Raw genomic sequence first — 922746 nt, forward strand, 5'->3', positions numbered from 1 at the left:
GGTGATGTCCTCGCCGCTGCTGCCGTTGCGGGTGGACAGCGCGTAGGTGAAGCCGTTCTCCACGGAGAAGTAGTCGTAGATCGCCCGGACCTTGTCGTAGTCGTTCGACTTGCCCTTGACCAGCTGCGCGACCAGTTCCTCGACGGCCGGGACGGACGGCCGCTCGGTCTGCTGCCGCATCACCGGGCTGTCCGAGGGCAGCGACGGGGCCGCGCGCAGCGCCGCCGGGCTGAATGTGGACCGTACGTAGTCGAACGAGTAGCTCTTGCCGCGGGCGTTGTCCCGGTTGGAGAAGACGACCTGCTGGTTCGGGTCGTACAGCCAGTTACCGTTGAGGTCGTCGGTCTTGACCGGCTCGGCGTAGACCGGCATCAACGGCATGTTCAGGTTCTTCGTCACCTCGACCGTGGCGCGGTAGCGCTGCTGGTCGACGCCGCGCGGGGCGCGTTCCCCGGGGTCGGGCAGCGGGCGGGTGATCGGCCGCCCGGTCGGCACGCGTGCCTGGAAGCCACTGGGGCGCAGGTCGTCGACGACACCCAGGCGCAGGTAGAACGGCGTCGTCTCGTTGGTGCTGACCTTGACCAGATCGAGTTCCTCGCTCTGGTTGAGCTGGCCGCTGAGCGCCGCGAACAGGTCGACCCGGCCGGAGCTGCCGCCCTGGCCCGGCCGCCCGCTGCCGTCGCCGGGCCCGGCGCCGACGTTGTTCAGCAGCCCGCCGGTCATCCCGGGCACTGCGAGCGGCAGCGCCACCGCCACGATCACGCCGACCACTGCGAGCCGCCGTCCGGCCGCGGCCAGCGGGGACGCCTCCCAGACGTCCACGTCGCGGCCCTCGCCGGTGAACCGGCGGCCGAACCGGCGTACCCGGTCGACGTTGTCGGTGACCAGCAGCCAGAGGTAACCGGCGGCGCCCACCACGAACGGGGTGGCCGGGACGCTGTCCACGTAGACCGCGACCGGCACCGAGTAGATGGCGAGCATCGGCAGGCCGGCCAGCGCCGGACGGCGCAACCCGACCGCGAGCACGTCCACCACCACAGCGACCGCGCCGATGCCGAGCACCGCGAGGAACAGCAGCGAGTCGACGTCCGGCACCTTCACGCCGTACGAGCGCATGTCCTGCAACGACGTCTGGAGCAGGTCGCCGAAGTGGGCGAACGTGGCCGGGGTCGGTACGAACGCGAGCAGTTCGGTGCCGCCGGGGAAGACCCACGTCAGGCCCAGGGTGAGCCCGGCCAGCATGGCCAGCACCTGCCCCCACAGCGGCATCCGGCCCAGCCGGCTCAACGCGGCCGAGCCGGCCACCACGGCGACCACGACGGCGGCCTGGATCAGCCAGGTCCAGCGTTCGAAGATCGCCGACAGTGGGGCCGCCGCCAGCAGCGTCGCCGCCGCGGCGACGAACCCGATGTTGCGGTGCGGGGTCACAGGACCATCCCTCCGGTCATCGTCGTCCGCCGGCCACCGTCTCGGCCATGGCCGCCCGCAGCGCGAAGCCCTGCGAGCCCCGCCCGGCCTGCGGCCACAGCATCGGCAGGCGGGTGCCGTGCTCCACCCCGATGACCCGCCAGCCGCTCTGCAGCAGCGCGAGCGCGGCGGCGCCGTGCGCCCGCTCCGCCTCGGTCCGGGCGTTCGGGGGCAGGTTGAGCCAGGTGTTGCTGTCGAGCAGGAACGCCACGCAGGTGGCCCCGTTGCCGCGCAGCCCGGCCAGCAGTTCCGCCTCGGCGGTGCCGAGCGTGCCGAGCAGCGCGATGATCAGACCGCCGTCGGCCCGCTGCCGGACCTGCTGCACCAGCGTGGTGATCTCGCCGCGCCGGTCCAGGTGCACGTCGGCGAGGTGGTCGAGCAGCAGTCCCTCGCCGCCTGCCTCGGCGGCGCCGACGTCGGCGCCGTTGCCGGTGACCAGCCGGAGCTTGTAGCCGGCCTCGCGCAGGTGCACGGCGATGCTGGCGGCGGCCGAGACCGCCCACTCGAAGCTGGCCGTCGGGCCCTCGCCCCGGTGCCCGGCGGCGCGGGTGTCCAGCACCACCGTCGCCCGGCTCTCCCACGGCTGCTCCTCGCGGCGCACCATCAGCTCACCGGTGCGGGCGGTGGACTTCCAGTGCACCCGGCGCAGGTCGTCGCCCATCCGGTACTCCCGGGTGGCGGCGTCGTCCTCGCCGTGCACCGCCACCGAGCGGGCCCGGCTGTCGCCGCTGCCGGCGTACTCACCGGGCAGCCGGACCGACGGCAGCGGGGTGACCTGCGGGATCACCGTGAGGTGGTCCGTGCTGGGGAACGACCGGGTCAGCTCGCACAGGCCGAACGGGTCGGTCAGCCGGATCACCAGCGGCCCCACCTCGTAGCGGCCGCGCACGTCCGCGCGGACCGTGTACGCCACCGAGCTGGCCTGGTGCGCGCCGAGCCGCTCCAGCACCACCCGGGGCCGGCTGCCCAGCGCGTACGGCAGGCGGTCCTCCAGCAGCAGCGTGCCGGTGGGCAGCCGGGACAGGTTCTGCAGCCGCAGCACCACCCGGGAGCTGGCGCCGACCGGCACCCGGTGCGGCTCCAGCGACCTGTTGCAGGCCAGCTTGTACCGGCTGCGCCCGACGTACGCGGCCGCCAGCAGCGGCAGCACGGCGAGCAGGACCGCCACCCGGAGCAGGTCCTTCTCGCCGAGGATGCCGGCGGAGATCGCGGCGGCCACCGCGGCCGCCAGGAAGGAGCGGCCGCGGGTGGTCAGCCCACGCAGGCCGTCGCGCACGTCACGGCCTCCGCGGCTCGTACGGCCCGCGGCCGTTGTTGCCGCCGCCGGGGCGGGTGTCGTACGGCGACCGCTGCCGGTCGTGCGGCAGCGGCAGGCGGTGCACCAGCTCGGAGACGATCGCGTCGGTGGTACGCCGGGCCAGCTGCGCGTCGGCGGTCGGGATGATCCGGTGCGCCAGCACCGGCACCGCGAGGACCTGGAGGTCGTCCGGCAGGACGTAGTCGCGGCCCTCCAGGGCGGCCACCGCGCGGGCGGTGCGCAGCAACTGGAGCGTGGCCCGGGGGGACGCGCCGAGGCGCAGGTCGGGCGCCTCCCGGGTGGCGGTGACCAGGTCGATCGCGTACTGCTTGACGGCGTCGGCGACGTGCACCTGCCGGACGTGGCCGATCAGCCGGCGGACGGTGGCCGCGTCGGAGACCGGCCGCAGCCCCGGCAGCGGGTCGGTGGCGCCGTGCCCGTCGAGCATGGCCAGCTCGGCGCGCGGGTCCGGGTAGCCCATGGCGATGCGGGCGGTGAACCGGTCGCGCTGCGCCTCGGGCAGCGGGTAGGTGCCCTCCATCTCGATCGGGTTCTGCGTCGCGATCACCATGAACGGCGTCTGCAACTGGTAGGTGACCCCGTCGACCGTGACCTGCCGCTCCTCCATGCACTCCAGCAGCGCCGACTGGGTCTTCGGCGAGGCCCGGTTGATCTCGTCGCCGACCACCAGGTTGGCGAAGACCGCGCCGGGGCGGAACTCGAAGTCGTGCGTCTCCTGGTTGTAGACGCTGACGCCGGTGACGTCGCTGGGAAGCAGGTCGGGGGTGAACTGGATCCGCCGGACCGAGCAGTCGATGGACCGGGCCATCGCCTTGGCGAGCTTGGTCTTGCCGACGCCGGGCACGTCCTCGATGAGCAGGTGACCCTCGGCCAGCAGCACCGCCAGGGCGAGCCGGACGGTGGCGGTCTTGCCCTCGATGACCTGCTCGATGTTGGCCACGATGGCCTCGCTGGCGGCGCGGAACTCGTCGTGCGGCAGCAGACCGCCCACCTCGTCCCAGGTCTGTTGTGTCACGGGCCTCCTCCTCGTCGCCTGGACGGCAGCTCTTTATAGAGCACCTGGACCCGCCGTTGGGTTCGCGACGCCGAGCCTCGTCTGCCGCAGAAATCTCATTGGTATCTCAGGCTAACCATGTTTGTCGTTACTGCCGACTCCCGCAGGTGGTCGGTCGGTTACGCCCGGAATATTCGCCGGACCGGGGGACCGGCCGCCGCGGGTGGAACGGGCGCGCCGCCGCCGAGGGGTGCGAGGTACACTGCCTGCATGGCCGGGTTCTTCCTGCTTCTTACCGAGCCGTGTTGATGCGCTGAACGCGCGACAGCACGGCCGCCCCTCCTGCGCGAGGGGCTTTTTTGTGCCCGCAGCAGACCGCCCACAATTTTTTCGAATCGATCCGCGCCGAGGAGACGCCATGAGTGAGGCAGCCGCACCGGCGACCGACATCCCCCCGTTCCGGTACACCGCCGCCCTGGCCGACGAGATCGAGCACCGCTGGCAGGACACCTGGGAGCGGGAGGGCACCTTCCATGCGCCGAACCCGGTCGGTCCGCTGGCCGACCCGGGCCACCCGCGGGCGGGCGCCGAGAAGCTGTACGTGCTGGACATGTTCCCGTACCCGTCCGGCGCCGGCCTGCACGTCGGGCACCCGCTGGGCTACATCGGCACCGACTGCTACGCCCGCTACCAGCGGATGGCCGGGCGCAACGTGCTGCACGCGATGGGCTTCGACGCGTTCGGCCTGCCCGCCGAGCAGTACGCGGTGCAGACCGGCACCCACCCCCGGACCACCACCGAGGCCAACATCGAGCGGTACCGGGAGCAGCTGCGCCGGCTGGGGCTGGGCCACGACGAGCGGCGGTCGGTGGCGACCATCGACACCGAGTTCTACCGCTGGACGCAGTGGATCTTCCTGCAGGTCTTCAACTCCTGGTACGACGCGGACGCGTGCAAGGCCCGGCCGATCGCCGAGCTGATCGCCGAGTTCGAGGGCGGCACCCGCGCCACCCCGGACGGGCGTCCGTGGGCCGAGCTGTCAGTGGGGGAGCGGCGGCGCGTCGTCGACGACCACCGCCTGGCGTACGTCTCGGAGGCGCCGGTGAACTGGTGCCCGGGGCTGGGCACCGTGCTGGCGAACGAGGAGGTCACCGCCGACGGCCGTTCCGAGCGCGGCAACTTCCCGGTCTTCAAGCGCAACCTGAAGCAGTGGATGATGCGGATCACCGCGTACGGGGACCGGCTGCTGGAGGACCTGGACACACTGGACTGGCCGGAGCCGATCAAGCTGCAGCAGCGCAACTGGATCGGCCGGTCGACCGGCGCGCACATCGACTTCCCGACCGACGCCGCCCCGGTGCGGGTGTTCACGACCCGGCCGGACACCGTCTTCGGCGCCACCTACATGGTGCTGGCGCCCGAGCACGAGCTGGTCGACGTGCTGACGCCGGCCGCCTGGCCGGAGGGCACCCGGGACGCCTGGACCGGTGGGCACGCCGGCCCGCGTGAGGCCGTCGAGGCGTACCGGAAGGCCGCCGCGGCCAAGACGGACGTGGAGCGGCAGGCGGACAGCAAGGAGAAGACCGGCGTCTTCGTCGGCGCCTACGCCACCAACCCGGTGACCGGCGGGCAGATCCCGATCTTCATCGCCGACTACGTGCTGGCCGGGTACGGCACCGGCGCGATCATGGCGGTGCCCGCCCAGGACGAGCGGGACTGGGACTTCGCCGAGGTCTTCGAGCTGCCGATCGTGCGGACCGTGCAGCCGCCGGAGGGCTTCGACGGCAAGGCGTACACCGGTGACGGCCCGGCGATCAACAGCGCCGCGCCGGAGCGCGGCATCGACCTGGACGGCCTGGGCGTCACCGACGCCAAGGCGCGGATCATCGAGTGGCTGGAGGCCAACGGGCACGGCGCCGGCGCGGTCACCTGGCGGCTGCGCGACTGGCTGTTCTCCCGGCAGCGCTACTGGGGCGAGCCGTTCCCGATCGTGTACGACGAGTCCGGTGCGCCGATCGCGCTGCCCGAGTCGATGCTGCCGGTCGAGCTGCCCGAGGTGGAGGACTTCTCGCCGAAGACGTTCGACGCCGACGACGCCGACAGCAACCCGGAGACCCCGCTGTCGAGGCGGCGCGACTGGGTGGAGGTGGAGCTGGACCTGGGTGACGGGCCCAAGCGCTACACCCGCGAGACCAACGTGATGCCGCAGTGGGCCGGTTCCTGCTGGTACGAGCTGCGCTACCTGGACCCGACCGACTCGCAGCGTTTCGCCGATCCGGAGAACGAGGCGTACTGGATGGGTCCGCGCCGCGACGGCGACTGCGGTGGCACGGACCTGTACGTCGGCGGCGCCGAGCACGCGGTACTGCACCTGCTGTACGCGCGCTTCTGGCACAAGGTGCTGTACGACCTGGGCCACGTCTCGTCGTTCGAGCCGTTCCGCCGCCTGTTCAACCAGGGCATGATCCAGGCGTACGCGTTCGTCGACGCGCGCGGCGCGTACGTGCCCGCCGAGGAGGTCGTCGAGGTCGACGGCCGCTGGTTCCACGGCGAGACCGAGGTCCGGCGCGAGTACGGCAAGATGGGCAAGTCGCTGAAGAACGTGGTCACCCCGGACGACATGTGCGCGGCGTACGGCGCCGACACGTTCCGGGTGTACGAGATGTCGATGGGCCCGCTGGAGGTGTCCCGCCCGTGGGAGACCCGGGCGGTGGTCGGCTCGTACCGGTTCCTGCAGCGGGTCTGGCGCACCGTCGTCGACGAGCAGACCGGTGAGCTGCGGGTCACCGACGAGCCGGCCGACGAGGCGACCCGGCGGCTGCTGCACAAGGCGATCGACGGGGTCCGCGCCGACATGGACGGGATCCGGTTCAACACCGCCATCGCCAAGCTGATCGAGCTGACCAACGGCCTGACCCGGCTGGCGCGTACGCCGCGCGAGGTGGCCGAGCCGCTGGTGCTGATGGTCGCCCCGTTCGCCCCGCACATGGCCGAGGAGCTGTGGCGCAAGCTGGGCCACGACACGTCGCTGGCGTACGCGGACTTCCCGGTCGCCGACCCGGCCCTGCTGGTGGCCGAGTCGGTCACCTACCCGGTGCAGGTGAACGGCAAGGTCCGGGGCCGGGTCGAGGTGCCCGCCGACGCGTCCGAGGAGACCGTCCGCGCGGCGGCGCTGGAGGCGGTCGCCGGCACGCTGGGCGGCAAGGAGCCGCGCAAGGTGATCGTGGTGAAGGGCCGGATGGTCTCGGTCGTCGCCTGACGCCCGCAGGTGGGCGTGTCCACTTCGGGGACACGCCCACCGACGGTCAGGGCGCGCGACGCCGTCGTTCGGCCCGCCACCAGCGGTGGATGATCAGCACGCTGGCGATCAGGCCGAGGCTCGCAGGCGCGGCCGCGTACCAGTTGATCGAACCGGGTGTGGTCACGGCCGCGCCGATCGCCGCGTAGCCGATGGCGGTGGGCGCGGAGGCGATCACGCTGCCGGCCAGGAACGGCATGACCCGGGCCGCGGTGGTGCCGTAGCCGTAGCTGACCAGCCCGAACCCGGCGATCGGCAGCAGCCGTACGGTGACCACGCCGAAGACGCTCTGCCGGGCGAACCAGCCGTCGAGGCGGGCCAGCCGGCCGCGTACCCGCTCGGCGACGAAGTCGCGGCCGAGCACCCGGCCGACCGTGAAGCCGATGGCCGCAGCGAGCAGCGCCGCACCGAGCGCGTACGCGGCGCCCTGCACCGGCCCGAAGATCGCGCCCGCGGCCAGCGTGACGAACGTGCGGGGCACCAGCGCCACCAGCAGCAGCGCGCCGCCGACCACAGCCGCGGGCGGCCCGTAGCCACCCAGCGAGTCGGCGAGCCGGGGCAGGTCGGCCGGGTCCGGCCGGGGCACCAGCAGCAGCGTCACGCCGAACCCGGCGAGCAGCAGCAGGAGCAGCCCGAACCGGCGCGCCGAGGGCTGCCGCAGCAACCCGGCGAGCCGGCGGGCCACCGGTCGCCGCCCCGGCCGGGCGGCGTCGGTCACGGCCTCGGTGCGGCGGCCACCGCGGCGCGGCGCTCGGAGCGGAGGCGGTCGGCCCAGGTGTCGTCGAGCGGGGGGAGCTGGTGGATGCCGGTCGCCCAGCGCAGCAGCAGGTCGGCCAGGTCGGGGTTGCGCGCCAGCGCCGGGCCGTGCGAGTAGGTGCCGAGCAGCTTGCCCCGCCACGCGCCCTCGGTGGCCCCGTCGTTGCCGACCCCGGTGGTGACCCGGGCCAGCGGGGACACGCCCGGACCGAGGTGGGTGCGGCCGCCGTGGTTCTCGAACCCGGACAGGTGCGGGATGCCGAGCCGCGGGTCGACCTCGCCGGCCAGCTCGCCCACCGCCCGGGTGGGTCCGCGGTCGGAGGAGAGGTCGAGCAGCTCCAGCCCGGCGCACCGGGTGCCCTTGGCGAAGAACGAGGTGCCGAGAAGCTGGTAGCCGGCGCAGACGCCGAACACCACCGAACCCTGGGCCACCGCCCGGTGCAGGCCGCCGTCGGCGATCAGACGCTGGGCGCCGAGCGCCTGCGGGCCGTCCTCGCCGCCGCCGAGCAGGTAGATGTCGGCGGTGGCGGGCAGCCGCTGGTCGGAGCGGACCTCGAGCACCTCGACCGGCATGCCGCGCAGCTGGGCCCGGCGGGCCAGGATCAGCGCGTTGCCCCGGTCGCCGTATGTGGACAGCAGGTCGGGATAGATCCAGACGATGCGCAGGCTCTCAGTTGACACGGTCCAGCTCCGCTCGGATGTCCTGGAAGGCGGTGTAGTTGGCGATGACCTCCAGCCGGCCCGGCGGCACGGCGCGGACGGCCTCGTCGAAGCTGCGGACGTGCTGGAACGGCACGCCGTTGACCTCCAGTCGCACCGCCAGGTCGTACGCCCGGTCGCCGGTGATCAGCACCTGCCGGCCGGTCAGCGGGGAGAAGTCCACGTCGAACAGCCACGAGGTGTCCAGCCCGTCGGGGTCGCGGGCGTTGATGGACAGCAGTGTCGGCGCGACGTCGGCCATGTCGAACGCCTCCAGCCAGCTCGCCGGGTTCTTCGCCAGCAGCAGCCGGATGTTGCGCCCGTCGCGGTCCACCTGGGCGTAGCGGCCGGCCACCGAGGTGACGGTGCCGAGCCGGGACACCGCGTCCACCGGGCGTACGCCGAACTCGGCGGCGACGGCCAGCGCGGTGGCCGCGTTGCCGAGGTTGACCTTGCCGGGGAGCTGGAGCTGGATCTTGTGCCAGGCGCCGGTGGGGTCGAGCACGCCGTCGTCCTCGACCGTCCAGTGCGGCTCGGGGCGACGCAGCGGGCAGCCGGTGCACCACCACTGCTCGCCGGAACGCTGGATGGTGGAGCCGCACTCGGGGCAGACCCAGGAGTCGTCGTGCCAGCGCTGCCCGGCGCTGAACCAGGTGACGTGCGGCGGCACGTGGCCCTGGGCCGGGTCGGCCGGCGGGCAGGCGGCCCACACCACCATCGGGTCGTCGGCGTTGGCGACCACCCGTACCCGCGGGTGCCGGACCAGGGCGGCGCGCCAGAGCTGCGCCATCATGGCGACCTCCTTGGCGCGGTCGAGCTGGTCGCGGGAGAGGTTGAGCAGCGCCACCACGTGCGGCTCGGTCGCCTCCAGCACCTGGGCGAGGTAGTGCTCGTCCACCTCCAGCACCGCGTACGGCGTGCTGCCGGCCTTTGCGAGCGCCGAGGTGTGGCCGGTGGGCATGTTCGCGCCGAAGGAGTTGGTGGCGACCCGGCCCAGCACGCCGACCGCGGCGGTGGTGAGCCGGGTGGTGGTGGTCTTGCCGTTGGTGCCGGACACCAGGGCGATGGCGCGCCCGGCCGAGAGATGGGCGAGCAGGTCCGGGTCGATCTTGAGGCCGATCCAGCCGCCGATCACCGAGCCGTCGCCACGGCCCGCGGCCCGCGACAGCGCCGCGGCGGTGCGCGACACGGAGCTGGCCACCTTTGCCCGCAAGGGCATCTTCGCGTCCGTCACCCGAGCGAGGTTACCGGACCGCCACCTCCACCAGATCGCCGCCGACGGCGAACCGTTCGGCCGGGGACGGCCCGGCGGACGGGCGGAGCGCGCGGGGCCGGACGGCGGCGGTCGATGTCGGGTAGCGGACGGTGTGGGGCGCGCCCCACCCCCTCCACTCCGCCCCACCCGCGTTGACGTGCGGTTTTGCGCGCGGAAACGCCACGCCGCGCGGGCGATTCTGGTTGCAGGTGGAGGGAAGTGGAGTAGAGTGGGGCGCGATGGTGAGGCCGGGAGGGCCACACCGGCCCGGGGGGTCAGCGGCGCCGCGAACGCCGCTCAGGGCGAGGGGGTTGGGCCGATGTTCCTCGGCACCCACACTCCGCGCCTGGACGACAAAGGCCGGTTGATCCTGCCGGCGAAGTTCCGGGACGAACTGGCGGGGGGTGTCGTGATCACCAAAGGGCAGGAGCGCTGCCTCTACGTCTTCCCGATGCCCGAGTTCCAGCGGATCGCGGACCAGTTGCGCGCGCAGCCGATGACGAGTAAGGCGGCCCGGGCCTACAGCCGGGTCTTCTTCGCCAGCGCGCACGACGAGGTGCCGGACAAGCAGGGGCGGGTCACCATTCCCGGCCACCTGCGGTCGTACGCGGCACTGGACCGGGATCTGGTCGTGATCGGAGCGAGCACCCGGGTGGAGATCTGGGACAAGGCGGCCTGGGAGGCCTACCTCGCGGAGAGCGAAGACGACTTCGCCGACATCGAGGAGGGGGTGCTGCCCGGCGGTCTGTAGGGCGTGACGGCGCCCGACGTACTGCGAGATCTCCAGCCGCTTTCGAGTTCCTGGCACCCCTTCCCCGGTGCCAGGCGCACGATCCGACACGGAGGGCCGCGGCCTCCGGCGGGCGGGAGCGGATGGGGATCTGGCGGTATGGCGAGGCGTCGTGGCGACGACGGACACATGACGGAACGGTTGGCGAACGGGGTGGGGGTCGAGATGGGGGAGCTACGCGGCACGCACGTGCCGGTGCTGCTCGAGCGGTGTCTCGAGCTGCTGGCCCCCGCACTGGGCCGGCCCGGTCGCACCGTGCACGTCGACGCCACGCTCGGCCTGGCCGGGCACGCCGAGGCGGTGCTCTCGGCGCATCCGGACACGGTGCTGATCGGCCTGGACCGGGACACCGAGGCGCTCGCCCACGCGCGGGTCCGCCTGGCCCGGTTCGCCGACCGGATCCACCTGGAGCACGCCGTCTACGACGAGCTGCCCGAGGTGCTCGACCGGCTCGGTTACCCGGCGATCGACGGGGTGCTGTTCGACCTCGGCGTCTCGTCCCTGCAACTGGACGCGCCCGACCGCGGGTTCGCGTACGCGCAGGACGCGCCGCTGGACATGCGGATGGACCAGACCCGGGGGGTGACCGCCGAAGAGGTGGTCAACACGTACTCCCACCCGGACCTGGCCCGCCTGCTGCGGGTGTACGGCGAGGAGAAGTTCGCCGGGAAGATCGCCTCGGCGATCATCCGGGAACGGGAGCGCAACCGGATCACGTCCTCGGCCCGGCTGGCCGAGCTGGTCCGGGACGCCATTCCGGCACCGGCCCGACGAACCGGTGGACACCCGGCAAAGAGAACGTTTCAGGCTTTGCGGATCGAGGTAAACAGAGAACTGGCAGCGCTGGAGACGGCGCTGCCGGCTGCTCTGGACAAGCTCACAGTGGGCGGCCGCATGGTGGTCCTGTCCTACCACTCGCTGGAGGACCGGCTCACCAAGCAGGCGCTCGCCGACCGGGTCCGAAGTAAGGGCCCGGTCGACCTCCCGGTCGAACTGCCCGGGTCGGGCCCGACGTTCCGGCTGTTGAGCCGGGGCGCCGAGCTGCCCGGGGAGGCGGAGGTGGCCGCGAACCCGCGTGCCGCCTCGGTGCGGCTGCGGGCCGCGGAACGGCTCGACCCGGAGGCGGCCCGGCAGGGGCGTACCGACCGCGAACGGTACCGCCGCCGGGTGAAGGCGATGCACCAACCGGGGACGGGGTCACCGGGGTCCGGCAAGGATCCCGCGTCGGCCCCGGGGGACGCGAACGGGACGGACGAGGAGGGGGAGGGGACATGAACGTCGAGAAGCGCGACGGCCGGGGAGCCGTCGGGCAGCGCGCACCGCGGTCGGGGGGCCGGACCGCGGCGCAGCGCACCACGCGGGACACGACAGCGACCGACCGCCGGGAGGCGACTCGCGCCCGGGGGACGCGCGAGTTCCCGACGCAGGGCAGCGCCGCCCTGCGGCCGGCCGAGCGCACCCGGGTCACCGGTGCGCCGGCGCCGCGCCTGCGGGTCGCCCCGCCGGCGCCGATCCGGGTGCCCCGGGCTCCGTTCGTCGCGCTGATCCTGGTGCTGGTGGTCGGTGGGGTCCTGGGCATCCTGGCGGTCAACACCAAGATCAACGAGAACGCGTTCAAGCTGGAGAAGCTCCACCAGCAGCAGGCCAAGCTGGACGTGGACGAGCAGGAGCTGAAGAAGGAGATCGCCGAGCAGAAGGCGCCCGGCAACCTGACCGCCAACGCCCGGCGGCTCGGCCTGGTCGAGTCCGAGGACCCGGCCTACATCCGGCTGCCGGACGGGCAGACCATCGGGGTGCCGCACCCCGCGCAGGGCGCCCCGTCGGTCACCAGCCAGCAGGGCAACGGAGGCTGAGTCATGCCGCCGAGATCGGATGATCCGCGCCGGGACGCCACGGGCTCCCGGCGCGGATCGTCGCGGGGGTCGGAGCCGCGCGAGGCGGGCCTCGGCGGGATCTCCGACGCCCGCGCGTACACCCCGCGCGGGCGGACCGTGCGCGAGGGCGGCGGCGCCGAGCAACGGCGTACCCCCCGCAGCAACCGGTCCGGCGACCCGTTCCGGCCCGCGTTGCAGGTGCTCGACGGCGGCCGGGCCGGGCGGACCGGCACGCGCGAGCCCGCGACCGACGGCGCCCGGTCCGGCCGCCGGTCCACCGCCGCGGGCGGCCGGGCCGGCGTGGTGCGGACCGTCTCGTCCCGGCCGGTGCGGGAACCGTTCGACGACGACGAGGACGCGCCGCCGCCGCGCCGCCGGTCCCAGCCGCGCCGCCCCGCCGCCCAGCCCCGCCGCCCGGTACGTAAGCCGCGCCGGCCGCCGCGACTCGGCGACCCGCGCCGGCGGCTGCGGCTCGGCACCGTGCTGGCGCTGGCGTTGTTCGCCAGCATCGGCGTGCGGCTGGTCTACCTCCAGACCGTGGACACCCCGGCGTACGCCGACGGCGGCCTGCCCAACCGGCTCGCCGTGGTCGAGCTGCCCGCCCCGCGCGGGGCGATCCTCGACCGCAGCGGCGAGCCGCTGGCGCACAGCGTCGAGGCCCGGTACGTGTTCGCCGACCCGACACGGGTCAAGGACCGGTTCGCCACCGCGCGTCTGCTCTCCCCGCTGCTCGGCGTGCCCGTGTCCGACCTGGCCGAGAAGATGCGCAAGCGCACCCTGCCCGGCACCGACACCCCGTTGCAGTTCGTCTACCTGGCCCGCGGTGTGGAGATCGCGACCGCCAAGCGGATCATGGAGCTCGACCTGGCCGGCATCAACGTGCACCGCGACGAGCGGCGCGAGGTGCCCGGCGGTGACCTGGCCGCCAACCTGATCGGCTTCGTCAGCCAGGACATGAACGGCCTGGAAGGGCTGGAGGCCAAGTACGACGACGTGCTGCGCGGGCAGGCCGGCAAACGGACCTACGAGGTGGGCCTCGGTGACCTGGCCGCGCCCATCCCGGGCGGCTACAGCCGCACCACCCAGCCGCAGCCGGGCAGCTCGCTGAAGCTCACCGTCGACCGGGACCTCCAGTTCATGACGCAGCGGATCCTGGCGAAGCAGACGGCCAAGGTGAAGGGCAGCGTCGGCGCCGCGGTGATCATCGAGGTGCCGAGCGGTGAGGTGCTGGCGCAGGCCAGCCAGCCGACGTACGACGCGGCCAACCCCACCAAGGTCGGTTCCCCGGCCGACCGGGACGACGCGGCCACCACGTTCGTGGTCGACCCCGGCTCGATCCACAAGGCGATCACGTACGGCGCGGCTCTCCAGGAGGGCGTGATCACGCCGGACACCGCGTTCCCGGTCGCCGACACGATCGTCCGGGGCGGCGTCACCTTCCGCGACACCCACCCGGTCGGTGGCCGCACCATGAGCATCCCCGGCATGCTCGCCTTCTCGTCGAACGTCGGCACCATCGAGATCGCCGAGAAGCTGGGCAAGGACCGGCTGTTCGACTACCAGAAGCGGTTCGGGCTGGGCCAGGCCACCGGTGAGGGCATGCCCGGCGAGGCGGCCGGCCGGCTGCTGCCGCCGGACCAGTGGAGCGGCTCGGCGTACGGGTCGGTGCCGATCGGGCACAGCGTGGACGCCACGCCGCTGCAGATGGCCGCCGCGTACGCCACCATCGCCAACAACGGCACGTACGTGCAGCCGCACCTGGTCAAGGAGACCATCGGCGCGGACGGCGAGCGCAGCCCCGCCGCGGCGCCCACCACCCGCTCGGTGCTCAGCCCGGCCAACGCGGCGGCGCTGCGCCGGATGATGGAGGCGGTCACCACGGTCGACGGCCCGGACGGCCGGGCGACCGGTCTGGCCGCCGCCGTACCCGGATACCGGGTGGCCGGCAAGACCGGCACCGGTCTGCGCTACGACGGCGGCAAGCAGCAGCCCGGCGAGGTCGGCTCGTTCATCGGCATGGCCCCGGCGGAGAACCCCCGGTACGTGGTCGCGGTGTTCGTGTGGAGCCCCGGCGGCGGGGGCGGCGCGGTCGCCGCGCCGGCTTTCCGGGAGATGATGGGCTTCACTCTCCGCCACTACCGGGTGCCGCCGTCGCTCACCAACAAGTCCCCGAAGTTCGAGGTCTTTCCGCGCTGAGCGGGGACGGCGGGACATCATCGGTGAGTGGCGACGAACCACCGGGGCGGCTGTGCGGTCGGAACCGGACGACCGGGTAGGGTCTGACGCCGTGCCCGGCAATCCACGTCCCACAACCGTGCGCCCCGTACGGCTCGGCGACCTCGCCGCCCGCGTGGCGGCGACCCCGCCGGAGGAGGCCGCCGAACTGGCCGTCACCGGCGTGACCCACGCCTCCCAGGAGGTACGCCCCGGCGACCTGTACGCCGCCCTGCCCGGCGCCCGGCGCCACGGCGCGGAGTTCGCCGCGGCCGCCGCCGAGGCGGGCGCGGTGGCCCTGCTGACCGACCCGGCCGGCGCGGCGCTGGCTGCCGGGACCGGCCTGCCCGTGCTCGTCGTCGACGACCCGCGCGACGCGCTCGGCGAGGTGGCCGCGACCGTGTACGGCGACCCGACCGCCGGCCTGACCGTGATCGGGGTGACCGGCACCGCCGGCAAGACCTCCACCAGCTACCTGGTCGAGTCGGGGCTGCGCGCCGCCGGGCACGTCACCGGGCTGATCGGCACCGTGGAGACCCGCCTCGGCGACCTGGTGATCGACAGCGTCCGGACCACCCCGGAGGCCACCGACCTGCACGCCATGCTCGCGGTGGCCCGCGAGCACGGGGTGGACACCGTGGTCATGGAGGTGTCCAGCCACGCCCTCGCCATGGGCCGGGTCGGCGGCGTCCGGTTCGACGTCGGCGGCTACACCAACTTCGGCTCCGACCACCTGGACTTCCACGCCGACGAGGCGGACTACTTCGCGGCCAAGGCCAAGCTGTTCGACGGCCGCTGCCGGGTCGAGGTGCTCAACCACGACGACCCGGCGCTGCGTCCGCTGCACAAGCCGGGCACCGTCACCTACTCGGCGGCCGGCGACCCGGACGCGACCTGGTGGGCCGACGGGATCGACGGCGAGGGCTACGCGCAGCGCTTCACACTGCACGGGCCGGACGGCCTGGCGCTGCCCACCGGCGTGGCGCTGCCCGGCCGGCACAACGTCGCGAACGCGCTGCTGGCGGTGGCGCTGCTGGTCGCCGTCGGAGTGGACGCGGAGACCGCGGCGCGCGGCGTGGCCGCCTGCGGCGGCGTGCCCGGCCGGCTGGAACTGGTCAGCGGCGACGCGCCGGTACGCGGGGTGGTCGACTACGCGCACAAGGCCAACGCGATCGAGGCGGTGCTCATCGCGCTGCGCGACCTGACCGAAGGCCGGCTGATCTGCGTGCTGGGCGCCGGCGGCGACCGGGACCGGGGCAAGCGGCCGGTGATGGGCGGCGTGGCCGCGCGCGGCGCCGACGTGGTGCTGGTGACCGACGACAACCCGCGGACCGAGGACCCGGCCGCGATCCGGGCCGAGGTGCTGGCCGGCGCGTACGCCGCCGCGACCCCGGCCCGCGTCATCGAGGTGCCCGGGCGGCGGGCGGCGATCGAGGAGGCGGTCCGGGTGGCCGAACCGGGTGACGTGGTGGCGGTGCTGGGCAAGGGCCAGGAACGCGGCCAGGAGATCGGCGGCGAGGTGCTGCCGTTCGACGACCGGGTGGAGCTGGCGGCGGCGCTGCGCGCCCGCTTCGGCGACCTGGTGGGTCAGCGGTGATCCCGCTGACGCTGGCCGAGGTGGCCGCCGCCGTCGACGGCCGGCTCGTCGGCGCCGACCCGGACGCCCGGGTCACCGGCACCGTGGAGTTCGACTCCCGCAAGGTCAACCGGGGCGGGCTGTTCGTCGCCTTCCCCGGCGAACGGGTGGACGGCCACGACTACGCGGCCGGTGCGATCTCGGCCGGCGCGGTGGCGGTGCTCGGCACCCGGGAGGTGCCGGGCGTGCCGATGGTGCTCGTCGGCGACGCGCTCGACGCGATGGGCCGGCTGGCCCGCGCGGTGGTGGACCGGCTGCCCGGGCTGACCGTGATCGGGCTGACCGGCTCGTCCGGCAAGACCACCACCAAGGACCTGATCGCCCAGCTCGCGGTGCGGCTCGGCCCGACGGTGGCGCCGCCCGGCTCGTTCAACAACGAGCTGGGGCACCCGTACACCGCGTTGCAGGCCACGCCGGAGACCCGCTACCTGGTGATGGAGAAGGGCGCCCGCGGGGTCGGGCACGTCCGCTACCTGTGCGACGTGGTGCCGCCGCGGATCTCCGTGGTCCTCAACGTGGGCGTGGCGCACCTGGGCGAGTTCGGCTCGGTGGAGACCATCGCGCTCGCCAAGGGCGAACTGGTCGAGGCGCTGCCCGACGACGGGCTGGCGGTGCTCAACGCAGACGACCCGCGGGTGGACGCGATGGCGTCGCGTACCGGTGCCCGGGTGGTGCGCTACGGCGAGTCGGAGCGCGCCGACGTGCGCGCCGTGGACGTGACGCTCGACGGCCGGGGACGGCCCTCGTACACCCTGGTCACGCCGGAGGGCAGCGCGCCGGTGCGGCTCGGGCTGACCGGCCGGCACCAGGTCTCCAACTCGCTCGCCGCCGCGGCTGTCGGCCGGGAGCTGGGCCTGCCGCTGCCCGACCTGGCGGCGGCGCTGAACGAGCTGGGCCTGGTCTCGACCCGCCGGATGGACGTCTTCGAGCGTCCCGACGGGGTGACCGTGATCGACGACTCGTACAACGCCAACCCGGCGTCCACCGGCGTGGCGCTGCGGGCGCTGGCCAGCATGCGTGGCGACGGGCGTACCGTCGCGGTGCTCGGCTACATGGCCGAGCTGGGTGACTTCGAACTTCAGGGGCATCAGCAGGTCGGCCGGCTCGCGGCCGAACTGGGAGTGGACCGGCTGCTCGTGGTGGGCGAGCCGGCGGCGCCGATCCACGAGGGCGCGACAGCGGTAGGTAATTGGGGAGGAGAGTCGGTGCTGCTCACCGATCAGGCGGCGGCCGTCGAGGTGCTGCGGAGCGAGCTGCGTCCAGGGGACGTGGTGCTGGTGAAGGGCTCCCGGTACCGGACCTGGGAGGTGGCCGACGCGTTGCGCGCGGACGCCCGTGCGGGTGCGACGGAGGGCGGCGCCGCATGAGGGCGGTCATCGTCGCCATCGGGGTCGCGTTCCTGATCTCGCTGTTCTGTACCCCGATCGCGATCAAGGTGTTCGCCCGGCTCAAGGCCGGCCAGCCGATCCGATCGAACCTCGGGCTCGCCAGCAACGAGGGCAAGAAGGGCACGCCGACCATGGGCGGCGTGGTCTTCATCCTGGCCACAGTCATCGCGTACGTCGCCGGGCACCTGGCTCTGACCACGCTGCCGGACGCGCAGATCGCCCAGGTCGAGCCGACCATCACGGCGCTGGTGCTGCTGGGGCTGATGGTGTTCTCCGGCGCGGTCGGCTTCATCGACGACTTCCTGAAGGTGCGCAAGCGGCACAGCGGCGGTCTCAACAAGCGGGGCAAACTGGCCGGGCAGATCCTGGTCGGCGCGGTCTTCGGCGCGGTGGCGGTCTACTTCCCGTCCAGCATGACCGACGCCGGCGGCAACGCGACGAACACCGAGACCGTGGGCAGCACCACGCTGAGCTTCATCCGGGACATCCCGGCGCTGGAGATCGGCAAGATCGGCGCGGTGATCGTCATCATCATGGTGGTCATGGCGGCCACCAACGGCGTCAACCTCACCGACGGCCTGGACGGCCTGGCCACCGGCGCCTCGGTGATGGTGCTGGCGGCGTACGCGCTGATCGCGTTCTGGCAGTACCGGCACTGGTGCGCCGACCCGAACTACACCGAGTCGTACTGCTACACCGTGCGCGACCCGCTGGAGATCGCGTTGATCGCCGGCGCGGCGGCCGGCGCCTGCGTGGGCTTCCTGTGGTGGAACACGTCACCGGCGCGGATCTTCATGGGCGACACCGGCGCGCTCGGGCTGGGCGGCCTGATCGCCGGCATGGCGATGTCCACCCGCACCATCCTGCTGCTGCCGATCCTGGGCGGCCTCTTCGTGATCATCACGATGTCCGTGGTCATCCAGATCATCTCCTTCCGTACCACCGGCAAGCGCGTGTTCCGGATGTCGCCGTTGCAGCATCACTTCGAGCTGGCGGGCTGGAGCGAGGTCAACATCGTGGTCCGGTTCTGGATCATCGCCGGTATCGGCGTGGCCATCGCGCTGGGCCTGTTCTACAGCGAGTTCCTCGCCGCGGTCAGCTGACGCCTCGGGTGTAAGGAAGGGCCCCTTATTAACAGACGTCTGTTAATAAGGGGCCCTTCCTTCAGATCCGACACGCCGACCGGGCGGTTGCGCCACGGGCGGGCGGGTCGAGCGGCCATGATGGGCCTGTGGGGGAGGGACGAGACATCCAGGTGACCAGCGACCCGCCGGCCCGCCGTGCCCCGGCGGCGACGCCACCGGCCGACCCGCCCGCGGCGCGCTGGGATCCGGCCGGTGGCCTGGCCGCGCTGCGCGGCCTGCTGGCCCGGCCGCTGGCCTCCTACTACCTGCTGCTGTCCAGCGCCGGCCTGCTGCTGCTGATCGGCCTCACCATGGTCTTCTCCGCCACGAGCGTGAAGGACTTCGCCGAGGGCGGTGACGCGTCCGCGTCGCTGACCAAGCAGGCCGTGTTCGCGGTGATCGGCATCGGCGCGTTCTGGGCCTGCCAGCGGCTGCCCGCGCGCACGTTCCGGGCGGTGAGCCGCCCGGCGCTCGGCGTGGCGGTGGCGCTGCTGCTCACGCTCAACCTGTTCGTCGCGCTGAACTCGCTGTTCGGGGTGACGTCGATCGGGCCGCTGCGGGCCGAACTCCTCTCGCTCTCCCTGGGCCCGATCTCGCTGCAACCGGTCGAGGTGGCGAAGTTCGCGCTGGTGCTGTGGGCGGCGCACGTGCTGGCCCGCAAGGGCGCCTCGCTGGGCTGGTGGAAGGAACTGGCGACACCGCTGTTCCCGGTGGTGGGCCTGCTGTTCGTGCTGGTCGGCTTCAACGACCTGGGCAGCATGCTCTGCCTGCTGGCGCTCGTGGTCGGGCTGCTCTGGGCGGCCGGCGTGCGGGGCCGGGTCTTCGCCGCGCTCTCCGCGATCGGCCTGGCCGGCATCGGCCTGCTGGTGGCCGCCGCCTCGCTCGGCGCCGGCTCCGGCTCCCGGGACGCGGACAACTACCGGCTCGGCCGTCTCACCATGTGGCTCGACCCGCCGGATCCGAAGACCTGCTTCGAGCAGAAGCTGGACTACTGCTACCAGCTCGTGCAGGCCCGCTACGCGATCGGCAACGGCGGCTGGTTCGGCGTCGGCCTGGGCCAGAGCTCGCTGAAGTGGAACTACCTGCCCGAGGCGCACAACGACTTCATCTTCGCCATCGTCGCCGAGGAACTGGGCGTGGTCGGCTGCACAGTGGTCCTGACGCTGTTCGCCGTGCTCGCGTACACCGGGATGCGGATCGCCCGCCGGGTCGAGGACCCGTTCCGCCGGCTCGCCGCCGCCGGCGTGACCGCCTGGCTGGTCGGCCAGGCCGTCATCAACATCGGTGGCGTCACCGGGCTGCTGCCGCTGACCGGCGTACCGCTGCCGTTCATCTCCGACGGCGGCAGCGCCCTGGTGGTGACGCTCGCCGCGATCGGCATGCTCGCCTCGTTCGCCCGCGCCGAGCCGGACGCGGCGCGAGCGCTGCATGCCCGTCCGCCCGCCCGATGGGTCCGACTAGTGTGGGCCCCGTTGCCGCCGCTTCCCGGCCGGCGCCGCAGGCCGGCGCCGCCCCCGGCCGACCGAGGGTCCGTGCCCCGGTCCCGGCAGCGGCGGCAGGACGATCAGGCCGCGCCCCGCGGCGCCCGGTCCGACCGGGCGCGCACCGGCGCGGCGAGCGAGAGGAGACGCTGATGGGTCCGCTGCGTTCGGTGGTGCTCTGCGGAGGGGGTACGGGCGGGCACATCTACCCGCTGCTCGCCTTCGCCGACTGCCTGCGCCGACACGACCCGAGCGTCCGGATCACCTGTCTGGGCACACCCAAGGGGCTGGAGAACGAGCTGATCCCGCCGGCCGGCTACGACCTGCGGCAGATCCCGGCCTACCAGCTTCCCCGGTCGGTCAACATGAGCCTGGTGCGTACCCCGGACCGGATGTGGAAGGCGGCGCGCGCCGCGGGCAAGGTGATCGACGAGGTCCAGGCCGACGCCGTGGTCGGCTTCGGCGGGTACGTCTCGGTGCCCGGTTACCTGGCCGCGTGGCGGCGGGAGCTGCCCATCGTCATCCACGAGGTGAACGTGCCGCCGGGCGTGGCGAACCGGCTCGGGATGAAGTTCACCAAGAACGTCGCTGTGGGCTTCCCGCACCAGCCGGCCCAGGCCGAGGCGCTGCGCGACGCCCGCGTGGTCGGTGTGCCGCTGCGCCGGGGCATCGCCGGGCTGGACCGGGCCGCGCTGCGCGACGCCGCCCGCGCCCACTTCGGACTCCGTCCCGACCTGCCGGTGCTGTTCGTCGCCGGCGGTTCGCAGGGCGCCCGCTCGATCAACCTCGCCGTCTCCGGCGCGGCGAAGGAACTGGCCCGCAACGGTGTGCAGGTGCTGCACGTCATCGGCGCCCGCAACGAGCCGGTCTCCGTGCCGACCGACCTGCCGGTGCCGTACGTCACGCTGCCGTACCTGTCCGAGATGGAGCTGGGTTACGCCGCCGCCGATCTGATGCTGGCCCGGGGCGGCGCGATGACCTGCGCCGAGGTGGCCGCGATCGGCCTGCCCACCATCTACGTGCCCTACCCGCACAGCAACCAGGAGCAGAAGCGCAACGCGCTGCCGGTGGTGGAGGCGGGCGGCGGTCTGCTGGTCGACGACGCCGAGATGACCCCGGCCTGGGTGGAGCGGACGGTGATCCCGCTGATCCGGGACCCGCAGCGCCTGTACGCGATGAGCCACGCCGCAGCCGGCTACGGCCGCCGCGACGGCGACGTGGCGTTGCTGAACTTCGTCTACGAGGCGGTTTCCCGCTGATGAGGGCAACCGCGACGGGAAGGTACGTCTGATGAACACCGCGCAGTTCACGCCCGCCGGCACCATGACGGCGGAGGACCTGGGCCGGATCCACCTGATCGGGGTGGGCGGCGTCGGGATGGCCGGCCTGGCCCGGCTCTTCCTGACCCGGGGCCTGCCGGTCTCCGGCAGCGAGCTGCGGGAGTGGCCGTCGCTGGCCGGCCTGCGGGCGCTCGGCGGCACCATCCACTCCAGCCACGAGGCGTCGAACCTCGACGGGGTGGACACGGTGGTCTACTCCTCGGCCATCCCGCAGGACCACCTGGAGATGGTCGAGGCGCGTCGCCGGGGCCTGCGGGTGCTGCACCGCTCCGAGGCGCTCGCCGCCGCGATGACCGGGCGCCGCACGGTGGCGGTGGCCGGCACCCACGGCAAGACGTCCACCACGTCGATGGTCACCATGGTGCTCCAGCAGGCCGGCACCGACCCGTCGTTCGTGATCGGCGGCGAGATCTCCGAGGTGGGTTCCGGCGCGCACCACGGCACCGGCGAGCACTTCGTGGTCGAGGCGGACGAGAGCGACCGCTCGTTCCTCATCTACCGGCCGTTCGTGTCGATCATCACGAACGTCGAGGCGGACCACCTCAACACCTACGGCGACCTGGCCACGCTGGAGGCGGCGTTCGCCGAGTTCGCCCGGCTCACCGACCCGGCCGGCTTCGTGATCACCTGCGCTGACGACGCGGGCGGGCGCCGGCTGGCCGAGACGCTGCGCGCCGAGGGCCGCCGGGTCTGGACGTACGGCGAGTCCGCCGACGCGGACCTGCGGATGAGCGAGGTCGTCTCGTCCGCGCACGGGGTGCGCTACCAGGCCGAGGTCGAGGGCCGGCCGCTGGGTGAGATCCGGCTGCCCGTACCGGGCCGGCACATGGCGCTCAACAGCGCCGCCGCGGTGCTCGCCGCGTACCTGCTGGACCTGCCGGTGGCCGCGGCGGAGGCCGCGCTCGGCGCGTTCCCCGGCGTGCGGCGCCGCTTCGAGCGCAAGGGCGCGGCGGACGGTGTGCTGGTCTACGACGAGTACGCCTACCACCCGACCTCGATGACGCTCGCGTTGCAGACGCTGCGCGAGGTGGCCGGCGACGGCCGGCTGATCGTGGTGTTCCAGCCGTACCGGCTCTACCGCACCCGCGACAACCAGGCGGAGATCGCCGCCGCGCTCGGCATCGCCGACGAGGTGGTGCTGCTGGAGGTCTTCGGCCCCGGCGAGACGCGCCGTCCCGGCGAGGGTTCGGCCGCGCTGATCCAGGAGGTGCCGCTGCCGGCCGAGCGCAAGGTGTTCGTCGAGGCGTGGGACGACGTGCCGGGCGAGGTGGCCCGGCGGGCGCGGACCGGCGACGTGGTGGTGACCATGGGCGCGCCGCCGATCTCGCTGATGGGTGACCAGTTGCTCGACGCCCTGCTCGCCCGCTCCGCCGGGGGCACGGGGCTCGGCGCCGGCGTCGACCCGGACGGCGCGGCGACCCCCGCCGGATGAGTCCCGGTCCGGCCCGCGGCCGTACCCCCGGACCGGACGGCGGGGCGGGGCGGCGCAGCCCGGCCCGGCGCTGGCAGCTCGTGCGGGCGAACGCGGACGCCGTGCCGCCGTCGACCCGCCGGTTCATGGCCCGGGCCCGGCAACGGCGGATGCGGGCCGCGCTGCCCTGGGCGGTCGCCGCGGCGGTGCTCGCCGTCGCGGGCCTGGTCGCGTGGACGGTGCTGGGCACCGGCCTGTTCGGCGTACGCGAGGTGCGGGTGGTCGGCGCGCAACTGGTCACCCCGGTGCAGATCCGCGACGCCGCGGCGGTGCCGGACAACGAGCCGCTGGCCCGGGTGGACCTGGACGCGACCGCGCGCAAGGTCGGCACGCTGCCGCCGGTGGCCCGCGCCACTGTGGAGCGCCAGTGGCCGGACACGCTGGTGATCCGGGTGCAGGAGCGCACCGCGGTGGCGGCTGTGCCGCAGGGCGACGGCTTCGTGGTCGTCGACGGCTCGGGTGTGGTCTTCCAGCGCCTGGACCGGGCGCCGGACGGGTTGCCGCAGGTCCGGGTCGCCCGGCCCGGCCCCGACGACCCGGGTACGCGGGCCGGGCTGGCGGTGCTCGCCGCGCTGGGGGAGAAGCTGCGCGCGGAGCTGGTCGCAGTGGACGTGGCTGGCCTGGCCCGGATCACGCTGCTGCTGCGCGGCGAGCGTCAGGTCTTCTGGGGCGACGCCTCCCGCGGCACCGACAAGTCGACGGTGGCCACCTCGTTGCTGAGCCGCAAGGCGGACCGGATCGACGTCAGCGCGCCGGACGTGGTCACGTTCGAGTGACCCGTGGCTCAGCGAGCCCGCGCTGTGTCCCCTGTCGCTCGGTCGGCGACACGCCGGAACAGGTCCTTGGCTCCTGGCGCGGCGGCGCATACGTTGCCCCGAAGAGATCAGTGGTTGACATAACTCTAAGCCTCTAGTAGAGGGTGAGAGTTCAGCCGTCGGAGGCCACGGGGGAGTGCTCGACCGCTGATCCGGCCAAGCCGTGTGGGGTCGGCCCATGCCAATCTCGAAGGGAAAGGACCGGAGATGACACCTCCGCACAACTACCTGGCGGTCATCAAGGTCGTCGGCATCGGGGGCGGCGGCGTCAACGCCGTCAACCGGATGATCGAGGTTGGGCTCAAGGGCGTCGAGTTCATCGCGATCAACACCGACGCGCAGGCGTTGCTGATGAGCGACGCCGACGTCAAGCTCGACGTGGGCCGGGAGCTGACCCGGGGACTGGGCGCGGGCGCCAACCCGGACGTCGGCAAGAACGCCGCCGAGGACCACCGCGACGAGATCGAGGAGGTCCTCAAGGGCGCCGACATGGTGTTCGTGACCTGCGGCGAGGGCGGCGGCACCGGCACCGGCGGCGCGCCGGTCGTGGCGAACATCGCCCGCAAGCTCGGTGCGCTCACCATCGGTGTGGTCACCCGGCCGTTCTCGTTCGAGGGCAAGCGCCGGCAGGTCCAGGCCGAGGCGGGCATCGAGGAACTGCGCAACCAGTGCGACACGCTCATCGTGATCCCGAACGACCGGCTGCTTGCGCTCGGCGACCGCAACATCTCCATGATGGACGCGTTCCGCACCGCCGACCAGGTGCTCCTCTCCGGTGTCCAGGGCATCACCGACCTGATCACGACGCCGGGTCTGATCAACCTGGACTTCGCCGACGTGAAGAGCGTGATGAGCGGTGCCGGAAGCGCGCTCATGGGCATCGGCAGCGCGCGGGGCGAGAACCGCGCCGTCGAGGCGGCCGAGGCGGCGATCTCCAGCCCGCTGCTCGAGCAGAGCATGGACGGCGCGCGCGGCGTGCTGCTCTCCATCGCCGGCGGATCGGACCTCGGCCTGTTCGAGATCAACGATGCGGCGCAGCTGGTCACCGACGCGGCCCACCCGGACGCGAACATCATCTTCGGTGCGGTCATCGACGACGCGCTCGGCGACGAGGTGCGGGTCACCGTGATCGCGGCGGGCTTCGACGGGGGCACGCCGGCGTACAAGGCGGTGGAAGCGCCGCGCAAGAGCAACCAGAACCCGCCGGCCCAGCCGAACGCGCCGGTGAGCCCGCCGGCCACCATGCCGGCGCCGCAGCAGCCGTCGCGCCGGGTGCTCTTCGACGACGTCGACGTGCCCGACTTCCTGAAGAACGGGTCCTGAGCCGCGCCGATGACGGAGTCACAGACGGCGGTGCGGCCCGAGCGGCGTGCCGAACTCGCGGTCGGCCTGGCCCGGGTCCGGGCCCGCATCGCCGACGCCTGCGCGGCGGCCGGGCGGCAGCGCGACGAGGTCACACTGGTCGCGGTGACCAAGACGTACCCGGCGGCGGACGTGGTCGCGCTGGCCGGGCTCGGCGTGAGCGACGTCGGGGAGAACCGCGACCAGGAGGCGGCGCCGAAGGCGGAGGCGGTCGCCGCCGCCGGGGCCGCGCCGCGCTGGCACTTCATCGGCCAGTTGCAGCGCAACAAGGCCCGCTCGGTGGTCCGGTACGCCGACGTGGTCCAGTCGGTGGACAGCGTCCGGCTGGCCGCCGCGCTGGACGCCGCCGCCGGCGCGGTCCGGGACCGGCCGCTGGACGTGCTGGTGCAGGTGAGCATCGACGGCGACCCGGCCCGGGGCGGGGCGCTGCCGGGCGCGGCCGATCCGCAGCGAGGGCTCGACCCGGTGGCCGCGGCGGTGGCCGGCGCCGACGGTCTGCGGCTGGCGGGCCTGATGGCGGTGGCGCCGCTGGGCTGGGAGCCGGACCGGGCGTTCGCCCGGCTGGCCGAGGTGGCAGCGGCACTGCGGGCCGATCATCCGGACGCGACGGTGCTGTCGGCGGGCATGAGCGGAGACCTGGAGAGCGCGATCGGGCACGGCGCGACACATGTCCGTGTCGGCAGCGCGTTGCTCGGAATGCGCCCTGCGCTGCGGTAGCCTCACCACGACGGAAGCAAATTACATCAGTGTTGTTCAGGACGGCGTTCCCGTAGCCGGGGGCCGTGACGGGCGGACCGCGAACCGCGCGTCAGGGGATTGCCGATCCGGTCCGGTGGGCATGATCGTCCACTCGTGATCAAGCGACACGGCACGGGGGCGCGTGCCGCACGGCGGACGGAAGGGCGCGGGGATGGGTGCACTGCGCAAGGCGGGGGTCTGGCTCGGTCTCGTCGAGGAGGACGACGAGCGGGCGTACGAGGACGGTGGCTACGACAAGGGTGGCTACCGGGAATCGTCGCGCTACCGGTCGAGCCGGTACGCCGAGGAGTTCGCCGACGAGGACGACGACGAGGCCGAGGAGCCGCCGACGACGCGGAGCCGGCTCGGCGACCGGGGCCGGCTGTCCGAGCGCGCCTCCAGCCGCGCGGTCGACACCGACCGGGCCGAGGCCGAGCGCCCGGAGCGGGCCGAGCGGTCCAGCGTCCGGTCGATCACCCGGTCCTCCGCCGGTGACACCTCGGGCGCGCTGACCTACCACACCCGGGACAACCTCGCGCTCGCGCCGCAGGCCCAGCCGCGGGAGCGGGAGCGCGTGGCGCCGGAGGACGAGCAGCGCTACCAGATCACCACGCTGCACCCGACCACGTACCGCGAGGCGCGGACGATCGGCGAGCACTTCCGCGACGGCGTACCGGTGATCATCAATCTCACCGAGATGGACGAGGCGGACGCCCGCCGGCTCGTCGACTTCGCCGCCGGGCTCGCGTTCGGTCTGCGCGGTACGATCGAGCGCGTGACCAACCGGGTGTTCCTGCTCTCACCGGCCAACGTCCAGGTCACCGCGGAGGACAAGGCCAAGATCGCTGAGGGCGGCTTCTTCAGCCTGAGCTGAGCCGCACGACCGAGGGACGTCGCCTGCCGTGTTGTCGATCCTGTTCCAGGTGCTCTACCTGCTGCTGTACATCTTCCTAATTGTCCTCTTGGCGCGATTTGTTCTCGGGGCGGTGCTGGCCTATGGTCGCCGCTGGCAACCGGGGCGGGGAGCGTCGGCGGGACTGGAAGTCGTGTGGAGCGTCACTGATCCGCCCCTGCGAGCGTTGAGGCGTGTGATCCCGCCACTGCGAATTGGTACCGTGAGCATCGACCTGGCCTCCCTTGTGCTCCTGGTTATCCTGTTCGTGCTGATGGAGTTCGTGTTTAGGCGCCTGATCTTCGCGTTTGCCTGACCAGAGCGCTTTCGCGGCCGCAACTGACCCGAGGAGTTTCGATGCCGCTGACCCCGGCCGACGTTCACAACGTCGCCTTCAAAAAGCCGCCGATCGGCAAGCGGGGGTATGACGAGGAGGAGGTCGACGCCTTCCTGGACGAGGTCGAGCGCGAGCTGGCCCGTCTGATCGAGGAGAACAACGAGCTGCGCGCCCAGGTGGAGCGCGGCGGTCGGGGTGGCGCTCCCGCCGGCCCCGGCGGTGACGCCCGCCTCGCGGCGGAGCTCAACGACGTCAAGGCCCAGCTCGACCGGGTGCAGCGCGACAAGGCGGCCGCCGAGCAGGCGGCCCGCGCGATGCAGGCCGAGCTGGAGCAGGTGCGCACGCAGGGCGGCCCGGCCGGCGTGACCGGTGACGGCGAGCAGCAGGCGCTGCGGGTGCTCATGATGGCCCAGCGCACCGCCGACGACCACGTCTCCGACGCCCGTCGCGAGGCCGACCAGCTGCTCTCCGAGGCCCGTTCGAAGGCCGAGGAGGTCACCCGGGAGGCGCGCGCCAAGGCCGACGCCCTGGAGCGGGACGCCCGCCAGCGGCACCAGGAGGCCATGGGCGGCCTGGACGCCAAGCGCACCGCGCTGCAGAAGCACATCGAGGAGCTCAAGCAGTTCGAGCGCGAGTACCGCACCCGCCTCAAGGCGTACCTGGAGAGCCAGCTGCGTGACCTCGACGGTCGCGGCCAGGGCCTCGAGGTGGAGATGAACCGCGCCGAGGGCACCCGTGCCGCCGGCAGCAACGGTCTCGCCGCGGCCGGTCTCGCCGGCTCCTACGGCGGTGGCCGCGCGGGCTCGCTCGAGTCCGGCCGCTGATCCCGCGTCGGTGGCCGTCCCCGTGACGGCCACCGACCGCCCAGACCGACACGACGCGGCCGGGGGTGAGCCGTGGTAGCCGCCAGCATCCTGCTCATCCTCGTCGCGGTCGTGCTGCTGATCGCCGGCCTCGCCGGCGGATCCAGCCTCCTGCTCATCGTCTCGATCGCGGCCAGCCTGCTGTCCGCCGTCGCCTTCGTCGCGTTCGCCCGCCAGGCCGCCGCGGCGCGGGCCACGGCCGGCCGGGAGACCGGGCCGCGACTGCGAACCGCGCACACCGTCCCGTCCCCGGACGAGCCGGTGAGCCCGGTCCCGCACCACACGTCCACGTTCGGCGCCGGCGGATCCGGGTGGCGGCAACCGCCCGGGTCGCCGGTGACCGAGCCGGACGACGCCCCGCCGCCGGCCGCGTACTCGCCGCCGGCCGAGCCGTTCGACGCCGGGCCGCACACGCCGGCGTCCGGCACCGAGCCCGCCGCCGAGCCGTACACGACGGCGTCCGGCACCGAGCCCGCTGCCGGGCCGTACGCGACGGCGTTCGACGGCGAGCCCGCCGCCGGGCCGTACGCGGCGCCGGATCCGGTGGTCGCGGACGCGGCGCCCTACTCGCCGCCCGGCCCGCGCGTGCCGGAGACCGCACGGCCCACCTCCCCCGCACCGGGCGAGGCGTTCGACGGCGACCCGCCGGCCGAGTTCCTCTCCACGGGTGAGGTCGCCCGGCTGGTCCGGCTGCCCGACGAGGTCCTGGTGGTCGACGGCCATCCCCGCTTCCACCTGCCCGGCTGCCCGCACCTGGTGGGCCGGGAGGACGAACCGCTGCCGGTCGCCGAGGCGGTCGCGCTGGGCTTCACCCCGTGCGCGCACTGCGCCGCCGCCACCACCCTGCTCACCGAGGCCCGGCCGCGCTGACCATGACGATCGCGGACACACTCACCGTCGCGGTGCGGGTGAAGCCCGGGGCGGCCCGCGCCCGGGTAGGCGGGCGGTTCGACGGGCCGTACGGTCCGGCGCTCGTCGTCGCGGTGCACGCGCCCGCGGTGGACGGCCGCGCCACCGAGGCGGCCCGGCGCGCGCTCGCCGACGCGCTCGGCATCCGGCCGGCGACCGTGTCGCTGCGGTCCGGCGCGGCCAGCCGGGACAAGCTGTTCCTCGTCGAGCGCCCGCACGACGGGCTGCCCGAGGTGCTGCGCCGGCTGCGCGACGGCAGCACGGCGTGAGGTCCGGTCCGGCCGGCCGGCGATGACCCCGGGGCTCGACGTCGCGCTGCTAGTGGGCGCTGCCGTGCTGCTGGTCGCGGTGGGCGCGGTGCGGTTCTCCACCCGGCTCGGCGTACCGAGCCTGCTGGTCTACCTGGCGCTGGGCGTGCTGCTCGGCGAGGCCGGCCTGGGCATCCGGTTCGACGACGTCGAACTGACCCGGGTGCTCGGCTTCTGCGCGCTCATCGTGATCATCGCGGAGGGCGGGCTGACCGCGCGGTGGAGCACGCTGCGGCCGGTGCTGGGCCTGGCCGCGGCGCTGTCCACGGTCGGCGTCGTGGTCAGCATCGTGGTCGTCGGCGTGGTGGTGCACCTGCTGCTCGGCCTGGACTGGCGGCTGTCGCTGCTCTACGGCGCGGTGCTCTCCTCCACCGACGCGGCGGCCGTGTTCGCCACGCTGCGCCGGTTGCGCCTGCCGCCCCGGCTGGTGGCCGCGCTGGAGGCCGAGTCCGGGGTGAACGACGCCCCGGTCGTGCTGCTGGTGCTGCTGCTGTCCCGCGCCGGGGTCGAGGCCGCCCACCCCTGGTGGTACGAGGTGCTGCTGCTCGGCTACGAGCTGAGCGCCGGCGCGGCGGTCGGTGTCGGCGCGGGCCTGGCCGGCCGGTACGCGCTGCGCCGGGCCGCGCTGCCGTCGGCCGGCCTGTACCCGATCGCGGTGGTCGGCTTCACCGTGCTGGCGTACGCGGCCGGCTCGGTGCTGCACGCCTCGGGCTTCCTCGCCGTGTACGTCGCGGGCGTGCTGCTCGGCAACTCGCGGCTGCCGCACCGCCAGGCCATCCTCGGTTTCGCCGACGGGCTGGCCTGGCTGGCCCAGATCGGCCTGTTCGTGCTGCTCGGCCTGCTGGTCTCGCCGAGCCGGCTGGACGCGGCGGTGCTGCCGGCCGTGATCACCGGGCTGGCCCTGCTGCTGCTCGCCCGTCCGCTGTCGGTGGCGGTCTCCGCGCTGCCGTTCCGGGTGAACCTGCGCGAGCAGCTGTTCCTGTCCTGGGCCGGGCTGCGCGGCGCGGTGCCGGTCGTGCTGGCGACCATCCCGCTGTCGCTGCACGTGCCGGGCGCGGCCCGCCTGTTCGACGCCGTCTTCGTCCTGGTGGTGATCTTCACGTTGCTCCAGGCCGGGACACTGGCGCCGGCGGCCCGCCGGCTGGGGGTGACCGCGCCGGCCGAGGCGAGCGAGATCCTGCTGGAGACCGCCCCGCTGGAACGGATGCGCGCCGACCTGCTCCAGATGGAGGTGCCGGCCGGGTCGCGGCTGGCCGGGGTGCACGTGGACGAGCTGCGGCTGCCGGTCGGCGCGGCGGTGACGCTCGTGCTGCGCGACGGTGCCGGTTTCGTGCCGGGCGCCGACACCCGGCTCAAGGTCGGGGATAGCCTGCTCATCGTCGCCACCGCGGGCGTACGGGACGAGACCGAGCGGCGGCTGCGGGCGGTGAGCCGCCGGGGCCGGCTGGCGAGGTGGTTCGGGGAGTACGGCGAGGAGCCGGCCCGCTGATCTGCTACCGTTCCTTTTGCCCCGATTGAAGGTAGTCCGGGGCGGATACGTGGGACGACGGTGCGGCACGTTGTCGGACGCCTGTACGTTCCGTATTCTTGCCAACCTCCGGAGTGCACGGCGGGCCCGCTCGCCGTGCACCCTTCCGTACGCGGACGACGCCGACGACGGCGTCCCGCCCACGCACCGCTGACCGCCGCGCCACGCGGCTGAGGGAGCTGACGATGGCGAAGCCAGCCGACACCAGGACCGCCGGTCGCAAGCCGGTGGCGAAGGCCACCCGCAGCGCGGCGGAGACCGAGAAGATCCGGGCCGCCCTGGCGGCACGGCGGGACGAGCTCAACGCCGAGTACGATCAGACGCTGAGCGAGATCACCGAGCTGCAGCGCGACCGGCTGACCGACTCGGCCGGGGACGACCAGGCCGACACCGGCACCAAGACGTTCGAGCGGGAGCAGGAGATCTCTCTCGCCAACAGCATCAAGGAACGGATCACGCAGGTCGAGCGCGCGCTGGAGCGCCTCGACGAGGGTGGCTACGGCTGGTGCGAGCGGTGCGGCAACCCGATCCCGGTGGAGCGGCTCGCCGCGTTCCCGTCGGCCACCCTCTGCGTGACGTGCAAGCAGCTGGCGGAGCGGCGCTGATCACCGCTCCCCGGCGGCCGTACGGCAGACGGTGACCACGCCGTCGCAAGCGTCGATGGGGAGCAGATGACCGCAGCACCGCCCGCCGGGTCCGGCACCACCGAGACGGGCGCCGGCGCGCCCCGCCGTAAGGCCGTCGGCCTGCTGCTCGGCGTGTCCCTGTTCTCGCTGCTGGCGGACCTCGGCACGAAGCAGCTCGCGCTGGCCGAGCTGACCGGCCGGGAGCCGGTGTCGCTGCTCGGCGGCGCGGTCTACCTCAGCCTGACCCGCAACAGCGGCGCGGCCTGGAGCATCGGCTCCGACCACACCTGGATCTTCCCGATCATCACGTTCGTGGTGATCGGGTGGATCGCCTGGATGGCGCTGCGGCTGCGCTCGCTGCCGTGGGCGGTGTCGCTGGGCCTGGTGCTGGGCGGCGCGCTCGGCAACCTGATCGACCGGATCTTCCGCGCTCCAGGGCACTTCGTCGGCCACGTGGTCGACATGATCAGCCTCTTCGACCCGTACGGCCAGGTCTGGCCGGTGTTCAACCTGGCCGACAGCTCACTGGTGTGCGGCGTGGTGCTCGCGGTCTTCCTGGAGCTGACCGGCCGGCAGCGCGACGGCTCCCGGCTGCGCGACGAGAAGCGCGACGACGCCGCCCCGGCCGAGCAGCGGGAGAGCGCGTGACCTCCGCGTTCGCCGCCGACGGCGACACCCGTTCCCTGCCCGTGCCGGACGGCCTCGACGGCATGCGCCTGGACCAGGCCGTGTCCCGCCTGCTCGGGCTCTCCCGTACCGCCGCCGCCGGCCTGATCGACGCGGGCGACGCGCTCGTCGACGGCGTGGCCCGGCCCAACTCGTACAAGGTCAAGGCGGGTTCGTGGCTGGAGGTCACGCTGCCCGCGCCGGCCGCGCCGCCCGCCGTGGTGCCGCAGGCCGTGCCCGGCCTGACAGTGGTGTACGCCGACGACGACATCGTGGTGGTCGACAAGCCGGTCGGGGTGGCGGCGCACCCGAGCCCGGGCTGGACCGGCCCCACAGTGATCGGCGGGCTGGCCGGCATCGGCCACCGGATCTCCACGAGCGGCGCCGCGGAGCGGCAGGGTGTGGTGCACCGGCTCGACGTGGGCACCACCGGGATCATGGCGGTGGCCAAGAGCGAGCGCGCGTACACCGCGCTGAAGCGGGCGTTCAAGTACCGCGAGGTGGAGAAGCGCTACCACGCCGTGGTGCAGGGTCACCCGGATCCGCTGCGCGGCACCATCGACGCGCCGATCGACAGGCACCCGCACCACGACTACCGCTGGGCCGTGGTCTCCGGCGGCAAGCCGAGCATCACGCACTACGACACGCTCGAGGCGTTCCCCGCCGCCAGCCTGCTCGACGTGCGGCTGGAGACCGGGCGTACGCACCAGATCAGGGTGCACTTCTCCAGCATGCGGCACCCCTGCGTGGGCGACCTGACCTACGGCGCGGACCCGACGCTGTCGGCCCGGCTCGGGCTGTCCCGGCAGTGGCTGCACGCCCGCTCGCTGAGCTTCGCGCACCCGGGCACCGGCGACGAGGTGACGTTCGTCAGCGAGTACCCGGACGACCTGGCCCGGGCGCTGGAGATCCTGCGCGACTGACGTGAGTGACGACGCCGCGCGGCCCCGCCGGTCCCGGTCCGCCGCGCTGACCTGGCTCGCGCTGGCCTGCGCGCTGGTGGTGCTCGTGGTGGCGGTGGCACAGCGGCGGGACCGCCCGGTGAGCGACCGTACTATGGGCGAGGTGACCCGGGTCGGTGTGACCGACGGCGCGAGCATCCCGGCGTACCTGCGCGCCGCCGGGGACGAACTGGCCCGCCTCGACGCGCCCGACGGCTACGCGCTCGTCTCGTTCGACGGCTACCTGACCCCGGCGCGGGCGGCCGCCACGCTGGACGGCACGCGGGTCTCGGCGGTGGTGGCACGGGTGCCGCTGCCCGGCCGGCAGACCGAGATCGTCCGGATCGCGGCGCTGACCCTGCCCCGGGACGTGGTGGCCGGGATGGCCGGCGTCGCGACACGCAAGGACCGGGAGACCGCGGGCTACCGGTCCCGCGCCGCCGCCACCGCCGATCCGGAACTGCGCCGGGTGTACGACAGCGGCGCCGAGGTCGCCGCCCGCGAGGCGGAGGCGTACCGGACGGGCTGCGCCTGCGTCTACGCCGCGGTCGTCAGTGCCCCGCCGGACGCCCTGCGCGGGCTGGCCGGTCGTCCGGGCGTGCGGGTGGTGGACCCGGCGCCGGAGGTGACACGTCTGGACCGGACCGTGTTCACCCCGCCGCTTCCCGAGCAGCGTGACGTGGTCCGGCCGCCGGCCGACACCGGGCCGGCCGAGGCAGGCGGAATGGGCGATTCGTCGGAAGCCGCACGGACGGTGAGCGGACCTTCACCCACCGCCCCCGGGTCCGTCACCGGCTCCGGGGCGCCCAATCCCGCTCCCACCTCCTGAGACATCGGGGCACACGGCGACCGGGCCGATCCCATGGTGCGGCGGGCCACCGGGCGATGTGCGGCGCGGGGAGTGGTCCGAATAGGGTTTCGTTCGTAGCCTGTCAGGCGGAGATCGATGGGCTGGGGGAGGGCGAATCCTTGGACGGCAGCGAGACCGGCTGGGGTCGGCAGGGCGAGCCGGCACCGCGGTGGCGGGCGCTGCTCGACCGGGCCCGGCTCGGCGGTCGCGGCGCGGAGCACGCCGACGCCGACCGGCACGTCGAGGAGCAACCGGCGCCGCCGCCCGACCCGCTGCCCCGCCGTGGCGCGGGCACCGGGTGGACCGGCCGCGCCACCGCCGTCGGCCGCGCCCCCGACGGGTCGTACGGCGCGGAGCCCGCTTACCGGGCCGAGGCCACGTTCCGGGTCGACCCGGCCTTCCGCGCCGATCCCCGGCACGACGGCGAGCCGGCCTACCAGGCCGAACCGGCCTACCGCAGCGACCCCGAGCCGTCCTGGCGCGCCGGGCAGCCCTATCCGCCCGACCCGTCCTGGCGCGCCGACCCGTCGTTCGCGCCCGACCCGCGCCCCGAGCAGCCGTTCACCGCCGAGCCGCGCCCGGAACCGTCCTGGCGGCCCGACCCGGCCCGTCCGGAGCCGCGCGGCCGGGCCGAGGCGCCGGCCGAGTCCCGGTACTCCCTTCTCGACGGCGGCTACCGGCCCGCGCCGCCCCCGCCCGAGTCCCGCTACGCGCTGCTCGACCGGGGCCGCTACCGGCCGGACACGCCGCCCGCCCCGGAGCCGGTGGTGCCCGCGCCCCGCCGCCCGCTGGAGGGCCGCTCCGGCCGGGTCGACGCGGCCCAGGTGCAGTGGCGCGCCCCGGAGCCGGACCCGGAACTGGAACGGGCCACCAGCGTGCTGCGCCGCGAGCTGGGCACCCCGCGGGTGCTCGCCTTCGCCAACCCCAAGGGCGGGGTGCACAAGACCACAGCCACCGTGCTCGCCGCCGCGACGGTGGGCAGCGTCCGCGGGCGCGGCGTGCTCGCCTGGGACGACAACGAGCTGCGCGGCACGCTCGGTCTGCGGGCCGGCAGCGCCCGGCACGCCCGCACCATCCGCCACCTGATCCACGACCTGGCGCAGATCGAGATCCTCGAAGGCAACACGTTGCTGTCGCACCTCGACGACTACCTGCGGCACGCCTCCGACGGCTCGTACGACGTGCTGGCCGGCGAGGAGAGCCCACGCTTCGCCCAGCGGCTCGACCAGTTCACCGTCAAGCGGGTGCTGGAGCTGCTGCGCCGCACCCACGAGGTGGTCTGCGTGGACACCGGCAACAACGTGGAGAGCCCGAACTGGCGCACCGTCATGCAGGCCGCCGACCAGCTCGTGGTGACCACCGTGCCGCGCGAGGACGCGGCGTTCAGCGCGGACTGGATGCTCGACCTGCTGCACGAGGTGGGCATGGGCGAGCTGGCCGACAACGCGGTCACGCTGATCTCCTGCCCCACGCCGGGGCGTACCTCGTTGCAGGACGACCTGGAACGGCACTTCGCCACCCGGACCCGGGCGGTCGCCGTGGTGCCCTACGACCCGGCGCTGGAGACCGGCTCCTCGATCGAGTACCACCAGCTCCAGGCCGAGACCCGCAACGCCTGGCTCAAGGCGGCAGCGGTGATGCTGGAACCGTTCGCGCGCTGAGCGCCGACCACCGCCCCGAGCCGTGCCCGGGCCTGAGAGGATCAACGGGTGAGTCCGGACACCCCTGAGCCCGAGCGGGCGCGCGAGCGCACCGACGGCACCGACGCGCGTCCCGGCGGCGCGTGGCCCGAGCGCGAGCAGCCGCCCGGCTGGCCCGGCGGCCTGCCGGTACCCGCCGGCACGCCGGTCACCGCGCCCGGCGCCGACCCGCTCGCCGGATACCCGGGCGTGGTGGCGGAGCTACCCGGCGCCGACGCCACCCGATCCGGCCGCCCGTTGCTCACCACGCTCGGCGTGGTCGCGCTGCTCACCGCGCTCGGCGCGCCGCTGGGCCTGCTGTGGGCATGGGCGGCGCCCGCCACCCCGGTCCGGCAGACCCCCGCCGGCACGGTCTACGCGACCACGCAGCCGGAGCAGCCGATCGCCGCGGACGGCTGGTTCAGCCTCCTGACGCTCGGCTTCGGCGTGCTCGCCGCGATCGCCCTGTGGGTGCTGCTGCGCCGCCGGCGCGGCCCGGCCGGCCTGCTCGCGGTGACGCTCGGTGGTCTCGGCGCGGCGGTGGTGGCCTGGCAGGTCGGCCGCCGGATCGGGCTGTCGACGTTCCAGCGGCTGGTGGAGACCGCGCCGCCGGGCACCGCCTTCACCAAGCCCGTCGACCTGCGCGCCGGGGGCGTCGACTGGTACGGCCCGCTGCCGGTGCCGCACGGGAACCTGCTGCTCGCCGCGTTCGGCGCCGCCGTCACGTACACGCTGCTGGCGGGCTGGTCGCGGTGGCCGTCGCTGCGGCCGGAGCCGGAGCCCGACGCGGCCTGGCCGCCGCCCCCGCCCGGGTTCAGTTCGGCGCCGGGGGACCAGCCAGCTCGCTGAGCGGCACCGGCACCGCGCGCACCTGCCGCAGCAACGCCGTCTCCCGGTTGAGCAGGCGCAGCTCGGCGCGCAGCCGCCCGGCGGTGTCGTCGACGGCGAGCAGCCGCTGCCGGTCGGCGACGGTCAGCGCGGCGGTCGCGGCGACCAGGTGCGACAGGACCGTCGGATCCTCCGGCAGCTGCTCGGTGATCTCCTGCTGGTCCGGCCGGATCAGGCCCAGGTATTGCCGGAACACCGAGATCACCCGGGCCGCCAGCAGGTCGGAGACCTCGTCCGGGCCGTCCGGCTCCGGCAGCCACTCCACCTCGGCGGTCAGGTACGGCTCGGCGGAGGCGTCCACCTCGGCGACCCGGAACCGCCGCCGCCCGACGGTGACGATGTCGAAGCCGCCGTCGGCCAGCTCGGTGACCTGCCGCAGCTCGGCGGTGCAGCCGACCTCGTGCAGCGTGACGTCGCCGCCGGGCGGCCCGGAACGCCCCGGCGGCCCGGCCGGCGCGACCTCCCAGCCGGCCTGGATCGCCACCACGCCGAACTCGCGCGGCGCGCCCTCGGGCAGGCCCACGAGGTGGCGCACCAGCGCCTTGTAGCGCTCCTCGAAGATGTGCAGCGGAAGGACCAGCCCGGGGAAGAGGACGGTCCCGAGCGGGAACACCGGCAGCCGTGCGCTCACGTGATCGAGCGTATCGCCAACCCGCCCGCCCGCGCGTGTCCCGGCTCACCGTCCCGGCGTGCGGGCGGCCCCGGCCGGTGACACCGGCGGCGGCCTAGACTCGCAGGCGTGCTGAATCGGATCGACCTGCGCGGCGGGGCCCGTGACCCGCGCCGCCTGCTGCCCCGTGCCCAGCTCGACGTCTCCGTGGCGGTCGAGCGGATCCGCCCGCTCGTGGAGGCGGTCCGGGACCATGGGTACCCGGCGATCCGGGAGGCGAGCGAACGGTTCGACGGCGTCTCTCCGGAGCGGCTGCGGGTGCCGGTCGAGACGATCCGCGCCGCCGAGGACGAGCTGGACCCGCAGGTACGCGCCGCGCTGCTGGAGTCGATCACCCGGGCCCGCAAGGTCCACGCCGACCAGCGCCGCACCGACCACACCACGACTGTGGTGCCAGGCGGCACTGTGACCGAGCGGTGGGTGCCGGTCGACCGGGTCGGTCTCTACGTGCCCGGCGGCCTGGCCATGTACCCGTCGACGGTGGTGATGAACGTGGTCCCGGCCCAGGCGGCCGGGGTGCGCTCCCTGGTGGTGGTGAGCCCGCCGCAGAAGGACAACGACGGGCTGCCGGACCGCCGGGTCCTCGCGGCGTGCGCGCTGCTCGGCGTGGACGAGGTGTACGCAGTCGGCGGCGCCCAGGCGGTCGCCATGCTCGCGTACGGCGCGGGCGTCGACCCGGCCGGCGACGAGCGCTGCGAGCCGGTCGACATGATCACCGGTCCGGGCAACATCTGGGTCACCGCCGCGAAGCGGCTGCTGCGCGGCGTGGTCGGCATCGACGCCGAGGCCGGCCCGACCGAGATCGCGATCCTGGCCGACGACACCGCCGACCCGGCGCACGTCGCGGCCGACCTGATCAGCCAGGCCGAGCACGACCCCCTCGCCGCGAGCGTGCTGGTCACCCCGTCCACGGCGCTGGCCGACGCGGTCGACGCGGAGCTGGCCCGGCAGGCGCCGGCGGCCAAGCACGCCGAGCGGATCGGCACCGCGCTGCGCGGCGAGCAGAGCGGCGTGGTCCTGGTCGACGACCTGGAGGCAGGGCTGCGGGTGGTCGACGCGTACGCGGCCGAGCACCTGGAGATCCAGACCGAGAACGCCCGCGACTGGGCGCTGCGTGTCCGCAACGCCGGGGCGGTGTTCGTCGGCGCCTGGTCGCCGGTGTCGCTCGGCGACTACTGCGCGGGCTCCAACCACGTGCTGCCCACCGGCGGCTGCGCCCGGCACTCCTCCGGGCTGTCCGTGCAGTCGTTCCTGCGCGGCGTGCACCTGGTCGAATACACCCGGGACGCGCTGCGCGACGTGGCGCCGCACGTGGTCACGCTGGCGACCGTGGAGGACCTGCCCGCGCACGGCCAGGCGGTCAGCGTACGGTTCCCCGGGGGCGGCCCGTCGTGACCACGCTCGACGACCTGCCGATCCGCGACGACCTGCGCGGACGGACGCCGTACGGGGCACCGCAGCTCGACGTGCCGGTGCGGCTGAACACCAACGAGAACTCCTACCCGGTGCCCGAGCCGGTGGTGGAGGCGATCGGCAAGGCGGTCGCCGCCGAGCTGCGCGACCTTAACCGCTACCCGGACCGGGACGCGGTGGCGCTGCGCGCCGACCTGGCCGCCTACCTCGGCCACGGGCTCACCGCCGACCACGTGTGGGCGGCGAACGGCTCCAACGAGATCCAGCAGCAGCTGCTCCAGGCGTTCGGCGGTCCGGGGCGCACCGCGCTCGGGTTCACCCCGGCGTACTCGATGCACCCGCTGCTGACGCTCGGCACCGGCACCCGGTGGGTGCCCGCCCGGCGCGGCGAGGACTTCGGGCTCACCGCCGGCGAGGCGGTGGCCCAGGTCCGCGAGCACCGGCCGGACGTGGTGTTCCTCTGCTCGCCGAACAACCCGACCGGCACCGCGCTCGACCCGGCGGTGGTCGCCGCCGTGCTGGACGAGGCACCGGGCATGGTGATCGTGGACGAGGCGTACGCCGAGTTCGCCCGTCCCGGCACGGTGAGCGCGCTCGCCGTGCTGCCCGGTCACCCGCGGCTGGTGGTGACCCGCACCATGAGCAAGGCGTTCGGGTTCGCCGGCGGCCGGCTCGGCTACCTGGCCGCCGACCCGGCGGTGGTGGACGCGGTGCAGCTGGTCCGGCTGCCGTACCACCTGTCCGCACTCACCCAGGCCGCCGCCCGCGCGGCGCTGGCGCACCGGGACGCTCTGCTCGGCACCGTGGCCGCGATCAAGGAGCAGCGGGACCGGATCGTCGCCGAGCTGCGCGCCCGGGGCCACCGGGTGGCCGACAGCGACGCCAACTTCGTGCTGTTCGCCGTCGAGGGGGACCAGGCGGTGGCCTGGCGTACCCTGCTCGATGCCGGCGTGCTGGTGCGCGACGTCGGCCTGCCCGGCTGGCTGCGCGTCACCGCCGGAACCCCGACCGAGACCGACGCCTTCCTCACCGCGATGGAGACAGTTTCATGAGCCGGATCGCCCGGATCGAGCGGGTCACAAACGAGACGAAGGTGCTCGTCGAGATCGACCTCGACGGCACCGGCAAGGCCGACATCGAGACCGGCGTCGGCTTCTACGACCACATGCTCAACCAGATCGCCCGGCACGGCGGCTTCGACCTGACCGTGCACACCGTCGGTGATCTGGAGATCGACGCGCACCACACGATGGAGGACACCGCGCTCGCGCTGGGCGCGGCGTTCGACCGGGCGCTGGGCGACAAGGCCGGCATCCGGCGGTACGGCTCGGCGACCGTCCCGATGGACGAGGTGCTGGTCCGGGCCGCGGTGGACCTGTCCGGCCGCCCGTACGTGGTGCACGACGAGCCGGCGCTGGCCCCGTACATCGGGCCGGTCTACCCGACGAGCATGACCCGGCACATCTGGGAGTCGTTCGGCCAGTCGGCCCGGATCACGCTGCACGTGGACGTGCTGCGCGCGGCTCGTCCCGGCGGCCACCCGGACGCGCACCACGTGGTCGAGGCGCAGTTCAAGGCCGTCTCCCGCGCGCTGCGCGAGGCCACCGCTATCGACCCGCGTAACGCCGGTGTGGTGCCGTCGACGAAGGGCGCTCTGTAATGAAGGTGCTGCCCACGCTTCTGTTGATCCTGGCCGGCCTGCTGGTCGGCGGGACGTGGTCGCTGCTCAAGCAGGGCGCCCCCCGCGCCGCCGTGGTGATCACCGGCCTGCTGGCCCTGCTGGCGACCGCTGCCGGGGTGCTCTGGCTGCTGCCGGGGGAGAGCTGATGGCACGGGTGGTGGTGCTCGACTACGGCTCGGGCAACCTGCGGTCGGCCGAGCGCGCGGTGGCGCGCGCCGGCGCCGAGGTGACTGTCACCGACGACCTGGACGCCGCCGCGTCGGCCGACGGTCTGGTGGTGCCGGGCGTGGGCGCGTTCGCCGCGTGCATGGCCGGGATCGAGGCGCTGGGCGCCGGGCCGGTCATCGCCGACCGGGTCGCCGCCGGGCGGCCGGTGCTGGGCATCTGCGTCGGCATGCAGATCCTGTTCGGGCACGGCGAGGAGCACGGCGTGGTCACCAAGGGGCTCGGGCTGCTGCCGGGCGGCGTGACCCGGCTGCCCGCGCGGCGGCTGCCGCACATGGGCTGGAACACCGTGCGGCCACCGGCCGGCTCGACGCTGTTCGCCGGGCTGCCGGACGACACCCGGTTCTACTTCGTCCACTCCTACGGCGTGACCGACCCGGCGGCGCTGGCCGAGGCGGGTGCCGCGGTGACCACCTCGCACCACGGCGCGGACTTCGTCGCGGCGGTGGAGCGGGGGCCGCTGTCGGCCGCGCAGTTCCACCCGGAGAAGTCGGCCGACGCCGGTGCCGCGCTGCTGCGCAACTGGCTCGGCACGCTGTGACCGGCCCGCTGGCGGGCACGCGGGCGTCCGCGTGAGCAAGGAGCGGGCCCGCCGCCGCGCGGCGCGCGAGGCCGAGCAGGAGCGGGCGCGCGCCGTCCGCGCCCGCCGGGTGGCGCGCCGGGAGCGGCGTCGTTCCCTGGTACGCCGGCTGACGCCGTCGCTGCGGCGCGGCCGTACCGGCCGGCTGCGCCGGCACACCCGCCGCGAGCGGGCGACGATCCTGGTGCTCACCGTGGTGGCGGTGGTCGCCATCTGGAATCTGGTGGACGACCTCGCGCTGCGGCTGGTGCTGGTCGTGTTGTTGTTGCTGGTCCTGCCCGCGGTCGTGGTGATCGCGCTGGACCGTCGTTGAGGATCCGAGGAGAGAAGCGTTGAGCCTCACCCTGTTGCCCGCCGTGGACGTCGCCGACGGCCAGGCCGTCCGGCTCGTGCAGGGCGCCGCCGGTAGCGAGACCGCGTACGGCGACCCGCTGGACGCGGCTCTGGCCTGGCAGTCCGACGGCGCGGAGTGGATCCACCTGGTCGACCTGGACGCCGCGTTCGGGCGGGGCTCCAACGCCGCGCTGCTCGCCGAGGTGGTCGGCAAGCTGGACGTGAAGGTGGAGCTGTCCGGCGGCATCCGCGACGACGAGTCGCTGCGGGCGGCGCTCGGCACCGGGGCGGCCCGGGTCAACATCGGCACCGCCGCGCTGGAGGACCCGCAGTGGTGCGACCGGATCTGCGGCGAGTACGGCGACCGGGTGGCGATCGGGCTGGACGTGCGCGGCCGTACCCTGTCGGCGCGCGGCTGGACCCGCGACGGCGGTGACCTCTACGAGGTGCTGGCCCGGCTCGACGCCGCCGGGGCGGCGCGGTACGTGGTCACCGACATCACCAAGGACGGCACCATGCGCGGGCCCAACCTGGACCTGCTGCGCGAGGTGTGCGCCCGCACCGACGCCCCGGTGATCGCCTCCGGCGGCGTGTCCACGCTGGACGACCTGCGGGCGCTGGCCACGCTGGAGCCGGTGGGTGTGGAGGGTGTGATCGCCGGCAAGGCGCTCTACGCGGGCGCGTTCACAGTCGCCGAGGCGCTGGCGACGCTGCGGGCCGGCGCGTGACGGCCGAGCCGGTCCGGACGCCCGTGGACGCCGGGGTGGTGACCCGGCTCGGCTCGGGCGGCCCGTGGGAGGCGCTGTACGGCTACTCCCGGGTGGTCCGGGCCGGCTCGCTGGCGATCACCGCCGGCTGCACATCCACTGTGGACGGCCGGGTGGCGCACGCGGGCGACGCGGCGGCGCAGACCGCGCAGGCGATCCGGATCGGCCTGGATGCGCTGGCCGAGGTCGGCGCCGGGCCGGGTGACGTGGTGCGGACGCGGATGTACGTGACGGACCGGATCTACGCCGACGAGGTGGGCCGGGCGCACAACGCGGTGTTCGGCCCGGTGCGCCCGGTCGCCACGATGGTGGTGGTGGCCGGGCTGATCGATCCGGATCTCCTGGTCGAGGTCGAGCTGGAGGCGTACCTGCCGGAGCGCTGACCGGTCCCCGGAGCGGTCGGCGCCGGCCGTCTTGCGGCCCGATAAGTTGTGCACAACTTGATTGCACGCTACGGTTCAGGGTGTGACCGATGATCTGGTGCTGCGCCGGCAGGTGTGCTTCGCGCTCTACGCGGCGTCGCGCGCCCTGACCGACGTCTACCGGCCCATCCTCGACGAGCACGGACTGACCTACCCGCAGTACCTGGTGCTGCTGGTGCTCTGGGAGCACGACGACGACGCCCCCACGGTCTCCGAGCTCGGCGGTCAGCTCCGGCTCGACTCCGGCACGCTCTCCCCGCTGCTCAAGCGGCTGGAGGCGGCCGGTCTGGTGGTGCGTACCCGCTCGGCTGCCGACGAGCGCCGGGTCGAGGTGGGCCTCACCGACCGGGGCCGGGCGCTGCGGGAGCGGATGGGTGACGTGCCGCGCCGGGTGGCCACCGCGACCGGGCTCACCGAGACCGAACTGGTCTTCCTCCACGGCATCCTCACCCGGGTCACCGAGACGATCCACCGACAGAAGGAGCAGTGACATGCAGGTGCTCTACACCGCCTCCGCCCGCGCCACCGGCGACGGCCGCGACGGTCACGTCCGGACCTCCGACGGCACGGTCGAGCTGGACCTCGCCGTACCGAAGGAGATGGGTGGCGCCGGCGGCGCGGCCAACCCGGAGCAGCTCTTCGCGGCCGGCTACGCGGCCTGCTTCCACTCCGCGCTGCGCGTGGTGGCCCGGCAGGCCAAGGCGGACGTCTCCGGCTCGGTCGTCGAGGCGGAGGTCGGCATCGGCCCGAACGGCAGCGGCGGCTACGGCCTGGCCGTGACGCTCGTGGTGGACCTGCCCGCCGTCGAGCGCGCCGCCGCCGAGCAGCTCGTGGACGCGGCCCACCAGGTCTGCCCCTACTCCAACGCGACCCGGGGCAACGTCGAGGTGACCCACACGGTCCGCGAGGCCCTGTGAGCACGAGGAGTGCAGCGCAGCGGAGCCCCGCAGTGCGAACCGAGGAGGCCCGATGAGTGAGGCGAGCGTCAACCGGGAGATCCACCTGGCGTCCCGGCCGGAGGGCTGGCCGACGCCGGAGAACTTCCGGCTGGTCACCACCGAGGTGCCGACGCCGGGCCCGGGACAGGTAGTGGTCCGCAACCGGTTCATGTCCGTCGACCCGTACATGCGCGGACGGATGAACGACGTCAAGTCGTACGTGCCGCCGTTCGCGCTCGACGCCCCGCTGGACGGCGGCGCGATCGGTGAGGTGGTGGCCGGCGAGGCCGGTGGCGTCAAGCCCGGCGACACGGTGCTGCACGGGCTCGGCTGGCGCGAGTACGCGCTGGTGGACGCCAAGGGCGTCCGCAAGGTCGATCCCGGCCTGGCGCCGGTCACCGCGTACCTGGGCGTGCTCGGCATGACCGGGCTGACCGCGTACGCCGGGCTGCTCGACGTGGCGGCGATGAAGCCGGGGGAGACCGTGTTCGTCTCCGGCGCGGCCGGCGCGGTGGGCAGCATGGTGGGCCAGATCGCGAAGCTGCGCGGCGCCGGCCGGGTGATCGGCAGCGCTGGTTCCGCGGCGAAGGTGGAACGACTCACCGCGCTCGGCTTCGACGCCGCCTTCGACTACCACGACGGCCCGGTGTACAAGCAGCTCAAAGCGGCCGCCCCGGACGGCGTCGACGTGTACTTCGACAACGTCGGCGGCGATCACCTGGAGGCCGCGATCGGGGCGATGAACCTGCACGGCCGGGCCGCCATCTGCGGCATGATCGCGCAGTACAACGCCACCGAGCCGCCCGCCGCGCCACGCAACCTGGCGCTGGTGATCGGCAAGCGGCTGACGCTGCGTGGCTTTCTCGTCGGTGACCACGGTCACCTGCGGGAGCAGTTCGTGCAGGAGGTGGCGGGCTGGCTGCGGGAGGGCCGGCTGTCGTACGACGAGACGATCGTCGACGGCATCGAGCAGGCCCCCGAGGCGTTCCTCGGCCTGCTGCGCGGCGAGAACCTCGGCAAGATGCTGGTCCGTCTCTGACCGGTGCGAACGCACTCCACCGCGGGCGGCGGTGACCGGCCTCACCGGCGGGTCACCACCGCCCGCGCGTTCGTTAGGCTCGGGGCATGACGGTGGCGGTACGGGTCATCCCGTGTCTGGACGTGGACGCCGGGCGCGTGGTCAAGGGGGTCAACTTCCTCGACCTGCGTGACGCCGGCGACCCGGTGGAGCTGGCGGCGGCGTACGACCGGGCCGGCGCGGACGAGCTGACCTTCCTCGACGTCACCGCCTCGTCCAGCGACCGGGGCACCATGCTCGACGTGGTGCGGCGCACCGCCGAGTCGGTCTTCATCCCGCTGACAGTGGGCGGCGGTGTCCGCCGGGTCGCCGACGTCGACACGTTGCTGCGCGCCGGTGCGGACAAGGTCGGCGTGAACACCGCGGCCATCGCCCGGCCGGAGCTGATCGCCGAGATCGCCGACCGGTTCGGCCGGCAGGTCCTGGTGCTCTCGCTGGACGTGCGCCGCGCACCGGACGGCACGACGCCGAGCGGTTTCGAGGTGACCACGCACGGCGGCCGGCGGGGCACCGGGCTGGACGCGGTCGAGTGGGCGGCGCGCGGCGCCGAGCTGGGCGCGGGCGAGATCCTGCTCAACTCGATGGACGCCGACGGCACCAAGGCCGGGTTCGACCTGCCGCTGATCCAGGCGGTCCGCGAGGTGGTCGACGTGCCGGTGATCGCCAGCGGCGGCGCGGGCGAGGTGGCCCACTTCCCACCGGCCGTCGGCGCCGGGGCGGACGCGGTGCTCGCGGCGAGCGTCTTCCACTTCGGCGAACTCACAGTCGGCGAGGTCAAGGACGCGCTGCGCGGCGCGGGCCACCCGGTGCGCTGAGGCGGCGGTCACTGCCGGCCGGAGTGCCCCTCGGGGGAGCGGCGCGGCATCGGGATCGACCGGACCACGTACTCCTGCACGGCGGCGGCGTGGTCGTCCTCGTCGAGGTGCCACTCGGACTCGGCGGGCGGGTGCCGCCGGGTCAGCACGCCCTGCACCGTGTCCACTGTGGTGCCGAGACCGGCGCTGGGCCGGGTGCGCCAGAGCCGCTCACCGTCCGGGGTGACCCGGAACCAGCCGTCGGCCACGCTGACCAGGCCCGCGCCGACGAGCCGCCGGACCGCGCCCTCCACCTCGTGCCGCTCCGGGATGGCCTGGTTGAGGTGGTCGGCTGTGGAGAGGACGTCGGCCAGCCGTACGCCTTCGGGGCGGCGTGTCGCGGCGGCCCGCCGGTGCCGGCCGGCGCCACTGGCGATGACAAGCGCGACGAAGATCCAGGCGTCGCTCCAACGCCATCCGTTCTCCCCCATGCAGGAATGATGCCCGGCCGCGACGGCGGAGGAAACACCTGGTTTCCCGGTTGTGCGTCGTCGCAGCTCAGCGCGTTGCGGTCGGTACCGGGCCGTGGCGGTCGGCCCGGCTGCGGTCACGTAGCGTACGCACCGGCCGCCGGCCGTGCGGGCAGCGCGAAGACCGGGATGAAGAACTGGGCCAGCGGGCCGATGGTGAGCGCGTACGCCACCGTGCCGAGGCCGACGGTGCCGCCGAGCAGCCAGCCGAGCGCCAGCACGGTGATCTCGATGACGGTGCGGACCAGCCGGACCGAGAAGCGGGGGTGGCGGGCGACGAAGCCGGTCATCAGCCCGTCGCGCGGGCCGGGGCCGAGCCCGGCGCCGAGGTAGAGGCCGGTGGCGGCGCCGTTGGCGACGATCCCGGCGACGAGCAGCGCGACGCGTGCCGGCATGCCCTCTCCGGGCGGCAGCACGGTCAGGGTGGCGTCGACGACCAGTCCGATCACCACGACGTTGCTGACCGTGCCGAGGCCGGGCCGCTGCCGCAGCGGGATCCAGAGCAGCAGCACGAGGGCTCCGACGGCGATGGTGACGGTGCCGAAGGACAGGCCGGTCTGCCGGGCGAGCCCCTGGTGGAACACGTCCCACGGGTCCAGCCCCAGCTCCGACCGGATCATCAGCGCCATGCTCACGCCGTAGAGGACCAGCCCGGCGTAGAGCTGGGTGAGCCGTCGCACCGGTCGGTGCCGGAGATTGCCAAGCTGTGCCATGCATGCCACCCTAGGGGCCAATCGCGGCTATCAAGGGTGCCAATTGCGGAGGTGTGGCCATGACCAGCCAGGTGCGCGGCGTCCAATTGGCGCGACTCCTCGGCCAGTGGCATGCCCTGCCGGGCCGCCGGCGCAGCCCCGACTACGCCGCGCTCGCCGGCGCCGTCCGCGGGTTGCTCGCCGACGGGCGGCTGCCTCTCGGGGTACGCCTGCCGGCCGAGCGGGAGCTGGCCGAGGCGCTGCGGATCAGCCGGACCACTGTCACCGCCGCGTACCGGGAACTGCGGGAGAGCGGCCACCTGGCCAGCCGCCGTGGCGCGGGGAGCTGGACCATGCTGCCCGGCGGGCACCGGGTGGCCAGCACCGGCCTGTGGACGCCGCTCGACGACCGCGACATGATCGACCTCGGCGTGGCCGCGCTGTCCGCGCCCCCGCAGCTCGTCCCCGCCGCCCGGGCCGCGGCCGAGGACCTGCCCCGCTACCTCGGCGGCGCCGGCTACCACCCGACCGGCATCATCGAGCTGCGCGAGGCGGTGGCCCGCGCCTACACCGAACGCGGTCTGCCCACCAGCCCGGAGCAGATCATGGTCACCAGCGGCACCCAGCACGCGCTGGACCTGGTGCTGCGGCTGGCCCTGTCGCCCGGCGGCGCCGTGCTCGTCGAGTCGCCCACCTACCCCAACGCGCTGGCCGCGCTGTCCGGCCGGCGGGCCCGGATCGCCACGCACGGCCTGTCCGACGAGGGCTGGGACGCCGAACTTCTGCTCGGCAGCCTCCGGCAGACCCGGCCGAAGCTGGCGTACGTGATCCCCGAGTTCCAGAACCCGACGGGCCACCTCATGGCCGCCGACCTGCGCGAGCGGCTGGTCGGCACGGCCCACGCGGCCGGCACCGACCTGGTGGTCGACGAGTCCTTCGTCGACCTGCCGCTGGACGACACCACGCTGCCGCCGCCGGTGGCCGTCTTCGACAGGCACTCCCGGGTGATCAGCATCGGCGGCATGAGCAAGCCCTACTGGGGCGGGCTGCGGATCGGCTGGGTCCGCGCCTCCGCGCCCCAGGTGCAGCGGCTGGCCGCGGCCCGGGTCGGGGTGGACATGGCCAGCCCGGTGCTCGACCAGCTCGTCGCCGTGCACCTGCTCACCGAGGCGCCGGCCATCGTGGCGGCCCGCCGGGCCCAGCTCGTCGCCCAGCGGGACGCCCTGGTCGCGGCGCTCGCCGACCGGCTGCCCGACTGGCGCGTACGCGTGCCGAGCGGCGGTGTCACGCTCTGGGCCGAGCTGGACGGCCCGATCTCCAGCGCGCTGGCCCGCGCGGCCGAGGAGGTCGGCGTACGGCTGGCGCCCGGACCGCGGTTCGGCCTGGACGGGACGCTGGAGCGCTTCCTGCGGCTGCCCTTCACCCTGCCCGCCGACGAGCTGGTGGAGGCGGTCGGGCGCCTCGCGGCGGTCCGCTACGACCTGGACCGCACCAGCCGTCCGCAGTGGCGGGAGCCGAGCGTCATCGCCTGAGCGGGCGGTGCCCGTTCCGGTGGTGAATGCGCCGAACGGCGGCTGCGGTACGGGCGGTGCCCGCACACTGCCCCAGTGGGGAACGGGAGCGGTGTCCGGCGGTCGTGGACCGTGCGGTCCGCCGCCCCGGGTTCCCGCACCACCCGGCTGGAACTCTTCTACGACCTGGTCTTCGTCTTCGCGTTCCTGAACGTCACCACGCTCACCGCCTCGGAACTCACGCCGGCCAACCTCTACCGCTTCCTGCTGGTGCTGGCGCTGCTCTGGTGGTCGTGGACCGGCTTCGCCCGGATGGGCAACTTCTTCCGCGCCGACCAGGGCGTGCTGCCGCTGGTCGGCTTCGTCACAGTGGCGGCGACGTTCCTGCTGGTGCTCAGCGAGCCCAGCGCGTTCGAGGACCTCCCCGGCGGGCTGCCCGGCCCGCTGGTCTTCGCCGGCTGCTACTTCGTGATCCGGATGGCCCAGCTCACCGTCTTCGGCTGGGTGGACCGCGCCGACCCGGTCCGGCGCCGCCGGCTTCTGCTGCGCGCCGCGTTCCCGGCCGCCGCCACGGTGCTGCTGGTCATCGCCGGAACCGTGCCGACGCGGCTGCCGCAGGAGCGGTTCGCGATCCCGCTGCAACTGGCGCTCTGGACGCTGGCGCTGCTCGTCGAGTACGTCGGCGGGGTGACGCTCGCCCGTCAGTGGTGGGTGGTGGTCTCGGCCGGGCACTGGGCCGAACGGCACGCGCTGATCGTGCTGGTCGCGCTCGGTGAGTCGATCATCGCCCTCGGCTTCGGCCCGAAGCACGGGCTGCCGCTGACCGGGCCGGTGGCGGTGTCGGCGCTGCTCGGCATCGTGGTCGTCGCGGCGCTGTGGTGGGCGTACTTCGACACGCTCGCGTTCGCGCTGGAACAGGCGCTGCACCACGCCCGGGACGAGGCCACCCGGCTCCGGTTGGCCAGGGACGTCTACACGTTCATGCACCTGCCGATGGTCGCCGGGATCATCCTCTACGCGCTCGGCCTCAAGGATCTGCTGGCCGAGGCCGCCGACCCGGCCACGCCCACCTGGGGGCTGCCGCTGGGCGACTTCTGGGGCGCGATCCTGTTCGGCGGGGTGGCGTTGCACCTGCTCAGCCTCGCCGGGTGCTGGTGGATCGCGCTGCGCGAGGTGCACCGGCCGCTGCTGCTCGCGGTGGTGGCGCTGGCCGTGGTCGGCCCGTTCGTCTTCCGTATCCCGGAGCTGATCGCGCTCGGCGTGCTCGCGGTGATCACCGGCGCCGGTGTCGCCTGGGAGACGCGCCGCGAGGACGGCCTCCGGCGCCGGGTACGCCGGCTCGCGCTGGAGGAGCAGATCGCCGCCGAGGCCGAACAGAGCCGGTGGCGGCGGGGGCACCTGTGAACGGCGTGCGGCCGTGCCCCGGGACGGTGGGGCACGGCCGGCGCGACCGTGTGGCGGTACGGGCTACAGCTCGGCGAGCGTGCCCTCGTACATCTTGTCGATCTCGGAGGCGAAGTTCGTCTCCACGCTGCGGCGCTTGATCTTCAGCGACGGCGTGACCTCACCGTCCTCGATGGTCAGGTCGCGGGGGAGGATCGTCACCTTCTTGATCGTCTCCCAGCGGTTGAGCTTGGCGTTCAGCTCGGCCACGTACCCCTCGACCATCTCCCGTGCCTGCGGCGAGGTGACGATCGTGGTGTAGTCGCTGCCCTCCAGCGGGGTGCCGGCGGCCCAGCCCTTGATCGCGTCCGGGTCGAGCGTGACGAGCATGGTGCAGTAGTTGCGCGCCTGCCCGATCACCACGGCCTGTGAGGTGTACGGGCACACCGCCTTGAACATGCCCTCGATGTGCGACGGCGCGACGTACTTGCCGCCGGACGTCTTGACCAGGTCCTTCTTCCGGTCGGTGATGCGCAGGTAGCCGTCGGCGTCGAGCGTGCCGATGTCACCGGTGCGGAAGAAGCCGTCCTCGGTGAACGCGGCGGCGGTCTCCTCGGGCAGGTTGTGGTAGCCGCGCATGACCGGCTTGCCGCGCAGCAGGACCTCGCCGTCGGTGTCGATCCGGCACTCCAGGTCGCCCATGGCCCGGCCCACGCTGCCGATCTTCAGCCCGTCGGGCGGGTTCACGAACGCGCCCGCGCTGGTCTCGGTCAGGCCGTAGCCCTCGGAGATGGGCAGGTTGGCGGCGGCGAAGAAGGTGGCGATCTCCTTGCTCAGCGGCGCCGCGCCGGAGACCAGCACCCGCATCCGGCCGCCGAGCCGGGCCTGGAGCTTGCTGAACACGAGCTTCTCGGCCAGCGCGTACTTCATCCGCAGCCCGGCCGGGACCGGCTTGCCGGCCTGCTCCAGCGCGACCTTCTCCTTGCCGACCCCGACGCCCCAGGCGAAGATCTTGGCCTTGGCGCCGCCGGCGCCCTGGGCGGTGGTGACAGCCTTGTTGTAGACCTTCTCGAAGACCCGGGGCGCGCCGCACATGAGCGTCGGCTGCACCACGCCGAGCAGTTCGACGAGCTTGTCCACCCGGCCGTCGACGTACGTGGGCAGGCCGACGTGGGTGGCGCCGCAGAGCAGCGTCTTGCCGAACGAGTGCGACAGCGGCAGCCACAGGTATTGCAGGTCGTCGACGCGCAGCAGGCCCAGCTCGGCCTGCGCCACGCCCTCCCAGCACCAGCCGCCGTGCAGCAGCTCCACGCCCTTCGGGCGGCCGGTGGTGCCCGAGGTGTAGATCAGCGTTGCGAGGTGGTCCGGGCCGATGCCGGCGACGAGCATGTCGATCAGGTCCGGCTCCGCGCTCAGCGCGGCGGCGCCCCGCTCCTCCAGCTCGGCCAGGGTGAGCTGCGGGACGGCCGCCGCCGGGTCGGGCGTGCCGTCGAAGAGCACCACGTGGGTCAGCGCGGGCAGGTCCGCCCCGGCGATCTTCGCCGCCTGGGCCTGGTTCTCCGCGAACAGCACCTTCGAGCCGGAGTCGGCGATGATGTAGACCGCGTCCTCGGGCTCGGTGGTGGGGTAGACGGTGGTGGTGGCACCACCGGCGCACATGATGCCGAAGTCGGCGAGCACCCAGTCCAGGCGCGTGTTGGCCAGGATCGCGACCGGGTTCTCCAGGCCGACACCGAGCCCGTGCAACCCGGCGGCGATCGCCTTGGCGCGCTGCCCGACCTGCTCCCACGTCAGCCAGACCGGGCCCGAGTCGTCGGGGGCGGGGTGGGCGAAGGCGTGCCGGTCGGGGGAGTCCGCCACACGCTTGAGGAACATGTCCGGTACGGAACGGTACGGTACATCGAGAGCCATCGCTGTAGCCGCCTTCAGGGGTGGAGGGACGTGACGGGGGTCACGCCGGTCTGCGGTTACCGAAGGGTATTGCGTGCACCCGGCCAGCGGCTAGCCCCGATCGGCCGAGTCGTCAGCGGTCCCGCCTGCTGGAACCGGTCAGGCGTACCGGCTGGCCGCGCGGGACCAGTCGTAGGTGGCCCGGATCCAGTCCCGGCGGGTGTCCAGGAACGCCCGCATCCCCTTATCGGCCACGGCGCTCAGCGCCGCGTCCCGCTCCGCGTACGTGGCGAGGGTCTTGTTGAACCGGTCCGCCGCCGCGTACAGCGCCGCCGACTCGTCCTGCCCGGTCTCGCCCGCGATCGTGGTGACCAGGTTGTGCGCCTCCGGGGTGGCGCCCCGCTCCTTGCCGTAGGAGAACAGGTCGTTGCACCAGCAGATCAGGTCGGTGGCGAGGGCGTCCAGCACGGTGAGCGCCGGCGCGACCCGCTGGTCGGCGCGGGGCGCGGACGGGCGGGCCAGGTCGGTCACAGTGAAACTGGGGCGCACCCCGCCGGTATGGCGGCGCATCTGCGTGTACTCGGCCACCCCCGGCACCCGCCGGCGTTCCCGGTTGGCGGCCTCCCAGAGCAGCGCCAGCAGGTACTCCCGCAACTGGCTGACCAGGCGCAGCAGGTGGGCCGGCCGGCCCCGGTCGCGGGCCCGCCGGCACAGGTCGTGCAGCGCCAGGGCGATCGGCCCGCCGTCGGCCGGTGCGGGCGCCTCCGGGTCGCCGTGCCGGTCGAGCACCGCCAGCAGCGCGGCCAGCGTGGGCGCCAGCAGCGTGGGCGTCGCGCCGAGCCCGTCGTCGTCGCAGGCGTCGTCCACCACGAACAGCCAGTTGACCAGGTCGGTGAGCAGGCGCAGCCCGGACGGCGACGCCTCGGGGCAGGCGCGAGCGGCCAGCTCCGCGGCGTGCGCCCCGGCCAGCCGCCGGCGCCCGGCCTGGTCCTCCACCAGGCCGAAGTCGCGTACCCAGGCCGCGCTCTCCGCGGCCGTCTGGTCGACGGCGGGGTGGCGCCGGGAGGGAAAGGGTGGCTCGTGCAGTGCCGAGAGGGCGAAGTCGCGCATCGTCGTCGTCCCCTGTCCGCCGCCCCGCGGGGTCGGGCCGGTGCGCAGGAGCGTACGGGAGGACGTAACCGTTATCGAAGCCGGTCCGTCCACTTTCCACAGTGAGCGAGCGACCGGCTACACACCCTCGGTCAGAGTCCCAGCTCGGCGGTGCGCAGGCGCTCGGCGCGGTCGGCCGGACCGTCCACCTGGACCCGGGCCACCCGCTGCCGTCCGGTGAGGAACAGGACGAGCTCGCCCGGCGCACCGACCAGGCGCAGCCGTTCGCCGCCGCCGCCGGCCCGCAGCTCGCCGTAGCCCGGCGCCTGCACCAGCACCTCGGCCGGGAACCGCCGCAGTGCCATCCGGGCCAGCAGCGCGACCCGCTTCCACAGCACCGCCTGCTGCCCGGCCGGCAGGTCGCGCGGGTGCCAGCCCGGACGGGCGCGCCGCACGTCCTCGTGGTGGATGAAGAACTCCATCCCGTTCGCCAGCTCGTCGGTGAGCGGGTTGCTCACCGGGCTCCACACCGGGGGACGGCGTACCCGGGCGATCAGGTCGGCGTACGGCCCGGCGGCGATCCGCCGACGGACCGACTCGCCGTAGCCGCGCAGCGGCGGCAGCAGGATCCCGCCCGCCGCGTCCGGCCGGCGCTCCCGCACCAGCAGGTGCGCCGCCAGGTCACGAGTGGTCCACCCCTCGTTCACAGTCGGTGCGTCCGGTCCCACTTCCAGCATCAGGTCGGCGAGCGCCTCGCGCTCCGCTCGGGCGTACCGCGGCATGGCCCGATCGTAGGCCGGTCCCGGCCGATCGGCGCGCCACGCCCGGCGCGACCACGCCGCCGGACCGCCTCCGGTCACCGTCGGCCCAGCTCCGGCGGGAACGTGACGGCGGACATATCCCGGCCGGGTCGGCGGGACGGGCGGCGAGCGGTAAGGATGGGGGAGAAAACTGCGGCTTACGGCGGGGGAGAGCGTGGCGAGCGGGACAAGTCGGGACGTGCTCGGCAGAGGGCTACGGGTGCTCGGCCGGGCCATCCGGGAACAGCCACGGATCTTCGCGGTCGCGGTCAGCGGCAGCGTGCTGTTCGGCCTCCTGGTGATCGCCAGCGCGTACGTGGTCGGCGGGGTGGTCGGCGACGTCGTCGTGCCGGCCGTGGAGCGCGGCGAGGTGGCCCGCGGGGCGCTGGCGCTCGCCGCGACGGCGCTGTTCGGCATCAGCGTGCTGCGTGTCGTCGGCATCTTCGGCCGCCGGCTCGGCGCCGGTTACATGCAGTACCGGCTCCAGGCCGCCTACCGCCGCCGGGTCACCCGCCGCTACCTGGAACTGCCGCTGGCCTGGCACCACCGCAACTCCACCGGCACGCTGCTGTCGAACGCCAACTCCGACGTGGAGGCGGCCTGGTACCCGATCGCGCCGCTGCCGTTCGCGGTCGGCACGCTGGTGATGCTCGTCGGCGCGGTGGCCTCGCTGTTCTTCACCGACTGGGCGCTGGCCCTGGTCGGCCTCGCCGTGTTCCCGGCGCTGTTCGCGCTCAACGTGGTCTACTCCCGCCGGATGGCGCCCCGGCAGGCCCGGGCGCAGCGGCTGCGGGCCGAGGTCAGCGGCATCGCGCACGAGAGCTTCGACGGCGCGCTCGTGGTCAAGACGATGGGCCGCGAGGCCCAGGAGACGGCCCGCTTCGCCTCCCGCGCCGGTGAGCTGCGCGACGCGCTGATCTCGGTCGGCCGGCTGCGTGGCGTGTTCGACCCGATGCTGGAGACGTTGCCCAGCCTCGGCACGCTCGCCGTGCTGGTGGTCGGCGCGCTGCGGCTGCGCGAGGGCGCGATCACCGTGACCGAGCTGGTCAGCGTCGCGTTCCTGTTCACCGTGCTGGCCTTCCCGGTACGCGCCATCGGCTGGGTGCTGGCCGAGCTGCCGCGCAGCGTCGCCGGGTGGGACCGGGTCCGCCGGGTGCTCGACGCGACCGGCGAGATGCCGTACGGCACGACGACGCTCGACCCGGCCACCCGCGAGCCGGCCACGCTCGCCTTCGACGACGTGCACTTCGCGTACGAGCCGGCCGAGGCGCACCTGCCCGGCGCACAGGTGCTCGGCGAGGTGACGTTCACAGTCCCGGCCGGGAAGACGGTCGCCCTGGTCGGCCCCACCGGCGCGGGCAAGTCGACGATCGCGTCGCTCGCCGTGCGCCTGGTGGACCCGGGCGCCGGCCGGATCACGCTGGACGGCGTGGACGTGCGGGAGCTGACCGCCGCCTCGCTGGCGGCCACGGCGGCGCTCGTGGCGCAGGTGCCGTTCGTCTTCGACGACACGGTCCGCGCCAACATCGCTCTCGACCGGGCCGGCATCGGCGACGACGAGGTCTGGGCGGCGCTGCGGCTGGCCGAGGCGGACGGCTTCGTGGCCGCGCTGCCGGACGGGCTGGACACCATGGTCGGCGAGCGGGGCACGTCGCTGTCCGGCGGCCAGCGCCAGCGGCTGACGCTGGCCCGGGCGCTCGCCGGGCGACCCCGGCTGCTGGTGCTCGACGACGCCACGAGCGCTGTCGACCCGCGGGTCGAGGCGGCCATCCTGGCCGGGCTGCGCGCGCCCGCCGACGGCGCCCCGGCGTCGATCCTGGTGGTGGCGTACCGCCGGGCCACCATCGCGCTCGCCGACGAGGTGATCTACGTGGAGCAGGGCCGGGTGGTCGCCCGCGGCACCCACACCGAGCTGCTGTCCACCGTGCCCGGCTACGCCGACCTCGTCACCGCGTACGAGCAGGCCGAGCAGGAACGCGAGCAGAATCGGACGTACGACGAGGTCACGCCGTTGACCTCGGGCCTGGAGGTGGACCGGTGAGCGCGAGGAGTGCAGCGGAGCGGAGCCCCGCAGTCGCGAACGAACGGCGGGCCCGGTGAGTACGACCACGGCCGAGACCACCGAGACCACCGAGACCACCGAGGCCACCGAGTCGACCTGGCGGACGCTGCGGCGCGGGCTGGCGCTCTCCCCGGAGCTGCGCACCGGCCTCGCCGGCACGCTGGCGCTGGCGCTGGTCTACATGGTCGGCCGGGTGGCCGTGCCGGTGGCGGTGCAGCGCGGCATCGACCACGGCATCGTCGGCGGCCTCGACCTGAACGTCATCTCGCTGACCGTGGCGATCACCGCCGGCGTGCTGGTGGTCACCACCGCCTGCGGGTACCTGATGATGCGCCGGTTGTTCACGGTGAGCGAGACCGCGCTGGCCGGGGTGCGCACCCGGGCGTTCCGGCACGTGCACGACCTGTCCATGCTGCACCAGCAGTCCGAGCGGCGCGGGTCGCTCGTCTCCCGGGTCACCAGCGACGTCGACCAGATCACCCAGTTCCTCCAGTGGGGCGGCGTGATCCTCATCGTCAACCTGGGCCAGTTGCTGGTGACCACCGCCGTGATGCTCGCGTACTCCTGGCAGCTGACGCTCGTGGTGCTCGTCGCGTTCGCGCCCGCGGTGCTGGTGATCCGGCAGTTGCAGCGCCGCCTCGCCGGTGCGTACGGGCTGGTGCGGCAGCGCACCGGCACGCTGCTCGGCGCGATCGGCGAGAGCGTGGTGGGCGCGCCGGTGATCCGGGCGTACGGCATCGCCGGGCGCACCGCGCGGCGGCTGGACACGGCCATCGACGGGCAGCGGGTGGCCCAGCAGCGGGCGATCCGGATCAGCATCATGGGCAGCTCGGTGGGGGAGCTGGCCGCCGGCCTGGCGCTGGCGGGCGTGGTGGTGGTCGGGGTCAGCCTGGGCGTCGACGGCACGCTGACGGTCGGCCAGCTCACCGCGTTCCTGTTCCTGGTCACGCTGTTCATCCAGCCGGTGCAGATCGCCACCGAGGTGCTCAACGAGGCGCAGAACGCGATCGCCGGCTGGCGCCGGGTGCTGGACGTGCTGGACGTCTCCCCGGACGTCGCCGACCCGGGCGAGCAGGGGCGGGAGCTGCCACCCGGGCCGCTGGACGCCCGCTTCGCCGGTGTCACGTTCGCCTATCCGGGCGGGCCCCCGGTGCTGCACGACGTGACGCTGGACATCCCGGCCAAGAGCCGGGTGGCGGTGGTGGGCGAGACCGGAAGCGGCAAGACCACCTTCGCCAAGCTGCTCACCCGGCTGATGGACCCCACCGAGGGGCAGGTCCTGCTCTCCGGGGTCGACCTGCGGCAGGTGCGCTTCGACTCGCTGCGCTCCCGGGTGGTGATGGTGCCGCAGGACGGCTTCCTGTTCGACGCCACGGTCGGGGAGAACGTCCGCTTCGCCCGCCCCGACCTGACCGACGAGCGACTCACCGCCGCCTTCGCCGAGCTGGGCCTCTCCGACTGGCTGGACGGCCTGCCGTCCGGGCTGGACACACCGGTCGGTGAGCGCGGGGAGGCGCTGAGCGTCGGCGAGCGGCAGCTCGTGGCGCTGGCCCGGGCGTACGTCGCGGACCCGGACCTGCTGGTGCTGGACGAGGCGACGAGCGCTGTCGACCCGGCCACCGAGGTCCGCCTGCAACGGACGCTCGACGCGGTGACCCGGGGCCGGACCACGCTCGCCATCGCGCACCGGCTGTCCACCGCGCAGGCGGCGGACGAGGTGATCGTGGTGGACCGGGGCCGGATCGTGCAGCGCGGCCCGCACGAGGAACTGGTCCGCGACGCCGACTCGGTGTACGCCCTGCTGTACGCCTCCTGGCTGGAGCAGACCCGCTGACCTTGGCGGGTCTGCTCGGAAGCGGCGGTCAGCGGGAGTAGAACTCCACCACCAGCTGCTCGTCGCACACCACCGGCACCTCGTGCCGGGCCGGTTCGCGCACCAGCGTGGCGCGCAGCTCGGCCGGCTGCGCCGACAGGTACGGCCGGGGCTGCGCGTCGGCGTGCGCGCCGGCGGCGGCGAGCTGGAACGGCGGCAGCGCGCGGCTGCGCTCGCGTACGCCGACCACCTGGCCGGGCCGCAGCCGGTGCGACGGCCGGTCGACCTTGCGCCCGTCGACGGTGATGTGGCCGTGTGCGACGAGCTGGCGGGCCTGGTAGATGCTGCGTGCCAGCCCGGCCCGCAGCACGACCGCGTCGAGGCGTCGCTCCAGCAGCGCGACGAGCGTCTCGCCGGTCTTGCCGGCGCCCCGGGCGGCCTCGTCGAACAGGCGGCGCAGCTGGGCCTCGCTGACGTTGTACTGGTGGCGCAGCCGCTGCTTCTCCAGCAGCCGCACCTGGTAGTCGGAGGTGGTGCGGCGGGACCGGCCGTGCACACCCGGGGGATAGGGGCGCCGCTCGAAGTACCGCACGCACTTGCAGGTCAGCGGGATACCGAGGGCGCGGGAGAGCCGGGCCTTGGGCCGGGGGTGGTTCACGTCGACGTCTCCGATCGTCTAGCCTGCTTCTTAGGTAAGCCTAACCTATGTTGAGGAGATCGGGATCATGCGGCCCAGCCCGGCGGAGATCGTGCGAACCCTTGTCGCGGGCCGGTTGCCCGCCCTCGTCCACCTGGCCCGGCACCCCGGCCCGCACCAGGTCCGGCACGCCGTCGACCCCGACGGGCGGGTGCTGCTGCTCGTACCCGTGGTCAGTGACCTCGCCGCGGCGCTCGTACCGCCGGCGGGCGACACCGACGTGGCCACCGTGCTCGACGTGCTCGACCTGCCGCCGGCGGCCGGGGCGCCCTCGCTCGGCCGGGCCTGGGTGTCCGGCTGGGCCGAGCGGCTGGACGGGGACGAGGAGCGCGACGCGGCAGTCGACTTCGCCGCCACCGACCCTGTCGGCGACCTGCTCGACGTGGGCAGCCGCTTCCACCTGCACCGCTTCGAGGTGGCCGAGGCCCGCTGGGAACGCGCCGGGCGCGTGCGCCGGGTCGACCCGGAGGCGTACGCGGAGGCCGAGCCGGACCCGCTGCACCCGGTCGAGGCCGACCTCCTCGCCGACCTGGCCGACCACCACGCCGAGCAGGTCGGCGACTACCTGCGGCGGCGGCTGGACCTGCCCGGCGACCAGACGCCGCAGGTGGTCCGGATCGACAGGTACGGGCTGCTGGTCGCGCACGGGCGGCCCGGCGCGACCCGGCGGGCCCGGCTGGCCTTCCCCCGGCCCGTCGCCGACGTGGCGGAGCTGTCCCGCCTGCTGCACCCGATGCTCTGCCCCCGGGCCGCCGCCTGAGCAGCGCCGGCCCGGCTGCCCGAGCAGTTCGGTCCCGGCCGTCGGAGCCGTCGGCCGGGCCGGCTCAGGTGATGTCGCCGGTGAGGTACCGCTGGACCGTCGGGCCGATGGCTGCCACCAGCGTCGCCGGCTCGGCGGTGGCGACCGCGTCGAGGCGGAGCACGTACCGCATCATGGCCAGCCCGGCGAGCTGCGTGGCGACCAGCCCGCCGCGCAGCGCGCGCTGCGCCGGGTCGACGTCGAGCTGGTCGAGCACCCGGCGCAGCACCTGCGTGACCAGGAACTCGCGCAGCAGGCGCGCGGTCCAGTCGTTGCTCACCGCCGACCGCAGCAGCGCCACCGCCGCCGTGCCGGTGGGGGAGTCCCAGACCTCCAGGAACACCCGGACCATCCGCTCGCCGAGCGCGTCCGGGCCGCCGGCGAGCACCGCCGGCAGCAGCCGTCCCGGGTCGGCCGGGAACGCCGTCGCGGCCCGGAACAGCTCCTCCTTGCCGCCGAAGTAGTGGTGCACGAGCGCCGGGTCCACGCCGGCCGCGGCGGCGATGGCCCGGATCGACGCGGCGTCGAAGCCGCGTTCGGCGAACGCCTCCCGCGCCGCGGCGAGGATGGCCTCGCGGGTGTCCGGAGTGCCGGGCCGCCGCCCGGTGCGCCGCGCGTTCACCCGCTGCGCCGGCGCAGCGTCGCGGCGGCCAGCACCAGCGCCGCCACCGCCGCCCCGGCCACGATCGCCAGGTCCCGCCACATCGTCCCGGTCGGTTCGGCGTGCGCGCCGACCTCCTGCAACGCCTCGACCGCGTACGACAGCGGCAGCACGTCGCTGACCGCCTGGAGCCAGCCGGCCATCTCGCCGCGCGGCACGAACAGGCCGCACAGCAGCAGTTGCGGCGCCACCACCACCGGCATGAACTGGACCGCCTGGAACTCGGTGCGGGCGAACGCCGAGCAGAACAGCCCGAGCGCCACCGCGAGCACCGCGTTCACCCCGGCGATCAGCACGACCAGCCACGCGCTGCCCGCGGTCTCCAGCCCGAACACCCGGTACGCGACGACCGAGGCGACTGTGGACTGGAGCACCCCGGCCAGGCCGAACGCGATGCCGTAGCCGAACAGCAGGTCGAGCTTGCCCAGCGGCGTGGTGAGCAGGCGCTCCAGCGTGCCCGTGGTGCGCTCGCGGAGCATGGCGATGCTGGTCACCAGGAACATGATGATGAACGGGAAGAAGCCCAGCATGATCAGGGCCACCCGGTCGAACGTGCTGGGCCCGCCGGGCGGGGCGGGCTGGTCGACGTACATGAAGTAGACGAGCGTGAGCAGCACCGACGGCACCACCACGAGCAGCGCCACGGTCCGCCGGTCGTGCCGGAGCTGGCGCAGGATGCGCCCGGTGGTGGCGGCCAGGATCCGTCCGTTCATCGCGCCTCTCCCTCGGCGTCGCGGATCAGGCGCAGGAACGCCTCCTCCAGGTCGTCGGTCCCGGTGGCGGCGCGGACCGCGGCCGGGGTGTCGTCGGCGACCAGCCGTCCCTCGCGGATCAGCAGCAGCCGGTCGCAGCGGGCGGCCTCGTCCATCACGTGGCTGGAGACCAGCAGCGTGGTGCCGTTCGCGGCCATGGCGTGGAACCGGGCCCACAGGTCGGCCCGCAGCACCGGGTCCTGGCCGACTGTCGGTTCGTCGAGGATCACCAGCTCGGGTTCGCCGACGAGCGCGCAGGCGAGCGAGGCGCGGCTGCGCTGGCCGCCGGAGAGCGTGCCGACGAGCTGGTCGGCCGCCTCGGCGAGGCCTACGTCGGCCACCGCGCGGTCGGCCTCGGCGCGGCCCCGGCCCTGGAGCACCGCGAAGTAGCGGGCGTTCTCCCGCACCGTCAGGTCGGCGTAGACGCTCGGGGCCTGGGTCAGGTAGCCCACCCGGCGGCGCAGGTCGGCCGAGCCGGCCGGGCGGCCGAGCACGTCGACGGTGCCGGAGCCGACCGTCTGCACGCCGACCACCGCGCGCATCAGCGTGGTCTTGCCGCTGCCGCTGGGCCCGAGCAGCCCGGTCACCGTGCCCCGGGGCACCTCGCAGCTGATGCCGTGCAGCACCCGCCGCCCGCCCCGGTCGACCACCAGCTCGCGGACCGACACCGCGTCGTCCATGCTCGCCTCCATCAATTCATCACCCGTTGAACTCAACGGTAGGTGAATTGCGTGCGCCTGGCAATGAGGGACTTGACTTCGAGTGCGCTCGAACTGGAAGCCTGGAGGGCGTGGACATCAGCACGCGGGAGATGAGCCTCACCGTGGGTGAGGCGGCGGAACGGGTCGGCCTGACCACCTACACGCTGCGCTGGTACGAGCAGGAGGGCCTGGTGGGCCGCGTCGGGCGGGACTCGTCGGGCCGCCGGCGCTACACCGAGTCCGACGTCAACTGGCTGTTCCTGCTCACCCGGCTGCGGCGCACCGGGATGCCGGTTCGCGACATGCGCCGCTACGCCGAACTGGCCCGGCACGGCGACAGCACGCTCGGCGCGCGGCGGGCGCTGTTCGAGGCGCACCGGGCCCGCGTGCTGGCCCGGATGGCCGAGCTGGAGGAGGACCTGAAGGTCCTCGAACACAAGATCGACGCGTACCGCCGGGCCGAGGAGGAATCAGGCTGAACGCCCCAGTGGCGGACAGTGGGTCCGGCAACGGTCATTGCGGTGAAGATCGGATTTCGGCACCATGGCGCCGTGGGTCCAGCGCAGTTGCCCGACACCGCGTTCCTCGACGACTGGGCCGCCCGCCTGCGGCAGGCCGCCGACCGGCCGGTCGTCGGGATCATGCTGCGCGGCAGCCATGCCCGGCGGGCCGCCACCGAGCACAGCGACGTCGACGTGGACGTGCTCGTGGTCGCCGACGACGGACGGACCGCCGGCACGGGCGCCCGGCAGACCGCGTCCCGCCGCGGCACGCCGTACGCGGCCCGGCGGGCGTACCTGACCGAGTTCGCCGGTCGCCTCGTGCACGTGTCGGTGGCCGCCCGTGACGTCCGCTCGTGGGTGCGCCGGCTGGGCCAGCCCGCCGACTGGGCGTTCGGCCTCCCGGTCACCGCGCCCGCCCGGCTGCTGTGGGCCGTACCGGAATGGCGCCGCCGGATCGACCTGCCGGTGCTCTGCCAGCCCGCCGACGAGCCGCGCCTGGAGGAACTGATCGCGACGCTGGGCAAGGTCGCCGCGGCCCGTGTGGCCGACGACCCGGTCGGGGTCCGGCTCGCCGCGGCCGACCTGGCCCGGCTCTGCCCCTCGGTGCTGCGGCCCGCAAACCCGAGCGTGCGCGTGGTGTCCCGCCGGGCCGCCCTGACCGCCGCGCTGGACCTGCCGGTCGCCCCGCCCGGCTACCGCCACGACATGCTGCTCTGCCTCGGGCTGCGCGCCGGTGACCCGGCCGAGGTCGGCGCCGCCGCCGGACGGCTGGTCACCGGCATCCTGCCGCTGATCCGCCCGTACGCCGACGAGATCGCCGCCACCCACGGGGCGGACCTGGCCGAGGCGCTGGTAGACGGCCGGGTGGACCGCTACCTCGGCCGGTTGGGCCGGGCGCTGGGGACGGTGACGCCCGCCTCCCGGGACACGTCGGCGGTGCCCGGGCCGCGTGCGGGAGAATGGTCAACCGTGCCCGCCCCTGACGCGCCGCTGACCGGCGCCCCCGCTCCCGGACCGGCCCGTCCGTCCCGGCTCGACCCGGCCGTCGCGGCCAAGCTCCGCCGCACCCCGGACGGCCTGGTCGCCGCCGTGGTCCGCGCCCACGACTCGGGCGAGGTGCTGATGGTCGCCTGGATGGACGACGAGGCGCTGCACCGCACGCTCACCACCGGCCGGGCCACCTACTGGTCGCGCAGCCGCGGCGAGTACTGGGTCAAGGGCGCCACCTCGGGCAACCACCAGTACGTCCGCTCGGTGGCGCTCGACTGCGACGGCGACGCGCTGCTGGTCAGCGTGGAGCAGGTCGGGGCGGCCTGCCACACCGGGCAGCGCACCTGCTTCTTCACCGAACTGCCGGTCAGCTCCCCGGAGGCGACCCCGTGACCGACGGCACGGTCAGCCCGGACCGGACCACCTTCGCCGACCTGGCCGCCCGCTGGCGGGTCGTGCCGGTGACCCGGCGGCTGCTCGCCGACGCGGAGACGCCGGTCGGGGTCTACCGCAAGCTGGCCGGCGGCCCCGGCACGTTCCTGCTGGAGTCCGCCGAGCAGGGCGTCGGCTCGGCCGGCACGGCCTGGTCGCGCTACTCGTTCATCGGCGTCCGCAGCAGCGCCACGCTCACCGAGCGCGACGGCGCGGCGAGCTGGACCGGCACGCCACCGGCGGGCGTGCCCACCGGCGGCGACCCGGTCACCGTGCTGCGCGAGACAGTCGCCGCGCTCGCCGGGCCGGGCTGGGATCCGGCCGGTGACATGCCGCCGCTGACCGGCGGCCTGGTCGGCTACCTCGGGTACGACCTGGTCCGCCGCTTCGAGCGCCTGCCCGAGCTGACCGAGGACGAGCTGGACGTGCCCGAGCTGGGCATGATGCTCGCGACCGACCTGGTGGTCCTCGACCACTACGAGGGCTCCGCGATCCTGGTCGCCAACGCGGTGCTGCCGCCGCTGGACGACCCCGGCCGGGCGGAGCGGGTCGAGGCCGCGTACCACCACGCCGTCGGCCGCCTCGACGCGATGACCACAGCGTTGTCCCGACCGATTCCGCCCATGGTCTCGACAGTCGGCCGGCCCGGCGTCGGCGAGGTGGTCAGCCGCACCCCGGAGGGCGGCTACCCGGAGGCGGTGGAGACGGCCAAGGAGGCGATCCGGGCCGGCGAGTGCTTCCAGATCGTGCTCAGCCAGCGCTTCGAGCGCCCCACCGACGCCGACCCGCTCGACGTCTACCGGGTGCTGCGCACCACGAACCCCAGCCCGTACATGTACCTGCTGCGCTTCGACGGCTTCGACATCGTCGGGTCGTCCCCCGAGGCGCACCTCAAGGTCAGCGCCGGACCGGACGGGCGGCGGCGGGCGCTGCTGCACCCCATCGCCGGCACCCGGCCGCGCGGCGGCTCCCCGGACGGCGACGCGAAGCTCGCCGCCGAGCTGCTCGCCGACCCCAAGGAACGCGCCGAGCACGTGATGCTCGTCGACCTGGGCCGCAACGACCTGGGCCGGGTGTGCCGGCCGGGCACCGTCGAGGTGCCCGAGTTCGCCACCATCGAGCGGTACAGCCACGTCATGCACATCGTCTCCACTGTCGTCGGCGAGCTGCGCGACGACCGCACCGCGTTCGACGCGCTGGCCGCGACGTTCCCGGCCGGGACGCTCAGCGGCGCGCCCAAGGTGCGCGCCATGGAGATCATCGAGGAGCTGGAGCCGGTGCGGCGCGGCGTCTACGGCGGCACCGTCGGCTACTTCGCCTTCGGCGGCGACCTGGACATGGCCATCGCGATCCGGACCGCGCTGATCCGCGACGGCCGCGCGTACGTGCAGGCCGGCGCCGGGATCGTGGCCGATTCCGACCCCGCCGCCGAGGACCAGGAGACGCGGAGCAAGGCCGCCGCCGTCCTCGCCGCCATCGCGGCCGCCGAGACGCTGCGGGCGGCCCGGTGAGCGCGCCCGGCACCACCGCGCCGGCGGCCCGCGGCCGGCGCGAACTCGCGTACGCGGTGCTGCTCTGCCTGGCCGGCGCGGGCCTGGCCTGCTGGGCGGTGACCCGGACCTGGGCGGTGGAGGTGACCGCCCGGGGGTCGCTGCCGTCCGGGCGGGCCGAGCGCACCGGCACGGACCTGCTGCCCTGGGTGCTGGCGCTGACCTACGTGGGACTCGCCGGCGGTGGCGCGGTGCTCGCCACCCGGGGCCGGCTGCGCCGGCTGCTGGGTGTGCTGCTGGCCGGTGTCGGCGTGGCCGTGACGGTCGGCGGCGGGATCGGCCTGACCGAGGCCGGGGTGAGCCGGCAGTGGCCGGCGCTGGTGCTGGCCGGCGGCCTGGCGCTGGCGGCCGGCGGCGCGTTCACCGCGCTGCGCGGCGACGGCTGGCCGGCGATGGGCGCCCGGTACGAGCGGCGGTCCGCCCCGGCGGACGAGCCCGGCCGGCCGGCCGTCGAGCGTGGCACCCGGGACGCGTGGGACGCGCTGGACCGGGGCGAGGACCCGACGGTCAGCTGACCGGCTGCGCCTCGCGGGCGTCGCGCCGCTGCCGGGCCGCGGCCCGCGCGGCGGCCAGCTCGGCCACCAGCCGCTCCAGCTCGCGGCGCTGGGCGGCGCGGGCCCGGTCGGCGCAGACCGCCTCCCAGGCGTTGCCGCGGGCGGTACGCGTCCGGCCGTCGCCGGCGACCGCGCGTTCGAGCGTGTCCACCACGCCGACGGCGAGGGAGGCGACGGTACGGGAGATGGTGGTCAAGCCGATGGTCTGGGTCGGCCCGTTGGCGCTCATGGTCACCCCATACGAGATCGTTGGCGACGGTCGGCAGCCGCCGCCGTCGAGTGTGCCCGACGACGATGCTTCCGGGCGGACGTTTCGCCGCCGTGAAGCACAGGTCAACGCTGTCGCACCGGGGACGACCTGGGCAGGGCCGGAGGTCCTTGAGCTTGGTCACAGCCCACGGCCGGAACCCGTCCTGCGGGGCCGGAACGATCGTGGTGAGATAGGGGATGGGTGACGGTCGATGCCAGCGGTGGCGCTGCGTGACATGGCGTTCACCGGAAGTCGGCCATCATGCCACAGCCCATGTCGTGAGGTGCGCCATACCCCCCGGCACTCGTCGCCAGGTGGCGCCCCCTAGCATCGGCCCATGACGCCCGGAGAGGGGAGTCCGTTGGTGACTGCTGAGCATGCGCACGCGGAGGGGGACGACGCCGGAGCGGCGCCGTCCGCAGGGGTGCTCGACGAGATCCTGGCCGGCGTGCGCGAGGACGTGGCCCGGCGCCAGGAGCAGGTTCCGCTGGAGCGGATCCGTGAACTGGCCGCCGCCGCGCCGCCACCGCTCGACGCGTACGCGGCCCTGCGCCGCCCCGGCGTGGCCGTGATCGCCGAGGTGAAGCGCTCGTCGCCGTCCAAGGGGCGGCTGGCCGAGATCGCCGACCCGGCCGACCTGGCCGGTGACTACGCGGCCGGTGGCGCGCGGGCGATCAGCGTGCTGACCGAGGGCCGCTGGTTCGGCGGGTCGCTCGACGACCTCGCCGCGGTGCGGGCCGCGGTGAACGTGCCGGTGCTGCGCAAGGACTTCGTGGTCTCCAGCTACCAGGTGCACGAGGCCCGCGCGCACGGCGCCGACCTGGTGCTGCTGATCGTGGCCGCGCTGCAGCAGAACGTGCTGGTCGGGCTGCTGGAGCGGATCGAGTCGCTCGGCATGACCGCGCTGGTCGAGGTGCACACCGAGGAGGAGGCGGACCGCGCTCTGGAGGCCGGCGCGCAGGTGATCGGCGTGAACGCCCGCGACCTGCGTACCCTGGAGGTCGACCGCTCCGTGTTCGAGCGGATCGCGCCCGGCCTGCCCAGCAGCGTCGTCAAGATCGCCGAGTCCGGGGTGCGCGGTCCGCACGACCTGATCCGGTACGCCTCCGCCGGCGCCGACGCCGTGCTGGTGGGCGAGGGCCTGGTCACCCAGAAGAGCCCGCGCGAAGCCGTCGCCGAGCTGGTCAACGCCGGTAACCACCCGGCCACGCCCCGCCCGGTGCGCTGAGCCGCCGGGCACCCGATCCGAGAGGACGCCCGCGATGAGCGCCGCACCCGCAACCGGCCAGGTCCCCGACGCCGCCGGTCACTTCGGCCGGTTCGGCGGCCGGTTCGTCCCCGAGGCGCTCGTCGCCGCGCTCGACGAGCTGGACGCGGCGTACCGGAAGGCGATGGGCGACGAGGACTTCCTCGCCGAGTTCGACGCGCTGCTGCGCGACTACGCCGGCACGCCCTCGCTGCTCTACGAGGCCCGGCGGTTCTCCGCGCAGATCGGCGCGCGGGTCCTGCTCAAGCGGGAGGACCTCAACCACACCGGCGCGCACAAGGTCCGCAACGTGCTGGGCCAGGCGCTGCTCACCAGGCGGATGGGCAAGCGGCGGGTCATCGCGGAGACCGGCGCCGGCCAGCACGGCGTCGCCACCGCCACCGCCGCCGCGCTGTTCGACCTGGAATGCGTCGTCTACATGGGCCAGGTGGACACCGAGCGGCAGGCGCTGAACGTGGCGCGGATGCGGATGCTCGGCGCCACCGTCGTCCCGGTGACCACCGGCTCGCGCACGCTCAAGGACGCGATGAACGAGGCGATGCGGGACTGGGTCGCCAACGTCGACAGCACCCACTACCTGATCGGCACCGCCGCCGGGCCGCACCCGTTCCCGGAGATGGTCCGCGACTTCGTGCGCGGCATCGGCGAGGAGGCGCGCCGGCAGTGCCTGGACCTGACCGGCGCGCTGCCGGACGCGGTGGCGGCCTGCGTCGGCGGCGGCTCCAACGCGCTGGGCATCTTCCACGCGTTCGTGCCGGACGCCGGGGTCCGGCTCTACGGCTTCGAGGCCGGCGGCGAGGGCGTCGACACCGGCCGGCACGCCGCCAGCATCACCGGCGGCTCGTCCGGCGTGCTGCACGGCACCCGCACGTACGTCCTCCAGGACGCCGACGGCCAGACCATCGAGTCGCACTCGATCTCGGCCGGCCTGGACTACCCGGGCGTCGGGCCGGAGCACGCCTGGCTGCACGACACCGGCCGGGCCACCTACCTGCCGGTCGACGACGCCGACGCGATGGCCGCGTTCGAGCTGCTCTGCCGCACCGAGGGCGTGATCCCGGCGATCGAGAGCGCGCACGCGCTCGCCGGCGCCCGCGCGATCGCCCCCCGGCTCGCCGAGGAGCTGGGCCGGGAGCCGGTGATCGTGGTCAACCTGTCCGGGCGGGGCGACAAGGACGTGCACACCGCCGGCGCGTACTTCGGCATCCTCGACAAGGAGTGACAGCGTGAGCCGCATCGGGGTCGCCTTCGACAAGGCGCGGGCGGACGGGCGGGCGGTGCTGGTCGGCTGCATGCCGGCGGGCTTCCCGACCGTCGAGGGCAGCATCGCCGCCATGAAGGCCATGGTCGAGGCGGGCGTGGACGTCATCGAGGTGGAGATCCCGTACTCCGACCCGGTGATGGACGGCCCGGTCATCCAGAAGGCGAGCGACATCGCGCTCGCCGGCGGTGTCCGCGTCGCCGACGCGCTGCGCGTCGTCGAGGCGGTCGCGGCGACCGGGGCGAGCGTGGTCACCATGACCTACTGGAACCCGATCGAGCAGTACGGCGTGGACGCGTTCGCCCGCGACATGGCCGCCGCCGGCGGCACCGGCCTGATCACGCCGGACCTGATCCCGGACGAGGCCGCCGAGTGGCTGGCCGCCTCCGACGCGCACGGCCTGGACCGCACGTTCCTGGTCTCGCCGTCCTCGACCGACGCGCGGCTGCGGATGACTGTCGAGCACTGCCGCGGCTTCGTCTACGCCACCGCGATCATGGGCGTCACCGGCGCCCGCGCGCAGACCTCCGAGGCGGCGCCGATCCTGGTCTCCCGGCTGCGCGAGGTCACCGACATCCCGGTCGGCGTCGGGCTGGGCGTCGGCACCGGCGCGCAGGCCGCCACAGTCGCCGGGTACGCCGACGCGGTGATCGTGGGCAGCGCGCTGGTCCGCTGCGTGCTGGACGCTCCGGACCAGGCAGCCGGCCTGACCGCGCTGCGCAAGCTCAGCGCCGAACTCGCCGAGGGCGTCCGCAACCCCGCTCGCTGACCGCCGGCTCGCCATGCCCTTGATCGACTCCATTACGCCGAGCTGGCGTGGTCATGGACGCCAGGACCCCGCCACTTCGCCGAACTGGTGTCGATCATGCGCGAGCGCGACTGTCCGTCGCCGGGTGGCGTGAGCGCGTCGGCGGCGGTCGTGTGCCGCAGCACGCCGGCGCGGCCGGCGAGCGCGTCCGCGATCGCCGCGCGCGTGGCGGGGGTCAGCACGCCGGGCAGTTCCTGCGGCGGCCACCACCGCGGCAGGCACCCGGCCACCGGATCGCCCGCGGGCCCGGCATCAACCGGCGCGGCTCGGAACACGTGCACCAGCACGTCCGGCCACCCGCCGCAGCGCCCGGCCGGCGGCGGAGGCGCCTGCGGGCCGATCACCCGGTAGAGGCCGACCAGGTCGACCGGCGTCACCGCCCAGCCGGTCTCCGCACGGACCGCCCGGACGACGGCGTCCGCCGGGCTCTCGTCGTGACGCAGCCGCCCGCCCGGCAACGCCCAGCGGCGGGCCCCCTCGGACCGGCGGCAGAGCAGCAGCCGGCCGGACCCGTCGGTGACGACAGCGGCGACCGCCCAGGTGAGCGGGCTCATGGACAAACAGCCTACGACCGTGCAAAACAGAAGTCATCCGACCCGCGCGGCGGGCGGCCCGGGGTGCCGCACACACAGTCCGCACCGGTACCGTGTGCACCCGTGACCCTCGCCCCGATGACCCCACTGGCGGCCATGCCCAGCCCCAGCACCGCCGTCTGGCAGCTCGGTCCGGTTCCGATCCGGGCGTACGCGCTCTGCATCATCCTCGGCATCGTGGTGGCCTGCGTGGTCACCGAGTACCGGCTGCGCCGCCGCGGTGTGGCGCCGGGCGCGGTGCTCGACATCGCCGTCTGGGCCGTGCCCGCGGGCATCATCGGCGCGCGGATCTACCACGTGATCACCTCGCCGGAGAAATACTTCGGCGCCGGCGGTGAGCCGATCAAGGCGCTCTACATCTGGGAGGGCGGTCTCGGCATCTGGGGTGCGGTGGCCGGCGGCGCGGTCGGCGCGTGGCTCGCCGCGCGGCAGCTCGGCATCCCGTTCACCGTCATCGCCGACGCGCTGGCGCCGGGGCTGCCTTTGGCGCAGGCTGTCGGCCGCCTGGGCAACTGGTTCAACAACGAGCTGTACGGCGGGCGGACCACGCTGCCGTGGGGCCTGGAAGTGCACGTGATGGACCCGGACAACCCGGGTCACGCGTTGCGTGACGACGCCGGCAACCCGGTGCTCCAGCCCGGGCTCTACCACCCGACGTTCCTCTACGAGGCGCTCTGGAACGTCGGCGTCGCCGCGTTGGTCCTGTTCCTCGACCGTCGCCTGCGGCTCGGCCGCGGCCGAGCGTTCGCGCTCTACGTGATGGGCTACACGGCGGGCCGGTTCTGGATCGAGCTGATGCGCACCGACGAGGCGAACCTGATCCTCGGCGTACGCCTCAACGTCTGGACCGCCGCGCTGGTCTTCCTCGGCGCGCTCGCCTACTTCATCCGGGTCCGCGGTCCCCGCGAATACCTGGTGCCGGTGGGCGAGCCGGCCCCTGCGACCGGCCCGGCCGGCGACGTGTCCCAGGTCGACCTCTCCGCCCGGGCGGCCGCCGAACGGCCGGCCGCGCCCGAGGGCTACCGGGTGGTGACCGAGGAACAGTTCGACGCGTACCGGCAGACCGGCGTGCTGCCCCCGGTCGACGACGAACGGCCGGAGGCCGCCACCGGGGCCGACGCCGCCACGGACGACGCGGACGAGGCCGGAGGCGCGAGCACCGGCTCCGCCGCCACCGAGGGTGCGGACGCCACCGGCCGCGCGGACGCGGACGGCGACGACACGGACCCGGAGCGGGCCGACGCGGAGCGCACGAACGCCGGCCGGGCCGACAGCGGCGGGCGCCCGGCGGACCGGGACAGCTGAGCGGGGGAGTCATGCGCAGCGCGGTGGTGGTCGGCGCCGGCCTCGGCGGAATGGCGGCGGCCGGTGTGCTGGCCCGGTCGGGCTGGCAGGTCACGCTGCTGGAACGCGCCGACCGGGTCCGCCCGGAGGCGACCGCCGTGGTGCTCTGGCCCAACGGGGTACGCGCGCTGCGCGCCCTCGGTCTGGGCGACGGGCTCGACGCGATCGCCACCCCGCTGCCCGACGGTGGCGTGCGCCGCCCGGACGGGCACTGGCTGGTGCAGGCCCGGTCCACGCCGGCCGAGCGGATGCCGGTGGTGGTGCACCGGGAGGACCTGCACGACGCGCTGATCGCCGGCCTGGGTGACCGGGTCGAGCTGCGTACCGGGGTGACAGTGCGGACCGTACGCGCGGCGTCGGGCGAGCGCCCGGCGGTGGGCGACGGCCGGCACACCTACGAGGCGGACCTGGTGGTGGCCGCCGACGGCACCGACAGCGAGATCCGGCGGCACCTCGCCCCGGAGACCGCCGTGGTCAGCTCCGGGTGCGCGGCCTGGCGGGCGGTCATCCCCTGGTACCGGGCCCCGCAGTTGCCCGACGACCAGCCGGTGCACGGCGAGACGCTCGGCGCCGGATACCGCTTCCTGGCCGCCTCGCTCGGCGAGCGGGGCACCGCGGGCGCGTCCCGCCGGGGCGGCGTCTACTGGGTCGCCACCGCCGCGGGCGCGCCCCGCCCCGAGCCGCCGGAGATCCAGCTCGCGCTGCTGAAGCGCTGGTTCGCGGGCTGGCCCGCCCCGATCGGCACGCTGCTGGAGGCGACCGACCCGGAGGACGTCGTCCAGCAGGAGATCCGCGAGCTGCGCCCGCTACCGAAGGCGTACGGCTTCCCGGCCGGTCCGGGCGGCGTGGTGCTGCTGGGCGACGCCGCGCACGCCATGCCGCCACACCTCGGCCAGGGCGCCTGCCTGGCGTTCGAGGACGCCGCGACGCTGGCCGGGCTGCTACGGGAGTCGCGGCTGCCTGATGCGGTGACCGCGTACGACAGGTTGCGTCGCCCCCGCGCGGCCACGATGGTCCGGCAGACCCGGCGGATGTCGGCGGTCCTGCAGGCCCGGGGCCGGCTGGCGCTGCGCGCGCGGGACGCGGCTCTGGGCACGATCAGCCCGCGCCTGCGCAACACCGCCGCCGCGGCGGCCGCCGCCTGGCAGCCGCCGTCCTGACCGTCCGCGCGGCCTGTCCGCGTGCGAACGTCCCTCGGGCGGCCCGGCTCCCCGGCGGCCCGGCCCGCAGTCGGCGCGGTCCCCGGGCGATCGGCCCGGCCCGACAGCCGCGTAAGTAGTCAGATGACGGCGGCGGGCTCGGCGATGCAGGCGGTGCCGATCCGGCGGAATCCGACCCGCAGGTAGACGCGGGCGATGTCCTCGCTGCCGGCGCTCAGGAAGATCAGGTCGGTGCCGGCGGCGCGCAGTTCCCGCGCGAGCGTGGCGGTCACCGCCGCGCCCAGTCCGCGCTGCCGGGCGGACGGCAGCGTGGCCACCCCGGCGATCTCCGCCACGTCGTCGACCCGCATCGCCATCCCGCTGGCGAGCGCGCCCTCGTCGAGCGTCTCGGCGAGCACCGAGATGCGCCGCCCGTCGGCGACCCGGGTCGCCTCCTCCTCCAGCGCCGCCACGTCCAGCTGGGCGAGGGCGGCGTCCCGCTCGGCCGGTCCGGCGTCGCCGCGCGCGGTGCCGCCGTTGGCGAAGCCGACCGCCGCGACGGCCCGTCGCAGCGCGATGTCCGCCGCGAAGCCGGGGTCGCCGGGGTCCAGCACCCGCACCGGTACGTCGCTGAACGTCCCCGGATCGGGCAGCCGCTCCGGCTCCAGCAGCATCAGCGGCGCCTCCAGCACGCTGAGCCCGGCCGAGCGGGCCACCGCCAGCAGGTCGGGCTGGTGCTCGTGCACCCACTCGAACGCCTCCGGCAGGCCCAGCTCCCGCTGCCGGGCGCGGACCGCTGTCACGTCGGCGAGCGTGGGATGCTCGGTGGCGTCGATCCGGGGCCGGGCGTAGAACGGCCAGCCGTCCCCGTCGCGGACGAACAGCACCAGGGCGCCGTAATCCTCGGTCCGGGCCCCGTCGCGGGGCACCGCGTCGTAGAACCGCTCCAACCGGTCGAGTACGTCAGCGCGTGCGAGATCCACCGCGCGAGACTACACGTCCCAGCATCTGGAAGTGTGATCAATCTGAACTGGCCTTGCGCCGGAAGCCCTAACGTAGACTCAATAAACCGCAGAGGGCCGACGTCGTCCCCATCATGATCCATCCTGAGTGACGACAGGAGGCCCGGTGGCCTTTCCGTACCCTCACAGCCCGCAGTCGGCCCCACAGACGACCGGGCTCTACGACCCCGCGTACGAGCACGACGCCTGCGGTGTGGCCTTCGTGGCCGACCTGCACGGGCGGCGCTCGCACCAGGTCGTCGCGAACGGCCTCGGGGCGCTGTGCCGGCTGGACCACCGGGGCGCCCGGGGCGCGGAGCACAACACCGGGGACGGCGCCGGCATCATGATCCAGGTGCCGGACGCGTTCCTGCGCGGCATCGTCGACTTCCCGCTGCCCCCGGCCGGCCAGTACGCCACCGGCCTGGTGTTCCTGCCCGACGACGACGCGGCCGAGGCCCGCGCCCGCCAGGTGGTCGACAAGTACGCGCTGGTCGAGGGCGCCGACGTGCTCGGCTGGCGCGAGGTGCCGACGGACCCGTCCGGCCTGGGCGCGACCGCGCTCGCGGCGATGCCCCGGGTCCGGCAGCTGTTCGTGGCCGCGCACCGGCTGACCGGCTCGCCGGACGGCCCGGCCGGCTCCCCGCTGACCGGGCTCGACCTGGACCGGGTGGCGTTCTGCCTGCGCAAGCAGGTCGAGCGGGAGACCGCCGAGCGGGGCGTGCCGGCGTACTTCCCGTCGCTGTCCGGCCGCACCATGGTGTGGAAGGGCATGCTCACCCCGGACCAGCTCCCGGCGTTCTACCCGGAGCTGACCGACGAGCGGGTGGTCAGCGCCATCGCGCTGGTGCACTCGCGCTTCTCCACGAACACGTTCCCGTCCTGGCCGCTGGCGCACCCGTACCGCTTCATCGCGCACAACGGCGAGATCAACACGATCCGCGGCAACCGGAACTGGATGCAGGCCCGCGAGGCGCTGCTGCGCAGCCCGAGCATTCCGGGCAACATCCGCCGGGTCTTCCCGGTGTGCACACCCGCGGCGTCCGACTCGGCCAACTTCGACGAGGTGCTCGAACTGCTGCACCTGGCCGGGCGGAGCCTCCCGCACGCGGTGCTCATGATGATCCCCGAGGCGTGGGAGAACGACCCGGACATGCGCGCCGACAAGCGCGCGTTCTACCGCTTCCACGCCAGCCTGATGGAGCCGTGGGACGGCCCGGCGTCGGTCGCGTTCACCGACGGCGAGATCGTCGGCGCGGTGCTGGACCGCAACGGCCTGCGGCCGGGCCGCTGGTGGCACACCGCCGACGGCCTGGTGGTGCTCGGTAGCGAGGCGGGCGTGCTCGACCTCGACCCGGCCACCGTGGTCGCCAAGGGCCGCCTCCAGCCGGGCAAGATGTTCCTGGTCGACACCGTCAACGGCCGGATCGTCTCCGACGACGAGATCAAGACCGAGCTGGCCGCCGAGCAGCCGTACCAGGAGTGGCTGCACGCCGGCCTGATCGAGCTGGACGACCTGCCGCCGCGCGAGCACACCGTCTACACCCACGACTCGGTACGCCGCCGCCAGCAGACGTTCGGCTACACCGAGGAGGAGCTGAAGATCCTGCTCGGCCCGATGGCCCGCAGCGGCGCCGAGCCGATCGGCTCGATGGGCACGGACACGCCGATCGCCCCGCTGTCCACCCGGCCGCGTCTGCTCTACGACTACTTCCATCAGCTCTTCGCGCAGGTCACCAACCCGCCGCTGGACGCCATCCGGGAGGAGCTGGTGACCAGCCTGGCGTCCACCATCGGGCCGGAGGGCAACCTGCTCGACCCGGGCCCGGCGAGCTGCCGGCAGATCGTGCTGCCGTACCCGGTGATCGACAACGACGAGCTGGCCAAGATCCTGTCCATCGACGAGGACGGCGACCTGCCCGGCTTCAAGGCGGTCCGGGTCTCCGGGCTCTACCGCCTGCGCGACGGCGGCGCCGGCATCAAGGCGCGGCTGACCGAGATCTGCCGGCACGTGTCCGAGGCGATCGAGGACGGCGTCCGCATCCTGGTGCTCTCCGACCGGGACTCCAACGCCGACCTGGCGCCGATCCCGTCGCTGCTGCTCACCGCCGCGGTGCACCAGCACCTGGTCCGCGAGCAGACCCGTACCCAGGTGGCGCTGATCGTCGAGTCCGGCGACTGCCGCGAGGTGCACCACGCGGCGGTGCTGATCGGGTACGGCGCGGCGGCGGTCAACCCGTACCTGGCCTTCGAGTCGGTGGAGGACATGATCTCCACCGGCGTGCTGGCCGGCGTGGACCGGGTCAAGGCCGTCCGCAACTACGTCAAGGCGCTCGGCAAGGGCGTCCTGAAGATCATGTCCAAGATGGGCATCTCGACCGTGTCGTCGTACTGCGGCGCGCAGGTCTTCGAGGCGGTCGGCCTGGACACCCGCCTGGTCCACAGGTACTTCCGGGGCACCCCGAGCACCATCGGCGGCATCGGCCTGAACGAGATCCACGCCGAGGTGGCGGCCCGGCACGCGCGGGCCTGGCCGGCGCCGGGCGCGCAGGCCACCGACCGGCTGGAGGTCGGCGGCGAGTACCAGTGGCGCCGCGAGGGCGAACTGCACCTGTTCAACCCGGAGACGGTCTTCCTGCTCCAGCACGCCACCCGCAGCCGCCAGTACGACGTGTTCCGGCAGTACACCGCCAAGGTCGACGAGCTGGCCGCGCAGGCGGGCTCGCTGCGTGGGCTGTTCACGCTGCGCACCGGCGTACGCCCGGCGGTGCCGCTGGACGAGGTCGAGCCGGCCTCCGAGATCGTCAAGCGCTTCGCCACCGGCGCCATGTCGTACGGGTCGATCTCGGCGGAGGCGCACGAGACGCTCGCCATCGCGATGAACCGGCTCGGCGGCAAGTCCAACACCGGCGAGGGCGGCGAGGACGTCGAGCGGCTGCACGACCCGGCGCGGCGCTCCGCGGTCAAGCAGATCGCCAGCGGCCGGTTCGGCGTGACAAGCGAATACCTCGTCAACGCCGACGACCTCCAGATCAAGATGGCGCAGGGCGCGAAGCCCGGCGAGGGCGGGCAGCTACCAGGCAACAAGGTCTGGCCGTGGATCGCCCGCACCCGGCACGCCACCCCCGGCGTCGGCCTGATCTCCCCGCCGCCGCACCACGACATCTACTCCATCGAGGACCTGGCCCAGCTCGTCCACGACCTGAAGTGCGTCAACCCGGCCGCCCGGGTGCACGTCAAGCTGGTCAGCGAGGTGGGCGTGGGCACCGTCGCGGCGGGCGTGGCCAAGCTCAAGGCCGACGTCATCCTGATCTCCGGGCACGACGGCGGCACCGGCGCGTCCCCGCTCAACTCGCTCAAGCACGCCGGCACCCCGTGGGAGCTGGGCCTGGCCGAGGCGCAGCAGACGCTGCTGCTCAACAAGCTGCGCGACCGGGTGACGGTGCAGGTCGACGGCCAGCTCAAGACCGGCCGGGACGTGCTGATCGCGGCGCTGCTCGGCGCCGAGGAGTTCGGCTTCGCCACCGCGCCGCTGATCGTCGAGGGCTGCGTGATGATGCGGGTGTGCCACCTGGACACCTGCCCGGTCGGCATCGCCACCCAGAACCCGGTGCTGCGTGAGCGCTTCACCGGCAAGCCCGAGTTCGTGGAGAACTTCTTCCTGTTCCTCGCCGAGGAGGTCCGCGGCTACCTGGCCGAGCTGGGCTTCCGCAGCATCGACGAGGCGATCGGCCACACCGAGCTGCTCGACGTGGCCGGTGCGATCGACCACTGGAAGGGCCACGGGCTCGACCTGAGCCGTGTGCTGCACCTGCCGGAGCTGCCCGAGGGCGCGGCCCGCCGGGGCGTACGCGCCCAGGACCACGGCCTCGACGCGGCGCTGGACAACCGGCTCATCGAGCTGGCCGGGCCGGCGCTGCGTGACAGTATCCCGGTCCGGGTCGAGGTCGAGGTCCGCAACGAGCACCGCAGCGTCGGCGCGATGCTCGGCGGCGAGGTGACCCGCCGCTTCGGCGGCGACGGGCTGCCCGACGACACGATCGAGTTCCGGCTGCGCGGCACCGCCGGCCAGTCGTTCGGCGCGTTCCTGCCGCGCGGCGTCACGCTACGTCTGTACGGCGACGCCAACGACTACGTCGGCAAGGGACTGTCCGGCGGCCGGATCGTGGTCCGGCCGGACGCCGACGCGCCGTTCGTCGGCGTGGACGCCACGCCGGGCCGCCGCGCCGAGGACCAGATCATCGCCGGCAACACCATCCTGTACGGCGCCACCGGCGGCGAGGTGTTCCTGCGCGGCCGGGTGGGGGAGCGGTTCGCGGTGCGCAACTCCGGCGCGGTCGCGGTGGTCGAGGGCCTCGGCGACCACGGCTGCGAGTACATGACCGGCGGCACCGTCGTGGTGCTCGGGCCGACCGGGCGCAACTTCGCCGCCGGCATGTCCGGTGGCACCGCGTTCGTGCACCGGCTCGACCGGCGGCTGGTGAACGCCGAGCTGGTCGACCTGTCGCCGCTGCGCGACGAGGAACGCGACCGGCTGCACGAGCTGGTCCAGCGGCACTTCGCCGAGACGGACTCGGCCGTCGCCGAGGACCTGCTCAAGCGCTGGCCGCAGGCGGTGGAGGAGTTCACCGCAGTGGTGCCCCGGGACTACCGCCGGGTCATGGAGATCATGCGGGCCGCCGAAGCCGCCGGCCGAGACGTCGACGACGCGGTGATGAGTGCGCTCAGCGTGCCGTCGGCCGCGCCGGTACCGCCCGCGCCCCGGGCGGTCGCCCAGGAGGTGGCTCGTGCCTGACCCGAACGGTTTCCTGCGCTACGACCGGCGGCTGCCGGCCCGCCGTCCGGTGCCGGTGCGCATCTCCGACTGGCGGGAGGTGTACCCGCCGGCCGGTGAGGAGCTGATCCGCGAGCAGGCCACCCGGTGCATGGACTGCGGCATCCCGTTCTGCCACGACGGCTGCCCGTTGGGCAACCGCATCCCGGACTGGAACGACCTGGTCCGCACCGGCAACTGGGACGCCGCGGTGGACTCGCTGCACGCCACGAACAACTTCCCCGAGTTCACCGGCCGGCTCTGCCCGGCGCCGTGCGAGGCGGCCTGCGTGCTCGGCCTCGGCGGCCAGCAGCCGGTCACCATCAAGCAGGTCGAGGTGGAGATCGCCGACGCGGCAGTGGCCCGCGACGGCCTGCGGCCCCGGCCCGCCTCCACCCCGACCGGCCGGTCGGTGGCGGTGGTCGGCTCCGGCCCGGCCGGGCTGGCCGCCGCGCAGCAGCTCGCCCGCGCCGGTCACACGGTCACCGTGTACGAGCGCGACGACGCGATCGGCGGCCTGCTCCGCTACGGCATCCCCGACTTCAAGCTGGAGAAGCAGCACATCGACAAGCGGCTGGCCCAGCTCACCGCCGAGGGTGTGCGCTTCCGGACCGGCGTCGAGGTCGGCGTCGACGTGACCGCCGAGCAGTTGCGCGCCGAGCACGACGCGGTGCTGCTGGCCTGCGGTGCGTTGCAGGGCCGGGACACCCCGGAGACGCCCGGCCGGGAGCTGCGCGGCGTGCACCAGGCGATGGCGCACCTGGTCGCCGCGAACCGGGTGGTGGCCGCCGCCGGGGACGGGCGGCCCGCGCTCGCGACGTTGCCCGACGGTACGCCGATCGACGCCGCCGGCAAGCACGTGGTGATCATCGGTGGTGGCGACACCGCCGCGGACTGCCTCGGTGTGGCGCACCGGCAGGGCGCGGCCGGCGTCCACCAGCTCGACCTCTACCCGGAGCCGCCGTCGGAGCGGGACGCGGAGCGCGACCCGTGGCCGACCTGGCCGTGGGTGCTGCGCAACTACCCGGCGCACGAGGAGGGCGGCGAGCGGGTCTTCGCCGTCGCGGTGCAGGAGTTCGTGGACGACGGCACCGGCCGGGTCCGCGCGGTCCGGATCGCCGAGGTGACCGTGGAGAAGGTGGACGGTCGCCGCATCGTCACCCCGCTGCCCGGCTCCGAGCGGGAGATCCCGGCCGACCTGGTGCTGCTCGCCATCGGCTTCGAGGGCACCGAGGAACAGCCGCTGCTGGCCCAGTTCGGGGTGACCCGCAACCGCCGGGGCGCGATCGACTCCGGCCCTGACTGGCAGGCCGCCGACGGTGTCTTCGTCGCCGGTGACATGCACCGGGGCGCGTCGCTGATCGTCTGGGCGATCGCCGAGGGACGCGCCGCCGCGGCGGCGATCCACGCGTACCTGGGCGGGGTGGGTGAGCTGCCCGCCCCTGTCGACCCGGCCCGCCAGCCGCTCGCCGCCAGGTGAAAGGAAGGGCCCCCTCTTAACGCCTCAGGTAGAGGAGGGGGCCCTTCTTAACATCCGCCGCCGCGCGGCGCGCTGTCCGCGGACGACGCGCAGCGCGGCGGCGGATGTCAGCGGCCGAGCAGGTCGTGCGCGGCCCGGATCTTCGCCCACGAGGCCGGCTGCGCCGGTGCGGCTGTCGTCCGCGCGGCGGTCGCCACGTCGGGCCGGCCGGGCGTGAACAGCCAGGTGGTGAACACCGCGTCGAGATCCCGTCCGGAGATCCGCTCGGCGAGCGCCTGGAACTGCGCGACGGTGCCGTTGCCGTACTGCCGCTTGGCGGTCCAGGTGCGCAGGATGCGGAAGAACGCGGCGTCGCCCACGGCGAGCCGGATCTGGTGCAGCGCCATCGCGCCGCGGTCGTAGACGGCGGCGTCGAAGATCCCGCTCGGCCCCGGGTCGCCGGGGCGCACCTGCCAGAACTCGGAGTCGGCCGGGTAGCTGTCGTAGGTGAAGTCGAACAGCTCCTGCGCGGTGCCCTCGCCCTCCTCCTCCGACCAGAGCCACTCGGCGTACGAGGCGAAGCCCTCGTTGAGCCAGATGTGCCGCCAGTCCGCCACCGACACCGAGTCGCCGAACCACTGGTGGGCGTTCTCGTGCACCACCACGTACGTGTTGGCGCCGCGCCGCCAGAAGCCGGGGCCGTAGACCGGGCGGGTCTGCGTCTCCAGCGCGAACCCGATGCCGTCGACCGGCCCGGCCACGCCGCCCTGCGCCTCGAACGGGTACGGGCCGAACAGCCCGCTCTCCCAGTCGACGATCTCGGCGGTGCGTTCGATGCTGGCCCGGGCGGCGGGCAGGCGCTCGCCCAGCGTGGTGCTGTACGCGTTGACCACCGGCTGCCCGTTCGGCGCGGTGCCGGTGACGATGTCGTACTGCCCGATGGCCAGGAACGCCTGGTACGTGGCGCCGGGCTTGACGCTGCGCCAGCTCCACCGGGTGCGGTTGCCGGCCTCGGGCAGCGGGTCGCGCGGCTGCACGCCGTTGCTGATCGCCTCGACGCCGGTCGGCACCGACACCGAGACGTCCCAGGTGGCCTTGTCCTTCGGGTGGTCGTTGCTCGGGTACCACCACCAGGCCGACTCGGGCTCGTTGACGGCGAGCGCCCCGTCGGCGGTACGCGTCCACGCCGTGTAGCCGTAGACGGTGGTCTGCGACGGCACGCCGGCGTACCTCACCACGACGGTGAGCTGCTGGCCCTTCGTCAGCGGCCGGGCCGGAGTGATCACCAGCTCGTGGTCGCCGGCCCGGGCGAACCCGGCGACCCACCCGTTCACCCGCACCGACTCGACGTCGAGGGCGAAGTCCAGGTTGAACCGGGACAGGTCCTTCGTGGCGGTGGCGAGGATCGTGGTGGTGCCGCTGAGCCGGTCGGTGGCCGGCTCGTAGCGCAGCCGTATGTCGTAGTGGCCGACGTCGTAGCCGCCGTTGCCGTAGTCGGGGAAGTAGCTGTCGCCCAGCCCGGGGCTGCCCGGCGTCGGGGTGGCCGCCGCGGGTTGCGGCCGGCCCCATCCGGTGGGGGCGGCCTGGCCGGGGGCACCGGTCACTGTGGTGCCGGCTGCGGTGAGGGTCAGGGCGGCGATGGCCGCCGTGAGTGCGCGTCGCACGGTGGGACTCCCTCCGTCGGGTGTCGTCACCGTCAAACTAATCGACACATGTGAACGTATCTGTCCTGTCCGGCCGATCGGGGCTATTCAATTTCGACGAATGTTTCGATAGCATTACCGACCAGTAACAGCACCGATCCCTCGGCCACGCGCGCGGTCAACGGGCTCCACCACCCCTGCCCCGTGGAGGCTCTGCCATGCCCCGTCGCGTCCGTACCGTGTTCGCCGCCCTCCTGGCGGCCGTACTCGGCGCCGTGCTCCTGCCCGGCGCCGCCCGGGCGGCCACCGTCAACTACGTCGCCCTCGGCGACTCCTACTCCTCCGGGGTCGGCGCCGGCCCGTACGACCTGTCGACCTGCCTGCGCAGCCAGAAGTCGTACGCCCCGCTCTGGGCGGCCGCCCATTCGGTCACCAGCTTCAAGTTCCCGGCCTGCGGCGGCGCGGTCACCGCCGACGTGCTGGCCAACCAGGTCGGCCAGCTCAGCAGCAGCACCACGCTGGTCACCATCACCATCGGCGGCAACGACGCCGGCTTCGCCGACGTGATGACCAGTTGCCGCTTCGGCAGCACGTCCAGCTGCGAGAGCGCGGTGAACGAGTCGAAGGCGTTCGCCACCGCCACGCTGCCCGCCCGGCTCGACGCCACGTACACCGCGATCCGCAACCGGGCCCCGAACGCCCGGCTGGTGGTGCTCGGCTACCCGCGGCTGTTCGAGACCGGCTCCTGTGGACTGCTCGCCATGAGCAGCTACAAGCGCACAATCCTCAACCAGGCCGCCGACACGCTCAACGGCGTCATCTCCGGCCGGGCCGCCGCCGCCGGGGGAACCTTCGTCGACGCGCGGCCGTTCTTCGCCGGGCACGGCGTGTGCGCCGCCGAGCCGTGGATCCGCGACGTCAGCGGCGTCATCGAGGCGTACCACCCGAACGCGAACGGCTACCGCTACGGCTACCTGGCCGCGCTGACCGCCGCCATCGGCTGATCCGCACGCGAGGAGGGCCCCGCTCGACACCCGTCCGTCGAGCGGGGCCCCGCCGTGCCGGGTTGCATCGAACGTCGACAATGGTGCGACACCGCATGCGACCCGGAGGTGACCATGCGTGAACCGGCGACCCGGCCGCGGCCGGTCCGCGAGCAACTCCCGGCCGGTGGCCCGGAACTGCTCACCCTGCTGGCCCGGCTGCTGCGGCGTCCACGCCGCGGCGACCGCCGGCTCCCGCTGCTCTGGCTGGTCCGGCCCACCGGGGACGGCGCGGTCGCGGCCCTGCTACGGCGTTTCGCGGCGCGCCGGGCCGGGCGCCGGGTGCCGCACGTAGTGCTGGACCTGACCGGCCGCCCGGCCGGCGACGACGTCGCAGCCGTGCTGCGCGAACTGCACCGGCAACTCTCAGTGGAGGCGTTCGGCGCGCCCCGGCTGCGGTTCCGGCACTACCCGCTGGCCGACTGGCTGATGCACCAGACGCTCGCCGTGGACCTGGACGCCGCCGACAGCGGCCGGGCCGCGCTGGTCCGCCGGCTGCGGGACTGGCGGGGACGGCGGACCGGTGACGACCCCCAGGTCGGCGGCGACTCCGGCCTCGGCGCCGCGCTGCATCTGCTGCTCTGGCTGCTGTGGCGGGCCGTGCCCGGCGTCGTGTTCCGGATCGCCGTCTCCGGCCGGGTGCCGCTCGTCGGACGGCAGTACCGCTGGTTCATGCGCCAGCAGTACCTGGCGCCCCGGCAGTCGGTGACGTTCCTCGGCTTCGCCGAGCGGCTCACCGCCGGCTGGCGCGACGGCGAACACCCGGCCCAGGTGGAGAAGCTGCTGCTGCACGCGTTCCTGGAGGACCTGCGCCTGGCGTACCGGCGGCGGTTCTGGCGGCCCGGGGACTGGCGCCGCACCGCCTATCCGGTGCTGGTGCTCGACGGCGCGCGGCCGGACAACGTCGGGCACACGCTGGTCCGGCTCGTCGACGAGGTGCGCAACGAGACCGGCCGCAACGACCCGCTGCTCGTCGTCGCGGTCGCCGCCGACCCGCCGCCGGAACCGGCCGCTTCCCGGCCGCTGGCCGAGGCCGAGGAGGCGTACGAGGAGTGGGCCGAGGCGCTGCCGGAGAACCGCCGGCTGCGTCGCTCCGGCGCCTGGCTGATGCTGCTGGAGGCGGACGACCGGGACGTCGACGCCCCGGTGGGAGGCGTCCCGCCGGCCCTTGTCGCACCCGACCCGCCCTGGTGGGCGCGGCGGTTCCTGCCCGCCGCGGTGGCCCTGGCGCTCGTCGCCGGGCTGGGCGTGTGGGCGCACGGGCGGTGGGCGCCTGACTGCCGCCCCTGGCCCACCGACCGGGTCACTGTCCGGCTCGTCGGCGGCGAGTGCGTCGGCTACAGCGACACCGCCGGGCAGGTCTTCAACAGCGAACCCGGGCAGGACCGGCTGCGCGCCGTGCAGCGGCGCATCTTCGCCCAGAACCGGGCCGCCGAGGAGGTGTGGCGGCGCAGCGAGCACCGCCGCCCCTACCTGACGCTTGTCTACCTGGGCAGCCTCACCGGCAACCGGACCCGCGCGGACGAGGAGTCCTACGTCTCCGAGCGGGAGGAGCTGGAGGGCATGGCCACCGCCCAGTACGCCCTGCTCCAGGAGTCGGCGGCAGCGGACGACGCGGCGCTGCTGCACATCGTGGTGGCGAACGCCGGGCGGCAGATGCGGCACGCCGACGACGCGGTGCGGATGCTGGAAGGGCTGGCCCGCGACGACCCCACAGTGCTCGGCGTGGTCGGGCTGGTGGACAGCCGCACCAGCACGGCGGCGGCGCTGCGCGAACTCAACCGGGCCGGCCTGCCGGTGCTCGCCCCCACGCTGTCGGCCGACCGGATGGACGCCAACTCCAGCCTCTACCTGGCCATGTCGGCGCCGAACCGGGACCAGGCCCGGATGGTCGAGGCGTACGCCCGGCAGGTGCTGCGGGTGGGGGAGGCGCACGTCTACTGGACCACCGGCGAGGGCAGCTCGCTCACCGACGACCTGTACGTCGCCACCCTCGTCGACGGCCTGCGGGAACGCTTCGGCGACCGGATCACCCGGCTCGACGAGTGGCGCAGCGGGCGGCGGCTCACCCAGGAGTGCGGCTACCCGGGGATGCTCTTCTTCGCCGGCCGCTGGTCGGAGTTCGACGGGTTCATGCGCGCGCTCAAGGAGTGCGGCGCGAATCCGCCCCGGCACCTGGTCGCCGACGACTCGGTGAACCGCTACATGGCCAACCCGGGGCTGCGCGCCAGCGCGCCGGGCAACCTGCCGGTCACGTACGTGTCGAAGGCCGCGCTGGCCACCTGCGCGTCGCTGCGGTCCGCGCAGGCCGGGCGCGACGACGCCCGGGGCAGTTTCCTCACCTGGATCGGCGCGGACGGCCTGCTCGACCCGCCCCGATGCCGCGCCGGGACCGGCCCGCCGGTCGGCGAGCGGGTCAGCCTGGCCTACGACGCCACCATGATGACGGTACGCGCGCTGGAGAGCCTTGCCGCCCGCCTGCGCCACGCCGACACCGGCCGCCGCTGGGAGCCCCGCTCGGTCAACCCGGTCGGGGTGCACGCCGAGGTGCTGCGGCAGAACGCCGCCGGCGGCTACCCGGGGGTCAGCGGCCTCATCCGGTACGCCCCGGACTCAGGCGAACCGGTGGCGAAGCGGCTGGCGCTGCTCACCGTGGCGAAGGTGCCCGAGGTGGACGCCGCCCCGGTCGAGGTGTTCCACTGCGGCGTGGCCGACACCGGCCCCGACCCCGGCTGCCGCGTCGCCCCACGCTAGTGCGCAGCCGCCATTCGTGATCATGGTTGGGGTTCGAGGTCGCCGTGCTGGGCAGCCAGGCAGGCAAGGATCATTTCTCGCGCCGCTCGGACCGTAGCCGCGAAGGCGGCCGGCACCGCGGAGCCCCGCCCGGCACGCGCCGGGCGGGGCTCTCGTCTGCTCGTACCCCTTGAGGTCAGCGGGCCGGGACCAGCTCCGCGGCCGGCACCGGCGCCAGGTCCGGCACCGCCGGCCCGATCCGCCGCCGGGGCCACCGGCGGCGACCGGAGGGTACGGCGAGCGCGGCCAGCGCCGCGGCCACCGAGATGCCGGTGAGCAGCAGGAAGCCCGCCGTGAAACCGGCCTCCCGGGGCAGCCCGCTCGGCTGCGGATTCGCGGTGATCACGGCACTGGCGAGCGCCGCGCCGATCGCGCCGCCGATGGTACGGATGTTGGCGTTCATGCCGGTCGCCGCGCCGGTCTGCCCGGCCGGCACGTTCGCCACGATCAGGTTGGCCATCGAGGCGAACGCCAGCCCGATGCCGACGCCCACCAGACCGCCGGCGATCCCGACCTGCCAGCGGGTGTCGTGCGCGACGGTCAGCATGGCGGCGGCCGCCACGTTGAACACCGCGCCGGTGCTCAGCTGCGCCTTGGCGCTGAACCGGGACTGCAGCCGTCCGGCCAGCAGGCCGGCCACGAACATGCCGACGAGCATCGGCAGCATCAGCAGCCCGGCCTGGGTGACGCTGGCGCCGAAGCCGTAGCCGGCGCTGGTCGGGATCTGCGCGAACTGCGGCAGGAACGCGTAGACGGCGAACATCGAGGCGCCGTAGAGCAGCCCGACGAGGTTCGTGGTCCAGACCGCGGGCAGGCGCATCATCCGCAGGTCGATCAGCGGGTTCGCGGCCCGGGCCTCGGTCGCCAGCCAGGCGGCCGCGAGCGCCGCGGCCAGCGCCAGCAGCGCGACCACCCGGCCGGAGCCCCAACCCCACGCGGCGCCCTTGCTGACCGGCAGCAGCAGCGCCACCAGCCAGCCGGACAGGAGTACGGCGCTGAGCCAGTTGATCCGGCCCGGGGTGCGTACCGGCGAGCGCGGCACGAACCGGTGCGCGGCGAGCGCGGTCAGCCCGACCACCACCAGCGGGATCCAGAACAGCCACCGGTAGCCCAGGGTGGCCACGATCGGCCCGGCCAGCACCACGCCCAGCCCGCCGCCGACTGCCACGACCGCGGAGATCGAGGCCACCGCCGAGCTGACCCGGGCGGCCGGGAACTCGTCGCGGATGATGCCGAACGAGAGCGGGAAGACGGCGCCGCCGATGCCCTGCACCACGCGGGCGGCGATCAGCACGCCGATGCTGGGGGCGACGGCTGCCAGCAGGCAGCCCAGCGCGAGCGCGGCGAGCGAGAAGACGAGCGTCTTCTCCTTGCCGACCATGTCGCCGATGCGGCCGACGATCGGCGTGAAGACGGACGCGGAGAGCAGGTACGCGGTGAGCACCCAGGTTACCGTGTTGGGCGAGGTGTGCAGGTCGTGCTGGATGGTGGGCAGCACCGGCGTGATCAGCGACTGGAGCATCGCGAAGAATCCGGTGCCGGCGGCCAGCACGAGGAAGGTGAGTCGGCGCGAGCCGCGCCCTGATGAGTGGATCATGTGGGAGAACTCCCCGTTGTCGGTACGAGACTGGTGGCCGCTCGCGCAGTCGTGCGGCGGTGGCGGCCGGGTCGTGCGGGCGCTCAGCGGTCGGCGGGCATGGTGGGACCTCCCGGGTCCGTGTCGTGGCGCGAGGATCGCGTGGCCGGAGGGCGGCCGGAAGTCCGGAGTAAGCTATCCGGAGGGGTGGCTCCGGTCAGTAACCGGAGGCTTGCCTCCATTAACCTAGCGGAGGGGTGCCTCCGGTTGCAAGGCGGAAGGGGTGACGCGCCTCATGGCTGACGCCGACGTGTCCGGCGAGGTCTTCGCGCGCCGCCCCAAGCGGGCCGACGCCCGCCGCAACTACGACGCGCTGATCGCCGCCGCCCGCGAGGTCTTCGGCGAGCACGGCGCGGGCGCGTCGCTGGAGGAGATCGCCCGCCGGGCGGGCGTGGGCATCGGCACGCTCTACCGCAACTTCCCGCAGCGGCGGGACCTCTTCGAGGCGGTCTACGTCGAGGAGGTGCGCGCGCTCAGCGCCTCCGCCGCCGACCTGGCCGACGAGCCCCCGTGGGACGCCCTGGTCGGCTGGCTGCACCGGTTCGTCGCCTACGTGGCCACCAAGCGGGCGCTGGCCGAGGAGCTGGTGCACGACTCCGAGGTGTTCCGCAGCTGCCGCACCGAGATCTACGCGACCGGCGAGCCGCTGCTGCGCCGCGCCCAGGCCGCCGGGGAAGCTCGGCCGGACGCCGGCTTCGACGACGTGATCCGGCTGATCAGCGGCCTCGCCGCGTACCAGTTCCCGGACCCGGCCCAGCGGGACCGCGTCCTGGCCATCGCGCTGGACGGCCTGCGCCCGCCGGCGGGCATGAATTGATACGTCCGGCCGTTTGTTGACGTGACGCATCAAGGGCTGCTCTGTGCGGGAGGAAGGGGCGGGTGCGGCCGGGTCCAGCCGACCCCGCCGTACTCCGCGATCGCCGAGAGCGTCGCGCGGACAACCGTCGGCGCGGTCCAGTGCGCCGATCTTGCACTTTCGGGCGGCGAAATGCGGCTTATGCACCCATTCTTCAGGGCTGCAGGTGCAAGATCGCCGAGGAGAGGCGGATCGGCCGGCGGCTCCCGCCCGGGAACCGCCGGCCACCCGCTCAGCGGTGACCGTTACCAGGCCGCCCCCACGGTCCGGTGATCGCGAACACGTACCCCGGTGACTGGATGTTGGCGAACAGAGTCTTCCCGTCCGCGCTGAACGTCGGCCCGGTGAACTCGCTGTCGTTCAGTTCGTTGCGGGCCAGCGGATACGCCTTGCCCTGCTCGGTGACGCCGACCAGATGCGACACGCCCTCGCCGTCCTCGGCCAGGATCACCCCGCCGTACGGCGACACGGTGATGTTGTCCGGCCCGTCGTAGTTGCCGGTGTCGGCCTCCGGGTCGGTGTTCACCCCGAAGATGGTCTTCAGCGTCACGGTCTGGCGGCGCGGGTCGTAGAACCACACCTGCCCGTCGTGCTCGTTGGCGCTGCCGTCGTCGTGTCGGGCGTAGCTGGCCACGAAGTACGCGCCGCCGTCGCCCCACCAGGCGCCCTCCAGCTTGCGGCTGCGGGTCACCTCGGCGTCGGTGAACTGCTTGCGTACCGACACGGTCCGGGCGTCGCGGTCCGGCACCTCGACCCACTCCACCCGGTAGCGGGTGCCGGGCGTGGTGGCCTCGGACAGGTCGGCCACGTGGTCGTCGCCGCGCAGGCAGCGCATCGCCGCGAGGCTGCCGGCGGTGCCGCCGTCGGGTCGCTGGGCCAGCGCCCGCAGCGCGCCCTTGCCGGCCCGGAAGCCGGGCGGCGGCGTCCACCGGAAGTACAGGCCGTTGGGCCCGCTCGCGTCCTCGGTCAGGTAGATCGAATGGGTGTACGGGTCGACGGCCACCGCCTCGTGGGAGTACCGCCCGAGGAACGTCAGCGGCACCGGGTCGGTGTTGGCGGACCGGTCGTGCGGGTCGACCTCGAAGACGTACCCGTGGTCCTTCAGGAACCGCCCACCGGCCCGCTGCTCGGTCTCCTCGCAGGTCAGCCACGTGCCCCACGGGGTGATGCCACCGGCGCAGTTGTTGTGAGTGCCGGCCACGCTCACGTACTCGCGCAGCCGCCGCCCGTGCCGGTCCACCTCGATGGTGGTGGTGCCGCCGCGGGCGCCCGGGTCGTAGGTGAGGCCGGGCAGTGCCGGCACCGGGTACGGCTCGTCGCCGCCGATCTCGTGGTTGTTCACCAGCACCGAGCCGTGCGGGCCGCGGAAGCAGCCGGTGCCGTCCGCGTCGCTCGGGGTGGGCTGCCCGGACTCCAGCAGCGTCGCGCCCGCCTGCGCGACGACCGTGTACGAGAAGCCCGGCGGCAGCGCCAGCAGGCCGGCCGGGTCCGGCACCAGGTCGCCGTAGCCGACGGCGGGGCGGCACGCGGGCCGGGCCGCTGCCGGTCCGGCGATCGCCTCCAGGCTGCCGGCCACCATGATGCCGAGTCCGCCGGCCACGCCGCCGCGCAGCAGGGACCGCCGGGAGAGAGGTGAGGTGGTCACGTCGTCGCCTTCCTGTGCGCACGATTGCCTGGGGGAAGGCAAACCGGGCCGGGGGAACGGCGTGCGGCGCGCCCGTCCGTAGCCGGGTGAACAGTGGACGAATCCCCGGTGCGGAGCGCCCCGTGCCGGTGCGGCGCGCGTCCGTTAGGGTTCCCTTCGATCGCAAACGTCGGAGGGCGGACGGTGGGCAGACTCGCGGCGGCGTACCGGCAGGCGGTCGATCGGCATCGGCAGGCGGTGCGGCACTGGGAGGCGGCCCGGCGGCTGCTGGGCGCCGCGGGCCCGGCGCCGGTGGGCAGCCCGGAGCTGGTGGCGCGGCTGGCCCGCCTCGGCGGTGAGCTGGCCGCCGCGGTGCCCGGCACCGCCCGCGTCGCGACCCACCCCGTTCCGGTACGCCTCGGCGCCGCGACCACTGTCGACGGCGCGTTCCCGGTGCTCGTGCCGGTGGGCGCGGGCGCGCACCTGGCCGTCGACGCGGACGCCCGTGACCCGCGCGTCGGCGAGCTGCTGCGGGCGGTGGTGGTGCGGCTGCTGACCGCCGCTCCGGCCGGCGCGATCCGGGTGGCCGGCATCGACCAGGCCGCCTTCGGCGCGGCGTTCCTGCCGTTGCGCCCGCTCCAGGACGCCGGGGTGCTCGCCGCGGCGGCGACCACCGAGGCGGAGACGACGGCCCTGCTCGACCTGGCCGAGCGGCACGCCCGTACCGCCCAGCGGTCCGCGCCGGAGGACCGCGAGCTGCTGGTGGTGGTCGCCGCGTCCGCGCCACCGCCCCGGGAACTGGCCCGGCTGGCCGCGCTCACCCACGCCGGCCCGGCCGCGGCCGTCTGCGTGCTGCTGGCCGGCCACCCACCGGCCGGGCCGAGCGCGGCTCCGCCGCTGGGCGCCACCACCCAGCTGCGCGTCACCGAGCGGTACACGCTCGTCGGTGATCCGCCGGGGCGTCCGTTCAGCACCGACGGCAGCGGGCTGGCCGCTCCGGTGGTGCTCGACGGCGACCCGTCGCACGCCACTGTCACCGCGCTGGCCCGCCGGTACGCCGAGGCCGCCGATCAGGACGGCGTCACGTTCACCGACCTGCTGCCCGCGCAGCGCTGGGCCGGGTCCGCCGCCTCCGGGCTGCGTACCGTGCTCGGCCGGGCCGGCCGCCGTCCGCTGAGCGTGGCGTTCGACGACGCCACCCCGCACTGGCTGATCGGCGGGCGGACCGGCGCCGGCAAGACGGTGCTGCTGCTCGACGTGCTGTACGGACTGGCCGCCCGCTACTCCCCGGCCGAGCTGCGGCTGATGCTGCTCGACTTCAAGGAGGGCGTCAGCTTCACCGAGTTCGTGCCCACCGACCGTGACCCGTCCTGGCTGCCGCACGCCGACGCGGTCGGCATCGAGTCCGACCGCGAGTACGGCGTGGCCGTGCTGCGCGAGCTGCGCGCCGAACTGGGCCGCCGCGCCGACCTGCTGAAGCGGCACGGCGTCAGCCGCCTGGCCGACCTGCCGCCCAACGCCCGGCCGCCCCGGATCGTCACAGTCGTCGACGAGTTCCACGTGCTGTTCGCCGGCAACGACGCGCTGGCCCGGCAGGCCGTCGACCTGATCGAGGAACTGGCCCGCAAGGGCCGCTCGTACGGCCTGCACCTGGTGCTGGCGAGCCAGAGCACCACCGGCATCGAGGCGCTCTACGGCCGGGCCGAGGCGATCTTCGGGCAGTTCCCGCTGCGGATCGCGCTGCCCGGCGGCGACGCCGTGCTGGATCCGCGCAACGACGCCGCACGCGGGCTCACCGTCGGCACCGCAGTGGTGAACACCGGCGCGGGCGCGCCCGGCTCGGACGCCGAGGTGCGGTTCCCGGACGCGCACGCCGCCTCGGCCGACCTCGCGGCGCTGCGCCACGAGCTGCACGCGGCCCGCCCGGCCGGGTCACGCCCGCCTGCCGTCTTCCGGGGACACGAGACGCCCCGGCTCACCGACGACCCCGCCTGGGCGGCGCTGACGCCGGGCGCCGACCCGCCGTACGCGCTCGTCGGCCGCGTGGTCGACGTCCCCGGCAGCCCGGCCGGGTTCGCGCTCGACGCCAGCCCCGGCCGGCACCTGGCGGTGGTCGGCACCGCCGCGGCCGGCGCGGACGTGCTCCGGTCGGCGACCCTGTCCCTGGCCCGCCAGCACGCCCCCGGCACCGCCCGGTTCCTGTTCGCGCCGCTGGCGCCGGGCACCACCGACGCCGCCGACGACCTGGCCATGACACTGGCCGCCGCCGGGCATCCGGTCCGGCGCCTCGACGCCGGCGCGCTGCGCGCCCAGCTCGCCGAGGCCGCAGCCGGGGACGCCTCGGCGGCCGGGCGCACCTACCTGGTGGTGTTCGGGATGGACGCCGCCGCCACGACGCTCGCCGCCTCCGACCCGGCGACGTTCCGCTCCGGGTACGACGACCTGCGCGCCGTGCTGCGCCAGGGCCCGTCGCGCGGTGTGCACGTGCTCGGCTGGTGGCGCGGGCTGCGCCGGCTCGCCGACGACCTGGGCGGCAGTGGGCACCGCGACGACGTGACCGGCCTGGTCGCGCTGAACGTCCCCGCCGCCGACCTGGGCCTGCACCTCGGCGTGCACGACCTCGCGTACGTCCCGCGCGAGGGACGCGCCCTGCTCGTCGACCGGCACGAGCACCGCACCGCGCTGATCGTGCCGTTCGCCGCCGGGAGTGATGTTCCATGAGTGGATTCGACGAGTACGCGGCGCTGCTGCGGGAGCTGTCCACCCGGCAGCGGGGCGGTGAGCGGGAGATCGCCGCCGAGGCGGAGCGCCGCCGCGGCCTCCAGGCCGCCGTCGACTCGGTCGGGCAGCGGCTCGCCGCCCAGGGGCAGCACCTCGACCGGCTCGGGCAGGCGATCGGCGTGCCGATGACCTCGGTCCCGGCGGAGGAGCCGGCACCGGCGATGGTGGCCGGTGGGGGAGCACCAGGTCCCGTGCCCGGACCGGGGGACGGGGTGACCGGCGGCGTAGCCGACGCGCCGGGGCGGCCGGAGGTCGGGGCGTACCCATCGGGTGGTGTTCCGGCGCCGCGGGCCGGCGACCCGGCGGGGGAGCTGGCGGCGGCGGGGCGGCTCGCCGAGGAGGCCGACGTGTTCGGGCAGCAGGCCGACGCGCTGGCCCGCACGCCGGTGCTGCTGCCCACCTGGTCCGCGCCGGCGCGGGCGGTGGTGGTGTACGCGGGCTGCGCGCTCGCCGGTTCGCTGCTGATGCTGATCGCGATAGTGGGTTCGTCGCTGCCGGCGAGCGGGCTGGACCTGGTGGCGGCGCTGAGCTGCGCGGGCGTGCCGTTGATGTCCTTCGTGGCCGGTCAGGTGGTGCTCGCCCGCTGGGGCCGCCCGGCGGTGGAGGGCGACGCGCCCCCGGCCGGACGGTACGTGCCACTCGGCTTCGTGATCTGCGCGCTGGTCTCCCCGTCCTTCTTCTGCCTCTACCTCCTCCTGTTCCGCCTCCTCCGCTGACCCCGCCCCTACCGCTCCGTCGATCATGGAGTTGTGGCCCCCTGGGTGCGGCATTGGTGGCTTTTGGACGGGCGGAAACTGCAAGATCGCGAAGGTGGGAGGGCGGGGTGGGGAGGTAGGCTCGCGGGGTCGGTGAGCTGGGGGAGGGCGTGTGAGCGCGGCGGACATCATCGCCAGGCTGGCGGCGGCGGCACAGAAGCTGGACGAGGCCAAGGCGCGCACCGCCGCTGCCGCGCAGGACGCGGCCGAGGCGCGGGCGCTGGTGGCGGGCGCGCTGGAGGGGGCCACGGCGGGCCCGCTGATCGGGGTCATCGACTCCTACCGGCAGGCGCTGGCGCAGGCCGCGCAGGGCGGGGAACCGGCCCGGCAGCACGTGCAGGAGACCATCGCGAAGGTGCAGGCGCTGGGCAACTGAGCCCGGTCCGGCATGCCGGTTTGCGCTGAGGGCGCGACAAGGGTTACCGCCGCGTAACTTTTCATTGACGTGTGTGAAATCGGACACGCATCATCGTGACCACGATCGATCGGATCCCACCCGTCCCCCCGGGTCCGCCCGGGTGCCTCCCCCCGGAGGTGCAGCCCATGCTGCTCCGAACGATCCTGGCCGCCACCACCGCCGCCACCGTCCTGCTCGTCCCGGCCGCCGCCCAGGCCGCCGCCCCGGAACCCGCCACCCCGTCGAACACGGCCGCCGTCGCCACCGCCGCGCAACGGGCCGCCGCCGCGGCCGCCGACCCGGTGATCGTGGTCGGTGGCCTGAGTGGAATCTCCATCGCGTACGAGCCGATCGCCGCCCGGCTGCGCGCCGACGGCTACCGGGTCTCTATCTTCCAGTTGCCGAACCTCGGTCTCGGCGACATCCGCGAGTCCGCCCGGGCGTTGTCGTCCTACGTGGATCGGGTCCGCGCCACCACCGGCGCGGCCCGCGTCGACCTGGTCGGCCACTCCGAGGGCGGGCTGGTCAGCCGCTGGTACGTCAAGTACCTCGGCGGCGCGGCCACCGTCGACCAGTACGTCAGCCTGGGCAGCCCGCAGTACGGCACCTACGTCGCGAATCTGGTCGCCGTCCTCGGGCTGGGCAGCTGCGCCGGGGTGATCGCCTGCCAGCAGATGACCATCGGGTCGAGCTTCCTCGCCGACCTCAACGCGGGGGACGACACGCCCGGCCCGGTCCGCTGGGCCACCGTGCGCACCTGGCAGGACGAGCTGGTCCGGCCGGTCGACAACGCCGTGCTCGCCGACGGTGCGACGAACATCCTGGTGCAGGCCTGGTGCCCGCTGCGGGTCGTCGGCCACCTCGGGCTGGTGCTGGACGGCACCACGTACACGGCGGTGCGCCAGGTGCTCGCCGGCGCCCCGGTCCAGCCGAACTGCTTCGCGGTCTGAGCCGCGTGCCCGGACCCGCCGTCGCGCGGGTCCGGGCACGTCCGGCCGGGCCCCGGTGCGGGCGCCGGCCGGGTCCGGGCGGTCAGTCCGCGTCCCGTCCCCTGATCACGTCGGCGGCCCGCCAGGCCAGCGCGGTCACCGGGGCGCTGGTCCAGCCCGCCACCATCACCGGCAGCACCGACGCGTCGACCACCCGCAGCCCGTCCACGCCGCGTACCCGCAACCGCTGGTCGACCACGTGCTCGTCGCCGGTGCCCATCGCGCAGGTGCCGATCGCGTGGTAGCCGCAGTAGCCGCGCGCCACAGCCGCCTCGACGATCTCCGCGTCGGTGGTGGTCGCCGTTCCGGGCACCGTCTCGGCCTGGATGCGCTTCGCGATCGGGCCGGTGCCGAAGAACTCCCGCATCCGGCGGAACAGGTCCACCGCCACCCGCCGGTCGTGCCCGGTGGTGAGGTAGTTCGCCACGATGGCCGGCGGCGTACGCGGGTCCGCGTCCGTGATCGTCAGGCTGCCCTCGCTGTCCGGCCGGGTCACCGTGCCCAGGCACATCACGCCCGGCTCCCGCTCCAGCTCCAGCGCCTTGCCGGGGCGCGGCGGGGCGGCCGAGAACGGCGCCATCAGCAGGTGCGCGTCCGGGCGATCCAGCTCCGGCCGGGACTTGAGGTGGGCCGCCACGTCCAGCACCGGCAGGGCGAGCGGTCCGCCCCGGGTGAGCAGCCAGCGCAGCGTCGCCCGGGCCTGCCCGAGCGGGCTGCCGATGGTCATGTTGTGGCCGCCGGGTTCGGCGAGGCGGTACTGGAGCACGATCGACCGGTGCTCGCGCAGCCCTGCGCCGACCCGGGGCCGGTCGAGCAGCACCGGCACCCCGGCCGCGCGCAGCGTGTCCGCCGGGCCGATGCCGGAGACCTGCAACAGGTGCGGGGTGGCGAGGGCGCCCGCGGCGAGGATCACCTCACCCGCCGCCCGGTACGTGGTCTCCCCGCCGCCGCGCGCCACCCGTACACCTGTGGCGCGGCCACCCTCGACGAGCACCCGCAGGACGACGGCGCCGACCTCGACGGTCAGGTTGGGCCGGCGCCGCACCGGGTGCAGGAACGCGTCCGCGGCACTGACCCGGCGTCCGGCGCGGATCGTGGCGGTGGGGTAGCCGATCCGTTCGTCGTCGTGGGCGTCCAGGTCGTCGGCGCGGCGCCAGCCCAGCTCGGCGCCGGTGGCCACCATCTCCTCGGCGAGCGGGTCGGTGCCGGTGGCGACGGACAGCCGCACCGGACCGCCGGTGCCCCGGTGCGGCGCGGGCCCGAGCGGGTGGTCCTCCAACTGCGGGAACACCCGCCGCATCGCCGACCAGCCCCAGCCCAGCGGTTCGAGGGCGTCCCAGTCCCGGGCCGCGCCGCGGCTCCAGATCATGCCGTTCACCGACGTGGAGCCGCCGATCATCCGTCCGCGCTGCCAGATCTCCTGGCGGCCCGGCCCGGTGGTGGCCGGGTAGTGCCAGGCGGTGCGCCGGTCGTCCATCAGCCGGGAGAACGCCTTCGGCACCCGCACGTACGGGCTGCGGTCCCAGCCGCCCGCCTCCAGCAGCAGCACCCGCGTCCCCGGATCCTCGGTGAGGCGGTTCGCCAGCACGCACCCCGCCGCGCCGGCCCCCACGATGACGTAGTCGAACTCCTCCACAGCGGACCCCCACTCGCGAGAATCCCTCTGACAGTAGTTGCTCGATCACAGTCCGCGAAAGGGGCGGGTGGCGGAGGTGCGGCGGCCGGCTCAGGTTGCCTTGGCCAGCGCCTCGAACTCGTCGTCGGTCAGCTCCACCCCGGCCGCCGCCACGTTCTCCTCCAGGTGCGCCACCGACGACGTACCGGGGATCGGCAGCATCACCGGCGACCGGCGCAGCAGCCAGGCCAGCGCGAGCTGCGCCGGGGTGGCGCCGTGCGAGGTCGAGATCGCGTCGAGCGGGCCGCCGGGCCGGGCCAGGTTGCCGGTGGCGATCGGGAACCACGGGATGAACGCCAGGTCGTGGCGCTCGCAGTGCTCCAGCACGTCCTCCGCGCTGCGGTCGGCCAGGTTGTAGAGGTTCTGCACGGACACGATCGGCGCGATCGCCCGGGCCGCCTCGATCTCCTCGACGCTGACCTGGGACAGCCCGATGTGCCGGATCTTGCCCTCCTGGCGCAGCAGAGCCAGCTCGCCGAGCTGGTCGGCCAGTGGCACCTTCGCGTCGATGCGGTGCAGCTGGTAGAGCGGGATGCAGTCCAGGCCCAGGTGGCGCAGGCTCAGCTCGCACTGCTGGCGCAGGTACTCCGGGCGGCCCACCGGCCGCCAGTCGTCCGGGCCGGAGCGGGTCAGCCCGGCCTTCGTCGCGATGACCAGGTCGTCGGCGTACGGGTGCAGCGCCTCGCGGATCAGCAGCTCGCTGACGAACGGCCCGTACGAGTCGGCGGTGTCGATGAACGTGACGCCCAGCTCGTACGCGCGGCGCAGCACCCGCACCGCCTCGGCCGGGTCCTTCGGGTCGCCCCACACGCCGGGGCCGGTGAGCTGCATCGCCCCGTAGCCGAGGCGGTCGACCGGCAGGTCGCCACCGATCCGGTAGCTGCCCGACGCCTTGGCGGGCTGGGTGCTGGTGGCCATTCGCGGTCCTCCTGTGCTCGTACGTACCTCGCGGGGCGGTGCTGCGCCCCGACCCCTGGACATTCCCCGAATCGTGGCGGCGAAGCACCGGCAGTTGCGGCGAGCGGCCCCGGCACACCGGGCCGCCGTGGGAGGCTGGGCGGGACGGTGGTCAGGAGGTGCGCATGGCCGCGACGCCACGGCTCGACTTCGCGCTGGACACGTACGAGTGCATCGTGCTCTACCCGGGGCCTTCGGGGCGGGCCCTGCCGGACGAGACAGTGCAGCGGTTGCAGGCCGAGCACCTCCAGCACATGCGGGCGCTGCAACGGCGCGGCATCGTGCTCGTGGACGGGTCGGTCGACGGCCCGGCCCGGGAACCCGACCCGCCGATCGGTTTCGGCCTGGCCCGGACCGGCTCGGTGGACGACGTCCGCAGCGTCATGGAGGCCGACCCGGCGGTACAGGCCGGGCTCTACCGGGTCGAGGTGCTCACCTTCCTCTGCCCGGCCGGCTCACTGGAGTTCCCGCTGGTCAAGACGGAGAGCTGAGGCTCCGCGCGAGCCCCTCCGACGGCACCGCCCACTGCCGCGTACCCAGTGCCCGCCCACGGCCGGACGGCCGGGCGCGGCGGCCCCACAGTGCCCCCGGCCGGCCCGTGACGGGGAGCGGTACGATTTCTCACCGCGCGGTCGCCGATGCCCGCCACACGACGTTCCGGTGCGGTACGCCTACCGCCCGCCCACGCGGTTGACGCGCGTCGTTGGACAAATGTTCCGCAGTCCGCAAGGGGTCGGCCGGGAGGCCGATCCGGAGGAGAGACTAGCCTGATGGGCGTGACACGCCGCGCGAAGATCGTCTGCACTCTCGGCCCCGCAACCGCCTCCCCGGAGCGTATCCGCGGGCTCGTAGAAGCCGGCATGAACGTGGCGAGGCTCAACTTCAGCCACGGCAGTCACGCCGACCACGAATCGGTCTACCGGTTGGTCCGGGAGGCCGCCGAGGCGTCCGGGCGCCCGGTCGCGGTGCTCGCCGACCTCCAGGGGCCCAAGATCCGTCTCGGCCGGTTCGCCGACGGCCCGCACGAGTGGCGCACCGGCGACTCCGTCGTGATCACCGGCGACGAGGTGGTGGGCACCAAGGAGCGGGTCTCCTGCACCTACCGCAAGCTGCCGCAGGAGGTGAAGCCGGGCGACCGGCTGCTGATCGACGACGGCCGGGTCGCGGTCGAGGTCAGCGACGTCACCGGCAACGACATCCGGTGCCTGGTCACCGAGGGCGGCCCGGTCTCCAACAACAAGGGCGTCTCGCTGCCGAACGTCGCGGTGAGCGTCCCGGCCCTGTCCGACAAGGACGCCGAGGACCTGCGCTTCGCCCTCGGCCTCGGCGTCGACCTGGTCGCGCTCTCCTTCGTCCGCTCGCCGGAGGACATCAAGCTCGTCCACTCGATCATGGACGAGGAGGGCGTGCGCCGCCCGGTCCTGGCCAAGGTCGAGAAGCCGGAGGCGGTCGACCACCTGGAGGCGATCGTGCTCTCCTTCGACGGGGTCATGGTCGCCCGCGGCGACCTCGGCGTCGAACTGCCGCTGGACCAGGTGCCGCTGGTGCAGAAGCGTGCCGTGCAGCTGTGCCGGGAGAACGCCAAGCCGGTCATCGTGGCCACCCAGATGCTCGACTCGATGATCGAGAACTCCCGCCCGACCCGCGCCGAGGCCTCCGACGTGGCCAACGCGGTGCTCGACGGCGCGGACGCGGTGATGCTCTCCGGCGAGACGAGTGTCGGCAAGTACCCGGTGCTCACCGTCAGCACCATGGCGAAGATCATCACCACCACCGAGGCCGGCTCGATCGCCGTCCCCCGGTTGCAGCACGACCCGCGTACGCACGGCGGCGCGCTCACAGTCGCCGCCTCGTCGATCGCCCGGGCCATCGGCGCCAAGGCCATGGTCGCGTTCTCGCAGACCGGTGACACCGTCAAGCGGCTGGCCCGGCTGCACTGCGACCTGCCGCTGCTGGCGTTCACGCCGGTGCCGGAGGTGCGCAACCAGCTCGCGCTCTCCTGGGGCGTGGAGACGTTCCTGATGCCGTTCGTCGAGCACACCGACGACATGTTCCGCCAGGTCGACCAGGCGCTGCTCGGCCTCAACCGGGCCAACCCGGGCGACTACGTGGTGATCGTGGCGGGCAGCCCGCCCGGCACCCCCGGCTCCACCAACACGCTGCGCGTGCACCAGCTCGGTTCGCTGGTCGACGCTGCCTCGGCCCGGGCGCTCCAGTGAGTGGTGGCGCAGTGGCGACCGGGCAGGCGGCGGTCGACCAGCTGCTGGAGGTGCTCGACCTCGCCCGTACCGGGGAGATGACCTTCCGGGGGATGAGCCCGCAGGTGGGTCCGCAGCGGGTCTACGGCGGGCAGGTCGCCGGCCAGGCCCTGGTCGCAGCAGGCCGCACAGTCGACGCGGAGCGGGCCGTGCACTCCCTGCACGGCTACTTCGTGCGCCCCGGCGACCCGGCCGAGCCGATCGAGTACCAGGTGGAGAACGTCCGTGACGGCCGCTCCTTCTCGGTGCGTCGCTCGGTGGCGTTGCAGCACGACAAGCCGATCTTCTTCATGTCGGCGTCGTTCCAGCGGCAGGAGGAAGGGCTGGACCACCACGCCCCGCTCCCGCCGGACGTACCCGGCCCGGACGACGTGCCGACCATGACCGACCGGCTCTCCCGCTACCCGGAGCGCCTCGGCATCTGGGGGATGATCCCGCGCCCGATCGACGTGCGCTACGTCGGCGAGCCCGGCTGGGTCCGCCCCGGCGACCGCCCGGCCGAACCGCACCAGCGGGTGTGGATGCGCCTGGACGGCAAGCTGCCGGACGATCCGCTGCTGCACGCGTGCGCCCTCACGTACGCCTCCGACCTGACCCTGCTGGACTCGGTGCTGTCGGTGCACGGCGAGGTGTGGGGCCCGGGCGGTGTGGTCGGCGCGAGCCTCGACCACGCGCTGTGGTTCCACAGGTCGTTCCGCGCCGACGAGTGGTTCCTGTACGACTGCTGGAGCCCGTCCGCATCGGGCGCCCGCGGCCTGGCCACGGGCCGGATGTTCACCACCGACGGCCGGCACATCGCCAGCGCCGTCCAGGAGGGGCTGCTGCGGCGCGTCGGCGGCTGAGAGCCCGATCGGTGATCGTCCGGGTGCGGGTCGGGGGGCCGGCCCGCACCGCAGCGGACTAACCTGGCCGTATGCGTCTCTCCGCCCGGGTCGACTATGCCCTCCGCGCGGCCGCTGAGCTGGCCTCGGTCGCGGTCGGGGGGACCACTGGGCGGAGCCGGCCGGTGACCGCCGAGCAGATCGCCCGCGCGCAGGACATCCCGCCGAAGTTCCTGGAGAGCATCCTGCTGCAACTGCGCCGGGGCGGCATCGTGCACGCCCAGCGTGGCCCCGAGGGCGGCTACTGGCTGGCCCGGCCGGCCGGGGAGATCTCCCTGGCCGAGGTGATCCGCGTCATCGACGGTCCGCTCGCGCACGTACGCGGGCAGCGCCCGGAACAGCTCGGCTACCAGGGTGCGGCCCGCGCGTTGCAGGACGTCTGGATCGCGTTGCGGGCCAGCGAGCGGGAGATCCTCGAGCTGGTCACCATCGCCGACGTGGCCGCCGGCGCGCTGCCCGGCCGGGTCAACGAGCTGGCCGCCGACCCGCGCGCCTGGAGCTGACGCCGGCTTCCGCACACCCCGGCACACCGTCCGGCGTCTCCTACCAACCGGATGGGGGACTTGACCCGGGGCGCCTCCGTGCCGCATTGTCGACCAAGTTGATAGGAGATACCGAAAAGTCAGGGGGCGCTCGTGCGCAAGCTGCTGGTCCTCGCCCTCGTCGGGCTCGCCGCGCAACTCGTCGACGGCGCGCTCGGCATGGCGTACGGGCTGACCTCCTCGACGCTTCTCCTGTTCGCCGGTGTGGCACCGGCCGCGGCGTCCGCCTCGGTGCACCTGGCCGAGATCGGCACCACGCTCGCCGCGGGCGTCTCGCACTGGCGTTTCGGTAACGTCGATTGGCGGGTGGTCGGCCGCATCGCGCTGCCCGGCGCGATCGGCGCGTTCGCCGGGGCGACGTTCCTCAGCTCCATCTCCACCGAGGCCGCGGCACCGTGGATGGCCGCCATCCTGTTCACGCTCGGCGCGTACCTGCTGGTGCGGTTCTCCCGGCCGCTGCGCGCCAACCGCGCGGCCGGCCGGCTGCGCAGCCGCTTCCTCGCCCCGCTCGGCCTGGTCGCCGGCTTCGTCGACGCCACCGGCGGCGGTGGCTGGGGGCCGGTCGCCACCCCGGCGCTGCTCGTCTCCGGCCGGATGGAACCCCGCAAGGTCATCGGCTCGGTGGACACCTCCGAGTTCGTGGTGGCCGGCGCGGCCAGCATCGGCTTCCTCATCGGCCTGGGCTCCGAGGGTTTCCTGCTGCCCACTGTGGCCGCTCTCCTGGTCGGCGGCCTGATCGCCGCGCCGATCGCGGCCTGGCTGGTCCGCATCGTCCCCGCCCAGCTGCTCGGCGCCGTGATCGGCGGCGTGATCGTGCTGACGAACGCCCGCACGCTGTTGAGCGCCGGCGGCGTGGGCGGCTCGGTGCCGGTGGTGGTGTACGTGCTGCTCGGCGTCGCGTGGCTGGTCGCCGTCGGGCTGGCGGTGCGCGCCCTGCGCCGTACCCGCCGGGCACGCGCCACAGTCGAGGCGGCCCTCGCCGAGGGCCCTGCTCCGGCAGGAGAGTCTGCCGCGTCGGCGGAGCCGGCGGAGTTCGCCAAGCCGGGTGAGTCCGCCGCGCCGGCGGAGCCCGCGGCGTCGGGGGAGTCCGCCGAGGCCGCGGAGTCGCGGAAGCTCGCCGCCGCCGTCGAAGGCTGAGCCTCTGGGCCTTCCCGGGGCGCGCCCGCACCCGCGAGGGGTGTTCCTCGGCGTGTCGCCCTCCGGAGACACAAGCACTCCAACCGATATGCCTCTCGGTCATAAATATGACCGAGAGGCATATCGGTTGTCGGCTGTCCCTTCTCGCCGCCCGCCGCGACTCTGCCGTGCCGCCGACCCGCCGTGCCGCCGACCTGCCGTGCCGCCGCGCCGGCCGCCACCGCGACGGGACGGGGTGAAGGGCGCGTGCGGCGTGCCCGGTGAGGCCGGCGCTTGTGGGCGTGTCCAGCGGTGACCTAGGCTGACGGAGCGCGGAGCCGAATCATGGACGTCGATGTGTTGACGTCGCTCGTCGCGTCAGGGCACGAATTCGCCGGTCCGGGCAGGCCGGCGCTCGCCCCGTGCCTGACCTCCGCGAAAGGCATTCCCCGTGCACCTCACCACCCCACGCCGCCGGATCGCGCTGCTCGCCGCGGCTTCGGCGGTCACCCTGTCGGCCGGCGCGCTCACCACGATGACCGCCGCGGCGGCTGCCGCCGCCTGCCGGGTCGACTACCGGATCACCAACCAGTGGAGCGGCGGCTTCGGCGCCGACGTGACAGTGACGAACCTCGGCGACCCGGTCAACGGCTGGACCCTCGGCTGGAGTTTCGCCGCCGGCCAGCAGGTCGTCCAGGCGTGGAACGCGACTGTCAGCCAGTCCGGCGCCCAGGTCAGCGCCCGCGACGCCGGCTACAACGCGGCCATCGGCACCGGCGGCACCGCGAACTTCGGCTTCAACGGTTCGTGGAACAACGCGTCGAACCCGGTTCCGGCCGCGTTCACGCTCAACGGCACCGCCTGCACCGGCGCGCCGTCCACCAGCGCGCCACCGTCGACGCCACCACCGAGCACGCCCGCGCCCACCACGCCTCCGCCGTCCACACCCCCGCCCACCACCCCGCCACCGACCACCCCGCCGGCCGGCGCGAAGCAGATGGAGGACCTCGACCGGGGCCTGATCAGCGTCCGCTCCGGCAGCGGGAACCTGGTCTCCTGGCGGCTGCTCGGCACCGAGACGACGGGGGTCTCGTTCAACCTCTACCGGGGTGGCACCAAGGTCAACGGCAGTCCGATCACCGGCGCCACCACGTACCTGGACAGCGGCGCGGCGGCCGGATCGGCGTACACCGTGCGGGCCGTGGTGAACGGCGCCGAGCAGGCGGCGTCCGCCCCGGCGCTCCAGTTCGCCAACGGTTACCTGGACGTGCCGATCCAGCCGCCGCCCGGCGGCACCACCCCGTCCGGGGAGGGGTACAGCTACGCGGCGAACGACGCGAGCGTCGGTGACCTCGACGGCGACGGCCGCTACGAGTTCGTGCTCAAGTGGGATCCGTCGAACGCCAAGGACAACTCGCAGTCCGGCTACACCGGCAACGTCTACGTCGACGCGTACACGCTCACCGGCACCCGGCTGTGGCGCATCGACCTCGGCCGCAACATCCGCGCCGGCGCCCACTACACCCAGTTCCAGGTGTACGACTACGACGGCGACGGGGACGCCGAGGTGGCCGTGAAGACCGCCGACGGCACCCGCTCCGGCACCGGCCAGGTGATCGGCAACGGCTCGGCCGACCACCGCAACTCCAGCGGCTACGTGCTCGCCGGACCGGAGTACCTGACCATGTTCGACGGCCGCACCGGCGCGGCGCTGTCCACCGTCGACTACGACCCGCCGCGCGGCACCGTCTCGTCCTGGGGCGACTCGTACGGCAACCGGGTCGACCGGTTCCTCGCCGGCACCGCGTACCTGGACGGGCAGCGCCCCTCGCTGATCATGGCGCGCGGCTACTACACCAGGGCCGTCGTCGCGGCCTGGGACTTCCGCGACGGCACGCTGCGCAAGCGCTGGACGTTCGACTCGAACGCCTCCGGCAACGGCGCCGCCGCCGGCCAGGGCAACCACCAGCTCTCCGTGGCCGACGTGGACAACGACGGCCGCCAGGAGATCGTGTACGGCGCCGCCACCATCGACGACAACGGCCGGCTGCTGTACTCCACCGGCAACGGCCACGGCGACGCCCTGCACGTCGGCGACCTCGACCCCTCCCGCGCGGGCCTGGAGGTGTTCAAGGTCGACGAGGACGGCAGCAAGCCCAGCTCCTGGATGGCCGACGCGCGTACCGGGCAGATCATCTGGCAGACGGCGCCGAGCGGCGACAACGGCCGCGGCGTCTCCGGCGACGTCTGGGCGGGCAGCCCGGGTGCCGAGTCCTGGTCGTCGGCTGTCGACGGGCTGCTGAACACCCGGGGCCAGAACGTCGGGCGCAAACCGTCGTCGGCGAACTTCCTGATCTGGTGGGACGGCGACCCGGTCCGGGAGCTGCTCGACGCCACGAAGATCGACAAGTACGGCACCGGCGGCGACACCCGGCTGCTCACCGGCAGCGGCGTCGCCTCGAACAACGGCACCAAGTCCACCCCGGCGCTCTCGGCGGACCTGCTCGGCGACTGGCGCGAGGAGGTCGTCTGGCGCACCTCCGACAGCACCGCGCTACGGATCTACAGCACGCCTGTGACCACCGGGCTGCGCCTGCCGACGCTGATGCACGACCCGCAGTACCGGGTGGCGGTGGCCTGGCAGAACACCGCCTACAACCAGCCGCCGCACCCCGGCTACTTCCTGGGCGACGGCATGAGCACCCCGCCCGCGCCGAACATCTACCTGCGCTGAAACGGCAGGCACCGGGTCGCCGGCCGCGGAATCCGCTCCGCCGGCGACCCGGTGCACCACACCGCAGCATTCCCGACCCGTCCCGACCGGGAATGCCGTACCACCACCGGGGACAAAGTTATGCGTCCCACGCGACGGTGCGGTGACGTCGCTATGAAGAGCGTGTTTCAGCCCTCCCGGCGCAGCCCGCCCGCCACCTTCTCGGCGATCAGCTCGAACGAGCGGACCCGGTCCGCCACGTCGTACACCATCGTGGTGAGCATCAGCTCGTCCGCGCCGGTGCGCTCCAGCAACTCACCGAGCTGCCGGGCCACCGTCTCCGGCGAACCGGTCGCCTGGCCGTCGCGGCGCTGGGCGACGAACTCCCGCTCGAACTCCGAGTACGGGTACGCCGCCGCCTCCTCCGGCGTGACGAGCGGCTCCGGCCGCCCCGACCGCAGCTTCAGGAACGACAGCCCGGACGGCCCGGCCAGCCACTCGGCCCGCTCGTCGGTCTCCGCGCAGACCGCGTTGACAGCCACCATCGCGTACGGCCGGTCCAGCCACTGCGACGGCCGGAAGTTCTGCCGGTAGAGCTGCAACGCCGGGATCGTGTTCTGCGAGCTGAAGTGGTGCGCGAACGAGAACGGCAGCCCGAGCAGACCGGCCAGCTGCGCGCTGAACCCGCTGGACCCGAGCAGCCACACCTGCGGCGACTGGCCGCGGCCCGGCGTCGCGGTGATCGGACCCGGCTCGGCGCCGGAGAAGTAGTTCATCAGGTCGGCCAGCTCGCGCGGGAAGTGCTCCGCGGACAGGCCCTCCATGGTGCGGCGCAGCGCCAGCGCGGTCACCTGGTCGGTGCCCGGCGCCCGGCCGATGCCCAGGTCGATCCGGCCCGGGTGCAGCGCCTCCAGCGTGCCGAACTGCTCGGCCACCACCAGCGGCGCGTGGTTGGGCAGCATCACCCCGCCCGAGCCGAGCCGGATCGTGCTGGTGTTCGCCGCCAGGTGCGCGAGCAGCACCGCCGGGGCGGAACTCGCGATGGCGGGCATGTTGTGGTGCTCGGCCACCCAGAACCGGCGGTAGCCCAGCTCCTCGGTGCGGCGGGCCAGCTCCGTGGTGTACCGCAGCGCCTCACCGGCGTTGCCGGTCGCCGCCACCGGGGCAAGATCAAGAACAGACATGGGTACGTCGATCACAGGCAGGTGCAACCCGCGACGTGCCGGAATTGTTCCGCCGGGTGCGCTACCCCATACCGCGGGCCTGCTCGAAGATCAGGCTGGTCTGCGTGTGCTGCACCGCCGGATCGACAGCCAGATGATCCAGGACGAAGTCCCGCAGCGCGTCGCCGGAGGCGGCGCGCACGTGCAGCACGTAGTCCTCCGCGCCCGCCACGTGGAACACCGACACCACGCCGGGCAGCCGTACCGACCGGGCGCGGAACGCGTCAACAGCGGCCCGCTCGTGCGCGGTCAGCCGCACCGACACCAGCGCCTGCAACGGCAGGCCCACCGCCGCCGGGTCCACCTCGGCGTGGAACCCGCGGATCGCCCCGCACTCCCGCAGCGCCCGGGTACGCGTCAGGCACGTCGACGGCGCCACCCCGACCCGCTCGGCCAGCGCGTTGTTCGGCAGCCGGCCGTCGGCCGCCAGCTCGGTGAGGATCGCGCGGTCGGTGTCGTCCAGGCCGGCGAACGGCCGTACATCATTCGGTGCGGCAGGCATGCGACCATCTTTCACCGAATCACAGCCGGGCGAAAGCGTGATCGTCAGAATCTTGTTCGCTGCTATTGCCTCTAGCCGTCGTCATGTTCGACGCTTCCGGCATGACTTCCGTGGACACCGCAGCCGTACACGCCGGGCGCGCCGACCTCGCCGGGCTCGGCGTCCACGTCCCGCCGATCGACCTGTCCACCACCAACCCGCTGCCCTCGGTGGCCGGCGGCGGTGACGACTACGAGACACTCGCCACCGGCGGCACCCTCCCGGCCGGCGGCAGCGCCGTCTACCAGCGCCTCTGGAACCCCACTGTGGCCCGGTTCGAGACCGCCCTCGCTGAGCTCGAAGGCACCGCCGAGGCCGTCGCGTTCGCCAGCGGCATGGCCGCGCTCACCGCCACCCTGCTCGCCGCCACCCGCGACGGCAAGCGTCACGTCGTCGCCGTCCGCCCCCTCTACGGCGGCACCGACCACGTCCTCGCCACCGGCCTGCTCGGCACCGCTGTCACCTGGGCCACCACCGCCGACGTGGCCGCCGCGATCCGCCCCGACACCGCCCTGGTCGTGGTCGAGACGCCTGCCAACCCCAGCCTCGACCTGGTCGACATCGCCGCGCTCGCCGACGCCGCCGGTGACGTCCCGCTGCTCGTCGACAACACCGTCGCCACCCCGGTGCTCCAGCAGCCCGCCCGCCACGGCGCCGCGCTCGTGCTGCACAGCGCCACCAAGAGCATCGGCGGCCACGGCGACGTCCTCGCCGGCGTCGTCGCCTGCGGACCCGAGTGGGCCGCCCGGCTGCGCCAGGTCCGCGCCGTCACCGGCGCCGTCCTGCACCCGCTCGGCGCCTATCTGCTGCACCGCGGCATCCAGACCCTCCCGCTGCGCGTCCGCGCCCAGCAGGCCGGCGCGGAGAAGCTCGCCGCCTGGCTCGCCGGGCACCCCGCCGTCGAGCGCGTCCACCACCCGTCGCTGCACGACCCGGCCGGACTGGTCGGCCGCCAGATGTCCGGCACCGGCAGCCTGCTCGCCTTCGAGGTACGCGGCGGCGCGCCCGCCGCGGCCGAGGTCGCCGGCGCCTGCGAGCTGATCACGCACGCCGTGTCGCTCGGCGGCGTCGACACGCTGATCCAGCACCCGGCCTCGCTCACCCACCGGCCGGTCGAGGGCGACGCCAAGCCGTGCGGCGGGCTGCTGCGGGTCTCGGTCGGCCTGGAGGACCCGGAGGACCTGCGGGCGGATCTCGCGCGGGCGTTGGCGCGGATCTGACGCCCGTCGGCAGGCCGCGTGCGCGGCGTCGCCGGGTCACGACTTCGGGCCGACGTGCCGGTCGAGGGCGGCGACGGCTTCCCGGCGGGCCACCGACAGGGAGTTGCGGCGGTTCATCCGCCAGGCGATGCCGAGCCGGTCGAGGGCCTGCTGGCACAGACCCATGATGTCGCCCGACTCGTTGTGGAACATGTAACGGGGATAGACGTACTCCTTGCCCCGGACGACGACCCGGTTGGCGAAGCGGCAGCCGTCGGAATGGAAGAGGCCGCGGAGGAAGTCGCCCGCGTGGGCCTCGACGATGGGGCGCTGCCAGTCGGCCAGGACGATCGGGCGTTGGTGCTTCTTGCCAGGGCCGTGCTGGGGGAACAGGCACGGCCAGTGCTTGCCGTAGCTCTGCACGCTGACGCACCCCGGATGCCGGACGCGCTGCACCTTCTCCGCCAGCACCGCGCGCATGGCGTCGTCGCACGCCTCGATCAGTCCGGGCCAGCTGTTGCTGCAGGAGATCCGGAGCACCGGCACCCGCGCCCTGGTCACGAGATGCCCGTCGCCAAGGTAGAGCCCGAGAAGATAGGCGTAGGCCGCCGGATCTGTCGGAACGCTGACATCGTCGCGGCAACGGAAACACCGCAGTGCGGTGCCTAGAACCGCGGCGGTCGGGCGGTCTCTGCACCAGTGCCAGACGGTGCGGTAGTTGAGGCCGACGGCGCGGGCCGCCTCCGCGACGGTCGCCCCGGACAGAAAGGCCTGACGTGCTCGGGCGCGGATCTCGGGTGGGTGCACGAGAGCATCTTCGAACGCCCGTACGACAACTTCGGTGTCCCCGGTGGGACTCGAACCCACACTGTCGGAGGTTTGAGCTCCGTTTCTCTGCCGATTGGAATACGGGGACAGGCTCGCGCGACGCTCTCGCGTCGTGCCATAGGTTACCTACTACGCTAGGGGCGGCGACACCCGGCACGGCGGGTGTCGGGCTCGAACCGGTGGGAGTGGCTCGTGGGCGAGATGCAGGCGGACGCCGAGCGCAAGCGCGTTCTGATCGCCGAGGACGAGGCGCTCATCCGGCTGGACCTGGCCGAAATGCTTGTCGAAGAGGGCTACGAGGTGGTCGGCGAGGCCGGTGACGGCGAGACCGCCGTCAAGCTCGCCGAGGAGCTCAAGCCGGATCTGGTCATCCTCGACATCAAGATGCCGATCATGGACGGGCTGGCCGCCGCCGAGCGGATCGCCGGCGCGCGCATCGCCCCGGTGATCATCCTGACCGCGTTCAGCCAGCGTGACCTGGTGGAGCGGGCGCGGGCGGCCGGCGCGATGGCGTATCTGGTCAAGCCGTTCCAGAAGAGCGACCTGGTGCCGGCGGTGGAGATCGCGCTGTCCCGCTACTCCGAGATCGCCGCGCTGGAGTCGGAGGTCGCCGGTCTCACCGACCGGCTGGAGATCCGCAAGACCGTCGAGCGCGCCAAGGGTGCGCTGATGACCACGTACGGGATGACCGAGCCGCAGGCGTTCAAGTGGATCCAGCGCACCGCGATGGACCACCGGATGACCATGAAGGAGGTCGCCGAGCGGATCCTCGCGGAGACCGCCGGCGGCGAGGTGGAGCAGCCCGCGTCCTGACCTCCCGCGGAGGCGTCCGATCGATAGGATCGGATCCATGCCTTCCGCGCGCGCCCGGCCGGTCCTCGTCGCCGTCGTCGCCGCGCTGCTCCTGGTGGCCTGCCACGCGACTCCGCGACCGCTGCCCGAGCCCGCCCCCGTACGACCGCAGTGGCAGTCCGTCGATCTGGCCCTTCCCGCCGGCGCCGCCGGACGTCCGGTGCTGCGCGACGTCGCGCGGTGCGCCGGCCGGTGGTACGTGGTGGGCGGGCTGGTCGATCCGGCGGGGGAGACCCGCCCGGCTGCCTGGTCCTCATCGGACGGCGTGACCTGGTCGCCGATTCCGGTGCGCGCGCAGACGTTCTACGGCCGCCAGCACGTGCTCTTCGCGGTGGCGTGCCGCGACGACGGGATGGCGGCGCTGGGCGCGAAGACCGGTGGCGTGCACGGCAATCCGCGTACCGGAACGTGGGTGTGGCGTCCGGGTGGGCCGTTGCGGGAGATTCCGGCGGCGTTCGAGTTGTTCGGCGGCCCGCGCGCGGTGAGCGCGTCGCGGCTGGCGGCGGGTCCGGCCGGCTGGCTGGTCGCCGGGGCGCGCGCGGACGGTGCGGCGGTGTGGTCGTCGCCGGACGCGGAGGGGTTCGTCCTGCGCGAGGGGGTCGCGGAGCTGGCCGGCGACGGCCGGGGCCGGACGGCGGCGTATGACGTGGCGGCTGTGGGGCCGGGCTGGCTGGTGGTGGGGTCGTTGCTGCCGCCCGGCGGTACGTCCCGGACGCCGCTTTCGTGGTTCTCGGCCGACGGCCGGGTGTGGCGGCGGGTGGCTCTGCCAATGCCGGCGGGTACCTCCGGGGCGGCGGAGCGGGTGGTGCCGGCCGACGGCGGGCCGGTGGCGGTCGGCCCGGTGGGTGACCGCTTCGCCGTGTGGCGCGGGTGCGACGACTGCGGCTCGCCGTCCGCCGGTTCGGCGGGTGCGGCGCAGGGGTGGCGGCGGGTCGGCGGGTTCGGCTCGGCGGGCCCCGGGGTGTCGTCGGTGGACGCGCTCGCGGCGTCCGGTGGGCGGCTCGTCGCGGTGACCGGGGACGGGGCTCAGCGACGGCTCTGGATGTCGCGTGACGGCGGTGCGCCGTGGCTTCCGGTGATCACGCCGGTGCCGGTGCCGGACGGGGGCGACGCGGCGCTGACGGTGGCCGTCCGCGACGACGGGCTGCTCGTGGTCGCCGACGACGGAAAAACATCCCGTGCCTGGTGGGGGGCGTTGTCCGCCGTCGATCGGTAGCGGGTGGGGAGGGTCTGGCCCGTTACCGAGGAATAGTCGGTGAAAGCCTTTGCCCGCCTTCGCTTCTTACGCCGATGGGCTTGAATCCGCCACGGCGTGTAACGGTTCGGTCAACCCCGCTTTCCAGGTCTTACGCCACCGCTCGCGGTGGGATAACGTCCCGGCCCAGACCGGCGACGACGGTCTTGGTTCGTCCACCCCGCAAGGGCCAATCAGCGGCGGGTGGTTCGGATCATGGACGGAGGAGGGTTCGGGCCTTGAGGCAGAAGCTCGCACGCGTGATCGGCGGGGTCGCCATGCTGGCGCTCGTCGCCGGTGGCACCGCTTGTTCCAGCGGCAGCGACGATGAGGGTTCCGGGGGCAGCGCCTGCGGGAGCAAGATCGCTTTCTTCGGCGCGCTGACCGGTAGCTCGGCCGCGCTGGGCATCAACGAGAAGAACGGCGTCAAGCTGGCCGTCGACAAGTACAACAAGGAGAACGCGGACTGCAAGGTCGAGCTCGCCGAGCTCGACTCGCAGGGCAGCCCGGACCAGGCGCCGGGTCTGGCCCAGAAGGCGATCGACGACACCAAGATCCTGGGTGTCGTGGGTCCGGCCTACTCGGGCGAGTCCGAGGCCGCCGGCCCGCTGTTCAGCGAGGCCGGTCTGGTCACCATCACCCCCTCCGCGACCCGTCCCAGCCTCGCCGAGCAGGGCTGGAAGACCTTCTTCCGGGCGGTCGGCAACGACCTGAGCCAGGGCCCCGCCGCCGGTAACTACATCAAGAACGTGATGAAGGCCGACCGGGTCTACGTCATCGACGACCAGTCCGCGTACGGCGCCGGCCTGGCCGACGAGGTCAAGAAGGTTCTCGGCGCCTCGGTCGTGGGCAGCGACAAGGTCCAGGGCGAGGGCAAGCAGGTCGAGTTCTCCGGTGTGGTCACCAAGGTCAAGGCCGCCAACGTCAAGGCGGTCTTCTACGGCGGCTACTACCAGGAGGCCGGCCTGATCCGCAAGCAGCTCACCGCTGCCGGGGTCACCGCTCCGCTGGTCGCCGGTGACGGCGTGAACGACGGCGCGTACATCACCTCCGCCGGTGCGGCCGCCGCCGAGGGCACCATCCTCACCTGCCCCTGCGCTCCGTCCACCGAGGCCCGCGGCACCTTCGCCGCCGACTTCAAGGCGCTCAACGGCACCGAGCCGGGTACCTACAGCGACACCGCCTACGACGCGGCGAACATCCTGCTGGCGGGCATCAAGGCCGGCAAGAGCACCCGTGCCGACCTGCTGGAGTTCGTGAAGGGCTACAGCGGCGAGGGCGTTGCCGCCAGCTACAAGTTCGTCGAGGGCGGCGAGCTGGACCCGGCGCAGGTCAAGGTCTGGGCGTTCAAGGTGCAGGGCGGCAAGGTCGTCCCGGACCAGGAGATCCCCAAGTCCTGATCGTTCGATCGCTGGACTGGCGATTGAGTAGTGATCGCGGGTGCGGCCGGGAGCTGGCTCCCGGCCGCACCCTCTTTTTCTCTTGAGCGACGGAGCGTCCCTCCCTTGGACTTCGACGGATTGTTCTCCAACTTCGGGGAACTCACCACGACCGGCTTGACGCAGGGCGCCATCTACGCCCTGGTCGCGCTCGGCTACACGCTTGTGTACGGCGTGCTCAGGCTCATCAACTTCGCCCACTCCGAGGTCTTCATCGCCGGCGCGTTCGCCGCGATCTGGACCTGGAACGGCTTCGGACTCGACCAGAACTCGCAGGTCAGCGGCATCGGCTCGATCATGTTCTACCTGCTGGTGGCGATGATCGTGGCTGCGATCGCCTCGGCGGGCACCGCCACTGTGATCGAACGGGTCGCGTACCGGCCGCTGCGGAAGCGCAACGCGCCGCCGCTGGCGTTCCTCATCACCGCCATCGGTGCCTCGATCGCCATCTCGGAGGCGTTCGGCGTCTACACCCGGCGGCGGCCGGAGGGTGCGCCGATCCTGGTCAGCTCGGAGCCGCTGTTCCACGTCGCCGGGGTGCCGATCGACGCGGTGCAGTTGCTCACGATCGGTTCCGCGCTGGTGATGATGTTCGCGCTGGACCAGTTCATCAACCGCAGCCGTACCGGCCGCGGCATCCGGGCGGTGGCTCAGGACGCCAACACGGCGGCGCTGATGGGCGTCAACAAGGACCGCATCATCCTGATGGTCTTCATCGCCGGTGGCACCATGGCCGGCGTCGCGGGCCTGCTCTACGACGTGCGGATCCAGACGCTCACCTACAGCGTCGGCTTCCTGCTGGGCCTCAAGGCGTTCACCGCGGCGGTGCTCGGCGGTATCGGCAACCTGCGCGGCGCGCTCGTCGGCGGGTTGCTGCTCGGCGTCGTGGAGAACTACGCCGCGGGCCTGTTCGGCAGTCAGTGGAAGGACTTCGCCGCGTTCGCGGTGCTGGTCGTCCTGCTGATGTTCCGGCCGACCGGTCTGCTCGGCGAATCACTGGGGAGGGCACGCGCATGACGACCACCATCGACCCGCCGGAGCGGCGGGAGACGGCGGCGGACAAGCTGCGGCAGGGCCGGCACGCGATCTCGGAGCGCTGGCACCACGCGCCGCGCTGGGTGCGCTGGGTGCTGCTGGTCGCGGTCATCGCGTTCTTCTACGCGCTGCCGAACAAGGAGTTCTACCAGTACCTCGGGCCGATCCCGACCCCGGGAGCGAACTTCACCCAGGTGATGTTCACGGTCTCGATCTACGTGCTGCTGGCGGTCGGGCTCAACATCGTGGTCGGCTTCGCCGGCCTGCTAGACCTCGGCTACTTCGGCTTCTTCGCCGTCGGCGCGTACACGGTAGCGGTGCTGACCTCGCCGAGCAGCGACATCAAGACGCTGTGGCCGTGGCTGCTGGTGGTGCCGATCGCGATCGCCCTGACCATGGTCTCCGGCGTCATGCTCGGCACGCCGACGCTGCGCCTGCGCGGCGACTACCTGGCGCTGGTGACGCTCGGCTTCGCCGAGATGATCCGGATCGCGGCGGTCAGCTCCGAGTTCCTCAAGGGACAGCGCGGCTTCAACCAGATCCCGCACCCGCCCGGCCAGTACGCCGACGGCCGGCCGTGGTTCGGCGTGCTCGACGCCCGCCCGTACTACTGGCTGGTGCTCACGCTGATCATCCTGGTGGTGATCGGGGTGCGGAACCTGACCCACAGCCGGGTCGGCCGGGCCTGGATCTCGATCCGCGAGGACGAGGACGCCGCCCAGCTGATGGGCGTGCCGACGTTCAAGTTCAAGCTGTGGGCGTTCGCCTCCGGCGCGGCCATCGCCGGCCTGGCCGGCGCGTTGTTCGCCGGTAAGCAGAACTTCGTCAACTCGCAGAACTTCGAGCTGCTCAACTCGATCATCATCCTGGCCGCTGTCATCTTCGGCGGCTCGGGCAACATCGTCGGCGCGATCGTCGGCGGCGGCCTGGTGGCGTACATGATCGAGCGGTTCCGCGGCATCGAGCTGTTCGGCGTGGAGCTGTACGAGTACCGGTTCCTCTTCTTCGGCCTGGTGCTCGTGGTGATGATGATCTTCCGGCCGCAGGGCCTGATCCCGAACCGGCGACGAGCGGCGGAGTTCAAGGACCGCCGCAAGGAGGTGATCGTCGGTGAGTGACACCGAGCAGACCCCGGCCGTTCCGGCCCAGGCGGCGGCCCCCGCCGTCGAGACGGTCAACGAGCGGGAGCCGTTGCTGGAGGTCGACCACGTCACGCTGCGCTTCGGCGGTGTGGTGGCCCTCAACGACGTGGACTTCACCCTCTACAAGGGTGAGATCCTCGGTCTCATCGGCCCGAACGGCGCCGGCAAGACCACCTGCTTCAACGCGATGACCGGCATCTACCAGCCCACCGAGGGGCAGATCCGGTTCCTGGGCCAGAAGATCAGTGGCAAGAAGCGCCACCAGATCACCCGCATGGGCATGGCCCGTACGTTCCAGAACATCCGTCTCTTCCCGGAGATGACCGCGCTGGAGAACGTCCAGGTCGGCGCGGACGCGCACCACAAGACCAGCGTGATCTCCGCCCTGCTGCGCCTGCCGCGGCACTGGAAGGAGGAGCGCGAGGGCCGGGAGAAGGCCGAGCGCCTGCTGGAGTTCGTCGGCATCCGCAACCGGATGCACGAGTTCGCCCGCAACCTGTCCTACGGCGAGCAGCGCCGGCTGGAGATCGCCCGCGCGCTGGCCACCGACCCGAAGCTGCTCTGCCTGGACGAGCCGGCCGCCGGCTTCAACCCGGCGGAGAAGGAAGAGCTGCTCCAGCTCATCCGGCAGATCCGGGACCAGGGCGTGACGGTGCTGCTGATCGAGCACGACATGCGCCTGGTGATGGGCGTGACCGACCGGATCGTGGTCCTGGAGTTCGGAAAGAAGATCGCCGAAGGGTTGCCCGCCGAGGTGCGGGACAACCCGAAGGTGGTCGCGGCGTACCTGGGGGTGCCGGACGATGCTGCTTGAGATCGAGGACGTGAGCCTGCTCTACGGGCGGATCCAGGCGCTGCACGGCATCAGCCTGACCGTGGACGAAGGGGAGATCGTCGCGCTGATCGGCGCGAACGGCGCCGGCAAGTCCACCACCATGCGGGCGATCTCCGGCATCCGGCCGGTCGCCTCCGGCCGGATCAAGTTCGCCGGTGAGGACATCACCAAGCTCCGGGCCGACCTGCGGGTGCGGCGCGGGCTGTGCCAGGCGCCCGAGGGCCGGGGCATCTTCCCCGGCATGTCGGTGCTGGAGAACCTGGACATGGGCGCGTACACCCGGCGCGACAAGGCCGGCATCGCGCAGGACCTGGCCCGGGTGCTGGAGTTGTTCCCGCGGCTGGCCGAGCGGCGCAAGCAGCCCGGCGGCACGCTCTCCGGCGGTGAGCAGCAGATGCTCGCGGTCGGCCGGGCGCTGATGAGCCGGCCGAAGCTGCTGCTGCTCGACGAGCCGTCGATGGGTCTCGCGCCGATGCTGATCCAGCAGATCTTCACGATCATCACGGAGATCAACCAGCAGGGCACCACAATCCTGCTGGTGGAGCAGAACGCCCAGCAGGCGCTGGCGCGGGCCCACCGGGCGTACGTGCTGGAGACCGGCCGGATCGTCAAGAGCGGTTCCGGCGCGGACCTGCTGCACGACCCCTCGGTCAAAGAGGCCTACCTCGGCGTGGCCTGACCGACCCCTCGCAAAAGGAGTACAGCCATGTTCCACCCCAACCCCGGACGGCGGGCGGCGCTCGGCGTCGCCGGTGCGGCCGTCCTGCTGCTCTCCCTCGCCGCGTGCGGCGAGGAGGAGAGCACCGGCCAGCCCGGTGGCGGGCCCAGCGTCTCGTCGTCGGTCGACGCCGCGCTGGCCGCGAAGGTCCCGGACGCGATCAAGTCGGACGGCAAGATCGTGGTGGGCACCGACTCCACCTACGCCCCGGCGGAGTTCCTGGACACCGACGGCAAGACCGTGATCGGCTTCGACGTCGAGCTGTTCACCGCCGTGGCGGCCAAGCTGGGCCTCAAGGCGGAGTTCGTCTCGGCGCCGTTCGGCGACATCATCAACGGCGTCAACTCGGGCAAGTACGAGGCCGGCGTCTCGTCGTTCACCATCAACGACGACCGCAAGGCCCAGGCCAACATGGTCAGCTACTTCCAGGTCGGCACCCAGTGGGTGACCAAGAGGGGCAACCCGGCCGGGGTCGCACTGGACAACGCCTGCGGCAAGAAGATCGCGGTCCAGAAGGACACGGTCCAGGTCGAGGACATCCAGAAGCGGTCCAAGGCGTGCACCGACGCGGGCAAGCCGGCGATCACCATCGACCAGTTCCCGGGTCAGGACGCCGCCACCGCCGCCGTCGTGTCCGGCAAGGACGACGCCATGCTCGCCGACTACCCGGTCGGCGTGTACGCGGTGACGCAGTCCAACGACGCCCTGGAGCTGCTGGACAAGCAGTACGAGGCGGCACCGTACGGCTACGTGCTGGCCAAGGAGCAGACGCAGCTGGCCGAGGCGGTGCGCGACGCGACCAAGGCCGTGATCGCCGACGGCTCGTACAAGCAGGTGCTCGACAAGTGGAAGGTGGGAGACGGCGCGATCACGGACCCCGCGATCAACCCGTGACGACATGACCACCGAGGAAGCGACAACCGCACGGGCACGGCCGGAACCGATCAAGGCCGTGCCCGTGCGGCACCCCGGACGATGGGTCGCGGTGGCGGTGCTCTCCGTCCTGGCCGCGATGTTCGTCCACCTGCTGGTCACGAACGAGGCCTTCAACTGGTCCTTCATGGTCGGCAGAATGTTCCGGCCGCCGATCATCGAGGGGCTGCTGCGCGGCACCGTGTTGATGACCGTCAGCGCAATGCTGATCGGCGTCACGCTCGGCGTGGTGATCGCGGTGATGCGGCTGTCGGACAACCCGATCCTGCGCGGCGTGGCCTGGCTCTACACCTGGTTCTTCCGAGCCGTGCCCCGGCTGGTCCTGCTGGCCGTCTTCGGCAACATCGGCATCCTGTGGAGCCGGGTCGAGTTCGGGGTGCCGTTCGACACCCAGATCGGCCAGCTGTTCGGCATCGACAACCTGCAACTGCGGCTGTTCGGGTTCTCCTCCCGTGACATCCTCACCGGCTTCATGGCCGGTCTGCTCGGCCTCGCGCTCTCCGAGGCCGCGTACATGGCGGAGATCGTCCGGGCCGGCATCCAGTCGGTGGACCCCGGCCAGACCGAGGCCGCCCAGGCGCTCGGCCTGAGCCGCGCCCAGCTGCTGCGCCGGGTGGTGCTGCCGCAGGCGATGCGGGTGATCATCCCGCCGACCGGCAACGAGACCATCGCCATGCTCAAGGACACGTCCCTGCTGCTCTACGTACCGGTGAGCGTGGAGCTGTTCTTCCAGCTCGACGCCGTCGGTAAACGGACGTTCCAGATCTTCCCGATGTACGTCGCGGCCTGTCTGTGGTACCTGTTCCTGACCAGCATCCTGCTCGTCGGGCAGTACTACCTGGAACGCCACTTCGGCAAGGGCTACGGCGTGACCGGACGGGCCCGGCTGAAGCTGCGGGGGATGACGGCTGAGGCCGGCGGCGGCGCGGGGGTGGTGAAGTGACCGAGCTGACCGTACCCGCGCAGGGCACCGCGCCGAGCGCCGAGTCCGGGCTGATGGTGCGGGCCGAGCAGGTGCACAAGTCGTTCGGGCCGCTGGAGGTGCTCAAGGGCATCGACCTGGAGGTCCGCTCCGGCGAGGTGTGCTGCCTGCTCGGGCCCTCCGGCTCCGGCAAGTCGACGTTCCTGCGCTGCATCAACCACCTGGAGAAGATCGACGCCGGCCGGATCTGGGTGGACGGCGATCTGATCGGCTACCGGGAGCGCGGCGGCAAGCTGTACGAGATGCGGGACAAGGAGGTCGCCGCGCAGCGCCGTGCCATCGGCATGGTGTTCCAGCGGTTCAACCTGTTCCCGCACATGACGGTGCTGCAGAACGTCATGGAGGCGCCGGTGCTGCTGCGCCAGGCGAAGAAGGCGCAGGCCCGGGAACACGCCGCGCAGCTGCTGGACCGGGTGGGGCTGGGCGACAAGCTCGGCGCGTACCCCGGTCAGCTCTCCGGCGGCCAGCAGCAGCGGGTGGCGATCGCCCGGGCGCTGGCCATGCGGCCGAAGCTGATGCTGTTCGACGAGCCGACCAGCGCGCTCGACCCCGAGCTGGTGGGCGAGGTGCTGGACACGATGAAGGACCTGGCCCGCGACGGCATGACGATGATCGTGGTGACCCACGAGATCGGCTTCGCCCGGGAGGTGGGCGACCATCTCGTGTTCATGGACGGCGGCGTGGTGGTCGAGCAGGGCGACCCGCGCGAGGTGATCTCGGCGCCGCAGCACGAGCGGACCAAGGCGTTCCTGGCCAAGGTGCTCTAGTCATCTCAGGGCGGACTGGTGAAATTCCTCCCAGTCCGCCCTGAGGTCAACTCTATCCGAACACTAAACTAGTTGATGGTGCAGACAGCCCCAACTCGCTGTTCCACGCAAGTTGCTGATTGGGCGTCTGTTATTTTCGTCCAGACATTGGCGCTTCGCTTTGTCCCGCCCGTGTAGTACCATCCGCTACTGTTTGTGTAGCCGTCGGCGTCCGCGATTCCAATATCCTTGCTCGATTTGTTGCTAGGCAGGCTGTATATGGTGCACTTCTGGGTGCCGGCGTTCCAGGTGGCACAACTGGATGTGCCGACGCCGAAACGCGCAACCTTGATGGAGTAGTAGCTGGGAAGGAAGTTCCAGACCGTCCCGCAAACGACGATCAGGGTGCATTCGCCGTACGGCCTGACGGATGAGTCCGGCGTCGGCATCACCGACGAGATCTCCGCCCTTCCTTGAAGCTGCTGTTCAGCCGCAGTTGCTGGAGTGCTCTGCAGTGACACTGCAAGTAAGCCTGCAATACTTGCGATGGCCAACTTTCCCCGCATGTTTCCTCCACTTCCTGGTGGTTGCTGATGAAGGTAGGGCGAGGTATTGGCCGGAGTCAACCTTGGGGCAGGGTTGTTGTTGAGGCGGAGATGCGGTATCCGCATTGCTATGGGCGCGAGTGGAGGGCAGCTCCGGTGGTCGTGCGGCCCAGAAAGCTGGGTGACGGAGTGTCACGTGTCGGGCCTTGTTGTTGTCAGCTCTGTCGGGCGTACGGACTAGAGTCGCAGCCGTGACAGCTACGACGCCGCGCCTGCTCCTCGTCGACGGACACTCCCTGGCATACCGGGCGTTCTTCGCCCTGCCTGTGGAGAACTTCTCCACCACCACGGGGCAGCCGACCAACGCCGTCTACGGCTTCACCTCGATGCTGATCAACGTGTTGCGCGACGAGCAGCCGACGCACATCGTCGTGGCGTTCGACGTCTCCCGCCGCTCCTTCCGCACCGACAGGTACGCGGAGTACAAGGCCGGCCGCAGTGAGACCCCGACCGACTTCAAGGGCCAGGTCAGCCTGGTCAAGGAGGTCCTCGCCGCGCTGCGCGTGCCGGTGGTCGAGAAGGAGGGCTACGAGGCCGACGACGTCATCGCCACGCTCGCCTGCCAGGCCCGCGACCAGGGCATGGACGTGCTGATCACCACCGGCGACCGGGACGCGTTCCAGCTCGTCGGCGAGCGGGTGACGGTGCTCTACCCGCGCAAGGGCGTCTCCGACCTGGCCCGGATGGACCCGGCCGCGGTCGAGGCGAAGTACGGCGTCACCCCGGACCGCTACCGCGACCTGGCCGCGCTGGTCGGCGAGACCAGCGACAACCTGCCGGGCGTACCGGGTGTCGGCCCGAAGACCGCCGCTAAGTGGATCAACCTGTACGGCGGCGTCGAGGGCGTGGTGGCCCGCGCCGACGAGATCAAGGGCAAGGCCGGCGACAGCCTGCGCGAGCGGCTGGCCGACGTGATCCGCAACTACGAGATCAACTGCCTGGTCTCCGACCTGGAGCTGCCGGTGCGCCCCGAGGACGCCCGCTGGCAGGGCTGGGACCGCGAAGCGGTGCACCAGGTCTTCGACACGCTCCAGTTCCGCATCCTGCGCGACCGCCTCTACCAATACCTGGAGGCGGTCGAGCCGGAGGCCGAGGCGGGCTTCGATCTGGCGGGCGAGGTGCTCACCGAGCCGGGCGCGCTCGCGGGCTGGCTCGGCACGCACGCCCCGGCGGGCGCACCGGTCGGCCTGGCGGTCACGCTCGACACCGGCCCCAACCGCCGGCACACCGCCACCGTGACCGCGATGGCGCTGGCCACCGCCGCCGGGGCGGGCGCCTGGTTCGACCCGAGCCGGCTGGACGCCGGCGACGAGGCCGCGCTGGCCGGGTGGCTGGCCGACGCGGAGCGCCCGAAGGTGCTGCACGACAGCAAGCCGGCGGTGCTGGCGTTCGCCGCGCACGGCTGGGAGCTGCACGGCATCGCCCGCGACACGCAGATCGCCGCCTACCTGGCCCGCCCCGACCAGCGCTCCTACGACCTGACCGACCTGGCGCTGCGCTACCTGCACCGGGAGCTGCGCGTCGACGCGCCGGAGACCGGTCAGCTCACTCTCGACGGGCTCGGCGACGAGGGCGTGGCCGAGCAGAACCTCATGCTCCAGGCCCGCGCCACGCTCGACCTGGCCGACGCGATCGACGCCGAGCTGTCCCGCGACGGCGAGCAGTCGGCCCGGCTGATGGCCGGCGTGGAGCTGCCGCTGATGCGGGTGCTCGCCACCATGGAGCGCACCGGCATCGCCGCCGACACCGACTACCTCTCCGAGCTGGAGGCGCACTTCGCCGCCGAGGTGAAGGCCGCCGCCCAGGGCGCGTACGAGGTGGTCGGCCGGGAGTTCAACCTCGGGTCGCCGAAGCAGTTGCAGGAGATCCTCTTCACCGAGCTGGGCCTGCCCAAGACCAAGCGGATCAAGACCGGCTACACCACCGACGCCGACGCGCTCCAGTGGCTGTTCGCGCAGACCGAGCACCCGCTTCTGCACCACCTGCTGCGGCACCGTGACGTCGCGAAGCTCAAGTCGACTGTCGACGGGCTGCTCAAGTCCGTCTCCGACGACGGCCGCATCCACACCACGTTCAACCAGACCGTGGCGGCGACCGGGCGGCTGTCCTCCACCGAGCCGAACCTGCAGAACATCCCGATCCGCACCGAGGAGGGGCGGCGGATCCGGCGCGCGTTCGTGGTCGGCGAGGGCTACGAGTGCCTGCTCACCGCCGACTACAGCCAGATCGAGATGCGGATCATGGCGCATCTGTCCTCGGACGACGCGCTGATCGAGGCGTTCAACTCCGGGCACGACTTCCACGCCGCCACCGCGTCATCGGTCTTCACCGTCGAGGTCGGCGACGTGACCGCCGACCAGCGCCGCAAGATCAAGGCCATGAACTACGGCCTGGCGTACGGGCTCAGCGCGTTCGGCCTGTCCCAGCAGCTCGGCATCAGCGCCGAGGAGGCGCGCGGGCTGATGGAGAACTACTTCGCCGGGTTCGGCGGGGTCCGCGACTACCTCCAGGAGGTGGTGGCCCGCGCCCGCCAGGACGGCTACACCTCCACCATCCTGGGCCGCCGCCGCTACCTGCCAGACCTGGTCAGCGACAACCGGCAGCGCCGCGAGATGGCCGAGCGGATGGCGCTCAACGCCCCGATCCAGGGTTCGGCGGCCGACATCATCAAGGTCGCGATGCTGCACGTCGACAGCGCGCTGCGCGACGCCGGGCTGCGGTCGCGGATGCTGCTGCAGGTGCACGACGAGCTGGTCTTCGAGGTCGCCCCGGGCGAGCGGGAGACGCTGGAGGCGCTGGTGCGCAAGCAGATGGGCGAGGCGTACCCGCTGTCGGTGCCGCTGGAGGTCTCGGTGGGCGACGGCCGCGACTGGAACAGCGCCGACCACTGACCCCACCGCCGCCCCACCCGCGCCGGCCACCACCCGCCCGCTCACCCGTCCCGCACACGAGGAGGCGGCGGCGAGAGGAGGGGCGGGGGCGCAGGGGCGGCAGCCTGGAGGGCGGCGGCCAGGCGGTCGCGGACGGCCACCTGGGCGGCGATCCGGGCGTCCAGCACGGCCAGCCGCTCCCGGCCGACCCGCAGCCCGGCCGGAGACGGCGGCGCGGACGCCACGTCCCCGTCCAGGCAGGGCAGGAAGACCCGCACGTCGTCGAGCGTCAGCCCGGCGTCGAGCAGGTGACGGATGTTGCGGACCCGGGTGACCACCGCGTCGTCGTACTCGCGGTAGCCGTTCGCCGCCCGGGCCGAGGCGATGAGACCGTGTTCCTCGTAGTGCCGCAGGGCACGCGGCGTGCAGCCCGTCGCCTTCGCCACCGCGCCGATCCGCACCGCCGTCACCGTCCTCTCACGCGACCACCGCGCCCCCGTCCACCGGCAGCACCACGCCGGTGACGAAGCCCGCCTCCGGCTCGCAGAGCCGCCGGATCGCCCAGGCTACGTCCTCCGGGCGGCCGATCCGGCCCGCCGGGGTGTGCGCGAGTTGCCAGTCCCGCACCGCCGCCCGCCGTTCGGGGGACAGGCCACTGTGCACGCCGATCGGGGTGTCGATCGCGCCGGGCGCCACGGCCACCACCCGGACGCCGCGCGGCGCGAGTTCCACCGCCCAGCTGCGGGTCAGCGAGTCCAGCGCGGCCTTGCCGGCCGCGTACACCGAACTGCCCGGCCAGGCGCGCAGGCCGACGGACGTGGTGACGTTGACCAGCACGCCGCGTGTCGCGGCGAGCGCCTCGACGGCGGCGTGCGCCAGCCGAACGGGTGCGAGGAGGTTCGTCTCCAGTTGCCGCCGGGCGGCGTCCTCGTCCAGGTCCGCCAGCGGCCCGCCGCCGGCCACTCCGGCGTTGTTGACCAGGACGTCCAGGCGGCCGTACCGGTCGAGCGCGGCGCCGACGATCCGGCCGGGACCGTCGGGCGCGGAGACGTCGGCGGTCAGCGGGGTGATGTCCGGCCAGCCGGCGGCGGTGTCCGACAGCGGCGCGGCGCGCCGTCCGACCGCGACGACGGCGTACCCGGCGGTGGCGAAGGCATGTGCGGTGGCCCGGCCGATGCCGGTGCCCGCACCGATGACCACGGCGACGCGTGGCGTGCGGCGTTCCATGCCGGCATCGTCCGACAGTGCCGCCGGCGGCAGGGTCAAGTCAGAGGCCGAGCAGGACGGGCATCGCGTTGACCGCGCCGTGCACCACGAGCAGCGGCCACATCCGGCGGTACCGCGACCACAGGTAGCCGAGGAACAGCCCGGCGACCCCCTGGTTCACGATCACCGACGCCAGGTCGACGGCGGGCCGGCCGCTGCCCTGGATGGCCACGTGCCAGGCCGCCCACACCAGCGACGCGAGCACGATCGCCGGCCAGCGTCCCAGCAGCGACTCCCATCGGGTCTGCAGCCACCGCCGGTAGAAGACCTCCTCCAGCAGCGCGTTCACCGCGAAGGCCACCAGCAGCGTGACGGCCAGCTCGACCGGCGTGACGGTCCGCCCCCAGTCGCTCGCCGGCACGGCCAGCGGCGTCGCGTAGCTGAGCACCAGCCACACCGCCACCGGCAGCGCCGGACCCCACCGGTGGGCGGCGTCCGCCGGGGCCGGGCCCGGCCGCCACCGCGGCGGCCACCGGCGCGCGGCCAGGAACACCATTGTGGGCACGCCGAGCAGCAGCGCCAGCTTCAACACGGTGTACGCGGGTTCGCCGCCCAGCAGTGGCATGACGGCGGCGAGCGCGATCCCGGCCAGCAGCAGCGGCGCCGCCTCGCGGTACGGCGCGACCGGGTCCGGCCATGTCGGGTCGGGCGCGGGCGGGATCAGGCGGATCAGCGCGATCCCGGCCAGCGCCGGGATCCATCGGCTCCACATCGGTACGGTGCCGTCGTGGTCGGCGCTGTACCTGATGCCGGTGTTCCCGGTCAGCACCAGCAGGAGGGCCGCGACGGCGATCAGGCCGAGGCCCACCAGGAGGACGACCCGTCCGGCGCGGGGATGACGGCCGGCGGTCGAGACGTCTGTCGTCATCGCCGGCACGGTACCAACGCGCGGCGAACGGACCGGGTGGCTCAGCCCTTGAGCGGGTCGTGCCCCCAGTTCATCAGCGACCAGCGCCACCTGGTGTCCCGCACGTCACCGGACGGGCGCTGGGCCAGGTGGCGGTGGACGTACCCGATCACCTTGCGCATGTGCTTGTAGTCGGCGGCGGTGAGGTCGGCGCGCTTGCGGCGCAGCAGGTCGACGATGCGCCGGCCGGAGTCGTGCCCGACCGACTCGCCGCCCTTGGTGCCCTTCTTGTGCCAGCCGACGTGCTTGGACTCCTCGGTCTCCAGCCAGCGGGTCAGCTCGCCCGGCTTCATGTTCACCGCGTCGGTGAACTCCCGGTACGTCTGCTGCGGATCGTCAGCGCGACTCATGGCGCAGCACCTCCGGGCGGTGGGCGACGTCGCGGCCCGAGTCGTCGTTGGTGATCCGGTACTGCGGCTGCTCCGGAGAGGCGTTCACCGCGTGCCCGCGTACGTGGGTGCGCTCGGTCAGCTTCTCCTTGACGACGCCGTACGCCCGGCCGCTGTGGCTGGCCCAGGAGACGTGGTCGCCGGTGCGGAACTCCTTCTCGGCCATGCCGCCCGGTTACCCGGAGTGGATACCGAGTAACGGCGTCGTCAGGGCCGGATCTCCGCGATCGGCAGCTTGATCGCGAAGGGCTCGGACAGCTCGATCACCTCGCTGCTGTCGTCCACCAGTTCGTACTGCCGTTCGCCGCCCGGGCCGATCCGGTCACCGAGGCGGTACGCGTACAGGTGCACCGGATCCTGCTCGATCCGCCAGTAGAACGGGATCCCCGCGGCGGCGTACTCGCCTGGCTTGGCGAACCGGTCGACCCGCCGGGTGCCGGGGGAGACGATCTCGACGGCCAGGACGACGTCCGCCGGTCGCAGGAGGGACCGGTCGCTCGGCAGCCCGGCGCGGTGGAGCAGGACGTCTGGTCGGCGGCTGGCGTCGACGTCCAACCCGATGCTCACTGCCTGGGTCGCACGCAGATACGCCGGCGCGTGGGATCGCAGCCACCAGGTCAGCAGGCCGGCGATGTCCTGGTGGTGGAGAGTAGGCAAGGGCGTCACGTGGATGATGCCGTCGACCAGTTCGACGCGGGGGGCGTCGGGCGGCAGCGTCAGCAGTTCCTCCACCATGTGGTCGGCACGCTGTTGCCGAAGCGGGTCCGGACGCCATGGAGAGGATGGTGTCACGATCGGCTCGGCGCTCACCAGGGCAACGTAGGGGCGCTACCGCCGGCCCGATCGCACCGCGCGTCCGTCCGGCGTCAGCCCGCCGGCTTCTCGGCGACGAAGATGGCCGTGCCGGGGAACAGCCGTCCGCGCAGCGGGCTCCACTGGCCCCAGATCCCCTCGTGCCCGGCCGGCCACTCCGGCTCCACCAGGTCCAGCAGGCGGAACCCGGCGCCGACCAGCTCCCGGATCCGGTCGCCGAGGGTGCGGTGCTGCTCGACGTACGTGGCCACCCCGTGCTCGTCCTGCTCGACGTAGGGGGAGCGGTCGAAGTACGAGTGCACGGCGGTCAGCCCGCCCTCGCCCGGGTCGTCCAGGAAGATCCAGCGCATCGGGTGGGTGACCGAGAAGACCCACCGGCCGCCGGGGCGCAGCACCCGGGCCACCTCGCGCATCGCCGCCGCCGAGTCGTCCACGAACGGGATCGCGCCGAACGCGGTGCAGACGGTGTCGAACGCGGCGTCGGCGAACGGCAGGGCGAGCGCGTCGGCCTGCACCAGCGGCACGCGTACCCCGGTGCGCCCGGCGGCCTCGGCGGCGTGCCGCAACATGCCGGCGGACAGGTCCAGCGCGACCGGCCGGGCGCCCTGGGCGGCGAGCCAGCGGGCGGCGGCGGCCGCCCCGGCGCCGAGTTCGAGGATCCGCCGCCCGGCGACCTCGCCGAGCAGCCGGGCGTCGGCCTCGCGCAGCCCTTCCGGGCACCAGACGAAGTCGGCGTCGCCGAGGAACGCGCCGTGCTCGGCCTGGTACGCGTCGGCGTCGGTGTCCCACCATCCGCGGTTCGCGCGGCGGATCTCCCCGGCGTCGACCCGTCGGCGGGTCACCCTGTCGTCGTCCACGGGTTCACGCTAGGTCCGGCGGCCCGGACCCGGTGCGGTGGGGTGGTGGCTGGGGCGGATGTGACGGACGAGACAGCTGTGGCACCTTACCGCGCAAAATCTCCGCTTTCGCAGCGGATGAGTTCGCGCGGACCCGGGAGGGCTTGCACGCTGTGGTAATGCAGCGGGTAGGCTAGACGATGCGCTCGCGGATCGTGTGCCTCGGCAGGGAGCAGGTGCGCGGTCACCGGAGCCACTAATGATCTTCTCGCGTCGATCGTTCGGTGTGCCCGGCGACGGATCCGTTGGCGCGGCAGAGTCACCGCGACACCCATGCCCGCTGTGACAACCCATCCGACCGGAGCAACCGCCCACATGACGAGCAGCATCGAGGCCACCTCGAGCGCCAACAAGGTCACCCACGACGACCTCGGCTCTGAGGAAGCTTTCCTCGCCGCGATCGACGAGACCATCAAGTACTTCAACGACGGCGACATTGTCGAAGGCACCGTCGTCAAGGTCGATCGGGACGAGGTCCTGCTCGACATCGGCTACAAGACCGAGGGTGTCATCCCCTCTCGGGAGTTGTCGATCAAGCACGACGTGGACCCGGCCGAGGTCGTTTCGGTGGGTGACCACATCGAGGCCCTCGTCCTCCAGAAGGAGGACAAGGAGGGTCGGCTGATCCTCTCCAAGAAGCGGGCGCAGTACGAGCGGGCCTGGGGCACGATCGAGAAGATCAAGGACGAGGACGGCGTCGTCCGCGGTTCGGTCATCGAGGTCGTCAAGGGTGGTCTCATCCTCGACATCGGCCTGCGTGGCTTCCTGCCCGCGTCGCTCGTCGAGATGCGGCGTGTGCGTGACCTGCAGCCGTACGTCGGCCGCGAGCTCGAAGCCAAGATCATCGAGCTGGACAAGAACCGCAACAACGTGGTCCTGTCCCGCCGTGCCTGGCTGGAGCAGACGCAGTCCGAGGTGCGCACCGAGTTCCTCAACAAGCTCCAGAAGGGGCAGGTCCGCAAGGGCGTCGTCTCCTCGATCGTCAACTTCGGCGCGTTCGTCGACCTGGGCGGCGTGGACGGCCTCGTGCACGTCTCCGAGCTGTCCTGGAAGCACATCGACCACCCGTCCGAGGTCGTCGAGGTGGGCCAGGAGGTCGAGGTCGAGGTCCTGGACGTCGACCTGGACCGCGAGCGGGTTTCGCTGTCGCTGAAGGCGACGCAGGAGGACCCGTGGCGTCAGTTCGCCCGCACCCACGCGATCCAGCAGATCGTGCCGGGTAAGGTCACCAAGCTGGTGCCGTTCGGTGCGTTCGTCCGCGTGGACGACGGCATCGAGGGCCTGGTCCACATCTCCGAGCTGGCCGAGCGCCACGTGGAGATCCCGGAGCAGGTCGTGCAGGTCGGCTCCGAGGTCATGGTCAAGGTCATCGACATCGACCTGGAGCGCCGCCGGATCTCGCTGTCGCTCAAGCAGGCCAACGAGGGCTTCGTCGAGGGCGAGGAGCACTTCGACCCGACCCTCTACGGCATGGCCGCGACGTACGACGACCAGGGCAACTACATCTACCCGGAGGGCTTCGACCCGGAGACGGGCGAGTGGCTCGAGGGCTACGACAAGCAGCGCGAGACCTGGGAGCAGCAGTACGCCGAGGCGCGTCAGCGCTGGGAGGCCCACACCAAGCAGGTGCAGACCTCCCGCGCCGCCGACGCCGAGGCCGCCGCCAACCCGGCTCCGGCCACCACCGGCACCACCACCTCGACCTCGGCCCCGAGCCGTCAGGCCGAGGAGCCGGCCGGCACGCTCGCGACCGACGAGGCGCTCGCCGCGCTGCGGGAGAAGCTCGCCGGCGGCAAGTGACCGGACGCTGACGCCTGTTCGTCCCACCGGACGAGCCGGCGACTGCCTCTGACGACGGGCCCCGTCCCCGCGTTCCGCACCAGCGGAGCGCCGGGGGCGGGGCCCGCGTCGTACGCCGGGAGGGTTTGGCATGCGGACGGCAGATCCGGTTGACTGTCCGGGTGCTGAAGGTGGGGCTGACCGGCGGAATCGGATCGGGCAAGAGCGCGGTGGCGAGCCGGCTCGCCACGCTGGGCGCGGTGATCGTCGACTCGGACCGCATCGCCCGCGAGATCGTCGCGCCCGGCACCGACGGGCTGGCCGAGGTCGTCGCCGCCTTCTCCGAGAAGGTCCTGGACGCCGACGGGGCGCTGGACCGGGCCGCCCTCGGCGCGCTGGTCTTCGGCGACGAGGCGGCCCGCCGCACGCTCGAAGGGATCACCCACCCCCGGGTACGCGCGCGCAGCGCCGAGCTGGCCGCCGCCGCCCCCGCCGACGCGATCGTGGTGAACGACGTACCGCTGCTGGCCGAGGTGGGACTCGCGCCGACGTACCACCTGGTGGTCGTGGTGCAGACGGCCGTGCCGACCCGGATGGCCCGGCTGACCCGCGACCGGGGCATGGCCCCGGCGGAGGCCGAGCGGCGCATCGCCGCGCAGGCCGACGACGCCACCCGCCGTGCGATCGCCGACGTGCTCCTGACCAACGACGGCACGCTCACCGACCTGCACGCCGCCGTGGACGCCCTCTGGCGGGACCGCCTGTCGCCCTACGAGCGCAACGTCCGCGAACGCCGCGCCGTCCCGCCCGACCCGGCGGCGCTCGCCGGACCGGACCCGACCTGGCCCGAGCAGTACGCCCGGCTGGCCGCCCGGATCCGCCACGCGGCCGGCGGTGAGATCCGGGTCGACCACGTCGGCTCCACCGCCGTGCCGGGACTCGCCGCGCCGGACGTGATCGACATCCAGGTGACTGTGTCCTCGCTGAACGAGGCGGACGGGCCGCTCGCGCAGCGGCTGGCCGAGGCGGGTTTCCCGCGGCTGCCGGGCGAGTGGTGGGACGCCCCGCGACAGCCGGAGCCGGTGCGCTGGGCCAAGCGGCTGCACGGCGGCGCGGACCCGGCGCGCCCGGTGCGCCTGCACCTGCGGGAGGCCGGTTCGCCCGGCTGGCGGTACGCGCTGCTGATGCGCGACCACCTGCGCGCCGACCCGGCGCGGCGGGCCGACTACCTCCAGGTGAAGCGGGAGCTGGCGGCCGCCGCGCCGGAGCACGCCGCCTGGGGCACGGTGACCGATCCCTGGTTCGACGAGGAGCACCTGCGCGCCGAGGAGTGGGCCGCGCAGACCGGCTGGCGGCCCTGACCGGGCCGTCCCGGCGGCGCCGGTTCGGCGGACCGCGGAGGCCGCGCCGGTTCAGCGCGACGTCGAGGCCGACGATCCGCCGCTGCCCGCCGCACGACCCGGCGTGAGGTCCAGCCGGATCCACACGCCCGGCCCGGTCCGCAGCTCCATCCGGTGCGGCACACCGCCCCGGTCCAGCCACAGGCGTCTGCCGCCCGGCACCTCGAACACGTCGACCGTCCGGTCGCCCAGCCGGTCCTCCCGGACCCGGACGGTGTCACCGGCGGGCGCGCGCCGGGCCGCCCGCAGCGCCGCGTCGAACAGCCGGTCCAGGTCGTCGCCGGGCGGGCGCGCGGGGGCCGCGAGCAGCGCGGCCGGCACCGGTGCCGGGGGAGTGGCGGGCCCGTCGGGGGACCGCTGCACCTCGGCCACCCGTCCCGGCCGGACCCACCGGAGGGTACGCCTGCCGCTGCCCTCCTCGGTCACCGCGAGGTACGCCGACGGGCTCGTCCAGTCCACCGTGCCGGTGGCCCGCAGGTTCGCCGACGGGGCGAGCGGAGCGGCCACCGTCACCGCCGCGCCGCGCAGTGCCCGGAGCCGGGCGGGCAGCGCGGCCAGCCGGGCGACTTCGTCATCGGTGAGCGCCCGGGGCTGCCCGGGCCGGCCGCCGAGGGCGTCCACCGGATGCAGTGTGGGCCGGTCGGCGCGGGTCAGGTCGACGGTGACGGGTGTGCCGTCGGCCAGCCGGCCGGTGAGCCGGTGCAGCCGGGCGTCGGCGTCCACCCACAGCGTCGGCCGCGGGTCACCAGGCGGTGCGAGGGATGCCTGGAGCACGTCCACCGGGATGCCGCCGACCCGGTCGGCGCGTAGCCACCGGCCGTCCGCGGCGGGCCTGTCGACCCGGTCGGCGCCGAGCCCGATCAGCAGGTCGCGTACCGCGCCGAGGCCGTGCCCGCCGGCCGGGGACCGCATCCGCCACCGGTCCGCCGGCGGCACCAGCGGGGGCCGGGCCGGGGTGGGCAGCGCGCCGGGGTCGGGCCGCACCAGCAGTGCGGACGCGGTGGCCTGGACCAGGCCCCTGTCGTCGCCCGCGCCCGGGCCGCCGACGTCCAGATAGACCAGAGGGCGGGCCCAGTCGACCCAGCCGACCAGTTCGGTACGGGCGCCGCCGGCGCCGACCGTGACCCGGACGCCGGCGCGTACGTCGCGCAGGTTGGTGACCCGCAGCGCGGCCACCCGGTCGGCCTCGGCGGCGGTGAGCGGGCGTGCCGTCCCGGTGTCGTCGCCGCGGCCGGGTACCCAGGTCAGCAGCCCGGCGACGAGCGTCGCGGCGGAGAGCGCGGCGGCTGCCACGAGCGCGGCGAGCGCGATCCGGCGCCGGTCCGGCCCGTCCGGCGGGTCGTCGGCGCCGTCCAGTTCCGGGTCGCCGCCCGGCCGGGTGGTGAGTGTGGGACGGCGGCCGGCGAGCGGGTCGGCGCGGCGGCGCCGGCCAGCCACGGTGGCGGGCCGGGTCGGCGCGCCGGTGCGGCCGCGGCGGTGGCCGCGACCCGGTTCCCGGGGTACGGCCTGGTCGCCGTCGCCACGTGCGGAGAGCCGGTGCGGGCGGCTCACGCCGCGCTGGCGGCCCGGCTCGTCGGCGGGCGGGGGCGTGCCGGGCTCGCGTCGCGGCCGGCGGTCGGGAGAGGTCCCCACGAGTGGAGAACGCGAGAGCGGGGTTTCGGTGACGAGCAGGGGCGCTCGCGGCGGCCGGTCAGCGCTGCGCGCGACCACCGTCGGCGCGCACGCCGGTCGTCCCGGGTGCTGCGGCCCTGGCGCCGGGGGCGACCGGCCCGCGAGGGGCGATCACCGGCCCGGTCGGCCGCCGCGAGCGGCCTACGGTACGAGGGTAGACCGGTGAGATGAGCCACACAATGGGAATATCGAAGCCGATCAGGGACGGTCGGTGGTCGTGGCCGGAAGTGTCGGACCGCGGGCGTACGGTTGGTGTCATGGCGCTCGACATTCCCCGGCTCGACGGCCGCTTCCAGGTCGTCAGTGAGTTCCAGCCGGCCGGTGACCAGCCGGCTGCCATCGACGAGCTTGAGCGTCGCGTGCGGCGCGGCGACCGCAACACGGTGCTGCTCGGCGCGACCGGCACGGGCAAGAGCGCCACCACGGCGTGGCTGGTCGAGCGGCTCCAGCGGCCGACCCTGGTGCTCGCCCCCAACAAGACCCTCGCCGCCCAGCTCGCGAAGGAGTTCGGCGAGCTGATGCCGCACAACGCGGTCGAATACTTCGTCTCCTACTACGACTACTACCAGCCCGAGGCCTACATCCCGCAGACCGACACCTACATCGAGAAGGACTCCTCGATCAACGAGGAGGTGGAGCGGCTGCGGCACTCGGCCACGATGTCGCTGCTCACCCGGCGGGACGTCATCGTGGTCGCCACCGTCTCGGCGATCTACGGCCTGGGCACGCCGGAGGAATACCTCGACCGGGCCGTGCGGGTCAAGGTCGGGCAGGAGCTGGACCGTGACCAGCTGCTGCGCCGGCTGGTCGACATTCAATACGCGCGCAACGACATGGCCTTCCAGCGCGGCACCTTCCGGGTCCGCGGCGACACGCTGGAGATCATCCCGGCGTACGAGGAGCTGGCGGTCCGGATCGAGCTGTTCGGTGACGAGATCGAGAAGCTCTACTACCTCAACCCGCTGACCGGTGACGTGGTCCGCGAGGTCGACAGCCTGATGATCTTCCCGGCCACGCACTACGCCGCCGGTCCCGAGCGGATGGAACGGGCGATCCGCGACATCGAGGCCGAGCTGGGCGAGCGGCTGGCCGAGTTGGAACGGCAGGGCAAGCTGCTGGAGGCCCAGCGGCTGCGCATGCGCACCACCTACGACATCGAGATGATGCGCCAGGTGGGCTTCTGCTCCGGCATCGAGAACTACTCCATGCACATCGACGGCCGGCTGCCGGGCAGCCCGCCGCACTGCCTGCTCGACTACTTCCCCGACGACTTCCTCACGGTGGTCGACGAGTCGCACGTGACCATCCCGCAGATCGGCGGCATGTACGAGGGCGACGCCTCCCGCAAGCGGATGCTCATCGACCACGGCTTCCGGCTCCCCAGCGCCGCCGACAACCGGCCGCTGCGCTTCGACGAGTTCCTGGAGCGGGTGGGCCAGATGGTCTTCCTTTCCGCCACCCCCGGCCCGTGGGAGCTGGAGCAGGCGCAGGGCGAGTTCGTCGAGCAGGTGATCCGGCCCACCGGCCTGATCGACCCCGAGGTGGTGGTCAAGCCGACCAAGGGGCAGATCGACGACCTCATGCACGAGATCAAGCTGCGTACCGAGCGGGACGAGCGGGTGCTCGTCACCACGCTCACCAAGAAGATGGCCGAGGACCTCTCCGACTACCTGCTGGAGAACGGCATCCGGGTGCGCTACCTGCACTCCGAGGTCGACACCCTGCGCCGTGTCGAGCTGCTGCGCGAGCTGCGCAAGGGCGACTACGACGTGCTGGTCGGCATCAACCTGCTCCGGGAGGGTCTCGACCTGCCCGAGGTCTCGCTCGTGGCGATCCTCGACGCCGACAAGGAGGGCTTCCTGCGCAGCGGCCGGTCGCTGATCCAGACCATCGGTCGCGCGGCCCGTAACGTCTCCGGCCAGGTCCACATGTACGCCGACAAGATCACGCCGTCGATGGCGGACGCGATCGACGAGACCAACCGGCGCCGGGCCAAGCAGATCGCGCACAACGAGGCGAACGGCATCAAGCCGGAGCCGCTGCGCAAGAAGATCCACGACATCCTCGACGACATCTACCGCGAGGCGGAGGACACCGAGAACAGCAACGTCGGCGGGGCGGTGCGGCAGTTGTCGCGGGGCAAGGCGCCGGTCAAGGAGACCCGCAGCCGCCGGGGCGCCGCGGCCACCCCGTCGCGGGAGGGGATGGCCCGGGCCGACCTGGCCAACCTCATCCAGGAGCTCAACGACCAGATGCTCGCCGCCGCGCGCGAGCTGCAGTTCGAGCTGGCCGCGCGGATCCGCGACGAGGTGGCCGACCTCAAGAAGGAGCTGCGCGGGATGGACGCCGCAGGGGTCCGGTGACCGGCGTGACGGCCGAGGCGGCGCGATGCTGACCGAGGCCGTCATCGGGCGGCCCGACCCGCGGCTGCGCCAGTGGGTGGACCGCTACCTCGGCTACCGCGAGGACGCGCCCGTCCCGCTCGTACGCCGGGAGGTGGCGGGCGCGTTCGTGGTGCTGATCCTCGGCTGGGGCGACCCCCTCGACGTGACCGACCCGCGTGCCCCCGGTGAGGGCGCGTACGCCGCCAACGCCTTCCTGGCCGGCCCGTTCGACGGCTGGTGCGCCACCCGGACGGCCGGAACCGGCACCGGGGTGCAGGTGCTGCTCACCGCCCCGGCGGCACGCCGCCTGCTCGGGCTGCCCCTGGCCGAGCTGACCAACCGGGCGGTGCCTCTCGACGCGGTGGCGGGCTGGCTGGCCCGGCTGCGCGACGAGCTGGCCGGCGAGCCGGGCTGGCCGGAGCGCTTCGCCCGGCTCGACGCCGCCCTGGCCGCACGGCTGGCGGCGACCGCGCCGCTGGACCCGCACCTGGCGGCGGCCTGGCGGCGTCTGGACGGCAGCGGGGGAGCGGTCGGCGTGACCACGCTCGCCGGGGAACTGGGCTGGTCCCGCCGCCACCTGTCGGTCCGGTTCCGGCGGGAGTTCGGCCTGCCGCCGAAGACCGTCGCCCGCCTGCTGCGCTTCGAGCGGGCGTACGCGAGCCTGGGCCGGACGCTGCTCACCGCGGACGCCGCCGTGCCGGACGACTCCGGGTGGGCGGAGCGGGCCGCCCGGTGGGGCTACTACGACCAGTCGCACCTGATCCGGGAGTTCCGCGAGTTCGCCGGCGCCACTCCGGCCGCGCTGACCGCGCCCGGATCGCATTCGTCCAATCCGGCCTGACCGCCCCGGCGGCAGACTGACGTTCATGCGAAGCATCTATCCGGTCCTGCGGTATCCCGACGTGCGAGCCGCCGCCGACTTCCTCTGTTCCGCGTTCGGCTTCACGGTGCGCGAGGCCCACGAACTCCCCGACGGCACGATCGGCCACGCCGAGCTGGCGTACGGCGACGACCTGGTGATGCTCGGCCCAGGCCCGGCGCCGCAGTCCCGGCCCGCCGACGACGACTACCGCGTCTACGTGGCGCTCGACGACGTTGACGCGCATCACGAGCGGGCCCGGGCGGCCGGGGCGGAGATCGTCCGGGCGCCGTTCGACACCGACTACGGCTCCCGTGACTACGCCGCCCGCGACCTGGCCGGGCTGGTGTGGTCGTTCGGCACCTACCGCCCCTGAGCGCTCAGCCCGCACGGTTGCGCTGTGTGGGCGAGGTATTGCCGAGCGTGACGGTGATGCGTACGCTCCCTCCCGGGAGGCGTGCATGCCGTTGTCAGCAAGTCCTGTGGTCCGGAGGGCGAGGCTCGGCGTGGAGCTGCGCCGGCTGCGTCGTCGCGAGTCGCTCACGCTCGAACAGGTCTGCGCCCGGCTGGGCTGGGCGTCCACGTCGAAGCTGTCCCGCATCGAGCTGGGGCAGAGCCGGCCCGACCTGGCCGACGTGCTCGACCTGCTCGACGTCTACGAGGTGCCGTCACCGCAGCGCGACGAGCTGATCGTCATCGCCCGCGACGCCGCCACCGGCCGGGGCTGGTCGAAGGCGCTCGGCGAGATGGGGGAGCGCCAGCGGGCGTACGCCGAGCTGGAGGCGGGCGCGGAGCGCATCGTGGAGTACCAGTGCGTGCTGGTGCCCGGCCTGCTCCAGACCCCGGCGTACGCCCGCCTGCGCGTGTCGGCCGGTGCGGCACTTGGCGGGGAGGTGGACGTGGAGGCCGACGTGCGCGCCCGGGTGGCACGCCAGGAACTGCTGATCCGGCCGGACCCGCCGCACTACACCGCACTGTTGGACGAGCGTGTCTGCGACCCGGACGGCCTGCCCGCGGACGTGTGGCGCGACCAGATGCGGCATCTGCTCGCGCTCGCCGAACGGCCACGCGTCACCGTCCGGGTGCTGCGTTCCGCGGCGTCGAGCGGCGGCGGGCCGCACCCGCTGGCGCCGTTCTCGTACTACGCCTACCCGGATCCGGAGGACCCGCGCACGGTGCTGGTGGAGACGCTCACCACCGACCTGCGGCTGGTCGCCGAGGCGGATGTGGCCCACTACGAGCGGGTCATCGAGCGGCTGCTGGCGGCGGCGCTGCCGGCGGACGCCTCCGCGGAGCTGGTGGCCCGGCGGCTCGGTGCGGCGCCGGTGCCCCGGCCGCGCGATCCGCACGAGCTGGAGTGAGCCGCACGGCCCGCCGCCGGTGAGGCGCGACCACCGGGCCCGGCGCCCCCGATGCCCGTCGGGACCGGTGGCCGCGCAGCGCGCAGGCTACGGCAGGGGTACGACAGTTCAGGCCGGAACGTCGATGAAGTGCTCGACCAGCGGCGGGCCGGCGAAGTGCGGGCCGATCAGCCCGCGCCACTGCGCGAACCGCTCGGTCTGGCGGAAGTTCACGTCGTGCGCCTCGACCGAGTCCCACTCGACGAGCAGCACGAACCGGGTGGGCGACTCCACGCCCCGGGTCATCCGAACGGAGCGGCAGCCTTCGGCGCTGGCGAGGATCGGCCGCGCCTGCGCGTAGGCGGCGGCGAACTCGTCCTCGTGTCCGGGCGTGACATCGATCAGCGCGACCTCAAGAACCATGCAGGCAGCCTGCCATGCCGGCCCGCCGCCGGTACGTCCCGGGTGACGTCCCGGCGCGCCGCCCACAAGGGATGGCTAGCCTCCTAGGACGCGCCGCGCGACGTGAGCCGCAGCACGTCGAGAGATCGACGGGTGGCCCGGAGATGCGCCACCTGGGTGCGATGGTGAACAATGGCGGCCGAGGAGGGGAGTATTCCCCCGCGACGGAGTCGTCAGCACGGAAGAGCGCCGGCACCCCCGGTGGCCCGACCCGGCTCCGCCGGTCGGAACCCGGCACCCGGGTTCCGGCGGAAGAGACCTCCGACAGTCACCCCTGTCAGCGTCGACGCACCCCGGCACCAACACCCGGCGTACGGTGTGCCCGACGCAGCGTGTCTGCCGGAGGATGGATTTGAACGTGTCCGCATTGGTGTGGGCGGTAACGCTGATCGCGATGATCGCGGTCCTGCTCGCCGACCTGTTCATCATCGGCCGGCGGCCGCACGAGCCGAGTGTCCGCGAGTCCAGCCTGTGGGTGGGCTTCTACGTCGGCCTGGCGCTGCTCTTCGGCGTGGTGCTCTGGCTGACCGCGGGGGGCCGCGTCGCAGGCGAGTTCTACACGGGCTGGCTCACCGAGTACAGCCTCTCGGTGGACAACCTCTTCGTCTTCGTGATCATCATGGCCCGGTTCGGGGTGCCCCGGCAGTACCAGCAGAAGGTGCTGCTCGTCGGCATCATCCTGGCGCTGATCATGCGTGGTGGTTTCATCGCGGCCGGCGCGGCGCTGATCTCCCAGTTCTCCTGGGTGTTCTACATCTTCGGCGCGTTCCTCATCTACACCGCGGTGAACCTGGCCCGGCAGGGCGAGCCGGACGAGGACGAGTTCAGCGAGAACCTGCTGATCCGGTGGAGCCGCAAGGCGCTCCCGCTGTCCCGGGACTACGACGGGGCGCGGATGACCACCCACGAGCACGGGCGGCGCCTGTTCACCCCGATGCTGATTGTGATGATCGCGATCGGCACCACCGACCTGATCTTCGCGCTGGACTCGATCCCGGCGATCTTCGGCATCACCCAGGAGCCGTACCTGGTCTTCACCGCCAACGTGTTCGCGCTGATGGGACTGCGGCAGCTCTACTTCCTGCTCGGCGGCCTGCTGGACCGGCTCATCTACCTCAGCTACGGCCTGGCGGTGGTGCTCGGCTTCATCGGCGTGAAGCTGGTGCTGGAGGCGCTGGCCGAGAACAACCTGCCGTTCATCAACGGCGGCGAGCACGTGGCGTGGGCCCCGCACATCCCGATCTGGCTCTCGCTCACTGTCATCCTCGGCACCCTGGCCGTGGCCACCGCTGCCAGCCTGGCGAAGTCGTCCCGGGACCGGCGCCGGGAACTGGCCCAGGCCCGCCGCTGACCCACCCGTACCGTAGGGGCGCTCCCATCCCCGGGGGCGCCCCGCGGCGTGTCAGGGGTCAGACGCGGTAGGCGCCGACGAGGGTGGCGGTCCGGTCGGCCGGCAGCTCCTCCTCGACCACCCGGCGGGTCAGATAGCAGGCGTGCAGCATCCGGCGCCGGCCGCCGCGCGGCTCGGCCGACACGATCCCGACGTGGTGGATGCGCCGGCCGGGCCGGGCGAAGAAGTAGAGGTCGCCGGGGCGTTCGGCGTCCAGCGGCACCCGCGAGGTCGCCGCCGCCTGGTCGTCGGCGTCGCGCGGCAGCGTGATCCCGTACCGCCGCCAGGCCAGGTGCACCAGCCCGGAGCAGTCGATGCCGTCGGTGGACATGCCGCCCCAGACGTAGACCAGGTCGCGCAGCCGTTCGGCGACCGCGAGCACCTTCTCGGCCTCGGGACGCTCGGCGGGCAGCGGCACCAGGTCGTCCTCCGTGGCCCAGAGCGGGTCGGCCCGCCCGGGTACGCGGACCGGGCGTCTGCCGTCCACCGGCGGGCCGGCCGGGGTGAGCCGGGTGCCGAGGACCACGCCGGTGAGCGCCGCGTCGCCGTCCGGCTCGGCGCGCAACGCGGTGTGGGCGACGTCGACAGTCAGCGGAGCGTCGGCGGCCGAGCCGGAGCCGGCCGGACCAGGACCGGCCGGGCCGGTACCGGCCGGTGCCGGTGCGGCCGGTCCTGGTCCGGACAGAGCGGGGCCGGCCGGGCCGACGTCGGTCGGATCAGGGGAGGACGGGTCGGCGTCGGCCGGATCGGCCAGGTGGGCGGCCCGCAGCCACCCCGGGTAGCCGTCGGCGCCGAGCTTCGCCGCGGGCTGGCCCAGCGCCACCACCCGCACCCAGCCGTCCGGCCGGGTCTCGGTGACGCGCACCGGCTCGCCGAGCAGCAGCTGGGTCAGGACGCAGTCGCCGACGAGCTGGTCGCGGTCCATGCCCGCGATCCAGGCGGCCACGTCGGGGGAGCCGGCGAGGGCGGGGCAGTCGATCGGACGTACCGCCTCGGGCGCGGTCCAGAGGGTCGCCACCGGTACCCGTACGACGGCCCGGCGGCCGGGCTGAGGCGCCACGCGTACCCCTCTCTGCGGTGGTCGTCGGGGCGACCATATGAAAAATTCTGACGTTGCTCAAGCATGTGTCTGAATTTTAGCTTCACGCAGTCCGGTGACTCCCAGGCCCGGCGCGTCCGGCAGCAGCACGCTCGCGCCCTCGTACCGGATGCCGCCGCTGACCGGCGACCAGGCCAGCCACCAGGCGGCGTCGAGGTCCGACACGGCAGTGGTGCCGTAGGCGGCGACCAGGCTGGCCGCGGCGCCGACCCCCACCGGGCCCTCCATCATCGAGCCGACGATGGTGCCCATGCCGTGCACGGCGGCCAGGTCGAGCAGCGTGCGGGCCGGTTGCAGGCCGCCGCACTTGGCCAGCTTCACGTTGACCATGTCGGCGGCCCGCCGCCGGATCACCTCGACCAGGTCGCGCACGTCGAAGACCGACTCGTCGGCCAGGATCGGCAGGTCCACCCGGTCGCTGACCCAGGCCAGCCCGTCCAGGTCGCGGCGGTGCACCGGCTGCTCGACCAGCTCCACGTCGAGCCCCGCGTCCTCGATCGCGCGGATCACCCGCACCGCCTCCCGGGGCGTCCAGCCCTGGTTGGCGTCCAGCCGGATCCGTACGTCCGGGCCGACCGCGGCGCGCACCGCGCGGACCCGGTCCAGGTCGCCGCGGGCGTCCGTGCCGACCTTGAGCTTGAGCACCGTGAACCCCTCGGCGCCGCGCCGCGCCGCCGTCGCGGCCAGGTCGACCGCGTCACCGGCGGCCAGCGTGACGTCGGTCGGCACGCGCAGCGCCGTGCCACCGAGCAGACGCACCAGGGGTACGCCGAGCCGCCGCGCGGCCAGGTCGTGCAGCGCCACGTCGAGCGCCGCCTTCGCCGACTCGTTGCCCACCACGGCGCGGTGCACCAGGGCACAGGCGGCCTGGAGGTCGTCGGCGTCGCGGCCGATCAGCAGCGGCGCGAGCAGTTCGCGTACGCACGCCTCGGCGCCCGCCACCGACGCGCCGGTGACCTGCCAGACCTGCGGCGCCTCCCCGAAGCCGGACCGGCCGTCGCCGTCGACCACCTCCACGACCAGGGTGTCCACGCTGGTGGTGCGGCGCAGCGCGGTGACGAACGGGGTGTGTAAGGGGGCCGACAGACGGTGGGTGCGTACCGCGGCGATCGTCATGTGGGGCACCCTATAGCCAACTGGCGGCGAGCAGGGGAGGGCCGATGGCCGGGCGGGAATGGGAGCTGGTGGGCGCGCCGAACGCGCGTGACCTGGGTGGACTGCCGACGACCGACGGGCGGCGGGTACGGGCGGGGCGGCTCATCCGCACGCCCGCGCTGGGCCGGCTCACCGACGAGGACCTGCCGGTGCTGGGCAAGCTGGGACCGGCGTGCGTGGTGGACCTGCGTGACGTCCACGAGCAGGCGGTGGCCCCGCCGGACCGGCTGGTCGGGGAGCCCCGCACCGTGCACCTGCCGGTCTACGACGCGGCGCACCCGGTGTTCACGTACGTCTCGGCGGTGTTGCAGGGCCACGACCTGGACGCGTACGCGGCGCTGGCCCGCGAGGGCATGCCGGGGGCGATGACGGCGATCTACCGCTGGTTCGTCACCGGGGAGTCGGCGCGGGCCGGGTTCGGTGCGGCGGTGCGGCTGGCCGCCGAAGGCGCGAACCTGCCGCTGCTGTTCCACTGCTCGGCCGGCAAGGACCGCACCGGCTGGCTGTCGGTGGTGCTGCTGACCGCGCTGGGCGTGGAGGATGAGGCGATCCGCGCCGACTACCTGGTGCACAACGAGCTGACCGAGAGCCTGCGCGAGGTGCTGCTGTCAGCGATGATCCAGCGCCGGCCGGACCTGGACCCGGCGGTGGCCCGGCCGCTGCTGGAGGTGCGCCCGGAATACCTGGACGCCGCCTACGACGAGGTGCGCCGCGCGCACGGCTCGTTCGACGCGTACCTGCGGGACGGTCTGGGGGTGACCGACGCGGACCGCGCCGCGCTGCGCGAGCGGCTGCTGGAGTAGCCGGGTCAGCCGGCCAGGTCGTGCCGGGCGGCCCAGACCCGCTCGGAGACGTGCGCGATCAGCCGGCACGCGTCGTCGGAGACCTCGTCGCCGTCCGCGCCGCCGTCGGCCAGGTCGGTGGTGGTGCAGACGACGATCGTGTACGGCGGCGCGTCGTCCGGGAACACCACTCCCGCGCCGTGGCGTACGCCGCGTACCCAGCCGTTCTTGTGCGCGATCCGGGTGCCGTCGGGCAGCCCGGCGGCCAGGTCCTCACGGTGTTCCTGCGCGACGAGCACGTCGAGCATGGCGGCGCAGCCGGCCGGCGAGGCGAGCGGGCCGGGCCGGGTCGCGCCGAGCGCCAGCTCACCGAGCACGGCGGCCAGGTCGGCGGCGGTGACCAGGTTGTCGATGCCGGAGTCGCGGGCGGCGAAGTCCTCGATGCCGCGGCCGGTGACGCTGTGCCGCGCCCCGGCGAGCGCCCACGCCTGCGCCACCGCGGGCAGCCCCACCTGGCCGATGCAGATGTTCGTGGCGAGGTTGCTGGACCGGATGATCATCCGTTCGGCGAGCCAGCGCAGCGGCGCCTCGCCGCCGACGCGGTCCCAGACCGCCTCGTCGTTGTCGTAGTCGCGGTCGTTGGCGAACCGGGGCACGCCCGGCAGCGCGGAGTCGAACGAGTTGCGCACCGGCACCGGCGCGTCCAGGTCGAGCCGGCCGGCCTCGGCGGCGCGGAACAGTGCCACCAGCACGGCGAGCTTCATCGTGCTCGCCGCGTAGTGGGTGGCGTCGGCCCGCCGCGTCCACGTGGGCCGCGCGCCGGGACGGCCCACGTACGCGGAGACGGTGCCGGGCACCCGGTCCAGGTGCGCGTCGAGGTCCTCCCAGATCATGTGCGCACCGTAGCCGATCTTCGGGGCGTACGCGGGGCAGCGGCGACCACGGGGGCGGGGCTAGCGTGCGGAGATGACGACCCCGCTGTACGACGACATCGCCGACTGGTACGAGGAGTACGCCAGCGAGACCTCGTCGGTCTACATGGACCGGGTCCGGTCGGTGCTGGCCGACCTGCTCGGTGACGGCCCGGGCCGGTGCGTGGACCTGTGCTGCGGCACCGGGGCGCACGCGGCCGAGCTGCGGCGTCTCGGGTGGACACCGGTGGGAGTGGACCTGTCCGGCGGGCAGCTACGCCACGCCCGCGCCCGGCTGCCGGTGGCCCGCGCCGACGCGACCGCGTTGCCGCTCGCCACCGGCGCCGTACCGGCGGTGGTCTGCGTGCTCGCGCACACCGACATGCCGGACTATCCGGCGGCGGTCGCCGAGGCGGCGCGGGTGCTGGCGCCCGGCGGCCGGCTGCTGCACGTCGGGGTGCACCCGTGCTTCGTGGGCGCGTTCGCCGACCGGTCCGAGCCGGAGCGGATCGTGATCGACGGCGGGTACGCCTCGCGGGACCGCACGGTCCGCTCGTGGAACGCGACCGGCGTCCGGGCGCGGGTGGGCGCGTGGCATCTGCCCCTGGCCGCCCTGCTGGACGCCGTGGCGGCCGCCGGCCTGCGGCTGACCCGGGTGGTCGAGTCCGGCTCCGGCCCGATCCCCGACGTCCTGGCCCTGGAGGCCACCAAACCCCACTGACCCCACCCCCACCCCCGCCGCACCGCCGCCTCGCGCCCACCCCGTCGATGGGGACGGTGGGGACGGGGGAAGGGGGGAGCCCGGTCCGCCTAGGGCGGGCCGGGCTCCGGGTGGGGCTGGTGAGCTGGTGGGTCAGCCGGCGTGCTTGCGGCGGGCGGCCATCCGGCCGCGCTGGGTCTGGTCCAGCACCACCTTGCGGATGCGCACCGCGGCCGGGGTGACCTCGACGCACTCGTCCTCGCGGCAGAACTCCAGCGCCTGCTCCAGGGACAGCTTGCGCGGCGGGATCAGCTTCTCGGTCTCGTCGGCCGTCGACGAGCGCATGTTGGTGAGCTTCTTCTCCTTGGTGATGTTGACGTCCATGTCGTCGGAGCGGGAGTTCTCGCCGACGATCATGCCCTCGTACACCTCGGTGCCCGGCTCGACGAAGAGCTGGCCGCGCTCCTGGAGGTTGGTCATCGCGAACGCGGTGACCGCCCCGGCCCGGTCGGCGACCAGCGACCCGTTGTTGCGGGTGCGCAGCTCGCCGAACCACGGTTCGTACGACTCGAAGACGTGGTGCAGGATGCCGGTGCCGCGGGTCTCGGTGAGGAACTCGGTCCGGAAGCCGATCAGGCCGCGCGCCGGGACCAGCCACTCCATCCGGATCCAGCCGGTGCCGTGGTTGACCAGCTGCTCCATCCGGCCCTTGCGGGTGGCCAGGAGCTGGGTGATCGCACCCAGGTACTCCTCCGGGGAGTCGATGGTCAGCCGCTCGACCGGCTCGCAGGTCTTGCCGTCGATCTCCTTGGTGACGACCTGCGGCTTGCCGACGGTCAGCTCGAAGGACTCGCGGCGCATCTGCTCGACCAGGATCGCCAGGGCCAGCTCGCCGCGGCCCTGCACCTCCCAGGCGTCCGGCCGCTCGGTGGGCAGCACCCGCAGCGACACGTTGCCGATCAGCTCCTTGTCGAGCCGGTCCTTGACCATCCGGGCGGTGACCTTGGCGCCCTTGACCCGGCCGACGAGCGGCGAGGTGTTGGTGCCGATGGTCATCGAGATGGCCGGCTCGTCCACGGTGATCAGCGGCAGCGGCACCGGGTTCTCGGCGTCGGCGAGCGTCTCCCCGATCATGATCTCCGGGATGCCGGCGACGGCGATGATGTCGCCCGGCCCGGCGGACTCGGCCGGCTTGCGCTCCAGGCCCTCGGTCATCAGCAGCTCGGAGATGCGTACCCGCTGGGTGCTGCCGTCGGTGCGGCACCAGGCCACGGTCTGGCCCTTGCTGATCGTGCCCTGGCGGACCCGGCACAGCGCGAGCCGGCCCAGGAACGGCGAGGCGTCGAGGTTGGTGACGTGCGCCTGCAGCGGCGCGCCCTCGTCGTACGCGGGCGCGGGGATGGTGTCCAGCAGGGTGCGGAACAGCGGCTCCAGGCTGCTGCTGTCGTCCGGGACCGCGCCGTCGGCGGGCTGGGTCAGCGAGGCGATGCCGTCGCGGGCGCAGGCGTAGACGATCGGGAAGTCGATCTGCTCCTCGTCGGCGTCCAGGTCGAGGAACAGCTCGTAGGTGTCGTCCACGACCTCCTTGATCCGGGCGTCCGGACGGTCCACCTTGTTGATCACCAGGATGATCGGCAGCCGGGCGCGCAGCGCCTTGCGGAGCACGAACCGGGTCTGCGGGAGCGGACCCTCGCTGGCGTCGACGAGCAGCACGACACCGTCGACCATGGTCAGGCCGCGCTCGACCTCGCCGCCGAAGTCGGCGTGACCGGGGGTGTCGATGATGTTGATGGTGACGGCCTCCGAGCCGTCCGCCGGCAGGTACCGCACGCCGGTGTTCTTGGCGAGGATGGTGATGCCCTTCTCGCGCTCGAGGTCCATCGAGTCCATGACCCGCTCGGTGGTCTCACCACGGGCGCCGTAGGCGCCGGCCTGCCGCAACATGGCGTCGACCAGGGTCGTCTTGCCGTGGTCGACGTGGGCGATGATGGCGACGTTGCGGAGGTCGGTGCGTAGCTGCATACCCTCCATACTCCTGTCTGCGGTTGCCGGGGCACGCCTCGGGGTCACCCCGAGACAACCCGGATCTGCGTCGAAAGTGCTGTGCCGACCGTTCCAGCGACTGGCATGCTGACACCCGTGCGGGGTGTCCGATGCCTGACCTGCTGAGCTGGCTGCAGGAGCTGCCGCCCCTGCTGATCTACGTGGCCGCCGCGGCGATCGTCGCGGCGGAGACCGCGGTGATCGTCGGGCTGCTGATGCCCGGCGAGGCGACCCTGCTTCTGGTCGGCTTCCTAGCGTACGCGGGGACGCTGCGCCTCGCGCCCGTGCTGGTGGCCATGACCGCCGCCGCCGTGATCGGAGACACACTCGCGTGGCGGGCGGGCCGCCGGTACGGCCCCCGTCTGCGCGCCTCGGGCGTGGGTGCCCGGATCGGCGCGCACCGGTGGCGGCGCGCCGACTCGCTGCTGGAGCGCCTCGGCGGCCGGGGCGTCCTCGCGGCCCGCTGGATCGCGTTCGCCCGCACCCTGGCGCCCCGGCTGGCCGGGTCGGCGGGGATGCCGTACCGGCGGTTCGCGCCGTGGAACCTCGCCGGGGTCGCGAGCTGGGTCGGCGCCTCGGTGCTGGCCGGCTACCTGGCCGGTGAGTCGTACGAGCGGGTGTCGAAGCTGCTCGGCCGGGCCACCGGCGCGGTGCTGGCCCTGCTGCTGTGCCTGCTCGCCGTGGTCCTCGCGGGCCGCTGGCTGGGGCGCAACCCGGACCCGGTACGCGCGCTCACGGCGCGGGCCGCCGCGTTGCCGCCGCTGCGCTGGGTGCGGGCCCGGTACGGGGTGCTGTTCTTCCTGGTCGCCATGCGGGTCGGCCCGGCCTGGACCCTGCTGATCAACCTGGCGCTGGGGCTGGCGCTGCTGTTCGTCGCCGGGCTGGCCGTGGCGGTCCTGCTGGAGGCGGTCGTCGCGCACAGCGGGCTGGGTGTCCTCGACGGGCTGGTCGCCGACTGGTTCGCCGCCCGGCGTACCCCCGGGGTGGTCGACACGGCGCTGCTGGCGGTGTCGGTGCTGCGCGGCTGGGTGCTGATCGCCGCGGTCGCCCTGGTCGCCGCGGTGGTGGCGCGGCGGGGCCGGTCGTGGCGGGCCGACCCGCTCGGGGTGCTGGGTACTGTCGGCGCCGCCGTGCCGCTGGTGCTGCTCGTCGTCGTCGCGGACCTGACCGGCCCGGGTGGTCCGGACCGCCCCGGTGACCTGTTCCCGACCCAGAACGCGGTGGTGACCGCGAGCTTCGGCACGCTCGCCTGGCTGCTGTCGCGGGGGGCCCGCTGGCCGGTGGGCGCGGCGGTGTGGACGGCCGCGTCGGCGGGGGTGGTCACCGTCACCGGCGCGCGGCTCTACCTGGGCTTCAGTACGGCGAGCGGCACCGTCACGGCGGTGCTGCTGGGCCTCGCGTGGACGACCGTCTTCGTGGTGGCGTGGGCGACCCGGGACCGGCTGGCCGACCGGGACGAGCGACCGGCCGGCGCGGACCGCGGCGAACGGCCGGCCGACGCGGTGGCGGGGGAGTCGCCGCCCCGGCCCCGGCGCCGCCGGTCCGCGTCGCGGGTACCCCCCGGACCCGTCGATCCTTGCTAGGGTGCGCCGACGGGGGACTACGGGGAGGTCCGATGCGGCGAGGACTCGGCCGGTGGGCCGTGACAGTGGTGGCGCTGCTCGCGGCGGCCACGCTGACGGCGTGCGGCGAGGAGGAACGGCCGGTCCGGGAGGTCGCTGCGGACCTGCCCACGGCGGCCCCGGCGGAGCAACCGCAGGAGGCGCCCGCCGACGCGCCGAGCGAGGAGCCACCGGCGGTCGCGGCGATGGGCGGCCGGCCCAGCCCGAGCGCGTCGGCGAAACCGAAGCCGCGGGCCAAGCCGTCGCGCACGACCACGGCGCCGCTGGCCCGGCCGAAGCCGCCGACCGAGACCCAGGTGCCACCGGCGCCGCCGAAGCCGGTGGACGACGGCTGCAAGCCGAGCTACCGGGGCACCAAGGCCAGCCAGAGTCAGGTCAAGGCGGCGCTCGCCGACGCGGCGGCGCGGACGTACTGGCCGACGTCGGCGCCGGACATCCGCATCCCGTCGGCGCTGCTGAAGGCCACCGCCTGGCAGGAGAGCGGGTGGCAGTCCAACATCATCGCCTGTGACGGCGGGGTCGGGCTGATGCAGGTCATGCCGGCCACGGCGGAGTGGATGAACCAGCGCTTCGGCCAGTCGTACGACATCGACGCCTACCGGGACAACGCCTATCTGGGCGGCACCTACCTGGCCTGGCTGACCAAGTACATCGGCGACATGTACTTCGAGTCCGACTACCGGCTCGACGCCTCGCTGTGCACCGCCGAGCTGAACTCCTGCCTGCTCAACGCCGTGATCGCGGCCTACAACTACGGGCACGGCGCGGTCGCGCGGGAGGATCAGCCGCTGACCATCCCCAACCCGCAGTACGTGCGCAACGTGCGGGCGCTGATGACCGAGTGCGAGTGCCTGAGCTTCTGAGCGACCGGACGAACGGGCGGGGGCCGGCGTACGCGCCGGCCCCCGCCCGTGTCGTCAGTCCCGTGCGGTGACCGGCTCGGCCGGCGTCGCGGCGGGCGCGTCGGCGTCCCGGGTGATCCGCCCGGGCCACCAGAACCGGTCGCCGAGCAGGAACGCCAGCGCCGGCACCAGGACGGTACGGACCAGCAGCGTGTCCAGCAGCACGCCGATGCAGACGATGATGCCGATCTGGGTGAGCGTGATCAGCGGCAGCACGCCGAGCACCGCGAACACCGCGGCCAGCAGGATGCCGGCGCTGGTGATCACGCCGCCGGTGACCCGCAGCGCCGACAGCATGCCGTCGCGGGTGCCGGTGCGGCGCGCGTCCTCCCGGGCCCGGGTGACCAGGAAGATGTTGTAGTCGACGCCGAGCGCCACCAGGAACACGAACGCGAGCAGCAGTACCCCGCTGTCCAGCGCCGGGAAGTCCAGCACGTGGTCGAAGAGCAACCAGGCCGCGCCGAGGCTGGCGAAGAACGAGCCGATGACTGTGAGCACCAGCAGCAGCGGCGCCAGGAGCCCGCGCAGCAGCAGCACCAGCACCGCGCCGACCAGCAGCAGGATGAGCGGCAGGATCAGCTGGAGGTCCTTGGTGTTGGCCTCGTTCGAGTCGTAGGTGGCGGCGACCGAGCCACCGACCAGGGCACCGTCGGGGGCGTCCGCGCCCTCCACGGCGGGCGGTGCCGAGTCCGGTACGGCGGACACGGCGTCGCGCAGCGCCACCACGGCCCGGTCGGAGGCGGCGCTGCCCGGCTCGGCGGTGAGCACCACGTCGATCTGGGCGACCCGGTCCCCGGCGGCGCCGGGCCGCGCCGAGGCGACCCCGTCGACGCCGCTCGCCGCGGCGAGGACCGCCTGGGCGGCCTGCGGGGTGGTGAGCACCGCGACCGGCTGGGTGCTGCCGGCCGGGAACGCCCGGGCGAGCGTCTCGGCTCCGGCGACCGCCTCGGGCTTCTCGCTGAACTGCTCGGTCTCGGACAGCCCGGTGCGGATGCCCAGGCCGCCGAGGGCGAGGCCGGCGAGCAGCAGGACTGCGAGCGCGGCGACCGGCAGCGGCCGGCGGACCACCAGCTCGCCGAGGCGGCCCCAGATCCGGCCCTCGCGGGCGGCGCTGCCGACGCGGGGGACGAACGGCCAGAACAGGCCCCGGCCGAACAGCAGCAGCGCGGCGGGGAGCACGAACAGGGCGGAGAGCATGGCGAGGATCACACCGGTGGCGCAGGCCAGGGCGAGCGCCCGGTTGGTCTCCTGCTCGGACAGCAGCAGCGTGAGCACGCCGAGGACGACGGTGCTGCCGCTGGCCAGGATCGGCTCGGCGGTGCGGCGCAGCGCCGACCGCATGGCGGCGAACCGGTCCTCCTCGCGGCGCAGTTCCTCCCGGTAGCGGGCGATGAGCAGCAGCGCGTAGTTGGTGGCGGTGCCGAACACCAGCACGCTGGCGATGCCCGTCACCTGCCCGCTGGGCAGGTAGATGCCGAAGGCGGGGACGAGGGACTCCACGACGCGCAGCGTGATCTGCTCGGTGGCGCCCACCACCAGCAGCGGCACCAGCCACAGGAACGGGCTGCGGTAGGTGACGAGCAGCAGCACCGCCACCACGGCGGCGGTGACCAGCAGCAGGGTGGTGTCCGCGCCCTGGAACACCTTGCCCAGGTCGGCGGTGAACGCGGGCCCGCCGGTGACCTCGACGGTCAGCTCGCCGGGCAGGTCACCGACGGCCTCGCGGAGCTTCTCCACCTCGTCGACCACCGCCGACGGGCCGCCCTCGGTGGACAGCGGCACCGCGACCAGCGCCACAGTGCCGTCCGGGGAGACCTGGGCGGGGGAGACCCGCCCGCTGGCGGCGAGCGAGCTCAACTCGCCGCCGAGGCCGTCGAGCACGCTGCGGTCGGCCCCGCTCAACGGGGCCCGGTCGGCGCGGCTGACCACCACCAGGGCGGTCTGGGCGTCCTTGGAGGGCAACTGCTCCTGGAGCCGCTCGACCTGCGTCGACTGCCACTCCACGGACAGGCCGGTGTCGGAGACGGGCGCCGGATTGTCCGGCTTCGGTAGCCCGAAGGCGACCACGCCGACGACGAGTGCGGCGGCCAGCGTGAGCCAGGCGGCCAGCCGGCCCCGGACGACGCGGGTGAACAGAGACATCTGATGCCCTCACATATTGGTCGCGGGGGATTCTCTCTTAACGAGTATCTTGATGAGCGAGATTATCCGCGGTGGTTCTATGCTGCAACCGGAACTGTTCGACAGGGGGTGGCGGCAAGCGGTGGCGGCGCACAGGATGTACCGGCGACGTGACGACCCACGCGGGCGCATGGTGGCCGACATCACCAACGACCTGCGTCGTTACTCGGTCGACGCGCAGCACATCGGGCACGCGTTCGCCGGGCTGCACGGGCTCAACGCCACCGACCTGTACGCCCTGATCGCGGTCATGGAGGCCGAGCTGGTGGGCGACCCGATCACCCCCGGCCGGCTCGGCGAGGCGCTCAACCTCTCCTCCGGCTCGGTGACCGCGCTGGTCGACCGGCTGGAACGCGGCGGCCACATCCGGCGCGACCGGGACACCGCCGACCGTCGCAAGATCCTCCTGCACTACGCCGACCGCGGCGCGACGCTGGCGCAGAGCTTCTTCGGGCCGCTGGGTCGCCGTACCGACGAGGTGATGGACCGCTTCAGCGACGACGAGCTGGCCGTGGTGCACCGGTTCATGGCCGAGATGGTGCACTCCATGCGCACCCACCGGGACGAGATCCGCGCCGCTCCCCGTCGCGGCGACGCCTCCGGCCCGGCCGACTGATCATGCGGCTGGTCACCCGGGCCGCCACCGCGGCGCTGCGACTGCCCGCCGCCCGCACCGGGCGGGTCGCCGTCACCCGGGACATCCCGGTCCGGGTACGCGACGGGGTGACGCTGCGCACCGACCACTACGCGCCCGGTCTGCCCGCCGCGCCGTGCGTGCTGATCCGCACCCCGTACGGGCGGGGCGGGCCGATCCGGCTGCTGGGTCGCCTGATCGCCGAGCGGGGTTTCCACGTGGTGATCCAGTCGTGCCGCGGCACGTTCGGCTCCGGCGGCGAGTTCGCGCCGCTCGTGCACGAGCGCGACGACGGCCTGGACACGCTGGACTGGCTGCGCCGCCAGCGGTGGTGGACCGGCGCGTTCGGCATGTTCGGCGCCAGCTACCAGGGCTTCGTGCAGTGGGCGCTCGCCGCCGAGGCGGGCGACGAACTGCGCGCGATGGTCGCCGTGGTGACCGCGTCGGCCACCCGCGACTCCACGTACGCGGGGGAGTCGTTCGCGCTGGACACGGTGCTCACCTGGGCCGAGCTGCTCCAGGCGCAGACGGTGCCCTGGCTGGCCCGGCAGTGGGAGCTCAAACGCGGCCAGCCCCGGCTCGCCCGCGCCCTGGCGCACCTGCCGCTGGCCGAGGCGGACCGGGTCGCCACCGGCGTGACGGTGCCGTTCTTCCAGGAGTGGCTGCGTCACCACACGCCCGACACCGACTACTGGCGTACCCGGGTCTTCGGCGACCGGATCACCGAGGTCCGGGCCCCGGTGGCGATGGTCAGCGGCTGGCAGGACATCTTCCTGCCGGCCCAGCTCGACGACTACGCCCGTCTGCGGGCCGCCGGGACGCGGACCCGCCTGGTCGTCGGGCCGTGGACGCACGGCAGCCCGGGGCTGCTCCTGGCGTCGCTGCGGGAGGGCCTGGACTGGCTCGACACCCACCTGGCCGGGCGACCCGGGCCGGAACGCGCGCCGGTACGGGTGCACGTCGGCGGCGACGGCAGCGGCTGGCGCGACCTGCCGGACTGGCCGCCACCGGCCACACCCGCGCGATGGCACCTGCGATCCGCCGGCGGGCTGGCCCCGGAACCGCAGGAGCACGGCGCACCGGACCGGATCTGGTACGACCCGGCCGACCCCACCCCGTCGCTCGGTGGCCCGCTGCTGGTGGCCCAGCGGGCCGGCGCGGTGGACAACCGGCCGGTCGAGGCGCGCCCGGACGTGCTCACCTACACCAGCGAGCCGCTGCGCGACCCGGTCGAGGTGGCCGGGCCGGTACGCGCCGAGATCCACCTGCGCAGCGAACTGTCGTACCTGGACGTGTTCGTGCGTCTGTGCGACGTGGACCGGCGCGGGCGCTCCTGGAACGTCTGCGACGGCCTGGTCCGCGTCGAGCCCGGGCGGTTCCCGCGTGATCCGTCCGGAGTGGTCACCGTGCCGGTGACGCTCTGGCCGACGGCGTACCGCTTCGCGTCCGGGCACCGGCTGCGGGTGCAGGTCTCCGGTGGCGCCCACCCCCGCTACGCGCGCAACCCCGGCACCGGTGAGCCGCTCGGCACCGCTGTGACCCTCCGTGCTGGCTGGCGGGAGATCCTCCACGATCGTGAGCATCCCTCGGCGTTGGTGCTGCCGCTCGTGCCGGCACTGTCCACAGCGGGCTGATAGTTCAAAAAAAGCGCCCCTGAGCTGGGCACTTCTGCCTAACCGTGGTTAAGCTCGGAGCAAGTGCCCGGTGCCGTGCAGTTATCCGGCGGGGCGCGTCCGCGGATCGCATGTCATCACGCGGTGTGATTGTCGTGCCCTCGCCGGTCATCGATCGGAAGGGGAGCTGCCATGACGTCGGCCCCGGCGAACCTGCTGGCCGTCCGGAACCTGTTACTCACCTACCTCAACGTCGACAAGAACGCCGTACGCGCCGACGACCTGGAGCCGGCGGAGGTCGGCATCGTCGGCGACGTGAACCACCGCGGCGGCTACCACTGCGGCTCCGACCGGGTCGTCACGAACGACTACTCGGTGGTGGAGTCCAGCCGGGACCGGTCCGGGCTCACGTTGTACGCATCAGCGCTGGACGTCGGCACGTTCTCGGTCCGCTCCGGCGGCGGCACGCACAACCTGCGGACCTTCTCCGCCTGGATGGTGGCGCAGTGCGCCGCGAACGCGGCCGACACCCGGGACATCCGGGAGATCATCTACTCCCCGGACGGGCGGACGGTGCGCCGCTGGGACCGGCTGGGACGGCGGACCGGCGGCGACAGCAGCCACCTGTTCCACACCCACTTCAGCTTCTTCCGCGACTCCACAAAGGCGGGGCGGGACCAGACCCCGCTGTTCCGCCGCTACCTCACCGCGATCGGGATGATCGCCGTCGTGAAACCGGAGGACGACATGGAACAGACCGACAAGCTCATCGGGAACACCGGCTCGAAGAGCCGTACGGTCGGCGACGTCCTGGCCGACCTGCAGAACCTGCGCAACTGGCTCATCTCGCCGGCGAACACCACCGGGCTGGTCAACCCGCCCATGGCGAACTCGCCGTTGCAGCAGATGCTGGCGATGCTGCGCGCCTGGCCGGCCCTCGTGGCGCAGGTGAACGAGTTGTCCGGCAAGGACTTCACCGACGAGCAGCAGATCGTCTCCGGGGTGCTGGCCGGGCTGCCGCCGGAGAAGATCGCCGAGGCCATCCCGCCGCAGATCGCCCGGGACGTGGCCGACGAACTGTCCCGCCGGCTGACCGCCTGACCATCCGGCGCCGCGACCCTCGTGTCGCGGCGCCCCGGTCCGGCCCATTCGGCAAGAGATATTGCGCAACAGATCTTGCGAATGCCAGACTCGCCGGATGGAACAGCCCACCGTCCGGCAGGTCACCGACTCGCGGGTGCTCGCCGCGCTCGCCCACCCACTGCGCCGCCGGCTCATGGACGTGCTCAAGGTGTACGGCCCGTGCACAGTCGGCATGCTCGCCGAGCACACCGGCCAGGCGCCGGCGAACGTGAGCCACCACCTCAAGGTGCTCGCCGCCGCGGACCTGCTGGTCGAGGCGCCCGAGCTGGCCCGCGACCGCCGGGAACGCTGGTGGCGGCTGCGCGACCGGGGGGTGCGCTGGTCCAACAGCGACTTCGACGACGACCCGGCGGCCCGGGTGGTGGCCGACGCGGCCAGCTCACTCAACCTGGAGCGGCACGCCGAGCTGGTCCGCGCCTGGCAGGCGGCGCCCGACGAGGCGCACGCCGCGTGGGGCGAAGGGCCGTTCAGCACCGACAAGTGGCTGCACCTGACCCCGGACGAGCTGGCCGAACTCAGCCGCGAGGTGATCGAGCTGCTGGCCCGGTGGGCCGACCGGACGGTGCCCGACGACGGGCAGCGCCGCGAACCGGTCTTCGTGTTCGCCCACGGCGTCCCGGGCCGGCCGTGACCGCCACCGCGCGGACGTCCGGCCCGGTCGACGCGCCGCCCGGCGGCTTGTTCCGGCACCGCGACTTCCGGCTGCTCTGGACCGCCCACACGGTCAGCGCCGTGGGCAACAACATGACCGTCGTGGCGCTGCCGCTGGTCGCGGTCGCGGTGCTCGACGCGACCACGTTCCAGGTGGCGGTGCTCACCGCGGCGGCGTGGCTGCCGTGGCTGCTCGCCGGGCTGCCGGTCGGGGCGTGGGTCGACCGCGTCCGCCGCCGGCCCGTGATGATCGCCGCCGACCTGGTCGCCGCCGCGCTGTTCGCGAGCGTGCCGGTGGCCGCCCTGCTCGGCCTGCTCACCGTCGGCCACCTGCTGGTCGTGGCTCTGGGCGCCGGACTGGCCCGGGTCTTCTTCGAGACCGCCGACCAGGTCTACCTGCCCACGCTGCTGCGTCCCGGGCAGGTGCCCGAGGCCAACGCCCGCCTGCACGCCACCCAGACCGCGAGCTACCTGGTCGGGCCCGGGCTGGCCGGCCTGGTCGCCCAGCTCGTCGGCGCGGTGGCCGCGGTGGCGCTGGACGCGCTGAGCTTCCTGCTCTCCGCGCTGTGCCTGCGCCGCATCCGCGCGGCCGAACCCCGGCCGCACCGTCCCGCCGGTACGGCGTCGCTGCGCCGCGAGGTCGCCGCCGGGCTGCGGTTCGTCGTCCGCGACCCGTACCTGCGGGTGCTGACGGTCTTCGGGGCGGCCAGCAACATCGGGCTCACCGGCTACCAGGCCGTGCTCGTGGTGTTCCTGGTCCGCTCGGCCGAGCTGCCCGCCGGGCTGGTCGGCCTCCTGATCGGACTCGCCAGCCTCGGCGGCGTGATCGGCGCCGCGCTGGCCGCGCGCCTGTCCCGGCGGCTCGGCAGCGCCCGTACGCTGCTGGTCGCCGGTGCCCTCACCGGCCCGCCCGCGCTGTTGATCCCGCTCGCCGGGCCCGGCGAGCGCACCGGCTGGCTGGTGCTCGGCGGGATCCTGGTGAGCCTCGGCGTCGCCGTCGGCAACGTGGTCAAGGGCAGCTTCCGGCAGACGTACACGCCGCACCGGCTGCTCGGCCGCGTCACGGTGAGCATGCAGCTGCTCAACTACGGGACGATTCCGCTGGCCGCCCTGCTCGCCGGGGCGCTGGGCGCGGCGTGGGGGCCGGGCGGCGCGATCCGGGTGATGACCGCCTGGCTGGCGCTGACCCCGCTGATCCTGCTGGCCGGGCCATTACGGAAACGGCGCGACCTGCCGGCCGCGCCGTTTTGAGGATGCACTGCGGCGGCGGTCGGAGCCCGACCGCCGCCACCGGCACGCGTTACATCGGACGAACGTTGTCCGCCTGCGGGCCCTTCTGCCCCTGGGTCACCTCGAACTCGACCTTCTGGCCCTCGTTCAGCTCGCGGTAGCCACTGCTCTGGATGGCCGAGTAGTGGACGAACACGTCCGGGCCTCCGCCGTCCTGCTCGATGAAGCCGAAGCCCTTTTCCGAGTTGAACCACTTGACCGTGCCGGTTGCCATGCGTCTCTCCCTGTTCAATGCGAGCGAGCACCGGCTCCGCGGCCGGTGATCGCCCTGTACCACCCTGACAGTAACCGTCTGGACCGGAATCCGCTGCCGGAAGCGCGCGGCGCGCCCGTGAATACGTGCGCGACCGGAAAAAGACCCCGCCGTCGGGCCGGGCACGGCATGCTTGCCCCGATGAGCAGGCAGACGGCTCTGGCCGACCTGGAGCAGGAGATCGCGGCGCCCGGCGGGGGCCCGGACCGCCTGCGCCTGGTCGGTACGCCGTTCGTGCCGGAGGTGCGCCTGTACCTGGCCGAGGACGCCATCCTGTGGTGGGCCCGGATGGAGGCCGCCGCCGGGCGGTCGCTGCCGCCGCCGTACTGGGCGTCGGTCTGGGCCGGTGGCCAGGCGCTCGCCCGGCACCTGCTGGACCGCCCGGAGCTGGCCGCCGGGCGGCGGGTGCTCGACCTGGGCGCCGGCTCGGGGCTGGTCGCCATCGCCGCCGCGCTCGCCGGGGCCGACCAGGTCATCGCCAACGACATCGACCCGTACGCGCTGGCGGCGGTCACCGTCAACGCCCGGGCCAACCGGGTCCGGGTGACAGCCGACGGCGCCGACCTGCTCGACGGGGTGACCGGCGCCGACCTGCTGGTGGCAGGGGACGCGCTCTACGACGCGGGCCTGGCCGCCCGGGTCCTGCCCTACCTGCGGCGCTGCGCCGCACACGGCGTGCAGGTGCTGGTCGGTGACCCGGACCGGGGCCACCTGCCGCCGGACGGGCTGGAACTGGTGGCGAGCTACCCGGTGCCGACCACCGAACCCTCGGTCGACTCCCCGGTACGCCGGGTGCAGGTGCTCCGGCCCCGATGAGCCCGGCTGACCCTAGGGGTCTCCCCGGCCGGGTGTCGGGGACCACTGGGGGATCATGCCCGATGCGCCGGCGTGCCGCCGCCGCATAGCGTGCAGCTCATGAACGAACTCGTGGCCGCCGCCGGTGAGCTGCCCACCACCCTGTTGATGGGGCTGCTCGGCGTGGTCATGCTCGCCGACGCCGTACCCCTGATCGGGGTGCTGGTGCCCGGCGACGCCGCGGTCCTGGCCGCGGTCGGCGCGGGTCGTCCGGCCGGTGGGGCGCTCACCGTCGCGGCGGTGGTCGCGGGCTGCCTGGCCGGCTGGTCGCTGAGTTTCTTCGCCGGCCGGCGCTGGGGCGGGCGGCTGCGGGACAGCCGGGTGGGCGGCTGGATCGGCGAGTCCCGCTGGGCCGCAGCCGAGACGCTGCTGCACCGCGGCGGAGGACGGATCGTGCTGGTGGCGCCGTTCCTGCCGGTGTTCAACGCGTTGCTGCCGCTGGCCGCGGGCGGGCTGCGGATGTCGTACCGGCGGTTCCTGGTCTGCGCGGCGGCCGGGGCGACCGCGTGGGCCGGGCTCTACGTGGCGCTGGGGCTCGCCGCGCGGGCGCTGACCGGCCTGCTCCCCGGGGCGCTCAACCCCACGGTGCTGACCATGGCGGTCGGGCTGCTGCTGGCCGGCCCGGTGCTGCTCGCCACCCGGCGCCGGCTGCGGGCGGTCACCGCCTGACCGCGCCCGGCCCGGCCGTCACGGGGGAGGCCGGGCCGGGCGTCCTCACCAGCCGCGGGCGCGCCACTGCGGCAACGCGGGCCGCTCGGCGCCGATGGTGCTGTCCTTGCCGTGGCCCGGGTAGAACCAGGTGTCGTCCGGCAGCCGGTCGAACAGCTTGGCCTCGACGTCGTCGATGAGCCGGCCGAAGCGCTCCGGATCCTGGTCCGTGTTCCCCACGCCACCCGGGAAGAGGGAGTCCCCGGTGAAGAGATGCGGGGTGCCGGCCGGGTCGCGGTAGAGCAGCGCGATCGAGCCCGGTGTGTGCCCGCGCAGGTGGATGACCTCCAGCCCGCAGTCACCGACCGGCACCGTGTCGCCGTCGGCGAGCCGCTCGGCCTCGATGGGCAGGCCCTCGGCGTCGTCGGCGTGCACCAGCGCGCGCGCCCCGGTCTTGGCCACCACCTCCTCCAGCGCGACCCAGTGGTCCATGTGCTGGTGGGTGGTCACCACGGCGGCCAGCCCGCCGTCGCCGACCAGCTCCAGCAGGCGCGGCGCCTCGTTCGCGGCGTCGATCAGCACCTGCTCGCCGGTGGCGTTGCAGCGCAGCAGATAGGCGTTGTTGTCCATCGGGCCCACCGACAGCTTGGTGACGGTGAGCCGGTCGAGCTCGCGCACGGCCGGCGGGCCGCCGGGCGTGACGTCTCCGGTGTAGGTCATGACGATGTTCAGATCCATTCCGGTGGGTTCGGCAGGGGGCCGTCGGGTTCGACGGTGAGCAGCTCGCCCGCGCCCCGGCCGGTCAGCCAGGCGGCGAGTTCCGGCGCGGGGCCGGTGACCGTGGGCGCCCCCTCCGGGTCACCCACGACGAGTTCGGACGCCGCGCCGTCGAAACGCAGCACCATGGCCGGTGCGGCCGGGTTGCCGGCCAGCCCGGTCACCACCTCGTGCAGCAGCCGCTGGGCGAACGCCTCCGGCCAGTCCGCGGGCCGGTAACCGGCCGCCAGGTCGACGTGGTGCACCTCGACCTCGCGCAGCCGCCCCCAGACCAGCATCGCCGCCGGCCACGGGCCGCGCCGGGTCTGCACCGTGGCGCCCCAGGCGTCCACGGGCATCGCCGCGACCGCCGCGTCGAAGCGCTGGCCGCTGCGGCGTACGTCGTCCAGCAGGTCGGCCGGGCCGCGGTCGGCGCCGGCGTCGATGTCGTCGGCGCGGGCCTGCGCCGAGGCGTACATCGGGATCTCCTCGCCGGTGCGCGCCGAGGTGAGCAGGTTGACGAACCCGTCGGCGTTGCGGGCCAGGTGGGTGAGCACGTGCGCGCGGGTCCAGCCCGGCAGCAGCGAGGGCGCCGCGACGTCCGCGGCGGTCAGACCGGACACGGTACGCAGCAGCCGGTCGTTCGCCTCGGCCAGCGCGCCGGTCAGCAGCAGGGGGTCGGCGGTCATCGCGTTCTCACCCGTCCGACCCTAGCGGGCCGGACCGGGCCGTGCCCGGCGGGAAATCGCTTTCGGCGCGTCGGCGTGCCACCTACCGTCGGGGCCGACGACATAGGCCGGCGCCGGACGCGCCGGGCTCCACGTCGTCGAGTACGCGGCACCGGGAGTCGGAGGGGAGGTGGTGCGCATGCCGGTCGCAGCGCGTGTGTTCCGCCGTACCTCCCCTCGACACCGATGAGGACACCATGACTCTCGATCTGACCGCCCTCGGCTGGGACGCCGGCTGGGCGGCCCGTCTCGACCGGCGCGCCGGCCACCGTCCCGGGCGGGTCGCCCGGGTGGACCGGGGCGTCTGCACCGTGCTGTGCCCGCAGGGGCCGGTGCGGGCCAGCCTCGGCGGCGGCGTGCTGTCCGCCGCCGCCCGCGACCTGACCGCGCTGCCCTGCGCGGGTGACTGGGTGCTGCTGTCCACCTGGCCGGACGGCCCGGTCACGGTGGAGGCGGTGCTGCCGCGGCGTACCGCGCTGGTGCGGCGTACCGCGGGCAAGGACGCCAGCGGCCAGGTACTGGCCGCCAACCTCGACGCCGCCGCGGTGGTCGAGCCGGTGCACCCGGAACCGGACGCCGCGCGGATCGAACGGCTGCTCTCCCTGGTGCACGAATCCGGGGCGGAGCCGCTCGTCGTGCTCACCAAGGCCGACCTGGCCGCCGACCCGGCGGCGGTGGCCCGGCAACTGGCCGACCTCGCGCCGGGGGTACCGGTGCTGCCGGTCAGCGCCGAGCGGGGCACCGGCCTGGCGCCGCTGCGCCGGCACGTCGCCCCGGGGCGCACGCTCGGCCTGCTCGGCCCTTCCGGCGCCGGCAAGTCGAGCCTGGTCAACGCGCTGGCCGGGGCGGACGTGATGCGCACCCAGGCGATCCGCCGGGTCGACGGCAAGGGCCGGCACACCACCACCTGGCGGTCGCTGGTGCCGCTGCCGGGTGGGGGAGCGGTGCTGGACACCCCGGGCGTACGGGCGGTCGGCCTGCTCGACGGCGCGGCCGGCCTGGACCGGGCGTTCGCCGACATCACCGAGCTGGCGGCCGGCTGCCGGTACGCCGACTGCGCCCACGACGCCGAGCCGGGCTGCGCGGTGCGGGCCGCGATGGACGACGGCGAGCTGCCGGTGCGCCGCTGGGAGAGCTGGCGCCGGTTGCAGCGGGAGATCGAGCACGAGGGCGGTCGCCGCGCGGCCCGGCTGGCGGCCGAACGGCGGGGCGGATGGCGGGCCGGGCGGCGACGCACCGGACGTCCGGCGACCCCGCCCGCACCAGGGGCATTCTGAGCCGGCCCGGGCCGGTCGGGTGGACCTGCGTGGTTCCCGCCCGACCGGCCTGAGCTGGGGGAATGTTCGCGCGACGGAAGTTGTCATACGTCGGGGCTAGAGTTGCCGAGGCGTCTTTTCTGCGCCCGACAACCTGTGAAAACCACCCAGACCCGGCGTCTGGTGCACAGATCCGCCTCATATTCTTCTTCCGGGAGCACACGCACCGTGGCCGACCGACTGATCATCCGTGGCGCGCGCGAGCACAACCTGCGTGACGTCAGTCTCGACCTGCCCCGGGACGCCCTGATCGTCTTCACCGGGCTCTCCGGTTCGGGCAAGTCGAGCCTGGCGTTCGACACCATCTTCGCCGAGGGCCAGCGCCGCTACGTCGAGTCGCTGTCGTCGTACGCCCGGCAGTTCCTCGGCCAGATGGACAAGCCCGACGTCGACTTCATCGAGGGCCTCAGTCCCGCCGTCTCCATCGACCAGAAGTCCACCTCGCGCAACCCGCGCTCCACCGTCGGCACGATCACCGAGGTCTACGACTACCTCCGCCTGCTGTTCGCCCGCATCGGCGAGCCGCACTGCCCGATCTGCGGCGAGCGGATCTCCAAGCAGAGCCCGCAGCAGATCGTCGACCGCGTCCTGGCCATGGCCGAGGGCACCCGGTTCATGGTGCTCGCGCCGGTGGTGCGCGGCCGCAAGGGCGAGTACGTCGACCTGTTCGCCGAACTCCAGGCCAAGGGCTACGCCCGCGCCCGGGTCGACGGCGTGGTGCACCCGCTGACCGAGCCGCCGAAGCTCAAGAAGCAGGAGAAGCACACCATCGAGGTGGTGATCGACCGGCTCAGCGTCAAGCCGAGTGCCAAGCAGCGGCTCACCGACTCGGTCGAGGCCGCGCTCGGCCTGTCCGGCGGCCTGGTGCTGCTCGACTTCGTCGACCTGCCGGAGGACGACCCGGCCCGGGAGCGCCGCTACTCCGAGCACCTGGCCTGCCCGAACGACCACCCCCTCGCGATCGAGGATCTGGAACCCCGCGTCTTCTCCTTCAACGCCCCGTACGGCGCCTGCCCGGAGTGCACCGGACTCGGCACGAAGAAGGAGGTGGACCCCGAGCTGGTCATCCCCGACCCGGAGCGCACGCTGCGCGAGGGCGCGATCCAGCCCTGGGCCACCGGCCACAACCTCGAATACTTCCTGCGGCTGCTGGAGGCGCTCGGCGAGGCCGAGCACTTCGACATCGACACGCCGTGGCGGGCGCTGCCGTCGCGGGCGCAGAAGACGATCCTGCACGGCTCCGACGACCAGGTGCACGTGCGCTATCGCAACAAGTACGGCCGTGAGCGCTCCTACTACACCGGCTTCGAGGGCGTGGTGCAGTGGATCGAGCGCCGGCACACCGACACCGAGTCGGAGTGGTCCCGGGACAAGTACGAGGGCTACATGCGGGACGTGCCCTGCGCGGCCTGCGGCGGCACCCGGCTCAAGCCGGAGGTGCTCGCGGTCACCCTGGCGGGCAAGAGCATCGCCGAGGTCTGCAACCTCTCCGTCGGCGAGGCGGCCGACCTGCTCGCCGGCATCGAGCTGACCGACCGGCAGAAGATGATCGCCGAGCGGGTCCTCAAGGAGATCAACGCCCGGCTGAAGTTCCTGCTCGACGTCGGTCTGGACTACCTCTCGCTGGACCGCCCGGCCGGCACGCTCTCCGGCGGTGAGGCCCAGCGCATCCGGCTGGCCACCCAGATCGGCTCCGGCCTGGTCGGCGTGCTCTACGTGCTCGACGAGCCGTCGATCGGCCTGCACCAGCGCGACAACCACCGGCTCATCGAGACGCTGCTGCGGCTGCGCGGCCTGGGCAACACGCTGATCGTGGTCGAGCACGACGAGGACACCATCCGGGTGGCGGACTGGATCGTCGACATCGGCCCGGGCGCGGGCGAGCACGGCGGCAAGATCGTGCACAGCGGGTCGGTGCCGGCGCTGCTGGACAACACCGAGTCGGTCACCGGGGCGTACCTGGCCGGGCGGAAGTCCATCCCGACGCCGGCCGCCCGCCGGCCGCAGACGCCGGGGCGCGAGCTGGTGGTGCACGGCGCGCGCGAGCACAACCTGCGCAACCTCACCGTGAGCTTCCCGCTCGGCCAGCTCATCGCGGTCACCGGCGTGAGCGGCTCGGGCAAGTCGACGCTGGTGAACGACATCCTCTACACAGTGCTCGCCAACCAGATCAACGGCGCCCGGCTGGTGCCCGGCCGGCACACGCGGATCACCGGCCTGGAGAACGTGGACAAGGTCGTCGGCGTGGACCAGTCGCCGATCGGGCGGACGCCGCGCTCCAACCCCGCCACGTACACCGGTGTCTGGGACCACATCCGCAAGCTCTTCGCCGAGACCACCGAGGCCAAGGTCCGGGGGTACGGCCCGGGCCGGTTCTCGTTCAACGTCAAGGGCGGGCGCTGCGAGGCGTGCTCCGGTGACGGCACGATCAAGATCGAGATGAACTTCCTGCCGGACGTCTACGTCCCCTGCGAGGTGTGCAAGGGCGCGCGCTACAACCGCGAGACGCTCGAGGTGCACTACAAGGGCAAGACGGTCGCCGAGGTGCTGGACATGCCGATCGAGGAGGCGGCCGAGTTCTTCTCCGCCATCCCGGCCATCCACCGGCACCTCAGGACGCTCGTCGACGTCGGCCTCGGCTACGTCCGCCTCGGCCAGCCCGCTCCGACGCTGTCCGGCGGCGAGGCGCAGCGCGTCAAGCTCGCCTCCGAACTCCAGAAGCGCTCCACCGGCCGCACCGTCTACGTGCTCGACGAGCCCACCACCGGCCTGCACTTCGAGGACATCCGCAAGCTGCTGATGGTGCTGGAGGGCCTGGTCGACAAGGGCAACACGGTCATCACCATCGAGCACAACCTCGACGTGATCAAGACGGCCGACTGGCTCATCGACATGGGCCCCGAGGGCGGCCACCGGGGCGGCACCGTGCTCGCCACCGGCACGCCGGAGGAGGTCGCCGAGGTGCCGGAGAGCCACACCGGGCAGTTCCTGCGGCCGATCCTCAAGCTCGACGGCGAGGCCAAGGGCGCCAAGGCGGCCACCACCCGGGCGGCCAAGGCCAACGGCAGCGCCAAGTCGCGGACCCGCAAGGTCCCCGCCGGGGCGCGCTGACCCATCCGGTACGCGTTTTCGCAGGCCGGGCCGTCGGTGCCCGGTCTGTGACGCGCCAGTATGAACCGTGCCCCACGCTGGTGCGTGTTTCCGCAGTAAGCCGAGAGAAAGGCCGGATATGAGTGATGATCAGGCGCTGACCCGACCGGTCACCCAGAGCCGCCGTACCCTGCTCACCGGAGCCGGAGCGATCGGCGCGGCCGTGGTGCTCGCGGGCTGCGGCAGCGACGACGACGCGTCCCCCGGGCTCGCCCCGACCAGCGGCGGCCCGCCCGGCGCGACCGCGACCGGCGACGCCGGCGGCGGCGACCGTGACGGCGGCGGCGACCGTGACGGCGGCAGCGCGCTGGCGCGCACCTCGGACATCCCGGTGGGCGGCGGCGCCGTCTTCGCCAGCCAGGGCGTGGTGATCACCCAGCCCGAGGCCGGCCAGTTCAAGGCGTTCGACCCGATCTGCACGCACCAGCGCTGCCCGGTGTCGAACGTCGACGGCGGCACGATCAACTGCACTTGCCACAACAGCCGGTTCTCGATCGTCGACGGCTCGGTGAAGGGCGGCCCGGCCACCAAGCCGCTCGCGGCGAAGGAGATCAAGGTCGACGGCGACCAGATCACGCTGGCCTGACCCGTTCCGCGCCCCCGCCGGCCGGTCGTCGGCGGGGGCGCGGTGACGGTCGCGTGTCAGGGGTGCGGACTAGGCTTGACGCCGTGGCTGACCCCTCGACCTACCGTCCCGCGCCCGGCACCATCCCGGAGTCGCCAGGGGTCTACCGCTTCCGCGACGGCACCGGCCGGGTGATCTACGTCGGCAAGGCGCGCAACCTGCGCAGCCGGCTCAACTCCTACTTCGCCGACCCGGTCGGCCTGCACCAGCGCACCCGGCAGATGGTGTTCACCGCCGAGTCGGTCGACTGGATCACCGTCGCCACCGAGGTCGAGGCGCTCCAGCAGGAATACACCTGGATCAAGCAGTACGACCCCCGGTTCAACGTCCGCTACCGCGACGACAAGTCGTACCCCTATCTCGCGGTCACGCTCGACGAGGAATACCCCCGGTTGCAGGTGATGCGCGGCGTGAAGCGCAAGGGTGTGCGCTACTTCGGGCCGTACTCCCACGCCTGGGCCATCCGCGAGACGCTCGACCTGCTGCTGCGGGTCTTCCCGGCGCGGACCTGCTCGTCCGGGGTGTTCAAGCGGGCCGGCCAGGTCGGCCGGCCCTGCCTGCTCGGCTACATCGGCAAGTGCTCGGCGCCGTGCGTCGGCAGCGTCACCGCAGAACAGCACCGGGAGATCGTCGACGGCTTCTGCGACTTCATGGCCGGCCGCACCGACACCATGGTCCGGCGGCTGGAGAAGGAGATGCTCGACGCCAGCGAGCAGCTGGAGTTCGAGCGGGCCGCCCGGCTGCGCGACGACGTCGCGGCGCTGCGCCGGGCGATGGAGAAGCAGACGGTGGTGCTCGGCGACGGCACCGACGCCGACGTGGTCGCGTTCGCCGACGACCCGCTCGAAGCGGCCGTGCAGGTCTTCCACGTCCGCGGCGGCCGGGTGCGCGGCCAGCGCGGCTGGGTGGTGGAGAAGACCGAGGAGCTGACCACCGGCGACCTCGTGCACCACTTCTGCACCCAGGTGTACGGCGGCGAGCAGGGCGAGGCCGACGTGCCCCGCGAGCTGCTCGTCCCCGAGCTACCAGGCGACGCCGACGCGCTCGCCGACTGGCTCACCGCCCGCCGGGGCAGCCGGGTGTCGCTGCGGGTGCCGCAGCGCGGCGACAAACGGTCGCTGCTGGAGACCGTCGAGCGCAACGCCAGGGACGCGCTGGCCGGGCACAAGCTCAAGCGGGCCGGTGACCTGACCACCCGCAGCCGGGCGCTCGACGAGATCGCCGACGCGCTCGCCATGAACACCTCACCGCTGCGCATCGAGTGCTTCGACGTGTCCCAGATCCAGGGCACCGACGTGGTCGCCAGCATGGTCGTGTTCGAGGACGGGCTGCCCCGCAAGAGCGAATACCGCCGGTTCATCGTGCGCGGCGCCACCGACGACCTGTCGGCCATGTCCGAGGTGCTGCGGCGGCGCTTCGCCCGCTACCTCGACGCCCGCGCCGAGACCGGTGAGCTGGGCGAGGAGACCGCCTCCGACCCCGACCGGCCCGGCATCGACCCGACCACCGGGCGACCGCGCAAGTTCGCGTACCCACCGCAGCTCGTCGTGGTCGACGGTGGTCCGCCCCAGGTCGCCGCCGCCGCGAAGGCGCTCGCCGAGCTGGGCATCGACGACGTGGCGCTGTGCGGGCTGGCGAAGCGGCTGGAGGAGGTCTGGCTGCCCGACGACGAGTTCCCGGTGATCCTGCCGCGCACCTCCGAGGCGCTCTACCTGCTGCAACGGGTACGCGACGAGGCGCACCGCTTCGCCATCACGTTCCACAGGCAGCGGCGCTCCAAGCGGATGACCGAGTCGGCGCTGGACAACGTCCCCGGCCTCGGCGAGGTACGCCGCAAGGCGCTGCTGCGGCACTTCGGCTCACTGAAGCGGCTGTCGTCCGCGACGGTGGAGGAGATCACCGAGGTGCCCGGGGTGGGCCGGCGTACGGCCGAGGCGATCCTGGCCGCGCTGGACGGCTCCACCACCACCACCGAAGCCGCCCCGCGCCCCTGACCCGTTCCCCGCTCCTGCCCGTTCCTGCTCGCGCCCGTTGTCCGGCCCGCCGGCAACGCCCGAGTGGAACGCCACGGGTGTCTCCGCCCGCATTTGACACCCATGACGTTCCACCGACGGCGCTGGTCCCGATGGGCGGAAGCGTTATCCCGCCCCCTGGGAGGGTTCCGCGGGTGGTTCGGTGGGGGTTGTGTCGCCACGCGAGGGCGGGTGACCCGTCGTCCCCGCCCCCCGCCCCCCGCCCCCCGCCCCCGCCACCCGTCCCCGTCCCGGCCCCGGCCCCGGCCCCGGCCTCCTCCGCGATCTTGCACTTTGGGCCCGTGGGATGCCCGTTTCGCGAGGCGTGTCCGGCACCAAAGTGCAAGATCGCGCGCGGCAGGGGTGGATCTTGGTGCTGGGGCCCGTGATCTCGCGGATCCCCTCCCCGGCTGGTGGGTTTGGTAGGCGGTGTCCGGTTCGCTGAGATGGTCGGGGCTGTGGTCGGTGCCATCGTCAGCGCGGAATCGGTGGCGGGCGCGGGGCGTTGTACATGGCTGACCGCCGAGGAACCGGGTCGAGCGCCGGACACCGGCCCGCCCGGCACCCGGGAGCGGATCGCCAGGTCAGGGAATCGGCCCGGCCCGGTCGTCGTTACATCCCCGAGCCGCGGAGCAGACCCCCAGGGCCGCCCGCGCGCCAGCCCGGTTTCGACGGGCACCCCCAAGACTTTCCCCCCTTCGCGGCATCCCCCGCCGCGTCATCCCCCACTTCAGGGAGGCAACCATCATGGCTACCACTCTGCTGCGTAAGACCGTTCTGACCGCTGCCGGTATCACCGCCACCGCCGGAGGCATCGCCGGCCCCGCGATCGCCGCCCACGCCGCCCCCACCACCACCAGCGTGGTGGCGGACCGCAAGGGCCACGGCGAGCGGGAACTCGACGTCCGCTACGAAGCCCAGCCCAACTTCTACTTCTGCGGCCCCGCCGCCGCCCGCAACGCCCTGAGCGTGCAGGGCAAGAACATCGACGTACACACCATGGCCAAGGAGATGGGCACCACCGAGGCCGGCACCAACAGCATCAACGACATCACCCCCGTACTGAACAAGGAGACCGGCACCAAGGACGCCTACAAGTCGGTCGAGATCAGCACCCCCAAGGCCGACGACAAGCAGACCGACACCCTGCGCGCCGACGTCGTCAAGACCGTCGACGCCGGCCGGGCCGTGGTCGCCAACATCGCCGGCACCGCCACCGACACCGACGGCACCACCCACTCCTTCGAAGGCGGCCACTACATCAGCGTCATCGGCTACCGCGACAACGGCAACACCGTCACCATCGCCGACAGCGCCGACCCCACCACCGCCACCTACCGCATGAACATCGACAACCTCGCCGACTGGATCGCCACCCGCGGCTACAGCACCAGCTAAGACCAACACCGCCGCCCCGATGGCTGCAGAGCAAGAAACGCAGCCAATGCGGCGAGCACGACCTCGCGGATCAGAGCACCACCGCGTGAACTCCAGCGAGGCCACAGCACACCGGAAGGGCCCGACCCCACCACGGGGTCGGGCCCTTCCGCGTGCGTCAGGACTCGGCGAGGACGGCCAGGATCGCCTCGCCGTACTTGGCGAGCTTGTTCTCGCCGACCCCGTTGAACCGGGACAACTCGGCGAGGGAGGTGGGCGGCTCGGCGGCGATCTGCCGCAGGGTCGCGTCGTGGAAGATGACGTACGCCGGGACGCCCTGCTCCTTGGCGGTGGCCGCGCGCCACGCGCGGAGCCGCTCGAAGACGGGCGCGGCGGCGGGGGAGAGGTCGGCGACCACAGTGGCCGCGCCCCGCGGCTTGGCGGACCGGCCGGCGGCCGGGCGCTCGGGCTCCTTGCGCAGCGTGACGGTACGGCGGCGGCCGAGCACGTCAGCGCTCGCCTCGGTCAGCGCCAGCGTGCCGTAGTCGCCCTCGACTGCGAGCAGACCCTCGGCCAGCAGTTGCCGCACCACCCCACGCCACTCGGCCTCGCGCAGCTCGGTGCCGATGCCGAACGTGCTGAGCGCGTCGTGGCCGTACTGGTCGATCTTGTCGGTGTGCTTGCCGAGCAGGATGTCGATGCTGTGCCCGGCGCCGAACCGCTGGTTGCGCTCGCGGTCGAGCCGGAAGACGGTGGACAGCAGCTTCTGCGCGGCGACGGTGCCGTCCCAGGACTCCGGTGGTTCGAGGCAGGTGTCGCAGTTGCCGCAGTCGGCCACCCCGGTCTCGCCGAAGTATTCGAGCAGTTGGGAGCGGCGGCAGCGGACCGTCTCGCAGAGCGCCAGCATGGCGTCCAGGTGGGCGGCGAGGTTGCGCCGGTGCGCCAGGTCGCCCTCCGACGTCTCGATCATCTTGCGCTGCTGCACGACGTCCTGGAGCCCGTACGCCAGCCAGGCCGTGGACGGCAGCCCGTCGCGCCCGGCGCGGCCGGTCTCCTGGTAGTAGCCCTCCACCGACTTCGGCAGGTCCAGGTGGGCGACGAAGCGGACGTCGGGCTTGTCGATGCCCATGCCGAAGGCGATGGTGGCGACCATGACCAGACCGTCCTCGCGCAGGAAACGCTGCTGGTTGGCGGCGCGGGTCGAGGCGTCCAGCCCGGCGTGGTACAGCAGCGCGGGGATGCCGTTGGCGACCAGGAACTCGGCGGTCTTCTCCACCGAGGCGCGGGACAGGCAGTAGACGATGCCGGCGTCGCCGGAGTGCTCGTCGCGCAGCAGGCTGAGCAGCTGGCGGCGCGGCTCCCGCTTGGGCACGATGCGGTACTGGATGTTGGGCCGGTCGAAGCTGGCCACGAAGTGCCGGGCCTCGGTGAGCCGCAGCCGGGTGGCGATCTCGGTGCGGGTCGCCTGCGTCGCGGTGGCGGTCAGCGCGATCCGCGGCACGTCCGGCCAGCGTTCGTGCAGCATCGACAGGTTGAGGTAGTCGGGGCGGAAGTCGTGCCCCCACTGCGAGACGCAGTGCGCCTCGTCGATCGCGAACAACGCGACCCGGCCGCGTTCCAGCAGGCCGAGCGTGGACCGCACCGCGAGCCCTTCCGGGGCGAGGTAGAGCAGGTCCAGCTCGCCGGCGAGGTAGGCCGCCTCGACCCGGCGCCGCTGCGCGGGATCCTGGGTCGAGTTGAGGAACCCGGCCCGGACACCGACCGCCGTCAGGGCGTCGACCTGGTCCTGCATGAGCGCGATCAGCGGCGAGACGACCACCGCCACACCGTCGCGGACCAGCGCGGGGATCTGGTAGCACAGCGACTTGCCGCCACCGGTGGGCATGAGCACCAGCGCGTCGCCGCCTGTCACCACGTGCTCGACGACCTCCTGCTGGAAGCCGCGGAAGGCGTCGTACCCGAAGACCCGGCGCAACACGTCGAGCGCGTCGCCGGCCGGTGGGGAGGTGGTCCGCTCGTCGGTGGGGGAGACCATCCGCGCAGTCTACGAGCGTCCCCCGACACCGACCGTCCCGGCGAGCCGTCACGAGCGCGGCGACTTGTTCCGGTCGTCACCCCGTGGAATCCCGGGCCGGGTCGCAGCCGTTAGAGTCGCTGATTGACCATGCGCGGCCGACCGGGCCGCGGCGCCACGGCTGGGGGTAGCGGGTGAGCGAGGCGCGTACAGCGGGTGACCTGGGGCCGACCGAGGCGGAGACGACGCCGGTGCGACCGGCGCCGGCCGAGTCGGACACCTCCCTGGTGGTGGTGACCGGCCTGTCCGGCGGCGGGCGCAGCACCGTGGCGCGGGCGCTGGAGAACGTCGGCTACTACGTGGTCGACAACCTGCCGCAGGCGCTGCTGCTGGACATGGCCGAGCTGGCGTTCAAGGCCGGTGGCGCGGCCCGGCGTACGGCGATGGTGCTGGACGTGCGCTCGCGCGCGTTCTCCACCGACCTGGCCGGGGCGATCCGCGAGCTGCGTGAGCGCGGCTTCCAGCCCCGGGTGGTCTTCGTCGACGCCGACGACGAGGTGCTGATCCGGCGGTTCGAGAGCGTGCGCCGCTCGCACCCGTTGCAGGGCGACGGGCGGCTGGCCGACGGCATCGCTGTCGAGCGGGCGCTGCTGGAGGAGGCCCGCGAGCAGGCCGACGTGATCATCGACACCAGCCACCTGAACGTGAACCAGTTGCGCCGCCGGGTCGAGGAGCTGTTCGGCGGCGAGGACGCCCGCCGGCTGCGGATCACCGTGATCTCGTTCGGCTTCAAGTACGGCCTGCCGCCGGACGCCGACTTCGTGATGGACGCCCGGTTCCTGCCGAACCCGTACTGGGTGCCGGAGCTGCGCGAGCACACCGGCCGCGAGGAGGCGGTCAGCGCGTACGTGCTGGGCCAGGAGGGCGCCGACGCGTTCGTGGCCGGCTACGCCGACCTGGTCAACGCCACCACCGCCGGGTTCGAGCGGGAGGGCAAGCGCTACCTGACCGTGGCGGTCGGCTGCACCGGCGGCAAGCACCGCAGCGTGGCCATCGCCGAGGAGCTGGCCTCCCGGCTGCGCCACTCCGGCATCGCCGCCAACGCCCAGCACCGGGACCTGGGGCGGGAGTGACCCCGACCAGGGTGGTCGCCTTCGGCGGCGGGCACGGGCTCTCGGCGTCGCTGCGGGCGCTGCGTCACTGCGTACCCGAACTGGACCTGGACATCACCGCGGTGGTCACCGTCGGTGACGACGGCGGCTCCAGCGGCCGGTTGCGCGCCGAGCGCGGCGGCCTGCCGCCGGGCGACCTGCGGCAGGCGCTCGTCGCGCTGGCCGGTGACCATCCGGCCACCCGGCGCAGCGCGGCGTTGTTCCAGCACCGCTTCGCCGCCGCCGTGCCGCAGGCGCCGACGCCGGCCGCGCCGGTGCCGGTCGCGGTCGGCGACTCGCTCGCCGGCCACGCGGTCGGCAACCTGCTGCTGCACGGGCTCACCGAGCTGCTCGGCGACCCGGTGGCCGCGCTCGACCACGCCGGGGCGATGCTCGGCGCGGTGGGGCGGGTGCTGCCGATGTCCCGCCAGCCGGTGGGCATCGAGGCCCGGGTTCGCGGCGCCGACCCGGAGCATCCGGACGAGGTGTCCACGGTGCGCGGCCAGCACCAGGTCGCGGTCACCCCGGGCACCGTCGAGTCGCTGCGGCTCAACCCGTCGGCGCCGGCCGCGTGCGCCGAGGCGGTGACAGCGGTACGCGCCGCGGACTGGCTGATCTTCGGGCCGGGCAGCTGGTACACGAGTGTGCTGCCGCACCTGCTGGTGCCGGGGCTGGCCGACGCGATCGTGTCCAGCCCGGCGCGGCGGCTGGTGACGCTCAACCTGGTGGCCGAGAAGGAGACCTCGGGGCTCTCCCTGCCCGACCATCTGGACACACTGCGGCGCTATCTGCCCGAGCTGAAGGTGGACCGGGTGCTCGCCGACTCCACGGCGGTGGGTGATCCCGCGGCGGTCGAACGTGCGGCAGAATCGCTGGGTGCCCGGCTGGTCCTCGCTCCCGTCGCCGTCCTGGACGGCACGCCCCGTCATGATCCAGCCGCCCTGGGCGCCGCGCTGGTGCCTGTCCTGCGCGCCGATCGTTAGACACGTACGTAATCACCGGCGACACGCCGGAACCGGTCCGTGAGGGGGCGCACTATGGCGATGACGGCTGCGGTCAAGGACGAGCTGAGTCGGGTCGACGTGCCCAAGCCCTGCTGTCGGCGGGCGGAGATGGCCGCCCTGCTGCGTTTCGCCGGCGGCCTGCACATCGTGTCGGGCCGCGTGGTGGTCGAGGCGGAGCTGGACACCGGCGCGGTCGCGCGCCGGCTGCGGCGGGAGATCGCCGAGGTGTACGGCTACTCCAGCGAGATCCACGTGCTCGCCTCCGGCGGGCTGCGCAAGGGCAGTCACTTCATCGTGCGGGTGGTCAAGGACGGCGAGGCGCTCGCCCGGCAGACCGGCCTGCTCGACGTGCGGGGCCGCCCGGTGCGCGGCCTGCCGCCGCACGTGGTGGCCGCGAACGTCTGCTGTGCCGTGTCGGCGTGGCGGGGCGCGTTCATGGCGCACGGCTCGCTCACCGAGCCGGGCCGCTCCAGCGCGCTGGAGATCACCTGCCCCGGCCCGGAGTCGGCGCTGGCGCTCGTCGGCGCCGCCCGCCGGATCGGCATCACCGCCAAGAACCGCGAGGTGCGCGGCGTGGACCGGGTGGTGGTCAAGGACGGTGACGCGATCGCCGCGCTGCTCACCCGCATAGGTGCGCACTCCAGCGTGCTGGCCTGGGAGGAGCGGAGGGTACGCCGGGAGGTGCGCGCCACAGCGAACCGGCTGGCCAACTTCGACGACGCCAACCTGCGCCGCTCCGCGCGCGCCGCGGTGGCCGCCGCCGCCCGGGTGACCCGCGCGCTGGAGATCCTCGCCGACGACGCGCCGAACCACCTGACCTCGGCCGGGCGGCTGCGCCTGGAGCACCGTCAGGCCTCGCTGGAGGAACTGGGCGCGCTCGCCGAGCCGCCGCTGACCAAGGACGCCATCGCCGGCCGGATCCGCCGGCTGCTCGCGCTGGCCGACAAGCGTGCCCGTGACCTGGGCATCCCGGATACGGAAGCGGCAGTCACGCCGGACATGCTCGTGGTCTGATAGGACTCGGGCGGCAGTGCACCGCGAGCGGGATCACCACCCGCCGCAGCGCGACGCCGCGCGCTCGGATATGGTCGCTGCGTACGGCAAGGGGGCCGGAACAGGCGCTCCTCGCCGTGCTCACCGCCTCGGGCGGTCAGGTCTCCGTGACCGCGGCGGGGTGGCCGAGATGACATGTCGACGGCCGGCTCCAACGGTCGGCGCACACACCTCCGCCGGCCGCGGTCTGGCGCCGGCGGACCAGAACGCGAGGAGATGGGACCTGTGACCATCCGGGTTGGCATCAACGGCTTCGGCCGGATCGGCCGCAACTTCTTCCGGGCAGTGCTGGCGTCCGGCGCTGACATCGAGGTCGTGGCGGTCAACGACCTGACCGACAACGCGACGCTCGCCCACCTTGTCAAGTACGACAGCATCCTGGGCCGCCTCCCGCACGAGGTGAAGGCCACCGCCGACGAGATCACCGTGGGCGGCAAGACCATCAAGGCGTACGCCGAGAAGGACCCGGCGAAGCTGCCGTGGGGCGAGGTCGGCGCCGACGTGGTCATCGAGTCCACCGGCTTCTTCACCGACGGCACCAAGGCGAAGGCGCACCTCGACGGCGGGGCCAAGAAGGTCATCATCTCCGCTCCGGCGAAGAACGAGGACGTCACAGTGGTCATGGGTGTCAACCAGGACCAGTACGACCCGGCCAAGCACAACATCATCTCGAACGCCTCCTGCACCACCAACTGCCTCGCGCCGATGGCGAAGGTCCTGCAGGACACGTTCGGCATCAAGCAGGGTCTGATGACCACCATCCACGCGTACACGCAGGACCAGAACCTGCAGGACGCGCCGCACAAGGACCTGCGCCGGGCCCGGGCCGCCGCGCTCAACATCGTGCCGACCTCGACCGGTGCCGCGAAGGCCATCGGCCTGGTGCTGCCGGAGCTCAAGGGCAAGCTGGACGGCTACGCGCTGCGCGTGCCGATCCCGACCGGCTCGGCCACCGACCTGACCGTCGAGGTCGGCCGGGAGACCACTGTGGACGAGGTGAACGCCGCGCTCAAGGCCGCCGCCGAGGGCCCGCTGCGGGGCATCCTCACCTACAACGAGGACCCGATCGTCTCCGCCGACATCGTGACCGACCCGGCGTCGTGCATCTTCGACGCGCCGCTGACCAAGGTGATCGGCAACCAGGTCAAGGTCGTCGGCTGGTACGACAACGAGTGGGGCTACTCGAACCGCCTGGTCGACCTGGTCAAGCTGGTCGGTCAGTCCCTGTGAGTGCGAGGAGCGAGCTTGCGAGCCCCGCAGTCACGAACGGAGGGCTAGCTCTGTGACGATCCGCAACCTCGACGACCTGCTCGCCGAGGGGGTGTCGGGTCGGCGCGTGCTGGTGCGCGCCGACCTGAACGTCCCGCTCGACAAGCAGACCGGGGACATCACTGACGACGGCCGGATCCGGGCCGTCCTGCCGACGCTGAGCGCGCTGGTGCAGGCCGGCGCGAAGGTGGTCGTCTGCTCGCACCTGGGCCGCCCGAAGGGCGCGCCGGACCCGCAGTTCAGCCTCCGCCCGGTCGCCGGGCGGCTCGGTGAGCTGCTCGGTGCCCCGGTGCACTTCGCCGAGGACACCGTCGGTGACTCGGCGCGGTCCACCGTGGCCGACCTGGCCGACGGCCAGGTGGCGCTGCTGGAGAACCTGCGTTTCAACAAGGGCGAGACCAGCAAGGACGACGCCGAGCGGGGCGCGTTCGCCGACCAGCTCGCCGCGCTCGGCGACGCCTACGTCGACGACGCGTTCGGCGCGGTGCACCGCAAGCACGCCAGCGTGCACGACGTACCGGCCCGGCTGCCGCACTACGCGGGCCGGCTGGTGCTGCGCGAGGTCGAGGTGCTCAGCCGCCTCACCGGCGAGCCGGAGCGGCCGTACGTGGTGGTGCTGGGCGGCTCGAAGGTCTCGGACAAGCTCGCAGTGATCGAGGCGCTGCTGCCGACCGTGGACCGGCTGCTCATCGGCGGCGGAATGTGCTTCACCTTCCTCAAGGCCCAGGGCCACGAGGTGGGCACGTCGCTGCTGGAGAAGGACATGGTCGAGACCTGCCGCAACCTGATGGAGCGCGCGCCGGGCAAGATCATGCTCCCGGTCGACGTGGTGGTCGCCGACGCGTTCGCGCCGGACGCCGCGCACGACACCGTGCCCGCCGACGGCATCCCGAGTCACCGGCTGGGCCTGGACATCGGCCCGGAGACGGTGGCCGGTTTCGCCGCCGCGCTGTCGCAGGCGAAGACCGTCTTCTGGAACGGCCCGATGGGCGTGTTCGAGATGGCGGCGTTCGCCAACGGCACCCGCGGCGTGGCCGAGGCGATCACCAAGGCCGACGCGTTCAGCGTGGTCGGCGGCGGCGACTCGGCCGCGGCGGTGCGCGCGCTGGGCCTGGACGAGTCCTCGTTCGGGCACATCTCCACCGGTGGTGGCGCCTCCCTGGAATACCTGGAGGGCAAGACCCTCCCCGGCATCGCGGCCCTGGAGAACTGAATGGCGAGCACGACCCGCCGGCCGCTGATGGCCGGCAACTGGAAGATGAACCTGAACCACCTCGAGGCCAACCTGCTGGTGCAGAAGCTGGCCGCGAGCCTGAACGAGAAGCAGCTCACCGACGTCGAGTGCGTGGTGCTGCCGCCCTTCACCGACCTGCGTACCGTGCAGACCGCCGTGGACGGCGACAAGCTGCTGATCGGCTACGGCGCGCAGGACCTGTCGCCGCACCCGTCCGGCGCGTACACCGGTGACATCGCCGGGCCGATGCTCGCCAAGCTGGGCTGCGGCTACGTGGTGGTCGGGCACTCCGAGCGGCGGCAGTACCACAACGAGGACGACGCGCTCGTCAACGCGAAGGTGTCGGCGGCGCTGGCGAACGGGCTCACCCCGATCCTCTGCATCGGTGAGGGCCTGGAGGTCCGGGAGCAGTCGGGTCAGGTGCGGCACTGCTGCGACCAGCTCGACGGCGCGCTGAAGGGGCTCACCGCCGAGCAGGTCACCAAGGTCGTCGTGGCGTACGAGCCGGTCTGGGCGATCGGCACCGGCAAGACGGCGACCCCGGACGACGCCCAGGAGGTCTGCGGCGCGGTGCGCAAGCGCATCGCCGAGACCTACGACGAGGGCACCGCCGAGCAGGTCCGGATCCTGTACGGCGGGTCGGTCAAGGCGTCGAACGTCGCCGCGATCATGGCGCAGCCGGACGTGGACGGGGCTCTGGTCGGGGGCGCCAGCCTGGACGCGGAGGAGTTCGCGCAGATCTGCCGGTTCCCGGAGCACATCACCCGCTGATCGCTCGCTATCCTTGACGCTGCCCGTCCACCGGTCGGTGCCGCCGTGCCCGACAGGTCCGGGCAGTGATCGCAACGAGAGGACTGACCCCCGCCATGCCGATCTGGTTCGCCTACACGATGATCGTGTTGCTGGTCATCACGAGCGTCCTGCTCACCCTGCTGATCCTCCTGCACCGCGGCAAGGGCGGCGGGTTGTCGAGCATGTTCGGCGGCGGCGTCAGCTCCAGCCTGGCCGGTTCGTCGGTGGCCGAGAAGAACCTCGACCGCTACACCGTTCTGGTAGGAATCGTCTGGTTCGCGTGCATCGTCGGGCTTGGGCTCTGGCTGCGGCTGCAGATGGCCAGCGGCACCTGAGCCGACGCTGAGAAGCGTACAATCTGCGCGCGGTCCGTCACGGACCGCGCGCAGTTTTGTTTCTCCGCACGTCGCCCGTCGCCCACCCCCTCCGGCGGCGGTCCCCTCCGACGACAGGGAGCGAGCAACCGTGCCCAGCAACAACGTCATCCGCGGCACCCGGATCGGGTCCGCCCCCGAGCGGTTCGACCAGCGGGTCGAGCCCGCGCCGCGCCGCCCGGTCGTCTACTGGTGCCGCCACGGGCACCGCGTCGAGTTCCTGATCGCCGCCGAGGCGGAGACGCCCGCCGCCTGGGAGTGCCCCCGCTGCGGCGAGCCGGCCGGCCCCGACCCGGGCGACCCGCCGGGCCGCCAGCGCGCCGAGCCGTACAAGACCCACCTGGCGTACGTGCAGGAGCGGCGTACGCCGGAGGAGGGGGAGGCGCTGCTCGCCGAGGCCCTCGACGCGCTGCGGCGTCGCCGCGGCCGCGCCTGACCCGAGGTGTTAAGGAGGGGCCCCTTCTCTACCGGAGACGTTAAGAAGGGGCCCTTCCTTACATGCTCAGCGCAGGCTGCGCAGCCGCGGCGGCACGCTGGCCGCAGCGGCCCGGTCGAGGAGCCAGAGGGTACGGGAGACGCCCCGCACCCCGGCGGCAGGCAGCTGCACCGGCCCGGCCCCGGCCAGCGCCATGCCCACCGCCCGGGCCTTGTCCGCCCCGGCGGCGATCAGCCAGACCTCCTCGGCCGTGTTGATGGTCGGGAGCGTCAGCGTGGTCCGCACCGGCGGCGGCTTCGGGCTGCCCCGCACGGCGCTGACCGGCCGGTTGTCGTGGTGCACCGGGTGCTCCGGGAACACCGACGCGACGTGCCCGTCCTCGCCGACGCCGAGCATCAGCACGTCGAAGTGCGGCACCACCGCGTTCCCGGGCCGGGCCGCGGCGGCCAGCTCCCGCGCGTACCCGGCGGCAGCCGCCTCCGGGTCGTCACCGGCCGGGCCGTCCGACGCCGGCATCGGGTGCACCCGGGCCGGGTCGAGCGGCACCGAGTCCAGCAGCGCCGCCCGTGCCTGCGTCTCGTTACGCTCCGGGTCGCCGCCGGGCAGGAACCGCTCGTCGCCCCACCACACGTCGACCCGGGACCAGTCGACGGCGTCCCGGGCGGGCAGCTGCCCGACCGCCCGGTACACCGCCGCGGCGATCCGCCCGCCGGTCAGCACCACCGACGCCTGGCCGCGCTCGGCCTGCGCGTCGAGCAGCTTCACCACCAACCGGGCCGCCACCGCCTGCGCCAGCAGGTCGGGGTCGGCGTGTACGGCGACACTCGCCTCAGTCATCCGTCGAGCCCTCGTGTTCCGACCGCCCACCGGCGGTCACCTGTGCCTCCGACCACCCGGTCCGGGCGGTCACTCGTTCGCGGTCGCGCCCGCGTGCGCGGTCACGCCGGCCTCGGCCCGCTGGGCGGTCGCCGGATCCTTCCACACGTGCACCCGCTGGGCCGGACGCTGGTCGAGGCCGGTGATCCCGGCCGCAGCGCCTAGCGCCTCCGCGTACACCTGGTCGGCGTCGAGGCGGCGCAGCTCCTCGGCCAGCTCGTCGCCGAGCGGCCGGCGCACCAGCGGCAGCGTGCGGTCCTCCTGCCCGGTACGCCGGAACACCGCGACGCTGTCGTCCCGGGTGAGCGTCAGCTCGTCGCCGTTGGCGCAGCGCAGCTGCACCTGGCGCATCCGCGGGAACTCCTCGGTGGCGGTCAGGACCGGGTCGATGCCGAGCCGGGCCTTGAGCCAGCCGCGCATCAGCGCCGCCGTCGGGTCCGACGGGGGCGCCACCACGCTCGCCTCGGTGACCCGGGCCTGGGTGGTGTCGAACGCGCCCGCCACGAGCGTGCGCCACGGGGTGATCCGGGTCCACGCCAGGTCGGTGTCGCCCGGGGCGTAGTCGTGGGCCCGCTGCCGCAGCTCGGCGATCGGGTCAGCCGCCTGCGCCGCGTCGGTGATCCGCCGGTCCGCGACCACGCCGAGGAAGTCGGTGGAGATCTCCTCCGGCGGCTCGCCGTGCCACCACGTCACCACCGGTACGTCCGGCACCAGCAGCGGCATCACCACCGACTCGGCGTGCAGCGCGAGCCGCCCGTACATCCGGGTCACCACCGCCTCGCACGGCCCGAGCCGGCCACCCACGACGATCTCCGCGTCCAGCCGGTTGCGGTCGCGCTCCACGTCGGAGCGGACCACCACGAGCAGCCGGCACGGGTGCGCCGCCGCGGCGATGGTCGCCGCCGCCTCGGCCTCGCGTACCCGCTTCTCGTCCACCACCACGATCAGCGTGAGCGCCATGCCACTGGCCACCCCGCCCGCGCTGCGCCGTTCCGCGGCCAGCGCCTTGACCACCTCGTTGCCGGTGGTGTCCCACAGCCCGATCATGCTCTTCTCCAAGCCCGGCCCTCGCGGGCCAGCATCTCGTCGGCGGCCCGGGGCCCCCACTCACCGGCCCGGTACGGCTCCGGGGTCGTGCCCTCCCAGGCGTGCTCCAGCGGGTCGACGACCTGCCAGCTCTGCTCCACCTCGGCGGCGTCCGGGAACAGCGTCCGGTCGCCGATCAGCACGTCCAGCACCAGCCGCTCGTACGCCTCGGGGCTGGACTCGGTGAACGCCTCGCCGTACTGGAAGTCCATCGCGATGTCGCGGACCTCCATCGTGGTGCCCGGCACCTTGGAGCCGAACTTCAGCACCACGCCCTCGTCCGGCTGTACCCGGATGACGAGCTGGTTGGGGCCGAGGGACTCCATGTCGGCGGCGTTGAACGGCAGGTGCGGCGCCTTCTTGAACATGATGGCCACCTCGGTGACCCGCCGGGGCAGCCGCTTGCCGGCCCGGATGTAGAACGGCACCCCGGCCCAGCGGCGGTTCTGGATGCCCAGCTTCACCGCCACGTACGTCTCGGTGGTGGAGCCCTCCGGGACGCCCTCCTCCTCCAGGTAGCCCTTGGCGCGCTCGCCGCCCACCCAGCCGGGCAGGTACTGGCCGCGCACGGTGTCCTCGGAGACGTCCCGCGGCACGGTGATCGCCTTGAGCACCTTGAGCTTCTCGGCCCGGATCTCGTCGGCGTCGAAGCTCGTCGGTTCCTCCATCGCGACCAGGGCGAGCAACTGGAGCAGGTGGTTCTGGAGCACGTCGCGGGCGGTGCCGACCGAGTCGTAGAAGGCCGCGCGGGTGCCGATGCCGACGTCCTCGGCCATGGTGATCTGCACCGAGTCGACGTACTTGGAGTTCCACAGCGGCTCGAACAGGTTGTTCGCGAAGCGCAGCGCCAGGATGTTCTGGACCGTCTCCTTGCCCAGGTAGTGGTCGATCCGGAACACGTCCTGGCGGGTGAAGACGTCGTCGACCAGGTCGTTGAGCGCCTTGGCCGAGGGCAGGTCGTTGCCGAACGGCTTCTCCACCACGACCCGCCGCCAGCCGCCGGACTTGGCGTTGTCCGCCATGCCGGTGCGGGCGAGCTGCTTGAGCACCACCGGGAAGGCCGCCGGGGGGATGGAGAAGTAGAAGGCCGCGTTGCCGGGGATGCCGTGCGAGCCGCGCAGCTCGTCGAGCGTGGCGGCGAGATGGTCGAACGCCGCGTCGTCGTCGAACGAGCCGCCGACGAACTTGATGTTGCCGGCGAGCCGGGCCCACACCTCCTCCCGCCACGGTGTGCGGGCGTGCTTCTTGGCCGCGTCGTGCGCCACCGACTCGAAGTCGCCGTCGCCCCAGTCGCGGCGGGCGAAGCCCAGGACCACGAAGCCGGGCGGCAGGAGCCCTCGGTTGGCCAGGTCGTAGACCGCCGGCAGCAGCTTCTTGCGGGCCAGGTCACCCGTCACCCCGAAGATCACCAGGGCACACGGCTCGGGGATCCGGGGCAGCCGCCGGTCCTGCGGATCGCGCAGCGGGTTCACCGGGCCACCTCCTCCTGCGTCTCGGTCCGCTGATTCCAGGTCGTTGATCGTCACGTGCGTGTCCGTCCGGCCGTTTCCAGGAGCTGGGCGACGCCCGTCGCCCGCTCGGTCAGGTGCAGTCGCAGCACCGGTCGCTCCCGGCCGGCCAGGGCCCGCCGGTCGCCGGCGGCCTGGGCCGCCTGGAGCTGCGCGAAGGTGTACGGACGACCGGGCACCTCCAGATCATCGGTGACCGCACCGGTGATCTGGAGGTGCCGGCCGTGGATGTCGGTGTGTTGTGGCCGGCGCGGTCCCCAGCCGAAGGTGACCGGCCGTCCGGCGGCCCGCGCCAGCAGCGGGCGCAGCCCGGCGACCGCCGCGTCGGCGTGCCGGTCGAGGTACGCGGTCACCACGAGGTGCTCCCGTTCACCCAGCCCGTCGAGCAGCCAGCGCAGCGCGCCGGTCAGGTCGGCCGGGGCGCCGCTCGGGGCGTACACCTCGATCGCGCCCTCGACCGACGACGGCGGCCCGTTCTCCGGCGCGTCGCCGGCCACTGCGGCGGCGGGCGCCGCGAACGGGTCGGTCCGCAGCGTCACCGCGGCGGTCGCCGCCGCGTAGGCCCAGGTGAGCAGGTGCGCGCCGAGTGGTCCGTTGACCGCGACGTCGGCGGACACGCCCGGTCCGACACCGGCGCCGAGGGCGCCGCCGAGACCGACCGTCAGCACGCCCGGCCCGGTGGCGCCGGGGGAGTCGGGGGACTCCGCGACCACGGGCAGCAGCCGTCCACCTGTCGCGTCGGCGAGCAGCGCGCCGGCCCAGCGGCCCAGACCGTCGAGGCCGGTGCCGTCCGGAACCAGCGCGATCGTGTCCCGGCCGGAGCCGGGCGCCGCGCCCAGTGCCGCGCCGAGCGCCAGGGCCGGATTGTCCCGGTCCCGGTCGAGCGCGCCGGTGAGCGCCTCGGCCTCGTCCAGCACCTCGGCCACCGGGGCGCCGGCCAGCGCCGCCGGGACCAGGCCGGACGCGGTGAGCGCGGCCCACGGCCCGGACACGCCGGGCTCGGCCGGGATCACCATCGCGCCCAGCTCGTCGGCGCGCGCCGCGAGTTCCGAGCCGGGTTCGGTGACCACCACGACGTGCCGGGCGGCGTCGGGGCCCTCATCCGCCCACGCCTGCCGGTAGGCGCGCAGGTGGGCGTCGGTGGCCGGGTCGAGGCCGTGCCGGGCGGCGAGCACCAGGAGGGTACGCGCCGGACGATCGGCGAGCGCGGCCCGGATCGGTCCCGGGTCGGCGGTGTCGAGCACCGTCAGCGGCCGGCCCAGGCACTCGGCCAGCACCTGCGCGGCGAGCGTGTCGTCGTGTGCGCCGGCCAGCACCACGTGGTCCAGGTCGCCCAGCTCGGCGGCCAGTTCGGCGAGTTGGGGGAGCAGGTCCCGGCTGCGCCGGTGAGCGTGCAGCCAGCCCAGCCGGTCGAGGGCCGCCGGCTCGGCGGCGGGCCCCCAGAGGGCCGGGTCCGCGGCGGCGAGCCGGGCCGGGACGTCGTGGGAGACGAGCGTGGCGCGCGTGGACGCGCCGAGAGCGTCCGCGCCGCGCACGGCCAGGCCGGCGGCCATGTCCGCCCGCCCGGCCAGCAGGTCACTCACCGCGCCACCTCGGCTCGCTCAAGGCAGACCACCTCACCCGGTCCACGGTACGGCGCGACGCGTCCCGGGGCCGGGCCCCGGGACGCGTCGGACGCCGTCGGTCACGCGTTGCCGCCGGCCTGCTGCGCCGCCTGCGCGTTCTTCCCGGCGGCCCGGTGCGGGCTGCCCGAGCCCTTGGCCGCCTCGGCGAGGGACTTCTTGACCCCCTCCAGCAGCTCCACCCAGCTCGCCTCGAACTTCTCCACGCCCTCGCGCTCCAGCGTGGCGATCACGTCGGACAGGTCCACGCCCACCGCCAGCAGGTCGTCGAAGACCTTGCGGGCGTCGTCGTAGGCGACGGTGACGGTGTCCGCCTTCGTCTCGCCGTGCTCGGCGTAGGCGTGGACGACCGGCTCCGGCATGGTGTTGACGGTGCCGGGCGCGATCAGCTCCTCGACGTAGATGACGTCCCGGTAGTCCGGGTTCTTCGTCGAGGTGGAGGCCCACAGCGGACGCTGCGGGTGGGCGCCCGCGTCGGCCAGCTTCTGCCAGCGCGCCGAGGAGAACACCTCGCCGTAGCGCTCGTACGCCAGCCGGGCGTTGGCGACCGCGGCCTTGCCGCGCAGCGCCTTGGCCTGGTCCGAGCCGATCTTCTCCAGCCGCTTGTCCACCTCGGTGTCGACCCGGGAGACGAAGAACGAGGCGACCGAGCCGATCTTCGACAGGTCGTGCCCGTTGGCCTGCGCCTGCTCCAGGCCGGCCAGGAAGGCGTCCATCACCTGCGAGTACCGGTCCAGACCGAAGATCAGCGTGACGTTGACGCTGATCCCCTCGGCCAGGGTCGCGGTGATCGCGGGCAGGCCCTCCTCGGTGGCCGGGATCTTGATGAACAGGTTCGGCCGGTCCACCAGCCACCACAGCGCCTTGGCCTCGGCGACGGTCTTCGCCGCGTCGTGCGCCGAGCGCGGGTCCACCTCGATCGACACCCGGCCGTCCACGCCGCCGCTGACGTCGTACGACGGTCGCATCACGTCGCAGGCCCACCGCACGTCGTACGTGGTGAGCATGCGGACCGCCTCCTCGACGTCCACGCCGCGTACGGCGAGGTCACGAAGCTGCCAGTCGTACTCGTCGGCGTCGCTCAGCGCCTTCGCGAAGATCGTCGGGTTGGTGGTCACCCCGGCTACGTGGCTCTCCCGGCGCAGCTTGTCCAGCCCGCCGGAGGTCAGCCGTACCCGGGAGAGATCGTCGAGCCAGATCGCCACACCGGCGCCCTGGAGCTCCTTCAGCCTGTCCGTCATGCCGTCCACGCTCCCCTCAGTTGCCGGTCGTGAAACCGGTGATGTCGCCCACCCGGGTCAGCGCCGCGTGCGCGGCGGCCACGATCCGGTCGGGGGTGAACCCGAACTGCTCGAAGAGCACGGTGTGCGGCGCGCTGGCGCCGTAGTGCTCGATGCTCACGCACTCGCCGCTGTCGCCGACGATCGCGCGCCACGACATGGCGATACCCGCCTCCACGCTCACCCGTGCCTTTACCCCGCGAGGCAGCACCGACTCCCGGTACGCCTCGTCCTGGGCGAAGAACCACTCCTGGCAGGGCATGGAGACGACCCGGGTGGGGGTGCCGTCGGCCTCCAGCCGCTCCCGCGCGGTGAGGCAGAGCTGCACCTCGGAGCCGGTGCCGACGAGGATCACCTGCGGCTTGCCGTTCGACGCCTCGGCCAGCACGTACCCGCCCTTGGCGACGCCCTCGGCGCCGGCCAGGTCGGTGCGGTCGAACGTCGGCAGCGCCTGGCGGCTGAGCGCCAGCGCGGTCGGCCGGTCGATGTGCTCCAGCGCCTGCCGCCACGCCCAGACCGTCTCGTTGGCGTCGGCCGGGCGGACCACGTCCAGCCCGGGGATGGCCCGCAGCGCGGTCAGGTGCTCGATCGGCTGGTGCGTCGGGCCGTCCTCGCCGAGGCCGATCGAGTCGTGCGTCCAGACGTACGTCACCGGCAGCTTCATCAGTGCGGCCAGCCGCACCGCCGGGCGCATGTAGTCGCTGAACACCAGGAACGTGCCGCCGTACGGGCGGGTGCCGCCGTGCAGGGCGATGCCGTTGAGGATCGCGCCCATGGCGTGCTCGCGGATGCCGAAGTGCAGCGTGCGGCCGTACTCGTCACCCGGGAAGTCCTTGGTGGCGTGCGCGGCCGGGACGAACGACGGCTCGCCCTTCATCGTGGTGTTGTTGCTCTCGGCCAGGTCGGCCGAGCCGCCCCACAGTTCGGGCAGCACCGGCGCCAGGGCCTCCAGGATCTTGCCGGAGGCGGCCCGGGTGGCGACGCCCTTGGCGTCCGCCGGGAAGGTCGGCAGCGCGTCGGTCCAGCCGGTCGGCAGCGTACGGGTGGCCATCCGGTCCCACAGCGCCTTGCGCTCCGGGTTGGCCTGCGCCCAGGCGTCGAACCCGGTGGTCCACTCGGCCTGCTCCTGCGCGCCGCGCTCCAGCACCTGACGGGCGTGCTTGAGCACCTCCTCGTCGACCTCGAAGGTGCGCTGCGGGTCGAAGCCGAGGATCTCCTTGGTGGCCTTCACCTCGTCCGCGCCGAGCGCCGAGCCGTGGATCTTGCCGGTGTTCTTCTTGTTCGGCGCGGGCCAGCCGATGATCGTGCGCAGCGCGATGAACGACGGCCGGCCGGTCTCCGCCTTGGCGGCCAGCAGCGCCTCGTACAGCGCCTCCACGTCCTCGTGGTAGTCACCCTGGTCGGCGTCGCCGCGGCGCCAGTCGACGGTCTGGACGTGCCAGCCGTACGCCTCGTAGCGGGCCGCCACGTCCTCGCTCTTGGCGATGCGGGTGTCGTCCTCGATCGAGATCTCGTTGTCGTCGTAGATCACGCAGAGGTTGCCGAGCTGCTGGTGACCGGCGAGCGCGCTGGCCTCGTGGGTGATGCCCTCCTCGATGTCACCGTCGGAGGCGATGCACCAGATGTCGTGCCGGAACGGCGAGTCGGCGCGGTCCGGCTCGGGGTCGAACAGGCCGCGCTCGCGGCGGGCCGCCATCGCCATGCCGACCGCGTTGCCGAGGCCCTGACCGAGCGGACCGGTGGTGGTCTCCACGCCCGGGGTGTGGCCGTGCTCCGGGTGGCCCGGGGTGAGCGAGCCCCACTGGCGCAGCGCCTTGAGGTCGTCCAGCGCCAGCGGGTAGCCGGAGAGGAAGAGCTGGATGTAGAGAGTCAGGCTGGAGTGCCCGGCCGACAGCACGAACCGGTCGCGTCCGGCCCAGTTCGGGTCGGCGGGGTTGTGCCGCATGACCCGGTTGAAGAGCAGGTACGCCACCGGGGCGAGGCTCATCGCCGTCCCCGGGTGGCCGTTGCCGGATTTCTCCACGGCGTCCATGGCCAGCACGCGGACCGTGTCGACGGCCCTGCGGTCGAGGTCGGACCAGTTGAGAGCGGGAAGCTCGGGTCGGTTGGCAGCCACGATGGTTGTGCTCCTCGGCAGATGGGCGGAACCCTCACTGATGACCCTATCGAGCGGTGCTAAACGTCCGCCCGGGGATCTCAGCATGCTGTTCTGTACGGATCGCGGACGTTCGGTCGTTCAACCCCAGGTGTGACGGCTCGCACCGTTGCCGGGTCCACGGGGCAGCGAAAACGACGCCGCGTAGTGTGTGGGGCGGTGTGTGGACCCGCAGCGGTCCGGGCCGAACGACCTCCCCCGCCGATGCCGGAAGGTGGCAATCCGTGAGCATGATCACCGAGCGCCCCGTCAGCAACCCTGCCGGGCAGTCGCCGGTGGGCGCGGTGGCGGAGGCGCCGGCGAGCGGCCGGCGGGACGTACGCGCCGTGGTGGCGGCGTACGTGACGCTGACCAAGCCGCGGATCGTCGAGCTGCTTCTGGTCACCACAGTGCCGGCGATGATGCTGGCCCACGGCGGGATGCCGTCGCTGTGGCTGGTCGCAGTGGTGCTGGTCGGCGGGTCGCTCGCGGCCGGTGCGGCGAGCGTCATCAACTGCTACATCGACCGCGACATCGACCAGCTCATGCGGCGCACCAAGCGCCGCCCGCTGCCCGCGCACACCGTGTCGCCGCGCAGCGCGCTGGTCTTCGGCCTGGTGCTGGCGGCCGTGTCGGTGGCGCTGATGGCGGTGGCGACGAACTGGCTGGCGACGGTGCTGACGGTCGCCGCGATCGCCTACTACGACTTGGTCTACACGCTGTGGCTGAAGCGGACCACGGCCGCCAACACGTTCTGGGGCGGCATCTGCGGCGCCGCTCCGGTGCTGATCGGCTGGGCCGCTGTCACCGGCACGCTGGCACCGGCCGCGTGGGGCCTGTTCGCTGTGGTCTTCTTCTGGCAGATGCCGCACTTCTACGCGCTGGCCATCAAGTACAAGGCCGACTACGCCCGCGCCGGTGTGCCGATGCTGCCGGTGGTGGCCTCGGTCCGGCGGGTGAACGCGGAGATCATCGGCTTCTCCTGGCTGACGGTGCTCTCCTCGCTGGCGGTGTGGCCGCTCGGGATGAGCCCGATCTACGGCGTCACCGCGCTCGTGGTCGGCGGGATCTTCCTCGTCGAGGCGCACAAGCTGTGCCGGCGCGCGACGCGCGGCGAGGCGGTCAAGCCGATGCGGCTGTTCCACTGGTCCACCACGTACCTGACGATCCTCTTCGCGGCCGTCGCGCTCGACGCGCTGCTCTGACCCGCCCGTCCGGCGGTTCATCAGAAATTTTTTTCGGGCTTCCCCGGACGTGTTCAACCCGGACAGATTGTGACGATCCCGCCCGTCCGCTTCGCCCAGATATAAGCGACATGTGCGGGCAAATTACCTGTGGTTCTTCTTAAACCGATGGGTAATTGGCATCACATTCAGTTCATGGTTCTCGCACATCCGGGTGGAACTCTGCTTAGGCTTCGCGTCATGGCAGATGGTTCCGATACGACGCTGACGGCTGACAAGACCGCCGAGCAGGCCCCCAACGGCCTGGTCGCGGGCATCAAGTCGTTCGCCGCCGGACACGGCGGCGCGAAGGCGGTCATCGAGTACGTCGGCAAGCGCGGCGCACGGATCGTCCTCGTGGGTTCCGACGGGGTATGGGCGGACCAGTTCGCCGACGGCACGGACGTCGCACGGCAGGCCTGCGCCAAGGCCGGGGTCGACGTCGAGAACGCCTGGGAGCGTGAACTGATGGACCAGATGCGTCCGAGCAACGACCTGTGGCGGTCGATGGCCCGGCGCACGATGGCCCGTTGACATATACCGAATGACCGACCACCACCAGTCGACCCGGGGGAGACCCCGGGTCGCTTTCGTCACCTGCGCCGAGCTGCCCGACCTCGACCCGGACGACCGGCTCGCGCTCGGCCCGCTCGCCGCCCGCGGCGTCACCGCCGAGATCGCCGTCTGGGACGACCCGGCAGTCGACTGGTCCGGGTACGACCTGGTCGTGCTCCGCTCCCCGTGGGACTACGCCCTGCGGCGGGACGAGTTCGTGGCCTGGGCGCGTACCGTGCCGGCCCTGGTCAACCCGGCCGACGTGGTCGCCTGGAACACCGACAAGCGCTACCTGTCCGAGCTGGCCGCCGCCGGGGTGCCCACCGTGCCGACGGAGTGGGTCGAGCCGGGACAGGCGTGGACGCCGCCGCCCGGGGGCGAGTACGTGATCAAGCCGGCCGTCAGCGCGGGCAGCCAGGACACCGGCCGCTACGACCTGACCGACAGGGAGCACCGTGAGCTTGCGGTGGCCCACGTCCGGCGGCTCTCCGACGCCGCGCGGGCCACCATGGTCCAGCCGTACCTGGACGCGGTGGACATCGCCGGGGAGACCGCGCTGCTGTTCCTGGCCGGGCCCGGCGGCCTGGCGTTCAGCCACGCGATCCGCAAGGGCCCGATGCTGACCGGGCCGGACCTGGGCGAGGCCGCGCTCTACAAGGAGGAGCGGATCGACGCCCGCGTCGCCACGGCGGAGCAGCGCGCGGTGGCCGACAAGGTGCTCGCGGTGGTGCCCGGCGGCCCGGACCGCCTGCTCTACGCCCGCGTCGACCTGATCCCCGGCCCGGACGGCGAGCCCGTGCTGGTCGAGCTGGAGCTGACCGAGCCGAGCCTGTTCGTCGGGTACGCCGACGGCGCCCCGGACCGGCTCGCCGACGCGGTGCTCACCCACCTGGCCCGCCGCCGCTGACCTCCGGGGCCCGGCCGAGCCGGGTCGCGGATGCCGGCCGGTTCAGGCGGCGGCCGCCGTGAGCCGGGCCAGGTGGGCGTCGATCTCCGCGCGTGCGTCCGCGGGATCCAGGCCGGTGGTCAGGATCCGTACCGTGACGCCGTCCAGCAGCGTCGCCAGCGCGGCGGCCTCGGCCCGCGCGTCCACGTGCCCGGCGATGCCACCCGCGGCCCGGCCGAGCGTGAGCAGCCGCTCGACGTTGGCCCGCATCTGCGCCTCGCTCTCCGCCAGGATCGCCGCGACCTGCTCGTCGACGAGCGCCTCGGCGGTGAGGACCAGCCAGACGCGGGCCTCGAAGGCGCGTTCGGCGTCCAGCGGGACGAGTTGGCGCACCGCCTGCCGGATCACCTCCGGCGTGACCGGGTCGGCGGGGATCGTCCGGGCCCGCGCCACCACACGTCCGGCCAGGTGGTCCATTGCCGCCCGGACCATCAGTTCCCGAGCCGGCAGGTAGTGCTGCGCGGTCGCCAGCGGCATGCCGGCCTCGGCGGCGACGGCCCGCACCGTCATCCCGGCCGACCCCGCCCGCGCCAGTACGACGCAGGCCGCCGCGCCGAGATGACGCCGCCGCTCCTCGTGGTCCACAACCTTGGGCACGAGCTGATCATAGATGGTCGGTCATTTGACCGATATAGGTCGGCCGCCTAACGTTGCCCGGCATGACCGCACCCCTCACCGACACCGCACGCGACACCCGCCGGTTCAGCTACCTCGACATGGCGCTCGTGCTCGCCGTCGGCGTCGGCCTGGCCAACTCGGCGGTCGCGGACCTGCTGGCCCGGGGACCGGCGCGGCTGGGCATGCCGGAGACGGCGGCGTCCACCATCGCCTGGGCCCTGATCAACGGCACCCAGCTCGCTGTCGGCCTCGCGGTGGTGCGCCACCGCTTCGGCGAGATCGCCCGGCCGCTGCGGCTCGTCCGCCCGGCGGGCCGCCAGGTGGGCGCCGCGGTGGGCTGGGGCCTGGCCAAGGCCGCGCTCACCCTCGTGCTCGTGGTGGCGCTGCCCGCGGCGCTCGTCGAGGGCGGCGGTGGTGAGGGCGGCTACCCCGCCGGAAGCCTGCTCGCGCAGTTCGCCTTCGCGTTCGCCTTCGGCGCCGTCGTCTCCCCGCTCTACGAGGAGATCCTCTACCGGGGTGTCTTCTACCAGGGACTGGCCGCGCGGCTGCCCGCCGTGGCCGCCGTGGTGCTGTCGGCGGCCTTCTTCGCCGTCGTACACCTGCCCCGGGTCTTCAACACCGTGAGCGCGCTCTTCGCCGGGCTGCTGTTCGCCTGGCTGCTGCACCGCCACCGCAACCTCTGGGTGCCGATCCTCGCCCATGCCGTCAGCAACGGAACGCTCGTCGCCCTGGCGTTCGCCGCCGAGGCGTCCGCCTGACCGCCCGGAGGCGGTGACAGCCCGCTCAGTCGCGGTCGCTGTGGTTACGTGCCCAGCGACCACCGATCGGCGGGGTGTCCAGCCGCAGCGCGGCCTCGGTGCCGGCCAGGTCGTTGTCCTCGAACGCGCAGGACACGCAGCTGCCCGCCTCGGTGACCCAGATCCCGTACGCCTGGGTGTCGGCGTCCCGGTGCCAGATCCGGTTGCCGCGCACGGTGGCCGAGTCGAACGGCGCGGCGATCGTGATGCCGCCGCACGCCGGTGGCGAGTCGGGCAGCTCGTACGCCGTGCCGGGCCCCGGTGTGTCCGCGCTCCAGCCGGTGGAGCCGTCCGGGCGTACCTCGGCCAGGGAGAGCCCGGTGGCGCTGTTGTCGGACACCACCGCGTCCCGCGAGCCGACCCGGACCACCTTGCCCCGGTGCCCGCCGGCCGGCCAGTCGGCGTTGCCGTCGGCGACCTCGCGCGGGCCGTACCGCACCGCCTCGCCGGAGCCGGAGCAGGCCGGGGCGGAGCGGCGGCCGTTGTCCCGGATCCGGTTCCCGACGATCGACGTGTCGAGCATCGGCCGGTCGATCCGGATGCCGTCCAGCGCGTTCTCCCGGATGTCGTTGTCCTGGATCACCACGTCGGCGGCCGCGCCCCGGTAGCCGTGGCCCAGGTCGTGCTCGTGGTAGCCGAAGCCGCCGTTGCGGCTGATCCGGTTGGCCTGCACCGCGTACGGGCCGGGGGTGTTGCCCATGCTGATGCCGTCGCCGACGTTGTAGTCGATCACGCAGCCGGTGACCAGGCCGCCGCGCCCGGCGACCCCGGCGGTGCCGTTGCCCGACACGTCGAAGCCGGCCTCCAGGTTGTTGGTCATGGTGCAGGCGGAGACGATCAGCCCGTCCGCTCCCCAGTCGGAGATGCCGAACCGGTTGGCCTGGCTGTGGCAGCCGACGATCCGGATGCCGCGCGGCGGGGTCCAGTAGTCCTTCTGCAGCTCCAGGAAGATGCCGTTGGTGCCGTTGCCGATGGTGGTGCAGTTGGCGATGGTGAGGCGCTCCACGTCGCCCCAGCCGCCGATGCCGACGCCGATCCCCGCGCCGCCCATCTGGTCGCCGTTGTCCAGCCGGCCGCATCCCACCACGACCACGCCGTCGATCAGGCTGTCCTGGAGGAAGTCACAGCCCAGGCCGGTCGCCCCGGTGTGGTGGATGTAGAGGTTGCGGAACACGCCGCGCACCACGTACTGCAGGCCCAGCCCTTTGGCCAGGTAGTCGTAGGACGTCTGGGCCACGCCGGAGCCGTCGATCTCGAAGTCGGCGAACGAGCAGTCGGCGATGTGCCGGTCCCGGTCCGCGCCGTGCTGCACGGTGGTCCAGAAGGCGAGCGGGACCGGTGCGCTGCGGTTGCCCTCGTTGCTGAGCAGGAAGCGGGTCGCTGCCGGTCCGGCGCCGATCAGCGAGACGCCGCTGCGCCAGACGGTGCCGGCGTCGCGGATCGAGTACAGGCCGGGCGGGCAGTAGATCACCCGGGCCCGGCCGTCGGCGTCGTACCCGGCGCCGAGGCGGTCCACCAGCGCCGCCAGGGCGGGCTGGTCGTTGGTGACCCCGTCGCCGGTGAGGCCGTGCTCGCGGGCGTCGCACCACAGCGGCGCGCCGGCGACCGGGGTCAGCCGTTGCGGGGTGGTGGTGGAGAGGCTCTTGCGCGACACGGGGAGCTCCCCTCGGGCGACTGTCGGTGGCCCGTGCCGCTTTCCCGCTCCCGCCGCGCGGTAACGCCCGCGCTCAGGCGGCGGCGCCCACCCGTTGCGCGGAGGGCGCGGCCGGGGCCTCCGGGGCGGCCGGCAGCCGCTCCCGGGTGGCCCAGAGCACGCCGAGGGTGGCCAGCAGCACCAGGCAGGAGCCGAGCATGTGCGCGCCGACCAGCACGGCGGGCAGGTGGGTGAAGTACTGGACGAAGCCGATCACGCCCTGGCCCAGCTCGACCGCGATCAGCACCGCGGCGGCCCGGGCCGCCCGCGCCGCGCCGACCGCCCGGAACGCGAAGTACAGCGCCACCGACAGGCCGATCAGCAGGAAGACGCCGTCGGCGTGCACCTGGGAGATCGCCGCCGGGTCCAGGCCGTTGCGGGCCGCGCCGTGGTCTCCGGCGTGCGGTCCGCTGCCGGTCACCCAGGTGCCCACGACCAGCACCGACGCGCTCACCGCCGTGGTGATCCAGGCGAGCGTACGCAGCGGCGCCGGCACGGTCGGCGCCACCGGCCCGTCCGGGTCCTTGATGCGCCGCCAGAGCGCGTACGCGACCGCGATCACCGCCATCGAGGCGAGGAAGTGCAGCCCGACCACCCACGGGTTGAGGTTGGTGAGCACTGTGATGCCACCGATGATCGCCTGGGCCGGGATGCCGAACAGCACGCCCACGGCCAGCGGCAGCGTCCCGCGGCGGCGGGGGCGGTACGCCAGCACGGCCAGCACCACGGCGAGCGCGATGATCCCGACCGCGAAGGTGAGCAGCCGGTTGCCGAACTCGATCACCCCGTACACGCCCATCTCGGGTGTCGTGGTGTAGGAGTCCTCGGTGCACCGGGGCCAGGTGGGGCAGCCGAGGCCGGAGGCGGTGAGCCGGACGGCCCCGCCGGTGACCACGATCGCGACGTTCGCGATGATCGAGGCGAGCGCGAGGCGGCGCAGCAGCGTGGCGGAGACCGGAAACCGGACGGATCGCTTCACGAAGCGAATCCTACGCACCGTAGTTGATCCCGATCGGGTGACTCCGGCACCCCGGTGGTCGGAATCACCGGACCCCGGGTTTGCAGGCCCTCGGCGAATTACGTAACGTTGCCGTTGTGAAAAACGCGGCGGCGCTCTCCCGAACGCCGGTGACCGGTCCGGTCGCCGGTGGCTCGCGCGCACGTCGCGGCGTACGGCCCGGCGAGCGGGAGACCGCTCCGGCCGACCTGTCGACCCGCGACCGGGTCACCCAGCTGCTGCTGGAGCGTGGCCCCACCACCGCCGCGCAGCTCGGCTCGGCGCTCGGCCTGAGCCCGGCCGCGATCCGCCGCCACCTCGACGCGATGCTCGCCGACGGTGACGTGGTCGCCCGCGACCAGACCGTCCGCGGCAGCCGCGGGCGCGGCCGCCCGGCCAAGGTCTTCGCGCTCACCGAGGCGGGCCGCGGTCGCTGCGGCACCCACCACTACGACAACATGGCCACCGCCGCGCTGCGGTGGATCGCCCGCACCGGCGGCACCGAGGCGGTCGCGGCGTTCGCGGCCGAGCAGGTCTCCGCGCTGGAGGCCCGCTGCCGGTCGGCCATGGAGGACGCCGGAGACGCCCCGCTCGCGCGGGCGGAGGCGCTCGCCGGCGCGCTGACCGCCGAGGGTTACGCTGCCAACGCGTCCACGATCGCCTCCGGCGGCCAGCTCTGCCAGCACCACTGCCCGGTGGCGCACGTGGCCGCCGAGTTCCCTCAGCTGTGCGAGGCCGAGACCGAAGTGATCTCCCGTCTGGTCGGCACTCACGTACAGCGCCTGGCCACCATCGCGCACGGCGACGGCGTGTGCACCACGCACATTCCCGCCCAGTCCGGTTCCACCGTCACCACTGTGAGGACAGATAGATGACCGAGCAGATCGTCCAGCCCCTGACCCAGGAGGAGCAGCTCGCGGCCCTCGGCCGTTACGAGTACGGCTGGGCCGACCCCGACGTCGCCGGGGCGTCCGCCCAGCGCGGCCTCAGCGAGGCGGTGGTGCGGGACATCTCGGCCAAGAAGAACGAGCCGGCCTGGATGCTCGACCTGCGGCTCAAGGGCCTGCGGCTGTTCGGCCGCAAGCCGATGCCGAACTGGGGCGCCGACCTCACCGGGATCGACTTCGACAACATCAAGTACTTCGTGCGGTCCACCGAGAAGCAGGCCACCTCCTGGGAGGACCTGCCCGAGGACATCAAGAACACCTACGACAAGCTCGGCATCCCGGAGGCGGAGAAGCAGCGCCTGGTCGCCGGTGTCGCGGCGCAGTACGAGTCCGAGGTGGTCTACCACCAGATCCGTGAGGACCTGGAGGAGCAGGGTGTCGTCTTCCTGGACACGGACACCGCGCTCAAGGAGCACGAGGACCTGTTCAAGGAGTACTTCGGCACGGTGATCCCGGTCGGCGACAACAAGTTCGCCGCGCTGAACACCTCCGTCTGGTCCGGTGGCTCGTTCATCTACGTGCCGAAGGGCGTGCACGTGGACATCCCGCTGCAGGCCTACTTCCGGATCAACACGGAGAACATGGGCCAGTTCGAGCGGACGCTGATCATCGTCGACGAGGGCGCGTACGTGCACTACGTCGAGGGCTGCACCGCGCCCATCTACTCCTCCGACTCGCTGCACAGCGCCGTCGTGGAGATCATCGTCAAGAAGAACGCCCGGTGCCGGTACACGACCATCCAGAACTGGTCGAACAACGTCTACAACCTGGTCACCAAGCGCGCCGTGTGCCACGAGGGCGCGACCATGGAGTGGGTCGACGGCAACATCGGCTCCAAGGTCACCATGAAGTACCCGGCGGTCTACATGACCGGCGAGCACGCCAAGGGCGAGGTGCTCTCGGTGGCCATGGCCGGCGAGGGCCAGCACCAGGACGCCGGCGCCAAGATGGTGCACGCCGCGCCGCACACCTCCTCGACCATCGTGTCGAAGTCGATCGCCCGGGGCGGCGGCCGCACCTCGTACCGCGGTCTGGTGCAGGTGCTGGAGGGCTCGACCAGCAGCAAGAGCACCGTCAAGTGCGACGCGCTCCTGGTCGACACGATCTCCCGCTCCGACACCTACCCGTACGTCGACATCCGCGAGGACGACGTGTCGATGGGGCACGAGGCGACCGTCTCCAAGGTCAGCGAGGACCAGCTCTTCTACCTGATGAGCCGGGGCCTGAGCGAGGACGAGGCGATGGCGATGATCGTGCGCGGCTTCATCGAGCCGATCGCCAAGGAGCTTCCGATGGAGTACGCGCTGGAGCTCAACCGCCTGATCGAGCTGCAGATGGAGGGCGCGGTCGGCTGACGCCGGCCGCCCGCCCTCCGACTCACTGACACCTCGTCGCAGAACAGACCAAGGAAGAGATGACTACCCAGGCTTCCGCGCCGCCCACGACCAAGTCGCAGGCGCTCCGCTCGTACGACGTCGCCGACTTCCCGGCCCTGACCGGCCTGGAGGAGGAGTGGCGCTTCACCCCGCTCAAGCGCCTGCGCGGCCTGACCGCGTCGGCGCAGGGCGCGACCGGCGCGGTCAGGCACGAGTACGGTGACCTGCCCGAGGGCGTCACCGTCGACCGGATCGGCCGGGACGACCCCCGGGTGGGCAGCGTGCTCACCCCGTTCGACCGGGTCAGCGCGCTCGCGTACGGCGGGGCCGACGGCGCGCTGCTGGTGCGCGTCGACCGCGACGCGGTGGTGGAGCAGCCGGTGCGCCTGCGGGTGGTCGGCGAGAACGCCGAGGCGCTCGCCTTCGGTCACACGTTCGTCGAGGTGGACCGGTTCGCCGAGGCCACAGTGGTGATCGAGCACGTCGGCTCGGCCACGCTGGCCGACAACGTCGAGGTGACTGTGGGCGACGGGGCGAAGCTGACCCTGGTCACCGTCGCCGACTGGGCCGACGACGCGGTGCAGGCGCAGCACCTCAAGGTGCGGCTGGGCCGCGACGCCCGGATCCTGCACGTGCAGGTCAGCCTCGGCGGCGACCTGGTCCGTCAGTACACGTCGGTGGAGTACACCCAGCGCGGCGGCGAGGCCGAGCTGTACGGCGTCTACTTCGCCGACTCCGGCCAGCACCTGGAGCACCGGCAGCTGGTCGACCACACCGTGCCGGACTGCCGCAGCAACGTCGGCTACCGGGGCGCGCTGCAGGGCGACGACGCGCACACGGTCTGGGTCGGCGACGTGCTGATCCGCGCCGAGGCGACTGGCACCGACACGTACGAGATCAACCGGAACCTGCTGCTCACCGACGGCGCGCGGGCCGACTCCGTACCCAACCTGGAGATCGAGACCGGCGAGATCGCCGGCGCCGGGCACGCCAGCGCGACCGGCCGGTTCGACGACGAGCAGCTGTTCTACCTGATGGCCCGGGGCATCCCGGAGGCCGAGGCGCGGCGCCTGGTGGTGCGCGGCTTCTTCGCCGAGCTGATCAACAAGATCCCGGTCGAGGACCTGCGCGAGCGCCTCGGCGACGCCATCGAGGCGCGGCTGGCGAAGGCCGGCGCCTGATGCTCAAGATCTGCTCTACCGAGGACGTGCCGAAGGGCACCGTGATCAGCGCCGACGTGGACGGCGTGCAGGTCGCGATCGTGCACGGCGAGGACGACGTGTTCTACGCGGTGCACGACGAGTGCTCGCACGCCGCCGTGGCGCTGTCCGAGGGCGAGGTCGAGGGCTGCACGCTGGAATGCTGGCTGCACGGATCCCGTTTCGACCTGCGTACCGGTGAGCCCACCGGGCTGCCCGCGACCGAACCCGTACCCGTCTATCCCGTCGAAGTCCGCGACGGCGACATCTACCTTTCCGTGGACGGCGACGGCCGTCCGCTGCCGAGCAATGGAGTGACCCGCTGATGAGCACCCTGGAGATCCGCGACCTGAAGGTGTCGGTCAAGCTGCCCGAGGGTGAGCTCAAGCCGATCCTGCACGGGGTCGACCTGACCGTGCGCTCCGGCGAGACGCACGCCATCATGGGCCCGAACGGCTCCGGCAAGTCCACGCTGGCGTACTCGATCGCCGGTCACCCGAAGTACGAGATCACCGGCGGCGAGGTGACCCTCGACGGCGAGGACGTGCTGTCCATGTCCGTCGACGAGCGGGCCCGCGCCGGCCTCTTCCTGGCCATGCAGTACCCGGTCGAGGTCCCCGGCGTGTCGGTGGCCAACTTCCTGCGTACCGCCAAGACCGCCATCGACGGCGAGGCGCCGAAGCTGCGCACCTGGGCTGGCGAGCTGCGCGGCGCCATGGAGAAGCTCCAGATGGACCCGGCGTTCGCCCAGCGCAACGTCAACGAGGGCTTCTCCGGCGGCGAGAAGAAGCGGCACGAGATCGTGCAGCTGGAGCTGCTCAAGCCGAAGATGGCGATCCTCGACGAGACCGACTCCGGCCTGGACGTGGACGCGCTGCGCGTGGTCAGCGAGGGCGTGAACCGGGTGCGCGACACCGGCGACACCGGCCTGCTGCTGATCACTCACTACACGCGCATCCTGCGCTACATCAAGCCGGACTTCGTGCACGTCTTCGTGGCCGGCCGGATCGTCGAGCAGGGCGGCCGGGAGCTGGCTGACAAGCTCGAGGAAGAGGGCTACGAGCGGTACGTCGCCGGGGCCGGCGCGGCGCGGGCCTGAGACTCGACATGACCTCGATGGCCATCCCGGCGGGCATGCCGCAGTACGACGACGTGCCGCGCTTCGACGTGGCGAAGGTGCGGGCCGACTTCCCGATCCTCGACCGGGAGGTCAACGGTCACCCGCTCGTCTACCTGGACAGCGCGAACACCTCGCACAAGCCGCGGCAGGTGCTCGACGTGCTCGCCGAGCACTACGCGCTGCACAACGCCAACGTGTCGCGCTCGGTGCACACGCTGGGCACCGAGGCGACCGAGGCGTACGAGGGCGCGCGGGCGAAGATCGCCGCGTTCATCAACGCGCCGAGCGTGGACGAGGTGGTGTTCACCAAGAACTCCACCGAGGCGATCAACCTCGTGGCGTACGCGTTCTCCAACGCCTCGCTGCGCGCGGACGGTGACCCGCGGTTCCGGCTCGGCCCCGGCGACGAGATCGTGATCTCCGAGATGGAGCACCACTCGAACATCGTCCCGTGGCAGTTGCTGGCGGAGCGTACCGGCGCGACGCTGCGCTGGTTCCCCGTCACCGACCAGGGCCGGCTCGACGAGTCCGGCCTGGACGACCTGGTCACCGAGCGGACGAAGATCGTCTCGCTGGTGCACATGTCGAACATCCTGGGCACCGTCAACGCCACCTCGCGGATCACCGCGCGGGTCCGCGAGGTCGGCGCGCTGCTGCTGCTCGACTGCTCGCAGTCGGTGCCGCACCTGCCGATGGACGTGGTCGGCTACGACGCCGACTTCATCGTCTTCACGGGGCACAAGATGTGCGGGCCGACCGGCATCGGCGTGCTCTGGGGCCGGGGCGAGCTGCTCGCCGCGATGCCCCCGGTGATGGGTGGCGGCTCGATGATCGAGACGGTGACGATGGCGGGCTCGACGTTCGCCGCGCCGCCGGCCCGGTTCGAGGCGGGCACCCCGCCGATCGCCGAGGCGGTGGCGCTCGGCGCGGCCGTGGACTACCTCACCGCGATCGGCATGCCGGCTGTTCAGTGGCACGAGAAGGAACTGACGGCGTACGCGCTCGACGCCCTCGCCACAGTGCCGGACCTGCGGATCTTCGGCCCGACGGTGCCTGTCGGCCGGGGCGGGACGATCTCGTTCGCGCTCGGTGACGTGCACCCGCACGACGTCGGGCAGGTGCTCGACTCGCTCGGCGTGCAGGTGCGGGTGGGCCACCACTGCGCCAAGCCGGTGTGCACCCGCTTCGGGGTGCCGGCCACGACTCGGGCGTCGTTCTACCTCTACACCACCACCGCGGAGATCGACGCCCTGGTGGCGGGTCTGGAGCGGGTGCGGAAGGTGTTCCAGTGATGCAGCTCGAATCCCTCTACCAGGAGATCATCCTGGACCACTACAAGCACCCGCACGGCCGTGGCCTGCGGGAGGCGGCGGATCCGGCCGCCCGGGTCGGCGAGGCGCACCACGTCAACCCGACCTGCGGCGACGAGATCACCGTACGGGTGGCGACAGACGGCAGCGTGTTCACCGACATCTCGTACGACGGGATGGGCTGCTCGATCAGCCAGGCGTCGGCGAGCATCCTGCACGAGCTGCTGCGCGGCAAGGCCGCGAGCGACGCCGCTGTGGTGCACGAGGCGTTCGTGGAGTTGATGTCCGGGCGGGGCCAGGTCACGCCGGACGAGGACGTGCTCGGAGACGGGGTGGCGTTCGCGGGTGTCGCGCGCTACCCGGCCCGGGTGAAGTGCGCGCTGTTGTCGTGGATGGCGTTCAAGGACGCCGCGGCACGCGCCGGGGTGGGCGTGAGCCCGGAGGTGAAGGCATGAGCGACGAGAACATGACCTCGGAGACCGGCGCGGTGGCGACCGACGGCACGGTTGCCGGTGGCGCGGCCGTCAACGGAGCTGTCGCTGACGGTGCGGCCGCGGGTGCGGCGGCGCCGGCCGGCGGCAAGGCCGCGATCGGTGACATCGAGGAGGCGATGAAGGACGTCGTCGACCCCGAGCTGGGCATCAACGTGGTCGACCTCGGCCTGGTGTACGGCGTCCACGTCGACGACGAGAACGTCGCCACCCTGGACATGACGCTGACCTCGGCGGCCTGCCCGCTGACCGACGTGATCGAGGACCAGGCGCGGCAGGCGCTGACCACCGGTCCCGGCGGCGGCCTGGTCAACGACATCCGGATCAACTGGGTCTGGCTGCCGCCGTGGGGCCCCGACAAGATCACCGACGAGGGGCGCGACCAGCTCCGCTCGCTCGGCTTCAACGTCTGACCATTCTCCCGGTCACCGCAACGGGCGCGGCACCCCTGCCAAGGGGTTGCCGCGCCCGTAGTGTCTGCGGGCTTGATCGACACCGTTTCGCCGAAGTGGTGTGGTCGGAGTCGCTTTGATGCCGCCACCTCGGCGTAACGGTGTCGATCAAGATGGGCTGACGGCACTGCCGCCGGCGGCGAGCCGGGAACGGCGAGATCTTGGTACGAAATCGCCCCTTGGGTGGCCGTTTCCTTCCGAGACCTCCTTGCCTCCCTCATGCCGGGATCCGGCTCCCTCGTTGTGGGAAACGGTCCGCCTTTTCGGCTTGATCGACACCGTTACGCCGAAGTGGTGTGGTCGGAGTCGCTCTGATGCGGCCACATCGGCGTAGTGGTGTCGATCAAGGTGGGCTGACGACACTGCCGCCGGCGTCGGGCCGGGAACGGCGAGATCTTGGTACGAAATCGCCCCTTGGGTGGCCGTTTCCTTCCGAGACCTCCTCGCCTCCCTCATGCCGGGATCCGGCTCCCTCGTTGTGGGAAACTGTCCGCCTTTTCGGCTTGATCGACACCGTTACGCCGAAGTGGTGTGGTCGAAGTGGCTCTGATACCGCCACCTCGGCGTAGTGGTGTCGATCAAGGTGGGCTGACGACACTGCCGCCGGCGTCGGGCCGGGAACGGCGAGATCTTGGTATGAGATCGCCCCCGAGGAGGCAGATTCGTACCAAGATCTCCAGCCCAGCCCAGCCCAGCCCAGCCAGCCCAGCCCAGCCCAGCCCAGGCGCGGGGTGCGCGTGCGGGCGCGCGGGAAAAGCGGTCGCGGAGTGAGGGAGCCGGGTGCAGGATGAGCGGGTGATCGAGGCGTACCCGAAGCAGGCTCCTGTCCGTGCGGCCACCGCCGCGCGTCGACAGCGCACCCTGCCCTCGGCCGCCTCGACCCATCACCCGTCGTCGTGACCGGGGCGTTCCTGGCCGGCCTGGTCGCCGGCTACGGCGTCGCCATTCCGGTCGGCGCGATCGCGATCCTCATTCTCGGACTCAGCGCGCGTACCTCGTTCAGGGTCGGTGCGGCGGCGGCACTCGGCGTGGCCAGCGCCGACGGTCTCTACGCGGCGCTGGCGGCGCTCGGCGGGGCCGCGGTGGCGAGCGGGCTCGCGCCGTTCGCGGGTCCGCTGCGGCTGGTCGCCGCGGGGGTGCTGCTGGCTCTCGCCGGCCTCACCGCCCGGCGCGCGCTGCGTCCACCGGCCACAACGCACCCGCCGAGCCCGTCGGCCACCACGCATCCGTCGGGCACGACGCAGGAGCCGGGCGCGCGGGGTGGGCTGGACACGCCGGTGCGCGCGTTCGCCGCGGTTCTCGCGCTGACCCTGCTCAACCCGGCCACTGTGGTCTACTTCGTGGCGCTCGTCCTCGGCCGGGGTGACGTGCTCGGCTCCGGTCCGGCGGGCGCTGCCGCCTTCACCGCCGGGGTCTTCCTCGCGTCGGCGAGCTGGCAGTTGCTGATCGCCGGGGGCGGCACGCTGATCGGCCGGGCCCTCACCGGTCCCCGTGGGCGGCGGGTCACCGCGCTGCTGTCCAGCGTCATCATCGCGGCTCTCGCGGTCGCCACTGTGCTCGGCGTCTGACCGACGGGGACGGCCCGACATGCCGGGCCGATGACGGGGCCGTTCGCGATCCGTTACCGGGGGATCGGCCGAACCGGCAGTCCCGGGCGGCGGAAAGATCGATTCCCGGCCCGGCGTACGACCGCAGGTGTTCTCGGCCGTCAGGCCGGCCGGCTCGCCCTTGCGAAGCGCGGATCCCGCAGGCCGGGACGGCGCGGATCACCGTCCAGGTAGAACCGCATCGTCTTTCCGGTTGATGTTCGAGGTCGCGAGTGGTCCTAGGGTCACGGAACGATCCGTGGACCGTTCACGTACGCCCGGTCATCCCCGCCGGTCGTGCATCAGTCCACACCCGACCGCAGGGAGAAGACTTGAGGATCACCCTGGGGCGTCCGCCGCGCGACCGGCAACCCGCCGGCCGGCCCCGGCGCGGACGGACCGCTGCCCTCCTCGTCGCCGCGCTGGCCGCGGTGACACTTCCCGTTCTCGCCGCGCCCGCGCCCGTCTCCGCCGCACCCGCTGTCCACGGACCGTGGCAGAAGGTGGACGGCAAGCCGGCCGCCACCAAGGCGGGCCGCAAGGCCGCCGTCAAGGCCAAGCGGCTGACCGCGTACAAGCTGGACCGCGGCAGCATGAAGAGCCTGCTGGACAAGGCGCCGGCCGAGAAGCGCGTCGCGGTGGCCCACGTGGCGAAGCAGGTGGTGTCGCTGCCCGCTCCGGACGGCACGTTCCAACGGTTCGAGCTGGTCGACTCGCCGGTCATGGAGGCGGGCCTGGCCGCGAAGCACCCGGAGATCACCACGTACGCCGGCAAGGGCCTGGACGACCCGACCGCGACCATCCGGGCGGACCTCACCCCGCTCGGGTTCCACGCCTCGGTCCGCTCGGCCGAGGGCAACTGGTACATCGACCCGTACTACCAGCGCGACCAGAGCCTGTACGCGAGCTACTTCGCCCGCGACCTGGAGCACCCGGAGGGCGAGTTCGTCGAGCGTGAGGACGTCACGCAGAAGGCGCACGCGCTGGCCGAGGAGATCGCCGAGGCGGAGGTGCCGGCCGGGCCGCTGGTGAAGCTGCGCACCTACCGGGTGGCGCTGGTGACCGACCCGTCGTACGCCACCTACTTCGGCGCGGAGAACGTCACCGCCGCGAAGGTGACGCTGATGAACCGGGTCACCCAGATCTACGAGGACGAGACCGCGATCCGGCTCGTCCTGATCAACGACACCGACAAGACCAACCTGAACACGCCGGCGCTGGCCACCGAGCCGAACGGCCCGTGCGGTGCGGCGGCCTGCTTCACGCCGGCGCAGCTCACCTCCTGCGGCGGCGGCACGCTCAGCCGTAACCGGGTCGTGCTCGGCCAGCTCGTCGGCGCGAGCAACTACGACGTGGGCCACGTCGGCCTGGGCGTCAACGGCGGCGGTGTGGCCAGCCTCGGCGTGATCGGCGGCAACGGCAAGGCGCAGGGCTGCACCGGCCTGCCGACGCCGGTCGGCGACTTCTACGCGGTCGACTACGTCTCGCACGAGATGGGTCACCAGTTCGCCGGCAACCACACCTTCAACGGCACGCAGTACAACTGCTCGGGCGGCAACCGCAGCGCGGCCAACTCGTACGAGCCGGGCAGCGGTTCGTCGATCATGGCGTACGCGGGCATCTGCCAGCAGGACAACCTCCAGCCGCACAGCGACCCGTACTGGTCGCACCGCAGCTACACCGAGATCACCAACTACGTCACGTCGAACCGCCCGGCGATCAACGAGGTGCAGAACGTCTCGCTGTACGGGTTCGACGCCGACGGTGACTCGTTCACCGTCCGCTACGCGGGCGCCGACTCGGCGCCGATCGTGCGGGGCGTCAACTACACCACCGCCGGCATCAAGGCCGCCGTCGAGGGCATCGCCGGCTGGCCGGCCGGCGCGACGGTCACGGTGGCCGCGTTCGGTGGCAGCGGCACGCTCAACGACAACGGCTTCCAGGTGACCTTCGGGGGCACGCTGGCGACCACGAACGTGGCGTCGCTGGAGCTGACGAACGCCTCCGGCGCCTCCGGGTTCGTCGGCGAGACGGCCAAGGGCGGCGCCGTCGACAACGGCGGCTGGCTGGTCGAGGAGACCTCCAACCACGCCCCGGTGGTCACCGTCTCGGACACCGTCACCATCCCGGTGCGGACGCCGTTCGCGCTGACCGGCAGCGCCACCGACGCCGACGGGGACACTGTCACGTACCTGTGGGAGCAGAACGACAGGGGCGCCACGACCGGCACCGCGCTGACGAACAACACGAAGGTGAACGGTCCGCTGTTCCGGGTGTTCGGCGAGGCGGCGATCGTGTCGCCGACCGACACGCTGAAGTACTACTCGCCGGGTCTGAACTCGGTCACCACCGACTCGACCCGGGTCTTCCCGGACATGAGGCAGATCCTGGCCGGCAACACCAACGCCGCCACCGGCACCTGCCCGGCGGCCCCGGCACCGCCGGCCACCGGTGGCGCCTCGAACGTGCCGGCCGAGCTGGTCGACTGCTACTCGGAGTTCCTGCCCACCCGCGACTGGGTCGGCATCGCCGGTGACCGGACCCTGCACTTCAAGCTCACCGCCCGGGACGGGCGGCTGGGTGGCGGCGGCATCGGCAGCGCCGACGTCGCCGTGGTGCTGGCACCGGACGCGGGTCCGTTCCTGGTGACCTCCCAGGACACCGCCGCGGTCCTGGACGGCGGCTCGACCCGGACCGTGACGTGGGACGTCGCCGGCACCGACGTGGCGCCGGTGAACGCCGCGCAGGTGAAGATCTCGCTGTCCGCCGACGGCGGGCTGACCTTCCCGTACGTGCTGGCCGAGCAGACCGCCAACACCGGCACCGCGACTGTGACGCTGCCGAACGTGGCGACCGAGAAGGCCCGGATCAAGATCGAGGCCGTCGGAAACGTCTTCTTCGACGTCAACGACGCCGACTTCACCATCCGGTCCGCCCCGGTCGTCACCAGCACCGCCCCCGGCGGTGGCGTGAGCGTGCAGTACAGCGACGCGCTCTCGCCGGCCGTCACCGTCACCGCGACCGACGGCGACACCACCGGCGCGGACCTGACCGCCGCCGCCACCGGGCTGCCCGCCGGCCTGTCCCTGGCCGTCACGAGCACCTCGGCGACCGACGCCCGTCCGGGTACGCGTACCTGGACGGTCGCCGGCACGACCACGGCGGCCCCGGGTGACTACCCGGTCACCGTGACCGTGTCCGACGGCTCCGGGCTGACCGGCAGCACCTCGTTCACCGTCACCGTCGCCGCCGAGGACGCGGCGGTCAGCTGGGCCGGTGACACGCTCGTGAACACCGCGACCGGCGGCGCGTCCGGCCAGGCGCTGCTGCGGGCCGTGCTCCGGGACGGCTCGGTGCTGCCCGGCGCCACGGACACCACAGCCGGTGACATCCGTACCGCCACAGTCACCTTCACCAGGGACGGCGTGACGCTGTGCACCGCCGTGCCGGCCCTGCTCGGCACGGCCACCACCACCGCGTCCGCGGCGTGCACGGCCACCCTGCCGAAGGGCACGCACACCGTCACCGCGACGGTGGGCGGCAACTACACGGGCGGCACCATCGCCCAGGTCACGGTCGCCGTCTCCGACGGCGGGTTCCTCACCGGCGGCGGCGAGTTCACCGCCACCCGCTCGGCGGGGACCTACCCGGCCGACGTGAACTCCACAGTCGAGGTGGAGCTGAATGCGAAGCCGGGCAAGGCGAACAAGCCCGCCACGGGCAGGGCCGAGGTCGAGTTCCGCTCCGGCGGGAAGTCGTACACGATCAAGGCCGGCCCCGTCGACGCACTCGGCGTCACCTCGGCGGGCCGGACCGCCCAGGTGCGCTACCAGGCCGCCCTGTACGACAACAAGGGCAAGCCGGTGGCCTCCGGCCTGACCCTGGCCGTGACGGTGACCGACCGGGGCGCCCCCGGTAGGAACGACACCGTCGGGGTCACGCTGTGGAAGGGCGGCTCCCTGCTCCTGTCGTCCGACTGGACGGGCGGCGCGACCGCCGAGGTCAAGCTGAAGGGCGGCAACCTCACCGTCCACTGATCCACGCGGTTGACGCGGGAGGGCACCGGCAGCGGTGTCCTCCCGCGTTGCGTCTCGGGTTCCGTCGATGGCGTACCGTCGGGCCATGAGCAGCCGACCCGCCGCCGGGGGTGGCCGGTGGGTCGAGGTCGACCCCGGCCGCGTCGCCCGCTGGGTCGAGGGTTTCACCGGCCGGCACGGCCCGCCGACGACGACCGCGCAGGAGTACGGTCTCCTGCTCACCGCCCCGGACGGCGCCACCGCCGAGCTGCACACCCCGCCCGGCGCGAGCGCGTCGCCGGACGTACCCGGATTCGTCGCTTCCGCCACGGCGGCCCGCCGGCTCGGCCTGTTGCTGGCCCGCAAGGGCGCTGTGGCGGTCGGTGTCGCCGACGGCACCGACCTGGTGGTCTCCAAGGTTGACACCCGGTACGTGCAGGGGCGTACCGCGGCGGGCGGCTGGTCCCAGCAGCGGTTCGCCCGGCGGCGCGACAACCAGGCGAAGGCCGCGCTGGGCGACGCGGCCGAGCTGGCCGTACGCCTGCTGCTGCCGGAGGCGGGCACGCTGGCGGCGCTGGTGTGCGGCGGCGACCGGCGTGCGGTGGACACGGTGCTGGCCGACCGGCGGCTGGCCCCGCTCGCGGCACTGCGCGCGCCGCGCCTGCTCGACGTGCCGGAGCCCCGGCACGCGGTGCTGGTGGCGGCAGTCGCCGCCGCCCGGGCGGTCCACATCCTGGTCCGCTGAACAGGAAAGATCACCTCAAGACGGCGCAATCCCGCTCGTCGATGATGCATCGAATCGACTCGATGCATAAGGTCGGTGGCATGAAGCGGCGGGTCTCCGGGCGACCCGCAGGGCCAGCTTCGCCTCCGCCATCACGCCGACATCGTTGGGAGAGAACAACTTCATGAGCGGATATCAGGACGGCCGGCTGCGGACCCGGTGGCGCCGTGCGACGAGGCTCCTCGTCGCGGCGGCGGCGATGAGCGCCGGAAGCCTCGTGCTCACCGCGACACTGACGGCCGGCACGGCGAACGCGGCCGCCGGCCCGGTCGAGCGCGCCGCGCTCGCCGCGCCCGCAGTCACCAGCGTCACCGCGGGCGGGGCGCACACGTGCGCGATCAGCGCCGACGGGGGGCTGTGGTGCTGGGGCTCGAACTACGGCGGCCAGCTCGGCGACGGGACCACCACGAACCGCAGCGCCCCGGCGCGGGTCGGCACCGCCACCTGGACGAATGTCGACGCCGGCTCCGGGCACACCTGCGCGGTCCGCACGGACGGGACGCTGTGGTGCTGGGGCTCGAACTTCCGGGGCCAGCTCGGCGACGGCACCACCACCAGCCGCAGCGCCCCGGTGCAGGTCGGCACCGCGACCACCTGGGCCAGAGTCGACGCCGGCCCCTCGCACACCTGCGGGATCCGCACCGACGGCACGCTCTGGTGCTGGGGATTCAACCGGACCACGCAGCTGGGCGTCGGCGCCTCGCCGTACGTCGCCAACACCCCGTTGCGGGTCGGCACGGCGACCGACTGGGTGAGCGTCTCGACCGGCTTCGGGCACACCTGCGGTATCCGGACCGGCGGCACGCTCTGGTGCTGGGGGTCCAGCTCGGACGGCCAGCTCGGCCTGGGCAACCTGGCGCCCCAGACGGCGCCCGCGCAGGTCGGCACCACGACCGGGTGGACCGGCGTCGCGGCCGGGTACGCGCACACCTGCGGGGTCCGTTCCGGCGCGCTGTGGTGCTGGGGTGAGAACGGATACGGGCAGCTCGGCGTGAGCGGCACGTACCGTACCGCGCCGGTGCAGATCGGCACCGTCACCACGTGGAGCCGGATCGCCGCCAGCAGCGACACGTCCTGCGCGTCGCGTACGGACGGCAGCGTGTGGTGCTGGGGCAAGAACTCGGCCGGACAGGTGGGCGACGGCAGCACCACCCACCGGTCCGCGCCCGCCCAGGTCGGCACGGCCACCACCTGGACCGGCGGCCTCGCGGTCACCGACCACGGCTGCGGGATCCGCACCGACGGCGGCCTGTGGTGCTGGGGTGACAACAGCGGTGGCCAGCTGGGCGACGGGACGACTGTCAACCGGTCCACCCCGGGTCAGGTGACCCTGCCCGCCTGACCGGCCCGGTCAACGGCACCGGCCCGCACCGCTGACCTGGGTCAGCGGTGCGGGCCGGTGCGCGGAGCGGCTCAGGCCCCCGAACCGAAGGTGTCGCAGGACTTCGGGTCGCCGGTGGTGAAGCCCTTGGTGAACCACTGCTTGCGCTGCTCCGAGCTGCCGTGGGTGAACTCGTCCGGGTTCACCGGCCGGCCGGACCGCTGCTGGATCGCGTCGTCGCCGATCTTCTCGGCGGTGTCGATGGCCTGCGAGATGTCCTGCTCGGTGATGCTGGTGAAGATCTTCTGCCCCTTGTCGTCGGCGGTGCCGGTGGCGTTCTTCGCCCAGGCCCCGGCGTAGCAGTCGGCCTGGAGTTCCAGCTTGACCGAGAGCGCGTTCGCGCTCTGCGGGTCGCGCTGCTGCTGGCGGCGCATCTGCGCCTCGGTGCCGAGCAGGTCCTGCACGTGGTGGCCGTACTCGTGGGCCAGCACGTACGGCTGGGCGAACTCGCCCTCCGCGCCGAGCTGGTCGGCGAGCAGCTTGTAGAAGCTGAGGTCGATGTAGACCAGGTCGTCGGCCGGGCAGTAGAACGGGCCCACGCCCGAGTCGGCCGCGCCGCAGGCGGTGCTCACGTTCTGGCTGAAGAACACGGTCTTCGACGGCCGGTACTGCTCGCCGAACGCCTCCGGCATGGCGGTACGCCAGTACGCCTGGATCGAGTTGACGTAGAGCGCGTTGCGGCAGTCGAGCTGCTTCAGCGCGTCCTGCGCCGAGCACTTCTGCTCCAGCGAGGTGTTGTCGCCCTGCTCGGAACCGCCGCCGTTGGTGGCGGCGTTGAGGCCGAACCCGCCGCCCACCAGGGCGACGAGCACGGCGATGATGATGCCCACGATCCCGCCCCGGCCGCCGCCGATCGGGATCGGAATGCCCATCCCGCCGCCTCCGCCGGACCCTCGCCGGTCGTCCACCTGGCTGGTGTCGACCCGCGCGTTCTCGTTCAGCTCCATGTTGACCCCGATCACCGATGTGTCCGTATGTGGTGGTTGCGGTACCGGACCGGGTCCGGACGGCGGTTTCCGTACCCGATGATCTTGCACGGTAATCCGGGGGAGTGGCCCCGCGGAGCCCGGTACACTTGCCCCCGTGCTGCGCTGCGAAGGCTGAACGGCCCCGCGCCGACGGGAAATCACCACCCGCCGGCGCTTTCGCGTGCCCTGAGTCAGCCCTTCCGGACCCGAGAGCGAGTACTCCGAGATGATCACTGCCACCGGCCTGGAACTGCGCGCCGGTTCCCGGATCCTGCTGTCCGACACCACCCTGCGGGTGCAGCCGGGGGACCGGATCGGCCTGGTCGGCCGCAACGGCGCCGGCAAGACCACCACGCTCAAGGTGCTCGCCGGGGAGGGACAGCCGTACGGCGGCCAGATCGACCGGCGCAGCGCCATCGGCTATCTGCCGCAGGACCCGCGTACCGGTGACCTGGACGTCACCGGCCGGGACCGGGTGCTCTCCGCCCGTGGCCTGGACGTGCTCATGGCGCAGATGAAGGAGCTGGAGGACAAGCTCGCCGAGGGCGCCGACGACGAGCGGCTGGTCCGCCGCTACGGCGCGCTGGAGGACCAGTTCGCCTCGCTCGGCGGCTACGCGGCCGAGGCCGAGGCGGCCCGGATCTGCGCCAACCTCGGCCTGCCCGACCGCGCCCTGGCGCAGACCATCGGCACGCTCTCCGGCGGTCAGCGCCGCCGCATCGAGCTGGCCCGGATCCTGTTCCGCGACGCCGGCGAGAACGGCGGCGGCATCCTGCTGCTCGACGAGCCCACGAACCACCTCGACGCCGACTCGATCACCTGGCTGCGCGGCTTCCTCGCCAACCACAAGGGCGGCCTGATCGTGATCTCCCACGACGCCTCGCTGCTGGAGGCGGTGGTCAACAAGGTCTGGTTCCTGGACGCCACCCGGTCCGTGGTCGACACGTACAACCTGGGCTGGAAGGCGTACCTGGAGGCGCGGGAGACCGACGAGCGGCGCCGCCGCCGGGAGCGGGCCAACGCCGAGAAGAAGGCCGGCGCGCTGATGGCGCAGGCGGACAAGATGCGGGCCAAGGCCACCAAGACCGTCGCCGCGCAGAACATGGCCCGGCGCGCCGAGCGCCTGCTCTCCGGCCTGGACGAGGTCCGCGTCGCGGACAAGGTCGCGAAGGTACGGTTCCCGAGCCCCGCGCCGTGCGGCAAGACGCCGCTGACCGCGACCGGCCTGTCGAAGTCGTACGGGTCGCTGGAGATCTTCACCGACGTGAACGTGGCTGTGGACCGGGGTTCCCGGGTGGCGATCCTCGGCCTCAACGGCGCCGGCAAGACCACGCTGCTGCGGATGCTCGGCGGGCTGCTGGAGCCGGACACCGGCGAGGTGCGCCCCGGGCACGGGCTGCGGTTGGGCTACTACGCCCAGGAGCACGAGACGCTCGACGTGGACCGGACGATCCTGGAGCACATGCGCAGTGCCGCGTCCGACCAGACCGACACCGACCTGCGCAAGATCCTCGGCGCGTTCCTGTTCTCCGGCGAGGACGTGGACAAGCCGGCCGGTGTGCTGTCCGGCGGCGAGAAGACCCGGTTGGCGCTGGCCACGCTGGTCTGCTCCGGCGCCAACGTGCTGCTGCTGGACGAGCCGACGAACAACCTCGACCCGGTCAGCCGCGAGCAGGTGCTCGACGCCATCGCCCGCTACCCGGGCGCGATCGTGCTGGTCACGCACGACCCGGGCGCGGTCACCGCGCTCAAGCCGGACCGCGCCATCCTGCTGCCCGACGGCGACGAGGACGCCTGGTCCGACGACCTGCTGGAGCTGGTGGAGCTGGCCTGACCCCCCCACCCCCCTTTTTTTGTCGGTCGATCATGAAGTTGACGGCACTTCTGGAGATCCAGATCGCCGTCAACTTCATGATCGACGGGTGGGCGACGGGGTGGGTGGGCGGGTGGGGCGGGCGGTCAGGGCAGGAGGGCGGCCAGGTGGGGGAGGACGCCGGAGGTGAGCAGGATGGTCGCGCCGATGGCGATGAAGATCGCCGGGACCAGCCAGTGGCCGGCGCGGCCGACCAGCGCCACCACCCGGGGGTGCCCGCCGAGCGCGGCGGCGACCGCGCACCACACGGCCACCAGCACGGCGAACACCAGCAGCCAGATCAGCCCGGTGACCGGGTCGAGGGCGCGGAACACCGGCACGTAGACGGCGATGTTGTCGGCGCCGTTCGCGATCGTCACCCCGGCGACGCCGAGCAGGCTGCCGACCACCGCCGGCGGTTCGTCGTCGTCGCGCCGGGTCAGCAGCGCGCGGACGCCGAGCGCGACCGGCAGCAACCCGAGCAGGCCGGGCCACGGATCCGGCACCACGAGCAGCCCGGCGGCGGCCACCACCGCGACCGCGACGAGCGCGCCGATGCCCGCGTACTGCCCGGCGACGATCTGCCAGGGCCGGGGCCGGCCGTTGTGCCGGGCCGCCACGAACAGCACGGTGAGCACGACGATGTCGTCGAGGTTGGTGGCGGCGAACACGCCGGCCGCACCCGCCGCGGCCGTGATCACGTCGAACACCCCGGGCACGATACGGCCCCCGCGCACCCGTCATCCGCATGATCCACACCAGCTCGCCGAAGTGGAGGTGTCCGGAGCGCGGCGATGCCGCCACTTCGCCGAGGTGGCGCCGACGGGTTCGTCCGGCGGGTTCGTCCGGCGGGCCGGTACGGATCAGCCGGCCGGAAGGATCACTCTATCGGGAAGCTGACATTGCGTAGCGTGTCGGTTGGCGAATAGTTGATATCTGGCGCATGATCGTCCGAGGCGGTCTAATAGGTGGGACCGTATCCGAACCGCACAGTCTGGGACGTGAGGAATCAGCATGGCAGCCACCGGCACAGCCACCAGCACTGAGAAGGGTCGCCGGATCGTCGGGGCCGAGCGTCAGACGCTCGCCAAAGACCTGGTAAAGCGGTACACCGGCGGAGAGAGCATCCGTGCTCTGGCGGCCTCGACCGGCCGTTCCTACGGGTTCATCCACCGGGTGCTCACCGAGTCCGGGGTGCAGCTGCGGCAGCGCGGCGGCGCCCGGCGCCGGAAGAAGGCGTGACCCGCCCCCCAGCGTCGTCCATCAGCGCGTTCCGGGGCGTCCGGTGACCGCCGAGACGACCGGAGTGCGCTTCGACTGCGACGGGCCGGTCGCGACGGTGACGTTGTGCCGGCCCGACGTGCTCAACGCCCAGACCCCGGCGATGTGGCGCGCGATGAGCGACTTCTCCCGCGACCTGCCCGGCGACGTGCGCGTCGTCGTCGTACGCGGAGAGGGGCGCGCTTTCTCCGCGGGCCTGGACCTGGCGGTCGCCGGTGCGACCGGGCCGGGCTCCTTCGCCGAGCTGGCCGCGATGCCGGAGGCGGAGTGCGCCGACCGGATCGCCGGCTATCAGGACGGTTTCACCTGGCTGCACCGGCCGGACGTGGTGTCGATCGCCGCGGTTCAGGGCCACGCCATCGGCGCCGGCTTCCAGCTGGCGCTGGCCTGCGACATGCGGGTGCTCGCCGCCGACGCGAAGCTCTCGATGGCCGAGGTGACCCTCGGCCTGGTTCCCGACCTGGCCGGCACGCGCCGCCTGGTCGAGCTGGTCGGCTACTCCCGGGCGCTGGAGATCTGCGCCACCGGCCGGCGGATGGACGCCGCCGAGGCGGACCGGATCGGCCTGGCCACGCTCGTGGTGCCGAACGACGAGCTGGACGGCGCCGTGCGTGATCTCTCCGCCGGGCTGCTCGCCAACAACCGGGACGCGATCATCGAGATCAAGGCGCTGCTCGCGGGCGCGGCCGTGCGCTCGCACGCCGAGCAGCAGCGCGCCGAGCGCGAGGCGCAGACCCGGCGGATCCGGGACCTGGCCGGGCGGGGCGAATAGCCGGTACGGCGATTTCGTAAGGACCGTTCGGGAAGATCCGGGTTACTCGCGAGGTTGTCACAGGCGTCGGGAGAATGGACTCCGACGGTTCATGCTGCCCCGACGACCCGGAGGTGACGAGTGTCCCACCCGATGGCCGGCGGCGGCATGGGCGGCTGGAGCATGCTCCGGTCGCTGCGTAACCGTGACGAGGTCTCCGCCCACGAGCTCAAGCGCGGCACCGCCCGGCGGATCGTCGCGTTCGCCCGGCCCTACCGGCGCGACATCGTCGTCTTCCTGATCACCGTGATCGTCGCCGCGGTGATCGGCGTGGCCACGCCGCTGCTCGCCGGCGACGTCATCGACGCGATCGCCGGGGGCGGCCCGGACGCCCGCTCGACAGTGGTCCGGCTCGCCCTGATCATCGCCGCGCTCGCCGTGGCCGACGCGCTGTTCTCCCTGGTCCAGCGGTGGTATTCGGCCCGCATCGGCGAGGGCATCATCCTCGACCTGCGCACCCGGGTGTACGACCACGTCCAGCGGATGCCGTTGCAGTTCTTCACCCGCACCCAGACCGGCGCCCTGGTCAGCCGGCTCAACAACGACGTGCTCGGCGCCCAGCGCGCGTTCACCTCGACGCTGTCCGGCGTGGTCAGCAACGTCATCCAGCTCGTGCTCACCGCCGGGGCGATGCTCGTGCTGTCCTGGCAGATCACCGTGATGGCGCTGGTGCTGCTGCCGATCTTCATCATCCCGGCCCGCCGGGTCGGCCGGCGGCTGGCCGAGATCACCCGCGAGTCGTACAACCTCGACGCCAAGATGAACGCCACGATGACCGAGCGGTTCGGCGTCGCGGGCGCGCTCCTGGTCAAGCTGTTCGGCGCGCCGGAGGTGGAGGCCGACCGGTTCGCCCGCCGGGCCGAGCGGGTACGCGACATCGGCATCCAGTCCGCGATGTACTCGCGGACGTTCTTCGTCGCGATGCTGCTCGTCGCGTCGCTGGCCCAGGCGCTGACGTACGGCGTGGGCGGCTGGCTGGCGGTCACCGGGGCGGTCAGCGCCGGCACCGTCGTCAAGCTCGCACTGCTGCTGACCCGCCTCTACGGCCCGCTGACCGCGCTGTCCAACGTCCGGGTCGACGTGATGAGCGCGCTCGTCTCCTTCGACCGGGTCTTCGAGGTGCTCGACCTGCGCCCGTCCATCGCCGAGAAGCCCGACGCGGTGCCGGTGCCGCGCGGCAACGGCCGGGTCGAGTTCCGCGACGTGCGCTTCCGCTACCCGAGCGCCGCCGAGGTGTCGCTCGCCTCCCTGGAGGAGGTCTCGACCCTCGACCGCACGGTGAACGAGCCGGTGCTCAGGGGCGTCTCGTTCGCCGTCGAGCCGGGGCAGATGGTGGCCCTGGTCGGCCCCTCGGGGGCGGGCAAGTCGACGCTGTCCATGCTGATCTCCCGGATCTACGACGTCAGCGACGGCCAGGTGCTGGTCGGTGGCGTCGACGTGCGGGACGCGACGCTCGCCTCGCTGCGCGACGAGATCGGCGTGGTCACCCAGGACTCGCACCTGTTCCACGAGACGATCCGGGAGAACCTGCGCTACGCCAAGCCCGACGCCACCGACGACGAGATCTGGGCGGCGCTGGCCGGCGCGCAGGTCGCCGACCTGGTCCGGGCACTGCCGGACGGGCTCGACACGACGGTCGGCGAGCGGGGCTACCGCTTCTCCGGCGGCGAGAAGCAGCGCATCGCCATCGCCCGGCTGCTGCTCAAGGCCCCGTCGATCGTGATCCTCGACGAGGCCACCGCCCACCTGGACTCGGAGAGCGAGGCCGCGGTGCAGCGGGCGTTGTCCGTGGCGCTGACCGGGCGTACCGCGCTGGTGATCGCGCACCGGCTCTCCACAGTGCGCGACGCCGACCAGATCCTCGTGCTCGACGAGGGCCGGATCGTGGAGCGCGGCCGGCACGACGAGCTGGTGGCGGTCGGCGGCCTGTACGCCGAGCTGTACCGCACCCAGTTCGCGGTCACCGACTCGCCGGCGCCCCACACCGAGGCCGAGCAGCCCGAGCCGGTGGTGACCACGGTGCCGATGGGCACCTACGTCGCCCACGAGGCCATGCCCCCGGCGGCCGCCAACTAGCCCGCGGCGACCGCGGCGCGCAGCTCGGCGAATGCGGCGCCGAGCGTCTCCGGCGTGAAGTGGGCGTTCAGGCCGCTCGGGTTGGGCAGCACCCAGAGCCGGGCCGCCGCGAGCGTCTCCGGCTGCGGCCCGAAACCGGCCTTCGGCCGGGCGAACCCGATCCGGTACGCGGTCACACCGACCACAGCCACCCAGCGCGGCCGGTAGCGCTCGACCTTCGCGGTGAGCGTGGCGGCGCCGTCGACGAGTTCGCTGGCGGTCAGTTCGTCGGCGCGGGCGCTGGCCCGGGCCACCATGTTGGTGATCCCGAGGCCCAGCGCCGGGAGCGTGTCCTGTTCGCTGGGGTGCAGCAGGCGTGGTGTGAAGCCGCCCCGGTGCAGGGCGGGCCAGAACCGGTTGCCCGGGCGGGCGAAGTGCCAGCCGGTGGCCGCCGACCACAGGCCCGGGTTGATGCCGACGAACAGCACGTCGAGGCCGGGCGCGATCACGTCGGGCAGCAGCCGGTCGGCCGCCGCGGCGAGCTGCTCGCGGCTGGGCCGGGGGTGGCGGCGGGCGGGCGTGCCCGGTCCGGGCGCGGCCTCGGGCCGCCCACCGGCCGGCCGCCGTCGATCGCTCACCGGCCCACCGTCCCGGGTGACCGGCCCGCCGAGGGAAGCCCGACCACCGCAGCCACCGTCACAGCCCGCGCAGCGCGCCGCCGTCGACCGGAACGGTGATCCCGGTGACGTACCCGGCGGCGGGGGAGAGCAGGAACGCGGCCACCCTGCCGAACTCCGCCGGGTCGCCGATGCGCCCGAGCGGGATCGCCGCCTCGGCCTGCGCGCGGGCCCGCTCGGGATCGCCGGAACCGGCCAGCAGCTCCCGGTTGCGGTCGGTCATGATCCGTCCCGGCAGCAGGCTGACCACGCGGACGCCGCGCGGGCCGAACTCGTCGGCCATGTCCTTGGCCACGCCTGCCAGACCCGGCCGCAGGCCGTTGGAGATGCCGAGCCCTGGTAGCGGTCCGCGTACCGAGGTGGACAGCACCAGCCCGATCGCGCCGCCGTCGGTGAGCGCTCCGGCCACCGTGCGGGCGAGCCGGACGCTGCCCAGGAAGACCGTCTCGAACGACTCCCGCCACTGCTCGTCGGTGACGGTGGCGGCGGTGCCGGGCGGCGGGCCGCCGACCGAGATCAGCGCGCCGTCGAGGCGGCCGAAGTGTTCGCGGGCGGCGGCGACGAGCCGTTCCGGGGTGGCGGGGTCGGCGAGGTCGGCGGTCAGCCCGATCGCCCGCTGCGGGTCGCCGAGCGCCTCGACGGCGGCGGCCACCCGTTCCGGGGTACGCGCGGAGACGACCACCCGGGCGCCGTCGGCGACGAGGTGTTCGGCGGTGGCGAAGCCGAGGCCGCCGGAGGCGCCGGTGAGCACGTACACCCGGTCGGCGAGTCCGAGATCCATGCACCGATCCTGCCGTACCGGCGGGTGCCTGTCAGCGCGGGGCGGGCCGCACCAGGCGTACCCGGCCGGCGACCTGGACCGCGACGGCGCCGCCGACGCGGGCGAGGGCCGGCAGCCGGCGTGGCCGGGGCGGGCGGCGGCCGTCGTAGCGGCTTGCGGCCTCGCGCACGGCCAGCTCCTCCGTGCCCAGTGGCGGCAGCGCGTCCCGGTCGCGCAGGTCGCGGGCCAGGTCCCAGCCGTCGCGCAGCGATCCGTTCGTGGGACGGCCGTCGGCCCACGTGGTGAACGTGGCCGGCCAGGCGGACCCGAAGCCGGCGGCGACCAGCGGCCAGTGCCGGGCGACGTCGCCGGCCCGCTTGCGCAGCAGCGCCCGGCGGGCCGCCTCGACCGGGGCCGGGGCGAAGCCGGGCGGCAGCGGTCCACCGGCGACGAGCGCGGCGACCAGCTCGGCCTGCCGGGCCGCCAGGTCGCCGCTCACGTGACCACCGGGTGGCCGGAGGCGGCGGCGAGCGCGTCCAGCTCGCCGCGCAGCTCGGCGGCGGGCGGGTAGTGCCCGTCGCGTTCCAGCAGCAGCGCGGGCGGCCGGCGCCGGGCGCACAGCTCGCGGACCAGGTCCAGCACGGCCTCGGGCACCGGATCGGTGTGCGTGTCGTGGTAGAAGCCGCCGTGCTCGGCGCCGCCCGCGACGTGCACGTAGGCGATGCGTTCCAGCGGCAGCCGGTCCAGCAGCGTGGCCGGGTCGCCGCCCCGGTTGCGGGCGTTGGCGTGCACGTTCGCGATGTCGAGCAGCAGCAGCGCGTCGGTGGCGTCGAGGATCTCGGTGAGGAAGTCCGCCTCGTCCAGTTCGTCGTCCGGCCAGTCGAACAGCGCCGCGATCGGTTCCAGGGCCAGCGGCACCGGCAGCTCCGCCTGCGTCCGCCGGACGTTCGCCACCACCGCTGCCACAGCCTCGCGGCTGCGCGGCAGCGGCAGCAGGTGACCGGCCTCCAGGCCGCCGGCCCGCACGAACGCGATGTGCTCGCTCACCAGCGGCGCGTCCAGGGCCGCGGCCACCCCGGCCAGGTGCGCCACCCGCGCCGGGTCGACCGGCTCGGCGCCGCCGAGGGACAGCCGCACCCCGTGGGGTACGACGTCGACGCCGCGTCCGCGCAGCTCGGCGAGCCCGTCCGGGAGCGGCCCGGCCGGGGCGACCGCCTCCGCGACCACCTCGACGAAGCGCAGCCCCGGCAGCCCGGCGACGAAACCGGCGATCTCGGGGCGCCAGCCGATGCCGACGCCGGACGGGCCGCTCATCCGCCGCACCCGCCGCCCCCGCCGCAGCCACCACCCCCGCCGCACGAGCTGCCGCCCCCGCAGGAGCCGCCGCCGGCGGTCGCTCCGCCGCCGCACGAGGTGCCGGAGCTGGCGCCACCCGCGTTGCCCATCGCCTGCCGCTGGATCTCGGCCTGCTCCGCGAAGCCCGGGTCCATCGTCCAGAGCGTGGCGGTGCCGAACAGCGCCACGCCCAGCGCCACGTCGGTCGCGCCGTACGTGGAGTACGCGGGCCCGGCGGCCGGCCGCAGCCAGGCGTGCCGGCGGCGCATGTCGTTCAGCGCGGCGGTGGCCGCCCGGGTACGCCAGGGCACGCGGTTGAGCAGCACGAACGCCAGGCCGAGCGGGAACAGGCTGAGCAGCAGCCAGCCGGTGGGCCGGTCGTTGAGCAGCCCGGAGACCGCGCGCACGATGCCGATCGCCAGCAGGAATCCGACCAGCAGCGCGCCGCGCCGCAGCGTCCGGCGCCGCTCCTGGTCCAGGGCCAGGCCCCGGCGTACCAGGCCGTCGCGCAGGTCGTCGAGCGCGCGCCGGACCCACTCGTCGGCGGCCAGTTCCCGGGTACGCAGACCCCGGCTCGCCGCGTGGTGGACCGCCTGGTCCAGCGGGGTGGCCCCGGCCGGCAGCGGGCCGCCCGTGGTGAGCCGCCGGTCCGGTCGTACGCCGACCGCGCCGGAGTGGCGCAGCCCGCCGAGCGCGGCCCAGACGGCGAGCTGGTCACCACCGTTGAGGTACGCGACCTGCTGCGGACCCAGGTCGCCGTACGCGGTCACCGCCGTGCCCGCCAGCATCCGCCGCCGGTAGACGATCGCGCCGACCACCAGGACGACGGCGAGCAGCAGGTACCAGCGCAGGAAGACGGGGCCGGGGATGCCCCAGGTGTCGGAAGGGGTCATCGTCTGCTCCTGTCGCGCGGAGGGGTCGCGGCTCATTGTGGAGCAGGCGCGCCAGAGTCGATCTCCTGGAGCGGGGTAGTTACCGGACCGAGACCGGCGCCGGTTCAGTGCCGGCGGACGGCCTCCTCGACCAGGTCGAGCACCCGGGCCAGGTCGCCGGCCGGACGGCCCATCGCCAGGTGCAGCACCAGCCCGTCGTAGGCCAGCTCCAGGAACTGGGCCAGCACGTCGATCGGCACGTCGTCGCGGAGCACGCCGGCTTCGCGCTGGCGCAGCAGGCGCTCCCGGGTGGCCCCGGCGATGGCCTCGGAACGCTCCGCCCAGCGCTTGGCGAAGGCGGGGTCGGTGCGCAGCCGGCGGGAGACCTCCAGCTGGCTGCCGAGCCAGCCGGTGGTGTCCGGCGAGACGGCCCGGGCCAGCAGGTCGCGCATGACCTGCACGAGGCCGTTGCGGGCCACCGTCTCCACCATCGCGGCGGCGTCGTCCTCGGCCACGGCGAGGAACAGGGAGTCCTTGTCCCGGAAGTGGTGGAAGATCGCGCCCCGGGACAGGCCGGTGGCCTCCTCCAGCCGCCGCACGGTGGCGCCCTCGTAGCCGTGCCGGGCGAAACACGCCCGCGCCGCCGCGAGGATCTCCTGTCGGCGCGCGTCGAGCTGGTCCTGACTTACTCTGGGCACGAACGGATCGTCGCAGGTGGAACCGGCCGATGCAAACCGTACGTACGGCTTGAGATGCTCCGACGCTTGATCATCTGTCGCCGTCCGGTGGTTACGATCGGCGGGTGACCGCCCCTCCCGCGCGCCCGCTCACCGTCGCCGCCGTCCAGGCCCAGCCGGTCCCCGGCGACGTCGCCGGCAACGCCGGTGCCGCCGCCCGCCTCGTCGCCCGGGCCGAGGGCGCCCGCGTCGTGGTGCTGCCCGAGCTGTTCCTGCCGGCGTACCACCCGCCGACCCTCGGCGCCGATCCGGACGCCACGGACGTGGCTGCCGACGCCGACGGCCGGGTGACCGACGCCCGGCTGGACCCGCTGCGCTCCGCCGCCGCCGACGCGGGCGCGGCAGTGGTGATCGGCGCTGCCGTCCGCCACCCCGACCGGCGGCGCACCATCTCCTCGCTCGTCGTGGACCCGGCCGGCACTGTCACCGCCGCGTACGACAAGCAGCAGCTCTGGAGCGGCGAGCGGGAGCTGTTCGACGCCGGACGCCGGGGCGCCACGATCGAGGTCGACACGTGGCGGCTGGGTCTGGGCGTCTGCTACGACGGCTGTTTCCCGGAGCACGCGCGGGCCGCCGCCGGCGACGGCGCACACGGCTACCTCTGCCCGAGTGGCTACCTGGCCGGCTCGGCGCACCGCCGCGACCTCTACTACGCCGCCCGGGCGCTGGACAACACGATGTACGTGGTGTTCGCCAACTCGGTCGGTGGCACCGATCCGTGGCGGTTCAACGGCGGCGCGGCGGTGTACGACCCGGAGGGCCGGCCGCTGGCCCGGGGCGCCGACACCGGCGAGGACGTGCTGGTGGCCACGCTCGACCCGGACGCGCTGGCCGCCACCCGCGCGGCGCACACGATGCTGCTGGACCGCCCGCTCGACGCCGGGGCGGATCGCGCCGTCCTCGTCGCCTGATCGCCGTGGCGGGCCCTCGGCCCTGTCGGTGCTCCAGCCGTTCCCGTAGGGTGCCCAGGTGCCGTTGCTCCTGCTCGATCTGGACAACACCCTGCTGGACCGCGACGGGCCGTTCCGCGCCTGGGGAGAACGCTTCCTGGACGGCATCGGCGCGCCCCGGGCCGACCTCGACTGGCTGGTGTCCGTGGACGCGGACGGGCTGACCAACAGGTGGGACGTGGCGGATGCGATCCGCGACCGGTACGCGCTGCGCATCCCCTCGATCGACCTGGTCGACGAGCTGCACGACGGCGTGGTGGCCCACATGCGGCTCGATCCGCTGGTGGCCTGCGCGCTGCGGATCGCGGCCGACGCCGGCTGGGTGCCGGTGGTGGTCACCAACGGCGCGTCCCGTCAACAGGACGCCAAGATCCGCAAGACCGGCCTGGACCGGTACGTCGCCGACTGGGTGATCTCCGAGGAGGCGGGCGTCAGCAAGCCGAACCCGAGGATCTTCGCGCTCGCCGCCCAGCGGGCCCGGATGCCGCTGCGCGGCGCGTGGGTGGTCGGCGACAGTCCGGAGGCGGACATCGGCGGCGCGACCGCCGTGGGCCTGCCCAGCGTCTGGCTGCACCGGGGACGCCGCTGGTCCGACCCGAGGTTCGCGCCCACCCGGATCGAGGACGGTCTGATCGCGGCCGTCGCGGCCGTACTGGCCGGCTGACGGCGGCAGCGGCGCGGCCGGCAGGCAGCGCGGCGGCACAGCGGCGCACCACGCGGAAAATCCGTTGACCCGCCGCGGGCGGGGCACGAGCATGGTGCCGCGCGAGTGCGCAGCCGGGTGTGCCCGGTCGAGGAGAGGGGGTCGGTCATGGCCGTTTTCGCAGGGTCGTACCACCTGCCTCCACCAGCCTCGATCGAAGGACAGATCCACCCGTGCGCGATCACGACATCCCGGCGCCGCAGCGCCGTGGCCGCGGCAAGAGCCGCTTCGACGACGACGAACCCGACTTCCTGAAGCGGGGGCGGCACACCCCGCCGACCCTCACCGACCCGGACGCCGAGCCCGAGGCGGAGGACGCCTGGTCCTCCTGGGACCAGGCCGTCCACGGCCCCGAGCCGCACCCGGAGTGGCTGGTCACCGAACTGGCCGCCCGGGACACCGAGCTCGGGGTGCTCAAGACCGGCAAGGAGGCGGACGTCCACCTGGTCCGCCGCGCCGTGCCGGGCACCGACCGCGCGTGCCTGCTGGCGGTCAAGCGGTACCGCGACGCCCAGCACCGGCTGTTCCACCGGGACGCCGGTTACCTGGAGGGCCGCCGGGTACGCCGGTCCCGTGAGATGCGGGCGATGACCGGGCGCACCGCGTTCGGCCGGCAGATGATCGCCGGGCAGTGGGCGGCGGCCGAGTTCGCCGCGTTGTCCCAGCTCTGGGAGATCGGGGCCGCCTCCGGGCGGATCGCCGTGCCCTACCCGGTGCAGCTGCTCGGCACCGAGCTGATGCTGGAGTTCGTCGGCGACGCCGAGGCGGGGGAGGCCGCGCCGCGGCTGGCCCAGGCCCGGCCCGACGACGACGAGCTGCGCGACCTGTGGGACCAGCTCGTGGAGGCGCTGACTGTGCTCGCCCGTGCCGGGTACGCACACGGCGACCTGTCGCCGTACAACCTGCTGGTGCACGCGGGCCGGCTGGTGATGATCGACCTGCCGCAGGTGGTCGACGTGGTGGCCAACCCGCAGGGGGCCGACTTCCTGGCCCGCGACGTGCGGGTGGTGGCCGCCTGGTTCACCGCCCGCGGGATGCCCGCGACGGTGACCGATCCGATGGCGCTGACCGAGGCGCTGCTGCGGGAGGCGGGCATCCGCTGACCCGGCGGGCGTCCCGGGCGGGAGACCGCCCGGGACGCCCGCCGGTCCGGGTCACTGGAGGTAGCGCTCGACCTCCGGCACCGGGCGCTCGCCCTGGGCGTCCGGGTCGCCGTGCGCCTGGCGGGCGGCCCGGCGGCGGCGCAGCAGGTCCCAGCACTGGTCCAGGGACTCCTCCAGCGCGCGCAGCCGCTCCCGCGCCTCGTCGTCGGTGCCGGCCTCGTGCTGCTGCGCGTCGGCACGCAGCCGGTGTTCCTCGTCGACGAGTTCCGAGATCCGGCTGAGGATGGTCTTGTCGTCCATGCCCGAAGCTTGGCACAGCGGACGGGTCCGCGCCCGCGTTCTGCCGCCGTCCGCCGGAGGTGAGCGTTGCTCGCTCTCCGCAACGGCCACTGTGTACGCGAGTGACGCATATCCCACCGGCTCCATTCTCGACAAAGAGATTGTTGCTACGTGAAATATCCTCCGACCTGCCTTTTGATCTGCGGCTCAGGATGGCATGCTCGCGAGCAACGTCACGGGTCGATACGGAGTCGCGACCCTGAGTCAACCGAGGGAGCGTTCAGGTGCCCGAACCGACGGACACACCGAGGCCCACCGGCCGACCCCGAACCGTGCCGCTGCGGCAGATCCTGCCGGCGGTGCTCCGCGACCCCGCCCGGGCCCTCATCGACATCGGTAACCGTACCGAAGGCGACCTGGTCCGGCTCAACCTCGGCTCGTTCCGCCCCTACCTGGTCACCCACCCCAAGCACGTGCAGCACGTCCTGCGCGACCGGGCGGACAACTACGAACGGGCCGGTGACGGACTGTTCTGGCGCCCGGTCAAGCGACTGTTCGGCGAGGGGATCCTCGGCGAGGGGCAGATCTGGTCGGCCAGCCGCCGGATGCTCCAGCCGATGTTCACCGCCAAGCGGGTCGAGGCGCTGGTCGACGGGATGGCCGACGCGATCCGCGACGCGGTGGAGGAGCTGGACGAGCCGGCCCGCGCCGGGCAGCCGGTCGACATCGGCGTGGAGCAGGCGCGGATCGTCAGCCGCGCGATCATGAAGGTGCTCTTCGCCGACCGGATCTCGGTGCCGGACGCGATGCGCGTGATCGAGGCGCAGGACCGGATCGCCACCGCCGTCATCCCCCGGATCATCGTGCCGTTCGCGCCTCTGTCCCTGCCGATGCCGGGGGACCGCACGTTTGCCCGCGCCGTCCGCATCGTCGACGACGTGCTGGTGCCGATCGTCCGCGAGACGCGCGAGTCCGCCGACCAGGGCGACGACGTCATCTCGACGCTCTGGCAGGCCCGTACCGACGACGGGCGGCAGCTCGACGAGCGGCAGGTCCGCAACGACACAGTGGCGATGTTCGCCGCCACCACGGAGACCACCATCAACGTGCTGACCTGGGCCTGGCCGCACCTGGACCAGCACCCCGAGGTGGCCGAGCGGCTCTACGCCGAGATCGACGAGGTGGTCGGCGGCGAGCCGGTACGCCGCGAGCACCTGAGCCGCCTCACGTACACCCGGATGGTGCTCGACGAGTTGCTGCGGCTCTACCCGATCGGGTGGATCATCCCGCGCCGCGCGGTCGCCGAGGACGTCATCGACGGCGTGCCGATCGAGCCCGGCGCCACGATGGCGGTCAGCCCGCTGATCACCCAGCGGATGCGGCAGTTCTGGGACCGTCCGGACGAGTTCGACCCGGAACGGTTCCGCCCCGAGCGGGTCCGGGCCCGGCACCGGTACGCCCACTTCCCGTTCGGCGGCGGCCCGCACCAGTGCCTCGGCATGTACCTGTTCTACCTGGAGGCCCAGCTCATCCTCGCCACCATGCTCAGCCGCTACCGGTTCCGGCTGCACCGCCCCGGCGTACCCGGACTGCGGCTGGCCGCGGCCCTGCGGCCGCGCGAACGCGTCGAGCTGACGCTCGTCGCCGCCGGGCGGACGGAGCCGGCATGACCGACGGGCCGACACCCGATCCGCTTGCGGTCGCCGCGGAGCAGGGCCGGGTCTGCGCGCTCGCCGCGCAGGGCCAGCGCGGCCTGCGCAGGGCCGCCGCCGCGCACCCCGAGCTGTTCCCCGGCGACCCGTTCGACGCGACGCTGTTCAGCAGCATCGCGCAGGCGATGGCGTTCAGCGCCCCCTGGCACACCGCCGCCGAACTCGCGGTGACCAACCGCGCGGTCCTCTGGGGCTTCGCCGTCGACTGGCTGGTCGACCACCAGGCCACCAGCCGGGCCGAGGTCGACCGGATCACCGGCGTCTGCCTGGACGTGCTCGACGGCGGCGAGTCCGCCGACCCGCTGGGCCGGTTCCTCGCCGAGTTGCGGGACGACGTCGCCGCCGCGCCCGCCTATCCGGCGCTGCGCGGCCACTGGCGGGACACGATGGCACGCACGCTCGACGCGATGGCCCGCGAGTGGGACTGGCGGCGCACCGGCCGCCCCACCCTCGACGACTATCTGGCCAACGCTGACAACCTCGCCGCCACAGTGGTGAACGTGGCGCACTGGATCCACACCGGATCGGTGTCCGACGCCGGCACGCTGGAGCGGCTGATCCAGGTCGGCGACGAGGTCCAGCGGGCCCTGCGGCTGGTCAACGACCTCGGCACCCACCGCCGCGACGCCGAGTCCGGCGACCTCAACGCGCTGCTGCTGGTCGACGACCCGGCCGAGGTCGAGCGGCGCTTCGCCGAGCAGGTCGACCACTGCCGCGTCCTGCTGGCGAAGCTGGCCGGCGAGGTGCCGCGGGAGGCCGACTTCCTGTCCCGGCAGCTCGGCTTCACCACCGGCTTCTACCGGAACACCGACTTCTGGGGCGTGCGGTGACGCTCACCGCCGGATCGGTGCCCGCCACCCGGTCCGGGACCACGCACGACCTGATCACGGCGCTCGGCGGTGAACCGGAGGGGCAGACGTCGCCGTCGGTCTACGAGACCGGACGGCTGGTCGCGCTCGCGCCCTGGCTCGACGGCCACGACCGGCGCGTGGCCTGGCTGCTGGACCGGCAGCGTCCGGACGGCGGCTGGGGCGGTGCCGGCGGGTACGCGCTGGTGCCGACGCTGAGCGCGATCGAGGCGCTGCTGACCGTGCTGCACCGCGACGGCCCGGCCGCCGCGCCCGCCGCCGCCGCGCACCGAGGGCTGGCGTACCTGACCGGCGCGCTGCGCGCCGGCGCCCCGCCGGACCTGCCGGCCACCGACCTGATCGTGCCGGCGCTGCTGACCGCTGTGGACCGGCATCTCGACGGGCCGGCCGGTCCGCCACCCGGGCTGGCCGAGTGGGCCGGCCGGCCCCGTCTGCCGCTGCCGGCGGGTCTCGACGCGTCCCGGCTGACCCGGGTACGCGGACTGCTCGCCACCGGGAGGCCGGTACCGGAGAAGCTGGCGCACGCGTTGGAGGTGGCGGGCGAGCTGGCGTACCGCGCGCCCGGGGTGCGTCCCTCGGCCAGCGGCGCGGTCGGCGCCTCACCCGCCGCGACCGCCGCCTGGCTGGGCGGTCCGGAGCCCGGGCCGGCACTGGACTACCTGAACGCTGTCGCCCGGCCCGGTCCGGTGCCCTGCGCGAGCCCGATCACCGTCTTCGAACGGGCCTGGGTGCTCGGCATCCTGGTCCGGGCCGGCGTGCCGGTCGGCGCGCCCGACCCGGTGCTGACCGAGCTGCGCGCCGCTGTCGGACCGGCCGGTGCGGCCACCGCGCCCGGCCTGCCCGCCGACGCCGACACCACGGCGGTCACGCTCTACGCGCTGGCCCGGCTGGGCCGCGCGCCCGGCGTCGCGCCGCTGGCCGGGTTCGACACCGGACGGCACTTCTGCACCTGGCCGGGGGAGGACGGGGCGTCGCTGACCACGAACGCGCACGTGCTCGACGCGCTCGGCGAGCAACCGAGCGCGCCCGGCGTCACCGGCGCCCGGCGCCGGGTCACCGAGTGGCTGCTGGGCCGGCAGGAGCCGGACGGGCGGTGGGAGGACCGCTGGCACGCCTCGCCGTACTACGCCACCTACGCGGTGCTGCTGGCGCTCGCCGACCACGCGCCGGACGGCGCGGCGCGTACCGCGGTCGAGCGGGGGGTGGCCTGGCTGCTGGACACGCAGCGCCCGGACGGCTCCTGGGGACGGTGGGACGGCACCGCCGAGGAGACCGCGTACGCGGTGCTCGCCCTGGCCGACGCGGGCCGGTCCGGCTACTCCCCGATCACGTCGGCGCTGGCGCGGGGGCGCCGTCGACTGTCCGAGCTGGACGGATGCGACGGTGAACCGGCACTATGGCACGACAAGGACCTCTACCGCCCGACGCGGATCGTGCGCGCCGCGGTGCTGGCGGCCTCCGGCCGTGCCGGGGCGGCCCGGCACGGGGCCGCACCTACCATGATCAGGATCGCTTGAATGAGGTTCCCGACGGCTGCTAGCGTGCGCCGGAGTCGATCGGATTTCGGACCGACCGAAGACCGGGCCAGGACGGTGTGATGGGTTCCCGCAGTACGAATCTCCGTACGAAGATCATCGCGCTGCTGGCGTCGCTGACCGCGCTCTGGGCGTTCGCCGCATGGGTGACCGTACGGGACGGATTCAACCTGCTCGGCGTGCAGACGCTCAACGCGCGCGTCTTCGAACCGAGCGACCCGCTGCTTCTGGAGCTGCAGGCCGAGCGGCGGCTGTCGCTGCGCTACCTCGGCGAGTCCGACCCGAGCCGGTTGCAGGAGCTGGAGGCCCAGCGCGCGCGTACCGACGAGACCGCCGGCGCGCTGTGGCGCTCGGTGCGGGACTGGCGCACCGAGATCCCGGCCAGCGAGGAGCTGATGCAGCGGCTCGACGAGCTGAAGGCCGAGCTGGACCAGCTCGGCCAGGTACGCGCCGACGTCAGCCGCAAGACCATCGACCGGACCACCACGCTCATCGCGTACGACGACGCGGTCGACGGGATCTTCGCGGTCTTCGACGCCCTCGGCGGCCTCGACGACGACGAGATCGCCGAGGACACCGCCGCGCTGATCGACCTCAACCGGTCCCGGGAGCTGCTGTCCCAACAGGACGCGCTGCTCACCGGCGCGATCGCGGCCAACCGGATCACCGTCGGCGAGCAGACCGCGTTCGCCCGCCTGGTCGGCGCGCAGTGGTTCCTCGCCGACCGCACCGCCCGCGAACTCGCCCCCGGCGACCGTGCCCGCTTCGAGCGGATGGTCGAGGGCGACGCGTTCCAGCAGCTCCGCACGCTCCAGGACCAGGTGCTCGCGGCCAAGGGCGCCGAGGTGCGCCCGCCGGTGACCGCCGCGGCCTGGCAGGCCGCCGCCGAGAAGGCGATGGCCGACCTGCGCGAGGTGATCCTCGCCGGCGGTGAGGACATCGTCTCCCGGGCCACGCCGGTCGCGGTGGGCGTCATCGTGCGGCTGGTGCTCGCTGCCGGTCTCGGCCTGATCGCCGTCATCGCCTCCGTGGTCGTGTCGATCACCACGGCGCGGGCGCTCGTCCGCCAGCTCGAACGGCTCCGCGAGGCCGCCTTCAAGCTGGCGCACGAACGGCTGCCGAGCGTCGTGGAGCGACTGGGCCGCGGCGAGGAGGTGGACGTCGCCCGCGAGGCGCCACCCCTGCAGTTCGGCGACGACGAGATCGGCCAGGTGGGCAAGGCGTTCAACGTCGTGCAGGAGACCGCCGTCCGGACCGCCGTCGAGCAGGCCGAACTGCGCCGCAGCGTCCGCGACGTGTTCCTCAGCCTGGCCCGGCGTACCCAGGCGCTCGTGCACCGGCAGCTGACGCTGCTGGACGCGATGGAACGCCGGGAACACGACGCCGAGGAGCTGGAGGACCTGTTCCGGGTCGACCACCTGGCCACCCGGATGCGGCGCAACGCGGAGAACCTGATCGTGCTCTCCGGCTCGACGCCGGGCCGGGCCTGGCGGCGTAACGTCCCCATGGTCGACGTGGTCCGCGGCGCGGTCGCCGAGGTCGAGGACTACACCCGGGTCACCGTGTTCCCGCTCGGCGAGGTGTCGCTTACCGGCCGCGCCGTCGGTGACGTGATCCACCTGCTGGCCGAGCTGATCGAGAACGGACTCTCCTTCTCGCCGCCGCAGACCACTGTGGAGGTCCGCGGTCAGCTCGTGGTCAACGGCTTCGCCATCGAGATCGAGGACCGCGGCCTCGGCATGAGCGCCGACGAGCTGGCCGCCGCCAACGCGCGCATCGTCGACCGGTCCGAGCTGAACCTCGCCGACGCCGCCCGGCTCGGCCTGTTCGTGGTCAGCCGGCTCACCGAGCGGCACGGCGTCAAGGTGCAGCTCAAGGAGTCCGCGTACGGCGGCACCACCGCAGTGGTGCTGATCCCGCGTGAACTGATCACCGCCGAGGGCGCCGACGAGGCCGACGCCCTTCCCGCCCCCGGGACGGCCCTGCCCGCGGCGCCCGCGCCGGATCCGGCACGGAGCACGCCGGCCGGCGACGGCGACGGGCCGGCGATCCCGTCCGGCCCGGACGGCGGCGCCGAACCGGACCAGCCGGCCGAGCCCGCCCCGCAGGCGCCGGAGCCGGTGACCCAGGCACCTCGGCTGACCCCCTCCGGGCTGCCCGCCCGTACCCGTAAGCGGCAGCCCGCGGTGGCGGGGCCCACCACGGAGCTCGCGGTGGTGGAGCGTCGGCCCGCCGCCACGACCGACGCGGCAGAGGCGTCGCCTGCGACGGAGCCGGACACCGAGCCGGAGACCGCGCCGGTCACCGACGCGGGGCTGCCGGTCCGGGTACGCCAGGCCAGCCTCGTGCCGGAGCTGCGGCACGACCAGACCGGGGCGGACGACGACGCCGCCGACGACGACACGGCGCGTGCACCGGAGCAGGTGCGCCGGATGATGAGCTCCTACCAGAGCGGCACCCGACGCGGCCGTACCGATGCCGCGCGCCTGCTCGGCGGAGCGCAGGGGGCCGGCGGTGGGCCGGCCGACGCGGACGAGCAGGTTACCTGACCGGGACGTCGACGCGACGGAAACCGGAAGCTGACGGCACACCAGCCGGGAAGATGAGGACGACGAGTGGCGCAGAAGACGGCTTCGAGCGCGGATCTGACGTGGCTGCTGGATGACCTGGTCGGCCGGGTCAAGCAGGCGGAGCACGCCGTGGCGCTCTCCACCGACGGACTGTTGATGGCCTCGTCCCGCGGATTGAGCCGGGACGACGGCGAGCACCTGGCCGCGATGGCGGCGGGCATCCAGAGCCTGGCCCGTGGCGCGGGCAAGCGGTTCGGTGGCGGGCACGTACAGCAGACCATCATCGAGATGCAGTCCTCCTTCCTGTTCGTCACGGCGGCCGGGCGCAACGCCTGCCTGGCGGTGCTGGCCTCGGAGGACGCGGACGTCGGCCTGATCGCGTACGAGATGGCCATGCTCGTCACCCGGGTCGGCCGGTTCGTCGCGTCACCGACCCGGGAACAGCCCCTCGGCGAGAACGCGGCACGATGACCGGCCGGGGGGACTCCGCGGAGCAGGAGTGGGTGGACGACCACGCCGGCCCGGTGGTGCGCCCGTACGCGGTGACCGGAGGCCGGGCCCGCCCGGTCACCGGCACGTTCGACCTGATCTCGCTGGTCACCTCGACCCGCACCGATGTCGGGTCGGAGTCCGGGCTGGGCCCGGAGCACGTGGCGATCGTCGGCCTCTGCCAGCGGATCCTCTCCGTGGCCGAGATCGCCGCCCATCTCGACCTGCCGGTGGGCACGGTCCGGGTCCTCCTCGGAGACCTGGCCGCCCGCAGCCTGGTACAGGTACGCGAGCCGCGCGCGACCACCGCCGGCCTTCCCGACGAGCACGTTTTCGAGGCGGTTATCAATGGACTACGGGCGCTCTGAGCGGCCGGCGGGCGCCGCGCCGCTGCCCACCGCGATCAAGATCCTGATCGCGGGCGGGTTCGGCGTCGGCAAGACCACAATGGTCGGCGCGGTCAGCGAGACCCGCCCGCTGCGGACCGAGGAGGTGCTGACCGAGACCGGGATCGGCATCGACGACCTGTCCGGTATCGAGGAGAAGTCGACCACCACCGTGGCGATGGACTTCGGCCGCATCACCATCAGCGACGACCTGGTGCTCTACCTGTTCGGCACGCCCGGGCAGGACCGGTTCTGGTTCGTCTGGGACGAGCTGGCGCTCGGCGCGCTCGGCGCGGTGGTGCTCGCCGACACCCGCCGGCTGGCCGACTGCTTCCCGTCGATCGACTACTTCGAGGGGCGCGGTACGCCCTTCGTGGTGGCGGTGAACTGCTTCGAGGGCGCCAAGACGTTCCGTCTGGACGAGGTGCAGGCCGCGCTCGACCTGGACCCGGGTGTGCCGGTTGTGCTGTGCGACGCGCGCAAGCGGGAGTCGGCCAAGGAGGTGCTGATCACGCTGCTGGAGCACGCCATGAAGCTGCGGGAGGCGCGCCGCCGCGCCGCCGAGGACTGAGCGGTCACAACATCGACGGGGGAGTGGCGATGACCGAGGTGACGGTCCGGGCGATGAACCCGGACGAGTTCGACAGATGGCAGGACGAGCTGGCCGCCGGGTACGCGCGGGAGCACGTCACGGCCGGCAACTGGACGCCCGAGGAGGCGCTCGACCGGGCCCGGGAGGCCACCGCCGGTTTTCTGCCGCAGGGCATGGCCACGCCCGGCATGCTGTTCCTGGTCGGCGAGCTGGCAGACGGCTCACCGGTCGGCCGGCTGTGGATCGGCCTGACCCACCCGCGCGGTCTCGCCGACTGCGCGTTCCTCTACGACATCGAGGTGGCCGCCGGGCACCGGGGCCGGGGCCTCGGGCGGGCGCTGCTCGCGGCCGGGGAGCGGGCGGCCCGGGAGCACGGCGCCCAGGCGCTGGAGCTGAACGTCTTCGGCGCCAACGAGACGGCCCGCAAGCTGTACGAGACGTCCGGCTACCGGGTGGTCACCCAGCAGATGCGCAAGGACCTGTCCTAACGCCGGTCCTCACAGGCGGGTGGCGGTGCGGACCAGCCCGGCCAGGGCCCGGGACCGGCTGTGCGGCGGCCAGGCGATCACGGTGGTCACCGTCGGCGCGTCCGGCACCGGCACGGCGGCCATGTCCGGCCACAGCAGCGACCGGCACGACTCCGGCAGCAGCACCGCGGTACGCCCGAGCGCGACCAGCTGGAGCAACTGGGAGTGGTCCCGCACCTCGGGGCCCGGCCCGTCCGGGTAGGTGCCGTCGCGCAGCGGCCAGCGCGGCAGCGGCAGGCCGGGCAGCGTCTCGACGTCGGCCATCCGCAGCTGCGCCCGCCCGGCCAGCGGATGCCCCGCCGGCAGGACCACCACCTGCTGTTCCGTCACCAGTTCCTCGGTGTCCAGTCCGGTCGTCGAGTCGAACGGCAGGTGCAGCAGCGCCACGTCGGCCCGACCGTCGCGCAGCAGCCGTTCCTGCTCACCGATGCCGGACAGCAGCACCTCCACCCGGACCGCGTCCGGCTCGGCGGCGTACGCGTCGAGCAGTTTCGGCAGCAGCTCGCTCGACGCACCCGCCTTCGTCGCCAGCACCAACCCGGCGCCGCCGTTCGCGGCCTCACCGGCACGGCGGGTACGGCGGTCCGCGGCGTCCACCGCGTCCAGGGCCGCCCGGCCCTCACGGAGCAGCACCGACCCGGCCCCGGTGAGCGCGACGCGGCGGCTGTCCCGTTCCAGCAGCGTCACGCCGAGGCGCCGTTCGAGTTGGCGGATCGCCCGCGACAGCGGCGGCTGGGCGATGCCGAGGCGGCGCGCGGCGCGGCCGAAGTGCAGTTCCTCGGCGACCGCGACGAAGTAGCGAAGCTCCCGCGTCTCCATCCCGCCACCGTACCGCCGGATCGATACCCGTCGGGTATCGCCCGCTACTGAGGTGGTGTTGGAGGCCCGCCCGCCGCGCGGACAGGATCGACACCATGAGTGAACGGACGATCGCGCTGGTGACCGGCGCGAACAAGGGAATCGGGTACGAGATCGCGGCCGGCCTGGGCGCGCTCGGCTGGCGGGTGGGCGTCGGCGCCCGGGACGGGCAGCGGCTCGCCGAGGCGGTGGCGAAGCTGCGCGCGGGCGGAGTGGACGCGTTCGGCGTACCGCTGGACGTGACCGACGACGCGAGCGTGAACGCCGCCGCCCGGCTGCTGGAGACGGAGGCCGGTGGCCTGGACGTGCTCGTCAACAACGCCGGCGTGACAGGTGGCGTGCCCCAGCACCCCGGTGACGTGGACGTCGCGACCATCAGGGCCGCCGTCGAGGTGAACGTGATCGGGGTGGTCCGGGTGACCGAGGCGATGCTGCCGCTGCTGCGGCGCTCGGCCTCGCCGCGGATCGTCAACATGTCCAGCGGCGTCGGCTCGCTGACCAGGCAGAGCGCCTCCACCGGCGAGGACCAGACCGGTCCGCTGTCGGTCGCGTACGCGCCGTCCAAGAGCATGCTCAACGCGGTGACGATCCAGTACGCGCGGGCGCTCGCCGGCACGGGCATCCTGGTCAACGCCGGCTGCCCCGGCTTCACCGCGACCGACCTGAACGGCTTCCGGGGCGTGCGGACCCCACAGCAGGGCGCGGCGGTCGCGATCAAGCTGGCGACGCTGCCCGACGACGGGCCGACCGGCGGCTACGTCGAGGACGCGGGCACGATCCCGTGGTGAGCGCCGCCCGTCAGCACCACATGACCGGGTTGCCGGTGGCCACCGACGCCGCGCACAGCCGGCGCAGCGGCTCCACGATGTAGGCGAAGTCGTCGCCCGACCGGCTTCGGGTCCGCACCGCGAGCCGTTCGGGCGGCGGCTCGCCGTGCTCGCCCACCGGCCGCATCGCCACCACCGTCCGCGTCCCGCCGGCGGTGAACTCCACCCGGTCGCCGGGCAGCGGCCGCTGGCCGAACCGGACGGCCCGGAACAGCGTCACCGGCGGGTCGGCGCGGTCGAGGACGAAGAAGCCGTCCGGGTCGACGCCCGCCTGAAAGCCCGGGCCGAACATGAACAACCCGCGGTAGGCCTCGACGTACTGCATCACGACCGCGCCGGTCGCCTCGTCGATCAGCTCGACCTCGTCGGTGATCCGGTCGGTGCCTGCGATCGCGTCCAGCTCGGCGAGCGCGACCGCTGCCCGGTCGGCGGGCAGCGAGCCGCCGTTGGCGTCCGGCAGCGCGGCGGCGAGCGTCGGGAAACGGTGCTCGCCGGCCGCGCGCAACCCCTGCTGGAACAGGCGTACGCCGGCCCAGTTGGACACGCGCTCGCTGACCAGCTCCATGTGCCGGTGCGGGCAGGCGTCTCCGGTCATCCACGCGTAGAAGGCGTTGTCGGCGGCCCCGTCGTACTCGCCGGCCTGCACCAGCGCGAGCCACCCGTCCTCGTCGTAGCCGACCGGCCCGATCGGGCACGGCGTGGCGAGGCCGTCCTGCCAGCACCGGCAGTACACGAACGCGTCGAGTCCCACGCCGGCACGCTACCGGCGCCCGCCCCGGCGCCGCGCGCCGGTTTCGGCGGCTCAAGTGGTGCGCACCGGCTCGCGACCGCTCGGGTGCCGCGCGCCGATTCGCGGCGGCTCAGGTGACGGCGAGCAGCACGGCGTCGCCGCTCGCCGCCGCGTCGCGGTAGAAGTCGCGCAGCGCGGTGAAGTACGGCAGCAGGTAGCCGTCGAACTCGTCGTCGCCGTCGTCCCAGATGTGCGGGTAGATCTCGGCCTCCGACATGGCCTCCGGGTCGAAGCGGGCCCGCAGCGTCGCGTCGTCCACCGCGTCGAGCCCGGCGGCCACGGTGCGGACCGCATCCGGCATGAGCAGCCGGGCCGGGCCCATGCCGAGATCCGGCCCGATCGGGTCGCCGCCGACGATCGCCGGCCCGGCGTCGCCCCGGATCTCGTACGTGGTGCCGGTCAGCAGGTAGTGCAGCCCGTGCCACGCCTTGTCGAGGTCGAGTTCGTCCGGACCGCCCTGGAACAGCGTGCCGACCGCGTCCGGGTCGGCCAGCACCGTCGCCAGTTCCGCGCCGGACAGCCGGCGTGCGGTGAACACCATGCCCATGTGGTCGTCTCCCCGGGGGGTGTCTGTGGAAATCGGCGGCAGCGTAACGCAGGCGTCCGACAGCCGTGTGATCATCGGCGTATGGCCACTGACACCCGGCACCTCAGCGTCCACATCGATCGTCCGGTGGCGGAGGTCTACGCCTTCGCCGCCGACCCGGCGAACCTGGCCCGCTGGGCGCCGGGCCTCGGCGGTTCGGTCGTGTCCGTCGACGGCCACTGGTTCGTGGACACACCCGAAGGGCGGGCGCGGCTCACGTTCGCCCCTGCCAACGAGTACGGCGTGCTCGACCACGAGGTGCGGACGCCGTCGGGCGAGACGGTGTACGTGCCGTTGCGCGCCATCGCCGACGGCGACGCCACCGAGGTGGTGTTCAGCCTGCGGCGGATGCCCGGCATGAGCGACGCGGACTTCGACCGGGACACCGCGCTCGTGGAGGCGGACCTGGCCCGGCTCAAGGCCGTACTGGAGAGCGCCGCCGGCTGACCGGCGCCCGTGGTCATTCCGGCGTGCCCGTCCGTGCCGCCGTCCGGAGGATGCCGTCGAGGCCCTCGTCGAACAGCAGGTCGTCGTCCCATCGGGTGTCGTCGAGATGGCCGGAGGCGTCGAGGGTCGGATAGGCGTCGGCGTTCGCGGCGATGTGGTCGCGGGCTGCGGCTCTCGCGTCCGGGTCCGCGCTCCGGTGCCACGTGGCTTCCGTGAGCGAGGCGCCGATGACGTAGTTGGCGAGCAGTCGCGTGGCCACCGCGAGCCGAAGTCCGTGACAGCCACCCCGCACGAGCGCCGACTGCAGGAACTCGGTACGGGCCAGGACGTTGGGCCCGAGCATCGGACGTCCGACCAGCTCCGGTGCCCAGGGATGGCGCAGCATGACGCCGCGCCAGGCCCGGACCAGGACGCGGATGTCCTCCATCCAGTCGTCGCCGGCATCCGGAACCGGCACGTCGCCGAAGACACGGTCGACGGCCAGGTCGAGGACGTCGTCCTTCGTCTTCACGTGCCAGTACAGGGCGGTGGCGGTCACGTCGAGCCGCTGGGCGAGCAGGCGCATCGTCAGGCCCTCGACGCCGTGCTCGTCCAGCACCGTCACCGCGAGTTCCACGATGCGTTCGAGGGTCAGTGGCGGCTTGCGCCGCGCCCGCGGCGGCCCTGCCCGCAGCCACACCGGTGTCGTCGGCGCACCGGGATCTGTCGCGGTCATGGAGCCACTCTAGTTCGCTGGACAGGCAGCTTAACAACGGTAAGCTCATTGAACAGACGAAAGTCCGGCCTCGACAGTGGGCAAGGAGGGCACGCCATGCCTCTGCTGCGAGTCCACCTCGACAGCGACCCGGCCACGGCCCGCCGAGTCCTGCACCTGCATCGCGAGGGCGGCGTCCATCACGAGTCGCGGGAAGCGGCCCGGGAACAGGTGTGGCGCCAGGGCCGCACCCCGGCCGGTGACCCGGTCTTCGTCGGCATCACCAACGGGCGCCGCAACGTGCAACTGCTCTACGACGTCGAGGTCTACTCCGACACCGGTCCGTGAACGGCTCGCCGGCACGCATGTTCGCTGAAATGGGAATTGCGGCCGGGCTCGGCCGGAGATCGTGAGCGGGAGGGAATTCGGCGCACCGGGTGCGCCGGCGTTCGAATCCGGCTCACGCAGTCCGGCTCACGCAATCCGGCTCACGCAGTCCGGCTCACGCAGTCCGGCGAATGCAATTCGGTGATTCAGTCGCCGATGGCGTCCCGCATTCGTTCCCTCGTCCAGTATTCGGACGGGTCGGTGGCGCCGGGGCTCGGATTGTGCGTCGCGACCACCGGGCCGGGCGGCGCCGGTCGCCCCGCGTCGCCCTCGCGCGCCGCGAGGACCACGACGGCCGCGGCGACGGCGAGTGCCGCGACGGCGGCCGCGCCGAGCAGCACACGATGTGACATGTCGCCTCCTCCGGGCCGGGTGCCGGTCCGCCTGGTGCCGGCCCGCCTGGTGCGCCGGGTGGCACACCAGGCGGACCGTCGTTCACCAGGTGTCGTTCGCGTACGTGTTGTAGAGCGTCCCCACCACCGCGGCGGAGAAGTACGGCGAGCCGTTCGTGTTCGAGCCGCTCGAGTAGCTCATCACCCCGTGCACGTCACCACGCCTGGTGGTGTTGTCGTAGCTGTAGTACCACGGGCCGCCGCTCGAACCGCCCCCGAAGCCGCAGTTCATCTCGATCCGGTTGCTGCCCGCGTCCCTCGACGTGCCCGAGCAGACCCACTGGATCTCGCCGCTGTCCTTGTTGCTCGGGTAGCCGAAGATGTCGTAGTGGTATGCCCGGCCACCGCCGGTGAGCAGCCCGTTGGCGCCGACCGCGTCCACGATCGACCGGCTGCCGTAGACGAGCGCGACGGCCACGTCGTACTGCCGCTCACGGGTGCTGATCCAGCCGCTGGGCACCGCGAGCGTGGACCAGTCCCAGGTGCCGTACGGCTGCGCGCCGTTGCGGTACGACGGCACGAACATCCAGTTCGCGGTGTGCCAGTCCCGGCCCGGCCCGTCGTGTACGCAGTGCGCGGCGGTGAAGACCATGTTGCGCGCCGGGCTGTTCACCACGCTCGCCGAGCAGTAGTGGCCGAGACCGTCGGTGGAACTGGTGTAGAAGATCTTCCCCACCGTGATCGACTCGTTCAGTTGGGTGCCGAAGCCGCTGCCGTCCTTCGGTGCCACCGCCTCCGCGAAGCGCCGCACCCGCTCCGCGGTGGGGCTCTGGGTGACCGGGCCGGCGGCCTTCTCCACCTCGTCGGCGGGAGTGGCCGCCGCCATGCGCTCGGCCGTCCAGTAGGCCCTGGCCTGCGAGGACGACCCCGCCTTGCGCTCGATCGACGTGACAGCAGCCGGAGCGGCCGTGCCTGCGCCGGTGCCGGCCAGTGCCGGAGTGCCGGCGAGGATCGCCGGCAAGATCAGGGCCGGCAGGGCCAGAAGTCTGATCGTCGTCTTCATGAAATCCTTCCCAGTGTTCGATTCCCGGATCGAAACTGGAGCGCCCCCGTTGTGCATCGCGATATCGGCAACGTATCGACGGGCTTCGGAGCGTGTCAACGAATCATGGACGTCGATTGTTTGCGGTGTCGGATGTGCGATCGGGGGGCGAGGGGCATCACCGAATTGCAATTTCGCGATGAGTGGGATGCCGGCTTCAGCGGTCGTTCGTTGCCGCCGGTCCGTGAGCGGCGCTCGGCCTCGGTAGCCTCGAAGCCGTGACGAAGGGGCCGGGCCACGATGACTGCTGATCCGCCGCCCGCCACCGGACGACTGACCTTCGCCGAGATGACCGTCGACGACCTCGACGACATGGCCGCCCTTCTCGGCGACCCGATTGTGATGCGCTACTACCGGCGACCGAAGATCCGGGCGGAGGCACTGGACTGGATCCGCTGGAACGAGGGCCTCTACCGCGGCCACGGCTTCGGACTGTGGGTGCTCAGGTCACGGGCGACAGGCGAGTTCGTCGGCGACTGCGGTCTCACTCCGCAGCCGGTGGACGGGGTGATGGAGGTCGAAGTCGGTTACCACCTGCGGACCGGGATGCAGGGTCGCGGATTCGCCACGGAGGCGGCGGCCGCGTGTCGCGACCACGCGCGCGACCGGCTGGGCGTCGACCGTCTCGTCGCGATCATCCACCCGGACAACACGCCCTCACATCGGGTCGCGGAGCGGATCGGGCTGAGCTTCGAGCGTGCGACGACGTCCGAATCGGGGAATCCGGTGCACGTGTACGCCGCGCGCCTGGCCTGACCGGGCTCAGCGGCGGGCCGACGTCACGAACCGGGTCCACGCGGCCGGGGTGAAGGTGAGCACCGGCCCGGCCGGGTCCTTCGAGTCGCGGACGCCGACCACACCGGGCAGGTTGCCGGCGACCTCGACGCAGTCGCCGCCGTTGCCGCCGCTGCGGGTGCTCTTGCGCCACCGGGCGCCGCTCAGGTCCATGCCGCCGCCACTTCCCTCAGCAGTTCCAGGGTCCGCGCGCGGGGCAGCGCCTCGCCCCGGATGCGTTCCCACCGACGCTCCAGGGTAGCAATCTCCGAGGGCTGCTCGATGATCTGCGCGCGGGCCTGGCTGTCCACATGCGCCACCCGGTTGCCGTCGCGCAGCTCCGCGATGACGAACGGCCCGTCCAGCCCGGGATAGGTCGGCGTGTCGGCCGGCACCACGTGGAGCTGCACGTTCGGCAGCTCGGCGCAGGCGAGCAGGTGGGCCACCTGTGCGGCCATCAGCGCCCGGTCGCCGGCGGCGGCGCGGCGCAGCACCTGCTCGTCGAGCACCACGACGTACAGCGGTCCGCGCGGCCGGGTGAGGATGCCCTGCCGGTCCAGCCGGGCGGTGACCAGGTCGGTGATCTCGTCGGCGGTCAGCGGCTGGCCGATGAACGTGGCCCGGGCGTACGCCTCGGTCTGCAACAGGCCCGGCACCCACGCCAGTTGGAAGGCTCGCAGCGCGACCGCCTCGCGTTCGATGTCCACCCACGGGCGGAACCAGACGGGCTCGCGGCGGCGGACCGCGTCGGGCCAGAGCGCCTCGATCGGCTGGCCCAGCAGGTTCGCCACAGTCGCGCGGTGCCGGCTCTGCGGGATGTGCCCGGGGTTCGCCCACCGGGCCACCGTCTTCGGGTGCAGGCCGAGCCGCTCCGCCAGGCTCTCGGCGGTGTGGCCGGCGCCGGCCAGCGCGGTGACGAAGGCATGGTTCATGCCCATTCCTCCCCGGAGCAAAAGAACCGTCCGAAGGAGATTACACAACGCTGTGTGATTGTTCGGGCACCCTCGGCACGGTGGAGGCATGACCGAACCGACACCCACATCGGCGTACCCCCGGGTGGTGCTGCCGCTGACCGGCCACCGCGCGTGCGGTCCGGCCTGGCGCTGCGACCGCTGCGGCGAGCCCTGGCCGTGCCCGACCCTGCGGGCCGCGCCCACCGACGCGGCCCGCCGCGCCACGATGATCCCCGAGTTCTCCCGGCTCACCCGGCAGGCCATCCGCGACCTGCGCGGCCGCCCCGACGGCCCGGACCCGATCGCGATCGTGCGGCGCTTCCTGTGGTTCCTGCCGCTCACCGACGCCGAGGCACGCGCCGTCGCGCTCCGCCTCCGCTGAGATGTAAGGAAGGGCCCCTTCTTAACAGACGTCTGTTAAGAAGGGGCCCTTCCTTACATGAAGAACTCAGCTGGCGATCATGCGGCGCAGCACGTACTGCAGGATGCCGCCGTGCCGGTAGTAGTCCGCCTCACCCGGGGTGTCGATGCGGACCACGGCGTCGAACTCCACGCCGGTGTCGGTGGTGACCTTCACCGTGCGCGGGGTCTCGCCGTCGTTCAGCGCGGTGACGCCGCTGATCGAGAACGTCTCCGTGCCGGTCAGGCCCAGCGACTCGGCGGTCTCGCCGCCCGGGAACTGCAGCGGCAGCACGCCCATGCCGATCAGGTTCGAGCGGTGGATCCGCTCGTACGACTCGGCGATGACCGCCTTCACGCCCAGCAGCATGGTGCCCTTGGCGGCCCAGTCACGCGACGAGCCCGAGCCGTACTCCTTGCCGGCCAGGATGACCAGCGGGACGCCCGCCTCCTGGTACGCCATCGAGGCGTCGTAGATCGAGGTCTGCTCGCCGGTCAGGTGGTTGACCGTGAAGCCGCCCTCGACGCCCGGGACGAGCTGGTTGCGCAGCCGGATGTTGGCGAACGTGCCCCGGATCATCACCTCGTGGTTGCCGCGGCGGGAGCCGTACGAGTTGAACTCGTGCCGGGCCACGCCGTGCTCGGCCAGGTACTTGCCAGCGGGGGAGTCCGCCTTGATCGAACCGGCCGGGGAGATGTGGTCGGTGGTCACCGAGTCGCCCAGCTTCGCCAGCACGCGCGCGTCGGCGATGTCCTGGACCGGGGCCGGCTCCTGCTGCATGCCCTCGAAGTACGGGGGCTTGCGCACGTAGGTCGACTCGCCGTCCCAGGAGAACGTGTCACCGGTCGGGGTCGGCAGCGACTGCCAGCGCTCGTCACCGGCGAACACGTCGGCGTACGCGGCGCTGAAGCCGGTCGCGCCGATCGCGGAGGCGATGACGTCCTGGATCTCGGCGCTGTTCGGCCAGATCTCCCGCAGGAACACCGGGTTGCCCTGGGCGTCCTCGCCGATCGGCTCGTTCGCCAGGTCGATGTCCATGGTGCCGGCGAGCGCGTACGCGACCACCAGCGGCGGGGACGCCAGGTAGTTCATCTTGACGTCCGGGTTGATCCGGCCCTCGAAGTTGCGGTTGCCGGACAGCACCGACACGACTGCGAGGTCACCGTCGTTGACGGCGGCGGAGACCTCCTCCGGCAGCGGGCCGGAGTTGCCGATGCAGGTGGTGCAGCCGTAGCCGACCAGGTTGAAGCCGAGCTTCTCCAGGTACGGCGTGAGGCCGGCTCGGTCGTAGTAGTCCATGACGACCTTCGAACCCGGCGCCAGGGTGGTCTTCACCCACGGCTTGCGGGCCAGGCCCTTCTCCACCGCGTTTCGGGCCAGCAGCGCGGCGCCGATCATCACCTGCGGGTTCGAGGTGTTGGTGCAGGAGGTGATCGCGGCGATCACCACGGCGCCGTGGTCCAGCTCGTACTCGACGCCGTCGGCGCCGGTCACGCGTACCGGATTGCTCGCCCGGCCGCCCGCGCCCACCGCGGCGGTCTCCAGGTCGCGCGGCGCGTCCGCCGGGTCGTTCACGCCGTTGGCGGGGGAGTCGCTGGCCGGGAACGACTCGGCCGACGCCTCGTCGGCCGGGCCGTCGGCGCCGAACGGCTTCTCCTGCTGCGGCACGCCCGGCTTGCGGCCCGGGTCGCCACCGGTCTCGTCGGCTGCCACGTAGTCGCTGAGCGCGGCGCGGAACAGCGTCTTGGCGCTGCCGAGCGGCACCCGGTCCTGCGGGCGCTTCGGGCCGGCCAGCGACGGCTCGATGGTGCCGAGGTCCAGCTCCAGGCGCTCGGAGTACTCCGGCTCGCGCTCCGGGTCGTGCCAGAGGCCCTGCTCCTTGGCGTACGCCTCGACCAGCGCGACCTGAGACGCGTCGCGGCCGGTCAGCTCCAGGTAGCGGACGGTCTCGGCGTCGATCGGGAAGATCGCCACGGTCGAGCCGTACTCCGGCGACATGTTGCCGATGGTGGCGCGGTTCGCCAGCGGCACCGCGCTCACGCCGGGGCCGTAGAACTCGACGAACTTGCCGACCACACCGTGCTTGCGCAGCATCTCGGTGATGGTCAGCACCAGGTCGGTGGCGGTGGTGCCGGCCGGCATCTCACCGGAGAGCTTGAAGCCGACGACACGGGGGATCAGCATGCTGACCGGCTGGCCGAGCATCGCGGCCTCGGCCTCGATGCCGCCGACGCCCCAGCCCAGCACGCCCAGGCCGTTGACCATGGTGGTGTGCGAGTCGGTGCCGACGACCGTGTCCGGGTACGCCTGGCCGTTGCGCTCCATGATCGTACGGGCCAGGTACTCGATGTTGACCTGGTGCACGATGCCGGTGCCCGGCGGGACGACCTTGAACTCGTTGAAGGCGGTCTGACCCCAGCGCAGGAACTGGTAGCGCTCCTTGTTGCGCTCGTACTCCAGCTCGACGTTGCGCTCGAAGGCGTCCTCGCGGCCGAACAGGTCGGCGATGACCGAGTGGTCGATGACCAGCTCGGCCGGAGCGAGGGGGTTGACCTTGGTGGCGTCGCCGCCCAGGTCACGGACCGCCTCGCGCATGGTGGCCAGGTCGACCACGCAGGGCACGCCGGTGAAGTCCTGCATCAGCACCCGGGCCGGGGTGAACTGGATCTCCACGCTCGGGTCGGCGGTGGCGTCCCACGCGCCGAGCTGCTGGATGTGGTCGGCGGTGATGTTCGCGCCGTCCTCGGTCCGCAGCAGGTTCTCCAGCAGGATCTTCAAGCTGTAGGGCAGTCGCTCGTGGCCCTCCACCTTGTCGATCCTGAAAATCTCGTAGCTCGCGTCTCCGACGCGTAGCTGGGTCTTCGCACCGAAGGTGTCGAGGCTCGCCACGTCGTACTCCTTCACACCAGCGACCGTGAGTAGTCCTGAGCAGTTTGTCGCACCGGCCGGGGCGCTGCCGTGCTTAGGCAACACTTACCTGCGTCGGTCTCTACAAAACCGTACGTCCGTCTTGCTATTCGTGCAACCTCGTGCCACGCTGCGGGACGAGGAGGTGCCACCATGATCCATCACGTCCTGCTCGCCTGCCCTCGCGGCTCCGAGGACGCGTCCCGCTCCTTCTACGCGGGCCTGCTCGGCCTCACCGAGAAGCCCAAACCCCCGGCCCTCGCCGCCCGCGGTGGCTGCTGGTTCACCGGGTACGACGCCGAACTGCACCTGGGCGTCGAGGACGACTTCCGCCCGGCCCGCAAGGCGCACCCCGCGCTGCTGCGCACCGACCTGGACGAGCTGGCCGCCCGCCTCGACGCCGCCGGACACACAGTGACCTGGGGCGACGACGAGATTCCCGGCATGCGTCGGTTCCACACGTACGACCCGCACGGCAACCGGCTGGAGTTTCTGGCCCCCGCAGGCTGACCCGGCGCGGGTAGGGTCGGGCGGGTGGTCGACGTACAGCACTGGCTCGCCGCGCTCCCACCGGCCCTGATCTGCCTGCTCGTGGGCGGGGTGATCGGCGTGGAGAGCATGGGCATCCCGCTGCCCGGCGAGATCGTGCTGGTCAGCGCCGCCCTGCTCGCCGCCACAGGCGCCGTCGGGCCCGAGTGGGTGGCCGCCGCCGCGGCGACAGGCGCCATCATCGGCGACTCCGTCGGGTACGCCGTCGGCCGCCGTGGTGGCCGCCCCCTGCTGGAACGGCTCGGCCGGCGCTTCCCGAAACACCTCGGCCCGGCACACCTGGCCCGTGCCGAGCTGAGCTTCGCCCGGCACGGCGTCTGGGCCGTGTTCTTCGGGCGGTTCGTCGCGCTGCTGCGCATCCTCGCCGGGCCGCTCGCCGGGGCGCTGCGCGTGCCGTACCGTCGGTTCCTGGTCGCGAACGCCGCGGGCGGGCTGGTGTGGGCGTTCGGCACCACCTACCTGCTGTTCTACCTCGGGCAGGCCGCCGAGCACTGGCTCAAGGACATCTCCTGGGCCGGCCTGGTGCTGGCCGTGCTGGCCGGCGTGGTCAGCACCGCGTGGCTGCGCCGCCGAGCCAGGCGCCTGCACGTGTCCGAGCCTTCCGACCAGCCCACCCCGGTCCCCGCCGCCGACCGCTGACCCCCGCCCCAGCGCCTTCCCTCGCCTCTGCCTCTGCCCCGGCGTGCCCTCGCCTCTGCGCCGCCGCCCTCGCCTGGTCCCGCTCTCGCCCGGCCCGGCACTCGCCCTTGCGCTGCCTGCCCTCGCCAGGCCCCGCCTCACCCTTGCGCTGCCCGCCCCCACCCGGTTGATCAAGGAGTTTGTGTCCTGCAGCAGCTCTCGCAGTGACACAAACTCCTTGATCACCGATGTGGGTGGGTGGAGCGGCGAGCAGTGCGGGGTCACGGTGGACCGGCCGCACCCGACCCGACCACTCCAGAGCGTCGATCATGAAGTTGGCGGCGACAGAACGGACAGGAAACGCCGTCAACTTCATGATCGACGGGGCGGGGCGCGTGCCGGTGGTCAGGGGGCGGTGAGCAGGGTGAGCAGGGTGTCGCGGGCGGTGCGGACGGCAGCGCGGGACTCCTCGGTGTGGTCCAGCGCGTCGAATCCGTGCTGTCCGTTGGGCACGTCCACCACGCACAGCGGGATCCCTCGCCGCTGCGCGACAGCCGTGAACGCCTCGATCGTCGGGGCGACCTCGGGCCGCTCCCGCCCGGCCCGGGTCAGCACGAGCGTCGGCCGTGCCGCGTCCTCCGTCTGCGCGGCTCCGACACCTGCGCCGGCGGGCAGGTCGAGGGCGTCGATCGGGCGGAAGCGCGGGTCCACCGGCGGCCATCCGGGCAGCGGCGCCAGCAGGGGATAGGTGGCGGCCACGCCCCGCAGCCAGGCGGGCGGGTCGCGGAGCCAGTCGCCGAGCAGCAGGCCGGCGCCGGAGAAGAACCACAGCCCGAGCCGGTCGGCGTCGACGCGCGGGTCGGCGCGGAGCATTTCGGCGGCGGCGGCGACCCGCGCGGCGACCGTGTACAGGTCGTCGGGGCTCGCGACGGTGAGCCGGGGGATCGCGGTCAGCACGCCTGCCTCGGCGAGCAGCGCGCCGTAGCCGCGGTAGAGCGGCCAGTCCCGCGCGTCGGGTGCTTCGGGCGGCCCCGGTACGCCGTGCACGACGACGACAGCGGGATGCCGGCCGTCGCCGGCGGGCACGTGCAGGTCGACGTCGCCGTGCCGTTCCACGGCGGCGGGCGGGGGATCGAGGACGAACGGGCTCTCCCAGAAAACGGTTCCCATCATGGCGATGGTAGGAGAATCCGCCGCCCGCGACTGTCCGGTCAGGACGACGAGGACGCCTTGGCGTGCCGTTCGCGCAGCCGGTCCCGGATCTCCTCCGGGGTGTACGCCCGGCGCCGCCGCTCGGCCCGCGCCACGACCACTCCGGTCGCCGCGACGCCGGCGAGACCCGCGAGCCCGAGTACCTTCCACCACCGCATCCGTTGCCGCATCCGCATAGGGTAGTCCTCCATGAGCATCAGCCTGGACGAGGCCGTGGAGCTGACCCGCACCGGCGATCTGTGGGTGTTCCGCGGACGCAGCGTGCCCGACCGGGCCATCCAGCTCACCACGAACAGCCCGGTGAACCACGTGGGCATGGCCGTGGTGCTCGACGACATGCCGCCGCTGATGTGGCACGCCGAGCTGGGCCGTTCGCTGCCGGACATGTGGACCGGCACCCACCAGCGCGGCGTGCAGCTGCACGACCTCCGGGACGCGGTCTGCGTCTGGGGCAACCGGTACGGCCAGCGGGGCTGGCTGCGCCAGCTCGAACCGCCGACCGACACAGCGATGGAGGAGGCGGTGCTGCGTACCGTGGCTCGTCTGGACGGGACACCGTTCCCGTCCACCGCGCAGCTCGCCTGGCGGTGGGCCCGGGGGCGGCTGCCGCACCCGCCCCGCCTGAGCCTCGGCGGCCTCCGGGGCAGGACCGCCGACACCAGCAGGGCCGCCGACACCAGCAGGGCCGCCGACACCAGCAGGGAGAACGCCGCAGCACTGGAGACGGCGTACTGCGCCGAGGTGGTCGCTGTTACCTACGAGGCGATGGGCCTGCTGCCCGCCGGGCGACGGCCCAACTGGTACGACCCGGGGCGGTTCTGGAGCGGCGACGACCTGGCCCTCAACGGCGGCGCGCACCTCGGTGCCGAGATCGAGGTGCGGATCCCGCCGCGCTGACCAGGTTTGCCGCCGGGGCGTGCCGGTAATGAGGAGCGTCGTGACGGCTTCCACCGACCTCGACACGCTCACCGACTTCTTCGACCGGTACGGCGTGGCGCTGACCACCGCCGACGTGCCGGCCATCGCCGGCTGCTACGCCCTGCCCGGGCTGGTGGTCGCCGACACCTACAGCTTCTCGTTCACCTCGCCAGCGGCGGTGGCGCTCAGCTTCGTCGGCGCCGCCCCGGACTACCAGGAGCGGGAACTCGTCGCCGCGAACGCGCAGATCGAGGACGTGCAGCAGATCTCGGCGCTGCTCACCGAGGTGGCGGTGCGCTGGGAGTTCCTGGACAGCCAGGGCGGCACGGTGCCCGGCGAGCGCTACCGCTATCTGCTGCGAACCACCGAGGACGGCCCGGTGATCTGCACCGTCATCCGTACCGCCTGATCGTGGTGGTGCGGCGGCCGGCCACGCGGGCCGGCCGCCGCACCGACTGACGTCAGCGGTGGTGGGCGCCGGCCCAGCGGTCGGCCTCGGGGGCCGGGTGCAGGCCGGGCTCGTGCAGGCCCTCCTCGGTGACCTGGCCGATCCGGCGGTACGTGTCCGGCCGGCTGGTGCGCAGGATCGCGCCCCAGATCAGGCCGACCACGCCCGCCGCCACCGGGATCGCCGGCAGCAGCCACTTCAGGTAGCTCGCCGTGTCGGGGGCGAGCAGCGCGTCGAAGTTGAACAGCAGCACCAGTAGCACGGCGGTGAGCAGGACCGTGCCGAGCGCCGGGGCGATCGCCCGCTGCCAGGCGCTCTCCGGGCCGGGGCGGCCCCGGAAGAAGCCCACCACGGAGGCCGAGGTGAGCGTCATCAGCAGCACGACGCCGACCGCCGCGGCGCCGGACAGCCAGGTGAACAGGTCGATGACCGGGTCACGGCCGGTCATCGCGAACGCCAGGAACACCACCACTGCGAGGACGCTCTGCACGAGCGAGCCCGCGACGGGCGCGCCGCTGCGGCTGGAGGTGGCGCCGAGGAAGCCCGGCAGCACCCGCTCCCGGCCCAGGGCGAACAGGTAACGCGCCACGCCGTTGTGGAACGACAGCAGGGCGGCCAGCACGCTGGTGATGAACAGGACGTTGGCGATGTCCGCGACGACCGCGCCGGTGTACTGGTCGAGTGCGCCGAAGATGATGCCCGGCCCCGCCTCGGCACTGGCCGCCGGGGCGTTCTCCGGACCGGTGAGCACGGTCAGCGCCCAGGCGGAGAAGGCGTAGAACAGGCCGGTGAACGCGACCGCGATGTAGGTGGCCCGGGCGACCGTGCGCCGCGGGTCCTTGACCTCCTCGCTGTAGATGGCGCCGCTCTCGAAGCCGGTGAAGGAGGCGATGGTGAACGCGAGCACCGCGCCGAAGCCGGCGCCGAACAAATGGCCGGGGCTGATGCCGGCGGTGGTGACGGTGCCGCCGTCGGGGTTGGCGAAGGCGACCAGGTCGAAGATCAGCACGGCCACGCACTCGAGGATGAGCAGCACCGCGAGGACCGTGGCGTTGAGGTCGATGCGCAGGACGCCGAGCGCGCCGATGAACACCCAGGCCAGCAGCGCCCAGACCCACCAGTCGAGACTGATGCCGGTCTTGGCGTCCATGAAGTCGCCCAGGATCGCGCCGAGCAGGCCGTAGAGACCGATCTGGATCGCGTTGTAGGCCGCCAGTGCGACAGCCGAGCCGGCCACCCCGCCGGCCCGGCCGAGACCGTTGGCGATGTACGCGTAGAACGCGCCGGCGTTGGCGACGTACCGGCTCATCGCGGCGTAGCCGGTGGCGAAGACGGCCAGCACGGCGGCGAGGAGCACGTATCCGAGCGCGGCGCCGATGTTGCCGCTGACCGCGTACATGGTGGTGACACCACCGCCGAGAACGGTCAGCGGGGCGGACGCGGCGACGGTGAAAAAAACGAGGTGGGCGGTGCCGAGACGACCGCGGCGCAGCCCACCGTCGGAGAAGAACGGATCGGAGGACAAGGCTTCTCCAGAGGAGGGGGTGAGGGGATTGAGGTGTCTACTTCGGAACAACCTGAAGCAGGGTATTGGTGATCACTGATCGTGACAACCCCGCTTCGATATCGATTGGGGTGCGCGTGATCGGCCGGAATTGAGCTGTGCGTGGTCATGCCGTACCGTCCCGTGTCGACGATCACGGCCACCGTTCGAGGATGGACCATGACCTACCCCGGGGCGCAGGCCACTTACCGGCTTGCGGATGCGCTGTTCCTTATCGGACACGACGAGTTCACCGGCAAGCCACATGTCGCCGTCGACCGGCTGGAGTGCGGGCTGGCCGGCGCCGCGCTCGCCGAGCTGATGTTCGAGGGCCGGATCGCCCTCGACGGAGGGGGGATCGCCGCTGTCGATCCGCGGTTGTGGCAGGAGCCGCTCACCGACCTGCTGATCACCGAGATCCTGCGCCGCGAGGGTGCGCATCCGGCCCGGCTGTGGATCCGCTACCTGCGGACCCAGCTCAACATCAACGAGCGCGTCGGCACCCGGCTGGTCACCGCCGGCGTGCTCCGGCGCGAGCAGGGCAAGCTGATCGGCCGGATGGTGCGCTGGCCGGCCATCGACCCGAACCAGGCGGCCTCACCGCGGGTGCGGCTGACCGCGATGCTGATGCACTCGTCCCCGGCCGAACTGGACCCGGGCACGCTGCTGCTGGCGACCCTCGCCGAGGCGGTCGGGCTGGCCACGCACATCTTCGACCCGCAGGTGGCCACGCGGATGCGCGACTGCCGCCGGTTCCTGCCGGCTCAGCTCGAAGGGCTGCTCGCCGCCGTCGTGGGCGCGCTCGACGTCACCACCACGACGGTACGGCGATGACGTCCCGCCCCGGGCCGAGCCGGGGCGGGACGGTACCGGTCAGGCCGGGTCGCGCCACATCGGGTAGAGGCTGGGGCCCTCCGGCAGGTCCAGCGTGAGCGGGCGGCGCCGGAATCCGAGCCGCTCGTAGAGCGCGGCGTTGCGCGGTGAACTGGCCTCCAGGTACGCCGCGGTGCCGGCCTGATCCAGCTCGGCCAGCTTGTTACGCAGCAGCGCCGAGCCGACGCCCTTGCCGTGATGGTCGGGGTGTACCGCGATGAAGGGCAGGTACCAGTGCGGCTCAGCCGGGTGCCGGGCGCTCATCATCTCGTCCAGCACACCGAACCGCTTCATGGCCTCCGCGCCGATCGCGGCCTCCATCTCGTCGAACTCGTCGCCCTCGTCGGCGTCGTGTCCTTCGCCGGTGGGCAGCCAGAGCGTGGCGCCCAGGCCGTCGCCGGCGACGTGCACCTCACCGGTGCGCAGCGCCAGCGCGACGAACGGTCCGAAGAAGGCGGGATGGACCCGGGCGCGGTGGTCGTCGGCCGGGAAGACCCAGCCGCTCACCGGATCCCGCATGAACGCCTCGGCGAGGATCGCGGTCACGACGGCTGCGTCCGCCGTGGACGCCCGCCGGATGTTGCCCTGCCACTCACTCACTGGCCAACCGTCCTACCGGCTCGACGAGCCATTGTGGTCATTGATCGGCGTGCAAGGTATCAGGTGTCCACGCCGTGCGGCAGGCCCCGATCGGAGTGCTCGCCGCGACCCGGTCCGTGTGGCTACGCTGGCCCGGACCCCGACAGGAGGACCATGTCCCGCACGCGTCGTCCCGGCCCGCAGCCCGGGACCGCCATGACCTCGTCCCCCTGGATCCTCGTCGCCGCGGGCGTGGTCGTGATGGTGGTCCTGCTGGTGGTGGCGCTCGGTTCGGTGCGGGGCCGGCGTACGTTCCCGGCGGCCGGTCCGGCGGATCCGGTGATGTCGCTGCCGCACGTCCCGCTGACGCCCACGGCGGTCAGCGCCACCGGCCCGTCGCCGGTGGCCGCCACCGCTCCGGTGGTGCCGGGCCTGTCTCCCCGGTCCACGGTGCTGCCCGCCCGGCCGACGCCGGCCGCGCCGACCCCCAGCCCTCGGGGCGTGGCCCGGCCGGTGCTGCCCCCGCCGCCGCCTCCCGCGCCGCCGCCGTCCGCGGTGACCGGCCGGTACAGCGTGATGAGCGCCTTCGACGGCGGCTTCATCGGCGAGGTGCTGCTGGTCAACACCGCGCCTATGCCGCAGGGCTGGACGGTGCGCGCGGTGTTCCCCGGTGGCCGGCTGGTCACCGCCTGGGTCGAGGGCGCCGAGCAGGGCGTGTTCCGCTTCGACGACGGCGTGTTCACCTACCGCAGCGGGTTCGACCTGGCCCCCGGGCAGTCCGTGCCGGTGCGGTTCCACATCGAGCGGGCCGGCACCCGGCCGGTGAGCTGCACTGTCGACGGCACGCCCTGCACCGACCGTTAGATCCGGCGGCCCGGTCGGGGCCGGTGCGAGTGTCTCCTCTTGCAAGGTGACTGCTTTGTTGCGGCATGGTTTGCAAGGTATTGCAGAATGTTTCGGCAAGGGCTAGCGTGCGGGCGAATCAGCGACCAGAGAAAGGCCGTCGATGAAACCGCCGCCGATATCCCCCAAGGCGCTGCTCGCCCTGGTCACCTCCCTCGTACTCACTCTCGTCGGCGTGCCGGTGGCCCTCCACCAGCTCGGCGCCGACGCCACCGCCCCGGCCGCCACCCCCGACGTCCTGGCCGCCGGCAATGCTCCGCAGTGGAACCGCGAGCCGTCCCCCGACGCGCTCCTCAAGGCCGGCACCGGCACCGCCAAGGCCGAGCAGTTCTACTTCGTCCTGCCCGACCGGTTCGCCAACGGCGACAAGCGCAACGACACCGGCGGTCTGACCGGCGGCCGGCTCACCACCGGCCTCGACCCGGCCGACAAGGGCTTCTACCACGGTGGCGACCTCAAGGGCCTGATCGACCGGATGGACTACATCCAGGGGCTCGGCACCACCGCCATCTGGCTTGCGCCGATCTTCAAGAACCGGCCGGTGCAGGGCACCGGCGCGGATGTCTCGGCCGGCTACCACGGATACTGGATCACCGACTTCACCCAGGTCGACCCGCACTTCGGCACCAACGCGGAGCTGAAGAAGCTGGTCGACCTGGCCCACCGGCGGGGCATCAAGGTCTACCTCGACATCATCGTCAACCACACCGCCGACGTCATCCGGTACGCCGAGGACAAGTACGGCTACGTGGACAAGAAGACCGCGCCGTACCGCGACGCGCAGGGGCGTCCCTTCGAGGACCGCAACTACGCCGACGGCACCCGGAAGTTCCCGGCGGTGAACTCGACGTCGTTCCCGTACACCCCGGTGTTCGCCACCCCGGCCGACGCGAAGGTCAAGGTACCGGCGTGGCTGAACGACCCGACCATGTACCACAACCGCGGTGACTCCACCTTCGCCGGGGAGAACAGCGAGTACGGCGACTTCTTCGGCCTCGACGACCTGTGGACCGAGCGTCCCGAGGTGGTCCGCGGCATGACCGACATCTACGCCCAGTGGATCGGCAAGGCCGGCGTGGACGGGTTCCGCCTCGACACGGTCAAGCACGCCAACCTCGACTTCTGGCCGCAGTTCGCCCGCGGCATCGACGCCGCCGCCGCGAAGGCCGGCAAGAAGGACTTCTTCATGTTCGGCGAGGTCTACAGCGCCGAGCAGGAGATCCAGTCCACCTACGTGCGGCAGGGCGGACTGCCCGCCACGCTCGACTTCTCGTTCCAGGAGGCGGCACGCGGGTACGCCGCCGCCGACGGCTCGGCCAAGTCGCTCGCCGACGTCTACGCCAAGGACGACCTGTACTCCGCGCGGGACACGAACGCCAACCGGCTCACCACGTTCCTGGGCAACCACGACATGGGCCGGATCGGCTCGTTCGTCGCCGCCGCCGGCGGTGACGACGCCACCCAGCTGAACCGCAGCCGGCTCGCCCACCAGCTCATGTTCCTCACCCGCGGCCAGCCGGTCGTCTACTCCGGCGACGAGCAGGGCTTCACCGGACCGGGCGGCGACAAGGACGCCCGGCAGGACATGTTCGCCTCGCGGACCGCCGACTACCTCGACGACGACCTGATCGGCACCACCCGCACCCACGCCGCTGACCAGTACGACACCCGCCACCCGCTCTACCGGACCATCGCCGAGCTGGGCGAGCTGCGGACGGCGCACCCGGCGCTGCGCGACGGCGTGCAGGTGACCCGGTACGCGGCCGACGGGCCGGGCGTCTTCGCGTTCTCCCGCGTCCTGCCCGCCGACCGGATCGAGTACGTGGCGGCGGTGAACAACGCCGCGACGCCGCAGACTGTCACAGTGGACACCTGGTCGGCCGGCGCCCGCTTCACCGGCGTGTACGGCGGCGCCACCGGCGCGACCGCCGGCGCGGACGGCAAGCTGAGCGTCACCGTGCCGGCCATGTCGGCGCTGGTGCTCAAGGCCGACCGGGCGATCCCGCAGGCCGGGGCACCGACGATCACGATCACCGAGCCGGGCGACACCCCGGTCCCCGGCAAGGCCGCCGTCACCGCCCAGGTGACCGGCGACCCGCTCGCCACCGTCACGTTCGCCGCCCGGGTCGCGGGCGGCAAGTGGACGCTGCTGGGCACCGCGCACCGCGCGCCGTACACCGTGCACCACGACCTGACCGGCCTGCCCGGCGGCACCCGCGTGGAGTACAAGGCGGTGGTCCGCGACGGCAAGGGCCGCACCGCCACCGCCCGGGCCACCGGCACCGTCGGCACCCCCGCCCAGGGCGCGTCGCGGGACTGGGCGATCGTGCACTACCAGCGTCCGGCCGGCGGGTACGACGACTGGCGGCTCTACGCCTGGGGCGACATCGACCCGGCGTACGTGACGCAGTGGCCCGCCGGGCAGCCGTTCGCCGGTGAGGACTCGTACGGCCGGTTCGCCTGGGTCAAGCTCAAGCCCGGTGCGAAGACGGTCGGGTTCCTCGTGATCGACGGCGACGGCAACAAGGACGTCGCGAACGACCGCACCATCGACGTGACTGCGACCGGCGAGATCTGGGTCAAGCAGGGCGACCCGGCGGTCTACCCGACGCGGCAGGCCGCCACCGGCGAACCCGACCCGCCCGTCGCCCAGGACACCGCGCTGATCCACTGGCGCAAGGCCGACGGGAACTACGACGGCTGGGGCCTGCACCTGTGGGACGGCGCGGCCAACCCGACCGACTGGGCCGCCCCGCTCAAGCCGGAGAAGACCGACGCGTACGGCGCGGTGTTCCGGGTGCCCCTCGCCGCCGGGGCGACCGGGCTGAGCTACATCATCCACCGAGGCGACGAGAAGGATCAGCCCGAGGACCAGCGGCTCGACTTCGCCACCGCCGGGCGCGAGGTGTGGCTGCTCGCCGGCGTGAAGGGACGGCTGCTGCCGACCACCACGTCCGGCGCCGCCAAGGATCTCGACCTGACCAAGCAGAAGGCGCAGTGGATCGACAGGTCCACGGTGGCGTGGGCGACCGGGCCGACCGACGGCAGGCGGTACGCGCTGGCAGTCGCCCCGGCCGGTGGGATCGGCCTCGCCGACGGTGAGCTGACCGGCACGTACACCACCATCGCGCTGCGGGCGCAGCGCAACGGGCTGACCGAGGCGCAACGGCAGGCGTACCCCCATCTCTGGGCCTCGCGCGCCTTCTCGCTGGACCGCGCCGACCTGGCCCGGGTGCCGGCGGCGCTGCGCGGCCAGATCGTGGTGACCGAGCGGGACGCCGAGGGCGCGCTGCTCGCCGCCACCGGCGTGCAGATCCCCGGCGTGCTCGACGACGTCTACGCGGCGGCGACCGGCGCGAAGCTCGGGCCGACGTTCGCCGGCCGGGTGCCCACCCTGGCGGTGTGGGCGCCGACCGCGCGGACCGTGTCGCTGGAACTGTTCGACTCGCCCACGGCCCAGCCGGCCACCGTGGCGATGCGCCGCGACGACCGCACCGGCGTCTGGTCGGTACGCGGCTCCAAGGCGTGGAACGGCCGCTACTACCGCTACCGGGTGCAGGCGTGGCAGCCGGCCACGCAGAAGATGGTCACCGCGTCGGTGACCGACCCGTACTCGGTGGCGCTCGCGCCGAACTCCACGCACAGCCAGATCGTCGACCTGACCGACCCGGCGCTCGCGCCGGCCGGCTGGGCGAACCTGCGCAAGCCGGCCGCGCCGCCGGCGTCCAAGGTCCAGATCTCCGAGCTGTCGGTACGGGACTTCTCCATCGCCGACACCACGGTTCCCGCCGACCGGCGGGGCACGTACCTGGCGTTCACCGACCCGAACAGCGCCGGCATGAAGCACCTGCGCAAGCTCGGCGACGCCGGGGTCAACCACCTGCACCTGCTGCCGGCCTTCGACTTCGCCACCATCCCGGAGAAGCGGGCCGACCAGACCCGGCCGAACTGCGACCTGGCCGCGCTGCCGCCGGACTCCGACGAGCAGCAGAAGTGCGTCGCGGCGGTCGCCGGCACCGACGGCTACAACTGGGGGTACGACCCGCTGCACTACACGGTGCCCGAGGGTGGGTACGCCACCGACCCGAACGGCGCGAAGCGCACCACCGAGTTCCGCCAGATGGTCGCCGGAGTCAACAAGGCCGGGCTGCGGGTGGTCATGGACGTGGTCTACAACCACACCTCGGCCGCCGGCGCCGACCCGAAGTCGGTGCTCGACCAGGTGGTGCCGGGCTACTACCACCGGCTCCTGGAGGACGGGACGGTCGCCAACTCCACCTGCTGCGCCAACACCGCGCCGGAGCACGCCATGATGGGCAAGCTCGTGGTGGACTCGCTGGTGACCTGGGCCAAGGCGTACAAGGTCGACGGCTTCCGGTTCGACCTGATGGGCCACCACCCGAAGGCGAACATCCTCGCCGTACGGGCCGCGCTGGACAAGCTCACGCTCGCCCGCGACGGCGTGGACGGCCGCAAGATCCTGCTGTACGGCGAGGGCTGGAACTTCGGCGAGGTCGCCGACGACGCCCGGTTCACGCAGGCCACCCAGGCCAACATGGCCGGCACCGGCGTCGGCACGTTCAACGACCGGCTCCGCGACGCGGTGCGCGGCGGCGGCCCGTTCGACGCCAACCCGCGGGCGCAGGGCTTCGCCTCCGGCCTCTACACCGACCCCAACGGCGACGACGTCAACGGTTCGGCGGCCGAGCAGCGGGCCCGGCTGCTGCACCAGCACGACCTGATCAAGGTGGGGCTGACCGGGAACCTGCGCGGCTACCGGTTCACCGACTCCACCGGCAAGCGGGTCACCGGGGCGCAGGTCGACTACAACGGCGCCCCGGCCGGGTACACCGCCGCGCCGGGCGAGGCGGTCACCTACGTCGACGCGCACGACAACGAGATCCTGTACGACGCGCTGGCGTACAAGCTGCCGCAGGGGACCTCGGCGCAGGACCGGGCCCGGATGCAGGTGCTCGCGCTGGCGACCACCGCGCTCGGGCAGGGTGCCGGGTTCGTGACCACCGGCTCGGAGCGGCTGCGCTCGAAGTCGCTGGACCGCAACTCGTACAACTCCGGTGACTGGTTCAACCAGATCCGGTGGGACTGCGCCCAGGGCAACGGGTTCGGCGCCGGCCTGCCGCCGGAGGCCGACAACAAGGACAAGTGGTCGTACGCGAAGCCGCTGCTGGCCGATCCGTCGCTGGTGCCGGACTGCGCGGCGATCGACCTGGCCGACGCCCGGTACGCGGAGCTGCTGCGCGTCCGCCGGTCCTCGCCGGTGTTCGGGCTCGACACCGCCGCCCAGGTGCAGAAGCGGGTGGCGTTCCCGCTGTCCGGGACGAAGGAGACCCCGGGCGTGCTCACCATGACCCTCGACGCGCGAGGGCTGGACGGGAGGTGGAAGTCGGTGACAGTCGTCTTCAACGCCACGCCGGAGACGGCGAAGCAGACAGTCACCGGGCTGCGCGGGGCGAACGTGGCACTGCACCCGGTGCTGCGGAACTCGGCCGACCCGGCGCTGCGTACCGCGTCGTTCGACCGGGCCGCCGGCACGTTCACCGTGCCCGCGCGCAGCGTGGCGGTGTTCGTCCAGAGCTGACCGCACGGCCGACCGGCCCCCTGCCACGTTTCGTGGCAGGGGGCCGGTCGCGTACCCCGGGCCGTCAGGTCAGTTGAAGCAGTCCTCGACGGTGTTGGCGCAGTTGGTGGGGTCGTTGTTGCTGATGAGGGACTTGTCGTCGAGCTTGACGCGTCCTTCGTTGTTGAGGACGCCGCCGGCGACCCGGTGGAGCTTGCTGGAGTCGGTGGCGGTGTTCTTGGTGACGTGGGTCTTGGTCAGGGTGATCTTCGCCTTGTTGTTGAAGATGCCGCCGCCGTTGAGGGCGGTGTTGCCCTTGATCTCGGTGTCGCGGATGGTGAGGGTGGCGTTGTCGTCCTTGTCGTGGTCGCGGACGATGAAGCCGTCCTCGATCTTGACGAGCCACTCACCGTTGAAGATGCCGCCGCCGAAGCGGTTGGCGGTGTTGTCGACGATCTTGCTGTCGGCGATCGTGGCGCTGGCGTGCTCCTTGTTGTCCGGGTAGCCCCAGTGCTTGCCACCGGTGACCACCACACCGCCACCGTCGCCGTCGGCGTGGTTCTTGGCGACGTGGACCTTCTCCAGGAGCAGGTCGGTGTTCTCGGCGTACACGCCGCCACCGTTCTCGCAGGCGGTGTTGCCCGTGATGGCGGTGAAGGAGACCGTGACGGTGCCGCCGCTGCTGAACAGACCGCCGCCGTTCTTGCCGGCGCGGTTGTCCGACAGGGTGGACTTGACGCCGTCCTTGCCGTGGTCGGAGCCGAAGATCTCGACGATGCCGGCCTCGTGGTGCTTGCCCTTCGGGTCGTAGCCCTTCGGCGCGGCGGAGGCCGCCGGGCCGTGCCCACCGGACAGGCCGCTGCCGTTGGCGATGCCGCCGCCGTTGCCGCCTGCGGTGTTGTCGTCGACGTGGGTCTCCTCGACCTTGAGGATGCCCTCGTTGTAGACGCCGCCGCCGTCGCCCTGGGCGTGGTTGCCGACGACCTTGCTCTCCTTGAGCCAGGTGCGGCCGTAGTTGGCGATGGCGCCGCCGTCGCCCTCGGCGTTGTTGTCGACGAGCTTCACGTTCGACAGGTGCGCGCTGCCGCCACGCTCCACCAGGAGCGCGCCGCCGTCGCCCTCGAACCGCTTGTCGTCGTCCTTGCCGCCGTTCATGCCGTCCGCGACGGGCGTGACAGCGGCGGCCGTGGTCGCCGCGGCCGGAGCCGCGACAGCCGGGGCCGCGACAGCCGGGGCCGCGACAGCCGGGGCGGCGGCCGGCGGCTGGCCGCCGCCGGGGTACTTGAACTCGTTGGCGTTGCCGCCCTTGACGGTGAGGTCCTTGAGGGTGAGGTCGCCGCCGTCGACGACGCGGAAGATGCGGAAGGTGTCTTCGGCGTCGCGCTTGATGGTGGAGTTGTTGCCCTTGATGGTGACGTCCTGCTTGATCTCGGGCAGGGCGGAGCCGAACTTGCGGTCCTTGACGCCGAGTTCGTAGGTGCAGTTCTCGGCGAGCTTGATGGTGCCGCCGTGGTCGCGGTTGGCCAGTTCGAGGGCGTCGATCAGGGCGTCGTCCTTGCAGGGGACCTCGCGGGTCTTGCCGTGGTCGTCCTTGCCGTCCTTGCCCCACTCGCCCTTGTCCGGGCCCCACTCGCCACGGTCGCGGCCTTCCTTGCCGCGGTCCTTGCCGTCCTTGCCGTACCCGTCCTTGTCGTACTCGCCCTCGGCGCCCTTGTCGCCGTAGTCGCCGTCGCTGAGCTGCTGCGTGGTCGACCACTTGACGTCGGCGAGCCGGTGCGGGCCGGTGGCCCCGGTGGTCGCGTAGGCCACGCCGGCGAGGCTGACCGCTCCGGTCAGGCCCACAACGCCGGTGGCGAGCCACATCCGGCGACGCCGGAGCGGGGAGATGGTCTTGCTGGTGGCGTCATCGTTATTGCGAAGGTAGTTGGACATCGGAGCTCTCTGCCCTCTCCTTGTACCTGACAAGGTCGCTTCGCCCTGGCGAGGCGGCCTTCGCTACAAATCGGTTGTAGCTGCTGAAGACGACCGTATGAGAACCTTCTTCGCCTCGTGGTCATACACGAAAAAAACCCGCATACGGGTGCGGGTGGGATGGGCGGGCGCAGTGCGGCCCGGATGCCCCGGCGGGGGACACCACGGCCAGCCGGGCTGTCCGGGGTGGGAGCCCTCCTCGCGACACGGCGCGAGGAGGGCTTCCCGGTTATGTGGTGGTTCCGTCAGTTGAAGCAGTCCTCGACGGTGTTGGCGCAGTTGGTGGGGTCGTTGTTGCTGATGAGGGACTTGTCGTCGAGCTTGACGCGTCCTTCGTTGTTGAGGACGCCGCCGGCGACCCGGTGGAGCTTGCTGGAGTCGGTGGCGGTGTTCTTGGTGACGTGGGTCTTGGTCAGGGTGATCTTCGCCTTGTTGTTGAAGATGCCGCCGCCGTTGAGGGCGGTGTTGCCCTTGATCTCGGTGTCGCGGATGGTGAGGGTGGCGTTGTCGTCCTTGTCGTGGTCGCGGACGATGAAGCCGTCCTCGATCTTGACGAGCCACTCACCGTTGAAGATGCCGCCACCGAACCGGCCGGCCGTGTTGTCCACGACGGCGCTGTCGGCGATCGTGGCGCTACCCGCGAGGCCGTCCTTCTCGGCGCCGTTACCGGCCCAGTCCCGACCACCGGTCGTCACCACGCCGCCGCCGTCGCCGTCGGCGTGGTTGCCCGCCACGTGGACCTTCTCCAGGAGCAGGTCGGTGTTCTCGGCGTACACGCCGCCACCGTTCTCGCAGGCGACGTTGCCGCCGATCGCGGTGAACGAGACGGTGACCCAGCCGCCGCTGCTGAACAGACCGCCACCGTTGTGGCCGGCCCGGTTGTGGCTCAGCGTGCTCAGCGAGGCGTCCTTGCCCTCGTGCGCCCCGATGATCTCGACCGTGCCCGCGTGGTGCTTGCCGTGCTCGCCCTTGTCGCCCTTGCCGGGCTTCGCGGCCGACGCCAGGTCGACCGGCCCGTCGTGGTGCTCACCGCCGCCGTTGGCGATGCCGCCGCCGTTGCCGCCTGCGGTGTTGTCGTCGACGTGGGTCTCCTCGACCTTGAGGATGCCCTCGTTGTAGACGCCGCCGCCGTCGCCCTGGGCGTGGTTGCCGACGACCTTGCTCTCCTTGAGCCAGGTGCGGCCGTAGTTGGCGATGGCGCCGCCGTCGCCCTCGGCGTTGTTGTCGACGAGCTTCACGTTCGACAGGTGCGCGCTGCCGCCACGTTCCACCAGGAGCGCGCCGCCGTCACCCTCGAATCGCTTGTCGTCGTCCTTGCCGTCCGGGACGAGCGCCGTCGGCGCGGGGCCACCGCCGCCGGGGTACTTGAACTCGTTGGCGTTGCCGCCCTTGACGGTGAGGTCCTTGAGGGTGAGGTCGCCGCCGTCGACGACGCGGAAGATGCGGAAGGTGTCTTCGGCGTCGCGCTTGATGGTGGAGTTGTTGCCCTTGATGGTGACGTCCTGCTTGATCTCGGGCAGGGCGGAGCCGAACTTGCGGTCCTTGACGCCGAGTTCGTAGGTGCAGTTCTCGGCGAGCTTGATGGTGCCGCCGTGGTCGCGGTTGGCCAGTTCGAGGGCGTCGATCAGGGCGTCGTCCTTGCAGGGGACCTCGCGGGTCTTGCCGTGGTCGTCCTTGCCGTCCTTGCCCCACTCGCCCTTGTCCGGGCCCCACTCGCCACGGTCGCGGCCGTCCTTGCCGTACCCGTCCTCGCCCTTCTCGCCGCCCTTCCCGCCCTCGGCGCGGGAGTCGTCAGCGGCGTTCTGCGGCGCGGCGGCGTGGTTCTCCGCCACCGGTTCGGTGCCGGACTTGTCGTCGCGGGCGGCGAGACCGCCGAGTGCCGCCAGCCCGACGACGCCGGTCAGCCCGGCCACGCCGGTGGCGACCCAGAGCGCCCGCCGCTTGCTCGTCCGCGGCGGGGGCGCCATCGGCGCGCCGCCGTCGGGTGTCGTTACGTCGTTCGACATGAGAGCCCTTTCGGTTCTTCCCAAACGGGTCGCACCGCCCCAGGCCGGGCGACCAGCTACAAACCGGTTGTAGCCTCTGATCAGCACCGTATGAGAAGGTTCCTCGCGAGGAAGACTTATCCGAAAAAAGCCCGCATTCCTCCCACGAACGGCGGTCGGTGACCAACCACGTGAGCGGTACGGGAACGGCCCGGAGCGGCGGCGGGCCCCACCACCTGCCGGAAAGGCGCGGTGGTGGGGCCCGAGGGAGTTCGCGGCCGCGGGGGATCAGCCAGGCAGGCGGGGGCCCGCCTCACGCTGCTCGGCCAGCCAGGTCTCCACCTCGGCGGAGGCGCGCGGCAGCCCGGCCGACATGTTCACCGGGCCGTCGGCGGTGACCAGGATGTCGTCCTCGATCCGCACGCCGACGCCCCGCAGCTCCTCCGGGACCAGCTCGTCCTCCGGCTGGAAGTAGAGCCCCGGCTCGACGGTGAGCACGTACCCCTCGCCGAGCGGCCCCTCGCGGTAGGTCTCCTTGCGGGCGTTGGCGCAGTCGTGCACGTCGATGCCGAGCATGTGACTGGTGCCGTGCAGCGTCCACCGCCGGTAGACCGTGGAGGCCGGGTCCATCGCCTCGTCCACGCTGACCGGCAGCAGCCCGAGATCCTTCAACGCCTCGGCCAGCACCCGCATGGAGGCGAGGTGCACGTCCCGGAACGCCACGCCGGGCCGGCACATCTCGATGCCGGCCTGCTGCGCGGCGTACACCGCGTCGTAGACCTGACGCTGCAACGGCGTGAACCGGCCGTCGACCGGGAGCACCCGGGTCACGTCGGCGGTGTAGAGGTTGCGGTTCTCCACGCCCATGTCCATCAGCAGCAGCTCACCCGGACGGGTGGCGCCGTGGTTGTGCACCCAGTGCAGGATCGTGGCGTGCTCGCCGGCCCCGACGATCGAACCGTAGCCGACGTCGTTGCCGTCGTGCCGGGCACGCAGCGCGAAGACGCCCTCCAGCAGCCGCTCGGAGACCCCGCGGTCGGCGGGCAGTGCCCGTGCCACGTCCTCGAAGCCGCGCACCGTCGCGTCGCACGCCTCCTGGAGCTGCGCGATCTCCCACTCGTCCTTGACCAGCTTCAGCTCGGCGATCGCGATCGCCAGCTCCCGGTCGCGGCCGGGCTGCCCCTCGGCGCGCGCGCCGTCGTACTGACGCACCGCCGCGTCCACCCGGGCGTCGAAACCGCGGAGCACACGGGTACGCCCCGGCGCCAGCTCGGCCAGCGCGGCGTCCAGCTCGCTCAGGTCGGCCGTCGGCAGCCCCAGCTCGGTCGACTTCTCCCGCAGCGTCGGCCGGCGGCCCACCCACAGCTCGCCGTGGCGGCTGCGGAAGAACTCGTCGGTCGCCCGGGACGACCGGGGCCGCATGAACAGCGTGGCCTCGCCGCCCGGCCGCAGCACGAGGACGCTGTCCGGCTCCAGGTCGCCGGTCAGGTACGCGAAGTCGCTGCCCGGCCGGAACCGGTGGTCGGTGTCGTTGGCGCGTACCTTCTCGTTGCCGGTGGGGATGACCAGCGTCTCGCCCGGGAATGCCTCGGCCAGCGCGGCCCGGCGCTTGGCGTGGTTGGGCACCTCGGCGCGCGGTGTGACCGGCAGTTCGGTGTCCCGCCAGCCCTGCCGCATGAACGACAGGAACGCCTCCGGGAAATCCGGGTCGTGCGACTCCGTGCCGTCCGGCGCCTTGCCCTGCCCGGTCCGCTCCTCGGCCATGATCCGCCCCTCCCTGAGCCTCGTCGCTGGTCCCGACGGTACCGCGCGCACGACAGCGGGAGGTGCCTGCGGTGCCGCGACGGTGGCTTCCGGCGCGTGGAAAGATGGCGGCCATGTGCGGACTCCTGGCCTTCTTCAGCGCGCGCGGCGACGCCGCCGCCCACCGCGACAACATCGCCGGCGCACTGGAGTGCCTGCACCACCGCGGCCCGGACGAGACAGGGGTCGAGGTGGTCGGCGACGCCTCCGGCCGGTACGCGGACGGCGTGTTCGCGCACAAGCGCCTGGCGATCATCGACGTGGCGCTGAGCCACGAGCCCCTGCCGTACGCGGGCGGGCGGTACCTGCTCACCTTCAACGGCGAGATCTACAACTACATCGAGCTGCGCGAGGAGCTGATCCGCGACTACGGCGCCCAGTTCGCCACCAACGGCGACGGCGAGGTGATCGTCGCCGGCTACCACTACTGGGGTGAGCAGGTGCTCACCAAGCTGCGCGGCATGTTCGCGTTCGTGATCTGGGACCGGCAGGAGCGGCGGGCCTTCGGCGCGCGGGACTACTTCGGCATCAAGCCGCTGCACTACCTCCAGACCCAGGACGGCCTCTACCTCGCCTCGGAGAAGAAGGCGCTGTTGCCGTTCGCGCACTCGGCGTACCAGGGCGACGCGGGTATCGACACCGCGAACCTGAGCCACTACCTGACGCTGCAGTACGTGCCCGAGCCGGGCACCCTGCACAAGGGGATCAGCCGGATCGGCTCGGGGGAGTACCTGACCTGGACCCCTGGTGGCCGGATCGAGGTGCGCCGCTGGTACCGCCCGGTGTTCCGGCCGGCCCCGGTCTCCGACGAGCAGCGGCTCTACCACGACATCCGGAAGACGCTGCGCGAGAGCGTACGGATGCACATGCGCTCGGACGTGCCGGTCGGCTCGTTCCTGTCCAGCGGCATCGACTCCACAGCCGTGGTGGCGCTGGCCCGCGAGTTCAACCCGAACATCCTCACCTTCACGGTCGGCTACGACGTGCCCGGCTACTCCGAGATCGACGTGGCCCAGGACTCGGCCCGGCACCTCGACGTGACCACGATCCCGACCAAGATCGGGCCGCAGGACATGATCGACGCGCTGCCGAAGATCGTCTGGCACCTGGACGACCCGGTCGCCGACCCGGCCCTGGTGCCGCTCTACTTCGTGGCGAAGAAGGCCGCCGAGCACGTCACAGTGGTGCTCTCCGGCGAGGGCGCGGACGAGTTCTTCGGCGGTTACACGATCTACCGGGAGCCGCTGTCGCTCAACGCGGTCAACAGCCTGCCCGACGGCGTGCAGAAGGGCCTGCGCGCCGTGTCCAAGGCGATCCCGCAGGGCGTCAAGGGCAAGAGCTTCCTGGAGCGCGGCACCACCCCGATCGAGGAGCGCTACTACGGCAACGCCCGGATGTTCACCGAGGAGGAGAAGCAGCACCTGCTGCGCCGCTACGACCCCTCGGTGCGCTACACCGACGTGACCGCGCCGATCTACGCCGAGTGCACCGAGCTGGACGACGTCACCAAGATGCAGTACGTCGACCTCTACACCTGGCTGCGCGGCGACATCCTGGTCAAGGCCGACCGGATCTCGATGGCGCACTCGCTGGAGGTGCGGGTGCCGTTCCTGGACCGGGAGGTGTTCAACGTCGCCGCCGGCATCCCGGTCGACCTGAAGCTGCCGCCCCGCTCCGAGGCCACCAAGTACGCGATGCGTCAGGCGCTCCAGGGCGTCGTGCCGCCGGCCATCGTCAACCGCAAGAAGCTGGGCTTCCCGACCCCGACCCGGGTCTGGCTGCGCGGCGAGATGTACGAGTGGGCGCGGCACGTGCTGTCCACCTCGGGCGCGGGCGACCTGATCGACCTGTCGTACGCGATGCGCCTGCTCGACGAGCACAAGCGGGAGGAGGCCGACCACTCCCGCAAGGTGTGGACCGTGCTGATCTTCTGCATCTGGCACGCCATCTTCGTGGCCAAGACGCTCGACCCGGGCATCCAGCGCAACCAGTCCGCGCTGCTCACCAAGCCGGTCGTCGGCAGCATGGTCCGCTGACCCGCCAGACGTGACAGGGCCCCCGGGGTACGCCCCCGGGGGCCCTTCTCACTGCGGGATCACCTGCCGGTGCAGGTGACCGTCGGCAGGGAGTTGGTGCCGGAGAAGTTCGCGGTGAAGCCGAACGTCGTGGTGCCCTCCGGCGGGACGCTGCCGTTGTAGGCGGCGTTGGAGACGCTCACCGACGCCCCGCTGCCGCTCAACGTGCCGTTCCACACCTGGTTGATGGTCTGACCGCTGGGCCAGGTCCAGTTGGCCGTCCACCCGGAGTACGTCCGGGTGCTGTGGTTCATGATCATCACTTCGCCCTGGAAGCCGCCGTTCCAGGCGCTGACCACCTTGTACACCGCCATGCAGGTGCCGGACGGCATGGTCGGGCTCGTCGTCGGCGCGGGCGTGGTCGGGGCCGGGGTGGTCGGCGCGGGCGTCGTCGGGGCGGGCGTGGTCGGCGCCGGGGTGGTCGGGCCGGGGCTGCCGCCCGAACCGATCCCGGTCACCTCGCCGTTGCCCCCGTCGAACGTCACGTCGGAGCAGCCGAAGAAGTTCTCCTGGCTGTCCGAGCGGACCCAGCGCGAGTAGATGATGTGCCGGCCGCTCTTGTTCGACGGCAGGTTACCGGTGAAGTAGTAGTGACCGTCGTTGGTGCCGACCGCGCCGCGCTGCGGCGGGTTGGTCACCTGCAGGAACGGCTGCTCCTCCAGGTCGCTCCAGGCCAGCGGCCGGTTCGGGCTCCAGCTGTCCTTGGTCACGTAGAAGTAGAACGTGCCCGGGTGGTGGGCCCAGTTGCTGTACCGGAACTCCATCGACCGGCCCGCCGTCAGGTGGGTGATCGGCCAGTCGTTGCGCGCCGCGTCGTACCCGCTGAAGCCGGGGTTACCGCCGCTGCACAGCTTGCCGTCGGGGATGAACCCGACGGTCCGCCCGCCGGCGTCGGAGCGCAGCACGCTGAACCAGTTGTACAGCGAGTTCGCCCCGCTCGTGGCCACCGCCGACGAGCAGGCGGGGTTGTTCGGCCGGATCTCACCGGTTCCGGTGAGGCCGTCCTTCCAGCACAGGTAGGTGCGGGCGCCCGGCGTCATGGCCGCGCCGTGTGCGGCCGCCGGTCCGGAGTTGGTGGCCAGGGCGAACGCGCCCAGGGCCAGGGTGGCGGCCGCGGTGAGCAACGCGGCCGTACGGGATCGGTGCACGGGGATCTCCTGACTCGCGGAGCGTGGCCCGGTTCGGCCCGCCCCGCTGCGACGAGCGGATGCGACGATCGCGGTGCCCGCGCCCGGTCGGCGTGCGGCCGGGGCCGTCGGCGGGCGCGCACCGCCTGCGGTCCGTTGCCACGGACCGTGGATGCCCTCGCGTCGGCTCGACCCGGCGGCCGGTGACGCGGCAGCCCCCCGCGTCGTTACCCGGCATCGCCATCCCACCACGTCCGGACGCCGCCCGCAATAGGTGCTGCTCGATGTCCGGGTCGCGGCGCGCCGCGACCCCGCCATGCGCCAGGATCGGGGGAGGACGACGAGGGGAGCCAGGATGGGGTACGCGGTGGTGCTCGGCGAGGCGCTGGTGGACCTGCTCGACGCCGAGCACGACGGAGAACCCGTCTACCGGCAGGCGATCGGCGGCGGCCCGCTCAACGTGGCGGTGGCGATCGCCCGGCTCGGCGGAGACGCGCGGTTCGTCGGATCGCTCGGCGACGACGCGCTGGCCGGGCGGATCCGTGCGTTCCTCACCGACGCGGGTGTGGACGTGAGCGGGACTGTCACGGTGCCGGCGCCCACAGCGCTCGCCGTGGCGACGTTCGCCGGCGCGGAGCCGGACTTCCGCTTCTACGGCGAACCCCGCTCGTACGCGCTGCTCGGCCCGGACGACCTGGACGTGGCGCTGGTCGAGGGCGCGGACGTGCTCTACTGCGGCTCGATCGTGCTTCTCGACCCGCCGGTGCTGGCCGCCGCCCGGCGCGCCTGGTCGATCGCGGGCGCGCTGCGGGTGTTCGACCCGAACGTGCGGCCCCGCCTGCTCACCACGCCGGGCGCGCTGGACGGGCTGCGGGCGGTGGTCGCCGAGTTCGCGGCCGCCGCGCACCTGGTGAAGCTCAGCAGCGCCGACGCGCGGCTGCTCTACCCGGACGAGCCGGTCGAGGGCGTCGCCGCGTACCTGCGGGAACTGGGGGCGAGCACCGTCGTGGTCACGCTCGGCGCGGACGGCGCCCTGGTCGCCGCCGCCGACGACGTGGTACGCGTGCCCGCGCCGAAGGTGGACGCGGTGGACGCCACCGGCGCGGGCGACTCGGTGATGGGCGCGCTGGTGGCCGACCTGCTGGCCGCCGGTGAGCCGGCCGACCCGGCCGGGTGGCGGGAGCGGGTCGCGTTCGCGCTGCGGGTGGCGGCGGTGGTGTGCGAGTCACCGGGCGGCGCCACAGCCATGCCCACCCGCACCGCTGTCGAAGCCCGCTTCGCGTGAAAGGAAGGGCCCCTTCTTAACGCCTCCGGTAGAGGAGGGGCCCCTTCTTAACACCCGCCCCCCCCGCGCGGAGGCCGGCGTCACGCGCGGGGGCCGGCGTCACGCGCGGGGGCCGGCGTCCCGCGCGGAGGGCGAGCTCAGGCGCGCGGACGGGTCATCGTCAGGACGGCGGTCAGGGACAGGAACGCGGCGCCGGCCAGGACCACAGCCATCGGCAGCGCGCTGCCCTCGCCGCCGAGCCCGACCAGCGGCGCGGCGAGCGCGCCGACCACCGACTGGATGCCGCCCATCAGCGCCGCAGCGGTGCCCGCGTGCCGGGCGTGCGCGTCCAGCGCCAGCGCGGTGCTGTTCGGCATCACCATGCCGAGCGAGCCGACGAAGGCGAACAGCGCCACCGCCGTCACGGCCAGGCTGCCGGCCAGCGCGCCGCTCAGCACGCCGACCGCGGTGACCAGGCCGACCACGAGCGTGGTGACCAGCAGCCGGCGCGGCGTGAACCGGTCGAGCAGCCGGGCGTTGGCCTGCCCGACCGCGACCAGGGCGAGCGCGTTGACGCCGAAGATCACGCTGAACACGGCCGCGGAGACGCCGAAGACGTCCTGGAACACGAACGACGACCCGGAGATGTACGCGAACAGCCCGGCGAACGCGAAGCCCTGCGTCAGCGCGTACCCGAGATAGACCCGGTCGGCGAGCAGCGACCGCATGGTCCGGACGGTGGCCCCCAGGCCACCGGTGCTGCGGCGCTCGGCCGGCAGCGTCTCCGGCAGGCGCAGCGCGACGGCCACGGCGAGCACCGCCCCGATGACGGCGAGCGCCACGAAGACCGCCCGCCACGAGCCGAACCGCAGCACCAGGCTGCCCACGCCCGGCGCCGCCACCGGTGCCACGCCGAAGACCAGGGTGAGCCGGGAGAAGTACTTCGCGGCGTCCCGTCCCGAGTAGAGGTCGCGGACCACCGCGCGGGCGACCACCACGCCCATGCCGCCGGCGACGCCCTGGGCGAACCGCGCGGCGGCCAGCAGCGGGGCGTTCGGCGCCGCGGCGCACGCCAGCGCCAGCACCGTGTACGCGACCACGCCGACCAGCACCGGACGGCGGCGCCCCCAGCGGTCACTGAGCGGACCGGTGACGAGCTGACCCAGGGCGAGGCCGATCAGGCAGGTGGTCAGCGAGAGCTGGATGCCGGCCTGGTCGGCGCCGAGGTCGCGGGTCATGGCCGGGAACGCCGGCAGGTACATGTCCAGCGACAGCGGACCGATCGCGGTGAGCGTGCCGAGCAGCACCAGCAGCGTCACGCCGCCGGTGGACGCGGTGGTGCGGTCGGCGGCCGGGCGCGCGGCGGTCGGCGCGGCGTTGCTCACGAGTGGGTACCCCCTGGATCCGGTGCGTCCGGGTACCTTACATCTGTAGTCAGAACTATTGCGATGTGAGGCGGGTGACCCCGTGGCGACGAACGAGCAGGTCGCGCGCGTCGGAGCGGTCGTGGGGGAGCTGCACCGCCTCCTGCGCCGCCGGACCGGGGCGCGCGTCGGACGAGACCCGCTGCCCGAGGCGCAGGTGGAGTTGCTGCTGCTGGTCCGGGAGACGCCGGGGATCAGCGGCAAGGAGGTGGCCCGGCGCCTCTGCACCGCGCCCAACACGGTGAGCACGCTGGTCCGCGACCTCACCGACGCCGGGCTGCTGGCCCGTGACCGCGACCCCGGCGACCGCCGGGTGCTGCGGCTGCGCGTGACCGAGGCCGCCCGGGCCCGGATGGCCGACTACGAGACCAACCGCGCCGCGCTGCTCGACGAGGCACTGGCCGAGCTGGACCCGGCGGCGCGGGAGGCGATCCTGGCCGCCGCCCCGCACCTCGACGCGCTGCTCGGCGCACTGCGGGGCCATGCCCGGCCGGAACCGCCCGGACGGGCCTCCGGAAACCCGGTGGCCGTCGCGCCGGCCCGCCCTGCATGATCACCGGATGGCCCTGCACCAGGACGAGATACCCGTGGACGAGCAGGTCGTCCGGGCGCTGCTGGCCGGCCAGCGCCCCGAGTGGGCCGCGCTGCCGCTGACCCCGGCCGGGGCCGGGACCGACAACACGATGTACCGGCTCGGCGCCGACCTGCTCGTCCGGCTGCCGCGCACCGCCGAGAAGGCCGGTGCCCTGCGCAAGGAACAGCAGTGGCTGCCCCGGCTCGCGCCGCTGCTGCCGTACCGGGTGCCGGAACCGGTGTACGCCGGCGTCCCGGCCGACGCCTTCCCGCTGCCGTGGTCGGTGCAGCGGTGGATACCGGGCGACGAGGTCCGGTCCGGCACAGTCGAGGACTGGGCCGCCCTCGGCGCCGACCTGGCCGCGTTCGTCAGGCACCTGCACGCGGCCGACCTGCTCGGCGCGACCCGCGCGGGCCCGCTCAGCGGATACCGCGGCGGCAGCCTCCGTCCCTGCGACGCCTGGATCTCCGCGGCGCTCGACGACTGCCGGACCCGGATCGGCGACGAGACGGACGTCGACACCCTGGTCCGGCTCTGGCGGGACGCCCTCACCCTGCCCGAACCCGCCGGGCCGCACGTCTGGCTGCACGGCGACCTCAAGCCCACCAACCTGCTGGTGCACGACGGCCGGCTGCGGGCGGTCATCGACTTCGGCGGCCTGACCGTCGGGCACCCCGACGCGGAACACGCGCCGATCTGGGACCTCCCGCCGCAGGCCCGGCACGCCTACCGGGAGGTGCTCGGCGTGGACGACGTGACCTGGGCGCGGGCCCGCGCCTGGGCACTCGGGGTGGCGGCCAGCGGCGTCTCCTACTACTGGGACACGTTCCCGGCGTTCGTCGCCGAGTGCCGCAACCGCCTCCGGGAGATCCTCGCCGACGCCGGCTGAGCCCGGCCGCCGGTCAGGCCGTGCCGTCCAGCTCCGCGTAGCCGCGGCGGGCAGCGATCAGGCCCGGCCGGGCGCCGAACGGCGACTCGGCCGCCACCCGCTCCGGCGGGGCGCTGCCGGTGTGCCCGGCGCGGATCAGCCACGCCTGCCGCGCGAGCTGCGCGTGCTGCTCGCGGACGAAGTCCACGCCGACCGGCTCGCCGTGGCCGGGCACCACCACCGTCGCGGGCGTGGTCAGCCGCAGCAGGTCGGCCAGCGCGTCCGGCCACTTCAGGGGGTACGACTCCTCGAACGCCGGTGGCCCGCTCTGCTCCACCAGGTCGCCGGCGACCAGCACGTCCGCGTCGGGCACGTGCACCACCAGATCGGCGTCGGTGTGCCCGTGCCCGGGATGGCGCAGCACCACCCGCCGGCCGCCGACGTCGAGCACCGTCTCCTCGTGCACCTCGTGCGTCGGCGCCCGCAGCTCGGTACGCGCCAGCTCCTCGGCCAGCGCCGGGTGCCCGGCACGCATCTCCTCGTACGCGGCGCGGCGCACCGCGTCGGACCGGTCCCGCAGCGCCGCCGCGGCCTGGGCCTGCGCGTAGATCGCCGTGTCCGGCCCGGCCAGCGTGGCGTTGCCGAAGCAGTGGTCGAAGTGGTGGTGCGTGTTCACGATCGTCCACGGGTACGGCGTCACCGCCCGCGCCGCCTCCGCCAGCTCCCGGGCCTGCCCGGCGGTCGAGAGCGTGTCGACGAGCAGCGCCGCGCCGTCACCGGCCACCAGCACGACGTTCACCGCGAGCGTCGGCTCGCGCAGCACGTGCACCCCGGCGGCGACCTCGGAGAACCCGGCCGTCATGACTGGCGCACGGCCCGCTCGACGAAGCGCTGCCGGTCGACGAGCACCCGCTCGACCCGGCCCTGCGCCGCCACGGTGGGCCCGTCGGTGACTGTCACGTCGAAGACGAGCCGCTTCCCGTCGACCTTCACCAGCTCGGCGTGGGCGGCCACGGTACGACCGACCGGCGTGGCCGCGCGGTGCTCCAGCTCCACCCGCACGCCGACAGTGGTCGACCCGGACGGCATCCGGGTCGCGGTGGCGGCCACCGTCGCGGCCTCGGCCAGCGCCAGCACCCGGGGTGTGCCGAGCACCGGCACGTCCCCCGAGCCGACCGCCTGCGCGGTGTCGGCGTCGGTCACTGTGAGCTCGACCCGGGCGGTCAGGCCCGGCGTGAAGGGCGACTCCGGCTGCTCCTGCATGCGGCCGAGCCTAGTGCAGCCGACCCGCGGCCGTCCGGCGTCCGGGCCGCCGCCGGTCCGGTCGCCACCGCCCGCCCGCATGCCCGCCCGTCGCCCGCCGTTAACCTTGTCCGCGATGGCCGAGCTGACACAATCTCCGACCCCCGCCCCCGACGCGACCACCGAATCGCCCGACGGTGGGCGCCGCCGTGTGATCGCGATGACCATCTGGGGCGTCGCCTTCGTCGTCGCCTGGCTCGCCATCGGCCTGCCCACCGACCCGGCGTACGCGTTCCTGTGGATCTGGGCCGGCACCGTCGCGTGGAACTCGGCCCGCCCGTGGCGCAGCCACCTGCGCTTCGCCCGGGACTGGATCCCGGTGGTGCTGCTGCTCGCCGCGTACAACCTGTCCCGCGGGTTCGCCGACAACGGCGCCACCCCGCACGCGATGGAGCTGATCGTCGCCGACCGCTTCCTCACCGGGTGGCTCACCGGCGGCGAGGTGCCGACGATCTGGCTCCAGGAGCGCCTGTACGACGCGTCCGAGGTGCGCTGGTGGGACGTGCTGGTGAGCTGGATCTACTTCTCGCACTTCGTGGCGACGTTCGCCGCCGCCGCGGTGCTGTGGATGCGCAACCGGCGGCGCTGGATCGCGTACATGTCGCGCTGGGGCTTCCTGTGCGCGGCCGGCCTGGTCACCTACTTCGCCTACCCGGCCGCGCCGCCGTGGTGGGCGGCGCAGAACGGCCTGCTCACCGAGGTCGCGCGGATCTCCACCAGGGGGTGGAAGGAGATCGGCATGCACGGCGCGGGCAACCTGCTCAACGCCGGGCAGATCGCCTCCAACCCGGTGGCCGCGATGCCGTCGCTGCACACCGCGTTCGCGCTGTTCGTGGTGCTGTTCTTCATGCGGTCGGTGCGCAAGCGCTGGTGGCCGCTGATGCTGGCGTATCCGCTGGCCATGACGTTCACGCTGATGTACAGCGGCGAGCACTACCTGATCGACGTGCTGGTCGGCTGGGCGTACGTGGGCATGACGTTCCTGGTGGTCGGCCTGGCCGAGCGCTGGTGGGCGGCGCGGCAGGCCCGGCGTGCCGGTGAGCCCGCCGTCGCCGCAGGCGCCCCGTCCGCCGACGGCGACACCGCCGCCGACACCCCGGACCGCGCCGCCGACGACCGGGACGCGGTGCCCGCCGAGCGCCGGTAGGCCCCCCGCCGCCGTCACGGGCGGCCGGGTCGTCTGCGCGCCGCCGTGGTTCGCCGCGCCGCCGCCGTGGCGTCGCGGCCGCCGGGGTCAGCGGCCGCTGTCGGTACGGCGGGCGGCGCGCGACCGCTCGGTCAGCTCCGCGGCCAGCTCCCACGCGTCGGCCAGATCCCGGTCGACAGCCGCAGCCCCGGCCCCACCGGCGGTGTCCGCGTGCACGGTGGCCAGCCGCAGCAGCCGCTGCACCGGACCCCGCGTGACCCGCACGCTCTGGATCCGGGCGTACGGCACCAGCGTCAACTGCCTGGTCAGCAGCCCGGAGCGGGCCACGAAGACCCGCTCGTCGAGACCGGCGCCGACCACCTTGCGGCTCAGCGGGCGCAGCCACCGGGCCCGCGACGGGGGCGGTGTGGCGGGCAGCGCGTCCAGCCGTACGCCGGGCAGCACCTCCGCCACGACCATCGCGCCGGTGCCCGCGTCGCCGACCGGCAGCAGCCGGTCCGGGCGGTTGCGGTCGTCCGGCTCACCGGCCGAGTAGCCGGCCACCTCCAGCCGCAGCCGCAACCACCCCTTCATCCGCCAGAGCAGCGGCCAGGTCGCCCGTACGGTCTGCACCCGGTGCAGCGGCACGGTCTGCATCCGCGTCTCCAGCAGCCCGTTGTGCACGCGCAGCGTGCCGTCGTCCCGGTCGAGCCGGAAGCTCCAGTCGTCGAGCACCCGGCGGATCGGTTGCAGCACCACGCCCGCCATCGCGGTGAGCGTGCTCGCCACCGCGATGAACGACCACGAGCCCTCGGAGAGGAACTGGGCGCCGACGAACACCAGGCCCAACGGCAGCAGGAACGCCTGCGGCGTGAGCAACTGGCTGATCAGCAGGTCCTGGTTGCGTACCGCGTGCAGCCGGCGCCCTTCCGGCACGGGCGCGACCGGCGCGCCGGGCTCGGCCGCCGGAACCGGCGCCGGGGCGGAGCGACCGGCCACCGCGAGCAGACGCTGCCGCAGCGCGGTGGCCTCGGCGACGCTGAGGTAGGCCAGGGGCGCCTCGGTCTTGCCCCCGCCGACCACCTCCAGCCGCAGCTCGGCCAGGCCGGTGAGCTGGGCCAGCAGCGGCCGGACCACCTCCACCGCCTGCAACCGCTCCAGCGGGATGGCCCGGGTACGCCGCCACAGCAGGCCCTCGTAGACCCGCAGCTCGCGGCCCACCAGGTGGTAGCCGGTGTTCCACCAGCTCACCACCGACAGCACCGTGGCGCCGAGCACGAAGACCGTGACGAGCACCGCGAACCAGCCGAACCCGACCCGCGACAGCGTCGACCAGGAGAGCCCGGCGATCACCACGACCAGCGACTTCGCGCCGTGCAGCGCCGGGCTGAGCGGATGCAGCCGCTGCCGGGGCTCCTCACCACCGGCCGGTCCGGCCGCCGGACCCCACGGTCCCGGGTACGGCGGCAGCGGCGCGGGCCACGGCCCGGGCGCCGCGTCGGGTCCGGGCGGCGGCCCGTACCCGGGTGCCGCCGAGCCGGGCGGCCCGTAGCCGGGTGGCGGTGCGTACCCGGGCGGTGGCCCGTACCCGGTCGGAGGTCCGTAGCCGGATGGTGGTCCGGGGACGGGCGGCGGTCCGTATCCCGGCGCGGGCGGCCACGGATACCCGTTGGGCTGCTGACCCGGAGCCGGTGGGTGCGCCGCGTCGGCCGGCGTGGGCGGGCCGGGCGTCGGCTCGGGCCGGTCGTCGTGGGGCGGCGGGGCGCCGGAGTCGCTCCGTTCGCTCACAGGCCCTCCGCCCGGTCCTCACCCAGAGCGGTCAGCCGGTCGCGCAGCCGGGACGCCTCGGCCGGGCGCAGGCCGGGCACCCGCGCGTCGCTCGCGGCCGCGGCCGTATGCAATTGCACGGTGGCGAGGTCGAAGGCGCGCTCCAGCGGACCCGCGCTCACATCGACGAACTGCATCCGCGAGTACGGCACGATGGACAACCGCCGCACCAGCAGGCCGTGCCGCACGAGCAGATCGTCGTCGCGCTCGGCGTACCCCCAGGCGCGGACCGCCCGCACGATGGTGACCGACCGCCAGACGCCCATCAGCACCGCCACGCCGACGGCGGCGCCGAGCAGCCAGTGCCCGGACAGCGCCCAGGCCACGCCGAGCACCACGAGCGCCACGGCCAGCCCGATGCCGAGCCGGATCAGCTCCACCCAGATCAGGTCGCGGGAGATCGGCTGCCAGCGGACCGTGTCCGGCCAGGGCTCCAACGCGCTGCGCGAGGCGGGCGGGAGGCCGGCCGGGCCGTCACCGCTCACCGGGAGGACCTGCCGTGCTCGCCGCCGGTACGGGCTCGGGTCATCTGCTCGCTCACGCTTCGAGCGTAGGCGATCAGGGCAGCGGGACCACCTCGCGGAGGAAGCCGCGTGCGTCGAGGAAGTCACCGAGGGAGCCCCGGTGGTCCGGGCAGGCCAGCCAGGTCTTGCGCCGGTCGGGCGCGTGCAGGCGGGGATTGTGCCAGCGGAGCTGGAAGGCGGCGGGCGCGCGACACCCCCGCGCCGAGCAGATCAGCGTCTCGTCCGGGGTGGTGGGAGTCGTCACCGGGGCGAGTCTAGAGGCCGCACGCCGGGAGTTTTAGCGCCGGGCGGCCACGGGGGGAGCCGCCCGGCGACGGGGTGAATCGTACACACTGCGGACCCCTTGTTGTCCACCCGTGTTCAGCGTTTCCCGCGCGGCGGGACGGCGTGGCCGGACGGCGCGGCGAAAATCGTGCCTCTCCCACCCTCGGCTCTCAGCGAGGCATGACAGTCTTGATACGCACCACGCCGCGACGACGAACCTGCTGTGGAGGACCGGTGGCCCAGCCGACCACACCCGACGTGCCGAACCCGACCGAGGTGGCGCCGGACGCGCCGCCCCCGGCGGGCACCACCCCGGCACAGGACGCCACGCTGCTGGAGCGGGCGCTGTTCGAGACCAAGCGGGTGATCGTCGGCCAGGACCGGATGGTCGAGCGGATGTTCGTCGCGCTGCTGGCGCGCGGTCACTGCCTGCTGGAGGGCGTGCCGGGGGTGGCCAAGACGCTCGCCGTGGAGACCCTGGCCCGGGTCGTCGGCGGCTCGTTCGCCCGGGTCCAGTTCACCCCCGACCTGGTGCCCGCCGACATCATGGGCACCCGGATCTACCGGCAGTCCAGCGAGAAGTTCGACGTCGAGCTGGGCCCGGTCTTCGTCAACTTCCTGCTCGCCGACGAGATCAACCGCGCGCCGGCCAAGGTGCAGTCGGCGCTGCTGGAGGTGATGAGCGAGCGGCAGGTCTCCATCGGCGGCGAGAGCCACCGGGTGCCCGACCCGTTCCTGGTCATGGCCACCCAGAACCCGATCGAGCAGGAGGGCGTCTACCCGCTGCCGGAGGCGCAGCGGGACCGGTTCCTCATGAAGATCGTCGTGGGCTACCCGACGGACGCCGAGGAGCGCGAGATCGTCTACCGGATGGGCGTGGCACCGCCCGAGCCGGCCCGGGTGTTCGACACCCCGGACCTGGTCGCCCTCCAGCACAAGGCCGACCAGGTCTTCGTGCACAACGCGCTGGTCGACTACGCGGTCCGGCTGGTGCTCGCCACCCGGGCGCCGGCCGAGCACGGCATGCCCGACGTGGCCCAGCTCATCCAGTACGGCGCCAGCCCGCGCGCCTCGCTCGGCCTGGTCCGGGCCACCCGCGCGCTGGCGCTGCTGCGCGGGCGGGACTACGCGCTGCCGCAGGACGTGCAGGACATCGCGCCGGACATCCTGCGCCACCGGCTGGTGCTCAGCTACGACGCGCTCGCCGACGACGTACCGGCCGACCACATCGTGCACCGGGTGATGTCGACCATCCCGCTGCCCGCCGTCGCGCCCCGTCAGCAGGCCACACCGCCGCCACCGGCCGTCCCGCACAACGGATGGCCCGGGCAGCGGCCGTGACCTCGCCCACCCCGCTGAGCGCCGCCGGCGACCGCTCGGGGGCCGTGCTGGCCCGGCTCCAGCTCATGGTGACCCGCAAGCTGGACGGGCTGCTCCAGGGCGACTACGCCGGGCTGCTGCCCGGACCGGGCAGCGAGGCGGGGGAGTCCCGGGAGTACCGGCCCGGCGACGACGTGCGCCGGATGGACTGGCCCGTCACCGCCCGCACCACCATGCCGCACGTCCGGCGTACGGTGGCCGACCGCGAACTGGAGACCTGGCTGGCCGTCGACATGTCGGCCAGCCTGGACTTCGGCACCGGCCGGTGGCTCAAGCGGGACGTGGCGGTCGCCGCGGTCGCCGCGCTGGCCCACCTCACCGTGCGGGGCGGCAACCGGATCGGCGCGGTGGTCGGCACCGGCGGGCCGGGGACGATGCTGCGGCTGCCCGCCCGCTCCGGCCGCAAGGAGGCCCAGGGGCTGCTGCGGGCGGTCGCCGGCGCCGAGATCCGGCCCGGCCGCAGCGACCTCGGCGCGCTCGTCGACATGCTCAACCGCCCGCCCCGGCGGCGCGGCGTGGCGGTGGTGATCTCCGACTTCCTCGCGCCGCCGCAGCAGTGGGGCCGGCCGCTGCGTAAGCTGCGGGTCCGCCACGACGTGCTGGCCGTCGAGGTGGTCGATCCGCGGGAACTGGAACTGCCCGACGTGGGGGTGCTGCCGGTGGTCGACCCGGAGAGCGGTGAACTGCACGAGGTGCAGACCGCCGACCCGGGCCTGCGCCGCCGGTACGCCGAGGCGGCGGCCGCCCAGCGCGGGGCGATCGCCGCCGAGCTGCGCGCCGCGGGCGCGGCCCACCTGCGCCTGCGTACCGACCGAGACTGGCTGCTGGACATGGTGCGTTTCGTCGCCGCGCAGCGGCACGCCCGCACCAGAGGGACGACGCGATGATCCGTTTTCTGCAACCGTGGTGGCTGCTCGCCGTGCTGCCGGTGCTCGCCCTCGCCGCCGCGTACGTCTGGCGGCAACTGCACCGCCGGCAGTACGCGCTGCGGTTCACCAACGTCGACCTGCTGCGTACCGTCGCGCCCAAGGGACTGGGCTGGCGGCGGCACGTCGCGGCCACCGCGTTCCTGCTCTGCCTGCTGGTGCTGGCGACCGGGCTGGCCCGGCCGGCGATCGACACCCGGGAGCCGCTGGAGCGGGCCACGGTGATGCTCGCCATCGACGTGTCGTTGTCGATGCAGGCCGACGACGTGTCGCCGAACCGCCTGGAGGCGGCCCAGGAGGCTGCGAAGCAGTTCGTCGGCGAGCTGCCGGAGAGCTACAACCTGGGACTCGTCTCGTTCGCCAAGTCGGCGAACGTCCTGGTGCCGCCGACCAAGGACCGGGCCGCCGTCACCACCGCCATCGACGGGCTGGTGCTGGCCGAGGCGACCGCCACCGGCGAGGCGGTCTTCACCTGCCTGGAGGCGATCCGCTCGGTGCCGGCCGACGGCGCCGCCGGCATCCCGCCGGCCCGGATCGTGCTGCTGTCCGACGGCTACCGCACGTCGGGCCGCTCGGTCGAGGAGGCCGCCGCGGCGGCGCAGGCGGCGAACGTGCCGGTGTCCACAATCGCGTTCGGCACCGACTCCGGGCAGGTCGACATCGGCGGGCAGCTCCAGCGGGTGCCGGTGGACCGCACCGCGCTGTCCCAGCTCGCGGAGACCACGCAGGGCTTCTTCTACGAGGCCGCGTCGGCCAGCGAACTGAAGCAGGTCTACCAGGACATGGGCAGCTCGATCGGCTACCGGACCGAGCCGCGCGAGATCACCCAGTGGTACGCGGGGATCGCGTTGCTGCTGGCGCTGTGCGCGGGCGGGTTGAGTCTGCTCTGGACGTCCCGGCTGGTCTGAGCCGGAACCGGCCGGCGGCGGTCAGTGACCGCCGCCGGCCAGCACGAACAGGACGGCCACCCAGACGGCGGCGAGGGTGAAGCCCAGCGGGGCGACGTAACGGCTCATGAGTGTGCTCCGTGGCGACGGTCGGCCGGTGAGGGCCGTGGGGGGTCGGGGCGTACGCGCACGAAGTCGTGACCGGGTGCTCCGCCGCGCGGCAGGCCACACCCCGGCGTGGTCGCCGGGAAGCGGATGCGGTGCGGAGGGCGGGAAGCGGGTCAGCCGGGTGGACCGAGCCGTGGCTCAGCGGGGCTGACGGTGGGCCCGGCCACGACTGGGAGGATCGCTATCTCGCACAGCGATCACCTCCTGCGGTCGGCGGGGCCCGGAGCGGGCACGGAGCGGCCCGTAGACGCGATCATCGTACACCGGGGGTGTGGGTGTCGCGCGCGCGGCCGGCAGCCTCCGCGGACCCCCGCCGACGTCGGCCGGGGTGGGCCCTGTGACCTGCGCGGGTTAGCGCTTACCTGTCGGTAACCCCTAGGCTCCGACCGACCGAGAGATCACTGGAGCAGAGGGGGATCCGTGGCCCGAACCGTGCTGGTGACCGGCGGGAACCGGGGGATCGGCCTGGCCATCGCGCAGGCGTTCGCCAAGCAGGGCGACCGGGTGGCGGTGACGTACCGGAGCGGCGAGGCTCCCGACGGCCTGTTCGGGGTGCGGTGCGACGTGACCGACGCCGAGTCGGTCGACGCCGCGTTCACCGCGATCGAGGCCGAACTCGGCCCGGTGGAGGTGCTGGTCGCCAACGCCGGCATCACCGACGACACGCTGATCATGCGGATGTCCGAGGAGCAGTTCGCGCGCGTCCTCGACACCAACCTGACCGGCTCGTTCCGGGTCGCCAAGCGGGCCTCGACGAAGATGCTCCGCGGCCGCTGGGGCCGGATGATCTTCATTTCCTCGGTGGTCGGCCTCTCCGGCGGCGCGGGCCAGGTCAACTATGCGGCCAGCAAGGCCGGCCTGGTCGGCGTGGCCCGCTCGATCACCCGCGAGCTGGGCACCCGCAACATCACCGCGAACGTGGTGGCGCCCGGCTTCATCGACACCGACATGACAGCGGGCCTGCCCGAGGAGCGCAAGGCGGAGATCCGCAAGTCGATCCCGGCCGGCCGGATGGCCACCCCGGACGAGGTCGCGGGCGTCGTCACCTGGCTCGCCTCGGACGCGGCCGGATACGTCACCGGCGCCGTCATCCCGGTCGACGGCGGCCTCGGCATGGGCCACTGAGCAGAGCACGGAGGAGACACGCAATGTCCGGACTTCTCGCCGGTAAGCGGCTGCTGGTCACCGGCGTCATCACCGACGCGTCGATCGCCTTCTCGGTGGCGAAGCTCGCCCAGGAGAACGGCGCCCAGGTCGTGCTCACCGGCTACGGCCGGCTCTCCCTGGTGGAGCGGATCGCCAAGCGGTTGCCCGAGCCGGCGCCCGTGATCGAGCTGGACGTCAGCAACGAGGAGCACCTGGCCGGGCTGGCCGACAAGGTGCGCGAGCACGTCGACGGCCTGGACGGCGTCGTGCACTCGATCGGGTTCGCCCCGCAGAGCTGCCTCGGCGGCGGTTTCCTCGACGCCCCCTGGGCGGACGTGGCGACAGCGCTCCAGGTCTCCACCTACTCGTACAAGTCCCTCGCCATGGCCGCGCTGCCGCTGATGTCCGCCGGGGGCGCCGTGGTGGGTCTCACGTTCGACGCCACCAAGGCGTGGCCGGTCTACGACTGGATGGGCGTGGCCAAGGCCGGGCTGGAGTCCGCCTCCCGCTATCTGGCGCTGCACCTGGGCAAGCAGGGCATCCGCAGCAACCTGGTCGCGGCCGGCCCGCTGCGGACCATCGCGGCCAAGTCCATCCCCGGCTTCGACCGGTTCGAGGACGCCTGGACCGAGCGCGCCCCGCTGGGCTGGAGCCTCACCGACCAGGAGCCCGCCGCGCGGGCCTGCCTGGCGCTGCTGTCCGACTGGTTCCCGGCCACCACCGGCGAGATCGTCCACGTCGACGGCGGCTACCACGCCATCGGCGCCTGAGATGTAAGGAAGGGCCCCTTCTTAACGCCTCGTGCAGCGGAAGGGGCCCTTCTTAACACGTCGCGGCCCGGGTGGTCACCACACCGACCAGGGGGCGTCGCCACGCCGTGACGGCGGGCGAGGAAGAATGGCCTCATGGCGTACGACGCGTTGGTGCTGGTCTCCTTCGGTGGCCCGGAGCGGCCCGAGGACGTTCTCCCGTTCCTGCAGAACGTGACCCGGGGGCGGGGGGTGCCCCCGGAGCGACTCGCCGAGGTCGCCGAGCACTACCTGCACTTCGGCGGGGTGTCGCCGATCAACCAGCAGTGCCGCGACCTGCTCGCCGCGATCCGCGAGGACTTCGCCGCCAACGGCGTCGACCTGCCGGTCTACTGGGGCAACCGCAACTGGGATCCGATGCTCGCCGACACCGTCGCGCGGATGCGCGACGACGGGATCACCCGGGCGCTGGCGTTCGTGACGAGCGCGTACGGCGGCTACTCGTCCTGCCGGCAGTACCAGGAGGACATCGCCTCGGCCCGCGCCGCGGTCGGCCCGGACGCCCCGCTGATCGAGAAGCTGCGCCAGTTCTGGGATCACCCCGGCTTCATCGAGCCGCACGCCGACGCGGTCCGCGCCGCGCTGGCCCAGCTCGACCCGGCGAAGCGGGACAGCACCCGGCTGGTCTTCACCGCGCACTCCGTACCGATGTCGGCGGCGGCCACCGCCGGCCCGCACGGCGGCCGCTACACCGCCCAGCTCGAGGAGGTCGCCCGGCTGGTGCACGCCGCAGCCGCGCCCGACCTGGAGTACGACCTGGTCTGGCAGAGCCGGTCCGGGCCGCCGCAGGTGCCGTGGCTGGAGCCGGACGTCAACGACCACCTGGCCACACTGCCCGAGCAGGGCGTGACGAGCGTGGTGGTCAGCCCGATCGGGTTCGTCTCCGACCACCTGGAGGTGGTGTGGGACCTGGACACCGAGGCGCTGGAGACGGCCAAGCAGCTCGGCCTGGACTTCGTCCGCGCCGGCACCCCGGGGGTCGACCCGCGGTTCGTGGCGATGGTCCGCGAGCTGGTCGGAGAGCGCACCGCCCCGGACGGGGAGCGGCTGCGCCGCCGACTCGGCGAGCTGCCCGCCTGGGACACCTGCCCGGCGTTGTGCTGCGTGCCCCCGGCCCGCCGGCCCTGAGCCCGACCCGACGACACCCCTGGGGACGACACGATGCTTGACCGCAAGCCGGTGCAGAGCTGGCTCACCGACATGGACGGCGTGCTGGTGCACGAGGGGCAGCCGGTGCCCGGCGCCCCGGAGTTCGTCAAGAAGCTGCGCGCCTCCGGCAAGCCGTTCCTGGTGCTGACGAACAACTCCATCTACACCCCGCGCGACCTCCAGGCCCGGCTGGCCCGGATGGGGCTGGACGTGCCGGAGGAGGCGATCTGGTCCTCGGCGCTGGCCACCGCCCAGTTCCTGGCCGACCAGCGGCCGGGCGGCACCGCGTACGTGATCGGTGAGGCCGGCCTGACCACGGCGCTGCACGCGGTGGGGTACATCCTGAGCGACTTCGCCCCGGACTACGTGGTGCTGGGGGAGACGCGCACCTACAGCTTCGAGGCGATAACCAAGGCGATCCGGCTGATCAACGACGGCGCCCGGTTCATCTGCACCAACCCCGACGCCACCGGCCCGTCGGTGGAGGGCGCGTTGCCGGCTGCCGGTTCGGTGGCGGCGATGATCTCGAAGGCGACAGGCGTCGACCCGTACTTCGTGGGCAAGCCCAACCCGATGATGATGCGCTCGGCGCTGAACACCATCGACGCGCACTCCGAGTCGACCGCGATGATCGGCGACCGGATGGACACCGACATCCTGTGCGGCCTGGAGGCCGGACTGGAGACGATCCTGGTGCTCACCGGCATCAGCAGCCGGACCGAGGCGGAGCGGTACCCGTACCGTCCGTCGCGGATCGTCGACTCGGTGGCCGACCTGATCGACGAGGTCTGAGCCGGGGTCTGCGGCGCTAGCTGTAATGCCCAGCAGCGTTGTTGACGCGGCTGATGGGTGGTTTGCCGCGGAGCGAGGTGTGGTTGCGGTGGTGGTTGTAGGTGTGCAGCCAGGCGGGTAGAGCGTCAGCGCGTTGCTGGTTGTTGGTGAAGGGTTGGGCGTAGGCCCATTCGTCGCACAGGGTGCGGTTGAAGCGTTCGGCTTTGCCGTTGGTCTGTGGTCGGTAGCGGCGGGTGAAGCGGGCGGTGGCACCGAGGTCGGTCAGGGTCTGGTGCCAGGCTCGGCCGCGGTGGTAGGCCAATGCGTTGTCGGTCATGACGCGTTCGACGCGGGTGATTCCGTGGGTGGCGAAGTGCTCGGCGGCGCGGCGGAGGAAGCCGGCACAGGTGTCGGTCTTCTCGTCGGGGTGGATCTCGGCGTAGGCGAGACGGGTGTGGTCGTCGATGGCGCAGTGCACGTAGTCGAAGCCGACACGGCCGGCGGTGCGGGCACGGCGGTGTTCCAGGCTGTCGCGGCCCAAGATGCGCCAGCCGCCGCCGTCGCGAACCCGGCCGAGTTTCTTGACGTCGACGTGGATCAGCTCGCCGGGCCGGTCGCGCTCGTAGCGGCGGATGAGCTGACCGGTGGGCCGGTCGAGCCAGGCCAGGTGGTGTAGACCGTGCCGCGTCAGAACGGCGTGCACCGTCGAGGCCGGCATCCCGAGCAACGGTCCGAGCCGGCGAGCCCCGAGTTTGCGTTCCTGGCGCAGTTGGCAGACCCGCGCCTCCAGCTGGGCGGGCGTCTTGTGTGGCTGGTGGTGAGCCCGGCTGGATCGATCCCGCAGACCAGCGTCGCCCTCGGCCCGCCACCGCTGTAGCCACTTGTAGCCGGTGGCCCGAGAACAGCCCAGTTCCTTCACGACGTGGGCCACCGGCCGACCCTGGTCAACGACACGCGTGATGAGCAGCCGCCGGCCGTGGATGGTCAGCCGGGCATTACGGTGGGCCATGGAGACCTCCGGTTCCGTGTGGGCGTCAGCACCTCACACCTCGCCGGAGGTCTCGCCTCGTCTCAAGCCGCCACGCCGTCAACAACCCTCATGGGCATTACAGCTAGAGCCGCAGCGGCGCGTTGCAGGCGGCCACCAGGGCCTGCCGGCACGCGGTGGTGAGCGGACGCAGCGCCGCGTCCCGCTGCTGCGCCTCGTAGGTGTTGACCGCGCCGCCCGGTGCGCTCTCGCCGGCCAGCGCGAGCACCCGGTCCAGGACCGCGGCGCGGGCGAACAGGCGGCGGGCCCGCGGATCGAAGCCGGGCGGCAGGTCGGTGGCGCCGTCCGGGCGGCGCAGCGCGGCGAGCGCACCGGCCAGCTCCGGCCGCCACTGCGCGACGTCCAGCCGGGTCAGCGTCGCGGTGGTCTCGGCCAGCACGGCGGCGAGTTCGGCCTCGGCCTCCGCCGCACCCGGGGTGGCGAGCGACGCCTTCGGTGCGTCCGCCGGCAGCGGATGGACCCGCCAGAGCACCGTCTCCCAGGTCATCCCCGAGCCGGACGTGTGCGTGCGGACCTCGGGCACCAGCCCCATCCCGCTCGCTACCACCGCCTCGCCCGCCACCAGCGCCGCCCCGGCGAACGCCCCCGGGCCGGGCAGGCCGCGCGGGTCGCCGGGCGCGGGCAGCACCAGGCGGATGTCGTCGGGTGAATGCTTGGCGAGGCTGGGCAGGGCCTCCCGCAGCGACACGTCGGTCCAGGTGCCGGGGGCGTCGGCGACGAGGTGCTCCTCGTCGCCGGCGACGGCGTCGGCCACCTCGTCGAACGGCACCAGACCGGCTCGCCAGGCACGCACCCAGGCGACGAACCGGCTCGACCGGCGCGCAGCCAGCGTGGCCGCGCCCGTTGCGGGGGAGGACATGCGGAAAGGGTACGTGCTCCGCGCCGCTGCTGTCTCGGCTGCCGCACCGGCGGCGCGACCTGGCCCCAACTACCCCCTTCGCACCGTTTCGTGCCGACGGATGACGGCCCGGTCGGCGCGTCGCCGGGCGACACGCCGGAGCACTGGTTAGCGTCAGCGGCATGGCGGGGCGATACGACGGGGACGTGCTGGCCGGCGACTGGCGACGACGGAAGGTGACCCCCGAGGTCGACGCCGAACCCGACCTGGTGGTCGAGGACGCCGACTCCGGATTCTGCGGCGCCGTCGTCGGCTTCGACTCCGGCGCGGTGGTGCTGGAGGACCGGCACGGCCGGCGGCGCAACTTCCCGCTGCTGCCCGCCGCGTTCCTGCTCGACGGCAAGCCGGTCACGCTACGACGGCCGGTCCGCGTCCCGGTGCCCGCCGCGCGCCGGCGTACCGCGTCCGGGTCGATCGCTGTGGACGGCGTACGAGCGCAGGTCGCCAAGGCCAGCCGGATCTGGGTGGAGGGCGTGCACGACGCCGCGCTGGTCGAGCGGATCTGGGGTGACGACCTGCGCATCGAGGGCGTGGTGGTGGAACCGCTGGACGGCATCGACGCGCTCGCCGACGAGGTGCGCGCGTTCGGCCCCGGCCCGGGGCACCGGCTCGGCGTGCTCGTCGACCACCTCGTGCCCGGCTCGAAGGAGAGCCGCATCGTGGCCCGCGTCAACTCGCCGCACGTGCTGGTCACCGGGCACCCGTACGTCGACGTGTGGCAGGCGGTACGCCCGGCGGCGCTGGGTATCGCGGCGTGGCCAGTGGTGCCTCCGGGGCGGCCCTGGAAGGAGGGCGTCTGCGCGGCGCTCGGGGTGGGCGAGCCGGCCGACATGTGGCGGCACATCCTGTCCCGGGTGGACAGTTTCGCCGACGTGGAGACGCCGCTGATCAACGCGATGGAGCGCCTGATCGATTTCGTCACCGAGCCCGGGTGATCCGTCGCTGCCCGGTCGTGGTTGCTGTCAGGGCTGTGGTTGCGGTTGCGGTTGCGGTCGGGGTCCGGGGGCGACCGTGCCCGGCTCCGGGCGGTCAGGCTTGATCCCTGCGCCGGTCACGGTCGCCCCCGGACCCGCCGTGCACCAACGCCGCCCGCCCCGAACCCCTCGTCCCCGGTCCCGGGCGCTCTCGCCTGGTTGATCAAGGAGTTTGTGGGCGTATCGGAGATCAACGCCGACACAAACTCCTTGATCACCGGGGTGAGGTGGCCGGAGTGTGCGTCGATCTTGCAGTTGTGGTCCGTGTGGATCGGGCATATGGGGCGAAGTGCGGGCCGCAAGTGCAAGATCGACGGGGGCGAGGCGAGGCGGGGTGGGGCGTGGTGGGGGCGGGCGCGGGTGGGGCGGGTGGGGCTGTCAGGGGAGTTCGTCGGGGGTGCGGGTCAGGACGAAGGTGGCTATGTCCAGGGCTGTCGGGGTGCCGGAACCGTCTCGGATGACGGTGAGGATCTCGCCGTCCTGGGAGCCGGAGCGGCCCCGCCACCGGTCCGGGCCCTCCGGGGTGAACCGGAGCACCGGCCTGCCCACCTGACCGCCGACCAGGTCACCGGCGGCGTCGACGCGGAACTCGTACTCGCCGCCCATCCACCACCAGCGGCCGGTCAGCGCGGCCACGTCGGCGGCGGGCGGGCCGGCCGGGCGCCAGGGGGCGGGTGCGGCCGGTTCGGCGTCCAGCACCAGCGTGAGCGCCTCCCGGCCGAGCGCGCCGATGTGGTGGCCGCGCAGCCCGTACGCGTTGGCGAAGTTGACCACGGCGGTGCGGGTGGGCCGGTGCACGGCCAGGCCGGCGACGTACCCGGGCATGGAGCCGCCGTGCCCGACGTACACCCGGTCGCCGACCCGGTAGAGCTCCACGCCGAGGCCGTGGCCGCCGGTCCACGAGTCCAGGTCGTTGATCACCACTGGGGCGCACATCTCGGTGAGCGTGGCGGGGGAGAGCATCGCCGGGTCCGGGTCGGCCAGGAACGCCGCCCAGCGGCCCAGGTCCTCGACCGTCGACCAGAGCTGCCCGGCCGGGGCCATCGCCCCGGTGTCGGTACGCGGCTCCTCCCGCAGCGTCTCGTGCCAGGGGTGGACGACGTAACCGGGGGCGTACGGCTCGGTGGGGTGGTACGTGGTGCGGCGCATGCCCAGCGGTGTCAGCAGCCGCTCGGTCAGCAGGTCCGCCCACGGGGTGCCGGTGATCCGTTCCAGCACGGCGCCGAGCAGCCCGTACGCCAGGTTCGAGTAGTGGTAGACGAAGTGCGGCGGATGGGCGATCTTGTCCGGCGTCAGCCCGGCCAGCAGCGTGTCCAGGTCCGTGCCCTCGGCGCGCTCCCACCAGTCGCCGTCCGGCTCGCGTTGCAGGCCGCTGACGTGCCCGAGCAGGTGGCGCACCGTCACCGCGCCGACCGGGGTGCCGGGCAGGTGGGCGTCGAGCGGGTCGTCGAGCGCCAGCCGGCCGGCGTCGCGCTGCTGCATCACCAGCACCGCGGTCATGGTCTTGGTGATCGAGCCGACCCGGTACTGGAGGTCGCCGTCCGGGCGGGGCGTCTCACCGACGACCGCCAGGTGCGCCAGCCGGCCGTCGCGGACCACGCCGAGGGCGAGCGAGGGACCGCGCCCCTCGGCCTGGGCCCGGGCGACCAGCAGGTCCACCTGACGCGCGGTCTCGGGCAGCAGGGGCATGTCGTCCTCCTCGTCGGCGGGTGCCGCGGTACGCCGTGCCGAGCCTAGCGATCATGACAGTTCGATGACACGTGCGTTGACGTGTCAGGATTGTTCTCGTGGACGCCGTGTTCTGGATCGTTCTGGGTGTGGTATTAGCGGTCGCCGAGATCTTCACGACGACGCTCTTCCTGATCATGTTCGGGGTCGGGGCGTTCGCCGCCGCCGGCGCCGCGGCGCTCGGTGCGCCGGTGGCGCTCCAGGCGGTGGTCTTCGCGGCGGTGTCGGCGCTGTCGGTGGCGGTGGTCCGTCCGGTGGTCCGGCGGCACGCCCGGCCGACGCTGGAGACCGGGGAACAGCCGTTCGGGGTCGAGGCGCTGGAGGGGGCCACCGCTGTGGTCCTGGAGCCGGTCGACGCCGACCGGGGCATGGTCAAGATCGATGGTGAGCTGTGGACGGCCCGCTCGTACGACGCGACGCGCACGTACGCCGAGGGTGAGCGGGTGCAGGTGATCAAGGTCCGGGGCGCTACCGCCCTGGTATGGCAGGACGACATTTCCACCCCGGGTGAGCTGCCCGAAGCGAAAAGGTGAACGGTATGGAGTTTCTGGCGATCCTGATGATCGCGGTGGCGTTGATCGGTGTGGTGACGCTGTTCAAGGCGGTGCGGATCGTGCCGCAGCAGCGTCAGGACGTGGTGGAGCGGCTGGGCCGGTACAAGCGCACGCTGAACCCGGGCCTCAACCTGCTGGTGCCGTTCGTCGACGCGGTGCGCACCAAGGTCGACATGCGCGAGCAGGTGGTCAGCTTCCCGCCCCAGCCGGTGATCACCTCCGACAACCTGGTCGTCTCGATCGACACGGTCCTCTACTTCAAGGTGGTCGACTCGGTTCGCGCCACCTACGAGATCTCCAACTTCCTCCAGGCCATCGAGCAGCTCACCGTCACCACGCTGCGTAACGTGATCGGCTCGCTCGACCTGGAGCGCGCGCTGACCAGCCGCGAGGAGATCAACCGGCACCTGTCCGGCGTGCTGGACGAGACCACCGGCCGCTGGGGCATCAAGGTGACCCGGGTCGAGATCAAGGCGATCGAGCCGCCGCCGAGCATCCGCGACTCGATGGAGAAGCAGATGCGCGCCGAGCGGGACCGCCGTGCCGCGATCCTCAACGCCGAGGGGCACAAGCAGTCGCAGATCCTCACCGCCGAGGGTGAGAAGCAGGCCGCGGTGCTGCGTGCCGACGGTGACCGGCAGGCCCGGATCCTCCAGGCGGAGGGCCAGGCCAAGGCGATCCGTACCGTCTTCGACGCGATCCACACCGCCAACCCGAGTCAGAAGGTGCTCGCCTACCAGTACCTCCAGGCGCTGCCGCAGATCGCCAACGGCACCGCCAACAAGGTCTGGATCGTCCCGACCGAGCTGACCAAGGCCCTGGAGGGCATGGGCGGCGCGCTGGGCGGGCTCGCGAACATGGCCGGCGACGTGCCGTCGCCGGAGGCCGCCAAGAGCGCCGGCGAGGTCGAGCGGGAGGCCGCCGAGGCCGCCCAGGCCGCGGCCGTCGCGGCCCAGGAGATCCACGACGAGGTACGCGTGGCGGAGGCGCAGGCCACCGGCGGCAACAACCCGAAGGGTCTGCCCGCGCCGGAGCCGGTGTCCCCGGCCAGCCTGGTGAACGACCCGGCGGACCAGCGCGAGCGGGGCTGACCGGCAAATCCGAGAATCCCTCATACGGCGCTCCGGCGACTGCCACCATCGGTTCCAGGACGGGTGGTGAGCAGGGCCGGAGCGCCGTTTGCGCGTCCCGGGCCGCCCGTGGCGCGAACGAGGTGAGGCATGAAGGACCCGGCGAACCGGCTGTTCTCCCGTACCCCGGTCCCCGGCGCGCACGACCCCGCCGGTCCGATCGGCTCCCGGCGTACCGGAGGGGGTTTCGGGGTCCTGCCGTTCGTCTCCGAACCCGGTCCGGGAGCGCCGGCGACCGACGCGACCTGGGCCTGGTCGATCCGCCGGTTCGCCCGCGCGGCGGTTTGGCTGCTCCCGGCGTACGCGGTCCTCTACGGCCTGGTGGCGATGGCCAGCGACGGCGGTGTGGGCAACGACCCGTATCCGGCCGATGGCCGGCCGCTCTACCTGGTCGGCTGGGTCGCCTCGGTGTGGCTGGGGCTGCTCGCCCTGCTCGCGCTCACCGGCCTGCTCGCCGCCACCCGCTGCCGCCGCGTCGCGCTGGCCGGGCTGCTGGCGAGCATCGGCGGGATGGTGCTGATGCTGCCGTTCGCCGGGCTGGCCGAGCAGACGCCGGTGTTCGGCGTGACCGCACGCGGCATCGTGCTGTTCGGCGCCACCCTCTACAGCGTGGGCTGGTTCCTGACCGGCTGGTCGGTCGCCCGGTCCGGGATGTTCTCCTACGGCGACGGGACCATGCTGATGATCGCCGCCCCGCTGCTCGGCCTGGGCGGCGCGCTGATCGGCTCGCTCCAGACGTTCGGCGCGATCTTCGTGCTGGTCGCCGGCATCGGCATCGGCTACCGCAGCGGCCGCCTGGTGCCCGAGACCATCGCCCGGGACGCCGCAGCCGCCAGCGTCGCCGCCGCACCGGTGCCGCCGACGTCACCGAAGGGCCCGCTCGGCGCCGGATGACCGGTTCGTCCGGCCGCCGGGAGCTGAACGGTTGCCGTGAGGTAACTGACAGTTGCCTGGCGAGGTGGCCGGTAGGCGGCTTTCGTGGCAATCCTTGCGTCCATGCCGTCTCCCAGGTCGCCGCTCTCGCGGCTGTTCACCGTGCTGCTGGCCGGCCTGCTCGCCGGGCTCGTCCTCGCGCTCGCCGCGCTTCCCGGCGGCCTGCTCGGCGGGTTCGCCGCGCGGGCCGCGCTCGGCGCGTACGCGGACCTGCCCGACGCGCTGCGCACCCCCGTGCAGCCGCAGCGCTCCTACCTCTACGCCAACGACGGCACCACCCTGATCACCACGTTCTACGACGTGAACCGCACCGACGTGTCGCTGGACGAGATCGCCCCGGTGATGCGGCAGGCGATCATCGCGGCCGAGGACCGGCGGTTCTACTCGCACGGCGGCGCTGACCTGCGCGGCATCGCCCGCGCGCTGGTGGCGAACGTCAAGGGCGGCGGCACCGAGCAGGGCGGGTCCACGCTGACCATGCAGTACGTCCGCAACGTGCTCAAGACCGACCCGAACCGCACCCCGGAGGAGCGGCAGGCCGCCACCGAGCAGACCGTCGGGCGCAAGCTCCAGGAGATCCGGTACGCGAACGCGCTGGAGCAGTCGCTCTCAAAGGACGAGATCCTCAACCGCTATCTCAACATCGCGTACTTCGGCTCCGGCGCGTACGGCGTCGCCGCCGCCGGCCAGCGCTACTTCGGCAAGGCGCCGGCCGACCTGACGCTGGGCGAGGCGGCGCTGCTCGCCGGCCTGGTGCAGTCGCCCGACGCGTACAGCCCGATCGACGGCGACAAGGACCAGGCGCTGGCCCGGCGCGGGTACGTGCTCGACGCGATGGCCGAGACCGGCGCGATCACCGCGCAGCAGGCCGCGGCCGCGAAGACCGAGCCGCTGACGCTGCGCCCGACCGCCCAGCCCAACGGCTGCACCGCCACCGCCCAGGGGCACGACGACTGGGGCTTCTTCTGCGACTACCTGCGCCGCTGGTGGCTCACCCAGCCGGCCTTCGGCAGCACGCCCGAGGAGCGGGAGCAGGCACTGCGCCGGGGCGGTTACCGCGTCGTCACCACGCTCGACCCGGAGATCCAGCAGACCGCGCAGGAGCAGGCCACCAAGGTCTACGGGTACGGCAACAAGCGGGCGCTGCCGATCGCGGCGGTCGAGCCCGGCACCGGCCGGGTGCTCGCCATGGCGGTGAACCGGCACTACAGCCTCGACGCCAACCCGGACGGGCAGGCCAACCACCCGAACACGGTCAACCCGCTGATCTCCGGCGGCGCCAGCGTCGACGGCTACCAGGCCGGCTCGACGTTCAAGATGTTCACGATGCTGGCCGCGCTGGAGGCCGGCAAGCCGCTGTCCACCGGCTTCGACGCCCCCAGCAGGCTGCCCACCCGGTACGCCTCGGACGACGAGGGCAACTGCGACGGCACGTGGTGCCCGGCGAACGCCAACCCGCAGTGGATGGACGGCTACCGGATGATGTGGGACGGCTTCGGCCGCTCCGTCAACACGTACTTCGTCTGGCTGGCCGAGCAGGTCGGCGAGGACAAGGTGGTGGAGATGGCCCAGCGCCTCGGCATCACCTTCCGGGCCGACTCCGACGCCGCGTTCGCCCGCGACAACGCCGCCAACTGGGGCGCGTTCACGCTCGGCGTCGCCGCCACCACCCCGCTGGACCTGGCGAACGCGTACGCCACGGTGGCCGCCGAGGGCACGTACTGCACGCCGCTGCCGGTGGTCTCCGTGACCGCGCCGGACGGCGGCGCCGTCGACGTGGCGCAGCCGTCCTGCAAGCGGGTGCTCGAACCGGACGTGGCCCGCGCCGCCACCGACGCGGCCCGCTGCCCGGTCGGCCAGCAGTCCGCGTTCGACCAGTGCAACGGCGGCACCGCCACCGCCGTCGACCGGATCGTCGGCCGCCCGGTGGCCGGCAAGACCGGCAGCTCGGAGCGCAACGCCACCGAGACGTTCGTCGGCTACACCCCGCAGGTCGCGGTCGCCGGCATCGCCGCCAACCCGGACGACGTCACCGACCTGGTCGGCTCCGCCGTGCAGGCCAAGGTGATCGACGCGGTGGCCCGGACCATCAAGACGGCGCTCGCCGGCAAGCCGGTGGCCGACTTCACCGCGCCGAGCCGGGCGCTGGTCGGCGACCCGCAGCGCCCGCAGCCGCCCCGCCGGACCGAGCCGGACCGCCGCGAGCAGCGCCAGGACAGCGAGCTGCCCTCCGACGTGCTGCGCTGGCTGCGCGGCCGCGGGTAAGGAAGGGCCCCTTCTTAACGCCTCCGGTAGAGGAAGGGCCCCTTCTTAACGCCGCGCCGCGGCGCCGGACCCGCAACCGCGTCGACGGCCGCGTCCACGACCGCGTCGAGGGCGGCGGCCACCTCGTCCGGGGTGCCGTCGCCGTCGAGCGTGACGAACGAGCCGAACTCCGGCAGTGCCCGGTACGCACCGTCCAGCGCGCGCAGGTGCGCCAGCTCCTCGGTGTCGATGCCCCGCGCGGCCACCCGCCGCTGCGCCACCCCGGGCGAGGTGGCGAGGAAACACACCACCGCCGGGCGCGGGAAGACCGCGTAGACGGTGCGTACCGCGCGCCGTCCCCGGTCGCCGCGGGCCGCCATGATCACGTCCTGGCACCAGGTCCACCGGTCCAGCACCGCCACCTGTCCGGTCAGGCGGGCCACCGCGACGGTCCGGGCCATCGCCGCCGCGCGCACCGTCGCCTCCAGCGCCGGATAGACGGTACGGCCGAACAGCGCCGTCCCGTCGGCGCGGCCGAGCGCCCGCGCCAGCCGGTTCCACAGCGGCCGCCCACCGGCGTTCTCGAAGTACCGCGCCCGCACACCCCGCTCGCGCAGCCGCGCCGCCAAAGCCCTGGCCTGGGTGGTCTTGCCGGAGCCGTCGACGCCGATCAGCGCGATCATCACGGGGCGGCCCATGGGCCCGGACGCTAACGCACCCGGACAACTCTCCACGGGACGTGTCGGATCCGGCCGGGCGGCTCCGACCCACCGGTGAGCGTGTCCGACCGGGACGCGCCGATACGCGGAGGAGCAGCGCATGGGCAACGTCGTCTACGGGGTGCACACGTCGGTCGACGGCTTCATCGAGGGCCCGAACGGCGAGTTCGACTGGCCGGAGATGGGGGAGGAGCTGTCCGCGTACTCGATCGGGCTGGCCGAGCGGGCCGCCGCCTTCGTCTACGGGCGGCGGGTGTGGGAGATGATGTCCTCGTACTGGCCGCAGGTCGAGTCGATCTCCGACCACCCGCACGACCTGGCTTTCGCGCCGATCTGGCGGCGTACCCCGAAGGTCGTGGTCTCCCGCACGCTCGCCGAGGCTCCCCACGGCGCCGTTGTGGTCGGCGGCGGCGACCTGGCGAAGGAGTTCGCCGAGGTCCGCGAGCGGTTCCCCGGCGACCTGCTGGTCACCGGCGGCACCGGCGCGGCGACGGCCTTGGCCGCGCTCGGGCTCGTCGACACCTACGAGGTGATCGTGCACCCGGTGGTGCTCGGCGGCGGACGGCAGGTGCTGCCCGGCCTGGCCCGGCAGAGCCTGCGGCTGGTCGAGACGCGCCGGTTCGACGGACGGTCGGTGCTGCTGCGCTACGGGCGGGCCTGACGCCTCAGCGGCCCCGGCGGCGGGGCCGGTACGTGGCGAGCGCGGCCGGCACGCCGCGCCGCATGATGCCGGCCCGGTCGCTGTCCCCGCGCAGCACCGCGGCGGCGGTCTTGCGGGCCTGCTCGACGGTGAAGTGCGGCGGCAGCATCAGCTCGGCCGGGTCCACCACGGCGTTCACCACCACCGGCCGGTCCGCGTCGAGCACCCGCTGCCACAGGCCGTCCACCCGGTCGGGGGAGTCGACCAGCTCACCGCCGAGGCCCAGCACCTCGGCCCACCTGTGGTACGCGACGTCCGGCAGGTCCTGGCTGTCCGGGAACATCGGCGTGCCCTCGCCGGACCGCTGCTCCCAGCTGACGAAGGCCAGATCCCGGTTGTTGAGCACCAGCACCACGAACCGGGGGTCGGCCCACTCCCGCCAGTACCTCGCCACCGTGATCAGCTCGTTGACGCCGTTCATCTGCATCGCGCCGTCGCCGAGCAGCGCGATCACCGGCCGGTCCGGGTGGGCGAACTTCGCCGCCAGCGCGTACGGCATGCCGCCGCCCATTGAGAGCAGCGTGCCGGAGAGGCTGGCCAGCATGCCGGGGCGGACCCGCACGTGCCGGGCGTACCAGGCGGTGGCGGTGCCGCAGTCCACGGCGAGCATGGCGTCGCCCGGTAGCGCGTCGTCGAGCGAGGTGAACAGCGACTGCGGGTTGACCGGGTCGGCCGGCTGGGCGGCGACCTCGCGTTGCGAGGCCCGCCACTTGCCGGTGGCGTCGGTGAGGGTGGCCCGCCAGGCGGTCGGGCCCGGCCCCGGGCCCAGCTCCTTGAGCAGGGCGCGCAGCGTCGGCCCGGCGTCGCCGGTCAGGTTCACCTCGGTCGGGTAACGCAACCCCATCCGGGTGCCGTCGATGTCGATCTGCACCGCCCGGGCCTGGCCCTCCGGCGGGTAGAACTCCGAGTACGGCATCTGGCTGCCGACGATCAGCAGCCTGTCGCACTCGCGCATGAGCTGCCAGCTCGGCCGGCTGCCGAGCAGGCCGATCGCGCCCGTCACCCAGGGCTGCCGGTGGTCGACGGCGGTGAAGCCGAGCAGCGCGGTGGCGACCCCGGCGCCGAGCCGGTCGGCGATCCGGCGTACCTCGTCCTCGGCGCCCAGCGCGCCCTGCCCGACCAGCATCGCCACCCGCTCGCCGCCGCGCAGCACCTCGGCGGCGCGGCGCACGTCGGCCTCCGGCGGCACCGTCGGCTCGCTGCTCGGCACTGCGCTGGTGTGGTAGTAGCCGTGGGCGTGCGGCGGGTGCGGCACCGCCGGCAGGTCCTGCACGTCGGAGGGCAGGACCAGGGCGGTCACGGTACGCCGGGCCAGCGCCGTCCGGCAGGCCCGGTCGACCAGGTGCCGGGCCTGCGACGGGTCGTCGAGCTGGGCCAGGAACGCCGACGCCACATCCTTGTAGAGGGAGAGCAGGTCCACCTCCTGGTAGTAGCCGCCGCCCTCGGCGGGCAGCGCGGTGTGCCCGAGCAGCGCCACCACCGGCTGGTGGTCGAGCTTCGCGTCGTAGAGGCCGTTGAGGGCGTGGATCGCGCCGGGGCCGCTGGTCACCACCACGCATCCGAGCGGGCCGCCGCCGTACTTGACGTGCGCGCCGGCCGCGAAACCGGCCGTCTCCTCGTGCCGGACCTGGATGAACCGGGCCCGCCCCTCGGCCCGCTGCAACGCCGAGGTCATGCCGTTGATCCCGTCGCCCGGGTAGCCGTAGTAGCGGTGCACGCCCCACTCGGCGAGCCGGGCCACCAGGTAGTCGGCGACGGTGGCGTCGCGGGGGAGGTTGCCGTCGTGATCCGCGCCCATCCTGGTCCCTCCGTCACCGTCGGCCTTCCGGCTCCGTTCCCCGCCCGGGACGACGGAAACCCGGCCCGCGCCGGAGCGACCGGGCGGGCCGGGCAGAATCGCCTGGTGCCCGTCCACGAGATCACCGACCCCGACGACGACCGGATCGCCGACTACCGCGCGCTCACCGACGTGGAGCTGCGTACCCGCTGGGAACCGCCGCACGGGCTGTTCATCGCCGAGGGGGAGCTGGTGCTGCGGCGGGCGCTGCGGGCCGGCTACCCGGCCCGGTCGTACCTGGTCGACGCCAAGCGGGTGGACCAGCTCGCCGACCTGGACACCGGTGACGCGCCGGTGTACGCGGCGACGCCGGACGTGCTCCAGCGCGCCACCGGTTTCCACGTGCACCGGGGCGTGCTCGCCTCGTTCCACCGCAAGCCGCTGCGCTCCGCCGACGAGGTGCTCGCCGCCGCCCGGCGGGTGGTGATCCTGGAGGACGTCAACAACCACACGAACCTGGGCGCGATCTTCCGGGGCGCCGCAGCGCTCGGCGTCGACGCGGTGCTGCTGTCCCCGACCTGCGCCGACCCGCTGTACCGGCGCAGCGTACGGGTCAGCATGGGCGAGGTGTTCGCGGTGCCGTACGCCAAGCTCGACAGCTGGCCCGGCGGGCTGGACCAGGTCCGGGCGGCCGGGTTCACAGTGCTCGCGATGACGCCGGCGCCTGATGCCGTACCGATGCAGCGGCTGACCCCGGCGCAGCGCGAGCGGGCGGCGTTGCTGCTCGGGGCGGAGGGGCCGGGGCTGACCGCGGCGGCGCAGGCCGCCAGCGACGTGCGGGTGGTGATCCCGATGCGGCGCGGCGTGGACTCGCTGAACGTGGCGGCCGCCGCGGCGGTGGCGTTCTGGGAGCTGGGGCGGGACGACGCGCTCTGACGTACGGCTTGCATGACCATGCGAGACCGTGCATAATCTTCCTTGTGTCCAAGGTTCTCACCTCCCTGCCCATCGGCGAACGTGTCGGCATCGCCTTCTCCGGCGGCCTCGACACCTCGGTAGCCGTCGCGTGGATGCGCGACAAGGGTGCCGTCCCCTGCGCCTACACCGCTGACATCGGCCAGTACGACGAGCCCGACATCGCCTCGGTGCCCGGCCGCGCGCTCAGCTACGGCGCCGAGGTCGCCCGCCTCGTCGACTGCCGCGCCGCCCTGGTCGAGGAAGGGCTGGCGGCGCTGACCTGCGGCGCCTTCCACATCCGCTCCGGCGGGCGGGCCTACTTCAACACCACGCCGCTGGGCCGGGCCGTGACCGGCACGCTGCTGGTCCGCGCGATGATCGCCGACGACGTGCAGATCTGGGGCGACGGCTCGACGTTCAAGGGCAACGACATCGAGCGGTTCTACCGGTACGGCCTGCTGGCGAACCCGCAACTGCGGATCTACAAGCCGTGGCTGGACACCGACTTCGTCACCGAGCTGGGCGGCCGCACCGAGATGTCGGAGTGGCTGCTGGAGCGCGGCCTGCCCTATCGGGACAGCACCGAGAAGGCGTACTCCACCGACGCCAACATCTGGGGCGCCACCCACGAGGCCAAGACGCTCGAACACCTGGACACCGGCATCGAGACCGTCGAGCCGATCATGGGCGTGAAGTTCTGGGATCCGTCCGTGGAGATCCCCACCGAGGACGTCACCATCGGCTTCGACCAGGGCCGCCCGGTGACGATCAACGGCAAGGAGTTCGGCAGCGCCGTCGACCTGGTGCTGGAGGCCAACGCCATCGGCGGCCGGCACGGCCTGGGCATGTCCGACCAGATCGAGAACCGGATCATCGAGGCCAAGAGCCGCGGCATCTACGAGGCCCCCGGCATGGCGCTGCTGCACGCCGCGTACGAGCGGCTCGTCAACGCCATCCACAACGAGGACACGCTCGCGAACTACCACAACGAGGGCCGCCGCCTCGGCCGCCTCATGTACGAGGGCCGCTGGCTGGACCCGCAGGCGCTGATGCTGCGCGAGTCGCTGCAGCGCTGGGTCGGCACGGCGGTCACCGGCGAGGTCACGCTGCGGCTGCGCCGGGGTGAGGACTACTCGATCCTGGACACCACCGGCCCGGCGTTCAGCTACCACCCGGACAAGCTGTCGATGGAGCGCACCCAGGACTCGGCGTTCGGCCCGGCCGACCGGATCGGCCAGCTCACCATGCGCAACCTCGACATCGCCGACTCCCGGGCCAAGCTGGAGCAGTACGCCTCCGTCGGCATGGTCGGCGGCGGCACCCCGCAGCGGATCGTCGGCGCCGCCCAGGCGGCCTCGACCGGGCTGATCGGCGCCATGCCGCAGGGCGGCGCGGAGGCCATCGCCTCCCGGGGCGTGCCCACCGCCGAGGACGAGGCGCTCGACCGGGCCGCGATGGAGTTCGGCGTCGACTGACCGCCGCCGTCCGCGGACCGTCGCCCCACCGGGCAGCGGTCCGCGGCTCGTCTCACCTGACCGCCCGCCGGTCCCGCCTCCCCGCGGGCCGGCGGGCGGTGTGGCTTTCGGCAACGGTGGTGACGCAGGGTAGCGTGTCGCCCGTGTTCCCTACCGTGCGTGAGGTGCTGGACCTGGTGCCCGTGCGCCACGGCGCGCCGCGCCTGGTCGCGGGGAACGCCGGGCTGGACCGGTCGGTGCGCTGGGTGCACATCGCCGAGGTGCCCGACATCGCCACCCTGCTCGGCGGCGGGGAACTGGTCCTCACCACCGGGATCGGCCTTCCCGGCGACGACGCCGGCCTCCGCGAGTTCATCGGCGCCCTGGCCGACGTCGGCGTCTCCGGGCTGGTGGTCGAACTGGGCCGCCGCTACGTCAGCGGAGTGCCACGCGTGATGGCCGCCGCCGCCGAACGACGTGGCCTGCCCCTGATCGAGCTGCGCCGGGGCACCCCGTTCGTCCGGATCACCGAGGCGGTGCACGCGCTGATCGTGGACGCCCAGCTCACCGAGCTGCGCGCCACCGAGGAGATCCACCAGCGGTTCACCGAACTGTCGGTGGAGGGCGCCGAACCGGCCGAGGTGCTGCGGCAGGCCGCCGAACTGGCCGGCTGCCCGATGGTGCTGGAGAACCTGTCCCGGCAGGTGCTCGCGTACGACCCGGCGGGGGAGAACGCCCAGCTGCTGCTGGACGGCTGGGAGCGGCACTCGCGGCAGATCCGCCCGCCCGGGCGCACCGCGTACGACCCGGACAGCGGCTGGCTCGTCACCACGGTGGGTGCGCGGGGACAGGACTGGGGACGACTGCTGCTGCGCTGGCCGGCGACCGAGTCCACCCCGCCGACCCGGCTGACCATCCTGATCGAACGGGCCGCCTCCACGCTGGCGCTGGGCCGGCTGATCCGGCGCGACGCCGAGGGCCTGGAACGGCAGATCCACCGTACGCTGCTGACCGCCCTGATCGACCACACCCGTCCGGTGGACGAGGTGGCGCTGCGCGCCAAGGCGCTCGGCGTCGTCCTGGACCGCCGCCACCTGGTCGGCGTCGTGGTCCGGCACCGCGCCGAGGAGCCGTCCGGTGACGCGGGCGCCCCCGACGACGAGCCGGCCGCCGCCCGCCGGGGCGCGCGCCGCGACACCGACGCCGAGGACCCGGAAGCCGGCCCGGCCCGGCTGCGCGACCTCGCCGAGGCGGTCAGCCAGGCCGTCCGGGACGCCAAGCTCACCGCGCTGACCAGCCCGCTCGACGACCAGGCCGTGGGCGCGCTGCTGGCGCTCCCCGACCCGGCCGCCGAGGAGAAGGCACTGTCCGCGTTCGCCGCGGCGTTGCGCCGGGTACGCCTCGACGCCGCCCCCGCCGCCCGCCCGGCGTCCCGCCCGTCGGAGTCGCCTGACCGGCCCGCCGGACGGGCCGCCGCGTCGGGGAGCGCGCGGCCGGTCGACGCGCCGCCCCGAGCCGCGATCGTGGTGGCGGCCGGGTCCGGTGTGGGCAGCCTGCGCGAGGCACGCCGGTCGTTGATCGAGGCGCGGCAGGTGGCGGAGGCGGCGCGGCGGGATCCCCGGGATCTGCCCTGCTACCGGCTGCCGCACGTGGGGCTGGCCGGACTGCTGCACCTGTTGCGTGACGAGCCCCGGTTGCAGACGTTCGTCGAGCGTGAACTCGGGCCGCTGCTCGCCTACGACGCCCAGCACCCGCGGGAGCAGTTGCTCGGCACGCTGCGGGCGTACCTGGAGCAGGGGCGCAACAAGTCGGCCGGCGCGGCCGCCGCGCACCTGTCCCGGCCGGCGTTCTACGAACGGCTGGCCCGCATCGGCCGCATCCTCGACGCCGACCTCGACTCGGTGGACAGGTGCCTGTCCCTGCACGTGGCCCTGCTCGCCCTGGACGCCATCCGCACCCCCTGACGCCGCCCGGGCCAAACCCTGCCCGTCCCGCCCTCCGCCCCTCCGCGCTGTCCCGCGTTGATCTTGGAGTTGTGGCGCCCGTAATGCCCCTGAAGCGAGGTCTGCGCGGTGCCACAACTCCAAGATCGATGACGTGTGGGCGGTCAGGTCAGGGCGGTCAGGGTCTTGGCGTAGAGGGCGGGGACGTAGTTGTCGCCGCCGGGGGTGAACACGTCGGAGGTGGCCGCCGCCTGCCAGGCGGTGTCGGGCAGTGCCGCCACCAGGGCGCGCACCACCGGGGCGTCGCGCCACTGGTCCTGCTGGGCGAGCAGGCTCAGCGCGACAACCGACTCCTCCACCTCGCCCACGCACTCGAACGGCTTGTGCCCGTCGATGCCGAGCAGCTCCCGGTAGCCGGGGATCTGGGACTCGTCGGCCAGCAGGTCACCGCCGAAGATGCCGGTCAGCCGCTCCCGGGGCATGAACGGCGCCATGGCCAGGAACACGAACCGGCACTTCGGGCAGTCGCGGCACCAGCGCTCGCTCGCGTCGCGCAGCTTGAACGCCGCGTTGCAGCTGGTCACCACCGCGTCGTACCGGTCGATCTCGGCGAACAGCCGGGCGATGTGCAGCTCGGACAGGGAGCGCAGCAACGAGAAGTACGGCTCGGTGAGCCCGGCGTGCTCGGCCAGCGCCGCGCGCAGCAGCCCTTCCGCCTCGACGCCCTTCGACCACTGGTGGTTGATCTCGTGGCCGTTCCAGATCAGGTTCGGGTCGGACGCGGAACGCTCGTTCGACATCACCACCGGGCCGAGCCCGTGCAGGACGGCGGTGGCCACGGCGATCAGTGAGTTGATCGCGGTGACCGGGATGTGCCCGTTGCGCGCCCCTGCCGCGTTCAGCTCGAACAGCACCGGGTCGAGCCGCCGCCGGGCGGCCAGCGGCACCAGGTCGGACGCCTCGTTCACCGACACGATCACGTGGTTCGGGTTGACCGAGAACGGCACCGGGTCGAGGCCGGCGCGGCGCAGCGCCTCCAGCGTGACGATGGAGTCCTTGCCGCCGCCCACCGCCGACAGCGGACGACGGTCGGAGTTGTCCACCGGCACCGCCGGGTCCACGGTGCCGGACGGCACCTCGGGACGCAGTTCCAGCACGTGCGGCAGCTCGTTGCGGTACGCGTACTCGGCGAGGCCCTTGGTGTAGACGGCGGTGACCAGCGCGACGGCGGCGGCGCCCAGCGGTGCGGGCAGCACCAGCCGGGGCGGCGCGGCGGCCTTGTAGTAGCTGACGCCGGCGACCACGTGCAGCAGCTCCAGCACCCGGGCCAGGGTGGCCGCTGTGGCGTCGGAGACGGGCTCGGCCGGCAGCGGAAGCGTGATCACCTCGGTGAACCGCTGCTCGCCGTCGGGACCGGTCAGGGCGTAGTCGAACAGGACCTCGCCGGTGGCGAAGTCGATCGAGTAGGACGGGAAGGTGAAGGCGTCCATCCGCCGCAGCTGCTCGTTGGGCACACGCCATACTAGGCCCTGGTTCGTCCGTCCGTGTCCGGCTGGGCCGGACCCTGCCCGCCGTCGACCGAGTCCGAGGAGAGCCCGTGCGCCTGTCTGATCTGCGCGGACGTCATGTCGCCGTCTGGGGCGCCGGCCGCGAGGGCCGGGCCGCGGTGACCGCGATCGCCGCGCACGGGCCGGCCGGCCTGGTCGTCGTCGACGACAGCGCCAACTTCCTCACCCTGCCCTGGGACGGTCCGCTGGCCGCCGCCGCGCCGCTCGTCACCGGCGAGGAGGGATTCGAGCGCCTCGCAGCCGCCGACGTGGTGGTCCGCTCGCCGGGTGTGCCGAACACCCACCCGTGGATGGTGGAGCTGCGCCGCCGGTCAGTGCCCGTCACGCAGGGCAGCGCGCTGTGGATGGCCGACCACGCGGACCGGACCGTCGGGGTGACCGGCAGCAAGGGCAAGAGCACCACGTCCAGCCTGATCAGTCACCTGCTCACCGCGATGGACCGGCCGAACGTGTTCGGCGGCAACATCGGGGTGCCGCTGCTGGACCTGCCCGAGGCGGAGCTGTACGTGCTGGAGCTGTCCAGCTACCAGTGCTCCGACCTGACCGACTCGCCGCGGGTGGCGGTGGTGACCGCGCTGTTCCCGGAGCATCTGGACGCGCACGGCGGTGAGCGGGAGTACTACCGGGACAAGCTGAACCTGATCGCGCACGGCCCGCACGCCGTGGTGGTCAACGGCGCCGACCCGCGGCTGGCGGCGGAGCTGGGCGACCGTGCGGCGGTACGCGCCGGCTCGCCGGACACCACGCATGTGGCCACCGGGCCGGACGGCACGCAGTGGTTCCACCTGCGGGACACGCCGCTGTTCCCGCGCGCCGTGCTGCCGCTGGTCGGGCGGCACAACGAGGGCAACCTCTGCGTCGCGCTGGCGGTGCTGGACGCGCTCGGCGTCGATGTGGTGGCGCGCAAGGACAGCCTCGCCGTGGCGGTCGCCGAGTTCCAGGGCCTGGCGCACCGGCTCACCGAGATCGCCGACCCGTCCGGGCTGACGTTCGTCGACGACACGCTCGCCACCAGCCCGTACGCCGCCATGCACGCGATCGACGCGTACGAGGGACGGCCGCTGACCGTGATCGTCGGCGGGGCCGACCGAGGGCTGGACTACAGCCCGCTGCGCGCGCACCTGGCCGGCCGGGAGATCACAGTGATCGGCGTGCCGGACAGCGGCCCCCGCATCGTGGAGGCGCTGTCCGGGCTGCCGTCGGTGCGTACCGAACTGGCCGACGACCTGGTCGCCGCCGTCGGGCTGTCCCGCAAGCTCACCCCGGCCGGCGGGGTGGTGCTGTTGTCCCCGGCGGCGCCGAGCTACGGCCGGTTCCGCAACTTCGAGCACCGCTCCGAGGTGTTCGCGCAGGCGGTCGCCGACACCGCCCGCTGAGTCAGCCGCGCTCCGCCCGCGTGTGCCGCGGCGGCCCCGGCTCGGCCGACAGGATCGCGTCGAGGGACTCGGTGGGCGCCGAGTTGTCGACCGGCTCGCGCGGTGCCGGCGCGACCTCGGTGGGCGCGGCCGCCGGGCCGACGTCGGTCGCCCGCCGCTTGACCGGCGTCCACGCGAACGCGAGCGCGCCGCCGACGAGCGCCAGCAGCATGCCGATCAGGAACCCGCCCAGGTTCGAGGTGAGCCAGGAGACCAGCCCGAGCACGAGGGAGAGCACCGCGTAGAAGACGCGTTGCTGCGGCGTGGTGATCAGCAGCACGCCGCAGATCACCAGGACCAGGGGGACCAGGTACGCGGCCAGCCCTTGCGGCCCGACGTGCAGCAGCACCCCGAGCGGCGCGCGCAGCGTCACGAGCATCTCCGCGCCGCCGAGCGCGATGAGCAGCCCGGCGGTGAACGGCCGCGCCCGGCGCCAGCGCCGCCAGCGTGTACGGACGCCGGCGGCGGGCGCCGAGTGCTGTCCTGCGGTCACGTCAGCACCCTTCGGAGCTGAAGCCCATGCGCAGGTTGGGCAGCGTGAAGACGGCGGCGGTGGTGGCGTAGTTGTTCTGCCGCAGGTTGGTGATGGTCACGGTGTCGGCCTGCTGGGCGAACACGCCCGGGTTGCCCTTGACCCCGGGGACCTTGTCGACGGTGCTGGCGTCCTGCCCGACGTCGATGTTCTTGAAGGAGGCGTTACCGGCGATCTCGTCGCCGTCGACCACGAGCGTGCGGGCGGTCACCGGCTTGCCGGAATTGCCGGCGGTGATCCGCAGGTTGGTCCCGCCCAGGTTGATGCTCTGGCAGAGATTGGTCAGCTCGGCCTTGTCGATCGCCGAGACGATCACGAGCACCTGCCCGCCGGTGTCGCCCTGGTTGGGGCTGTCCGGGATCATCTGGTCGAGCGTGGCGAACTGCTCGAACCCGGTGCCCTCCAGTTTGTCGGCGGTGACAGTGAACGGCATGCCTGAGATGGCGAACTGCGCGCCGAGCACACCCTGCGCGGTCAGCACCACCATGCCGGCCGCGCCGGCCGCCACGGCGCCGAACGTGACAGCGAACCGGCGCCAGCGTACGCCGCTTCTCGGTTGATCGGTCTCGATCTGCTCGATCTGCTCCGACATGCCGGCCCCTTTCGAGATCAATTCATCTGCGACGATGTGAATTGGCTTCGCAGGATGTGCGCGCCGAGGGGCGCAGGCCGAAGTTACCGCTGAGTAAAGGGGCGGTCAACTGCCTGTAGCAGATCGTCGGGCGGCATTTGCCAAAAGCGGCCAAAGTGAAAAACCGCTGCGGTTTTCCACCGCTCAGGGCTGGCTGGGCGCGCAGGGCGCGGTCGCGGCCGGGCCGTCGTCCGCCCGGGCCGCCCGGGCGACACGGCCCGCCTCCCGCGGGCCGAGGAACGGCGCGGTGGCCGCGTACGTGAGCGCCGGCAGCAGCAACGGCAGCTCCTCGGCCCGCCCCTGCGCCACCCGCTCACGGATGGTGGCGTGGATGCCGCCGACCACAATGGACAACAGTGCGTCCCGGTCCACGCCGGCCGGATCCGGCCCGGCGTCGGCGAAGAACCGGCGGAAGCTGCTCAGCAGCGCGTCGCGCTCCCGGCGTGCGTCGGGGCCGGCCGCGTCCACCTCGACCAGCGCCATCCGGGCGAAGGCGGGCACGCTCGCCAGCACGTCGAGCAGCGTGCGCAGCGCCGCCCGGGCGGCCTCCGGCCAGTCCGGGCCGGCGTCGCGGTAGGCGTCCTCCATCAGGTGCGACACCACCGCGATGCCGTGCCGGTACGCGGCCAGGAACGCGTCCTGCTTGCCGCTGAACAGCGCGTAGAACGCGGGCCGGGTGACCCCGGCGGCGTGGCAGATGTCGCTGACCCGGGCGTTGTCGTACCCCCGGGTGGCGACCTCCCGGACCAGCCCGTCGAAGAGGCGGTCGCGCTGGGTCGCCGCCACCTCCTCGGCCGGCACGCGTCGCGGGCCGCGCTTGATGGCGCGGTCCGGGTCGCGGCCGTGGCGGGCACCCGGCAGGGGCACGGGCGCCGGCGACGGCGGGCTCGGGACTGTCACTCATCGACCTTTCTTGATGCGTTGACTTTACGACCCTCCGAGGTTTATAACTTTCGACACGCTCAGTTCACGCCTCGTCACCGCTGGTGATCTCTTCTCGTCGGTCACCCGAACGCGTCGAAGGAGGGCCGGATGGCTGCCATTATCGCCGCGCGCACCCGTCCCCCCAAGGCCGGAGAGATCCAGGTGACGCGGCGTCGCCGCACTGCGCCACGCCGCCCGGCCCGCTGAGGCCGCAGCGGCGCACCACCACCTGCGGCGGCCCGATCCCGGCCGCCGCACCCACCGGCTCCGTCCATGCCGGACGCCGCCGGCACCGTTTCCTGTCCCACCGCCGGAAGGAACAACCATGCCCAGGTACGGACGCATCGGCGCGGGCCTCGCCGCCCTGGCGCTGCTGACCGGTCTGGTCGGCGCCGCCCCCGCCACCGCCGCACCCTCCACCTCGCTCGCCAGCGCCGTGCTGACCTACCCGACCGTCGCCGGCACCGCCGTGTCGGTGGGCGACGTCATCCAGGCCAGCCTGCGCAGCGGCACCAACGCCACGTTCTACTCCTCGACCAGCGGCACCACCGGCATCAAGTGCGCCGCGTCCAGCTTCAGCGCCAAGGTGCTGACCAACCCGACCGCACCCGGAACCGCGACCGAGAGCCTCACCGCGCAGTCGTTCACCAGCTGCACGACGAACGTCTTCGGCACCACCGGCGTGCAGAGCGTCACGGTCAACAACCTGCCGTACACCACCTCGGTGACCAGCGCCGGCGTGGTCAAGATCTCCGGGACGACGGCGGCGCCGATCCAGAGCACAGTCGTGCTCAACTCGCTGCTCGGCGCGATCACCTGCGTCTACCGCACCAGCACGAACTCGCTGACCGGCACGGCGTCCAACGCCACCAACTCGATCAGCTTCACCAACCAGCCCCTGACCAAGTTCTCCGGCCCGTCGCTGTGCTTCGGCACCGCGTACTTCACCGCGTCGTACTCGCCGGTGAAGGACACCAGCAAGACCGGCAGCCCGGCGGTCTACGTCAACTGACACCCGGCTCTCGGGCCGGTGCGCGGCGATTCGCCGGGCGCCGGCCCGCACGCCGGTTCAGCCGGCCGTCAGCGTCGCGTGCAGCGCGCGCATCGACCGCAGCGCCGACCGGATCTCCTGGAGGTAGCGGCCCGGAGTCAGGGTCGGCTCCGGTACCGCCACCGCGGCACGCGCGGCCGGGTCCACCCCGACCGTCTCGATGCCGCACCCGTACGGCACGGCGAGCGTCCGCAGCGCGTCGCAGTGCTGGAACGGCACGTAGATCGGGGCGGTCACCATCAGCACCGGGTCGTCCGCGCGCAGCCGCACATGCTCGGCCCAGAACCGCTGCGTGTCGGCGGTGTGCGCGCGACGGCGGTCCGGTTCGCTCGACGGCGCGGCGAGCACCCGTACCGGGGGCAGCCCGGCCGGCCGGTAGGTGCGCGAGGACCAGGCCCGGTGCGGATGATCGGCCGGCTCGCCGCGCTCGTCGTCCGGCTCGTTTACCCCGAACGCCAGCCGCACCCCGGCGTCGAGGACGTCCACCTCGGTGGCGCAGCCGGACAGGCCGGCGGCGTCGAGCGTGCGGGACTCGGCCGCTGACAGCGGCCGGAAGCTGCCGAGCACGGCCACCTCGCCGGTCACCTCGGCCGCCGTCCGGGCCAGCACCGCCGCGTACGCGGTACGCCGCAGGCAGGCGTGCGCCAGCCCGCCGAGCACCAGCAGGTGCGCGTACCCGGATCGGGCCGGCGCGACGGCGCGGACCAGGCCCAGCGCGGCGGCGGCGCTCAGCACCAGTCCGGCGGTGGCCGGGTCGAACGCCGGCTCCCGGGCGTCCGGGCGTTCCCGTCCCTGCCGGAAGTCCCAGCGGCGGGCGGAGAACGCGTCCAGCCCGGCCAGCACCGCAGCCAGGTCGCCGCCGGGCCAGTCACCGCCGAAGTGCGCCACGAGACGCCGCACCGGCGCCGACTCCACCCAGGACCGGACCCCGGCCAGGAGTTGCGCCCGCGTCGTGCCCGCCGCGCCGCCCGGCAGCGTCACCTGATCCGTCCGCACCCGGCGGATGCTACCGCCCGGGACAGTTGTTTCTGCCCCGGTCGCGGTGGGAGCGTGCGGGGATCCACCTCCGCTGAAGGGTGCGCCGATGACCTCCGACGACCTGCTGGCCCGGCACCGGGCCGTGCTCCCCTCCTGGATGCCGCTCTACTATGCCGAACCGCTGGAACTCGTCGCCGGTTCCGGCCGCCGGGTCACCGACGCGGCCGGCCGGACCTATCTGGACTTCTTCGGCGGGGTGCTGACCACGATGGTCGGCCACGACATCCCGGAGATCCGGGAGGCGGTCGAGCGACAGCTGCGGACCGGGCTCGTGCACACCTCGACGCTCTACCTGATCCGGCAGCAGGTCGAGCTGGCCGAGAAGATCGCCCGGCTCTCCGGCATCCCGGACGCCCGCGTGTTCTTCACCAACTCCGGCACCGAGGCGAACGAGGCCGCGCTGCTGGTCGCCACGAACCACCGGCGCTCGCACCAGATCCTCGCGGTGCGCAACAGCTACCACGGCCGGTCGTACGCGACGATGGGCGTCACCGGCAACCGCGGCTGGTCGGCCAGCGCCCTCAACCCGTTGCAGGTGGCCTGGCTGCACTCCGGTGAACGGCTGCGCGGACTGCTGGCCCGGCTCGACGCCGCCGACCGGGTCGACGCGGCGGTCGAGGACCTGCGCGAGGTGCTCGCCACCCAGACCGCGGGCGACGTGGCCTGCCTGATCGCCGAGCCGGTGCAGGGTGTCGGTGGCTTCGTGCACGGACCGGACGGGCTCTTCGCCGCCTGGAAGAAGGTGCTCGACGAGCACGGCATCCTGCTGATCAGCGACGAGGTGCAGACCGGGTGGGGGCGTACCGGCGAGCACTTCTGGGGCTACCAGGCGCACGGCGTGACGCCGGACCTGCTCACGTTCGCCAAGGGCATCGGCAACGGGTTCGCGCTCGCCGGGGTGGTCGGCCGGGCCGAGGTGCTGGAGTCGGTGCCGGCGATCAGCTTCTCCACGTTCGGCGGCAACCCGGTCTCCACCGCCGCCGGCAACGCGGTGCTCGACTACCTGCTCGACCACGACCTGCAGGGCAACGCCGCCCGGGTCGGCGCGATCCTGGGCGACGGCCTGCGCGCCGCCGTCGCCGGGCTGGAGCAGGTCGCCGAGGTACGCGGCAAGGGCCTGATGCTCGCCGTCGAGTTCGTCCACCCGGGCACCGTCGAGCCGGACGCGGAGCTGACCACCCGCGTCTTCGAGGCGTGCCGGGCCGGCGGCCTGCTCGTGGGCAAGGGCGGCCTCTACGGCAACGTGATCCGGATGGGCCCGCCGCTGACGCTCACCGAGGACGAGGCCCGGGAGGGCCTGACGATCATGGTCGACGCGATCCGCGCCTCGATCGAGGCGTGAGCGTCAACCCGGCCGGCGCCGTCCCGCCCGTCCGGACCTGAGCAGCCGCAGCAGACCCGCCCCGGCCAGGTACGCCACCAGCGCCGGGGCGGGCAGGCCCAGCGGCTCCGGCGCCGTCTTGGGCGCGAGGCTGTTCAGCAGCAGGCCGAGCAGCACGCCCGCGTACCCGGCGACGGCCAGACCGGCGCGCAGCCGCCGGCCACCCGCCCCGGCCGGCCCGGTCGCGACCGGGCGGCGGGTGCGGGCCTCGACCGGACCGAAGACGGCGACCAGCACGGCCAGCACCGCGGCCAGCGCGAGCAGCCACGGTACGCGCCACGCCCACCAGGCCGCCGAACCGACCGGGGGAGCAGGCAGCACGCCGAGCGCGTCCAACAGGCCGACGAGCAGCACCGCGGCGGTCAGGTGCCAGAGGAACAGCGTGAGCACCACGGCGTTGACCGCGAGCACCGCCTGCCAGGGGCCGGACCGGCGCAGCCAGCGCCCGGCCGGGCGTCGCAGCAGCAGGATGAGGCCGAGCTGGGCGGCGGCCGCGGCCATCAGCGCCAGGCTCGGCGGTGCCGCGTTGTCCAGCCGCTCGCCCGGTACGTGGAGCATCGCCACCGGGTACGGCCCGGCCACCGTGAGCAGCACCAGCGCGACCAGGCCGCCGCCCAGCAGGACCGCGCCGGCCCGGCCGGACAGCGGCAGCCCGCGGCGGAACAGGCCCCGAGGTCCGGCTTCACCAGCATCGGCCGCGTCGGCGCCGGCCGCGTCGCCGGTGCGGCGGGCGTCCGCCCGGGCGGCGTCGTACCAGGCGAAACCGACCTGATGGACGGCCAGCCAGCCGAACAGGTAGTTGCCGTCGGCGAGCGCGGCCGGGCCGAGGAGCCGGCCGAGGTCGCCGAGCGCGACCAGCACCACGAGCGCCGTCGGCACGGCGAGCCCGAACCGGCGGTGCAGCGCGTACATCGGCGGGGTCAGCGCCACCACCGCGACGTAGGCGACCAGGAACCACAGCGGGATGGTGGCGAACCAGACCACTGTGCGCACCTGCCCCGCGTCGGCGCCGCGCAGCGTGGCGATCCCCGCGCCCGCTGACAGGACCAGCAGCAACACGGTGGTGGGGCGGACCAGCCGGGCGCTGCGGTCCACCAGCCACCCGGCTGCCGACCCGCCCCGGCGCCGGCGGGCGGCCAGCGAGGCGGCGTTGGCGTAGCCGCCGACCAGGAAGAACACCGGCATCACCTGGGCCACCCAGGTCAGCGGCCAGGCCCAGCGCAGGTCGGCCAGCGCGGAGTGGCCGGCGGGGCGGCCGTTGTCGTACCCGATGGCTGTGACACCCCAGTGGCCGAGCACGACCATGGTGATGGCCAGCGCCCGGAGCAGGTCGATGTAGCGCTCCCGCCCCGGCGGCGTGCGTTGCGCGAGCTGCCGCAGGCGGCGCATGGGCTCAGGCTAGGCCAGCCGGGCCCGACCGGTACGGATAACGGATCGGTCGAGAGGTCTTGTGGTCCCCGTCGCACTGTCGTAGAAATTCTTCATTGGAAATGCGTCTTGTGAAGACAAGCGACAGGGTGCTCACCGCGCGTACCCGGACCGAGGAGATGCGATGAACAGGCGTGAGATCCTACGGCGCAGCGCCGCCGCCGGTCTGCTGGCCACCCCCGCCGCCGGGCTGCTCGCCGGCTGCGCCACGTCGGGTGGGGGCGACGAGGGCGACAAGGGCGCGTACAAGGGCACCAAGAGCGAGCAGAACCCGCTCGGCGTGGCCGAGGACGCCCCGCTGGAGGTGGTGATCTTCAACGGCGGGTTCGGGGAGGACTACGCCAAGGCCCACGAGGCCATGTACAAGGAGCGCTACCCGAAGGCGGAGATCAAGCACTCGGCCACCGCGGAGATCAGCAAGACGCTCCAGCCCCGCTTCGTCGACGGCAGCCCGCCGGACGTGGTCAACAACTCCGGCGCCGGTCAGATCGACTTCAACGGCCTGGTCTCCCAGAACGCGCTCGCCGACCTGGGCGAGCTGCTCGCCGCGCCGAGCCTCGACACGCCCGGCAAGACGGTCAAGGACACGCTGCTGCCCGGCACCGTCGAGGTCGGCTCCTACGACGGCCGGTTCCTGGTGCTCAACTACACCTACACGGTGTACGGCATCTGGCACTCCACCAAGCTGTTCGCCGACCGCGGCTGGGAGGACGCCAAGACCTGGGACGACCACATCGCGCTCTGCCGCCGGATCAAGGCCGCGGGCATCGCCCCCTGGACGTACGCCGGTGTGCACCCCCGCTACATGAGCTGGCCGCTGATCTCCACCGCGATCAAGCTCGGCGGCCCGTCCGTCGCGCTGGCGATCGACAACCTGGAGCCCAACGCCTGGAAGTCGGACGCCATGAAGACCGCCGCCGACGCCTGGCACCAGATCGTCAAGGACAAGTTCATCCTCGACGGCTCCCCGGGCCTGGACCACAAGCAGTCGCAGACCGCCTGGTGCCAGGGCAAGGCCGCGTTCATCTCCTGCGGCTCCTGGCTGGAGAGCGAGCAGAAGGACGTCACGCCGGCCGGCTTCAACATGACGGTCGCGCCCACGCCGAGCCTGGGCAGCGGCGACAAGCTGCCGTACGAGGCGATCCGCGGCACCGCGGGCGAGCCGTTCATGGTGCCGGCGAAGGCGCGCAACGTCGCCGGCGGCCTGGAGTACTTCCGCACCATGCTGTCCCGCAAGGGCGCCCAGGACTTCACCAAGAAGGTCGCCAGCCTGCCCGTGGTCGCCGGCGCCACCGAGGGCATCGACCTGCCGTACGGGCTCAGCACCGTGGTCAAGGCGCTCGACGCGTCCGGGTCCAACGGCTTCAACTGGGTCTACAACAACTACTACCGCAAGCTGGAGCGCAACCTGGTCGACGCGGCCTGCGGCGAGTTCTTCAGCGGCCGGATCTCCCCGGCCGAGTTCCTCGACCAGTGCCAGAAGGGCGCCGACTCGATCGCCCAGGACAACTCGGTCAAGAAGTACAAGCGGTCCGCGTGATGCGACAGGGCCGCCTCCCCCTGATCCTCACGTTCCTGCTGCCACCACTGGCGTTGTACGGCATCTTCGTGCTGTCGCCGTACCTCCAGGCTTTTCAGATCTCCACCACCGACTGGATGGGCTACTCCGCGCAGGCCGACCCGGTCGGCATGGCGAACTTCCGCACGCTGCTGCACGACGGGTACGTGTGGAACGCGTTGAAGAACAATGCGATCCTGCTCGCCGTGGTGCCGGTGGTGACGATCGGGCTGGGCCTGTTCTTCGCCAGCATGCTCACCATGGGCGGCCGCAAGGGCCGGGCCGGTGTGACCGGGGTGCGCGGCACCTCGGTCTACCGGCTCGTCTACTTCTTCCCCCAGGTGCTCTCGGTGGTGATCATCGCGCTGCTCTGGAAGGAGATCTACAGTCCGACGAGTGGCCTGCTCAACGGCGCCCTGCGCGCCGTCGGGCTGGCCACCCCGGCCTGGCTCGGCGACCCGCGCTTCGCGTTCTGGTGCGTGCTGGCGGTGATGGTGTGGAGCAACGTCGGCTTCTACGTGGTGCTCTTCGGCGCCGCCATGCAGGCCATCCCGCGTGACATCTACGAGGCGGTGCTGCTCGACGGCGCGTCCCGCACCACGATGCTGCGGAAGATCACCATTCCGCTGCTCTGGGACACCATCCAGGTGGCCTGGATCTACCTCGCCATCGCCGCGCTGGACGGCTTCATCCTGGTCCAGCTCATGACCAACGGCGGACCGAACTTCTCCTCCGACGTGATCGGGCTGCGGATGTACGACACGTCGTTCGGCAGCGAGAACAAGTTCGGGTACGCCTCGGCGATCGGTGTGGCGATGTTCTTCCTGACCCTCTCGGTGGCGGTGCTGGCGCTGCGCACCGCCCGGCGTGATCGGATCGAGTACTCGTGACCACAGTGGACCCCGGTGCGGCGACCGGCGCCACGACCGCCGGCACGACCCGCCCGGACGACGCGACCCACCCGGCCGGCGCGGGCCGATCCGCCGACCGGCCGCCGCGCCGCGAGCTGGGCGTGGCGAACGTCTTCTCGCACGGCTTCCTGCTGCTCTGGGCGGCGATGACCGTCCTGCCGCTGGCCTGGATGGTGCTCAGCTCGCTGAAGAGCAACGGCGAGATCATCGCCGAGCCGTGGGGGCTGCCCGAGGCGCTGCGGTTCGACAACTGGTCGCGCGCCTGGACCAGCGCCCACATCGGCCGGTTCTTCTTCAACAGCCTGGTCGTGGTGGCCGGCTCGCTGAGCCTGACCATGCTGCTCGGCGCCACCGCCGCGTACGTCTTCGCGCGGTACGAGTTCCGCGGCCGGCAGGTCGTCTACTACCTGTTCGTCGGCGGCATGATGTTCCCGGTCTTCCTGGCGCTGGTGCCGCTGTTCTTCGTGGTCCGCAGCGTCGGTCTGCTCGGCACCTGGCCGGGCCTGATCCTGGTCTACACCGCGTACTCGCTGCCGTTCACCGTGTTCTTCCTGACCGCGTTCTTCCGGACGCTGCCGACGTCGGTGGCGGAGGCCGCGCTGATCGACGGGTGTGGGCACTTCCGGCTGTTCTTCCGGGTGATGCTGCCGATGGCGAGACCGGGACTGATCAGTGTCGGGATCTTCAACTTCCTCAGCCACTGGAACCAGTTCCTGCTGCCGCAGGTGCTCCTGCCCGGCGACGGCCAGGACCGGATGCTCGCCCAGGGGCTGAGTTCGCTCGCGGTGAGCCAGGGCTACGCCGGTGACTACGCCCAGTTGTTCGCCGGCCTGACCATCGCGGTGCTGCCGGTGCTCGTGGTGTATGTGGCGTTCCAGCGTCAGGTCCAGTCCGGACTGACCGCCGGGCAGCTCAAGTGAGGTGGTTGCCACAGGCAACGGGACAGTGGGGAAGATCGAGCTGACCTAGGGTGGGCCGGCACGCTCATCTATCGACAGGAATCTCATGTTCTTCCTCCTCTACACGCTGTTGCTGCTGCTCGGTGGCATCGCGATGATCGCCGTCGGTGTGGCGGTCAAGGAACAGGGGACCGGCTCCCGGATCCTCAACGTGGTGATCGGCCTGGCCTTCTTCGGGTACGGCTTCTACCTGCTGTTCCTCTTCGACGGCGACAGCTACCGGATCTTCTTCTACGTCTTCGTGTTGCCGATCCTGCTGATCGTGCGCGCGGTGAAGGCACGCAAGGAAGCGCGCGAGCAGGCCGCGGCGCAGCAGTTCGCGGGCGGACCGCAGTTCGCGGGCGGCCAGCAGTACCCGGGCGGACCGTCGTTCCCGGGTGGTCAGCAGCACCCGGGCGGGCAGCAGCAGTTCGCGGGCGCGCCGCAGTACCCGGGTGGGCAGCAGCAGCCCGGCATGTACCCGGGGGCGGGGCACGGTCAGCCCGGCCCGGCGTTCCCGCCCGCCCAGGGCCAGCACGCCCCGGGTCAGCCCGCACCGTACGGCGCCGCGCCGCAGGGGCACCCGGGTCAGCCCGCCCCGCAGGGCTGGTACCCGAATCAGCCGGCGCCTCAGGGCAGCGCGCCCCAGGGCCACCCGGGCCAGCCCACGCAGTACGGCCCCGCGCCGCAGGGGCACCCGGGTCAGCCCGCGCCGCAGGGCTGGCACCAGGCTCAGCCGGGTTCGCAGGACCGATACTGATCAGCCGGAGCGCCCCGGCTCACGCCGAGAACTGCCGGAAGCCGCGAGTGGAACGTCATGGGTGTCAAACCGCCGTTTTGACACCCATGGCGTTCCACCCAACAGCGGCCGCCGCAGCGCGGCGGCCAGCGCGGCAGGGCCAGCGCGGCGGGGCGGCCAGCAGGGCAGGTCAGGGGGGCGGGGGCACCAGGCGGGTGTGCAGTGCCGCCGGGTCGGTCACCTCGGGCAGGTCGCGGGCGGCGAGCCAGGCCGCGGCGGCCGCCCCGTCCCCGGCGCCGTGCAGCGGTGCGCCGGGCCACCGTTCGGCCAGTTCCGCGCGTACCGCGCCGGCCAGCGGGGTGTCACCGGTGAGCAGCCCGCCGCCGAGCACCACCGGTTCGGTGGCGCCGGGCGGGCGGATGCGGGACACGCTCTCGGCCAGCAGCGCCGCGGCCTCGGCGATCAGCGCGGCGGCTGCCGGTTCCCCGTCCCGTGCCGACGACACCACGAGCGGCGCGAGCCGGGCCAGTTCCACAGGCGGCCGCCGGGTCACCGCCTGCACCACGGCTCCGGCCGTCGCGCGCGGCTGAGCGTCCACGGCGGTCGTGCCGGTCAGCTCCGCCAGCACCCGGCGTCCCAGCTCACCGGGGGTCTCCGCGCGGTCCAGGTCGGTCAGCAGCCGCCGGACCGCCTCGCGGCCGAGCCAGAACCCGGAACCCGCGTCGCCGAGCAGCCAGCCGTGGCCGTCGGCGGTGCGGTCCAGCCGCAGGTCGCGTACCTGGGCGGCGATGGCGCCGGTGCCGGCGACGAGCACGGTGCCGTCCGGGGCGGCGGTGCCGGAGGCGTAGGCGACGAGCGCGTCGCCGTGCACGGCGTACGGGCATCGCAGCCCCGCCTCGGCCCACGCGTGGTCGAACGCGTCCCGGCCGCGCGGGTCGGCCAGGAGGCGGCCGGCCCCCGCGAGGCCGATGACGCCGGCGCGTACCCGATGGGGGTCGATGTCGGCGAGCGCCGCGCGCAGGGCGGCGAGCAGCTCGGCGGCGGCCCGCTCGGCGCCGTGGCTGGTGGGGTTGCCGCCGCCGGCCCGGCCGGCGCCCAGACGCGTGCCGTCGAGGCTCAGCGCGGTCGCGCGGGTGGACGTGCCCCCGACATCGAGGCCGAGCACGACGGTGTCCGACATGGTCCTCATGCTGGTCGGCCGCGTCGCCGGGCGCAAGATCGCGCCGGTGCGCCAGGTAACAGTTTGAAAACTTCGCCCACGCCCTTGACACGGAGGGCCCTTCAGTAAGAACTTTTACCACTAACAGTTAACACTCTTTTCCGAAAGGCTTCCGCCGATGGTCGAGCACGAGGTGGAGACTTCCGCGGCGACCGCGGTGGTCGATGCCGGTCCGGCCGACCGGCTGGGCGCCGACGGGGTGCTGGCCAGAGTCCGGGCCGGTACGGGGGAGTTGACCGGGGCGCTGCGCCGGGTCGCCGAGCACGTGCTCAGCGACCCGGAGGCGGCGGCCCGGGCCACCATCGTCGAGCTGGCCGAGCGCAGCGGCACGTCACCGGCGACCATCACCCGGTTCTGCCGGGCGATGGGCTTCGAGGGATACGCCGACCTGCGGCTCGGCATCGCCGCCGAGACCGGGCGGGCCCGCTCGGCCGGCTGGACCGTCGACATCGGACGGGAGATCCAGCCCGGCGACCCGCTGTCCCGGGTGCTCGACCAGATCATGGCCGCCGACACGCGGGCCATGCACGACACCGCCGCGCTGCTCGACCTGGCCGAGGTGGAACGCGCGGCGGTCGCCATCGCCGGGGCCAGCCGGGTGAACATCTTCGGGGCCAGCGGCAGCGCGCTCGTCGGCGAGGAGATGCAGTTCAGCCTGCACCGCATCGGCGTCGCCGCGTGGGCCTGGAGCGACGTGCACGAGGGACTCGCCAGTGCCGCGCTGCTGGGCGCCGGGGACGTGGCGCTCGGCATCTCGCACACCGGGCAGACCCGGGAGACGATCGAGCTGCTCGCCGAGGCGGGCAGTCGCGGGGCCACCACAGTCGCGCTGACCGGCTTCCCCCGCTCGCCGCTGGCCGAGCTGGCCGACATCGTGCTGGTGACCGCGAGCCAGGCCACCACGTTCCGGCCGGACGCGCTCTCCGCCCGGCACCCGCAGCTCGTCGTGCTCGACCTGCTCTACATCGCGGTGGCGCAGCGCACCCACGACCGCGCCCACGCGGCCTTCCGGCGTACCGCCCAGGCCGTCGACGGGCACAAGGCCGCGAAGGGGGCCCTCTCATGATCAGTGCCCAGCGGTACGCCGACGCGGTCCGCCCGGTGCTCGACCGGCTGGTGGACAGCCAGGCCGTGGCGGTGGATCGCGCGGCCGACCTGATCGCCTCCGGGCTGCGCGCAGGATGCGTGCTCCAGGCGTTCGGCGCCGGCCACTCGGAGGCGTTCGCCGCCGAGCTGGTCGCCCGGGCCGGTGGCCTGGTCCCCGCCAACCGGCTCTCCCTGCACGACCTCGTGTTGCACGGCGACGCGCCCCGCGACGTGCTCGCCGACCCGAAGCTGGAACGCGACCCGGCCGTGGCGCACCAGCTCTACGCCCTGGCGGCGCCGCAGCCGGGGGACGTGTTCGTGGTCGCCTCGCAGTCCGGCATCAACGGCTCGGTGGTCGAGCTGGCGACGCTGGTCAAGCGCGGAGGCCATCCGTTGATCGCTGTCACCTCGGTCGAGCACACCGCCCGGGTAGCTCCTCGGCACCCCTCCGGGCACCGGCTCGCCGACCTCGCCGACGTCGTGCTGGACAACGGCGCGCCGTACGGCGACGCACTGCTGCCGCTCGAGGGCGGCGGCGCGGTCTGTGCGGTCTCCTCGGTCACCGCGGCGCTGCTGGCGCAGCTGCTGACCGCCGAGGTCGTACGACGGTTCCACCAGGCCGGAGAGGTACCCCCTGTCTACCTCTCCGCCAACGTCCCCGGTGGGGACGAGCACAACCTCGCCCTCGAGTCGCGGTACGCCGGGCGTCTCCGGCGGACCGCCTGACCCGACCCACAAGGAGAGACAAGATGTCGGTTTCCCCCGAGAAGTTCGGCGACGTCAGCCGTCGGACCCTGCTGCGGCGCGCCGCGGCGGCCGGTCTGCTGGCCGTACCGGCGGCGGGTCTGCTGAGCGCGTGCGCCGGCAGCGAGCCGAGCAAGTCCGACGGCGGCGGCGCGGCCAAGAGCAAGGACAACCCGTTCGGCGTCAAGGACGGCAGCGCGGTCAAGGTGGTCGTCTTCAACGGTGGCCTGGGTGACCAGTGGGCCAAGGAAGACAAGGTCATCTTCAACGCCAAGCACCCGAACATCACGGTCAACATGTCTTCGACCCAGAAGATCAAGACCGAAGAGCAGCCCAAGATGGCGACGCAGCCGAGCGATCTGGTGATGAACTCGGGCGCCGACATGATGGACCGCAGCACGCTGATCAACGAGGGCGCGATCGAGCCGCTGGACGACCTGCTCACCGCGCCGGCCTGGGACAGCGAGGGGACTGTGGCCGACAGCCTGCTGCCGGGCACGGTCGCCGACGGTACGCAGAACGGCAAGTTCTACGTCGTGAACGTCGCGTACACGGTGTGGGGCAACTGGTACAACGCCGCGCTGTTCAAGAAGGAGGGCTGGACGGCGCCGACCACCTGGGACGAGTTCTTCGCGCTCGCGCCGAAGATCAAGGCCAAGGGCATGGCGCCGTACGTGCACGACGCGGTGCACGGCTACTACCCGCGCTGGGCGCTGTTCGCCAGCATCTGGAAGGCGGTCGGCAAGCAGGCCGTCGTCGACATCGACAACCTGAAGGACGGCGCCTGGAAGGCCGACGGCATCGTCGCGGCGCTGGAGCCGTGGGAGAAGCTGGTCAAGGACAAGCTGCTGCTGCCGGGCAAGCTCGACCACACCCAGTCGCAGCAGGCGTTCCTGGACGGCAAGGCGGCCTTCATCCAGGTCGGCACCTGGCTGAAGAACGAGATGGCCGCGACCATCCCGCCGGGCTTCGAGATGACCATCTCCGACTACTGGAGCAAGAGCGGGGACAAGGCCGCCAAGGACGTCTTCGCCTCCTCCGGCGAGGGCTTCGTGGTGCCGAGCAAGGCGCCGAACAAGGAGGCCGCGAAGGAGTTCCTGCGGGCCATCCTCTCCAAGGCCGGTTCGGCGAAGTTCGCCGAGCTGACCAAGTCGCTGGCCTCCACCAAGGGCTCCGGCGACAACGTCCAGGACACCGCGCTGGCGTCGGCGAACTCGCTGATGAAGAACGGCAGCTCGGACCTGATCTCGGTGAAGTTCCCGGACTTCTACGCCGACCTGGACAAGGAGAGCCAGAACCTCTCCGAGGAGCTGATGGCCGGCCGCCTGACCGCGCAGCAGTTCGTCGACAAGATGCAGGCGGCCGCCGACAAGGTCGCCAAGGACTCGTCGATCAAGAAGCAGACCCGCACCGCCTGATCACCGCGAGGAAGTGAGTCCAATGCGGCACGGAGTCGCGCGTTTCGTCACGGGCTTCCTGGCCCTGCCCGTCGCGCTGTACCTGTTCTACGTGGTGTGGCCGTTCGCCCAGGCGGCGGGATACTCGCTGACCGACTGGGGCGGGTACTCCGATTCCCAGCGCTTCGTCGGGCTGGACAACTACGTCCGGCTGTTCTCCGACGAGCTGATCCGGAAGGCGTTCTGGCACAACGTGTTCTTCCTGGTCACCGTGCCGCTGTTCACGATCGCGCTGGCCCTGTTCCTCGCGTTCCTGCTCAACGTGGGCGGACGCGAGGACAGGGCCGGCATCCGCGGGGTGTTCGGCTCCGGGCTCTACAAGGTCATTTTCTTCTTCCCGCAGGTGCTGTCGCTGGTGGTCATCGCCGTCATGTGGCAGCAGATCTACCGCACCGACGGGCAGGGCCTGATCAACGGCCTGCTCATCAAGATCGGGCTGGTCGACGCGGACAACCCGATCGCCTTCACCGCCGATCCGGAGCCGTTCCTCGGCGTGCCGGCGGTGCTCTGGTGGCTGCTGTTCATCGCGGTGTGGAGCGGCGCCGGCTTCTACATGGTGCTGTTCTCCGCCGCGATGCAGTCCATCCCGAAGGACATCTACGAGGCCGCGATCCTCGACGGCGCGGGCCGGTTCCACACGTTCTTCAGGGTGACCCTGCCGCTGCTGCGGGACAGCATCTCGGTCGCCTGGGTCTATCTGGGCTTCATCGCGCTGGACATGTACGCGCTGGTCTTCGTCATGACGCCGAGCCAGGGCGGGCCGAACCACGCCAGCGAGATCTTCGCCTCGGTGATCCAGTTCAACGCGTTCCAGAAGGGCCAGTTCGGTTACGCCTGCGCGATCGCCGTCGCGCTGGCCATCTTCACCATCCTGCTGGCCGCGCTCCAGCTGAGGATCACCCGCCGTGAGCGGATCGAGTACTGAGGAGGTCTGGACGATGAGCACTGTGACCCACACCTCCGGCCCGGCCCGGTCCGACACGGCGCCGCCGGACCGGCCGCCGGCGGACCGGCGCGCGAAGGACGTCGGCAACGGCTTCGGCGGCCGGATCTTCAACGGCTTCTCGCACCTGTTCCTCGCGGTCTGGGCGATCATGGTGGTCTACCCGCTGCTGTGGGTGGTGATGTCGGCGCTCAAGACCGACTCCGAGGTGATCCGCGAGCCGCTGTCGCTGATCCCCGACGCCCTGCAGTGGGACAACTTCGCCCGCGCCTGGACCGCCGGGATCGACAGCTTCTTCCTGAACACGCTGCTCGTGCTCGTGTTCAGCGTGACGCTGACGATGCTGCTGGGCTCGATGGCCGCGTACGCCCTGGCGCGCTACGAGTTCCGCGGCAACCGGCTGATCTACTGGATGTTCCTGTCCGGGCTGACGCTGCCGATCTACCTGGCCGCTGTGCCGCTGTTCAAGGGCGTCTACAACACCGGGGTGAGCCTCCCGCTGCTCGGCCCGAACAAGCACCTCATGCTGATCCTGGTCTACGTGGCCTGGTCGCTGTCGTTCACGATCTTCTTCATGCACTCGTTCTTCCGGACGCTGCCCGACTCGATCGCCGAGGCGGCCCAGGTCGACGGGGCCTCGCACACCCGCACGTTCTTCAGCGTGATGCTACCGATGGCCAAGCCGGGCCTGATCAGCATCGGCATCTTCAACGTGCTCGGCCAGTGGAACCAGTGGTACCTGCCGACGCTGCTCATGCAGTCGGTGTCCGGCGAGCCGAAGAACCAGGTGATCGCCCAGGGTCTGATCGAGCTGTCGGTCAACCAGGGCTACAAGTCCGACTGGTCCGGACTCTTCGCCGGTGTCACCATGGCGATGCTTCCGGTGCTGATCGTGTACATCGTCTTCCAGCGCCAGGTGCAGTCCGGCCTCACCGCCGGCGTCAGCAAGTAACCCTCCGGGGGGTGTAAGGAAGGGCCCCTTGTTAACGCTCGGCGTTAACAAGGGGCCCTTCCTCTACCGCAGGCGTTAAGAGGGGGCCCTTCCTTCCACGCGGAGCGTGTCAGGGGGAGGGGGCAGAATGCGTCCGTGCTGGTGGCGGTGGTGGCGGACGAGCGGGGCAGCGGCGTGCTGCAACCGCTGCACGCCGACGGCACCCCGTCCGGCCCGGCCGAGGAGGTCACCGACCTGGCCGCCGCCGTGGCCGCCCGGGAGGCCGCCGGGCACCCCCGCTGGGTCTGGGCCGCCTGGGCGGGCGCCTACCCGGCGCTGCTGCGCGCCGGGGTGCGGCTCGACCGCTGCCACGACGTCGAGCTGACCGAGGCGCTGCTGCTCGGGCACGCGGGCCGGTGGGGCGAGCCCCGCGCGCTACCAGCCGCCTGGGCCCGGGTCACCGGCGCGCCGGTCCCGCCGGACCCGGCGCCCCGCCCGCCCGAGCCGCCCGGTCACGCCCAGGCCGCGCTCTTCGAGCCGCCGTCCGGCCCGCCCGGTCCGGGCATCACGGCGTTGACCCGGGTGTACGCAGACCAGCTCGCCCGGATCGCCGCGACCACCCACCCCGGCCGGTTCCGGCTGCTGGTGGCCGCCGAGTCGGCGGGCGCGCTGGTGGCGGCCGAGATGGGCGCGGCCGGTCTGCCCTGGCGCGCCGACGTGCACGACGCCATCCTGGCCGACCTGCTCGGCGAGCCGTCCCCGGTCGGTGGGCCGCCGCGCCGGCTGGCCGAGTTGCAGGCCCGGATCGCTGACGCGTTCGGCGTACGCCAGGTGCACGCCGACTCGCCCGCGGAGCTGTTGCGGGCGTTCGCCCGCGCGGGCGTGGACCTGCCGAACACGCGCGCCTGGGTGCTGCGCGGGGTGGAGCACCCGGCGGCGCCGCTGGTCCTCGAATACAAGGAGCTGTACCGGATCTGGACGGCGCACGGCTGGGCCTGGCGCGACGCCTGGGTCTCCGGCGGCCGGTTCCACCCGGAGTACGTACCGGGCGGCGTGGTCTCCGGCCGGTGGGCGACCCGGGGCGGCGGGGCGTTGCAGATCCCGAAAGTGATCCGGCAGGCAGTGGTGGCGGACCCGGGCTGGACGTTCGTGGTCGCAGATGCGGGTCAGCTCGAACCGCGCGTGCTCGCGGCGGTCTCCGACGACGAGCGGCTGGCGGCGGCGGGCGGCGCCGGTGACCTGTACGCCGCGCTGGCCCGGGACGCATTCGCCGGTGACCGGGCGAAGGCCAAGGTCGCCCTGCTCGGGGCGATGTACGGGCAGACCGGCGGGGCGGCCGTGCCGGCCCTGGCGGTGCTGCGGAAGAACTATCCGACCGCGTTCGGCTACGTCGAGGCGGCAGCGCGCACCGGTGAGGCGGGCGGGCTGGTCCGGTCCTGGCTGGGCCGCACCTGCCCGCCCGGGTCGGCGGGGTTCGCCGAGGGGGAGGAGCCGATGCCTGACGGCGGGGCCGATCCGCACAGCCCGTCGGCTCGGGCGGCCCGCTCGCGGGGGCGCTTCACCCGCAACTTCGTCATCCAGGCCACTGCTGCCGAGTGGGCCTCCACGCTGCTGGCGACGCTGCGCACCGAGCTGGCCGGCACGGAGGCGGAGCTGGTCTTCTTCCAGCACGACGAGGTGATGGTGCACTGCCCGGCCGGGCAGGCGGCAACCGTCGCCGAGGCGGTCACCGCCGCCGGCGTGCGGGCCACCCGCCTGCTGTTCGGCGACACCCCGGTCCGGTTCCCGCTCGACCTGTCGACAGTGGACTGCTACGCGGACGCGGCATAGTCACGCAATTTTCTGTTTTGCCCCGCTACCCGCCCCCGGCCGCGCTCGTTGGGCCCGGTGTGCGTACGACGGGACGGACCGGGCGGCTGTGCCCGGTCCGTCCCCTGATCGAGGGGGCACCGCTGAACCGGATCGCTGCAATGATCATCGCCGCCGGTGGCGGCCGCCGCATCGGCGGACCCGAAGCGCTGCTGCACCAGGGCGAGAAGCCGCTGGTCAGCCAGATGATCGACACGATGGCCGAGGCGGGCTGCGCACAGGTCGTGGTCGTCCTGGGCGCGGCGGCCGAGCAGGTGCGGCAGACCACCGACCTGACCGGCGCCACTGTCGTGGTCAACCGCGCCTGGGGCACCGGGGTGGGCTCCTCGATCCGGGCCGGACTCGCCGCGCTCACCGACGACGACATCGAGGCGGTCGTCGTGGTGCCGGTGGACATGCCCGGGCTCACCGCGGCGGCGGTCCGCCGGGTCACCGCGCTGCCGTACCCGGACGTGCTGGTCTGCGCCACCTACGACGGGCTGCGCGGCTACCCGATGCTGTTCGGCCGCCGGCACTGGTCCGGCATCGCCACACTGGCCAGCGCGGACGTGGGGGCGCGGCCGTACCTGCTGGCGCACAAGGACCAGATCGTCGACATCGCCTGCGACGCGGTGGCCGACGGCAGCCGGATCGACAGCCCGGAGCTGATGGCGCTGTACGGCCTGTCCATCCCCGAACAGCGCGTCGGCGCCTGAGGCGCGCCCCGCTGTCGGACCCGGATGCCACGATGCCGTCATGGCCTACGACGAGGACCTGGCGAACCGGGTACGGGAAGCCCTCGGGCACGAGCCCGGCATCACCGAGCGGCGCATGTTCGGCGGCCTGGCGATGATGCTGCGCGGCAACATGGCGGTGGTCGTGCGCGGCGCGGGCGGCCTGATGGTCCGGGTCGACCCGGCCGAGGCCGAGCGCGCGCTGGCCGAGCCCGGCGCCGAGGCGACAGTCATGCGGGGCCGGGAGATGCGGGGCTGGGTCACCGTGTCGCCCGATGCCTGCGAGCGCGACCCGGACCTGACCCGCTGGGTCGGCAGGGGCGTCCGCTTCGCGCGCACCCTCCCGGCGAAGTAACGCGACAGCGGGGAAAATCCGGCTGCGCGGCCGGGCCGCCCGGCCTACGCTCCTGACCTGCCGCCGACGACGGCGGCGGATCGGAGACGGGCGGATGGCGGTTCACCTCTACGCGGTCAGCCTCGACGCGGGCGACCCACGGCGGCTCGCGCGGTTCTGGTCCGGGGTGCTCGGCCGGGAGATCCTCGACGACCCGCGCGAAGGCGTGGCGCTGGGCGGCGACGCCCACAGCGACTTCCGCATCCGGTTCCTGCCCAGCACTGCGCCGAAGACAGTGCAGAACCGGATCCACTTCGACCTGACCAGCGCGTCGCCGCAGGCCCAGCGGGACACCGTCGACCGGGCGCTGACGCTGGGCGGGCAGCACATCGACATCGGCCAGGGGCCGGACGACGACCAGGTGGTGCTCGCCGACCCGGAGGGCAACGAGTTCTGCGTCATCGAGGCGGGCAACAACTTCCTCGCCGGCTGCGGCCCGGTCGGCGCTGTCAACTGCGACGGCACCCGGGCGGCAGGCCTCTTCTGGAGCGAGGCGCTGGGCTGGCCGCTGGTCTGGGACCAGGACGAGGAGACAGCGATCCAGTCGCCGCGCGGGGGCGCGAAGGTCACCTGGAGCGGCCCGCCGCTGATGCCCAGCGGCGGGCGGGACCGCGTACACCTGGATCTGGTCGCGGACGGCGACCGGGACGCGGAGATCGACCGGCTGCTGGCGCTCGGCGCGACCCGGGCCGGTACGGGAGAACACACCGCCGACGACGTGGTGCTGGCCGACCCGGACGGCACCGAGTTCTGCCTCCTGACGCCCCGCTGAGGCGGGTGCGGCCCCGGGGGACCGCACCCGCACCGATCAGCGCAGCCGCAGGCTCGGCTCCAGCGTGACCTCGAACAGCCGGTCCCACGGCAGCTCGACCCGCACCGCGGTGACCCGGTCCAGCGTCGCGGTGAACGTCCTGCGTCCGCGTACCCCGAGCACCAGCTCGCGCCCGGCGAAGTGGTCGGCGAAGTACCGCTCGGTCAGCGGCACCAGCCGGTCACGTACCCAGCCGTCGAAGTAGCGCTTCTGCTCGGCGGTCAGCGCCAGCGGATCCCAGCCCTGCGCGCGGGCGTGCGCGTACGCCTCGACCTGCACCACGTTCTTCCACGGGTCGTCCTTGACGAACCGGTAGAGCAGGTACTCGGCGTGCGCCTGGGCCGGCCCGCGCAGCTCCGGCACGCCGAAGCCGCTGCCGGACGAGCGCAGGTACGCCCACCGCGCGGTGCCGTGCGCGAGCGCCAGCCCGAGCGCGTTGCCGCCGGTGTTCCACCCCGAGTACGACAGCAGCGCCGGCAGGTCCAGGCGGGCCTCCATCCGGGACACCAGGTCGTGGTCGCCCTTGTTGACGATCAGCGGGTCCACCACGATCACCGGGGTGCCGGCGGCCAGCAGCTCACCGATGCGGCCGACGAACGCGTCCAGGTCGGCGGCCCGCTGCCCGGCCGCCGCCGAGGGGGTGTTCACCGCGAGGACGATGTCCGCGTCGCCGGTCACCACCCGGCCGCCCACCGAGGTGACGTGCCGGCGGATGTTCTCCGCGAACGGGATGCCCTCCAGCGCTGCGGTCCAGCCCTCGCCGGACACCCCGGCGTACTCCACCCGGTAGGTGGGCGTGGCGCCGGCGGCGACGACCCGCGCGACGAGCAGCGCGTTGACCTCGTCGGCGCCGGGGAAGATCTCCACCCGGTCGCCGACGCCGAGCCGCGCCACCAGCGCCTCCAGCTCGACCCGCTCGGCGCGGGCCAGGCCGACCGGCGCGGTGTCGTCCTCGGAGAGCACCAGGTGGCTGATCGTCCCGTCCGCGACCCACTCCACCATCAGCCGGTTGACCTGGTGGTTGCGTGCCCGCGCGGCCAGGTAGTCCTCGACCACGGCGTCCGGGATCCGCGCCCGCACGGCGTCGAGCTGGCCCCGCAGCGACTCCTGGCCCAGGTTGACCACCTGGTCGTACAGCTTGGCCCACTGGACCACCAGGTCACGGTAGTTGTCCAGGTCGGTGCCGGTGCTGGTGATCGCGAGCCGCTGGATCGTGTCGTGCACCTCGATCACCGCGTCCGACCGGCGTGCGCGCAGCCGCCGGATCGCCTCCAGGTTGCGCAACGCGTCGGCCAGGGCCGGTGCGGCGGTACGCGAGGCGATCAGGCCCCCGTACGCCAGCATGCTCACCGAGATCACGTACCCGTCGACGCCGTCGACGCCGTCGAGCCAGCGGGCGATGCCGGCGCCGTCACCGCGGGTGAAGAAACGGCCCAGCAGGTTCCGCGGCGGCAGCAGCACCTCGGCATCGGCGCTCGCACCGGTCATCTCCGCGCAGTACGTGTTGACCGGCCGGTCGTCCAGCGGCACCAGCGCCACGCTCGGCCGCCGGCCGGCGGGCCGGGCGAAGGCGGGGCCGTCGAGGGCGACTGTGGCCAGGCCGGCCGCGCCGGTGGCCGCAAGAAGGGTTCTTCTCTTCATCGATGCTCCCTTTTCTCCGGCGCGCTCGCCGCCCGGGGGGTGGCCGGAACCAGCCGGCGGGTGATCCACAGCGGTGAGGTGACGGCGTTGCCCATCACCACCGCGTGGGCGCCCGCCTCGAAGGCCCGGCTGATCTGCTCCGTGGTCCGGTAGCGCCCTTCGGCGATCACCGGTACGGGCAGCAGCGCGGCGAGTCGCGCCACGAGCCCGAGGTCGGGCCCGTCGATCGGTGGGCCGGCCGGCGTGTAGCCGGACAGCGTGGTGGCGACCGCGTCCGCGCCGGCCTCGACGGCGGCGACGCCCTCGGCCACAGTGGCGACGTCGGCCAGGACCAGCGCGTCGCTCTGCTCGTGCACCGCGCGGACGGTGTCGGCGAAGGTCCGCCCGTCGGGCCGGGGGCGGTCGGTGGCGTCCACCGCGACGACGTGCGACCCGGCCCGCACCGCCTCCAGCGCGTGCCCGGCGGTCGGGGTGATGAACACGCCCTGCGTGCCGTGCTTGTACAACCCGATCACCGGCACGTCGACGGCGGCGCGTACCGCCCGCACGTCGTCGGGACCGTTGACCCGGACCGCCACCGCGCCGCCGCGCACCACGGCGGCCGCCACGCGGGCCTGGACGTACGGGTCGCGCATCGGGTCGTCCGGGTCGTCGGGCAGGGGCTGACAGGACACGACCAGCCCGCCGGCCAGTTCGTCCAGGACACTCACGTGCTTGTTCCTCCGTCGTGGTGGATCGGTGCGGTGGCGAGCCGGGCGGCGCCGACCACCACCGCGTCGGCGTCCAGCGCCGCGGGAAGCAGCGGCACGTGCGCCCAGCCGCCTGGTAGCTCCGCCCGGTAGGCGGCCGTCGCGGCGGGAAGCACTGTGGCGGCGGCGCCGCCCGCGACCACCACCGCGTCCGGGTCGAGCAGGGCGACCAGCCCGGCCAGGGCCGCGCCGAGCGCGGCGCCGGCCCGGTCGACGACCTGCCGGGCGGTCGCGTCACCGGCCGCCGCGCGCCGCGCCACCTCCCGGCCGGTGACCGGGTCACCGCCGGCGAGCGCGTACGCGGCGGCCAGGCCGGTGCCGGAGGCGATCGCCTCCAGGTGCCCGTACCGGCCGCAGCCGCAGCGCAGCCGGTGTGCGCCCGGTGCCGGCAGGTGCCCGAGCTGGCCGGCCGCGCCCCGGGCGCCGCACTCGACCCGCCCGTCGTTGACGATCGCGCCGCCCAGGCCGGTGCCGACGGCGGCCAGCAGCACGTGCCCCCGGCCCTGTCCGGCGCCGGCCCAGCACTCGCCGAGCGCCGCCGCGGCGACGTCGTTGGTGACGCGCACCGGCCGGCCCAGCCGCGCGGCCAGCTCGTCGGCGACCGGGGTGCCGGCCCATCCGGGCAGGCTGTCGGTCGCGTACCGGATGGCGCCGGTCGCCGGGTCGACGGTGCCCGCGGTGCCCACCCCGACCGGCCCGGGGCCGGCGGCGGCGAGCAGGTCCGCGGCCAGGCCGGCGGCGGTGTCCAGCACCGCGGCCGGCCCGCCGCGCGCGGGGGTGGGCGCCTCGCGGCGGCCGAGCACCCGCGCACCGGGACCGACGAGGGCGGCGGCGGTCTTGGTGCCGCCGATGTCGATCCCGACGACCGGACCGGTCATCCCTTCAGACCGGTGTGCGCGAGGCCCTCGACGAACTGCTTCTGCGCGATGACGAACACCGCCAGCACCGGCAGTGCGGTCATCGACGCCGCCGCCAGCTGGACGTCCCACATCGGACCGCCGTACGCGTCGACGAACTGGGTGAGCGCCTGCGGCAGGGTGAACTTGTCCGGCGAGGAGAGGAACACGATCGGTTCCAGGTACAGGTTCCAGCTGTGCAGGAACGTGAAGATGGCCACCGCGCCGAGCGCGGGCCGGGACAGCGGCAGCGCGATCTTCCAGAACGTGGCGAAGCGTCCCAGCCCGTCGACCCGCGCCGCCTCCTCCAGCTCACCGGGGAGGCTGATGAAGAACTGCCGCATGATGAACGTCGCCAGCACGCTCGGCGCCCCGAAGATCGGCACCAGGATCAGCGGCCAGTGGGTGTCGATCAGGTCGAGCTTGAAGAACATCTGGAACAGCGGCACGATCGTCACCTCGCTCGGGATGAGCAGGCCCGCGAGGACGACCAGGAACAGCACGTTCTGTCCCCGGAACCGGATCCGCGCGAACGCGTACCCGGCCAGCGACGCCACGGCCAGCGTGCCGACGGTGACCAGCAGCGCGATGTAGAGGCTGTTCAGGTACTGCTGCCCGAACGGCTGCAGCTCGAACACCCGCCGGTACGCGTCCAGCCGCGGATCGGTCGGCAGCAGCTGCGGCGGGAAGGAGAAGATGTCCGCCACCGGCTTCAGCGACGAGGTGACCATCCACCAGGTGGGGAACACGAACGGGACGGCCAGGACCATCAGCACCCCGTAGAGCACCAGCTTGGTCCGCCGGGACAGGTCACGATTCATGGAAGACCCACCTCTTGCGCATCTGCCACTGCAGCACTGTCAGCGCGAGCACGATGACGAACAGCAGGATCGACAGCGTCGCGCCGTAGCCGAAGTGATGGAACTGGAAGGCCTGCTGGTAGAGGTAGTAGACGAGCACAGTGGTCGAGGTGCCGGGCCCACCCTGGGTGAGCACCGCGATCTGCGCGAAGACCTGCAGCGAGCCGACCACCGTGATGATCGACGTGAGCATGATCGTGGGGCTGATCAGGGGCACGGTGATCCGCCAGAACTGGCGCATCCGGCTCGCGCCGTCGACCTCGGCGGCCTCGTACAGATCGGCCGGCACGCCCTGCAGGGCGGCCAGGAACAGCACCATGTTCAGGCCGACGTTCTTGAACACCTGCACGACGATCACCGACAGCATCGCCGTGCCCTCGCCGCGCAGCCAGTTGGGGCCGTCGACGCCGATGGTGTCGAGCAGGCCGTTGATGCCGCCGTTGTCCTGCAGCAGGAAGCCCCAGACGATGGTCCACGCGACCAGCGAGACCACCACGGGGGAGAAGAACAGGGTGCGGAAGACGATGGTCCCGCGCAGCTTCTGGTTGAGCAGGACGGCCAGCAGCAACGCCAGGCCGAGGTTGAACACGACCAGGCCGACCGAGAACAGGCCGGTCGACCGCAGCACCGGGCCCAGGTTGGGGTCGTCGGCCAGCGCGGCGTAGTTGTCGGTGCCGATGTAGTCGAAGCTGCCGGCCAGCACGTTCCACTCGTGCAGGCTGTACCAGACCACGAGGACCAGCGGCAGGATCACGAAGACCACGCTGCCGAGCAGCTGCGGGGTGATGAACAGGTATCCGGTGAGCTGGTCCCGGCGGCGGGTGGTCCAGAACGGCCGGGCCCGGCCCGGGGTGGGCCCGGCAGCAGCCGGGCCCACCCTGGTGTCCGTCTGGGTCATGATCCTCGGCCCTACTTCGCCAGCAGCGGCTGGATCTTGGAGCAGACGCCGTCGAGTACGCTCTTGACGTCCGCGTCCGCCTTCCACAGCGGGTCGAGCGCGGCGCGCACCTGCTGGCTCAGCTCGGCCTGCCCGGAGTGGCTGGGCTTGACAGTGCCGTTGGTGATGCCGTCGATGACGACCTTCTGCAGCTGCTCCGGCTTGAGCTTCGGGTTCGTCTTGGCCAGCGTCTCGGCGGTCAGCTGGGACTGCCGCGGCGGCGGGAAGAACTGGGCCAGCTTCGCCGAGTTGGCGGGGTTGGTGAAGAAGGCCAGGAAGTCGGCGGCCTGCTCGGCGTGCGGGCTCTTCTTCATCACGCCGATGCCGGCCTGGCCGACCACCGCGTACGGGCCCTTCGGGCCGGCCGGCAGCGGGACCAGGTCCCAGTCGAAGCCGTTCTCCTTCAGCAGCGAGGCGCGGGAGATCTGGGTGACGGTCATGGCGGCGTCACCGGCGAAGAAGTCGGCGGTCGTGCCCGGACCGGGCAGCGCCTTGCCGGTGAAGATCGCCTTGTGCAGCGTGGTCATCGCCTCGACCATCTCCGGGCTGTTGAACCCGCAGCTGCGGCCGTCCTCGCTCCACGCCTGGGCGCCCCAGCCGGTCCAGAACGTGGCCAGGTTGTCCCAGCCCTTGTAGTCGAAGTCGCGGACCACGAGCCCGGCCTTGCCCGACTTCGCCGCTGTCGCGCCGGCCGCGGCGAGCGCGGTGTCCCAGTTCCACTGCCCGGCCGCGATCAGCTCGGCCGGGGTCTTCTGCCCGGCCTTCTTGAGCATGTCGTTGTTGACGAACACGCCGAACGGCGAGGTCGAGAACGGGTACGCGAAGAGCTTCCCGTCGTTTCGCCAGAGCTTCAGCGTGGCGGGGGAGAGGTCGTCGTACTGGTAGCCGTCGGCCTTCTTCAGCGTGTCGTCGAGCGGGCTCAGCGCGCCGGAGGCGACGAAGTCCGGAGCCGAGTTCTCGAAGATCCACGCGAGGTCCGGCGCGTTGCCGCCGGCGATCTGCGTGGTCAGCGTCGTGGTGTAGTTCTCGAACGGCAGCGGGTCGAACTTGATCTCCGCGACGTCCGGGTTGTTCTTGCGGTACTCGTCGGCGATCTCGTTGAACAGCTTGAGGTGCGCCTCGTTCGCCGACCAGACGGTCATCCGCAGGCTCGCCGGACCGTCGTCCTTTGCGTCGCCGCCACCGCCGCAGGCGGTCAGGGCGAGCACACCGGTCATGGTCGCCGCGACCAGGCCGGACAGTCTTCCGTATCTCACTTTCTTCTCCTCACCGGGGGTTCAGTAGCCCGCGATCTGCGGCCAGCGGCATTCCACGCCGGCGGCCGAGATGCGGTCCGTGAATTCGGCCAGCAGGCGGGGGGTGCCGCGGACCGCGCGCGGGGACTCGCCCCGCGCAAGGCAGAAGTCGGCCAGCAGGCCGGCGACCTCACCGACGTTCCACTCGACCGGGTGCAGTCGGTAGCTGCCGTTGGTGACGTGCGTGGTGCCGATGTTCTTGCCGGCCGGCAGCAGGTTCTCCATCCGCTGCGGGATGAGCGCGCCGAGCGGGATCTCGAACGGGCAGGAGCCGACGTCGATGTAGTTGTCGCCGCCGGTCGACGGGTGCAGGTCGATGCGGTACATGCCGACGCCGACCGAGTCGGGGTAGCTCACCGCGCCGTGCTCGCCGCGTACCGCGAGGGAGAGGTCCTGCTCGACCACCGTGTACTCGGCGCGGATGCGGCGCGACTCCCGGATGTAGGGCGCCTGCGCCAGCCCGTCGGGGCTGCCGGTCACGTCGCCGCGCAGCCGCAGCCCCGGGTAGCCGGTGCCGCCGTCGGGGCGGGGCGCCTCGGTCTGGAGCCAGTACAGGACGGAGTACGACAGCTCGCGCGCCTGGGACAGGTGCCAGGACGCGTTCGGCACGTCGATGACCGGGCCCTCGAAGTAGTCGATCATCGGCCAGTTGACGAGCGTGATGTCGCTGCCGTACGCGCCGTCGACGAAGTTGCGCCGCGCCGCGATGCGCCGGAACGTCCACAGGTTGCCGTCGCCCGGGTTGAGCCGCTGGTCGGCGTTGACGCCCAGCGGGTCGTCGTCCGGGTTGGGGGTGAAGCTGCGCTCCACGATCTCCAGCGTGCGCGGGTGCGGCGACCGCCAGGACAGCAGCCGGTCGCCCCAGAAGTCCGGCTTGTAGTCGCGCCAGAAGTCGTAACCGGCGGGACGGTCGATGGTGTGGTCGCCGTCGACGTGGTCCAGCGCGAAGCAGACGGACACCGCCTGCATGTTCAGCGGCTGCGCCTCGGCGGGCGCGCTCGGCTCACCGGTCTGCGCCTGCGACTCGAACCCGGTCACGTACTCGGTGCCGGTCAGCGGCAGCAGCTCACCGGTCTCGGTGGCGTCCAGGACGTACGGCGCCTCCACCTCGATCCGCTCGTCGCGGTCCCGGTGGGCGAGCGTGACGCCGGTGACCCGGTCGCCGTCGGTCTCGGCCGCGACCGGCCGGTACGGCTGCAGCACCGTCAGCCGCCCGGACCCCCGGTACGGCGCGAGCATCTGCTCCAGGACGGCGACCGCGACGCGAGGCTCGTGGCAGAGCCGGCTCACCCAGCCGGCGCCCGGGTTCAGGTCGGTCCACGCCCGGGACCGCTCGGTCAGCGGGTAGTGGCGGCGGTAGTAGTCGCGGATGCCGTCGCGCAGCTCCCGGTAGCTCGCGGTGGCGCCGAACTGCTCGATCCAGGAGTGCTCGTCCGGCGGGACCGCCTGGCTGGTGAGCTGCCCGCCGAGCCAGTCGAACTCCTCGGTCAGGATGACGGACCGGCCGGCACGGGCCGCGGCCAGCGCCGCGGCGACACCGCCCAGTCCGCCCCCGACGACGAGGACGTCCGCACGCATTAGTACCACTTGCTTCCTTCCAGTTGCGCGGCCGGGCGTGTCAGCGCCGGTCGGCCGCCGATCCAGGGACGCCGAGGGTGTCGCCCTCGACGAGTTCGCAGGGCAGGAGCCGTTGCTGGAGGCCGCCGGCGCTGCCGTCGATGACGCCGGTCAGCACCTCGACGGCCTGGCGGCCCATCTCCTCGCGCGGGATGCGGAACCCGGTGAACGTGATGTCGGTGGGCACCGGGACGGTCGGGTCGCCGAGTGTCACGACGGACAGGCCACCGGGCACCGTCAGTCCCTTGCGGCGGGCGGCCGACTCCAGCGCGACAGCGGTGGCGAAGTCCTCCACGAAGGCGACGGTGCTGCCGTCGGCCCGCAGGTCGTCCACTGTGGCGTCGGCGGTCTCCGCCGTCGCGGTGATCTGGCGGGCGCTCTCCGCGCCGGCCGCGCCGGCGTGGAAACCGCTGCGCCGGTCGTGCGAGGACTCGGCCGCGGTGCCCATGCCCACGTACGTCAGGCGCCGGTGCCCCAGGTCCAGCGCCCGCTCCGCCAGCCGGTGGACCGCGCTGGCGTAGTCGGCGCCGACGTAGGGCACCGGCCCGCCGGCGTCGTCGCGGCGCCCGACGGCGACGTAGGGGAACCCGTCGCGGTTGAGCCGGAGCAGCTCCGCGCCGTCGATCTCCCGGCCGAGCAGGATGCATCCGTCGGCCAGCCGCAGCCGGTTGTCCTGGTGGAAGATGCGCCGCCGGCCGTCCACCACCGGGGCGCTGGTGAACAGCAGCAGGTCGCAGCCGACCCGTTCGGCGTACTCCTCGATGCCGAGCAGGAACGGGTGGAAGAAGTCCCGGCTGCCGCTGGGGAAGGCCGGCTCGTAGGTGAAGACGCCGATGATCCGGTTGAACCCGGAGGCGAGGCGGCGGGCGGCCGGGTCGGCGGCGTACCCCGTCTCGGCGATGACCTGCAACACCCGGTCCCGTGTCTCCGGCGCGATCCGGACGTCGGCGTCGGTGCGGTTGTTGAGCACCAGCGACACGGTCGCCTGGCTGACGCCGGCCATTCGCGCGATGTCACGCTGGGTGACACGCCTGGGGGGAGGGGTCACGTCGGTCCTTCCACTTCCGCTAATGCGTATTAGTGATCGGGTCGGGATGGAGCCTCTCTGCTGTCCCGGCGTCCTGTCAAGGGGTGGCCGGAAGATTTCCGTTCGATGAACTCCCTGGAGTAATGCGCATTAGTAGCCGCGCTCGACTCTCTCTGGCGGCTGTTCGGGCGGGGATCTTGACAAGGGCCGACCGGGCGCGCGACAGTAGGCGGACCTTGGCACTAATGCGCATTAGCGTGTCGTCGATCGTCCGCCCGGGCGATCGACGATGCCTGCTTCCCTACCCAGAGTGATGCTGGGTGGCCCCTTCCTGCTGCCAACCCGGGCGCTACCGTTCCCATGGGACGGTCGTGGCGCCGTCCGCACGGGGGAGGGGACAACGTGGGCACCACTGTCGCTCGTCATCTCGCGGGAGCCACGGCGGCCTGGCTCGTCGTCGTCGCGGAGGCGGTCGCCGGTTACCTCGGCCTGCTGGCGTACGCGCTGGTCACCGGCGCCGACCCGGGTGGCCCGCTGGCCGGGCCGCTGCTGGTGCTGATCGCGGCGCTGCTCGGCGTGGCCGCGCTGCCGCTGCTGTTCGCGCCGGCCGTCGCGCTCGGTGCGGCGGCGGGCAGGCGGCGGACCGGTCCGGCGCTCGCGTTCGCCGGGCTCGTCGCGGTCGTGCTGGCCGCCGGGTACGCAGCCGCGGTGGCGGTCGCCACGGACGTGCCCGGCGCCCGGGTGCCGCTGGTGGCCGGGATCGCCGCGCTGCTGGCCCTCCCGCCGACGGCGGCGTACGCGCTCACCGCCCGCGGCGTGGGCTGGACCGCCCGCCTGATCCGGCGCCGGACGGCCACCGCCCGCCCGGTACGCGCCGAGGCGGGCTGACCTACACCTGGATGTCGAAGCGCTGCAGCACCGACGGGGCGACCAGCCCCACCGCGGCCAGCACGGCCAGGATCGTCATCGCGGTGCGCAGCACCACCGTCTCGGCCTTGCTGCCGGTACGCAGGGCGATCTTGTTGGGCAGGCCGATCATCGTCCACATCCGGCGTTTGATCGGGATGGGCCACAGGATCGGCACCCCGGCCCGGGTGATCATGTCGCCGAGGATGTGCACGAAACAGCCCACGCCGACGGCGAGCCCGATCATCGGATAGCCCCGGTCGCCGGGCAGGTTGGCGAACGTGAACCAAGCCGCGGCGGCGGACACCAGCGTGACCACCACCCAGCCGGCGCGCTCGGCCCACTGGTCGAACAGCCCGCGCAGCGCCAGGCCGATCATGAAGAAGAGGATGCCGACCACCGCCCACTTGCCGTAGTGGGCGCAGAGCGCGGTGGTGCCCCAGCCGACGAGCACGGTGAACGGGATGGTGTGGGTCAGCGTGCGGTGCCCGTTGTTGCGGCGGGGATCCTTGCTGAGCTTGGTGGCGTAGTAGACGCCGAGCGAGATCTTCTCCATCACCTCGGCGACGAAGAGGCTGACCACACCGAACGTGCGGGCCACGGTGGCGCCGCCCTGGTTGCGGGTGACCTTCCCGGACAGGTCGAGGTCGGGGAAGAGCGCCCCACCGGCGCAGACCGCGGTGCCCACCGCCAGGGCCAGCGGTGTCTGGTGGTAGTCCGCGAACTGGGCCATCGCCCAGGAGCCGGTCAGCCACGCCGCCGCGCCCGAGAGCGCGTGGGACGGTCCCATCATCTCGGCTCGCCCTTCCCGAAGATCTTGATCCAGAAAACTACGCCACTGTAGTCAGCCCGTGTGACAGCGGGGCATCAGCCGGACGGTCCACTGGGGAAGGCGCGCCGCGGCCGCCGCATCAGCCCGCGGTACGGGTGGGCCGGACCGTGCCGAGGCTCGCGCGGATGACGGCGAACTGTTTCGAGGCGGCGGGCCAGTCGGCGTCGGAGGTGGTCCAGCCGAGCGTCCAGCCGGCCCGTTCGCCGGGCAGGACACGCAACGCGCGCATCCGTTCCCCGTAGGGCGCGGTCCAGCGGCACTCCCACGCCGCGCCGGGGCCGTCGGACTCCAGCCGGACCTTCTGGTAATGCGGCAGCCGGCCGGCCGAGGTCAGATCCCGCTCGGACGACTTCAGCCGGCCCACCGGATCACCGCCCGGGTACGGCTCGACGCCCAGGATGCGCCGCGTCTCCGGGTCCTGGAAGCAGGTGGTGTCGCCGGAGCGCAGTTGCAGCCAGCCGGCGGGCAGGGCGATGCGGAAGCCGCCGGTGTCGGCGGGCCAGACCCAGCCGGTCGGAACGGTCACCGGCGGGTCGTCCGGTGGCGGCCCCTTGCGGACCGGCGTGCCGGCCACGTCGGGCCGGACGCAGGGGAACGGCGGAGGCGGCACGCCCGGCCCGGGCGGGCGGTCCCAGGGGCGGGCGACGGCCTCGGTGGAACTGCCCGCCTGCGGCGTCTCGTCGCGACCACTGGTGATCGCCAGCGCGGTGCCCACACCCGTCACCACGGCCAGCAGCACGGCTCCCAGCACCAGTCCCCAGCGGTGCAGCGGGTTCCCGTCCCCGGAGGTGAGCGGGGGATCGGCGGGGCGGGGAACCCCGGCGGGCCGGGGCGGGGCGGGATGTACCGCGCCGCTGTCGACCGGTCCGCTGTGGGCGACCGGCGGAGGCTTGGCGACCGGCGCGGCGCCGTGGCCGACGATGTGCACCGGGCTGAGGGCGTCGGCGCGGGGCGCCGACTCGGGGCCGGCCGGGCTGCCCGGGTCGACGAAGCTGGTGAGGACGGTCGGACCGAGGCTGATCGGACCCGGGCGGGCCGGCCCGCTGCGGGGCGGGTCCGGGGTCGCGTCCGGGGCGCCCTGCTCCGGCTCACCCGTGCGGCCTCGCTCCGGGTCACCGGCGCGGCTCCGCTCCGGGTCACCGGTCCGGGCGCGGCGCGGTGGCGCCGCCCGGCCCACCGCTGCCGAGCGACCGACCGCACCCGAGCCGCCGGCCGCACCCGAGCCGCCGGCCGCACCCGAGCCGCCGGCCGCACCCGAGCCGCCGGCCGCACCCGAGCCGCCGGCCGCACCCGAGCCGCCGACCGCACCCGAGCCATCGGCCGCGGCCGGGCCGCCGATGACACCCGAGCCGCCGACCGCACCCGAGCCGCCGTTCGCGTCCGGACGGCTGATCGCATCCGAACGGCTGCCCGGGGACGGGGGACCGCCTGCGTCCACGCGCCCGACCGCCCCCGAGCCGGCGGCCGGGGACGACGTCCTCCCTGCTTCCGCGCGGGCGGCCGGGACGGAGCGCCCGGCCGTACCGGAGGGACCAGCCGCGCCGGCCGCGTCCCCGGATGGTGGCGCGCGGTCGCCCTCGGCGGGCGGGGCCCACTCGCTGCGCTTCGCCGCCCGGCTCCACGCGCGGGCGGCGGCGGCCGGCGGCATCAGGTCCGGGTAGATGCCGCCCGGAGCCGCCGGGTTCCCCGGTGACCCCGGCTCGTCACCCGCCGGGACGTCGGCATCGCGGCCGCCGGCCGGCCGCTCGGACGACGCAGCGGTGGTACGGCCCGCAGAGCCGGCGGCCTCCGCGTCGGCCTCCGACACCGCGGCGACGCCGAGCAGGCGGGCCGTCTCGCGGTGCCCCAGGCGGGTACGCGGATCGCGCCGCAGCAGCCCGGCCAGCACCGGCGCCAGCGGGCCGGCATGCGGCGCTGGGTCGGGCGGCCGGGTGGCGAGTGCGGCGAGCGTGGCCATCGCGGTGCTGCGGGCGTACGGGGAGCGGCCCTCCACCGCGGCGTGCAGCGTGGCGCCGAGCGACCACATGTCCGCCTCGACGCTCGACACGCCCTCGGCGGCCCGCTCCGGTGCGACGTACTGGGGGGAGCCGAGGACCAGGCCGGGCCGGGTCATCGCGCCGTCACCGCCCTGGAACACGGCCAGCCCGAAGTCGGTGAGCAGCACCCGCCCGTCCCGGGCCAGCAGCACGTTCGCGGGCTTCACGTCCCGGTGCAGCACCCCGGCGTCGTGTGCGGCGCGCAGCGCGGCGAGCACCGACAGGCCGATCTCGGCGGCGCGGCCGGGCGGCAGCGGCCCGTCGGTCTCGATGATCTCCTGGAGCGAGCGGGACGGGACGTACTCCATGATCAGCCAGGGTTCGCCCTGGACCCGGACCACGTCGTAGACCCGCACCACGTTGGGGTGGTTGAGCCGCGCGGACGTCCGCGCCTCGCGCAGCGTACGGGCGCGCAGCTCGTCCTGCTCGTTCTCGGCGAGCCAGTTCGGCGGCACGACCTGCTTCACCGCGACCTCGCGTTGCAGCTCCTCGTCGCGCGCCCGCCAGACCTGGCCCATCCCGCCGCGGCCGACCAGTTCGAGCAGGCGGTACCGCCCGGCGATCACTACCTCCTGCACCGCACTCCTCACCGCTGGTCAGTGGTCCACAATAGCCAACGGATCGGACGGTACCTATCGCATGTCAGCGCGTCCTGCTCCTAACTCGCCGCGCCGGCGAGCAGGTTCCCCTCCGGGAGGGTGATCGGGGACCGGTCACCGGCCAGCAGGGCGGTGGCCCGGCGGGTCTGGAACGCGTCGTGGTCGCGGCGGGCGGTGGCGTAGGCGGCGGCGGTCCGGGCGGCGATCGCCGACCAGGTGTAGCGCCGGCTGACCATGGTCCGGGCCTTGCGCGCCACCCGCCGAGCGAAGACCTCGTCGCCGAGCAGCCGGTCGACGGCGCCGGCCAGCGCGTCCGGGTCGCCGTGCGGGAACGTCACCCCCGTGACGCCGGGTTCGACGATCTCGGCCAGCCCGCCGGTACGCGCCACAGCGAGCGGCGCTCCGGCCGCAGCCGCCTCCAGCGCGATCATGCCGAACGGCTCGTAGAGGCTGGGGATCACCGTGGCGTCGGTGGCGGCGAGCACCGCGGGAAGCTGGGTGGCGTCCATGAAACCGGCGAACCGGACCGTGTCTCCCACGTGCAGCCGCCGCGCCTGGTCGACCAGCTCGTCGCGGTACGGCCCGTCCCCGGCGATCACCACCCGCAGGCCGGGGTGCCGCTTCGCCAGGTGCGGCACGGCGTGCACGAGGTGCTGCACGCCCTTCTCGTAGACCAGCCGGCCGGCGTACCCGACGAGCGGCCCGCCCGCGGCGAAGCGTGCCCGGGCGGAGGCGACCGCGTGCGGCCGCGCCCGCCAGGCCCGGTCGTCGACGCCGTTGGCGACCACGTCGATGCGTCCGGCCGGCACGCCGAACAGCCGGGCCACCTGGTCACGCATGTACCCGGAGCAGGCGATGACCCGGCCGGAGGCGTTGCTCAGCCAGTGCTCGACGCCGTGGATGGTGCGGTTCATCTCCTCCGGCAGCCAGCCCTGGTGCCGGCCCGCCTCGGTGGCGTGGATGGTGGTCACCAGCGGCACGTCCAGGTGCTCGGCCAGCGTGACGGCGGTGTGCGCGACCAGCCAGTCGTGGGCGTGGATCACGTCGTAGGTGCCGGACGAGGCGGCGCGCAGCGCGGCCCGGGTGAGCGTGTGGTTGAACGCCATGGTCCAGGCCAGCAGCGAATCGGTGGCGAGCGGGAACCGGACCGGATCTTCGGCGGCCCGGACGATGCGGACGCCGTCGGCGTACTCCTCCAGGGGAGCGCCCTCGGCGTGGCGGGTGACGACCGTGACCTCGTGCCCGGCGGCGGCCAGGGCGACTGACAGCGCGTGGACGTGGCGGCCGAGGCCACCGACGAGCACCGGCGGGTACTCCCAGGAGAGCAGCAGCACCCGCAGGTGCCGGGCGGGCTGGATGTCGATCACTTCGGCGTCAGCTGACACGCGGCCCCCTTTGAGTTGTGGCGTCCCCACCCCGGCGGCGGCGTCGCCGCGGTGCCGGGTGGGGTCGCCGCCCATCCTGCCGAGGGGTCGATAACCGGCGGCGACGCGCCGGTTGCCGGTCTGTAACGCGTTACCGGCGCATCCGCCGGGCGCGTAGCAGCTCGGCCACCGACCACGCCTGGAACGGGCATCCGGTGGCCGCGTGCGGCGCCGCGCCGTCGGCTGTCTCGCTCACCGAGCCCAGGCCGTCCTCGGCGAGGTGGCCCACGAGCCCCACCAGCAGGTCGTCGGTGGGCAGCCCGGCCCGGCGGTACGCGTCCAGCAGCGGCCCGGTCAGCCACGGCCAGACGGTGCCCTGGTGGTACGCGGAGTCCCGCTCGGCGGGCCCGCCCCGGTGCCGTCCGGTGTAGCCGGGGGAGTCCGGGGCGAGGCTGCGCGGTCCGAGCGGGGTGAACAGCGCCTCGGTGATCCGTCGTAGCGTGGCCTCGTCCGGCTCCAGCGGGGCGTGCGGAAGGGACCAGGCGAGCAGCTGGTTGGGGCGCAGCAGGTCGTCGTCGTCGTGCGCGGCCCCGCCGAGCGGGTACGCGGGCGCCGGGGCGTCGACCACGTCGTGCAGCCAGCCGGCCGGGGCGGGGAACCGCTCCCGGAACGCGGTGGTGGCCCGGCGGTGCAGGGCGTGCAGCCCGGCGGCGTCGCGTCCGGCCAGCTCGGTCAGCTCGGCGAGCCCGGCCAGCCCGTTGATCCACAGCGCGTTGACCTCGACCGGCTTGCCGGTACGCGGGGTCACCGGCACCCCGTACACCCGGGCGTCCATCCAGGTGAGCGCCACGTCCGGCGGGCCGCCCTGGGCCAGCAGCCCGTCGGCCGGGTCGACGCCGATGCCGTACCGGGTGCCCGCCACGTGCGCCTCGACCACGCCGTGCAGCGCGGGCAGCAGCTCGTCGCCCAGGTCGGTGTCGCCGGTGACTGTGACGTGCCGGTGCACCGCGTGCAGGAACCACAGCGTCGCGTCGACGGTGTTGTACTCGACCCGGCCGGTGTCGGCCGTGTTCGCCAGCATGCCCTCGTTCAGCGTGGCCGCGTACGCCCGCAGCAGGTCCCGGCCCTCGTCGGCGCGGTTCGTGCACAGGAACAGGCCCTCGTAGGAGATCATCGTGTCCCGCGACCAGGCCCCGAACCAGGGGTAGCCGGCGACCACGTCCGGGCCGGTGGCGGTGCGCACCACGAACGCGTCGGCGGCCAGCGCGAGCGTCGCCTCGACCGCGTCGCCGGGTTCCGCCGCCGCGACCACCGCACGGCTGCGCCGCCGGGCCGCCTCGACCACCGCGGTCGCCGGTGGCGGCTCCTCGGCCAGGTCGTCCGCCCAAGCCAGCACCGACACGGTCGCGCCCGGCTCGTCGAGCGCGCCGGTGAACCGGCCCGCGTACCAGAGGTCCTCGTCCGGGTGCAGGCCGCGCTCGGCCTCCGTCCGGTGGCGCACCCCGTGCCACCACTGCCCCTCCGGGGTCCAGTCCGGCCCGGCCAGGCGGTACGCGCCGTCGACCACCGCGCCGCCGGCCGCCGGTTCCAGCCGGGGCGCCGGGCCGTCGGCGCGCCGCTCGCCGTGCGCGTCGCGCCAGGTGCAGGCCGCGGCCAGGTCCAGCCGCACCGGGCCGCCGGAGATCAGCCGGTGCACCACCGCCACGCAGGAACGGCCGTACGTCATGGCGATCTCCCGCTCGATCACCACGTCGCCGATGCGCCAGCGCCAGCGGGGCACCCCGTCGGCCAGGTCGAAGCGCTCCAGCAGCTCGAAGCCGCGCGGGTCGACCACGCCGGAGGACCACTCGTGCGCGCCGAGGCGGACCTGCCGCCCCGACGGCAGGGTCACCGCCGGGTCGAGGCTCACGAGTCCCACCTTGCGGGACGCCGGCGTGTCACCGGCCACCACGAGCAGCCCGTGATACCGGCGGGTACGCAGTCCGGCGACGGTGCCCATGGCGTACCCGCCGCGCCCGTCCGTGACCAGCCATTCCCGCGCGGCGGCGGCGGACAGCTCGCCGCAGACCCGCGGCCCGAAACGGATGTCGATCAACTTTCCTCCACCGGCAGCGAGGTGTGACATGCCACGGCGACAATGGCCGCTGTGGAGATGTACCCCGGCGGCGTCGAAGATGTGCCAGTGATCACCGACCGGTCGACCTCCGCGTCCCCCGACCCCGAGCGGCACCGGCTCGCCCAGGCCGACGCCGGGGAGCAGGACTGGCGCGCATGGGGCCCCTATCTGTCCGAGCGGGCGTGGGGGACCGTCCGGGAGGACTACAGCGAACACGGCACGGCGTGGGACTACTTCCCCCACGACCACGCGCGGTCCCGAGCGTACCGGTGGAACGAGGACGGCATGGCGGGCGTCTGCGACGACCGGCAGACGTTCTGCTTCGCGCTCGCGCTGTGGAACGGGCGCGACCCGATCCTCAAGGAGCGGATGTTCGGCCTCGGCGGCGACGGCGGCAACCACGGGGAGGACGTCAAGGAGTACTGGTGGTACCTCGACAGCACGCCGACGCACTCCTTCATGCGCTGGCGCTACCACTACCCGCAGGCCGCCTTCCCGTACGACGAGCTGGTCGCGGTGAACGCGCTGCGCGGCCGGGACGACACCGAGTACGAGCTGGTGGACACCGGCATCTTCGACGACGACAGGTACTGGGCGGTGACTGTCGACTACGCCAAGGCGTCGCCGACGGACATGTGCGTGCTGGTCACAGTGGCGAACCGGGGCGACGAGGACGCGACGCTGCACGTGCTGCCGACGCTGTGGTTCCGCAACACCTGGGCGTGGGGCCTGCCGGGCACCGACCGGACGCCGAAGCTGACCGGCGAGGAGGCCGGGGAGCGGGGCGGCGCCCGGCTCGTCGGTGACCACTGGGTGCTCGGCCAGATCCTGCTGGAGGGCGACGGCGACCCGGTGCCGCTGCTGTGCGACAACGAGACCAACGCCGAGCGGCTGTGGGGGCTACCCGGGCGGTCGGCGTACCCGAAGGACGGCATCAACGACCACGTCGTGGCCGGCGCGGCCACCGTCAACCCGGACCGCACCGGCACCAAGGGCGCGCTGCACTACGTGCTGGACGTACCGGCCGGCGAGCAGCGGCAGATCCGGCTGCGGCTGACCCGTACCGCGCCGCCGCCGGCCGCCGCGCCACCCGCCCCGGCCGACCTGGGCGACGGGTTCGACACCGTGCTCTGGGCGCGCCGGGCCGAGGCGAACCGGTTCTTCGACAGCATCATCCCGGCCGCCGCCACCGCCGACGAGGCCCTGGTCGCGCGCCAGGCCATCGCCGGGCTCATGTGGGGCAAGCAGTTCTACCACTTCGACGTCGAACGCTGGCTCGCCGGCGACCCCGGCTCCGCGCCCCCGCCGTCCGGCCGCCGGCACGGGCGCAACAGCGCCTGGTGGCACATGAACAGCTTCGACGTGATCTCCATGCCGGACCCGTGGGAGTACCCCTGGTACGCGGCCTGGGACCTGGCTTTCCACTGCGTCACCATCGCCCGGGTCGACCCGGGCTTCGCCAAGGAGCAGATCCTCCTGCTGCTGCGCGAGTGGTACCTGCACCCCAACGGGCAGATCCCGGCGTACGAGTGGGCGTTCGGGGACGTGAACCCGCCGGTGCACGCCTGGGCGGCGCTGAAGGTCTTCGAGATCGACGGCTCCCGGGATCACGAGTTCCTCGCCCGGGTGATGCACAAGCTGCTGCTCAACTTCACCTGGTGGGTCAACCGCAAGGACACCGGCGGCAACAACGTCTTCGAGGGTGGCTTCCTCGGGCTGGACAACGTCGGCCCGTTCGACCGCTCGGCCGCGCTGCCGGTCGCCGGGGTGCTGGAGCAGTCCGATGGCACCGGCTGGATGGCCATGTACGCGCTCAACCTGCTCGACATGGCGATCGTGCTGGCCGAGCACGACCGCGCGTACGTGGACACCGCCACCAAGTTCTTCGAGCACTTCGCGTACATCGCCGCGGCGGCGTACCACCAGGGGCTGTGGGACGCCGAGGACGCGTTCTTCTACGACGTGCTGCGCCTGGCCGACGGGACGAAGGTGCCGCTGAAGGTGCGCTCGGTGGTCGGGCTGCTGCCGCTCGCAGCCGTCACCCGGCTCACCGCCCGGACCATGCGCCGCCTGCCCGAGCTGGGCGCCCGGCTGCGCTGGTTCCTCACCAACCGCCCCGAATACGCTGAGGTGATCGGCGCCCGCCGGATCGGGCCCGACGGCCGCCAGCAGCGGCTGCTGTCGATGGTCGCCCCGGACCAGGTGGTACGGCTGCTGGCCCGGATGCTCGACACCGACGAGTTCCTCTCCGAGTACGGGCTGCGCACGCTGTCCCGGGCCCACCTGGACAAGCCGTTCACCGTCACGCTCGGCGGGCAGGAGTTCAGCGTCGGCTACGAGCCGGCCGAGTCGACCAGCGGCCTGTTCGGCGGCAACTCCAACTGGCGCGGCCCGATCTGGATGCCGACGAACTTCCTGCTGATCAGCGCGCTGCGCGACTACGCCGCGTTCTTCGGCGACGACCTCCAGGTCGAGTACCCGACCCGGTCCGGCGTGAAGCGCACGCTCGACGAGATCGCCGACGACCTGTCCGCGCGGCTGATCTCGCTGTTCACCCGCGACGGCTGGGGACGGCGGCCGATCTACGGGGCCGCCCAGCTGTTCCAGACCCACCCGGACTGGCGCGACCTGATCTGCTTCCCGGAGTACTTCCACGGCGACAACGGCGCCGGCCTGGGCGCCTGGCACCAGACCGGGTGGACCGCGCTGGTCGCCGACCTGATCCTCACCTTGCGTCGCTGACGCGTGTGGGGTGCGGCGGTACTCCCGCCGCACCCCACACGCTCACGGCAGCGGCAGGAACGCCAGCCGGGCGTGGTACTCGCCGGCCACCGTCACCGTGTCGCTGCCGACCCACAGACCCCGGTCGGTGGCGTACAGCTCGCCGGTGCCCACCCCGCGGTCCTTCGTCGGGTTCCAGGGCAGCGCCTTACCCGTGGTCGGGTGGATCGCCCCGATGCCCGGCCGGGACACCGCGCCCGGACCGGCCGAGTTGCGGCCCTGCGGGTTGTCCAGCCAGCGCTGGTGCCCGCCGACGTAGACCGCCGCGCCGGTCACCGCCACCGACAGCAGCGTGTCGCCGCCGGTGTAGTTGGCCCAGGTCGGCTGCTTGCCGCCGGTGGCCGTACCGAACTCGAAGCGCGCCGCGGCGTCGCACAGCGTGCCCGGGAACGCCGCGCCGGTGGTGACCACCGCGAACCAGGTGCCGTCCGGGGAGATGTCCACCCCGCGCAGGTACGACGGCATCGACCGCGCGCACTGCGGCTGGTAGCGGTCGGTGGCCCAGCCGGAGAGCGTGGCGCCCGCGCCGGACAGGTTCGCCACCGCCAGCTGGTGCCGGGCCACCCCCGCCACCGTGCTGAAGTTGCCGGCGAACACCAGCCGGGTGCCGTCGGCGGAGACGTCCAGCGCCTCGACCTTCACCGGCGCGGTGGCGCCGGACGTGGTCTTGCGCGGGCCGGCCAGGTTCAGGTTGACCGACGCGTCGGCCGCCCCGGTGGTGGCGTTCACCGCCGCCAGGGCACGCCGGGTCACCCCGCCGACGGTCTGGAACGCGCCGCCGACGATCAGCCGGTTGCCGACCAGGCGTACGTCGTTCACCTGGTTGTTCAGCGCCGGCGTGGTGAAACCGGCGACCCGGGCGCCGGTGGCCGCGTCGATCCGGGCCAGCCGGGACGCCGCCGTGCCGTTGACAGTGGTGAACGCGCCGCCGATGTAGAGCGAGCGGCCGTCCGGCGCGGCGGCGAGCGCCTTGACCGCGCCGTTGACCTGCGGCCGGAACGTGGTGTCGATCCGGCCGGTGGTCGCGTCCAGCGCCACCAGCCGGGGCATCGCCAGCTGGGCCGACTGGCCGGCGTTGCGCACCTTGGTGAACGTGCCTGCCACGTACACGCGGTTGCCGACCTGGAGGATGCGGTGGACGGTGCCGTCCAGCGCGTGCGGCGTCCAGTCGACCGGGTTGGTGCCGACCACTGTGGTGTGTGAGGCGTTGACGGCCAGCGCCGGGGATCCCGGCAGCGCCGCGCCCGCGACGGCGAGCGTCGCGGCCACCGCGACGGCGGCGCGCCGCCGGCGCCGTCGTCCAGGTGGATGATCGGGTGAGATCGTCATGGCCGAAGCATGCCGTCGGACCAGGGATTCCGCAGTCGGGTAGCCGCCGGTAACGGGCCGCCGACCGGATAATCCGCGTGGCCCGTCCGGCGGTCGGACAGTACGGTGTGCGAGGTCCGCGAGGGGGAGGGGGACGCGATGCCGTCGCGCCGGGACGCCGCCGTGCTGGTCTTCGACGCCGACGACACGCTCTGGGAGAACAACGTCCTGTTCGAGCGCGTCATCGACGACTTCCTCACCTGGCTCGACCACCCCACGCTGGACCGGGCCCGGATCCGCGCGGTGCTCGACGACATCGAGCGTGCGAACGCCGTTGCGCACGGCTACGGCAGCAAGGTCTTCCTGCGCAGCCTCGGCGAGTGCCTGGAGAAGCTGCGCGAGCGTCCGGCCACCGCGCGGGAGCGCACCGAGATCGAGCAGCTCGCCGCGGCGCTGGTCGGGCACCAGGTGGAGCTGATGCCGGGCGTGGCCGAGACGCTCGACGACCTGGCCGGGCGGCACGAGCTGCTGCTGCTGACCAAGGGCGAGCGCGAGGAGCAGCAGCGCAAGCTGGACGCGTGCGGGCTGCTGCACCACTTCCGCGCCGCGCACATCGTGCCGGAGAAGGACGCGGACACCTACCGCTGGCTGGCCCGCGAGCACGCATTCGACCCGGCCGCCGCCTGGATGATCGGCAACTCGCCGCGCTCGGACATCCTGCCCGCGCGGGCGGCCGGGATGAACGCGGTCTTCATCCCGAACGAGAACACGTGGGTCCTGGAGCACGACGAGCTGGACCCGTCCGACCAGCGGGTGATCCGGCTGGCCGCGTTCCCCGACCTGGTCCACCACTTCTGACCGGGCCGGTAACGTCCGGGACGTGCCGCTGACCTTCCCGTCGCACCTGGCGCCGGTGCTGCCGCTGAAGCTGTGGCGGCCGGGCTGGTTCGACGGGGTGGCGCTGTGCACCGGCGCGGTGGCGCCGGACGTCGCGTACCTGTTCACCGGCACGGCGCCGGCCCAGAACCTGCGCACGCACACGCTCGGCGGCCTGCTCTGGTGGTGTCTGCCGGTCGCTCTCGTGTACGCCTGGGTGGTGCGCCGCGTGATCGCCGGCATCGCGGTGCACCTGCCCGGGCAGCGGTTGTTCGGCTGGCCCTGGTACGCGACCCTGGCCCGGGTACGCCACCCCTGGCAGGTCACCGTCTGCTCGGTGCTCATCGGCGCGTTCAGCCACGTGGCGTGGGACCGGGTCAGCGACAGCGAGCGGCTGCCCCGGCTGCTGGGGATCGCCGACTTCCACGCCGTGACCGGCGTGTACTGGTACCGGTTCGTGGACGTGGTGGCCGGTCTCGCCGGTGCACTGCTGGTGGTCGTCCTGGCCGTCTCCGAGGCCCGCCGCGGCGTGCGGACCGGTGGCGTACGCGAACCCGTGCCGGAGGCGAACCCGTTGGTGTTCTGGCGGGTGGCGCTGGCGGTCACCGGGCTCGGCGCGCTGCTGATGCCCGCGCTGCCGGCGGCCGGCGTCCCCGCCCCGGCGGGCGTCCGGGCGCTGCACGTGGCCGCGCTGGCGCTCGTCGCCGGGGCCGTCGCGGCCCGGACCGTCCCGCCGCGACCGGCCGGGCGCAGTCCGCGTCTCGAAGTCGAACAGCGCGAAACCGGCTGACCCCGTTACGCCGACATGCCGCAATTCGGCATAGACATCAATCACAAGCGCGGTCGCCGGTCATCGCTTGTCCGGCCTGCGCGGACGCGCCTAACCTGAGCCGGCGCCCACGTCTCGTCGGGGTGAGACGGGGGCGCACCGGAGTCCGGTGGTAAGAGCACCGTGGAGCTGAGTGCGGGCATACCGGCTCGCCGTGCGGAGCCCGGCGGAAGGCGTCGTGCCACGCCTGCCGCGTTCCCGCGGCGCAGACCGCTACCGAACCGGACGGCCGGGGTCAGGACCGGGGAGTTGCGGACCCGGTCCTGACCCGTCCGGCACCCCTCACCGCCGCCCGGATTGCCGGTGGGACGCCTCTGGTGCGTGAGCCGGTCACGGAGCGACACTGAGTCATGACACCTCAGCGCGTACCGCTGCTCGCCGGCCTGGTCGTGCTGTTCGCGGCGGCCTGCACGGCGACCGGCCACGACGGCGCGTCCCCGGCGCCCACCCCGACGGTCGCGGCGGCGTCCGCGCCGGCCGGGACCGATGCGCCGGAAGCCACGTTCACCCCGCCCGTGCCGACCGAGGCCGCGTCGACCGCCGGATCCTGGCGCGTCACCTGGGGCTGGGCGGTGCCCGGCGGCCCCGCCCGGGTGACCCATCGGGTACGGGTGCCGGTCACCCCGCCGCCCGGGGAACCGCTGCCCGTCCTGGTGGCGGTCGACGTCGGCGACCACCCGGCGGAGGGGTTCAGCCGGATCACGTTCGCCTTCCGCGGACCCACACCGTCCTACGAGGTCGCCTACGTGCCGCAGGTGGTGACCGAGGGGCGTGGAGCACCGGTCGCGCTGCCCGGCACGGCGTACCTGTCGGTGCGTTTCGAGCCGGCCCAGGCGCACGACGCCCGCGGCGGCGGTACGGCGGACCTGCCACCGGCGGCCATCCGCTTCCCGACGCTGCGCGGATGGGCCGTGGCCGGCGACTTCGAGGGGCACCTCAGCTTCGGGCTCGGCCTGCGACCGCCCGAAGGCGGCCGGCTGCCGGTGCGGCTGGGGGAGGGCGACCGCCCGGACGGCACGCACGTCGTCTCGGTCGACGTGCGGCGGAGCTGACGCGGCCCGCACCGGCGGGACCGGTGCGGGCCGACGGGTCAGCGGTCGATGATGTTGTTGTTCTCGTCGATGCCGTGGGTACGCCAGTAGACGTCCCACTCGTCGTCGACGTGCTTCGGCACCTTGCCCTCCGGGTAGCGCACGTACGGCGGCGTCGGTTCCTCACCGTCCGGCACGCAGGAACTGCCGCCCTGCGGGCCGACCGCGATCACCGGGTACTCGTCGCTGCCGCAGATGCTCTGCCGCAGGGAACAACCGGTGGTCGCCATCAGCCCGGCCAGCCCGAGGACGGCAAGAACGACCATGATTCGAGTTCGCACGGGGAGAATTGTCGTCGCCGCGGGCGGCCCCGCCATCGGTACGGGTACTCAATTCTCGTGACGTCGGTGACTCAGGTCAGCTCGCCCCGCACGATCGCCACCGCCACCCGGCAGAACTCGTCCATGTCCGGCTGGAAGCCGGCCGCGATGTCCGGGTGCAGGCCGGAGCGGGTCTCGTCGAGCAACCGACGGCAGACGTCCTCCACCGGCTCGCCCGCGTAGCCGGCCCGGACCCGGTCGGCGGCCGCCTGGAGGGCCGAGGTCAGCTGATCCTCAAGCGGGCCGCGCAGCTTCTGCTGCACAGGGTCGAGCCCGCTCGGATCGAGCGTGACGTGTGGCTCCGACATCGGCACTCCCTTCCTCGGCGTCCGCGGTACCCCACCGCGGACGTCGGTCAAACCATCGTCGGTACGGCCGACACCCGGACCCGATACGAGAAATCCTCCGCCGGCTCCTCGACGTACGACAGCCGGCGGATCTGCCGGTCGTCGGACCAGAGCGCGACGTCGACCAGCACCCCGAGGTGGGCGAGACCGATGCTGGAGACCCGCTTCTTGTCCTGGAGCACCGCGCACACGCCGCCCAGCAGCGTGCTGGCGTCGGAGGTACGGTGCCCGGGCGGACAGCGCAGGGTCAGGTCCACCTCGACCGGCCCGGTCAGCGGGGTCCACCCGGTGCGCTGGGCCGCCGTGCAGGCGGCCTGAAGCAGGGTGCGGACCCTCGTCGCCTGCCGGTGCCCGGCGGCGAAGATGGACAGGGCCTCGGTCTTGACCGGGGGCAGGCCGCTCACCTCGAACGTCAGGGCGAGAGCGCGGGTGTCCTGCACGACGGCACCTCCTCGGGGGAATCCTGCCCAACCGGGGAACGCGCGCACGGCACTTCCCGTCAGAACCAACCGATCGGGCGGGCGATGGGGGACGGCCGGAGGCGCATCGGCGTCGACGGCGACGCGCCGGCTACGGAGCCAGCCCCACGCTAGTGCAGACCGCTGACGCTGGGTAGCCTCGCCGTTTCACTACGTGGGACGACGTGTCGATCGCCCCGGCCCGGTTCGTGCCGTCGCCGTCACATGTCCGTGATGTTTCGCTCCGTCGCAGGTCGGGCACGTTCAGCCGCACGACACGCCCGGGGCGTCGGGCGATCGGGCCGATGCCCCGGTCGTCTCGCCGTGCACCGGGGCGCGGCTCACTCCCCGGATCTTCGCCGAAGAGAGGGGGAGGGTGATGACGACAGTCCCCGACACGGCCGCACGGCGGCCGGCCGGACGCGCGGCGGCAGCGGCCGCCGCGCTCGCGTTGGTGGCCCCGCTGGCCGCCTGCGGATCCGGCGGCGACGGCGGCGTCCCCACGATCAACCTGTACTACCCGCCGGAGCAGAACCTGCAGAAGGTCGTCGACACCTGCAACACGCAGGCCCAGGGGCGGTACCGGATCGACTACCGGGTGCTGCCGCGCGAGGCCGACGAGCAGCGGGTGCAGATGGTGCGGCGGCTCGCCGCGCAGGACAACGGGATGGACGTGCTCGGCCTGGACGTCACGTGGACCCAGGAGTTCGCCAGCGCGAAGTGGATCCGGGAGTGGACCGGCCAGGACAAGGCCGAGGTCGAGCAGGGCACGCTGGGCGGCCCGCTGGACACCGCCCGGTACGAGGACAAGCTCTACGCCGCGCCCAAGAACACCAACGTGCAGCTGCTGTGGTACCGGTCCGACCTGGTGTCGCAGCCGCCGAAGACCTGGGACGAGATGATCTCGGCCGCCCAGCAGCTCAAGGAGCAGGGCAAGCCGTACCAGGTGCTGACCATGGGCGCCCAGTACGAGGGCCTGGTGGTGCTCTACAACACGCTCGCCGAGAGCGCCGGCGGCAAGATCCTCAGTGACGACGGCAAGAAGGCGGAGATGGACGCCGGCGCGGTACGCGCGCTCGACCAGCTCAAGAAGTTCGCCACGTCGGGCGTGACCTCGCCGTCGTTCAGCAACGCGCTGGAGGACCCGGTGCGGCTGGAGTTCCAGTCCGGCAAGGGCGCGTTCCAGGTGAACTGGCCGTTCGTCTATCCGGCGCTCCAGGAGGCCAACCCCGAGCTGGCCAAGAACGTGAAGTGGGCCCGGGTGCCGGGCATCGACCCGGGCACCCCCAGCAAGGTCACCATCGGCGGGGTCAACCTGGCGGTCAGCACCTACTCGAAGCACCCGGAGGAGTCGTTCGAGGCGGCCCGCTGCCTGCGTAACGCCGAGAACCAGAAGTTCTCCGCCGTCAACGACGGCGTGCCGCCCACCATCGAGGCCGTCTACGACGACCCGGAGATGACCGAGGCGTACCCGATGAAGGAGACCATCCTGGAGGAGCTGAAGGAGCCGGCGGTGCGGCCGCTGACCCCGGCGTACCAGAGCATCTCCACGGTGATGTCGGCGATCCTGTCGCCGCCGTCGGCGATCCGGCCCGAGCAGACCGCTGACGAGCTGCGCAAGGCGATCTCCGACGCGCTGGAGTCCAAGGGGGTTCTGCCATGAGCGTGAACGCCACCCCGGCCGGCGCGCAGGCCGCCGCCGAGGCCGAGGCCGAGCAGCCCGGCGGCCGGCACGCCGCCGTACCGGAGCAGCGGTCCCGGCGCGGCTCCCGCGCCCCGCTGAGTGACAACAAGCGCGCCGAGCGGCGCCTCGGCCTGCTGCTGTGCGCGCCGGCCGCGCTGGTCATGGTGCTGGTCACCGCGTACCCGATCCTGTACTCGGTCTGGCTGTCGCTGCAGCGCTTCGACCTGCGCTTCCCCGACGAGCGGGAGTTCGTCGGCCTGGAGAACTACGTCACCGTGCTGACGAACGACTTCTGGTGGACCGCGTTCGGGGTGACCGCGCTGATCACGGTGGTCACCGTCGCGGTCGAGCTGGTGCTCGGCATGGGCCTTGCGCTGATCATGCACCGGACGCTCGTCGGCCGCGGCATCGTCCGCACCGCGGCGCTGATCCCGTACGGCATCGTCACGGTGGTCGCGGCGTTCTCCTGGCGGTACGCCTGGACGCCCGGCACCGGCTACCTGGCGAACCTGTTCGACGGCAGCGCCCCGCTGACCGAGCGGGCCAGCTCGCTGGCGATCATCATGCTGGCGGAGATCTGGAAGACCACCCCGTTCATGGCGCTGCTGCTGATGGCCGGGCTGGCGCTGGTGCCGGAGGACCTGCTCAAGGCGGCCTCCACCGACGGCGCGACGGCGTGGCAGCGGTTCACCAAGGTGATGCTGCCGGTGATGAAGCCGGCCATCCTGGTCGCGCTGCTGTTCCGCACGCTCGACGCGTTCCGCGTCTTCGACAACATCTTCGTGCTCACCAACGGCGGCAACGAGACGTCGTCGGTGTCGATGCTCGCCTACAACAACCTGATCCGGGGCCTGAACCTCGGCATCGGCTCCACGATGTCGGTGCTGATCTTCATCACCGTGGCGATCATCGCCTTCGTGTTCGTGAAGCTGTTCGGCACCGCTGCCCCGGGCAGCGACGATGGGGAGAGGCGCTGACATGGCAGTGGAAACCACCACGCGGGCGAAGCTGCGCTGGGGCCTGCTGGACGTCGTGGTCGTCGTCTTCGCGCTGGTCCCCGTGCTCTGGATCGCCTCGCTGTCGTTCAAGACCCCGGCCACGCTCACCGACGGCAAGTTCTGGCCGCGGGAGTGGACGCTCGACAACTACCGGACCATCTTCGACACCGACCAGTTCGTCCGGGCCCTGGTCAACTCCATCGGCATCGCGCTGATCGCCACCGCGATCGCCGTGGTGCTCGGGACGATGGCCGCGTACGCGATCTCCCGGCTCGACTTCCCCGGCAAGAAGCTGCTGGTCGGAGTCTCGCTGCTGATCGCGATGTTCCCGCAGGTGTCGCTGGTGTCGCCGCTGTTCGAGATCGAGCGGCAGCTCGGGTTGTTCGACACCTGGCCCGGACTGATCCTGCCGTACATCACGTTCGCGCTGCCGCTGGCGATCTACACGCTGTCGGCGTTCTTCAAGCAGATCCCGTGGGACCTGGAGAAGGCGGCGAAGATGGACGGCGCCACCCAGGGACAGGCGTTCCGGCGGGTGATCGCCCCGCTGGCCGCGCCCGGCGTGTTCACCACGGCCATCCTGGTCTTCATCTTCTGCTGGAACGACTTCCTGTTCGCGATCACGCTCACCTCGACCGAGCGGTCCCGCACGGTCCCGGTGGCGCTGCAGTTCTTCACCGGCGAGTCGCAGTTCGAGGACCCCACCGGGGCGATCTGCGCCGCCGCCGTGGTGATCACCGTGCCGATCATCCTGTTCGTGCTCTTCTTCCAGCGCCGCATCGTCTCCGGTCTGACCTCCGGCGCAGTCAAGGGATAGGTGGTAGCAATGGCCGACATCGTGCTGGACAAGGTGAGCAAGCGGTTCCCGGACGGGACCACCGCCGTACAGGACGTCGACCTGGAGATCGCCGACGGCGAGTTCGTGATCCTGGTCGGCCCGTCCGGCTGCGGGAAGTCCACCACGCTCAACATGATCGCCGGGCTGGAGGACATCAGCTCCGGTGAGCTGCGCATCGGCGGCGAGCGGGTCAACGACAAGGCGCCCCGGGACCGCGACATCGCGATGGTCTTCCAGTCGTACGCGCTCTACCCGAACATGACCGTGCGGGAGAACATGGCGTTCCCGCTGCGGCTGGCGAAGATGGACAAGGAGACCATCAACCAGAAGGTCGACGAGGCGGCGAAGGTGCTGGAGCTGACCGCGCTGCTGGACCGCAGGCCGGCCAACCTTTCCGGCGGCCAGCGGCAGCGGGTGGCGATGGGACGGGCGATCGTCCGGCAGCCCAAGGCGTTCCTGATGGACGAGCCGCTGTCGAACCTGGACGCCAAGCTGCGGGTGCAGATGCGCACTGTGGTGTCGCGGCTGCAGAAGCAGCTCGGCACCACCACCGTCTACGTCACCCACGACCAGACCGAGGCGATGACGCTCGGCGACCGGGTGGTCATCATGCGGGGCGGGGCGGTGCAGCAGGTCGGGCCGCCGCAGGAGCTGTACGACCACCCGCGCAACCTCTTCGTCGCCGGGTTCATCGGCTCGCCCTCGATGAACTTCGTGCACGCCGTCGTGGAGGACGGCCGGCTGCGGACCGCGCTCGGTGACGTGCCGGTCGGCGACCGGATCCGCCGCGAGCTGGAAGGCGGCGACGCGCCCCGGGAGCTGATCCTGGGCATCCGCCCGGAGCACTTCGAGGACGCGGCGCTGATCGACGACGAGACCCGCCGCCGGGGCATGGAGTTCGAGGCGCCGGTGGACATCGTCGAGTCGATGGGCTCGGACAAGTACGTCTACTTCACCGTCGAGGGGGAGCGGGCCACCGCCGCCGAGCTGGAGGAACTGGCCGCCGACACGGGTGCGGCGGACTTCGCCGGCGCCGGGTCGAACCTGGTCACCCGGCTGTCGGCGGAGTCGCCGGTACGCGAGGGCGAGTCCCGCCGGGTGTGGTTCAACCTGGAGAAGATCCACCTGTTCGACCCGGGCAGCGGCCGCAACCTGACGCTGCACGAGGGCCGCTCCGCCGGCGCGCTGGCCGACTGATCCGCCCTCGCTCCTCATCGGGCTGAGTGGAACGCCATGGGTGCTTCGGCACCGCTTTGACACCCATGGCGTTCCGCTCAGCGTGCCCGGTCCGCGGGGGTGTGGTCACCAGGAGTGGCGCAGCTCCAGGCTGAGGAAGCGGGCGTAAGCGGTGAGCGCCGCGTCCACCCGGGCGCGCAGCGCGGCGTCGAACGGCACGAGCTGCTGCACCTTCACCGTCACCGCCCTCGCGCCGAGCGTCCGCGTCCAGGTGCCGACCACCCGCCCGCCGCGCACCACAGTCGACCGGAACACCCCGTTGTTGCCCGGGACCACGGCGGCGGCGTGCGCCGGGTCGAGCATCAGCGAGCGGTCCTTGAAGCCGAGCAGGTATTCGTCGAAGCCGGGCAGCGTGTGCAGGTCGTCGACCGGCGCGCGGGGCGCGTCGAGCAGCGCGGTGTCGACCACTGCCGGCTCGCCGTCGACCTCGACCGGGGCGAGCAGGTCACCGGCCAGCGTGATCGCCCGGGTCGCGTCGGTGACGGTCAGGCCGGTCCAGCGGGCCAGCTCGTGCCGGCTCACCGGGCCGTGGCCGCGTACGAAGCGGTGCGCCAGCAACGCCAGCGCCTCGTCCCGCTCCGGGCGGTGCGGCTCGGGCGCCCACTCGTCGAGCAGCGCGAACGTCTGCTCGGTGCCGACGTGCGGGGCGATGCAGGTGACGCCGCGCAGGCTGGTGAACAAGAGCAGGTGGTAGCCGCGCTGATCGCCCGTGTCCAGCCCGGCGGCGCGCAACGCGGCAACGCATCGGGCGCGGGTGAGCCGGCCGCCCCCGGTCAGCGCCGCGCCCAGCACGTCACAGGCCCGCTCGCCGTCGGCGACGGTCAGCCCGAGCTGCCGCCACCGACCGGCGATGCCCACAAGCGTCCGCACCCCGGTCAGCTCCAGCATCCACCGCGCGTCGCGCGCCGGGACCAGGTGCACGGTGCCGCGCATCGGCCAGGTGCGCAGCGCCTCGCGCCGCTCCAGCGCCGCGCGGACGTCGTCCTGGGTGGCGCCGGGAAGGCGTACGCCGAGCGACCACAGCCCGCTCGCCGCGTCCTGCGCCTGCATGGCGCCGAACCACTCGACCACGTCGGCGACGCCCCGCGGGCGGGTGGTGGGGTGCGGGCGCAACAGCAGGCCGGTCATGCGCAGCGCGAGCGCCTCGGCGCGGTTGAGGCGTACGGTCACGGGCGTCAGCGTAGGCCCGGGGTACGACAACGCGGCCCCTGATCGCGCTGCGCCGGCGGCGCTGCCGACACCAGCGCGATCCCCCGTTCAGGTTCCCGGCGCGGGGGCGGCCGCTGCGGCCGGCGCCGGTTCGACCAGCATCCCGTGTGAGCTGGGCCGGTACAGCGGTTGCCGGCGGAACTTGCGCAAATCTTGAGCCGGCTCAGTCCAGGCGCCGGTACATGACCAGCAGATCGACGTACCCCCGGGTGGGGTGCCGGAAGCCCTCCGGCACCCGGCCGATCACCTCGAAGCCCAGCGACCGCCACAGCTCGACGGCCCGTGTGTTCGTGGCCACCACGGCGTTGAACTGCATGGCGCGGTAGCCGTCGGCCCGGGCCGCGTCGAGCATGTACGCCGCCAGCGCCCGGCCGACGCCGCGCCCGGCGGCGGCCGGGGCGACCATGAACGAGGCGTTCGCCACGTGGTCGCCGGGACCGCCCTGGTTGGGCGCCAGCTTGGCCGAGCCGAGCACCGTGCCGTCCGGCGCCACCGCGACCACCGTCCGCGCCGGCGGGGCCGGCATCCAGAGCCTGCGGGCCTGCTGCTCCGTGACGTCCCGGGGCCAGGTGTACGTCTCGCCGGCCGCCACGATCGCACGCAGGAACGGCCAGATCAGCGGCCAGTCGGCCGGCGTGGCGGTGCGGATCTCCACCCGGAGAGCATGCCACGCCCGGAGTTTGACGGAACAAGTAACGGGTAGTCGCCGGAGCTGACCCGAAACGAGGAGGGAACGTCTGATGGATGGCCAGGTCAAGGTCGCGGTGATCTATTACAGCGCGACCGGCATCACCTACCAGATGGCGCAGGCGGCGGTCGAGGCGGCGGGCGAGGCCGGCGCCGAGGTGCGTCTGCGCAAGGTACGTGAGCTGGCGCCCGACGAGGCGATCCGCTCCAACTCCGGCTGGCAGGCGCACCGGCTGGAGACCCAGGACGTGATGGAGGCGCAGCCGGACGACCTGTCCTGGGCCGACGTGGTCATCATGGGTTCGCCGACCCGGTACGGCATGATCGCCGCCCAGCTCAAGCAGTTCATCGACACCACCGGACCGCTCTGGGCAGCGGGCGCGCTCGCCGACAAGGTCTACAGCGGGTTCACCTCGACCGCCACGTTGCACGGCGGCCAGGAGGCGACGCTGCTGTCGCTGTACACGGTCTTCTACCACTGGGGCGGCATCGTGGTGACCCCCGGCTACACCGACCCGAGCCAGTTCGTCGCCGGCAACCCGTACGGCGCCTCGCACACCAGCAACAACGGTGAGGTCGCACCGGACCACGTGGCACTGGCGGCCACCGCGCTCACCGCCAAGCGGGCCGTGCTGATGGGCGCCGCGCTGAAGCGGGGCATGGCCGGCTGACCCGACTGGTGACCGGTGGCCGGACGGGGGCTCTCGAACCCGTCCGGACCACCGGTCGCCAGAGCCCTACCCGCGATCGGCCGCTCCATGCGCGCTCAGCGCCGGCCGGTCGAGCAGATGCCCGAGCAGGTCCGCCAGGACCCTCGTACCGTCCTGGCTGAGCACCGACTCCGGGTGGAACTGCACCCCGGCGAAGCCCGCGCCGCGCAGCGCGTGCACCGCGCCGTCGGCCGGGTCGCGGGACACCTCGACCGGGCCGTACGGGCCGGCCACCCGGTCCGCGTCGGCGAGCGCGGTAAAGCTGGCGTAGAACCCGACCCGGCGGGTCGTCCCGAACACCGGCACGTCCCGCGGCAACCCCTGGTACGGCGCGTCGCGGCGGTGCAGCGGCAGGCCCAGCAGCCCGGCGAGCAACTGGTGGCCCAGGCACACCGCGAGCGTCGGCCGGCCGGACGCGAGCAGCTCGGTCAGCAGCGTCCGCAGCGCCACCATCTTCGGCGCGGTCGCGTCCCGCGGGTCACCCGGCCCGGGGCCGACCACCACCAGGTCGTAGCCGTCCAGCGGGCCCGGGTCCGGCCAGTCCCGGCGGGTCACCGCCAGGCCCAGCGCGCCGAGCTGGTGGGCCAGCATGCCGGTGAACGTGTCCTCGCCGTCGACGATCAGCGCCCGGCGCCCGGCCAGCCCGCGCAGCGCGAGCGCGCCCGGTTCCCGCTGCTCCAGCCAGAACCGGGCCAGCGGGGCGTTGCGGGCGGCCAGCGCGGCGCGTACCTCGGGGTCGTCGGCGTACCGGACGGCCGGCTCGCCGGCGGAGCGCGGCGCGTCCGGGCCGAGACCCAGCGCGGCCAGCACACCGGCGGCCTTCGCGTGCGTCTCGGCCACCTCCCCGGCGGTGGTCGAGTGCCGGACCAGCGTCGCGCCGACCGGCACCCGCAGCGCGCCGGTGGGGGAGATCTCGGCGGTACGGATCAGGATCGGCGCGTCCAGCGTCTGCCGGCCCTGCTCGTCGCGGCCCAGCAGTGCGAGCACCCCGGCGTAGTAGCGCCGGCCGGTGCGCTCGTGCCGGGCGATCACCCGGCAGGCGTTCTCCATCGGGCTGCCGGTGACGGTGGGCGCGAACATGGTCTCCCGCAGCACGTCGCGTACGTCCCGGGAGCAGCGCCCGGCCAGCAGGTACTCGGTGTGCGCCAGGTGCGCCATCTCCTTCAGGTACGGCCCGACCACCTGGCCGCCGTGCTCGGCGACCACGGCCATCATCTTCAGCTCCTCGTCCAGCACCATGTACAGCTCCTCCACCTCCTTCTCGTCGTGCAGGAAGCGCAGCAGCTCAGCCCGGTCGACGGTCTCGCCCCGGTGCCGGAACGTGCCGCTGATCGGGTTCATCTCGACCAGCCCGTCGGCGACGCTGACGTGCCGCTCGGGGCTGGCGCCGACGAGGATGCGGGTGCCGGTGTGCACCAGGAACGTCCAGTACGCGCCCCGTTCGCGCAGCAGCAGCCGGCGCAGCGCGGCCAGGGCCGCCGCAAGCGGGTCGCCCTGCACTGCAGCGCGCATGGTGCGGTGGATGACGAAGTTCGCCCCCTCGCCCCGGCCGATCTCGTCGGCCAGCACCCGCTCCACGATCGCCGCGTACTCGTCGTCGGCGATGTCGAAGCCGGCGTCGCGGGTGCGTACCTCGGCGTCGGGCAGGTCGTCGAGCACTTCGGCCAGCGGTATCCGCCGGTGTGCCTCGACCGCCAGGAACTCCAGCGGCAGCCCGTCGTCGACGCACTCGAAACCGCGTTCGGTGACCTGCCGGAACGGCACCAGGGCCAGCGTGTGCGGACCGGCGCCGTCCTCGGGCAGCGGCAGGTCGGCGAGCTGGCCGGCGGTGCGTACCGGGCCGGTGAACAGGTCGACGTGGTCGGCGCCCTCGCGGCGGACGAGCGCGAACGGGCCGGGGTCGCGGCCGGCCGCGACGGCGGCGAGCGGGTCGGACAGGCGGGTCATCGGGTCTCCTCGGTGGGCCGGTGGCCGCCGGTGAAGGCGACCCGGGATGCCGGGGAAGACCGGCGGCCGCCTCGTCGGGCGGCCGCGTGGGGAAGCTACGCGCGGGGGTGGGCCGCCGGGTCGGCGGGCCACCAGCAGGACAGGTGCGCGGGCATGACGATCACTGTACGCGATCGGCAGGCGCCGTGGAACCCGATCGCGCGTCACCGGGTACGGATCTTGGCGTGACCGCCGGTCCCGCCGGGTAGGTTGACCGGCGATGGACATTCTCGCTCTGGACCTGGGCACCTCCTCGGTGCGCGGCCTGGTGCTCGACGCGGACGCCGTGCCGCGCCCGGGCGCGCTGGCCCGGCGCCGGGTGCGCCTGGTCACCGGGGACGACGGCAGCGGGACGCTCGACGGCCCGGCCTACCTGGCGTGCCTGGTGGAGTGCCTGGACGAGCTGGCCGCCGGCGGGCACCTGCGGGACGTGGACCTCGTGGCCACCTCCGCGCAGTGGCACTCGGTGCTGCCGGTGGCACCCGACGGCACACCGTCGGGGCCGGTGCTGACCTGGCTGGACACCCGGCCGGAGCCGCTTCCCGGAGCGACCGGGCCGGCCGACCCGGCGGACTTCCACGGGCGTACCGGCACCTGGTGGCACCGCTGCTACTGGTCGGTGCGGCTGCCCTGGCTGCGTGAGCGCGTCGACGGGTCCGCCCGCTTCACGGGGCTCGCCGAGTACGTGCTCGGCACGCTGCTCGACGACGCGCCGATGTCGATCTCGCTGGCCTCCGGCACCGGGCTGCTCGATCTGCGCCGCCTGGACTGGGATCCGGAGGCGTGCGAGCTGGCCGGCGTACGCCCGGATCAGATGCTGCGGCTGGCCCCGGACGGCTGGCACGGCCGGCTGAACGCGGCGTACGCGCGGCGCTGGCCGCAGCTGGCCGGCGCGCGGTGGGCGCCGCCGGTCGGCGACGGCGCGGCCGCCAACGTCGGCTCGGGCTGCGTCGACCCGACCCGCGCGGCGGTGACAGTCGGCACCTCCGCGGCGGTCCGCATGATCCAGGCCGTGCCGGCCGGTGCGGAGCCGCCGCCGCTGCCGGAGCAGCTCTGGCGGTACCGGGTCGACCACAACCACGTGGTGACCGGCGCGGCGTACTCCAGCGGCGGCAACCTGTTCGCCTGGGCGGCGCGCGAGCTGCGGCTGCCGGAGGGCACGGAGCTGGAGGCGGCGCTCGATCGCGTCGCCGGTTCGGTGCGGGCGAACCCCCGCTTCGGCGGCGACCGGCCACCGGGGGTCGCCCCGGCGGGCTCGGGGGAGTTGCGCGGGCTCAGCTTCGGCACCACAGCCGTGGACATCCTGGCCGGGCTGATGAGCGGCCTGTGCCGGCTCGTCGCGGACGACCTGACGCTGCTGGAGGCCGGTATCGGCGAGCCGATGGAGGTGATCCTCGGCGGTGGGGCGCTGACCGCCTCGCCGTGGTGGCGCGGGGCGTTCCTCGACGTGCTCGCGCCCCGCCGGGTGTGCTGGCAACGCAACCCGGAGATCGGCGCCACCGGCGCCGCGCTCGTCGCGCTCGGCCGGCTCACGGAGGCGGACGAGATCGCCGGGATCGGCCGGACGGACGAGGCCGCCTCGCACGCGTGACCGTCCACCCGAGGCGCTGACCGTCCTGGTCATGCCGTCCGGGCGGCCGTTGACACCGACCGACGGCCTGATTGGATGGACTCCGCTCCCCGACGTGGTGGGGCGGGACGAGGAGGCAACCGTGGGCGCAGCTCCCGACCCGGCTCGCGGTGCGGCCCCTGCGCCGCACCGGCGGCGCTCCGGGTTCCGGCTGCGGGACTGGCGGATGGGAACCAAGCTCGCCACGGTGCTGGTGATCCCCTCTCTGGCGTTCCTCGTCCTGGCCGGCATCCAGACCCGGGGGCTGGTCGGGCAGACCACCACGCTGAGCGCCTTCGCCGAGCAGGTCGGCATCGGCCGGCAGATCTCCACCGCCGTCGACCGGCTCCAGCACGAACGGGACCGCACCGCGGGCGAACTGGCCGCGCTGCGCCGCGCCGGCACCGGCGCGGACCGGGACGCCGCGGTCGCCGCGCTCAAGCCGCTCCAGGAGGCCACCGACCGGGCGATGGCCGAGCTGCGCGCCGCCGCCGCGCCGCTGGCCGACGCGGACGCCGCCTGGCGGGTCTCCTACTCCGAGGCGCTCGAGGCGTACGACCAGGTGGTGAACATCCGGGCGGCGGTGGCGCCGGCGGTGCTCTCCAGCGACACCGTGCTGAGCAACTACCACCGGTCGATCGCGGCGCTGCTGAGCCTGCTGGCCGAGCCGTCGCCCGGCAGCGGCCGGCAGGAGCTGACCGAGGCGGTGCTGCGGTACGTGCAGCTGTCCCGGGTGAAGGAGCTGTCCTCCCGCATCCGCGCCGAGCTCTACGCCGCCGCCCGGTCCGGCCGGTACGAGGCCGACGACCAGGTGACGCTCAGCGACCTGCGGGCCCAGCAGCTCACCGCGCTCGGCGCGTTCCGGGTCGCGGCGACCGCCGACCAGATCCGCCGCTACGACCGCACCTCGGTCGACCCGGCCTTCGTCGCCGCGACCCGGTTGGAGGAGCGGACGCTGCCCGGCGGTGACGCGAAGCCGGTCCTGCTCGACGCGACCCAGTGGTGGGCGGCCAGCGAGCAGCGGCAGGAGCTGTTCCGCCAGCTGGAGAGCGAGATCGTGGCCGACGCGGTACGCCAGGCCGACGACGCCAGCGCCCGCCAGCTGCGCGACACGCTGCTGGTGGCCGGCGGGATCGCCACTGTGCTCCTGGTCGCGGTGCTGATCTCGCTGCTGGTCGGCCGGTCGGTGGCCCGCGCCATGCGGCAGCTGCGCGGCCAGGCGCTGCGGATCGCGCAGGTGGACCTGCCGCTGACACTGCAACGGCTGCGCACTGTGGACCGCCCGATCGGCGCGATCGACGTACCGCCCTCGGTGATCGACTCGCAGGACGAGATCGGCGAGCTGGCGGAGGCGTTCGTGGCGGTGCACCGCAGCGCCGTCGACGTGGCGGTCGAGCAGGCGATGATGCGGCGCAACGTCAACGCCATGTTCGTCAACCTGGCCCGGCGCAGCCAGGTGCTCGTCGAGCGGCAACTGGAACTGCTCGACGAACTCGAACGCGAGGAGAGCGACCCGGAACAGCTGGAGAACCTGTTCAAGCTCGACCACCTCGCCGCCCGTATGCGCCGCAACGACGAGAGCCTGCTGGTGCTCGCGGGCACGGAGTCGACCCGGCGGTGGAACCGCCCGGTGGGCCTGGGCGCGGTGCTGCTGGCCGCGAGCGCGGAGATCGAGCAGTACCAGCGGGTGCGCCACGAGAACCGGACCGACCTGCACGTCGTCGGGCACGCGGTGGGCGACCTGGTGCACCTGTTCGCGGAGCTGCTGGAGAACGCCACCGCCTTCTCCCGCCCGGACACCGCGGTGCGGGTGGTCGTCGAGCCCGACGGCCGGGGCGCGCTCGTGCAGATCGTCGACGAAGGGCTGGGCATGAGCCCGTCGGCGCTGGCCGAGGCGAACGCGGTGCTCGCCGAGCCGCCGGCCGCCGACGTGTCGGCCTCGGAACGGATGGGTCTGTTCGTGGTGAGCCACCTCAGCGCCCGGCACGGCGTACGGGTGCGGTTGAGCGCGGGCCGGGAGGGCCTGGTGGCCCGGGTGCGGATCCCGGTCGAGCTGCTGGCCGAGGCGCCCGCGCCGGAGGTGGTCCAGGCGACGCCGGCCCGGCTCGCGCGCGGGACGTCGCAGCCGGCGCTCACCGGCCCGGTCGCCGCGTCCGGTGCGCTCGCCGCGGCGACCGCCGAGCTGCCGGTGGCCGGCTGGCGTCCGGCGCCGGGCCGGCCCGCGGCGCTGCCGATGTCCCCGCTGACCGGGCGGCCGCTGGGTGACGGGACGGATGCCGGGGCCGCCGCGCCGGTGCCGGCCGCCGCGCCGGTGACCGTGCCGCGTCCCCGCCCGGGACGGGCCGAGGACGTGCTCACGCCGGACGCCGGCGCGGCCGGCGGCGGGTGGTTCAGCCGGCAGGGCCCGGCCGCGCCGGCGCCGGGTGTGACGCCGGCACCGGCGGCGACGCCGGTGACCGGAGGGACGAACGAGCGGGGCCTGCCGGTACGCGTTCCGATGGCCCAGCTCGCCTCGGCCGCCCCGGCCGACCGTCCGGCGGTGCGGCACGAGCCGGACCCGGAGGCGGTCGGCGGCATGCTGTCGCGCCTCTACAGCGGGGTACGGCGGGCCGAGGCCGAGGAGACCACCGAGATGTACCTGCCGCGCGATGAAGGAGGACGACGACAGTGACGACGTTGAGCCAGGAGGCACGCGACCTGAGCTGGCTGGTGAACGCGTTCGCCGAGCGGGTTCCGGGGGTGGCGCACGCGGTGGTGGTGTCCTCCGACGGCCTCCTGGTGGCGATCTCGGCGCACCTGCCGCGCGACCACGCGGACAAGCTCGCCGCGGTGACCTCCGGCCTGATGAGCATCACCGCCGGGGCGGCCCAGATGTTCGACGGTGACGTCGTCAAGCAGACGGTGGTCGAGATGGGGCGCGGCTACTTCCTGGTGATGCAGATCCGGGACGGCTCGATCCTGGCCACGCTGGCCGGGGCGGACGCCGACATCGGCGTGGTCGGCTACGAGATGGCGCGGCTGGCCAAGCAGGCGGGCGAGATGCTCACCCCGGCGCTGCGCGCCGAACTCCAGCAGGCGTTGCCGCGCTGAGGTGACCGGTGCCCGGCCGGCGTCGCGCCGGCCGGGCAGCCGTGGCCTACAGACCGTTGCGGCGGATCACGTCGCGGTACCAGTGGGCGCTGCGCTTGAGCACCCGCCGCTGGCTCGCGTAGTCCACGTAGACCAGGCCCCAGCGCTGCTCGTACCCCTCGGCCCACTCGAAGTTGTCCAGCAGCGACCAGACGTGGTAGCTCTCCAGCGGCACCCCGTCGCCGACGGCCCGGTGCGCGGCGGCGAAGTGGTCGCGCAGGAAGGCGACCCGCCCGGCGTCGTCGACGTTGCCGTCCGGGCCGGGCACGTCGGGGCAGGGCAGGCCGTTCTCGGTGATGGTGATCGGCACCCGGCCGTAGTCGCGGGTGACCCGGGTCAGGATGTCGTACATGCCCTCCGGGTAGATCTGCTGCCACTCCGCCTCGGAGGTGGGCCACTTGCGGACCGTGCCGCCGTCGCCGGTGACGTAGATCGGCGTGTAGTACTGCACGGCGAGCAGGTCGACCGGGCTGGAGATGATCTTCAGGTCGCCGTCGCGGACGCCGCGGACCATCCGGCTGTCCGGGCCGAGGTCGTCCACCACGTCCTGCGGGTACGCGCCCTTGAAGATCGAGTCGAGGTAGAGGCGGTTCTCGTAGCCGTCGTGGAGCCGGGTCGCGGCGGCCGACTCGGCGGAGTCGTCGGCCGGGTAGCAGGGGTGCAGGTTGAGCGCCGGGCCGATCCGGCCGGTGAGGCCGGTGGCGCGCAGCGCCTGCACGGCGAGGCCGTGGGCGAGCTGCAGGTGGTGGGCGACCAGGTACGCCGCGTCCTCGTCGCGGATGCCCGGCGCATGGTGGCCCCAGATGTAGCCGTTCTGCACCACGGTCTTCGGCTCGTTGACGGTCAGCCAGACCGGCACCCGGTCGCCGAGGGCGCGGAACACCTCGTCGGCGTACTCGGCGAAGCGCTCGGCGGTGTCCCGGTTCTCCCAGCCGCCGGCGTCCTGGAGGGCCTGGGGGAGGTCCCAGTGGAACAGCGTGGCCATCGGCGCGATGTCGCGCTCGTGCAGCCCGTCCACCAGGCGGCGGTAGAAGTCGAGGCCGCGCTGGTTGGGGCGGCCGGAGCCGTCGGCCTGGATGCGGGGCCAGGAGATGGAGAAGCGGTAGCTGCGCAGCCCGAGGTCGCGCATCAGGTCCAGATCCTGGGCGTACCGGTGGTAGTGGTCGGCCGCGACGTCGCCGGTGTCGCCGTTGCGGATCCGGCCCGGCGTGCGGCTGAAGGTGTCCCAGACGGACTCACCCCGCCCGTCCTCCTTCGCGGCCCCCTCGATCTGGTACGCCGAGGTCGCCGCACCCCAGGCGAAGCCGTCCGGGAAACGCAGCCCGCGGTCCGGCTCCGGGTCGGTGGTGCGCTCGGGCGGGCTGTCGCAGCCGCCGAGCGCGACTGTGGATGCGGCGACCCCCGCCGCGGTGGTGCCGGCGAGCCCGGTCCGGGCCGCGCCGGCCGCGGTCGCGGACAGGGCGGCGCGGCGGAGCAGGCGCCGTCGGGTGAGTAACGACATGAGGTTTCTCCTCGGAGTGACGGGCCGCCCTGGGCCGGGAGCGCTCCCATCATAGCCAGGGAGCGGCCGGCCCCGATCCGGCGGTCGCGGCGAGGTGCGGCGCGGCCGGCGGGCGGCCGGAAAGTGGGTGGGCGGGGGCGTCGCTCGGGAACGTCGCTCGCGGCGGCGTGAGCGGCGAGGGGTGGGGCGGATAGCGAGAAAGGCCGTCCGGGTGGCGTGTCACGCCTGTCCCGTCGGCCTCTTTTGCCGTCGACAACGGGGGTTTAGTGTGGGGACGGGGGAGGGCAACCCCCGTCCCCAACCATGGTGCACACACGCACGAAGTGGAATTGGCGTCCGTCGTGCGCGTCGCGCGGGAGCCGGGCCACGCGAGTGGCTCTGGTTCCACCTCCCTCCGTCTGGCGGGTGACGGCCGGCGGCGGCGTCCGGGCTGGTCCGCCGTCGGCCTCTGGGCCGCGCCGGGCACGGGTGCACCCGGCGATCCAGTACTTGTATCACCGTCGATGGAAGCGCTCCCATCGGCGATGCTGCGACTGTAACGCCCGTCACGGGTTTGGAAAAGCCCCTAAACGAGATCGAAACATGGAAGCGCGTATCTGCGCTGGCCGTTGTGGTGGGAGCGCTTCCATGTCACACTCTCGTCACGCCACGCGGAGCCAGTGAACGCGAGCGCGGGCCGCCGAGGGCACCCGGTGACGAACCGGTGCGGCGCCCCGATCCCCGGCACGGCCGGGACGACCACCTTTCCGGACGCCTCCGTCCCCCCGCGTACGCCCCGTCGGCGCGTGGAGGCGCCCCGCCGGGGCCCACGGTCCCGGCCCGGTCCGAGGAGACACCGCCCACATGAGACTTCTGGCCAGACGTCGCCGCACGGCGATGGTCGCCGCCACCGCCCTCGTCATAGGCGGGGTGGCCCTGCCCGCGGGCGCCGCCCAGGCCGCGCCCGCCTGCGACGTGACGTATGCGACGAGCGACTGGAACAACGGGTTCACCGCCAACGTCACCATCAAGAACCTGGGCGACGCGCTGAACAACTGGTCGCTGAAGTTCGCCTTCCCGAACAGCAGCCAGCGCGTGGTTCAGGGCTGGTCGGCCCGGTGGAGCCAATCCGGCAGCGAGGTGACCGCGACGAACGAGTCGTGGAACGGCAGCCTGCCCACCGGCGCGTCCACCAGCATCGGCTTCAACGGCAGCTTCAGCGGCAGCAACCCGAAGCCCACCGCGTTCACCCTCAACGGGGTCGCCTGCAACGGCGCGCAGACCAACCAGCCGCCGACGGTCTCCCTGAGCGTGCCGTCCGGCCCGTTCGAGGCGCCGGCGGACGTGCCGCTGACCGCGACCGCGAGCGACACCGATGGCACCATCAGCAAGGTCGAGTTCTACCGCAACGGCCTGCTGGTCAACACCGACACCACCGCGCCGTACGGCTACGACCTGCTCGACCTGCCGGCCGGCAGCTACACCGTGCAGGCCAAGGCGTACGACAACGCGGGCGGCACGGCCGTCTCGGAGAAGTCGTTCACGGTCACCGCGGCGAGCGGGCCGAAGCTGGTCGCCAGCCCGTCGGCGGTCACCGTCGCCGAGGGCGGCAGCGCCACGGTCCGGTACACGCTCAGCGCGGCGCCCACCGCCAACGTGCCGGTGACCCTCGCCGTCACCGGTGACAGCGACATCACCGTCTCGCCGTCCACGCTGACGCTCACGTCGAGCAACTGGAGCACCGGCGTCACCGCCACGGTCTCGGCCGCGGAGGACTCCGACACGGCCGGCGGCACCGCCACCATCACCGCGTCTGCCACCGGCTACGCCCCGATCTCCGTCGTCGCCACCGAGGCGGACAACGACACCCCCGGCGGCGACAACGCCTACATCAAGAAGTTCCTCGACCAGTACGGCAAGATCAAGAACTCGGGCTACTTCAGCCCCGAGGGCGTGCCGTACCACTCGATCGAGACGCTGATCGTCGAGGCGCCCGACCACGGCCACGAGACCACCTCGGAGGCGTTCAGCTTCTGGCTCTGGCTGGAGGCGCAGTACGGCCGGGTCACCCAGAACTGGGCCCCGTTCAACAACGCCTGGACGGTGATGGAGAAGTACATCATCCCGTCGCACGCCGACCAGGCGACGGCCGGCTCGCCCGGCACCCCGCAGTACGCCGCCGAGCACAACCTGCCCAGCCAGTACCCGTCGGCGCTGGAGGCCAGCGTCCCGGTCGGCCAGGATCCGCTGCGCTCGGAGCTGCAGTCCACCTACGGCACCGGTGACATCTACGGCATGCACTGGCTGCTCGACGTGGACAACACCTACGGCTACGGCCGCTGCGGCGACGGCACCACCCGGCCTGCGTACATCAACACGTTCCAGCGGGGCACCCAGGAGTCGGTGTGGGAGACCGTGCCGCAGCCGTCCTGCGACACGTTCAAGCACGGCGGCCCGAACGGCTACCTGGACCTGTTCGTCAAGGAGTCCAGCGCCCCGGCCAAGCAGTGGAAGTACACCAACGCCCCGGACGCCGACGCGCGTGCCGTCCAGGCCGCCTACTGGGCGCTGACCTGGGCCAAGGCGCAGGGCAAGCAGGCCGACGTGGCGGCCACCGTGGCGAAGGCCGCCAAGATGGGCGACTACCTGCGCTACGCGCTGTTCGACAAGTACTTCAAGAAGATCGGCAACTGCGTCGGGGCGTCCACCTGCCCGGCCGGCAGCGGCCGTGACTCGGCGCACTACCTGCTCTCCTGGTACTACGCCTGGGGCGGCGCGTACGACGCCTCGCAGAACTGGTCGTGGCGGATCGGCTCCAGCCACAGCCACTTCGGCTACCAGAACCCGTTCGCGGCCTGGGCCATGACCAACGTCGCGGAGCTGAAGCCGAAGTCGCCGACCGCGGTCTCCGACTGGCAGAAGAGCCTCGACCGGCAGCTGGAGTTCTACACCTGGCTCCAGTCCGCCGAGGGCGGCATCGCCGGTGGCGCCACCAACAGCTGGGACGGCAGCTACGCCCAGCCGCCGGCCGGCACCGCCACCTTCTACGGCATGTACTACGACGTCGACCCGGTCTACAACGACCCGCCGTCGAACCAGTGGTTCGGCATGCAGGCCTGGTCGATGCAGCGCATCGCCGAGCTCTACCTGGAGACCGGCAACGCGAAGGCCAAGGCGCTGCTGGACAAGTGGGTGCCGTGGGCCATCGCCAACACCACGGTCGGCACCAACTGGTCGATCCCGTCGGACATGAAGTGGACCGGCCAGCCGGCCAACTGGAACCCGAGCAGCCCGCAGCCGAACACCAACCTGCACGTCGAGGTGACGGTCAAGGGTCAGGACGTCGGCGTCGCCGGCGCCTACGCCCGCACGCTCATCGCGTACGCGGCCAAGTCCGGCAACACCGCGGCGAAGAACACCGCCAAGGGCCTGCTGGACGCGCTCTCGGCGTCCGCCGACAGCAAGGGCGTCTCGACGCCGGAGAAGCGCGGCGACTACAAGCGCTTCGACGACGTCTACAACGCCGCCGACGGCCAGGGTCTCTACATCCCCAACGGCTGGACCGGGAAGATGCCCAACGGCGACGCGATCGCCCCGGGCAAGAGCTTCCTGGACATCCGCTCGTTCTACAAGAACGACCCGGACTGGCCGAAGGTGCAGGCGTACCTGGACGGCGGTCCCGAGCCGGTCTTCAGCTACCACCGGTTCTGGGCGCAGGCGGACATCGCCATGGCGTACGCCGACTACGGCACCTACTTCCCGCAGGGGTGAGGTGACCCCTCCTCCGCAGGCGGGTGAGAGCCCGCCTGCGGAGGAGGCCGACCCGGCCGATGGGGGAACGGAGCGGCCGGGTCGGCGAACGGCCTGACGCCCACGGTCAGGCCGGGTGGGCCGGCCGTCCGGCCGACGCAGCGGACCGGCCGGCCCACCACTCCGCCCGGTGACGACCCATGGCGCGAAAAGGCACGGAAAATTCAGCGGTCCACGGGATCACATCCGGGCCCTGGACGGAGTAACGTAATTGACGGAGAGGCCGCTCCCCCCGTGGCGGCCTCTCCATTATTCTGTGCGCGCCGCCACACCGTCGGTGCCCGCCGGGTCCATCGGGTGCCGCAGCCCCGGATGACCGGCCGGCAGCGAGCGCTGGATCACCACCCAGCTCCCCGCCAGCGCCGCCGCGATCAGTGGCCAGGTCAGCGCCGCCCGCGCCACGGTGAGCGCGACCACCTGCCCGTACAGCCACAGCGGGACGAACACCGCGACCCGCAGCACGTAGGTGGCCGCCCACACCCAGCTGGCCCGGCCGTACGCCCGCAGCAGCGCCGGGTCGCGCCGCCACCGGGTCCGCTGGCCCAGCGCCGTGCCGACCACCACACCCAGCAGCGGCCACCGCACCACGATGCTCACCGCCCAGGCCAGCGCGCTTGCCGTGTTGGCGGCGATCTGGAGCAGGAAGAAGTCGGCGGCCCTGCCGGTGCGCAACGCGATGAGCGCTGCCACGCAGACCGCGAGCAGCCCGACCAGCACCGAGCGGGGACGGTCGCCGCGCCGCCACCGCCAGCCGGCCACCGCCGTGCCGGTCAGCACTGCTGCGAGCACGCCGCCGCCCAGCCCGCCGAGCACCCAGCCGAGCCCGAACGCCAGTGGGGGAAGCGTCGCGTCCACCGCCCCGCGCCGGCCGCCGAGCAGGTCGGCCAGCGACTCCGGCCGCGGCCCGTCCTCCGGTTGCCGCTGTGGCGTGCCGGTCACGCGCCACCTCCTCGAAATCGCCCGCCTCACCGTACGCCGCCGCCGATGGCGCTCCGCCGCGCGCCGGAGCGGACCTACCGTTAAGTTGTCCGGGTGCGGGAGACGGCGAGGGGTTGGACGGCAGTCTGGTTGGTCGTACTGGCCCTGATCCAGACAGCCGCGTTCGGGCTGGTGTGGCGCTTCGCCGTACACACCGAACTGGGCCAGTGGCTGGACACGGTGGCGCTCACCGGCAACCGGATCGGCCAGGACCGCATCGACGGTCCGGTGGACACGATCCTCAACGCCATGTCGGTGGTGTCGCTGCTGGCCGCGACCGCCGTCATCGGCTTCATCGCGCTGATCCGGGGGCGCAAGGCGCTCGCCGTCACCGCGACGCTGCTCATCGCAGGCGCGAACGTGACCACGCAGCTGCTCAAGTACTACCTGGTCCGTCCCGACTTCGGCATCGACCCGGAACGGGCCGCCGCCGGCAACAGCCTGCCCAGCGGGCACACCGCAGTGGCCGCCTCGGTCGCGATCGCGCTGATCCTGGTGCTGCCGCGCAAGCTGCGGGTCGCCGGGGCGTTCCTCGGCGCCGGGTACGCCGCCGCCGCCGGCGTCGCCACGCTCTCCGCCGGCTGGCACCGGCCCAGCGACGCGGTCGCCGCGTACCTGGTGGTGGGCGCGTGGGCCGCCGTCGCCGGGCTGGTGCTGCTGTTCTTCCAGCGGGAGCAGGCGGTGGTGGAGCCGGGCGACGCGCACCGGGTGGCCGGCGCCGTGCTCGGCGGCATCGGCGTGGTGGCCCTGCTGGCCTCCGCGGTGGCGCTGTCCTGGCTCGTGGACCGTTCCACCATCCCCGTCGAGAGCCTCGGCCGCCGTCCGCTGTTCATCGGGTACGCAGGCAGCGCGGCCGGCATTGTCGGCACGATCGCCGTGGTGGCCGCGCTGGTGCTGGTCGTGGTGCACCGGCTGGTGCCCCGCTGGAAGGGCTGACGCCGGTGCGGACCGTACGGGAGGCGTTCCGGGCCGAGTGCGAACGCCTGGAACGGGTGCTGCGCGACCTGGACGACGCGGCGCTGGACCGGCCCACCCCCTGCCCGCCCTGGCGGGTACGTGACCTGATCGCCCACGTGAGCACCGGAGCCGGACGGCTGGCCGGGATGCTCGCCGAACCCGCGCCGCCCCGCGCCGAGGTCGACGCCGCCGCCTACTTCGGCGCGGCCAAGTTCAGCCCGCCGGTCGACCGGGACCGCATCGACTCGGCCCGCCGGGCCGCGCGGGAGCACCCGGGCGCGGCCGAGGTGGCCGACGAGTTCGCCCGAGCCTGGCGCGCCACCGACGAGGCGGTCGCCGCAGCGCCGCCCGGCCGGGTGGTACGCACCCGCCACGGTGACGCGATGGCGCTGCCGGAGTTCCTCCGTACCCGCGTGGTGGAGGTCGCGGTGCACGGCCTGGACCTGGCCGACGCGCTGGACCGGCCGCCGTGGCTGACCCCGGCCGCCGCGGACGTGGTGGTGGGCGTGCTCACCGGCGGCGCGCCGGTGCCGCCGGGCCTGCGGTGGGACGCGCTCACCGTGCTCCGCAAGGCCACCGGGCGGCTGCCGCTCACCGGCGACGAGCGCGCCGAGCTGACCCGCGCCGGCATCGGCCGGCTGGCCTTCGGCGGCTGACCTCAGCGCCCGGCGCACCGCCGCAGGTGCTCCAGCACGATCGGGTCGATCCGGCCGGGCACGAAGCGTTCCTCCAGGTTCTCCAGGCCGGTCCAGGCCGCCAGCGCGTCGTCCAGGCCGGCCGGGCCGACCGGGTGACCGGTGGCGGCGAGCAACTCGGCCACCTCGGCCGCGAGCGGGCCGGTGAGGTCACGCAGCGTGGCCGGATCGGGGCGGCCGAACAGCATGTGGTGGATGCCGAGCAGGCGGCGCAGCTCGGCGACCGGGTCGACGTGGTCGTCCACGCGCAGGTCCACCAGCTCGTCGCCGGTGCCGGCGTAGCCGCCGTGGCGCTGCACCACGAGCATCGCGGCGCTCTGCCGGCCGCGCCGGTCGCCGCCGGCCGCGTCACCGGCGGTGAGCGCGGCCAGCAGGCGCTGCGGGAACGGCAGGTCGTCGCGGGCCAGCCAGGCGTCGCGCAGCGCATCGATCACCTGCGGGCCGGTCAGGATGTTGCCCTGCGCGGCCCAGCCGTCGCCGGCCTGCCCACCGGCCCACGGATGGCAGCGCGGCCCGGTCCAGGTCGCCCCGTCGCCGGTCGCCCCCACCACAGCGAGCTGCCTGTCGTCGCGGCCGGGATCGGCGGCGACCAGCCCGGCCACCGCGTCGCCGGCGGTGACGCCGGTACGCAGCAGCGCGAGCGCCTGCGCCCGGTAGGCGAGGTTGGCGTGCGCCTGGGTGGCGACCGCGCCCACCAGTGCCTCGGCCGCAGGCACCAGCGCCCCGGCGGCGAGGAACCGGCTGGCCACCGCCACCCCGTACAGGTGCCCGTCGGCGGAGCGGGCGACGAGCGAGAAGGTCACGCGCGGATCGTAGCCCGGTCGCGGTGTGCCGCACCGGCGTCGCCGCTCAGAACGGCGTCGCCGCCTCCTCCGGCGGGCGGCCCCAGGCACGGCGCGCGTCGGCCACCGCCACCGCCGTCAGGACCACCGCGGCGAGGATCGCCGCGACCAGCGGCGCGAGGCGCACCAGCAGCGGTACGGGCAGCAGCAGCGCGGCGATCCCCACCAGCCGGGACGGGGAGACACGGCCGAACACCTCGTACTCGAAGCGGGCCCGGCCGGCCAGGAACACGGCCGGCCCGCCGAGGACCACGGCCATCCACGGCAGCTCGTTGTGCCCGGCCGGGTGCTCGATGACCAGTTCGTAGCCGATCGCGGTGGCGACCACCCCGATCACCATGACCAGGTGGGTGTCGGCGGCGGACCGCCCGATGGTGGCCGGGTGCGCGGCCCGGGTCACCGCCTCCCCGAGGATCTGCCCGGCCCGCTGCACGTAGATCCGCCACAGCAGCACCGAGGTCGCCAGCGCGACGGCGAACGCGACGACCATGCCCGGGCTGGTGGAGGAGCGGGTGAACGACAGGCCGGCGAGCAGGATCGTCTCGCCGAGCGCGACCAGGAAGATCTGCTGGTAGCGCTCGGCCAGGTGCTCGCCGTGGATGTCCCACCGGGACACCGTCGAGCGGCCCAGGCCCGGCAGCGGCCAGCCGAACCGGGCGGCGAGGTACTCCAGCAGCAGCGCCGTGGTCCACAGCACCACCCGGGCGCTGCCCGGCAGCAGCGCGCCGCCCAGCCAGAGCACACCCGTGGCGCAGAACGTGATCAGCATGCGCAGCTTGAGCCGCCGGTACTGCTGCTTGTGCAGCACCAGCACGAGGATCGCCGGCCGGCTCACCTGGGCCACCACGTACGCGGCGGCGAAGATCAGGCCGCTGTGGCTGAACGCGCGCGGGATCGCCACCCCCATCACCATCGCCGAGATCAACGCGGTGATCACGATGACCTGCAACCACAGGTGGTGCGGGTCGTAGCGGCTGGTCGTCCACGCCGTGCCCTGCCACACGGCCCAGAGCGCGAGCAGCAACAGCAGCGTCTTGCCGCCGCCGGTCACCGCCGACCAGCCGGTCTGCCCGCCCTCCAGCACCAGGTCCTCGAAAGCGCGCGCCGAGATCCGGGTCAGCGCGAACACGTACACCAGGTCGAAGAAGAGCTCCAGGAACGTGGCCCGGTCGGGCCCGCCGCCGGACGAGCGCAGCGCGGCCGGCTCGGCGGTCCTCACCGCCGAGCCCCGTCCCCGGTCCGACTCATGCGGCAGTCGTAACACTCTTTCCCGGCGCTCCGGTGCGGATCACCCATATCCGCCTGGATCTTGCTCCCGGCGGTGCCGGACGGGCACCATCGACGGGTGACGAACCGATGGGGCATGACCGTGCCGCTGGGCGGTATCCCGCTCGCCGACCACGCCGCCGTCTACGCGGCTCTGGACGACGCCGGGTTCACCGACGTGTGGTCGTCGGAGGTGGCCGGCGCGGACGCGTTCACCCCGCTGGCCCTGGCCGCCGCCTGGTCGCCGCGGCTGCGCCTCGGCACCGCGATCACGCCGGTGTTCACCCGGGGGCCGGGACTGCTCGCGATGAGCGCCGCCGCGCTGGCCGAGGCCGCGCCGGGCCGCTTCGCGCTCGGCGTCGGCGCCTCGTCGCCGGTGCTGGTGCGGGACTGGAACGCGATCGGATTCGACGAGCCGTTCAAGCGGACCCGGGACGTGCTGCGCTTCCTGCGGGCCGCGTTGCGCGGCGAGACAGTCGACGGCGCGTTCGACACGTTCGCGGTCCGGCGGTTCACGCTGGAGCGCCCGCCCAGCGTGCCGCCGCCGGTCCTGCTGGCCGCGCTGCGCCCCGGCATGCTGCGCCTGGCCGCCGCCGAGGCCGACGGGGTGATCCTCAACTGGCTGGCCGCCGACGACGTGCCGACCGCGCTCGCCGAGGTGGGCGAGCGGCGGCCCGGCTTCGACGTCGCCGCCCGCATCTTCGTCTGCCCCACCGAGGACACCGCCTACGCCCGTGCGCTGGGCCGCCGCATGATCACCGGCTACCTCACGGTGCCCGCGTACGCGGCTTTCCACAGGTGGCTGGGCCGCCAGGACTCGCTCGGCCCGATGTGGGAGGCGTGGGCCGCGGGGGACCGGCGGGGCGCCTCCGCCGCCGTACCGGACGAGGTGGTCGACGCGCTGGTGCTGCACGGCTCGCCCGAGCAGTGCGTGGCGGCCGTCCGCCGCTACGCCGACAACGGCGTCGACGTACCGGTCATCGCGGTGCTGCCCACGCCGGAGATCACCGAGGGCGGCGCGGCGGCCTGGATGGACCTGCTGCCCCGGCTCGCCCCCGGAAAGGCGGCTTGAGATGAACCTGACCGACCGGGTGGTGGTGATCACCGGCGGGGCCGGTGGGATCGGGGCGGCGCTGGGCCGCCGGTTCGCCGCCGAGGGCGCCGCCGCGATCGTCCTGGCCGACCTGGCCGCCGACGCGGCCCGCGCCGCAGCCGACGCGATCGGCCCGGTGGCCAGTGGTGTCGGGCTCGACGTCACCGACGAGGCGGCGGTACGCGCGCTCGTCGAGGAGACCGAGCGCCGCCACGGCCGGATCGACCTGTTCTGCGCCAACGCGGGCGTCGCCACCGGCGGCGGCATCGACGCGCCCGACGCGGACTGGGACCGGGCGTGGCGGGTGAACGTGCTCGGGCACCTGCACAGCGCCCGCGCGGTGCTGCCGGGAATGCTCAGCCGGGGTCAGGGGCACCTGCTGCTCACCTGCTCGGCGGCGGGTGTGCTCACTGCGGTCGGGGACGCCCCGTACACCGCCACCAAGCACGCCGCCGTGGGTCTCGCCGAGTGGCTGGCGATCACCTACCGGGACGCCGGCATCCGGGTCAGCGCGCTGTGCCCGCAGGGCGTGGACACCCCGATGCTCGCCGACGGCCTCGCCGAGGGGCACCTGGGTGCCCGGGTGATCGCCGCGTCCGGGGCGATCCTCACGCCGGACCAGGTCGCCGACGTGGTCGTGGCCGGGCTGGCCGAGGAACGGTTCCTGATCCTGCCGCACCCCGAGGTGGCCGACTACGCCCGCCGCCGCGCCGAGGACCCGGACGGCTGGCAGGCCGGGCTGCGCAAGCTCGTCCGGAAGTTGCGCGCGGCCGACCGCTGAGCCCGGCCGTCGCGGCGGTTCCCTCGGGCGTGGCGGGCAGCACCGCGGCAGCGGGCCGCGCGCCGAGGCCCGGCCGGTCCGGTCAGCGGCGCCACCGCAGCGGCCCCGGGTGGACCGTCCACAACAGTCGCCCCCACCGGGAGCGGGCCGAGCGCAGCGCGTCGCCGAAGCCCTGACTCAGCCGCGCGGCCCGCTCCGCCTGTGCCGGCGTGACACTGCCCGGCGCGAATCCCGCCTGGTTGAGCAGGGCGGCCAGCTCGTCGACCGCCGCCTCGTCCGGGCCGCCGACCGCCGCGCCGCCCCCGGCCCGGTCCGTGAGCCCGGCCGCACCCTCCCCGGCCCGGTCCGTGAGCCCGGCCGCACCCTCCCCGGCCCGGTCCGTGGGACCGGCCGCGCCGTCCCCGGGCCGGTCCGTCGGTCCGGCCGCGCCCTCTCCGGACCGCGCCGCGCGGGCCTCGACGAGCGTCCGGCGGGCCCGCTCGGCGACCTCCGCCGCCGCCAGGTCCGGCCCGGCCGGGTGCCCGGCCAGCCGCAGTGCGTCGGTCAGCTCCCGCCACGCGCCCGCGACCCGCTCGCCCGGGTCGGCGGCGTCCAGACGGGAGCGGGTCAACCGGCGGCGCATCGCGTACAGGGCGGCCAGCACCGCGCCGACCAGCAACGCCAGCCCGCCGACGCCGCCACCGACCAGCACCGGCGTACCGAGCCCGCCGTCGGCCCGGCCGGGCGCGGGCGCTGCGGCCGGGGGCGTGACGCTCGGCTCCTCGGTGGGCGCCGGCACCTCCGACGGCGGCGGGTCCTCCGGCTGCGGCCGGAAGTCCTCCTCCACCGGGCGGGGCTCCTCATCCGGACGGGGCATCGGGTCGAACGGCACCCAGCCGACACCGTCGAACAGCACCTCCGGCCACGCGTACGCGTCGGCAGCCCGTACCGGACCGTCGCCCTTGGGCTCGAACCCGACCACCACCCGGGTGGGCAGGCCGGCGAGGCGGCCGAGCACGGCGAACGCGGCGGCGAACTGTTCCGAGGTGCCCCGCTGCCCGCCGCCGTTACGCGGTCCGAACAGGAAGAACGCCAGGTTCGGGTACGCGTGCCCGCTGGGCGCGTCGGCTGTCACCCGGTAGTGCTCGGCCAGGAACGTGGCGATCGCGTCGGCCCGCGCGTACGGGGCGCCGTTCGACTCGGCGAGCTGGGTGGCGAGCCGGCGCACCGGCTCCGGCGCCCCGTCCGCCACCCGCAGCACCCGGGCCACCTCGTCCCCGGCGGGCACGTTCGCGGTGGGCAGCAGGTTCGCGTCCGGGCGTTCCCGCACCGACGACACCTCGTACCGCAGCCCCGGCGCGAGCCCCTCCGGGCGGATCAGCGTCCCGGTCGCCGGGTCGTACGCCACCCGCGCGCCCGTCACCTCGCGCGGCGTGGGCACCGCCGGCAGCAGCCGGCCGGTCAGGTCGCCGACGGTGATCTCCTGGCGCACCTCGTCGGTGGCCGCGTCCGGGGCGGGCTCGGCGGCGGGCAGGATCCGCCCCGCGTTGCGGTACGTGGCGCCGACCCGCCAGGTCACCCCGTCGTAGTCGCTGAGCACCGCCAGCCGGATCCGCGGCGACCCGCCGTCACCCACACCCGCGACCGTGCGCACGTCGAGCAGCCGCTGGTCCGGGTTCAGCGCCCACCCGGAGATCCGGATCAGCGGGTTCTCGTCCAGCGACTCCACCCGGGGCGGCTCCACGTAGCGGCGCGGGTCGACCGGCCGCTCGTCGACCTGGGCGGCCACCACCGGGGCGAGCAGCGCCGCCAGCGCCACCACCACTGCCAGCCCGGCCGCGCTCGCCGCCATCAGCCGCAGCCGCACCGCCGCGCGTACCGCAGGAGTGAGACCGGCGACCGGATCGGGCGCCGGACCGTTGCGGCGCGCGGGCGTCGCCAGGCCGGCTGCCGCGACCGCCGCGAACAGCACCGTCGGGCCGATCGCCGGATCCGCGTTCGGCCCCACCACATAGAGCGCGCCGGCGTACAGCAGCGCCGGCGGCAGGTAGCCCAGCAGCACCCGCCCGGCCCGCAGCGCCACCTCGGCGGCGGTCAGCCCGGCCAGCCACGCCGCGACCACCGGCACCAGCACCGTGTCCGGCGCCGGCTCGACCGGGATCATCGCGGTGAGCAGCCGCGGGATCGCGTTGCGGGCCGCGTCGGCGGCCACCTCGCCGAGCCCGCCCGGCAGCGCCGCGTGCGCGGCGGCCAGCCGCAGCGACAGCAGCGTCCACCCGGTCAGCGCGGCCACCGACAGCGGCGCCACCAGCCAGGACGGCAGCCGCCGCGCGGCCACGCTGACCAGCACCGAGCCGACCGCCGCACCGGCCATGAGCCGGGTCAGCAGCGGGTCCGCGTACACCCGGCCCAGCACCACGCCGCAGAGCGCGACCAGCACGATCAGCGCGACCGGGACCGGCGCGGCCCGCAACGCCCGGACCGCCGCCTGCGTCCGCGGCGTCACCACCGGCGGACCCCGTCCCACTCGGCGGCGAACGCCGCGCCGTCCGCGGCGTCCAGCACCGTGAGGCCCGCCGCGCCGGCCGCCGTCGGCCCGTCCGCGCCGAACATCCCGACCACCACCGACGGGTACGCGCCGCGCAGCGCGCCGACGTGCCCCAGCTCGTCGCGGCCACCCGGCCCGGTCAGGAAGACGAGCGTGTCGCCGAGCCGGTCCCGGCGCAGCCGCCCGGTCGCGGCGGGCAGCACGTCCGGCCCGGCGTCCGCCAGCTCCACCGCGGCGAGCCGGTCCAGCGGCCCGGCCGCACCGGCGGGCTCCACCTCGGCCGGTACGACGAGCAGCATCTGCACCGGCAGGTCCTCCCGCACCGCGGCGGCCACCACCGACGCCGCCGCCTCGCACGCCGACTCGAACGACTCCGCGACACCGCCCGCGCGGTCCGGGTGCGCGGACGCACGGTTGTCCAGCACCACCACCAGGCGCGGCAGGCTGGTGTCCACGTTCTCCCGCACCATCAGCTCACCCACCCGGGCACTGGTGCGCCAGTGCACGCGGCGCAACTCGTCACCCACCACGTACTCCCGCAGCGAGTCGAACGTGATCGACCCGTGCGGCACGCTGTCGGTGCGCCCGTCCAGGCTGCGCCCGGCACCGGTGGGCACCGCGGAGAGCGGGTGGATGCGTGGGTGCACCCACACCGGCACGGTGCCGCCGTAGCCGCGGGCCAGCGCCACCAGGCCCAGCGGATCCCGGCGCACCACCCGCAGCGGCCCCACCGGCACCACCCCACGGCGATGCGTCGGCACGTCGTACCGCACCACAGTGTCCCGGCCCGGACGCAACCGCAGCAGCGGCACCGGCACCAGCGCCCCGGCGCAGCGGTCCTCGGCCACCAGGTTCGCGGCCCGCAACCGGCCGGTGTTGCGCACCGTCAGCTCCATCGCCGCCGGCTCACCCCGGGCCACCCGGTCCGGGTCGGCCCGCCGCTGAACGCTCAGCCGGGGCCGCCAGGCCGCGTTCACCACGGCGTAGCCGACCGCCACCGCGGCCGCCGCGCCGAGCACCGTCAGCTCCGGGTACGCGTAGCGGAACCCCACGCCGAGCAGCACCAGGGCGGCGACGAGCAGCCCGATGCCACGGGCGGTGATCCCCACGCTCAGCCGTGCACCGCTGTGGCCTGGCCCGACGGCAGCGGCACCGGCACCGACGCGACCGCCTGCCGCAGCACCTCGGCGGGCGTGACACCCCGCACCTGCGCGTCCGGGGTGAGCAGCAACCGGTGCGCGAACACCGGCTCGACGAGCGCCTTCAGGTCCTCCGGCATGATCCAGCCCCGGCCGTCGATCAGCGCGTACGCGCACGCCGCCCGGGTCAGCGCGATCACCCCGCGCGGGCTCACCCCGACCCGCACCTGCGGATGGGTACGCGTCGCCGCGGCCAGCCGCACCGCGTACGCGTAGAGCGGCTCGGCGATGTGCACCCGCCGGGCCATCTTCACCATCTCGCCCACGGTGGCGGTGTCGGTGACGGCGGTCAGCGAGTCGGGGGAGCGGACTGTGGCGCCGCGCAGCACCTCCACCTCGACCGCCTCGTCCGGGTAGCCGACCGACAGCTTCACCAGGAACCGGTCGAGCTGCGCCTCGGGCAGCCGGTACGTGCCGTCCATCTCCACCGGGTTCTGCGTGGCCACCACCAGGAACGGCTGCGGCACCGGGTGCCGTACGCCGTCCACCGTGACGGTCCGCTCCTCCATCACCTCCAGCAGCGCCGACTGCGTCTTCGGCGACGCCCTGTTGATCTCGTCGGCGATCACGATGTTGGCGAACACCGGCCCCGGGTGGAACTCGAAGCCCCGGCTGGCCTGGTTGAAGATGGTCACCCCCGACACGTCGGAGGGGAGCAGGTCCGGCGTGAACTGGATCCGCCGCCACTGCCCCTTCACCGTCGCCGCGACGGCACGGGCCAACGTGGTCTTGCCCACGCCCGGCACGTCCTCCAGCAGCACGTGCCCCTGCGCGAACAGCGCGGTGAGCGCGAGCCGCACCACCTGCGGCTTACCCAGCACGACCGCGTTGACGTTGTCGGCCAGCCGGGCGGCCAGGGCGGCGAAGCCCTGCACCTCCGGCTGGCTCAGCGGTTCGTGCGTGTTCACGGATGCGCCTCTCGGACGGTGCGGTCAGCAGGCGGGCAGCACGTTGAGGTCGTCGCCGCCCTCCAGGTTGAGCCAGGCCCACGGGATGTACGTCTTGCCCTTGTACTCCACCTGGACCCACCAGGTGCTCTGCTTGTTGTTGTTGTAGATCCAGGCGTCCACGTCCTCGCCCTTCACCTTGCAGTACGTGCGCAGCCGCCGGCCGTCCGGCACCCAGCCGGCCTGACGGTCGTTGTCCTGCCGCGGGACCTCGAAGATCTCGTTGCCGTTGCGGCCCGGCACGTCCCTGTCGCAGTACGTCCGCTGGTCGCCGTCCGGACCGTTCTTGCAGGTGGCGACGCCGTACACCGGGTCGGTGGTCTGGGCGCGGGAGGCGGTGCCCTTGCCGGCGGCGTTTGATGCGGTCAGCGTCACCGTGTACGCGGTCCCCGGCGTCAGCCCGGTCACCCGCAGGCTGGAACAGCTTCCGCTCGCCGTCTTCCCGCCGGTCGCCGCCGTGCAGGAGGCGCGCCCACCGCCCGCGTCCACAGTGAACGTCACAGTCACCGACGTGGCGTCCGCCGACGAGCCGGTCACCGTGATCCGGGGCTCGGCCACCGTCCGCGCGGTGGTGCTCGCCTCCGGTCCCGGCCCGGCCTCGTTCACCGCCTTGACCTTCACCGTCACGTTCTGCCCGTTGCCCAGGCCGCCCACAGTGGCCTGCACGTCGGTCACCTCGACCGACTTGCCGGCGGCCTCCACCACGTACTTCGTCACCGGCCGGCCGTTGTCCACCGCCGGGGACCACTGCACCGCGATCGTGCCCGGCTGGTCGGCGACAGTCGACGCCCGCAGCTCGGTCGGCGCCTTCGGCACGGTGAACGGCACCACCGTGTTGCTCACCGGAGACGCCTTCGACCCGGCGCCCTTGTCGCTCACCGCGGTCACCGTGAACGCGTACTGGGTGCCGTACTCCAGTTGCCCGGCCGGCACCACCAGCTCCGTCTTCGCCGACTCGCCGGCCGGGGCGCTCGCACCCGCCGAGGTCGCCGTCACCGCGTACTTCGCGATCGTGTTGCCCTGGCCGTCGGCCTCGGGCCAGCTCACCCGCACCGTGCCGTCCGGCCGCGCCTCGGCGGTCACCGACGCCGGCGGGTCCGGCACCTCGGCGGTCGGCACCACCGGGTTGCTGCGCCGCGGCGGCCCCTCACCCTTGGCGTTCACCGCGTGCACCGAGAACGTGTACGTCTCACCGTTGGTCAGACCGGTGACCTCCAGCGCGCGCTGGTTCGCGCCGACCTGGTGGGTCTGACCGGCGCCCGCCACCACGTACCGGGTGATCTCGGCGCCGTTCGACGCGGCGGCCTGCCAGCTCACCCGCGCCGACGCGTCACCGGCGGCGGCGGTGACCGACTTCGGTGCACCCGGCTTGGACACCTTCGGCTTCTTCGGCGGGGGCGGCGGCGGAGCCACCGGCGGCGGGTCGCCGCCCAGCACGTCGTTGGCGTACTTGTCGACCTCACGCACCTGGTTGCGGTCGTCGACCACCTGCGCGGTGGACGAGTCCGGCGGGTTGATGAACAGGCGGTTCTCTCGCACCTCCAGCTCGACCGGGCCGGGCCGGCCGGAGCCCTTGACGGTCTGCACGAGCTGACCCTCGGCGTCGAAGGAGTACACCGTGCCGGTGGTCTCGTCGGCGCAGTAGAACCGGCCCGCCCAGGCCACCGCCGGGCTCAGCCGCGCGCCGGTGCCGGGCACCGTGAACCGCTTCACCTCGCGGCTGTCCCGCACCACGTGCACCGACCGGTCACCGGGGACCGTGACCGGCACCTGCGGCCCGCTGGTACGCGTCGGCAGGTTCCCCGGCGCGGTCATGCTCAGCTCCGCCCGCTGGGTCTGCCCGCCGACCACAGTGACCAGCGACGCCGAGGTGCGGTCCAGCACCGCGACACCCTCGTCCAGCGTGGACACCACCAGCTCGTGCGCCGGCTCGGCCACGTCGTACGTCTCGACCCGCTTCGGGCTGAGCCCCGCGGGCGGTGCGTCACCCGGCGTCTCCGGCAGCTCGGCGGCGGTCACCGCCGAGACGGTGCCCTCGCTCGGCACCGCGACCCACAGCTTGCCGGCACCGTCGAACGTGCCGCCGGTGATGCCCGGCGGGTAACGCACCGGCTCGCCCACCGGCGTCAGCGCCCGCGGGTCGAGCTGCCGGACGATGCCCTGCACCGCGTCCACCACGAACGCGGAATCCTCGTGCAGCGCCACGCTCACCCCGAACCCCGGCGCGGTCGGCGTCGTCGCGGTGATCTGCAGCGTCGCCAGATCCAGCGAGCTGACCCGGCCGGTGTTGAGATCGCGCAGGATCAGCAGCCGGTCGGTCTGGGCCACCTGCATCTGGTGCCGCCGCCCACCCGGCACCTCCATCCGGGTGTCCACCCGCGCGGTGACACCGTTGACCCGGGCCAGCTCGCTGCGGGTGGTGCTCCACAGCCACGAGGACGCGTCGAAGCTCGCGACCGCGTTGTCGGCCGCGCCCAGCCCGAGCACCGTCAGGCCCATCGCGGCCAGCAGCGCGGCCACCGTGCCGATGGTGACCAGCCCGCCCCGCATCCGCGACCGTGGACGAGCCTGCTCCGGCCCGGTGCCCGTGACGTCCTCGATGGTGGTCACTGCCGGCTGCCTCCCCGTGTCGGTGGGGGAGAGACGCCGAGCACGGCCGACCCTCCCCAGAGCCGGGAGCCATCATAGGTGCCGTCCGGAGCCGGTGAAACCCGCACCGTCCTCCTGTGGACACCGAGCGTGTCGTCCGTGGACGCTCAGTTCGGCGTGCCACCGCCCTCCCGGTCCGTGCAGACCTGACCCGAGGTGGCGTACGAATCGGTCGAGTAGACAGCCAGCACCGTGAAGCAGTAGTCCAGCTTCGCGCTCAGCCCGTTCACCGTGTACCGGGTCTGCCCGGCGTCCACAGTCGCCATCACCCCGAGCTTCTGCCCGGCCCGGCCACCCGCCACCACGAACGGCACCCCGCCGTTCGTCGGATCGGTCCAGGTCACCGTGACTGTGGTGGTGTCGTCGCGCAGCTTCAGGTCCCCCGGCGGCGGCCCGGCCACCTTCGGCGACGCGGCGCCGGACGCGGGCACGGGAGCGGGAGGCGGCGCCGCCTCCCGGTTCAGCAACACCGCGCCGACACCGACCGCCGCGACCACCGCGAGCACCGCACCCCCGACCACAAGGGCCAGCACCGTCCGGTTGCGGCCGTGCTCCGGTTCCTCCGTCTCGGGGTACGCAGCCGGCGGCTGGTGGAACATCGGCGGGGTCGCCGGCCACGCGCCCTGATCCGGCTGGGCCGGCGGCTCCGGTCGCGTGGACTCGGGGAAGTCCAGCAGGTCCTCGTAGATCGTCATCTGCCGGTTCGGTTCCGGCGCGTCCTGCTCCGGTTCGCCTGCCGCGTCGGCGGGCGCCGGCTCGTCATCCTCCGGCTCCGGGCCGGTGGGCCGGTCGACCGGCTGGGACGGGGCGGCGCTGCTCCACGGCGGCGCGACCATGCCCCACGGCGGTACGGAGGAACCGCTGACGGGTGCCGCGCTGACCGGTGCCGCGGGTGGTCCGCTGACCGGCGGTGGATAGGTGCCGGGGGGAGCGCTCACCGGTGGGTGTCCGGCGGGCGGCGCGCTGACCGGCGGTGGGTAGCCGGGTCCGGGTGGTCCGCTGATCGGCGGGCCCGGAGGGTCGCTGACGGGTGGTGCGGGTGGTCCGCCTGCCGGCGTCGGGTAGCCGGGTGCGGGTGGTGCGCTGATCGGCGGCGGATAGGCCGGTGCGGGTCCGCCGGCCGGTGGCGGGTAACCCACTGCCGGTGCGGCGCTGACCGGCGCGGCGGGCGGGCCGCTTACCGGTGGGGGGTAGCCGCTTACCGGAACCCCGCTGACCGGCTGTCCGGGAGGGCCAATGACCGGGTGCGTGGGCGGCGCGCTGACCGGCGACGTCGGGGGTGATCCGACGGGCGGTGCGCTGACCGGCGGTGCGCTGACGGGTGCTGGGTTGACGGGTGCGGCACTGACGGGCACGGCGCTGGTGGGCGGTGGGCTGATGTGGGGTGCGGCGGGCAGCGGTGCTCGGCCTGCCGGAGGCGCATCGGCGTCGGGCGTGCCGAGGGTGCCCGACGCGCCTGCGGAGGGGGCGCCCGGATGCTTCACGCTCGCGGCGGCGTCGGTGACCGGTGCACCATCCGAGCCGCCTTCACTCGTATCCGACGGGCTCACCGGCGGTCCGCTGACCGGGGACGTGCTCAGCGGCGGCGCGCTCGCTGCGGGCGCGATCATCCCGGTTGAGCCGGCCGAGGGCGTGTTAGCAGGGGATTTGCTGGCCGGTGGTGCGCTGACAGGGGGTTCGTCGGCGGAAGCGGTCGCTGCGGGGTTCGCCGAAGCGTCGCGTGCTGCCTTTGCGGCGTTGCGTTCCGCCTCCTCTTCCAGCAGCGGGCCGATCTGCTGCACCTGGATCGTCGGCTTGTCCCAGCCCGGTCCACCGGGGACGGGCGGCACAGTAGTGGCGCTGGCTCTGCTCGTTTCGGTATCGGCCGAGTCCGTATCGGCAGTCCGATCCATATCGGCGGCTCGGCTCGTATCGGCGCGTGGGGGAGCGGGGACGGCCTCGGTCGTCGGTGTCGCCCGTTGGGCCGGTGCCGGTCGGGGCGCCACGGGGGCCACGGGGGGTGCCGCTGGGGTGGCAGTAGCCGCAGCGGATTCCGCCACCGGCTGGAAAACCGGCACCGGAGGCGCCGTCGAGCCCGGAGTGGTGCCCGGTGGCGGGGCGGACGAGGTCGATCCCGGCGGGGCGACCGGAACTGCCGGCGACGGTGGCAGGACACCGCTCTCCATCGGCGGAACGCGCGGTGCCGGCGGGAGGACGGTCGAAGGTGGCGGTGGCAGGACTCCCGCCGATGGTGTCCGTGACGCAGGCGGAGTGCCTCCGGTGGAGGGCGGCGTCTCGACGACCGGCGTTGCGGGCGGGGGCGGGATGACCGGCGGGGGCGGTAGCGGAGACGCGCCGACTGTCCCGGGCATCTGTGAGGGCGGCGTAACCGCCTTACCCGGCGTCTGCGGCGAGACGCCGACAGTGCCGGACGGCTGCGGCAGGGCGCCAGCAGTGCCGGGTCTCTGTGGCGGGGCGCCAGCAGTGCCGGGTGTCTGCGGGGACGGTAGCGGTCTCCCAGCGGTGCCCGGCACCGGCGGAGGCGGGACCGGAGGCGTGCCGGCCACGCTCGGCGCCGGTGGTGGCGACACTGGAGGCGTACCGGCCACGCTCGGTGGTGGCGGGACCGGACGTGCGGGGGCGGACGGCGCCGAGACGGGCGCGACACGCGCTGCGGCGGCCGAGGACGCCGGGCCCGGCATCGGAGGTACCGCCGGCCTCGCGGGTACCGGCGCGCCGGCCGTGGGTGCCGTCGTCGGCGTTCCCGGCATTCCCGGCGTTCGCGGTGCTCCCGGCGTTGCCGCCGGGGCTCCGGAGGGCGGCGGGGGCGCGAACGTGCCGGAGGTCGCCGGGTGCGGGGGTCCGCCAGCCGCGGCGCGGGGCGGTACCGGCGTCACGCCGGGAGCGACGGCCGGTCGACCGTAGGTTCCCGGCGGAAGCGGGGTCGCACCTTGGGCCGGTGGAACCGCGGTCACGCCCTGAGCCGGCGGAACCGGGATGACGCCTTGAGCTGGGGCCAGCGGGCGGACACCGGGAATCTGCGGGGCTGTCCCGGCAGTCGGCGGCGTCGCTGGTGCGGTGGGTTCGACGGGCACTACCGGGAACCGGGAGGTGGCCTCCTCCGTGATGGGCGCGAACCGGGTCGTCGCCTCCGAGGCAGCCGGAGAGGGCGGCGCCCACGGACTCGCGGGTCCGCTCGGCCCGGCGCCGGGAGGCTGGTGCGGCGGGGCAGGCGCCACCGGGGGCGGAGGGATGATCGGCGCGGACTGAGGTGGCTGCCCGGCGTGGGGCGCATGCGGTGCCGGGCCCGGGTGGGGAGCCCACTGTGAGCCGGGTACCGGCGGATTCGCTGCGGGCGCACCCGGGGCGACGGGCCGGGGCGGTGCCGGAGCGTGTGGGTGCTGCGGTGGGACAGGCCGCAGCGAGACGGTGGGCTCGGACACTCCGTGCCCGGGGTACCCGGAGGAGGCGGGACCGGGTTGGCCGGGCCGGACCGGGCCGGGGCTCCCGGGCAACGCCGGATCGGCATGTCCGGGCACTGACGGATGGGGGTGCCTGGGACGGCCCGCATTCGGGTATCCGGGCGGGGGCGGAGCGGGATGCGGTGCGGCAGCGGCGGCGGAGCCGCCGGGGGAGGGGCCATAGCCTGCGGGAGCGGCGGCGGAGCCGCCGAGGTATTGGCGGGCTGCGCGTACCGCGGGGTGGTCCGGACCGAGCACGGCGGACCCGGCGGTCGCCACCCGGCTGTAGTTGCGGCGGGCCTCGTGCCGGTTGCCCAGCTCCTCGGAGACCCCGGCGAGGTCGAAGCTGAGCGCGAGCATCAGCGGGTCGGCCTCGCCGCGGCGGCGCTCGCCGGCCGCGTAGGCCTCCTCGAGTACGCGCCGGGCGGCGGCCGGGTCGTCGGCCTCGCGGTGCAGCCGGGCCAGCAGGTGACCGGTGGCCAGGACGTCCTGGTGGTCCTCGCCGTACGCCGGGCGGGCCGCGATGATCGCGTCGGCGAGCAGGCGGCGGGCGCTTGTCAGGTCACCCGCGGCGCGTAGCGCGAGGGCCTGGTGTTGAGTGGCGATCAACGGGGAGGGGTGGGACACGTGAGCAATGCTGCCCGGAATCGCCTGTTGCGCGCTACCCACACGATCGTTGTGGCCGCTGACCTGCGCAAACGTGCCCCGCTGGAGCTGATGTGCATGATCGTTCCGGGCCGTGTACAGTAATGCCCCGTGCGGCCCGCCGGGCCGACCGATGCGGTGAGTAGCTCACATTGGTCGACCGGGTAGGCTGGTACGTGCAGGTCCGGGTGGCGGAATGGCAGACGCGCTAGCTTGAGGTGCTAGTGCCCGTATAGGGCGTGGGGGTTCAAGTCCCCCCTCGGACACTCCCGCGTAGCATCCGTGCGACGTTGGACGTTCAGGTGGTCAAGCATGCTTGACCACCTGATTTCACTCTCTGTTACCGCCGTTGGTGGCAGCCTCGTCGTTGGGCGAGGTGGGTCATGACAGACCGGCCGATCGATTCGGTGATCCCGGCGGTGGTTCCGTCAGGCGGGCTCAAGATCCGCGGCGACTCGCGTGCCGCGATGAAGCGACCGCCGCTGCCGCTGGCGCGACTAGCTCCTACTCGTGACAGCAGCACGGTGTATGGGCTGGCGACTCTTGATGTGCATGGCCGCGTCGCTGATCGGGCGGTGATGATCGCTCTCGGCTGGGCTCCTGGCCTCAGGCTGGGCATCAGGGAAAGCGGCGGCCTGATCATCGTCGGCCCTGACCCGCGCGGGGTGTTCCGGGTGACGAAAGAGGGCCATGTGCGGTTGCCCGCTGTGGTCCGCCAGTGGTGCGGGTTGACGGCTGGCGATCGGGTGCTGCTGGCGGCCGATCCGAGGGCCGGACGTCTCGTGCTGCACCCGCCGGCCTCGCTGGACGCGGTGGTCGCGCGGGTGCAGGACGAGGCGTTCGCGGGTGGTGAGTCGTGAGCGGCGTGGCGGGCAAGGCCGAGCTGGAGGCCGCTCGGTTGTTGCTGTCGCGGATGGGCATCTCTCCAGCGGATCTGGTGGCGGCGACGTCCGATCGTCCGCCGGCTCCGACGTTCGCGGAGTATGTGCCGGTGGTTGCCGCTGCGGTGAGTGCTGGGACGCGGCGGGCGTACGGGTCGTACTGGAAGCGCGTGGTCGAGCAGTGGGGTCAGCGGCGTATCGATGAGCCGACACCGTCGGAGATCGAGCGGCTGGCGGAGTACGTCAAGACGCACGTGGTGGCCCGCCGTAACGCGCGGGGTGGGCGCAGCGCGGCCGAGCATCTGATCGCGTCGTTGCGATGCCTGTACCGGCGGGCGGTCGCCGACGGGCTCCTGTCTGAGGCCGAGAACCCGGCGTTGAAGGTGGCGAAGCCACGGCGGCTGCCGAGCACCCGGCGGGCATTGGCGGACACCCGGTTGGCGGAGATCAACGAGGTAGCGGCGTCCACGGGTGACGATCCGGCGTTAGACAGTCTGCTGCTGCGGTTGCACACCGAGACGGCGTGCCGCCGAGGTGGGGCGTTGGCGTTGCGGCCGGTCGACCTGGACCCGGACCAGTGCCTGATCCTGCTGCGGGAGAAGGGTGAGACGGTGCGGTGGCAGCCGGTGTCGCCCACACTCATGCGGTACCTGCAGCGGCACGCCGAGCAGCGGCACGCGACCGAGACGGGGCCGTTGTTCCGGTACCGCAGCGGGCAGCCGATCACCTACCGGCGGTACGACCACCTGTGGGTGCGCATCGGTGAGCACCTGCAGTGGGTGCACGCGCAGCAGATCAGCACCCACTGGCTACGGCACACCACGTTGACCTGGGTGGAGCGCAACTTCGGCTACGCCATCGCCCGGGCCTATGCCGGTCATTCCGCCGGCGGGGGAGATGCCGGAACCACCGCCACCTACGTTCGCGCAACTATCCACGAGGTTGCTGCCGCGCTGGCGGCACTTACCGGTGAGCCACATCCGCTGGCGTAGTGGGGTGTTGGGGCGGGCCCTGTCCTAGGCGGACTGGGTCCGCCCCAAACGATTGGAGTGGGCCCCTCCGGTAGGCGCTCGCCGTCGTACAGCGCGGTTACGGTGACGGCTATGGGCTTTCCGCAGGTGCCGAGTCCTCGGCGGTCCGCCGAGGATGACGCTGACCAGGCCTTGCCGTTTGCCATCGGACTGGACGACGCGTCACCGGAGCGGGTCGCTGCGGTGGCCGCTGTGCTGGTCAATACTTGGCAGGCGGATTCGGGTCGGTTTGCGGCGGCGGCCGCGGTGTGCCGACGCCGGCAGGGCGAGGGGGACGAGGATGTTTGGGGGGAGACTGCGAACCTTCTGGACCGGGCCCTGCGCATAGTCCACGACGCCGGTGCCGACAACGACGATGATGCTCGGGTCCGGCTCCTCGGACAACTCTTCCCGGATCCAGGGCCCTTCCGGTGGGACACGGCGCGACGCCGCGATCCTGTGTGGTGGCTGCGCCGCCTGGCGGCACTGCGCGTCCGCGCGGTCCACCTACCAGCCGGCGCGCCTGCCGGGTTCCAGCGGCTGGTCCTTCGTCGGGGCCTGCTCGTCGTCGGTCAGGTCGACTTCCAGGTGTGCCAGGGGTGTCGGCGTGGCTACCTGCGGAAGATCAGCGTTGATGGGGCCGCCAAAGGCTATGGGATCGGCACCCGCGCCGTGCTCAAGCTCTATCGGCGGTACCCGGGCCTCACCTGGTACACGACCACTCAGTACGACACCGCTGGGACGTTTTGGCAGAAGGTCGCGCGGCGAACGGATGGGGCTTTTACCGAGAACCACGACGGCGCGTGCGAGCACATGAAGATCGACCGACGGGCCTGACCCACACGTCGGCATAGCTCAGCTGTTGCGGTGACCATAAACCTTGACCGGGTTGGCACCAAGGCAGGAGTCGTCACGCTGTCCCTCATGGGCCAACGTGACAACCGGGAGTCTGATGTCCGACGGCTCCTCGACGATTTGTGCATCAAGCTGGGCTTCTGCCTGCCACCCGAGGAGAGCCAACGGCTTCGCGAGTCCCCTCCGGTGAGGTGGACAGCTTCACTGATGGGGTCTTCGAGGCCGAGGGAATGGGCGACATGAGGTACACGGACCTCCGCCGTCAGGTACGAGGGGTCGTCGATCAGTAAATGAGGCGATGGGTAGGGACCGAGGATCAAGCAGCCGGAGGTCAGACCCGGTGAACGTTCGTGGTCACCGCACTATGCAGGGGATCCGCCGGCCCGCGGTTTTCGGCGACGGTGCGGTGGGCTGGTGCGCGATGAGGTTGTTCGGCTCCAGCCAGACCTCGTGTGAGGCTCTACGTCGCTGACCTGCTCGGACGCGGGATATCCACAGGGAAGCACCAGGTGGGGTGGACGAGGCGCGGCCGATTGTCGGAGGCTTCCCGCATGGAGTTCCCGGAAGCAGCCACCATCCTGAGTGCGCGTCTCGCCGCTGGCGGTGACAGCCTCGCCGCCGCCGGCGCCGTCCACCTGGCCATCGAAGCCTGGAAGCACTTGGGCGGGGTTGATCCCGCGTGGGACCGCCTCGGACTGGAGGTCCTGGACGTCCGCAGCCGCCTTTACGAGGACGACGTCGTCGTGGACGCGGCTGCCCCGGACGCCGACGGGCCCGAGGTGCGGGCTGCGGTGAGGGATCTCATTGAGCACCTTGCCCAGCACCACGATCGCCGTGCCGTCGCCGAGGATGGGCTGGCTCAACGGCTCGACCACGACGCGGCCGCCCAGCAACTACGCCGGGCGGCAGCGGCCCTGGCATGACGGTCGGCTTCTGGTACGAGGAGGCGCAGCGGGCGATGCGGGCGGCCACTGCGGCGGTGACCAGACGCCGTGCGGGGACCGCTGGGGAGATCAACGGTCTGGTGGGTGCCCGGTCGGACCTCTATCACCAGCTGGCCAGGGTGACGGAGCTGCTGGTCGGTGGTCGTCCGGTGGCGGAGGTGCCGGACAAGGCGGCTGCCGCGCTGGTTCTCGGGCGGCATGGGCAGAGCCTGACCCGGTTCTATGTGGGGTTGCGGGCCGCCGCAGTGGTGAACGAGCGGCTACCGCCAGCACCGGAGGTCTCCGATGGCGCGGCACGGTCGCTGCGCCGGGCCGCTGACGCGATTGGCGTCATGGGTGACATCATCGCCGGTCACGTTCCACCCGGGCGGCGTCCCGATACGCCAGAGGGGATCGCTATCCGTGCCGGGGGCGGTGTCCAGGGAGGGCTTGGTGATATTGCCCGGCTCGCCGTGGATGCCGTGCGGCTCGACGGCCGCCTTCCCGCTTGGCTGGACCGGGGTGGACCTCTGGCGCAGACGTACAGGCCGGTGGCGGAGGCAGCCAGATGGACGAGCGGCAGCCGGTTGAGCGCCGTCGCCAAGGAGCTGGTCGCGGCCGCGAAGGCTCAGCCCGACCTACGTGAGCTTGATATCGCCCGGTCGCCGCTGCATCCGGCACCGGCGGTGGACACCGTCGATGCGGCGATCGCAGCGGTCCGCGCTGCGCGAACCTGGCTGTGGCTTCACCCCGCCCAGGTCACGGGAGTGCACCTTCAGGTCGGGACGCAGCTCGGCCTGGCGGCGCACGTCCTCACGGCCGACGGATCCCTGGCGATGACCGGGGGTTGGCGGCAGGCGGCGATCGCCGCTGCCGAGCTACGCGCGGCACCGGCGGCCGGCCCGGCCCAGGACACCGTCGCCGAGATGGGCGAGGCCCTGCGGTGGGCCCGCTCGCTGCTGGGCCCTGCAGCAGCCCGGGGGCACATGCAGCATCGGGGGAGGGACGCCGCGCGGCTCGGCAGCGAGATGTTGCTGATGGCCGCCGCCCTCCACCGAGGCCTACGCACGGCGACGCAGCGGCGGAATCTGTTCGTTCGAGGGGATGCCATCCTCGAGCGTCCCGCCGGTTCGCTGGTCTACCGAGCCGCTCCCCATTGGCGGCCCGCAACAGCCGACGATGACCTTGTGCGCGACCTCAGCCGGGCGTTGTGGCAGATTGTCGGGTCCGGCGCCGAGGGTGATCCGGCGAGCATGGTCGCTCATGTGCTTGCCCAACCGCCTCGCCCGCGAGCGGTGAGCCCAGCAGCCGCAGAGAGCCGCAGTCCGAAGCCGGATGTGCTGCCGGACGACCGGGCGCGCCCGGGTCCCAGGCAGGGAGAGGGTAGGCAACCAAACCCGGCTGGCGCCGAAACCTTGGCTGCGGTGTCGGGCAGGGAGGCGGTTGAAGATGGCGGAGTGCCGTTGTCGGGCGAGATTCTGATCGACTAGTTCGGCGGCGGCGAACCGGTACACGTCGTACCCGTGAAGCCGCGGTTCCCGGTCTTCGGCGACCGGTTCGCCGTAGCGATGAGGCTCGGCACGGCCGTCAGGGCGTACGTAGTGCTGGACGCCATCGCGCTCGATGACGGTGCGGATACCTGGGGAAGTAGCAGCAGGAAGTACATGCGCTGTCGCGACAGGGGCGGTTTACCTGGGGCATGGTGGGCTCGCGTGTACGGGTCGCAATGCAGGTAGACCTCAGGGATCACGGGTCTTCGACAGCCTCCCGCAGGCTGACGAATTCGTCATCGTGCAGCTTCGGTTCGTTGGCGGCCATGTGCACGACGTCGTTGCCCAGGTGCTCGCCCCTGACGAGCCGAAGCGGCGACGCCGCCGCGACGGGCGCTGACGGCTGAGTCGAAGTGACCCTGAAGGCTGACAAGACGAACATTTGTTGTAGCCGATCTTCGCCCGTTCCGGGTGGCCCCTCACCGACGATGGGCGAGGGGACAGGGATGATGAGCTTTCACAGCCCGCGCAGGCGGTGAGTCCGGCCCGGCGCCGGGCTGCGGCGGATCTCGCGTTGCGCCGGCCGGTCGCGCCGATGCTCGCCGCGCCGGTCGATGTGGTACCCGAAAGTCCCGACCTGCTTCATGAACCCAAGTGGGACGGGTGGAGGTGCATCGCCTTCCGCGAGACCGACGGGGTGTACCTGCAGTCGCGGGCTGGCCGGAACCTCACCACCTACTTCCCGGACATCACCCGGGCGATCCGGACGCTCCCGCATGGGGTGGTGCTGGACGGTGAGCTGATCGTGTGGGAGCGCGGCCGGACGAACTTCGCGCAGTTGCAGCGGCGCGTCACCGCCGGCCGCGGCCTGCTGCGCCTGGTCCACGACTGCCCCGCCCACTACGTGCTGTTCGACCTTCTCGCGGACGCCGGCGGGCAGGTGGTTCTGAATTTGCCGCTGTCGGAGCGGCGAGTCCGGCTGGAGCGGCTGCTCGCTGACGCGCCGGCGCAGCTCGCCGTGACGCCGCAGACGACCGACATGCGGCTGGTGGCGGACTGGCTGCTGACCTGGACCGTCGCGGCCGGGATCGAGGGCGTGGTTAGCAAGCGGCTGGCCGGGCGGTACGAGCCTGGCCGGCGCGGCTGGTGGAAGTTCCGGACCCGGATCGTGACCGAGGCGATCGTCGGCGGAGTGACGGGCAGCATCCGCAACCCCGACACCCTGTTGCTCGGCCGGTTCGATCGGAGGGGACGGCTGCGGTACACGGGGCGGACACACCCGCTGACGGGCCTCCAGCGGACGGAGCTCGCCGGGCTGCTGTCTCCGCTACGGCCTCGGCAACACTACAGTGCCGCCGTGGTGCACCCGTGGCCGGAGCCGTTACCCGCGTCCTGGTCCGGACAGCTGGACCGGCCGGAGCCGCTGCGGTACGTGCAGGTGGAACCCAGCGCGGTGGCGGAGATCGACGCCGACGTGGCGTTCGAACACGGACGATGGCGGCACCGGGTGAGGTACGCGCGCTTCCGGCCGGACATGTCGGTGTACGACGTACCGCTGCTGCTCGGCGAGGAGGAGGGCTACTTCGGCGACCTGGGGTGAGTGTCCGTGGGTCTGCTGATGAGCGGCGGGTGCTGCCGGATCCGCTGCAGCACGCCTCAAACAGTCACCTGAGCCCGAGCCGCTTGCATCCGCTTCTGGCCGATGAGAGCGCGCTCCAAGGCCGCAATGAACGGTGAGTGCCCGGGTGGCCGAGGACTCGGGCGGCTGCTGGTGCGCTTCGTAGCGTCCGACCGTCAGCTGAAGAACCATTCTTGTCAGTCCCTCCCGCTACTGTCGATAGCCGGGGTGAGCAGGACGAATTGAGCTACCACGGTAGGCGTTCCCCGTGGATTCGCTAGCGGACGGCCCACAGCCCGGGCACTCACTGTTGATACGTCGGGTAGGTGGCACGTGGAGGAGATCAGGCGATGCCGGCGTTGGTGACGCAGTTCGACGAAGCGCTGAGGAACATCGAGCCGACGGAGGCCGACAAGACGAACGCGCCGTTGGCTCATGCAGAGGTGAGTGATGCGCTCGCCGACGATTCGGTGATCGCAGGTTGGGGTTTCGAGCGGCTGCTCATCGGTAGCTACAAGCGGCACGTCAGCATCCGGCGGATCAAGGACGTCGACGTATTCGGCCGGCTAACCGAGGTGGGGAGTGACGTCTTGCCGAGCACGCTCCTGGGCGAGTTCGAGCGTGTACTGAGGAAGGCGTTCCCGCCAGTTGACGGCAAGACGCGGGTACACCGGCAGGCGCGCAGCCTCCAGGTGAGCTTTCCGGAGTACGACGGGCTGTACGTGGACGCGGTCCCGGCGCGGCCATGGACTTCGCCTACTGGCGTCGAGGCGTGGCAGCTGCCGAAGCGCGAGGACGGTGACGATCCGCAGGGCTGGCAGGCGACGAACCCTCATGAGCTGACCCGCCTGACCAGTGAGTTGAACAACGCGGACAACTTCGACGGCTTCTACGTGCCAACTATCAAGCTGCTGCGGCAGACGCGCCGAAGTCTGGTGGGTAAGCGCAAGCCCGGTGGGCTCACCGTCGAGATTGCCGCCCTGCACGCTTTCCGCACCGGCCTGGTTGAGGGGCCGACGCAGGCCGACTACTACGCCAGCGCACTACGGGAGACCGGGAACGTCCTGCACGACGCGTTCGTACTCGACTTCGGGCTCGATGATCCGACGATCCCCGGCGAGAAGGTGGCCGTCCGGGCAGAGGACGAGGACAAGCGCGACCTCGCCAATGCCTTTCTGGACGCCGCCGATCGGGCCGAGGAAGCTTTGGCCAGCGATAATCGGTGCGCTGCCGCGAAGGCGTTTCGTGATCTGCTCGGTAAGGCCGTCGATGACCAAGGGGACAACGACTACGTGTTCCCGATGCCCGCGGACTGCAACGCTGACGGCACCGCCAAGCGGTTCGCGTCAGTGACCGCTGGAGACCGTGCCGTTCCAGCAGGTAACCGCCGGTTCGGATGACCACCGTCGAAGGAAGCGACGCGGCCGAAGCGCTGCGTATCGGCAGGGCCGTCGCCCGCGACGCGCTCCTGGACGTTCTGGCCCAGGCCGGCTTCCGGCGTGTTGCCGGCCCAGAGGATCGCTGGCGCGGTGCCCTGACGTTCCAGCCAGCCAATCGAGACAACGGGTCGGTGCGAACGACGCTGGTCGAGGTCGTCCTTGAGGAAGACTTCCCCTTCACTGCACCGAAGGTCTTGCCGCTGAGCCGTGGCTGGGCCGAGCAGGTAACCGGGCGAACGTTCACCGACAGCTATTACGAGGCCAGCAACGGCTGGCACCGCGACCTCGACCGTGCGATGTGCCTGTTCATCCAGGCAGATCACACTCGGATCCCCTGGGCCGACGGCGAGCAGTTGCTGGACCAGGCCCGTGCCTGGCTGGCCCAGGACGCGGCAGGGTGGGGCGACGACGTACCCGCGCTGGACCTCGACCGGTACCTGCACCCCTCGGCAGAGCGAGCCCTCATCCTGTACGGCAATCTGGCCGGACACGAGGGCAAAGTGCTCCAGCTGCGCCGGAAACGCCACGGCGTTCTTCGCGTCGGCCCAGTAGCGGCGCCTCGCCGGCAGGGCCGCGCCAGCGGCCACCGAATCTGGCCGTCCGACACAGTGCTGATACTGAACGCTAAGGAATTGGACGGCCCGATCCGAGACTGGGATGATCTCTGCGCCGCCGTTGACGCTGACGGTGCCCGTACTCTGGCCCGCGCCTACGACGACGGCCTGCGGAAGGTAATGCTGATCTACCGCCACCGCACGGCGCGAGGAGTACTGGGACTCGCGCTCGCCGCCGACAAGGACGACAAGGTGACCGTGAAATCCTTGAAGACGGCTCCCGACGACCTCACCACGCGCACCATCCGCGCTCATCCCCGAACGGAGGAGCTCGCCAGCAAACGAGTCGCGGTCGTCGGCGTCGGCGCTATCGGGTCGGTGGTCGCTGACCTGCTACATCGCAGCGGCGTCGGGGAACTGGTGCTGATCGACGGTGACCTCCTTCTGCCGGGCAACACCACACGCCACCTGCTCGACGGCGATGCAGTCGGGTTGCCGAAGGCGCGTGCAGTCGCGGAAGCCCTGTGCAAGACACGCCCCCGGTTCGGTGCCGTGCAGTGGCAAGACGAGCGGCTGCGATCCGTTGCCGACGCTCTCACCCTGCTCGCCGGTCACGATGTTGTCGTCGATGCCACGGCCGACTCCACCGCCACCGCAATGCTCACTGCGGCGGCGCGAGCTGGCGCCGGGCACCTGCTGTCCGTGTGCGTCCTCGCTGACGGCTACGCCATCCGAGTCGACCGCGCTCCCGTCCGTGACGGCGAGCAGCCGCTGCCACTCCCGCAACTGCCGCCACCCCACAGTAACGTCTACGAAACCGGGTGCGGCAGCCCCATCAGCCAGACACCACCGGCGGCGGTGTGGGAGGCCGCCGCCCTTGCCGTCCGCCACACCACCGGCCTGCTGCTAAATCCCGGCGCCGCCGCGCCTGGCGAACAACGTGCCCTCGCCGAAGGGCAAGATCAGTGACTGAGCCATTTTCATCCTGCGTGGCGGTCGGCTTCGACGCGGTGCAGGACGAGGATGGCCTGCACGATCGCGGTCGCTCGGCGTGGGCAGCAGCGCAGCTTGACCAGGATTTTCCAGGTCTTGAGGGTGGCGATCGCGCGTTCGCCGCGGGCGCGGATCTTCGCGTGCGCTCGGTTGACGGCCTTCTGCCGGCGTGACAGCTTCGGCCGGAAGCGGCGCCGCTTGAACGGGGTGCGCACGCTGCCGGGGGCGCCTTGATAGCCCTTGTCCGCGAAGGTCATCACGTCGGTGCTGGCCAGGGCGTCGATGATGCCGTGGGTGCGGGCGGCGGTCAGGTCGTGCGTCGAGGCGGGCAGCGCGGCCGAGGCCCAGACGAGACGCCCGGCCGCGTCGGCGATGACCTGCACGTTCACGCCGTGACGCTTGTGTTTTCCGGAGTAGTACGGCTTCTGGTTGGCGACCCGGTCGATCGGGATCAGGGTGCCGTCGAGGATTGCGTAGGCGAGCAGACGGATCCTGGTCATGGCCGTGGCCAGGTCGTCGGCGGTCGCGGCGAGCAGGTCGATGGCCTCGCGGACATAACGCCAGGCGGTCGTGACGCCGATGTCGAATCCGGCGGCCAGGCGGGTGTAGGTGTCGCCGTTGCGCAGGTGGGCCAGGGCGAGCAGGGCTTGCCGGCCGGGGTCGAGGCGTCGCCACCGAGACCGTTGCTGCTGGCGGCGGGTTCGGATGAGGGCGGCGAGGTGGTTCAGGCTGCGGGTGGACAACGGAATCGCGGCAGGGTAAGACAGCACAGCGAGGCTCCCGGTTGGGGCATCTGATCTTGGTCGATTGCTGTCTTACCGGGAGCCTCGTCCTACCTGGACACCGGCCTCCCACACCGCCCGTGACCTGCGCCGTCACGATGAAAATGGCTCACTGCATACCAGGGCCCGGGCGATCTCCTCATTACCCGGCAAACCCTCGACGCGATGATCGCCGACGGAATGGCGGCGCTTCCGCACGAAACTGGCGGCATCCTGCTCGGCTTCCGCACACCAAACCTCATTGTGGTCACCCGCACGGTCACGGTCGCGGATCCGCAGAGCAGCCGACGCAGCTACCTGCGGCGCCACCGCCAAGCACAAGCCCGAATGGCCATCGGGCGCGGCGATGCCCCGCCTGTGGTGGGATACGTCGGCGAATGGCACACCCATCCCGCTGACATTGGCCCAAGCCGGACCGACCTGCGCGCCCTCGCAGCCATCGCCCGCCTCGCCCAGGGGCCCGTAGCACTCGTCGTCCTCGCCGACCCAGCCCAGAGGCTCTCGCATCTCCACGGCCGCGTTGCAATCCGCCAAGACATTTGGCCCGTGGTCGCCATCAACCCCGTCCAGATCGAGAAGGCTGAGGTGGCGATCACCGAGGACGCGGCAGCCAGCCTGGAAGCCGAAGCCACGGCCCTCACGACAAGGGAGTCTTCTTGAGCGCCAAATCCGACGACAACCGGCCATTTAACCTGCGCACCGCCTTCGCCGCGAAGTCGAAGCGACTACGGGCCGTCATGGAGGCCGCACCGGAGCTCGTCGGTCACATGCCGACCATCGGCGACGGCAGCGAAGCCGAATGGATCACGATGCTTCGCGACTTTCTACCGAGGCGATACGCCGTCGACAAGGCCTTCGTCGTCGACAGCTGCGGCCACCAAAGCCTCCAACTCGACGTCGTCGTATACGACCGGCACTTCACCCCATTGTTCTGGGAGATGGGCGATGCTCTCTTCCTGCCCGCAGAGAGCGTCTACGCCGTCTTCGAAGCCAAGCAGGAACTCAACCTCGAATATCTGCGCGAGGCCGGAGAAAAGGCGGCCAGCGTCCGCCAGCTGCATCGCACAACCGCGCCCATCGTGCACGCAGGCGGCACCGTCAATAATCCGAAGCCACCGCCGCGAATCCTCAGTGGCCTGCTGGCCTGCCGGAGCCGCTGGAATCCACCCTTCGGCCCCGCACTGCGCAAAGGCTTGGACAATCTCACCGAGGACGAGCGCATCGACCTCGGCTGCGGTCTCGAACATGGCGCGTTCGAGCTACCCGAACACACCAGCGCGGATCCCGGCCTCGTCACCGCGGACGCCGAGGTCGGTCTAGCCTTCTTCGCGATGCGGCTCCTTGCCCGGCTCCAACAGATGGGCACGGTCTCAGCTATGAACATCGACGCTTACACTTCCGTGCTCGCGCAGCGGTCTCGTGAACTGCCAACAGAGGTTCCGGCACAACAATAGCGCTGTGACTCGGCCTGCGATCTTTAGCGCCCGGTCAGCGCGAACGCAATCATCGTCGCTGCACGGCCGGTTGAGGCTCAACTGGCAGGCCACCCTATCAGCGTAATCGGTAGCTCCAGCGACCCCGTAGGTACCCGAACGGAGCCGGTTTGTTTCGTGCGGGTCTCGAACGTGGCCTGGGACGGCGTCATGATCAGGCGAACGAGTTTGCCGAGTTGGCGACCGACCATGATGTTGGGCGACTCCAGTCATATCTCCTTCGATATTCAAAGGAGTGCCAGCTATCGAAGCCCGGCTGCGCGCGCTCTCTCCAGGAACGCAACGTGAGAATGCAGGTTACGCTCTGGGATACGCCACAAGCGTGCCACTCTCGGTAAACCGGATAGCATCGCGGCGGACTCTTCGCCGATGTTAGAGAGAAACGATTCGTAGGGTCGACGAAACCTACCCACTAGCATCTCGTATGTCTCGGAATCTACCTTCTCCCACATACTTAACATTGCAACTGCTGTAAGTACGGCTGCAGCAGGTCCGGATAGCGCTGCGGCGACCGTGGCAGCTGCCGCGCCCGCAACTGGGACGCGTAGCCGAGCGACAAGTCCTTGAGACTCACGCGCGACTGCCTTCGCAATCTGCCCACGCATACGACTCTCTCGTTTTGACCCAATATCGGCGAGATGTTCCTCCAGCTCTCGTCGCCGCCGCCGGAAAGGGCCAGCTTCAGCCCGAAGCGAAGCCAGCTCTTCCCAGAAATTATCTAATGAATTGATCCTGCCGAGGAGTGCAGATAGGAAAACTGGCAACTCGAGGGTGGACGACTCCTCTTCTCGGCGTTTCCGTACCGCCTCTTGGATTACCGAAACGGAGCGGATCTTCTCCTCCGCTACCACCATTCTTTTATGTTCAAGCGCTCTAAATGGTGCACGAAATGCTGAGGCTGAATATGGAACCTCAAGCATGGCGGCAATCTGCGAATTGATTAGGCTGCGATGATTTGCTTCACTGACCACGGCGCGGAGAAATCCAGATTCGTCTTCGCATTCACCTGTAGACCAATCCGAATCGCCTCCACTGATACGAGTCCAGTCCAGAAAGACGTCCGCGGTTGGCGACAGTCCCGAATAGACAGTACGGTGTAGGCAGTCACCAATCAAATCGTCATGATCGATCCGTCGGCCCAGGAGAGTACTCCACACGCGAGCGGCTTGCGCTAGCTCCTCACGCCCAAGCGGGCTAGCGTTTTCGCGCAGCGCTTCCATCCTTTTGAGCACGCTGGACACGATGTTGGCCAGCGCATATCCGACTGGTTTTACCTCAAGTTCACCACTGGTTCTCGCAACGCCACGGTCGAGTGGAACAAAAACCCTTTCGCCGAGCTGTTCATTCCACTTCTCCGAAGAAGATCCTGCGAAGTGCATTACGTGATCATAAAGAACTACCGAGCGGACCAGTGTTCCAAGATCGAATAGAGCGGCGGGCGACGGCATGTCTGCCATGTCGACAACGCGCTGACATGAGTACAGCATCGTAGTGTCCGTGAAGACGGCAACTCCATCCTTCCGGTCTTTAACAGACTTAACCCAGTCGCGCATTGCAGCGGATCCATTTCGCCAGGAGAAGGGGCCATCGGGATCTACCGACTCCGCCAGTGAAGAAATCCCAAACTCCGCCACAGAACGGGCTACGGAATCGCGAGGCGGGAGCCACGCCCGATTACGTGATGCCGTCACCCCCATCAATGCCAACCTGAAGGCTGCAGCGCTATCGCCTACACTCATACTTCTAAGGTTACACGGCTGCAGCAATCTCGCTCATTTCGCCAATTCGAATGATACACTCTCGACAAAGGCCCGAGTCGATCACCACTGTGTCCGAATCTGGCGATCGTCGTAGGCATTCTGTGGCATATGCCGGAACGCACACTCTCATGGCCGCTGACCGAGCGGTCCGGTAGCCAGGCGTCATGGGCAGCCGCCGGCTTCAAGAGAGCGTGCCAGAGGCCTCATGTTGGGCTGGCGAATACAGCAGGTAACGAATACCGCGCACCGCCAGGCGCTCGGCGGGAAATGTCCGTGTACGACATGCCGCTGCTGCTCGGCGAGGAGGAGAGCTACTTCGGTGAGGCGTGAGGGTAAACAGTTGTCGGTCCCGTGTGCCACGATCGGCTGCTGCGAGCAGACCACGACGTTCCTGGGGCTGGCGAGGCTGGACGCAGGCCGCGGCTGCCGTCGCCGGCTGCGAGGCGCTCCAAGCAAATGGGGGCCTATTGCCTTGAGTTGTCTGATTCCTGCTCAGAGCCAGGTCGGTGGCGTGGTGTCTTGCTGTCGCCCCCTCGGGCGGTTTCCTCAACCCGTAGAAGGTTGTCGATGATCACGGCGATGCCGTCTTGGGCGGCGGGTGAGAGCTTGGTGATGGATCGTGCCATCACGCGGACGCGCCGGCTGTGTTCTTCAGGCTCTTCTTGATCGCCGAGTAGGTAGCCGGCGGGTACGTCGAAGAACTGGGCGAGCGCGCGGAGCGTGGATGCTTTGGGGTTGATTCGAGGTGCGCGCAGCAGGTTGCGGATGCCTTCGGCGGTGATGCGGTGGCCGGCTTTGGTGAGTTCCCGGGCAACTTCGGCCTCTGTGTAGGGTGGCCGGCCTTCGGTGTTGGCCTCGAAGAGGGTTCGGAGCCTCGTTTGGATCAGGTGTGAGGCTGCGGCCTCGGCCTGGTCGGCTGGTGTGTCCTTCATGGAGTCCCCCAACTCCAACCACAGTTGGCCACAACAAAAACTGCGGTTGACGCTCTTCTGTGACCTGTGCTTAGCTCTCAGTATCGCTCGCAACTGCGGTTCGGTTAAACCCGAACTGGAGTTGCCTGGAGCGTAGCGGATCGGGTCGCCGTACGCGAGATGGCATCCCGGCCGCGAGCGGCGACGCAGGAGGGGACACGTCGTCGCTGTAGGGCCTGCTTCGTCTGGTCAGCGTCCAGGCCGTGACAGTAACGGGGGACCGGCCGCGTCGATGTCGACGTCGGTCTGTGCTGTACGGCAAGCCTTACGGGGAGGCGGACGTGCAAGGTCCATCGGACGAGCAGCCCGAACAGCTCGCCGCCCGTGCGCCTTCGGGCGGGCGCGGCGGTGGGCAGGGGGAGCTGGCGGGCAGGGAGAGGGCCCTCCCGCCGGCTCCCACCCCCGAACAGATCGCGGCCCGGGCCTTGGCCTCGGTGCCTTCGGGGCCGCGCCTTGTCGGTGAGGCGGTGGTGCGGGAGATCCCGCGAGAGTTCGGCGCGGGAACCCGGGTGGAGACGCTGTGGTGGCGGGCGGCGTCGCTGCGTGCGGGCTGTCCACTGGTGTGTGTGTCCTCGGCGGACGGCGGCGTCGGGCGGTCCGCGCTGACCGTCGGGCTCGGCGGGCTGCTGGCTCTTGCTGTTCCCGATCCGGTGGTAGCGGTCGATGCGACCTTGCGGGCGTGGGGTGGCCTGGAGCATCGGGTGGCCCGGCGCAGCTCGTCGACGGTGTGGGACGCGGTGGCCGCGGATGCCGGCTTGGCGGAAGGCGGGGCTGCGGAGCGGTTGACGCAGGTAGGGCCGACGGGGCTACGGGTGCTGGTTGGGGAGAGCAAGTTGACCGCGCAGCGGCGCCCACCGACGTGGCCGGAGATGTTCGGCGTGATCGGCCATCTGCGGTCGGTGTACCGGTTGGCGCTGTTGGATCTGCCGACGGCGGACAGTACATCGACGTGGCGGACGCTGGGCTGGTCGACGGTGCCGGTGCTGGTGTCGAGGGCGACGGTGGACGGGGTGCAGCACACGCTGCGGCTGCTGGCCCACATGCGCGGTGCGGGCCTGGCGCATGTGCCGGACCGGGCGGTGGTGGTGGTTATGGCGACCTCGCCGTCCGTGGCGCGTGAGGTGCGGGCGGTGGAGCAGTTGGCGCGGCAGGCTGCTGCGGAGCTGGTGCGGGTGCCGTATGACCCGGGGCTTGCGCGGGCGGATCCGCTTGACCCGCGGGCGCTGAGTAAGGCCACTCGGTCGGCGTTGACCGAGGTTGCCGCGGCGGTGATCGACCGGTGTCCGGTCGAGCCAGCGGCTGTCCTTGGTCCGGGATCGTCGGCCTCTAACGGGGAGGACTAATCGTGTTGCATCAGCTTGCGGCGGCCCTGACGGTGCGCGCCCCGGCGGTGGCGGCGCTGTTGGCGCCGACGCCGACGCCCGAGCCGTCGGGTGATGGTTTCGACTTCAGCCGGATCAGCCCGGACCCGTCGGCTGTGCCGCGGTCGGACCTGTTCTACAAGCTGGCCAACGCCGCGCTGTTCCTCGGTGTGATCTCGGCGGTGGCGGGGCTGGCGGCGGGGGCGATCGCGTTCGGCATCGGCCCGATCTTCGGCGCGCACATCATCAGTGATCGCGGGAAGTCGATGATGTGGAAAGCCGGCCTGGTGGCGATCGTCGTCGGGTCAGCCACGTCGATTATCGCGTTCCTGCTTACCGAGATTTAGCAGGTGGCGGTCATGAGCAGAGCGGAGTTCAAGTCGACTACCGGCCGCCGGATGCCGATGGTGGCTGCAGTGCTGGTCGTGGTGGCGCTCGCCGGTGTGGCGGTGTTCGCCGCCGGGCGTGCGAGTACGCCGGAGCGGCAGGTGATCGCGCGGTATGTCGAGCGGGTGCAGGCCGGGGTGCCGGTGGGTTTCCCGGGCACGCCTCGCGGCGGCGGAGACGCGGCGGCGGCGTACACGCAGGCGCTAGCCTCTGCCGGTACGCGGTCTGCGACGAGCAGGCAGGCGATGGTGGACCTGATCGCCGCCGAGGGAGCCGGATCGGCGGTGCACCCCCTCGTGGGGCCGGCGGCGCACGGAGAGACGATCTCGCAGACGGTCGTGGCGCGGGTCTGGGTGCCTGACGCGGACCTCGACGCGGTGGTGCCCGAGGACCGCGAGGTGTCGGTGCGGATGCTCGTCTGCACCTTGAGCGGCGCCACGACGAGCAGCCCTGCGGATCCGAATGCCGGATTGGCGGGCGGCTGGTACGTGCAGTCGGCGACGGTGCGGTGGTCGCAGGCTCGGTGGCGGCTGGTGACAGCGGAGCGTCCGGTGCCGGTGCCGCCGCCGGATCAGCGCGGTGCGCGCCGCGACGGCGGACCGCGGGACATGCAGCCCCTCGTCGACGTGCTCAGCTCGCGGTCGTGGGCGCCGGGGACGGTGTGACGGATGGCCGTGGTGCCCGCGATGCTCCGGCTGCTGCTGACGGTGGTGTCGCTGACGACGGTCGGGCTGACTGCTGCGGGACGGGCTGCGGCGGCACCGACGCCGGTCCCGTCGCCGTCGGCTTTGGCCTGCCCCGCACCTCCAGTCGATGGCCGGCCTGGTGTCGGTGCGGAGCCGCTGGCACAGCCGCAGGTGAATTGGTGCCAGCCATGGGTGCGGTGGCGGGCGGGCGATGGTTGGACGACGGTGTGCAGCGCGGCGGCCAGCGCCGCGGATCAGGAACGCTGCGACGCGATGGCGCTGACCGTGCAGTCACCGCCGCCGGACGGCACGCCATCGGTGCTCGATGAGCGCCTGCCTGCCGCTGGTGAGCAGCCGGTGCGCTGCGAGCGTCTGGACGAGAAGGCAACGCAGGACCAGGCGAACGCCGAGCGGTGGAAGGCGAAAGCGGACCGCTGCCGCGCGCTACGCCCGGTGCTGGTGGCGTCGTCGTCACTCAAGCCGTCGTCGGAATGTGGCCTGGTGGACGTGTCCTGCAAGGTGGGAGCGCAGGTCAAGGAGTCGGCGCGCACTGGCTTCGAAGGCCTGGCCGACATTGCCGTCGCAGGGTTCGCGTGGGCGCTGGGCAAGTTGGCCGAGGTGGTGTTCACGCAGTCCTCCACCGTTGCCGACGAGCCGTTCTACGGCGTCTACAACGACATCAGCGGGGTGCTGATCGTCGTGGTGCTGGTGGTCTTTGTGCTCTCGACGGCGATCAACGGACTGCGGCTGAGTGGACCTGGGCCGCTGTCGAGCCTGGGCGGGCTGGTCCGGGCGATGTTCGGCATCGCGTTCGCCGGCGGTATCGCGTACCTGCTGATGGCGGCCTGGGACGAGGCGACGGTGGCGTTGATCGCCCGCAACCAGCAGCGGGACTGGCAGCCGAGCATGTGGGTCGACGCGCTCAACACGCTCACCGCCGACACCGGCACGATCCTGCTGGCCTTCGTCGTCGCGATCGTTGGCGTGATCGGGCTGGTGCTGGTGTTCGTGATGCTGCTGTTCCGGTCGTTGCTGGCCGCCGGGGCGGCGCTGTTCGGGGCGATGGCGATGACCGGTCAGGTCATGGCCGAGACCCGCGCGTGGGGCCGGAAGTGGTTCTGGACCTGCAACGCGCTGGCCAGCAGCAAGTTCTTCATCGCCGCGCTCTGGATCTACGGCACCCGCACCACCTACGAGAGCGACAACGTGGTCAACGTGCTGCGGGGCTTGTTCATCATCGTGCTGATGGTCCTCGCGCCGTGGATCCTGCTGCGGCTGACGAGCATGTGGGACGGCTACCTCGCCGACGTCGACGCCCGCGGGTTTCTGACCTCGGCGGCCACGGCGGTGGGGATGGACGCCGCGTCGCGGCGCTTGGCCGAGCCGTTGAGCGGCGGCGGTGGCGGCATGGACGCGACGTCGCTGATGCAGGGCAACTCCGAGGCCATCCCCACTAACCCCGGCGGGCCAGTCGGCGCGCTCGCCGGGCTACCCGACACGGTCGAGGCCCTGCACGGCCGGGGGGACAGTGACCAGTTCGGCGAGCCCGCCGGGCAGGCGGGCGGCGAGCAGGGCGGGGGCGAGAACACCGACGAGGCCGCCGGGGTGGAGCGCGACTCCCGCACAGCGCAGGGCGATGTGGCCCACGGCCAGCTCACGCTGCCCGGCGACGCCACCGGCGAGCAGGGTGCGCTGCCGGTGACCCCGCAGGGGGCGCGCGAACAGGCAACCGCGTTCACCGGAACGGATGCCCCGGTCGCAGGCGGCCCACCGTCTGGTGGCAACGGCGCGCCGGGTCTTGGCGGCAGCCCTGAGCTGCCGGTTGACGAGGCCGGTAGCGGAGGCGCGACACCGACGAGCAGCAGCCCGGCTGCCGGCCAGGCGGGCGGGGCGGCGGGCGGGCAGGGCGGTGCCGCCGCTGCCGGCGCAGCCGCCGAGATTCCGATCGTGCCCGTGTAGGCGAGCAGAGGAGTAGGGCGTGACTCAGTTCCACTTTCCTCCGCGGTCCACCCGTGGGTCGATCCTGGGCTTCTCCTGGGGGCAGATCGGCACGGCGGTGGCTGGGGTGATCTGCCTGGTCATCGCCGCGAACATGCTGGCGGTCGGCCGGCAGGGCGCCGCCGGTGGTCTGCTGCTGGCGGCGGTGCTGCTGCTCACGATCGGGCTGTTGCGGATTCGGGGTCGCCGAGTCACCGAGTGGACGCCGATCGTCGCGGGGGCTTTGGCGCAGCGGGTAGCCCGGCAGGACCGCTACCGCGGCGCGGTGTGGGCGGCGAATCCAGGCACGAAGCATCTGCACCTGCCCGGCCCGGCGGCCGGCTACCAGTGGCTACCGGCGGTGGCTGCGGACGGGCTGACCGAGGTGGGGTTGCTGCACCACCGGCGGGAGGGCAGCGTGACCGCGACGCTGACGTGCGCGGGCAGCAACCTCGTCCTGGCGGACACGTCGGTGCAGCATCAGCGGCTCACCGCGTGGGCGGACGTGGCGAACCTGCTCGGCACCGAGTACGCCGACAGCGGCCTTGCGCGGTGGTCGCTGACGGCGCGAGCGGTGCCGGACGTCAGCAACCGGGCACAGCGGTACCTCGCGAAGCAGGCGGTCGACACCGGCGCGGCGGCGTACCGGTCGCTGGCCGAGCTCACTGCGGCGGCAGGGCCTGGCACGCAGCGCCACGACGTGTTCCTGACCGTGGTGTTCGACGTGCGGAAGCTGTCCGGAGAGGTCGCCGACGCGGGCGGCACGGACGCGGCTATCGCCACGGTGGTGCTGGACAAGCTGACCGGTGTTCGGGCGGCGGTGCGGGAGGCCGGCATCGAGACTGGGGGCTGGTTGACGCCCCGGCAGTACGCGGCGGTGCTGCGTGGCCAGTTCGACCCGGAGGACAGCGACCTCGAGGTGGCGCCGCACGCGGCGGGGCCGGTAGCGGCGGAGACGGTGGGCTGGTCGTCGTACCGGCACGACTCCGGTTTCTCGCAGACGCTGTGGGTGTACGAGATGCCCCGCCAGCCGGTCCCGATGACGTGGATGACGCCGCTTTTCACCCGCACCGTCGGCCGGCGCACGGTGACGGTGGTCGCCGAGCCGGTGCCGGCGCAGCTGGCGCAACTGGCGACCCGGCGGGACAAGGTCGCCCGCGCCGGTGACGAGGTGACCAAGCGGCGGATGCGGCTGGTCCGCACCGCCCGGGAGGACGAGGAAGCCCGCGCGGTCGAGCAGATCGACCGGGAGCAAGCCGCCGGGCACGTCCGCTACCGGTACGCCGTGCTGGTCACCGTGACGGCCGACAGCCCGGAGCAGCTGCGCTACGACGTGCGCGCCGTCAGGCGGGTTCTGGGACGGTGCGGCTGCCAGGCGGTGGTGCTCTACGGCGAGCAGGACCAAGCATTCGTGGCCGGGGCGCTGCCCCTAGCGCGCGGCCTCAAGCCGATGCGGGGGTGGTTCGCATGACCCGCATACGCAGGAACACGACACCCCGGGTACGCCGGGAAGGATCGTGGTCACAGCGCCTTGCTGATTCCGCCGCCCGGCGCGACCTCGCGGCGGCGCAGGCGGACCTCGCACGGGAGCAGCGGGCACTGCGGCGGCTGACCGAGCAGCTTCTCGGCCCGCCCTCGGTAGACGGCCGGGGGGCCTTTGGACGGGCCGCGGGACGGGTGTTCTGGCGGCTGCGGCTTCCGCCGCTGGTCACCACCAGCGCGCAACTGTGCAGCGTCTACCCGTTCGTCGCCGACCCGGGTCTGGGTGTGGACGGGCCACTGATCGGACAGGAGGTGTACTCCCGCGCCGGGTTCGTGTTCTCTGTGCACGAGCTGTACCGGGCGGGCGTGCTCAGCGCCCCCAACATGGTGGTCACCGGCGAGATCGGGTCGGCGAAGTCGTCGCTGCTCAAGACCATCGCGTTCCGCGGAATCCCGTTCGGGGTGCGGTTCTACATCGTCGACGTCAAGGGCGAGTACGACAACCTCGCCGACGCAGCCGGCATCCAGCCGGTGCGGGTCGGCCCCGGCTCCGGGGTGGTGATGAACCCTCTGACGGGCATCCGCCGACTGCCCGATCAGGGTGAGGCGGAGTGGTTGCAGATCCAGCGGGCACGCAGACTGCTGCTGCTGGAAGGGCTGCTGGAGATCCAGCTCGGCGGGCCGCTGAGCGAGGCGGAACGATCCCTGGTCGAATACGCCCTCGACGCGGTCACCCGCGCCGACGACGGCACCAGCCCGGACCGGATGGCCACCCCAACCCTGTCCCGGGTCCTGACTGCCATGGGCGACCCGTCCCGGTGGGCGCACCGGCTGGCCGGGGTGCACTACGACGTCGACCAGTTCACTGCCGACAGCCGCCGTGTCCGCCTGGCACTGGAACGGCTGATCACAGGCGCGCTCGGCGGGATCTTCGACGCCCCGGCCGCGTCGACCCTGACGATCGACTTCGACCAGCCGGGCGCGATCCTGGACCTACGGGCAGTCCGCGCATCAGACCAGATGACGGCCATGGCGATGACCTGCGCGCAGTCGTGGCTAGAGGCCGAGCTGACTCGCCCGAACGCCCCAGCCCGCGTCTGCCTGTACGACGAGTTCGCGCTGGTCAGCCGCCACCTCGGGCTGATGAGGCGCATGCGCGAGCAACTAAAGCTCGCCCGAGCGCTCGGCACGGCGAACATCCTTGCCTTCCACCGTTTCACGGACTTGTCGGCCAGCGGCAGCGCCGACTCCGAGCAGGTCCGCATCGCCCGAGGGCTGATCGAGGACACCGGCGTGCGGGTGTCCTACCGACAAGCCCCGGGCTCACTGGAGGCGGCACGCGAGTTCCTGGGCACCACGGACGTGGAGACCAACCTCCTGCTGCACCTGCGCCGCGGTGTCGGGCTGTGGAAGGTCGGGCTGCGCTCCTACGTCGTCAAGCACCAGCTTTCCTCGATTGAACGGCGCATGGTCGACACCGACAGCCGGATGCGGCAAGCCCCCGATGCCGAGCCGGAGAGGGTGCCGTCGCCGGGGGAGCAGGATGCCGTGGTGGGGCAGGTGCGGTGATGGCCGGCTCACTCATGTCTCCGGGACACCGGCTGCCCCGCCGGGGGGCGGCCCGCGCCGACATCCTGGCCCGACTGGCGCTTGCGGGCATCGCGGCGCTGCTGGTGCTGTCGGGCACCGTCACGCTGTGGCTCGCCGGGCAGGCCGGCGGGCTGCTCACCCACGCGGCCTGGCCGGACAGCTCACCCGCCGACGCCCCAGGCATCGCCCTACGGTTCATCACCAACCCGGGCGACCCGGTCCAGGCGTGGCCGCCCGCTGCCCGAGACACGCTGCCGCCAGCGCCCCTGCTGTACGGGCTGTGGGTCGTCCTGCTCAGCGCCACTGTCGTCGGCATCGGCGCGGTGACGATGCGGGCGGCGCGGCGGTGGGTACGCCGGCGTGGCTTCGCCGGCCGTAAGGACCTCGACCGCGTGGTGACGGCCGAGGCGGTGCTGCGCCGCGTCGACGTGCTGCGGCCGGGCCTGACCATCCGCGACGCCGACCGGCCCGAGACCGTGGCGGTGAAGCAGCGGCGCCGTGCGGACCCGCTGGAGGTGGCCCGGCTGCTCGGCCACCATGCGCTGACGGGTGAGCCGCTGTACCTGGCCAACGAGTACACCGAACTGCTCGCCGGGGCGGCCCGGTTCGCCAACAAGACGAGCCGCTACATCATCCCGAGGGTCGCCGACGCCCGCGGCGCGGTCATCTCCACCTCCACTCGGCTAGATGTCGCGTCGGTCACCTACGACCTGCGCGCCGAGGTCGGCCCGACGTGGATCTTCGAGCCGCAGGGCCAGGTGCCGGGAGTGCCGCGACTGCGCTGGTCACCGATCGACGGGGCGGAGGACCCGGACATCGCGGCGCTGCGCGCCAAGGGCTTCGCCGCCGGCGCCGGCCTCAAGGGCAACGTCGACAACGGCCAATACTTTCAGGACCAGGCGGCGTCGATAATCCGCGGGCTGCTGCACGCCGCCGCCCTAGACGAGCGGGCCACGATGACCGACGTGGCGAGCTGGGCTGCCAACCCCGCCGACCCGCGCGCCGAGCGGATCCTGCGCCACCACGGGCAGACGGTGTGGGCCGACCGGCTCGCTTTCCACCGAGAGACCACGGGCCGAAGCCGCGATGCCATCCAGTCGGTGGTGTTCGGCGCGCTCGACGCGTTCAGCAACCCCCGCATCCTGCACGCATGCTCACCGCCGCGCGGGCAGCAGTTCCACCCCGAGCAGTGGCTCGACGAGTCCGGCACCCTCTACCTGGTCGGCACCCGCAGCGGGCAGGCGCTGATCGCGCCGCTGTTCGCCGCCATCGCCGAGGACATCATCTACCGCACCCTGCAACGGTCGTTCCTCGCGCCGGGCGGGCGGGTCGAGCCCTGCCTGTACCTGATCGGTGACGAGATCACCAACATCGCGCCGCTACCGTCGCTGCCCGCGCTGGCATCCGAGGGCGGCGGCGCCGGCATCGCCCTGTCGATCGCCTGCCAGAACACCCACCAACTGGAAGAACGGTGGGGCCGCGACGGCGGCCAAGCGCTACGCGACGGCGCGAACGCCCGCTTCGTGATGGGCGGCACCCAGGACGTCAACGCGCTCAAGGACGCCCAGTCGCTGCTCGGGCAGGTGCAGGAGTTGTCCTCGGCGGCGTCCTGGGGTGGCGGTCGGGCCAGCGTCCAGGAGAACACCCGCCGGGAGTACCTGGTCGACCTGGCGGAGCTGCGCACACTGCCGACTGGGCATGCCCTGGTGCTGCTGGGCAACATGCCACCGGTCGAGGTGGTGCAACCGGCCTGGTGGGAGCGCACGGACGCCGACCGGTTCCAGCGGGCGCAGGCCGCTTTCAGCGCCCGACTGCGGGAGGCACGCTGATGCCGGATCGCACCTTCCTGTTCGACATCCCAGAGCAGGCGTCACCGCAGGAGCGCGCGACCGCCGAGCTGGCCGGGCTGATCGACACGCTGCGCGGCGCGGTGGAACAGCTCGCCGAGGCGCACGTCGCGCTGTCGGACCGCGTCGACGCTCTCGACAGCCCGACCGGGTTCGTGCCGGCACGGCACTGCTGGCGGGACCTTCACCGCGACGACGCCCGCGAGCTGTGGGCGTGGCTGATCGCCTGGACCCGGTGGCTGTCCGACCGGTACGGGCTGGCGCAGGACCTCGGCGCATGCTGGCCGGCGCATCCGGCCCTGGTGGAGGAGCTGACCGCCCTAGCCGTGTCATGGCACCACGCCTACTCGGCCAAGGCGGACCCTGACGCGCCACTGCGGTGGCACGAGGCGCTGCACCGCGCACGCACCCGCTGGCAGCAGTGGGACACCACCCGATGCCGACACGGCCAGCACACCCCCCGCAGCCCGGACGCCGTCTGGTCGCAGCCGTGGCCCGATACCGCCGACCAGGCGGTCAGCGAGGACATCCGCGCACGGCCGACGCCCGCGGCGGCGACCCAGGAGGTAGGGGGCAGCAAATGACACATCCAGCCGAGATCACCAGCGTCTGGGACTGGCAGCGATTCGAGGCCGCCCTTACCGGGCTGCGCGTCGGGGTCGACACCCTCGACGACTTCATCGCCGGCATCCACGACGCACGCGACACCTGGCAAGACGACGAAGAGAGGCAGCAGTGGACAGACATCGACGAGCAGACACGACGGGACACGGAGCTGGACTGGGCCAGCGACGGGCACCTCGACGGCGACTACACCCGCGACGTCGACGAATGACGACAAGCACCTCATTCGACGCTCCGCTCGCCGCGATCACCAACAGCCTCACCCAACTGCGCGACGACGTCGGCTCCCTCGTTGACGCGGCCAGCCGGCATCCCACCGCGCAGCGGCGCGCCGCGCTGGTGGACGTCCACCACCAGTTGCGCTTGCTCGGGCAGCGCGTCAACGCCGCGCTCGGCTCCCCGCCAGCCCAGGACCCGCCGCCCCACGAGCCCCCGGAGCAGGCATGACCCGCACTCGCAGCCGAGGCACACTCCTGGTGGCTGCGATGCTGCTGGCAGCCGGCTGCACCAGCCGTACGACCGGAGCTCCCGCCCCGCAGGCAAGCAGCCCTCCGGCGGTGACACCGCCGGCCGACATGCTTCCGGACCCTGACGGTGTCCTGCCCACCCGCTCCACCGCCGCGGACCCCGCAGCCGCGGCCACGGCGACACGGTTCGTCGCCCGGTGGGCACGCCCGGACCTGCCCGCCGCCCAGTGGCGCGCCGACGTGCGCCCGTACGCCGTGCCCGGCTACGCGGACCTGCTCGACACCGTCGACCCGGCCAACGTGCCCGCCACCCGGGTCACCACACCCGGCCGCGTCGTCACCGCCACCCCTGATCGGGCGGAGGTCGACGTCGGCACGGACGCGGGCGTGCTGCGCGTGGTGTGCGTAAGCGACGGCCAACGCTGGCTGGTGGCGACCCTCGGGATGCCGGAGGTCGCCCGGCGATGAACGGAAAGCGGGTCGGCGTCGGCGTCGCTGTGGTGGCTGCGCTGCTGGTGGTGTGTGGCCTGCCGTTAGCGTCGGTGATCACCGAAGCGCCGGCCGAGGCCTGCGCTCCCGCTGCTGCCCAGGCCACGAGCAGCGCGGGCACGCGCGGCGGGGTCGGCCGGTGGAACAGCGAGCAGGTCACCAACGCGGCCACGATCGTCACCGTCGGCCAGCAGCGGGGGATACCGGCCCGAGGCTGGGTCATCGCGGTGGCCACGGCGATGGTCGAGTCCAGCCTGCGGAACCTGCGCGGCGGCGACCGCGACTCCGTTGGCCTGTTCCAGCAACGGCCCAGCCAGGGATGGGGCACCCCGACGCAGATCCTCGACCCGGTCTATGCCGCCGGGAAGTTCTACGACAAGCTGCTGCGCATCCCCAACTGGCAGCAACTGCCACTGACCGTCGCCGCGCAACGGGTCCAGGTTTCGGCGTTCCCCGACAAGTACGGCGAGTACGAGCAGGACGCCGAGCAGGTCGTCGCGGCCGTGACCGGCGTCGCCACGATCAGCGACCTGCCCGGGGCCAGCCTCGCCGTGTGCGGCGGCGCCCCGAACGTGGCTGCGTCGGGATGGACCCTGCCCGTGCAGGCCGCCGTGGGCAGCGGCTACGGGCCGCGGGCCGGACGGCTGCACGCTGGCGTGGACCTGATCGCCGTCCGCAACACCGTCATCCGCGCGGCCAGCTCTGGCGAGGTGGTGTGGTCCGGCTGTGACCCCGGCACCGGCAGCTGCGACATCGACGGCAGTCCGAGCACCCGCGGATGCGGCTGGTACGTGGACCTGGTGCACGCCGGTGGTTACGGCACGCGGTATTGCCACATGGTTCGCCGCCCCGACGTACGCGTTGGCGACACCGTGCAAGCGGGCCAGCCGATCGGACTGGTTGGCACCAGCGGCCATTCCTCCGGTCCGCACCTGCACTTCGAAACTCACCAGGCGGTTTGCGGCGGATCGCGCTGCGACCTGAGCACCGCCAACTCCACCGATCCGGTGCCGTTCATGCGCGAGCGCGGCGCCCCGCTTGACGAGAGCAGGTGAGGCCCGACCTCGCACCACGACGCCACATCCGACAGCGCACACATCACGGGGGTGAAACATGCGCACCGACCAGAACCAGCATCCATGCCTGCCCACACCTGAACCGCCGCCACCGGCCGACCGTGCCGGCAGCAAGGGCCAACATCGCGACCGGCACACCCTGCGCCGACCGCGACACCTGCGGAGGCCACGATGAGCGCCTCCACCCGGCGGCAGATCGCAGGGGTCTACCGCCCACCCGTCAACTCTCGACCGGCCCCGCCGCCGCGCCCGGACGCAGTGGCGCAGCTGTGCCGCACCGCGAACACCGTCCGCGCGCATCTCGAACGCACGGTGTTGCGGGAGGCGGGCATGACCTGGACCAGCTACGACGTGCTGGTGCTCATCTGCGCCCGGAGAGTGGTCGAGCCTCGCGCCATCGCCGTGGAGGTGGGCATCGCCAAGGCCACCCTCACCAACACGCTCAGCGCGCTCGTCGATCGGGACTTGGTGCGCCGCCAGCTACACGAGCGTGACCGCCGGCGCGTCGTCGTCAGACCCACGCAGGCCGGCCTGGACCTTGCACGGGAGCTGCAACGCCTCGTGCACGCCCGGCAGGCGGAGCTGTTCGCCGGCCCAGGGATGCCGCCAAGAGACAACATCGCCCACGTGCTGCGGGTGGTTGCCGCCCGCTCCCGCCCGGACGACGCCACCCCGAGGGGGGAGGGCGCCCGGTGACCGGCAACATCCGATCGCCGCTCCCCTCTCGGCGGCGTCCGTGCCCGTGGGACAGCGGCGAAGGTGGGACCCAATGACACGGCGGACGACCATGCTGGCCGAGAAGGCCGTTCCCCATAGCGAAGTGCCCAACGCCCCCGGACCCGGATGGCGGCTGGGCGTCCTCTACGGGCCCGCTGTCTACGGCGTCAGCGCCGCCGCCGTCGCGCTCCCGGACGCAGCCCAGCATCTTCGCGCCAGCGGCCCAGCGCTCGCATGGATCCTCACCGCGTACGCCGTGGGCATCGGCGTCGGTGCGGTCACCGCCGGACGCATCACCGATCTCTGGGGCAGCCGTCCGGTCCTCCTGATCGCCGTCACACTGCTCACCACCGGAGCGCTGGCATGCGCGGTCGCCCCCAACCTGGCCGCCGTCGTAACCGGTCGAATCCTGCTGGCAGTGGGCTCCGGCGCGGTCAAAGCCTCCGCGCTCACGATGGCCGCCCACCTGCCGGCACCGCAACGCCCGGCGGCATTGGCCCGATTCGGCGCCTGCCTAGCCGCGTTTGGTGCCACCGCGCCGCTGGCCGGAGCAGTGACGGTGGCCTGGTCGTGGCGGATGGCACTCGCCCTGCCCGTGCTGTCCATCGCCGCAATCCCGCTCTGCTGGCCCCTGACCACCCCACGCCGGCACCGGGAGCCGCTGGACTGGCCCGGAGCGGCACTGCTCGCGGTCGTCGCCGCCGGACTCCTCCTGACCGCCCAAACCGCGGCCCAACACACCAGCGCGATCACCATCACGGCGACGGCTGCCGCCACCACAGCCACCGCCCTCATCCTCGCCATCCGCAGCCGACGCCACTCCGGCGGATTCGTCCTCGACACCGTCCTGTTGGCCGCATGGTTCCGGCGCGCGGCGCTCGCCGGTGCGGGCGTGTACGCCGGCCTGTTTGCCATCCTCTACGCGGCACCGCACCTGCTGACGAAGCTTGGCTACGGCACCACGCACATCGGGCTGCTCCTGCTGCCCGGCGCCGCCGTTGGTGCCGCGCTGGCCCGAGGCGCCGCATCCGCCGCCCGCCGCCTGCCTGCCCGGTACGTCCTGTCGGCAGCCAGCCTGCTGGTCGCGGCCACACTGTGCTACGCCGCCATCGACCCCGGTCCGATCGGCGTCACGGCAGCCGCCACGGCCGCATTCGCCGCCTCGGCGATCGCGCAGATGCTGCTCACGGCAGAAGCCACCAAACACGCCCCTCCACCTTGCCGCGGTGGAGCGATCGGACTACTCACCCTGGCCACCTTCGTAGGCGGTGGCGGCGGTACCGCACTCTGCGCCGCACTGTGGCAGCCATGGGGACCAGCCGCCACCCTCGCCATCACCGCACTGCTCCCCGCCGTAGGCGCCGCCGCAGCCTGGCGACTGCGCCCCCCAAGCAACGGGCGCCCCTACTAACATCGATTGAGAGGATGTCCATGGCCCAGGCACCCACCATTTGCCCGACCTGGGCCCTCAACTCTGCGCCCTCTTCGACAAGCTCGCCACCGCAGACCGAATGGGCCCGACCGGCGGCACGTCCATCAGTGGCTTTCGCGCATTCGCACCACTGCTCGCCTTCGCGGTCTACAACAACGGCGACGCAACTGCGACCCCGCCCACCTGAGCTACCCCTGCGACCCCGCATGTGAAGCCATCAGATTCTTCTCGGGCACCAAAGCTGCTGGGTTAGGTGCTGAATGGGGCAAGGCCTGAGTTTCCGGCGACCACGAGAGCGTCAACAAGGGCTTGCCACTGCGGGAGCGTCCCGTGCTCTTCGACTTCTGCGCGGATCGCTGTCAGCCACTCGTTGGACGACCATGACTGGTTGACCGTGACTTGGTCGTGTTGGATGCAGAGGTCTTCAACCCAGGCGAGTCCGCGGGTGGCTTGCTCTTCGATCGGCAGCTTGCGTACGAGCCGGATCAGCGCATCGACACAGCGCGCCTCCCCCTTGCCCACAGGCAGCCACTGATCCACTAGGTCGGTGAGTTGAGCCGGGTCGATCCAGTCGATGGGTGGGCCGGACAGCTCGTTGTACATGCCCTGCGTCCATGGTAATGGATCGGGCAGCAGGGCGGCCGCGGCCCAGGATCCCCAGGTACGCTCGTGGTAGACGTTGGGCTCGTCGTCTGCGTATGTGAGGGCGTGGGTGAGCAGCTCTGGCCATGTGCTTCTCGCCGCCTCGGCGAGGATGTCGCTTTCGGCGCCGGCCGCGGCGAGTCCGTGAAGGATGTTCACCAGCAGTCCCGCGTCGCTTCGCAGGACGTCGAGGTGTTCGAGTATCGGGCTCGGGTTTCCGTCGACCGCGTAGGACTGCAGCAGGGCGCGCGCTGCGACGAGCGTGTGCGTTCCTCGATGGTCCGCAGTCCAGCCTCTGCTCTCGTGCCGCACCATGGCGCTCCGCTGGACGGCAAGCAGGTCGAAGAGGAGTTGCTTCGCGTCGATCGTCACGCAGTGGCCGGTAGTTGCTGCGACACCCAGCGCGCGGATTGCCGGATCGAGGACGGCGATATCAACAGATTTGCCGTCGAGTTCCTTCAGACGTGCGGTCAGGTCGCCCTCGATCCTGACCCTTGCCCTGCGCTGAGTATGAACGTTCCATGGCCCGAACTCGGCTCCGCGAGCTGTCTCGATGACCCATGCGAGCGCTGTCTTGTGGACGCAGTCCGTGCCGGCACACTCTGACGCCCAGAGAACGTCGCATCCGCGGGCTAGAAAGAGGCGTGTTTCGAGCGGCGCCTTGCTGGCCAGGGCGAGCCCCGCCGCGGCGACGTCGGCGACGGTTACGCCTGCCTCGGAGAGTGCGGGGGCGAGTGCCGGTGTGAGTAGGGCGGGTAGGGCTCGCGCGGCGGCTCGGTCGGCACCGAGTTGGAAGTATTGGCCTTCGTCGCGTAGGTCTTCGGAGTCGCGGAACGCTGCAGCGATTGCCACCACGAGCTCGACAGCGAACGCCCCTTCGTTGCCTAGGGCTTCGGGTTCGCCGTTGACGACCCGCTCGATGGCTGTTCGTGCGACTTGTGCGGCGGCGTCGTGCGGACGCATGTGCATGGCGTGCTGTTCGGCGTTGAGGAGTGCGTGCGCGGCGGCCAGGTCGTCGGCGATCTCCGCCGCGGTGGGCGGCTCGTGGTCGTCATGGAAACTCGCTGACCCCCAGTAGCGGTTCTGGAGGCGCAGTACTGTTTGAACCTGCCCTTGTTGGGCGACAGACTCGGCCTGCGCTGCAATTGCTTCGGGCGGCGGCACGACTTGCAGGTAGAGGCGGCCGCCGTCTTTGGTGAGCTGGTATCGGGATTCGTCGAGGTTGGCAGCCCAGTTCAAGACTCGGCCTGATTCGAGACCCTGTCGGACACCGTTGGCGACGAGTTCTTCACCGATACCGCGAAGCTCGGCGCGTCGTTCCTCATCGGCGTGAGTCATGAGCCAAACGGATACTTCTCGTGGCGTCCATTGGCGACGTTCTGGGTGCGTGAGGCCTTCCGAGGAGGCCCGGAATCCGTAATGTTCGCTGGTCGCACGGCTGAACTCGAGGATCCAGACGGCAGGCTCGGCTAGGAAATGGTCGAGCTGGCTGCCGGCCTTTTCGATGTTTCGGGCGAACAGCCCATACAACATCCCTGGGATTGCGAGGTTTTCGCAGCCGTTGAGGAGGTACTCGGCGATGAGCTTTGGGGTGGCGCCCGCATTCAGTAGTGATTCGGCGACGCGTTCCATGGCTTGGAGCGCGCTCATACAGGGGTTCGGGCCGACAGATGTTCCTCGATACCAAGCCCATACGTGGCCGTCACCGACGTATTCGCGGGATTCACCGGTAAGATCAAGCGCGATGCCCGAGGAGCCATCGTCCACCTCGGCCTTGCTGCCGCGCTCGCCTGCGGGTTGTTCGAGCGCGTTGAACGACCGGTTCAGTCGTGAGGTGGTTTTGACTCGGATTCGTGCGGCGTGGTTGAGGATGTTGTTGAGCACTCGGATTGATGTGGTGAGTTGTGCGGCGTTGAACAATTGCCAAAACCCGCCGAAGTAGTACGCGGCAAACGGTGGCCCGAAGCCCATCCAGCGTCCTTGGTGATCACGGATGCCTTCGTCGTGGTAGTCCCAGTCCCAGTCGCCATCGGCGTCCTCGTCGATGTAGTAGGCCTCCATCAGAGCCCCGAGGAGTGCGGGATCGTGCTGAGCGATGCTACGGGCACTGAACGGTGCGTCTACGGCTGGTGCGAGGAAGGCAGGCGCGTCTTCAGCGAGCGTACGCAGGCACGCTTCGATGTCGGCGTTGATGTCGGGTCCGAGCAGCGCCAAGGTTTCGACGAACTCGTCGTCCGTGACCTGGTAATCCAGGACCCTGCGCTGGCGTCGCCGCCTCGCCGGCCGGGCGGGTAGGGCATCCTCGGTTGCCTGCTTCCGCGGGAACTGTGCCCAGAACGCCAGCAGGCGCCCTCGAAGCGCTTCACGCAGTTCGTGGCCCGCTGGCTCATACGCCACGACGAGTGCCTGGAGCCAATTCGTGAGGACTTCGAATGCCTGCTTGGAGATGTTCCAGGGCTCTGCCTGGTCGATCAGGTAGCGTGCGACGGGTGCCCCGAGCGCCGGGTGGACGAAGCCGTCAAAGGAGAACCGCTGTCGTACGATGCGGAGGACTTCGGACAGTTGTAGGTCGTCCGTGCCGGTGTCGACCGTGGTTTTAATGCACTCGTATGCGGCCGGTGTATCGAGGACTGCCTCGATGGGAACGTCCGCCCATCTGGAGCCGTGTGCGCCGGCGATCCTGTGGAAACCCGAGACCAGCCGCCGGAAGGTCCGTTCGGGCTGGCGAGCTGGGTCAACCAGGAGGCCTTTGCATGCGAGGGTGACAGCAGAGAGGGTCCACCTTGGTACGCCGGCGGCCTGGAGTGTGTCGGCGACCTGTCCGGAGCGGACGAGGTGGATGGCAGTTGCGTAGCGGCGCACTTCGTCGTGTGCGAACTGTGGGTGCTGACGGTAGATGTTGGGCGGTGCCAGAAGGTGATCGGCCCGCAAAGCATCGACCGCAGCGGGGTCGAGAGCCCCCGATGCAAGCAGGGCATCCGGCCCAGCCAGTGATGCTGCCGCCAACGCGAGGAGCGTTTCTTCACGTGCCTGTGGTGAGCCCTGGATGCGACGCCCGTCGCCGCGGACGACCTTGCTCCAGATAGCTTCGAGACACTCCCACTCGCTCATCGGGCCGTCGAGTGCGAGACCCGTACGAGAGAGCAGATCAAGTACGACGAGGCGCCTGAGTAGGGACGTGGCGGACAGGTTCCGTAGGAGCCCACGCAGCAGTGGGAATCGTTGCGTGACTCGGGCCAGTTCGTCGTCGTCGAGGGGTTTGACCTCGAACGTTTGGATGGATTGTTGACGGCCGACGCTTAGCTGTTCGCGGACAAACTCGGCTGCGGGGTCTGCGGTTATCGCCACGACTCCCAACCCGGCCTTCCAAGCAGCGTCGAGGAGGTCTCGAAGAAATCCAGCTGACCGTTCCACGGCTGCGTCTGCGGCGTCGACGACCAGGACTCGACTTGGCGCGGATACTTCTGCCACTACCTGGCCGACAGATGCCCCCAGCATGTGCCGGAGCTCGACGGGAGTGCTCGGCAGGTCTCGGAAGTTGACGACGACTGCTTCGAATACCCCGGATTCGGCGGTCTCGAGTTCCCTGATGGCAGAGAGAGTAAGGGCGCTCTTCCCGGTTCCCGAAAAGCCGGTGACGAGCAGTGCACCTCGTTCAGAAGCGACTCGACGGAGTTCGGCCGCGAGGCCTGCACGTCGTTCGGTAAACGGCAGTTCGAGTAGGCCACCGCCGTCAGCGTCAGCGCCGAGGGTGCTTCGTACGGTGCCGAACGCAACGGCTCGGTACTGGTTCAGGACGTCCCACGCCTGTCTGGTGCGCGTGGACGGGACGTCGAGGAGCAGGTGGGTGTCTCTCCGTAACACGTTGAGGTCGACTACGGCCCCCATCGCGTCGTAGCGGCCGGCGTTTACTGCGAGCCGATCACGAAGTCCGACGCCGTCTGCGGTGGGGGCTGCGATGCGGTCCAAGGAGGTGGCGACGGCGGTCCAGTCTGTCTCGTCTGGGCTCTGCAGTCTGAACCCGAGGATGCGAAGCCGTCTAAGGAGTGCCCAGGTCAGCTCCAACACCTCGACTTCAGGGCGTGCCTGATCAAGAGCGGCTGCAACCATCTGGCGCAAGTACTTGTAGCGGCCCCGGACGCTCTGCGACCAGCGGCCTTCGGTTTCTAGGGCAGTGTGGAAGCTCTTGGCGTTGCGGTTTGTTCGGGCGATGTCGCACACCTTGGCGACCTGTTCCCATTCGGTCTTCCATCCTGCGACCGCTACGGCAACGTGTCCGTCAGGGTGTGTGGCCACTTCGTCGAGCAGCGACTTCACCAACTTGACCGTCGGTGGATCGCTGGGGACGAAGTGTGGTGTCGCTCGGCATGCGATGGCGAGCTCGACCTCCCGGTCGCCGGCTACAACGAGGAGGTCGTCGACTGGGTGCGCGGGCCCGGTTTGGAACGCGAGCGACCGGACGGGGAGATCGTTCGTTTCGGTGTGACGGCTGCCGGTGAGCATGCTCCCGAGGTAGGTGACGGCAACGCGGTGGGCAAAGGTAACTCCGCCTCCGCCCGTTGAGTAGGTGTTTGCGCCGGTCGGTGTCGTCGCCGCTGCGTCGGTGGCGGCGGGAGTCTCGTTCGGGCTGTTCATCACATCTCCGGCATGCGCTTCTCACGGCTCCGCTTCGCACAACACTCTAGGGCGGCCGCCCGACACAACCGAAGTCTCTGGTCGCCTCGTCCGAGGCAAGTCACCTCCTGACTGAGGCCGCCGACCGGACATACAAATCGCGGGGGCCGGTCTTGGTCCTAGCCTCGGCCGCCGCGCGCCAGCAAACCGACATCGTCCTGGTTGATGATGACGGCGGACATTAGGTGTGCGCCGGGCCGGTGGCGTGGTTACCACCATGGCTCGTCGACGAAGGCGGTCGTGTATCAATCAATCTCCGTCTCGTTGGTGTTATGGCGGGTGGTGATCCGCTCGTACGCGTCGTGTGCGTGCTGCGGCAGGTGCTCGCGGACCGGTGTGGTGTGGGGCGTCGGGCGGGTGTCGGCTACCGCCTGGACGCGGGCGGTGGTGGCGGCGACGACGTTGGCGAGTGCCGCGTTGCGGCTGGCGGCGCGGCGGGCCTGTTCGGCGGCGGCGGCGAGGCCGGCGTAGCGCGCCGGTAGGGCGCTGTCGTACCAGCGTTTCCATGCCGCGTGCTGGGCGTCAAGGGCGGTGGCGCGTTGGCTGTGCTCGGCGATCTGGTGGTCAAGGCTGGCCAGCTTCTGCTGAAGGCTGCTGACCTGGTCAGCCGCTGCGGCGGTGTGGGTGTGCAGGTCGCGTTGTGCGGTGAGGCGTCGGGTACGTGAGGGGCCGCGATGCCACCAGCGGGGTTGCAACCGTTGCGCGCGCAGCACGGTGTGGCGGTGGGTGGCGTCGGCCGCGGCGAGCAACTGGGTGAGGTCGTGACGGTGGTGTTCGGTGTCGGTGAGGGCGCGGTAGGTGGCGCGCAGCTCGTCGGCGACGTAGGCAGGTGCGGTGCCGTCGATGTCGCGTTGCGCGGTGATGAGGCGGGTGAGTTCGGCGTCGGGTGCGGTGGTGAGCTTGCCGGCGAGGGCGGCGGCGCCGAGGACGAGTCGGGCCCGGTGCCAGGCGTTCCAGCGGGTGATGTCGCTGGTGCGGGGCTCGGGTCCGATGGGGTGGTCACCGATCAGCTGATAGGTGTCCCGGTAGGCGGCGACGACTTCGGCGCGGGTGAGCCATTGTTGGCGGCCGAAGTCGTCGGTGGGGATGTCGCCGAGGGCGAGGCTCCAGGCGGGTCGGGTCTGTGCGGCGAGGTGCGCGAGTGCTTCGGCGCGGCGGCCGCAGATGGCGGCGACCTGGCGAAGCGCGCCACCGATGTCGCCGGTGAGGTCGGCCGGGAGGCGGTCGGTGTGGGTGCGCCAGTGTTCTGGGCGTTCGGCGACGGCGGGGTCGGCGGTGGCTCGTTGCATGAGGCGGTCGATGCGCCAGATGAGGACGGCGGCGATGTCGTCTGCGGTGTCGAGTTCGCGTACTCGGATGACGCGGCGGAGGATGTCGCGGGGTTCGTGGCCGGCGGCGGCGTAGGTGGTGAGTCGGTTGATGAGCGCTGGTAGGGCGAGGTCGTGGGCGAGCCGGTCGGCGAGGGCGGGGCCGCTGAGTTGGCGGACGATGGCGAGGTGTTCGGGGATGCGGGCGCGGGCGGTGAGGTCGTCGTAGATGGGCGTCCAGGTGTGCAGGGCGTCGGCGTCGGCCCAGAGCTGCTGTTCGGTTTCGGTGGCGGAGCGCTCGGGTGCGCTGCGGCGCATGATGTCGGCGAGAACGGCGACGCGGGCGGTGGGCGGGGCGGGTGGGGTGCCTTCGCGGGGGTCGTCGTCAGTGACGACGTACGCCTCGTTGAGCGCTCGGCCGCGGGTGAGCATGACGTAGACGCGGGCGAGGGAGGTGTTGTCGTCGATGAGCGCGCGGGCGGTGTGGACGGTCTGTCCTTGGACCGAGTCGACGGTTTGGGCGTACGCGAGGTGGGTGTGCTGGGCGGTGTAGGCGGCGGGCAGGACGGCGTTTGTGCCGGTGGTGATGTTGGTGACGTGGAGTTGCCCGTCGCGGGTGACGGCCTTGATGCGCCACTGGTCGCGGTTGGTGACGTAGTCGGGGCCGGCGGCGATGCACCGGTCGTTGCGTCGGGTGACGATGATGTCGCCCACGCTGGCCAGGTTGCCGTCCCGCAGGCGGACGCCTCGGCCGGGCTGCACGTGGCCCGCGGCGATGAGCAGATTGCGGGCGTGGTGGGCGATGTCGCTGGCCTCTTCGGTGGTGTCGACGAGCATCATGCTGCGGCGGCCGGCGGTGATGTCGGCGAGCCACCGGGTGAGCATCTGGTCGACGAGGTGGCGGCGGTGCCCGCCGACGAGGCGCCCGCGCCGGTCGTACTCGTCTAGGACGGTGGGGTCGCCGTGGCGGAGCCGCAGTGAGGCGGGGCCTTCCCAGGCGTGGGTGAAGCGATGCACGTGCGACAGGGAAGTGGTGACGCCGAGGGTGGCGAGGTAGCGGAGCAGCCCACCGGGTCCGACGGCGGATGTCTGATTGGGATCGCCGACGAGGATGAGCTTGCCGCGTACCTGGTCGAGCTGGGCGGTGATGCGGGCCAGATCGTGGCTGGAGACCTGGGATGCCTCGTCGACGATGACCCATTGCCCGGGTGCGAACGCCCAGTGGCGGGCTCGGGTGCCGGGCGGGGGACGATGTTGCGCGTGCAGCCACCGCGCGACGTTCTCGGTGCGCAGGGTGGTCCCGTCGGGTTGGCGGGTGGCGTCGGCGAGCAGGTTGGCGGCGGCCTGACCGACGGTGAGACCCAGCACCGGTATGCCTGCGGCGTGGGCTGCGGCGACGACGGCCCGTTGAAGGTGCGTCTTGCCGGTGCCGGCGGGACCGATGACGCCGGTGATGTGCCGGTCGTCGCCGATGAGGAACCGCAGTACCTCGGCTTTCTCTCCGGACAGGTCCATCCGCTCGATGGCGGCGTTGACGGCCTCGGCAGGTGCGGGCTGCGCGCCGCGTTGGCGGGCGTAGGCGATGACTTGGTGCTCGGCGGCGAGGACGGCGTGGGTGGTCAGGTGCAGGTCCCGGTGGCGGGTGTATTCGCTGTGCAGGTCGCTGGCTCGTTGCAGGCTTGGTCCCCACTGCACGAGCGCGGGGGGAGTCAGGACGCGGAGGCCTCCAGCCCCTTCGGTGACGGCGCGCGCGGCGAGGCGTTGCACGCGTTGCCAGTCCGCGGCGGGCGAGTGCCCGGGTGTGATGTCGAGGACCTGGCCGATGGCGAGTTCGAGGTGGTCGTGGCCGAAGACGGCGCGCTGATGGCTGAGCGTGTGCACGGCGCGGGCGACCGCCAACCGGTCGTCGGCGCGGACGGCGGCGTCGATGACGTGCGTGCGGCGTGCACGGGGGACGCGAAGCTGGGCGGTGGCGTCCCGTAGCGTGGCCTCGTCTAGGGCGGCGGGGTCGGCTGCGAGACCGCGGGCCCGGCGCAGCACCCGCAGCGCGATGGCGGCGGTGTCATCGTGCGCGTGCCCGGTGAGAAGACGTTGGATCTGCCCTTGTGTGTCGAGGCCCATCTTGCGGTCTTCGGCGAGCCAGCGGCGCACGGCTTCGTGGGTCGACTCGGCGCCTTTGTGAGGGCGGCGGGTGCGCAGGGTGGCGTCCTGGGCGCGAGTGCGCCATTGTCGCGGTGCCATCCGCTGAAGCGGGGACGCGCCGCGGTGGATCTCTTCGGTGATGGCGGCGCGACGTTTGGCGTAGTGGCGCAGGGAGTCGTCGCTGATGCCGACGATCTCACGGATGCCGGTGTCGGGGCGTGGGGCGAAGGTGATGCCGCGGCGCTGGCGTAGCTCGGCTTCGATCGCGCGTTCGTAGGCGACGCGGGCGCCGATCGCGGCGCGGTAGAGGGCCCGGCCGTCGAGGGCGAGCCACTGGGGTTTCGCGTCGTGGCTGTGGGCTTGAACTTTGGCGGAGACCACGATGTGCGCGTGGAGTTGGGGGTCACGTTCACGGCTGAGGCGGTGGTCGAAGACCATGGCCGCCAGGCCGGCGGTGTCGAGTTGGCGGACGCCCCCGGCGCCGGCGCGGGCATAGGCGCCGTGCCGTTGTAGGTGGTCGAGCACGACCCGCACCCCGGCGTGGTGGGCGGCCATGACGTCGCGTTTGACGTCGTCGTCGCCGAAGGCCCACAGCAGCGACACGGACTTGACCGGAGACACGGTGACGTCGAACGCGGACACAGCCCGTCGCTCTGGGGCGGTCATCGCGTCGTACCACGCCTTGTCGCGCTGTTCGACCGTGGCGTCGTCAGGCAGGAGTGACAGCGCTCGCTGTGCGGCTACGGTCCGATACGCGTCTGTCTGCGGCGCGTAGGTGCGCCACCGCTGTCCGAGCTGATAGCCGGCGCGGGGATGGCGTCCCTGGCCGACAAGGAAGCGCATCTGGCTCTCGGTGACCCAGCCGCTCATTCCGAGGACCGTGGCGCCGTCGCCAGCCCACCAGCCGGGGCTCTCACCCCGCGCCGTCGGGTCCATGTAGTACGGGGCCGGGCCCCCGGTGGTCGGGGCGCGCATGTCGTGCCTACCGGCCGCGACTTGCTCCATCAGATAGCGATATCCGCTGCCGGGCGAGATTCGCGTGATGGACAACATGGGAAAACCGTAGAAGATCAACTAGAAGGTGGGTGGTGGAGAATGCAAGAGGGTGTGTCGCCTCTAAGGGAGTGAGAATCGTGAGGGTGGGCGTTCGTGCAGGTAGGAAGCTGTGTGGCTGGTCCGAGTGAAGGTTCGAGGTGATTCCTGAAATTGCGGCCAGGATCGAACGAATAGGCAAGACGGCAGGCTCGGGATATGTTGGTGGGATCCGAAAGTCGCTACGGTCGGGATATGGCGAGTCGAACGGGGAATGATGCGGTCCGTGCGCTTCGGGCGCGGCAGGAGGTCGAGCGGCGTGCCGTGCGGGCTGTCGAGCAATCGGCGTCGGCGCTTGCGGATGCTGCAGAGCGGCGGCGCGAGTTGCTGGCAAAGGTAGACGGGGAGGTTCGGGACGCAACGGCAGCACATGAACTGTCGGTGGTGGTCCTTGCGGCGATTCTCCGTGACGACGGGTTGGCCGCTGAGTTGGCCGGTGTGGACGTGAGCAGGGTTCGGGCGCTGCGGCGGACGGTGGACGGTAAGGCGGTGCGCGAGCGCATCGCGCAGTTGGGGTCGGTGATGCCGCGTCGTGGCCGGCCGCCTGCGCCGGAGGTCGTGTCGCACGGGGGCGTGTTGGGTGATGTCGGGTCAGCCCCCGGCCTGGTGGATGGCGGCTGACCCGTGGATGCGCTGTGGGACGTGGGGTGAGAGTCGGGAGCGGCAGCCGGCGGCGGCGTGCTCGATGCGCGCCGACGACGTCTCGCGTGCGCCCGCCGAGCCGCTGCGCGCGGCCGGGCGGGCGCGGGGTCAGGGGTGCTGGCCGAGCAGGCGTCCGGGGTCGCCGGTGGTGGTCCATCCGGCGCAGTCGCTGAACAGCCGGTGCGCGCTGTGGGCGAGCGTGATCGGGTACAGGTTGGGGCGCTGCACGTAATGCTTGCCGTGCTGCCAGAGGTCGAGCAGCATCGCGGCCAGTCGCAGGGTGGCGCGCATTCGTCCGGGGTTGCAGTCCTCGCAGTGGTGCCGGCGGGCGTACTTGATGAGTGCGACGGTTGCGGCGCGCAGTTGTACAGCGGTGGCCAGGTCGTGGACCGGCTCGGAGGGCCACGCGGGGCGGTGGTCGCACAAGTCGAGGTGGCTGATGACGTGCGCCATGCGGCGGCGGGCGTCTTCAAGCATGGCCAGGATTTGACCGGCGCGGCGGACGGCGGGCGTTGCCGCCGGGATCAATGTCGTGGGTGCCGTGAGGACAGACATAGGGGCTCCTCGTGTTGGCGTTCGTGTGGGGCGGTGTTCGCCGTTCCGCCCGGATGGCGCGCGTGGTGCGAGGGGGAGGGCGGCCCGGGTGGGGTGACCCGGGCCGCGCCGGGGCGTTAGCGGTAGCGGCGGCGTGAGGCGGCTGCCTTGGTAGCGGTGGTTGCGGTGGTGTGGTGCCACACCTGGACGGCTGCGCCGTGGCGCTTGGCGTCGTACATAGCAGCATCAGCCCGAGTGAGCAGGCCGGAGGCCGTACGGGTGCCGTGGTCGGCCATCGCAAGGCCAACGCTTGCGCGGCAGTTGACGGGCTCACCGAAGATCGCGAGCGTGCTGCGGTCGAGGGCATCGGCTGCGGCGGTGGCGTTCTCGCGGCTGGTGCGTTCGCCGCCATCGGTGACGATCAAGAACTCGTCGCCGCTCATTCGGCCGATGTAGGCAGTGGGTAGGTCGAGTGCGGTGAGGGTGTCCGCGACGTGGATGAGCAGGCTGTCGCCTGCGGCGTGCCCATGTTGGTCGTTGATTGCTTTGAAGTCGTTGAGGTCGAGCAGGGCGACGCTGACGGGCCGGGCGCGGTCGGCCAGCAGCGCGTTCAGGTGGCGTAGGAGCGCGCGGCGGTTGGGCAGGCCGGTCAGCGGGTCGTGGTCGGCCTCGTGGCGGGCGGTGGCGAGGGCGGTGCGAAGTCGTCGGTTTTGTACCAGGAGTGCGACGAGGTTGGCGGTGGTGATTGCGAGCAGGATCGTTTGCCACGCCGTGTGCATTCGGGTGCTCCCTGGGGTTGGGGTTTGTGTGGTGCGCGGTGGGGGTTCGCCGTCCCCTCCGAGCAATCATTACTATACCTAATCCGATGGTGTCGGTCTATCCAATTCGGCCGGCACGGTCGAGAAACCTCAGTGACTTTGATGTGCCGGCGGCTACGTCGATCACGCCCTTATTTGTCGAGGTGTTGCCATTGACGGGTAACAGGGGAGCCGGCGAGGCCGGCTCCCCTGTGACGTCTCTACGGCTGGTGTCGCTTGCGGGCGTCGCCGAGCACGTGAACCTGATCGGTCAGGATGAGCGGGGCGTCGGCCGGTCCCTTGATGTGAGGGCGGACGTAGGTTCGGCGGCGCAGTCCGCGGCCGGGGCCGTAGGGCTGCTGCCGGAAGAATCCGGCGACCCACCATCGGCGGGTGTAGACGCGCGTGGTCGTGCCGTCGGGGCTGTCCTGGCGGGCCTGCTGTTTGCGTCGCAGCCGTACCAGCCGCACCGTTGGCGCGGGTCGGTTGGCGCGCTGGTATGCCTTGCGCGTCGCCTTGTCGGCTGGTTCCTCGGTGACTTCGGCGTCGGGCTGCGTCGACAGGATCCACGTGGCGATCAGGGAGCACAGCATCAGGCGCGTCTGTTCGCTGTTGGGTGCGTACGGCTGACCGAAGCGCAGTCCAGCGCCGCTACTGACTGGGGCGAGCCAGCCGATGCGCTCGCGCAGCCCCTGCAATTCCAACTCGGTGGGCTGCTGACCCTGTAGGAGGGTTTCTGCGGGGGTGTAGAAGGTGATCCAAACGCCACCGGGGATCGGTCCCCACTGTGCTGCGACGATTGGCACCGTTAGCCCGGTGTGTGGCTCCACCGGCTGATAAATCGGCGTGTGCCAGACGAGCAGGCCGTCGGATGCCGGCATCTCGACTTGCTCGACGCGCACGTCAGGAAGATCGCGCGCCGCGTGCGCGGCGAGGGCGGTGAAATCGGGGTCGATCCAGAACACGCGTCCGTTTTCCGCATGGTTTGCCATCAGGGCGGTGTACTGGCGCAGTGCTTCGGGGTTGCGGGCGTCAACGATCGCGGCGGGGGCGTCGACTGGGGCACCGGGGAACAGGTGCCCGGGGATCTTGTACGTCTCGCCGCTGTCGAGCAGGCGCAGGAGATACGAGCCGCCGGACGTGCGCCAGAAACGCACGAGCCGGTCCCGCACCTTTGGCAGCATCTGCGGGCGCAGCGACCGTACCTCGGGGGCGGGAGCGGCGTCCTGCGCGGGAGGGCAACTGCGGTTGTTCGCCCCGTAGGGGAGCGGTTGTCGTGCCGGTGTGCTGGGAGTGGCGGCGAAGAGGGCTTGGTGCAGGGGTCGGAAGAAGCTCTGCGCGTCATCCGACAGGCCACGGCGGCGGGCGCGTTTGACGGCGCGAGCGGTCAGCCCTTCGGGGTCGCGCTGCTCGACCAGGCGCGCGCATCCCTCGCACGCTGCCCAACTGCCGCCGAGGTTGTGCATCGCCATGCCGCTGACGTCGGGTGCGGTCGTCATGGCGATTTCGAGCTTTGCGAAGGTGAACGACGCCACCGGGCGAGGCGCGGAGCAAAAATCGCAGGTCATTTCGACGTGCGCGAGCTGTGCGAGCGGCACCGGGTTGGGTTCGTGGTCGTCGTTGCTGCTGCGGGGATGAAGGAACGTCCTTCCGCCGCCCTGGGTGGTGATCACGGTGAGGGGTACGCCGCACGTCGTGCAGCCGTACCCCTCGACGATCGGCGGAGTGCCGACGTCGTGGGAGTCCATGCGTCTCCTTTGGGTTGGGGTTTGTGTGATGTGCGGTGGGGGTTCGCCGTCCCCTCCGAACAATCATTACTATACCTCTTCTGATGGTATGGATCTATCCGATTCGGCCTGGATGGTCGAGAAATTTCGATGATCTTGACGGTGGTTTGCCGGCGGCTACGCCGATCACGCTGCCGTGTACGGACACGGCGCGTCCCCCCACTTCCTTTGGCGGTGGGGGGCGAGTTCACTCGACCCGCGGCGCGCGCAGTGGAGGTCAAGTCCGGGCGCGGGGTTTCGAGGAAAGATCATGCGGGGTGTGCATGATGTTTCCGAGCCGCGCCCGGACTTGACCGGAGCGAGCACGTCGCTAGCCTGTCGCGGCCCCCACCGGTGAAGGGGTTTGGGCAGTGCGGCCGGAGGCCGCTTCCGGTTTACCCGGCCCGCCAGGGCCGGGCGTCTCGTGAGCGGAAGTACGGTGATCGGTCGGGGTCGGCGGCAGCCCTACGCCGAGGGCTAGCTGAGCAGATCAGGGGTGGGGGGTGTGCCCTGCTCGTCCAGGATGGCCCACAGCGTTTCGCGCCTCCACTTGCGGCGGTAGCGCCCCTTTGGGCCTGCTGTCTGCTCATCGGCGCGCTCCAGCACGCGACTGGGTAGGGCGTTGGCGGTGCTGTAGCCGAGCACTCGGGCGGCTTCGGCTTTGCCCACCAGTTCGTCCGGCTTGCCGGAGCGGTCGGGGTGGCCGTGGGGAGTGCCGGCTGGCCGTCCGGTTCGCGTCGCGCCTCCCTTGCCGATGCGGTTTTCCGCGATCTCCCACACGGTGCGGCGCTTCCACCGTCTGCGTTTGCGGCCGGATGGGGTCGACGATTCGTCATCCACCTGCTGCTGCAGCCGTAGCCACACGGGGTTGTTTCCGGCGAGGGCGCTTCGGTCGCGGTAGCCGAGGATGCGGGCCGCTGTCGCGGTGTCGACCAACTCGTCCGGGTCCCCGGAGCGGTCGACGCTGTCGCGTGCGCTGCGCGTGGCCTGTTCGCGTGGCAGTTCGTATTTGGCGATGTCCTGACGGTGCCATGTGCGGCCGTCGGCGGCGCGCTCGGGGAAGCCGTTGCTGTCGCGCTCGCGGTAGAGCCGGTCGAGGTGGCTGACGGAGATGCCGAGCATCGCCGCTGCTTCGACCCGGTTGACGACATCGCGGCCGTGTGGGGAGCGCGTGGACATGGAGTGATGATGCCGTACGCACTGGTGGGCGAGCCGCATGGTCGGCGGATGGCGGCTGAGGACGCTTCTCATGGTCTGCTTCACGGCCGATGGTTGGGGGCTGCCGTACGATGGGCGGCACGCGTCCGGCGTAAGGGTTCGTTGGGGCCCGTGTGGCGTCGGATGCCAGGCGGCCGGGGGGAGTTCGCCAAACTAACCCCCCGGCCTCCGCCGAGCAGTCGCCCCAAGGGCGCTGGGGCGCTGTGGTCACTGGCCCCGCGGTGGGTGGTGCCGGGCATTGGGAAGGCACCGTCGCGCGGCGCGCGCCAGGACCCCGTATTGCGTGTCGCCCCTGGCGATCACCTGCCCGGTCGGCAGCCTGCGCGCCACGTACTCGCAGCGCTGGGCGTCCCATCCCCCGAGGCAGACGGGCGATGGTTCGGTGATCATGTCCCATCGTTCACCGTCGGTGCCGTTGATGTGGACGTGGAACTCGCGAGTGAGAGTCCACCTGTCGCTGTAGGTATCGAGCCGGAGGCCGTGGGGATTGTTGTCCCGGAAGAGGCGCCAGCGGCCATCGCCTCCGAGCAGCCGCGCGATATCCCGCTGTCCGTCGAGCGGGGCTTGGCCAGGTGGGTGCCGTACTGGTGTGGTGGTCGCGTTCTGGCTGAGCGGCCGGTTTGGCATGGTCGAACCCCGTGGGTGGTGTGGTGGGCCCCCGGAGGTTCGCCGTCTCCGGAGAGAGTCATTACTACACAGGCATCGAGTGTGTGGGCTGAGCGCGGATTGTGGCGCACGCGGAGCTGGCAGGGCGGGCCGGCAGCGGACCTGATGGGACGCGGACGTGTTCCGGCCCGCCCGGTGGCCGCGGGAGCAACGGCCTGGAGCACGACGGGCTCGGGACAAAATTGGTCTTGGGTGGTGCCGGTCGGGAGCCGGTTGTGGCCCCCGACCGGCAGCGGCTAGGCGGCGAGGTTGCACCCGGTGTCGGGGTCCGCCTCCGTGTCGGCAACTGCGGTGTCAGCAGCAGCGGCGGTTGCCGCGTCAACGCCGTGGCCCTCGCTCTCTGCCTGCTCGGGTTCGGCCTCGGGGCGGGCAGGCTGCGGGTCGTCTGGCTCCGTGTTCGTGGCTACGGCGGGGGCCGTTCGCCGGTTCGTGGCGCGGTTGACGACGCCGTCGATGATGAGCTGTTCGACCTTGCCGACCTGGAAGCCGTTGGTGATGCACCACTGCAACCACTTCGCGACGGCCGGGTCCGGGGCACGCCAGGAGGTGCGGGTGATGGCGCTTTCGTTCGCGGCGGCGATGGCGGCCAGGGAGATGACCGTGTAGCGGGCGTCGCTGACGCGGGCCGGGACGCGGCTGGTGCCGGCGCGCTTGGTCTTGCCAGGCGAGAGGAGGTCGTCCAGCATCTTCCGGCCGCCGTTGACCCAGGTGGACAGGAGGTAGCCGGAGTCGGCCAGCATCTCCGCGATGAGCTTGTTGGTGCCCTTGGGTGGGGTCTTGCCAGCGAGCAGGTTGGTCAGCCACTCACGGCGGACGGTGTTCGCGGCTTCCATCAGTTTGTTGTTCTCGATGACGCGCCGCCGCTCGGCCTTTTCTCCCTCGGTCATGGGGCCGCTGCGAGTGGTGGTGCTGTAGCTGTACTGGGTGTGTCCGTGCTTGCGCCAGTCGGTGCAGTAGGTGCGCTCGGTGAGGCGGTGGTCGTAGGCCAGGTACAGCAGGACGGCGTGGCCGGGGCAGTCGCTGTGGTCCTCGGCGGTGATGCGCTGGCCTTCGGCGTCGCGGAGGTCGCTGATCTCCTTGACCTTCGCGTCGTGGTAGCTGGGGTGTTCGGTCAGCAGGGCCACCCCGGCGGTGGTCAGCTCGGCGCGGCGTGCGGCTTCGGCTTCGCGGGCGTTACGGGCGGAGCGGGCCTGTTCGACTGCTCGGGCGAACGCGAACGGTCCGGCGTCTTCGGCTTCCTGCAACAGCGTTTCGATGGTGTCGGGTTCGTCGGTGAACTCGGCGAGGGCGGCAGCCTGGGTGAAATCCAGTCCGAGTGCGTGGGTGCGCTCGGCGGTGTGCTTGTCCAGGGTGGCGACGCAGCGGCCGGCCTTGACCTGTTCGGGGTGGTAGCCGGTGCTGCGGGCGATCTCCTCGTCGCTCATGCCCTCAAGTGCGAGCTGCTGGATGCCTCGGGACACCTGTGCGGCGGTGGGGTCCTTGCGGTGGACTTGCCGCAACATGCTGATGATCTGCTCGCGGTTGCCGGCCAGGTCGTCCCGGACGATGGCCGGGATGTACTCCTGCTCGGCTTCGACGGCGGACCAGTATCGCTGCTCGCCGTCGATGATCAGGTACGTGTCGTCGTCAAGCGGCGTGACGATGACCGGGGCGAGCAGCCCGCGAACGCCGTCCTCTTGCAGGTTCTCCACGATGCCGCGCAGGGCTTGGGCGTCGTCGCGAACGTTGTCGGGGTTGGGCTTGATCTGCTTGATGGGCAGCAGTTCGTAGCCGCCGGGCAGGGCGGGCTTGGCGACGGTGTGCTCGGTGTCGGCTGCCTCCGCCGGGTCGGTGGAGGTGGTCGACAGGTCGGGCAGCCCGTCCGGGATGGGCTGGTCGGTCTCCGCGCTGGGCTGCGCGCCGGTTGCGGTGATCGTGAGCACCGGTGTGCTCCCTTCGGTTGTGGGTTTGTTGGTTGGCCGGTCAGGCCCGGGTTGCCGTCCGGGCCTGACCGGTGGTTTCGAGGCCGCTGCGTTCAGCGGCGCTGGCGGATCCGTGTCGGGTCGCTGCGAAGTTGCCACTGAAAGGAGGAACGTCGCACGGCTGTTAGGCGGCTGTGGCGACGGCGGTGAAGCGGGGGCGGGCGGCTGGTGCGGGCATCGTGCATTCGGTGCAGGTGGCGCTGTTCCAGCGGTGAGGGCTTACGCCGTCGCCGGCTGGGCAGGGGCGGGTTTGCAGGTCGCGGATGTCGGCGGCGTTGAGGCAGGTGGGGCAGAGCCCCCAATTGGCGGTCGAGGGACCGGCGATGGGGGAGTCACATTGGGCGCAGTACAAGCCGGCTTGGCGCAGTGCCTGGCCGATCACGTCGGCGGTGATGACTGCACGGCGGGCTGTTGCCGCGAGGTTCTTCCATGCGGCGGTGTTCTGGACGCGGCGCCACTCCTCGGTGTTCAGGGCTGGGTCGTGGAGGCTGCCGGGGTCGTCGGCCTGGGCGCGTAGGTACGCCTCGACTTCTGCCCGGCCGAACAGCGGTCCGGTCCATTGGTAGGTGCGGGCGAGCACGGAGACGAGGTGTCGGGCGTCGGGCTCGGCAAGGTTGCGGGGCAGGGACACGCCGTGGGGCAACCCGATGAACAGGGGCATGGCTTCTCCCAAGGTGCGCAGCGGTGGGTTTGCAGCGCACGGCTGCGGGCGGGTTGAAGGCCCGATGGCTGTGGCCGTGCGGTGCGGGAGCGGTAGCCCGCGTCGGCGTGCTCGATGCGCGTCGACGCGGTCAGCCGTGCGGCTGGGCGCTGGGTCCGGGTGCCGCTGGCGGGTTGCGCCAGCGGCACCCGGAGCTCGGGTCAGAGCGTGGCTGCGATTTCCATCGCCCGGATGCCGACGCCCTCCATCTCGTACGCGGCGTCGGGGTCGGTGAGGGTCTTTGCGGCGCTGGTGACGGCGTGCATGATGCCTCCGGCCGTGCGGTCGCCGCCGTCGATGAAGTGGTTCAGGACGAGCCGCTGCTCGTCCTCGGTGAACCGCAGCCGCTGGGCGATGACCCGGATGGTGTGGTCGGGGTCGGGGACGCGGCGGCCGGCCTTCTCCTCGATCTCTTCGATCTTGCGCTGCACGTAGCGGACGTCGAGGAAGCGGCGCACCGCGTCGCGGGTCTGCTTGCCGATCAGGTTGAGGTTCGCCTGGTGGGTGTCGTTGCTCCAGCGGATGGTGCCCTCGTCCATCTTCGCGCCGAGGTGCACCGCTCGCAGGGCGTCTTTGGTGATGGTGAGGCCGTTGTCGCAGACCTGTACGACGATGCGGGGAGTGACGGTGAACGCGCCAGAGCCTGTCTCGCTGTTCGTGAAGACGAGACCGGCGAAGACGGTCGGGTTGTCCGCGCCGGTGGCTCCGGTGAAGGGGCTGCGGTAGTTGCGCAGCAGGTTGCGGGCGAGGGTCTTGATGGCCTCGGAGTGCACGCGGACGACCATCCGGCGCTCGCTTAGGTCGCAATCCAATTTGACGTTCATGCCCGACTCGCGGATGCCGGACAGGACGGCCATCAGCACGTCGAGGTTGTCGATGATCTTGTATCCGTCGCTAAGGGACGTCTCGTAACTGGGTGAAGGCGTTGCTCGGCATCAAGCCGATGGTCAGCCGGCGAGGATGATGTTGTGGAGGTTCGCGATGCCGGAAGCGGCGTCGGCCAATGTGTGGGCGGCGCGGCGGTAGTCGCGCAGGATCTTGAAGCACTTCATCCTGGCCAGAGCGTGTTCGACTCCCGCTCGGACGGTGCGGTGCTGGACGTTGAGGGCTTCCTTCCAATCCGGGAGCTGGCTGCCGTCGGTGGGCTTGCGGTACGGCATGATCACCTCGGGGTTGCCGCGGTAGCCGCCGTCGGCCATCACCGGCCGCCCGTCCAGCTTCGCCTTGATGCCGGACGTGCGGTAGACGATGGTGTCGTTGCGGTTGCCCGGCTGCGGGTCGCCGACGGCGAGGACCAGGCGGGTGCTGGCGTCGATGGCGACTTGCAGGTTCGTCGAGTACCGGTAGTTCTTGCTCCGGGCGGCCAAGCGGTGATCGCGGGTGGGGATCAGAGTCCCGTCGACGATCGCGATCTGCTCGACTGGCCGCTTACGCACCGGCGCCAGGGCCAGCAGCGGCGCGAGGGTGTCGATGACCCGATGGGCAGCCGAGTGCGACACCCCGAACAGCGGGCCGATCTGCCGCATTGTCAGGTTCGTACGCCAGTAGGTGGCCACCAGCAGCACCCGATCCGGCAGGTCCAGGGCCCACTGCCGGCCCGGCCGGCCGTCAGCGATGCCGTCACCGCCACGCTCGGCGACCAACCGGACCAGCTTGCGGAACTGGGCGGGCTGCAACCCGGTGAACGGAAAGATCCACTCAGAGTCGGCCGCGGTGATCACCTGCACCCAGGCATCCTGCCCGACCATCCTCAACAGACAGACGGCAGGGTTACGAGACATCCCTTAAGGAAGGCGCGCAGGATGCCGCCACCGTTGCCGTCGGACAGGCAGCGGGCGAGATAGCGCTTGCCCTGGCTGAGGTCGAGCCAGCCGTTGATGTTGGCGTCGTAGAGGTGCAGTGCCTGCGCGCGGGTCTTGCGCAGGTAGCTGGTGGGGATGCCGAGCTTTTCGCCGAGTCCCGCGTCGCCCAGTTCGGTGGGCCGGTAGAGCCCGTCGGAGGGGGTGACACCCGATTCGCTGAGGATGGGTTCCGCGCCGGTGATGCGCAGGTGTCCGGCCTCGGCTCGCAGCATCGCCGTGCCAGCGACGATGTCGAGCTTGTGCGCCTGCTGGAGGTCGAGGATGCGGTGCAGGTCCGGCAGCGTCGCGTGCCGGGCGGCCAGGGGGATGGTGTCGAGCGCGTTGCTCACCGTTGATCCCTTTCGGTTGGGGTGTTGGCTGCGAGGGCGGGGGTTGCCGTCCCCTCCCTCATGTATTTAATGATACATGACCAGCCCCGCAGAGTCCACTTGAGACCGTTCAATTCGTGAAATTCCAGCGTGGCCAATGTGTAACCGTCGGTAATTAATAACGCATGATCTACTAACGTTTCTCTACGTGCTGATTGGTGAATTGGTCGGCGCAGCCGGTTATGTGATGTGCGTCAGAGAGCCTTCCCGGTGGCCTGATCTTTGATCGACCATGTTTGGCTGTGGGGGTCAAGCCTGGGGTGTGGCTTGACCCCCACAGCCAAACATGGTTGGCACTGTGGGGTCAGGTCGCCGGGAAGGATCGGCGCTGCCTCCCCCTTCCCGGAGCCTGCCTCGCCGGCGAGGCGCCGCGGTTCAGCGGCGGGACGCTGACCCGGCTGGAGGCCATCGACCGAAGGTCGATTCAGCCCAAGCGGCGAGACGGCTGTCGGACCGGGCGGGCTAGCGGGCGTCGAGTGGTGCGAATGGGTCTACATCCGGAAGCAGTCGTCTTGCCTTACGGCAAATTCGCTTCAGGCAGCGGCTGCATTAGGAGTCACTGGTTGGCAAATCGGGCGGCGTGGCGCTGAGCACCTTCCCGCTCCGGGTGTTGATCCATTCCTGCACGCGTCTGCGTTTCCAGTAACGAGTAGATCCCTGTACTGGTGCGGGTTCTTCGCGGTCAGGCATGGGAAGGTAGCCGTCCTCGCCGCGGTCCCACACGGCCTTGCTCATTCCGACGTACTTGTCCCACCCGCCCTGCGTGATGGTGAGAATCTCCCGGAACTCGGTGGCGGAGATGAGCTCCTCGGGGTCGCCGTTGAGGTCGACATGATGGACCCGCGCTCGGGAGGATTCCACGATCTGCGGTAGGAGGACATCCCGGACGTGCTTCAGCTCGTCGATGGGAAGCCACGCCTTCTTGTCCTGCTTGACCGACGCGGGCCAGCCTGACCCTTGGGCGCGCTGCTTCGGTGACGTCTTGAGCCGCACCGTCTGTTCGGACCGTCCGGTCAGCTCGGCTGCGCCGGCTATGTCCGTGTGTGGCCGGCCACCAATGTTCCGGATTTCCATGCCTACCCCTGCCTGCATCGGTGGCCAGCGGTTGGAACGGCCGGGGGAACATCGTCCGCGAACGAACGAAGCGGCAACCCCCCGGCCGCGTGATCCAACCAACAGCCCCACCCACAAGTCCACCGCTAAGCGGCGGACGTGTGGCCGAAGCGGTGCAGATGGTAGCAGCCTGGCTCTCGGTCGCCTGGGAGATCGGCGGGTTGATGCCGTACTTGAGAGCCGTGCTCCCCCTGACGAAGCCCGGCAAAGACGATCGGCAAAGAGCGCCACCGGCTGCGGCCAGGAGCAGCGCTGTGCGCCCAGAGAGGACGGACGCCGTTCAGCTGCCCCGCGGGACGGCTGGTAGAGCGCCCGAAGGGGCACGGATTACCGATTCGGCCATGTCGAGCGCGCGGAGCAGGGCTCTTTGCTGCGCCGCCGACAGGGTGCCTGCGTCCAAGCCGCATGTTGATACGAGCGTCTTGAGCTGATTGACCCGTTGATGGTGGGCGGCGGCGAGGCAAGTGGGATGAGTCAGTAGATCGCGTGCGGCGTACCCGTCGCCAGCAGCGTGTTGGATCAGTTCGACGCCGAGCTGCTCGGCGGCTGGGTGATCGTTATCGAGGGCGTCTAGAAGGGTGAGGCCAAGCCGGGTGTGGAAGACGGTGAGTCCGGGCTTGGCGGGTCCGAGGGCGTGGTAGGCGGTCAGCGCCTTGTTCGCCTGGTCGTCTGCGGGATCGGAGTCTGGCATCAGCAGGAGCAGGCAGGCAGTGACGGCGTCTTCCCATGGTTCGCCCGGTTGGGTGGCGTCTAGCATCGCGCGTGCCTGGCGGTAGCGGCCTGCTGTGGCATGGGCTATGACGCTGATCTGCCTGCCGTCGAGCATGCGTGCGCCGATGCCGTTGTATTGGGTGAGGCGGTGGCTGGCGTCGTCCCACCGTCCGGCGCTGGCGAGGGCGTGGGCGCCGGTGCCGAGCAGGACGGCCCATAGCCAGGTTCGTGTCTTGGTGTGGGCACCGGGTGCCTCGGTGAGGCGGGCGACGGGGATGGTGAGGCCGTCGATCAGGGTGTCGGTGCGGGTGTCGATGGCCTGGAACAGGGTTTCCAACAGGGCCCAGGCGGCGGGGCCGTCGCCCGCGCGGATGCGGAGGCGGGCGAGGTTCACGATCGGTTCGAGTGCGTGCTGGGGATCGCTGCCGTGGTCGAGTGCCGCGGTGGCGAGCCGGTGGCACCAGGTGTGGGCCAGGTCGGGCATGTCACAGTCCGAGGCTAGGAGCGCGGCGAGGTTGAAGACCGCGGTCGCGGCGGCCACGTCACCGCTGTGGTAGGCGAGGTCGGCGCGTTCCTCGAGGTCGGCGATGCGCTGGGGCAGGGGTGTGCATACGGGGCGGGGCCGGGCGATCAGCGGGAATCTACGGGCTATTGCGGGGTTCATGAGTCACCGCCCGGGGCCGAGGGCGCGGTGGGGTTGGTGCCGAAGATGATGTTTCTGGCGGCGGTGGCGAGTGCCGCTTGGTGCAGGCCAGGAATGCTGCGCCGGTTCCAGGCGAAGATCACGTGGTGGGCGAGGGTTGCGCGGAGGCCGCGCTGCAACTGTCCTGTCCGGTTGAGCCGGTTGAGAGTGTCGCCGGCGGCGATGTAAGCCTCGAACCAGCTGCGAGTGGCGGCCAGCGGCGCCCCCTGGTGGGTGAGGCTGGCTGGATCGGCAGTGAGGAGCCGTTTCACCGCGTGCAGCAGGTTGTTGACGAGCGTGGGCTGGGGTGGGTCTCGGTGGTTGGCGACGCGGGCCCAGACGTCGCCTTGTTCGTACCAGTCAAGGCCTGCGGCTCGCATCATGGCCGCGGCGAGCATGATCGACAGCTCGGGGTGCCGCGCGGCTAGGTGGTTGGAGCCGGGGGTGAGTAGCTGGCGGCTGTCGTGATGCCACAGATGGTGGGTGGTGTCCATGGCTCTGGTGCCGCCGAAGGCGTAGGTCTCGGGCTCGTAGATTCCCGGAACGGCGGCGCTGATATGGCGGTCGTGGCGTAGGCGGGCCAGCTGGCTGGCCAAGTAGTGGTCGGCGGTGGTGGAGGCGGGAAGGTAGCGCAGCCGCCAAGTGCCTTTCCGGACGTAGAACCAGGTGGTGATGAGCTGGCGGGTTTCGGCGTCGACGAGGATCGGCGCGAGATGGGCGGTGGCTACTTGGTCTGCGGCGTGGGGGTCGGGGAAGGCGATGGTGGTCTGCCGCCATTTGGGTGGCGTCATGTTCGTTTCCCTTGGGTTCAGGCGAGGGCGAGGAAGGTGTCCCAGCTGGTCGCCGGGCTGCCGGTGACGGCGGTCTGCAGCGCCAGCACGGCACCGGCCGTGCCGTTCAGCAGCTCTGGATCACCTTGGGCTTGGCTGGCGAGCTGGTTGGCGAGTTCGGCCGCCAGGCCGGGCAGCTCGGCGGTGAGCTGACCCGCGCGGTGCGGGTCGGTGCTGGCGGCGGCCAAGCGGCTGGCAGCCTGCAGGAGGCCGGCTTTGCCGTGGCAGAGGCCGATCTCGGGCAGCCGGGCGCGTTGGGCGGCGTCTCGCAGCACGGCGAGCACAGCCTCTTCTGCCCGTTGCTGGCGGGCCGTATCTCGCAGGGCGAGCCCGGCGAGTTGCTGAGCGCGGGCGATGCCGGGGGTGCCGTAGCACCAGGAGGGCCGGTGCCGCCGTGGGGTGGTGTCGGGGGTGACGTAGCCGGGCCACCATGTTCCGGCCGGGTCGTCTTGGCGGTGGTGGTCGGTCCAGTCGCATAGAGCGGCGAGGGCGTTGCGGGCTGCGGGGGTGTCGTGGCCGTGGAGGATGGCGTAGGCGAGCAGGGCGATGAGGGCGCTGATGCCGTGGGCTACGCCGATGTTGCCGTGCCCGTGGGGAAAGTCTGGGTGTGGTGTGCCGCCGAGCCCCGATGGCAGCCACCACGGCGGCTGCGTGGAGCCGTTGCCGAGGGGTTCGGTGATGCGGGCCAGGTAGGTCATCACGTCGCGGCTGATGGGGTGCTCGGGGTGGGCGTGCAGGTGGTAGAGCCCGAGCCCGGTCAGGCCGTGGACGAGGTCGAACTCGTACATCGTCAGCGGGTCGCGGCGGTCTATGCGGGCGTGTGCGGCGACGAGCCGTTGTCTGGTGAGGGTGATCGTGGCGTCGTTGAGGCTGGCGAAGGCGCGGTGGTAGCCGCCGAGGGGGCGGGCGGTGTGCAGCATGAACGCCAGCGCGGGGGCGCCGTGGAAGGGGTCGGAGTTGCGGCCGATGCTGACCGGCTCGCTGCCGGCGGCGCGTATCCAGCGGTGGGCGGTGGCTTCGTTGCCGTGTCCGGAGACGGCCCGCTCGATGTGCAGCAGGGCGATGCCCACCGCGCCTCCGGCCAGCGATTGCGGCCGGGTCCGCCCGTCGCGTGACGGGCCGACGATGGAGGGGCTGGCGAGTCTGGCGCAGACCGCCGCGAGCACATCCGAGGGGTTGGCGGTGGTGGTCGGGGTGGTCACGTGATGCTCCTTGTCGTCCAGCTCAGCGCGGCGGCGCGGGCGAGGTGCAGGCAGGCTCGTTCGCTGTCGAGGTCGGCCCCGGCGACGCGGACGTGGTGCAGGTGCAGCAGGTCGGGCAGCAGCTCGGCCGGCGGCATGGTGCTGACGGTGGGCAGGCTGTCGCGCCAGGCGGCCACGGTGCGGCGGCGCCGAGCCCAGCGGTCCGTCAGGTTCTCGCCGCCGGTCAGGGACGCCACGGCGGTGGGGTCGTACGGGTTGGCCAGGCGGATGGCCTGGTCGTAGACGGCTCGTGGGGGTGCTGGCCGGTGCGCGCGGGTACGGGCTATCAGCCATCGCAGGGCGTCGTGTGGGTCGCCGATGACCGCCGTGACGAGGTCGACCATGCTCGCGGCGGTCAACGCCTGCCAGCCCAGGGTGGGACGTCGCGTGGTGACGGCCAGTTGGGCGAGCGCGGCTGCGGAGTCCGCCGCGAACACGGCTGCCGTTGCCTGGTACGCGGCCAGGCTGCCGAAGCGGCCAGGCTCGCCGAAGTCGGTGTCCCACTGGACTCGCTGGGTCAGGTCGGCGTCGGTCAGCTCCTGCGTCCAGCCGGTGATGGCTTCGATGGGCAAGCCGCTGATACGCAGCCGCAGGTGCGGCTCCGGGTCGGCGTGGCGCAGGAACCACCACCTGCCCGCCGGCGGGAGTTGCACGACAAGCCGAGGCAGGTGGGCGGTAAGGATGGTGGTCTGTTCTTCCGGCCGGGCGTAGATCTTCAGGTAGTGGTGGTCGCGGCCAGGCAAGCTGCCGTGGGTACGGACATCGACCAGGGGGCTGGTGAGGCGGGGCGCTGGTGGTCTCGCGGTGGTGGCGGTCAACGGGATGACGATTTCGTGGGGATGCCCGCCGATCCAGGCGGCGCCTTCGGGGATGAGATGCAGCAGTGCGGTGGGGTTGCGGGTCAGGTGGTCGCGTAGCAGCGCCCGGTGAGCGGGCTTGTCCAGGTCGAGGCCGAGGGTCTGGTCGCCGATACCAAGCGAGACGGCGGTAGGGCAGCCTGTGGCCTTGAGCCAGGTGGTCAGCGCGCGGTCCCAGTGCTGCCAGCCGGCATGCCGGTCGGGCAGTTCGGCGGCGCTCAGGTGCCACCGCCCGGGGCTCAAGAGGGTCCGGCCGTACCGCAGCGCGGGCAGGAACGGCAAGCCCTTGGCCGCTGGCCCCCACTCCAGCGGTGAGCACGGGGTAGCGAGGGCCACGGGCGCTTCGGCCAGGAAGCGGGCCAGAGGGTGGGCGTGTCGTACGGGCTCGACCGCGTTGACTGCGACCGGCTGCAGCGCCCGTCGGCGAGAGATCGACACCAGGTACAGGCGGTGCGCGTCGGCGGTTACCGCGATGTCGTCCAAGCCGATCGCGGCCTGCGACGGGGCGTGGTACTCGCCGACGGGGATCAGATGCGGCAGCACCTGGGGGGCGCGGTTGACGTCCAGGCTGATGGTGTAGCGGGTGACCGCGGACAGCTGGGCCAGCAACGCGCCGGCGCTGGCTGGGCTGTCGGCGGCGCAGGAGGCCATCCGGTGCCGGTCGGTCTCGCCGAACATGTCTAGGAACCGGCCCGCGGTGGAGAAGGCTTGCGCTGAAGCACGTACGACCGACAGCAGGAAGTCGCCGCCGGCGATGGCTTGGAGGGAGTCGGCGTGGACGCGCACGGTGAGCTCGGCGGTCGGCGGGATCTCGGTCGGCGCCGGGCCGGCCAGCCTGTCCAGGAGGACGTCGTCGAGGTCGACCTCGTGTTCACGGTGCAGGGCGGCACGTTGCGCCAAGGCGAGTAGCCTCCGGTCCCTGTCGGTCAACGCGGGCGAATCATCGGCCGGCTCGCCGGTGAAGCCGTCCGGATAGCCGAGGCCCACCTGGGCATCGATCGCATCCAGGAGCGGGACGAGGGCGTGCAGGCCGTACCGGTTCAAGAAACGCGTATGCCAGTCCCGCCACCGAAGCGATGTCGGCCGGGCGAGGCGGGTCAGCGCGGCAGCGGCGCGGCATGCCTCGGCCGTCACCGTCGTCGGCACCACGAGGTCGCAGTCCAGCCGCAAATCGACACCGACCGCCTGCCCGGGCTGGATCACGGCGGCGGCTCTGCCGAGGTCCCGGCGGCGGGCATCAGCCGTGGCCTCGTCCGGTGCGCGGTCGTGTCGGGCTTTGAGATCGCGAACGCGACGCAGCGGATCAAGTAGCTCGCCTACGTCGCCGCCTTCGGCTGCGGCGGTCTCCAGCTGATCCACGAGATGCGCCAGGGGGTCGGTCTCGGTCGACGGCGGGCGCAGGCTGGTCAACAGCAACCGCTGCGTCACCATTTGGCCGACCAGCCGCTGCGCGCCTTCCTGCGGCGCCCCACATTCGGCCGTCAGCTTGCCGGTGAGGTCGGCCCACCGGATCGGCTCAGCCGCCAGCGCGAGAGCCGTGCGGATCATGTCGGTGGTCTTGATGCGCAGATGCGTGGGCGCACCTGCGGGGTCGGTCGTGGCGGCGCGGTACTCCAGCACCAGCCTCTCACTGCGCTCGACCAGCAGGTTGTTGGCGCGCACCATCACATGCGGGCGCAGCCGCACGTCGGATTCCAGGCCATCGAGGACGGCGGCCAGCCAGGATGCCTGAAGGCGAGCGAAAGGCCGGTGTGCAGTGCCCCAGTGGATGCGGCCGGTGCGGCTCGCGGTGGCGGGGGCAACGCCCGCGAACAACCCGTATGGTGTGGCACGGGTGGTAGTGCGCAGCAGGTAGCGCATGACCGCGAGCACCACCCGGCGGGCGTCAGATTGCGACGGGCCGCCGCTGATGGCGGCGGTGACCCGCTCGGCGAGGTCCGGTGACGCGTGGGCCAAGGCTGCCGCGAACCCCGGAACCGCCAACGTCTCGGCAAGCCACAGGCGCCAACTGGTCGCCGTGTCGCTGCCGGTCAGGTCAGGCCATGCGCCGATCTGGCCCGGGCGAAGTACGGCCGCCCGGAGCATCAAGGCATCGTTCACGCTGCGGTACACACCAGCCTCCCCATGGGCGTGATCATCTGTCTGCGGGTGAGGAGTGCCCGACCCTCGAGAGCAGGTCTCCCCGGGCCGGGCACTCCTGATCCGCTGTCGATGGCTCGCCTTACGGCCTGCCCATCTGGTTTGGGCTGGCCATCAGAGCGAGCCACCAGCGGATGCGGCTGGTCAGCAGCTGGTGCAGGCCGACGCGCAGGTGCTGCCGCAGTTGTCCTCGGTCATCTTGATGATGTGCTCGACGGTGCCGCCGGCCTCGATGAACTCGATGTCGAGATCGAAGTCGTCGAGGGTGCCGCCCTCGACGTCGGGCTGGACCGTGGCGAGCTGGGCCATGACAACCTCCCTGGTTGCAGTGATAGGGGTTCCCCGACGCTCCCCCCGGCGTGGGCCGCTGAGGTGAGCGCCGAAGTCTCTTAGGACCAGGCGACGGCGAGGACGCCGTGTCGCTTGGTGCTGTGCCACCCGGTCAGATCGCTGGTGTCGGCGGTGTTCGGGTGGTAGGTGATGTGGGCAGCGCCGCGCCGGTAGTAGGAGTCCGCCCAGGTGCGGATCATGGCGAGCAGCTCGGCACCGACCTGCTCGGCTTCCGGCCCGTGGGCGATGACACCGGTCTCGTAGCCGCTGACGGTCTGCGGATTCTCCCGCTTGATGCGATAGGCGAAGCTGCCGCCGCGCACCAGCGTCGGGGTGCCGTTGCGTACCGTGCGGTTGACTACGCCCTGATCGACCGCGGCCTGCGCGGCGTGAATCATCGGCAGTTCCGGCCCGCTGGTCAGCAGGTACAGCTCCAGCTCGTCCGGCATGTCGAACGGCGTGCCCGACCAGCTCTCCACGGGCTTGGTGTTGAGCGCCTTGCGCAGCGCCGGCACGTCGAACGTGAGAGTGCTGTTCTGGTCGAGGCGCAGCCCGACGTCGGGGGTGACCGGGATCAGCTGCTCGCTGGCGGCGCCGTCGCCCTGCATCGGCACGAACGAGCCGAGCCGGTAGTTGCTGGCCGTCAGCACCGACCTGCCGGGGGCGCGGTCGAAGGCGACCAGGCGGGTGATCCCGGCGAAGCGCAGCGGCACGACGATCCGGCCGTCCGGGGTGAGCTGATCGAGCCAGGCGGGCGGGATGTCCCACGCCCCGACCGTGACCATGATCCGGTCATACGGCGCGTGCTGTGCCACGCCGTGCTCGGCGTCGGCGAGCACGACGTTGACCTGCTCGTACCCGGCCCGGCGCAGACCCGCGCGGGCACGGTCCACGACGTCGGCATCGATGTCCATGGTCGTCACCGAACCGGTCGGCCCGACGACCTCCGCGATCAGGGCGGCGTTGTAGCCACCCGAGCCGATCTCCAGCACGTTCATGCCCGGCCGTACCTCGGCCAGTTCTAGCTGGATGGCCTGAATGTGCGAGGCCGAGACCACGCTGGTCTGACGCCCCTGAGCGTCAATCTTGGGCACCAGGGTGCTGTTGGTCTGATACACCTTCTCCAGCGGTTCGCCGGGTGCGAACTCGTGCCGGGGCACCGCGTTCATCGCTGCGGCGACGCTGTCGGTGGTGATCAGACCTTCGTCGCGCAGCGTGCCCACCATGGCCTGGCGCAAGGTGGTGGCGTCGTCGACCTGCAATGTCATGGGAATCCTTTCGGGTAGCGGGGGCTGGCGGACTTGGCGTCCCGCTTCGCCCTATGGGTTTGGGCGGCTGGGTTGTTGCAACCTGACCCAGCGAGGCTGGCCCGAGGCCAGAGTCAGCTGCTCGTGGGCCAGGAGATCGTCACCACGCCGTGGGTCTTGTTCATGACCGTGGCGTCGGCGCGAATCTGGGAGCGGTCGCCGCCGGCGGGCCAGTAGGCGAACGTCGGAGGCGTGTGCCGCCCGGCTCGGTCCCACGCCTGGATCTGTTCGATCAACGCGGCGGCGGCCACCTGCCCGTCGCGTCCGTAGGCGCGGGCACCGAACTCCGCCCCGGCGCCCTGCATCGCGTCCCGCAACACGAGGCAGGCGAGCCCGGCTCCGCGTACGACCGCGAACGGCAACCAGCGCTTCCGGGCAGCCAGTGCGCTGCCCTCGTCGGCGGCGAGGCGGCCGAACCCATCCAGGTACCACGCGAGCCACAGGTGCAGGTCGGCGAAGGAGATCCCGTGGCTGACCGTGACGCCAGACCAAAATTCGGCCGCGTCGGCGTCCAGCACGCCATTGAGCTGAATCAGATCCGGGGGTGCGCCGGAGTCGAACGCGAGCTTGACCTTGCCGCCGGTGGTATCGGCTAGCTCGAGCACCTGGTCGGCGTGGCGGCCGGCGCCCTGCATCGGCACGAACCCGGCCACTTCGGCCGACGTGCTGGCCAGGTGGTCGCCGTCGCGCCGGAACCCGATGGTGCGGGTGACCCCGTTCATAATCAACGGGAGGACGAGCACGCCGTCCGAGGCCAGTTGGTCGAGCCAGGCCGGGGCGATGTCCCACGCCCCGACCGTCACGATGATCGCGTCGAATGGCCCCTCGTCCGGCACGCCGTGCTCGGCGTCGGCGACCAGGACACGGACTCGGCTGCTGTAGCCCGTGGCGTCCAGCGCGGTCGAGGCCAGGTCAATGATCTCGGGGTCGATATCAATGCTGACTACTCGGCCCTCCGGACCGACGACCTCTGCGAGGTAGGCCGCGTTCAATCCGCCCGAGCCGACCTCCAGCACCGTCATGCCAGGTCGCAGCTCGGCCAGTTCCAGCATCCGCGCCTGGATGTACGCCGCGGACACCGACGAGATCGCCATGCCGTCCTGATCGCGCTTGGTCACCACGGAGCTGTCGTAGCCATAGGCGACCTCAGTCGGCGTACCGGCCGGCATGAACCAATGCCGCGGCACCGCTCGGATCGCCGCCTCAACGAGAGCGCTCGTGACCATCCCCTTATCGCGCAGCGTGTCCACCAGCGCGGCGCGGAGCTGGGCGGACTCGCCGATGCTTGTCTCAGCCATCTGGGTTACTCGTACTTCCTTCTCATCGGGTCGGACAGGCACTCCTGCATTCGGGGCACGCCTGGTGCGGCGAATGCAGGAAGACAGGGGGCCGGCGGGAGCGCTGCGCTGGTTCCTGCGATGTCACCGACGCCTAACGACAGGAGTGGTTCGTCGTACCCATCGCCGCCCGAGCCGCTGTAGCACCGCGAGTTGTTCTGGGGAGGGGGCGTGCGGTCACGGCGGACCTCCTATCAGGGCGAGGCGGGCGGTCAGGCGTCCTGGTGCTGGTGGCCGTTGGTGGCGCACTCGCGCCAGATGCGGGACAGGTGCCGGGTCATGTGGGCGGTGGCGGGGTGGCCGGGGTGTTCGCGCCGGTGGGTGGTGATGGTGTCGGCGAGGAGGGTGCGGGCGGCTTGGCAGTGGCCGAGGGCGTACAGGATGAGGGCGGTGGCTGCTTGGACGGCGAGGGTTTGCTGGGCGTGCGGGCCGTCGGATTTGGAGAGGTGGCCGGTGAGTTCCCGGTAGAGGTGGTAGGCGCGCTGATGGTGTCCGCCGCGCGAGTGGGCAGCGGCGAGGACGTGGAGGGCGTGCAAGGCCCGCCGGTGGGCGAGCCCGTGGAGGTGGACTGTGCTGGCACGGGCGTAGGTGGCCCAGGTTATGGCGTCGGCGGGGTGGCCGAGACGGAGTTGCAGTTCGGCTAGGAGGATGGCGGCTTCCGCGTGCACCGCGTCGGCGGGCGCGGTGGCGGGGTCGATGCCGGTGAGGCTGGCGTGCAGGAGTTGCCGGGCGCGCAGCGGGTCGCCGAGGACCAGGGTGCGGGCGGTGGCGACACGCTGTGCGCGTTCGGCCTCGAACCGGCCGGGTTCGAGAACAGGGGTGGCGCGCCAGGTGAGGGTGATGTCGCTGGGGGTGGCACCGACGGTGATGCGGGCGAGGACGCGGTGGGCGTGGACGGCTGCGAGGTGTGGCGGGATCGGGGTGCTGGTCGACGGGATGATCCGAGCGGCGCGCGCCAGGATCGCCCGACCGATGGTGTCGGCGACGGCCACGCTATCCAGGGGCCGGGGTCTGCAACCCTGCTGGCACTGGTAGCCCTGCCCAGAGTCGTGCGACTCGGCGTGAGTCATTGGCTGCTGGCAGAACCTGCAGTGCAGCAGTCCCGGCGGCAGGTACATCTCGCACGAGTCGGCGGCCGGCCTGCATGGCTGGAGCGCGACTGGGGCAGTCGCTTTGGTGACCCATTTCTGGACTAGGCGCGGGTCGAGGTTCATCTGATGGGCGACGGTGGTGACGGCGCCGTATGCCCTGACTCGGCGGGCATCCGTGACGCGCTGGACGACGGCGTCGATCAGGTCTGGAGGGTATCTGCTTGGAAAGGCCATGATTCGCGGAGCCAGTTTCAGGACGGGGGTGGTCAGCTGCCTGTGGATGTCACCGGTGAGGCTGTTAGTGACGGGAGCGATGGGGCTACACATGGAAGCCTTGCCAGCGGTTGTCGACCGGGCGGGCCGGGTTGATCGGCATGGCACTGCTGCCGTGGCGAGCGTTGCGGCGCATCGGCTGCAGGGTCGGGCCGTCCGGCAAGGTGATCGCCGGCCGGGGTGTGTAGCCGTATCGGGCGAGCAGGTGCTCCCCGCCTGAGGGAACAGCGGTCCAGGACGGCAGGTCGATGCGGTCGAGGCGGCTGCGGTGGTGGGCCAGCAGCGCGACGCCACAGCCGCCCCGTTGGGCGTCGGTGCGGACGGCGAGGAACGCCAGTTGGTAGTGCGGTTCGGTGGGCTGTTTCTCGGCAAGGAGCGTGTCCAGCAGGTCGAAGCGGTCGGCGTGTGGTCCGGCGGCGTCGGTGAGCCGGGTCCGGTAGTTGGCCGGTGGTGGGATGGGTCGGTAACGGTGAAAACCCACGGTGGCGGCGGTGAGGTCATGGGTGAGGTGGATGTCGCCGAAGAACATCGCATGTTCTACCCAGATCGCGACGACGTCGGCCAGCACCTGGCACCTCTGCCCTGGGTCGGGCACCAGCCACGCGGCGAGCGGTGTGGGGTGCAGGGCGTCGGCGATCAGCAGGGCGACCAGATCCTTGTCTGCCCAACGGGCGGCGCGAATGTGCACCAGGCTCTCCATCGGATTAGATGTCCTTGTGGTCTCGCTTCACCGGTACGTTGCGGTGGCGAGGTCACCGACGGCGGCGTCGAGGGCGGCGGTGATGTCCCGCACCGACCGGTGGTGCTGGCCGGCGATGGCCTTCAGGTGCGCCGTCACGGTCGTACTGTCGTCGTTGAGGTAGAGGTGGCCGGTGAGGCCGAGGGTGGCGACGAGTCCGGCGAGTGCGGCGGTGTGGTTGTCGGGCTGCTCACGGCCTTGAGCGACGTACCGCAGGCGTGCGCGGGCGACGACCGCCCACTTGGTGTCGGTGGCGAGGTAGGTGTCGGTGCGGGCAAGGCCGCCGAGGCGCCGGCGAGTGACCTGCCGGAGGATCCCGGCGGCGACGAGTCCGGCGCGGGTGCGCTCGTATAGGTCGTCGGCGAAGCCGCGCAGGAACGCCTTCACCGGTGGTGCTGTACGCCCATAGCGGATGAAGCCGATGGCACTGTCCCCGATCAGGTCTCCGAGCGGTTGATCGGTGTGCAGGCGCAGCCACCGGTCTCCGGACAAACGGTCGTTGTTCGGGTCGAGGACGATCCGCCCGGCGAGAAACAGGTCGACCAGGACCGCGCCGGCCAGCCCCAACGCCAAGGCTTGGCGGTGGATGTGCGGGTGGCCGGCGTCGTCGTCATGGCCGAGCAGGAACAACTCGTCGCGCAGCGGCAGCCGAGCAAAACTCATCGGCCCGCCCCTTCCGTGGTCTGGACGCAGACTGCCGCAGGCTGGTGCGCAACCTGGGCGGACGCCCACTTGCCGCCGCCGGTGGGTCCCGCGGATCCGATGAACATCAGTACCCAGCTGGCACTGGGCAGGGATGGTTCCCTGCGGATAGCGAGCCGAGGAGGTTCACTCACGAGCTGCTGCTCCTTTCATCCCGACCCCGGCGAGGAAGCCGGTGAGGAAGGGGCTGGCTGACGCGTGTCCCCTCTCGATCTGGTCCTCGGGATCAGGGCGCCACCGAGCAACAGGGACGAGCGCTGCGTTGCTCGCCGACTTCGCTGCTGGCCCGTCGGCAGGGACCGTGGCGAAGTCGCCGAACAGCGCCTCGACCTCTGCGGGGGCGCGCAGTTGAAGTGGGGTAGGCGTGCGCTGATACAGCCTCTGCACCTCATCGGTCTGGCTTGTGGCCGTGCCGGAGGTCGCGTGGGAGATGACGAGGGCGCTGCCAGGGGGCATCGCGGCGCGGAATGGTTCCACGATGGCGTTGACGTCGCCGGGGATGAAGTGCAGGACCGAGACGAAGAGGACGGCGACGGGACGGGTGAGGTCGATCAGCCGCTGCGTGGTGGGGTTCTGGAGGATGAAATCCGGAAAGCAGATGTCGGCCTGGATGACATCGACCCGCGGGTCGTTATCCAGCAGGGCCTTGGCGTGCGCCACGGCTACCGGCTCGACATCGACGTAGAGAACCCGTGCATCGATGTCGATGTGGTGGGCGATGTCGTGGACGTTGCCCACGGTCGGTATCCCCGAGCCGAGGTCGAGGAACTGGTGTATGCCCTGCTGGAGTGCGTAGCGGATGGCGCGGCGCAGGAACGCGCGGTTGGCGCGGGCCGCGTCGGCGACATGGGGTGCGACGGCGAGTATGGCATCGGCGGCGTGACGGTCCGCGGCGAAGTTGTGGCTGCCACCGAGGAAGTAGTCATACATCCGTGCGGCATTCGGACGAGTCAGGTCGACCTCGGCGGGTGCCCAGCTCATCGCCTCAGTTCCCATGGTCTTTCCCCGGTTGCTCGCTCGGGGCCTTGGCGATGTGGCGCAGCCGCTGGTGCACTCCCTCGTAGGGGCTCATGCCTGCCAAGATCGCCTTGTTGACGGCGGCGTGCATGGTGTAAAGCGGGTCGCAGACGTTGCCAGGTGCGGCTCGACCGGCCTGCGAGACGACCTGGTAAGCGTCAAGTAGCTCCAGGCCGGTCAGTTGTGCGGTCCAGGTAACCAGGTCGTGCTGGCTGATGCGGTAGGCGTCCTCAAGCGGACGGGCGGCGCCGATCGAGATGATCCGGTGGTCGGTCTCGATGCGCGGCCATGGTGTGGCCACGCCCTTGATCAGGTCGACAGCGACGGTGACGTTCATGGCTGTCTCCACCGCGACGCCGCACACCTCGCCCTGGCCTTGGCGGGCGTGGCCGTCGCCGATGGCGAACAGCGCCCCGGGGGCGTTGACGCCGAGGTACACGGTGGTGCCAGGGCGGATCTCCGGGGTGTCGAGGTTCCCGCCGTGCGCATCAGGTACGACCGTGGAGCGGGCTTCCCCGCCGGCCGGGGCCAGCCCCACGGTGCCGAGCATCGGCTCCAGGGGCATGACGATCGCATGACCGGAGCGGCGGGCGTGGAAGGTCACGGTGCCTGCCGCGGTGTCGATGGTGTAGCGCCACACCCGCTCCTCGAGCGGTGGGTGCAGCATCGGCGTGGTGTGGGTCGCGGTCAGTGCCCCGAAGTGCGGGAAGGTTGCTGACATGCCCCAGTCGCGGGCCGGGGTGATGGCAGCGAAGTGCAGCGCGAGGGTGTCGCCAGGTTCTGCGCCGAGCACGTGGAATGGGCCGGTGACGGGATTAAATGCTTGGCACACCTTCGACGGCAGGTCGTCCACGGTGCGCACCGCCCCGCCGAAGCAGTCCTCAGTGCTGGTGACAAGCAGGCTGCCCGGCTTGATCTCGGCGACCGCCGGGTGGGCGCCGAAGGTGTAATGCAGCTCGTCTTCGGTTGGCTGGTAGGTGACCGTGCTGGTCATGCCGCCTCCCGTCCGCTGGCAAGTCCGGACAGCTCGGGGCGGCGGCCGGCGGCGTACAAACCTGCCAGAGCCAGGAGGCCGAGGGTGAGCCAGACGAAGCCGAGGCGTTGGGCGGCCACGTTGGCGTTGACCACGACGTAGGCGAGGATGGCGAATCCGATGCCCGGAAGGATCAGGTGTGCGATCAGGTTGCGGCTGCGTCGGCGGACCAGGTAGTGCCAGACGACGGCGAGGTGCAGCACGAGGAACGCGGTCATTGCGCCGAAGTTGATCAGGCTGGACAGCAGCGCGATGCCATCGTCGCGCCAGTTCATGTAGAGGCCGATCGTCAGCGACACCAGCGCAGTGAGGGTGATGGCGTGGGTGGGCACGCTGTGGCGCACCGACACCTTGGCCAGGAACTTCGGCAGCTGCCGGTCGCGGGCCATGGCGTACAGCAGCCGCGAGGTGGCGACCTGCGCGACGAGGGAGTTCGCCACGCCCCAGGCGACGGCCGTGGCGACCGCGCACAGGGTGGCCAGCCAGGGACCACCGGCGAGCCGGGCGGCGTCGTAGAACGCGGTGCCTTCCGGATCGCCATTGACGAGGAGGCCATCCGGGTTGGGCAGCAGCAGCGCGGCCATCCAGGTCTGGGCGATGAACAGCAATCCGGCCACACCCAACGCCGCGGCCATGGCCCGGCCGATCTGCCCCGCGCCGCCCTTGTTCTCCTCGGCCAGCATCGAGATGCCGTCGAAGCCGAGGAAGCTGAGCACGGCGATCGACACCGCGCCGAACACCAGCGCCCAGGTGAACGTGTCGGGGTTGTAAATCGGCGCCCAGGAGAAGCCCTCTCCCTTGCCTTGCGCGAGGGCGCGGCCCGCGGCGGCAAGGAAGATCACCAGGACGATGACCTCGCCGACGAGCATCACTCGGGTGATCAGGGCGGTCATCCGGATTCCCCGGTAGTTGACCAGGGTGTTCACCAGCACGAAGCCGACCAGCCAGACCCACACTGGAACCGCAGGCACGGTGGAGTGCATCGCCACCGCCGCGATCAGGTACAGCAGGCTCGGCACCAGCACGTAGTCCAGCAGGATCGCCCAGCCAGCGAGGAACCCGACCGGTGCGCCGATCCCTCGACCGGCGTAGTTGTACACACTCCCGGCAAGGGGAAACGCCTTGACCATCTGGGCGTATGAGGCGGCAGTGAACACCAGCGCCGCCATGCCGATGACGTACGCCAGCGCGACCATCCCGCCGGCGCCGGAGTAGACGGATCCGAAGATGCCCATGGGCGCGATCGGCACCATGAACACCAGCCCGTAGAAGAGCAGGTCGGCGAAGCCGAGTGAGCGGCGCAGCTCCGGTCGGTATCCGAACCGCGAGGAGTCGGGCGACGCCTGCGCCAAGCCGATCTCCGGCGGAGGCGCTGTCTGCCTAGTGTGCATGCTGTTTCATTCCTTCCTGTCGGTCAGCGACGCCAGCTCACTTCCGCCAGTGCTAGAGCTGGCCAAACGGCGGCAGCGGCTTCGAAGGCAGACGCATCGCCGGGAGCTGCTGAATCGGTTGCTAGAGGCGCCAGATCATGGACAAGTCCTGGGCGCAGCCGCCGAGAAGTACGGGCGACCGACAATCGGCGGATGATGGGCCAAGTTCCTCGGACGCGGCGTCCGCCACCAAACCCGGTGCCGGCGCCGCCGGCTCCAGAACGAACTGTTCGATGTCCTCGGCATCCACGGCCGGTCAGCTGGCAACCGCAGGGCCCCCGGGTAGTCCCGCTGACCGAGCACTCCGAACGGGCTGCAGCGCGTGCCGCAACCGCGCCAGCGCGGCAGACCCTCGAGGGTGAAGACCCCCGAGACAGGTGATCCGGGCTGCGCCAGCCACTCACCACCGCGGCCGGAAGCGGCACAGCGAGCGCGGTCACGCACGCTGTCGCTTCGCACGTCGACGACCACGAGGACACCTCCACCATCACCGCTGCTCGCAAACGCGAGGGCTGCCACAGCAGTGGAGGTAGCGCGAAGCCGCAGCGCCCATCCATCGCCGTGGTTGTCTGTGCGACCAGCCTGCGGGTTCGGCCTGTCCCATGACGATGCGTGGACGTTCTAGTGTTGTCCTAGTTTCAGCTCGTCTGCGCCCGCCGTCGTCTACTACGCTGCCGACTGCGACAATGACGCTGAGTGCATAGCCTGGGGGATATCCCGTGGAGACGGTACGGCGGTGGACCGGCCGCGAGGCGAGAGCACTACGCCTGGCCCTGCGCATGAGCGTGCGTGGCTTCGCCGAGCACTTGGGCGTCAATCCGGCGGCCGTCTCCAACTGGGAGAAACGCGGTACCGCGACCCGCATGCGCTATGAGACCCAGCAGATGCTCGATGTCGATCTGGCGCGGTCGCCGATCGAGGTCAAGCAGCGGTTCGCCCAGACCCTTAAAGCGTCAGCGGCCGCAAGTTCGAGCGACTCGCCCCCGCCTGCCGACAGCCCCGGGCCCGCAATACAAGATCTCGGCGCCCGTTCCAGGGAACGGACGGCTGCCATCCTCGCGGCGCTCGGTGGCCAGCAGCCCGACGACCTCGTGTACGCGCCTCCGGCCGACGTCCAGCGGCTGGTTGCGGACTTCCTCGCCTCGGCGGCGCGCGTCTACCTGGTCGCTGGCCCCCCGGGCTGCGGCAAGACCAGCTTCACGCGCCATGTGGCGTCTCAGGCTCCTGGGGTGGATGTTCAGCTGCTGACCGCGGACTCGTGGACCGAGGACATCGACCTGGCGCGGGAGATCCTCCGCTACGGCTCCCTGCCGGCCGGCGAGGATCCGCTGCTGACCCTAGAGGATGAGAGCCGGAGCCTGTCCAGGCCGCTGCTTGTCGTCATCGACAGTCCGCAGTCCCGCGCCGTGGTGGACAAGGTCTGCCGCCAGCTCGACGGCACGCTGCGGCAGGTGCTCTCGGGCAACCTGAGGTTCCTCCTCGTTCTACGCACACCGCCGGACGTCGAGCTGGCGCCCTACCCCGTCCTGGCCGCAGCGGTCATGCCCGGCCAGGATCATGGTGCCGGCCCGTCGCTGCGGCTGGACCGCTGGGACGTCGGCACGGCCCGCGACGTGTGGAACGCGCAGCGGGATGCAAGCGAGCCCCCGTTCGACGCCCTGCCCGCGAAGATTCGTAACTTGGCTCGCCTGCCGCTGTACATGAGCCTCATCCGGGCCGCGAAGTCGACCGAGCCGCTCGGGCAAGCCAACGCCTACCGGCTCGTGGAATTCTGCGTCGCCTCGATCTTGAAGGCGGCGGGCCTGGACGTCGAACGTACGACGGCGGATCTGACGGCACTCGCGCGACGGCAGCTCGCCTCCGCATGGCCGCACCCCCTCCTTCCCGCAATCCAAGGCGATCCGCCAGGGAACGTCGGTGACCTCACCGTGTCCTCGGCCGCGAGGCTCGTGCGGTCCGGCCCGTTCGGCGGCTTGATGTTCCATCACGACGTCATTCGTGAGTACCTCTTCGCACGGTGGCTCGCCCAGCTCATCGAGTCCCATGGACGCTCGACCGTCACCATCGAGCTGCTCAACGACCTGGCCGCTCGCACGAGCACATCGGCCGACCTGCGAGGCGTCCTGGAATTCCTCTTGCAGGGCTTGGATGCGACCTCACCGGAGCTGCTGGCCGCCGTCGCGCAGTCACCGTCGGTCAGCATCACCGAAACGCTGCCATTGATGCTCGACCTCACCAGCGATGCCCCCGCCTTCGCCACGGCCGAGGTGCTGCGCGTGTGCGCCTCTCGGTGCCTGCACGACAACGGCCTTCCCCTCGCCAGAGCTCTCCTGCACACCAGCGCAGCCGCCTCGGCGCTCGGTGCGGAGTACCCCCGGTGGATGCTGCGGGTGCTGCGCCGCTTCGGCCCGGCAGTATGGTCCGACATCGTGGCGTGCGTGGAGACGCGGCTGCCCATCGCGGCCATCCACGACTTCGTCCGTCTCGCGCAACTCGACACAGTTGAAGACGCGGTGTTCATCGCCCGACACTTCTACGTCTTCCTCGCCACCGACGACGGCGGTTCCCAAGAACTGAAGGCACTTCTGGCCCACCCAGACTGGCGAGCCCGGGCCGCCCTCGCCGAGGGGATCCGAGCGGGCCGCGCCATCCCACACCACACGATGGCCTCGATCATGGAATCGTTGGCCGCGGACCGCGACTACAAGGTCCGCGCAGCCGTCGCCGAAGCCGTCGGCCGCTCGACCGCACCCGGCGTGGAACACCTACTCGCCGCTTTCCTCGACGACCGGAACTGGCACGTCCGCGAGCGCCTCCTTCAAGGGCTTGCCGCCCGAGTCGGACACGACGACTCGGGCGCCGACCTGGTCATCAGGGCCCAGGGAGCATGGCGAAACGGTCCCCGCAATGTCCGAGTCGCCGCGCAGCGGCTCCTACTCAAATCCGGCAGGCAACCGATCCAAGACGAGGATTCATCTCGCAGCGCCCTGTTCGGCCTTTTACGAGAGATCCGCACCGGCACCCTACGGCTACCCATGAACGTCCAATCCGCTCTGGTCAACCAGGGCGTCGCCTCGGCCGACTGGCTCGTTCGCACCGAAGCCAACCTGCTCGCCCCCTACGCCACGGCCACGAGCACAGCACCAGGCATCAGCAAGGAAGCCTTCCGCCGTCTCCGAGACAGGCGCGCACTTCAAGTCGCGCTCGATGTCCGCGACGTCGACTACGCCATCACCGTCGCACAGGCCGCCGCTACCGCTGGTGTGCAATTCATCGAGATCGGCGACCCGCTCATCAAGAGCGTCGGAATTCGAGCCATCAGCGCCATCAAGCAGCGAACCCATGGCGCGTGGATCGTCGCCGAGATGATGTCCGCAGACTGGGGACGCGATCAGGTGGTCCTCGCGACCGAGGCAGGAGCTGATGTCGTGCTGCTCATCGGACCCGCCAGCACTGCTAGCGTGTCCGCAGCCGTCGAAGCGAGCAAACGCCTCGCCGTCCCCATCGTCATCGACGTGCCCGAAGGCCGGCTGATCCAACGCTGGGTCCAGGACATGGAACGCGCGGGAGTCGACGGCTTCGCCATCACCACAAACATCGACCTGGGTGTAGCCGGTTTCCACCCTCTCGACCAGGCACAACTCATCAGGTCATGGACCAAGCTGCCGGTCGCGGTCTCCGGCGGCTTCGAACCCACGGACGTCGAGGCCAGCAGACGACACTCATGGGACATCCTCGTCGTCGGTCGCGGAGTCACCGACTCCCTGGATCCCGCCGTTGCCGCGCGGGACCTCGCCGCATCGATCGAACTCACCGAAGGAAACCGCTCATGATCATCACCCCACTCACGGTCGACCGCATCCCCGACCTCGAGAAACTGCTGGCACTGGGGGAGCCGTACATCAGGCTTCGGGGTTCATCGGACTACTGGCTGTACGCCACGCTGTTCGCCAATACCTGCCCACTCGCCATCATCGATGGAGAGGTCGTCGGCAGCGTGATCGCCTTCCGAAGCCAGGTCGACCCGTCAGAGATCTACCTGCAGGACGTGATGACGCACCCGAGTCACCGTCGGACAGGAATCACGCGGGCGCTCGTAGAGGAAGTTGACCGCCAAGGCGCTCTCTGGGGATGCCGGCGCCTCTTCCTCACATCAGAACCGGACAACCACGCCGCGCACGGAGCGTGGCTCGCCATGGGCTTCAGCAACGTTCCCGGAGACACGACCGAGCGAGGCGTATCTGTGATCTACGACTACAAGGGGCCGGGGAAGCACCGCGCCGTCTATGAGCGATCGATCGGTGCCTAGCATCAAGTGGCCCGCGCAGGAGATCACCGCCGAGACGTGCACGGCGAGGTAGACCTCGACATGGTGTGATGCCAGTCGGCGAGGGGGTCGTACCGGCGAGATCTTCGGCTCGCGCGCAGCCGTGCAGGCAGGTAAAGGCGGGCTTGCTGCGGCGAGACGAGACGCGGTCCTCCAGCGCGCCGCATGTCGCGCTGCTCACGTCAACGCGGACAGGGTCCCCTGCCCGCCCAGCTCGGGCTGGCGGCCGCGCAGCGGCTGCGCCCGGCCCGGTTGGGCGGGCGTAGGTCACGCGGCGTGTGGTGGGACAGCGGGCTGGTAGTGAAGGCGTAGGAGGCGGCACACCATGTCCGCGCGCCGAACCTTCCTCGTGTCCGACCCGTGCCGATAGCCCCTGAGCGATAGCAGCCGTTGAATGAGACGGGAGGCGCCCAGAACATGGCAGGGCAACGACTACCCGAGATGCCTTGCATCAGGCGCACTTCCCCGTTGCCGACCCTGGTGATCGTCCGCGGCAACTCGGGCAGCGGCAAGACGCCCACGGCCCGTGAGGTCCGCCGCCGCTACGGCCGCGGGTGCGCTCTGATTGAGCAGGACTACCTGCGCCGGGTCATGCTCCGCGAGCACGACAGCAGCCGCACCAATCCGGTCGCTCCCACGTTCATCACCGCCACCGCCAAGACAGCGCTCGATCTGGGCTACCACGTGGTCTTGGAGGGCATCCTGCACACCGGCCGCTACGAGGCCGTCCTGCGGCAACTCATCGCCGAGCACACCGGCCCGACGCACGTCTACTACCTCGACGTGTGCTTCGAGGAGACCATCCGCCGCCACCAGACACGCGCCGAACCGATCAACGTCACACCCGAGCAGATGCGCGAGTGGTACAGCGCTCGGGACTTGCTCGACGTGCCCGGCGAGCGCATCATCCCCGAGACCTCCACGTTCGAGCAGACCGTTACCACCATCCTTACGACCAGTGGCCTGGCAGGCAGCCCACCCTTGACGCCATGCCCGAACCGGTGCCCCCACTGCGCTGCGAAAGCCCAATGAGCGCCAGCGCGGCGCCGGAGTTCTGAGGCGTGGGGCTACCACCACCGCTGTCCTACGAACACCGGCCCTTCGACCTCACCGTGGCCGACGGCGAGCCCTCGCCGGTCGGTTGGACCATTCGCGATGCACTTCTGGGCCAGCGCACCGGGCCGAGCGAGATTGTGGCGGAACGTCCGGCCCATACTCGGCGACGGCAGGCAGGGTAGGCAGCTCGACGAACGGATCTCCGCCCTCGCCGCTAGCCGAGCCGCCCGACCGGGCAGCTAGCCGCCGACTCGTTGTGCCGCACCATCTCGGGCAGCTCAGCTAGCCAGTCGAGCCGGAACAGGCAGCGCTCGCTGACGGCCTTGTCCGCCGACGCCGTGTGTCGGCCGGTTCGGCCATGTCACCGTCCGCACGAACTGCTACTCCGGTTCCGGTTCACCTGGTTAGCCGCCAGGTCAGGGCCCAGCGCCCGCGACCGTAACTGTCCGGAAAGTGGTTGCAGGTGGCGGTCATTGCATCGCACTCCGTTGCTCGAGCTTTGTGCGTAATGGAGTTTACCGAAGCCTTCGGCACTCGCGGTTAATCCCTTACTGCGACTCACCTACGTTCTGTCACGCTGCAGCGTCTCAGTGCGCAATGGATGACCAAAACGACTCTTTGGTGTTGAAAGACACCCTTGCGCGGTCATACGTTCCGACTGGTGTCGATACAGCGGAGAAAGGGGGGTGCTGCAATGCGTAAGGGCGTCGAATGGGGCTGAGCACCCGTCGCATACCTGCTACTGTGGACGATCTACTTGGAAGGGCTGGGGCTGATGATCACGGGGGATTGATTGATGCCGATCCAGCGTGGAAAATGGGCGCTGGGCCTGTTGACATCCATCGTTTTCGTTTCGGCGCTGGCGTGCCTTGTGTGGGCTGTTAAACACGCGGGGCGGCCGGCGCCTTACTATTCCGTCTACCTCTTGATGGGCGCAGCGCTCATGGCGGTCGGCGCGATTTGCTCAGCGCCGCTTCCACAACGGGTTCCGATCCGGATCACCTTGACTCCTACGGCGTGTCTGGTCTGTGCCTCGGCTCTGCCGGTTCCGTGGGTCGTCCTGTGCACGGCGGTCGGGGTTACTGTGGCGCGACTCGTAATGAGCCGTTCCCGGTCGTCCGGCCTACACAAAGTGCTCCACAACAGCAGTATGGATGTCGTCACCGCGGCAGCGGCGGGGTCGGTGATGTATACCTTCGGCGCCCAGCCCGGCTTCACTGAGCATGCTCTCGGCAGCCCGGGCCTGCTCCGGCAGGTGGTCGCTTTCCCTATCGCGGCGCTGGCGGTGCTGGCTCTGGAAGAGCTGGTCACGATGACCACGGTCACATTGGCGACCAGAAGGCCCTTTCTGGCGGTCCTGCGCCACCTATGGCGGACCCGCCTGATCGTTGCCGTCGGAGAAACCGTCACTGCAGGCATCGTTGCGGTCGTTACTGGGCTTGACCTGCGAGCGCTGATAGCGCTGCCGGCGGTGATGCTTATCGTGCACCTCGCGTTGACTTATCGACTTCGGATCCGCGAGGAGCGGCGTGCTTGGGAGGACCTGGCGGTGCTGAGCGACGCATTGTCCGCCCGGGATCTCGAGTTCGTTCTTCGCACCGCCGCCGCCGGAGCGGTAAGGCTGTTCGGTGCTCGGGCCGCAGACATCGAGGTCGATGGCGGCAAGCGGCTAGTGCGTGCTGGTGGCGACGCTGGCGACGCTCGGGTGGTGTTTGACGGGCCGGCCTCCGATGCTCCCGACATCGTCGAGTCGCGGCCAACGGTGCGGTCCGAGTTCGGGGACTACGCGACCGGGCTGCACGGTGTGGTGCGGTTGTATTTCGGCGGGGCCGGCGACGAACTGTCAGCGCGAGAGCGTGTCACCCTACGAACATTCACTGCCACCCTGGCAACGAGTCTTGACAACGCGCACGCGTACGCCCTGCTGGCGCAGGAAGCGCGCCGGCATGAGGTGGCAGCCACCCAGGATCCGGACACCGGCCTGCTTAATCGCAGAACGCTGCTGTCCCGCGTCGCCGAGATCGCCACCGGGACGTGCCATGTGGTCGCGGTTCGCCTAGAGAACTACGACTTTCTCGCGGACCAGATCGGCAGGGATGCGGCACTGACGCTGCTGAACGAACTCGCCGGAAGGCTGTGCCATGCCCCGGGGGATTCGGGCTCCGTCGTTGGACGTATCGGCGATGCCGAGTTCGCCCTCATCCTGTGGGACGTGCCGCAGGACGCCGCGTACCAGCGGGCGTACTGGACCGTCGCGGCACTACGCCGCCCGGTCACCACCGACCAGGGCATGCTCAACGTCCGGGCGAGCGCAGGAATGACATCTGGCGCCGCCGCCGATGTCGCGGAGCTGCTCGACGCCGCAGAACAGGTGATGTGGCGGGCCATTCGCCGGGAGCAAGACCGGTTGGTGTCATATCAGACTGGTCCCGCACACGGCCGTGCCCTGGATCGGGACCTGGTCGACGCACGGATGTCGATCGCGTACGAGCCGATTGTCGACCTCACCACCGGCAGGATTGTGATGATGCAGTCCGTGCCGCGAATCCTCTACTCACGGCACGATGTGCTCGTCGCCGACGAGTACATCTACCAGCTCGTGATGAATCAGGATGGCCTGGAAGCCCTCGCACGCAAGGTGATCACGCGATCCCTGTCCGCCGCGGTGACCTGGCGGGAAGCGCTGCCGCACGCTGCGCTGGTGGTGCCAGTGCCCGCGCGCGCCCTCACGCCCAGATTCGTCGACGGGCTCCGTGATCTCCTGCGCAACCACGCTGTGGCGGGATCATCTCTGGTGCTGGAGCTGGCGCAACCTAGTGGCCTGCCCAGCCGCGACGTGACCGACCTGCTCCGGCAGTACGGGGTGCGGCTGTTGCTGGGCAACTACGGCAGCATTCAGGGCAGCATTCAGGCGCTCAACGCCGCCACTTGGAGCTTCCTCCGGCTCGACCCGGCCTACGCACTCGACGCCGGGTGGCGGCCGGCGCAGGCTGTCATCCGCGCGGCAGCCGACCTCGCCATCGACCTGGACCTCGCGGTCATCGCGCCCGGGATAACCGTCGAAGAGGAGCGGCACGAGTTGGCGAGGCTCGGCTGCGCACTCGGCGGTGGGCCATTGTTCGGGGGCGAGATGTTCCCGAGTCAAGTTCGGAATCACGCCTCGCTGTGGCAGCCGACGGCCTTGCACGACGGGGCGCAGATCGTGCGCTTACACCGCACGCGCTGGACGACCAGGCCGCGTCGCGCTGTCCGGCAGCGGCATGACGGGTAGACCACGCGCCAACGTCGCAGGGGGAGAGGCCTCGCTGGTATCGGCGGACGCGATCACCGGCACCCAGCAGTCCACCTCGGCGGCGACGAGGGGCGAGTCATGCAGAGCGCGAGACATCCTGGCCAGGCGGCGGGCCTCAGCGCGCACGTCAGTCACGTCCAAGGGCGCGGCGACGAAGGGCGAATCGTCAGCGAGCGGCAGCGCGGCCTGACGTCGACGCAGCGCGACCGCTACCGTCGCTGCTTCGGCGACTGCAGCTACAGCAGCAGAATCGAGCCGGTATCGCAGGGCTCGCCGCTCCGCGCTGTCGTGAACCTGTCCACTGCACCACGGTCTCAGCAGCCGCAACGCGTCGTGGACCTCGATTACCCGTCGATGGCGGTGGTGTCTACCACCTACCTCTACTGGGAGCTGTTCACCCGTGCTGGTGCTGATGATCTTTGCGTCAGGCATACCCGCCCGCAGCGTCATCCACAACTGGGTGACGTGCCAGTCCGCACGAAGGTCCGTCCATCTCCGCGATGACCAGAGCCTCCACGGCACCCTCGAGAGAGCTGCTACCTGCCGCGTACAAGGTTCGGCGGTGCTGCCGGCGGCCTGGGCCATCTGCTGGTACAGCAGGTCAGCGGCCAACTCGGCTTCAGCCTCTAGCGCAGCATCGACGTCTGCGTGTAGGGCATCGCCGTCGTGATCGAGGACCAGATGTGCGACCTCGTGTAGAACCGTCTGCGCCCGTCCGAGCGTGGGCAGCGCTGCGTCGATGATGATGTAGTCGGCTCCGTCGAGCCGAACGAGTAGACCGGGCGGATGCTCGGCTCCCAGTCGTTCACCGCGTATGTGTAGGGGGCGGCCCCGAACACGCCCGATGGCCTCACACCAGGCGTCCACCGTGTACGGAGCGGGCGGCGGCGGCACGCCAGCCTTGCGCAGACGTCGTGCGAGACGCGCCCGAGCCCAGAGCATCCACACCTCCTGACACTACGATCAGTGCCGGGCCAAAGGTCAGAGTGTAACGCCCGAACGGGTTACCTGCAGGCCCCCTGATCATGAGGGCCCCATCGAGATGAGCCTGTTCGACTAGGGCGTGTCCTGCCGATCTTGTAGGGGTTGGTCGTTGACGATGTGTCGGTGGTGCGTCGTGGTGAGTTGACCGATGAGGCGTGGGCGGTGATCGCGCCGCTGCTACCGGAGCCGGGCGGTGCTCGTGGGCGGTGGCGAGATCACCGGCAGGTCATCAACGGGATTTTGTGGAAGCTGCGCACGGGTGCGCCGTGGCGTGACCTGCCCGAACGTTTCGGGCCGTGGAAGACCTGCCATGAGCGGCTGCGTCGGTGGAGCGCCGACGGGACATGGGATCGGATCCTCGCGGCGGCGCAGGTGCACGACGACGGCACACCGGTGCAGTGGACGATCAGCATCGACTCGTCGATCGTGCGGGCGCATCAGCATGCCGCTGGCGCCCGCAAAAAGGGGGCTCCCCGACAAGTCCGGCGACGCCTGGTGCGCAAGATGGCGAGGCCATCGGCCGATCACGCGGAGGACTGAGCACGAAAATCCACCTCGCAGTCGACGGACGCGGCCGGCCGTTGTCGATCCTGCTCACCCCGGGCCAGGCCGGCGACAACCCCCAGCTCCTCGCCCTGCTCGACGCGATCCGCGTCAACCAGCCCGGACCGGGCCGGCCCCGCAAACGTCCGGACGTGCTGATCGCGGACAAGGGCTACGCCCATGACTCCACCCGTCGAGCCCTGCGCCAACGCGGGATCCGGCACGTCATCCCCGAACGCAGCGACCAGATCGCCCGCCGCGCCGCCAAGGGCAGCACCGGCGGGCGACCACCCGCCTTCGACAAGGCGACCTACCGCAAACGCAACGTCGTGGAACGCTGCTTCAACCGACTCAAGCAATGGCGTGACCTGGCCACCCGCTACGCCAAACGCGCATCCCTCTACCGAGCCAGCCTGATCCTCATCGCCGCCATCATCTGGCTTCCATGATCGACAGGACAGGCCCTAGGCTCCGCCTCCACAACGGACGGCGCTAACGGCGTGGCATCACAGGTGCGCAGGGACGGGGAGAGAAACAGTGGTCGAAACGTACAAGGATGCACGCAGCGCCGGTGGTGGCCGCGCCATCGTCGCACGAATATATGACTACCTCCTTGGCGGCGATCAGAACTTCCCCGCAGACCGCGAAGCCGCACGACAGCTCTTGCAGGCTGTTCCCGACGCGGCCGACATCGCCTGGTCCAACCGCCTGTTTCTGCGGCGCGCGGTCCGAGTGCTGGCCGAAGCGGGCATTCGACAGTTCCTCGACCTCGGCTCCGGCATCCCCACCCAGGGCAACGTGCACGAGATCGCCCAGGCGGTCGACCCCACCAGCAGAGTGCTGTACGTGGACATCGACCCCGTCGCGGTTGTCGCGTCCAACGAGCTTCTGATGGGCATCCCGGGCTGCCGGGCCATCGAAGGCGATTTCACCCGCCCCGACCTTGTTATCGATGCCCTCCACGAGGGTGACCTCGCCAGCGTGATCGACCTCGACCAGCCCACCGCGCTGCTCTACTGCGCGGTGTTGCAGCAGGTGCCCGACGATCGGGTCGATGAAGTCGTGGCACCAATCCGCGACCGGCTTGTCCCCGGCAGCGCGATGGTGCTCTCGCACCTGAGTGCGGCGGCTGTTACGGACACATATGAAGAGTCGAGCGTGTCAACGGCGAAGAGTGTGTTTCGCACTCAAGCGGCAACCGAGATCACCCTCCGCACCGACGCGCAGCTCACCGCGCTCTTCGGCGACTACACGCTCATGGCGCCAGGCCTCGTGCCGCTCGGCGAATGGCGACCCGAGTTGAGCGAGCCGGACCCCTACGCCGCGACGCCGGCGCGTTCACCGATGCGGGGTGCCGTGGCCACCAACTGACCGCTGAGACCAAGACGGGCGCGAGATCGGGAGCCGGATGTCGTAGGCGCTCGCGATACTCGCGGCTATGGCAACCGGAGCGACCTGCCCGCACTGCGGCGCCGCTGGAACGCGCGCTCTGCCTGCGGTGCGCGCAACGGGGGCGCGAGTGGCGCGTACGTCCACCACGACATTGGCAGGGGGAATGCTTGCCGTACGCAGCCGCAGTGCCATGGCGTCGTCGAGCCTTCTGGCTGTGCAACTACGGCCCCCCTGCGCACTCCCGTTCGGCGTCGCGGCCAGCGGCAGTAGCAGCAGCATGTGCGGGAATCGTGGTCTTCCTCAGCTACGGGCTGCTGGCCGCACCACCGCCCTCCGCGCAGGACTCCGCTGCGGGCATGTTCGCAGCGGCGATTCTCACCGCTGTGGGCGGCGCGGCTGGGCTGCTCGCGGCTGTCCGCCGGCACCGTGCTCAGGGATCGCGGGCGGTGACGGAGCGGGCGATGTGGGTGTGGCGTTCAGGGACCTGGTGTGGAAGCTGTCACCACGTGGCCCTGCCGGTCCCCGGCGCAGGCCGCCGGGTCATCGTGAGCGCGGAGCAGGCGTACCAAGCGGTTCACGACCTCGCGCGAGTGGATGCCGGTGGGGCACCGCGGCTGGCAACGTAGAAGCTGCCCAACTCAGCCACGGCGGAGGCCCGAGCGGGAAGCTGCCAAGATCGACTGCCGGCGACTTCCGGTGTTGGGTGCGCTTCCCAACACGGCTGCCCATCACCGGGACGACTCACCCCACTGCGCGGTGCCATCTTGCTGGCGGCCGGCGGTCTGCTCGCGCCATGTGCCCGGCGACGGTGCGCGCAGGAGGCGGTCGACCATTTCCAGGGCTTCCTCCGGGGAGTCGAACTCCCAGCGCAGCACGTTGCCCGTCTCGCTGTCGCCAGCTCGGGCAACCACCTTCCAGTGGGTCTGTCGGATGAGCCAGACGTCGCGGCGCGCGAGGCGACCCCACGTTCCGTTCCACCATCTCCGTGCTACCTCATCCACAACATGATCGTACGCATGTTCGAACAAGTGTTGTGTGGCCTCCCCGCGAACGGGTCATTCGCAGCGATCCTCGGCACCCCGGCCGCGCGCCTCGCAGCAGTCGGGGCGGTGCCGGTAGACCCGCAGATCGCACCCCTGCCGCTGGGCGAAGTCGGGCGTCGCCTCGTACAGGCAGGCCCGCCACACGACAGCCCGCCCGACGGCAGACACCACCTGGCCGTCGCCAGGTCCGCCGCGCAGCAGCACCCTCATGCCACCCGACGGTACGCAGCCCAGCGACAAGCGGCGACGGATTCGTCGCCGACCTTGGGTAACCCCCGCAGGTCAGGAGGCGCTTGCCGGCGGAACCCCGGTTCGGAGAGCAGGCCCTGCGCCCGGAGTTGCGCGGCAGTGGAACATAAGCAGCCGGACGACTGGCAGGCAGAGCTGCCGCCGTCGTGTGCACCGACGGCGGGCCGTGACAGGGCCTGCGAACATAGTGGCCCGGCCGGGCGGATAGGCTTTTTGAGGGCTTCGCCTGCGGTGCGGTGTGGGGACGGCTGGGGCAGGGGGACAGCGGTGCCGAGAAGGCTTGTGGTGGCGGAGTGGGAGGACGGGCAAGAACCGTTCGACTCGCGGAAGAAGCCGGGCAGCTACAGCCCAGCAACACATCTACCGGGCAGTTCACGCAAAGCCGGGGAGATGACGATCACGCTGCCGACGGAAGAGGACCTGGCTGAGCGTCCTGGAGAACCGCCGGAGCACCGCCAGCGCGCTGCCGCCCAGCGGCCGTTGCAGCGCGGCGATAACCCCGCCGTCGATGCCTTGGCCGACGCCCTTGTCCTCGCTGCGACGAAGGCCGTGGATTGGGTTTTTGAGACAGGGGCCCGAAGGCCTGGGCGTGGGGTAACCAGACCGTGGCGGATTGGAAGTCTAGACGAGCAAGAGCTGCCGTTGAGCCCGCTGCGTCCGTGGAGGTCGAGCCGGTCGCAGTACAGGTTGAGCCAGCTGACGTGACACACGTTGCGGGTACCGCGGTCGAGGCGGACAAGCCCATTATGAGCTGGACCGAGGTGCAACAGCGCCTTCGCGTAGCCGACGCGGCCGAACAACTCCGTGACCAGCAGATAAAACTGGTGCTGGGGTCACGGATCGTCGATGATGGCGACCTGACGGAGCTGGGCAGCGCGGCCGCGCCGTCCACGCAGGCGCAGGTGGGTGCCAGTGACCAGCTGATGCTGCAAGCAACGCCATCGCTGGCTGGCGCAGATCTCCGGGTCCAGCTCGACGGCATCCGCAAGCGCGACTGCTGGCAGGGCGACGGCACACCTGTTCAGCGGACGTGAAAGTACTGCAAGCATCGGCACGTCGCGGCGGTTCGGAGCCCGGTTCCCGCTTTGCACCAGGCTGTTTGTTCAGACGGGTAGAGACGAGTCGTCGGCCGCCGGGCGCGTGCCGGCGACTGGGGTGGGTTTGCCGGCGGTGACGTTCCAGCTCCACCCTGGCAGTGCAGCAAGCAAGGCGGCCCGCTCGTTGGTTATCTTCCCGGCCCGGTACTCATCGCGGCGTTTCGCCGCCCAGCGGCCGAGCGGAAAGCCGTCATCGGTGACATGCGAGACGGCGACCCGGGCGTGACCGTGTACCGCCACGTAACCGGTCAACGCGGTGATGCCCCGAGTGAAGTGCTCATCCTGCGGGTCCCACGACCACCCTGGCAATGCAGCAAGCAAGGCGACCCGTTCGTCGGTTATCTTCCCGGCCCGGTACTCATCGCGGCGTTTCGCCGCCCAGCGGCCGAGCGGAAAGCCGTCATCGGTGACATGCGAGACGGCGACCCGGGCGTGACCGTGTACCGCCACGTAACCGGTCAACGCGGTGATGCCCCGAGTGAAGCGCTCATCCTGCGGGTTCCACGACCACCCTGGCAATGCCTCGAGTTCCGCAGCGCACTCTTCTGGCAGGCGGCTGCGGCGGCGGTCCCCGCGGCGTTTGTTGACCCAGCCGCCCAGCCAGAAACCGTCAGCGGTGACGTACCGATGGGGCACGCAGGCGTCACCGCTGCCGGTGACATATGCGCGAAGCGCCGCCAAGCCCTGCGCGAAGCCGTCGGCGATCGGGTCCCAGCTCCACCCCGGCAGGGCTTCGAGCAGTTCACGCCGGTGCGGCGACAGCGTGCCACGTCGATACTCAGCCCGGCGGTTCGCCGCCCAGAAACCTAGCTGGATGCCGTTGGCGGTTGTGTGAGACGACGGCACCGCCGCGGTGCCGGTTTCCGCGACGTAGCTCTGCAGGGCGTCGAACGCGCGGTCGAAGCGAGTCTTGTGGGTATCCCATGTCCAGCCGGGCAGCGCCTCGAGTTCGGCTATCCGGTCCGGTCGCAGCTGACCCGCCCGCCGGTTGCTCCGGCACGCTTCCACCCAGCCACCGAGCCGGAATCCTTCCTCGGATACGTGATCCTTGGGAACGTAAGCGTCGCCCGCCTGCGCTACATACGTGCGCAGTACAGCCAGCCCTTCTGCGAAGGCGCTCTCGTGAGGTTGCCAGATCCAACCGGGCAAGGACTCTAGCGCCGCGGCTCGGTGGGCCGCCAACCGACCGGCCCGGTAGTCCGCCCGGCAGCGTCCCACCCAGGCGCCCAGCCGGAAGCCGTCCGCAGTCCGGTAGGTGCCCGGAACCTGTGCGGCTCCCATCTCGTCGACGTATCGGCGTAGGCAGGCCAGCCCGGCATCGAACTTGGATTCCCGGGTCTCCCAACTCCACCTGGGCAACGCCGCAAGCCGTGCGGCGCGGTTGGCGGCAAGCCGGCCGGCCCGATGGTCCGCCCGGCGCTTAATCACCCAGGCACCAAGGCCGAACCCGCTCGCCGTCACATGGTCGCGAGGCACCAGGGCGTGGCCTTCGCGTGCGACGTAGACTTCAAGCTCGACCAGGCCCCTGTGAAACGCCGCCATACGGCTGTGCCAGCTCCACCCGGGCACGACCTCCAGTTGCGCCGTACGGTCTGCGGCCAGTAGCCCACGGTTGTGCTCGACCCGCCGACGGGTGACCCAGGCGCCCAACGCAAGTCCGTCTGCGGTGACGTGGTCCTTTGGTACGAGGGCATGCCCGTTTTCGGTGGCGTACTCCCACAGGGCGGCTAGCCCGTCCGGGAAACTGGTGTCCTCCACCTCCCACACCCATCCCGGCAGCTGCTCCAACTGCGTCACCCGGTGTGCCGAGAGAAGTCCCTTCCGGTACTCGCCTCTGCGCGTACTGACCCATCCGCCCAATCTCACTCCGGAAGCGGTGACATGCGCCTGCGGCGGACTGGCATGACCGTTCTGCTGGACGTACTGCTGAAGTGCGTCGAAACCGATGGTGAACGCCGTGTCGTGCCGATCCCAAACCCATCCCGGCAGATTCTCAAGTCGCACCGCCCGAGCCTTGGACAGCCGGCCCTGCTTCCGCTCGGTCCGCCGCTTCACCACCCACCTGCCAAGGGCGAATCCGTCGCTAGTGACGTGGTCGCCGTACACGAGCGCGGTGCCGTTCTCGCGCACGTAGCGCTGCAACTTCCCGAATCCGTAGAGGAAGCTGCTTGTCGTAGTCTCGACAATTCGCACCCGGAGCCGGTCCGCCAGTTCCACGCCGTTGAGCGTGGGCAGATCGAGGACGAGCTTGTCCAGCGCCGATGGGCGGATGCCAGCGCCAGCGCCAAGGTCGACGCGCAGTTTGTCGAGTTGCTCGGCGAACGTCTCATCGTGATCTCGCAGTGCGGCCAGCACCTGCCAGACGCTGTCGAACGCGCTGCTGGTCAGCGCAGTGTCCGGGTCGTCGGCCGGCTGAAGCACGACAGGAAGAATGATCAGGCTCTTGGTACCCCGTGTTCCGAGGCGCAGCGCCCGGCCAACCGCCTGCACGATGTCGACGGCTGATCGCCGTGGGTCGGCGAATAGGACCGCGTCTAGGTCCGGCAGGTCAACGCCGGTCGTGAGGCACCGGGCGTTCGCGAGCAAGGTCCTGGCGGGTCCACCGGTCTGCCCGGTAGCGCCCAATGTCCGCAGCAGGCCGTTGCGCTGGCTGGTCGGCATCGTGCCGCAGATGTGGGCGGCCTGGATCGGACCCGGGTCGGCGGCCGGGGCGACCGCTGGAAGGTCGTTGACGAGCGCGGCGAACGTACGGGCCCGGCTGACCCGGGAGTGGAAGCTGAGCGCGGTGCGAACTCCCTTCTCCCGCATCGCCCGGCCGATCGCCACCACGGCGGCGAACGTGGCGCCGTCGACGGGTTCACCTGCGGCGCCGACGATCGCCCGCTCGACCGCCGGATGAGCTGCACCGCCGCGGGCGCGGTCGTGGGCGGCCACCTCCGGAGCGGTGACGCCGAGAACCAGAACCTCGTAGTCGGCCAGCAGACCGAGCCCGATGGCCTCACCGAAAGTGAGCCGATGTGCGACCGGGCCGAACACTGCCCGGTCGTCCATGCTGGAGGTGACGGCGTCCAGCTCCGCGGCACTGCGGGAGAGGTGGGCCGGCACCACTCGCGGCGTCGCCGTCGCGAACACCCGGCGGCGAGTCCGGATCCGCCGGCTATCCAGTACGGTGGCGAACGCGGCGGAACAACGGCCGGCAACATAATGCGCCTCGTCGGCCACCACGAGGTCGAACGCTTCGGTAGCACTGTCGGCCATGGCCTCGGCGATCACCGGACTGGAATGGTACGTGGAGAAAACCGCAAGAGGTCGTTGATCATCCAGACCCTCGGCGAGGTGTTTCCGCAGCTCGACCACGTTGGTGAGCACCGGGACAGGAAGGTCGGCTGGCGATACATGCAGTTCGTCATTGTCGGCCCTGGCCACCGTCGGGTCGCCGCAGACGGCCACCGCCCGAAGGCCTCCCGTGGGGCCGGCCTGAGCTGACCACTCTCGCAGCGTCTGAGCAAGCAGCGACAGGCTTGGCAACAGCACCAGCATCCGGCGGGCGCCGACGCGCTCGGCGATGCCGTGACACGTCAGCGTCTTGCCGGTGCCGCACGCCATCACCAGCGACGCGCGAGCCTCATCGGCGGCAGACAGCTGCGCATCCAGTTCCGCCACCATCGCGTCGACCGCGTCGACCTGATGGTCCCGCAGGGCTCGGCGCGCCAATCGCATGGATATCGTTGGCTGCGCGTCGGCCAGCGCGGCAATGCTGGCGGGCCAAGTTGCCGCCGACTCCTCGAGACCTGCCCGGCCAATCACCGTCACCGGGGCCGCCTGGTCCCGGATGACACGGCGGGCATTCGGCGCCAGCCGATCGGTCGACATGACCAGCAGTCGGCGTTCGAACTGCCCTGTCGCGGAGGCCGCAAGGAAGGAATCGACGTCGGACTTGGTGACCGTGGTGCCAGCGGCGTACCCCTTGCATTGCACCGCCCAGAGTCCTCCGCCAACCGATTGGACGACAAGATCGATACCGATGTCGGGGCCGGTGGCGCCGGGCCAATCAGGCCACGGCCATACGTGGTCGACCTGGGGACCCCACACCGGGTCCGCCCGGAGCCAGTACCGGACCAACGCCTCGAATTGGCGTCCCCGCGCAGCTTTGCTTCCGGTACCGATCTCGGCGAGGAGCCGAGCGAGGTAGCCGGGCGAACACGGCGTAGGCGGCCCTGTCACCGTTGTACTACACGACGCCGTTGTACTGACTGTCACGACGGCAGGGTGACACGAGGGTATGACAACCTCTGGGCGACTACAGTTGCACGCGCTGCAACCGCTCGGACATGGCCGATCGCGGCGGGCGAAGGATCCAAAGTACGGTGCGGGTGCGCCGAGCACGGGCATGGCTGGTGCTATCCCGCGTGGGCGAGACAGCATTCACCCCCAGGGCTGCAGCCCGACCAGACGCCCACCAGGAAGACCTCGAGTAATCAATCGCAGTCCGCAGAAGCCTCGATTCAGCCGGCTAGTCCCGCTGCAACACATATCCGCTCGGTCAGATTGCCGAGGCCGATTGAATACGTTCGAGTGCACCGATCTTCGGCGTGATCGGGTGCACTGTTCTCGGCAGATCCGCGCACTGCCACGCGCAGCACCAGCAGCCTTGGCCCTCACGCACCGCTACTTGACTCTCGGCGAGGCAGCCGCGGACAGGCCCGTGCCGGGGCCTGTTATGGCCGTCCCGGTGGAGCCCATCTCGTCCGCCATAGCCACCCGAGGGACCACGCGGTCATCGAGAGGTTCAGGAAGTGTGACGCCACAGGTCGCGCAGGGGCGCCCAGGAGGAGCCGAGACCTTCCTCCCAGTAGGCGGTCAGGATCCCGGCGACAGGCTGCGCGGGATCGCTCCACCACAGTGCGGCCACCGTCTGTCCGGCGTGCTCTCCGGCGGGCACTCGGTAGGCGTACTCGACGTGAAGCTGCGGAGGGTGTTCGGCGAGCGTTGGGGTGGGTTGCAGCATGCCGGGAGCCAGATGTTGTGACTGCTCCGCCTGGGCTGCGTATCGAGCGTGGGCTGTATCCCGATCGGCAATGCTGCGATATGAGATCCAGTAGACGGTGACGATCCCGGCGGTGCATCGGGTACGCGTCTGCTCGCCGTCGCCGCGCTCAGGTCCTCCGCTTTGGGTATCGCCGGTGCAGTCGCTCATGCGGGCGAGCCAGGGCGCGGCGAAGTCGGCGAGCTGCTTCGTCGGGATGTGGCTGCGATTGACGCTGGCCTGACGCTCGGCGAACGGACCTTCGGCATCGCCTGTGGGGCGGTCCCTTGGGCTCTCCGAGGATGTGGGTGCACACCAGCTCGCGAAACCGGTGCCGAGCCCGGCACCGGCAAGGAGCACCGCGAGGATCATGGCCACCAGCCGGGCGCGGCTGGTCCTTGGTCGATGACTGTGCGGGCTGGCGGCGTGGGCTGGAGTGGAGACGCCGCCTGCAGGACGTACGGGAGTGACGGCAGGCGCCCGGCCAGGCGCCCTCGCCGGCACGTCGTCGTGGCCGGTCGGCCAGATCGCCTGGTCCGGGCCCTGCCTCGTCACAGTTGCCCTCCCTATTTGTGTCGTGGCGTTAGCCGATCTTGCGTCGACGGCCGGCAAGGACCAGACCTGCGCCGATGAGGACCGCGCCGGATCCGACCGCCGTGATCGAGGCGACGCGCACCCCGGTCACGGGCAACCCTGGTCCTTGATCGGCGCCGCCAGCGACAACCGCGGCGTCGGACGTCGGCGTGGACGTGTTCGAGACGCTGCTGGACGGCCGCGAGGGCTTGAGCGGAGGCCGGGCCGTCGGTGATTTGCTCGGTTCAGGGAGCGGTGGCGTGGAGGGCTCAGGGCCCGGAGGTGTGGTGGGTTCCGGATCCGGCCCCGGGTCGGTGGGATCGGGCTCCGGCGTCGCGGTGGGATCCGGCGCGGGCGGGCTCATGTCGGTGCTGGTCGCCTCCGCGGTCGCGGCCCTCGTCGCCGACGCGTCCGGAGCAGGAGTGGCATCGGCGAGTGTGGGTGAGGCTGCGACCATCAGGCCGACAGCTGCGCTGGCTGCCGATATTGCCAGGACATTCCAGGTGCGAATCGATCCGAAATGCACGAGTAATTTCCTCCCCCTCGAAGTGTTGAACTCGGCCTTGACGGAAGGTGCGATGCTCCGCCGTGCTGTGAGGAAGAAACGTAGCTTCTTGCTGTGTCAGCTACCAGCGTGATGCGCGCCGGAGGATTACCTTCTGGCGGACATAATCCCAGGTCAACCGTGCCTGCATAATGTGGTGACTGGACTGGTGAAACCGACTAGTACTCCAGCCGGGGATTGTGATCACGGCTCGGTGAGGGCTTGTCGGGTGTAGTGGCTGGTCATGGCTTGGGCTTGGTGGCGTCGTCGGCGGATGGACCAGAGCAGTGGGTCCGCTCGGCGGCGGGTGGGTTCGATGATCAGGACGTGGAACAGGTGGCGTAGTTCGTTGACGGTCAGTCGGATCAGCCCGGCCGGTTGATGGTGGTGGTTGGCGGTCGCGGCGGCGAGGAATGCGTGGGCGAGGATCACCAGGGTGGTCCAGCGGTGCCATGACGTCCAGCGGCGGTGTTGGTGCTGGTCGAGGCCGAGTCCGGTCTTCGCGGCCTGGAACGATTCTTCGATTTTCCAGCGGCGGCCGGCGACCGTGACCAGGCGGTGGAGTGGGACGGGTTGCGGTGACCAGCAGCGGTAGAAGGCCAGTTCACCGGTGCGGCGGTTGCGGCGGGTCAGGAGCCAGTGGTGTCCGCCGTGTGCGTCGGTGGCGTGCGGTAGGGCGGTGTAGGACCAGTCGTACCAGCGGTGGCCTTTCGCGCCTCGGCCGGCGGAGATGCGCTGCCAGGCGGTGGTGGGAAGACCGGTGGCCAGGGCGTCGACGCGGTGGACGCCGAGGCTGGTGGTGACCTGGTGGGAGCGGGCCACGGCCAGGACGTAGCCCAGGCGCAGCTGACGTAGCCGGGCGGCCAGGCGTGGATCGTTGCCGTAGGCCTCGTCGCCGGCCACCCACCCGCACGGCAGCCCGGCGGTGACCGCGGTGGTGATCATCCGGGACGCCAGCTGCGGTTTCGTGGCGAACCGCACCTGCTCGGGGACACCGGCCCGTGTCCGGCGTTCGGGGTCGTCGCACCAGGATTTCGGCAGGTAGAGGGCCGCGTCGAGCATCGCGTGAGCGGTGTCGGTGGCGTAGACGAGGTGCACGGCGAGCTGGCAGTTCTCGATCTTCCCGGCCGTGCCTGAGTACTGCCGCTGGACACCGACGGTGTGCCGGCCCTTCTTCAGGTCCCCCGTCTCGTCGATGACCAGCACCGCCTCGGTATCACCGAGGTGCTGGGCGACGAACTCGCGGACATCGACACGAACGGCGGCGTCGTCCCAGCGCACCCGGGTCAACAGGTCCTGCATCCCGTCCGGGCCGCTGTCACCGGCGTGCTCGGCGATCGTCCAGCAGTTCTTCGACGGTAACGGCGCCAGCAGGCCCCGGACGAAGTCACGCACCCGACGGCGAGGCTCGGGCCTGCGGAAACGTCCCCCGACCGTCAGCATCAGGCCGTCGAACAACACCCGCCACCGCTGAGCGTCTACCCTGTATCCCGCAGCCACCGCCGCGTCATGGTCAGTCCACACAACCGCCCATGATCGACGGTGGCTGCACCCGTTCACACACCACACCAAGCCCCAGCTCAGCCAAGGTCAACATCCCCGGCTGGAGTACTAGTAGTGGCCGGAAACGTAGACACTCCGGTTGGGCGTGTGCTGAATTGATCGCGTTGTTGGCGCAGACCTCACAACGGGGGAGCAGGTCTACGCCCGGAGCCCGCGACATCATCCGCGCGTGCTGCTAGCTCGCGCCCCCGGATAGGTGCGTCAAATGGCTTTGCTGCCACTTCCCTTCGGCTGTCAGTCGCCTAGTCGTCGACGGGCGATTCCCTACGGCTTGATGCTTCGCGCGGCGATCGCAATGTGGGGCCTCGCCGCCGTGGCGCTGGCAGCGTCCGGCTGCACCGGCGCCGCTAAGTCTTCGCCTGTTCCCGGCGCGACCTCCACCGCCATAGCGGGCGCCTCGACGACGCCAGCCGCGCCACCCTCGACCGCGACCCTCTATCGCCCGATTGACGCGCTATGCAGCAAGCTGGACCTGCGCTCCGTCGCCGACATCATCGGGCTGGTAGGGAGCCGGCAGGAGAGCTCCCGAACGAGCGGCAGCACCGCCAACCTGGCGTGCACCGCCACGGTGGGGCGCCTACCCAACGGTGTCGTGATGACGGTGCACGTCGACATCGTGGAGCCTGACTCGGCTCGCCTGATGTATGAGGGCATCCGGCAGGCGCAGCAGGACGCTGGCCCGGTCAACGATCTGACCGGCGTCGGCGGCGCCGCCTACACCTACACAGACGAGTCGACCGGCTTCAACTTGGCCACCTACGACGCGAACCTGTACCTGACAATCGCGGCCGCGCCGCTGCGCCTCGGGGCTGCGCTGCCCGGCGACCTGCCCGCCCGGCTGGTGGCCGTAGCGACCTCAACTCTGGCCGCCCTGCGCACCTGATCAGGCCGCCGCGACGCGATCCACCGGAACGCCGATCCCGACAACGCCTCGCCTGCCCATCGGTCCGACCGTCCTTGGAGATTTCCTGTGCCCACAACACCTCTACCCGCTGTGTTACCGGGAGCGGGCGACACCGACTACGCCCGCTACATGCGCATAGACGACCTGCTGTCCTTGCAGAAGGGACCGGGGGAGTGGGTACACCCTGACGAACTGTTGTTCCAAGTCGTGCACCAGAGCAGTGAACTGTGGCTCAAGCTCACCCGCTCACATCTCGCCAGGGCCCTCGCGCACATGGCCGCAGATCAACCGTCCGCGGCGGAACTCCTCCTCCATCGGGCTGCGGAAGCGCTGAGGCTCATCACCGAGCACCTGCGCATCCTGCGGTCACTGCCACCGGCGCAGTTCGCCGTCATCCGGACCGCGCTCGGCAACGGTTCAGGGTTCGAGAGCCCCGGGTGGCGGCTTCTCCGCGAAGCGACCACGGAGCTGGACATCGCGTTCGCCCGGCTGCTGTCCTCGCTGCGCCTCACCCCCGTCGACCTGTACAGGGGACAGCCGTCGGACCCGCTGTACCGGCTCGCCGAGGCGCTGGTGGAGCTGGACGAGCGGATCGCGCTGTGGCGCACCGAGCACTACAGCGTCGCCACCCGTGTCATCGGTCAAGGCGTGCTCGGCACGGGCCGTACCCCGGTTGACAGCCTCACCAAGCTCATCGCCCACCGCCGGTTTCCGACCCTGTGGGAAGCCCGCAGCGAACTCACCGAAGCGTTCTCGCGCGTGGCCTGTCCCCGGCAGGTGCAGCCGTGACCGCCGCGGCACTGGCCCGACCCGCGTTGCTCCGGCAGCGGTTGGCCACGCCATCCGGCAGCGCCCATCTGGCGGCGTGCAGCATCGCCCCCCGCACCCTCGATCTGGAACAGGCCGTTGCCCGGATGCTCAACGACCTCTCTCGGCCAGGCTTCTGGCAAGCATGCGAGGAGCAGGTCGCCCAGGCCCGCCAGCTGTTCGCCCGGCTCATCGGCGCCGACGCCGACAAGGTCGCGATCCTGCCCAACGCCAGCGTTGCCGCGCACCAGGTGGCGGCCGGCCGCCGGTGGCGACGACGCCGGGAAATCCTCACCACCCCCGCCGAGTTCCCGGGGATCGCTCATATCTGGATGGCCCAACCCGGTGCGCAGGTGCGCTGGTGTGGCACTCCCGGCGGGACGGTGCACACCGGCGACTACCTGTCGGCGATCACACCCCGTACCGCGCTGGTGTCGGTGCCCGCCGTCACCTACCGCGACGCCATCCGCCTCGACATCGCACGTATCGCCGATGCCGCGCACGAGACCGGTGCTGCCGTATTCGTCGACGCCTACCAGGCCGCCGGCGTCATTCCCCTCGACGTCGACGCCCTGCGCTGCGACTACCTCGTCACCGGCACCGGCAAGTATCTGCTCGGGCTGCCCGGCTTGGCGTTCCTCTACGTCCGGCATCCTGGCGGTCGGCCGCCGGCGCTCACCGGCTGGCTCGGCCGCACGGACCCCCATGCCTTCCGCACCACCGTCCTGGACTCGCCGCCGCACGCCCGGCGCTACGAGACCGGCACCCCCGCCGCAGCCGCCGTCTACGCCGCTGTCGCCGGCCTGTCCCTGATCGGTGACCTCGACCTGCGGCAGGTACGCCGCCACACCCAGCGGCTCATCGCCATGACCGCGCAGCGGCTGGCCGCCCAGGGCGAGGTCGTGCGTCTGGCCGCCGACGTCGATGCGCAAGGCGCACACCTGGCGCTCATCGAGCTACACGCGGAGGCGATGGCCGCCTGGCTCGGACACCGCGGTGTCATCACCGCGCCCCGTAGCGGTGTCCTGCGCTTGGCCATGCACGCCTACACCACGAACGAGGACATCGACGCCGTATGCGAGGCGATCGCCGCGTACCGGTGCCGCAGCCGCACCCGCCCTGGAGCGGCCCGATGAATCCCGAGCCGCTGCACCGCTGGCTGGCCCACCGACGACCCACCACACACCGCTTTCCTTACGACACTGTCGTCGACGCCTACCTCTACTACGGCAAGCACTTCATCCCCGAGGCATGGACCACGCCGCTGCGCTCCGCCCGTGAGCGCCTGCCCGAGGTGTCAGGACCGCGCGCATACCTGGCCGACTTCCTGGCCGTCGCCCTCGACAAGGTCGACGGCAGGTACGACTACCGCACATACCTCGCCCTGCCCCTCCTACCGTTACCTGACGCGGAGAGCAACGCCGAACCGGCAGACCAGCTGCTGGCCCGCCGCGACCACCTGCACACCTTGCTCCTGACCGACCTCATCTCCTTCGAGCTGCGCGCCCTCGACAGCACCGGGGCGCCGCTGCCCCAGATGCGTCCCGACGCGATGGTGGTGAGGAAACGGGCGCGACACGCGGTACGCGCCGCTGCTCCCGCACTGCGCCGGCTCAGCTTCGACATCCCTGCCGCCGGCGATCCGATGGCGCTGGCCCGCCGCCTGGCCGCGCTGACCGCAATCGATCGCACCGCAGCTGACCGGCTGATGCTGCGGACCACCATGCTGCCGGTCGAGCGCGTCCACGACGAGTACCTGTTTATCCGGGTCCTGCAAGCCTTTGAGTCCACCCTCGCCCTGCTCGCCGTGGACCTCACCGCAGCCATCACCGCCGTGGACGAAGACCGTCTGCCCGCGGCCGGCACGCGCCTGTCCTTCGCGGCCTCGCTCCTGCGCGAGACCGCACCGCTGTGGTCGCTGCTGGCCACCATGCAACCGGAGGCGTTCCACGCCTTCCGCGTCTACACCGACGGGGCAAGCGCCATCCAGTCCCGCGCCTACAAGCTGGTCGAATCGCTGTGCCGCACTCCCGACCCGCAGCGTCTGCACTCAGTGGCGTACCTGTCCGTGCCCGACGTGTACGCCCGCGTCATCAATGGACAGCGCAGTCTCGACGAAGCCCTGGACGCCGTCCGCGCCGACCATCGAGCTCTCGCGCAAACGCCCATTCTGGCCGACGGGATGCGGCAGTTCGCCGCCGCCGTGCGCCAATGGCGGCGCACCCACTACCGCCTCGCCGTGCGAATGCTCGGCACCGAACGACCAGGCACCGGCGCCACGCCGGGAACGCCTTACCTCCTCCACGGCCGCGACCAAAAGGTCTTCCGCAACAGCGACGCCCACGATCCTGAGGAGCGGTGACCGATGACTGCGCCATCGACCGTGCGCCGACGGGCGGGCATGCCCCACGATCAGCTGCCAGCCCAAGCCCACGCCTTCCTCCGCCAACGGCACAACGAGTTAGGGATGCCCGGCCTCGCGCGCCGCTGGCGAGAGGTGCGCGCCGAGATCCGCGCGAACGGGACGTGGCGGCCGACCTACGACGAGCTGGCCTACGCGGCGCGGGTGGCCTGGCGCAACTCCGGCCGCTGCATCGGCCGGCTGCGCTGGCCCAGCCTCATCGTCCGCGACCGCCGCCACATCACCACCCTGCAAGAGGTGCGGCGAGAACTGGCCGCTCACCTCGACGAAGCCACCAACGGCGGACGGATCCGCTCCGTCATCACCGTCCTCCCACCCGCCACACACACCGGCCCGCCCCCGGTGCGCATCATCAGCCCGCAGTTGGCCCGCTACGCGGCCTGGCAGAGCAGAGACGGCGTCCTCGGTGACCCCACCAACGTGGCCTTGACCCACCTGGCCACCTACCTCGGCTGGTCAGGACCCACTCGGCGTGGCCTGTTCGACATCCTGCCCTGGATCGCCGCCACCAACGACGGGAGACTGCACCTGCTACCGGCCGAGCCGGCGCACATCCTCGAAGTGCCGATCCACCACCCCGATCATCCGTGGATCGCTGACCTCGGACTGCGCTGGCCCGCCGTACCCGTCATCAGCAACATGGTGCTCCACTTCGGTGGCCTGCAGTTCCCTGCTCCGTTCAGCGGCACCTTCATGGCTTCCGAGATCGCCACCCGCGACCTCGCCGACGAACACCGCTACCACCAACTCCCCGCCATCATCGCCGGCCTGGGCCTCGACGACCGCGACCGGCTGCGCGCCGACAAAGCCCTGCTCACCCTGCACGAAGCCGTGCTGCACAGCTTCGAAGCGGCGGCCGTGTCCATCACCGACCACCACCGCGAAAGCCGGGCCTTCGCCCGCTTCGTGCAACACGAGGAAGCAGCCGGCCGCGTCGTGGTCGGTGACTGGAGCTGGCTCAACTCCTACCCGATGACTCCTCAGGACCCCTCCTGGAGTCGCTACTACAACACCGGCCAACCCACCCCGGCCCTTCTTCCGGACCCGTACTGCCTCGCCCTCACCGCCGGCCACCCCAGGCCCGGCCACGAACCCTCACTGCGTCAGCGCGCCGACGTCCCCCCGGCCGCTGCCGCCACACCCAACTACGCAAGGGAGGACACGTGTCCACACGCACACCCGCCAAGGCACATCGGCGACTGACCCGTCTGGCTTCGGCGGCCGTCACCCTGACGGCCGTCACCGCCGAGTTCGTCGGTGTCTCCGGCGGGCCCGCCCAGGCCGCCGGCTGCCGCGCCGCACCGTACAGCGCGAAATTCGGGGCCGCCGACTACTTCATGCAGTACGACGGCGTCGAAGTCATCAGCTACCCCAAGTACCCCAGCTACTACCGCACCACCAGCCAGTGCCGCGATATCCAGGTCCGCAACACCGGCGACGGCGTGGACTTCGGCCCCTTCTACGCCTGCGTCAACTTCTACGGACGTGCCACCTGCAACAACTGGACCTACGTGCCCGTCGGCCAGTGGCGCAACCTGGCCACCAACGTCAAGGACGGCACCAGGTTCTACGTCTGGGTCCGCATCGACATGGGCAGGTACTACGGATTCAGGGCCGTCGGCGACTGGTGATCGAGCTTGGGGCCTGCGGTTGCGCGGGCCCCAAGCTCCCGTACCGCTAGTAGTCGCCAATTGGAACGCGTTGCATCGATGCGATGAGACCTGAGAGCTCGGCTCCCGAGCAGGCCACCTACATCCTAGGATGCCTAGCGGATGTGATCTTCTCGGAAGCGGCAAGTTTGGGGTTGAGGTCGCCGAGAACCAGATTCTATGAACTAGATGTGCGGGGAGTCGGAGCAATGGCTTTTGCGAATGCGGCATCCGGAGGTGACGAGGGCGCGAGGCGACCGGCCAAGGCACCAACATCATTGCTGGCAGCCATCGGTCTCCCGGCCCCTCGGAGACGTAGATCCGCGAATGGCGGCCATTGGCAATACTGTCTCAGTGTCATGGACGTGCGAGGGCGGCTTGCCGATCGAGCACCGGTTCGCGCAATGGGGTGGAGCCCGGGCGACTCGCTGAACGGCAAAGTAGGGGATGGCTTCATCACAATCCAGCGCGGCGAGGACGGGACCTGTCTGGTGACAGCACAGGGCCACCTCCGCGTACTCTCTCCTATCAGGCATTCGGCCGACCTGTGCGGCGGTGAACGACTCTTGGTGGTGGCGCGGAGGAAGGAAGGAGCGGTCATCCTTTGCACCATGGACCTTGTGGAGTCTGCGCTCGCAGCTTTCATTCGCAGTGACTCAGGTGGTGTTACATGACCGGCCTGTTGCCGAATGGACTAACCAACCAAGAGGTAGCCGCCCTGCGGTCGATTCTTGCGCGGATCCCCAACGAAAGGTCACCTGGACCGTCGGCAATCGGCGAAGCGCCGGAAGTCCCGACCTTTCGCGACTACATCCAGCGCGTATCGGTGGCCGTTGCTCCAGGCTCCCGCCGGATTTATGAGAGCTACTGGAAGCGAATCGACCAGTGCTGGGGCGAGCGCAAGCTGAACGACCCGACACCATCCGAAATCTCGGCGCTTGTCGAGCAGATCCGCGCGAGTGCGGTCGTGCGGAGTAACTCACGCGGGGGTCGATCAGCGGCTGAGCACACGGTCTCCGCCCTTCGCTGCCTCTATGCATTCGCGGTCGCCGACGGCTTGATTGCCGACGCGGAAGATCCAGCTCGACGGGTGGCGAAGCCCCGAAGGCTGCCGAGTAATCGACACGCCCTGACGGAACGTCAGCTTGCGCAGATTGTGGAACACGCAGGGAGTACGGGAAATGATCCGCACCTAGACTCCCTGATTCTGCGGCTTCACATCGAAACAGCCTGCCGGCGGGGTGGAGCGCTCGGTCTGGACCGGGCGGACCTGGACCTCGATAACTGCTGCATTCGGCTCACAGAGAAGGGCGGGACAGTTCGCTGGCAGCCCGTCTCGCCTTCTATGCTGCGTATGCTTGTCCGGCACTACGAAGAGCGCGGGAACAACGGCGGCGATACGCAACTACTCAGATACCGGTCGGGCGCTCCGTTGACGAGCCGTCGCTACGATCATCTCTGGCAGCGATTGGGGCGTCGCCTCCCTTGGGTCCAAGCCCAGCAGGTATCGACACATTGGCTACGGCATACCACGTTGACCTGGGTTGAACGGAACTTTGGATACGCCATCGCAAGAGCATACGCCGGCCATACCGGTCGTTCGGACGCCGGTGTGACAAGTACCTACGTCAAGGCAGATATCTACGATGTTGCTCGGGCGCTATCCGCGCTTTCGGGCGAGCCGCATCCGCTCCTTGCCGAGGAGTAAGCCCCGGGTGCTTCGGTAAGTCGCCGGCAGAGGCTTTATCGACTTCTGTTTGCATCAGGGTCGGCATTTGTGTGCCTGAAGGCAGGTTAACCCGGACCCCTTCGTTAAGGCCTGCCTGGTGGTCACTCAGCACGGCCAGGTCCGAGATCGCCCCACCACCATCGGCGCCCATCACCGCCAGGTCCACCGCGACCTGGCCCGGATCGTGCCGGCCGCCGCCGCAGGCCGGCGAAAGCATCGCCGAACGGCTCGCTCAGCCCGGCCACCTCCGCGATCTCAGCGAGCAACGAGCGCCGGCATGGTCCCCGCCATGCCCGTCGGCACTCATGATGATCCTCGAGCGCGCTCCGCTCGTTAGGGCGGACCACGTCTCGGGACATCGCCCGGCCGGTTTTGGACCGGTAGTCCATACGCGGACTCGACCCATCCTCGCGCAGAGTGAAGTAGTACCGGTTGTGCCCCTGGTCGAACCGCATCCCGAGGCTGCGCAGATGCCATGACAGCGTCCGGTTGAGCAGCTCCACGTACCAGCGCTGCCCGTCTGATGTGCTGCACAGGTCCCGGGCTGTTAGTGACTCAACCGCGCCCCGGTCGACTGAGCGGGCGAACGGACCCGACGCCGACCGCAGATCGTGGAAGGCAAACAAGCGCCGCTCACGGGTGATAAACGCGACCGGGCCCTCGTCGGCATCCCAGCGGACCGTGGCGGCCACCTCCTTCGGGCTGGCGGCCACGTACGGCGCTGACCGGATCTGCTGCGGCAACTCCGAGACGACCAGCAGGCTCGACAGCAACGTCTCGGACACAACGGGGGCTGCGGTGGCTTCAGCTGGCGCGGCGAGGAACGGCGCCTCGTGTCGGCGCTTCATTTCTGTCAGCACATCGACCGTGTAGGTGCGCGGCCTACGGTCGACGATCTTGTGGTGCCGTTCGCACAGCAAGATCAGGTTTTCGGCGCTGTTCCGCTCGTCGTCGGTGAGCACCCCGCGCCCGCGCGGTCCCTGCCTGCTCGCGGCGACGATGTGCGCCATCTCGCCGGTGACCACTCCGGGCTCTCCCGAATCGCCCGGCTCGCACAGCCGCTGTTCACAGCCGGTGAAGGCGCAGAGGTTTCCACTGACCGCATAGAGGCGTTTGACTTCGCGGTCCGGTATCGCTCCGCGGCTCGCCAACCGGATCCACCTCCTCAAGGTCGGGCCTGACTGTAACGGGCCGGTACGACACTCCCGCTGCCGCGAACCCTAAGCAGCGGGAGCTGGTCCACGGCTGCGGCAAGACCGTCAGCAGGCACAGGCACGCCGTCTGCCGCCGAATTGACGGCTACGAGGCACCCGCGGAAACGATGAATGCCGTGGTGCGCCGGCTCCCACAGTTCAACCCATCGGCCGCATGGTCGTCGTTCGGACCACGGAACATGTCGATGGCCGCAGCGGCCCGGCAGGCCGTTGGACTATGCACCGGCTCGCGCGACGGCTACCTTCTGATCAGTGCTGGAAACGGAGGGTGACAACGATCTGCCGATCCCCGCGCCCGTCGCGGGGTGCGGTACCAGCTGACGGTCGTCGTCACTGCTGCCATGTGTGCCGTAGTGGCCGGCTACCGCTCGTACGCCGCGATCGCTGAGTGGGTCGCTGACGTCCCGGCCGCGACCGCGCTGGGCCGTCCCTTGTCCTGGTGGTGAGGTAGCCGCACTCATCAGCGTTGACCCAACGCTCGGTGAGTCCTGCCGAATGAGACGACGACCGTCGGCTACTGACCGGATATGCTGCTGCGGCCGGAGCGGTGGGGACGAACCGGGCGCGGCGCGGAGGGCGGAACAGTGGCAGAGGCTGGGCAGGACCGGTGGGTCGACGTCTCGCCCTCGCAGTTTCCTCACGAAGCCGAGGGACTGGCCCTGGTCCGGGCGATCATGCCCGACGAGACGCCGTTTCGCGCCTGGTCGAACTTCGAGTTCCGCGATTCGCGGGGCCGATGGCACGAGGTCGATCTGCTTCTTCTCGGTCGTAAGCAGCTGCACCTCATCGAGCTCAAGTACTACTCCGGCACACTCCGGGGTGACGATCAGCGCTGGGCCCGTGACGGTCGGCGGCCGGAAGATTCCCCGCTCAAGCTGACGCGGCGTAAAGCGCAGTATTTCGCGAGCAAGTTGAGAGACGAGCTGCGGCTGTGGGCGCAGGAGCAGAACGTTCAGATCTCCGACGAGCGGGACGTTATTCCGTTCGTCCAGGAGGCCGTCTTCCTGCACCACCCCGACCTGCGCTGCGTTCTCAGCCCGGCAAGTGCGATCAACCTCTATGGCCTCGACGACCGCGTCTCGCAGAGCCACCTCACCGGCATCTCCGAACTCGTGCTCGAACCTGCAGGGCGGCGGGCGATCGGCCCGAACCAGGAACACATCCTGGTCAAGCTGCTGGAACGCATCGGCCTCGTGCAGCGCCGCGAACGCGAGGCGGGCTCGTGGGTCATCGAGGACCAGGCCATCGACTCCGACGAAGGCTGGCAGGACTGGCTCGCCTATCACCGGGTGGTCCAGCAGGACCGTGCCCGGATCCGTTTCCGGGTGCTGCCGCCGACAGCGAGTCAACCGGAGCGAGCCGCGGCCCGTCAGATCGCGGAGCACGAGTTCCGCATCATGTCGCGGCTGCAGCACGACGGGCTGCTGCGCCCTCGCGACCTGGTCGAATCCGAACTTGGCATCGGGCTTGTCTACCCGTACGACCAGCAATGGCAACGTCTCGACCTGTGGCTCGCCGGCCAGGAACAGGGCGTACCGCTGGCGACGCAGCTGTCGATGATCCGCCAGATCGGTGAGGCTTTGCAGTACGCCCACAACAATCGGGTCGTGCACCGCGGGCTGATTCCGCCCGCGGTGTGGGTGCGTCCGGTCCCCGGCACCCAGGGTGACGTCAAAGTTCGGGTCGGTGACTGGCAGGGCTCCGGAAGTCTCCAGAACGTCTCAGCCACCATCGGCACGGTTCATGGCGTGACCTCGCTGGTCGACGTGTCCCTGGACGATCACGGATCAGGGGCGGCCGAGGTGTTCACCGCGCCCGAGGGGGCCTGGAGCGCGGACGCCGACCGCATTCGGCTAGATGTGTTCGGTCTGGGCAGCCTGGCCTTCTATCTGCTCACCGGGCGATCGCCGGCACCGAGCCGGAGTGCCCTGAAGCAGCGCCTGCGCGACCAGCAAGGCCTCGACTTGGCGATCGAGCTGCCGCAGATCCCGTCGACGCTGCGCTCGCTCGTCCTCAAAGCGACCGATCCGGCACCCAGCCGGCGGACGGCCGACGTCACGACCTTCCTGTCGCAGCTCGGCGCGGCCGAGCGCGACGCCGCCACCGCGAACGAGGAGACCGACCCGCTCGAGGCGGCACCCGGCACCGTTCTCGACGGAAGGTTCCGCTTGATCCGGCGGCTCGGGCAGGGCTCGACGGCCGTGGGCCTGCTCGTGCAGGACCTGCTCGCCGAAGGAGACCCCGAGTGCGTCCTCAAGGTGGCCCTCAACGATACGGCCGCGACGCGTCTCGACGATGAGGCGGAGGCGCTCAAGCGGCTCGACCACCCCCGTATCGTGAAGGTTCTCGATCCGCACGTGGTCGTTGGTGGCCGGCGGGCGCTGCTGCTCGAAAGCGCGGGAGCTGAAACTTTGACCAGCGCTCTGCGGGCGCGTACCCGGCTGTCGTACGACCTGCTTGACCGGTATGGAAAGGACCTTCTCGACTGCCTCGTTGCGTTGGACAAGGCCGGGATTGATCACCGTGACATCAAGCCGTCCAACCTGGGCGTACGGGAGAGCCGCGGCGACCGCACCAAGCACCTGATCCTCTTCGACTTCTCCCTGACCCGCGCTGCAGCCTCCGCCACGCAGGCCGGGACCCCGCCGTACCTCGACCCGTTCCTGACCGGCGCCCGGGATCGATACGACTCGGCGGCGGAACGCTATGCCGCAGCCGTGGTTCTCTTCGAGATGGCGACCGGCAGCGTCCCGGTCTACGGAGACGGCAAGGGCGACCCGGGAAGCACCCGGGACGAGGCCACCATCAGGCCGGAAATGTTCGACCAGACGTTGGCCGGCGATCTGGTCGACTTCTTCCGCAAGGCATTGGCCAGCGACGCCGGCGCCCGGCATCACACCGCCGAGGCCATGCGCACCGCGTGGCTGACGATCTTCGCGAAGGACGACACCACCGAGCCCGGCGAGTCGTACGACGAACTTGCTGCCAAGGCCGCTCTGACCACGCCGTTGCGTGACTCCGGGCTGACCGGCCGGGCCCTGTCGGCGCTGGAGCCCTACGCCGTCGAGACCGTCGGCGAGCTGCTGACCGTCGACCCGGTCAGGCTGTCCCGGCTGCAGGGGGTTGCGAACTCGACTCGCTTGCAGATCACGTCACGCATCAAGGAGTGGCGCGCCCGGCTCGGTTCCGAAGTCCGTACGACCGACCGAAGCGGTCCGGCGCTCACTCCCACGGCCGCCGCCGATTTGTTGCTGCGTGTCGTCGCCACACCGCGTTCACCGTCACGCGGCGGAGTCGTCCGGCTGGTCCTGGGGTTCGACACAGCGCTCGACGCCTTCGCCACGCACGCCCAGCTCGGGGCGAACCTGGACGAGCCGGTGCAGCCGTCGCGTATCACGACACTGCTCGGAACCCTGCAGGAGCGGTGGGCGGGGGACGATCACGCGCGGGCCCTCCTTGACCGGCTGGCGGAGGCAGTCTCTACCCGCCTCACCGAGCTCGGCTCCGTCGCGACGGTCGCCGAACTGACCCGTACGATGCTCGAAACGCTCGCACCCGAGCCCCATGTGGACCAACGGTTGGCACGTGGCCTGCTCCGCTTCGCCCTGGAACGGCGCAAAGCGATGAACAAGGCCGACGGCTCGCAGCTGCCGGTCTGGGTTCGCCGACGTGCCGGCGTCGTCACGCTCCTGGCCGAGGATCAGACGCTATGTGACGTCGCCGAATCGCTGGCAGCGGAGGCGGACCGCCTTGTCGGTGCCACCGGTGACGCCGCGAACGCGATCATTCCGGCTCAGCGTGTGCAAGCCCGCCTCGAAGCGGCCGTTCCCGTGGAGAGCAGCTGGCCGGCGGCCCTCGCCGATCCTCTACGCCGCGTGACTCTGGCCGCAGCCGCGTCGACGCACGCGGCTGCCACCGGTGCCGGCGACCTGCACCACCGCGGACTCACCGCGGTGGCGGCCCTGGCTCAGACTTTCGCGGACTTCGGCGGGCAGCAGCTCACCCCGGACGAAATCCGCGAACGCGTACGGGTCCGGTTCCCCGCGGTGCCGGCGCTGCCGCAGCGGCCGGCGCTCGACAGCCTGATCACGGACGCGGGTCTCGGCCTGACCTTCGACGACCGGCTGCGCGTCTATCGGGCCCTGCAGACCGGCAAGGCCACAACGGGGCTGGAGTCCCGGTCGGCGACCAGCCTCGCGGTGACGACATCTCCCGTCGGCACGACCGGCGCGTTGGGAGCGAGGCTGGAAACGTCTATCGGCAGCCGGTCGTTCCTCGCGCTCGGCACCCGGGCCGACCGCCTGAGCCGGTTGATCGATGCTGCCCGGGCCCGCTACGGCGCTACCATGGTCGACCTGACGGGCGCGTTGCTGGAGGCGCTGCGGTCGGTGTCCGCGGCTGCCAACATGCCTTGGGATCTGGTACGCGCCGCGGACGCCGAACGCGAGTCAAGCCGTCCCCGTCGCGGTCTGGAGGAGCTGGTCCGCCGGTCCTGGCCAGAGGTCGAGGCGGCCGTCGGGCGAGCCCTTGCCGACGGGAGCGCGGACTCGCCGGTGCTGCTCACGGACGCGTCGCCGCTCGCCCGCTATGACAACATGGCACTGCTCACCCGCTGGACCGACCTGGCCGCCCCGCGCCGCCGTGCGGTCTGGCTGCTCGTGCCGCAGCTCAACGGCAACCACGGTCCTGTGATTGACGGCCGGCCGGTTCCGCTCGCCGCGCCCAACCAGTTTGTCAACCTCGACAACGAGTGGATCGACAGCACGGCTGCTCTGAGCGCAGCCGCCCAGAAGGAGCAGTAGCAATGGCGGTCTCAACGGGGTTGACGGCAGCGCTCAAGAAGGTGGCCCTCGATCTGGAGGAGGACCTTCGCGACCGTGTCGCCTCGCAGCCCGACATCCTAACAATGTGGAAGCAGGAGCACAAGGCCGCAGAAAGCCGCGAGCGGACGGCCATGTCGTGGCAGGAATGGCGCGACGACCGGGTGACGCAGGCCGCGGTCGCGTGGGTGCTGACCACGGTCTTCGTACGATTCTGCGAGGACAACCGCCTGCTCAAGCCGGTCTGGATCGCCGGACCCGCCGACCGCCGGCAGGAGGCGCTGGACGCGGAACTCTCCTACTTCCGCACCCATCCCGAAGACACCGACCGCGAGTGGGTGCTCCAGGCGGTCGAATACCTGCGGAACACGAAGGCGACCCGGGATCTGGTCGAGTCGCATTCGCCGCTCTGGACGGTCTCTCCGTCGGGTCAGGCCGCCAAGCGGCTCATCGCCTTCTGGCGTGAACGCACCGCCGACGGCGACCTCGTCTGGGACCTCGCCGATCCTGATCTGTCGACCCGATTCCTCGGTGACCTCTACCAGGACCTCTCCGACTACGCCAAGGATACGTTCGCGCTGCTCCAGACGCCCGAGTTCGTCGAGAAGTTTATTCTCGACCAGACTATGGAGCCAGCGCTCGCCGAGCGGCCACTCGAAGGCTTCAAACTCATCGACCCCACCTGCGGGTCGGGCCACTTCCTCCTCGGCGCCTTCGCCCGACTCAACGAACGCTGGGCCGCGCATGCCCCGGGCATTGAGGTGCAGGCACGGGTGCAGAAAGCACTCGACGCCATACACGGCGTGGACCTTAACCCCTTCGCTATCGCCATCGCCCGATTCCGGCTCATGGTCGCCGCACTCAAGGCAGCCGACCTCAGGTTTTTGGAAAATGCGCCTGCATTTCAGTTCCACCTTGCATCCGGCGATTCGTTGCTCCATGGCCGGTCGCAGCTGACATTAGACCTTCCCGGGGTGGAGGATCATGACTCTGGCCTGAGTGGGTTTGCATACGCAACGGAAGACCTGGCGGCCTTACGTTCGATTCTGGAACCACATCGATATGACGTCGTTGTGGGAAACCCGCCATACATTCCGGCTAGGGATAGGAAGCTGAACGCGGCATACCGGGACCGGTATCCAACCTGTAAGGGGATATACGCACTTTCTGTTCCCTTTCTGGAGCGATTCTTCCAACTCGCCAGGCCACCCGCTAGAGAACGTCCGGCTGGATGGGTAGGGCAAATAACCTCCAATTCTTTCATGAAGCGGAAGTTCGGTTCGCGATTGGTCGAAGAGTTTCTTAGCCGCCAAGACCTCCAGATTATTGTTGATACCTCAGGTGCTTACATACCGGGCCACGGAACTCCGACCGTCATCATCGTTGGCCGCCCCCAGTCCCCGCAGAAGAGTACGGTAAAGGCCGTTCTTGGCATCCGGGCTGAGCCCGGTCAGCCAGATTACCCAGCTCGGGGCATTGTGTGGTCATCTATTGCAAATAACATTGGAATAGTCGGATTTGAGAACGAATACATTTCGGTGGCTGAAATTCCTAGGAGTTCTTTAGCCAGGCATCCATGGAGCTTGTCTGGCGGTGGGACCGATGCTCTCCTTCAGGTCCTGGAGCGAGGTTCCGTGCCAGCTCGGAGTCGCGTCACTCGAATAGGGTTCTATGGCGACTCTCACGCCGATGAGGCGTTCTTCCTCTCCCGCCACGTGATGGATCGGTGGAAAGTTCCGTCCAATCTGACTAGAGATGCGACACGCGGGGACGCAGTTCGCGATTGGGGCGCTTCGTTCGACGACTGCGCCCTCGTTCCTCCCGCCGTGAGCGGTGTCAACTCGACCCAAGATGCTCTGAATGACGGAATCCGCCTCTATTGGCCGCTTCGAACCGAACTCTGGGCACGTGGAACGTTCAGTGGGGGAACGTATCGCTCCGATGGTCGCGACTGGCTAGAGTGGCACCAACTTCCGCGTGATCGCAACACGGCGCCTTATGCTATTGGCTTCGCTGAGGTCGCAACACATAACCACTTCTATCTCGACAGCGACGGCAAGGTTTTCAACCGGACCGCACCGGTACTGAAGCTGCCGATGGGGTCCACAGAAGAAGATCACTTCGCTTTGCTCGCGGTGATGAATTCTTCATCGTCATGTTTCTGGCTAAGGCAGAAGTGTCACAACAAGGGGCGACCTGGGGCCGAGGCTGCTGGAGCAGACGAACCATGGGAACATCGTTTTCAGTTCGCTGGAACGATCCTACTGAATTTTCCACTTCCGCCTCAGATTTCCACTCGCAGAGCTCGCGAAATTCATGAGCTATCGACGTCTGCGAAATCTGAATTCTCGCGCGCATTTTCCCCCAGTTCTGTGCCGTCGGCCGGCGAGATAGATAGGATTGGCCTCCTGCAAGGCGAAACGCGCCGACGGATGATTTCCCGGCAGGAAGAGCTTGACTGGGAAATGTATCGGGCTTATGGGATCATCAATGATGATCTTACTTACTCGGGTGACGATCTACCTGGAATCCTCCCCGAAGAACGTGCGTTCGCCATTGTAATGGCACGCGACTGTGTAGCTGATCGGCTGCAGACTAGCTGGTTCGATCACTGGAATCACAAGTTTGCGAGGATCATTGACATTCCTGAACACTGGCCGCAGAAATATCAGGATGTGGTGCAGCGGCGGCTTGATCTAATCGAGTCGAACAAATTCATCAACCTCCTTGAGCGTCCTGAGTACAAGCGGCGGTGGGCAAGCGAGCCGTGGGAGAAGCGGGTCGAGAAGGCGTTGCGGGCGTGGCTGCTCGACCGTCTGGAGGCACGCTCGTACTGGTTTGATGCGCAGGGTCGGCCCACCACGCGATCGGTGGCTCAGCTCGCCGACATTGTGACCCGGGACTCCGATCTCGTATCCGTCCTGCAACTATGGGACGGCCGCAAGGACCGGTCGGTCACCCAGCAGCTCTCCACGCTGTTGGACACCGAAGGCGTGCCCTTCTTGGCCGCGTACCGGCTGAAGGATTCGGGGCTGCGTAAGCGCGAAGCGTGGGAACATACCTGGGATCTGCAGCGCCGTGAGGACAAGGGTGAGAAGGTCGGCGAGATTCCGGTGCCGCCGAAGTACACAACCGCAGACTTCCGGAAGCAGTCGTGGTGGCAGCACCGGGGCAAGCTCGACGTGCCCAAGGAGCGGTTCATCCTCTACCCGAACGCTGGGCGAGAGACCGACCCCACCCAGTTGCTCGGGTGGGCCGGCTGGGACCACGCTCAGCAGGCCCTGGCCCTGAACGCGGTGATCGCCGAGCGGGAGGCCGAAGGCTGGGCTGACGATAAGCTTGTCCCCCTGGTCGCCGGCCTCGCAGAGCTCCAGCCCTGGGTGCGGCAGTGGCACGACGAGACTGACCCCACCTACCAGCTCAACCTGGCCGACTACCTGGAGGAGCAACTGCGCGGTCGCGCTCACCAGGTGGGCATGACGGTCGAGCAGCTTGGTGCCTGGAGGCCGCCAGCCGCCAGCCGAGGACGCCGATCGAGGTCGTGACAGCCATGACGATGCAGCTTGAGGAGAAGGCGTGAGTACCCCGCTCCGCGACGTCATCACCATTCCCGAGCGTGCCGGCGCGGAGGACTACGTCCTGCGTCTGACCGACTCGGTCGGGCACAACGCGGTCCAGCGCACGGTCGATGAATACGTCGTCACCGATGCGCTGGTCGAGGCGTTTGACGCGGCTATGGGCCTGGTGGCCGAGGGAATCACCTCCGGCACGAGCCGCGGCTCGTTCCTCACCGGCTCGTTCGGTTCGGGTAAGTCGCACTTCATGGCCGTGCTGCATGCCCTCCTCGAACACGAGGCGGCCGCCCGGTCCAAGGCTGAGCTTCAGCCCGTTGTGGCGCGCCACGATCCCGTCCTGGCGGACCGGAAGATCCTGCCGCTCGCCTTCCACATGCTCGGGGCGCGGACGATGGAGGAGGCCCTCTTCCAGGGTTACATCCGCCAGATCGCCGAGCGCCGCCCCGGTGCGCCGCTGCCCGCCGTACACAAGTCTGACGCCCTTCTCGAAGACGCTGAACGTTACCGGGCCCAGCTCGGCGACCAGCAGTTCTTCGCCGGCCTCAACGGCGAAGCAGGGGGCGACGGCGCGGCCGATCCCTGGGCTGCTGTGCTGGGCGCGGGGGAGTGGGATGCTGTTCGCTACGCCGAGGCTCGTGCGGCCTCGGCCGCGAGCCCCAGCCGGCAGAAGCTGGTTTCGGCCCTGGTCGAAACGTACTTCCGCTCCTACACGCAGCAGGCGGAGTACGTCGACCTGGACACCGGCCTGGCGGCGATCTCGACGCACGCCAAGAGTCTCGGCTACGACGCCGTGGTTCTCTTCCTCGACGAGCTGGTCCTGTGGCTGGCGTTCTCGGTGCAGGACCGGGAGTTCTTCCGCCGCGAATCGCAGAAGCTCACCAAGCTGGTCGAGTCGTCCATCGGTGGTCGTCCTATCCCGCTCATCTCCTTTGTGGCCCGGCAGATGGACCTGCGGCGCTGGTTCGCCGACTCGGGCGCCAGCGGCGCGGAGCAGGACGCGCTCGACCGCGCCTTCCGCCACCAGGAAGGCCGGTTCGGTGTCATCCCGCTCGGCGACGACAACCTGCCGTACGTGGCCAATCGCCGCCTCCTGCAGCCCAAGGACGCCGATGCTGCCGCCGTGCTCGAGGGCGCGTTCGGTGCGATCGACCGCCGGCCGGCGGTGTGGGACGTGCTGCTCGACGGCGTGAACACCGATGAACGGCATCGGGGCTCCGATGAGAAGGCGTTCCGCCTCACCTACCCGTTCTCTCCGGCCCTGGTGTCGACCTTGCGCAGCCTGGCCAGCGTCATGCAGCGCGAGCGGACCGCGCTCAAGGTCATGCAGCAGATGCTCGTCGACCGGCGCGAGACTCTTACGATCGACCAGATTATCCCGGTCGGTGACTCCTTCGACCTCGTGGTGCAGGGGCAGACCGGGCAGGCGCTGGACGCCGAGGCGGCTGCTCTCTTCCGGTCGGCCAACAAGCTCTACACCGACAAGCTGCGGCCCTTGCTGCTCGGGATCCACGGCATCGACGAGCGGACCCTGCGCGAGGAGCCCGAAAAGGTTCCGCCGGGATTCCGCACCGACGATCGGCTGGCCAAGACCCTCCTGTTGTCGGCCGTCGCCCCGAAGGTTCCGGCCCTGATGGCGCTGACCGCGGCCCGGCTCGCGTCGCTCAACCACGGTTCCATCGTGTCGCCGCTGCCGGGTGGTGAGGCGGCTGTCGTGCTGTCCAAGGTGCGCACCTGGGCCCGGGACATTCCGGAGATCCATCTCGACGGCGACGACCGCAACCCGACGATCCGGGTGCAGCTGTCCGACGTCGACTACGAGTCGATCGTGGAGCGGGCCAAGGCCGAGGACAACGAGGGCCGGCGCCGTGAACTGTTGAAGGAACTCGTCAGCGAAAGCCTGGGCATTACGCTGGCGTCCCAGGATCTGCAAGGCGCCTACCCGTACGACTTCATCTGGCGTGGCTCGAAGCGCAAGGTCGATGTACTCTTCGGCAACGTTCGCGACCGCAGCTGGCTGTCCGACGACCACTTCCGGGCGGCCCCGGACACCTGGCGCATCGTCATCGACCATCCGTTCGACGACCCGGGCCACTCGACGGCCGAGGACCTGCAACGGCTGGACGAGATGGTGGCTCGCGGTGTGCAGGAGCGGACCGTGGTGTGGCTGCCGCGGTTCCTGTCGGACGACAAGATCCGCGAACTGCGACGCCTCGTCATCCTCAACTGGCTGCTCGACGGCAGCACCGAGCGCTGGCAGGGGCACGCCGACCACCTCAACGAGACCGACCGTGCCCTGGCCCGGTCAATCCTGGAGTCCCAGCGCAACACGCTGCGGCGCAGCCTTGAGGACGCGGTGCAGCAGGCATACGGCGCCGCGTCACCGCGCCCGGGTGTCCTCATCGAGGACGCGTCACACGAGCGGACGCTGTTCTCCTTCGAGCGTCGCTTCGCCCCTGTCAATCCGGTCGGCGCCACGCTCGGTCAGGCCTTCAACAACCTGCTCGACCAGGCGTTCAAGGCTCTCTACCCCGCGCATCCGCTGTTCGAGCCAGGCGACGTCGAGGTCAAAGTCCGCGACCTCAAAGCCGTTGCTCGGTACGTCGCACAGAGCGCGGCGGACAGCGAGAAACGCGTCGAGCTTCAGGCCGACGCCGCCGTGGTACGACGGATCGCGGAGCCGCTCGGCGTCGGCAAGGCCACGGAGATGCACTACCTCTTCGGCGACGATCGGTTCACCCCGTGGGGTCAGGAGATCGAGCGAGCACTCGGCCGACGAGCGCAGGAACAGGGCAAGCCCGCCGACGGTCCGGTGACCGTCGCGGAGCTGCGGCGCTGGATCCGGGACGTCTCGCCCGCCCATGGATTGCGGGACGAGGTCGCCGACCTGGTTGTCATCGCGTGGGCGGCGCTGCGGCAGCGGGCTTGGTTCCAACAAGGGACGGCGCTGCCGGTCGTACCGGAGCCTGGCTCGCTCACCCCGGTGATGGAGCTGCGCACCCAGGAACTGCCGTCCGCCGGTGATTGGGAGACGGCGCGAACCGTGGCCGGCGCGATGCTCGGCATCACAGCCGGGGCGTATCTCACCGCGCCCGCTGTGGCTGATTTCGTCGGCCAGGTCGCCACCAAGGCAGCGGAACTATCGAAGACAGCGCCCGGGTTGGTGGGAGCGATCGAGGCGGCGTACCGACGTCTGGCGATTGCAGAAGGTAGCCGGCTGAGGACCGCCAAAGCCTGTTCCGCGCTGATGCAGCAACTGCGTCACCTGGACGGCGTCAAGCTCGTCCAGGTGTTGGCGAAGGCGGATCTCGGCGGTGCGACTCCAGTCGCCGCGGGTAAATCGCTGGCTTCGGCGGACGCTGTTGACAAGGCACTCACTGCGTTTCCTTGGCACCGGCTCGACCCGCTTCGCGAAGCTATGAAGGGCGAGGGAAGCCGCGCCGCGGATGCTGCTGCCGTCGTGAACGGCCTACGGGCCGCTCTGGAGCAGGACGAGTTGCCAGTCCCGATTGGACGGGCGCTTGCCTCCTGCGAGGACGGGATCTTCAGCTGGTTGGCGGGAAGCACCGCGCCCCCGGCGGGTCCTACGCCCACGCCAAAGCCGCCGGTGGTGTCGGGCCCCAAGGCCGGCAGTTCCAGCCGGGCAGGCGGAGCGGGAAACAGAGACATCATGGACCAGCTGCAAGCCTTCTTGAACGACCACCCTGACGTCACCGTCGAGGTGACGTGGCGAGTGCTGCCGTGACCGCCATAGCCACAACGCGGGTGAGCGCATCGATGGTGCTCGCCATCGTTGACGAAGCCCGCGCCAAGAACTACGGCAGCGGCGTCATCGGCATCCGTGGCGTCCCCGACCGCGCCATCACCGCCGACCTCCAACACCAGGGCCAGACCGTACGGGTCCGAGCGGCCGAGTCAGCGCTGGCCGCCCGCGAGCTGCTCGGCGACCACCGCGACGGCGACTGGCTCGTCGTCGTCACCGACCGTGACGACGCCGACCTCGGCGCCGGTATCCTCGCCCACTTCATCTGGCAGCGCTTGCGCAGCCCTGACCCCTGGGAGGCAGTGCGGACTCGATTCGCTGCCACCGGGATCGACCCTGCCCTGACCAGCCGACCGGACAACCGAGAGCTGGCCACCGCGTTGGTCGCTGCAACCCCGCAGGCGGGCTGGCCTGCAGCCCCGGCCGGGGTACTCACCCGCACCCACGCGCTTGGTGCCGTCGCCGCAACCCACCTCGGCTTCGATACGGACACCGCCGACGTCCTCGGCGTCCTCCGCTGGTCGATCGCTGCGCAGAGCGTCGCCTCCCTCGGTGCTTTGCGCCGAAGCGTCGGAGACCTGCTCGCCGACACCACGCTTGACTGGATCGCCCAGCGGGCGGGCTCGGCGGCAGGCCCGATACGTGCGCTGCTGTCTCGTGGCGAGCTCGCCGACGTCGTACCGCTCGGTCTGGTCCTTCGCTTGCTGACCGCTGACCGATATGACCCGCCGACAGCGCATCAGGCCCAACTTGCTCTGGTCCGGCTCGAACCGCGGTGGGGCGATCCCAGCCCTTCGCAGACCGCGTTGGCCGCACTCGGGCAAGCAGCGGACACACTGTTGTCCGACCTGATTCACGATCGGCGCGCCGACGACGACGTTGCGCGCTCCCTCGACCGGGCCGACGTGATTCTCGCGCAGATCCAGGCCGAGCCGCTGGCCCGCTACTCAGACCTTCTCGCCGGCGGATTACGGGCACGATTTGTCGCGCTTGCCGACGCCCTGCGTCGGGCAATCGCTTCACCTGGCCATCTCGACAATACGAACACCGTCGAGACCGCCTGGGCAGCAGTTCAGACGCACCGGCTCGGAGCGAAAACGCCACTTCGCGTTCCCTTCGAGGCCGCGGTACGACTTGTCCGGTGGCTCTCTGAAGTTGATCCTCCGCCCGGCGCTGCCTCGGATGCCCGTGCGCTCGGCGCTCTCGTGCGCCAGTACCTCGACAACGCGGCATGGGCTGACGCGGCGATCAACGACGCGTTCGGCGGCGTTGACGATCCGAGCCTGTCAAGCGCGCTCCACGCCGTCGTCACGGCCGCGCAGAAGCGACGTCGCGCACAGGAACGTCGCTTCGCCCGGGCGCTCGCCTCAGCGCCAATCCCTACCAGCCGCGGCGTGCCCGCCGACTCGGGAACCATCTGGTACCTAGAGCAATTGCTACCAGGCTGCGTCATCCCGCTCGCCCGCAAGGCCCCCGTGCTGCTGCTCGTCCTCGACGGTATGAGCGCCGCTGTCGCGACGGAGATCCTGTCCGACGCGACTACACGTCTCGGCTGGATCGAGGCTGCCCTGCCAGGAGCCGGCAACCGCCGGAGGACTGCAGCGCTCGCGGCGTTGCCGTCAGTCACCGAGGTGAGTCGTGCCTCTTTGCTCTCCGGCCGCCTAACCCGCGGGCAGCAGTCCGAAGAACAGCACGGGTACGCGGAAATCACCGCCAAAGGCGGAAAGATCACTGCACGGCTCTTCCATAAAAAAGCAGTGGATACGACGGCAGCAGGCTGGTCGGTCAGCCCGGACGTCGGCAGCGCCATCGATGACATCGAGCTGTCGCTGGTGACCGTCGTCCTGAACACGATCGACGACGCACTCGACCGCAGCGACCCTGCGGGAACGGTTTGGACCGCTGACGCTGTCAAGCATCTTGAACCGCTTCTCGCTCGGGCTGCAGCCGCAGGGCGGACGGTCGTCGTGACCTCCGACCACGGTCACATCGTCGAACGCCGCCAAGGCGCACAACGCTCGTACCCGAATATTTCCAGTGCTCGTTCTCGCCCGGCGACCGCTCCGGTCCAGGACGACGAGATCGAGGTCAGCGGCCCTCGCGTCCTCACCGACGGCCACCGAGCCGTCCTGGCCGTCGACGAGACCCTCAGGTACGGACCCCTGAAGGCCGGCTACCACGGGGGAGCGAGCGCAGCGGAGGTCGTCGTCCCGGTGGCCGTCCTCGTACCTGATGAGACCCGCAACCGGGCCGGCCTGGACTTGCTGCCGCCGCAGGAACCCACTTGGTGGCTCACCTCCGCGGCCGCTCCGCGGCTGCCTGCCGAGCCGCCAGCCCCGAAAGCCGTGATCACCAAGAGCCGCGGAGATCGACAGGACAGCCCGGCCCTGTTCGACCTGGGCCCACAGGCCACCGAGCAACCGGCGGTGACACTCGGCCAGGCCATCGTGACCAGCTCGGTCTACAAGGCACAGCGGAGGATCAACGGCCGCCTCATCGTCACCGACGATCAGATTGCGAGCATCATCGACGCGCTGGTGGGGGCAGCTGCCAACCGGCTGGCACCAACCCTCGCAGCCCAAGCCCTAGGAGTGGCACAGACCCGGCTCCGGGGTGCGCTGACGCAGGTTCAGCAACTGCTCAACATTGAGGGATACGCCGTTCTGGCCGTCGAACCAGCGACCGGCACGGTCACGCTTGACGTCACGCTCCTGTCCGAGCAGTTCGAGGTGCCCTCGTGACGCTGGACGTCTCCCAGCGGCGCCGACGCGAGGTGATCGATGCGCTTCGCCGTGGAACCGTTCCGGAGAGCGGACTCGACCTGCTCGCGGTCGGCCTCGACCGATTTGCCGCCGCTCTCGACGGCGAGCTCGACACGGTCAGTTCTGGCGGCGCCGTGTTCAAGGCGGTGCGGGGCGAATACGGCGCTGGCAAAACCTTCTTTACTCGGCACTTGGCCGAGCGGGCTCTCCGCCGCGGTTTCGCCGCGGCCGAGGTACAGATCTCCGAGACCCAGACGCCGTTGCACCGGTTGGAGACCGTGTACCGGCGCATCACCGAGTCCATGCGGACGGCGTCGATACCATCCAGCGCGTTCCGCGCTGTTCTTGACTCCTGGCTGTTCACGCTGGAGGCCGATGCGCTCGAAGCTGATCCCGCCGCGGAGGCAGACGTGGGCGCGGCGGTGGATCGGCTCCTCGAACAGCGGCTCGCCCAGGTCAGCAAGCACTCCCCGCTCTTCGCACTGGCGTTGCGTGGCTACCGGGCGGCGTTGAGCTCGGGCGACACCGTCGTCGCCGACGGACTGGCCGCATGGATGGCCGGACAGCCACAGGTCGCGGCGTCGGCGAAACGAGCCGCCGGAATCCGTGGCGAGCTCGACCATTTCGGCGCCATGGCCTTCCTCCAGGGGCTGCTCACCGTCCTGCGGGACGCCGGCCATCCGGGGTTGGTCCTTGTCCTCGATGAGGTCGAGACACTGCAAAGGGTCCGTGGCGACGTCCGGGACAAGGCACTCAATGCGCTGCGCCAGATGATCGACGAGGTGCACTCCGGACGCTTCCCCGGACTGCATCTCGTCATCACCGGCACGCCTGCGTTCTACGACGGGCAGCAGGGCGTGCAACGGCTCGCCCCGCTGGCGCAACGGCTTGCCGTCGACTTCGGCACGGATCCCAGATTCGACAACCCCAGGGCCGTGCAGATCCGTCTGCCGGGCTTCACGATCGGGTCCCTGGTCGAGCTGGGTGGCCGCGTTCGGGATCTCTACGCCGCCGGGTCAACTGCTCCCGACCGGATACGGACTCTGGTCGACGGCGCGTACCTTGACCAGCTGGCTCGTGCCGTTGCCGGCGGCCTGGGTGGAAAGGTCGGCATCGTGCCGCGCCTGTATCTGAAGAAGCTGGTGGGCGATGTCCTCGACCGGGTCGACCAGTTCCCGGACTTCGACCCGAGGCAGCACTACGCGCCGACAATGTCGGCAGCGGAGATGACCGACGTGGAACGCAACGCCGCAAGCGCCGACGACATCAAACTAGACGTGTGACCGCCGACCTGCTGCATCCCGTGCTGCTGCACCACATCGTCAACTCCCTGCAATGGCCGGGTCTGCGACCCCTGCAGGAAGCTGCTGTGGGGCCGCTTCTGGCTGGCGAGGACACGCTCCTTCTCGCCCCGACCGCTGGGGGCAAAACCGAAGCGGCAGCGTTTCCGCTGTTGTCCCGGATGGCAGCCGAGGGCTGGTCTGGAACCTCCGTGCTGTACCTCTGCCCGCTCAAAGCCCTGCTCAACAATCTGCTGCCGCGCTGGGAACGCTACGCCGACTGGCTGGGACGGCGAGCCGCGCTCTGGCATGGCGACGTCACCGCGTCGCGACGGCGGGCCATCCTGGCTGCCCGCCCAGACGTGCTCCTGACCACGCCGGAATCCTTGGAATCGATGCTGGTCAGCCGTAACGTCGACCATCGGGCGTTCTTCGCCGGTCTGCGTACCGTGGTCGTCGACGAGGTGCACGCTTTTGCCGGCGACGACCGTGGCTGGCATCTGCTCGCCGTCCTGGAACGTCTGACCCACCTGATCGGCCGTCCCGTTCAGCGGATCGGGCTCTCGGCAACCGTGGGCAATCCGGATCGCCTGTTGACCTGGCTGCAGGGCTCCGGCGCGGGTGTTCGGGCCGGAAGCGTCATCGCTCCTGACCTGCCGGTCGCCGCGACAGCGACTACGGTGACACCTCCGCCGGGCGAAATCGAACTCGACTTCGTCGGATCCCTGCAGAATGCTGCCACCGTGCTCGCCGGGCTGCACTCCGGTGAGAAACGGCTGGTCTTCTGCGAATCCCGCCAGGCCGTAGAACAGCTTGGCAGTCTTCTGCGGGATCGCGGCATCACCACCTTCCTGTCACACGCCTCGCTGTCCGCTGACGAAAGAAGACGCTCGGAAGAGGCGTTCGCCGAGGCACGCGACTGTGTCATTGTTTCGACCAGCACACTCGAACTGGGAATCGACGTCGGTGATCTCGACCGTGTCATTCAGATCGACGCCCCCTCGACCGTGGCCTCATTCCTGCAACGACTCGGGCGGACAGGTCGGCGGCCTGGCAGCATCCGCAACTGCCTCTTTCTCACCCGCAGCGGCGACGCCCTGCTGGAGGCAGCGGCCCTGCTGGTGCTCTGGGGCAGCGGATGGGTCGAGCCAGTCGTCGCCCCGCCAGAGCCACGGCACATCGTCGCCCAGCAGATGCTCGCGCTCTGCCTGCAAGAACACCGAGTGGGAGATCAGAACTGGCCGCAGTGGTGGAACGGTCTCGACCCCTTCGGCCGCGGCGCCACCCCGATCCTTCGCCATCTGATCGATCAGGGCTACCTCGACAGCGACAGCGACATGCTTTACATCGGTCTCGAAGCTGAACGGCGCTTCGGGCACCGACACTTCATGGGCATGACAGCAGTATTCGTCGGAGCACCCGAGTTCACCGTCCTGGTGGGCCGCGATGAGCTGGGCCGCGTCGATCCCGCGCTGCTCACGGAGGAGGTGCAGGGCGACCGTCGACTGCTACTCAACGGGCGAAGTTGGCGGGTCACCTACATCGACTGGCGGCGCCGGCGCTGTTTCGTCGAACCCGCCGAGAGCGGCGGAAAGGCTCGCTGGACGACCGGGGGCTGGGCAGGCCTCGGATTCGAGCTGAGCCGCGCCATGCGCGAGGTGCTTCTCGGCGCCAACCCCCCGGTAAAGCTCACTCACCGAGCAGCCAAGCGCCTCGCCCAAGAGCGGGAAGAGCGATCCGCGATGGTGCATCCGGGTGGCAGCGTCATCCTTCGCGATCGGCACGGCGACGACCTGCGGTGGTGGACCTGGGCCGGTTTCCGCGCGAACGCCACCTTGGCGGCCACGTTGACCGAGGTGGTCGACCCGGTCCAACGCTTCGATGACTGCCAGGTCCGCCTACGGGCGAATCTCACTCGGGAAGAATGGCGGACACTCATCGCCGACGCAGATCAGCGTCTGTGCTTGCCCGAAGTCAACAAGAAAGCTCTTGACGGACTCAAGTTCAGCGAAGCGCTGCCGGAGCGGCTCGCGCTGGCGACGTTGGCGTCTCGCCTCGCCGACCTCGGCGGCGCAACCGCTGTCCTGCAGGAGCCGACGCGGTTCGTTCAGGCATAGCCGGGCAGTGTGTCAGTCTGGCTGTGTGACGTGTTCGAGTTCGGCTACGAGGTTCGCGAGTGTGGCCTCTCCAGTCTCGGGCTCGATGGGGACCTCCGACGCGACGCTCTGGCCCTCCAGCGTGCTGACCCTGGCACACCTCACCCTCACCGACCGGGCCCGCCGGCTGAGGGACAGCGACGGGGGCCTGCACGTGCAAGCACTCGTGGAGGTGCATCAATAATTGTTATTCGGTCGCCGTGGCGCCCGGTTGGTTGGGCCGCACTGATCGTGTCGCCGTTGCTGGCCACCCAAGCCGACCTCTTGTTCCCCAGTGCTGGCCGGCGACGTGGGCGTGCAGCGGCGCGGGGGAGCCAACCATGATCTTGGCTGCCGCTTCGTCTCGGCGGGCTGCCGGGTCATTCGCGGCGGTCCTGGGCGCCTCGGGGGTAGGGCTGGCAACAGTCAGGGCGGTGTCGGTAGACGCGTGGGTCACGGCCGCGCCGGTGGCCGTACGCGGGTTTGATCACGTGCAGGCAGGCCTGCCACACGGCGGTCTCCCCACGCCGGGCGCCACCTGGCCCGCATTGGGCCCGCCGCTCAGCAGCACCTCCACGCTCTGACGGTGCGAAACGTAGTCAGCGGTCCGGCTGCACCGCGAGCGGCAGGAGCGGGAAGCTTTGTGCCGGGGTGGTCGCTGCTCTGTCGGTGCCTCCGGGCAGACTGATGCCGTGCCAGTCATCACCGCCGTTCTCGGGGACATCACGACGCAGGACGTTGACGCCATCGTCAACGCGGCGAACAAGGCGATGCGCGGAGGCGGCGGTGTGGATGGCGCGATCCATCACAGCGGAGGCCCGGCGATCCTGCGTGACTGCATCGCCCGGTTTCCTGACGGCCTCGCCACCGGCGACGCCGGATGGACAACAGCAGGCGACCTGCCCGCCCGGTGGGTCATCCACACCGTCGGCCCCAACTACCACGCCGGTCAGCGCGACCGCTCCCTGCTGGAGTCGTGTTACCGGCGCGCGCTTAAGGTCGCCGACGAACTGGGCGCGCGCAGCGTCGCGTTCCCGCTGATCAGCACCGGCGTCCGCGGTTGGCCACACGCCGATGCCATCGAGGCGGCGATCGAGACCATCGCGGCCGCCGAGACGGGCGTCGACGAGGTACGGCTCGTCGCATTCGACGAAGCCATGCACAAGCGAACCCGCGCGGCCGTCTGGGTTCGGTGTCCGCCGTCCGTCGACACAGACAGCGTCGGCTCCTTGTTTGAGCGCGAGCCGATCCAGTACTCGCTGCGCGGCGATTTCTACCTGTGGCGAGAACTTCGCGCGCGGTTCGCCGACACGCCGCTGCCAGACGACTGGTTCGACTTACGGACGCTCATCATGGACACCATCGAGCAGGTTGTCGGCGAACATCTCACCAGCCGCGAATCGGCACCGTGGCACGACCACGCCGGAGCGATATACGTCCCCGAGTTCGACCCGGGCCACGGCATGTCTGCCGGCGCCGTCCACTTTCCATGGTGGGTGCACACGGGCGTGCCGATCCTGCTCGACCGCTACGCCGCGCGACGCGAACCCCGACACATTCCCGGCTGACTGACTCGATCCACCTGCACCAGGCACGGCCCGGGCATTGTGGTAGGCCAGCGGACGGCGTGGACGGCGCTTGGTCCACACTACACAGACTGCCCTCAGCGCACGGCAGTGGACGCGGCCGCGTGCAGGATGACTTCCCACGCGACAGCTGGCATCCTGGAGTCCCGATGGCTGCTTCGAAAGGGGCGCGGTGGTCAGGGGCCGCACAATCAACGATTGGTACCTCGGTCGTGGCTCGTCCTCGGCGGATGACAGGACTGACGACGAAGCTTCCGATCACGGGCCTGACACGTGGCTGGACCGGGCTCTGGCCACACCTGATCGCTCTTCCGCACCCCTGGCTATGAAATCCAAGCCCCCTGCCCGGCGACGAGGCAAGGCGGAGGCGACCGCGGCTTCGGCAGGCATCCGTCGCGCACCAAAGCCGTCGGTTCGTGAACTCGAGAGTGAGATTGCCGTCATCCTGCGCTCGAAGGCGCAGGAATCCGTGCAAAAAATTCTTCACCGCAAGGGCGACGGTTGGGCTCGCCTGACATCGAAAGAAATTTCTCTTGCCGTACGCCGGGTACAATCCCGAATCAAGCGCATCCCGAAGCCCCGCAAGGAGATAGTGGTCGCTGCGACACCCAGACCTGTTGAGGTTCGCCCTCCTCTCGAGGAAATTCGCCGGGCGGTTCTTCATATTCATGCGCGCCGGCCGTTGTGGGCCACCTGGGAGATCTCGCGTCACCTCCGCAACATGGGATGGGCGAATGTATCGACCGACCTGGTGAGGAGCATTCTTCCGCCGCCTGGTATCTCGATACCTGGTACCGAGAGCCTGGCTGTCAAACGGCGCCGCGCTAAGACCAAGAAAGAGCGAATCGGTCCGAAAACCCGCAAAGCGCTACAGCAAGCGGCTTCGCCCCGTAAGGCGAAATCCGATGGAGCTCCGCCATCCCTGACAAAACAAGCGCCACCCGAGGTTGCCACACGAGGGACGGTGTTCTGCCCTTCGTGCGGCGTCCGGATCTCGGTGCTGGGGTCGTGCCGCTGCTCGTGAACATCGTTCTCCCTGCGGCGAAGATCCAGTGGCCTTGCGCCGCAGTGGTGGACCCGACCGGATCCCGACCCTGACCGCCGCCGGGCCTCGGGCCTACCGAATCCGCGTCCCTGTCCGCGGACGAGACGCGGCCACCGACGCAGCCGTTTCCGACCCGGTCGAGCAGTACCCGATCATCGCTTGGCCGGCACCGCTGCACCTGATCAGGTGAAGCATTGGAATTCTCCCCCCGGCAGACGGGCTTTGATCTCAGCTTCACGCTGGACAAGATCGCCATGCATCCCGTAGACAACTTCTCGGTGTGTGGTCGCCGGCAAGTTGAGGGTGCAATCCGAGCCGTGACCCGTCAGGCAGCGAAAGTGATGATGAGTTGACGACAGAGGTGCGGTCGTTCGAGGAGGCCGTTCGGTCGGCCGTCGAGCAGGGACGCGCGGAACTGGTGCACCTGGACGACATCACGGACGGCTTGGTCGCCGCCTTCACCCAAGGGCAGGGCCCGGGCTCGATCGCTCGGCTGGAAGACTTCGTCCAGGGGTTTCCGGCGGAGCTGCGGCGTCACCTCGACCGTGAGCGGGAGTCGCTCGGCACGTTCAACATCGCGTTCTTCGGGCGGACCGGCGCCGGGAAGAGCACCCTGCTGTCGGTGTTCGGCCGGCTCGACGGGGCGTACGTCTCGCCCGGTGACAACGATTTCACCACTGAGGTGCGCCAGGTCGGGTGGCGGGACTGCCGGCTGTTCGACACACCCGGGATCAACGGCTGGGGCGCCTCCGAGAGTCGTGATGTCCTCGAAGCCCGGGCCCGTGCGGCGGTTGAGATCGCCGACATCGTGCTCCTGTGCTTCGACAGCCAGTCCCAGCAGGCGATGGAGTTCAAGAAGATCGCCGCCTGGGTCCTCGACCGGGGAAAGCCGGTGGTGGCCGTCCTCAACTCCCGCAACCGGCGCTGGCATCACCCGGCGGTGGTCCGGGAGTCCGGCCGCCGGCATCTGTCCGAGACGGTTCGCCAGCACGCCGACAACATCCGGACCCAGCTCGCCCAGATCGGGATGTTCGACATCCCGGTCGTCGCGATCCAGGGCCAGCGGGCCCTGTACGCGCGCGCCGCGACCCCGTTCCGCGGTCCGTTCCCCGAGGACTTCCAGAACGAACGGGAAAGTTTCGGTACGGACTACCTCGACCGCTGGTCGAACTTCCCCAAGCTGGAGCGCCTCATCACCGCATCGATTGCGGAGGGCGGCGCCGATCTGCGGCTGACCGCGCTGCGCGAGGACATCCGATCACGGTGCCGCCGCGGGATCGGCGAGCTCGAAAACCTGGCGGCCGAGCTCGAGCGGGAGGCGGAGTCCCTGGAGCGGCGGGTCGAGTCGCTGTTCGCCGTGCTGGGCTATCCGGAGGACGCCGAACGTGCCCAGTGGCTGCACGACGCGGCGCTCAGCGGAGATCTGGTCGATCTGTCCGAGCAGGCGCGGGGCGGCCCGTACACCTCGCCGCCCAAGGGGTCGCTGGACCGTTTCGTCCGGCATCTGGCTGCGTCGCACCTGGCGGGCTGCCACCGGCAGGCGAAGGTCAACGTCGACGACGCGATCCAGCGGGCCTTCGCCGAGCGCAAGGCGTTCGGCGAGCCGGAGTTCCGGGCCGCCACGTACGACGAAGGAGCCATGGCCACCGCGGCGCAGGCCGTGTGGGCGGACCGTCAGGTGTTCCTCCAGCGTGAGCTGGAGATCGCGGTGGACGACGAGTCCGCCGTGAGCGGGCCGGCCGCGGTGCACGCTGCGACGATCGCCGGTGACAAGGGCGGCAGCGTGGCGGGTGACGCCGCCCAGGGCACGAGCATCGCGGTGGGTCTCGGCGCCCTTGCGCTGCCGCTCATCTGGAACCCCGCGGGATGGGTGCTCGCCACCACGCTCGCCGGCATCGGCATCGTCACCCAGGTCGGGAAGTACTTCGGTAAGAAGGCGAGCGAGCAGGGGGCGGAGCAGACCCGGAAGGCGAAGGCCGACGCCATCGCCGAAGGTCATCGGGCGGTGGACCGGACGTTCGTCGCCTACGAGGACGCGCTCGTCCAGGACAGCCGCAGAGCCGCGTGGACGTCGCTGGGGCCCGCGGTCGGCGAGTCGCTGAGCGCCGCGATCGAGCGTCGGATGGCGCGCGCCCGGATCACGCGGCTGCTCGACAGCCTGCGGACCTACGCCGACGCGGTCCGGCCCGCGCCGGCGGTGACCGACGTCCTGCGGCGGGCACAGCGCCGGATCGGGGAGACCCCGGCCGAGGTGACGCGGGTGTTGCTGGGCGAGGACTGGCTGGAGTCCGGCGTCGACTACCAGCCGGTGCGGATCGGCGAGGCGGTGCGCGAGGCGTACGCGAGTCGCCAGGAGGCGGACCGGGCGCGGCTGGCACACGCCGTGACCGCCGCGTGGCGGTCACCGACGCCGGCGCAGATCTACTCCTGGCGTCACGACCTGGAGGACGCGGCCCGGCGTGACCGCGCCCTGGCCGACGTCGTCGGAACCTTCTGGCGCGTCCGCGGGGCGCGGCCGGTCTTCGCCGTGCTGGGGGACTACAACTCGGGTAAGTCGTCGCTGGTCCACCGGATCATGGTGGACGGTGGCCTGCGGCCGGACACCGCGTTCGACATCCGGGCGCTGCCGGCGACCACGGTCGCGAGCCGCTACCGGTTCCCCGGGTTCGATCTCGTGGACACACCCGGCCTGCAAAGCGGACACGACGAGCACGACGCCACCGCGCTCGAGGCGATCACCGAGGCCGCTCTCGTGCTCGTCGTCGTCCACGTCAACCTCCTGGTCGGCAACACCTCGATGCTGGAGGAGCTCCTGCACGGCACGGAGATGACCGCCGCCAAGGGCGGGCGGACGGTGTTCCTCATCAATCGGTGCGACGAGCTGGGCGTCGATCCGCTGACCGCACCCGATGATTTCCTCAATCTGCAGAACCGCAATCGCGAGGAGCTGCGCGCGGCCCTCGCCGCGCGTTGCGCCGACGTGGAGCTCGACCGGATCCACTGCCTGTCCGGGGATCCGTTCGGCCTGGTCGGTGGGGCGGCGACGGCGCAGCCCGTGGACTTCGACGAGCATCGGCTGTGGGACGGCGTGGCCGCACTGACGAGCGCCCTGTCCGGCCTCTCCGACGAGCGGCTGGCCGATGCGGCGTCCTCGGCCGCCCTCGACGCGGCCGTCACCGCCCTCAAGCGTCACCGGCACACGCTGCACCAGGTGCTGGCCGAAGGCGAGAAGGAGCTGAGCCACCTGGAACCGCTGATCGCCAGCCTCCGGGACGCGGTGCGCGACGCCATGATCGTCGAGAGCTCACTGCGCGAGGACGCCCGCCGCATGGTGGACCGCCACGCGGTGCCGGCGAAATCCGCGGTCGCGGACCTCGAGCGCAAGGACGCCCAGAAGCTGACGAGCCTCGTCGAGTCCTGGTGGAAGACACCGCAGTTCGAGGCTGATCTTGAACGCTACCGCGACGACGCGGCACGCCGGTTGGCCGAGTGGCATGGCGATCACCTCCCGACGATCGGACGCGAGATACGCGCTGCCGAACTCCAGGTGGCACCCGAGCTCGCGGCAGAGTTCCAGGCCCAGGGAACCGCCTGGTACGAGGAGGTGGCCGCAGGCGCGGGCAGTGTCGCAGGAGCCGTTGCGCCGCTCGCGAAAGCCCTCGGAAACCGGGACGCATTCTACACGGTCCTGAAGCAATTCAACTACAAGTTCAAACCGTGGGGCGCGGTCAAGGGCGGCGCCAACGTCGCTCGGGCCGGGCTCGTCCTCGGGGCCATCGCCTCCGCCTTGGACATCGCGGAGATGGCCACCGACGCCCAGAAGGCCGGCCAGCACCGGGAGCAGCAGGAATCGGCGTGGCAGAAGATCGACGAGACGGCCGCCCGGATCGTCGATCTGATCATGCGCGATGAGCAGTGGGGAGGTCACGTCGCCTACCTCGAGCAGCAGACCGCGGACCTCGAAGCGCTGCTCGACGAACACCTCGCCCGGGAATCGTCGATCGTCGAGCAGATGGAATCGGCAAAGGTACGTGTCGAGGTGGCCGATGCCCTGATCGTGGCCGCGGAAGAAATGGAAGGAACGGATTACAGTGGTTGACATTGACGCGGTGCGCGACTGGCTGGGGCGGCTTCCCGGTGGATCGCCCGGGCGGCACGCCGACGACTGGGACGCCTTCCAGAAACGGGACCGACCGGTCGTGACCCTCTTCGGGTCCTACGACACCGGCAAGAGTTCCCTGCTCCGCCGCTTGCTCGTCGACTCAGGCCGCGACGTTCCCGACTGGCTGACGATCAGCGCACGCCACGAGACCTTCGAGGTCAACGACGTCGAGTTCGGTACGTGCATCGTCCGCGACACCCCCGGATTCGACGTCGGCGCGTCCGGCGTCCGCGAACAGAACAGCTCCCGCGCGATGGCCGCGGTCGGGCTCACCGACGTCGGCATCGCGGTGCTGACCCCGCAGCTGGTGACCGCCGAACGCGACGTACTCCGGAGGCTGTTCACGCAGGGCTGGCCGGCCGGGACGATGTGGTTCGTCATCTCCCGATTCGACGAGGCCTACGGGAACCCGGAGTCCAACCCCGCGGGGTACCGGGAACTCGGCGACCGCAAGGTCCGCGAGTTGCGGGAACTATTCGGCCTGGACGACCGCGTGCCGGTCTTCGTCGTCTCGCAGGACCCGTTCGAGACTGCCGGGCCGGCCACCGATCTCGGCCGCGACACCTGGGACGAGTTCCGGGACTGGGACGGCATGCAGGACCTCACGAACGCTTTCGGCGCGGTGTCCCCGTCAGCCCTGCCCGGATGGCGGCACGCGGCCGGGCAACGGTACTGGTCAGCGGTGCTGGACGAGACCTTGTCCGTACTGCGCGGGCAACTGGCGGACTACGCCGAACAAGCCAGGGTGGCCGCCCACGGCGTCGATCGCCGCGACCAATGGGAGAGGCAGCTCGGCAACCTCGACCGGGCCGCCCATGCCGGCCTCGAAGGCCTCGTCGACGAGGTGCTGCGGCGGTCGTGGGAGTCCGGCTCCGCCGCCGACGAACTGCAGCGCACGGTCGGCGAGTGGTTCATCAAGCATGAAGGCCACCTCGATCGGCTGCGGCAGTCGATCCGCAAGGGCAAGGAGCGAGACCGCGCCCTCCCCACCTGGGCCGGCTTCGCTTCGCTGGTCGGGACACTCAAGTCCGGGGAGAACGCCGCCACCGCCCCGGACGGGCCCGGCCAGATCTCGGAACACACCAACAACATCGGGAGCATGCTGCTCGGCGTGCTGAAGACCATGACCAAGGACGTCGGACAGACCGCCGGCAAGGAGACCAAGACGTTAAAGATGGCCGAGAAGGTGAAGCCGTACCTAGGCACCATCGAAGCCGCGCTCCCCCTCACCGTCTACCTGACGAAGTTCGTCGACCAACACCTCGCGAATCGCACGCGCCTGAACCAGGACAAGGCCGCGGCCGAGATGCGTCAACAGGTCATCGCCGAATGCACGCGGCTCGCCCGCGACACCTGGCAGCCGTTCGTCGACGACGTACGCGACGAGATCATCGCCCAGACGAAAGACCAGGTCGACCTCGACGCGAGCCTGCGCCAACTCGTCAGGCAACTGCAAGAAGCCATCGTGGAAGGCGAGGGTCTCTCTCGAGCGGCTGCAAGGCCGCTGCACGAGACAGGGGCGTAAGCAAGCGGGTTGCTGATCGTCTGTCTCGTCCCGTCATGGCTATTCTCCTCCCCGGGTCGCCCTTGGTTTTCCTCGGCACCACCCGAGGTACTTCACCAGCGACCAGCGTCGGCTCGCCCAACGGATCATCGTCGCAGGGGCGCCGAGGGAGGGTTTTGTAGTCACACACGAGTCACCGTGCTGCATCAGGCCGCCGAAGGTTCGTTCCAGGACCCACCGGCGGGATGAACGCGGAAGCCCTTCCCGGCGTGGCGGCGTACCCACTCGACGTCGATGCAGAGCCCGGCGCCGTTCGTCCGCACGACGGTGTTGTAGCCGCTTGAGGCGTTCACTGCGACACCCCACAAGGGACGGTAGGTTACGGGTCATGAAGGCAGGCTCAGTTACTGCCGTCGCCACGGCAGCGGTCCTCCTTGCCGGTTGCGGCAACAGCGCCGATACACCAGCACCCCGGGGTCCAGTTTCGCAGGCCAGTTCGGCCGCGCCTGCCACGAGAACCCCGACCGCTGTGGACAGGTCGCCATCCCCGACTGAGGACCAGGGCCCGGCCCGACTCAAGATCGGCCAGACATTCACCGGCGCTGGTTGGAAAGTAACCATTTACTCGGCCAAATTTGACGGACAGGCGGACTCCGAGCCCGACAAGGGCAAAGTGTGGGTGCCGGCCGATGTGAAGATCTGCAACGCCACCACGGGGGAGAGCCTGCCGACCCCGAGTTGGAGCTCCTGGCAGCTCAAGACCACCGACGACTACCAACTACAGCCCGCCGACATCACTCCCGAACCGCGGCAGCCTGCCCTGCCTTACTCCGCCACAGTCCTGCCGAAAGACTGCGTTCGCGGCTGGCTCACCTTCGAGCTGGATAAGGGAAGCAGGATCAAGGAGATCCGTCTCATCGAAGACCAACTGTTCGGTCCAGGCCCGGCCATAGCGATCTGGGGCTAAGAGGCGGATGTCTCTGCAGCGAGTATGGCGCTCAACGACCTTCTGTCCCATAAGGGCAAAAGCGCGGCGCCCATGGTCTCATGCACCTATGGAGCGTTGCGCCCCGATGATCGTGCCCTCTGCCGGAAGATCAGTGATTTGGAGTGCCGGAGGACGAGGCCACAGGCGGCTTGCCGCTTCTGACTGAGATGTCCCCAGGGTGGATACCTCCCGCAGTCCATGGCGCGATGACGAGGGCCGGTGCCGAGGCCACTCGACGAGCGGGCCCCGGGATGTACGGCGTCGGCGGCGGCCAGCCGGAGAGACTGTCTCCAACGTCGTCACCCTGGCTATCACCTCGACGCTCGTCCGTGCTTGCGCCGAGTCGGAGCCGGCGGCAGACTGGCGGCCGTGGTGACTGGTCCTGGGTGGTCGTCTTCAGGATCAAGGACTTACGCGGGCCGGTTTCCGCTGTCGGTGGAGCGGTTCACCATGAACGTTGTAGATCGGCTTGTGCCCGGGGTCACGACGGTTACTCTCAACGCCCGCTACTACGCGCTTCACGGCCTGATCTCCGCGGAGGCGCAGAGGCGGGGCTTGCCCCGCAGCGCGGCACAGAGCCTGTTGCGCCGGGCTGAGGTCGTCGTTGGGGCGGTGTCGGCGCGTCACTACCGCGCCGCCGGCTTCGCCCACGAGGCGCTGTCCCGACCACACGGATACGACGAGATCCTGAGGCGGGGGTCCGACGGCGGCGTGGATGTGGCGGAGTTGGCCGCGCCGGGTGTCTACGCCAAGCCGAATTGGGGTTTCTGGCCGGCGTACCGGGGCTCCGAGGTTCTGCTTCGAATCGTGACCAGAGCCGACGACATCGGTCCCGGTGACCAGATGGATACCGGTGCTGTCGCTCAGGGGCTCGGCGACGTGCTTGACCTGGTCAGCAGGCGGACCCTCGACGACGCGACGCTCGACGCCTACGAGTCGCTGTGCATCTGCCATTCGGCCACCAGCGCGGACGGCGCTTGGCTCGCCCGACTGTTCGCCGCCTCGGACGCCGAGACGCCCGCGACGCGGGCCGGTGTCCGCCGGCAGACGCTGCGCATGATCGCCCGCGTCATTCAGCTGACGGAGGTCCGCCGGGTAACCCGTGACGTGTCGCGATTTCTTGCATACGAGCCGGAGGCGATGAGCGACCCGGTCCTGTCCGCATTGGAGCTGTCCGACGAGTGGCGGGGCCTCATCCTGCGCAACTACTCCGTCACGGCGTGGCGGAGCCTCTGGGCCTGGCTTGTCAACGGCATCCAAGGGCTCACGCCCCGCGCGGAGCTGGCCGCACACCTCGCGGACCTGCTACCCGACAGCACCGTCGGAGCGTTCCGGGATGGGCTGCCACGAACCATGGACAGCACGGGACGGCCGGTGCCCGCCGAGCACGATCCGGGGCTGTTGGGCCTGGAGACTCCCGTGCGCGACCTCAGCGTGCTGGCCCTCGGCGCTCGCCGTGTGCGTGAGCTGGCCGGTCGGGAGCTGCACGGCTTCGAGGGACACGAGGCACAGGACCGCTACGAGCAGCTGGCGCCGCGGTGGTTGGCCGACCAGCTTGACCGATGGCACGACAGGTCACTGCGCGACTTCGCCCGATGGCTCACCGACACGATGGTCGACCGGTCGCAGCGGCTCGCGCTGGCCAAGGCCCGCGTCGATCCCCGAAAGGGCGTTCTCAAGATTCCCACCCGGGTGCATCTGCGCGATGACCTGCTGTTCCGCGACTCCGACGAGACGGCGGGTTCCGCCTCGCTGCGGTGGGACCAACTGGCCGGCATCCTCGCCGGCATGGGCCTGCTCGCCCGCACCGACGCCGTGTGGGGGATCGGTGACCGGGGTGACCTCATTGCCTGACCAGGCCTTCGACGTCGGCGGCGGCGACTACCAGAACGCCGGCGACGTCGTGACAGTGCCGTCGCCTCTGCCGTACATCTTTGCCGAGGAGAAACACGCCGATCGGCAGGCCCGTGAGGCGCTCTTCTGCACCTTCAACGCCGACCTAGGCTTCTTCGAGCGTGCCGTGCTGGGCGTCACCCAGGCGACCGGTGCCCGCGTCACGGTCGTCGGCGATCTGCGCATGTCCAACCCGGACCCGCGCGCCGCCCGAAACGCCGGCACCCGCTACGTGCACGGCCTCGCCGTACCCCCAACCGCGGGGAGGGCCTTCCACCCCAAGCTCACCGTCATCGTGGGGCCCGCGCGAGCGCTGGTGGCCGTCGGCTCGGGCAACCTTTCGGTCGGCGGCTGGCACCTCAACGCCGAGACCTGGACGATCGCCGCCGTGGATCGGGACAGGTGTCCCCGGCTGGTCGTCGACGCGGCGGAATGGCTGCGGAGCGTCGCCCGGCTCTGCGCGATCAGCCCGCCCGCCGCCGACGCGATGGGTCGCACCGCCGCCGCCCTCGAAGCCTTGAGCGGAGGCCAGGTCGTTGACACGGGCCACCGGCTGGTGCACACCTCCGACGCTCCCATCATCGACCAGCTTCCGGTCACGCCCGTGGAGTGCCTGCGGCTCTATGCGCCGTTTCACGACGCGCGCGCCGAGGCAATCCAGGAGCTGACGCTGCGTCTGGCCCCGGCACGTGTCACGCTCGCCGTGCAATCCGGGCACCGGACAGTCGTGCAACCCGAGGCGATAGCCCGTGTGATCGGCGACCTCGGCATCGACCTCGAGGTGGTGGAGGACCGGCACCGCTCCTACCGACACGGCAAGCTCGTCGAAGCCATCGGCTACGACGGCGCATGCTGGACGCTCACCGGCAGCCCCAACCTGTCCTCGGCAGCTTTGCTCAAGCCCGTCGCCGACGGCGGAAACGTCGAGCTCGCCGTTCTTGCCCGGCCTTCCGCACCGCTGTTTCCCGGCGGTGTGCCGATCCGCCTCGACGAGGTGCCCGCCGTCCGGATCAGCACGACCAACCACGTCGACACGGCCACCAGGGCCACGCTCCTCGCGGCGACCCGCGCCGCCGGCGGACTGCACCTCACGTTCGCGCACCCCACACCCCGCCCGGTACGGATCGTGGCCTCCTCCCACACCGATTTCGACACCTGGGCCGACGTCGGTGCCGTCCCCGAAGGCGCCGTCCAACACCTCATCGCCGGCGTCGACCTGCCCGGCGGATCCCGGGTGCGGACGGCATGGACCGAACACGGCGTCACGCGCGACGGAAACCTGGTGTTCGTCACCGATCCCGAACGGACCATGTTCCGGGTGAGCGACGAGCCGCGGGGAGGCTCCCAGGGACCGATCGAGATCCTCGCCGACGCGCGCCTGGCCGAACGGTGGCTCCACGGGGTCCGGCAGCTCGCCGCCTCCCGCGCCAGCATCGCCCTACCCGCCGCAGGCGGCACCAGCGGGCCCACCGGCGAGTCGGAGACAGCCACCGGCACGCCGAGGCTCGACACCGACCCCGAGGACTGGCTGCGCTACAGCGACGACGCCAAAAGCCGGCTCGGCACAGCCATGTTCCACTTCTCACTCGGCGGGTTTGCGGCCCTTTCCGCCACCAGCACGAGCTACGGCAGCGACCTGCTCCAGCCGACCGACCTCCTCAGCGACGAACGCGCCGCCGGACTCGACGGAGACGACGCGAACACCGTCAACGACGACATCGACCCCTCGACCGGGCAGAACGCCGAGCTCGGCGGCTCCCGCAACGCGGACGACGAGAGCGACCCGAACGACGACAACGACGAGCGAGCGCTGCACGAGTTGCGCCGCGTCGGCCGCGCGCTCACCCGTGCCGTTCGCGTCGACCTCGCCCACCTGCCCGCCATCGACCGGTTGGCGGTCGGGACGCTCGTGCTCGTCGGCGTCGAACTGGGCGCCTGGGAGACGCCGCACGGTGAGCAGGGGTGGATCACCGTGCTCGCCCAGGTGGTCGAGACGCTCGACCTGGACGACATGCCAGCGGCCATCGAGGCCAACGTCGCGAGCGTGGCCGCCGTCGCTCTCTACCTCATCCGCGACCACCTACCCACGGCGGGCCGCCCCGCCGAGTACCTGCGCTACGAGGAGGCCGCCGAACGGGCCGCGCACCTCGTGGTCGCCGCCGACGCCACCCTCGTGGCTGACTACGCGGAGGCCATAAGCAACAGCCGCGGCTTCCCCATCGACCCGGACGACGTCATGCGCACCGCGGTGATGATCGTCGACGACGACCCGCTCGCCACCGCCATCGACAAGCTGGAGGACCGCCGGCCGGCCTGGCGGGTGAACCGGCACGCTGACACCGCACTCCACGTCGGCGGCGCCTTCACCAACCCGTTCCACGCGGCCGCCGAGGCTCTCGATGCCATCGACGGCGCCGGCGTCGTCGCCGTGTGGGCCACCGGCGCGAACGGCAGATGGGCGATCGCCGCCCGGGCCGCAGATGACCTGATCCGGGTAGAGCAGCGCGACGGAGCGGTGCGATGGTGGCACTACCGGCTCACGGTGCTCGGCGACGCCACCCGCATCGCCCGGGACAATGAACTTGCTAGCCGCGTCCGCATCAACCACGGCCCGCTCAACCGCGCCTTCCCGGAGGCACTGACCCTACTGGCCAGGGCCGGCATCGACGTCGCTGCGGGACCACCGGAGTAGGCGGTCGCGGCGGCGCCGGTCCGGATTAGCGGCGTATACCGGCCCGCGACGCAGAAGCCCTGCGTCGCTCGGCACTGTCCTGCCCGGCACCGGTCGTCGATCTGGGCGCGGTGCGGGTGCGGACCTGGTAGAGGCGGGGAGGGCGCCGTCAGTACAGGGCTCGCCACGCAGCGTTGGCAACTCCATTCCGTACCCCCGCAACTCGCTCTCGCAGCACCTCCGCGAACGCCGGGCTGTCTCCAGCTCGCCGCAACGGCCCGGTTAACTGGGAGGATGTCGCCGAGGACGGCCGGGGGCATCTCGACGGCCAGGTGAACCAGGGGCGGCAGCGCGGTAGCTGCTGGGCTGGAGGCCGAGGCGTTGGAGCCGGTGGGTGATGGTGGCGGGCAGGACCGGCCGGTCGGGATGCTAACCGGGAACCAGGCATGGGCCGGAGTCGGTGATGCGTTTGGCGACCGGGTACGCCTCTCCTCGAGGTCGCGCTCCCGCCGTTCGCGTGCCACGCTCAACTGCCCCACCAGCACCAGCACCAGCACCAGTAGCCCCAGCGCCCGGCAGCAGCGCCGGCGGCGTGCTGGTGACTCCCGCGCCTACCAGGGGGTATCCTGCGGGCATGGCCGACAGGAGCCCCAACACCGGCGCCCGCAGCGAGGAGATCCTCGCCGCCGCCGGCCTCGTCGTCTCCGACGAGGGGAAGGCTCGCGCGCGCCGCCGCCTGGACGAGGCCCGGGAGCGGTGGACGGCGGAGCTCGACGCCCAGGCTCGCGAGCAGCTTGGCCTGCCGGCCCGCGCCGCGTGACCGAACCGGCCGTCCGGGTCGTCCTCGACGCCTCTGCGATCATCGCCTTCACTCGAGGGTCGATTGACGTCGGTGAGGTGATCGCCGAGGTCGCCGACGAAGAGAACTGCGTGTTCGGGCTGCCGGTACTGTGCGTGGCCGAAGCCGCCCGGATGGTCGTCGACACGGACCGCCTGCAGCTGCTCGTCAACCACCCGATCGCCGAGATCCTCTCGCCACCGCCGGACAGCTGGGAGGCCCTCGCAGTCACCCTCGACACGGTCGGCAGGGTCGACGCCGCCACCGCGGTGCTCGCCGCGATCGACCTCGGTTGCAGCGTGCTGACCGGCCAGCCCGGCCTGTACGGCGGCATCGCCGGCGGCGGCCCGGTCATCCCAATCTGACCCAGGTACTACACGGCGTGGACCGCCACCGCGACGGCGAGCAAGACCCGATGTGCACCGGTCAACGCGGCCGGCTCACCATCTCCGGCATCACGCAAGTTCCCCCGATCCGCATCTGGCGTCTATCGTCGCGCCTTGACCTTCCCCTGACCGAAAGGTTCAGTCAGGTACGGGTAGAGCCGTGCCGGCCAGTCGGCGACGCGTGATGCCACCCGGGCCGTTTGTTAGGAGGGCTGTGATGACCGCGGCAGCAGATCGCACCGCAGAGGGCCGGGTGGCTGTTGAGCTTCGTTCGGTGCCGGACTGTCCGAACCTCGCGCCGGCTCGGCATGAGCTGCGCGCGGCCCTGGCCGACGTCGGTCTGCCCATCACGGGGGTCACCGAGGTCGTGGGCGACTATCCGTCTCCGTCGATCCTGGTCAACGGCGTGGACGTGATGGGCGCCACCGGCGACGGTTCAGCGGCCTGTCGCTTAGATATCCCCACTGGCGAGCGCATCCGCGCTGCCCTGCGCCAGGCGATAGGCGCCGGACCCGCTACCACCGCAAGGGAGCAGAGCCGGGTCGATTGCTGCCAGCAGCCGGGCAATGCGATCCGGACAGATCGGCCCCGCCGCGCCGAGCAGCTCCCCGACAGCCTCCAGCAGGTGCATCGAGCGATCCTGCATCACTTCGCCGCCACCGGAGCTGCCCCCACTGATGCCGACATCCGCGCTGCCGCCAGCGAGGCGGACCTGGACACCGCGAAGGCGCTGCGGGAACTTGCCCGGGAAGACCTTGTCGCCCTCGACAGCGGCGGGCGTCTGGTCGCGGCCTACCCGTTCTCCCCAACGCCGACGCCGCACCGGGTTTCATTCGGCGATGTCGAGGTGTACGCGATGTGCGCCATCGACGCGTTGGGCATGCCGTTCATGCTCGGCACCGACGCGACCATCACCTCCGCCGATCCGCACACCGGCCAACCGGTCCGCGTGACCATCACCAACGGTGCCGCCACCTTCCAGCCGGCCGAAGCGGTGATCGTGTACGCGGCCACCGGAGACGCCGGTCGCTCCGTGGACACCTGCTGCTCCACCATCAACTTCTTCACGAGCGCATCCGGCGCTCAGGCGTGGATCGACGCCCACCCCAGCCTGGCCGCCACGGTTCTCGACCAGGACCAGGCCGTCACCCTCGGCCGCGACATCTTCGAACCGCTGCTCGCCCCCCACACCGCCCTCGACCACCGCTTGGTCTGACGCCCGGTCGGCTATCGCCACCGTTAAAGCGGCTCACGGCCAGCGGCGCCGGCTGGCCGACCACGGGCAAAAACTGGTGTCCCTACTCCTAACCACGGTGTCGCCACCGATCCGACCAGCCCGGCACCGTGGATGAGGCAAGACCTTGCCGGCGTGGCCGACGCACCCGCGACCAGAGCGGACGCCCGTGCCGGCACCCGCAGGATTGGGCGCCGGCCTTCGCGGGTGCCGCTCAGCGGGCCTTCTTCGTCGCTCGCTTGCGGGGTGGCGTCAGCAGGTCGGCGATCGCCGCGATCGCGGGCGGCACGAGCCGGTAGTACGCCCAGACGCCGCGCTTTTCGCGTTCGAGCAGGCCGGCCTCGGTGAGGATCCGAAGGTGATGACTCACGGTCGGCTGGGAGAGACCGAGCGGCGCGGTGAGGTCACTCACGGACGCCTCGCCCTCCGGGGCGGACTGGATCAGACTGAGCAGTCGCAGCCGGGCCGGGTCGGCGAATGCCTTCAGCACTCCCGCGAGCCGCTCGGCATCGGCACGCTTGATCGGCTCGCCGGCCAGCGGCGAGACGGCAGGTGTAGCAGTTTTCGCAGTTGGCACGCCGTACATCGTTGCACCGACACCATCGATGCGCCGGTTGAACCAGTACCGGGTCACCGTCAGTTTGCGGGCAGGGAGCCGTGTTGACCTGTCCCGGCCGTGTCAGCGGCCGGATGAGCGAGTTGTCGGCCCCGCCCGAGGGGTGACTAGCGACGGGCAGCGCCGGCGGGTTGGTCAGGCGGTGGGGCCCAGTCCGGTGAGGAGCTTCTCCACCCGGGTGCGGATCTCGTCGCCGATCGGGCGGACCGCTTCGACGCCCTTGCCGGCGGGGTCTTCGAGATTCCAGTCCTCGTAGCGCTTGCCGGGAAAGACGGGCCGCCGCATGCCAGGGCACCCAGCCCCGTGGCGCGACCGGACCACACCCTGCGACGCATTGCGGCGCGTGCCGTGATGCGCGACCCCCGGTTCTGGATCCTCGTTGCCGCCCTGATCGCCCACGGTGCCGCCACCAGCGCCATCGGCGTCCCCGTGGTCGGTTACCTCATCAGCCGCGGCCACCCGGCCACCTTCGCCGCCACCCGGCCACCTTCGCCGCCACCGCCGCCGGCCTGCTCGGCGTTCTGTCTGTCACCGGACGACTCGTCCTCACCGGCGCCCGACGCCGCCTACCGGTCACCACGATCGTCGTCGCGGTGTTCGCGATCCATGCCGCCGCAGCCCTCGCCATGCCCCTCGCTGCCAGCACACGGATGGGGGCCGCAGTCGAAGAAGGAGGAGCGACGGTCGGGCCAGGAACCCTATCCTCCTAGGACGTCTTAGAAGGCGTGTTCCTGCCGCGGGCACGGAAATCCTCGCCCGCTCGCTGCCAAGTCCGGGCCAGTCACACCTCATCAGTGCATGACGTCACCTAGGCCAGCAATGCCGGGCGACCAGAGAAGCAGCGCCTGAACAGCGCACGTGAGCGCAGCGTGGATCGGAGCGTCGAGCCGGGGTCCAGCGTGCCTCCTATGGAGCGTGGCGGAGTGCTGATCGGCTGAGTCGCCTTCGTTGCAAGCTCTGCTGGTCCAGTCGATGTTCCGTCCACGGCGGACTCTTGGAGAAAACTGGAACTTGCTGGAACGCGTGGAAGCGGCTACGGTGTGTCCGTGGCTGAATCTCTCGACGATCTCGAGGCGCGCATCGACGAGCTGCGCACAGCCGTGCGTCGTGCCCTGATGGCCGGTGATCGGGCCGAGGCGCGGCGTCTGCGATCCGACCTTCGTCAGGCGGAGGTGCAGTGGGATGACGCGCTTCTGGCGATCGAACCGGAAAAGCTGGCTTCGCAACCGCGGACCGAGCCGCAGGACGCCGGGAACCTGCTGTCGATTCGTGACCAGGTCCACCAGGCCTTGACGTTCCTGGGCGTCCCGGCGGCGCCGAAGCTCATCGTCGCCCTGCACCAGGCGGTCTTCGCTGGAGCCTTGAACGGGCAGCAGCTGACGAGCCTTCGCCGAGACGAGGAAAGATCCTTCAAGACGGCGCCGTGGGCTCGGCCGTACTACTTGTGTGCGGCCCTGACCGCTGACCGGCTCTCGCCTGCCCGCGGTCTCCTGGCTGTCTCCACCTGGCCGCTTTCCACCCGTATCGTCGGGCCGCTGAGTCCCAGGGTTCACTTTCTGACCTCGGCGATCCGTATCGCCGAGCACCTGAGCCACCCGGACTGGGTGACTCTGCCCGCCCGGCGTCTGTTGTGGCAGTTCGCCGCCAACATCCCCGGCGGTGCCACCTCATTCGACACGACGAGGCCGGACGCCGTGCGGCGTGCGGCGCAGGCCGAGCTGGAAGTTCATCGTGACGCAGACCTGTCGCAGCGCGAAGCGGCAGCCCGGCGCGCCGTCGACCAGCTCGACGATCTTCACCAGCTGTTCGGCGCCGCTCTCAAGGTGGCGTCGCATGCTGCGAGCGACACCTGATCTTGAATCCGCACTTCCCACGCGAAGGAAGAGCACGTGAAAGAACTGACGGCGCGTCTTGACGCGCTGCGGGGGGACACTGAACCACAGAGCCTCGACGCCAGGGCTATCTCGTCGATTGTCGGCAACCCGGGCTGCGGCCGCCGGAATCTGCTGGATGCAGCCGGTATCGACAAGGACGAGCTGGCCCGAGCCATCCGGCACCCGATGTACGCCAAGCCGTCGCGGATGGTACTTGCCCGAGGCGCCCAGTTCGAAGCCCAGGTCAAGGCGAGTGGCGGTGCGCAGCTGCTGACGTTGCTGCGGGAGGACATCGGGCTATCCATTCCGGAAGCCGAACACGAGGACTTGAAGACCATCGGCGGCAACGAGGGCAAGCTAGCCCGGTACCGCAACACGGTTCAGCGGCTGACCGCTGTGGCCCGCTCGGCGCAGGATGGCGGGACGCTGTTCGACCACCCGTACTTGAAGATCACGGTCGCGGGTTACGACGTCTTCCTCGAGCCCGATCTGGTGGCTGTGAAGTCGGGCGGGAAGTTCTACATCGTCGAGGTCAAGTCGTTCTCGGTGATCGACGGCCAGGCGCCTGCGGCCGCGGTGGAAGGCGCAGAGTTGCAGGCTGCGGTCTACGTCTACGCCCTTCGGGAACTGCTTCGTTCCCACGGGTTCGACGAGGACCTGGTGGCGGACGAGGCGATCTTCGTGTGCCCGCAGAACTTTATCAACAAGCCGTTCGCGGCCCGGGTCAACGTCCGGAACCAGGTCGCGGCGGTCCGGCGGATGCTGATGCGGATGCATGACCTCGACACGATTCTGTCGAACCTGCCGGCAGGGTTGACGTTCGCTCTGCGTGGCCCGGCCGGTTCCCGCTCCGCCGAGGAGCTGAAGGCGGGCCTGCGTCTGGTGCCGGCACGCTACGCACCGTCGTGCCTGGACACCTGTGAGATGGCGCGGTTCTGCCGCTCCGAGGAACAAGGTTCCACGGCGGTGCTCGGCCGGCAGGTCCGTGAGGAGCTGGCGCTGGACACGATCGGTGAGGTCGTCGGTCTGGCTCGCGGTACGCGCCTTCCTGGCCTGGACCAGGTCGAACAAGCTGAGTTGCTGCGGCGGGCCCAACAGTATCGGGACGAGTTGCTCGGGAGCTTGATGTGAGCCTGCTGACGTCCCTGGCCCGCGCCCATGCCAGCGACCAGGCGGTGGCGCAGCGCCTGACGACTGTCCGGCATCTGCATGTGAGCAGTGAGCCGCTGGTGTTCGTGCCGTTGGCGATGGCGGGCGAGGCCCACGCCCCGCTCGCCGTCATGATTGGCACCAGCCCTGATACACCGGAGCTGTTGACGGTTGCGCAGCCCCGGAACCGTGACCAGCAGGTTGCCTTCGCCTATGAGCTGGCCAAGATCTTCGCCGCCTACATCACGCCGCGCACGAACCGGCGTCTTCCGGTGCGTGCCGGCGCGTCCGGCGTGCAGTACCGGTGCGCGGACGCACCGCAGGTCTGGGTGCCGAACCGTGCCGGCGTCGAGTTCATCCGGATCCTCGGGCGCTCCACCCGCTTGCGAAGGAGTACAGGCGAGTGGGCCGTGCCACGCAACATCCCGGTCATGGGTAAATGGCTGACGTTCCTCGCCGACCGTGCTGAATACGCCGGCTCCGCCATGCTGGTCGCGGCGACCGACGCGCTGACCCTGCATTGGGCAACCGGGCAGAGCACCGAGGAGGACCAGCATCTTCCCGCTGTACTCGGCTGGATCGCGCCGCCACCCGGGATGACCGGGCGGGATGCCGCGCGTGCCTGCGAAAATCCGTTGAAGGTACCGCCTGCCGGACCTGCCACGGATCCGTCGTTCGACAACGGCATCCTCGAGCCGCTGCTCGCCGCCTACCACCAGGCGGCGAGCCCGGCGGCGTCGCGCATCGCCGAGGACAAGATCCGCAAGGAGTTGCGAAAGCAGCTCGACGGCACCTGGCATCGGATGTGGCAGGCGATCACCCTGTTGCGTGACCCTAGTCTTCCGGCCGGTGCTCATGTCGGTGTTCGCTGGGAACGGGACCTTGACGCTTTCACGCAGGCCGCCGACTGGATCGCGACCAGCCCTGGGGCGCAGCCCAAACGTGACTCAGCGGTGTACGCCGCCCGGCGCCTGTACTGGTTGGAACGGGCCCAGCAGCAGTATGACGCGGAGCGCGCCTTCGACGACCCGATGGTGATGGCCGAGGCTCGGATGATCGGTGAGGCGTTCGTCGGTACCGTCATCGCCGCCGTCCCGAACCGGCGGGTCGGCAGGAGCCTGCGGCCGCTGATCACCGTATCGACCACCGACGCGATCAGCCTCGCCGCCGGCGAGAGCGGTCTGCGCCGGCCTGAGTTGCTGGACCAGAAGACCACGGTCGTCTCGGTGACTCGTGACGGCGACACGGTGATGGTCGAGCTGGAACTTCGCGAGGGCATGGGCAGCGGGCGTGAACCACGGCCCGGCACCGTCCCCGCCGTAGGGGACTCCGTGTGCTACAGCCTCTTCAAGGACGACTACCGCCGGGCGCCGACGCTGCCGCGCAAGGAGGACACCCCGTGGACTCATGGCGGCCCGCCCAAGCCTTACCTGCCGACGGAGCAGGATGCCCAGGAGCCGTGGTCATGACCGTCACCTATGTCCCGCCCACCGCGGTCCTCGACGTACTTCGGTTATTGACCGAGGGTCCGCAACCTGGCGTGGTGCTCAACTCACCCCCCGGAGCTGGCAAGAGCACCGCCGTCACCTACATGGCTCACCACCTGGCCCGGCACGGCGACCAGGTGCGCGTCGTCGCACAAACCAACTCCCAAGTCGACGATCTCGTCGCCAAGATCGCCGCCGTGGATCCGGGGATCACCGTCGGCCGATACACCGCCTACGGCTACCCGGTGCCGGCCACCCTCGCAGCCTCCAACATCCTGATTGCGAACCGGTTCCCCGATCTGCGTCAGGCAGCCATCGTGGTTGCCACCGCAGCGAAGTGGCTCGACCCCGTCATCACCGAGCGCGGGCCGTGGGCGATCATCGACGAGGCGTACCAGATGCGTTCGGACACCCTGTTGCGACTCGCTTCGACGTTCGAACGGGCTGCGTTCGTCGGCGACCCTGGGCAACTCGACCCGTTCTCCGTCGTCAACGTCGACCGATGGACCGGCCTGGCCTGGAGCCCGCTGCAGAGCGCGGTGGCCGCCATGCTCGCTAACAATCCGGACATCCCGGAACGGCAGCTGCCGCGCTCGTGGCGGCTTGCCCCTCACACCGCGATCCCGGTGTCGGACGCCTTCTATCCGTTCGCACCCTTCGAATCCGCGCCCGAACAGGGCGCGCGGGAGATGTGGCTGCCGACCCGCAGCCTCGGCAATAGCCCCGCTGACCGGGCGATCGAACATGCCGCAGCCAACGGCTGGGCCTTCTACCAACTGCCGCGCCGGCACACGGTGCGCACCGACGCTGAAGCGGTCGCCGCGGTCGTTGCGCTCGCTGTGCGTGTTCTCGAGCGCGGCACGATGCTCCGCGATGAACGCCACCCCGATGGTGCCAGGGTGACGGCAGACCGAGTGGCGATCGGTGTGGCACACCGCGACCAGATGGCTGCCATCAAAAGCGGGCTGGCCGAGACCGCTTATCCGAACATCCGCGTCGACACCGCGAACCGGCTGCAGGGCAGCGAGTACGACATCGTCATCGTGCTACATCCGCTGTCCGGCCGCCGCGACGCCACGGCGTTCCACCTCGAATCCGGGCGGCTGTGCGTCCTGACCTCACGGCACCGGCATGCCTGCATCGTGGTCGCCCGCGACGGCATCTCCGACCTGCTGGACGCCCACCCGTCCGCCGACCCCGTGCCCTTTAACACGCAACCGCGCTTTCCCAACGGCTGGGAAGCCAACCAGGCCCTGCTTGAGCATCTCATTGCCCACCGCATCCGGGCCCTCTGAGCTCACCCCTGGCACCGTTCTGGCCGGCCCTTGTCGGGTTCACAATGCCGGTCCTCCCACCGATCGCAGCCACTGACGACGAAGAGGTCGCACGTGAAAGTACTGCACACCTCCGACTGGCACCTCGGACGTACCACCTATGGCCACTCCCGGGCGAGCGACCACGAAGCGGTGCTCGCCGAGATCACCGAAATCGCTGCCGCCACCCGCCCCGACCTGATTCTCAACACGGGTGACTTGTTCGACATGCAGCGGCCACCGCTGCACTCGCTCAAACTGGCCACCAGCACGCTGCACAACCTCGCCGAGATCGCTCCAGTCGTGGTCGTCTGCGGCAACCACGACTCGGCTGCATACCTGCACTGGCTGCACGACCTGCTCAGCCGGTCCGCGCCGATCCACTTCGTCACCAGCCACGACAACGCCGTCGGTGAAGTCCTGCGGTTACCAGCCGGCGAGCAGGCGATTCACGTCGCCGCACTGCCGTTCATCAGCGCCAACCGCATCGTCAACGTCTTCGACGAACCCGGCCAGCGGCGCATCACCTACGCCGGACACATCGCCGGCTTGCAGCAGCGCCTCATGCGCGAGCTCAGAGACGGGTTCGACGCGTCCCGCGACGTGAGCGTGTTTGCCGCACATCAGTACATCGCCGGCGCCATCCCGTCGCGGACCGAGAACCCCAGCCACACCTGCGACTTCTACGCCACCGATCCACAGCACCTGCCGGTGGTCACCTACGCGGCGTTCGGTCACATCCACAAACCGCAGCCACTGCCGACCACCAGCGTAACGGGCTGCTACGCAGGCTCACCCCTGCAGCTTGACTTCGGTGAGGTCGGCGAGGACAAGAGCGTCGTCGTCGCGACGCTGCAGCCCGGCCAAGGCGCCGTCCTTGAACGAATTCCGCTAAAGCGCGGCCGCCGGCTGCACTACATCACCGGAACGCTCGACGAGATCCGCACCACGGCGGCCTCCGTGACCACGGACATCTGCCTGGTTACGGTCAACACCGAAAACCACATCGACAACCTGGCCGGCCAGATCCGCGGCCTGCTGCCTGAGGCCACCATCGCCGATCTACGGGAGAACGCCGCCGACCGCAGGCTCGAACTGCTCGCCCCTGTCGACGACGCCACCGACGTCGACACCACGACGTTGTTCAGCGAATACCTCGCCACCCGCGGTGTCCAAGGCGTCTCGGCGCAACAGGTTCTTCAGCTTTTCAGCACCCTGCTGCCGCACGCCAGCGAACACGAACCACCCGAGCTGCCGGAAGAGCAGCTACTGGCGGCCGACCCCGAGATCGCCTTCCCGCTGCCGGCAACCAGCACGGCCACCATCGGAGGGGCGGCATGAGACCACAGACATTGACCTTCTGCGGCCTGGGCACGTACACCGCGAAGCAGACCATTGACTTCACCGATAAGCGCTTCATCGCGATAGTCGGCGACACCGGCGCCGGGAAATCGACGATTCTGGAAGCGATCTGCTACGCCCTCTACAACCGATGCACCTACGCTGCCACCGCATCCCCGTTGATCGCCGACGGCGGTGACGGCACCCTCGCCGTCGAACTCACGTTCACCGTCGGCAGCCGCCGATGGCAGGTATCACGGTCCGTCAGCCGGCACACCGCCACGTCAGTGCACCGGCTGACCTGCCTCGACACCGGCGCCCTAACCACCGGGGCCAGGCAGGTCACCGCAGAGATCCGGCGGATTGTCGGGCTCGACTGCGACACCTTTCTACGTGCCGTGGTCCTGCCCCAAGGCCGCTTCCAGGAACTGCTGCGCATGAGCGACCGTGACCGAGGCAAAGTCCTCGACTCCGTCCTCGGTCTCGAGCAACTGGGCCAGGTCCGCGAGCACGCCCGAACCCTTCAGGCGCGGCTCAAGGACCGGCTCAACGAGTACCAGCTGCACCGCAGGAGGTTCCTCGACGACCCGGCCGCGGCGCTGGCCGCCGCGGCCGAACAGCACAGCGTGCAGCAGCAGGGCCTGGAACATCTCCAGAATGCTCGGGCCGCCATCGCTGATGCGCGTGCCGAACAGCGACGAGCCGCCGGGGCGGCCAGCACGCTGACCCAGCTGAAGGAATCCCTGGCGGCCGCAGTTCCTGCCGGCGCCGCCGACCAGCTACACGCCTTGGCGTTGCAGGCTCAAACGCTCAACGGCCAGCGCGCCGACATCAACCAACTGACCCACCAACTGCAGATCGAGCAAGACCTCCTGCAAGGTCAGCTCACACAGGCCGAGCAGTACGGCGGGAATGTGGCCGGCACCGCCACGACGATCAACACTCTGAAATACCTCGCCGAACAGCTACCCCAGCAGCGGAAACGCCACCGGCAGTTTACGGAGAACGCCGCAGCCCTTGCCGTCGAGCAGCTCCGGCTACAAGGCGTGCAACAGAGCCTGGCCGATCTTGAGCCAGCCGTCGCGGCGGCCAACAAGACGCATGCAGACGCGGAAACGGCGTTCAAACGAGCCCAGGATCGGCAGCACAAGGCCGTCGAACGACTGAGGATCTGGCGCGGAGCCGCCGCAGACCTAGAGAAGGCACGCGCAGAACTCGCCACGACGGAAGAGGCTCTCGGCACCGCCATAGCCAAGGCAAGAGAAGCGGCGGGTATCGCAGAAGAGGCCGAGCACAACCGGAGCGAGAGCGAACAAACGCACCGCGCGCTGCTGAAGGCGAACGCCGCAGCGCACGCCGCCGCGGACCTCGAACCCGGCGCGGCATGCCTCATCTGTACTCGTCCCCTGCCTGCCGACTTCACGGCACCGATCGCACCCGACCTCACCGCCGCCGACGACGCCCACAAGAAAGCCCGAGTCCGGGCGGAGAAGACGGGTCGGGCGGCCGCCGTAGCGGCCGCCCGGGTGGAAACCCTGGAACGAGACAACCTGCCTGCCGCGCAGCAGAGCGTGACCACAGCCGAGAGCCTGCTCAGTGAAGCGCTGATCAGCCTCCAGGAAGTCGTTGGAGACGCCGACCTGTCGGGAACCGACGAGCAGATCCTCAAACTGGTCACCGATGACGCTGCCAAAGCGCAGCAAGACGTCGAGCGCGCCGGAAAGATTCGCGACGACACCCGCGATACCGCGACCGCCGCCAGAACCGAATTCGTCACCCTCTCAGAGGCCCACGCCAAGCGCATGTCTGCCCATCAGGAGCAGGAACGCGACAACGTCGCCTTGCGCCAATCGATCGACGAGGCGGCCAGCCGCCTACCCGCCCGCTTCACTCTCGCCACACCCCTGGACGTCGCGGAAGTCCAGCAACAGAAGGCAGCAGCCGAAGCCCATCAGCGACTCCTTCAGGAGCTGGCCGGCCGACGGACCGGCGCCGAACAAGCGCTCGCCGGCCTGCGCTCGCGGAGCGCGGCGCTGGAGACGACCTACGCCAAGAAAATCACCAAGCCGGCGGCGACGCTGCGAGACAAGCTCTTGACCCTGGCGCAGCGGGTTAACGACGCCGCAGGGGCATTCGGACTCGAAGAACCGGCGGCCGCGCCCGCCGCGCACGTAGACCTGGACACGCAGGCGCACTGGGCTGCTGATCTTCTCGCTCAGGCAAAGGAACTCCTCGGCATCTGCGCCGCAAAAATCGACGAACAGCAGCGTGCCGAGAAGGCTGCCGGAGAGGCCATCGGCCTTGCCTGCCATACGGCTGGTGCCGCCGGCGAAGAAGACCTCGAGCAGCAATACCTTGCCGCCCACGGTACGGTCCAGAACCTGAAAAGACAGATCGAGCGCGCCCGGGAGGAACTCCCCGTGGTGAACGCGTTGCAGGAGCGGATTGATGCTGCGGCTGGCACAGTCGATGTTCTTGCGCAACTGTCGGTAGTGCTGGCCGAGGGCAAGTTCATCGCTGACGCTGTCAGCCGGCGCCTCCAAGCGCTGCTTCGCCAGGCAAGCGAGATCCTGCTCTCGATCTCCGGTGGCCGCTACAGGTTCGCGGCCGACTTCCGGATCATCGATATGGACACCATGGCTGCCCGAGATGTTAAGACGCTCTCCGGCGGCGAAACCTTCCTCGCCAGCCTCGCCCTGGCGCTCGCCGTAGTCGAACTCGCCAGCCGTGCGACCGGCCACGTCGAAGCGCTCTTCCTCGACGAGGGCTTCGGCACCCTTGACACCACCTTCCTGCGCGATGCCCTCAATACGCTGACCGACCACAGCACAACCGGCCGGCTGGTCACGGTGATCAGCCACATGCGTTCCATCACCGAGAACGCTGAACATGTACTAGTCGTGGAGAAGTCCCTGACAACTAGTCACGCCCACTGGGCCGACGCCTCGGAACGAGAGAGGATCATCAACGATGACCTTGGTCGTGGCCTGCTTGAATAGGCTGACAGGGCGCCAAGCTGGCCACGCAAAGGCTCCAGACCGAGATGATGCGCGAGTACCACGGTTGCGGGCGTGGCCTCTCGTGGCGACGCGGCAGTGTGATCTGGCTGAGCGGGGGAGGACTGTGTTGTCGATGGCAATGCACAATCCTCCGTTGACCCGGAGCGTACTGGTAGTAACCCCCGCGTGCGGTCAGCTACGCCGGCCACGGCGGTCCCGGGCACATGCCGTCGATCAGCCGAGGCCTGAGGACGCAGCTCCAAGCGGCTCGCGGCCGGCGAGAACCTTAACCGCCGAGGCCACCGGCATCCCGGAGGCGCCGACGATCACTTCAGCCCGCCCCGGCACCCGATCCAAGGGGGGCAACGGAGGCACCAACTGGTGACCGAGATCGCAGAGCTGCCATTTGAGGAGCACGCTGCTGATTCTGCCGTGCTTGCGCTGTACCGGCAGGTGTTCGCCGTTCTGGCCCGTGACGCGAACCAGATGGTCGACGACCCGGCGCTCGTCCGCGTCGACGAGCTGATCCTGAACGCATTCGCGTCCGCGGGCCCGGCCGGCTTGACGGTGGAGCAGGTGATCGCTGCGTTCGGAGACACCTCGCCCGTCGCGGTCCGGCGCCGGTTCGAGGTGCTGCGCTCCTATCGTGCGATTACCAAAGTCAACGAGCGACCGAACGAGATGTTCTACCAGGCGGCGTTCGCGCCGTACGTGATGCTGCTGTTCCTGCGCCGGCTGGCGCAGACCGGCGGCCTCGGCGAGCTGCACCAGATGCTGTCGATCGCCCGCCTCTCGATCGAGGACGCCGATACCACCCTCGAGCAGGCCCAAGCGCAGCTGCAGGACCTGGCGAACGTGTTCCGGCTGCTGGCGAACCCCATCATGCAGATGGCGAAGTCCGGGACGGTCGAATCGTTGCGAAGCTCGGCGCAGCCGATGCTCGGCAACAGCGAACTCATCGACAAGGCGACCGTCTTCCACAACCTGGCGACGGAGAAGTGGCCGCAGCTGTTGCCAGAGTGCACGCAGCTGCGGATGGCGTTGGCCGCGTATCGGGACGCGGTGAACGCCGCGGCGCGGCGACTGATCGACCGGGCCGGCCGAACCCGGGCGTTGGGGCTGTTGCCAGCGGAGAAGTGGCGCAGCTTCGCCCGCGACGCCACCGGCGACGAGCTTGCGGCCGCGCTGGACGGGTTGCTGTTCGACGCGCCGAATCCGCACTTCACCGTTGACGACCTGCTCGACGCGGTCGAAGAAGGGTTGCGGACCGACACGGGGCGGACACCGCCGCCTCGGCCGCGGATTGACGATGAACCAGGCCCTGAACAGGTCGGTGCCGATATGGAGGCGGAACTGCTTGCCACTCGGGCGGAGGAGCTGCTGGCCGGCCGCGACGAGGTCACCGTCGCCGAGCTGTTGGACACTGCCGGGGATTGGGCGGCCAGCCGTCGGGTGCTGTCGGACTTGACCGCGATCGGCTTGCGACCCGAGCTGCCTTACCTGCTGACCTGGGGGGACGGGCTGCGGATCAACGTGGTCGGAGACCTGACCTGGATCACCGACGGCTGGTTCAGGCGCCGGACACCGGCGGAGGCGCCGGCGTGAACGAACACGACACCGCACTGTGGTGGGCGAAGATCCGCTCCGGCGGCCCGCAACAGGCACCCGCGGGCAGCCCATCCCCAGCAGGGATGCGGCGCCTGGTCGAGCCGGACGCCCAGTCAGTGTGGTTCCTGCCGAACCTGCCGCCAAGTGCTGCGCCGGAGGTCCTCGCCGAGTACCGACAGGAACCGGCGACGCTACAGGATTCGGCCGGCACGCTACGAGTGTTCGCCGCCTGCCTGCGCTGCTGCTGGCCGGACCCGGGCACCGACTTGTGGCCGGGCCAGCCGGCCGATCTTACTGACGTCGACCAGGTGCTACAGCAGCTGACCCCGGGCCGGGACCGGGCCAGCCGGCGCAAGCTGCTGTCCGCCAGCCTGCGCCGGCTGGAAGCGTCCCGGTGGGTGCTGCAGACGGCCGACCGGGTCCGGCTGGGGCCTCGCGTCACCGGGTGGGGGTCGCTGGAGCTGTCCACGCTCCGGGAACTGTGGCGGATGATCCCCGACCCCCAGCCGAAGTCTGACCCAGGCGGAGGGGAGGCGCCGTGAACCGCAACCAGAACCCGCTGTTCGACTCCGTCCTTGCGACCCTGACCGACCGGCAGCGCGAACACGTCGAAGCGGCGTACGCCCTGCTGGAGCACAGCCGCGAACCCGTCCACCGGCAGGAACTGCACGCGTTGCAGGACCCGACCAGCCGGGACCGACTCGAGCAACTGCTGCGCCACACCGGCCGGGTCCTCGTCCAGGTCGACGGGCTGCGGTTCACCTCCGGATATGACGACACAGTTGCCGCGCAGCTCACCGCCGCCGGCTGGCAGCCACTGACCACCGTCGAGCGAGCCGTGCTCGCTCTCGTGCTCATCTACTCGGTCGCGATCGCCCGCAGCGAGGAACGCCTCGCTCCCGACACCTGGACGAGCCCGTACCCGACCACCGAGGCCGACATCCTGAAGGCCAGCAAACTCCCGGCGGTCGCCGCAAAAGCCGCAGCGAGCAAACTCGTCGCCGCCGGGCTGCTCACCCGGGTCCGCGACCGCGCCGACGCCGAAGGTGGATACGTGCCCGGCCCGCAACTGTTGCGCCTGACCCCGGCCGCTCGGGCCCGGCTGCAGGAACAGTTGATCCTCGCCGCCGCCCCGAACCATCCGCTCGCCGCCGCAATCCGTGAACGCCGCAACCGCACCGCCAGCAGGGAGAACATTCGTTGACCGCAGCAGGTAACCCCGTCGACGACGGCGCCACCGACATCGTCGGACCGCGGGTCCTCGCCGGCATCCAAATGATCAATATCTCCCGGCTGTCGACCCACCCGGTCCCGATCACCTCCCGCGGCCTGATCACCATCGCCGGCCAAGGACCGTCGGACTCCAACGGCGCTGGAAAGTCGTCGTTCATCGCCGGCCTCAGCCTGCTGCACGCCGACGAGCAGTGGCGGCTGCAATCCGGCGCGCAGGCAGCCGCCGAACTGCTGTTCACCGCCGAACTCGCCGGGCAGGAAGTCGTCCACGCGAACGCCGACCACGGCTACATCGTCGGCGTGTTCGTCCCGCCCACCGCCCGGGCGCTCGCCGAACTTGAGGCGGACGTGCTGACGGTGTGGCTGCGGATCAACCGGCAGGCGCCCCACGTCGAACTGCGATGGAAGCCGCAGCTGCACGTCGCGTACGGTGCCAGCGAAAACGACCGGGCCGGCAGCGCCGACGGCTTGTGGGACGAGTTACCGCGCAGCAACGGTCGTACCGACATCCGGGCGAACAAACTCGCCCGCACCCTGTATGGGCAGACCGTGCGATGCGTGTCGTTCCTGTCCACGTCGGTGCGAGCCAGCCCTACAGCGAACCTGCTGGCCCAGCCACTGAACGAGCTGACCCCGGAGCGGATTTTCGATGCGATCGGTGCGCTGACCGGCCTGACCCGCGAGATCGACGACGAACAGGCGGCCCGGCAGAATCAGTACCAAGCCGCGCTCGCCGCGAACACCGCGAAGGAAGAGTACGAGCGGTGGGACGAGCGGGTCACCGTCACCGAAGACATGATCCGGGCCCGCGAAGCAGCCCGTACGGTAAAGGCCGACGCGCTCGACAGTTGGCGGTCGCGGTGCGCCCGCTACCTCGTCGACGGTGTCGCCACGGACGCGGAGCTGCGGCATGACATCACTCAGCTCGAAGCCAAACGCAAAGAGCTCCAAGCAGCCATCGACGCTGCCGACGTCAAAGTCGGTCAACTTACTGACGACAAGGCGTTCGACGAGAGCTACCGGCAGCGGGTGAAGGCGTACAACGACATCGACGCCGAGGTGAACAGTCTACGGAAAGAACAGACCGGTTACGTCGCCCAGGTCGAGCTCCTCACCACACGTAGCCGCGCTTTGCGGGAGAAGGCGGTCGTCGCGGACGGTCGGACCGTCGCCCAGGCCGAGCATGAGCTCCGCGACGCCAACGCCGCGGTCGACCGCGCGCAACGCCGCAAAGGCATCACCGAACAAGCCGTCAAGGACGCACGTAAGGCGCTGGCCGCCGCAGAACGCGGCGAGGACGTCGCGGTCGCCCAGGTGCAGGCGCTGCGCGCGGCTGGCTTCACCGAGGCCGTCCCGCTTGTCGACGTGGTCAGTCTCACCGACGAGCAGCGCCCTGTCTGGGAAGCACGGCTGCTGCCGTATCGGCATGCGGTCGTCGTCACCGATGCGACTGCCGCCCAGGCGGCGCTCACCGACGTCCCCGGCTCGCTGCTCGTCGAAGCTGACCCGGACGGATTCGCGGGTGGCCCAGACCTGCCAGCGGCGGCGAACGCGGTGGTGACCGTGGCCCGGTTCCTGACCGCTCTGCGGGACCGTGCCGGCACCGGTGGACTGATCGACACGGCCGCCGGGGTGCATGGTATTGCTGGGTACGCAGAAGCCATGACCGGCCGCGCCGGCCGGATTCAGGCTGCCCGTGACGCCCTCACCGCCGCGTCCGCTGACGACGGTGAGGCGGACGACAGCGTTCGGGACGCGCAGCGGGCCAAGAAGCGTGCTGATGGGCGGGTCGAGGGAGCCAAGGCGGCGCTCGAGGCCGACGAGATCGACTCCCAGGTCGGGAAGTTACGGAAGAAGAACGCGAAGATCGATGAGGAGCTGGACGAACTCGCTGCCCCACATGCCCATGCGAAGAAGGCTTACCTGACGGCGCTTTCGGAGAAGAGCGGCCGCAACGAGCGGATCGCCGCCGCGAAAGCGGAGAAGGAACGGTTGAGCCGGGACCTGCAGCAGAACCAGGATCAGTGGCAGGCGAAAATCGACGCGCGGGCGGAGTTGGACCTGCCACGTCGGCAGGAAGCGTGGGCGGGCACCTTCGCGTCCGCGGAACAGCACCTGCTCACCCTCACCGAAACGGAGCAGAAACGCGGTGTCGCCGAATGGGACGACCTGTGTGCAGGGCAGACCGACCGGCTGCAGCAGGCGTGTTTCCCGCCGGGCACCCCGGACGAGCAGCTGCCGGAGGAGCTGAAAGTCGTCGACCAGCAGCGCCGCGACCGCCGGCTCAGCGCCTACATCCGGCTCATCCCGCAGGTACTGCGGATCATCGGCCAGCACCTCGACGACCTTGAAAGCATCGACCGGCAGCAACTCGACGAGATCAGCGCCGAACGGGAACGACTCACCGGGACGCTGCAGAGCGCCGAAGACCACCTGAGGGAGGCCCAACTCGCGGCGACCGCAGTGCGAGCCACCCTCGCGAAGGCCATCAAAGCCAAGCTGAAGCAGGTTTCTGACGAGTTCGACGCCCTCGACCAGGCGTATGGCGGGTACGGCGGCGCCCTCGACTTCCCCGAACCAGAACCACCAGCAGACCCGCAGAAGCCTTGGCAGTGGGCGAGCACCCCACGGTGGCGACGCGGCGAAGGGAAACCACTGTCGTCGTACCAGCTGCGCGGCAACACCGCCCAGATGGACGACAAAGCCGTCAAACTCGTCTGCGCGGCCGCGCTTGCCGGCTCGCAGGACCGGCCGCTGCTGCTCGTCCTCGACGAACTCGGACGCAACCTCGGCTCTGCGCACCGCCGTGACGCGGTCGCCCTGTTCGAGAACATCGGCCGGGACCGGGCGATCAGCGTCGTCGGCGCCCTGCAGGACGACATGGAACGGTACGCCGTCGGCTCCTCCAGCCTGTACATCAAGCTACGGCGAACCTCGGACGCATACGCCTACAACCAGGCACCCGTCGTCGTCGGCAGCGAGTCCGAAACAGCCCGCGTCGAGCTGCTCAGCATGTGGATGACCTCCTACCGCGGGGAGACACAAGCGTGACGATCCCAGGCGGCTCCGCATCCGACAACGCCGTCCCGGACGCAGAACCGGATCGTGAAATCGTGCTGACCTGGATCACTGACTATCCCGGACTGGTCGTGTACGCGCCGCTACCAGCCAGTGGCCGGTATCCACGCGACCGGAACGGCGACCCGTACTACCGCAGCGTGCGGCTGCGGGCCGAAAACCCCGGTCAGCCGCCGCGCCGGCCCGCCGGCCTGCTTTCCGACACCGACTGGGCGTGGATGACCCGCAGCGAACACGCCTGGCGGCAGGTCGCCGACAAGTTCGGCGCCCAAGCCGAGACGATCGTGTTCGCCCTCGCCCGGGCCGCGTGCGTCACCATCGGCTACGACCTGAAAGGCAGCCGGCCAGCACCGAGTCCGAAGCGGGTGTACCCGCACCCCGACCTCTCTGCCGCAGAGAAGTACCGCCGCGCAGTCCGCCGCGACCAGCGGTCCACCCTGCAGTCCCGCGCCGCCGAACTCGCCGCCGACCTGCGCGATGAATGGCCCGGCGTCGCCCAAGCCCTGCACACCACCGAACACCCGGACCGGCTCGGCTGGGCAGTCACCGCCGCAACCGATCTGACCGCCGGCGTCGTCCACAACTCCGTCCGCGCCTTCGTGCAAACCCACGCGGGAAGCACCAAAGCCCGCGATGACGTTCAGCGGCTGCTGACCGAGCTCGGATTCGAACCCGACGCCCTCGCTGCACTCGGCCTATCCCGCAGCCCATACATCGGCATCGGCGGCCCGGTCCGGCTGCAGGTCTCAGATGCCGTCATCGATCTTTCCCCGCTGCCTGGCCCGCATGACATCCGGCTCAGCCCTCAGCACACGATCTCCATCGACATACGCCGCGGGACGGGGCCGCTTCTGATCATCGAAAACCGGCAGGCCGCCGAAACGCTATGCGATATCGACGCGGGCGTGCCGGTCATTTGGTGCCACGGCCAGCCACCAGAGCCCGTCCTCAACCTGATTGCCGAAGCAGCAGTGCAGGCCTCGTCAACACTGATCTGCACCGACGCCGACCTTGGCGGAGTGCGTATCGCCGCGAGAATCCACGACCACCTCGCCGCAGAGTTGACAGTCCACGTCATCGACGTCGGCGCTGCACGGCACCAACCCGGCCGGGCTTTCTCCGCTCACAGCCGGGCACATCTGGAACCGTTCGCGACCCGGAACGATCAGATCGGAGCCTTTGCCCGCAACTGCCTGGATCGTGGCTACGCCATCGAACAGGAGGCGACCGTGAAAGCAGCGCTGACCGAAGCACTGGATCGGATTCGACGAAACTGACGGCGGCGCAGCCCGCAGTGCAGTCACTCGATGCGAATCGATCGACGACGGCACGAAGCCACTCGCCCACTCGCTCCACACCCACAACATCCTGCCGCAGATGGCTACAGCCGCCATGGCTGGCGTCGGTGGAACGCAGGGCAAGGTGACCTGACCAAAGGCTCCGCATCGTGCCGTAGCGTGGGGACAGCAAATTAGAGGGACTTCCCCCGGCGATCCATGCTTGTGGTCTAGTGTTACGCAACGTAGTTCGCTACTGTTGGCGCATGAACACCCATTTCGAATATGGGTGCTACGTAGACGTGTCTCGGACACGTTAACCCCCACGGGTGTCAGCGATGGCGTTCGGTGGGGTTTCCGCTGTTCGGCGCTGATGCGGTATCGCTTGCGGTCGATAAGTCGGCGTGGGGGTTGGGATCGAATGGATGCCCAGCGCGCCGCCGATGGCGCAGCTGACCAGGGCATCGTGTTCAAGTAGGGCGTCAACCACTGCGTGGGGGTCGGTGTGCGGCATGCCGAGGTGTTCGGCGAGCTGCCGGATGGCCTTGGCTTCGTGGATGTAGACAATGCGTGGCCGGGTGGTGCCGGCCGGGACCGCGCTGCGGAAACCGTGACGGCACCGGTAGGCGGCGTGGCTGTTGACCCAGTGCGAGTCGAGGATCCGGCCGCACTCCTGGCAGCGGATCAGTCCGGTGAGTAGGTAGCGTCCGCTCGACCCGTCGGCGGGTGCCGGCAGGGCGTTGGTCTGCTGTGCGGCGACGAAATCGTGTTCGCTGACCAGCGGCGGATGCGCAAGGTCCCGGGAGATGACCCACTGTTGCATCAGGTTCCAGCGGCGTACCTCCGATTGACCGAGCAGGTCATCGGCGGCGTCGAGGGGGCCGCGGTCGGTGTGCTGCCGGTTCCAGACCTGCCGGCCGGTGTAGCGAGGGTTGGCCAGGATCGATGCCACCGTGCGTAGCGTCCATCCGGCGCCGCTGCGGTGCCGGTTTCGGCCGGGGTCGACGCTGGACGGGCAGGGCACGTGCCGGTCGTTGAGGTCGCGGGCGATTCCGGCGACGCTGCGCCCGGTGAGGCGCTGGGCGAACATCCACTGGACATGCGGAGCGGTGGCAGGGTCGGGTTCCAGCCGGTGGGCCACGCGTCCCCACTTGGCGTGGGCCCGGTTCGGGTGCGGTCCTGCCGCGACCAGTCGGTAACCGTACGGTGGTCGGCCGCCGAGGTGGCGGCCTTGCTCGATGACCTGGGCCCGCATGGCGGCCTTGGCGCGGAACCGCGAGCGTTGGACCTCTCGTTTGGAATGCACGCCGAGCAGGGCCAGCAGCGACAGGTGAAGGTCGTTGCTGGCGTCGACCGGGCCGTTGAGCTCGGGCAGCCACAGCTCGACGCCGTAGAGTTTGAACAGCGGCGCGAGGTCGCGGAACTGGTTGCCGTAGAAGGCTCGTTCGAACTCTCCTATTACCACCGCGTCGAATCCGCGGTCGGGGTCGGCGAGGGCTGCCAGCAGTCGCGCGGCTTGCGGGCGGCGCGGCCAGGGCAACTGCCGGGAATGGCCTACGTCGAAGAATTCGGCCACGATGACGCCTCGGCCGTCGATCACGTCTTCGGCGAAGTCGCGCTGCCAGCGCGCCGACGACAGCTGGTCCTGGAATTCCCGGGTCGACATCCGGCCGTAGAACGCGAAGCGGATGCCCAGGGGATGTGGTGTTATCGGGCGCCGCTTCCGTGGGCGGCGTCGCCGGTTCGGCTGCCGTATCCACCAGCCGAGCAGGTCGGGGGCGTCGAGCTTCGCCGAGTCCTGCACCAGGACCTCCCACACTGAGGTTTGCAGTTACTCATCTCGATATTGGTGGACAACGACGCAGGGGTTGGCTGGACTCGGCCCCGCACACAGACCTGTTGGCTCGACTGGTAGGGCAACCGCCGGTCGAGTGGGGCGCGTTCTGTCGATCTCGTAGTGGTTGAAGATCCTTATGATCACCCGTGGCACATGCCCGGTCACGGTCGATCTTGGTCTTGTCCAGGGGAGGACGCGGTCTTCGCCGACCTCTCGGGGAGGCAAGCCGATCGACACCGCCATCGGCCTTGCGTGCGTAGCCCATGAATGTGTGCCTATGCGGTGTCACCGCACGGTGAGCGGAGGCCTTGACGAAATCTTGACGGTACGCCGCATCGGTCGTTGAGACGCCGGTCGGAGCATGAATGGCGTAAGGCACGGAAGCGAGGTAGGGAGACGGCGATGATGGGCTACGGCTGGGGTATGGGGATGGGCGGTTGGATCTTCATGGCCCTGTTCTGGATCGTGGTTGTCGGGCTGATCGTCTGGGGCGTCGGCGTTCTGCTGCCCCGGGGCCGCTCGGAGCAGGGTGGCCGGCCGGAGCGGCCGGAGGAGATCCTCGACCGTCGGTTCGCCCTCGGCGAGATCGACGTCGAGCAGTACCGGCGGGCACGCGAGGACCTGGCGGCGGCCCGTTCGGCCCGGAGGTGAGGACGATGAGGCACAAGCGGGCGGCGCTGGCCGCGGCGATCGTCGCGGCGGTGACAGCGGTGACCACCGGGGCAGCCTGGGCGGCGGCCGATCCATCACCCCCGAACTGGAACATGATGGGCGGCCACTCCGGCCCCGGCATGATGAGCGGCGCAAGCATGATGGGCGGTTCCTACGGCCTGGCCGGTGACGGGCAGCGGGTGGAGTCGCTGGACCAGGCCCGTCAACGCGGGGCCGCGTTCGCCGACCGGCTCGGTCTGCGCGTCGGTGAGACGATGCAGTTCGCCAACGGCTACTACGCGGAACTGACCACAGCAGCGGGGCGCGGTGCCACGGAGGTGCTGATCGATCCGGGCAGTGGTGGGGTCAGCGTCGAGTACGGTCCGGCGATGATGTGGAACACCGGCTACGGGATGCACGCCCGCGCGACGACCGGGGCGGCGCGGGTGTCGGCGGCCGAAGCCACCACCATCGCCCAGCGCTGGCTCGACCGGCAGGGGAGGGGACTGGTTGCCGGCGAGGCCGATGAGTTCCCCGGGTACTACACCCTGCACACGCTGCGGGACGGAAGGCCGGTCGGGATGATGTCGGTGAACGCGTACACCGGCGCGGTGTGGGATCACACGTGGCACGGGACGTTCGTCACCATGAGCGAGGAATAGGTGCCATGCGGGTTGACGGGGTGGAGCCGGGCGCCGGGGGCGCCCGGTTCCGCGCGCTGGTGGTCGACGACGAGCCACCCCTGGTGCAGGTCGTCTCCGGCTACCTGACCCGGGAGGGCTTCGACGTGGTCACCGCCGCAGACGGCAACGCCGCCGTGGAGTCGGCCCGCGACACCGAGCCGGACGTGATCGTGCTGGACCTGATGCTGCCCGGTATCGACGGCGTCGAGGTGTGCCGGCGTGTCCGGGCGTTCAGCGACGCGTACATCATCATGCTCACCGCCAAGAGCGACGAGGTGGACAAGTTGGTGGGGTTGTCGGTCGGGGCCGATGACTACCTGACGAAGCCATTCTCACCCCGGGAGCTGGTCGCCCGGGTGCGCGCCATGCTTCGCCGCCCGCGTACGCCTTCGGCCGTACCGGAGACCCAGGTCCGCCGATTCGGCGACCTGGAGATCGACGTGGCCGGGCGGGAGGTCCGCGTGCGCGGCCAGGATGTTGAGCTGACGCGCACCGAATTCGACCTGCTCGACGCGCTCAGCGCGCAGCCCCGGGTGGCGTTCAGCCGGCGGCAGTTGCTGGACCATGTCTGGGGCGGCGACTGGTACGGCGACGAGCACGTCATCGACGTGCACGTCGGTAACCTGCGTCGCAAGCTCGACGACGACGCCACCCAGCCGCGCTACGTCCGCACCGTCCGTGGCGTCGGCTACCGGATGGGTCCGGGCTGATGCGGCCCGGACTGCGAACCGACCGGCTCTCGACCCGGCTGTTCATCGCGCAGTCGCTGATCGTGGCTGCCGGGGCGGTCACCCTGGTGCTGGTGGCGTTCGCCGTCGCGCCGGCCCTGTTCCGCAGTCACCTGCACCGCATGATGGGCATGTCCGCCGGCATGACCCAGGATCTCGAGTCCGCCCTGATCGCCACGCTGCTCGTCGCGCTCGGTGTGGCGGTTGGCGCCGCTCTGGTGACGTCGTTGGCGGTGAGCTGGTTCATCACGCGGCGGTTGGCCGGTCCGCTGTCCGAACTCTCCGGAGTCGCGACCCGCGTCGCCGACGGTGACTACGACGCGCGGATGCCGCCGAGCCGGCTGGGAGCGGAGCTCGCCGCGGTGGATGACGCGTTCAACCGGATGGCCGCCACGCTGCAGAACACCGAACGGCGCCGGCTGGAGCTGCTCGCCGACCTCGCACACGAGCTGCGTACCCCGATCGCCACCGTCGACAGCTTCCTCGAGGGCATCGAGGACGGTGTCATCCCCGCCATCCCGGATACGTGGCGGACGCTTCGCGATCAGACCAGGCGGCTGGACCGCCTGGCCGATGATATCCACGGCCTCTCGCGGGCGGAGGAACGCCGGGCCGACCTGCGGGTCGAGCCGCTGGACGTCGACGTGGTCGTTGACGAGGCGGTTCGCGCCGCAGCCGCCGGTTACGCAGACAAGGGCGTCGTCCTCGAACACCGGGCCGGTCCCGCGCCGGCGCGGGCGCTCGCCGACCCCGACCGGCTGCGCGAGATCCTCGACAACCTGCTCGGCAACGCGCTCCGCCACACTCCCACCGGCGGAAGCGTCACGATCACCACCAGCTCCAGCGCCAGAGAGGCGGCCATCGCGGTCGCCGACACCGGCGAGGGCATCGCCGCCGAGCACCTGCCACACGTGTTCGATCGGTTCTACCGGGCCGACCCGGCCCGCAGCCGGACTACCGGGGGTAGCGGCATCGGGCTGACCATCGCCCGCGCCCTGGCCCAGGCCCACAGCGGCCGGCTCTCGGCCGCCAGCGCCGGCATCGGAGCCGGTGCCACCTTCACCCTCACCCTGCCCGCAATGCCGGCCCGCTGAGTTGCCGGCACGCAGGCGGGGGAAGCATGTGACGTGCGCCCGATCACACGTACGCGGGGATGCGGTCGGGTGCGTCTCCCACGCGACCGACGCCCCGCCCCTACTGAAGCCCGGGCCCGTTCTTCAGCGAATCTTCATGGTCTTCGGACGGGTCTTCCGCCGACTTCGCGTCATTGTTGGTGGGGGCGGAAGGTCACCCTGAACCCTGCCAGGACAGGGGCCCTCGGCCAGCAAGTTGATCAACGATGAGAAGGTGGACGCAGCCGATGAGCAGGACGTCGCAGCCGACGCGACCGAGCAGCAGATCCGGCTCCGCGCGTAAGGCGCAAGCCGGCGAGCCGCAGTCCGGGCCGACCCGGAAGATCGTCGTGACGGCGCTGGCCGCGCTGGCCGTCCTCTCCGCCGTGGTGGTGTTCGTCCTGCGGGACCAGGGCTCCTCGGCTGACCACGGCGCGGCGGGTACCGGGCACGACGGGTTCGGGCACGTGCACGGGGTTGCGACCGACCCGGGCAGCGGGGCCCTGTACGTCGCCACCCACGTCGGGCTGTTCCGCGTCGACGACGCGCACACCGCCGTGCGGGTATCGAAGGACGCCCTGGACCTGATGGGCTTCACCGTGGTCGGCCCCGGGCATTTCCTGGCCTCCGGCCACTCCGAGGACGGCCCGGCCAACGTAGGTCTGATCGAGTCGACCGACGGTGGGGTGACCTGGCGGGCGAAGTCGCTTTCCGGCGCGGCGGACTTCCACGGGCTGCAGGCCGCCCACGGCTCGGTGTACGGCTACAACTCCACGGATGGTGCGTTCATGGTGAGCGTCGACCAGCGGACCTGGGAGCAGCGGTCCCGGGTGGCGATGGGGGAGTTCGCGGTCAGCCCGACCGATGCGCAGAGCATCCTCGCGGTGGGGCGCGACGGGCTGCAGCGCTCCACCGACGGCGGCCGGAGCTGGCAGACGGTCGCGGGCGCTCCCGCTGTCGGCCTACTCGCCTGGGACCGCACCGGCGTGTGGGGGGTGGCCCAGGACGGAGCGATCTGGTCCTCGACCGATGGCGGGCAGCAGTGGCAGCGCCGCGGAGCGGTGCCGGGGCAGCCGCACAGCATCGCCACCGACAAGGGCACGCTCTTCGCCGCGCTCGCCGGTGACCGGGTCGTCGCCACCACCGACGCGGGCGCCACCTGGACCGACCGGTACGTGCCGCAGTGAGGTCGCCGGGCCGCTACCGTGGCCACAGCGGGTGCTCGCTGGCACTCAGGGTCCGGCGACGGCCGGCAGGTCGGTACGCCGGCAGAGTTGGTGCAGGTCACCTATCTTCGCCACCATGAGTGACGACGAGAAGCAGCGCCGCGTCTGGGACCGGCACGCCGCCGGCTACGACCGGCAGATGGCCTTCATCGAACGCCGCTTCCTGCGCGACACCCGGGAGTGGATCTGCCGGCAGGCCACCGGCGCCACCCTCGAGGTCGCCATCGGCACGGGGCGAAATCTGCCCTACTACCCGGACAGCGTACGGATCACCGGGGTCGAGTTGAGCCCGAGGATGTTGGAGATTGCGGGCCGGCGGGCCACCGAACTGGGCCGGGAGGTCGACCTGCGGCCCGGTACCGCCCACGACTTGGACTTTCCCGATGCCACCTTCGACACCGTCGTCTGCACCCTCTCACTCTGCGCCATCCCGGACGACCACCGCGCGGTCGAGGAGATGATCCGGGTCCTGCGCCCCGGCGGTCTGCTCCTGCTGGCCGACCATGTGGTCGGCGCCAATCGTCCCGTTCGGGCGATTCAACGCCTCATCGAACTGGTCAGCGTTCCGGCGGCCGGTGAGCATTTCCGGCGGCGTCCCATCCGTGACGTGGCCGCGGCCGGTCTGCACATCGAGCAGCATCAGCGCTTCGCCGCTGGTGTGATCGAACGCCTCGCAGCCAGTAAGCCGGCCGGCACGTGAGGGAGATTCCCGCCCTGCCCAACTTGTCCGTCGAGGGGTTCCGCCCTGACCAGCAAGGGTGCCAGCGGCGGCCTCAGCCGGTCAGGGAGATCGACACCTGCTGGCCTCCGCCGATGGTCTGCGGCGGCTGTCTCGCCACGTGAACGGTGACCGGTGCCGCGTTGCAGGGTGAGGCGATGAGGGCGAGGGCGCTGCCGGTGGCCGTGACGTGCAGCTGGTGGCCGCGGTAGGTGATCAGGGTGTGCAGCCGGGTGATCTCGTGCGGTAGGCGGGGGTTGAACCAGAGGGCGTCCTGCCGGGTCTCGATTCCCAGGTAGCAGCGTTCGGCCAGGTCGAGGGTTCCGGCCATGGCGCCGAGGTGGATGCCCTCCCGGGTGGTGCCGCCCTGGGTGTCGCGGATGTCGGCGGCCAACGCGTCGGTGAAGTTTCCGAAGGAGGCGGTCCGGTTGGTGCGGGCCTGCACCCAGGCGTGCACCACCCTGCTCAACGTCGATCCGTGGCTCGCCCGGTGCAGGTAGAAGCCGGCGGTGCGGGGCAGGGCCTCCGGTGGCCAGTGGTACCCCAGGCCGGCGAGCAGCTCGCGCAGTTCCTCGGCGGAGAGCAGGTAGAGCAGCATGAGCACGTCCGCCTGCTTGCCGATGCGGTAGCGGTTGGGGGAGTCCCCTTCGGCGGCGAGGATGAGGTCGAGCCGGCCGATGTTCCCGTACCGGCGGCGGTAGGCGTCGAGGTCGAGTTCCGCGAGGTCGGCGTAGCCGTCGAACTGGCTGATGATCCGGTCGTCGTGCCACGGCACGTACATCCTGGTGGTGATCTCGGCCCACCGCGCCAGCTCGCCGTCGTCGATGCCGAGCCGGTCGGGCAGGCTCGTGCCGTCTCGGCAGGCCAGCAGGTCGACCACCGCGAGGGCCTGGCGTAGCAGCCACACCGTCATCACGTTGGTGTAGGCGTTGTTGTCCAGGCCGGGTGCCTCGCGGTCGGGGTAGCCGTCGTGGAACTCGTCCGGGCCCATCACGCCGGTGATCTCGTACCGTCCGGTGCGCGGGTTGCGCCGCGCCAGGTCGGCGAAGAACCGGGCCGTCTCCAGGATCAGCTCCCCGCCATGCGTACGCAGGAAGTCCAGGTCCCCGGTGGCCTGGTGGTACTGCCACACCGAGTACGCGACCGCCAGGCCGACGTGCCGTTGCCGCGCCGACCGGTCCCGCATCCACCGGCCGGTACGGGTGTTGAACAGCTCCCTCGGCGTCTCCTCCCGGCCGTCGCTGCCGGACTGCCACGGGAACATCGCCCCCCGGCAGCCGATCGCGGCCGCGGCCCGCCGCGCGGCGTCGAGGCGACGCCACCGGTAGAGCAGCAGCGCGCGGCTGGCCTCGGGCAGGTGCAGCGCCAGCACCCGGTGGACGAAAACCTCGTCCCAGAAGACGTGACCCCGGTACCCCTCGCCGTGCAGGCCGCGCGCACCGACGCCGGCGTCGAGGTCGGTGACGTTCGGCGAGGTGGCGACCAGCAGGTGGAAGGTGTGCAGGTTGAGCTCCAGCGATGGCCAGGGATGGTCCGTGTGCAGCTCGATGTGGCTGCGTTCCCACAGCCGCCGCCACGCGCGGACCTGCTCACCGAGCAGTTCGGCGAAGGAGCCGGCCCGGGCCGCCGCGTCCCGGGACGCGGCGGCAGGTTCCGTGACCGCCCGGTCCTGGGAGGTGTGGTGGGCGGCGATCTTCTCCACGCGCAGCGGCTGGCCCGCGCGCACCGCGACCGTCCAGGTCTCCTGCGGACGACCGGGCAGCATGTCCACGCGCCGTTGTGCGTCCACGCGGACGCCGGCTTGGAACAGCCGGGTACGCACGGCGGTCGCGACCTCGACCCGGGACTGGGTCGTGCTGACCCGCAGCCACAGTCCGTCGTCGCCGTCTCGTCCCTGCCCGTCCGGGCGCAGGTGCCGGCCGGCCAGCGGCCCGTACTCGGCGACCTGCCGGTTGGCGACCCGACCGTCGATGCCCGAGCGCACCTGCAGCGTGCCCGACCAATTCTCCGGCACCAGCGTGGTCTCCAACGCGGACAGGTGCGGCGTCGCCATCGAGACGAGCATGCGCGACACCATGGTGGTGGCTCGGCCCGAACCGTCGACATGCCGGTAGCGGCGGTGCAGCACCCCGGCTCGCAGGTCGAGCGTCTGCCGGTGCTCGCTGACGCCGCGCGCGTCCGGTCTCACCCACCGCTCTCCGGGCCGTCGCCAGCGCAGCGTCAGCCAGTTCGGCAGGTTGACCAGGCTCTCGTCCTCATGGACGTGCTCATGCAGTCGCGTCCGCAGCCGGTTGAAGATCGCAGCGGCGTAGGTGCCCGGGTAGTGGCTGCGGCCGGCATCGGCCTCCGGTGCCGCGCCGCGGGTGGCCAGGTAGCCGTTGCCGATCGTGCACAGCGTCTCGCGGATCCCCTCCGTCGCGAGGTCGACGCCGGTGTAGTCGAGAAGCCAGCCGGCGTGCTCGGCGCCGGCCGTCGACGCCGGCTGCCACCATCGGCGTCGCATCGCCTGTTCGTCGACCGTCACGTACGCCAGACCGCGCAGCACCGGTTCCGCGCCGTGCGCCCGCAGTTCGGCCGCTGCCCAGGCCCCGCCGTACGCGATACCCACGACCAGCCCGAACCCGCCGCGACAGGCGGCCTGCACCCCCGCCGGCGCGCAATGCACCACCGCGGTTCGCGCCGGATGCACCCCGAGCAGCCTTGCCGCCTGCAGCAGGACCGCCGGGTCCGGCAGCCGCGCCGTAACCTCCTGGCCGTCTAGCACGAGGTCGGTCAGCTGGTCGATGCCGAATCCGTTGCCAGGCCGGCCGATGACTCCGGACGTCAGCCCCGACCGGCGCAGCGACCCGAGCAGGCTCTGCGCCTCCGCGACCATCACCGCAGTCGGCGGCCCCCAGGTGGCCGGTGGGTTGTGCTCCGACACCGCTGCCAGGTCGAACAGGACCGCGTCGAGACGTTCGAGGGGCAGGCGAAACCTGTCAGCACCGCAGCTGTCTCGCGCGTCGATGCCACTGTCGCCGCAAGTAGTCACCACCCGCCTCCACGAGCCTTCGGGTGAGGAGGCCCGCCCGGCAGGAGCCGCAGACCTTCCAGCGAGACCCTATCCGTGGCCAGGCCAGCCAGCGGCGGAATCGCTGAGATCCCACCGGCGCGCCGTCGCACCCGCGATGGTGAAGACCTGGGGCGTCGGCGCAGCGCCGCCCCAGCCGCTGATGTGCCGGGGCGGTGAGCGTGGCACCCGGCGGCCGCAGACAGGTTTCGGGAGGCGAGGCAGGTGCACCACGGCGGCGGGCAGCCCGGCCATGCCTGCGGCGGCGCCGGGACGCACCCGCAGCACGACAAGCACGCCGGCCACACCCCCGAGATGTTCCGCAGCCGGTTCTGGGTGTGTCTGGCGCTGACCATCCCGGTCGTCCTCACCAGCCGTCTAATCATGGACTGGCTGGGTTACTCGCTGGACTTCCCCGGTGTTTTGTGGGTTGGTCCGGTGCTCGGGTCGGTGGTGTTCTTCTACGGCGGTTGGCCGTTCCTCGTCGGCGCGGTCCGCGAGGTCCGCGACCGCGCCCCCGGCATGATGCTGCTGATCGGGATGGCCATCACCGTGGCGTACGTCGCCTCCGCGGCGACGAGTGTCGGCCTGTTCCGCCTGGACTTCTGGTGGGAGCTCGCCGCCCTGGTCACGATCATGCTGTTCGGCCACTGGCAGGAGATGAAAGCCATCGGCCAAGCCCGGGGGGCCCTGGCCGCGCTGGCCGCCCTGCTGCCCGATGAGGCCGAGCGGGTCGGCCCGGGCGGAGCCGTCGAGCGGGTGGCGGCGGCCGAGTTGCGGGTCGGCGACAGGGCGCTGGTCCGCCCCGGTGGACGCGTGCCCGCTGACGGGCACGTCGTCGAGGGCGGCGCCGAGCTGGACGAATCGATGATCACCGGCGAGTCGCGGCCGGTCCCACGTCGGGTGGGGGACCGGGTGGTCGCCGGCACCGTGGCCACCGACTCGGCGATCCGCGTCCAGGTCGACGCGGTGGGGGAGGACACCGCCCTGGCCGGCATCCAACGGCTGGTCGCGCAGGCGCAGGCAGCCGGTGGGCGGGCGCAGGCGCTGGCCGACCGGTTCGCCGCGTGGCTGTTCTACATCGCCACCGCCACCGCGCTGCTCAGCCTGATCGTCTGGTCCGCGCTCGGCCGGGTCGACCAGGCCGTCGTCCGTACCATCACCGTGCTGGTGATCTCCTGCCCACACGCCCTCGGCCTGGCGATCCCACTGGTCATCGCCCTGTCGACCAGCGTGGCGGCCAACTCCGGGATCCTGGTCAAGGACCGTCTCGCCCTGGAACGGATGCGCACCGTCGACGCGGTCCTGATCGACAAGACCGGCACCCTGACCAAAGGCCAGCACACCGTCACCGGCGTCGCCGCCGCCGACGGCACCAACGAGGACGAGGTGCTGCGCCTGGCCGCCGGAGTTGAGGCCGACAGCGAGCATCCCCTCGCCCGGGCCATCGTCGCCGCCGCCCAACGAGTCGGACCGGCAAGCGGCTCGGAGTTCCGGTCGCTGCCCGGCCGCGGGGTGCAGGCCACCGTGGCCGGGGCGGCATACGCGGTGGGCGGCCCGGCCCTGCTGCGGGAACTGCACGCCGACGTCCCTGCCGAACTGCGCCAGGCCGAGCAGGCGTGGTCGGCGCGCGGCGCCGCCGTGCTCTACCTGGCCCGCCTCGACGGCCCGCCCCAGCTGCTCGGCGCGCTGGCGCTCGAGGACGAGGTACGCCCGGAGGCCCGACAGGCCATCGCCGAGCTGCGCCAACTCGGAATTCGGAAGATCGCGATGATCACCGGTGACGCCCGCCCGGTCGCCGACGCGGTCGCCGCCGATCTCGGTTTCCGTCCCGGCGAGGACGAGGTCTTCGCCGAGGTGCTACCCGCCGACAAGGACGAGATCGTCGCCGGCCTGCAACAGCGCGGCCACCGGGTGGCGATGGTCGGCGACGGCGTCAACGACGCCCCCGCCCTCGCCCGCGCGGACGTCGGACTGGCCATCGGCGCCGGCACCGACGTGGCCATCGAATCCGTCGGCGTCGTCCTCGCCTCCTCCGACCCGCGTGGCATCTCCGCCACCGCCCGCCTGTCCAAGGCGTCCTACCGCAAAATGGTCCAGAACCTCGTCTGGGCCGCCGGCTACAACGTGGTGGCCATCCCCGTCGCCGCGGGCGTCTTCGCTTGGGCCGGTGTGGCACTCAGCCCGGCCGCCGCCGCCGTGCTCATGTCCGCCTCGACCATCGTCGTCGCCCTCAACGCCCAGACGCTGCGCTGGGTGCACCTCACACCACAGGACCACTGAAGACGCATGTCAGTCCTGTCAGTCGCTGGCGCTGGCAACGGTCGCCCCGCTGACCGTCACGGCGCGGTAGGGACGCGTCCGGGGGAGGTTGAGGGCCCAACCGGACCTCGGTCGTCCTCAGTGCCGACCCAGTCAGTAGCGGTCCTTGAGGATCTTCTTCATCTGTGTGATCTCTTCCTCCTGTGACTTCACGATCTGGTCGCAGAGCTCGATGATCTCGGGGTCGGTGATATCTGATTCCTGGCAGACCAGCACGGCCCGGGAGTGGTGCGGGATCATCGACTTCAAGAAGCCCTCGTTACCCACGAACGGCTCGGTGCGCACGGCAGCGAATCCGCCGATGAAGACAGCAGCGAACGCGATGTACAGCATGATGTTGAGACGCTTGTTGGTGAACATGCTGCTCATGACGCCCATCATGATCACGCCCATGATCGACACCATGATCAGTGACATGTAGAAGTTGCTCAGGTTGAGGTAGAAGTCGCCGAAGCGGCGGATCTGCGACAGGGTCAGGACGAACATGACGACCAGACTCACCGCCAGGACGACACCGAACCGAACATAGTTCTGCTTCATCGCTCCTCCGGAGTGGACAGCGTGGTGAGCATCGGGCAAGGGCCCTCAGTACCCGGGTAGACCAGATCCAACCGACGCAACTCTCACCACGCTTCGTCGAGGCGTCCCACCAGCGGATGACATCTTCTGGGTGAGGACGCATCGGGCGGGCATGGGTCCTAACGTGCGGGGGTGGACAGCGTTCACCTGCCCCGCCGGCTGCTGCTCGCCGGACTCGGCTCAGCTGCAGTGGCAGCCGTTGCCGGCTGCGAGTCGCACCGCGCCACATCCTCGACGCCCCGGCCAACGAGCAGCCCACGGCCGACCGGCGCATCGCGCGGAGCCGGGGCGGCGCTGCGGCGAAAGATCGCCAGCCTGCTCGTGGTCGGCTTTCGCGGCGCCCAAGCCCCGAACTGGATCATCAAGGCGGTGCGGGACGGTCTGGGCGGTGTGATCCTCTTCGACCAGGACCTGGAGAGCAAGTCGGTGCGTAACATCCGCTCGCCCGAGCAGGTTACGGGCCTGGTGAATACCCTGAAAAGCGCCTCGCCCGGCCGGCTCATCGTCTCCATCGACCAGGAAGGTGGCCGTACCGCCCGCCTCAACCCGAGCAACGGCTTCCCGGCGACCAGGTCGGAGGCCGAGATCGGCGCGGAGAACTCCACGTCGGCGACCGGCGACTGGGCGCGAGGACTGGTGGCGGGGCTGACGCGGATCGGGGTCAACCTGAACTACGCCCCGGTCGTCGACCTGAACATCAACCCCGACAGCAGGGCTATCGGCAAGCTGGGTCGCAGCTTCTCGGCCGACCCGGACGTGGTCGTCAGCAACGCCACGGAGGAGATCCAGGCGCACCGGGCGGCTGGTGTGAAAACCTGCCTGAAGCATTTTCCCGGATCGGGTAGCGCCGCCGGAAACACCGATTTCGAGGTCGTCGACGTCAGCGACACCTGGCAGGTAAAGGAACTCGAACCGTTCCAACGGCTGATCCAGGCCGGCCTCGCCGACTCCGTCATGGCCGCCCACGTGCTGAACAAGCAGCTCGACCCGGCGTACCCGGCGTCGCTGTCAGCCGCGACCGTGACCGATCTGCTGCGCGGCCGGCTCGGCTGGCGCGGGCCGGTGGTCAGCGACGACATGCAGGCGGTCGCCATCACCGACCGGTACGGTGCCGCCGAGGCGGTCGCCCTGGCGTTGCAGGCCGGCCTCGACCTGCTCGTCTTCGCCAACCAGCAGGTACACAACGAGAGAGTCGTCGAGGAAACAGTCGACACGATCACCAATCTCGTCCGGGCCGGGCGCATCACCGAGGACCGCATCGACCAGTCCGTCGCGCGAGTGGATTCCCTCCGCCCGAAACGCTGACCGAGGTGCTCCGGGCACGCTCCAACCCGTGTGCGTGCTCGCGGCACAACATGCGTCGGCTACTACCTCATGATAGTAGAAGTGGGTGAGGAGACGGCTGGATCGGCAGACGCCGGACCCGACGATGGGCTTGTCACGTGCCGGGTGAGGGTCCGGTAAGGCAGGGCACCCTCTGATTTCGGCCCAAGATCTCGCACAGTGCCTGACGGCGAGCGGCGAAGGGAGACAGCACCGGCCGGCGGGGCCCCGGATGGCCGAGCGCTCGGTGAGCAGCTTGGGAGTCAGCAGCGCGGAGGGAAGCGGAATGTACGCAGGGGCAGCGAGCATGGCCTTGGTGGCCGCGCTCATTGTCGGCGGTCTGTACCTGGCCCACCGGGCTTTGGCGATCGCTGCCTCACCGCTGGGGAGCGTGCCCTTCCAGTCCGGGTGGCAGCCTGAGGAGCACGCGTTGTCGCGCTACCACGTTCGGTGGTACCTGGCCACGCTGCTCTTTCTCGCGTTCGACGTGGAGATGCTGTTCATGTACCCGTGGTCGGTGGTCGTCGCCCGGCTCGGGGCCACAGCGATCGTCGAGATGTTCGTCTTCCTCGGGGGAGTCTTCCTTGCGGTGCTGTGGGCCTGGCGGGAAGGCGCGCTGCGATGGGTCTGAGCGACGCGGTGAGTCGGCTCGCCGTCCGGCACGCGCACGTGCTTGTAGCAGAGGCGCCGGGGCACTGGGTGACCCGGGCCGCGGTCGAGCGCCACGTCCTGGCGCGCGGCTGGCGGCTGGCTTTGTCCCCGGCAGAGGCCGACATCCTGGCCGTCTGCGGCCCACCGCCCTCGCAGCTGGCGGAGCCGCTGCACCGGCTGTGGGAGCAGATGCCCGGCCCGCGGGCTCGCATCGATGTCGAATCCCCGCATGCCGTCCCGCCCGCCCTCGTCCTAGCGCAGGAAGATCTGCTCGACCTCAACCGGCAGCGGACCGACAGCCAGGACCGGTCATCCGGCCACACCGCGATCGGCCATGCCCACACCGGCGACCAGCTGCCCCACGAACGGCACGCGCCACAGGAGCACGCCGACCACACCCCGGAGCGCCGCCATGGCGGCGGACAGCAGGACGAGGCGGCCCATGAGCCGCACGCCGACCACGGCAACGGCGCCGACTCCGCGGGAAGCCAGGAACGTCCACACCGCGCAGCGCCGGCGCATGAGGGGCACGGCCACGTCGGCCACGAGGAACCGCCACGCGGCGGCGGTGAGCACGCCGACGACGACGGCGGCCAGGGGCATGGCGATCACGGCCACACCGAGCATGGCGACCACGACCAGAAGGCGGCCCGTGGGCAGGCGGGTCATGGTGGTGGTGCGGCGCACCCCGGGCACGAGGACCTGCCCTCTGAGGGCCACGGCGACATGAGCCATGCCGGGCACGCCGCCCACGCCGATTCTGAAGACGTCCATCACAAGGGGATGGGGCAGTCTTCCCACGGCGCAATGACGCACGAGGGCCACGGCGGAATGGAGCATGGCGGCATGGCCCACGGCGGCATGGAGCACGGGGGTATGGACATGGCCCCCGGCGGTATCCCGCTCGCCTCCGGCGGTGAGGACCGCGACGGCTTGGAGATGGACTTCCTGCACCTGCGACTTGGCCCGGTCCTGGCGTACTGGCCGGCGGGCCTCGTCCTGCGGTGCACCCTTCAGGGTGATGTCATCGTCGATGCGGAGACCAGCCTCGTCACCGCGACCGATCCCGCCGCCGAGCCGGAGCGCCGGTACGCGCCGGAGGACCTGCGCCGGTTCGCCGCCAGACGCTGCGACAACGCCGCCAGCCTCCTGGGCCTCGCCGGCTGGGGTGATGCCGCCTCCCGCGCTCGGCGTATCCGTGACGCCCTGCTGTTCACCGATGACCGTGACGGGCCAGCAGGGGAACTCGAACGGCTGCGCCGCGTGGTCGGCCGGTCGTGGTGGCTGCGGCGCTCACTGCACCGCATCGGGCCACTGGATGCGGACGACCTCGCCCGCCGGGGTCTGCCGGCCACCATGGCAGGCGACGTGCGTGACCGGCTGCTGGCCATGCTCAATCACGCGGCGAACAGTATCGGCGGCCAGCGGCCCGCTGGCTCGTCGCTCGGCGTACCCGTCGACGCGATCCCTGATCTCGTACGCGGGTGGGACCTCGCCACCGCCCGCCTCATCGTCGCCAGCCTCGACCTCGACCCCCTCGTCACGGACCGCGAGGTGAGTCATGCCTGACGTCACCGTGCTCCCCGCCGGCTGGGCGCTGGCCGCCGCAGCACTGCTCGGACTGTTGGCGGCCGCGGCCGCCGCCTTTGACGGGTTCCTGGCCTCATGGGCATCCGGCGCAAGCTCCTCAGGGCTGAGTCAGCCGTTCGGTGAGGTGGCCCGGCTGATGCGCCAGCGGCGGCGGACCACGGTAGCGGGGGACAGCCTGCTGTGGCGTATCGGCGGGGCGGGACTGCTGTTCATGGCGTTGATGATCATCACGGTGGTGCCGCTGGGGCGGTGGACGCTGTTCAACCTCGATGTGGGGGTGATCTGGTTCAACGCCATGGACGTTCTGGCGTGGGCGTTCGTGTGGCTGACCGGCTGGGGTGCCAACTCGGCCCACTCCCTGATCGGCGGTTACCGGTTCCTCGCCCACGGCCTGGCCTACGAACTGCCGCTGATGTTCGCGCTCGTGGCACCCGCAGTAGGTGCGTCGAGCCTGAACGTCGGGACGATCGCCGCCGCCCAGCAGGGCCTCTGGTTCGTCGTCTGGATGCCGGTGGCCTTCCTCGTCTTCTGCCTGGGCGTCCTCGCGATCGCCGTCTGGGGACCCTTCTCCCCGGCCCTCGGCGCCGACGTGGCCGGCGGTGTGACCGCCGAACTGTCCGGCGTCGACCGGCTGCTGTTTCAGGGTGGCCGGTACGCGCTGCTCGCCGCCGGGGCCGCGTTCGCGGTGCCGATGTTCCTCGGCGGCGGCGCCGGCCCGCTGCTGCCCGACTGGGCCTGGGTGCTGATCAAGACCCTTGCCCTGCTGGCCGCATTGGTGTGGCTGCGCCGCCGCCTGCCCGCGGTACGACCGGACGTGTTCATGGAGGTCGGGTGGATCGTGCTGCTGCCCGCGGTGCTGCTGCAGGACCTGGTCGTCGCGGTCGTCGCCGTAGGGAGGGGCTGAGGTGGTCACCCACGTCGTGTTCTGGGCCCTGGCGGTTGTCGCCGTGCTCGCCGGCGCTGCGGTGTTCGTCGTCGACTCGATGGCCCGCGCCAGCTACGCGCTCGCCGTGTCGTTCATCGCCGTCGGTCTGCAGGTGCTGCTGATGCAGCAGAACTACGTCGGGGTGGTGACGATCCTGATGATGGTCATGGAGATGGCCGTCATGGCGGTCTACATGGTCATGTTCATGGGCATGAACCCGGCGCTGATGCCGATGAGCATGGTCCACGACAACCGGCACGCCCTGGCGGTGTCCATCGGCGTGTTCGTCCTGCTGGCCGCCGGGGTGCTGCTCGTGCCGTGGCCCACGCGGCGCGGTGCCCCGCCCGTCGACGTCACCGAGGCGTTGGGGGAGGAATTGATGGGTCCGAAGATGCTGGTCATGACCGGCGTTGGGGCGGTCATGGCGGTGACCATCGTCGCCGGCGTGGTCCTCGCCGCCCACCGGACCCGCTACGACCGGTTCGGCGACGACCTGCGCCGGCGACCGGCCGACGACCCGCAGCCCGGAGGGGTCGGCCGATGACCCTGCAGACCGTGCTGCTCGTCGCGGCCGCGCTGTTCAGCGTCGGCCTCTACGGCGCCCTGTCCCAGCAGGTCGTCGTCATGGTGATGATGGGGCTGGAGCTGATGCTCAACGGTCTCATCCTGGCCGGCGCCGGATTCTGGTGGTTCCTCGCCCCGCACCCGTCCGGGCAGGTCCTGCTGCTGGTCATCATCACGGCGATGACCGTCGAGATGGCGATGGGCTTCGCCGTGGCCACCCACCTGCACCGGGTACGCCGCACCGACATGACCGACATGGCCGCGGACCTGTCCCGATGAACGGGCTTGCGCAGGCGGCGCTCTGGTCACTGGTGGCCCTACCGGCTGGCGTCGGCGCGTTGCTCGCGTTCGACCGGCGGGCTGACCGGCTCGCGGCACCCGTCGCGCTCACCGTTGCCACCGGGTCGGTGGCCCTGTCGGCGGTGGTCGGGGTGGCCCGGCCGCGGGTGGCGGCGCCGTTCCTCGCCGGCACCGAGTTCGCGCTCGCCGTCGACGGGCTCGCCGCCCTGGTGCTGCCGATGTTGACGGTGGTCACCCTGCTCGTGCTACTCGCCGCAGCAGGGGAGATCCGCCGCTCCCGGGCCCGCTTCCACGGCCTGATGCTGCTCTTCGCCGCCTCCGTCGCGCTCACCGCCACCGCGGCGACGCTGCCCACCCTGCTGTTCGCCTGGGAGATCATGGGCGCCGCCTCGTACGCCCTGATTGGGTTCTGGTGGCGCGACTCCGACCGGGTGTCCGCAGGCCTGACCGCGTTCGTCACCACGCGCGCCGCCGACCTGGGCCTCTACCTCGCCGCCGGCGCGGCCCTCGCGGGCGGCGCCGGTCTGGCGTTGCGCGATTTGCCCGACAGCAGCCCCGGCTGGCGGCACCTCATCGCCGCCGGGATGCTCATCGCCGCGCTGGGCAAGGCCGCGCAACTGCCCTTCTCGTTCTGGCTTTCTCGGGCGATGGCCGGCCCGAGCCCGGTCAGCGCGCTGCTGCACTCCGCGGCCATGGTCGCCATGGGCGGTTACCTGCTGCTGCGCGTCGAGCCGCTGCTGGCCACGACCGGGTGGGCGGGCCCGGCCACCATGTGGGCCGGAGCGGTGACGGCGCTCCTGCTGGGGGCGGTGGCGGTCGCCCAGCGGGACCTCAAGCAACTCCTCGCCGCCTCCACCTCCGCCCAGCTTGGTTTCGTGGTGCTAGCCGCCGGGGCCGGCGGGATCGCGGGCGGCGCGACGCACCTGATCGCGCACGCCGCCACCAAGGCCTTGCTCTTCCTCGCGGCCGGAGCTTGGCTGACGGCGCTGGGCACCAAGCAGCTCGCCGGGCTGCGCGGGGTCGTCGCTCGGTGGCCGTGGGTCGGGTGGACGGCAACCGTCGGTGCGCTCGCGCTCGCGGGGATGGCGCCGCTGTCGCTGTGGGCGACCAAGGACGAGGTCCTCGCGGCGGCCCTCGAGCAGTCGCCGTGGCTCTACGCGGTGGGGTTGGCCGCGTCGGCGCTCTCCGCCGCCTACGCGGGGAAGGTGCTGGTGGTCATCTGGCGGCGGGTCCCCCCCGACCAGCAGGCCGACGTCGACGCCCACCGGGACGAGGAGGAGACGGCCACCAGGCGGGTCGGCGTCCTACAGCAGGCGCCGCTGGTCGCGCTCGCGATCGGTGCGGGGTTCGCTGGCCTGCTGGCTCTGCCACCGGTCGGCGCCACGGTCGCGCGGACCGTCGGGCAGCCGGAGAAGTTCCACGTGTCGCTGCCGGAGCTTGGGGTGTCGGCGGTGATCGCACTGGTCGTCGTCCTGGCGGTCGCCCGCCGCCCGATCCCCGAGCCGCGCTGGGCGCTGCACTGGCTCGGGCTGGAGCCCGCAGCACGAGTCCTGGTCGTCCGACCGACGCTGCGCTGCGCCGAGGCGTTGGCCCGTTTCGACGACCGGGTCTTGGACCGGGCCGCGGTAGCCCTGGCGCGCACGGTGCTGAGCCTGTCCCGCCGGGCCGGCTCGTTCGACGACCGGGTCCTCGACCGGGGCGTCGAATTCGCCTCGGCCCGGACGCTACGGATGGCCGCTCGGGCCGGCCGGGCCGACGACCGGTGGCTCGACGGGGCGGTGGAGGCGTTCGCCGCCGGGATGCGCCGGCTCGGGCAGTTCGCGCGCCGGCCGCAGACCGGACAGCTCTACCAGTACTACCTACAGGCCGTCGTGGTGCTCCTCGTCGGTGTCGTCGTCCTCGTGGTGTTGGGGTGAACCCGTGCTCAGCGTGATTGTCTTCCTTCCCCTGTTCGCAGCGGTGGCACTGGTCGCGCTGCCGCGGCTGGGAGACACCGCGGCGCGCTGGACCTGGATCGCCGTGACCGCCGTCGATCTCGCGTTGATCGCCGTCGTCTGGTGGCGTTACCACACCCCGCCGACCGGTGAGCTCGCCTTCGCCGAGCGGGCGGCGTGGATTCCCGGCGTGAACAGCAGCTACCACATCGGTGTGGACGGGCTCTCGCTGCCGCTGGTGGTGATGACCGCCGTGATCTTCCTGGCCTGCGCGGTGTACGCACTGCACGAGCGACACCGGCCCCGAGGGCAGGCGGCGCTGTTTCTGTTCCTGCAGAGCGTCAGCCTCGGTCTGTTCGTCGCCGCCGACCTGGTCCTGTTCTTCGTCTTCTTCGATCTGTCCATCGTCGGCATGTACTTTGTCATCGCCGGCTGGGGCCATGGCAACTGGGCACACTCGGCGCTGAAGTTCTTCCTCTACACCTTCCTCGGCTCCCTCGCGTTGCTGGTTGGGTTCATCGGCCTGTACGTCGCTGCCGCCCCGCACACGTTCGACATGCCGGAACTCGTCGCCACGCCGCCGTTGCAGGGCCGGCCGGTCGCGGGTGGGCTGGTGCTGGCGGCGATCCTGCTCGGTCTGGCGGTGAAGACGCCGACCGTGCCCTTCCACACCTGGCTGCCGCCGGCACACACCGACGCACCGGCCGTCGGCTCGGCGGTCCTCGCCGGGGTGCTGCTGAAGATGGGCACCTACGGCTTCGTCCGCATCGCCATGCCGATGCTCCCGCAGGCGTGGAGGGCGTGGGCCTGGGTGGTCGTCGTCGTCGGCGTCGTGTCGGTGCTCTACGGGGCGCTCGTCGCGCTGGCCCAGTCCAACGTCAAACGCATGATCGCGTACACGTCGGTCAACCACATGGGCTACATCGTCCTCGCCGTCGGCGTGGCCGGCCTGGTCGCCGCCGACACCGCCCAGGCTCGCGGCGTGGCGGTCGTCGGGGCGGTCACCCAGATGGTCAGCCACGGCCTGATCACCGCGGCGCTGTTCCTGCTCGCCGGCGTCCTGCGGGACCGCGCCGGCACCTACGACATGCGTGACTTCGGCGGGCTCGGCGCGCCCGCGCCGACCTTCGCCGCGCTGTTCGCCGTGGGTGCGTTCGCCTCCCTCGGCCTGCCCGCCTTCTCCGGCTTCATCGCCGAGTTCCAGATCTTCACCGGCAGCGTCGCCGCGGCACCGGTCACCGCCGTCGCCGTGCTCGGCATCCTGATCACCGCGGCGCTGTTCCTCCGCGCGCTGCAACGCGTCTTCACCGGCGACACCACCGGCAGGTCCATCGGGTTCACCGACCTGCGCGCCCGCGAACTCTGGTCGGTCGGGCCGCTGCTGCTGCTGTCCCTGCTGATTGGGGTGCTGCCGCGCCCGCTGCTCGACGTCATCGAACCGGCAGCCCACGCCGTCGTCGGCCTGCTCGGGCGGTGACCGGTGGAAACGGAGATGATGCGACCGCTGCTGCTGGTCCCCGAGATGCTGCTCGCCGGCGGCGCCCTCGCCGCTCTGATCGGCGGTTCCTTCGTCCCCCGCCACCGGCAGTGGATCATCCGGATCTTCACCGCCGTCGTGCTCGTCGCCACGATCGTCGTCGCCGCGATCCAGTTGGGCGAGCCGGCGACGAGCGCCTTTGACAACTCGTTCGCCGTCGACACGGCCACCGGGATCGCCCGCATCCTCGCGGCGTCCGGCACCCTGCTCATCCTGGCGATCGCGGCCGACGAGATCTCCGGTACCGCGCGGGAGAGCGAAACCTACAGCCTGCTCCTGTTCTCCACCGCCGGCGCGGTGCTGCTGGCCGGGGCGAACGACCTGCTCGCCCTCGCCGTCGGGTTCCTGCTCGCCAGCATCCCGCTCTACGCGCTGATCGGTCTTGCCCACACCGCTGCCGGCGCCGAAGCCGCGCTGAAGACGTACCTGTTGGGAGCCTTGTTCGGGATCCTGCTCCTGCTGGGCGTCACCGTGCTGACCGGCCTGTCCGGCACCACCACCTATCCCGAACTTTCGCAGCGCCTGCCGGACATGCCCCGCGGGGCGGTCGCGGTCGCTGCGGTGGCTCTCCTCGCAGGGCTGATGTTCAAGGCCGGCGGCGTACCCGCGCATTTCTGGGTGCCCGACGCCGCGCAGGGCACCTCCGCCACCGCGGCGACGTTCCTGACCACCGTTCCGAAGATCGGCGCGCTGATCGCCGTCTTCCGACTCGCCGGCGTCCTTCCCACCTCCGTGTCCTGGGCGGTCGCGGTGGCTGTCGTGGCAGCCGTCAGCATGACCCTGGGAAACCTGGCCGCCTACTGGCAATCGGACCCACGCCGGCTGCTCGGCTGGTCCACCGTCAGCCAGGTCGGGTTCCTGCTCGTGCCCATCGTGGCCATTGGACGAAGCGACCTGGCACTGCCGTCGCTGCTGCTGTACCTGGCCGGCTACACGGTGACGAACATCGCCGCGTTCGCGGTCACCGCCGCCCTTCCGGAGCACCGCGACCTCACCGACTTCCGGGGCCTGGCCTACCGGCGGCCGGGGCTCGCCGCGGCCCTGCTGGTCGCCCTCCTCGGCCTGGTGGGCACCCCGCCGACGGCGGTGTTCGTCGGCAAGCTCACCACCGCGACCGCCGCCTGGGACGGCGAGTACGCCTGGCTCGCCGTCGTCGTGTTCGTCAACAGTGTGCTCAGCCTCTTCTACTACCTGCGCTGGATCGTTCCCGTGTACCGAGAGCCCGGCGACTCGGCGGTGACCTCCGAGGCCGTCCTGCGGCGCGTCACGGCGCGGACGGCCATCCTCGCGTCGGCCGTCAGCCTGGCGCTGGGGCTGGTGGCCGGACCGCTCTGGTACGTGGTCAGCCGCTAGCCCTCGGTGACACTTTGGCTGCTCGGGCCGTCCCCTCTTCAACTATCGGCCAATAGTAGGTAAGGATGTGGGCGAACCCGCCGCGGGTGGGGCCGCTACCGCGCAGCCCCGCCCGCTTCCCAAGGCCAGAAGGAGTCCGTGCTGGTGGCATCCCTGCCCCTTCGCCGTCCCCCCGCGAGCCACCCGCCCGTCCGTCGCGGCGGGCTGGCCCGCCGTGCACTCGTCCTGCTCGCGGCCGCTGCGCTCGGCGCCGGGCTCCTGGCGGCACCGGTCCACGCCGCGCCCTCGGCGGACGAGATCGAAGCGCAGATCGACAAGCAGTGGGAACAACTCGAGCCCACCATCGAAGGCTTCAACAAGGTGCGGGCCCAGCTGAAGGTCAACCAGAAGAAGGCGGCGGACCTCGAGAAGAAGATGGCCCCGCTGGAACTGGAGTCCGCGCTGGCGATGAACCGGGTCGGCGCTATCGCCGCCCGGTACTATGTGCGGGGCCCCTCGCAGGAACTGGGTGCCCTTCTGGTGAGCACCAAGCCTGGGACCCTCGCCGAACAGTTGGTGATCCTCGACCGGCTTGCGGCCCAGCAGCACCAGGAAATCGCCGGTGTGCTGGCTGTCCGCGACCGGTACCAGGCGCAGAAGAAGAAGCTGGACGAGCTGATCGCCGCGGAGGTCAAGCAGCAGGACGAGTTGGCGGCGAAGAAGAAGCAGATCGACGCCGAGATCAAACGCCTGACCGCGTCGCTGCCGAAGACGACGGTGAAGGTAACGGGCTGCCCCACTATCAGCGGCGTGGTCAGCAGCGCCGCGCAGACGGCGATCCGCGTCGCCTGCCAGCAGGTCGGCGACCCGTACGTCTGGGGGGCCGACGGCCCGGACGCTTTCGACTGTTCTGGGCTCACCCAGTACGCCTACAAGGCCGCGGGTATCTCGCTCACTCACTTCACCGGCGCGCAGTGGAACGAGGGTCGGCCGGTGTCCCGGGCCGACGCCCGCCCCGGCGACCTGATCTTCTTCTTCAGCGACCTGCACCACATGGGGCTGTACCTGGGTAACGGCCTGATGGTGCACGCGCCGCGGGCCGGTAAGCCGGTCAACGTCCTGAGCATCACCTACATGCCGGTCGCCGGCTTCCGCCGCGTCACCTGAACCGTCGGTCGATGACAGGAGGCTCCCATGGCCGAAGGCCGCGGGAGCCTCCTGTCACCCCGGGGGATAGGTCAGGCTGTTACTCCTGGTACGCCAGGTTGATCATCATGCCGGTCTCGGCGTGGTAGATGTTGTGGCAGTGGGTCATCCACTGGCCCGGGTTGGTCGCGTCGAACTCGACCGCGACGGTCTGCTTCGGCACCACGATCACCGTGTCCTTGCGGACGCCGGTGTCGGTGACGGCGAACGTGTGGCCGTGCACGTGCATGGGGTGGAACATCGTGCTTTGGTTGACGAACTCCAGCCGCACCCGCTCGCCCTGGCCGACCAGCAGCGGGTCGAGCTTGTCGGTGGTGGTGCCGTTGATGGTCCACCGGTAGGGCATCATCGAGCCGCCCAGTTCCAGGCGGTGCACCCGATCGGCCTTGCGGCGCTCCAGTTTGACGGCGTCGGCAGGGCTCAGGCCGCCGGTGAGCAGCACTCGGAGGTCCAGCTCCGCAGGGTGGACAGTCGCGGCCGGCGGGCTGCCGGCGCCGGTGCGGACCACGGCCACGCCTTGGCCGCTCTTGCCTTCGGCGACCGCGACCAGGGGAAAGACGCCGTCGCCGAGGTCCACGGTGACGTCCGCCCGTTCCCCCATGCCGAGCACCAGGGCGTCGCAGGTGGTGGGGGTGACGGGGAAGCCGTCGGTGTGGGTGACGGTGAGACGGTGGCCGCCGAGGGCGATCCGGAACGCGGTGTCGGAGGCGGCGTTGACGAGGCGGATCCGCACCCGCTGGCGCGGTCGACCGGTCAACGTCACCGGGGCGTCCGGTGCCCTGCCGTTGATCAGATAGTGCGGGTAGACCACGTCTCCTGCCCCACCTAGCAGGGGCGAGGTCATGCTCTCCATGCCGCCCATCGACATGCCGCTCATGCCGCCGTGCTCCATGCCGGCCATGCCGTTCATGCCGGCCATGTCGTCGTGGCCGCCCATCGACTGCAGCGACGCCAACACGTCGTCGGGTGTGCGGCCGGTGCCGTCGACCCAGTCGTCGAGCACCACGATCCACTCCTGGTCGTACCGGCCGGCCTCGTGCGGGTCGTCGACCACGAGCACACCGTAGAGAGCGCGGTCGAGCTGGACTCCCGAGTGCGGGTGGTAGAAGTAGGTGCCCGGGTCAGGGGCGGTGAACTCGTAGGTGTGCGTTCCGCCCGCAGCGATCGACCGCTGGGTCACTCCGGGCACGCCGTCCATGTCGTTGCGCAGCGCGACGCCGTGCCAGTGCACGCTCGTCTCGGTGGCCAGACCGTTGGCCACCTCGACGCGGAGCACGTCGCCGGCCCGCGCGCGCAGCAGCGGACCCGGCGCGGAATCCTGGTAGCCCCAGGTCTGCACCTGCCGGCCGCCGAGGTCGAGGGTGACCGGGCGCGGGTTGAGCCTCGCGGACACGGTGCGGGCGCCGGCCCGCCGTCGCGCTGCCTCGGTCCGGGCCACCAGGTCCCCGCCCGGAGCCACGAGACGGGGGTCGAACAGCCCGCCGGCCCAGGCGGCGGCGCCGGCCGTGCCGGCGATACCGACCGTGCCGGCGATTCCGGCCAGCAGTCGTCGGCGGGTGAGGGTGGGGGACATGGCTGCTCCTTCGGCTGCGAGGAACCCTGTCTGCAGCCTGACCTTCGCCGCGGGCCGACGGCCACGTCGCACGGCTTTCTTCAGTGAATCTTCATGAGCGATCGCCGGTGACCTGGGTCCGCCCGGCCTGACCGGCAGGGCAGGATTGGCCCATGGGTGTACGTGTGCTGGTGGTCGACGACGAGCGCAGCCTGGCCAAGGTCGTCGCCAGCTATCTGGAGCGCGACGGTCACGAGGTGAGCTGCGTCTTCGACGGCCGGTCGGCGGTCGCGGCCGCCCGGCGGGACCGGCCCGACGTGGTGGTGCTGGACCTCGCCCTGCCGGGCCTGGACGGCATCGAGGTCTGCCGCCAGATCCGCACGTTCACCGACTGCTACGTGGTCATGCTCACCGCCCGCAGCGAGGAGGTCGACAAGCTCATCGGCCTCGGCGTCGGCGCGGACGACTACCTGACCAAGCCGTTCAGCCCGCGCGAACTCGTCGCCCGGATCCGCGCCATGCTGCGCCGTCCCCGCGCCGCCGTGGCCCCGGCCGCGGAGCAGTCGACCCGGACGGTCGGCGGGCTGCGGGTCGACCTGGCCGGCCGTGAGGTGTACGTCGACGAGCAGCCCGTGGAACTCACCCGGACGGAGTTCGACCTGCTTGCCGCGTTGTCCGCGCAGCCGGACACGGCGCTGCGCCGCCGGCAGCTCATCGACGCGGTGTGGGGTGCCGACTGGGTCGGCGACGAGCACCTCGTCGATGTGCACATCGCCCACCTGCGCCGCAAGCTCGGCGACGATCCCGCCGGGCCCCGGTTCATCCGCACCGTCCGCGGCATCGGCTACCGGATGGGGCGGGGATGAGACGACAACTGGGACTGCCGGGCCGGCTTCTCGCCGCCCAGGCCCTCGTGGTGCTGGTCGGCGCGGGAACCCTCGGCCTGGTGGCGGCCGTGGTCGGGCCGGCGATCTTCCGGAGCCATCTGAGGCGGGTGACCGGTCCGGTCGACCCCGGGACCGCTCATCACGTCGAGCAGGCGTACGCCTCGGCCAGCGCCCTCGCCCTGGGGGTCGCGATCGCCGTATCGCTGCTCGCCGCCCTCGCCGTCAGCGCCTACCTGGCTCGCCGCCTTGCCCGACCGGTCACCCAGTTGGCGACCGCCGCCGCGGACGTCAGCCGGGGCGACTACGCGGCACGGGTCAACGGTCCCGGCCTCGGTCCGGAGTTCGACACGGTCGCCGCCGCCTTCAACACGATGGCCGCCCGGCTGGCCGACGCGGAGGCGACCCGCCGCCGTCTGCTGGCCGACCTCGGCCACGAGCTGCGTACTCCGTTGGCCACCATCGAGGCGTACGTGGACGCGGCCGAGGACGGGATCGCGGTCGAGGGCGAGGACACCTGGACGGTGCTGCGGGCGCAGACCACCCGGCTGCGCCGTCTGGCCGAGGACGTCGTCGCGGTGTCCCGCGCAGAGGAGCACCAACTCGACCTGCGCCCCCGACCGGTCGCCGTCGGTGAGCTGGTCAGCGCTGCCGTGGCCGCCGCCCGGCCCCGGTACGCGGCGAAGGGCCTCACCCTGCACGAGCAGGTGGCACCGGACGTCGGAGTGGTCGACGCCGACCCGGTACGGATGGGGCAGGTGCTGGGCAACCTCCTCGACAACGCCCTGCGCCACACCCCACCGACCGGGCGCGTCAGCGTGCACGCCACCCGGGCTGCCGACGAGGTGCGCGTCAGCGTCACCGACACGGGAGACGGCATCGACGCGCGGCACCTGCCGCACGTCTTTGAACGCTTCTACCGGGCGGACGCCGCCCGGGACCGCGAGCACGGGGGATCGGGCATCGGGTTGGCCGTCGCCCGCGCTATCGTGACCCAACACGGCGGCAGGATCACCGCCGCCAGTGAGGGCCCCGGCCGGGGCGCGATGTTCACCGTCGCCCTGCCCGGCGCAGGGCCCGCCGCAGGCAGCTGACGAAGCGCGTGGGGGAGGCCCGTCAGCGCAACCCGTCCAGCCTGCGGCGGTACTCCTCGTCGTCCAGCTCGCCACGGGCGTAGCGCTCGGCCAGGATCCGCCGGGCGGAGTCGCCGTGGTCCGTCGCGCGTCGGCCGGTGCCGACCGTGAGCCAGACCGCCGCGACGATGATCACGGCCAGGACCAGCCAGCCGACCATCATCAGACCCATCGGCCAGAACCAACCGTTGCCATCATGCATGTGGGTCACGTCCTTTCCGCTGTCGGACCCTGCTGTTCTCCTGGACCTGACGGCGTCGCCGGCATACCCGTCGCCGCTGCCGGCTCACCTGACCGACGAATTCGTCTCCGACGGGCCGCGGCGCTCGCTGCCACCGGAGTGACCGCTGTGGTCACCGTGGCCGCCGTGCATGAACAGCATCATCAGCGGGCAGGCGAGCGCGAGCAGCCCGTACGCCACCGAACGTGCCGGCACGCCGATCGCCAGCGCCCCCGCGATGAGGATCACCAAGGCGGTCACGTACAACGGCAGATGTCGCCTCATCACCGGTCTCCTTTCTCGTAGCTCCCAAACCGAGCCTGCTCCCGGGTTCCGCCGGGCGGCAGCGCCTACCGGCCCCGGCCGTACGGTCGAAGGTCCTACCCCCTCCGGGTAGCGGTAACAGGAAGCGCTCAAGACCACGTACCAGCAGCCTTGCCCTATACCCCCTAGGGGTATATGTTCGAGGCGGAGGTGGACCTCATGACACGCCACGACACCCACCATGCCCCGCTCGCGACGGCACCCGAGCACCCGCACCCCGCTCACGGCCACGTCGCCGAGCGGCACGCAGATCACACGCCAGAGCGTCGCCCGCCGGATCAGCCCCAGCACCACGACCACCACGGGGGACACGGCGGCGGACACGACAAGCACGCCGGGCACGACCCGGAGCAGTTCCGGCGCAAGTTCTGGCTGAGCCTGGCGCTGACCGTGCCGATCGTCGCCACCAGCCACATGATCATGGACTGGTTCGGCTACACCCTCGACTTCCCCGGCATGACCTGGGTCGGGCCCGTCCTGGGGTCCCTGGTCTTCGCCTACGGCGGCTGGCCGTTCCTGGCCGGCGCCGTTCGGGAGGTCCGCGACCGGGCTCCCGGCATGATGCTGCTGATCGCGATGGCGATCACCGTCGCGTACGCCGCCTCGCTGGCCACGAGCCTGGGTGCGTTCAGCCTCGACTTCTGGTGGGAACTCGCCGCGCTGGTCACCATCATGTTGCTCGGGCACTGGCAGGAGATGAAGGCGATCGGGCAGGCCCAGGGCGCCCTGGCGGCCCTCGCCGCCCTGCTGCCCGACGACGCCGAACGCCTCGACGACGCCGGGCAGCCGCACCGGGTGCCCGCCGGCGACCTGCGCGTCGGCGACCTGGTCCTGGTCCGCTCCGGCGGCCGGGTTCCCGCCGACGGACGGATCGTCGACGGGGCCGCCGAACTCGACGAGTCCATGGTCACCGGCGAGTCCCGGCCCGTGCCCCGTACGGTCGGCGACAAGGTGGTCGCCGGCACCGTCGCCACCGACTCCACCCTGCGGGTCCGCGTCGACGCCGTCGGCGAGGACACCGCCCTGGCCGGCATCAGCCGGCTCGTCGCCCAGGCGCAGGCGTCCGCCGGCCGCGCGCAGGTGCTCGCCGACCGGTTCGCCGCCTGGCTGTTCTACCTCGCCACCGCCGCCGCGCTGATCACCTTCGGCACCTGGTGGGCACTGGGCGACGTCAACGAAGCCGTGGTCCGTACGGTGACGGTTCTGGTGATTGCCTGCCCGCACGCCCTCGGGCTGGCCATCCCGCTGGTCATCGCCCTGTCGACCGCGGTGTCGGCGAAGGCGGGCATCCTGGTCAAGGACCGCATGGCGCTCGAACGCATGCGTGGCGTGGACGCGGTGCTGTTCGACAAGACCGGCACCCTGACCAAGGGCGCCCACACCGTTACCGCCACCGCCGCCACCGCAGGGCTCACCGAGGACGAGGTGCTGCGGGTCGCCGGCGCGGTGGAGGCCGACAGTGAGCACCCGCTCGCCCGGGCCCTGGTGCGGGCAGCCCAGGGGCACGGTCTGATTGCCACGGCGCGGGACTTCCGCTCCCTGACCGGACGCGGCGTCCAGGCCGTGGTCGACGGCACCTCCTACGCGGTCGGCGGTCCGGCGCTGTTGCGGGAGCTCGATGCCACTGTGCCCGCCGACCTGGCGGACGCCAGCAGCCGGTGGTCGGCCCGCGGCGCGGCCGTCCTGCATCTGCTGCGGCTGCCGGCGGACGGCCGACCCGAAACGATCGGCGCGTTCGCGCTGGAGGACGAGGTCCGGCCGGAAGCCCGGGAGGCGATCACCGAGCTGCGGGAACAGGGCGTCAAGAAGATCGTGATGATCACCGGAGACGCCCGCCCGGTCGCCGAGGCGGTCGCCGCCGACCTGGGCTTCCGCCCCGGTGTGGACGAGGTGTTCGCCGAGGTGCTCCCGGCGGACAAGGACCGCGCGGTCGCCGACCTGCAGGCGCGGGGCCTGACGGTGGCCATGGTCGGCGACGGGGTCAACGACGCGCCCGCCCTGGCCCGCGCCGACGTCGGCATCGCGATCGGCGCCGGCACCGACGTGGCCATCGAATCCGCCGGTGTCGTCCTGGCCTCCTCCGACCCGCGCGGCGTCACCGGCGTGATCCGGCTGTCCCGCGCGTCCTACCGCAAGATGGTGCAGAACCTGGCCTGGGCGGCCGGCTACAACGTGGTCGCGATCCCCGTCGCGGCCGGCGCGCTGGCGTGGGCGGGCGTGGCGCTCAGCCCGGCGGTCGGCGCGGTGCTGATGTCCGCCTCCACCATCGTGGTGGCGCTCAACGCACAACTGCTCCGACGGGTCCGCCTCACCCCCGGACGCCGTTGAACGTCCCGCTCTGGCCCGGCCGGCTCGCCGCAGGCCGGGCCAGAGCCGTCACGAGGGATCCGGGCGGCGACACGGACCGCCGGTAGGCGACCGCGACGGCCAGGGACAGCACCACGATCCACCCGGAGGCCAGCACCAGCGCGCCGAGTTCGTCGAACCCCCGGGTCAGCGCGCCGTCGAGGAGAACCCTGACGCTGCCGTAGCCGGGAAGCGCCTTCGCCCAGGACGGCGGCTGGGAGCGCAGCATCGGGCTCTGGCTGATGCCGAGGTCGAGAAAGGGCAGCAGAAACGCCATGAACACCCCACCGACCCGGCCGAAGACCGGCGCGAGCAGCGCACCGACGAGCGCGTACGTGCCGGCGACCAGAAGGTTCCCGGCGGCGTACACCGGCCAGCGGACCGCGTCGAACACCGACGCCGTGGTGGCCAGCGACACCACCGTGGCCAGCAACGCCGCGGCGGCGAGCACCCCGAGCCGGCCGGCCAGCAACGCCGCCGGACGCAACCCCGCCAGGGCCGCGCGGCGGTCGCCGGCGCGGCTGTCCAACAGCGTGAACAGACCGGCCAACGCCGCCAGCGAGGCGACCGCGATGGGCGCCATCGTCGCCCCGTGCACCTCGGGCATCGGGTAACTCCCGGCCAGCCGCCGGCCGTGCTCCCGCACCGTCACCGTGATGGGCTGGTCGGGAGTGATCGCGTCCGCCAGCAGGATGAAGATCACCGGCACCGCGACGTAGAGCGCCCACAGGGCCGGATTGCGGCGGGCGTCGCGCCACGCCGCCCGGCCGGCGCCCGCAAGCTGGGCCCGCCACCCGCCCGGCCGCTGCCGGCGACGGGGCTGCCCGGCGCGGCGGGTACGCCGCACCGCGAGGGTCCAGGCGACCGCGACCGCCGCGACGGTCCACACCAGGGCCCAGCCGACGTCGCCGAGCCGGCCGGCGTGCCCCGACGGGAGATCCACCATCCACGAGGTGACGAAATGCGTCGGCAGTATCCGGGTGCCCACCCGCTCCTGGGCCCCCATCGCCGGGCCGAGAAAGACGTCCAGGATCCAGATCAACAGCACCACCACCGAGCCGTTGACCGGGTTGCTCACTAGCGTTCCCACGGCCGTGCCGATGGCGACGTAGATGACCGCCGCCATGAGTGTGCCGACCACCACGTGCCCCGGGCGGTCGATACCGGTCCGGAGCGCGAGTGTGACCAACGCGATCGCGCTGACCAGCACGGCCAGCGCCAGCCCGGTGAGAAGCCGGGCCGCGACCATGCGTGCCGGCCGCAGCCCGGCCAGCACCACCCGTTGGTCAGTGTCGCGGGTGGCGGCGCTCTGGAAGTACATGCCGATGCCGGCGAGGAACGCCGCCGACCACGCGGCGGTGGCGTTCTCGACCGCCGCGCCGCCGCGGCCGCCGAGAATCCGCGCGGCATCGGCCAGGGTGCCCGCCACCACCGCCACGAAGACCACGGGTACGACGACCAGCAGCAGCAGGTTCACCCGGTTGCGGGCGTAGTCGGCCAGGAACCGCCGCACGAACGCCAGGACGGTCACCGGGATGCCACCCGGCCGTCCGTGATGGCCACGATCCGGTCGAAGCGCTCCTCGTCCACCACGAAGTGGCTGATGACCAGTGCGCTGCGGCCGGCCCGCCGGCGCTCGCCGACCAGGTCCCAGAACTTCTGGTACGTGTCCCAGTCGAAGCTCGCGTAGGGCTCGTCGAGCAGCATCAGTTCCGGGTCCGGCAGCAGGGCCAGTGCCAGGTTGAGCTTGGCGAGGGTTCCGCCGGAGAGCCGCTCGGCGCGGGTGCGGGCGTACCGGGGGAAGCCCAGTTGGTCATACAACGACTGCCGGGACCGCTCCGTCTCCTCCTCGGCCATGCCATAGGCGTGGCCGAACAGGTCGAAGTGCTCGTCGCAGGTCAGCCGCGGATACAGCTGCGGGCTCTGCGGGCAGTAGCCGATCCGTCCGCGGTGCGACACGGTCCCCGCGTCTGCGCGTAGCGCGCCGACCAGAATCTTCATCAGGGTGCTCTTGCCCGAGCCGTTCTCACCGATCACCCCGACCACCTGACCTGGCCCCAGGTCGAGATCCACCCCACGCAGCACGGGCAACGCCGCCGGAACGGTCCCCGACGGTAGGACTTGCGCAGGCCCCGGGCCGTCAGCACGGCCGTCCCCGGCGGCCGGTCGGCTGCGGATTCCTCACCGCCGGTCACAGGTCACCTCCGTGCGCACGGGGTGGTGGTGCGAGGGTTCGTACTGCCCCAGCTTAGGGGCGGTGGGGGAGGGGTACCGCCGTTACGCCGGGCCCGTCTGCAGCGGCTGCCACCGCGCACGGTGAGGGCGACGGGAGTGTCCCGGGTGGTTCCGCGCGCCTGCCCGGCATCCTGGTCTTCGTGGTGTGGGTCCCCTCGGCAGGGTGCCCATGCGTGCCATCTACTATGCGTGATTAGTAGACGCGTGTCGGGATCGCTCGTTCCTGCCCATCTCGGCACGTGTGCTCTCGTGACACACGAGGAGGTGGCGATGCGACAGGTGGCGGGTTACCCCCATCGCGCGACGCAGCGCGCGGCGACTCTGGCACTGGCCGGCGCCATCGGCGCGGCGGCGGCGTTCGTCCTTCGCTTCGATCCGACCGACCGGGTCGCCGACCCCACCGGCCCCTGCCTCTGGCACGCGATGACCGGCATCAACGGTCCGGGTTGCGGCGGCACCCGAATGTTCTACTACCTGCTGCACGGCGACCTCCTCGAAGCGGCCCGCCACCATCTGGCCGCTCTGATCGCCGTTCCCTTCCTTCTCTACGCGGGCATTCGCTGGGCCGGCGTCGCCTGGTTCGGGCGGGAGTTGCCTGCGCTGCGGTTGTCGCCACGCGTCTACTGGATCTATGGTGCCGCCTTCCTGCTCTACAGCACCGTGTTGCGCAACCTGCCGTGGCCACCGTTCAGCTGGTTCGACATCCCGAACCTGACCCCTTGATGCGGCGGCTTCAGACCTCGATCTCTGGCAGGCGGATTTGCACCGACTATCCTGGTACAGCATGAAAAGCGCGAAGGCGGGCGCGTCGGGCGGGCCGGAGCAGCGCGCGGCCCTGTGGCTGATGCTGCTCGTCGCACTGGCCTTCGGTGTTCTCGGCATGCACACCGTCGGCCACCATCCCAGCCTCAGGGGCTCCGGCGTCGAAAGCGCGATGGCGGACCTGCGGCACACACCCGTGGTGCCGGCAGGCGAGCAGAGCCTCAGCGGCTCGGACGGCCACGGTCGCGGCGTTGACGCATTCGCCGTATGTCTGGCGGTGCTCGGCGCGGCGGTCGTTCTCGCCTCCCTGTCGATGCTCCGGCGGTGCCGACGAGAACTGCCCGTATCCGCACGCGCCAGGCAGTGGACGTGGGGTCGAGGATGTGGCCCTCCGCCCCGACCTCCCCTCGGACTGCGGATGACCGCGGTGTCGGTCCTGCGGACATAGACCCTCGCGCGCCGCCAAGCCCCCATCACAGGACCGTCTGCCAACCACTAGCGACAAGGACCATTCACTCGATGAAGCGAACCATCCTGCGCCGGACTGCCCTTGCCGGTGTCGCCCTGTCCGCTCTGCTCGTCACTGCCGCCTGCGGCGGGGGCGACGACATGGCCGGCATGGACCATTCCAACAGCAGCCTGTCGACCGGCGCCTCGTCCGCAGCGAACGGCACGTTTAACGACGCAGACGTCATGTTTGCCCAGATGATGATTCCGCACCACCAGCAGGCCGTTGAGATGGCCGGCCTCGCTCCGAGCCGCGCGAAGGACCCGGAGCTGAAGGATCTGGCCGCCAAGATCAAGGCCGCCCAGGATCCCGAGATCACCACCATGAAGGGCTGGCTGACGGCGTGGGGGAAGCCCACGTCTCCGCCCAGCGGCCACAACATGCCGGGGATGTCGGCCTCGCCCGGGCATGACATGCCGGGGATGAATTCGGACATGCCGGGCATGATGTCCGACCAGGAGATGGCTGACCTCACGGCCGCCAAGGGCACTGACTTCGACAAGAAGTTCGCCCAAATGATGATCGCCCACCACAACGGCGCCATCGAGATGGCCAAGACCGAACAGGCCAACGGCAGCAACCCGGACGCCAAGGCTCTCGCCGCCAAGATCGCCGCAGACCAGGCGGCGGAGGTGCGGACCCTCCAGAAGATCCTCGACCGCCTGTAGGCGCGTACCTGTCCGGCCGGGCTCGAACTCTGGTTCGAGTCCGGCCGGTCCCTTTTCCGGCTGACCGCCCTGAATCCTGTGGCCGGGGCCTCACCTGCGGAATGCGGGAACCGGGCCGCCAGTTGGTCCTTAACCGCAGGCCGGAGCCGGACGCTCCGGGGTGTGCGTATCCCGGCTCGCAGGCGCGTGCCGAACCGAGAAGAGCGGCGAGTGGTCCGCGTGATCGCTGCGGCTCCCCGAGGAGAGGCGATACATGAACAACCCTGCCCGACGGTTTTCGGTCAGCAACACCCACAACTCCGCCGTGGTGAGGAAATGCGTGGCCGCGGCGGGAGTGGCTCTTGCCGGCATCGTCGCCGCAGGTCCGGCGACAGCTGCCTTTGCCAACCCGGCTGCTGCCGAGGCGACAGCCAGAGCAGCTTCCGGCAAACAGGTGAACGACTACACGTTCCAGGCGCAGCCCAACATCTACTACTGCGGTCCTGCCTCCACGCGGATCGCGCTGAGCGCGCAAGGAAAGATCGAAGACCAGGACAAGCTGGCGAGTGAACTTGGCACCACCTTCGCCGGCACCGCCTCGGCCTTCGAGATCACCCGAGTGCTCAACGACAGCCTGGGCGAGCGGGAGTACAAGACCGTGGAGATTCCCAACGAATCGGCCAGCGCCGACGAGGTGCACCGGCTCAGGGCCGACCTCACCAAGGCCATCGACGAGCAGCGCATCCCGGTGGTCAACGTCATCGGTGCCGCCGTGGGTGCCGAAGGCGTCACCCGATCCTTCCCCGTGGGGCACTACCTCACCGTGGTCGGCTACGACAGCGACGGGGGCCGTCTCAAGATCGCCGATCCCTGGCAGCCTGTCGGTGATGGCACCTACTGGATCTCGGCTGCGGACCTGGCGAACTGGTCCGCCTCGCGCGGCTACTCGGCCTGACCAGCACCGTGGGCCCCTCGCCGTTCTGGCGAGGGGCCACTGTGCGGCTCGGCGATCCGGCGACGGACCCCTCCACCGCGGTCGATCCGACGATCAGGCCCAGATCACGTGGGTGACGACCATGGTGCCGTCGGCGAAGTGCCGGACGTAGGTGGAGTGCCGGTCGGCGCGGGAGCCGCTGACCAGCGTGCCCCAGCACTCCGGGGAGTTGCCGACCGAGGCGCCTGCCGGCGCGGAGCCGACCGTGCTGGTCGAGTCGACGTGCGAGTAGATGGTGACCAGTTCGTCGTAGTCGTGCTGGTTGGGGTGCTGGTTGGTGCTCGGGTCGTTGGTGTAGTCCATGCAGGTGCCGAGGTTGGCGTTGTTGAAGTTCTCGTCCTGGTGGTCGAGGCCGAAGGTGTGGCCGACCTCCTGGCAGGTGACGAGGTTGCGCCACGCCGGGGTGTTGTACTGGGCGGTGTTGAAGTAGGTGTCGTTCAGCTTCACGGTGCCCTGGGTGATGTGGGTGCCGCCGGTGACCGAGATCGAGGCGATGCCGAGCCAGCCGTTGTTGCCGTAGGTGGAGTTGCACACCTCGACCCGACCGGCGGTGGCCTTGCAGGTCTTCGGGCTGACCGAGCCGGCCACGACGGTCGTTCCAGGACGGTGGACTTGCTCCAGTCGGCGGAGGCGCCGGACAGCGCCGAGTCCCACTGCGAGCTGACGTTGTCACCGAGCTTCAGGCTGAACGGGTTGGCGGTGCGAGCCCAGTGGTAGCCGCCCCAGCTGTGGTTGGCCTGGGCGGGCGACGGGAAGGCCAGCAGGGCGAGGGCGGCGGCACCGGCGGCGGCCAGCAGTTTATTGCGCATTCCAGCTCCTCTGGGAGTGCCGTGGAGGGTGGGTACGGCATCGACTCGGGTCACTTCATACGCCTGCCCTGGCGGGGGTGGAACCTTGCGGAACGCAACCTTTCCGCCGTCTGCAAATATGGACCATCGTCGAGGTCGTTCTGGCCGGGCCGCGCGCTCCTGAGGTATCGGGCCTCTGTGCTCGCCAGCCCTCACGGTCCCGGTGCGCCTTGCTGGCCTGGCGGGTCGCCCCGCGTACCCTTGCGGGCACGAAGGGAGCGCACGTGGCAGAGCTGGGCAGACTCGAGGCGGCGGTCATGGACGTCCTGTGGCGGGCCGGCCAACCTCTGCTGGTCAGAGAGGTCCTCGACGCACTGACCACCGACCGCGCTCTGGCCTACACGACGGTTCTCACCGTGCTCGACAACCTGCACCGCAAGGGTTGGGCGGCGCGTGCGAAGGATGGCAAGGCCTACCGTTATCGCCCAGCCGGCAGCCGGGAGGAAATCGCCGCTCGCACGCTGCGTCAGGTGCTCGAGACCAGCACGGACCCCGACCTGGTGCTTCTGCATTTCGCCAGGTCGGCCTCGGATCGGGAACTGCACATCATCAAGCAGGTGCTCCACGAGCGGGAGCCCGGGGCGTGAGCGTCGCGCTGGCACTGGTCGCCGGTGTCGTGGCCGCCGCCTGGTGGGGGCCCGTCGCGTTGCGATTCTGCTTCCGCCACGTTGCTGACCCGGTCGCCGTGCTGCTCGGCTGGCTCGGGCTGCTCGTCGCCGTGACGGCCACCTTCGGCGTCGCCGTCGCCGTGTTGCTCGCCCCGGGCGCTGCCCACGAGTGGGCACTGCATGACCTCGCCCGACTGTGTTGGCACTGGGCGCGGCCCAGCCGTCCCCCGGCCCTCGGCGAGGTCCTCGGCGGGGCGGGCGCTCTGGCCATGGTCGCGGCATTCACGAAGTTCGCCGCGTCCTGCGTCCGCCGCGCCCGGACGGCCGGTCGCGCCCGGCGCGTGCACGGGGATCTGCTGGCTCTCTCCGGCGGCGCGGCCGAGCCCGGTGACGGGGCGGTGCTGTGGATCCCACACCCCACCCCGTTGGCGTACAGCCTCGGCGGGGCCGGCGGGTTGACTGTGCTCGCCAGCTGTACCCGAGATCTGCCGGCGGATCAGCTCGCCGCGGTGCTGAGCCACGAGCGCGCCCATCTGCGCGAGCGCCACCACCTGCTGGTATCCGCCGTGGAAGGGCTTGCATCGGCCGTTCCCTGGCTGCCGCTGACGCGGGAAGCACCCGCCGCCGTCCGTCTGCTAGTCGAGCTGCGTGCGGACGCTGCGGCCGTCCGGGAGTGCGGCCATGCGGCCGTGCGCAATGCGCTCTTGAGCTTCGCTGGTGCGCCCCATCCGCCGTCCGCCCTGTCGATGGCCGGGGGAGAAGTGGGAGTCCGGTTGCAGCGGCTTCAGTCGCGTACCCCGCACGGCCGCAATCTTGCGACCCGGACCGCGTTCGCTGCGGCCGCCCTCGGGGCGCCCGTGGGCATCGGCATGCTCGCCGCGGTCCTCACCTGTCTCTAGACGGCCGCCGCGCACTCTGACGCGTGGGATGGAAGCGTCAGCCGGCGAGGCCACCGGTTTCATGGCCGCTGCTGGTCAGGTGGGCACGCAGTTGGTCGTCGGTGGGCTCGACCAGGAATTTGCCGTCCGGCCACACCAGGGTGGGAATGCGACGTTGCCCCTGCTGCAGGCCACGGATCAGGTCCGCCGCAGCCTGGTCCTCATCGACGTCGACGTACACGTACGGGATGCGGGCGGCGTCGAGCAGGGCGCGGCTGCGTCGCACGTCGGGACACCAGCCGGTGCCGTACACGACGAGCTCATCGGGGCGGGAACGATCGTTGACGGTCAACTCGGTCTCCTCGTCGCCGGGACGGATGGCAAGGCGGCATCCCTGGGCGCCAACCGGTGCCCCAGGGATGCGAGATGCCCCGCGGGTCAGTCCACGAGCTGGTAGCCGGCCCGCTGCACGACCGCGCGGACCTCGGCGGTGTCCAACGGGTTCTCGCTGAGAACGGTGATGGTGCCCGCGGCCACGTCGGCCTGGACGTCGGTCACGCCGGCGATCTCGGAGACGTGCCCGGTCACCTTCTTGGCGCAGCCGCCGCAGGTCATGCCGGACACCTGGTAGGTGCTCCGGGCGCCGCTGCCGGTGCCCTGGGCCGCCGGGGCGCTGTCGATCGTGATGGTGCCGCAGCCGCAGCTGGCTTCATTGCCGCACATGGGATCTCCTCGGTGTCGCAGACGATGGCGTGACGGTGCGCAAGGCCCGTCCGTCGACGGTCGGCTGTGCGCCGGCCCGCAGGCGTTTGAATATACCCCTCCCCGGTATGCCCCTCAAGACCTCGACCGATCCGTGTGCTTACCCTGGCATGTCATCCGGATCACTTGACGACAGGTACCGGTGGGGGGTACAAAATTGCCGCTACCCATACCCCCTAGGGGTAAGAAAAGGAGTGATCACGATGTCATCCGGATCGAAGCGCTGGTGGGCCCTCGGACTCATCGCCCTCGCCCAGTTCATGGTCATCATGGACACCTCGATCATCGGCGTCGCGCTACCACGCATACAGGCGGATCTGGGTTTCTCACCGGAGAGCCTGTCCTGGGTCTTCAACGCCTACGTCGTCGCGTTCGGCGGCCTGCTCCTGCTCGGCGGCCGGCTGTCCGACCTGTTCGGCGCCAAGCGGATGTTCGCCGCCGGCTGGGGTGTCCTGCTCATCGGCTCCGCCGCCGCGGGCCTGGCCGGCAGCGTCACGGTCGAACTGGCCGCCCGCGCCGTACAGGGAGCCGGTGCGGCGCTGATCGCCCCGTCGGCGCTGACGCTGCTGATGATGCTCTTCGGCGCCGAACCCAGGGAACTCACCCGGGCCCTCGCCCTCTACGGCGCGGCGGCACCCGCCGGTGGCACCGCGGGCGTCTTCCTCGGCGGCGTCATCACCGAATACCTCAGCTGGCCGTGGGTCTTCTACATCAACATTCCCATCGCCGCGCTCGCGCTGCTGGCCACCCCGGCCCTGATGCCCGCCGGCGGTACCCGCCGCGGTTCGCTGGACGTGCTCGGCGCCCTCACGGTCACCATCGGTCTCGGCGCCGCGGTGTACGGCATCGTCCGCGCCCCCGAGGTGGGCTGGGCCTCTGGGCAGACCTGGCTGGTGCTCGCCGGAGCCGTGGTCGCCCTCGCGGCGTTCGTCGCCATCCAGGCGGCCCGCCGGGAGCCGCTGATGCGGCTGTCGATCTTCCGGGCGCCGAACCTCGCCGCCGCCAACGTCGCCCAACTTCTGCTCGGTGCGGCGTGGATCCCGATGTGGTTCTTCCTCAACCTCTACCTGCAGCAGGTCCTCGGCTACAGCGCCTTCCCCAGCGGCGCGGCACTGCTGCCGATGACCATCCTCATCATGATCGGCATGATCGCGCTCGCCCCGCGCGCCATCGCCCGCTTCGGCCCGAAGCCCATGGTGGTCACCGGCCTCGCGGTCCTCGCCGTCGGACTCGGCTGGCTCGCGTTGGTCCGCCCCGACGGCAGCTTCACCGTTGACGTGCTGCCGGCCTCGCTGGTCGCGGCGCTGGGTATGTCGCTGGCGTTCATCCCGTCGCTCGGTACGGCGATCTCCAGCGCCCGCCCCGAGGAGGGCGGACTCGCCTCCGGCATCGTCAACACCGGCTACCAGGTCGGCTCCGCGCTCGGCCTGGCCGCGATGACCGCGGTCGCCTCCGCCGCCGGCGCCGACCGGCTCGGCGATCTGCCCGCCCTCACCGACGGATACTCCGCCGCCTTCGTCGGCGCCGGGATCATCGCCGCCGCAGGCGCCCTCACCGCCGGTCTCACCCTCCGCGCGGCCAAGCGACAGCCTGTTAACGAGGCCGAGACAGTACCCGCGGCCTGACCGAATCCATCAACCGCCTGTCTGACGCCGGTGGATGAGTCTGATCCCGACTGATCCACCGGCGCATTCATACGATCAGCGCCCGACCCACGCGAGGCGGCCCTGGCGGTGAGGTGCCCTCGACTCCTGTCACGCGCTGCTGCCGACTACGTCTCGGCGTTGACGAGGATCGCGGTGACCAGCACGACGGCGACCATCAGCAACGCCTCGACCAGGACAGTGCGGCGTAGCTGATAAGTGGCGTCCATCGCGCGGTCATCCAGCCTGGGCACGACGCGCCGGCTGTTGTACAGCCCGACGAGGGCAACAGCCGCCACCAGGGCGACCTTGACGAGAAGCACCCGCCCCCAGTCGGTGGTCACGAGATGGCCCGGCCGTTCCAGGATCAGCAGGGTCAACGCGACGCCAGCGACACCCGTGAGCGCTACCGCGGCGGTGGCCGGTATGGAGAATCGCACCGCCATTTCGGCGGCACCCGTCGGTACGCCGAGGCGGGCGCGGCTCAGCAACAGGGCAGCCAGGAGAAGAACTCCGCCGACCCACACCGCGGCGGCAATGGTGTGGGCGAAATCGGCCGCCACGACGACGGCCCGAGGTTCCGCGGTGACGGTGTGCCCATCGACCAGAAAGGAACCCAGCAGCAGTGCCACGGTGACCGCCATGAGCACAGGCCGCACCGGTCGCGCTCGCACCCGCTGAACGCCGTCGCCGGCCGCGCTGACGGCGGCAGCCGTCACCAGGTTCCGGGAGTCGGTGGGTATCGCTGCGACGGTCGGAACGGAGTGACGCCCGACCGCGTGCCGGCCCCGAATCAGCGCCGCTTCGAGTGAACCGGACACGAGCAGACCGGCCGCACCGGTGAGTCGCAGGACCAGGCCGGCGGCCACCGGTGTCTGGCTGAGGGCGGTCACCGACGAGGCGCTGGCCGCCGAGGCGAAGGTGCCCTGCTCGCTGAAGACCGCCGCGAGTGCAACCAGCTCAAAGGCCGCTCCAGCCGCCACCGCCAGCCCCGCCGTCCGCACCCAGATCTGCACCACCCGGATGTCACTGCGTGTGCCGACCAGTGTGGTCAACGCGAAGACAAGACCACCGACACCGAGCAGGATCGCCCCGTAGGAAAGCCAACGCCCGACGGCGCCGACAAACCGCACCGGCGCCTGTTCCGCGTCGGCGGTGTGGCCAACAGCGTGTCCTCCCGCGTGTGCCGACGGCGAAGCCGGGGGCACACCTGGCCCACCATGGCCGGCATGTCCGTGCGGGCTGGCTGTTGCCTGGGGTTTAGCGGCCGTTCCGGGCGTCGGGGGAGGCGAGGCCACCGTAAACGTGATGACACCCGTCAGGGGGTGGGCGTCCGGGGCCGCGACGCTCCATCGCAGCTTGAACGTGCCGGTGGTCAGGCGAGCGGTCGGGTGGACCAGCCACGTTCGGCCTCCGTCGGGCGTGTGGCTGGCGGCCGGTAGGCCGATGCCGTTGCCGTCGGAAAGCTTGAATCCCGCTCCTGTGGGCGTGCCGGCGGCGCTGAGCGTCAGCCGGATTTCCTGGACGGCGCCGTCGATCCGCGCGCCGTCGGCCGGAACGGCCCGGAGCAGCTTGAAATGTGCGGCCGCAGGGGAAGCGAACCCGAGGGCCACGATGAGGGCGGGAAACAGCGCCAGCCACACCCGAATTGCCCAGCGCGCGGCGCGACGTGCTGGCGACTGAGGACATGCGAGACCCGGCGATGCAGCAAGCAAGGTCAGGCCGCCCGGCGACGCCGCTGGAAAGGCACTGTTGATCCTTCCGCCAAGGAGGCGCGGGCCGGTGCCCACACATCGCTCCCACGTGGTGCGGTCGCCATCCTAGGTCAACTACTACCCGCCCTTAGTAGGGGCGGGTCAGCTTCGACGATCCAGAAAGTCAGGTTGGGGGAGAGCGCCAGCATGGTGGCATCGCCGACTCGCAACGGCGACGGACTGCGCCGGGAGTGGTGCGAGGCATTGCCGCGGTCCCGGTCGGCCGTGGTCGGGTCGCTCTGTGGCCCCGCGGTGACGGATTTTGAAGCGGGCCACCGCGATCAGCGCGACGATCATGCTCTCGTACGCGGTTCCCACTTGCTTCGCGCGGCGCGCGCCCAACCGTCGGCAGGGCGGCGATCCGGCCTTACGCCGCCCGCCGGGATTGGGTTGATTTTCGTCGAAGCCACGTCGACATTCGAACGTCGAGCTACCCGCGGTCTGCGCGGGCTGACTGCCGGGTGTCACGAGCGCCGCCAACTTCATCTCCATGAACGCCTGTGCGGTAACGGGGAGCTCGCACTGACTTGTGTCTGCGCGCGGCCTCGGCCCGTACCACCACTACCGCCGCTGCTGCCGGCCCGGGTTTGCTGAATTGTGACTGAAATTGGTGTGGGGCTACGTACGGCCGCCCAGGAAACGGCCATTCGGGTGAGTATGCGGCGATCGGCCAAGCAATTGAGCGCCAACAGCATTCCGATGTCCGGTTACGTCCCGAGGGTTCCGCTATAACTGCTCGTCCCATTGAGTGGCATGAGTAACTGGAGGTTCCGATCAGAGTAGCGATGTTCGAGGCTTATGCAGGTGGGAGCCCTTGGCATACGACGTACCCACCGGTAATGTCGGCGCGTCCGGTGCGGTTTCCGATCGCAAGTGGCGACGCCGCTCCGACCCGCCTAATCGTGATCTCATGAACCGGGGACCCAGGCAACACCGGGGTGAATCCGCGAGCCACGGCCCGCGGTAGGGCGTACTTCCCGCCCGAATCCGTCAGCTAACCCGGTAGGCGGCCACGGAAGGAGTGCCAGCCTCGTGCGAAACACCTCCCGATACTCCCCACGCCTCCACGGCATCGCGGTGCCGACACTCGCCTGACTGTGAGTCCCGGCAACTGCCCCCCAGCCCGGCCCACCGGGCGCTCCCCATCCCCGCGGCACCCCGCCCAGTCACAACGTGCGTGAGTTCCTCCGCGCGTCGGGCCGGCCTGTGCCGCTCCAGCCCGTGGAGGAACACATGAAGCACCACATGAAGCGTCAGCTGCGGCGTCTTGTGACCGAGCGCCCGTACAAGATCATCGCCGGCTCCGCCGCGGCGCTCGTGCTCGCCAGCGGCGTCGGCACGGCGCTGGCCGCCACCGATCACAACGCGCCCGTCCGCCAGGGGAACACCGCCGCCGGGCTGGCTCCGCGGCTCGGTGATGTCGCCACCCGCGGCGAGGCTCGCGTCGCCGCCGAGCCGTCGCCGTCAGCGAAGGACAGGGCCACGACCGACCCGGACGTGACCAAGAAGGCGAGGCCGAAGCCTCCGTCGACCAAGGTCCTCGACCACACCTACGAGGCGCAGACTGCCTACTGGAACTGCGGCCCGGCCGCTGTGCGCAACGCGCTCAGCGCGAGCGGCGTCGAGACCACCCAGGACGCGATGGTCGCCCCGCTGAACGCTGGCGAGAACGGCACCAACTCGGCGGAGGACACCACTCGCGGGCTCAACCAGATGGTCAAGGGCAACCCGTACCGGACGCACATGATCCCGGGCCAGGCCGCGACGCCGGCGCAGATCGACCAGCTCCAGGCCGACGTGGTCACCGCCATCACCGACGGCCGTGCCGTGGTCGCCAACACCGTCGGCTCCGCGACCGATACAGACGGCGGCTGGCACTCCTTCCCCGGCGGCCACTACATCGCCGTGGTCGGATATAAGGACGACGGCCGGACGGTGCGGATCGCCGACTCCGCCGACCCGAACATGGCCGCCTACTGGATGACCACCATCGACCTGGCGAACTGGATGGCCACCCGCGGCTACTCCGCCTGATCCCATCTCCGGCCCTCGGGCACCGGCTCGTTCGAGCCGGTGCCCGTCGCCTTTCGGTTCGCGCCCAGTAGCAGGCAGGACGGCACGTCGTGCGCCCTCTGGTATGGCTCAGCCGATCATCTTGTGCGGTCAGGTTAGGTGCCGCCCGACGCGGCGGGCAGGGGCGAACACGTACAGGTCCAGCATGCCGGGTGGGTTGGCCAGGCCGGGGCCGCCGGCGCGAAATCCGAACCAGCCCCTCTGTGGACTTTGGTGCGTCACCGATAACGGCATGACGCCGACACGGGAAACTCCATAGTGCCGCTCGCTGCTATAGGATTACGGCATGAGCACCCATGCTGAGCATGGGTGCCGTGACTTTGTGTCCGAATCCCTCGGACACAACATCTCCACATATTGATCATGGGTTGAACGGGCTCACTTGCCTGAGGCTCCTGTGGTCGGTGTACATCGTTCCTGATCGCAGATGATGCTGATCTTGTTTCTGTGCAGGAGCGCGGCCAGGTCATGCGGGTTCTGGGCGTCGCTGGCGAGGCCGGGATGTCCCATCAGTCGCGCGATGATGTGGTCTTCCCTGAGGTAGAGCATCTTGCGTCGGCCGTTGGTGGGCTGTTGGGTGCTGGTGTGGCCTTGGCGGCATCGGTAGCCCGGACGCTGGTTGATCCAGTGGGATTCCAGTCTTCGGCCGCATGGTGCGCAGCGCAGCAGGCCGGTGAACAGGTAGCGGCGGGCAGTCCCGTCGTGGCTGGCCACAACTGCACACCGTGCTGTTCGAGCAGGGGTGCCAGGTGCTGCAGCTGGTTGGCGGAGAATGCTCGTTCGTATTCGCCGACCACGATCGCGTCGAACCCACGGTGCGGATCGGGGAGCGCGGCCAGCAGCGCGGCGGCCTGCGGACGCTGCCGCCAGCCGCGGCGGCGCGAGCAGCCGGCATCGAAGTACTCGGCGACGATCAGCCCGTGACCGGCGACGAGTTCGCTGGCGCAGTCCCGCTGCCAGTGCCGGGACGTCACCCGGTCTTGATGCTCGATGGTCGACATCCGGCCGTAGAACGCAAACCGCAGACCACCCTGCCGCCGGACGCGCGGCTGCGCGCCGGCGTGCGGCTGGCTGTTGAGCCATCGGGTCATGGGATCCGCGGGATCGTCACTCTGGTGGTCCGACACGCCAACATTTCTACGAAGGATCTTCATGGTCGAGTCGGACAAAAAGTCCGCTGCGCTGGATGAAGGGCTGTCGGGCCGGAGCCGGTGGTAGCCGCCCGAACAAGGCGGTCCAGCTACGACCGCCCGATGCAGGCCGCGCCGACGAGTGGCCCACGGGACTTTCGAACGCGACGTGGTGACGCAGTGGTTCGCCGACCTTGAGATAAGCATCCGGGGCAGGACGGGAACCCGCACCCGCACGACGGCTGCGGCCGTGGAGTGTCGTAGTCTGCGCTGGTGACGTGGGACGGTCCGGCTGGTGCGATGCGCGGCTACCGCGCTGTCGCGGTGGCGGTCGTCGTCGCTGCGGTTCTGGTCCTGCACGCGCTGCAGTGCGCTAGGGGTCTGGACACTGCGACACCTTCGGCGGCTGCCAGTTCCACGACCTCCCTCGCTTCCTACGACGCGTCTGCGGCCCTGAACAGCCTCGCTGATGCCCTCGCCTCCGCCGATCCGGAGGCGACTGACGGGCATCATGCGCCGGCAGATGGCGGGAGCGTGGCCGTGACGGCCTGCCTGCTGTTGCTGGTGATCGGCGGCGCTGTCGTACTGGGGGCATTCCAGCGCTGGGTCCGCCGGCTACCTGTTGGCCGGGGGCTGCGTCACCGGCCGGTGAGCCGGCCTGTGACGGTCCGGCTGCTGTCACTGTTGTGCGTGTCGCGGGTGTAGAACCGGTTTGCGGTTGTGAGCCCGTGGCGGTCCACGCGTCCTGATACGTGGCCGGCTGAGTAGCCGTCGCGGGCCTTCGTTCCTGCCGAGTCTGCCAAACGTGGTCCTGGCCAGTCGGCCAGCAAGCTCGGCTGTCCCTTCGTCGGGTCTGAGGATGCCGTGAACGACACCGTCACTTACATGCTGGCCGTGCGCGGGTTGTGCTGCGACCGTGCGGAGAGCGCAGTACGGCGAATTTTGGAAGATCTGCCGGGGGTGCATCGGGCGCACGTGTCCGCAGCAGCGGGCCGCGCGGTGGTGGACGCCGACCCGGTCGTCGTCACCGCTCCCGTGCTGACCGCGGCGCTCGCCGCGTCCGGCTATCCGTCCCGGCTGGAATCGCTCTGATCTCCGGCCCGCCCGCCGCCTCCTGATCGGGGCGTGCGGTAGCGGGTTGACTCATTCGTGGAGAGTCGATGGCTGCTCTATCTGACAATCTGTTCACTCTTGCTCTCCTCGGCCACCTCACGGCCGTGATCGCCTTTGCCGCGGCCCAGGTGGCACCGCGGCGGGTTGCCGTACCGGTTCCTGCGACGGTGCCTGCGGCTGCCGTCCCGACGATGGCTGCCGTGTCGCGCCGGGTTGCCATCGGGCGCGTCGTCGGCCTGGGCGCGGTCGGGGCGGCCGCGGCGGCGCAGGCCGGCAGCCTGGTCGCCCGGGCGGCCGCGGCGGGGCGCGTGCCGTGGGGAAACATGTACGAGTTCATCGTGGCGGTGACCCTGGTCGGGGTGCTCGCCTGGCTGGTCCTGGCGGTCCGGCGCCCCGCGTTGCGGCCACTGGGCCTGTACGTCGCGGTGTGCGCGTTGGTGCTGCTCGCCGCGGCGGGCCTGCACGTGTACACGCCGGCGGGTCCGCTGGTACCGGCGTTGCAGTCGGTGTGGCTGGCGGTGCACGTCAGCGCCGCCGCAATCGCGTCCGGGTTGTTCCTGATCGGGTTCGTCGCTGCCGTGGCCCTGCTGCTACGGGCGCGTTATGAGCGACGGGGCACGCCGAGATCGGGGGATCTGCGTGACACCTTGGCGGCGCGGCTGCCCGCGATGGCGGTGTGGCGGCGGCTGTCGTTCCGGATGCACGGGGCGGGCTTCCTGGTGTGGACCTTCGCGGTGATGGCCGGAGCGGTGTGGGCGGAGGCGGCGTGGGGCCGCTTCTGGGGCTGGGACCCGAAGGAGACGTGGGCGTTCATCTCCTGGGTGGTGTATGCGGCCTACCTGCACGCGAACGCGACCGCGAGTGTGCGGGCCACCACCGCGGCGTGGGTGGCGGTGGTGGGCTGGGCGACGATGATGTTCAACCTGTTCGCGGTGAACCTGGTGATCTCTGGTCTGCACTCCTACGCGGGGGCCTGAGCCGTGGTCAGCCGCTACTTGACGGGGTTTGCGCCGCGGCCCGCGGCGGTTGTCGCACCTGCGTGCGGCGCGGAGCTCTCCTCGTCGTGCGGCGCGGCGGCGGCCGAGAGCAGCCGGGCGAACAGCTGGGCGGTGCGGGCGCCGGTCATGCCGGTGCCCGTGAACCGGTGGGTCACCCCGTTGACGTGTTCGATCGTGACGGTGATGCCGCCGTTGGCCTGCTCACTGCGGGCCGCGCTGATGTCCCGTACGTGGATGGCGGAGCCGGGGTGGCGCTCGGCGCGCCAGAGCAGCACTGCGGCGACGGCTGCACCGATGCCGCCGGCGATGATCAGGCCGACTGTCGCGGCGGTGGCCCACAGGCCGACGGCCGGGCCGATCGCGTGGCCGACACCGATGGAGATGGCAGCGAGGCCGAGGCCGAGCATCACCGCTCCGGCGGACCAGTGCAGCAGCCTCCGCCAGCGGGTGGCGGCGGGGGTGATCCACACCGTGGTGTCGTCGGAGCGGAGGCTGGCGGTCTCGCCGGAGTCGAGCGCAACGGGGAACACCTTCACGCCGCTACCGTACGTCACGCAGAGAGAGGGCGGACAACATGCCTGGCTTCCCGAGCGGCTATCGTCGGGGCGTGTCGCCCTGGCTTCGTCCCCGCTGGCTCGTTGGCCACGTGCTCGTCGGTGTGGTCGCGGTGGTGTTCCTGCGGCTGGGCTGGTGGCAGTGGCAACACGCGCGGCAGGGCAACACCCTCAGCTACGGGTACGCGTTGCAGTGGCCGCTTTTTGCCGCCTTCGGGGTCTTCTTCTGGGTCAAGGTGGTGCGCGAGCGGTTGAGCCACGCCGACGTCCGACGGCAGGGGGGCAGGCCGCAGGCAGCGGTGCCGTCGCTGGGTCACAGCTGGCGCTTCGAGCGCAGCGACCCGGACGGCGCGGCGCCGGCGCGGATGACGCCCGCCGCTGTGACGCAGACCGACGCCCAGGATCCGCAGGTGGCCGCCTACGAGGACATGCTGCGGTGGCTCAACGACGACCCCCGCCGGCACGTCTCGGACTACCCGGGCTTCCAGGACCGCTAGACCTCGACACCTCGAACGCGCCGCTGCCGGCACGGTCCCGTCGCACCGGCGTCGATGACGGCTGCCGGCTCAGGCAAATGCCGCCAGCGGTCTCCGCGGCGCCGAGCCTGCTGACAGATGTCCGCATCGACACCGTGCCGCCACCACCGCGCCGCTGCGCAGACAACCACCTGCGGCCGCGCCTGTGCGAAGGTCGTCACTCCAGTGCCGTGAGGCGTCCCGCCGGCGGCTCCCGCCACGCTGCTCTCCGGCTGCCCGCGGACGCGGCCGCGCCCGATAGGCAGCTCCTGGCGTCGGGCCTCGCCTCGACGACCATGCGTGGTTCTGCCGGCCGCTGCTCGTCGAAGTCACGCCTCGACCGTCGGTCGCGGCCCACGCGTGGGCGTCCTCGACCGGTGGCGGACGAGCGCCGCTGCGGTGTGCTTCCGCCCGGCCCGCCTTGCCAGCCGACCGGCATGGCTAGCGACGGCCCGTGCGGCCGAACACCCGACGTTGACCACGAGGACCAGGAGGGTCTGTGAACATGAGTACGCCGGCGACAGCCGGGCACGACGATCCGGCGGCCGGGGACGTGACGGTGCGGCCGAGGCGGATACGGCAGATCAGCCTGGGCGCCGCAGCGGTGATCCTGGCGATCAACGTGTACGCGGGGCTCACCTTGAGTGGAACCACCTCCAACGGGGGAAAACTGTTTCCCGCCGACCGGTGGGCAGTCATCGGGGTCGGGGTGTTATTCACCGGGCTGACCCTGCTGCCGTGGCGGCTGCGGGTGCAGGCCGACGTCGAGCGGGTGCGGGTGCGCAACCTGCTCGGTGATGTCACCGTGCCGTGGCAGGTGGTGGAGCGGGTTCGGTTCGACCGCAAGGCGGTGTGGGCGTCGCTGGATCTGGTCAACGGCGACGTGGTGCCGCTGCTGAGCGTGCAGGTGATCGACCACGCGGACGCCGTCGCTGCCGTCAGACGTCTGCGAACCCTGCTCGCCGCCGCCCGGGCCATGGATGCGGACGGGGCCGGTTCCGTGGCGCCACCCGCCGAGGGCGGGCCCGCCGTTGAAGGGGCGGCCCCTGCTGCGGGGGATCGATCCACCTCCAGTTGAGTTGCACTTATTGCAATGTGAGCATATGTTGGCTCGGTCGGTCGACAGGAGGGGCAGCCGGGCATGGGCGAGGGACACGACCACGGGCAGCAGATCATGCGCGCCGGTGAGAAGCACCGGGGCCGGTTGTGGGCGGCGTTCGCCCTGCTGGTCGCTTTCATGCTGGTCGAGGCGGTCGCGGCGTGGTTGACCGGTTCGCTGGCGCTGCTGTCGGATGCCGGGCACATGTTCACCGACGTGCTCGGCATCGGCATGGCGCTGGCGGCGATCACCGCAGCCAGCAAGGCCTCTCACGACGGGCAGCGCACATTCGGGTTGTATCGGATGGAGGTCCTCGCCGCGCTGGCCAACGCGGTGCTGCTGTTCGGCGTCGCCATCTACGTGCTGGTGGAAGCGGTGCGCCGCTTCTCCGCGCCGCACGAGGTGCTGGCCGGGCCGATGCTGGTCGTCGCGGTGGCCGGCCTGGTGGCCAACATCGCGGCATTCTTCCTGCTGCGTTCAGGCTCGGAGGAGAGCCTGAACGTGCGCGGCGCCTACCTTGAGGTGCTCGGCGACCTGTTCACCTCGGTCGGCGTCATCGTCGCCGCTGGAATCATCGCCCTGACCGACTGGTGGTACGCCGACCCGATCATCGCGGTGGCGGTGGGCCTGTTCATCCTGCCCCGCACCTACAAGCTGGGCCGGGCCGCGGTGCGGGTGCTGGTGCAGGCCGCCCCGCCGCACCTGGACGTCGCGCAGGTCCGCGACGCCCTGGCCGCGGTCGACGGCGTCGCCGACGTGCACGACCTGCACGTCTGGACCCTGACCTCGGGGATGGAGGTCGCGTCGGCGCATCTGATCCTCGCTCGCGACAGTGACCTGGCGGGGGTCCTGGCCGCGTCCCGGCAGGTGTTGCACGATCGGTTCTCCATCGAGCACGCGACCCTGCAGGCCGAGCCGCAGGGCGCCGACGGCGTCTGCGACGCAAGCGGTTGGTGATGGTTTGTGGGGAACTTTCCGCTGCCTCTGCGCGACTATCTGAGGAATGACCCGCTAGCTGGGAGTCCGGCCTTGACCCGCACGTACCGTTTCGTCCTGCCCGTCCGTGTTGCTGCTGCCCTCTGCGTGGCCACCGCCCTGCTCGTGCCGGCCACGCCGGCGTGGGCACACAACGCCCTGCGCGACTCGACGCCGGCCGCCAACGCCCGTCTGGCCGCCGCCCCGCAACAGATCGAGCTGATCTTCGTCGAACGGCTCGATCCGCGGTTCACGACCATCGCGGTCACCGCCCCGGGTGACGTTGCCGCCGTCGCCGGCAAGCCGGCCGTGTCGGGTACCCGCGCCACCCAGCCGCTCAAGTCTGACCTGCCCGCCGGCAGGTACACGGTGGCGTACCGGGTGGTGTCCGTCGACGGGCATCCGGTGCAGAGCTCCTACACGTTCACCGTCACCGCGTCGGCGTCCCCGCTCGCGGCATCCGCACCGCCGGCGTCGGCCCTCACCACACCGCCGTCGGTGCCGGCGACCACTGCCGCTTCCTCGGCCGCCGCCGCTGATGGCGCCCCGAGCATGGGGGTCGGGCTGGTGGCGGTGCTGCTCGCGCTCGTGGCGGCCGGGGCGGGTCTGCTGCTGTGGCGCAAGCGGGCGGCCCGGCGATGAGCATGCAGAGCGTCGTGCGGCGTCCGGTGCTGGTGCCCGTCGGCACTGTCCTCGTCGCGGCCGCGGTCGGAGCGGCGCTGTTGTGGTGGGGTGGCGGCGCGGTACCCCAGACGGTGCCGGGCCTGCCGGACCCGGGCCCGACCACCGCGTGGATCCTGCCGGCCGCCCGGTTGGGCATGCAGGTCGGTGCGGTCATCACCGTCGGGCTGCTGCTGGCCGTGGTGATGCTGTCGCCCCGCGACGACGAAGGTCGCCTGTCGGCCCTGGGCTACCGCCGCCTGCGCGCTGCGGCATTCAGTGCTGCCGCCTGGGCGGCGGCGTCCGCGGTGGCGGTCTGCTACACCCTGGTCGACCTGTTCGGGCTGCCCGCCGCCCAGGTGTTGTCCGTGCGGGCGGTGCTGCACTTCGCCCTCAGCGTGGCGCTCGGGCAGGCGCTGGCCCTCAGCGGCGTCCTCGCGTTGCTCGTGGCGCTGATCGCCGCCAGGAGCCTGCGTCCGGGCGGTGCCCTGGCGGCGTTGTGTATCGCGGTGGCGGCGACGATCCCGCCGGTGTTCACCGGGCACGCCGCCGGTTCCGGCAACCACCAGATCGCGGTGTCCGGGCAGCTGCTACACGTCATCCCGGTCACCCTGTGGGCGGGGGGTCTGTTCGCCCTGGCCGTCACCGCCCGCGGGTCGACCGCCGACCTGGCCGTCGCGGTGCGCCGGTTCTCGCCGCTCGCGCTGGCCTGCCTGGTCGTCGTCGGCGCCTCCGGCCTGGTGTCCGCCGCCACCCGCCTGTCCGCCCCGGCGGAGTTGCTGACCACCCGTTACGGGCAACTGCTGCTGGTCAAGATCGCGGCGCTCGCCGCGGTCGGGGTGGCCGGGCTGCTGCACCGCCGCCGTTCGATGCCCGCCCTGTGCGCGGGGCGGCGGCGTCCGTTCCTGCGGGTGGCGGTGGTGGAGACGCTGCTGTTCGCCGCCACCCTCGGCGCCGCCGTGGCGCTGTCGCGTACCCCCGCACCGCTCGGTGAGGTGGAGGAGGACTCGACGGCGGCCCTGCTCGGTTTCCCCATGCCGCCACCGTTGAGCATCGAGACCGTGGCGAGGCTGTGGCTGCCCGACCCGCTGATCATCGCCGCCGCGGTGGCCGCCGCCGGGCTGTACCTGGCCGGGGTGTGGCGACTGCGCCGCCGCGGTGACACGTGGCCGCCCGCCCGCACCGCGCTGTGGCTGGCCGGCTGCGCGGTGATCGTCATCGCCACGTCCAGCGGCCTGGCCCGTTACGGACCGGTGTTGTTCGCCGTGCACATGGTGCAGCACCTGCTGCTGATGATGGTCGCCCCGATCCTGCTGGTGCTCGCCGGGCCGGTCACCCTCGCCCTGCGCGCGCTGCCCCCGTCGACCGACCCCCGGTGGCCCGGCCCCCGTGAGTGGCTGCAGACCGCCCTGCACTCCCGGGTCTCCCGCGCGCTGACCCATCCAGTGGTCGCGCTGGCCCTGTACGTCGTGAGCCTGTACGTGCTCTACTTCACCGGCCTGTACGAGCTGGCGGTCCGTTCCCACGCCGCGCACCTGGCCATGATCGGCCACTTCCTCGGCGTCGGGTACCTGTTCTTCTGGACCGTGATCGGCATCGACCCCGCCCCCCGGCGGGTGCCACACCCGCTGAAGGCGATCCTGGTGCTGATCAGCATGGTGCTGCACGCCTTCCTCGGTGTGGCGCTCATGCAGTCGGGCGGCGTTCTCGCCGCCGACTGGTGGACCGCCCTCGCCCGTCCCTGGGGGCCCACTCCACTTCAGGACCAGCGCAACGCCGGCGGGGTCGCCTGGTCCTTCGGGGAACTGCCCACGGTCATCGTGCTCGGCGCCCTGATGCTGCAGTGGATCCGCGCCGACGAGCGGGAAGCCCGCCGCCGTGACCGCGCGGCCGACCGCGCCGAAGCGGAGGGCCGCGAGGACGACGAACTGGCCGCCTACAACCGCATGCTCGCCGGACTCGCCGAACGAGACCGGCAGGTTCCCCGGTGAACCGCCGCCCGCCGAATGCCGGTGCCGGGAACCGGCAGCGGGCGATCAACGACTACCTGTCGACGACGGCACACGAACGAGGCAGAAAGTTGGTTCGGATGAGACACCGATGGGCGATCGTCGCACTGGCCGTCACGGCCGCCACCGTCACGGCGGCCAGCCCCGCGTGGGCCCACACCGACGCGAAGCTGACGCCGGCGCGCGCGGGCGCCGCCAACGCCGTGCTGTCCGTCGACGCCGAGGCCGAGTCCCGCACCGCCGGCACCACCTCGGTGCAGGTCTACCTGCCCGAGGGCATCGCCGCGTCAGACATCACCCTGCTCAAGGCCCCGCCCGGCTGGAAACTGTCCACCACCACGCCGAACAGCTACACCGTCGCCGGACCGGCCGTCCCGGTCGGGCAGGACGCCGAACACCAGGTACGCGTGCGGCAGCTGCCCAACACTGCGCAGGTGTCGTTCAAGATCCTGCAGAAGTACAGCGACGGACGTATCGACCGGTGGATCGAGGTGCCCAGCTCCGCCAACCCGGAGCCGGCCAACCCCGCCCCGACCGTGAAACTCGCCGCCGCCCCGACCCCCAGCCCGACCGGCTCCGCCGTCGAGGCGAGCAGCCCGAGCGTCGCACCTGCCACCGACGCCCCGATCACCGATGGACCTGCCGCGAGCACTCAGCAGGACGCCGGTAACGGCGGGGTGTGGCTGGTCGTCGGGATCGTCCTGGCGCTGCTGGCCGCCGCCGGCATCGTGGTGTCGTTGCGGCGACACCGGCCCTGAGTGCGGCGACCTGGTCGGGCTCGGGCGCTGATGCCCTTCGTGGACACTTCCACCGATAGGATCCGTCCCGTGCCGGTGCGGTGGCGGGACCCGGTCAGTCGACGCGATGGCCTGCGTCTGCGCGAGCTGCTCTGCTTCCTCGTCGCCGCGGTCGTCGCGATGATCGCGGCCCACGGGACGCTCGACGTGGCCGCGGCGAGTGTCACTCACCCGTCCCCGTCCTCGACGGCCCTGCACGCCCAGCCCTGCCCGGACGAGCGGCCCGGCCACGTCACGCGCGCCTGCCCGGCGGAATCGCCCCGCACACTTCCCGTCGCCGAGCCTGCCAGCCCCACCCTGAGGTGCCCGCCCGTGCGGCCCTCAGGCGACCTACCGCATGTAGACCAGCGGCGCGTTTCTGCAACTGCTCGGCGGCGGTGTTCTTGAGCACGACTGAGCGGTGATTCTCGGCGGCTCTGATCCCGTGGCGATGACACCAGCAGCTACGTGCGCACTGGGACAGCTGCGGCTGAGCAGCGCCGGGGACAGCCGCTCACCACGGCACCGGGCATAGACAAGCCCGCCAGTGCCACTGGCGCTGGTGACCTGGCGCTTGCCAGTACGCGCTACAACCCGGCGAGGGTGTACAGCCCGAGGAACCCGACGAAGAACAGGGCGGCCGTCCACGGGGTCTCGGGGTGTTCGTGAGCCTCCACCAGAAGCTCTTCGGTGACCAGGTACAGCAGGGCAGCAGCACCGAAGGCCAGCACAGCGGCCAGGACCCCACGGCTGGCGCCGCCGAGCAGTGCCGCACCGCCGATCGCTCCTGCAGCGGTCGCCAGACCGAGCGCACTCGGAATCATGGCGGCCCGCACCCGGCCCGCACCTCGCTTGGCCAGTGCGGCGCTCACCGACAGGCCGAGGAACAGGACCTCCAGGGTGAGTGCGATCGTGAGGATGACGCCCTGGCTCTTTCCGAGGGTGACGCCCAAGCCGACGAGCAGGCCGTCTACGAGCAGGTCGACACCGACCGCGGCCAGCAGCCCGGCGGGGACACCGATGGGGCGGGTGGCCTCCACCCGGCGGGAGTAGGCCCCCAGAGCCAACAGCAGAACCACGCCGGCGGTGAACGCGCCCACCACGATCAGCAGGTGGCCTTCTCGGCGCAACTCCGGCAGCAGCTCGCCAGCGAGCGCGGCGAACACCACTCCGGCGGCGAAGTGCTGGATTCCGCTGGAGACCGCCGGGCCGGGAGTCCTCAACGTAGCGATCACCGCGCCTGTCACGGTGGCCACGACGGGAAAGGCCACCAGGATCGCTGCCGTGCCGACTACGTTCACAGGCGTCCTCTCCTGTCCTCGACCCAGAGCGCGAGGCGCCGTCAGGGCACCCTGGTGTTCGTGCCCGGCGATTGGTCGGCCAAACCAGCGCGGCTCGGTCCCACCGACTTTGAGCAGCTTCGGGAGGCGCGCTCGATGACGCGGCGGTCGTGATCGCTGCCGTCGTGGTGTCTGCGAGCATGGACTGTTCCGTAGCTGGTGGTCTGGAACAGGTGGAGGTGGGGGCATGGCGACGGATCTGGTCGGCGCCCTCGCCGGGGCGTCGTTGGCCGCGTTCGCGCTGGCCTGGATGTCGGCGGTGGCCGGCCCCGGCGGCGGTGTGCTGCTGCTGCCCGTGTTCACCGCGCTGTTCGGACTGCGGTGGCACTGACTCCCGCGACCCTGCTGGGCGCCTGGGTGGGCAAGAAGACCGTGGGGCGGATCAGCGACCGACTGTTCGTCGCCGTCGTGGGGGTTGGTCTGATCGCCGCCGGCGTGCTGTTTCTGGCCGGCTTCTGACGTCACCCGAGCCGGCTACTCCTCATCCGCGTCTCAGGTGAGGTGTTGCCGGACGCGGCGGGGCGGGGTGAACGCGTAGAGGTCGAGCACGCCGGGTGGGTCGGCCAGGCCGGGGCCGCCGGCGCGGATCCAGGCGGCGATGTCGTCGCTCGCGTCGGTGTCGTTGATCAGGCCGAGCCAGCCCGGTCGCCCGCCGGCGCGGCGGCCGGCGGGGAGGGCTGTACGACGATGACGTTGGCGTGCGCGCAGGTGTCGAGGCAGTCGCTGACCCGTACCACAGCGACGTCGGCGACTGCCGCTTGCAGCTGGGCCAGTTGCCCGGCGTGGTCGAACCCGGCGGAGGTGCCGCAGCAGCAGCCCTGGCAGACCGTGACGGTGCAACCGGCCGTCGCGCCGCCGTCCCGGCCGCGGCGGCTCACGGCGCCCCTTCGGTCTGGGCGCGTCGCCATGCGGAGGAGGCGAGTAGGCGTAGGCCGTTGAGGCCGACGATGACGGTGGAGCCTTCGTGCCCGGCGACACCCAGGGGGAGGGGTAGGTTGCCGAACAGGTCCCAGCAGACCAGCACGGTGATGAAGGGTGCCGGCGATGATCAGGTTCGCCGTGACGAGGCGGCGGGCGCGCCGGGACAGGGCGGTCGCGCTGGGCAGGGTGGCCAGGTCGTCGCGGACGAGGACGGCGTCGGCGCTGGAGGGCAAGGTCGGAGCCGCCGCGGCCCATGGCGACGCCGAGATTGGCGGCGGCGAGGGCGGGTGCGTCGTTGACGCCGTCGCCGACGAGCAGCACCCGCCGGCCGCTGGCCTGTACGGCGCGCACCTGGTCGACCTTGTCCTGCGGCAGCAGCCCGGCGTGCACGTCGGTGATCCCGGCCTCCGCCGCCAGGTGCCCGGCGGCGCCGGCGTTGTCACCGGTGAGCAGCATCGGCCTGGCCCCGGTGAGGCGGGTCAGCGCGATGACGGCGTCGGAGCGGATCCGGTCGGCCAGGGCAAGCACCCCGACGGGCGTCCCGTCGACGATCACCACCATGGCGGTGTGGCCGGTGGCCTGCGCGTCGGCGGCCACGGCCCGGGCCTGGGCCACGGCCATGGGCGTGAGCTCGTCGAGCAGGACCGGCCTGCCCACGGCCACCTGCCGGCCGTTGACCACCGCGCGTACGCCCCGGCCGGGCACGGACGTGAAGTCGGCCGCCGCCGGCACCGGCAGCCCGTGGTCCTGCGCCGCCGCGAGGACCGCGGCACCGACGGGGTGTTCGCCTGGCGTGCTCGGCCCCGGCGGCAAGCCGCAACACCTCCTCCGGGCGGGCGTCGCCGATGGGGTGGATGTCGACGACGCGGGGATGGCCTTCGGTGAGGGTGCCGGTCTTGTCGAACGCCACCCGCTCGGGGTCGGCGAGGTGTTCCATCACCACGGCGGACTTGACCAGGACGCCGTGGCGGCCGGCGAGGGCGATCGCGGACAGTAGCGGCGGCATCGTGGCGAGGACCACGGCGCACGGCGATGCCACGATCATGAACGTCATCGACCGCAACAGCGTCGAGCGCAGGTCGGCGCCGAAGAGCAGGGGTACGGCGAACAGCGCCAGGGTGGCGACGACCACCGCGATCGAGTACCGCTGTTCGACCTTCTCGATGAACAGCTGCGTCTTGGCCTTGGTCGCCGACGCCTGCTCCACCAGGGCGACGATGCGGGCGATCACGGACTCGCCCGCTTCACGGTGCACGCGTACGACGAGCGTGCCGGTGCCGTTGAGGGTGCCGGCGAACACCTCGTCGCCGACCGACTTGCCCGCAGGCAGCGGCTCCCCTGTGATGGTGGCCTGGTCCACCTCGCTGATGCCGTCGACGACGACCGCGTCGGCGCCGATGCGCACACCCGGGCGGACCCGCACATGGTCACCGAAGCGCAGCTCGACCGTGTCCACCACTGTCTCGCCGCCGTCGGGGTCCACCCGCGTCGCCTGCTCGGGCTGTGGATCCGGGTCGGGGCCGCCGTGGCCGTCCTCGCCGCCGGCGGCGCGGCCCTGTACGCCTGGCAGCGCCGACGCAGGGCCTGAAGGGCAGACCATCCCGTCATGCAGTCGGAACGGCAGGGCAGCGGCGGGGCGGATAGGATCTCCGCGATGAGACGCTGGCAGATGACCACGGCGCAGCGAGGCGACGGACGCCTCAGCCGCGTCGTCTGCCTGCTCCTGGTTGTCCTCGTGGCGCTGATCGCCGCCCACCCGGTCACCGGCGCCAGCGCGGCGCGCAGGCACACCCAACCGCTGGCCGGTGTCAGCGTGGCTCACCACGGCCAGGACTGTCCCCAGGACCGCCCCAGCCATGCTGAGCAGGCCTGCCCCACCCAGTCGTCGAGCACTACCCCGGTCACGGCCTCACTCATCCGGCCGTTGACTCTGACGAGCCGGCGACTGCCTCCGTTGCCCGCCGAGCGGATCCATCAGGATGACCCGGGGACCCATCTGTGTCCTCGCCTGACACAGTTGGCGGTGTCCCGCACGTAAGAGCCACTCCGCGTGGCATGGCTTCGGCGGCGCAGGCAGCCTGCCTCGCCGCCGCGAGCGGGAACCGGGTATCGCCATGGCTGTCGTGGCGGGCGACCGCCCCGGACAGGCACTGCCCGCGCTGGCCGGGTGTGCTTCCGGCCCCCGCATCCCCTGCCCGCGTCGCGTTCCTGAGCGGGTTAGGGCGATGGGTACGCGTCAGCCACCTGCTGCTCACCGGCTCCATTCGACTGGAGCCGTCCAGGAACATCGGCATGTCTTCCGCCCATCGGGCGCATCCCCCACTCCCACTAGTGAGAGGCATCGTGATGAGAGCTTCCAAGTCCTCTGCCCGTACCCGACCGGCGAAGGCCGTCGCGGTGCGCCCCGGCCGGCCGTGGGGCGTCATCGCCGTCGTCACGGCGGTGAGCGTGCTCGGCGTGGCGATCATCGGCTACGCCGCGGTCGCCACGTGGCAGGGCACCCGGCCCTGGGCGCAGCGTCTGACCGGCCTGTCCGGCGTGACGGATTACGCGTCGAAGAAGCCGGCGTGGCTGGCTAGTGAGCACAAGAGCGGCCCGCTGACCTACGAGGTGACCCCGTCGGTGGGTGGCAGCCACAACAGCGCGTGGCAGAACTGCACCGGCGACGTTTACGACGCGCCGATCGCCGCCGAGCACGCCACCCACAGCATGGAACACGGCGCGGTGTGGATCACCTACCGGTCCGACCTGCCCGCCGACGAGGTGCAGCGCCTGGCCGGGCGGGTCCGCGGCGTCGACTACATGCTGCTCAGCCCGCACGACAACCTCGACGCGCCGATCTCGCTACAGGCGTGGGGCTACCGCCTCACCGTCCCCTCCGCCGACGACGAGCGGATCGACGAGTTCATCCGCGCGGCCCGGGTCAACGCCGGACCCGAGCAGGGCGCGACGTGCTCGGGTGGGATCACCGCCACCGGCACGACGCCCCGTGACCTTGCCCCTCAGGGCCAGTAGGGGCCAGCCATGGACAACGCGCAAACACCCCCGCAACCCCAGCCGGACCCGCCGGCGAGTCGCCGCTGGTGGCCGCTCGTGGCCGCGGCCCTCGTCGTCTTCGCCGTCGGTGTCGCCGTGGGACTGCTCGTTCCGGCCGTGCGGGCACCCGGCGACACGTCCGCCGACGCCGGCTTCGCCCGGGACATGGCAACCCACCACGCCCAGGCCGTGGAGATGTCGATGATCGTGCACGCCCGTACCGACGATCCCGAGGTCGCCACCCTCGCCATGGACATCGCACTCACCCAACAGGCGCAGATCGGCATCATGCGGACCTGGCTGACCCAGTGGGGCCTGCCACCGACCGGCAGCCAACCGGCCATGGCCTGGATGAACGACATGAACGGCATGGACCACGGCGGTGCAGACGCGACCGGCGCCGCACCCATGCCGGGCATGGCGACCAAGGCCGAGATCACCCAGCTGCGCGAGACCACCGGCCGGAACCTGGACATCAGGTTCGCCGAGCTGATGATCCGCCACCACCGCGGCGGACTCGCCATGGTCGAGGCGATCCTGGCCGCAGAGCCCCGCCCGGAAGTCCGCGACCTGGCGGCGCGGATGCGCGCCGGCCAGCAGGCCGAGATCACCGCTTTGCAGAAGCTGCTGGACCGGCTGCACTCCACCGCCTCCACCGATGCGTCCACCAACTGACGCGTCGCTCGGCCCCGCCGCCCAGGCCGCCGGCGGGTACGCGCCTCGCCTCCGCCCGCACCCTGGCCACCTGGCTCGGTCCCGCATCAAAGTGGGCCATGGCTGGCGGGGCGTTGGCTGTCCTGCTGGCCGCCGGATACCGCCGGCGCGCGGCACTGATCCGTGCGCGAAACGCCCGCTTGGGCGGCATGGTGATGAACCGCTGACCGCCGGCCCGCCTCGGCGTGGTCGACGTACCGTCAGGACGTGGCCGGCGGTCCGACCGATTCCAACGGCGGAGTCCTGGTCAGCGTGCCCGGCCGCCGCGACGGGTTGGCGCGCAGGGGGAGGGAGCGGGTATGGCCAGCGCGCGGGTGCGGACGGCGCCTGGGCGCCGCGTCGAGCGGGCCCGGCGACCGCACGTTGCGCTGGCCGTCGTGCTGATCCTTGCCGGGGTGTTCGCTACCGGCGCCGGGCTCGGCAGCAACGGCAGCGGCAGCGGCCTGTTGGGCTGGTTGCCTTTCGTCGGTCAGCGGGGCAGCGCGGAGGCGTTGGGTCCGAGCCGGCCGGTGCGGATCAGCATTGACGCGATCAAGGTGAACGCGGCGGTGGGGCCGGTCGGCGTGGCGGCCGACGGGTCCATCGCCGTGCCCCCGCTGTAACGGGCCGACGACACCGGCTGGGCGACCTGCGTAAGGGCTCCCGCGTCGAGATCACTCGGGCTCACCGTTCGGTCGCGGTGTTCGCGGTCACCTCGGTCGAACGGTTCGACAAGAACCGCCTGCCCGCAGACCGGGTCTACGGCGGCGACGGCGGGCCCGGGCTCCGCCTGATCACCTGCGGCGGCGCGTGGATCGGCGGAAGCGTCGGCTACGCCGACAACACCATCGCCTTCGCCTCGCTGGTCGGCTCGCGCCAGCGCTGACCGAGCGGGGTCCCCGGGACCGGCCCGCCGTGGTGTGGCCCGGTCAGATGCTGATCTGGCCCGGCCCGACCGTGGCCCGTAGCCAGATCATCAGGTCGGTCCACGCTCCGGTGAGCAGCGCGAGCCCGATCGCGACGAGCAGCGCACCGCCGAGGCGGGTGACCCACCGGTGGTGGCGGCGCACGAAGCGGGTGAGGGTCAGCGTGCGCCGCAACCCGAGGCCGACGAGCAGGAACGGCAGGCCCAGGCCGGTGCAGTAGGCCAGGGCGAGGACGGTGGCCCTACCGGTGGTGGATTCCACCGCCGCCAGGCCCAGCACTGCGCCGAGGGTGGGGGACACGCACGGCGTCCAGGACAGGCCGAACGTCGCGCCGAGCACGGGTGCGCTGGCGATCCCGGCGGACGGGAGCCGGGTGGCGCGGACCTGCCGTTGCAGCAGCGGGAACGCCCCGAGGTAGCCGGCGCCGAGGAGCACGGTCAGCGTCCCGGCGGCGATCTCGATGGTGCGCGCGTTGGTCACCAGGGCGCGGCCGGCGGCGTTGAACGCCACGGCCACGGTGACGAACACGACGGCGAACCCGGCGATGAACCCGAGCGTGCCGGCCACGACCCGCGCCCGCGCCCGCCGCCGGGTCGCCACGGCGACAGCGCCGGCCGCCGGGGGCGGGGTGGGCTGCGCCGCGGCGTCGAGGTCGGTACCGGCTAGGCCGGTGACGTAGGACAGGTAGCCCGGCACCAATGGCAGGACGCAGGGGGATAGGAAACTCACCAGTCCCGCCGCGGCGGCGACGGCCATCGCGGCCAGGAGGGGCCCGGTCGCGGCGATGGCCGCGAACTGCTCGCCCATGTCAGCCGGCTCCGGCCGACGTGCGCGCCACGGAGTCCGGTTCCACCAGTCGCGGCATGTGTCCTCCCTCAGGTCGCGCTGGCTGCGCAACGGTCATCGTCTCACGCCGCTACTACCTTTCGTAGTATGGGGTGTGCCGTCCGCGCACTGGGACGGCTTGCCCCGCAGGGGACGCCGACCGGCCCGCCGCGCGGGTCGGCTGTTGCGGCGCGCCCGGACGCGGCCGGTGTCGCGCGCCCGTGGCCGTCAGATGCACAGCACCCTCCGTCGTGGTGGCGGCCGCGCAGGTCGTGGCGGCGATCCTGGATTCCTCCCTTCGCCGCAACCGGAGGATCTAAGGGATGTCTCGTAACCCTGCCGTCTGTCTGTTGAGGATGGTCGGGCAGGATGCCTGGGTGCAGGTGATCACCGCGGCCGACTCTGAGTGGATCTTTCCGTTCACCGGGTTGCAGCCCGCCCAGTTCCGCAAGCTGGTCCGGTTGGTCGCCGAGCGTGGCGGTGACGGCATCGCTGACGGCCGGCCGGGCCGGCAGTGGGCCCTGGACCTGCCGGATCGGGTGCTGCTGGTGGCCACCTACTGGCGTACGAACCTGACAATGCGGCAGATCGGCCCGCTGTTCGGGGTGTCGCACTCGGCTGCCCATCGGGTCATCGACACCCTCGCGCCGCTGCTGGCCCTGGCGCCGGTGCGTAAGCGGCCAGTCGAGCAGATCGCGATCGTCGACGGGACTCTGATCCCCACCCGCGATCACCGCTTGGCCGCCCGGAGCAAGAACTACCGGTACTCGACGAACCTGCAAGTCGCCATCGACGCCAGCACCCGCCTGGTCCTCGCCGTCGGCGACCCGCAGCCGGGCAACCGCAACGACACCATCGTCTACCGCACGTCCGGCATCAAGGCGAAGCTGGACGGGCGGCCGGTGATGGCCGACGGCGGCTACCGCGGCAACCCCGAGGTGATCATGCCGTACCGCAAGCCCACCGACGGCAGCCAGCTCCCGGATTGGAAGGAAGCCCTCAACGTCCAGCACCGCACCGTCCGAGCGGGAGTCGAACACGCTCTGGCCAGGATGAAGTGCTTCAAGATCCTGCGCGACTACCGCCGCGCCGCCCACACATTGGCCGACGCCGCTTCCGGCATCGCGAACCTCCACAACATCATCCTCGCCGGCTGACCATCGGCTTGATGCCGAGCAACGCCTTCACCCAGTTACGAGACGTCCCTTAGCCTGAATAACAGTCTTCTGGTCGGACGGCAGTGATCGATGAGCCTGTCCCCGCCGCACCCCCTGAGCCCGCCGCGCTGCTCGACCTTCCGCTGACCACGGTCGCGGTGGCGCTGCCAGTCGACCACCGCTCGGTGGCAAAGGTGAGGGAGGCGCGGTGGCAGGTGCCGGCGGCCGGGCGGCCGGCTCGGAGAGCACCCTGGAAGTCCAGCTTTCAGCGGTGCTGCCGGCCGCGCAGGACGAGCGGGATCAGTGCGTGCAGCGGCTGCGGGAGCGGCTGTCCGGGACACGGGGGCTGCGCGACGCGCACGTGCACGACCGCGACGGGCAGGCAGTGGTGTGCGTGCACTACGACCCCGTCGTGCTGCCGCTGGACCGGCTGCGTCGGGTGGTGTCTCAGACCGGCGCGCAGGTCAGCGACCGCTACCGGCATGCGTGGCTCCGGGTGACCGGGATGGACTGCGGTGACTGCTCTGCGAGCATCGAGCACGTCCTCACCCGCCAGAACGGGGTGCTGGCCGCCTCGGTTAGTTACGCCGCGGAGCGGCTGCGGGTGGAGTTCGACAGCGACGTCGTGTCGTTGGACGACCTGGTCCGTCTGGTGCGCGCCATGGGCTACGGCGTGGAGGTCCCGCGCCGGCGAGGGTGGGTGCGCACCCGCGCGGAGCTGCTGTTGGCGCTGGCCGCCGGCGTACTGCTCGCGATGGGCTTCGCCGGTGAGACGTTCCTCGACTGGCCCGCCACGGTTGTCGTGGTCGCGTACGGGCTGGCCTATCTGACCGGCGGATTCACCGCGGCACGGCACGCGGCGGCCGCCGCGGTGCGGCTACGGCTGCAGATCGACGCGCTGATGGTCGTCGCGGCCGTCGGCGCTGCGGTCGTCGGGGCCTGGGCCGAGGGCGCGCTGCTGCTGTTCCTGTTCAGCCTCGGCCACGCGCTCGAGCACCGGGCGATGGGCCGGGCCCGCCACGCGATCGAGGCACTCGGGACGATCACCCCGCACACCGCCAGGGTTCGCCGCGAGGGCACTGAGACCGAACTCGACGTGCGGGAGGTGCTGCGCGGCGACGTGGTCATCGTCCGGCCCGGCGAACGCGTACCGGTCGACGGCAGCGTGCGGGGCGGGCGGTCGACGGTCGACCAGAGCCCGATCACCGGCGAGAGCACTCCGGTCGACAAGGCGCCCGGCGCTGCGGTGTTCGCCGGCACGGTCAACCACGACGGCGTCCTGGAGGTCGAGGTGACCCGGCTGGCCGGGGAGTCCACCCTGGCCCGGGTGGTCACCATGGTGCAGGAGGCCCAGACCCAGAAGTCCCCCACCCAACGGCTCACCGAGCGCTTCACCGCGGTGTTCGTACCCGCCGTGCTGCTGCTGGCCGCGGCGGTCATCGCGGTGCCGCCGCTGCTGGGCTGGCTGACCTGGCAGGTGGCGTTCCTGCGCGGCATGGCGGTCCTGGTGGCCGCGTCGCCGTGCGCGCTGGCCATCGGCACGCCGGCGGCCGTGCTGTCGGGGATCGCTCGCGCCGCCCGAACGGGTGTGCTGGTCAAGGGCGGCGTGCACCTGGAGAACCTGGGCCGGGTCGACGCGATGGCCTTCGACAAGACCGGAACGCTCACCAGCGGGCACCCCGTTGTCACCGATGTCCGCCCCGCCGCCGGCGTCGACCCCGCGGCCCTGCTCAGCACGGCCGCCACCGTGGAGAGCCGGTCCACCCACCCCCTGGCCCGGGCTGTCGTGGCGGCGGCGCAGGGCCTGCCACTGGGCCGGGCAGGCGAGGTCACCATCGCCGCCGGGAAAGGGATCACGGCGGCCGTGGACGGCCGGCAGGTCCGGGTCGGCCGCCCCGGGTATGTCCTCCCGTCGGACCCGCCTGACGAGATCCGCGGTGCGGTCGCCGAACTGGAGGCCGCCGGCAGGACGGTCATCGCCGTCGACGCCGACGGGCACCTCCTCGGCGTGCTCGGGCTGGCGGACCAGCCCCGAGACGGCGCCAAACCCATGCTGCAGCAGCTACGGCGTCTCGGTGTCACGTCGCTGGTCCTGCTCACCGGCGACAACCCTCACGTCGCCGCGGATGTCGCCCGCAGCCTGAGCCTCACCGACTACCGTGCCGGGTTGCTGCCGGAAGACAAGGTCGACGCCATCGCCGGCCTGACCCGCCAGCATCGTGTGGTGGCCATGGTCGGCGACGGCGTCAACGACGCTCCCGCGCTTGCCCGCTCCACCATCGGCATCGCCATGGGCACCGCAGGAACGGACATCGCCCTCGAAACCGCCGATGTCGCCCTCATGGCCGACGACCTGAGCAAACTTCCCGCCGCCGTGGGGCTCGGCCGACGCTCCCGGCGGGTCATCCGCCAGAACCTCGCCGTCGCCCTGTGCGTCATCGCGGTCCTGCTACCCGCCGCCGTCCTTGGGATCGCCGGTATCGGCGCCGCCATCGTGGTCCACGAAGGCAGCACCCTGGCCGTTGTCGCCAACGCGCTGCGGCTGTTGCGATGAGATCAGGGCACTGACAGCACGAGAGTCGGTCGCGGTGACGGCGGACAGGGTTTGCCTGAAGCCCGGCCGGCCCGGACCCCGCAGCGAGCCCGTCAGGCCTATGGGTCACACCACGAGCCTCACCGTCTCGTAGCGCCGCATGTAATCGCCGTCGCCTACCTCTACGGCGACTCCCGGACGGCCCACTGGCACTCTCCTCCGGGCGCCTGATCCCGACATCAAGGACGTACCGAGCCGGAGACCTCAGGGGTGCCGGGACCCGTCGCCCGCGAACATCCGGACCTGCCCACCTGTCCCGGTGTCCGGTTTCGTCCGGTTACCGGGATCCCGGGCGGGCCGGCCCGCCCGGAATGCCGGCCGGGCGGCCGTGGTTATGACTCCCGTACGCCCGAGCACCCCCGCCCGGGCGTATCTCTTTGGGCGGCCCGCACCCCGATCTGCTGGCCGTCCTTTCCCCCAGGTGAAAGGTGAGCATCAATGACTACTGTTACTCGTTGGCTCCCGGCCATCACTCAGACTTCGGTTGTTCGTAAGGCCGCGCTCGGTGTCGCCGGGCTCGCGTTCGCCGGTGGCGCGATCGCCGGTCCCGCGACCGTGGCGCACGCCGCGCCGGTGTCGGCCGGCAAGCCGGCCACCGTGGCGCAGGAGCGTGACGGCGGCAAGGAGCTGGACTTCACGTACAAGTTCCAGGAGACCTACTTCTACTGCGCGCCGGCGGCGACCAAGATGGCGCTGTCCGCGCTCGGTAAGGACCTGAGCCAGGACGAGCTGGCCAAGAAGCTGGCCACCACCGAGGCGGGCACCAACTCCGCCATCGAGACCACCCGGGTGCTCAAGGAGGTCACCGGTAAGGACTACCGCACCGTCGAGATCCCCGGCCAGAAGGCCAGCAAGGCCGAGACCGACCGGCTGCGCAACGACGTCGTGCGCAACATCGACGGCAAGCGGCCGATGGTGGCCAACATCAAGGGCACCTCGGTCGACACCGACGGCCACGCTCACTCCTACGAGGGTGGGCACTACATCGCCGTGGTCGGCTACCGCGACGGCGGGAACACCGTGAAGATCGGTGACTCCTGGTCCGACGAGGGCCAGTACTGGATCAGCACCGACAAGCTGGCCAACTGGATCGCCTCCCGCGGCTACTCCGCCTGACCTGAGCGTGAACAACGATGGGGCCGGCCCGACAAGGGCCAGCCCCATCGTCGTATCCACCACCTCAGGTCTGCCGAAAGGAGACCAGGGTGCCGATGTTGGCGCGGGGCGGGCGCGCCATGTGCGGGGACCTACCGCAACGGCCCGGGCCGCGGTCTGACACGCGGTCACGCCGCGCGGACCGCCAGAGGGGTGCGCGGAGACCGGGATCTCGAAGTCGGGCCCGACGGCACCACCCGCAACGAGTTGCCGACCCGCAGCGTCCCGCCGGAATGGAACCCGCGCCCCATCCGCGACGGCTGACCCGGAAAGGCGCAGATCTGCGCGACCCACCCACCGCCTGCCATTCGGCCGGAAATGCCTCCCGTAACTGGTTCCCGAATCAGCCGAAATTGCGCTCACATCGGTGCGGCGCGGCGAGAATGTGGCGAAGGGAAGCCATGAACGGGGGGACGCAGTATGCAGTTGAGGCGGCGATTGACGCTGATGGCCGCGACCATCGTGGCCACGCCACTGGTCCTGGCGGGGTGCACCGCCGACCGCACGCCCGGCGCACGACCCGCGGACGGGCGGGCGCCGGAGTTGACCGTGACACCCGCCGACCAGACGCGGGATCTGCCCATCACCGTCGAGGTGGGTACCGCCGTCAAGGGCGGGCGGATCACGGCTGTGCGGATCACCGACGACAGGGGGATACAGGTCAAGGTGGAGCCGCGTGAGGACGGGTCGGCGTGGGTGCCGAGCGCCCCGTTGCAGCCGATGCGCACCTACACCGCCGAGGTCGCCGCCACCGGCGACGCCGGGAAGAGCACTACCCGGAAAACCACCTTCACCACGATGCCGAAATCGTCAAAACCGGCGGTCACCAGCACGTTGTATTTCGCCGGAAACCAGACGTACGGCACGGCGATGCCGGTAACCGTCGCGTTCGACCCGCCCATTGCCAAAGAGGCCAGACCGGATGTGCAGCGCCGGTTGTTCGTGAAGACGGATCCGCCGCAGCCGGGGGCCTGGTCGTGGCTGGAGGACGGCAGTCAGGTCTATTACCGGGCGCCCGATTTCTGGCGGCCCGGCACAACGATCAGCGTCCGGGCCGGGCTGCAGGGCCTGCCGATCGGCAAGGACCGGATCGGCGATGCGGACCGGACCGCCACCTCCAAGATCGGCCGGCAGGTGGCGTTGGATGTCGACAACGCCACCAAGAAGATGTCGGTCTACCAGGACGGGAAGCTGATCCGCAAGATCCCGGTCAGCCTCGGCAAGCCGAGCACGCCGACCTCCAGCGGCAAAATGGTGATCATGGAGAAGCACCAGCAGACGACGTTCGACACCCGCGGCGAGCCGAACGGCGGCTACGTGGTCGACGTCGAGGACGCCCAGCGGCTCACCTGGGGCGGCGAGTTCATCCACGGGGCGCCGTGGTCGGAGGGCGACCAGGGCTACACCAACGTCTCGCACGGTTGCACCAACGTCTCAGCGGCCGCCGCGGACTGGCTGATGGGCATCACCCAGGTCGGTGACCTGGTCACGTTCAAGGGCACCGAGGTGCAGCTGCAGCCGGGCAACGGGTGGACGGCCTGGAACGTCAGCTGGGACGACTTCGTCAAGGGCAGCGCCCTGCCCGTACCGGCCGGGCTCCAGCCGGCGCAGGTCAGCCCGGCCAACCCGGGCGCCGTAGCCGGCGGATCACCCGCACCGGCGCCGTCCCTCTCCGGCGGCTGATCCGGGCCTACAGGACCGGTCCGCCACCCGGTGGGCCGGTCCTTTGCCGTACCCGCGGCGCGCGATCCAGCGGTACCGGGCCACGCCCGCAGCGACCACTCCGCCTGCCATGAGCGTTCGAAACGATGGAACTGGGCCGACGGGTGCGGTCCACCTTGGTATCCGCCATCACCTCAGGCCTGCCGCGACGAGACCAGGGTGGCGAAGACGATGACATTGTCGGTGTAGCTGCGTTTCTGCTCGTCGAAGGTCCCGCCGCAGGTGATCACCCGCAGGCTCGCCGTGTCCGACGGGCCGTACACCAGATCGGTGGGGAAGGCGTCCTTAGGATACGACTTCACCCCGTCGACCCGGAAGGTCACCTCGGTCCGGTCAACCCGGACCACCTGGATCATGTCGCCGGGCAGGAGCTCACCGAGGCGGAAGAACACTGCCGGACCGATCTTCGCCGAGTCGACGTGACCCATGATGACGGCGTTGCCGACCTCTCCGGGACTGGCGCCCAACTTGTACCAACCGGCATCCATCGCCTGCTCCAGCGGCGGCACCTGCACGGTGCCGTCCCCGTTGACGCCGAGGGCGAGGATGTCCGCCCGCACGCCGACGCGGTCGATGGTGATGCGGGTCGGCGCCGATCGGGCCAGGCCTCTGTGCTCCGCCGCGGCGCTTGGCTCGGATGAGGCATGGGGCGCATGCGGCGTGATGGTCGCGGGCGCGACGGCCGGCGGTGGCTGGGGAGGTGGGGATGAGGCGGAGGATCCCCTCAGTGCGGCACCGACTATGCCCGCGCCGGTCAACGCTGCCACCCCTGCCAGCGCCAGCGCGATTGTCGCCGCGACCCGCTGCGCCGACCTGCGCCGCGTGCCGTACACCCTGCCGGCGGATGCCGTGCCACCCGCTGCTGCCTCGCCACCCATACCCGCACGCTAGATGGTGCAAACGAGAACTATTGGTGGAAAACGGGCTCACGCACCGATGGGGGACGCCGGTCAGGTGGCGGCGGACGGTGACGGTGACGGTGGTCTGGTCGACGTCGCTGGCGCGCGCGGTGACCTTCAGCGTCCACTCACCCGCGGCGGGGAAGCGAACCTCGGCGCTGGCGTGGTGGGGTTCCGGCGTGTCGACCGGCACCGTGATCGGCTCGACGCCGGCGGCGGGCAGAGCGAGGCTGATGGCCCATTCCGCGACGGGCAGGGCCCTGGCCTGCGGGGTGTAGACGTAGATGTGCAGGCTGTTGGCCACATCCGCCCGCCGGGGTAGACATCGAACCACAGCATGTAGAGGCCGGTGGTGAGGGTCTGCGCGACGCTGTTGCGCGCAACCCGGGCGGCGTCGGTGCCGGCGACCCGTCCTGGTGAGGTCGTCTGCACCAGCACCGCGGTGAGCGCGAGGACCACCGCCGTGGCCGCGAGTTCGAGCCAGCGGCCCCGGCGAGCCGGCGGGGGCGGGTCGCCGCGGCGCGGCGGCGCACCCTCCGCCGCTGCCCGGCGGCGACAGCGAGGACCCCGGCCAGCCGTGCGGCCTTGCCGCAAAGCGGCCGCCCGTACGCGGTGTCGAGCAGCGCCGAGGGCGGCCCAGTTCGAGCGCGGCCTGGGCGACGCCGGCGGCGACGAGCCAGCAGACCGCGAGGGTCGCCCACCGTGACCAGGCCGGCAGGATCCGCGCGAGAACCCGCTCGTGGGTGCGGCGCGGCAGGAACACGGCCAGGGTGAACAGACTGCCAAGCCAGATGGTCACCCCGGCGAGATGGGCGGTGCCCACCGCGACGCTCACCGGCCGCAGGGGCGAGGCCACCGGGTGGCCCGCCAAGGGCCAGGTGGCCAGCGCGGCCAGTCCCACCAGCGCCAGCCCGGCGGTGTGCCAGCGGCCCGCGGCGCCGCGCAGGACGGCCGGTAGCAGCGTCGCCGCGGCGCCGAGCAGCGCCAGCCGCGCGGCGAGCACCGCCCCGACCACCGCTGGCGCCGACCGCCTCCAGGTCCCCGACCGTCAGCTCGCCGATCCTCGCCCCGACCATGTCCGCGGCCTGTCCCACCCAGGTGCCGGCCGGGGCCGCGGCGACCAGCCCCTGGTGAACGCCATGACGGTCGCCCCGCGGCGGGACAGCCGCCGGGGCCACATCGTGGCCACCAGCAACACCGGTCCGACCGCCAGGACCAGGCCCAGGTAGCTGGCGTACTTGGCCGCCGGCACGAGCACCCGCCCGGGCCGGTCGGCGCCGCCGGCACCCTGCGGCGCTGTCGCCGATGGCGCTCCTGCCGAGTAGGCGAAGCTGCCCGCGATCGGGTGGCTGTCGGCGGAGGCCACCCGGTAGCTCACCAGGTAGGTGCCCAGCGGCTTGTCCGGCACCCGCACCGGGATCCGCATCGTCGCGCCGTCGAGCACCGGCTCACCGTTGTTGATCATCTTGCCGTCCGGGCCGAGGACCTGCACGCGCCCGGCGACCGGAAACCCCGGTTCGCTGAAGGCCAGCACCACCTCCCGCGGCGCGTACCCGATGACCTCGTCGCGCACGGGCGACGTGGCGACCAGGGCGGCATGCGCGGCGCAGGGACTGGCTGGCGCCAGCGGCACGGCGAGAACGGCCAACATCAACCCGCGCCGGATCGCGGTTCGTGTACGCACGCCAGATGGTTCGGACGCCACTACCAGAAGGACCCGGCCGCCGTCCTCCCGTCCAGCTCGCCGTGGCCGCGGCCCGGCGACCCGCGCAGGCGCCGCGGACCGGCCTACCGGCTGCCGGCCAGCAGCACGGCGAGTTCCTCCGGCACGGGCATCGGCTGGGTCAGCGGCACCCGCGCCCGGCCGGTGTTCCCCTGCGGGTAGCGGCCGGTAGCTGAGCCCGGGCCCGCAACCGCCAGGCGGATTACCTGCCCTACCGCCTCGATGATGTCGCGCTCGCGCAGGGCGCGCCGCAGCATGACGGCGTGCACGACGGTGTGTGGCCAGGGCCACGGCTGGGACAGGATGTGGGCCCGCTCGGCCGCCCGCCACGCCGCCGCAGGGTCGGACGTGTGGCGGGCGGTGGCGAGTTCGGCGTCGAAGACCGCGCGGACGGTCGCCGGCATCTTCTGGAACATCACGCGGCGTCTGACGGGCAGCAGGTACAACCAGGCCGGCATCCGCACCCATCCGTGTCGGGGCCGGCGGCTGATGGGGTGGTCAGGGGCACGGTGCAGCAGGCGTCGCCGCGCCACGCCTCGCGGCCTTCCTTGACGGCGACGGCGGCGATGACCAGTGCGGCGATCGGGTCGGCCCAGGACCAGCCGAACAGGCTGTTGAGGCCGAGGCCCACCAGCAGGACCGCGGATAGGTAGGTGCACAGCAGGGTCTGCTTGGAGTCGGCGACCGCCGAGCGGGAGCCGAGTTCCCGACCGGCGCGGCGCTGCGCGTACGACAGACCCGGCATGACCGCCAGCGACACCACGGCGAGGACGATGCCGACCGGGGAGTGCTCGGCGTCGGCGCCGCCGAGCAGGGCACGGGCCGACTCGACGGTGACGTAGGCGGCCAGGGCGAAGAACGACACGGCGATGATCCGCAGCGCGGTCTTCTCCCGCGCCTCGGGGTCGCGGCCGGCGAACTGCCACGCGACCGCCGCCGCCGACGACACCTCGATGATCGAGTCGAGACCGAAGCCGACCAGGGCGGTCGACGAGGCGATCGTGCCGGCGCTGATCGCCACGACCGCCTCGATCAGGTTGTAGGTGATGGTCGCGGCGACCAGCAGCCTGACCCGCCGGGCGAGCACGGCCCGCCGGGCCGGGGACGGCTCGGCCGGCGCCTGGATCAACGGCAGGCTCATCAGCAGCACCCCTTGTCGTCGGTGTCTGGGCACGCCGCGGGGTCCACCGCCAGGACCAGGCCGAGCAGGTCACCCAGGGCGTGCGCCAGCCGCGCGTCGGCCAGTTCGTATCGGGTGCGCCGGCCCTGCGGCACCGTCACCACCAGGCCGCACCCTCGCAGACAGGTGAGATGGTTCGACAGGTTTTGCCGGGTCGTGCCCAGCAGCTCGGCCAGCTCCGCCGGATAGCCGGGCCCGTCGCGCAGCGCCAGCAGCAGCCGAGCCCGGGTCGGATCCGACAGGGCGTGGCCGAACCGGGCCAGCACCTGCCCGTACGTCAATGTCTCCACGGGCACGACAGTACACTCTTCGCTGTACTAACCGGTGAACGGCCCCCTGGGTAGTCATGTGGGCCGTTCCCAGGAAGCTGACAGCAAGTCGGTACAGCGCCCCCCGTATGGTCCGCGCGATGTCCCACCAGACCGTGGGACGTCATGTCGTTGGCTGATGAACAAGGACGTGGAATGACCAAGAACACCCGCCTGACCTTGGCGCTGATCGCGGCAGTGGTGCTTGTGGTCAGCGGGTTGCTGGCCGTCAACCGCACCGACGAGCCGCGCGCCGCTACCACGGCCGCCGGCGCCATCGACCCGGCTTTGCTGGTGCGCGAGGACAGCCACCGGCTGTCCACCGCCGCCGACGGCAAGGTGACCCTGGTGGAGTTCCTCGACTTCGAGTGCGAGTCCTGCGCCGCCGCCTACCCGGCGGTCAAGCAGGTCCTGGCCACCTACTCCGACCGCATCACCTTCGTGGTCCGGTACTTCCCGATCCCCAGCCACCCCAACGCCGAACTGGCCGCCCGCACCGCGCAGGCCGCCGCGAACCAGGGCCGCTTCCACGACATGTACACGCAGCTGTTCGACAACCAGACCCGCTGGGGACACAAGGAGCAGCCGCAAACCGATCTGTTCCTCGGCTACGCCCGCACCCTCGGACTGGACATGCAGCGGTTCCAGCGCGACCTCGACGACCCCGCCACCGCCGCCCGGGTGGCCAAGGACAAGACCGACGGCGAAGCCGTTGGCGTGCAGGGCACCCCGACGTTCTTCCTCAATGGCCGCCAGCTGACCGACCTGCGCACGCAGGACGACCTCGTCGCGGCCATCGACGCCGCCCTGGCCGAATGAGCACCGCCACCGTCGAACGGCGAAGCGAGCAGGACTCCTCGCGCGGGCGGTTCCTCGCTCGGGCCACGGCGTGGATCTGCGCCGTTGGCGGCGGCATCGGCATGCTGGCCGCAACCATCCTCACCGTCGAAAAGATCAACCTGCTCGCCCGGCCCGGCTACGTGCCCAGCTGCAGCATCAACCCGATCCTGTCCTGCGGCTCGGTCATGACCACACCCCAGGCCGAGGCGTTCGGCATCCCGAACCCACTGATCGGCATCGCCGGCTTCACCGCCGTCACCACCATCGGCGTCGCCCTGCTCGCCGGCGCATGCCTGCCCCGCTGGTTCTGGCTCGGCCTGCACGCCGGCGCCACCTTCGGCGTGGTCTTCGTGCACTGGCTCATCTACCAGAGCCTCTACGTCATCGGCGCCCTGTGCCCCTACTGCATGCTCGTCTGGGCCGTCACCATTCCGATCTTCCTCTACACCACCCTGCGCAACCTGCACGACTTCTCCGGCCCGCTCCCGGGGCCTGTGCGGGCGGCCGGGATCGCCGCTGCCGGCTACCACAGTCTCATCCTCACGGCCTGGTACGCGCTGATCCTGGCTGCGATCCTGGCCCGCTTCTGGGACTACTGGACAACGCTCATCTGATCCCTGCCGCAACGGACGGCAGGCAGGAGCACCAGCACCCGTAGCCCGGCCTGATACGTCACGGCGAGGAGTCATACGAACAGCGGCAGCTGCGCGTCACACAGGCTGCCTTTATCAGGTCGGGCCTCGCTGTTAGCCCCCTGCCCGCGTCCCAGGCAGTCATCGTTCATCGGCTTCTTCAAGGCTCCTTGACTGACACGGCAAATAGCTGGACGAGGAGAGGTTCCGTCTTGAAGGACAAGGATCTCGAAGGCGCCGAGCGTTCGCAGCTTTCGCGCCGTCAATTGGTGAAGTACGCCGGTGTCGGGGCGACCCTGGCGGCGGCGAGCCCGCTGGTGGGTGGCGGTGCGGCCTGGGCCAACGACGACCGCGAGGACGACAAGCGCGACAAGGGCGGGGAGTCCCGTAACCGGGTGTGGCGGGCCGGCGACCACCACATCCACTCGGAGTACAGCGGCGAGTTCGACACCTCGACGAACCCGCCGACGTTCCACAAGGGCGCCGACGCGGTGTACCCGATCGTCACCAACGCGATCATGGCGAAGAACTTCGGCCTGACCTGGGCGATGGTCACCGACCACGGCGGGCCGACCCACTCGAAGGTCAACCTGGAACAGGCCTACCCCGACCTGTTGCTGTCCCGCAAGCTCGTGCCCGACGTGCTGCAGTTCTGGGGCATGGAGTTCGACGCCCCGGCGATGGACCACCACACCCTGATGATCCCACGCCACGACGACGAGGCGCAGATGCTCTTCGACCTGGAGAGCAAGTTCGCCAAACGCGACCCGTTCCCCGCCGTCCCGGGCGGGGACACCGAGGCCAAGATGGTCGAGTTTCTTAAATACGCCAAGACCCTGCGGCAGAAGCCGTTGGTCATCGCGCACCACGCTTCCCGGTCGGCTCCCGGTTGGGGCGTGTGGGGGCAGGACACGCCGCACGAGTTCCGCAACGGCAACAACGCCGCGCCGGACATCTATGTCGGCTTCGAGGGCGCTCCCGGCCACCAGGCGGGCCCGCTCAACGGCGGCGCCCGGGGCGGCTACGGCAACCACCCGACCCACGGCGGCTACGATCAGATGACCGCTCGGGTTGGTGGGCTGTGGGACTCGCTGCTCGGTGAAGGGCGGCGCTGGTGGATCACCGCGACGTCGGACTCGCACGTGCACTGGACCCGCGGTGGTTCCGACTTCTGGCCGGGCGAGTACAGCAAGACGTACGTGCTGGCGCGGCAGGACTACGGCGACATCATGGACGGCCTGCGTAACGGCCGGATCTGGGTCACCACCGGCGACCTGATCACCAGCCTCGACCTCACCGCGAGGAGCCAGGGCAAGGACGCGGCGATGGGTGAGACCGTCACCGTGACCCGCCGCGACCGCACCGACGTCGAGATCGAGATCAAGTTCCGGCCGCTTAACGGCCAGAACCACAACGGCGACCGGCCCGAGGTCCGGCGGGTCGACCTGATCGTCGGGCAGATCACCGGCCCGTCCGCCAACCTCGACGCCGACACCAACCCCACCACCAAGGTCGTGGCCCGGTTCGGTCCCCGCGACTGGCGCAAGCAGGGCAACGACTACGTCGTCAAGCACACGCTGCGCAACGTGGACGGTGACATGTACGCCCGCGTCCGCGGCACCAACACCGACGAGGCCGAGCCGCTCGCCGACGGGCTCGAGAGCCCGTGGGAAGACCTGTGGTTCTACTCGAACCCGGTCTTCGTCCACGTCCGCTGAACCAGCCGGTCCTGAGCCTTGGCGGACCTACCGGGAGCGGCAACCAACACATGGCGCTGCTCGGAACCGTCCGACCGCCCAGCTCCTGCTTCCCCGACGTCCGTGCCTTCCGTCGCGTTTGCGACGGAAGGCACGGACGGCGCCCCTCTGCGGCCGCGCGTCCCGGTAGGACGGCGCGGCGCTGGGCGACCGCGACGGGGATCATGACGGCGAGGGCGACGACGTTGAGTCCGATGCCGACCAGCGACGTGTCGGGGCGTTCGGCGCCGATCAGGTCAGAGATGGACTTGTAGGTGACGTAGCCGGCCAGTGCGAGGAAGCTGCCGGCGATCAGCCGCAGCGCCGGCCGTTGTCGGGCGCGGGGTCCGGCGCGTAGTTGCCAGATGACGACGGCGGCGGCGAACACCTCGATGACCGAGTCGATGCCGAAGCCGATGAGTGCGATGGAGCCGGCGGCCAGGCCGGCAGTGACGGCGATGGCTCCTTCGATGATGTCCCAGACGACGATGAGCCAGGCGAGGCGCTGCCCCCGTCGGCGCAGCGCCTCCTCCCGGTTGGTCATCCGACGCTCACCGTCTCAGGGGCTGGGGTGGTGTCGGCGTCGGTGGTGGTGGTGAGGGGTGGGAGCGGGCGGGCGCGGCCGGCGCGGACGCCGTTGGCGATGATGATCACCTCGGCGATCTCGTGTACGAGGACGACGGCGGCCAAGCCGAGCACCCCGAGCAGGGCCAAGGGCATCAGGCCGATGACGACGGCGAGGGACAGGCCGACGTTCTGTAGCATGATCGACCGTGCCCGGCGGGCGTGGTCGAGGGCCTGGGGCAGGTGGCGCAGGTCCTCGCCCATGAGCGCGACATCGGCCGTTTCGATGGCCACGTCGGTGCCCATGGCGCCCATCGCGACGCCGAGGTCGGCGGTGGCCAGGGCGGGCGCGTCATTGACACCGTCACCGACCATCGCCGTGAGCCGCTGATCGCGGAGCTGCGCCACGATGCGGGCCTTGTCTTCGGGGCGCAGGTCGGCGTGCACCTCGGTGATGCCGGCCTGTTCGGCGAGGGCGGTGGCGGTGGCTTCGTTGTCGCCGGTGAGCATGGAGACGTGGTAGCCGCCGCGGCGTAGCCGGTCGATCACCTCGACGGCTTCCGGTCGAAGCTCGTCACGCACCGCGATCGCGCCGATCAGTCGGCCGTCGTCCTCGACGAGGACGGCGGTGGCGCCGGCCTGCTGCATGCCGGTGATGGTGTCGGCGAGCTCCCCGGGGTGCAGCCAGCCGGGTCGGCCGAGCCGGACGGTCCGGCCGTCGACGACGCCGGTGAGGCCGGCGCCGGTGATGGCTTCGACGTCGGTGGCCGGCCGGGGGGTGTCGACGGCGGCGAGGATCGCCCGGGCGAGGGGATGTTCGCTGCGCGCCTCCAACGCGGCGGCCAGGTCGAGGACCTGCTCGCGGGTGGCGCCGCCGGTCGCGGCGACGTCGATGACCGTCGGCCGGTTGCGCGTGAGGGTGCCGGTCTTGTCCAACGCCACACCCCGCACTGCGCCGAGCGCTTCGAGGGCGGCGCCGCCCTTGACGAGCACGCCGAGTTTGCTGGCGGCGCCGACGGCGGCGACCACGGTGACCGGCACGGAGATCGCCAGCGCGCACGGGGAGGCGGCGACTAGCACGACGAGGGCCCGCTCGATCCAGGTGGCGGGGTCTCCGAGCAGGCTACCCACGACCGCGATGAGCGCGGCGGCGATCATCACCCCGGGAACGAGGGGTTTGGCGATGCGGTCAGCGAGGCGCTGGCTGGCGCCCTTGCGGGCCTGTTCGGCCTCCACGATCCGCACGATCTTGGCGAGGGAGTTGTCCTCGGCGGTCGTGGTGACCTCGACCTCCAGTACCCCGGTGCCGTTGATCGACCCGGCGTACACCTCGCTGCCGGTGGCGGCTTCGACCGGTACGGATTCGCCGGTGATGGCGGAGACGTCGAGGGCGCTGCGGCCGGTGCGGATGATGCCGTCGGTGGCGATCCGCTCACCGGGCCGCACGATCATCAGGTCGCCGACGCGCAGCTCGGCCGGGGAGATGGTCAGCTCGGCGCCGTCGCGGCGGACGGTGGCCTGCGCGGGGACGAGGGCGAGCAGGGCGCGCAGGCCGCGGCGGGTGCGGGCCAGGGAGTACTCCTCCAGCCCTTCGCTGATGGAGTACAGGAAGGCCAGCATGGCGGCTTCGCCGACCTGACCGAGGATGACGGCGCCGACGGCGGCGATGGTCATCAGCGTGCCGACGCCGATCTTGCCCTTGGCGAGGCGGCGCAGCGTGGACGGCACGAACGTCCACGCGCCGACGGCGAGAGCGAGGGCCTGCAGGCCGATCTCCACCGGCCGCGGCGCGCCCGTCCACCCCGCGATGTAACCGGCCAGCAGCAGCACCCCGGCTACAGCGGCCGCACGGATCTCGGAGACATCCCACAGCCGTTCCGGTTCCCGTTCTTCGGCTTCACCTGTGCCGGTGGGCTTGTCGTCGCCGCAGCCGCACGCGTCGCTCATCGGGCACCTGCTCGTCGTGCGACGGCGGCAGGGGCGCTGCCGGGTCGAGGTGTGGCGGTCATGGTCACGGATCCTTTCCGAGATACGGGGGTTACAGGGATTTGATGAGGGCGGGGACGTGCCGGCGCTGCCGGATCAGCAGCGCGACGGCCAGGACGGTGTAGACGGCGGCGATCATGTAGCGGATGTTGGGTGAGGGCAGCACGAACTGGACGGCGAACAGGCCGAACAACAGCAGTGCTTCGGCGCGGGTCAGCCGCAGGTCGGCCAGGACGGCCACGCCGAGCAGGGTCTGGGCGGTGGTGAGCGCCAGCTCCTCGGTCTGCCGGGCGTCCAGCGGCAGCCCGGCGAACGTGCCGCCGCCGAGGTGGTACGCGGCGGGAAGGCAGGCGATCAGGAGGGTCCACTGGTTGAGTTTGGCTGCCAGCAGAGCACCCATGCCGTCGTCGGCGCGGCCGTGCAGCGCGAACGTGATCGCGACGATGACCTCCGGGGCTTCGGAGGCGATCGGGGCCAGCCACTGCACCAGCAGGAACTTGTCAATGCCCAGGTCGGCGCCGGCGGCGACCAGCGAGTCGCCGAACGGCTCTGCCGCGGCGAGGATGGTGACGCCGGCGGTGATGAACAGCGCGGTGACCAAGCCGCGGCGGCGGGCGGGCGGCTGCACGGCGACGGTGGCTGCGACGCCGGTCAGGTCCTCGTCGCCTTCGTCGTTGCCACGGATGCGCCACAGGTAGGCGGCGAACAGCCCTCCGAGCACCAGGGTGTCGTACCAGGCCAGCCGGCCGGTCAGCGGAATGACCAGGGCGTAGACGGTGGCGGCGGCGAGGAACACGATCTCGGTGCGCCGATGCGGCGCCAGGGTGACCCGGTCGCGCTCGCCGCGCTTCCCGTGGCGGCGCACCGCGAAGATCGCGAAGGCGACCAGCAGTGGCCACGCCACCCCGATGAGCAGTCGGTTGGCCCCGGTCATGTTCGCCGTGGCGTAGGCGGCGTAGGCCGGTTCGTGTCCGGCGGTGTAGGCGAAGTAGATGTCGACCGCGTACTCGGGCAGGATCGCCACCAGAGCCAGGATGGCCAGCGCGAGGCTGCCGGAGATGTCCACCCGTGCGGCCTCCGACGCCCACATCAGCAGCGCCACCGCGGCCAGCACCGCCGCGCCGAACACCACCATTGCCGCCACCGGCGCCAATTGCACGCCGGCCAGCCGCACAACCACCGCCGGGGCGGCGACGGCCAGGGCGATCCCGATACGGGCGGCGGCGCCCCGTCCGCTGACGGTCATTTCGATCTCAGCGCTCACCGCTCCCCCCGGCGATCCTCGAGCCCTGGATGTCGTCGGCTGCCCGGACAGTGACGGGCACGTTGCGCAGGCTTAGCCACACCGCGACCGCAACGCCGCAGATCAGGAAGGTGTCGGCCAGGTTGAACGTCGGCCACCAGTCCAGGTACAGGAAATCGACCACATGTCCTCGGCCCAGACCCGGAGACCGGAACAGCCGGTCGACCAGATTCCCGGCCGCTCCGCCTGCCACCAGGCCGAGCGCCACCGCCCACCCACGGTGGGTAACTCTGCGCCCATACCAGGCGATGCCCGCGATGACGGCCACCGTGACGACGGTGAAGACCGGAGTGATACCGGTACCGACCGAGAACGCCGCGCCCGGGTTGCGGGTCAGCCGCAGCGCCAACCCGGCGAACAGATCGACGCTGCGGCCCGGCAGCCACGCCGCGGCCGCGCTCTTGGACGCCACGTCCACCGCCAGCGCGGTCATCGCTGCCCCTGCCAGCCACGCCACCCGCTGCGGCGGGGCCTGCACAGCGGTCACTGGGCGCCGTCGCCGTAGGTGGGGCACAGCGCCACCGTCTCCCCGGTCGCGGCCAGCAGCGACTCGGCGGCCGACAGTACGGCCATCAGCTCCACGCGCGTCAGGAAGTAGAAGGACTGGCGACCGACCGCCCGATAGTCCACCAGGCCGCAGTCACGCAGGCAGGCCAGATGCGCCGACACCGTTGACTGCGCCCAACCCAGCTCCCGGACGAGATCCACCACCCGCGCCTCACCGTCGGCCAGCCGGCGAACGATCGCCAGGCGGGTCGGATCCGCAAGCCCGCGGAACAGTGCCGCAGCGGGGGCGAGAGTCTCTCGCTCCACCTGTTGTCTCATCGCCATGCGGCGATGCTAGCGCATTATTCGGGTTGGCATCGCGCGATCGCGATCACATCGTATCCACGTGATGCTGGCATGGATCTTTCGCGGATCCCCGGCATCGACAGCCGTGTCGTTCTTCGCGCTGGCCGCCTACGTCACGGTCGAGTCGGTGCGCGCGCTCGCCGGTGGCGGGGAAGCCGAGCACTCCACCGTGGGTTTGGTCCTGGCCGGCCTGTCGCTGCTCATCATGCCCGTGCTGTCTCATGCGCAGCGGCGGGCCGGGCGCGAGTTGGGTTCCCGGTCGGCGGTGGCCGACTCCAAGCAGACCCTGCTCTGTACCTACCTGTCGGCGGTACTGCTCGTCGGCCTGGGCTTCAACAGCCTGTTCGGCTGGTCATGGGCTGATCCCCTGGCCGCGCTGGTCATCGCCGCCGTTGCGATCAAGGAGGGGCGAGAGGCATGACGTGGGGACGCCTGCTGTGCGGTGCCGGTCAGCGGAGCGAACTCGCTTACTTTCCAGGCTGAGGGCGCCGGCGCCTGCGGGTGCAAGCCCGGCTGTGCCTGCTGCACGAGCGAGGCCAAGTGATCTTCCAGCGCATGCCCGAACCGGTAGGCGTCGTGTTCGACGCCGAGCTGTTCACCGCGCGCACCGCGACCGATTCCGCTGCCGCCTGGCGCGCAGCCGAACGCGCTCACATCCTGTCCCAGCCCTGGCCGTGGCGGCACACCGTCACCCACGCCGTGATGCTCAAACGAGCACCACGCGAGCGCGACGTGGTCGAAGCGGTGGGCCAGGCGGTCCGGCTCGCGGTGGCTGGCCCAGGATCAGCCGTCGGCCGCTACCCGGAAGGCAACACGGGACGGGCCCGCGTCCCCCTCACCCAGCTGATGCGGGTGCCAGATGACTTGGCGGCCATCCTGTCGCACCGAGCTGAGTGACCAGGTGGGCAGAAGCTCCGGCCAGGCGGCTAGCTGGCCCGTGGGGCGTACATGATGACGGCGACTCCGACAAGGCAGATGGCTGCGCCGATGATGTCGTAGCGGTCGGGGTGGAACTTGTCGACGACCATGCCCCAGGCGAGAGAGCCGGCGACGAAGATGCCGCCGTAGGCGGCCAGGATGCGGCCGAAGTTCGCGTCGGGTTGGAAGGTGGCGACGAAGCCGTAGACCCCGAGTGCGATGACGCCGGCCGCGACCGAGAGCAGGCCCCGGTTTTCCCGCCAGCCCTGCCACACCAGCCAGGCGCCGCCGATCTCGGCGAGCGCGGCGAGCAGGAACAGCAGGATCGAGCGGGCTACCGTCACGCGTCCGACCGTAGCGTGACTACCTCGCGCTCGCGCTGGTCACTCTGCCCGCAGGAGCAGTTGCGGCCGGCGCAGCCGGTGGTGTGGCGGCGTTTGCTGGCCCACCACCAGGACAGGCCGGCGAGCACGGCCAGGGCGAGGGCGACGCCGGGCAGGAAACGGTTGGCCGCGGCCCAGCCGGCACCACCGAGGATTCCGGCGGCCAGCAGTGGCGGCAGCACGCAGCAGGCGGCGCAGGCGGCTCCCGCGAGTCCGGTCATGCCGGAGGGGAGCAGGCGGCGCAGCCGGTTAGCAGGTGTCGGCACGGTCGTTCCTTTCGGCGAGTTCAGCAAACGGCAGGGGGCAGCAGGCGCTGCCGGCGCAGGCGACCAGGTCGTCGCAGCCGGCCGAGATGGCGGCGCGCAGGGTGTCGCGGATGACGGATAGGTCGGCCAACTTCTGTTCCACCTCGGCGAGCTTGTCCTTGGCTCGTGCCTGGAGGCCGGTGTCGGGTCGACCGTTGTGCTGGTGTTGGCCGGCGGCGAGGAGGTCGGCGACCTCGTTGAGGGTGAAGCCTAGGCGTTGCGCGGTCTTGATGATCCGCAGCAGGGTGACCGTGTCGGACGGGTAGAGCCGATGCCCGCCGGGCGACCGCTGCGGGGAGGCGAGCAGCCCTCGGCGCTCGTAGTAGCGCAGGGTTTGCAGGTTGACCCCGGCCGCGTCGGCCAGCTGGCCGCTGCGCAGCCCTGATCCGCTCATCGCTGAACCCGGACAGCCCGCTGGGCTAGGGCATCAAGCACGTCGACGTGTGCTGCCGGTACTCGAACGTCCAGCGTCAGTGAGTTCAAGTCGGGTCGCGCGATGTCGAACGTGAAGAACGAGCAGCAAGACGATTCACGGGCTGCCAGATCCCGCGCCGTCTTTTCGACCTGCTCCGCGCCGTCGAGGTGCAACCGCAGATGCTGTGCCGACAACCGCTCGGCACCCCGCACCGCGTCCCGGAAGAACTGATCGAACTCGGCGAGCCGCAGCGGCCGTTCGGCGGTCGGCAGGGTGCAGGCATCTGGCACCCAGGAGTCATCCGTCGTGACATGTTGGTCGCTCATGCAACGACGGTAAGCCTGTACCTAGGTATCAGATGCAAGCCCTGGTTCAGGAGAAGGACCAGGCTGCCGGCAGGCCGTCGGACACGGCCAACCAACGATGACCATTGGGTCGGCAATTGCCACGGTTGAGAAGCGGCTTACCGGGCAGCGACGCCGGCTGGGCGCCCACGGGTGCATACCAGTGTCCCTGCTCCTCGACCACGGTGTCGCCACAGATCCGATCAGCCCGGGCATCATTTGATGAGGCAAGGCCTTGTCGGCGTGGTCGACGCGGCCGTGACCAGAACGGACGCCATTGTCGGCACCCGCAGGAGCGAAAGCCGGCCTTCGAGGGTGCCGGTCAGCGGGCCTTCTTCGTCGTCCGCTTGCGGGGCGGCGTCAGCAGGTCGGCGATCGCCGCGATCGCGGACGGCACCAGTCGGTAGTACGCCCAGACGCCGCGCTTCTCGCGCTCGATCAGGCCGGCCTCGGTGAGGATCCGCAGGTGATGACTCACGGCCGGCTGGGACAGACCAAGCGGCGCGGTGAGGTCACTCACGGACGCCTCGCCGTCGGGAGCGGACTGGATCAGACTGAGCAGTCGCAGCCGGGCCGGGTCGGCGAATGCCTTCAGCACTCCCGCGAGCCGCTCGGCATCGGCACGCTTGATCGGCTCGCCGGCAAGCGGCGAGACGGCAGGCGTAGCTGTTTTCGCAGTTGGCACGTCTTCCATCGTTGCACCAACACCATCGATAGGCCGCTGGAACCAGGACCCGGTCACCGTCAGGTTGCGGGTAGGGAGCCCTGTCGGCTCGTCCCGGCCGTGTCAGGGGCCGGATGGGCGGTGCCGGCGTCGGCCCAGCGTGACGTGGAACTTGGGCCACTCGGCATGATGATCCGCGGACGAAGGAGGTGCCGGGCGTGCCCGGATCGTGTGACGTGGTGGTCGTCGGGGGCGGGCAGGGTGGCCTGGCGGCGGGCTACTACCTGCGCCGTGCCGGTCTGGATTACGTCATCCTCGACGCCCAGTCTCAGCCGGGTGGCGCGTGGGGGCATGGCTGGGACTCGTTGCGGTTGTTCTCGCCGGCCGAGTACAGCCCGCTGCCGGGGTGGGGGATGCCTCGGCAGGAGGGCGAAGACTTCCCGACCGCCGGGCACGTCGTGGACTATCTGCGGGCGTACGAGCAGCGGTACGACCTGCGGGTGCGCCGGCCGGTCCGGGCACATGAGGTGCGGCGAGCCGGGGAGCGCCTGGCGGTGGAGACCGACGCTGGGAGATGGCTGGCCCGGTACGTCATCTCCGCCACCGGTACGTGGGAGTGCCCGTACGTGCCCGACATCCCGGGCCGTGAGGAGTTCGCCGGCCGGCAGCTGCACACGGTGAACTACGCCTCGCCGGAGGAGTTCCGGGGGCAGCGGGTCGTGATCGTCGGCGGAGGTAACTCCGCGGCGCAGATCCTGGCGGAGGTGTCCCGGGTCGCTGAAACCACCTGGGTCACCTTGCGGCCGGCGCGGTTCATGCCGGACACCGTCGATGGTCGGGTGCTGTTCGGTGTGGCCACCCGTAAGGCCGCCGGTGGTGCCGGTGGCGGCGTCAGCGACCTTGGGGACATCGTGATGGTGCCCAGCATCCGCGACGCGCGGGAGCGCGCGGTCCTGCACTCCCGTCCGATGTTCGTGCGGCTCACCGACCGCGGCGTGCGTTGGGCGGATGGCGCAGAGCAGCCCTGCGAGGCCGTCATCTGGTGTACAGGTTTCCAGCCCGACCTCGCCCACCTCGCGCCGCTGCTGCCCGGATGGCGGCAGGGGAAGGTGGCGGTCGAGGGCACCCGGTCAATGGACGAGGCCCGCCTTTACCTGCTTGGCTACGGCGATTGGACGGGGCCGGCGTCAGCCACGCTGGTGGGTGCCGGCCGCACAGCGAAAGCGACGGTCGCCGACATCGCCACTCGACTGCGCGCAGCTTAGCGTGCCTCTTGACAGGTCGGCTGCCCGCCGGCCGAGGTGGCGACGCGGCAAGCGGGAGTGCAGGCGAGCGACAACGACGGCGACGCGGAACCAGACGAGGGCCTGCAGCCGTCAGGGGAGGTCGGCGGTGCGGGCGCTGACCCATCGCTGCGCGGCCGTTTGCACGGCGTCCCAGGGGCTGCCCAGCGGCGGGGTGTAGGACAGGTCGAGGTCAGTGAGGGCGTCGACAGTCATGCGGTGGTGCAGGGCGCCGGCGTAGATGTCCACGCGGGTGGCGACTGCGGTGTCGCGGTGGCCGACGAGCTGGGCGCCGAGCAGCTGTCCGCTGCGCTGGTCGCCGGTGATCGCGATCGTGACCGGTTTGGCGCGCGGGTAGTAGGCCTTGTGATCGTCGACGCGGGCCACGTGCGTGGCGGGATCGAATCCGTGCTCTCGGGCATCGGCGTCGCGCAGACCGGTCCGGGCGGCTACGAGGTCGAAGACTTTGACCGCCTGGGTGCCCAGCGAGCCGGCGAACTGCCGGTCGCCGCCGGTGGCATTTTCTCCCGCCACGCGGCCCTGCTTGTGCGAGGTGCTGCCGAGCGGCAGGTACGTGTTCGTGTCCAGGAGCCGGTGGTAGGTGTGCACGCAGTCCCCGGCGGCGTAGACGTCCGGCACCCCCGTGCGCATGTGCCGGTCCACCGCAATCGCCCCGCGCACTCGGAGCCGGACGCCGGCGGTCTGCGCGAGCGCGGTGTCGGGCCGGACTCCGACGACGACAAGCACCACGTCGGTGATCTGGCTGAAGCTGCCGCTATCGCCGAGCTGGTTGGTGGAATGGCCGGTGACCTTCAGCCGGCCGCCCTCGCGTGCCACCTCAGTGACGGTGGTGTCGGTGACGACGCGCACGCCGTGGCGTGTCAGTTCGTCGGCGACCAGCGTCGCCAGCTGCGGGTCGACGGTTCCCAGCACCTGCGGGATCTGCTCGACCACGGTGACCTGCAGGCCTCGGGCGTGCAGGGCTTCGGCCATCTCCAGCCCGATGTAGCCCGCTCCCACGATCAGCGCGGATTCCGGGCCCCGCTGCAGCGTCTCGGCAAGGGAGAGGGTGTCGTCCATGGTGTGCAGCAGATGCACCCCGTCGGCCGGTGTGAGCTCGTGCAGGCCGGCGATCGGCGGGCGGACCGGGACGGCGCCGGTTCCGATGATGAGCCGGTCGTAGCGGAGCTCTTCGTCACGCCCGCCTGGCCCACTGACCGTGACGGTGCGGGACGTGGGATCGATGTGCCGGGCGCGGGTGTCCAGGAGTAGTCGCAATCCGGCGTGTTCGAGGTCGTCGCGTGTGCGGTGGGCAAGGTTCCGCCAGTCGGGCACGTCGCCGGAGATGTGGTACGGGATGCCGCAGATCGAGTAGTTGGGGAAGGCGTCGGCGGCGACCACAGTGGTCTCGACGGACGGGTCGACATGTCGGGCGCGTAGCCCGGCGCTGACGCCGGCATCGCTGCCACCGATGATCAGAATGTGGGTCATGATGCCTCTCCCATCGGCGGCCCTGGACGGGCATCTCACCGCTTAGGTTGCCTGCTTGGCCACGCTGCCCAACAGCAGCCAGCGGGTCGGGGGCGCTGGGGGTTGACTCTGCCGGGTCAGTCCTGCCGGACATCCGACCGGCAGGACTGACCGAGTTCAGGACGTGGCGGCGAGGTACCGCTCGGCGTCGAGGGCGGCGGCGCAGCCGGTGCCAGCGGCGGTGATGGCTTGCCGGTAGGTGTGGTCGACGAGGTCCCCGGCGGCGAAGACGCCGGGAATGTTGGTGCGGGTGCCGGGGGACTGCACGCGGACGTATCCCTCGTCGTCCAGGTCGACCTGGCCTCGGAACAGTTCGCTGCGAGGGTCGTGGCCGATGGCCACGAACACGCCGGTGACGTCAAGGACCGTGATCTCGCCGGTGTGGACGTTGCGCAGGCGCGCTCCGACGACGACACCGTCGTTGCCGATGATCTCCTCGACGACGCTGTTCCACACGATGCGGACCTTGTCGTTGGTGAGGGCGCGTTCGGCCATGATGCTGCTGGCGCGGAAGGTGTCGCGGCGGTGCACGATGGTGACGCTGCGGGCGAAGCGGGTGAGGAAGGTGGCTTCTTCCATGGCCGAGTCGCCGCCGCCGATGACCGCGATGTCCTGGTCGCGGAAGAAGAACCCGTCGCAGGTGGCGCAGGAGGAGACGCCATGCCCGAGGAGTTCCTGTTCGCCGGGGACGCCGAGGGGTCGCCAGGCGGACCCGGTGGCGAGGATGACAGCGTCGGCTCGATAGGCCTGCTCGCCCACGTACACGGTCTTCAGGCCAGGGCCGGTGAGTTCGACGCGGGTGACGTCGTCGGTGATGAACTGGGCGCCGAAGCGGTCGGCCTGCTTGCGAAGATTGTCCATCAACTCGGGGCCCATGATGCCGTCGGGGAAGCCGGGGAAGTTCTCCACCTCGGTGGTGGTCATCAGCGCGCCGCCGGACTGGACGCCCTCAATGACCAGGGGGGCGAGGTTGGCGCGGGCGGCGTAGAGGGCGGCGGTATATCCGGCGGGTCCGGAACCGATGATGATCAAACGGTGGGGGTCGGGCACGAGGGGCTCCTCGATCGGTCCGCCCGCCACCCCTGTAGGGGCGGCGGGCGGTGGGGTGGACTCGTCAGGTGGTGGGGGTGAGGTCGGCGAGGAGGTCCTCCACCCGGGTGCGGATCTCGTCACGGACGCGACGGACCATGTCCAGGCCCTGGCCGGCCGGGTCCTCGAGCTTCCAGTCCTCGTACCGCTTGCCGGGGAAGGCCGGGCAGACGTCGCCGCAGCCCATCGTGATGATCACGTCGGAGGCTTCGGCGGTGGCGTAGTCGAGGATCTTCGGCTTGTTGGCGGTGATGTCGATGCCGACCTCCCGCATCGCCTCGACGGCCACCGGGTTGATCTGGTCGGCGGGCTCGGAGCCGGCGGAGCGGACCTCGACGGCGTCGCCGCCGAGGTGGCGCAGCCAGCCGGCGGCCATCTGGGAACGGCCGGCGTTGTGCACGCAGACGAACAGGACGCTGGGCTTGGACATCAGATGCCTTCCTTGGAGTACACGTGGTCATAGGGCCGATTCACGGGCGTCTCGGCGCGGGGTGCAGGCAGGGACCGGTCTGGGGCGCTGCTGCGGTCGAGCAGGCGGTAGCGGCCGGCGGGACGCGGCGGGTTGAGCAGGCGGCGGTAACGCACCTCTGCCTCGCCGTGCTCCGGGTCGTGGTTGGTCATCGGCGGTGGTCCAGTGCCGGGTCGCGTTCCTCGGCAGGGACGACGACCTGGTCGGCGGCCCGCCCGGCGTCGGGGTAGAGCGCGGCGAGTAGGCCGACGCCGACCGCCAGCCCGACCAGTTGGGCGACGACGAACCCTGGGACGGAAGCGGGGGCGATGCCGGCGAACGTGTCGGTGAACGCACGGCCGATCGTCACCGCAGGGTTGGCGAACGAGGTCGACGAGGTGAACCAGTACGCCGCCCCGATGTAGGCGCCGACGGCGGCGGGAGCGACCGGCGCGCGGCCGGAGCGGGCGAGGGCGAAGATCAGCAGGATCAGGCCGGTGGTGGCGACGACCTCCCCGAGCCAGAGATGCCCGGCGGCCCGGTCCTTGCTCGACCAGGCCACGGCGGACAGGTCGAACATCAGGTTCGCCAGGATCGACCCGCCGATCGCCCCGAGGACCTGGGCGATGACATACCCGCCGAGTTCGCGCAGGGTCAGTCCGGTTCCGACGCGGCGGCCGAGGAACCAGTCGGCGGCGGACACCACGGGGTTGAAGTGGGCGCCGGAGACCGGACCGAAGATCAGGATCAGCGCGCCGAGGGCAAGAGCGGTGGCGACCGAGTTCTCCAGCAACTGGAGCCCGACGTCGCCGGGAGAGAGCGTGGCGGCCATGATGCCGGAGCCCACGACGGCGGTGACGAGCAGGGCAGTGCCGATGAACTCGGCCAGCAGACGCCGCCGGAGTGCGATGGTCATCAGTGTTTTCTCTCCCATGATCTGACTGTCCCCGACAATCGGGGCACAGCGGGTTATCGGGTGGCGGGAACGTCCAGTTCGTCGAGGAGCCGCCGGACCCGGCGCTCGATCTCGTCCCGGATCGGCCGCACATCGGCGACGCTGAGGCCCGCTGGGTCGTCGATGTCCCAGTTCTCGTAACGGGTACCGGGGAAGACTGGGCACGCGTCGCCGCACCCCATCGTGACGACCACGTCGGCGGCGCGGACCACTTCGTCGGTCCAGGGCTTGGGGAACTCCTCGGAGATGTCGATGCCGCGTTCGGCCATCGCGGCGATCGCCGAGGGGTTGATCTCGATGCCGGGTTCGCTACCGCCGGACCAGGCGACGGCGTGGTCGCCGGCGAGGTGGACGAAGAAGCCCAGGGCCATCTGGGAGCGGCCGGCGTTGTGGGTGCACAGGAACAGCACGACGGGACGGCCGTCGCGGTGGTGTCCCTCGACCCGTGCCAGGGCCCGCAACCGCTGGCGGGCGAAGCGCTCGGCGAGCAGGGGCAGGTAGTTCGGGATGCTGGCGGCGGTGGCGAACTGGTCGTAGCTGCTGTGCAGGAACCGCTTGATGGTCTCGGTGCCGTAGATGCCGTCGAACTCGGCGGCCAGCCGGGTTGCTGCGGTGTGCAGGGCGAGCTGCTGGTCGAGAGTGATCTCCTGTTGAATGCGGGCGCTGATGTCGGTCATCGGGTGCCTCTCAACATGGTGGTGGGGGCGAGGCGGTCGACGCGGTCGGCGAGGTCGGCGTAGGCCGCCTCGAACGCTTCGTCGGTGTCGATGCGGACCGGGTCCGGCACGGACCAGTGCAGGCGGGGGCGGACCGGTCCGGTGAGCTCTTCGTGGGCGTTGTCGCAGACGGCGATGACCAGGTCGTCGTCGCGGACGACGTCCTTGACGTGGGCGGTGCCGGTTGCATCGAGGTCGAGGGCGTGGCGGTGGGCCACGGCAAGCGCGCGGGGATGCACTCGGGTCGCAGGCTTGGTGCCGGCCGAGGCGGCTTCCCCATGGGTGCGCCGCTTCCACAGCGCCGCGGCCAGCTGGGAGCGGGCGGAGTTGTGGGTGCAGACAAAGACCACCCGTCCCACATCGGCCAGCGGGGGAGGGGTGAGGGCGGCCAAGGCTGCCGGCTGAAGTCGCAGGTAGGTGCGCCGCCGGTCGCCCTCGGACCGGCCGCGCTGGACGAGGCCGGCTTCGGTGAGCACCTTGACGTGGTGGGCGACGAGATTGGTCGGCATCTCGAGGGTGTGGGCGATCTCCCCGGGCGAGGCGTCGCCCTGGCTGAGCGCGTCCACGATCGCCAGGCGCGCAGGGTCGCCGAGTGCGGCGTGGACCCGTGCGCGCCCGGCCAGGGAAGCAAGCTCAGCGTTCATTGAGTCAACTATCGCTGAGTGATCTGTCGTTCGTCAAATGGGAGTGAGGGATAAGCCCGTCGGGGGCTTGGCGGCGCTCAGTCGACGGGCGGGTTCGATGATCAGGAGGGCGGCGAGGTGCGCATCGCGGTGGCGTGGCGCATCGTGACCAGGCTGCAGACGATCCGAGTGAGGCTAGCGGCGACGGCGAACGTGGCCAGTGACTTCGCCGGAATCTCTGACCGGAGGTGGCTCGCGATCACCGTGAGATCCCCGGCGAGCGCAAGGGCGGCGATGGTGATGGTCGCGGCGAGTGCGTGTTGTGGGCTTGCTTCGGGTAGCCAGCGCATGAGGCGACCGGTCGTGGCCACCGTCCCAGCGGCGGTGGCGATCGCGATGATGATCAGTGGGATGACGGGGATCGCGGCCAATAGGGCGACCAGGCCGGTGCGCCAGGGGTGGGGCTGCAGGAGCAGCAGCCACCAGATGCCCACGACAGGTCCGGTGGCGATGTACCAGGCGATGGTGCGCCGGGCGTAGGCGGTGGCCAGCTCCCCGGCGAAGGCCTCGGCGACCGCTTGCGGGGTGCCGAACTGGGCGATCGCGGCGGCGACCGCCTCACCTTGGGGTAGGCCGGCGGCGGTGCGGTCGGCGACGGCGTGGTGGAGTCCGTCGCGTAGTTCGGCGAGGATCTGCTCCCGACGCCGCCGTGGTCCACGCAGTCGTGCGGCGAGGTCGCCCAGGTAGGCGTCGAGAGGTGCTTCGCCTGCTCGGCTGGTCAGGCGGTCGTTGGCCATGCCCGCCCGCCCAGAACTGCAGTGACGGCGGTGGAGAAGTGGTCCCAGACTGCCCGCTGCTCACCGAGCGCGGCCTGTCCGGCCGGGGTGAGGTGGTAGGCGCGGCGGCGGCGGCCGCCGACGGTCTGCCAGTCACTGGCGATCAGGCCTGCGCGTTCGAGGCGGTGCAGCGCCGGGTAGACGGTGCCGGTCGGCAGGTCCAGTGCCCCGCCGCTGCTGTCTCGCAGGGCTTCGATGACGGCGTAGCCGTGCTGTGGCCCGGGTTCCAGGACCGCGAGCAGCAACGCATCGAGATGGCCTTTGAGCAGTTCCGGTCGCATCGGCAACACCTGTGGCTCCTCGTTCTTGCTGATGGCGGCCCAGCGGTTCTACTGTAGCGTCACAATACTTTGCGGTGCTACACATGGTGGTGGGTGATGAGCTCCAACCTCACGGTGGTGGACCTGGCCGAGGCGAGCGCGGTCGACCGGGCGCTGATCGGTGGAAAGGCGGCCGTGCTGGCGGACCTGACCGCAGCCCGGTTCTCGGTGCCGCCCGGGATTGTGGTCACCACCGGCGTCCTCGATGATCCGCAGCTTGACCGACGGCTCGCGGCCAGTGTCGAGGGCCTGGGCGGGGAGCGGTTCGCGGTGCGTTCGTCGGGAGCGGCCGAGGATCTACCGGATGCCTCGTACGCAGGCCTGTACGAGACGTACCTGAACGTGCCCGCCGACGGGCTGGGTGCGGCGGTGCGGCGATGCTTCGCCGCGGCGGCCAGCGAGCGGGTCACCGCCTACCACCAGCGGCGTGGCGGGGCGACGGCGGCGATGGCGGTGCTGGTGCAGGTGATGGTCGACCCGATTGTGGCCGGGGTGGCGTTCACCGCGCATCCGGTCACCGGCGACCGCGATCAGACGTTGGTGGCCGCCGTCGCGGGGTTGGGTGATCCGCTGGTGTCGGGTGTGACGACCGGCGAAGAGTGGACGGTCACCGCGAGTCGCACCGCGATGACCCGGTCCGGCCCCGGCGGTGGACGGGTCCTCACCGACGTCCAGGCCGACGCGGTCGCGGAGCTGTCGCGTCGGATCGCCGACCGGTACGACGGCCGCCCGCAGGACGTGGAGTGGGCCATCGACCGGGCGGGCCGTCTGTGGCTGCTGCAGGCCCGGCCGATGACTGCGGTGCCGGAGCCGGTGTCGTGGACGGCGCCGGGACCGGGGTTGTGGATGCGCAACTTCCGGCTCGGGGAATGGCTCCCCGAGGCCGTCACTCCGCTGTTCGCCAGCTGGCTGCTGCCGGTGCTCGAAGACGGGTATCTCGATGGGATGTACGGCAGCGTCGGGGTGCGAGTGCCGTTCCGGTACGCGCTGGTCAACGGCTGGTACTACAACGCCACACCAATCCCGTCACCAAAACTCCTCGCTGGGGTGCTGTGGCAGGGACGCTGGCGGGCCGCGAAGATCCTCTTCAACGCGTTGATCCGGGTCAGCCATGACCCGGATGCCGCCGACCGCGCCGTCCTGTCCGAACTGGAGCGGGCCTGGCGTGAACAACAACTGCCCGGCTATCGACGCCTCGTGGCCGCCGCGGAGGCGGAGGTCGACACGGCATCGCCTCGGCGATTGGCCGAGCTCGTCGACGCACTCGGGCGGGAAGCCGGGATCTACCTCTGGTATCTGGCGATCGTCGGCGGGTCGGCGTGGAAGATGGAAGCCTGCCTGACTCGCTTCGTCCGCCGGCATCTCATCGACGTGCTCCCCGACGATGAGGGCGGTGCGCAGGTGCTGTTGCGCGGGCTCCCCGGCGCCCAGCCGGTGGCCGGCGCGCACGCCGTACAGAGCGTCGACTGGTATCACCCGGTCGCCGGAGAACTGGCAACGGGCCGACCACCCCGAGCCGGGGACCGCTACCGCTCGCTTGCCGAACAGCGGATGGTTGCCGAACAACGCTGCCGAGCGACGCTGGCCGACCGCCCGCGGTTGCTGGCTGACTTCGACCGGCTGCTGAAGGTCAACCAGCGCTACGCCGTCATCCGGGAGGAGCAGGCGCGGGAGTTCACCCTCGCCTGGCCGGTCCTGCGGGCCTGCACCGCCCGCCTCGGGCGGCACCTGGTCAACCTGGGAGCTATCGAGCAGCCCGGAGACATCTACTTCTGCACGCGGGATGAAGTGAACAGCGGGATCGAAGGCGACCCCGGACAGCTGAGCGCCAGGGTTGCCGAGCGGCGCGCCCTCTGGCAGCGCCAACGCCGCCTGACCGCGCCGTTGACCCTGGGCCGTCCCGCGCGACTGATCGGCGACGTCATCGAACACGCGGTTCAACAGGCCCGCGGCACCACGGAGACCGCCGAGGGCGCCCTCGTCGGGCATCCCGCCTCGGCCGGCCGGGCCACCGGCGAAGTCGCCATCGTGCACGGACCTGAGGACTTCGACGGCTTCGCCGATGGTCAAGTGCTCGTCGCGAAGGCCACCGCCCCGGCATGGACACCGCTGTTCTCCCGCGCCGCCGCAGTGGTCACCGACGGCGGCACCCTAGCCGCACACGCCTCCCTGGTGGCCCGTGAGTACGGCATCCCCGCCGTCGTCGGCACCGGCGACGCCACCCAACGACTGCGCCCCGGGCAGCTCGTAACCGTCGACGGAACAGCCGGAACCATCACACTCCACACCTAACCTGTCATGCCTGCAGGTGCGGCATGCATGTCGGAGGGGGTGCGCGGCGTCCGGGCGGAGGGTGCTGGAGACCGCCGGGTCGCCGGTGGGCGACCTGGTCAGCAGCAGGTCGCCAGGTAAGACTGCAACTCCGCGAGGGCGGCGAGCGCGCCGTCCCGATCGGCCCGGTAGTACACGGTCTTCCCGTCGCGACGGGAGGTGACCACCCGTCCGCGTCGCAGCAGGGTCAACTGCTGCGACGCCGTGGCCTGGCTGATGCCCGTCCGCTCGGCCACCTCGCCCACCGACAGCTCGGCGCCCTGCGCGAACAGCATCATGATCCGCTGCCTGGTGGGGCTGCCCAAGGCCTTGAGGAACTCCTGCGTCTGCGGCGCCAGGCCCTCCGGGACTCCGGCCGCGCGCGCGGGCGGGGATGCCCCTGCGGGCTGTCCGGTGGCGTCGCTCATGGCCCTACCTTTCCCCACCATCATCATATTGTCATTCAACAAAACGACGATATGATCGTGACATGACCACCCCATCCCAGCCAGTGATCATCGTCGGCGGCGGCCAGTCAGGCCTGGCCGCCGCCCGAGCCGCCCTGACCGCGGGCCTGCGGCCCGTTGTCCTGCAGGCGGGCAGCGAGCCGGTTGGCTCCTGGCCTGACTACTACGACAGCCTCACCCTCTTCTCGCCCGCCCTTTACAGCGCCCTGCCTGGCATGCGCTTCGACGGCGACCCGGACCGCTACCCCCGGCGCGACGAGGTCACGGCGTACCTGCGCCGGTACGCGCAGACCGTGGACGTCGACATCCGCACCCGCACCCGCGTCACGGCCGTGCACCCTCGCCGCGACGGGGGGTACCTCGTCCGCACTGACACCGGGGACGAGATGGCTGCGGTCGGCGTCGTCGCCGCCAGCGGATCGTTCGGCAACCCGTACCTGCCGACGCTGCCCGGCCAGGACGACTACGCCGGCGATCTCCGGCACGTCGCTCACTACCGCCGGCCGGAGGTGTACGCGGGCAAGCGGGTCATCGTCGTGGGTGCCGGCAACTCCGCCGTCCAGGTCGCCTACGAGATCGCCGGCCACGCCCGGGTCACGCTCGCCACCCGGGAACCCGTGCGCTTCCTGCCCCAACGCCTCGGCGGGCGGGACCTCCACCACTGGCTGCGGGTCACCGGCGCGGACCGCCTGCCACGCCGCGTCCTCACCCGACTTGTCCGACACGCCACCGTGCTCGACACCGGCGTATACCGCGACGCTCTCGCCTCCGGGCTGCTCTCCCGGCGGGACATGTTCACCGCCTTCACCCCTGAGGGCGTCATCTGGGCCGACGGCACGCCCGAGCCGGTCGACGCGGTCATCTTCGCCACCGGCTACCGCCCGGACCTCGCGTACCTCAAGCCCCTGGGCGCCCTCGACCATGGCGCGCCCCGGCACGTGGGCGGGATCTCCACCACCCATCCAGGGCTGATCTATCTCGGGTTGGAGTTCCAGCGATCCTTCGCCTCGAACACCCTGCGTGGCGTCGGTCCCGACGCCGCGCACGTCATGACTGCCCTCGCCGCTCACGTGTCCGGACGGCAAGGCCGGCAGCGGACAGCGGACGTCGCCTCGCACACGGGATCCGGCGCTCAACGCTGATCGCGTTGCGCGGTCGGCGCTGGTAGGTACGGGTTTGCCCGCGGCTTACGCCTGCGACGAGGGGGCGGGCTCGACCGACAGCAGGGCGGCGAGCTGGCGCAGGATTCCCGGGCGGGCGCGGTAGTAGACCCACGTGCCCCGCCGTTCGGCATCCACCAGGCCCGCTTCGCGCAGCGTCTTGAGGTGGTGCGAGATCGTTGGCCCGGTCAGGTCGAACGCCGGCGTCAGGTCGCACACGCACGCCTCCCCGCCCTCGGCGGAGGCGATCATCGACATCAGCTGCAGCCGCACCGGGTCGCCGAGGGCCTTGAACGCGGGAGCGAGCACCGCGGCCGTCTCGGCCGGAATCCGACGCTGCGCCAGCGGGGGGCAGCACGGCGTGTCGGCGTTGAGATCGATGACGGCGAGGGGCGCCTGTTGCTTTGACATGTCTCTAGGTTGACATCTCTCTAATCAACGTGCAACTCTCTGCTTAGACGGACGTCAAGACAGGCGTCTGGAGGAAGGGGACCCACCATGTTCGGCTCCACCCGCCGCTCATCCGCTCTTCGCGCTGGAGTCCGGTTCTGCGACTCCTGCGCTCAGGTGTCCACCGCCGACCAGCGTGCGCAGCGCCGCTACGACCGTGCCCGCACCACCGTCTACACGCTGATCAGCCCCCGCTGACGAGAGGACCTGTCATGAGCGACAACACCCAGACCACCGGCGGTTTCGCGGGCGACCCGGCCGCCGCCCTGCAGGTCACCGGCTCCGGCGCCTGCTGCGGCAGCCCCGCCCAGGCCGTCGGGTCCATCCTGCCGCCAATCGGCGAGGCCGCGAGCGCCGGCCCGTGCTGCGGCACCCAGGAAGCCGCGCAAGCGGCCGGCTCGTGCTGCGGCACGCAGGCCAAGGCCGACGCGGTGGCCGCGGGACAGGGGTGCTGCGGATGACCACCCCAGACGACCTCGCGGGCCTGCTCCGGGTAGTCAGCGCCGACCGGATGTCCGCGACCGTCGCCACCCTCGCCTCCGACCGCATGGCAGGACGGCGAGTCGGATCACCCGGCGGCGCGGCAGCCCGGGCGTGGCTCGTCGACGAGCTCACCGCTCTCGGCGCCACGGTCCGGACTGAGGAGTTCCCGGTCCGGGCGGTGCCGCAGGTGCACGAGGCGCCGACGGTCACCTGGGGCGGCGGGAGCAGCCCCATGCCGCTGGTATTCGGTCGCCAGGTCGCGATCCATTCCGCCTCCGCCGACGCCGCCGAGACCCGCCGCGGCCCGCTCGGCGTCGCCGGTGCCGACGACCCGGCCGGGCGGTGGCTCGTGGTGCCGGCGGAGATGAGCCTGTTCGACGCCTACCGGGACACCCGCGGCGCGGCCGGGCTGCTGATCCGCCGAGCCGTCGACGCCGACGGCTGGCAGTTCACCACCCTCGCCGGACCGGACCCGGGACCGCTGCCCGTCCTGACCCTCGACCCGGACACCCACCGCACCGTCCTCGCTGCGGCAACCGACAGCGCCAGCTGGTTCGCCGGCGCCACGCCGGTTCGCCGCGACGACGTCACCGGCACCAACATCCACGCCCGACTCCGGCAGACCGTCCCCGGCGGGGCGGAGCTGCTCCTGACCGCCCACTACGACGGCGTCGGCGACCACCCCGGGCTCCGCCAGCCCGGAGCGTCGGACAACGCCACCGGCGTCGCGGTGGTCCTCGAAGCCGCCCGCGTCCTCGGCCGCGGACTTCCCGACGGCGTCGGGCTCTGCGTCGCGCTGCTCGACGGTGAGGAGGTTGGCGCGCTCGGCTCGGCCCACCACGCCGCGCAGCTGCGCGACCAGGGCGCCGCGCCCCTGGTGGTCAACGTCGACGGAGCCGGCCGCCTGGATGGGGCGGCGGCGGTCGAGGCCGGCGGGCCCGCCCACCGCCTCCTGGCGCTGCTGGACCAGGCCGGCCGGCACACCGGCGTCCCACTCGCTGCGGGGCCGATGGCCTCGGACAACCGCCGCTACGGCGCAGCAGGCCTCGCCGCGGTCGGCATCGGTGCCGGGATGGGCGGCTACCACAGCCCCGCCGACACCCCTGACAAGGTCGACCCGGCCACCCTGGCCGCGATCGCCCGCCTCGTCGTCGCAACCGCCCACCTCACCGGGACGGCGCCTGCTAGGCTTTCATCGCCAATCGGCGATAAACGATAGAGGGAGTGGTGGTGGGCGAACTCCTCGACCGGGATACCGCGCAGACCTACGCCTCGTGGTTCCGGGCCCTGGCGGACCCGACCCGGGTGCAGATCGTGGAGTACCTGGCCCGGCATGCCCGGCCGATGAGCGTGGGGGAGATCGTCGCAGCTGTCGGGCTCGCCCAGTCCACCGTCTCCCAACACCTGAAGATCCTGACCGAGGTGCGGTTCGTGCTCGTCGAGCCGGTCGGCACCGCCCGCCACTACCGCATCAACGACGCATGCGTCGGCTGCTTCCCCTCCGCCGCCGACGTCGTCATGGGCCGACCCGCCCCCACCGTGAAAGGAGCCTGCTGATGGCCGACATCACCGTCCGCCCGATGACCTCGGACGACGCCGATCGTGTCCTCGCCATCTACCAGGCTGGCCTCGACGCCGGCAACGCCAGCTTCGAGACCACCGCCCCGACCTGGACAGCATTCGACGCGGCCAAGCTGCCGGACCACCGCCTCGTGGCCGTCGACGCGGACGACACCGTCCTCGGGTGGGTGGCGGGCTCGCCGACATCGAGCCGCGCGGTCTACGCCGGGGTGGTCGAGCACTCCGTCTACGTCGACCCCGCCGCCCAAGGCCGTGGCGTAGCCCGGCTGCTGCTGGACGCGCTGATCGCCTCCACCGAGGCCGCCGGCATCTGGACCATCCAGTCCGGAATCTTCCCCGAGAACACCGCCAGTCTCACCCTGCACCAGCGGGCCGGCTTCCGCGTCATCGGCACCCGCGAGCGGGTCGGCCGGCACCACGGCCGGTGGCGCGACGTCGTCCTGCTCGAGCGGCGCAGCCCCGTCATCTGAACCCCTTCGGCTCCGCCCGCCCCAGCACAACTGCACCTTCTTGATTCGACAGTTTTCAACACAGAGGAGTTTTCCGATGAGCATCCCGAACGAGCTGCCCGTCGTGGTGATCGGCGCGGGCCCGGTGGGTCTGGCCGCCGCCGCCCACCTGCACGAGCGTGGCCTGCCCTTCCTTGTTCTGGAGGCCGGTGACACCGCCGGCGCGGCGGTGCGGCAGTGGGGGCACGTGCGGGTGTTCTCCCCGTGGCGGTACAACGTCGACCCGGCCGCCCGCCGCCTGCTCGACGACGCCGGCTGGGTCGCCCCGGCCGAGGACGCGCTGCCCACCGGCGCGGAGCTGGTCGCCGACTACCTCCAGCCCCTCGCGGAGCTGCCGCAGCTCAAGCCGCACCTGCGCTACGGCGCGCGGGTGGAGGCGATCAGCCGCCTCGGCCTGGACCGGCTGCGCACCGCCGGCCGCGAGCAGACGCCGTTCCTGATCCGCCTCGCCGACGGTGACGAACTGCTGGCCCGCGCGGTCATTGACGCCTCCGGCACCTGGGGCACCCCCAACGTCCTCGGCGCCTCCGGCCTGCCCGCCCGTGGAGAGAAGGACGTGGCCGCGTACCTGGAGCACGCCCTGCCCGACGTACTCGGCGCCGACCGGGACCGGTTCGCCGGCCGGCACACCCTGGTCGTCGGCGCCGGCCACTCCGCCGCGAACACGCTGCTCTCCCTGGCCGAGCTGGCCGCCGCCGAGCCGGGCACGGAGGTGACCTGGGCGATCCGCTCGGCCAGCCCCGCCCGCACCTACGGCGGCGGCGACGCCGACGCGCTGCCCGCCCGCGGCGCGCTCGGCTCCCGGCTGCGCGAACACGTGGACGCCGGCCGGATCCGGCTGCTCACCGGCTTCTGCGTGCACGCGCTCACCCCGGCCGACGGCCGGGTCGCCGTCGTTGTCCGGCACGCCGACGGTAGCGAGGAGGAGGTGATCGTCGACCGGATCGTTGCCGCGACCGGCTTCCGCCCGGACCACTCGATCGCCGCCGAACTGCGCCTGGACCTGGACCCGGTCATGGGCGCCACCCGGGCTCTCGCCCCGCTGATCGATCCGAACGAGCACTCCTGCGGCACCGTCCCCCCGCACGGCGTCCACGAGCTCGGACACCCGGAGTCCGGCTACTACGCCGTCGGCATGAAGAGCTACGGGCGCGCGCCGACGTTCCTCATGGCCACCGGCTACGAGCAGGTCCGCTCCGTCGTCGCCGCCCTCGCCGGCGACTGGCAGGCGGCCCGGGACGTCCAGCTCGACCTGCCCGAAACCGGCGTCTGCAACAGCAACCCCGCCGAGGCGACCGGCACCGACAGCAGCTGCGGCCCCGCCCCGCAGCCGGCCGGGAAGGGGCTTGCCACGGGCATCGCCGGTGGGCTGCTGTCCGCCCCGCTGAGCCTCATCAGCCTCGACACCTCGACCAGCGGCCAGACCGGCGGCTGCTGCGCCAGCTGATGACCACCACCACGATGGCGCCCGCCGACCCCACCGTCGGCGGGCACCACCGGTGGCGCATCGTCGCCGCCCTCGCGATCACCTCGACCGTCGGCTACGGCACCATCTACTACGCCTACGCCGTGCTGCTCGGCCCGATGGCGACCAGCCTCGGCGCCTCGATCACCGCCGTCACCGGGGCGCTGACCGTCAGCGTCCTCGCCGGCGCGTTGATGGCCATCGCGGTCGGCAGGTGGCTCGACCGGCACGGCGGACGGGCCCTCATGACCCTCGGCTCGATCACCGCCACCGCGCTGCTGATCGCCTGGTCCCAGGTCCAGACCATCGGGCAGCTCTACGCCGTCATGATCGGTGTCGGGATCACCGGCGCGATGGTCCTCTACGAACCCGCCTTCGCCGTCATCGTCTCCTGGTTCACCCCCGACCGACGCCCCACCGCCCTGCTTGCGGTCACCGTCGTCGCCGGGTTCGCCAGCACGATCTTCATGCCACTCACCGGCTACCTGGTCGCCCACCTCGGCTGGCGCGGCGCGCTCCTCACGCTCGCCGCCGTCCACGGCGTAGTGACCGTGCCGCTGCACGCCCTCACCGTTCGCAAACCGCCGCACGTCACAGCGTCCAACCCCACGCTGCGAACGGCCCACGCCTCGCGGCGGACGGCGGCGCGCGCCGCGATGCGCGATCCCCGGTTCTGGATCCTCGCCGCCGCCCTCATCGCCCACGGCGCCGCCACCAGCACCATCGGCGTCCACCTGGTCAGCTACCTGACCAGCCGCGGCCACCCGGCTACTTACGCCGCCACCGCCGCCGGCCTCCTCGGCGTCCTGTCCGTCACCGGAAGACTCGTCCTCACCGCCGCCCGACGCCGACTCCCCGTCACCACCATCGTCGCTGGCGTCTTCGCCATCCAAGCAGTCGCCGTCCTCGCTATGCCCCTCGCCGCCGGAACCCGCGTCGGAGCCATCGTCACCGTCACCGGATTCGGGCTCGGCTTCGGCATCGCCAGCCTCGCCACCCCAGCACTCCTCGTCGACCGCTACGGCACCACCGCCTACGCCACCATCGCGGGACGACTCGCCGCCCCCGTCACCACCGCCAAAGCCGCCGCACCCCTGCTTGCCGCCACGCTCCTACCGCACGGCGGCTACCACCTCTTACTCGCCGCCGTCAGCACCGCATGCCTCCTCGCCGCCATCAGCATGCGCACCGTGGGGGAGGCCAGGACCGACAGCGGCGAGTACCGCAACCAGCCGGACTTACCGCGTCCAGGAACCCGCGTGGCTGCCGTGCCAGGGCCAGATTCAGCTCAAGCACCGGCAGATGGCGAGCGTGCAGAAGGCCGACACAACGACAGCCCGACGTCTACCCCAGGTCCCACGCGGTCCACGTGACGACCCATGGCCGCCCGGGTCGCGCGGCCGGAAGCGGCTGATCCCCGAAGAGAACTGCTCCTACCGCCTCGGCGGCTGCCCGCATCTTCGCCTCCGCGTCCCGCAGCGGATCACACACCACCAGCAGGAGATCGCCGTGAACGAGTGTCTGGGCGTGGTGGCCCGTCTGCTGCCTGATCAGCGACCGAATCTCCTTCCGAAGGACGGCAAGCTGGTCACCGGGGACCTGCCGGACCTCCGCGTGCCCGTGCTCACGCACCACGTCGCAGACCACCTGCGCGACGACCGGGACTCTGCGGTCGACCGCCGGCGCGGGGAACAGGCGGTCCATCAGCGTCAGACACCGTCGGCACGTCGGCGCGAACGCCGGCTCCCGGTACCTGCTCAGCGTCCCGCCGTCACCGCCGACCATCAGCGCCCAGACCCGCCCGCACATCGTCGTGTGCTCCCAGATCGGCTCCCGCAGCGCCTCGACGTCATAACGCCGCTGGACTGCCTCACGCTCACTGTCCCCGCCCGTGAGGTAGTGGTCGGGTACGGCGCTGCGGCCCTGCTCCAACGGCCCCTGCCGGCGCGCGAGGTGCACGGCCTCACCGCCGGCGACCGCCACGAGAAGCAGCACGGCCTCCCCGGCGGTGATGACGTTCGGTCCGTGCAGGCCGTCACGCATGCCAGCAGTATGCCCGCCCCCGTTTGATGCCGGGCGGCCACACCTGAGGCTTGGTCCGGCCTCCAGAGCCCGCTGCCGTCAAGCTCGTCGAGCACGTCGACGCGGGACCGCATCTGCCGTTGTCGCCGGCATGACACAAGCTTCCCGCCTGTACGGCGAACAGCTCGTCCGGCCGCTCGTTCCTGCCGCCATGCCCACCTGGCCCCGCCCGTGCCCGAGGCCGATGCCGGCACTGCCCGTTCACGTTCCTCCGCGGGTGTTCGCCGCCGCGCAGGACGTGCTGCTGGGGATGGCTGTCCCGTCGAGCTGCGGCCGGGTGACCGCACAACAGCTCCTGCACCCGTTGGGCTGGGAGCCGGGCCGCCGCCTCGACATCCAGCCACCTCAGGGGATGCTCGTCGTCGGCTCGGCCCACGACGGACGGCACCAGATAGGCAGCCGCGGTGAGCTGCCTCTACCGGCACCTGCGCGGCGGATGTGCGGGATCGAGCCCGGCTGGCCGGTGCTGCTCGCTGCTCTCGTCATCCACGACCTGCTCGTCGTGCACCCCGCCAGCACCGTCATCGGCGTCCTCGCCGACCTACACACTCGACTTGCGGGAGCTGGACATGCCCGCTGACGCCACCGCCGACGCCGCAGCGCGGCAGGTCTTGGCTCACCTCGGCGTTACCCTGACCGACCTCCAATCCCACACCGACGGCCCAGCCCCCCTGCCGACGATCGCCGAGTACCTACCCCGCGTCATCGCCGCAGCAGGCCCCGGCGCCCAACGCACCTACGGCACCTACTGGCAGCGCATGGCCGCCGTCTGGCGCGACCGACCGCTGGACGCCGTCGCGGCCAGCGACGTCGAGGCCATGACAGCAGATGACCATCACTGCCCGGTCGCGGCGTAACAGCCGCAACGGCCGGCACGCGGGCGAGCATGTCATCGCCGCCGCTCGCGCTTTCTACTCCCGGGCTGTTGCTGATGGTCTGATCGACGCGTCGGCCAGTCCCGCCCATCGTGTCGCCAAACCCCGCCGCCTCCCTAGCACCCGCCGTGCCCTGACGTCCTACGAGTTGGAGGAGATCAATGCGGTGGCACGGACCAGCGGCAATGACGTCATCCTCGACGCCCTCCTGCTACGCCTGCACACCGAAAGCGCCTGCCGGCGCGGCGGCGCCCTCGCCCTGCGGCTTGTTGATCTGGACCGCTCCAACGGCCTCGTGCGCCTGAACGAGAAGAGCGGCACCGTACGGTGGCAGCCGATCAGCCTCGGCCTCGCCGAGCACCTGCACGAACACGCCCGCGTCCGCGGCGCAGTTCTGCCCACCGACCAACTGTTGCGCTACCGCAACGGCCTGCCGATCAGCAGCCGCCGCTACGACCACCTGTGGAAACGCATCGGGGAACGCCTGCCCTGGGTCGTCGTGCACGGCATCTCCACCCACTGGCTGCGGCACACCACGCTCACCTGGGTGGAACGCCACTTCGGCTACGGGGTAGCCCGCGCCTACGCGGGTCACACCGACAGCCCAGCATCGTCCACCATTACCTACATCAAAGCCGATCTCCACGACGTGGCCGACGCGCTGTCGGCGATGACCGGACAGCCACACCCATTCGCAAAAACGAGCGAGACCCCGAACGGCCCGGCGACAGACACCCTGCCCTGATTAGCCTATGTGACCCACCCGGGCGGCGTGCTGGGGAATGGCTCCGCATCGCGCCGAACGGCAATTTCAAGAACTCCGGATTCTTCGGCCGTATTGGTGCCAGCGCAGGCAGCAGAATTGATTGCATTAGTTGCGCCCTGGCGTGCTCGCGGGCAGCTCACGCCTGTAGTGTTACGCATCGTGAAGTGCTAGACTTAACGCATGAGCACCCGTTTGTATAACGGATGCTACATAGGAGTGTTCACTCCCCCCTCGGACACCAGTCTTCGTGTGGGATCACGGGAGCTCACCACCCCGGTGGCTCCCGATGAGGACACCCCGTAGCACCCGTGCACCCATCGACGATCAGGGCTCTCAGCGCCACACGCTGAGGCCGCGCGAACGGCTGCGGCGGTCACCATGACGACCGCCCGGCAACCGCCCCGCCGAACCCTCGACGAGCAGCTCATCGGCGCGGTCATCCCCACCCCGCTTCCTCGCCCGGCACAGCCACCGGCTCCAATGCCGCAGCTGCCCGCAGCCCTCCCAGCTGCGCGGGAACCGGTCGACGACATCGTCTTCGACGTGGCCCGCCCGGACGCCGACGGCCGGGTGGCCGCCGGGGCGTTGCTACGGGCGCTGCGCTGGCCGTCCGGTCACCGCCTCCACGTCAACGTCACCGACCGCCTTCTCCTGGTCACCGCGAGACCTGACGGTAGGCACACCGTCGGCGCCCGCGGGGCACTACCTCTGCCGGTCGCGGCCCAGCAGATGTGCGGCATCGGCCCGCACCAGGTGGTGCTGCTGGCGGCAGTTCCGGCGCGCGATCTGCTCGTCGTGCACCCCTCGAACACCATCACGCGGCTCCTCTCGAATCTGCACGCCGCCGTCCTCCGAGGGGCTTCTCATGCCCACTGATCCGTCACGCATCGTCACCGCCCGGCAGATGCTGGCCCACCTCGGCCTCACCCCGGCTGACCTCATCGCCCACCCTGATCCGTCCTGCCGCATACCGACGCTCGCCGAGTACCTACCCCTCGTCGCGGCCGCGGCGAGTCCGGGCACCCGCCGCACCTACGGCACCTACTGGAACCGCATGGCCGCCGTCCTAGGCCATCTGCGGCTGGACGAGGTGACCGCCAGCGACATCGAAGCCCTCATGCGGCAGGTCACCGCCACCGCCCGGTCCCGACGCACCGGCCGGCAGGGCCGTCATGCCGGGGAGCACGTCATCGCGGCCGCCCGCGCCGTATACCGCCGGGCCATCGCCGACGGCTACCTCACCCCTGGGGACAGCCCAGCCCACCGGGTCGCCAAACCACGCCGGCTGCCCAACCCCCGCCGCGCCCTCAGGCCCGAGGAACTGCAGGACATCAACGTGGTCGCACGTACCAGCGGCAACGACGTCATCCTCGACGCCCTTCTCCTGCGCCTACACACCGAAACCGCCTGCCGCCGCGGCGGCGCCCTCGCCCTCCGACTGGTCGACCTCGACACCGCCCACGCCCTGGTCCGCCTCACCGAGAAGGGCGGCACCCTGCGCTGGCAACCCATCACCCCCACCCTCGCCGAACGCCTCCTCGAGCACGCCCAGGCAAGGGGCGGGGTCCTGCCCACCGACCGGCTGCTGCGCTACCGCAACGGCCAGCCGATCAGCAGCCGCCGCTACGACCACCTCTGGAGACGCATCGGCGAACGCCTACCCTGGGTCGCCGCCCAAGGCATCTCCACTCACTGGCTGCGGCACACCACCCTCACCTGGGTCGAGCGCCACTTCGGCTACGGAGTAGCCCGCGCCTACGCCGGCCACACCGACCGCCGCGGACCCGCCACCACCACCTACATCAAAGCCGACCTCCACGCCGTCGCCACCGCCCTCGCCGCCATGACCGGCCAGCCCCACGCCCTCGCCGATGCGCAACCGCAGCCGAAGCCGCCCACCCGATGTCTTGAACCGGCCCCCGACAAGCGTGTCGACGGGCCGCCAGGGGAGTGTGGATCTAAGGGTGTTTCCGGCCTGACCTGCCGGGCGTTGTGCCTGGTGAGGAGGGTGCCGTGATGACCGCGACACTGAACGACCAGACCGGACGCAGGAAGCGGCCCGAGCCGTCGGCGGAGGCGAAGGCCGCCGCCGAGCTGGTCCGGGCAGCCAAGGAGCAAGGGCTGTCCCTGACCGGTCCGGACGGGCTGCTGAAGCAGCTGACCAAGACGGTCCTGGAGACCGCGCTGAACGAGGAGATGACCGAGCACCTCGGCTACGAGAAGCACGACCAGGCCGGTGTTGGTTCGGGCAACATCCGCAACGGCACCCGGTCGAAGACCGTGTTGACCGAGGCCAACGGGCCGGTGCAGATCGACGTGCCGCGGGACAGGGCAGGCACCTTTGAGCCGCAGATCGTGCGCAAGCGGCAGCGGCGCCTGTCAGGGGTCGACGAGGTCGTGTTGTCGCTGTATGCCAAAGGCCTGACGACCGGGGAGATCTCGGCGCACTTCGCGGAGATCTACGGGGCTTCGGTGTCGAAGGAGACGATCTCGCGGATCACCGACAAGGTCATCGACGAGATGACCGACTGGTCCCACCGCCCGCTGGACGAGATCTACGCGGCGGTGTTCATCGACGCGATCGTGGTCAAGGTCCGTGACGGGCAGGTCGCCAACCGGCCGTTCTACGCCGCGATCGGAGTCACCCTCGACGGGGACAAAGACATCCTCGGGTTGTGGGCCGGCTCGGGCGGTGAGGGCGCGAAGTTCTGGATGAGCGTGCTGACCGACCTGCGTAACCGGGGCGTCAAAGACGTGTTCTTCCTCGTCTGCGACGGTCTGAAAGGCCTCCCGGAAGTGGTCACGAACGTGTGGCCGGCCACGATCGTGCAGACCTGCATCATCCATCTGATCCGCAACACGTTCCGCCTCACCTCCCGCAAGTACTGGGACGCGCTCAAGCACGACATCAAACCGATCTACACCGCCGTCAACGCCACCACGGCCCGGGCCGCGTTCGACGACCTGGCCGAGAAGTGGGGCGGCAGGTATCCGGCGGTGATCCGGCTGTGGGACAACGCCTGGGCGGAGTTCATCCCGTTCCTCGACTACGACGTCGAGATCCGGCGGGTGATCTGCTCGACCAACGCGATCGAGTCGTTGAACGCCCGCTACCGGCGGGCAGTCAAGGCCCGCGGCCACTTCCCCAACGAGCAGGCCGCGTTGAAGTGTCTGTACCTGGTGACCCGGTCCCTGGACCCCACCGGAGCAGGCAGAACCCGATGGACGATGCGCTGGAAACCCGCGTTGAACGCCTTCGCCATCACCTTCAGCGACCGCTTCCCAGCCGCTGAAACCTACTAACCAAGATCGCCGGAAACACCCTTAGCGAGACAGGCCCGCCGCCAGGTGATGACACCTGATGTGTCTCGTCCATGCGCAGGGCGGCGTAGCGGCCGGAGGCGGCGTTAAGGCGGCGACGACTCGATGGCGGCGCGGATACCGGCGAGGTTGGCGACGGCTCCGAAGACTGGAGACCGGCGGCGAAGCCGCTATCCCGTTACATGCGGTAGACGCCGAGCGCGCGCGGGCGCGTCAGGCCGGATGAACGCCGTCGCCGACGGCGGTCAGCAGGGTGGGTATACCGCGGCGATGCCCAGCCCGAGGAACACGGCGGCGGCCAGGCGAGCGACCAGCATGGTGGCGACGGGTCCGCGAAGGAGCCGACAAGCCTGCAAGATGTCGGAGGTCGGCAGCGCCGCGACAAGGGTCGCCACTGGACGTGGCTTCGTTGGGTCTGTCAGAAGGTGAGGACCTGGTCGGCCTCGACGGTCCAGGCGGCGAGTTCATCCATCGAGGAGCGGGGTGCCTCGGGGATGAGGTGCTCCTTGGTCAGGCCGCGGGCGTCGAGGCAGGTTCCGCAGCAGGCGATGCGTCCGCCGTGGCGGGTGAAGGATTTCAGCATACGGTCCAGGGCGTAGTAGCCGTCCGGGGTTTTCTGTCAGCGATGGCACAGGTGACCGCGTCACCCATGAGGAAGATGCGGGGCTCGGTGTCTTGGCGCTTTGCCAGGGCTTTGGCGAGCCTTATCGCGTTGAATGTCTCGTCGGAGCCGTAGGCCGAGCCGTTGATGATGAGCAGTACCTTCATGGCACCCCTTTATGTCAAGGCGCCGCTGACGCCAGGGGTTTAGGGTGGTTGGTGGCGGGTCCGGGAAGTGGCTTGTCCGAAGGGCCGATGTCCGGGGTCAGGTCGGTCACGCTGGATTGCAGAGTCGTCCCCGATTGCCCTCCCGGACCTGCCGCCTGCCTGCGGTTCTGGTCGGCGACCATGCGGGCGTAGACGACGTTGGACAGTCGCCGCTTCAGCGCGCGCATGGCTTCCATGGAGGTCTTCCCGGTGGCCTTCTTCGCGTCGAAGTAGGCGCGGCCTTGCGTGGGGTTGCGCAGTTGGACCACGGCCATGATGTGCAGCGTGCGGTTGATCCGCCGGTTGCCGGCGCGGGAGAGCCGGTGACGCTTCTGGTCGCCTGAGGAGGCGTCCAGGGGTGCGGTGCCGTTCCAGGAGGCGAACCGGTCGCGGTCGGCGAACCGGCTGATGTCTGCGACGTCTGCCAGTAGGCGGGCTGCGCCTGAGGGGCCGATGCCGTGCAGCTCCATCAGGGTGGAGCCGCGGGCGTTCACGAGTTCTTTGAGGTCCTTCTCCGCGGCTTTGATCTTCTTGTCGATGCCCTCGAGTTCACTGATCAGCTCGACGGCGAGGCGGCGTCTGGTCTTGCCCACGATGTCGCGGGGTTTGACCGTCGCGATCAACGCGCGGGCCTGCGCCGCGGACAGGAACTTCTTCGCCCCGCCGGGTAGCAGTTCCAGCAGCAGCCGGTGCAGCCGGTTGATGGTCTGGGTGCGGGCGCGGCCGAGCTCGTCACGCCGGTCGGCGAGCATGCCCATCACCTGCAGGTCCGGGTCGAGCTGAACCTGCACCAGATTCGGGCTGTGTAGCGCCACCATCGCGACCGAGTGCGCATCCACCGGGTCGGTTTTGCGGCCGTTGCCGGTGGCGAACACCCGCACCTGCGCCGACAGTTTCGCGGGCACGTCGAGCACCGTCTCACCGTCGTGGACCAGGCGGTGGGCGATGTGTTTGCCGATGCCGTTGCAGCCCTCGACCGCCCAGACCCGATCGGGGTACTTGCGGCCGGCGGCGAGCATGCCGGCGTAGCCGGCCTTGTCAGTCCCAAAGCGGCCCACCGCGAGCACCCGGCCCCGTTCGTCGACGACCTCGATGGTGGCTGAACGCTTGTGCGGGTCCATCCCGATGATCACGCTCATCGGCGCCTCCCTTGGCTGAACCGGACGGAGTTGTCAGCAAGGAGGGCACCGCTACTTCGAGCAGGACAAACCCCTTTCCAGCCACTCCTCGCGCGGCGCCCGGCGAGACCGCAGGCCATGAGAGAGCCACACCAATAACACCGGTGGGCAGCCGCAATGTGGGAGCGTCTCGCCGGGCACCTGGACCGAGTCTGGCCGGACACCGATCCTGGACCAAGTCTCTAAGTAGCCGTAAGTAGACATCGCTGGTGTTGGACGGAATAGGGCAAAGGGCCCCTAATGCAGGTCTTTCACCGGCCCGTTGGGAGCGGGTGGAGTTCCGCGGTCGCGGCTGTGTCGGTCGGCATGTCGGCGCCCGTCGTGGCGAGCGTGCCGAACAGGTGGTCGGGTTCAGGCGGCCCTGGCCTGGACGGGCAGGCCGGCCGCGCGCCAATCCAGGACGCCGTCGGTGGCGCGTCGTGCCCGGCGGCCGTGGGCGGTGAGCAGCCGGACGGCGTCGTGGGCCAGGGCGCTCATCGCGGTCGCTCCGCTGCCTGACGGACGCGTGCTGGTCGCCCCCAGAGGAGCACACCGCTGTCGAGGAACGCGCGGCCGTACCCGTCGGCAGGGCCTGTCGGCTTACCTGTCCCTGGGGCGGTCGAACGCGGTCAGCGCGGCGAGCCCGATCCGGCCCCGGCCTGTTTCGCGGCAGGCCGAGGTGACGCCCGGCCGCTGCCGGGAGAGCCCCGCGACCAGCGCCGTCGTCACCACGCCGACCGGAACGTTGACCAGCAGCACCGACCGCCGAGACAGAAACTCAGTCAGCAGGCCGCCGAGCAGGTTGCGCGTCAGCTCTCGACGTCGTGAATACGCACGTCAGGCGGCTCGGTCCGCGATTTGGTTGATCACCTGATGGAGCTCTGACAGCCGTACGGTGACGGTCTTGTCTTGTTCGGCGGTGCGCTTGGCGTCGGCGACAAGCTCGCGCAGGGCTGCTGACGGGTTGATGCCGCGGGGGGTGCTTCGTCCTCAAGCCAGGTGGCGAGGTCGTCAGGCAGGCGGGTGGAGTACACCATCGTGGCCTTCCTGGCGGTGGTGTCGACGGTTGCGTCGGTCCAGTCGATTGGCTGCTTTGCGGCTTCGATTGCGTCGTCGCGGTTCATGGTCTGCCCCTGTTCAGTATCGCCTCGGCGTGCGTGACTTCTTCGCCGATTAGGTGCGGTGCGGTCACTACCAGGTAGTGATCGTCGGCCGCTGCCAGCTCCGCAGGACCTCGCTCTGTCGGCTGAAGCGCCAGCGTCGACGCGATGAGACCGCGACCCATCACAGGCGGCGGCAGCGCTTCCTGCTGGCCGTCGCCTCGTGGCCTGACTGGCTTTGGCGGGAGGTGTCGTGGTCCGGGCGCTTGCGAGGGGCGCGGCGCGGTTGCACGGTCATGACACCTTCTCGATCGAACGGCGAACAGCTCGTCCGTCCGCTCGTTCCCAGAACCCTGCCGGCTTGCCCACGCCCCTGTCCGGCACCGATGCCAGTACTGCCCGCCCGGCCCTCACTTCCGGCGTCCCTCAACGCTCCTGATCTGCTGTTGGGAATGGCTCTCCCGTCCCCGTGCGGCCGCATTACAGACCAGCAGATTCTGCACGCATTGGGTTGGCAGCCGGGACACGGTCTCGACATCCAACCGCATCAGCGGATGCTCGTCATCGGCATGGCTGAGAACGGCCGGTACAGGGTGGGTAGTCGAGGCGCGCTGCCCCTACCGTCGTCGGCGCGGCGAATGTGCGGCATCGAGCCCGGTGAGCCGGTGCTGCTCGCCGCGCTCATTGCCCAGGGCCTGCTCGTCGTTCATCCCGTCAGCACGGTCGCCCGGCTCGTCGCCGATCTACACACCCAGTTGGCGGGAGGCGGCCGTGTCCGCTGACCCGACCGCGATCGCCGCCGCCCGGCAGGTACTGGCTCACCTCGGCGTCACCCTGACCGACCTCCAATCCCACACCAGCGGCCCAGCCACACTGCCGACCGTCGCCGAGTACCTGCCCCGCGTCATCGCCGCAGCCGGCCCCGGCGCCCGACGCACCTACGGCACCTACTGGCAGCGCATGGCCGCAGCCTGGGGCGACCGGCCGTTGAACGCGGTCGCCGCCACCGACGTCGAGGCCATGAAGCAACAGATGACCGCCACGGCTCGGTCGCGGCGCAACAGCCGCAACGGCCGACACGCCGGCGAGCACGTGATCGCCGCGGCCCGCGCCTTCTACTCCCGGGCCATCGCCGACGGCCTGATCGACGTCTCGGCCAGTCCCGCTCACCGCGTCGCCAAACCCCGCCGCCTCCCCAGCACACGCCGCGCCCTGACCCCGCAGGGGTTGGAGGAGATCAACGCGGTGGCGCGCACGAGCGGCAACGACGTCTTTCTCGATGCCCTCCTGCTACGCCTGCACACCGAGACCGCCTGCCGGCGCGGCGGCGCTCTCGCCCTACGCCTCGTCGACCTGGATCGCACCAACGGGCTCGTGCGCCTGACCGAGAAGAACGGCACCGTACGGTGGCAGCCGATCACCCTCGACCTCGCCGAACACCTCTACGAACACGCCAACACGCGCGGCGCTGTGCAGCCCACCGACCGGCTGCTGCGCTACCGCAACGGGCAGCCCATCAGCAGCCGCCGCTACGACCACCTGTGGAAACGCATCGGCGAGCGCATGCCCTGGGTCGCCGCCCAGGGCATCTCCACCCACTGGCTGCGGCACACCACCCTCACCTGGGTGGAACGCCACTTCGGCTACGGCATCGCGCGTGCCTACGCCGGCCACACCGACAGCCCCGGATCCTCCACCACCACCTACATCAAAGCCGACCTCAACGATGTGGCCGCCGCGCTGTCGGCGATGACCGGACAGCCGCACCCACTCGCGGTGACCCGCGAGACCTCCGCCGCCCCGGCGACGCGTATACCTGCTTCGCCCTGATCTATCGACGCGGCCTGCTCCTGGCCCACCTCGGCCGACCTCGCCGCCCACCCCGACCCGTCGCGGCGCATACCGAAGCTCGCTGACTACCTCCAGCGCGTCGCGGCCGCGGCCAGTCCGGGCACCCGCCGCACCTACGGCACCTACGGCACCTACTGGAACCGCATGGCGGCCACGCTCGGCCATCTGCGGCTGGACGAGGTGACCGCCAGCGACATCGAAGCCCTCATGCGGCAGGTCACCGCCACCGCCCGCACCCGACGCACCGGTCGGCAGGGCGCCGCCACGCCGGCGAGCACGTCAGCCCGCCCGCCCGTCCTGGACGTGGTGGAACGCATGATCGAGGAGGGTGTGGCGGCCCGGGCCGTCCGCACCGACATCCCGCCGGCGCTGATCACCGCCACATCGCGCGGACCTTGGAGGCCGCCATGCGCGATTGGGCCGAGGGCCGGGCGGCGGAGGTCGGTCGCACCTGACGCTCCTGCTCGACTTGGCGTTCAGGGCGTCGAGGCGGCGCCGTAGCGAATGGCTGTTCCATTCCGGCGAGGCGGAATTCCTGCTCGGCGAGCAGGGGTGGGACGGTGCGTTCGAGCCGAGCAGTCCACCCCGAAAACATCAGGCCGCGAACCATGGGTTGTCTGGGTGATCCCTGAAGGCTCGCCTCACTGCGGGGCTTCGCTGCGGCGCAGGGTGATCCTCCACAGGCGGCGGGGCAGGCCACCCTCCTCGAACTCGGTCACATCGAGCAGGGTGCAGCCCGGAGTGAGACGGTCGACCAGGGCGCGATCGAAAAAGTGAACGATGAAGCCGCCGTTCTCGTGCATGTCGTCACCGTGGGCGGTCCCGGCACCATAGTGCGCGTCGCCGGTGTGCCGGACGGTGTACACGTGCAGCCCGCCGGGGCGCAGCACGCGCGCCACCTCGGCGGCGAGGTGATCGAGCTCTGACATGGTCAGCGCCATGTTGAACAGCATGTGACTGTAGACCCCGTCAACGCTGGCGTCCGGCAACGGCAACGGCTGGTGGACGTCGTGCGCGACGGCCGTCAGCTGCGCCCGGTGACCCGACGCCTTCGCGGCGCGCTCCAATCCGGCCAGGGCGTCGGAGGCGTAGTCCAGCGCGGTGACGTTGAGTCCAGCCCGCAGGAAGGCGAGGGTGTCTCGTCCCTGCCCCGCGCCGAGTTCGAGCACGTCGGTCATTCCTTCGCGCCTGAAGAGGTCCCTCGCGTAGGCACCAGGCTCGCTGGGATCCGGGCCGTACATCTCCGGGTTGGCGACGAAGGTGCGCTGCCAGTGCTCCAGTTGCCCGTCCAGCAGGTCCTTGTCGGTGGTCATGTGAGCTCCTCTCCTCGAGGCTTCCTTCGTCCAGCGGCGGCAGGTAGTAGGAGCGCTTCGGCGAGCGCCTTTGGGCTGCTGCCCCCGACGGCGAAGCCACCCCCTCGGTTGTCAGCAGTCCCGGCAGGGTCCGGAAGCGGAGGCCGGTCAGGCGCCGCGGGGCGGGTGACCGCCGGGCCCGAGCCCGTGGTCACCCGCCGCGGCGATTCCCGCCGCTTGTCTCAGGCGGCGGCGGGGTCGAGTATGGTCTGCCAGGCGCCGTACCCGCCGAGCAGGTCGGAGACGTCCGGCCGTCCGGCGTTGCGGAGCAGGCTGGCCGCGACGGAGGAGCGGTACCCGCCGGCGCAGTGCACGACGACCGGCCGGTCGGTCGGCACCTCGTCGAGGCGCCGGGTCAGCTCGGCGAGCGGGATGTGCAGCGAGCCGTCGACGGCGCCCTGCTCGCGCTCGCCGGCGTTGCGGACGTCCAGCACCAGCGGCACCTCGGCCCCGTTCAGCGCCTCGCGCAGTTCGGTGGCGGTGACCCGGCTGGCCCGGGTCATGTCGGCGACCATCTCCAGGAAGGCCCCTTCCGGCTCGCGCAGGTACCCGACCACCTGGTCGAAGCCGATCCGGGCGAGGCGTACGACGATCTCCTCCTCCCGGTCCTGCGGGGCCACCACGAGCACCTTGCGGTCTGGGGCGACCACGCTGCCGGCGGTCTCGGCGAACCGGCCGTCGGCGGGGATGTTGATCGCACCCAGCAGGTGACCGGCGGCGAACTCCTGTGGGTCGCGGGCGTCGATCACGACCGCGCCCTCGGTACGGGCCTGGGCGAACTCGGCGACGTCCAGCGGGCGCGGCGCCTTGCTGTGGTCGAACAGCTCGCGGGCCTTGCGGTTGAGCACGGCGTCGAAGGCGAAGTAGCCGGGCGCCGACGGCTGGCCGCCGGTGACCAGGGCGACGAACTGCTCCTGGCTCATCGGGGCGCAGGCGTAGTTGGTGCGGCGCTGCTCACCGATGGTGGACTGCCGCTCGGTGGAGAGGTTCTTGCCGCAGGCCGAGCCGGCGCCGTGGGCGGGGAAGACCCGGACCTCGTCGGGCAGACCCATGAGCTTGCGCTGCACGCTGTCGTAGAGCATCTGGCCCAGATCGTCGGCCGTGACGCCGAGCGAGGCGAGCAGGTCGGGGCGGCCCACGTCACCGATGAAGAGGGCGTCGCCGGTCATCACCCCGTACGGCACCGCGTCGTCGGCGTGCTCGTAGACCAGGATGCTGATGGATTCCGGGGTGTGGCCCGGCGTCTCCATGATCTCCAGGGTCACGTCACCGAGGCTGATCCGCTCCCCGTCGTGGAGCTTGCGGCTCGGGTACTCGGTCTCGGCGCGGTGGCCGTAGCCGATCCACGCGCCGGTCGCCGCGGCCACCTCGAGGTGACCGGCGAGGAAGTCGGCGTGGAAGTGGGTGTTGATCACCCCTTCGATGGTCAGGCCGTGGGCCTGCGCGTCGGTAAGATACTCGTCGATGTCGCGGCGCGGGTCGACGAGCACCGCCCGTCCGGTGGCCTCGTCGGCGACGAGGTACGAGGCCTGGGACAGGCAGTCCAGGTAGTACTGGGTGAACAACATCGTGCTGAACTCCTTCGCAGTGATGACCAGCGATGTACCCACGATAGCGTATACCCCCGGGGGTATATTCCGGGCCGAAGGTCCCGTCCTCCGGTGACCCTCGGCAGGGGTCATGGCCGGGTCAGATCAACCGACCCGGCCGGCCGCCCTTCGCCTGCAGCGCCAACCCGGCGTCGACCCAGGCACGCATGCCGCCGGCCAGGTTGTGGACCTGGTCCCGCTCGCGGGCCAGCAGCGCGGCGGCCTGCCGCGAACGTGCTCCCGAGCGGCACACCGTGACCACCGGCCGGTCCGCCGGCAACTCACCGATCCGCTCCGCCAACTGGCCGAGCGGGATGTGCCGCGCCCGGGGCGCGTGACCGGCCCGCCATTCGGCCGGCTCCCGCACGTCCAGCAGCAACCCTCCGCCAGCCACCAGGGCGGCCGCCTGTTCGGGCCCGACGGAGGCATACGGTTTTCCGAAGATCTTCTTCAGCATCCCGCCGAGCGTCATGCGTCCGGCCCCGTCACGACGGGACGACCGCTGCGGGCCCACCCGCCGGTGCCGCCGCTGACCGAGCGGGCGTCGACGCCGGCGCGGGCCAGGAACTGCGCGGCGGCGAGGCTGCGGTTACCGCTGGCGCAGATGACGTACACCGGGCGGTTACGGGGAAGGTCCCCCAGCACCGTGGGCAGTTGAGCCAGCGGCACCAGACGCGCGCCGGGCACGTGGCCCTCGACGTACTCGAACGGCTCCCGGACATCGACCACCGCGGCACCATCGGCGTGCGCGGCGGCGAAGTCCGCCAAATTCACCTCTCGCATCTCTCCTCCTCAGGCTCCGTCATACCCCGGGGGGTATGGACGTCGACCCTCACCTGCCGCAGGCACGTCCGTATTCCCCAGGGCGGGCGGGGTGGGGGAACCACCGGGAACAGATACCCCCACGGGTATGTTGTTGCGGGGGTGGACCGTCAACACACGGAGGTGGAACATGGCGAGCGTGGCGCTGACCGCGACCAACTTCGAGCAGGCCGTCACCCGCGACGGCATCGTTCTGGTCGACTTCTGGGCCAGCTGGTGCGGCCCCTGCCGCAGTTTCGCGCCGATCTTCGAGAAGGGCAGCGAGACGCACCCGGACATCGTGTTCGGCAAGGTCGACACCGAAGCGGAGCAGGCGCTGGCCGCCGCGGCTCAGATCCGGTCCATCCCGACGCTGATGGCCTTCCGCGACGGCATCCTGGTCTTCTCCCAGCCCGGCGCGCTGCCGGCCGCCGCCCTGGAGCAGGTGATCCAGGGCGTCCGCGACCTCGACATGGACGAGGTACGGGCGAAGCTGGCCGGGAGCACGGCCGGCCGCTGACGCGACCGGCGCAGGGGTGCGGGCAGATCCCGCACCCCTGCCGGGCTGGCCGAGTTCATCCCGGCCGGGTTCCTGCTCACCGGGCTGGCCATCATGATGCTGGCCACCGCGATCGCGATGATCCGTGGCCGCCGGAACGCCGAGGGGAAGCCGGTGCCGCACGAGCTGCCAGTGTTCCGGGTGATCATCGACGGCATCGTCGTCGGGCTCGTCACCGGTCTGGTCGGCGCGGGCGGCGGCTTCCTGGTGGTGCCGGCGTTGGCGCTGCTCGGCGGCCTGCCGATGCCGGTACAGAGCGAGCCGGTCGGCCGGGAGCCGATCGGGTCCTCGTCTTGCCACTGAGCTCCTGGCACACGAGGGGCGCCCGGTAGATCCGGGCGCCCCTCGCCTGCTCTACTAGCAGACCTAGTACTAAGGTGGATAGTACTAAGGCAGATAGTAGATCCGATGACAGCTGGAGGAGACATGCAACGCCCGACGAAGCCGACGCGCAAGAGCGCCAGGCGTACGCCCCCGATCCGTCGGGCGGCTGGCTGGCTGGGCCCGGTTGTCGTTATCGCGATCGTCGCCGTCCTGGCGATCCTCGCCCGGCCCGCCGACAAGCCGGCGGAGCCGGCCGCCGGGACCGCCGCTGGAGGAGCGGCCGGTGGCCAGACAGAGAATCCCTTTGCCAGCCTGGCCCGGCGGGCGGCCAACGACCCGCTCGCGCTCGGGAAGCCCGAGGCGCCTGTCGTGATCATCGAGTACGCCGATTTCCAGTGTCCCTTCTGCGGGCGGCACGCCCGTGAGACCGAGCCGAAGCTGGTCCAGGAGTACGTCGACAAGGGGCTGGTTCGCATCGAATGGCGTGATCTGCCCTACCTCGGTGCCGAGTCGGACGACGCGGCGGCCGCGGGGCGGGCCGCCGCCGCTCAGGGGAAGTTTTGGGAGTTCCACAACGCCGTGTACGCGAAGGAGCGCCGGGTGAACAGCGGTTCCCTGGACGAGGGCGCGCTGCGCGACATCGCCAAGAGCATCGGGCTGGACCTCGCCAGGTTCGACACCGACCGCGCCTCCGCCGCTACTGAGGCGGCCGTCCTGCGCGATCAGCAGGAGGCGACCTCGATGGGCATCACCGGCACCCCGGCGTTCCTGGTGGGAGACACGCCGATCATCGGCGCGCAGCCGTACAAGGCGTTCAAGCAGGCCATCGACAAGCAGCTGGATGCGAAGTGAGTGAGATCGGCTACCTCGCCGCCCTGCTCGGGGGGGTTCTCGCCCTGCTCAGCCCGTGCAGCGCGATGTTGCTGCCCGCCTTCTTCGCGTATGCCTTCCAGAACCCGCGCCAGTTGCTTGCCCGCACTGCCGTCTTCTACCTCGGCCTCGCCGCCGTCCTGGTACCGCTCGGTGCCGGGTCCTCGGTCGTGGCCGGTGCATTCTTTCAGCACCGCGACACGCTGATCCTGGTCGCGGGCTGGTCGATCATCGCGCTGGGCGTCATGCAGCTGGCCGGCAAGGGGTTCGCCTTCGGGCCGGCGCAACGGTTGATGGGGCGGATCACCGGGGACTCCCCGCTATCGGTGTTCGCCCTCGGCGCGGTCTACGGGCTGGCCGGCTTCTGCTCCGGTCCGATCCTGGGCGGGATCCTGACGGTCGCCGCGACCTCCGAGCAGCCGGCGGCCGGTGGTGCCCTGCTGGCTGTCTACGCCCTGGGCATGACGGTGCCCCTGCTGCTGCTCGCCCTGGTCTGGGACCGGTGGCGCATCGGCGAGCGTCGGTGGCTGCGGGGCCGACAGTTCTCTGTGGGTCGGCTGCACCTGCACACCACGTCAACCGTCTCCGGCCTGCTCTTCGTCGCCCTAGGCGTGCTCTTCCTGGTCTTCGACGGCACGGCAGGCCTAGCCGGCGGCTTCGGCCTGACCGACGTCGAGGGCGCCGCGCAGGAGTGGGTGACGGGAACGCTTGGCGACGTACCGGACGAACTGGTCCTCCTCGTCGCGGGGTTGGCCGCGGTCACCGTCCTGGTGCTGCGCTGGCGTCGTTCCGCGACCCCGGAAACGGCTGGCGCCCCGCTGCCGTCCGCCACGGACGTGGCCGGAGTGAACCTCACGACCGGCCCCTCGGAGTGGCCGGCTCGGCGGTGGATGGCGGCGGTCGCCGGCGCCGTGGGAACCACGGTGGTGATCGCGGTTCCCACCGACCTGATCGACACCCCCTACTTCAGCCGCGACATGGCCGTCACCTGGTGGGCGTGGCCGGTGCTGGTGGTGACCGCGGCGCTGTCCGGACTGCTCCTGGCGACCTACGTCGCGCCCGTCGCCGGAACCGGCGACAAGGCGGCGGGCCGCAGCGAGTCGCGGACCGGCGTGACCGGGGCGACCCTGTCCCTGTTCGCCGTCGGTTGCCCCGTCTGCAACAAGATCGTCCTGATCGCGCTCGGCTACAGCGGCGCGATGAGCTGGTTCGCTCCGGCGCAGCCCGTACTCGCCGCGGGCTCGATCGTCCTGCTCGCCTGGGCACTGCGGCGTCGGCTCGCCGGCGAACGGGCCTGTCCGGCTCCGGCCGCGTCGGAACCGCTCACCGCCGACGGTACGGTCCACCGGTGAGCCGACTCCGAAGGAAGGACCCCGGCAACGACCGCCCGCTGGGTCCGCTGGAATCCGCGGTGATGAACGCGTTGTGGGAAGCGGCCGGGCCGCTCACGGTGCGGCAGATGGTCGACGCGATGGCGGACCGCGACCTCGCCTACACCACGGTGATGACGGTCCTGGACAACCTGCATCGCAAGGGCTGGGCGGAGCGCGACCTCGCCGGCCGGGCGTACCGGTACCGCCCGAAGGCCAGCCGGGAGGAGCACGTCGGACAGCTCATGGCCGAGGCGCTCTCCTCGGCCGCCGACCAGCATGCGGCACTGGCCCGGTTCGTCGACGCCATGGCTCCCGAGGAGGCGGCGGCGCTGCGCGAGCTACTGGACCAGCGCGGAAAGTCGAGCCCGTGACCAGCCTGGTACTGCTGGCCTGGGCGGCCGCGGTGGCGGTCCTCGCCCGTCCTGCCCTGACCGGACGATGGACGACCTCCCTGCCGCGGCTCACGGTTGGGCTGTGGCTCGGCGCGGAACTGTCCGTCACCGTCGCCGTCCTCACCGCCGGGCTGCTCGTCGCCGTACCGCCGGCTGCCCTCGCCGCTGGTCTGGAGGGCATCGTGGCGGCGTGCACCCGTGCGTTGGCGGGCCTGGGAGCCCCGAACGAGACTCTCGCCGTCATCGGACTGCTGGCCACTGCGGCCCTCGTCGCCCGCCTCCTGATCAGTCTGATCGTGACGTTCATCCGTGCGCGCCGCTGGCGTCGTCGCCACCTCGCCGCGCTGCTGCCGCTGGCCCGGCAGGACGCCGGCGACGAGTGGACCCTCGTGGACCATGCCACCGCCGCGGTCTACTGCCTGCCCGGCCGCCCGGGCAATGTCATCGTCACCAGCGCCGCGATCGACACCCTCACCGCCGACGAGCTCGCAGCCGTACTGGGGCACGAGCGGGCACACCTCCGAGGCCGGCACCACCTCCTCGTCGCCCTCGCCGTCGCGTTCCACCGCGCTCTGCCCGGACTGCCCATGGCCGCCGCGGCCGAGACGGAGATCAGACGGCTGGTGGAGCACCTGGCCGACGACCGGGCCAGCAAGCGCCACGGGCGGCAGGCTGTCGCCACCGCCATCGTCCGGCTCGCCGACCGCACTCCCCAGCACGCTCTCGGCGCCGCGGCAGGCGCCGTCGACCGGGTACGCCGGATGCTCGCACCACCGGCCCGACCCCGCATCCTGCATCGCCTCGTCGCCGTCAGCGCCATCGGACTGCTCATGACCGGACCACCCGCCGTCGCGGTGGCATCCGCGGGCCTGCTCGTCCAGGGTGCCAGCTGCTCCGCTGGTTCCCCACCTTCGGCAGCGGGTCCGGCCGCCGCCCGTCCGGCCGGCGGGTGACGAATCCGAGCCCAACCGACCCCCACCAGCCGGGAACCGGCGCGAGGATGAGGGCGCCGGGAACCATCGTTCGCATCCTGTGGAGAGGAGCACGACCGTGGACAGCAGAGCCTGGGACGAGCGGTACGCGAGCGCCCCGGAACTCGTGTGGACCGCCGAACCGAACCGCTTCGTCGTGGAGGAGGTCGCCGGTCTGTCCCCCGGCAGAGCCATCGACCTCGCCGCCGGCGAGGGACGCAACGCGGTGTGGCTGGCCCAGCAGGGTTGGGAGGTCACGGCGGTCGACTTTTCCCCGGTGGCCATCGAGCGGGGCCGGGAACTGGCCCGCCAGCGAAACGTCACCGTCGACTGGCACGTCGCCGACGTCACCACGTACACGCCGCCGGCCGACGGTTTCGATCTGGTGCTGATCGCATACCTGCACCTGCCCGCCGCCGAGATCGCAGTCGTGCTGTCCCATGCCCGGGACGCCGTGCGAGCCGGCGGCATTGTCCTCGTGGTCGGCCACGACCTCGCCAACCTCTCCGGCGGCACGGGCGGGCCGCAGGACCCCGACGTCCTGCTCACCCGTGAGTCGGTGGCGAAAGAGCTGCAAGGGCTGCGGATCCGCCGGGCCCAGACCGCTCACCGACCGGTGACTGTGCAGGGCCGGACCGTCGACGCGCTGGACACGGTGGTGGTCGCCGAACGCTCCTGACGACAGCTGCGGGGGAAGCGGCGAGGGCATATGTCGCATACCTGGGGGGTATAGTAGTCCGTGAGGAAGTGACTGCTATGACTCTCCCGATCACCCATACCCAGCCGACACTCCCGTGGCAGGTCACCGGCGTGTTGGCTGTGGTCGCCCACCCCGACGACGAGTCCTTCGGCCTCGGTGCCGTATTGGCGGAGCTGATCTCCCAGGGCGCCCGGGCGAGCGTCCTCTGCTTCACCCACGGCGAGGCCTCCACCCTGCACGGCCGCCCAGGGGAGCTGGCAGTGGTCCGGTCCCAGGAGCTGACGGAAGCGGGGGCGGCACTCGGCCTGTCCCGGGTCGAGCTGCACGACTACCCCGACGGCAACCTGGCCGGCGTACCCGTCGATGAGCTGGCCGCGCACGTCCTGCGACTCATCGGCGAGGAGCGCCCCAGCCACCTGCTGGCATTCGACCTCGGCGGGGTTACCGGCCACCCTGACCACCACCACGCCACCCGGGCCGCCCTGCTCGCCGCTGGCACGGCCGGACTGCCGGTGCTGGCCTGGGCCCTGCCCCGATCGACCACGGAGCAGCTCAACGCCGAACTCGGTACGGCCTTTGTCGGACGCGACCCGGCCGAACTGGACGCGACGCTCTTCGTTAGCCGTGAGCTCCAGGCGGTCGCCATCGCCCGCCACCGCAGCCAGTCGGCCGACAATCCCGTGCTCCGCCGACGGTTGGAACTGCTCGGCGACCGTGAGTACCTGCGATCGATCCACCCGTCGGGACGGACGCCCACGACACGGGGCAGGGAATCCGGACACGTCCGACCGCCGGTCGTCACCCCATAGACCCGGTCAGCCTCGATACCGGTCGTGCGGGCCGGGCCTCGCCCGGACGGGTCAGAGGGCCCGTCGAATACCGGCGCGGACGGCGTCGAGCGCGCCTTCGGGGAAGTCCACCGCACCGCCGAGCTCGGTGGCCTCGAGTTCGGCGCGGGCCGCCTCTTCCAGCGCCTCGACGAGATGGGCGGCGTCCATCGGACGGACGCCGAAGGCGAGCAGGCCGTGGTTGGCGAGGATCACTGCCGAGGTAAGGGGGTGCGACTGCAGGGTCCGCACGATGCCTTCCACCGATTCGGCGGTGCCCCGGGGAGCCCAGGGGACGACCGGGACGTCCTCGGCCTGCCCGAATCTGAGCAGGGCTTCGTATCGGCACGGCAGGGGTCGGCTGGCCAGCGCGAAGCCGGTGACCGCCGGGGAGTGCGTATGGATGATCGCTCCGATGTCACCACGGGTCTGGTAGACCCGCGTGTGCATGGACACGATCTCCATGTTCTCGGGCGTGATGTCGCCCTCGACCACCTCGCCGTCAAGCCGGACGATGGCGAACTGGTCGGCCCCCAGCTGGCGGACGCGTCCCGTGTTGCTGATGACCATCGTGTCGACGTCGGCTCGCGCACTGACGTTGGCGTGGCCGGAGTGGGACATCACCCCGGCTGTGAACAGTTCGCGCACCGCATCGACCAGCTGCGTGCGCAGTTCGTCGGGCGAGGCAGTGGCCACGTCATCCCCCGTCCATCGGGCTGAGATCGGCCGGCGAGATACCCGTCCCGGCACTTTTCACACCCTGCAACCGCAGGTGCGCGGGCACTCAACCTCCGGCTTGCCTACCGCGGATGCGGACCAGGCAGGTCGCTCAAAAGGCCGGGAGCCGGCGCCAGCGTCGAGCTGGTACGCCCGTGCCGACGACGGTCCCGGCCTTCACAGGTCGGCGACGAACTGGGTTCACCAGCCGGCGGGCAGCATGGCGACCGGCATCAGGGCGACCTGGTAGAGGTAGCCGCCATCCTGGGTGCCGGTGGCCCACAGGGCCGTGACCATGTAGATCACCTTGACGGTGTTGTCCTGCGACACCTCGGTCACGTAGACGATGCGGTCGGCCATGATGCCGATCTGCTCTTCGGTCCAGAGAATTCGATCGGCCATGCTGCCGATCTGGTCCTCCGTGTAGAGGACGCCGTTGAGGGTCTGCTCGTACGTGCTCGCTCCGAGCTGGCCCACGTAGACGACCACATCTGTGCCGGCCGGGGCTGCCGATGCGACACTTGGGCGCGCCACACCCACCGCGAGCGCCACCAGGGTCGCAGCCAGCAGAACCATCATCTTCTTGATCATTCGGAAAACCTCCTGTCGGATACCCCCGGGGGTATGTTCCAACCGTAGCCGGGGCGGGCCGACATAGGGGATCTCGGTTAGGCAACTCACAGAGGTTGAGAGACATCGATCAGTTGCTCCGCCGCCAAGCACGTCGGACGGGACATCGCCTCGGTCCGCGAACCTGCAGATCGTCGCCGCGCGCGGCGTTCACAGGGTGCGGCGTGGTCGGCCGGGCCGGTCGTTACGGTCGGCCGCTGTTCGCCCGGACCCGGTCGACCGGCCCGAGACATGCCGGGGGCAGGTGGAACCAGCGCAGCGCCTCGAAGTCGTCCGGTAGGCCGGTCACTCCCTCATCAAGACTATCTTTGCGGGTGCGGAAGATGTCCCGTGCCTCGCGCAGGTAGCCGGTCAGGGCGTCCTCGCCGGCCCTCTCTATCCGGCCCGGGCGCGTCGGCCCGCCGCCGAACAGGTAGTTCAGGTCGGCTAGGCGCAGCGGCGGTCGAGGAGGACCTTCGTAGTGGCGCCACAGCCCGGTGCGGGGGTCGAAGCGGTAGTCGCTCAGCAGCCGGTGCCCGTACCGGGCGACGAGGTCGACTGCGTCGATGAGGTAGTCGGCAACCGTGTCCGAGATGAAGTAGTTGAAGTTGATCCGGGTCCAGCCGGGCTTGATCCCCTCGCAGCCGAGGCCGATCTCGTCACGGAAGGCGTGCGAGCGCTCAGTGTCGATTGCCAGGAGACGATGTCCGTACGGTCCCGCGCAGGAGCAGCCACCGCGGGTCTGGATACCGAACAGGTCGTTGAGCAGCGCGACGACGAAGTTGTGGTGCAGGTAGCGGGCTCCGTGGCGGAGCCGAAGTGACACGATGGACAGGCGACGGGCCTCGGGGTTCCCCAGCACCTCGATCGCCGGGTTGTCGGACCAGCGGTGCAGCGCCCTCGACCACAACCGCTCCTCGCGGGCCTGGATGACATCGGTGCTGACGGCCTGCTTGAGGGCGAACACCAGTCCGGCTCGGATCGATTCGACGATCGCCGGGGTGCCGCCCTCCTCTCGCGCGACCGGGTCGTCGAGATAGCGGTGACTGACGGGGTCGACGAAGGCCACCGTGCCGCCGCCGGGGGCCGTGGGTACCCGGTTCCGGATGAGATCCCGGCGCACCACCAGGACGCCGGGTGTCTGCGGGCCGCCGACGAACTTGTGCGGGGACAGGAACACGGCGTCCTTGCTGTCCCCGGCCCCCGGCTTCGACTCACCCATCCGGATCGGCACGTACGGGCCGGCCGCCGCGTAGTCCCAGAACGACAGCGCCCCGTGGGCGTGCAGCAGTGCGGCGAGCGCGTCGGCGTCGGACAGGATGCCGGTGACGTTGGAGGCCGCCGAGAAGCTGCCGATCCGCAACGGCCGGTCCGCGTAACGGGCCAGCTGCACGGCGAGCTCCGCCTGGTCGATGTGCCCGTCGGCGTCCGCGCCGATGACCACCACGTCGGCGTACGTCTCCCGCCACGGCAATTCGTTCGAGTGGTGTTCGTACGGACCGACGAACACCACCGGCCGCTGCTCAGCCGGAATGTGACGCTGAAGGTCGTAGCGACGCGACGGTGCGTCGGGCAGCCGTAGCTCCAGGATTCCGATCAGCTTGTTGACGGCGGCGGTGGCACCCGAACCGCAGAAGATCACCACGTGCTCGTCCGTCCCGCCCACGGCGTCGTGGATGATCTGCCGGGCATCCTCGCGTAGCCGTCCGGTCGCCAGGCCCGTGCCGGAACTCTCGGTGTGGGTGTTGGCGTAGCGCGGCAGCACCCACTCCCTGATGGCGTCCTCGATGAAATCGAGCGACCGGCCCGACGCGGTGTAGTCGGCGTAGGTGATCCGCCGGGGCCCGTAGGGGCAGTCCAGCACCTCGCCCTCACCGATGATGCCGTCGCGGATCCGCGCCAGCAGCTCATCATTACGGCTGGCCGCCGTCGCATCGCCGGTTACGCCCACGTCCTACCCTCCTGTCCCTGCGAGGCGCCTCGCTGTCAGAGCAGGTCGATGGTGACCGTCGGCGGCGAGGTCAGAGTGTTGTGCACGGTGCAGTGCGAGGCCACGGCCAGCAGGGCAGGCCTGCGCGCCTCCGGGAGATCCTCGGGCACCCGAAGGGAGAGCCGGACCTCGGCCACCCGGGCCGGGCGGTCAGCGGCCATCCGGTAGCTGACAGCGACGCCCAGACCGTCGCGGCTCAAGCCGTGCCGGGTCAGGTACCGGCCGGCGTAGAAGGCAACGCAGGTCGCCAGCGACGCGACGAACAACTCCGTGGGCGTCGGCGCCTCGTCCTCACCCCCCGCCTCGGGCGGCTGGTCCACCAGCATCCGGTGTCCCCGTACCGCGAACTCATAGGATTCCCCAGTCACGAAGCGGACATCCACCGTCCCGGCATCCCCGCCCACGGCCTGCACGTTCAGCTGGCCCATCGGACCGCTCCCCTCGATGTGGTGCTCGTTCAGCCAACACCGGCGCCGGGCCCGATTGGTAGATCCACCTGGATCCGACAACAGGACCTTGTGCCCTGCCGTTACGGCTCCGGTCACTCAAGGTGATCCTCGCGTAGTCGTCGGCTGCTGGCGGCATGTGGCAGGAATCATCAGCGGCCGAAGAGAAGTAGCCCTGACGCGAGCCGGGCGGGGGCAACCCCGTACATGCGGGTGAGCCAGCCGGGTTGGAGCGGATGGCCAGGCGAGCGCGGAGGTAGGCGGCGGGCACAGCCATCACGGTGTATGTTGCGACAACCCGCCGGTCGACGCGACCCAGTGCCCAGTGGGTGACAGTGCCGGGCAACGCCAGGGCGGCGGAGACCGCCAGCGAGGTCGCGAGCGCCCGTTTGATCGGCAAGCGGAGGATCAGCAGGTAGAGCGGGGCGAGGAGGAAATTACCGCCGCTGGCCAGAGTTGCCTACGCCGCACCTCGCCGACAGTGCACTGCAAAGGCCAGGACCGGCGGGCCGCTGTAGTGCAGGGTGGGGGCTTCGCCGTGGGTGGCCACTCTCGCCCGGTGCCATGGGTGATCAGCTCTTCCAACCCGGTGCCGAGGCCGAAGGGCTCGTCGTCGGCGCGGGGGAGCGTGCCGCCGTCCGTTGCGCCAAGTCAGTTTGACTTTGACGGCGCGCGCAGGCGCTGGCGGGCCGGGCGGGGGTCTGCTCGGCTCGTCCCGGGTCCAAGCCGGGTGGAATGCTTCGGCGCCAGGGCGTTTACCTGTCCGGCTTTGATCACGACTCCTCGGTTTTGCGAATGAAGAAGACCAGGATGCCCTCCTCGATGCCACTGGAGAGCAGCTCGTAGCCATTGTCCTCAGCCCAGGCCGGAATGTCGGACAACGCACCCTTGTCCGTGGCCAGCACCTTGATCACCTGGGTCGGGCCCAGCCGCCGCATGGCCTTAGTGGCGGCGAGCACGGGCATCGGACACATCAGGTCACGGGCGTCGACGACCTCGTCGACGTGGATGTCGATAGTCATGCGTCTCCTCCTAGATGAACATGGTCACGTGGGACTTGCGGGCCTCGGACATGAACGCGGCCGCGCCGGCGAATTCCACACCGTCCACGAAGTCGTCGTGGGTGTACCCGAACACGTCGATGGTCATCTGGCAGCCGATGAGCCGTACCCCGAGTTCGCGTGCCTCGTCGAGCAGGGTCCGGATGCTCGCCACGTTGTTCTTCGCGAACTTCGACTTCATCATCCTGGTCGAGAGCGCCTTCATGCCCGGCATCGCGGTCAGCACGTCAGGCATTGGCACCGGCATCGGCATGGCGGGGTTGCCCACCGGGTCGACCAGGAGCTTGCGCTCGGCGTCCTTGTGAATGATGTTCAGGCCGTAGAAGGTGAAGAACACCGACGTCTGCAGGCCGGCGGCGGCCGCCGCGGTGCTCAGGATGAGTGGCGGGTACGCCCAGTCAAGTGTCCCCTTGGAGGCGACCAGGGCCGCGCGGCGGGAAGCCGGGTTCTTTGCCCACGCCCGCTTGATCTCGTCGCGGACGATGCTGCGGACATCCTCCTCAGTCAGCCCGAACTTGGTTCCCGGCGGGGACCCATCCGGAGCGTCTGCCGGAACCTGTGTGTGAAGCTCGGAGGTCATCTCGTTCCTCCATCTCCTGCCGTTACAGGCGATCGTCGTGACTGAACTTCTCTGCGATCATGTGTGCCTCTCGCTGGGCGGCCGTCAGCACATCCGCCGTGATCGCCGCACGTTCTGCCCAGTGCCGGGCTGCCGGTCCGACGACCGGCTCGTCGGCACGGTGCCGCGCCCACCATTCGCGCGCCTGCTCGGCCAGGGCCGCCAGCGTCACAGCGGGATCCTGCTCGAGCAGCGCCCGCAGCACCCGTCGCCGGTCACCCAGCCGCAGGCCCAAGCCGGTACCGCGGGCCACCGTCGCCAGATGGGCGCGGGTGATGATGACGCCGCTGCGGGCCGGCGTGAGCAGACCCGTCAGCAGGCCGTCAAGGCCGCCGCCGTCGCCGAGCGGCGCCACGTCACGCAGGTGCGCCGGTGGGCGGTCGGGCAGACCGATCTCGGCGGCCTCCGCCAGCAGGGCGTCGTGCAGCAACCGCGCCCACTGCGCGTACGGTGCGGGGCCGCTGTCCGCCATCGCACGCGCGTACGCCGGGAGCCAGCTCGCGAGGTGTTCGTGGAACAGCGCGACCCGGGCCTGGCGGCGCATCGTCCGCCGCGGGCCGGCCGGCTCGTCGCACTCCGCGTCGGCCAGCGCCGCGTAGAGCCCGAGCAGGGCGGCGACGTGGTCGGCGTCGGACGGTACCGGCAGCCGCAGCGCCCGCCAGAAGCCCGCGACCCGGTCGGCGGCCTCACCGCCGAGCATGCCTTCCGCGCCGAGGTAGACGGAGGCGTGCGGCACCAACTGCACCACGAATGCCTCGGTCCACTGCTCGCCGCTGGGCCGGGGCAGCCTGAGCAGGTCGGCCAGGCGCAGCTGAGCTTCGCCGGGCGCCTCGGCCAGCGCCCCCAGCGCTCGGAACAGCTCCGCCCGGTTCCGGGTGCGTCCGGGCGCGAACCCGGCCAGCGGCAGCGTGGTCATCGGAGCGCTTCCCCCTCTCGGACCGGGGAGCCATCCTCTGCGGGGAGGTTGAAGATGGGCTTGGCCGGCTTCAGCGGCCGCATCAGCCAGTACGGCCGCCGGGTGCCGTCCGGCGAGTGCCGATGGGCCGGCCGGGCCAGCTCCAGCCACCGTCGGTAGACCTCGTGGGCCTTGGCAGTGTCCACGACGATGTCCCCGTACGCCTCGGCGGGCGTGGCCTTGCGCACCCGTACCGCCTGATGCCAGCAGTGCTGCCCGGAGATCGGGTCCGGGTGCACCGGGAAGGTGAGATTCTGGTGCACGCCGACGTCGCTCCACCAGATCCGGGCGGTGTCCGGATCACTGGACTGATACGGCGACACCCCGGCCAGCCGCGTCATCCGCCACCGGCCGTCGTCCCGGGCCAGGTCGACGGTCGCCATCATCTGCCGCTGGCTGTTCTCACCCTGCGCGGCGAGCTTCCACCGGCCCATGTGGTGGCTGCAGGCCACGACCCCGGGCCGGATGCCCTCGGTGACCCAGGCCTTCACCACGTAGCAGCCGATCTCCGTCTCCACGGTCACCAGGTCTCCGTTGCCGACGTCGATCCGGGTGGCATCGCGCGGGTGGATCCAGAGCGGGTTGGTGTGCGCGAGCTCGTCGAGCCACTTGGCGTTTCCGCCGCGGGTGTGGATCTGCGTCGGGAGGCGGAAGGTGGAGATCAGCACGAGCTGGTCGGGTGCCATCGCCTCGGGGTGCACGTGACTGCGCTCGTACCGGGGGACGGCCTGGTCCCGCCAACCCCAGTCGGCGAGGGTGCGGGAGTAGAACTCCAGCCTGCCGCTGGGGGTGGGGAAGCCGCGGCGGACCGCGCCGTCGATGCGGACGCCGACCGGCCGGCGGCCCTGGTCGTCGGGTTCCGGGGCGGCCATCGGCACGATGTTGGGGGAGGTCGGCGCCGGGGCGCGGGTGTAGACCCGGCCGAAGTTGTCCTCGCCGACGTCGACGAGCTGGTCGTCGGGGACGGGCTCCTCGTAGATCGGGCCGATTCCCTTGCGCACCTCGAACGCGCCGTACCGGCGCATGTACGCCAGCGGGGTCAGCCCTTCGGCGGCGGCCTTCTCCGGCAGGCCGGGTACCGAGTTCTCGAAGATCCAGCCGTAGTACTCGTCGACCGACAGCTTCGTACCCGGCTGCTCCTTCGACTCGTGGTACTGCCGGATGCCCAGGCTGCCGTCCGGATCGATGCGCCAGGAGAGTTCGATCCAGAACTCGTTCTCCTCCCACACCTGTCCTGGGTTGACCTCGCGGGTGTCGCCGACCTGCTCGCCCAGCCGCTCCCGCGCGGCGCGCAGCACCGGCTGGCGGAAGCCGATCCACTGCCCGTCGTACTGCTCGTAGGAGTGCAGGTCGTGCCGTTCGGGGCCGAGCCCCATCGGCAGGACGTAGTCGGCGAGGAAAGCCGTCTCGCTCCACGTCGGCGTGAGCGCGACGTGCAGTCCGACCATGGACTCGTCGGTGAGAACCTCCATCCAGCTCAGCCCGTCCGGGTTGGTCCAGACCGGGTTGTAGACGCGGGTGAAGTAGACGTCGAGCTTCCCTCGGCCTTCCTTCAGGAAGTGCGGGAGGAGGAAGGACAGCTCGTTGAGGGCGAGGGGGTACTCCAGCGGCCAGGTCAGGTCGTTCCAGGTGCCGGGGTGCGGCGGGGTGTGGATGGGCCGCGGCACGAACTTGTTCCACGCGTTCGGGTGGGTGCCGCCCGGCGTCGCGACTGCCCCCAGCATCGCGTTGAGCAGGAACAGGGTGCGGGAGACCTGCCATCCGTGCAGGTTGCCGGCGCTCGCCGAACGCCAGGTGTGGGTGGACAGCCGGGTACCGGCGCCGCCGACCAGCTCGGCCACTCGTTCGATGGTCGCGGCGTCGACGCCGGACTCGGCGGCGGCGAACTCGAACGTGTACGGCGCGTAGAGCTCGCGCAGCACCTCCTCGAACTCCTCGAACACGGGCGCCCGCTCGGGATGCTCGGCGGCCAGGTACTCGGCCCAGTTCCACCAGCGGCGCATGAACTCCCGGTCATGCAGCCCGTTGCGCAGCAGGTACGACGCGACGGCCAGCAGGATGGCCGGCTCCGAACCGGGGTACGGGGAGAGCCAGTGGTCCGCGTGGGTGGCGGTGTTGGACAACCGGGTGTCGAAGACGATCAGCTTGGCACCACGTTGCTTCGCCTCCATCACCCGCTGCGCGTGCGGGTTGAAGTAGTGTCCCGCCTCCAGGTGGGAGCTGACCAGCAGGATGACGTCGGCGTTGGCGTGGTCCGGGCTGGGCCGGTCGATGCCGGTCCAGAAGTGGTATCCGGCCCGCGCGCCACTGGAGCAGACGTTGGTGTGCGAGTTGTGCCCGTCCACGCCCCAGCTGGCCAGCACCCGCTCGGTGAAGCCGTCCTCGCCGGGCCGTCCGACGTGGTACATGATCTCGTTGCGCCGGTCCTCCACGACGGCGGTGCGGATCCGGGAGGCGATGTCGTCGAGCGCAACGTCCCAGCTGACCGGCGCCCACCGTCCCTCACCGCGCGCGCCGACCCGCTTGAGCGGTTGCAGGATCCGGTCGGGGTCGGTGACCTGGTTAATGGTGGCCGGGCCCTTGGCGCAGTTGCGCCCACGCGATCCGGGATGCTCGGGGTTGCCCTCGAACTTGCGGACCTGGGCGGTGTCCCGGTCCACGTAAGCCAGCAGGCCGCAGGCGGACTCGCAGTTGAAGCAGGTGGTCGGCACCAGCAGGTAGTGCCGCTCGGTCCGCTTCGGCCAGTCCCGGGACTCCAGCTCCACCCAGTCGTCCCAACGCTCCTTCGGAGGGAACGCGGCCAGGTGGACCCGGCTCGGCCCCGGGTAGAACGTCTCGCCTCGGGCGTCGGCCTCGGCCCGGGCCGCGCTGACCCGGCCGGCGATGTCGTCAACTCGTGTCATTGCGGTGTCTCCTAGGCGAGGGGGACCGATTGGCCGGCCTGGACGTAGGCGTGTTCGTGCAGGGCCAGGCCGGCGAGCGCGACCACCGCGGCCGCGGCGACCAGCCCACCGCCGAGGCCGACCGACACGACTCCGGCCGCGGCCAGCAGGGCGAGGGCCACCAGGGCCAGGCTCGCCCGGTAGGGCCAGCGGTACCGGCCGCCGGTCATCGCGTACGTGGCGAGCCTCGCGTGGGCGGTGACATGCGGCAGCGTGACCTCGCCGAGCACGAACAGCAGGTGTGCCAGGGTGGCGCCGCCGAGCACCCAGCCCAGGGCGTGGGTCACTCCATCGGTCCGCCATGCCTGGATCGGGAGCAGCACCGCCGCGCCGGCGAGGAACGCCTGCACCGCCAGGTGTGGTGGGAGCAGCGGGCTCTGCCACAGGTCGCGTGCCTTGGCCTGAGCGAACAGGTACGCGGTGTAGACCGCGGTGAGCAGGGCCAGCGGCAGTCCCGCGACGGCCGCGCCGGTCCGCAGGGCGGGGGCGTCGATGATCGCGGCGAGCAGGTGCAGCCCCAGTACGGCGGCGAAGCCGCCCAGGATGATCCCGCCGCGGGCCAGCCAGGAGCGCCACTGTGGCCGGGTCAGGATCAGATAGAACCGTTCCGGGTGTTCGAGGTCCCAGATCAGTAGGGCTGCGGTCAGGGCCAGAAACGTGGCGGCGACGACCGGAGCGATCCAGACCCAGAGCGAGCTGGCGGCGTCGAGCCTGCCCAGCAGCACCAGGAGCAGGGGGACCAGATACGCCCCGGCCGCGATGCTCTTCGTCCAGGTGTAGGCGCTGACCCGCCAGTCCCAGGGCGCGCGGTGCGCGATGTCGTACGAGATGATGGCGGCGGCGCTGCTGGACTGGGCCGTGGTCGGTCCCTGCACGATGTGCGGACCCGTCGGTTGCTCGGCCCAGGCGTAGGTGTCCCCCTCCGGTCGGCCGGCGGCGAGGGGATCCAGCGTGGCCTGCGTGGCTCCCTTGTAGAACAGCTTCGGCCTGGTGCCCTTTTCGGGCCGGCGGACCGACACCGGTTCGCGGTTGACGATCTGCGCCACGGCGGAGTCGGGGTCGTTCAGGTCGCCGACCATGATCGCTTGGGTGGGGCAGACGACCACGCAGGCCGGCTCCAGTCCCACTTCGAGGCGGTGTGCGCAGAAGTTGCACTTCTCCGCGCAGTGGTCCTCGGGGTTGATGAAGATCGCATCGTAGGGACAGGCCGCCATGCAGAACTTGCAGCCGATGCAGGCGTTCTTGTCGAAGTCGACGATGCCGTCGTCGCGGACGTACATCGCGCTGGTGGGGCAGGCGGCCACGCAGGGTGCGTCGGTGCATTGGTTGCAGCGGGTGACCTGGAACGCCCGCCGGGCCTGCGGGAATGCACCGACGTCGACGTTCTTGACGAACGTGCGGGTCACCGAGAGCGGCACGTCGTTCTCCGACTTGCATGCCGTGGTGCAGGCATGACAGCCCACGCATTTAGTCTGGTCGATGACTTTCGCCCACGCGGGGCTGGGTGGCCCCGTTCCGATCGAGCGGGCGATGATTGGCGGCGCGGGCTCGTGTGGCATTGCGCCCTCCCGGCTAGGAGTCGGTGGTCGTGGTTTCCAGTAGGCGTGCCCGGTGCTGCACGCTGGCGCAGACGATCTCGCAGAGCCGCTCGATCGTCTTCTCGACGACCCGGTAGAAGACCTGGTTGCCGACCTTGCGTCGGCCGAGGACCCCGCCGAGGGTCAGTTTCCGTAGGTGTTGGGACGCGTTGGCGACCGAGATCCCGGCGGCCTCCGCCAGCTCGCCGACGGATGTTTCCCCGCGCTCGCACAGCAGGCTCACCAGATGCAGCCGCGTCGGATCGCCGAGGAGGGCGAACCGTGCGGCGGTCTCGTCGAGCATCGGTCCGGGGCCAAGCGCCATGGACAGACGCTAGTTCTTGGGTCTTCAATTAGTCAATTGATTGCTGGCCAAAAACGTGAGGCGGTGTGTCATGGACTTCGAGGTCTTCACCACGCCCGGGCTCGGGGACAACAGCTATCTGCTGCGCTCGGGCGACGAGGCGGTCCTGGTCGATCCCCAGCGGGACGCGTGGCGGTTCCTCGCCGCGGCCGAGACGCTGGGGGTACGGGTGCGTGCGGTGCTGGAGACGCACGTGCACAACGACTACGTCTCCGGTGCGCACGAGGTGCGCGCCGCCACCGGCGCGGAGCTGGTGCTGCCCGCCCGAGGCGGTTACGAGTTCCCGCACCGGCCGGTCGACGAGGGCGACGAGGTCGCCGTGGGCGATCTGCGGCTGGTCGCCACGGCCACGCCGGGCCACACCCCGGAGCACCTCGCCTGGCTCGCCTACCAGGCAGGAACAACGGAGCCGCAGACCCTGTTCAGCGGGGGCAGCCTGCTACTCGGCAGCGCCGGGCGTACGGACCTGCTCGGCCCGGATTTCACCGACCGCCTGACCCAGGACCAGTACGCCAGCCTGTCCCGACTCGCCACGCTTCCCGACGACGTGCGGGTGCTGCCCACCCACGGCGCGGGGAGTTTCTGCGTGGCGGCTATGCCGTCCACCTCGCCGACCAGCCTCATCGGTACCGAGCGCCAGCGCAATCCGCTACTGCTCGCCGCAGATTTCGCCAGCTTCGCCGAGGAGCTGTCCGGGGAACTCATGGCCTACCCGAGCTACTACGCGCACATGGGGACGATCAACAGGGCGGGGGCTCCCGCGCTCGGCACGGTCCCGCAACCACCCGAGGTCACCCCGGCCGACGTGACCGAGGCCCTGTGGGCGGGCCTGTGGGTGGTCGACGCCCGCGATCGGGCCGCATTCGCCGCCGCGCACGTTCCCGGCTCGATCAACATCGAGCTGAACTCCGGGTTCGCGAGCTACGTCGGGTGGCTGCTGCCGTTCGACGCCCCCATGCTGCTGATCCTGCCCGAGCCGGCACCCGAGTCGTTGCGGGAGGTGATGACCCAGCTCATCCGGATCGGCTGGAGCAACGTGCAGGGGTACCTGCCGGGTGGGGTCGAGCGGTGGCGTTCGCACGGCGGTGACGTGTCGTCGTACCCCCTCGTCAGCGCCGACGATCTCTGCGACGCGTACGTCCGCGGCCACCAGCCGGCGGTGCTCGACGTCCGTCAGCCACTCGAGTGGCAGTGGGGCACCATCCCCGGCAGCCACACCGTCTTCGTCGCCGACCTCCCGGCGCGCCGGCAGGAACTCCCCCGTACCGAACCGGTGTGGGTGATCTGCTCGAACGGGCACCGGGCCGCGATCGCGGCGAGCCTGCTCGACCGCGCCGCCGTGCCGGTCCGACTGGTCGGAGACGGTGGCGTCGGGGAATGGCGGGTACGGTGCCGGTCCCTGCGGACCGCAAGCGTTTAGCCGGGAACGTCGCCGTTCACGGAGAGACGGGCGGGTCCGGCCGCCCGGGGCGGACCGGCACGTTCGCGCGGCGGTATGGGCGGGTTCAGGGTGTTCGTGGGCTTTGCGCAGTGTGGTGTGGCCCGTGGGCGACCGCGGACCAGATCGCACGGCTGGTCCGGGAGGCAAGCTTTCCCGCCGTGGTCGATTCGGTGATCAGCATGTCCCCGATCGGCACGGCGAACGCGGCGATGACCGGGCGAACCATATACCCTAGGGGGTATTGTGGTTGGTGGAGAGGTGATAGCCATGACGCTTCCGACTACCGGCACCTGGCCGAAGCTTCCTTGGCAGGTCACCGGGGTGCTCGCCGTGGTCGCCCACCCCGACGACGAATCCTCTGGCCTTGGTGCCGTGTTGGAGGAGCTGATCACCCACGGCGCCCGGGCGAGCGTGCTCTGTTTCACCCGCGGCGGAGCCTCCACCCTGCACGGCAGCCCTGGAGAGTTCGCGGTCACCCGGTCGCAGGAGATGCACGGTGCCAGTGCCGCACTCGGCGTGTCCCGGGTCGAGCTGCACGACTACCCGGACGGCAACCTCGGCGCGGTGCCCCTCGATGAGCTGGCCGGTCACATCCTGCGGCTGATCGGTGAGGAACGCCCCAGTCACCTGATGGTCTTCGACCTCGGCGGGGTTACCCGCCACCCTGACCACCACCGCGCCACCCAGGCCGCCCTAGCCGCTGCCGGCGTGGCCGGCCTGCCGGTGCTGGCCTGGGCGGTGCCCAGGTGGGTCGCGGAGCAGCTGAATGCCGAACTCGGCACGACCTTCATGGGACGCGACCCGGCCGAACTGGACGCGGCGCTTGTCGTGCGTCGCCGGCTCCAAGCAGCCGCCATCGCCTGCCACCGCAGTCAGTCCATCGAGAATCCGGTGCTGCGCCGCCGCTTGGAACTGCTCGGCGACCATGAGTACCTGCGATTCATTGACCCGGCGACGCTGGCGGGCACAACATCAGGTTGCGTGGCGGCGGGATACGTTCGCCCGCCCGTGTTCACCGGTTGAGGCGCCGTCGCACCGGTATGCGTCGCGCGAGAATGATCATCTGAGGAGTCTGCGGTAGCAGATGGCTGAATGAGGTCGACCAAGAGTTCAGCGCGCTTCAAAGATGCGGCTCCGGGCGTCGCTGGTCCCGCCCGCTCCGGTCGGGCCGTGTGGGCACAGATGTGGGGCGGCACCAGGAGTGCTGGTCATGAGCTGGCGTTGACAGTTTGGGGTTGAGGCGAGTTGCAGTGCAGATGCTGGACCGGCGGCGTGAGGGACGGTGCGAGGGGCGCCTCTGCTCACCTGCCCCGGCGGGCGGCTCTACCCCGTGAAGAAGACGGCAACAGTCCGCCGCCGCGGGTACCTGAGTGCTCTTCCGGGCCCCTACGCCTTTGCCAGCAGGTCGAGCGCGGGCTGCACCAGCTTGTGGTACTGGGCCTCGACCAGGGACGGCGGCAGGGATCGCATGAACGTATTGCGCACGGTGCGGGCCAACGGATTGGTCCAGTGCGAGAACTTCCCAATGCGCCGGGAGGTGAGCTGTATCGCGCGCACTCGCTCGTGCCGCAACGTCGTGTACCGCTGCAGGGCTCCGGCGATACCCGGCCGCAGCGCCTTCATCAGGCCATAAGCGTCCTCGATGGCCATGGCCGCGCCCTGCCCCTGGTTGGGGGTCATGGCATGTGCGGCATCGCCGAGCAGGAACACCCGATCGCTGCCCCACACCGGCGCGGCCAGTTCCTCCAGGTCGTGGTGTAGCGGCGGCCGATCGGTCAGCATGTCGAACAGCCTGGTCAGATCCGAGTGATGCGCGGCGAAGGCGGCCCGGAAGCCGTCCGGCCAGTCGAGTTCGGGCGCGCGGCGCGGCGCCGACCTGACCAGGTAGTAGTAGAGCTGACCGCCGCGCAGCGGGACGACGCCGATGCGGGTGCCCGGGCCCCAGGCCTCCACCGCCCGAAGGAAGCCGGGGTTGCGAGTGAGGCCGCGCCAAGAGGTGGCACCGCTGTAGAGCAGCGGCTGCTGTCCCAAGCTGAGCCTGCGGACGGTCGAGTGCAGGCCGTCCGCTCCGACGACCACGTCGAAGGTGTGTGGATCCGGTTCGTCGCCGAACCAGACAGATACCCCGCGGGAATCCTGCCGGATTCCGTTGGCGCTGCTACCAAGGATCAGCTGCACCCGTTCGGGTAACTGCTCCAGCAGGGCGGCGTGCAGGTCGGGCCGCGACAGTGCCCACATCGGACCGTATTGCCCGGCCAGGCGCTGGGTCTCCAGCCGTTGTAGCAGCTGCCCGCCGGCGCCGACCAGGTCGAGCGAGGGTAGAGCGTGGCCGTGCCGGGACAGGTCGACGCCGAGCTCGGCGAGGATCTTGGCGGCGTTGGGTGCCATGATGATGCCCGCGCCGACTGGCGAAAACTGCTCCATCTTCTCCGCCAGTGTGACCTGGTGGCCGGTCCTCGCCAGCGCGATGGCGGCGGTCAGTCCACCGATGCCACCGCCGACAACGAGTGTCTTCATGCTCCATCCTCCATGCGGAATAGGCGATGCAGCGATGCTGCGAGCAGGGCCAATTGCTGCGGTCGCTCCAACTCGCCTCGTAGGCCGGCCACGAGGAAGGCGAAATACAGCCCGAAGTACGCCGTGAAGGCCAGAGTTGGGTCGATGTCGGGGATGGCTTCGGCGCCGACGCCCTCGGTGATCCGTTCGGTGACCCAGTCCTGAAACTGTTGGATGCGCTGCTGTGCCGGGCCGTGTGGACCGGATCGGAACAGGGTCGCGGCCAAGTACTGCCGGGCCAGGTCAGGCTCGTCGTCATAGCCCTCATACAGGCAGCCGGCCACATGGACCAGCTGTCCGACCAGGTCCGCGCTGGCTGGCACGGTGTCCATGCCCAGTTGCAGCGCCTGCCCGATGCGCTCGTCGAGCAGCGTCTCGACGAGCAGGTTCATGTCCGCGAAATGGACAAAGAAGGTTCCGGCCGCCACCCCGGCCTCGGCGGCGATCTCGCGGGTGGTCGTCGCCGCGAGCCCGCGCCGTTCGATGACGCGCCGCGCGGCCGCCAGCAGCTCATGCCGGGTCTGCTCCTTGCGCTGCTGCCGCACCCCCGTAGGCGCGGACTTTGACTCCTCGCTCATTCACTGAGCATACTCAGTGAGTGCGCTCGGTCAACAGCTTCCTCCGAATATTCGGGCAGGCCGCTGTTGCGTCACACCAGGTCCTGACGCGGAAGCCGACGGCGCCGGATCCGCCTCGGCGACTTCGCCGACCAGTCGCGGACGACCACACCGCAGGGGCGGCGTGTCGGAGACGCACTGGATCCGGCGTGGTCGGCGCTGGCGACGAGCCAGCAGCGCCCGAATCTGCGGCTCGACCGCATCCACGATCGAACCGCGAGTGACCCGCTGATAGCGGGGCGGTTCATGGCTCCCAAGCGCCTTGCGCACCGTGTTCCGTGAGACCTCCAGCCGACGAGGGATGGCCGTGATCGCCAACCCTCGGCCCGGTACAACCAGCGGATCTCCGCCCGGTCCTCCACGGCCAGCACCTCCCGATGCTTCCGGAAGGGGTCAGAATTCAGCGGCCCGGAACCATGGGGTCAGTTATCAGGCGGAGCCGACAACCTTGTGGGGGACTCGCGCCTCGACGGGGTGCACCCCCATCAGATGGTGGTTACGCAAGAGACAGGAACAGCTTCTCCATCTGTTCGAGATTGGCCTTCTGGTCCTCGCCCGCGGCACCGCTGACGCACTGCTGCAGCCCGCTAGCGATGATCTTGAACCCGGCGCGGTCCAGTGCTCGCGACACCGCTGCGAGCTGGGTCACCACGTCGGCGCAGTCTCGACCGTCTTCAAGCATGCCGATGACGCCGCGAATCTGGCCCTCGGCGCGGCGAAGCCGTTTGATCACGTCACCGACTGCATTTTCGTCGACCTGCATGTTCAAGCCCCTCTCCATGTCCGGCGCCAAATGTACACCGGGGGGGTATGGAATTGCGGCATGCTACTATCGCCGCATATACCCAGGGGGGTATGTAGGAGACGGTTCTGCGATGATTGAAGTAGACCTTGCGACGTTTTCCCACGCGCGCTCCGACGCTGCGGTGGTTATCGACGTCCGCGAGCCGCACGAGTACATGATCGGGCACGCGGCTCATGCACGCGTGGTTCTGCTGGGACACGTGCCGGCGTGCGCCGCGGAGATTCGTCGCGGTGAGGCGGTCAACGTCATCTGCGCCAACGGTAACCGCAGTCGAATTGCGGCCGCCTACCTGGATTGGCTTGGGAGTACGGGTCTAGGTCCACCCGACAGCCGGACGGAGCGGCCAGCATTTACATGGGAGGAGCACACATGGCCACCACGATCAGTGACCGGCGCGGGAGGGGTGGGTCACCATGACGCTGTTCCGTCCGCGACCGGATCGTCCCCCGCTGCACGAGGTGGGGGAGACGCCGGACTACCGCTTCAGCTTGGCGAACGAGCGTACGTTCCTCGCCTGGATCCGCACGTCGCTGGCGCTGCTGGCCGGTGGTGTGGCGGTCGTTCAAATCGTGCCGGACTTCGCGTTCGCGGGGGCCCGGCCGATGCTCGGGGTCATACTCATCGTGATGTCCACCGTCATCGCCGCGACGAGCTACGCGCGGTGGGAGCGCCGCGAGCGGGCGATCCGGCTCGGCGGGCCGCTGCCCCGGTCGGTGCTTCCACGGGTGGTTGGCATCGGGCTGTCCGTGGTTATGGTGCTGGCGCTGGTCTTCGTGCTGATGGAAGTGGTGCGAGGACAAGAATGAGACGTCCCGAGCCCGCACATCCAACGGAAGTCATCGACGTGGGCCTGCAGAGCGAACGCACCTACCTCGCCTGGCAGCGCACCGCCCTGGCCTTCGCGGGAGTCGGCGCGCTGCTGCTCTACACCGGCCTGTCCCGCGGACCGGCGCTCGCCATCCCCGGGGGACTTGGGCTGCTCACTGGCGTTGTCCTGCTCGCTTGGGCGCGACCGCGCTATCGACTGATGGTGGCGGCAGCGGGTTCTGGTCGTGCCGTGGCGGACCGTCGGATGGTGGTCGGCGTCGCGACGGCGGCCACATTGTTGGCCCTGGCTGGTTTCGCCGTCCTACTCGCGGCGGCCCGCCACAGCACGGCGTGACACCTCGCGGCCAGCCCGAGCCGGCCAGCGGATGCGCCGATCCCATGGTCGCCTCGCCGCAGATGCAGCACGTTGCGTTCGGCGGGCGCCGGAGTGCGTTGGGGTGAACTGCGAACGTCCGGACCGGTCGATCATTCCCGCGAGACCCTGCGCCAGGTATCGCTCGGCCACCGCTTCGCGGTGCGGTCCAGGGCAAGTGGCTGCTCGAGTACCGTGGCCGCTCAAGGCACACGAACTCGTGTCAGCATCGGTGCTTAGCCGGTCCGCGACCGCCGGATTCCGGCGCGTTTGCCGGGTTGAGGATCTCGCTGCGCTGACGCAGGCCGCGCGCCCGCGCCTTGCTGGACACCGCGTACAGCGCACCGACCGGTTGCGAGCTTGCAGGCTGTCCGCAGCCGGTGCGCCGCGTTCGGAGTCGATGCTCTCGATCCGGTGGGCTGCCGGTCCGCGCGCTGAAGCGGGCGATTCGTTCCGGTGACCTGGACATGGTCGACGTGCGGGCCAAGACCGCCGGGCAGGCCGCCCGCCGCTGTCGGTGCGACCGCCCAGGGGTGCGGGCGCGAATTCCCCTGCCACCTCTCAGCCCGTGAGCGCGTCCAGTGCCGCGCGCAACCGCCGGGTCGCCTCGTCGGCGACCTCCCGCAGTTCGGCTGCGTCGCTGAGCTGCACCATCACCTGCGGATCGAGGGCCTGCACCAGGGTGGCGTCCGGACCGTCGGCGCGGACCACGACGTTGCACGGCAGGAGCAGGCCGATGTTTCGGTCGGCCTCCATGGCGCGGTGCGCGAGGGGCGGGTTGCAGGCGCCCAGGATGACGTACTCCTCCATGTCGACCCCGAGCTTCTCGCGCAGCGTTGACCGCATGTCGATCTCGGTCAGCACTCCGAAGCCCTGGTCCTTCAGCGCGGCCCGGACCCGCTCGAGGGTCGGGGTGAATCCGGCGGTCAGCCGGGTGGTCATCGCGTAGCTCATGCTCTGCTCTCCTTCAGGTGAGATGGTGCCGGTCGCGAACGATCGGCGTGGGTGATTCGGCAAACCGTTCGGGCCAGTCAGACCAGCCCCCGTAGCATGCCGTGCCAGTACAGGGCCGGAAGCCCGTAGCGCTTGAGCAACCACATGTCGTAGCGCGGCTTCATGGTGTCGATGACTGGGAAGCTGGGCTTCGGCTTGAGCTGGTAGTCGAACTCGGCGAGCAGCATCCGGTTGTGGGCGGTGACCAGCGGGCAGGAGGTGTAGCCGTCGTAGCGGGCCGGCAGCGGCTTGCGCCCGGGCGCGGCGAGCATGTTGGCCACCACGACCGGCGCCTGCTTGCGGATGGCGGCTCCGGTCTTGGACGTCGGCAGGTTCGCCACGTCCCCGAGGGCGAAGACCTCGGGCCAGCGGGTGCTCTGGAGGGTGTACTGGTCGACCGCCAGGTAGCCGAACGGGCTGGCGGGATCGGCGAGAGCGCTGTCCTTGAGCCAGTCCGGCGCGCTCTGCGGCGGTACGGCGTGCAGCAGGTTGTAGTCGATGGTCTCCTTGGTGCCGGAGGCGTTGTCGTGGATGACCGCCCGCCGGCTGTCCCCGTCGACCTCGACGAGCTGAGACTCATAGCGCACTTCGATGCCGTAGTCCGCGGCGACCGGGACGAGCACTTTCGCCCAGTCCGGCTGGCTGAAGATGGTCGCCGTGGGCAGCACCAGGATGATCCGGATGCCGTCCAGCAGGCCCTGCCGGCGCCACCAGTCGGCCGCCAGGTAGGCGATCTTCTGTGGCGCGCCGCCGCACTTGATTGGTCCGGCCGGCATGGTGAAGATCGCCGTGCCGCCTCGCACCTTCTGGATGAACTCCCAGGTGCGTGGTGCGAGGTCGTACCGGTAGTTGCTCGACACCCCGTTGCGCCCGACCGATTCGGCCAGGCCGGGTACGGCGTCGAAGTCGAGCTGCAGCCCGGGAGCCATGACGAGCTGGTCGTAGGCCAGCGTGTCGCCGCTGCCGAGCGTGACGGTGCGGTTGTCCGGGTCGGCGCTGGTTGCCCGGTCCCGGATCCAGGTCACGCCCTTGGGGATGAGCTTTCCTTGCGGCCGTACGGTTTCGCCCGCCTTGGTGAGGCCGCTTCCCACCAGGGTCCATAGGGGCTGGTAGTAGTGGTGCTCGGAGGGCTCGACCAGGGCGATGTCGGTGACGCCCTGGCGATGTAGCCGCGCGGCCACGCTGATGCCGGCGGTGCCGCCGCCGACGATGACCACATGATGGTGCCGGACGGTAGTCATGGGACCTCTCAGGTAGGAGAAGGGCGACCGCCGGGGGCACCGCGGAGGGGCGGGAATCCTCCGGCGACCTTCGAGGTTAACCATACCCGGGGGGGTATCCCCTTCGCCAACCGTTACCCCCGGGGGTATAGTGGAACGCGAGAGGTGGCGCGATGAATCTCCGACCTGAAATGACCAGTGAGGCGTTGACCCGGCTCAAGCGGGCGCGGGGACAGCTGAACGCGGTCATCGAGATGATGGAAAACGATCAGGACTGCCGCGAGGCGCTGACGCAACTCGCGGCGGTGTCCAAGGCAATCGACCGGGCCGGGTACAAGATCATCGCCTCGGGCGTGCGGTACTGCGAGGCCGCGCGCGAGCGCGGCGAGGTGCCGGAGATGTCCGAGGAGGAGCTGGAGAAGCTCTTCCTGGCCCTCGCCTGATCGGGCCACCTGTCCCGTGCCGCCACCGGCGGCGCGGGCGGTAACCGCTTCACATGAGCCGGGCAGGACCCTGCCCCCTATATACCCCCCCGGGTATGTAGTCTTTGAAGGGAGTACGGCCAGTGACACTTGAGGTGTCCGTTATCGCGACATCGTCCCTCGGCGACCGGAGCTACCTGGCTTCGGACGGCACGGTGGCGATCGTGGTCGACCCGCAGCGTGACATCGACCGGGTCCTGTACCTCGCCGGTGAGAAGGGCGTACGGATCACGCATGTGGTCGAGACGCACATCCACAACGACTACGTGTCCGGCGGGCTCGAGCTTGCCCGGGTGACCGGTGCGCACTACCTGGTGGCCGCGGCCGACGAGGTCGGGTTCGACCGAATGCCGGTATCCGACGGTGACCAGGTTCCGGTCTCGGACTCTCTGCGGCTGCGAGTGATCGCGACGCCGGGTCACACCTTCCACCACCTGTCGTACGTCCTCGACGAGTCGACCGAGGGCGGTTGGTGGCCGGTAGGCGTCTTCACCGGCGGCTCGCTGCTCTTCGGCACCACCGGGCGTACAGACCTGCTCGGCAAGGAGCACGCGCACGAACTCGCCCACCACCAGCATGCCTCCGCCAAGCGGCTGGCCGACCTGCTGCCCGACAGCGCCGAGGTGTGGCCGACCCACGGGTTCGGCAGCTTCTGCTCGGCCAGCCAGTCCGACGCACCCGAATCGACGATCGGCCGGGAGAAGACGGCCAACCCTGCCCTCAAGCTGGCCGCAGACGAGTTCGTGACCGAGACCCTCGCCGGCCTTGACGCATACCCCGCGTACTACGCCCACATGGGCGTGGCCAACTTCGCCGGCCCCGCGCCGGTCGACCTGACGCCGGTCACCCGGGCCGATGCCACCGAACTGCGCGAGCGGATCGCCGACGGGCAGTGGGTCGTCGACCTGCGGCACCGCAAGGCGTACGCCTCATCGCACGTCGCCGGCACGGTCAGCCTCGGGCTGGACGGACCGATGTCGACCTGGCTGGGTTGGCTGATCGACTGGGGTGTCCCGATCACCCTGCTGGCCGAGACGCCAGAGCAGGTCGCCGACGCCCAGCGCGAGCTGGTTCGCATCGGCATTGACCGGCCCACCGCGCAGGCCACCGGTCAGCCGGAGAAGTGGGTGACCAAGCCGGAGGAGCTGCGGAAGATGCGGCTCTCGGACTTCCCGGCGCTGGCCGCCGGGCGCGCGGGCAACACGCCCGCCGGGCTGCCCGCCCCGGATGTGGTCCTCGACGTGCGGATGACCAACGAGTGGCGCACCAGCCACATCAAGGGCGCGGTGCACATCCCGCTGCCGGACCTGCCCAAGCGGCTGGCCGACGTACCGGCCGGCGCCGTCTGGGTGCACTGCGGCTCCGGCTACCGCGCCACCGCCGCGGCGTCGCTGCTGGCCAACGCCGGCCGCGAGGTCGTCGTCATCGACGACAAGGTCGACCAGGCCGGTGATGCCGGTCTGGAGATGGTCAGCGGCGCCTGACCGATCAGCGCCCCACCGGCCGGCGCCACCGGGCGCCGGCCGGCCCCCGACATCCTGTGAACGAGGAGACATGACTGCTTCCGAGACCACCACGCTCGATGGCGCCACCCTGCGCGAACTGATCGACGCCGGCCGGGCGCCCCGTCTGCTCGACGTGCGTACCCCGGCTGAGTTCGAGACCTCCCACATCCCGGGCGCCTACAACGTGCCGCTGGACCTGCTCAAGGAGCACCGCGAGGAGTTGCGCAACCACCTGGACGAGGACGTGGTGCTGATCTGCCGCTCCGGTGCCCGCGCCGCCCAGGCGGAGCAGTCCCTGGCCGGGGTCGGACTGCCGAACCTCAAGGTGCTCAATGGCGGCATGCTCGCCTGGCAGGCGGCCAACGCGCCGATCCGGCAGGGCAAGCAGCGCTGGGACCTGGAGCGCCAGGTCCGCCTGGTCGCGGGCTCCATCGTCCTGCTCAGCATCCTCGGTTCGGTGTTCGTGCCGGGTCTGAAGTGGGTCGCCGGGTTCATCGGCGCCGGCCTGACCTTCGCTGCCGTGACCAACACCTGCGCGATGGGCATGATGCTCGGCAAGCTGCCGTACAACCGGGGTGCCAGCTGCGACCTGGACACCATCGTCGGCCAGCTCCGCGAGAGCACCGGGGGGCGGGCATGACCGCGACCCTGGCCCTGACCATCGGACTGGCCGTCCTCATCGGCGTCAGCCTCGGCCTGCTCGGCGGCGGCGGCTCGATCCTCGCCGTACCGCTGCTGGTCTACGTGGCCGACCTGCCGGCCAAGGAGGCCATCGCCACCTCCCTGCTCGTCGTCGGCGCCACCAGCGCCGTCGGCGTCCTCCCGCACGCCCGGGCGGGACGGGTCCGCTGGCGTACCGGACTGATCTTCGGCTTCGCCGGCATGACCGGCGCCTACGCCGGCGGTCGGCTGGCCGAGTTCATCCCGGCTGGCTTCCTGCTCACTGGGTTCGCGCTGATGATGCTGGCCACCGCCGTCGCCATGATCCGCGGCCGTCGCTCCGCCGAGGGCAAGCCCGTGCCGCACGAACTGCCCGTGCTCCATGTGATCCTCGACGGCATCGTCGTCGGGCTCGTCACCGGCCTGGTCGGCGCCGGCGGCGGCTTCCTGGTGGTGCCCGCCCTGGCTCTGCTCGGCGGCCTGCCGATGCCGGTCGCGGTCGGCACCTCGCTGGTGGTCATCGCGATGAAGTCCTTCGCCGGCCTGGCCGGCTACCTCTCCAGCGTGCACATCAACTGGGGCCTGGCCGCCGCGGTCACCGTCGCCGCCATCATCGGCAGCTTCGTCGGCGGCCGGCTCGCCGGGAAGATCCCGGAGGCCGCCCTGCGCAAGGCCTTCGGCTGGTTCGTCGTGGTGATGGGCGTCTTCGTCCTCGCCCAGCAGCTGCCCGACCAGCTGCGCACCAACCCGCTGCTCTGGATCGGCGTCGGCGTTGCCGCCGCGATCGCCGTGGTGGTGACCGTGCTGCGTGGCCGGAGGAAGCCCGAGCCGCAGCGTGAACGGATCGCTACGGCGGCGGTCGGATCCTCGCCCCGCCACTGAGCGCGACCACGAGGGGCGTCCGGCAGGTCCGGACGCCCCTCGCCCGTCTACCGTCGGGCAGTCCGGCCGCTGCTCGCACGGCAGGCGGGTGACGGACTCGGCCCGGAACCGGCCGCTTAGCGGCCACGGAACTGGTGAGGATGAGGGCCACGCCGTGAACGTTCTTCGGTCGTGCGTCGACAGAAGCGCGGCCATGGACAGCAGGAACTGGGGCGAGCGGTACGCGAGCGCCTCGCTGGTGTGGACCGTCCAACCGAACCGCTTCGTGGTGGAGAAGGTGGGCCGGCCTGCGTCCGGCCAGGGCGTTCGACGTGGCCGCCGGCGAGGGAGGCACCGCGGTGTGGTTGGCCCAGTCGTACTGGCGCACGGCCGAGACGCGGTGCGCCCAGGCGGGACAGTCCTCGTGGTCGGCCACGACCTCGCCAACCTCTGCGGAACGGGTAGACTCCAGGAGCATCCCGTCCTGCCGACACCCCAGCCGGTAGTTGACGGCTCAAAGGGCCGCGGGTCCGCCGGGCCGGAACCGCCCCCGGCCGGTAACCGTCGATGCCGCACCGTTGAGGCGCGACGGACATCCAGAACATGAAGGCGAAGTACGGCGATCCCACGGGATTCGCCTGTACCCGACGCCGGGCTCCGGGCTCAAGAGGTGGACCGGGGCCGTCTTCAACGAAGTCCCCGTACCGCAACCCTGCTGTACAGCTTCTAGGACTGGCCGGTCGATGTGGCCACCTCTGCTCCAGCTCGCGGCCGGCGGCCTGGACCACGCCGTTCTATCTGGGCTGGACCACGAGCCTGAGCAGGGCACCTGGGCCGCCCGGACCCCGCCACCTACCGGTCGAGTGGCAGGCGCTGATCAACCCGCTCGCCGGCCACCCACGCCGCAGCGAGGTCCGGCTGACGCCGATCTTTACCGACTACTACGCCAAGTGCCATTGCGCGGCCTTCTGGGACGACGTCGGAATTGTGGCCAGCTACGCCGGGGTGGAGACCATCGGATTCGAACTCTATGACACGGGCGACAGCACCTAACGCACCCGACCGAGCGCAAAGCGGTGCCGCTGCAGTACGCACGCCGGACCGAGGTCAAGAGGCTGCTGATCCTCGGTGAGTGGGGGTCGACCGCTAACCTACGACACCGACGGCAGCGAGGCGGCGCAGGCCATGCGCGACAACCTGGCGTACATGCGCCAGCAGCCCGACGTTCCGTATGTCGCTGCTGGTACCAGGACAAGTGGAACCTGGACAGGCGTTCCGCGACCCGATGGCGCTTAACCTCTAGCGGCCAATCGTTTCCTTGCACAGCTCGACGCGCTCCGGGTGGATGCTGTCGTGCAGGATGTGTCCGGGAATGGTGATGCATCTCTGCCCCACCATCGCATTACACACCGGACACGGGACGAACAGGCCGGTACCCGGTGCACGCACCCCTCGGGCCACCACCGCGTCAACGATCTGGCGAATGAGGGGGTACAGCTCCCGCTGCTGGTGCCGGGACCTGGCTGCGATCTCGGAAAGTTTCATCAGCGCGTCCCACACCTGGTCGGCCGCCTGCTGCTCGGTCATGCGTTCTTCCACCCGGTCCATCTCGGTGCCTTCCCGGCCTGGTCCAGGCATAAACCACCCTCTAGCCGTCGAAGCGGGCGAAGCCTACCTGCGCGAGAACGGAAGGAGGTAAAATGCACGGTGCCCATTGTCCACGCGAGCACGCCCCCTACGGGAGCGTAGTTCAACAAAGGCCGCCCTCAAGGCTATCAAGTTCATCAAAAGGCCACTGCGCATTTAGCTCACCCGGTTCGAATGGAAGAAGTAGCCATTCCTGGTGGAACCGTGGCAGCGAGGTAGCGCCTGGAAGGACGAGGAAACCGGCTCCGGCCCACGGAAAGAATCGGCGCCTCCATCTTCGGTGCGGTGAATGGGTGCGGCGGACAAGATGGTCGGCGGCTGCTGCGCCTCGGCTCGACTGACAGTGCCTTGCCTGGTACGGGCGGCGAGGCACTGTCACTGGCCGCCGCGATCGGCGCCTCCATTCTGGTCGTCTGGGTCGGTCGCGGGGGAGCGGCCGCTGCCTGGACGGAAATCGTCGGGAAGACCGGTGGCCCATGACCCGGGCGGCGAACCTACATGTAGATCTCCTACGGGATCCGACATGGGCTCAATGAGTCGCTGACCGGCCGCTCGGCATACCGAGGCAGATTAAGCAAAGAATCCATTTCGCCCAAGGTGGTGACCGTCGGTACTCTGCGTTGGTCGCTCGCCATCGCCATCGGCAATGAATCGGCCGTGCTGGTACTGGCCAGTACCCGGGCTGCCGTGACACGCGTCGACGGTCTGGCCGGACGCCCCCGAGCACCTCGCCGACCGCTAGCGTGAATTGTTGCTGATCGCCCACGGCTAGGGCGTGTCCTGCCGATCTTGTAGGGGTTGGTCGTTGACGATGTGTCGGTGGTGCGTCGTGGTGAGTTGACCGATGAGGCGTGGGCGGTGATCGCGCCGCTGCTACCGGAGCCGGGCGGTGCTCGTGGGCGGTGGCGAGATCACCGGCAGGTCATCAACGGGATTTTGTGGAAGCTGCGCACGGGTGCGCCGTGGCGTGACCTGCCCGAACGTTTCGGGCCGTGGAAGACCTGCCATGAGCGGCTGCGTCGGTGGAGCGCCGACGGGACATGGGATCGGATCCTCGCGGCGGCGCAGGTGCACGACGACGGCACACCGGTGCAGTGGACGATCAGCATCGACTCGTCGATCGTGCGGGCGCATCAGCATGCCGCTGGCGCCCGCAAAAAGGGGGCTCCCCGACAAGTCCGGCGACGCCTGGTGCGCAAGATGGCGAGGCCATCGGCCGATCACGCGGAGGACTGAGCACGAAAATCCACCTCGCAGTCGACGGACGCGGCCGGCCGTTGTCGATCCTGCTCACCCCGGGCCAGGCCGGCGACAACCCCCAGCTCCTCGCCCTGCTCGACGCGATCCGCGTCAACCAGCCCGGACCGGGCCGGCCCCGCAAACGTCCGGACGTGCTGATCGCGGACAAGGGCTACGCCCATGACTCCACCCGTCGAGCCCTGCGCCAACGCGGGATCCGGCACGTCATCCCCGAACGCAGCGACCAGATCGCCCGCCGCGCCGCCAAGGGCAGCACCGGCGGGCGACCACCCGCCTTCGACAAGGCGACCTACCGCAAACGCAACGTCGTGGAACGCTGCTTCAACCGACTCAAGCAATGGCGTGACCTGGCCACCCGCTACGCCAAACGCGCATCCCTCTACCGAGCCAGCCTGATCCTCATCGCCGCCATCATCTGGCTTCCATGATCGACAGGACAGGCCCTAGACGATCCTCGTCAACGTAGCGCCTCGACCACTCCCATCATCCCGAGGTCCTCGTGGTCGAGGATGTGGCAGTGGTAGACGGTCCGTCCCGGAAAGTCGGTGAAGCGCACCCGCACCGTCACGCTCGACCGGGCCGGCAGGATGACCACGTCGTACCACTGGGGGTTACCCTCCACCGGACTGCCGTCGCGGGCCACCAGCTGCACCGGCCAGACGTGCAGGTGGAACGGGTGGTTCATCGGGCTGGTGTTGCGGACCGTCCACTCCTCGACGGTGTCGAGGCGGACGGCGGCGTCGACCCGGTCGGGGTCGAACTCCTTGCCGTCGATGGTGAAACTCATGCCGCCGCCCATGCCTCGGCCCATTTCCATGGCGAAGGTCAGCGTGCGCCGGCCGTTCACGGCGACTGCCCGGAGGTCCTCGGGTTCGACCAGTCGGCCGGGTAGCTGGGGTGTGGCCGCCGCCTCGCCCGCCGCCTCCACCTGCAGCAGCGTGGCGGGCGTGTCGCCGCCCGCGTTGCCGCGCCCCAGGCCCATGCCCATGCCGCCCCGGTCCACCGGCTCGGCGACCAGCTGGTGCCGGCCAGGGCCTGGTATCCGTACCAGCAGCTCCGCCCGGTTGCCGGTGGCGAGCAGGATGTTGTCGACCTGGGTCGGCGTGGCAAGGCGACCGGTGTCTCCGGCGACCTGCAGCAGCTCAGCCCCCTCTAGCCGGAGTCGCATGAAGCGCGACGTGCAGGCGTTGATGATGTGCCAGTGTTCGTAGCCGCCGGGGGAGACGGTCATGGTCGGCTTCAGTCGGCCGTTGACGAGCACTAGCTCGCCCTCCCGGCCGAGCATCCGGCCGCGTTGGTTGGCCTGCGCGATGCGGTCGCCGTTGAGGGTGGTGTCGGTGATGACCAGGACCCGCTCGCGCTGCGCCGGCAGCGGCACCGAGTCATCCCGTTGTACGACAATCGCCCCCATCAGGCCCGCGAAGAGTTGGTCAGCGACCGTCCCGTGAAGGTGCGGGTGGTACCAGAACGTTCCGGCCGGGTGGTCGCGCGGGATCTCGTACTCGTAGCGGAACGTTTCGCCGTCCCTGATGTGCAGGAACGGATTGTCGCCATTCCGCTCAGCCGACACGTGCAGCCCGTGCGTGTGTAGGTTCGTCGAGGCGCCCAGGCGGTTCACCAAGTCCAGCGTCACCCGGTCGCCCGGCCTGAGGCGAAGGGTCGGACCGGGCACCGAGCCGTTGTACGACATGGCCTGCACTGAGCGACCGGCGATCGTCACCCGACCGGCGGCGGCGCTCAGCGTGACGTGCAGCCGACCGCCCTCGCTGGCGATCACTGTCGGCTCGACGAACCGGTCGCCGGTCGGAACGGCGCCGGGGGAGCCACTCACGGTCGACGTCGGGGAACCCCAGCCGCGCAGCAGCCCCGCCGCCCCGACTCCGGCGCTGACAGCGCCCGCGCCAGCCAGCAGCAGCGCCTTCCGGCGTGTCATTCCGCGGCGGCGTCCGTCGCGACGTTCAGTGCTCATCGGGCTCCCGCAGTCGCTGCCGGTACTCCTCCTCGCCGATCTCACCGCGGGCGAACCGCACGTCGAGGATCTCCCGTGCCGTCGCGCCCCGGCCAGTCGCTTCCCCGGAAGGCGACCGCGCGGCCAAGGCAAGGCCGGCGACCATGGCCGCCACCCCGACGAGCAGCAGCAGCCACCACAGCCACGTCCAACCTATTCCGACACCCCACGGGCCCATGGCGCCTCCTCGCTCGATCACCGGCGTGCCGGCCCGGGAGTGGCCCGAGCGGCACGCCCATCGCGCAGGCGAGTGATGTTGGTTAACCGGCAGGGTGCCGATCTGACGTTAACCGGTCTCCGCCGACCGGAGCAGCCGGACGGCGAAAGGCCCGGGGGCAGACACCCGATGGGAGGACCGCGTGGGCGACGGCGAGATCCCAGCCCTGACGCAGGATTCGGCGCCATGGTCGACGGTTACCCGAGCCGGGCCCCCACGCCTTCGGCGAGATTGCGCACCCAGTCGGCGGCCGATGCTACGCCGGACCCCGTTACGGTGTTCCCGACCTGCACGACGGTGATGTAGCTGAACCCCGGGTCGCTGGTTTGCCTTCTGGGAATCGCACCGGTTCCTCGGCCAGATTTTGCGGCTGCCGAACTCATTGGGGGACACCCGCGAGAAACATATGTTGCCTTCCATGGGACCAGGGGAGGTACCAGCTCGGCCGGGCGACGACGGGCCGCCGCTGGTTCGTCGCCGCGCCATTCGCTTTGGCGGTGCTCTCGCTTGTAGTTGTGTTGCTTGCCGGTTTGCGGTCCCGGTTCGGTAGCCGAGGTTTGGCACACACGAGGTCGGGGAGACGGACCGTATGCCGCTCATCAAGATGACCGGGGAGCAGGCTGCCGTACAGTTCATGGAAGGAATGCGGGAGGTGGCCGCCGCCGCGACGCGGTACCGGGACGAGGAGCTGTTCGGGGCGCTCCTCAAGATGGCCAGGGCAGCCGCGTCCCAAGGCGTCGCGGTAGAGCCGCAGGGCGGGCAGTTCGCCCCGTGCCCGGTGTGCGATGCCGCGCCCGGCCGGAGCTGCATTAACGTTCCTGGCCATCCCGTGCGCGGCGATTTCCACCCTGAGCGGGTCGAGCTGGCCGCGAAGGTGCTCGCTGGAGAAGTGCCACCCCCATGACGCGCCGCGTCTTCCGCAGCTCTGCTGGTCGCGATGCTGGCTTACGCCGGCGACAGTGCGCTGGTCGCGGAGCTGCGGGCGACCGGCCGCCCGGTCTATGTGCCGCGCCCGGGGCGCGTGGCCGGCCTCCAATTCCGGCAGGGCCGCGTACGTCGATCAGCAACCCGTCCGAGGCGATCAGTGCCGCTCGGCTGTGGCCACGGGGATCTGCTCGTCGAGCAGCGTCCGGAAGAAGCCACCCTGTTGCACTCGGCCTCCTGGCCTCTTGGTTGATGTCTTGGCCTAGTGGTTCAGGCCCGGCTGCCCTGGGTCAGGGAGCGACCCGCGCGGGCCCACGCCGCCGTGCCCCCGGCGACCGACCGGGCGTCGATCCCGGCCCGTTCGAGCAACTCGGCGCCCACCTGGCTGCGGTTGCCGCTAGCGCAGATGACATACACCGTGCCGCGGCGGGGCAGGTCCCTGATGCTGGTGGGCAGGTGGCCCAGGGGGATGCACCGGGCGCCGGGGACGTGGCCGCCGACGTACTCGACGGGTTCCCGTACGTCGATCACCGTCGCCCCGTCGGCGTGGGCGGCGGAAAAGGTTGCCATGTCGACCTCGCGCATAGCTCTACTCCTTTGAGTGGATACCCCAGGGGGTATGACGCTCCGACAGTAGCGCGCCGATCTGCCCGCCGCCAAGCGCTCGGCGGGCGGCGCCTGAAGGGGAAGCCCTCGCGGCCGCCGCGCGGACCGGCTACAAGATCATCGCGTCGAGATGCGGCACCGCCCGGTCGCGCGTGGCCGTGTCGAGTAGCCGGAGATGACTAAAGAGGAACTGAGAAACTGTTCCTGGCCCTGTCCTGACCTGCTAGCGTCGCCTCGAGTGACTCCGGTGGGTGTTCGCGTACTCGGCCCGGCGGTGCAGCAGTACCAGGGCCATGGCGGGCAGCATCAGGATGTGACCCGCGATCATCACCGCCGATTCAGGGAGCGCGCCGCCCCAGAACGGCACGAGTAGTACCGCGAACGGTAGGAGCATCGCGGCGTTCATCTCCACGATGCCGGCCCACTGGTGGCGGCGGTAGTACATCCAGAGCGTCATGCCAGTACCCATGCTGAGCATCATGACAACGACCCGCACCTCAACCCGATCCAGCAGGTCAGCCTGGCCGAGCAGGGCGAGGGCGAGTCGTGCGGCCATGCCCAGCACCGCCATCCCGATGAACATGGCCACCACCATTTCCAGGAAGTGCCATGACAGCCGACGCCATGGGATACCTGGAGTGCTCGCTCTGGTGGTTGTCTCCTCTGCGGCGGTCACCGTCGCTGCTCCTTAGCACCCAAAGTCATCTTTGCCTCCTCAGCTCGGGGTGGTGCTTCCCGCGGTCGTCGTCGCCACGTCAGACCACGCGGCCTCCGCGCCACTGTGGCCGATGCGGACAACCGATGCGAGAACGCCTGCGGCGGTGATCACGGCCAAGATGGCCACCACGACGGCTGCCAGCCGCGGTGCGGGTGCGGGAACGCCCGAACTGTGCGACCCGCCGTCCGGCCCGGCCGGGCCGGCCCGAGCCGTCTCCCAGCGGTGCAGCCAGCCGGTCGCCGCGGCTGCGAACACAAGCGCAATCACCCAGGGCAGCAGGCCAGTGCCGAAATCGCGGTGGCGGTCGATCAGTTCGTTCGCGGGGAGACGCCCGCGCAGGGCGTCGCCCGACTGTACGGTCACCGGTACCAGGACCAACGCCAGCGCGCTCAACGCGAGTGCGAGCGGAGCGGTTCGGGCGCGGAACGTGGGCCACACCCCGGCAAGTCCGACGACCAGCGCGGCGGCCGGCACGACGATCACCGTGGCGTGCACGACCAACGGGTGTATCGGCAGGTCGGCAATGGTGTCGAACATGAGGCTCCAACCCTTCCGGCCAACGAGCAGGGAGCAGCCATGTCGCCGCGACGTTATTGCGGCGAAGCGGTACCCGTCGTCGGCGACGAAGACGTTGCCGCGAGCGGCGGACCGGTGGGGCCGCCGGCCCGACTCTAGACGAACTGCGACATGACTGTCTAGCTTCTGGGGGTGGTCAAGGGGGCGTCGCGCGCGCTGCTGTGCAATCACACGGGCCCGGGGGCACGTTCTGACAGCACGAGACCGGCCTGTGGGCACGCGAGGCCGGTGAACGGTGGGAGGACCGATGGCACGAACCGGCAGGCGCCCGGCTGGGTCGGGCGCGCGCGAGAAAATTCTCGCCGCCGCGCGGGATGCCTTCGCGGCGCGGGGCTTCGGTGGGGTCACGATGCGGCAGATTGCTTCGATCGCCGCCGTGGACCCTGCGCTGGTGCACCACTACTTCGGCACCAAGGACCAGCTTTTCCTCACCGTCCTGCGCAGCGCGGTCGATCCGGACCGGATCCTCGCACAATTGCTTGCTGGTGGCGTCGACACGCTGGGGGAGCGGATCGTTGCCGAATTCCTCCGACTGTGGGAGGGCGACGCGGGCGCCAACGCCAGCGCGTTGTTGCGTACGGCGGCGACGGCCGACCACATCGCACGGCTGGTCCGGGAGGTCATCTTTCCCGACGTGGTCGACGCGGTGATGAGCAAATGCGATCTCGATCCGGGCGAGGCGCCCCTACGGGCGGCGTTCGTCGCCTCGCAGTTGGCCGGCCTTGCGTTCACTCGCTACCTGGTCGAGCTGGAGCCGCTGGCTGCGGCAGCGGCCGACATCGTGATCCGCACCGTCGGAGCGACCGTGCAGCGGTACCTGACCGGTGAGCTGCCGTCCCCGAACCCGTAGCCGCAGGGATGAGCGGCATCGGCGGCGGGGGTTGTCCCTGGCGGGAGCAGGACCTGCGCATTAGGGACACGTGCCCCCCAACCCCCCCCCGCCGGAAGTCCTGCAGCGACGCGGAGCCTAAGCGGCCCGGTGCCGCGGCGTGAGGAGGAGGCGGGGCTGATCCGGTCCGACCTGCCGCCGGAGTGGGTGGTGACCATGTCGGCGTCGCCGCTCGTCGCCGGAGCCCGCACTCGGCGGGTAGGCGCGGCGCCGGGGTCGGACCTTGTCGTCGGCGTTCTCCCAGCGGTATCGCAGCACGCCCCGGACCGCTGCGGTTCCGTCCCAGCCCGGCCCATGGCGGTCGATCGGTGGGGCGGTGGTGAGGTCCCATTTCAGTCCGTGCGCCTGAGTCCCAGGGAAAGTCTCCGAGCCCTGCGTTTTGCCTCCCTGGCCCTGGGAAATGCGCTTGCGCCAACAAGATCTCAGCTGCCAAACCCGGACGCTGATTTCTCGCTACGTCTGCGTTTGGCCAGGGTACGACCCTTGACGACGGACGTCGGGCTGGGTCCACCACGCCGTGGCACCTGTTGTTGACACCTGGGAGGGTCGCGTTGTCGTTCGCACCGGAACACCGGACGCCCGTGGCTGTCAACCCCGATGGCGAGCCGTCCGGGGCGGAGGAGAGGGTAGGTGCCGTTGACGTCGACGTGCTGGTGGTCGGCGCCGGCCCCACCGGTCTGACAGCGGCCTGCGAGGCCATTCGGCACGGGCTGAGCGTCCGGATCGTCGACCGTAAGGCGTACCGCTCGACCTTCTCCAAGGCGCTCGTCGTCCATGCCCGCACGCTCGAGGTGTTCGAGACCATGGGGGTTGCCGAGGCCACCGTGGCCGAAGGGCAACCATTCGCCGCGTTGAACATCCATGCCGGTCGTCGTCCTCGCACGGTGCGCGTCGATCTGATGGAGCTGCCCTGGGGTGACACCGCCTATCCGTACTGGCTGTCCATCCCGCAGTACGCCACAGAGCGGATTCTCGAAGAGCACCTCAACCGGCTGGGCGGGGAGGTGGAGTGGCAGGTCTCGCTCGATGAACTCCATGAGGAAGGGGATCACGTCGAAGCGCGACTGAAGCGGGCCGACGACGGCGAGGACGTGGTGCGCTCGCGGTGGGTGGTTGGCTGTGACGGCGGCCGCAGCCGGGTGCGCGAGCAGGTCGGCCTCCACCTCGACCGGGCAGATGCAAAAGCCACATTCGTCCTGGCCGACGTCAAGACCACCGCAGACGTGATCGAAGACGAAGGTCATGTTTTTCTTGGTCCGGAGGGCCTGCTGCTCATCGTTCCGATGCCCGAGCCGCGCCGGTGGCGCATCATCGCGCACGTACCGACACCGCCGTCGGATACGCCGATCACCATTGACGCCGCCTTCCTCGACGCGCTGATCAGACGGCGATCGGGGATCGAGTTCGGCAGCCACGACGTCGTCTGGCAGTCGCAGTTCAACCTGCGTCACGGCATCGCCGACCACTATCGGCGGGGACGGGTGCTCCTCGCCGGCGATGCCGCGCACGTGCACAGTCCGGTTGGAGGCCAGGGCCTGAACACCGGCGTCCAGGACGCCCACAACCTTCTTTGGAAACTCGGAGTCGCGCGGCGCCGGGAAGTCCTCCGGACGGAGGAACTCCTCGACAGCTATGAGGCAGAACGGCGTCCGGTCGCCCGGGCCATGGTTCGGGGTACCGCGCGGGCGACCGGGGCACTGACCGCCCGCAGCGGCCTCCTCCGAGCGCTGCTCGGTCCCGTCGCCCCCCGGATCCTCTCCCATCCCGCCGTGCAGGCGCGGCTCGGACGGGCGGTCGGAATGCTCGAAATCGCCTATCCGGTTAGCCCGCTGGCCAATCCGGCCATCGCCTCGGCGCGCGCCGGTCGTCGCATGCCCAACCCTGAACTGCGCACCGGCGGACGGCTGTATCAAGAGCTGGACCCCGGCCACTACACGTGGGTCGTGCGGCAGAAGCACGGCGAGGCATTTCCCCATCCTTCCGCCCCGACGTGGGGCGGTCTCCCGGTGGTGTTTCTTGGCGACGGGTCGCTCGTTGACGGCTCGGGGCCGCTGCCGCCGGTGGTCCTGGTCCGGCCCGACCGGTACGTCGCCGGGTCCGGTGACTCAGTCGAGTCGGTCTGGTCGCAACTCGCCGTCCACCCGGAACAGGTGCCCGTGCCCAGATGACCTGTTGGGGCCCGGCCGCGACGCGGCCGGGCCCCAACAGGGGTTGCGGGAAGGATCAGGCAGCGGAACCCGACCCGTTGGCGGCCTCCCGCAGTGCCCGAGGATCGGCTTCACCCCGCGTTTCTGCCAGCTCCGCCGGCGACCCCGCCTGCGCGCCGGCGGATCGCCGACGCTTCCGGCCCGGCATCCACCAGGCGGCCCGGCCGAGGATGGCGAGCAGCGCCGGGGTCAGTACGAGCATGGCGACGAGCGCGTACATCGCGATCGCGGTCGCCAGCCCGAACCCGAACAGGTTGACGGTGCGCTGGTCGTTGAGGACGAAGCTGGCGAAGACCACCACCATCACCGACGCCGCCGCCATGATCACGCGCGAGGTGGCGCCCATGCCGGTGACGATGGAACGCCGTGCGTCACCGGTCCGCTTGTACTCCTCGTGCACTCGGCTGAGCAGGAACACCGCGTAGTCGGTGGAGAGGCCGAAGAGGACGGCGAAGAGCATCACCGGGGCAAACGACTCGACCGGGCCGGGTTGGGAGCCGATGAGTCCGGCGGGCCACCAGCCCCACTGGAAGACCGCCACCACCGGGCCGTACGCGGCGCCGACGGCGAGCAGGTTCATCACGACCGCGACGAGCGGGACCAGCAGGGAGCGGAACTCGACCAGGAGGACCAGGAAGGCCAGGCCGACCACGAGCAGCATGAACCAGAGCATCCGCTCGTCGAGTTTGTCGGCCAGGTCGATGCTGGTGGCCGTCGCGCCGCCCACGTGGGCTTCGGCGCCGTCGGCGGCCCCGGGCAGCACGTCGCTGCGTAGTTGGTGCACCAGGTGTTCGGTGGACTCGTCGTCGGGCGAGCCGGTCGGTACCACGGTCAGCACCGCGGTCCGGCCCTCCGGGTCGATGCGCGGCGGGGACACCTGCGTCACCCCGTCGGTCGCCATCAGGTCGGCGCGCAGTTCGGCGCTGGCCTGCTGGACCTGCTGCGGGGAGGTGCCGGAGGGGTAGTCGACGGTCACCAGCAGCGGGCCCGTCATACCGGGACCAAAGTCCTCGGCCACCAGCTCGTACGCCTTGCGCTGGGTGGACTCCGCCGGCTGGGAGCCACCGTCGCCGGTGCCGAGCCGCAGCGAGGCCAGCGGAAGGGCGAGTACGACGAGGAGCGCGGCGGCCAGCGGTACCGCGAGCCAGCGCCGGCGTTGCACTCCGCGGGCCCAGCGGTGCCAGCCGCTCTCCCGGTCGCTGCCGTGGTCGAAGCGGATGCGCCGGACCCGCAGCCGGTCCAGCTTGCGGCCGAAGATCCCGAGCAGGGCGGGCAGCAGGGTCACCGCGGCGAGCAGCGTGGCCGCGACGGTGACGGCGCTGGCCAGACCGAGCGCGGAGACGAACGGGATGCCGATCAGGTAGAGACTGAGGATCGCGACGATGACGGTGGCGCCGGCGACGAGGACTGCCCGCCCGGCCGTCTTCATCGCCCGCTCGATCGACTCGGCCGGGTCCTGACCCTGCGCAAGTCCTTCTCGGTGGCGGGTGACCACGAGCAGCGCGTAGTCGATGCCGACCCCGAGCCCGATCATGGCGGCGACCACCGGACCGGAGGTGCCGATCGTCACCCAGTTGGTGAGCAGTTCGATCACCGCCAGGCCGAGGCCCAGCGCCATCAGGGCCGTGACGATCGGCACCACCATGGCGAACAGCGACCCGAACGCGACCAGCAGGACGACGACCGCGGCAATCAGCCCGTACACCTCGCTACCCGAGGGGCCGGACTCCGTCTGGACGGCCGGGCCGCCGTACTCGACCTCCAGGCCCTGGTCGCGCAGCGGGTCGAACGATGCCTGCGCCTGCTCGACCGCGCCCTCCGGGATGTCCTTGGCGCGTTCGGTGAACTGCACCGTGGCGATGGCGGTCCGGCCGTCGTCGGAGACCAGGCGCTGGCCGGGCCCGTACGGGGACTGCGCGGCGGCGACGTCGGAGTCGGCGCGTACGTCCGCCAGCGCGCCGTCGACCGCGCGCTGGACCTCGGGCGAGGTCACCCCGCCGTCGCTGTGGATGACCACCTGCATGCCGTCGCCCGACATGTCGGGGAACCGCTCCCGCAGCGTGTCGTACGCCGCCTGCGAGTCGGTGTTCGAAAGCGTCAGGTCGTTCGTGAACGATCCGCCGTACTGGTGGCCGCCTGCTAGCGCGCCGGCCAGCACCACAGCCCAGGTGACCACCACCAGCCAGCGGTGTCGTACCGAAAACCTACCGAGAGCAGCAAGCAAGGCTGAACCTCCTGAACGGGACGGGGGTGCGGCAGACGCCGCACTCCCCGGGAAAGGGATGTCCGAAACAAGACACGTGTCTAAACAAACGATACACGCGTGTTCGAGTAGTAGTCCCGCCAAGGGGCGACGGCGGAACAGGGACTTGGCTGGCGTAGATTCGTGGTCAGTTGACCGTCAAGGCGTGCTCCGGACCGCGCGACTGGCTTGGAGGATCAGATGGCCGTACGCCCGCCCGGCTTCGGCCCTGTCGGTGCCGACCTGCGCGAACGGGCCCGCGACCAGCTGCTGGACACCGCGCTGCGGCTGTTCGTCGAACGCGGCTACGTCGGCGTACGGGTGGAGGACATCGCCAAGGCGGCCGGCATCTCCCGCGCCACCTTCTACAAGCACTTCTCCGAGCGCGAAGAGATCCTCGCCGAACTGTTCGCCCGGCTGCTCGGCCGGGAGCCCGTGGCCGCGCCGCCGGGACCAGCCGCCGAAGCGCTGCCTCGGATCCGGGAGCTCCTGATCGGCGCCGCGGCCCGGATGGTGACCAACGAGCAGCTCGCCAGATTCGTCTACACCCTTCCCATCCGGCATGCCGCCCTGCTGGGCCAGGGAGCCCGCCCGCCCGTCCTCGAGGTGGTGGACCGAATGATCGAGGAGGGCGCGGCAGCCGGAGCCCTTCGCACCGACATCCCTGCGGCGCTGATCACCGCGCACATCGCGCGGACCTTCGAGGCCGCCATGCGTGACTGGGCCGAGGGTCGAGCGGCGGACGTCGCGCCGCACGTGGCACTCCTGCTCGATCTAGCGTTCGAGGGCGTCGAGGCGGCGCCGTAGCAGACGCGCGGGCACGCCGCTGTCAGAGTTCTGCCAGGGCCAAGCCAGTGGATGGGTGTGGACGAGAATGGTGCCGGTCAGTCGCTCGTGGCTGGCGTACCGGCCGCGACGTCCGGAGCGGGGATCAGCCGGCCGTCCACCTGGGACCAGACGCCCTCCGGGGTGTCCCCGGCTGCGGCGATGTAGCGGTCGGGGCGGACGAGCGCTACTTGCGCCACACCGTCCACGTGATGGAGCAGTGCGTCGTCCGTGACGTGAACCAGCGGCAGGCCGTTCCATCGGGGATGGTTCGGGTCCGGGGTCGTTTCGCCGGCGGCTCCTCGTACCACCCAGGTGTGGCCGGTGCGGTCCAGTCGCTCGTAGAGCCGGCCGCAGGCCCGCAGTTCCGGGTTCGGCATGCGCCGGCCGGCGCCGGCTGGGACCGCCGCGGCGGGCACGATCGGGCTGTCGGGGTATGCGATGTCGAGCATGCCGACGTTGCGGCCGAGTCGGGCTTGGACGGCGGAGCGTCGGATGACCGCTGGCGCCATCGCACCCACCACCGTTCGGATCAGACTCCCTCGGGTCGTCAGGATTCGGGTGACCTGGGCGGTGCCCCGGACCATCGCGTGGCCGATCGGACGGCGCTCCGCCTCGTAGCTGTCGAGCAGCCGCTCAGCGGCCTCGGCGTCCATCCGTCGGGCGAGGCCTAGCTTCCAGAGCAGGTTGTGCGCGTCCTGCACCCCGGTGTTGAGGCCCTGCCCGCCGACGGGGCTGTGGACGTGCGCCGCGTCGCCGGCGAGGAACACCCGCCGACGGCGGTAGTGATCGGCAACGCCGTGGCTCAAGTTGAACTGCGACTCCCACACGACGTCGTGGCTGCCGAACTCGATCCCCGAGCGTTCCCGGATCAGCTCATCCAGGAAGGCGGCGTCGATGGTGAGCGGCGCGTCCGCCGGGGGAGTCGGTACGTGGGCGATGATCCGCCAGCGGCGGGGCTCCGGCATCGGCACGATCAGCAGCAGTCCCGCCGGGTGGAGAAAGACGTGTCCCTCGTCCTCGGTCAGGTTCGCGCTGGTCTTGACGTCCGCGAGGACGAACGTGGCACCCGCGTCCGAGCGGTCCAGCCGCAGGCCGACCTGCTCGCGTACCCGGCTGCGTCCGCCATCGGCACCGACCACCCAGCGAGCGCGTACCACCTCGTCTTCGCGGTCCGCGCGGGTCAGCGTCGCTTCGACGTGGTCGGCACGGTCCTGGAGGCGATCGAGGGTGGTCTGCCACTCGACTTCGCCGCCGAGCGCGTTGAGGTGGTCTTCAAGGATGCGTTCCGTCGCGTACTGGGGGATGGACAGCCAGAACGGATAGGCGGTGTCGCCCCAGGGCTGATCGAGCAAGCTGACGCGGACGGCGCGGCGCCGGCGCCCGGCGTGGGTGTTCAGGGCCGCGAACCTGGTGCCTTCGGCGAGGATCTCGTCGGCGATTCCCATCGTCTCGAACACCTCGAGCGTCCGGGCATGGGCCACAAGAGCCTTCGAGAAGGTGGAGCGGTAGGACTTGCTTTCGATGATCCGGACAGTCAGGCCGTGTCGGATCGCTTCGGACGCCGCGGTCAGACCGGTCGGACCGGCGCCGACGACCAGGACGTCAACCTGGGGTTCCACGTCCTGCGCCGGCTGCGGCTGATGCTGCAGAACGATTCGGGTACGGGCCTGCGGGACGTTTGGGATACCGCGTTCGAAAGTCACTTTTTCCTTCCTCCAGGCAGTGGTCGGGGAGGTGACTGCCGGCGGCAACCGTAGCCTAAGTGAGACACAGGAGTCTAGTTTTCTGGAGAGAAGATCATCTCCCCCGGTTTGGACCTCCGAACAGGCGGCTTCCGACCCGCCAAGCCCGATTCGCAAGATCTGAACGGCCGCACCGACCGCGCTCACCACCGCCACGGCGGCGACGGCGGCAACGGCCACTCGGCCGGGGCGCCTACCTGCACGAAGGCGCGACACGCCGCTCCCCGCCCGCCGGGCCAAAGGTGGCGGCGACAACCCTGGCGTACCGGCACAGCGCGCGGGCGGGTGTCACTCGAGCGGATCACGGACCCGGAGTACGCCGCGATGGCGTCCTCCAGGCGCTCAAGCAGATCGACGGGTGGCAGGACATGACGCTTACCGGAGCCGCGCAGACGGTACAGGTGTTGGCCTACCCCGCCGGGATCCGGTGGCCGAGCACCGATCGACGGCCAGTGCGAGCAACTATCCTCTGGCCGGAGTTTGACCCGGTCCCACCAGCGGCCCTCTTCATATCTGGGCCGTCGCCCGCGTATCCGGTCGGCCGCACCCTACGGGAGGCAGCGCGCACCGGCCCGACGCTGTTGACAGTGGCCCCCTGCGCTACCGGAAGCGATAACGAAGGCCCTCCTTGCACCCCTCAGGGGTGGGTGCCGACGCCGTCGGTGAGGGTCTCGAAGATCAGATTGGCCACGGTGCGGTGATCGGTACCGCTGGCCAGCGTGCGGACGCCCGCGGCCAGCAGCGCGGCCATCGCCGTAACCACCCACTGGGCCGGCAGTTCGGGGCGGATCAACCCCGCCTTCTGTCCCCGCCGGACCACCTCGTGCAGGGGGGCGAGCACCTCGGCACGCCCCTGCAAAAAGGTGGGATCCAGCTCGGCGCCCTCGACGAGCAGGGCCCGGAAGCGTACGCCGTGCGACGCTAGGGCATCCACGGCGCGGCGGAGCGCGTCGAGGGGATCCCCTTCGTCGAGCCGCGACCCGGCGATCGCCTCGGCGGCGCTGACCAACGCTTCGGCGCGCATCGCCTCCAGCAGGTCCTGTCGGGTGCGGAAATGACGGTAGACCGTTGCGCGAGCGAGGCCGGCGGTCCGCGCGACCTGCGCTATCGAGGCTCCGGGATTCTCCGCGAGGGCCTCGGCGGCCGCGTTCAGCAGGATCCGGCGGTTCCGTTCGGCGTCGCTTCGCGTCATCCCTGGAGAGTCGAGTTCCGGCACGACTCCTTACTAGCAGAGTGTGTCGGTTGCGGCGCCACCCCGCCCCGGCTCGGGCGGGTGTACTCCGCTCTCCGTGCCTTACGACCGCCTTCGCCGGCTCACCAGCACAAACGCCCCTGCCGCCGGATGCATCACGACAGCTACGACAACGAAGACCAGCCAATCGCCGCGCGGACGGCCGGGGAAAGATCGGTCGCCGTACCTGATAACCCTGCCGCCGAGTTGGTGAGGTGCTGGTGCCGCTGCTCATCGCGGCGGCGCACGTGGCCCGACGAAACTCCGGGCGAACGTTGCGCGGCGGATCTGCTGTACGGCACGTAGCAGCGCCCGCCCAGGGCGCGGTGTTGCTGGCCCGGGGCCGCCGGTCCAAAAGCTGCCGCCCGTATCGGACCCCCGGCCGTGTCGAACGGGCCGGGCGGGCAGGCTCCGACCCGTACGCGTTCGCCGCCTGGTACCGGTCCAAGCCGTGGTCAGCGTTCTCGTGACCGTTGTGGGGTCGGACCGGCCATGGGTGCGGTCGCTGTTGTTGACCGCGCCCACGTTGTGGGGCGCGATGGTAATTCTCGTCGCCGCGACCGTGCCGCAGCGGGTGCTGCCCGCCGGGGCTCGACGGGTTCGAATGCATCCGACAGTTGCGTCGCGAGGAAACAGCGCTTTCACCGAGTGCTGGGCGTCCAGTCGACGTGCCCTCGGAAGTGGGTGGTGGAACCTGTTCCAAACCCCGGCAGCCGGCCGGGTGAGGTACCTATCGTGGCGCCCATTGGACACCAAGCGGGGGCGGGGCGGGACCTCTACCGGCGGTTGCGCGGGCTCAACGCGGTCGTCGGTCTGGTGCTCGCTGCCGAGGGCATCTGGATGTGGGCGGCCAGCAACGGCCTGTCTTTGCCGGTGCGATCAGTTTCCCCGCGTGGTGGGCGCGGATCTTGCGCCAACCGCGGCGCCCCGGCTCGTACCGGCTGTCCCGGTGCTTCACTACGGCGCCTTCGGGGCCGACGTCGGGCCAGCTTTGTAGCCACTCCCGCCGGGCGCTCGGAAGAGCGTCCCGCCGGTCCGCTCGCGGCTATCGCCCGGTGCGCCGGTCCACCACCCCGGGAACCGGTGTGCTCTGCGGGAAGGCGCCGTCGAGCAGGGCGACTCCGTCCTGCGGACGGGCGCTGTCGAGCAGCCCGGAGCGGGAGTGCCGTTTGTCGGTCCGGTCCACCCCCATCGCCTGGTTGCGGTGCTGTTCCAGGGCGGGGTCGCACTGACCGTCCCGGTTGAAGGACCACATCAGCATCGGGTCGCCCAGCGGCAGCGCATCACCGGGGCGGGCGTCGAGGCGGCCGGTGTGCCAGGTGTGCCAGGTCTTGCCGTAACTGTTCATCAGCATGGCCATCAGCGCCCGCTCGGCTGGCTCCGGCAGCCCGGGCGCGATGAGTGACCCGCCGAGCACCTCGTAGTTGTGCGGGTGCCAGTAGCGGCGTTCCGCCTCGGGCAGGGTGTCGTGCAGGCGTCCGGAGACGATGTACTCGATGCCGATGAGGTTCGCCTCGGCGGTGTTGCCGTCGAAAAGCACGCACTGCAGGAAGTCGTCGTTGACCTGCCGACAGTAGTGGTGCGCCTCCATCTGCATGGACGGGTCGTCCTTGGCCGGGTGGAACCCGACGACGTACGCGTCGAACCCCTTTAGCGGCGCGGTGTCCTGCAACGCCTTCGACCCGAGCGACAGGCCCTGGTGCCAGAGGCTCGTCGACTCACCGGGGGGTCGTACGGGGCTGGGGGGTCGATCCATGGTTGCTCCCTCGTTCGTCGTCGTCCCGCCGCTGTTCGCCCGTCGGTCCGCACGCCAGGCACCGCCAGGGCGGCGACGGAGGATTTCCCCTCCCGGCGACCGGTCGGACGAAATGGGCGGCTTTCCGATATCGCCGTCCGGGTTGCGCATTCCCTGACAAGGAGTAGGTAGCCCTCCAGAGCGGGATGAAACATGCAGTTCGGGTACAAGCTGTCCGGCGAGGGGGTTCAGGCCCGAGGAAACTGCTCCGCCAGGCCATGCGGGCCGAGGAGGCCGGTTTCGACTTCGTCGAGATGAGCGACCACTTCCATCCCTGGCTCGATGTGCAGGGGCACTCGCCGTTCACCGCCCCGGCGCTGGCGTTCTCCATGTCGCCTCCACACCGTCTCCACGGCAGCCGCACCCCGCGGCGCCACGGTGGTGGTGTCGGCACCGATGAAGGAGGACGAGATGAGAACAACGACCCGCCGGACGGTGATCCTGGTAGCAGCGGGCGCGCTGGGCCTTGGTGGGGTGGCGATCGCCGCGCCGGCGCTGGCCGGCGCCGGGCCCTTCGACCGGCCGGCAGCCACTGCCACGCCGGGTCCAGGCTGGGGCGGTGGCATGGGCTATGGCACCCGCGACGGCGCCACCGGCCCGATGGGCTCGGGCGCGATGGCCCGGGGCGGCAGGTGCGCCGCGTTGTCGGTCACCGCCCAGCAGGGCACGCTCACCGACGCGCAGAAGAGCACCCTGGCCGCGATGGCGCAGGAGGAGAAGCTGGCACACGACCTGTACGGGGCCCTCGGCACCACGTACGACCTGGCGGTCTTCGACCACATCGCCAACTCCGAGGCCCAACACCTGACCACGGTGCGGACCCTGCTGCAGCGCTACGGCGTGGCCGACCCGACCGCGGGCACGACCGACGGGAAGTTCAGCGACCCGGCCGTGCAGGCCACGTACGACAAGCTGCTCGCTGAAGGAAACGCCAGCCAGACGGCCGCCCTCGGAGTCGGCAAGAAGGTCGAGCAGACCGACATCGCCGACCTGAAGGCCGCGCTGACCGGCCTGTCCGCCCCGGATGTCACGCAGGTCTACACCAACCTGCTCGCCGCCTCCGAGCGACACCTGGCCGCGTTCACCCGCTGGACCTGACCCCAACCCCACGACCGCGGCGGTGCCGGCCGAAAGCCGGCACCGCCGTCCGCCGGGGCGCAGGGCCTTCCCGACACACCTTGCCGGCCTCGGTGCTCATCGCCGGGTCAACCAGCGGCGGCCGGATGCCGGGCCGGCAGGCGGATGGTGACGGTGAGCCCGCCGCCCGGGGGTGATTCCAGCGCGACCGCACCGCCATGCGCGGTGATCAGCTCGCGGACGACAGCCAGCCCAATGCCGCTGCCGGCGATGTGCCGGGCGTCCCGGCCGCGCCAGAGCCGTTCGAAAGCGTGGGGAAGTTCCTCTGCCGGGATGCCGGGACCGGTGTCCGCCACGGTGAGCAGCGCCTCGCCGGTCTCGACGCGCGCCCACAGGTCGACCCGGTCGCCTGGGCGGCAGTAGCGGGCGGCGTTGGCCAGCAGGTTCGTGACGGCCTGGTGCAGCCGGTCCGGATCGGCCCGGACCGGGACCGGCCGGTCGAGATCGGGCATGACGGTCAAGCCGGCGGCATCCAGCCGCGGGTGCTGGGCGGCGAGCGCGGCGCGGGCCACGGCGGCCAGATCGGTGTCGACGGGGTGCAGGGACAGCACGGCGGCTTCGGCGGCGGACAGGTCGGCGAGGTCCTCGACGACCCGGCCGAGACGCAGGGTCTGGTCGTGCAGGGCGGCAAGCCGTTGCGGGTCGGCCGGGCGCAGCCCATCCCGCAGTTCCTCCAGGCCGGCCTGCAGGGCGGCCAGCGGGGTGCGCAGTTCGTGGGCCACGTCGGCGGCCAACTGCCGACGGACCCGCTCGGCGCGTACCACCTCCTCGGCCATCGTGTCGAAGGCGCGCGTCACCTCGCCCAGCTCGCCCGGCGCGGACACCGCCGCCCGGGCGGTGTGATCACCGGCCGCGAAGCGACGGGTGGCGGCGGCCAGCGCGACCAACGGCCGGGCCAGCCGGCCGACCACATACGCGCTGACCAGCAGCGCCGCGACAAGTGCGACCAGCGCGGCACCGCCGATCCACGACCAGGCCACGCCGCGGCCGCTGGCCGCCGCAGCGGTGAAGGCCAGCCGCACGGTGCCGACCCGCTGCCCGCCGGCGGTGACCGGCGCCTCCACGACCGTGCCGGTGCTGGTGTGCATGCCGTCCATGGGGCCCATGCCGCGGCCGGGCCACACCATGCCGCCGTCGGGTTGCAGCACCACCAGGCGGGCGCCCGCGCCGTCGGCCAACGCCGCGGCCTGCGCCAACTCCGCGCCGGTCCAGCTCCCGGCCCGGGCGTACGCGGCACCGGCCGCCGCCGCCACCCTTCGCGCGACCTGCTGCCGCTCGGCCTGCTGGGCGCTGGCGAGCCCGCGGTTGGTGGCCACCAGCGCGGCGATGCTGAGCACCGCCACCGAGGAGAGCGCGACCAGCACGAACGCGGCCAGCAGCCGCCGGCCCAGCGGGCCGGACAGGGGCCGCCGCCCCCGGCTGCTCGGCCGCGACAGCTCAGCGGTCACGGGTCCAGCCCAGCCGGTAACCAACGCCCAGGACGGTCTCCACCACGCCGGCGGCGTCCGGGCCGAGCTTGCGGCGCAGGTTCTTCACGTGCGAGTCGATGGTGCGCTCGTACCCGGGAAACTCGTACCCCCGGACCCGGTTGATCAGCTCGTACCGGGAGTACACCCGGCCCGGGGCGGCGGCCAGCGTGGTCAGCAGTCCCCACTCGGTGGGGGTCAGATCCAGCCGATCACCGTCCAGCACCGCCTCGTGGCGCTGCTCGTCCAGCCGCAGCCGGCCACCTCCGAAGCAAGCCGAAGCGACGGAGCCGGCTGTGCCGTGGGTACGGTGCAGCACGGCCTCCACCCGCAACACCAACTCGGTTGGGCTGAACGGCTTGGTGACGTAGTCATCGGCGCCCCGGCGCAACCCGTCGATGCGCTCCTCGACCGTACTGCGCGCGGTCAGCACCACCACCGGCACCTGCGGACCGTCGTGGGCGGCGGCCAGCACCTCCAAGCCGTCCACGTCCGGCAGGCCCAGATCCAGCACGACGAGGTCGACCCCGCCGGCGGCCAGACGGCTCAGCGCTTCCGCACCCGATCCGGTGGTGTGCACGGCGTGCCCGGCCCGTTCCAGGTAGCGGCGTACGACGTCCCGCAACTCCCGATCGTCCTCGACGACCAGCACCGTGTCCGACACAGCCTCACGCTCCCGCCGCCGGCGCGCCCGGGCCAGGGCCGAACGGCCCGCGACGCGCCGTCGGCAGGCCCTGCCGCGGATGAGGTGGCAATCTCCACCGAGCCCTCCACCCCGTGCCGAGCGTTGCCGGACCCGGAGATACCATGAGGCGCTCGCCGAGTAGCGCAGCCGGCCGCCCGAGGAACGCGGTGTCGAAGTTCGGCATCCAGCCGATCCGTGGCGGGCACCCTGCCCAATCAGCCAGTCGCTGCCCTGGATTCGGCAGTCCCTATTACGACCGATCCTTCCGCCGCATTAGCTGCCTCGCTGGCGTGGGAACAGGTAAACAGGATTGGTTTGCGGTAGCCGCCCGATGAGGTGCTCCTGCCCAGCTCAAGCTGTAATGTTACGCATCGTGAAGTGCTAGGCTTAATCGCATGAGCACCTATTTTGTGTCTCGGGTGCTACGCGGAGGTGCTCAATTCCCCCCTCGGACACAAACGATAACCCCACGGTGCGCGCTGAGATCGGTTTCAGCGTGCACCGTTTGCGCTTCAGGGACTGCGTAGATTTGCGTGCTTGACCTGGGTGTGGTCCGTTGGACAGGACGTTGATCCTTGTCCGGGAAGGACCACGTCATGGCAGACAAGAAGAACGCTGTTCAGCTTCCTGAACCGACGTCGGCGGAGGTGGAGTTCGCTCAGCAGTTGGTCGAGCGGGCCAAGGCCGACGGAGTGTCGTTGGTCGGGCCGGGTGGGCTCCTCGCGGGGATCACCCGGACCGTCCTGGAATCAGCGCTCGGTGCGGAGCTGGATGCTCACCTCGACGAGGCTGGCGTCGAGGAGGCCACCGGCCGGCGGGTCAACATCCGTAACGGGCACGGTGCGAAGACGGTGCAGACCGAGGTTGGGCCGGTGCGGATCCCAGGTCCCGCGGGATCGGACGGGTTCGTTCACGCCGCGGATCGTCCCGAAGCACACCCGCCGGCTGGACGGGTTCAACGAGGCGATCCTGTCGCGGTATGCCACAGGGCTGACCACCGGGGAGATTTCCGCGCATCTGGCGGACGTGTATGACGCCGACGTGTCCCGGGAGTTGATCAGCCGGGTCACCGACGGCGTGGTGGACGAGATGGAGGCTTGGCGGCAACGGCCCCTCGACAGGGTCTATCCGGTGGTGTTCATCGACGCCCTGGTGATGAGGATCCGCCAGGGGCAGGTCGCGAACCGGCCCGTCTACGTCGTGGTCGGTATCAGCCTCGACGGGGAACGCGACGTGCTCGGTATGTGGGCCGGTACCGGCCGGGAGGGCGCCAAGGAGTGGGCCGGTTACCTCACCGAGCTGCGCAACCGCGGTGTCGAGGACGTGTTCATGGTCTGCTCTGACGGCCTCAAGGGCATGACCGACGCGATCGAGCAGGTCTGGCCGCTGGCGGTGCACCAGCAGTGCGTCGTGCACCCTGGCCGCAGTTCGTGCCGTTCCTGGACTACGACCACGAGGTCCGCAAAGTCCTCTACACGACCAACATCATCGAGAGCCTGAACGCCCGGTTCCGTCAGGCCACCCGCCGGCGGGGCCACTTTCCGGCCGAGCAGGCCGCGATGAAGGTGCTCTACCTCGTCGTCCAGCAGAAACGTAAGGGAGGCGGGAGCATGACCGGCCGGGTCTACGGTTGGGCCAAGGCCCTCAACGCCCTGATCCTCGCTTACGGCGACCGATCGCCATCTAACAATCCCGATCACACCACAGGCCCAAACACGGAAATCGACACACTCCCGGGAAACATCACCTCCCCGCTTGGGGAGGATCGAGAGATGGCAGGAACGAAGCCGTATCCGCTGGAGTTGCGGGAGCGGGCGGTGCGGATGGTGGCGGAGGTGCGGCCGAACTACGAGTCGGACTGGGCGGCGATCACGGCGGTGGCGGCCCGGCTCGGGATCGGTACGGCCGAGACGTTGCGCAAGTGGGTCCGTCAGGCGCAGGTCGACGATGGGCAGGTGGAGGTGCGTTTCCGCCACACCCGCAAGCGGTCACGCAGCCAGTGGTAGCTGGCCTTGGTCGTACGGGATCCGGTGCCGTAGTCGACGTGGGCCAGACCGAAGCGGGGCCCATACCCGCGGGCCCACTCGAAGTTGTCGATGAGCGACCAGTAGAAGTACCCTCGCAGATCGAGCCGGTCGTCGACGGCGGCCGCACGGGCCGCCGCCGCCAGGTGCCCGGCCACGAACGAGATCCGTTCCGGGTCCGGCTCGGGTTCGTCCCGCAGGTCGGCGCAGCCGTTCTCCGTCACGTACACGGCAGGCAGGCCCGGGTAACGGTCCGCGAGCCCGGTCAGGGTGTCGAAGAGCCCTTGCGGCTCCACCGGCCAGCCCAGGTCGGTGGTGGGCAACCCGTTTGGCCGTAGCTGCCGGACCCCGATGTCGAACGCGCTGCGCAGCGCCGGGTCGGGCTGCTCGTATGGGGCGTCGGCGACGTGCACCCGGTAGTAGTAGTTGACACCGAGGAAGTCCAGCGGTGTCGAGATCACCGCCAGGTCACCGTCCCGGCGGAACGACAGATCGCTCACCCCGGCGTAGAGCCGCTCGAACCCGGACGGGTACGCGCCGCCCAGCACCGGATCCGTGAACTGCCGGTTGAGCATGAGGTCCTGCCGATCCGCCGCCGCCCGGTCGGCCTCGGTATCGCTGGCCGGCACGGCGGGGGAGAGGTTGAGCGTGATGCCGACGCGCGCCCGCGGGCCGGCGGCGGACCGGACTGCGGCGACCGCCCTGCCGTGCCCGAGCAGCAAATGGTGGGCGGCGGCCAGGGCACCGTGTCCTTCGGCGGCGCCGGGCGCGTGCCGGCCCTCCGCGTAGCCGACCATCGACGAGCAGTACGGCTCGTTCAGCGTGATCCAGTCCTGGACCCGGTCACCGAGGACGCCCGCCACCGCGGCGGCGTACTCGGCGAACCACTCGGCGGTATCCCGTACCCGCCAGCCACCCTCGTCCTCGAGCGCCTGGGGCAGATCCCAGTGGTACAGCGTGACGAACGGCCGGATGCCGTGCCCGCACAGGGCGTCGACGAGCCGGTCGTAGTAGTCGAGGCCCCGCCGGTTCACCGCGCCCCGCCCTGCCGGCATGACCCGTGGCCAGGCGATCGAGAAACGGTAGGCGTCCACGCCGAGGCCGGCCAGCAGGTCCACGTCCTCCCGCCAGCGGTGGTAGCTGTCACAGGCGACCGAGCCGGAGGTGCCGTCGTCGACGGCACCGGGGCGGCGGCAGAAGGTGTCCCAGATCGACGGCCCGCGGCCGTCCTCGTCGACCGCCCCCTCGATCTGGTACGCCGCGGTGGCCGCGCCCCAGCTGAAGCCGGCCGGCAGGTCCGGCAGCTCGGGCAGGTCCGGCTGGGTTGCGGCCGCGGCGGCACCTTGGGATGTGGTGGTCATCCCTTCACCGCCCCCTGCATGATGCCGTCGACGAGTTGCCGGCCGAGGAGCATGAAGACGACGAGAATCGGCAGCGTGGCGAGCAACGTGCCGGTCAGCGTCAGGGTGTAGTCGGTGGTGTAGCCGCTGGCCAGTGCGGAGAGCGCCACCTGCACGGTCGCGTTGTTCTGCAGCACGACCAGCGGCCAGAAGAAGTCGTTCCACGCCTGCATGAAGGTGAACAGCCCGAGCACCGCCGCGGCGGGGCGGGCCGCCGGCAGGACGATGTGCCAGTACAGGCCGAACGTGCTGGACCCGTCGACGCGGCCGGCCTCCAGCAGTTCGTCGGGCACGGCGCGGCCGAGGTACTGGGTCATGAAGAAGACGCCGAACGCGGTTACCAGCCCAGGCACGATCACGGCGGTGAGGCGTCCGGTCCAGCCGAGGTCGGCCATCAGGATGTACAGCGGGATGATGCCGAGCTGGTGCGGCACCATCGAGGTCGCGATGGCCACGACGAGAAGCGCCTTTCGGCCTCGGAACCGCAGTTTGGCGAACGCGAACCCGGCCAGGGTCGAGAAGAACACCACGGAGACGGTGATCGAGCCGCTGACGATGAAGGAGTTCACCAGGGCTCGGCCGAAGTCGGTCGTGTCGAACACGCGCGCGATGTTGTCGAAGAGGTGCCCGCCGGGCACCAGGGCCGGCGGCACCTTCGTGACGGCGTCGCTGGTCTGCGAGGACACGACGATGGACCAGTAGAGCGGGAAGACCGACCCGGCCACGACCGCCAGCAGGGCGCCGTAGCTCCAGACCGAGCCCTTGCGTGGGTACCCGAAGCTCCGGCGCCGGTGGGACCGGCGTTGCGGCGGCGAGGGTGTGGTGCCGGTCTGTGCGGGGTCCGCGAGGGTGGTCACGGCGTCCTCCTCAGTCCTCGTCCTTGGCGATGCGCCGGGTGAGCAGGAAGTTGATGATCGCGAAGATGGCGATGACCAGACAGAGCGTCCAGGCGACCGCCGAGGCGTAGCCGAAGCGGAACTCCCGGAACCCCTGCTCGTACATGAACAGGGCGACGGTCTGGAACTGCCGGTCGGAGCCGCCGGTGGGCGTCTGGGAGCTGGCGAACAGCAGGGGTTCGGCCATGATCTGCAGGCCGCCGATCGTCGAGATCACCGTGGTGAAGATGATCGTCGGCCGCAGCATCGGGACGGTGATCCGTCTGAACTGCTGACCCTGCGACGCGCCGTCGAGGTCGGCGGCCTCGTACAGGTGGTGCGGGATCGCCTGCATCGAGGCGAGGTAGATGAGGGCGTTGTAGCCGGTCCACCGCCAGGCGACGATGAACGAGATGGCCAGGTGGGAGCTCCAGGTGTTGGCCTGCCAGTCGATCGGGCCGATGCCGACGAGGCCGAGCGCCCAGTTGACCATGCCGAAGTCGCGGCCGAACAGCTGGGTGAAGACGATCGTCACCGCCACGATCGAGGTGACGTTGGGCAGCAGCACGCCCATCCGTAGCGCGGTGCGGGCCCGCAGCCGGTGGTTGAGCAGGTGGGCGATCCAGAGCGCGGCGAGTAGTTGCGGCACGGTGGACAGCACCCAGATGCTGAGTGTGTTGCCCAGGGCGTTCCAAAAGTACGCGTCCTGCAGCATCTCGCGGTAATTCGCGAGGCCGACCCAGCGGTGCGACCCGGAGTCGAGCAGGTCCCAGTCATTGAACGAGACGTACGCCGTGTACAGCAGCGGGAACAGCCCGAACGCGCCGAACAGCAGGAAGAACGGCAGGATGTAGAGGTAGGGCGAGCCTTTGGTGTCGAGCCGGCTCAGGCCGGCCCGGTGGGCCTGGTGGAGGTAGGTGGCCATCGTCGATCCTTCGTCGCCGAGGGCCGCCGGCGGTCAGGGGCGACCGCCGGCGGCGCGGGTCGAGTTACTTGGCGAGGCGCTCGACGTCGCTGACCATCTGCTTCCAGGACTCGTCGGAGCTTTGCTTGCCCTGTTCGATCCGGACGAGGGCGTCGCGGATTGTGGTCTGCACATCCCCGGCTCGCGGGCCCTGGTGCTGGGGCTTGAGTTGCTTTGCCGCGGTGGTGAAGAGCTGGCCCACCGGGGCGTTGTTGAAGAAGGCGTCCTTGTACTGGGCAATGTCAGGCTTGTCGTACAGCGCCGGGATGGACGGCAGGTTGCCCCGCGCGGTGAACACCTTGGCCTGCTGTTCCGGGGCGGTCAGCCACGCCGCGAGCTTCTTGGCCTCCTCGATGTGCTTGCCCTGCTTGGGAACGGTGAGGTACGAGCCGCCCCAGTTGCCGCCGCCGCCCGGGACGCTCGCCACGTCCCACTTGCCGGCGGCATGCTTCGCCTGGTCCTTGATCTTGGCCATCATCCAGGCCGGGCACGCGATCGTGGCGAACTGGTCCTTCGCGAAGCCGTTGTTCCACTCCTGCGAGCTGCCGATCAGCCTGGCCGACAGGCTGCTCTGGATCGCCGTCACCGTCAGGTCCCAGGCCTTGCGGACATCGGGGTTGGTGCCCACGACGATGCCGTTGTCCTCGTTGTAGTACCCGACCGGGGCCTGGCCGATGATGGCGTTGAACAGTTGGCCTCCGCCATCGAAGAAGGCGCTGCCGGCCGGGGCCTTCGCCGCGTACCGCTTGCCGAACTCGATGTACTTGTCCCAGCCGCTGCCCCAGGCGGCCGACACCTGGTCGCGGTCGAACGGCATGCCGGCCTTCTCGAACAGGTCACGCCGATAGCAGATGGCCAGGCCGCCGACGTCGGTGCCGTACCCGATCTGCTTGCCGTCCTTGGCCAGCGACGCCGCCCACTTCCAGTCGAGGTACTCGGACTGGCGGTCCTTGCCCAGGTCGACGAAGAGGTTGCCCCGCTCGCGCATCTGCGCGATGAAGCCCGTGTCGACGCCCTCGATGTCGCCCGCGCCGGAGCCGGTGGCCAGGTGGGTGATCAGGTCGCGATGATGGTCGTTGTAGGCGGCCGTGTGCTCCTGGATCGTGATGTTCGGGTGCGACTTCTGGTACTCGTCGTACAGGTCCTGGTACCCGAAGTTGCCGAACAGATTGACGTTCAGGGTGATCTTTTCGTTGCCGCCGCCGGAGCCTTCGTCAGTGCCGGTGCCACACGCGGTCAGCAGTACTCCGGCGGCCAGGATGGCTGCCGTCAGTCGCAACAGTCGGTTTGGGTGCATACCAGGGAACCCTTTCGTGCGATCATGTAACCGGTTACTTGAAACCGGTTACATTGTCGGCAAAGCGATGGCGGTGGGGCGGGTGGAGTTGGATGAAGATCGGATGCCGGCCGAGTCGAGGGTGACCGCCGGTGAGCGCCTTTCCTGGGAAGTGCGAACGGTTTCGGCTAGGGGGTGTCAAGTTATGAAACGGTAACGGTCGATGCAGCTTGACCGGCGGGCATCCCTGACGCTACGGTCGTGAAACCGGTTACAGAGAAGGCACCACATTGACCACAATTAGGGAGTTGGCGCGCCGCTCCGGCGTGTCCGTCGCCACCGTGTCCCGCGTCTTCAACACCCCCGAGGTCGTCAGCCAGCACACCCGCCAGCGCATCCTCGACCTGGCCGCCGAGATCGGCTACCTGCCGAACGGGTCGGCCCGGACGCTCGCCACGAAGAAATCCAACATGGTGGGCCTGGTATGGGACACCGACCATCGCCGCCCTGGATGGCGCCACCCGTTCCTGCAGGAGATCCTCGTCGCGCTCAAGACGGCGCTCAGCGCGCACGGGCTGAACCTGCTCATGCTCGCCGGCCACGACGCGGCAGGGCCCGACGACGGGCAGCGATACGTGCGCGCCGTCCGCCAGCACAATCTCGACGGCGCCGTCATCATCGACAACGGCACCCGGGACCCAGCCGTGCTCGCCCTCGTCGAAGCCCAGGTGCCGTGCGTCGCTCTCGACCTGCGGGTCGACGGCCCGACGTCGACCTACATCACCTCGGACAATGCCGGCGGCGCGGCGCTCGCCGTGCGCCACCTCGTCGAACGCGGCCACCAGCGCATCGCCACCATCACCGGCCCGCTGCGAACCTGGCCGGGAGCCGAACGGCTCGTCGGCTTCCGGGCCGCTCTGGCCGGGGCCGGCCTGCCGCTCGCCGACAGCCACGTCATCGAGGGAGACTTCTATCTCGACGGCGGTCACGCCGCGATGAACCGGCTGCTCGCCCTCGACGACCGCCCTACCGCAGTGTTCGTCGCCGGTGACGAGATGGCTGTCGGCGCGATGCGCGCGGCCCAGGCGGCCGGCCTACGGATCCCCGACGACATTGCGATTATCGGCTTCGACGACATCGAAGTGGCCGCGCTGATCCCGCCCGGGCTCAGCACCGTCGCCCAAAACAAGCCCGGCTTCGGCACGGCCGCCGCCGAGGCGCTGGTCGCCATGCTGCACGGCGGCGACGACCCGCCCAAGCCGACCGTGTTGCCGACGACGTTGGTCGTCCGCGGCTCCACCTGACCCGAACCGCGCGACGTCGGCGCCGTCCCGCTCTGGATCGTGCTGCTGCTCGCGGTTGCTGTTGCCGGAGCCGCTGTCACCGCCCCCGCAACCGGGCCTGCCTCGAGCGTCACACCCGTGCCTGGGCGAGGTCGCGGCCGGCGGTGGCTCGAATGATCCGGGGCCAGGTCCATGCGGCGCGCACGATGAAGGCCAGAGGCGCGGGTCCCACAGTTCGAAGTCTTGATGGCGGCCATCGGGCGATGGAGCGACTGGGTCTCGTCGCCCGCCCGAAGTGGTCACCGAGGCCGGGCAGAACGGAAGGCTTTGGCCTGCGGTGATGTGGGCGATGAATCCGGTGTGACCTCCCAGAGAAGTCCGGAGTGGTCACGCGCATCGCTCCCCGCTTGACTGGTGTCGGCTGTTGTCTCGAAGCTCGCTGACGTCAGCCAACAGGGCTTCGTCGCGTCACCGCATGGCACGGATGCCATCGCGGTGACGTCGGCATGCATCCCGGGGGCTGAGACTCGAATCCCACCCGAAGCCTGCTGACCAGGGCATCGTGCTCGGTGACCTCTTCGGCGAGCCCGAAGGTTCATGCAGCCGGGTTTCCTGACCGACGCGACGTTGTCCGGGCGGGGAGGTCAGCTAGACCCCGGAACGACCGCGACGCCCGAGGGCGTGGTCACCGATCGACCTGCGGTCGTCACATCCGACTGAAGCTGTCGATGCCTCCGTCCGCAGCCGCAGGAGGGCCGGGGCGTTACGCCATCTCGGCATCCCCACGGACCCGCGGGGGCGGGCGACCGTGCGGCGCTCCGGCCTCGCTGCCGGGCAGGCCGTCGAAGGCGAGCGGACGGGCGCGGGCAGCCGTTCGATTTGGCGGTACCGCATCCCGCCATCAATCGATACCTTTCTATGAAAGCTCGTGCGAGGGAGCCCGTCGGAACGGCATCCGCCGTTCCTCGGAAAGGAGTGCGGATGAGACACATGTTGCGGCGCGGTGCGCGATACGCGGCGGTAGTGCTCGGCGTGTGGGCGCTCGGGGTGAGCATGCTGCCCGCGTCCGCCTCCGGGGCGAATCCGACCCGGCCGGTGGCTCCGGCGTCGGTCCGAGCGCCGGAGGCTGCACAGTTCTCCGCCGAAGGCGTCACCACGGTGGGTGAGCTGCGCACACTCGACACCACCCGCACCGCCGACCGGCCGGGTGCGCGTCAGCTCATCCGGCATCCCGGCGCCACGTACGTCAAGGTCCACTTCAGCGCACTGCGGCTGAACGAGGGGGACTACGTCACGGTGTCCAGCCCGGATGGCCGGGAGACCTACCGGTACGACCGGAGCCTCGACCGGACGACCGGCTCGGACTACACCACCGACGGCGGGCCGGGCTTCTGGGCGATGTCCGTGACGGGGGATACCGCCGTGGTGACGCTGCACAGCGCGCGGCCCGCTCGCGCGGTCGTCGACATCGACCGGTTCTGGCGAGGGTACGACCAGGCCGAGATCGCCCAGCACAACTTCTCGACCACGTCCGTCTGTAGCACCGACGCCCGCCGGGACGTGGTCTGCTACCAGAGCACACACCCCACCGAGTACGCCCGGGGCCGGGCGGTGGCACGGTTGCTCATCGGTGGCGGCGGACTGTGCACCACCTGGCGGGTCGGGAACACCAACCGGATGCTGACCAACAAGCACTGCTTCTCGACCCAGTCCGCGGTCAGCGCCAGCGAGGCGCAGTTCAACTACCAGTGCGCCACCTGCGGTGGCAGCAACCCCGGCCCGGGCACGAAGGTGAGCGGTGCGACCCTCTACCGGGTGAGCAGCGGTGGCTCGGGTGAACTGGACTACGCGCTCTACTCGGTGAACAATTTCGCCGCGATCCAGGGGTTCGGCACGCTCTACCTGAGGACGACCGCGACCAGCACCGGCACCCGGATGTACGTGCCCGGGCACGGTGATGGCAGCCCGAAGCGACTGTCGATCTACGAGGACACGCAGAACGGTGGTGTCTGCACGGTGCGCAACGCGAACTACAACACCTGGAACATCAGTTACAGCTGCGACACCTCGGGCGGCAACTCGGGTTCCCCGGTACTCGACGCCAATCACCGCGTCATCGCCCTGCACCACCTCGGTGGGTGCCCGTCCAACCAGGGGGCGAAGGCACACCTGATCTACAACGAGATCGCCGGGCTGATCGACAACGGCTGACGGGCGCTTGCCGGTGGCTCGCCGACCGCACCCGGCGGCCGGGCCACCGGCGCGTCGCGGTCGCACGCGCCGGCCGACGGTCGGTCCGTTGCCCCCACCCGCACTCGATCCGAGTCGTTGGTTGACACGACGAGCGTCGATTGGTCAGTCTGGGAGAGCGCCCTTGCGCGCCGGGAGGTCAGCCGCCTCTCGATTCTAGCGGGAACCGGTCGATGCCATGAGACGGCAGCGGATGCTCGGCAAGCTCCTCGTCGCCGTTCTGCTCGCCGCGGCCGGCTTGTGGCAGGTGGGGTTCGTCTACTCGCCGGCCGAAGCCGCGCAGAGCATCCGTGCGGCGGATCCCAGTGTCATCCGGGTCGGCGGCACCTACATCTCCACCCAGTCGGTCGGTGACGGCATCGCCGTTCGTCAAGCCTCGTCACCCGACCAGTTGAGCGGGGCGGTTCAGCGCCAGGTGTGGACGGACACCCGGGGCCGCGGCGGCGTCTGGGCACCGGAGATCGTCCTTGACGGTGGACGCTACTACATCTACTTCGCGCTGGGCGCGGGCAGCAGTCGCCGCACGTTCGTGATCAGCTCGACGTCGCCGGACGGTGGGTACACCGCCGAGCAGAAACTGGCCCTGCCGGACGACAAGTGGGCGATCGACGGGTCGTTGTTCACGTTCAACGGACAGCGCTGGTTCGTCTGGTCCGGATGGGCCGGTGACACCAACGTCGAGCAGAACATCTACCTCGCCAGGATGAGCAGCCCGACCACGCCGGTCGGGGCGCGCTACGTCATCTCCCAACCCCGGGAGCCGTGGGAGCGGGTGGTCGGCAACCCGTTCATCAACGAGGGGCCGGAGCCGATTCGAGACCCGAATGGCCAGTTGCACATCGTCTACTCCGCCAACGGCAGCTGGAGCGACCAGTACTGTCTCGCGGACCTGCGACTGCGGGCCGGAGGCGACCCGACGTACGTGTGGGACTGGTACAAGTCCAACGGCTGCCTGTTCGGCTCGAACCGGTCCACCATGATGTCCGGCTGGGATCCGACCCTCTACGTCAACGGCCCCGGGCATCACACCTTCGTGCTGCTGCATGGCGACATCGCCACGAGCCCACCGGCCGGGCCGCGATTCCCGCTGATGTTCCACGCGGTGCCGAAGGGAACGCCCTACACCTGGAGCAACCGGTTCTGGTACACCGGCACGTTCTGCTGGTGGGGCAACACCACCTACCGGCGGGCTAACGTCCCCGGCCCGAACACCGACACCGGCTGGAGCCTGAAGTTCTTCGAGTAGCGGCCGGTAGGGGGACCACACGGGCGGCGGACAGCGCGGACGCCACTCGTCCGCGTGTCGGCATCCGGGCCCGCCCGGTGGCGTGCAACAGAAGCGTGCCGGGACGGGAGGGAACGGGCCCCGGCCTGCCGGAAGGCCGCCGCCACGTGGCCAAGCCCCACCTCGCCCAGCGGCGAGTCGGTTTCGGCTGCGGTGAGGATATCGAGGGCACGTGTGCCGGCTCGTGGTGAGCCATCGCCCCTCTTCGAGGGCGGGCGCCGGTGCCGGGGCCCCACGGCATGCGGAACTGGCGTCGCGCGCGTGTCCGGTCCACCCCGCGCAGGGTCAGCCGGCGACCTGGTCGAGCAGTTGCAGCAGGTCGTGCGCGGCCAGTTCGACGTCTTTGTGCCGCCACTCCGAGGCGCGGTAGACGCACGCGACCAGACCGGACCGGTGGACGCGGCGGAAGTCGCCATAGGCGAAGGCGTACCGGGCCTTCGTCTCCTCGTTCGCACCCTCGGTACGGCCAAGGAACCATTCGCCATACTCGCGCCACGAGTGCTTGTCGAGGTAGCCGTTCTCGTCGGTGGCCCGGGGCTGGACAACGCCCCAGTCACTGTCGAGCACGTACTGGCGCGCTTCGATGAGCCGCCGGGCGCGGACGACAGCCGCCTGATCCACCGAGTACGAGGCCATGCCCGGCAGTATTCCCCGGCGAACGATCCGCCATGCCTACCGAGGTGGCCTCCAGGGTTCGGTCCGGCCATCCTGACTGGCGGAGTAGCGGGTCCGCCTCGGCGGGCTCGTCGGTCCGCCGGGGCCGTCGGTCACCGTGGGCGCAGCGTGGAACCGGCTCGCCATCACCCGCGACGAGGGTGATCGGCGCACCGTTCGACACCGGTCACTGCGCGGCGACGGCCGCACCTGAGCTGGCACGTCCCGGAGCGACACGGCGTGCCGCGGTCGGCCCACCTCGGACCGCCCCGGGCGGGACCGCCGTGTCAGGCCTCGGATCAGCCGGAGCGCCACTTCTGGTTGGCGGTGCCGGCGCACTCCCAGAGTTGCAACCGCGCACCGTCGTTGCCGTTCCAGTCCTTGATGTCGACGCACTTGTTGGCCTGCGGGTTGACCAGGTCGCCGGCGGCGGACAGCACGAACTGCTGGGCCGGGTTGCCGCTGCAGGTGGCGATCTGGATGACCGCTCCGTTGTCCCGGGAGCCCCAGGCGACATCCATGCACATGTTGTTCTGCGTGCGCAGGCTGCCGCCGGTGAACGTCCACGCCTGCGCGGCCGTGCCGTTGCAGTTCCACGCCTGCAGCGGGACTCCGTCGGAGAAGTTCGAGTTCGGCACATCGACGCACTTGTTGTTCCAGTTGCTGATGATCCGGGTGCCGGAGCCGCCCCCGCCGGTGGTGACCAGACTGAGTCCGAAGACACCGAGGATCTCGTTGACCGGCTGGAACCACATGGTGCCGCCGGTGGTGCAGTTGCCGGATCCGCCGGAGGTGACTCCCTGGGCCTGATCGCCGGAGAGCCAGGCGCCGCCGGAGTCGCCGCCCTCGGCGCAGGCGTTGCTGCGGCTGAGCCCGTAAACCGCGCCCTGCGCGTAGTTGACCGTCTCCTCCCGGCCCAGCAGTACGCCGCACCGCCAGCCGGTCGTGCGTCCCGACCGGCACACGGAACTGCCGATCACCGCGTCCCGGGACCCGGCGACGGGAGCGTTGCCGCCGGCGTAGTTGTTCACCCAGGGCCGCGGCGTCCAGTCGGCGTTGGTGCGGACCCAGGCGTAGTCGTTGCCCGGGAACGACGAGCCGGCGAAGGTGCCCTGGGCTGCGTTATTGAAGCCGCGGGTGGGGCTGCCGGCGGCTCCGCAGTGCCCTGCGGTGACGAACCCGCCGACCACGGCGAAGCCGACGGAGCAGAGTACGTTGCCGTTGATGACGAACTGGTCGCCGCCGCGGATGTCGTACATCGGGCGCGGCGCGTCGGGCGCAGGCGCGTAGCGAACGAGCGCGTCGGCGAGGCCGGCGCCGCGCACGAACGCTCGGCCGGTGCGTTCCTGTCCCGGTGCCACCCGCACCACCACCTGGTTGGCGGCGACGTCCACGTACCAGCCGCGGACGGCGGCCCCGGGCGGTTGACCGGCGGCGCTCCGGTCCAGGGCGGTACGCGCCGATGTCAGGCTCGTGAGCGTCCGAGGGACGAGCCTGGGCCGGGCTCCCTCGGCCCGCACCGCGTCGGCCGCGGAGGCGTCGGTGACGGCGACCGTGAGCGGGCCGTCCGTCTCCAGCCACGAGCCGGCGTACCCGGTGCCGAGGCGCCCGCGCAGCCGTCGGTCGACCACCGCCGCGGCGGCCTCGGCCGCGAGGCGGGCGGTGAGTTGATCGTCGGTCAGGTGCAGGTCGCGGCGCATCGCGGCGGCCATGCCGAGCGGCAGGCCCGCCACGGCCGGCCGTGCTTCGGACTGGTGGGCGATGTGAGCCGCCGCGGGGACGGCCGGGACAGACAGGCCGAGCATCGCAGCGGTGAGCAGCGCAGTTGTCTTGATCATCGAACTCCTTCCGGTTGTTCGTGACGCACCGGAGGCGGCGCGGGAGAGCGCTCTCAGCCTGAAACCGTAAACAATCCTTGTCAATAGATTGGACTCGATTTATTCCCCAGTTGAGCGGCCGTCGCGCCCGTCTCGGCGGATCGACGGGACGAGCGCCGGTCACCACCCGGACGTCAGCGGGAGCTCCACGTCTGGTCGGACTGGCGGTTGCCGGAGTCCCATATGGTCGACCGGGGTGCCGTCCACCGTGACGCACTGGTGCGGGCCGTCCTGGTCGTGTTTCCTAGGCGACATTGCGTCGTGGCGCCTGTGCGGGCACCGCTCGGAGCGGTGGTCATCTGCACCTAGACTGCGCCGATGGATGCTGAATTCGCGGCCAACGCCGCGGCCACCGCCGCGATTTTCGGGGTCTTCGGGATCGTCTGGTTCGGCTGGGCGCAGGAGGCACCGCCCAAGGCGTGGCGTCCGTGGCTCGGCATCGGTTCGGTGTTGTCTCTGGTCGCAGCGATCATCGGCGGCATCGTCACCGCACGCACCTGGGACAAGGGCAGTTCCGTGGACGAGAGGACGGGGCCGGTCTTCGGGGTGATCGTCCTGATCGAGGTGGTCCTCTGTGCCGTCGGCGCGATCTGGCTCCGGCGCGCCGGCCGCACCTCCCTGGTTCCGGTTTGGATCGCCCTGATCGTCGGCCTGCACTTCTTCCCCCTAGCGCCGCTTCTGGGGTATCCGGCCCTCGCGATCTGGGCCGCGCTCGTCGCCCTGGTCGCGCTCGTCAGCGTCCCTGTCGCCCGACGGTGCGACTTCACCCCCAGCGCCGTCGTCGGTGCCGGCACGGGTGTGGCCCTCCTGGCCGGAGCGGCGACCGCACTGGTGCACGCGCTCACCTAGGTGTATTGCCGGAGTCGCTGGTGCCGCACAGCGCTGGGACGTGTCTGACCGACGGCGACACGGTGGGCGGTGCGCGACGCCGAGCTCCGCACCGATGCGCCGGACGGATCGGCCGTCACGGCCGCAGGGACGGGCGCGCCGGCCGGCAACGGTGAGCCCGGGACGACTTGCGGCGGGTGCGGCCACGCCCGCACCGTCACGCCGGCTGGGCGGGTCACGCTTCGGCCAGCGGTTTGTGCCCGCAGGCCAGCTCCCAGCCGCCGGGCAGCACGGCCACCCGGTCGAAGCCGACCTCCTTGAGCAGACTGGTGTAGAACTCCACCTCCCGCAGCCGACTGACGCAACTGTCGACCCCGATGAGGAAGTAGCTCCAGAAGAACTGCATCGCCAGGCGGTCTGGGGTGCGGAACTCCTCGCAGATCACCAGCAGCCCGCCCGGTTCGAGGGCCGCGTACGCCTTCTCGACCAGCCGGCGGGCGACGTCGTTCGGCCAGTCGTGCAGCACCCGGACGAATGCCATGGCGTCGTAGCCCGAGGGCAGCGGCTCGGCGAAGAAGTCGCCGCCGACGAAACCCAGCCTGTCGACATGCCCGGTGCGGGTCCGGGTCGCCTCCACCAGCGGAGCCACGGCCGGCAGGTTGTACACGTCGACCCGTAGCCCAGGCGCGTCGTCGAGGATGTGCGCGGCGAGCGTGCCGTCACCCCCGCCGATGTCCAGCAGACGGCGCCGGTCCGACCACAGCCGGCTGGCGTTGCGATGCATCGTCTCGATCACCGGACCGAGACCGACGGCCATGCTGCGCTCGAAGTCGGCGGTCTGTTCGTCGGTCTTCGGGGGCCAGGCGAAGTCGTCGTCGCTCATGCTCACCTCGCCGCGCAGGCTCTCGGCCAGCCGGCCGTGCAGCAACCGCCAGGGGTAACGGTCCCGGTCACGTTCGACAGCACCGGGGCCGACGACCGCCATGACGGCATCCCGGAGGCCGGGTACCGCACGGTACGTTGCCATCGCGATGTCGTCACCTGGCTCGCTGCGCTCAACGACACCGAGGCTTTCCAAGCAGTCGAGGAACTTGTAGAGCCGCAGGGGCCGCACGTCGAAGCGGGCGGCCAGCTCACCGAGGCTCGCCGGCCCGGGCTCCAAGGCGTCGAGCAGACCCGTGCCGAGCGCGGTCTCCAGCACGTCCATGGCCTTCGGCCCGTTGGCGAGCAGACTCATCAGCGCGCGTGGGGACAGCGTGACCTTCACCGTTTCAGCTCCTCTTCCAGGGCGTCCATGAACGTGTCGATCTCGTCGAGGGTGTTGTAGACGTGCGGGCCGACCCGCAGGTAGCCCCGCCAGCTGCAGACCATGTCGCGAGCGACCAACCGCCGCTTGACCGCCTCGCCGTCGGCGACGTCCAGGCACACGACGCCACCGCGCCGGTGCGGCTCGGTCGGGCTGACCACGTCGATGCCAGCCACCGCGGCCCGCTCCAGGATCCGTTGGGTGCAGGCGAGCGAGTGCCGTCGAATCGGGCCGGCACCTACCCCGGCCAGCAGATCCAGGCCGACCTGGGAGATCAACGAGGTCAGGGGGAACGGCGTCCCGCCGGCGAACCGTCGGGCCCCACCGGCCCAGCCTGTCGACGGCTGGAATGTGAAGGCCCGGTCACCGGCCTGCCAGCCGGTCGCCGCTGGCTCCAGCTGCGGCACCAGACCCGGGCGCACGTAGAGGAAGGCAGTGCCGACTCCGCAGAGCCACTTGTGCGCGCCGCCGAGAACCACGTCGACGCCGAGCGCCGTCACGTCCATGGGCATGACCCCTACGCTCTGGAAGGCATCAACGACCACCAGCGCGCCGACGTCGTGGGCGCGCCGCACCAGCCGGGGCAGGTCGACGGTGGCCCCCGAGGAGAAGCTGGCGTGCGGGATGCACACCAGCAGCGTGCGTTCGTCGATCCGTGCCTCGACGGCGTCCTCGTCGAACCGCGGGCTGCCCGAGCCGACCACGTCGAGCCGGGCGCCGTACCGACGGAACGCGTTCCAGATGAACGGCACCGTCGGATACTCCACATCGGTGGTGACGATCCGGTTCCGCGGCGGACGATAGTCGAAACAGGACGCTACCCGGGCGAGCAGCGTGCTCAGGTTCGCGTCGGTGACCACGCTGCCCGGCGGTGCGCCGATGAACGCGGCGACGGAGTCGGCGTACCGGTCGAGGCCGGCGTGCCAGTCCTGCCAGACCTCGTCCCGCCAGTTCCGCAGCGTCCGCCAGTAGCCGGTGAGCACCTGTTCCGCGCCTCGCGGCACCGCGCCCGTCGAGTTGTTGTTCAGGTAGACGCCGGTGCTCAGCAGGGGGAACTCGGCGCGCAGTGCGGCGTGCGCGCTGGCGTCGAGGCACTCGGGCGTATCGAGGTCGGAGTTCCGGTGCGGTGGGCTCACTCAGGGCTGCCTCTGGTCGGCTCGATGGGGGACGGGTCGGGGCTCGCAGGCGACGGAGGTGAAGACCGGGATGGATCGGGCGGCGGCCAGATAGGGCGTGCCCTCCGTGTAGCCGGTGCCGGCCCGCGGGCCGAGCATCCGGGTCGCGAGCCGGTGGTGCGTGCGCCGCCACTGGAATACCGCGGCGGCGAACGACCGCATCTCCTCCTCGACCCGCCCGCCTTCGGGCGCGGCGAGCAGGCCGTCACGCACCGCCGCCCGGAACGCGTCGTCGATCGACGGCTGGCCGGCGTGCACCAGCTCGCGTACCTCCGGGACCTGGTGGTACGCGGCCGAGTCCAATCGCGACCCCTCGGGTGTGCGGCACAGCGACTCCATGAGCTTGTAGGAGCGGGACTGGATGGCGCTGGCCCCCGCGGTGTACTCCCGGAACGTCCGGAACGCCTCCGGCTGCATCGTCGCCAGCAGCGCGAACAGCGGCCCGGCGGCGGTGAGCTGCTGTCGGGCGTACGCCAGCCGTTCGGTCGCCCGCCCCGCCTGGCCGGCGGTCAGGGCGGCGATGGTGGCGCGCAACTCCTCGGCGACCCCCGCGAAGAGGCATTCGTACGACTGGAGCACCCGGATGAACAGGTACTCGTCGTGCGACACATGGACCGGCAGCATGCTCAGCCGCAGGACCAACTCGTCGGCGGGATCGGCGTCGGCGGCGACGGCCCGCAGCTCGTCCGGGGTCGCCACAGCTTCCCGGCCGGGGACCATCCCGGCGATGCCCAGCCGGGCGAGAGCGGGTGACACGGCCCGCACGCCGAGCCGGTAGCGCTTGGACACCACGTCCCGGCTCGGGCGCCGCTCGGGCAGCAGGTCGGTGGCACCGGAGGCGGCGGTCAACTCGAAGGCCAGCACGTCGGCGACCAGGCGAACGAGGAGCCGGTCCCGGTCCCGTCGGGCACCGAACGGGCCGGCGACGTCGCCCCCGCCGGGCAGCCGGAGCAGTCGCAGCGCAAGATAGCTGCGGTAGTCGTACCGGCCGTCCCACTTGTCGAGTGCGACGTCGAGGAAGTCACCCAGCAGCCGGGCCTGCGGCTCCCGCGTGGTCGCCGGCACCGTCAGCTGCGTACGGGCCTGGTCGAGCAGAGCCAGCACTTCCTTTTCGACGAAGTGTTTACCGACCCGGTGAAACTCCGCCAGCACGGCGGAGTACGGAAAACGGCAGGTCTGACCGCCGCCGGACAGCCAACTCGTCAGTTCACGCACGAAACCGCACCTCGACATTTCGGTCGCTACGCAGGTGGGTGAGGAACATTGACAATTACTGGTGAACGAGGATTGTCAACGTTGGTCGGCCTGTGATTCGTTAGCGGATCCGTCGGAGGGCTTCAGGCGGGCCCGCCACAGTGCAGGGAAGAACCGGTGCCCGACGAGCTTGGCGAGCATCGTCGCCTCGGAGCCGCCGGGATCGTGGCCCCCGACGCGCAGAGCGACCCGGTAGTGCCGCATACGCCACAGCGACACCCGCTCGTCCCACTCGATGAGCGCCTCGGCGAGCCGCTGGACGGGGTCGGCGGGATCCGGCCGACCCAGTGCGGCCGGTTCAATTCCTCGGACTTCGAGGTGCTCGGCGAACGCCCGGCCGAGCTGCCGGCTCATAGCGTGGACCTGCCGCCATCCGGGTGACTCGGCCCCGGATCCCTTACCCAGCGCCGGTTGCATGGCCTGGAAGTCGGCCGGGGACAGGTGCCGGAACATCTCCAGCTGGTCGGTGACCAGTCGGATCCCCAACGTCGCCCGGGTTAGCAGCGACTCGGTCACCGCCAGCTCGCCGACGCGCAGCCGGGTGACCGCCTCGGCCAACTCGGCGGCGATGAGCTTCAGCCACAACTCGGTGGACTGGTGCACCACCTGGAAGAGCAACTCGTCGCGGTGCATCATCTCGTCCGGCCGTCGTTGCAGGGCGAGCAGCGTGTTCAGTCGCATGTAGCGCGCATAGTCCGTGGCGCCGTCGCCGGGCAGCACAGGTGAGTGGTCCTGCTTCACGGAATCGGTTCCCTTCGGTCGACGTCGCTGCATCGGAAACCGATGGTGCGACCATGCGTGCAGCGGACATTATGCAACGGCAAACGACAATGTGCTATATCTCAACCCGATCGATCTGAGAGCGTAAAACCTCCTTTCCGCCCTTGAAAACGGTCAGGCTGGGCAGGGCGAGATTTGGCCGTACGTGTGCGGTGGGTCGGCAGGCCGTCCACCGATGCAGCCGGGGAAAGGCTGCGATGTGGCCGGCCCGGGCGCGGGCGGGGTGGCGGCGCCCCTGCTGATCAGCCGCGAGGTGGACCTGCTCTGGCTGGGCCAGGTGCTCACCGGGCCTTCGGGCGCTGGTGCTCGTCGAGGTTAGGGCCGGCGCGGCAGGAGCCGGATTCGCGGTGCCACCTATGAACTCCCCGTCGAGTCTGGGCGCTACCGGCCGACGGCCGAGAACGGCACGACCACGACGGCGTGGACCGTCACGTCCGGCGCTGTCGCCCGCGCCGAGCCGCCGAAGGGGTCCTGCACGCCCCGAGGGATCGGGCAGTCCGTGCCGCGCCGACCCCTGCTGTTACTGCCGGAACATGGAGATCTGCATGATCACGCCCGACGACAAGATCTCGGTCTTCGTGCGGACCACCGGACAGAGCGGTTCGGAGATCACCGGGCCATTCCGCCGGTGACCGGCTCCCGGCCCCGCTGACCGACACGCGACCACCGCTGTCCGGCCGCCCCGCAGCGGTGGCGGCCGGACAGCTGTGCGGGGTCAGCTACCGGCCGGGGGCGGGTGAGACGGGTATCGGCCGACGGCGCCGACGGGTGAGCATGCCGAGGGCGATGTCGATGAAGAGGAAGCCGAGCAGAGTGACGCCAAGCCAGGGCAGTACCCAACCGAGTGCCACGGTGACCGGTCCACCGAGCGGCAGCGCCCACCACGGAAGCCCTCGGACCCCATCTCGGGCGGGCGGCGCGCCGAGCGGTGCGCGGCGACCGGCGCGGGTGGGGCGGCGCTGCCACCACATGCGGTAGCCCCAGACGATGACGCAGAGCAGGCCGAGAGCGAGCGCGGCGAGCAGGATCTGATTGACCGGGCCGAACAGGATTCCCATGTGGGCTTGAATGCCGAGGCTGCTGAGCCGCGCGAGGAGCGGCCAGTCGGCGAAGTCGCTGCGGTCGGTGACCCCGCCGGTGGTGGGGTCCACAGAGATCCGGTCCTTCGCGACCGGCCAGGTGTTGTCGACCTGGGCGACGGTCCATGCCTGGCCGGACTCCGCGGCAGGGCTGATCTCCACCGGCCCCGAGAGTCCGGCGCCGCGCGCGGAGGTCAGGACGATGTCGAAGGACGCCGGATTGTCCGCCGTGCCGGTCACCGCCCCACCGTGCTGGTGCCCACCACCACTAGCGGGCGGGGGCACGCCGTCGAGGGTGGTGGACAGTTCCGGAGTGCCGGCGCGCAGGACGTCCAGGCCGGCGCCGAAATTCGCGCCGGCGTACCGGGACCAGGTCAGGCCGGTGGCGGAGAGGAACAGCAGGCCGACCGCGAGCCAGACACCGGTGGTGGCGTGCCAGCCCCGCGTACGCCGGACTCCCTTGCGGGCGCTCAGGTCCGGTATGAGCAGGTGTGTCGTCCGGGCGCGGGTGGCGCTGCGACGGCGCCACCACAGGATGACGCCGCCGAGCACGAGGACCCACAGCCAACTGGCGGCGATTTCCGAGTAGTGCCGGCCGATCTCACCGAGGTGCAGATTGCGGTGCAGGTCGTCGAGCCAGGTGGTGGCCGGGGTGGAGCCGAACCAGGTGGTGAGCTGCCCGGTGACCTCGCCGGTGTACGGGTCGACGTAGACGGTGTGCTGCTTGTCGCCGAGTTTCTCGAGCGAGAACACCACCCGGGTGGTCCGGTCGCCTGCGCCGGGCGCCACGGTGGCGATGGTGCCGTCGGGGTGCGCGGCCCGTGCGGCGGTGACCTGTTGGGCGAGGGTCGTCGGCTGGTCGCCGACGGCGGCCACGGCCAGCTGGTCGCCGTAGAGGGCCTGGTCCAGCTGTGGGGTGATGGTGTACGCCAGGCCGGTCAGGGCGGCGACCAGGAGGAACGGGGCAACCAGGATGCCGGCGTAGAAGTGCAGCCGGGTCAGCAGCGCGGCAAAGGGCGTGGGCTCGCGACTCGAACGAGCGGTCTGCGCAGCGGCGGGAACATCCGGCGTGGGATCACCGGACAGGTCGGTGACGGACATCGACTACTCCGATCGGAAAAGGAGATTTCTAGTTCGGGGTGGCTCGTGCCCGTCGAGCCCTGGGCTGCCCGGTTGCCGTCTCCCGGTCGAGTAGTCGGTCAGGTACGTCAGGAAGTTCCCGGCTGCCCGCGCACATCGTCGGCGTCGCCTCCGCTGTGATGCGGAGCCGCCATCGTTGCTTGTCAGGTCGGCACCGCGCTTGCCGTCCGCACTGACCGAGCCTCACTGCGCTCCATCGGCCTGGCGTCCAACCGGCTCCTGCTGTGGGGAATCGCGTTCGAACTCGCCTTCGCCGCCACCATCGTCACCGTGCCCCCGCTACAGGCGATCTTCGGCACCGCCGTGCCCGGCCCCGCCATCCTCGCCATCCTGATCGCCTTCCCGATACTCGTCTGGGCACCGGACGAGCTACGGCGCGCAGTGCTACGCCACCGCACCGGACGCTGACACCAGCTATCTGTGCTTTGTGCGGGCGATGGACCTGGGGAGATGAAGATCTTCTCCGGTATCGGCGGTAACAGCCGGTAATGGATGATCAATGAGCCATTTTCATCGTGACGGCGCAGGTCACGGGCGGTGTGGGAGGCCGGTGTCCAGGTAGGACGAGGCTCCCGGTAAGACAGCAATCGACCAAGATCAGATGCCCCAACCGGGAGCCTCGCTGTGCTGTCTTACCCTGCCGCGATTCCGTTGTCCACCCGCAGCCTGAACCACCTCGCCGCCCTCATCCGAACCCGCCGCCAGCAGCAACGGTCTCGGTGGCGACGCCTCGACCCCGGCCGGCAAGCCCTGCTCGCCCTGGCCCACCTGCGCAACGGCGACACCTACACCCGCCTGGCCGCCGGATTCGACATCGGCGTCACGACCGCCTGGCGTTATGTCCACGAGGCCATCGACCTGCTCGCCGCGACCGCCGACGACCTGGCCACGGCCATGACCAGGATCCGTCTGCTCGCCTACGCAATCCTCGACGGCACCCTGATCCCGATCGACCGGGTCGCCAACCAGAAGCCGTACTACTCCGGAAAACACAAGCGTCACGGCGTGAACGTGCAGGTCATCGCCGACGCGGCCGGGCGTCTCGTCTGGGCCTCGGCCGCGCTGCCCGCCTCGACGCACGACCTGACCGCCGCCCGCACCCACGGCATCATCGACGCCCTGGCCAGCACCGACGTGATGACCTTCGCGGACAAGGGCTATCAAGGCGCCCCCGGCAGCGTGCGCACCCCGTTCAAGCGGCGCCGCTTCCGGCCGAAGCTGTCACGCCGGCAGAAGGCCGTCAACCGAGCGCACGCGAAGATCCGCGCCCGCGGCGAACGCGCGATCGCCACCCTCAAGACCTGGAAAATCCTGGTCAAGCTGCGCTGCTGCCCACGCCGAGCGACCGCGATCGTGCAGGCCATCCTCGTCCTGCACCGCGTCGAAGCCGACCGCCACGCAGGATGAAAATGGCTCAATCTGCTCGACCTGGCTGTCTACAAGATCAGCGCGTCCCGGGTGCTTGGTGACTACGGCACCGCTGTCGACTACGCTCGGCAGGTCGACCCGGCCCGGATCGTCATGCCGGAGCGCCGAGCTCGCTACTGGGAAGACACAGCGCTGGCACTACACGGCCGCGGGCGCCCACAGGCGACATTCCAGGCGCTGCTTGCTGCCGAGCGAGACACCCCGCAGGAGGTTCGCTACCGGCCATGGGCGCAGCAACTCACAACCGAACTACTCAACCGCGACAGCCGCAACCTGCTAGGTGTACGTGAGTTCGCCAGCCGAATCGGGTTGATCTAGCCCTCTGCTTCCTATCGCGGCTGCTACTCCTGAGTTTCCCCTGCTTTGTTGGAGCGGTGGTTACCTGCTGCCGGCTGGTGCAGGGGTGGTGATAGGTGGTTCGGCTGGTTCGGTCTGGTGGTTGTGCCAGGCGGCCTCGTACTCGTTCGGGCTGAGGTAGCCCAGTTCCTTCTGGATGCGGCGGGTGTTGTACCAACCGTCGATGTAGGCGAAGATCGCGTTCTCGGCCTCGTCGCGGGTCCGCCACGAGGTGCGGTAGACGAGTTCGATCTTCAACGTTGACCAGAAGTTCTCCATGAGCGCGTTGTCGGAGCTGTCGCCGACGGAACCCATCGAGGGCAGGATCCCGTTGTCCTGCAAGCGTTCCGCGAAGCGGAAAGACGTGTAGTTCGATCCCCTGTCCGAGTGGTGGATCAATTGGCCGTCGCGGACGTCGCGCGACCAGATGCCGTATTCGAGGGCGGCGAGGATCAAGTCGGTGTCGCAGCGGTCAGACGTCTTCCAGCCGACGATCCGGCGGGAGAACGCATCGCGGACTGCGGCGAGCCAGAACGCGCCCTCGCCGCAGGGATGCGAGTGGCGTCGGCGACCCACAGGCGGTTCGGGCCGGTCGCGGTGAACTGTCGGTTGACCAGATCCGGTGCCGGCGTGTGCCGGGGATCCTGTCGGGTGGAGCCGCCGCGCCAGCCTCGACGCAGGAACGCCCCCTGCCAGCCCTGCTGCGCCATCAACCGCTCCACCCGCTTGCGGCCCACGCGGATGCCGTCACGGCGTAGCTGCCGGTGGACCCGGTCCGCGCCGTAGGTGCGCCCGGACGTCTCCCAGATCTCGTAGATGTTGGAGATCAGCCCCAGGTCGACCACGTCCCGATCACAGGGCTGCTCGGCCTGCTTGACCCACGCGTAGTAGGTCGAGGCGCCGATGTTCAGGACCCGTAGCAGGAGCGCGACCGCGAACTGGTCACGATGTTCACCGATGAACCTCATGACCGTCGCCGGGTCGGGTCGAGCTCCGCCGCGAAATACGCGCTCGCAGCCTTCCGGATCTCGTTCGCCCGCCGCAGCTCGCTAACCTCCCTGCGCAGCCGGCGGTTCTCCTCGACCATCTCGCTGCTCGACCGATCGTGACGCTCACCCTCATCCGCCTCGGCCTGCCGGATCCAGTTCCTGAGCGCCTCGTGATGCACACCAAGCTGCTCGGCCAGACGCCGGATCACCGGCTTCGGGTCCGACTCGCGGTACAGGCGCACAGCGCGCTGACGAAGCTCATCGGGGTACTTCTTCGGTGCTGCCACGGACGACTTCCTCCCCCACGGCCATCAGACCGTGGTCAAGAAGCTCCACGAAAGCGGGGGTGGCTCAGCGCTTGGGGCGGAGGATTTCTCAGGCCGTGCTGGAATCGGGAGGCAGGCTTGCGGTGCGGCCGTAGAAGCGGTGGATCTGCCCAACGACGCGCTCGAAGTCGTCCAGGCCGATGGGCTTGGTGACGTAGGCGCTAGCGTGCGCTGTGTAGCTGGCCAGCACGTCGGCGTCGACCACGGAAGTGGTGAACACGACGACCGGAATCGTCTTGAGCCACTGGTCGGCCTTGATCGCGGCGAGGACCTCCTGGCCGTTCATGCGGGGCATGTTCAGGTCGAGCAGGATCAACTCCGGGCGCGGAGCGTCGGCGTACTGGCCTTGACGGCGCACGAACGCCATGGCCTCTACCCCGTCGGGAACGTGGTGCAACTCAGCGGCCAGGGCGTGAGTGGCGAAGGTGTCCTCGATGAGAGCGACGTCGGCAGGATCGTCCTCGACCAGCAGCACCCGCAGCGGACCCAGTCGACCGCGGGCGGTTTCTCGGGCAACGTTCACAGCGGAAGAGTACTTCCCAGGCCTGACGCAGGTCACGAGGGCGATTCCGCAAGCGTTCGGAAGATCACTTCCAGTCAGTTCGGAGCCCTATGCCCCAAGGTGTAGGGCTGGGCGAATGAGCGAGGGAAAGCTGGTGGACCTGCGCCCGGCGCGGTGGCCGTCCTCCTTCGAAGGGCTTCGGCGGGCCGTTGCGGGGTGTCAGCGCCGTCAGCGGGGCCGGTCAAAAGGATCGCCAGGTGCGGGAAAGTGAGATCAGGCGCTCCTCAGCCCGCGAGCGCTCCTCGGCTACGCCCAATAGCCGCGTCCGTGGGCGATCGGCGAAGTCGGCCGCCGACACGTCCTCGAGGCGGGTGGCGCCAATCAGGTCGGCCTCGGCGGTGGTGATGAGCCCGGCGGCGACCGTGCGGGCGAGCACGACGTCGGGGTGTCCGCCGTCCGACGGCGGCACCGGCGGCTCCACGGGCGTACGCGGCTCACCGGCGCGCAGCGGCGTCCGAGCGGCGGGTGAGCGTAGTCTGAGTAGCCGCTGCGCCACCTGGGGCCCCCGCGTGGTTGAGCGCAATGCGGTCATCACCTCGGCCTGCACGTCCCCGGAGAAGCCGCGCAGCCGGTAAGCCGCTGGTGCAGTCCCGGGCAGGAGCACCCCGACCGCTCCGACTACCCAGGCGGACCGCCACCTCGGGCACTGTCGGTGAGCTGCCGCCACCCGGTCACTCACGGCGTAGCCGCAGGAAAGATGCATCAGGATCGCGGTCAACTCTGACAGCGCGATCCGCCGACGCGGCGGACCACCGCCGAGCGCCGGCCCGTCGACCGGCAGCGGCTCCGGGACGGTGGTCAGCAGCCGTAACGAGTTCGCGGAGACGTCGAAGGGTCGCTCGCCGTAGACCAGATGCGGCGAGGCCAGACCGGAGGCGGGCAGCGTGAAACGCAGGTGTGGCTGACCCGCCGTGCCACAGTGCGCTTTCGGTACTGACGAGCAGGTGCAGGTTGGCGGTGTTCGGCCAATGACGGCGCCCGTAGTCGAGTCAGTCGAGCAGTGCGTGGTGGGTCAGCTCGTCGAGCGGGCGGTCGTGACCGGCGATGGTGATGCGCCGGCCAGGCAGGTCGACGTCGTCGAGGTGCATCGCGCGGATCTGGCCGGGGCGCGCCGCGTGGACCGCGGCCAGTACGAGGAAGAGCCGGGCCTGCGGGGTTGTCGCGGCTGTAACGGCCTGGTTCAGCTCGTCGGGACGCAGGGGCTGCCAGATCGCGTCATCGACGCGTGGCCCTCTGACCCGGGCGGTCGGATTACGAAAGATCAGGTTGCTGTGCTTGGCCCAGCCGAAAAGCGACCGCAGGGCGTGGTCGCGGTCTGGCGTGGGTTGCCGTGCAGCCTGTCCAGATACGTGCTGACGTCGCGGCGGGTGACCTCCCGCAGGTGCTCGCGATGCCACGCCCAGTCGGTCAGCGCGGGCACGGTAGCGGCAACATAGCCGCGAACGGTCTCGACGCGCCGGGCGCGGACGTGTGGTCCGCCATCGCGCAGGACCGGGCCCACCGCAGCACATCGCGCCGAATGGGCGGGGCGAGGGTGGGCGAGTTTGGCGTGCAGCCATGGTTCGAGGGCGGCCGGTCGGTCATCGTCAACGACGGCCAAGGTGGCGAGGATCTCGATGACGCAGTCGAGGTTGGTGCAGCGGCGCACGACGATGTCCGCGAAGCCGCTGACCCGGATCAGATCGCCTTCCTGGTAGTCGGCGAGCAGCATTACCAGTACCCGTTGCATTCCCCGGCGTGTGACCGGGGTCCAGCCACGGGCTTCCGCGTTGGTGTGGGCCAGGTGCAGTACCCAGGCCAGCCAGGGGTTGTCCGGCGCGGGGCCGTGCCGCAGATCGATTGCGGCGTAGCGGTAGCTGCGCACTTCGGCGTCGAGCAGCGGCGGCTGGATCCATCCAGTGACCGGCCGGGCGGCCGGCGGTGGTGGTGGTTTGAGAGGCCGGCCCTTGGCTCCGTAGGGTCGCGGCGCAGCCCGGGGCCTGGCCGTCCGCCGGTCCATGTCGGCGAAGAACAACTGGTGGTGCCGGAGGTCGCGCAGGTGCGACGAGCTGGGCGGGGTTGTTCGGCTCCTGACGGCTCGGGAGCGGATGGCCGTCGCCGGGCCGGCAAGGATGGTCAGGCTGTGACGGCGCCTTGTTGGCGGGAGCCCCTATCGGGACACGTCGCGCCGGTCCGGCGGCAGCAAGCACCCCCCGGTTACCTTTTTGATCGTCCCCAGCCGGGGCCCCTCGGTCGCCCGGCCCGGTATGACTTCCTGCCCCTGTCGTACGGATGATCCGGGGGTGTTGTCGCCGGGTCGGGTGGCGTCGGTGGACCGCTGATAGGGACACGGCCACCCGTGTGGGGGTAGGTCTCTTCGTAACGTGGCTGCCGGCAGTCCGACGCCTGGACCAGCGGCCGAGGCCACGGACGATGCGTGGAGGCGGGTCTGGTGCATGGCGGATACGGCGTTTACCTCGGCTTGGACGTCGGTAAGGGTGATCACCACGCAGTCGGGCTGGCTCCGGACGGCAAGCGGCTGCATGACGCGGCGTTGCCGAACACCGAGGCTCGGCTGCGGCAGCTGTTCGACAAACTCGCCCGCCATGGCCGTGTCCTGGTGGTGGTCGACCAGCCGGCCTCGATCGGCGCCCTGCCGGTCGCGGTGGCTCGGGCGGCCGGGCATCAGGTGGCCTACCTGCCTGGCCTGGCGATGCGGCGGATCGCCGATCTGCACCCCGGCAGCGCGAAGACCGACGCCCGCGACGCCTACGTCATCGCTGACGCCGCCCGCACCCTGCCGCACACGCTGCGGCAGGTCGACACCGGCGACGAAACCCTGGCCGAACTGGAGATCCTGGTCGGCTTCGACGACGACCTCGCCGGCGAAGCCACCCGCGTGTCCAACCGCATCCGAGGACTGCTCACCCAGATCCACCCCGCCCTGGAACGAGTCCTCGGCCCCAAGGTCCACCACAAGGCGGTCCTGGAACTGCTGTCCCGCTGCGGCGGCCCGGTCGGCCTGCGCAAGGCCGGCCGCCGCAAACTGCTCTCGATCGCCGCCGTCCACGCACCTCGCATGGGTGACCGGCTCGTTGAGCAGATCATGGCCGCTCTCGACGAGCAGACCGTCACCGTCCCCGGCACCCAGGCCGCGGAGACGATCCTGCCCCGCCTGGCCGACAGCCTCCGCGACATCCTGCGGCAACGCGACCAGGCCGCCGCCCAGGTCGAAAGGATGCTTGATGCGCACCCTCTTGCCCCGGTCCTGACCTCGATGCCCGGCATCGGCGTCAGGACCGCAGCCCGGATCCTGCTCGAAGTCGGCGACGGCAGCAGCTTCGCCACCCCCGGCCACCTCGCCGCCTACGCCGGCCTCGCCCCCCGTCACCCGACGATCCGGCAGCAGCATCCGTGGCGAACACCCACCCCGCGGCGGCAACAAGAACCTCAAACGCGCGTTCTTCCTCGCCGCGTTCGCAGCCCTGGCCGACCCCGTGAGCAGGGCCTACTACGACCGCAAACGCGCCGAAGGCAAACGCCACAACGCCGCCCTCATCTGCCTCGCCCGCCGTCGCTGCGACGTCCTATACGCCATGCTCCGCGACAAGATCCCCTACCAACCCCGCCCCACGACGCCGATCGCCGCTTGACGAACCCATAGGGACACCCCCCGGGACTCGAGCCGACAGATCAAACTCAAGGCACTGAAGGGCCGGCCGTAACGCGAGTCAGACCCGAGCACCGGGCAGCACCCGATCATCCTCACAGTCGAGTCGGCATGACACACGTTGGACAGGCGCGAGCGGGGAGCCGAGCAGGCAGAGCGGCCCACGGCCGCGGACGATCAGAAGACCACGAGCGTGGGCACGCCGTCGAGCCGGGTGAGGCCAACCGGCCCCGGCAGGCCGGCGCGACAACGGCGGGCCGTACCACGGGCGGTACCACCGGGCTGCCCGCGACCGGCCTGCTGCTGGTGGCGCCGGCGAACCCGTGGTGACCCCCGGCCGGACCTGCCCCGTCCGGCCGGGACGCGCCGGCCGTGCGGTGCGGTCACGACACCCAGACCGGTGGCGAACGCCGCCGGTTCGAGGGCAGCGCGTACCCGGAGCGCTCCAGTTCTCCTCGACTCCCCAGTCGGATAGGGTGCTCGTGCATCGATGATCGGGCTCACATCGGGGGGTTGTTGCCGTCTGGCGACGCCATCGTTCGCAGGCCAGAGCATGAGCATCGGCTCGACCAACCGCCCTCGCCCTCGCCCGGCCCGCAACGGTGCTGGCGCTCGTCGATCGCAGGGTGTCCCGGAAGGATGCCAGATGGGTACGGCGCGACCAGGGTACGCAGGTGGCCGGTCCGGGCCCCCGCAGCTGACGCCACCGACGGTTGCCCTTCACCGCCCCGGTTCGTCGTCGAAGCCCGTCGGACGGGAACGTGCCGGCCGCCGGAAGGGTCGTCCTATCGACGATGGACCGTGCTGACGGTGACCCGGTCGTCCGTAGCCTCGATGGTGCCGGTCCACTCACCGTCGTCCTTCTCGAACGTGATGATGGTGGTCCCGCCGGTCGTGCGGTCGCCCGTGACGTCGAAGAATCCCTGGGGCAGGGCGGTGCGGTAGAACGCGAGTACCCGCTGAGGGTCGGGCTCGACCAGGGTGAGCCGGGCGCCGGCGGCGGTGTCGGAGAGGTCGCGCACCTGGCTGCCCGGCGGGAACCGGAAGTTGAACGGCAGGTTCGTCACGCCCAGATCCCGGCCGGTCAGCGCCGGCTCCTCCGCCTGTGGCGGCGCGGTCGACTGCTCGGCCGGCCGGTTGCGGGCGAACGTGACTGTGGTGTCGCGCGAGGTGGCGATGACCTCGACGGTCCACCCGCGTCCGTCGAGGTGCAGAGTCTGACCGGTGTCGGTGCCCACCGGGTATCCGGCCGGCGGGCCCGCCTGGCGGTAGTGGGCGAGCACCTGCTCGGGCGGAGGAGCGGTGAGGATCACCGTGGCCGAGCCAGGGTCGCCGAACGCGGTGTCGACCTTGCTGCCGGCGGGGAACCCGAGCCCCGGTGCCACCCCGGCGACAGTCCGGCCGTCCACCTCGACCCGGTCGCCCTGGTCGCTGCCCGGCAGGCTCGCCGGGGCAGCCGTGCTCGTGGGGGTGGCGCTGTCCGGTCCGCTCACCGGCACGGCCGGGTTGCCGCAACCGGGCGCCGCGATCAGCAGCGCGATCCCGGCCAGCGCGGGTAGCTTCCGCTGGAGACATCTCATCTGCCTGTCCTTCCGGTCGTACCAGGATTCGGTGGAGCCGTCCCGATCATGCCTGGTGCGGTCGCACCCCCGCACGACGGACGAACTGCTGTCGGCAGTCCTGCCGACAGCGGTCCGGCCCGGTCCGGCATGCTGAGTGCCATGACTGCCACGGCCGCCGTCGCTCCGCCCGCTTCCCGCTCCGGTCCCGGCCCTTCCCCGGCGATTCCGCTGACCACCGGCCTGATCGGGCTGTTCGTCGTGGTGCGGATCTGCCAGGTCGCCGCCTGGCCGGTCGCGGTCCTCACCGGCGGCACGGCCGGACTGCGGTCGGTGCCGGCGGCGGTGACGGTGTACGCGGTCCAGACTCTCGCGGTGGTCGGCGTGCTGGTGTGGGTCCACGGACAGGGCGCGGTGGGCCGGGGGGTCGCCGGGCTGGACGCGACGGTGGCGCTGGTCGCCCTCGTGGCCGGCGGCCTGCTCACCCGGCCGGGCCACGGCACCGGGTTCAGCCATCCGGCCCTGCCGGCCGCGATCGGCGCGGGCCTGACCGTCGCGCTGGCACTGTCGCGTCGTCAGGCCCTCGCCTGGTACGCCGCGCTGGCGGTCGGCTACCTGCTCGGGGTGCACGCCACGGTCTCCCTGGGTCCGGCGGCGCTGTCCGGGGCGGCGGGGAACCTGCTGGCACTGGTGGGTGTGCCGGCGGCCGCCGGCCTGGTGGTCGGTGCCCTGCGGCAGGCCGCACTGCGCGCCGACCGGGCGACCGTACGGGCGGTGAAGGCGGAGGCGGCGTTGGCCGAGGCGGGGCAGCGGATCGCGGCGCACGCCGCCTACGCCTCGGAGGTGGCACAGCAGCACCGCATGTTGCACGACACCGTGCTGTCCACGCTGGACGCGGTCGCCCGTGGCGCGGTCGACACCGGTGATCCGGTGGTGCGGCGTCGACTCGCCGCTGACGCCGACCATCTGCGTGGCCTGATCGCGTCCGCCGGTTCCGCGGTCGGAATGCGGCTGGTCGGCGAGCTCACCACGGTCATCCGGGAGTTGGCGCCGACCGGCCTGCGGGTGCACCTGCGGGTCACCGACGTCCCGCCGGACGTGCCGCCGGCCGTGGTGCGAGCGCTCACCGGCGCGGTCCGGGAGGCGCTCAACAACGTGATCCGGCACAGCGGCACCTCGACCGCCTTGGTGACGGTGGCCGGCCCGGCGGCGGGGACGGACGACCCGGACCCGGCGAGGCTGCGGGTCACGGTGGCGGACCGCGGGCGCGGCTTCGACCCGGACCGGATCCGGCCAGGGCTAGGGTTGTCCCGGTCGGTGCGCGCGCGGATCGGTGAGGCCGGCGGCGAGGTGCTGGTGGACAGCGGAGCAGGTCAGGGCACCACCGTCGAGATGAGCTGGCCGCCCGGCGCGTGGACGTCGGCGGCTGGGTGAGAGGGCCGGATGATCACTGTCGCCGCGATCGACGACGACCGGATGCTGCTCGACGGGCTGCGTACCTGGCTGGCACCGGTCGAGGACGTTCGCCTGGTGCAGGTCGCCGCCACGGTCGACGGCTATCTCGGCGGACTCGGCGGTGCGGACGCGCCCCGGGTGGTCCTGCTCGATCTCAACCTGCGCGACGGATCCGACCCGGCGGACAACGTGGCGCGTGTCCGGGCCGGCGGCGGGCGGGTGCTGGTCGTCTCGGCGGTCCCCGACGCCGACGGCGTGCTGGCCACGATCGGTGCCGGGGCGGCCGGCTACCTCACCAAGAGCCATCCCCTGGACGTGCTGGTGGAGGCGATCCGCGAGGTGGCGTCCGGCGGGTCGGCGATCAGTCCGGAACTCGCGTTCGTACTCAGCCGCGACGCCCGCGCCGACCGGCCGCGGCTGTCCCCGCAGGAGCGCGCGGTGCTCACCGCGTACGCCTCCGGGGCCACCCTGGCGGCCGCCGCGCGCCGCGCGGGCGTGGCCTACGGGACCGCGCGCGAGTATCTGGAACGGGTCAAACGCAAGTATGCCGAGGTGGGCCGCCCGACCCGGACGAAGTTGGAGTTGGCCGACCGGGTGCGCGAGGACCGGCTCGACCTGGGTGGTCCCGGCCGCTGAGCCCGCACCTGGGCAGTATCCAGCCGGCGTCGCGTCAGCCGCGACCACGTACCAGGGGCGGGGATACCTCTCCACGATCTCGACCAGCAACCTCGTCGTGGACGGACGGACGCCGCGCATCGCGTACCCGGCGCGCAGCAGCATGCGCGCCTCGGTCAGCGCGGCTCCCGGGGCTCGCGACGGGCGTACTTGGCGCGGAACTTCTCGACCCGGCCCGCCGTGTCGAGAAGGCGTGTTGAGCGGTCGGTAGCCTCGGCGCGGTGGCGGAGGATGACTTCATGATCGGGCTGAGCCCCCTTGGACGCGCGGCGTGCGGTCCGCCGACCGGGCGTGGCAGGCCGTCGCCGGATTGGTGGCGGCCTGCCACGCGCCGCAGGTCCGGTGGGTCAGCCGGCGCGGCGCAGCCGGCCGAGCATGCCGGCGAGGTCCTGGACGAACAGTTCGTGGCGGAAGTAGTGGCCGCCCGGCACCTCGCGCCACTCGTGCGGGATGCCAGCCCGGCTGAGCGCTCCCCGGAACTCGCGCTGGCCCGCCAGTACCTGGCCCTCGTTGACCGAGTCGAACCAGTTGACCGGGTCGGGTGACGTGCCGGCCGCCAGGAAGATCCGCTTGTTGCGGTAGCTCTCGATGCGCTCCATCGGGTTGTCCGCGCTGACCCGTGCCTCGTCCCACAGGGGCGCGCCGTACACGGTGCCGCCGCCGAGGTCGAGCGCGGCCGAGGTGATGTTCGCCCAGTGCACGACCAGGCCGAAGTCGCGGCGCAGGCTGGCTGGCCCGGAGTGGGAGCTGACCGAGCAGAAGTGGCCGTAGTACTTCGCCGTGTACTTGAGGGCCCCGAAGCCGCCCATCGAGAAGCCGGCCACGGCGCGGCCGTTGTACTCGGGGAATGTGCGGAAGTTGGCCTCGATCCAGGGGAGCAACTGGGCGATGTGGAACGTCTCCCAGTTGCGCGGCCCGACATTGGTGCTGACCGGGTTGCTGTACCAGCCAGTGGAGGCGTCCGGCATGACGACGATGATCTCGCGGCCCGCGGTGAGGTTGATGATGTTGTCCTGGAGGTGGAACGTGCGGAAGTCCGCGTTGCCGCCGTGCAGCAGATACAACACCGGGTAACGCTTGCGGCTGGTGTGGTAGCCGTCGGGCAGCAGCACGTTCACCGCCGGATCCCACTCGATCGCGTCGGTGGCGAAACGGTAGTACTGCAACCGGCCGCCGTTCTCGTTGCGGTCGACGATGCGCAGGCCGTACCCGTTGACGGCTGCACTGGCCGCGGACGGCGCGGTGAAGGCGCCGGCGAGGGCGCCGGTCGCCGCGACCGCGGCGGCGCCGGTGAGCAGCCGCCGGCGGCTCACGGTGGGGGAGATGTTCCGGTCGTGCGGCATGGTTCCTCCTGGGGCTCAGAGTGTGGTTTCGCTGGTGAGGCCGAAGTAGTCGTGCCATTTGGTGCTGGGGGCGAATGTGGTGCCGGTGGAGAGTGCGACGTAGATGTCGTTGGTGGTGCCTTTGGTGAAGACGATGAGGTCGTCTTTGCCGTCGCCGTTGGCGTCGGCGAGGTAGGGGAATTCGCCGGTTAGGCAGAAGAAGTCGTGCCACTTGATCGTGGTTCCGGCGAAGGTGGTGCCGGTGGAGGTGGCGGCGTAGACGTCGGCGTCGGTGTTGCAGGTGAAGGTGACGATGTCGTCGCGGCCGTCGCCGTTGATGTCGCCCACCCGGGGCTGCTCGGCGCCGACGGCGAACAGGTCGTGCCATTTCTGCGGTGCCCCGAAGCCGTTGCCGGTGGACAGGGCGACGATGACGTCGGCGGCGGTGGCGGGGCCTTGGGTGAAGGTGATGATGTCGTCGCGGCCGTCGCCGTTGACGTCGCCGAGGGCGGGGAACTCCCCGGCGATGGAGAAGTAGTCGTGCCATTTCACGGCGGTGCCGGTGAAGGAGGTGCCGGTGGACAGGGCGACGTAGACGTCGGCGTTGGTGTCGTGGGTGAAGGTGATGATGTCGTCGCGGCCGTCGCCGTTGACGTCGCCGACGGCGGGGACTTCGGTGCCGGGGGCGAACCAGTCGTGCCATTTCGCGGATGCGGCGAAGGATGTGCCGGTGGACAGGGCGACGTGGACGTCGGCGGTGGTGCCGTGGGTGAACACGATCGCGTCGTCGCGTCCGTCGCCGTTGACGTCTCCGGTCAGGGGGGTCTCTCCGGACAGGGCGAACCAGTCGTGCCACTTCACCGACGTGCCCGCGAACGACGAACCCGTCGACGTGGCCACATACGCGTCGGCCAGCGCACCGTGGGTGAACGCGACCACGTCATCCCGGCCGTCACCGGTGAAATCCGTCGGCGAACCACCGAAATAGCGGGGCGCGGGCGGCGGCGGCGTGCCGCAGTTGTCGCTGACCAGGAACCGCTGGTTGTATTGGCCGGGATACGGCGCGAGCGAGACGCCGTTGATCGAGATGACCTGGCCGACACCGTTGTAGAGCTGCTCGTAGTGCACGTGTGCGCCGGAGGAGTTGCCGGTGCTGCCGGTGATCCCGATCTGCTGGCCCTGCTGCACGTAGGCGCCGTCGGGCACCGAGTAGGCGCTGAGGTGGAAATAGTAGGTGGTCCATCCGCCGCCGTGGTCGATGACGATGTAGTTGCCGGCGCCGCTGGGCTGCGAGTAGCGCCGGGCCACTCCGGCGGCGGACGCCATCTGGGGCGTACCGCCTGTGACACCGCCGTCGGCGCGGACGAAGTCCAGCGCCTGCCGCACCTCGGCGTTGTGGTGGCTGTACGTCCACCGCTGCCCGCAGGGGAACGGTGCCTTGAAGGTGGGCGCGGCGAGTGCCGGTGACGGGGTGACCGTCACCGCGGTGAGGATGGCCGCGGCCAGGGTGAGCAGCGCGACGAGGGCCCGCCGGACGGGACGCGTCGGGAATCTGGGCATGCGGTGACTCCTCGTCGGAAGAGGGATGCACTGTCGGAGCGGCGCGTGGGCGCGTCGGGCCAGGGGCCGGTGTCGCCGATGGGCGGGCCCTGACAGTTCGCGTCGGAGAAGGGGCGGCTGGCGCCCCGATCGGCGGGACGGTGGCGCTGAGGAGAAGTGAAACCGCAGACTTCGGAGCCTGTCAATACCCGCCGGGGTGGTGAGTGTTGCCGGAAAACTTCCTTCAGCGTCGCTTCCGCCCGGCCTGGCTGCGCGGCGTGCGGGCCGACCCGCCGCGAAGATTCCTGCCCTGGAGGGAAAGCCGGGCGCGAAGTATTGACAACCGTGGAAGTCTCGAAGTTAACTCGCCAGCAATCGATTTCTCATGCTCCTACGGCCGCTCGGAAGGGACACCGATGAGGCTTCGCATCGGCCGTTGGGCCGGCGCCGCAGCAGCCGCGCTGCTGGCCGTTGCCGTGCCCGCGACCTCGTCCGCCGCCGCGCCGGCCGCCACGTCGGCGCCCGCTCCCGCTCTCGCCGTCGCCGACGACAAGGGCCCGATCGGCTGGGACGCCTACCGCCGGCTCGACCGCCTGCCGGAACTGGCCGCCGGCACCCGTACCCACCAGTTCTCCAGCTTCGGCCGCGACGGCTCCAACGACGACGGCTTCGTCGGCACCTGGTCGTGTCTGCGTCGGAGCGGGGGATGTGTGATCGCCGAGGCGCACGGTCCGGGCGAGGTGCAGTCGATCTGGTTCACCCGCGACGACGGCAACGTCCGCGCCACCGGCTGGATCCGCGTCGAACTCGACGGCGTCGTGGTCGTCCAGGCCGACCTCCAGGATCTGGTGGACGGGCAGCTCGGCAGCCCGTTCGTCGCGCCGCTCGTGAGCAACGCCGACCAGACGTCCGGCGGCGTCACCGTCAAGGTGCCCATGCCCTACCGGGAGTCCATGCGGATCACCACCCAGAACAACCCGCTGTTCCACCACGTCACCTACCGGACCTTCACCGACGCGGCAGGGGTGCCCCGGTTCGATCCGGCCGACCCGGCCACCGACGTGGTCACGCTGCTGCGCGCCGCCGGCACCCGCGACCCGAAGCCCGCACAGGCCGGCGCCTCCACCACGCGCGTCACCGTCACCGCCCCGGCGCAGGGGCAGGTGTCACTGGCCGCCCTGACCGGGCCACGCGCGATCACCGCGCTGCGGCTGCGCGTACCGGACGCCGCGGCCGGGGCGCCGACGCTCAACGGGCTGCGGCTGCGGATGACGTTCGACGGACGTACGACAGTGGACAGCCCGGTCGGCGAGTTCTTCGGCGCCGGGCTGGGCGAGCGCACCGTACGGTCGCTGATGTTCGCCATGGACTCCGCGCCGGGCGGCTGGTACAGCACATGGTGGCCGATGCCGTTCCGCACCGCCGCCGCCGTGACGCTCGTCAACACGACGGGCACCGCAGTCGGCGGCATCGAGGTCGAGGTGACGTCGGCGCCCGGCGCCGAGTGGACGTCCCGGCTCGCCGCCGACGGCAGCGCCGGTTACTTCACCACCCAGTCACGCCGCGCTGAGGCGGTCGGCGGCGCGGACTGGATCATCGCCGACCAGTCCGGCCGGGGCCGGTTCGTCGGCGTCTCGCAGACCATGCGGGGCCACATCATCGGCGGCAATACCCGCAACTACCTGGAGGGCGACGAGCGGGTGCACGTCGACGGCTCGCCCACGCCGCAGATCTACGGCACCGGCACCGAGGACTTCTACGAGTCGGGCTGGTACTTCAACCGCGGCGCGTACAGCGGCGTCTTCACCGGCAACACCGCCCACCTGGTCCGCGGCGGCGGATGCGCCGACGAGTGCGACGCCGCCTACCGGCTGATGATCGGCGACGCGGTGGCGTACGGCACCGCGCTGCGCTTCGGCATCGAGCACGGACCGGCCAACGACATGCCCGCCGAGTACGCCTCGACCGCGTTCCTCTACACCCAGCGCACCGTGACCACGCGCCGGACCGACACCGTCGTCACCGGCGACGCCGCCAGCCGCGCCGCGCACGCGTACACCGACTCCGCGGCGACCCAGACCGCGCTCACCGCCGCCTTCGAGGGCGACGACGACAACGTCCCGCAGACCGGCCAGGTCCGTGCCACCACCGCCACGGTCCGCTTCCGGCTGGCGATCGACCCGGCCAACCAGGGGGTACGGCTGCGCCGCCACGGTGACCAGGCCGGTGGCTACCAGCAGGCGGCCGTGTCGGTGGACGGCACACCGGCCGGGGTGTGGCTCCAGCCGCTGGGCAACGACAGGCAGCGCTGGCTGGCCGACGAGTTCGTACTGCCCGCGGCGCTGACGGCGGGCCGGTCGGCGGTGACCGTCCAGCTCACCCCGGCGAGCGGCGCGCCGGCCTGGACCGCCGCCCGATACCTGGCCGACAGCATGATCGCGCCGTTCACCGACACTGTCGCCCCGGCCCCGGTCGCCGGTCTCGCCCTGGCCGGCGGGCGCGTGCACGCGCTGGGCCTGACCTGGTCCCCCTCCGCCGACGACGTCGGCGTGGTCTCCTACCGCGTCTACGCGTCCCGGAACCCGGGGGTGGCGATCACCGCCGCCAACCTGGTCGGCACCACACGTGCCACCATGTTCCGGCACGGTCCGCTGCCGGCCGCGCAGACCCGCTACTACCGGGTCGTTGCCGTCGACGGGTCGGGCAACGCCGCCGCGCCCTCGGCCGAGGTGTCGGCCACCACCCGTACCCGCAACACCAGCGACGCCAACGGCGACCGCCGCGACGACGCCGTCGACTTCACCCGCGGCGCCACCGCCGACGTGTTCACGTCGCTCTCCGACGGCACCCGGTTCGTGCCGGACAGCCGGCCCTGGAACGACTTCTTCGCGGTCGGCGCGGAGGTGCCGCTCACCGGCGACGTCAACGGCGATGGCCGCGCCGACGTCATCACGTTCACCCGTGGCGACAGCGCCGACGTCTACGTCGGGCTCTCCACCGGCTCCGGCTACTCCGCGGGCGTCAAGTGGCACGACTTCTTCGCCGTCGGCGCCGAGATCCCGGCGGTCGGCGACGTCAACGGCGACGGCCGCGCCGACATCATCACCTTCACCCGCGGCGCCGCCGCCGACGTCTACGTGGCGCTCTCCACCGGCTCCGGCTTCGGACCCGGCGTCAAGTGGCACGACCACTTCGCGCTCGGCGACGAGTTCCCGGCGGTGGGCGACGTGGACGGGGACGGGCGGGACGACATCGTGACGTTCACCAGGGGTACGACCGGCGACGTGTTCGTGTCGCTGTCCGACGGCACCCGCTTCGTGGAGGACGGCTGGAAGTGGCACGACAGCTTCGCCGCCGGCGACGAGCTGCCGGCGGTGGGCGACGTGGACGGGGACGGGCGGGACGACATCGTGACGTTCACCAGGGGTACGACCGGCGACGTGTTCGTGTCGCTCTCCGACGGGGGCCGCTTCGTGCAGAGCTCCTGGAAGTGGCACGACCACTTCGCCTTCGGCGACGAGCTGCCCGGGGTGGGGGACTTCAACGGCGACGGCCGGGCCGACGTGGTCGCGTTCACCAGGGGCCTGACCGCCGACGTGTTCGTCTCGCTCTCCACCGGCGGTGGATTCGGGCCACCGGGCAACCGCTGGCACGACCGGTTCGCCCCCGGCACCGACCTGCCCCGCCCGAGCGTGTCGTGATGCGCGCCCGGCGTGCCCTCGCGGCGCTCCTGCTCGGGGTGGCCCTGGTGGCGGTCCCGGCCGGACCGGCAGCGGCCGACGACCCGGTCCGGTTCGAGGCCGAGTCGCTCGCCGTCGTCTCCGCCACCGCGCCGGTCGGCGCGCAGACCGACTGCTGCGGGGTGAGCTGGTCCGGCGGACGGCAACTGTGGTTCCGGGGCGCCCGCGCCGGTGACGCGGTGACGCTCACGCTGCCGTCGGTGCCGGCCGGGCAGTACGACCTCGGCGCGGTCCTCACCCGGGCCGGCGACTACGGCACGCTGCGCTTCGCCGTCGACGGGGTGGCGGTCGGCCAGCTCTTCGACGGGTACGCGGGCGCGGTGCAGCGCACCGGGGCGGTGCCGCTGGGCTCGGTGTCGCTGACGGCCGGCACCCACCGCCTCACCGTCACGGTGACCGGCCGGTCCGCGTCCTCCACCGGCTTCTTCGCCGGGCTGGACACGGTGACGCTGCGTCGCGTCGGCCCGCTCGCGGCGGTCACCACCACGCCGTACGAGACGCTCGGTGAGACACCGGCGCGGGGCGCGTCCACACGCGTCTACGACCCGAGCGCCGGGGAGTCGACGACCTGGTACTACAACGACCACACGCTGGTGCGGCACGAGCAGACCGGCGTGTGGCACCTGTTCGGCATCACCCACGCCGAACCCGGTGCGCCGCAGGACGAGAAGGTCTTCGGGCACGCCACCGCGCCCACCCCGACCGGCCCGTGGACGAAACGGCCGGTGGCGCTGGCCGCCGACCCCGGGGCCGGGGAGCAGTGGATCTGGGCCCCGCACGTCGTCCACCACAACGGCGTCTACCACATGTTCTACGCGGCCGGGAACCCGGACTACGCCCGGTACCGCATGCACCTGGCCACCTCGACCGACCTGTTCACCTGGACCCGAAGCTCCGCCAACCCGCTGTTCATCGACGGGTGGGAGGGCCGCGACCCGATGGTGACCCGGGTCGGCGACCGCTGGGTCATGTACTACACGGCCACGTCGAGCCCGTCCGGCGGCAACCATGTCGTGGCGTACCGGACCAGCACCGACCTGCGCTCGTGGAGCGGCCGCGCGATCGCGTACACCTCGCCGCACACCGGCCGGGCGGGCGGGCAGACGGAGTCGCCGTTCGTGGTGCGCCGGGGGGAGTGGTGGTACCTGTTCGTCTGCTGCGACGGCACCGACTACGGCGCCGCGTACCGGCGCACGGCCGTCTACCGCAGCCGCGACCCGCTGCGCTTCGACGGCGCGGAGAAGGTGACGGTGCTGGACGCGCACGCCGCCGAGGTCGTGGTGGACGGCTCGAACTGGTACCTGACCCACGCCGGCTGGGGTCAGGGCGGGCTCTGGCTGGCGCCGCTGACCTGGTCGACCGGCGTGGTGGCGCGCGGCTGGACGGTGACCACCGGTTTCCTGCGCGCCGACGTGCGCACCTGGCCCAGCGCCCGGATCGCCGAGCTGGCCGTCGACCCGGCCGGGGCCGGCAATCACCGTCCCGCGCTCGACTCGTCGCACCGGGGCACCGGGCCGTACCTCGCCGTCGGCCGGTTCGACGTGACCGACCGGGCCGGGGCGCCGGACCGGGTCGACGTGTCCGCCGACGGCTCCCGGATCAACCTGGTCGGCATCCCGTTCGGCGACGAGCCGGTCACCGCCGACTGGCTGCTCACCGTGACGCCCCGGTGGACCGGCCCCGGGTTGCAGAGCGACGTCACCTGGTCGGTGAACGGGTGGCCGACCGCCGCGGTGTGGGAGGTGGCGTTCAACATCGACGGCGCGTCGCCGCTGGTCGGCGACCCGGCGGTGGAGGCGCGGCCGACAGGTGACGTCACCGGCATGCCCCGCTGGACGATGAGCACCGGCGACGGGCTCTCGGTGGTCGCGGCGCACCGGTGGGGGTCGGCCTGGCGCGGCGACAACACCTGGTACGACGCCGGCCACGCGATGGCGGCCTGGCAGCCGCTGTGGCGCTCCGGCGGCCTGTCCTGGGCGCCGGGCCAGTACGCGGGCGGCACCTGGCGTCTGACCGCGAGCGGGGTCCGGCGGGACGTGCAGTTCGCCGACGCCGCGCACACCGCGATCAACGCGATCCCGTGACCGGCGTGGACACCCGCGACGCGCCCGGCCCTAGCGGCCGGGTGGTGGTCGCGGCAACCGGAGTGGCCAAGCGGTTCGGCGGCGTGACGGCCCTCGACGGCGTCGACTTCGACGTACGGGCGGGCGAGGTGCACGCGCTGCTGGGCGAGAACGGCGCGGGCAAGTCCACCCTGATCAACATCCTCTCCGGCGTGATCACCGACTACGACGGAGAAGTCGCAGTCGACGGGACGCCGGTACGGTTCACCGGCCCGGCCGCCGCCCAGGCCGCCGGGATCGCGACCATCCACCAGGAACTCGACCTGGTGCCCGCCCTCTCGGTGGCCGACAACCTCGTGCTCGGGCGGGAGCCCCGGACCCGGCTGCGCACAGTCGACCGGCGGGCCGCGGGCCGCACCGCGCGCGAGCACCTGGACCGGCTCGGCGCAGACATCGACCCGCGCCGCCCGGTGGGCTCGCTGCGCGTCGGCGAGCAGCAACTCGTCGAGATCGCCAAGGCGCTCGCCCTGGACGCCCGCGTACTCGTCATGGACGAGCCGACGGCCGCGCTCGCCGACGGGGAGGTACGGCGGCTGTTCACCACAATCGGCGGCCTGCGCCGCCGGGGCGTCGGCGTCGTCTACATCTCCCACCGGATGGAGGAGATCGAGGTCGTCGCGGACCGCGCGACGGTGCTGCGCAACGGTTCCGTCGCCGGTGTCGTACCGGCCGGCCGGATGGACCGGCGGCGGATCGTGGCGATGATGGTCGGCGGCCGGGCCGCGTCGCTGTTCGAGCCCGCCCCGGCGGAAACGGCCGGCGCTCCCGGCCCGCCGCCCGGATCCGCCGGCGGCGGCCCGCTGCTGCGTGTCACCGACCTGGCCGTGCGGCCCCGGACGCCCCGGCTCGGCCGCTGCGAGCCGGACGGCGTCAGCCTGACCGTGCGGGCCGGCGAGATCGTCGGCCTGGCCGGGCTGATGGGCGCCGGACGTACCGAACTGCTGGAGACCCTGTTCGGCGCCGGGTCCGCGGGTCGCCGCACCGGCGCGGTGCTGCTGGCCGGCCGCCCGTACGCGCCGCGCCGCCCCCGCGCGGCACTGCGGGCCGGCGTCGGCTTCGTCCCGGAGGACCGGCGCCGCTCCGCGCTCGTCCTGGACCACCCGGTCGGCCGGAGCATCGTGCTGGCCGCCCTGTCCAGGCTGACCACGGCCGGGATCGTCAGCCGACGCCGGGAACGGGCGGCCGTCGCGCGGTCGGTCACCGACCTGGCGATCAAGACGGCGTCGGCGGCCACGCCGGTCGGCGCGCTCTCCGGTGGCAACCAGCAGAAGGTGGTCTTCGCCCGGCACCTGCTCACCGAGCCGCGGCTGCTCCTGCTGGACGAGCCGACCCGCGGCGTCGACATCGGGGCGAAGGCGGAGATCTACCGGCTGCTGCGCCGACTCGCCGGCGACGGCATGGGCATCCTGCTCGCCTCCTCGGAACTGCCCGAGCTGCTCGGCGTCTGCGACCGGGTGGTGGTGCTGCGCCGTGGCCGGGCCGTGGCCGACCTCGCCACGGGCGGCTGCACCGGCGAGGACATCCTCGCGGCGGCGATGGGCGGCCCGGCCGCCGGAAGGGACGACCGATGACCGACACCCGAGTGCCGCCGCCCGAGCCGGCCGTGACCGGGGCGCCGCCCGCCGCCGGTACGGCCGGACTGCGCGGCGCGACGGCCCACTGGCTGCGTCGGCCGCGCAGCCGCCGGGAACTCGCCGACCGGCTCTTCGCGGTGCAGAGTCTCTTCGCGCTGCTCGTGATCTTCGTCGTGGCGATCCTCGCCTCACCGCGCCGCGACGGCGAGATCCTCTTCCTCACCGCCGGCAACCTGGGGAACATCGTCCGCGCGGTGTCGGAGATCGGCATCATCGCGATCGGGATGACGTTCGTCGTCCTGCTGGGCGGCATCGACCTGTCGGTCGGGGCGATCCTCGGCCTGTCGGCCGTCGGCACCGCGACGCTCATGGTCGACTCCGGACTCGGCATCCTGCCCGCCGTCGCCGCCGTGCTCGCGATCGGCGTGCTGTTCGGCGCGCTCCAGGGGTACGCCGTGGCCCGCCTCGGCATCCAGTCGTTCATCGTGACACTGGCCGGTCTCCAGGTCGCCCGGGGCATCGCCCGGATCTGGTCCGGCGGCCTCGGCATCCCGATCGCCTACGGCGACGGACCCCAGGAGGCGCCGCCCGCCTTCGAACTGCTGAACGGCTCGATAAACGGCGTGCTCCCGGTGCCGGCGGTGCTGTTCGTCCTGATCGGGGTGGCCGCTGTGGTGGTGCTGCGGACGACGGCGTTCGCCCGGCACGTCTGCGCGATCGGCGGCAACGAGAAGGCGGCCCGGCTCTCCGGTGTGCCGGTGACGCGGGTCAAGGTCGCCGTGTTCGCCGTCGCCGGCCTCCTGGCGGCGGTGGCCGGAGTGGTGCACGCGGGACAGCTCAACCAGGGCAGCCCGAACGACGGCGCCGGATACGAGCTGGACGCGATCGCCGCTGTCGTCATCGGCGGCACCAGCCTGGCCGGCGGCTCCGGCTCGATGGGCGGCACCCTGGCCGGCGCGCTGCTGCTCGGCATCCTCAACAACATCCTCGCGCTCAACAACATCGACGCCAACGTCCAGCTGCTGATCAAAGGACTGGTGATCGTGCTCGCGGCGGCGCTGCAGAAGCTGCGCCGCGGCATCGCCTGACCGAACCGACTCCGAGGAGCCACCCGATGGACAAGCGAACCACACTGCTCGCGCTGCTGGTCACCGGCGCGCTGGCGATCACGACGGGGTGCAGCGTCGAGAAGCCGTCCGACGACGCCGGGCGGGCCCGCGCCTGCGGCGCCGGCAAGGACTTCCTGATCGGCATGTCCCAGGCCAACAACGCCGAGCCGTACCGGCAGGTGATGAACAACGACGTGCAGACGGCGGCGAAGTCGGTGCCCGGCTTCCGCGTCGTGGTCTCCGACGCCGCCCAGGACAACAGCAAGCAGGTCGCCGACGTGGAGAACTTCCTCACCCAGAAGATCAACCTGCTGATCATCTCGCCGAACGAGGCCAAGCCGCTCACCGCTGTGGTGAAGAAGGCGTACGACCAGGGCGTGCCGGTGATCGTGCTGGACCGCAAGGTCGAGGGGGAGGCGTACACCGCGTTCATCGGTGGCGACAACGTGGCGATCGGCAAGGCGGCCGGCGAGTTCTACGCCACGACGCTGCTGCCCGACGGCGGCAAGGTGATCGAGATCGCCGGGCTGCCCGGCTCGACCCCCGCCGCCGAGCGCGCGCAGGGCTTCCGCGACGGCATCGCCGCCAACCCGAAGATCCAGATCGTCGCCTCCCAGCCCGGCGACTGGCTGCGGGAGAAGGGACAGTCGGTGGCGGACGCGCTGATCAAGGCCCACCCGGACGTGTCCGCGATCTACGCGCACAACGACCCGATGGCCGAGGGCGCCTACCTCGCCGCGAAGTCGGCGGGCAAGGCGCAGCGGATCAAGTTCACCGGCATCGACGCGCTGCCGGTGCCCTCCGGCGGGATCAAGGCCGTCGAGCAGGGCCGCCTCGCCGCCACGTTCCAGTACGCCACCGGCGGCCGGGAGGCGGTCGAGCTGGCCCGGAAGATCCTCGTCGACTGCGCCGAGGACGTCCCGCGTACCACCACGCTGGGCACCATGCGGATCACCAGGGAGAACGCCGCCGAGGCGTACGCGAAGCTCGGTGGCCTCTGAGCGCGGGGGCCGGGATGCGCAGCGCGAGCGTGCGGCGGGCGGCGCCGGTGGTGCTCGGCGTGGACATTGGCACGTCGAGCAGCAAGGGGGTTCTCGTCGACCCCGACGGGCGGTTGGTCCGGGCCCGGGTCCTGGAGCACCGGGTCGACCGGCCCGGCCCTGGCCGGGCCGAGATGGACGGCCGGATCTGGTGGCGGGAGTTCGTCGCCCTCAGCCGGGATCTGCTGGCTCCGGGTGACGTCCGGGTGTGCGCGGTCGGGGTGAGCGGCATGGGTCCGTGCGTGCTGCTCACCGACGCCGGCGGCACTCCACTGCGCCCGGCCGTCCTCTACGGCGTGGATACCCGCGCCGGGGAGCAGATCGAGCGGATGAACGAGCGGTTCGGCGCCGACGAGATCATCCAGCGGTGCGGGTCGGCGCTGTCCAGCCAGGCGGCGGGCCCGAAGATCGCGTGGGTGGCCGACACCGAACCGGAACTGTTCGCCCGTGCCCGCCGGCTGTTCATGCCCAGTTCGTGGCTGGCCTACCGGCTCACCGGTCGCTACCTGCTCGATCACCACTCGGCAAGCCAGTGCACGCCGTTCTACGACACCGAGGCCCAGGACTGGTACCGGCCGTGGATCGACCCGTTCGCACCCGGACTGGAGCTTCCGCCACTGTGCTGGCCCGGCGACGTGGCCGGTGAGGTGACGGCCGGGGCCGCCGCCGAGACCGGCCTGCCGGAGGGCGTTCCGGTGGTGGCGGGCACGATTGACGCCTGGTCGGAGGCGTTGAGCGTGGGTGCGCAGGGCGTGGGCGACCTGATGCTCATGTACGGCACCACCATGTTCCTCGTGCACACCGTGCCGCACCGGCTGACCAGCCCGTCGCTGTGGGGCACCGTCGGCGCGCTGCCGGGCACCCGCAACCTGGCCGGCGGGATGGCGACCTCCGGCGCGATCACCGGCTGGCTACGCGACCTGGTGGCGGGCACCGACCACACCGAGCTGCTCCGCCTCGCCGAACGCTCCGGCGCCGGTGCCCGCGGGTTGCTGATGCTGCCGTTCTTCGCCGGGGAACGCACGCCGATCCTCGATCCCCGGGCCCGCGGCCTGATCGCCGGTCTCACCCTCTCGCACGGCCCCGGCGACATCTACCGGGCGGCGCTGGAGGCGACCGGGCTGGCGGTACGGCACAACATCGAGACGATCGAGGCGGCTGGCGGCGACATCCGCCGGATCGTCGCGGTCGGCGGCGGCACCCGGGGCGGGCTCTGGACCCAGATCGTCTCCGACATCACCGGCCGGGAACAGCAGATCCCGGCGCAGACCATCGGCGCCAGCTACGGCGGCGCCTTCCTGGCCGCCCGGACCGTGATGGACGTCTCGATCGAGACGTGGAACCCGATCGCCGGGGTGCGGCGGCCACGACCCGAACCCGCCGCCGACTACGACGAGCTGTACCGGCTCTACCGCGAGCTGTACGCCGGTAGCCGATCTGTGGTTCACGCCCTTGCGGCCCGGCAGGAACGCCTGCCGGACGCGTTCCGCTCCACCCACCGTCCGCCCGCCGAGGGAGCTGCCCCGTGACCCGTTACACACTGCCCGTGCCGGTCGAGCGCCCGGCCGCCCCGCCCCGCACCGTCTACACAGTCGCCAGCGGTGACCTGCGGCTGAGCGCGAACGTCACCTGCTGGCCCACCCAGCGGCAGCTCGAAGCCGACCTCACCGCCGCGGTCACCGCGCTCGGCTGGCACGTCCGGCGCGGTCACGACGTCGACCCGGGCAAAGGACACGGCTTCATCGACAGCCAGCGCGCCGGGATCGAGGTCTTCCGGAGCATCCCGGCCGACGTGCCGCTCGTCGTGGTGGAGGCGGTCTGGCAGTACAGCCACCACGTGCTGGCCGGGCTGCGCGCCCACCGCGGGCCGATCCTGCTGGTGGCGAACTGGAGCGGCGAGTACCCCGGCCTGGTGGGCCTGCTCAACCTCGCCGGCAGCCTCACCAAGGCGGGCGTGCGGTACTCGACGCTGTGGAGCGAGGACTTCACCGACGAGTGGGCGCGCGACGGCCTGAAGAAGTGGCTGGAGACCGGCCGGGTGACGCACGACGAGAGCCACGTACGCCCGCTGCCTGTGCTGCGGCCGGACGAGGAGGTCGAACTCGGCGTGGCGCTGGCCCGGCAGCTCGTCTCCGAGCGGGCCGTCATCGGCGTCTTCGACGAGGGCTGCATGGGCATGTACAACGCCATCATCGACGACGAGCTGCTCAACCCGCTCGGCGTCTTCAAGGAACGCCTGTCGCAGAGCGCGCTGGTGGCGGAGATGGCGCGGGTGCGCGACACCGAGGCGCGGGCGGTGCTGGCCTGGCTGGAGGCGGCCGGGATGACGTTCCACACCGGCACCGACGAGGCCACCGAGCTGACGTACGCCCAACTGCTCAGCCAGTGCCGCATGTACGTCGCCGCGCTGCGCATCGCCGACGACTTCGGCCTGGACGCCGTCGGGATCCAGTACCAGCAGGGGCTCAAGGACACCGTGCCGGCCAGCGACCTGGCCGAGGGGCTGCTGAACAACATCGAACGCCCCCCGGTGACCAGCCGGGACGGCTCCCGGGAGCTGTACCCGGGCGTCGCGCTGCCGCACTTCAACGAGGTCGACGAGGGCGTCGCCGTGGACTCGCTGGTCACCAACCGGATCTGGACCGCGATGGGCCTGGACCCGGCGACGACGCTGCACGACATCCGCTGGGGGCAGCAGTACGGCGAGCACTTCGTCTGGGTCTTCGAGATCTCCGGTGCGGTGCCCGCGTCGCACAACGGCGGCTACGACAGGTCATACAGCATGCGTCAGCCGCCGATGTACTTCCCGCTCGGCGGCGGCACGCTCAGCGGCGTGTCGAAGCCGGGGGAGATCGTCTGGTCGCGCGTGTTCGTGATGGACGGCGGCCTGCACGTCGACCTCGGGCGCGGCACGGTGGTGGCGCTGCCCGAGGCGGAGACCCGGCGGCGGCTGGACGCCACCACACCGCAATGGCCGATCATGCACGCCGTGTTGCACGGCGTGGGCCGCGACCAGTTGATGGCCCGGCACAAGGCCAACCACGTCAACGTGGTCTACGCGCCAGACGCCGGCACCGCCGACCGCGCGCTACGGGTCAAGGCCGCCCTCTTCGCCGAGCTGGGCGTACGGGTGCACCTGTGCGGGGACGTCACGATCTGAGCGAGCCGGCGGCAGTGCCGCGCGACCGGGCACGGCCCACCGCGTGGCCCTGCCGGCCGGCCGACGGTGCCGAGCTGTCGCGTACCCGCAGCTCGGTGTGGAGCACCACTGTCGAGGGTGCCTTGGCCGGGTCGGCGATCCGCTCGACCAGCAGCGTGGCCGCGGTGCGCCCCAGGTCGTAGGTGGGCTGCGCGACGGTGCTCAGCGAGGGCCGGACCAGGTGCGCCCAGGGGATGTCGTCGAACCCGACGATGCCGAACGGGTCGGGCACGCCGATGCCGTTGTCCACGAGGCACTCGAGGGCGCCCACAGTCATCAGGTTGTTCGCCGCGAACACCGCGTCCGGCGGCTCGGCGGTCTCCAGCAGGGAGGCCATCGCGCGGTAGCCGCCCTCCTCGCGGAAGTCCGCGTACCGGATCAGGTCCTCGGTGGTCTGGCGTCCGCTCGCCTTCAGCGCCCGCTGGTAGCCCCGCAGCCGCTGCATGGCGGTGGAGATCCGGCGTGGGCCGGTGATGCAGGCGATCCGCCGGTAGCCGCTGCCCACCAGATGGGCGGTCGCCTGCTCGGCGCCGTGGGTGTTGTCCACCAGCACGGTGTCCACCTCGACGCCGCGTGGTTGCCTGTCGATCGCCACGACCGGGATGCGGGCCTGCACCAGGCGGCTGATCAGGGCCGGCCGCCCGGACGAGGAGATGATCACCCCGGCCATCCGCTCGGCCAGGGCCGCCGCCACGTAGCGGGCCTCCTTCTCCGGATCCTCGTCGCCGTTGCAGAGCACGACCGAGAAGCCGGCCTCCTGCGCGACGTCCTCGACACCGCGCACCATCGAGGTGAAGAACGGGTTCCCGATGTCGGAGATGATGACCGCCCAGAGGCTGGTCCGGCTGCGGCGCAGGCTGCGCGCGACGGCGTTCGGGCGGTAGTCGAGGTCCTGCGCGGCCTGCCGTACCCGGGCGGCCATGTCCGGGTCGACCGAGGCACGCCCGTTGAGGACGCGGGAGACGGTCGCCGGCGACACTCCCGCGCGACGCGCCACGTCGTAGATGGTCGTCATCGCGCTCCCGTCGTCGTCGCCCGGGCGCTCCGGCCCGGCCCCCGTCGGATGGTGACGTACCGGAGTGAGACCGCCACCGCGGGAGATCGCACGGAATCCTATACCCGTCCAGCAATCGATTTCCGACCGGGTCGATCGCGTCCCGCCGCCGCTATTGACATCGATGTGGGTGACTACGAGACTCGTCAGCAATCGATTTCTCGTCCGGTGCCGCTGGTCACCCCCACCCCCGAGGAGCACGGTGAGACGAAATCTGCTGGCGATGCTTGTCGCGCTCTGCACCGTCACGGCGGCCGGCGCGGCCGGCGCGCCGGCCGCCGCCGTACCGATCGGCACGCTCGCCTGCCCGTCCGTCCCGGCCACCCACGACCCCGCCGTCACCGTGATCGTCTACCGGGTGGCCCGGTCGTACAACGTCAACGACAAGGTCATGCTCTCCACCTTCGAGGCGGGCTGGGTCGAGTCCCACATGAACAACCTGCCCTGCGGCGACAAGTCCAGCCTGGGCGTGTTCCAGCAGCGCTGGGACTACGGCTGGGGCACGCCGGAGCAGATCATGGACCCGGTCTACGCCACCACGCAGTACGTCACGCGTGCGATCACCTGCGACCGCAACAACCCCGGCTACACGGCGGGCCAGGTCGCCCAGTGCGTCCAGCGATCGGGCTTCCCCGACCGGTACGACCAGGTGGCGGGGACCGCGCGCACGCTGCTCAACCAGGCGGCGCGTACCCACGGCATGGCAGGCGGCTCGTCGACGGACGTGAACGGTGACGGCCGCGACGACATCCTCACCTTCACCCAGAACGCCTCCGCCGACGTGTACGCGAGCACGTCGACCGGAACCGGCTTCGCCGGAACGTCGGTGAAGTGGAACGACTTCTTCTCCATCGGCGGGGAGACCGCGTCGACGGGCGACGTCAACGGTGACGGCCGCGACGACATCGTCACGTTCGCGCACGGCAACACCGGCGACGTGTACGTGGCGCTGTCGAACGGGTCGGCGTTCACGTCGCCGGGCCGGTGGCACGACTGGTTCGCCCCCGGTGCGGAGATCGCCGCCGTCGGTGACGTCAACGGCGACGGCAGGGACGACATCGTCGCGTTCACGCACAACGCGACGGCGGACGTCTACGTGGCGCTGTCAACCGGGTCGTCGTTCTCGGGCACGGCGGTGAAGTGGCACGACTACTTCTCCATCGCCGGGGAGTTCCCCGCCCTGGGCGACGTCAACGGCGACGGCAAGGACGACATCATCACCTTCACCCAGGGCCCCGCGTCAGCGGCGGACGTGATCGTGTCGCTGTCCACCGGCACGTCGTTCGGGGCGCCGCAGAAGTGGCACGACCTGTTCGCCGTGGGTGCCGAGCAGCCGCGGGTGGGGGACGTCAACGGCGACGGCAAGGACGACGTCGTCACGTTCACCTGCAACGCCGACGCCGACGTCTACGTCGCCACCTCCACCGGCACCGGCTTCGCCGGCACCACCGTCAAGTGGCACGACTTCTTCTGCCTGCCGGGCGAGTTCCCCTACCTGGGCGACGCGAACGGCGACGGCAAGGACGACCTCATCGTCTTCACCAAGGGCGCCACGAACGACGTCTACGTCGCCCTGTCCACCGGCACCACCTTCGGTGCCAGCAGCAAGTGGCACGACTACTTCGGGCTCACCGGTGAGGTGACGCTGTGACACCAGGATGGGAGGCCCCCGTGGCCGGAACACGACGGAGACGGCGACGCACCGGCGTCGCCCTGCTGGCCGCGGCGCTCGCCGGCGGGATCGCGGTGCAGCCCGCGCCGGTGTCCGCGACGCCGCCGGGCCGGACCGCGCTGGACGCCGCGTTCGTGCGGGCGGCGCAGGAGTACGACGTACCCCGGGACGTCCTGGTCGCGGTCGGCTACGGCGAGTCCCGCCTCGACGCGCACGGCGGCAAGCCGAGCCAGGCGAACGGCTACGGGGTGATGCACCTGGTCAGCAACCCCGCCCAGCACAGCCTGGAACGGGCAGCGAAGTTGACCGGCGAGCCGGTCGCGCGCCTGAAGACCGCCACGCCGGCGAACATCCGCGGCGGTGCGGCCGTGCTGCGCGAGCTGGCCGACGCCGAGGGGCTGACCGCGCGGGATCGGGACCGGGTGACCGCCTGGTACCCGGTGGTGGCGCGGTACGGCGGCGCGGCCGACGACGCCACCGCACGCCTGTACGCGGACGGGATCTACGAGCTGGTGCAGCAGGGCATCCCGGGCGCGGTGCCGGTCCGGGCGCACCGGGTCGAGCCAGAGCGGGGTCGCTACGCCGCCGTGGCGCCCGCTGGCACCGCGTCCCGTACGCTCGCCGCCGCCGTGCCCGAGTACCCGCCGGCGCGGTGGGTGGCTGCCAACGGAGCGAACTACGGCGTGGGGCGGCCCAGCCGGATCACCACTGTGATTCTCCACGTCACCCAGGGTTCGTACGCCGGTACGATCAGCTGGTTCCAGAACCCGTCGGCCGGGGTCAGCGCCCACTACGTGGTGAAGTCCAGCAACGGCGAGATCACTCAGATGGTCCGCGAGGGCGACACCGCTTACCACGCCCGGTCGGGCAACGCGTACGGCGTCGGCATCGAGCACGAGGGGTACGTCGACAACCCGGCCTGGTTCACCGACGCGATGTACCGTTCCTCGGCCGCGCTGACCCGTTACCTGTGCGACAAGTACGGCATCCCGAAGAACCGCACCGGCATCAAGGGGCACAACGAGATCCCGGGCAACGACCACACCGACCCGGGACCGAACTGGAACTGGAACTACTACCTCTCGCTGGTGAACCAGGGTGGCGGGGGCCCGACCGCCCGCTATTTCGGTGGTTCGCCGACGGATTTCACCGGTGACGGCCGGGATGACGTGGTCGCGTTCACCCACGGTGCGCTGGCCGACGCGTATGTGGCCACGTCGACGGGTTCGTCGTTCGCGGGCACGTCGGTGAAGTGGCACGACTGGTTCGCCCTGTCCGGAGAGACCCCCCTGACCGGAGACGTCAACGGCGACGGACGCGACGACGCGATCGTGTTCACCCACGGCACCACCGCCGACGTCCACGTCGCCCTGTCCACCGGCACATCCTTCGCCGCATCCGCGAAATGGCACGACTGGTTCGCCCCCGGCACCGAAGTCCCCGCCGTCGGCGACGTCAACGGCGACGGCCGCGACGACATCATCACCTTCACCCACGACACCAACGCCGACGTCTACGTCGCCCTGTCCACCGGCACCTCCTTCACCGGCACCGCCGTGAAATGGCACGACTACTTCTCCATCGCCGGGGAGTTCCCCGCCCTCGGCGACGTCAACGGCGACGGCCGCGACGACATCATCACCTTCACCCAAGGCCCCGCCACCGCCGCCGACGTCATCGTCGCCCTGTCCACCGGCAACGGCTTCGGGGCACCGCAGAAATGGCACGACCTGTTCGCCGTCGGCGCCGAGCAGCCCCGGGTGGGCGACATCAACGGCGACGGCCGCGACGACATCGTCACCTTCACCTGCAACACCGACGCCGACGTCTACGCCGCCACCTCCACCGGCACCACCTTCGCCGGAACCACGATCAAGTGGCACGACTTCTTCTGCCTAACCGGCGAATTCCCCTACCTCGCCGACGCCAACGGCGACGGCAAAGACGACCTCATCGTCTTCACCAAAGGCACCACCAACGACATCTACGTCGCACTCTCCACCGGCACCACATTCGCCCCCAGCACCAAATGGCACGACTACTTCGGCCTCACCAGCGAAACCACACTCTGAGCCCGACGGCGAGCGACGCCGGCCCGGATCGGGACCGGCGTCGCTCGCCGTCCACCTACCGCTCCACCACGTTGCGCGAGCTGGAGGCAGGCCTGACCGACGGGCTGGCCTTCGCTGCCGCGCTCACGTTGCTGGTCGTGGCGGGCTGTCGCGGTGCGGCTGCGGCAGCGGCGTCACCTGCGCCTGGCCACCTGACCGGCGGGGACGTGGGCGGAACCCGGGGAGACGATCGCGGTCAGGCCGGCGGTGGACAGCGTCGCCCCGCCCAGGTCGAGGCGTCCACCGGTCGGGTCCCGCGATTCCGGGACCAGTATCCGGCCGGCGAGCAGGCAGATCACCACGATCGGGACGTTCACCAGGAAGATCGCACCCCAGGGCAGGTGAGCCAGGACGAGTCCGCCGATCGGCGGCCCGGCGGCGAAGCCCAGCGCACTGGTCGCCGCCCAGATGCCGATCGCCGGGGACCAGCAACAACATCTTCCCGCTCGTCCCCGGCGTGGACGGCGTGGTACGCGACGAGAAGGGCAACGTCCGCTGCGTGGTCCTGCACGATACGCCCCTTGGAACCTTCGCCGAACGCACCCTGATCGACCCTCGCGCAGCGTGGTTCTACCCGACGGCGTGGACCCGGTGCGGATCGCCACCGCCATGAACCCGGGCGATGTCATCCTGGATCGCGCTGACGCGCCGCATCAACTTCACCGCGGGCCAGCGCGTCCTTGTCCTCGGCGCCGTCGGCAACGCAGGTCGGATGGCGATCCAGATCGCGAAGTACCGTGCTCGCTCGTCGAGCTCTTCGACGTCTGCATCGCCGGCCTCATGCCCACGACCGAGGAGCCGGTCGCCGGCGGACGTGGCCTCGCACCTGCGCTCACGTATTGCTGCTCAGCCTCAGCCACGGCGCTCACTGTCGATCACGTGCCCTCGCCCAGCCACCGCGCACGAGAAAGGAGCCGGATGGGTTGCGGGCCGACAGCCACGCCGAGGCCGGTCCGGCGCGTCGGATTTCCCACAGCGGGTGCCCGGACCGGATCCGCGGCGAGCGCGGGCCGTTATGGTGGGGACGCCGTGGTGTTCGGGAAGCCGGTGTGATGCCGGCGCGGCCCTCGCCACTGTGATCGGGAGACCGTCGGCCCTCGTCGTTTCGCGAGGTCACTGGGCAGAGATGCCTGGGAAGGCCGGCCGGCGGTTGCTTGTCCCGTCAGCCAGGAGACCGGCCACGGCACGTTCGTCCCCGTCCACGAGGTGTTGGAAGGCGGTCCCGCTGTGCGGTTCCCCATGCCCTGGCGCGTTGCCGCGCCGTTGTTGCTGTCCACTGTGCTGCTCACCGGCTGCGGCGCCGATGCCAAGCCTGCTGCCGCACCACCGGCGGTGTCCGCTGGACCGGTCGCGGTGACCAACTGCGGCACCCCGGTGACCATCGCGGCGCCACCGATGCGGGTCGTCACCATGAACCAGGCCGCCACGGAGATCATGCTGGCCCTGGGCCTGCAAGATCGGATGATCGGCACGGCCTACCTCGACGACACGATCCTGCCCGCCTACGCGGACGCCTACGCTAAGATCCCGGTGCTGGCCAAGGAGTACCCGACCAAGGAGAAGCTGCTCGAGGCTGAACCCGATTTCGTGTACGCGTCGTACAACAGCGCGTTCGGTGACGAGGGGGTCGGTGACCGCGCCGACTGGCAGAAACTCGGCGTCGGCACCTACATCTCCCCTGCCGGGTGCCCGGCGCAGACCCGGCAGGCGAAGCTCGCCATCGGCGACGTGTTCACCGAGATCCGCGAGCTCGCGGCGATCTTCGGGGTGAGCGACCGCGGCGAGAAGCTGATCGCCGACCACGAGGGCCGCATCGCCACGGCCGCAGGCACCGCCCGCAACGTGAAGGTCATGTGGTGGGACGGCGGCAGCGACGCCCCGAGCGTCGGCGCCTGCTGCGGCGCCCCCAACATGATCATGTCGGCGGCCGGGGTCACCAACGCCTTCGCCGACCTCACCGGCAGCTGGGGCGACACAAGCTGGGAGACCGTCACCGACCGCAACCCCGAGGTCATCGTGCTCGTCGACGCGAGCTGGGATCCCGCCGCGCAGAAGAAGACCTTCCTCGCCGGGCACCGCACCCTCAAGGACCTGCCCGCGGTCAAACAGCAGTGGTACGTGGTGATCCCGTTCTCGTCAACCACGGCCGGTGTCCGCAACGTCCTCGGCGTCGAAGCCCTCGCCCAGGGCATCGCCGCGCTGCCGTCCGGGGCCCCGAGCTGACCGCCGTCACCACCCGGCCCGCCCCGGTGCGCACCCACCGCCCGGTGCGGGCGGTCGGCCTGGCCGCGCTCGTGCTGGCTCTGGTCGCCGGTCTGGTGCTGTCGGTGGCCGTCGCGGTCACCATCGGCCCGGCCGACCTGACTGTCGGGACGGTGTGGACGGTCGTCGCCGGCCACCTGGGACTCGCGAACTCGGACGTGCCGCTGCTGCGCGACCACATCGTCTGGGACCTACGTTTGCCCCGGGTTCTCGGCGCCGCCACGGTGGGGGCGGGCCTGGCCGCGGCCGGTGCGGTCATGCAGACCGTCACCCGCAATCCCCTGGCGGACCCGTACCTGCTCGGGGTCTCCTCAGGGGCGTCGCTGGGCGCGGTCCTGGTGGTCGTGGCCGGCATCGGTAGTGGCGTAGCCGCGCTGACCGGCGGCGCCTTCCTCGGCGCCCTTGTCGCGTTCCTGCTGGTCGTGGGCCTGGCCGGGAGGTTCGGGGCATTGTCGCCGACGCGCGTGGTGCTGACCGGGGTCGCGGTGGGACAACTGTGCGCGGCACTGACCTCTTTCGTGATCATCTGGGTGGCCGACCCGCACGCCACGCAGAGCATCACGTTCTGGCTGTCCGGGTCGATGGCCCGCGCCGACTGGACGGCCCTGGGCTGGGCGGTACCGGTGCTGGTCGTGGTGCTGGCGGTGGTCGGCTGGCACGCCCGTACCCTCAACGCCTTCGCCTTCGGTGAGGAGGCCGCCGCGAGCCTCGGCGTCGAGGTGAACCGGCTGCGGTGGCTGCTGCTGGTCGGCACCGCCCTGCTGACCGCCGTGCTGGTCGCGGTCAGCGGCGCGATCGGGTTCGTCGGGCTGATCCTCCCGCACGCCGCCCGCCTGATCACCGGACCGGACCACCGGCGGCTGCTACCGGTCGCCGTGCTCGCCGGCGCCATCTTCCTGACCTGGGTCGACACCGCCGCCCGCACCGTCTTCGAACCGCGTGAGCTGCCGGTCGGGGTGCTGACGGCACTGGTCGGGGTGCCGGCGTTCTTCCTGATCCTGCGCCGCCGGGAGGTACGCGGCTGATGCTTCAGATCTCCGACGTCTCGTGGGCGGTGCCCGCCGCCCGCATCCTCGACCACGTCACCGGCACCGTCCCGGCGGGCAGCCTGGTCGGGCTGCTCGGCCCGAACGGCTCCGGCAAGACCACCCTGCTGCGGGCCGTCGCCGCCCTGGTGCGCCCGGATACCGGCAACATCACACTCGCAGGCGACGACGTGACTCGGCTGCGGCGCCTTGCCCTGGCCCGGCGCATCGCGTTGCTGGCCCAGCACGCCGAGACCGACCTCGACCTGACCGTCCGCGACGTGGTCCTGCTCGGCCGCATCCCGCACCGCCGGACCCGCTGGTCCGACACCGGCTGCGACCATGCCGCCGCGGTCGAGGCACTGGGCCGGGTCGACCTGGCCGGGTTCGCCGACCGTAAGTGGCAGACCCTGTCCGGTGGGGAACGCCAGCGCGTCCAGCTCGCCCGCGCGCTGGCCCAGGAGCCGGAACTGCTGCTGCTCGACGAACCCACCAACCACCTCGACATCGGCCACCAGCTTCAGCTGCTGCACCTGGTCCGCCGATCGCAGGTCACCGCCCTCGCCGCGCTGCACGACCTCAACCTGGCCGTCATGTTCTGCGACACCGTCGTCGTGCTGCACCACGGCCGGGTCGTCGCCGCGGGACCACCCGCACGGGTGCTCACCCCGGCGCTGCTCGCCGACGTGTACGGCGTCGACGCAGACGTGCGGGTTCACGACGGGCGGACCGTCATTGAGTTCCGGCCGCCGTCATGACCCGGCACGTGCTGCCGGTGCCCGGTCGGTCACCCACCACGCTGGCCACGACACGATCCACCAGCTCGCCGAGCAGATGGCCGCGCGTCTGGGCGTATTCGTGCACAGGTGTTTCCTCGACGGCGCGAAACCGTTTGCTGCACGCGGCGCTCGACGCGGCCACCGGTTCACTGGTCGGACGTGACCCGGCGGTTCGACGCGCCCCGCGCCGGCAACCCGATTATCCTGGCACGATGACCGAGGCCGGCGCTGGGCCGGCGTTCCTCGCGGCGCAGCAGGCGGCGGGAGTCATTGCGGCCAGACACCGCGGTGACTTCGCCGGCGCCGAGGAACTGCTGGGCGCCATCGGCGACGAGACCGTGCGCACCCGGGTTTCATGCTGCTCGCCGAACTCGCCCTTGGCCCTGGTCCAGTCACAGACAGGGCAGAGCATGGACGAACTCGTCCATGAGGTCACGTTGCTGATGGCCGAAGTGGTGGGCAGCGTCGGACACCAGCCCGGGCTGGACCTCGCCCACGCCGAGCCCGGCGGTCCGGCGGATGGACAGCAGGCGATACTGGGGCGGTGGAAGGACAGGCTCGCCGAACCGGGCGGCTCATGGTGGCGGGCACGACGTCGGACGCGGGCAAGAGCCGGGTGACGACCGCGTTGTGCCGGGCGTTCGCACGGCGCGGTGTTCGGGTCGCTCCGTTCAAGGCACGGAACATGGCGAACAATTCGATGGCGTGTGCGGGTGGGGCGGAGATCGGCCATGCTCAGTGGGTGCAGGCGCTGGCGGCGGGCGCAGAGCCGGCCCGGCAGGCCCGGCTGGATCTGCTCGCCGACCTGGCGGAGAAACACCTGGAGGTCGACGCGCTGCTGAACCTAGCCGAGCGGGGCGCTCCCGCGGCGCCGGTGATCGGACCCTACGCGTGAGGATTCTCGTGCTCGGTGGGACGGGCGAGGCCCGCGCGCTGGCGGCCTCGCTCGTCGACGACGGTGCCGTGGTCGTGACCTCACTGGCGGGGCGGGTCGCGCGTCCCCGGCTGCCGGTGGGGCAGGTCCGCGTCGGTGGCTTCGGCGGGATCGCAGGACTGGCCGCGTACCTGGCGGAGACCCGGGTGCGTGCCGTGGTCGACGCGACGCACCCGTTCGCGGAGAAGATCAGCGCCAACGCGGCGGCGGCGTGCCCGGCCGCCGGGGTTCCCCTGCTCCGTTTGGAACGGCCCGGCTGGGCCGCTCGCCCCGAGGCGTCGGCCTGGTACTGGGCCGGTGACCACAGTGAAGCTGCCCGGGTGGCGGCCGGTCTGGGCGACCGGCCGTTCCTCACCGTCGGACGGCAGTCGCTGGCGCACTTCGTCGAACCGTTGCGCCGGCACGCGTGCCTGGTTCGCGTGGTGGACGAGCCCGACATCGTTCTGCCGGTGTCGTGGAAGCTGCTGCGCAGCCGCGGTCCCTACACCCTCGCGCACGAGCGGGAGGTGATGGCGGGCACGGACGTTCTAGTTACCAAGGACTCCGGCGGTGACCACACGGTCGCGAAGCTGGAGGTCGCCGCCGAGCGGGCGATGCCGGTCGTGATCGTGCGCCGCGCCGGGCCGCCGGCCGGAGTGCCGCTGGTCCGTGACGTGGACGCCGCCCTGGCGTGGGTGCGGGCGTTGCCCGCACCCTGACGCGAGGTTCAGCCGGGAAGGTTCAGAGCGTGGCCGCCAGCTCCTGGCGGCGCAGCCGCTCGGCGGCACGGTCCGCGTCGCGTCCGACCAGACCGGTCAGCACTGCACCCAGGACCGCCCAAGTCGCGGCCAGGGTCGTGATCGACGAGATGCGGAAGTACCAGAGTGTGTCGGCCGGGAAACCGCCGACCTCGTTGACCGTCGGCAGCAGAGCCCCGGCGACCACGACGACCACGAGATAGGCGCCGGCACCGGCCAGCACCGCCGAGTATGCGCCCAGCTGGGGCAGCAGACGCCGGGCCAGGACCACGGCGCCGATCGCGGCGGCCAGGCTCAGTGCCCAGAACCCGAAGTACAGCGCGGTCCGCTCGTTGATCGTGTCACCGGAGCCGACCGCCGGTGGTGTGGCGGGGTACTTGAGGAACGGCACGAGGGCGGTGGCGACGAAACCGACGGCGGCGACCACCGCGGTGCTGGCCCGTGCGGACAGGGAGCCCAGACGCCCGGCGGCGAAGGCGGCAGCGAGCGCGGTCGCTCCACCGAGGACGATGCCCACCAGGATGGTGCCCAGTGCCAGGCCCCCGGTGGACTGGGTGCCACGCGAGACCTCGGCCTCCTCCTCATCGTGGCTGTGAGACTGCTCGGCGGTGGCATTGTCGTGCGGGTGCTCGGCGGCACCGGCTTCCTCCAGGGCGATGGCTGCATCGACCTGGGGTTCGGCGACGACGTAGGAGACGAGGAAGGCCGCGAAACCGGCGATGAGCCCGGCCAGCAGCCCGTGAACGAGAAAAGTGCGAGGGGTCATCAAGGGTCCGTTCGAGAGCCGGCCGCGGGCATCACGAAACGCCCGCAGCGCCGGTGACGAGGAAAGACGAAAACTCCGGCCGGGCCGGGCGAACTGCCGCGTGGCGTGGTGTCAGTGGCAGGGGAAGCCCAGCACGTGCCGTGCGTCGTGCGTCAGCTCGTGGATGAAGGTGCCCTCGAAGACGGAGAAAGCTCCCTGCTCGGCGCCCACGAAATACAGGACGACGGCGGTGACCAGCGCGAAGAACAGCGCCCAGGGGGCGAGCGCGCGAACGGGGATGGTGGGAAGAACGGCCGGAATGGCCGTGGTCGCCTGAGGCATGACACTCCTTGGGATGCTGCGTCCCGTCGATGGGTGGTCGACCTGGCTGGAGGGTCTGGCTTCGCCGCGAGCGGCGTCACAGTAGCGCGACTGCGCCGGATTCACACCGGCTTCCTTCAGCAGGGTGGCACGACCATATCAGGTATCGGAGCAACGCGACGCTGTCGCGACTGCCTGCACGGCGGCCGGTCCGAGGGCGACGACGTGGCCGATCACCGTTACGGCGGGCGCGCCGATGCCGGCCTCGGCGGTGTCGGCGACGACGTCGGCGAGGGTACTGCGCAGCACCCGCTGGCCGGCCGAGGCGGCGTCCGCGACGACGGCGCAGGGTGTGTTCCGGTCGAGACCAGCGGCGACGAGCGCGTCGGCGATGGCCGCGAGGTTGCGCATGCCCATCAGCACCACGAGGGTGGTGCCGGTGCGGGCGAGGGCGGCGTAGTCGATCGACGAGTCGGGATGGCCGGGCGGTACGTGGCCGGAGATGACGGTGAAGCCTTGCACGAGTCCGCGGTGGGTGACCGGGATGCCGGCCAGCTCCGGGGCCGCGATGCTGGAGGTCACGCCGGGTATCACGGTGGTGGGGACGCCGGCTTCGGCGCACGCGGTGACTTCCTCGAAGCCGCGGCCGAAGACGTACGAGTCGCCGCCCTTGAACCGCACAACGTGCCGTCCGGCGCGGGCGTGCTCGACGAGCAGCGCGTTGATCTGTTCCTGGCTCGTGCTCCGCCCGTACGGGATCTTGGTGACGTCGATGATCTCGGCGTCCGGGCGCGCCCACTTCAGGGCCTCCCACGGGGCGAGCCGGTCGGTGAGGATCACGTCGGCCTGCTTGACGGCCGCGCGTCCGGCGACGGTGACCAGCCCCGGATCGCCCGGGCCGGCGCCGACCAGCGTGACGTGTCCGGCCGTTCGGACCGCTGCCGCCGACCCGGCCTCCGAGGGTGCGACGGTACGCAGCACGACGTCGAACCGGCTCTCGTCGACCGGGGTGGTGACCCAGGTCAGGCGCCCGCGGAGGGCGAGGTCCTCCAGCGCGGCGCACACGGCCGGCGCGGCGACGGTGACCAGGGCCCGCTTGTGCAGCAGCGCACTGACCGTGACGGCGGCGGGTGCGCTCCCGTCGAGGACGAGCACGCTACGGCCGGTAAGGTTCAGCTGCATGTGACGGTGATTCCTAACGTGCTGAGGAGACAGCCGTCCGGTGTACGGCCTCGGTGAACGACTGGGCCAGATGCGGGTGCCCAGCCCAATGCACGTGCAGATAGGACGCGCTGAGGCTGGGGGAGGCGAATCCGGCATTGCGGCCCTCGATGCGCCAGGCGGGGTGCTCGCCGTGACCGGGTGTGACGGTGGTGCGGTGGAATTCGTGGCCGGTGGCAGCGGTTCCCCGCTCGCCGAGCAGCTGGTCCGAGCCGAGTCCGGCACGGTGGTACGCGAGGGTGAGGCGCGGCGTCATGACTGCTTCGGCGTCGAGCGCCCCGACCATGGGATGGCCGTCGACGGAGCGGCACAGATACAGCAGGCCGGCGCACTCGGCGACGGTGGGGACGCCGTCGAGGACGGCCTGGCGCAGTTCGTGGCGCAGCGTCGTGTTGGCGCTCAGCGTGGACGCGTGTACCTCGGGGAACCCCCCACCGAGGTACAACCCGCGTGTCCCGGCGGGAAGCCGCTGGTCGCGGGCCGGGTCGAACGGAACGACGGTGCAGCCCGCCGCCTGCAGCAGCTCGGTCGTCTCGGCGTACCGGAAGGTGAAGGCACGCCCGGCCGCGACCGCAACCACCGGTGATCCGGCGCCCAGCCGCCGGACGTGCGCGGCGGGATCCCATGGCTGGGCGTCCAGATCGGGTGCGGTGCGTGCCACCTGCAGCACCGCATCGAGGTCCACGTGGCGGGCGATCTGCTCGGCCAGCACGTCCAGGGCGGCGGCGGCCTCCTCACGTTCGGCTGCCGGCACGAGCCCGAGGTGGCGCGACGGGGCGCTGACACCCTGGTCGCGGTGCAGGATCCCGAGCACCGGTACGCCGGTGGATTCCACCGCCCGGGCCGCCTCGGCGGCGTGGCGGGCGGACCCGGCTTTGTTGAGCACGACACCCGCGACGGTGACGCCGGCCTCGAACGTGCCCATTCCGTGCACGACGGCCCCTACGCTGCGCGAGGTGTGCGAGACGTCCACGACCAGCAGGATCGGGGTGGCGGTCAGGGCCGCGAGGTGCGCGGTAGAGGCGAAACCGTCGCCGCCGATGCGGCCGTCGAACAGGCCCATGACCCCTTCGACGATGGCGATGTCCGCGTCGCGTGCGCCGTGCAGCAGCAGCGGGATCACGAGTGAGGGGTCGGTCAGGTGCGGGTCGAGGTTGCGGCCGGGGCGTCCGGTGGCCAGCGCGTGGTAGCCGGGGTCGATGTAGTCGGGCCCCACCTTGTGCCCCGACACGGTGTGCCCGCGCGCGGCCAGCGCGGCCATGAGCCCGGTCGCGACCGTGGTCTTGCCGTGGCCGGAGGCCGGCGCCGCGACGATCAGCCGCGGAAGGCTCACCATTCGATGCCTCGTTGGCCCTTCTGGCCGACGTCCATCGGGTGCTTGACGTGCTGCATCTCGGTCACCAGATCGGCTGCCTCGATCAGCCGGTGGTCGGCCCGGCGCCCGGTGACGATCACGTGCTGACGGCCGGGACGGTGGACCAGTGTCTCCACGACGTCGCCGACGTCGACCCAGCCCCACTGCATCGGATAGGTGAACTCGTCCAGGATGTAGAGCTGGTGCCGTTCCGCCTGGATACGGCGCTTCACCTCCGCCCAGCCCTCGGCGGCGTCCGCGGCGTGGTCCGCCTCGGTGCCGCTCTTACGGCTCCAGGACCATCCGGAGCCCATTTTGTGCCACTCGACTGGCCCGCCTTCGCCGGTCTGCTCGTGCAGCAGCCCGAGCCTCTCCAGGACGGTCTGCTCCCCGATGCGCCACTTGGCCGACTTCACGAACTGGAACACCCCGATGTCCCAGCCCTGGTTCCAAGCGCGCATCGCCATACCGAAGGCGGCGGTCGACTTGCCCTTGCCGTTTCCGGTGTGGACCATCAGCAGCGGCCGGTTGCGCCGCTGGCGGGTGGTGCTGCCGTCGTCCGGGACGGTGAGCGGCTTACCCTGCGGCATCAGGCTACCCCCGCCCGCGGAGCGGTCGCCGTGCGAACGACCCCGGTGAGCCCGTCGGCGGTCACTTCACCGAGCGGCACGTGCTCGGCCCTCAGATGAGTGGCAAGCCGGGCGGCGAGGCCGAGCCGGAATCGTCCGGTCTCGCAGTCCACGACGACGACCTGGACACCGCTGGTGGCGAGCGCGGCGGCGGCGCGGTGGGCACGACCCAGCGGGTCCGGGCCGGAGGTGGCGCGGCCGTCGGTCACCACGACGAGCAGGGGCCGGCGGGACGGGTCGCGCAGCGCCTCCCGGCGCAGCACCTCGCCACTGCGTTCCAGGCCCTCCGCGAGCGGGGTCCGGCCACCGGCCGGTAGGTCGGCCAGGCGGCGGGAGGCGACGTCGACCGAGCCGGTCGGTGGCAGGACGACCTCGGCGGTGTGCCGGCGGAACGTCACCAGTGCGACCTTGTCCCGGCGGCGGTAGGCGTCCAGCAGCAGCGACAGCACAGCGGTCTTGACCTGCTCCATGCGGCGGCGGGCCGCCATCGAACCGGACGCGTCCACGCACAGCAGCACGAGGTTCGACTCGCGCCCGACGGTCTCGGCCCGGCGCAGGTCGCCGGGCACGAGCGCGAGGCCGCGACCGCCGGTCAAGCCACCCCGGGAATGCTGATGCGGCGCCGCCGCGGTGATGGTGCCCGGCAGGTGCAGCCGGCCGTCGCCGGACGTGCGCCGCCGCTGCCCGGCGACACGGCCCTGCGGTGTTCGTGCCCGGGACCGCCGGCCGGCCTGACCGTCGCCGGTTCCTTTCACGACCAGCAAGCGGGCACGTGCGGGCTCGCCCGCGGATGCCATCGATGTGGCGGCCTGCCGTTCGGGCTCCGGTACGGGCGGGCTCTCGCCGGGAAGGCCGGGCACGTCCCCGGCCGATCTGTCGTGCCCGGTGTCGTCGGGCAGACCGCCGCCGGGACCGTCGGGTCCGGGGTCGGGGTCGTTGTGGCCGAGTAGGTCGTCCAGGCGGTCCTGGTCCAGGCCGGGCTCGTCGAAGGGGTTGCGGCGGCGGCGGTGCGGCAGCGCGAGACGGGCGGCGATGCGGATGTCCTCGAGTGTCACTCGCGTACGTCCCCGCCAGGCCGCGTGCGCCGCGGCGGCGCGAGCGGTGACGAGGTCCGCACGCAGGCCGTCCACGTCGAACGCGGCGCACAGCTCGGCGATCCTGGTCAGCGTCTCGTCGTCGAGCACGACACCGGCCAGCGAGCGCCGGGCGGCGGCCAGCCGGGTGCGCAGGGCTTCCTGCTCGCCGGCCCAGCGTGTGGCGAAGCCCTCCGGGTCGGCGTCGAATGCGAGCCGGCGGCGGACCGCCTGCACCCGCAGGACGGGGTCACGCGGGGCGGCGACCTCGACCGTCAGGCCGAACCGGTCGAGCAGCTGCGGGCGCAGTTCGCCCTCCTCCGGGTTCATCGTGCCGATCAACACGAACCGGGAGGCATGCTCGACCGAGACACCGTCGCGTTCGACGCTGACCCGGCCGGTCGCCGCGGCGTCGAGCAGCAGGTCGACCAGGTGGTCCGGCAGCAGGTTGACCTCGTCGACGTACAGCAGGCCACGATGGGCCCGGGCCAGCAGGCCGGGCTCGAACGCGACGACGCCGTCTCGCAGCGCGGCATCGAGCTTCAGCGATCCGGTCACCCGGTCGTCGCCGGCTCCGACGGGTAGTTCGACGAGGCGTACCGGCCGTTCGACGACGGGCGTGGACACGTCGAACGGCCCGTCGGGGCAGACCGCCGAGGGATCGTCCGGGTCGATGGAGAACCGGTCGCCCGCATAGACCCGTACCGCCGGGAGCACCTCGGCGAGGCCGCGCACGGTAGTGGTCTTGGCAGTGCCCTTCTCCCCGCGGATCAGGACACCGCCGATGAGCGGATCGATCGCGACCAGGGTGAGGGCGAGAGTCATGTCGTCGGCGCCGACGACGGCACAAAAGGGGTACTGCGCTGGCATGTAGGGCTCCCGCTCGATCTGCCATGGCGGTCCACGACGCGGCATGCGCCGTGGATCGGATCGAGGCCGGTCTTCGGACTTCCCAGGTCAATGCCTGGATCACCGCAGCGGGCCCTGTGCCGGATTCTCACCGGCTTCCCAGATTCTCCCCGTGACCACGGTCGTGGGGCACCTCGAACCTGTGCATCACCATAGACGCCCCGGTGGCCGGGGCAAGGGCCGGTGGGCGGCTAGGGTGCATCTCCATGGAGGAGCGGGTGACCGTGGTGGGGGTCGGGGCTGACGGGTGGGTGGGTCTGCCGGAGCCGTCCCGGGCGCTGGTGCGGGCGGCCGCGACGCTGCTCGGCGGGCGGCGGCACCTCGAGGCGGTGCCGCCCGTCGACGGCCAGCAGCGCGTGGCGTGGCCGTCGCCGCTGCGGGACAATCTGCCAGGTGTGCTCGCCTCCGCGCGAGGGCCGGTTGTCGTGCTGGCCTCCGGCGACCCGCTCGTGTCGGGTATCGGCACGACGCTGCTGGACGTCCTGGGCCCGGAGCGCGTGACGATCGTGCCCGGGGTCTCCTCGGTAGCCCTCGCCCGAGCACGTCTCGGATGGCCGGCTGAGTCCGTCACCACGGTCAGCCTGGTCGGCCGGGACCTACGGCTGATCGTGCCTGCGCTCTCGGCCGGGCGCCGGCTGCTCGTGCTGTCCAGCGACGAGACGACACCCGCGGCCGTGGCCGCGGTGCTGACCGGGCTCGGTTGGGGGCAGTCCAGGCTGGTCGTGCTCGGTGACCTCGGTGCCGCCGGTGAGTCGTGTACCGCGACCACCGCGGCCGGGTGGGACCTGAACGACGTGCCGCGGTTGAACGTTCTCGCCGTCGAAGTTCGCGGTGCCGGTCCGGGCTGGGCCGCGGGCGGCGTGTTGCCCGACGACGCGTTCGAGCACGCCGGGCAGATCACCAAACGTGACCTGCGGGCCAGTGCCCTGGCCCGGCTCGCGCCCGCGCCCGGTCAGCTGCTGTGGGACGTCGGCGCCGGCAGCGGCTCGATCGGTGTGGAGTGGATGCGGGCCTGGCCGACGGCACGGACGATCGCGGTGGAGCCCCGCTCCGACCGGGCCGCGCTGGTGCACCGCAACGCCGCTGCCCTCGGCGTGCCGGGTCTGTGTCTGGTCGAGGGTTCGGCGCCCGGGGCCCTGTCCGGCCTGGACCGTCCCGACGCGGTGTTCGTCGGCGGCGGGGCCACCGTCCCCGGCGTGCTGGACACCTGCTGGGATGCGCTCGGCGCCGGTGGACGGCTCGTCGTGCACGGTGTCACCGCCGAGACCGAGGCGGTGCTGCTGGAGCAGCACCGCCGGCGCGGCGGTGAACTCGTCCGCCTGCACGTCGAACGCGCCGAACCGCTCGGCGGCTTCACCGGCTGGACGCCCGCGCGGGCAGTCAGCCAGTGGTCCATCGTCAAGGGAGATTCATGACCGTCCATTTCGTCGGGGCCGGGCCCGGCGCCGCCGACCTGCTCACCCTCCGCGCGGTACGCCTGCTCGAGTCCGCCGACGTGTGCCTGTACCCGGGCACGTACCTCGACGCCGAGGTGCTGGAGCACTGCCGTGACGACGCCCGGCTGATCGACACCCAGCACCTCGACCTGGACCAGATCACCACGCACCTGGTCCAGGCACACGCCGACGGGTCCGAGGTCGTACGGCTGTGCTCCGGTGACCCGTCGCTGTACTCGGCGGTGCACGAGCAGGCACGCCGGCTCGACGCCGCCCGGGTCCCGTGGGACGTCACGCCCGGCGTGCCGGCCTATGCGGCTGCTGCCGCCGCCGTCGGCGCCGAGCTGACCGTCCCGGAGCTGGCCCAGTCGGTCGTGCTCACCCGCGCGCAGGCCCGGTCCACGGTCATGCCGTCGGGAGAGAAGCTCGCCGCGTTCGCCGCGACCGGCGCGACGCTCGCCCTGCACCTGGCGGTCACGCGTACCCGCGAGCTGGCCGCCGAACTGGCCGGCTACTACGGCCACGACTGCCCCATAGTCGTGGTGCACCGGGTGTCGCAGCCGCAGGAGCTCATCCTGCGCGGCACGCTGGCCGACATCGGCGGCCGGGTCGAGCAGGCCGGTCTGCGACAGGCAGCGGTCATCCTGGTCGGCCCGGCGCTGGCCGGGGACGTCCGTGGCGGCGAGTCGTTCCTCTACTCGGCCGGTCGCGAGCGCCGCGTGCGCGGCTGATCAGGGCACGAAGCGCGGGCTCCAGACACGTCCGGCCGCGGTGACTCGCGTCGCCGAGGCGCCGATGATCAACAGGCATTTCATGTCGATGCTGCCGGGGTCCAGTTCGCCGAGCGAGGTGACGGTGAGACTCTCCCCGGCCCGGCCGATGTCGCGGCCCACGACCACGACCGTCCGGGGGGACTTGTGCTCCAGCAGCACGGCCCGGGCCTGCGCGACCTGTTCGGTGCGTGAGCGTGAGCGCGGGTTGTAGAGGGCCAGCACCAAATCCGCCTCGGCGACAGCGCGCAGCCGCTTGACCACGACCTCCCACGGCTTGAGCCGGTCCGACAGGCTCATCACCGCGAAATCGGCCCCGATCGGCGCGCCCGCGCGCGCCGCGACCGCCTGGACGGCGGAGATCCCGGGTACGACACGGATGGCGACGCCGGCGTAGCGGGGGTCCTCCGCGGCCTCGAACACCGCCGACGCCATGCCGAAGACGCCCGCGTCACCGCCGGAGACGACCGCGACGCGCTCACCGGCGAGCGCCAGTTCGAGCGCCTGCCGGGCCCGCTCGAGCTCGACCGTGTTGCCGGAGGCGTGGCGGACGAGTCCGGGGCGCTGCGCGACGCGCTGGACGTACGGGCCGTAGCCGACGACGTGGCCGGCCTCGGCGAGCACCTGCGACGCCTCGGGGGAGAGCCACCGATCGGGACCGGGGCCGAGGCCCACGACGACGACCTCGGCGCCGGGATAAGGTTCGGTGACCCTGGTGGCCGGGAGGTCGTAACGGGCCACTCCGGGCCGGGTGTCGCCGGGGACCAGCACGATCGAGAAGTACGGCACCGTGGCGGGGTCCACGTCGGCGACAGGCAGTACCCGCTCGGCGGTCATCGACGCCCGTTCGACGTACCAGGAGCCCTCGACGCGCCCGGCCTGCTCGAGCGCCGAGCGGACCTTGGTGAACGTCCGGCCCAGCTTCATGATCACCGCCCCGTCGGTGTCGGCGAGACGCCGGGCCAGCTCGGGCTCGGGCAACGTTCCCGGCAGCACGGTCAGCACGTCGGTCTGCCGGACCAGCGGCAGGGCGGTGGTGGCGGTGGCGGCGGCGAAGGCGGGCACACCGGCGACGACCTGCGTGTCGAACTCGCCGGCGAGCCGGTCGTGCAGGTACATGAACGAGCCGTAGAGCATCGGGTCGCCCTCGGCCAGCACGACCACGTCGCGGCCCGCACGAAGGTGGGCCCGCAGCCGCTCGGCGGCTTCGGCGTAGAAGTCGGCCATCGCCCCGGCGTACCCGCCCGGGTGCTCGGTGCTCTGGGTCGTCACCGGATAGACCAGCGCCTCCTCGATCACGTCGTCCGGGAACAGCCCGGCAGCGATGCGGCGCGCGTTGGACTGTTTGCCGACACCCTGGTGGTAGGCGATGACCTGGGCCGCGCCGATCAGCCGGGCGGCTTTGAGCGTGATCAGTTCGGGATCACCCGGGCCGACCCCGACGCCGGACAGCCGCCCGGTCACTCCGCCTCCCGGGCGAGGGCGTTGAGCGCGGAGGCGGCCATCGCCGAGCCGCCCCGGCGCCCGGTCACCACGAGATAGGGCACGTCGAGGCCGGGGGCGTCGGTGGCGAGGTCGATGAGCGCCTGCTTGGACTCGGCGGCGCCGATGAATCCCACCGGCGTACCGATGATCGCAGCTGGTCGTGGCGCGCCGTCGCGCAGCATCTCCAGCAGGTGGAACAGGGCCGTGGGGGCGTTGCCGAAGGCGACGACCGCGCCGGCGAGGTGGTCGGTCCACAGCGACACCGCCGCCGCCGACCGGGTCGTTGCCCACCGGTGGGCAAGCGCCGGGACCTCGGGTTCGTGCAGAAAGCAGCGGACCTCGTTGTCACGGGGCAGGCGGGCGCGGGTAACGCCGGCGGCGACCATGTGCGCGTCGGTCAGGATCGGCGCCCCCGCCTCCAGCGCCCCGCGGGCGGCGGCCACCAGGCCGGGGTGGATCACCAGGTTGCGGGTGAGGTCGGTCTGGCCGCATGCGTGGATCATCCGCACCGCGACCTTCTCGGCGTCGGCCGGCACACCCGAAAGATCGGCCTCGGCACGGATGGTGGCGAACGAGGCGTCGTAGATCGCCGCGCCGTCGGTGACGTAGTCGTAGCGGCGTGCCGGTGTGGTGAGACTCATGCGTTCTCCAGATCGGGGACGAGCAGGGTGCGGTACGGGGTGACGACGATCTCGCCGGCGCCGAGCGCGCGGATCTCCTCCAGCAGGGGAGCGTCCACTCGGCCGCCGGAAGCCGCGAGGTGCGCGGTGACGCGGCCGTCATCCTGAACGATCCTGCCCAGCGCGGGTGGAGGTGTGCTCACCCGGGTCCGCTCGGCACGGTCGAGTACGGTGCCCAGCAGCGCGGCGCCGGCGCCGGGCAGCTCGTCGACGTGCCAGGGTGAGTCCGGCCGGTCACCCGCGAGCCCGGCGAAGCGTACGGCGAGCCCGGTCAGCGCCGCGGCGGCCTCGTCCAGCCGGATGACTGGCCCCCACGCCGAGGTTCCGGCGCGTAGCTGCGCGGTGTCCGAGTCGAGCGCCACCAACCCCAGGTCCAAGTCACGGCTGACCAGATCACCGCGGCCGTCGTCAAGCACGAACAGGAACCGTCCGGTCAGCGCGGTGAGCCGGGGCTCGGCGCGCAGCCGTGCGTCGAGTCCGGCGACGACCGGGTGTAGATCGGCCCGGCCGCCACTGCGTCCGGTCAGCGGTGAGGCGAGGATGTTGCGGACCAGCTCGTGCGACGTGGACGGTACGAGCCCGGTCGCGATGACGTCGGCGACGACGGTCTCGGGCAGCCGCCCACCGTCGTGCTCGAGACCGCGCACCTGCAGGTTGGCGCGGCTGGTCAGGTGGACCGCGCCGTCGCCGTGCGCACGGGCCACCTCCACGAGTGCGCACAGCGCCGCAGTCGGCACGATCCCGCCGGGGACGCGCACCCGCACGAGCGCGCCGTCGTCGGCGATCCATGGGCGCAGCAGGCCGGGACACAGGTCGCGGCGGGTCCTCTCGGTCACGGCGACATGGTGCCAGAGCCCGTCCCCGGCGACACCGGCTGTCGGTGCTACCGTCGTGATGCCAGTCAAACTCAGCCATGAGCCAGGGAACCCGGTGCGAATCCGGGACTGACGCGCAGCGGTGAGGGTGACGGGCGGGGCACGACGCCACTGGACCCACGGTCTGGGAAGGCGCCCCGTCCGGTTGATCCCGAGTCCGAAGACCTGCTGGCCGCAGATCCGTCTGCGACACGTGCCCATCCAGGCCTCGCGCACAGGCCCCGGACGAAAGAAGACCCCGTGTCCCGATCGCACCGGATCACCGGCTCCTGACCCCGTGAGCGTCCTCGTTCACGTCGCGACCGCACTGACGGACGCCGCGTCGCCGGTGCTACGCGGGCAGGCCGAGGCAGCCGGCGCCCGACTGGCCTTCCTGCAAGCCGGCGAGCCGACGCTGACCCATGTGCTCGACCTGCTGCACGCCGAGGGCGCCCGGGAGGTTCGCCTGGAACCGGTGAGCACCGACGACCTGACTTTCGCCCGTTCGTGGGTGGGACGCGTGGCCGGCCACTGGCACCGTCAGCAGATCGACCCGCCGGTCATCCGGTTCGGCGAGCGCGCGATCACCGGGCACGAGGCGCCACTCACCTCACCGGCCTGGGACACCCTGCCGCCGTACCGCCATCATCTACTGCTGTGCCGCGGCCCGCGCTGCAGTGCCCGCGGCGCGGACGAGACCTATCGCGCGATCGTGGGCGCGCTCGTCGAGCAGCAGCTCACCGACGCCGACGTCCTCATGGCCCAGACCGGCTGCCTGTTCCCGTGCAACCACGGACCAGTCGCCGTCGTGCACCCCGACGGCACCTGGTACGGGCCGGTGCGACCCGGCGACGCGGCACGCCTCGTCGGCGAGCACCTACGCGCCGGCCGTCCGGTCGGCGACCTGCGCCTCGGCTCCCGTGTCACCGAAGGAGAAACATGACACGCATCGCCCTGCTGTCCACCTCGGACACCGACCTGCTCTCGGCGCGGGCCAGCAACGCGGACTGGTCCTGGGCCAACCCTGCCCGGCTCACCGGCGAGCGCCGCGACACCCTGACCACCGAGGCCGACGTGGTCGTTCTGCGGGTGCTCGGCTCGCCCGAGGACGTACGCGACCTCGCCGCGCTGATCCGCGGCACCGGCCGTCCCCTGGTCGTGCTCGGTGGGGAACGGACGCCGAACGCCGCGTTGATGGGGCTGTCGACCGTCCCGATCGGCGTCTGCGCCGAGGCGCACCGCTACCTCGCCGAGGGCGGCGCGGAGAACCTGCGCCAACTGCACGCCTTCCTGTCCGACACCGTGCTGCTGACCGGCGAAGGCTTCGAACCGCCGGCCGTGCTGCCCGAGTGGGGAGTCAGCCGGCAGCCGGCCCCGGACGCCCGGCCCCGCGTCGGAGTCCTGTACTACCGGGCCCACGAGGTGAGCGGCAACAACGCGTTCGCCCACGAACTCGCCGATGCCATCGACACCACCGGCGTGGCCGCCGGCGTACCGATCTACGTCTCGTCACTGCGGGCGGCGCCCGAGGAGTTGTACGCCGAACTCGCCACCCTGGACGCGATCGTCGTCACGGTCCTGGCCGCCGGCGGCGCCCGGCCCGCCACCGCGAGCGCCGGCGGCGACGACGAGTCCTGGGACGTCGAACGGCTGCGCGCCCTCGACATCCCCGTGCTGCAGGCTCTGGCGCTCACGTCCGGCAGAGCCGAGTGGGAGGCGTCCGACGAAGGCGTCACCCCGCTCGACTCCGCGACCCAGATCGCCATCCCCGAGTTCGACGGCCGCCTCATCACCGTCCCGTTCTCATTCAAGGAGGTCGACGCCGACGGCCTGCCCCGCTACGTGACCGACCCTGAGCGATGCACCCGCGTCGCGGGCATCGCCGTCAACCACGCCCGACTGCGGTATGTCCCGCCCGCCGAGCGCAAGGTGGCCCTCGTCCTGTCGGCCTACCCGACCAAGCACAGCCGCATCGGCAACGCCGTCGGCCTCGATACGCCCGTGTCGGCGATCCGATTGCTGCGCGCGATGCGAGATGCCGGCTACGACCTCGGCGCACCCGGCGCAATTCCCGGGCTCGACCCGCTGCTCCCGGTCGAGGGAGAGGATGCCGACACGACGGCCGGCAACGCGCTCATCCACGCTTTGATCGCCGCCGGTGGGCAGGACGAGGAGTGGCTCACGCAGGCTCAGCTCAGCGAGTCGCACGTGCGTATCAGCCGGGACGACTACCGGCGCTGGACTGCCGGATTGCCCGCCGCGCTGCGCGACGCCATGGCCGAGACCTGGGGCGAGGCTCCCGGCTCGCTTTTCGTCGACGACGACGGCGACATCGTGCTGGCCACCCTGCGCGCCGGTAACGTCGTCATCCTCATCCAGCCCCCGCGTGGCTTCGGCGAGAACCCGGTCGCGATCTACCACGACCCGGCCATGCCTCCGTCGCACCACTACCTGGCCGCGTACCGCTGGCTCGAACACGGCTTCGGCGCCGACGCGGTGGTGCACCTCGGCAAACACGGCTCGATGGAGTGGCTGCCGGGGAAGAACGCCGCGCTCTCAGCCGCCTGCGCCACGGACGCGGCAATCGGCAGCATGCCGTTGATCTATCCGTTCCTGGTCAACGATCCTGGCGAGGGTGCCCAAGCCAAGCGCCGCGCGCACGCCACCATCGTCGACCACCTGGTGCCGCCGATGGCACGCGCCGAAAGCTACGGCGACATCGCCAAGCTGGAGCAACTGCTCGACGAGCACGCCAACATCGCCGTGATGGACCCGGCAAAGCTGCCCGCGGTCCGCCAGCAGATCTGGACGCTGATGCAGTCCGCACAAATGCATCGCGACCTCGGCCTGGACGAACGGCCCGGCGACGAGGAGTTCGACGACTTCCTGCTGCACGTCGACGGCTGGCTGTGCGAGATCAAGGACGTACAGATCCGCGACGGATTGCACGTGCTCGGCCAGGCGCCGACCGGACAGGCACGCGTCAACCTGGTGCTCGCCGTGCTCCGCGCGACACAGGTCTGGGGCGGACAGAACCGGGCACTGCCCGGCCTGCGCGCCGCGCTGGGTCTTGCCGAGGACGCCCCGGCGGCCGACGTCGACGCCGTGGAAGCGCAGGCCCGTGCCCTGATCGAGGCGATGGAGAAGGCCAGCTGGCAGGCTGACGCGATCGACGCGCTGCACGACGACCCGGTGGTACGCGACGTCCTGCGCTTCGCCGCCGAGCAGGTCGTGCCGCGACTGGCCGCCACCACCGACGAACTGACCAACGTCCTGCACGCGCTCGACGGCGGTTTCGTCCCGGCCGGGCCCTCCGGCTCCCCGCTGCGCGGACTGGTCAACGTCCTGCCGACCGGCCGTAACTTCTACACCGTCGACCCGCGGGCCGTTCCGTCCCGTCTGGCCTGGGAAACGGGACAGGCGATGGCCGAGTCCCTCGTCGCCCGGCACCTCGCCGAAACCGGCGAGCATCCCCGATCGGTCGGCCTCTCCGTGTGGGGCACCTCCGCGATGCGCACCTCCGGCGATGACATCGCCGAGGTGCTGGCGCTGCTGGGCGTACGCCCCACCTGGGACACGGCCTCACGCCGGGTCAACGGCCTGGAGGTGATCGGCCTCGACGAACTCGGCCGGCCCCGCATCGACGTTACCGTGCGCATCTCGGGATTCTTCCGCGACGCCTTCCCACACGTCATCGAACTCCTCGACGACGCCGTGCAGCTCGTCGCCGGGCTCGACGAACCCGATGAGCGCAACTACGTGCGGGCACACACCCGCCACGACCTCGCCGAGCACGGCGACCAGCGGCGGGCCACCACGCGGATCTTCGGTTCGAAGCCCGGATCGTACGGCGCCGGCATCCTCCAGGTCGTCGAGTCCGGCACCTGGCGCGACGACGCCGACCTGGCCGCCGTCTACACCGCCTGGGGCGGCTTCGCCTACGGCCGCGGCCTCGACGGAACCGCGGCAACCGACGACATGCGAACCAACTACCGGCGCATCGCCGTCGCCGCGAAGAACATCGACTCCCGCGAGCACGACATCGCCGACTCCGACGACTACTTCCAATACCACGGCGGCATGATCGCCACGGTCCGCGCGCTGACCGGCGCCGAACCCAGGGCGTACGTCGGTGACTCCACCACGCCGGACGCCGTACGCACCCGCAGCCTGCAGGAAGAGACCAACCGCGTCTTCCGCTCGCGGGTGGTCAACCCGCGCTGGATCGCGGCGATGCAGCGCCACGGCTACAAGGGAGCGTTCGAGCTCGCCGCCACCGTGGACTACCTCTACGGCTTCGACGCCACCGCCGGTGTCGTCCACGACTGGATGTACGAGTCGCTGGCCCGCGAATACGTCCTCGACGAGACGAACCAGCAGTTCATGCGCCGCGCGAACCCCTGGGCACTGCGCGGCATCGTGGAACGGCTGAACGAGGCCGCCGACCGTGGACTGTGGGCCGAACCGGACGCCGAGGTCATGGCGGAGATGGCCCGCGTGTACCTCGAGGTCGAGGGAGACCTGGAGGATCAGGCGTGACACGGCGCCTCACCCTGGTCGGCCTCGGCCCGGGCGACCCCGAACTGGTCACGGCCCAGGCCGTCCGGGCACTCAACGAGGCCGACTACTTCCTTGTCGCCGACAAGACCGGACAGCACCCGGGCACGGCCGACCTCATCGCGATGCGAGAGGCGATCTGCGCCCGGCACGTCACCGGCGCCTGGCGGCTCGTGCACGTACCCGACCCGGAACGCGACCGTGCCGACCCGGCCGACTACACCGGCGCGGTACGCGACTGGCACGAGGCACGGGCCCAGGCGTTCGAGCAGGCATTGCTGGACAACCCGGGAGACGCCGCAGTGCTCGTCTGGGGTGATCCGGCCCTGTACGACTCGGCGATCCGTGTGGCCGACCGCATCGCCGAACGCGCACGGGTCGACATCACCGTGGACGTCGTACCCGGCCTCAGCAGCATCCAACTGCTGGCGGCACACCACCGGCTCGTCCTCAACACAATCGGTGGCCCGATCACCATCACGACCGGTCGCCGCCTGCTCCACGACGCGGCGACACACGACAACCTCGTCGTCCTGCTCGACGGGGCATTGACCTGTCGCCAGCTCCCCGGACTGTCGGCCTGGCAGATCTGGTGGGGCGCGAACCTCGGCTCGTCCGACGAGCAACTGGTGGCCGGCAACCTTGACGAGGTCGCCGACCGGATCTGGTCCCGGCGGACGGCGGCGAAACAAAGCCGCGGCTGGGTCATGGACACGTATTTGTTGCGCCGGGCCGGCAGCCTCGAGCGGCGATCCTGAGAATCACATCCTTTGACCCACCGATGATCACCCAGCCGCGAACGCACTCCTGCGATCGCTGGCCGCAACCCGTTACCGTGCGTGCCGCTCTAGCTGTAATGCCCAGCAGCGTTGTTGACGCGGCTGATGGGTGGTTTGCCGCCGAGCGAGGTGTGGTTGCGGTGGTGGTTGTAGGTGTGCAGCCAGGCGGGTAGAGCGTCAGCGCGTTGCTGGTTGTTGGTGAAGGGTTGGGCGTAGGCCCATTCGTCGCACAGGGTGCGGTTGAAGCGTTCGGCTTTGCCGTTGGTCTGTGGTCGGTAGCGGCGGGTGAAGCGGGCGGTGGCACCGAGGTCGGTCAGGGTCTGGTGCCAGGCTCGGCCGCGGCGGTAGGCCAATGCGTTGTCGGTCATGACGCGTTCGACGCGGGTGATTCCGTGGGTGGCGAAGTGCTCGGCGGCGCGGCGGAGGAAGCCGGCACAGGTGTCGGTCTTCTCGTCGGGGTGGATCTCGGCGTAGGCGAGACGGGTGTGGTCGTCGATGGCGCAGTGCACGTAGTCGAAGCCGACACGGCCGGCGGTGCGGGCACGGCGGTGTTCCAGGCTGTCGCGGCCCAAGATGCGCCAGCCGCCGCCGTCGCGAACCCGGCCGAGTTTCTTGACGTCGACGTGGATCAGCTCGCCGGGCCGGTCGCGCTCGTAGCGGCGGATGAGCTGACCGGTGGGCCGGTCGAGCCAGGCCAGGCGGTGTAGACCGTGCCGCGTCAGAACGGCGTGCACCGTCGAGGCCGGCATCCCGAGCAACGGTCCGAGCCGGCGAGCCCCGAGTTTGCGTTCCTGGCGCAGTTGGCAGACCCGCGCCTCCAACTGGGCGGGCGTCTTGTGTGGCTGGTGGTGAGCCCGGCTGGATCGATCCCGCAGACCAGCGTCGCCCTCGGCCCGCCACCGCTGCAGCCACTTGTAGCCGGTGGCCCGAGAACAGCCCAGTTCCTTCACGACGTGGGCCACCGGCCGACCCTGGTCAACGACACGCGTGATGAGCAGCCGCCGGCCGTGGATGGTCAGCCGGGCATTACGGTGGGCCATGGAGACCTCCGGTTCCGTGTGGGCGTCAGCACCTCACACCTCGCCGGAGGTCTCGCCTCGTCTCAAGCCGCCACGCCGTCAACAACCCTCATGGGCATTACATCTAGCGCCTTGCGCCGAGCCCTGAGCGCGAGCGTAGTGTGGCGCGCGGTGGCCACTGCGCGGCTGAATCAGCTCGCGGTGCAGGTAGGTGTCGGTGTGGTGGGTGTACTGGTGGTGGAGCCGAGGAAACCGAAGGTGGTGCTGGCGCCTGGGGCGAGGCTGCCGTTGTAGCTGACGTTGCGGGCGGTCACCGCGGATCCCTGATTGGTGACTGTCGCATTCCACGCCTGGGTGACCGTCTGCCCCGCGGGGTAGGTCCAGGTCACGGTCCAGCCGTTGATCGCCGTGCCGCCCGCGGTGACCCGCACCTCGCCCTGGAAGCCGCCCGACCACTGGCTGGTCACCGTGTACGTGGCGGCACAGCCGCCTCCGCCAGTCGGCGGTGGGGTGGTCGGCGGGGGCGTGGTCGACCCGCCCCAACCGGTGGTCGAGTCGAGCCAGGCAGCGCGGCGCAGCATCCAGTCCCGCATGAACTGGACCTGCCCCTGCCAAGTCGGTGAAGTCGGCGTGACGAAGGGCCCGATCATCCGGGTGCTCAGGTTGGGCCAGCGCTGGAAGTTGCGCTGTGCCCCGTTGGTCAGCGGACCGGTGAGGGCGTTGATTCGGGACTGCAACGATGCGTCGGACAGTGGGCCACGGCGCAGCGTCTGCCAGCGCAGCCGCACCTCGTTGACGAAGGCCGGGTCACGCATCAGCTGCGTGTACCAGTCGTTGGCCACCGGTTGGCGGATCTGCTGGTACTGCCAGCCGGATGTCTGGTCGTTCTGGAAAAAGCCGCCCACACCGAAGGTGAGGTTGTAGTCCCAGAGCGGGCCAGCGGAGATCTTGGTGTCGCGGTCCTTGTAGAAGTACGCGCTGCGGATGTACGAGTCCATCTCCCGGCTCAGCTCGTTGATGATGAGCTGGTCTATGAAGGAGGGCACGTCGATGTACGCCCGGTAGCCGGTGACCGGGTCGGCGAAGTTCGGTGCCCGCAGGACGTTGTGGAATTCCTGAAGATGGTTACGCAACCAGTCGCGTTGCTCTGGTTGCAGGGGGGACGGATCGGTGACCTCAAGGTAGTTCCAGCAGCTTGCCGCCGGCCCGGTGCAGGGCAGGATCGGCTCCTCGGCGAGCTGGGCGACGCGGGGCAGCGGGAGGTGGCCAGGCGGTACGCCGCCGCGTGGGAGTCCGGCGACGTCGAGACGATCGTTGCGATGCTGACGGAGGACGCGCGGTACTCGATGCCGCCGCTGACCGTCTGGTACGAGGGCCGTGAGCAGCTCCGCGGCTTCCTGACCGAGGTGACGGGCGGGCGGAGGTGGCGGTTCCTGCCGACGAGTGCCAACGGGCAGCTCGCGTTCGGGACGTACCTCTGGAACGACGCGGCTGCCGCCTACCTGCCGGCGGGGCTGGACCTGCTCGTGCTGCGGGGGCGCCGGGTGGCCGAGGTCGTCTCGTTCCTCGACGTGCCCCTGCCCGACTTCGACCTGCCAGATCGGCTGCCGGGAAGGAAGTCGCAGACGGGCCTGCACCTGTAGTGCACGCGGCCAGCGCGTCGCCTCGGCGAGGTCCGGACCGCTCGGCGTGGCTGGTTTCGGCGGTTGTGGGGGAGGGGCAAGGATAGGAACCGACGACAACCCCTCCGGAGGGACGGCTCTCGTGGAAGTTACCGGCTTCTTCACCGCGATCATCATCGGTCTGGTCATCGGCGCACTCGGCCGCCTGGTGGTGCCGGGCAAGCAGAACATCCCGATCTGGCTGACCCTGCTCATCGGTGTGGTCGCTGCGATCCTCGGCACCCTCGTCGCCGGTGCGCTCGGTGTCGACGACACCCGCGGTATCGACTGGATCGAACTGGCCATCCAGGTCGCCTTCGCCGCGATCGGCGTGGCGCTCGCGGCAGGCGCGTACGGCCGGCGCCGTATTCGCTGACCGCTCCCGGCACGACGGCGGCCCACCCCGGCGCGGGGTGGGCCGCCGTCGTGCCGTCCACCTGTCGTTCAACTGGAATTCGTATGTTCTTCACAGCCGGCTCTGAGGTTGACCTGATTACCTCCCTTTCGTCCTAGCCGTTTGCAGATGGGCGACGAGAGATGCGAAACCCCCTTCGACGACGAGGTGTACCGCCCGATCCCACCGGGGACGGCCCGCCGGGGCCGGTCCCGCCGGAGCATCCGGCGCTGCGGGTCGCGAATGATCAGGCCGGTCACGCGTTGCGGGCGCCGAGCAGGCTGCACGCCTTCAACCGGTACGAGATCAAGTACGTGATGCCGTACGCCGTGGTGCCGGAGCTACGCGAGGCCCTCGCTCGCCGGCTCGATCTCGACGCCTACGCCGCCGGTGGCGGCTACGGAGTGTGGAGCGTCTACTACGACACGCCTGACCTGCGCTTCTACTGGGAGAAGATCGAGGGACTACGGTTCCGGCGCAAGCTGCGGCTTCGACACTACGGCGACCGGTTCCGAATCGACGACGACAGTCCGGTGTTCGTGGAGATCAAGCAGCGGGTCAACCGGGTCACGCAGAAGCGGCGGGTGGAGTTGCCCTACCGGCTCGCCCGGGATCTGTGCGACCGCCGGATGGCGGTCGACCACGACCCCGGGCAGGGGGCGTTCCTCGATGAGGTTCTCGACCTTCTCTGCCGGCTGGATCTGCGGGCCGTGGCGATGACCGGCTATCAGCGGGAGGCGTTCATCGGCCGGGACGCCGACTCCGGCCTGCGGGTGACGATCGACCACCGGGTGCGGGGGCGGGACCGGGACTTCCATCTCGGGGCGGACGTCGAGAACCGTCTCATCGTCCCGGCCCGGCTGGCCGTGGTGGAACTCAAGGCCGACGAGCGGGTTCCTCGCTGGCTCACCGACCTGACCGCCCAGATGAACATGTCCGTGGTGCGGGTTTCCAAGTACTGCCAGAGTGTCGAGGCGTTCGGTCGTGCGCCTCGCTCGATCTTTCATGTTGCCGACGACGACGCCGGTGCCCTGGTGCCGGCCGCCAACCGAAGTGAGGCGTGACAATGCCGTTCGATGTTCAGGATCTGTCCGGCACGTTCAGCATCGGCGACATCGCCATCGCGCTGTCGCTGTCGTTCGTGCTCAGTGCGATGATTGGCTGGGTCTACCGGTTCACCCACCGAAACGTCTCCTACAGCCAGTCCTACGTCCAGACACTGGTCATCCTGGGCATGCTGATCGCATTGATCATGCTGGTGGTGGGGTCGAACATCGCGCGGGCGTTCGCGCTGGTGGGGGCGTTGTCCGTGGTGCGGTTCCGTAACGCGATCAAGGAAACCCGCGACGTCGGCTTCATCTTCCTGGTGATGGGCGTCGGCATGGCCGCCGGTACCCGCTTCTACACGCTCGCGATCGTCGCTGCGGTGGCGATCAGCCTGATCATCGTGGTGATGTACCGGTTCAACTGGTTCGCATCGAGTGTCCAGCGGCAGGTGGTCAAGGTCCAGGTGCCGCCGGACGGCAACTACACCGCGAGCGTCCAGGACGTGCTCATCGCACACACCAGCGAGTTCGAACTGGTCAGCATGGAGTCCATCCGGGGCGGCGCGCTGACCGAGCTCATGTACACGGTCCGGTTGAAGAAGGGCCACGAGCCGGGTGACCTCATCAACGCCCTCGGTGAGCGTACCGGTGGCCAGCGGGTGACCGTCCTGACCGGCTACGACCAGACGGACCTGTGATGCCACGGTTTGCGATTCCGGAGTCGTCCGCGCCCCCACCGACGCCCCCGCCGGCTCGACGGCGACTGCGGCACCGGGTTCCGATCCGGGTGCGGCACTACTGGAAGCTGCTCGTGACGTGTGCCGCGTTCGTGGTCATCTGCGCGGTGGTGTTCAGCACCGTGCGGGTCGCGCCGCTGGTCGTCAGCAGCAGCGACCAGACCGCCGACGAGGTCACGCAGGATATCGCCGGCGCGGTCGACCTCTTCGACGCCGGGGTCGCCCACACGATCACGCTCACCTACCGGGAGAAGGACTACCAGGAGATCCTGGACGACTACTGGGACGACGGTGAGAAGACCTGGCTCGAGGCGGACCTCACGATCGACGGCGCCACCATCCCCAGCGTCGGTATCCGGCTCAAGGGCAACTCGACACTCTCCGGCCTGACCCGCAATGGTGAGTCCCGGCGTGCCGGGGCGGGCCGCGGCGGGTTGCCCGGCGGCGGGCAGATGGCCGGGCCTGGTGGTGCGCAGCCCGGTGGTGCTGGACCGGGCGGGTTCGGGCGGTCCTCCCTCAAGGCGGAGGAACCGGAGAACCTGCCCTGGCTGGTTCGCTTCGACGAGTTCATCGACGGACGCCGCTATCAGGGGCACCGTGAGGTGACGTTGCGGGTGGCGGGCATGGGTGGCGGCGGCGGCACGACGGTTCTCAACGAGGCCGTCGCGCTGGGGGCGCTCGCGGCCGCCGAGGTGGATGCGCAGCGTTACGCATACTCCAGCTTCACCGTGAACGACCGGCCGACCACCACCCGCCTCGTGGTCGAACATCCGGACGAGACCTTCGCCGACGCGCTGGGCGAGTCCGGTGTTCTGTACAAGAGCATATCGACCAGTCAGTTCACGGACCAGGGCGATGATCCCATCGACTACGCCGACGACTTCAAGCAGATCACCCTGAAGGGCAGCCAGGATCTACAGCCAGTCATCAAGCTGATCAAATGGGTCCAGGAGAGCAGCGACGCCGACTTCGACGCGCACCTCGCCGATCATGTCGACGTGACGTCGTTCGCTCGTTACGTGGCCGCGCAGAACCTGCTGCTCAACTTCGACGACATGTCCGGGCCGGGCCGGAACTACTACCTGTGGTACGACCTGAAGACGAAGAAGTTTTCCGTCATCGGCTGGGACTACAACCTCACCTTCTCCGGTGAGGCCACCCAGGGGCCGCATGACGCGGGCCGGATGGGTGGCCGGTCGCCGCAGGATGGTGCGGCCGGCCATCAGCCCCCGGCCGGTATGGATCGACCCGGCGCCGGGCAGTTCCCGGACGGCGGCGACGGTGAGGGGGGCCGGGCGCGGGGGATGATGAGCGGGCACAAGCTCAAGGAACGCTTCCTCGCCAGCGCGGCCTTCAAGACGGTGTACGAGGATGCCTATCGCGAGCTGTACCAGAAGATCTACGCGCAGAACGGCGCGCAGAAGGCGCTCGACGAGATCGTCGCCGTGCTGCCGACGGTCGGCGGCTACCAGGCGCAGACCACCGACACGGCAGTCGAGCAGCTCCGCGCTCTGATCGGGCGGCGCAGCGACCACCTCGCGACCGATGCGGTGATCACTGCCGGATGAGGCGTCCGGGCATGAACGAGCCGGTCGGCGGCGTGCGTGGAGGCATGTCGCCGATCGGCTCCGCCGGGTTCCCGCGGTGCCGGCACCTGCGGGGGCCGGATCAGGCCGGCACGTTACCGTTGAGGTAAGCGTTGATCTGGTCGATCTCCAACGCGTTGAAGATCTCGGGTTGATCCGCAGCCTGGTTGGAGTTGATGATCCGCTTGAACAGGTTGTAGTGGGCCATCGACCGCAGGCCGATGACGCGGTTGGGGGTTACCAGGTAGCCGGTACCGCCGGTGCTCCAGATCAGATACATCAGTCCGTCCTTGGTGACAATCTCGGGTGGAGTTCCGGGCGCCCCGGCATACGGGGCGCCCTTGAGAACCGACTCGGGGTCAACTCGCTGTCCGTTCGGCTGGAATATTTCAAGGTGCAGGTGCGGGCCGGTCGAGTGACCGGTGGATCCCACGTTGCCGATGTGCTGGCCGGCAGCGACCTGCGTGCCTGTCCCGACCCTGGGAGTCTCCCGCATGTGCCCGTAGACACTCCGCCAACCATCGGCGTGGGTGATGACGGCGTGGTGACCGAGGCCGCTCGCGCTGTACGAAACACCGGTCACCGTACCCGCCGCAATCGAGCGGATGGGATAACCGAGGATTCCCGAGTAGCTGTAGTCGGTTCCGTTGTGCATCCTGGACACGCCGGTGATGGGGTCCGTGCGTGGTCCGAACGTGGACGTGATGGGCACCCACTTGTCGAACGGCCGGTTCCACCTCGGAGTAGCGCCGTAGGCGGCCTCCGCGAGCCATGCCTCCGGAATGACGCCGGCGGCGAGCGCCGCAGTGACCAGGCCGAGCAGGCGACGGCGGTTGACGCCACGGGACGCCAGGTCGTCCCCCGGGCATGGTTCGTCGATTGCCTGCATCCGGCTCCCTGCTCCCGCTATCAGTCGACATCTAAGGACATGGATCTTAGGGGGCTCGGCTCGGCGGCTGTCAAGAGCCGGTCGGGCCGTCGCAAGCCGGAGTGGCACCGGTCGTCGGGTCGTCCACGTCCCACCGGGTCTCGTGCGCGTTGGACCGCGTGTGCGGCAGGCTGTCCGATTCGGCCATGGTGTGCGACAGGGCGCTCTGCCCGAATATCCTCCGGTCCACCCCGACGCCGTTGACGGCTGCCCGCGCTGCGACGTTCACTCGTCCTCCCGCAGCACCACCACCCCCCGGGCCGAAAGCCGCAGCGGCGCGCCGGGGTCGACCCGGTCTCCGGTGAGCAGGTCGACCCCGCCGGAGCGGGCGGCCACCTCGACCGGCTCGGACCGGTGGTTGAGCAGGAACAGCAGCCGGGCTCCGTCGGGGGTGACCCGAGTGGCCGACTCCAGACCCGGCAGGTCCGAAGCGGGGCCGAGCAGGTCGTGGCGGGCCAGCACCTGGCGCACCACCCAGGACACGCCGGTCCCGTCCAGGCCTGCGCCTACGTACCATCCGTGCCCGGCACCGAAGGTGTTGCGCGTCACTGCGGGGGTGCCGGCGTAGAAGTCGGCCCGGTAGGTGCCGATCACCTCCGCGCTCTGCGGAACGATTAGTTCGAACAGCAACCGGGCCTCGACCTCGAGCCGATCGTCGCTGCCGAGACGGACCGGGTTGACCACGTCGGGGCCGCGGGCGTCCCACTCGTCGACCCGTATCCCCATCAGCTCGCCGAGTGGCCCGGGTACGTCGGCCAGGAACGCGTTGTCGTTCTCGTCCACCCGGCCCGACAGGAACGTGGTCAGCACCGACCCGCCGCGGGCAGCGACCGCCTCCAGCCGGCGCGGCAGATCGCCCTTGAGCATGTGCAGCACCGGCGCGACGACGACGTCGTAGCGGGACAGGTCCGCGGTCACCGGGACGACGTCGAGGTCTGCCCCTGCGTCCCACAGTGCACGGTGGTACCGCTGCACCACCTCCAGGTACCGGACGAGTCGCGACGGCCCGTCGGAGATCTCCAGCGCCCACCAGCTGTCCCAGTCGAACAGCAACGCGACCCGGGCCGGGGTCCGGGCGCCCAGCGAGGCCGCGCCGAGCCGGTCCAGTTCGGCGCCCAGCTCGGCGACCTCGCGAAACACCCGGGTGTCCGAGCGGCCGGCGTGGCCGATGACCGCGCCGTGGTACTTCTCGCAGGCACCCCGCGCGGCGCGGAGCTGGAAGAACAGCACCGCGTCGGCGCCGTGGGCCACCGCCTGCCAGCTCCACAACCGCAGCAGGCCGGGTCGCTTCAGCGGATTGACGTCCCGGCAGGCGGTGCTGCTCGGCGTTTGTTCCATCAGCCAGAACGGCTGGCCGTCCTTGAGTCCACGCATGAGGTCGTGTGCCAGTGCCATCCGGGCGGCCGAGTCGTCGTCGGGCGGGTAGTTGTCCCAGGAGGCGAAGTCCAGTTCCGGCGCCCAGCGGTGATAGTCGATCGGGCGGTACAGGCCCATGAAGTTGGTGGTGACCGGGATGTCCGGGCTGTACTCCCGGATGGCGGATTTCTCGTCGCGGAAGTTGGCCAGCATCGCGTCGGAGGTGAACCGCAGATAGTCCAGCGTGATGCCGGCGAAGGCGGTGTGGTCCGGCCCGCGCCAGTGCTCGGTCAGCGCCGACGGCGCCTCGATCTGGTCCCAGTCGGTGAAGGTGTGCGACCAGAAGGTGGTGTACCAGGCGGAGTTCAACTCGTCGATCGTTCGGTAGCGCTGGCGTAACCAGCTGCGGAAGCCGGCCGCGCAGAGGTCGCAGTAGCAGGCGCCGCCGTATTCGTTTCCCACGTGCCAGGCGGCGATCGCCGGGTTGCCGGCGTAGCGACGGGCGATCCGGCGGGCCAGCTCGGCGGAGAGACGGCGGAACACGGGGGAACTGGGGCAGGAGTTGTGCCGCTGCCCGAACCGGTGGCGGCGGCCCTCGAAGTCGGTGCGGGTCACCTCCGGGTGTGCCCTGGCCAGCCAGGGCGGATGCGCCGCTGTCCCGGTGGCCAGGCAGATGCTCCGCCCCTCGGCGGAGGCCCGGTCGACTATCCGGTCCAGCAGCGTGAAGTCGTAGACGTCCTCGGCCGGCTGGACGAGCGCCCAGTCGAACACCCCCAGCGTGACGAGGTCGATCCGGGCGGCGTCGAACAGCCGGTAATCCTGCTGCCACACGTCCTCGGGCCACTGCTCGGGGTTGTAGTCTCCACCGAAGAGAATCTTGCGGGTGACGGGAAGGCTCATGGGGTGAATCCGTCCGTCGATAACTTCCGGTAAGCGCGTGCCATCTTTCCGAAAAGTCATGAGCATCGCTACCGGGGTGCCCGTGAACCGATCGGTCATTTCCTGGCGCGGCCCGGCCCACGGAAGGGTCGGGAAGTGCCTGTACCGGGCGGGAGTCAGTATGGGGGGGCGGGCGGGTTCGGCCGGGTGTCCGCGCGACCGGCGTGCGTCGGCGGTGGCTGCGGCGGAGAGGATGGCCACCGCCGCGACCGCGGCGGCGAGCGGCGACATGTGTATCGCGACGGGATAGCACAGCAGCAATGCCGCAAGGGCCACGTAGCGTGAGGGGGAGACGCGGGCGACACATGGTATTCGAGCCGCGCCCGGCCGGCGATGAAGAGGGCGGGGCCGAGCAGGATGGGCGCGATCCAGGTTGCCGGGGCGTGACCGAGGGGCTGTTCGATGGTGATCTCGTAGCCGAGAGCCGTGGTCACGACACCGACGATCATGATGAGGTGCGTGTCGGCGGCAGACCGGCCGATGACCGACGGCGCTCGGGAATGTGCGATCGCCTCGGCGAGAATGTGCCCCGCCCGGTAGTAGTACAGGCGCCACAACGCCGCCGAGGTGAGCGCGGCGACGACGAAGGCGAGGGTGTGGTCGCGGTCGAACGGTCCGGTGCTGTAGGTGAAGCCGATCACCAGGATCGTCTCACCGAGCGCGATGAGGAAGAACTGCTGGTACCTCTCGGCGAGGTGCTCCGCGGTGATGTCCCAGCGTTCTGGTTCGGAATGCCCCAGGCCCGGCAGGGGCCATCCGGTCCGCGCCGCAGCATACTCCACGGCGAGGGCGGCTGCCCAGGCCGGCACGAGGACTGGACCGTCCACGAAGGCTCCGATGATCCACAGCGCGCCGGTGACGCCGTACGTGATCAACATGCGGCCTTTGAGCAGCCGGCGATCCCGGTCGTGGATCACGAGCATCAGGATCAAGGGACGGGCGAGTTGCCCAGCCGCGTAGGCGATGGCGAATGCCTCGGCATAGCCGTCGAAGGCGCGCGGGACCGTTACCCCCATCACCAGCCCGGCGCCAACGCCACGGCGACCACGGTCTGCAGGGCCAACGAATCCGGGTGGTAGCGGCTGGTGGTCCAGGCGGTTCCCTGCCAGAGGCCGAACAGTGCCAACAACAACAGCAGGGTCAGAAACGCCTGCCAGAGCGCCTGCGGCCAGGCTCGCCCGTCCGGCTCGATGACCATGTGATCGTAGACGCGGGACACGATTCGGGTCAGCGCGAAGACGAACACCAGGTCGAAGAACAGCTCGAGAAAGGTCGCCCGCGATTGGCGAGTCTGTGCTGGCGACGTCGGCTCCGCCGGATGGTGCTGCCACACGAATCCTCACCCCCGAAGAGGTCATAGCACGCGTCCCGGCATGGAATTCGTCGAATAGTCCTGACTCGTCTTGCGGTAGAGACACCGTCGACCTGCCGACGTGGTGCTGTGCGCCCTCAGGCGTGGTCGTTCGGGGCTGGGCCGACGTCGATGGGCGCCTTGTAGATGTGGACCGGGTACTCGACGGCGGCGGCGCCGGTCAGCCCGGCGGTGCGGTTGAGCTGGGCCGCGGGCATCCACAGGTGCCGTCTGCTGTCGATCCAAAGGGCGTCGCACCAGACGAGCCGCGGATCGGTGAGGAATGGGCTCATCCGCCGGTCCGGAGCGATGGTCAGGAGTCGGCGGTTCTCCACATCGCTGAGGTAGATGGTGCCGGCCGCGTCGATGGCGGTGCCGCCGGTGGTCGGGGTGTCGGCCCAGTGCTGGACTTGATCGCCCAGCCTCTGCGCGGATGTGGCCGGATTGTCGAGGTAACGGGTCTCGACCCGGGACATCGGTCCGGACAGCGGTTGGAAGTACAGGTAGCGCCCGTCCGGTGACACCTCGATCTGGTCGCAGTGCACCCGCAGCTCGGCGCCGTGCGCGTCGCGCAGGACCTGCCCGTCGGCGTAGAGCGGACCCTGGTTGACGGTCGCGGGGTGGTTGTCCAGCACCCGGCGGGACCGGCCGCTGTCCAGGTCGACGACGATCAGGCCGGCGGCACCGGAGTCGCTCACGTAGGCCAATCGGCCGTTGAACCGCACATCGTCGATGTAGCTGTGCTCGTACGTCGCCGGACCGAGGTCGTAGCTACGATGGACCTGGTCGCGGTCGAGGTCGACCGAGATCAGCCGGGCGCCCCCGGGTACCTGCGGCTGGCCGAGGCCGGCGGCCCCGGCGTCGACGATCCACAACTGCCCGTCCGGCCCGACGCGTAGCGCGTTGACATGCACGAACCGTCCCCGCGGGTCGTGTTCGGCGCGCACCTCGTTCCACCTCGCATCCGGGTACGGCGCGAACCGGCCACCCGTCAACGCCTCGGCCACCTGGACACCGGGTCCGTCCGTGGACGGGTAGCTGACGAACAGTCTGCCGGAGGTGGTCGTCGTGACACCGGTCCAGACCCGGTCGCCCGAAAGCACAGGTATCAGGCGAGGATCCTCCCGGCCGGGCATCGTGGCCATATGGGTGAGTCCTTCCTTCGTCCGGCGGGACCCTGGTCACCTGCTGTCGAGGCGGCCCTGGTCCGACCGGTTTCGACGTGCGCCGCGTACCCCTGGGGCGCAAGGTCAACCGCGCCGGCCGACAACGTGCTGATCCGCCGCGACCTCGTCGTCGCCGGGGACTGAGGATCCGGCTCACCTGCTGGCTCCGAGGAGGTCGTCCGCGATGGGTGTCCAGTAGGGCAAGGAAGCCGCCATGTGTTCGCGGGTTCTCGGTGGGCGTCTGCCGTGCCTGCCCGCCTGTGCCACGAGCGCGCCACTATGTCCGATCGGCAGCAGCGCGATGGTGAGCGTCATGGCGACGACCAGTCCGATCTGCCACGCACCGTAGCGGATGACATGAAGCGCGGAGTCGCCGACGACGAGACCGAGCCCGACCCGAGCAGCGTCTCGGCGGTTCGCCGGGCACGTTGACCGATCGCCGGCGCGATCGTGCCGGCCGTAGCGCTGGGAGCGAACACCGGCATGGGGTTGTGCAGGAAATCCCGGGCAATCACCCAGGACAGCGCGGCGGCCAGACCCGCCTGGGTGGCGATCAGCACGATGACCGAACTGCCGGCGGAGGATCCGTGCGCCGGTTCCGACCCGGTCGGGCACGTCGACGGTGGCGCGTTCGGCGAGATCGGCTGCCATCTCGGGAAATGGGGACAGCACCGATCGTCGTTGCCCTTGACCATGCACGCCCCGCCCCGCCCCGCCCCGCCCCGCCCCGCCCCGCCCCGCCTCACCGTGAACCTGCCCGCGCCGACAGCGACACCGAGCCGGCTCCCCTCCGCGCTTCGAGGGAGCATTGCCGCGTTCGCCACGTAGACGCACCTGCCGACCTCGCCCGTCAGCGTGGCGTGCGGTCTGTTCACCGACAACGGTCGGCGGGTGATCGCGGCCCAGGCACGGTTCTGCCGGACGTGGCGGACTCCGGGCGTCCGCGGCGGCCTCCGACGGTGCCGTGCGCTGAGCGCTTTCGGTCGCTCGACGCGACAAGGCGCCCTCGACAAGTGCGCCTGCGGGTGCGACCGTGAGTCTGGCCGGGGCGCCTGGATCAGGCCTGCTGGTGGTTCGCTTCGAACCGCTCGCGGGTCAGGAACGCCAGTTGTGCCCGCTTGTCCGGCATGTCGATCTCGGAGGCGAATGTGAAGCCCTCGGTTCGTAGGCGTCGCAGCGCGGCCTCGTTGCGCACGTCCGGCTCGACCACGATGCGCTGCGCGGCGGGATCTCGTAGGAGGAAGCGGGCCAGGGTCGGGCCGACGGCGGTGGTGAGGCCGCGGGCGTAGCGCCGGGGCGGGTTGAGGAGCAGGTGCATCCCGACGTCGCCGGGCTGGACTGGGTAGCGTTCACCGACCGGGTCCGCCTCGGGCTGGTAGGTCTGGAACAGCCCGACCGGTTCGCCGTCGAGCAGGACCAGGTACGCGTGATGGGTGTCCAGCCCGTCGAGGAACGTGTAGATCTCGCGCACGTCGTCGAGGCTGTGTCCACCCATTCCCCAGAACGCGTTGCGGGGCAGGGTGACCCAGCCGTGCAGCAGTACGGCGTGCTGGTCGGGGCGCACCGGCTCCAGCGTCAGGTCGCCGAGGTCGGGAATCTGTTCCTGGTAGATCACGATCGTGTCCTCCTTCGGGGTTTCGGCGAGGGCGGGTGGGCAGAGCGGGATCAGGTCGCCGACGGCCCAGTCGGCCAGACACTGCTGTTGCCAGCGGGCGTCGGAGACGCCCTGGACGCTGCGGGTATTCAGCCCTCGCAGCCGTATCGGCGAGGATCACCCGCCAGCCCTGGAGTGGCAGTTCCCTCAAGTGGTCAACTTAGGCTACCCTCACCTAACTAAGGTGGACCTTACATGGAGGGGCTCGTGAAACGGAACTGGGAGGGCCTGGTGCTCAAGGCCATGGGGGGCCGGGACTTCCGGCTCACCGTGCTGGACACCGAGTCGGTCGATGGGCACTACCAGCGCCTGCTCCTTGATGACGGCGGGCTGCTGGCGGCCTGCGGCACGCACCCGACGATGTGGATCCGGCTCTGGTTCGACAACGACGGACGGGCCCACCAACGGGCCTACACGCTCGTCGATCCTGACCCGGCCACCGGGCGGTTCACACTCGAGTTCGCCGTGCATGAGGGATGCGCCGCCCGCTGGGCGACCACCGCGCGGGTGGGCGACACCATCGACGCGACCGTGCAGGGCAGTGCGTTCGCGCTGCCCGACCCGGTGCCCGAACACCTCTACCTGGTCGGCGACGCGGCCTCGCTGCCGGCGGTCAACAGCCTCCTCGACGCCGGCGCGGACATCCCGGCAACGGTCTGGCTCGAGTACGCCCACGAGGGCGAGAAGGCGCTGACCCTGCGCGCCCGCGCCCACCACGACGTGACGTGGGTGCGCCGCCGCGACGACGGCCGGCACCTGGTCGACACCGTCTGCACAGCGCTGCCCGCCGTCGGGACCGCGCACTACTGGGTGGCCTGTGAGGCGGCCAGCACTCGCGGCATCACCCGGCACCTGCGGCGCACGCTCGGCGTCGGCAAGCACCAGCTCACTGCGCTCGCGTACTGGCGTGCCGTCTGATGGGCCGCCTCGGGACGCTCACCGCGCTCTACGTCACGCAGTATCTCGGCATCGGCTTCATCACGGTGGGGCTGACCGCGATCCTGCGCGACGGCGGCACCTCGCTGGACACGTTGGCGCTGCTACAGGTGGTCGGCCTGATCTGGCCTGTCAAGTTCCTCTGGGCGCCGCTCCTCGACCGCTACGGCTCCCGGCGCCGCGGCCACTACCGCTCCTGGCTGCTGGTGCTCCAGGCCGCGTTGGTGCTGACTCTGCTGGCGCTGCTGCCCTTCTCCCGGCTCGCGGACCAGCTGGGTCCGGTCATCGCCGTCTGCGCCGTGTTCGTGTTCTTCTCCGCGACCCAGGACATCGCCGTCGACGCGGTCGCGGTGCGGCTGCTGGCCGCGTCGGAGCGGGGCACCGGCAACGGCATCCAGGTGGCGGCCAGCTATCTGGGTAACCTGCTTGGCGGCGGCGTCTGCGTGCTGGTGTACGACCGCTTCGGCTGGGCTGCGGCGGTCGGCCTGCTGGCCGCGCTGACCGCGATCGGGCTGCTTGTGGTGTGGCGGTTCCGGGAACCGGAGCGCACCGATCGGATCGTGCGCATCGGCGGGGCCTACCGGGCGCTGGTGTCGGTGTTCGGGCAGCCCGGCTGCCGGTGGTGGACCTTCGGCGTGGTGCCGCTGGTCTACGTGGGCGCCGGCATGGCGTACGCGCTGGTGACGCCAGCACTGGTGGACGCCGGCTGGTCGCTGGGCCGGATCGGCGTGGTCACCGGCGTGGTGACCAGCGTGCCGGCGATCGCGGCCGGCCTGATCGCCGGTCTCGGGATCGGCCGCTTCGGGCGTGCCGGCGTGCTGGTGGCCGGCGGGGTCACTCTGGCTCTATCCACAGTGGCGTTGCTGCCGCTGATGAACGGCCGCGCGCCGCTAGGCGGCACGGTCGCCGCGCTCTGCTTCTTCCTGGCCGCGTACACGATAGCCAACGTGGTGCTCTACACGGTCAACATGGACTACTCCCGGCCAGGCAGCGGCGGCACCGACTTCACCGTGCTGTCGTCGTTCGGGCTGGTCTGCTCGTTCGTGGCCGCCTCGCTGGGGCTCACCGCCGCCGACCGGTTCGGCTACCCGGCCGTTGCGCTGGCGTCGCTGGTGCTTGTCGCCGCCGGGGTGGCGGTGGGCGTGACGCACCAGCGCCGGTTCCCGCCGTCCGGGCCGACGATCCGGGCGGCTCACCCCCAGACAGACTTGCTCGTCAGGTGAGGCTGCAGTCGCCGCGCATCCTGTCCGTACTACCGCTGGGAAGCCGCATGAGTTCGCTCGGGAGCCCGACCGGCACCGCGCTCGCCGGTGCCGGCCGCGCCGCTGCCAACGACGCCGCGTCTGCGGCGCTGCGGGCCGCCGGCACCTCGGCCGAACCGCTCAGCCGTCTCGGATCGTCGCTGGTGCCGACACCGTGACGCTCGACTCCACGAGCGTCGGCCCGGCACCCGGCGCTCTGCCGACCGCGAGCGCGGACGGGGCCGCCGCGCCGCCGGCCGCCGTGCCGCACCGCTGGCTGATCCTGGCGGTGCTCTGCCTGGCCCAGCTCGTGGTGGTGCTGGACAATACGGTGCTGACAGTGGCCGTGCCGGTGCTCACGGTCGAGCTGGACGCGGGCACGGCCGACGTCCAGTGGATGATCAACGCGTACGCGCTGATGCTGTCCGGGCTGCTGCTGAGCGCCGGCAGCGCCGTCGACCGGTACGGGCGGCGACGGATGCTGCTGGTCGGGCTGGCGCTGTTCGGTCTCGGCTCCACGGCGGCCGGGCTCGCCCGCACTGCCGAGCAGTTGATCGCCGCCCGCGCCGGCATGGGAGTGGGCGGTGCGCTGCTCGCCACCGCCACCCTGGCCGTTGCCATGCAGGTCTTCGACGCCGCCGAGCGATCCCGGGCGATCGGCATCTGGGCGGCGACCAGCGCGCTGGGCTTCGCCGCCGGGCCACCAATCGGCGGACTCGTCCTGGCTCACCTGCCCTGGGGTGCGATCTTCCTGGTGAACGTCCCGATCGTGGTGGTCTGCCTGCTCGCCGGCCGGATACTGGTCCCGGAATCGCGGGACCCGACCGGTGGACGCCTCGACCTGGGCGGGGTGACGCTGTCCACCGCCGGCCTGACCGCGATCGTCTGGGCGATCATCTCCGGTCCCGAGCGTGGATGGGCGTCGGCGCCGGTGCTCGGCGTGGGCACAGCAGGAGTGTTCCTGCTGGCGCTGTTCGTCGGCTGGGAGCGGCGGTGCGCCCACCCCATGCTGGATATGCACTTCTTCCGGGACCGCCGCTTCGTCGGCGCGGTCTGCGGCGTCGTGCTGATCACGTTCGGCGCCACCGGGGCACTGTTCCTGCTCACCCAGCAGCTTCAGTTCGTCCGCGGCTACCCGGCCTGGGAGGCGGGGCTGCGGATGGCACCGTTCGCGTTGTCCATCGTGGCGCTCAACGTCGGCGGCGTGGCCGCGCTGACGATCCGCCGGCTCGGCCTGCCGACTGCCATCGCGGTCGGCATGACCCTGCTGGCCGCCGGACTTGCGCTGGTCACGCACGGTCCGTCCGAGGGCTACGCCACACTGCTGGCAGGGCTGCTGGTCATGGGTACGGGATGCGCCCTGGCGAACCCGGCCATCGTGGAGGCAGTGATGAGCGCGATCCCCACCCACAAAGCCGGTGCCGGAGCCGGTGTGGACGGCACCATGACCGAGGTCGGCAGCAGTCTGGGGGTGGCGGTGCTGGGCGCGGTGCTCAACGCCCGGTTCGGCGCGCTGCTGCCGGCTGCGCTGGCCGGCGCCGGCTCGTTCCCGGCCACGCTGGCCGCCGCCGGCCCGGACCGGGAGGCGGTGACAACCGCCTTCGCCGAGGCGTTGCGGACCGGTCAGACGGTGGGCGCGGTCGCTGTCCTGGTCGGTGGTCTGGTTGCCGCCGCACTGCTGTGGCGTGCCGATCGGTTGGCACGCCGAGGGCCGGCGTCCGTCAATCTCCACAAAGCCACACATTTAGGGTAGGCTGCCCTAAATGCCGGTTCGGTCTAGGAGGTTCGATGCACCTTTACCTGACCGCGCTGAACCCCACCGACGCCGTCCTGGAGGGCTTCCTCCCGGCAGCGAACGCGCTCGGCCTTCCGGCCACGGTGCTGACCGACCGGCCCGCCGAATGGCCAGCCGACGTGCCGGTGCGGCACTGCGCGGTCCGCGACCCGGCGGCGATCGTCGCGGCCACGACCGCCGAATCGCCCGCCGCGCTGCTGTCCAACAGCGACCACCTTCAGGAGGCGACCGCTGTCGCCGCCGGCAAGCTCGGCCTGCCGGGCAAGGACCCGGAGGCGGCTCGGCGCTGCAAGGACAAGGCCACCATGCGCCGCGCGCTCGCCGCAGCCGGACTGGACCCGGTCCGAGCGGTCACCGTCGACCCGGGTGCCACCCCTACGGTTCCGGCCGACCTCTTTCCCGCCGTACTCAAGCCCCGCGACGGCGTGGCCAGCGAGGACGCCTACCTCGTGACCGACCGGCGCGAGCCGGCCGCACAGGTCACCGCGATCCGGCGGCGGCGGCCCGAGGTGGCGCTCATCGTCGAGGAGTACCTGGCCGGCGAGCTGCGCACCTACGACACGCTGGGCGACAGCGGATCGCTGACGGTGCTCGGCGGCTGGCGCACCGGCCTCGGCCCACCACCGACCTTCACCGAGGTGAGCCTCGACTGGGCGCCTCCACCTCCCGCCCACGATGCCAGGCTCCGCGCGCTGCTCGACGCGCTCGGCGTCGGCTTCGGCGCCTGCCACACCGAGTACGTCGTGCGGCCGTACGGAATCCGGCTGATCGAGGTGAACGACCGGCTCATCGGTGACCGGATGGACCTGATCCTCACCGGCCTGCTCGGCGTGCCCCTGTTCGCCCACGTCATCCGGCTGCACCTCGGCGAGCCACTGGCCGCGCTGGACCTGCCCGACCCGGCCGCCCTGAACAGGTACGCCCGGGTCGAGTACGTCTGCGCCGACCAGTCCGGCCGGCTCACGGCGGCGCCCGGGCCCGTGGACACCGTCCACAACGGAGTGCGGCTGTCGTGCCGTCCGATGCGGGAGGTGGGCCGGGTCGCCGAGCGCACCGGCACCAACCGCGACTACCTCGCCGCGCTGCACGGCATCGGACCCGACCCCGACACCGTCCGGGCCGCGCTCACCGCGTTCCGGGACGACCTGAGCTGGACGATCACCGGATGACCGACCACAGCGAGCAGCAGGTCTTCGTCCGGGTGCTCGACGCGCTGCTGCGCGAGGACCACATCGGCCTGCTCCGGCGCGGCCGGCTCACCGTGACCGGCCGGTGGGAGGTACCGCACGCCGGCGGCTTGCTGCGCATCCCGGTCCGCGCCGACGGTTTCCAGGCGATGCTGCGCTGCGCGACCGCCATGCTTGACGTCCGCGACGCCGAGGGCCGCGAACGCCGGGTGGACACCCTCGACGCTCTGCTCGCGGTACTCGCCCCGGTCGACGACCCGGAGGCCGAGGCCGGCTGGCAGACGTTCATCGCCGAGTGCCACGCCGACCTGCGGGCCCGTCGGCTCGCCACCCGGTCCCGGCCGGCGGTGTCCACCGCCGTGGCCGCCGAACGGGTGACCACGCCGGCCGGCATGCCGGCGGCACTGCTCGACGACGTGCTCGCCGCGCACGCCGGTCATCCGGTCTACCCGACCGACCGCTGCCGGCACGGTCTCGGCGACGACGACCTGACCCAGTACGCCCCGGAGCACGCACCCCGCTTCGCGCTGCGCTGGCACGTCGCCCCCCGGACGGCGGTACGGCTCACCGGTCCGCTGCCGGCGTGGTGGCCGGCCGCGGACCGGGCCGGCGACGTGCTGCTGCCGGTGCACCCGCTCACCGCGGCGCGGCACGCGCTGCCGGTGACCGACCGGCCGGTGGTGACAGTGCGGCCCACACTCTCCATGCGCACGGTGGCGCTCGCAGACGACCCGTACACGCACCTGAAGCTACCGCTGCCCACCGCCACACTGGGCGCGCGCAACCGGCGCGGCCTGCGGCCGGCCACGCTGGCCGACGGCGCGGCGGTGGCCGGGCTGCTCGACCGGACCGCTGCGGCCGAACCCGCTTTCGCGGGCCGGATCCGGCATGCCGACGAGCGCACCTTCGGTCACGTCGGCGACGACGACCGGCGGGCTTTCCTGCTCCGCCGGTTCCCCCGGGACCTGGCCAGCACCCGGGTGGTGCCGGTGGCGGCCCTCGCCGCGCCGGACCCGGAGTCCGGCACGGTGCTGGAGCGCATCGGCGGCGGCCGTCCACAGGCCGTGCTCGACGCCTACCTGGACCTGCTGCTCGACTGGCACGTCTGCCTGTGGCTCCGGTACGGCGTGGCGCTGGAGGCCCACCCGCAGAACATTCACCTGCTCCTCGCGCCGGACGGGACGATCGGCCTGCTCTACAAGGACGACGACGGTGCCCGCCTCGACCCGCGCCACCGCGGCGCGGTGACACTGCGGGACGCACGGATGTGGGTCACTGACCCCGGCGAACTGGCCGACGTGTTCGTCACCATCACCCTTCACCTGGCCGCCGCTGCGCCGCTGCTGGCGCTGGCCGCCCGCGGGGTCCCGGTGCCGACGCCGGCCGCCGCGCTGACCCCGCGACTCATTGCGGCCCGGGACCGGTGGGGCGATGGCCTGGCGGCGCGGGAGTTCACCGAACGGGTGCTGCGCGCCGAACGGCTTCCGGTCAAGGCGATGGTCACCGCCGGCACCCTGCTACCGAAGCAGCGGCTCGGATGCGCCGACGTGAACAAGTTCTACCGGCACACCGGTCCGAACTATCTGCGGGAGACGCGATGACCAGCACCGGACTGCGCCCCCGGGCAGCCTGGCACACCCACCCTGCGGACCTGGCCGCCGCTCACGCCGTGTTCGGCTGCCTGGCCCGCGAGGTCGCCACCCCCGCCGACGTCACCATCACCGGCGACGTGGTGCAGGTCTGGCTGCCGTCCACCGGGGTGACACTACGCTGCACGGCGGCCCGGCTGTCCCCGGTCGGCACGCATCGCTACACCGGTCCGGTGCGCCACCGGCCCGACGGCGGCCCGTGGCGCGACCTGGACGCCGAAGGGCTGGCCAGTCTGGTCGCCGCGGAGCTGACCGCGCGCACCGGCCACAACAATCCCGAGTTCCTCGACCAGGTACGGGCCAGCCGGGACACGGTGGCCCACCTGCTGGCCGGGCGGCCGGCCGCCGACCTCAATCCCACGAGCGACCCGGCGATCGACGCCTACGTGGCGTCCGAGCAGTCGCTCGTCCTCGGCCACCCGCACCACCCCACCCCCAAGTGGCGCAGTGGCGACCCGGACGAATGGCAGGCGTACGCGCCGGAACTGCGCACCGAGTTCCGGCTGCACTGGCTGGCCGTGCCGGACGACCTGGTGGCCGAGGCCGGGCCGGTGGACCCGATGCTGGCCGCCCTGGAACCGCCGCGCCCACCGGCCGGGCACCGGGTGCTGCCGGTACACCCGTGGCAGGTGACGCTGGTGCCGCCGACGCATCCCCGGGTGCGCCGGCTCGGCCTGGCCGGGGCGCCGGTCCGCCCGACCGCGAGCGTCCGCACGCTCTACTCTCCCGACGCCGACCTGTTCGTCAAGACCAGCCTGCACGTGCGGATCACCAACTGCCTGCGCAAGAACGCCCGGTACGAGCTGACCGCCGCAGTCGCGCTGACCAGGCTGCTTGCCGGGATCCCGCTGTCCGACGGCGTGGCGATGCTCGCCGAACCCGCGTACCGGACCATCGACGCGGCCGGCGCGGACGAGGCGTACGGGACGATCCTGCGCACCGGCTTGCGCGCCCATCTGCGGCCCCAGCAGACCGCGGTGCTAGCGGCGGCGCTGGCCGCCGCGCCGCTATCCGCGGCAGACCCGGTGGCGTGGTGGCGGCGCTACGTCGGGCTGCTGGTGCCGGCCGTGCTGGATGCGTGGTTGCGGCACGGCGTGGTGCACGAGCCGCACCTCCAGAACGTCCTCGTGGTGCGCGACGCCGACGGCTGCCCGGTGCGAATGCTGCTGCGCGACCTGGAGGGGGTGAAGCTGGACATTAGCCGATGGACGAGCTGGCCACCGGGGTTGCCCCGGCAGGTCGGGTACGACGCCCTCCAGGCCCGCCAGCGCGTCGTCTACTGCCTGTTCGTCAACCACCTGGCCGGGATCAGCGGCGCTCTCGCCGACGCCCGGCCGGGCATCGAACCGGCCCTGTGGCGGGAGGTGCGGGACGTGGTCGCCGCGGTAGCCGCCGACCTGGGCGAGCCGCCCGAGCTGCGTGCCCTGCTGGCCGGTGAGCCGCTGGTGGCCAAGGCGAACCTGCTGGTGCGATGGCGGAGAGATGCGGACCGGGCAGCGCCGTTCGTGCCGGTGCCGAACCCTCTCGGCGGTCGCGCGTGACCCGGCCGGTCTATGTCCACGACCTCGACGCGCTGGCCGGGCACGCCCGGGCGATCCGCGCCGCCTTGCCGCCGGAGGTCGAGCTGCTGTACGCGGTGAAGGCGAACCCGGAGCCGGACGTGCTGCGCACGCTGGCACCGGTCGTCGACGGCTTCGAGACCGCCAGCCGGGGCGAGTTGCGACGCCTCGCCCAGGTGCTGCCCGAGCGGGCGGCTGCCGCGTACGCCGGTCCGGGCAAGACCGACGCGGATCTGGCCGCGGCACTCGCCGCCGGGGTGGCCCGGATCCACGTGGAGTCCCCGGCCGAGCTGCGCCGCCTTGGCGCGCTGGCGGTCTCCGCCGGGGTGCGGGCGCGGGTGCTGCTGCGGGTGAACCTGCCACTGGAGGCGCCCGGGGCGAGCCTGGTGATGGGCGGGCGTCCCAGCCCGTTCGGAATGGACCCGGCTGAGGCGGTGGCCTGCGCCCGCCGTCCACCGGCCGGGGTCGAGGTGCGAGGCGTGCACGTCCACCTGGCCAGCGGACTGGACGCGCCGCTCGCCGCCATGGTGGCGGAAGCCGTGGTCCGCTGGTCGGTCAGCGAGGTCGGGGCCCGGGAGGTAGACGTCGGCGGTGGCATGGCAGTCGACTACGTGGACCCGGCAGCCCGCTTCGACTGGGCCAGCTACGGGCGGGCACTGGCCGGCGTGTGCGACGCGTATCCGGGGGTGCGGCTTCGCGTCGAGCCGGGCCGGTCGGTCACCGCCTACTGCGGGGCGTACCTGACCGAGGTGATCGACGTGAAACGCTCCTACGGCGAGTGGTTCGCAGTGGTCGCGGGCGGCACCCACCACCTTCGTACACCGGCGGCCAAGGGCCATGCGCAGCCGTTCACCGTGCACCAGCGGTACAGCGGTGACGGGCCGTGCACCGACGGCGGGCCGGTCACTGTAGTCGGGCAACTGTGCACACCGAAGGACGTGCTGTCCCGCACGACGCACGCCGGGCCGGTGGGCGTCCGCGACGTGCTGGTGTTCGCCATGGCCGGCGCGTACGCCTGGAACATCAGCCACCGCGACTTCCTGCTCCACGAGCCGCCGGACTTCCGTACCGGCGACCCGCACCGCGTCGCCGCCGAGTGGGGCGGCCGGCCGATGACAGGTCAGGACTTGGCGCGGTCATTCCGCCAGTAGCTTATAGACGCCAACCCGGCCGGCGGCACCCGGCGATCCGCGGCTTGGTGGAAGATGCGCGGGCTACTGCGATCACGGGCAGCGAATTTCGCGCTCACGTGCCGCGGGCGGGGTGACTGCCGGGCCGCGGTCTGGTCGTGCGGGCGAGCAGGTGCACGGACGACAGACTTAGGATGAGCAGGATCAGCGCCTCCCGCACCGGCAGCAGGATGGTCAGCGGAGCAAGCGCGGCGACCAACAGGGTCAGGGCCCGGGGGCGGGTCACGGTACGGCGTGCGCGCCGCCACACGAGGTGGTCGGTCAGCAGGAAGACGATTAGGCCGCACACGAGAATGACTTGCCCGGCCGGCGTCGCCGGGCCGAGCTGTCCGGGTATGGCCAACGATGTGCGCAGGCCGAAGGCGACCAGGACGAGGCCGACGACCAGGAACAGGTGCAGGTACGTGTAGGCGTCCCGGGCCAGAGCTCCACGTTGCCGCGGCGTGGTCAGCTCGGTGAACCGTTCGCCGATGACGACGTCGGTGCCGACGTAGGTCCACCAGAGGGCGGACAGCAGGAGAGCGCCGAGTGCTACGCAGAGGAGCGCGGGTCCGGAGGCGGGCAGGCCGGCGACGGCCATTCCGGTGGAGATCACCGCTTGGCCGAGCGCGATGAGGATGATCAGGTTGTAGCGGCCCATCCACCGGCTCACCTGACCGAGCTGCCAGTTGCGGGCTCCGGTGAGATAGCCGCTGCTCAGGTCGACGGCGATGCCGGCCACCCAGAGCGCTGTGCTCAGGGGTGTCGCCGGGCCGGTGGCCCCGCCGGCGAGCACGGCGCCCACCAGCAGTACGGCGGCGACACACGTCGGCGCGGCGGCGCGTATCACGGCCGTGGGCAGCGCGGTGTCTCGCCGGAGCGGGATCCAGAGCGCGGCGAGTTGCAGGACGCGCACCGCCACGTACGTGAGGACGACGATCGCGGGACCGGGCAACCCTCCGGGCACGTGACTGAACGCCTGTGGCGTGGCGATCCCGAGCATCAGGGTCAGGGTCACCTCAGTGAGCACGATCAACCGCCGGACGTTCGCCGACCCGCGTACCACAGTCGTGTACCAGGTGTGGTTGATCCAGGACCACCAGAGCAGGGCGAGGACGGCCAGCCCGTGGAACACGCCGGTCGCCCCCGGGTGCCGGGTCATGAGGACAGTGACCTGGATGAACGCGTACACGAACACGAGGTCCAGGAACAGGTCTTCCGGGGTGGCCTCGACCTCGCGCCCGGCCGTCACGGCGACCACCCGGTGCAGGCCGCGGTGACGCTTCCGGAGCACCGTCACATGCGCGAGCACCACGCAGACCAGGGCCCCGGCGAGGATCCCGAGCGATGCCACGGCCTCCACCGTGCGGGCCACCGGCGCCAGCAGCGCGACCAGGACGATGCCGAGTAGCGGACCCCGGCCGATTCGCCGGACCATGCACCACTCGAACGCCACCAACCCGAGCAGGTACAGGACGACCCCGCCGTAGAGACTGAACAGAGCCGGGGCGTCCCACTTCTTTGCGGTGTCGATCTCGGTGGCGCCCAGCGCGTGCTTGAGCCCGAACGCCACCAGGATGAGCCCGGCGATCATCGGCAGGTGCAGGAGGGTGTACGCGTCGCGGGCCAGCCGGGACCGGGCGTGGTGGGGGACGGACTCCAGCGTCTGTTCCGCGTCGAGCGCCGCGATGTCGAAGTACGCCCACCAGAGGAACGCCACGACGAGGAGCGCGAGCCCGGAGCCGGCGAGCACGGACCAGGTGATCGCGGGTGTGCCGGCGAACCCCCGGCTCGTGCCGATCGAGATGATCGTCTCGCCCAAGGCGATCAGCATGATCAGGTTGTGCCGCTCTGCCCAGTGCCGCACCGACCTGAGCTGCCAACTGCCGGTGCCTGGAGCGCGCAGCCCGACGTAGTCGACGGCGGTCGCCACCGCGAAGAGCAGGATCTGCAGCAGCCCGGCGCTGCGTCCGGGTGCGAGGTGGCTGGGCAGCAGCGCCCCGCACAGCAGCAGGACGGCGCTGGCGGCCAGGGGTAGCCAGGCCTGCCGGGCGGGTGCGATCGACTGCTGCGTCGAGCGTCGCCGGCTCCGCATGATGATCAACAGCGACACGGCTCGGATGCTCAGAAAGCCGACGACGAAGACGAGAGGTGCGGAGAGCCCGGCGTGCCGGTCGACGAACACATCCGGAATCGCGACGGCGACCAGCAGGAGCGCGGTCGCAACCATGAACATGACGATTGGCAGGATCCCGCGGTCGAGCCGGACCAGGTTTCCGACCCAGGCGTACCCGGCCCAACTGCGCCACAGCAGCAGGAGCACGAGCCCGCCTTGGACCAGCGCGTCGAAGGCCGACCGCGCGGCCATGAGGCCGGCGACGTTCATGAAGGCGAAGACAAACACGAGATCGAGGAAGAGCTCGGCTCGCGTCACCCCGCCGTGCGTCGCGACCAGGGTTCGCCGGACGCCCAGCCCGGCTCCGGCCACCTCATCCTCTCCGCTGGTCACCCGACCACTGTTGCAACCTCTCATGCCGCCGACAGGTGAATCCGCGACCGTGCGACGACCTCGGCGTGGAACGAGCCCGGCCGGTCCGCGATCGCCGATGCCGACATCGCCCACGCCACGTGCGGCGGGGGCGATGACTCACGGCGCCGCCGACGCCTGGCCGCACTCCCCCCGGGGCAGAGGCAGGTGCCCTCGTGGTGATTCATCCCGTACGGCCAGCCGGTACGGCCTCGTCTGCCCCCGCGCTCGCGCGGTGGCCCAGTACGACAAGCGCTACGGCGAAGGCAGGTGCCCGTCCGGCTGGCCGACCTGCCGGACCAGCGGCCGGGCAGGTGCAGAGCCCTGGGTCCGTGCGTTCCGCGCCGCGCCGGTAGGGGCCAGGGCCAGCCGTCGGCGCCGGAGAGAGGCGACTACCTCGTCGGCGGCACCGACCATTCCACCCGGGGCGGTTCAGACCGGGTTCGGCGGCGCGCATCCGCCGACCACGACTACCGCGACCCGGCCCATCTTCTAGCCCCTCGTCACCCTCTCGTCGCACGCAAGCACTCCGCTGCCGCGACGGCTTGCTGTCCCGCAGGGCGGACACACCGACCACGTCGGCCCACCGCCCCATACGATGGACAACGGCGCTGGTGCGCCCCCCGCCGCGCGAGTGGGGCGCTGTAAGAGGGAACCCGGTGCGAATCCGGGACTGCCCCGCAGCGGTGAGTGGGAACGACAGCCGTCAACGAAGCACTGGACCGCGAGGTCTGGGAAGCGACGGCCAGTAGGTGACCGGGTGGATCCGGTCGTGCCGCGAGTCCGAAGACCTGCCCGCACTGCGCGTACCGCCGGTGCGCGCCGTCGGCGGCCTCTCGGGAGGGCCAGGGCGGAAAGCCGGTACGCGACAGCCGTACCCCGCCTTCCCCTTCCCCCGTGGCCGCCAGGCACCTCGAGGGAAGGACCACAGTGACAACCTCATTCGGGCAGAGCACAGTGCTCGGCTACCCCCACATCGGCGCGCACCGCGAGTTGAAGAAGGCGGTCGAGGCCTACTGGGCGGGCCGGATCGACGCCGAGAAGTTGGCGGCGACCGCTGCCGCACTACGGGAGGAGGTCTGGCGGACGCTGCGCGACGCGCGCCTGGATGCGATCCCGTCGAACACGTTCTCCTACTACGACCACGTGCTCGACACGGCCGTCGCTGTCGGCGCGATCCCGCACCGGTTCGCCCGCCTCGGCCTCGGCGATCTCGACACCTACTTCGCGATGGCCCGGGGCGTCGATGCCGAGCCGGCGCTCGAACTGACGAAGTGGTTCGACACCAACTACCACTATCTGGTCCCCGAGATCGGCTCCGACACCACCTTCGCGGCGAATCCCGACAAGGCGCTGCGCGAGTACCGTGAGGTCCGCGATCTGGGAATCGACAGCCATCACCGGATCGGGGCGCATCGAGGGTGGGGCGGGGTGGCCGGTGTGCTGCGGGGAGGGTTCCTCATCCGCGACCGCAAGTACACCGCCGCCTTTCGATCACGCCTTCGCCGCCCGAACTCGGCGGAGATGTCTGGGGCGCAAGACGGCGGAGAGCGTGGTGCTGTCGGAACACTGAGCGCAATTCGGTCCCCCGCCGGTGGCCAAACTCGGACGCCTGCCGGACGCCTGGGTCAAGTCCACCGGTAACAACGCAGCGCTCGTGAGGGCAGACCGCAGGGTCCGCGGGTACCGGGGTCCCGCGCCTCCCGGCCTGCCGGTCAAGGCGCCGATCCGATGGTGGGCAGGCCGCAGGCGCCGACGGGGCCCAGCGCCTGGGACGCTCCGGTGCGACCTCCGCGACAACCACCCTCAGTGGCTGCCCTGCACCCGCAGCGAGTACAAACCCTGGCCTCCCCAGAAACCCATAAAGGCCAACTCTGTGGGCGAAAGGTGCGTAGCGTTCAGGTGGGCCTGTGCCGAGGACCCACCCCACCGGCAGAAAGGGTATGAGATGTCGCTCGACGCGTTCCGCATCCCCGGCGGCTCCTTGGACGACTTGATCAGTCGGTTCTTCGGCGGAGACCCGTTCGCGGGACGTCCGGTGGAGCGGGTCGACCTGTCCCGGCTGCTCTCCACCGAGTCGCGGCAACTCCTGCAACGGGCAGCCGAGCAGGCTACGGAGTGGGGCAGCCCGTACCTCAATGTCGAGCACCTGCTGTGGGCCGCAGCCCAGGCCGACCCCACCCGCCGGATGCTCGGCGCGAGCGGCGCCGACCCCGACGACCTGGCCCGCCAGATAGAGTCGGCCGTCCCCAAGGGCAGGCCACGCGAGGACACGCCTCCGCTCGCGCCGGCGGCGAAGCGCGCCCTGCTCGACGCGCACCGCGAGTCGCGACGGTCCGGCGCGTCGTACATCGGCCCCGAACACCTCCTGCTCGGCATCGCCGCGAACCCGGAGACGACCGCGGGCCGGGCGTTGCGGGCGCTCGGTGGGGCCGTCACCGGGCCCACGCCGCCGGCGGGCGGTGCCGACGGGCGCGGGGCCAGCAGCACCCCCACCCTTGACCAGTACGGGCGGGACCTCACCGAGGACGCCCGGGCCGGTCGGCTCGATCCGGTCGTCGGCCGTGATGACGAGATCGACGACACGATCGAAGTGCTCTCCCGGCGTACGAAGAACAATCCGGTGCTCACCGGCGAGCCGGGCGTCGGCAAGACGGCGATCGTCGAGGGCATCGCGCAGCGCATCGTCAACGACGAGGTGCCCGAAACCCTGGCCAACCGGCGTGTGGTCGCACTCGACCTGTCCGGGATGGTGGCGGGCACCAAGTACCGCGGTGAGTTCGAAGAGCGCCTGAAGAACGTGATCCAGGAGGTGACGTCGGGCGAGGACGGGCTGATCCTCTTCATCGACGAACTGCACACCGTTGTCGGCGCGGGCGGCGGTGGCGAGGGGGCGATGGATGCCGGCAACATGCTCAAGCCCGCCCTGGCCCGCGGCGAACTGCACGTGGTCGGTGCGACGACACTGAACGAGTACCGTCGCTACATCGAGAAGGATCCTGCGCTGGAGCGCCGGTTCCAGCCGATCCTGGTGTCGGAGCCGAGCGTGGAGGACACCGTCGCGATCCTCAAGGGCATACGTGACCGGTACGAGGCGCACCATCAGGTGCGCTACACGGACGAAGCGCTGGACGCCGCGGCTGAACTGTCCCACCGCTACATCACCGACCGGTTTCTGCCGGACAAGGCCATCGACCTGCTCGACCAGGCGGGGGCCCGGGTCCGGCTTCGTTCCCGCACCCCGGCTCCGGACAAGAAGGAGATCGAGAAGCGGCTGTCCCAGCTGCGCCGGGAGAAGGACAGCGCGGTGGCGAACGAGGATTATCAACGCGCGGGTGCGCTGAAAGCCGAGATCGGTGCGGCCGAGCGGGATCTGGCGGCGGCGCAGGAGGGCACGCCTCCGGTGCCCGAGGTGCATATGAGCGACATCGCCGAGGTGGTCAGCCGGCGTACCGGTGTTCCCGTCACCCAGCTCACGGAGGTGGAGAAGCAGAGGCTGAGGCGCATCGAGGAGCAACTGCACGAGCGCGTGGTCGGCCAGCACGAGGCCGTACGGGCTGTGGCGGCTGCCGTACGCCGATCGCGTTCCGGGCTGAGCGACCCCCAGCGACCCGACGGGTCGTTCCTCTTCCTCGGCCCCACCGGCGTCGGCAAGACTGAACTGGCCAGAGCCCTCGCCGCGGCGCTCTTCGGCGACGAGTCCAGCATGATCCGCTTCGACATGAGCGAGTTCCAGGAGCAGCACACGGTCAGCCGGCTGGTCGGAGCGCCCCCGGGCTACGTCGGGTACGAGGAGGCCGGTCAGCTCACCGAGGCGGTCCGGCGCCGGCCATACTCGGTGCTGCTCTTCGACGAGGTGGAGAAGGCGCATGCGGATGTGTTCAACGCGCTGCTGCAGGTGCTCGACGACGGTCGCCTCACCGACGCGCAGGGTCGCACGGTCGATTTCAGCAACACCATCCTGATCATGACGAGCAACATCGGCGCGGACCGCATTCTGGCCGCGCAGGCGGCAGGGCGTCCGGTCAACGACCAGCGCGAGGAACTGATGGGGCTGCTGGGGCAGCGGTTCCGGCCGGAGTTCCTCAACCGGATCGACGAGATCATCGTCTTCACCGGCCTGGACCGGGACCAGCTCCTTGAGATCACCGGCCTGCTGCTGGACCGCACCCGCCGTCGGTTGCACGCACAGGACATCGACCTCGAGGTCAGCCCGGACGCCGTGCAGTGGCTGGCCAACCGGGGCTACCAGCCCGAGTACGGGGCGCGGCCACTGCGGCGCAGCATCCAGCGCGAGTTGGAAGACCGGCTGTCGACCCTGCTGCTCGATGACGGGGCGAATCCGGGCGACACCATCGAGGTCAATGTCGTCGGCGGCGAGCTCGACCTCTCGGTCCGGCCCGCCGCCGTACCGGCTGGCACGTGACACCCGACGAGCAGCTCGGCGAGCCGTCGCGGTGTGTCCCGGGGGCTCCACCCCGGCGAGTTGTTGCAGCAGATCATCCAAACCGCGGCCGTGCTGGGAGGGCTTGACGACGACGCCGGCGCAGGCCGGTCAGCCTGCGGGACAACCGCCCGGCCAACCCCCTGTGCCTGAAGGACGTCGCCATCGGCCCCCAATGCGTAGAAGGCCCTGCGCCGCACGGGCGGCATCCGCTGCACCCCACTGAATGACGGCACCGTGAGCGCCGGACCGGTCGACGTGACGGTCAGTCGCTGACAACCGGCCGCCATCACCGGCTGGCCGTCTGGAGGCGGCCGGTGATCGTCCTCAGGCAGCGCCGACGTCGGTGGTGAAGGTCGCGAAGGCGAGCAGGCCGGAGTAGGCGGCCAGGCCGATGGTGAACCAGGTGAAGCTGGAGTGCCTTTCGGGGGCCAGTTCGTCGACGAAAATGTTGAGCAGGATCCCGCCACCCAGGAAGGCGGTGAGCACGTTCATCAGCACGCCGGTGGGCTGGACGGCGACCGCGGTCACCCAGCCGCCGGCGGCGCCGGCGACCAGGACGAGGCGCCACCCGGTGGTGAGGCTGACCGGGAAGTGCTCGGCCAGGACGCCGTCGGTGGCCAGCACGTGCAGCCCCATGGCGACGGCGAACAGCACCGCCGGCCCGAGCCCCGCGTCCAGCTTAGTCGCCAGGGTGTACGTGATCAGGCCGCTGTACAGGGCGAAGAAGCCGAGCTGGAACCCGAAGACCAGCCGGGTGGGCTCTTGCCGGCGCTGCTGCGAGCGGTGGGTGACACGTTCCAGGGCGTAGAACGTGAAGAAGCCGACCAGCGCGACGAGGAACAGCACGAATCCGCGGGCCGGGGTGGGCCTGATCTCCTCCTCCAGGACGTGGGCCACCGCCTGGTTGCCCTCCGCGAGGCGCGGCAGCAGATAGAGGAACACGTACGCGGCGGCGATGCCGCCACCGAGGGACGTCGCCGCGTGGGTGGGCACCGGCAGTCTCCGGCGGATGGCCGGCGCGAGAAGGTGCAGGGCTCCCAGCGCCACCGCCGCCGCCAGCGCCGCCCACAGGCCGCCCGCCCGGGTGAGCGTCACCGGGGCGGTGGGTTGCCGGCGGCCGGCTTGGAGCGCTGGAAGATGCCGAACAGCCAGAGCAGGGAGGGCGCCAGCAGCAGCGCTCCGACCGCGAGGACGGCGAGCACCGTGGCGAGCACGGTGGGATCACCGGCCGCCTCGGTGACGGTCAGGTCGGGCGGCAGCAGGTCTGGGTACTGGGCGGCGCCCCAGGCCCAGAGGACGGCCGCGACCGCGAGGGCCGCGGTCACCCGCACCGCCCGGTAGCGGCCGGTGGCGATCAGCACCAGCGACCCGAGCCCCGCGGCGAACGAGAGCAGCACCAAGGCGAGCGCCCGGCCCCGAAGATCGGCGAAAAGGTCCGGCGCGTCGGCGGCGACGACGGCCAGCCCGGCCGCCGCGCCGACGCCCACCACTATGCCGGTGACCAGGGCGCGGCGGCGGAACTGGGCCACCAGGTCGGCGGCACCGGCGCGGCGCGCGTCGTGGATGAGGTAGACCGCGGCGAGGTACGCGCACACGCCGATCGCGAGCAGTCCGCCGTAGATGGAGGTGGGATTGAGCCAGCTGCGCCAGATGTCACCCTCGGCGATGCCGGGTGGGACGCGACCGGAGGCGACTGCGCCGACGATCGAGCCGAGGAAGAACGGGGTGGCCACCGAGGAGAGCGCGAAGGTGGCGCCGTAGAGGCGTTGCTCGGTGAGGGTGTGACTGGCCTTGCGGAAGGCGAAGGCCGCGCCACGACCGATGATGCCCAGCGCGGCCAGGGTCAGCGGGATGTAAAGGGTGGAGGCGAACGCGGCGAACGCGGGCGGAAAGGTGGTCCAGAACAGGGTGATCACCAGGATCAGCCAGACGTGGTTGGCCTCCCACACCGGGCCGATCGAGTGCGCGATCAGTTCCCGGCGGGCTGCGCCGCGGCGCGCCCCGCCGGCGAGGAGGTCCCAGATCCCGGCGCCGAAGTCCGCGCCGGCGAGCAGGGTGTAGAGCGTCAGACCGGCCAGCAGCACCCCGAGCAGGACGTCGACGACGGTCATCGGCCGCTGTCCACCGGTTCGGGTACGCCCTCCTGCGGAGCGACCGGCTCGTCGCGGTGGCAGGCCATCCGCCACAGAACCGCGACGGTGGCGACGGTGAGCACCGCGTAGACGGCGGCGACCAGGGCCAGGCCGGTGGCCAGGCCCGGCGCCGGATTTACCGCCTCGGCGGTGCGCAGCACGCCGTACACGATCCAGGGTTGCCGCCCGACCTCGGTGACGACCCAGCCGGCCTCGACCGCGACGGCGGCGGCGACCCCGGACAGGGCGGCGGCCCGCAGGAACCACGGCGAGCGCGGCGGACCCCGACGCCGCCACCACGCAAGCGCCCACCAGGCGGAAAGCGCTACCAGCCCGAAGCCGATGGCCACCATCAGCTGGAACGCCCACTTGACCACCGTCACCGGTGGCTCCTGATCGTCGGGCACCTGGTCCAGGCCCATGACCACGGCGTCCGGATCCCACCTGGCCAGCAGCGACAGGGCGTTGGGCACCTCGACTGCGTACCGCAGTTCCCCGTCGACGTAGACGCCGCCGAGCGACAGCGGCGCGCCGGCCTCGGTGCGGGCCAGCCCCTCCATCGCGGCGAGCTTGGTGGGCTGGTACTCCGCGACGAAGTGCGCCGCCCAGTCGCCGACCACGACCTGCACCGGGGAGAGCACCGCAGCGACGGTGAACGGGATGGCGAAGCCGAGCCGGTGGTAGCGGTCCCGGCGGCCGCGCAGCAGGGCCACCGCGTAGACGCTGGCGATGCCGAAGCCGGTCACCATGAACGCCGCGACGATCATGTGCAGGGTCTGCGGCGGCGTCGCCGGGTTGAACATCGCCTGCCACGGCCTGACGTCGGTGACCTCGCCGGAGACCAGGTCGAAGCCGCGGGGCTGGTTCATCCAGGCGTTTGCCGACACCACGAAGAACGCGGACGCCACGCCCGCGACACAGACCGGCAGTCCGGAGAGCAGGTGCACCCGGGGTGGCACCCGGTCCCAGGCGTACAGGTAGATCCCGACGAAGATGGCCTCGACGAAGAACGCGATGCCCTCCATCGCGAACGGCAGGCCGATCACGTCGCCGAAGCGGCCCATCAGGCCGGGCCAGAGCAGCCCCATCTCGAACGACAGGATGGTCCCCGACACCGCGCCGACCGCGAACAGCACGCCCATCGCCTTGGCCCAGCGGTGCGCCAGCCGGGTGAAGGTCGGGTCCCCGGTGCGCAGACCGCGCCACTCGGCGAAGACGGTGACCGCCGGCATGCCGACGCCGAACGAGGCGATCACGATATGCCAGCCCAGGGACAGGGCCATCTGCACCCGCGCCGCCATGAGGTCTCCCGGGGCGGCGTCCTGGGCGAGCAGGTCAACCAGCATCGGGTTCCCCACCTTCGTTGCGTGTCAGCCCTATGGTGGTCTAACGGCCCGGCTGCTGGTCGGCAACGCGAATGCCGCATCCCGGGCGCGGAATCAGGGCTTGTACTCGCTGCGGGTGCGGGGCAGCCACTGCGGGTGCTTCTCCCGCAGGTAGCGAACCATCGCCTCGCGCAGGTCGCAGCGGAGGTCCCAGGCGCTCGGCCCGTCGGCGGCGGACGCCTGGATCTGGATGACGACGGTCTGCGGGTTGGCATCGACCATCTGAAGCACCCACTGATGCCGGTCCCACAGCGGCGACGCCTCGATCAGGCGCTGCGCCTCGACGCGCAGGTCGTCCAGGTTGGCGGTGTGGTCGACGTGGATCTGGACCTTGCCGACCACCCGGGTCTCGTGTCGCGTCCAGTTCTGGAACGGGCGCTCGGTGAAGTAGGTCGTGGGCAGGATGAGCCGGCGGTCGTCCCAGAGCCGGATCACCACGTTAGTCAGTTTCACCTCCTCGACGCGACCCCACTCGCCGTCGATGACGAGCACGTCACCGATGTAGAGGCCGTCCGCGAAGGCGACCTGGATGCCGGCGAAGGCGTTGCCCAGCGCGGTCCGGGCGGACAGGCCGATCACGGCGCCGATCACACCGGCCGAGGTGAGCACCGAGATGCCGAACAGGCGTATCGGCTCGAAGGTGGTCATGATCAGACCGATCGCGACGATCGTGACCGCCGTCGAGGTCAACCGTCGCACCGGCCGGATCTGGGTGCGGGTGCGGCGGATCCGACGGTCGGCCATCACCCCGGCCGGCAGCCGGCTGAACGCCACGATCTCGGCGACGTGCAGCGCCCTGACCACCAGCAAGGCGACGCTGCCGATCAGCAGCAACAGGATGGCGTGCCGGCCCTCGCGCAGCCACCGGCCCGGCCCTCCCGGCAGCGCGGCGTAGAGGCCAGCGAGTAGCAGAACGGCGGTCGTCGGGCGGCGGCAGGCCTGGCGCAGCGGCGCCAGCAGCCATTTGTAGCGACCATGGGCGATCCGGTTGACGAGTACGCCGCTGAGCACGTCCACCAGCACGGCCGCCGCCACCGCGGCCAGCATGATCACCGCTCGGCCCATCAGTTGCCGTTCACCGCGATACCGATGGTCATTACTTCCGCTCCCGTCCGGGTCGTCCCCACGGCAGCGTGTCACGAGACGGCCGATCGCCGGGCGTACATCGCGACCGGCCGAAGTCCCCCGGCGGCCGCGGCACGCGGCGCCGCCGCCCGGGGCTCGGGTGGCGAGGAGGTCGCCCGTGATCATCCGCGCTAGCCGAATCCGCCGTGGGAGGCAGAAACCAGGCCGCGGTGCACACCTGGTACCCGGCCAAGTTCGGCGGAGGTCCGGTGGCGCCGTTGCGGACCGTCGCCGATGCCATTGCCACCTGGCCCGAGTACGCCACCGCCGTGGCCGTACGCCTCGACGCGCATGACCAGATCACGGTATGCGCGCCCCACGGCCCCGACGATCTGCTCGATGGGGTGTGGCGGCGCAACCCGGCCAGGGCCAGCGCGGAGATCTCCCGGCGGCGACTCGCCCGCCACCGCCCCACCGAACGCTGGCCTGGTGTCCGCGTCGTGATGTGACCCGGCGCTCGAAGCCCGCTGCCCGAGTCGACCTGCTAAGGCGTGTTTCGTAAGTCGGGCTGGCGGTGTCGAGGTCACGGTGTGGCGGTGATCGATAACTGAAGAGGTCTCCGGTATCTGGTTTCTGCGACCAAGCAAGAACTTCATACCGGAGACCTCGTGGCCAGCGTAGCGGTGACGAGGCGGCATGACCTGACCGACGGGCAGTGGGCTGTTTTGGCTCCGCTGTTGCCTGCACCGTCGGCTACGGGTCGTCCGCCGAAGTGGGAGAAACGGCAGCTCATCGACGGGATCCGGTGGCGGATCCGGATCGGTGCCCCGTGGCGGGATGTCCCGGCCGAGTACGCGCCCTGGCCCACCGTCTACGGCCTGTTCCGCCGGTGGCAGCGCGACGGCACGTGGGACAAGATCCTGTCGGCGTTGCAAGCCGCCGGCGACGCCGACGGCCGGATCGGTTGGACGGTGAGCGTGGACTCGATGACCAGCCGCTCACCAGCACGCCGCGGGCGCCCGTACCGACGGGCATGCGCAGAAGGAACCACCCGGCGGGGTGCACGACGAGCCGGCCGATCACGCGCTGGGCCGATCACGCGGTGGGTTGACCACCAAGACTCACCTGGCCTGCGAGCAGGGACAAAAGGTCCTCTCGATGACCGTGACCGCCGGGCACCGTGGAGACAGCCCGCAGTTCATCCCGGTCCTGCGCCGTATTCGCGTGACCCGCCTCGGCGTGGGCCGGCCCCGCACCTGCCCCGACCTGGTCCTGGCCGACAAGGCCTACACCAGCCGCGGCAACCGCACCTACCTACGCAAGCGAGGGATCAAGGCGTGCATCCCGCGAAAGAAGGACCAGGACGCCCACCGCAAGGCCAAGGGCAGCCGCGGCGGACGCCCGCCGACATTCGACCCAGACCTCTACCGGATGCGGCATGCCGTCGAGAACGGCATCGCCCGACTCAAACGCCACCGCGGCGTGGCCACCCGCTACGACAAGTTAGCCGTACGCTTCCAGGCCGTCCTGACCATCACCATCATCTGCGAGTGGCTCTGACCAGCTTATGAAACACGCCTTAGGCCGTCAAACGCCACCCAACGATGCGCACGTCCAGCAACAGGGCCAGCTAGCTGGGGTAGCGCGGTTAGGCGGGTGAACGCGATGACAGCTCGGTGGCCCAACATCAACTGGACGTAACCCCGGAATCTAGAGATCGTTCGGCCACCCAATGACGCGCTCGGCGGTGACGCCTCGAAGGTCGGCTCCGTCCCACCGTGCCCCGGTGACGTCCGTGCGTCCGTACTCCGGATCGTGCGTCCTGACGTAGCCGAACCGCGCGTAGGACAGGTCGGTGTCACGCAGGTCGGCGCCCCGCAGATCGCAGCCGGCAAAGCTGACACCGCGAAGAGACGCGCCCCGAAGGTCGGCGCCACGGAAATCACACAACTTGAACGAGTGCCCATCCAGGGTGCGGTGCCGAAGATCGCGACCCGCGAACGATTGCCTCGTCGCGCGGAGCGGGGTGCTCACCCGCGAACCGTAGCGTGGTCGCCCGTCGCCGAACCAGCGGTTTCTGCCCACTCACTTGCGGGGCAGTCCGTAGCGCAGGACCGCTACTTCGCCCGCACGTCGTGACGCGCGGGCGCCAACCCGAACTTGACCGTTAGTCGTAGACCTCAGGCCGCCACAGAGTCTCTTCTCTGCGATCCGCCTCCGGCGGAGCCTGAAGCAACGGATGATCTCGTAACGGGCTGCGGTAGACCTCCAGTTTGTGTTCCGGCTGTGCGTTCCGTAGGGCGGCCACGAGGTCTCCGAGTTCCTCGACGACGGCGATGATCTGCTCCTCGCTGTAGCGGGCAGGGGCGTTGGTCTTCTCTTCGGCTGGCGTGTGCTGGTGCCGTTCGGCGTGTTCGCGTTCTGCCTGGGTCTCGGCGATCCAGCCGGCAACGACGCCTGGGTCGGCGTCGGCGTCGAGCGCCGCCCGGTAGCGCGCCAGTTTGGCGTCGCACCCGGCGATTGTGGGTCCTTCGAGCGCCGTCGGGGCGGCGGTGGGCGCTGCCGCAAGTGTGGCCAAGTTGCTCGCCGAACACGGTCGCATCGAGGAGGCCATCGGCCTGCACCGCAAACGCCTGGACGCCGGCAACGAACTCGCCGCCGGAGACCTCGCCGAACTGCTCGCCGAACACGGCCTTACCCGCGAACTGGAGGCAGAAGTACACGCAGGTACTTCTACGGCCACGTACTGGGTCGAGCTCTCGCCCGATATAAGACCCGGGCGGCGGCGTGCCGCGCGCAAGGACCTGAGCGAGAATGGGCCAGTTCGAACTCTGCGCAACCCTGGAAGGACCCCTCCCTTGGCCGGTGGACTCGTAGCCCTGCTGGATGACGTGGCGGTGCTGGCCCGAGCCGCTGCCGCGTCGATCGATGACATCGGGGCGGCCGCCGCGAAGGCCGGCGCCAAGGCTGCGGGCGTCGTCGTCGACGATGCTGCCGTCACGCCGCAGTACGTACGGAGCCTGGCGGCCGAGCGTGAGTTGCCGATTATCAAGCGCATTGCCCTGGGGTCGCTGCGCAACAAGTTCTTCATCATCCTGCCGGCGGTGCTGCTGCTCAGTCAGTTCGTGCCCTGGCTGCTCACTCCGATCCTCATGCTCGGCGGCGCCTACCTCTGTTACGAAGGCGCGGAGAAGGTGTGGGCCAAGATCGCCCATCACGATGCCCACGGCGCGGGCGAGGAGAAGGTGCAGGACGAGACGACACTGGTGTCCGGGGCGGTACGGACCGACCTGATCCTCTCGGCGGAGATCATGGTCATCACCCTGAACGAGGTGATCGATGAGGCGTTCTGGTCCCGCCTGGCGATCCTGGCTGTCGTCGCCGTCGTCATAACCGTCCTGGTGTACGGCGTGGTGGCCCTGATCGTAAAGATGGACGACGCCGGACTGCGCCTGTCGCAACGTTCCGGCGCCGTCGCCACGTTCGGCCGCGGTCTGGTGAGGGCGATGCCGGTAGTCCTCACCGTGCTGACGGTGGTCGGCACCGCGGCGATGCTGTGGGTGGGCGGGCACATCCTGCTGCTGGGCACGAACGAGCTGAATCTGCACTTCCTGTACGAGGCCGTGCACCACGTGGAGGTCGCCGCCCACGACGCCACGGGTGTTCTCGGCGGGCTCGTCGGCTGGCTCGTCAACACGGTGGCCAGCGCGATCCTCGGGCTGATCGTCGGGGCGCTGGTCGTGCTGGTCATGACTCTCACGCTCCACCGCCGCAAATCCAAGCCTGCGACTGCGGCGGCCACGACTCGTACTGACGGCATCATCCCCGCTCCGCCGAGCCGTGCAGCTCAGCGTCGCGACGCTCCTGTGGACCGAGCGCCGCGTGGGTGACCGCAAAATCATCGCAATTCGACCACGGGTTCAGGCGTTCTGGTGCTGAACCGCTCAGTACTCCAGCCGCACCTGGTGGAGTCAGAGTCTTCGCTGGTAGTGGGCCGATCTGGCGCGGTATTGGTGTCGTCGTCGCCATCGTGACCTACCGACACAAAGACCGCGCCCTCGGCCGCGTTCCCGCAGCCACCAAGACCAACGACTAACTGACTCCACGCGCGCCTACTGCCCGCATCCCGAGCGATGCAAGACCAGGCCAGGGCGCTACCAACATCGGGTTCGGCCTGGGCGGTTCTCGGGCCGGACGGGATTGGCGGGGCAGCCATCGGGGAGGGGAGCGGCCGTGTCGGGCAGGATAGCGGGGTGGCGGTGGGCTTGGACTGGGCGAGCTTCGAGCGCGTGCTGGTAGACGCCCTGGTGCAAGCCGTCCGGTCGACCATCGCCGAACATCCTGACGAGCGGTTCTACGCCGCGGCGTTGGACCGGATCTACCGCGAGACCGATGACCAGATCAGCCTGCCCAGCCTCGCGATGAACAGTGTCGAAGCGTTGGCGCAGCTTCCCGCCGAGGAGCAGACGGATGTGCGGTGGAACGCCGCCGACTGGGACCACTACGACGACGAGTGGCTCGCCGAGGACCTGACCCGGGATTGGGAACGGCAGCTGACCGCGGAGGCCTGCCGAGGGACGACCCGGCAGTGGGAGGCGACGTTCCGCCGGTACCTGTCGATGCTCGTGCGCGTGTGTAAGCGAGCCAGGGTCGCACTTCGCACCAGCGGCGTCACCGACCGGGACTTCGTGGTGCTGCTGCTCGACGACGAGTACCACGAGACGCTGATCAAACGCGGCCTCACCGAACGTGAGGTGAGCCGGCACATCCCTGAGTACGACCAGCGGGCGGTCGTGATGGCCCGGGTCGCCGCACTACCGGAGGCCGAACGCGCCGCGTACTACGTCGCCCGGCTGGACGCGTTTGACGGCCCGATCAGCGGCGAGGACGCCCAGGTGGCGCTGCGTGATCTCGGGCCGGCCGCGTTTCCCGCCTTGATCCCCCTGCTCTCTGCCAAGGACCGGGCGTGGCGGGCCGCCAAGCTGCTAGCCGACATCGGCCAACCCGACGACGGCGTCCTGCGGGCACTGCACGAGGCGCTGACCGAGCGGGACGGACCGGACCAGTCGTGGGCGGGCCGTGCGCTGGCGCGGCTGGACCGCCTCGATCTCGTGCTCGACCAGATCCACCGTCTTCCGCAGGAAGTTGTGATCACCGCCGTCGCCGCCCCGTACACCAGCTTCCGCAACCAGGCGGTCATCGCACGGCGGTTGGACTACCGGCCCTTGCAGGAGGTCATCGAGCGCCGGCCGGCGTATGTGCCGGCGCTGGCCGAGGAGCTCAAGCCAGGGCGGGGGTACTGCGACATCACCGTCGACGAGGTCGACGAAGCGATCCGCGGACTGGCCTCGCCGCACGTCGTCATCCGCCGGCACGCGGTGTGCGTGCTCGGCGAACGGCGTCTCGGTGCCGCCGTCGCGAGGCGGGTCCTTCCGCTACTCGGACAGACGGTCAGCCAGGACCCGGACGCCACCGTGCGACGGCTGGCGATCCTTTCCCTGCGTGGCTGGCGCAAGGAGTCTTACCGGCACGCGAACGTGATCAGCGAGGCGCTCAACGACCCAAACGAAGACGTCCGCGAAACCGCCGCCTACTGGCTACGGGAACAGAACGGGCGACCCGCGTGACCGCGTATGTGCTCACGTGGGGTGGGCAGCCGTTGGCGCGCCCATGCCTGGGCTGCCGCGACCAACTCGTGAGAGCTGCTGAATCGCGACCTGGCCCTCGCGGACGTCGGACAAGCAATGACCCCCACCATGGGGTGGAGCCGGGTTGAGCTGCCGGACCGTGAAGGAGCGTTAATTAGTGGACGAACGGACCCGCGGACTTCTCGACGCCGCGGTGCGCGAACAGCTTGACACTCACAGCCGGGTTCTACCGCCATGGCGAGCGCACCCGGAGATCGAGCGGTACAGCATCGGCTGGCGCATGGGCTACGGCGAATGGCACCTGATGCTCTGGTGGCACTGGTGGGAGTCCGCCCCCATGGACCAGGCGGCGCGGATCGCGTACTTCCAGGCCGACGAGCCGCCGCACCAGTGGCTGGACTGGGCCGCGGACCAGATCTGGCCGGATGAGGACTTCGGTGAGGCGAGCGTACGCCGCCTCGCCGCACACGGGATCGGTACGCGTCCGCTGTTGTTCCTGGACGTGGACGGAACACTCCTGCCGTTCGCCGGCGCCGCGGGGCAGATGGACGACGAACCCAACCCGTTGCTGGCCGGACTCAGCCCTGAACACGGCCGTCGCCTGGCCGCGTTGCCGTGCGACATGGTCTGGGCCACGACCTGGATGGCCGAAGCGAACGAGGTACTCGCGCCGCGGCTCGGCCTGCCTCAGCTGCCCATCGTCGACTGGCCGGACGAAGATGACGACGACGGTCGGCTGCACTGGAAGACCCGCCACCTCGTCGAATGGGCCGCGGGACGCCGGTTCGTCTGGGTCGACGACGAGATCACCGACGCCGACCGGTCCTGGGTGGCCGCGAACCACAGCTCTCCCGCGCTCCTGCATCGTGTCAACCCACGCCATGGCCTCACCGATGCGGACTACAACACCATCGCAGGATGGCTGATGAAAGACGGCTCCACATGCATGAACGAGGAGACCACGTCCTAGGACGCTCTAGAGGGTGTGCCAGCGACCTCAGGCTCCAGTCGGTTGTCGTGTCGCTGAGTAACCGCGGTGGCCCGCCCCATGATCGCCGCCGATGCGTCCGGCGAATCGGCCCGCACCATCGCCCGGCAGTAGCGGGCCACCGTCCGCCGAGATGTTCCGGCACCTCGACCGCATCGATCCCTGGCTGAAGCGCATGGACCCTGCCGGGCCGCACGAACGCCCCCAGGAGCGCAGCACGCTGAGCCGCGACAACAAGGAGATGCATCCGTACCAGCTCAGCCAGGCTGCCTGGCACGCCCTCTCGCACGCCGTCGACCACCTGCACTGCCTGCGCACCGTCCTGAAAGACGCGCACGTCATGCACATGTACGCCCCGTACTCGCTGGCCCGAGCCGCCTTGGAGAACGCAAGCGCGGCGGTATGGCTGCTCGCGCCGGACGACCGGGCCGAGCGAGTCCGCCGGCGGTTGCGCTTCGCTGCTCTGGACATCAAGGGCGGCGAGGCGGTCAGGGAACTGCTCGGTGCGCCGGAGGGACGCAAACCCGCGGAGGCCCGCACAGAGCAACTGCGCGAAATCGCGCGGCGGAGAGGTGTCGATCCGAAGACCGCCGTGCGCCGGCTGACGTACGGGGAAATCGTCGAAGCAGCTGGCGACACCATGCCGGGTGGCAGAGTGCCGTTCGTGCTCACGTGGAAGATGTGCAGCGCTATCGCCCACGGCGACTCTTGGGCCACGATCAACGTGGTCAGCCAGGAGGAGATCCCGGGCGCACCCTCTGGCCTCGCCCACCTGAAGATCACCGCGGACCCGAAGACGCTGTTCTTCGCCGTCTCGATGACCGCCGCCGGCTGGCGCCTGTACGACGATCGGTCGCGCCGCATTCGCACTCAGCGCGACGTCACCCTGAGTGTGGGAACCGTACAGACGCAGAGGACGGCGAGGGGTTCGCGTTCGCCTCCGCCCCGGCCGACTGCCCGCGGGTGGTCTGCGGTCAGGTCGGTGGCCTCGTGTGCTGGTCGACGCCAGCCGGGGCACCAGTTGCCGTGCTTTGGCCCTGTGCTGGGCCACGGCCTGGGCTCGGCGTGCATCCTCGCCGGGTAGGCGGGGTCGTCGGGCCCGCTTGGCTTGCAGGGTGGCGGCCGCGGGAAGCCTGACAGGTAGGGCAGCGGCTGTCGGATTCGGGCAGGGGCGTTCGTAGTCAGTGTGAGGGACAGCCTACGAGGGTGCTGTCGCGGTCACAGGAGGTGATGGGTGATGCACCCGTGCGCCAAGGTCCGCTGCATGTTCGATCTCGTCGGCCCATTGCCACCGTGATCTTCTCCGAGGTGCCGAACGAGGCGTTCCTGGCCCTCGGTATGTGCGATTACTGTGACGGCTACTTCGCGGGCCGGGCCGCGCTGCTGGGGCTGGTAACGGCGCAGGTGATGCACGCGGTCTTCGACAACTTGCGGGTGGCCGATCGACCTTGCCACCTGGGCTGCGGTCAGCGCGCCGACCGCGGGCCGGGCTCTGTATGCCGGCTCCGGGCGCTCGCTGTGCCGGAGGAGCCGGTGGCCCGGCTCCAGGCGTTCACCACGCTGGACGCCACGCTGATGAGTGTCCAGGCTGTTGCGGTTGATCATCGAGAGGTAGGGGCATGGCAAAGCTGATTTACGTGAATAACGTGTCGCTTGACGGCTACATGGAGGACGAACGCGGCGCGTTCGCCTGGTTGCCGATGGACGACGAACTATTCGTTCTCTACACCGATCTCCTGCGGTCCGTGGGCACGTTCCTCTACGGGCGGCGGCTGTACGAGGCGATGGCCGTCTGGGAGACCGACGCCGCTCTGGCCGCCCAGTCCGACCTCATGGCCGACTTCGCAAGCGCCTGGCAGGCAGCGAGAAAGGTCGTGTACTCCACGACCCTCGCCGCGGTGTCAACCGCCGACACCCGACTCGAACGCCGCTTCGACCCCGCCGCGGTACACGAACTGAAGGCCACGGCCAGCAGCGATCTCACCGTTGGAGGTGCAAACCTCGCGGCGCAGGCTCTTGAGGCCGGGCTGGTCGACGAGTGCCAGCTGTTCGTCTGGCCCGTGGTCGTCGGCGGGGGTAAGCCGGGCCTGCCGACCGGCATGCGCGTCGACCTCGAACTCCTCGATGAGCGCCGATTCCGAAACGGCGTCGTACACCTCCGCTACCGCCCTCTCGGGCAGTGAACGACGATCGCCAGCGCTTGCATGACGGCGGAGCGCTGACGGCTGATCCGACCGGAGACCTCCCAGGGAGACCGAAGTGGTCAGCGTTGGTTTCCGCAAGTCGAGCCTGCGGGCGCCGATCAGGTGCCGACGCGGCGTGTCTCGAAGGCCCACATCACGATCTCGACGCGGTTGCGGGCGTTGAGCTTGCGCATCAGGGCGGCGATGTGGGTCTTGACGGTGCTGAGGCTGATGGACAGCTCATCGCCGATCTCGCTGTTGGTCCGCCCGCGAGCGGCAGCCAGCAGGACCTGTTCCTCGCGAGCGGTCAGCGGCTCGACAGGTTCAGGTGGTACCGAGCGCGGGCGGCTGTTCGCGAAGGAGGACAGGAGCTTCGCGGTGATGTTCGGTGCGATCAGGGCGTCGCCGCGGGCGGCGGCATGGATGGCCTGGGTGAGCATCTCGGCGCCGGCGTCCTTGAGGAGGAAGCCTCGGGCGCCTGCCTTGAGCGCGCCGTAGACGTATTCGTCGAGGTCGAAGGTGGTGATGACGACGACGGCCAGCGGACCGGCGACGTCGGCTCCGGCGAGTTGGCGGGTGGCTTCGATCCCGTCGACCTCGGGCATGCGGATGTCCAGCAGGCACACATCGGGACGTAGCGAACGGGCCATGGAGATCGCCCGGCGGCCGTCGGCGGCGTCGCCGACGACGGCGATGCCCGGTTGAGCGTTCAGGATCATGCAGAGCCCTGCTCTGAGGATGTCCTGGTCGTCAGCGACCAGCACGCGGATGGTCATGACGCGCGCGCTGTCCGAGGAAGCGTGGCAGGCTTTCCCGCCGTTGTGTTCAGGCCGCGGCGTCCTTGAGGTCCTGTGCGCGATCGGTGTTCTCCCACAGCAGATCGGGCAGTTCCCGGCCGAAGTGGCCATAGACGGCGGTCTGCCGGTAGATCGGGCGGAGCAGGCGCAGGTCGCGGATGATCGCGGCCGGCCGCAGGTCGAACACCTCGTCGATCGCGCGCTCGATCCGGTGCGTCGGGACGTTCTCGGTACCGAACGTGTCCACGAGGAAGCTCACCGGGCGCGCCTTGCCGATCGCGTATGCGACCTGCGTCTCGCAACGCTCGGCCAGGCCGGCCGCCACCACGTTCTTGGCGACCCAGCGCATCGCGTACGCCCCCGAGCGGTCCACCTTGGAGGGGTCCTTGCCGGAGAACGCGCCACCGCCGTGGCGAGCGTATCCGCCGTAGGTGTCGACGATGATCTTGCGGCCGGTCAGGCCTGCGTCGCCCATCGGCCCGCCGATCTCGAATCTACCCGTCGGGTTCACCAGCAGCCGGTAGTCCTCGACGTCCACGCCCAGGCCGGTCAGCTCCGGCTCGATCACGTGTTCACGCACGTCCGGGGCCAGCAGTGAATCGAGTGAGATGTCCGCGGCGTGCTGGGACGACACCACCACCGTGTGCAGGCGGGCCGGGCGCGAGCCGTCGTACTCGATGGTGACCTGGGTCTTGCCGTCGGGCCGCAGGTAGGGGATCGTCCGATCCTTGCGCGCGGCGGCGAGCCGGCGGGCCAGCCGGTGCGCCAGCGCGATCGGCAGCGGCATCAACTCGGGTGTCTCCGAGCAGGCGTAGCCGAACATCATCCCCTGGTCGCCGGCGCCCTGGGTGTCGAGGGCGTGCACCGAGCCGCCGGCCACCCGCTCGATCGCCCGGTCCACGCCACGTGCGATGTCGGGCGACTGCGCGCCGATGGAGAGGTTCACGCCGCAGGACAGCCCGTCGAAGCCCTTCCGCGACGAGTCGTACCCGATGTTCAGGATGGTGTCCCGGACGATCTGGGGGATGTCCGCGTAGGCCCGCGTGGTCACCTCACCGGCGACGTGGACCTGACCTGTCGTGATCAGCGTCTCCACCGCCACGCGGCTTTGGGGATCCTGCGCGAGCAGGGCGTCGAGGACGGCGTCGCTGATCTGGTCGGCGATCTTGTCCGGGTGGCCTTCGGTCACCGACTCGGAGGTGAAGAGGCGACGTGTCACGGTGCTCCTCGGGGGTGGCGGACTCGGTCGCCGAAGCCTGGCGGCACCGGCTCAAGGAAGGCTCAAGAGCGGGCGGACGATGCGTCCATCGGCGTTCCAGTGATGTCGCGGCCGGGATCGTTAGCGTGCCCGTATGACGACCATGCTGATCACCGGCGGAGCGGGCTTCATCGGCGCGAACTTCGCGCACCACGTCCGCCGATGTCATCCCGGATACCGGATCATCTTGCTGGACGCGCTCACCTACGCAGGGAACCGCAGCTCCCTCCGGCCGATCCTCGATCACATCGAGTTCGTGCACGGCGACGTCCGTGACGCCGAAGTGCTGGATCGGCTGGTCGCGGCCAGCGACACCGTCGTGCACTTCGCGGCCGAATCCCACGTCGACAACTCGCTGCTGGATCCGGCGCCGTTCGTGCAGACGAATCTGGTTGGCACGTTCAACCTGCTCGAGGCGGTACGCCGCTACGATCGGCGGCTACACCACATCTCCACCGACGAGGTCTTCGGTGATCTCCCGCTGGACTCCGACGAGCGGTTCACCGAGTTGAGCCGCTACGACCCCTCCAGCCCCTACGCGGCCACGAAGGCCGGCTCCGACATGCTCGTGCGCGCCTGGGTGCGCTCCTACGGGGTGCGAGCCACCATCTCGAACTGCGCGAACAACTACGGTCCCTACCAGCACGTCGAGAAGTTCATCCCCCGGCAGATCACCAACGTCCTCGCCGGTGACCGGCCGAAGGTCTACGGGCGGGGCGACAACGTCCGGGAATGGACCCACGTCGACGACCACAACACGGCGATAGACGCGATCCTGCGGTCCGGCCGGATGGGTGAGACCTACCTCGTCGGCTCCGGGCAGGAATGCGACAACCGACAGATCGTGCGCCTGATCCTCGAGTTGATGGGCCGGCCCGCGGACGACTTCGACTTGGTCACGGACCGCCCCGGGCACGACGCGCGCTATGCCAACGACAGCGACAAGCTGCGGACCGAGCTGGGCTGGAAGCCCCGGTACGCCGATCTCTCCGCCGGCCTGGCCGGCACGATCGACTGGTACCGCCGCAACGGGTGGTGGTGGAAGCCGCAGAAGGACGCGACGGAGGAGCGCTACCGACGACTGGGTCGCTGACCGGCTCCGTCCTGACGCCTGACGGAGCCGGCCCGGGAACGGGCCGGCTCAGGCGTGCTCAGGCCAGCTCACCCGCGATGTCCATCACGTAACGGCCGTAGCTCGAACCAGCCATCGCCTCGCCCAGCCGGTGACAGGCGGCGGCGTCGATCAACCCCATCCGCAGCGCCACCTCCTCGATGCAGGCGATCCGCACGCCCTGCCGGGCCTCCAGCGTGCCGACGTAGAGGCTCGCCTGGAGCAGCGACTCCGGCGTACCGGTGTCCAGCCAGGCGAAGCCCCGGCCGAGGTCGACCAGCCGGGCCCGCCCGCGTTCGAGGTAGACCTGGTTGACGCCCGAGATCTCCAACTCGCCGCGCGGCGACGGTCCGATGTTCTTGGCAATGTTGACGACGTCGTTGTCGTAGAAGTAGAGCCCGGTGACGGCCCGGTTGGAACGTGGCTTCGCCGGCTTCTCCGCGATGGACACGAGTCGGCCGTCCCCGTCGGTCTCGGCCACGCCGTAGCGCTCCGGATCGTGTACCGGGTAGCCGAAGAGGACGCAGCCGTCCACCTCGCGCGCAGTCTCCAGCAACAGGTCGGAGAAGCGCAGCCCGTGGAAGATGTTGTCGCCCAACACGAGGGCGACCTCGTCGTCACCGATGTGGTCGGCGCCGATCAGGAACGCCTCGGCGATGCCGCCCGGGTGCGGCTGCTCGGCGTAGCTCAACCGGAGCCCGAGATGCGCGCCGTCACCCAGCAGCCGCCGGAACTGCACGAGGTCGGCGGGGGTCGAGATGAGCAGGATCTCGGTGATGCCTGCGAGCATGAGCACCGACAGCGGGTAGTAGATCATCGGCTTGTCACCGACCGGCAGCAACTGCTTCGACACGGCCAGCGTCAGCGGTCGCAGCCGGGTTCCGGAGCCGCCGGCAAGGATGATGCCCTTCACTGGTCCACCTCGGTCCTCAGTCGTCGATCAACGCGACGGCGCGCGTCCAGCCGGCACCGGCGCCGGCGATGCGGATGGGGAAGCACGCGACCCGGAAGCCGTACGGCGCGGGTAGCTCGCCCAGGTTGGCCAGGCGCTCGATCTGGCAGTACTCGCGCTCGCGCCCGACCATGTGCGCCGGCCACAGCACCGACCGGTCACCGGTCCTGCGGTAGCGGTCGATGATGTCGCCGAACGGCGCGTCCAGGCTGAACGCGTCGGTGCCGATGACGCGCACCCCCAGGTCGAGCAGCAGCCGGGTGGCGGGCCCGTCGAGGCCCGCGAACCGGGTGAAGTATTCCGGGGTACCCGCCCGGGCGTCGGCACCGGTGTGCAGCAGCACGATGTCCATCGGGTCGGGACGCCGGCCGATGCGCGCGAACTCCTTCTCGATGCGGGCCACGTCGATCACGCCCGTCCCGGCGTCGGTGAGGTCGAGGACCATGCCGGGCCGGAAGAACCAGTCCAGCGGCATGCTGTCGATGTGCCTCGGCGTCCCGTCGCCGTACGTGGTACGGGAACCGTAGTGCGACGGCGCATCGACGTGTGTGCCGGTGTGACTGGTCAGCGAGAGGCGGTCGAGGGACAGGAACTCGCCGTCGGGCAGCTCGTGCGGGTCGAAGTCGACACCGAAGTGCTTGCGCATCTCGGCGCACATGTGTTCGGCGCCCTCGCGCGGGGTGAGCACTTTGTGCACCACCGGGTCGGGCTCGGCAGACGATGCGTCGATCGCTGAGGATAGGTCGATCAGCCGCACACAGCACCTCCGCGGTCGCGTCAGTCGGATGGCCTCGATGCTGCGCGCGGCGGCCGGAACGGCGGTCGAGCGTCGCTTGCGGCCGGAACCAGGGAAGTTCGATGTGTACCGGGCACCGTCGAGCGGAAGCCGAGAAAGCCGATGGAGGACTCCATGCCGCTGGACACCGATCAGACCGCGGGTGCGACCCACACGTACGCCCGGGTCCAGGACTTCTACGCCCGGCACATGCACCTGCTCGATGCCGGCGAGGCGGCCGAGTGGGCCGCCATGTTCACTCCGGACGGCGTGTTCGTCCCGCCGTCGGCGCCCGAGCCGATCCGTGGTCGCCAAGCGCTGGAGGCGGGCGTGCGCAGCGCCGCCGCGGCGCTCGCGGACAAGGGTGAACAGGTCAGGCACCTGCTGACGATGGCGGCGGTTGAGCCGCGCGCCGACGGTGTGCTCTTCGTGCGCAGCTACACGCAGGTCGTGGTGACGCCGCAGGGCGGTAAGCCGCGGTTGGACATCATGTGCGTGTGCGAGGACGAACTCGTTGCCGCGGGCGACGAGTTGCTGGTGCGGCACCGTCGGGTCACCCGCGACGACCTCCCCTGAGCGCCGTGGCCGTCGTCGTCGAGCGCGGTGCGAGCGCGGCACCGGCCGCGTGTGACAGGGTCGTCATGTGACACGACACGAGGAACGCGTCTGGCTCGTCACGGGCGCATCGCGCGGGTTGGGCCGGGCGGTGACCGAGGAGGCCCTCGAAGCCGGTGACCGGGTGGCCGGCCTGGCTCGCGACGTGACCTCCTTGGCCGCGCTCGACCGGAAGTATCCGGGCCGGCTGCTCGCCCTGCCGACCGACGTGTCCGACCGAGCGGCGGTGTTCGGCGCGGTGGATCGCGCGGTCGCCCAGCTCGGCGGCCTCGATGTCGTGTTCAACAACGCCGGCGAGCTGCTCGCCGGAATGGTCGAGGAGTACACCGAGGAGCAGGTGCATGATCACCTTGCCGTGAATTTCCTCGGCGCGCTGTGGGTGTCGCAGGCGGTGCTGCCGCGGCTGCGCGCCCGTGGCGCCGGTCACCTGTTCCAGGTGACATCGAAGGGAGCCGGTGAAGGGCGGGGCGGCTACGGTCTCTACGGTGCCGGCAAGGCCGCCCTGAAGGCCCTCAGCGAGGCCCTGGCCGACGAGAGCCGCGACTTCGGGGTCCGGGTCACGATGCTGGAACCCGGCCCGCACGCGACGACTCTCGGCAACGCCATGAAGTCGACGCCGCGCCTGGACGTGTACGACCGGACGCGGCGCCGCCTGGCAGCCGAGGCCCCGCCGCTGGGACCGGTCGCCAGCACCAGGAAGTCGGCGGCCCGGATCCTGGAGATCGCGGGACTCTCCGATCCGCCGATCCGGGAGCCCCTGGAGGCCTGACCGGCTCCAGCGTCGCTCAGCGTCACGTCGAGCGTGCGGCCGCATGGTGCGCGCATGCGAGTGCTGTTCACGCCGTTTCCGTCCAGTTCCCACGTCAACAATCAGGTGCCGCTCGCCTGGGCGCTGCGTGCCGCAGGGCACGAGGTCTGCATGGCGACCCAACCCGACGCGACCGAGGACATCCTCGGTGCAGGGCTGACCGCCGTGCCGGTTGGCGACATGCTCGACGTCGCGCAGCACGTTCGCGACGCGGAGGCCCGCGAGGAGGAACGCCCGCCCGCCGACGGCGAGGCCGGGTCGTGGCTCGACACCTTCGACATCAGCGAAACCCGCACCGAGTCGCTGACCTACGACTATCTCCACGGCACCCTGACCGCCTGGACGAACGTCGTCCTGCAGAACACCATGCCGCGCCGGGCGCTCGACGAACTCGTCGCCTTCACCGCGCACTGGCACCCCGACCTGGTGATCTGGGACCCGATGTACTTCGGCGGCGCGATCGCCGCGAAGTCGTGCGGTGCCGCGCACGCCCGCTTCCTGTTCGGCCTCGACGTCCTCGGCAACCTGCGCCGGCACTACCTCGCGGCTCTCGCGGCCCGTCCCGCGATCCTGCGCGAGGACCCTCTCGCCGAGTGGCTCGGCCGGTTCGGATCCGGGTTCACCGAGGACCTTGTGGTCGGTCAGTGGACCCTCGACCCGGTTCCGTCCTCGCTCGCGCTGGATACCGGACTGCCGCGCGTCGGTGTGCGGTACGTGCCCTACAACGGGGCCTCCGTCGTGCCGGACTGGATCAGCGAACTGGAGGCCGGCACCGCACGCGTGTGCATCACGCTGGGCATGGCGCATCGCGAGGTGTGGGGCACCGATCGGCTCTCCGTCGGCCGGATCCTCCAGGGTGTCGCGGACCTCGGCGTCGAGGTGATCGCCACCCTCGACGACGTCGAGGCCGACGGGGTGCGGGTCGTGGACTTCGTGCCGCTGGACGTGTTGCTGCCGCTGTGCTCGGCGGTCGTGTCGCACGGTGGGGCGGGATCCTTCCAGACCGCGCTGGTGCACGGCGTTCCGCAGGTCGTCGTGCCGGACATGCTGTGGGACACCGGTCTGAAGGCACGCCGTCTCGCCGGGTCCGGTGCCGGCCTGTACGCCAACGACCTGACCGGCCTGCGGGACCTGGTCGGCCGGGCGCTTCACGATCGGGGGATCGCGGCGGCGGCCCGACGCCTGCGATCGGAGGCGCTCGCCATGCCCGCGCCGAGCGAGGTCGTAGCTCTCCTCGAACGACTCACGGCAGCGAACCGGCCAACGGCAGCGGGCTGAGAGAGACACCCGCTCCAGACACGCTCGACCTCGGCTCGAGCCCGCGACTCCATCGTCGATCGTAGGAGACCGGCACCAATGAGCAGGTCCGCAAGAGCGGGGGAGTCTGCGTGAGTCAACGTCGGGTCGTCATCACCGGGATCGGCGTCGTCGCGCCCGGCGGGTTGGGAGCGAAGGCCTTCTGGGAACGCATCGTGGCGGGCACCCCGATGACCCGCCTGATCACCGCCTTCGACTCCACCGGCTTCCGGTCGCGGATCGCTGCCGAGTGTGACTTCGATCCGTTCCAGTACGGCTTCAGCGAGCACGACATCGGGCGCTTGGACCGGGCCGCCCTGTTCGCGCTCACCGCCACGCGGGAGGCGATGAGCGACAGCGGCCTCGTCGTCGACCGCGACGACGCGCACCGGGTCGGGGTGAGTCTCGGTACCGCCGTTGGCGCCACGCTGCGGTTGGAGGAGCGCTACCGCGCGGTCAGCCACGAAGGGCGCGACTGGCTCGTCGACCACCGGCTCGCCGGCCCCGACCTGTACGACTACTTCGTGCCCAGCTCGATGGCGGCCGAGGTGGCCTGGGCCGCCGGCGCGGAAGGACCCAACGCCGTCGTGTCGGCCGGGTGCACCTCCGGCATCGACGCGGTGGGACACGCCTGGGACCTCATCCGCGACGGATCGGTCGATATGATGATCGCCGGCGCCACCGACGCGCCGATCGCGCCGATCACGGTTGCCTGCTTCGACGCCATCAAGGCCACGTCCTACACCAACGACGATCCAGGCACCGCCGCGCGGCCGTTCGACCGTACGCGTAACGGGTTCGTGCTCGGCGAGGGCTCGGCGGTCCTGGTCTTGGAGGAACTGCAGAGCGCGCGCCGCCGCGACGCGCACATCTACGCCGAGATCCGCGGGTACGCCTCCCGTGGCAACGCCTTCCACATGACCGGCCTGCGGCCCGACGGGCAGGAGATGGCCGCGGCGATCCGCGCCGCCCTCGACACCGCCCGCATCCCGGCCACCGCCGTCGACTACGTCAATGCGCACGGCACCGCGACCAGACAGAACGACCGCCACGAGACCCAGGCGCTCAAGCGGGGCCTCGGCATGCACGCCTACGACGTGCCGATCAGCTCCATCAAGCCGGTCATCGGACACTCGCTCGGCGCCGTCGGAGCGATCGAGGTCGCCGCCAGCGCGATGGCGATCGAGTTCGACGTCGTGCCACCGACGGCCAACCTCCACCACCCCGACGCGGAGCTGGACCTGGACTACGTGCCACGCGAGGCCAGGCAGCGCAAGCTCTCCACAGTGCTGACCGTGGGCAGCGGCTTCGGCGGATTCCAAAGCGCGATGGTGCTCTCCGCGCCCGAGGCGGTGGCAGCATGAGCACCGCCGTGGTGACAGGGCTCGGCGTCGTCGCGCCCAACGGCGTCGGTGCCGGGGACTACTGGGCGGCGACCCTGCGGGGCCGCAGCGCGATCGGGAGAATCGACCTGTTCGACGTCGAGGACTACCCGAGCCGCCTCGGCGGCGTGGTCACCGGCTTCGACGCCGGGAACCACCTGCCCAGCCGGCTGCTGCCGCAGACCGATCGCATGACCAGGTTCGCGCTGGCCGCCGCGGACTGGGCGGTCGCCGACGCCGGCATCGACCGGTCGGCGCTGGCCGCGACCGACCTCGGCGTGTCGACCGCGAGCGCGTCGGGCGGATTCGCGTTCGGACAGAAGGAGCTCGAGCACCTGTGCGCCGACGGACCGAGCCACGTCAGCGTCTACCAGTCGTTTGCCTGGTTCTACGCCGTCAACTCCGGCCAGATCTCGATCCGGCACGACATGCGCGGCCCGATCGGTGTACTCGTCGCCGACCAGGCCGGTGGTCTCGACGCCATCGCGCACGCCCGCCGCTCCGTCCGAAAGGGCGCGCCGCTCGTGCTCACCGGCGGGATGGACTCCGCGCTGTCCCCGTACGGGCTGGCCGCGCTGATCTCCAGCGGCATGCTGTCCACCGCCGACGACCCGCACCATGCCTACCTTCCCTTCGACCGCAGGGCGAACGGCCACGTGCCCGGCGAGGGCGGCGCCATCCTCACCGTCGAGGACGGCGACTGTGCCCGCGAGCGTGGTGCCCACGTCTACGGCGAGATCGCCGGGTACGCCGCCACGTTCGATCCCTCACCGGGCTCGGGTCGTCCGGGCAACCTCGGGCGTGCCGTGCGGGCGGCCCTCGCCGACGCCGGGGTCGGCCCGGACGAGGTCGGCGTGGTCTTCGCCGACGCAGCCGGCGACGCGGACGCCGACCGGGCGGAGGCCGAGGTGATCGTCGACCTCTTCGGCCCGCGTGGCGTCCCGGTCACCGCGCCCAAGACGATGACCGGTCGCCTGTACTCCGGCGCCGGCCCGCTCGACGTGGCGACCGCGCTGCTCGCGCTGCGCGACAAGGTCATCCCGCCGACCGTGAACGTCGTCGCGGACTACGCCCTCGACCTGGTCGAGGCCCCCCGGCAGCTGACGGCGTCGGTTGCCCTGGTGCTGGCCCGCGGCCGGCAGGGCTTCAACAGCGCACTGGTTGTACGTGCCCCACGAAAGGAAAGCTGATGAGTCAATCCGTCCGATTGAGCGTTCCCGATCTGCTGACCATCCTGGCCACCTGCGCCGGCGAAGCGGAGCCCGTCGACGCGGCCGCCGAAGACCTCGGCGAGGTCCCGCTGGCCGACCTGGGCTACGACTCCCTCGCGTTGCTCGAAGCGTCGAGCGCCGTCGAACGGCGGTTCGGTATCTCGCTGCCCGAGGAGGAGGTGGCCGAGGTGCGGACGCTGAATCAGCTAGGCGACCTGGTCAATGACCGCCTCGCCCAGGTCCGGTGACCGGTGCCGACCCGATGCGTCTGATCGGCAGCGGTTTCCTCGCCCGGCATCTGCGGCCGCTCGCGGACGCGTACCCCGGCGTCACCGTGCTCGCTGCCGGGGTACCGAGGCACCCGCTGCCGGACGCCGAGCACGAGCGGGAGGCTCGGCTGGTGGCCGACACACTCCGGGACTGTGTGCGCGACGGCCGGCAGTTGGTGTTCTTCTCGACCGTCAGCATGTACGGCGGGCCGGGTTGCCAGGGACGCGAAGACGACCCCGTCGAGCCGGCCCTCCCGTACGGACGGCACAAGCTGGATCTGGAAGGGATGATCCGCGACTGCGGCGTTCCGTACCTGATCCTGCGCCTCGGGTACGTGCTCGGTCCCGGAGAACCGGAGTTCCGGCTCGTGCCCGCCATCATCCGGCAGCTTCGCGCCGGACGCGTCACGGTCCAACCAGGCGCCCGGCGCGACATCGTCCACGTCGAGGACTGGATGACGGTCGTCGACCGGCTGCTCGCCACCGGCGTCACCGACGAGGTCGTCAACGTGGCGTCGGGCGACTGCGCTGAGATCGCGGCCGTGATCGACGTGCTGGAGCGGCATCTCGGCGTGACGGCCGAGCGGGTGCTCCTCGACTCGACAGTGTCGCACTGCCCGTCGATCGCCAAGCTGCGCACGCTCGTACCGGAGGTGACGGCGTTGGGTTTCGGGCCGGGCTACCATCGCGTAGCCCTGGCCCGCTACCTCTCCTCCCTCCGCGCTACAGGGTGATGAGCGGGAATCCCTCGTCGTCCAGCGGCTGGCCGGGCTCGAATCCCGCCATGTGCCCGTCCTGGACGCCGGGGCGGTAGGTGGCGTCAGCATTGACGTACACGATGCCGTGGCCCATCCGACGTGCGTCGGACGTGTTGCTACCGGCCAGATGCACGGTACGGCAGTGGTGAAACGTCACGTCACCGGCGCGCAGTGGCACGGTCACCCGCGGCTGCCACGGGAACTCCGGCCAGATGTCGGTGATGTCGGCGAACTCCTCGAAACTCGTCATGTGCTCCTGCCGGTGCTCCGGCGGTCGCAGATGCGAACGGGGCACGTACGACAGGCAACCGCGCTCGACCGGGACGTCGGACAGCGCCACCCAGGCGGTCAAGGCCCGCGACAACGACGACAACGGCAGCCCGGTCTCGTCGTCGTGTACGAGCGTCGGCGCCGCCTTGTGCGGCTCCTTCGCGAGCACCTCGCTGGTGTACAGCCGCATCGGGCCATCGGCGAGCTGCAGCGCGATCGAACCGATCGCCGGGTGAAGGGCCAGTTCCCGGATCGTGTCGCTCTTGCGCCAGGCCTGCGCGACGTAGTTGACCTCGACACCGTTGACGCCGTCCCAGATCTCCATGTGGCTGTCGAGGAGCTGGGCGGCCGCCTCGGCATACCGGGCCACCTCGTCGGCGTCGAGCACGCCCGGCACGTGGACGAAGCCCTGTTCCCGGTAGCGGCGGATGGTCTCGTCAGAAATCGGATCGATCATGCTTCGCGCGCCTGTGTCTCCCATGGACTACGTCCTCCCGTCACGGTGACTGCCGCCCACAGGGTGCGGCGCGCCGCTCGAGTCCTTCGCGTCAGCCGGTAGACCCGCACCGGCCGGGCGTGCTCGCTGCCCGAGTCCGTTTCGAGCGCAGCCTGGGATCGTCCGGAGTTCCAGCCCTACGACCGGGAAGAGAGTCGGGTTCTGATGACGACACCGAACCGGGGCAGCGGCGAGCTCGACGCCCTGCTGGACCAGTTACGTGAGTACGTGACGCCGCAGCCGCCGTGGATCAGCCTGCCGCCACGAGCGTTCACCTCGCCCGAGCTGTATGAGCTGGAACTGGACCGGATCTTCCGCCGCTCGTGGATCATGGTGGCCCGGGCGGACCAGCTCGCCGGGCCCGGCGACTACCTCGCGCTGACGATCGCGGGGGAGCCGTTGCTGCTGACCCGCGACCGCACCGGCGCACTCAACGCGATGTCGCCGATCTGCCGGCACCGGATGATGCCGGTCGTCGCGGCCGGTGCCGGGCGGGCCGAGCACTTCACCTGCCCGTACCACCTGTGGCGCTACGGCCTGGACGGCCAGCTGATCGCTGCGACGCACATGCGGGGGAACCCCGCCTTCGACCCCGGCACCTGCCGGCTTCCCGGGTTCGCCGTCGAACAGTGGCAGGGTTTCGTCTTCGTCAACCTCGACAGCGGCGCACCGCCGCTGCGCACCCACCTGAGCCGCATCGGCGAGGACCTGGGTAATTACGAGCTGGGCGCCATGACGCAGGTGGGTTCGTTCGTCGAGGACTGGCACTGCAACTGGAAGGTCGCCGTCGAGAACGTCCACGAGAACTATCACGTCATGGGCTTCCACCCGGAGACGATCCAGCCGTCGACGCCGGGCGGTTCCGACACCGACGTGCGCGACGATTCACCCCTGGTGCTGCGGTTCACGGTGCCGTTCAAGGAGCCGCAGGAGGTGGAGTTCCTCCGGCTGACCGAACAGGAGCGACGCCAGGTCTACAACGTCTCGGTCTTTCCCTGCACGAGTTTCGCCGCGGCCGGCGAGACGGTGATCTGGCTCAGCTTCATCCCGACCGCGATCGACCGGACCGAGGTGCGCGGCGGGATCCTGGCGCCGAGTCAGACCGTCGAGGGCACCGACGCCGAGCAGCTTCAGCAGATCCGCGAGGGGAACGAGGCCTACGCCGCGGTGATCAACGGCGAGGACCAGCGTGGCCTCGAAGAGGTGCAGCGGGCCGTCGGATCCCGTTTTGCCGGACGCGGTCACCTCAGTCCGAAGGAGCCGGCGGTGCCGGTGTTCTACCGCAAGCTCGCCGCCGCGCTGCTTGCCGAGGAGTACCGGGAACCGGCGGAGGCCGGCCCGCTAGCCGCCGTCCAGTCGTCGTTGAGCTGACGACCAGCGCCTTGGCCGACGGTAACCGGATCGACAGCAGCCGCACGAGAATGGGGATACCGGTCATGTTGAGTTGTCGGACGTGCGGTGGGGAACTGCGCGAGTTCTGTGACTTCGGCCCGCAGCCGCTGTCCAGCGGCTTTCTGGAGCCGGACTACGTCGGCGACGAGTTCTTCTTCCGCCTGGCCGTCGGGGTGTGCGGGCAGTGCTCGATGGTGCAGCTGATCGAGGAGGTTCCGCGGCACCTGATGTTCAACGGGCACTACCCGTACCTGTCGTCGGGCTCGGCCACTATGCGCAAGCACTTCGAGCAGACCGCCAAGCACTTCATCGACACCGAGCTGACCGGCGACGATGCGTTTCTGGTCGAGTTGGGCTGCAACGACGGCGTCATGCTGAAGGTCATCGCCGACGCCGGGATCCGGCACTTGGGCGTCGAGCCCTCGCAGAGCGTCGCCGCGGTCGCCCGCGCCTACGGCGTACAGGTGACCACCGAATTCTTCCAGGAGTCCTCCGCACAGCAGATCCGGGCCGCGTCCGGGCCGGCGCAGGTGATCTACGCCGCGAACACCATCTGCCACATCCCGTACCTCGACTCGATCTTCCGCGGCGTCGACGAGTTGCTGGCACCCGACGGCATCTTCGTGTTCGAGGACCCGTACCTCGCCGAGATCGTCGACCGCACCTCGTTCGACCAGATCTACGACGAGCACTTCTACTTCTTCTCGGCCGTGTCGGTGCAGGCGATGGCGGCACGGTTCGGGTTCGAACTGGTCGACGTCGAGCGGCTGCCAGTGCACGGCGGCGAAGTGCGGTACACGATCGCGCGGCGCGGCGCCCGTCCAGCCTCCGCGCGGGTCGCCGCGCTGGTGGCCGAGGAGCACGGCCGTGACCTCGCCGGGCAAGGTACGCTGAAGCAGTTCGTCGGCCGGGTGGAGCAGGCCAGGGAGGAACTGACCACGCTGCTGCGGCAGTTGAAGGCCAACGGCCAGACGGTGGTCGGCTACGGCGCGACCGCGAAGAGCGCGACGGTGACGAACTACTGCGGCATCGGACCCGACCTGATCTCCTTCATCTCCGACACGACGCCGAACAAGCAGGGCCGGCTGACCCCCGGTTCGCACATCCCGGTGCGGTCGCGGGATGCGTTCGCCGCCCCGTACCCCGACTATGCGCTGTTGTTCGCCTGGAACCACGCCGATGAGATCATCGCCAAGGAGCAGGAGTTCCGGAAGGCCGGCGGCAAGTGGATCCTGTATGTGCCGGAAGTCCGGGTGGTCTGAGCCCGGCCGTGAACCGGCCGCAGCCGACAGGGAGGCGGCCGGTTCAGGTGGGCGCGGGTTCAGGTCTGCGCGAGCCGCCGCAGCACCGGTACCAGCTCCGCCGGGGTCGAAGCGGCGAGCATCTCGTGGCGCAGGTCGCCGGCGCAGGCCCGGAACGACGGCTCGTCGAGGACGCGTCGGATCAACGCCCGCACCTCGCTCGCCGCGGACCGTCCCGCGACCCCGCACACCGCCACCCCGGCGCGCTCCATGCGTTCGGCCCGCGGGCCGTTGCACCACAGCTTGTACGGCACGATGACCTGGGGTACGCCGTGGATGAGTGCGGTCTGGGAGGTGCCTGATCCGCCGTGGTGGATGATGGCGGCGCAGGTGGGCAGGAGCACGTCGAGGTTGACGAACTCGACGGTGCGTACGTTGTCCGGTATGGGGTGGCCGGGCGGGATCTGGCTGTTGCTCAGGGTGGCGACGACGTCGACGTCGAGGGTGGCGACGGCGTCGAGGAGTTCGGTGACCGCGGTCCGGTCCCCGCCGAGGGTTTCGCGGAACGAGCGGCCCAGGGTGAGACAGACCCGGGGCCGGGTCGGTGGCTCACGTAGCCAGTCGGGGACGGTCGCGGGCCCGTTGTAGGGGGTGTAGCGCATCGGCAGGTAGTGGTGGTCGACCGGCAGCCGGAGTGAGGCCGGGACGGGGTCGATGGTGAACTGTCCGAGGACGGCCTGCTCGGTGAACGGGTGGCCGTGCCGGGCCAGGACGTCGCCGAGCCACTCCTGCAGCGGGTCGTCGCGCAGGGCCGGCACCCGCCCTCGCAGCAGCTCCAGGTGCCGCTGCCGGACATGGCCGACCAGATCCAGGCCGAACAGCAGCCGCCCGTGCGCCGCCCCACTCGCGATCGCCGCGACCGCACCGGCGAAGGTCACCGAGTCCCACACGACGAGATCCGGACGCCAGTCCCGCGCGAACGCGACGAGATCGTCGATCATCCGATCCGGGCACAGCGTCCGGAAGCCGAACATCGTCACAGCCGTCAGCTGCCTCTGCACGTACTCGTAGGTGAGGATCTCGTCGCGCAGCTCGCTGATGTCGGTCAACTCGATGTAGTCCGCCGGCGCCGGCTCGTCGTCGGGCGCCTCCTCGACCTCGCGCCGGTGCTGCTCGTCCAACTCCCGCACCTGCTCCTGCTGGTTCAGCGGCTCGCCGACCGCGACAGCGGTGAGCCCGGCGCCGGTGATCGCCTCCGTGAGATCCGGCTGGCTCGCCACCCGCACGTCGTGGCCGGCCGCACGCAACGCCCACGCCAGGGGCACCTGCGCGTGCAGGTGCGTCGGCTGGGCGAAGGTTGTGAAGAGCACCCGCATCGTCAGCCCCGGCGGGCCTGCTCCGCGTACGCCTTCGCGTGCCGCATCGTGGTGCCGCTGTTGCGCCCGAGCGCGGCGCGGATGTACGAGCGAGCGTCGGCGACCGTGGCATCCTCACCGAGAACGCCGGCGATCGCCGACTCGTTGATCACGACGGTGTGTCCGGCCACCATCTCGGTGTCGCCGTTGTGCTCGCGGAACGACCAGAACCCGGTATGCGCGCTCATCAGCTTCGGCGTCTGCAGCTGCTTGTACACGATGCGGTCCGGCGGCAGGCAGATGCGGATCGACACGGTCGTGTGCACCGATCCGTCCGCGGTGCGGGTGTCCATGGCGAGGCTCTGGACACCGCGTACGCGCTCGTCGAGGACGACCCGGGCGACGTGCGGCAACCGCTGCGGCCACAGCCCGGCCTCGTCGATGACGGTGTACGCGTCCGCGGCCCTTCCGTTGATCGACACCGCGTCCTCGAAGGACAGCAGCAGCTCGTCGTCGCGCCCCGCCGCAGCGGCCAGCGCGCTCAGTTCGGCCTCGCTGTTGCGGTCGACGGCGCGCCGAATCCAGTCGAGGTGACCTGGATCGTCGTCGACCGCCCGGTAGGTGTGCAGCAGCCGCACGACCGTCTTGTCGGGTCCGGCCGGTTCGAACCGCCACTCGCCGCTCATGGCCGCCACCGGATGAGCCGGCCGGTCCTGCCGGAACGTGATCGAGCGTGCCGCCCGGTCCAGGATCCGCCGCGAGGTCCAGTTCTTGACCTCGTCGTTCGCGGTGGCCCAGATCCGGATCCGCTCCCCGTCGCCGCTGCGCTCGATCTGTTCGGCGTGCACGGTCGGTGGGAACACCACCGGCCAGCAGCTCACGTCGGCGACGAGGTCGTAGATCACCGCTACGGGTGCGGCCACGGTCACCCGGTGATCGGTGTGCTGTTCCGACATGTCGTCGTTCCCCTCGGGTCAGTAGTTGCCGAGTCCGCCGCAGACGTTGAGCGCCTGCGCGGTGATCGGGGCGGCAGTGTCGGTGACGAGGTAGCCGACGAGGCCGGCGACCTCTTGCGGAGTGCTGTAGCGGCCGAGCGGGATCTTCGCCTGGAACCTGGCGAGCACCTCGTCCTCGGTGCTGTCCCAGACCTCGGCGTACCCCCGTCGGACCCGCTCGGCCATCGGCGTCTCCACGTACCCGGGGCAGACGGCGTTGACCGTCACGCCGGTCTTGGCCAGCTCCAACCCGAGGGCCTTGGTGAAGCCGACGACGCCGTGCTTCGACGCCGAGTACGGCGCTCCGAGCACGACACCCTGCTTGCCGCCGGTCGACGCGATGTTGATGACACGTCCCCACCCGCGCTCCAGCATGCCGCCGGTGGTGAGCACCTCGCGGGTCATCCGGAACACGCTGGTGAGGTTGGTCTCCAGCACGTCGAGCCACAGCTCGTCGGTGATCTGGGCGGTCACCCCGCCGCCGTTGCGGCCGGCGTTGTTGACGAGTACGCCGACTGGTCCGAACCGTTCGACGGCCGCGGTGACGAACGCCCGCACCTGGCCGGCGTCGCGGACGTCGCACGCCTGGCCGTCAACGTCGTGACCCTTCGCGCGCAGCTCCTTGACGGTCAGGTCGACGGCGTGGCCGTCGCGGGCGCAGATGTAGACCGTCGATCCGCGTTCGGCGAGCAACGTCGCGACCGCGTGTCCGATGCCGCTCGTCGCGCCGGTAACGACAGCGAGGCTGTCCTGCGTCAATGTTCTCTCCCGTCCTTCGTGCCGAGCCACATCGTGGCGATCGCCGCTGTCGGGGCGGTCGACGATCGGTGGACCGGCGCTGAACCCGCTGCTCCATCGGGGCTCAGGGCCGGCACGAGCCGTGACGTCCAAGGTGTCCGGCATGCGGGTGCTCTTCACGACCATCGCCGCGCCGACGCACCTGCACGCGCAGGTACCCCTGGCGTGGGCGTTGCGTGCGGCCGGCCACGACGTGCGGGTGGCGAGCCAGCCGGATCTCACGGAGACGATCACCGGCGCCGGGCTCACAGCCGTCGCGGTCGGGCCGCCGCTCGGCGCGGACCGGTGGTCACAGGACGTCGTGGAAGAGGTGGCCGAGCGGTGGGAGTTCACCGGCGACGAGCTGTGGGGCCCGGGCGGCCGGATGCGCTGGGAGCTGTTCGACCTGTGCGAGCTGCGCCGGCAGCGGCTCACGTACGACTACGTCCAGTCCGTGCTGACCGCCTGGACGTCGCTGGACCACCAACTGTCCTGCTCCGCTGGGATGATCGATGATCTGGTTGCGTTCACCCAGGACTGGCGTCCGGATCTCGTCGTCCGCGACCCGGTGACCTTCGCCGGTTCGGTCGCGGCGATCGCCAGCGGCGCCGCCCATGCGCGGCTGCTGTTCGGTCTCGACGTCTTCGGGCACATGCGGTCGACCTACCTCGAACTGCTGCGAGGGCGGGTGCCGGCCCTGCGCGACGACCCGCTGCAGGAGTGGCTCGGCGACGTCCTGGCCCGGCACGGCCACCCGTTCACCGAGCAGGCCGTCCTCGGACAGTTCACCATCGACCCCGTCCCGGCCTCACTCCGGCTGCCGGTCGACCACCACTACCTGCCGATGCGCTACACCCCCTACAACGGGCCCGCGACCGTCCCCGACTGGCTACGTGAGCCACCGACCCGGCCCCGGGTCTGTCTCACCCTGGGCCGCTCGTTCCGCGAAACCCTCGGCGGGGACCGGACCGCGGTCACCGAACTCCTCGACGCCGTCGCCACCCTCGACGTCGACGTCGTCGCCACCCTGAGCAACAGCCAGATCCCGCCCGGCTACCCCATACCGGACAACGTCCGCACCGTCGAGTTCGTCAACCTCGACGTGCTCCTGCCCACCTGCGCCGCCATCATCCACCACGGCGGATCAGGCACCTCCCAGACCGCACTCATCCACGGCGTACCCCAGGTCATCGTGCCGGCGGTGTTGCTCGACAACCATCTGAAGTCGTGGCGGGTGGCGGAGGCGGGAGCGGCACTGTGCGGCAGCGCCGAGAAGTGCACGGCGCGGGAGCTGCGCGCACTGCTGTCGAGAGTGCTCGAGGAGTCGTCTTTCGCGGCCGCGGCCGCCCGGCTGCGGGTCGAGATGCTCGCCGCGCCGGCACCGGCCGAACTGGTGCCGGCGCTGCGGCGCCTCACCCGCGCTCTGCGGTGAGCTTCTCCAGCATTGGAACCACGTCGTTCGGCGAGGGCATCGCACTCATGGCCTCGCGTAGCTGTCCGGCCCGGTGCCGAAACGAGCCCTCGTCGAGGATTCGGGCCAGGAGGCCGCGCAGCCTCGCCGGGGTGAGGTCGGAGGAGTGCAGGGCCAGTCCCGCACCGAGCGCCTCGGTGCGCTGGGCCCGGTAGACCGCGTCCCACATGTATCCGAGCGACAACTGCGGTACGCCCAGCGCTGCAGCAGTCGCCCAGGTGCCCAGGCCCCCGTGGTGCAGGACGGCGGCGCACGTCGGCAGCAGAACGTCGAGCGGCACGTGTTCGACCAGCCGGACGTTGTCCGGCACGTCCGGCACGAGGGCCTGCTCCTCGGCGGAGAGCGTGGCGACCACCTCGACGTTGAGCTCCGCGACGACCTCGAAGAGGTCCTCGATGGCGATCATGTTCGACCAGTTGCTGGTACGGGCGGTCATGCCGAGCGTCACGCACAGACGCGGCCTGCCGGGCGGCTCGCGCAACCAGTCCGGCACGATCGACGGCACCTGGCCGTTGTAGGGGATGTAGCGTATCGGCACGGTCGGCTGCCGGGTGTCGATCCGAATGCCCTCGGGCATCGGGTCGATGGACCACTGCCCGGTGACGATCTCCTCGTCGAAGCCGTGACCGTAGCGCGCAAGGGTCGAGTCGAGCCAGGACGCGAGCACGTCGTCGCGCCGCCCGGCAGGTAGCCGGTCGAGCATGGACAGGTGTCGCTCACGGGTGCTGAGAAACATGTCCGGCATCGTCAACAGCCGGGCGTGCGCCGCGCCGGTGACCCGGGCGGCGACCGCACCCGCGAACGTGAACGGCTCCCACAGCACCAGGTCCGGCTGCCAGCCGTAGGCCAGGTCTACGACGTCGTCGATCATCGAGTCGCTGTTCACCTTGGAGTAGAACAGCGCAGTCATCACGGTCTCGTGGCCCCTGAGGAACTCCAAGCCCAGCCTGTCGTGGCGCTTTTCCAGGTAGTCGCGGTCGTCGTGCAGCGCGAGGATGTCAGCGCCGACCTTGGCGAGCATCTGGTCGTGGGCGTGGTCGACGCCGACCGGCGCCGCGGTGAGTCCGGCACGCACGACGGCCTCGATGAGCGCCGGCTGTCCGGCGACGAGAACCTGGTGCCCGGCGGTGCGCAGGGCCCAGGCGAGGGGCACGCATCCGCTGAAGTGGCTGTCGACGGCAAAGCAGGTGATGAGTACTCGCATGTCCGCGCCTCCTTTCGCTCACGCAACGACGGGCCGCGACAGCGGGCTGCCGGTCACGGGGGACCGCAGCCGCCGGTAGCCCTCGCCGGCGGCACGCAACGTGGGCAGGTGTGCCGCGAGGGCGGACACGGCGACGGTGGCGTGCTGGCGTACCGTCTCGGCGACGACGCCGGCCGGCATCGCAGGGTGCGCCCAGAGGATCTCGGCAGCCGGCTCGCGTCCCGGATCGAAGTGGTCCGGGTCGGCGAACGCGGCGGGGTCGCGATTGGCAGCTTCGAGCAGGACCACGACCTCGCTGCCCGCCGTGATCGCGGTGCCGTCCAGATCGAGGTCGGTGCGGGCGACGAGGCGTTGCAGCCGGACGGGCGGCGCGAAGCGCAGGGTTTCGCGTACCGCGGCGGCAGCGAGACCCGGCTCCGTCGCCACGGCTGTCCACCGCCCAGGCTCGGCGAGCAGCGCGCACATGGTGTTGGCGATCAGCGTCGCCGTAAGGTCGGCGCCGACGGCACAGTGGAGCAGCGCCACCGGCAGGACGCTGTCCGGCTCGGTGCGCGTCAGCTCGCCGAGCAGGTCGTCACCGGCGCCGGTCGGCAGCGAGACGAGCAGTTCCCGCAGCCCGGCGATCGAGTCGAGCAGCAGCCGGGCGGTGTCCAACCGCGGCGGGCACAGCGTGGCGTCGAGGGCGGTCGCGGCGCCCGCACACAGCCGCGCGAACTCCTCCTGGTGCGCTGCCGGCACGCCGAGCAGGACAGAGGTGGCCATGGTGGCGACGGGCACCGCGTAGTCCGAGGTCAGGTCGAACGTGCCGTTGAGGCCGGCGGCCAGCCGGTCGATCCGGACGGTGATCTCCGTGTGTGCCTTTCTCAGGCGTGGTGCGGCGAGTGCCGCCGCGACGCTTCGCCCGAAGCGTTCGCAGTCCGTCCGGTCGAGTTGGAGCCCCACGTCGTCGAGGGGCAGCACGTCGTCGAGGGTCGGCATGGCCCACGACGGTGCGCTGTCGGTGGGCGGCGGTTTGCGCAGCCCGAGCCGCTCGTCGCGGAGCAGCCGGACGGCCAAGGCGTGCGTCGCGGTGACCCAGGCCTCGGCACTGCTCCAGGTCAGCGCACCGTTCGCGCGTACGCGCCGGCCGAGTTCGTGGGGGTCGTCGCTCTCTGCCCGGAGCAGGAGGGCGTAGGGGTCCTGCCGGGCCCCGTACACCCACTGGAAGCCGCGCAGTGTCATGAGGGTCGAGCCGAGGGCGTCGTCTGTGCTGGTCGCCGTCATGCGGACAAGCTAGGAACGCGCGCTCGTGGTGCCCTCAAGCTTCGCTGTACCGCCTTGCCGCGTCGTGCCACATGTCGCGCAGCGACGCGTCGAGCGCGGTCCGCGGCTGCCAGCCGAGCAGCCGCGCCGCCCGGCGGATGTCCGCCCGGGTCCAGTCTCCGCCCTTGCTCTGCACCGCGGCGCCCTGCTCGTCGATCGTGTCGGGCGGCAGTCCGGCCGCGGCCAGGAGCCAGTCGACGAGCTGCCGCATGGCGACCGCCTCGCCGCGGCCGACGTTGATGACCTGACCCACCGTGCTCTCGGGCGCGCGGGCCGCCCGGACGACCGCGTCGGTGAGGTCCCGCACGTCGAGGTAGTCGCGGCGCGCGTCGGCAATCGTCATCGGCACGCGGTCGCCCGGCCGGACGTCGCGGATCCGGTCGAGGACCGCGCCGAGGAAGCTGGCGGAAGTCGTGCCCGGCCCGCACACGTTGACCGCGCGCAGGACCACGCCCCGTGCGGTGCCGGCGGCGGTCGCGTTCAGAAGCGCCTGTGAACCGGCCAGCTTCGTCCGGGCGTATCCGGTCTGCGGCTCCGGCGTGCGGCTCTCGTCGATCAGTGTCCCGGCCGGCACCGGGCCGTACTCGTGGATGGTGCCTATGTGGACGATGCGCGGCGGATCGGGCATGAGTGTGCTGGCGGCGACCAGCCGTTCGACGATCTGGACGTGGGCGAGGTGCATCGCCTCGGCGCTGAGGACCCAGCCCCCCGTCGCGTTCACCACGATCTCGGTGCGGTGTGCGGTCAACGCTGCGGCGAGCTGCGCCGGCGCAGCCTCCGCGAGGTCCAGGCGGAGGGCGGAGCCCGCCGCGGATGGGCGCCGGGCGATGCCGAGCACGTGGTCACCGGAGGCACGGAACGCCGAGCACACGTGCTGCCCGACGCCACCGGTGGCCCCGAGTACCGCGACCGCGGTGCTCACTCGCGGCCCCGGGGCGCGGCGAACAGTTCGCTCTCCAGCTTCTGGCACTGTGCGTAGTCCGGTAGCAGACCCAGTCTGCGGGCCTCCTCGATCGTGGGCGCGGACCTGTCCCGATCGGAGAGCACCCGCTCGACGCCGGTCGGCAGCGGCAGGTTCAGCGCCGGGTCCAGCACGTTGACCGCCTTCTCGTGCGCCTCGACGTAGCCGTCGGAGAGCATGTACGACACGACGGTGTCGTCCTCGAGCGCGGCGAAGGCGTGGGCCACGCCAACCGGCAGGTAGACCGCCCGGAACGCCTCTTGGTCGAGCAGGACCTGATCGAACTGCCCGAAGGTCGGGGAACCGACTCGGATGTCCACGACGAAATCGATCGTCTTGCCCCGCGCGCAGTACACGTACTTGGCGATTCCGGGCGGGGTGAGGGTGAAGTGCGCGCCCCGGACCACGCCCTTGCGTGAGCGGCTGTGGTTCGTCTGGGCCACCGGAAAGAGTGGGTGGCCGAGCGCCTCGACGAAGGCGGTCTCCTGGAAGGGCGAGACGAAGATCCCGCGGTCGTCGGGGAAGACCCGTGGGGTGAATTCGACGGCGCCTTCGACCTTCAGTGCGCGGGCCTGCATGGTGGATGACATTCGGTGCTCCCGAATCGGTTGGGCGATGGACGATCAGTTCGGACCGGCGGTGACCGGCCGACGATGCTGCTCGGTGAGCAGTTCGAGGGCGGGAACGATGTCGGCCGGTGTCGGGGCGCCGAGCACCTCGCGTCGCAGCCGCGCCGCCGCCTCGCGGTACGACGGATCGATCAAGACACGGCGGACGGCCGCGGCCAGGGCCGGCGCGGGGAAGTCCGGGTCCCGGATCCACACCCCGGCACCCGCACGTTCGATCAGCTCGGCCTTGTATTCGGTGTCCCACATCAGGTCGGGCACGACGACCTGCGGTACGCCGTGCAGCAGCGCGGTCTGCATCGAGCCGGAGCCGCCGTGGTTGATGATCGCCGAGCAGGTTGGCAGCAGCACGTCAAGGGCCATGAAATCGACGACCCGGACGTTTGACGGCACCGGGCCGAGGCCGGCGAGTTGCCGCGCGTCGAGCGTAGCGACGATCTCGGCGTCGATCTCGGCCGCGGCGGCGAGCAGTTCGGCGCTCGCGGCGCGGTCGCGGCCGAGCACGTCGCGTCCGCTCTGACCGAGCGTCAGGCACACGCGTGGCCGGTGCGCCGGGGCGCACGTCATCTCCGTCGCCGTGGCCGCACCGTTGTAGGGCACGTACCGGACCGGCACACGAAGCTGGTCGGTGGCGAGCCCGACCGAGGGTGGCACGGGATCGATCGTCCACTGCCCGACCACGGCTTCCTCGGCGAACGCGACGCCGTACTTGTCGAGCGCGCTGCCGAGCCAGTCGCGGAACGGGTCGTCGGGTGCGTCGTGACGCCGGTACTCCATCCGTGCGCGGGCGATCAGGTCGAGTCCGAACAGCAGCCGCGCGTGCGCGGCGCCGCCGGCCATCGCGGCGACGGCGCCGCCGAACGTCATCGTGTCCCAGACGACGAGGTCGGGCCTCCAGTCGAAGACGAGGTCGACGAGCTGTGCGATCATCGGCTCCGGGTTCAGTGCTCGGTAGACGTCGGTGGATATCGCCAGGGCGGTGCGCAGGTATTCGCGCGTGCGCCGGTCGGGCCGCCGGCAGCTCAGGTCGGCCAGTGCCGTGAAGTCGACGGAGCCGTCGTCGGGCCGGTCGATCTGTTCGGACAGGGCGAGCGGCTCGCCGACGGGCACGAACAGATGGCCGGTCCGCGCGACGGCGTCGGCGAGATCCGGCTGGCCCGCGATCCGGACGTCGTGCCCGGCTGCGCGCAGCGCCCACGCGATCGGCACCTGGATCTGCAGGTGCGAGGGGGCAGCGAACGTCGTGAACAGGACCCGCATGAAGGTCTCCTCGAATGCGGACGGCGGCTGCCTCAGGCCCAGAGATTCGCACCGGGCGCTTGCGATCCGCTCGAGTCGGACTCGATGACCCCGTCTCCGCTTTCGAGCCGGAGAAGTGGGATCAGGATGTGCCAATCGTGGAGTACGATCTCCAAATTAGTTGCACTCATGTTCCGCTCTGGGCCACTATCCTGCTAGGCTGGGTCAATGGTCACGGAGGTGCCGGAGTCCGGAACGCGCAACCGAACCCGGCGCGCGATTCTCAACGCTGCGGCGTCGGTCTTCGCGCACAATCGTTCGGCCACCCTGGCCGACGTCGCGGTGGCGGCCGACGTGGGTCGTAGCACACTGCACCGCTACTTCCCCGACCGCGACGAGCTGATCAACTCGGTGGTCGCCGACTGCTACACGGCGATCGAGCAAGCCGTCGTCGACGCGCACGTCGAGCAGGGCAAGCCGCTCGACGCCATGCGCCGCCTGGTGGCGGCCATGGTGGAGCTCGGCGACCGTCTGCTGTTCCTGTTCGGCGACCCACGGCTGGCGGAGGAGTTCGCCAACCGTAAGCCCGAGAAGCCGCCGATCGTGCAGCCGGTCATCCTGCTGATCGAGCGAGGTCAGCAGGAGGGGGTCTTCGATCACGCCGTTGATGCGCGGTGGATCCAGCACGTCCTGTGGTCGCTGGTCTATACCGGCTGCGAAATGTCCGGCCAGGGCATGATGTCGCGGCACGAGGTCACGTCGACGGTCATCCGCACGCTCGAGCGTGGTGTCGTCCGCGACGCGTGAACGCGACCGGACACCACCCCTACAAGCCAATGGGAGCAACGATGAGGATCCTTGTGACCGGTGCGACGGGTTACGTTGGCCGCAACGTCCTGCCGCAGTTGGTGTCCGCCGGCGTCGACGTCCGCGCGCTGACCCGCGACCCGGCCAGAGCAAAGGTGCCGGCCGGCGTGGACCTGGTCCGCGGCGACCTGAGCCGGCCGGACTCGCTGAGCGAGGCGCTTGAAGGCGTCGAGCGGATGTACCTCTTCCCGGCACCGGAGACCGCGCGTGAGGTAGTCGCCCGCGCCGTGAAGGCCGGCGTGCGGCGCATCGTCGTGCTGTCGTCGGGGGCGGTGACCACGGGTTACGACACCGACTTCCACCTGCCGGTCGAGCGGGCAGTCGAGGAGTCCGGCCTGGAGTGGACCCATGTCCGGCCCGGCGAGTTCGCGACCAACACTCTGCACATGTGGGCGCCGTCGATCCGTGCCGAGAACGCAGTGTACGACCCGCATCCGGACGCCGTCGGCGTGCCGACGCACGAGCGTGACGTCGCCGACATCGCTGCTCTCGCGCTACTCGAAGACGGGCACACAGGTAAGGCCTACACCATCGTCGGGCCGCAGCCGCTCACCCACGCCGAGCAGCTGGAGGCGATCGCCGCGGCGGTCGGACGGGAACTGTCCTTCAAGGACGTCACCGCGCAGGAGGCATTGGCGTACTACCAGGCGCTCGGTGGCTGGGCAGCAGCGAACGCACCGTTCCTGCTAGGTCTCGTCACGTACTCCAACGAGGAGACGACGCCGGAGGCCGAGCACCAGTACGACAAGGACACGGTGGAGGAGCACCCCACGGCCGAGAGTGTGACCGACCGGCCCGGGCGCACGTTCGCGCAGTGGGCTCAGGACCACGCCGACGACTTTCGCTGACGGGCTGCCCAGCGCGCTTCGAGCCGGCCACCACGGCCCGCTCCTAGCTTCGCGGTATGCGGGTACTCCTGACGACCTTCGCGGTCCGGTCCCATATCTACAGCCTCGTGCCGATCGCGTGGGCGCTACGTGCGGCCGGCCACGACGTGTGCGTCGCGACCCACCCCGAGGGGGAGGAGCACGTCGTCAGCGCCGGCCTGCCGTTCGCAGGGGTCGGCGAGCCGATCCCGAGCGTCGGTGAACAGGACACCGGCGGGGACGTCGAGAGCGGGGCCGCGCAAGACGGCGGCGGGACCTTCGGTTGGGCGGACTGGCCGGAGCTGCTCGACCTCGCCGAGACCGACCCGACGACGCTCACCTACGACTACCTTCTCGGCGTCTTCGCGGCGTACACGCCGATGGTCTTTCGGTACTACACCGACGGCATGGTCGACGGCCTGGTGGAGTTCGCCCGCAGGTGGAAGCCCGATCTGGTGCTGTGGGACACGATGTCGTTCGCCGGCCCGGTGGCGGCGGCGGCGTGCGGCGCCGCCCACGCGCGGGTGCTGTTCGGACTGGACATCCTCGGCCACGCCCGCGGCGCGTTCCTGCGCGCGGCCGCACGACGCCCCGCGTCCGCGTGCGACGATCCGCTGCGCGAGTGGCTCGACGGCGTGCTGCGCAGGCACGGCCGCACGTTCAGCGAGGAGGTGGTGGTCGGGCAGTGGACCGTGGATCCGGTGGTGTCCTCGTTGAGCCTGGGCACCGCATCGCCCCGCATCGGCATGCGATACGTGCCGTACAACGGGCCCTCGGTCGTTCCGGCGTGGCTGGCCGAACTCGATCCGGAGGTGCCCCGGGTATGCGTCACGATGGGAATCTCACACCGGGAGATCTGGGGCGCGGACCGCGTACCCGTCGCCCGGTTGCTGGACGGGATCGCCGACCTGGGCGTCGAGGTGGTGGCGACATTGTCGGGCGGTCAGCGCGACGGCGTCGACACCGAGCGCGTACGGGTGGTGGACTTCGCGCCGCTGGACGCGCTGCTGCCGCTCTGCTCCGCCGTGGTGAGCCACGGCGGAGCCGGTTCGTTCCAGACCGCGCTCGTGCACGGGGTGCCGCAGGTGCTGGTGCCGGACATGCTGTGGGACACCGGGTTGAAGGCGAGCCGCCTCGAGCGGCTTGGCGCGGGTCTGCGCGTGCGGGAGGTGCCCGCGACCTCCGCGCTGGTGGAGCGGGCCCTGACTGACAGACGGCTTCGCGACCGGGCGACGCGGCTGCGGCGCGAGGCCCTCGGCATGCCGGCCCCCCGCGAGGTGGTACCAGTCCTCGAACGGCTGACGGCACGTCACGGCGTCAGGTGAGGGACAGGCCCCCGTCGATCGGGATCACTACGCCGGTCAGGTAACCGGCGTCCGGCTCGACGAGCTTGCGCACCCAAGTGGCGATCTCCTCCGGCGTGCCGACCCGTCCCGCCGGCGCACGGTCGGCCATCCACTTGAGGAAGTCGGCGTACTGCTCCTCGGTCATGCCGCTGCGGACCCCGATACCCGTATCGGCGACGCCGGGCGCGATCCCCACGACCCGGATCCCGCGCGGAGCCATCTCGACGGCCCAGGTGCGGGTCAGGAAGTCCAGCGCCACCTTACTCGCGCCGTACGCCCCGTTGGCGGGCCACGTCCGCTGGCCGAGCGCGCCCGCCGTGCTGATGTTGACCACCACGCCCCGGCTGGCCGCGAGGGGTTCGAGAGCACACCGCGTCAGGTGGATCGGTGCCATGACATTCGTCGCGAACTGCGACTGGATCTCGTCCTCCGTGGTGTCGGCGAGGAGCTTCGCGACCGACGTGGCGGCGTTATTGACCAGGACGTCGATCCGCCCGTACGCCTGCTGAGCCGCGTCGACGACGACCTGCGGTGCGCCGGGAGCGGTGATGTCGGCGACAGACGTCCGGATGCCCGGGTAACCCTCGGCGGTGTCCCTCAGGCTCGCCCCAGTACGGCCGACGATCAGGACGTCATCGCCCTGCTCGGCGAACCCGCGGGCCACGGCGCGGCCGATGCCGGTGCCGCCGCCGGTGATGACGATGCTGCGCCTCAGCGCGGACGTGTTCCCATTACCCATGGCCGGATTCTGCGCTCCGCACCTCGAGCGGGTCTGTCTGGAGACCGGACCGTCGGGTACGTGTGTGCGAGCGCCGTTCGAGCCGGGTTCGAACCGGTGACGATCGGCTGCTGCCAGGGTCGGGCAACCGCCCCGACCATCGGTAGGAGCACCGCATGAGCAGTCAGACCGACGCCGTACGGCGCGTGATCAACGCGTTCAACACCGGCAAGACCGACGACGTCGACGAGTACATCCACGAGGAGTACCTCAACCCGGCGACGCTCGAACACGGCATCTCGCAGGGTCCGAAGGCCTTCGCGATGGTCGTCGCCTGGGTACGCCGGACGTTCTCCGAGGAGGCGCACCTCGAAGAGATCAACGTTACCGAGAACGGCGAATGGGTCCGCGCCCACCTTGTGCTGTACGGCCGTCACGTCGGCAACCTCGTCGGGATCCCGCCGACCGGCCGGCGCTTCGCCGGCGAGCAGATCCACCTCTTCCGGATCGTCGACGGCAAGATCCGCGACCACCGCGACTGGCCCGACTTCCAGGGCACCCTGCGCCAGCTCGGTGACCCGTGGCCGGAGAACGGCGGGTGGCGGCCGTGACGACGCTCAAGGCCTCGGACTACAAGACCGAGGTGGCCGCTGCTTTCGACCGGGTCGCCGGGACCTACGACCGGCTCGGGGTCGAGTTCTTCGGACCGATGGGGCGACGGCTGGTCGAGCGTGTCGCGCCCGCACCCGGCCACCGGGTCCTCGACGTCGGCTGCGGCTCCGGCGCCTGCCTGTTCCCGGCTGCGGCCCGGGTCGGTCCGGCCGGCCGCGTCGTCGGCATCGACATCGCGCCGGGCATGGTCGAAACAGCCCGTGCCGAAGCCGCCCGGCGCGGCGTCGGCAACGTCGAGGCACGCGTCATGGACGGCGAACGGGTCGACTTCCCGGCGGCCTCGTTCGACGTCGTGATCGGCAGTTACAGCCTCATCTTCCTGCCCGACGTGCGCAGCGCGTTGCGCCGCTACGCGCAGGTGTTGGTGCCGGGCGGCCGGATTGGCTTCACCAGCCCCCAGTTCCGCACCGGCACCTTTCCCTTCCTCCCGCCGGTCTTCACCGAGCTGATTCCGAACGATCTGTTGCGCAGCCTGCCCGAGCAATGGCGGCCGGAGGCGCTGCAGCGGCGCTTCAACAGCTGGCTGGAGGGCCCGGCCGACCTGCGCGCGACAATGGAGGCGGCGGGATTCGTCGATGTCGACGTGCATGACGAGGCGGTACCGCTCGTCGCGGCCACCGGAGAGGTTTGGGTCGACTGGTCACACACGCACGGCATGCGGCTGATGTGGGACCACCTGACCGCCGACGACGCCGCCGCGCTGCGGGCCCGGCTCATCAAGGCCCTCGATGAGATGCGCGACGGCGCGGGACCGCTCGTCATCGACACCCCGGTCCGGTTCGTCACCGCGCAGACGCCTGCGGTGCGATAACGGGTCGCTGTGTTCGTCGGTCACCTGACCGACGAACACAGCGACCCGGTCTTCTCTCGGAGTCCGGTCAGAAGTCCGCGACGTGGTCGGCGGCCCATTCGGCGAGCGTGCGGGTCGGGCGGCCGATCACCCGTTCGGCATCGGGAGAGACCTGCGGTGGATGTTCGACCCACCGCTCCTCGAAGGCGAGGAGGTAGTCGGCGATCTGCTCCGGGAAGCCGAGGCCGATCAGGTCCGCGCGTGCCTCCGCCGGGCTCACCTCGATGAACGTGAGCGGACGGCCGATGCCGGTCGCGATCGCGGCCACCTGCTCACCCGGCGTCAGCTGCTGCGGACCGGTCACGCGGTACGCGGCGCCCACGTGGTCGTTGCTCGTGAGCGCCGCCGCCGCGACGGCCGCGATGTCGGCCTCGTGCACCGGTACGCCGCGCGCCGCCGGGTAGGCCGCACGCACCACGCCCTTCTCGCGGATCGAGCGACCCCAGGTGTCCAGCTTGTTGAGCGCGAACTCGCCGGGCCGCACGTGGGTCCACTCGAGGCCGGACTTCTCAATCGCGCGCTCCACCGGCAGGTGGTAGACGGTGTCGGTGCCGTCGGTGACCGCGTCCGAGGAGAGCACGACGGCGCGACGGATCCCGGCGGCGCGGGCGCGCTCGGCCACCGCCCCGGCGGTTTCCGCGACCGGGAAGAGGAACATCCGGTCGACGCCGTCGAAGGCGGGACCGAGGGTGTCCGGTGCCGCGAGGTCGCCCCGGACGATCTCGACGCCCGGGGGTAACCCGGCGACGGCTGGTTCCTGGCGGGTCAGCGCGCGTACCTCGACGCGTAGGGCGAGGAGATGCGCGATGAGGTGCCGGCCCACGTTGCCGGTCGCACCGGTGATCAGAATCCTCATCGTCTACTCCCAGGCCCGAACGGATAGCCCGTGGTGGAACACGTCGAGCGGGTCGTATGTCCGCTTGACCCGCTGCAGCCGTGGATAGTTGTCGCGGTAGTAGAACGCATGCCAGGGCACCCCTGACCGGTTCCACGCGGGATCGGCGATGTCGACGTCCGGGTAGTTGATGTAGGTACCGCTGTAGGCCTCACCCGGCACCGGTACGCCGCCGGTGGAGGCGTACACATCGCGGTAGCACTCGCGGGCCCAGGTGAGGAGCTTGGTCTCCTGCTCGGGCGTGAACCACACCGACTGGATCACCGAGGCGAAGCGCGCGTCGCGGTGCGCCATCGCCGTGGACGCTGCATCGACGGTGTTCACCTTCCCGCCGAAGTACCCGATGAAGGCATTGCTGCCGTAGAACTCGTAGCTGCCCTCGGACAGATAGCGGTACAGGGTGGACAGTTGTTCGCCGGTCCAGCCCGTACGCAGGAACGCGTCCTTGGCCTTGAACGAGTAGTCGCCGGCAGGCGGCATCGACAGGGTGGCCTTCAGCCACGGAGTCACCGACCGTTCCTCGGTGTTGGTGATGCCGAGTCCGTCGGACAGCGCGGCCAGGTATCCGGTGAGCAGCGCGTCGGCATCCGGGCGGGTGCCGTCGACGTTCACCCCGAGCTGGATCTGACCGTTGATCTTATGGTAGAGGAAGATTCCCGCGTCGATTCCGGTGTCGGTCGTCCCGTCGCCGCCGTGCTCCTCGTGCCACCGGCAGAAGTTGTGGACGAGGCGGAGGAAGATCTGCTCGTTGATGTCGCTCCAGTTCCAGTTGACCGCGGCGTGCAGCAGCGTGGCGGGCGGCCGGGGCAGCAGGGCGGCTGCGCTGGCGCCCGTCGCGCCGGGGGAGCGCAGCAGGTAGCGGGTGACGACGCCGAAGTTCCCGCCGCCGCCGCCGGTGTGCGCCCACCAGAGGTCGCGGTTCGGGTCGTTCGGCGCCCGGGTCGCGACGACCGTGCGCACCCGTCCTGACGCATCGACGACGACGACCTCGACGCCGTAGAGATGGTCGGCCGCGAGCCCGTGCCGTAGCGCCAGCGTGCCGTAGCCACCACCGGCGAGGTGCCCGCCGATTCCGACACTGGGGCAGACGCCGGCCGGCAGAGTGACACCCCACGCGAGGTACAGCGTCCGGTACAGCTGGCCCAGCGTTGCTCCCGACTGCACGGAGATGGCCCGGTGCACCGGGTCGTAGGAGATGCCGCGCATCTCGGAGACGTCGATGACCAGGCGAACCTCGGGGCTGTCGACGAAGTCCTCGAAGCAGTGCCCGCCGCTGCGCACCGCGAGCCGGGCTCCGGTGCGCCGGGCGTCCCGGACCGCCTCGACGACCTGGGCGGGGGTATTCACCAGCCGTACCGAGTCGGGTGTGCCGGTGAAGCGGCGGTTCGCGCCCCGGATCGTGAGCTCCTGGTAGCGCGGGTCGTCGCGCCCGACGCTCACCGCGCCGAACTCGGGTGCGCAGCCGGCGGCCGCGGCGCCGCCGGGCGCGCCGATACCGCCGACGAGTGCGGAGCCGCCCGCGACGATCGATCCGCCGAGCAACCGGCGGCGGGTCAACGGGGTCATCGCTGCTCTCCGGCGACTTCCCGGTACAGGTTCGGTTCGCTGCTGCTCAGGGCTCGCAGGGCGCGGGCGTGCGGGGTGAATCCGGGTTGTGCCAGCGCGTTGTGGAATCGTTCGGCGTCGCGCCACACCGCGATGTTGACGTAGCTCTGCTCGTCGGTGGTGTGTCGCAGCAACGTGTTGCCGAGGTAGCCGTCCTGCGCGGCCATGAACGCGGTGGTCGCGGCGAACGTCCGTTCGAACTCCTCCGCGGACGCGTGCACCGTGAAGCGGTTGATGAATGTGACCGGTGCTACCGGTCCGGTCGGTTCGTTACCTGCCACCTGATCGCCCTTCGCTACGGTGCGGCGTCGGGCCTACCGGGCCCGGCGCCGGTCAGGCTGGCAGGGACGCCTCGCGCGGGGATCGACGATCGCTGGTCGGCCGGCGCGTCACCGGCTCAGGTTGCGCCACCGACGCACGGCCAGCGGGAGGAAGACCGCGGTGATCACCAGCGGCCAGACGATGGCCAGAAGGGTGGCGTGGTCCGCGGCCCAGGAACCACCGGTGCGCCCGGGATTGCCGAACAGTTCGGCGCTGGCACCGATGGTCGCCGAGAGTGGGTTCCATTCGGACATGACCCGTAGCCACGTCGGCATCTGCTCCGGCGACACGAACGTGTTGGCCAGCAGCGAGACCGGAAACAGCACCACGAACGACGACCCGGCGGCCTCCGGGGAGAGCCGGAGTCCGATGTAGATGCCCACCCAGATCAGCGAGTATCGCAGCAACAGCAGTAGCAGCACCGCCAGAACGGCGCTCTCCCAGCCGTTGTGCCAGCGCCAGCCGATGGCCAGGCCGCACAGGATCAGGCTGACCAGTTCGAGGAAGGAGTGGAACATTCCGGTGAAGCAGTGCCCGAGCACGACCGACGAACGCGAGATCGGCATCGAGCGGAGGCGGTCGGTCACCCCCTTGGAGCTGTCGTTGGCGACCGTCATCAGGGTGGTGACGATGCCGAAGAGCATGGTCTGGCCGAACAGGCCCGGCATGAGGTATTCGCGGTAGTTGTCGACCCCGTCGACGGCCATCGCGCCGCCGAACACGAAGCCGAACAGCACGACCATCTCAACCGGCCAGAACAGGCTGTATGCCATCTGAATCGGCACGCGAACCCAGCTGATCAGGTTGCGATGCCACATGACGAAGCTCTCGGTCAACGTCCAGCGCAGGTGTCCGGTGAGGCGGTCCGGCGACGATACGACCGTCGGGTTCATCCGACCGGCTCCTTGGTCTGATCGATGGGTATGCCCTCCTGCGCCGGGTCTGCGGTCAGCCGCAGGAACACCTCGTCGAGGGTCGGCCTGCGCAGCGCGATGTCAGCGACGTCGATGCCGGCCTCAGCGAGCCGGCGCGTCACCTCGACGAGCGTGCCGACCCGGTCTTTGACCGGAGCATTGATGCGGCGGGTGTCTGGCTCGCTGTGCGCACTCTGCGTCGTGACGCGTTCCACCAGGGCGGTAGCCGCGGCCAGCTCAGCGGCGTCGCGCACGACGATGTCGAGCTGGTCGCCGCCGAGGGTCGACTTGAGCTGCTCCGGGGTGTCGTCGGCGATCACGCGGCCGTGGGCCATCACGGCGATCTGATCGGCGAGCTGGTCGGCCTCGTCGAGGTACTGCGTCGTCAGCAGAACGGTGGTACCGCCGTGGGTCAACATGCGCACGGCGTTCCAGACCTCGTTGCGGCTCCGAGGGTCGAGGCCGGTGGTCGGCTCGTCGAGAAAGAGCAACCGTGGGGCGAGGATGAACGCGATGGCAAGATCGAGCCGGCGGCGCATGCCGCCGGAGTAGTGCCGAACCTGCTTGTCGGCTGCGTCGGTGAGCCTGAACTGTTCCAGCAGCTCGTCGGCGCGGATCCGCGCCGCCCGGGCCGGAAGATGGTACAGGCGGCCCCACATGCGCAGGTTCTCGCGGCCTGTCAGCATCTCGTCGACGGTCGGCTGCTGCCCGGTGAGTCCGATCTGGAAGCGCACCCGGGCGGGCTCGCGTACCACGTCGAACCCGGCGACGGTCGCGCTGCCGCTGTCGGGCAGAAGCAGGGTTGTCAGGATGCGCACCGCGGTGGTCTTGCCCGCGCCGTTCGGGCCGAGAAGGCCACACACCGTGCCCTCCATGACCGTAAGGTCGAAGCCGTCCAACGCCTTCGTCTTGCCTAGCTTCTTGCACAGGTCACGGGCGATGAGCGCAGGTCTGGTCGGCATGCTGCGCCTCCTCTCGGCGCCCTGAATCTAGCACACGAAACTCCAGTAATGGAACACTGATGTTCCATTGAGATTCGATCTCTTGGCAGAATGGGCTTCGCTGGTACTCTTTCGTAAGGCATCGACGTACTCTTTTCACTCACAGGGGCATGTTTCCGGCGGGGGCTGGCGGGTGCTCACCGACTCGCTGAGGTGTTGATGAAGATCGATTCACGATCGGAGCCCGACTCGACGTCACCGGCGATGGGGTCGCCTGTTGGTCACGTCCGCCCGACGACATTGATGATCGTGGATGGCCACGAACTCATCCGGCATGGAGTGCGCCAGATCCTCGAGACCGAGCAGGATCTGTCGGTCGTCGCCGAGGCCGGTGACAGCGTCACCGCAGTGACCGTCTCGACGGCAGTCCGGCCCGATGTCGTCGTGCTGGACATCGAGATCCCGGGTGGCGACCCCGTCGGCACGGTGCGCCGGATCAGGGAGGGGTCACCCGACACGGCCGTCATCATCCTGAGCATGCTCGATGGCCCGGAGCTGGTGCGCGATCTGCTCGAGGTCGGCGTGCGGGGCTATCTGCACAAGAGCGTGGCGCGGCACGACCTGGTGAGCGCGGTCCGAGCCGTCTCGCGCGATCGGGCCCGGGTCGTGCTCGGAGTCTCACGCAGCAGCCTCGACCATGTCTACGGCCGGCGCGACGAAGTGCTGTCGCCACGCGAACTCGAAGTGCTCGCTGCTACCGCCGAGGGCCTCAGCAACGCACAGATCGCGACCCGTCTGTCTCTCGCGGAGACAACCGTGAAGCGGCACCTGCGCAACATCTTCGCCAAGCTCAGCGCGGTCTCGCGAATCGATGCCGTCAACAAGGCGGTGGCCGCCTCGATCATTCAACCTCCGGGCGCCCGCAATTCCTCCCGGCCGGGCCTCGTCGCAGGGGCGGTGCGGCCCTTTCGTAGTCGCACCAAGAATTGACAGGGGCCTTAAGGCCGGTCAATCTCTCGGCTGTCCAGCATTCCCAAGATGGCTGCAAGATATGTTTACATGCATGCAACAAATTGGGCGCCCAACTCGTCGCCAACGCCACCTCTGAAATGCCCATATCGACGCTCTACTACTTTCGATACCACTCTCTGCTTCCTTTGTGCACTGCGGTGCCGAGTCTTTGGCCTGCGGTGTAAAGGTCGTTTACGCTCGACCTCGTCTACACCGAACGTCGAGTTTGGGGGACTCAATGGACTTTCGAGTGCTCGGGCCTCTAGAAATGTACGCCAACGGACGGGAGGTCGTTCCTACCGCACCCAAGCCGCGCCAGGTCATTTCGCTTCTCCTGCTGCGTCGAAACGCCCTCGTGCAGACCGGCGAGCTCATCGACGAGCTGTGGGAGCAGGACCCTCCGGCAAGCGCGATGACGACCCTGCAGACCTACGTGTACAAGCTGCGCCGGGCCCTGGTCGGGTGCGGGTCGGAGCCGATCCTGTCCACCAAGCCGGGTGGCTACCTGCTCAACGTCCCGGACGAGGCGGTCGACCTGTACCGGTTCGAGACCGACGCCGCCGAGGGACGCGCGCTACTGGAGGCCGATGACGCCGAACGGGCCGCGACGACGCTGCGCCGTGCCCTCGCCCTGTGGCGCGGGGCCGCGTTGGTCGACGTGGTGCCCGGCGCGTTGCTCACCTCGTACGTGACCCGCCTCGAAGAACTCCGGGCCCGCATCCTCGATTTGCGCATTCAGGCCGATCTCACCCTCGGCCGGCACAACGAGCTGGTCAGTGAACTGAAAGCCCTCGTCCTCACCCGCCCGCTCGACGAGCAGCTGCACGCTTCGCTCATGCTGGCACTGCACCGCTCCGGCCGCCGTCAGGAGGCCCTCGAAGTCTTCCGGACCCTGCGCGGCAGAATGATCGAGGACCTTGGGCTCGAACCGGGCCACGCCCTCGGCGCGCTGCACCATTCGCTGCTGTCCGACGCCCCGATGGTACCGAGCCAGCCCGGGCCGCCGGCACGTGAGCGGATCGTCGCCGGCGGGCAGACGCCCGCCGAGCCGGCTCCGGGTCGCCGGACGGTGTCCGAACAGCCCCGGCCCGTGCCCACCGCCCCGGCGAGTCAGCTGCCGCGGCCCGCCCAGCTGCCGACCGACATCGCCGACTTCACCGGACGGGCCGGCGTACTCGCCGAACTCGGCGCACACCTCGCGATGGACGCGGACGTCGGGTCGCGGACCGCGACCCGCATCGGGTTCATCACCGGCATGCCCGGTGTCGGCAAGACCGCCCTCGCGACGCACCTGGCGCACCGGCTGCGGCGCTCGTACCCCGGGGGCCAGCTGTACGCCGACCTCAACGGATCCTCAGGCCGGGCCCTGGACCCGGCCGAGGTGTTGCACGGCTTTCTGCGGACGCTGGGTCTGGCGGAGGAGCACATCCCCGACGACCTCACCGAGCGGTGCAAGACGTACCGGTCGGCGACGGCGGGACGACGACTCCTGGTGCTTCTCGACGACGCCGCCTCCGTCGACCAGGTGCGGCTACTGCTGCCGAGCGACCCGCGGTGCGCGGTCGTCGTCACCGGACGTCGCCGCCTGTACGGGCTGGGCGGCCTCTGGAACATCGATCTCGACGTGTTCGACCACGCCGAGAGTCTGGAGCTGCTCGCCCGCATCATCGGCCGGGACCGTGTCGACCGCGAACAGCGGGCCGCCCGCACCCTCGTCGACATGGTGGGCCGGCTGCCGCTCGCGTTGCGGTGCATCGGCGCGCGGCTCGCCGCGGTACCGGCCCGCTCGCTCAGCGGCATGGCCGAGCATCTGCAGAGATCGCGCGAGGTACTCGACGAGCTGTGCCTCGGCGAGCTGGATGTGCGATCGGCATACGACGCGAGCTACGACCTGCTCAACCGGATGGAGCAGAGCACCTTCCGGCTGCTGAGCATGCTGCCGCACGGGGAGTTCACCGCTGAGGCCGTAGCCGATCTGCTCGGCTGGGAGGTCCCGCCGGCGGAGCGGCTCCTGGAGCGGTTCGCCGACAACCACCTGCTGAAGGTGAGTGTCGCACCCGGCGCCCGAGACCAGCTGCACTACTCGTTCCCGAGGGTGGCGCACCTGTACGCCCGGGAACGGCTCGACTCGGTGCTGTCGACGATGCGTAAGTTGCCGCCGAACCCGATCGAGCGGGTGTCGAGCAGCCGATGAGGCGTGCCCGCCAGGGTCGCCTTGGTTCGCACGTACGCCCGCGCTGAGAGGTGCCCGTTGTCTGGATCCGGTTCTGTGCTTCGGATGGGCGTGCTCGGGTGCGCCGACATCGCCATCCGGCGGTTGATGCCCACGATCGCAGGGCTCGACGGTGTCGAGGTCGTCGCGGTGGCCAGCCGGAGCCGGTCCAAGGCCGAACAGGTCGCCGGCCGGTTCGGCTGCGCGGCGGTGACCGGCTACCGCGATCTGCTCAAGCGCGACGACGTCGAGGCGGTGTACATCCCGCTGCCGCCGCGGCTGCACTACGAGTGGGTGGCGGAGGCGCTGCAGGCCGGCAAACACGTGCTCGCCGAGAAGCCGTTGTGCACCACGTACGTGGAGACGGTCGAACTGATGGCCGTCGCCCGCGAACGCCGACGCGTCCTCGCCGAGAACTTCATGTTCCTGCACCACTCGCAGCACGACGCAGTCCGGGCCATGGTCGCCGCCAACGCCATCGGCCGGCTGCAGGTGTTCTCCAGCTCGTTCGGTGTGCCGCCACTCGATCCGGCTGGGTTCCGCTACCAGCCGGCCCTCGGCGGCGGCGCACTGCTCGACGTGGGGGTGTACCCGCTGCGGGCGGCGCAGCTGTTCCTGCCGGAACTCGAGGTGCTCGCCGCCACCCTGCGGTACGACGAGACCACCGGCGTCGACGTGGCCGGATCCGCCCTGCTGGCCGCGCCGGACGGCGTGGCGGTACAGCTGGCGTTCGGCTTCGACCACTCCTACCGGTGCGAGTACGCGCTGTGGGGCAGCACCGGCCGGATCGCCGTCGACCGGGCGTTCACGCCGCCGGACCAGCTGAAACCGCCGGTCCGGGTCGAACGCCAGGATCAGGCCACCGAGTTGGCGATGCCGGCCGACCCGCAGGTACGCAACGCGGTGCGGGCGTTCGTCCAGGCGGTTCGCTCCGGTGTCGACGGGCCGATCGAGGAGCGGGCCACCCTGCGGCAGGCCCAACTGGTCGAGGCGGTCCGCGACGTGGCACGCGTGACCGGTTCCCCGGCGAGAATGCTGCGTGCGGCCGGATGACGGTGCCGCACGCCCTCACTGTCGGATACCGACGAACAGGCCGCGCCCGGTCGGCGGGCCGGGGAGGAACTCGATCGAGCATCCGGCATCGCGGAAAGCTGATTCGTACTCCTCACGCGTGAACAGCGTCAGGCGGTCGATCTCCACGAACTCGCGGATACCCGACTCGTCGGCGACCAGGAACCGGACCTCCATCCGGGTGGCCCGGCCGTCGAGTGTCGAGTGGGAGATCCGGGCGATCGTGAGGTCCTCACCACGGGCCAGATCACCCGCCACGTAGCCCTCGATGAACTGTTCAGGGAACCACCAGGGCTCGACGACCAGGACCCCTCCGGGCGCCAGGTGCCGCGCCATGCAACCGATGGCGGCGCGCATCTCCTCGACCGTGTCCACGTACGCGATCGAGCAGAACATGCACGTGATCGCGTCGAAGGTGGTGTGCAGGTCGAAGTCGCGCATGTCGCCGGCCCGGATGTGGACGCCGGGCAGCCGCAGCCTGGCCCGCTCCCGCATCGGTTCGGCCAGTTCGAGGCCCTCGACGTGCGCGAATCGGCGGGACAGCGCTTCGAGATGGGCCCCGGTTCCGCAGGCGACGTCGAGCAGCGTGCGCGCCGCCGGGCGGTGCCGGCGCACGACCTCGTCGACGAGGACGGCTTCGGCGCCCCAGTCCTTGCCCCGGCTCTGATAGATCCGCTCGTACACGTCGGCCAGATCGGCGCTGTACATCGGCGCTCCTGCGAAAAGGGGAGGGTGTCGGCCAAGAACCCTGGCAGAGCCCGCTCGCGGCGTGCTGAACGGCTCACCAACGTGTATCGAGCCGCGTTGCAGCGGTTCCCGAGCGCGTGCTGCGAACGTCGTGCCGACCTAGCCTGGCGCAGCGAGCGGATGAGGGGCCGGCGCATCGATGAGCGACAACGTATGGGACTACCTCGGCGAGTACGAGACCGAGCGGGACGACATCCTCGACGCGGTCGACACCGTGTTCCGGTCCGGTCAACTGGTGCTGGGCCAGAGCGTAAAGGCGTTCGAGGCGGAGTATGCGGCCTGGCACGGGATGGCCCACTGCGTCGGCGTCGACAACGGCACGAACGCGATCAAGCTCGCGCTGCAGGCGGCCGGGGTCCGCCCGGGCGACGAGGTGATCACGGTGTCGAACACTGCAGCGCCGACGATCGTCGCGATCGACTCGGTCGGCGCGGTGCCGGTCTTCGTCGACGTCGACAGTGACACGTACCTGATGGACAACTCAGCGGTGAGCAGCGTGGTCGGCCCGCGGACCACCTGCATCCTGCCGGTGCACCTGTACGGACAGTGCGTCGACCTGACCGAACTGCGCGCGCTCGCCGACGCCCACGATCTGATCCTGCTGGAGGACTGCGCGCAGGCGCACGGCGCGCGCCACCGCGGCCGGCTGGCCGGAACGACCGGTGACGCCAGCGCATTCTCGTTCTACCCCACCAAGGTGCTCGGCACATACGGCGACGGGGGAGCGGTCGTCACCGACGACGACGAGACGGCCCGGCGGCTGCGCAGGCTGCGGTACTACGGCATGGAGGAGCGCTACTACGTCGTCGAGACGCCCGGTCACAACAGCCGCCTCGACGAGGTCCACGCGGAGATCCTGCGCCGCAAGCTGCGCCGGCTGGACAGCTACATCGCGGGCCGGCGGGCGGTGGCCGACCGGTATGCCGCCGCGCTGGCCGGGACGGACCTCGCGCTGCCGGTGGTCGCACCCCACAACGAGCACGTCTACTACGTCTACGTGGTGCGCCATCCCCGGCGGGACGAGATCATCGCCGCTCTGCGCGAGTACGACATCAACCTCAACATCAGCTATCCCTGGCCGGTGCACACGATGACCGGCTTCGCGCATCTGGGCTATGCCGAGGGCGCCCTGCCGATCACGGAGAAGCTGGCGGGGGAGATCTTCTCGCTGCCGATGTATCCCGCGCTAAAGCCGGCGAAGCAGGACCGGATCATCGATGCGCTCCAAAAGGTTCTGGCCAAGCTGTGACCGGGCCGGTGCGCGAGCCTGCTCGCGCGCCAGTAGAGCGCGGATCCAGCCATCGTCGACGGTTACCCGTGACGGGTGCGCGACCGTCGAGACTTCGCACTTGGTAACGACGACGGAGGACTGCCGCATGCCTGTCCTGCCCCCTGCCACGACGTTACGGGTCGATCGTGAGCCGATCCACCTGCGCCTAGCTCGCTCGGCTCTCGTCCGCGACGGCGCCGGCGTTGCGGACGTCCGGGGCTGGTTTGACGAATTCGCCCGGCGCGCGTACACCGACGTACGCCGGATTCCGTTGTCAGCGCTGAAGAGCTGGCACACCGACCCGGCGACCGGCGACATCCGCCACGACCTGAGCAAGTTCTTCGTGGTGCAGGGCATCGACGTGGCGGTTCCCGGCGGGCCGGTCGCCCACTGGCGCCAGCCGATCATCCACCAGCCGGAGATCGGAATTCTCGGCATCATCGCCAAGGAGTTCGACGGGGTACTGCATTTCCTGATGCAGGCAAAGGTGGAACCGGGCAACGGCAACGGCCTGCAGTTGTCGCCGACCGTACAGGCGACCCGAAGCAACTACACGCGGGTACACAACGGTCGCGCCGTGCCGTACCTGGACTACTTCCGCCACCCCGGTATGCACCGGGTGATCGGCGATGTACGCCAGTCCGAGCAGGGGTCCTGGTTCTACCGCAAGCGCAACCGGAACATGGTCGTCGAGGTGACCGGGGACGTCGAGGTGCTGGACGGGTTCCGCTGGCTCACGCTCGGCCAGATCCATGCCTTGCTCAGCGCAGACGATCTGGTGAACATGGACGCTCGCACCGTGCTGTCATGCCTGCCGTTCGCTGGCGCCGGTGTGCACAGGGTGCTGCCCGGCGGCGGCGCGATCCGCGAGTCGCTGATCCGTGCCTGCGACGAGACCGCCGGCAGTCTGCACACCACGGGCGAGGTCCTCAGTTGGATCACCGAGATGCGCTGCGGGCTCGACGTCGAGACCCGGCGGATCCCGCTGAACGAAGTGACCGGCTGGCATCGGACTGAGGACGCGATCGTCCACGAGAGCGGCCGGTTCTTCTCGGTCATCGGAGTCGGCGTCTCGGCGGGCGGGCGTGAGGTCGCCCACTGGACGCAGCCGATGATCGAGCCGGTCGGCACCGGGCTGATCGGACTCCTGGTGCAGGACATCGGCGGCGTGCTGCACGTCCTCGTGCAGGCCAGAGTCGAGCCCGGCTATCTCGACGTCGTCGAACTCGGTCCCACCGTGCAGTGCATCCCCGGCAACCACGAGATGCTGCCACCCGGCGACCGGCCGCGGTTCCTCCCAGACTTTCTCGACGCGCCTGCCGACCAGATCCACTTCGACACCGTGCTGTCAGAGGAGGGCGGTCGATTCTTCCACGCGCTCAACCGGTACATGATCGTCGAGACCAGTCGCGGCGCCGAGCTGGAGCATCGGGAGTTCCGCTGGATCGCCGTGCACCAGCTTGTGGCGCTGCTGCGACACAGCCACTACCTGAGCGTCCAGGCGCGCAGCATGCTCGCCTGCCTGCACAGCCTGATCACCTGAGCACCCGCCGGCCGCCCGGCGGTCAGGCGGGGCGGTCGTCGGCGTCGTTGAGCGGCAGCCGCAGCCGTGTCCTCGTGCCGCCACCCGGTCCGCTCGACACGTGCAGCTTCGATGATCGCCGTCAGGGAGCCGGAGAGCTGTCACGGACGAGGAAGCAGAGAGTCAGACGCCGATCAGGTCTACGAGATCCGCGGGCGTCGGCCGCTGCTCCATCTCTCCGCGCAGCCGCACGGCCGACCGCCTGTACGACCCGTCGGCGAGCAGTTCGTCGATGGCACGGCGGATCGCGGCGGCGTCGACGAGGTGACCCGGCAGCTGAACGGCGGCGCCGGCTGCGGCCACCCGGGTCGCCGACGCGGCCTGTTCGGAGGCGAACGTCAGCAGCACCTGTGGCACGCCCGCCCAGAGCGAGGTCAGGGTGCTGCCGCCGCCTCCGTGGTGGACAACCGCTGAGCACGTCGGCAGCAGCAGCCGTAACGGAAGCCGCTCGAGTACCCGCACCGTCGGCGCCACCGGGCCGAGCTCGGCCACGTCCTGTGCGGTCGCGGTGAGCACCACCTCGGCGTCCAGGCCTTCGAGCGCACGCACTGCCTCGGGCAGCACGAACGAGCGGGGACCCGACATCGAGCGCAACGCCGTCGACCAGGACAAACAGACCCGCGGACGGTCGATGGGTTCGAGCAGCCACGTCGGAGCCGGGGCGGTGCCGTTGTAGGGGACGTAGCGCACCGGCAGCCGCTCGGCCGCCAGCAGCGGTTCGACCGATGACGGGCACGGGTCGACGACCGTCTTGATCATGCCGGCGTCGAACGGGCCGAGACCGTAGCGGGCGAAGGAGCCGCTGATGTCATCCGGCACGATCCGCATGTGCTCTGGTTCGGCCGGACCGACCGGACCCCACAGCACCATGGCCGTCTTGACGCCGGTGACGAGGCCGGCGAGCAGGCCCTCCAGGCTCGCCGGGTCGTGCAGCACGAAGTCCGGCCGGAACGCCGTCGTGTACTCGACCGCGGCGTCGAAGCTGGCCGCGGCCCGGGCGGCGACCTCCGGGAGCTGACGCTCGCGAAACCCGGTCAGGTCGAAGTCGTCCAAGCCGTCCAGCTGCGCGCCGGTGATCGGATGCAACGGCGGCCACGGGTACGGCCATACCCCGTCGACCGCCTCCGTGAAGTACTGCAGGCGGAGCCGGATCTCGTCCGACGGACTGTCCAGAATCGGCACCGGAGTCAGCCCCGCTGCGCACAGCGGCGCTACCTGCGACGGGGTGCACAAAACGCGCACCTCGTGCCCGCCGGCCTGCAGTGCCCAGCCGATCGGCACCATCACAGCGTAGTGGGTGGGCCAGGACGACACCGTGAACAGGACCTTCACCGCAGCTCCCTCGATACGGATGCGCACGGCCTGCGCGTCGCCATCCTGGCCACATCCGGTCGAAAGGTGCTCGAGCGGGCGTCGATGCGTCGCCGACCGGAGCCGGGCAGAGTCGCCATGACACGACGTTCAGCACGACAGAAAGAGGACCGTCGATGCCTGGACCACCCCACCGCAGCAACCATCCGCCTCCCCAGGTCGTACTCATCGGTGGCTCGCTGTGCGCATCGTCGCGCACCGGCCGGCTTGCCGTGTGGTGTGCTGGTAGATGCGCCGAGGAGGGAGCCGTCGTCACGTGCCTGCGCGGCGCCGACCTCGAGTTGCCGTTCTACCGGCCACACCGCGGGGACGGGCCGCAGCGGGTACCACGGATCGTGGCGGCCCTCGCCCGTGCCGACGGGGTCGTGCTCCTCTCACCCACGTATCACGGCACCGTCTCCGGCCTGCTGAAGAACGCTCTCGACTACGCCAACGACCTCGCCGACGCCCGTGAGCCGTTCCTCAGCGACCGGCCGATCGGCTGCGTTGCCATCTCCTCCGGGGATCAGGGCGCGCACTCCACCCTGGCCACCCTGCGGACCATCGCGCACGCGCTGCGCGGCTGGCCGACCCCGCTCGGCCTCGCCCTGTCCGGTGAGCGCGCCGAACTGGACACGACCGGAGCGCCCGCCGACCCCCGTACTCGGGCCGCTCTGGAGATTCTGCTGGATCAGGTACTCGTCGCCGCCCGCCGTCGGGTGCGGCCGACGGTGGCGGGAGCGCGGCGATGACGACATCGGTGCCGGCGGCCGGCATGTACGGCGAGGAACAGGCCGAGGTGTACGAGCTGGTGCACCGTGCCCGAGGCAAGGATTACGACGAGGAAGCCGCGTTCGTCGCCGAGCAGGCGCGGGCGTTGCTGCCCGGCGCTGCGACCCTGCTCGACGTCGCCTGCGGCACCGGTGCGCACCTGCGCGCGTTCGCTCGGCTCTTCGACCGGGTGGAGGGCCTGGAACTGTCCCCTGCGATGGTCGAGGCGGCCCGCACGAACACCCCGGGGGCGGTCGTGCACCACGGCGACATGCGCTCCTTCCATCTCGGCGAGCGGTACGACGTGATCACCTGCATGTTCGGCTCCGTGGGCTACCTCACCGACGTCGAGGAGCTGAACGCGGCCCTGCGGCGCTTCGCGGCGCACCTCTCGCCCGGCGGTGTGGTCGCGATCGACCCTTGGTGGTTCCCGGACACCTACCTCGACGGATACGTGTCGGCATCCCTTGTCGAGGCCGACGGGACGACCGTCGTACGTGTCTCGCACTCCAAGCGCGACCGCGACGCTTCCCGGATGGAGGTCCACTACATCGTCGCTCGCCCCGCCGGCGGCGTCCACCACTTCGTCGAGCAGCATCGCATCACGCTGTTCCCCCGCGACACGTATGAGAAGGCATTCCGGGGCGCGGGATTGAGGGTGCGCTACCTCGAGGGCAGCCAGTCGGGCCGTGGCCTCTTCGTCGGCTGTGCCGGACACCAGGAGGACTGAAGCCCTTTCCGAGCGCCGGGTGCCAGCATCGGCGGCAACCCGGCAGACCCCAGAGCATGAGGAGTTGGCATGTCGCCGCTGGAGAACAAGAATCGCTGCCTGCAGATGGTCGCCGCCTGGAACCGGGCAGACGTGTCGGGGGTGACTGAGCACTGGGCGCCCGACGTCACGCATTACAACCTGGACGGCGAGCCGCACGACACCGAGCTCGTCCTGACGGCGATGCGTGGCTCGCTGGTGTCCTTCTCAGACCTGCGACTCGAAGTGAGGAGCATCCTCGCGGAAGGCGACCGGGTGATGCTCCGGTTGACCGCGACCGCCACGCACAGCGGTGAGTTCGCCGGGATACCGGCGACCGGGCGGAAGGTCACCTGGCACTACCTCGAGGAGCTGCGCTTCAACGAGGAGGGCAAGGTCGTCGAGCACTGGGACATATTCGACTTCGCCCCGCTGTTCCGGGAACTCGGCCACCCGGCACCGGCGCTCTGAGCGTCACGCCGGGCAGCGCCGGCAGTGTGAAACGGCCTCGTCCGGTCGCCGCGGGCGAGGCCGTTTCGCGTACCGGCTCACCTGGTGAGCTGCACCAACCGGGGAACGAGGTCGGCGACCGGCGGCATGGTGGCGGCCTCGGAGGCCGCGTCCCGAGCCGCCTCGCGCATCGAGTCGTCCTCGAGGAGCCGCCGGCACTCTGCAGGACCCAACTGCGCCGAACTGGTCGAGAAGCCGATGCCTCGCTTGACCAGCACGTCGCGCCCGATGTTCTGGAAGGAACCCTGCGGGATCACACACTGCGGCACCCCGGCGACGAGCGCGGTCATGATCGTGCCGCTGCCGCCGTGGTGGATGATCCCGGCGCAGGACTCCAGGAGCACACCCAGCGGGAGCCACTCGATGACGCGGACGTTCTGCGGCAACTTGCCGAGCAGCGCCTCATCACCGCCGCCCAGAGTGAGCACGAACTCGGCCTCGACAGAACCGGCGGCCTCGATGAACGGGGCCAGCTGGGCGATCCCACCCCAGCGGGCGTCGATCGTGCCGAGCGTGACCGCGATGCGCGGCCGCGCCGGCGCTTCCACGAGCCACTCCGGCAGGATCGCACCGCCGTTGTAAGGCTGGTACCGCACCGGCCAGGCACCCGGCGTGTGCGGACCGGGCAACAATGACTCGATGCTCGGCGCCATCGGCATGAGCCGGACCCGGGTACCGGGCGAGCCGCCGACAGCGTTCCGCTCGTAGTCGGTGGCCATCGCCGCACGGATCAGCGATGGCAGCTGCTCCTCACCGTCGGCCGGCCCGAGCGGCAGTTCGGCGCAGGGTATCCCGAGCGCAGCGGCGACGAGTGGCCCGGCACCCTGCGTCGGGGTGTACACGACCAGGTCCGGCCGCCACTGCTTCGCGAACGCGAGCGCGCCGTTCACCACGGCCCCCGAGACCCGGGCGAACATGGCTGCGAGATCTGCGACGCCCGCCTCGTCGGAGTGCATCGGGTCGACGCCGTCGGTCTCGTCGGGGATGAACAACTTCGCGTAGTTGGCGCCGGGCGAGGCGTCGACGCCACACAAACCGGCCTCGGCGACGGCATGGATCTCGCCGCCACCCGCGTACCGGACGTGGTGGCCCGCGGCCTGAAGGGCGTGGGCGAGCGGCACGGTGGGCAGGATGTGGCTGAGCCCGGGGGACGGGATGAACAGGACGCGCATGGCTCTCCTAAGGGGACGGCTCGCGCCGGGCTCTGATCGCCCGGGCGCTGACGTAGTCGTTGTCCTGGTCGAAGCAGAGGACTTGGCCGCTGAGGTAGTCGATCGCGTCGACGTAGGTGTACGGCTGCATGTATCGGCCGGCGCGCACGTCGCGGTAGTGGCGGGCGAGCGGGTGCCGGGCCGAGAAGGAGGCGCCGCCGACGACCGTCATGCAGCGATCAACAATGTCTGACGCGAGCTGGTTGACCATGAGCTTCGCGCACTGGAACGGGGTCATCATCCGGCGGCCGCGCTCATCGGCGTCGACCGAGAAGTCGAATGCGAGCTCGTCGGCATTGCGTAGCGCGGCGGCGGCCGACGAGCGCAGTGCGAACAATCGCGCCTCGATCTCGGCGAGCAGCGTCCGGACCGCCGCTCCTGGGTCGACCCGGCGCCGGACGGTCCAGTCGACGGCCACGTTGCGCGCCGCCGACGCGATCCCGGCGTAGATGCCGAGCATGGTGACCGAGCTGACCGTCTGCCCAGCGAGCACCGCGTCCTGGCGGGCACCGACCGCGGCCCTGGGGAGGACGTCCGCCGCTGCGATCGGGCAGTTGTCGAAGACGATGTCGACAGTGCCCGAGCCGCGCATGCCGAGGCCGTCCCAGTTGTCGAGGACCGTGAGGCCGGGCGTCTGGCGGGTCAGTACCGGCGCGGCGAGGCGGAGCGGTTCCTCGTCGACGTGCACCTCGGCGTATACCGCGAAGTGTGTGGCGGCGGGCGCGAGGCTTACCAGGGTCTTGCGACCGTTGAGCAACCAACCTCCGCCAGGCGCCGGAGTCAGCCTGGTCGTGGCACGCGGCGCGTCCTTGACCGCGCCGCAGATGATCGCCTCGCGCTCGCCGATCGAACGCATGAGCCGCTCGGCGAGGGACTGCGCCTCCGGCGCGCCGTAACGCCACTCGTAGGTGAGGGTGAGCCCACGGCTGAGCTGCATGTGCAGCGCGAGTGCGACGGACGCGTCGAACTCGGCGAGGGTACGTAGCGCGAGCGCCACGTCGTGCATGTGGCTCACCCCGAGACCGCCCAGTTCGGCGGGAACGGTGGCGGCCAACACCCCCGAGGTGCGAAAGCGATCGAACACCTCGAACGGAAATGTGCCGTCCCGGTCGTGCGCTCCGCTTACCTCCCGCACGTACGGAATGTGCACGGCCAGCAGGTCAAGGAACGCCTGCCCCTCCTTGCTGACCGGTGCCAGCAACTCCCCGGCCGCCGGTGCTCGTACAGGCGTGGTGGTCATCCATGCTCCAGTCTGTGACCGTGTGCGTCAGATGCATCCGACTCTGCTCCGGACGATTTGAGCCTCACTGGAGCGGCATCATCGCCGTCAAGGAGGATTCGAGGGACCAACGCGACGGACGTCGGCCGGCCCGCCGTAGCCCTGGATGGCGCCCCCGAAACCCATCCAGAGTGGAACAGGGAGTCTGTTGCCTGGTATCTCGCCGGGTTGGCCGCCGCCGTACGTGGGCCCGGTCAAGACGATTCAGTCGTCGAGCGTCTTCACCAGTCCAAGCGCGCGCGACTCGATCAGCCGGTAGCCGGCTTCGATCGCCATGCGCAGCGCGGCCTCGGCGTGCTCGCGAGCGACGTCGGGCTGCTCGGTGGCCAGGCACACCGCCGCCAGCCCCACCAGGGCACTCGCCTCGCACCACACGAACCGGGTCTGCCGGGCCAGGTCGAGCGCCAGGCGGTGTTCCTCGGCTGCCTCTGCCGGCCGTTCAGCGGCCAGCAGCACGCGGCCGTAAGCCTCGCGTGCCCACGCCTCGGTGCCGGCGTCGCCGATCTCCTGGGTCAACGCCACTGCTTGTCGCGCGTCGGCGCAGGCGCGTGGTGCGCGGCCGGTCATCGACCACAACAACGCACGTCCGCTGAGTGCCGTCGCCTCGCCGTACCGATAGCCCAGATCGCGGTTGGCGACCAGCGCCCGGTCGTACAACTCCTCGGCGGCTTCCCGGTCTCCACGGTCGCGGCGGATGCCCGCGAGGTCGACCAGAAGCACCGCTTCGTTGTACCGCGAGCCGCTCCGTTCCGCGCAGGTTAGTGCGTCCCGGATGTGCTGGTCCGCCTGTGACAGCGCGCCGAGCTGCCAGTGTGCGAATCCGAGGTTGGCGAGGGACATGGCCTCGCCGCCGTCGTTGCGGTATTGCCGGTTGAGCTCCAGGGATTGTTGGGCGCAGTCGATTGCGGCTCGGGGGTTGCCGAGGCGCTGGTGCACCGCGCTGAGATTGTTCAGCAGGGCCGTGCGTCCCTCCGGCCACCGGTCATGGGCGTTGATGCGGAGGCCGTCGAGGAGGTGTTGGCGGGCTTCCTCGTACCGGCCGGCGGTGACGTGGGCGAGGGCGATGCTCAGGTGCATGCTGGCCTGGGCTGTCAGGTCGTTCGCGGCCTGGGCGGCGGCCAACCCTCCGGTGGCCGCGGACAGCCACTCGGCGCGGCGTCCACGCTGGTGGAACCAGGCGCGAAGGGCGTCGGTGAGCTGCCAGACAAAGCGTGCATGCCCGTGGTCGGCGGCGTGGTTGATCGCCGCGATGACATTGGCTGCTTCTGCGTCCAGCCACGCCGACGCCTCGTCGGCATCGGGAAACGATTGTTGCGGGACCGGCCCGGGGAGCCTGAGGAAGTGGGGGATGAGTTGACGTCCGGCGGCGTCGGCCCTGCTGCGATAGTGCTCAAGCAGACGCTGCCGGGCGTCGTGACGGGTGGTGTCGTCGTCCTCCGTGACGAGCCGGTCCACGGCGTACTGGCGGAGCAGGTCGTGAAACCGGTATCTGTCGCCTCCCTGATGCTCGATCAGGTGTGCGGACGCGAGGGCGCGGAGTGTTCTCGTCGCGATGGGGGGCGCGACCCCCTCGAGCGCGGCGGCGACGTGGGGGGTGAAGCTGCCACCGGGGACCAGCCCGATGTGACGGAACATTCGTTGCTGAGCGGTGGGCAGGGCCCGATACGACATCGCGAAGGCCTTCGTGACCGCGCCCTCGTCGGCACCGTCGACGGTCAGGCTGGTGAGAGGACCGCCCTCGTCGAGTTCCTCGGCCAGTCCGGCGATGTGGGGATGGCCGCTCGTCTGCAGGTTCGCTGCCGCTATCCGCAGTGCCAGTGGCAGGTGCCCGCAGAGGTGGGCGAGGCGGGCCGCGGCGCCGGCCTCGACCCGGACGGCCTCGTCGCCGAGCATCGCCGCCAGCAGCCGTACGGAGTCCGTCGGGCTGAGCACGCCCAGCAGCAGAGATCGGGCGCCGGCTCGGACGACCAGCTCACCGAGCCGGCGACGGCTGGTGATCAGCACGGTGCCGCTGGGCGGGATCAGCGGTATCACCTGGTCAGCGTCACGAGCATTGTCCAGCACCAGCAGAATCCTGCGGCCGGTCATCGTCGAGCGGAACAGCGAGACCCGGCCGTCCTGATCGTCCGGAACGACGCGGGGGTCGACACCAAGCCCACCGAGTAGCTGTCCGAGCGCGGCGGACGGTGTGACGGGTGGGCGCTCGACGTCGAAGCCGCGCAGGTCGATGAACATCTGACCGTCGGGGAAGGCGTCACGTACCCGATGCGCCCAGCGCACCGCCAGCGCCGTCTTTCCGACTCCGGGGATTCCGCTGAGAACCCAGACCGTCGTGGCGCTGGATCCGCCCGGCAGCTGGTCGAGACGGGTCATCTCGTCAGTTCTACCGATGAAACCTGGTACGTCCTGTGGCAGCTCTTCCGGACGGTGCGGGACGCTCGGCAGTGCGTCGTCGCGTTCCGCCGGCAGCACCGGATCACCCCTGAGGATGAGCCGGTGCAGGCGGCTGAGCTCGCGTGACGGTTCCAGGCCGAGATCGTCGTGTAGCCGGGTGCGGAGATCGCGGTAGACCTCCGATGCTCGATCGGCCTGGCCCTCGAGATACAGGGCTGTCATGAGCTGACCGACGAGGCGGTGCCGATAGGGCTGTCCGGCCACCTGGTCGGACAGCTCGCGCACCACTCTCCTCGTGCGACCCAGCCGCAGCAGCGCGTCCGCCCGGTCCTCCGCAGCCGTCCAACGGGCCTCGATGAGACCCGAACAGAGCAGTTGGCGTCCGGAATCGTCGACGACGTCGAGCAGTGGCTCACCTCGCCACAGGTCCAGCGCCTGGTCCAGCAACTCCACGGTGGTGCGATCGTCGGAAGAGCCTGCGGCCTGCTGGACGAGGGCGGAGAAGCGGTGAGCGTCGACGGTCGCCGGATCGGTGTGCAGCCGGTAGGCGCCGCGCTCGCTCAGCAGCTGCGCGGATGCACCGATCTGCCGGAAGGTGGCCCGTAGGCGCGAGACGATGGCCTGCACCGTCGCTCGTGCGCTGGGTGGGGGCGCCTGCGCCCAGATCAGGTCGATGAGCCGGTCCGCAGGTACCGGTCGATTGGCCTCCAGGACGAGCGCCGCCAGGAGCAACCGGGGCTGTCGTCCTCCGATGGCGACGCGGACACCCTCGGACCAGATCTCCACCGGCCCGAGGACCCGAAACTCCATGTGCACTTCCCTGCCGTCGCTGCGTGTGCGGGCCGGCGCGACTCCTCTGCAAGCATTTTGCAAGATCGCTGCATGCGCCGGCCCTGATTATGGTCGAGCCCGCTGACAGTGAGCGGGCGGTACGAGCGTGCGCTTCGCGGCGCGGCCAGCACGGGGTGGCCGCGAGCGACGAAGGGTGCGCAGAGTCCGGTGCGCTCATCCGGGGGGCGATGAGCGACGCAATCGCCGGGGTGCGATGCCTGCTGGCCGAGCACAACGATCCACCGGCCCGACGCGCCGTCCGCCGGACGGCACCGGCACCGGCCGGTCATCCAACAGAGGGAGTGCGATGAGAGACCCCCTGGCCCTGCTCAGCGCGACAGTTGTGCTGGCAGCGGCCGTGTTGACCAGTGGCGCCGCGCAGGCGGCGCCCGATTCGGCCGCGGCGCCAGCCGCCGTGGGAGCCGTCGCGCCGCCGCACACCGAACCGCGAGTCGCCGCCCCGCCGGTCCCGCAACCGACGCCGTTCAAGGAGGCGCCGCTCAGCACCGCCACCGGCAGGACGGCCGCCCCGCCCGACTTCGGCCCCGGGGAACGCGTGCTCTCGGCGTACCACCGGGGGAAGCTCTCCCGCGACGACGCGGTGCGGTACGGCCTGGGCGCGGTGCGCTCGCCCCGGTCGGTGCCGGCGCACCTTCGACCGACCGGGGCCATCCGCGACCCGCAGCGATATCTGACATACCTGTCGATGTTGGCGGCGAGCGCCGATCCGGAGGCGGCGCGGACGATCGCGCCAGATGTCGCGGTGCCTGCCGGCGCCGCCACGGCCGCCGGCTACGACGACTGCGCCGCCGAACCGTACGACTACCTCGGGGTCACCTATCGCTGCCGGGCGTCGGCCGGCGAATTCCTCGTCCTCTACAACATCGCCGGTGGAGGCAGGCCGGGCATCCCGGCGGACGCCAACCCGAACGGCCGGGCGAAGGCGGTGCAGCATCTGCTGAACGCGCTCTCGATCGCCGTCGACGAGTATCGCGAGATGGGCTACCCGTTGCCCGTGCGGGACGGCAAGCCCTGGGTGCTGGTCTACGGCGTCGACGAGATTCCGATCGTCGGCGGGGTCGGCCTGCCGATCGACGCGCCGTTCGTCCTGCCGTTCGGCTTGAACCAGCAGGCGACCATGCTGGTGCCCAACGGGCAGGACGACTGGGACTACCTGCCGCGGCATGAGCTGTTCCACGTCATGCAGTACCAGTACTGGGACCGGTCCGACGTCGGCCTGGACTACCTGGCCCTCTTCGTGGGCGGCAAGGAGTTCGGCTCGATGAACTGGTGGATGGAGGCCACCGCGGAGTGGGCGACCCGCCAGACGTACGTCCGGGCGCCGTACGTGCCCATCCCCGGCGAGGAGAAGCTGTACGCCCGCAACGTCTACGACGTGCTCAGCAAGCCCGGGGCGGCACTCAACTCCTGGGGCGGGCTGGGCGGCGGTCCGCAGTATGGCGCGTTCCTGCTGCCGACCTACCTCACCGAGCAGGTCGACGCCTCCTTCGTGCGACGCACGTGGGAGAGCATCCGGGACCACGACCATCTGCCGATCGAGGCGATCCGGCACACCGCTGAGGGCTACGGCCTGAACTTCGCGGACATGCTCCTCAACTACCACATCGCCAACTACCGACTGGCCAAGGCGAACGCCGCGCCCGCCCCGACCGTGGACGCCTGGCGCATCTACGGCTACTCCGACTCCGACGCGAGCCTGTGGCGCAGCAACCTCACCGGCGCGAGCGGGACGAGCGACGACGCCCTCGGGGGCGCCAGACCGGCCCGCAAGAGTCACTCGACGCCCGCCGGCGCCCAGGCGGAGTACCAGGACATCCTGCGTAAGGGCGGTGCTGTCTACCACGACTTCCGCGCGGTCAGGAACTCCGGCGACGCGAGCTGCGGATACTGCTCGACACTGATGGTGGACACCACCAGGGACGCCGACCGCAGATCTGCCGTCGTCGTCTGGTCGCCGACGGGAAGCACCGGCACGCTGGCGAAGTACCCGAGCATCCACACCGTGCGCCATCCCGACGCGGGTGGACTGATCACGGTGCCGGACTTCGCGTACCCCATGGTGGCCACTCTGGTGACCACCTGGACCGAACTGGACATCCACTCCGCCGACGCGGACAGCAGCCCGAAGACGTTCACCACGAATGTGGAGAGCGTGCTGCCACTCACGGCCCGCTCGTGCGTGCTGCGCCCGCTCTCGGTGCACAGCGTCGAGACCACGGTCGAGCCGGAGGGCGCGTTCAACAGATACGCCGCCAGCACGCCGGACGGCTGGACCGGCGGCGACTCCACGTACTCGGTGAAGCTGCCCGACGGCCGGATCGTCTGGCTGTTCTCCGACACCTGGATGGGCCCGCTCAACAGCGACGGCACCCGCCCGGTGAGCGCCCCCCTGGTCAACAACACCTTCGTCGTGCAGAACGGCGGCAGCCTCACCACCTACCAGGGCGGCACCGCCGGGGCGCCTCGGGCGTTGATGCCGCCGTCCGGACCCGGAAAGTGGTACTGGGTCGGTGACGGCCACCTCTCGGGCGGACAACTTCAAGTCGTGTACCAGGAGTACGAGCGGTTCGGTTCCGGCGCCTGGGACTGGCGGTTCAACCGCAACGTCGTCGCCAACTTCGCCCTGTCCAACCTGCGGACCCCGGTCAGCGTCCGGGAGTTGCCCTCTGCCAGCGGGGTCGCCTGGGGCTCGGGGCTGCTGCCGGCCAGCCGCAGCGGCGACGGCTACACCTACGTCTACGGCGTCGACGACTCCCCGATCAACAAGCAGATGCGCATCGCCCGGGTGTACGGCAGCGACCTCGCCAACGGCACCTGGCAGTACCACACGCCGTGGGGCTGGACGCTCCGCGAGCAGAACTCCCGCAACCTGCTGACCGGCATCGCCAACGAGTACAGCGTCACCCCCTGGGGCGGACAGTTCCTCCTCCTCAGCCAGGACAGCACCGAGGCGTTCAGCGGACAGATCAACGCCTGGACGTCCTGCTCACCGTACGGCCCCTTCACCCAGAAGACCCCGGTCTACCGCATGCCGGAACCCGGCCCCTACGGCAGCTACTGGAACCCCAACGTCATCTCCTACAACGCCCACGTGCACCCCGCGCTCAGCTCCGGTGACACCTTCATCGCCTCCTACAACGTCAACAGCATGGACACCCGTGTCTCCCCGGACGCGGACCACTACCGCGATCCGGGCATCTACCGCCCCCGCTTCTTCCGGTTCGTCCTCGGATAACCACCGCGGTTCTGCCGGGCGTAGGACACGCCCGGCGGAACCATCGGGCATCACCGGTACCGGTGTGTGCCTCCAAGAGCGCGACCGCGACGTGGGGTCAGCGACTTCGACGACCTGCGGGGCCCCCACGTTGCGGCGTGCCTGGGGGCCGCCGATGCCGGGCGTGCCGGACCCCGGCCACCCGTACCTGCTCATCGCCGGCGACCTGGCGCCCGCCGACACCGCCGGTCTCGAACCAGGCCTGGTCACGGCCGAGGGCGGGCCGACCAGCCACACCGCGATCCCGGCCCGGACCCTCGGCATCCCGGCCGTGGTCGGCTGTGTCACCTGCGGCTGGCGGCGCCGAACAGGTAGCGCAGCTCGTCCAGCATGACGACCAGCACGCCGACGGCCAGCGCGGCGGCGCCGGCCAGGACCGCCTCGCCGGGGCGTACGGCACCGGCCGGCGCGAGCGCGCCGGCGACGGCACAGGCGACGAGGAACGCGTTGCGCCACACGTGGTGCCGGCCCAGGGGCGCGGCGGTGCGGCCGAAGCAGCGGCAGGTGCCGCCGCCGCGCCGCAGGTTCGCGACGATGGCGGCGGTGAAGGCGAGCAGCAGGGCACCCGAGGCGAGGAATCCGGCCAGCGGGAACACCGCCAGCAGGACCACGGCGGTGAACTCGGCGGCGACGACGGCCGCGGCGAGCGGGCCGGCGGGCCGGAAGCCCATGTCGCGCACGGAGCGCGTGAACTCGCGGTAGGCGTCGCGGCCGGAGACCTTCCCGACCGCCGCCGCCAGCAGGACCGTGCCGAGCAGCACCCGGCACCCGATCTCGACGTACATCTGTCATCGCCTCCCTCTGACCACGCCGAGGACCGCCTCGGGTGGCACCGCGCCGAAATGCCGCGAGTCCTGGCTGTGGGTGTTGTCGCCCCGTACCGTCACGGCGCCGTCCGGTTCGACCCGGTGCACCCGTTTGACCATCCACGTCAGGTCCGAGGCGGGGACGACGTCGCGGGCCCGGAAGACGACGAGGTCACCGACGGCGGGCGCCCGGCCGACGCGGACGATGAGCCGGTCGCCGTCCCGCAGCGTCGGCGCCATGCTCTGCCCGCTCACCACCACGAGGCGCCAGCGGCGGCGCAGCCAGCCGGTCATGTCGCCGCCAGCTGGTAGCCGTCCGCCTGGAGGCGGAAGAGCCGGGCGTACTCGCCGTCGGCCGCCATCAGCTCGTCGTGCGTGCCCGACTCGACGACTCGCCCGGCGTCCAGCACGACGATGCGCCGCGCGTCGCGCAGGGTGCTGAGCCGGTGGGAGATCAGCAGCCCGGTGCGGCCGTGGCGGATCCGGGTCAGCGAGGCGTGCACGCGGGTCTCGGCGTCCGCGTCGAGCCCGGAGCTGGGCTCGTCCAGGATGAGCAGGTCGGCGTCGGCGCGCATCAGGGACCGGGCGAGCGCGACCCGCTGCCACTGCCCGCCGGAGAGCGTCACGCCGGGCTCGCCGTCCTGGCCGGCGAAGGTGCGGCTGAGCAGCGTGGCGTACCCGTGGGGGAGGGCGCGCAGGCGGTCGTGGATCTCGGCGTGCGCGGCAGCCTCGACGACCTGCTCGGTCGTGTGCGGCAGCCGGCCGATGCCGACGTTCTCCTCGGCGGTGAGGTCGTAGCACATGAAATCCTGGAACACCGCGCCCATCCGCCGGCGCACCGTCTCGATCCGCAGCTCGCGCAGGTCCACCCCGTCCCACGTGATCCGGCCGCGGTCCGGGTCGTAGAACCGGCAGAGCAGCTTGACCAGGGTGCTCTTGCCGGCCCCGTTAAGTCCGACGAGCCCGACGGCCTGCCCGGCGGTGATCGTGAGGTCGACGCCCCGCAGGACCCAGGGGCCGTCCTCGTCGTAGCGGAACCATACGTCCTCGAACCTGATCGCGGTGCGCAGCGGCGGCGCCGGCAGGGTTCCGTCGACCAGGTCGGTGGGGCTGTCGAGGACGGCGACGTAGTGCCGGAACAGCCGCATGGCGGCACCGGCCTCGCCGAGCTGGGCGGCGATGCCGGCCAGGCCGCTGTGCGCCGCGGTGAACGCGGCCAGCAGGAGGGTGAGGTCGCCGAGGCTGAGCCGGCCACGGACCGTGGCGTTCACCGCGAACACCGTCGCGGTGAGGGTCACCGCGGCGCCGGCCAACGCCCAGCACGCCTGCACCGCCGTGGTGTGCCGGGCGGCGGCCAGCTCGATCCCGGCGGCCGAGCGCACCGCGCCGATGAGCCGGTCGTGGAAGAAACGGCCGAGGTGGTAGAGGCGCACCTCCCGGGCGGCGCGCAGGTCGGTCAGCACGGTCTGGAACAGGAACCGGGCCCGGAACAGGCTGGCGCTCTCCTCCACGGCCCGCGCGGTCCGCCGGGACAGTCGCAGTTGGATGAGGAAGTCGGGCACCGCCACGGCGAGCAGGAGCAGACCGGCCGGCGGCCAGAGGGACGTCAGGATCACGGCGAAGCCGCCGATGGTGACGACGTTCTGGGCCACGTCGACCGCGAACATGACGACCACGTACGGCGCCTGGGTGGCGGCCTGCTGGGCCAGCGCCAGCCGGTCGCGCAGGGCCGGCTGCTCGAACGGGCCCAGCCCGACGAAGGTGTTCAGTTTCCGGTACAGCCGCACGTCGGCGGCGATCGTGATCGCGTTCTGCAGGGCCGTGGTGAAGTATCCGGACACCCGGCTGGCGATCGCCGCCAGCGCGCCCAGGACGGCGATCGCCACGGCGTACCAGGTGGCGGTCGACGGGTCGGCCGAGCGGCCCCTGCCGACCTCGTCAAACAGCAGCTTGGTGAACCACGCGACGCCGATCGGGGGCGCCGCGCCGATGACGACGAGGGCGACCGTGGCGGCGAGCGCCCTGCGGTCCGCGCAGCCCAGTCGCAGGGCGGCTCGCAGCGTGGCCACGTCTCAGGCCAGGACCGGAAGCTGGTGGCTGGAGTTGACGACGACGCCGTCGACGACCGACAGCACGGCGGGGAAGCCCTTGACCCCGAACTCCTTCTCCGCCTGGTCCTCGTTGATGGTCGCCGTGTCGAAGTCGGCCAGGCGGGGCGCCATCTCCACCGTGTCCTCCGGCATGCCGATCATGAACACGAAGGTGTCGTGGCGGTAGCGCCGGGCGTCGACGGTGAGGGTGTCCAGGATGGTCTGGCACGGTGGACAGGTGGGGGTCAGCATGACCACCGTGCGCCGACCTGCGGTCAGGTCGACGTGCGGGAAGCCGGTGACCTCCAGGCCCGGGGCGGGCAGCACCTCGGGGGCGGCCCCGCCGTCGTGGGCGGCGGCGGTCTGCGTCTCCCGGAGCCGCCGGGCGAGGGCCAGGGTCAGGGTCAGGTTGAGCACGGCGACCGCGCCGATCACGGCGATGGCGGCGTAGGCGAAACCCGGCATGGGAACTCCTCAACGAGTCAGCGGGGAGTGGGGGCCGCGCCGACGGCGCGGCCCCCGAGGATGAGCCAGGTCAGCAGACGCCGACCTTCTTGGTGTAGCAGATCGGCGACGACGTCGTGACCGAGCACACGCCGGTGCAGGACAGGGTGCTCCGCCGGTAGTAGCGGAAGTACGAACCGCCCGAGCAGTAGCCGTTGGACACCGCGCAGCACGACTGGCCGTGCTCCGGCACGCAGGCGCCGGCCACCTCGCGGCCGAGCACCTTGCTGAGCATCGCGTCGCCGACGCGGTTGATGAGCTTGGTCATGGCAGACCTCCTTGGTGGGTGACTGCCATCACTGTGCTGGGTGCCGCTGCGCGTGCCCTGCGCTCCTACTGCGCGCCGGCTGCGCTCCGCCAACGCGTCAGCGATTCGCGCAGGTCGTCGACGTACGCGGAGTCGAAGTGCTCGAAGATGTGCAGCGCCTCCTCGCCCAGCGCGACGGCCCGGTCGTGCCTGCCGAGGGTGGCCTGCGCCCGCGCGAGCAGGTGCAGCGAGTTCGCCAGCGGGAACGGCTGCCCGACGCCGCGCAGCATCGCCACCGAGCTCTCCAGTTCCACCACCGCCCGGTCCGCGTCGCCCTCCTCGAGGTGCGCCTTGCCGAGCAGCCGCCGGGAGATCGCTTCGCCCCACTCGTGACGCAGCTCGTGGAACGCCAGCACCGTACGCCGCAGCAGCCGCCGTGCCGCCTCGCCGTCGCCGGCCGCGAGGTGCGTCGCGGCCAGCGCCTGCTCGGCCGTGGTCACGCTCATCCGGTCGCCGAGCCGGCGCGCGGCGGCCACCGCCTGCCGAAGCTGCTCCACGGCTGGCGGCCACTGCTCGGCGTGCCGGTGCAGCAGCCCGATGGTCTCCCGCGCGAGCGCCTCGCCCCACAGGTCGCCGTCGTCGACGAAGACCCGCAGGGCCGCAGCGCAGGCGTCCAAGGCGAACGGGGAGGTGAGCCGGTACTGCCCGTGCTGCATGCCGAGGGCCAGCAGCACGTGCCCGCCGACGCGGCCGACCGGCCAGTGCGCGGCGCACAGCCGCACCATCACCAGCAGCGCGGCGTCCGCCTCCCGCAACCTGCCGAGGTGGCGGCAGCACAGCGAGTAGCCCTGCAGGGCGACGAGGCGGTGCGCCACCCACCGCCCGCGGCCGGCCCGCTGCGCCGCGCGCAGCAGCGGCACGGCTTCGGCGTGCCGGTTCAGCGACCGGTACGCCGTGCCCAGATGCAGCCGCAGCGACATCCGGGTCGCCGACGGCAGCTCGGCGTGGCGGCCGAGCACGGCGCGCAGACAGTCGACCAGCTCGGGCAGGTGTTGGCTGCGCATCGTCGCGAAGTTGCCCATCGTGCAGGCCAACCGCCCCGCCAGGTCGACGGCGCCCAGCCGCAGCAGGTCCTGCACCGCCGCGACCAGGTTCTCCCGCTCCGCCTCGAACCAGTCGACGGCCTCCCCGGCGTCGAGCGCCGGCCCCGCGCCGGCCACCGGCAGGGCCCCGCAGGGCAGCGACGCGTCGGCCCGCTCGGCGTACGCGTGCAGCCGTGCGTACCACGCGACGACCTCGTCGACGGGGACCTCGGTGCGTTCCCGGGCGACGAGCCTGACCAGGTCGTGCATGCGTACCCGGCCGCTGGCGTCGTCGGTCAGCAGGTGGGCCCGGCACAGCTGCTCCAGCAGCGGCTCGGTGGTCTCGTCCCACATGCCGAAGCTGCGCAGCGACGTGCGGCTGAGCACCGCGAGCAGCCGCGCGGCGGGCTGCGGCAACCGCTCGAACCCGACGGTGAAGCTGCTGCGCACGTCGAGCCCGTCGAGGGAGAGTTCGTCGAGGCGGCGTCGCTCGTCGCGCAGCCGCTCGCGCAACCGCGCCACGGTCATCGCCTCCCGCTCGGCCAGCCGCACGCCGGCGATTCGCAACGCCAGCGGCAGGCGACCGCACAGCTCCACGACGTCGGCGGCGGCCCCGGCCTCCCGGTCGATTCGCTCGCCGCCGGCGAGCCCGGCCAGCAGGTCCAGGCCGTCGTCGATCGGCAGCACGTCGACCGGGACGACCTCGGCGCCCGCCAGCCCCGGCAGCGCTCCCGTGCTCGTGACGACAGCGCTGCCGCCGGGCGGCAGCAGCGGACGCACCTGCGCCGCGTCCGCCGCGCTGTCCAACATCACCAGCAAGGTCTGGTCGGCGAGCACGGAGCGGTACAGCGCCGCGCGCTCCTCGGCCGCCGCCGGGATCGCCTCGCCGGCCACGCCGAGGGCGCGCAGGAACGCGCCCAGCACCGTGCCGGGCCGCGCCGGATCCGGGGTGTTGCCGCGCAGGTCCGCGTAGAGGCACCCCCCGGGGAAGCGGTGCCGGCTCTCGTGGGCCGCGCGCAGCGCCAGCGTGGTCTTGCCCGTTCCCGCCAGCCCGGTCACGACGATCACCTGGGCGACTCCGGCGACCGTCGGGGTGCGCCCCAGCAACGACAGCAGCAGCCCCAGCTCCTTGTCCCGCCCGACGAAGTCACCGGTGACTCCGGGAAGCTGGTTGGGACGCACCCACCCCCGCGGGGACGTCTCCTGCTCGCTGCCGAGGATCTCCCGGTGCAGTTGCCGCAGCTCCGGCCCCGGGTCGATGCCGTGCTCCTCCGCCAGCACCCGGACCCCGGCCCGGTACACGGCGAGCGCCTCCGCCTGTCGGCCGCTGCGGTGCAGGGCCACCATCAGCTGGCCACGCAGCCGCTCCCGCAGGGGTCGGTCGCGGACCAGCGTGGTCAGCTCCGGCACGAGTTCCCGGTGCAGACCGAGCGAGAGCAGTGCCTCGGCGCGCAGCTCTGTCGCGTGCTCGCGCAGCTCACGAAGCCGATCGCGCTCGTACTCGACGAGCCGCGACCCGACGTCGACGAACGCGTCGTCGCGCCAGCGCGCCAGCGCCCGGTCGAGCAGCTCCACGGCGCGGCGGGCATCGGCGGTGGCCGCGGCGGCCGCTACCTCGGCGGCGAACTCCGCCGAGTCGACGACCGCCACGGGGTTCAGCTGGTAGCCGGGCGAGCGGGTGAGGATCAGCTCCGGCTTCGCGCCGCGGCGGACCGAGGCGACGACCGCCTGGACCCGGTTGCGCGCCCCCGTGGGCGGATCGTACGGCCAGAGCCCGTCGATCAGGCGGTCGACGGAGACGATGCGTCCGTGGTGGGCCGCCAGGCTCGCGACGAGTGCCCGCTCCAGCGGGGCGAGCGACACGGCCACACCGTCGACGCTCACCTCGATCCGACCGAGGATGCCGATCCGATACCCACGCACGGCGCAAAACTAGCGCGGTCTGCGCCCTTCGTGACCGCACGTCCGGAACGTTCCCGGCGCGGAAAGCGCTGGTCACGACGTTCCGGCCCGAAGATCGTGACCAGAGCCACTGTCTGCCCGGTCGCGGGGTGGCCGGTCCGACGCGGACACCGCGACGCGGGTGGCCTGCCCGAGCCCTGGTGACCTGCGCGTGTCCGACCTTGGCGGGGCCACCGTCGATTTGCGCGGCACCAGTGAGCTACTACTCCTTGCTAGTAGTTGCCCTATGATGGCGACCGCGTCAGGTCGGAGCGATGGGCGCCGGGTCCATGTCTTCTCGACGGAGGGTTCAGCAGTGCCTTTCTCGCGGCATGCCCAGGTGGCCTGACGGTGTCCGCCGCATCGACGAGGTCTTCCCGGCGCAGGTTGCCGATGCGTGGCGTGGCACGGTGGGTGCTGCTGGTATGGCTGGCGTGGTGTCCAGCCCTGTTCGTGGTGCTCGGGTTCGCCTCGCCGGCCGCCGCGCACTTCAAGCTGGTCAAGGCCGTGCCGGCCGACGGCGCGCGGGTGAGTGGTGCTGTCGGAGAGGTCCGGCTGACGTTCAGCGCGCCCGGCACGCCCACCGGGGCCGGTTTCCGGCTTTCCCGCGACGGCGAGGCCGTTGCGGTGACCAGTCACACCCCGGACGGGGGTCGTACGTGGCTGGTGCACCCGGCCGCCCCGTTGACCGGCGGGGAGTTCGCGCTGCGGTGGAGTGTCGCCGCCCCTGATGCTCACCCGCTGACCGGCGACGTGGCGTTCACTGTGGTTCCGTCGGCTGCGGCACCCGGGGCGACGGCCACGCCCCGGCCCACCGCCGGTCCGCCCGGGCATGCCGGTCACGGTGTGCCAGGACTGCCGTCGGCGTCGCCGTCGGCCCATGCCGGCGGGCACGCGGTGGGTCATACCGCTGACGCCGAACAGGGGGCGGTGCGGTTCGTCGGCGTGGCGGGCCGGTGGCTGTCCTACGGGGCGACCCTGCTCGGTGTCGGTGGTCTGGTCTTCGCGTTGACCACGCTGGTGGGAACGCGCCGCGACATCCAGCTGGTCCAGGTCTGGGTGCGGGCGGCCGGGCTGACGGTGGCAGCCGGCGCGGTGCTCGAACTCGCGGCGCTGGCGGCGGTGTTCAGTGCCGATGGTGGTCTCGCCTCGGCGGCCGGCACACAGGCGTTGACCGCGCTCAGTCGTACACCGGTGGCCGCCGGCCTGGGTCTGCGGCTCGCCGGCGCGGCCGGGTTGCTCGTGGCCGGGTCCTTGGAGGCGGCGTTGATCCGGGGCCGGCACGCGGTCGGCCGGCACGCCGCAGCGACCGTCGCCGGTATCCCGACCGACCCTCAACCCCTGGTCGTGCCCACCGTCGGCGAAGCGCACGACGACGACGCGCACCGGGTCCGGGCGCGCGCGGTCCGGCCCGTGCTTCTGGGTGTCACCGTGGCGCTGCTGGTGGGTTCGTTCCTGCTCGACGGGCACACCGTCACCGCGCGACCGCGGATGATCGTCGTGGCGGCGGACGTCGCGCACACTCTCGCCGCAGCCGTGTGGGTCGGTGGGGTCCTGCTCCTGGCCGCGCTGCTGCTGGGGCGTGCACGTCTCGGTGCGCCGACCGGGGCCGCCGAGATGGCGGTGCGGTTCTCCGTGCCGGCCACGGCGGCGGTGACGTTGACCGGAGTCGCCGGCGTCGCGTTGACCGTGGCGATCCTGGACCGGCCGGGTCACCTGGTGAGCACCAGTTGGGGGCGGGTGCTGCTGGTCAAGGTCGCGTTGGTGGCGGTCGTCGCCGTCATCGGGCTCTACAACAGCAGGCGGGTGGTACCCCGGTTGGACGATCCCGTGCCGGGCGGCACGCGTCGCCTGCGTCGCACGGTGCTGGTCGAGGCGGTGCTGATGGTCGCTGTCCTGCTGGTCACCGCGATCCTGGTCAACGCCGGCACGTAGGCAACGCCCACCGGACGCACGGCCGCGTGTCGCGGACGGGGTTGCGGGGGTTACAGGCAGAACAGGATGCCGGCGGCCACGCCGACGACCAGGGGTGCGGCCAGGGTGGCCGAGGCGAGCGCGGCGCGGGCGAGCCCGTTGCGGCGGTCCGGCCGGTACCCCTGAAGGCGTTGGAGTCGGATGGCCACCTCGGCGCCGGCCATCGACAGCGCCGACGGTGGGTGCGGCGCGCCGGCGAAGGTCAGCAGCGCGTCGCGTACGGCGCTCGGGCCGCACTCGCGGACCGCGGCGGCATCGGCGCGCAGTTCGACGAGCAGGCGTACGGCCGAGGGCGCCTGCCGGGTCAGCGGCAGCCACGGTACGGCCGCCGCGAGCCCCTCCACTGCGCCGACGAGGAGGTGGTGGCGCTCGCGCAGGTGGGCGCGTTCGTGGCTGAGCACCGCGGCGAGCTGCTCTGCCGGCAGGTCACCGGCGGCGCTGGCCAGGACCGTGAGTCCGCGGGATCCGCCGATGCTGTACGCCATCGGGGTCGGGTGTGGAATCCACAGCACCGCCTCACCGGACGCAGGCGGCCCGCCGGCGAGCGTGAGCAGGTCGGCGTGGGCGCGACGGGCGCGGTGGGCGCGGTAGGCCCGCTGGGTGCAGGTCATGGTGAAGCGGGCGAGCACGGTCAGCAGGAGCAGGGCTCCTACCGCCCCGACGACCTCGTCGACGGCGGCCGGCCGGCTGGGTTGGGCCCAGTGCCAGCAGACGCGAGCGAGGTCGTGCAGTGCCCACTGCCGGGTGCTGCCCGGGGCGAGGAGCATCACGGTGGCCAGGAGAAAGGTGGCGATCATCGCGACGAGCAGGCCGAGCCAGCCGAGCAGCATCGCGACGGGATCGGCGACATGCCGGAAGCACCACCGCAGCGCGGCGGGACCCCACCAGGCCACGGCCGCGGCGCCGGTGACGAGGGCGAGCGCGAGGCTCACGCCTCGGACTTCCGCTCGTCGAGGACCCGCCGCAGGATGTGCAGCTCGTGGTCGGAGGCGGACCGGGCGAAGTGCATGAGCACCAGGTCGGGATGGCTGCTCGTCTCGATGACCCGACGCAGGGTGCGCGCGGTGATCTCCTCGCGGGTGCCGGCGGCGCGATAGCGGTAGGCCTTGCCGTCCTTCTCGCGAACGGCCCAGCCCTTACGGTGCAGGTTGTCCAGCACGGTGAGGACGGTCGTGTACGCCAGCGCCCGCTCGGTGGTCACCGCGTCGAGGACGTCGCGCACGAGCACCGGATCAGAGGCACGCCACAGCACGTCCATGACGGCCGATTCGAGTTTGCCCAGTTCCGCCACGTGCCCTCCTTCGTGTCGCTCAGGGTACGCGAGGCGATGCGGCGGAGTCACCGCGCGGCGGTGCGGCCGGTTCCGACGCCAAGGCCGGAACCGGCCGCACCACGCCGGCTACAGGCGGTCGAGGATCTTCTGCAGGGTCTGCACCTCGGTGGCCTGATCAGCGGCGATCTTGGCGGCCAGCGCCTTGGCCTCGGGGTTGCTCCCGTCGGCCTGCTCGGTCCGGGCCATGTCGATGGCGCCCTTGTGGTGGGCGATCATCATCTCGGCGAACATCTTGTCGAACGCGGGGCCCTTCGCCGCGGCGAGGTCCTTCATCTGCTGCTCGGACATCATGCCGGGCATCCCCGCGTCCATCCCCGGCATGCCGTGCCCGGGCGTGGCGCTCATGCCGGGCATGCTGTGGTCGCTGGGCAGGTCCGTGGGCTTGCCCCAGGCCGTGAGCCACCCCTTCATGGTGGTGATCTCCGGGTCCTGCGCTGCCTTGATCCTGGCGGCCAGGTTCTTCAGTTCGCTGTCGCTCGCGCGCGTCGGGGCCAGGTCGGCCATGGCGACGGCCTGCTGGTGGTGCGGGATCATCATCTGGGCGAACATCACGTCCGCGTCGTTGGCGGTGGCGGTGGCCGAGGACGAGGCGCTCGGCGTGGCACTGCCGGCGTCGTGCGTCATGCCGCCGGCGTCGTCCGCGCCGCCGCAGGCGGCGACGGTGAGCAGGGCGGACAGGGCGACGCCCGCGAGGGCGGCGCGACGCAGGATGGTTGGCGTCATCTGGTACGTGGTCCTTGTCGTGAGGTGGGTCGGAACAGGGCCGTCGGTCCGGGCGAGGCGCCGGACCGGGGTCTGCTCACGTGCGCAGGACCGTGACGGCTCGCAGTCGCAGCCCGATGGGCCGGCGGGGTGGACCTCGATCCGGGCTGATCACCCGCCGGCGGTGGCCGGTCGGCGTGCGTGCGCCGCGATGGCGGGACCGCAGCAGGGACAGGACGCCGAGGATCAGTGCGCCGCCCAGCACCGCCAGGCACACGGTGAACGCGTGCTCCCCGCCCCGGTGTCCGGGCGAGCCGTCGGGTCCGTGTTCGGCGGCGGGCGCGTCGGCGCTCCGGTGGGCGGTGCTCGCGTGGGCGGCTCCGGGTTCGCCCGGGTGGCCGAGGGTGTGCATGCCGAACACGCCGAGCGTCACGGCGACGAGAAGCGCCAGCCGCAGCGGCGCGCGCGCCGGTGGACGCCCCACCCTCACCTGTCGCATCCCACCCCCAGAGGTCGGCCGCGCCGACATCCTCTTCTACTACAACCGCATAGTAGAAGGATTATCACGGCGGCTCGGCACGGGGCTGGCGTTTACCCGGATTCAGCTTGTCGTGCCTGGCCCGACCGGTCCGGCGCCGGTCAGGCCGTACCGAGACCGTCAACCGGCGCGGCGGGCCAGGCCTCCCATCTTCACCGCGGTGAACACCGCGGCGGCCAGCGCCACGTCGGAGAGCAGCATCAGCCCGATGGCGTAGGAGCCCTGCGACCCGTACACCCAGCCCATGATCAGCGGCGGCACGAACCCGCCGAGCCCGCCGGCGGCCCCGACCAGCCCGGTGACCGCGCCCACCTGATCGGCGGGGGCGACCTTGCCGACCAAGGCGAACACCGCGCCGCTGGCCGCGCCGAGCAGCACCGCCATGCCGAGCAGCGCGACCGTGGCCACCGGCATCAGGGCCGGCTGGAAGGCCTGCACGACGGCGAACCCGGCCACCCCGGAGAAGCACCACACCAGCACCGGCACGGGGTGTAGCCGGTCGGAGAGCCAGCCGCCCACCGGGCGGGCCAGCACGGCGAGCACGACGAACCCGGCGGTCCGCAGCGCACCGTCCGCGGCACTGAGCCCGTAGGCGGTGCGCAGGTACGCCGGCAGGTACACGCTGAAGGCCACGAACCCGCCGAACCCGACCGCGTACAGGAAGCACAGCTGCCAGGTGACGGTCAGCCGGGCGACGCCGGCGAGCCGCTGCCAGGCCGACCCGGTGGGCCGGGCCGGGCCCGGCGCGTCGCGCAGCAGCAGGAACGACAGCACCGCGTACGCCGCCAGGATCGCCGCGACCAGCAGGAACGGGGCACGTTCCCCGTAGGCGTCGGCCAGCCGGACGGTGGTGAAGTTGGCGATCGCGGTGCCACCCATGCCGACACCGAACACGCCGATGGCGAAGCCGCGCCGGGCCGGCGGATACCAGCCGGACACCAGCGGGACGCCGACGGCGAAGGCGGTGCCGCCGATGCCGAGGAAGAAGCCGGTCACGATCAGCGCCGGGTAGGAGGAGACCGTGGTGAGGGTCAGCACCGGCACGATGGTGGCGACGGTGACCAGCGGGAAGACTACCCGGGCCCCGTACCGGTCGGTGAGCGCGCCGACCGGGATGCGGCCCAGCGAGCCCACGATCACCGGCACCGCGACGAGCAGGGACTGCGCGGCGAAGCCGAGCCCCAGCCGTTCCTTGATGCCGGGGCCCAGCGGACCGAGCAGGGCCCATGCCCAGAAGTTCACCAGGAAGCCGAGGGTGGCCATGGCTAGCTGGAGGGCGGCGCCGGAGGTGGCCTCGGGACGCCCGACCGGGGCGGTGGACCCGGCTTGCCGGTCACGGATGCTGGTCATCGTTCAACTCCGTCGGGATCGTCGTGCTGCTGTCGCGGCGTCAAAGGGGAATGCGGCGGTCCGCTTCACCGGTACGAGCCTCGCTTGAGCCAACCCACCCCGGCAGGGCCGGAAGACCCGGCCCAGGAGGACGTCCCACCTGCCACGGCAGGGTGAGCAGACCGACCGGGGTGCCGGGACGCCAACCGGGCGGCACCACGGCCAGCGCGTCGGCGTCCGCCGCCGCGCCCAGGTATCCCGGGTGCGCCCCGTCGACCAGCCGCAGGCCCCGCGCGCCGCGCCGGACCGGCACGATCCGGGTGTTCCGCTCGTCGAGGCGCAACGGATCGGTGAGGACGGCGGTGTCCAGATCGGCCGGCGGCCGTCCGGCCAGCCCGGTGAGCAGCGGGTCGATCAGGGTGAGCGCGGCGACCAGCGCCGCGTACGGGTTGCCCGGCAGGCCGGCGATCCAGCTGGCCCCGGCCTGGGCCAGGACCTGTGGGTGCCCGGGCCGGCACCGCACCCCGTCCACGTGCGCCACGGCCCCGAGGTGCCGCAGCGACGCGTGCAGCCCGTCCGCCGGGCCGACGGAGGACGCCCCGCAGACGACCGTCACGTCGGCGTCTCGCGTGCTGTCCGCGATCGCCTCGGCGAACCAGTCGGGCTGGTCGCCGACCATCCGCGGACCGAGGAGGTCCGCTCCCCAGGCGGACAGCAGCGGGGCCAGCATCGGGCCGATCGCGTCCCGGACCCTGCCCCACGGGGGACGGCCGGCGTGGACCACCTCGTCGCCGCTGATCAACAGGCGGGCCCGGGGTCGGGCCCGGACGGTGAGGTGGTCGAGGCCGACGCTCGCGGCCAGCCCCAGCACCGCCGGCGTGACCGGCGAACCCGCGGGCACCAGTTCCTGACCGCGGGCGGCGTACTCGCCCGCGCACCGGATGTGCCGACGGTCGCCCGGCACCGCCCGCAGGACGTCACCGATCCGGTCGGCGATCTCGTAGGGCACGACCCGGTCCGCCCGGCCCGGGACGGGAGCGCCGGTGGCCACCTCTACGGCGGTCCCTTCGACCAGGGGCGCGACGGCGTGGGTGCGACCGGCCAGGATCTGGCCGACCACCCGCCACGGGCCCGGACCGCGCACCGCGTATCCGTCCATCGCGGAGTTGTCGAACCCGGGCAGCGGGACCGCCGCGACCAGTGGCGCCGCGAGGGTCCGGCCGGCGGCGGAGGCCAGCGGTACCGACTCCGCGGGCAGGGGAGCGGGGAGCCGGTGGGCCAGCGCCCGCGCCGCGGCCCACTCCGTCGCGGGTCGGGACGAATGGTGACTGCCGGTGTGGTGCGGTGCGGTGGTCACCGGCGTGAGCGGGTCCGACCGCCGCGCGGGGTGGGCAGCTGGGGCGGCCCCTCCCATCCGGGGCGGGTCGGCCGCAGTCCGGGCCGGTCGTCCCGGCTGCGGTAGACGACGTAGGGGCGGGTGGCGTAGCCGACCGGAGCGCTGAACGCATGGACGAGGCGGGTGAACGGCCAGAACGCGAAGAGCGCGAAGGCGGCCAGGATGTGGATCTGGAAGCCCACCGGGACGCCGGCCATGATCTCCGGGTCCGGGCGGAGGTAGAACAGCGACCGGAACCACGGGGAGATGGTCTCCCGGTAGTCGTAGCCGGGGCCGGCGACGTTGGCCCGCACAGTGGCCCAGAGGCCCAGCACGATCACCCCCGCCAGCACCACGTACATCGCCTTGTCGTTGCGGGTGGTGGCGGCGAAGACCGGTCCGGTCAACCGGCGGCGGGCGATCAGGATGCCCAGCCCGATCAGGGTGCAGAAGCCGGCCACCGTGCCGATGAACACGGCCATGAGGTGGTAGGTGTGCTCGGTGACGCCGACCGCCTCGGTCCAGGACTTCGGGACCACCAGGCCACCGATGTGTCCGATCAGGACCATCAGCACTCCGAAGTGGAACAGTGGGCTGCCCCACCGCAGGATGCTGCTCTCGTAGAGCTGGGAGGATCGGGTCGTCCAGCCGAACTTGTCGTAGCGGTGGCGCCAGATCAGGCCGCCGACGAGGATCGCGATCGACAGGTACGGGTACACCACCCACAGCAGGATGTTCATCGGCGTCCTCCAGTCGTGTCGACCAGTCCGAATGGTTCGAGTCCGACCTGCTCCACCGGCGGCCCGGTGCGGGCCAGCCGGGCGGCGGCGGCGATGTCCCCGGGCTGGGCGGGCGGCAGCATCTCCCGGACGGCGGCGACGGCCTGCCGGTACACCGACTTCTCCCGCCCCAGCGCCTCGACCAGCAGGTCGAGGCCGACGCGGTTCTCCCGCAGCAGCCGCCACCCGTCGTCGTCGGCGGCGGCCAGGTCGAGGACGGCGGGCAGGAAGTCGGGCAGCTCGCCGTCGACGACGGTCAGTCCGGCCGCCTTGTACGCGGCGGCGAAGTCGACCAGCGCCTCACCCCGGCGACGGGTGTCGCCGCAGGTGTAGTACGTCAGGTGCAGGCAGCAGCGGCGCCGGAAGTCGAACACCTCCACGTAGGCGGTCCGCAGGTCGACCGGCGCGGCGGCTTCCCGGTGGGCGACCACCTCGCGCAGCGGCCGGGCGACCTCGGCCGGCAGGCCGTCGAGCGCGGCCCGCACGGTGGGCAGCGCTGCGAGGACCTCCTCTTCGGGATAGCGCAGCAGCAGGGACGCCGCGCGGGCGGCCACCGCCCGCCAGGTCGGCCGGCTCACGGGGTACCTCCGTCGACGGGTGCGGATTCGCGGCTGCGGGGCGGGAAGAGGCCCTTCGGGCTGCCCTTGCCGTCCCAGTTGAGCAGGTTGACCCGGCGGGGTTCGTCGCCCGGGTCGGTGAAGCCCTCCGCGGTCTGCCGGTCGCGCAGCATGTGGAAGGTCTCCACCTGGACCGGCACCGGCGTGCCGGAGGACTCCCCGAAGGGCCCCTGGCCGTACGGGCCGCCGCCGCCCATCCCGGGGCCGCCCTCGTAATCGAGGCTGCACTCGGTGGCGATCTTCTCCAGCCGGTGTGCGTCCTCGGCGTGCGCGGCGGGGATGACGTACCGCTGCTCGTACTTGGCGATGGCGAGCAGCCGGTACATCTCGTCCATCTCCGCGCCGGTCATGCCGACCGCGGCGGCGATGGACTCGTCGCGCTCCTCGCCCAGGTTGATCCGGCGCTGGTAGGCGCGCATCGCGGCGAGCCGGTTCAGCACCCCGCGCACCGGCTCCGGGTCGCCGGCGGTGAAGAGCTCGGCGAGGTACTCCACCGGGATCCGCAGCGCGTCGATGGCCCCGAAGAGGTTGCCGGCCTCCTCCGCGTCGTGGCCGGTCTCGCGCAGCACGTCGGCCACCGGCGACAGCGGCGGGATGTACCAGACCATCGGCATGGTCCGGTACTCCGGGTGCAGCGGCAGCGCCACCTCGTAGCGCATGATCAGGTCCCAGATCGGCGAGCGCTGCGCGGCGTCGATCCAGTCGTCCGGGATGCCGGCCTCGCGGGCGGCGGCGACCACGGCCGGGTCGTGCGGGTCGAGGAAGACCGACCGCTGCGCGTCGTACAGGTCGTGTTCGTCGGCGATGGCGGCGGCCTCGGCGACGCGGTCGGCGTCGTAGAGCATCAGCCCGAGGTAGCGCAGCCGCCCCACGCAGGTCTCGGAGCAGATGGTGGGCTGGCCGATCTCGATGCGCGGAAAGCAGAAGGTGCACTTCTCGGCCTTGCCGGTGCGGTGGTTGAAGTAGACCTTCTTGTAGGGGCAGCCGGTCACGCACATCCGCCAGCCCCGGCAGCGGTCCTGGTCGACCAGCACGATGCCGTCCTCGGCCCGCTTGTAGATCGCCCCCGACGGGCAGGAGGCCGCGCAGGACGGGTTGAGGCAGTGCTCGCAGATGCGCGGCAGGAAGAACATGAAGGTCTTCTCGAACTCCTGCTTCACCTGGCCGGAGACCTTCGCCAGCACCGGGTCACCGGCGGCGATCTCGTTGCCGCCGGCGAGCGAGTCGTCCCAGTTGGCGCTCCAGGTGATCTTCGTATCCTGGCCGGTGAGCAGCGACTTCGGCCGGGCCACCGGGGTGTCCTCGCCGGCCGGCGCGTTGATCAGGTGCTCGTAGTCGTACGTCCACGGCTCGTAGTAGTCCTGCATGGACGGCAGCTTCGGGTTGGCGAAGATGCTGAACATCTTCTTCACCCGGCCACCGGAGCGTGGCTTGAGCTTGCCGGAGCGGGTCCGCACCCAGCCGCCCTGCCAGCGCTCCTGGTTCTCGTAGGTGCGCGGGTAGCCCTGCCCGGGGCGGGTCTCCACGTTGTTGAACCAGACGTACTCGACGCCGGAGCGGTTGGTCCACGCCTGCTTGCAGGTGACCGAGCAGGTGTGGCAGCCGATGCACTTGTCGAGGTTCATCACCATCGCCATCTGTGCCATGACCCGCATCAGTACTGCACCTCCTGGGAGCGGCGGCGGATCACGGTGACCTCGTCGCGTTGGTTGCCGGTCGGGCCGAGGTAGTTGAACGCGAAGGACAGCTGCGCGTACCCGCCGATGAGGTGGGTGGGCTTGACCAGCAGCCGGGTCAGCGAGTTGTGGATGCCGCCGCGCCGGCCGTTGGTCTCCGACTTGGGCACGTCGATCACCCGTTCCTGGGCGTGGTACATGTAGACCGTGCCCTCGGGCATCTTGTGCGTCACCACGGCCCGGCAGACCACCACGCCGTTGCGGTTGACCGCCTCGATCCACTCGTTGTCCCGGACGCCGATCTTCGCCGCGTCGGCCTCGCTCATCCACATCGTCGGCCCGCCCCGGGACAGCGTGAGCATGATCAGGTTGTCCTGGTACTCGGAGTGGATGGACCACTTCGAGTGCGGGGTGAGGTAGCGGACGGTGATCTCCAGCTCCCCGTTGCGGCCGAGTCTCGGTTCGCCGAAGAGCTTGTGCATGTCCAACGGCGGCCGGAAGATCGGCAGCGCCTCGCCGGCCTCGTGCATCCAGTCGTGGTCGAGGAAGAAGTGCTGCCGGCCGGTGAGCGTGTGCCAGGGCTTGAGCCGCTCGGTGTTGATGGTGAACGGGGAGTAGCGGCGGCCGCCGTGCTCGCTGCCCGACCACTCCGGGCTGGTGATCACCGGCACCGGGCGGGACTGGGTGTCGGCGAAGGTGATCTGCTTGCCCTCGTGCTCGGCAGCCAGGTCCGCCAGGCGTACCCCGGTGCGCTTCTCCACGTCCCGGAAGCCCGCGGTGGCGACCCGCCCGTTGGTGGTGCCCGACAGCGCCAGGATCGCCTCGCAGGCGTGCGTGTCCTTCGCCAGCGACGGCCGCCCGTCCGCGGCGCCGCCGCGCACCTCACCGTTCTTGTGGCGCAGATACTCGACCTCCGGCCGCACGTCGACCGAGAAGCCCTTGCCGGTGGTGCCGAGGGTGTCCATCAGCGGCCCGAGCGCGGCCATCTTGTCGGCGATCGCGCCGTAGTCCCTCTCGACCACCACCAGTTTCGGCATGGTCCGGCCCGGCACCGGGGTCTCCCCGGTCGCCGCCCAGTCGCGGACCCGGCCGTGCGGGGTCGCCATCGCGTCCGGGGTGTCGTGCAGCAGCGGCGCCGCGACCAGGTCCTTGCGTACGCCCAGCCGCGGCCCGGCGAGCGTGGAGAACGCCTTCGCGATGCCGTGGAAGGCGTCGAAGTCGGTCCGGGTCTGCCACGGCGGGTTGATCGCCGGGGTGAAGGCGTGCACGAACGGGTGCATGTCGGTACTGCTCAGGTCGTGCTTCTCGTACCAGGTGGCGGCGGGCAGCACGATGTCGGAGAAGAGCGTCGTGGAGGTCATCCGGAAGTCCAGGCTCAGCAGCAGGTCGAGCTTGCCCTCCGGGGCCTCCTCCCGCCAGGTCACGTCCTTGGGCCGCAACTCCTCCGGCGCCTCCTCGGCGCGCAGGTTCGCGTCGGTGCCGAGCAGGTGCCGCAGGAAGTACTCGTTGCCCTTGGCCGACGAGCCGAGCAGGTTGGCCCGCCAGACGGTCAGCACCCGTGGCCAGTTCTCCGGCGCGTCCGGGTCGGTGCAGGCGAACGTCACGTCGCCCTCGCCGAGCCGCTCGGCCACCCAGCCCGCCGGGTCGTCCGGCCGGGCGGCGAGAGCCTCGTCGGCCAGGTCGAGCGGGCTGCGGTCGAAGGTGGGCATCGACGGCATCCACCCCGAGCGGGCCGACTGGGCCAGCAGGTCCATGGTGTGCTTGCCGGCGAACGCGCCGGTGCCGGTGGGGGAGGAGACCACGTCGGCGGAGTAGGTGTCGTAGCGCCACTGGTCGGTGTGCACGTACCAGAAGGCGGTGCCGATCATCTGCCGGGGCGGGCGGACCCAGTCCAGGCCGAACGCGAGCTGCGCCCAGCCGGTCGCCGGGCGGCACTTCTCCTGCCCCACGTAGTGCGCCCAGCCGCCGCCGTTGACCCCCTGGCAGCCGGTGAGGGTGACCAGCGCCAGGATCGCCCGGTAGGTGGCGTCGGAGTGGAACCAGTGGTTCGTGCCGGCGCCGAGCAGGATCATCGACCGTCCGCCGGAGCGGTCCGCGTTGTCGGCGAACTCCCGCGCCACCCGGGCCACCTGCGCCGCCGGCACCCCGGTGACCGGCTCCTGCCACGCCGGCGTGTACGGCGCCTCGACGTCGTCGTACCCGGTCGGCCACTGGCCCGGCAGACCGTCGCGGCCCACCCCGTACTGGGCCAGCACCAGGTCGAAGACGCTGGTCACCAACTGGCCCCGCACCGTGCGGGTCGGCACGCCCCGGCGCAGCGCCTGCGGGGTGTCGGTGTCGAACCGAGGCAGCTCCACCTCCACCGCGTCGCCCGCCCCGAGGCAGGTCAGCGCCGGCTCCAGGTCGCCCAGGTCCAGGTTCCACTGGCCCTGCTGCTCGCCCCAACGGTGGCCGAGGCTGCCCCGCGGCACGGCGGGAGCGTCGGTGGCCGAGTCCCAGAGCACCGTCCGGAAGGCCGCCTCCTTGTCGGTCTCGCCCAGGTCGTCGGCGGTGAGGAACTTGCCCGGCCGGTACGCCCCGTCGGCACCCGGCTCCAGGGTGACCAGGAACGGCAGGTCGGTGAACCTGCGGACGTAGTCGACGAAGCGCGGGGTGCGCCGGTCGACGAAGAACTCCTTGAGGATGACGTGCCCCATCGCCATCGCCAGGGCGCCGTCGGTGCCCGGCTGGGCGGGCATCCACTCGTCGGCGAACTTGACGTTGTCGGCGAAGTCGGGGCTGACCACCACGACCTTCTGCCCCCGGTAGCGCGCCTCGGCCATCCAGTGTGCGTCCGGCGTGCGGGTCACCGGGACGTTGGAGCCCCACATGACGAAGTAGGAGGCGTCCCACCAGTCCCCGGACTCGGGCACGTCGGTCTGGTCGCCGAAGACCTGCGGGGAGGCCACCGGCAGGTCGGCGTACCAGTCGTAGAACGACAGCATCGAGCCGCCGAGCAGGGACAGGAACCGGGCGCCGACGGCGTGCGACACCATCGACATGGCCGGGATGGGGGAGAAGCCGGCGACCCGGTCCGGGCCGTACTCGGCGATCGCGTGCACGTGCGCGGCGGCGACCATCTCCTGCGCCTCGTCCCAGGTGATCCGCACCAGGCCGCCCTTGCCGCGGGCCTTCTGGTAGCGGCGGCGTCGTTCCGGGTCGCCCTGGATGTCCGCCCACGCGGCCACCGGATCACCGAGGCGGCCCCTGGCCTCCCGGTACATCTCCACCAGCACGCCCCGCGCGTACGGGTAGCGCACCCGGGTGGGGGAGTAGGTGTACCAGGAGAAGGCGGCACCCCGGGGGCAGCCCCGAGGCTCGTACTCCGGCCGGTCCGGTCCGACGCTCGGGTAGTCGGTCTGCTGCTGCTCCCAGGTGATGATGCCGTCCTTGACGTACACCTTCCAGGAGCACGAGCCGGTGCAGTTCACCCCGTGCGTGGAGCGCACCACCTTGTCGTAGGACCAGCGATCCCGGTAGAAGGCGTCCGCCTCCCGGCCGCCGATCTGGTGCAATGTCCGGCCGTCGGCGGAGACCTCGGCCCGGCGTACGAGGCCGCCCACGGCCAGCAGCGCCCGCCCCGCACTATCGGTGGCTCGCGACATACGCCTCATTCCTTCGATAGATGGCCGTACTGCCCCACGTTCTCGGCAGATGCGCCGGAGCGCAACCCCGAGCGAGGGCGTCCTGGCCATGGTGCCGACGTACAACCTCGGGAAACCGGGCCGAAGGTCCCGAGATCATCGGCTTTGTACCTGCGGGTCCGTGGCGGGACTTCGGGCCGGTCGGGCGGTCACCGGCGGGGCACGGAGCGGGGCCCGGCCGTCTCGGTGTCACCCTGCCGGAGATCGCCGGGCAGGTTCGGGACCGGGGGCCACTGGAGCGTGCTCTTCCTGGTGCCGGCCGGGTGGGGCGCCGCGCTGGGCGGCCGCGACGCGGGCAGACCGAGGACGTGCTCGACGCTCTCTACGACCTCGGCGAGACCGTGCCGGTCAAGACCACCGAGGCGCACCGCCGGTAGCCGCGGGGCGGCGTCGGCAGCGGCCGACATCCGGGCCGCCTCACCTGGCTGCCGCCTCCGCCGGGGTGATCCGGTCCCAGGCCGGGATCGGCAGCGCGATCACCGCGGCCGGGAAGAGACCGTGCTCCTCGTTGTCGATGTGCCGGTGGAGCCGGTCCAGGGCGGCCAGCACTGCGGGCCAGTCCGGGTCGGCCCGGTCGACGCCGCCGAGCACGCCGTGGATGTCGTCGTGCTCCGCGCAGAGCTTCGCCACCGCCCCGGCCAGGCTGCCCTCGGCCCGCAGCTCCACGAAGAGGCCGTCCTCCTCAGTGGAGGTGTGCGGCATCAGCAGCGCCAGCAGCGCGTCCAGCGCCACCAGGGCGTCCGGGCCGGCGGCCCGCACCGCGCCGCGCAGCCGGCCGGCCGCGTTCGAGATCGCCTCGTGCTCGGCCGAGAGCCGGCCGATCAGCGGGAACTCCCGACAGCCGCAGTAGTTGCACACTTCGTCTCCTGACCACGAGGGTGGGCGACTCCATCGTGCGTACCGACAACCTCCGTCAGCAGGGCCGGACGGCCCGGTACGCCGGGACGGCGGGCCCTGATCCCCACCGCCCTGGCACCGACAGACTGCTCAGACCGTCACCGGCCGGCGGGAGAGCCGGATCTGCCACACGTCCGGCCCGTCCTGCAGCCACTCGCTGGTCATGCCGTCGCCGTAGCGGGCTGCGACCTCGGCCAGCAGCGGGCGGGGTGCGTGCGGGGCGACCAGCACCAGCGCTCCACCGGCCGGCAGCGCCTCCAGCGCCGCCAGCACCCGCGCGTGGCGCTGGTCGTGCGGGAGCTGCCGGACGTCCAGCCGGGGATCGATGGTGAGGGTCGCGGCCGGCGCGTCGGCCGGTGCCCGGTCACCACCGCAGCCGCAGCCACCCCCGCCGCAACCGCCGCCATTCGAGACTTCCGAGGAGCCGAGCAGATCGTGCATCCCCTCCAGCAACTTCGCCAGCGAGACGTCGGCCGCGTCCACCAGCAGCGGGACGACCAGGTCGTTCTCCTTGGCCAGGTGGACGGCGAAGAGCGCGGCGAAGGCGCGCGCGGTGCCGGCGAGGCGTACCGGCCGGTTGCCGGTCTCCAGCTCGGCGACCAGGCCGGTGATCGCCTGGTGCTCGTCGAGCATGCCCCGGACCAGCAGCGCACCCTCGGCCCGCTCACCGGCGGCGGCGTAGAGGGAGTCCTCCTCGGCGTGCGCGTGCGGCAGCAGTTCGTCGCGGAGCCATCGGAGCAGTTCGTCGCGGTGCCGGAGCGCGCCGGTGGCGTCACCCTGGTCGGCCGCGGTCAGCAGGTTTCCGACGTGCCGGTCGAGGTCGGCGGCGAGCTGGGCGTGGTGCCGGACGACGGCCTGCGCGGCCTCGCGGTCGGCCGGGGAGCGTGAGGCGGACATGGAACCCTCCAGGGTTTTGCGGTTGAACGACGTTGTAACGTTATCTAACGTGGAAACCCCGAGAACAGGGCCGGTCGGCGAGACCATCGACCCGCAGCGCCACCGGGCTCTCGGCACCGCCAGCCGGGCCTCGATCCTGGAGCTCGTGCGCGCCGCCGGCGCCGGCATGACGATCGCCGAGGTGGGGGAGCGAACGGGCCTGCACCTGTCCACCGCCCGCGCCCACCTCGACCGCCTGGTCGACGCAGGACTGCTGGTCAAGGCGCGGGCCAGTGGGGGCCAGCCCGGACGGCCGGCGTGGCGCTACCGGGTGGCCGTCGCGGAGGCCCCGGCCCCCGCGCCGTACCGGGCACTCGCCGCCGCCCTGCTCGACCACCTGTCGCGGCGTGGCCACGGCGACGTCCGGGCGGAGGCCACCCGCGCCGGCCAGGACTGGGGACGCCACCTCGCCGCCGCCACCCCGCCCGGCAGGGAGCCGGTCGATACGCTGCTCGACGTCCTGCGCGGGCTGGGCTTCAGTCCCCGCCGACACCGGACGGCCGACGGGGCGACCGAGATCCACCTGCACACCTGTCCCTTCCTGGAGCTGGTCAACCGCAACCCCGACGCGATCTGCGCCCTGCACGTCGGCGTGGTCCGCGGCACGCTCGAACACGCCGGTGCCTCACCGGCCGGCGCCGTGCTCGAACCCTTCGGCGCACCCGACGCCTGCGTGGTGCGGCTGGCCCTGCCGAATATCACCGAAGAGCCGGCATGAACCCACGGCCGGTCGCCGTACAGTGGCGGCTCCCCGTCCTCGCGGCGGGCGGCTTCGCCCTGGTGAGCGGTCTCTACGCCGCCCTGCTGCTGCTCGGACTGCCGGTGCCCGCGCCTCACGTCCCGCTGGAGCAGGTGCACGGCCCGCTGATGGTGCTGGGCTTCGTCGGCACCCTGGTGGCGCTGGAACGCGCGGTGGCCCTCGGCACCCGGTGGGCCCTGCTCGCGCCCGCCTGCTCCGGCGCCGGGGCGGTGCTGCTGGTGCTGACCGGGCCGAGCCTGCCCGGCCGGCTGCTGCTCGTGCTCGCCTCGGTGCTGCTGCTGCTGATCTACCAGCGACTGTGGTGGCGGCAGCCCGGCCCGGCGCTGCTGGCCCAGGTCACCGGCGCGCTGAGCTGGTACGCCGCCACCCTCCTCTGGCTCGCCGGCCTCAGCGTGCCGGAGATCGTGCCCTGGCTGGCCACCTTCGTGGTGGCCACCATCGCCGGGGAGCGTCTGGAACTCGCTCACCTCACGCTGCCCCGGCACGGCGTCGGCTGGTTCCTCGCCGCCCTCGGCATGCTGACCGCCGGCGCCACCGCCACCGCGCTCTGGCCGGCCGTCGGGGCGTACCTCTTCGGGGTCGGCCTGCTCGCGACGGTGGCCTGGCTGGTGGTCTGCGACGTCGCCCGCCGCACGGTGCGCGCCGTCGGCCTGCCCCGCTACGTCGCGGTCGGCCTGCTCACCGGGTACGCCTGGCTGGCGCTGGCCGGCCTGCTGTGGGCCGGCGCCGGGCCGGTCACCGGCGGCTCCCGTTACGACGCCACCCTGCACCTGGTCTTCCTGGGCTTCACCATGTCGATGATCTTCGCGCACGCTCCGGTGATCCTGCCGGCGGTGCTTCGCCGCCCACTGCCCTACGGGCCGTGGCTGTACGCCCCGCTCGCCCTGCTGCACACCACCCTGACGATCCGGGTCCTGGTCGGCGACGTGCTCGGCGTGCCGGCCGGGTGGCGCTGGGGCGGCGTCGGCAACGTCCTGGCGGTGCTCGGTTTCGTCGGCGCAGTGGTGGCCGCGTTGGTCCGCGCCGCCCGGCGGCGGACCCGGACGGCGGTCGTCCCGCCGGTCGTGCCGGCGGTGCGGTGATGGCCGGCACCCGCGGCGACTCCGCCCCGACCGCACCCTCGGGCCCGGGGGCCGGGCGGACCGTCTCGGCAGTCGCGTCGGCCGGTCCCGCCGCCCCGGCCCCCGGCCCGGCCCCCGGCCCGGTGACCGCTCCGGCCGTGGCGGCGGGCCTTCGGCGGGCCGGCTGGCACCGCCGGGTCGCTGCGCTGCCGTTGGCCTACCTGGCCGGGCTGGTCGTGCTCGCCTTCGTCCATCCGTTCCTCCCGGCGTGGCGCTGGACGGCCATCCACCTGCTGCTGCTCGGTGCGGTCAGCAACGCCGTCGTGGTGTGGAGCGCCCACTTCGCCGCCGCCGTGCTGCGTGCCCCCGCCCCGGACCGCCGCCGCGCCGAGGCGGCCCGGCTGGCCGCGCTCAACGTGGGCGTGCTGGCGGTCCTGACCGGCGGCACGGCCGACCGCCCCTGGCTGGGCGTGGCGGGCGCTACGCTGGTCTTCGTCGCGGTGACCGCCCACCTCGTCGCGCTCACCCATTGGCTGCGCCGCGCCCTGCCGGCCCGGTTCTCCGTCACGGTCCGCTACTACCTGGCGGCGACCGTGGCCCTGCTCGCCGGCGTGCCGGTCGGCGCCGGGATGCTGGTGATCGACGACCCGCTGCGCCCCCGGCTGCTGCTGTTCCACGCGCACGTGAACCTGCTCGGCTGGGTGACGCTGACCGTCCTCGGGACGCTGCTGACACTCTGGCCCACCGTGCTGCGTACCCGGATGGCCGACGGTGCGGTCCGCGCCGCCACCGTCGCGCTGCCGGTGGCGACGACCGGACTCGTCCTGCTGGGCGTCGGCCTGCTCGCCTGGTGGCGGGTCGTCGCCGCGGCCGGGCTGAGCCTGTTCGCCCTCGGCGCGCTGATCGCCCTGCGCCCCGCGCTGGCCGTCGCGCGCACCCGCCCCCCGTACGCGTTCGCGTCCTGGTCGCTCGCCGCGGCCGGCGGCTGGCTGATGGTCGCTCTCGCCGTGGACGCCGCGACGCTGCTGCCCGCTGCGGACCCGGCCGGCGCGGCCGACCGCTTCGGTGCGGTGCTGCTCCCGCTGCTGGTCGGCTTCGTCGCCCAGGTCCTCGTCGGAGCCCTGACCCACCTGCTGCCCGTGGTGCTCGGCGGCGGACCCGCGCCGGTGCGCCGCCGCACCGCCCTGCTGGAGCGGCACGGCCCGCAGCGCGTCGCGATGACCAACGCCGCCCTGCTGGTCCTCGTCCTGCCCACCCCGCCGTTCGTCCGCATCACCACCTCACTGCTGGTCCTCGCCGCGCTGGTGCAGTTCCTCGTGCCGGCCGTGCGGGTCCTGCTCACCGCCCGGAGGTAACCCGTGTCCGCGCGCACCGACGCCCCCGTGCCCCGCCCGCTCGGCGGAGCAGCCGTGGGTCTCGCCCTCGTCCTCGTCGCCGTCCTCGTCGGGGTCGCCGCCCAACGCGTCTCCGGTGACGCACCCGTCCCCGCCGCCGCCACCGCCGTCACCCCGACCGGGCACACCACCACGGTCACAGTGGTCGCAGACGGCATGCGTTTCCACCCCGACCGGATCGACGTGCCCCGGGGTGATCGACTGGTCATCGAGCTGACCAACCGGGACAACCGCCGCCACGACCTCGTCCTGGCCTCCGGGGCGAAGACACCGCTGCTGACGCGGGACGGCGACGCCCGGCTGGACGCCGGCGTGATCGGGGCGACGGTGGAGGGCTGGTGCTCCCTGCCCGCCCACCGGCAGGCCGGCATGACACTGCGGATCGTCCCGACGGGGGCCACGGCGACCGCTCCGACAGGGACAGCCGTGGCGACGGAGGGAACGAGGCCGCGCCTCGATGCCATGGCCGACCCTGGCGCGGCCTTCGTCGCCCGGGACGCCACCGCGCCGCCCGCGCCGCCCGGCCGGCTGCACCGGCGTGAGCTGCACGTCCGGGAAGTCGTCCGGGAGGTCGCGCCCGGGGTGCGGCAGCGGCTGTGGACCTTCGACGGAACCGTGCCCGGCCCGGTGTTGCGCGGCCGGGTCGGCGACACCTTCGAGATCACCCTGGTCAACGACGGCACCCTGGACCACGGCATCGACTTCCACGCCGGTGCCGTCGCCCCGGACGAGGTGATGCGCCCGATCGACCCCGGGCAGCGGCTGACCTACCGGTTCACCGCGACCCGTGCCGGCATCTGGATGTACCACTGCTCGACCATGCCGATGCTGCACCACATCGGCAACGGGATGTACGGTGCGGTCATCGTCGACCCGCCCGACCTGCCCCGCGTCGATCGAGAGTACGTGCTCGTCCAGTCCGAGTTCTATCTCGGCCCGGACGGCGAGCCCGGCGACCTGGCCGCGATGCAGGCGGAGCGCCCCGACGCCGTCGTCTTCAACGGCTACCCCGCCCAGTACGCGCACCGTCCGCTGCCCGCCCGGGCCGGTGAACGGGTCCGGGTCTGGCTGCTCGACGCCGGCCCCAACCGAGACAGCTCGTTCCACATCGTCGGCGCCCAGTTCGACACCGTCTACCGGGAGGGGCACTGGGAGAACCGGCCGACCGACCCCGGCGGAGCCCAGGTGCTGTCCCTCACCCCGGCCGGCGGCGGCTTCGTGGAGACGGTCTTCCCCGCAGCCGGGCACTACCCGTTCGTCAGCCACGCCATGGTCGACGCCGAGCGCGGCGCCCGTGGCCTGTTCGAGGTCCGGTGACCACCATGAACACCGCTGTCGTAGCCGACCGCCCGGCAATGCGCCGCCGCCGCGTGCGGCAGTTCGTCCCACCCCAGCACGGCGCGTGGGCGATGCTCCTGCTGCCGTACACCGTGGGGGTGGCCTTGGCCGGCCCGCGCTGGCCGCACCTGCCGCTGCTCGGCGCCTGGCTGACCGGCTACCTGCTGTCGTATTACGCCTTCCAGGCGATCAAGAGCCGTCGGCCGAGCCGCTTCACCCCCCAGCTGCTGGCGTACGGCCTGCTGGCGGCGCCGCTCGCGGCGACTGTGGCGCTCGCCCGGCCCGCTGTCCTCTGGTACGCCCCGGGCTACGCCGCGCTGCTGGCGGTCAACGCCGGATACGCCTGGCGTCGCCGGGAACGGGCCCTGCTCAACGACTTGGCCTCGGTGGCGCAGAGCTGCCTGCTGGTCTTCGTCGCGGCGACCATCGCCGGTGTGTCCGTCACCCGGGTCACCCCGGCCTTCGCAGTGCTCCTGCTCTACTTGTTCGGCACCGTCCTCTATGTCAAGACGATGATCCGGCAACGCGGTGACAGCCGCTTCCTCCGTCTCTCCGTCGGATACCACGTGCTCGCCCTGGCCGCCGTGGTCTGGCTGGTGGATGTGCTGCTCGGTCCGGTCTTCCTGCTGCTCCTGCTCCGGGCCGCGCTGCTGCCGGCACGCCGGCTCCGCCCTGTGCAGGTCGGGATGATCGAGATCGGGTGCTGCCTGGTCGTTCTGGCCGGGGTGCTGGCGACGCTCTGATCCGTGCGCAACGTCCCCCACTCGGAGGCGGTTGGTCCCTTGTCTCTGTCTGCTACCAAGAGGCCGTTGCCTGCCGGCCGTGGGCATAGTGCGGCCGGAGCGCCTGGGTGAAGGGCTAGGGGTGCGTGGATGAGAGCGGTTGTGTACGACCGGTACGGGTCGCCGGATGTGCTACGGATCGAGGACGTCTCCAAGCCGTCTCCCACCGGCCGGCAGGTGCTCGTCAAGATCGCAGCGACCTCGGTCAACCTGAGCGACTGGGAGACCCTGCGCGGCTCGCCGCTGTATTCGCGCATCGGTGGGCTGCGCTCACCGGCACGCCGGACACTCGGTTCGGACATCGCAGGCCGGGTCGATGCGGTCGGCCCGGCGGTCACCCGGTTCCGGCCCGGTGACGCGGTGTACGGTGACAACCTCATGCTCAAGGGCGGCTTCGCCGAGTACGCGATCGCTCCCGAGTCGGTTCTGGCCCACAAGCCCGCCGCCCTGACCTACGCCGAGGCCTCCGCGATTCCGCAGGCGGGAGTCATCGCATGGCAAGGGACTCAAGGCGCGGCAGCCGGAAAACGGGTTCTGATCAACGGTGCCGGCGGCGGATCGGGCTCATTCGCCATTCAGGTCGCCAAGCGGTTCGGCGCCGAGGTGACCGGCGTCGACAACGCCGGCAAGCTCGACTTCATGCGATCGGTCGGCGCGGACGAGATGATCGACTACCGCAGCCAGGACTTCACCCGCAGCGGCCCGTACGACCTCATCCTCGACCTGGTCGCGCACCGGTCGGTGTTCGACTACCGCCGGGCACTGGCCCCCGGCGGCCGTTACCGGTGCGTCGGCGGCTCGGTCCCGGCGCTGCTCCGCGTACTGACGATCGGTGCCGCGGCCGGCCGGCTCACCCACCGCCGCCTGGGTGTGCTCGCCGTCAAGGAAGGGCCGACGCATTTCGAACCGGTGGCCGACCTCTGCGCCACGGGTGACCTCACCATCCACATCGACCGGACCTTCACCCTCGATGAGGTGCCCGAGGCGTTGGCCCACGTCGGAGAGGGCCGAGCCCTCGGGAAAGTCATCGTGACCGTCGTCTGACCCGATACGCCGGTATCGATTTACATTGACAGCCGTCTTTACTAACATCGTGGCTGGGAGTCGCCATGCGCTGCTGGGCAGCAGTGCCGTCCACCCCTGGGACGGCTTGAATCGATCGGCGTCACCTTCTCCGGGGTGGGCACCCAGCGAGGGCCACTGGGCGCCGGCGCATCCACTGGAGCATCATGAAAATCTCACGGACAGGACGCCGTCTGGGACTGGGCGCGGTCGCAGTTCTCCTCGCCTCGTTCACGATGGTCGTCGTCAACCAGGCCGATCCGGCCTCGGCGCACGGATCGGTCACCAACCCGCCGACACGCAACTACGGATGCTGGGAGCGCTGGGGTTCCGATCACCTCAACCCCACCATGGCCCAGACCGACCCGATGTGCTGGCAGGCGTGGCAGGCCAACCCGAACACCATGTGGAACTGGAACGGCCTGTACCGCGAGAACGTCGGCGGCAACCACCAGGCCGCCGTGCCGGACGGACAGCTGTGCAGCGGCGGTCGCACCCAGGGCGGCCTGTACGCCTCGCTCGACGCGGTCGGCGCGTGGACCGCGAAGCCGATGCCGAACAACTTCACCCTCACGCTGACCGACGGCGCCAAGCACGGCGCCGACTACATGTTGATCTACATCACGAAGCAGGGTTTCGACCCGACCACCCAGCCCCTCACCTGGAACAGCCTGGAACTGGTGCTCCGCACCGGCAGCTACCCGACCACCGGGCTCTACGAGGCGCAGGTGAACGCGGGCAACCGCACCGGGCGGCACGTCGTCTACACCATCTGGCAGGCGTCCCACCTCGACCAGCCGTACTACCTCTGCAGTGACGTGATCTTCGGCGGCGGCGGCAACCCGCCGCCGACGACCCCGCCGCCCACCACGCCGCCGCCCACCACCCCGCCGCCGACGACTCCGCCGCCCACCACGCCGCCGCCGGCCGGAAACGGTGCCTGCACCGCCACCTACCGCAAGACCAACGAGTGGTCCGGTGGATTCGGCGCCGAGGTCACCGTCCGGGCCGGCAACGCCGCCATCTCCGGATGGACGGTGGCATGGACCTGGCCCAACGGCCAGAGCATCACCAACGCCTGGAACGCGACGGTCACCTCGAGCGGTTCGTCGGTCACCGCGTCGAACGTCGGTTACAACGGTTCCCTGAGCGCCAACGGCTCCACCAGCTTCGGCTTCAACGCCTCCTGGAACGGCACCAACTCCACACCCACCCTCACCTGCACCGCTCGGTAACAGCATCTGCGGTGGGGTGGCGCGGCACGCGCCACCCCACCGTCGGTGCCCTCCGCCACCATCAGGAACCGCGACGAGGTGAAGAACGATCATGACTTCCCGGGTAGGCGTCGGCGGCTGGTACCGGAGCCGCGTCGTGTGGATCGAGGTGTGCCTGCTGGCCGCGTCGATCGGTGTGGCCGCCGTGGTCACCTCGACCACCCCGAGGACGGACCCGGCAGATCTCCGCCGGCAGATCCTGGCCCGGATGCGTACGACCCTCGAGCAGGCGGACCCGGCACATCACCAGCACGCCGGGCACACCGCCCCGCAGGTGCCGGCCGGAGAGCAGGCCGCGCCGGCGGTCGTCTGCGGAGTCCATGTCTACGGCCACGAGCCCACCGGGGCCGCCACCCTGGCCGACGTCCGGACGGTCTACGGCTTCCACCTCTGCGGCGTCGCCGAACAGAAGCGCCACTGGGACGGGGCGGTCAAACTCGTCGGCCCGGTGATCATGGACATGACCACCCAGCCTCCCGGCATCAAGGTGGTCGAGGCGACCGCCGACGTCAGGTTCGTCGACCGGCTACGGGAGATGTTCCCCGACAAGTACGAGGTCCTGGCACTCAGGGAGGCGTTGCCCCCGTCGGAGATGGCCGACCTGCGGCGCCGGTACGACGCCGCCGCCGGCCTCTGACCACGCCGAGCGGCCGATACCCGCGCCGCGGCGCCGCAGGCGGCGAGGGCGAGAACGCCAGCGGTCAAGGCGTCCGCACCGGGCAGGGAAGCGCTACGAGGACCGGACATGAGCGGATGTCGGACCGGCCCCTGGTCGCGCAGGATCACCTGATTCTCATGCGGCTGGCCGGTGGCCCCGGCCGGACCCGGATCGGCATCGTCACCGCCGCCGCGCCGGTGCGGGCCGAGGATCCGACGCCGGCACTCCGGACTGCAACAACGGCGACTGCTACGCCGGCCTTTTCCGGACCTGCGGGGCGGCCGACGCCCAGTGGATCCCGATCGACCTCGACCACCCGGGCGCCGCCGGCGACCGGTACCGCTACGTCACCACGATGACACCACAGCCCGGGCGACCGCTCCGATACGTAACCGAATTCCGGAATCCTACTTCTTATCTCGGGTAGGATCGGTGGTGTGGAGGCGTCACCGTTCCATGGCGTGGTGGCCTGCCTGGCCACCATGCACGGCAAACAGTGGGCGCTGCGTCCGCTGCTGCGCCGACGGCTCGGGATGAGTGTGCGGGTGGCGCCGGTGGACACCGACGCGCTCGGTACGTTCACCGGCGAGGTGCGGCGGGTCGGCTCGGCGCGGGAGACCGTGGTGCGCAAGGCCCGGCTCGGGATGGCCGCGACCGGGTCCGTGGTCGGGCTGGCCAGCGAAGGGGCGTTCGGCCCGCACCCGGCGGCTCCCTGGACTCCTGCCGACGTGGAGTACGTGGCGCTCGTCGACGACCGGTCGGGTCTGACCCTGGTGGAGAGCGCTCTGAGCGTCGAGACCAACCACGGCCAGGTGGTCACCGACGGTCGGGACCGCGGCGCCGTGCTCGCGTTCCTGCGCCGGGCCGGGTTCCCGCACCACGCGGTCGTCGTCCGGCCCGCGGCCGGGCCCGGTCGGCCGGTCAAGGGACTCCGCCGGCTCGCCGACGTCCTCGTCGCCGTCCGGCGGGCCGCCCTCGACTCCGCCGACGGCACCGCCGTGCTCGGCGCGGACCTGCGGGCCCACGTCAATCCGACCCGGATGCGGGTCATCGCCGCCGCCGCCGACCGGTTGGCCCGGCGTCTCGCCACGCCCTGTCCCGCCTGTGCGGCGCCGGGATTCGGCCTGGTCGGCACCGAGCCGGGACTGCCCTGCCGCGACTGCGGCACGCCCACCGCCCACGACGCGCTGCTGGTCTCGGGATGCGGCAGGTGCGCGTACCGCTCGCGCCGGCCCGTGGGCGGCGCCGCGGACCCCGGTGCGTGCCCGGTGTGCAACCCCTGATGAGGCGTCGCCCCACTCAGTGCGACCGCATCGACGCGTTGTTCGGTGGCCGCAGGCGGCAGGCCCGCCGGGCCGGCGGTGGCAGCGCGGGCCGCACCTCGTTGAGGAGGCGGTCCGCGTCGTGCCAGATCATGCCGTGGATGCCGCAGCGGCCGGAGCGGACGGCCTGGTCGAGCAGGGGGGACCGGCGGCGCAGGGCGGTGAGCGTGGCGCGTACCCGGTCCGGCCCGCTGCCGCCCGCCAGGGAGCAGGAGGCGTGGCCCAGCACGACCAGCAGGGGTGCGCCGAGGCGCGCGACCGCGTACTCCAGACTGCCCAGTGCGGCCGGGCCGACCTGCAGGCCGGCGGTGCGGACCGCGTAGACGTCGACGCCGCCGAACACGGTCACGGCCTCGGGCTGCGGGTCGGCGCACGACAGGACCGCGGCCACCGGTGTCGCGCCGGCCGACGGGACGGGAAGGCCGCCGGCCCGGAACCGGTGGTGCCCGGCGCGTAGCCGGGCGAGGGCGAAGCTCGGGCTGGTCTGCCACACCTGCGACGGGGATCCGGTCGCGTCCATCGCTCCTCCTCGTGCCGAGCCACTGTCGTGCGTCTCACGATACACGAATTACGAATCGTGTAATACAGTGCGCGTGTCTGAGGAGGTGACGATGTCCGTCGCACTGGTTCTGGGAGTCCTGGCCGGGCCCGCATCGGCGGCGCTGTGCGCGCTGGCGGTACCCGATCCCCGTCGAGCCGCCCGGGTGGTGGGGGCGCTGCTCGCTCTCACCGCCGCCGCGGCCGCCGCGCTGCTGGCCCGGGTCGCGTACGACCCGGTGGTCCCGGCGCTCCTGCTCCGGCTCGACCCACCCGGGCCGGCGTTCTCCGTGGGGATCCGGCTCGACCGGTTCACCGCGCTGTTCGCGCTCCTCGTCTGCGGGCTGGCCGCCGTCGTCGCCGGCTACGCGCGCCGCTATCTCGACGGCGAGCCGGGCGCCCGCGCCCTGCAGGCCCGGATCGCGGCGGCCACCACGGCGACCCTGGTGATGACCACCGCGCCCAGCCTCGTGCAACTGGCCGTCGGCTGGATCGCGGCCGGGCACCTGCTCATCGGGCTCATCGGCTACTACCGGGAGCAGCCCCGGGTACGGGCGGCGGTGCGCCGTACCCGGGCGGTGTTCCTCGTCGGCGACGTGGCCCTGGTCGCCGGCCTGGCGCTGCTGGTCGCGCCGACGGGCGACGCCGACCTGGACGCGGTCCGGGCGGCCGCCGGCGACCGGCCCGGCTGGCTCCTGGCCGCCGCCGGCGGGCTGCTGCTGGTGGCCGGCGCGGTGCGATCGGCCCAGGTGCCGGCGCACCGCTGGCTGCCGTACACCCTGGACGCCCCGACCCCGGTCTCCGCCTTCCTGCACGCAGGCATGGTCAACGTCGCCGGCTTCCTGATGATCACACTGGCGCCGGTGGTGGTCGCCGCACCCGGCGTAATGCCGGCGATGGTGCTGACCGGCCTCGTGACCGCGGTGTCCGGGACGGTGTTCGCCGCGGTGCGCACCGACGTCAAGGGCACCCTCGCCCGGTCCACTGTCGCGCAGATGGGCTTCATGCTCGCCCAGTGCGGGCTCGGCGCGTTCGGCCTGGCCGCCGTGCACCTGGTCGGGCACGCGGTCTACAAGGCGTACGCGTTCCTGTCCGCCGGCGGCGCGCTCCAGGCCCAGGCGCGGACCGCGGCCGCGCCCCGCCCGGTCGGCCCGCCCCGGACCCGGACCGTGGCGCTGGCCGGCGCGGCGGTGCTCGCCGCCGTGGCGCTCACCGAGCTGTCGCTCGGCGCCAGCCCGAGCGGCCTGCTCAGCGCCGTCCTGGCCGGTGCGGCCGCGCTGACCGCGGTGCGGTCGGCGCTCGCGGACCGCGAGGTGCCGGCGCGGACCGCCGTCGCGATCACCCTCGCGGCGGGCGCGCTGGCCGGCGGCTACCTGGTCGCCGGTCGGGCCGTCGCCCGGTGGCTGGGGCTGCCGACCTCGGTGACGGACGCCGGGGTGGGCGTCGCGGCGGTCACGCTGGCCCTGGTGGCCGTCGCCGGCGCGTTCCTGGTGCGCCGGCACGGCGCCGCGCTGTGGTGGTGGGCCTGGCGTGACGGCGCCGGCGCGTGGTGGCGCCGCTCCGCCGGCGTGGCGGCGGGGGAGCCGGCCGCCTGGGCCGTGACCGCCGTACGCCGCCGCGACGCGTCCGACCGGTCGGACGCCGCCCGGGTCGTCGCCGCGCTGGCCGCTGCCGGTGACCACGTCGCCGCGGTCTGGCCGCTGGACACGTTCGTGGCGGTCAACCCGCTCGCCGGCCGGGAGCGGGTGCCGTTCGCGCGGGCCACTGCCGAGCTGCGGGCGCTCGGCGGCGCGCGGACCCACCTGCCGGCCGACGAGTACCGGCGGCGGCTGCGCGACGGCGAGATCGAGCCGGCCGACCTGACCGCGGTGCTCCCCCCGGCGGCCTCGGCGCCGGTCACGCTCGGCGGACGGTCGATCACGGCCGCGGACCTCCAGGTCGCTGCACTGGCCCACCCGGTGCACGACGGACCGCCCCCGCCACCCGACCTGCTCGCCGTGGCGCGGCGCCGGCTCGCGGTGACCCGGCCCGCCGTCGAGGCCGACCCGGACCCGCTCACCCTGGCCGAGTTGCTCGACCGGGTCCTGGGTACCCGGATCGGCGCCGACGTCGACGAGCTGGTGGCCGGCTGGTGCGCGGCGCACTGCGGCCGTCCGGCCGCCCGCTGGCCGGTTCCCGGCCCGGCCGACGAGAGCTGCTGGGCGCGCTGGCGGCGGGTGGCCGGCGTCGACCGCGCGGGCGTCAGCGGCCTGCGGGCACTCGTCGCCGCGCTGCCCGCCGAGCCCGAGCGGGCAGTCGCCCTGCTCCTGCGCGCCCTCGGCGTGGCGCCGGCGGCCTGGCCGGCGTATCTCACCCGGTCCCTGCTCCGGTTGCCGGGCTGGGCCGGCTACGCCCGCTGGTCTCAGACGCGTCCCGGTGAGCGACCGGACCTGACCCCGCTGGACCTGCTCGCGGTCCGGCTCAGCTACGAGCTGGCGCTGGCCGGCACCGCCACCCACCGCCACCTCGGCGTCCCGCCGACGCTCCAAGCGGTGACCGCCGCGACGACCCCCACCGCCGCGACGCCGACCGCCGTGTCGACGCCCACCGCCGGGACGGCGGAGACCGTACCGGCCGCCGGTGCGCCGGGGACGGACGAGCCGGCGGCTCTCGCCCGGCTGGTCGCGGCGCTCGGCGTCGACGCGCCGGCCCTGGCGCTGCTGCCCGAGGAGACGGTGGCGGTGGTGCGCGACGTTATGGCCGAGCTGTCCCCGGCGCGGCAGGCCGAGGTGTGGCTCGCCGCCGCGGAGCACGCATACCGGCGTCGGCTGCGGAACCGGCTGGAACACGGGGCGCGGCCGCGCCCACGCCGCGCCGCCCGCGTCACCCCGCTCGCCCAGGCGGTGTTCTGCATCGACGTGCGCAGCGAGGGCCTGCGCCGGCACCTGGAGGCGGCCGGGCCGGTGGACACCTACGGCTTCGCCGGCTTCTTCGGCCTACCCGTGCGCACCGTGGCGGCCGATGCCGCCCGGGGCCGGGACCGCTGCCCGGTGCTCATGCGACCGGTGGCCACCGTCGGGGAGACCGCCGACGCCACGCGGGTACGCCGCCGGCGGGCCCGGCAGGCGTGGCGCCGGGCGTTCGCCTCGGCCAAGGCCGACCCGGTCGGCGCGTTCGCCTTCGTGGAGGTCGCCGGCGTGCTCGCCACCGCCGCCCTGGCGGTGCGCGCCGTGGCGCCGGGCCGGTTCGCGCCACCCGCCGACGACACCGCGCCGCCGGTGGCCGACCTCGCCGCCGCCCTGACCCTCGACGAGCAGGTCTACTACGCGGAGGCGACGCTGCGCACCGTCGGGCTGACGACCGGCTTCGCCCCGCTGGTGCTGCTCTGCGGGCACGGGGCCACCAGCACCAACAACCCCTACGCGGCCGCGCTCGACTGCGGCGCCTGCGGCGGCAACCGGGGCGGGGTCAGCGCCCGGCTGGTCGCCGCGCTGCTCAACCGGCCCGAGATCCGCGAGGCGCTGGTCGCCCGGGGGATCCACCTGCCCGCCGACACCCACGTCCTGGCCGGCGAGCACGACACCGTCACCGACGAGGTGCGCCTGTTCGATGTCGACACCGTCCCCGTCCGGCTGCGCCCGCACGTCGACGACCTGACGCGCCGGCTCGCCGAGGCGGGAGCGGGTCTGCGCGCGGAACGGGCCACCCGGCTGCCCGGCCGGCCGGGCTCCCGCCACCTGCCCGGCCGCGCCTCGGACTGGGCCCAGGTGCGGCCGGAGTGGGCGCTGGCCGGCAACGCCGCGTTCATCGCCGCGCCGCGCGAGCTGAGCGCCGGGCGCGATCTCGGCTGCCGCACGTTCCTGCACTCCTACGACTGGACCGCGGATCCGGACGCGGTCGCGCTGGAGACGATCATGACGGGCCCGCTCGTCGTGGCGTCCTGGATCAACCTCCAGTACTACTTCTCCACGGTGGATCCGCACCGCCTCGGTGCCGGCACCAAGACCGTGCACACCGTCCTCGGCGACGCGCTCGGCGTCCTCTCCGGATCCGGTGGCGACCTGCGTGTCGGGCTGCCGCTGCAGTCCGTCGACGACGGGACACGGCCGGCGCACGACCCGCTGCGGCTGCTCGCCGTGGTCCACGCCCCGCACCACCTCGTCGACACCGTGCTCGGCCGCAACCCGGCCCTGCGCCAGCTGATCGACGGCGGCTGGATGTCCCTGACCGTCATCGACCCCCGTACCGGCGAATGGAGTGACCCGGGCGGATCCCGGCGCACCACGCCGCTCCCGGCCCTCGGCCCAGAGAAGGAGTACAGCGTATGAACGAGCTCGGACTGACGCGCATGGTCAAGGTGGAGGTCGTGACCCGCGCCGACGACGTCGACGCCGTCCGGACGCTGCTGCACGCCTCCGGCGTGAGCGGTTGGACCAGCCTCAGCGGGGTCTCCGGCTTCGGCCACCACGGCACCCACGAGGGCCGGCTGCTCTTCAACGACCGGGCCGGACTCGTCATGGTGATCGCCGTGCTGCCGATCGAGCGGGCCGAGCCGGTCGTCGTCGGCCTGCGCGACATCCTGGCCCACCGGCCCGGCGTCATGTTCGTCAGTGAGGCATGGGTGAGCCGGCCCGAGTACTTCGGCGCCGATCGACCGGCGGGCCCGGTGACCTGAAGGGGGCGAGTCGCGTCCGGGCGGGGTGGCGACCGCCGCCCCGCCCCGCCGTGGCGGCCGGACCCGGCCGAGGAGGCCCTCGGGCACGTCCGGTCGTCCGCCGCTGTACGCACCCGGCCGACGCCCGCATCCCAGCTGATGCGCTCGTTCACGCGCGCGGCGGGTCCAGGAAGCGTTGTGCCAGTTCGGCGAGGGTGTCGGCGGTGTTGTCGACGGGCGCCGTCGGCAGCACGATGTGGCTGACGACCAGTCGTGCGAGGGATTCGGCGCCGACGGTGACTTCATCGGGAGGCACCCGGGGCAGGTGCGTGTCCGCCCACTCCCTCAGCACCGTGACGGCGGCGGCCAGGGCCAGGTCGGCGCGGGTGGTCAGGTAGGGGAGCAGGGCGTCGGTGCCCCGGGCACTGTTGAGGACGGCTTTGACCAGCGGGTCGGTGCCGGCCTGCGTCAACACGAACGTCACCGCGGCATGGACGGCGGCTCGCACGTCGCTGCCGTGGGCGGACAACGCCTCCCGCACACCGTCCATGAACCGGTCGATCTCGCGGTGTGCGATGGCTTCGCCCAGGCCGGCCTTGTTGGTGAACTCGTTGTAGAGCGTCTGCCTGCTCACGCCCACGCGGGCCGCCACGTCGGCCATTCGTACCGCGTCCCAGCCGCGGTCGATCGCCAGGTCGCGGCCGGCCGTGATGACCGTGTCACGCAGGTGCCGGCGCGCGGTGTGGCGATAAGGCGGAGGGGCGGCCATGGTGCGCCGAGTCTATCGAGTAGACACACATGCCTTGCGTGTCTACTCAATTGACGCAGAGCCGGATATTGTCAAGCGTGGCTGTCCGTGTGACAGTCGACGCAGCGCTCGACACTCCGGAGGCGGTACATGCAGACCTCGATCGATGCTCCAGCCGCCGGCTGGCGTGACGGCAAGAAGCACCTGTGGCCACTGGCTCTCCTCGTGCCGGTGCTGCCGTTTCTGGCGTACGCGTTGTGGCAGGCCGGCGCCGGACCCGCTGCCTGGTGGCTCACCCCGGCGGTGGTCTTCGGACTCATCCCGATCATCGACGTGCTGCTCGGTGACGACGGAGAGAACCCGCCCGACGACATCGCCCGGCGGTTGCAGGAGGTCCGTTACTACCGCTGGATCACGTTCCTGTTCCTGCCGGTGCAGTACGCCGCCCTGCTGCTCGGAGCATGGGTCTGGACGCGTGGCGGCCTCGGTGCCGCCGGTGCCGCCGGCCTGGTCGCCACCATCGGAATCGTCAACGGACTGGCCATCAACACCGCACACGAGCTCGGCCACAAGCGCGAAACGGTCGAGCGGTGGTTGTCGAAGATCGCCCTCGCGCCCACCGGGTACGGCCACTTCTACGTCGAGCACAACCGCGGGCACCATGTCCGTGTCGCCACACCGGAGGACCCGGCCAGCGCCAGGCTGGGGGAGAGCTTCTACTCGTTCTGGCCGCGTACGGTCTGGGGCAGCCTCATCTCGGCGTGGCGGCTGGAGATCGGCCGCTTCCGGCTGCGGCACAGGAGCCCGTGGACGCTGCGTAACAACCTGCTCAACGCCGGGCTCATGACCGTCGCGCTCTTCGCCCTGCTGATCGCTGTGTTCGGCTGGCGGCTCGTGCCCTTCCTGTTCCTGCAGGCGATCGTCGGCCTCTCGCTGCTGGAAGCGGTCAACTACCTCGAGCACTACGGATTGTGCCGTCGGCGCACCGCCACCGGCCGCTTCGAGAAGGTCGACCCACGGCACAGCTGGAACAGCGACCGCGTCGTCACCAACGTGTTCCTCTTTCAACTGCAACGCCACAGCGACCACCACGCCAACCCGCTGCGCCGCTACCAGACGCTGCGCAGCTTCGACGTCTCGCCGCGACTGCCCGGAGGCTACGCCTCGATGGTGATGCTGGCTCTCGTCCCGCCGCTGTGGTACCGGGTGATGAACCCACGGGTTCTGGCGCACCACGGCGGCGACCTGAACCTCGCCAATCGCAACCCCCGCGCCGAGGCCCGACTGCGTCGCCGCTACGGCCGGCCCGCAGCGGACACCACAGCGGTCCACGCCGCCTGACCCGACCCGGTGTAGGTCTGACGGCACCTCTCCGTGTCAGGGCGTAGGATTTCGGTTCCTGCACGGAACGGGGCCGTGCCCGGCCGGTCGCGCCGCTTCGGCCTCGCCGGGCGCCGTGGCGTCCGGGACGAAGGGTGGACACCCCGGATGCACCAGCGGATCCTGCTGCGAGCCCGCAAGGGCCCGTTCGACGTCGTCACCGCCGAGGAGACCTACGAGCGGGACTGGATCGGCAAGAACAGCGGCAACCTGGTCTTCAGCCACGCCGCGCACAAGCTGCTGTCCACCTCGACGGCGGAGATCACCCCGTCGCGGTTCCGGACGGACCCGCGCGATGCCGACGAGATCAACGAGAAGTACGACGTCTTCGTGATCCCGCTGGCGAACGCGTTCCGCCACGACTACGTGAACCGGTTGACGTCGATGACCCGGCTGATCGAGCGGCTCAAGATCCCGGTGGTGGTGCTCGGGGTCGGGGCGCAGACCGACGTGGACGGCGACCGGGAGTACCTGCGTCCGATCGACGAGCCGGTGAAGGCGTTCTGCCGGGCGGTGCTGGACCGATCGCACAGCATCGGCGTACGCGGCGAGATCAGCGAGAACTACCTGCGGACGCTGGGCTTCTCCGCCGTCGAGCAGATCGGCTGTCCGTCGATGTTCCTGCACGGCGACAGCCTCCGGGTCGAGAAGGCGAAGGCGACCCTGGACACCGAGGATCGGCTCGCGTTCGTCATCTCGCCGTACGTCCGCGCGTTGGCCCCGATCGTCCAGCACCACCACCAGCGCTACCCGAATCTGCGCTACGTGGCGCAGGGCCTGTACACCCTCGGCACCCTGCTCTACGGCGACGCACCGAAGTTGCGCGGCAAGACCGACGACATGCCGATCCACACCTCACACCCGCTCTTCGTCGAGGACAAGGTGCGGATGTTCATGGACCCGTGGCCCTGGATGGAGTATCTCTCCGGATTCGACTTCGCCTTCGGCACCCGGATCCACGGCACCATCACGGCGCTGATCTCCGGCACTCCCGGGTATCTCCTCGCACACGACTCGCGCACCCTGGAACTGGCCCGCTACTTCGACATCCCGCACCGGTTGATGCGCGACGTGCCGGCCGACGTCGACGCCGCCCGACTCTACGAGGAAGCCGACTACACGGCCCTGAACGAGGGCCACAAGGAGCGCTTCGCGCGGATCACCGCGTTCCTCGCCAAGCACGACCTCGGCCTGTCGTTCGCCGACGGGGACAGCGCCACCCGCTTCGACGAGCAGGTCCGCCGAACCGTCTACCCGCCGGCGGTCCGGCCGGCCTCCGCCTACACGGCCGAGGAACTGCTGACGCGCATCCAATGGCTGCGGGACGAGAACCGGACGCTGCAGCAGAAGCTCACGGCACGCCGCGCGCAGCCACTGCGCGACCAGGTCAAGCAAGCGGTGGGCCGCCGGGTCCGCCGGATGCTGTCGCGCTGACCGTCGTACGCCTGCTCGGCAGCGGAATGGCCGGCGCCGCGACGGCGGCGTTCGGCGTGGCGGTGCGATCAGCCCGCCGCGAATCGCGAGAACCCTTCTTATTTCCATCGACCGGCATTACGCTCTGGGCCAGCCCTGAGGTGCATCACATCGGAGGTTCCTATGAGGACGATGACCATCCGTCGCACGACTGCACTCCGCCTGGTGTCCGGCGCACGCCGCCTGTGGATCGAGTGGTGCTGGTAACTGCCGGCCCGGCGGGCGCTCCCGGGCGCCCGCCCCTGCGGCGGTGGGCCCTGCGGTGACGGACGGGGCGGAGCGCTACGACTGCCACCGCGACCACGGGCCGTACGCCGGGGTCTCGGCCTTCCTCGGCCGGGTCGCCGCCGACCGGCCCCGCCTGGCGGCCCGGCACGCGGTCGAACTGCACGCGATCGCCCCCCAGCTCGACCCGGCGGCCCGGCCGGCCGCCGAGGAGGAGCCGATCCGCTTCCACCCCGCCCGCCGTACCGCCTGCCTGGCCTACGGCGCGGCGGAACTCGTGGCGGCCTGGGCCGGCACGCTCCGGCGGCCCGTCACCGTCCGGTTCGATCACGTCGCCGGCGCCGACGAGACGACAGCCGAACTGCTGGACGCGCTGGCCCGCCGGCTCGGGCCGGCCCCGGTGCGCCTCGACCTGCGCGACGACGGTGCCCCCGATCCGGCGCCCGACGAGCGCACCCCGCAGGCGCTGCGACGGGCCCTGGGCGACAGCCTGGCCCGCGGCTACTACCACCACGCGGCCCGGGTCGCCCGGCGCGGGCGGGCGGCGGTCACCCCCGACGGCGACCTGCGGCACTGGTGGGCGTTCACCACCGGCCTGGCCACCGCCCTGGCGGCCCTGAACCGGGCCGCCGAGGCGCTCGACCTCTACGACGAGGCGCGGGCCGTCACCGACGACCCGAAGATCACTATGTCGGCGGCGTACGCCACCGCCATGCTGCACGCCCGGCACCTGCCGGCGGCCGACCAGGACCCGGCGCTGGCCCGGCACTGGCTGGAGGTGGCGCTGCGCCTCGCCGCCGAACTGGCCGACCCACGCCGGCGGCTGCTGTCGACGGTCTTCTACGAGCAGGGCCTGGCGCTGCTGGACAGCCGGGCCGGCCGGCCCGACCGCGCGCTGCGGCTCGTCGACGACGGGCTGACCCGGCTGACGGCCGCGCTCGGCCCCGGCGAACGCCCGCAGGACCTGGCCCGGCTGCGCCACAACCGGGCGCAGGTTCACCTCGCGCTGGGCGACCCGGCGCGGGCGCTGGCCGATCTGGACACCGTGATCGCCCACGACCCCGACAACTGCGAGTACTACGTGGACCGCGCCGCCCTCCACCGGGCGGCGGGCCGGACCCGAGCCGCGATCAGGGACTACGACGCCGCCATCCGGCTGGGACCGCATCTGCCCGAGGCGTACTACAACCGGGCCGTGCTCCAGCAGGAGCGGGGCCGCCCCGAGCGGGCTCGCGCCGACCTGGAGCGGGTGCTCGCCATCGAACCGGGGCACCTCGACGCCCGGATCGCCCTGGTCAACCTGCACGTGGAGCGCGGCGCGCTGGATGCCGCCGAGGCGGGTGCGCGGGCCGGGCTGGCCGGCGCTCCGCAGGAGCCCGCGCTGCTGTGCACCCTGGGCCTGGTCCTCGCCGAGCGCGGCCGGCCCGCCGAGGCCGACGAACTGCTCACCCGGGCCCTGAACGGGGACCCCGAACTGGTGGAGGCGTGGACGAACCGGGCGGCCACCCGGTTCGAGCGCGGCGACGTGGCCGCCGCGCTCGCCGACCTGGACCGGGCGGTGGCGCTGTCGGAGGCCCCCGTGCCGCGCTACAACCGGGGTACGGCCCTGGCCCGGCTGGGCCGGTGGGACGAGGCGGCCCGCGACTTCGCCCAGGCGCTCGCCCAGCCCGGCCTGGACCGGGCCCTGCGCCGGGATCTGCGCGCGGAACTCACCAGGTGCCGCCGGGCGCTGGCCGTCTGACCCGGCCCGGCCGGGGAGCCGGCGCTCATCGTGCGCCGGTCCCGGTCCGGGGGAGGGGAGCGGGTTCAGCAGCCCTGGCGGCGGCTGTAGATCTGGTGGCGCTCACCGGCCCATCCGATGTAGCCGACCGCCTCGACGCAGTAGTTCGCCGTACCGGTGACGGCGACCGGGCCGGCGTAATAGCTGAAGTCACCGGAATTGGTGTCCGCGCCGCCCGACCGGGTGCAGTGCGCGCCCTCGCCCGACCGCTCCGCGCAGCGGTAGATCTGCACGAAGGTGGGCGCCGACCTCCCGTACGCCGCGCCGCGGTGGTAGAAGCAGGCGCTGTTGGTGCCCCCGTTGCTGCTGTTGTAGTAGATCACCAGTTCACCGAGCCCGGACGACTGCACCTGGCTGTAGGTGATGGTCCCCGAGCAGGAGCCGGCCGCCTGGGCGGCGGGGGCGCCGACAGTCAGGCCCGCCGCGACGGTCACCAGCGCCGTCAGCGCCGAAAGCATGCGTTTCATGTACCTACCTACCCAATCCACAGTCGACTGTTCCATAGTGGATCTTAATCAACCGGTGACCTTCGCCGTGACCCTGGTCCATAGGCAGCCACCTATTGACAAACAATATTAACAATTGGACCCTCTGAGAGAGCGCTCTCCCGTCCCCCCGTCTCCCGCGAGGTGTCCCCATGCGTCTCCGAAGAAGGCTGCTCGCCGCCGCGTCCGCCCTGCTCGCCGGGCTCACCGGCGCCGTCGTCGCCACGCCCGCCCAGGCGGTCGGACCGGCGTTGCTGCCGGTCACCGTCACCAACACCACCGGCCGCAGCGACCCGGTCCACCTCTACGTCATCGGCGTCCAGCTGTCCTCCGGCCGACTCGGCTACGTCACCTCCGGCGGCACCTTCGTACCGTGGACCGGCGGGCAGCTCCCGCCGTCGCCCGCGCCGGACGTCTCCATACCGGGCCCCGGCAACGGCGGCAGCACCACGATCCAGTTCCCCCGCGGCTTCTCCGGCCGGGCCTACTTCTCCCTCGGGCAGAAGCTCAAGTTCTTCCTCACCCCGGACGGACTGGTGCAGCCCGCGCCCTGGGCGGCCGGTGACGCGAACCGCGACATCCTCTTCGACTGGAGCGAGTTCACCTACAACGACTCCGGGCTGTGGCTCAACAGCTCCCAGGTCGACATGTTCGCGATCCCGCACGCGGTCACCGTGACCGGCGCCAACGGCGTCACCAAGCGCACCGGCGACGTGGTGGCCAACGGACGCAACGCGGTCATCGACGGGATCCGGGCGCAGCCGGGCTGGGCCGGCACCGTCCACACCCGCTCCGACGGGACCGTCCTGCGCGTCCTGGCTCCGGGCAAGGCGGCCGGGGCCGGCCTGCTCAGCACCACGTACCTGGACTCGTACATCGCGTCCGCGTGGAACGCGTACACCACGAAGACCCTGACCGTGGCGCCCTTCGCCGACCAGCCGGCCATCCGGTACTACGGCCGCACCTCGGGCAACACCATGACCTTCACCAACGGCAGCGGCCAGGTCGTCGCCTCCTTCAACCGGCCCTCCTCGGCCAGCGTCTGGGGCTGCGACGGCGACCTGCCCGCGCCGAACGACCAGGTGGTCGGCCCGATCTCGCGTACGCTCTGCGCCGCCCTCAACCGAGGCACGCTCGGCACCGTCGACACCCAGCCCAGCACGAACGCCGCCGACTTCTACCGCAGCAACCCCACCAACCAGTACGCCCGCCTGATCCACGCCAACATGACCGACGGCCGGGCGTACGCGTTCGCCTTCGACGACGTCGGCGGATTCGAGTCGCTGGTGCACGACGGCGATCCCCGTTCGGCCGGACTGATCCTCAGCCCGTTCACCGGCGGTGGCGGCGGCACCCCGACCACCGGGGTGCCAGTGGTCAGCAACTGGAACAACAAGTGCATCGACGTGCCGAGCTCCAACTTCGTCGACCGCGCGCCGTTGCAGATGTGGAACTGCAACAACACCAACGCGCAGAAGTGGACGTTCAGCGGCACGGCGCTCAAGAGCCAGAACAACAAGTGCATGGACATCGACGCCGGGTCCACCGCGAACGGGGCGGCGGTGCAGCTCTACACCTGCAACGGCACCGGCGCCCAGCAGTTCACCCTGAACGCGGCCGGAGACCTGGTCAACCTCCAGGCCGGCAAGTGCGTCGACATCAAGGACTGGAACGGCAACGACGGCGCGAGGCTCCAGCTCTGGGACTGCGGGGGCACGGCCAACCAGAAGTGGCGCAAGGGCTGACCAGCCATGCGAACGGTGGCGGGGGCCGACCGCGAGTCGCTCCCGTCACCGGCAGGCGACGGACGAGACGGCCGGTGACACGACGCCGCGCACCGAGGCGTCCATCGACGTTCATCCAACAGATCGATGTGCGTAAGCTCCGCCCGGTCAGATCTGGGGAACCTACCGAGGAGGTTCCATGGATCGTCGAGCAATGCTGCGGGCCACTGTCGTCGGTGCGGGCGCTGTCGCGCTGCCGTTCACCGCGTGGTCGGCGGCGTACGGAGCCCCGGCGCAGAACGCGGCGGGCCCCTACGGTGGGCTCCAGCCCGCCGACGCCAACGGCATCCAGTTGCCGGCCGGCTTCACCAGCTCGATCGTCGCACGATCCCGTCGGACGGTGCCGGGGACGTCGTACACCTGGCACGACGCTCCGGACGGTGGCGCCGTGTTCCCGAACGGCACCGGCTGGATCTACGTGTCGAACTCCGAGGTGTCAGCCGGTGCGGGCGGCGGTGCCTCACGCCTCGTCTTCGACTCCAGCGGCACCGTGGTCGGGGCGTCGCGGATCCTCTCCGGCACCAACAACAACTGCGCCGGGGGCAAGACACCGTGGAACACCTGGCTCTCCTGCGAGGAGGTGTCCCTGGGCCGGGTCTTCGAGACGTACCCCCTCGGCGGGACCGCCGTGGCGCGTCCCGCGCTGGGCCGGTTCAAGCACGAGGCGGCCGCGGCCGACCCGGTCCGCCGGGTCGTCTACCTGACCGAGGACGAGACCGACGGCAAGTTCTACCGGTTCGTGCCGACCACCTGGGGCGACCTCTCCGCCGGAACCCTCCAGGTCTTCCGCGCCGGTACGGCGACCTCCGGCACGTTCACCTGGGCCACGGTGCCCGACCCGGACGGCTCGCCCACCCCGACCCGGCAGCAGGTGTCCGGCGCGAAGACGTTCAACGGCGGCGAGGGCTGTCACTACGCGGATGACACCGTCTGGTTCACCACGAAGGGCGACAACCGCGTGTGGCAGGTCAACCTGGCCGCCGGCACGTACGAGCTCGCCTACGACGACAACCTGGTCAGTCCGGGCACCCCTCCGCTGACCGGGGTCGACAACATCACCGGGTCCACTGCCGGTGACCTGTACGTCGCGGAGGACGGCGGGAACATGGAGATCTGCATGATCACGCCCGACGACAAGATCTCGGTCTTCCTGCGGATCACCGGACAGAGCGGTTCGGAGATCACCGGGCCGGCGTTCACCCCGGCGGGGGACCGGCTGTACTTCTCGTCGCAACGCGGCACGACCGGCTCGTCCTCCGGCGGCATCACCTACTGCGTCACCGGGCCGTTCCGCCGATGACCGGCTCCCGGCCCCGCTGACAGTGACCACGCGGTGGAGGACGCCCGGTCTTCACCGGGCGTCCTGCCGGCCGTCACGGCACGTGTCCGGTTCCTGGCGCATTGACATCGGTGCTCCGGCCACAGCAGACTGTCGCGACAACTGAACCACCGCGTGTACGTGCGGGGGAAGACCGGTCGAAATCCGGCGCTGGCCCGCAACGGTAGGCCGCCCAGAGAGATCTGCGGCGGCGAGCCCGAATACCCGTCGTACGCGTGTATCCGCTCCCCACCCGTCGTGGCCCACGGGTCGGAGTCCCGGTCGACGCGGCGTTGCCGCGGTCGTCCGGGCTTTCGACGACCGCCGGGCCGGAAAGGCGCTTCCGATGGTCGTCCGCCGAAGCCGGCACCGCCTGCTCGCGCTCCTCTGCGGCGTACTCGCCGCTCTCACCCTCACCACACCCGCCGTCGCCGCCCCCGAGCGCGCCGCCCTCACCCGCCCGGAGGCCGCCGGCGGCTGGCTCGCCCGGCAACTCGTCGACGGCGAACGCTTCGAGGCGGTCTTCGACGGTGTCGCGTACCCCGACCAGGGGCTGACCCTCGACGCCGTGTTCGCCTTCGCCGCCACCGGCGTCGCCGACGACCACGGCGCCGACGCGCTGGCCTGGGTCGCCCGGCCGGACATCCGCGACGGCTACCTCGGCGACGGCGCCTCCGAGGCGTACGCGGGTGCGACCGCCAAGCTCGCCCTCGCCGTGCAGGTGCGCGGCGGCGACCCGGCCGACGTCGGCGGGGTGGACCTGATCGCCCGGCTGCGCTCGCTCCAGACGCCGGCCGGCAGGTTCAGCGACCGGTCCGCGTACGGCGACTACAGCAACGCGTTCAGCCAATCCTTCGCGCTGCTGGCGCTGGACCGTACGGCGGGCGGAGCGCCACCGGCGGCGGCCGCCTGGCTGGCCGGCACCCGGTGCCCGGACGGCGGCTACCCGCTGCTGCCCGCGCAACCGGTCTGCACGTCCGACGTGGACGCCACCGCGCTCGCGGCACAGGCGCTGCGCGCCGCGGACCGTCCGGCCGACGCCGCCGCCGGGCTGCGCTGGCTGGTGTCCGTTCAGCGTGCCGACGGCGGCTTCGCCAACGCGGGCGGCACGCCGAACGCCAACAGCACCGGCCTCGCCGCGCAGGCCCTGCGCGACGGCCACCGGCTGCCGGCCTGGGCGCGGGCCCGGGCATTCCTCGCCGGACTCCAGGTCGGCTGCGCCGGGGCGCCGGCCGACCGGGGCGCTGTCGACTTCGACGGCGGCGGCTTCGATCCGGCCACCGCACCCCGGGCGACCGCCCAGGCCGTCCTCGGTCTCACCGGGATCGGGTACGCCCGCCTGTCCGCCGCCGGCGCCGACCCCGGCGCACCGGCACTCGCCTGCCCGTGAACCCCTTCGCCGCGCACCCGATCACAGGAGGATCCGTGTTCCGTCATCGTTCCACAGTCCGCACCTGGCTGGCCGGCCTGCTGGCCGCCGTCGTGGCCGGCGTCGCGCTGACCGCAGTCGAGCCCGCGCCCCGGGCGGCGCACGCCGCCGCCTGCACCGGCACCTCGGGAGTCACTGTGGTCGTCGACTTCGCCGCGCTCGGCGGCGGCGTCCAGGTCGCCTGTGCGCCGGGCGATCCGGCCACCGGCCTGGCCGCGCTCCAGGCCGCCGGCTTCACAGTCACCGGCACCGCCCGCTGGGGCCTGGCCTTCGTCTGCCGGATCAACGGCAAGCCCACCGCCGCGACCGAGCCGTGCGTCAACACCCCGCCGGCCACGGCGTACTGGTCGTACTGGCATGCGTCCAGCGGCGGCTCCTGGTCCTACAGCACGTCGGGGGCGACCGGCTACAACCCCGCGCCGGGCAGTGTCGAGGGCTGGTCCTTCGGCGCCGGCGCCCCGCCGAGCATCGCCGCTCCCTAGGTGTGACCGGCGGCGCACCGGTTGCCGGCAGCTGCTCTGGCGTCGTCGCGCGCCCGGGCGGTACGGTGTCGGCACCCGGTGCGCCGGGCACACAACTGCATACGTCCCGCGCGGGGGGAAGCCGGTTCGAAGCCGGCGCTGACCCGCAACCGTGAGCGAGAGTCCCCCTTTCGCGAGCCGGAATGCCCCGCCCGGGACGAGCGGCTTCCACTGTCGAGGTCTACAGGGTGAAGTCCGGGCCGCCGAGGTCCGACCACCCCGCTCACCGCAGCACGCGGAGCGGGGTGTCCGTTTCTCGGGGTGCTTTCCGGAGGTTTCACCGACCGCTCTGCGAAAGGCACCCCTGATGCCCCTGTCCCGGCGTCTCACCACCGGCCTCGGTATGGCCACGGTGACGGCTCTCGCCGCGATCACCGGCGCCCCGCCGGCCGTTGTCGCGGCACCCGCCCCGGCCCACGTCACAGCCGCCCGCGGGGCCGCGTCCTGGCTGGCCGGCGAGTTCACCGACGGTTCGCTGCCCGGCCCGTTCGCCCCCGAGGACTGGGGGCTGACCATCGACGGACTGGTCGCGCTGTCCGCCACCGGCGTCGACGCGCCGACCCGGCAGGCGGCAACCGCGCAGGTCGCGAGACACGTACGGTCCTACAACAGCTACGACGACTGGGGCATCGAGGGCTTCACCGACGGCGGGGCCACCGCCAAGCTGCTCTACGCCGCGGCCGCCGCCGACGCGGACCCCACCGACTTCGGCGGCTACGACCTGCGGGCGGAAACGCTGTCGCTGATCGCCACGGCCGACGCCGGGCACCAGCGGGGGCGGATCACCAGCCGTACCACCGCCGACAGCGGCCCGGACGCCAGCAACACCTTCGACCAGTCCTTCGCCGTGCTCGGCCTGGCCCGCAGTGGCGATCTGCCACAGGACACTGTGGACTTCCTGATCCGGCAGCAGTGTGCGGCAGGTGGCTTCCGGCTCTACCCGGACGCCGCCGACGGACCCTCGCCGTCCTGCGACGACCAGCCCGGCGCCACCCTCGACGTCGACTCGACAGCGATGGCCGTGCAGGCGTTGCTGGCCGCCGCCGAGGACGGCGCCACCGGCGCCGGCGACGCCGCCCGCAAGGGCGCCGACTGGCTGGTCACCCAGCAGCACACCGACGGCTCCTTCGGCGGCTCGGGACCGACCACCGGCGCGAACTCCAACAGCACCGGCCTGGCCGGGCAGGCCCTCGCCGCCGCCGGCCGCGACGACGAGGCCGCCCGGGCGGCGAAGGCCCTGGCCGCGCTGCAGCTCACCGCGGGCAACGGTGGGGCGGCCTCCGCCGACGCCGGCGCGATCGCCTACAACACCGACGGGTTCACGACTGCCGCCGCGGCCGGGATCACCGACACCGACCGGGACCAGTGGCGCCGGGCCACCGCGCAGGCATTGCTCGGGCTGGCCCAGGTTCCGCTGGGCCGGATCGGCCTCGACCCGCCGCCGACGTCGCATCCCACCCCGACCGGCACGGCCTCGCCCACCGCGCCCGCCACGCCCACCGCGTCTCCCACGCTCACCACGTCGCCTCCGCCGACCGGCACCGCCGGCCCGACGCCGAGCGTGACCAGCCCTCCGGCGACACCCGCGCCCACGACCGCGGCGCCGACCACCGCCGCTCCGCCGATCACGACCCCGGCCGCGTCAGGGCTGGGCGGGCTGCCGACCACCGGCGCGGCGATCGGCAGCTACCTGCTGATCGCGCTGCTGCTGATCGGTGGCGGAGTGACACTGCTCGTGCTCGGCCGACGGCGGGCGGGATGAGCCTCCGCGCCGCCCGCGGTGCGCTGGCCGTCGCCCTGGTCACCGCGGGCACCACGATCGGACCGGGCGGTCCTGCGGTGGCCGCCGGGTCGGCCGGATACTGCCCGGACGCCTCCGGGGTGACAGTCGTGGTGGACTTCAACGAACTCGGCGGCGGAACGGTGGTGCGCTGCGCGCCGGGCGCCCAGGCCAGCGGCCTCGCGGCGCTCAAGAACGCGGGCTTCCCGATCACCGGAACCCTGCGCTGGGGTGAGGGGTTCATCTGCCGGATCGACGGCAAGCCGTCGGCCGCGACGGAGAAGTGCGTCGACACGCCGCCGGCGAGCGCCTACTGGTCGTACTGGCACGCGCCGAACGGCGGCAGCTGGACGTACAGCGACAGGGGTGTGCTCAACCGCAAGCCGGCGGCCGGCAGCTTCGAGGGCTGGTCGTTCTCCCTCAACCGCAACGCCGATGACGCGCCTCGTCCCGGCGTCGCGCCGAAACGCCCCGCCCCTCCACCGCCGCCACCACCACCGCCCCCTCCGCCGCCGCCACCCGCGGGCGGCGGGCCGGCGGTGCCACCACCGGCGGGAGGAACCGTCGCACCGCCGCCGGTCGCCGGTGGCCGGCCCGGCGAGCCCACCCGGCCGGCCGGCACCTCCGGCCCGCCGGCCTCCGTCAGCCCGCCGGCCTCCGCCGGCGCGTCACCGACGGCCGGTACGCCGACCCTGGCGGCGACGCCGGGTGCCGCCACCGGAACGGCACCGCAGGGCTCCTCCGACGAGCCGGTGCTGACAGATGTCGCCGCGTCCCGTGACGACGACGGCCTGCCACCGGGCACGATCGCCGGGGTGCTGCTGCTCGCCGCGCTCGCCACCGGCGCGCTGGTCGCGGCCCGACGACGCCGTGCCGCCGGCCCGGATGACTGACGCCACGGGCACCGGGTCGCGGACGGCTGACGCCGGCCGGCTGCCGGGCCGGTGGCCGGTGTGGTGGCTACCCCGAGGGCTGCACCCGGGCGCATGGTGGCTGTGGGCGCTCGGCCTGGCCACCGCGGCCAGCCACACCACGAATCCGCTGCCGCTGGCCCTGCTCGTCGCCGTCGCCGGTCTGGTGGTGGTGCGCCGCCGGGGCGACGCGCCGTGGGCGTTGGCGTTCCGCATGTACGTGTGGCTCGGCGCGGTGATCGTCACGATGCGCGTCGTGTTCCGGATCGTGTTCGGCGGCGGCCAGGGCGAGCACATCCTGGTCCGGCTGCCGGAGATCCCGCTGCCCGAGTGGGCGGCGGGCATCCGTCTGTTCGGACCGGTCGCCGTCGAGCAGATCCTCGGTGGCTTCTACGACGGGCTGCGGCTGGCGGCGATGCTGATCTGCCTCGGCGCGGCGAACGCCCTGGCCAACCCGAAACGGCTGCTCAAGGCCGTACCCGGAGCGCTGTACGCGGTCGGCACCGCCGTCGTGGTCGCGTTGTCGGTCGCCCCGCAGCTGGTGGAGAGCGTGTTACGGGTCCGCCGGGCCCGTCGGCTGCGCGGCGCGTCCGGCCGGGGGATGCGGGCGCTGCGCGGGATCGCCCTGCCGGTGCTGGCCGACGCGTTGGACCGGTCCCTGGCCCTCGCGGCGGCGATGGACTCCCGTGGTTACGGCCGCACCGCGGCGGTGCCCGCCGGGCAGCGAACCGTCACCGGCGCG

Annotated in this window: 792 protein-coding genes, 2 tRNA genes, 23 pseudogenes and 8 riboswitches (2 of these 825 cut by a window edge); of the genes and pseudogenes, 473 read left to right on the plus strand and 344 right to left on the minus strand. The window is 71.5% G+C overall.

Annotated elements, in window-relative coordinates:
• The 3 genes in view from FHX31_RS06540 to FHX31_RS06550 are tightly spaced (at most 16 nt apart) and all read right to left on the minus strand, a layout consistent with a single transcriptional unit that may run on beyond the window.
• On the minus strand, positions 1–1428 hold the 5' portion of the coding sequence (locus tag FHX31_RS06540) for a transglutaminase TgpA family protein (RefSeq protein ID WP_013475775.1). 1038 nt of this gene lie to the left of the window's left edge; 1428 of the gene's 2466 nt are visible here — the first part of the coding sequence; its start codon is at positions 1426–1428; its stop codon lies beyond the left edge, outside the window.
• A 16-nt stretch (positions 1429–1444) separates the two neighbouring features.
• Positions 1445–2743: a DUF58 domain-containing protein gene (locus tag FHX31_RS06545; protein WP_030271900.1), complete on the minus strand. Its 1299-nt coding sequence runs from the start codon at positions 2741–2743 to the stop codon at positions 1445–1447.
• Position 2744: 1 nt separating this feature from the next.
• Positions 2745–3800 (minus strand): AAA family ATPase, encoded by a 1056-nt coding sequence (locus FHX31_RS06550; RefSeq protein ID WP_013287615.1) that lies wholly within the window; start codon positions 3798–3800, stop codon positions 2745–2747.
• 397 nt (positions 3801–4197) lie between these two features.
• Between FHX31_RS06550 and leuS the strand changes: the two genes are divergently transcribed.
• Complete coding sequence (gene leuS / locus FHX31_RS06555) at positions 4198–7038, plus strand: leucine--tRNA ligase (RefSeq protein WP_184975471.1); 2841 nt, start codon at positions 4198–4200, stop codon at positions 7036–7038.
• Positions 7039–7084: 46 nt separating this feature from the next.
• Here the strand turns inward: leuS and FHX31_RS06560 are convergent, their stop codons facing one another.
• From FHX31_RS06560 to FHX31_RS06570, 3 genes are read right to left on the minus strand one after another with little or no spacing between them, the layout of a single operon-like run.
• Positions 7085–7762, minus strand: coding sequence for a TVP38/TMEM64 family protein (locus tag FHX31_RS06560; RefSeq protein ID WP_377648918.1), 678 nt, complete (start codon positions 7760–7762; stop codon positions 7085–7087).
• Between the two features lie 29 nt (positions 7763–7791).
• Positions 7792–8514 (minus strand): type 1 glutamine amidotransferase, encoded by a 723-nt coding sequence (locus FHX31_RS06565; RefSeq protein ID WP_091331119.1) that lies wholly within the window; start codon positions 8512–8514, stop codon positions 7792–7794.
• Positions 8504–9751 (minus strand): MurT ligase domain-containing protein, encoded by a 1248-nt coding sequence (locus FHX31_RS06570; RefSeq protein WP_013287611.1) that lies wholly within the window; start codon positions 9749–9751, stop codon positions 8504–8506. Before FHX31_RS06570 ends, FHX31_RS06565 begins: the two co-directional genes overlap by 11 nt.
• 355 nt (positions 9752–10106) lie before the next feature.
• On the opposite strand from FHX31_RS06570, the gene mraZ reads away from it, so the two are divergent.
• The 25 genes from mraZ to FHX31_RS06695 all read left to right on the plus strand — a co-directional run bounded on the left by mraZ (position 10107) and on the right by FHX31_RS06695 (position 36468).
• Positions 10107–10538 (plus strand): division/cell wall cluster transcriptional repressor MraZ, encoded by a 432-nt coding sequence (mraZ, locus tag FHX31_RS06575; RefSeq protein ID WP_013287610.1) that lies wholly within the window; start codon positions 10107–10109, stop codon positions 10536–10538.
• Between the two features lie 204 nt (positions 10539–10742).
• The gene (gene rsmH / locus FHX31_RS06580; protein ID WP_091332207.1) at positions 10743–11852 is read left to right on the plus strand and encodes a 16S rRNA (cytosine(1402)-N(4))-methyltransferase RsmH; all 1110 of its coding nucleotides are present in this window, start codon (positions 10743–10745) and stop codon (positions 11850–11852) included.
• Positions 11849–12430 carry a cell division protein FtsL gene (ftsL, locus tag FHX31_RS06585; protein ID WP_013475782.1) on the plus strand — a complete coding sequence of 194 codons (582 nt, stop codon included), beginning with the start codon at positions 11849–11851 and terminating at the stop codon, positions 12428–12430. Before rsmH ends, ftsL begins: the two co-directional genes overlap by 4 nt.
• Positions 12431–12433: 3 nt before the next feature.
• Complete coding sequence (locus FHX31_RS06590; protein ID WP_091331120.1) at positions 12434–14647, plus strand: peptidoglycan D,D-transpeptidase FtsI family protein; 2214 nt, start codon at positions 12434–12436, stop codon at positions 14645–14647.
• A gap of 52 nt (positions 14648–14699) precedes the next feature.
• Positions 14700–16262, plus strand: a complete 1563-nt coding sequence (locus FHX31_RS06595) for a UDP-N-acetylmuramoyl-L-alanyl-D-glutamate--2,6-diaminopimelate ligase (protein ID WP_176739787.1) — start codon at positions 14700–14702, stop codon at positions 16260–16262.
• Entirely contained in the window at positions 16259–17668 is a 1410-nt protein-coding gene (locus FHX31_RS06600) for a UDP-N-acetylmuramoyl-tripeptide--D-alanyl-D-alanine ligase (protein ID WP_091331121.1), read from the plus strand. Before FHX31_RS06595 ends, FHX31_RS06600 begins: the two co-directional genes overlap by 4 nt.
• The gene (mraY, locus tag FHX31_RS06605; RefSeq protein ID WP_091331122.1) at positions 17665–18792 is read left to right on the plus strand and encodes a phospho-N-acetylmuramoyl-pentapeptide-transferase; all 1128 of its coding nucleotides are present in this window, start codon (positions 17665–17667) and stop codon (positions 18790–18792) included. Before FHX31_RS06600 ends, mraY begins: the two co-directional genes overlap by 4 nt.
• A gap of 152 nt (positions 18793–18944) precedes the next feature.
• Positions 18945–20447 (plus strand): FtsW/RodA/SpoVE family cell cycle protein, encoded by a 1503-nt coding sequence (locus FHX31_RS06610; protein ID WP_036310930.1) that lies wholly within the window; start codon positions 18945–18947, stop codon positions 20445–20447.
• The gene (murG, locus tag FHX31_RS06615; protein WP_184975474.1) at positions 20447–21553 is read left to right on the plus strand and encodes an undecaprenyldiphospho-muramoylpentapeptide beta-N-acetylglucosaminyltransferase; all 1107 of its coding nucleotides are present in this window, start codon (positions 20447–20449) and stop codon (positions 21551–21553) included. The genes FHX31_RS06610 and murG overlap by 1 nt, the downstream gene beginning before the upstream one ends.
• A gap of 31 nt (positions 21554–21584) precedes the next feature.
• Positions 21585–23066, plus strand: a complete 1482-nt coding sequence (murC, locus tag FHX31_RS06620) for a UDP-N-acetylmuramate--L-alanine ligase (protein ID WP_184975477.1) — start codon at positions 21585–21587, stop codon at positions 23064–23066.
• Positions 23063–23881 (plus strand): cell division protein FtsQ/DivIB, encoded by an 819-nt coding sequence (locus FHX31_RS06625; protein ID WP_013287600.1) that lies wholly within the window; start codon positions 23063–23065, stop codon positions 23879–23881. The genes murC and FHX31_RS06625 overlap by 4 nt, the downstream gene beginning before the upstream one ends.
• A 246-nt stretch (positions 23882–24127) precedes the next feature.
• Positions 24128–25243 carry a cell division protein FtsZ gene (gene ftsZ, locus FHX31_RS06630; protein WP_013287599.1) on the plus strand — a complete coding sequence of 372 codons (1116 nt, stop codon included), beginning with the start codon at positions 24128–24130 and terminating at the stop codon, positions 25241–25243.
• Between the two features lie 9 nt (positions 25244–25252).
• Entirely contained in the window at positions 25253–25999 is a 747-nt protein-coding gene (locus tag FHX31_RS06635) for a YggS family pyridoxal phosphate-dependent enzyme (RefSeq protein WP_013475790.1), read from the plus strand.
• A gap of 193 nt (positions 26000–26192) precedes the next feature.
• Entirely contained in the window at positions 26193–26894 is a 702-nt protein-coding gene (locus FHX31_RS06640; protein ID WP_184975480.1) for a cell division protein SepF, read from the plus strand.
• Between the two features lie 28 nt (positions 26895–26922).
• The gene (locus FHX31_RS06645; RefSeq protein WP_013287596.1) at positions 26923–27228 is read left to right on the plus strand and encodes a YggT family protein; all 306 of its coding nucleotides are present in this window, start codon (positions 26923–26925) and stop codon (positions 27226–27228) included.
• Positions 27229–27269: 41 nt separating this feature from the next.
• Positions 27270–28073: a DivIVA domain-containing protein gene (locus FHX31_RS06650; protein WP_013287595.1), complete on the plus strand. Its 804-nt coding sequence runs from the start codon at positions 27270–27272 to the stop codon at positions 28071–28073.
• Between the two features lie 300 nt (positions 28074–28373).
• Positions 28374–28982 (plus strand): hypothetical protein, encoded by a 609-nt coding sequence (locus FHX31_RS06655; RefSeq protein WP_276315987.1) that lies wholly within the window; start codon positions 28374–28376, stop codon positions 28980–28982.
• A 2-nt stretch (positions 28983–28984) separates the two neighbouring features.
• Positions 28985–29290 (plus strand): DUF167 domain-containing protein, encoded by a 306-nt coding sequence (locus FHX31_RS06660; RefSeq protein WP_013287593.1) that lies wholly within the window; start codon positions 28985–28987, stop codon positions 29288–29290.
• Between the two features lie 22 nt (positions 29291–29312).
• Positions 29313–30818, plus strand: a complete 1506-nt coding sequence (locus tag FHX31_RS06665) for a potassium/proton antiporter (RefSeq protein ID WP_013475792.1) — start codon at positions 29313–29315, stop codon at positions 30816–30818.
• Positions 30819–31042: 224 nt separating this feature from the next.
• Positions 31043–31462: a TraR/DksA family transcriptional regulator gene (locus FHX31_RS06670; RefSeq protein ID WP_013287591.1), complete on the plus strand. Its 420-nt coding sequence runs from the start codon at positions 31043–31045 to the stop codon at positions 31460–31462.
• Between the two features lie 66 nt (positions 31463–31528).
• Complete coding sequence (gene lspA / locus FHX31_RS06675; RefSeq protein WP_013287590.1) at positions 31529–32131, plus strand: signal peptidase II; 603 nt, start codon at positions 31529–31531, stop codon at positions 32129–32131.
• Positions 32128–33072 (plus strand): RluA family pseudouridine synthase, encoded by a 945-nt coding sequence (locus FHX31_RS06680; RefSeq protein WP_013475793.1) that lies wholly within the window; start codon positions 32128–32130, stop codon positions 33070–33072. The genes lspA and FHX31_RS06680 overlap by 4 nt, the downstream gene beginning before the upstream one ends.
• Before the next feature lies 1 nt (position 33073).
• Positions 33074–33919, plus strand: coding sequence for a hypothetical protein (locus FHX31_RS06685; RefSeq protein ID WP_184975483.1), 846 nt, complete (start codon positions 33074–33076; stop codon positions 33917–33919).
• A gap of 140 nt (positions 33920–34059) precedes the next feature.
• Entirely contained in the window at positions 34060–35601 is a 1542-nt protein-coding gene (locus FHX31_RS06690; protein ID WP_013287587.1) for an ATPase, read from the plus strand.
• A gap of 48 nt (positions 35602–35649) precedes the next feature.
• Positions 35650–36468, plus strand: coding sequence for a DUF2567 domain-containing protein (locus FHX31_RS06695; RefSeq protein WP_123110963.1), 819 nt, complete (start codon positions 35650–35652; stop codon positions 36466–36468).
• Here the strand turns inward: FHX31_RS06695 and FHX31_RS06700 are convergent.
• On the minus strand, positions 36434–37138 hold the full coding sequence (locus FHX31_RS06700; protein ID WP_013287585.1) for an LON peptidase substrate-binding domain-containing protein: 705 nt from the start codon (positions 37136–37138) through the stop codon (positions 36434–36436). The two genes, FHX31_RS06695 and FHX31_RS06700, sit on opposite strands and share 35 nt — an antisense overlap.
• A 108-nt stretch (positions 37139–37246) precedes the next feature.
• Between FHX31_RS06700 and hisD the strand changes: the two genes are divergently transcribed.
• The 12 genes from hisD to hisF all read left to right on the plus strand — a co-directional run bounded on the left by hisD (position 37247) and on the right by hisF (position 45429).
• On the plus strand, positions 37247–38572 hold the full coding sequence (gene hisD, locus FHX31_RS06705; protein WP_184975486.1) for a histidinol dehydrogenase: 1326 nt from the start codon (positions 37247–37249) through the stop codon (positions 38570–38572).
• The gene (locus tag FHX31_RS06710) at positions 38569–39642 is read left to right on the plus strand and encodes a histidinol-phosphate transaminase (protein ID WP_013287583.1); all 1074 of its coding nucleotides are present in this window, start codon (positions 38569–38571) and stop codon (positions 39640–39642) included. Before hisD ends, FHX31_RS06710 begins: the two co-directional genes overlap by 4 nt.
• Positions 39639–40250: an imidazoleglycerol-phosphate dehydratase HisB gene (gene hisB / locus FHX31_RS06715; RefSeq protein ID WP_013287582.1), complete on the plus strand. Its 612-nt coding sequence runs from the start codon at positions 39639–39641 to the stop codon at positions 40248–40250. Before FHX31_RS06710 ends, hisB begins: the two co-directional genes overlap by 4 nt.
• On the plus strand, positions 40250–40417 hold the full coding sequence (locus FHX31_RS06720) for a hypothetical protein (RefSeq protein WP_013475798.1): 168 nt from the start codon (positions 40250–40252) through the stop codon (positions 40415–40417). The genes hisB and FHX31_RS06720 overlap by 1 nt, the downstream gene beginning before the upstream one ends.
• Positions 40417–41037 (plus strand): imidazole glycerol phosphate synthase subunit HisH, encoded by a 621-nt coding sequence (gene hisH, locus FHX31_RS06725; RefSeq protein ID WP_013475799.1) that lies wholly within the window; start codon positions 40417–40419, stop codon positions 41035–41037. Before FHX31_RS06720 ends, hisH begins: the two co-directional genes overlap by 1 nt.
• A 31-nt stretch (positions 41038–41068) precedes the next feature.
• A complete protein-coding gene (locus tag FHX31_RS06730) occupies positions 41069–41389 on the plus strand; it encodes a hypothetical protein (protein ID WP_013475800.1) in 321 nt (106 codons plus the stop codon).
• A gap of 19 nt (positions 41390–41408) precedes the next feature.
• Positions 41409–42137, plus strand: coding sequence for a bifunctional 1-(5-phosphoribosyl)-5-((5-phosphoribosylamino)methylideneamino)imidazole-4-carboxamide isomerase/phosphoribosylanthranilate isomerase PriA (priA, locus tag FHX31_RS06735; protein WP_018785235.1), 729 nt, complete (start codon positions 41409–41411; stop codon positions 42135–42137).
• On the plus strand, positions 42134–42559 hold the full coding sequence (locus tag FHX31_RS06740; protein WP_184975489.1) for a RidA family protein: 426 nt from the start codon (positions 42134–42136) through the stop codon (positions 42557–42559). The genes priA and FHX31_RS06740 overlap by 4 nt, the downstream gene beginning before the upstream one ends.
• A gap of 82 nt (positions 42560–42641) precedes the next feature.
• The gene (locus FHX31_RS06745) at positions 42642–43088 is read left to right on the plus strand and encodes a MarR family winged helix-turn-helix transcriptional regulator (RefSeq protein ID WP_120568842.1); all 447 of its coding nucleotides are present in this window, start codon (positions 42642–42644) and stop codon (positions 43086–43088) included.
• Between the two features lies 1 nt (position 43089).
• Positions 43090–43515, plus strand: a complete 426-nt coding sequence (locus FHX31_RS06750) for an organic hydroperoxide resistance protein (protein WP_184975491.1) — start codon at positions 43090–43092, stop codon at positions 43513–43515.
• 52 nt (positions 43516–43567) lie between these two features.
• On the plus strand, positions 43568–44575 hold the full coding sequence (locus FHX31_RS06755) for an NADP-dependent oxidoreductase (protein WP_184975493.1): 1008 nt from the start codon (positions 43568–43570) through the stop codon (positions 44573–44575).
• An 86-nt stretch (positions 44576–44661) separates the two neighbouring features.
• The gene (gene hisF / locus FHX31_RS06760; RefSeq protein ID WP_013287573.1) at positions 44662–45429 is read left to right on the plus strand and encodes an imidazole glycerol phosphate synthase subunit HisF; all 768 of its coding nucleotides are present in this window, start codon (positions 44662–44664) and stop codon (positions 45427–45429) included.
• A gap of 8 nt (positions 45430–45437) precedes the next feature.
• On the opposite strand, the gene FHX31_RS06765 is transcribed toward hisF, so the two are convergent.
• Both FHX31_RS06765 and yczE read right to left on the minus strand, forming a co-directional pair.
• On the minus strand, positions 45438–45899 hold the full coding sequence (locus FHX31_RS06765) for a hypothetical protein (protein ID WP_013287572.1): 462 nt from the start codon (positions 45897–45899) through the stop codon (positions 45438–45440).
• Positions 45900–46015: 116 nt separating this feature from the next.
• Entirely contained in the window at positions 46016–46651 is a 636-nt protein-coding gene (yczE, locus tag FHX31_RS06770) for a membrane protein YczE (RefSeq protein WP_013475804.1), read from the minus strand.
• Positions 46652–46710: 59 nt separating this feature from the next.
• Here yczE and yczR point away from each other — a divergent pair, with 59 nt between their 5' ends.
• Together yczR and FHX31_RS06780 are read left to right on the plus strand one after the other, a co-directional pair.
• A complete protein-coding gene (gene yczR, locus FHX31_RS06775) occupies positions 46711–48162 on the plus strand; it encodes a MocR-like transcription factor YczR (protein ID WP_184975496.1) in 1452 nt (483 codons plus the stop codon).
• Between the two features lie 111 nt (positions 48163–48273).
• Positions 48274–49545: a low temperature requirement protein A gene (locus FHX31_RS06780; protein WP_114921017.1), complete on the plus strand. Its 1272-nt coding sequence runs from the start codon at positions 48274–48276 to the stop codon at positions 49543–49545.
• 63 nt (positions 49546–49608) lie between these two features.
• On the opposite strand, the gene FHX31_RS06785 is transcribed toward FHX31_RS06780, so the two are convergent.
• From FHX31_RS06785 to FHX31_RS06795, 3 genes are all read right to left on the minus strand, one after another.
• The gene (locus FHX31_RS06785) at positions 49609–51435 is read right to left on the minus strand and encodes an AMP-dependent synthetase/ligase (protein ID WP_013475807.1); all 1827 of its coding nucleotides are present in this window, start codon (positions 51433–51435) and stop codon (positions 49609–49611) included.
• Positions 51436–51573: 138 nt separating this feature from the next.
• Positions 51574–52524, minus strand: coding sequence for a terpene synthase family protein (locus tag FHX31_RS06790; protein WP_013475808.1), 951 nt, complete (start codon positions 52522–52524; stop codon positions 51574–51576).
• Positions 52525–52655: 131 nt separating this feature from the next.
• Positions 52656–53285 carry a TIGR03085 family metal-binding protein gene (locus FHX31_RS06795; RefSeq protein ID WP_071098337.1) on the minus strand — a complete coding sequence of 210 codons (630 nt, stop codon included), beginning with the start codon at positions 53283–53285 and terminating at the stop codon, positions 52656–52658.
• A gap of 193 nt (positions 53286–53478) precedes the next feature.
• On the opposite strand from FHX31_RS06795, the gene FHX31_RS06800 reads away from it, so the two are divergent.
• Both FHX31_RS06800 and FHX31_RS06805 read left to right on the plus strand, forming a co-directional pair.
• A complete protein-coding gene (locus FHX31_RS06800; RefSeq protein ID WP_184975502.1) occupies positions 53479–55344 on the plus strand; it encodes an ABC transporter ATP-binding protein in 1866 nt (621 codons plus the stop codon).
• Between the two features lie 55 nt (positions 55345–55399).
• Positions 55400–57199, plus strand: a complete 1800-nt coding sequence (locus FHX31_RS06805; RefSeq protein ID WP_184975505.1) for an ABC transporter ATP-binding protein — start codon at positions 55400–55402, stop codon at positions 57197–57199.
• Positions 57200–57227: 28 nt separating this feature from the next.
• Here the strand turns inward: FHX31_RS06805 and rpsD are convergent, their stop codons facing one another.
• Entirely contained in the window at positions 57228–57836 is a 609-nt protein-coding gene (gene rpsD, locus FHX31_RS06810) for a 30S ribosomal protein S4 (protein ID WP_184975508.1), read from the minus strand.
• A 67-nt stretch (positions 57837–57903) separates the two neighbouring features.
• Here rpsD and FHX31_RS06815 point away from each other — a divergent pair, with 67 nt between their 5' ends.
• Complete coding sequence (locus tag FHX31_RS06815; protein ID WP_114921014.1) at positions 57904–58635, plus strand: DUF2470 domain-containing protein; 732 nt, start codon at positions 57904–57906, stop codon at positions 58633–58635.
• Between the two features lie 64 nt (positions 58636–58699).
• On the opposite strand, the gene FHX31_RS06820 is transcribed toward FHX31_RS06815, so the two are convergent.
• The 3 genes from FHX31_RS06820 to FHX31_RS06830 are packed head-to-tail and all read right to left on the minus strand — an operon-like array spanning position 58700 to position 60767.
• Positions 58700–59296 carry a TetR/AcrR family transcriptional regulator gene (locus tag FHX31_RS06820; protein ID WP_013475814.1) on the minus strand — a complete coding sequence of 199 codons (597 nt, stop codon included), beginning with the start codon at positions 59294–59296 and terminating at the stop codon, positions 58700–58702.
• A complete protein-coding gene (locus FHX31_RS06825; RefSeq protein ID WP_013287560.1) occupies positions 59293–60048 on the minus strand; it encodes an ABC transporter permease in 756 nt (251 codons plus the stop codon). The genes FHX31_RS06820 and FHX31_RS06825 overlap by 4 nt, the downstream gene beginning before the upstream one ends.
• Complete coding sequence (locus FHX31_RS06830) at positions 60045–60767, minus strand: ABC transporter ATP-binding protein (protein ID WP_013287559.1); 723 nt, start codon at positions 60765–60767, stop codon at positions 60045–60047. Before FHX31_RS06830 ends, FHX31_RS06825 begins: the two co-directional genes overlap by 4 nt.
• A 110-nt stretch (positions 60768–60877) precedes the next feature.
• Between FHX31_RS06830 and FHX31_RS06835 the strand changes: the two genes are divergently transcribed.
• From FHX31_RS06835 to FHX31_RS06850, 5 genes and pseudogenes are all read left to right on the plus strand, one after another.
• A complete protein-coding gene (locus tag FHX31_RS06835) occupies positions 60878–61267 on the plus strand; it encodes a MerR family transcriptional regulator (protein ID WP_013287558.1) in 390 nt (129 codons plus the stop codon).
• Positions 61268–61429: 162 nt separating this feature from the next.
• Positions 61430–62071, plus strand: a pseudogene (locus FHX31_RS32545) (phosphoribosyl-AMP cyclohydrolase); the annotation flags it as partial.
• 189 nt (positions 62072–62260) lie between these two features.
• Entirely contained in the window at positions 62261–62674 is a 414-nt protein-coding gene (gene hisI, locus FHX31_RS32550) for a phosphoribosyl-AMP cyclohydrolase (protein ID WP_030271963.1), read from the plus strand.
• Positions 62671–64224 carry an anthranilate synthase component I gene (locus FHX31_RS06845; protein WP_184975511.1) on the plus strand — a complete coding sequence of 518 codons (1554 nt, stop codon included), beginning with the start codon at positions 62671–62673 and terminating at the stop codon, positions 64222–64224. Before hisI ends, FHX31_RS06845 begins: the two co-directional genes overlap by 4 nt.
• Positions 64221–64778, plus strand: a complete 558-nt coding sequence (locus FHX31_RS06850) for a Trp biosynthesis-associated membrane protein (RefSeq protein ID WP_013287555.1) — start codon at positions 64221–64223, stop codon at positions 64776–64778. Before FHX31_RS06845 ends, FHX31_RS06850 begins: the two co-directional genes overlap by 4 nt.
• Here the strand turns inward: FHX31_RS06850 and FHX31_RS06855 are convergent.
• On the minus strand, positions 64771–65046 hold the full coding sequence (locus tag FHX31_RS06855) for a hypothetical protein (RefSeq protein WP_013287554.1): 276 nt from the start codon (positions 65044–65046) through the stop codon (positions 64771–64773). The genes FHX31_RS06850 and FHX31_RS06855 overlap by 8 nt on opposite strands.
• Before the next feature lie 445 nt (positions 65047–65491).
• Between FHX31_RS06855 and trpC the strand changes: the two genes are divergently transcribed.
• The 3 genes from trpC to trpA are packed head-to-tail and all read left to right on the plus strand — an operon-like array spanning position 65492 to position 68364.
• Positions 65492–66295 carry an indole-3-glycerol phosphate synthase TrpC gene (gene trpC / locus FHX31_RS06860; protein WP_184977754.1) on the plus strand — a complete coding sequence of 268 codons (804 nt, stop codon included), beginning with the start codon at positions 65492–65494 and terminating at the stop codon, positions 66293–66295.
• A gap of 34 nt (positions 66296–66329) precedes the next feature.
• Positions 66330–67556 (plus strand): tryptophan synthase subunit beta, encoded by a 1227-nt coding sequence (gene trpB, locus FHX31_RS06865; RefSeq protein WP_184975514.1) that lies wholly within the window; start codon positions 66330–66332, stop codon positions 67554–67556.
• A gap of 4 nt (positions 67557–67560) precedes the next feature.
• A complete protein-coding gene (gene trpA, locus FHX31_RS06870) occupies positions 67561–68364 on the plus strand; it encodes a tryptophan synthase subunit alpha (RefSeq protein ID WP_013287551.1) in 804 nt (267 codons plus the stop codon).
• Between the two features lie 32 nt (positions 68365–68396).
• Here the strand turns inward: trpA and FHX31_RS06875 are convergent, their stop codons facing one another.
• Positions 68397–68957 carry an NUDIX hydrolase gene (locus tag FHX31_RS06875; RefSeq protein ID WP_486481654.1) on the minus strand — a complete coding sequence of 187 codons (561 nt, stop codon included), beginning with the start codon at positions 68955–68957 and terminating at the stop codon, positions 68397–68399.
• A gap of 102 nt (positions 68958–69059) precedes the next feature.
• Here FHX31_RS06875 and lgt point away from each other — a divergent pair, with 102 nt between their 5' ends.
• Both lgt and FHX31_RS06885 read left to right on the plus strand, forming a co-directional pair.
• Positions 69060–70301 carry a prolipoprotein diacylglyceryl transferase gene (lgt, locus tag FHX31_RS06880; protein WP_184975517.1) on the plus strand — a complete coding sequence of 414 codons (1242 nt, stop codon included), beginning with the start codon at positions 69060–69062 and terminating at the stop codon, positions 70299–70301.
• Positions 70302–70312: 11 nt separating this feature from the next.
• Positions 70313–71500 (plus strand): FAD-dependent oxidoreductase, encoded by a 1188-nt coding sequence (locus FHX31_RS06885; protein ID WP_013287548.1) that lies wholly within the window; start codon positions 70313–70315, stop codon positions 71498–71500.
• Positions 71501–71619: 119 nt separating this feature from the next.
• Here FHX31_RS06885 and FHX31_RS06890 read toward each other — a convergent pair whose 3' ends face one another.
• Positions 71620–72462, minus strand: a complete 843-nt coding sequence (locus FHX31_RS06890; protein WP_091331138.1) for a GNAT family N-acetyltransferase — start codon at positions 72460–72462, stop codon at positions 71620–71622.
• A gap of 145 nt (positions 72463–72607) precedes the next feature.
• Here FHX31_RS06890 and gltB point away from each other — a divergent pair, with 145 nt between their 5' ends.
• Positions 72608–77275 carry a glutamate synthase large subunit gene (gene gltB / locus FHX31_RS06895; RefSeq protein WP_123110952.1) on the plus strand — a complete coding sequence of 1556 codons (4668 nt, stop codon included), beginning with the start codon at positions 72608–72610 and terminating at the stop codon, positions 77273–77275.
• Positions 77268–78773, plus strand: coding sequence for a glutamate synthase subunit beta (locus FHX31_RS06900; protein ID WP_123110951.1), 1506 nt, complete (start codon positions 77268–77270; stop codon positions 78771–78773). The genes gltB and FHX31_RS06900 overlap by 8 nt, the downstream gene beginning before the upstream one ends.
• A gap of 107 nt (positions 78774–78880) precedes the next feature.
• Here FHX31_RS06900 and FHX31_RS06905 read toward each other — a convergent pair whose 3' ends face one another.
• Positions 78881–80416, minus strand: coding sequence for a M1 family metallopeptidase (locus tag FHX31_RS06905; protein WP_013475825.1), 1536 nt, complete (start codon positions 80414–80416; stop codon positions 78881–78883).
• Between the two features lie 197 nt (positions 80417–80613).
• On the opposite strand from FHX31_RS06905, the gene FHX31_RS06910 reads away from it, so the two are divergent.
• The gene (locus tag FHX31_RS06910) at positions 80614–81399 is read left to right on the plus strand and encodes an SGNH/GDSL hydrolase family protein (RefSeq protein WP_013287543.1); all 786 of its coding nucleotides are present in this window, start codon (positions 80614–80616) and stop codon (positions 81397–81399) included.
• A gap of 114 nt (positions 81400–81513) precedes the next feature.
• Positions 81514–84192 (plus strand): type 1 periplasmic-binding domain-containing protein, encoded by a 2679-nt coding sequence (locus FHX31_RS06915; RefSeq protein ID WP_184975520.1) that lies wholly within the window; start codon positions 81514–81516, stop codon positions 84190–84192.
• Positions 84193–84367: 175 nt separating this feature from the next.
• Here FHX31_RS06915 and FHX31_RS06920 read toward each other — a convergent pair whose 3' ends face one another.
• Positions 84368–85828, minus strand: coding sequence for an MFS transporter (locus FHX31_RS06920; RefSeq protein WP_184975523.1), 1461 nt, complete (start codon positions 85826–85828; stop codon positions 84368–84370).
• 274 nt (positions 85829–86102) lie between these two features.
• Here FHX31_RS06920 and FHX31_RS06925 point away from each other — a divergent pair, with 274 nt between their 5' ends.
• The gene (locus tag FHX31_RS06925; RefSeq protein WP_030271987.1) at positions 86103–86684 is read left to right on the plus strand and encodes a TetR/AcrR family transcriptional regulator; all 582 of its coding nucleotides are present in this window, start codon (positions 86103–86105) and stop codon (positions 86682–86684) included.
• A gap of 271 nt (positions 86685–86955) precedes the next feature.
• On the opposite strand, the gene FHX31_RS06930 is transcribed toward FHX31_RS06925, so the two are convergent.
• Positions 86956–88368: an alkaline phosphatase PhoX gene (locus FHX31_RS06930; protein ID WP_013475829.1), complete on the minus strand. Its 1413-nt coding sequence runs from the start codon at positions 88366–88368 to the stop codon at positions 86956–86958.
• 183 nt (positions 88369–88551) lie between these two features.
• On the opposite strand from FHX31_RS06930, the gene FHX31_RS06935 reads away from it, so the two are divergent.
• The 4 genes from FHX31_RS06935 (at position 88552) to FHX31_RS06950 (ending at position 93230) form a co-directional block, all read left to right on the plus strand.
• On the plus strand, positions 88552–91068 hold the full coding sequence (locus tag FHX31_RS06935; protein ID WP_184975526.1) for an FtsK/SpoIIIE domain-containing protein: 2517 nt from the start codon (positions 88552–88554) through the stop codon (positions 91066–91068).
• Positions 91065–91844 carry a hypothetical protein gene (locus FHX31_RS06940; protein ID WP_184975530.1) on the plus strand — a complete coding sequence of 260 codons (780 nt, stop codon included), beginning with the start codon at positions 91065–91067 and terminating at the stop codon, positions 91842–91844. Before FHX31_RS06935 ends, FHX31_RS06940 begins: the two co-directional genes overlap by 4 nt.
• 151 nt (positions 91845–91995) lie before the next feature.
• Positions 91996–92259 (plus strand): DUF6244 family protein, encoded by a 264-nt coding sequence (locus FHX31_RS06945; protein ID WP_184975533.1) that lies wholly within the window; start codon positions 91996–91998, stop codon positions 92257–92259.
• A gap of 167 nt (positions 92260–92426) precedes the next feature.
• Complete coding sequence (locus tag FHX31_RS06950; RefSeq protein ID WP_145823146.1) at positions 92427–93230, plus strand: lipase family alpha/beta hydrolase; 804 nt, start codon at positions 92427–92429, stop codon at positions 93228–93230.
• 82 nt (positions 93231–93312) lie between these two features.
• On the opposite strand, the gene FHX31_RS06955 is transcribed toward FHX31_RS06950, so the two are convergent.
• Both FHX31_RS06955 and FHX31_RS06960 read right to left on the minus strand, forming a co-directional pair.
• Positions 93313–94905 (minus strand): GMC family oxidoreductase, encoded by a 1593-nt coding sequence (locus FHX31_RS06955; RefSeq protein ID WP_184975535.1) that lies wholly within the window; start codon positions 94903–94905, stop codon positions 93313–93315.
• A 90-nt stretch (positions 94906–94995) separates the two neighbouring features.
• Positions 94996–95862 carry an aldo/keto reductase gene (locus FHX31_RS06960; protein WP_013475834.1) on the minus strand — a complete coding sequence of 289 codons (867 nt, stop codon included), beginning with the start codon at positions 95860–95862 and terminating at the stop codon, positions 94996–94998.
• Positions 95863–96026: 164 nt separating this feature from the next.
• On the opposite strand from FHX31_RS06960, the gene FHX31_RS06965 reads away from it, so the two are divergent.
• The 6 genes from FHX31_RS06965 to FHX31_RS06990 all read left to right on the plus strand — a co-directional run bounded on the left by FHX31_RS06965 (position 96027) and on the right by FHX31_RS06990 (position 103432).
• Complete coding sequence (locus tag FHX31_RS06965; RefSeq protein WP_013287532.1) at positions 96027–96392, plus strand: YciI family protein; 366 nt, start codon at positions 96027–96029, stop codon at positions 96390–96392.
• Positions 96393–96671: 279 nt separating this feature from the next.
• Complete coding sequence (gene pyk / locus FHX31_RS06970) at positions 96672–98120, plus strand: pyruvate kinase (RefSeq protein ID WP_013287531.1); 1449 nt, start codon at positions 96672–96674, stop codon at positions 98118–98120.
• 11 nt (positions 98121–98131) lie between these two features.
• Positions 98132–99001, plus strand: coding sequence for an acyl-CoA thioesterase (locus FHX31_RS06975; protein ID WP_013287530.1), 870 nt, complete (start codon positions 98132–98134; stop codon positions 98999–99001).
• Positions 99002–99072: 71 nt separating this feature from the next.
• Complete coding sequence (locus FHX31_RS06980) at positions 99073–99543, plus strand: RrF2 family transcriptional regulator (RefSeq protein WP_013287529.1); 471 nt, start codon at positions 99073–99075, stop codon at positions 99541–99543.
• Between the two features lie 132 nt (positions 99544–99675).
• Complete coding sequence (locus FHX31_RS06985; RefSeq protein ID WP_184975538.1) at positions 99676–100719, plus strand: sulfite exporter TauE/SafE family protein; 1044 nt, start codon at positions 99676–99678, stop codon at positions 100717–100719.
• A 430-nt stretch (positions 100720–101149) separates the two neighbouring features.
• Positions 101150–103432, plus strand: a complete 2283-nt coding sequence (locus FHX31_RS06990) for a rhamnogalacturonan lyase family protein (RefSeq protein ID WP_071098370.1) — start codon at positions 101150–101152, stop codon at positions 103430–103432.
• A 167-nt stretch (positions 103433–103599) separates the two neighbouring features.
• Here FHX31_RS06990 and FHX31_RS06995 read toward each other — a convergent pair whose 3' ends face one another.
• Together FHX31_RS06995 and FHX31_RS07000 are read right to left on the minus strand one after the other, a co-directional pair.
• Positions 103600–104595, minus strand: a complete 996-nt coding sequence (locus FHX31_RS06995; protein WP_174361724.1) for an LLM class flavin-dependent oxidoreductase — start codon at positions 104593–104595, stop codon at positions 103600–103602.
• Positions 104596–104656: 61 nt separating this feature from the next.
• Positions 104657–105136 (minus strand): Lrp/AsnC family transcriptional regulator, encoded by a 480-nt coding sequence (locus tag FHX31_RS07000; RefSeq protein ID WP_047894721.1) that lies wholly within the window; start codon positions 105134–105136, stop codon positions 104657–104659.
• A gap of 83 nt (positions 105137–105219) precedes the next feature.
• Between FHX31_RS07000 and FHX31_RS07005 the strand changes: the two genes are divergently transcribed.
• Complete coding sequence (locus FHX31_RS07005) at positions 105220–106395, plus strand: trans-sulfuration enzyme family protein (RefSeq protein ID WP_091331152.1); 1176 nt, start codon at positions 105220–105222, stop codon at positions 106393–106395.
• A 36-nt stretch (positions 106396–106431) separates the two neighbouring features.
• Here FHX31_RS07005 and FHX31_RS07010 read toward each other — a convergent pair whose 3' ends face one another.
• Both FHX31_RS07010 and FHX31_RS07015 read right to left on the minus strand, forming a co-directional pair.
• Positions 106432–107181 (minus strand): helix-turn-helix domain-containing protein, encoded by a 750-nt coding sequence (locus FHX31_RS07010; RefSeq protein WP_013287523.1) that lies wholly within the window; start codon positions 107179–107181, stop codon positions 106432–106434.
• Between the two features lie 35 nt (positions 107182–107216).
• Positions 107217–107290 (minus strand) — tRNA-Leu (locus FHX31_RS07015).
• A 104-nt stretch (positions 107291–107394) separates the two neighbouring features.
• On the opposite strand from FHX31_RS07015, the gene FHX31_RS07020 reads away from it, so the two are divergent.
• The 10 genes from FHX31_RS07020 (at position 107395) to FHX31_RS07065 (ending at position 117139) form a co-directional block, all read left to right on the plus strand.
• A complete protein-coding gene (locus FHX31_RS07020; RefSeq protein WP_013287522.1) occupies positions 107395–108015 on the plus strand; it encodes an ANTAR domain-containing response regulator in 621 nt (206 codons plus the stop codon).
• A gap of 37 nt (positions 108016–108052) precedes the next feature.
• A complete protein-coding gene (locus FHX31_RS07025; RefSeq protein WP_184975541.1) occupies positions 108053–109270 on the plus strand; it encodes a hypothetical protein in 1218 nt (405 codons plus the stop codon).
• Positions 109271–109527: 257 nt separating this feature from the next.
• Positions 109528–110688, plus strand: a complete 1161-nt coding sequence (locus FHX31_RS07030) for a branched-chain amino acid ABC transporter substrate-binding protein (RefSeq protein WP_013475841.1) — start codon at positions 109528–109530, stop codon at positions 110686–110688.
• A 105-nt stretch (positions 110689–110793) separates the two neighbouring features.
• Positions 110794–111744: a branched-chain amino acid ABC transporter permease gene (locus FHX31_RS07035; RefSeq protein ID WP_013475842.1), complete on the plus strand. Its 951-nt coding sequence runs from the start codon at positions 110794–110796 to the stop codon at positions 111742–111744.
• Positions 111741–112880 (plus strand): branched-chain amino acid ABC transporter permease, encoded by a 1140-nt coding sequence (locus FHX31_RS07040; protein WP_013475843.1) that lies wholly within the window; start codon positions 111741–111743, stop codon positions 112878–112880. The genes FHX31_RS07035 and FHX31_RS07040 overlap by 4 nt, the downstream gene beginning before the upstream one ends.
• The gene (locus FHX31_RS07045) at positions 112873–113718 is read left to right on the plus strand and encodes an ABC transporter ATP-binding protein (protein ID WP_013287517.1); all 846 of its coding nucleotides are present in this window, start codon (positions 112873–112875) and stop codon (positions 113716–113718) included. Before FHX31_RS07040 ends, FHX31_RS07045 begins: the two co-directional genes overlap by 8 nt.
• Positions 113708–114418 carry an ABC transporter ATP-binding protein gene (locus tag FHX31_RS07050; protein WP_013287516.1) on the plus strand — a complete coding sequence of 237 codons (711 nt, stop codon included), beginning with the start codon at positions 113708–113710 and terminating at the stop codon, positions 114416–114418. Before FHX31_RS07045 ends, FHX31_RS07050 begins: the two co-directional genes overlap by 11 nt.
• A 27-nt stretch (positions 114419–114445) precedes the next feature.
• Positions 114446–115351, plus strand: coding sequence for an ABC transporter substrate-binding protein (locus tag FHX31_RS07055; protein WP_184975545.1), 906 nt, complete (start codon positions 114446–114448; stop codon positions 115349–115351).
• A gap of 4 nt (positions 115352–115355) precedes the next feature.
• Positions 115356–116333 carry an amino acid ABC transporter permease gene (locus FHX31_RS07060; RefSeq protein ID WP_091331158.1) on the plus strand — a complete coding sequence of 326 codons (978 nt, stop codon included), beginning with the start codon at positions 115356–115358 and terminating at the stop codon, positions 116331–116333.
• A 53-nt stretch (positions 116334–116386) separates the two neighbouring features.
• The gene (locus FHX31_RS07065) at positions 116387–117139 is read left to right on the plus strand and encodes an amino acid ABC transporter ATP-binding protein (protein WP_176739883.1); all 753 of its coding nucleotides are present in this window, start codon (positions 116387–116389) and stop codon (positions 117137–117139) included.
• A gap of 68 nt (positions 117140–117207) precedes the next feature.
• On the opposite strand, the gene FHX31_RS07070 is transcribed toward FHX31_RS07065, so the two are convergent.
• Positions 117208–117684, minus strand: coding sequence for a hypothetical protein (locus tag FHX31_RS07070; protein WP_184975548.1), 477 nt, complete (start codon positions 117682–117684; stop codon positions 117208–117210).
• 230 nt (positions 117685–117914) lie between these two features.
• Between FHX31_RS07070 and polA the strand changes: the two genes are divergently transcribed.
• Complete coding sequence (polA, locus tag FHX31_RS07075) at positions 117915–120614, plus strand: DNA polymerase I (protein WP_145751909.1); 2700 nt, start codon at positions 117915–117917, stop codon at positions 120612–120614.
• 41 nt (positions 120615–120655) lie between these two features.
• Here polA and FHX31_RS07080 read toward each other — a convergent pair whose 3' ends face one another.
• The 7 genes from FHX31_RS07080 to FHX31_RS07110 all read right to left on the minus strand — a co-directional run bounded on the left by FHX31_RS07080 (position 120656) and on the right by FHX31_RS07110 (position 124825).
• A complete protein-coding gene (locus tag FHX31_RS07080) occupies positions 120656–121063 on the minus strand; it encodes a MerR family transcriptional regulator (RefSeq protein ID WP_013287510.1) in 408 nt (135 codons plus the stop codon).
• A gap of 7 nt (positions 121064–121070) precedes the next feature.
• On the minus strand, positions 121071–121820 hold the full coding sequence (locus FHX31_RS07085) for an SDR family NAD(P)-dependent oxidoreductase (RefSeq protein WP_184975552.1): 750 nt from the start codon (positions 121818–121820) through the stop codon (positions 121071–121073).
• A gap of 40 nt (positions 121821–121860) precedes the next feature.
• Entirely contained in the window at positions 121861–122727 is an 867-nt protein-coding gene (locus tag FHX31_RS07090) for a CPBP family intramembrane glutamic endopeptidase (protein WP_184975555.1), read from the minus strand.
• 41 nt (positions 122728–122768) lie between these two features.
• Positions 122769–123116 carry a DUF3140 domain-containing protein gene (locus FHX31_RS07095; RefSeq protein WP_013475850.1) on the minus strand — a complete coding sequence of 116 codons (348 nt, stop codon included), beginning with the start codon at positions 123114–123116 and terminating at the stop codon, positions 122769–122771.
• A complete protein-coding gene (locus tag FHX31_RS07100) occupies positions 123103–123321 on the minus strand; it encodes a hypervirulence associated TUDOR domain-containing protein (protein ID WP_013475851.1) in 219 nt (72 codons plus the stop codon). The genes FHX31_RS07095 and FHX31_RS07100 overlap by 14 nt, the downstream gene beginning before the upstream one ends.
• 41 nt (positions 123322–123362) lie before the next feature.
• Entirely contained in the window at positions 123363–123890 is a 528-nt protein-coding gene (locus FHX31_RS07105; protein WP_091331161.1) for a Uma2 family endonuclease, read from the minus strand.
• 131 nt (positions 123891–124021) lie between these two features.
• A complete protein-coding gene (locus tag FHX31_RS07110) occupies positions 124022–124825 on the minus strand; it encodes a methyltransferase domain-containing protein (RefSeq protein WP_184975558.1) in 804 nt (267 codons plus the stop codon).
• A gap of 312 nt (positions 124826–125137) precedes the next feature.
• Between FHX31_RS07110 and rpsA the strand changes: the two genes are divergently transcribed.
• Complete coding sequence (gene rpsA, locus FHX31_RS07115) at positions 125138–126664, plus strand: 30S ribosomal protein S1 (RefSeq protein ID WP_047893869.1); 1527 nt, start codon at positions 125138–125140, stop codon at positions 126662–126664.
• Between the two features lie 161 nt (positions 126665–126825).
• Positions 126826–128004: a dephospho-CoA kinase gene (gene coaE / locus FHX31_RS07120; RefSeq protein WP_030274131.1), complete on the plus strand. Its 1179-nt coding sequence runs from the start codon at positions 126826–126828 to the stop codon at positions 128002–128004.
• 51 nt (positions 128005–128055) lie between these two features.
• On the opposite strand, the gene FHX31_RS07125 is transcribed toward coaE, so the two are convergent.
• Positions 128056–129675: a hypothetical protein gene (locus FHX31_RS07125; protein WP_240638433.1), complete on the minus strand. Its 1620-nt coding sequence runs from the start codon at positions 129673–129675 to the stop codon at positions 128056–128058.
• Positions 129676–129971: 296 nt separating this feature from the next.
• On the opposite strand from FHX31_RS07125, the gene uvrB reads away from it, so the two are divergent.
• The 4 genes from uvrB to FHX31_RS07145 all read left to right on the plus strand — a co-directional run bounded on the left by uvrB (position 129972) and on the right by FHX31_RS07145 (position 134318).
• The gene (uvrB, locus tag FHX31_RS07130) at positions 129972–132077 is read left to right on the plus strand and encodes an excinuclease ABC subunit UvrB (protein WP_013287500.1); all 2106 of its coding nucleotides are present in this window, start codon (positions 129972–129974) and stop codon (positions 132075–132077) included.
• A gap of 25 nt (positions 132078–132102) precedes the next feature.
• Complete coding sequence (locus FHX31_RS07135; RefSeq protein WP_091331164.1) at positions 132103–132939, plus strand: helix-turn-helix domain-containing protein; 837 nt, start codon at positions 132103–132105, stop codon at positions 132937–132939.
• Between the two features lie 25 nt (positions 132940–132964).
• Positions 132965–133333: a VOC family protein gene (locus tag FHX31_RS07140; protein ID WP_091331165.1), complete on the plus strand. Its 369-nt coding sequence runs from the start codon at positions 132965–132967 to the stop codon at positions 133331–133333.
• An 85-nt stretch (positions 133334–133418) separates the two neighbouring features.
• Positions 133419–134318, plus strand: a complete 900-nt coding sequence (locus FHX31_RS07145) for a DUF5753 domain-containing protein (RefSeq protein WP_013475858.1) — start codon at positions 133419–133421, stop codon at positions 134316–134318.
• Positions 134319–134426: 108 nt separating this feature from the next.
• Here the strand turns inward: FHX31_RS07145 and FHX31_RS07150 are convergent, their stop codons facing one another.
• Positions 134427–134720 (minus strand): antibiotic biosynthesis monooxygenase family protein, encoded by a 294-nt coding sequence (locus FHX31_RS07150; protein ID WP_091331166.1) that lies wholly within the window; start codon positions 134718–134720, stop codon positions 134427–134429.
• 391 nt (positions 134721–135111) lie between these two features.
• Here FHX31_RS07150 and FHX31_RS07155 point away from each other — a divergent pair, with 391 nt between their 5' ends.
• A complete protein-coding gene (locus FHX31_RS07155) occupies positions 135112–136110 on the plus strand; it encodes a TerC family protein (RefSeq protein ID WP_013287495.1) in 999 nt (332 codons plus the stop codon).
• A gap of 58 nt (positions 136111–136168) precedes the next feature.
• Here the strand turns inward: FHX31_RS07155 and FHX31_RS07160 are convergent, their stop codons facing one another.
• Entirely contained in the window at positions 136169–137209 is a 1041-nt protein-coding gene (locus FHX31_RS07160) for a C40 family peptidase (protein ID WP_123111168.1), read from the minus strand.
• A 57-nt stretch (positions 137210–137266) separates the two neighbouring features.
• Positions 137267–138364 (minus strand): mandelate racemase/muconate lactonizing enzyme family protein, encoded by a 1098-nt coding sequence (locus FHX31_RS07165; protein ID WP_184975561.1) that lies wholly within the window; start codon positions 138362–138364, stop codon positions 137267–137269.
• Between the two features lie 44 nt (positions 138365–138408).
• Between FHX31_RS07165 and FHX31_RS07170 the strand changes: the two genes are divergently transcribed.
• On the plus strand, positions 138409–139206 hold the full coding sequence (locus tag FHX31_RS07170) for a tyrosine-protein phosphatase (protein ID WP_013475861.1): 798 nt from the start codon (positions 138409–138411) through the stop codon (positions 139204–139206).
• Positions 139207–139211: 5 nt separating this feature from the next.
• On the opposite strand, the gene FHX31_RS07175 is transcribed toward FHX31_RS07170, so the two are convergent.
• Positions 139212–140078: a serine hydrolase gene (locus FHX31_RS07175; RefSeq protein ID WP_114920987.1), complete on the minus strand. Its 867-nt coding sequence runs from the start codon at positions 140076–140078 to the stop codon at positions 139212–139214.
• Between the two features lie 73 nt (positions 140079–140151).
• On the opposite strand from FHX31_RS07175, the gene FHX31_RS07180 reads away from it, so the two are divergent.
• Complete coding sequence (locus FHX31_RS07180) at positions 140152–140817, plus strand: class I SAM-dependent methyltransferase (RefSeq protein ID WP_184975564.1); 666 nt, start codon at positions 140152–140154, stop codon at positions 140815–140817.
• A 132-nt stretch (positions 140818–140949) separates the two neighbouring features.
• Here the strand turns inward: FHX31_RS07180 and typA are convergent, their stop codons facing one another.
• Entirely contained in the window at positions 140950–142818 is a 1869-nt protein-coding gene (gene typA / locus FHX31_RS07185; RefSeq protein WP_013287489.1) for a translational GTPase TypA, read from the minus strand.
• A 131-nt stretch (positions 142819–142949) separates the two neighbouring features.
• Here typA and FHX31_RS07190 point away from each other — a divergent pair, with 131 nt between their 5' ends.
• Together FHX31_RS07190 and FHX31_RS07195 are read left to right on the plus strand one after the other, a co-directional pair.
• Positions 142950–144422 (plus strand): DedA family protein, encoded by a 1473-nt coding sequence (locus FHX31_RS07190; RefSeq protein WP_013287488.1) that lies wholly within the window; start codon positions 142950–142952, stop codon positions 144420–144422.
• Positions 144423–144454: 32 nt separating this feature from the next.
• Positions 144455–145324: a lytic transglycosylase domain-containing protein gene (locus tag FHX31_RS07195; protein WP_013287487.1), complete on the plus strand. Its 870-nt coding sequence runs from the start codon at positions 144455–144457 to the stop codon at positions 145322–145324.
• A 54-nt stretch (positions 145325–145378) separates the two neighbouring features.
• Here the strand turns inward: FHX31_RS07195 and FHX31_RS07200 are convergent, their stop codons facing one another.
• The gene (locus FHX31_RS07200) at positions 145379–147505 is read right to left on the minus strand and encodes an MMPL family transporter (protein ID WP_184975567.1); all 2127 of its coding nucleotides are present in this window, start codon (positions 147503–147505) and stop codon (positions 145379–145381) included.
• A 136-nt stretch (positions 147506–147641) separates the two neighbouring features.
• Here FHX31_RS07200 and FHX31_RS07205 point away from each other — a divergent pair, with 136 nt between their 5' ends.
• The 5 genes from FHX31_RS07205 to FHX31_RS07225 all read left to right on the plus strand — a co-directional run bounded on the left by FHX31_RS07205 (position 147642) and on the right by FHX31_RS07225 (position 152836).
• Positions 147642–148160: a MarR family winged helix-turn-helix transcriptional regulator gene (locus tag FHX31_RS07205; RefSeq protein WP_030274141.1), complete on the plus strand. Its 519-nt coding sequence runs from the start codon at positions 147642–147644 to the stop codon at positions 148158–148160.
• 2 nt (positions 148161–148162) lie between these two features.
• Complete coding sequence (locus tag FHX31_RS07210; protein ID WP_402883640.1) at positions 148163–149812, plus strand: CocE/NonD family hydrolase; 1650 nt, start codon at positions 148163–148165, stop codon at positions 149810–149812.
• 171 nt (positions 149813–149983) lie between these two features.
• Entirely contained in the window at positions 149984–150892 is a 909-nt protein-coding gene (locus tag FHX31_RS07215) for a hypothetical protein (protein WP_013287483.1), read from the plus strand.
• 97 nt (positions 150893–150989) lie between these two features.
• Positions 150990–151565, plus strand: a complete 576-nt coding sequence (locus tag FHX31_RS07220; protein ID WP_091331171.1) for an ArsR/SmtB family transcription factor — start codon at positions 150990–150992, stop codon at positions 151563–151565.
• Positions 151562–152836, plus strand: coding sequence for an MFS transporter (locus FHX31_RS07225; protein WP_123111164.1), 1275 nt, complete (start codon positions 151562–151564; stop codon positions 152834–152836). The genes FHX31_RS07220 and FHX31_RS07225 overlap by 4 nt, the downstream gene beginning before the upstream one ends.
• Before the next feature lie 49 nt (positions 152837–152885).
• Here the strand turns inward: FHX31_RS07225 and FHX31_RS07230 are convergent, their stop codons facing one another.
• Entirely contained in the window at positions 152886–153089 is a 204-nt protein-coding gene (locus FHX31_RS07230) for a cold-shock protein (protein WP_013287480.1), read from the minus strand.
• Between the two features lie 180 nt (positions 153090–153269).
• On the opposite strand from FHX31_RS07230, the gene FHX31_RS07235 reads away from it, so the two are divergent.
• Positions 153270–153944, plus strand: a complete 675-nt coding sequence (locus tag FHX31_RS07235; RefSeq protein WP_123111163.1) for a class I SAM-dependent methyltransferase — start codon at positions 153270–153272, stop codon at positions 153942–153944.
• Positions 153945–154043: 99 nt separating this feature from the next.
• The gene (locus tag FHX31_RS07240) at positions 154044–154652 is read left to right on the plus strand and encodes a DedA family protein (RefSeq protein WP_114921319.1); all 609 of its coding nucleotides are present in this window, start codon (positions 154044–154046) and stop codon (positions 154650–154652) included.
• 45 nt (positions 154653–154697) lie between these two features.
• On the opposite strand, the gene FHX31_RS07245 is transcribed toward FHX31_RS07240, so the two are convergent.
• Both FHX31_RS07245 and FHX31_RS07250 read right to left on the minus strand, forming a co-directional pair.
• The gene (locus FHX31_RS07245; RefSeq protein ID WP_041784581.1) at positions 154698–155351 is read right to left on the minus strand and encodes an MBL fold metallo-hydrolase; all 654 of its coding nucleotides are present in this window, start codon (positions 155349–155351) and stop codon (positions 154698–154700) included.
• 8 nt (positions 155352–155359) lie between these two features.
• Positions 155360–156076, minus strand: coding sequence for a maleylpyruvate isomerase family mycothiol-dependent enzyme (locus FHX31_RS07250; RefSeq protein WP_013287476.1), 717 nt, complete (start codon positions 156074–156076; stop codon positions 155360–155362).
• 236 nt (positions 156077–156312) lie between these two features.
• On the opposite strand from FHX31_RS07250, the gene rsgA reads away from it, so the two are divergent.
• The 5 genes from rsgA to FHX31_RS07275 all read left to right on the plus strand — a co-directional run bounded on the left by rsgA (position 156313) and on the right by FHX31_RS07275 (position 164616).
• Complete coding sequence (rsgA, locus tag FHX31_RS07255; protein ID WP_091331173.1) at positions 156313–157392, plus strand: ribosome small subunit-dependent GTPase A; 1080 nt, start codon at positions 156313–156315, stop codon at positions 157390–157392.
• A 207-nt stretch (positions 157393–157599) separates the two neighbouring features.
• On the plus strand, positions 157600–160542 hold the full coding sequence (uvrA, locus tag FHX31_RS07260) for an excinuclease ABC subunit UvrA (protein WP_013475872.1): 2943 nt from the start codon (positions 157600–157602) through the stop codon (positions 160540–160542).
• 118 nt (positions 160543–160660) lie between these two features.
• The gene (locus FHX31_RS07265) at positions 160661–161167 is read left to right on the plus strand and encodes a Rieske (2Fe-2S) protein (RefSeq protein ID WP_184975570.1); all 507 of its coding nucleotides are present in this window, start codon (positions 160661–160663) and stop codon (positions 161165–161167) included.
• Between the two features lie 83 nt (positions 161168–161250).
• Positions 161251–163200 carry an excinuclease ABC subunit UvrC gene (gene uvrC / locus FHX31_RS07270; RefSeq protein WP_184975573.1) on the plus strand — a complete coding sequence of 650 codons (1950 nt, stop codon included), beginning with the start codon at positions 161251–161253 and terminating at the stop codon, positions 163198–163200.
• A 765-nt stretch (positions 163201–163965) separates the two neighbouring features.
• Entirely contained in the window at positions 163966–164616 is a 651-nt protein-coding gene (locus tag FHX31_RS07275) for a C39 family peptidase (RefSeq protein ID WP_091331175.1), read from the plus strand.
• Positions 164617–164773: 157 nt separating this feature from the next.
• Here FHX31_RS07275 and recQ read toward each other — a convergent pair whose 3' ends face one another.
• Positions 164774–166630, minus strand: a complete 1857-nt coding sequence (recQ, locus tag FHX31_RS07280) for a DNA helicase RecQ (RefSeq protein ID WP_091331176.1) — start codon at positions 166628–166630, stop codon at positions 164774–164776.
• A 200-nt stretch (positions 166631–166830) separates the two neighbouring features.
• Between recQ and rapZ the strand changes: the two genes are divergently transcribed.
• The 8 genes from rapZ to FHX31_RS07320 all read left to right on the plus strand — a co-directional run bounded on the left by rapZ (position 166831) and on the right by FHX31_RS07320 (position 173922).
• The gene (gene rapZ, locus FHX31_RS07285) at positions 166831–167742 is read left to right on the plus strand and encodes an RNase adapter RapZ (RefSeq protein WP_221488539.1); all 912 of its coding nucleotides are present in this window, start codon (positions 166831–166833) and stop codon (positions 167740–167742) included.
• Positions 167739–168743: a gluconeogenesis factor YvcK family protein gene (locus FHX31_RS07290; protein WP_047892107.1), complete on the plus strand. Its 1005-nt coding sequence runs from the start codon at positions 167739–167741 to the stop codon at positions 168741–168743. The genes rapZ and FHX31_RS07290 overlap by 4 nt, the downstream gene beginning before the upstream one ends.
• 54 nt (positions 168744–168797) lie before the next feature.
• A complete protein-coding gene (gene whiA / locus FHX31_RS07295) occupies positions 168798–169778 on the plus strand; it encodes a DNA-binding protein WhiA (RefSeq protein WP_013287467.1) in 981 nt (326 codons plus the stop codon).
• A gap of 264 nt (positions 169779–170042) precedes the next feature.
• Positions 170043–171047, plus strand: a complete 1005-nt coding sequence (gene gap, locus FHX31_RS07300; RefSeq protein ID WP_013287466.1) for a type I glyceraldehyde-3-phosphate dehydrogenase — start codon at positions 170043–170045, stop codon at positions 171045–171047.
• A gap of 52 nt (positions 171048–171099) precedes the next feature.
• Positions 171100–172299 carry a phosphoglycerate kinase gene (locus FHX31_RS07305; protein ID WP_184975576.1) on the plus strand — a complete coding sequence of 400 codons (1200 nt, stop codon included), beginning with the start codon at positions 171100–171102 and terminating at the stop codon, positions 172297–172299.
• Positions 172300–173091, plus strand: a complete 792-nt coding sequence (tpiA, locus tag FHX31_RS07310) for a triose-phosphate isomerase (RefSeq protein ID WP_013287464.1) — start codon at positions 172300–172302, stop codon at positions 173089–173091.
• A gap of 95 nt (positions 173092–173186) precedes the next feature.
• Positions 173187–173447 (plus strand): preprotein translocase subunit SecG, encoded by a 261-nt coding sequence (gene secG, locus FHX31_RS07315; RefSeq protein ID WP_013287463.1) that lies wholly within the window; start codon positions 173187–173189, stop codon positions 173445–173447.
• A 130-nt stretch (positions 173448–173577) separates the two neighbouring features.
• A complete protein-coding gene (locus FHX31_RS07320) occupies positions 173578–173922 on the plus strand; it encodes an RNA polymerase-binding protein RbpA (protein ID WP_013287462.1) in 345 nt (114 codons plus the stop codon).
• Positions 173923–173988: 66 nt separating this feature from the next.
• Here FHX31_RS07320 and pgl read toward each other — a convergent pair whose 3' ends face one another.
• The 6 genes from pgl to tkt form a co-directional block, all read right to left on the minus strand.
• Positions 173989–174759, minus strand: a complete 771-nt coding sequence (gene pgl / locus FHX31_RS07325) for a 6-phosphogluconolactonase (RefSeq protein WP_030274165.1) — start codon at positions 174757–174759, stop codon at positions 173989–173991.
• 69 nt (positions 174760–174828) lie between these two features.
• Positions 174829–175845, minus strand: coding sequence for a glucose-6-phosphate dehydrogenase assembly protein OpcA (locus FHX31_RS07330; protein ID WP_013287460.1), 1017 nt, complete (start codon positions 175843–175845; stop codon positions 174829–174831).
• Positions 175842–177356 carry a glucose-6-phosphate dehydrogenase gene (zwf, locus tag FHX31_RS07335; protein WP_013287459.1) on the minus strand — a complete coding sequence of 505 codons (1515 nt, stop codon included), beginning with the start codon at positions 177354–177356 and terminating at the stop codon, positions 175842–175844. Before zwf ends, FHX31_RS07330 begins: the two co-directional genes overlap by 4 nt.
• Before the next feature lie 50 nt (positions 177357–177406).
• Positions 177407–178975, minus strand: coding sequence for a glucose-6-phosphate isomerase (locus FHX31_RS07340; RefSeq protein WP_184975579.1), 1569 nt, complete (start codon positions 178973–178975; stop codon positions 177407–177409).
• A gap of 101 nt (positions 178976–179076) precedes the next feature.
• Entirely contained in the window at positions 179077–180255 is a 1179-nt protein-coding gene (gene tal / locus FHX31_RS07345) for a transaldolase (RefSeq protein ID WP_123111180.1), read from the minus strand.
• Between the two features lie 16 nt (positions 180256–180271).
• Positions 180272–182410 (minus strand): transketolase, encoded by a 2139-nt coding sequence (gene tkt, locus FHX31_RS07350; RefSeq protein WP_184975582.1) that lies wholly within the window; start codon positions 182408–182410, stop codon positions 180272–180274.
• 263 nt (positions 182411–182673) lie between these two features.
• Here tkt and FHX31_RS07355 point away from each other — a divergent pair, with 263 nt between their 5' ends.
• The 3 genes from FHX31_RS07355 to FHX31_RS07365 all read left to right on the plus strand — a co-directional run bounded on the left by FHX31_RS07355 (position 182674) and on the right by FHX31_RS07365 (position 185113).
• On the plus strand, positions 182674–183633 hold the full coding sequence (locus FHX31_RS07355; RefSeq protein WP_013287455.1) for a heme o synthase: 960 nt from the start codon (positions 182674–182676) through the stop codon (positions 183631–183633).
• Between the two features lie 219 nt (positions 183634–183852).
• Positions 183853–184185, plus strand: a complete 333-nt coding sequence (locus tag FHX31_RS07360; protein WP_013287454.1) for a hypothetical protein — start codon at positions 183853–183855, stop codon at positions 184183–184185.
• Between the two features lie 10 nt (positions 184186–184195).
• Positions 184196–185113 (plus strand): ATP-grasp domain-containing protein, encoded by a 918-nt coding sequence (locus FHX31_RS07365; RefSeq protein ID WP_184975585.1) that lies wholly within the window; start codon positions 184196–184198, stop codon positions 185111–185113.
• 42 nt (positions 185114–185155) lie between these two features.
• On the opposite strand, the gene FHX31_RS07370 is transcribed toward FHX31_RS07365, so the two are convergent.
• Positions 185156–185749 (minus strand): TetR/AcrR family transcriptional regulator, encoded by a 594-nt coding sequence (locus tag FHX31_RS07370; protein ID WP_184975588.1) that lies wholly within the window; start codon positions 185747–185749, stop codon positions 185156–185158.
• Positions 185750–185811: 62 nt separating this feature from the next.
• Here FHX31_RS07370 and FHX31_RS07375 point away from each other — a divergent pair, with 62 nt between their 5' ends.
• A complete protein-coding gene (locus FHX31_RS07375; RefSeq protein WP_013287451.1) occupies positions 185812–186528 on the plus strand; it encodes a CPBP family intramembrane glutamic endopeptidase in 717 nt (238 codons plus the stop codon).
• A gap of 25 nt (positions 186529–186553) precedes the next feature.
• Here FHX31_RS07375 and FHX31_RS07380 read toward each other — a convergent pair whose 3' ends face one another.
• Positions 186554–188221 carry a right-handed parallel beta-helix repeat-containing protein gene (locus FHX31_RS07380; RefSeq protein ID WP_030274174.1) on the minus strand — a complete coding sequence of 556 codons (1668 nt, stop codon included), beginning with the start codon at positions 188219–188221 and terminating at the stop codon, positions 186554–186556.
• A 73-nt stretch (positions 188222–188294) separates the two neighbouring features.
• Positions 188295–189257, minus strand: coding sequence for a COX15/CtaA family protein (locus FHX31_RS07385; protein ID WP_184975591.1), 963 nt, complete (start codon positions 189255–189257; stop codon positions 188295–188297).
• A 98-nt stretch (positions 189258–189355) separates the two neighbouring features.
• Between FHX31_RS07385 and FHX31_RS07390 the strand changes: the two genes are divergently transcribed.
• From FHX31_RS07390 to FHX31_RS07445, 12 genes are all read left to right on the plus strand, one after another.
• Positions 189356–190132: a helix-turn-helix transcriptional regulator gene (locus FHX31_RS07390; RefSeq protein ID WP_013287448.1), complete on the plus strand. Its 777-nt coding sequence runs from the start codon at positions 189356–189358 to the stop codon at positions 190130–190132.
• Positions 190129–191559 carry a Fe-S cluster assembly protein SufB gene (gene sufB, locus FHX31_RS07395; protein WP_013287447.1) on the plus strand — a complete coding sequence of 477 codons (1431 nt, stop codon included), beginning with the start codon at positions 190129–190131 and terminating at the stop codon, positions 191557–191559. The genes FHX31_RS07390 and sufB overlap by 4 nt, the downstream gene beginning before the upstream one ends.
• A 59-nt stretch (positions 191560–191618) precedes the next feature.
• Complete coding sequence (gene sufD, locus FHX31_RS07400; RefSeq protein ID WP_013287446.1) at positions 191619–192761, plus strand: Fe-S cluster assembly protein SufD; 1143 nt, start codon at positions 191619–191621, stop codon at positions 192759–192761.
• Positions 192761–193105: a non-heme iron oxygenase ferredoxin subunit gene (locus tag FHX31_RS07405; RefSeq protein ID WP_013287445.1), complete on the plus strand. Its 345-nt coding sequence runs from the start codon at positions 192761–192763 to the stop codon at positions 193103–193105. The genes sufD and FHX31_RS07405 overlap by 1 nt, the downstream gene beginning before the upstream one ends.
• On the plus strand, positions 193105–193878 hold the full coding sequence (gene sufC / locus FHX31_RS07410) for a Fe-S cluster assembly ATPase SufC (RefSeq protein ID WP_013287444.1): 774 nt from the start codon (positions 193105–193107) through the stop codon (positions 193876–193878). The genes FHX31_RS07405 and sufC overlap by 1 nt, the downstream gene beginning before the upstream one ends.
• A gap of 8 nt (positions 193879–193886) precedes the next feature.
• Complete coding sequence (locus tag FHX31_RS07415; RefSeq protein ID WP_013287443.1) at positions 193887–195191, plus strand: cysteine desulfurase; 1305 nt, start codon at positions 193887–193889, stop codon at positions 195189–195191.
• Positions 195191–195664, plus strand: coding sequence for a Fe-S cluster assembly sulfur transfer protein SufU (gene sufU / locus FHX31_RS07420; RefSeq protein ID WP_013287442.1), 474 nt, complete (start codon positions 195191–195193; stop codon positions 195662–195664). Before FHX31_RS07415 ends, sufU begins: the two co-directional genes overlap by 1 nt.
• Positions 195661–196113 carry a metal-sulfur cluster assembly factor gene (locus FHX31_RS07425; protein WP_402881951.1) on the plus strand — a complete coding sequence of 151 codons (453 nt, stop codon included), beginning with the start codon at positions 195661–195663 and terminating at the stop codon, positions 196111–196113. Before sufU ends, FHX31_RS07425 begins: the two co-directional genes overlap by 4 nt.
• 935 nt (positions 196114–197048) lie before the next feature.
• Entirely contained in the window at positions 197049–197720 is a 672-nt protein-coding gene (locus tag FHX31_RS07430; protein ID WP_184975594.1) for a LysE family transporter, read from the plus strand.
• A 350-nt stretch (positions 197721–198070) separates the two neighbouring features.
• Positions 198071–201775 carry a reprolysin-like metallopeptidase gene (locus FHX31_RS07435; RefSeq protein WP_486481655.1) on the plus strand — a complete coding sequence of 1235 codons (3705 nt, stop codon included), beginning with the start codon at positions 198071–198073 and terminating at the stop codon, positions 201773–201775.
• Positions 201776–201860: 85 nt separating this feature from the next.
• A complete protein-coding gene (locus FHX31_RS07440) occupies positions 201861–202499 on the plus strand; it encodes an acVLRF1 family peptidyl-tRNA hydrolase (protein ID WP_184975597.1) in 639 nt (212 codons plus the stop codon).
• A gap of 163 nt (positions 202500–202662) precedes the next feature.
• Positions 202663–203880 (plus strand): RCC1 domain-containing protein, encoded by a 1218-nt coding sequence (locus FHX31_RS07445; RefSeq protein ID WP_184975600.1) that lies wholly within the window; start codon positions 202663–202665, stop codon positions 203878–203880.
• Positions 203881–203951: 71 nt separating this feature from the next.
• Here FHX31_RS07445 and ypfJ read toward each other — a convergent pair whose 3' ends face one another.
• On the minus strand, positions 203952–204866 hold the full coding sequence (ypfJ, locus tag FHX31_RS07450; protein WP_013287436.1) for a KPN_02809 family neutral zinc metallopeptidase: 915 nt from the start codon (positions 204864–204866) through the stop codon (positions 203952–203954).
• A 247-nt stretch (positions 204867–205113) separates the two neighbouring features.
• On the opposite strand from ypfJ, the gene FHX31_RS07455 reads away from it, so the two are divergent.
• Complete coding sequence (locus FHX31_RS07455) at positions 205114–206721, plus strand: ABC-F family ATP-binding cassette domain-containing protein (RefSeq protein WP_013475896.1); 1608 nt, start codon at positions 205114–205116, stop codon at positions 206719–206721.
• A 125-nt stretch (positions 206722–206846) separates the two neighbouring features.
• Here FHX31_RS07455 and FHX31_RS07460 read toward each other — a convergent pair whose 3' ends face one another.
• On the minus strand, positions 206847–207449 hold the full coding sequence (locus tag FHX31_RS07460; RefSeq protein ID WP_230650820.1) for a cadmium resistance transporter: 603 nt from the start codon (positions 207447–207449) through the stop codon (positions 206847–206849).
• 304 nt (positions 207450–207753) lie between these two features.
• Here FHX31_RS07460 and FHX31_RS07465 point away from each other — a divergent pair, with 304 nt between their 5' ends.
• From FHX31_RS07465 to FHX31_RS07475, 3 genes are all read left to right on the plus strand, one after another.
• Positions 207754–207981 (plus strand): helix-turn-helix domain-containing protein, encoded by a 228-nt coding sequence (locus tag FHX31_RS07465; RefSeq protein WP_007072022.1) that lies wholly within the window; start codon positions 207754–207756, stop codon positions 207979–207981.
• A gap of 43 nt (positions 207982–208024) precedes the next feature.
• Positions 208025–208792 carry an enoyl-CoA hydratase/isomerase family protein gene (locus tag FHX31_RS07470; RefSeq protein WP_013287433.1) on the plus strand — a complete coding sequence of 256 codons (768 nt, stop codon included), beginning with the start codon at positions 208025–208027 and terminating at the stop codon, positions 208790–208792.
• A 132-nt stretch (positions 208793–208924) separates the two neighbouring features.
• Positions 208925–210907, plus strand: a complete 1983-nt coding sequence (locus FHX31_RS07475; protein ID WP_030274200.1) for an ABC transporter ATP-binding protein — start codon at positions 208925–208927, stop codon at positions 210905–210907.
• Here the strand turns inward: FHX31_RS07475 and mug are convergent.
• From mug to FHX31_RS07505, 6 genes are all read right to left on the minus strand, one after another.
• Positions 210904–211524, minus strand: coding sequence for a G/U mismatch-specific DNA glycosylase (mug, locus tag FHX31_RS07480; RefSeq protein ID WP_184975603.1), 621 nt, complete (start codon positions 211522–211524; stop codon positions 210904–210906). The genes FHX31_RS07475 and mug overlap by 4 nt on opposite strands.
• 58 nt (positions 211525–211582) lie before the next feature.
• Positions 211583–212344, minus strand: a complete 762-nt coding sequence (locus FHX31_RS07485) for an SDR family oxidoreductase (protein WP_184975606.1) — start codon at positions 212342–212344, stop codon at positions 211583–211585.
• Positions 212345–212375: 31 nt separating this feature from the next.
• Entirely contained in the window at positions 212376–212822 is a 447-nt protein-coding gene (locus tag FHX31_RS07490; protein ID WP_013475900.1) for an SCO6045 C-terminal-like domain-containing protein, read from the minus strand.
• Positions 212819–213637: an MbnB/TglH/ChrH family RiPP precursor modification enzyme gene (locus tag FHX31_RS07495; RefSeq protein WP_184975609.1), complete on the minus strand. Its 819-nt coding sequence runs from the start codon at positions 213635–213637 to the stop codon at positions 212819–212821. The genes FHX31_RS07490 and FHX31_RS07495 overlap by 4 nt, the downstream gene beginning before the upstream one ends.
• On the minus strand, positions 213634–214551 hold the full coding sequence (locus tag FHX31_RS07500; RefSeq protein WP_114920964.1) for a TIGR04222 domain-containing membrane protein: 918 nt from the start codon (positions 214549–214551) through the stop codon (positions 213634–213636). Before FHX31_RS07500 ends, FHX31_RS07495 begins: the two co-directional genes overlap by 4 nt.
• A 104-nt stretch (positions 214552–214655) precedes the next feature.
• Positions 214656–215228 (minus strand): TetR/AcrR family transcriptional regulator, encoded by a 573-nt coding sequence (locus FHX31_RS07505; RefSeq protein ID WP_013287426.1) that lies wholly within the window; start codon positions 215226–215228, stop codon positions 214656–214658.
• Positions 215229–215332: 104 nt separating this feature from the next.
• On the opposite strand from FHX31_RS07505, the gene FHX31_RS07510 reads away from it, so the two are divergent.
• The 3 genes from FHX31_RS07510 (at position 215333) to FHX31_RS07520 (ending at position 218023) form a co-directional block, all read left to right on the plus strand.
• Positions 215333–216178 carry a carbon-nitrogen hydrolase family protein gene (locus FHX31_RS07510; protein WP_030274210.1) on the plus strand — a complete coding sequence of 282 codons (846 nt, stop codon included), beginning with the start codon at positions 215333–215335 and terminating at the stop codon, positions 216176–216178.
• Positions 216179–216236: 58 nt separating this feature from the next.
• A complete protein-coding gene (locus tag FHX31_RS07515; protein ID WP_013287424.1) occupies positions 216237–216881 on the plus strand; it encodes an HAD family hydrolase in 645 nt (214 codons plus the stop codon).
• Between the two features lie 212 nt (positions 216882–217093).
• On the plus strand, positions 217094–218023 hold the full coding sequence (locus FHX31_RS07520; RefSeq protein ID WP_184975612.1) for a serine protein kinase RIO: 930 nt from the start codon (positions 217094–217096) through the stop codon (positions 218021–218023).
• A 51-nt stretch (positions 218024–218074) separates the two neighbouring features.
• On the opposite strand, the gene FHX31_RS07525 is transcribed toward FHX31_RS07520, so the two are convergent.
• Positions 218075–218323, minus strand: coding sequence for a DUF2630 family protein (locus FHX31_RS07525; RefSeq protein WP_013287422.1), 249 nt, complete (start codon positions 218321–218323; stop codon positions 218075–218077).
• Positions 218324–218634: 311 nt separating this feature from the next.
• Between FHX31_RS07525 and FHX31_RS07530 the strand changes: the two genes are divergently transcribed.
• The 8 genes from FHX31_RS07530 to FHX31_RS07565 all read left to right on the plus strand — a co-directional run bounded on the left by FHX31_RS07530 (position 218635) and on the right by FHX31_RS07565 (position 226943).
• The gene (locus FHX31_RS07530; protein ID WP_030274215.1) at positions 218635–219972 is read left to right on the plus strand and encodes a cytochrome P450; all 1338 of its coding nucleotides are present in this window, start codon (positions 218635–218637) and stop codon (positions 219970–219972) included.
• A complete protein-coding gene (locus tag FHX31_RS07535; RefSeq protein WP_013475907.1) occupies positions 219969–220844 on the plus strand; it encodes a terpene synthase family protein in 876 nt (291 codons plus the stop codon). Before FHX31_RS07530 ends, FHX31_RS07535 begins: the two co-directional genes overlap by 4 nt.
• Positions 220841–222400 carry a prenyltransferase/squalene oxidase repeat-containing protein gene (locus FHX31_RS07540; RefSeq protein ID WP_184975615.1) on the plus strand — a complete coding sequence of 520 codons (1560 nt, stop codon included), beginning with the start codon at positions 220841–220843 and terminating at the stop codon, positions 222398–222400. Before FHX31_RS07535 ends, FHX31_RS07540 begins: the two co-directional genes overlap by 4 nt.
• 80 nt (positions 222401–222480) lie before the next feature.
• The gene (locus tag FHX31_RS07545) at positions 222481–224967 is read left to right on the plus strand and encodes a sensor histidine kinase (RefSeq protein ID WP_091331194.1); all 2487 of its coding nucleotides are present in this window, start codon (positions 222481–222483) and stop codon (positions 224965–224967) included.
• Between the two features lie 66 nt (positions 224968–225033).
• A complete protein-coding gene (locus FHX31_RS07550) occupies positions 225034–225459 on the plus strand; it encodes a roadblock/LC7 domain-containing protein (RefSeq protein WP_013287417.1) in 426 nt (141 codons plus the stop codon).
• Positions 225456–225845 (plus strand): DUF742 domain-containing protein, encoded by a 390-nt coding sequence (locus FHX31_RS07555; protein ID WP_013287416.1) that lies wholly within the window; start codon positions 225456–225458, stop codon positions 225843–225845. Before FHX31_RS07550 ends, FHX31_RS07555 begins: the two co-directional genes overlap by 4 nt.
• Complete coding sequence (locus tag FHX31_RS07560) at positions 225826–226434, plus strand: GTP-binding protein (protein ID WP_013287415.1); 609 nt, start codon at positions 225826–225828, stop codon at positions 226432–226434. The genes FHX31_RS07555 and FHX31_RS07560 overlap by 20 nt, the downstream gene beginning before the upstream one ends.
• Positions 226435–226463: 29 nt before the next feature.
• The gene (locus tag FHX31_RS07565; RefSeq protein ID WP_013475910.1) at positions 226464–226943 is read left to right on the plus strand and encodes a GNAT family N-acetyltransferase; all 480 of its coding nucleotides are present in this window, start codon (positions 226464–226466) and stop codon (positions 226941–226943) included.
• Between the two features lie 9 nt (positions 226944–226952).
• Here FHX31_RS07565 and FHX31_RS07570 read toward each other — a convergent pair whose 3' ends face one another.
• On the minus strand, positions 226953–227801 hold the full coding sequence (locus FHX31_RS07570; RefSeq protein WP_013287413.1) for a LysR family transcriptional regulator: 849 nt from the start codon (positions 227799–227801) through the stop codon (positions 226953–226955).
• 95 nt (positions 227802–227896) lie between these two features.
• Here FHX31_RS07570 and FHX31_RS07575 point away from each other — a divergent pair, with 95 nt between their 5' ends.
• Entirely contained in the window at positions 227897–228628 is a 732-nt protein-coding gene (locus FHX31_RS07575) for an SDR family NAD(P)-dependent oxidoreductase (protein ID WP_091331195.1), read from the plus strand.
• 10 nt (positions 228629–228638) lie between these two features.
• Here the strand turns inward: FHX31_RS07575 and FHX31_RS07580 are convergent, their stop codons facing one another.
• Both FHX31_RS07580 and FHX31_RS07585 read right to left on the minus strand, forming a co-directional pair.
• Positions 228639–229418 carry a hypothetical protein gene (locus FHX31_RS07580; RefSeq protein WP_091331196.1) on the minus strand — a complete coding sequence of 260 codons (780 nt, stop codon included), beginning with the start codon at positions 229416–229418 and terminating at the stop codon, positions 228639–228641.
• Between the two features lie 109 nt (positions 229419–229527).
• A complete protein-coding gene (locus FHX31_RS07585; RefSeq protein WP_091331197.1) occupies positions 229528–230004 on the minus strand; it encodes a YfbM family protein in 477 nt (158 codons plus the stop codon).
• Between the two features lie 81 nt (positions 230005–230085).
• Between FHX31_RS07585 and FHX31_RS07590 the strand changes: the two genes are divergently transcribed.
• Positions 230086–230490 (plus strand): SRPBCC family protein, encoded by a 405-nt coding sequence (locus FHX31_RS07590; RefSeq protein ID WP_184975618.1) that lies wholly within the window; start codon positions 230086–230088, stop codon positions 230488–230490.
• A 13-nt stretch (positions 230491–230503) separates the two neighbouring features.
• Here FHX31_RS07590 and FHX31_RS07595 read toward each other — a convergent pair whose 3' ends face one another.
• Entirely contained in the window at positions 230504–231205 is a 702-nt protein-coding gene (locus FHX31_RS07595) for a TetR/AcrR family transcriptional regulator (RefSeq protein ID WP_184975621.1), read from the minus strand.
• Positions 231206–231301: 96 nt separating this feature from the next.
• Here FHX31_RS07595 and FHX31_RS07600 point away from each other — a divergent pair, with 96 nt between their 5' ends.
• Entirely contained in the window at positions 231302–231532 is a 231-nt protein-coding gene (locus FHX31_RS07600; protein WP_013475917.1) for a hypothetical protein, read from the plus strand.
• Positions 231533–231717: 185 nt separating this feature from the next.
• Here the strand turns inward: FHX31_RS07600 and FHX31_RS07605 are convergent, their stop codons facing one another.
• Complete coding sequence (locus FHX31_RS07605) at positions 231718–231924, minus strand: hypothetical protein (protein ID WP_013287408.1); 207 nt, start codon at positions 231922–231924, stop codon at positions 231718–231720.
• 82 nt (positions 231925–232006) lie between these two features.
• Positions 232007–232966, minus strand: coding sequence for a trypsin-like serine peptidase (locus FHX31_RS07610; RefSeq protein ID WP_091331200.1), 960 nt, complete (start codon positions 232964–232966; stop codon positions 232007–232009).
• A 279-nt stretch (positions 232967–233245) separates the two neighbouring features.
• On the opposite strand from FHX31_RS07610, the gene FHX31_RS07615 reads away from it, so the two are divergent.
• Positions 233246–233761, plus strand: coding sequence for a GNAT family N-acetyltransferase (locus FHX31_RS07615; protein WP_091331201.1), 516 nt, complete (start codon positions 233246–233248; stop codon positions 233759–233761).
• 6 nt (positions 233762–233767) lie between these two features.
• On the opposite strand, the gene FHX31_RS07620 is transcribed toward FHX31_RS07615, so the two are convergent.
• Positions 233768–233953: a DUF397 domain-containing protein gene (locus FHX31_RS07620; protein WP_013475920.1), complete on the minus strand. Its 186-nt coding sequence runs from the start codon at positions 233951–233953 to the stop codon at positions 233768–233770.
• The gene (locus tag FHX31_RS07625) at positions 233944–234711 is read right to left on the minus strand and encodes a DUF5753 domain-containing protein (RefSeq protein WP_013475921.1); all 768 of its coding nucleotides are present in this window, start codon (positions 234709–234711) and stop codon (positions 233944–233946) included. Before FHX31_RS07625 ends, FHX31_RS07620 begins: the two co-directional genes overlap by 10 nt.
• Positions 234712–234799: 88 nt before the next feature.
• Here FHX31_RS07625 and FHX31_RS07630 point away from each other — a divergent pair, with 88 nt between their 5' ends.
• Positions 234800–235114, plus strand: coding sequence for a hypothetical protein (locus FHX31_RS07630; protein ID WP_013475922.1), 315 nt, complete (start codon positions 234800–234802; stop codon positions 235112–235114).
• 66 nt (positions 235115–235180) lie between these two features.
• Here the strand turns inward: FHX31_RS07630 and FHX31_RS07635 are convergent, their stop codons facing one another.
• On the minus strand, positions 235181–238036 hold the full coding sequence (locus FHX31_RS07635) for an aconitate hydratase (RefSeq protein ID WP_123111133.1): 2856 nt from the start codon (positions 238034–238036) through the stop codon (positions 235181–235183).
• Between the two features lie 156 nt (positions 238037–238192).
• Here FHX31_RS07635 and FHX31_RS07640 point away from each other — a divergent pair, with 156 nt between their 5' ends.
• A complete protein-coding gene (locus tag FHX31_RS07640; protein WP_013287401.1) occupies positions 238193–238549 on the plus strand; it encodes a VOC family protein in 357 nt (118 codons plus the stop codon).
• Positions 238550–238573: 24 nt separating this feature from the next.
• Complete coding sequence (locus FHX31_RS07645) at positions 238574–239227, plus strand: DedA family protein (RefSeq protein ID WP_030274242.1); 654 nt, start codon at positions 238574–238576, stop codon at positions 239225–239227.
• Between the two features lie 384 nt (positions 239228–239611).
• On the opposite strand, the gene FHX31_RS07650 is transcribed toward FHX31_RS07645, so the two are convergent.
• Together FHX31_RS07650 and FHX31_RS07655 are read right to left on the minus strand one after the other, a co-directional pair.
• Positions 239612–240376: a hypothetical protein gene (locus FHX31_RS07650; protein WP_486481656.1), complete on the minus strand. Its 765-nt coding sequence runs from the start codon at positions 240374–240376 to the stop codon at positions 239612–239614.
• A gap of 41 nt (positions 240377–240417) precedes the next feature.
• Positions 240418–240609: a hypothetical protein gene (locus FHX31_RS07655; protein ID WP_139135452.1), complete on the minus strand. Its 192-nt coding sequence runs from the start codon at positions 240607–240609 to the stop codon at positions 240418–240420.
• Between FHX31_RS07655 and FHX31_RS07660 the strand changes: the two genes are divergently transcribed.
• On the plus strand, positions 240608–241315 hold the full coding sequence (locus FHX31_RS07660; RefSeq protein ID WP_184975627.1) for a hypothetical protein: 708 nt from the start codon (positions 240608–240610) through the stop codon (positions 241313–241315). The two genes, FHX31_RS07655 and FHX31_RS07660, sit on opposite strands and share 2 nt — an antisense overlap.
• Before the next feature lie 40 nt (positions 241316–241355).
• Complete coding sequence (locus FHX31_RS07665; RefSeq protein WP_013475926.1) at positions 241356–241745, plus strand: hypothetical protein; 390 nt, start codon at positions 241356–241358, stop codon at positions 241743–241745.
• A 52-nt stretch (positions 241746–241797) separates the two neighbouring features.
• Here the strand turns inward: FHX31_RS07665 and FHX31_RS07670 are convergent, their stop codons facing one another.
• Positions 241798–243309 carry an APC family permease gene (locus FHX31_RS07670; RefSeq protein WP_013475927.1) on the minus strand — a complete coding sequence of 504 codons (1512 nt, stop codon included), beginning with the start codon at positions 243307–243309 and terminating at the stop codon, positions 241798–241800.
• Between the two features lie 198 nt (positions 243310–243507).
• On the opposite strand from FHX31_RS07670, the gene FHX31_RS07675 reads away from it, so the two are divergent.
• Entirely contained in the window at positions 243508–244161 is a 654-nt protein-coding gene (locus FHX31_RS07675; protein WP_013287394.1) for a GOLPH3/VPS74 family protein, read from the plus strand.
• A 39-nt stretch (positions 244162–244200) separates the two neighbouring features.
• On the opposite strand, the gene FHX31_RS07680 is transcribed toward FHX31_RS07675, so the two are convergent.
• Positions 244201–244800: a GNAT family N-acetyltransferase gene (locus FHX31_RS07680; protein ID WP_013287393.1), complete on the minus strand. Its 600-nt coding sequence runs from the start codon at positions 244798–244800 to the stop codon at positions 244201–244203.
• Positions 244801–244953: 153 nt separating this feature from the next.
• Between FHX31_RS07680 and FHX31_RS07685 the strand changes: the two genes are divergently transcribed.
• A complete protein-coding gene (locus FHX31_RS07685; RefSeq protein ID WP_013475928.1) occupies positions 244954–245643 on the plus strand; it encodes a cellulose binding domain-containing protein in 690 nt (229 codons plus the stop codon).
• Positions 245644–245785: 142 nt separating this feature from the next.
• The gene (gene pulA / locus FHX31_RS07690) at positions 245786–251281 is read left to right on the plus strand and encodes a pullulanase-type alpha-1,6-glucosidase (RefSeq protein WP_013475929.1); all 5496 of its coding nucleotides are present in this window, start codon (positions 245786–245788) and stop codon (positions 251279–251281) included.
• 69 nt (positions 251282–251350) lie between these two features.
• Here pulA and FHX31_RS07695 read toward each other — a convergent pair whose 3' ends face one another.
• The 3 genes from FHX31_RS07695 to FHX31_RS07705 all read right to left on the minus strand — a co-directional run bounded on the left by FHX31_RS07695 (position 251351) and on the right by FHX31_RS07705 (position 256980).
• Positions 251351–253192, minus strand: coding sequence for a hypothetical protein (locus FHX31_RS07695; RefSeq protein ID WP_184975630.1), 1842 nt, complete (start codon positions 253190–253192; stop codon positions 251351–251353).
• Positions 253193–253476: 284 nt separating this feature from the next.
• Positions 253477–255237 (minus strand): hypothetical protein, encoded by a 1761-nt coding sequence (locus FHX31_RS07700; RefSeq protein WP_184975633.1) that lies wholly within the window; start codon positions 255235–255237, stop codon positions 253477–253479.
• A gap of 267 nt (positions 255238–255504) precedes the next feature.
• Entirely contained in the window at positions 255505–256980 is a 1476-nt protein-coding gene (locus FHX31_RS07705; RefSeq protein WP_123111122.1) for an aminopeptidase P family protein, read from the minus strand.
• Between the two features lie 113 nt (positions 256981–257093).
• On the opposite strand from FHX31_RS07705, the gene asnB reads away from it, so the two are divergent.
• Positions 257094–259055 (plus strand): asparagine synthase (glutamine-hydrolyzing), encoded by a 1962-nt coding sequence (gene asnB, locus FHX31_RS07710; protein ID WP_184975636.1) that lies wholly within the window; start codon positions 257094–257096, stop codon positions 259053–259055.
• A 59-nt stretch (positions 259056–259114) separates the two neighbouring features.
• Here the strand turns inward: asnB and FHX31_RS07715 are convergent, their stop codons facing one another.
• Positions 259115–260248, minus strand: coding sequence for a lytic polysaccharide monooxygenase auxiliary activity family 9 protein (locus FHX31_RS07715; protein ID WP_176739886.1), 1134 nt, complete (start codon positions 260246–260248; stop codon positions 259115–259117).
• Positions 260249–260576: 328 nt separating this feature from the next.
• On the opposite strand from FHX31_RS07715, the gene FHX31_RS07720 reads away from it, so the two are divergent.
• Complete coding sequence (locus tag FHX31_RS07720; protein ID WP_013287385.1) at positions 260577–261506, plus strand: carbohydrate kinase family protein; 930 nt, start codon at positions 260577–260579, stop codon at positions 261504–261506.
• Between the two features lie 137 nt (positions 261507–261643).
• Here FHX31_RS07720 and FHX31_RS07725 read toward each other — a convergent pair whose 3' ends face one another.
• Positions 261644–262870: a multidrug effflux MFS transporter gene (locus FHX31_RS07725; protein WP_047893412.1), complete on the minus strand. Its 1227-nt coding sequence runs from the start codon at positions 262868–262870 to the stop codon at positions 261644–261646.
• A gap of 82 nt (positions 262871–262952) precedes the next feature.
• On the opposite strand from FHX31_RS07725, the gene FHX31_RS07730 reads away from it, so the two are divergent.
• Both FHX31_RS07730 and FHX31_RS07735 read left to right on the plus strand, forming a co-directional pair.
• Positions 262953–263462, plus strand: coding sequence for a MarR family winged helix-turn-helix transcriptional regulator (locus tag FHX31_RS07730; protein WP_184975639.1), 510 nt, complete (start codon positions 262953–262955; stop codon positions 263460–263462).
• 7 nt (positions 263463–263469) lie between these two features.
• The gene (locus FHX31_RS07735) at positions 263470–264372 is read left to right on the plus strand and encodes an aminoglycoside phosphotransferase family protein (protein ID WP_184975642.1); all 903 of its coding nucleotides are present in this window, start codon (positions 263470–263472) and stop codon (positions 264370–264372) included.
• 13 nt (positions 264373–264385) lie between these two features.
• Here the strand turns inward: FHX31_RS07735 and FHX31_RS07740 are convergent, their stop codons facing one another.
• Positions 264386–265213, minus strand: a complete 828-nt coding sequence (locus FHX31_RS07740; RefSeq protein WP_013475939.1) for an MBL fold metallo-hydrolase — start codon at positions 265211–265213, stop codon at positions 264386–264388.
• Positions 265210–265614 (minus strand): thioesterase family protein, encoded by a 405-nt coding sequence (locus FHX31_RS07745; protein WP_013287380.1) that lies wholly within the window; start codon positions 265612–265614, stop codon positions 265210–265212. Before FHX31_RS07745 ends, FHX31_RS07740 begins: the two co-directional genes overlap by 4 nt.
• Positions 265615–265729: 115 nt before the next feature.
• Between FHX31_RS07745 and FHX31_RS07750 the strand changes: the two genes are divergently transcribed.
• Positions 265730–266800, plus strand: coding sequence for a phosphatase PAP2 family protein (locus tag FHX31_RS07750; protein WP_013287379.1), 1071 nt, complete (start codon positions 265730–265732; stop codon positions 266798–266800).
• Between the two features lie 87 nt (positions 266801–266887).
• On the opposite strand, the gene FHX31_RS07755 is transcribed toward FHX31_RS07750, so the two are convergent.
• The 3 genes from FHX31_RS07755 to FHX31_RS07765 form a co-directional block, all read right to left on the minus strand.
• Positions 266888–268249: a PH domain-containing protein gene (locus FHX31_RS07755; RefSeq protein ID WP_184977758.1), complete on the minus strand. Its 1362-nt coding sequence runs from the start codon at positions 268247–268249 to the stop codon at positions 266888–266890.
• A 314-nt stretch (positions 268250–268563) separates the two neighbouring features.
• Positions 268564–269091, minus strand: coding sequence for a PH domain-containing protein (locus FHX31_RS07760; protein ID WP_013287377.1), 528 nt, complete (start codon positions 269089–269091; stop codon positions 268564–268566).
• Between the two features lie 73 nt (positions 269092–269164).
• Entirely contained in the window at positions 269165–269374 is a 210-nt protein-coding gene (locus FHX31_RS07765; protein ID WP_013287376.1) for a hypothetical protein, read from the minus strand.
• Positions 269375–269628: 254 nt separating this feature from the next.
• Here FHX31_RS07765 and FHX31_RS07770 point away from each other — a divergent pair, with 254 nt between their 5' ends.
• From FHX31_RS07770 to FHX31_RS07800, 7 genes are all read left to right on the plus strand, one after another.
• Positions 269629–270735, plus strand: coding sequence for an AAA family ATPase (locus FHX31_RS07770; RefSeq protein WP_013287375.1), 1107 nt, complete (start codon positions 269629–269631; stop codon positions 270733–270735).
• Positions 270714–271661, plus strand: a complete 948-nt coding sequence (locus FHX31_RS07775; RefSeq protein WP_041799075.1) for a DUF58 domain-containing protein — start codon at positions 270714–270716, stop codon at positions 271659–271661. Before FHX31_RS07770 ends, FHX31_RS07775 begins: the two co-directional genes overlap by 22 nt.
• Positions 271658–272608, plus strand: a complete 951-nt coding sequence (locus FHX31_RS07780; protein WP_013287373.1) for a VWA domain-containing protein — start codon at positions 271658–271660, stop codon at positions 272606–272608. The genes FHX31_RS07775 and FHX31_RS07780 overlap by 4 nt, the downstream gene beginning before the upstream one ends.
• Before the next feature lie 567 nt (positions 272609–273175).
• Entirely contained in the window at positions 273176–273880 is a 705-nt protein-coding gene (gene fabG / locus FHX31_RS07785) for a beta-ketoacyl-ACP reductase (protein WP_013287372.1), read from the plus strand.
• Between the two features lie 23 nt (positions 273881–273903).
• Positions 273904–274671 (plus strand): enoyl-ACP reductase FabI, encoded by a 768-nt coding sequence (gene fabI / locus FHX31_RS07790; protein ID WP_013475943.1) that lies wholly within the window; start codon positions 273904–273906, stop codon positions 274669–274671.
• Between the two features lie 135 nt (positions 274672–274806).
• Positions 274807–275838: a ferrochelatase gene (locus FHX31_RS07795; protein WP_145751996.1), complete on the plus strand. Its 1032-nt coding sequence runs from the start codon at positions 274807–274809 to the stop codon at positions 275836–275838.
• Between the two features lie 33 nt (positions 275839–275871).
• On the plus strand, positions 275872–276651 hold the full coding sequence (locus FHX31_RS07800) for an HAD-IIA family hydrolase (protein WP_013287369.1): 780 nt from the start codon (positions 275872–275874) through the stop codon (positions 276649–276651).
• Positions 276652–276667: 16 nt separating this feature from the next.
• Here FHX31_RS07800 and FHX31_RS07805 read toward each other — a convergent pair whose 3' ends face one another.
• Positions 276668–277639: an IS481 family transposase gene (locus FHX31_RS07805; RefSeq protein ID WP_184975645.1), complete on the minus strand. Its 972-nt coding sequence runs from the start codon at positions 277637–277639 to the stop codon at positions 276668–276670.
• A 103-nt stretch (positions 277640–277742) separates the two neighbouring features.
• Positions 277743–278537, minus strand: a complete 795-nt coding sequence (locus FHX31_RS07810; RefSeq protein WP_013287367.1) for a hypothetical protein — start codon at positions 278535–278537, stop codon at positions 277743–277745.
• Between the two features lie 161 nt (positions 278538–278698).
• Between FHX31_RS07810 and FHX31_RS07815 the strand changes: the two genes are divergently transcribed.
• Positions 278699–279511 carry a DUF3097 domain-containing protein gene (locus FHX31_RS07815; protein ID WP_013475944.1) on the plus strand — a complete coding sequence of 271 codons (813 nt, stop codon included), beginning with the start codon at positions 278699–278701 and terminating at the stop codon, positions 279509–279511.
• 417 nt (positions 279512–279928) lie between these two features.
• Here the strand turns inward: FHX31_RS07815 and FHX31_RS07820 are convergent, their stop codons facing one another.
• Positions 279929–281239 (minus strand): serine hydrolase domain-containing protein, encoded by a 1311-nt coding sequence (locus FHX31_RS07820; RefSeq protein ID WP_123111119.1) that lies wholly within the window; start codon positions 281237–281239, stop codon positions 279929–279931.
• Between the two features lie 98 nt (positions 281240–281337).
• Between FHX31_RS07820 and FHX31_RS07825 the strand changes: the two genes are divergently transcribed.
• The 4 genes from FHX31_RS07825 to FHX31_RS07840 all read left to right on the plus strand — a co-directional run bounded on the left by FHX31_RS07825 (position 281338) and on the right by FHX31_RS07840 (position 286160).
• The gene (locus FHX31_RS07825) at positions 281338–281811 is read left to right on the plus strand and encodes an NfeD family protein (protein WP_013287364.1); all 474 of its coding nucleotides are present in this window, start codon (positions 281338–281340) and stop codon (positions 281809–281811) included.
• A 5-nt stretch (positions 281812–281816) separates the two neighbouring features.
• Positions 281817–282923: an SPFH domain-containing protein gene (locus FHX31_RS07830; RefSeq protein WP_013287363.1), complete on the plus strand. Its 1107-nt coding sequence runs from the start codon at positions 281817–281819 to the stop codon at positions 282921–282923.
• 129 nt (positions 282924–283052) lie between these two features.
• Positions 283053–283856, plus strand: a complete 804-nt coding sequence (locus FHX31_RS07835) for a hypothetical protein (RefSeq protein WP_013475946.1) — start codon at positions 283053–283055, stop codon at positions 283854–283856.
• A gap of 102 nt (positions 283857–283958) precedes the next feature.
• Positions 283959–286160 carry a transglycosylase domain-containing protein gene (locus FHX31_RS07840; protein WP_221488032.1) on the plus strand — a complete coding sequence of 734 codons (2202 nt, stop codon included), beginning with the start codon at positions 283959–283961 and terminating at the stop codon, positions 286158–286160.
• A 14-nt stretch (positions 286161–286174) separates the two neighbouring features.
• Here the strand turns inward: FHX31_RS07840 and FHX31_RS07845 are convergent, their stop codons facing one another.
• Positions 286175–286837: a nucleoside/nucleotide kinase family protein gene (locus tag FHX31_RS07845; protein WP_123111117.1), complete on the minus strand. Its 663-nt coding sequence runs from the start codon at positions 286835–286837 to the stop codon at positions 286175–286177.
• A gap of 121 nt (positions 286838–286958) precedes the next feature.
• Between FHX31_RS07845 and FHX31_RS07850 the strand changes: the two genes are divergently transcribed.
• Positions 286959–287519, plus strand: a complete 561-nt coding sequence (locus FHX31_RS07850) for a dihydrofolate reductase family protein (RefSeq protein WP_184975648.1) — start codon at positions 286959–286961, stop codon at positions 287517–287519.
• 4 nt (positions 287520–287523) lie between these two features.
• Here FHX31_RS07850 and FHX31_RS07855 read toward each other — a convergent pair whose 3' ends face one another.
• Positions 287524–289356, minus strand: a complete 1833-nt coding sequence (locus tag FHX31_RS07855; protein WP_184975652.1) for a thiamine pyrophosphate-requiring protein — start codon at positions 289354–289356, stop codon at positions 287524–287526.
• 102 nt (positions 289357–289458) lie between these two features.
• Here FHX31_RS07855 and FHX31_RS07860 point away from each other — a divergent pair, with 102 nt between their 5' ends.
• From FHX31_RS07860 to FHX31_RS07870, 3 genes are all read left to right on the plus strand, one after another.
• Positions 289459–290271, plus strand: a complete 813-nt coding sequence (locus FHX31_RS07860) for a TrmH family RNA methyltransferase (protein ID WP_221488565.1) — start codon at positions 289459–289461, stop codon at positions 290269–290271.
• A gap of 44 nt (positions 290272–290315) precedes the next feature.
• Entirely contained in the window at positions 290316–291767 is a 1452-nt protein-coding gene (gene argG / locus FHX31_RS07865; RefSeq protein ID WP_041799074.1) for an argininosuccinate synthase, read from the plus strand.
• Positions 291768–291910: 143 nt separating this feature from the next.
• Positions 291911–293710 carry a PucR family transcriptional regulator gene (locus FHX31_RS07870; RefSeq protein ID WP_013475952.1) on the plus strand — a complete coding sequence of 600 codons (1800 nt, stop codon included), beginning with the start codon at positions 291911–291913 and terminating at the stop codon, positions 293708–293710.
• 143 nt (positions 293711–293853) lie between these two features.
• On the opposite strand, the gene FHX31_RS07875 is transcribed toward FHX31_RS07870, so the two are convergent.
• Positions 293854–295203, minus strand: coding sequence for a MurL-like N-terminal domain-containing (locus FHX31_RS07875; RefSeq protein WP_013475953.1), 1350 nt, complete (start codon positions 295201–295203; stop codon positions 293854–293856).
• 83 nt (positions 295204–295286) lie between these two features.
• Here FHX31_RS07875 and murD point away from each other — a divergent pair, with 83 nt between their 5' ends.
• The gene (gene murD, locus FHX31_RS07880) at positions 295287–296633 is read left to right on the plus strand and encodes a UDP-N-acetylmuramoyl-L-alanine--D-glutamate ligase (protein WP_013475954.1); all 1347 of its coding nucleotides are present in this window, start codon (positions 295287–295289) and stop codon (positions 296631–296633) included.
• A gap of 1 nt (position 296634) precedes the next feature.
• Here the strand turns inward: murD and FHX31_RS07885 are convergent, their stop codons facing one another.
• The 3 genes from FHX31_RS07885 to FHX31_RS07895 form a co-directional block, all read right to left on the minus strand.
• Entirely contained in the window at positions 296635–297165 is a 531-nt protein-coding gene (locus tag FHX31_RS07885; protein ID WP_047893100.1) for a DUF6114 domain-containing protein, read from the minus strand.
• 1 nt (position 297166) lies between these two features.
• Positions 297167–297796 (minus strand): DUF6230 family protein, encoded by a 630-nt coding sequence (locus FHX31_RS07890; protein ID WP_013287351.1) that lies wholly within the window; start codon positions 297794–297796, stop codon positions 297167–297169.
• Positions 297797–297979: 183 nt separating this feature from the next.
• Positions 297980–298735, minus strand: a complete 756-nt coding sequence (locus FHX31_RS07895) for a TetR/AcrR family transcriptional regulator (protein ID WP_013475956.1) — start codon at positions 298733–298735, stop codon at positions 297980–297982.
• Between the two features lie 349 nt (positions 298736–299084).
• Between FHX31_RS07895 and FHX31_RS07900 the strand changes: the two genes are divergently transcribed.
• Positions 299085–299771: a hypothetical protein gene (locus tag FHX31_RS07900; protein ID WP_013287349.1), complete on the plus strand. Its 687-nt coding sequence runs from the start codon at positions 299085–299087 to the stop codon at positions 299769–299771.
• A gap of 57 nt (positions 299772–299828) precedes the next feature.
• On the opposite strand, the gene FHX31_RS07905 is transcribed toward FHX31_RS07900, so the two are convergent.
• Positions 299829–300791: a hypothetical protein gene (locus tag FHX31_RS07905; RefSeq protein ID WP_013475957.1), complete on the minus strand. Its 963-nt coding sequence runs from the start codon at positions 300789–300791 to the stop codon at positions 299829–299831.
• A gap of 103 nt (positions 300792–300894) precedes the next feature.
• Between FHX31_RS07905 and FHX31_RS07910 the strand changes: the two genes are divergently transcribed.
• On the plus strand, positions 300895–302190 hold the full coding sequence (locus FHX31_RS07910; protein ID WP_013475958.1) for an aspartate aminotransferase family protein: 1296 nt from the start codon (positions 300895–300897) through the stop codon (positions 302188–302190).
• A gap of 3 nt (positions 302191–302193) precedes the next feature.
• On the opposite strand, the gene FHX31_RS07915 is transcribed toward FHX31_RS07910, so the two are convergent.
• Complete coding sequence (locus FHX31_RS07915) at positions 302194–303618, minus strand: acyltransferase family protein (protein WP_013475959.1); 1425 nt, start codon at positions 303616–303618, stop codon at positions 302194–302196.
• A 163-nt stretch (positions 303619–303781) separates the two neighbouring features.
• Between FHX31_RS07915 and ngcE (FHX31_RS07920) the strand changes: the two genes are divergently transcribed.
• The 4 genes from ngcE (FHX31_RS07920) (at position 303782) to FHX31_RS07935 (ending at position 307824) form a co-directional block, all read left to right on the plus strand.
• On the plus strand, positions 303782–305197 hold the full coding sequence (gene ngcE / locus FHX31_RS07920; protein ID WP_013287345.1) for an N-acetylglucosamine/diacetylchitobiose ABC transporter substrate-binding protein: 1416 nt from the start codon (positions 303782–303784) through the stop codon (positions 305195–305197).
• Positions 305197–306105 carry a carbohydrate ABC transporter permease gene (locus FHX31_RS07925; RefSeq protein WP_013287344.1) on the plus strand — a complete coding sequence of 303 codons (909 nt, stop codon included), beginning with the start codon at positions 305197–305199 and terminating at the stop codon, positions 306103–306105. Before ngcE (FHX31_RS07920) ends, FHX31_RS07925 begins: the two co-directional genes overlap by 1 nt.
• Complete coding sequence (locus FHX31_RS07930) at positions 306102–307046, plus strand: carbohydrate ABC transporter permease (RefSeq protein ID WP_013287343.1); 945 nt, start codon at positions 306102–306104, stop codon at positions 307044–307046. The genes FHX31_RS07925 and FHX31_RS07930 overlap by 4 nt, the downstream gene beginning before the upstream one ends.
• An 85-nt stretch (positions 307047–307131) precedes the next feature.
• Complete coding sequence (locus FHX31_RS07935; protein WP_184975655.1) at positions 307132–307824, plus strand: polyadenylate binding domain-containing protein; 693 nt, start codon at positions 307132–307134, stop codon at positions 307822–307824.
• Positions 307825–307993: 169 nt separating this feature from the next.
• Here FHX31_RS07935 and FHX31_RS07940 read toward each other — a convergent pair whose 3' ends face one another.
• Positions 307994–308983, minus strand: a complete 990-nt coding sequence (locus tag FHX31_RS07940; protein ID WP_123111109.1) for an N-acetylglucosamine kinase — start codon at positions 308981–308983, stop codon at positions 307994–307996.
• A 157-nt stretch (positions 308984–309140) separates the two neighbouring features.
• On the opposite strand from FHX31_RS07940, the gene FHX31_RS07945 reads away from it, so the two are divergent.
• From FHX31_RS07945 to FHX31_RS07985, 9 genes are all read left to right on the plus strand, one after another.
• Positions 309141–310088 (plus strand): MurR/RpiR family transcriptional regulator, encoded by a 948-nt coding sequence (locus FHX31_RS07945; protein ID WP_013287340.1) that lies wholly within the window; start codon positions 309141–309143, stop codon positions 310086–310088.
• A complete protein-coding gene (locus tag FHX31_RS07950; RefSeq protein WP_013287339.1) occupies positions 310085–310834 on the plus strand; it encodes an SIS domain-containing protein in 750 nt (249 codons plus the stop codon). Before FHX31_RS07945 ends, FHX31_RS07950 begins: the two co-directional genes overlap by 4 nt.
• Before the next feature lie 23 nt (positions 310835–310857).
• Positions 310858–312270, plus strand: coding sequence for an N-acetylglucosamine/diacetylchitobiose ABC transporter substrate-binding protein (gene ngcE / locus FHX31_RS07955; RefSeq protein WP_013287338.1), 1413 nt, complete (start codon positions 310858–310860; stop codon positions 312268–312270).
• Between the two features lie 22 nt (positions 312271–312292).
• Complete coding sequence (locus tag FHX31_RS07960; RefSeq protein ID WP_013287337.1) at positions 312293–313234, plus strand: carbohydrate ABC transporter permease; 942 nt, start codon at positions 312293–312295, stop codon at positions 313232–313234.
• A 13-nt stretch (positions 313235–313247) separates the two neighbouring features.
• Positions 313248–314204: a carbohydrate ABC transporter permease gene (locus tag FHX31_RS07965; RefSeq protein WP_030272735.1), complete on the plus strand. Its 957-nt coding sequence runs from the start codon at positions 313248–313250 to the stop codon at positions 314202–314204.
• Positions 314205–314339: 135 nt separating this feature from the next.
• Positions 314340–316013, plus strand: coding sequence for a bifunctional 3'-5' exonuclease/DNA polymerase (locus FHX31_RS07970; protein ID WP_486481657.1), 1674 nt, complete (start codon positions 314340–314342; stop codon positions 316011–316013).
• 140 nt (positions 316014–316153) lie between these two features.
• Entirely contained in the window at positions 316154–316747 is a 594-nt protein-coding gene (locus FHX31_RS07975) for a nucleotidyltransferase family protein (protein ID WP_091331223.1), read from the plus strand.
• Positions 316748–316787: 40 nt separating this feature from the next.
• Positions 316788–317120 carry a TfoX/Sxy family protein gene (locus FHX31_RS07980; protein WP_013287333.1) on the plus strand — a complete coding sequence of 111 codons (333 nt, stop codon included), beginning with the start codon at positions 316788–316790 and terminating at the stop codon, positions 317118–317120.
• Between the two features lie 94 nt (positions 317121–317214).
• Entirely contained in the window at positions 317215–317931 is a 717-nt protein-coding gene (locus FHX31_RS07985; protein ID WP_047893609.1) for a VOC family protein, read from the plus strand.
• Between the two features lie 36 nt (positions 317932–317967).
• Here the strand turns inward: FHX31_RS07985 and FHX31_RS07990 are convergent, their stop codons facing one another.
• The 8 genes from FHX31_RS07990 to FHX31_RS08025 are packed head-to-tail and all read right to left on the minus strand — an operon-like array spanning position 317968 to position 327013.
• Entirely contained in the window at positions 317968–319611 is a 1644-nt protein-coding gene (locus FHX31_RS07990; RefSeq protein ID WP_184975658.1) for a DUF4127 family protein, read from the minus strand.
• Entirely contained in the window at positions 319608–320321 is a 714-nt protein-coding gene (locus tag FHX31_RS07995) for an N-acetylmannosamine-6-phosphate 2-epimerase (RefSeq protein WP_013475966.1), read from the minus strand. Before FHX31_RS07995 ends, FHX31_RS07990 begins: the two co-directional genes overlap by 4 nt.
• The gene (locus tag FHX31_RS08000) at positions 320318–321238 is read right to left on the minus strand and encodes an ROK family protein (protein ID WP_013475967.1); all 921 of its coding nucleotides are present in this window, start codon (positions 321236–321238) and stop codon (positions 320318–320320) included. Before FHX31_RS08000 ends, FHX31_RS07995 begins: the two co-directional genes overlap by 4 nt.
• Entirely contained in the window at positions 321235–322077 is an 843-nt protein-coding gene (locus tag FHX31_RS08005; protein WP_013475968.1) for a carbohydrate ABC transporter permease, read from the minus strand. Before FHX31_RS08005 ends, FHX31_RS08000 begins: the two co-directional genes overlap by 4 nt.
• Entirely contained in the window at positions 322067–323014 is a 948-nt protein-coding gene (locus tag FHX31_RS08010; protein WP_184975661.1) for a carbohydrate ABC transporter permease, read from the minus strand. The genes FHX31_RS08005 and FHX31_RS08010 overlap by 11 nt, the downstream gene beginning before the upstream one ends.
• 11 nt (positions 323015–323025) lie before the next feature.
• Entirely contained in the window at positions 323026–324309 is a 1284-nt protein-coding gene (locus FHX31_RS08015; protein WP_402883410.1) for an ABC transporter substrate-binding protein, read from the minus strand.
• Positions 324310–324330: 21 nt separating this feature from the next.
• Positions 324331–325926 (minus strand): FAD-dependent oxidoreductase, encoded by a 1596-nt coding sequence (locus tag FHX31_RS08020; RefSeq protein ID WP_030272743.1) that lies wholly within the window; start codon positions 325924–325926, stop codon positions 324331–324333.
• A gap of 40 nt (positions 325927–325966) precedes the next feature.
• Positions 325967–327013: a LacI family DNA-binding transcriptional regulator gene (locus tag FHX31_RS08025; protein ID WP_013287324.1), complete on the minus strand. Its 1047-nt coding sequence runs from the start codon at positions 327011–327013 to the stop codon at positions 325967–325969.
• 381 nt (positions 327014–327394) lie between these two features.
• Between FHX31_RS08025 and FHX31_RS08030 the strand changes: the two genes are divergently transcribed.
• Positions 327395–327880, plus strand: coding sequence for a hypothetical protein (locus tag FHX31_RS08030; protein WP_184975663.1), 486 nt, complete (start codon positions 327395–327397; stop codon positions 327878–327880).
• Between the two features lies 1 nt (position 327881).
• Here the strand turns inward: FHX31_RS08030 and FHX31_RS08035 are convergent, their stop codons facing one another.
• From FHX31_RS08035 to FHX31_RS08050, 4 genes are all read right to left on the minus strand, one after another.
• Entirely contained in the window at positions 327882–328691 is an 810-nt protein-coding gene (locus FHX31_RS08035; RefSeq protein WP_013287322.1) for a metal-dependent hydrolase, read from the minus strand.
• A 118-nt stretch (positions 328692–328809) separates the two neighbouring features.
• Entirely contained in the window at positions 328810–331344 is a 2535-nt protein-coding gene (locus tag FHX31_RS08040; RefSeq protein WP_184975666.1) for a serine/threonine protein kinase, read from the minus strand.
• A gap of 80 nt (positions 331345–331424) precedes the next feature.
• On the minus strand, positions 331425–332750 hold the full coding sequence (locus tag FHX31_RS08045) for a glycosyltransferase family 4 protein (RefSeq protein WP_402884183.1): 1326 nt from the start codon (positions 332748–332750) through the stop codon (positions 331425–331427).
• Positions 332751–332880: 130 nt separating this feature from the next.
• On the minus strand, positions 332881–334824 hold the full coding sequence (locus FHX31_RS08050) for a glycogen debranching enzyme family protein (RefSeq protein ID WP_184975671.1): 1944 nt from the start codon (positions 334822–334824) through the stop codon (positions 332881–332883).
• A gap of 42 nt (positions 334825–334866) precedes the next feature.
• On the opposite strand from FHX31_RS08050, the gene FHX31_RS08055 reads away from it, so the two are divergent.
• Complete coding sequence (locus tag FHX31_RS08055) at positions 334867–337587, plus strand: MGH1-like glycoside hydrolase domain-containing protein (protein ID WP_091331230.1); 2721 nt, start codon at positions 334867–334869, stop codon at positions 337585–337587.
• 42 nt (positions 337588–337629) lie between these two features.
• On the opposite strand, the gene FHX31_RS08060 is transcribed toward FHX31_RS08055, so the two are convergent.
• Positions 337630–338955 (minus strand): hypothetical protein, encoded by a 1326-nt coding sequence (locus FHX31_RS08060; protein WP_221488036.1) that lies wholly within the window; start codon positions 338953–338955, stop codon positions 337630–337632.
• 138 nt (positions 338956–339093) lie between these two features.
• Here FHX31_RS08060 and FHX31_RS08065 point away from each other — a divergent pair, with 138 nt between their 5' ends.
• The 3 genes from FHX31_RS08065 to FHX31_RS08075 all read left to right on the plus strand — a co-directional run bounded on the left by FHX31_RS08065 (position 339094) and on the right by FHX31_RS08075 (position 341691).
• Positions 339094–339792 (plus strand): HAD family hydrolase, encoded by a 699-nt coding sequence (locus FHX31_RS08065; RefSeq protein WP_013475977.1) that lies wholly within the window; start codon positions 339094–339096, stop codon positions 339790–339792.
• A gap of 22 nt (positions 339793–339814) precedes the next feature.
• On the plus strand, positions 339815–340600 hold the full coding sequence (locus tag FHX31_RS08070) for a DUF4184 family protein (RefSeq protein WP_123111099.1): 786 nt from the start codon (positions 339815–339817) through the stop codon (positions 340598–340600).
• A gap of 389 nt (positions 340601–340989) precedes the next feature.
• On the plus strand, positions 340990–341691 hold the full coding sequence (locus FHX31_RS08075) for an AMIN-like domain-containing (lipo)protein (RefSeq protein WP_091331232.1): 702 nt from the start codon (positions 340990–340992) through the stop codon (positions 341689–341691).
• Between the two features lie 38 nt (positions 341692–341729).
• On the opposite strand, the gene FHX31_RS08080 is transcribed toward FHX31_RS08075, so the two are convergent.
• The 3 genes from FHX31_RS08080 to FHX31_RS08090 form a co-directional block, all read right to left on the minus strand.
• The gene (locus FHX31_RS08080) at positions 341730–342011 is read right to left on the minus strand and encodes an SCO0607 family lipoprotein (RefSeq protein WP_225319692.1); all 282 of its coding nucleotides are present in this window, start codon (positions 342009–342011) and stop codon (positions 341730–341732) included.
• A 71-nt stretch (positions 342012–342082) separates the two neighbouring features.
• Positions 342083–342358, minus strand: a complete 276-nt coding sequence (locus tag FHX31_RS08085) for a hypothetical protein (protein WP_013287312.1) — start codon at positions 342356–342358, stop codon at positions 342083–342085.
• Positions 342359–342405: 47 nt separating this feature from the next.
• Positions 342406–342837, minus strand: coding sequence for a RusA family crossover junction endodeoxyribonuclease (locus FHX31_RS08090; protein WP_013287311.1), 432 nt, complete (start codon positions 342835–342837; stop codon positions 342406–342408).
• A gap of 397 nt (positions 342838–343234) precedes the next feature.
• On the opposite strand from FHX31_RS08090, the gene FHX31_RS08095 reads away from it, so the two are divergent.
• Genes FHX31_RS08095 through FHX31_RS08110 form a run of 4 tightly spaced genes read left to right on the plus strand, consistent with a single transcriptional unit; the run spans position 343235 to position 347572 of the window.
• Positions 343235–344518, plus strand: a complete 1284-nt coding sequence (locus FHX31_RS08095) for an ABC transporter substrate-binding protein (protein WP_030272752.1) — start codon at positions 343235–343237, stop codon at positions 344516–344518.
• Positions 344515–345516 carry a carbohydrate ABC transporter permease gene (locus tag FHX31_RS08100; RefSeq protein WP_013287309.1) on the plus strand — a complete coding sequence of 334 codons (1002 nt, stop codon included), beginning with the start codon at positions 344515–344517 and terminating at the stop codon, positions 345514–345516. Before FHX31_RS08095 ends, FHX31_RS08100 begins: the two co-directional genes overlap by 4 nt.
• A 1-nt stretch (position 345517) precedes the next feature.
• On the plus strand, positions 345518–346354 hold the full coding sequence (locus FHX31_RS08105) for a carbohydrate ABC transporter permease (RefSeq protein ID WP_013287308.1): 837 nt from the start codon (positions 345518–345520) through the stop codon (positions 346352–346354).
• A 9-nt stretch (positions 346355–346363) separates the two neighbouring features.
• Positions 346364–347572 (plus strand): ABC transporter ATP-binding protein, encoded by a 1209-nt coding sequence (locus FHX31_RS08110; protein WP_013287307.1) that lies wholly within the window; start codon positions 346364–346366, stop codon positions 347570–347572.
• Positions 347573–347677: 105 nt separating this feature from the next.
• Here FHX31_RS08110 and FHX31_RS08115 read toward each other — a convergent pair whose 3' ends face one another.
• Together FHX31_RS08115 and FHX31_RS08120 are read right to left on the minus strand one after the other, a co-directional pair.
• The gene (locus FHX31_RS08115) at positions 347678–348781 is read right to left on the minus strand and encodes a winged helix DNA-binding domain-containing protein (RefSeq protein ID WP_083395327.1); all 1104 of its coding nucleotides are present in this window, start codon (positions 348779–348781) and stop codon (positions 347678–347680) included.
• Between the two features lie 202 nt (positions 348782–348983).
• Positions 348984–349475 (minus strand): GNAT family N-acetyltransferase, encoded by a 492-nt coding sequence (locus FHX31_RS08120; protein ID WP_091331235.1) that lies wholly within the window; start codon positions 349473–349475, stop codon positions 348984–348986.
• An 85-nt stretch (positions 349476–349560) separates the two neighbouring features.
• Between FHX31_RS08120 and wrbA the strand changes: the two genes are divergently transcribed.
• Entirely contained in the window at positions 349561–350178 is a 618-nt protein-coding gene (wrbA, locus tag FHX31_RS08125; protein ID WP_013287304.1) for an NAD(P)H:quinone oxidoreductase, read from the plus strand.
• 66 nt (positions 350179–350244) lie between these two features.
• On the opposite strand, the gene FHX31_RS08130 is transcribed toward wrbA, so the two are convergent.
• Positions 350245–352164, minus strand: coding sequence for a chorismate-binding protein (locus FHX31_RS08130; protein ID WP_114920906.1), 1920 nt, complete (start codon positions 352162–352164; stop codon positions 350245–350247).
• 259 nt (positions 352165–352423) lie between these two features.
• Here FHX31_RS08130 and FHX31_RS08135 point away from each other — a divergent pair, with 259 nt between their 5' ends.
• The 3 genes from FHX31_RS08135 to FHX31_RS08145 are packed head-to-tail and all read left to right on the plus strand — an operon-like array spanning position 352424 to position 356902.
• A complete protein-coding gene (locus FHX31_RS08135; protein ID WP_013287302.1) occupies positions 352424–353794 on the plus strand; it encodes an FGGY family carbohydrate kinase in 1371 nt (456 codons plus the stop codon).
• Between the two features lie 31 nt (positions 353795–353825).
• Entirely contained in the window at positions 353826–356483 is a 2658-nt protein-coding gene (locus FHX31_RS08140) for a sensor histidine kinase (RefSeq protein WP_013475985.1), read from the plus strand.
• Positions 356480–356902, plus strand: a complete 423-nt coding sequence (locus FHX31_RS08145; protein WP_013287300.1) for a roadblock/LC7 domain-containing protein — start codon at positions 356480–356482, stop codon at positions 356900–356902. The genes FHX31_RS08140 and FHX31_RS08145 overlap by 4 nt, the downstream gene beginning before the upstream one ends.
• A gap of 46 nt (positions 356903–356948) precedes the next feature.
• Here FHX31_RS08145 and FHX31_RS08150 read toward each other — a convergent pair whose 3' ends face one another.
• Entirely contained in the window at positions 356949–358442 is a 1494-nt protein-coding gene (locus FHX31_RS08150) for a GH1 family beta-glucosidase (protein ID WP_184975674.1), read from the minus strand.
• Positions 358443–359294: 852 nt separating this feature from the next.
• Between FHX31_RS08150 and FHX31_RS08155 the strand changes: the two genes are divergently transcribed.
• Positions 359295–362192, plus strand: coding sequence for a glycoside hydrolase family 48 protein (locus FHX31_RS08155; RefSeq protein WP_184977762.1), 2898 nt, complete (start codon positions 359295–359297; stop codon positions 362190–362192).
• A 288-nt stretch (positions 362193–362480) separates the two neighbouring features.
• Here the strand turns inward: FHX31_RS08155 and FHX31_RS08160 are convergent, their stop codons facing one another.
• Positions 362481–363170: a DUF3159 domain-containing protein gene (locus FHX31_RS08160; protein ID WP_013475988.1), complete on the minus strand. Its 690-nt coding sequence runs from the start codon at positions 363168–363170 to the stop codon at positions 362481–362483.
• 93 nt (positions 363171–363263) lie between these two features.
• On the opposite strand from FHX31_RS08160, the gene FHX31_RS08165 reads away from it, so the two are divergent.
• Together FHX31_RS08165 and FHX31_RS08170 are read left to right on the plus strand one after the other, a co-directional pair.
• A complete protein-coding gene (locus FHX31_RS08165) occupies positions 363264–364145 on the plus strand; it encodes a phosphatase PAP2 family protein (RefSeq protein WP_091331240.1) in 882 nt (293 codons plus the stop codon).
• Between the two features lie 5 nt (positions 364146–364150).
• On the plus strand, positions 364151–364822 hold the full coding sequence (locus tag FHX31_RS08170; RefSeq protein WP_184975677.1) for a maleylpyruvate isomerase N-terminal domain-containing protein: 672 nt from the start codon (positions 364151–364153) through the stop codon (positions 364820–364822).
• 2 nt (positions 364823–364824) lie between these two features.
• On the opposite strand, the gene FHX31_RS08175 is transcribed toward FHX31_RS08170, so the two are convergent.
• Both FHX31_RS08175 and FHX31_RS08180 read right to left on the minus strand, forming a co-directional pair.
• Positions 364825–365664, minus strand: a complete 840-nt coding sequence (locus FHX31_RS08175) for a DUF1028 domain-containing protein (RefSeq protein WP_091331242.1) — start codon at positions 365662–365664, stop codon at positions 364825–364827.
• Between the two features lie 46 nt (positions 365665–365710).
• Positions 365711–366922 (minus strand): low temperature requirement protein A, encoded by a 1212-nt coding sequence (locus FHX31_RS08180; RefSeq protein ID WP_184975680.1) that lies wholly within the window; start codon positions 366920–366922, stop codon positions 365711–365713.
• 144 nt (positions 366923–367066) lie between these two features.
• Here FHX31_RS08180 and FHX31_RS08185 point away from each other — a divergent pair, with 144 nt between their 5' ends.
• Together FHX31_RS08185 and FHX31_RS08190 are read left to right on the plus strand one after the other, a co-directional pair.
• A complete protein-coding gene (locus FHX31_RS08185; RefSeq protein ID WP_013287292.1) occupies positions 367067–368041 on the plus strand; it encodes an LLM class F420-dependent oxidoreductase in 975 nt (324 codons plus the stop codon).
• Position 368042: 1 nt separating this feature from the next.
• A complete protein-coding gene (locus FHX31_RS08190) occupies positions 368043–368843 on the plus strand; it encodes an SDR family oxidoreductase (RefSeq protein WP_013287291.1) in 801 nt (266 codons plus the stop codon).
• A gap of 82 nt (positions 368844–368925) precedes the next feature.
• Here the strand turns inward: FHX31_RS08190 and FHX31_RS08195 are convergent, their stop codons facing one another.
• The 6 genes and pseudogenes from FHX31_RS08195 to FHX31_RS32555 all read right to left on the minus strand — a co-directional run.
• Positions 368926–371331, minus strand: coding sequence for a transglutaminase TgpA family protein (locus FHX31_RS08195; RefSeq protein ID WP_486481658.1), 2406 nt, complete (start codon positions 371329–371331; stop codon positions 368926–368928).
• Entirely contained in the window at positions 371325–372479 is a 1155-nt protein-coding gene (locus FHX31_RS08200) for a DUF58 domain-containing protein (RefSeq protein WP_091331245.1), read from the minus strand. Before FHX31_RS08200 ends, FHX31_RS08195 begins: the two co-directional genes overlap by 7 nt.
• Positions 372480–372481: 2 nt before the next feature.
• Positions 372482–373477 (minus strand): AAA family ATPase, encoded by a 996-nt coding sequence (locus tag FHX31_RS08205; protein WP_013287288.1) that lies wholly within the window; start codon positions 373475–373477, stop codon positions 372482–372484.
• Between the two features lie 24 nt (positions 373478–373501).
• Positions 373502–376066: a fibronectin type III domain-containing protein gene (locus tag FHX31_RS08210; RefSeq protein WP_176739890.1), complete on the minus strand. Its 2565-nt coding sequence runs from the start codon at positions 376064–376066 to the stop codon at positions 373502–373504.
• 206 nt (positions 376067–376272) lie between these two features.
• The gene (locus tag FHX31_RS08215) at positions 376273–377103 is read right to left on the minus strand and encodes a hypothetical protein (protein WP_396784193.1); all 831 of its coding nucleotides are present in this window, start codon (positions 377101–377103) and stop codon (positions 376273–376275) included.
• A gap of 2955 nt (positions 377104–380058) precedes the next feature.
• Positions 380059–380274 (minus strand): annotated as a pseudogene (locus FHX31_RS32555) (hypothetical protein); the annotation flags it as partial.
• Positions 380275–380432: 158 nt separating this feature from the next.
• Between FHX31_RS32555 and FHX31_RS08225 the strand changes: the two are divergent.
• From FHX31_RS08225 to FHX31_RS08250, 6 genes are all read left to right on the plus strand, one after another.
• Positions 380433–380516: transfer RNA gene (locus tag FHX31_RS08225), tRNA-Leu, on the plus strand.
• Between the two features lie 117 nt (positions 380517–380633).
• A complete protein-coding gene (locus FHX31_RS32560; RefSeq protein ID WP_225319821.1) occupies positions 380634–381110 on the plus strand; it encodes a hypothetical protein in 477 nt (158 codons plus the stop codon).
• Positions 381107–382123: a tyrosine-type recombinase/integrase gene (locus FHX31_RS08235; protein WP_047893966.1), complete on the plus strand. Its 1017-nt coding sequence runs from the start codon at positions 381107–381109 to the stop codon at positions 382121–382123. The genes FHX31_RS32560 and FHX31_RS08235 overlap by 4 nt, the downstream gene beginning before the upstream one ends.
• Positions 382124–382234: 111 nt before the next feature.
• Complete coding sequence (locus tag FHX31_RS08240) at positions 382235–382978, plus strand: hypothetical protein (protein WP_053065514.1); 744 nt, start codon at positions 382235–382237, stop codon at positions 382976–382978.
• Positions 382979–383547: 569 nt separating this feature from the next.
• On the plus strand, positions 383548–383919 hold the full coding sequence (locus FHX31_RS08245; protein ID WP_135241044.1) for a hypothetical protein: 372 nt from the start codon (positions 383548–383550) through the stop codon (positions 383917–383919).
• Complete coding sequence (locus tag FHX31_RS08250) at positions 383916–385409, plus strand: hypothetical protein (RefSeq protein WP_047893964.1); 1494 nt, start codon at positions 383916–383918, stop codon at positions 385407–385409. The genes FHX31_RS08245 and FHX31_RS08250 overlap by 4 nt, the downstream gene beginning before the upstream one ends.
• A 256-nt stretch (positions 385410–385665) precedes the next feature.
• On the opposite strand, the gene FHX31_RS08255 is transcribed toward FHX31_RS08250, so the two are convergent.
• Complete coding sequence (locus FHX31_RS08255) at positions 385666–385851, minus strand: hypothetical protein (RefSeq protein ID WP_047893963.1); 186 nt, start codon at positions 385849–385851, stop codon at positions 385666–385668.
• A 153-nt stretch (positions 385852–386004) separates the two neighbouring features.
• Here FHX31_RS08255 and FHX31_RS08260 point away from each other — a divergent pair, with 153 nt between their 5' ends.
• The 3 genes from FHX31_RS08260 to FHX31_RS08270 all read left to right on the plus strand — a co-directional run bounded on the left by FHX31_RS08260 (position 386005) and on the right by FHX31_RS08270 (position 389989).
• Positions 386005–387009 (plus strand): ATP-dependent DNA ligase, encoded by a 1005-nt coding sequence (locus FHX31_RS08260; protein WP_071099043.1) that lies wholly within the window; start codon positions 386005–386007, stop codon positions 387007–387009.
• A 368-nt stretch (positions 387010–387377) separates the two neighbouring features.
• A complete protein-coding gene (locus FHX31_RS08265; RefSeq protein WP_047893958.1) occupies positions 387378–388427 on the plus strand; it encodes an SMODS domain-containing nucleotidyltransferase in 1050 nt (349 codons plus the stop codon).
• Positions 388424–389989, plus strand: a complete 1566-nt coding sequence (locus FHX31_RS08270) for a ThiF family adenylyltransferase (protein WP_047893957.1) — start codon at positions 388424–388426, stop codon at positions 389987–389989. Before FHX31_RS08265 ends, FHX31_RS08270 begins: the two co-directional genes overlap by 4 nt.
• Before the next feature lie 11 nt (positions 389990–390000).
• On the opposite strand, the gene FHX31_RS08275 is transcribed toward FHX31_RS08270, so the two are convergent.
• A complete protein-coding gene (locus FHX31_RS08275; protein WP_013285023.1) occupies positions 390001–390783 on the minus strand; it encodes an IS5/IS1182 family transposase in 783 nt (260 codons plus the stop codon).
• A gap of 153 nt (positions 390784–390936) precedes the next feature.
• On the opposite strand from FHX31_RS08275, the gene FHX31_RS08280 reads away from it, so the two are divergent.
• The gene (locus FHX31_RS08280; RefSeq protein ID WP_357002097.1) at positions 390937–391455 is read left to right on the plus strand and encodes a Mov34/MPN/PAD-1 family protein; all 519 of its coding nucleotides are present in this window, start codon (positions 390937–390939) and stop codon (positions 391453–391455) included.
• Entirely contained in the window at positions 391452–392249 is a 798-nt protein-coding gene (locus FHX31_RS08285) for a DUF6602 domain-containing protein (protein ID WP_143025364.1), read from the plus strand. The genes FHX31_RS08280 and FHX31_RS08285 overlap by 4 nt, the downstream gene beginning before the upstream one ends.
• Positions 392250–392530: 281 nt before the next feature.
• On the opposite strand, the gene FHX31_RS08290 is transcribed toward FHX31_RS08285, so the two are convergent.
• Together FHX31_RS08290 and FHX31_RS08295 are read right to left on the minus strand one after the other, a co-directional pair.
• Positions 392531–394027: a hypothetical protein gene (locus FHX31_RS08290; RefSeq protein ID WP_143025365.1), complete on the minus strand. Its 1497-nt coding sequence runs from the start codon at positions 394025–394027 to the stop codon at positions 392531–392533.
• A 485-nt stretch (positions 394028–394512) separates the two neighbouring features.
• Positions 394513–394980 carry a hypothetical protein gene (locus FHX31_RS08295; protein WP_082171458.1) on the minus strand — a complete coding sequence of 156 codons (468 nt, stop codon included), beginning with the start codon at positions 394978–394980 and terminating at the stop codon, positions 394513–394515.
• Positions 394981–395267: 287 nt separating this feature from the next.
• Between FHX31_RS08295 and FHX31_RS08300 the strand changes: the two genes are divergently transcribed.
• The 14 genes from FHX31_RS08300 (at position 395268) to FHX31_RS08365 (ending at position 409133) form a co-directional block, all read left to right on the plus strand.
• Positions 395268–396362 carry a MinD/ParA family ATP-binding protein gene (locus FHX31_RS08300; protein WP_071098539.1) on the plus strand — a complete coding sequence of 365 codons (1095 nt, stop codon included), beginning with the start codon at positions 395268–395270 and terminating at the stop codon, positions 396360–396362.
• A gap of 2 nt (positions 396363–396364) precedes the next feature.
• The gene (locus FHX31_RS08305; protein ID WP_225319861.1) at positions 396365–396727 is read left to right on the plus strand and encodes a hypothetical protein; all 363 of its coding nucleotides are present in this window, start codon (positions 396365–396367) and stop codon (positions 396725–396727) included.
• A 12-nt stretch (positions 396728–396739) separates the two neighbouring features.
• The gene (locus FHX31_RS08310) at positions 396740–397432 is read left to right on the plus strand and encodes a hypothetical protein (protein ID WP_143025366.1); all 693 of its coding nucleotides are present in this window, start codon (positions 396740–396742) and stop codon (positions 397430–397432) included.
• A gap of 3 nt (positions 397433–397435) precedes the next feature.
• Positions 397436–399412: a hypothetical protein gene (locus FHX31_RS08315; RefSeq protein ID WP_184975688.1), complete on the plus strand. Its 1977-nt coding sequence runs from the start codon at positions 397436–397438 to the stop codon at positions 399410–399412.
• A 19-nt stretch (positions 399413–399431) separates the two neighbouring features.
• Positions 399432–400901, plus strand: a complete 1470-nt coding sequence (locus FHX31_RS08320; protein ID WP_047894041.1) for an SCO6880 family protein — start codon at positions 399432–399434, stop codon at positions 400899–400901.
• Complete coding sequence (locus FHX31_RS08325) at positions 400898–402481, plus strand: hypothetical protein (protein ID WP_225319871.1); 1584 nt, start codon at positions 400898–400900, stop codon at positions 402479–402481. The genes FHX31_RS08320 and FHX31_RS08325 overlap by 4 nt, the downstream gene beginning before the upstream one ends.
• Positions 402481–404331 carry a type IV secretory system conjugative DNA transfer family protein gene (locus tag FHX31_RS08330; RefSeq protein ID WP_225319872.1) on the plus strand — a complete coding sequence of 617 codons (1851 nt, stop codon included), beginning with the start codon at positions 402481–402483 and terminating at the stop codon, positions 404329–404331. The genes FHX31_RS08325 and FHX31_RS08330 overlap by 1 nt, the downstream gene beginning before the upstream one ends.
• A complete protein-coding gene (locus FHX31_RS08335; protein WP_053065516.1) occupies positions 404331–404933 on the plus strand; it encodes a hypothetical protein in 603 nt (200 codons plus the stop codon). The genes FHX31_RS08330 and FHX31_RS08335 overlap by 1 nt, the downstream gene beginning before the upstream one ends.
• Positions 404930–405184 carry a hypothetical protein gene (locus FHX31_RS08340; RefSeq protein WP_030500395.1) on the plus strand — a complete coding sequence of 85 codons (255 nt, stop codon included), beginning with the start codon at positions 404930–404932 and terminating at the stop codon, positions 405182–405184. The genes FHX31_RS08335 and FHX31_RS08340 overlap by 4 nt, the downstream gene beginning before the upstream one ends.
• Entirely contained in the window at positions 405181–405420 is a 240-nt protein-coding gene (locus FHX31_RS08345; protein ID WP_047894043.1) for a hypothetical protein, read from the plus strand. Before FHX31_RS08340 ends, FHX31_RS08345 begins: the two co-directional genes overlap by 4 nt.
• A gap of 128 nt (positions 405421–405548) precedes the next feature.
• The gene (locus FHX31_RS08350; RefSeq protein ID WP_143025368.1) at positions 405549–405908 is read left to right on the plus strand and encodes a hypothetical protein; all 360 of its coding nucleotides are present in this window, start codon (positions 405549–405551) and stop codon (positions 405906–405908) included.
• The gene (locus FHX31_RS08355) at positions 405905–406984 is read left to right on the plus strand and encodes a M23 family metallopeptidase (protein ID WP_071098542.1); all 1080 of its coding nucleotides are present in this window, start codon (positions 405905–405907) and stop codon (positions 406982–406984) included. Before FHX31_RS08350 ends, FHX31_RS08355 begins: the two co-directional genes overlap by 4 nt.
• A 192-nt stretch (positions 406985–407176) precedes the next feature.
• Positions 407177–407701 carry a MarR family winged helix-turn-helix transcriptional regulator gene (locus FHX31_RS08360; RefSeq protein WP_047894046.1) on the plus strand — a complete coding sequence of 175 codons (525 nt, stop codon included), beginning with the start codon at positions 407177–407179 and terminating at the stop codon, positions 407699–407701.
• A gap of 73 nt (positions 407702–407774) precedes the next feature.
• On the plus strand, positions 407775–409133 hold the full coding sequence (locus FHX31_RS08365; RefSeq protein ID WP_377629074.1) for an MFS transporter: 1359 nt from the start codon (positions 407775–407777) through the stop codon (positions 409131–409133).
• A 270-nt stretch (positions 409134–409403) separates the two neighbouring features.
• On the opposite strand, the gene FHX31_RS08370 is transcribed toward FHX31_RS08365, so the two are convergent.
• Both FHX31_RS08370 and mobF read right to left on the minus strand, forming a co-directional pair.
• A complete protein-coding gene (locus FHX31_RS08370; protein WP_225319826.1) occupies positions 409404–414431 on the minus strand; it encodes an ATP-binding protein in 5028 nt (1675 codons plus the stop codon).
• A gap of 284 nt (positions 414432–414715) precedes the next feature.
• Entirely contained in the window at positions 414716–418972 is a 4257-nt protein-coding gene (gene mobF, locus FHX31_RS08375) for a MobF family relaxase (protein ID WP_083395330.1), read from the minus strand.
• 234 nt (positions 418973–419206) lie between these two features.
• On the opposite strand from mobF, the gene FHX31_RS08380 reads away from it, so the two are divergent.
• Positions 419207–419632 (plus strand): hypothetical protein, encoded by a 426-nt coding sequence (locus FHX31_RS08380; protein ID WP_143025370.1) that lies wholly within the window; start codon positions 419207–419209, stop codon positions 419630–419632.
• Positions 419633–419761: 129 nt separating this feature from the next.
• On the opposite strand, the gene FHX31_RS08385 is transcribed toward FHX31_RS08380, so the two are convergent.
• The 23 genes from FHX31_RS08385 to FHX31_RS08495 form a co-directional block, all read right to left on the minus strand.
• Entirely contained in the window at positions 419762–420130 is a 369-nt protein-coding gene (locus FHX31_RS08385; RefSeq protein WP_151012585.1) for a hypothetical protein, read from the minus strand.
• 194 nt (positions 420131–420324) lie between these two features.
• Positions 420325–420966, minus strand: a complete 642-nt coding sequence (locus FHX31_RS08390) for a GGDEF domain-containing protein (protein WP_184975691.1) — start codon at positions 420964–420966, stop codon at positions 420325–420327.
• Positions 420967–421205: 239 nt separating this feature from the next.
• Positions 421206–422732 carry a hypothetical protein gene (locus FHX31_RS08395; protein ID WP_047894141.1) on the minus strand — a complete coding sequence of 509 codons (1527 nt, stop codon included), beginning with the start codon at positions 422730–422732 and terminating at the stop codon, positions 421206–421208.
• Between the two features lie 495 nt (positions 422733–423227).
• Entirely contained in the window at positions 423228–423929 is a 702-nt protein-coding gene (locus tag FHX31_RS08400; RefSeq protein ID WP_143025372.1) for a hypothetical protein, read from the minus strand.
• A gap of 941 nt (positions 423930–424870) precedes the next feature.
• The gene (locus FHX31_RS08405) at positions 424871–426556 is read right to left on the minus strand and encodes a ParB/RepB/Spo0J family partition protein (protein WP_082171427.1); all 1686 of its coding nucleotides are present in this window, start codon (positions 426554–426556) and stop codon (positions 424871–424873) included.
• Between the two features lie 163 nt (positions 426557–426719).
• Positions 426720–427256 (minus strand): hypothetical protein, encoded by a 537-nt coding sequence (locus FHX31_RS08410; protein ID WP_030500412.1) that lies wholly within the window; start codon positions 427254–427256, stop codon positions 426720–426722.
• 200 nt (positions 427257–427456) lie between these two features.
• Positions 427457–428158 carry a hypothetical protein gene (locus FHX31_RS08415; RefSeq protein WP_486481659.1) on the minus strand — a complete coding sequence of 234 codons (702 nt, stop codon included), beginning with the start codon at positions 428156–428158 and terminating at the stop codon, positions 427457–427459.
• Between the two features lie 84 nt (positions 428159–428242).
• Positions 428243–429022, minus strand: a complete 780-nt coding sequence (locus FHX31_RS08420) for a transposase family protein (protein WP_084588886.1) — start codon at positions 429020–429022, stop codon at positions 428243–428245.
• A 23-nt stretch (positions 429023–429045) separates the two neighbouring features.
• Positions 429046–429486, minus strand: coding sequence for a hypothetical protein (locus FHX31_RS08425; protein ID WP_486481660.1), 441 nt, complete (start codon positions 429484–429486; stop codon positions 429046–429048).
• Positions 429487–430074: 588 nt separating this feature from the next.
• Positions 430075–430599 (minus strand): hypothetical protein, encoded by a 525-nt coding sequence (locus FHX31_RS08430; protein WP_047894145.1) that lies wholly within the window; start codon positions 430597–430599, stop codon positions 430075–430077.
• Between the two features lie 319 nt (positions 430600–430918).
• Positions 430919–431890 carry a hypothetical protein gene (locus tag FHX31_RS08435; protein ID WP_141722613.1) on the minus strand — a complete coding sequence of 324 codons (972 nt, stop codon included), beginning with the start codon at positions 431888–431890 and terminating at the stop codon, positions 430919–430921.
• A 119-nt stretch (positions 431891–432009) separates the two neighbouring features.
• Positions 432010–432822, minus strand: coding sequence for a thiopeptide-type bacteriocin biosynthesis protein (locus tag FHX31_RS08440; protein WP_030500416.1), 813 nt, complete (start codon positions 432820–432822; stop codon positions 432010–432012).
• A 17-nt stretch (positions 432823–432839) separates the two neighbouring features.
• The gene (locus FHX31_RS08445) at positions 432840–434063 is read right to left on the minus strand and encodes a lanthionine synthetase C family protein (RefSeq protein ID WP_052165555.1); all 1224 of its coding nucleotides are present in this window, start codon (positions 434061–434063) and stop codon (positions 432840–432842) included.
• Positions 434060–437071 carry a lantibiotic dehydratase gene (locus FHX31_RS08450; protein WP_030500418.1) on the minus strand — a complete coding sequence of 1004 codons (3012 nt, stop codon included), beginning with the start codon at positions 437069–437071 and terminating at the stop codon, positions 434060–434062. Before FHX31_RS08450 ends, FHX31_RS08445 begins: the two co-directional genes overlap by 4 nt.
• Positions 437072–437242: 171 nt before the next feature.
• Positions 437243–437407 carry an FxLD family lanthipeptide gene (locus FHX31_RS08455; RefSeq protein WP_082171406.1) on the minus strand — a complete coding sequence of 55 codons (165 nt, stop codon included), beginning with the start codon at positions 437405–437407 and terminating at the stop codon, positions 437243–437245.
• An 80-nt stretch (positions 437408–437487) separates the two neighbouring features.
• The gene (gene fxlM, locus FHX31_RS08460; protein WP_030500419.1) at positions 437488–438696 is read right to left on the minus strand and encodes a methyltransferase, FxLD system; all 1209 of its coding nucleotides are present in this window, start codon (positions 438694–438696) and stop codon (positions 437488–437490) included.
• 113 nt (positions 438697–438809) lie between these two features.
• Positions 438810–440033 (minus strand): methyltransferase, FxLD system, encoded by a 1224-nt coding sequence (gene fxlM / locus FHX31_RS08465; protein WP_030500420.1) that lies wholly within the window; start codon positions 440031–440033, stop codon positions 438810–438812.
• Positions 440034–440284: 251 nt separating this feature from the next.
• Complete coding sequence (locus tag FHX31_RS08470; protein WP_143025373.1) at positions 440285–441064, minus strand: hypothetical protein; 780 nt, start codon at positions 441062–441064, stop codon at positions 440285–440287.
• A 418-nt stretch (positions 441065–441482) separates the two neighbouring features.
• The gene (locus tag FHX31_RS08475; RefSeq protein ID WP_030500422.1) at positions 441483–442136 is read right to left on the minus strand and encodes a hypothetical protein; all 654 of its coding nucleotides are present in this window, start codon (positions 442134–442136) and stop codon (positions 441483–441485) included.
• Between the two features lie 27 nt (positions 442137–442163).
• Complete coding sequence (locus FHX31_RS08480; RefSeq protein ID WP_030500423.1) at positions 442164–442838, minus strand: GOLPH3/VPS74 family protein; 675 nt, start codon at positions 442836–442838, stop codon at positions 442164–442166.
• A 165-nt stretch (positions 442839–443003) separates the two neighbouring features.
• Positions 443004–443873, minus strand: coding sequence for an SAM-dependent methyltransferase (locus tag FHX31_RS08485; RefSeq protein ID WP_255368296.1), 870 nt, complete (start codon positions 443871–443873; stop codon positions 443004–443006).
• Positions 443863–444888: an acetamidase/formamidase family protein gene (locus tag FHX31_RS08490; protein ID WP_071098557.1), complete on the minus strand. Its 1026-nt coding sequence runs from the start codon at positions 444886–444888 to the stop codon at positions 443863–443865. Before FHX31_RS08490 ends, FHX31_RS08485 begins: the two co-directional genes overlap by 11 nt.
• Positions 444885–446318: an APC family permease gene (locus FHX31_RS08495; RefSeq protein WP_083395332.1), complete on the minus strand. Its 1434-nt coding sequence runs from the start codon at positions 446316–446318 to the stop codon at positions 444885–444887. Before FHX31_RS08495 ends, FHX31_RS08490 begins: the two co-directional genes overlap by 4 nt.
• 758 nt (positions 446319–447076) lie before the next feature.
• Between FHX31_RS08495 and FHX31_RS08500 the strand changes: the two genes are divergently transcribed.
• The 4 genes from FHX31_RS08500 (at position 447077) to FHX31_RS08515 (ending at position 455011) form a co-directional block, all read left to right on the plus strand.
• Positions 447077–450190, plus strand: a complete 3114-nt coding sequence (locus tag FHX31_RS08500; protein WP_255368297.1) for an orotidine 5'-phosphate decarboxylase / HUMPS family protein — start codon at positions 447077–447079, stop codon at positions 450188–450190.
• Positions 450187–450666: a GNAT family N-acetyltransferase gene (locus tag FHX31_RS08505; RefSeq protein WP_071098560.1), complete on the plus strand. Its 480-nt coding sequence runs from the start codon at positions 450187–450189 to the stop codon at positions 450664–450666. Before FHX31_RS08500 ends, FHX31_RS08505 begins: the two co-directional genes overlap by 4 nt.
• 459 nt (positions 450667–451125) lie before the next feature.
• A complete protein-coding gene (locus FHX31_RS08510) occupies positions 451126–451716 on the plus strand; it encodes an AAA family ATPase (protein ID WP_071098562.1) in 591 nt (196 codons plus the stop codon).
• A gap of 1174 nt (positions 451717–452890) precedes the next feature.
• A complete protein-coding gene (locus FHX31_RS08515; protein ID WP_176921737.1) occupies positions 452891–455011 on the plus strand; it encodes an EAL domain-containing protein in 2121 nt (706 codons plus the stop codon).
• Here FHX31_RS08515 and FHX31_RS08520 read toward each other — a convergent pair.
• Entirely contained in the window at positions 454949–455974 is a 1026-nt protein-coding gene (locus FHX31_RS08520) for a DUF6545 domain-containing protein (RefSeq protein ID WP_369830094.1), read from the minus strand. The two genes, FHX31_RS08515 and FHX31_RS08520, sit on opposite strands and share 63 nt — an antisense overlap.
• A 168-nt stretch (positions 455975–456142) precedes the next feature.
• On the opposite strand from FHX31_RS08520, the gene FHX31_RS08525 reads away from it, so the two are divergent.
• Positions 456143–457008, plus strand: a protein-coding gene (locus tag FHX31_RS08525; RefSeq protein ID WP_013474031.1) for an IS5 family transposase whose coding sequence is annotated in 2 segments (ribosomal slippage) — positions 456143–456476 and positions 456476–457008 — 867 coding nt in all. Because the reading frame shifts where the segments join, the coding sequence is not laid out codon by codon here.
• 88 nt (positions 457009–457096) lie between these two features.
• Positions 457097–457930 (plus strand): SAM-dependent methyltransferase, encoded by an 834-nt coding sequence (locus tag FHX31_RS08530; RefSeq protein WP_184975694.1) that lies wholly within the window; start codon positions 457097–457099, stop codon positions 457928–457930.
• Between the two features lie 762 nt (positions 457931–458692).
• On the opposite strand, the pseudogene FHX31_RS08535 reads toward FHX31_RS08530, so the two are convergent.
• Both FHX31_RS08535 and FHX31_RS08540 read right to left on the minus strand, forming a co-directional pair.
• Positions 458693–458979, minus strand: a pseudogene (locus FHX31_RS08535) (hypothetical protein).
• 27 nt (positions 458980–459006) lie between these two features.
• Positions 459007–459204: a hypothetical protein gene (locus FHX31_RS08540; protein WP_071098572.1), complete on the minus strand. Its 198-nt coding sequence runs from the start codon at positions 459202–459204 to the stop codon at positions 459007–459009.
• 698 nt (positions 459205–459902) lie between these two features.
• On the opposite strand from FHX31_RS08540, the gene FHX31_RS08545 reads away from it, so the two are divergent.
• Entirely contained in the window at positions 459903–460277 is a 375-nt protein-coding gene (locus FHX31_RS08545) for a hypothetical protein (RefSeq protein ID WP_184975697.1), read from the plus strand.
• A gap of 69 nt (positions 460278–460346) precedes the next feature.
• Here FHX31_RS08545 and FHX31_RS08550 read toward each other — a convergent pair whose 3' ends face one another.
• The gene (locus FHX31_RS08550; protein ID WP_184975700.1) at positions 460347–464600 is read right to left on the minus strand and encodes a DEAD/DEAH box helicase; all 4254 of its coding nucleotides are present in this window, start codon (positions 464598–464600) and stop codon (positions 460347–460349) included.
• A gap of 529 nt (positions 464601–465129) precedes the next feature.
• On the minus strand, positions 465130–465738 hold the full coding sequence (locus tag FHX31_RS08555; protein WP_071099053.1) for a hypothetical protein: 609 nt from the start codon (positions 465736–465738) through the stop codon (positions 465130–465132).
• A 371-nt stretch (positions 465739–466109) separates the two neighbouring features.
• Here FHX31_RS08555 and FHX31_RS08560 point away from each other — a divergent pair, with 371 nt between their 5' ends.
• Positions 466110–466577: a hypothetical protein gene (locus tag FHX31_RS08560; RefSeq protein WP_143025375.1), complete on the plus strand. Its 468-nt coding sequence runs from the start codon at positions 466110–466112 to the stop codon at positions 466575–466577.
• Between the two features lie 110 nt (positions 466578–466687).
• On the opposite strand, the gene FHX31_RS08565 is transcribed toward FHX31_RS08560, so the two are convergent.
• Complete coding sequence (locus FHX31_RS08565) at positions 466688–467926, minus strand: IS701 family transposase (RefSeq protein WP_030275456.1); 1239 nt, start codon at positions 467924–467926, stop codon at positions 466688–466690.
• Between the two features lie 325 nt (positions 467927–468251).
• Here FHX31_RS08565 and FHX31_RS32565 point away from each other — a divergent pair, with 325 nt between their 5' ends.
• The 7 genes from FHX31_RS32565 to FHX31_RS32570 all read left to right on the plus strand — a co-directional run bounded on the left by FHX31_RS32565 (position 468252) and on the right by FHX31_RS32570 (position 475536).
• Complete coding sequence (locus tag FHX31_RS32565) at positions 468252–468929, plus strand: hypothetical protein (protein ID WP_255368301.1); 678 nt, start codon at positions 468252–468254, stop codon at positions 468927–468929.
• 87 nt (positions 468930–469016) lie between these two features.
• Complete coding sequence (locus tag FHX31_RS08575; protein ID WP_083395335.1) at positions 469017–469739, plus strand: tryptophan 2,3-dioxygenase family protein; 723 nt, start codon at positions 469017–469019, stop codon at positions 469737–469739.
• Entirely contained in the window at positions 469736–470893 is a 1158-nt protein-coding gene (locus FHX31_RS08580; RefSeq protein ID WP_255368302.1) for an aminotransferase class V-fold PLP-dependent enzyme, read from the plus strand. The genes FHX31_RS08575 and FHX31_RS08580 overlap by 4 nt, the downstream gene beginning before the upstream one ends.
• Positions 470890–472119 (plus strand): tryptophan 2,3-dioxygenase family protein, encoded by a 1230-nt coding sequence (locus FHX31_RS08585; RefSeq protein ID WP_071099058.1) that lies wholly within the window; start codon positions 470890–470892, stop codon positions 472117–472119. Before FHX31_RS08580 ends, FHX31_RS08585 begins: the two co-directional genes overlap by 4 nt.
• Before the next feature lie 3 nt (positions 472120–472122).
• A complete protein-coding gene (locus FHX31_RS08590; RefSeq protein ID WP_143025376.1) occupies positions 472123–473382 on the plus strand; it encodes a nitric oxide synthase oxygenase in 1260 nt (419 codons plus the stop codon).
• A complete protein-coding gene (locus FHX31_RS08595; RefSeq protein ID WP_071098579.1) occupies positions 473343–473810 on the plus strand; it encodes a hypothetical protein in 468 nt (155 codons plus the stop codon). Before FHX31_RS08590 ends, FHX31_RS08595 begins: the two co-directional genes overlap by 40 nt.
• A 688-nt stretch (positions 473811–474498) precedes the next feature.
• On the plus strand, positions 474499–475536 hold the full coding sequence (locus FHX31_RS32570) for a tyrosine-type recombinase/integrase (RefSeq protein WP_083395337.1): 1038 nt from the start codon (positions 474499–474501) through the stop codon (positions 475534–475536).
• Positions 475537–475658: 122 nt separating this feature from the next.
• Here the strand turns inward: FHX31_RS32570 and FHX31_RS08605 are convergent, their stop codons facing one another.
• Complete coding sequence (locus FHX31_RS08605) at positions 475659–476708, minus strand: HNH endonuclease (RefSeq protein ID WP_176921739.1); 1050 nt, start codon at positions 476706–476708, stop codon at positions 475659–475661.
• A gap of 356 nt (positions 476709–477064) precedes the next feature.
• Between FHX31_RS08605 and FHX31_RS08610 the strand changes: the two are divergent.
• The 7 genes and pseudogenes from FHX31_RS08610 to FHX31_RS08640 form a co-directional block, all read left to right on the plus strand.
• Positions 477065–477217 (plus strand): annotated as a pseudogene (locus FHX31_RS08610) (transposase family protein); the annotation flags it as partial.
• Between the two features lie 81 nt (positions 477218–477298).
• Positions 477299–481573, plus strand: a complete 4275-nt coding sequence (pglW, locus tag FHX31_RS08615) for a BREX system serine/threonine kinase PglW (RefSeq protein WP_083395338.1) — start codon at positions 477299–477301, stop codon at positions 481571–481573.
• Between the two features lie 2 nt (positions 481574–481575).
• Positions 481576–485136: a BREX-2 system adenine-specific DNA-methyltransferase PglX gene (gene pglX, locus FHX31_RS08620; RefSeq protein ID WP_083395339.1), complete on the plus strand. Its 3561-nt coding sequence runs from the start codon at positions 481576–481578 to the stop codon at positions 485134–485136.
• A 31-nt stretch (positions 485137–485167) separates the two neighbouring features.
• Positions 485168–488908, plus strand: coding sequence for a BREX-2 system ATPase PglY family protein (locus FHX31_RS08625; protein WP_071098590.1), 3741 nt, complete (start codon positions 485168–485170; stop codon positions 488906–488908).
• Between the two features lie 20 nt (positions 488909–488928).
• Positions 488929–491667, plus strand: coding sequence for a BREX-2 system phosphatase PglZ (pglZ, locus tag FHX31_RS08630; RefSeq protein ID WP_143025378.1), 2739 nt, complete (start codon positions 488929–488931; stop codon positions 491665–491667).
• Complete coding sequence (gene brxD / locus FHX31_RS08635; protein WP_071098594.1) at positions 491664–492971, plus strand: BREX system ATP-binding protein BrxD; 1308 nt, start codon at positions 491664–491666, stop codon at positions 492969–492971. The genes pglZ and brxD overlap by 4 nt, the downstream gene beginning before the upstream one ends.
• A complete protein-coding gene (locus FHX31_RS08640; RefSeq protein ID WP_071098596.1) occupies positions 492968–495085 on the plus strand; it encodes a DEAD/DEAH box helicase in 2118 nt (705 codons plus the stop codon). Before brxD ends, FHX31_RS08640 begins: the two co-directional genes overlap by 4 nt.
• 398 nt (positions 495086–495483) lie before the next feature.
• On the opposite strand, the pseudogene FHX31_RS32575 reads toward FHX31_RS08640, so the two are convergent.
• Positions 495484–495680 (minus strand): annotated as a pseudogene (locus FHX31_RS32575) (hypothetical protein).
• 115 nt (positions 495681–495795) lie between these two features.
• Between FHX31_RS32575 and FHX31_RS08645 the strand changes: the two are divergent.
• From FHX31_RS08645 to FHX31_RS08655, 3 genes are all read left to right on the plus strand, one after another.
• Positions 495796–496671 (plus strand): O-acetyl-ADP-ribose deacetylase, encoded by an 876-nt coding sequence (locus FHX31_RS08645; protein WP_071098598.1) that lies wholly within the window; start codon positions 495796–495798, stop codon positions 496669–496671.
• 1412 nt (positions 496672–498083) lie between these two features.
• On the plus strand, positions 498084–501833 hold the full coding sequence (locus tag FHX31_RS08650) for a GTPase (RefSeq protein WP_184975703.1): 3750 nt from the start codon (positions 498084–498086) through the stop codon (positions 501831–501833).
• 10 nt (positions 501834–501843) lie between these two features.
• Positions 501844–503421, plus strand: coding sequence for a GTPase domain-containing protein (locus tag FHX31_RS08655; protein ID WP_083395341.1), 1578 nt, complete (start codon positions 501844–501846; stop codon positions 503419–503421).
• A 185-nt stretch (positions 503422–503606) separates the two neighbouring features.
• On the opposite strand, the gene FHX31_RS08660 is transcribed toward FHX31_RS08655, so the two are convergent.
• The gene (locus FHX31_RS08660) at positions 503607–503753 is read right to left on the minus strand and encodes a hypothetical protein (RefSeq protein ID WP_161801610.1); all 147 of its coding nucleotides are present in this window, start codon (positions 503751–503753) and stop codon (positions 503607–503609) included.
• 176 nt (positions 503754–503929) lie between these two features.
• On the opposite strand from FHX31_RS08660, the gene FHX31_RS08665 reads away from it, so the two are divergent.
• The 6 genes from FHX31_RS08665 (at position 503930) to FHX31_RS08690 (ending at position 511392) form a co-directional block, all read left to right on the plus strand.
• Entirely contained in the window at positions 503930–504367 is a 438-nt protein-coding gene (locus FHX31_RS08665; RefSeq protein ID WP_047891307.1) for a DUF4352 domain-containing protein, read from the plus strand.
• 456 nt (positions 504368–504823) lie between these two features.
• A complete protein-coding gene (locus tag FHX31_RS08670) occupies positions 504824–506242 on the plus strand; it encodes a hypothetical protein (RefSeq protein ID WP_047891306.1) in 1419 nt (472 codons plus the stop codon).
• Positions 506217–508973 (plus strand): phospholipase D-like domain-containing protein, encoded by a 2757-nt coding sequence (locus tag FHX31_RS08675; RefSeq protein ID WP_071098605.1) that lies wholly within the window; start codon positions 506217–506219, stop codon positions 508971–508973. Before FHX31_RS08670 ends, FHX31_RS08675 begins: the two co-directional genes overlap by 26 nt.
• Before the next feature lie 613 nt (positions 508974–509586).
• The gene (locus FHX31_RS08680) at positions 509587–509772 is read left to right on the plus strand and encodes a hypothetical protein (protein WP_071098607.1); all 186 of its coding nucleotides are present in this window, start codon (positions 509587–509589) and stop codon (positions 509770–509772) included.
• Positions 509769–510155 carry a hypothetical protein gene (locus FHX31_RS08685; protein WP_071098609.1) on the plus strand — a complete coding sequence of 129 codons (387 nt, stop codon included), beginning with the start codon at positions 509769–509771 and terminating at the stop codon, positions 510153–510155. Before FHX31_RS08680 ends, FHX31_RS08685 begins: the two co-directional genes overlap by 4 nt.
• A 238-nt stretch (positions 510156–510393) precedes the next feature.
• A complete protein-coding gene (locus FHX31_RS08690) occupies positions 510394–511392 on the plus strand; it encodes an alkylmercury lyase family protein (protein ID WP_176921740.1) in 999 nt (332 codons plus the stop codon).
• 232 nt (positions 511393–511624) lie between these two features.
• Here the strand turns inward: FHX31_RS08690 and FHX31_RS08695 are convergent, their stop codons facing one another.
• Both FHX31_RS08695 and FHX31_RS32580 read right to left on the minus strand, forming a co-directional pair.
• A complete protein-coding gene (locus FHX31_RS08695; RefSeq protein ID WP_404803112.1) occupies positions 511625–511987 on the minus strand; it encodes an ArsR/SmtB family transcription factor in 363 nt (120 codons plus the stop codon).
• A gap of 174 nt (positions 511988–512161) precedes the next feature.
• On the minus strand, positions 512162–512485 hold the full coding sequence (locus FHX31_RS32580) for a low molecular weight phosphatase family protein (RefSeq protein WP_225319483.1): 324 nt from the start codon (positions 512483–512485) through the stop codon (positions 512162–512164).
• A 587-nt stretch (positions 512486–513072) separates the two neighbouring features.
• Between FHX31_RS32580 and FHX31_RS08705 the strand changes: the two genes are divergently transcribed.
• From FHX31_RS08705 to FHX31_RS08755, 11 genes are all read left to right on the plus strand, one after another.
• Positions 513073–513879, plus strand: coding sequence for a hypothetical protein (locus tag FHX31_RS08705; RefSeq protein ID WP_071099062.1), 807 nt, complete (start codon positions 513073–513075; stop codon positions 513877–513879).
• A gap of 36 nt (positions 513880–513915) precedes the next feature.
• Positions 513916–515031, plus strand: a complete 1116-nt coding sequence (locus FHX31_RS08710; RefSeq protein WP_225319484.1) for a hypothetical protein — start codon at positions 513916–513918, stop codon at positions 515029–515031.
• Positions 515028–516518 carry a hypothetical protein gene (locus FHX31_RS08715; RefSeq protein WP_046566794.1) on the plus strand — a complete coding sequence of 497 codons (1491 nt, stop codon included), beginning with the start codon at positions 515028–515030 and terminating at the stop codon, positions 516516–516518. Before FHX31_RS08710 ends, FHX31_RS08715 begins: the two co-directional genes overlap by 4 nt.
• A complete protein-coding gene (locus tag FHX31_RS08720; RefSeq protein WP_071099063.1) occupies positions 516515–517831 on the plus strand; it encodes an AAA family ATPase in 1317 nt (438 codons plus the stop codon). The genes FHX31_RS08715 and FHX31_RS08720 overlap by 4 nt, the downstream gene beginning before the upstream one ends.
• A gap of 93 nt (positions 517832–517924) precedes the next feature.
• Positions 517925–519190, plus strand: coding sequence for a metallophosphoesterase family protein (locus FHX31_RS08725; RefSeq protein ID WP_071098612.1), 1266 nt, complete (start codon positions 517925–517927; stop codon positions 519188–519190).
• Positions 519187–522189, plus strand: coding sequence for an AAA family ATPase (locus FHX31_RS08730; RefSeq protein ID WP_083395344.1), 3003 nt, complete (start codon positions 519187–519189; stop codon positions 522187–522189). The genes FHX31_RS08725 and FHX31_RS08730 overlap by 4 nt, the downstream gene beginning before the upstream one ends.
• A 381-nt stretch (positions 522190–522570) precedes the next feature.
• Positions 522571–523794 (plus strand): hypothetical protein, encoded by a 1224-nt coding sequence (locus FHX31_RS08735; RefSeq protein WP_047890770.1) that lies wholly within the window; start codon positions 522571–522573, stop codon positions 523792–523794.
• Positions 523791–524339, plus strand: coding sequence for a hypothetical protein (locus FHX31_RS08740; protein WP_047890771.1), 549 nt, complete (start codon positions 523791–523793; stop codon positions 524337–524339). The genes FHX31_RS08735 and FHX31_RS08740 overlap by 4 nt, the downstream gene beginning before the upstream one ends.
• Complete coding sequence (locus FHX31_RS08745; protein WP_047890772.1) at positions 524336–525001, plus strand: hypothetical protein; 666 nt, start codon at positions 524336–524338, stop codon at positions 524999–525001. Before FHX31_RS08740 ends, FHX31_RS08745 begins: the two co-directional genes overlap by 4 nt.
• A complete protein-coding gene (locus tag FHX31_RS08750) occupies positions 524998–528081 on the plus strand; it encodes a coiled-coil domain-containing protein (RefSeq protein ID WP_071098615.1) in 3084 nt (1027 codons plus the stop codon). Before FHX31_RS08745 ends, FHX31_RS08750 begins: the two co-directional genes overlap by 4 nt.
• Entirely contained in the window at positions 528078–529385 is a 1308-nt protein-coding gene (locus FHX31_RS08755; protein ID WP_235437322.1) for a DUF2399 domain-containing protein, read from the plus strand. Before FHX31_RS08750 ends, FHX31_RS08755 begins: the two co-directional genes overlap by 4 nt.
• A 316-nt stretch (positions 529386–529701) precedes the next feature.
• On the opposite strand, the gene FHX31_RS08760 is transcribed toward FHX31_RS08755, so the two are convergent.
• Positions 529702–531189, minus strand: a complete 1488-nt coding sequence (locus FHX31_RS08760) for a recombinase family protein (protein WP_083395384.1) — start codon at positions 531187–531189, stop codon at positions 529702–529704.
• 435 nt (positions 531190–531624) lie between these two features.
• Between FHX31_RS08760 and FHX31_RS08765 the strand changes: the two genes are divergently transcribed.
• From FHX31_RS08765 to FHX31_RS08790, 6 genes are all read left to right on the plus strand, one after another.
• The gene (locus tag FHX31_RS08765; protein WP_030271497.1) at positions 531625–531873 is read left to right on the plus strand and encodes an SHOCT domain-containing protein; all 249 of its coding nucleotides are present in this window, start codon (positions 531625–531627) and stop codon (positions 531871–531873) included.
• A gap of 5 nt (positions 531874–531878) precedes the next feature.
• Positions 531879–532535: a hypothetical protein gene (locus FHX31_RS08770; protein WP_198039661.1), complete on the plus strand. Its 657-nt coding sequence runs from the start codon at positions 531879–531881 to the stop codon at positions 532533–532535.
• Positions 532536–532540: 5 nt separating this feature from the next.
• On the plus strand, positions 532541–533266 hold the full coding sequence (locus tag FHX31_RS08775) for a response regulator transcription factor (RefSeq protein WP_047890774.1): 726 nt from the start codon (positions 532541–532543) through the stop codon (positions 533264–533266).
• Positions 533266–534378, plus strand: a complete 1113-nt coding sequence (locus FHX31_RS08780) for a sensor histidine kinase (RefSeq protein ID WP_036310736.1) — start codon at positions 533266–533268, stop codon at positions 534376–534378. The genes FHX31_RS08775 and FHX31_RS08780 overlap by 1 nt, the downstream gene beginning before the upstream one ends.
• A 266-nt stretch (positions 534379–534644) precedes the next feature.
• Positions 534645–535583: a F510_1955 family glycosylhydrolase gene (locus FHX31_RS08785; protein WP_030271505.1), complete on the plus strand. Its 939-nt coding sequence runs from the start codon at positions 534645–534647 to the stop codon at positions 535581–535583.
• Between the two features lie 115 nt (positions 535584–535698).
• Entirely contained in the window at positions 535699–536322 is a 624-nt protein-coding gene (locus FHX31_RS08790; protein WP_030271507.1) for a class I SAM-dependent methyltransferase, read from the plus strand.
• Positions 536323–536395: 73 nt separating this feature from the next.
• On the opposite strand, the gene FHX31_RS08795 is transcribed toward FHX31_RS08790, so the two are convergent.
• Positions 536396–539263 (minus strand): glycosyl hydrolase family 65 domain-containing protein, encoded by a 2868-nt coding sequence (locus tag FHX31_RS08795; protein WP_052166169.1) that lies wholly within the window; start codon positions 539261–539263, stop codon positions 536396–536398.
• Positions 539264–539614: 351 nt separating this feature from the next.
• On the opposite strand from FHX31_RS08795, the gene FHX31_RS08800 reads away from it, so the two are divergent.
• A complete protein-coding gene (locus FHX31_RS08800) occupies positions 539615–541672 on the plus strand; it encodes a heavy metal translocating P-type ATPase (protein WP_013476056.1) in 2058 nt (685 codons plus the stop codon).
• Between the two features lie 132 nt (positions 541673–541804).
• Here FHX31_RS08800 and FHX31_RS08805 read toward each other — a convergent pair whose 3' ends face one another.
• Positions 541805–542251, minus strand: coding sequence for a DUF305 domain-containing protein (locus FHX31_RS08805; protein WP_013476057.1), 447 nt, complete (start codon positions 542249–542251; stop codon positions 541805–541807).
• A gap of 171 nt (positions 542252–542422) precedes the next feature.
• On the opposite strand from FHX31_RS08805, the gene FHX31_RS08810 reads away from it, so the two are divergent.
• The 10 genes from FHX31_RS08810 to FHX31_RS08855 all read left to right on the plus strand — a co-directional run bounded on the left by FHX31_RS08810 (position 542423) and on the right by FHX31_RS08855 (position 553613).
• Positions 542423–543595 (plus strand): glycoside hydrolase family 3 N-terminal domain-containing protein, encoded by a 1173-nt coding sequence (locus FHX31_RS08810; protein WP_225319486.1) that lies wholly within the window; start codon positions 542423–542425, stop codon positions 543593–543595.
• A gap of 325 nt (positions 543596–543920) precedes the next feature.
• Entirely contained in the window at positions 543921–544244 is a 324-nt protein-coding gene (locus tag FHX31_RS08815; protein ID WP_176739798.1) for an NADH-quinone oxidoreductase subunit A, read from the plus strand.
• Complete coding sequence (locus tag FHX31_RS08820) at positions 544235–545833, plus strand: hypothetical protein (RefSeq protein WP_013476060.1); 1599 nt, start codon at positions 544235–544237, stop codon at positions 545831–545833. The genes FHX31_RS08815 and FHX31_RS08820 overlap by 10 nt, the downstream gene beginning before the upstream one ends.
• Entirely contained in the window at positions 545826–546758 is a 933-nt protein-coding gene (locus FHX31_RS08825; RefSeq protein WP_013476061.1) for a complex I subunit 1 family protein, read from the plus strand. The genes FHX31_RS08820 and FHX31_RS08825 overlap by 8 nt, the downstream gene beginning before the upstream one ends.
• Before the next feature lies 1 nt (position 546759).
• Positions 546760–547323 (plus strand): NADH-quinone oxidoreductase subunit J, encoded by a 564-nt coding sequence (locus tag FHX31_RS08830; protein WP_013476062.1) that lies wholly within the window; start codon positions 546760–546762, stop codon positions 547321–547323.
• Complete coding sequence (locus FHX31_RS08835; protein ID WP_013476063.1) at positions 547320–547622, plus strand: NADH-quinone oxidoreductase subunit NuoK; 303 nt, start codon at positions 547320–547322, stop codon at positions 547620–547622. The genes FHX31_RS08830 and FHX31_RS08835 overlap by 4 nt, the downstream gene beginning before the upstream one ends.
• Positions 547619–549559, plus strand: coding sequence for a proton-conducting transporter transmembrane domain-containing protein (locus FHX31_RS08840; RefSeq protein WP_013476064.1), 1941 nt, complete (start codon positions 547619–547621; stop codon positions 549557–549559). The genes FHX31_RS08835 and FHX31_RS08840 overlap by 4 nt, the downstream gene beginning before the upstream one ends.
• Before the next feature lie 4 nt (positions 549560–549563).
• Positions 549564–551054, plus strand: a complete 1491-nt coding sequence (locus tag FHX31_RS08845; protein WP_071098619.1) for a complex I subunit 4 family protein — start codon at positions 549564–549566, stop codon at positions 551052–551054.
• A 3-nt stretch (positions 551055–551057) separates the two neighbouring features.
• On the plus strand, positions 551058–552467 hold the full coding sequence (locus tag FHX31_RS08850) for an NADH-quinone oxidoreductase subunit N (RefSeq protein WP_030271518.1): 1410 nt from the start codon (positions 551058–551060) through the stop codon (positions 552465–552467).
• Positions 552468–552611: 144 nt separating this feature from the next.
• Entirely contained in the window at positions 552612–553613 is a 1002-nt protein-coding gene (locus FHX31_RS08855) for a C40 family peptidase (protein WP_013476067.1), read from the plus strand.
• A gap of 79 nt (positions 553614–553692) precedes the next feature.
• Here FHX31_RS08855 and FHX31_RS08860 read toward each other — a convergent pair whose 3' ends face one another.
• On the minus strand, positions 553693–555225 hold the full coding sequence (locus tag FHX31_RS08860; protein ID WP_013476068.1) for a multicopper oxidase family protein: 1533 nt from the start codon (positions 555223–555225) through the stop codon (positions 553693–553695).
• Between the two features lie 152 nt (positions 555226–555377).
• Here FHX31_RS08860 and FHX31_RS08865 point away from each other — a divergent pair, with 152 nt between their 5' ends.
• A complete protein-coding gene (locus tag FHX31_RS08865) occupies positions 555378–556070 on the plus strand; it encodes a response regulator transcription factor (protein WP_013476069.1) in 693 nt (230 codons plus the stop codon).
• The gene (locus FHX31_RS08870; protein WP_013476070.1) at positions 556067–557182 is read left to right on the plus strand and encodes a sensor histidine kinase; all 1116 of its coding nucleotides are present in this window, start codon (positions 556067–556069) and stop codon (positions 557180–557182) included. Before FHX31_RS08865 ends, FHX31_RS08870 begins: the two co-directional genes overlap by 4 nt.
• Before the next feature lie 22 nt (positions 557183–557204).
• Here FHX31_RS08870 and FHX31_RS08875 read toward each other — a convergent pair whose 3' ends face one another.
• Together FHX31_RS08875 and FHX31_RS08880 are read right to left on the minus strand one after the other, a co-directional pair.
• Positions 557205–557423, minus strand: coding sequence for an SHOCT domain-containing protein (locus tag FHX31_RS08875; protein WP_013476071.1), 219 nt, complete (start codon positions 557421–557423; stop codon positions 557205–557207).
• An 84-nt stretch (positions 557424–557507) separates the two neighbouring features.
• Positions 557508–557726 (minus strand): DUF2933 domain-containing protein, encoded by a 219-nt coding sequence (locus FHX31_RS08880; protein ID WP_013476072.1) that lies wholly within the window; start codon positions 557724–557726, stop codon positions 557508–557510.
• Positions 557727–557924: 198 nt separating this feature from the next.
• Here FHX31_RS08880 and FHX31_RS08885 point away from each other — a divergent pair, with 198 nt between their 5' ends.
• Positions 557925–560093 carry a heavy metal translocating P-type ATPase gene (locus FHX31_RS08885; protein ID WP_225319487.1) on the plus strand — a complete coding sequence of 723 codons (2169 nt, stop codon included), beginning with the start codon at positions 557925–557927 and terminating at the stop codon, positions 560091–560093.
• Here the strand turns inward: FHX31_RS08885 and FHX31_RS08890 are convergent.
• Both FHX31_RS08890 and FHX31_RS08895 read right to left on the minus strand, forming a co-directional pair.
• Positions 560074–561642 (minus strand): ABC transporter permease, encoded by a 1569-nt coding sequence (locus tag FHX31_RS08890; RefSeq protein WP_063778291.1) that lies wholly within the window; start codon positions 561640–561642, stop codon positions 560074–560076. The two genes, FHX31_RS08885 and FHX31_RS08890, sit on opposite strands and share 20 nt — an antisense overlap.
• On the minus strand, positions 561639–562184 hold the full coding sequence (locus FHX31_RS08895; protein WP_235437323.1) for an ATP-binding cassette domain-containing protein: 546 nt from the start codon (positions 562182–562184) through the stop codon (positions 561639–561641). The genes FHX31_RS08890 and FHX31_RS08895 overlap by 4 nt, the downstream gene beginning before the upstream one ends.
• A gap of 432 nt (positions 562185–562616) precedes the next feature.
• Between FHX31_RS08895 and FHX31_RS08900 the strand changes: the two genes are divergently transcribed.
• From FHX31_RS08900 to FHX31_RS08915, 4 genes are all read left to right on the plus strand, one after another.
• A complete protein-coding gene (locus tag FHX31_RS08900; RefSeq protein ID WP_030271525.1) occupies positions 562617–563069 on the plus strand; it encodes a DUF2752 domain-containing protein in 453 nt (150 codons plus the stop codon).
• 61 nt (positions 563070–563130) lie between these two features.
• Positions 563131–563556, plus strand: coding sequence for a hypothetical protein (locus FHX31_RS08905; protein WP_071098622.1), 426 nt, complete (start codon positions 563131–563133; stop codon positions 563554–563556).
• A 71-nt stretch (positions 563557–563627) separates the two neighbouring features.
• Positions 563628–564284, plus strand: coding sequence for a DUF305 domain-containing protein (locus FHX31_RS08910; RefSeq protein WP_030271527.1), 657 nt, complete (start codon positions 563628–563630; stop codon positions 564282–564284).
• Positions 564285–564537: 253 nt separating this feature from the next.
• Positions 564538–565218, plus strand: a complete 681-nt coding sequence (locus FHX31_RS08915) for a C39 family peptidase (protein WP_052166170.1) — start codon at positions 564538–564540, stop codon at positions 565216–565218.
• 93 nt (positions 565219–565311) lie between these two features.
• Here the strand turns inward: FHX31_RS08915 and FHX31_RS08920 are convergent, their stop codons facing one another.
• On the minus strand, positions 565312–565845 hold the full coding sequence (locus tag FHX31_RS08920; RefSeq protein WP_052166171.1) for a zinc metalloprotease: 534 nt from the start codon (positions 565843–565845) through the stop codon (positions 565312–565314).
• Positions 565846–566329: 484 nt separating this feature from the next.
• Here FHX31_RS08920 and FHX31_RS08925 point away from each other — a divergent pair, with 484 nt between their 5' ends.
• Complete coding sequence (locus FHX31_RS08925; protein ID WP_082171187.1) at positions 566330–566692, plus strand: BlaI/MecI/CopY family transcriptional regulator; 363 nt, start codon at positions 566330–566332, stop codon at positions 566690–566692.
• Positions 566689–567612, plus strand: a complete 924-nt coding sequence (locus FHX31_RS08930) for a M56 family metallopeptidase (protein ID WP_030271533.1) — start codon at positions 566689–566691, stop codon at positions 567610–567612. Before FHX31_RS08925 ends, FHX31_RS08930 begins: the two co-directional genes overlap by 4 nt.
• Before the next feature lie 37 nt (positions 567613–567649).
• Here FHX31_RS08930 and FHX31_RS08935 read toward each other — a convergent pair whose 3' ends face one another.
• Together FHX31_RS08935 and FHX31_RS08940 are read right to left on the minus strand one after the other, a co-directional pair.
• Positions 567650–567943, minus strand: coding sequence for a glutaredoxin family protein (locus tag FHX31_RS08935; RefSeq protein WP_047890777.1), 294 nt, complete (start codon positions 567941–567943; stop codon positions 567650–567652).
• Positions 567944–568029: 86 nt separating this feature from the next.
• Positions 568030–568314, minus strand: a complete 285-nt coding sequence (locus FHX31_RS08940) for a heavy-metal-associated domain-containing protein (protein ID WP_036310742.1) — start codon at positions 568312–568314, stop codon at positions 568030–568032.
• Between the two features lie 242 nt (positions 568315–568556).
• On the opposite strand from FHX31_RS08940, the gene FHX31_RS08945 reads away from it, so the two are divergent.
• Positions 568557–569978 (plus strand): MFS transporter, encoded by a 1422-nt coding sequence (locus tag FHX31_RS08945; protein WP_030271537.1) that lies wholly within the window; start codon positions 568557–568559, stop codon positions 569976–569978.
• A 146-nt stretch (positions 569979–570124) separates the two neighbouring features.
• On the opposite strand, the gene FHX31_RS08950 is transcribed toward FHX31_RS08945, so the two are convergent.
• The gene (locus FHX31_RS08950) at positions 570125–571639 is read right to left on the minus strand and encodes a copper resistance CopC/CopD family protein (RefSeq protein WP_030271539.1); all 1515 of its coding nucleotides are present in this window, start codon (positions 571637–571639) and stop codon (positions 570125–570127) included.
• 994 nt (positions 571640–572633) lie between these two features.
• Positions 572634–572774, plus strand: a riboswitch (cyclic di-AMP (ydaO/yuaA leader).
• A 209-nt stretch (positions 572775–572983) separates the two neighbouring features.
• On the opposite strand from FHX31_RS08950, the gene FHX31_RS08955 reads away from it, so the two are divergent.
• Entirely contained in the window at positions 572984–573784 is an 801-nt protein-coding gene (locus FHX31_RS08955) for a C39 family peptidase (RefSeq protein WP_036310744.1), read from the plus strand.
• Between the two features lie 417 nt (positions 573785–574201).
• Here FHX31_RS08955 and FHX31_RS32585 read toward each other — a convergent pair whose 3' ends face one another.
• Positions 574202–574537 carry a recombinase zinc ribbon domain-containing protein gene (locus FHX31_RS32585; protein ID WP_230650663.1) on the minus strand — a complete coding sequence of 112 codons (336 nt, stop codon included), beginning with the start codon at positions 574535–574537 and terminating at the stop codon, positions 574202–574204.
• A gap of 11 nt (positions 574538–574548) precedes the next feature.
• Here FHX31_RS32585 and FHX31_RS32590 point away from each other — a divergent pair, with 11 nt between their 5' ends.
• From FHX31_RS32590 to ccsB, 4 genes are all read left to right on the plus strand, one after another.
• Positions 574549–575013 (plus strand): hypothetical protein, encoded by a 465-nt coding sequence (locus FHX31_RS32590; protein ID WP_225319833.1) that lies wholly within the window; start codon positions 574549–574551, stop codon positions 575011–575013.
• Between the two features lie 213 nt (positions 575014–575226).
• Entirely contained in the window at positions 575227–575658 is a 432-nt protein-coding gene (locus FHX31_RS08965; RefSeq protein ID WP_030271542.1) for a hypothetical protein, read from the plus strand.
• A 159-nt stretch (positions 575659–575817) separates the two neighbouring features.
• Positions 575818–576045, plus strand: coding sequence for a cation transporter (locus tag FHX31_RS08970; protein ID WP_082171188.1), 228 nt, complete (start codon positions 575818–575820; stop codon positions 576043–576045).
• 68 nt (positions 576046–576113) lie between these two features.
• Entirely contained in the window at positions 576114–577043 is a 930-nt protein-coding gene (ccsB, locus tag FHX31_RS08975; RefSeq protein ID WP_030271546.1) for a c-type cytochrome biogenesis protein CcsB, read from the plus strand.
• A 14-nt stretch (positions 577044–577057) separates the two neighbouring features.
• Here the strand turns inward: ccsB and FHX31_RS08980 are convergent, their stop codons facing one another.
• Positions 577058–577600 carry a hypothetical protein gene (locus FHX31_RS08980; RefSeq protein WP_123111663.1) on the minus strand — a complete coding sequence of 181 codons (543 nt, stop codon included), beginning with the start codon at positions 577598–577600 and terminating at the stop codon, positions 577058–577060.
• A 71-nt stretch (positions 577601–577671) separates the two neighbouring features.
• Between FHX31_RS08980 and FHX31_RS08985 the strand changes: the two genes are divergently transcribed.
• From FHX31_RS08985 to FHX31_RS09010, 6 genes are all read left to right on the plus strand, one after another.
• A complete protein-coding gene (locus FHX31_RS08985) occupies positions 577672–578115 on the plus strand; it encodes a hypothetical protein (RefSeq protein ID WP_030271549.1) in 444 nt (147 codons plus the stop codon).
• A gap of 622 nt (positions 578116–578737) precedes the next feature.
• Positions 578738–579211 carry a PH domain-containing protein gene (locus FHX31_RS08990; RefSeq protein ID WP_167796919.1) on the plus strand — a complete coding sequence of 158 codons (474 nt, stop codon included), beginning with the start codon at positions 578738–578740 and terminating at the stop codon, positions 579209–579211.
• A gap of 63 nt (positions 579212–579274) precedes the next feature.
• Positions 579275–580189, plus strand: coding sequence for a cation diffusion facilitator family transporter (locus FHX31_RS08995; protein WP_030271552.1), 915 nt, complete (start codon positions 579275–579277; stop codon positions 580187–580189).
• 72 nt (positions 580190–580261) lie between these two features.
• Positions 580262–580849 carry a copper resistance CopC family protein gene (locus tag FHX31_RS09000; protein ID WP_063778292.1) on the plus strand — a complete coding sequence of 196 codons (588 nt, stop codon included), beginning with the start codon at positions 580262–580264 and terminating at the stop codon, positions 580847–580849.
• Positions 580846–582858, plus strand: a complete 2013-nt coding sequence (locus tag FHX31_RS09005; RefSeq protein ID WP_030271556.1) for a bifunctional copper resistance protein CopD/cytochrome c oxidase assembly protein — start codon at positions 580846–580848, stop codon at positions 582856–582858. Before FHX31_RS09000 ends, FHX31_RS09005 begins: the two co-directional genes overlap by 4 nt.
• 98 nt (positions 582859–582956) lie before the next feature.
• Positions 582957–583634, plus strand: coding sequence for a DUF1775 domain-containing protein (locus FHX31_RS09010; protein ID WP_030271559.1), 678 nt, complete (start codon positions 582957–582959; stop codon positions 583632–583634).
• A 605-nt stretch (positions 583635–584239) separates the two neighbouring features.
• Here the strand turns inward: FHX31_RS09010 and FHX31_RS09015 are convergent.
• The gene (locus tag FHX31_RS09015) at positions 584240–584953 is read right to left on the minus strand and encodes a ZIP family metal transporter (RefSeq protein ID WP_030271561.1); all 714 of its coding nucleotides are present in this window, start codon (positions 584951–584953) and stop codon (positions 584240–584242) included.
• A gap of 226 nt (positions 584954–585179) precedes the next feature.
• On the opposite strand from FHX31_RS09015, the gene FHX31_RS09020 reads away from it, so the two are divergent.
• Complete coding sequence (locus FHX31_RS09020; RefSeq protein ID WP_157551500.1) at positions 585180–585323, plus strand: hypothetical protein; 144 nt, start codon at positions 585180–585182, stop codon at positions 585321–585323.
• Between the two features lie 295 nt (positions 585324–585618).
• Here FHX31_RS09020 and FHX31_RS32595 read toward each other — a convergent pair whose 3' ends face one another.
• The 3 genes and pseudogenes from FHX31_RS32595 to FHX31_RS32605 all read right to left on the minus strand — a co-directional run.
• Positions 585619–585870: a hypothetical protein gene (locus FHX31_RS32595; RefSeq protein ID WP_225319877.1), complete on the minus strand. Its 252-nt coding sequence runs from the start codon at positions 585868–585870 to the stop codon at positions 585619–585621.
• Between the two features lie 325 nt (positions 585871–586195).
• Positions 586196–586645 (minus strand): annotated as a pseudogene (locus tag FHX31_RS32600) (HAD-IC family P-type ATPase); the annotation flags it as partial.
• A 106-nt stretch (positions 586646–586751) separates the two neighbouring features.
• Positions 586752–587771: pseudogene (locus tag FHX31_RS32605) on the minus strand (HAD-IC family P-type ATPase); the annotation flags it as partial.
• 488 nt (positions 587772–588259) lie between these two features.
• Between FHX31_RS32605 and FHX31_RS09035 the strand changes: the two are divergent.
• From FHX31_RS09035 to FHX31_RS09045, 3 genes and pseudogenes are all read left to right on the plus strand, one after another.
• A complete protein-coding gene (locus FHX31_RS09035; protein ID WP_082171189.1) occupies positions 588260–588928 on the plus strand; it encodes a thioredoxin-like domain-containing protein in 669 nt (222 codons plus the stop codon).
• A gap of 9 nt (positions 588929–588937) precedes the next feature.
• Complete coding sequence (locus FHX31_RS09040) at positions 588938–589624, plus strand: DUF305 domain-containing protein (RefSeq protein ID WP_047890780.1); 687 nt, start codon at positions 588938–588940, stop codon at positions 589622–589624.
• Between the two features lie 338 nt (positions 589625–589962).
• Positions 589963–590528 (plus strand): annotated as a pseudogene (locus FHX31_RS09045) (class F sortase).
• 43 nt (positions 590529–590571) lie between these two features.
• Here FHX31_RS09045 and FHX31_RS09050 read toward each other — a convergent pair.
• On the minus strand, positions 590572–591375 hold the full coding sequence (locus tag FHX31_RS09050) for a cytochrome c biogenesis CcdA family protein (RefSeq protein ID WP_030271575.1): 804 nt from the start codon (positions 591373–591375) through the stop codon (positions 590572–590574).
• Positions 591376–591770: 395 nt separating this feature from the next.
• On the opposite strand from FHX31_RS09050, the gene FHX31_RS09055 reads away from it, so the two are divergent.
• The 4 genes from FHX31_RS09055 (at position 591771) to FHX31_RS09070 (ending at position 597981) form a co-directional block, all read left to right on the plus strand.
• Entirely contained in the window at positions 591771–592550 is a 780-nt protein-coding gene (locus tag FHX31_RS09055; protein WP_084588886.1) for a transposase family protein, read from the plus strand.
• A 208-nt stretch (positions 592551–592758) separates the two neighbouring features.
• Positions 592759–595104: a heavy metal translocating P-type ATPase gene (locus FHX31_RS09060; protein WP_052166178.1), complete on the plus strand. Its 2346-nt coding sequence runs from the start codon at positions 592759–592761 to the stop codon at positions 595102–595104.
• A 477-nt stretch (positions 595105–595581) separates the two neighbouring features.
• Entirely contained in the window at positions 595582–596259 is a 678-nt protein-coding gene (locus FHX31_RS09065; RefSeq protein WP_047890781.1) for a C39 family peptidase, read from the plus strand.
• A gap of 459 nt (positions 596260–596718) precedes the next feature.
• On the plus strand, positions 596719–597981 hold the full coding sequence (locus tag FHX31_RS09070; protein ID WP_030271581.1) for a L,D-transpeptidase: 1263 nt from the start codon (positions 596719–596721) through the stop codon (positions 597979–597981).
• 173 nt (positions 597982–598154) lie between these two features.
• On the opposite strand, the gene FHX31_RS09075 is transcribed toward FHX31_RS09070, so the two are convergent.
• Positions 598155–598898, minus strand: coding sequence for a class F sortase (locus FHX31_RS09075; RefSeq protein WP_082171190.1), 744 nt, complete (start codon positions 598896–598898; stop codon positions 598155–598157).
• Between the two features lie 89 nt (positions 598899–598987).
• On the opposite strand from FHX31_RS09075, the gene FHX31_RS09080 reads away from it, so the two are divergent.
• Positions 598988–599197, plus strand: a complete 210-nt coding sequence (locus FHX31_RS09080; RefSeq protein ID WP_052166179.1) for a hypothetical protein — start codon at positions 598988–598990, stop codon at positions 599195–599197.
• A gap of 770 nt (positions 599198–599967) precedes the next feature.
• Here the strand turns inward: FHX31_RS09080 and FHX31_RS09085 are convergent.
• The 4 genes from FHX31_RS09085 to FHX31_RS09100 form a co-directional block, all read right to left on the minus strand.
• Positions 599968–600603 carry a copper resistance CopC family protein gene (locus FHX31_RS09085; protein ID WP_135241033.1) on the minus strand — a complete coding sequence of 212 codons (636 nt, stop codon included), beginning with the start codon at positions 600601–600603 and terminating at the stop codon, positions 599968–599970.
• A 104-nt stretch (positions 600604–600707) separates the two neighbouring features.
• Positions 600708–601058, minus strand: coding sequence for a DUF3703 domain-containing protein (locus FHX31_RS09090; RefSeq protein ID WP_221488040.1), 351 nt, complete (start codon positions 601056–601058; stop codon positions 600708–600710).
• Positions 601058–601783: a cation efflux transmembrane domain-containing protein gene (locus FHX31_RS09095; RefSeq protein ID WP_030271586.1), complete on the minus strand. Its 726-nt coding sequence runs from the start codon at positions 601781–601783 to the stop codon at positions 601058–601060. The genes FHX31_RS09090 and FHX31_RS09095 overlap by 1 nt, the downstream gene beginning before the upstream one ends.
• Positions 601783–602118, minus strand: coding sequence for an ArsR/SmtB family transcription factor (locus tag FHX31_RS09100; RefSeq protein WP_030271588.1), 336 nt, complete (start codon positions 602116–602118; stop codon positions 601783–601785). The genes FHX31_RS09095 and FHX31_RS09100 overlap by 1 nt, the downstream gene beginning before the upstream one ends.
• 168 nt (positions 602119–602286) lie before the next feature.
• Here FHX31_RS09100 and FHX31_RS09105 point away from each other — a divergent pair, with 168 nt between their 5' ends.
• The 3 genes from FHX31_RS09105 to FHX31_RS09115 all read left to right on the plus strand — a co-directional run bounded on the left by FHX31_RS09105 (position 602287) and on the right by FHX31_RS09115 (position 605320).
• Complete coding sequence (locus FHX31_RS09105) at positions 602287–602949, plus strand: DsbA family protein (RefSeq protein WP_030271590.1); 663 nt, start codon at positions 602287–602289, stop codon at positions 602947–602949.
• Positions 602946–603584, plus strand: coding sequence for a vitamin K epoxide reductase family protein (locus FHX31_RS09110; RefSeq protein WP_030271592.1), 639 nt, complete (start codon positions 602946–602948; stop codon positions 603582–603584). The genes FHX31_RS09105 and FHX31_RS09110 overlap by 4 nt, the downstream gene beginning before the upstream one ends.
• 287 nt (positions 603585–603871) lie before the next feature.
• Entirely contained in the window at positions 603872–605320 is a 1449-nt protein-coding gene (locus FHX31_RS09115) for a CehA/McbA family metallohydrolase domain-containing protein (RefSeq protein ID WP_225319794.1), read from the plus strand.
• Between the two features lie 558 nt (positions 605321–605878).
• On the opposite strand, the gene FHX31_RS09120 is transcribed toward FHX31_RS09115, so the two are convergent.
• From FHX31_RS09120 to FHX31_RS09135, 4 genes are all read right to left on the minus strand, one after another.
• Positions 605879–607849 carry a heavy metal translocating P-type ATPase gene (locus FHX31_RS09120; protein ID WP_030271597.1) on the minus strand — a complete coding sequence of 657 codons (1971 nt, stop codon included), beginning with the start codon at positions 607847–607849 and terminating at the stop codon, positions 605879–605881.
• 91 nt (positions 607850–607940) lie between these two features.
• Complete coding sequence (locus FHX31_RS09125) at positions 607941–609152, minus strand: sodium:proton exchanger (RefSeq protein WP_083395345.1); 1212 nt, start codon at positions 609150–609152, stop codon at positions 607941–607943.
• Positions 609142–609624, minus strand: a complete 483-nt coding sequence (locus FHX31_RS09130; RefSeq protein ID WP_135241032.1) for a signal peptidase II — start codon at positions 609622–609624, stop codon at positions 609142–609144. The genes FHX31_RS09125 and FHX31_RS09130 overlap by 11 nt, the downstream gene beginning before the upstream one ends.
• 50 nt (positions 609625–609674) lie before the next feature.
• Positions 609675–610022: an ArsR/SmtB family transcription factor gene (locus tag FHX31_RS09135; RefSeq protein WP_030271602.1), complete on the minus strand. Its 348-nt coding sequence runs from the start codon at positions 610020–610022 to the stop codon at positions 609675–609677.
• A gap of 67 nt (positions 610023–610089) precedes the next feature.
• Here FHX31_RS09135 and FHX31_RS09140 point away from each other — a divergent pair.
• Positions 610090–610587: pseudogene (locus FHX31_RS09140) on the plus strand (cation efflux transmembrane domain-containing protein); the annotation flags it as partial.
• Positions 610584–610940: a DUF3703 domain-containing protein gene (locus FHX31_RS09145; RefSeq protein WP_198039664.1), complete on the plus strand. Its 357-nt coding sequence runs from the start codon at positions 610584–610586 to the stop codon at positions 610938–610940. The pseudogene FHX31_RS09140 and the gene FHX31_RS09145, both read left to right, overlap by 4 nt.
• A gap of 29 nt (positions 610941–610969) precedes the next feature.
• Here the strand turns inward: FHX31_RS09145 and FHX31_RS09150 are convergent, their stop codons facing one another.
• The 5 genes from FHX31_RS09150 to FHX31_RS09170 form a co-directional block, all read right to left on the minus strand.
• The gene (locus FHX31_RS09150) at positions 610970–611305 is read right to left on the minus strand and encodes a YnfA family protein (RefSeq protein ID WP_030271608.1); all 336 of its coding nucleotides are present in this window, start codon (positions 611303–611305) and stop codon (positions 610970–610972) included.
• Positions 611302–611610 (minus strand): hypothetical protein, encoded by a 309-nt coding sequence (locus FHX31_RS09155; protein ID WP_135241031.1) that lies wholly within the window; start codon positions 611608–611610, stop codon positions 611302–611304. The genes FHX31_RS09150 and FHX31_RS09155 overlap by 4 nt, the downstream gene beginning before the upstream one ends.
• Positions 611594–612043, minus strand: a complete 450-nt coding sequence (locus FHX31_RS09160; RefSeq protein WP_030271612.1) for a MerR family transcriptional regulator — start codon at positions 612041–612043, stop codon at positions 611594–611596. The genes FHX31_RS09155 and FHX31_RS09160 overlap by 17 nt, the downstream gene beginning before the upstream one ends.
• The gene (locus FHX31_RS09165; RefSeq protein WP_030271613.1) at positions 612040–612390 is read right to left on the minus strand and encodes a hypothetical protein; all 351 of its coding nucleotides are present in this window, start codon (positions 612388–612390) and stop codon (positions 612040–612042) included. The genes FHX31_RS09160 and FHX31_RS09165 overlap by 4 nt, the downstream gene beginning before the upstream one ends.
• 340 nt (positions 612391–612730) lie before the next feature.
• Entirely contained in the window at positions 612731–613102 is a 372-nt protein-coding gene (locus FHX31_RS09170; RefSeq protein ID WP_030274786.1) for an ArsR/SmtB family transcription factor, read from the minus strand.
• Positions 613103–613290: 188 nt separating this feature from the next.
• Between FHX31_RS09170 and FHX31_RS09175 the strand changes: the two genes are divergently transcribed.
• A complete protein-coding gene (locus tag FHX31_RS09175) occupies positions 613291–614337 on the plus strand; it encodes an ArsO family NAD(P)H-dependent flavin-containing monooxygenase (protein WP_123111594.1) in 1047 nt (348 codons plus the stop codon).
• 111 nt (positions 614338–614448) lie between these two features.
• Here FHX31_RS09175 and FHX31_RS09180 read toward each other — a convergent pair whose 3' ends face one another.
• The 9 genes from FHX31_RS09180 to FHX31_RS09220 all read right to left on the minus strand — a co-directional run bounded on the left by FHX31_RS09180 (position 614449) and on the right by FHX31_RS09220 (position 620833).
• Positions 614449–615846 (minus strand): FAD-dependent oxidoreductase, encoded by a 1398-nt coding sequence (locus FHX31_RS09180; protein ID WP_030274782.1) that lies wholly within the window; start codon positions 615844–615846, stop codon positions 614449–614451.
• Positions 615847–616002: 156 nt separating this feature from the next.
• Complete coding sequence (gene trxB / locus FHX31_RS09185; protein WP_030274780.1) at positions 616003–616935, minus strand: thioredoxin-disulfide reductase; 933 nt, start codon at positions 616933–616935, stop codon at positions 616003–616005.
• 64 nt (positions 616936–616999) lie between these two features.
• Complete coding sequence (locus FHX31_RS09190) at positions 617000–617407, minus strand: arsenate reductase ArsC (RefSeq protein ID WP_030274778.1); 408 nt, start codon at positions 617405–617407, stop codon at positions 617000–617002.
• Entirely contained in the window at positions 617404–617595 is a 192-nt protein-coding gene (locus FHX31_RS09195; RefSeq protein ID WP_030274776.1) for a hypothetical protein, read from the minus strand. Before FHX31_RS09195 ends, FHX31_RS09190 begins: the two co-directional genes overlap by 4 nt.
• Positions 617592–618338 (minus strand): aquaporin, encoded by a 747-nt coding sequence (locus FHX31_RS09200; RefSeq protein WP_036311740.1) that lies wholly within the window; start codon positions 618336–618338, stop codon positions 617592–617594. The genes FHX31_RS09195 and FHX31_RS09200 overlap by 4 nt, the downstream gene beginning before the upstream one ends.
• Positions 618339–618391: 53 nt before the next feature.
• Complete coding sequence (locus FHX31_RS09205; RefSeq protein WP_030274772.1) at positions 618392–619054, minus strand: arsenate reductase ArsC; 663 nt, start codon at positions 619052–619054, stop codon at positions 618392–618394.
• Positions 619051–619737, minus strand: coding sequence for an arsenate reductase/protein-tyrosine-phosphatase family protein (locus tag FHX31_RS09210; protein WP_030274770.1), 687 nt, complete (start codon positions 619735–619737; stop codon positions 619051–619053). The genes FHX31_RS09205 and FHX31_RS09210 overlap by 4 nt, the downstream gene beginning before the upstream one ends.
• A gap of 101 nt (positions 619738–619838) precedes the next feature.
• Positions 619839–620513, minus strand: coding sequence for a permease prefix domain 1-containing protein (locus FHX31_RS09215; RefSeq protein WP_030274768.1), 675 nt, complete (start codon positions 620511–620513; stop codon positions 619839–619841).
• A complete protein-coding gene (locus FHX31_RS09220; protein WP_030274767.1) occupies positions 620495–620833 on the minus strand; it encodes a PadR family transcriptional regulator in 339 nt (112 codons plus the stop codon). Before FHX31_RS09220 ends, FHX31_RS09215 begins: the two co-directional genes overlap by 19 nt.
• Positions 620834–620950: 117 nt before the next feature.
• Here FHX31_RS09220 and FHX31_RS09225 point away from each other — a divergent pair, with 117 nt between their 5' ends.
• The gene (locus FHX31_RS09225; protein ID WP_176921742.1) at positions 620951–623164 is read left to right on the plus strand and encodes a PEP/pyruvate-binding domain-containing protein; all 2214 of its coding nucleotides are present in this window, start codon (positions 620951–620953) and stop codon (positions 623162–623164) included.
• A gap of 98 nt (positions 623165–623262) precedes the next feature.
• On the opposite strand, the gene FHX31_RS09230 is transcribed toward FHX31_RS09225, so the two are convergent.
• Positions 623263–623610 (minus strand): ArsR/SmtB family transcription factor, encoded by a 348-nt coding sequence (locus FHX31_RS09230; protein ID WP_082171419.1) that lies wholly within the window; start codon positions 623608–623610, stop codon positions 623263–623265.
• A gap of 62 nt (positions 623611–623672) precedes the next feature.
• On the opposite strand from FHX31_RS09230, the gene FHX31_RS09235 reads away from it, so the two are divergent.
• On the plus strand, positions 623673–624791 hold the full coding sequence (locus tag FHX31_RS09235) for a flavin-containing monooxygenase (RefSeq protein WP_047893943.1): 1119 nt from the start codon (positions 623673–623675) through the stop codon (positions 624789–624791).
• A 45-nt stretch (positions 624792–624836) separates the two neighbouring features.
• Here FHX31_RS09235 and FHX31_RS09240 read toward each other — a convergent pair whose 3' ends face one another.
• Positions 624837–625220, minus strand: a complete 384-nt coding sequence (locus FHX31_RS09240; RefSeq protein WP_030274759.1) for an ArsR/SmtB family transcription factor — start codon at positions 625218–625220, stop codon at positions 624837–624839.
• A gap of 87 nt (positions 625221–625307) precedes the next feature.
• On the opposite strand from FHX31_RS09240, the gene FHX31_RS09245 reads away from it, so the two are divergent.
• The 7 genes from FHX31_RS09245 to FHX31_RS09275 all read left to right on the plus strand — a co-directional run bounded on the left by FHX31_RS09245 (position 625308) and on the right by FHX31_RS09275 (position 630670).
• Positions 625308–625457, plus strand: a complete 150-nt coding sequence (locus FHX31_RS09245; RefSeq protein ID WP_157551546.1) for a hypothetical protein — start codon at positions 625308–625310, stop codon at positions 625455–625457.
• Positions 625458–625471: 14 nt separating this feature from the next.
• The gene (locus FHX31_RS09250; RefSeq protein ID WP_030274757.1) at positions 625472–625720 is read left to right on the plus strand and encodes a hypothetical protein; all 249 of its coding nucleotides are present in this window, start codon (positions 625472–625474) and stop codon (positions 625718–625720) included.
• A complete protein-coding gene (locus FHX31_RS09255; protein ID WP_030274755.1) occupies positions 625717–626961 on the plus strand; it encodes a M28 family metallopeptidase in 1245 nt (414 codons plus the stop codon). Before FHX31_RS09250 ends, FHX31_RS09255 begins: the two co-directional genes overlap by 4 nt.
• Positions 626962–626972: 11 nt before the next feature.
• Entirely contained in the window at positions 626973–627299 is a 327-nt protein-coding gene (locus FHX31_RS09260) for an ArsR/SmtB family transcription factor (RefSeq protein ID WP_030274753.1), read from the plus strand.
• A complete protein-coding gene (locus tag FHX31_RS09265) occupies positions 627299–627793 on the plus strand; it encodes a GNAT family N-acetyltransferase (protein ID WP_184975707.1) in 495 nt (164 codons plus the stop codon). Before FHX31_RS09260 ends, FHX31_RS09265 begins: the two co-directional genes overlap by 1 nt.
• Positions 627794–627869: 76 nt before the next feature.
• Positions 627870–629279, plus strand: a complete 1410-nt coding sequence (locus tag FHX31_RS09270) for an FAD-dependent oxidoreductase (RefSeq protein WP_030274749.1) — start codon at positions 627870–627872, stop codon at positions 629277–629279.
• Positions 629279–630670: an MFS transporter gene (locus tag FHX31_RS09275; RefSeq protein WP_082171418.1), complete on the plus strand. Its 1392-nt coding sequence runs from the start codon at positions 629279–629281 to the stop codon at positions 630668–630670. The genes FHX31_RS09270 and FHX31_RS09275 overlap by 1 nt, the downstream gene beginning before the upstream one ends.
• Here the strand turns inward: FHX31_RS09275 and FHX31_RS09280 are convergent.
• Complete coding sequence (locus FHX31_RS09280; RefSeq protein WP_030274747.1) at positions 630642–631340, minus strand: hypothetical protein; 699 nt, start codon at positions 631338–631340, stop codon at positions 630642–630644. The two genes, FHX31_RS09275 and FHX31_RS09280, sit on opposite strands and share 29 nt — an antisense overlap.
• A gap of 316 nt (positions 631341–631656) precedes the next feature.
• On the opposite strand from FHX31_RS09280, the gene FHX31_RS09285 reads away from it, so the two are divergent.
• The 6 genes from FHX31_RS09285 (at position 631657) to FHX31_RS09305 (ending at position 636323) form a co-directional block, all read left to right on the plus strand.
• Positions 631657–631959 carry a hypothetical protein gene (locus FHX31_RS09285; protein ID WP_143025381.1) on the plus strand — a complete coding sequence of 101 codons (303 nt, stop codon included), beginning with the start codon at positions 631657–631659 and terminating at the stop codon, positions 631957–631959.
• Entirely contained in the window at positions 631949–632236 is a 288-nt protein-coding gene (locus FHX31_RS32610; protein WP_053065512.1) for a hypothetical protein, read from the plus strand. The genes FHX31_RS09285 and FHX31_RS32610 overlap by 11 nt, the downstream gene beginning before the upstream one ends.
• Positions 632208–632999 (plus strand): tyrosine-type recombinase/integrase, encoded by a 792-nt coding sequence (locus tag FHX31_RS09290; protein WP_091331295.1) that lies wholly within the window; start codon positions 632208–632210, stop codon positions 632997–632999. The genes FHX31_RS32610 and FHX31_RS09290 overlap by 29 nt, the downstream gene beginning before the upstream one ends.
• A 501-nt stretch (positions 633000–633500) precedes the next feature.
• Positions 633501–633896: a hypothetical protein gene (locus FHX31_RS09295; protein ID WP_184975712.1), complete on the plus strand. Its 396-nt coding sequence runs from the start codon at positions 633501–633503 to the stop codon at positions 633894–633896.
• Complete coding sequence (locus FHX31_RS09300; RefSeq protein WP_184975715.1) at positions 633886–635037, plus strand: tyrosine-type recombinase/integrase; 1152 nt, start codon at positions 633886–633888, stop codon at positions 635035–635037. The genes FHX31_RS09295 and FHX31_RS09300 overlap by 11 nt, the downstream gene beginning before the upstream one ends.
• The gene (locus tag FHX31_RS09305) at positions 635037–636323 is read left to right on the plus strand and encodes an IS256 family transposase (protein ID WP_184975718.1); all 1287 of its coding nucleotides are present in this window, start codon (positions 635037–635039) and stop codon (positions 636321–636323) included. The genes FHX31_RS09300 and FHX31_RS09305 overlap by 1 nt, the downstream gene beginning before the upstream one ends.
• A 436-nt stretch (positions 636324–636759) precedes the next feature.
• Here the strand turns inward: FHX31_RS09305 and FHX31_RS32615 are convergent.
• The 5 genes and pseudogenes from FHX31_RS32615 to FHX31_RS09330 all read right to left on the minus strand — a co-directional run bounded on the left by FHX31_RS32615 (position 636760) and on the right by FHX31_RS09330 (position 639429).
• Positions 636760–637109: pseudogene (locus FHX31_RS32615) on the minus strand (DsrE/DsrF/TusD sulfur relay family protein).
• A gap of 14 nt (positions 637110–637123) precedes the next feature.
• Positions 637124–638287 (minus strand): IS110 family RNA-guided transposase, encoded by a 1164-nt coding sequence (locus tag FHX31_RS09315; protein ID WP_151016364.1) that lies wholly within the window; start codon positions 638285–638287, stop codon positions 637124–637126.
• Positions 638288–638677: 390 nt separating this feature from the next.
• Positions 638678–638803 carry a hypothetical protein gene (locus FHX31_RS32620; protein WP_263643355.1) on the minus strand — a complete coding sequence of 42 codons (126 nt, stop codon included), beginning with the start codon at positions 638801–638803 and terminating at the stop codon, positions 638678–638680.
• 102 nt (positions 638804–638905) lie between these two features.
• Positions 638906–639064, minus strand: a complete 159-nt coding sequence (locus FHX31_RS09325; protein WP_184975721.1) for a hypothetical protein — start codon at positions 639062–639064, stop codon at positions 638906–638908.
• 107 nt (positions 639065–639171) lie between these two features.
• The gene (locus FHX31_RS09330) at positions 639172–639429 is read right to left on the minus strand and encodes a hypothetical protein (RefSeq protein WP_145752043.1); all 258 of its coding nucleotides are present in this window, start codon (positions 639427–639429) and stop codon (positions 639172–639174) included.
• A gap of 614 nt (positions 639430–640043) precedes the next feature.
• Here FHX31_RS09330 and FHX31_RS09335 point away from each other — a divergent pair.
• The 3 genes from FHX31_RS09335 to FHX31_RS09345 all read left to right on the plus strand — a co-directional run bounded on the left by FHX31_RS09335 (position 640044) and on the right by FHX31_RS09345 (position 641757).
• Positions 640044–640187, plus strand: coding sequence for a hypothetical protein (locus tag FHX31_RS09335; protein WP_184975724.1), 144 nt, complete (start codon positions 640044–640046; stop codon positions 640185–640187).
• Complete coding sequence (locus FHX31_RS09340; protein ID WP_145752048.1) at positions 640177–641235, plus strand: tyrosine-type recombinase/integrase; 1059 nt, start codon at positions 640177–640179, stop codon at positions 641233–641235. Before FHX31_RS09335 ends, FHX31_RS09340 begins: the two co-directional genes overlap by 11 nt.
• A gap of 165 nt (positions 641236–641400) precedes the next feature.
• On the plus strand, positions 641401–641757 hold the full coding sequence (locus FHX31_RS09345; protein WP_145752050.1) for a hypothetical protein: 357 nt from the start codon (positions 641401–641403) through the stop codon (positions 641755–641757).
• A 140-nt stretch (positions 641758–641897) separates the two neighbouring features.
• On the opposite strand, the gene FHX31_RS09350 is transcribed toward FHX31_RS09345, so the two are convergent.
• The 4 genes from FHX31_RS09350 to FHX31_RS09365 form a co-directional block, all read right to left on the minus strand.
• Entirely contained in the window at positions 641898–642569 is a 672-nt protein-coding gene (locus FHX31_RS09350; protein ID WP_145752052.1) for a class I SAM-dependent methyltransferase, read from the minus strand.
• A gap of 221 nt (positions 642570–642790) precedes the next feature.
• A complete protein-coding gene (locus FHX31_RS09355; protein WP_145752054.1) occupies positions 642791–644176 on the minus strand; it encodes an MBL fold metallo-hydrolase in 1386 nt (461 codons plus the stop codon).
• Between the two features lie 121 nt (positions 644177–644297).
• A complete protein-coding gene (locus tag FHX31_RS09360; RefSeq protein WP_184975727.1) occupies positions 644298–644669 on the minus strand; it encodes a rhodanese-like domain-containing protein in 372 nt (123 codons plus the stop codon).
• Positions 644666–644980: a rhodanese-like domain-containing protein gene (locus FHX31_RS09365; protein WP_145752056.1), complete on the minus strand. Its 315-nt coding sequence runs from the start codon at positions 644978–644980 to the stop codon at positions 644666–644668. Before FHX31_RS09365 ends, FHX31_RS09360 begins: the two co-directional genes overlap by 4 nt.
• A 169-nt stretch (positions 644981–645149) precedes the next feature.
• On the opposite strand from FHX31_RS09365, the gene trxA reads away from it, so the two are divergent.
• The 8 genes and pseudogenes from trxA (at position 645150) to FHX31_RS09405 (ending at position 650996) form a co-directional block, all read left to right on the plus strand.
• Complete coding sequence (gene trxA / locus FHX31_RS09370) at positions 645150–645518, plus strand: thioredoxin (protein ID WP_145752058.1); 369 nt, start codon at positions 645150–645152, stop codon at positions 645516–645518.
• Positions 645519–645563: 45 nt separating this feature from the next.
• Positions 645564–645809, plus strand: a pseudogene (locus tag FHX31_RS09375) (TSUP family transporter); the annotation flags it as partial.
• A gap of 174 nt (positions 645810–645983) precedes the next feature.
• Complete coding sequence (locus FHX31_RS09380) at positions 645984–646733, plus strand: DsbA family protein (RefSeq protein WP_145752059.1); 750 nt, start codon at positions 645984–645986, stop codon at positions 646731–646733.
• Positions 646730–648103: a cytochrome c biogenesis CcdA family protein gene (locus FHX31_RS09385; protein ID WP_184975730.1), complete on the plus strand. Its 1374-nt coding sequence runs from the start codon at positions 646730–646732 to the stop codon at positions 648101–648103. The genes FHX31_RS09380 and FHX31_RS09385 overlap by 4 nt, the downstream gene beginning before the upstream one ends.
• Positions 648100–648495: a BlaI/MecI/CopY family transcriptional regulator gene (locus tag FHX31_RS09390; protein WP_145752061.1), complete on the plus strand. Its 396-nt coding sequence runs from the start codon at positions 648100–648102 to the stop codon at positions 648493–648495. The genes FHX31_RS09385 and FHX31_RS09390 overlap by 4 nt, the downstream gene beginning before the upstream one ends.
• A complete protein-coding gene (locus FHX31_RS09395; protein ID WP_145752063.1) occupies positions 648492–649469 on the plus strand; it encodes a M56 family metallopeptidase in 978 nt (325 codons plus the stop codon). Before FHX31_RS09390 ends, FHX31_RS09395 begins: the two co-directional genes overlap by 4 nt.
• Before the next feature lie 97 nt (positions 649470–649566).
• Positions 649567–650166 (plus strand): class I SAM-dependent methyltransferase, encoded by a 600-nt coding sequence (locus FHX31_RS09400; RefSeq protein ID WP_145752065.1) that lies wholly within the window; start codon positions 649567–649569, stop codon positions 650164–650166.
• 77 nt (positions 650167–650243) lie between these two features.
• On the plus strand, positions 650244–650996 hold the full coding sequence (locus tag FHX31_RS09405) for a PIG-L deacetylase family protein (RefSeq protein WP_145752067.1): 753 nt from the start codon (positions 650244–650246) through the stop codon (positions 650994–650996).
• Positions 650997–651047: 51 nt separating this feature from the next.
• Here the strand turns inward: FHX31_RS09405 and FHX31_RS09410 are convergent, their stop codons facing one another.
• The 11 genes from FHX31_RS09410 to FHX31_RS09460 all read right to left on the minus strand — a co-directional run bounded on the left by FHX31_RS09410 (position 651048) and on the right by FHX31_RS09460 (position 662255).
• Positions 651048–651710, minus strand: a complete 663-nt coding sequence (locus tag FHX31_RS09410) for a class II aldolase/adducin family protein (RefSeq protein WP_221488043.1) — start codon at positions 651708–651710, stop codon at positions 651048–651050.
• A 222-nt stretch (positions 651711–651932) separates the two neighbouring features.
• Complete coding sequence (locus FHX31_RS09415) at positions 651933–652322, minus strand: hypothetical protein (protein ID WP_145752069.1); 390 nt, start codon at positions 652320–652322, stop codon at positions 651933–651935.
• Between the two features lie 223 nt (positions 652323–652545).
• The gene (locus FHX31_RS09420; protein WP_145752072.1) at positions 652546–654291 is read right to left on the minus strand and encodes an aminotransferase class V-fold PLP-dependent enzyme; all 1746 of its coding nucleotides are present in this window, start codon (positions 654289–654291) and stop codon (positions 652546–652548) included.
• Between the two features lie 35 nt (positions 654292–654326).
• On the minus strand, positions 654327–654698 hold the full coding sequence (locus FHX31_RS09425; protein WP_225319522.1) for an OsmC family protein: 372 nt from the start codon (positions 654696–654698) through the stop codon (positions 654327–654329).
• Positions 654679–655230 (minus strand): sulfite exporter TauE/SafE family protein, encoded by a 552-nt coding sequence (locus FHX31_RS09430; RefSeq protein ID WP_145752161.1) that lies wholly within the window; start codon positions 655228–655230, stop codon positions 654679–654681. The genes FHX31_RS09425 and FHX31_RS09430 overlap by 20 nt, the downstream gene beginning before the upstream one ends.
• 319 nt (positions 655231–655549) lie before the next feature.
• Entirely contained in the window at positions 655550–655798 is a 249-nt protein-coding gene (locus FHX31_RS09435; RefSeq protein WP_221488044.1) for a sulfurtransferase TusA family protein, read from the minus strand.
• A gap of 10 nt (positions 655799–655808) precedes the next feature.
• Positions 655809–656417, minus strand: a complete 609-nt coding sequence (locus tag FHX31_RS09440; protein ID WP_145752076.1) for a DsrE/DsrF/DrsH-like family protein — start codon at positions 656415–656417, stop codon at positions 655809–655811.
• 22 nt (positions 656418–656439) lie between these two features.
• Complete coding sequence (locus tag FHX31_RS09445) at positions 656440–657372, minus strand: molecular chaperone TorD family protein (RefSeq protein WP_145752078.1); 933 nt, start codon at positions 657370–657372, stop codon at positions 656440–656442.
• Positions 657369–660314 carry a molybdopterin dinucleotide binding domain-containing protein gene (locus FHX31_RS09450; RefSeq protein WP_145752080.1) on the minus strand — a complete coding sequence of 982 codons (2946 nt, stop codon included), beginning with the start codon at positions 660312–660314 and terminating at the stop codon, positions 657369–657371. Before FHX31_RS09450 ends, FHX31_RS09445 begins: the two co-directional genes overlap by 4 nt.
• Before the next feature lie 11 nt (positions 660315–660325).
• Positions 660326–661912, minus strand: a complete 1587-nt coding sequence (locus FHX31_RS09455) for a 4Fe-4S dicluster domain-containing protein (RefSeq protein ID WP_145752083.1) — start codon at positions 661910–661912, stop codon at positions 660326–660328.
• Positions 661913–661925: 13 nt separating this feature from the next.
• Positions 661926–662255: an ArsR/SmtB family transcription factor gene (locus FHX31_RS09460; RefSeq protein WP_145752084.1), complete on the minus strand. Its 330-nt coding sequence runs from the start codon at positions 662253–662255 to the stop codon at positions 661926–661928.
• Between the two features lie 70 nt (positions 662256–662325).
• Between FHX31_RS09460 and FHX31_RS09465 the strand changes: the two genes are divergently transcribed.
• Positions 662326–663714 (plus strand): MBL fold metallo-hydrolase, encoded by a 1389-nt coding sequence (locus tag FHX31_RS09465; protein WP_145752086.1) that lies wholly within the window; start codon positions 662326–662328, stop codon positions 663712–663714.
• Positions 663715–664002: 288 nt separating this feature from the next.
• The gene (locus tag FHX31_RS09470; protein WP_145752088.1) at positions 664003–664758 is read left to right on the plus strand and encodes a PIG-L deacetylase family protein; all 756 of its coding nucleotides are present in this window, start codon (positions 664003–664005) and stop codon (positions 664756–664758) included.
• A 363-nt stretch (positions 664759–665121) separates the two neighbouring features.
• Here the strand turns inward: FHX31_RS09470 and FHX31_RS09475 are convergent, their stop codons facing one another.
• From FHX31_RS09475 to FHX31_RS09485, 3 genes are all read right to left on the minus strand, one after another.
• Positions 665122–666252, minus strand: coding sequence for an FAD-dependent monooxygenase (locus FHX31_RS09475; protein WP_145752090.1), 1131 nt, complete (start codon positions 666250–666252; stop codon positions 665122–665124).
• The gene (locus tag FHX31_RS09480; protein ID WP_145752092.1) at positions 666249–666869 is read right to left on the minus strand and encodes a TetR/AcrR family transcriptional regulator; all 621 of its coding nucleotides are present in this window, start codon (positions 666867–666869) and stop codon (positions 666249–666251) included. The genes FHX31_RS09475 and FHX31_RS09480 overlap by 4 nt, the downstream gene beginning before the upstream one ends.
• Before the next feature lie 535 nt (positions 666870–667404).
• The gene (locus FHX31_RS09485) at positions 667405–667671 is read right to left on the minus strand and encodes a metal-sensitive transcriptional regulator (protein WP_145752166.1); all 267 of its coding nucleotides are present in this window, start codon (positions 667669–667671) and stop codon (positions 667405–667407) included.
• 455 nt (positions 667672–668126) lie between these two features.
• On the opposite strand from FHX31_RS09485, the gene FHX31_RS09490 reads away from it, so the two are divergent.
• Entirely contained in the window at positions 668127–668519 is a 393-nt protein-coding gene (locus FHX31_RS09490; protein ID WP_145752095.1) for a YidH family protein, read from the plus strand.
• Positions 668516–668875 carry a DUF202 domain-containing protein gene (locus FHX31_RS09495; protein ID WP_145752097.1) on the plus strand — a complete coding sequence of 120 codons (360 nt, stop codon included), beginning with the start codon at positions 668516–668518 and terminating at the stop codon, positions 668873–668875. Before FHX31_RS09490 ends, FHX31_RS09495 begins: the two co-directional genes overlap by 4 nt.
• Positions 668876–669454: 579 nt before the next feature.
• Here the strand turns inward: FHX31_RS09495 and FHX31_RS09500 are convergent.
• Together FHX31_RS09500 and FHX31_RS09505 are read right to left on the minus strand one after the other, a co-directional pair.
• Positions 669455–669847, minus strand: a complete 393-nt coding sequence (locus FHX31_RS09500) for a DUF302 domain-containing protein (RefSeq protein ID WP_145752100.1) — start codon at positions 669845–669847, stop codon at positions 669455–669457.
• A 77-nt stretch (positions 669848–669924) separates the two neighbouring features.
• On the minus strand, positions 669925–671127 hold the full coding sequence (locus FHX31_RS09505) for an NAD(P)/FAD-dependent oxidoreductase (RefSeq protein WP_145752102.1): 1203 nt from the start codon (positions 671125–671127) through the stop codon (positions 669925–669927).
• Positions 671128–671279: 152 nt separating this feature from the next.
• Here FHX31_RS09505 and FHX31_RS09510 point away from each other — a divergent pair, with 152 nt between their 5' ends.
• From FHX31_RS09510 to FHX31_RS09525, 4 genes are all read left to right on the plus strand, one after another.
• The gene (locus FHX31_RS09510) at positions 671280–671549 is read left to right on the plus strand and encodes a metal-sensitive transcriptional regulator (protein ID WP_145752105.1); all 270 of its coding nucleotides are present in this window, start codon (positions 671280–671282) and stop codon (positions 671547–671549) included.
• A gap of 122 nt (positions 671550–671671) precedes the next feature.
• Positions 671672–673072, plus strand: coding sequence for an MBL fold metallo-hydrolase (locus FHX31_RS09515; protein WP_184975733.1), 1401 nt, complete (start codon positions 671672–671674; stop codon positions 673070–673072).
• A 70-nt stretch (positions 673073–673142) separates the two neighbouring features.
• Positions 673143–673733 (plus strand): rhodanese-like domain-containing protein, encoded by a 591-nt coding sequence (locus tag FHX31_RS09520; RefSeq protein WP_145752110.1) that lies wholly within the window; start codon positions 673143–673145, stop codon positions 673731–673733.
• Positions 673730–674635 carry a sulfite exporter TauE/SafE family protein gene (locus FHX31_RS09525; protein ID WP_145752112.1) on the plus strand — a complete coding sequence of 302 codons (906 nt, stop codon included), beginning with the start codon at positions 673730–673732 and terminating at the stop codon, positions 674633–674635. Before FHX31_RS09520 ends, FHX31_RS09525 begins: the two co-directional genes overlap by 4 nt.
• Positions 674636–675913: 1278 nt before the next feature.
• Here the strand turns inward: FHX31_RS09525 and FHX31_RS09530 are convergent.
• Entirely contained in the window at positions 675914–676201 is a 288-nt protein-coding gene (locus tag FHX31_RS09530; protein ID WP_145752114.1) for a zinc finger domain-containing protein, read from the minus strand.
• Positions 676202–677083: 882 nt separating this feature from the next.
• On the opposite strand from FHX31_RS09530, the gene FHX31_RS09535 reads away from it, so the two are divergent.
• Positions 677084–677949, plus strand: a protein-coding gene (locus FHX31_RS09535) for an IS5 family transposase (protein WP_013474031.1) whose coding sequence is annotated in 2 segments (ribosomal slippage) — positions 677084–677417 and positions 677417–677949 — 867 coding nt in all. Because the reading frame shifts where the segments join, the coding sequence is not laid out codon by codon here.
• A gap of 29 nt (positions 677950–677978) precedes the next feature.
• On the opposite strand, the gene FHX31_RS09540 is transcribed toward FHX31_RS09535, so the two are convergent.
• Both FHX31_RS09540 and FHX31_RS09545 read right to left on the minus strand, forming a co-directional pair.
• Positions 677979–679490 (minus strand): multicopper oxidase family protein, encoded by a 1512-nt coding sequence (locus FHX31_RS09540; RefSeq protein ID WP_221488047.1) that lies wholly within the window; start codon positions 679488–679490, stop codon positions 677979–677981.
• On the minus strand, positions 679480–679707 hold the full coding sequence (locus FHX31_RS09545; RefSeq protein ID WP_184975736.1) for an SHOCT domain-containing protein: 228 nt from the start codon (positions 679705–679707) through the stop codon (positions 679480–679482). Before FHX31_RS09545 ends, FHX31_RS09540 begins: the two co-directional genes overlap by 11 nt.
• A gap of 628 nt (positions 679708–680335) precedes the next feature.
• On the opposite strand from FHX31_RS09545, the gene FHX31_RS09550 reads away from it, so the two are divergent.
• Positions 680336–680650: a zinc finger domain-containing protein gene (locus tag FHX31_RS09550; protein WP_145752121.1), complete on the plus strand. Its 315-nt coding sequence runs from the start codon at positions 680336–680338 to the stop codon at positions 680648–680650.
• A gap of 290 nt (positions 680651–680940) precedes the next feature.
• Here FHX31_RS09550 and FHX31_RS09555 read toward each other — a convergent pair whose 3' ends face one another.
• The 3 genes from FHX31_RS09555 to FHX31_RS09565 all read right to left on the minus strand — a co-directional run bounded on the left by FHX31_RS09555 (position 680941) and on the right by FHX31_RS09565 (position 682531).
• Complete coding sequence (locus tag FHX31_RS09555) at positions 680941–681255, minus strand: rhodanese-like domain-containing protein (protein ID WP_091331281.1); 315 nt, start codon at positions 681253–681255, stop codon at positions 680941–680943.
• Between the two features lie 244 nt (positions 681256–681499).
• Positions 681500–681952 carry a hypothetical protein gene (locus tag FHX31_RS09560; protein ID WP_141722616.1) on the minus strand — a complete coding sequence of 151 codons (453 nt, stop codon included), beginning with the start codon at positions 681950–681952 and terminating at the stop codon, positions 681500–681502.
• 39 nt (positions 681953–681991) lie between these two features.
• Complete coding sequence (locus FHX31_RS09565; RefSeq protein ID WP_091331283.1) at positions 681992–682531, minus strand: DUF2231 domain-containing protein; 540 nt, start codon at positions 682529–682531, stop codon at positions 681992–681994.
• Positions 682532–682817: 286 nt separating this feature from the next.
• On the opposite strand from FHX31_RS09565, the gene FHX31_RS09570 reads away from it, so the two are divergent.
• Positions 682818–683420 carry a TetR/AcrR family transcriptional regulator gene (locus tag FHX31_RS09570; protein ID WP_091331284.1) on the plus strand — a complete coding sequence of 201 codons (603 nt, stop codon included), beginning with the start codon at positions 682818–682820 and terminating at the stop codon, positions 683418–683420.
• A gap of 590 nt (positions 683421–684010) precedes the next feature.
• Positions 684011–685627, plus strand: coding sequence for an FAD-dependent monooxygenase (locus tag FHX31_RS09575; protein ID WP_162881568.1), 1617 nt, complete (start codon positions 684011–684013; stop codon positions 685625–685627).
• A gap of 55 nt (positions 685628–685682) precedes the next feature.
• Here the strand turns inward: FHX31_RS09575 and FHX31_RS09580 are convergent, their stop codons facing one another.
• On the minus strand, positions 685683–687845 hold the full coding sequence (locus FHX31_RS09580) for an MMPL family transporter (RefSeq protein ID WP_141722617.1): 2163 nt from the start codon (positions 687843–687845) through the stop codon (positions 685683–685685).
• Between the two features lie 264 nt (positions 687846–688109).
• On the opposite strand from FHX31_RS09580, the gene FHX31_RS09585 reads away from it, so the two are divergent.
• The gene (locus tag FHX31_RS09585) at positions 688110–688715 is read left to right on the plus strand and encodes a TetR/AcrR family transcriptional regulator (RefSeq protein ID WP_091331287.1); all 606 of its coding nucleotides are present in this window, start codon (positions 688110–688112) and stop codon (positions 688713–688715) included.
• A 77-nt stretch (positions 688716–688792) separates the two neighbouring features.
• Here FHX31_RS09585 and FHX31_RS09590 read toward each other — a convergent pair whose 3' ends face one another.
• The 3 genes from FHX31_RS09590 to FHX31_RS09600 form a co-directional block, all read right to left on the minus strand.
• Complete coding sequence (locus FHX31_RS09590; RefSeq protein ID WP_184975740.1) at positions 688793–690439, minus strand: FAD-dependent monooxygenase; 1647 nt, start codon at positions 690437–690439, stop codon at positions 688793–688795.
• Positions 690440–691115: 676 nt separating this feature from the next.
• Positions 691116–691694, minus strand: coding sequence for a TetR/AcrR family transcriptional regulator (locus tag FHX31_RS09595; RefSeq protein ID WP_141722618.1), 579 nt, complete (start codon positions 691692–691694; stop codon positions 691116–691118).
• A 1060-nt stretch (positions 691695–692754) separates the two neighbouring features.
• Positions 692755–693465 carry an OBAP family protein gene (locus tag FHX31_RS09600; protein ID WP_091331291.1) on the minus strand — a complete coding sequence of 237 codons (711 nt, stop codon included), beginning with the start codon at positions 693463–693465 and terminating at the stop codon, positions 692755–692757.
• Between the two features lie 450 nt (positions 693466–693915).
• On the opposite strand from FHX31_RS09600, the gene FHX31_RS09605 reads away from it, so the two are divergent.
• Positions 693916–694602: a ferritin-like domain-containing protein gene (locus tag FHX31_RS09605; protein ID WP_091332239.1), complete on the plus strand. Its 687-nt coding sequence runs from the start codon at positions 693916–693918 to the stop codon at positions 694600–694602.
• A gap of 107 nt (positions 694603–694709) precedes the next feature.
• Here FHX31_RS09605 and FHX31_RS09610 read toward each other — a convergent pair whose 3' ends face one another.
• Positions 694710–696089 (minus strand): HAMP domain-containing sensor histidine kinase, encoded by a 1380-nt coding sequence (locus tag FHX31_RS09610; RefSeq protein WP_225319523.1) that lies wholly within the window; start codon positions 696087–696089, stop codon positions 694710–694712.
• Entirely contained in the window at positions 696079–696771 is a 693-nt protein-coding gene (locus FHX31_RS09615) for a response regulator transcription factor (protein ID WP_162881566.1), read from the minus strand. The genes FHX31_RS09610 and FHX31_RS09615 overlap by 11 nt, the downstream gene beginning before the upstream one ends.
• Before the next feature lie 617 nt (positions 696772–697388).
• Between FHX31_RS09615 and FHX31_RS09620 the strand changes: the two are divergent.
• Together FHX31_RS09620 and FHX31_RS09625 are read left to right on the plus strand one after the other, a co-directional pair.
• Positions 697389–698483: pseudogene (locus tag FHX31_RS09620) on the plus strand (IS256 family transposase); the annotation flags it as partial.
• Between the two features lie 81 nt (positions 698484–698564).
• Positions 698565–698747, plus strand: a pseudogene (locus FHX31_RS09625) (transposase); the annotation flags it as partial.
• Here the strand turns inward: FHX31_RS09625 and FHX31_RS09630 are convergent.
• The 4 genes from FHX31_RS09630 to FHX31_RS09645 form a co-directional block, all read right to left on the minus strand.
• A complete protein-coding gene (locus tag FHX31_RS09630; RefSeq protein WP_184975744.1) occupies positions 698723–700177 on the minus strand; it encodes a GH1 family beta-glucosidase in 1455 nt (484 codons plus the stop codon). The pseudogene FHX31_RS09625 and the gene FHX31_RS09630 overlap by 25 nt on opposite strands.
• Positions 700174–701073 carry a carbohydrate ABC transporter permease gene (locus FHX31_RS09635; protein ID WP_184975747.1) on the minus strand — a complete coding sequence of 300 codons (900 nt, stop codon included), beginning with the start codon at positions 701071–701073 and terminating at the stop codon, positions 700174–700176. Before FHX31_RS09635 ends, FHX31_RS09630 begins: the two co-directional genes overlap by 4 nt.
• 10 nt (positions 701074–701083) lie before the next feature.
• A complete protein-coding gene (locus FHX31_RS09640; RefSeq protein ID WP_184975750.1) occupies positions 701084–702016 on the minus strand; it encodes a carbohydrate ABC transporter permease in 933 nt (310 codons plus the stop codon).
• 64 nt (positions 702017–702080) lie between these two features.
• A complete protein-coding gene (locus tag FHX31_RS09645; RefSeq protein ID WP_145824196.1) occupies positions 702081–703352 on the minus strand; it encodes an ABC transporter substrate-binding protein in 1272 nt (423 codons plus the stop codon).
• A gap of 287 nt (positions 703353–703639) precedes the next feature.
• Here FHX31_RS09645 and FHX31_RS09650 point away from each other — a divergent pair, with 287 nt between their 5' ends.
• The 3 genes from FHX31_RS09650 to FHX31_RS09660 all read left to right on the plus strand — a co-directional run bounded on the left by FHX31_RS09650 (position 703640) and on the right by FHX31_RS09660 (position 708110).
• Positions 703640–704635, plus strand: a complete 996-nt coding sequence (locus tag FHX31_RS09650) for a LacI family DNA-binding transcriptional regulator (RefSeq protein WP_402881627.1) — start codon at positions 703640–703642, stop codon at positions 704633–704635.
• Between the two features lie 960 nt (positions 704636–705595).
• The gene (locus FHX31_RS09655) at positions 705596–706825 is read left to right on the plus strand and encodes a trypsin-like serine peptidase (protein ID WP_013476099.1); all 1230 of its coding nucleotides are present in this window, start codon (positions 705596–705598) and stop codon (positions 706823–706825) included.
• 217 nt (positions 706826–707042) lie between these two features.
• A complete protein-coding gene (locus FHX31_RS09660; protein WP_069089513.1) occupies positions 707043–708110 on the plus strand; it encodes a glycoside hydrolase family 43 protein in 1068 nt (355 codons plus the stop codon).
• A gap of 324 nt (positions 708111–708434) precedes the next feature.
• Here the strand turns inward: FHX31_RS09660 and FHX31_RS09665 are convergent, their stop codons facing one another.
• A complete protein-coding gene (locus tag FHX31_RS09665) occupies positions 708435–708785 on the minus strand; it encodes a hypothetical protein (protein ID WP_013476101.1) in 351 nt (116 codons plus the stop codon).
• Between the two features lie 317 nt (positions 708786–709102).
• Entirely contained in the window at positions 709103–710641 is a 1539-nt protein-coding gene (locus FHX31_RS09670; RefSeq protein WP_013476102.1) for a ricin-type beta-trefoil lectin domain protein, read from the minus strand.
• 357 nt (positions 710642–710998) lie between these two features.
• On the opposite strand from FHX31_RS09670, the gene FHX31_RS09675 reads away from it, so the two are divergent.
• Positions 710999–711529 (plus strand): hypothetical protein, encoded by a 531-nt coding sequence (locus FHX31_RS09675; protein WP_013476103.1) that lies wholly within the window; start codon positions 710999–711001, stop codon positions 711527–711529.
• Positions 711530–711743: 214 nt separating this feature from the next.
• Here the strand turns inward: FHX31_RS09675 and FHX31_RS09680 are convergent, their stop codons facing one another.
• The 5 genes from FHX31_RS09680 to FHX31_RS09700 form a co-directional block, all read right to left on the minus strand.
• The gene (locus FHX31_RS09680; protein ID WP_013476104.1) at positions 711744–712775 is read right to left on the minus strand and encodes a methyltransferase; all 1032 of its coding nucleotides are present in this window, start codon (positions 712773–712775) and stop codon (positions 711744–711746) included.
• Entirely contained in the window at positions 712772–713950 is a 1179-nt protein-coding gene (locus tag FHX31_RS09685) for an aminotransferase class V-fold PLP-dependent enzyme (RefSeq protein WP_184975756.1), read from the minus strand. Before FHX31_RS09685 ends, FHX31_RS09680 begins: the two co-directional genes overlap by 4 nt.
• Positions 713951–715222 (minus strand): tryptophan 2,3-dioxygenase family protein, encoded by a 1272-nt coding sequence (locus tag FHX31_RS09690; RefSeq protein ID WP_184975759.1) that lies wholly within the window; start codon positions 715220–715222, stop codon positions 713951–713953.
• Positions 715223–715279: 57 nt separating this feature from the next.
• Positions 715280–715984 carry a tryptophan 2,3-dioxygenase family protein gene (locus FHX31_RS09695; RefSeq protein ID WP_184975762.1) on the minus strand — a complete coding sequence of 235 codons (705 nt, stop codon included), beginning with the start codon at positions 715982–715984 and terminating at the stop codon, positions 715280–715282.
• A gap of 758 nt (positions 715985–716742) precedes the next feature.
• A complete protein-coding gene (locus FHX31_RS09700; RefSeq protein ID WP_184975767.1) occupies positions 716743–718203 on the minus strand; it encodes a PepSY-associated TM helix domain-containing protein in 1461 nt (486 codons plus the stop codon).
• Positions 718204–718374: 171 nt separating this feature from the next.
• On the opposite strand from FHX31_RS09700, the gene FHX31_RS09705 reads away from it, so the two are divergent.
• Both FHX31_RS09705 and FHX31_RS09710 read left to right on the plus strand, forming a co-directional pair.
• Positions 718375–718650 (plus strand): cation transporting ATPase C-terminal domain-containing protein, encoded by a 276-nt coding sequence (locus tag FHX31_RS09705; protein WP_082171463.1) that lies wholly within the window; start codon positions 718375–718377, stop codon positions 718648–718650.
• Positions 718651–718866: 216 nt separating this feature from the next.
• Entirely contained in the window at positions 718867–719649 is a 783-nt protein-coding gene (locus FHX31_RS09710) for a transposase family protein (protein WP_091331585.1), read from the plus strand.
• Between the two features lie 399 nt (positions 719650–720048).
• Here the strand turns inward: FHX31_RS09710 and FHX31_RS09715 are convergent, their stop codons facing one another.
• From FHX31_RS09715 to FHX31_RS09740, 6 genes are all read right to left on the minus strand, one after another.
• Entirely contained in the window at positions 720049–720501 is a 453-nt protein-coding gene (locus tag FHX31_RS09715; protein ID WP_232236821.1) for an IS3 family transposase, read from the minus strand.
• On the minus strand, positions 720459–720974 hold the full coding sequence (locus FHX31_RS32625) for an IS3 family transposase (protein ID WP_091331546.1): 516 nt from the start codon (positions 720972–720974) through the stop codon (positions 720459–720461). Before FHX31_RS32625 ends, FHX31_RS09715 begins: the two co-directional genes overlap by 43 nt.
• Entirely contained in the window at positions 720971–721282 is a 312-nt protein-coding gene (locus FHX31_RS09725; RefSeq protein WP_030275367.1) for a transposase, read from the minus strand. Before FHX31_RS09725 ends, FHX31_RS32625 begins: the two co-directional genes overlap by 4 nt.
• An 88-nt stretch (positions 721283–721370) precedes the next feature.
• Complete coding sequence (locus FHX31_RS09730; protein WP_013476110.1) at positions 721371–721844, minus strand: response regulator; 474 nt, start codon at positions 721842–721844, stop codon at positions 721371–721373.
• 220 nt (positions 721845–722064) lie between these two features.
• On the minus strand, positions 722065–722292 hold the full coding sequence (locus FHX31_RS09735) for a hypothetical protein (RefSeq protein WP_049800116.1): 228 nt from the start codon (positions 722290–722292) through the stop codon (positions 722065–722067).
• An 852-nt stretch (positions 722293–723144) separates the two neighbouring features.
• Positions 723145–723897 carry a hypothetical protein gene (locus FHX31_RS09740; RefSeq protein WP_235437644.1) on the minus strand — a complete coding sequence of 251 codons (753 nt, stop codon included), beginning with the start codon at positions 723895–723897 and terminating at the stop codon, positions 723145–723147.
• Positions 723898–724314: 417 nt separating this feature from the next.
• Here FHX31_RS09740 and FHX31_RS09745 point away from each other — a divergent pair.
• Positions 724315–725515 (plus strand): annotated as a pseudogene (locus FHX31_RS09745) (IS110 family RNA-guided transposase).
• A gap of 802 nt (positions 725516–726317) precedes the next feature.
• Here FHX31_RS09745 and FHX31_RS09750 read toward each other — a convergent pair.
• The gene (locus FHX31_RS09750; RefSeq protein WP_013476112.1) at positions 726318–727112 is read right to left on the minus strand and encodes a hypothetical protein; all 795 of its coding nucleotides are present in this window, start codon (positions 727110–727112) and stop codon (positions 726318–726320) included.
• Positions 727113–727253: 141 nt separating this feature from the next.
• Between FHX31_RS09750 and FHX31_RS09755 the strand changes: the two genes are divergently transcribed.
• Both FHX31_RS09755 and FHX31_RS09760 read left to right on the plus strand, forming a co-directional pair.
• Positions 727254–728525 carry a sensor histidine kinase gene (locus tag FHX31_RS09755; protein WP_041784246.1) on the plus strand — a complete coding sequence of 424 codons (1272 nt, stop codon included), beginning with the start codon at positions 727254–727256 and terminating at the stop codon, positions 728523–728525.
• Between the two features lie 9 nt (positions 728526–728534).
• Positions 728535–729182 carry a response regulator gene (locus tag FHX31_RS09760; protein WP_013476114.1) on the plus strand — a complete coding sequence of 216 codons (648 nt, stop codon included), beginning with the start codon at positions 728535–728537 and terminating at the stop codon, positions 729180–729182.
• A 155-nt stretch (positions 729183–729337) separates the two neighbouring features.
• Here the strand turns inward: FHX31_RS09760 and FHX31_RS32630 are convergent.
• The 3 genes and pseudogenes from FHX31_RS32630 to FHX31_RS09770 all read right to left on the minus strand — a co-directional run.
• Positions 729338–729415, minus strand: a pseudogene (locus FHX31_RS32630) (type B 50S ribosomal protein L31); the annotation flags it as partial.
• Between the two features lie 153 nt (positions 729416–729568).
• The gene (locus FHX31_RS09765) at positions 729569–730564 is read right to left on the minus strand and encodes an alpha/beta hydrolase (protein WP_013476115.1); all 996 of its coding nucleotides are present in this window, start codon (positions 730562–730564) and stop codon (positions 729569–729571) included.
• A gap of 15 nt (positions 730565–730579) precedes the next feature.
• Positions 730580–732103: a VCBS repeat domain-containing M23 family metallopeptidase gene (locus tag FHX31_RS09770; protein WP_013476116.1), complete on the minus strand. Its 1524-nt coding sequence runs from the start codon at positions 732101–732103 to the stop codon at positions 730580–730582.
• A 395-nt stretch (positions 732104–732498) separates the two neighbouring features.
• Here FHX31_RS09770 and FHX31_RS09775 point away from each other — a divergent pair, with 395 nt between their 5' ends.
• The 7 genes from FHX31_RS09775 to FHX31_RS09805 are packed head-to-tail and all read left to right on the plus strand — an operon-like array spanning position 732499 to position 744828.
• On the plus strand, positions 732499–735783 hold the full coding sequence (locus tag FHX31_RS09775) for a DUF2961 domain-containing protein (protein WP_184975770.1): 3285 nt from the start codon (positions 732499–732501) through the stop codon (positions 735781–735783).
• Complete coding sequence (locus FHX31_RS09780; RefSeq protein WP_013476118.1) at positions 735783–737906, plus strand: family 43 glycosylhydrolase; 2124 nt, start codon at positions 735783–735785, stop codon at positions 737904–737906. Before FHX31_RS09775 ends, FHX31_RS09780 begins: the two co-directional genes overlap by 1 nt.
• Positions 737903–739516: a sugar ABC transporter ATP-binding protein gene (locus FHX31_RS09785; RefSeq protein WP_013476119.1), complete on the plus strand. Its 1614-nt coding sequence runs from the start codon at positions 737903–737905 to the stop codon at positions 739514–739516. The genes FHX31_RS09780 and FHX31_RS09785 overlap by 4 nt, the downstream gene beginning before the upstream one ends.
• Positions 739513–740607, plus strand: a complete 1095-nt coding sequence (locus tag FHX31_RS09790) for an ABC transporter permease (RefSeq protein ID WP_030504767.1) — start codon at positions 739513–739515, stop codon at positions 740605–740607. The genes FHX31_RS09785 and FHX31_RS09790 overlap by 4 nt, the downstream gene beginning before the upstream one ends.
• A 26-nt stretch (positions 740608–740633) precedes the next feature.
• Positions 740634–741629: a substrate-binding domain-containing protein gene (locus tag FHX31_RS09795; protein WP_013476121.1), complete on the plus strand. Its 996-nt coding sequence runs from the start codon at positions 740634–740636 to the stop codon at positions 741627–741629.
• Between the two features lie 14 nt (positions 741630–741643).
• Positions 741644–743197 carry an FGGY-family carbohydrate kinase gene (locus FHX31_RS09800; RefSeq protein WP_013476122.1) on the plus strand — a complete coding sequence of 518 codons (1554 nt, stop codon included), beginning with the start codon at positions 741644–741646 and terminating at the stop codon, positions 743195–743197.
• The gene (locus FHX31_RS09805; RefSeq protein ID WP_013476123.1) at positions 743194–744828 is read left to right on the plus strand and encodes a fucose isomerase; all 1635 of its coding nucleotides are present in this window, start codon (positions 743194–743196) and stop codon (positions 744826–744828) included. Before FHX31_RS09800 ends, FHX31_RS09805 begins: the two co-directional genes overlap by 4 nt.
• Here the strand turns inward: FHX31_RS09805 and FHX31_RS09810 are convergent.
• Positions 744818–745882 (minus strand): LacI family DNA-binding transcriptional regulator, encoded by a 1065-nt coding sequence (locus tag FHX31_RS09810; protein ID WP_013476124.1) that lies wholly within the window; start codon positions 745880–745882, stop codon positions 744818–744820. The genes FHX31_RS09805 and FHX31_RS09810 overlap by 11 nt on opposite strands.
• Positions 745883–746123: 241 nt before the next feature.
• Here FHX31_RS09810 and FHX31_RS09815 point away from each other — a divergent pair, with 241 nt between their 5' ends.
• Complete coding sequence (locus FHX31_RS09815; protein ID WP_013476125.1) at positions 746124–747572, plus strand: FG-GAP repeat domain-containing protein; 1449 nt, start codon at positions 746124–746126, stop codon at positions 747570–747572.
• A 20-nt stretch (positions 747573–747592) separates the two neighbouring features.
• Positions 747593–749665, plus strand: coding sequence for an N-acetylmuramoyl-L-alanine amidase (locus FHX31_RS09820; RefSeq protein ID WP_013476126.1), 2073 nt, complete (start codon positions 747593–747595; stop codon positions 749663–749665).
• 224 nt (positions 749666–749889) lie between these two features.
• Here the strand turns inward: FHX31_RS09820 and FHX31_RS09825 are convergent.
• Positions 749890–750129: pseudogene (locus FHX31_RS09825) on the minus strand (MFS transporter); the annotation flags it as partial.
• Positions 750130–750717: 588 nt separating this feature from the next.
• Positions 750718–750901: riboswitch (cobalamin riboswitch) on the plus strand.
• A 42-nt stretch (positions 750902–750943) separates the two neighbouring features.
• Between FHX31_RS09825 and FHX31_RS09830 the strand changes: the two are divergent.
• From FHX31_RS09830 to FHX31_RS09855, 6 genes and pseudogenes are all read left to right on the plus strand, one after another.
• Positions 750944–751927, plus strand: coding sequence for an ABC transporter substrate-binding protein (locus FHX31_RS09830; RefSeq protein ID WP_184975776.1), 984 nt, complete (start codon positions 750944–750946; stop codon positions 751925–751927).
• A 44-nt stretch (positions 751928–751971) separates the two neighbouring features.
• Positions 751972–752991, plus strand: a complete 1020-nt coding sequence (locus tag FHX31_RS09835) for a FecCD family ABC transporter permease (protein ID WP_030502030.1) — start codon at positions 751972–751974, stop codon at positions 752989–752991.
• Positions 752991–753498 (plus strand): annotated as a pseudogene (locus FHX31_RS09840) (ABC transporter ATP-binding protein); the annotation flags it as partial. The gene FHX31_RS09835 and the pseudogene FHX31_RS09840, both read left to right, overlap by 1 nt.
• Positions 753499–753982: 484 nt before the next feature.
• Entirely contained in the window at positions 753983–754390 is a 408-nt protein-coding gene (locus FHX31_RS32635) for a hypothetical protein (RefSeq protein WP_063778319.1), read from the plus strand.
• Positions 754348–754542: pseudogene (locus FHX31_RS32640) on the plus strand (nucleotide-binding protein); the annotation flags it as partial. The gene FHX31_RS32635 and the pseudogene FHX31_RS32640, both read left to right, overlap by 43 nt.
• 131 nt (positions 754543–754673) lie before the next feature.
• The gene (locus tag FHX31_RS09855; protein ID WP_013476131.1) at positions 754674–755402 is read left to right on the plus strand and encodes a cobalt-precorrin-6A reductase; all 729 of its coding nucleotides are present in this window, start codon (positions 754674–754676) and stop codon (positions 755400–755402) included.
• A 22-nt stretch (positions 755403–755424) separates the two neighbouring features.
• On the opposite strand, the gene FHX31_RS09860 is transcribed toward FHX31_RS09855, so the two are convergent.
• The 6 genes from FHX31_RS09860 to FHX31_RS09885 all read right to left on the minus strand — a co-directional run bounded on the left by FHX31_RS09860 (position 755425) and on the right by FHX31_RS09885 (position 761654).
• Positions 755425–756207, minus strand: a complete 783-nt coding sequence (locus FHX31_RS09860; protein WP_030275084.1) for a CbtA family protein — start codon at positions 756205–756207, stop codon at positions 755425–755427.
• 111 nt (positions 756208–756318) lie between these two features.
• Complete coding sequence (locus FHX31_RS09865) at positions 756319–756528, minus strand: CbtB domain-containing protein (RefSeq protein WP_013476133.1); 210 nt, start codon at positions 756526–756528, stop codon at positions 756319–756321.
• A riboswitch (adenosylcobalamin (AdoCbl) riboswitch) is annotated at positions 756527–756667 on the minus strand. (Overlaps the previous gene by 2 nt.)
• Positions 756667–757689 carry a uroporphyrinogen-III C-methyltransferase gene (gene cobA / locus FHX31_RS09870; protein WP_013476134.1) on the minus strand — a complete coding sequence of 341 codons (1023 nt, stop codon included), beginning with the start codon at positions 757687–757689 and terminating at the stop codon, positions 756667–756669. (Overlaps the previous riboswitch by 1 nt.)
• Before the next feature lie 13 nt (positions 757690–757702).
• Positions 757703–759064: a cobyrinic acid a,c-diamide synthase CobB gene (locus FHX31_RS09875; RefSeq protein WP_013476135.1), complete on the minus strand. Its 1362-nt coding sequence runs from the start codon at positions 759062–759064 to the stop codon at positions 757703–757705.
• Complete coding sequence (cobO, locus tag FHX31_RS09880; protein ID WP_013476136.1) at positions 759058–759672, minus strand: cob(I)yrinic acid a,c-diamide adenosyltransferase; 615 nt, start codon at positions 759670–759672, stop codon at positions 759058–759060. Before cobO ends, FHX31_RS09875 begins: the two co-directional genes overlap by 7 nt.
• Positions 759672–761654: a magnesium chelatase subunit D family protein gene (locus FHX31_RS09885; protein ID WP_184975779.1), complete on the minus strand. Its 1983-nt coding sequence runs from the start codon at positions 761652–761654 to the stop codon at positions 759672–759674. Before FHX31_RS09885 ends, cobO begins: the two co-directional genes overlap by 1 nt.
• Before the next feature lie 47 nt (positions 761655–761701).
• Positions 761702–761845: riboswitch (cobalamin riboswitch) on the minus strand.
• Between the two features lie 54 nt (positions 761846–761899).
• On the opposite strand from FHX31_RS09885, the gene cbiE reads away from it, so the two are divergent.
• Positions 761900–763108, plus strand: coding sequence for a precorrin-6y C5,15-methyltransferase (decarboxylating) subunit CbiE (gene cbiE / locus FHX31_RS09890; protein ID WP_184975782.1), 1209 nt, complete (start codon positions 761900–761902; stop codon positions 763106–763108).
• Complete coding sequence (locus FHX31_RS09895; RefSeq protein ID WP_013476139.1) at positions 763105–763860, plus strand: cobalt-precorrin-4/precorrin-4 C(11)-methyltransferase; 756 nt, start codon at positions 763105–763107, stop codon at positions 763858–763860. The genes cbiE and FHX31_RS09895 overlap by 4 nt, the downstream gene beginning before the upstream one ends.
• On the opposite strand, the gene FHX31_RS09900 is transcribed toward FHX31_RS09895, so the two are convergent.
• Genes FHX31_RS09900 through FHX31_RS09910 form a run of 3 tightly spaced genes read right to left on the minus strand, consistent with a single transcriptional unit; the run spans position 763861 to position 766900 of the window.
• Entirely contained in the window at positions 763861–765363 is a 1503-nt protein-coding gene (locus tag FHX31_RS09900; RefSeq protein WP_013476140.1) for a precorrin-2 C(20)-methyltransferase, read from the minus strand.
• Entirely contained in the window at positions 765360–766025 is a 666-nt protein-coding gene (locus FHX31_RS09905; RefSeq protein WP_013476141.1) for a precorrin-8X methylmutase, read from the minus strand. Before FHX31_RS09905 ends, FHX31_RS09900 begins: the two co-directional genes overlap by 4 nt.
• Complete coding sequence (locus tag FHX31_RS09910; RefSeq protein ID WP_030275071.1) at positions 766022–766900, minus strand: sulfite reductase subunit beta; 879 nt, start codon at positions 766898–766900, stop codon at positions 766022–766024. The genes FHX31_RS09905 and FHX31_RS09910 overlap by 4 nt, the downstream gene beginning before the upstream one ends.
• Positions 766901–766945: 45 nt before the next feature.
• Positions 766946–767126, plus strand: a riboswitch (cobalamin riboswitch).
• 90 nt (positions 767127–767216) lie between these two features.
• Here FHX31_RS09910 and FHX31_RS09915 point away from each other — a divergent pair.
• From FHX31_RS09915 to cobF, 3 genes are read left to right on the plus strand one after another with little or no spacing between them, the layout of a single operon-like run.
• Entirely contained in the window at positions 767217–767861 is a 645-nt protein-coding gene (locus FHX31_RS09915; protein ID WP_013476143.1) for a (2Fe-2S) ferredoxin domain-containing protein, read from the plus strand.
• Positions 767858–771457 carry a cobaltochelatase subunit CobN gene (gene cobN / locus FHX31_RS09920; protein ID WP_030502026.1) on the plus strand — a complete coding sequence of 1200 codons (3600 nt, stop codon included), beginning with the start codon at positions 767858–767860 and terminating at the stop codon, positions 771455–771457. Before FHX31_RS09915 ends, cobN begins: the two co-directional genes overlap by 4 nt.
• Positions 771454–772233: a precorrin-6A synthase (deacetylating) gene (gene cobF, locus FHX31_RS09925; RefSeq protein WP_013476145.1), complete on the plus strand. Its 780-nt coding sequence runs from the start codon at positions 771454–771456 to the stop codon at positions 772231–772233. The genes cobN and cobF overlap by 4 nt, the downstream gene beginning before the upstream one ends.
• An 89-nt stretch (positions 772234–772322) precedes the next feature.
• Here cobF and FHX31_RS09930 read toward each other — a convergent pair whose 3' ends face one another.
• From FHX31_RS09930 to FHX31_RS32650, 3 genes and pseudogenes are all read right to left on the minus strand, one after another.
• Positions 772323–773294, minus strand: coding sequence for an IS481 family transposase (locus tag FHX31_RS09930; protein ID WP_184975786.1), 972 nt, complete (start codon positions 773292–773294; stop codon positions 772323–772325).
• Between the two features lie 170 nt (positions 773295–773464).
• A pseudogene (locus FHX31_RS32645) lies at positions 773465–773803 on the minus strand (cellulose binding domain-containing protein); the annotation flags it as partial.
• 39 nt (positions 773804–773842) lie between these two features.
• Positions 773843–774529, minus strand: a pseudogene (locus tag FHX31_RS32650) (CotH kinase family protein); the annotation flags it as partial.
• Between FHX31_RS32650 and FHX31_RS09940 the strand changes: the two are divergent.
• The 5 genes and pseudogenes from FHX31_RS09940 to FHX31_RS09960 form a co-directional block, all read left to right on the plus strand.
• A pseudogene (locus FHX31_RS09940) lies at positions 774452–774916 on the plus strand (nuclear transport factor 2 family protein); the annotation flags it as partial. The pseudogenes FHX31_RS32650 and FHX31_RS09940 sit on opposite strands and share 78 nt — an antisense overlap.
• A gap of 121 nt (positions 774917–775037) precedes the next feature.
• Positions 775038–775310 (plus strand): GlsB/YeaQ/YmgE family stress response membrane protein, encoded by a 273-nt coding sequence (locus tag FHX31_RS09945; protein WP_013476147.1) that lies wholly within the window; start codon positions 775038–775040, stop codon positions 775308–775310.
• A 161-nt stretch (positions 775311–775471) separates the two neighbouring features.
• Entirely contained in the window at positions 775472–776392 is a 921-nt protein-coding gene (locus FHX31_RS09950; protein ID WP_047892850.1) for a polyphosphate polymerase domain-containing protein, read from the plus strand.
• 2 nt (positions 776393–776394) lie between these two features.
• Positions 776395–777072: a DUF4956 domain-containing protein gene (locus tag FHX31_RS09955; protein ID WP_013476149.1), complete on the plus strand. Its 678-nt coding sequence runs from the start codon at positions 776395–776397 to the stop codon at positions 777070–777072.
• Positions 777073–777161: 89 nt separating this feature from the next.
• On the plus strand, positions 777162–778679 hold the full coding sequence (locus FHX31_RS09960; protein WP_486481661.1) for a CotH kinase family protein: 1518 nt from the start codon (positions 777162–777164) through the stop codon (positions 778677–778679).
• A gap of 100 nt (positions 778680–778779) precedes the next feature.
• On the opposite strand, the gene FHX31_RS09965 is transcribed toward FHX31_RS09960, so the two are convergent.
• From FHX31_RS09965 to FHX31_RS09990, 6 genes and pseudogenes are all read right to left on the minus strand, one after another.
• Complete coding sequence (locus FHX31_RS09965; RefSeq protein WP_030502021.1) at positions 778780–779586, minus strand: M23 family metallopeptidase; 807 nt, start codon at positions 779584–779586, stop codon at positions 778780–778782.
• A 264-nt stretch (positions 779587–779850) separates the two neighbouring features.
• Positions 779851–781881 (minus strand): beta-galactosidase, encoded by a 2031-nt coding sequence (locus tag FHX31_RS09970; protein ID WP_047892854.1) that lies wholly within the window; start codon positions 781879–781881, stop codon positions 779851–779853.
• Positions 781882–782036: 155 nt separating this feature from the next.
• Positions 782037–783253: pseudogene (locus tag FHX31_RS09975) on the minus strand (low temperature requirement protein A).
• 116 nt (positions 783254–783369) lie between these two features.
• Positions 783370–784374, minus strand: coding sequence for an L-dopachrome tautomerase-related protein (locus FHX31_RS09980; protein WP_161801663.1), 1005 nt, complete (start codon positions 784372–784374; stop codon positions 783370–783372).
• Between the two features lie 374 nt (positions 784375–784748).
• Positions 784749–785132: an aromatic acid exporter family protein gene (locus tag FHX31_RS09985; protein ID WP_141722639.1), complete on the minus strand. Its 384-nt coding sequence runs from the start codon at positions 785130–785132 to the stop codon at positions 784749–784751.
• Between the two features lie 362 nt (positions 785133–785494).
• Positions 785495–786052, minus strand: a complete 558-nt coding sequence (locus FHX31_RS09990; RefSeq protein WP_013476155.1) for a GNAT family N-acetyltransferase — start codon at positions 786050–786052, stop codon at positions 785495–785497.
• A gap of 246 nt (positions 786053–786298) precedes the next feature.
• Here FHX31_RS09990 and FHX31_RS09995 point away from each other — a divergent pair, with 246 nt between their 5' ends.
• From FHX31_RS09995 to FHX31_RS10030, 8 genes are read left to right on the plus strand one after another with little or no spacing between them, the layout of a single operon-like run.
• The gene (locus FHX31_RS09995) at positions 786299–787009 is read left to right on the plus strand and encodes a siderophore-interacting protein (protein ID WP_013476156.1); all 711 of its coding nucleotides are present in this window, start codon (positions 786299–786301) and stop codon (positions 787007–787009) included.
• Entirely contained in the window at positions 787009–788250 is a 1242-nt protein-coding gene (locus FHX31_RS10000; RefSeq protein WP_184975793.1) for an MFS transporter, read from the plus strand. Before FHX31_RS09995 ends, FHX31_RS10000 begins: the two co-directional genes overlap by 1 nt.
• 47 nt (positions 788251–788297) lie before the next feature.
• On the plus strand, positions 788298–788447 hold the full coding sequence (locus FHX31_RS10005; RefSeq protein WP_013476158.1) for a hypothetical protein: 150 nt from the start codon (positions 788298–788300) through the stop codon (positions 788445–788447).
• Positions 788444–790021 carry an MFS transporter gene (locus FHX31_RS10010; protein ID WP_013476159.1) on the plus strand — a complete coding sequence of 526 codons (1578 nt, stop codon included), beginning with the start codon at positions 788444–788446 and terminating at the stop codon, positions 790019–790021. The genes FHX31_RS10005 and FHX31_RS10010 overlap by 4 nt, the downstream gene beginning before the upstream one ends.
• Positions 790022–790056: 35 nt before the next feature.
• A complete protein-coding gene (locus FHX31_RS10015) occupies positions 790057–791232 on the plus strand; it encodes an ATP-grasp domain-containing protein (protein ID WP_184975795.1) in 1176 nt (391 codons plus the stop codon).
• Complete coding sequence (locus tag FHX31_RS10020) at positions 791229–792851, plus strand: IucA/IucC family protein (protein WP_013476161.1); 1623 nt, start codon at positions 791229–791231, stop codon at positions 792849–792851. The genes FHX31_RS10015 and FHX31_RS10020 overlap by 4 nt, the downstream gene beginning before the upstream one ends.
• Positions 792848–794440, plus strand: a complete 1593-nt coding sequence (locus FHX31_RS10025) for an IucA/IucC family protein (protein WP_013476162.1) — start codon at positions 792848–792850, stop codon at positions 794438–794440. The genes FHX31_RS10020 and FHX31_RS10025 overlap by 4 nt, the downstream gene beginning before the upstream one ends.
• Complete coding sequence (locus FHX31_RS10030; protein WP_013476163.1) at positions 794437–795609, plus strand: alanine racemase; 1173 nt, start codon at positions 794437–794439, stop codon at positions 795607–795609. Before FHX31_RS10025 ends, FHX31_RS10030 begins: the two co-directional genes overlap by 4 nt.
• A 94-nt stretch (positions 795610–795703) precedes the next feature.
• Here FHX31_RS10030 and FHX31_RS10035 read toward each other — a convergent pair whose 3' ends face one another.
• Positions 795704–798136, minus strand: a complete 2433-nt coding sequence (locus FHX31_RS10035) for a low temperature requirement protein A (RefSeq protein WP_184975799.1) — start codon at positions 798134–798136, stop codon at positions 795704–795706.
• A 613-nt stretch (positions 798137–798749) separates the two neighbouring features.
• Positions 798750–798967, plus strand: a riboswitch (cobalamin riboswitch).
• 117 nt (positions 798968–799084) lie between these two features.
• Between FHX31_RS10035 and FHX31_RS10040 the strand changes: the two genes are divergently transcribed.
• Both FHX31_RS10040 and FHX31_RS10045 read left to right on the plus strand, forming a co-directional pair.
• Positions 799085–799798 (plus strand): uroporphyrinogen decarboxylase/cobalamine-independent methonine synthase family protein, encoded by a 714-nt coding sequence (locus tag FHX31_RS10040; protein WP_227457329.1) that lies wholly within the window; start codon positions 799085–799087, stop codon positions 799796–799798.
• Positions 799799–800102: 304 nt separating this feature from the next.
• Positions 800103–802580, plus strand: coding sequence for an ATP-dependent Clp protease ATP-binding subunit (locus tag FHX31_RS10045; protein WP_047892988.1), 2478 nt, complete (start codon positions 800103–800105; stop codon positions 802578–802580).
• A gap of 345 nt (positions 802581–802925) precedes the next feature.
• Here FHX31_RS10045 and FHX31_RS10050 read toward each other — a convergent pair whose 3' ends face one another.
• From FHX31_RS10050 to FHX31_RS10065, 4 genes are all read right to left on the minus strand, one after another.
• Entirely contained in the window at positions 802926–803696 is a 771-nt protein-coding gene (locus FHX31_RS10050) for a hypothetical protein (RefSeq protein WP_047892987.1), read from the minus strand.
• Complete coding sequence (locus FHX31_RS10055; RefSeq protein WP_030275000.1) at positions 803693–804712, minus strand: cytochrome d ubiquinol oxidase subunit II; 1020 nt, start codon at positions 804710–804712, stop codon at positions 803693–803695. Before FHX31_RS10055 ends, FHX31_RS10050 begins: the two co-directional genes overlap by 4 nt.
• Positions 804709–806079 (minus strand): cytochrome ubiquinol oxidase subunit I, encoded by a 1371-nt coding sequence (locus tag FHX31_RS10060; protein WP_091331579.1) that lies wholly within the window; start codon positions 806077–806079, stop codon positions 804709–804711. The genes FHX31_RS10055 and FHX31_RS10060 overlap by 4 nt, the downstream gene beginning before the upstream one ends.
• Before the next feature lie 93 nt (positions 806080–806172).
• A complete protein-coding gene (locus tag FHX31_RS10065; RefSeq protein WP_030274996.1) occupies positions 806173–807183 on the minus strand; it encodes a mechanosensitive ion channel family protein in 1011 nt (336 codons plus the stop codon).
• Between the two features lie 206 nt (positions 807184–807389).
• Here FHX31_RS10065 and FHX31_RS10070 point away from each other — a divergent pair, with 206 nt between their 5' ends.
• On the plus strand, positions 807390–807692 hold the full coding sequence (locus FHX31_RS10070) for a nucleotidyltransferase family protein (protein WP_082171356.1): 303 nt from the start codon (positions 807390–807392) through the stop codon (positions 807690–807692).
• Positions 807693–807866: 174 nt separating this feature from the next.
• Positions 807867–808743 (plus strand): IS5 family transposase gene (locus FHX31_RS10075; RefSeq protein ID WP_402881259.1). Its coding sequence is split into 2 segments (ribosomal slippage): positions 807867–808177 and positions 808176–808743, totalling 879 coding nucleotides; the frame shifts between segments, so codons are not numbered across the junction.
• A gap of 150 nt (positions 808744–808893) precedes the next feature.
• Here the strand turns inward: FHX31_RS10075 and FHX31_RS10080 are convergent.
• Both FHX31_RS10080 and FHX31_RS10085 read right to left on the minus strand, forming a co-directional pair.
• Positions 808894–809217 (minus strand): pentapeptide repeat-containing protein, encoded by a 324-nt coding sequence (locus tag FHX31_RS10080; protein ID WP_049794834.1) that lies wholly within the window; start codon positions 809215–809217, stop codon positions 808894–808896.
• A 133-nt stretch (positions 809218–809350) separates the two neighbouring features.
• Positions 809351–809797, minus strand: a complete 447-nt coding sequence (locus FHX31_RS10085; protein WP_049800118.1) for a hypothetical protein — start codon at positions 809795–809797, stop codon at positions 809351–809353.
• On the opposite strand from FHX31_RS10085, the gene FHX31_RS10090 reads away from it, so the two are divergent.
• The 6 genes from FHX31_RS10090 to FHX31_RS10115 all read left to right on the plus strand — a co-directional run bounded on the left by FHX31_RS10090 (position 809763) and on the right by FHX31_RS10115 (position 816002).
• A complete protein-coding gene (locus FHX31_RS10090) occupies positions 809763–811073 on the plus strand; it encodes a DUF808 domain-containing protein (protein WP_236619263.1) in 1311 nt (436 codons plus the stop codon). The two genes, FHX31_RS10085 and FHX31_RS10090, sit on opposite strands and share 35 nt — an antisense overlap.
• A gap of 363 nt (positions 811074–811436) precedes the next feature.
• Positions 811437–812810 (plus strand): DUF4303 domain-containing protein, encoded by a 1374-nt coding sequence (locus tag FHX31_RS10095; RefSeq protein ID WP_091331590.1) that lies wholly within the window; start codon positions 811437–811439, stop codon positions 812808–812810.
• 508 nt (positions 812811–813318) lie between these two features.
• Positions 813319–813801, plus strand: a complete 483-nt coding sequence (locus FHX31_RS32420; protein ID WP_221488635.1) for an HAD domain-containing protein — start codon at positions 813319–813321, stop codon at positions 813799–813801.
• A 151-nt stretch (positions 813802–813952) separates the two neighbouring features.
• Positions 813953–814903 (plus strand): hypothetical protein, encoded by a 951-nt coding sequence (locus FHX31_RS10105; protein WP_176739813.1) that lies wholly within the window; start codon positions 813953–813955, stop codon positions 814901–814903.
• Between the two features lie 209 nt (positions 814904–815112).
• A complete protein-coding gene (locus FHX31_RS10110) occupies positions 815113–815451 on the plus strand; it encodes a helix-turn-helix domain-containing protein (RefSeq protein ID WP_176739814.1) in 339 nt (112 codons plus the stop codon).
• Positions 815439–816002, plus strand: a complete 564-nt coding sequence (locus FHX31_RS10115) for a dihydrofolate reductase family protein (RefSeq protein ID WP_184975805.1) — start codon at positions 815439–815441, stop codon at positions 816000–816002. Before FHX31_RS10110 ends, FHX31_RS10115 begins: the two co-directional genes overlap by 13 nt.
• Positions 816003–816121: 119 nt before the next feature.
• Here FHX31_RS10115 and FHX31_RS10120 read toward each other — a convergent pair whose 3' ends face one another.
• Together FHX31_RS10120 and metK are read right to left on the minus strand one after the other, a co-directional pair.
• Positions 816122–816778 (minus strand): response regulator, encoded by a 657-nt coding sequence (locus tag FHX31_RS10120; RefSeq protein WP_184975808.1) that lies wholly within the window; start codon positions 816776–816778, stop codon positions 816122–816124.
• A gap of 49 nt (positions 816779–816827) precedes the next feature.
• Positions 816828–818018 (minus strand): methionine adenosyltransferase, encoded by a 1191-nt coding sequence (gene metK / locus FHX31_RS10125; protein WP_071094286.1) that lies wholly within the window; start codon positions 818016–818018, stop codon positions 816828–816830.
• Between the two features lie 142 nt (positions 818019–818160).
• Between metK and rfbB the strand changes: the two genes are divergently transcribed.
• Positions 818161–819150, plus strand: coding sequence for a dTDP-glucose 4,6-dehydratase (gene rfbB, locus FHX31_RS10130; protein WP_013287172.1), 990 nt, complete (start codon positions 818161–818163; stop codon positions 819148–819150).
• A gap of 58 nt (positions 819151–819208) precedes the next feature.
• On the opposite strand, the gene rfbA is transcribed toward rfbB, so the two are convergent.
• Entirely contained in the window at positions 819209–820081 is an 873-nt protein-coding gene (gene rfbA / locus FHX31_RS10135; RefSeq protein ID WP_013287171.1) for a glucose-1-phosphate thymidylyltransferase RfbA, read from the minus strand.
• A gap of 16 nt (positions 820082–820097) precedes the next feature.
• Positions 820098–820877 carry a cyclase family protein gene (locus FHX31_RS10140; protein ID WP_151012622.1) on the minus strand — a complete coding sequence of 260 codons (780 nt, stop codon included), beginning with the start codon at positions 820875–820877 and terminating at the stop codon, positions 820098–820100.
• Positions 820878–821030: 153 nt separating this feature from the next.
• On the opposite strand from FHX31_RS10140, the gene FHX31_RS10145 reads away from it, so the two are divergent.
• The 7 genes from FHX31_RS10145 (at position 821031) to FHX31_RS10175 (ending at position 827210) form a co-directional block, all read left to right on the plus strand.
• On the plus strand, positions 821031–821471 hold the full coding sequence (locus FHX31_RS10145; RefSeq protein WP_013287169.1) for a nuclear transport factor 2 family protein: 441 nt from the start codon (positions 821031–821033) through the stop codon (positions 821469–821471).
• A 67-nt stretch (positions 821472–821538) separates the two neighbouring features.
• Entirely contained in the window at positions 821539–822279 is a 741-nt protein-coding gene (locus tag FHX31_RS10150) for an SDR family NAD(P)-dependent oxidoreductase (protein WP_013476207.1), read from the plus strand.
• Positions 822280–822333: 54 nt separating this feature from the next.
• Positions 822334–823596 (plus strand): activator-dependent family glycosyltransferase, encoded by a 1263-nt coding sequence (locus tag FHX31_RS10155; RefSeq protein ID WP_184975811.1) that lies wholly within the window; start codon positions 822334–822336, stop codon positions 823594–823596.
• Between the two features lie 110 nt (positions 823597–823706).
• Complete coding sequence (locus FHX31_RS10160; protein ID WP_184975814.1) at positions 823707–824978, plus strand: beta-ketoacyl-[acyl-carrier-protein] synthase family protein; 1272 nt, start codon at positions 823707–823709, stop codon at positions 824976–824978.
• Positions 824975–826186, plus strand: coding sequence for a ketosynthase chain-length factor (locus FHX31_RS10165; RefSeq protein ID WP_184975817.1), 1212 nt, complete (start codon positions 824975–824977; stop codon positions 826184–826186). Before FHX31_RS10160 ends, FHX31_RS10165 begins: the two co-directional genes overlap by 4 nt.
• Positions 826186–826455, plus strand: coding sequence for an acyl carrier protein (locus tag FHX31_RS10170; protein ID WP_013287164.1), 270 nt, complete (start codon positions 826186–826188; stop codon positions 826453–826455). Before FHX31_RS10165 ends, FHX31_RS10170 begins: the two co-directional genes overlap by 1 nt.
• 14 nt (positions 826456–826469) lie before the next feature.
• Entirely contained in the window at positions 826470–827210 is a 741-nt protein-coding gene (locus tag FHX31_RS10175) for an NAD-dependent epimerase/dehydratase family protein (protein ID WP_030275177.1), read from the plus strand.
• On the opposite strand, the gene FHX31_RS10180 is transcribed toward FHX31_RS10175, so the two are convergent.
• On the minus strand, positions 827200–827961 hold the full coding sequence (locus FHX31_RS10180) for a phytanoyl-CoA dioxygenase family protein (RefSeq protein ID WP_232236803.1): 762 nt from the start codon (positions 827959–827961) through the stop codon (positions 827200–827202). The two genes, FHX31_RS10175 and FHX31_RS10180, sit on opposite strands and share 11 nt — an antisense overlap.
• A gap of 204 nt (positions 827962–828165) precedes the next feature.
• Between FHX31_RS10180 and FHX31_RS10185 the strand changes: the two genes are divergently transcribed.
• Together FHX31_RS10185 and FHX31_RS10190 are read left to right on the plus strand one after the other, a co-directional pair.
• The gene (locus FHX31_RS10185; RefSeq protein WP_184975820.1) at positions 828166–829371 is read left to right on the plus strand and encodes an aromatic ring-hydroxylating oxygenase subunit alpha; all 1206 of its coding nucleotides are present in this window, start codon (positions 828166–828168) and stop codon (positions 829369–829371) included.
• 65 nt (positions 829372–829436) lie between these two features.
• Entirely contained in the window at positions 829437–830654 is a 1218-nt protein-coding gene (locus FHX31_RS10190) for a class I SAM-dependent methyltransferase (RefSeq protein WP_013287160.1), read from the plus strand.
• Between the two features lie 59 nt (positions 830655–830713).
• Here the strand turns inward: FHX31_RS10190 and FHX31_RS10195 are convergent, their stop codons facing one another.
• From FHX31_RS10195 to FHX31_RS10205, 3 genes are read right to left on the minus strand one after another with little or no spacing between them, the layout of a single operon-like run.
• The gene (locus FHX31_RS10195; RefSeq protein WP_013476213.1) at positions 830714–832009 is read right to left on the minus strand and encodes an activator-dependent family glycosyltransferase; all 1296 of its coding nucleotides are present in this window, start codon (positions 832007–832009) and stop codon (positions 830714–830716) included.
• 2 nt (positions 832010–832011) lie between these two features.
• Positions 832012–832944, minus strand: coding sequence for an aromatase/cyclase (locus FHX31_RS10200; RefSeq protein WP_013287158.1), 933 nt, complete (start codon positions 832942–832944; stop codon positions 832012–832014).
• An 18-nt stretch (positions 832945–832962) separates the two neighbouring features.
• Complete coding sequence (locus FHX31_RS10205) at positions 832963–833772, minus strand: SDR family NAD(P)-dependent oxidoreductase (RefSeq protein ID WP_369751983.1); 810 nt, start codon at positions 833770–833772, stop codon at positions 832963–832965.
• Positions 833773–833884: 112 nt separating this feature from the next.
• Here FHX31_RS10205 and FHX31_RS10210 point away from each other — a divergent pair, with 112 nt between their 5' ends.
• On the plus strand, positions 833885–835192 hold the full coding sequence (locus FHX31_RS10210) for an activator-dependent family glycosyltransferase (protein ID WP_184975823.1): 1308 nt from the start codon (positions 833885–833887) through the stop codon (positions 835190–835192).
• Here FHX31_RS10210 and FHX31_RS10215 read toward each other — a convergent pair.
• Genes FHX31_RS10215 through FHX31_RS10235 form a run of 5 tightly spaced genes read right to left on the minus strand, consistent with a single transcriptional unit; the run spans position 835173 to position 840584 of the window.
• Positions 835173–836435, minus strand: coding sequence for an activator-dependent family glycosyltransferase (locus FHX31_RS10215; protein ID WP_013287155.1), 1263 nt, complete (start codon positions 836433–836435; stop codon positions 835173–835175). The two genes, FHX31_RS10210 and FHX31_RS10215, sit on opposite strands and share 20 nt — an antisense overlap.
• Positions 836436–836453: 18 nt before the next feature.
• Positions 836454–837698, minus strand: coding sequence for a cytochrome P450 family protein (locus FHX31_RS10220; protein ID WP_123109509.1), 1245 nt, complete (start codon positions 837696–837698; stop codon positions 836454–836456).
• Between the two features lie 34 nt (positions 837699–837732).
• Positions 837733–838659, minus strand: coding sequence for an NAD-dependent epimerase/dehydratase family protein (locus FHX31_RS10225; protein WP_013476218.1), 927 nt, complete (start codon positions 838657–838659; stop codon positions 837733–837735).
• On the minus strand, positions 838656–839276 hold the full coding sequence (locus FHX31_RS10230) for a dTDP-4-dehydrorhamnose 3,5-epimerase family protein (RefSeq protein ID WP_174361802.1): 621 nt from the start codon (positions 839274–839276) through the stop codon (positions 838656–838658). Before FHX31_RS10230 ends, FHX31_RS10225 begins: the two co-directional genes overlap by 4 nt.
• A 45-nt stretch (positions 839277–839321) precedes the next feature.
• Positions 839322–840584, minus strand: a complete 1263-nt coding sequence (locus FHX31_RS10235; RefSeq protein WP_047894062.1) for an activator-dependent family glycosyltransferase — start codon at positions 840582–840584, stop codon at positions 839322–839324.
• A gap of 207 nt (positions 840585–840791) precedes the next feature.
• Between FHX31_RS10235 and FHX31_RS10240 the strand changes: the two genes are divergently transcribed.
• From FHX31_RS10240 to FHX31_RS10250, 3 genes are read left to right on the plus strand one after another with little or no spacing between them, the layout of a single operon-like run.
• Positions 840792–841370, plus strand: a complete 579-nt coding sequence (locus FHX31_RS10240) for a TetR/AcrR family transcriptional regulator (protein WP_013287150.1) — start codon at positions 840792–840794, stop codon at positions 841368–841370.
• A 41-nt stretch (positions 841371–841411) separates the two neighbouring features.
• Entirely contained in the window at positions 841412–842278 is an 867-nt protein-coding gene (locus tag FHX31_RS10245; protein ID WP_123109508.1) for an SDR family oxidoreductase, read from the plus strand.
• 56 nt (positions 842279–842334) lie between these two features.
• Positions 842335–843621, plus strand: a complete 1287-nt coding sequence (locus tag FHX31_RS10250; RefSeq protein ID WP_013287148.1) for an activator-dependent family glycosyltransferase — start codon at positions 842335–842337, stop codon at positions 843619–843621.
• Here FHX31_RS10250 and FHX31_RS10255 read toward each other — a convergent pair.
• Positions 843614–844381: an SDR family NAD(P)-dependent oxidoreductase gene (locus tag FHX31_RS10255; RefSeq protein WP_123109507.1), complete on the minus strand. Its 768-nt coding sequence runs from the start codon at positions 844379–844381 to the stop codon at positions 843614–843616. The two genes, FHX31_RS10250 and FHX31_RS10255, sit on opposite strands and share 8 nt — an antisense overlap.
• Positions 844382–844536: 155 nt before the next feature.
• On the opposite strand from FHX31_RS10255, the gene FHX31_RS10260 reads away from it, so the two are divergent.
• Positions 844537–844971, plus strand: a complete 435-nt coding sequence (locus tag FHX31_RS10260; RefSeq protein WP_123109506.1) for an ester cyclase — start codon at positions 844537–844539, stop codon at positions 844969–844971.
• On the plus strand, positions 844968–845843 hold the full coding sequence (locus FHX31_RS10265; RefSeq protein ID WP_041784625.1) for a class I SAM-dependent methyltransferase: 876 nt from the start codon (positions 844968–844970) through the stop codon (positions 845841–845843). The genes FHX31_RS10260 and FHX31_RS10265 overlap by 4 nt, the downstream gene beginning before the upstream one ends.
• Before the next feature lie 67 nt (positions 845844–845910).
• Here the strand turns inward: FHX31_RS10265 and FHX31_RS10270 are convergent, their stop codons facing one another.
• The 5 genes from FHX31_RS10270 to FHX31_RS10290 all read right to left on the minus strand — a co-directional run bounded on the left by FHX31_RS10270 (position 845911) and on the right by FHX31_RS10290 (position 850579).
• Positions 845911–846738, minus strand: a complete 828-nt coding sequence (locus tag FHX31_RS10270) for an NAD(P)H-binding protein (protein WP_013476224.1) — start codon at positions 846736–846738, stop codon at positions 845911–845913.
• Positions 846739–846741: 3 nt separating this feature from the next.
• Entirely contained in the window at positions 846742–848343 is a 1602-nt protein-coding gene (locus FHX31_RS10275; protein WP_013287143.1) for an FAD-binding oxidoreductase, read from the minus strand.
• Positions 848340–848663, minus strand: coding sequence for an antibiotic biosynthesis monooxygenase family protein (locus tag FHX31_RS10280; protein ID WP_013287142.1), 324 nt, complete (start codon positions 848661–848663; stop codon positions 848340–848342). The genes FHX31_RS10275 and FHX31_RS10280 overlap by 4 nt, the downstream gene beginning before the upstream one ends.
• Positions 848664–848771: 108 nt before the next feature.
• Complete coding sequence (locus tag FHX31_RS10285) at positions 848772–849596, minus strand: ABC transporter permease (RefSeq protein ID WP_013287141.1); 825 nt, start codon at positions 849594–849596, stop codon at positions 848772–848774.
• On the minus strand, positions 849593–850579 hold the full coding sequence (locus FHX31_RS10290) for a daunorubicin resistance protein DrrA family ABC transporter ATP-binding protein (protein ID WP_013287140.1): 987 nt from the start codon (positions 850577–850579) through the stop codon (positions 849593–849595). The genes FHX31_RS10285 and FHX31_RS10290 overlap by 4 nt, the downstream gene beginning before the upstream one ends.
• A 198-nt stretch (positions 850580–850777) precedes the next feature.
• Between FHX31_RS10290 and FHX31_RS10295 the strand changes: the two genes are divergently transcribed.
• The 3 genes from FHX31_RS10295 to FHX31_RS10305 all read left to right on the plus strand — a co-directional run bounded on the left by FHX31_RS10295 (position 850778) and on the right by FHX31_RS10305 (position 854834).
• Positions 850778–851548: a response regulator gene (locus FHX31_RS10295; protein ID WP_013476225.1), complete on the plus strand. Its 771-nt coding sequence runs from the start codon at positions 850778–850780 to the stop codon at positions 851546–851548.
• 259 nt (positions 851549–851807) lie between these two features.
• Positions 851808–853763 carry an AfsR/SARP family transcriptional regulator gene (locus FHX31_RS10300; RefSeq protein ID WP_184975826.1) on the plus strand — a complete coding sequence of 652 codons (1956 nt, stop codon included), beginning with the start codon at positions 851808–851810 and terminating at the stop codon, positions 853761–853763.
• A gap of 84 nt (positions 853764–853847) precedes the next feature.
• On the plus strand, positions 853848–854834 hold the full coding sequence (locus FHX31_RS10305; RefSeq protein ID WP_184975829.1) for a Gfo/Idh/MocA family protein: 987 nt from the start codon (positions 853848–853850) through the stop codon (positions 854832–854834).
• Positions 854835–854849: 15 nt separating this feature from the next.
• Here the strand turns inward: FHX31_RS10305 and FHX31_RS10310 are convergent, their stop codons facing one another.
• Complete coding sequence (locus FHX31_RS10310; protein WP_013287136.1) at positions 854850–855560, minus strand: class I SAM-dependent methyltransferase; 711 nt, start codon at positions 855558–855560, stop codon at positions 854850–854852.
• 178 nt (positions 855561–855738) lie between these two features.
• Between FHX31_RS10310 and FHX31_RS10315 the strand changes: the two genes are divergently transcribed.
• Together FHX31_RS10315 and FHX31_RS10320 are read left to right on the plus strand one after the other, a co-directional pair.
• The gene (locus FHX31_RS10315) at positions 855739–856848 is read left to right on the plus strand and encodes a DegT/DnrJ/EryC1/StrS family aminotransferase (protein WP_184975832.1); all 1110 of its coding nucleotides are present in this window, start codon (positions 855739–855741) and stop codon (positions 856846–856848) included.
• 127 nt (positions 856849–856975) lie between these two features.
• The gene (locus FHX31_RS10320; protein WP_091331633.1) at positions 856976–858412 is read left to right on the plus strand and encodes an NDP-hexose 2,3-dehydratase family protein; all 1437 of its coding nucleotides are present in this window, start codon (positions 856976–856978) and stop codon (positions 858410–858412) included.
• A gap of 162 nt (positions 858413–858574) precedes the next feature.
• On the opposite strand, the gene FHX31_RS10325 is transcribed toward FHX31_RS10320, so the two are convergent.
• Positions 858575–859783 carry a nucleotide disphospho-sugar-binding domain-containing protein gene (locus FHX31_RS10325; RefSeq protein WP_184975835.1) on the minus strand — a complete coding sequence of 403 codons (1209 nt, stop codon included), beginning with the start codon at positions 859781–859783 and terminating at the stop codon, positions 858575–858577.
• A gap of 155 nt (positions 859784–859938) precedes the next feature.
• Here FHX31_RS10325 and FHX31_RS10330 point away from each other — a divergent pair, with 155 nt between their 5' ends.
• From FHX31_RS10330 to FHX31_RS10340, 3 genes are all read left to right on the plus strand, one after another.
• Complete coding sequence (locus FHX31_RS10330) at positions 859939–860553, plus strand: NADPH-dependent FMN reductase (protein ID WP_047891987.1); 615 nt, start codon at positions 859939–859941, stop codon at positions 860551–860553.
• Entirely contained in the window at positions 860550–861302 is a 753-nt protein-coding gene (locus tag FHX31_RS10335; RefSeq protein WP_047891988.1) for a class I SAM-dependent DNA methyltransferase, read from the plus strand. Before FHX31_RS10330 ends, FHX31_RS10335 begins: the two co-directional genes overlap by 4 nt.
• A 69-nt stretch (positions 861303–861371) precedes the next feature.
• The gene (locus tag FHX31_RS10340) at positions 861372–861791 is read left to right on the plus strand and encodes an ester cyclase (protein ID WP_013476232.1); all 420 of its coding nucleotides are present in this window, start codon (positions 861372–861374) and stop codon (positions 861789–861791) included.
• A 77-nt stretch (positions 861792–861868) separates the two neighbouring features.
• Here the strand turns inward: FHX31_RS10340 and FHX31_RS10345 are convergent, their stop codons facing one another.
• The 3 genes from FHX31_RS10345 to FHX31_RS10355 form a co-directional block, all read right to left on the minus strand.
• A complete protein-coding gene (locus tag FHX31_RS10345; RefSeq protein WP_184975838.1) occupies positions 861869–863002 on the minus strand; it encodes a nucleotide disphospho-sugar-binding domain-containing protein in 1134 nt (377 codons plus the stop codon).
• Between the two features lie 7 nt (positions 863003–863009).
• Positions 863010–864242 carry an acyl-CoA dehydrogenase family protein gene (locus tag FHX31_RS10350; protein ID WP_256092964.1) on the minus strand — a complete coding sequence of 411 codons (1233 nt, stop codon included), beginning with the start codon at positions 864240–864242 and terminating at the stop codon, positions 863010–863012.
• Between the two features lie 282 nt (positions 864243–864524).
• On the minus strand, positions 864525–867524 hold the full coding sequence (locus FHX31_RS10355) for an AfsR/SARP family transcriptional regulator (RefSeq protein ID WP_184975841.1): 3000 nt from the start codon (positions 867522–867524) through the stop codon (positions 864525–864527).
• 328 nt (positions 867525–867852) lie between these two features.
• On the opposite strand from FHX31_RS10355, the gene FHX31_RS10360 reads away from it, so the two are divergent.
• Both FHX31_RS10360 and FHX31_RS10365 read left to right on the plus strand, forming a co-directional pair.
• A complete protein-coding gene (locus FHX31_RS10360) occupies positions 867853–870801 on the plus strand; it encodes a glycoside hydrolase family 183 protein (protein ID WP_184975844.1) in 2949 nt (982 codons plus the stop codon).
• A 154-nt stretch (positions 870802–870955) separates the two neighbouring features.
• On the plus strand, positions 870956–871174 hold the full coding sequence (locus tag FHX31_RS10365; RefSeq protein WP_184975847.1) for a PEP-utilizing enzyme: 219 nt from the start codon (positions 870956–870958) through the stop codon (positions 871172–871174).
• On the opposite strand, the gene FHX31_RS10370 is transcribed toward FHX31_RS10365, so the two are convergent.
• From FHX31_RS10370 to FHX31_RS10395, 6 genes are all read right to left on the minus strand, one after another.
• Positions 871125–871625: a MauE/DoxX family redox-associated membrane protein gene (locus FHX31_RS10370; RefSeq protein ID WP_184975850.1), complete on the minus strand. Its 501-nt coding sequence runs from the start codon at positions 871623–871625 to the stop codon at positions 871125–871127. The genes FHX31_RS10365 and FHX31_RS10370 overlap by 50 nt on opposite strands.
• Positions 871626–871628: 3 nt before the next feature.
• Positions 871629–871940: a S24/S26 family peptidase gene (locus tag FHX31_RS10375; protein ID WP_013287125.1), complete on the minus strand. Its 312-nt coding sequence runs from the start codon at positions 871938–871940 to the stop codon at positions 871629–871631.
• A complete protein-coding gene (locus FHX31_RS10380; protein WP_091331647.1) occupies positions 871937–873715 on the minus strand; it encodes an ABC transporter ATP-binding protein in 1779 nt (592 codons plus the stop codon). Before FHX31_RS10380 ends, FHX31_RS10375 begins: the two co-directional genes overlap by 4 nt.
• A gap of 3 nt (positions 873716–873718) precedes the next feature.
• On the minus strand, positions 873719–874201 hold the full coding sequence (locus FHX31_RS10385) for a hypothetical protein (protein WP_013476238.1): 483 nt from the start codon (positions 874199–874201) through the stop codon (positions 873719–873721).
• A gap of 70 nt (positions 874202–874271) precedes the next feature.
• The gene (locus FHX31_RS10390; RefSeq protein ID WP_013287122.1) at positions 874272–874508 is read right to left on the minus strand and encodes a hypothetical protein; all 237 of its coding nucleotides are present in this window, start codon (positions 874506–874508) and stop codon (positions 874272–874274) included.
• Positions 874509–874573: 65 nt separating this feature from the next.
• Positions 874574–877492, minus strand: a complete 2919-nt coding sequence (locus FHX31_RS10395; RefSeq protein WP_184975853.1) for an AfsR/SARP family transcriptional regulator — start codon at positions 877490–877492, stop codon at positions 874574–874576.
• 411 nt (positions 877493–877903) lie between these two features.
• On the opposite strand from FHX31_RS10395, the gene FHX31_RS10400 reads away from it, so the two are divergent.
• Positions 877904–879445: a copper resistance CopC/CopD family protein gene (locus tag FHX31_RS10400; RefSeq protein ID WP_184975856.1), complete on the plus strand. Its 1542-nt coding sequence runs from the start codon at positions 877904–877906 to the stop codon at positions 879443–879445.
• 50 nt (positions 879446–879495) lie between these two features.
• Here the strand turns inward: FHX31_RS10400 and FHX31_RS10405 are convergent, their stop codons facing one another.
• From FHX31_RS10405 to FHX31_RS10450, 10 genes are all read right to left on the minus strand, one after another.
• Positions 879496–880416 (minus strand): M56 family metallopeptidase, encoded by a 921-nt coding sequence (locus FHX31_RS10405; RefSeq protein ID WP_071094328.1) that lies wholly within the window; start codon positions 880414–880416, stop codon positions 879496–879498.
• The gene (locus tag FHX31_RS10410) at positions 880413–880775 is read right to left on the minus strand and encodes a BlaI/MecI/CopY family transcriptional regulator (RefSeq protein ID WP_013287118.1); all 363 of its coding nucleotides are present in this window, start codon (positions 880773–880775) and stop codon (positions 880413–880415) included. Before FHX31_RS10410 ends, FHX31_RS10405 begins: the two co-directional genes overlap by 4 nt.
• A 108-nt stretch (positions 880776–880883) precedes the next feature.
• Positions 880884–881540: a DUF305 domain-containing protein gene (locus tag FHX31_RS10415; protein WP_184975859.1), complete on the minus strand. Its 657-nt coding sequence runs from the start codon at positions 881538–881540 to the stop codon at positions 880884–880886.
• Positions 881541–881616: 76 nt separating this feature from the next.
• Entirely contained in the window at positions 881617–882018 is a 402-nt protein-coding gene (locus FHX31_RS10420; RefSeq protein WP_184975862.1) for a DUF6153 family protein, read from the minus strand.
• Between the two features lie 159 nt (positions 882019–882177).
• Complete coding sequence (locus FHX31_RS10425) at positions 882178–883320, minus strand: MFS transporter (RefSeq protein ID WP_174361801.1); 1143 nt, start codon at positions 883318–883320, stop codon at positions 882178–882180.
• A gap of 127 nt (positions 883321–883447) precedes the next feature.
• Positions 883448–884743 carry a molybdopterin molybdotransferase MoeA gene (locus FHX31_RS10430; RefSeq protein WP_184975866.1) on the minus strand — a complete coding sequence of 432 codons (1296 nt, stop codon included), beginning with the start codon at positions 884741–884743 and terminating at the stop codon, positions 883448–883450.
• Positions 884740–885501, minus strand: a complete 762-nt coding sequence (gene narI, locus FHX31_RS10435) for a respiratory nitrate reductase subunit gamma (protein ID WP_071094334.1) — start codon at positions 885499–885501, stop codon at positions 884740–884742. The genes FHX31_RS10430 and narI overlap by 4 nt, the downstream gene beginning before the upstream one ends.
• The gene (gene narJ, locus FHX31_RS10440; RefSeq protein ID WP_030498889.1) at positions 885498–886118 is read right to left on the minus strand and encodes a nitrate reductase molybdenum cofactor assembly chaperone; all 621 of its coding nucleotides are present in this window, start codon (positions 886116–886118) and stop codon (positions 885498–885500) included. The genes narI and narJ overlap by 4 nt, the downstream gene beginning before the upstream one ends.
• The gene (narH, locus tag FHX31_RS10445) at positions 886115–887812 is read right to left on the minus strand and encodes a nitrate reductase subunit beta (RefSeq protein WP_184975869.1); all 1698 of its coding nucleotides are present in this window, start codon (positions 887810–887812) and stop codon (positions 886115–886117) included. Before narH ends, narJ begins: the two co-directional genes overlap by 4 nt.
• A complete protein-coding gene (locus tag FHX31_RS10450) occupies positions 887812–891477 on the minus strand; it encodes a nitrate reductase subunit alpha (RefSeq protein ID WP_184975873.1) in 3666 nt (1221 codons plus the stop codon). Before FHX31_RS10450 ends, narH begins: the two co-directional genes overlap by 1 nt.
• A gap of 233 nt (positions 891478–891710) precedes the next feature.
• On the opposite strand from FHX31_RS10450, the pseudogene FHX31_RS10455 reads away from it, so the two are divergent.
• A pseudogene (locus FHX31_RS10455) lies at positions 891711–891884 on the plus strand (radical SAM/SPASM domain-containing protein); the annotation flags it as partial.
• Positions 891885–891933: 49 nt separating this feature from the next.
• Here the strand turns inward: FHX31_RS10455 and FHX31_RS10460 are convergent.
• On the minus strand, positions 891934–892374 hold the full coding sequence (locus FHX31_RS10460) for a hemerythrin domain-containing protein (protein WP_114920755.1): 441 nt from the start codon (positions 892372–892374) through the stop codon (positions 891934–891936).
• Positions 892375–892503: 129 nt separating this feature from the next.
• Positions 892504–893310, minus strand: coding sequence for a DUF2249 domain-containing protein (locus FHX31_RS10465; protein WP_184975876.1), 807 nt, complete (start codon positions 893308–893310; stop codon positions 892504–892506).
• Between FHX31_RS10465 and FHX31_RS10470 the strand changes: the two genes are divergently transcribed.
• The 9 genes from FHX31_RS10470 (at position 893309) to FHX31_RS10510 (ending at position 902961) form a co-directional block, all read left to right on the plus strand.
• Positions 893309–894067 (plus strand): helix-turn-helix transcriptional regulator, encoded by a 759-nt coding sequence (locus tag FHX31_RS10470; RefSeq protein ID WP_262420890.1) that lies wholly within the window; start codon positions 893309–893311, stop codon positions 894065–894067. The genes FHX31_RS10465 and FHX31_RS10470 overlap by 2 nt on opposite strands.
• On the plus strand, positions 894064–895191 hold the full coding sequence (locus FHX31_RS10475; protein ID WP_184975878.1) for a hypothetical protein: 1128 nt from the start codon (positions 894064–894066) through the stop codon (positions 895189–895191). Before FHX31_RS10470 ends, FHX31_RS10475 begins: the two co-directional genes overlap by 4 nt.
• Positions 895191–896525, plus strand: a complete 1335-nt coding sequence (locus tag FHX31_RS10480) for a hypothetical protein (protein ID WP_091331661.1) — start codon at positions 895191–895193, stop codon at positions 896523–896525. Before FHX31_RS10475 ends, FHX31_RS10480 begins: the two co-directional genes overlap by 1 nt.
• A 3-nt stretch (positions 896526–896528) precedes the next feature.
• Positions 896529–897881 (plus strand): multicopper oxidase domain-containing protein, encoded by a 1353-nt coding sequence (locus tag FHX31_RS10485; RefSeq protein WP_184975881.1) that lies wholly within the window; start codon positions 896529–896531, stop codon positions 897879–897881.
• A 5-nt stretch (positions 897882–897886) separates the two neighbouring features.
• Positions 897887–898645 (plus strand): YwiC-like family protein, encoded by a 759-nt coding sequence (locus FHX31_RS10490; RefSeq protein ID WP_123109520.1) that lies wholly within the window; start codon positions 897887–897889, stop codon positions 898643–898645.
• 216 nt (positions 898646–898861) lie between these two features.
• A complete protein-coding gene (locus FHX31_RS10495; protein WP_357155313.1) occupies positions 898862–899728 on the plus strand; it encodes an NAD(P)-dependent alcohol dehydrogenase in 867 nt (288 codons plus the stop codon).
• A 185-nt stretch (positions 899729–899913) separates the two neighbouring features.
• On the plus strand, positions 899914–900981 hold the full coding sequence (locus FHX31_RS10500; RefSeq protein ID WP_013287101.1) for a lytic polysaccharide monooxygenase auxiliary activity family 9 protein: 1068 nt from the start codon (positions 899914–899916) through the stop codon (positions 900979–900981).
• Between the two features lie 91 nt (positions 900982–901072).
• Positions 901073–901657, plus strand: a complete 585-nt coding sequence (locus FHX31_RS10505) for a hypothetical protein (RefSeq protein WP_013476257.1) — start codon at positions 901073–901075, stop codon at positions 901655–901657.
• A 458-nt stretch (positions 901658–902115) separates the two neighbouring features.
• On the plus strand, positions 902116–902961 hold the full coding sequence (locus tag FHX31_RS10510; protein ID WP_013476258.1) for a DUF6671 family protein: 846 nt from the start codon (positions 902116–902118) through the stop codon (positions 902959–902961).
• Between the two features lie 16 nt (positions 902962–902977).
• On the opposite strand, the gene FHX31_RS10515 is transcribed toward FHX31_RS10510, so the two are convergent.
• Positions 902978–903520: a carbonic anhydrase gene (locus FHX31_RS10515; RefSeq protein ID WP_013287092.1), complete on the minus strand. Its 543-nt coding sequence runs from the start codon at positions 903518–903520 to the stop codon at positions 902978–902980.
• 91 nt (positions 903521–903611) lie between these two features.
• Between FHX31_RS10515 and FHX31_RS10520 the strand changes: the two genes are divergently transcribed.
• Positions 903612–907844 (plus strand): putative inorganic carbon transporter subunit DabA, encoded by a 4233-nt coding sequence (locus FHX31_RS10520; RefSeq protein ID WP_123109482.1) that lies wholly within the window; start codon positions 903612–903614, stop codon positions 907842–907844.
• Entirely contained in the window at positions 907841–908191 is a 351-nt protein-coding gene (locus tag FHX31_RS10525) for a DUF190 domain-containing protein (protein WP_013476260.1), read from the plus strand. Before FHX31_RS10520 ends, FHX31_RS10525 begins: the two co-directional genes overlap by 4 nt.
• A 148-nt stretch (positions 908192–908339) precedes the next feature.
• Here the strand turns inward: FHX31_RS10525 and FHX31_RS10530 are convergent, their stop codons facing one another.
• Positions 908340–908939 carry a TetR/AcrR family transcriptional regulator gene (locus FHX31_RS10530; RefSeq protein WP_013476261.1) on the minus strand — a complete coding sequence of 200 codons (600 nt, stop codon included), beginning with the start codon at positions 908937–908939 and terminating at the stop codon, positions 908340–908342.
• 129 nt (positions 908940–909068) lie between these two features.
• Between FHX31_RS10530 and FHX31_RS10535 the strand changes: the two genes are divergently transcribed.
• From FHX31_RS10535 to FHX31_RS10545, 3 genes are all read left to right on the plus strand, one after another.
• On the plus strand, positions 909069–910259 hold the full coding sequence (locus FHX31_RS10535) for an alkane 1-monooxygenase (protein WP_013476262.1): 1191 nt from the start codon (positions 909069–909071) through the stop codon (positions 910257–910259).
• A 147-nt stretch (positions 910260–910406) separates the two neighbouring features.
• Complete coding sequence (locus FHX31_RS10540) at positions 910407–911732, plus strand: polysaccharide pyruvyl transferase family protein (protein WP_013476263.1); 1326 nt, start codon at positions 910407–910409, stop codon at positions 911730–911732.
• Positions 911733–912033: 301 nt separating this feature from the next.
• Entirely contained in the window at positions 912034–913737 is a 1704-nt protein-coding gene (locus FHX31_RS10545; RefSeq protein WP_013476264.1) for a tetratricopeptide repeat protein, read from the plus strand.
• Between the two features lie 65 nt (positions 913738–913802).
• On the opposite strand, the gene FHX31_RS10550 is transcribed toward FHX31_RS10545, so the two are convergent.
• Complete coding sequence (locus tag FHX31_RS10550; RefSeq protein ID WP_013287086.1) at positions 913803–914243, minus strand: hypothetical protein; 441 nt, start codon at positions 914241–914243, stop codon at positions 913803–913805.
• Positions 914244–914413: 170 nt separating this feature from the next.
• Between FHX31_RS10550 and FHX31_RS10555 the strand changes: the two genes are divergently transcribed.
• The 7 genes from FHX31_RS10555 to FHX31_RS10585 form a co-directional block, all read left to right on the plus strand.
• A complete protein-coding gene (locus FHX31_RS10555) occupies positions 914414–916006 on the plus strand; it encodes a beta-1,3-glucanase family protein (RefSeq protein WP_013476265.1) in 1593 nt (530 codons plus the stop codon).
• A 178-nt stretch (positions 916007–916184) separates the two neighbouring features.
• Positions 916185–917345 carry an alkaline phosphatase PhoX gene (locus tag FHX31_RS10560; protein ID WP_013476266.1) on the plus strand — a complete coding sequence of 387 codons (1161 nt, stop codon included), beginning with the start codon at positions 916185–916187 and terminating at the stop codon, positions 917343–917345.
• A 129-nt stretch (positions 917346–917474) separates the two neighbouring features.
• A riboswitch (cobalamin riboswitch) is annotated at positions 917475–917610 on the plus strand.
• 99 nt (positions 917611–917709) lie between these two features.
• Positions 917710–918753 carry a peptidase gene (locus FHX31_RS10565; protein ID WP_013476267.1) on the plus strand — a complete coding sequence of 348 codons (1044 nt, stop codon included), beginning with the start codon at positions 917710–917712 and terminating at the stop codon, positions 918751–918753.
• A 35-nt stretch (positions 918754–918788) separates the two neighbouring features.
• The gene (locus tag FHX31_RS10570; protein ID WP_091331676.1) at positions 918789–919274 is read left to right on the plus strand and encodes a hypothetical protein; all 486 of its coding nucleotides are present in this window, start codon (positions 918789–918791) and stop codon (positions 919272–919274) included.
• Between the two features lie 114 nt (positions 919275–919388).
• A riboswitch (cobalamin riboswitch) is annotated at positions 919389–919462 on the plus strand.
• A gap of 158 nt (positions 919463–919620) precedes the next feature.
• Entirely contained in the window at positions 919621–921075 is a 1455-nt protein-coding gene (locus FHX31_RS10575; protein ID WP_184975884.1) for a prenyltransferase/squalene oxidase repeat-containing protein, read from the plus strand.
• Positions 921072–921986: a hypothetical protein gene (locus FHX31_RS10580; RefSeq protein ID WP_184975886.1), complete on the plus strand. Its 915-nt coding sequence runs from the start codon at positions 921072–921074 to the stop codon at positions 921984–921986. The genes FHX31_RS10575 and FHX31_RS10580 overlap by 4 nt, the downstream gene beginning before the upstream one ends.
• A protein-coding gene (locus FHX31_RS10585) for a CbiQ family ECF transporter T component (protein ID WP_184975889.1) crosses the window boundary here: on the plus strand, positions 921979–922746 show its 5' portion. The gene runs 477 nt beyond the window's last position; the window shows 768 of its 1245 coding nt (coding positions 1–768); the start codon lies at positions 921979–921981; its stop codon lies beyond the right edge, outside the window. The genes FHX31_RS10580 and FHX31_RS10585 overlap by 8 nt, the downstream gene beginning before the upstream one ends.

The organism is Micromonospora sp. CNZ286 (assembly GCF_014207755.1).

What these genes read in the sequence shown, in the direction of transcription:
- FHX31_RS08105 (WP_013287308.1), top strand. Translation starts at nt 345,518, where the DNA reads ATGGCAGTGGAAACCACCACGCGGGCGAAGCTGCGCTGGGGCCTGCTG.
- pyk (WP_013287531.1), top strand. Translation starts at nt 96,672, where the DNA reads ATGGGCGTGACACGCCGCGCGAAGATCGTCTGCACTCTCGGCCCCGCA.
- tal (WP_123111180.1), bottom strand. Translation starts at nt 180,255, where the DNA reads ATGACGGACAGGCTGAAGGAGCTCCAGGGCGCCGGTGTGGCGATCTGG.
- FHX31_RS09500 (WP_145752100.1), bottom strand. Translation starts at nt 669,847, where the DNA reads ATGAGCTACGCGATGACCACCCGGCTGACCGCCGGATTCACCCCGACC.
- FHX31_RS10190 (WP_013287160.1), top strand. Translation starts at nt 829,437, where the DNA reads ATGTTGAGTTGTCGGACGTGCGGTGGGGAACTGCGCGAGTTCTGTGAC.
- FHX31_RS09505 (WP_145752102.1), bottom strand. Translation starts at nt 671,127, where the DNA reads ATGACTACCGTCCGGCACCATCATGTGGTCATCGTCGGCGGCGGCACC.
- FHX31_RS09865 (WP_013476133.1), bottom strand. Translation starts at nt 756,528, where the DNA reads ATGCCTCAGGCGACCACGGCCATTCCGGCCGTTCTTCCCACCATCCCC.
- FHX31_RS10540 (WP_013476263.1), top strand. Translation starts at nt 910,407, where the DNA reads ATGCACCAGCGGATCCTGCTGCGAGCCCGCAAGGGCCCGTTCGACGTC.
- FHX31_RS10515 (WP_013287092.1), bottom strand. Translation starts at nt 903,520, where the DNA reads ATGGACGCGACCGGATCCCCGTCGCAGGTGTGGCAGACCAGCCCGAGC.
- FHX31_RS10145 (WP_013287169.1), top strand. Translation starts at nt 821,031, where the DNA reads ATGCCGCTGGACACCGATCAGACCGCGGGTGCGACCCACACGTACGCC.
- FHX31_RS10320 (WP_091331633.1), top strand. Translation starts at nt 856,976, where the DNA reads ATGCCTGTCCTGCCCCCTGCCACGACGTTACGGGTCGATCGTGAGCCG.
- FHX31_RS10560 (WP_013476266.1), top strand. Translation starts at nt 916,185, where the DNA reads ATGGATCGTCGAGCAATGCTGCGGGCCACTGTCGTCGGTGCGGGCGCT.
- FHX31_RS10555 (WP_013476265.1), top strand. Translation starts at nt 914,414, where the DNA reads ATGCGTCTCCGAAGAAGGCTGCTCGCCGCCGCGTCCGCCCTGCTCGCC.
- FHX31_RS10210 (WP_184975823.1), top strand. Translation starts at nt 833,885, where the DNA reads ATGCGGGTGCTCTTCACGACCATCGCCGCGCCGACGCACCTGCACGCG.
- FHX31_RS07375 (WP_013287451.1), top strand. Translation starts at nt 185,812, where the DNA reads ATGACCGCACCCCTCACCGACACCGCACGCGACACCCGCCGGTTCAGC.
- FHX31_RS09130 (WP_135241032.1), bottom strand. Translation starts at nt 609,624, where the DNA reads ATGACCGCGCTGGCGGTGGACGTGGCGTCCAAGAGCGCGGCCGCGGCG.
- FHX31_RS08110 (WP_013287307.1), top strand. Translation starts at nt 346,364, where the DNA reads ATGGCCGACATCGTGCTGGACAAGGTGAGCAAGCGGTTCCCGGACGGG.
- FHX31_RS07630 (WP_013475922.1), top strand. Translation starts at nt 234,800, where the DNA reads ATGACCGAACCGACACCCACATCGGCGTACCCCCGGGTGGTGCTGCCG.
- FHX31_RS06815 (WP_114921014.1), top strand. Translation starts at nt 57,904, where the DNA reads ATGCGGCCCAGCCCGGCGGAGATCGTGCGAACCCTTGTCGCGGGCCGG.
- FHX31_RS09765 (WP_013476115.1), bottom strand. Translation starts at nt 730,564, where the DNA reads ATGCCGCACGACCGGAACATCTCCCCCACCGTGAGCCGCCGGCGGCTG.
- FHX31_RS10175 (WP_030275177.1), top strand. Translation starts at nt 826,470, where the DNA reads ATGCGTCTGATCGGCAGCGGTTTCCTCGCCCGGCATCTGCGGCCGCTC.
- FHX31_RS07585 (WP_091331197.1), bottom strand. Translation starts at nt 230,004, where the DNA reads ATGGGCATGGTGTTCACCGCACGCCGGCTGTCCGGCGCGGAACTGGCG.
- FHX31_RS06570 (WP_013287611.1), bottom strand. Translation starts at nt 9,751, where the DNA reads ATGCCCTTGCGGGCAAAGGTGGCCAGCTCCGTGTCGCGCACCGCCGCG.
- FHX31_RS08345 (WP_047894043.1), top strand. Translation starts at nt 405,181, where the DNA reads ATGACGACAAGCACCTCATTCGACGCTCCGCTCGCCGCGATCACCAAC.
- sufB (WP_013287447.1), top strand. Translation starts at nt 190,129, where the DNA reads ATGACCGAGCAGATCGTCCAGCCCCTGACCCAGGAGGAGCAGCTCGCG.
- murG (WP_184975474.1), top strand. Translation starts at nt 20,447, where the DNA reads ATGGGTCCGCTGCGTTCGGTGGTGCTCTGCGGAGGGGGTACGGGCGGG.
- FHX31_RS07655 (WP_139135452.1), bottom strand. Translation starts at nt 240,609, where the DNA reads ATGGAGGACTACCCTATGCGGATGCGGCAACGGATGCGGTGGTGGAAG.
- FHX31_RS06965 (WP_013287532.1), top strand. Translation starts at nt 96,027, where the DNA reads ATGGCCGCGACGCCACGGCTCGACTTCGCGCTGGACACGTACGAGTGC.
- FHX31_RS09305 (WP_184975718.1), top strand. Translation starts at nt 635,037, where the DNA reads ATGACCGCGACACTGAACGACCAGACCGGACGCAGGAAGCGGCCCGAG.
- FHX31_RS07230 (WP_013287480.1), bottom strand. Translation starts at nt 153,089, where the DNA reads ATGGCAACCGGCACGGTCAAGTGGTTCAACTCGGAAAAGGGCTTCGGC.
- FHX31_RS10490 (WP_123109520.1), top strand. Translation starts at nt 897,887, where the DNA reads ATGAACACCGCTGTCGTAGCCGACCGCCCGGCAATGCGCCGCCGCCGC.
- ngcE (WP_013287345.1), top strand. Translation starts at nt 303,782, where the DNA reads ATGAACAGGCGTGAGATCCTACGGCGCAGCGCCGCCGCCGGTCTGCTG.
- FHX31_RS08390 (WP_184975691.1), bottom strand. Translation starts at nt 420,966, where the DNA reads ATGCACACGGCGTGGCAAACGATCCTGCTCGCAATCACCACCGCCAAC.
- FHX31_RS07040 (WP_013475843.1), top strand. Translation starts at nt 111,741, where the DNA reads ATGACGACCACCATCGACCCGCCGGAGCGGCGGGAGACGGCGGCGGAC.
- FHX31_RS32625 (WP_091331546.1), bottom strand. Translation starts at nt 720,974, where the DNA reads ATGAGGTTCATCGGTGAACATCGTGACCAGTTCGCGGTCGCGCTCCTG.
- FHX31_RS07105 (WP_091331161.1), bottom strand. Translation starts at nt 123,890, where the DNA reads ATGGTGGAGGAACTGCTGACGCTGCCGCCCGACGCCCCCCGCGTCGAA.
- FHX31_RS08820 (WP_013476060.1), top strand. Translation starts at nt 544,235, where the DNA reads ATGGGTCTGAGCGACGCGGTGAGTCGGCTCGCCGTCCGGCACGCGCAC.
- FHX31_RS08815 (WP_176739798.1), top strand. Translation starts at nt 543,921, where the DNA reads ATGGCCTTGGTGGCCGCGCTCATTGTCGGCGGTCTGTACCTGGCCCAC.
- ngcE (WP_013287338.1), top strand. Translation starts at nt 310,858, where the DNA reads ATGTCGGTTTCCCCCGAGAAGTTCGGCGACGTCAGCCGTCGGACCCTG.
- FHX31_RS08270 (WP_047893957.1), top strand. Translation starts at nt 388,424, where the DNA reads ATGACCACCGTCGAAGGAAGCGACGCGGCCGAAGCGCTGCGTATCGGC.
- FHX31_RS07065 (WP_176739883.1), top strand. Translation starts at nt 116,387, where the DNA reads ATGGTGCGGGCCGAGCAGGTGCACAAGTCGTTCGGGCCGCTGGAGGTG.
- FHX31_RS07910 (WP_013475958.1), top strand. Translation starts at nt 300,895, where the DNA reads ATGACCTCCGACGACCTGCTGGCCCGGCACCGGGCCGTGCTCCCCTCC.
- FHX31_RS09180 (WP_030274782.1), bottom strand. Translation starts at nt 615,846, where the DNA reads ATGACCCACATTCTGATCATCGGTGGCAGCGATGCCGGCGTCAGCGCC.
- FHX31_RS07360 (WP_013287454.1), top strand. Translation starts at nt 183,853, where the DNA reads ATGGCAGATGGTTCCGATACGACGCTGACGGCTGACAAGACCGCCGAG.
- FHX31_RS07575 (WP_091331195.1), top strand. Translation starts at nt 227,897, where the DNA reads ATGAGTGAACGGACGATCGCGCTGGTGACCGGCGCGAACAAGGGAATC.
- FHX31_RS09965 (WP_030502021.1), bottom strand. Translation starts at nt 779,586, where the DNA reads ATGCAGGCAATCGACGAACCATGCCCGGGGGACGACCTGGCGTCCCGT.
- FHX31_RS08840 (WP_013476064.1), top strand. Translation starts at nt 547,619, where the DNA reads ATGAACGGGCTTGCGCAGGCGGCGCTCTGGTCACTGGTGGCCCTACCG.
- FHX31_RS07475 (WP_030274200.1), top strand. Translation starts at nt 208,925, where the DNA reads ATGGCCGGCGGCGGCATGGGCGGCTGGAGCATGCTCCGGTCGCTGCGT.
- FHX31_RS07600 (WP_013475917.1), top strand. Translation starts at nt 231,302, where the DNA reads ATGCCTCTGCTGCGAGTCCACCTCGACAGCGACCCGGCCACGGCCCGC.
- FHX31_RS09660 (WP_069089513.1), top strand. Translation starts at nt 707,043, where the DNA reads ATGAGACGGCAGCGGATGCTCGGCAAGCTCCTCGTCGCCGTTCTGCTC.
- FHX31_RS09565 (WP_091331283.1), bottom strand. Translation starts at nt 682,531, where the DNA reads ATGTTCGACACCATTGCCGACCTGCCGATACACCCGTTGGTCGTGCAC.
- FHX31_RS10085 (WP_049800118.1), bottom strand. Translation starts at nt 809,797, where the DNA reads ATGGCCTCCTCGATGCGACCGTGTTCGGCGAGCAACTTGGCCACACTT.
- FHX31_RS08585 (WP_071099058.1), top strand. Translation starts at nt 470,890, where the DNA reads ATGAATCCCGAGCCGCTGCACCGCTGGCTGGCCCACCGACGACCCACC.
- FHX31_RS10520 (WP_123109482.1), top strand. Translation starts at nt 903,612, where the DNA reads ATGTCCGTCGCACTGGTTCTGGGAGTCCTGGCCGGGCCCGCATCGGCG.
- FHX31_RS06855 (WP_013287554.1), bottom strand. Translation starts at nt 65,046, where the DNA reads ATGAGCGCCAACGGGCCGACCCAGACCATCGGCTTGACCACCATCTCC.
- FHX31_RS10240 (WP_013287150.1), top strand. Translation starts at nt 840,792, where the DNA reads ATGGTCACGGAGGTGCCGGAGTCCGGAACGCGCAACCGAACCCGGCGC.
- FHX31_RS07265 (WP_184975570.1), top strand. Translation starts at nt 160,661, where the DNA reads ATGAGTGATGATCAGGCGCTGACCCGACCGGTCACCCAGAGCCGCCGT.
- sufD (WP_013287446.1), top strand. Translation starts at nt 191,619, where the DNA reads ATGACTACCCAGGCTTCCGCGCCGCCCACGACCAAGTCGCAGGCGCTC.
- FHX31_RS09105 (WP_030271590.1), top strand. Translation starts at nt 602,287, where the DNA reads ATGACCAAGAACACCCGCCTGACCTTGGCGCTGATCGCGGCAGTGGTG.
- FHX31_RS09480 (WP_145752092.1), bottom strand. Translation starts at nt 666,869, where the DNA reads ATGAGCGAGGAGTCAAAGTCCGCGCCTACGGGGGTGCGGCAGCAGCGC.
- FHX31_RS08240 (WP_053065514.1), top strand. Translation starts at nt 382,235, where the DNA reads ATGGGCTTTCCGCAGGTGCCGAGTCCTCGGCGGTCCGCCGAGGATGAC.
- FHX31_RS07445 (WP_184975600.1), top strand. Translation starts at nt 202,663, where the DNA reads ATGAGCGGATATCAGGACGGCCGGCTGCGGACCCGGTGGCGCCGTGCG.
- FHX31_RS10565 (WP_013476267.1), top strand. Translation starts at nt 917,710, where the DNA reads ATGGTCGTCCGCCGAAGCCGGCACCGCCTGCTCGCGCTCCTCTGCGGC.
- FHX31_RS06910 (WP_013287543.1), top strand. Translation starts at nt 80,614, where the DNA reads ATGCCCCGTCGCGTCCGTACCGTGTTCGCCGCCCTCCTGGCGGCCGTA.
- FHX31_RS08480 (WP_030500423.1), bottom strand. Translation starts at nt 442,838, where the DNA reads ATGAGTTTTGCTCGGCTGCCGCTGCGCGACGAGTTGTTCCTGCTCGGC.
- FHX31_RS10165 (WP_184975817.1), top strand. Translation starts at nt 824,975, where the DNA reads ATGAGCACCGCCGTGGTGACAGGGCTCGGCGTCGTCGCGCCCAACGGC.
- FHX31_RS10270 (WP_013476224.1), bottom strand. Translation starts at nt 846,738, where the DNA reads ATGAGGATTCTGATCACCGGTGCGACCGGCAACGTGGGCCGGCACCTC.
- FHX31_RS07740 (WP_013475939.1), bottom strand. Translation starts at nt 265,213, where the DNA reads ATGACGGCCGGGTTCTCCGAGGTCGCCGCCGGGGTGCACGTGCTGCGC.
- FHX31_RS10060 (WP_091331579.1), bottom strand. Translation starts at nt 806,079, where the DNA reads ATGCTGGTTGACCTGCTCGCCCAGGACGCCGCCCCGGGAGACCTCATG.
- FHX31_RS09550 (WP_145752121.1), top strand. Translation starts at nt 680,336, where the DNA reads ATGCCGCTCATCAAGATGACCGGGGAGCAGGCTGCCGTACAGTTCATG.
- FHX31_RS09315 (WP_151016364.1), bottom strand. Translation starts at nt 638,287, where the DNA reads ATGAGCGTGATCATCGGGATGGACCCGCACAAGCGTTCAGCCACCATC.
- FHX31_RS07415 (WP_013287443.1), top strand. Translation starts at nt 193,887, where the DNA reads ATGACCTCGATGGCCATCCCGGCGGGCATGCCGCAGTACGACGACGTG.
- FHX31_RS10290 (WP_013287140.1), bottom strand. Translation starts at nt 850,579, where the DNA reads ATGCCGACCAGACCTGCGCTCATCGCCCGTGACCTGTGCAAGAAGCTA.
- FHX31_RS07100 (WP_013475851.1), bottom strand. Translation starts at nt 123,321, where the DNA reads ATGGCCGAGAAGGAGTTCCGCACCGGCGACCACGTCTCCTGGGCCAGC.
- FHX31_RS08955 (WP_036310744.1), top strand. Translation starts at nt 572,984, where the DNA reads ATGAAGCACCACATGAAGCGTCAGCTGCGGCGTCTTGTGACCGAGCGC.
- rsgA (WP_091331173.1), top strand. Translation starts at nt 156,313, where the DNA reads ATGACTCTCGATCTGACCGCCCTCGGCTGGGACGCCGGCTGGGCGGCC.
- FHX31_RS09365 (WP_145752056.1), bottom strand. Translation starts at nt 644,980, where the DNA reads ATGCGAGAGGTGAATTTGGCGGACTTCGCCGCCGCGCACGCCGATGGT.
- FHX31_RS09760 (WP_013476114.1), top strand. Translation starts at nt 728,535, where the DNA reads ATGATCACTGTCGCCGCGATCGACGACGACCGGATGCTGCTCGACGGG.
- FHX31_RS07495 (WP_184975609.1), bottom strand. Translation starts at nt 213,637, where the DNA reads ATGAGCGGCCCGTCCGGCGTCGGCATCGGCTGGCGCCCCGAGATCGCC.
- FHX31_RS07840 (WP_221488032.1), top strand. Translation starts at nt 283,959, where the DNA reads ATGCCGTCTCCCAGGTCGCCGCTCTCGCGGCTGTTCACCGTGCTGCTG.
- FHX31_RS07980 (WP_013287333.1), top strand. Translation starts at nt 316,788, where the DNA reads ATGGCCTACGACGAGGACCTGGCGAACCGGGTACGGGAAGCCCTCGGG.
- FHX31_RS10200 (WP_013287158.1), bottom strand. Translation starts at nt 832,944, where the DNA reads ATGTCGGAACAGCACACCGATCACCGGGTGACCGTGGCCGCACCCGTA.
- FHX31_RS08785 (WP_030271505.1), top strand. Translation starts at nt 534,645, where the DNA reads ATGAGCAGGACGTCGCAGCCGACGCGACCGAGCAGCAGATCCGGCTCC.
- hisB (WP_013287582.1), top strand. Translation starts at nt 39,639, where the DNA reads ATGAGCCGGATCGCCCGGATCGAGCGGGTCACAAACGAGACGAAGGTG.
- FHX31_RS09040 (WP_047890780.1), top strand. Translation starts at nt 588,938, where the DNA reads ATGGACAACGCGCAAACACCCCCGCAACCCCAGCCGGACCCGCCGGCG.
- cobN (WP_030502026.1), top strand. Translation starts at nt 767,858, where the DNA reads ATGACACGCATCGCCCTGCTGTCCACCTCGGACACCGACCTGCTCTCG.
- FHX31_RS09930 (WP_184975786.1), bottom strand. Translation starts at nt 773,294, where the DNA reads ATGGCCCACCGTAATGCCCGGCTGACCATCCACGGCCGGCGGCTGCTC.
- FHX31_RS07775 (WP_041799075.1), top strand. Translation starts at nt 270,714, where the DNA reads ATGGCCCGGGCAGCGGCCGTGACCTCGCCCACCCCGCTGAGCGCCGCC.
- FHX31_RS10475 (WP_184975878.1), top strand. Translation starts at nt 894,064, where the DNA reads ATGAACCCACGGCCGGTCGCCGTACAGTGGCGGCTCCCCGTCCTCGCG.
- FHX31_RS09585 (WP_091331287.1), top strand. Translation starts at nt 688,110, where the DNA reads ATGGCCGTACGCCCGCCCGGCTTCGGCCCTGTCGGTGCCGACCTGCGC.
- FHX31_RS09830 (WP_184975776.1), top strand. Translation starts at nt 750,944, where the DNA reads ATGCCCTGGCGCGTTGCCGCGCCGTTGTTGCTGTCCACTGTGCTGCTC.
- FHX31_RS07210 (WP_402883640.1), top strand. Translation starts at nt 148,163, where the DNA reads ATGCGGCTGGTCACCCGGGCCGCCACCGCGGCGCTGCGACTGCCCGCC.
- FHX31_RS07745 (WP_013287380.1), bottom strand. Translation starts at nt 265,614, where the DNA reads ATGCAGGAGCAGCCGGAGTCGCCCTTCACGCCGGGCCTGACCGCCCGG.
- cbiE (WP_184975782.1), top strand. Translation starts at nt 761,900, where the DNA reads ATGGAGGAGCGGGTGACCGTGGTGGGGGTCGGGGCTGACGGGTGGGTG.
- ccsB (WP_030271546.1), top strand. Translation starts at nt 576,114, where the DNA reads ATGGCTGCTCTATCTGACAATCTGTTCACTCTTGCTCTCCTCGGCCAC.
- FHX31_RS09010 (WP_030271559.1), top strand. Translation starts at nt 582,957, where the DNA reads ATGAGACACCGATGGGCGATCGTCGCACTGGCCGTCACGGCCGCCACC.
- FHX31_RS09020 (WP_157551500.1), top strand. Translation starts at nt 585,180, where the DNA reads ATGGCGACGGATCTGGTCGGCGCCCTCGCCGGGGCGTCGTTGGCCGCG.
- FHX31_RS06650 (WP_013287595.1), top strand. Translation starts at nt 27,270, where the DNA reads ATGCCGCTGACCCCGGCCGACGTTCACAACGTCGCCTTCAAAAAGCCG.
- FHX31_RS07330 (WP_013287460.1), bottom strand. Translation starts at nt 175,845, where the DNA reads ATGATCGGGCTGTGGGACACCACCGGCAACGAGGTGGTCAAGGCGCTG.
- FHX31_RS08140 (WP_013475985.1), top strand. Translation starts at nt 353,826, where the DNA reads ATGCCGTCCGGGCGGCCGTTGACACCGACCGACGGCCTGATTGGATGG.
- FHX31_RS08100 (WP_013287309.1), top strand. Translation starts at nt 344,515, where the DNA reads ATGAGCGTGAACGCCACCCCGGCCGGCGCGCAGGCCGCCGCCGAGGCC.
- FHX31_RS09670 (WP_013476102.1), bottom strand. Translation starts at nt 710,641, where the DNA reads ATGATCAAGACAACTGCGCTGCTCACCGCTGCGATGCTCGGCCTGTCT.
- FHX31_RS10345 (WP_184975838.1), bottom strand. Translation starts at nt 863,002, where the DNA reads ATGCGCGTCCTGTTCATCCCGTCCCCCGGGCTCAGCCACATCCTGCCC.
- FHX31_RS08775 (WP_047890774.1), top strand. Translation starts at nt 532,541, where the DNA reads ATGCGGGTTGACGGGGTGGAGCCGGGCGCCGGGGGCGCCCGGTTCCGC.
- FHX31_RS10230 (WP_174361802.1), bottom strand. Translation starts at nt 839,276, where the DNA reads ATGCAGGCCCGCGCACTGAAGGTCGAAGGCGCCGTCGAATTCACCCCA.
- FHX31_RS08875 (WP_013476071.1), bottom strand. Translation starts at nt 557,423, where the DNA reads ATGCATGATGGCAACGGTTGGTTCTGGCCGATGGGTCTGATGATGGTC.
- FHX31_RS08035 (WP_013287322.1), bottom strand. Translation starts at nt 328,691, where the DNA reads ATGATGGGACCGTCCCACGCGCTCTCGGGCGCGGCGGCGTGGCTGACC.
- FHX31_RS09230 (WP_082171419.1), bottom strand. Translation starts at nt 623,610, where the DNA reads ATGAGCGACGCCACCGGACAGCCCGCAGGGGCATCCCCGCCCGCGCGC.
- FHX31_RS09530 (WP_145752114.1), bottom strand. Translation starts at nt 676,201, where the DNA reads ATGACCGAGCAGCAGGCGGCCGACCAGGTGTGGGACGCGCTGATGAAA.
- FHX31_RS09465 (WP_145752086.1), top strand. Translation starts at nt 662,326, where the DNA reads ATGGACTTCGAGGTCTTCACCACGCCCGGGCTCGGGGACAACAGCTAT.
- fxlM (WP_030500419.1), bottom strand. Translation starts at nt 438,696, where the DNA reads ATGACATTGCAGGTCGACGACGCCACCACCTTGCGCCAGGCCATGGTG.
- FHX31_RS09970 (WP_047892854.1), bottom strand. Translation starts at nt 781,881, where the DNA reads ATGAGCCTTCCCGTCACCCGCAAGATTCTCTTCGGTGGAGACTACAAC.
- hisF (WP_013287573.1), top strand. Translation starts at nt 44,662, where the DNA reads ATGACGGTGGCGGTACGGGTCATCCCGTGTCTGGACGTGGACGCCGGG.
- FHX31_RS09600 (WP_091331291.1), bottom strand. Translation starts at nt 693,465, where the DNA reads ATGGATCGACCCCCCAGCCCCGTACGACCCCCCGGTGAGTCGACGAGC.
- FHX31_RS09355 (WP_145752054.1), bottom strand. Translation starts at nt 644,176, where the DNA reads ATGTTGTTCACCCAGTACTACCTGGACTGCCTGTCCCAGGCCTCGTAC.
- FHX31_RS10120 (WP_184975808.1), bottom strand. Translation starts at nt 816,778, where the DNA reads ATGACCATCCGCGTGCTGGTCGCTGACGACCAGGACATCCTCAGAGCA.
- FHX31_RS07625 (WP_013475921.1), bottom strand. Translation starts at nt 234,711, where the DNA reads ATGAACCATGCCTTCGTCACCGCGCTGGCCGGCGCCGGCCACACCGCC.
- FHX31_RS07835 (WP_013475946.1), top strand. Translation starts at nt 283,053, where the DNA reads ATGAAGGACCCGGCGAACCGGCTGTTCTCCCGTACCCCGGTCCCCGGC.
- whiA (WP_013287467.1), top strand. Translation starts at nt 168,798, where the DNA reads ATGGCGATGACGGCTGCGGTCAAGGACGAGCTGAGTCGGGTCGACGTG.
- ypfJ (WP_013287436.1), bottom strand. Translation starts at nt 204,866, where the DNA reads ATGGAGCTGAACGAGAACGCGCGGGTCGACACCAGCCAGGTGGACGAC.
- FHX31_RS07590 (WP_184975618.1), top strand. Translation starts at nt 230,086, where the DNA reads ATGGCCACTGACACCCGGCACCTCAGCGTCCACATCGATCGTCCGGTG.
- pglX (WP_083395339.1), top strand. Translation starts at nt 481,576, where the DNA reads ATGGCGGTCTCAACGGGGTTGACGGCAGCGCTCAAGAAGGTGGCCCTC.
- FHX31_RS09335 (WP_184975724.1), top strand. Translation starts at nt 640,044, where the DNA reads ATGTGCGGCATCGAGCCCGGTGAGCCGGTGCTGCTCGCCGCGCTCATT.
- FHX31_RS08520 (WP_369830094.1), bottom strand. Translation starts at nt 455,974, where the DNA reads ATGCTCTGGGCTCGGGCGCGTCTCGCACGACGTCTGCGCAAGGCTGGC.
- FHX31_RS08360 (WP_047894046.1), top strand. Translation starts at nt 407,177, where the DNA reads ATGAGCGCCTCCACCCGGCGGCAGATCGCAGGGGTCTACCGCCCACCC.
- FHX31_RS10420 (WP_184975862.1), bottom strand. Translation starts at nt 882,018, where the DNA reads ATGCGACAGGTGAGGGTGGGGCGTCCACCGGCGCGCGCGCCGCTGCGG.
- FHX31_RS10305 (WP_184975829.1), top strand. Translation starts at nt 853,848, where the DNA reads ATGGGCGTGCTCGGGTGCGCCGACATCGCCATCCGGCGGTTGATGCCC.
- FHX31_RS07990 (WP_184975658.1), bottom strand. Translation starts at nt 319,611, where the DNA reads ATGAAGAGAAGAACCCTTCTTGCGGCCACCGGCGCGGCCGGCCTGGCC.
- FHX31_RS09120 (WP_030271597.1), bottom strand. Translation starts at nt 607,849, where the DNA reads ATGAGCGACGCGTGCGGCTGCGGCGACGACAAGCCCACCGGCACAGGT.
- FHX31_RS08020 (WP_030272743.1), bottom strand. Translation starts at nt 325,926, where the DNA reads ATGCGTGCGGACGTCCTCGTCGTCGGGGGCGGACTGGGCGGTGTCGCC.
- FHX31_RS09095 (WP_030271586.1), bottom strand. Translation starts at nt 601,783, where the DNA reads ATGAGCCTGCCGTTGATCCAGGCGCCGGCCGAGCCGTCCCCGGCCCGG.
- FHX31_RS10385 (WP_013476238.1), bottom strand. Translation starts at nt 874,201, where the DNA reads ATGCCGGGTTTCGCCTACGCCGCCATCGCCGTGATCGGCGCGGTCGCC.
- FHX31_RS08490 (WP_071098557.1), bottom strand. Translation starts at nt 444,888, where the DNA reads ATGACCAGCACGGTCACCTACCAGCCAACCGAAGACGAGCTGCATTAC.
- FHX31_RS07750 (WP_013287379.1), top strand. Translation starts at nt 265,730, where the DNA reads ATGGCCGAGCTGACACAATCTCCGACCCCCGCCCCCGACGCGACCACC.
- lspA (WP_013287590.1), top strand. Translation starts at nt 31,529, where the DNA reads ATGACCGCAGCACCGCCCGCCGGGTCCGGCACCACCGAGACGGGCGCC.
- FHX31_RS07070 (WP_184975548.1), bottom strand. Translation starts at nt 117,684, where the DNA reads ATGCGGGGAAAGTTGGCCATCGCAAGTATTGCAGGCTTACTTGCAGTG.
- FHX31_RS09170 (WP_030274786.1), bottom strand. Translation starts at nt 613,102, where the DNA reads ATGGAAGACGTGCCAACTGCGAAAACAGCTACGCCTGCCGTCTCGCCG.
- FHX31_RS07545 (WP_091331194.1), top strand. Translation starts at nt 222,481, where the DNA reads ATGGGTTCCCGCAGTACGAATCTCCGTACGAAGATCATCGCGCTGCTG.
- FHX31_RS08085 (WP_013287312.1), bottom strand. Translation starts at nt 342,358, where the DNA reads ATGTCGGAGCCACACGTCACGCTCGATCCGAGCGGGCTCGACCCTGTG.
- FHX31_RS07205 (WP_030274141.1), top strand. Translation starts at nt 147,642, where the DNA reads ATGTACCGGCGACGTGACGACCCACGCGGGCGCATGGTGGCCGACATC.
- FHX31_RS08555 (WP_071099053.1), bottom strand. Translation starts at nt 465,738, where the DNA reads ATGATCCTCGCGGTGCTCCTTGCCGGTGCCGGGCTCGGCACCGGTTTC.
- FHX31_RS08505 (WP_071098560.1), top strand. Translation starts at nt 450,187, where the DNA reads ATGATCATCACCCCACTCACGGTCGACCGCATCCCCGACCTCGAGAAA.
- FHX31_RS09295 (WP_184975712.1), top strand. Translation starts at nt 633,501, where the DNA reads ATGCCGCAGCTGCCCGCAGCCCTCCCAGCTGCGCGGGAACCGGTCGAC.
- FHX31_RS09800 (WP_013476122.1), top strand. Translation starts at nt 741,644, where the DNA reads ATGCGCAGCGCGAGCGTGCGGCGGGCGGCGCCGGTGGTGCTCGGCGTG.
- FHX31_RS06765 (WP_013287572.1), bottom strand. Translation starts at nt 45,899, where the DNA reads ATGGGGGAGAACGGATGGCGTTGGAGCGACGCCTGGATCTTCGTCGCG.
- FHX31_RS06960 (WP_013475834.1), bottom strand. Translation starts at nt 95,862, where the DNA reads ATGGCCACCAGCACCCAGCCCGCCAAGGCGTCGGGCAGCTACCGGATC.
- FHX31_RS06625 (WP_013287600.1), top strand. Translation starts at nt 23,063, where the DNA reads ATGAGTCCCGGTCCGGCCCGCGGCCGTACCCCCGGACCGGACGGCGGG.
- FHX31_RS07085 (WP_184975552.1), bottom strand. Translation starts at nt 121,820, where the DNA reads ATGGAACGCCGCACGCCACGCGTCGCCGTGGTCATCGGTGCGGGCACC.
- FHX31_RS07090 (WP_184975555.1), bottom strand. Translation starts at nt 122,727, where the DNA reads ATGACGACAGACGTCTCGACCGCCGGCCGTCATCCCCGCGCCGGACGG.
- FHX31_RS09475 (WP_145752090.1), bottom strand. Translation starts at nt 666,252, where the DNA reads ATGAAGACACTCGTTGTCGGCGGTGGCATCGGTGGACTGACCGCCGCC.
- FHX31_RS08190 (WP_013287291.1), top strand. Translation starts at nt 368,043, where the DNA reads ATGAACCTGACCGACCGGGTGGTGGTGATCACCGGCGGGGCCGGTGGG.
- FHX31_RS06790 (WP_013475808.1), bottom strand. Translation starts at nt 52,524, where the DNA reads ATGCGCGACTTCGCCCTCTCGGCACTGCACGAGCCACCCTTTCCCTCC.
- FHX31_RS10195 (WP_013476213.1), bottom strand. Translation starts at nt 832,009, where the DNA reads ATGCGGGTGCTCTTCACAACCTTCGCCCAGCCGACGCACCTGCACGCG.
- FHX31_RS09490 (WP_145752095.1), top strand. Translation starts at nt 668,127, where the DNA reads ATGACGCTGTTCCGTCCGCGACCGGATCGTCCCCCGCTGCACGAGGTG.
- FHX31_RS07640 (WP_013287401.1), top strand. Translation starts at nt 238,193, where the DNA reads ATGATCCATCACGTCCTGCTCGCCTGCCCTCGCGGCTCCGAGGACGCG.
- FHX31_RS08770 (WP_198039661.1), top strand. Translation starts at nt 531,879, where the DNA reads ATGAGGCACAAGCGGGCGGCGCTGGCCGCGGCGATCGTCGCGGCGGTG.
- FHX31_RS07535 (WP_013475907.1), top strand. Translation starts at nt 219,969, where the DNA reads ATGACCGACGGGCCGACACCCGATCCGCTTGCGGTCGCCGCGGAGCAG.
- FHX31_RS07660 (WP_184975627.1), top strand. Translation starts at nt 240,608, where the DNA reads ATGAGCATCAGCCTGGACGAGGCCGTGGAGCTGACCCGCACCGGCGAT.
- FHX31_RS06640 (WP_184975480.1), top strand. Translation starts at nt 26,193, where the DNA reads ATGGGTGCACTGCGCAAGGCGGGGGTCTGGCTCGGTCTCGTCGAGGAG.
- narH (WP_184975869.1), bottom strand. Translation starts at nt 887,812, where the DNA reads ATGCGGGTCATGGCACAGATGGCGATGGTGATGAACCTCGACAAGTGC.
- FHX31_RS08860 (WP_013476068.1), bottom strand. Translation starts at nt 555,225, where the DNA reads ATGTCCCCCACCCTCACCCGCCGACGACTGCTGGCCGGAATCGCCGGC.
- FHX31_RS09200 (WP_036311740.1), bottom strand. Translation starts at nt 618,338, where the DNA reads ATGACCATCGCACTCCGGCGGCGTCTGCTGGCCGAGTTCATCGGCACT.
- FHX31_RS08905 (WP_071098622.1), top strand. Translation starts at nt 563,131, where the DNA reads ATGAAAAGCGCGAAGGCGGGCGCGTCGGGCGGGCCGGAGCAGCGCGCG.
- FHX31_RS09450 (WP_145752080.1), bottom strand. Translation starts at nt 660,314, where the DNA reads ATGACACGAGTTGACGACATCGCCGGCCGGGTCAGCGCGGCCCGGGCC.
- narI (WP_071094334.1), bottom strand. Translation starts at nt 885,501, where the DNA reads ATGAACATCCTGCTGTGGGTGGTGTACCCGTACCTGTCGATCGCGATC.
- FHX31_RS09955 (WP_013476149.1), top strand. Translation starts at nt 776,395, where the DNA reads ATGCCGTTCGATGTTCAGGATCTGTCCGGCACGTTCAGCATCGGCGAC.
- FHX31_RS07500 (WP_114920964.1), bottom strand. Translation starts at nt 214,551, where the DNA reads ATGACCCCTTCCGACACCTGGGGCATCCCCGGCCCCGTCTTCCTGCGC.
- FHX31_RS10045 (WP_047892988.1), top strand. Translation starts at nt 800,103, where the DNA reads ATGTCGCTCGACGCGTTCCGCATCCCCGGCGGCTCCTTGGACGACTTG.
- FHX31_RS10525 (WP_013476260.1), top strand. Translation starts at nt 907,841, where the DNA reads ATGAACGAGCTCGGACTGACGCGCATGGTCAAGGTGGAGGTCGTGACC.
- mobF (WP_083395330.1), bottom strand. Translation starts at nt 418,972, where the DNA reads ATGTTGTCCATCACGCGAATCTCGCCCGGCAGCGGATATCGCTATCTG.
- FHX31_RS07965 (WP_030272735.1), top strand. Translation starts at nt 313,248, where the DNA reads ATGAGCACTGTGACCCACACCTCCGGCCCGGCCCGGTCCGACACGGCG.
- FHX31_RS10015 (WP_184975795.1), top strand. Translation starts at nt 790,057, where the DNA reads ATGCACCTTTACCTGACCGCGCTGAACCCCACCGACGCCGTCCTGGAG.
- FHX31_RS10340 (WP_013476232.1), top strand. Translation starts at nt 861,372, where the DNA reads ATGTCGCCGCTGGAGAACAAGAATCGCTGCCTGCAGATGGTCGCCGCC.
- pgl (WP_030274165.1), bottom strand. Translation starts at nt 174,759, where the DNA reads ATGACTGAGGCGAGTGTCGCCGTACACGCCGACCCCGACCTGCTGGCG.
- FHX31_RS09750 (WP_013476112.1), bottom strand. Translation starts at nt 727,112, where the DNA reads ATGAGATGTCTCCAGCGGAAGCTACCCGCGCTGGCCGGGATCGCGCTG.
- FHX31_RS09345 (WP_145752050.1), top strand. Translation starts at nt 641,401, where the DNA reads ATGGCGGCCACGCTCGGCCATCTGCGGCTGGACGAGGTGACCGCCAGC.
- FHX31_RS10055 (WP_030275000.1), bottom strand. Translation starts at nt 804,712, where the DNA reads ATGACCGTCGTCGACGTCCTGCTCGGGGTGCTGCTGGCCGGTCTGACG.
- FHX31_RS10480 (WP_091331661.1), top strand. Translation starts at nt 895,191, where the DNA reads ATGGCCGGCACCCGCGGCGACTCCGCCCCGACCGCACCCTCGGGCCCG.
- FHX31_RS09215 (WP_030274768.1), bottom strand. Translation starts at nt 620,513, where the DNA reads ATGGCCAACGACCGCCTGACCAGCCGAGCAGGCGAAGCACCTCTCGAC.
- FHX31_RS07200 (WP_184975567.1), bottom strand. Translation starts at nt 147,505, where the DNA reads ATGTCTCTGTTCACCCGCGTCGTCCGGGGCCGGCTGGCCGCCTGGCTC.
- FHX31_RS09570 (WP_091331284.1), top strand. Translation starts at nt 682,818, where the DNA reads ATGGCACGAACCGGCAGGCGCCCGGCTGGGTCGGGCGCGCGCGAGAAA.
- FHX31_RS08825 (WP_013476061.1), top strand. Translation starts at nt 545,826, where the DNA reads ATGCCTGACGTCACCGTGCTCCCCGCCGGCTGGGCGCTGGCCGCCGCA.
- FHX31_RS06755 (WP_184975493.1), top strand. Translation starts at nt 43,568, where the DNA reads ATGAGTGAGGCGAGCGTCAACCGGGAGATCCACCTGGCGTCCCGGCCG.
- FHX31_RS08185 (WP_013287292.1), top strand. Translation starts at nt 367,067, where the DNA reads ATGACCGTGCCGCTGGGCGGTATCCCGCTCGCCGACCACGCCGCCGTC.
- fabI (WP_013475943.1), top strand. Translation starts at nt 273,904, where the DNA reads ATGTCCGGACTTCTCGCCGGTAAGCGGCTGCTGGTCACCGGCGTCATC.
- FHX31_RS08690 (WP_176921740.1), top strand. Translation starts at nt 510,394, where the DNA reads ATGACCGCGGCAGCAGATCGCACCGCAGAGGGCCGGGTGGCTGTTGAG.
- FHX31_RS07610 (WP_091331200.1), bottom strand. Translation starts at nt 232,966, where the DNA reads ATGAAGACGACGATCAGACTTCTGGCCCTGCCGGCCCTGATCTTGCCG.
- FHX31_RS08565 (WP_030275456.1), bottom strand. Translation starts at nt 467,926, where the DNA reads ATGCTGACGGTCGGGGGACGTTTCCGCAGGCCCGAGCCTCGCCGTCGG.
- FHX31_RS09205 (WP_030274772.1), bottom strand. Translation starts at nt 619,054, where the DNA reads ATGACCGACATCAGCGCCCGCATTCAACAGGAGATCACTCTCGACCAG.
- recQ (WP_091331176.1), bottom strand. Translation starts at nt 166,630, where the DNA reads ATGGTCTCCCCCACCGACGAGCGGACCACCTCCCCACCGGCCGGCGAC.
- FHX31_RS08325 (WP_225319871.1), top strand. Translation starts at nt 400,898, where the DNA reads ATGACCCGCATACGCAGGAACACGACACCCCGGGTACGCCGGGAAGGA.
- FHX31_RS09690 (WP_184975759.1), bottom strand. Translation starts at nt 715,222, where the DNA reads ATGTCGAGGTGCGGTTTCGTGCGTGAACTGACGAGTTGGCTGTCCGGC.
- FHX31_RS09070 (WP_030271581.1), top strand. Translation starts at nt 596,719, where the DNA reads ATGCAGTTGAGGCGGCGATTGACGCTGATGGCCGCGACCATCGTGGCC.
- FHX31_RS10550 (WP_013287086.1), bottom strand. Translation starts at nt 914,243, where the DNA reads ATGAAACGCATGCTTTCGGCGCTGACGGCGCTGGTGACCGTCGCGGCG.
- FHX31_RS09235 (WP_047893943.1), top strand. Translation starts at nt 623,673, where the DNA reads ATGACCACCCCATCCCAGCCAGTGATCATCGTCGGCGGCGGCCAGTCA.
- trxA (WP_145752058.1), top strand. Translation starts at nt 645,150, where the DNA reads ATGGCGAGCGTGGCGCTGACCGCGACCAACTTCGAGCAGGCCGTCACC.
- FHX31_RS08590 (WP_143025376.1), top strand. Translation starts at nt 472,123, where the DNA reads ATGACTGCGCCATCGACCGTGCGCCGACGGGCGGGCATGCCCCACGAT.
- FHX31_RS09775 (WP_184975770.1), top strand. Translation starts at nt 732,499, where the DNA reads ATGAGGCTTCGCATCGGCCGTTGGGCCGGCGCCGCAGCAGCCGCGCTG.
- FHX31_RS09245 (WP_157551546.1), top strand. Translation starts at nt 625,308, where the DNA reads ATGTTCGGCTCCACCCGCCGCTCATCCGCTCTTCGCGCTGGAGTCCGG.
- FHX31_RS09950 (WP_047892850.1), top strand. Translation starts at nt 775,472, where the DNA reads ATGCGAAACCCCCTTCGACGACGAGGTGTACCGCCCGATCCCACCGGG.
- FHX31_RS08430 (WP_047894145.1), bottom strand. Translation starts at nt 430,599, where the DNA reads ATGGAAATCCGGAACATTGGTGGCCGGCCACACACGGACATAGCCGGC.
- FHX31_RS08005 (WP_013475968.1), bottom strand. Translation starts at nt 322,077, where the DNA reads ATGAATCGTGACCTGTCCCGGCGGACCAAGCTGGTGCTCTACGGGGTG.
- FHX31_RS09985 (WP_141722639.1), bottom strand. Translation starts at nt 785,132, where the DNA reads ATGGTCAAGGGCAACGACGATCGGTGCTGTCCCCATTTCCCGAGATGG.
- FHX31_RS10530 (WP_013476261.1), bottom strand. Translation starts at nt 908,939, where the DNA reads ATGGCCGCCCCTCCGCCTTATCGCCACACCGCGCGCCGGCACCTGCGT.
- FHX31_RS09525 (WP_145752112.1), top strand. Translation starts at nt 673,730, where the DNA reads ATGACCGCGACCCTGGCCCTGACCATCGGACTGGCCGTCCTCATCGGC.
- FHX31_RS08370 (WP_225319826.1), bottom strand. Translation starts at nt 414,431, where the DNA reads ATGAACAGCCCGAACGAGACTCCCGCCGCCACCGACGCAGCGGCGACG.
- FHX31_RS09755 (WP_041784246.1), top strand. Translation starts at nt 727,254, where the DNA reads ATGACTGCCACGGCCGCCGTCGCTCCGCCCGCTTCCCGCTCCGGTCCC.
- FHX31_RS08330 (WP_225319872.1), top strand. Translation starts at nt 402,481, where the DNA reads ATGGCCGGCTCACTCATGTCTCCGGGACACCGGCTGCCCCGCCGGGGG.
- FHX31_RS08075 (WP_091331232.1), top strand. Translation starts at nt 340,990, where the DNA reads ATGACACCTCAGCGCGTACCGCTGCTCGCCGGCCTGGTCGTGCTGTTC.
- FHX31_RS08335 (WP_053065516.1), top strand. Translation starts at nt 404,331, where the DNA reads ATGCCGGATCGCACCTTCCTGTTCGACATCCCAGAGCAGGCGTCACCG.
- FHX31_RS10415 (WP_184975859.1), bottom strand. Translation starts at nt 881,540, where the DNA reads ATGACGCCAACCATCCTGCGTCGCGCCGCCCTCGCGGGCGTCGCCCTG.
- FHX31_RS07940 (WP_123111109.1), bottom strand. Translation starts at nt 308,983, where the DNA reads ATGTCGGACACCGTCGTGCTCGGCCTCGATGTCGGGGGCACGTCCACC.
- FHX31_RS06660 (WP_013287593.1), top strand. Translation starts at nt 28,985, where the DNA reads ATGACGATCGCGGACACACTCACCGTCGCGGTGCGGGTGAAGCCCGGG.
- hisH (WP_013475799.1), top strand. Translation starts at nt 40,417, where the DNA reads ATGGCACGGGTGGTGGTGCTCGACTACGGCTCGGGCAACCTGCGGTCG.
- FHX31_RS07455 (WP_013475896.1), top strand. Translation starts at nt 205,114, where the DNA reads ATGATCACTGCCACCGGCCTGGAACTGCGCGCCGGTTCCCGGATCCTG.
- FHX31_RS10260 (WP_123109506.1), top strand. Translation starts at nt 844,537, where the DNA reads ATGAGCAGTCAGACCGACGCCGTACGGCGCGTGATCAACGCGTTCAAC.
- FHX31_RS09075 (WP_082171190.1), bottom strand. Translation starts at nt 598,898, where the DNA reads ATGGGTGGCGAGGCAGCAGCGGGTGGCACGGCATCCGCCGGCAGGGTG.
- FHX31_RS07165 (WP_184975561.1), bottom strand. Translation starts at nt 138,364, where the DNA reads ATGACGATCGCCGCGGTACGCACCCACCGTCTGTCGGCCCCCTTACAC.
- FHX31_RS07195 (WP_013287487.1), top strand. Translation starts at nt 144,455, where the DNA reads ATGCGGCGAGGACTCGGCCGGTGGGCCGTGACAGTGGTGGCGCTGCTC.
- FHX31_RS10315 (WP_184975832.1), top strand. Translation starts at nt 855,739, where the DNA reads ATGAGCGACAACGTATGGGACTACCTCGGCGAGTACGAGACCGAGCGG.
- FHX31_RS07900 (WP_013287349.1), top strand. Translation starts at nt 299,085, where the DNA reads ATGCCCAGGTACGGACGCATCGGCGCGGGCCTCGCCGCCCTGGCGCTG.
- FHX31_RS08210 (WP_176739890.1), bottom strand. Translation starts at nt 376,066, where the DNA reads ATGCGGGGCGGGCTGGTCACCATCGGCACGGTGGCCGCGCTGCTGGCC.
- FHX31_RS07425 (WP_402881951.1), top strand. Translation starts at nt 195,661, where the DNA reads ATGAGCGACGAGAACATGACCTCGGAGACCGGCGCGGTGGCGACCGAC.
- fxlM (WP_030500420.1), bottom strand. Translation starts at nt 440,033, where the DNA reads ATGGCTGAGACAAGCATCGGCGAGTCCGCCCAGCTCCGCGCCGCGCTG.
- FHX31_RS09520 (WP_145752110.1), top strand. Translation starts at nt 673,143, where the DNA reads ATGACTGCTTCCGAGACCACCACGCTCGATGGCGCCACCCTGCGCGAA.
- wrbA (WP_013287304.1), top strand. Translation starts at nt 349,561, where the DNA reads ATGGATGGCCAGGTCAAGGTCGCGGTGATCTATTACAGCGCGACCGGC.
- FHX31_RS07890 (WP_013287351.1), bottom strand. Translation starts at nt 297,796, where the DNA reads ATGTCGGAGCAGATCGAGCAGATCGAGACCGATCAACCGAGAAGCGGC.
- FHX31_RS07555 (WP_013287416.1), top strand. Translation starts at nt 225,456, where the DNA reads ATGACCGGCCGGGGGGACTCCGCGGAGCAGGAGTGGGTGGACGACCAC.
- FHX31_RS08385 (WP_151012585.1), bottom strand. Translation starts at nt 420,130, where the DNA reads ATGCTTGAAGACGCCCGCCGCCGCATGGCGCACGTCATCAGCCACCTC.
- FHX31_RS07935 (WP_184975655.1), top strand. Translation starts at nt 307,132, where the DNA reads ATGTTCTTCCTCCTCTACACGCTGTTGCTGCTGCTCGGTGGCATCGCG.
- FHX31_RS09645 (WP_145824196.1), bottom strand. Translation starts at nt 703,352, where the DNA reads ATGCACCCAAACCGACTGTTGCGACTGACGGCAGCCATCCTGGCCGCC.
- FHX31_RS07595 (WP_184975621.1), bottom strand. Translation starts at nt 231,205, where the DNA reads ATGACCGCGACAGATCCCGGTGCGCCGACGACACCGGTGTGGCTGCGG.
- murC (WP_184975477.1), top strand. Translation starts at nt 21,585, where the DNA reads ATGAACACCGCGCAGTTCACGCCCGCCGGCACCATGACGGCGGAGGAC.
- FHX31_RS32635 (WP_063778319.1), top strand. Translation starts at nt 753,983, where the DNA reads ATGACCGAGGCCGGCGCTGGGCCGGCGTTCCTCGCGGCGCAGCAGGCG.
- FHX31_RS09455 (WP_145752083.1), bottom strand. Translation starts at nt 661,912, where the DNA reads ATGCCACACGAGCCCGCGCCGCCAATCATCGCCCGCTCGATCGGAACG.
- FHX31_RS09165 (WP_030271613.1), bottom strand. Translation starts at nt 612,390, where the DNA reads ATGAGCGACCAACATGTCACGACGGATGACTCCTGGGTGCCAGATGCC.
- sufU (WP_013287442.1), top strand. Translation starts at nt 195,191, where the DNA reads ATGCAGCTCGAATCCCTCTACCAGGAGATCATCCTGGACCACTACAAG.
- FHX31_RS07190 (WP_013287488.1), top strand. Translation starts at nt 142,950, where the DNA reads ATGCCTGACCTGCTGAGCTGGCTGCAGGAGCTGCCGCCCCTGCTGATC.
- FHX31_RS09665 (WP_013476101.1), bottom strand. Translation starts at nt 708,785, where the DNA reads ATGGCCTCGTACTCGGTGGATCAGGCGGCTGTCGTCCGCGCCCGGCGG.
- FHX31_RS08150 (WP_184975674.1), bottom strand. Translation starts at nt 358,442, where the DNA reads ATGTCGTTACTCACCCGACGGCGCCTGCTCCGCCGCGCCGCCCTGTCC.
- FHX31_RS08135 (WP_013287302.1), top strand. Translation starts at nt 352,424, where the DNA reads ATGGACATTCTCGCTCTGGACCTGGGCACCTCCTCGGTGCGCGGCCTG.
- FHX31_RS08350 (WP_143025368.1), top strand. Translation starts at nt 405,549, where the DNA reads ATGCTTCCGGACCCTGACGGTGTCCTGCCCACCCGCTCCACCGCCGCG.
- FHX31_RS10295 (WP_013476225.1), top strand. Translation starts at nt 850,778, where the DNA reads ATGAAGATCGATTCACGATCGGAGCCCGACTCGACGTCACCGGCGATG.
- FHX31_RS06950 (WP_145823146.1), top strand. Translation starts at nt 92,427, where the DNA reads ATGCTGCTCCGAACGATCCTGGCCGCCACCACCGCCGCCACCGTCCTG.
- FHX31_RS10020 (WP_013476161.1), top strand. Translation starts at nt 791,229, where the DNA reads ATGACCGACCACAGCGAGCAGCAGGTCTTCGTCCGGGTGCTCGACGCG.
- FHX31_RS10250 (WP_013287148.1), top strand. Translation starts at nt 842,335, where the DNA reads ATGCGGGTACTCCTGACGACCTTCGCGGTCCGGTCCCATATCTACAGC.
- uvrB (WP_013287500.1), top strand. Translation starts at nt 129,972, where the DNA reads ATGGCGCTCGACATTCCCCGGCTCGACGGCCGCTTCCAGGTCGTCAGT.
- FHX31_RS08880 (WP_013476072.1), bottom strand. Translation starts at nt 557,726, where the DNA reads ATGAGGCGACATCTGCCGTTGTACGTGACCGCCTTGGTGATCCTCATC.
- mraZ (WP_013287610.1), top strand. Translation starts at nt 10,107, where the DNA reads ATGTTCCTCGGCACCCACACTCCGCGCCTGGACGACAAAGGCCGGTTG.
- FHX31_RS07275 (WP_091331175.1), top strand. Translation starts at nt 163,966, where the DNA reads ATGGCTACCACTCTGCTGCGTAAGACCGTTCTGACCGCTGCCGGTATC.
- FHX31_RS10105 (WP_176739813.1), top strand. Translation starts at nt 813,953, where the DNA reads ATGTTCCGGCACCTCGACCGCATCGATCCCTGGCTGAAGCGCATGGAC.
- FHX31_RS10300 (WP_184975826.1), top strand. Translation starts at nt 851,808, where the DNA reads ATGGACTTTCGAGTGCTCGGGCCTCTAGAAATGTACGCCAACGGACGG.
- FHX31_RS09440 (WP_145752076.1), bottom strand. Translation starts at nt 656,417, where the DNA reads ATGACCTCCGAGCTTCACACACAGGTTCCGGCAGACGCTCCGGATGGG.
- FHX31_RS08900 (WP_030271525.1), top strand. Translation starts at nt 562,617, where the DNA reads ATGCGACAGGTGGCGGGTTACCCCCATCGCGCGACGCAGCGCGCGGCG.
- FHX31_RS10005 (WP_013476158.1), top strand. Translation starts at nt 788,298, where the DNA reads ATGAGTTCGCTCGGGAGCCCGACCGGCACCGCGCTCGCCGGTGCCGGC.
- FHX31_RS10180 (WP_232236803.1), bottom strand. Translation starts at nt 827,961, where the DNA reads ATGATCGATCCGATTTCTGACGAGACCATCCGCCGCTACCGGGAACAG.
- FHX31_RS09255 (WP_030274755.1), top strand. Translation starts at nt 625,717, where the DNA reads ATGACCACCCCAGACGACCTCGCGGGCCTGCTCCGGGTAGTCAGCGCC.
- FHX31_RS06915 (WP_184975520.1), top strand. Translation starts at nt 81,514, where the DNA reads ATGCGTGAACCGGCGACCCGGCCGCGGCCGGTCCGCGAGCAACTCCCG.
- FHX31_RS08355 (WP_071098542.1), top strand. Translation starts at nt 405,905, where the DNA reads ATGAACGGAAAGCGGGTCGGCGTCGGCGTCGCTGTGGTGGCTGCGCTG.
- FHX31_RS07780 (WP_013287373.1), top strand. Translation starts at nt 271,658, where the DNA reads ATGATCCGTTTTCTGCAACCGTGGTGGCTGCTCGCCGTGCTGCCGGTG.
- FHX31_RS07570 (WP_013287413.1), bottom strand. Translation starts at nt 227,801, where the DNA reads ATGGAGACGCGGGAGCTTCGCTACTTCGTCGCGGTCGCCGAGGAACTG.
- FHX31_RS06795 (WP_071098337.1), bottom strand. Translation starts at nt 53,285, where the DNA reads ATGCCGCGGTACGCCCGAGCGGAGCGCGAGGCGCTCGCCGACCTGATG.
- FHX31_RS08440 (WP_030500416.1), bottom strand. Translation starts at nt 432,822, where the DNA reads ATGACGCCACCCAAATGGCGGCAGACCACCATCGCCTTCCCCGACCCC.
- FHX31_RS10335 (WP_047891988.1), top strand. Translation starts at nt 860,550, where the DNA reads ATGACGACATCGGTGCCGGCGGCCGGCATGTACGGCGAGGAACAGGCC.
- FHX31_RS07615 (WP_091331201.1), top strand. Translation starts at nt 233,246, where the DNA reads ATGACTGCTGATCCGCCGCCCGCCACCGGACGACTGACCTTCGCCGAG.
- FHX31_RS09110 (WP_030271592.1), top strand. Translation starts at nt 602,946, where the DNA reads ATGAGCACCGCCACCGTCGAACGGCGAAGCGAGCAGGACTCCTCGCGC.
- FHX31_RS08130 (WP_114920906.1), bottom strand. Translation starts at nt 352,164, where the DNA reads ATGACCCGCCTGTCCGACCCGCTCGCCGCCGTCGCGGCCGGCCGCGAC.
- FHX31_RS10220 (WP_123109509.1), bottom strand. Translation starts at nt 837,698, where the DNA reads ATGACGGCGACCAGCACAGACGACGCCCTCGGCTCGACCCTCATGACA.
- FHX31_RS08730 (WP_083395344.1), top strand. Translation starts at nt 519,187, where the DNA reads ATGAGACCACAGACATTGACCTTCTGCGGCCTGGGCACGTACACCGCG.
- FHX31_RS06785 (WP_013475807.1), bottom strand. Translation starts at nt 51,435, where the DNA reads ATGGCTCTCGATGTACCGTACCGTTCCGTACCGGACATGTTCCTCAAG.
- FHX31_RS07220 (WP_091331171.1), top strand. Translation starts at nt 150,990, where the DNA reads ATGGAACAGCCCACCGTCCGGCAGGTCACCGACTCGCGGGTGCTCGCC.
- typA (WP_013287489.1), bottom strand. Translation starts at nt 142,818, where the DNA reads ATGCAGCTACGCACCGACCTCCGCAACGTCGCCATCATCGCCCACGTC.
- FHX31_RS08010 (WP_184975661.1), bottom strand. Translation starts at nt 323,014, where the DNA reads ATGACCCAGACGGACACCAGGGTGGGCCCGGCTGCTGCCGGGCCCACC.
- FHX31_RS08395 (WP_047894141.1), bottom strand. Translation starts at nt 422,732, where the DNA reads ATGGACTCCCACGACGTCGGCACTCCGCCGATCGTCGAGGGGTACGGC.
- FHX31_RS08915 (WP_052166170.1), top strand. Translation starts at nt 564,538, where the DNA reads ATGAACAACCCTGCCCGACGGTTTTCGGTCAGCAACACCCACAACTCC.
- FHX31_RS07000 (WP_047894721.1), bottom strand. Translation starts at nt 105,136, where the DNA reads ATGCCTGCCGCACCGAATGATGTACGGCCGTTCGCCGGCCTGGACGAC.
- FHX31_RS07235 (WP_123111163.1), top strand. Translation starts at nt 153,270, where the DNA reads ATGAGCAGGCAGACGGCTCTGGCCGACCTGGAGCAGGAGATCGCGGCG.
- FHX31_RS32610 (WP_053065512.1), top strand. Translation starts at nt 631,949, where the DNA reads ATGCCCGCTGACGCCACCGCCGACGCCGCAGCGCGGCAGGTCTTGGCT.
- FHX31_RS07805 (WP_184975645.1), bottom strand. Translation starts at nt 277,639, where the DNA reads ATGGCCCACCGTAATGCCCGGCTGACCATCCACGGCCGGCGGCTGCTC.
- FHX31_RS09270 (WP_030274749.1), top strand. Translation starts at nt 627,870, where the DNA reads ATGAGCATCCCGAACGAGCTGCCCGTCGTGGTGATCGGCGCGGGCCCG.
- FHX31_RS06920 (WP_184975523.1), bottom strand. Translation starts at nt 85,828, where the DNA reads ATGATCCACTCATCAGGGCGCGGCTCGCGCCGACTCACCTTCCTCGTG.
- FHX31_RS09885 (WP_184975779.1), bottom strand. Translation starts at nt 761,654, where the DNA reads ATGCCAGCGCAGTACCCCTTTTGTGCCGTCGTCGGCGCCGACGACATG.
- FHX31_RS09545 (WP_184975736.1), bottom strand. Translation starts at nt 679,707, where the DNA reads ATGGGCCCGTGGGGTGTCGGAATAGGTTGGACGTGGCTGTGGTGGCTG.
- FHX31_RS10450 (WP_184975873.1), bottom strand. Translation starts at nt 891,477, where the DNA reads ATGTCGCGAGCCACCGATAGTGCGGGGCGGGCGCTGCTGGCCGTGGGC.
- FHX31_RS08940 (WP_036310742.1), bottom strand. Translation starts at nt 568,314, where the DNA reads ATGTGCGGCAATGAAGCCAGCTGCGGCTGCGGCACCATCACGATCGAC.
- FHX31_RS07025 (WP_184975541.1), top strand. Translation starts at nt 108,053, where the DNA reads ATGCCTTCCGCGCGCGCCCGGCCGGTCCTCGTCGCCGTCGTCGCCGCG.
- FHX31_RS08720 (WP_071099063.1), top strand. Translation starts at nt 516,515, where the DNA reads ATGACCGTCACCTATGTCCCGCCCACCGCGGTCCTCGACGTACTTCGG.
- FHX31_RS09770 (WP_013476116.1), bottom strand. Translation starts at nt 732,103, where the DNA reads ATGCCCAGATTCCCGACGCGTCCCGTCCGGCGGGCCCTCGTCGCGCTG.
- FHX31_RS07060 (WP_091331158.1), top strand. Translation starts at nt 115,356, where the DNA reads ATGACCACCGAGGAAGCGACAACCGCACGGGCACGGCCGGAACCGATC.
- FHX31_RS07800 (WP_013287369.1), top strand. Translation starts at nt 275,872, where the DNA reads ATGCTTGACCGCAAGCCGGTGCAGAGCTGGCTCACCGACATGGACGGC.
- FHX31_RS08000 (WP_013475967.1), bottom strand. Translation starts at nt 321,238, where the DNA reads ATGACCGGTCCGGTCGTCGGGATCGACATCGGCGGCACCAAGACCGCC.
- FHX31_RS07245 (WP_041784581.1), bottom strand. Translation starts at nt 155,351, where the DNA reads ATGACCTACACCGGAGACGTCACGCCCGGCGGCCCGCCGGCCGTGCGC.
- FHX31_RS08055 (WP_091331230.1), top strand. Translation starts at nt 334,867, where the DNA reads ATGGCCGCTGTGGAGATGTACCCCGGCGGCGTCGAAGATGTGCCAGTG.
- FHX31_RS09445 (WP_145752078.1), bottom strand. Translation starts at nt 657,372, where the DNA reads ATGACCACGCTGCCGCTGGCCGGGTTCGCGCCCGGACGCACCCGGAAC.
- FHX31_RS10360 (WP_184975844.1), top strand. Translation starts at nt 867,853, where the DNA reads ATGAGAGACCCCCTGGCCCTGCTCAGCGCGACAGTTGTGCTGGCAGCG.
- FHX31_RS10025 (WP_013476162.1), top strand. Translation starts at nt 792,848, where the DNA reads ATGACCAGCACCGGACTGCGCCCCCGGGCAGCCTGGCACACCCACCCT.
- FHX31_RS07815 (WP_013475944.1), top strand. Translation starts at nt 278,699, where the DNA reads ATGGCGGGGCGATACGACGGGGACGTGCTGGCCGGCGACTGGCGACGA.
- FHX31_RS07650 (WP_486481656.1), bottom strand. Translation starts at nt 240,376, where the DNA reads ATGGGAACCGTTTTCTGGGAGAGCCCGTTCGTCCTCGATCCCCCGCCC.
- FHX31_RS07620 (WP_013475920.1), bottom strand. Translation starts at nt 233,953, where the DNA reads ATGGACCTGAGCGGCGCCCGGTGGCGCAAGAGCACCCGCAGCGGCGGC.
- FHX31_RS10310 (WP_013287136.1), bottom strand. Translation starts at nt 855,560, where the DNA reads ATGTACAGCGCCGATCTGGCCGACGTGTACGAGCGGATCTATCAGAGC.
- FHX31_RS09415 (WP_145752069.1), bottom strand. Translation starts at nt 652,322, where the DNA reads ATGATCAAGAAGATGATGGTTCTGCTGGCTGCGACCCTGGTGGCGCTC.
- FHX31_RS08680 (WP_071098607.1), top strand. Translation starts at nt 509,587, where the DNA reads ATGGCCGACAGGAGCCCCAACACCGGCGCCCGCAGCGAGGAGATCCTC.
- FHX31_RS07810 (WP_013287367.1), bottom strand. Translation starts at nt 278,537, where the DNA reads ATGTCCTCCCCCGCAACGGGCGCGGCCACGCTGGCTGCGCGCCGGTCG.
- FHX31_RS10465 (WP_184975876.1), bottom strand. Translation starts at nt 893,310, where the DNA reads ATGTCCGCCTCACGCTCCCCGGCCGACCGCGAGGCCGCGCAGGCCGTC.
- FHX31_RS09330 (WP_145752043.1), bottom strand. Translation starts at nt 639,429, where the DNA reads ATGAACCGCGACGACGCAATCGAAGCCGCAAAGCAGCCAATCGACTGG.
- cobO (WP_013476136.1), bottom strand. Translation starts at nt 759,672, where the DNA reads ATGCCGCAGGGTAAGCCGCTCACCGTCCCGGACGACGGCAGCACCACC.
- FHX31_RS07440 (WP_184975597.1), top strand. Translation starts at nt 201,861, where the DNA reads ATGAGCAGCCGACCCGCCGCCGGGGGTGGCCGGTGGGTCGAGGTCGAC.
- FHX31_RS08885 (WP_225319487.1), top strand. Translation starts at nt 557,925, where the DNA reads ATGACACGCCACGACACCCACCATGCCCCGCTCGCGACGGCACCCGAG.
- FHX31_RS09640 (WP_184975750.1), bottom strand. Translation starts at nt 702,016, where the DNA reads ATGGCCACCTACCTCCACCAGGCCCACCGGGCCGGCCTGAGCCGGCTC.
- FHX31_RS07945 (WP_013287340.1), top strand. Translation starts at nt 309,141, where the DNA reads ATGGTCGAGCACGAGGTGGAGACTTCCGCGGCGACCGCGGTGGTCGAT.
- FHX31_RS08065 (WP_013475977.1), top strand. Translation starts at nt 339,094, where the DNA reads ATGCCGTCGCGCCGGGACGCCGCCGTGCTGGTCTTCGACGCCGACGAC.
- FHX31_RS09195 (WP_030274776.1), bottom strand. Translation starts at nt 617,595, where the DNA reads ATGACCAACCACGACCCGGAGCACGGCGAGGCAGAGGTGCGTTACCGC.
- FHX31_RS07565 (WP_013475910.1), top strand. Translation starts at nt 226,464, where the DNA reads ATGACCGAGGTGACGGTCCGGGCGATGAACCCGGACGAGTTCGACAGA.
- FHX31_RS09460 (WP_145752084.1), bottom strand. Translation starts at nt 662,255, where the DNA reads ATGGCGCTTGGCCCCGGACCGATGCTCGACGAGACCGCCGCACGGTTC.
- pulA (WP_013475929.1), top strand. Translation starts at nt 245,786, where the DNA reads ATGAAACCGCCGCCGATATCCCCCAAGGCGCTGCTCGCCCTGGTCACC.
- FHX31_RS10425 (WP_174361801.1), bottom strand. Translation starts at nt 883,320, where the DNA reads ATGGCCACCCTCGGCTTCCTGGTGAACTTCTGGGCATGGGCCCTGCTC.
- FHX31_RS07925 (WP_013287344.1), top strand. Translation starts at nt 305,197, where the DNA reads ATGCGACAGGGCCGCCTCCCCCTGATCCTCACGTTCCTGCTGCCACCA.
- FHX31_RS07820 (WP_123111119.1), bottom strand. Translation starts at nt 281,239, where the DNA reads ATGCCCCTGCTGCCCGAGACCGCGCGTCAGGTGGACCTGCTGGTCGCC.
- FHX31_RS07975 (WP_091331223.1), top strand. Translation starts at nt 316,154, where the DNA reads ATGATCATCGCCGCCGGTGGCGGCCGCCGCATCGGCGGACCCGAAGCG.
- FHX31_RS08790 (WP_030271507.1), top strand. Translation starts at nt 535,699, where the DNA reads ATGAGTGACGACGAGAAGCAGCGCCGCGTCTGGGACCGGCACGCCGCC.
- FHX31_RS09250 (WP_030274757.1), top strand. Translation starts at nt 625,472, where the DNA reads ATGAGCGACAACACCCAGACCACCGGCGGTTTCGCGGGCGACCCGGCC.
- FHX31_RS07850 (WP_184975648.1), top strand. Translation starts at nt 286,959, where the DNA reads ATGGGCAACGTCGTCTACGGGGTGCACACGTCGGTCGACGGCTTCATC.
- FHX31_RS08410 (WP_030500412.1), bottom strand. Translation starts at nt 427,256, where the DNA reads ATGCCCCTGTTCATCGGGTTGCCCCACGGCGTGTCCCTGCCCCGCAAC.
- FHX31_RS10245 (WP_123109508.1), top strand. Translation starts at nt 841,412, where the DNA reads ATGAGGATCCTTGTGACCGGTGCGACGGGTTACGTTGGCCGCAACGTC.
- FHX31_RS10375 (WP_013287125.1), bottom strand. Translation starts at nt 871,940, where the DNA reads ATGACCGGCTGGCTGCGCCGCCGCTGGCGCCTCGTGGTGGTGAGCGGG.
- FHX31_RS10505 (WP_013476257.1), top strand. Translation starts at nt 901,073, where the DNA reads ATGACTTCCCGGGTAGGCGTCGGCGGCTGGTACCGGAGCCGCGTCGTG.
- FHX31_RS09540 (WP_221488047.1), bottom strand. Translation starts at nt 679,490, where the DNA reads ATGAGCACTGAACGTCGCGACGGACGCCGCCGCGGAATGACACGCCGG.
- FHX31_RS07140 (WP_091331165.1), top strand. Translation starts at nt 132,965, where the DNA reads ATGCGAAGCATCTATCCGGTCCTGCGGTATCCCGACGTGCGAGCCGCC.
- ftsZ (WP_013287599.1), top strand. Translation starts at nt 24,128, where the DNA reads ATGACACCTCCGCACAACTACCTGGCGGTCATCAAGGTCGTCGGCATC.
- FHX31_RS09675 (WP_013476103.1), top strand. Translation starts at nt 710,999, where the DNA reads ATGGATGCTGAATTCGCGGCCAACGCCGCGGCCACCGCCGCGATTTTC.
- FHX31_RS10535 (WP_013476262.1), top strand. Translation starts at nt 909,069, where the DNA reads ATGCAGACCTCGATCGATGCTCCAGCCGCCGGCTGGCGTGACGGCAAG.
- FHX31_RS09655 (WP_013476099.1), top strand. Translation starts at nt 705,596, where the DNA reads ATGAGACACATGTTGCGGCGCGGTGCGCGATACGCGGCGGTAGTGCTC.
- FHX31_RS10330 (WP_047891987.1), top strand. Translation starts at nt 859,939, where the DNA reads ATGCCTGGACCACCCCACCGCAGCAACCATCCGCCTCCCCAGGTCGTA.
- FHX31_RS08400 (WP_143025372.1), bottom strand. Translation starts at nt 423,929, where the DNA reads ATGTCCACGCGCTCCCCACACGGCCGCGATGTCGTCAACCGGGTCGAA.
- FHX31_RS07700 (WP_184975633.1), bottom strand. Translation starts at nt 255,237, where the DNA reads ATGTCGAACGACGTAACGACACCCGACGGCGGCGCGCCGATGGCGCCC.
- FHX31_RS09485 (WP_145752166.1), bottom strand. Translation starts at nt 667,671, where the DNA reads ATGCAGGTCGACGAAAATGCAGTCGGTGACGTGATCAAACGGCTTCGC.
- FHX31_RS06590 (WP_091331120.1), top strand. Translation starts at nt 12,434, where the DNA reads ATGCCGCCGAGATCGGATGATCCGCGCCGGGACGCCACGGGCTCCCGG.
- FHX31_RS08805 (WP_013476057.1), bottom strand. Translation starts at nt 542,251, where the DNA reads ATGAAGCAGAACTATGTTCGGTTCGGTGTCGTCCTGGCGGTGAGTCTG.
- FHX31_RS08780 (WP_036310736.1), top strand. Translation starts at nt 533,266, where the DNA reads ATGCGGCCCGGACTGCGAACCGACCGGCTCTCGACCCGGCTGTTCATC.
- FHX31_RS10355 (WP_184975841.1), bottom strand. Translation starts at nt 867,524, where the DNA reads ATGGAGTTTCGGGTCCTCGGGCCGGTGGAGATCTGGTCCGAGGGTGTC.
- FHX31_RS08475 (WP_030500422.1), bottom strand. Translation starts at nt 442,136, where the DNA reads ATGGAGAGCCTGGTGCACATTCGCGCCGCCCGTTGGGCAGACAAGGAT.
- cobA (WP_013476134.1), bottom strand. Translation starts at nt 757,689, where the DNA reads ATGCAGCTGAACCTTACCGGCCGTAGCGTGCTCGTCCTCGACGGGAGC.
- FHX31_RS08365 (WP_377629074.1), top strand. Translation starts at nt 407,775, where the DNA reads ATGACACGGCGGACGACCATGCTGGCCGAGAAGGCCGTTCCCCATAGC.
- FHX31_RS10185 (WP_184975820.1), top strand. Translation starts at nt 828,166, where the DNA reads ATGACGACACCGAACCGGGGCAGCGGCGAGCTCGACGCCCTGCTGGAC.
- FHX31_RS32620 (WP_263643355.1), bottom strand. Translation starts at nt 638,803, where the DNA reads ATGAGCGCCCTGGCCCACGACGCCGTCCGGCTGCTCACCGCCCACGGC.
- FHX31_RS07685 (WP_013475928.1), top strand. Translation starts at nt 244,954, where the DNA reads ATGTCCCGCACGCGTCGTCCCGGCCCGCAGCCCGGGACCGCCATGACC.
- FHX31_RS07365 (WP_184975585.1), top strand. Translation starts at nt 184,196, where the DNA reads ATGACCGACCACCACCAGTCGACCCGGGGGAGACCCCGGGTCGCTTTC.
- FHX31_RS09555 (WP_091331281.1), bottom strand. Translation starts at nt 681,255, where the DNA reads ATGCGCGAGGTCGACATGGCAACCTTTTCCGCCGCCCACGCCGACGGG.
- FHX31_RS08340 (WP_030500395.1), top strand. Translation starts at nt 404,930, where the DNA reads ATGACACATCCAGCCGAGATCACCAGCGTCTGGGACTGGCAGCGATTC.
- FHX31_RS07005 (WP_091331152.1), top strand. Translation starts at nt 105,220, where the DNA reads ATGTTCGACGCTTCCGGCATGACTTCCGTGGACACCGCAGCCGTACAC.
- FHX31_RS07180 (WP_184975564.1), top strand. Translation starts at nt 140,152, where the DNA reads ATGACGACCCCGCTGTACGACGACATCGCCGACTGGTACGAGGAGTAC.
- FHX31_RS09630 (WP_184975744.1), bottom strand. Translation starts at nt 700,177, where the DNA reads ATGACCACCACATCCCAAGGTGCCGCCGCGGCCGCAACCCAGCCGGAC.
- FHX31_RS07705 (WP_123111122.1), bottom strand. Translation starts at nt 256,980, where the DNA reads ATGGCCGAGGAGCGGACCGGGCAGGGCAAGGCGCCGGACGGCACGGAG.
- FHX31_RS09790 (WP_030504767.1), top strand. Translation starts at nt 739,513, where the DNA reads ATGACCGACACCCGAGTGCCGCCGCCCGAGCCGGCCGTGACCGGGGCG.
- FHX31_RS32570 (WP_083395337.1), top strand. Translation starts at nt 474,499, where the DNA reads ATGACCGGCCTGTTGCCGAATGGACTAACCAACCAAGAGGTAGCCGCC.
- mraY (WP_091331122.1), top strand. Translation starts at nt 17,665, where the DNA reads ATGAGGGCGGTCATCGTCGCCATCGGGGTCGCGTTCCTGATCTCGCTG.
- FHX31_RS09905 (WP_013476141.1), bottom strand. Translation starts at nt 766,025, where the DNA reads ATGAGTCTCACCACACCGGCACGCCGCTACGACTACGTCACCGACGGC.
- FHX31_RS09220 (WP_030274767.1), bottom strand. Translation starts at nt 620,833, where the DNA reads ATGCGACCGGAACTGCTCAAAGGCCATCTCGATGCGTTGCTGCTCGCG.
- FHX31_RS09380 (WP_145752059.1), top strand. Translation starts at nt 645,984, where the DNA reads ATGCAACGCCCGACGAAGCCGACGCGCAAGAGCGCCAGGCGTACGCCC.
- FHX31_RS09495 (WP_145752097.1), top strand. Translation starts at nt 668,516, where the DNA reads ATGAGACGTCCCGAGCCCGCACATCCAACGGAAGTCATCGACGTGGGC.
- FHX31_RS09350 (WP_145752052.1), bottom strand. Translation starts at nt 642,569, where the DNA reads ATGACCACCGACAAGGACCTGCTGGACGGGCAACTGGAGCACTGGCAG.
- FHX31_RS09860 (WP_030275084.1), bottom strand. Translation starts at nt 756,207, where the DNA reads ATGACCCCTCGCACTTTTCTCGTTCACGGGCTGCTGGCCGGGCTCATC.
- FHX31_RS07845 (WP_123111117.1), bottom strand. Translation starts at nt 286,837, where the DNA reads ATGGGCCGCCCCGTGATGATCGCGCTGATCGGCGTCGACGGCTCCGGC.
- FHX31_RS07960 (WP_013287337.1), top strand. Translation starts at nt 312,293, where the DNA reads ATGCGGCACGGAGTCGCGCGTTTCGTCACGGGCTTCCTGGCCCTGCCC.
- FHX31_RS06720 (WP_013475798.1), top strand. Translation starts at nt 40,250, where the DNA reads ATGAAGGTGCTGCCCACGCTTCTGTTGATCCTGGCCGGCCTGCTGGTC.
- FHX31_RS07095 (WP_013475850.1), bottom strand. Translation starts at nt 123,116, where the DNA reads ATGAGTCGCGCTGACGATCCGCAGCAGACGTACCGGGAGTTCACCGAC.
- FHX31_RS10470 (WP_262420890.1), top strand. Translation starts at nt 893,309, where the DNA reads ATGGAACCCTCCAGGGTTTTGCGGTTGAACGACGTTGTAACGTTATCT.
- FHX31_RS07720 (WP_013287385.1), top strand. Translation starts at nt 260,577, where the DNA reads ATGGGGTACGCGGTGGTGCTCGGCGAGGCGCTGGTGGACCTGCTCGAC.
- FHX31_RS08765 (WP_030271497.1), top strand. Translation starts at nt 531,625, where the DNA reads ATGATGGGCTACGGCTGGGGTATGGGGATGGGCGGTTGGATCTTCATG.
- FHX31_RS09470 (WP_145752088.1), top strand. Translation starts at nt 664,003, where the DNA reads ATGACGCTTCCGACTACCGGCACCTGGCCGAAGCTTCCTTGGCAGGTC.
- FHX31_RS10065 (WP_030274996.1), bottom strand. Translation starts at nt 807,183, where the DNA reads ATGGGCCGAGCGGTGATCATGCTGGCCGCGGTGGCGGCGGCCGTGCTG.
- FHX31_RS07855 (WP_184975652.1), bottom strand. Translation starts at nt 289,356, where the DNA reads ATGGGCGCGGATCACGACGGCAACCTCCCCCGCGACGCCACCGTCGCC.
- FHX31_RS10580 (WP_184975886.1), top strand. Translation starts at nt 921,072, where the DNA reads ATGAGCCTCCGCGCCGCCCGCGGTGCGCTGGCCGTCGCCCTGGTCACC.
- FHX31_RS09300 (WP_184975715.1), top strand. Translation starts at nt 633,886, where the DNA reads ATGCCCACTGATCCGTCACGCATCGTCACCGCCCGGCAGATGCTGGCC.
- FHX31_RS08060 (WP_221488036.1), bottom strand. Translation starts at nt 338,955, where the DNA reads ATGACGATCTCACCCGATCATCCACCTGGACGACGGCGCCGGCGGCGC.
- FHX31_RS08540 (WP_071098572.1), bottom strand. Translation starts at nt 459,204, where the DNA reads ATGAGGGTGCTGCTGCGCGGCGGACCTGGCGACGGCCAGGTGGTGTCT.
- FHX31_RS07465 (WP_007072022.1), top strand. Translation starts at nt 207,754, where the DNA reads ATGGCAGCCACCGGCACAGCCACCAGCACTGAGAAGGGTCGCCGGATC.
- FHX31_RS07145 (WP_013475858.1), top strand. Translation starts at nt 133,419, where the DNA reads ATGCCGTTGTCAGCAAGTCCTGTGGTCCGGAGGGCGAGGCTCGGCGTG.
- FHX31_RS07985 (WP_047893609.1), top strand. Translation starts at nt 317,215, where the DNA reads ATGGCGGTTCACCTCTACGCGGTCAGCCTCGACGCGGGCGACCCACGG.
- FHX31_RS08310 (WP_143025366.1), top strand. Translation starts at nt 396,740, where the DNA reads ATGAGCAGAGCGGAGTTCAAGTCGACTACCGGCCGCCGGATGCCGATG.
- FHX31_RS08870 (WP_013476070.1), top strand. Translation starts at nt 556,067, where the DNA reads ATGAGACGACAACTGGGACTGCCGGGCCGGCTTCTCGCCGCCCAGGCC.
- FHX31_RS08380 (WP_143025370.1), top strand. Translation starts at nt 419,207, where the DNA reads ATGGCGAGTCGAACGGGGAATGATGCGGTCCGTGCGCTTCGGGCGCGG.
- FHX31_RS10365 (WP_184975847.1), top strand. Translation starts at nt 870,956, where the DNA reads ATGCCGGGCGTGCCGGACCCCGGCCACCCGTACCTGCTCATCGCCGGC.
- FHX31_RS09160 (WP_030271612.1), bottom strand. Translation starts at nt 612,043, where the DNA reads ATGAGCGGATCAGGGCTGCGCAGCGGCCAGCTGGCCGACGCGGCCGGG.
- ftsL (WP_013475782.1), top strand. Translation starts at nt 11,849, where the DNA reads ATGAACGTCGAGAAGCGCGACGGCCGGGGAGCCGTCGGGCAGCGCGCA.
- yczE (WP_013475804.1), bottom strand. Translation starts at nt 46,651, where the DNA reads ATGGCACAGCTTGGCAATCTCCGGCACCGACCGGTGCGACGGCTCACC.
- FHX31_RS09795 (WP_013476121.1), top strand. Translation starts at nt 740,634, where the DNA reads ATGGACAAGCGAACCACACTGCTCGCGCTGCTGGTCACCGGCGCGCTG.
- FHX31_RS08995 (WP_030271552.1), top strand. Translation starts at nt 579,275, where the DNA reads ATGGGCGAGGGACACGACCACGGGCAGCAGATCATGCGCGCCGGTGAG.
- tpiA (WP_013287464.1), top strand. Translation starts at nt 172,300, where the DNA reads ATGGCGAGCACGACCCGCCGGCCGCTGATGGCCGGCAACTGGAAGATG.
- FHX31_RS09090 (WP_221488040.1), bottom strand. Translation starts at nt 601,058, where the DNA reads ATGTTCCAGAAGATGCCGGCGACCGTCCGCGCGGTCTTCGACGCCGAA.
- FHX31_RS10400 (WP_184975856.1), top strand. Translation starts at nt 877,904, where the DNA reads ATGCGTGGCGTGGCACGGTGGGTGCTGCTGGTATGGCTGGCGTGGTGT.
- FHX31_RS09605 (WP_091332239.1), top strand. Translation starts at nt 693,916, where the DNA reads ATGAGAACAACGACCCGCCGGACGGTGATCCTGGTAGCAGCGGGCGCG.
- FHX31_RS09280 (WP_030274747.1), bottom strand. Translation starts at nt 631,340, where the DNA reads ATGCGTGACGGCCTGCACGGACCGAACGTCATCACCGCCGGGGAGGCC.
- FHX31_RS07525 (WP_013287422.1), bottom strand. Translation starts at nt 218,323, where the DNA reads ATGGACGACAAGACCATCCTCAGCCGGATCTCGGAACTCGTCGACGAG.
- FHX31_RS10500 (WP_013287101.1), top strand. Translation starts at nt 899,914, where the DNA reads ATGAAAATCTCACGGACAGGACGCCGTCTGGGACTGGGCGCGGTCGCA.
- FHX31_RS06885 (WP_013287548.1), top strand. Translation starts at nt 70,313, where the DNA reads ATGCGCAGCGCGGTGGTGGTCGGCGCCGGCCTCGGCGGAATGGCGGCG.
- FHX31_RS08485 (WP_255368296.1), bottom strand. Translation starts at nt 443,873, where the DNA reads ATGGGAACTGAGGCGATGAGCTGGGCACCCGCCGAGGTCGACCTGACT.
- FHX31_RS09405 (WP_145752067.1), top strand. Translation starts at nt 650,244, where the DNA reads ATGACTCTCCCGATCACCCATACCCAGCCGACACTCCCGTGGCAGGTC.
- sufC (WP_013287444.1), top strand. Translation starts at nt 193,105, where the DNA reads ATGAGCACCCTGGAGATCCGCGACCTGAAGGTGTCGGTCAAGCTGCCC.
- FHX31_RS10255 (WP_123109507.1), bottom strand. Translation starts at nt 844,381, where the DNA reads ATGGGTAATGGGAACACGTCCGCGCTGAGGCGCAGCATCGTCATCACC.
- FHX31_RS07405 (WP_013287445.1), top strand. Translation starts at nt 192,761, where the DNA reads ATGCTCAAGATCTGCTCTACCGAGGACGTGCCGAAGGGCACCGTGATC.
- FHX31_RS06875 (WP_486481654.1), bottom strand. Translation starts at nt 68,957, where the DNA reads ATGAGCCCGCTCACCTGGGCGGTCGCCGCTGTCGTCACCGACGGGTCC.
- rsmH (WP_091332207.1), top strand. Translation starts at nt 10,743, where the DNA reads ATGGGGGAGCTACGCGGCACGCACGTGCCGGTGCTGCTCGAGCGGTGT.
- FHX31_RS08865 (WP_013476069.1), top strand. Translation starts at nt 555,378, where the DNA reads ATGGGTGTACGTGTGCTGGTGGTCGACGACGAGCGCAGCCTGGCCAAG.
- FHX31_RS08265 (WP_047893958.1), top strand. Translation starts at nt 387,378, where the DNA reads ATGCCGGCGTTGGTGACGCAGTTCGACGAAGCGCTGAGGAACATCGAG.
- FHX31_RS09240 (WP_030274759.1), bottom strand. Translation starts at nt 625,220, where the DNA reads ATGTCAAAGCAACAGGCGCCCCTCGCCGTCATCGATCTCAACGCCGAC.
- FHX31_RS09435 (WP_221488044.1), bottom strand. Translation starts at nt 655,798, where the DNA reads ATGACTATCGACATCCACGTCGACGAGGTCGTCGACGCCCGTGACCTG.
- FHX31_RS06995 (WP_174361724.1), bottom strand. Translation starts at nt 104,595, where the DNA reads ATGTCTGTTCTTGATCTTGCCCCGGTGGCGGCGACCGGCAACGCCGGT.
- FHX31_RS09700 (WP_184975767.1), bottom strand. Translation starts at nt 718,203, where the DNA reads ATGTCCGTCACCGACCTGTCCGGTGATCCCACGCCGGATGTTCCCGCC.
- FHX31_RS06635 (WP_013475790.1), top strand. Translation starts at nt 25,253, where the DNA reads ATGACGGAGTCACAGACGGCGGTGCGGCCCGAGCGGCGTGCCGAACTC.
- FHX31_RS06940 (WP_184975530.1), top strand. Translation starts at nt 91,065, where the DNA reads ATGAGTGGATTCGACGAGTACGCGGCGCTGCTGCGGGAGCTGTCCACC.
- trpB (WP_184975514.1), top strand. Translation starts at nt 66,330, where the DNA reads ATGAGCGCCGCACCCGCAACCGGCCAGGTCCCCGACGCCGCCGGTCAC.
- FHX31_RS08910 (WP_030271527.1), top strand. Translation starts at nt 563,628, where the DNA reads ATGAAGCGAACCATCCTGCGCCGGACTGCCCTTGCCGGTGTCGCCCTG.
- asnB (WP_184975636.1), top strand. Translation starts at nt 257,094, where the DNA reads ATGTGCGGACTCCTGGCCTTCTTCAGCGCGCGCGGCGACGCCGCCGCC.
- rfbB (WP_013287172.1), top strand. Translation starts at nt 818,161, where the DNA reads ATGCTGATCACCGGCGGAGCGGGCTTCATCGGCGCGAACTTCGCGCAC.
- FHX31_RS06750 (WP_184975491.1), top strand. Translation starts at nt 43,090, where the DNA reads ATGCAGGTGCTCTACACCGCCTCCGCCCGCGCCACCGGCGACGGCCGC.
- FHX31_RS08945 (WP_030271537.1), top strand. Translation starts at nt 568,557, where the DNA reads ATGTCATCCGGATCGAAGCGCTGGTGGGCCCTCGGACTCATCGCCCTC.
- FHX31_RS08295 (WP_082171458.1), bottom strand. Translation starts at nt 394,980, where the DNA reads ATGAAGGACACACCAGCCGACCAGGCCGAGGCCGCAGCCTCACACCTG.
- FHX31_RS10235 (WP_047894062.1), bottom strand. Translation starts at nt 840,584, where the DNA reads ATGCGGGTCCTGTTCACGACGTTCGCTGCCCCCTCGCACCTGCAGATC.
- FHX31_RS06925 (WP_030271987.1), top strand. Translation starts at nt 86,103, where the DNA reads ATGGCTGACGCCGACGTGTCCGGCGAGGTCTTCGCGCGCCGCCCCAAG.
- FHX31_RS08255 (WP_047893963.1), bottom strand. Translation starts at nt 385,851, where the DNA reads ATGTTCGTCTTGTCAGCCTTCAGGGTCACTTCGACTCAGCCGTCAGCG.
- FHX31_RS09135 (WP_030271602.1), bottom strand. Translation starts at nt 610,022, where the DNA reads ATGGCGATGAGACAACAGGTGGAGCGAGAGACTCTCGCCCCCGCTGCG.
- yczR (WP_184975496.1), top strand. Translation starts at nt 46,711, where the DNA reads ATGACCAGCCAGGTGCGCGGCGTCCAATTGGCGCGACTCCTCGGCCAG.
- FHX31_RS07150 (WP_091331166.1), bottom strand. Translation starts at nt 134,720, where the DNA reads ATGGTTCTTGAGGTCGCGCTGATCGATGTCACGCCCGGACACGAGGAC.
- FHX31_RS08515 (WP_176921737.1), top strand. Translation starts at nt 452,891, where the DNA reads ATGGATGTCGTCACCGCGGCAGCGGCGGGGTCGGTGATGTATACCTTC.
- FHX31_RS09035 (WP_082171189.1), top strand. Translation starts at nt 588,260, where the DNA reads ATGAGAGCTTCCAAGTCCTCTGCCCGTACCCGACCGGCGAAGGCCGTC.
- FHX31_RS07170 (WP_013475861.1), top strand. Translation starts at nt 138,409, where the DNA reads ATGGCCGGGCGGGAATGGGAGCTGGTGGGCGCGCCGAACGCGCGTGAC.
- FHX31_RS06665 (WP_013475792.1), top strand. Translation starts at nt 29,313, where the DNA reads ATGACCCCGGGGCTCGACGTCGCGCTGCTAGTGGGCGCTGCCGTGCTG.
- FHX31_RS09875 (WP_013476135.1), bottom strand. Translation starts at nt 759,064, where the DNA reads ATGGTGAGCCTTCCGCGGCTGATCGTCGCGGCGCCGGCCTCCGGCCAC.
- FHX31_RS07735 (WP_184975642.1), top strand. Translation starts at nt 263,470, where the DNA reads ATGGCCCTGCACCAGGACGAGATACCCGTGGACGAGCAGGTCGTCCGG.
- FHX31_RS08095 (WP_030272752.1), top strand. Translation starts at nt 343,235, where the DNA reads ATGACGACAGTCCCCGACACGGCCGCACGGCGGCCGGCCGGACGCGCG.
- FHX31_RS07950 (WP_013287339.1), top strand. Translation starts at nt 310,085, where the DNA reads ATGATCAGTGCCCAGCGGTACGCCGACGCGGTCCGCCCGGTGCTCGAC.
- FHX31_RS10215 (WP_013287155.1), bottom strand. Translation starts at nt 836,435, where the DNA reads ATGCGAGTACTCATCACCTGCTTTGCCGTCGACAGCCACTTCAGCGGA.
- FHX31_RS09265 (WP_184975707.1), top strand. Translation starts at nt 627,299, where the DNA reads ATGGCCGACATCACCGTCCGCCCGATGACCTCGGACGACGCCGATCGT.
- FHX31_RS09290 (WP_091331295.1), top strand. Translation starts at nt 632,208, where the DNA reads ATGACCATCACTGCCCGGTCGCGGCGTAACAGCCGCAACGGCCGGCAC.
- FHX31_RS07215 (WP_013287483.1), top strand. Translation starts at nt 149,984, where the DNA reads ATGACGTCGGCCCCGGCGAACCTGCTGGCCGTCCGGAACCTGTTACTC.
- FHX31_RS07605 (WP_013287408.1), bottom strand. Translation starts at nt 231,924, where the DNA reads ATGTCACATCGTGTGCTGCTCGGCGCGGCCGCCGTCGCGGCACTCGCC.
- FHX31_RS07695 (WP_184975630.1), bottom strand. Translation starts at nt 253,192, where the DNA reads ATGTCCAACTACCTTCGCAATAACGATGACGCCACCAGCAAGACCATC.
- secG (WP_013287463.1), top strand. Translation starts at nt 173,187, where the DNA reads ATGCCGATCTGGTTCGCCTACACGATGATCGTGTTGCTGGTCATCACG.
- FHX31_RS06980 (WP_013287529.1), top strand. Translation starts at nt 99,073, where the DNA reads ATGCGTCTCTCCGCCCGGGTCGACTATGCCCTCCGCGCGGCCGCTGAG.
- FHX31_RS08315 (WP_184975688.1), top strand. Translation starts at nt 397,436, where the DNA reads ATGGCCGTGGTGCCCGCGATGCTCCGGCTGCTGCTGACGGTGGTGTCG.
- FHX31_RS06830 (WP_013287559.1), bottom strand. Translation starts at nt 60,767, where the DNA reads ATGGACGACGCGGTGTCGGTCCGCGAGCTGGTGGTCGACCGGGGCGGG.
- rpsA (WP_047893869.1), top strand. Translation starts at nt 125,138, where the DNA reads ATGCCCGCTGTGACAACCCATCCGACCGGAGCAACCGCCCACATGACG.
- FHX31_RS09510 (WP_145752105.1), top strand. Translation starts at nt 671,280, where the DNA reads ATGAATCTCCGACCTGAAATGACCAGTGAGGCGTTGACCCGGCTCAAG.
- FHX31_RS09050 (WP_030271575.1), bottom strand. Translation starts at nt 591,375, where the DNA reads ATGGGCGAGCAGTTCGCGGCCATCGCCGCGACCGGGCCCCTCCTGGCC.
- FHX31_RS06670 (WP_013287591.1), top strand. Translation starts at nt 31,043, where the DNA reads ATGGCGAAGCCAGCCGACACCAGGACCGCCGGTCGCAAGCCGGTGGCG.
- FHX31_RS08455 (WP_082171406.1), bottom strand. Translation starts at nt 437,407, where the DNA reads ATGGCCCAGCTCGCCACGGTCCAGCCCGACGTCGAGGGCGGCACCCTC.
- FHX31_RS08245 (WP_135241044.1), top strand. Translation starts at nt 383,548, where the DNA reads ATGGAGTTCCCGGAAGCAGCCACCATCCTGAGTGCGCGTCTCGCCGCT.
- FHX31_RS10115 (WP_184975805.1), top strand. Translation starts at nt 815,439, where the DNA reads ATGGCAAAGCTGATTTACGTGAATAACGTGTCGCTTGACGGCTACATG.
- leuS (WP_184975471.1), top strand. Translation starts at nt 4,198, where the DNA reads ATGAGTGAGGCAGCCGCACCGGCGACCGACATCCCCCCGTTCCGGTAC.
- FHX31_RS07830 (WP_013287363.1), top strand. Translation starts at nt 281,817, where the DNA reads ATGGAGTTTCTGGCGATCCTGATGATCGCGGTGGCGTTGATCGGTGTG.
- FHX31_RS09275 (WP_082171418.1), top strand. Translation starts at nt 629,279, where the DNA reads ATGACCACCACCACGATGGCGCCCGCCGACCCCACCGTCGGCGGGCAC.
- FHX31_RS10285 (WP_013287141.1), bottom strand. Translation starts at nt 849,596, where the DNA reads ATGAACCCGACGGTCGTATCGTCGCCGGACCGCCTCACCGGACACCTG.
- FHX31_RS07135 (WP_091331164.1), top strand. Translation starts at nt 132,103, where the DNA reads ATGCTGACCGAGGCCGTCATCGGGCGGCCCGACCCGCGGCTGCGCCAG.
- FHX31_RS07915 (WP_013475959.1), bottom strand. Translation starts at nt 303,618, where the DNA reads ATGCGCCGCCTGCGGCAGCTCGCGCAACGCACGCCGCCGGGGCGGGAG.
- FHX31_RS09810 (WP_013476124.1), bottom strand. Translation starts at nt 745,882, where the DNA reads ATGACGACCATCTACGACGTGGCGCGTCGCGCGGGAGTGTCGCCGGCG.
- FHX31_RS07675 (WP_013287394.1), top strand. Translation starts at nt 243,508, where the DNA reads ATGACCTACCCCGGGGCGCAGGCCACTTACCGGCTTGCGGATGCGCTG.
- FHX31_RS09360 (WP_184975727.1), bottom strand. Translation starts at nt 644,669, where the DNA reads ATGACGCTCGGCGGGATGCTGAAGAAGATCTTCGGAAAACCGTATGCC.
- FHX31_RS08250 (WP_047893964.1), top strand. Translation starts at nt 383,916, where the DNA reads ATGACGGTCGGCTTCTGGTACGAGGAGGCGCAGCGGGCGATGCGGGCG.
- FHX31_RS08495 (WP_083395332.1), bottom strand. Translation starts at nt 446,318, where the DNA reads ATGCACACTAGGCAGACAGCGCCTCCGCCGGAGATCGGCTTGGCGCAG.
- FHX31_RS10575 (WP_184975884.1), top strand. Translation starts at nt 919,621, where the DNA reads ATGCCCCTGTCCCGGCGTCTCACCACCGGCCTCGGTATGGCCACGGTG.
- FHX31_RS10155 (WP_184975811.1), top strand. Translation starts at nt 822,334, where the DNA reads ATGCGAGTGCTGTTCACGCCGTTTCCGTCCAGTTCCCACGTCAACAAT.
- FHX31_RS08290 (WP_143025365.1), bottom strand. Translation starts at nt 394,027, where the DNA reads ATGAGTGTAGGCGATAGCGCTGCAGCCTTCAGGTTGGCATTGATGGGG.
- FHX31_RS07795 (WP_145751996.1), top strand. Translation starts at nt 274,807, where the DNA reads ATGGCGTACGACGCGTTGGTGCTGGTCTCCTTCGGTGGCCCGGAGCGG.
- FHX31_RS08835 (WP_013476063.1), top strand. Translation starts at nt 547,320, where the DNA reads ATGACCCTGCAGACCGTGCTGCTCGTCGCGGCCGCGCTGTTCAGCGTC.
- FHX31_RS07485 (WP_184975606.1), bottom strand. Translation starts at nt 212,344, where the DNA reads ATGGATCTCGGACTCGCCGACCGGGTGTACGTGCTCACCGGCGCCTCC.
- FHX31_RS07175 (WP_114920987.1), bottom strand. Translation starts at nt 140,078, where the DNA reads ATGATCTGGGAGGACCTCGACGCGCACCTGGACCGGGTGCCCGGCACC.
- FHX31_RS08260 (WP_071099043.1), top strand. Translation starts at nt 386,005, where the DNA reads ATGCTCGCCGCGCCGGTCGATGTGGTACCCGAAAGTCCCGACCTGCTT.
- FHX31_RS10000 (WP_184975793.1), top strand. Translation starts at nt 787,009, where the DNA reads ATGGGCCGCCTCGGGACGCTCACCGCGCTCTACGTCACGCAGTATCTC.
- FHX31_RS09065 (WP_047890781.1), top strand. Translation starts at nt 595,582, where the DNA reads ATGACTACTGTTACTCGTTGGCTCCCGGCCATCACTCAGACTTCGGTT.
- FHX31_RS07560 (WP_013287415.1), top strand. Translation starts at nt 225,826, where the DNA reads ATGGACTACGGGCGCTCTGAGCGGCCGGCGGGCGCCGCGCCGCTGCCC.
- FHX31_RS07250 (WP_013287476.1), bottom strand. Translation starts at nt 156,076, where the DNA reads ATGACCGCCGACCCCCTGCTGCTGACCGGCGCGCTGGCCGAGGCGAAC.
- FHX31_RS09895 (WP_013476139.1), top strand. Translation starts at nt 763,105, where the DNA reads ATGACCGTCCATTTCGTCGGGGCCGGGCCCGGCGCCGCCGACCTGCTC.
- FHX31_RS10370 (WP_184975850.1), bottom strand. Translation starts at nt 871,625, where the DNA reads ATGTACGTCGAGATCGGGTGCCGGGTGCTGCTCGGCACGGTCCTGCTG.
- FHX31_RS32560 (WP_225319821.1), top strand. Translation starts at nt 380,634, where the DNA reads ATGACAGACCGGCCGATCGATTCGGTGATCCCGGCGGTGGTTCCGTCA.
- FHX31_RS07050 (WP_013287516.1), top strand. Translation starts at nt 113,708, where the DNA reads ATGCTGCTTGAGATCGAGGACGTGAGCCTGCTCTACGGGCGGATCCAG.
- FHX31_RS09780 (WP_013476118.1), top strand. Translation starts at nt 735,783, where the DNA reads ATGCGCGCCCGGCGTGCCCTCGCGGCGCTCCTGCTCGGGGTGGCCCTG.
- FHX31_RS07240 (WP_114921319.1), top strand. Translation starts at nt 154,044, where the DNA reads ATGAACGAACTCGTGGCCGCCGCCGGTGAGCTGCCCACCACCCTGTTG.
- FHX31_RS06825 (WP_013287560.1), bottom strand. Translation starts at nt 60,048, where the DNA reads ATGAACGGACGGATCCTGGCCGCCACCACCGGGCGCATCCTGCGCCAG.
- FHX31_RS10390 (WP_013287122.1), bottom strand. Translation starts at nt 874,508, where the DNA reads ATGACCAAGCTCATCAACCGCGTCGGCGACGCGATGCTCAGCAAGGTG.
- FHX31_RS10170 (WP_013287164.1), top strand. Translation starts at nt 826,186, where the DNA reads ATGAGTCAATCCGTCCGATTGAGCGTTCCCGATCTGCTGACCATCCTG.
- FHX31_RS09005 (WP_030271556.1), top strand. Translation starts at nt 580,846, where the DNA reads ATGAGCATGCAGAGCGTCGTGCGGCGTCCGGTGCTGGTGCCCGTCGGC.
- FHX31_RS07055 (WP_184975545.1), top strand. Translation starts at nt 114,446, where the DNA reads ATGTTCCACCCCAACCCCGGACGGCGGGCGGCGCTCGGCGTCGCCGGT.
- FHX31_RS08510 (WP_071098562.1), top strand. Translation starts at nt 451,126, where the DNA reads ATGCCTTGCATCAGGCGCACTTCCCCGTTGCCGACCCTGGTGATCGTC.
- FHX31_RS10275 (WP_013287143.1), bottom strand. Translation starts at nt 848,343, where the DNA reads ATGACCCCGTTGACCCGCCGCCGGTTGCTCGGCGGATCGATCGTCGCG.
- pglW (WP_083395338.1), top strand. Translation starts at nt 477,299, where the DNA reads ATGCTGCTGCGGCCGGAGCGGTGGGGACGAACCGGGCGCGGCGCGGAG.
- FHX31_RS09210 (WP_030274770.1), bottom strand. Translation starts at nt 619,737, where the DNA reads ATGAACGCTGAGCTTGCTTCCCTGGCCGGGCGCGCACGGGTCCACGCC.
- FHX31_RS32565 (WP_255368301.1), top strand. Translation starts at nt 468,252, where the DNA reads ATGGCTTTGCTGCCACTTCCCTTCGGCTGTCAGTCGCCTAGTCGTCGA.